The following is a 910,237-nucleotide window of genomic DNA, read 5'->3' as shown; positions in this document are numbered from 1 at the left end:
GAAGTGGAAGGGCGCCAAGGCATTGCCCAGTTGTTCGACGTGCCACCCTTGCCGTATCAGGAGCTCAAGATCGCCACCGCGGACGGCGGCGGTCATGTCAATGCGCTGGCGATCGACACCGAGGCGGCATTCCTCGAGTATCTCGACATGTTCTACAACCTCGGCCTGGCCGGCCGCGCCATGCGCCGCATCGGCGCCGTCGAGTTCGCGACGACGATCGCACCCGGTCTGCGCGATGTGCTGCTGACCGGCAAGATCCGCGAGATCGTGACCAGGGCCGAGAAGGGCAAGCAGCCGGTCTACGACGCCATCGTGGTGGACGCCCCGCCGACGGGCCGCATCGCCCGGTTCCTCGACGTCACTGCGGCGGTGTCGGAGTTGGCCAAGGGGGGCCCGGTGCATTCGCAGGCCGAAAGCGTGGTCAAGGTGTTGCACTCCGACCTCACCGCCATCCACCTTGTCACCCTGCTGGAAGCGCTGCCCATCCAGGAGACGCTCGAAGCGATCGAGGAACTGCGGGGACTGAACCTGCCCATCGGCAGCGTCATCGTCAACCGCAACATCCCGGCCTATCTGCCCGCCGACGACCTCGCCAAGGCGGCAGAAGGCGACATCGACGCCGACGCCGTGCGCGCGGGCCTGGAAAGCGCCGGAATCACCTTGTCCGACAGTGACTTTGCCGGCCTGCTTACTGAGACCATCCAGCACGCGACGCGCATCAAGGCGCGTACCGAAAGCGCCGAGCAGCTCGAGGAACTCGACGTGGCGCGGCTGGAGTTGCCGCAGATACCCGACGGAGTCGACCTCGGCAGCCTGTACGAGCTCGCCGAAGCGCTTGCCCACCAGGGCGTCCGATGAGCGAGCGATTTGGACCAACCAGGAGAAGTCGATGAGTACCGCACCGACCGCCCTCGACATGGGCGCGCTGCTGCGTGACACCTCCAACCGCGTGCTGGTGTGCTGCGGCGCAGGCGGGGTCGGCAAGACCACCACCGCGGCCGCGATGGCTTTGCGCGCAGCCGAATACGGCCGCAAGGTGGTAGTTCTCACCATCGACCCGGCGAAGCGGCTGGCGCAGGCGCTTGGTATCAAGGATCTGGGCAACACGCCGCAACGGGTTCCGCTCGCACCCGAGGTTCCCGGCGAACTGCACGCGATGATGCTCGATATGCGCCGGACGTTCGACGAGATGGTCATCCAGTATTCCGGGCGCGAACGGGGCGAAGCGATTCTGGACAACCAGTTCTATCAGACCGTGGCAACGTCGTTGGCGGGCACGCAGGAGTACATGGCGATGGAGAAGCTGGGACAGCTTCTTGCAGAAGACAAGTGGGACCTGATCGTCGTCGATACCCCACCGTCGCGTAACGCGCTGGACTTCCTGGACGCGCCGAAGCGGTTGGGCAGCTTCATGGACAGCCGGCTGTGGCGGCTGCTGCTGGCGCCCGGTCGCGGAATCGGGCGCCTGGTGACCGGCGCGGTGGGTTTGGCAATGAAGGCGCTGTCCACCGTGCTGGGTTCGCAAATGCTTTCCGATGCAGCCGGTTTCGTCCAAATGCTGGATACGACCTTCGGCGGGTTCCGGGAAAAGGCGGACCGAACCTATGAGCTGCTGAAGCGCCGCGGCACGCAATTCGTGGTGGTCTCGGCCGCTGAGCCGGACGCGCTGCGCGAGGCGTCTTTCTTCATCGACCGCCTCTCGGAGGAACGCATGCCGCTTTCCGGGCTGATCCTCAACCGGACCCACCCAACGCTGTGCCATCTGGCGGCGGAGAAGGCGGCGGCGGCCGCCGAGGACCTCGGCAAGGATGATGCCGACGCGCTGGCCACCGCGGTGCTGCGGATCCACGCGGACCGGTCGACGACGGCGAAGCGCGAGGTGCGACTGCTATCGCGGTTCACCGGCGCGAATCCGCATGTGGCGATCGTCGGGGTGCCGTCGCTGCCGTTCGACGTGGCCGATTTGGAGGCGTTGAGGGCCATCGCCGACCAGATCACCGGGGAGACTTCAGCGGCCTGAGCCGCAAATGGAGCGGGCCGGTTAAACGGCGCTGCGATGTTTGCGCTGGGCGGCGAAGAACTCGGCCCAGGAAACCACCTCGGGGTGCTGCTTGAGCAATGCGCGGCGTTGGCGTTCGGTCATTCCGCCCCACACGCCGAATTCCACCCGGTTGTCGAGGGCGTCGGCCCCGCATTCGAGGATCACCGGACAATGCCGGCAGATGACGGCCGCTTTGCGCTGGGCGGCGCCGCGAACGAACAATTCGTCGGGATCCGCTTGGCGGCAACGGGCTTGGGACACCCACGCGATGCGCGCCTCGGCTTCGGCGCCGTGGACCAAACTGTGAGCTGAGGTGGTGCTAGTCGTCCTGCGCGCAGCGGGCCTTGTTCCTGACACCAGCGATCCCTTCGTTCCAGCCGCGCCGCTTTCTCCAGCGACGGCGTAGCCCTCCGGTGTAGAACGCTGATGCGATCTACGCCACATTGCGAGGGTCTAATGTGACCTGCATCGCACTGTGTGCCCAACTTAGGTGGTCAGGGGCGTTCTGCGCAACAGTTACGTGGGCACTTTTTTGGGACGACCGTGCCGTCATTCGGCAAAATTGACGCTCGCGCAGGTCCGGGGGTTCGTGGAAGGAGCTATTTAGCCGCGATAGGGATGCTGACCGGCGACGTCGCTAGTCTGTACACCATGTCTGAGCGCCCGCCGACCGCCGTGACGGTCATCAAGCTTGCGTGGTGCTGCTTGCTGGCCAGCGTGGTCGTCGCAGGGCTGATGTTTCCCGTGGTAGGTGGCTTCGGCCTGATGTCCAACCGGGCCTCCGACGTGGTCGCCAACGGGTCGGCCCAGCTGGTCGAGGGCGAGGTGCCGCAGGTGTCGACGATGGTCGACGCCAAGGGCAACATCATCGCCTGGTTGTATTCGCAGCGCCGGTTCGAGGTGCCCAGCGAGCAGATCGCCAACACCATGAAGCTCGCGATCGTCTCGATCGAGGACAAACGGTTTGCCGAACACAACGGCGTCGACTGGCAGGGCACCCTGACGGGTCTCTCCGGTTATCTGTCGGGAAACCTCGACACCCGCGGCGGTTCGACCATCGAGCAGCAGTACGTCAAGAACTACCAATTACTGGTGATCGCGCAAACCGACGCGGAGAAGCGCGCGGCGATCGAGACCACCCCCGCGCGCAAACTCCGGGAGATCCGGATGGCGCTCACCCTGGACAAGACGTTCACGAAACCGGAGATCCTGACCCGGTACCTGAACCTGGTTTCGTTCGGCAATGGCGCGTTCGGGGTCCAGGACGCTGCGCAGACCTACTTCGGCATCAACGCCTCGGATCTGAACTGGCAACAGGCGGCACTGCTGGCCGGCATGGTCCAGTCCACCAGCACGCTGAACCCGTACACCAATCCCGACGGTGCGCTGGCCCGGCGCAATCTGGTGCTCGACACCATGATCGACAACGTCCCCGAACACGCCACCGAACTGCGGGCGGCCAAGCAACAGCCATTGGGGATCCTGCCGCAGCCCAACGAACTTCCGCGGGGCTGCATCGCGGCGGGCGACCGGGCCTTCTTCTGCGACTATGTGCTCGACTACCTGGCCCGCGCGGGAATCAGCAAGGAACAGGTCGCCAAGGGCGGATATCTCATCAAGACGACGCTGGATCCCGATGTGCAGATCCCGGTCAAGTCCTCGATCGACGGCATCGCCAGCCCGGACCTCGACGGCGTCGCGAGCGTGATGAGCGTGATCCGACCCGGCAAGCAGTCACACGCCGTGGTGGCGATGGCCAGTAACCGGACCTACGGGCTCAATATCGATGCCGGCGAGACGATGCAGCCGCAGCCGTTCTCACTGGTCGGTGACGGAGCGGGGTCCATCTTCAAGGTCTTCACCACGGCCGCTGCGCTCGACATGGGCATGGGCATCAACGCCACCCTCGACGCCCCCTCCCGCTTCGAGGCCAAGGGCCTTGGCAGCGGCGGCGCGAAGGGCTGTCCCCCGGCGACTTGGTGTGTGCAGAACGACGGCAACTATCGAGGCCAGTTGAGCGTCACCGACGCCCTGGCGACGTCGCCGAACACCGCGTTCGCCAAGCTGATCTCGCAGGTCGGTGTTCAGCGCACCGTCGACATGGCGGTCAAACTGGGTTTGCGCTCGTATGCGCTGCCCGGCACTGCCCGCGATTACGACCCGGAGAGCAACGAGAGCCTGGCCGACTTCGTCAAGCGCCAGAACCTCGGCTCGTTCACGCTGGGTCCGATCGAGGTCAATCCCCTCGAGCTGTCGAACGTCGCCGCGACGCTGGCGTCCGGTGGCGTGTGGTGTCCGCCCAACCCGATCGACAAGGTCGTCGACCGCACCGGAAAGGACGTCTCCGTCACCACCGAGACCTGCGAACAGGTGGTGCCCGAGGGGCTGGCGAACACCCTGGCCAACGCACTGAGTAAGGACGATCAGAGCGGCACCGCCGCGGGCTCGGCCGGGGCCGCGGGGTGGAGTCTGCCGGTGTCGGGCAAGACCGGCACCACCGAAGCGCACCGATCTTCCGGATTCCTGGGATTCACCAGCGCCTACGCCGCGGCCAACTACATCTACGACGATTCGACGACACCGTCGGACCTGTGCTCGTTCCCCTTGCGCCAGTGCGGCTCGGGCGACCTCTACGGCGGCAACGAGCCGGCCCGCACGTGGTTCACCGCCATGAAGCAGTACACGCCGGACAACGTGGCGCTGCCGCCCACCGATCCGCGCTACGTCGACGGGGCGCCCGGCTCGAAGGTGCCCAGCGTCGCCGGTCTGAACCAGGACACCGCGCGCCAGCGCCTCAGGGAAGCCGGCTTCCAGGTCGCCGACCAGGCCAACCCTGTCAACAGCGCGTCCTCGTACGGCACGGTGGTCGGGACCTCGCCGAACGGCCAGACGGTGCCGGGCTCAATCATCACGATCCAGATTTCCAATGGCATCCCGCCGGCACCGCCACCACCGCCGGTGGGCCTGCCGCCGGGAATTCCGGGGTTCCCCCCGCAAGTGGGATCGACGGTTGTCGAGATCCCCGGTCTGCCGCCGATCACCGTGCCGGTGCTCGGGCCGCCGCCGCCCCCACCACCGCCGCCGCCGTAATCCGGCGGGGATTGCGCTGTGCGGTTGACCCCGCCCACCTGTGACACTCGGTGGGCGCGCGCCAAGGGCAGTATTCTGCGTGCATGTCCGCCCCTTCGACGTTCCTGAAGAACACCGCCGTGATCGCCGCTGGTTCGGCCGTAGCCGGCATCGGCTATGCGTCGATCATCGAACGCAATGCGTTCGTGGTGCGTGAAGTGACGATGCCGGTGCTCTCACCGGGTTCGTCGCCGCTGAAGGTGTTGCACATCAGCGATATTCACATGCGTCCCAAGCAGCGACGCAAGCAGGCCTGGCTGCGCGACCTGGCCCGCTGGGAACCCGATCTGGTGGTGAACACCGGCGACAACCTCGCCCACCCCAAGGCGGTGCCCGCGGTCGTGCAGACGCTGGGTGACCTGCTGTCGGTGCCGGGTGTGTTTGTGTTCGGCAGCAACGACTACTTCGGGCCGAAGATGAAGAACCCGGCCAACTACCTGACGAATCCTGGGCATCGCGTGCACGGGGAGCCGCTGCCATGGCAGGACCTGCGCGCAGCGTTCACCGAGCGTGGCTGGCTGGATGTGACGCACACCCGTCGCGAGTTGGACGTCGCCGGCCTGCGGATCGCCGTGGCGGGGGTTGATGACCCGCATCTGTCCCGCGACCGCTACGACACCATCGTCGGCCGGGCCAGCGCCGCCGCGAACCTCACGCTGGGCCTGACCCATTCGCCGGAGCCCCGCGTGCTGGATCGATTCGCCGCCGACGGCTACCAACTCGTGATGGCCGGTCACACCCACGGCGGGCAGCTGTGTCTGCCGTTCTACGGCGCCCTTGTCACCAATTGCGATCTGGACCGGTCGCGGGCCAAGGGCGCCTCACAATGGGGCGCGCACACCCAGCTGCACGTTTCGGCCGGCGTCGGCACGTCGCCGTTCTACCCGATCCGGTTCTGCTGCCGCCCTGAGGCTACGCTCCTGACACTGGTCGCTGCGCCGATCGGGGGGCACGACGCCGGCAACCGAGCCGGTCAGTCCCACCGGACAGTGTCGGCGCGCTAGATGCCCGGCCTGTCCGTGTGGTGAGCGAGGTGGAGGCACTGACGGCATCGGCAAGCCGCGGCCAGCCCCGCTCGTGGGTCGACAAGGCGGTCGGACTGATCGAGGCCGACGCCCGCCGCAGCGCCGACACGCATCTGCTGCGGTATCCGCTGCCGCTGGCGTGGTGCGACGGGGTAGACGTACAGCTCTACCTCAAAGACGAGACCACGCATATCACCGGCAGCCTCAAGCACCGGCTGGCGCGCTCGTTGTTCCTCTACGCGCTGTGCAACGGCTGGATCAACGAGAACACCACCGTCATCGAGGCGTCCTCCGGCTCGACCGCGGTCTCGGAGGCGTATTTCGCGGCGATGCTGGGCCTGCGGTTCATCGCGGTGATGCCGTCATCGACCAGCACGGCCAAGATCTCCCTCATCGAAGCACAAGGCGGCCGTTGTCATTTCGTGGCGGATTCGACGCAGGTTTACGCGGCGGCCGAGCGCCTGGCGGCCGAGACCGGCGGGCATTACCTCGATCAGTTCACCAACGCCGAACGGGCGACCGACTGGCGGGGGAACAACAACATCGCCGAGTCGATCTACGAGCAGATGCGGGACGAGGAGCACCCGATCCCCGAGTGGATCGTGGTCGGGGCGGGCACCGGCGGCACCAGCGCCACGATCGGCCGCTTCATCCGGTATCGCCGCCACGCCACCCGGTTGTGCGTCGTCGACCCGGAAAACAGTGCGTTCTTCCCGGCCTATGCACAGGGCCGCCGCGACGTCGTCACCAATATGTCGTCGCGGATCGAAGGGATCGGCAGGCCGCGGGTGGAACCGTCGTTCCTACCCGACGTGGTGGATCGGATGGTCGCGGTGCCCGACGCAGCCTCCGTGGCCGCGGCACGCCACCGCGGTACTGGGCCGAAAGGTGGGTCCCTCCACGGGGACGAATCTGTGGGGCGCGTTCGGCCTACTGGCAGAGATGATCACTAACAGGCGCAGCGGGTCGGTGGTGACCCTGCTCGCCGACAGTGGCGACCGCTACGCGGACACCTACTTCTGCGATGAGTGGCTGAACAGCCACCGATTGGACCCATCCGGCTTCTCGGATGCCCTCGTCGAATTCGAACGATCGGGGAGCTGGCCCTGATCGTCGGATCCGCCGCTCAACGGCCCGTCAGAGGTCAAGAACAGCCACAACGCAGCCATGGCGAAGAAACCTAGGTAGATCGACGCTCCCAACCCGGTCATGTCGCGCCTCGCTTCGTCGTTTACTCGGCAACTGCCGCTAGTGTGCATAACGCCACCGACAACCCACATCCATCCCCGGGCGTGTCGTGATCTAGGTCGCTGAGCAGATGCCCGAGTGACCCCTGGTTACCGCGATTTCTGCATCACGGTCGTTGCCGGCACCGAACCACAGCCCTCGTGCAGAAATCGTGGGGAAAGCCGTTTGGCTTCACACGTGTCGTTTGCGATACGCTGTCGTGGCTTCACGCGGGGTGTGGCGCAGCTTGGTAGCGCGCTTCGTTCGGGACGAAGAGGTCGTGGGTTCGAATCCCGCCACCCCGACTCGCGTCATCGCAGGTCAAGGGCTCTGACTGGTTCACCGGTCGGAGCCCTCTTCCGTCCCGGTCTGCAACCGGTCTGCGACGACTGAGTTGACGGCGGTTTCCGACGTTCTACCCACGACGGACTCAGAGCCGACGCCATAGGCCTGCCGGTGAACTCTCGCAGGCACGGCTCCGGACACAGCATCGCGGTCACACCATCGGACGCCGCTGCTGAGGTCGTCGATGACACCGCCGGATACGACTTCGGGCGGCCCTGTAGGTGCAGAACCTGCTCAGGAGGCCGGCATGATGTTGTGGTTGATGCAGAACATGTTGGTGGGGTCGTAAGTCTTCTTGATGCGTGCCAGGCGCTCGTAGCGTTCCCGGCCGTAGATTGCGGCGGCGTCGGCCGCTTCCTCGGGGGCGAGGTTGTTCACCAGCCGCCGGTCGCTCTGCCACGGCTGCATGCCGTCGAGTAGCGCGGCGACCGACTCCTTGAGCCGCTGCTCCTGCGACAGCGGACCGACCTCGACGCCCAACAGGACATACGGCAGGCCCCTGGTCGCCACGGCGTTGGGCACCGCCGGCTCCCGGTCCCAGGCGCCGCCCAGGGCACGCAGTTCGGCGATCCAGATAGTGGTGTCGGAGTCCGGGCCGACGAGTTCGACCAGCCTGTCCTGCGCCTCGGCGGGAAATTCCCGCAGCATGATGCTGCGTTCGTAATACGGCGCGGGCTCGGTCGGCTCGCTGTGGATGGATGCGACATCGATGTAGGGCATGTCGGCCACGGTGTCCAGGAGTGCCGGCGCGACTGCCCGCAACGGGGCGATCATCCGTTGGCCGTCCTCGGTGGTGCCGGTGTAGGCGATCCGCAGCGACACGGTGAACACGCCGCGCAGCGGTGCGGGCACTTCAGGCAGCGGCGGGAGCCGCATGGCGGCGAAGGAGGAGCTCATCGTCTCCGGTGTGTGCGGGAGCCAGGCGGTCCAGGCGCGCAGCACGTCGGCCATCTGTTCTCCGGGGAAGTAGATGGCGCCGCCGTAGAGCCGAGACACCGGGAACAGATCGAATTCCAGCGCCGTGACCACCGCGAAGTTTCCCTTGCCGCCGCGCAGCGCCCAGAACAGTTCGGGGTCAGACTGCGCGTCGACATGGCGCAGTTCGCCGTCGGCGGTCACCACGTCGAGTGAGCGCACATGGTCGGCGGCGTAACCGTGGGCGCGGCCCAGGGTCGGGCTCAGACCGCCGCCCAGGGTGTAACCGGAGACTCCCACTTGGGGATTGGATCCGTTCAGCGGTGCCAGCCCCGCCTCGGCTGCCTTGGGGACGACGTCGGCCCATATCGCTCCGGCGCCGACTCTGGCCGTGCGGCCGGCAGCGTCGATGGTGACGTCATTCATCCGGCGGGTAGTGATCAGGACGGCATCGTGGGCCTTGCCGACCATTTGGTGGCCGGTGGTCTTGACCAGGACCGGCCGGTGCTGTCCCGCCGCGAAAGCAACCGCCGCCTGGACATCGGATGCGCTCTGCGCCACCACGATCACCGCGGGCACCAGCTCGTGGTTCAGGTTGAACACGGCGCGTTCGTCGTCGTATCCCGCGTCTCCCGGCAGCAGAACCGTACCCGCCACCGCCGTCACGAGGGTCGCGGCATCCTCCCGCTGCACCGGCGGCAGAGACGAAACATCGAAAGTCATGACGGACATCCTCTTTCTCGTGCGATAGGCGGGCAGGCCACATCGGGTAGGGCATCGCAGGCCCTCGTCGATGTGATACGTGCTCCCTCAATAGACGTTGCGGGCCGTGGGTGTTCATTCGTCGGCGGTGGGCCACTCACGGTCTGTTCGGTGGGGCCACTCACGAAGCCCTGGCCGTGAAGTTCTTTCGTGAACCGGCGTCGCGCTATGCGAGCCGGGCGAGGTCGGTCATCAGGTGGCTGACCGGGCTGAGCGTCGGGATTCGGCGTCCCTGGTCATCGTCGAGGTCGGCGGCGAGAACCGCCGAAGTACGCGACACCTTGATCACCCGGCCGGTAGCGAGATAGAGCGCCGCCGTACCGGCCCGCAGAATCGTCACGGTCATGCTCAGCGTCGGGCACGGGTGGCCGGTGACCAGCGAACCGCAGTGCGTCGCCGTCTGGTCCAGCATCTCTGCGATCGAACCGCCGCTGAGCACGGCGAAATTGAAGGCGCCGGAACCGGGTTGATACGACGCCTGCAGCCAATGCTCCTGGCGGGAACCGTCGAGGAACCGGGTGTTGACGCCGGCAGATTCGCCGGCAGGTGCGAGTTTCGTGCTCGATTCGTCGGTCACCGGTTTTGTCGCATTCGACGCCGCCGCCGGCGTAGCACGACTGAAGACGCTGAGAAGCAACCACTCTGGTCACCTGAAGATGGACTGCGCCTTGGTGAACAGCACTACCGAACTCAGCTCCATGACACCCACGATGAGCAACGGCCACACGGCGCCGGCGAGCGCACTCACGACCACCGGTCACCCAGTCGTCACCGACGGCATGGACAACGAGTGCGACCAGCATCCCGCCACCGAGGTAGATCGCCAGCATCATCTGGATGTTGAACACAGTCGCCGCTGTCTGTGAACTTTCCCTATCACGCTGGAACTAACGGTAAACGGTTTGACCGGCGGTGATGGCGGGAATCATCCGACAGTGACACTTCCTTCGACGACTGTCGAGCCGACGCTGCCCGGTGCCGTCGGCCCTCTCTCCGCTGCCATCGTGGACATCCTGGGGCAGGGCCGGCCAGCCTTGCACACCAGGCCGATTGACGTTCCGGTCAGCGAGGCTGATCCGTACGGCCTGGACCTCCAACTCGCCCTGTACGTCTGCTATGAACTGCATTACCGCGGTTTCCGCGGCGTCAATCCGCGGTGGGAGTGGAACCCCGCTCTGCTGCATGTGCGCGGTCGCGTCGAAGACGCGTTTCTGAGTGCCGTTCGTAATGATGTCGGCGAAATCACGCCGGACGACACCGCCGCCGATGAGATGGACGCGCTGTCGGTCGAGCCCCTCGTTGGAAAGGGTCCGTCCTACTACCTGCGTGACAGGGGCACCTGGGAGCAGATGCGCGAGTACTTCGTGCATCGCTCGCTGTATCACCTCAAAGAGGGCGACCCGCATGCCTGGGCTATTCCGCGACTGACCGGCCAGGCCAAGGCGTCGTTCGTGGCGGTCGAGTTCGACGAGTACGGCGGGGGCCGTGGACCCCGGGTGCATCAGCAGTTGTTCGCCGACCTGCTGGACGCCGCCGGCCTCGACAACCAGTACCTGGGTTATCTCAACACCGTGCCCGCGGATGCGCTGGCGGTGGTGAACCTGATGTCGCTCTTCGGCCTTCACCGCGAACTGCGCGGAGCCGCGGTCGGGCACTTCGCCTCGACCGAGATCACCTCGCCGCCCGGATCCCGGCGCCTGGTACAGGCACTCGAGCGGCTCGGGGCGCCGGGGCCGTGTATCGAGTTCTATCGCGAGCACGTCGAGGCCGACGCCGTGCACGAACAGGTCATGCGCACCGACGTGGTGGGCGATCTGCTGGTTCGGGAGTCGCATCTGGAACCGGATGTGGTCTTCGGCATCAGGGCGCGCGACGTCGTCGAAGACCGACTGGCCCACCACATGATGGACTGCTGGGCGGCAGGCCGGTCGTCGTTACGCCGAACGCCGGCCTGACGACCGGTTCCGCTTCCGGCACCGATGACTGGTGTCACACAAGGGATACGACTTGCTGCGCCGGCACATACAAATGGCCACCATGAAGCGATCCGACTCCACCACCCGGCCGTCGGGCGTCTCGATGCGGACCGGGCCCTGCACCATCACCGGGCCGGAGGGCACGATTCGCACCGTGCGCGGTTCGGTATCGCTCATCTCTTGTCCGCCCGAATGACGACGATGCGCTCGTCGCGCCGGCCCGGACGCAGGCGCCCCGTGCGTTCCAGCCAGTCAGCACGGGCCGACATCACGGGACCGAACGGAATCCACTGCTGGATAAGCACATCGGCGTCAAGGCCGACCGCGCACAATGCATGCAGCGACTGGTCGACGTCGGCGAACTCGGACTGCGCCAGCAACAGCGTTCCGCCGTCCTTGAGCAGGCCGGGAGCCGTCGCGCACAGCGGGTCGAGCACCAGCCTGCCATCACGTCCGGCGTTGACCGCCAGTTCCGGTACGTGCGCCGGAAATGACTCGGCCCCCACTCCGGGGTCGTGCGGCACGTAAGGTGGGTTACAGACGACGACATCGAATGGTCCGAATTCGATTGCTCGACACCATGATCCGACGTGGACATCCACTGACAATCCGGCGGCCCGCGCGTTCGCCCTTGCGCACTGCACTGCCTTCGGGCACATGTCGAAGGCGGTGACACTCGCCGCGCCCATCTCGGCCGCGCTGAGGGCCACCAGTCCGCTGCCGGTGCACAAATCGGCGATCCGGCGGCCGGGCGCCAGTTCGGTCTTGTCCAGGGCATCGATCAGCAGCTGCGTGTCTTGCTGGGGGGCGTAGACGCCTTCGATGGCGCCGAAGTCGCTAGATGCGGTGGTCACGTCGGCCTTTCACACGTCGTACTGGGCAGCGCGGCAGCACTGAAACAGCTAAATGCCCGGTCTCTACGGCTTTAAACCGCAACGTGTTAGCGGACAACATTTCGGCAGGGTCAGGCCGTCGGCTCCTCGCCGGTCTCGGCGACGTCGGGTGCATCCTCGCGAGTCGTCATACCGCCTTGGCGGTTCTCATCTTCCGGACCGGGTCGGCCGCCCTTCGGCTCGTCGGCGTCCTCGTCGTCGTAGATCCCTTTACCCCGCGGCATGGGGTATCAGCCTTTCCGCGGCGACGCGGTGCGCAGCTTGTCCAGCAATGAGCCGGCCGCCTCCTTGAGGAACAAGTCCTGCGTTTCGCCACCGACCTGAACCAGGGCGATGTCGGTGAAACCGGCCTCCCAATACTTGCCGACCGCGTTGACGATCTGATCGAGATCTGGGCCGCATGGGATCGACTCGGCGACGTCCTCGGGCCTGACGAACTGTGTCGCACCCTCGAAACCCGCCGTGGTCGGCAGGTCGGAGTTGACGGCCCATCCCCCTGCGAACCAGCGGAACTGGTCGTACGCGCGCTCGATGGCGGCTTCGCGGTCGGGATCCCAGCAGATGGGAATCTGCCCGATCACTCTCACGTCGCCCGGCAGGCCGGTGGCGCGGCGGGCATCGTGCCACGCGTCGACGAGGTCTTTGTCGGGTTGTACGGCGATCAGGTGATCGGCGAGCGGGGCGAACACGCCGACCGACCGGCTCCCGGACACCGCCGCGGCGATTGGCAGCGGGATCTCGGGGATGTCCCATAGCCGTGCGGAGTCGACCTCGAAATGTTCACCCTTCCAGTCGACGAGTTCGCCCGCGAGCAGTTCGCGGATGATCTGGATGGCTTCCTTGAGCATCTCGTGCCGCCGCGCGACCGTTGGCCAACGCTTTCCGACCACGTGCTCGTTCAGGTTCTCACCGCTGCCCAGTCCGAGTGTGAACCGGCCGTCGGCCAGGATCTGCAATGTGGCCGCCTTCTGCGCGACCACAGCGGGGTGATAGCGCATCGTGGGACATGTCACGTAGGTCATCAGCTCGACTTGTTCGGTGGCGTGGGCGACCGCGCCGAGTACCGACCACGCGTAGGGAGCGTGGCCCTGTGAGGACAGCCACGGGAAGTAGTGGTCGCTGGACACTTCGAAGTCGAAACCCACGCGTTCCGCCGAAACGGCATAACGGACAAGCTCTTTTGGTCCGCTCTGTTCGGTCATCAGGGTGTAGCCAAAACGCGTCATGGCTTCCGGATACCCCGGCGACTCATGGCGAAACGGCTACAACCGGTCCTTGACCGCCGCGGAAAGACGCGATCCGTCGGCCTTGCCCGCGGCTATCGCGGTTGCGGCCTTCATCACCTGACCCATCTGCCGCATTCCTGGTCGCTCGCCGATCTGCTCGGCCACTTGCGCGATCGCGGTGTCGACGACGTCGGCCAGTTCCGCCTCGGTGAGTGGGGTAGGCAGGTACTCGTCGATGATGCGCGCCTCGGCGTGCTCACTGGCCGCCAATTCGCCTCGCCCGTTCTGCGTGTAGATCTCGGCCGACTCGGCGCGCTTCTTCGCCTCCCTCGACAGCACCTTGAGCACATCACCGTCGGACAGTTCACGCGATTCCTTCCCGGCGACCTCCTCGGTCTGGATCGCCGCGAGCACCATCCGCAGGGTCGCGGTCCTCAGTTTGTCCTGCGACTTCATCGCGGTGGTCAGGTCTGCGCGCAGTCGGTCTTTGAGTTCCGCCATGCGCCAAACGCTACGCCGCGTCGGTTCAGGCGTCGGAGACGACGAAGCGAGCGTCGACCGCGGCCGACACCTCGATTTCCTCCGGCGCGAGCTCCACGTCGGGACCTGTCCCCGCCGATCCGGCCGCCCGCAGGAATGTCGCGGCGGGTCGGCCGACGAGATGGAGCTCGACGCCCAGCATTCCGGCGTCCGCGACCGCCACGGGACGCACACCGCTGACGCCGAGCGCGTCCGCGTACTGCTGCGCACGCGTGACGGCGTCGTGGACGGCCGCGGTCCGCACCTGCCGGAGTAGCTCGTCATGCCGTTGCGATGTCAGCGCCCACGCCACCTGAGACACCCGGAACCCTTCGGTGTTCACGACGTGCTCGCCCACCCAGCGGGACAGGACGCCGAAGTCGCGGAACTTCACCTCGACTCCCACGCTGGCGTGGTGTACGAGCGGTAGCTGCTTGCCATCGGAATTCCATGGCCGGTTCGACCAGGTCCGCAGCTGCTCGGCGGACCACCAGGTGACCGGTCCGTCCTCGCCGCCTGTCAGCGGGGAGATCGACGCCCGGACCGCTTCCAGGTCGCGGGCGACCCGGCCATAAACCGGCTCCATTGCCGGGCCCTCGTAGGCGATCGACGCGTGGACGGTGCCGCGTTCGGGCGCTTCGAACGCGCTGAACGATCCGCGCACCGTGATCTCAATCGGCATCCGGTCACGGTAACGCCACCGTGTTGCCCAGGTCGACGCGTGCGCCGGTCACGTTGTCAATTCGCTGACTGATCGACAGGATGGTGGCCATGAGCAACGACGCCGACGGGTCGGGTTGGACCGGCCCGCCGCCGCCGCACCAGCCGCCGGCGGGCTATCCGGCCTATCAGGCCGACCCGCAGCCCGCCTACCTGAGCTATCCCCCGCCCGGTTACCCGCCGCCACCGGGCTACGGCGCGCCGGGATACGGGCCGCCGCCCGGCTACGGACCGCCGCCCGGCTACGGACCGCCGCCCGGCTATCCGCCGGCGGGGTATCCACCGCCGTGGTATCCGCCGTCCGGGTACGGCTATCCGCCGGCGATTCCGCCGGCGCTGAAGCCGGGCGTCATTCCGTTACGACCCCTTGGTCTGGCTGACATCTTCAACGGTGCGGTCGCATACATCCGCGCCAATCCCAAAGCGACGCTGGGCCTGACGACCATCGTCGTGGTCGCCGCCCAGCTGGTCGGGCTGCTGCTGTCGACGGGCCCGCTGGCGTTCACCGGGCAGTTGGCGCCGACGCTCAGCGGCGGCGACGAACTGTCGACGGGGATGCTGCTCGGATCGTCGGCATCGAGCATCGCCGCGGCCATCGCCACGGGACTGTCCTCGATTTTGTTGAGCGGCATGTTGACAGTCGTCGTCGGCCGGTCCGTATTCGGCTCCGGCATCACCATCGGTGAAGCGTGGCAGCGACTTCGCCCCCGGTTGTGGGCCTTGATCGGCTTTACGGTGCTCGAGGTGATCGGCGCGATCGTGCTGATCACCGTGGTCGTGGTGGCCATCGTCAGCGCGGCGTACGCGGTCAACGGAATCACAGCGGCGGTGATCGGTGTGCCGCTGGTGTTCGCATTGATCGCAGGTCTGATCTACCTCGGCACCATGCTGACCTTCGTACCGTCGGTCATCGTGTTGGAGCGGCTCGACATCGTCCCGGCAATCTCGCGGTCCTTCAAGCTGGTGAAGGCGGATTTCTGGCGGGTGTTCGGTATTCGGCTGCTCGGCTTGATCGTCGCCGAGGTGGTGGCCGGCGCGGTCGCCGTTCCGTTCACCTTCGGTGGCCAGATCCTGCTGATGTCAGCATCTTCGACCATCGCCGCACTCGTCGCGATCGTCGTACTCACCATCGGCAGCGCGATAAGCCAGATCATCACCGCGCCGTTTTCCGCCGGCGTCGTCGTGCTGCTCTACGCCGATCGCCGCATCCGATCCGAGGCCTTTGACCTGGTGCTGCAAACCGGGGCACAGTACGGGCCCGGCGCGCCGCCCGATTACATCGACAGCCTGTGGCTGACCCGCCAGACCTGACGTGCCGACCATAGACATCGACCGTGACGCCGCGCACGAGGCTGCCCGGCATGAACTCGCGAAACCCATCTACCCCAAGGCGTCGTTGACCGACCGCATCTTCGATTGGATCAATGAACTGATCTACAAGATCGTGGTCGAGGGTTCCAGCGTGCCCGGTGGGTGGTTCACGGTTTCCGTTCTGCTGATCCTGTTGGCGGTCGCGGTCGTGATCGCCGTCCGGATCGCGCGCCGCACGATGCGCACCAAACGCGGGGACAGGTACGCGTTGTTCGGCGACCATGTGCGAAGTGCCGCCGAACATCGGGCCACCGCCGAACAATTCGCGACGGGTGGCAATTGGACTGCGGCGATCCGCCATCGACTCAGAGCGGTGGCACGCCAGCTCGAAGAGAACGCGGTGCTGGATCCCGTGCCCGGGCGGACCGCCACCGAACTCGCGCGCGATGCCGGCCGCGCCGTGCCGGATCTCTCGACCGAATTGCTGCGGGCTGCAGATGCGTTCAACGACGTCACCTACGGTGAAGTGCCAGGAACCGAAATCGATTACCGGATGATCGCCGATCTCGACGACCATCTCCGGTTCCGGACTCCTGCGGGCGTCGACGAGTCCACAGCCGCGGCACCGTCGGAGGGCTGGGCGGAAGTACGATGACCGCGGTCGCCCCAACCCTGGGACAGCGGTGGCAGGGCACCCGGTGGGTGCTGCTCGCGCTCGTCGTCATCGCCGCAATCGCAACGCTGAGCGCCTATCTGACCGCGCCGCGGCCAGGCGGACGGATGGATCCCGCGTCCACCTCACCGGACGGTACGCACGCGCTCGTCGCGCTGCTGGGTGAACAGGGCGTGGACGTCGTCACGGCCGACGACATCGCCGCGGTGGAACGTGCGGCGCGGCCCGACACCCTCATCGTGGTCGCGCAGACGTTCCACCTGATCGACGAGGGTCTGCTGGGTCGGTTGGCCGCCCTCCCCGGCGACCGGCTGCTGGTCGAACCGCTGTCGCGCACGCGAGATCAGCTCGCTCCACGGATCCGCCTGGCCGGGGGCACGTCTTTCGGCGGCGCCGAACCCGACTGCGACCTGAGGGAGGCGCAGCGCGCCGGAGAAGTTCAGTTCGGCCTCAGCGACACCTACGAGGCCGTCCACGGAGCGCCGTTGACGCGCTGTTACGAGGGCGCCCTGGTGCGCTACACCGACGCCGGGCGAACCGTGACGGTGGTCGGAAGCGGAGATTTCCTCACGAACTCCGGCCTCCTCAAGCAGGGCAACGCCGCGCTCGCGATGAATCTGACGGGCAACCGCCCCCGGGTCATCTGGTATGCCCCTCAGCACAGCGAGGGCGAAACCACCGGCGGGGCAACGATCATGAACCTCGTTCCCGAACAGGTATCCTGGATCGTCCTGCAGTTGTGCCTCGGCGTGCTGGCCCTGGCGCTGTGGAAAGGCCGCCGCCTCGGGCCGCTGGTCGCCGAGCAGCTGCCGGTCGTCGTTCGGGCGTCGGAGACGGTCGAAGGCCGCGGCCGGCTCTACCGATCGCGGCGGGCCCGTGACCGCGCTGCCGAGGCGCTGCGCACCGCCACCCTACAGCGTATGCTGCCCCGGCTCGGCCTCGGCCACAGTGCTGCCGAGCCCGCGGTGGTACAGGCCATCGCCGATCGCTGTGGAACTTCCCCACAGGCGGTGGGACACACGCTGTTCGGTCCAACGCCGGATAGCGACCCGGACCTGGTCAAGCTCGCCAACGAACTCGACAACATCGAAAGGCAGGTCGCACAATCGTGACTCAGCCAACCGGAACAGACACCGGCGCTCCTCAGACAGCGTCATCGGATCACGCGCGAAATGCGTTGCTGGCCTTGCGCGGTGAGATCGGCAAAGCCGTGGTCGGGCAGGACGCGGTGGTCAGTGGTCTGGTCATCGCGCTCCTCTGCCGCGGCCACGTGTTGCTCGAAGGGGTTCCCGGTGTCGCCAAGACGTTGCTCGTGCGCACCTTGGCGGCCGCCCTGCAACTCGAGTTCAAACGAGTCCAATTCACTCCCGACCTGATGCCGGGCGACGTTACCGGCTCACTCGTCTACGACGCTCGCACAGCCGAGTTCGAGTTTCGCTCCGGACCGGTCTTCACCAACCTGCTGCTGGCAGACGAGATCAACCGGACGCCTCCCAAGACCCAGGCCGCCCTGTTGGAGGCGATGGAAGAACGCCAGGTCAGCGTCGAGGGCGAACCGCGCCCGCTACCCGACCCGTTCATCGTCGCGGCCACCCAGAATCCGGTCGAGTACGAGGGCACCTACCAACTGCCGGAGGCGCAGCTCGACCGGTTCCTGCTCAAACTCAACGTGCCGTTGCCGCCGCGGCATCAGGAGATCGCGATCCTGGACAGACACGCCAGGGGCTTCGACCCTCGCGACCTGTCGGCCGTGCGGCCGGTCGCCGGATCCGCCGAGCTGGCTGCCGGCCGCGAGGCGGTGCGGCAGGTGCTGGTCAGTGACGAAGTGCTTGGATACATCGTCGACATCGCCGGAGCGACAAGGCATTCGCCCTCTCTGCAGCTCGGCGTGTCACCGCGAGGCGCGACCGCCCTGCTGGCCACCGCACGGTCGTGGGCGTGGCTGTCCGGTCGCAACTACGTCACCCCCGACGATGTCAAGGCGATGGCCCGCCCCACTCTGCGGCACCGGGTGGCCCTGCGGCCCGAAGCCGAACTCGAGGGCGCCACTCCCGACGGTGTGCTCGACGGCATCCTCGCCGCAGTACCGGTGCCACGGTAGTGATCCTCACCGGCCGTACCGGGCTGGTGGCGTTGATCTGTGTACTTCCGATCGCGCTGTCGCCATGGCCTGCAACCGTTTTCGTGCTGTTGTTGGCGGCGTTGACGTCCGCCGTGGCCGTGGACGTCTCGCTGGCCGCGAGCACCAGGCGGCTGCAGTGCTCCCGGTCCGGGGAGACCGCCGCACGCCTGGGCCAGCCCGTCGACGCCGTTCTGGTGATCGAGAATCCGGCGGGGCGACGGCGCTTTCGAGGTCAGATCCGGGATGCCTGGGCGCCGAGCGCCCGGGCGGAGCCCCGCGTTCATCCGGTGAGTCTCGATGCCGGCCAACGCGTTCGCCTGGTCACCCGGCTGCGGCCGGTCCGCCGCGGCGATCAGCGCTCGGCACTCGTGACCGCCCGGTCGATCGGGCCGCTGGGGCTCGCCGGACGTCAGGGCTCGCATCGGGTGCCCTGGCAGATCAGGATCCTGCCGCCCTTCCTGTCACGCAAGCACCTCCCGTCGCGGCTGGCCAAGCTGCGTGAGCTCGAGGGCACGACCCCGGTTCTGATCCGGGGGCAGGGCACCGAATTCGATTCGCTGCGCGAATATGTCATCGGCGACGACGTCCGCTCGATCGACTGGCGCGCGTCCGCACGGCGCGCAGACGTGGTGGTGCGGACGTGGCGCCCGGAACGGGATCGCCGCGTGGTCATCGTGCTCGACACCGGCCGCACGTCGGCCGGTCGTGTCGGGGTGGATCCCACCGCCGGAGATCCCGGCGGATGGCCCCGGCTGGATTGGTCCATGGACGCCGCACTGCTGTTGGCCGCCCTGGCGGCGCGGGCCGGGGACCACGTCGACTTCCTGGCCCACGACAGGGTCACCCGGGCCGGTGTGTACAACGCGACGCGCACCGAACTGCTCGCGCAGTTGGTGGCGGCGATGGCGCCGTTGCAACCTGCGCTGGTCGAATCCGACGCGCGCGCGATGGTGGCCGCGGTGCAGCGGCGCACCCGGCGGCGTGCGCTGGTGGTGCTGTTGACCGATTTGAACGCATCGGCCCTGGACGAGGGATTGATGTCGGTGCTGCCGCAGTTGTCGGCCAAGCATCAGGTGCTGCTCGCGGCCGTGGCCGACCCCCGCGTCGACAGGCTCGCCGCGGGCCGGGCGGATGCAGCACAGGTCTACGACGCCGCGGCAGCGGAGCGCGCCCGCAATGACCGGCGGGCGATCGCGTCGCGGCTGCGACACGCGGGAGTGGACGTGGTGGACGCCCCGCCCGACGATCTGGCGCCGGCGCTCGCCGACCGCTATCTGGCGATGAAGGCGACCGGCCGGCTCTAACCCGTCGGCACGACGTCGGGTGCGTCCTCGATGTCGCCCGTCTCCCCCGCTCGTGCGGCCTTGCGACCGAAGTGGAATACGTAAGCGAGGAATGCCGTCTCGGCCGCGACACCGATACCTATTCGGGCGACGGTCGGCAACGTCGACGGTGTCACCAGAGCTTCGATCAGCCCGGCCACCGCCAGGACGACGACCATTCCCGCGGCCACCGCGATCACCGCCCTGCCCTGTTCGGCGAGCACCTGGCCGCGGGGCCGGTTGCCGGGGGCGATGACCGACCATCCCAGCCGCATCCCGGCCGCGGCGGCAAGGAACACCGCGGTGAGCTCGAGCAGTCCGTGCGGCGTGAGCAGGCCGAGCAGGACATCGGCCTTGCCCGCGTCGAACATCAGGCCGGCGATCACGCCGAGATTCGCGGCGTTCTGAAAGAGTATGTAGGGGATGGGTATTCCGAGCAGGATCGCGAACCCGATGCACTGCCAGGCCACCCAGAAGTTGTTCACCCACACCTGTAGCGCGAACGACCCGGCCGGATTGTCGCTGTAATACGAGGCGAAATCGGTGTTGACCAATTCGTCTATCTCACTTGGGGTCCCGATGGTGGCCCGCACTTCGGGGTTGCCCGACACCCAAAGGCCGATCACCGCCGTGACGGCGAAGAAAACCACCGCGGTACCCAGCCACCAGCGCCACGACCGGTAGGCGACCACCGGGAACGACACCGTCCAGAACCGGGTGAACTCGCGCCACAGCGGCGCGTGCGCGCCGGTGACCGCGGACCGGGCCCGAGCCACCAGACCCGACAGGCGGCCGATCAGCACCGAGTCGGTGGACGCACTCCGCACCATCGACAGGTGGGTGGAGACCCGCTGGTAGAGATCGAGCAGTTCGTCGACCTCAGCGCCGGAGAGCTGCCGACGCCGCTTGACCAGCGACTCCAACCGGTCCCATGTCGCCCGATGCGCCAGCACGAACGCGTCGACATCCACCTGGCAAATCCTAGTAGCGTGGCGCCTATGGTCAGCCAGTACGAGCCCGTCGTGACCGGGGACGCGGTGGTCCTGGACGTCCAGATCGCGCAGCTTCCGGTGCGCGCGCTGTCGGCGATGATCGACATCACCGTCGTGTTCATCGGGTACATCATCGGCGTCCTGCTGTGGGCGGCCACGCTGCTCGACTTCGATCCGGCCTTGTCCGGTGCCGTGCTGATTCTCTTCACGGTGCTCACCGTGGTGGGATATCCCGCCGTGTTCGAAGCGGCGACGCGAGGCCGATCCCTGGGCAAGATGGCGCTCGGGCTGCGGGTCGTATCCGACGACGGTGGGCCGGAGCGGTTCCGGCAGGCATTGTTTCGCGCGCTCGCCGGTGTGGTCGAGATCTGGACGTTCGCGGGCGGCCCCGCGGTCATCTGCAGCCTGCTCTCGTCCAGGGGCCAGCGCATCGGAGACATCTTCGCCGGCACCGTGGTGATCAGCGAGCGCGCACCGAAACTCACCCCGCCACCACCCATGCCGCCACAGCTTGCATGGTGGGCACCGTCGCTGCAGCTGTCCGGGCTACGCTCCGAGCAGGCCGAGCTGGCCCGCCAATTCCTTTCCCGGGCTTCGCAGTTGGACCCTGCGATGCGTGATCAGATGGCCCACCGGATCACCAGCGATGTGGTGGCCCAGATTTCGCCGCCTCCACCGCCGGGCACTCCGCCGCAACTCGTTCTCGCCGCGGTGCTCGCCGAGCGGCACCGGCGAGAGTTGGCGCGGCTACAGGCAGCGGCGCCGGGACCGTCACCGCGGTGGCCGGCCCAGCCCCTGCATCACCAGCAACAGCAACAGCAACAGCCGGCTTATCAGCAGCCAGTCGTGTCACCGCCACCCGACACCGGATTCACGCCGCCCAGCTAACATGTGTTCCCAGTCGACCGGGGGGACGTCGTGCACAGGAACGTCGGAATTGTGGCCGGTGTGCTTGTTCTGGTCATGACCGCCTGCGCAGGTGAATCCGGTGAGCCGGCCCCCGGACCGCCGCCGAAGGTCACCGCGACGTTCCACCTCGGTTCCGGTCGGATGCCCGACGTCGCAACGGACTCGTCAACACACCGGGCGTATGTGACCAGCAGTGGTGACGATTCGCTCTACGTCGTCGACGCCAAAGCACGCATCGGCGCGATCAAGGTGGGCAAGGCCCCCGGATTCGTTGCCGTTGACCCGACCACGCAGAGTGCATACGTCACCATCGGAAACTCGGTGTCCGTCGTCGACATCGAATCAGGTGCCATCACGGGGGTGATCGAGGTCGGTCAGGTGCCGGGCGGCATCGAAGTGGATTCCGCCACGGGCACGGTGTTCGTCGCCAATCTGCTGGACGACACGGTCTCGGTCATCGATGCCAAATCCCGCAAGGTCACCGCGACGATCGAGGTCGGCACCTCGCCGGACAAGATGGGCGTGGATCCCGCGAGCCGACTCCTCTATGTGGCCAACAGCGGAAACGCGACGGTCTCGGTCGTCGATCCTGTGAAGTCGGCGGTGATCGCCACCATCTCGGTGGGCCGCAGCCCGCGCGATGTGGCGATCGATTCGGCCAGGCATACCGCTTTCGTCCCGAATGCGGGTGAGGACTCGGTGTCGGTACTCGATCTCGAGAAGCGAACCGTGGTCCAGACGATGAAGGTGGGTGGTCAGCCGACCGCGGCCACGGTCGATTCCGGCGCCGTCTTCGTCACCAATTCCGGCAGTTCCTCCGTGTCGGTGATCGATGCCGAGAAACGGACGGTTACCCATACCGTCGGGGTGGGCGCCGGACCGCGGACCGTCGCGGTGGATCCGTCCACGCACACCGCCTGGGTGGTCAATTACAAGGCCAATTCGATCTCGGTCATCGGGCGCTGAACGCCTCAGCGATATCGCAGTCCCACCAGCATCAGTGCCGCGCCGATGAAACTGGTGGCCGAGCGGGCGTGGTTCCACGCCGTCCACGTGGACACGAAGGCGTGCCACTCGCGGGCTGCATCGGCCGCCGACAGCCTGAGGGGGTCGACGGCGTCGAGGTGATCGTTGAGCGGCACGTTGAAGGCCATCGTGATGATGGCGCCGAGGACCGCGAAGATCGCACCCGCCAGCACCCACCAATTGCCCGGCTGCCGAAGATGAAGTGCGGCAAGGACGCCGACCACCAGGGCGAGAATGGTCGCACCGAAGAACGGCAGCAGGAACGCGGGGCTGGCGTTGGCCTGTGCGTTGATGCCACGCATCGCCGTGATGGCCCCGCCGGGACCGGTCCGGGCCAGGCCGCTCATCACCATGGTCGAGAAGACGTACATCATTCCGCCCGCCGCGGCGGACAGCAGCGCGGCGATCGATGTCAGGACCACAAATGGGCTCGTGTTCATGACTCGAAGTCAACCGGGGAGCAGTGCGCCGAGCCATCGTTTCTCGTCCCGACTGCATACGCGAGCGTCTACGCCTGACCGACCCCGCGGTAGAGCTTGACCGATATCGCGGCCAGCCAACCCCATACCAGGACGACCGCGGCGGTGAACACCAAAATCGATGCGGTGCCGCCGGACCTGGACGACAAGGCGAGGAAGCTGCCCGCGAACACCACGCCCGTGATGCGCGAGAACCAGGCCCACCCGCGCTCCGCCCCGCGCGCGAACCGGGCGCCCAGCACGAAGCAGGCCGCGGCCAGGCAGGCGAAGCCGACACCGGCGACCGCGAAATGGACCAGGCCGTGCCAACTGACCTCACCCATGCCCGCCGGGGTGCCCGGCGGAAAGCCATCCGACGGATCTGCGCGGAAGATGCCTGCCACCATCAACGCGGCGCCATAGGCGCCGAGCAGACCCGATGCCCCCGCCGAGCGCCGGCCCGAGCCCATGGCGCGGCGAACCCCCACCGCCGCCGCAATCGTCATGGCCCCGGTGACCAAGAACGTCACGACCTGGATCCAGCCGAGGTCCCCGTTGGCCAGCTGGCTGGCGGCATGCCGGCTGGGAAGCGGCTGACCATCCTGTCCGCGGGACGGGAACTCTTCCTCGGCAACGGCTACCAGGGCACCAGCGTCGACCAGATCGCCACGTCGGCAGAGGTCTCCAAGCAGACGGTGTACAAACACTTCGGCGACAAGCAGGAACTGCTGCTGGCCATCGTGAACGAGGCACTGGACAGCACGGTGACGCCGTTTCTCTCGCGGGTCGAGACGCTCGGGGAGACCACCGACCTGGAATCCGATCTGACGCGGCTGGCCGGTGACTACCTGCGTGCCGTCGTGCAGGAGCCGGTGGTGCAGCTGCGCAGGCTGGTGGTCGGTGAGGCCAACCGGCTGCCGGAACTCGCCCGGTTGTACTACGAGCAGGCGCCGACGCGGACGCTCGCCGCCTTCGCGGATTGCTTCGCGCGACTACACGACCGGGGCCTGCTCCATGTCCCCGAACCAGGCATTGCCGCCGAGCATTTCGCGTTCCTCGTCATCGGCCGGTGCATCGACGCGGCCCTGTTCTGTGGTGGACCGGCGGTCGAGTCCAGCATCGACGTGGACCACCACGTGGCGGGCCGCGATCCGGGTGTTTCTGGCGGGATATCGATAAGCTCCCGTCGATGGACGCCGTGGTCGGACTGCTCGACGGTGTGCGGGCGCGGGGCGCATTCGTACTGCGGATGATGATGGACCCGCCGTGGTCGATGAGCATCCGGGACGACGCGCCGCTGACGCTGATCTGCCAGACGCACGGCAGCGCCGCGATCGTCGGCGCGAGCTCGGGACCGGTGTGGCTGCGGCCCGGTGACGTCGCGGTGACCCGCGGCATCGAGCATTACCTCTACGCAGACGACCCCTCCACCATTCCCATGGTCGTCATCCATCCCGGCCAGCGCTGCACGACACTGGGCGGGCAGGATCTGCGATTCGAGATGTCGATCGGCGTACGCACCTGGGGTAACAGTGCATCGGGTGCCACCCGGTCGGTGATCTGTGCCTACGAAGGCCGCAGCGAGGTGAGCGCCAGACTGCTCGACGCACTGCCCACCGTGCTGGTGCTGCGGGCCGACGAGTGGGACACCCCGCTGGTGGCCCTGCTGGCAGCGGAGGCGGCTCATGACGGGCCCGGCCAGGAGGCCTACCTCGACCGCCTGCTGGATCTCCTGCTGATCGCGGTGTTACGCACCTGGTTCGACCGCGACGAGAATGCGCCGACGTGGTGGCAGGCCGAGCGCGACACCGTGGTGGGCCCTGCGCTGAAGCTCATCTACAACCATCCCGCATACCCCTGGACGGTCGCGAATCTGGCTGCAGCGGTGGGATCTTCACGCGCCGTATTCGCCCGCAGGTTCACCGAGCAGGTGGGTGAACCGCCGATCGCGTTTCTCACCGGCTGGCGGCTCGCGTTGGCCGCGGACCTGTTGCGGTCGAGCCAGGCCACCATCGCCGCAGTCGCCCGTCAGGTCGGCTACAGCACACCGTTCGCACTGAGCAGCGCATTCAAACGCGCCTACGGGGTCAGCCCGAACTCGCACCGCGCAGCCGCCTATCCGGCGGCAGTCTCGGACTCGTCGGCGCTCTGACGACGCGACGCCATCACGCCGGCGATGGACGTGGTGCCGATTGTGACCAATGCGCCGAGCATCAGCGCCGAGGGTTCACCGGGCGCCAGCAGATGTTGTTCGGTGCCCAGGGTCGCTGCGGCCACCGGCACACCCAGTTGCGCGGCCGACAGCACCGCGAGCGTCAGCGGTTGGCTGAAGAGCCGGCCCACGCAGTGGGCCAGGACCGCACCGACGCCGAGGCCCAGGCCGAGCAGGATCAGCAGCGGATGCGCAGCGAGTTCACGCACCTGCAACGATGCGCCCAGCCAGACGAAGAACAACGGTGCGAAGAAACCCTCCGTGATGCCGAAGAGTTGACGGGCAAGCCGCCGGGGTTCGCCGATTGCCGATATCACCAGGCCGAGCGCGAAGCCCGCCAACATGATCGACACGTGCGTGGTGACGGCAAGCGCGCACAACCCGAACAGCATGATCAGGCTCAGTCGTAGTTCGAGGGCGAACCGGCGCTTCTCCGAGTAACGGTGCACACGCTTGCGCCGGCCGCGCCGGCCTGCGCGGCGCAGCACGAGGTAGAGCACCAGCGCGCCGCTTGCAATGGCCACCGCGCCCAGGGCGGCCCGCGGCGCCTGCTGCGGGTTGATCACCAAGGGCAGCAACACAATCGATGCCGCGTCGGCGATGGCAATCTGGGTGGTGACCGACAACACCGGCGGTCCGCTGAGTCGCAGTGAGTCGATCACCGGCAGCGCCAGTGCCGCCGACGACGAGGCCATCAGGACGGCGTACAGCGCGGCATGCCCGGTGCCGAACACGTCCGCGAGCCCCGCACCCAGAACGGCCGCCGCCGCCCCCACCGCCACCGCACGCAGCGCCGCCTTCGGGATGGCCGTTCGCAGGGTCTTGTCCCGCACCGGCACACCGGTGCCGACGACGAACATCACCAGCGCGAAGCCGATGTCGGCGAGCAGCGTGAAGGTGGGATCGGCGTGGTCGACGATGCCGAATCCGGTGCGGCCGACGATCACCCCGGCGACCAGCTCGCCGATGACGATCGGTACCCGGAACCGCGGCAACGAGGCCAGCAGCGGTCCGGCCAGCCCGATGACGGCGAGCAGCGCCAGCGTGTCGAATCCGAACATCTCGATGCTCTTGGTCAGGTCTGCCAGGAGGCCAGACGGCAAGGGATGGCCGTGTTCTCGTCGGTCAAATAGCTGGCACACACCCGGTGGTAGCCGTCGGCGATCTCCAGTTTCACCGTCTTGAAAACGTCACCACGCAGCAACAGGATCGGTGACAGCGTCTTGCCGGTGCTGATCTTGCCCAGATCCGCCCTCACACTCCGGTAGACCGGTTGGGCCGTCCGCAACGCGGCGAGCGTCTTCTCGACGTCCGGGGGCTCGGCGACCATGCTCAGGTAGTCCCCGGCAGCGCCGTAGTCGTGGTCCTCGGGTTGGTCCAGCCAGTTGACCGCCATGGCTGGTCACGTTACCCATGCGCGCCCCGCCCGTCTTGTTTCCGCGGGAGCCATCCGGGACGCATTGCCGCAGTTGCTTTCTGGCGGCCCACCACCGAGAAGGTGGCGGGCCGAATCGTTGTGACACCGATCAAGCAGATATCCAGTTTCCGTGGAACCCATACGGCACACGGTGCGGCAGCTTGATTCTGGCGACCGGCGGTGCGGCGAAGTCCGAGGCATCGAGAATGACCAAGTCGCTGCCGTCTCGCGCCGGGTCGTAGACGTAAGCGATGTACCAGCCGCTGCTCTCATCGGCGGGTCCGGACGTGGACGGGACGAACACCGCCTCACCGGGACCCCCGGGCGATTCCGCGGTGCCGAAGGCGTGTTCGACCGCTGCGCCGGAATTCAGGTCGTAGCGGACCAATCGGCCGTCGCCGACCGACACGACGTATCGGGCCGGCAGGCTGGTCAGCCGATCATCGATACGCGGAAACTCCACCGCGCGGTCGTCCACCTGACGTTCGGCGACACGGCCGGACGCCAGGTCGATGGTCCAGCTCCACAGCACCCCGTCGGTCTCGAACCCGCCCGTGCCCCGCCACAGTTCCGGATAGCGAACCGCCTGCAACACAATGGAATTGCCGTCAGAAGAGATGCGGTCATAGGCATTGGCGACATGGAAGACGTAGCACGGCTCGATGTCGAACCACCGCACCGCACCGTACGGATCGTCGCGGCGCAGCACACCGAGCCGGGCGCCGTAATTGTCATCCCACCGGTAAGGCATATCGCCGTCGCCCTTGATGTCGAGGTTGAACACGATCGGCAAGTCCATGAACACGACGTGCGCGGCGGTCAGCGCGAAGTCGTGCATCATCGTCAGGGCAGGGACATCGAGCGGCCGGTTGATCGTCAGCTCGCCGTCGGCGTCGGCCCGGTGGTAGGTGACATGCGGCGTAAAGAGGTTGCCGTAACCGAAGAAGTGCATTTCGCCGGTGGTCGGGCAGATCTTGGGGTGCGCGGTCATCGAATCGACCAGCTTGCCCCCGAAGTCGTAGGCACCCAGCGTCTGCAGATCATTGGAGATCTCGTACGGCAGCGACGACTCGACCAGCGCCAGGGTTTTACCTGCGTGGTTGACGACGTGCGTGTTCGCGCGGCTGGCCCGCAGGTTCCGGGTGCCGTCGGCGTTGTAGAGCGGGAAGTCATCGTCGAAGCTGTCCGTGCGCACCCACCGGTTGCGGTACCACGCCGCCCGGCCATCCTCGATCCGGACGCCGTGGATCATGCCGTCGCCGATGAACCAGTGCGCGGTCGCCTGTCTGGGGTTGGGCCCGTTGCGCAGGTACCAGCCGTCGAGCTCGGCGGGGATGGCGCCCTCCACGGGCAGGTCGAACTCCGTGAGTTCGTCGGCGACGGGAGCGTAGTTGCCCTGCTGAAAGAACTCGCCGGTGCCGAACAGGGCGGAGGTGTCGGACGTGTCCGCGGTCGTGTGGGTCATTGATCGTTCTCCTCGTCGTGACATTCCTAATCTGACATGTCGTCTATGACATGTCAATAGTGGAGCTACCATCGACGCGTGAGTCTGCGAATTGCGGCGTTGGGCCTGCTGGCCCAGCAGCCCGGCAGTGGTTACGACCTGCTCAGGCACTTCGAGAAATCGATGGCCAACGTCTGGCCGGCCACCCAGAGTCAGCTCTACGGCGAGCTCAACAAGCTCGCGGAGGCCGGCCTGATCGAGGTGTCCGACATCGGCCCCCGCGGCCGCAAGGAGTATCGGATCACCGACGCCGGACGGGCCGAACTGCGCCGCTGGATCGCAAATGCCGACGACGACCCGCCGTTCCGCAGCGCCGGACTGCTGCGCGTCTTCCTGCTCGGCGAGATCACCCGCGACCAGGCCCGCCGGCATGTCGTCGCGATGGCCCACGAGGCGGAAGACGAGGTCAAACGGCTGGAGGAGTTGCGCGACTCCATCGACTGGAAGGACGGGGACGGCGCCTTTTTCGGTCGTGCCGCGCTGGAGTACGGCCTGCGAAAGGGCGCAATGGAGGCCGACTGGGCGAACTGGCTGGTGAAGAAGATCGATAAACGCCACGACAAGTAGCGTTGCATCGCGATAGCTTCCGATATATCGTAAACATATCGGAGCGCATTCGGCGTCTCGTCTCAAACGCAAGGAACACCCATGACCAACCCATTCACACCCCCGGGCCCATTCACACCCCCGGGCGGCTTCGGCTTGGGCTCCGCCGACCCGCAAAGCCGGTGGGCCGGCAGCCTCGAACATCGCGAGCTGCATCGGCAGCGGCGCCAGGCTCGTCGCGATTTCCGCGAACACCTACGCGACCAGTTCCGCGGGCACGATGCGGGCCCCGGCTTCCCGGGCCCCAGTGGCTTCGGTTCCGGGCGCGGCGGATTCGAGTTCGGCTTCGACCCGCGCGCCGGCTTCGGCCCGGGCGGCCGCGGCCGCGGTCGCGGTGGACGCGGCCATCGCGGCAAGCGCGGCGATGTCCGCGCCGCCATCCTCACTCTGCTGGCCGAGCGCCCCATGCACGGCTACGAGATGATCCAGGAGATCGCCGAGCGCAGCGAGAACCTGTGGCGTCCCAGCCCCGGTTCGGTGTACCCGACACTGCAACTGCTCGTCGACGAAGGTCTCATCGCTGCCACCGAAAGTGAAGGCAGCAAGAAGCTTTTCGAGCTGACCGACGACGGCCGCACCGCCGCCGAGAAGATCGAGACCCCGCCGTGGGAGGAGATCACCGAAGGGGCCGAGCCTGGACACGTCAACCTGCGCAGCGCCGTCACCCAGTTGATGGGTGCGGTGGCACAGTCGGCGTACGCCGCGACGGAAGAGCAGCAGGAGCGCGTCATCGACATCGTCAACAACGCCCGCCGCGAAATCTACGGAATCCTAGGCGAGGAGTAGTCGACCCATCGATGTGGGAATAAGTCCGGCGGGAGTGGTGTACGCACTCACTATGCAAACCTTCCCGCTGGGCTCATTCCACGTCGGCCGCGTCGGTTTCGGCGCCATGCAACTGCCCGGGCCCGGTGTGTTCGGGCCACCCCGTGACCGTGATCAAGCCCTGGCCGTGCTCCGCCGCGCAATCGAGTTGGGTATCAACCACATCGACACCGCTCAGTTCTACGGGCCGGATGTCTCCAACGAACTCATCCGCGAGGCCCTGCACCCGTATCCGGCGGACTTGGCGCTGGTCACCAAGGTCGGCGGGCGCCGCGACGACAACGCGGCGTGGCTGCCCGCTCAGGATCCGGACGAACTGCGCGCCAGCCTGGAGGAGAACCTCCGCACTCTGGACACCGACCGGCTCGCCGCCGCCAACCTTCGGGTGTTCGACGAGGGCGGGGACGCCAACCAGCCCGCCCAGGTGAACCGCGAGCTGTTCGACCGCCAGCTGACCGCGATGATCAAGGCCCGCGACGAAGGGCTGATCGCCGGCATCGGCCTGAGCAGCATCGGACCGGAGCACCTGAGGATCGCATTGGACCGCACCGAGATCGTGTGCGTGCAGAACGCGTACAACCTCGTTGACCGGACCTCGCAACCCGTGATGGACGCGTGCCTCGAGCAGGGCATCGCGTTCGTCCCGTTCTTCCCCCTGGGCTCCGCGTTCGCCGCGGACAATCCGGTGCTGGGCCATCCCGCCGTTCACCGCGAGGCAGCACGCCTCGGCCGCACGCCCGCTCAGGTAGCCCTCGCCTGGACGCTGTCAGTGGCGCCGAACGTACTGCTCATTCCCGGCACGTCATCCGTACCCCATCTCGAGGAGAACACGGCGGTGGCGGACATCGAACTCGACGAGGACACCAAGCGGGAACTCGACGACGCGGCCGGTTAGTCGACGTCGACCCAGTCCAGCGTGCGCTGCACCGCCTTCTGCCAACCCTGGTAGCCGGCGGCGCGTTCGTCGTCGGACCAGTTCGGGCTCCAGCGCTTGCCCTCTTGCCAATTGGCGCGCAGGTCCTCGGGGTTCTCCCAAAAACCGACCGCGAGGCCGGCCGCGTATGCGGCGCCCAGCGCGGTGGTCTCGGCCACCACCGGCTTGACCACGTCGACGCCCAGCACGTCGGCCTGGATCTGCATGCACAGGTCGTTGGCCGTGATGCCGCCGTCGACCTTGAGCACCTCCAGGTGCACGCCCGAGTCGGCCTCCATCGCGTCGACGACATCGCGGCTCTGGTAACAGATGGCCTCGAGGGTGGCCCGCGCCAGATGCGCGTTGGTGTTGAACCGGGACAGCCCGACGATCGCGCCCCGCGCATCCGAACGCCAGTACGGCGCGAACAGACCGGAGAACGCGGGCACGAAATAGACGCCGCCGTTGTCGTCGACCTGGCGAGCCAGCGACTCGCTCTGCGCGGCACCGCTGATGATGCCCAGCTGATCGCGCAGCCACTGTACGGCCGAACCGGTCACCGCGATGGAACCCTCAAGCGCGTAAACGGGTTTCGAGTCGCCGAATTGGTAACACACCGTGGTCAGCAGTCCGTTCTCGGAGCGCACGATTTTCTCACCGGTGTTGAGCAGCAGGAAGTTGCCTGTGCCATAAGTATTTTTGGCTTCGCCCGAGCTCAGGCACACCTGGCCGACCATCGCGGCCTGCTGGTCGCCGAGGATGCCGGTCAGCGGCACCTCACCGGCGAGCGGCCCGTCGTCGCGGGTCGTACCGTAGGACTCGGGTACAGACGACGGTTTGATTTCGGGAAGCATCTGCCGGGGAATGTCGAAGAACGACAACAACTCGTCGTCCCACTCCAGCGTTTCCAGGTCCATCAGCATCGTGCGGCTGGCGTTGGTGACGTCGGTGACGTGCACGCCGCCGCGCGGACCGCCGGTGAGGTTCCACAACACCCAGCTGTCGGGGGTGCCGAAGATCGCGTCACCGTTCTCGGCGTCGCGCCGGGCCCCGTCGACGTTCTCCAGGATCCACTGCACCTTGCCCGCCGAGAAGTAGGTGGCGGGTGGTAGGCCTGCCTTTCGGCGGATGACGTCACCACGGCCGTCGCGATCCAGCGCCGAAGCGATTCGGTCGGTGCGGGTGTCCTGCCACACGATCGCGTTGTAATACGGCCTGCCGGTTTTGCGGTTCCACACCAGCGCGGTCTCGCGCTGATTGGTGATGCCCAGCGCGCCCAGGTCGGTTGCCGACAGGTTCGTCATGTTCAGCGCCGACCTGATCACCGATGCGGTGCGCTCCCAGATCTCGACCGGGTTGTGCTCCACCCGGCCCGCCTGCGGCAGGATCTGATCATGTTCGAGCTGATGACGCCCGACCTCGGCGCCGTCGTGGTCGAAGATCATGCAGCGGGTACTGGTGGTGCCCTGGTCGACGGAGGCGATGAACTCCCCAGTATCGGCCAACTCCTGCTCCCCTCGCCGGTAATGCAATCGTCCATCATGGACTACATGGGTTCCCCGACGGCCGACATTGCCCGCATGCCGCGCGGCGGCCCGCGCGCCTCCTGCGTGGACCGACTGCTGGAGACCGACAGGCTGGAGTACCTGGATCGCGACGATGTGGACGATGACGTCAAGCGAAGCGTGATCCGCGGGCTGGAATGGACCGGCGAGTTCTTCGGCAACACCGACAGGTTCGCGCGCATCGTGCTCGAGGAGGTGGCCGACGTACCCGACCCGCGGATCCTCGAACTCGGGTCCGGTCACGGTGGGCTGTCACGCAAACTCCTCGAGTGGCATCCGACTGCCGAACTGACAGTCACCGACGTCGAGCCCGCATCGGTGGCGGCGATCCGGGCCGGTGAGCTCGGCGCGCACCCGCGGGCGGTCATTCGGGAAATGGACGCCACGGCCATCGACGTGGCCGACGGGCACTTCGACGTGGCGGTGTTCGCTCTCTCCTTCCACCACCTGCCGCTGGCGCTCGCCTGCCGTGCCTTCGCCGAAGGCACCCGGGCGGCCGACAAACTGGTGATCATCGACCTGCCCCGGCCGCCGTCACCGGTGCACATCCTGCGGCTCGCGGTGATGCTGCCGTTCGCTCCGGTGATTCCGTTGTTGCACGACGGCCTGATCAGCTCGCTGCGCACCTACAGCCCGTCTGCGCTGCGCGCGCTCGCCGCCCATGCCGATTCCGCGATCGAGGTGGAATTGCGGGGCGGACTGATTAATCCGCAGGTCGTGGTGGCCAGCCGCCGATAGGCTCGTCGTCGTGGGCGAAGAGGTGAAGCAGACCGACTTCAGTCGCGCGCACCGCCGCGAGTACCGGCGCAAGGTGCAACTGTGCCTGGATGTCTTCGAAACCATGCTCGCCCAGTCCAGTTTCGAGTTCGAGCGGCCATTGACTGGTATGGAAATCGAGTGCAACCTCGTCGACTCCGACTACCAGCCGGCGATGAGTAACCAGGCGGTGCTCGAGGCGATCGCCGACCCGGCCTACCAGACTGAATTGGGCGCCTTCAACATCGAATTCAACGTTCCGCCAAGGCGATTGCCCGGCCGTGCGGCACTCGAGCTGGAAGCCGAGGTCCGCGCCAGCCTCAACGCGGCCGAGGCCAAGGCGAACGGTCACGATGCGCACATAGTGATGGTCGGCGTCCTGCCCACCCTGATGCCCGACCACCTCTCTGGTCGGTGGATGAGCGATTCGACCCGCTATCAGGCGCTCAACGATTCCATCTTCACCGCCCGCGGCGAGGACATCCTGATCGACATCACCGGACCGGAACGGCTCAGTCTGCAGGCCGCGTCCATAGCACCGGAGTCGGCGTGCACCAGCATGCAGTTGCACCTGCAGGTCTCCCCCGCTGACTTCGCGCACAACTGGAACGCCGCGCAGGTGCTCGCCGGACCCCAGCTGGCACTCGGGGCGAACTCGCCGTATTTCTTCGGCCACCAACTCTGGTCGGAGACCCGCATCGAACTGTTCACCCAGGCCACCGACACGCGCCCGGACGAACTGAAGACCCAGGGCGTGCGCCCGCGGGTCTGGTTCGGCGAAAATTGGATCACGTCGATCTTCGACCTGTTCGAGGAGAACGTCCGGTACTTCCCGTCGCTGCTGCCCGAACTCTCGGACGAGGATCCGGTCGCTGAGTTGGCGGCCGGGCGCACCCCGCGACTGGCCGAGCTTCGGCTGCACAACGGCACCATCTACCGATGGAACCGGCCGGTCTACGATGTGGTGGAACAGGATGGAGTCGCCCGCCCGCACCTCCGGGTGGAGAACCGGGTGCTGCCCGCAGGTCCTACCGTGGTCGACATGATGGCCAATGCGGCGTTTTACTACGGCATGCTGCGGACACTGTCCGAGGAGGACCGGCCGTTGTGGACGAAAATGAGTTTCGCTGCGGCTCACCATAATTTCCTCGAGGCCGCACAGCACGGAATGGAGGCCCGGCTCTACTGGCCAGGTCTTGGTGAGGTGACACCCGACGAGCTGGTGCTGCGACAGCTGTTGCCGATGGCCGACGCCGGTCTGCGGCGCTGGGAGGTGGCCGCTGAGGTCCGCGACCGGTATCTGGGCGTGATCGAGGGGCGGGCGAAGACCGGCCACAACGGCGCCACGTGGCAGGTGGCCACCGTCCGGGCGCTGCAGGAACGCGGGTTGGCCCGGCCTGCCGCACTGGCCGAGATGCTGAGGCTGTACTGCCAGCGAATGCACAGTAACGAGCCCGTGCACACGTGGGACACAACGGTTTAAGGCATGCGTGATGCGACTCAGCGGCTAAGACCCGGCGAACACGTTTGCAGGAGTGGCGTCTCAAAGGGCATGGCTGCTGAACTACTCGACGCGGATGGCGCGTACCGGCAGAAAGGCCCGTTCATCGGGCCGCCCTCGTGGAATTTCGGTATGCCGTAACCGGAGTTCGTCGATCTGTCGTTGGCGCTGGCCGCAAGGGGCCACACGGTGGTGCGTGTCGACATGAGTCCGACGGCACTCGCCGCGGCCACCGCGATGGCGCGGGAGTGCGGGCCGACCACGGCCACGTTCGTGCACGCCGACATCACGACGCCGAGTGGATACGGCGCCCGCTTCCCAAAGATCAAGGACAGCACGCTGTTTCATTCACTGCCCCTTGCGGATCGCCACAATTACCTACGGGCGATGGTCCACGCCGCCGGGAATTGTCGCGCCAATGAACCTCCGGCAGGCCATCCACGCGATTCGAAACTCGCCGCCATCGAAAGGACGCTGCGTCACACCTGTGCCGTGGCCGTGCACAACTCCGCCTCGAATGTCTCGAGGTCATCCGCGGTGCTGTCGACGTGTGGCGATACGCGCAGCACGGGCCCGGCCATCTCGAACGGCGCCCGCAGTACCGGGGCGGACGTGGTGACGATCGAGCGCTCCGCGATCAGCCACGCCCGCACTCTCTGCGGGTCGGCGCCGTCGACCGGGGCGAGCGTGGTGATTGCGGTTGGCTCGTCGAGTGGCTCGACCACCCGCCAGCCCTTGACGCCGGCCAGCACGGTGCGGGTCAGCCGCCCGAGTTCGGCGAGCCGGGCGCGAATCGCCGCGGGCCCCGCCGCCAGATGTTCACCCAGGGCCAGCGAATAGCCGATCCGCGCCGCAACGTTCGCTTCGCCCTCCTCGAGCCGTTCCAGCACCGACAGGCCCAGGTCCCAGTCCGGTGGCGGGACCCGCGGCCGAAGCCGTTGGGCGAGCTGGGGCCGGATCGCGAGGAAACCGACGCCGCGCGGACCGGCCATCCACTTGCGCGACGAGCTGTAGATCGCCGAAGCACCCACCGCACAATCGAGGTGCCCGAACGCCTGCGCGGCGTCGACCACCAAGGGCAGGCCGAGGTTGCGGCAGACGTCGGCCAGCGCGGCCAGCGGCTGGGCGACGCCGCGGTGGCTGGCGAGCGCGGTGAGGTGCACCAGCGCCGGCGGCTCTGCGGCCAGTTGCCGTTCGGCGTCGTCCACCACGATCCGGCCGTCTCCGTCGACCGGCAGCGCCGTGATCTGGAACCCGTTGCCCGCCATGATCGCCAGATTGGGGCCGTATTCGCCTGGTAGGCAGGCCAGCGTGCGCTCACCGGCCCAGCTGTCGAGAACCAGGTCCAGCGCATTGCCGGAACCGGTGGTGAATACGACGTCCACGCCGCTCAGTCCGGTCAGCGCACCGATGGCCGCCCGCCCGGCCGAAAGCGCGGGCGCCGCGGCGTCCTCCGCGACATATCCGCCGACCTCGGCTTCATGGCGGGCATGCTGGGCCACCGCATCGATCACTGCGAAGCTCTGGCGGGAACAGGCGGCGTTGTCCAGGTGAAGGCCGGCGACCGTGGGCCGGGCTTCCCGCCACTGCAGTGCGAGCGAGTCGGTTCGGGTCATTTGACCGAGAGCGACAGCCCGAAGTCCCCGGCCGCATCTGTCCACCAGTGCGTGCGTCGAAGCCCGACATCAGCCAGTTCGGCGACCACCCGGTCGGGCCGGAACTTGCTGGACACTTCGGTGAGCATTTCCTCGCCCTCGGCGAAGTCGACGGTCAGGGCCAGCGCGGCGATGCGAACCCGCTGTGCGGCCGACGAGCGCAACCACATCTCGATGCGCTCGTCGGCGGCGTTCCAGCGCGCCACGTGCTCGAAAGCGTCGAGATCGAAGTCGGCGTCGAGTTCACGGTTGACCACGGCGAGCACATTGCGGTTGAACCGGGCAGTCACGCCCGCGCTGTCGTCGTAGGCGCGCACCAGCCTGCCGGTGTCCTTCACCAGATCGGTGCCCAACAACAGGGCATCACCGGGCTGCAACGTCTCCGACAGCGCGGACAGGAACTCCGCGCGCGGACCCGGCGTCAGGTTGCCGATGGTGGAGCCGAGGAACGCGACCAATCTGCGTCCGACCCGGGGAATCTTTCCGAGGTGTTCCTCGAAGTCACCGCATACGGCGTCGATCTCGATGCCCGGATACTCCTTTTCGATCGCCGAACCGGCGGCATCCAGGACACCGGCGTCCACGTCGAACGGGATGAACCGGCGCAGGGACCCGCTGTCGCGCAACGCGTCCAGCAGCATCCGTGTTTTCTCGGAGGTGCCGCTACCCAGCTCCACCAGAGTGTCGGCACCCGATGCGGCCGCAATCTCCCCCGAGCGGGCGCGCAGGATCTCCGCCTCGGTCCGGGTCGGATAATATTCGGGTAGCCGGGTGATCTGGTCGAAGAGGTCGCTGCCCACCGAGTCGTAGAACCATTTGGGCGGCAACGTCTTCGGCGTCTGAGTCAGCCCGTCATGCACGTCGCGGCGCAGCGCCTGCGCGGCCGAGTCGGCGGCAAGGTAGTTGGACAGCGAAAAGGTCATGACGATCCTTTCAGGGGGGTCAGTACCAGTCGGGTGCCCACGACGTCGATGAGATGCCGATCGGGGATCTCCTGCCAGCCGGGGTCGTCGTCGTAGGGCTCACTGGCCAGCACCACCCCGTCGTCGCGGCGCAACGCCGACAGCGTGTCACCCCACGTGGTGGCGAGCAATCGAGACCCATTGGCTGCCAATATATTCAGCCGCGCATTCGGGTCGGCCGCGGCGACCTCGACAATGGTGGCACCGAGTGCGTCCAGACCGCGGTCGAAGATCAGCGCCGCCAGCAATGCGCTGTCGTTCGTGGCTTCTGCCTTCGCCGAGGCCGGCAGCACCGCGCGGTCCACCAGCCCGTTGTGGGACAGCAGCCACCGCCCGTCGGTGAACGGCGCGGATGCCGTCGCTTCGATCGGCATTCCGACGCTCGCCGACCGGACTGCGGCGACCATACAGCCGCTGCGCAGTGCGGGCGCGATCGACGAAAACGACGCGTCACCCCACAGCGGCGAGGCGCTGCGCCACCGGCGTGCGACACCGTCGTCGTAAAAGCCGACGCCCCACCCATCGGCGTTCATCAGCCCGTGCTTCTGCCGTCGCGGCGCATACGACTGCACCAACAGCGCGTTGGGCGGGTCGAGCACCAGCGACGCAATCGAGCAGGGTTCACCCAACCAGCCGAGGTGCCGGCACATCAGGCGTCCCAGGCCAGCCGGAGTCCGGCGAAGATCTGCCGGCGAATGGGATGGTCCCAGTTTCGGAAGCTGGGCCGCACGATGCCCGGCGCGACCGCCCACGATCCACCGCGGAGCACCTTGTAGTCGCCAGCACCGGAACCTTCGAAGAAGGGTTGCGAATAGCGCTCGTAGATCATCGGCGTGAAGCCGGGCCACGGCCGCAGCGGTGAGGAGGTCCACTCCCAGACGTCGCCCAGCATCTGCTCGGCCCCGTATGCCGATGCACCCGCCGGATAGGCACCGACCGGCGCCGGACGCAATGCTTCGCCGCCGAGGTTGGTCAGATGTTCGGTGGGTTCGGATGCGCCCCAAGGGAATCGACGCCGCGAATGGGTTTCGGGGTCCCATGCGCAGGCCTTCTCCCACTCCACCTCGCTCGGCAGGCGCGCGCCCGCCCACGACGCATAGGCCTCGGCCTCGAAATACGTGACGTGCTGGACCGGTTCATCGGCAGGAACGTCCTCGACATGACCGAAGCGGATGCGGGTGCCGTCGCGATTCCAATACTGCGGTGCGGTCAGGGCCGCCTGCTGACGGTGTGTCCAACCGCGATCCGACCACAGCGGCTGTCGGTCATAGCCGTCGTCGTCGATGAACTGGCGCCACTCGCCGTTGGTGACGGGCACCCGGCCGATGCGGAAGGACGGCACGTCCACGATGTGCGCGGGTCGCTCGTTGTCGAGGGAATACGGTTCGGTCACCGCGTCGACGCCGAGGACGAACTCACCGCCCGGCACCAACACCGACGTGCCTGCCAGTCCCGCCCGTCCCACCGGAAGCAGCGAACCCGTGCCGAGGAGCGGCGGCCCGGACCGCAGACTCAGCGCCTGCAGCATCGTCTCGTCGTGCTGGTTCTCGTGGCTGATCACCAGTCCGAAACGGAAACTCGCCTCGTCGTCGTCGACCACCGCATCGAGGGTGTCCAAGGCCTTCTCCCGCACCGTCGCGCAATACGCCCGGGCATTGGTCGGCGGCAGCAGGGGCAGATCCACGCGGCTGGCCCGTGAGTTCAGGAACGCGTCGTACAGACATTCGACGTCGGGCGGCAGCATTCCCGGCCGGTCCGGGTTGCCATCCCGCAGAAGCCACAGTTCTTCCTGCTGACCGATGTGGGCGAGGTCCCACACCAGGGGACTCATCAACGGGTCGTACTGCCGGTGCAGTTCGGCGTCGTCGAAGTCGACGAGTCGCAGCGTGCGTTCCCGTGCGCGAGTCAACTCGCGGGCCAGTGTTTCGCGTGACGTCACGTCTCTCCCCGGGCGAGTTGGCTGACCGCCGGCCCGATTCCGTACTTCACCACTCGATCGGAGAAGTCATCGGCGGGACAGCGGCCTAATTCGACCGAACGCACGAGGCACTCCATCGATTCCTGGAGTTCGGCCGGTGCACGTTCCGCGGCCGTCTGCACGCACACCTTCGCCGCGGAATGCAGGCGGCGGTCAGCGAGACCGAGCTGGGCGGCCCGGTCCCACATCGTGGCAACGGATTCGGTGGCCTCCGTGGCGATCGCGGCTGCGGCGGGATCGTCGAGCAGGGTGACGATGGTGAACACGACCGCCGGCCACATGGCGTCGGGCACGCTGTCCAGGTAGCGGATCTCCAGCCATCTGCGTGGGCGCACCGGCGGGAACAGCGTCGTGAGGTGATAGTCGAGGTCGGCCGGCGTCGGCCTGCGGTCGTCCAACAGCACCCTGCCGTCCGCCCAGTCGGCGAACGGCACCCATTGCGCGACCGGCACCGCCTCCGGGGTGTTGACCAGCATGACCGGCGCTTTCAGCGCATACCGCGCCCAGTCGCTGGCCGGGTCGTCGCCGTTCTCGCCCAGGACCGGACCGCAGCGGGCCGAGTCGAGTTGGCTCCACACCCGCTGACGGGCCGACTGCCATCCGGTGAACTGGCCGCCGAGCAGCGGTGAGTTGGCCGAGACCGCGATCATCATCGGGCCGAGGGCGTGTGCCAAGCGCACCCGCTCCGCCCATCCGCCGCGGGGCCCCGCGTCGACGTTGATCTGGACCGATGCCGTCGACGTCATCATCGCCGCGCCGGCCTCGCCGGTCTGGCTGGCCCGGAAGAACCGCTCCATCGCCCGGTAGCGGTCCCCAGGGTTGACCCGTTTCGCCGGCCGCAACGGGTCCGCGCCAAGCAACACAAGTCCCAGCCCGGCCTGCGCGAACGCCGAACGCAGCACCGCGCGATCGGCCGCCATGGCCGCGATGGCCGGGGCTGGGCCGTCCATCGGGGGCCCGGACAACTCGACGGCACCGCCCGGCTCCACCGTGATCGCGCTGCTGCCGGGCAGCACCGGGACACCGGCGATCAGCTCGCTGAGCTCGTCCCAGCCCGGCCGCCGCATCGGATCGGACAAGTCGTAGCAGTGGGCCTCGATCTCCAGCCCGACCAGGCCGACGGGGCTGTCGGACAGACAGTCGTCGCCGATGTAGGCGGCTGCGTCCTGGGCGCTGGTCAACTCATCGGACCGCGGCTCGGAGGGATGCGCGTCGTCCACCTTCGTTGTGATGGCGAAGGCCATACCAACCATCCCTTCCGGGTCCGGAACGAAGCCTTCACTCCATCTTCCAGAGCCCACCGACAAAGTCCCGCGATTTGCGCTTACGGGGCGATGACGGGTACCCGAATTACCTGCTCTACTGCCCGAGTGTGTTCTGCATCGCACCGGCCAGCACGTTGACCGCGGGGCCACCGTTGCCGGATTGACACACCTTCGCCTGCAGCAGCACGTTCTCCCGCTTGCGGGTGGTGGTGAAGCAGCGCCGATCGGTGTCGGCTTCCTGCTTCACCCAGTCCGCGTCGGTGGCGGTCGCGGGACCACCGGTGAAGGTCCACACCTGCGTGGTGAAGTTGTCCAGGTGCATGGCCGTCGTCCGGCCGCTGCATCCCGTTGTCCGGTCCACGACGCGGTGGAACGCCCGGTCCGCGGCGTCGTTGGTGGCGAAAACGCCGATCGCCTGCTTGACCAGATGGCTCGTGTCGTTGTCCGACACCTGGGCGACGGCACCGTTGAACGAGGCCAGGTCGGGATCGGCGTAGACCTCGGGCAGGCCGATGTCGGCCCAGTTGTTGCACGCCGGGTCGTCGACGTAATACGACTGGACCGGGTCGGTGAAGGTCGACTCGAACCGCATCGGCGCGCCGACGATGTTGCCCACCGAGCCCTTACCGAGCACGGCGTAGTTCACCACGCCCGGATCCGACGGCCGGGCCCAGGCGGGTGCCGCCGGGACCGCCAGCGACAGACCGAGGGCCATCGTCGCGGCGGCGGCACGCATGGGGTCAGACCTTCGCCGACAGCGTGACGTCGATGTTGCCGCGGGTGGCCTTCGAATAAGGGCAGACCCCGTGCGCCTTCTGCATCAGGTCGTCGGCGGCGCTCTGCTCGAGGCCGGGCAGGTAGCCGATCAGGTGGGCGTTGATCCCGAACCCGCCCTCGGAGTCCTTGCCGAACCCGACCTGCACGGTGACCCCGGACGCGTCGTCGAGGTCGATCTTCTCGTTACGCGCCACCAGCCGGACCGCCCCGAGGAAGCACGCGGCGTAGCCGGCCGAGAAGAGCTGCTCGGGATTGGTGCCCTCGCCGCTGCCCCCGGCCGCCTTCGGCGGGCGGGTGTCCAGGTCGATCCTGTCATCGGAGGACTTGACGTGACCGTCGCGGCCACCCCCGGTCGCGGTTGATTCTGCTGTGTAGACCACTTCGATGCTCATGGGACTTGATCATGCCAGCCCTGGAGCAGACGGCAAGGCGCCCCGGCCGGGCTGCAGCCGGGACGCCTGCGGTCAGCGAACTATCTGCCGGCCACTATTTCCCGTTGCCGTTCAGTTTGGCTCGCACACCTTCCTCGACCTTCTTGCCGAGGTCCGGGTCGACGTTCTTCCAGTACTCGAACACCCGTGACAGCACGGGCTCCCGCACTCCCTTGGAGACGTGACCGATGATGTTGTGCGCCAAGCGATCCCGCTGGTCATCGTCGAGAACCTCACGGACCAGCGTGCCCGCCTGACCCCAGTCGGAGTCCTCGGGACGCAGCGTGTAGGCCGACCGCACCATGTCGCCGTCGGAGGCCCAGTGCACCTCGGCCGCCCGCTTCGGGTCGGCTTCCGGGCCACCCATCGAATTCGGCGCGTACACCGGATCGGTCACGTTGCGGATCCGCATCGCGCCGTCCTTGGAGTAGCTGTGTACCTCGACCTTCGGGGAGTTGACCGGGATCTGCTTGTAGTTGACGCCGAGGCGGGCCCGATGGGCGTCGGAATAGGAGAACCCGCGGGCCAGCAACATCTTGTCGGGGGACAACCCGGTGCCGGGCACAATGTTGTTGGGCTCGAAGGACGCCTGCTCGATCTCCGCGTGGTAGTCGGTCACGTTGCGGTCGAGCGTGAGCCGCCCGACCTCGTGCAGCGGATAGTCGGCGTGCGGCCACACCTTGGTCAGGTCGAAGGGGTTGAACCGGTAGGTCTTGGCATCCTCGAACGGCATGATCTGCACGTGCAGCGTCCAGCTCGGGAAATTGCCGTCCTGGATCGAGGTGTACAGGTCGCGCTGGTGGTAGTCACCGTCCTCACCGGCGAGCCGATCGCCGTCTTCCTGGGTGAGGAACTCGACGCCCTGGTCCGTCTTGAAGTGGTACTTCACCCAGAACAGTTCGTCGCTGGCGTTCAGCCAGCTGTAGGTGTGGCTGGAATAGCCGTTCATGTGGCGCCACGTCTTCGGGATGCCGCGATCGCCCATCAGCCAGGTCACCTGGTGGGCCGACTCGGGCGACAGCGACCAGAAGTCCCATTGCATGTGGTGGTCGCGCAGATTGGTGGCCTGCATGCGCTTCTGACTGCGGATGAAGTTCTGAAACTTCAACGGGTCGCGGATGAAGAACACCGGGGTGTTGTTCCCGACCATGTCGAAGTTGCCCTCCGACGTGTAGAACTTCAGCGCGAACCCACGCGGGTCACGCCAGGTGTCTGGGCTGCCCCGCTCGCCGGCCACGGTGGAGAACCGGATCAGCGTCTCGGTCTTGGCGCCCGGTTGCAGGAAGGCCGCCCGGGTGAACCTGCTGACGTCCTGAGTCACCTCGAAATGGCCGAACGCGCCACCGCCCTTGGCGTGCGGCTGCCGCTCCGGAATTCGTTCGCGGTTGAAGTTCGCCATCTGCTCGATCAGGTAGTGGTCCTGAAGCAGGATCGGGCCATCGGGCCCGACGGTCAGCGAGTGCTCCACACTGGGGATCGGAGCGCCGCCATCCGTTGTGGCGAATTTTTCGGTCATCTCGAATCTCATCTCCTCGTGGTGTGCGGCCTACCGGGCTGAGGCCGCAGGTCCTGGGGTACGACACGCCGGACATAGACCCCAGAACACGACTTCAGCTTCCTCGATCTCGAATCCGCCGACATCCGATGGCTCCAGACAGGGCGCAGCGCCGACGACACAGTCGACGTCGGCCACCCGGCCGCAGAGCCGGCACACCAGATGGTGGTGGTTGTCGTGCGTACGCGTCTCATACCGAGCGGAGGAACCCGCCGGCTCGATGCGCCGGACCAGGCCGGCGCCGACAAACGCCCGCAGGACGTCATAAACGGCCTGCGTGGATACCGAACCCGCGGACCCACGAACCTCGCGGGCCACATCGTCAGCTGTCGAATGCGGGTTGGCGACAAGGGCTTTCAACACCGCAAGCCTCGGCGACGTGACCCGCAATCCGGCGGCCCGCAACAAGGCCGGCGGATCGAGAGCACGCGCCGAGGTCACGTTTCCCAGTATGCACCTATTCTGGAATGAGTCAAGAAAACTGCGCGCGGGCTTCTGCTATGGACGTGCCGGGCCGCTGGTGCTCGGTGCGCCAGGCCCCTGGGGCTGCTCGGCGCCCGGCCCTCCGGGTCCTCCGAACGGGGGCCCGAAGCCCTGGCCGGGTCGCTCGAACTGCCCGCGCGGCACCATCGGGGACATCGCCGGTGGTCCACCGCGGTGCATCATCGCGTAGTCACGGTGGCCACCGCCGTGGTGGCGCCAGCCGTGGTGACCGCCGCCGGAATGCGCTCCGAGCACGAATCCGGAGAAGAAGATCACGGCGACGATGAAGACGACGCCCGCGACGATGCCGACCCAGGCGGCCACGAGATTGAGGCGGCCGCGCCTGGGCCGCGGTTCACGCTCGACCGGTGGCGGCGGCGTAATCGCTGGCTGTGACGTCGTGGAGGTCGTGGTCACCGGACCGGTCGCGGGTTCGGAAGGCGGCGTTGTTTCACTCATGTGACCGATCATCCAAGCGTCAGTGATGCACTTGTCTTGAATTCGATATGAATCAGCTGTGAGCGGCTTGCCGACGTTTCGAACTGCCGCCACGGAGGTACACAGGCGCAGGTTCAAAACCGAGCCGGAGAAAACACCCGGTAACTCGGTAGGGGGCCTTTCCGTGTCTTCGCTGCACTCCACCAACTATGACGACGTCTCGGAGATGTTTCGCGCTCTCTCCGCTCTGGAGACAAATTCGGATGCCTACCTGAAACAGCGGGCCGCGATCATCCGGCGCTGCCTGCCCATCGCGGACAACATCGCCCGGCGCTTCCGGAATCGGGGCGAACCGATTGATGACCTCGTTCAGGTGGCGCGCGTCGGCTTGTTGAATGCCGTCAACCGCTTCGACGTGAACACCGGCAGCGACTTTCTGGCTTTTGCCGTCCCCACCGTGATGGGCGAGGTTCGTCGCCACTTCCGCGATCACGGTTGGTCGTTGAAGGTTCCGCGCCGCCTCAAAGACCTGAATTCTCAACTCACGAAGGCCACCGCGGAGCTGTCCCAACAGCTGGGCGCCGCCCCCACCGCAACTCAGGTCGCGAAACATCTTGGCCTGGAACGCGACGAGGTCGTCGAAGGACTGACGGCGTCGAGCGCATACTCAACGCTGTCGACCGACGCGCCGGCACGACAAGACGACGATCGCCCGACATTGGCGCAGACCTTCGGCGAGATTGACTCGAACCTCGAAAAGGTGCTCGACGTCGAAACCGTCCGTCCGCTGATCGGCGCACTTCCGGCGCGGCAACAGGCGGTGCTCGCGCTCCGATTCTTCGAGAACATGACCCAGACTCAGATCGCCGAGCGCCTCGGCATCTCACAGATGCATGTATCGCGCCTGCTCGCGCGCTCGCTGGCTACCTTGAGGCAACAGGTGATGTCCACCGAGGTGCGCGTAAACGCCATTGCCGGTTGATGTTTGTCCCGCTTCTCCGTCGAACCGAGACGAATTCGTCAGCGCGACGTGACCGAGCGGTGCGGACATCGGAGGATATTCGTAGGGATGTCCACCCGACCAGACGGCGAGTCGCCGGACGTGAGCCCCTTCACGGGCAACTCACAGCGGGTCGGTTGGTACCGCTACTACTTCGCCAACGACCGGTGGGAGTGGTCGCCAGAAGTAGAGATGATCCACGGATATGCGCCGGGAACGGTCAGCCCCACCACCCGATTGGTGCTGTCCCACAAACATCCCGACGACGGCGAGTCTGTAAAGGACACTCTCGACGAGATGCGCCGAAGCCGCAGTCCGTTCAGCACCCGTCACCGCATCGTTACCGTCCAGGGCACCACGCGGGAGGTGGTGGTCATCGGTGAACGACTCCAGGACAATTCCGGCGAATTGATCGGCGCGCAAGGCCTTTACATCGACGTGACCGACATCCCGGAGGATCGCGAGGCGGCTATCAATGCGGCCGTGACCGAACGGACCGAGAGCCGGGCTGTCATCGAACAGGCCAAGGGGATGTTGATGATGGTCTATGGCATAGAGGCCGGACCGGCGTTCGAACTGCTTCGGTGGCGCTCGCAGGAAACCAACACCCCGCTGCGTGCATTGGCCGAACAACTCGTCGAGGACATCCGCGGGCTGCAGCTGGCAGAAGGGTTCGTTCCGCCACGCTCGAGCGTCGATCGGGCGCTGCTCACCGCTCACCAGCGCGTCAAATCACGCCCCGACCAAGATCACTGCTAGGCACTGGTGTGGCCGTGGGGTTCGGCCACCGGCTTGGATTCCGCAGAACCCCTCTGGCGCAGGAAGATCGACAGTCCCACGATGGCAGCGACGGCGATGAACTCGCTCTGCCAATTCTGCATCGATTCGAACCAGAACTGCGACGTTGTCACGTAGCGCCAGATCGAGATCGCAGCTTCACCGTGCTGCAGCTGTTCCTCGTTGAACGCCTTCACCCCACCTGCGGCATGCAACGCTGCCGACGCGAAGAACAATGCGAAGAATGCGATCGCCAACGAGTGCTCGTAAACCGCGAGCACCCATCCCCCTTTGCGCACCGGCCGCGGCATCGACGTGTCCGCCCGTTCCTCACGGGGGTCCTCGTCCTGCGGTGCGGGGCTGTCGATCGGCTTCGACTCCGACGATCCCTTCTGATACAGGAAGGCTGTCAGCACCACGTACATGCCCATCTGGAGGAACTCGGATTCCCAGTTCTCGAACGTCGCCTCGATGAAATCGCCGGTGCGGAGATACTGCAGCACAGAGATCTGCTCGCGCGAACCGTGTTCCTGCTGTTCCTGGTTGTACGTCGCGGCGCCGGACACCACCATTCCGGCGAAGAAGACGAGAAACAGTCCGAAGCATGCCAGCAGCAAGCCGTTGTTACGCAACACTGTCCGCAGCGACACGATGCCCTCCTCGGACTGACCACTGCTGAGCGTAGTGCCTGTCGAGTTTCGGAGTCTGGCGGCACGCACGCCATGGACTTCGGGCCAGCCGTTCGGACGAAGGAGTGAACTCTGCGCAAGGAAGGCAATTCCGCGGAGAAGTCCGCGCGGGTCTCCAATGCAGCCAACCACGGCACGTCCAGCGTCGGACGAAAGGCGGGAAAGCGGGCGTGGATATTCGTGAAAGCGCAAGTCTGAGTAGGCGTCGCACTGCGCAACCAGTGAGGGCGGGTGCGCGTCAGCGAAGCACCGGTGCCAAATAAGACACTCGAGACGCCGCCTGTGGCACCGTCACCGAGATGAACAAGGCACTCCTCAGGGAAAACGCGCGGATCGTACGGACGCTCCAGGGAGAACTCAGGACCGCTCACGAAGCGGCTTTCGAACGCACGAAAAACGAGTGGTACGAGAAATTGAGAGCTGCCCGCGAAAAGGGGGAGCCCCTTCCCGGCGATGATGCCGAGACGAAGATCCATCACGCCGAATCCAGTTTGCTAGCGAACCTCACCAAAGTCTTTTTCGCCCTGACCGAGGAACTCGCCGGCGACCTTGATCAAGACCTGCGCTAGACGATGCAGTCGCCTCGGCTTGATCCGACGATGTTGCTCAGGGTTGGAACGGGTTCACCGCGAACCCGTTTCAGGGCGTTTGGCAACGTTGAGGAGTGTTGTCCGGGCGAGTATTCGCAGGCCAGAAGCGTTGGCCGCATTTGTGGCTAACGGGCGGTTTTGATCCTGCTGCGGACACACTGCGGACGGAGAGGGCCCTGCCGCGAAGGGAACGGATGTCAGCCTGGTAGCTGTTATTCCGTTCTCAGCGGATTGTGCGGAACCAGCTCTTGGCTCGCTCGGAATGCACGCGCTGAGGATACATCCGTACGCTCCGCGACGGCTTGCTAATCAACCGCAGCTTGATTGACATGCAGTTCGATACTGGTGTTGTACTTCAGAAATAGGCACTCGCGAACTTACCTCTGAGCTGGGCGTTTGGGGGGTTTGGTGTCGACGGTAGCTGCGGAAAAGTCGCTTCTAACTGCCGATATGGTGTTGGCGGCATTTGTGGGCCTTGAGGCGGAATGAATCCACTGCGGTAATCGCTGCGGTACCGCCTGGACAGTTCTTAGCGCGACGGTACGGCGACGTGACGCCGCAACAGCGCCCGCGTCCGGGCCGGCACTCTTGTTGGTGGGCTGGAGATCAGCTGCCCCGCTACGCGCGCGGCGTCGCCTCGCCCACCGGCGTTTGTGATGTTGGGGTCGTCCATCCGCCACGGTGACGCGCGGTATTCGGGTTGTGACGCTACGATTTCCAGCAACGTGCGATGTCTTGGAGATCGCGTTCCGTGTCCCGGACGGTGCGTATCAACATCTTCAGCACAAAGGCAGCCTCGACATCGGGGACCGGGACTTCGAATTCGATCATGTCGCCGGTGGTGAGCCGCGCGGTGACCGCAACCTGGATCGGCGGAAGCGCCAGTGCCATGCGCAGCCCTGGTGCTCCGTCGAAGGCTCGCTCGCCGATGATCTGCATACCCGGCTTGGCCACAGCGGGGACCAATAGATCGATCGCCTGCTCGCCCCGCTCGTAGCCATGGCCGCGCTCTGCTTGGTAGTCGAGCGCAACGAGTCGATCGTGAAGGTCGCCGGGGTGGATGCCACGTCGACGCTGATTCCGGTGTCGGTCCCTGCCCATGGCCGACTCCTGCTCATTGACAACGGAAAGACCGGCGCCGCCCGACGCCTCCTCAGCTCGCGCTTAAGATCCAGCCAGTGGCTTTCTTCCAGCGGCGCGTTCTGGGCCAAACGCTCCAGGTCTTCCTCGGTCAGAGGTTCTACCGAATTCAACAGGGGCTCCCCCAGTGCTCTGAGCGGATCAACGATTGCGGCTGAGGAAGTCTCGAAGCCGTTTGGCGCCGCGGTCGGACACCGATGAGGACGTGAGAGCGTAGGCCGCGGCTTGGTCTGGGGTGAGTCGTCCCGCGCGGATGTGGTCGGTGAGACAGCGCTGTGCCTAGGCTTTTTCGTCTGGTCCGGCCCACCCGTTACGGCCCCCGTCGAGAATTGCGAAGTCGAGGTCGCGCCGTACCTCCTCGGGAAGCTGCGAGGTCTGGGTTTGCTGCGTGAGTAGGTTGATGGCTTCGGCGCTAGCGGCCCATTCAGACAAAGAAAAACCGCGGCCCTCGACGACAGACAGGGAGAAGCCGCGCGCTAAATCCATCGCGAAGTGCAGAGAGAGCTCATTGGGCACGAAGGCCAGGACCGGGCCGTGGTCATATCGAGTGCTGCCCTGCGGTGTCGCGTGCCCACCTGCGCGGATGATGTCGGCGAGGTCCCATGGCCCATGCCAGCTGCGCTCTTGGTGTTGCTCACCGACATAGGTGGTAAGCCCTCGGCCTCACTGCGTTCCCAAAGCCATCGTGCGGCCAGATCAATCGCTTGGTCCCACGAACGCGCCGGATCATCATTGGGCACCCATGCTGCGGCCCTCAGATGAGTGGAGCGATGCAAATCGTCGGTCATCGCGTGGACCTAACTGTGAGTCGTGCACGGGTGTGGACACGTAGCGGTATGCCGTTGCCCGGCTGATGCCGAATGCCTTTGCAAGCTCGTGTACTGGTTCACTGGTCTCGGCGAGACGGCGCAATTGTTGTTGTCGGTCCGGAGACAGCTTGGCTGGCTTAGTGGCCGGGAGTCGGCGGGCGCGTCTGGAGTCGCGGGACGCGGCACGGCGCTGGCGGCCGAGCTCGAGCTCAAGCTCGGCCAGGGTCGCCATGATGGCAGCCACCGCGCGGCCGGTTGGTGTACCGGTGTCCACACCCTCACGTAGGGCGCGCAACAAGATTCGACGCTCGCCAAACTCAGCGATAGTGCGCGTTACTTCGGCGACAGAGCGGCCCAGTCGATCGATCGCAGTAACGACAACGGTGTCGCCCTCACGCGCGCACTGAAGTATTGCCGCCAATCCAGGCCGGGCGGTGCTCACCGCACCCGAGCGTTTGTCGATGAAGACTCGATCCGGTTCGACACCAGCTCCAGTGAGCGCGGTGAGCTGCGCACCGCTACAGTCTCATTGCCCTCCGACATCGAGGATCTGAGACACGCGGTGTGAGACAGGAAGTGAGACACCGTCACCTGGCCCTATGCAACCGCAAGCGGGGCAAGTAGGGCTGTCTCTTTCTCTAGAAACGAGACGCGGCAGTGCGGGGCGGGTGGAGTGGTCCAACACCCTGGTAGCGCAATGTCGACTTGATGGTGGTCCTCCACCAGGGGATCGACACCTCGACGGGCAAGGCCCGTTCTCGCGCTATCAAACCCTGGAACCCATCAGAATTGGACACAGATTCCGATGGAAGAATGCCTGCCATGAGTCAAGATCTCGGTCACCTATCGTTCTGGGAACAGGCACTTCTCGTACCTCTGCTAAGGCTGCACAATCAGATATATCAGAAGACCAACGGCCGCTTTGGGCACCATTTCCCGGGAATGCCGCCCAGCCTGCTATTGCACACGCGCGGTGCCAGGACCGGTGCATTGCGAACCGTCACGCTCACATACGCCCGCGATGGACACGACTTGTTGGTGGTTGCCTCCCTCGGCGGTGCACCCAAGGCGCCAGGGTGGTACCACAACCTGCTCAGTGAACCCAAAGCCGAGATCAATATCGGAACAGAACGTATCCCTGTCACCGCCCAACCGGTTATTGCTGGTGAATCTAGCTATGAACGATTGTGGCGCGCCGTCAACGACAACAACTCAAACCGATACAAGGCATACCAGGAGCGCACGTCGCGGCCCATTCCGGTTGTGCGGCTAACGCCGAACACCCCACACTGACTGGCCGCATTGCGTCCGGCGCCTCAATCCCCGAGACAAGATCTGATCGACCTCACTTCTTTCGGATGTAAGACAACAGCTCAGATCTAGCAATAACCGCCCAGCTATGGCTACGCCGGACGCCTTGAGCGCATGGAGTCGCCGCGTCGGCACCGCCGGCCGCGACGATGATCTCCGGCGCTTCGTTCGTTAGGCAGGGCGTAGACGCAGCGTCCTCGCTCGTCTGCATGGCTCGGGCTTAAGAACCGTCCATCAGTCGCGTGCTGTCGAACACCGCCAAGTCGTTATCGGTAGGTGGATCAAAATCAACGGCAGTGACGCCAGGACGATGTTGCGGAATGCGGTGTCCAGGCCGTTCCAGCTGGTCGACCTCCACATCTGGAACCATTCGCCGATGTCGATGAAACCGCCGACGAACAGCAGCGCGATCATCAGCAGCCCGATGGTCGAGAGCGCACGCGCCCGGGCGTAGCAGGTGGCCCGCTCGACAATCCAGGCGGCGGACGCAGCCATCAGCACGAGGCCCGCGAACAATTCCCAGACGATGATGCACACATAACCGGCGTTCTGGAGCGGCAACGCAGTCACCGCGCGCCACATCACGTTCGGGGTGTCCATCGCGAACACGTGGTGCACGAAGGCCTGGTTGGTGGCGAAGTCGGTGAGGTTGCCGAAGGCGACGAGCACGAGGTAGCCGGCGTTGGGGACGACCAAGACAGCGATCACGACGGGCAGCGAACCAAGCGCCGTCCAGCGCGGCGGCGGGCTCGCGCTCACCGCCCGTTCCGCGGGTTCGACCCGAGTCGTCATCGCACTGACTCCTGAGTGTGAATTCTGTTGCGGCACTGCCGCCAGAGCAGTGGACCTGGCGTTTAAACTTAATAACCCCAGCCTCTACGCTGCACACGCCGGGAAATATCCTGTTGCTGATATGCCTTTGGGCATCACCAGGAAAGTCCCGCGCTTCGTCGTCAGCGAATCCGCTGTTGCGGCGTAAATGACTTATTCCCGAAAGCATGGTGAGGCGTAAAGAGCGGCTCACCTTCGGGCCAGATCACCCAGGTTGTGGTTGTTCAACACAGACAAGTAATCAAGGTGCACAAGGTAATTCGCAACCGATGGCGTATTGTCGTCCAATATGGTCGTCGTACCGATCCGCATAGCGGGTGATCCCATTTTGCATACCCCACCCAACGGATGCCGGTCGGCGCCAACGGCTCGTTACCACTCGGCCTTGCGGGCCTCATCGACGATCTCTATGAATCGCTCGCCGCATCGAAGGGAGCCGGCCTGTCGGCCAACCAGATCGGAGCCGACCTACGGGTCTTCGTCTATGACTGCCCCGAAGTCCGCAGTGAATCCAGACGCCACCGCGGTTGCGTTGTCAACCCGGCGCTGGAGATCGACGATTGGCCTGCGGGCCCGCCCGATCCAGACAGCGACGAGGAAGGCTGCCTTTCGGTGCCGGGAGAGAAATTCCCGACCGGCCGTGCGAACTGGGCGCGTGTCACCGGACTGGACACGGACGGCGAGCCCGTCACGGTGGAGGGCACTGGACTAATCGCGCTAATGCTGCAACACGAAATCGGGCATCTCGACGGCCAGTTATACATCGATCGCCTGGTGGCTCCCTACGCCGCCCGCGCCGCCGACGCAGTTCCGCACATGGCTGGGGTGTCCCGGGCCTCACCTGGACGCCAGACCAGGTGTCGGTCCGAACCCATTCGGCGTATAGCAGCAACATGCCTAAGCTTATGCGGCCGCAAGCCTGCCGACGCACCCACGCGAGGCATCTTCGCAACCGTCAACCGGCAGCACGCCGGTTGCTGACCGCGAATCTTATTGAAATCCCGTAGTGGCGGTGATTCAATTACGTCGGTCGCCACGACCTTGCCGATGAACCGTCAGTCGGCACACAAACGTCCCTTTTGCCGAACGATCGAACCTCGACAGCTCGAACCATGCTCACACTTCCTTCCTCGAATTCAGCTCAACCGCATCGATTTTCAATACTGACTTCAGATCAAGTCAACTTGGCGTAGGGTGGCGGAGTCGGTACAGCCGTTGTGGCCTTCGCGCCAGCGCCGCCCGACATAGGCCAACAGCGCACCGCGCAACGATCAACCAGGAGATCCGAAGTGTTAGCAGCACGTCCGCCCGAATGTGGCTGGCTCCCCACGCTTCTGGACCCGGTAACCGCCCTAGGCCCTGGCCATGACGGCGCCGTCGACAAGATGCCAAAATGTTCATTTTGACCGCAGTCCTTGCCATCCTCTCGGCGGCGGTCCTACTGGTCTCGGCACGAGGAAAGCTGGTGCACGACGACGCACAAATGGCAATCATGCGTCGAATCGGTTTTCCCGAGCAAAAGGTATCCCTCCTCGCCACGGCGGAGATGGCCGGAGCGGTGGGCATCGTGGTCGGCCTCTGGTGGTGGCCGGTAGGCATTGCGGCAGCGATTGGGGTCGTTGCGTACTTCCTCGGAGCCATCGGTGCGCATTTGCGGAAGCGGGACTACCAAATCAGCCCAGTTGTGGCGCTATTGACAGCTGCCATCGCGGTGTTGGTGTTGCGCGCACTTACTGTCTGACTGCACCGATACCGCCTCCCCCGCGACGGTATCGCCTAGATGGACCGTGCCCGATCGACGCTATCGCCGACGGTGGCGGTGATCGCTACCGATTCTTATCGCCGAATTCACGGCGACGATGCGTGCTCCTGGTGATACAGCCGAGCCGGTAGGCGGACTGCCAGCGGTGAGTCTTGAGCACCTTGTCGCGGAAGTACTCCATGGCGGTGACAACAGTGTTGGCGGCCAGGTCGTCGGCGGTCTGGGGGTCGGGCCAGCCCTCGATGCGTCCCAGTCCGTAACCGGTGAGCGCTTTGGCCTTGCCGTAGATGGTGCCGCGGCGGATCCAAGCACGCAGCAAACCGAGGCCGTAGCGGGCCAGTTCGCGGGCGAACCGGTCCCACGGCCCAGCGCCGACATCCCAGCACTGCTGGACGAGGCGATGGCCACCCACGGGCCACTGCCCGACGAGCTGCCCACCGCCGCCCTGTGGTGGTGCCTGGCCGACACCCTGGTCCCGGCACCCTGGAGCAGTCCAACACCCGGCTACGTTCCGCCTGGACCGACGAACTGCACCACATCCTCGGCACTGTCGCCGCCGAAACGATCGTCGCACACCGTGGCTGGCCCTCTCTGGTCCGTGCGGTCACCGCCTCGGACTGGGACCACGTACAGCTGCTCGACACCGCCGCCAAACACCTACTCGACCTGCTCGCCGAAGGCAGCGACAGCCGCCGATCAAATGTGCGCGGTGATCCGCTCCTGCACTCCCAGAAGTGATTTGCCGAAAATTTCGTAGCCGACGGTGGCGTTCAGCCCGGCATGCCGCGCGGCCGTGTTGGCGTCCCGCCAGTACTGCTGCATCCCGTTGGACTCGGCGAAACTTCCTGCGCCGTGCACGCTGACGAGTATCTCGATGGCCGCCAGCACCTGCTGGACGGCATACCCGCACTGCGCCCGGACTCGGGCGCTGCCGTCGTAGCCGAGAACGGAGCCATCGGAGATGGCGCCGTCGATCTGGTCGGCGGCTTGGTAGGCGAACAGCCGCGCGGCATCCAGCATCAATGCCGCTTCTGCTACCCGGATCTGCACGCCGATCGAGTCGCTCTGCCGGGCGAAGAACGTGTGCTGCACCGCTTTGGTCGGCGCCTTCTCGATCGCCAGAGCCAGTGCGCCGCGACCCATCCCCAATACGGGGCCGAGCAGGTTCAGCGCACCCAGCGCACCGAAGGATACTTCTGCGCCCTCGGTCAGAACGGCGGCCGGCATCATGCGGTACTCCGGCACGAACAAATCCTCAGCAGCAAATGTGTGGCTGCCTGTTGCGCGCATACCGACCGTCTGCCAGGTGTCCTCCATCCGCAACTCCGAAGTCGGCACCACGCAGAAGTACGGCGCGGCACCCGCCGAGTCGTCGCCGAGCAGCACCCCGACCGCCGCCCAGGTCGCGTGCGGGGCTCCGGACACGAACGGCCAGCGCCCCGTCACCCTCAGGCCACCCTCCACCCGACGACCACGGACCGGCGCAATACTGCCCGCCAACCGGGTGCCGACGCCCCCGCCGAACACCTCCTGTTGCATCCGCTCGGGTCCACGAGCGACGCCCCACGCAGCGTCCGACCCGATGGCGACCAGCCATGCGGCCGAACCGTCGGCCTCCCCCAGCGCCTCGAGGACTGCCAGCCGGGTCCGTGCTCCGGCGCCGAAGCCACCGAACCGGGTTGGATGCGCGAGGCGGAACAACCCCGCGTCGGTCAGGGCTGCGATCACCTCATCGGCCGCTTGCCGGTGGGCATCACCAGCGCCCCCGTACTGGCGCAGCAGCGGCTGCAGTGCGATTGCTCGTTCGACGAGCGATGTGTCCATTGCCGTGCTTCGCTGATCAATCGCCGTCATCTCTATCTTCCGTTCGCCGTGTCGACACCGCCTCTTGTCATAATGACTTGGCGCATGAATATGGCCCGATCGGGATCACATGAGCTGCATCACATTCCGACTAGAGCAACGAGGCCGGTCACCGAAGTGACCGGCCTTGCTGCGTTGAGAAGACTTGTCGTGTTGAGAAGCCTTACGGCTGTTTCAGACCCGGGATGCCCTGGCGACGGCCGGCCCCGCCTGGACTCCCGCGGCGACATCGTCGGGGTGAACGTTGCCCGCAACGTCCTTGTTGTTCAGCGCCCCGTTCACCGCGACCAGCGGGATGCCCTTGGACTTCGCTGTGGCGACCTGCGGGTCCAGCGAATACGCCTGGATAGGAAAGACGATGATCGCATCGACGCCCTGGTTGACCATCGAGTCAACCAGGTCGGCCTGGGTCGACACGTCGAGATTCCGAGTTCCAGACCAATTCGATGCTGTTGGCCTTGGGCGTAGGCCTCCGTGCCTTCCTTGCCCGCGGTGATGAACGAGCTCATGTCATGCACCGAGACGCCGATCCTCTTGGTGTCCTTGTTGGCCGTGGTGTCGCCCGCACCGCAGGCGCTCAGGCCAACGCCGAGCACGCCCGCTGAGGCGATGGCCGCGATCTTGGTTATTACTCTCATCGGTTCTCTCATTTCTGGTTGCAGTGACGTACTTTCGCGCGGACAGAAACTGGGGATCAGATTCGCTTCCTGGAGGACCACACATCGACCGCCACCGCGGCGACGATCCGCACACCCTTGATGACGTCCTGCCATTAGGCGGATATGACGAGAATGTCCAGGCCGTTGTTCAGCGTCATGATCATGAACAGACCCAGCGCCGTGCCCCATACGCTTCCGCGGCCGCCCATCAAGCTGGCCCCGCCGATCACGACGGCGGCGATCGCGTCCAGTTCGTACCCCTGCCCCAGATTCGGCGGGCCCGAGATGACGCGTGAGGCAAGCATCACCCCGGAGAGACCGGCGAGCAGACCCGAGACCGCGTAAACGCTGAAGAGCACGTTCTTGGCATTGATGCCTGCGATCTCGGCGGCGTTGCGGTTGCCACCGACGGCGTAGACGCGCATGCCGTACGTTCTAGGTAGATCTGTGTGCAGAATCCTTCCGCCAACCAAACGAAATGGCACGGACTGCGGGTCAACGAGTGTGACCTAATCAGCACGCCTTGCGCGACAAGCCGATCCACCTCACACCGAGACCACCGGGCGGGCGTGGGCGTTTCCAAGCGACATCGCGTCAATCCCAGAGCTGAGACAACAACTGAGCACTCCCGTTTCCCTAGAAACGAGAACGGCTCTCGGTGTCGGGTCTCGTCGATGGGCTGGTCGGGCGGTTCCGCCGCAACGTCCAAGCCCCAGTGCCCGTCACATCGTTTGCCGAGCGGCATGATCGTTTAGGTCGGGCCGCATCTGTCGGAAGTCCGTGCTCGCGGCCAAACGGCTGCGGGACTGGCTGGTGGGCCGTCGCTTTCACCGGTGGCCCATCGCTATCGCCACCGGCCGAACGGGTCAGGTGAGGTCGAAGCCGCGGTAACCGTTGAGGACGACGTCTGCGCATATTTGCCGGTATGTTGGGGCGCCAGCGAGGAAGGCAACTGACGCTCGCGGTTTGCCGGGGATGTTGGTGCCCATGAACCAGGTGGAGGTTTTCGCCTTGGGGATCAACGTCATCTCAGCGATGGCGTTGACTTGCTCGGTCCACTGTTGTTGAGCATCTGCGGTGGCTTCGAAGGTGGACAGCTCGCGGTCCAGGACGTGTTCGATGGCATTGGCGGCGAATTCGACGTGTTCTTCGATGCACATCACGTTGTTGGCCATCGGTGCGGGGCCCTGCGGACCGAGAATCGTGAATAGGTTCGGGAACCCATGACTGGCGATGCTCAAGTAGGTGCGTGGACCGTCGCGCCACGCGTCCTGCAGAGTCAGCCCGCCCCGCCCGGTGATATTCAGTCTCAGTAGCGGTCCGGTCGCCACGTCGAATCCCGTGGCCAGCACGATCACGTCGAGCTCATACAGGCGCTTGGCAGTGCGCACACCGGCAGTCGTGATTTCTTCGATGGGGGCGTCGCGTACGGTGACGAGGGTGACGTTGTCGCGGTTGAACGTTTCGTAGTAGCCGGTTTCCATCACAGCGCGCTTTGTGCTGAAGGGATAGTCCCTCGGGGTCAGCAGCTCCGCGGTCTCCGGGTTGTGCACGCGTTCGGCGATACGGTCCCGGATGTACTGCGCGGCCGTCTCGTTCGCGTCCTCATCTGTCAGCAGGTCGGCGAAGGTTGATGCGAGGAACTGGAACGCGCCCCGCGCGTAGTACTTGTCGTAGATCTGTTTGCGCTCGGCGTCGTCGACCGCCAGTGCCGACGGGGCGGGAAGGTCGTAGGCTAGCCCGCCGTAAGTCGTATCGGCCAGTTCGCGCATGGCCCGGTACTTTTCAGGCGTCTCCTGGCGTTCCTCCCACGTGCTGAGGCGGTTACGCAGCGGTATGGCGTAGCTCGGGGTGCGTTGGAATACCGTGAGGTGCGCGGCCTGCTCGGCGATCTTCGGAATGACCTGCGCCCCGCTGGTTCCCGTCCCGATCACGCCGACTCGCTTGTTCGTCAGGTCCGCGCCTTCGCTTGGCCACGCATATGTGGTGTACACGGCGCCATCGAAGAGTTTCACGCCGGAGAATTCCGGTTCCTTGGGGGCAGACATCGAGCCGGAGGCGGCGATGACGAACCTTGCTCGACACGTCCTTCCGTCGCCGGTCTGCACTCTCCAGGTTGCCGTGTCATCATCCCAGTCCAGTGAGGTGACCGATGTGTTGAAGTTGATGTCGCGACGCAGATCGAAGCGGTCAGCCACATGACCGAGATAGGACAGGATCTCCGGCTGTGATGGGAACAGTTCGCTCCACTGCCACTCCTGACGCAACTCGGGAGAAAACCGGTACGCATAGTCTTTGGCTTCCATGTCCACCCGGGCTCCGGGATAGCTGTTCCACAGCCACACGCCGCCGACATCGGCCCCACGCTCAAACCCATGGACTCGCAGGCCAAGTCCATCGCGCAACCGATACATCGCATACAGGCCGGAGATCCCGGCACCGATGATCACCACGTCATGGTGATGAGAAGGCATGGATTTCCCTTTCTGGAGGAGGGCGGTATCTTCCAGTCCTGCGTCTCGACCATCCCGCGACAGCGAGACTGTCCCCAGACGATGATTCGAAGGGAAGATAAGTGGGAGCCCACCAAGTGTTATCAACGTCGAACTCCAGGACAGATCATCCGTTAAGTCCAGGAGCCGTATAGCGAGCGCGGATCTCTTCTCGCTGAAAGTGCGGCCGGGCCGCGATATGAGCTGCGGCCAGGACCCCGTCGTGGGGGACGGGACCGGAAAGGCCCCGTCGGGAACCCCCGCGCGGAACGGGTCAATTGTCCTCAAAGGTGCGGCCCTTGTCCCGGGGGAGGAAAGTTGGCGGGGAACAGGCAAGAGTAGGAGAGTCGCACGCACCGCGCCTTAGACCGTATGTGGATCGACCCCCGTTGGGGTGTCTCGGGACTGATTTTTGCCGCGCTGTGGTCGTGGGCAGCTTGTAGCCGCTGGTCTGCCCAGCTTTTCCTGTGATGTTCGGACGGCAGCGCAGGGCCTCGTCGATGCGGTTTTAAGCGCTGCTGCCGACGGACTGCGGACGGAGGGCGCAAAAACACCCCTCTGACTAGGGCTGAAACGGGTTAACCGCGAACTGGATGACGCGGTACGGCGCCTGGGCCCGTGGGCCGGTGTTCCACTGGCTGATGAACACCCGCAGCTCGTCGAGCGTCGACCCCGGCGAGATGTAGCCGCCGTAGGGTTGCGCGAGCGTGTTGTCCTCGGGCGGCGGCAGGTTTTCGGCGGGGTCCGGCCAGCCGCTGGCAAAGACCACCGTCGTGACCGGCGCGGCCCCCAGGCCGGTGGGGTCGTTGGCAACCCTGACCTCCATGTTTCCCGTGGTGGCGTTGAAGTACGACAACACCGTCTTGCCGTCGATCTGGCGCACACTCATCTCGCCGACCCGGTCCGGCCACAGCGGGGTGGGGGTCTTGTTCCATCCGCCGCCAGGACCCGGCACCGACGACCAGCCCTGCCAGCTGGACCGGTCGACGAAGGCCTCGGGCCTGGCCCGGTACAGGACGGCCGGGCCGCTGCGGTCGAAGTTGTTGGCGACGATGTACACCCAGCCGCTATGCGATTCGGACGTCGGGATCGGGTCGTAGTAGCCACTGATCTGCGACTGCCGTCCACCCTGATATCCCCCGTCTCGCTGTGACTTCGGCACCGTCGGCCAGTTGCCCTGCGACGGAATGGCCTTCACCAGTCGTGAACTCCGCGGGACCAGATCCTTCGTGGTGGTGACGAGCAGGTAGTTGTCGCGGTTGATCGACACGATGCCCGCGGGCAACTGGGACGCGCCCGCCGGGGCCGGCTCGCTCAGCAGTGGCTTGTCGATGCCGGTGACGCCGTCGTAGCGCACTCCGCCGGGATCGTCGATGGAGTCGGTTTCGACGTGCAGCGCGATCGGCGCGTGCCAGCCGCCGAAGCCCACACCCTGGCCGGCGAAGCTGTCACCACAGATCTGCAGGATGCCGGTGGGAAATTCCATGAACTCGCACAGGTCGGTAGCACCGATCCCGTAATCGCTGGTGGGCGTGCCTGTTCCGGCCGTCGGCCCGAGGCGGATCACCTGGCCCGGCGCCAACGGCGGCAAAACGGGTTCCGGAATGGGCGCAGGCGGATCGGCGTGTGCCGGTGGACCAGCCAGAATCACGGCGGCCAACGCCGAGATGGACGAAATGACCATGCCTGTCCCATCGAGCCGCACCATGCCGCCCGTACGTTGGTTTCGGCGCACGGGTCGCGGGGTCAGAGCTCGGCGGCCAGCAGCTCGGCGATCTGAATTGTGTTCAGCGCAGCGCCTTTTCGCAGGTTGTCGCCCGACACGAACAGGGCGAGGCCGCGACCGTCGGGAACCCCGGGGTCTTGACGGATGCGTCCGACGAGCGACTCGTCGACACCGGCGGCGGCCAGCGGCGTCGGCACGTCGACGACCTTCACCCCCGGCGCAGCGGCCAGCAGCGACCGCGCATGCTCGACCGACAGTGGCCGGGCGAACTCGGCGTTGATCGACAACGAGTGACCGGTGTAGACCGGCACCCGAACACAAGTGCCGCTCACCAGGAGATCCGGGATACCGAGGATCTTGCGGCTCTCGTTGCGCAGCTTCTGGTCTTCGTCGGTCTCACCCGAATCGTCCTCGACGTACGAACCGGCCAGCGGGATAACGTTGAACGCGATCGGGGCGACGTACTTTTCGGGCGCGGGGAACGGCACCGCACCACCGTCGTGCACCAGATGCTGGCTGTCGTCGACCACCGCGCGCGCCTGGCCGAAGAGTTCCTGGACGCCGGCCAGCCCGCTGCCCGACACCGCCTGGTAGGTGGACGCGATCATCCGGACCAGTTGCGCCTCATCGTGCAACGGCTTGAGCACCGGCATCGCGGCCATGGTGGTGCAGTTCGGGTTGGCGATGATGCCTTTGGGCCGGTTTCGGGCATCGGCGAAGTTGACCTCGCTGACCACCAATGGCACGTCGGGGTCCTTGCGGAACGCCGACGAGTTGTCGATGACGGTGACTCCGGCGGCGGCGAACCGCGGCGCCTGCACCCTCGACATCGTCGCGCCCGCCGAGAACAAGGCGATGTCCAGACCGGCGGGGTCGGCCGTCGCGGCGTCCTCCACCTCGATCTCCTGGCCGCGGAACGACAGCTTCTTGCCCTGGGACCGCGCCGACGCGAAGAACCGCACGCTGGTAGCGGGAAAGTCCCTCTCCTCCAACAGCTTGCGCATTACCTGGCCGACCTGTCCGGTCGCGCCCACCACCCCTATATTGACCATCAGCGTCCCGTTCCCGCGTATACGACGGCGACCTCGTCGCCGCCCAGGCCGAAGGCTTCGTGCAGCGCGACGACCGCCTTGTCGAGTTCGGTGTCCTTGACCAGCACCGAGATTCGAATCTCCGAGGTGGAGATGAGGTCGATGTTCACGCCGACCTCGGCCAGCGCCTCACAAAATTTCGCGGTGACGCCCGGATGGCTGCGCATACCCGCGCCCACCAGCGACACCTTGCCGATGTGGTCGTCGTAGAGCACCTTGGAGAAGCCGATCTCGTCCTGCAGTGCCGTCAGCTTCTCCACCGCACCCGGCCCGCTGTCACGCGAGCAGGTGAACGTGATGTCGGTCTTGCCGTCCTCGATCTTGGAGATGTTCTGCAGGACCATGTCGATGTTCACATCGGCGTCGGCGACGGCGCGGAACACCTTGGCGGCATAGCCGGGCACGTCGGGAAGGCCGACGACGGTCACCTTGGCCTCGCTGCGGTCGTGCGCGACTCCGGTCAGGATGGCGTCTTCCATGGGGATGTCCTCAATCGATCCGGTCACCAGTGTGCCGGGCTTACTTGAATACGACGACCGGACATGTACCGGAACGTTGTAACGACGGGCGTATTCCACGCAGCGCAGCATCAGCACCTTGGCACCGCACGCGGCGAGTTCGAGCATCTCCTCGAACGAGACGGAGTCCATCCGCCTGGCGTTCGGCACAATGCGCGGATCGGCGGTGAAGATGCCGTCGACGTCGGTGTAGATCTCGCAGACGTCGGCGTTCAGTGCCGCGGCCAGGGCGACCGCGGTGGTGTCGGAGCCGCCGCGGCCCAGCGTGGTGACGTCCTTACTGTCCTGGCTGACGCCCTGGAAGCCGGCGACCAGCACGATCAGGCCCAGATCCAGCGCATCCCGCAGCCGGCCCGGGGTGACGTCGATGATCTTGGCGTTGCCGTGGGTACCGGTGGTGATCACCCCGGCTTGGGAGCCCGTGAAGGACCTGGCCTGCGCGCCCAGCGAGTCGATGGCCATCGCGACCAGGGCGTTGGAGATCCGCTCACCCGCGGTCAACAGCATGTCCATCTCACGTGCCGGCGGCGCCGGACACACCTGCCTGGCCAGATCGAGCAGGTCATCGGTGGTGTCTCCCATTGCCGAGACGACGACCACCACGTCGTTGCCGGCTTTCTTGGTCTCGACGATGCGCTCGGCGACGCGACGGATCCGCTCGGCGTCCGAAACCGAGGATCCGCCGTACTTCTGTACGACGAGCGCCACTGCAGAAACCTTTCACGCTGGTTGGCCGTGCCGGCTCGGCCGGCATGGGTCACCCAAGAATAAGGGGTCTGCGCATCTCATTTACTCCGCCGGTAGCGTCAGGATGTGGTCAAGATTCCCGCGACCGGGCCCGCCGACGAGCGCTCGCGCGAGGAGCGAACGACAAACGACGAGCGCTCGCGCGAGGAGCTAACGACAAACGACCGCCGCGCACAGACCCGCGTGCCCATCCATCCCGACATCGCCGCCCGCTGGAGTCCGCGGGCATTCGACCCCGACGCCGCGCTGGCCGCCGACGACCTGGTGGCGGTGCTGGAGGCCGCGCGCTGGGCCGCGACGTGGGGCCACCGCCAGCCGGTGCGCTACCTCGTCGGGGTCCGCGGTGACGCGACGTTCACCGCGATCGCCGACCTGCTCAGGCGGGGCAACAGCTACGCGAAGGCGGCCGGGGCCCTGATCCTCGTCTGCGCCGACGAGGGCGACGACGAGCGCACGGCGCGGTACGCCGCCGTCGATGCGGGTGCTTCCATCGCCCAGCTGACGATCGAGGCGGTCTCGCGAAGGCTCGTCGCCCACCCGATGGGCGGGTTCGACCCCGAAGGCGCCCGGGAAAAGTTCGGAATCCCGGACGGCGTTCGGCCCATCGCCGTGGTCGCGCTCGGGTCGCTGGGCGACTACGGCGCCGCGCCGCCGGAGATCATCGAGCGTGATGCCAAGGGCCGCGAGCGGCTGCCTCTCGACGAGGTGGCGTTCGCGGATTTCTGGGGCAATTCAGCCCGGCTGTAGCCCCGCGTCTTAACGAACACCCTGCGGGTTCGCAGAGACCCTCCGTCGATTCATCGTCCCGTGGTCTGGCGTATAGGTGAACGACGTCCTATGCTTAGTGCAATTCAAAACACTATTTTGCAATGCACAACGGAGATCATGCGCAACAACTCCTCGTCGCTGAGACGGGCACTGACGATCCTCGGTCTGGTTGCCGCGGTCGCGGGCCGCGACAAGGGTGCGAGCCTGGCCGAATTGGCTGACGGCGCCGGGGCGAGCAAAAGCACGGTGCTGAGACTCATCGCGCCGCTGATCGAGCAACGGCTGGTGCGCCAGGAAGACGACGGCACCTACCGGATGGGGATCGGGACGCTGGGGTTGGCCGGCGCCTGCCTGGCCGACCTGGACATCCGCTCCGCCGCGCAACCGACCCTCCGCGACGTCGCCGACGCCACCGGACAGACCGCCCATTTACTGGTGTACAGCGACGGGCGGGTGACCTATGTCGACAAGGTGGTCGGCGCATCGCCGATCCAGATGGCGTCGCGCATCGGGGATACCGGCACGGCGTATTCGACGGCGTCCGGAAAGGCGATGCTGGCGTTCCTGGGCGACGCGGAGTTCGAGCGCGTCGTCGCATTGGGGTTGACGCCGCGCACGCCGTCGACGATCACCGACCCCGCCGAACTCAAGTCGCACCTGGCTGCGGTTCGTGACAGGGGTTGCGCTTTCGACGATCTCGAGAACGAACACGGCATCAGATGCGTCGCAGCGCCGGTGTTCAACCACACCGGCGCATGTGTGGGCGCGGTCAGCGTGTCGGGCCCCGCAGAGCTCATCGCTGCCAACCGCGACGAATACACCAAACGCATCGTGGCAGGCGCACAACGCATTTCGCACGAACTCGGCCACGATACCGCCACCCGGCGCACCTGACGGCCCTCACCGAGGAGGAAATACCCGTGAAGTTCGCGAGAACGCTTCGCAAAGTCATCATCGTCTGCGCCGCAGTCGGCCTGGTGTCAGCGGCGGCCGCATGCACTCCGATGCCCGCGGGCGGCGGCGCCGCTGCCGCCGATTCGGCACTGCGCCACGTGCTGGCCACCGGCACGCTGCGGGTGGCCAGCTGCCTGTCCTTCACGCCGTTCGGCTTCACCAATCCCCAGGGCCAGCCCGACGGGTACGACGTCGACATCGCCAAGGAACTCGCCAAGGACATGGGTGTCAAGCTCGAGGTCGTCGATACCACATCGTCCAACCGAATCCCGAACCTACAGACCAGCAAGGTGGATGTGGTGTTCTGCAACTTCACTCGAACCATGGAGCGGGCCAAGGAGATTGCGTTCACCGACCCCTACGTGGTCGCCACCGAGGGTCTGCTGGTCCGCTCTGGCAGTGGCGTGACGTCGCTGGAGTCGATGAAGGGCCGCACCATCGCCGTGGTCAAGGGCAGCACCAACGCCGACGTGCTCCGTGAACGAGGCATCGATGTGAAGGTCGCCGAATTCGACAGCTCGCAGGCGGCGGTGCTGGCCGTCAAGCAGGGCCAGGCCGATGCGATGGTGGAGGACTCGAACTATCTGCAGTACCAGGCGAAGCTGAACCCTGGCTTGCAGGTGGTGACAAGCAATCTGGTGCCGCTGGAATACAACGCATTCGGCGTCAAGCAGGGCGACCAGGTGTGGGTGGATTACCTCAACCAATTCCTGTTCGACCTGAGTTCGTCGGGTAAGAACCTCGAGCTGTATCGCAAGTGGTTCGGCGTCGATCCGCGCTTCCCACTGCGGCCCACATTCTGAGATCGGATCCTCATGATCGAATATCAATGGCGGATCGTCCTGGCCTATCTGCCGGACTATCTGCACGCCGCGGTCCTGGCGTTGCGCATCACCGTGCTGGGCTTCGTCCTCGCGTTCGCGCTGGCCGTCATTGCAGCGTTGGCCCGTGATTCCGGTTCGCGGGTGTTGCGTTTCGCGGGCGCATGCTACGTCGAGGTCATCCGAAACACCCCGGTGCTGCTGCAGATCTTCATCGTGTATTTCGCGTTTCCCACACTGGGTATCAGGTTGTCGGCCGTGACGGCGGGAATCATTGCACTCGGTGTGAACGTCGGGGCGTACCTCACCGAGGTGGTCCGTGCCGGCTTCTCCTCGGTCGAGCGAGGACAGCTGGAGGCCGCGCAGGTTCTCGGGCTGAGCAGGCTCAGCGTGTTCACCTATATCGTCGCGCCGCAGGCATTGCGCAATGTCTACCCGTCGCTGGTGAACAATCTGGTTCAGGTGCTGTTGGGCACGTCGCTGCTGTCGACGATCGCGGTACCCGAGATCACCGGTGTCGCGACCGTGATCAATGCCCGCACCCTGCTTTTCGTCCAGGTGTTCGGGATTGCCGTGGTCGCCTACCTGATCCTCAGCTACGGCCTGTCGGTCGCGGCGGACGTCATCAGACGGCTGCTGTTCCGGGCGCCGTCGGCCGGACGGCCCGCATCGGGCGCCCCCAAGCGCCGAGCGATTCGCGCAGCGATCGGCGCGCGCCCGTGAACCTCTCGCTGATGTGGGGAAGCCTGCCCATCCTGTGGAGCGGCTTCATCCTGACGCTGGCGCTTTCGGCGGTCTCGATCGCGGGGTCGATGGTGCTCGGCCTGATCGTCGCCGCACTGCGCACCGCGCGTATTCCGCTGGTGCCCATGGTCGCCCGAGCCTATGTCGAGGTGTTCCGCGGATCGCCGATCCCCATCACGCTGCTGTTCGTCTATTTCGGCGCCGCCCTCTACCTCGGTTACAGCGTGAACCTGTTCGTCGCGGCCGCGGTCGGTTTGAGCGTCTACCACAGCGCGTTCGTCGCCGAGATCATCCGTTCCGGCATCGAGGCCGTGCCCGCCGGACAACACGAGGCGGCACAGATCCTCGGCCTCAAAGCGCATCAGATCTTCCGCTGGGTGGTGCTGCCCCAGACTGTGAAGATCGCGTTGCCGCCATTGATCGGCCAGTGCATCTCCCTGATCAAGGACACCTCGATCGCCTCGATCATCGGCCTGGTCGAGTTGATGAAAGCCGGCCAGTCCATCGTCGATCGGACCAGTGATCCGTTGTCGATCTACCTCACCGTCGCGGTCTTCTACTTCGCCCTGTGTTATCCGCTGTCGGTCTGGGTGACCCGTAAGCAACGAAAGGTCGTTCACCAGTGACTAATCCGGTTATCAACGACATCGGCCGTGACATCCGGCTGTCGGGGGTGAGCAAGTCCTTCGGCGACCTGCAGGTGCTCACCGACGTCACACTCGACGTGTCCGACGGCGAGGTCGTCGTACTGATCGGTGCATCCGGGTCCGGCAAGAGCACCCTGCTGCGCATCATGAGCGGACTCGAGACCGCCACTGCCGGTGAGGTGACCGTCGGCGGTGTGCCCATGCACGACCCGAAACGTGCACCAGAGATCCGCGGGCACGTCGGGATGGTCTTCCAGCAGTTCAACCTCTTCCCTCACCTCAACGCGCTGGGCAACGTGACGCTCGCACTGCGCAAGGTGTACAAGATGTCCAAGGACGACGCCCGTGCGAAGGGCATCGAGGTGCTGACGCGGGTCGGGATGGCCGACAGGGCCGAGCACTACCCCAGCCAGTTGTCGGGTGGTCAGCAGCAGCGCGTCGCGATCGCCCGCGCACTGGCCGTCAATCCCCGCATCATCTTCTTCGACGAGGCGACCTCCGCACTCGATCCCGAACTCGTCGGCGAGGTCACCAACGTGATGCGGAGCCTCGCCGGCGAGGGGATGACCATGGTGGTGGTCACCCATGAGATGGGATTCGCCCGCCGTACCGCCGACCGCGTGGTCTACATGGCCGACGGCGTCATCGCCGAGCAGGGACCACCCGAAGCACTGCTGTCGAATCCCCAGAATCCCAAGACGATTCAGTTCCTCAGCAAGGTGACCGACCAGTGAGTGCCGGCCGACCACCCGCAGCGGTCGGTCCGCTGACGACCATCACGGGCGACCGGGTGGTCAGTGTGGTACGGGCGAAGCGAGCATTCGATATCGGATCACTGGTCGCGGCGCTGACCGGCGGTGGGATCCGCGCGGTCGAACTCACGCTGACCACACCCGGGATCCTTGCCGAGTTGGCCGCCACCGACCTGTCGCCCGTACCGGGAGCCGTGCTCGGCGTGGGCACCGTGTTCACCGCCGAACAGGCCGATGACGCAATCGATGCCGGGGCCAGGTTCCTGGTCACCCCGTCCGTATCCGAAGGCGTCGCACATGCGGCCGCCGCCCGCGACGTGCCGGTCATCATGGGCGCGCTGTCCCCGACCGAGGTGCGCGCAGCGCTCGACCTGGGTGCCGCCGCGATCAAGATCTTTCCCGCCCGGGCGGTCGGCCCTGACTACCTGCGTGATCTGCACGGACCGTTCCCCGGCACCGCGCTGATACCGTCCGGCGGGGTCAACGCCGGCAATGCCGCCGCTTACCTGCGGGCAGGTGCGGTTGCGGTGACGGCGGGAACCGATGTGGTCGCACCGCATCTCGTGACGGGCGGCCAATGGGCCGCCATCAGCGAACGAGCCGCGACATTCGTCGCGGCGATCGCCGATCAGGATGGGAGGTAGCGCGATGGACCACAACCTGCTGGACCGGCTGAGCCGGACCGTGCTAGGACCCGAACACAAGTCGATCCCGGCGGCGGCCTGGGGTGTCACGGTCGACGACTTCCTGGCGGGCGAACCGGTGCTGTCACAGTTCGCCACACCGCTGGTGACCCTCGATGCCGCGAACCTGACACACAACACCGACGCCATGGCGCAATGGGCCGCCGCGCAGGGCATGCTGCTCGCCCCGCACGGCAAAACCACCATGGCGCCTCAGCTTTGGCAGCGCCAACTCGATGCGGGCGCCTGGGCCATCACACTGGCCACCCCGTGGCAGGCCCAGGTTGCCCAGCGGTTCGGCGTCAACCGCATCATGCTCGCCAACACGCTGGTTGATGCCGTCAGCGCAGGCTGGCTGATCGACCAGTTGCGTGCCGACCCTGGATTCGAGTTCTACTGCTGGGCCGACTCGGTGACCAGCGTCGAGCTGTTGGCCCGCATACTCGCCGAGGCCGGCGAATGCCCGCGACCGGTCAACGTGCTGGTGGAATTCGGTGCCGCCGGCGGACGTTGCGGGGCACGCACCCTCGACGAGGCGATCGCGGTCGGGCAGGCGATCGCCCGGTCGCCGCGGCTGGCGCTGGCCGGGGTCGCGGGATACGAGGGTGCACTCGGCCACGACCGGTCCGCCGGGGCCGTCGAACGGATTACCGCCTACCTGGACGAGCTGGGCCGGCTGCACACCGCGCTGGCCGGGTTGATGACCCCCGAGTCGCTGATCACCGCGGGTGGCAGCGCATACCCGGATCTCGTCGCCGCGGCTCTCCGTGCTCACCGCAACGATACGGTGCGAATTGTGCTGCGCTCCGGGGCCTACATCACCCACGACGACGGCTTCTACTCGCACATCTCGCCGTTCGCCGACGCCGTCGACCCCGGCAATCCCGTTCACCTGCGCTCCGCGATACACGGCTGGGCGCGGGTGACGTCCAAACCCGAAACCGACCTGGCCCTGCTGGATGCGGGAAAGCGGGACCTGCCCTACGACGAAGGCCTGCCCGTCGTCCAGTACGCCCGCAACGATCGCGCGTCCGAACCGGTCGCCACGGGTCCGGTCGCCGCGATGAACGATCAGCACACGTTCGTCAGGGGTGACCCGGCGCGCAACCTGGAGATTGGCGATGTCGTGCGGCTCGGCCTGTCCCATCCGTGCACCACATTCGACAAGTGGCGGCTGATCCCGGTTATCGCCGATCACACGCACGCCGATCCGGCAATCGTGGAGTTCATCCACACCTTCTTCTGATCAACATCGAAACAAACTGGAGCGCAGCACCGTTGGTCTCCACCTCGGCATCTGCCACGCCGCACATCACGTGTATCGGCGAGGCACTGATCGTCCTGTCCGCACAACACGGCCCGCTGGAGACGGCGGCGACTTTCACCCGCGGCGCCGCCGGCGCCGAAGTCAACGTTGCGACCACCCTGGCGGCACTCGGGATGGCGACATCGGTCATCACACGGGTCGGTGACGACGGATTCGGACGCTATCTGACGGCGCACCTGGCCGAGGCGGGCGTCGACACCACCTCGATCGTGGTCGATCCGATCCGCCCGACCGGCCTGTACATCAAGGAACGCGGGGGCGGAAGCGCCCACCCCAACGACCTTCCCGTCGCGGAGTCGCGGATGCGGTACTACCGCCGCGACTCCGCAGGCGCCGCGCTCGCCGTCGACGACCTGAATCGCCCGCCGGTAGCTCGAGTTCTGCGTCACACCAATTTGATCCACATCAGCGGCATCACACCGGCCCTGTCAGACACCTCCCGCAGACTGGTCACGCAACTCATGCACGGTGGGCGACGGTGCAGCTTCGACCTGAACCACCGGCCCGCTCTGTGGCCGGACACGCAAAGCGCTGCCGATACCCTCGCCGACTGCGTGCGGTCCAGCAGTATCGTGCTGATGGGTCTCGACGAGGCAGCTGCGGTGTTCGGAACCGCCTCGCCCGGCCGGATCCGCAACGAGTTTCCCGAACCGGAATACCTCGTTGTCAAGAACGACGCCCATCACGTCATCGGCTTCCACCGGAACGTCGCCGTCGAAGTTCCGTCGCTCACCGTCGACGTGGTCGAGAAGATCGGTGCCGGCGACGCCTTCGCGGGCGGCTTCCTGGCCGGCGTCATCACCGGCAAGGACATGGAACACGCACTGCGGATGGGCCACATCTGCGCGGCCAGCACCCTGTCCACCGTCGGCGACGCCGCCGCACCGCCCCCGACAGAACTCACCCGGTTGCTCGGTCTCGACAAGGAGCAATGGCGCTCAGCGCAATTCACTCAACCACTAATCCGATGACCACGAAAGGGATACCGAACACCATGTCCGACAAGACGGCAATCCTCACCCCGCACGCTCCGGCGCCCGCGCACTCCTTCTCCCAGGGCGTCCGCAAGGGGCCTTTCGTCCAGGTCTCCGGGCAGGGACCGGTCGACCCCGTCACCAACGAGTACGTCCACCTCGGCGACCTCACCGGGCAGACCCGGAGGACCCTGGCCAATGTGGCGGCCATCGTCGAAGCCGCGGGGGCCACCTTCGCCGACATCGTCATGCTCCGCGTCTACCTCACCAAGCGGGAGGACTTCGCCGAGATGAACGCTGCCTACCAGGAGTTTGTCGCCGAGCGCAGCGGGCAGGCCGCTCTGCCCTGCCGCACCACCGTATTCACCGGCCTGCCGCGGGAGGAGATGCTGATCGAGATCGACGCCCTGGCGATCACCTGACCACCCGCCGACCGACCAGTCCGCACGGATTCGCTACGAACTGCACTGATTGAGAACATCTTTCGTCGCGCTGTGCACGATGCGCACAGGCAGTGCACATCGCGTTGCCAGCGGGGTAGCGTCCCGCTGCGGGTAGTGAGCCAGCTCACGCCGTCGCATCGGGGTGTCGCGTGGAAGGGAACAGCATGGCGGGGAATGGATCGACCACAGAGGCCGGTCAGGGTCGAGGAAATCTGCCCCGGGCCATGATGACCGGCGCGCAGCGGCGGCGCGTCGCGGCGGCATCGGTGGTCGGGTCCGTGTTGGAGTGGTATGACTTCTTTCTGTTCGGGGCATCGGCCGCACTGGTCTTCAACAAGGTGTTCTTCACCGGGGAGTCCGAATTCGTCGCCACGTTGGCCTCGTTCGCGACGTTTGCGGTGGGCTTTGCCGCCCGACCGGTCGGCGGCCTGATCCTGGCCCACTTCGGCGACAAGATCGGCCGAAAGCCGATCATGATGACCACGCTGGTGTTGATGGGCGTGGGCACGTTGCTCATCGGCCTGTTGCCCACCTACAACCAGATCGGTTTCTGGGCTCCCGTCTTGCTGGTCTGCCTGCGCATCGTGCAGGGCCTCGGCGTCGGAGCCGAACTGGGCGGCGCCTACGTCTGGACGACGGAGGCCGCGACGCCGACCACCAGGGGGTTCTACGCGGCGCTGCCGGGCGGCGGCGAGTTCATCGGCGTCGTGCTGGCGGCCGGGGCGATGTCGCTGGCGGCGTCCCTACCCGAGCAGCAGTTTCTGTCCTACGGTTGGCGGCTGCCGTACATCGCCTCCATGGTCGTCGCGGTCGCCGGGCTGGTGCTGCGTTACGTCACCCAGGAGAGCCCGGTGTTCGAGGAGGCGGTGGCCGACGGCCGCAAGAAGTCTCGGCCGCTGCAGGAGGTGCTGCGTAGCCACAAGCGCACGGTGCTGTTGATGATCGGGGCCGGCGCGGCAACCGCGATCGCGTCGTATTCCATCCAGGGATACCTCCCCGCCTACACCAGCCAGCAATTGAAGCTTCCCGCCAATACCGCTGTCATCGCGATCACCGTGGCCTCGGCGATCTCGGTCGTCGGTGTGCCGTTCGGCGGCTGGCTGTCCGACCGGGTGGGTCGCAGGCCGCTGATGATCGGCGGCGGTATCGCGATCGCCGTCTTCGCCGTTCCGTTCTGGCTGATGGTCGGGACGCGCTCGCTGCCGATGATCGTGCTGGCCGTGGCGATCGGTTTCGCAATCATCCTGAACTCCATGATCTTCGGACCGGCTGGCTCGTTCTACTCCGAACAGCTGCCCACCGAGGTGCGGTTCTCCGGGCTGGTATTGGCGCGTGAAGCCACCGCGGTGGTGTTCTCGGGCACGGCACCGTTCATCGCCACACTGCTCGTCCACATGGCCGGCGGGCGCCCCTGGATCCTGGCCGGCTACATGGCGGCCTCCGGGCTGGTGACCGCGGTGTGCACCTACACGCTGGCCGAGACCGCGCCACGCGCCCTGCGCCGGGCGGCGATCCAGGCCGGGGCCAGCGATGGCAGCGTGCCCATCGACGTCGAGTATGCCGAGGTACGTTGAATACGGTGAACGGCAAGGGCGACGTCGTCTGCATCGGTGAGTCGATGGTCCTGGTGACCCCGATGAACGGGCAGCGGCTGGCCGACGCGCGGTGTGCGGCGCTCACCGTCGCGGGTGCCGAGTCGACGGTGGCGCTCTATCTCGCCGATCTCGGTCACCGCGCGCGCTGGCTGAGCCGGGTCGGCGCCGACCCGCTGGGCGATCACGTATTGCACGAGATCGGCCGTGGCGGAGTTGATGTCGGCCTTGTGGTGCGGGATCCACAGGCGCCGACCGGGGTGTACTTCAAGGACCCCGCGCCGGCAGCCACCAGCGTGTACTACTACCGGGCCGGCTCCGCCGCCTCGCGGCTGTCGCAGGCCGACCTGCAGCGTCTCGACCCGACGACCACCGCCGTCGTGCATCTTTCCGGTATCACGCCCGCACTGTCGCCGACGTGCCGAGCGATGGCCGAGCGGGCGTTCACCATCGCCGGGGCAGCGGGTGTGCTGCGCTCCTTCGACGTCAACCACCGCGCGGCCTTGTGGCACGCCACCGACGCGGGTCCGGCGCTGTTGGAGTTCGCCCGCCGGGCCGACATTGTGTTCGTCGGCCTAGACGAGGCCAACCGCATTTGGGACGTTCGCACACCCGAGGAGGTGCGCGAGCATGTGGGCACCGGACGCACTCTGGTGGTGAAGGACTCCGACGTCGGCGCCACCGCCTTCGCCGACGGTGCGCACGCCTTCGTCCCCGCCGACGCGGTCGAGGTCGTCGAGCCGGTGGGCGCCGGGGATGCCTTCGCCGCGGGATACCTGTCAGGTCTGCTCCGCGGCTGGGATCAGCCGGCCCGGCTGCGGCTCGGACACCGCGTCGCCGCCTTGGCGCTACGCACCATGGCCGATCACGCGGACGCGTCGGCGCTGCGTGCAGTTGCCCCAACCGAATTGGAGGGTGGTTCGTGACACAGGCAGTCGAACGCGCGATCTCGATTCTGGAAATTCTCAGCAGCGGGCCGCAACATCCGCAGCTGGTGGCCGAACGCATCGACGTACACCGCACGACCGCGCTGCGGCTCATCCAGGATCTCGTCAACGGTGGGCTGGCGCGGCGCAACGAGGACGGCACCTTTTCGGTGGGTTACCGGCTGGCCGGGCTCGCGCAGGCGGCGCTGGAACAGTTCGATCTGCGTGCGATCGCCCATCCGCATCTGCGTGAGCTGTGTGGCGAACTCGGTGTCACGGTGCACATCGCGACGGTGGTGAACGGATCGATTGTGTACGCCGACAAGATCGAACCGCACGGCAAGGTGCGGTTGTACTCCCAGATCGGCAAACCGGTGAAAATCCACGCCTCGGGGGTGGGAAAAGCCGTGCTCGCCTTCATGTCTCCCGAGGAGCGCCGAATGGTGCTGTCTGGCTATACATTCGAGCGTTTCACCGCGGCCACCATCGTCGGCCGGGAGGCGTTCGCCGCGGAACTGGCGCGGATCCGGCGCAATGGCTACTCCACCGATGACGGTGAGTACGAGAGCTTCGTCAACTGCATCGGCTACCCGGTGCCCGACGCCACGGGCCGGGTGCGCACCGCGATCTCGGCGACCGCGATCAAGGCCGACCGCAACCTCGCGGCGTTGCGCGCCGGGCTGCCGCAGGTCCGCCGCACCGCGGAGGCCATCGCCGCCGAACTGGGCTGGGTCCGATGAGCGCGGCAACCGACGAGCTTTTCGACGCCGGATTCGCCAGCCTGCCGTTGATGGCGATCCTGCGCGGCTTCACCCCGTCCCGCACAGTCGAAGTATGTTCCCGCGCTTGGGATCTCGGTATTACCCTGGTCGAGGTGCCGGTGCAGTCCGATGACGCGATCGAGGCGTTACGGTTGGCGGTCCGCGCCGGTGCCGCGCGCGGCGCGATGGTCGGGGCGGGCACTGTGACATCGGCGCCCCGGGTGGCGGCAGCCGCCGCGGCGGGCGCGGCGTTCACCGTCGCTCCGGGGTTCTCCCGAACGGTGGCCGAGGCGTCTCTGGCGGCGGGTATGCCGCACCTGCCGGGTGTCGCCACCTCGTCCGAGATCCAACAGGCGCACGAGCTGGGACTGACGTGGCTCAAGGCCTTTCCGGCCGCCGAACTGGGTACGGGCTGGTTCGCCGCGATGCGGGGGCCGTTCCCCGACATCCGTCTCGTCGCGACCGGCGGCATGACGCTCGAGAACACCGCGCAGTTCCTGGCGGCGGGCGCGACGGCCGTATCACTGGGTTCCGCGCTGGCCGACGAGGATCAATTCGCCGCGTTGCCGGGCCTGGTGGCGCAGCTGCAGTCCGGAGGTGCACGGTGAAGATCGTCGAGCTCGAAACGTTTCTGGTCCCGCCCCGCTGGTGCTTCCTGGCGATCCACACCGACGAAGGGATCACCGGATGGGGTGAACCCGTGGTGGAGGGCCGGGCGGCGACGGTGGCCACCGCAGTCCACGAGCTATCCGAATACCTTGTCGGATCCGACCCGTTCCGCATCGAGGATCACTGGCAGGTGATGACCAAGGGCGGTTTCTACCGTGGCGGTGCGGTGCTGGCCAGCGCGGTCGCCGGCGTCGATCAGGCGCTGTGGGATCTCAAGGGAAAGGCGCTGGGCGTCCCGGTCTTCGAGCTGCTGGGCGGGGCGGTGCGCGACCGGATGCGCACGTATTGCTGGGTGGGGGGCGACGACCCTGCAGAGGCCGCCGAGCAGGCACTGGCGAAGAAGTCGCAGGGCTTCGACGCCGTCAAGATGAACGGTTCGGGCCCGATGCTTGGACTGGAATCGAGGGCCGCGATCGACGGTGTGGTGGCCCGGGTCGCAGCGGTGCGAGATGCCGTCGGCGACGATTTCGACATTGCCGTCGACTTTCACGGCCGCACCTCGCCCGCAGTTGCCCGGGAGGCGTGCCGGCTGCTGGAACCCCTTCACCCGTTTTTCGTCGAGGAACCGGTGGTCCCGGAACTCTCGGCCGACCTAGCCAAGATCTGCGCGTCGACCACCGTGCCGATCGCGACCGGTGAACGGCTCTACTCGCGGTGGGATTTTCGCGATGTGCTCGGTATGGGGATCGCCGTCGCCCAACCCGATGTCTCGCATGCCGGCGGTATCTCCGAAAGCCGCCGGATCGCCGCGGCGGCCGAGACCTATGGCGTGTCGCTGGCGCCGCACTGCCCGCTCGGCCCCATTGCGTTCGCGGCCTGCCTGCAGCTCGATTTCACCACCCCCAACGCACTGATCCAGGAGACCAGCCTGGGCATTCATTATCACGAGGGGTCATCGGATCTGCTGGATTATCTGGTGGACCCGAGTGTCTTCGAATTCCGGGACAGCTCCGTCGCGCTACTGACGGGTCCCGGCCTCGGCATCGAGGTCGACCAGGCCGCGGTGCGGCGTGCCGCGGAATCCCCTCACTCCTGGCGAAATCCCTTGTGGCGCCATGCCGATGGTTCGTTCGCGGAATGGTGAACTGAGCCACCTTCCGACCTATCCGACCAGCGCATCGAACGACGTCACCGACTGGCCCAACGAACGGGCGCTCAGCGCCCGGAGGGCTCGTCGCTCGACGATCTCGAGGTGTTCGACGATGGTGCCCATCACCCCATGTCGCCCTCCGGGTGGTGGCGGGCTGGCCTCGAGGTCCTTCCACTGTGACCGCAGGACGGCCAGCCGGTCCTTTTCGTACCGAAGCCCCTCGGTATCGAGGATTCGGCTGACGCCACGGAGTTCGACGACGATGCGCAGCTCGCAGAGATCGCGTTCGTCGGAGACCGGATACGGGCGGTACCCGTCGCTGCATACGATGCGGTATACGTGTTGCCCGACCGTGTCTGTCCGTGAACGCCCGTTACGGAGTGCTCACAGCGTGGCCCGTCCACACGTTTACGTGCCCGAAACACCAGAAGCCTGTCCACGTAACAGAAACATCGGTTACTGCCAGTGATCGGCCGTAGAGAGGCCGCGATTCACTCCAGGAGATGTAAATGGATACAGGAACCACAGCGTTCATGCTGTGTTGCATCATCGGCCTGACGCTGATGATCGCGTTCCCCGATTCACAGGTCTGACGCCCGTAGGCCGCGTCCCGCGGCTGTGTTCACCGTCGACCGATACCGGCACAGTCGCTGGCGCAGGCCACAGCCGCATCGCCGCCCCGAGTCGGTGAAAGTTTTGGCGTCCCGGGCCGGCTTGATACAGTGGCCGAGTGCAGCGGGTGCTCCTTCTCGGACGCCGCGGCGGGGTCTGATCCAGACCGGCTTCCCGTCGCGGGTGTTTCGTGATGCGCCGGTCTTGAGTCCCCCGAAACTCCCGGAGCCATCACCGTGACTACTTTTTCGAAAGCCGCACCAGATTCACCCGACGCCTTCACGTCCGTCCGCAGCATCACCAAGCCTGCGGGCGCGCCCCATCCCGACCAACCCGGCTGGAACACCCAGCGCGGCACGTCGATGCCGGTCAGCCGGTACCGGACCTTCGCCGAAGAGGTGCCGGGCGGGAGCCCGGCGGCAGGCGCAGCAGCTGTTCCTTTCGACCGCACGTGGCCCGACCGCGTCGTCGACCGCGCGCCCATGTGGTGTGCGGTCGACCTCCGCGACGGCAACCAGGCACTGATCGACCCCATGAGCCCGGCCCGCAAGCGACGCATGTTCGACCTGCTCGTGCGGATGGGCTATAAGGAGATCGAGGTTGGATTCCCGTCGGCCAGCCAGACCGACTTTGACTTCGTCCGCGAGATCATCACCGACGGCGCCATCCCTGACGACGTCACCATCCAGGTGCTGACCCAGTGCCGGCCCGAGCTGATCGAGCGGACGTTCCTGGCGTGTGAGGGTGCACCGCAGGCGATCGTGCACTTCTACAACTCCACGTCGATCCTGCAGCGCCGCGTGGTGTTCCGCGCCGACCGCGAAGCGGTCAAGGCCATCGCGACCGATGGTGCCCGCAAGTGCGTCGAGGAAGCCGTCAAGTATCCCGGCACGCGGTGGCGGTTCGAGTACTCGCCGGAGTCCTACACGGGCACCGAACTGGAGTACGCCAAGGACGTATGCGATGCGGTCGCCGAGATCATCGAGCCCACCCCCGAGCGGCCGCTGATCGTCAACCTGCCCGCCACCGTCGAGATGGCCACCCCCAACGTCTACGCCGACTCGATCGAGTGGATGAGCCGCAACCTGGCCCGCCGTGACTCGATCATCCTGAGCCTGCACCCACACAACGACCGCGGAACTGCGGTCGCCGCAGCGGAATTGGGCTACCAAGCCGGCGCGGACCGGATCGAGGGCTGCCTGTTCGGCAACGGTGAGCGGACCGGCAACGTCTGCATCGTCACGCTGGGCCTGAACCTGTTCTCCCGCGGCGTCGACCCGCAGATCGACTTCTCCAACATCGACGAGATCCGGCGCACGGTCGAGTACTGCAACCAGTTGCCGGTGCACGAACGCCATCCCTACGGCGGCGATCTGGTCTACACGGCGTTCTCCGGCAGCCACCAGGACGCGATCAACAAGGGCCTGGACGCGATGAAGGTCGCGGCCGACGCGCAGGACGCCGACGTCGATGACATCCTGTGGCAGGTTCCCTATCTGCCGATCGACCCCAAGGACGTCGGCCGCACCTACGAGGCTGTCATCCGGGTGAACTCGCAGTCCGGCAAGGGCGGCGTGGCCTACATCATGAAGGCCGACCACGGCCTGGCCCTGCCGCGCCGGTTGCAGATCGAGTTCAGCCAGGCGATTCAGAAGATCACCGACGGTGAGGGTGGCGAGGTGTCGCCCAAGGAGATGTGGGACGTCTTCGCCGAGGAGTACCTGGCCCCGATCCGGCCCCTGGAGCGGATCAGGCAGAAGGTCTCCGCCTCGGAGCTCGACGGTGGCACCGACACCATCGAAGCGGTGGTGAAGGTGGACGGTGTCGAGCAGGAGATCGTCGGCGCGGGCAACGGGCCACTCGCGGCGTTCGTCGACGCACTGGGCGCGATCGGTTACCACGTTTCGGTGCTCGACTATTCGGAGCACGCTTTGTCGGCGGGCGAGGAAGCCCAGGCCGCGGCGTACGTCGAGGCGTCGATCGCCGGCAAGACGGTCTGGGGTGTGGGTATCGCGACGTCGATCACCACCGCATCACTGCGGGCCGTGGTGTCGGCGGTCAACCGCGCTTCGCGTTAGTCCCGCTGGTCCAGGAAGGCCCTCAGCAGTCGGTCCACAGAACCGGCGGAATCTTGCGCGCCCGTCGCCGGAGCAATGGTGAGGTTGCTGAACACTGAGCAGCCTGCTGAGTTCGTCCATCCGTTCAGGGGGCGGGGTGTAGCACTGCTCAGAACAGCGCGAACTGCTCCCCGGCGACGGTGGTGTCGGTGAATTCCTCGATGTTCCTGCCGCCCACGACGCCGTCGAGCAGGCGCATGAAGTCGGCGTCGCTGATCAGCGGAACACCGAGGTCACCTGCCTGGTAGCCCTTACCGTGTCCGGGTTCGGACTCGTTGCAGATGACCAGCGACGTCTCGGGATCGACGGCGTCGGTGTAGGACATCCCGGCATGCACGATGCGCTCGACGAGTTCCTCGTGAGTGCGGGTCACTTCGGCCGACAACGCCACCCGCATGCCCTGCACCAGCGGCCGGCCCGCGACATATCGGCCCGGGTTCGAATACGAGCACGGCAGGCGCGAGGCGAGCACCTTGAGCGGGCGCATCTCGTCGTGGGTGACCTGCCCGTTGGGCCACCGCCGCCGTGTCACGGGACGCAGCGGCAGCCAGACCCGGCGTTCGCGGGCACGGACCAGGACCGGTTTGAGGATCTGCGCGAGCACCAGCGCATCGTCGAGGGCGTCGTGCGGCCTCATCTGGGTGATGCCCCAATGGGCCGCCAGCGTTTCCAGCCGCAGGTTCTCCGTGCCCAGCTCGAGTCGACGGGCGAGCTCCACCGTGCACATCGCGCTGTCGATGGGCAGCTCCGCGGCGATGAGTTCGGCCTCGGCGGCCAGGAAGGCGTAATCGAAGCCGACGTTGTGGGCCACCAGGGTGCGACCGTGGAGCACCGCAATGAGGTCCTCCACGATGTCGCCGAAGCGGGGCTGGCCGTCGAGCATCTCGGCCGTGAGCCCGTGGACGTGTGTGGGTCCGGGGTCCACGCCCGGATTGAGCAGCGTGTAGAGGCTGCGTTCGACGTTTCCGTCGTCTCCGAGCGCAAGCGCGGCGATGCTGACGACGCGGGCACTGCCGGGCCGGAAACCGGAGGTCTCGACGTCGACGACGGCCCAGCCGGCTCCGGGTTCGGCCGCCGGCCGGCCCCAGGAACTGCTCATTGCTTCAGGGTGGCACGGTGTCCCGACATTTCTCTTCAAGCCGGACCGCTGGAGCAGCGTGTCGTGGCCCGACTTTCCTCCATTTAGACTGCCGGGGATGGTCACCGCTCGTGGACGTGTCGCGCTGGCGGCCGGAGCCGGGGCGCGATGGGCGTCGCGGGTCACCGGTCGCGGTGCAGGCGCGATGATCGGCGGCCTGGTCGCGATGACCCTGGACAAGTCGATCCTTCGCCAGCTCGGTGCGGGTCGCCGAACGGTCGTGGTGACGGGCACCAACGGCAAGTCGACGACCACGCGGATGACGGCCGCGGCGCTGGGCACGCTCGGCCCGGTCGCCACCAACGCCGAGGGCGCCAACATGGACGCCGGGCTCGTTGCCGCGTTGGCCGGATCCCGCGGCGCGGCGCTGGCGGCACTCGAGGTTGACGAGATGCATGTGCCGCACGTGGCGGACGCGGTCGAGCCGCCCGTCATCGTGCTGCTCAACCTGTCGCGTGATCAGCTCGACCGGGTCGGTGAGATCAATCACATCGAACGCACGCTGCGCGGCGGGCTGGCCCGTCATCCCGAGACGGTGGTGGTCGCGAATTGCGACGACGTCCTGATGACGTCGGCGGCCTACGACAGCCCGCATGTGGTGTGGGTGGCCGCAGGGGGCGGCTGGGCGAACGATTCGGTCAGCTGTCCGCGCAGTGGCGAGATCATCGTGCGCGAGGGCACCCACTGGTATTCGACGGGAACGGACCCCGATGTCGGACCCGGAGGCCCTCCGGCCTTCAAACGGCCCGTGCCAGATTGGTGGTTCGACGACCACACCATCTACGGCCCGGACGGTCTGGCGTTGCCGATGCGGTTGGCGCTTCCGGGAAAGGTCAACCGCGGCAACGCCACCCAGGCGGTGGCCGCGGCGGTCACGCTGGGCGCCGACCCAGCGGCCGCGGTCGCCGCGGTGTCGGGTGTCGACGAGGTGGCCGGCCGGTACAGCACGGTGCAACTCGGTGCGCATTCGGTTCGGATGCTGCTGGCCAAGAACCCCGCCGGCTGGCAGGAGGCCCTGTCGATGGTGGACACCGACGCCGGGTCGGTGGTGATCTCGGTCAACGGTCAGGTGCCCGACGGCGAGGACCTGTCGTGGCTGTGGGACGTCAACTTCGAGCATTTCGCCAACCACCCGGTGGTGGCCGCCGGGGAACGCGGCACCGACCTCGCGGTGCGCCTCGGCTACGCGGGCGTCGAACACACGTTGGTGCACAACGCCGTTGAGGCCATCATGTCCTGCCCGCCCGGCCATGTCGAGGTGGTCGCCAACTACACCGCGTTCCTGCAGCTGAATCGGACGTTCGGGCGGGCGGGAAGAGTTGGTCCGAGGGCACAGGAGCGCTGGGGGCACCACCCGCCCGCAGGACAGGGGGACGACCGGGGGGAAATTGGCTGAGTCGACGGTCCGGATCGGGCTCGTGCTGCCCGACGTGATGGGCACCTATGGTGACGGCGGCAATGCGGTCGTGTTGCGGCAGCGGTTGCGGCTGCGGGGTTTCGAGGCGGAGATCGTGGAGATCACGCTGGCGGATCCGGTGCCGTCCGAACTGGACATGTACACCCTTGGCGGGGCGGAAGATTACGCCCAGCGGCTGGCGACCAAGCACCTGCTGCGCCATCCCGGATTGCAGCAGGCGGCGGCGCGGGGCGCGCCGGTGCTGGCGATCTGCGCGGCCATCCAGGTGCTGGGCCACTGGTATGAGACGTCGTCGGGCGAACGGGTCGACGGGGTGGGACTGCTCGACGTGACGACCTCGCCGCAGGAGAAGCGCACCATCGGCGAGGTGGTGTCCGAACCCTTGGTGGCCGGTCTGCACGAGCGGCTGACGGGATTCGAAAACCATCGCGGTGGAACGGTCTTGGGCCCGGCTGCCGAGCCGCTGGCCCGTGTCGTCAGCGGTGCGGGCAACCGCGCGGGCGATGGCGTCGACGGCGCGGTGCAGGGCGGCGTCGTGGCGACCTATCTGCACGGGCCCTGCCTGGCCCGCAATCCTGAACTGGCGGACTGGCTGTTGAGTCGCGTCGTCGGCGAACTGACGCCGCTGGGGATCGACGAAGTGTCGCTGCTGCGCCGCGAGCGCCTGGCCGCTCCCCGCCGCGCCTAGGTGCCCGCCCGCTCCTGCTCGGATTCCAGCGCGCCTTCGGTCACCGATTCGCCGCGCTTCTCGTCGCTGTAGACCATCAGTGTGGAACCGATCAGCGCCAGCACGATACCGATCGCGCCATACGGCGTCGGCAGCGTCTGGTAGGCGATCAGTGACACGACGATGGTCAGTGCCGGGGCGAGCGCGTTGGTGGTCGGCGCCACGATCGTGGCCTTGCCCCGGCTGAGCGCCATCACCAGGAACAGTGCACCGATGGCGTTGAGCACCTGGGTGCCTGCGGTGAGAACCGGTGCCTGCCATGGGAAATCGGTGGGTATCCCACCGAGGGAGATCAGCGCGACCGGAATCAGCAGGAGCCCGCTGATCGCCATCCAACCGAACGTGGTGGCGTCGTTGACGCCGATGGTGGCCGTCTTGCGCATGAAATAGGCTTGCACACCCCACACCACGCACACGATGATCGCCAGCAGCAGCCACGGCCCGTGCGAGCCCTCGGATTCGCCGCTCGTGATGCTGAACAGCACGATCGCGACCAGCGCGGCCACCAGGCCGACGGCCGCGAGTTTCGTCACCCGCTCACGCAGCAGCACCATGGCCATCAGCACGGTGATCGCCGGCGAGACCGCCACGATCGGGAAGATCAGATAGGCCGGGCCCATGGTCAGCGCCTGGAACAGCACCAACTGTCCACCCGCGCCGGTCAATCCGATCAGCAGGCCGTAGAACGTGGCCTGCGGTCTGCGGTCGAATCGCTGACCGCGCATCGCGAAGACGGCGGGGATGATCATCGTCAGCGCCCAGATGGTGTAGATCATCTCGTCGGGGTAGCCGTACTTCTGCGAGGGCAGTGCGGAGAACGCGCCCCAGATGCCCCAGAACAGCACCAGCAGCGCCGCGTAGAACATCCAGCTACGAGTGGCTCGCACCGGTTTGGTGGTGTCGGTCATCAGCGGTTCACCTCGGATTGGGTTGGGAGGCCGCCAGCTTCGCCAGCGCATCGGGGTCGAGCGGTTTGCCGTTCTGTTTGGCCGCGTAGACGGCCGCACCGAGGGCGGGGTCGAGCACCGGGCGACGAAGGTCGTATTTAGCCGACATCTTGTTCATCGCGGCCTGGAAAAGGCCGCGATACTGTTCGTCGGAGAACATTCCACCCGAATAGGACACCGGCACCGGTTCTTCGTCACCGAAGCCGACCAGCAGCCGGGTGGTCTCCACGAGCGCCGTGAGTTCGTCGACGGCATAGCGGAGTAACCGCGCGGCACGGACATCGTCTGCCGCGGCCGCCGCACACACCGTCTTCGCCAGATCGGCGATCTCGGAGCGGCTGCCGCCCCACTTCTCGATGACGAGGCTGACGGCGTCGAGGTCGCTGGTGATCTGGAGCCGCTGCCGCATCAGTTCGTACAGCGGCCCCCGCGGCACGCGGCCGTCGCTCATCCGGCTGAACACGTTGAGGCCCTTCACCGCGATCCAGTACGCGGACCCCTCGTCACCGAACAGTTCGCCCCAGCCGCCGACGCGATGCCCGACCCCGGCGCGTTCGCCGTAGGTCATCGATCCGGTGCCGCTGATGACGTTGATACCGTCATCCCCCGCCAGCGAGCCTGCCCAGCCGCACACCATGTCGTTGTTGCAGCTGTATGAGTCGTGGCCGAGGATCGGTCGCGGGACCGCGTCGAGGCGATCGATGTCGGCACTCGACTCGCCGTAGCCGGGGATTCCGAAGAATGCAGCGTCGATCTCGGACGGCTCAATTCCGGCAGTCGCGCAGATGGCCGAGATGCCTTCCTGCAGAACCCTTTCGACTACCTCGAAGCCGTCGGTGAAGTAATACGACGTGGCGGTGTAGGCCCTGGCCTGTACCTGGCCCGAGTCATCGATCAACGCGAACGCCGTCTTGGATCCGCCGCCGTCTACACCGAGATAACGAGCCATCGCAGCTTCACCTGTCCTTGCCGGGGGATGTCATGGGGTGGATCGTGACGCCCTTGACGACGCGGCTGACCTCACCGGCCGGAAACGGGTTGTCCGGCGTCTTGCCCCATTCCAATGCGGTGAACAACGCCAGGTATTGCGCGAACACCAGATACGCCACCGCGGCTTGAGAATCGCCGACACCGGCCAGGCCGGGCAGCTCCCAGTTGTCGCCGGCGCCGATCACCACCACGCTGTCATCGCCCAGTTGGGAGCGGATCTCGGCGATGATGTCGAGGTCATACCGACGGGTGTATTCGTCGGTGGACACGTAGACCACTACCAGGGTGTCGCTGTCGAGCATCGACTTCGGTCCGTGCCGGAACCCCAGCGGCGAGTCGAAGTAGGTGACGACCTCGCCCGCGGTCAGTTCCAAGAGCTTGAGCGCGGATTCGCGGGCCAGCCCTTCCAGCGCGCCGCTGCCCAGGTATACGAAGCGGGTGCGCTTGGTCGCGGCCAGGGTCCGAATGTCTTGTTGGCGCCCGGCGATGTGTTCGGCGGCGTCGGCCAGGGCACCCACCGAGGCGCGGTCGGCCGGGCCGAGTAGCAGCAGGCAGGCGACAATCATCGAGGTGAGGCTCGAAGTCATCGCGAATCCGGTGTCGTTGGTGCGCTGCGGCATGAGGACCACCAGCGAGTCGGTACGCCCCGAATGCGCCCTCGGCAGCTCGCCGTCCGGATCACAACAGAGGATGAGGTGCCACACCCTGTCGATCAGCTCGTCGGCCAGCCGCGTGGTGGCCAGGCTCTCCGGACTGCCGCCGGAGCGGCCGAACGAGACCATGAGCGTGGGTGTCTCGCGTTCGAGGTGCTCGGCGGGGTTGGCGACGATTCCGGTGGTCGGGATCGCCTCCACCCGGCGGCCGAGGTGGCGGCGCAACGCCGGTGCGACGATCTGGCCGGCGAAGGCCGAGCTGCCTGCACCGGTCAGGATGATCCGCAGGTCGGCGAGCGCGAGGATATCGGCGAGGAACGTCGGGGCACGTTCATCGCTGCGGCCGGCGATCTCGCGCCACGCGCCTGGTTGTTGCGCAATCTCGAGAAGCGTGGCGCCGCCGTCCTTCTGCGACGGAATACCGGTGGGTTCGCTAAACAATCGTTGCTCCGTCATTGGTGTCGAGTCGACACGCCCGGGCATAGGGCCGCAGCGCGTCGCGGATACGGTCGGTTACCAGGGCCGCCGGATCGGCCGGCAGCAGGCCGTCGCGGATGCGGTGGTACTGGTCGGGAAGATACTGGCTGATCAGCGGTGGCGGGATCGCGACCTGGGTGAGGTTGGCGATCAACGTCTTTCGGGCATTCTCGATGCGGGGTTCCGCCCAGTAGTAACGGAGCCGGTCGCTGTAGCTGTAACGACGCGCCAGTCGTTGGGTGCGAGCGTCGCCGTCGTAGTAACCCTGCCAGTAGCGGGGATCGTTTAGCATGCGCCGCTCGATGACCTCGACGAGATGGGACTGTGCCGACGGTGCGACGAGTTCGGACTCGATCACCGCGAGCGCGAACATCGCCTCCCGCAGCGCGAAGGTCAGTGCCGGCCCGACTTTCAGGATGGCCCAATGGTCTTCGACGAGTTCCCGTAGCTGTGCCGGGCGCTGATAGTCGGTGGAGTGGGCTTCGAACACCAGGTTCGGTTCGACGTCGAGCACGCGGCGCAGCTCGGTGGTGGCGGCACGCCGGTAGTCGACGACCTTGACGTGGTCGAACTCGACGCCAGGCTGCACCACCAACGCAGTGATCTGGGGCCACAGGTGGTCGAGGCCGACCCCGGCGAACGCGGTCCGGTGCGCGGCGATGGTGCTGCGGGCACGCTCGGGTGGTGTGGGGGCAACGGCGTCGAGGGTCTCGTGGGCGCCGCCGGGCACCGGCACCTCGGTGCCGATCACGAAGGACAGCGCACCGGCGGTACCAACGCGTTCGGCCGTGTCCGCCGCGATGCGCAGCAGCCGCGCGCTGCGCGCGGCGACCACCTCGTCACCGAGGACGGCGGGATCGTCGGCACAGGACATGCTGCAGTCGAGGTGGATCTTGCTGTAGCCGGCCTCGACATAGCCCGCGACGAGCGCCTCCGCGTTGGCCATCGCCTCGGCCGCCGGCTGACCCTGCCACCGGTTCGGGCCCAGGTGGTCACCGCCCAGCACGACGAGCTCCCGGGAAAACCCTCGCCGGTCGGCGATCTCGTACACCATGTCGCGGAAGTCGCTCGGACGCATCCCCGTGTAGCCGCCGAATTGGTCGACCTGGTTGGAGGTGGCCTCGATCAACACCGGGTCGCGGTCTTCGGCGGCCTGAGCGATCGCCGCGTCCACCACCACGGGATGTGCCGAGCAAACCGAATAGATGCCGACCGTCTCACCGGCCTTGTGCCGGGCGATGATAGCGGCGAGCGGGGCGCCGAGCCCGGTCCGGTTCACCGCGGCGGCGACCGGGTCGGCGGGTCTGGGAGACATGGTCCTTCAATGATCGAAAAATCGCTCAAAACGCGCAATGCCTGACCATGAAGCGGTCAATAAAACTGATTGTTTGGTATCCGTGCGCAGACACGATGGCACGGTGCGATCGCTGACCCTGTTGCGCCGGAAGGTATTCGGCGGGCACCGCTACACCATTACACCGCTTCAGGCCGCGTCGGCGAGTTCGACGACGCAACCACGAGCGACCAGCGCCGCCTCCACCTTGGCCAGCCATTCGACGGGGCGGTCGTCGGCGAGCACCCGGATGACGATCCACCCCATGGCTTCCAGCATCCGGATCCGGGCGACGTCCCCGCCGTCCTCGACGGCCACCATGAACTCCGGCCAGCCCATGTCGAGGAATGCGACCGGTCGGGAGCCCACCAGGACGGCTACCTGGGTCAGCGGCCGGGGAAAACCGTTGTCGAGCAAGCACAACCGGATGCGGCTCTGGCGTGGAGTGGCCGCTCCTGCATCGACGAGCGGGAGCAGATCCTGAAGCTGGCGAACTCCGGTGGCGCGCGGATACCGCTGCGCGAGAGCCGTTACCTCATCGATCGAGAAGTGCTGATTCCACATCAGTGCGTCCAACCGGGCCAGCGACTGGTAGCGGTCCGGTCGGCGGCCCACGTCGAACGCGGTACGCGTCCGCGTCGTCACGGGCAGCCCGGCGAGGTGGATGATCTCGTCGTCGGCGATACGTTCGGCGCGGAAGACCAGGCCCTTCTGGGCGGCACACTTCACGCCGGCCACCTCGATCGGCTGTGCCGGGTCGACCCACGCCGCACCGTGCAGCGCGGCGGCGGCCGCACCGGCGACAACGCCCTTGCGGCGGGATGCCAACCATGCGGCGACCGCCCGGTCCCGAAACGACACGTCTGCGTCCTTGCGGACGTAGACCCCTCGATGGATCGTTTGGTAGGAACACCTGAGCTCATGACGCGTCACCACGCCGGCCGCGACGGCCTCGCCCCCGAGAATCACCTCACCCATGAGTGCATCGTGCCGTCGTGCTCCGACAAGTTGGCGCTAGGCCATTTGGCGGCGGCCCGACAGTGCGCGGCCGAGAGTCAGCTCGTCGGCGAACTCCAGATCGCCGCCCATCGGTAGCCCCGAGGCGATCCGCGTGACGGTGAGCCCGGGGATGTCGCGCAGCATCCGCACGAGATACGTCGCGGTCGCCTCACCCTCGGTGTTCGGATCGGTCGCGATGATCACCTCGGCGATGTCGACGCCGTCGACGCGTTCACCAATCCTGTTGAGCAGCTCCCGAATCCGCAGTTGCTCCGGTCCCACACCGGAGAGTGGATCCAACGCGCCACCCAGCACATGGTAGCGGCCGCGGTATTCGCGGGTGCGCTCGACGGCCTGCACGTCTTTGGGTTCTTCCACGACGCATACCAGTGTTCCGTCCCGGCGTGGATCGCTGCAGATGCGACACCGTTCGTCGTCGGACACGTTGCCGCACACGGCGCAGAACGTCACCCCGTCGCGCACCTTGCCGAGCACCGCGGTGAGGCGGTCGATATCCGGCGGTTCGACCGACAACAGATGAAAGGCGATCCGCTGCGCGCTCTTGGGGCCGATCCCGGGCAACTTGCCGAGCTCGTCGATCAGATCCTGGACCGGGCCCTCGAACAATTCAGGACCCCGGCAGGCCCAGACCGCCCATGCCGCCTGCGAGCGGCCCGAGACGATCGTGCGCCAGGATGGTGACCTGCTTGGCGGCGTCGGCGATCGCGCCGACCACAAGATCCTGCAGCGTTTCAACGTCACCGGGATCGACGACCTTGGGGTCGATCGAGACGGCGACCACCTCGCCGCTCCCCTTCATGGTGACCTGCACCAGACCGCCACCGGCCTGGCCGTGGACCTCCGCGCCGGCCAGCGCCTCCTGCGCCTCCATCAACTGCTGCTGCACTTGCTGCGCTTGCGCGAGGAGTGCCGACATATCGGGCTGGCCACCACCGGGTTGCATGACTGGTCCCCTTGCGTGTTGATTGCGTCTTGGTCTCGAGTTGGTTGCGCTCGCCGGCTCGCGGCGGTTCGGGCTTTCAGCCTAGTCGTCGGCCGGGCTACGGTGGCGCCCGTGCCTGCCAGTCTGCGTGTCGGCGCCCTGATCGGCGCCAGTCTGCTCGTCGCCGCGTCGATGCTCGCCACGCCGGCATCCGCCGCCCCCGCCAACATCGCCGGCATGATCGTGTTCCTCGATCCCGGCCACAACGGTGCAAACGACGCCTCCATCAGCAAGCAGGTGCCCACCGGCCGCGGTGGTACCAAGGACTGTCAGGCCAGCGGCACCTCGACCGATGACGGCTACCCCGAACACACCTTCACCTGGGACACCACGCTGCGCATCCGCGCCGAACTGACGGCGCTCGGGGTGCGCACCGCGATGTCGCGCGGCAACGACAACGCCCTCGGCCCCTGCGTCGACGAACGCGCCACCATGGCCAACGCGCTGGCGCCCAACGCGATCGTGAGCATTCACGCCGACGGTGGTCCGGCCACCGGGCGCGGCTTCCACGTCAACTACTCCTCGCCGCCGTTGAACCAGGCGCAGGCCGGGCCGTCAGTGCAGTTCGCGCAGATCATGCGGGATCAGCTGGCCGGCTCCGGTCTCACGCCCGCCACCTACATCGGTTCCAACGGCCTGTACCCGCGCTCGGACCTGACCGGGCTGAACCTCGCGCAGTATCCGTCGGTCCTCGTCGAGATGGGCAACATGAAGAACCCCGCCGACTCCGCGCTCATGAAGACACCCGAGGGAAGGCAGAAGTACGCCGACGCGGTGGTTCGGGGTATCGCGGGCTTCCTGGGCACCCAGCCGGCGAGGACCAGCTAGCCCGGTTAACTGTTGGTGCGCTGAACTTCCTTCTTGAGGTTCTCGAGCACCTCGGCCTGAATCTTGCGCAGACCCAACGGCGCGAAGGTCTTCTCGAAGAAGCCGCCGACACCGCCCGCGCCCTGCCATGACGTCTTCACGGTGACGGTCGAGCCCGTCCCCGCCGGAGCGACCGTCCAGTTCGTGATCATCGACGAGTTGGCGTCCTTCTCGATGACGGTGTGGCCCGCCACGTCCACGGTCGCCTTGACGTCACGCACCCGCGACTTGGTGGCTTGCAGTTTCCACGTCGCCACCGTCCCGGCGCCCTGGCCGCCCTCGAGAACCTGGTAGCCGCTGTAGTGCGGGGAAAGGATCTTGGGGCGCACGGTCTGATAGTCGGTGATCGCCGACAGCACGGTCTCTGGCTCGGCGTCGATCAAGACGGTGCTGGACGCGCTGACCTGTCCCATCGTGAAACTCCTAGGTAAGGGTTGGTAAAACAGTGTGATTCCGGCTTGCCGCGGTCGCATCGGCCGCCACCGCGGACTAGCGTATATCCGTGTCAGTTGCGGATGCGGATGCACGTGGTGCTCACGCCGAGGGCGTGCGCCGGCTGCTCGCGAGCTACCGGGCCATTCCTCCGAACGCCACCGTCCGCCTCGCGAAACCGACCTCGAACCTGTTTCGGGCCCGCGCCAAGACCTCCGGCAAGGGGCTGGACACCTCCGGCCTGACCGACGTCGTCGCGGTCGACCCCGAAGCGCGGACGGCCGACGTCAGCGGCATGTGCACGTATGAGGATCTGGTTGCCGCCACGCTGCCCTACGGACTGTCGCCGCTGGTGGTGCCGCAGCTGAAGACCATCACGCTCGGCGGTGCGGTCACCGGGCTCGGCATCGAGTCCACGTCATTCCGCAACGGGTTGCCGCACGAGAGCGTCCTGGAAATGGACATCCTCACCGGCACCGGCGAAATCATCACCGCGTCCCCCGACCAGCATGCCGACCTCTACCGGGCGTTCCCGAATTCCTATGGCACGCTGGGCTACTCGGTGCGGCTGAAGATCGAGCTCGAGCCCGTCAAGCCGTTCGTCGGTCTCAGGCACCTGCGGTTCAACTCGGTCGACACGCTGGTCGCCGCCATGGACCGCATCATCGAGACCGGAGGTATCGACGGGACGCCGGTCGACTATCTCGACGGCGTGGTGTTCAGCGCGGCTGAGAGTTACCTGTGCGTGGGTGTGCGGACCGGGACGCCCGGGCCCGTCAGCGATTACACCGGCCAGCAGATCTACTACCGGTCCATTCAGCACCCCGGCGAGGACGGGGCCGAGAAGCACGACCGGCTCACCATCAACGACTATCTGTGGCGGTGGGACACCGACTGGTTCTGGTGCTCGCGCGCATTCGGCGCGCAGGATCCCCGGATTCGCCGCTTGTGGCCGCGGCGCTACCGGCGTAGCAGCTTCTACTGGAAGCTCATTGGCTACGAGCAGCGGTTCAACATCGCCGATCGGATCGAGAAGCGCAACGGTCGGCCGCCCCGCGAGCGCGTGGTCCAGGACATCGAGGTACCGATCGAGAAGACCGCCGAGTTCGTGGACTGGTTCCTGAAGAACGTGCCCATCGAGCCGATCTGGTTGTGTCCGTTGCGGTTGCGCGAGGACGGTGACTGGCCGCTCTACCCGATCCGTCCGCACCGTACCTATGTCAACGTGGGCTTCTGGTCCTCGGTACCGGTGGGATCCGAGCAGGGCCACACCAATAAGCTGATCGAGCGCAAAGTGAGCGAACTCGACGGGCACAAATCTCTGTATTCCGACTCTTTTTATTCCCGCGATGAGTTTGACGAACTGTATGGCGGGGAGACTTACAAGACCGTTAAAAAAACCTACGACCCCGATTCACGGCTGCTAGACCTCTATGCGAAGGCGGTTCAACGGCAATGACGACATTCAAGGAACAAACTCAGGCGCCGGCTCGGAAGCTCACGCTGGCCGAGATCCTGGAGATCTTCGCCGCCGGGCAGCTCCCGCTGAAGTTCACCGCCTACGACGGGAGTGTGGCGGGGCCCGAGGACGCGACCCTGGGTCTGGATCTGCGGACACCTCGCGGCACGACTTATCTGGCGACGGCACCCGGCGACCTCGGCCTGGCACGCGCCTACGTCGCCGGTGACCTCGAACCGCACGGCGTGCACCCCGGCGACCCCTATGACCTGCTCAAGGCGCTCGCCGACAAGATGGACTTCAAGCGGCCGCCCGCGCGAGTGCTGGCCAACATCATCCGTTCGATCGGCATCGAGCACCTCAAGCCGATCGCGCCACCACCCCAGGAAGCGCTGCCCCGCTGGCGGCGCATCGCAGAAGGTCTGCGCCACAGCAAAACTCGCGATGCCGAGGCCATTCATCACCACTACGACGTGTCGAACACGTTCTACGAGTGGGTGCTCGGCCCGTCGATGACCTACACCTGCGCGTGCTATCCGGAGCCTGACGCCACCCTCGAGGAGGCGCAGGAGAACAAATACCGCCTGGTGTTCGAGAAATTGCGCTTGCAACCGGGCGACCGGCTGCTCGACGTCGGCTGTGGATGGGGCGGCATGGTCCGTTACGCCGCCCGTCACGGCGTGAAGGCCATCGGGGTCACGCTGTCCAAAGAGCAGGCCGAGTGGGCGCAGAACGCCATCGCCGAGCAGGGTCTGGCCGACCTGGCCGAGGTGCGCCACGGCGACTACCGGGATGTCCGGGAGTCCGGATTCGACGCCGTGTCCTCGATCGGGCTGACCGAACACATCGGGGTGCACAATTATCCGGCGTACTTCCGGTTCCTCAAGTCGAAGATGCGCAACGGTGCCCTGCTGCTCAACCACTGCATCACCCGGCCGGACAACCGGTCGGGACCCTCGGCCGGCGGGTTCATCGACCGCTATGTGTTCCCCGACGGGGAGCTCACCGGCTCGGGCCGGATCATCACCGAAGCCCAGGACGTCGGCCTCGAGGTGGTGCACGAGGAGAACCTGCGTCATCACTACGCGTTGACGCTGCGCGACTGGTGCCGCAACCTCGTCGCGCACTGGGACGAGGCCGTCGAGGAGGTCGGCCTACCCACCGCCAAGGTGTGGGGGTTGTACATGGCGGGGTCCCGGCTGGGCTTCGAGACGAATGTCATCCAGCTGCATCAGGTTCTCGCGGTCAAGCTCAACTCACACGGTCACGACGGCGGCCTGCCGCTGCGCCCATGGTGGACGCCGTGAACGGTCCGGGCCCACTCAGTAACAGGCTCACCACACCCGCCAGAATGAGAAACGCTTCCCTAAAGTCGGGCAGCGGATCACCGGCAGGCAGTGGCGCCGGGATGCCACCGGCGAGGTAGCCCAGCAGTAGTAGCCCGCATACGTTTAGCGCATTCGCGATCGTCGCGACCTTGAACCAGGCCCCCGCCAGGATGGCGACGCCGCCTACGAACTCCACCGAACCGACCACCCACCCGGCGGCGTCGGCGAAGGGGACGCTGAGTTGCCCGACGAGATAGGCGATGTTGGTGTGCCCCCCGGAGGCGAAAAGCTTGATGCCGCCGTGCAGAATCAGCCCACCACCGATGAACGCCCGAAGTGGCAAGGGAGCGTAGCGCTTCCAGTCGGTCATGGCAGTGAGGCGAGGTAGCACGCCGCGCTGATGCCCGGCATGAAGAAGTACGCTCCACCGACGGTGGTGACGAAGCGCGGCAGACCGGTGACGCGTTTACGCACCGGCGTCTGCGGCACTGTGAATGATCCGCCGCACATGCCGTGCGTATTTCCACGGTCGCCGGTGATCGGATCGTCCTCGGCATAGCCGCCGTCGAACTTGGTGCTGTTCGCCCACGTGTGCTGGATGAATTCGAACTGCCGACCGAACTGCGTGTTGAAACAGATGAAATGTAAGCCGCGTTCGACGTGGTCGTCCGGCATGCCGATGATGTCGCCGGGATCCATTGACGATGCCAGCGGCGGTCCGTACGCCCGGCCTCGCCGAATGATGCGATGCCGCTTGCCGACGTCGACAGAACGGTCCGAGCCCGGGAATGGATCGAGTGAGTCACGCGGATTGGACCTCCGCAGATGCGAGCCGATGGGGCACTTCAGCCCGTCACGGTCACCCGAACGGAGATATGAGAACTCGTTGTCGTCGATCAGCGTGGGATCGTCGGCCGTCGGCGCCTTGACCAGCGGTGCACCGCTGGGCCAGCGACCAACCATCTTGGCGGCCAGCGCGACACTCGACTGGACTCGGTCGCCGTCGAAAGCGCCGCACGACTTGTCGGCCATCGCGGTCCAGAACGCGTGCACGTCCTGCTTGAGCTGACGAAAGACGAGATAGCTTCCGTCCTTGCCAAGATCGTGCAGTGTGGGATCGTCCGCCGCGGGTGGCAGCAGGTTGCGGGGGTCGGCGGACGGCTTCACCAATGGTCTGTCGGTGAATTGACCGTAGGCGTTTCGGTAGCCGAGCAGGAACTCGCCGGCCGCGACGGTGTTGCCGGGTTGACCGCCGTCGTCGTATCCCTCCACCGCCGGCTGCGAAATGCCGTCGCGAAAGCCGAAGTGCTCCTTGCGCCCCGGCAGCGTCAGCGAGTCCAGCCGCTCGATCAATCGCAGCCCACCCGCCGGCAAGTCATGGCCGGCCTCCAGCGTACGAACCGCGGCATCGTCCTTGCCGTACAGCATAAGCAGTATGTCGACGCCATTTCCCGGTCCGCCCCAACGCCAGAGCTCGGGGCTGCTCTCTCCGTGGTCGCCCAGAATGCGTCGACGGTGGTCGGTGCCCGCCATGCCTTGGAGGAATTCACCGGCCAGCATTGCGAGTTGTTCCTGCGGCAAACCAAGTTTGGCAAGTCCCGTGGCGGTGAAGGCGACGTTGGTGCAGGTGTCGGACGACTCCGGTCGTACCTGGCTGTCCCGAAGCTTCAACCGTCCCAGCCAATTCCGTGCCCGTGCGCCGTCGTCGATTGCCAGCAGGAGAAAACACGCATTGTCGAGCGCCCCGTAGCCGTGCAGGATGGCGCCCTGAATCTCGTTCAACTTCAGTGGCATAGCTTGTCCCAGGGGATGCGGTCCAGGCGCTGGGCCACCCAGCTGGACTCCGGAAGTTCGTTGCCGATGCCGAATCGGCGCAGCCAGCTATACGTTTGATCCTCGTTGAGCTTGCCCGACAGCCCACGTCGGATCGCCTCGTTGTTCGCGATGTTCTTGGTGGTCAGGTGCGGATAGGCGCTGTACCAGACGTTGCTTGGGGCCTGGCGGGTCGGCAACAGTCGCTTGTAGGCCTTCTCGTCTGTGATGCCACCGCAGAACAGAAAGCGGGTGCGGGGGAAGCCATCGCCGTTACTGAAGATCGCGTTGAGGCCCCATGCGGCCTTGTCGATGAAGTCGTTCATATAGCTCTCGAGGCTGCCGTCGTAGTTGCTGGAGAAGAACAGACCGCGATTGTCGTTCATCCGCACCCACCGCGCGAAGTGGATGGTGTTCAAACCCGACAGGGTTCCGCGGTTGTAAATGTGTCGGGTCGCGTAGTCGGTGAGAAACAGGATGGCGCGAGTGCTCAGCTGGCGGAAACGGCCCTTCTTGAGGAATCCCACCGCCACGATCTGGTTGTGCACCCAGTAGTCCTCATCGTCGCGAAACGCCCGCACCACGTCGGTGTTCGCGGCCCTGGTGTCAGGCACGTCGCGCTTCTCGTGATAGCGCAGTAGCGCAACGAACAACGCCAATCCGAGCACTACCAGAGGTAATACCAGCACCGCACCGAGCGCCAGCACTGTAATCCAGAAATATTGGTGCACAGCTTCTTTGAAGCGCCATGACAAGGTCGGTGGTGTCGCCGGCCGGAGCGCCCATGCCAGGTCGTCTCGGCCTCGCACGAAGGCCACGATCGCGTCCCTGACCTGCACGGGCTGGTGTGAGCTGAAGTCGTTGCGATCGAGGAAGTCGTTGATCTCGCGCTGCAGACGATCCTCGCCGAGGATCTGTTCCACAGTTCGGCCGCGCCGATTTATGTGTGCCGCAGCGGCCTTCACCTGATGAGTGCGCAGATACGCGCGGCGGGTTGCCGGTGTCGTATCGGCCATCACGGGATAGCCCACGCAATGACCGAATATCTCATCGAGGCCCTTGCCGCAGATCCTCGAGAGCTCATCGAGGTGACCGGCCAGCGGTGCGTCGACGTCGGTCAGCAGCGCGACCTGTGCCGGCACCGGCCGGTGGTCGAGATCCTCAGTCGGGTCGAACAGGACGAACCGGGCGAAATGGAGACCGGACAGCCTCTCGAAGGGCAGAACGCTCCAGCCGTCGACATGGTCGGGTATGCGTCCGAGCACGTCGCGAAGCGAGCCCAGTCGTCCCTCGCCGACCTCGGCCATCACGGTGAATGTCTCTTGATGCGTCATCGGATACAGTCCGTTCGTCACGCCGCCGTGCCTGCCGACGAGCGGATGGTGAACCATCCGACGCGCCGCCGCCACAGCCACACCACACCCAGGTACAGTCCAGGGCCGACCAGGCGAATCTCGTCGCGCACCATCCGCGCTACGAACGACGTCTTCGAGTAGTCGATCAGGATGCACTCCCGCTGATCGACCCAACTGTCGTCGTGGGATAGGCGGGCCTTGATGAGTTGCCACCCCAAGGGAGTTATCTTGTTGCACAACAGCGCTTCCCGACGATTGAGAACCTTACCCTTCCAGACGATGAGGTAGACGAGAAACGCCAATGGCTTGGCCCACCTGGTCCCGGGCCAGGCAAGGAGGGTGCCTCTGGTGTCGCCGTCGGGGATGGGACCCGCCGGCGACTCGCGGAACAACGCGTCCAGCGCGCTGTTCGCAGTGCCGAGTAGCACCGCTTCTGTTTTTGGTGTCGCACGCGAGTCCGAAATCGGACGCATGTCTGCCATGATTGTCCCCCGTCGATCGGTCGGTTCAGCCGTCGGTTGGCCACGGTGCGAATGCATTGCGCTGCTTGCGCATCATCGGTTCAAGCTCGGGATAGTGGCGCACCAGAACCGAAACCATGTCGTTGTCGTCGATCCAGGCCATCCCCTCCGGGGTGTATACCCGCGGGGTGAAGTCGACGGTGTAGAACCTGTCGCTCTTGAGGCGCCGAGACGCCATCAACACGAAGATGCGGAATGCGGTGTCGCTGAACCCGAAGCCCCGCGGAAGCGGCTCGCCGAACATGCCGACCGAAGTGTCGACTTGTTCGATGTCACCACCGTAGATCTCGTCGAGCTGCCGAGCCGTGGCCGGGTCGCCGCCGCTGATGTCATCGAAGGTTGCCGCCGGGGCCAGCCTCAGTAGCCGCCGGAACTCGTTGTAGCGCGGTACCCCTCGTTCCCGTGAGCGTAGAAGGTCGACGGCGATCAAGTCGATGGTCAACTTGTCGGTGCGGTCGAAGCGGTGCATGAACCGCGGGCTGTTGTGCAGCGTCACCGCACCCGGATGGGCTACCCCGAGCGAATAGAGGGCATTTCCCGCCCCGACGCTCTTGAGCACCCCACGTGAGTTCAAAACCCCGTGGATCTCATCGAAGGAGCAGTGCAGGTGCGGGGACTTGTCGACGCTGATGAACTCGTAGTCATCGGGGATCAGGGGGTGCATGCGGTAGACCGTCACGAAATCTTCGGTGATGGAGTACGGCGCCGCGTGATGCGCCGTCGGCGACCCCGGTATGCCGCTGACGAGCTCGCTGGTGCCCAGGCGCCCGACGAGGTCCTTCACTCGCTCACCTGCGAGCCCGAACCAGTTCGCCCGCATACCGATCTGCAGCGCAGGGTGGCCGAGAATCGCGGGCGTCCATTCGACGGTGTGGATCTTGGCGATGAGCGCGGCGTTCACCAGCCGGGCCTTGTTGAACAGCATGTCGTCGGACCACTGCGAGTACGCGGACTTCAGCCGGTCGCAGATCGCGTTGTGCTCACGCATGAAGATCGTCGCCATCAGTTCAAGGCCCAGCCACCAGCCGTCTTCACCACCGGATGCGCCGACCGCCGACGGATCGATGTCGATGAACCCGTCCGCATCGATGCGTATCTTGCCGTCCTCACCGGTACGGATCGCTGCGTGGAATTCCGGTGTGCTGCCATAGATCTGCGAGGCATCCCACCAGTGGGTTTCGGTGTTGAGGAAACTCTTGGTGTGCTGACCCGCCGACTCCGTCGGGTCGGCGGGTGTCGACGGGACGCGGATCGGGTCCTCGGGCCAGTCATCGCCGGCAGGTCGAGGCATCTCGATCATCCGATCGGTGCTCGTCCCGTGGCTGAACCAGTCACGCGTCTCGAACTGGAGCCACGCCGCGGCGAGGACGTTCAGCGTTGTCGCCGGCTTGAAGTCTGTCCGCAACAGCAGCTCGTTGCTGACAGTGCGCGGGTTGGGCTCGAACAGCCTGGGCGGCTCTTCGGCCTGGCCGTGGCCCGGCGGAACATTGCGCCCGAACCGCGTGCAAGCCATACCCATCGACGGTGAGGACAGGTCGTTGTAGGAGCCGTCGACGGTTCGCACCGTCAGGTAGTCGGCGGCGGGCAGCGGTGGGGCTGCGGGCGGCGCCCCGTCGTACGTGTCGTAGAGGTTCTCTTCCCTCAACGCGTCCCGTACTCCGATCAGGGTGATCAGCCCCAGCGGGACCGGGAGCTTGTCCCAATGCCATCGGCGGTCGACGAAGTGGGCAGCCCTAATGAGGATCCTTTGGCCCAACGACAGCACGTCGGCCTCCTTTCCACGCAACGACCGCGAGCCCGGTATTGACTGCGGAAATACCTATGGCCACCAGGCCCGGTTTGGGTGGCAGGTCACCGCGCGCGGTGGTGACGGCCGCGGAGATGGTGTCGGTGGCGTGGATGAGAACGGCCAGCTTTTCTGCGCGGCGCAGTTCCTCACCGGTCAGCAGGACCAGGTCCAGGCCGATGAGGATGGTGCGGATGCCGAACATCCGGAACGGATAGGTCCCGGATCGGTCCTTGGTGATGTCGACACCGAGCCGGCCGAGCAGCTTGTCCGGAACCAGAAGGCCCACTGCCCCGTTCACGATTCTGATCGCCGCAAGAAGCTTGCGGGCGGCGCTTGGAGGTAACATCGCCCGATCGTGCGCTCTTCTGCCTGCGCACGCGTGAGTAGTCGACTACCCGAATTTCTATCGGCTCCCGCAGCCCGAGTGAGGGCCGGTAGGCAACAGGCGGTTAGCCGCCCTCGATGCGACGCGCACCGAGCTCATTCTGCAGTAGCTCGAGCGCGGCCTCCTCCGGATCCCGTCGCGGGGCCTCGGAGGTATCGCTGCCCGCCTCGGCCAGCATGCTCTCCTCTTCCTCCTTGCGCCGCGTCTGAGTTTCGTCGGCGGCCTCAACTGTCGTCGGCGCAGTGGCCGGTGGCGGCGCCGCTCCCCCCGCCTCGCAACGGATCTTCCAGTCCACGCCGAGCGCGTCCTTGAGCGCCTCGCGGATGACATCGGAATTGCGTTGCTCTACCAGCCGTTTGGCGAGCGGGGCCGATTCGTGGCTGAGCACCAGCGTGTCGCCCTCGACGGCGCGGACGATCGCACCGGCCAGCATCACTTCGGTGGTACGGCTGCGCTGACGAACCTTCTCGCGAACCGTCGTCCACATGCTGCGCACGGCCGCCGCGTTGGGCTCGCCGGTCACAGCTGCCGGCGGTGGCGCGGCGACGACCGGGTCCGACGGCGCGCGCACCGGCGGCGGCGAAGGGGGCGGCGGCTCAACGGCTTTGGGTACCGGTGCCGGTTCCGGCCTGGGCGCCGGTGCCGGCGGCACCGGTTTCGGCTTGGGCGCAGGCGTCGGTGAGGGCTCGGTCGGCGGCGCCGCCTTGTTCTTCCGGACGAACTGCTTGGGCGAGGCGGCCGGCGCGGCCATACCAACCGCGTCTGATGCCGGGATCGACATGTCGAGCCGGGTCTCGATGCGCTCGACCCGCTGCAGCAGCGCCGATTCGGTGTCGCTGGCCGACGGCAGCAGCAGACGCGCGCAGACCACCTCCAGCAGCAACCGCGGTGCCGTCGCTCCGCGCATCTCACCGAGCCCGGCGTGTACCACCTCGGCGTAGCGGGTCAGCGTCGCGGCGCCGACCCGCGTGGCCTGGTCGCGCATCCGCTCCAGCACATCCTCGGGGCCGTCGACCACACCACGCGCGACGGCGTCGGGGACCGACTGCAGCACGATCAGGTCGCGGAAGCGCTCGAGGAGATCGGTGGCGAAGCGCCGCGGGTCGTGGCCGGCGTCGATGACTCCCTCGACCGCGCCGAACAACGCCGCGGCGTCCCCGGCGGCCAGTGCGTCGATCGCGTCGTCGATGAGCGCCACGTCTGTCGCACCGAGCAGCGCCAGCGCCCGCGAGTACGAGATGTGGTTGCCCGTCGCGACCTTTTCCGAGCCGGCCAGCAGCTGGTCCAGCACCGACAGCGTGTCACGCGGCGAACCGCCACCGGCCCGAATGACCAGCGGGTACACCGCGTCGTCGGCCGAGACGTCCTCTTGGGCGCAGATGCGCTCGAGCAGCGTTCGCATGGTCCGCGGCGCCAGCAGCCGGAACGGGTAGTGATGGGTACGGGACCGGATGGTCGGCAGCACCTTCTCCGGTTCGGTGGTCGCGAATACGAAGATCAGGTGTTCCGGCGGCTCCTCGACGATCTTGAGCAGCGCATTGAAGCCGGCCGTGGTGACCATGTGCGCTTCGTCGACGATGAAGATGCGGTAGCGCGACTGCGCCGGTGCGTAGAACGCCCGGTCCCGAAGCTCACGGGTGTCGTCCACACCGCCGTGGCTGGCCGCGTCGAGTTCGGTGACGTCGACGCTTCCCCCTCCGTTCGGCGCGAGCGCGACGCACGAGTCGCACACCCCGCACGGCGTCGGCGTCGGGCCCTTCTCACAGTTCAGCGAGCGGGCCAGGATGCGGGCCGACGATGTCTTGCCGCACCCTCGCGGGCCCGAGAACAGATAGGCGTGGTTGATGCGCCCGGCCGACAGCGCGGTGGACAGCGGCTCCGTGACATGTTCCTGCCCGACCACTTCGGCGAAGGTAGCCGGTCGGTACTTGCGGTAGAGCGCCACGCTCAGCAGGCTACCGACGCGCAGCGACAAAAGCTGGGCCGGATGATCATTCGGTCTCGAGCAGGGATTCGGTCGCCGACAGCAGTGCGCATGTCGCCAATCCGTCGATCGCCTCGCGCAGATCGCGCAGCGCCGGGAAGGTCGGTGCGATCCGGATGTTCTTGTCGTCCGGGTCTTTTCGATAGGGGAACGCCGAGCCCGCCTCGGTCACGGCGATCCCAGCGTCCTTGGCCAGTGCGACCGTGCGCCTGGCCGTGCCCGGCAGTACGTCCAGGCTGATGAAGTAGCCGCCCTTGGGCTCGGTCCACGACGCGATCTTGGACTCGCCGAGGCGGTCCTCGAGGATCTCGAGCACCAGCGCGAACTTCGGCGCGACCAGTTCCTGGTGCCGCCGCATCTGCAGGCGAACCCCGTCGGCGTCGCCGAAGAGCCGGGCGTGCCGCAGTTGATTCAGCTTGTCCGGACCGATCGATTTCTTGCCCAGGTACTGCAGATACCAGGCGATATTGCCCAGCGACCCGCCGAAGAAGCTGACGCCGGCGCCGGCGAAGGTGATCTTGGACGTCGAGGCGAACAACAGCGGCCGGTTCGGGTTGCCCGCCGCATCGGCCAACCCGAGCACGTCGACCTGGCGGACGAAGTCGTGCGTCAGAGTGTGCACGGCGTACGCGTTGTCCCACATCAGCCGGAAATCGTTTGCGGCCGTCTTCATTTGGACGAGTCGCCGCACCGTCTCCCACGAGTAGGTGGTGCCAGTCGGGTTCGAGTACACCGGGACGCACCACATGCCCTTGATGGCGGGGTCAGCGGCGACGAGTTCTTCGATCAGGTCGACGTCCGGACCATCTTCGAGCATGGGCACGCTGATCATCTCGATGCCAAGGGTCTCGGTGACCGCGAAGTGCCGGTCGTAGCCGGGCACCGGACACAGGAACTTGACGGCCGGCTCCTCGATCCACGGCCGCGGCGAGTCGACGCCGCCGTGCAGCAGCGAGAACACCACCACGTCGTGCATCAGTTCGAGGCTGGCGTTGTTGCCGGCGACCAGATTGGACACCGGGATGCCGAGCAGTTCTCCGAAGATGGCCCGCAACTCGGGCAGGCCGTGTAGACCGCCGTAGTTGCGGGTGTCGGTGCCCTCGCCGTCGCGGAAGGCATCCTTTCCAGAACCGGGCAGCTCCAGCAGCGCATTGGACAGGTCCAGCTGTTGCGGGGACGGCTTGCCCCGGGTGAGGTCCAGTTTCAGCGCCTTGGCCTGCAATTCCGCGTAGTTGCGCATCTGCAGCTCGTGCTGGGTGAGCAGATCGGCACGGCCGAGCGACTGAAACGACACCGCGCGCCTTTCACCGGACCGGATTCAAAAGAGGGGACCCCGCGCACCCGCCAGAGCCCATTGACCCTTGCTGCCTTCCGGCCCTGGGGGAGTTCACAGGATAGACGCCGCGCGGGGTCCACGGCGAGTGTAATACCGCCGCGGGAGCAACTCGACGGGCGCACCGGTCAGGTCGGCTACCATGGCCCGCGGAGGATTCGCCTAGTGGCCTATGGCGCTCGCCTGGAACGCGGGTTGGGTTAACGCCCTCGCGGGTTCAAATCCCGCATCCTCCGCACTTGGTCCGGGGTGCGACCAGCAGACCGAAACGGCCTGGTCGCGCCCCGACCAGAAGCATTGAGGAGGGGTATGGGCCGCACCGTTGCGGTGGTTTGGCACGCGTCGTTCTCAATCGCCGCCGGCGTCCTGTATTTCTTCTTCGTCCTGCCCCGGTGGCCCGAGTTGCTCTACGACACTTCGCACACGCTGGGCACCGTGCTGCGCATCGTCGCAGGCGCGCTGATGGGCCTCGCCGCGCTGCCGGTGGTGTTCACGTTGCTGCGCACCCGCAGACCGGAGTTCGGCACCCCGCAGCTTGCCTTGGCGTTGCGCACCACGTCGATCGCGCTGCACGTGCTCGCCGGCGTGCTCATCATCGGGACCGCGATCAGCGAGATCTGGCTGTCGCTGGACCGCGCGGGCCCCTGGCTGTTCGGCATCTATGGCGCCGCCGCGGCCATCGCTCTGCTCGGGATTTTCGGTTTCTACCTCGCTTTTGTGGCCGAGTTGCCGCCACCTCCACCGAAACCGCTGAAGTCGAAGGAACCCAAGAAGCGCCGCCGCGGCCGCAAGGCCACCGAAGATGCCCAAGCTGCTGACACTGCGGACACCGACGCGACCGAGGACGTCGAAACGGCAGAAGCCGACGACAAAGCCGAGGAAAACGAGGACGTGCCCGCCGAGGTGACGGCCGCGGAAGAGGAATCGTCATCCCCGGAAGACGGGGAATCCAAAGTTCCGGCGGCCAACGGCCGGCCGCGTAATCGACGTCCGTCCGGCAAAGCCGAACCGACCAGACGCAGACGCAGACGGCTGCGTGGCGGTGTGGCCGTCGAGGATTGAGCACCGTGACGCGGCGCCGACTCACGGCCTGCGTGGTGCTGATGGGGTTGGCACTGCTGGGTTGTCACGCCGAGGAGCCGGCCCGGGCAGACACGCCCGAACTCGCCCTGAACGAACCGTTCATCCTGGCCGGCGGCCAGGAAGGGCTGATCGCGGCCGAGGATCTGCGGCTTCGCTTCGCCGAGGTGCTGGAGGATTCCCGCTGCCCGACGCAGGTGGAGTGTTTCTGGACGGGCCAGGCCCGAATCGCCGTCACGGTCACCGCACCGGACGCCCCCGCGACGAACCTGACGTTCAATACGAATCCCGCCCCGGGCCAGGCCGTGAAGGTCGGGACGGCCGGCCCCTACCGCGTCGAACTGCGGTCACTGGACCCGTATCCGCAGACGCCTGACGATCCGATCCCGTTCGAGGATTACCGCGCCACGCTGCTGGTGCGAAATCGCTGAAGACGGGGCGGTTGTGCCATCGAGGGTTACTCGGTCGCCGCCGTCGGGCAATATTGGGAGATGGGTAAAGCCCGCTCCCCGTACCGTCCGACCCGGCTGGCGACGCTGTTCGTCGCACTTTTCGCGATGCTGGCCCTGGTCACGCCGATACAGCCGGCAGTTTCGACGGCCGCCCCCGGCGACCCGGTGGCCGCCGCCGCCGCGGTCGAACCGGCCGTCGCGCGCATCGACACCGTGATCGAGTACCAGAACGCGCTCGGCACCGGGACCGGCATCGTGCTGGACCCCGGTGGCCAGGTGCTGACCAATTATCACGTGGTGTCGGGCGCCGACAAGGTCACCGCAACCGTCGGTGGCCGCTCCTACCCGGCCAGCCTCGTCGGCTACGACCGCAGATCCGACGTTGCGGTCCTTCAACTGCTCGGTGCCGGCGGCCTGCCCGCGGCGCCGATCGGGAACTCGGCGACGCTGGCCCAGGGTGAACCGGTGGTCGCCCTCGGCAATGCGAATGGGTCGGGCAGCCCGCTGACCCGCGAGGTGGGCACGGTGACGACGTTCGGCCGGACTGTCAACGCCGAGGATGCGCTGACCGGCAGTTCCGATGAGATCGACGGCCTCATCGAGTTCGCGGCGCCGGTCCGGGCGGGCGATTCCGGTGGGCCCGTGGTGAACGGGGCCGGACAGGTTGTCGGCATGACCACCGCGGCGTCGGTGAATTTCCGGATGGGTCCGGGCGGCAAGGGGTTCGCGATCCCGATCAACGACGCGATGGGCGTGGCAGGCCAGATCCGCTCGGGGGCGCGGTCGGGCAGCGTGCACATCGGGCCACCGGTGCTGCTGGGCGTGGGCGTCAGCACACAGCAGCGTTCGGGCCCGGGGATCGGCGTGCGCGACGTGATGCGTGGCAGTGCGGCCGACCAGGCCGGGCTTCGACCCGGTGATGAACTGACGTCGATCGACGGCACCGCGCTCGACTCGGCCACCACCCTGACCAACGTGCTCGACGGGCACTACCCGGGCGACGTCGTCGACTTGACGTGGATCGACAGCAGCGGTGTAGAGCGGACCGGTAAGGCGACGCTGGCCCCGGAGACGAGTTGAGCCGAAAAGTGTCGGGCTCACGAGGGGCCGACCCTATGCGGAGCGAGTGCCCAACAGCGGGTCTTATCGGGTCGCCCAGTGGACGACGGGAAATGTGGGGAAGAGCTCGGTAGCGGCGATCGCCAATAATCCGAATTCGGAGCTCGTCGGCCTGTACGCATGGTCGGACGACAAGGTGGGACAGGATGCCGGCGAGTTGGCGGGCATCGAGCCGCTGGGTGTCAAGGCCACCAACGATGTCGACGAACTGCCGGCGCTCAAGCCGACCTGGTCAATTACAACCCGAGGTGGATCGACGTCGACGAGCTGGTCCGCGTCCTCGAGGCAAGCGTGAACGTCGCCGAGCGTGCCGGCGTGGCGGTTCGATGATGTACGGGTCGGGCATCAGCCCGGGCTACGTCAATCAGCTGTCCATCGTCGCGGCGGGAATCTGCGACCGCATCGACAAGATCACCGTCAACGAGGCGGCCGACACCACGTTCTACGACTCACCGGCGACCGAGAAGCCGGTGGGCTTCGGGCAGCCGATCGACCATCCGGATCTGCAGGCCATGACCGAGCACGGCACCGGCGTATTCGGTGAAGCGGTGCGGATGGTCGCCGACGCGCTGGGCATCGAACTCGACGAGGTGCGCTGCGACGCCGAATATGCGCAGACCACAGAGGATCTCGATCTCGGTTCGTGAACCATCCCGGCGGGCTGCGTCGCGGGCGTGCGCGCCGGCCGGAAGGGCATCGTCGGAGGTGAGACCCGGATCGAGATCAACGTGCGGTGGCGCAAAGGCCAAGCGCTGGAACCCATTGGAAGATCGATCAGGACGGCTGGGTGATCGAGGTTGCCGGGCGGCCGACTGTGACGACGAAGGTCGCATTCCTTCCCCCGCCCGATTTCGCGGCCACCACGCTCGAGGAATTCATGGTGCTCGGCCACATCATGACCGCCACCCGCCGCTGAACGCGATCCCGGCCGTCGTCGCCGCCGCGCCGGGCATCGTGACCTACAACGACCTGCCGCTGATCCTGCCGCGTGGGTCGTACCCCAGGTTTAGACATCGCGGGCACGGGAACTTCTCGGGGGCGATCACACCAACTCGGAGAAAGCGGGCCCTCGACCAAATGGCAACCACGGATCTCACTTCCACCCAGCCGCCGACTGCGACGGGCGCTCGCGGTGACTGGCGACGGTGGTCGGCGCTGATCGGGCTGACGGCGGCCATTGCGGCGGCACCGCTGGCCGGCTGCGGCTCCGACAGCGGCAGTGACGCCACCAGCACGACGTCAGCTACGACGTCAGCCACGACCCCGAGCTCCAGCACCGCGCCGTCCGTGACGACGGCCGTTCCGACCACCCCTGGCGGCACGGGTGGGCCCACCGGTGGCGGCGGCCCCGACGGTGGCGGCGGCGGCATCCCCGGCGGACCCACCGGCGGCGGCGGCCCCGGTGGCGGCGGCGGCGGCATCCCCGGCGGACCCACCGGCGGCGGCGGCCCCGGTGGCGGCGGCGGCGGCATCCCCGGCGGACCCACCGGTAGCGGCGGCCCCGGCGGCGGTGGCGGTTCCATTCCCGGCGGACCCACCGGTAGCGGCGGTCCGGGCGGAGGCGGCGGCTGCCTGCCCGGCGTCGGCTGCGTGACCGTGCCGTAGCGGTTGACGCCTCAGGCGATTGCGGCCGGCGCACGATAGCGGCAGGCCGGCGACCCTGGGCGCGACCAAGTTGAACACCGGATTGGCGCGCGTGCCCTGCGGGGGGAGGATCTGTGCCGCCTTGGTCGGCGCCTCCGCGGGCGGGCGGCCGAGGTGCAGCCCGTCGGTGTTCAGCGGACGCGCCACCTCCTCGCGGATCAGGTCGCGCATCCCCATTCCGGTCACCGCGCGTGCAAACCCGGACAGGATCCAGCCGTAGGTCAACGCGTGACAGGCCGGCAGCCGCGGAGGTCGACGCCGGCCGCGGCCAGCTCACCTTTGAGGTGCGAAAGCCCGGCGCGGTGTCGCAGCACATCCCGCACGGTGATGTCATCCTTGCCGTTGGCCGCGAATTCGGGCCAGTATTCGGCGACAGACTCGTCGTAGGACAGCAGGTCGCGGTCGACCAGTCGGTGGATCACCGTCGCGGCAATTCCCTTGGTGTGGAGAACACCATCGCGCCGGTGTCGGCGGTCCAGGCGGCCTCGCCCGAGCGATCCGACCAGCCGGTCCAGATCTCGACAATCGCGCGGCCGTCGACATACACCGGCAGCGCGCCGCCACCGAACCGCCGACCGGGAAACAGCCCGGCGAACACTCGTGCGACATTGTTGAAGCGCGGATCCGCGGCGCCCTGCACGCCACGGGGCAGGCCTTCTTCGGCGCGGAGAAGAGCCGCCTTGCCCATCAGCCCGTCACCTGCGTCACGACCGCCTGCAAGCGCGCGCCCGGCGGCCCCTCGACGGTGACGTCCTTGGGAACCTGGGCCGTCTGCCCCTGGACGGTGAACTTGCCGGGCTGGGGCTCATGCCCGCCGGTCACCTGATATTCGACGGTGAATGCGGTCGGCGGAAACGGGTGCCGTCCAAGGTATTTCGGGTCGACTGTGTACGTGTAGACGCAGGCGCCACCCGGAGAACAATCCTGCGCCGTGACGACCACACCGATCGTGAACTCGTTGGCGGTCGGCACCGACGGCGGTGGTGGGGGAAGCGCGGGGCGCCGCGGTGGGGGCGCCTTGGTGGCCGCGGGCTGGGAATGGTCGGCAAAGATCATGATGGCCGTGACCGTGACCCCGCTGGCAAGCATGGCGGCGATCGCCAGTGCCGCGAGCAACTTCTTGAATGTCATCCGCTCCTCCCGATCGATCGCCGAACTCACTGTGCCAGTTCGGGCGTCGACAGGCGGGAGATTTCGGGCGGCGCGTGCCGGCGAAAGTCAGTGGTGCGGCCGACTCTTCTTCACCGGCGGCGGTGGGGGCGGTGGTGGTTTTCCTGGCCCCGGGGCGTCACCGCCTCCAAAAAGTCGCCCACCGCTACATCTATGGGCTTCCCAAGGGGATTGAGCCGCAATGCCGTGAAGGTGTACGAACCCAGCTGGGCCACTTCCGTGACGATGCGGGCCCGAACAGGGGGCCGGTAGCACTCGTCGTGCTGGACTTGGTTCTGCTGCCATTGCAACACCTTGAGGTTCTGGCCGGCAGACCCGGCATCGGCGGCCAGGCTGGGCGGCGCATTGGCCGCCGTGAGCACGACCGGTGCGGTGGCGTCCAAACATCGTGCTCACCTCCTCCGATCGTCGACACAGCGACCGCTCCCCGTCACCAACAAGGCTCGTGGCGATCGGCCTGGAACAGGTTCGCTGCCGCACATTCCCCGTGTTGGTCGACGATGAGGCCACGGACCTGCCAGTACAGATCCGTCGTCGCCGTGGTTGCCAGATGCGAGGCCAGGTCGAATTCGTTGATGTTCTGCTCGGGGACTGGGGTGCCGCCGCGCGGCGTGTCGAAGTTGTCCTTGTTCAACGTCGTGTGGCAGTCCGCAAAGCCGGGCGGTGGACCTACGGGTGGGCAGCCGCCGAGGGGATAGTCCGATGAAAAGTCGATGTCGAAGAACCCGCTGTGCAACCCGGGCGGGAGGGTGACCGGATCGCAGGTGGGCATCAGTGGCGGGGCGAGCCGGTCGAGCTGGCCCACGGCGATGTTGTCCTCTACCCAGTTGGTATGGGAGTAGAAATCCTGCAGCGCATGCGCCAGGCCGCCGAACGCGGCGCGCGGGCAGACGGCCCGTTCAGCAGTTCGCTGCCATTGGGCCCGATGGGCACAGCCCCACCCGTGACGATGGGGAGGAAGAAGTTCCACGCATCCTGCGTCCTGGCACAGATCTCGGCCGGATTCTTCGCGTTGTCGATATGACGGAACTCGTCGCTGAAAATGCGTCGCTCCCGACTGCACCGGCACCCGGCGGTGGGCCGACGAGGATCTGCGTCATCGCTGTGTTGTCGACCCCGAGCGGCGCCAGCGCGTCTCGTGTGATGCGCTCATGGTTCTGGACGAGAAAGGCCTGCGCCGTCGGCGCGACCCCCAAACTCGCGGCAACAGCGGCGGTTGCCGCCATCACGACGGGCAGGCGTAGCCACCGACGTCGGGACAACTTCATGAGAAGCCCTTCAACCTGGCGTTTCAGGAAGATGCCGGATCGTTGCATTTTGACAGGACATGCCGAGGAACTCTTCAGAACGGAAAATTAGCAAATTTCGACGTGGGTGCCGTCGAACGTCGGTCACCGCGGACCCGACGAGGCACGTCATTGCTCTTGCCTTGGCAAGTATTGACTTTGCCTCCGCAAGGGCCGCAACGGCAAGAAAGGTTGCCTCGGCAGCGTTTGTAATGGCAGCCGCAGGGCGGGGGCCGCGGCCTATGGTGATGCCTGTGGCCCTGCTGGTATCCGGATCCCGAGCGGTGCCTCAGTTCCTGGTTCAATCCCGACCAGTCCAAAACGCTGGTGTTCTCGGCCGGCCGCTGGGCCCTCCCGAACAAGTCGGGCAGCCCAACGTGCAAGGACGGCGGCACGGCCCAGAAAGAGATCAGCCTGGAATACCCGCTGCCGCAACCGATTCAGGATCCCATCACGGTTCTCACCGGCCGCGGCCACTACACCGTCACCGGTGGCTGCCCGTTCGGCAGCGACTTCGACTCACGGATCCAGCGGACCGGCGATTGAGTGCTTCAGCCGCCCGCGACCGGGTTGCCGTCGGCATCCCAGTTCGCGGCGACCTTCTTGCTGGGCTGTACCCGTGGCGGTTCGCCCGGCATCTTCGGGTAACTCGGCGGGTACGGCATGTCCCCGAGGCCGCGTTCCTCGTCGGTCTTGACCATCTCCAGCAATGGCTCCAGCGACTGGGCCTTCGCGTCGATGTCCGCCCACGGATCAGCGCGGCCCGCAATGAATTCCGGGACGGTGTTGATCGTGTAGTCGTCGGGGTCGGCATCGCGCAGCTCGTCCCACGTCAGCGGCGTCGACACCGTCGCGATCGGTGTCTTGCGTGCCGAATACGCCGACGCGAAGGTCCGGTCGCGTGCATTCTGGTTGTAGTCGATGAAGATCCGCTCGCCGCGTTCCTCTTTCCACCACGACGTGGTCACCACGTCGGGTGCCCGCCGCTCGACTTCGCGGGCCAGCGCGATGCCCGCCCTGCGGACGGCGATGAAATCCCAGTCCGGTTTGAGCCTCAGGAAGATGTGCACGCCGCGGCCGCCGGAGGTCTTCGGGTAGCCGGTCAGGCCGAGTTCGTCGAGAAGCGGTTTGAGGACGTCGACGGCGATCGCGGCGGCCTCGCGGAATGCGGTACCCGGCTGCGGATCCAGGTCGACGCGCAGTTCGTCGGGGTGCTCAGTGTCGGGGCAGCGAACCTGCCACGGGTGCAGCGTGATGGTTCCCATCTGCGCCGCCCACGCGATCGCTGACGGGTGCGTGACCTTCAGCGCGTCGGCGGTGCGCCCGGATGGAAACGTCACCGTGCAGGTTTCGAGGTAGTCGGGGTGCTTCTGCGGAACCCGCTTCTGGTAGATCTCCTCGCCGTCGATGCCGTCGGGAAAGCGCTGCAGGTGCGCGGGCCGGTCACGCAGCAGGGCCACCATGCGGTCGGCGACCGACAGGTAGTACTCGACCAGCCTGCCCTTCGTGCCGTCCTTGCCCAGCTTCGGAAAGTACACCTTGTCCGGGTTGGTCAACCGGACCTTGACGCCGTCGACGTCGAGTTCTTGTGCGGGCGTTGCCATATCAGGACTCCAGCACGTCGTAGAGATCGTAGTTCAGCGGCGCATCGAGTTGGTCGAACGTGCAGCTCTGCGGATCCCGGTCCGGGCGCCACCGGACGAACTTCACCGCGTGCCGGAACCGCATCCCGTGCACGGTGTTTCCCTCCATCTGGTCGTAGGCCACCTCGCACACCCGCTCCGGCCGTACCGGAATCCAGCGCTTGTCGGCGGCCGAGTTCCAGCGGCTGGGTTCACCGTCGTACACCAGGTCGTCGCCCTTACGGAGCGGCTCGAGGTCGGCCAGCAGGGTGAGCCGCGCCTTGGCGGTGAACGAGGCCGCGCCGCCGACCATCTGCAGTTCGCCATCGTCGCGATACAGGCCGACCAGGATCGACCCGATGCCCTCTCCGCTCTTGTGGATCCGGTAGCCGATCGCCACGCAGTCCGCGTCGCGGGCGTGCTTGATCTTGACCATCTCCCGCTTACCCGGCAGATACGGCCCGTCGATTCGCTTGGCGATCACCCCGTCCAGTCCCGCGCCCTCGAACGTGTTCAGCCACTGCGCGCCCTGCTCCGGGTCTTCGGTGGTGCGGGTGACGTGGCACCACTGCTTTTCGTGGACCGCCTCGGACAACGCCTGCCGACGGGCCCGGAACGGCTCTTTCAACAGGGACGAGTCACCGGTGGCGAGCGCGTCGAAGCCGATGAAGTGCGCCGGGGTCTCGGCGGCCAGCATCGTCACCCGGCTGGCCGCGGGGTGGATGCGCTGCGACAGCGACTCCCAGTCCAGCCGGATTCGCCCGCCGATCTCCCGGGGCACCACCACCTCGCCATCGAGAACACACCGCGGCGCCAACTCGTCACGCAACGCGTCGAGCAGATCCGGAAAGTAGCGGCCGAGGTCCTTGCCGCTGCGTGACTGCAGCATCAGGTCGTCACCGTCGCGGAACACCAGCGCTCGAAAGCCGTCCCACTTCGGCTCATAGGACCACACCCCCGCCTCGGACGGCACCTTGGCCGCGGCCTTGGCCAGCATCGGTTCCAACGGTGGCTGCACTGGGAGGTCCACGATGTCCATACTCACGTAGACCGGCTGACCCGGGCAATGTCATCGCCGCCGCAAGTATGTGCCGGCTATTTCTCGGTGCGCTCCGATGCGACATCGCCGTAGGCATCGTGCAGGCGCCACCATTCATAGGGGCGACCCTGCGGCCGCCCGGGAGGCACATCCTGCCAGTCCTCCTGTCGGCCGAGTGGCGTGATATCGAGGAAAGACCACACCGGGCCAATCTCCTCGATGCCGCGTCCGTTGACGAAATAGGACCGATAGACACGATCGCCTTCGCAAACAAAAACGTTGAGCCCGAACATCTCCTCGACGCCGAAGTCCTGAGAAAATTCATCACCCACAAGGGTGAAAAACGGAATCTCCTTCCACCCCATCCGCGCCTTGAGCGCTGTGATGCGTACTTGCGGGGCAGCCGACACGAACACGAGACTCGTGTCACGAGCCGCCAGGTGCGCAGGATGGATCACCGTGTCGGCAAACAAGGAGCAGCCGGAGCATGCGCCATCCGGCCAGTTCTCGACATCGGGGGCATAGAAGAAGCGGTAAACGATCAGCTGACGCCGCCCGGCGAACAAGCCGAGAAGATTCACCTCGCCGTCAGGGCCGACGAAGCGGTAGTCGTTGCGCACGGGAGTCATCGGCAGCCGCCGCCGCTTTGCGGCAAGGCTGTCCCGCGCCTTCATCAACGCCTTCTCTTCGGTCAACAGGTCTTCGCGGGCTGCCTGCCATTCGTCGCTCGAGACGATTTCCGGCAGCGCGACCTCCTTCTGCTCCATCGATGGCGACGGAATACCGGGACCTTCCTGCTTCGTCCCTTCCTGCTCCGTCATGGTGTCACCCACTCCGGCACCTTGGTCGAAATGTCCATACTCAGGGAGACCGGCTGACCCCGGCAATCTCATCGCCAAGGACGCGCGAGAATGTGCCGATGCAGTTGCCCGTCATGCCGCCGATCTCGCCGATGTTGTCCAAATCGGTGACGACGATCCCGCCTGGGGCGTCCTACGAGCCGAAATGGGACGGCTTCCGGTCGATCTGCTTCCGCGACTCCGACGAGGTCGAGCTCGGCAGCCGCAACGAGCGCCCGATGACCCGCTACTTCCCCGAACTGGTGGCGGCGGTCAAGGCCGAACTGCCGCAGCGCTGTGTCATCGACGGCGAGATCATCGTCGCCACCGATCACGGCCTCGACTTCGAGGCGCTGCAACAGCGCATCCATCCCGCCGACTCGCGGGTCCGCACGCTGGCCGTCCACACTCCCGCATCGTTCATCGCGTTCGACCTGCTCGCACTCGGGGACGACGACTACACGCAACGGCCGTTCGACGAACGTCGCACGGCGCTGGTCGAGGCGCTGGCCGGCGCGGGCCCGTCCATTCACCTCACGCCGGCCACCACGGATCTGACCACCGCGCAGCGATGGTTCTCCGAATTCGAGGGCGCCGGCCTCGACGGGGTGATCGCCAAGCCGCTGACGATCACCTATCAGCCGGACAAGCGCGTGATGTTCAAGATCAAGCACACCAGGACCGCCGACTGCGTCGTCGCGGGCTATCGCGTGCACAAGTCCGGAGGTGACGCCATCGGCTCGCTGCTGCTCGGGTTGTACAGGGCCGACGGCGGGCTCGCCTCGGTCGGCGTCATCGGCGCCTTCCCGATGGCCACCCGCCACCAGCTGTTCGCCGACCTGCAGCCGCTGGTCACCACCTTCGACGACCACCCGTGGAACTGGGCGGCGGCGCATCACGCCGGTGATCGCACACCGCGGACGAACGAGGGCTCGCGGTGGAACGCCGGCAAGGACCTGTCCTTCGTGCCGCTGCGTCCCGAGCGGGTGGTCGAGGTGCGCTACGACCACATGGAGGGTGAAAGATTCCGCCACACAGCGCAATTCAATCGCTGGCGACCGGACCGCGACCCCCGCTCATGTACCTACGCACAACTCGAGCAGCCCGTCATGTTCAGCCTCGGCGACATCGTTCCCGGCCTCGGCGGGGTCAGCTGACCCCGGCGGCGTACAGCTGAACCAGGCCTGAGGCCACCGCGAACCGCGGGCCATGCACCCCGTCGATGTTGGCCCGTCCCACGGCGATCGGCACCGACCGGACGGATTCGGCCACCGAGCGCAACAACTCGTCGTCGAGCGCTCCGCCGCCCGCGAGCACCAGCGCGCTCGGCGCTGCGTCGAAGGCCGACATGGCGCGGGCGATGTTCGCCGCGACCGTCTCCTGCTTGATGGCCAACCGCAGGCTGCGCCACTCCTCGGCGGCCATCCTCGCCGAAAACGGCACCAGCCCGGCACTTCCGCGGGTGCACAGCCGCCCGATCGCCTCCTTGGGCGCCGGGGCGTCGAGGAAGACCCGGCGGCCGTCCTCTTCGTGGACGACGTGCGGGCTCTCCACCCGCACGGCCGGCGTCCTTTTGACCCGCTCCGCCAGGGCATGCGGGATGCCGAGCACCCGCGCGACCGCGACCGTGATCGACTCCCCCGCGCCCGCTGCGATCGCCGTGCGGTCGACGCCGACGAGATCGATTGTGCCGCCGCCGATGTCGCACACGATGGTGTCGCGCGGCAGACCGGGTGTGGTTCGTGCTCCTCGTGCCGCGGCCTGTGGTTCGGTGGCGATGGTGCGGGCCGGCCTGCCGGTCAGCTCCTGCATCGTCTGCGCGGCGTCCTCGACGTGTTCGGCAGCCAGCATGGCCACCACGGTCCCCCGGGTTTCGACCACCCCGCGGCGCAGCCAGGCACCGTTGTCTATCGACGACAGATCGGTGAAGAAGGCGTCGTCGACCGCGATTCCGTGCTCTGCCGCCGGGATTGCGCGCAGCCGCATGCGCACCACGGCGCCGGGAGCCTGCAACCGCAGTACCGCGTGCGCCTGCGCCGGCGTGTACCTCACCACCTGCTCGTCGACAGTGCAGTCGACGTAATCGTCGTCGACCGCGGGCGGTTCGGCCGGCGTCGTGCGCGGGGTGACCGCAATCGCCGGGGAATCCGACAGTTCGCGGCAGAACTCCGCGACATGGTGGATCTCGTCCGGCCCGATGTGCAGGGCGGCCGACAGTGCGATCGGATCGGCCATCGCCCGGTACGCGCGGCCTTCGGCGACGACTTCGACCGCGACCAACGCCCCCGGTTCCAGGCCGTCGAGGTCGACCTCGTCGACGACCGGCACGTCGATGGGGATCCGATTGCGGATCAGCACGGCGTCGTCCTGGGCGGCGATCACCCCCGCGATGCGCCAGCCCCGGTCGACCGCCGCCGCGATGTCGCAGGCGGCCACCTCGAAGTCGGTGACCGCATCGACGGAAACGATTGCGGCACCGTCGATCACGTCGCCGGACAGCGCAGCGAGCGGTACGTGCCGCCCCACCCCGTAGCCGGCGCCCGCCGGTGTGCTGGCATCGGCCCTGCGCAGGCCACGGACCGGCGAGCGGGGCGTCGACGCGGGTGGGATCGGGGCGGTCGCGGTGTCGACCGGCCGCAGCGCGGACAACAGCAGTTCGTCGGCCGCCACCTGCCCGTCGACCTCCATCCTGTGCAGCAGAGCCGCCGCCCCCTCCAACGATTCCCGGGACCCCTTGCGGCCGCGGGTCGGCGCCTGCGCGTGCACCAGCGCCTGCACCGCGCCGTCGCGCACCCGGGCCAGGACGATTTCGGTGGTGTGGTTACCGACGTCGATACCCGCGACGATCAACGCATCAGACCCCGCCGCGCGTAGACGACCGCCGCCTGCCGGACCAGTTCGGCGCAACGGGACGCGCCGCGCCTCTCCAGGGAGACCCGCAGCGCTTCCAGCTCCTCGGGAGTGGAGCGGTTGGGCCGCAGCGCTTCGTAGACGCTCATCACCTCTTCATCGTCGATGGTGGCCAATTCGGCTGCCCGCAGGAAGTTCTCGGCCAGCTGTGGGTTGCCGTTCTCCTCGGCCACGACCGCCTGGTGCGCCAGCGCGGCCGGGTCCATCCGCAGGTCCGAGAGCTGCAACTTGCCGTCGACGGCGGCTTCGACCGTGAATCTGTCTTCGGTCATGAGCGGGTCACCTGCACCGTCATCGGGGGTTGGCCCGGTTCGCTGGCGGCGCGCTCCAGCGCCACGAGAGCGACGGCGCGCGCGTGATAGCGGGCGGAGATGGACTCGTCGGTGCCGCCGGTGAAGATCGGCACGGGCGTCATCCCCTTGGCGTGCAGTGCGGCGTTCTTTCCGAGCTCGCGGTACATCTTCGCGGTCAGCAGCGGCGCGACGCTGAACAGCTCCAGGTTGGCCAGCGGCGCCAGATCCCGGCGGTGGATCAATGCAGTCCCCTTGCCCTGCAACCCGATTCCGATGCCGGACCCGGACAACCGGGCGGCCGTCAGGCCGATCAGCCCGACGTCGATGGTCGATCTGACGCGCACCAGGCGCGAAACGCAGCCCTCTTCCTCGAGCCCGGCCGAGATCTGGCGCAGCACCTCGCCCACCGTCAACCCGCACAGGCTCAGCCAGACGCTGCGGCCCAGCGCGGGCGAGAGCCCGATGCAGATCTCGCGGGGATCGCTGCCCTGGCGGGCGGGCTCGACATCGGTGAACGTGATGTGGCCGCGGTGCTCGGCCTGATCGGCTGTCAGTTCGGCGCCGGTTCGCGCCTGCCGGATGCCGTCTATCTCGGTGCGGCGCGCAGCGGTCGGCGCGTAGCCGGTGCCGGGTCCCGCGTAGTCGTTGGGATCGGTGATCTTGGACAGCACACGGAAGTTGTCGTCGAAGATCGCCGACGTCTGTAACTGGTCGCCGCGCAACCGTTCCCGGGTCAGGCGCATGAGCGCGGCGGCTTCCTCGTCGTAGCCCGTCCGTTTGAGCGACGCGACGACGTCGAAGACCGTCAGCTGCTTGGCCTCGATGGCGACGGCCGCCTCGGCCACCGCCTTCGGATGCCCCCGCGGTAGGTCGCGGGATCCGTTGGCCACCACGACCTGGTCGATCCTGGTGTCGTCGAAATCGGCCAGCCCGAGGTCCCGGTAGACCGCCTGGACCGCCGTCGCCGCGCGGCGCCGTACCCGCTGGAGGTGTTCGGCCGACACGGTGCGCAGTCCGCCGTCGGCGCCCCAGTCCCGCTGCAGGACCAGGAAGTCGTCCATGTCGTCGGAGTTGAAGTTGGACAGCGCAAAGGCGTTGTCGTAGCGCGGAATCGACCCGAAGCCCGAAAAGATGAAGTCTGCGCCGGCCAGCAGCACCGGCAGCGTGTGGGCACTGCGCCGGATGTCGGATTCGGAGATCAGGTTGTCGTTTCCCGCACATGACTCCAGGTCGCGCATCATCACCATCAGGTTCTCGGCGAGCAGTTCCTTCATGCCCTCCGGCACGGAGGCGACCACCCCGACACCGTCGATGCCGCCGTTCTGCACACCCTGCGAGCCCAGCGCCCGGGCCAGCGACACACAGCGCGACTCGAGGTACAGGATGGAACACTTCTCGGCCGCGCCCATCAGCACCTCGGCGCCGCCGCCGCTGGTTACCCTCATCTTCAGACCGCGGGAGGCGTACGCCGACGTCAGGATCGCCTTGCTGAACGGGGTGTCGTCACCGTCGACGAACACCTGCTCGGTGCCGTAGATCGAGATCGTCTCGGCATAGCTGGTCAGCCCGCGCAGCCCGAGCCGCAGTTCCAGCGCCTCCTCGATCGAGCACTGGGCCATGGCCCCCGGGACACCGACCTGGCTGCCGATCAACAGGGCAACGGCGTTGGACGGCGCGTCACCGAGGACCGGTACCGTCGTCTCGACCTCGCGGAATCCGTACGCCACCGCGGAGGCCGCATCCGCGGCGATCAGCAATGGATCGTCGAGCTGATTGGTCACGTGCGCCTGATTGCTCGGCGTGCGCCGCGCCCGCATCTTGCTCATCGCCATCTGCATCTCGACGGGTGACATCACGGCCATCACCCTGGCGAGCTTGGCCGGTGTGGTGCCGCCGATGAGCCGGACCACCTCCGACCGCGGCACGTTGACGTCGACGGCCATCCTCGCGAGCGCCGCGTCGTCGAGCGCCATCGCCTCCTCGGCGACGGCCAGGTCGATCCCGTAGCTGGCGATGAACTCGTCGATCACGTCGAACTCGGCGGCCGGCTTGCCGTCGAGTTCGACGACTTCCTTCCCGCCGGCCCCATCGCGGATCACCAGCGACGGCTCGGGATCGAACGGGCTGTGCATGGCGACCAGTCCGAGCTCGGGGTCGGTGACGCTGAACCCGTCGAGGTTGACCGGCTTTGCGTTCAGAACCCGGAAGCGGCCCAACTCGTCCACGCCGCCGATCCCTTCTCTTCGCTACTCGCGAATCTCCGCATCCTCGTACATGACTCGGCCGATGAGCTCATAGCGCCTCTGGTCACGGTACTTGAAGTACAGCGCGGTCGCGCCGCCGAGGACGAACAGCCCGACCACGATCCACGGAGTGAGCTTGAACAACAGTGTGCCGGATGCGGCGCCTGCCGCGGCGTCCTTGTGCTCCCACAGCAGGTACACCACGTACAGCATGCCGATGCCGCCGAGCAGTGGCGCGAGGAACGTCTTGAACCAGTGCGCGCTGGACGGGTGGTTCTTGTGGAAGTGGAAGTAGGCCACCACCGAGAAGGCGCACAGCGACTGCACGATCAGGATCGCCATGGTGCCCAGGATCGCCAGCAGCGTGTACATGTGGATGTACGGGTCCATGCCCGCGGCGAAGAACGCCAGGATCAGCACGAGCGTGATGCCGGTCTGGACGAACGACGCGATGTGCGGCGAACCGTGCTTGTGGTGGGTGGCGCCGAGCGTCTTCTGCAGTCCGGAGGACAGTCCCTCGCGGCCCATCGCGTACAGGTAGCGCGATGCACAGTTGTGGAACGCCATGCCGCACGCAAACGAACCGGTCACCAGCAGGATGTTGAACAGCGTGATGGCCCATTCGCCGTAGGTGCTTCGAACCGGCCCGAAGAAGATCTCCGAGGAGGTGTCGGCGCTCTGCGCGAGCTCGATGGACTTCTGGGGGCCGGTGCCCGCGATCGCCATCCACGAGATGAAGACGTAGAAGATGCCCACGCCGAGCACGCTGAACATGGTGGCGCGCGGGATGATCCGTTTTGGGTCCTTCGACTCTTCGCCGTACATCGCGGTCGACTCGAAGCCGACCCAGGACCAGAACGCGAAGAACAATCCGAGTCCTGCGCTCGCGCCCGCGACGGCGGCCGGCTGGAACGCGCCGATCGGGTTCAGCGTCTGAGAGACCGCGAAGCCGTCGGGCCCGCCCCCCTTGAACAGCACCGCCAGCCCGCCGAGCGACAGCATGATGATCTCGGTGACCAGGAACACCCCCAGCACCTTGGCGGCCAAGTTCACGTCGAAGTAGGTCAGGATGCAGTTCAGTGTCAGCATCAGCAGCGCGGGCAGGAGCCAGTGGATGTGGATGTTCAGCTGAGACGAGAACAAATTCTGGAAGAAGAACGAGAAGATGCCGATCAGCGAGCCCTCGAACACTACGTAGGCCATCGTGATGATCACGCCGCTCGCCATGCCCATCACGCGACCCAGTCCGTGCGAGATGTAGCCGTAGAAGGCGCCGGTCGCGGTGATGTGCTTGGCCATCGTCGCGTAGCCGATCGCGAACAGGCCCAGAACGACCGTGGCGACGATGTAGCCCGCCGGCGCGTGTGAACCATTTCCGAATCCCACGGCGATCGGCACGTTGCCGACCATTGCCGTGATCGGGGCGGCGGTAGCCACCGCCATGAAGATGACGGCGATGGTCCCGATGGCGTCCCTCTTCAGCCGCTGGACGCCATCACCCGTGTTTTTGTCGCTTCCCTTGCCACTCTGTAGGACTCGATCGGTCATCTGCGCGGATACCTTCCAGGCGAGCGGTAGGAGTCGGATGTGGCCGGGGCCACACCGCGAACCTTCGTATATTGGCACTACCAATTAAGGCTGGCAAGCACTTGGTGCTGTCCAATTGACATAAAAGGTCCGACCTTTTTACGGTGGACCTGCGTCCGATGCACCCACCGCAGGGAGTCCCATGCACGATTACGGCACGTTCTCGTTCGAGTCCAAGGCCCAGGTGCTCGAGCTGGCCAAGAAATACTGGAACCCGGACAAGACGCAGTTCTGGACCGATGCCGGCGTCGAACTCGTCATCGACCGGCGCGAGGGCTACTTCCTGTGGGACATGAGCGGCCGACGGCTGATCGACATGCATCTCAACGGCGGCACCTACAACCTTGGCCACCGCAACCCCGAAGTGATGCAGGCGCTCATCGACGGCATGCAGTACTTCGACGTCGGCAACCACCACTTCCCCTCGGTGGCTCGCACGGCGCTGGCGCAGAAACTCGTCGAATCCGCACCCGCGTCGATCACGAAGGTCGCGTTCGGCTCCGGCGGCGGCGAGGCGATCGACATCGCGCTCAAGAGCGCCCGCCACGCCACCGGGCGGCGCAAGATCGTCTCGATCATCAAGGCCTACCACGGGCACACCGGGCTCGCGGTCGCCACCGGCGACGACCGCTTCTCCAAGCTCTTCCTGTCCGACCGCCCCGACGAGTTCGTGCACGTGCCGTTCGGCGATTCCGACGCGATGGAGCAGGCGCTGTCCGGCGAAGATGTGGCCGCCGTCATCATGGAGACGATTCCAGCCACCTACGGATTCCCTTTGCCGCCAGCGGGTTACCTCGAAGCCGTCAAGGACTTGTGCGTCCGCTACGACGCGCTGTACATCGCCGACGAGGTGCAGACCGGGTTGATGCGCACCGGCGAGATGTGGGGCATCACCAAGCACGGCATCGATCCCGACATCATGGTCGCCGGCAAGGGCCTGTCCGGCGGCATGTACCCGATCACCGCGGCGATGCTCGGCGACCGCGCCGCCCAGTGGCTCGATCAGGACGGGTTCGCCCACATCTCCACATTCGGCGGCGCAGAACTCGGCTGCGTCGCGGCCATCAAGACCCTGGAAATCACCAGCAGGCCCGAGCTGCGGACGTCGGTGCACCAGATCGCGGATTTCTTCGCCGCAGGACTGGCTCGCATCCAGGCCGATCATGCCGACTGGTTCGTCGGGATCCGGCAGAACGGCGTGGTGATCGGGCTCGAGTTCGACCACCCCGAAGGTGCCAAATTCGTGATGCGCGAGCTCTACGAAAACGGTGTGTGGGCGATCTTCTCGACGCTGGATCCCCGTGTGCTGCAATTCAAACCCGGGCTTCTGCTCGAGCGTGAGCTGTGCGAGGACGTGCTGGACCGCCTCGACGTCGCGGTGAGCAGGGCGTGTCCCGCGGCCAGGGCGGGCGGATGACGGTCAGCGAGGACGACATCGCGGTGGCCGAGGCCGCGTTGGCCGCTTACGACCTGGCCCCGGATTCGGCGCTGCGCCTGCTGAACCTGTCCGAGAACGCCACCTTTGCGGTGGACGACGCGGGCACCGGCGAGCAGACCATCCTGCGGGTGCACCGGCAGAACTACCACCGGCCCCACGAGATCGAATCCGAACTCGATTGGCTCGACGCCCTGCGCCGCGACGGCGGTGTCACGGTGCCCACGGTGCGTCCCGCCCGCGACGGACGGCGGGTGGTGACCGTCGACCTCGGGGGCACGGCGCGACACGTCGTCCACTTCGACATGGTGGCCGGGGTGGAACCCGACGAGGAAACCGTGACCGTCGGGGACTTCCATACCCTGGGCGGCATAACGGCTGCGCTGCACGAACATTCGCACCGGTGGTCCAGGCCGCCGGGGTTCGGCCGGTTCTCGTGGGACTGGGAGCACAGCCTGGGTGACGCTCCGCGCTGGGGCCGCTGGCAGGACGCCGACGGTGTCGGCCCGCAGGAACACGGGGTGCTGAGCCGGGCGCAGCAACTGCTGCACAGACGCCTTGACGAATACGGGTCGGGCCCCGAACGGTTCGGGCTCATCCACGCCGACCTGCGGCTGGCCAACCTGCTCGTGGACGGGACGGGCACCGACGCTGACACCGACCCCAAAATCACCGTCATCGATTTCGACGATTGCGGATTCGGTTGGTTCTTCTACGATTTCGGCACCGCGGTATCGTTCATCGAGGACGATCCGGCACTACCCGAATGGCAGGACGCCTGGGTCACCGGCTACCGCCGCCTGCGCCCGCTGCCGGAGGCCGACGAGGACATGCTCGCCTCGTTCGTCCTGCTGCGCCGACTTCTGCTGTTGGCCTGGATGGGTACGCACACCCATTCGAAGGAATCGCAGGCCAAGGCGATCACGTACGCCGCGGGCAGCTGCGCGCTCGCCGAGCGCTATCTGAAATCCAACGGCCACAATCTACTCTGAGCTCCACCATCGGAAAGGGACACCGACATGTTCAGCTCTCTCGAAGGCCGCTCAGCGATCGTGACAGGCGGCAGCAAGGGCATCGGCCGCGGCATCGCCGAGACGTTCGCCGCGGCGGGCGTCAACGTGCTGGTGACCGGGCGCAACCAGGGCGACCTCGACGCATGCGTCGCCGAACTGGCGGGCCGGCCGGGCACGGTGAGCGGGCTGGCCGCCGACGTCACCAGTCCCGACGACTGCGGTCGCGTCGTCGACGCCGCGCTGGAACGCCACGGTGCGCTCGACATCGTGTGCGCCAACGCGGGAATCTTCCCGTCGGGCCGGCTCGAAGACCTCACCCCCGAGGACATCGAGCAGGTGATCGGGGTCAATTTCAAGGGCACCGTCTTCATCGTGCAGGCGGCGCTGTCCGCATTGACGGCAAGCGGCCACGGCCGCGTCGTCGTCACGTCGTCCATCACCGGACCGATCACCGGCTATCCGGGCTGGTCGCATTACGGTGCCAGCAAGGCGGCCCAACTAGGATTCATCCGGACCGCAGCCATGGAGCTCGCGCCCAAGCAGATCACCATCAATGCCGTGCTCCCCGGCAACATCGTGACGGAGGGCTTGATCGAAATGGGCCAGGAGTACATGAACCAAATGGCGTCGGCGATTCCCGCCGGACGGCTCGGCGGCGTGGCCGACATCGGTAACGCGGCGCTCTTCTTCGCCACCGACGAAGCTGCCTATATCACGGGCCAGACCCTGGTCGTCGATGGCGGGCAGGTGCTCCCGGAGTCGAATATGGCGATCGCCGAACAGTAGCCAGCCGGGTCCACCATCCCGTCGGCGATCCTCCACTAGATTGGTCGTACCAAATCCAACGGGGAGGGAGGACCGGTGCCTACCCAGAGCGAGGAACTGCGGCGCCGGCTCGTGGCGGATATCAACGGCGGGGATCCCGGCGCGAAACTGGGCAGCGAGCGTGAACTCGCGGACCACTACGGCACCAGCCGCTCGAGTCTTCGCCAGGTGCTTTCCGCGTTGGAGGAGGCCGGCCTGGTCCATCGCGTGATCGGCCGGTCGGGCGGCATCTTCATCAGCCACGGACAGGTCGAGCGCAAGCTGACCGACGTGGTCGGCGTCCCGGCGTTTCTGGCCAACCAGGGATATGTGGCCGGCACCCGCGTGCTGTCGACCAAGATCACCGCACCGGACCAGGTCACCCAGCACGGGCTGAGGATCGGACCGAACGACTATGTGATCGAGATCCAACGGGTCCGGCTGGCCGACGGGTCGCCGATCTCCCTGGAACTGGCGCAGTTTCCCGCCGATGCGTTCCCCGGCCTGCTCGAACAGCAACTCGGCGGCTCGATCTACGAGATCCTGCAGACCCACTACGGCCTGATCACCGCGCGCGCCGACGAGCGGATCGAGGCCGTGAACGCCACGCCCGACGAAGCGTCACTGCTCGGTATCAAGCCCAAGGCGGCGCTGCTGCTGATCACCCGGGTCACCTACGATCAGCGCGGCACCCCATGCGAGTTCTCCCGGGACTTGTTCCGCGGCGACCGCACCTGCCTAGCGGTCACCGCCCAGGGACGCGGGGTCGGCAAGCAATCGGCGGTGGACACGGCATCGGTCGCGCTGCAACGGCAGGGAGCGGTCTGAGATGAGCACCCGTTGGGAGAAATCGAGTCGTCCGCGCGCCGAAGACTACGACGGCCGCTGGCAATCGCTTTCCGCTGCGGGCCAGAACATTCACGGTGAAGCGGATCTGGTCGAAGCGTTGCTGCGGGAGTCGGGCGGAAATCGGGTGCTCGACGCAGGGTGCGGCACGGGGCGGGTCGCGATCGAGTTGGCGGCGCGCGGCTTTTCCGTCACCGGCGTGGACGCCGACGCTGAAATGCTCGCCATCGCCCGCGCCAAAGCGCCGGACCTCAGCTGGATCACGGCGGACCTTTCCGACCTCGGCGGCTCCGTCGACGACCGCTTCGACCTCGTCGTGTTGGCCGGAAACGTGATGATCTTCCTGGATCCGGGAACCGAGGAACGCGTTCTGCGGGGACTCGCCGGCCGCCTCGTTCCCGGCGGGCTGCTGGTGGCCGGATTTCAGCTCCGGCCCGACCGTCTGGCCATCGACGAATACGACCGGCTCGCTGCGGCGGCCGGCCTCGTATCGGCGGCGCGATGGTCCACCTGGACCCGCGATCCCTTCCCCGGCGCGGATTACGCGGTGTCGGTTCATCGGCGGGCGTGACCCCGTTTAACCACGCCGAAGTGCGGGCAAGCGAGATCCATGAGTGTGACTTCGTTTCAGGACTTTCCCCTCGCCGACCGTGACCGCAAATGGGACGGTGATGCCGCCGAGAAGCGGGTGCGCAAGTGGGCAGGTGCCCAAGAGGGACCCAATGCGAAGTACCGCGATGCGCATGTCTGGTATGACTCCGACAAGAAGGACAACTACACGTCGTACAAACTTCTCATCGCCGACGTCGTCGACGATGAACTCGAGGTCGTGCCGCGCGGGGTGATGGCGGCGGGCGCGATCATGGACGGCGCCCGCGGTGGCGTCGACCTACCCAAGAACGACATCGACCGGGTGAGAAGCCACCTCGCGAAGTACTACGAGAAGATGGGCGAGGAGCCGCCCTGGGAGCGCTCGTAACGTCGGCTAGATTGCGGGCGTGACCCCGCCAGCCGGCGCGGGCCGGTTTGCGCCGAGCCCGTCTGCCGATCTGCACATCGGCAACCTGCGCACGGCCGTGCTGGCATGGCTGTTCGCGCGCTCGACCGGCCGGCGCTTCCTGATGCGGGTGGAGGACCTGGACGACCGCACCCACACCGACATCGCCGACCGCCAACTCCGGGATCTGGCGGCGATCGGAGTGACATGGGACGGACCGGCCGAGTGGCAGACTCGGCACACAATACGCTACGACAGCGTGCTCGACGAGCTGGCCGAGCACGGCCTGCTGTACGAATGCTATTGCAGCCGAAAGGATATCGCACAGGCGCCACGCGCCCCGCATGCACCGCAGGGCGCCTACCCCGGCACCTGCCGCAACCTCACCGACGACGAGCGCGCCATCCGGCGCCTCGAGACGGGCCGGCCGCCCGCGCTTCGCCTGCGCACCGACGCCTCCACCTACACCGTCCACGACCTGCTCCACGGCGACTACACCGGGATCGTCGACGATTTCGTGGTGCGCCGCGGCGACGGGGTGCCCGCGTACAACCTCGCGGTGGTGGTCGACGACGCGGCCGGGAGCATCGACCAGGTGGTTCGCGGTGACGACCTGTTGCCGTCCTCGCCGCGGCAGGCCTACCTGGCGAAGCTGCTCGGTTATCCGGAACCGACATATGCCCACGTCCCGCTGGTGCTCAACGAGGCAGGCGCCCGGCTGGCCAAACGCGACGGAGCGGTCACGCTCGCCGAGATCGGCACGAAAGCCGCTGTCGCGCAGATTGCCTCGTCGCTGGGCTACTCCGCGACCACGGTTGAGCAGATGCTCACGCAGTTCGAGCCGGCCGGACTGCCCCGCACGCCGTGGATATACCGACCGGATTGAGCAGAACCCTATGACGGCGGCCGCCGGCTTGCTAGCGTCCGCCGGTGCGCTTTCTACGAAGACCCCTGCTGGCCGTGTTGCTGCTCGCCGCACTGCTGCTCACCGCGTGTGGTTCGTCGGGCGGCGGTGGTGACAACCCGGTAAAGCAGTCCGGGGTGCTGCGTGTCGGCACCGAGGGTGTCTACTCCCCCTTCAGCTATCACGACCCGGCCACCGGCGAGTTGACCGGCTATGACGTCGACGTCGCCCGCGCCGTCGCCGAAAAATTAGGTGTCCGAGCGGAATTCATCGAGACGCCGTGGGATTCGATATTCGCCGCGCTGGAAGCCAACCGGTTCGACGTGGTCGGCAACGAGGTCACCATCACCCCGGAGCGGCAGGCAAAGTACGACCTGTCCGAACCGTATTCGGTCGGCGAGGGCGTCATCGTCACGCGTGTCAACGACAACTCGATCACATCGCTTGCCGACCTCAAGGGCAAGGTGGCCGCGGAGAACGCCACCAGCAATTGGTCGGACATCGCGCGCAAGGCCGGCGCGCGGGTGGAGTCGGTCGAGGGCTTCACCCAGGCGATCACGCTGCTCAACCAGGGCCGGGTGGATGTCGTGGTCAACGACAGCATCGCGGTGTACGCGTACCTCGCCGAGACCAACGACAAGTCGGTCAAGATCGCAGGCAATGTCGGCGAGAAGAGCGAGCAGGGCTTCGCGGCGCGGAAGAACAGCGGCCTGCTGCCCGACCTGAACAAGGCGATCGATGAGCTGAAAGCTGACGGCACGCTGGCGAAAATCTCGCAGAAGTATCTCAAGGCCAACGCATCCGGCGCGCCCGCGGCGGCCGAACAGCCACAGGTGCGCTCGGCGTGGCAGCTCATCCTGGACAACCTGTGGCCGTTGGCCAAGGCGGCCATCACCAAGACCATTCCGCTGACAGTCATCAGTTTCGTGATCGGTCTGGTGATCGCGTTGGCGGTGGCGCTGGCGCGGTTGTCGTCGAACATCGTCCTCACCAACCTCGCCCGGTTCTACATCTCGATCATCCGCGGCACACCTCTGCTGGTGCAGTTGTTCATCGTGTTCTTCGCACTGCCGGAGTTCGGGGTCAAGATAGATCCGTTCCCCGCTGCGGTGATCGCGTTCTCGCTCAACGTCGGCGGTTACGCGGCGGAGATCATCCGCTCGGCCATCCAGAGCATCCCCAAGGGCCAGTGGGAGGCGGCGGAGACGATCGGCCTGAACTATGCGGGTGCGCTGCGGCGCATCATCCTGCCGCAGGCCACCCGCGTCGCGGTACCACCGCTGTCGAACACGTTGATCTCGCTGGTGAAGGACACTTCGTTGGCGTCGACGATCCTGGTCACCGAACTGCTGCGGCAAGCGCAGATCATCGCGGCGCCGACGTTCGAGTTCTTCGCGCTCTACGGCACGGCGGCGGTGTACTACTGGGTGATCTGCCTGGCGCTCTCGTTGGGGCAGGGCCGCTTCGAACGTCGACTGGAAAGGTATGTGGCGCGATGACCGAAGATCGGGTGGTCGCCGAGGGCGTGCACAAGGCGTTCGGGGACAACGAAGTGCTCAAAGGGGTGTCGCTGCGCGTTGCGCGCGGGACGGCCACCGCCATCATCGGCCCGTCGGGGTCCGGGAAGACGACGCTGTTGCGGGCGCTCAACGCGCTGGACGTGCCCGACAAGGGGGTGATCCAGGTCGGCGAGGAGCGCCTCGACTTCTCCGAACCGGTCGCCAAGGATCAGCTGCGTCGCTATCGAGCCCAGAGCGGCTTCGTGTTCCAGTCGCACAACCTGTTCCCGCACAAAACGGTGCTGGAGAACATCACCGAGGGTCCCGTGATCGTGCAGAAGCGTCCCAAGGAGGAGGCGGTCGCCGACGCCGTCGAGCTGCTGAACCAGGTCGGGCTGGCCGAGAAACGCGACCAGTACCCGTTCCAACTGTCCGGCGGCCAGCAGCAGCGGGTGGGCATCGCGCGGGCGCTGGCGCTCAAGCCGAAGGTGGTGCTGTTCGACGAGCCGACCTCGGCGCTGGACCCCGAGCTGGTCGGTGAGGTGTTGTCGGTGATCAAGGATCTGGCCGTCGAGGGCTGGACGCTGGTGGTCGTCACCCACGAAATCCAGTTCGCCAGACAGGTTTCCAATCAGGTGTTGTTCACCGACCGCGGTGTCATCCTCGAGAAGGGCCCACCCGACGAGGTGATCGGCAACCCCAAGGAGGAACGCACCCGCCAGTTCCTGGAGCGGATCCTGAATCCGTTGTAGACCTCATCGCCCCCGTGAGCGTGCGTGGACTTGCATGATTTTCCGGCGTTTCGTCTGCAGACACGCACACTCGCGGGGGACATTGGGCGGCGGCCGCCGGGTCATCGTCGCGATATCGCCGACGCTGGCCGGGCGGATCATGTACGAGCCGCCGCGGTCAGGGGTTCGCGATCAACTCACCCAGCGGCTGCGCAACGGCTCGGCCATGAAAACCTTCTTCGCCTACGATGAACCGTTCTGGCGCACCGACGGATTCAACGGACAATTGATCTCGGACATCGGCCCGGCCCGGATGTCCAACGACACCTGCCTTCCCGGCGACGACCACGGCGTGATCCTGCTGTTCCTGGAGGGCGACCAGGCCCGGACCTTCGGGCGGCTGCCCGAGGCCGAGCGCCGAGCGGCCTTGACGGCGGAATTGGTGCGCCAATACGGCAGCAAGGCCGCTCATCCCGAGCGTTAGACCGCTACGTCCAGCCGGGCCATTCCGCGCAGCGTCAGATTGGGCTTGTACTCGGGGCCGCCGATCAACCGTGCCTGCGGGAAGCGCACGGTCACCGCGGACAGCGCGATCGCGGCCTCCAACCGGGCCAGCGGCGCGCCGAGGCAGAAGTGCGGGCCCTTGCCGAATCCCAAGTGCCGGATGGTTTCCCGGTCCGGGTCGAACTCATTCGGACGATCACACGATTCGGGGTCGCGGTGCGCGGCGGCGGTCAACAACATCATGGTGTCGCCCTTCGGAACCGTGACACCGCCGATCGTCATGTCGTCACCGGCAATTCGCATGACCAGTTGCACCGGGGGGTCGTACCGCATTGTCTCCTCGACCACCTTCGACACCCGGCCGGGGTCCGCGCCGAGCGCGGTCCACTGCGACGGTGCGCGCAGCATCGCCAGCGTCGCGTTGGCGATCAGGTTGACGGTGGTCTCGTGCCCCGCGACGAGCAGCAGATTGCACGTCGCGACGATCTCATCCTCGGTGAGCTGATCGCCGTCCTCCTCGGCGTCGATCAGCCCGGAGATCAGGTCGTCGCCGGGCGCACTGCGCCGCCGGGCGATCAGGGCCTGCAGGTACCCACGCAGCCATCGCCCGGCCTCCTGACGTTTCTCGGCACCGTCGGGCGCCTCGCCGGTGAGGGTGCTGAACGGGTCGAGCGCCTGCGCCAGCAGTGCCGAGGCCGTGCTGAACTGCGGTTCGTCCTCGAGCGGGACGCCGAGCAGCCGGCAGATCACGGCGACGGGAAGGGGGTAGGCCAGGTCGGCGATCACCTCGAAGGATCGGCGTTCCTCGACAGCGTCGAGCAGTTCGGTGACCATGGCGCTGATGTCGGGCTCGAGCGCCTTCACGACCTTCGGCGCGAACGCCTTGCTGACCAGCCTGCGCAGCCGGGTGTGATCCGGTGGATCGAGGAACAGGAATCCCGGCGGGCCGGGCGGCCGCAGCAGGACGCCCTCGGCGAGCTGCCGCGCCACGATGGTCGACTTCAGGCCGTCGCTCGATGAAGACGGATGGCGCAGCACCTCGTCGCAGTCCGGATACGACGTGAACACCGTCAGGTTGCTGTCGGGCAGCTGCAGCGGGCACTGCGGACGGATCCGCTCGTACGTCGCGTACGGGTCGGCGCGGTTCGACGGGTCGAGTAGCTGGAGCAGAAGCGCCTGGGGATCCGTGGTCGCCGTCATTGTTCCTATTGTGCAGGCGCCGGGTAGTACCGCCCGAGCACGTGCGCCCGTAGCTCGTCGAACTCACCGGCCCGGATCGCGGCCCGGATCTCATCGACGAGCCTGATCACGAACCGTTCGTTGTGGATCGTGGCCAGCGTCGCCGACAGGAATTCCTTCGCCTTGAACAGGTGGTGCAGGTAGGCGCGGGTGTAGTGCGCACAGGTGTAGCAGTCGCAGTCGGCGTCGATCGGGGTGAAGTCCCGCCGGTAGCGGGCGTTGGTGATGTTGAACCGGCCGGTCGCCCCGTACACCGCGGCGTTGCGCGCGACCCGCGATGGCGACACACAGTCGAAGGTGTCGGCACCGGCCGCGACGGCGGCGAAAAGGTCGTCGGGCTCGCTGATGCCCAGCAGGTGACGCGGCTTGTCCGCCGGCAGCTCGCTGGCGACCCACCCGACGATGGTGGCCAGGTTCTGCTTCTCCAGGGCGCCGCCGATCCCGTAGCCGTCGAACCCGCGGCCGTCCTGATCGACGATGGACAACAGCCCGCGGGTGGCCTGCCGTCGCAGGTCTTCGTACTGCGCGCCTTGCACCACACCGAACAGCGCCTGCGGCGCCTTCGAGGGGTCGGCCTCCCGGCCAAGACGAGTCAGCCGGTGGTGTTCGGCCAGGCAGCGAACCGCCCAGTCATGCGTGCGCTGCACCGACTGCTCCTGGTAGCCGCGGGTGTTCACCAGCGTCGTGAGCTCGTCGAACGCGAAGGTGATGTCGGCGCCGAGCTTGTGCTGGATCCCGATGGACACCTCGGGGGTGAACCGGTGGGTGGAACCGTCCAGGTGCGACCGGAAGGTGACGCCGTCATCGTCGACGTGTGCCAGCCGCTCCTTGCCCTCGGCGATGACGTCGTCGGCCTGGACCCGTTCGGTGTCCATCGCCAGCACCTTCTTGAAGCCGGCGCCCAGCGACAGCACCTGAAATCCGCCGCTGTCGGTGAATGTCGGCCCCGGCCAGTTCATGAACGCGCCCAGTCCACCCGCCTCCTCGACGACGTCGGGACCCGGCTGGAGGTACAGGTGATACGCGTTGGCCAGAACAGCCTGTGCGCCAAGCTCTTTCATGGTCTCCGGCAGGACAGTCTTCACTGTGGCCTGGGTACCGACCGCGATGAACGCCGGGGTGTGGATGTCGCCGTGCGGGGTGCGGATCACCCCGGCCCGGCCGAGCCGTCCGGGGAGTTCTGCGTCAACGCTGAAGAACTGGCTGCTCACGCCGTAGATTCTGCACTGTGAGCAAACGCTGGAAACCGTCAGTGGCCGCCGCCACGGCAATGCTGGCCGTTGCGGGCTGTTCCTCGGAGCCGCCCGAGTTCCGACCCGGGCCTGGTGAACTCGTCGCGGGCACCGCCCAGGTGACCGTCAACGGCCAGAACACCGGCACCACCGAGGCGGTGCAGTGCACGCCCGCGGGTTCCCTGACCACCATCACCACCGGCGATCAATCGTCGGGCGTTTCGGCGCTGGTCTCCAACCAGGACGCGCTCACCGCCGAGGCCGTCGGCGTCAACAATGTGGGCGGCTTCACCGGCAGCTACAACGCGGGACTCGGCGGCACGGCGGAGGTCACGATGACAGGCCGAACCTACGACATCACCGGAACGGCCGAGGGCTTCGCCTCCGACAACCCGAGCTTGCGCACCTCCGGCAGCTTCGCGATCAGGGTCTCCTGCTGAGGTGTCGTCAGCGGCAGAAACGAGCGATCGCCTCGGCCAGCTCCTCGCCGGCATCCTCTTGAAGGAAGTGCCCGGCGTTTTTCACCGTCGGGTGGTCGACGCCCTGCGCGCCGCGCATCTGGCCCGCGAAGATCGGTGCCATCGCGCCGGTGATGGGATCGCTGTCGCTGAACGCCACCAGCATCGGGGTCATGCTCTCACACAACGCTTTCCACGCGGCGCGGTTCGCTTCCCAGGCCGGGTCATCGGGTGACGTCGGGATCAGCCCCGGCATCGCCCGTGGACCGATCTTGTATGTCTCGTCCGGAAACGGTGCGTCGTAGGCCGCGCGCACAGCGTCGGTGACCGGTCGCCGGCAGCCGGCCGCGACGAACCAGCCCACCTGCAGGTCCGGCTGAGCCTGGACCGCCTCCCGGAACCGCCACCAGATCTCGGGCATGGGGTGATCGCCGGTGGGCAGGCCGGTGTTGGCCACGACGATGCGGGCGAACCGGTCGGAGTTCTCGGCGGCCAGTCGCAGGCCGATCAGACCGCCCCAGTCCTGCCCGACCAGCGTGACCCGTTGCAGGTCCAGCGCGTCGAACGCCAGCGCGCGCATCCACTCGACATGGCGGGCGTAGGTGTGGTCCTCGATGCGGGTGGGCTTGTCGGAGCGGCCGAAGCCGACCAGGTCCGGGCAGATGACCCGATGCCCGGCAGCGGCCAGGACGGGAATCATCCGCCGATACAGAAACGACCACGACGGCTCACCGTGCATCATCAGCACCGGATCGGCGTCGGACGGGCCGGCTTCGACCCACGCGACCCGCAGCCGTCCGCCCTCGTCGTCGTCGACCTGGCAATAGCGCGGCAAATAAGGGAATTCGGGCACGTCGGCAAAGCAGTCGTCGGGTGTACGCAATGTCCGCATGACCGCGAACCTACCGGCGGCCACGCCGACAATCGCCTACGGAGCCGCGTTTGCGCCCCGGCACTGGGGCCGACAGCCAACTTTCGGCTACACGCAGGCAAATTATTTCGCCTATTCGCATGTCGGTGCATCCGGCGCACACCATACTGCTGGGGATGATCCGCTGATCTTGACGGATCACGACAACCAAAGGAGAACACTGGTGAATCGTGGGTTCGTGGTCGCCCTCGGCGGCGCGGCGATTGTCATCGCCGGTCTGTCGGGCTGTTCGGGAGACAAGAAGTCGGAGAGTTCGGCAAGCTCCGAGGCATCCACCGCATCGGGAACCGCCTCGGTCAGCCCCACCGCGGCACCAACCGGCAGCGACACCAAGGTCACCATCGACGGCCAGGATCAGAACGTCGCGGGCACCGTTGTCTGCAGCCCGATGGGCGGAAACATGAACATCGCGATCGGCGACGCCGCCACCGGCATCGCCGCGGTCATCAGCGAAGGCGACTCACCCGCGGTGCAGTCGGTTGGCCTCGGCAACGTCAACGGTGTGACGCTCGGCTATCAGCAGGGCACCGGCCAGGGCGAGGCGAAGGCCGAGAAGGACGGCAGCGCCTACAAGATCTCGGGCACCGCCACCGGCATCGACATGGCCAACCCCATGCAGCCGGTCAACAAGCCGTTCGAGATCGCGGTCACCTGCCCCTAGCAGTAACACTCAACGTTTCGACAGTGACGGCGGCGTCCCGGCGGGGCGCCGCCGTCGTCGTGCGTGGGATCCGTCAGGCGGGCAGCGTGTAGCCGGCCGCCGACTGCCGCAGCTGCCAGATCTGCGCCGGGCACAGTTCGTTGACGGCCTGATTGATCAGGTAGGCGCCCTGGTAGTAGTCGGCGGTGTTGAAGTCGGCCTTCACCTGGTCGACGAGTTGGGCGTAGCTCATATTGGCGGCCACCCGGTCGCAGATGCTCTGCCCGTAGCCGATGGCGGCGTCGGCATTGGGAAAGTTGTAGCCCGGCCGGATGTGGACATTGACGAGATAGGCCACGACGTCCGCGTGTGCGGCGGGCGCCAACGAGATGGCAGAAACCGCCGAAACCGCTCCGGCGGCCGTCAGGACGGCGCCAAGCAGCGACTTTCCGGACCACGTCATGGCTAGTGAGCGTAATCCGCGTCACCGGCCCGAGTGAGCCGCTTACGCTAACCCCATGAAGCTCTTGGCTGTGGCCGCATTGGCGTGCGGACTCGTCGCGGCCCCGATGGCGCTTGGCGGGCAGGCCTCGGCGGAGCCGGCCTACTGCGACGGCGCCGCATGTGTCCCCTATGTGGACCGCACCGCGGTTGCGGGCGGGCACTGCAATCAGTCGACCCGGTACAACTACGGCCTCGACCGGGCGGGCAACACCTATGCCTGCAATTCCACCAGCCAGTGGGTGCCGTTCCCGCCGCTGGTCGGTATCCGCACGCTGCGGCTGCCGTGCGGTGATGACACCGGTGTCGCACAGTCTCCCGATGGCACCCCGCTGAGTTGCAAGGGCGGCGCGTGGAGCGCCGACTACACGGTGATGTTCTACGGCTGACGCCGGAACCCGGCAAAGCTGCGCACGAGCGGCAGCGAAGCCGACGTCGCGAAACCCGACGGTGCGCCGCAGACGGCGAGCGCCGCATTGAGCACCTGCATCCCGGTGGCCACGCTGGTCCCGCGGTGGCACCCGCGCGCAGGACGTGATCGAAGATCCGATGGAACTCGTTCGTGGTCGGCCCGATGGCCACGACCGGTTGGCCAAAGGCCATGTTGTCGAACGTGATTGCGGTGCTCTCGTATACGCCCCGGGCATCGAGGCGCAGCGGGTGAAACAGAAATGCGGGCGTGACAACGTGTTTGCCGCTTTCCGGCAGCGCGCACACATCATCAGGCGCGCGGTGCACGGCGTATGGAGGACGCAATCGGCGTCCAGCGCCAGGATGGTTTCGGAGTAGACGAGCGCACCGACCAGGTCCAGATCGGGCCCATGATCCAGCACGGCGGTGATCATCTCGCCCCGTCGGATGTTTCGAACAACCGGCACCGGGGCAACCGTGACCAACATGGGACCCACCTGCGTGACTTACCGGCTCCAGACGGGTACACCCTCCGCGTGGCGATCGACAGGCATCCGCGAACGCCGGATCAGCTTGTGATCGAGGTCCCCGCGAACGCGAACCGGCTCGCCGAAGTCCGGACCCGACTCAGCCAGTGGTTGGGAACCGTCGGCGCCTCCGGCACGATCGTCAACGACATCGTTCTCGCCGTGGATGAGGCGTGCACGAACTGCATCGAGCACGCCTACGCAGGTATCGATTCGGGATTGATCCACATCGACGCTAGGTCGCAGGACAAGGCGATCACGGTCGAGGTGACGGACTCCGGCGTATGGCGTACACCCACGCCGGCGCGGAACCGCGGCCGAGGACTATCGATCATGCGCGCGGTCGCTGCGCACGTCGATCTTGCCGAATCGACGAGAGGTACCACCGTCCGCATGGTTTTCGAGGTGCCCGGCTGCACAGCCCCGTGTCAGGACGGCGGCAGTCGGACCACCTGAACGAAGAACTCGTCGATCTGCCGCACGGCTTCCATGAACTGGTCCAGATCGACCGGCTTGGTCACGTACGCATTGGCGTGCAGCTTGTAGCTACGCAGGATGTCCTCTTCGGCCGAGGAAGTGGTGAGCACGACGACCGGGATGTGGCTCAGGTCGGGATCGGACTTGATGTTCTCCAGCAGCTGCCGACCGTCGTACTTCGGCAGGTTCAGGTCGAGCAGAATCAGATCGGGCCGTGGCGCCTCCGCGTGAACGCCGCGCCGGTAGAGGAAGTCCAGACCCTCCTCGCCGTCGTGGGCGACGTGGAGGTTGTTCTTGATCTTGTTGTGTTCGAACGCTTCTCGGGTGATCAGTTCGTCCCCCGGGTCGTCCTCGATGAGCAGGACGTCGATGGCGCGACCGGCAGATGTCATCGAGGATTTCCTTCCGAAATGGCCGCGACCTGCTCGTCGTCGGCGAAGTGTGCAAACGGGATGGTGAAGCGAAAGCGGGTTCCGCCGGTGTAGGAGGTGTCGATCCAGATGCTGCCGCCGTGATGCTCGACGATCTTTTTGCACAGGGCGAGACCGATACCGGTTCCGGTGTAGGCGTCGCGGCCGTGGAGACGCTGAAAGATGATGAACACCTTGTCCACGAATTCGTCGGCTATCCCGATGCCGTTGTCCGCCACGCTGAACGACCACGAGCGATCGGGCTCATCCGGCTGCCGCTCGAATTCGATGACCACGCGTGGTGTGATGCCGTCTCGCGCGAACTTTATCGCATTGCCAATGAGGTTCTGCCAGAGCATCGTCAGCAGAGTCGGGTCACCGGCGATGTGCGGCAGCGGCTCCGCCGGACGAACGATCTCGGCCTTCGATACCTCGATCGCCGTGGCGAGATTCTCCATCGCCTCGTCCAGCGTGGCATCGAGATCGACGTCGGTGAGTGTCGTGTTGAGCCGCCCGACCCGCGAGAACGTGAGCAGGTCGTTGATCAGCACCTGCATGCGTTTGGCGCCGTCGACGGCGAACCCGATGTATTCGGTGCCGCGCTCGTCGAGCTTGTCGCCGTAACGCTTCTCGAGCAGCTGGCAGAAGGACGCCACCTTGCGCAGCGGCTCCTGCAGATCATGCGATGCGACATAGGCGAACTGCTCGAGTTCAGCGTTCGAGCGTTGCAGTTCCAATGCCTGGTCGGCCAGTTGCGCCCGGGCCGAACGCGTGGTCTCCAGTTCCCAGACGATACGCTGTCGCATGTCCTCCACATCGGCCGCGATCGCGCGGATGTCCTTGGGGCCCTGCGGCACGATCGTCACGTCGAAGTTGCCCTCGGTGATGCTTCGGCAGGATGCGGCGAGGGCGTCGAGCGGACGGGTGACCACGCTTCTGACCAGGAACGCCAGCAGGAGCGCCGCGGTGACGAAGACGGCGATCGTCGCGCCGAGCACCACGTCACGCCACTCGCGTACGTCGTCGAGTTCGGCATAGCCGGCATCACGCGCCGTCGTCAGATTGTCGTTCTGTTGGTCGAAAAGCGCACGGAGAGTGTCGAACTGGGCTTTGGCGCGGTCGGATATCGCGCTGTCGAGCACCGCGGGCGCACCCGGCGTCACGCTGGCGATCAAGGGCTCGGCATACGACCTCCGCCAGGCGTCGGCGGCCTGCTCGATCGCGGTGAGGTCTTCGATGAGCACTCGGCGACCGGCGAGATCTTCTCTGATCGTCTGCGCCGCATCCCTTTCCGCGGCCTGCCCCTCGTAGTACGGCTGAAGGAACTGGCGGTCTGCGGCGATCGCGTAACCGCGCATCGCCGTCTCCTGGTCCCGCAGGGCCGCCTGCAACTGATATGCCGAGATGCGCGCCGGGCCGACCTTCTGGGTCAGATCGCGCAATATGTCATCGGCGTGAATAAGGAGCAGCGCACCGGCGACGGTCCCAGCCAGCACCACCACGACCATGACGGACAGCACTAGATTCTGCCAGCCCTGCACCGTGAAGCGTGAACTCCGTAGCCGTCTGCGGGCGGGCCCCACCGGACCTGTCACCTATCCGTTGTCCGCTCCACCCGCACGACCGCGATGTCATCGCTGATCCCGCCAACCGATTGGGCGCGTTGTTCGACATCATTGATCAGCGTGTTGACGAACTGATCGCCCGGCAGGGCGGCGTGTGACCGCGCGAGCTGGAGCAGTCCTTCTTCGCCCAGGCGTTCCTGGCCACGCCCGGAATGTCCCTCGAACAGACCGTCGGTCAACAGGACGAGCCCATGTCCGGCCGGCAGTTCCAATTCGTTCAGCGGCCACTCGGTGCCGTTGAACCCGAGCGCCGGACCGGCCGGCGGCTCGAGCCATTCGACGGTGCCAGGACCGTGCAGCAGCATGCCCGGGTGTCCCGCCCGTACCGCGTTGAAAGTCAGATCGACAGGTGACAGGGCGAGACTCAGCACCGTCGCGAAGATGCCCTTGCCCGGCCGTTCGGCGCTCAGGATCCGCTCGAGCTGCCGCATCCTCTCATTGCCGCGTAGGCCCGCGAATGTCAGTGCTCGCCAACCAATTCGGAGCGCAACCCCTAGCGCAGCCTCGTCGGGGCCATGTCCCGAGACGTCGCCGACCATGATGTGGACCGTGCGGTCCGGCGTCTGGACGAAGTCGTAGAAATCGCCTCCGAGCAGCGCGTGCCGCCGGCTGGGGCGGTACTGGGCCACTATGCTCACACCCGGGTCATCCAGCAGCAGCGGGGACGGCAGCAGCCCCCGCTCGAGGCGGGCATTCTCCCTCGCGCGCAGCTGGCTCGCGCGTAGGTCGACCGCGGTCAGCTCGGCGCGCTTGCGCTCGATCGCGTACAGGATTGCGCGACTCAACGTCTCGGGTTCCACCCGGCCCTTGACCAGGTAGTCCTGGGCCCCCGCGGCGACCGCGGACACCCCGAAGTGTTCGTCGTGCAGACCGGTCAGCACCACGATCGGCAAGGTGGCGTCGCGTTTGGCGACCTGGTCCAGCGCCGTGATCCCGTTGGCGTCCGGCAGGTTCAGATCGAGCAGCAGGCAGTCGGGCCGGTCGGCGCCGAGAACCCGCTCCGCTTCCTCGATTGACTTCGCCCACACCACCTGGATGTCGGCACCCGCATCCGCGATCAACTCCTCGACGAGCAGCGCATCCCCGCGGTCGTCCTCGACGAGGAGTACGGAGTACGACTGCTGATCGGCCGTCAGCACGACCGCGTCACCACTCGCCAGTTCGAAATCGAGGTCGGGCGACCCACGCATAAGCAACCACGCTTCTTCACGTTAGTCACCGTGGTCGCCATGACCTCTGCTTTAGTGACGGTCCGACAATAGCGGCGGGCACCAATGACCGCCCGCCCAGGCTATGTACCTACCGCCACCCTAGCGCGACCCCTCCGTCGACGGCACTCGACCGGCTCAGGTACCGCTCGGCGTCGAACTGCTGGGGTTTCCCGGACAGGACAAATCGACGGTCACCGTCTGGAATGTCCCCGGTTCGAGTGGTTCGAACACCACCGGATGCATGCCGAGAACCTGACACTCACGCTTATGGGTTTCACTCATGTAGGCGATATCCCTGTCGAGGCCGTTGAGCATGACGTTGTAGCCCCAGTCCTGCAGTTGCCTGATCACGTCGCCTGCGTAGGTGCCCATGTTCTGGATGTAGTCGGCGTACGCCACGCCGGTGCCCATCGACCCCCCGATGGCGAAGGTCAAGGCCAGAAGAGCCTTTCCAAGCATCGATGTTCTCCTTTGAACTCGTGCTGAACTCAAGGTGAACAGGAGTTTAACTGCAATTTCATTCAGCACGGCCCGAAGTCGCCGGATACGACGAGACAATTTGTTCCGAATAGCAATCGACCCGCCACCGGAAAGATGACGGGTGCCTATCAGTCAATTCGAACTGTCAACAATTGTTGACGGATCCGCAATTACCAAAAGAGTCGGTCAGGTTGCGGAGCTCTTCGTATTCGCTGTCCCTGGCCGCCTGCGCGAGCCCTTCTCACACCCCGCGCTCGACGGGGAGCAGCCCGCGGTCGACGGCGGCGACGAGCGCGGCGTGGTCGGCTTCGGTCTGATCGGCGTAGCGGCGTGCGAACGTGCCCAGTGCCTGGTCGACGCGGTCCGAGCTACCCATGTAGCCGGCGATCATCGAGGCGCCACTGGTGCGGGCATGCCCCTTGGCGAGGAGCTGCCCGACGACTCCGGCATAGTCACTGAGCGCCGCGGCGTCGATCGCGTCCAAGGGGATGCGCCCCTTCATGTTTCGGAACTGTCGCACGTAGTACTGCAGTCCGTCCATCGTGGTCCAGCCCAACAACGGATCGCTCACCGTCTGCAGCGACTGCTGGTATTCCACGACGCGCTGTCCCTGGTGTGCGTGCCACGCCGACTCCCCGTGGACGTAGCGCGCCAGCACCGACCGACGGGCCTGTTTGAGCTGGAGGAACACGACGTCGTCTTCCGAGGAGCCCTCCAACAGCGCCACATACGCGCGCAGGCCGACACTGCCCACGCCCACGACCTTGTGGGCGACGTCGATCAAGGTGTAGCCGCCGAGCACGCGCCGCCAGTAGGAAGGCAGCGTTTCCAGATAGTCGTCGAGCGCCTCGGCCAGCCATTCCGCTTCCTGCGCGGGCAGTCGCGTGATCAGCGGCGGCTCCTCGACGATCTTGCGCTGCCCCGCGACCTCGTGGGTGAAGCGCGGCAGCGCCCGGTCGCCGGTCCGGTGCCGGGCTCGCTTCGCCGAACGCACGACCTCCTCGTTGAGGGGGCCGGCCGTCTCGGCTGCCAGCCTGTCGACGTCGAGCCGAACGAAGGACCGGGTGAAGAGCGGAAGGTCGGCGAGTCTGCGTAATTCGTGGCGGTAGGACGCGACGCATGATCGCACCGCGTCGCTGCAGTGCTCTTCCGAGGTCCCGTTGTGGCGACCGGCCAGCCAGATGCTGGCGGCCAACCGCCGCAGGTCCCACTCCCAGCCGCCCGGGTGCGCCTCGTCGAAGTCGTTGAGGTCGATCACCAGGTCCCGCTCCGGGGAGGCGTAGAACCCGAAATTCCCGAAGTGCGAGTCACCGCAGACCACCGGAGTGATTCCCGTGGCAGGCAGGCGCGCGACGTCCTCGGCCATCACCACGGCGGTGCCGCGGAGGAATCCGTACGGCGAGTCGATCATGCGCCCGACCCGGATCGGGATCAGCCGGTCCACCCGGCCCCGGTGGCTGATGTTGATGAGGTTCACCGGGTCGGGCCGATCGGGTGGCGCCGTCCAGTCGGCCAGCGCCCTGCGCGGCACCCGTTTACGCAGGCTCTTGCCGAGGGCATATCGCTCGGCCCGCGTCACCGGCCGCTGGCGCAACGACCGGTACGCCGTGCCGTCGGCCTCGGCGAGTACCGTGTGGCCGCCCTTCGGCGCGGTGCCGTCCATGTCTGGCGATGCTACGTCCATTGACCGTGCCGCAAACCACATGAGCGTCTTTGCCCTGCGGCCAGCCTCTTCCGATGGGTCAGGACGTCGACCTCACAATCGGCACCTCGGCAGGCAGCATCGTGGGCAGCTACGTCAGCGCCAGAACTGTGACCGAGACGTTCACCACACTGTCCGGGCTCGCCCCGAATCCGGCCGCGATGGCCGAAATGGTCGTCACCGACACGGGAGCCGATCCGCAGCGGCGCGCGACCGGGTCCTGAGCACGGCCACCTCGACCGACGCCGCCGGCATCAAGAGATCGGCCGTGCGGCGATGGTGGCCCTCAACGTCCCTGCGCAATACATCGCCTCGCTGAACCGGTTGCTGGGCGGCGCCACCTGGCCGAGCCCCAAACACCACACCATCGCCGTGGACTGCTTCACTGGTCGTCGTGTCGTCCGACAGTGGCATCGACATTGCCACCGCATGTGCGGCCAGTTCCACACTGCCCGAGTCACCGACCGGGTATGGCTGGGTGATCACTTCTGCATGGACGGTGCGATCAGCCCGTCGAGCACCCAGTCAGGTACCCTCGCCGGCGCCGAACGTGTCCTCATCTTCTCGATGGTGAGCAGGCCACCGAAGTCCGGTTCCTTCGGCCTGACGATGCGCACCAATCCCGACGAGATCCACCAGGAGGTCTCGCATCTCGAATCCACCGGCTCGACGGTCAAGCTGGTCTGCGCCGACCCTGATGATGGCATCGACTTCATGGCTCCCGCGCAGCTCGAGAACGCCCTGGCCCTCGGCGCGGCCCGGGCAGAGGCCGACATCGCAGACCTCACATCGTTCTGGAACGACTGACTCGCTACCGGCTGGCGCGGATGGCCTCGAAGACACCGGGATCCAAAAGGGTTGAGGTGTCACCGAGCTCGCGTCCCTCCGCGACGTCACGGAGCAGGCGCCGCATGATCTTGCCGCTGCGTGTCTTCGGGAGTTCCGGCACGACGTGGATCTCCCTTGGCCGGGCGATCGGGGAGATCTCATCGGCCACCTGCTTACGCAGTTGCGCGACAATATCGTCCTCGTCGGCGTGGTTCGCCGTGAGGATGACGAACGCACAGATGGCCTGGCCGGTGGTTTCGTCGGTAGCACCGACGACGGCCGCTTCGGCCACGCCGGAATGCCCGACCAGTGCCGACTCGACCTCCGCGGTAGAGATCCGGTGTCCCGACACGTTCAAGACGTCGTCGATGCGCCCGAGTACCCAGATGGCGCCGTCGGCGTCGTAGCGGGCGCCGTCTCCTGCGAAATACCAACCCTGTTCGGCGAAACGCGACCAGTAGGTTTCCCTGAACCGTTCCGGGTCGCCCCAGATGCCCCGCAGCATGGACGGCCACGGCTGGTCCAGCACCAGATAGCCACTCACCTGCTCGCCATGCGTAGGTTGCCGTGGATTCTGACGCGCTTCACACCCCTTCACCTTGAAAACCAGGCCGATTGCTGGACAATGCCAGCGTTTCGACTGCCAATTCGCTCTGTGTTTGCACTGGGCCGTCCGTTGCCGAAATCGAGACCAGTCAAGAATCGCCGTCAGGACCGCGGATCAGGTGCTGGGCATCGACACGACATCGACAGGCTGCTGTAGCGACCGTCCGGCCGCTGGGTCAAGTTTTTGCCAATCGTTCCGCCGAACGTTCGGTTTCATGGCCTGGGTTCAGGCATACCCCCGCCACGCGGCGGCGCTTCCGGGTCTCTGAACATCTTTGTGTTACAACGAAATTGCGGTCAGACCGTCGATGCGACGTCCCGAGCGGATGATCATGAAAACACCGTGGTCGAAGGTCTTTTCACGACTCGCTCCCATCGACACCAAGGGACTCAGTGCTGGATCGTCCCCACGATGCGGGAGGTCAAACTGGTGTACTTTGTATCGGCCATCGCCGTAACTGATGAATACTCAACGCCGTTCACGTATGGTCTGACGCTGGCGGTTTGTCGGGAACGAGGTGTCCGCTCTGCACGTATTTTCGTCTGCACCGGCAACATTTGTCGCTCACCCACTGCGGAGCGACTCGCCGCGGCGTACGCCGCACGGCTTCACATTCCGGACTTCACAAGATCTAGCGCTGGAACCCGCGCGATGGTAGGAAGTCCGATGCACCACGACGCGGCGCTCCTCCTCGAAAGCCTGGGCGGCCAGGCGTCCGACTTCGCAGCGCGACAGCTGACGCCGAAGATCGCATCAGATGCCGATCTTGTTCTCGCCATGACGAAGGCACATCGCGACGCGGTCTTGGAACTCGCCCCGCGTCAGCTCAACCGAACCTTCACGCTGAGCGAGACCGCTCACCTCGTATCCGAGTGCAATGCCCGAGACGTCACTGAGCTCGCAGCGCTTCGTCCGCAGTTGGCGGCACACGACCGGCCGGACATTCCTGACCCGATCGGGCAGAGCCAGGACGTCTTCATGATGGTTGCTTCACAGATCGCCGACCTTATGCCGCGGATCCTCCAGCTCTGTCGTCGGGGCTAATCGCAGGCCTTGGTCGTCACCGGTTGACTGGTAGCCTGCCGTCAAACTGCAGGTGCACAGGGAGGACATGCCTTCTCTTGTCCCTCAAGTGGCGTGTGGGTCTGACCGCGCTGGCGGTTGCAGCACTGGTGTTCTGCGTCGTCACGTTGCTCATCCGCGCTCTGCCGTTGTCAAACGTGATCGTTCTGGTGATCGCTGTCGGGTCGCCGTACGTCACGTTGGTCGCCGTGGCAGGTTTGGTGTTCTCGGCACTAGCCCGCCGGTTCCTTCTGTCGAGCGCCGCCGTGGTGGTCCTGGTGGCCACGCTGGTGGTACAGATCCCGTGGTACTACTTCGGGCATCCGGTGGAGTCCAAGCAAGACGCGCATATCCGCGTGCTTTCCTCGAACCTCCGCAAGGGACGGGCGGACGCGCCGTCGTTCGTCGGGCTGGCGAGAGCGAGTGCGGATGTCGTCACCGTGTCGGAGCTGACTCCGGAGGAAGTCGAGCGTTTCTCGCAAGCCGGGATCGAAAGCGTATTTCCCTATTCATTGCTTTTGCCCGCACCCGACGCAGCGGGAATCGGTATGTGGAGCCGGTTTCCGCTTGCCTTCGTCCCACCGTCGAGGCCACGAGATACCGCCATCCTCGCCGCACGGCTGCGGATCCCCGGCGTGCGCATGGACCCCCTGGTGGCCAGCGTGCACATCGGATCGCCGGTCGCACATGACAAAGACTCGTTCGCCGACTGGCGAACCGGTATCGCCGATACCAATGAGGCAATGACCGACTTCACCGACGCCGCGGGCCCGGCGGCGGTGATTGTCGCCGGCGATTTCAACAGCACCCCCGACATGCGTCAGTTCCGCGATCTGCTGACCAATGGTTACCGCGACGCCGTCGAACAGACTGGCGCCGGCTTCGCACCGACCTTTCCTTCTCGCCCGTGGCATCCGCCGCTCATCACGATCGATCACTTGCTGACTCGTCATGCCAGTGCTACATCCATTCGCACGGTCTACGTGCCCGGGTCCGATCACCGCGCCCTATTAGCCACAGTCGAAGCGCCGGTCCATCAGCCGAAGGACACCTCACTGGGCATCGGTAGCCTGAACGGAAAGTGAGGCTGCTACGGCCGGGTTTTGCCGCGATAACCGGCGGGTAGAGACCGGCCATGATTCCGTTCATCTGCCCGAGGTGTGGGCGAATCGATATCGACTCCGCAAACTGCTCGTCATGCGACGGTCCCGCCGAAGATGCCGATGCGCTCGACTGACATACGGCTCCATAAGGCGATGGGTGTTGGCGGGCAACATGGTTGAGTTGTCGCGCCCGTTCGTCGACCACGTCATTCCGGAAATGTTCACCCAGACTTTCCCTGTGGTTCGATTCCCCGGCGAGACGTTCCCAGGGGTCTAAGCAACGATCCTGGGGTGCCTCTGAATCGACTGACTGCTCCAGGAGAGATTCCCGACACCGGCATTCCGCCGGCTCTTGCCGCGAGCATGACGATGGCCGAGCAGTACGACTGGCATCAGGGGTATCTGCGTCGGCACCGGGTATCCAGGCGGAGCTTCTTGCGCGGATCGGCCGCGGTGGCGGCGATCGCCGCGGTGGGACTCTCACCGTTCGGCCGCCGCGCCTATGCCCAGGATTCACCCCTTGCGGTGGCGAACCGACGGGTGGGATACGGCACGGACGCATCCAGCCAATTGCGCTTGGCCGCCCAGCTGTCGCGAAACCCCGCCAGCACCAAAGTTTTCCTCGATCACGGCCCGACACCTGCGCTGGGGGCGACGGTCGAGGCCGAGGTCCGCAACCTGATGACCCAGATCCCGGACAGCAACGGCGGCGTGTTGGCCGCCGAACAGTTCTATGTTCACGCACCGGTGGACGGGTTGCCCGCCCGGCTGCCCCATTTCTACCAGTGGCGCACCGACGATGGATTCGTCAGCGATATCCGTTCGGCGGCCACCGCGATGCCCAGCTCGCGACAGGCGGTGGGGCCGTTCCGGTTCACGATGATGGGCGACCAGGGCACCGACGACACTCCGGTGCTCCCACCCGGTCTGGCTCGTGGCATCTATGACGACAGCTACTACAAGCCCGACAACGATCCGGACGCTCGGCACACAGACAACGTGCTGAACCAGATCGTCTTGTCGCGCCCCGACTTTCACATCCTCGCCGGGGACATCGCGTACGCCGACCCGTCCGGTGACGGCAAGAAGGCCACCTTCGTGCCCTCAGCGGCCAACCCCGCGAGCGGCTTCGACAAGTTCAACCCGTTCGTCTGGGATGTGTACTTCGGGTCCATCGAAGCCAGCGCGTCGACGGTGCCCTGGATGTTCGCCACCGGCAACCACGACATGGAAGCCGCGTATCCGGCGCACGGCTACGGTGGCCATCTGGCGCGCCTGGATTTTCCCGGCAACGGTCCGGCCGGGTGCCCGTCGGTGTACTCCTTCACCTACGGCAACGTCGCGGTGCTCTCGTTGGACGCCAACGACGTCAGCTACGAGATCAAGGCCAACACGGGCTACTCGGGCGGCGCCCAGAACTCCTGGGTCGAACGCACATTGGCCGCACACCGGGCCAACCCCGATATCGACTTCATCGTCTGCTTCTTCCATCACTGCGCCTACTCCACGACCGACTCCCACGCCAGCGACGGCGGGGTGCGGGCGGCCTGGGGTGACCTCTTCGACCGGTATCGGGTCGACGTGGTGCTTCAGGGCCACAACCACGTCTTCGAACGCACGGATCCCATCCGGGGCGACAAGCCGACGACGGTCGCCGCCGACAACGCGATCGTCTATCCGGAAACCGACGGCACCGTCTACTACACGGTCGGCAGCGCCGGCCGGCCGCGATACGGTTTCCAGCCCGGTGAGCTGGAAAGCTACCGCGGACACGAACTCGACGACACCTCCGTGCCCAACAGCTACGTCTGGACGGCTCAAGGCGACAAACAGCCCGAGGCCGTCGGGTGGTCACGGGTGCGGTATCGCAACTACGCGTTCATTCGGGTCGACGTGCGCCCCGGCACCTTCGTCAGCGAGATGGACGTGGTGGCGGTCGACGAATACGGCGGAGAATTCGACAAACTGACCTACCGTCGGCAGGTTTCCTAAGGCCTCAAACGCGCAACGAGTAAGTGCGATCCGAATCAACAGCCGTGTTCGCGTTCGAACGCGTCGTAGGCCGCGGCTATACAGTCCGCCGCCGCGTCGGGATGTTCGTATGCGACAAAATCAATGGCCGCCAAGGTATTCGGCCCAAGATTCGAACACGTCGGTGTGGCGCGGCCGGAGGTCAGCGCCAGATTCAAGAACCCCTGGAAGGTGGCACGCACGTCGTCCTCCCGCGGGGGCGGTTCAGCAAGCACCTTCTCCACGATAGGTGGCCGGAGACCGCCATGGTCGAGTGCGACCTACCGTTTGCGAGACGTTAACTCAGCGAAACCTACCGAAGGCGAAACTCCGCAGGCGGCCTCATGTCATCAGCGCGACGTCGATGGCGCCGGCGCTGAGCACGTGATCGAGGATCATCGCCGCGCAGCCGATCACGCCGGCACGATCGCCGTGAGTAGAAGGCAGTATCTGTAATTCGCGGGTGGCCAGCGTGCCTGCGTTACCGAACACGGTTTCGCGCAGGCCGGCGACGAGGATGTCGTAGGCCTTGGCCATGTCTCCGGCGAGGACCAGCGCTGCGGGGTTGAGCAGGTTGACGGCACCGGCTAGCACCTCGCCCATCCGCCGCCCGCTTTCCCTGATCAATCGACGCGCGTCGGGGTCGCCGTCGACCGCGAGGTCGACGAGAGCGCGGACGTGCCCGACGGCGCGGCCCTGTTGCTGTATCTCGCGGACCAGTGCCCAGCCCGCCGCCACCGCCTCGAGGCAACCGGTATCACCGCAACGGCAGACGATTCCCTCCGCGGCCGCAATCTTGGTGTGCCCGAATTCGCCCGCCCCGCCGAGTGCGCCGCGTTGCAACACGCCACCGGCGACGATGCCGGCACCCAGTCCGGTTGAGGCCTTGATGAGAAGCATGTCGTCGAAGCGGTCCCGCTGTCCGCGCCGCTCGGAGAGCACGATGACGTTCGCGTCGTTGTCGAGACGTATCGCCGCGCTGGTCAGCTGTCGTAGGTACGGCGGCAGCGGGATGCCGTCCCAACCCTTCATCGTGGGCGAATCGAGACTGCAGCCGCGGGCCGTGTCGGCGGTCCCGGGGATGCTCAGACCTACGCCGCGTACCTCGTCGGGCCGATGGCCGCTGTCTTCGAGCAGGATTTCGAGGCGTTTGGCAATGTCGGGCATCAGTTCATCCGGTCCGATGCCGACCTCCTGGTCGATATCGGCCATTGTCAGTACCCCGCCGGCCAGGTTGCAGACACCGAGCTGAGTGCGGCTTCTGCCGATTGCCGCGGCCAACACCACGCCCGCGTCCGCATTGAAGACCAGCCGCGCCGGGGGACGACCTCCGGTGGACGCCGCCTCGGCACGGTCGAGCACCAGCCCCGCTGCCAACAGGGTGGACACCCGAGAGGCGACGGCGGTTCGGGACAGCCCGGTGATGAGTCCGATCTCGGCGCGGGTGGTCACGGCTTCATCACGAATCAGGGCAAACACCTCGCCGACGGTCGCACCTGCCTTCGGCGACCGTGACAAGCGCATATCCGACATTCAACCAACCCGTTAATGCACAATCAAGCCCTAAACTCCAATACTTTGTTCGAGAAAATACTTAAGTCGGATTGCATCTAGGCCTAACCCCCCGTACCGTTCGAACCGACACACCCCCGACATACGTCAGGAGACCCATGTCGACCCCGACCCCCGTGGCACCCTGTGACTTCGTTGTTTTCGGCGGAACCGGTGATCTCGCCGTCCGCAAGCTTCTTCCCGCGCTCTACCTGCGTGATCGCGACGGTCAACTGTCCTCCGATACCCGGATCATTGCGGCGTCGCGTGCCGGGCTCGACGAGCTGGGCTACCGCGACAAAGTGCGCGGCGAGCTCGGCCGGTTCGTCTCCGAGCACGCTCTCGACGAGCAGACGCTCGGTCGATTCCTCGCCCGGTTGCACTACGCCAGCATCGACTTCGCCGACGGCGATGACTGGGATCAGCTGACCGCCCTGTTGCCGGCCGACGATGCCCGAGTTCGGGTGTTCTACCTGGCCTGCGCTCCGGGCCTGTTCGGGCCGATCTCTGCGCATCTGGCCGCCCACCGACTGGTACACCCATCGTCACGGGTGGTGCTGGAAAAGCCGATCGGCCGCGATTTAGCCTCTGCGTGCGCCATCAACGACGCCGTCGGGTCGGTCTTCAGCGAATCCCAGATTTTTCGCATCGACCATTACCTCGGTAAGGAAAGCGTTCAGAACCTGCTCGTCACCCGATTCGCCAACACGTTCTTGGAACCGCTGTGGAATTCGAGCTGGATCGACCACGTGCAGATCACCGTGTCCGAGTCACTCGGTGTCGGCACCCGAGGCGGCTACTACGACACCTCGGGCGCGCTGCGCGACATGGTGCAGAACCATTTACTGCAGGTGCTGTGCCTGGTCGCGATGGAGCCGCCCACCTACGTCGACCGCGAGACGGTGCGCGACGAGAAACTCAAAGTCCTGCAGGCGCTGAAGCCGATGACACCGTATGACGTCGAACACTGCACCGTCGCGGGCCAGTACACACCCGGTCTGGTCGACGGGGTGGCGGTCACCGATTACCTGACCGATGCGGAGAACCCCGACAGCCGCACCGAAACCTTCGCCGCGGTGAAAGCCGAGGTGCGTAACTGGCGCTGGGCGGGCGTGCCGTTCTACCTGCGCACCGGAAAGCGCATGGAGCGGCGCTGCTCGGAGATCGTCATTCAATTCAAACCCGTTCCGCACCGGATGTTTCCGGACAGCGAGGGCAGCAGCCAACCCAACAAGCTCGTCATTCAGCTGCAGCCCGAGGAGGGCATGCGGTTGCACATGACCGCGAAGGAACCGGGCCCCGGTGGTATCCGGCTCAAGCCCGTCTCGCTGAATCTCAATTACACCGAGGCCTTCCAACGGCCATCTCCAGACGCCTACGAGCGACTGCTGATGGACGTAATCGGGGGAAACCCGACACTGTTCATGCGCCGCGATGAAGTCGAGGCGGCCTGGGCGTGGGTCGAACCCATCCTGCTCGGCTGGCAGTCCGCCGAGCGGGGCCCCCGCCGGTATCCAGCAGGCACCAACGGACCCACCGACGCGACCACCCTCATCGAGCGCGACGGCCGCACCTGGCACGAAGGAAGCACACCATGACGACCATCCACCCCGTTCTCAACACCGTGACCGATCGTATTATCGAGCGCAGCAAGGCATCTCGCGCAGCCTACCTGGAGCAGATCCATGACGCCGCGGACCGCGGGCCGGCTCGCGGCCGGCTGGCGTGCGCGAACCTGGCGCACGGGTTCGCCGCGACGGGAAAGGCTGACAAGGCCGCGCTGCGCGGCATGGTCAAGCCGAACATCGCGATCGTATCGTCTTATAACGACATGCTCTCGGCCCATAAACCGTTCGAGGCCTTCCCCGCTCAGCTCAAACAGGCGGTGATGGAAGCCGGCGGTATCGCCCAGTTCGCCGGCGGCGTGCCCGCCATGTGCGACGGCATCACCCAAGGCCGTGATGGCATGCAACTTTCGCTGTTCAGCCGGGACGTGATCGCGATGTCCACCGCAATCGCACTGTCGCACGACATGTTCGACGCCACGCTGATGCTGGGCGTGTGCGACAAGATCGTGCCCGGCATGCTGATCGGCGCCTTGGCGTTCGGTCACCTGCCGACGGTGTTCGTCCCGGCCGGTCCGATGACATCCGGACTTCCCAACGGCGAGAAGGCCAGGGTGCGCCAACTCTACGCCGAGAACAAGGTGGGCCGATCCGAACTCCTCGACGCCGAGGCCGCGTCGTATCACGGCAGTGGAACGTGCACGTTCTTCGGCACCGCGAACTCCAATCAGCTGCTCATGGAAGTGATGGGCCTGCACCTTCCCGGTTCGAGCTTCGTCAATCCCGACACCCCGCTGCGCAGCGCACTCACGGCCGAGGCCGGGCGCCGGGTGACCGCACTGACCGCGCTGGGTGAGTGCTACACACCCGTCGGCGAGATGATCGACGAACGCGCCGTCGTCAACGGGTGCGTCGCGTTGCTCGCAACCGGCGGTTCCACCAACCACACCATGCACCTGCTGGCGATCGCCCAAGCCGCCGGAATCACGTTGACGTGGAACGACCTATCGGACCTCTCCGCAGCCGTCCCGCTGCTTGCCCGGATCTATCCCAACGGCAGCGCCGACGTCAATCACTTCCACGCCGCGGGCGGTCTCGGCTTCACCATCGCCACTCTGCTCGACGCCGGTCTGCTACACGAAGACGTCAAAACCGTTGTCGGTGAGGGGCTTCGCCGGTACACCCAGGAACCGAAACTCGACGGCGAAGCCGTGCGCTGGCTCGACGGCACCACGATGAGCCACGACACGTCGGTACTGCGGGGCGTCGAAGACCCATTCGACACCGACGGCGGATTGAAAACCCTTGCCGGCAACCTCGGCTCGTCGGTGATCAAGACCTCGGCAGTCAAACCCGAGCACCGTGTCGTCACGGCACCCGCCGTCGTCTTCGACGACCAGGCCGACTTCCTCGCCGCATTCCAAGACGGGCACGTGGACGGTGACCTCGTCGCGGTGTTGCGGTATCAGGGTCCGCGCGCGATCGGGATGCCGGAGTTGCACAAGCTCACTCCCGCGCTGGGAGTGTTGCAGGACCGCGGTCACCGGGTAGCGCTGGTGACGGACGGCAGAATGTCGGGGGCTTCCGGAAAGGTGCCTGCGGCAATCCACCTCACGCCCGAAGCCGCCGCCGGCGGACCTCTGGCCCGGGTTCGCGACGGGGACATCATCACCGTCGACTCTGTCGCAGGCACCCTCACCGTGCACGTACCGGACGACGAATTCGCCGCCCGTGCCCCCGGTGGGGGCGCCCCCTCGCCCAAAGCGATGGCCGGGACGGGACGTCAGCTGTTCGCCAGCATGCGCGCAGCCGTCGGACCCGCCGACCAAGGTGCCAGCATCTTCCCGAGTTACGTCGCATGACCTCCCAGGAGCAACCCATGGTCCCCTCACTACTCAGCCGTGTCCCCGTCATTCCCGTGGTGGTCGTCGAGGACGTGGAGCACGCGGTCCCCATCGCCCGCGCACTGGTCGCCGGCGGCGTCCCGGTCATCGAGCTGACGCTGCGCACACCGGTGGCGTTGGCAGCCATCGAGCGGATCGCCGCCGAAGTGCCGGAGATCTTCCTCGGCGCCGGCACCATCGTCGACCCCGGCCAGGCCAAACAGGCCGCGTCGGCGGGCGCCCAGTTCCTAGTTTCCCCGGGCAGCACGCGCACACTGCTGAGTGCGATGTCCGACACCGGATTGCCCCACCTACCCGGGGTCGCCACGGTGTCAGAAATCTTGACCGCGCTCGAGGCCGGATACACCGAGCTCAAGTTCTTTCCCGCCGAAGCCGCCGGCGGCGCCGACTACCTCAAATCGGTCAGTGCCCCGATCCCCGCCGCTCGGTTCTGTCCCACCGGCGGCATCACTCCGGCAAACGCCGAGGCGTATCTACGCCTGCCGAACGTCGGCTGCGTCGGCGGCAGTTGGCTCACTCCGGCCGTGGCGATCCAGCAAGAGGATTGGACGGCGATCACCGAACTGGCGCGCGCAACCCGTCGCCTCGGACATCACGCCTGAGCGGTCACTCCTTGCCGTGCTTGACGTGGGGCACGGGCGTGCCCTCCTCGGCAAGCGTCTCCTCCTCGATCTTCATCGTGAGCGGCGAACGGAAGCCGCGCGTCATGTAGAGCAGCAAGATGATCCCGATCGCGAGCCAGATAAATCCGTAAAGCAGGGCGTCGGCGTGCAGGTTTATCCACAGCACGCCGGTGAGGCACATGCCGATGAACGGCAGCACGATGTTTCGGAGGATCTCCTTCGACGTGCGCCGCTGCTTCAATCGGAACGCGTAGAAGACGATGACGGTCAGGTTCACGACCGTGAACGCGATGAGCGCACCGAAGTTGATCATCGCCGAGATGAACTCGAGGGTGAACTTGACGGCCAGCAGCGACACGACGCCGACGACGAGGACGGCGTGCGTCGGGGTCAGGAACCGCGGGTGGATGTACGACAGGAACCGCGGGACCTGGCCCCTGCCGTTGCGACCCATGACGTAGATCATGCGGGACACGCTGGCATGCGACGAGAGGCTCGAGGCGATCACGGCGGCGAGCGCAGCCGAGGTGAACAGGATCTTGAAGAATGCGCCGCCCACGAACAGCGCCATCTCGGGAAGCGTGTCGTCGGTGACCTCGAAGCCGTCGAGGGTCGGGAACACGGCTTGACCGAACCATGCCGCGATGAAGAAGATTGCCCCGCCGATGAGCAGTGCCAAGACGATGGCTTTTGGAACGGTGTCCGGCGACTTGGCCTCCTCGCTGTACATCGTGATCGCGTCGAACCCGATGAACGAGAAGCACACCACGGTGGCGCCCGCCAACACGGCTCCTACTTCGACGCCCGCGTGGTACAGCGGGTTCAGCGTGAAGATCGTGCCCTCGCCCATGCCATCCTTCAGCGCCAGCCAGGCCAGCACGACGAACGTGGCGATGAGCACAACTTGGAAGACCACGAGGATCCCGTTGACCCGCGACGTTCCCTTCATGCTCAGGAAGTTGAAAGCAGTGATCACCCCGACGTACACGAGAACGAACACCCACGACGGAGCCTCCGGGAAGAACGACTCGAAGTAGATGCGACCGATCACCGCGTTGACCATTGGCAGCAGCAGGTAGTCGAGCAGCGATGACCAGCCGACCAGGAACCCGAAGTTCGGATGGATCGTTTCCGACGCGTAGGTGTACGCCGATCCCGCCGAGGGGTAGACCCGCGTCATCCGGCCGTAGCTGATCGCGGTGAAAATCATCGCGACCAACGCCGCGAGGTAGGCCAGCGGCACCACCGCGTTCGTCTCGCCCGAGACGATGCCGAACGTGTCGAAGACCGTCATGGGGGTCATGTATCCGAGACCCAGGCCGACGATCGCCCATAGCCCAAGCGTTCGGGACAGGTGCGGACTGGACGTGTGGCCGATCTCCTGCGCGCTTTGCGCCACCTTCATCACCCTCCAAGCGACCGATGCGGTCTCAGCCCGGCCGCCGGCGCTGCAGTGCATGCGCGTCGGCGAAAGAGTGATTATGGCACCGGTCCGTCGCCATACCGGCCCGTTTGGGGCCTTCGAGCGATGAATCGATACGAGGAAGTCGCTCGGACTCGCCGGTCATCGCAGGACCGACGGCGTCGAGCTCAGACTGCTCCAGAGGTGGGGCATCGGACGGACGCCGAGTTGGTTCACCACCATCTGTGCCGCCTGACCGACTCCCTCGCTGAAGGTGGGAAACGCAAACTGGAGCTCGGCAACCACCTCGACGCGCATGCCCGCCGCCATGCAGGCCGCCACCATCTGGATCACTTCCGCCGAGTACTCGCCGAGCACGTGAGCGCCGACGATCTGCCGTTGCGTCGTCTCGACTATCAGCTTGCAGAACCCTTCCGGCTGTCCGTCGGCGACGGGCCGCAGCATGTCCTCATACCGAGCCACCGCGACGGCGCAGTCGTAGCGGGTGCGAGCCTGCTCCTCGGTGAGCCCGACGCTGCCGTATTCGGGATCGGTGAAACTCCCGGCGGGGACGATCTCATGGAGGACCCGGCGACGCGGGCCGAGCACCGCGTTCTGGGCGGCGACACGGCCTTCGAGCGTCGCGCTGGAGACCAGCATGCTGTTCCCGTCGACGTCGCCGGCCGCGAAGATGTGCGGGACGTTCGTGGCCGTGAGGTCATCGACGATCACGTAGCCACGCTTGGTCGCCACACCGGCGGCGGCGGCGTCGACGAGCTCGGCGTTGCCGGGCCAGCCGACGGCGAAGAACGCCGCGTCCACGTCGACGGTCCTGGACTCGTCGCCGACCCGATACCGAACGCCCACACCGGATTCGAGCGCCTCGAGTTGGCCGACCGCGGCGCTGGTGATGACGTCGATGCCGCGCCCACGGAAAGCGTGTTCGAGCCCGACCGAGACGTCGATATCGGACCGCGCCACGATCCGGGGCGCGTACTCGATTAGCGTTACTTCGCAGCCGAAGTCCGCCAGGATCGACGCGAGCTGGCAGCCCGTGTCGGCCGCGCCGATGACGCAGACCCGGTCGGGCAGCGAGTTCAGGCTGCGCAGATCCTCATACGTCAGGCCGAGTTCGGCACCGGGTATCGGCAGCCGCCCGGGCTTGCCGCCGACGGCGATGATGATCCGATCCGCTGTCCACGTGCGGCCGTCAGCCGCGGCGACTGTGTTGGCGTCGACGAACCGGGCGTCGCCTGCCTCTTCGACTAGGTCGACCCCAGCGGAGCGGATGTGGTCGGCGATGCGCTTGCGTTCATAGAGATAGACGGCCACCCGCTGGGCGTTGGCCAAGGTGGCGGCGACGTCGACCTCGGGCCGTGGTCCGCGCAAACCGAACGTGTCCCACGAATTCCAGTCCCTCACAAGGCGAGCGGCCCGAGCCAGCGTGCGCACCGGTGCTGGGCCGCTGTTGAGAGCGGTGCCGCCGACTCGCCTCCGCTCGATGAGCGTGACCTCTGCGCCGAGCTCGGCAGCGTGCAGTGCGGCGGAAACACCGGCGGGGCCACCACCGATGACGACAACGCGCATCTCGCCTGCTCCTCTCACCGACGCGGTCATGTCGACCGCGACCCTGATGTCTTCCCTGCTAGTCGAGCACGGCCGACATCTCAGCGCGTACGCTCGATGAGCCAGACCGAGTGGACTGTAAGACACGTTTGTCGAAGAAATCGTGGACTGACACCGGCCGCCGCACGTTCGTGACCATCCGCGTCGCGGGCTCGCCGAAGAGTTCCTCGCCGGCCAAAAGTTGGTCTCGGTGGTGGGTCGAAGATGTCGATCGCGCAGCTGCCCTGTGGGCCGGGAATGGCTAGCCCTGTCCGGGCCAGTCGCCGTGCGGGTCTAGGCCGCCGTCCCAGTCGTCCCAGGTTTCGTGGCGTCTGTCGCGGGGGGCGATGATGCGGCGTCGCAATTCAAGGAGCAATTCCTCGGTGGACGCCTGCGACAGGGCGTTGGGGTTGCTCGGGCGCAGTGCGTATCCCTGGGTCCGGGCGGTGGGCGTGGTCCGGTGCAGTTCGACCACGGTTTCGGTGGGCTGCCCTCCGGCCAGGACGGTGTCGATGCTTCCCGGTGCCCATCCCAGCTTGTTCTCCAAGATGGCGTAGGTACCCGGGCTGGCCTTGCGCACGCCGTGCTCGATGTCGGCGAGCGTGCGCACGGTGAACTGCAGGCTGCCGGCCAAATCGGTGCGGTTGCGGTAGCCCAGTGCCACGCGGCGACTCACGACGTGGTGGCCGAGTCGTTCCAGATCGCGTCGGTCCATGGGTTCGATGATGACGGACGAGGATAGCAATGTCGAGTCGACATACCCATTCCATTCTATTCGCTGCACGAAAGCGGCAACTATTTCCTGGGGACTCCGGCCAACTCGGCCCTCGCCTGGGTGACCGCCTCCCAGAAGATCTCCTCCACCTTCTCCTTAGATCGCCCGACCACCTCGATCTTCGGCACCCCGGTCAGTTCCCGGCGCACCACGGTGGCCTCCAGCAGCGCGTCGCCGGTCCACCACTCCTGGCGGATGGCGAAGTCGTCAAATCGTTCATCCTCGTCGGTATGCCGCAACGCAGCGCGACGCTTGCTGATCGGCACGCGCGCCCACCACTCCGCCCGCCAGTAGGGGCCGTCGTAGACGGCGGGCGAGGCACCGGTCTGCCATTCCTCCACCTGAACCGGCTCAACCGGGCCAATACCGTTGTAGTCCTGCGCAAACCCGTACGCCTCGTCGCTGTCGAGGTAGACCCGCTCGATGCGGTAGCTATCACCGCTGCCCGCCGTCACCACGTACACCGTCGCCATCGCCGCCCCCAGGTCCGCTGGTCACTGGGCTTCAGTCTGACAGCACGGGATGTCCACGTCCGACAAAACCGCTGTTGACATCGGACATCGTCGGGGACTTCGCGCCCCCGGTGCGCCGGTATCCACTGCCCTGTGACGTAAGCCGCAGCGGGCTCATTTTCCATTTTATTGACATCATTGCCGTTTATTTCATATCGTTGCATGTATCTACGACGGACAGTCGGCACCGGCGACCAGATAGGAATCATCCAAATGAAGCGCCTGACCACCGGTGGATGCGGTGATACATGGTGACCGGGACGCTCGTCATGCATTACGACGAGGCGGTGAAGGTCGCCGAAGGGCCGGAGGGCCGCCGCCAATTCCGATGGAGGCGGATCGTCGCCGGAGCGATCGCGACAGTCGTGCTGGCAGGAGGATGCGGTTTCCTCGCCACCGACCTGCGGGAGCGACAGGTCAGCGGTACACCTACGGCCGATCCGATCGAGGTGGTCACGTATGCCGATGAACGAGAGACGCAGGCCATCGCCGACCAGAGGGCAGCGGACGACGCCTTCCTAGCGGCCCTGGAGACGGAGGTGAAGCAATCGATAAAGGAGCATTTCGAAGATCCTGCTAATTCCTTGTACTTGCCGATCGTCGTAACAGAGGTCGTCCTGATCAAGACAGCGGACAACAAGTACGAAGGCACGGCAACAATGCAAGCGGGAAGTAACACTGCACGCGAAATTCCGATTCACGTCACCGCAGACGACCGAACCCTCATGTGGCAAACCGACCCTGGGGCGCTGGTCCCCCTGTTCCGATGAAGCGCATGGTTGTCGCGGTCGTGTGGGGCCGGCCGGGCTTATCCTCGCCAAGCCTGCCCAGGCGTATCCGACTATGCCATAAGGCATCAGGGCCCACTCACGGTGCTCAAGGTCGTCGATGGTGACACCATCCACGTCAGTGTCGACGGCCAGAAGCTCAAGATCCGGATGATCGGCCTGGACACCCCGGAGACGGTGGATCCTCGAAAACCTGTGCACTGCTTCGGAAGAGAGGCGTCAGCTCAGGCCAAGAGCATTCTGGGCGGCCAGTACGTGTAACTGGAGACCCACCCCAGTCAGGACGCCGTCGACAAATACGGCCGCACACGACCTGCCCTATCGCTACCAGGCGGACTTCAAGGCCGCCGAGAACGATGCCCGCGCTAAGGGCCGCGGCTGTGGTCACCGAGCGCCTGCGCGGCGCCATGGTCGCCCACGAACTGACCGGGAGCCAATCAGGCTTGCCGCAGACCGGAACAACGAAAGAGAACGCCGAACTATGAAGAGAATAATCACTGCGACCGTCGGTGCGGCACTCATCAGTGCCGCATTGCTGGGAGCCGGGGCGGCCAACGCCGACGTCTACTACAAGAACTGCCCCGAAGCACGCGCCGCCGGGGTGACGCCGCTCTACGAGGGTGATTCCGGCTACGCGCCGCATCTCGACCGGGACAACGACGGCATCGCCTGCGAGCCGTGAGGCCCTCGGGGAACTGAGGCGAGTTCATCGTTGTCACGTTGTCGGTGCGCAACATCGGCAACGAGGCCGCGAACTACTTCGGCCACAACCAGAAGCTGATTGACGCCAGTGGCCGGGAGTGTGCCGCTTACAACATGGCCGACATGCGGATGTGAACAACGGCTAGAGCATCATGGGAGAAATCAATCCGGGCAACGCAGTCCGGGTGAAGGCCGCCTTCGATGTCCCGCCTGACACTCAGGCCACCGACCTGGTGTTACACGACTCGATGTTCTCCGGTGGCGCCACAGCTCATCGGCCGGAAGAAACACATTCACCTATTCGGATCGTTCGTCCTGGGTGCCGTACTGGTGGGGCGGCGAGTACGTCGACCTGGCCACTCCCGCGGTGAGATCCGCTTGGCTGCAATGGCTGTGGGACACGACGCCCCCGCCTGCGAATTACTGCAATGGCGCATCGACGCGCCGGAAGAGAGAGTGTCATGAGCAACCATCCACCGGGTTGGTACCCCGCGATGAGCAATGACTGGCGCGAGTTCCTCAGGGATGTTGCCACCGTGGCGCTCATCCTGGCCGTCTATGCGCTCGACTACGGGGTGATCAGACCGCGAAAAGCCAAGCGCGCCTGCACCCGTACCGGCCCGGGCCGCCCGAGGCCACCATACTCACCGTTGCCGGTACGCGGTTCCGCTGCACCTGTGGGGCCAATGTGCTGACCCAGCGTGGAGATGTGATGCGCGGCTATACCTTTCGCTGTAACGGCTGTGGGACGGTCTACGCATGATCACCTGCGAGGAGTGCCGGCGAGTGGCTACGTGCCCTGCGAGAGTTGGCGTCATAAGCAGCGTCGTCGGGACGCGTCTTCCACCATTTGCCCGCTAGTCCGATCCATGGCAACCCGCCGCCACCACCACCTGCTATGACCGCACCGGCCACTGCACCACCACCACAACAGACTGACTGAGGCCCATCGCGTCTCAGTAGATGTCCACGAAAGGACTCTCAATGACATCACCACTTAGCACTCCGCCGGGCTGGTACCCGGACCCTAGTGGTCAGCCGGGTCAGCGCTACCACGATGGTCAGCGATGGACCAAGCACTTCCAACCCACGCCTCCAGCACCGGCTCCTCCGATATCAGTGACGGTCAACAATGCCATCAACAACTCACCGACGCCCATCGCAGTGGTGTCCGGTGGCATCAACCACGGGCTGCACCTGGTGCTGACCATCTTGACGTGTGGGCTGTGGCTGCCGGTCTGGATCCTTGTCGCCATCGTCGATAGCGGCTCGTCGGTGGCCATCGGGAACGGCGGCGTCGTCAGGACAGGCAACAAGAACGGACTAATAGTGCTAGCCGCGTTCGGCGGGCTGATACTGCTCGGCACTGCTGCCGCCAACCCCTGGTTGTTCATCCCGCTGTTGCTCGTGGCCGGCGGCGGTGGATTCTTCTTCTGGAAGCAGAAGACCGCCACGGAAGCCAGAGCGCTGGAGCTTCGCGAGCAGTATCGCCGCGACGTCGTCGCCAATCGCGCCGATTACGAGGACCAGCTTTGGCACGAAGGTGATCCTCGCGGAACCCACGGCCGCTATCCGCCTCCGCCAAAGATGGCGTGAAATGAAGCGCCTGCCCATCAGCGTCATCGCCGCCATCGTTGGCATGGTGGTTGCCAGCGGATGCTCGGGCACACCTCGGCGAAGGTCACCCTGGGCACCTCCGCTGAGCTGTTCGACGCCGAGGCTTCAGACAGAGGCCGGCGTCCCACAAGAATGGCCTCTACCAGTAGAAATACTGAAAGAGACTTGGCGGTGGCGGAGGGATTTGAACCCTCGGACGGGGGTTACCCGTCACACGCTTTCGAGGCGTGCTCCTTAGGCCGCTCGGACACGCCACCGTGTGGCAGCTTACCGACGAAGGTGCGCTCACCCAAAACGCGCTGATCGCTGCCGTCTGCTCTTCGCGCAAGCGCTCATCGCTGCTGTCTGCTCTTCGCGCAAGCGCTCATCGCTGCTGTCTGCTCTTCGCGCAAGCGCTCATCGCTGCCGGGCGAAGAACTCCTGGAGCGGTGCCGCGCACTCCTCGGCCAGCACGCCCCCGCGTACCTCGGGCCGATGCGTCAGCCGCCGGTCCCGCACCACATCCCACAGCGAACCGACGGCCCCTGTCTTCGGCTCCCACGCGCCGAACACCAGCCGGGCCACCCTCGCCATCACCAACGCGCCCGCGCACATCGTGCACGGTTCGACCGTGACGGCGATCGTGGTGCCCTCCAGCCGCCAACCGTCGCCGAGTATCGACGCCGCGGCCCGCAGCGCCAGGATCTCGGCATGAGCAGTCGGATCCCCGAGTTCCTCGCGCGCATTGGCCGCCGCCCCCAGCAGGCTGCCATCGGGTGCCACCACCACCGCGCCGATCGGCACATCGCGGGGTCCCGCGGTGCGGGCGACGTCAAGGGCCGCTCTGAGCAGGTCCTCGTCGGTGTTCAACGTCCCTGGCACATTGACGGTTCACCGGCTCCGGCACATTGACGGTTCACCGTCCGAGACGCTCGAGAACCGCCGCCAGTTCGTCCGCGAACCCCATCTCCCGCGCGATCCTGCCGACCTGTTCGTCGGCGTACAGGTCGGTCTCGTCGAGAATCACGCCGAGCACGGCCTCGGGCAGCCCGATATCGGAAAGCAACCCGAGGTCACCCTCCTCGAAAGGCTCCGCCTCGTCGAGGTCCTCTGGCCCGATGTCCGCGTCGAGCATCTCGAGGACTTCGGCGGCGATGTCGTAGTCCAGCGCGGCAGTGGCATCCGACAACAGCAGCCGCGTTCCGGCCGGTGCGGGCCGGACGATGACGAAAAACTCGTCATCGATATCGAGTAAGCCGAAAACTGCACCTGCGCTGCGCAATTCACGCAGCTCCGTCTCCGCGTCGGTCAGACTGTTCAGCGCGGCGCGGCGCATCGCCGAGCACCGCCATTTTCCGTCCTCCCGTACGACGGCGACACCGAAGCCGTCGGGGACGTCGACAGCCTGGTTCTGCGCCGACGCACGCTGTGCACCCATGTGGGCATACGCTAGTCCCCACCCAGAGTGTTGACCAGAAATCCCCACCAAGCCTGACGTCGGGCGATACCGGCGATGTGCCAATCTTGGAGGGTGACGAACACACCCATTTGCGTGGTGGGTCTCGGTCTGATCGGGGGTTCGGTGATGCGGGCCGCCACGGCCGCCGGGCGAGAAGTCTTCGGCTACAACCGCTCCGTCGACGGCGTGCAGGCCGCCACGTCCGACGGCTTCGACGCCACCGCCGACATCGACGAGGCGTTAACGCGGGCCGCAGGCAGCAAAGCACTTATCGTGCTTGCCGTTCCGATACCGGCGCTGCCGTTGATGTTGGGCCACATCCGCGATACCGGAGCAGATTGCCCACTGACCGACGTGACCAGCGTGAAAGCCGCTGTACTGCAGGAGGTCCAAAAGTTCGGGCTGCTCGACCGCTTCGTCGGCGGGCATCCTATGGCGGGCACCGCGCACTCCGGATGGTCCGCCGGCAACGCCCGGCTGTTTGTCGGTGCACCATGGGTGATCAGCGTCGACGACCACGTCGACCCCGACGTGTGGACGATGGTGATGAACCTCGCGCTGGACTGTGAAGCGGTCGTCGTGCCTGCCCGTTCCGACGAGCACGACGCCGCCGCGGCGACCATTTCGCATCTGCCGCATCTGCTCGCCGAGGCCCTGGCCACCACCGCGGGTGAAGTACCGCTGGCCTACGCACTGGCCGCCGGGTCCTTCCGCGACGGCACCCGGGTCGCGGGCACCGCCCCGGACCTGGTCCGGGCCATGTGCGAGGCCAACGCCGACCAGCTGCTGCCGGTGCTGGAACGGACCATCGAGCTGCTCGACCGCGCCCGCGAGGCGCTGAGGTCGAAAAAACCACTCAGCGACCTGGTCGAGGCCGGACACGCGGCGCGGATCCGCTACGACAGCCTCAGCAGGCCCGAGATCGTCACGACCGTGATCGGGGCGGAGAACTGGCGTGAGGAACTCGCCGCCGCCGGACGCGCCGGCGGGGTGGTCAGATCCGCGCTGCCAAGCCTGGATAGTCGAGGATGAACCCGTCGGAGTCGACGGTGATCGTCGTGTCCGCCACCGGCGAATGCAGTTTGATCCCGTCGTCGGCGCTGCTGTAGCTGATGGTCACCGGTTCGACCGTCAGGTCGGGCAGTCGCACGTAGACCACCGGAACCGTCACCGACTCGGTGCGTCGATACAATCCCGTCCGCCGGATCGGCAGTGCATTGAAGAACGGGCTGAAGATCACGTCGACGTCCAGCGCACCCTCATACGCCGCGCGTTGTGTCTGGCCGGAGTGGTCCTGGATGAGCCACATGTTCTCCTCGTCGTGGGCGATGGAGAGCTGTCGTTCGCGCTCGGCGAGCGTGACGGTCATCGAGAGCCGTTTGGTCACCCCGGACTCATCGGTCACCAGATCGTAGGAGGCACTGAAGGCCGGGTGCGACGAGGTCGCGGCGGCCACGATCCGACCGTACGCCTTGATCCGGTTGCCGGTCAGTTGCACGCGCGCCGATTCCATCCGCGGAACGTCCTGCGCCCGCCACGTCAGGACCTTGGACCAGTTCGCCTGGCCCTCCTCTCGCGCGGGGTCACTTTCCGTCGCGGCCGAGCGTCCTGCTTCACTCACCCTTCTACCGTAAGCGAAGGATCCCCTCGTTCGTAGCGGCCTGGAGAACTCGACTTCACCGCAGGGGCAGATTCCAGGACCACTTCGTCGCTCAGTAGCGGTTGAGGCATTCCGCGAAGCCGCTGCAGCCGCCCGGTGCCTGGCACCGACGCCCATACCGCGAATGCCAGCGCCGCATCGAGGATCAAGGCCAGGGCCGTCACCATCAGCGCCCCGACCAGCGCGATGTGGAACTGGCGCACTTTGATGCCGTCGATGAGGTAGCGGCCCAGACCACCGAGGCTCGCGTACGCGGCCACCGTTGCGGTCGCCACTATCTGCAGCGTTGCCGTGCGCAACCCACCGAGGATCAGCGGCAGGGCGTTGGGCACCTCGACGCGCAGCAGCACCCTCCGCTCGGTCATACCCATCGACCGGGCGGCATCGACGACGGCCGGGTCCACGTTGGCGATGCCCGAGTACGTCCCGGCCAGCAACGGCGGGATGCCCAGCAGCATCAGCGCGACCGTCGGCGGGATCAGACCGAGCCCCCAGAGCAGGACACCGAGCAACAGCACGCCGAGGGTGGGCAGCGCGCGGAGGGCGTTGACGGACGTGACGACCAGGAAGGTGCCGCGGCCGGTATGTCCGATGATCATGCCGATCGGCACCGCGATCAACACCGAGACCACCACCGCGACGACCGTGTATTCCAGATGTTCACCGATGCGGGCGGCCAGTCCGGCATCACCGCTCCAGTTCGCCGCGGTGAAGATGTAGGACAGCGCCTGCTGCAGGAAGTTCATCGGGCACCCGCCTTGGTGGCCGGGGCGCGGGTTGCGCGGGTCCACGGCGTGAGTAGCCGGCCGCCCAGCATGATGAGCGTGTCGACGACGATGGCCAGCACGAAGATCGCGATGATGCCCGCGATGATCTGATCGCTCTTGTCGGACTGATAGCCCTCGGTGAACCAGGTGCCCAGCCCGCCGATACCGATGACCGAGCCGACCGACACCATGGAGATGTTGGTGACGGCCACCACCCGGAGGCTCGCCACGAGCACCGGAACAGCCAGTGGCAGTTCCACTTTCACCATCCTGGTCAGTGGCCGGTAGCCCACCGCCTCGGCCGCGTCACGCACGGGCGCCGGCACGGCGTCGAGTGCCTCGGGAACGGCACGCACCAGCAGCGCCGTCGTGTAGAGCGTCAGCGCGACGATCACGTTGGCCTCGTCGAGTATCCGGGTCGGAATGACCAGCGGCAGGACCACGAACAGGGCCAGCGACGGGATCGTGAAGATGATGCTGGCGGTGACGGTGGTCAACCGCCGCGCCGTGGTGGTGCGTTGCACCAGCGCGCCGAGCGGCACCGCGATCAGCAGACCGAGCACGATCGGAATCAGCGACAGCTGCAGGTGGATCAACGTCAGCGTCCACGCGTCATCGAGATGGGTGAACAGATATCGCACTGCTCAGCCCTTCTCCGCCGCGCCGAGTTTCGGGATAGCCTCACGCCGTTGGGCGTTGAGCGCCGCCAGCACGTCATCGGCCCGCACGCCGCCGACGAGTCGCCCGTTCTCGTCGACCGCCACACCGAGACCCGACGGCGACGACAGCGCGGCGTCGAGCGCCTGGCGCAGCGAGTCGTCGGGACGGAACAGCGATCCGCCCGCGATCGTGCTGTCGTAGAGCGCGCTGCCGCCGCGGTGCCGCGTCACGCCGTCGGCGTTGATCCACGCATACGGCGTCCCGTCCGCCTTGTTGACCACCACCCAGTCGTCAACCGCCAGGTTCAGGTCGTCGATCTCGGATTCGGTGACGGATCTGATGTCGTGCAACGGGAGCCCCGTCGCGTGCCGGAACGACAGGCCGCGGTAGCCACGGTCGGCGCCGATGAAGCCGGCGACGAAATCGGTGGCCGGGTTGGACAGCAGCCGCGACGGCTCGTCGTACTGCTCGAGCACGCCGCCGCGACCGAAGACCGCGACCTTGTCGCCCAGCTTCAACGCCTCGTCGATGTCGTGGGTCACGAAGACGATCGTCTTCTGCAGTTCGCTTTGCAGCCGCAGTATCTCGACTTGCAGCTCCTCACGCACGACGGGGTCGACGGCGCTGAACGGCTCGTCCATCAACAGGATCGGCGGGTCGGCGGCCAGCGCGCGTGCCACCCCCACACGCTGCTGCTGGCCGCCGGACAGCTGCGCCGGATAGCGGTTGGCCAGGGCGGGGTCGAGGCCGACGCGTTCCAGGACGCCGAGCGCTGCCTTGCGGGCGGACCGTCGCGACTCGCCGCGCAGCACCGGAACGGTGGCTACGTTGTCGACGACCCGTTGGTGCGGCATCAGGCCGGCACTCTGGATCACATATCCGATGCCGAGGCGTAGCTTGACCGGATCGCCCTTGGTGACGTCGTCGCCGTTGACGGTGAGAGTGCCCGAGGTCGGTTCGATCATCCGGTTGATCATCCGCATCGAGGTGGTCTTGCCGCAGCCCGACGGGCCGACGAACACCGTCAGCGTGCCGTCGGGTACCTCGAGCGTGAGATCGTCGACGGCGACGGTGCCGTCGGGATACTTCTTGGTGACGCGGTCGAAATCGATCGCCACAGCATCCACCTACCCCTATTGCTGAATCGGTTTGTCAAAACCGTTGTCGTGAACCCATTTCCGTGCGGCTTCGTCCGGGTCGACGCCCGAGTTCCCGGACGTCGCGGTGTTGAGCTCGATCAGGGCCTCGGTGGTCAGCTTCGCGTTGACGGCGTCGAGCACCTTCTTGAGCTCGTCGGACTTCTTCTGCGAGCTCACCAGCGGCACGACGTTGGCCGCCAGGAAGTTGTTCTTCGGATCCTCGAGCACCACCAGGCTGTTCTGCTCGATCGCCGGTGAGGTGCTGAATATGTCGGCGGCCGTGACGGTTCCGTCGAGTAGCGCGCGGACCGTCGCCGGCCCGCCACCGTCACTGATCGCCACGAAGTTGTTTGGCGCGATGTCGAGGCCGTAGTTGGCTTTCAGGCCGGGGCAGGCCCTCGGTCCGGTTCAGGAATTCTGATGGCGCACCGAATTTCACCTCGGGTGAATGGGCGGCGAGATCGGCGATGGTCTTCAGGTTCCACTTCTGCGCCGTCTCCTTGGTGACTGACACGGTGTCCGTGTCGGCGGCCGGTGACGGAGTGAGAATCGACAGGTCGCCGGGCAGAGTGCGCACCAGGGCCAGCTCGACCTGGTCAGGCGTGGTCACCTTGGTGGTCTTGTCGAAGTACTGCAACAGGTTTCCGGTGTACTCCGGGACCAGGTCGATGGAATGATCGCGCACCGCCGGGATGTACGTCTCGCGGCTGCCGATACCGAACTGCTTGCCAACGGTGAAGCCGTTCGCCTCCAGCGCCTGCGCCCAGATCTCGGCGATGATCTTCGACTCCGGAAAATCAGCCGAGCCCACGATGATCGATTTCAGATCACCCGAGACCGATCCGCCACCGAGCGGATTCGAGCTGCCGCACGCCGCGGACACCAGCGCCATCACGACCAACAGGATGGTCAGACTTCGATAATGCATGCGTCGTCCTGCGGGATCCATGCTCGCGTCCTTTCGGCGTCACCTGCCTTGGGCGACGATAACCGCAGGTGTGTGATGTTGCCGCGCTTTAGCTCAGCGAGAGTGCCACGAGTGGTTTCAATCGAAACCGGAAAGGGCAAAGATGGAGCCATGACCAGCGAACCGTCCATGCCCGCCGACCAGTGGCCGGTGCCGCCGCAGGAAATGACTCCCGATGTGCCCGCCGCGGCGCCGACCACTTCGGCCGCGCCTCAGGGCACGCCCGAATCGGCGGTCAAATTCACCCGCGCCGCGGCCCTGTGGACCGCGCTGATCGTCGGTTTTCTGATCCTCATCCTGCTGCTGGTGTTCATCCTGCAGAACACGGATTCGACGACGATCCACCTCTTCGTCTGGCAGTGGGATCTGCCCGTCGGCGTCGCGATCCTGCTGGCCGCGGTGGGGGGCGGTCTGCTGACCGTGCTGGCCGGCACCGTCCGGATGCTGCAGTTGCGCCGGGCCGCGAAGAAGAACCTGAAGGCGGGCCTGTAGCGGCTACCGCCCCAGCGCCGTCAGGCCGGCCGCGATCAGCGGACGGACCGCCTCGTCGACCTGGTCGGTGTCCGCGGCGACGCCACCACCCATTCGGGCCCGGAACGCGATCCCCGCGGCGATGATCGCCACCTTGAAATAGCCGAGGGCCATGTAGAAGTCCCAGTTGTCCAGTGCCTGGCCGGCCGCGACCGAATAGCGGTTGGCGAGGTCGTCGACCTCCGGGATGAGCGGCGATGCCCACGCGGAGCCGGCGTGGATCAGATTGAACATGGGATGGCGGTACACGCACATCAGCGCGGCGTCACTGAGCGGATCGCCGAGTGTGGACATCTCCCAGTCCAGCACCGCGTCCACCTTGGTGGCGTCCTCGGCATCGATGATCGTGTTGTCGATGCGGTAGTCGCCGTGCACGACAGCGCTGCGACTCTGTGACGGAATCGCTTCCCCCAGAGCCGAATGCAGCCGCTTGACGTCGGTGTCGCTCGGATCGTCCTCGCGCCTGACCAGTTCCCATTGCGATCCCCAGCGGCGCACCTGCCGTTCCAGATATCCGCTCGGCTTGCCGAAGTCGCCGAGGCCGACCGCGTCGGGGTCGACGGCATGCAGATCGGCGAGGACCTTGATCAACGCGTCGACGCAGGCGCTGACCGAGTCCTTGTCCCCGAGCGTCGCCAACTCGTCGGCGTGCCGAACGACGCGGCCGGGCACGTACTCGACCATCTGGAAGGGCGCTCCCGATACCGAGTCGTCATTGCGCATCGTGACCGCGCGCGCCACCGGGACCGGGGTGTCCGCAAGCGCGGCCACCACCTTGTACTCACGCGCCATATCGTGTGCCGACGGGGTGAGGCCGTGCAGCGGAGGCCGGCGCAGCACCCATTTGGCGGCGTCGTCGTACACCAGGAACGTCAGGTTGGAACGGCCGCCGGAGATGAGTTCGGCGCGCAGCTCACCGGTGCGGTCGATACCGACGTCGCGCAGGTGCCGGTCCAGGGCGGCCAGGTCCAAACCCTCGAGCGAGGTAGTCACCCGAACTGTCTACCATCGCTGCCTTCTGCTCTTCGCGCGAGCGCTCATCGCCTGTTCCGGGGGAGCAGATCCCATACGTGCTCAGTCCCGTTGACCGATGCCACATAGAGGTTGCCATCCCGAGACGACAACAGCCGCGTGACCCCGACGTAATCGACGCTGACGCACAGGATCTTCTCGGTGCGCAGGATGCCGTGCAGCAGCCCGTTGATCACCCCGCCGTGGCTGAACACCGCCACCGTGTCCTCGTGTTCGCCCGCTTGGACCAGATCGGCGATCCCGGCCGTGATCCGGGCCAGAAACGCCGCCTCGTCCACAGTGCTGGGCAGGTGACCGCCGGCCAGCCGCTCCAGCTCCTCGGGGAACTCGGCCGCGATCTGCTCGATCGGGATGTAGTGCGCCATGTCGCGGTCGTATTCGGCGAGGCGGTCGTCGACCTCGACCTGCAGGTCCAGCGCCGCGGCCACCGGCTGCGCGGTCTCGACGGCACGGATCTGCGGACTGCTCACCAGCCGGGTGATGGGAAACCGCTTGAGCGCCTCCGGTAGTCGCTGCGCCTGTTCCAGACCCTCCGGCGAGAGGTGCGGATCAGAGCCCTGCCCGGGTTCGCTGCGAAGGGGCAACGCATGCCGGATCAGAAGCAGCTGCATTTCGGGTTTCCCGTCTTGTCGGGTGACGACTCGGTACACGATAAGGCCCGTGCGAGCATTCGCCTGTCCGGTGTGCCACGGCTTCGCGCCCTTCGAGTCGCGGCGATGCCCGACCTGCCGGGCCGAGCTTGGCCTGCACCTGCCGACCGGCTCGATGGTCGTCGTCTCCGAGGACGCGGCCGTCGTCGACGGATCACTGTGGGTGCGCTGCACCAAGGCCGTCAGCACGGGGTGCAACCGGCTGGTCCCGGAGGAGCAGGACGAAGGTCCGCGCGGACGGTGTCTGGCCGATTCCCTGATCAGGCGTGAACCCAAGGCCGACGACACCATCGCGTTGGAGAAGCTCGCGGATACGACGACGGCGATGCATCGACTGATCCTGCAGCTGCTCGATATCGGCCTGCCGGTGGAGCCGTTCTGGCGCCGCGACGGCGGCCTGGCGTTCGATCTGCTGTCGAGCTACAGCGAAGGCGAGCGCGTCACCATCGGGCACGCCAACGGGGTGATCACCATCGACCTGGTGGAGTCGCTCGACGCGTACCGCGAGTCACTGCGGGTGCGACTCGGGGAGCCGTACCGGACCATGCTCGGCCACTTCCGCCACGAGGTGGGCCACTACTACCAGGAGATCCTGGTGGAGACGGGCTCAGGTGCGGCTCGTTACCTCGACGACTGCCGTGCGCTGTTCGGCGACGAGCGCGCTGACTATCAGGCCGAGATCGTGCGGCACTACAAGTTCGGGCCGCCGGCCAACTGGCACGAGTCCTTCATCTCCGAATACGCCACCATGCATCCATGGGAGGACTTCGCGAAATGCTTCGCCCACTATCTGCACATCACCGACTCGATCGGCACCGTGCGTGAAGCGGGCCTGGTGCTCCACGCCGACAAGGTGCGCTTCGCAGTGCCGCGCGACATCGTCCCGTTGGAGTCCTACGACGATACCCCGATCGAACGCCTGCTGTCCGACTGGCGATGGCTGTCTCTGTTCTTCAACCGCGTCAATACCGCGATGGGCAAGAACCCGTTGTATCCCTTCACAATTCCTACACCAGTGGTGGCCAAACTGGGATTCATCCACCGAGTCGCCCGCGAGACGGCCGGTCACTGGCACCGTCACCGAGAAGCTGTTCGACTCGGTGGTCAACCTCAACCTCAAGGGCTCGCGCTGGCTTACGGGCCGACCGTCCGGGTGAACACCTTGATGCCGGGCCCTTTTCTGACCGATGTCAGCAAGGCGTGGGACATCGAGGCGACGACGGCAGGCGCATGCGCCTTTGCACTGAAAAAGGCTCGGCCGGCCAGCCCAAATCATCGGCGCCGCTCTATATCTGGCGTCCGACGCGTCGAGGTACACGAGCGGGTCCATCATCCGGGTCGACGGCGGGATCGCCTGATCCGTCACGGCGTCACGATGTCGAAGTTCGGGTCGGGCCGGTCGAGCACAGCCATGATCGATGGCAGCGCGTTGGCGTCGCCGGTGACCTCGAGACCCGGCGAATCGTTGTCGCCCGCGGCGAAAGCCAGGAGCCGCAGCTTGTTCGCGAGCTTGACCGTCGCGTTGGCGGTCGCCCCGTCCTGCGGCACCTTGCGGTAGACCAGGACGCCGTTACGCAGCGTCAGCCGGTAGTTGGTGGCGATGTCCAGGAACGAGATATCTACCGCCACATCCAGATCCCATGCGCGGGGACCGTTGATGTTGATGGCGAACGTGTCGAACATCTGCTCCGGAGTCAACTGGGCCATGATCGACGGCGACGCCGACTGCGTCGGCGTACCGAATTTGCCGTCCCGCAATTCGGTCGCCCCGGACAGGAAGAAGTTGCGCCAGGTGGCGTTCTCGGCGCCGTACGCCAGCTGCTCGAGCGTATCGGCGTACAGCTCACGTGCACCGGCATGGTTTTCATCGGTGAAGATCGCGTGGTCGAGAAGTGTTGCCGCCCAACGGAGATCTCCGCTACCGAACGCCTCGCGGGCGATCTCCACGACACGGTCGATGCCGCCGATCGCCTCGACGTAACGCGGGCCGAGAGCTTCAGGTGGATGCGCCCACAGCCGACCCGGGTTGCCGTCGAACCAACCCATGTAGCGCTGGTAGACGGCCTTCACGTTGTGGCTGACCGAACCGTAGTAGCCGTGGGTGTGCCACGCCTTCTCCAACGCGGGCGGCATCTGAAAGTTCTCGGCGATCTCGATGCCGGTGAAGCCCTGGTTCAGCTGCCGCAGGGTCTGGTCGTGCAGGTACGCATACAGATCTCGTTGCAGAGAAAGGAATTCCACGATGCGCTCCTTGCCCCACGTCGGCCAGTGGTGCGACGCGAAGACCACATCCGCGCGGTCGGTGAAGCGGTCGATGGCCTCGGTGAGATAACCCGACCAGCCGTGCGGATCGCGGACCAGCGCACCACGTAGGGTCAGCAGGTTGTGCAGGTTGTGGGTGGCGTTTTCGGCCATGCACAGCGCGCGGAACTTCGGGAAGTAGAAATGCATTTCGGCCGGCGCCTCGGTGCCGGGCGCCATTTGGAACTCGATATCGACGCCGTCGATGGTGTGTGTCTCGCCGGTGGTTCGGATATCGACCGTCGGGACGATCAGCGCCACCTCACCGGTGGAGCCGACCTGGCCCAGCCCACACCCGACCTGGCCCTGCGGCCCTCGCTCCAGCACGGCGCCGTACATGTAACCGGCCCGGCGCGCCATCGCCGTTCCGGCATAGACGTTTTCCTGCACCGCATGTTCGGTGAAGTGGTCCGGGGCGATCACCGCAACGCGGCCGGCGTCGACGTCGGCCTGCGTCGTCACGCCGAGCACACCGCCGAAATGGTCGACATGGCTGTGCGTGTAGATCACCGCGACGACCGGGCGGTCGCCGCGGTGGGCGCGATACAAGCCCAGCGCCGCTGCGGCGGTCTCCGTCGAGATGAGCGGGTCGATGACGATGATCCCGGTATCGCCCTCGATGAAGCTGATATTGGACAGGTCGAGGCCACGCACCTGATAGATACCCTCGACCACCTCGTAGAGACCCTGCTTGGCGCACAACTGACTCTGGCGCCACAGGCTCGGATGCACCGTCGCCGGCGCATCACCGCCGAGGAAGGCGTAAACGTCGTTGTCCCACACCACCCTTCCGTCGGCGGCCGTCACCACGCACGGCTCCAGCCCGGCGATGAATCCGCGATCAGCGTCCTCGAAATCTCGGGTGTCGTCGAACGGAAGGCTGGTCATGTGCCCGCGGCTGGCGGACTCGATGGTCGCGGTGGGGGGCTTCTGGTCCATGAGGGAAAACATTGCCACGTGCACATGGTCGGCGATGGTTGACTGACCGAAAGGATGTACGCCGAGTGGTGACCGGGGTGGCGAGCCGATAGCCGCCTCACGAGCGGCGGGCGCGCTCCTCGTACTCGTGGCGCCTGTCGGGATCGGCGTCGGCGAAAACGGCGTCTACGCGTAGCGCCCGACGAACTGCCTCATTGAGGCGTTGCGGCACGAACCGCTGCATCACCGCGATGAGTGTCGCGCTTCGGCGCGTGAGGCCCAGCCGCGGTTTCGGCTTCTCGATCAGTCCGATGATGCCAGCGGCGATCTCTTCGGGTTGCGCGTTGTGGAAGCCGGGCACCGTCCCGGTGCCGTCGACCATCGCCGTGTTGGTGAGCGTCGGCATCACCGTCGACGCTGTCACGCCGGTGCCACGCAATTCCAGCCTCACCGAGTCCGTATAACCGAGCACCGCGTGCTTGGTGCCGGTGTAGGTCGCGATGCCGGGCATCGGGGTGATGGCGGCGAGGGATGCGATGTTGATGATGTGGCCGCTGCCTCGTTTCACCATGCGCTCGGCGGCGAGCTTGGTGCCCAAGATGACGCCGAAGAGGTTGATGGCGATGGCGCGCGACGTGACCTCGTCCGGTTCGTCGAGGAATCGGCCCGCCGGACAGATACCCGCGTTGTTCACCAGCACGTCGATGGGTCCGAGCTGGCGCTCGACATCGTCGAGAAGGGCCGTGAAGGACCGGCGATCGGTGACGTCGAGCCGGGCGTAGAAGCCGAGGTCGAGGTCGGTCCCCGCCTGCTTGACGGAGGTTTCGTCGATGTCGCCGATCGCGACCTTCGCGCCGAGATTGTGCAGGGCCGTTGCGGTGGCCAGGCCGATGCCCCGCGCCCCACCCGTGATGACGATGACTTTCCCGTTGACCGCCGCGCCGGACATGGACCGCACATTAGCCCTCCGCACGTCACCGAGCCTGATGTTCGGCGAGCCAGCGCTCGGCCCGGCGCTTCGACGCCCGCGACAGCCAGGCGTCCTGGATCAACTCCATCAGCTCGGTCCTGCCGATCTCACGGATTCGACTGCCACGCAGCAGGACTGAAAGGTGCCCGTCGAAGCGATCGGTGGTGAAGAACGGTGAGCCCGGATCCTGGACCAGCGCCAGCTTGTCGGCCTCCGATTCCACCCAGATCATGATGACGTCGGCGTAGCGCTCGCCGGTGGCCGGGTCCTCGGCGTCGGGTTGCGGGGTGCGGAAGAATACGAACGACTTCCCCCCGACCTGGTAGATGGCATTGCCCTTGGGGCCTTCGATCCGCGTGACGTGCGGCATCGCTGCGGCGATGTCGTGCACGTCGCTGACGCGGGCCGGCCGGTCACGCATGACGCTCAGGCGGGTCCAACCGGTGCAGCACCACGTCGGTCAGGACGCCGTCGCCGACGGTGGCCGTCATGTAGGTGCAGAACGGTTGCCGGCGACGGTCCGTCGGCGAGCCCGGATTCAGCAGGCGCAGTCCGCTTTTCGCGGTGGTATCCCACGGGATGTGACTGTGGCCGAACACCAGCACATCCGTGTCGCGATACTGCTCGGCCATCCGCGCCTCGCGGCCCGTGGAAGCACCCGTCTCGTGCACCACGGTGAACCGCAGGCCGCCCAGCGTGACGTCGGCGCGTTCGGGGAGGCGCCGGCGCAACTCCGGGCCATCGTTGTTGCCCCAGCACGCCACCAGCCTCTGCGTCCTCGCTTCGAGCGCGTCGAGCAGCGCCGGTTCCACCCAGTCGCCTGCGTGTATCACCACATCGGCGCGGGCCACCTCGTCCCACACGCGCGCGGGCAGGTCGCGCGCCCGCTTGGGGACGTGGGTATCGGCGATCAGCAGCAGCCGCACGGGCCTAATCTAGCGGCGGCATCACGTCGCGAGAGGATGCGGCCGCCAGCCGGGGGGCGGATCTTCGCCGACGCGACCGTCGACGGACCCGCGAAGAAGGTCGGCGTGCCCGGTGTGGCGGCCGTACTCCTCGATCAGGTCACACCGACACCGTATGCGTTCACGCGGAGCTCGTCGGAGCGAAAACCTCGATTCTGCCGTCGCTTTCCCGTACCTGGAACTTCGGCAGGGGCGGGGGCGCGGTGGGGAGCTGATGGGTGAGGGTCTCCCCTTCCAGCGAGAACGAGGTCGAGTGGCACGGGCAGCGCAACCGGCTGTCCGGCGCATCGAGCCACAGTCTGCAACCCTGGTGGGTACACACCCCCGAGACCGCCTCGAGCTTCGCGTCCGAGCGGTGCACGAACCCGTTGACGGAGCCCAGGTCGAACGCGAGGGCGCCGCCTTCCGGCAGGTCGACGCTCGCACCGACCGCCCGCCATGTCCCTGCGTTGGGGGTGAGCTCACCGTGGGCCTGCGGCGTCTGCGGAGCCGGCGGAGTCGGGGCGAGCAGGTTGCGTCCCACCACCAGACCGGCGGCCGCCGATGCCGCGGCGACCGAACCCCCGATCACCACCTCGCGACGGCGCGGGGCCCAGCGAGGATGGCTGACCGGTGACTGGTCCTCGTCCATCGCGTCGGCCAGCCGGCGATGCAGATCGCTGACGAAGTCCTCGCGCGGTGAATCGCTGCCCAGCCGCGCCGCGCGCAATTCGATGGCGGTCTTCATCTCCATGGCATCGTCGTCATCTGGGCGAGCCGATTCGGTGGGCCTCCCGCGCAGCAATCCGTCGACGAAGCGACGTACCGTCCGTCCGCTCACTTCGCCTCCTCGACATTCGTCTGTGCGGCCAACCGCAACGCGCGATACTGCAACACCTTCGCATTCGCGACGCTCACCCCCATCTGGCCGGCGGCTTCCCGCACGGAGAAGGCCTGCAGAAAGCGCAGTTCCAGTATTCGCCGGTAATTGTCCGGCAACCGGTCCAGCACCCGGCGCACCTTGTCGGGGGCGACGCTGCCGATGACCTCGGGCTCGTCTGCCTCGGGCAGATCATCCTCGATCGAGGTCACCTCGCGGCCCATCCGCTCTTTCCAGTAGGACGCGAGCACGGTGCGCGCCGTCATCCGCAGATACTTGCGCACCTCGGGCACGGTGGCCGACACCCGCAACGGCCGCAGGGCCGTCATGAACACCTCGGCGGTCAGGTCTTCGGCGTCGGGCTGGTTGCCGACCTTTCCGTACATCAGGCGGTAGACCCACGTGACGTTGTCGCGATACACCGCGTCCCAGTTCGGATACGCGGCGTCCGTCACCGGCTGCAGCCCTCCCATCGGGCGCGACGATCGCGCCTGCTCTGGTCGAACACGGCGCGCCCCATTTTGGCTCGTGATCACTGATTTCCGTCCCGGAATCGACCTTGGGATCTGCTGTGAGTCCGCGAACTAGACCGTGGCGCCGGCGGCACGGGACTCGGCGTTGCCCCGGTTCATCCGGGCATCGAGAGACAGCCCGCCGGAACCGACGATCAGCAGGAACACGCTGCCGCACAGCATCGCCACCTCGAGACGGCCCTCGTGGAAGAAGTCCCAGAAGCCGGCTTCCTTGGGGTAGAGCGGGGCGTGCCCCCACAGCAGCGGCACCTTCGTGATCACCAGCGCACCGAGCATGTCGACGATCATCGGCAGGGTGGCCAACCGGGTGAACAGCCCTGCCAGGATCAGCACACCGCAGCCGATCTCGAACACCCCGTCGAGGTAGGCGAAGAAGGTGCCCGCCGGGATTCCGGCCTTGTCGAACCGGCCCGGCCCGAGCGCATCGGCACGCACGAATTTCAGGACGCCTTCACCGGCGAAGATCAGCCCCACGTACAGACGGATGAGCACCACCGCGCCCGAAGCGCGGGTGGCTGTGAATTGGTTGAGTGTCATGCCCAGAGATAGGGGGCGGGGTTACAGAAGCCGCCGATCGGGGTAAACCGATGCGCCGGCAACACCGTCGGCGCAACCCGCGTAAGCAGGAGATATTTACATGAGTGGCACAGACAAAGCCAAGAACAAGGTCGACGAGATCGCGGGCAAGGCCAAGGAGACGCTGGGCCGGGCGACCGGCGACAGGAGCACCGAGAACGAGGGCAAGGCCGATCAGGCGAAGTCGAACCTGAAGGACGCCGGCGAGAAGGTCAAGGACGCGTTCCGCAAATGATCGTTCTCGGCGTCATCCTGATCCTCGTCGGATACCTGTTGCCCGTGCCCGGCATCATCGCCACCATCGGGTGGATCCTGCTGGTCATCGGCATCGTGCTTCTGGTGCTGGGCCGGACGGGACGCCCCGTCGGCGGCCGCCGCTACTGGTATTGATCCGAACCCGCTACCGGACGGGTTTCCGGCCGGAGCGGTGAGGGCATACGTGTCAGGTGTGGTCGGCAGCCACCTCGACGAGGGGGAGCGTCTGGCGGCGTATGGCTGCCGACCACCACTTTTTAACTGCCCGCGGGCACCTGGACGAATCCCGGCTGTCCCGCATCCACGACGGAGTTGAACCGGATCCGAGTCTGGAGATGAGCGCTGATCTGCTGTACCTCCGACTCGGGAAGTGCCGTGACATCGAAGTTCTCGGTGATGCGTCCGTGGTTGACCGATGACGTCAGGACCGCGGTACCGCGCTGAATGCCCCACGCCAGAAGGACCTGTGCGGGGGTCTTTCCCGCGTGCGCGGCGATGTCGACGATGAGAGGATCGTCGAGCAGTCGGGGTTCCAACGCATGGCCCAGCGGAGCGAACGCCAGCAGGATGATGTCCTCCGAGTGGCAATATTCGTGAAGTTCCCACTGCGGGTGATAAGGGTGCGACTCGACCTCCACGACGGCCGGCTTGATCCGCGCGGTGTCCACGATCCGCCGGGTGCCCTCGACATCGATGTCCGATAGCCCGATCGCCGCACTAAGTCCTTCGTCGACAAGGGTTTCCATCGCTGACCAGGTTTCGGCCAAGGTGACGCCGTCGTCGTAGACGACGGCCCCGTGAAGGTCGCGAGGGTCCTGGTCGTCGCCGGGTCCGAACGCGAACGGGGTGTGCACCAGATACAGATCGGCGCTGTCCAGACCGAGCCTGTTCAGACTGGCCTGCAGCGCAGGCTTGACCCGTTCAGGCCGGTGGTTGTTGTTCCAGAGCTTGGTGGTGACGAACAGGTCCTCGCGGCGCACCGTTCCGTCGGCGAACAACTGCTTGAGTGCGACGCCGACCTCTTCTTCGTTGCGATACCGCTCGGCACAGTCGAGATGACGGAACCCCACCTCGATCGCGGCCCTGGTCGCGTTACGCGTCTCACTGCTGTCCGAAACCAACGTGCCGAACCCGAGCGCCGGCATCTCGCCGCTGCCGTTGTTCAGGGCGAAGCTGCGCTGTCTCGGATCGTGTTGTGATGCCATCTCTTTGATCTCCTTGACGTGTCTATCGATGGGACTCTTTGAGCTGGGCGACAGCCTCGGCCGTGGTCCAGACCGCACTGGCGAGGAATCGGTAGTTCACCAGCGCTGCGAGGTAGCCGTCGCCTTCGGGCAGACGTGCGCCCGCCGTGGCGTCCTTGACGACGGCGACCTCGAATCCCTGCTCGACGAGTTCGCGCATGTGGCCCTCGACGCAGAGGTTCGCGGCCATCCCCGCCAGGATCACCTGGTTGACTCCGCGTTTGCGCAACTGGAGCACGAGGTCGTTCGACTCCGGACCGACGATCTTGTGCGGAGACGCGATCACGGTCCGGCCGTCGTGGATGTGGTGACGGTATTCGGGCAGGAAGTCGGCGCCCGAGTCGGCGAAGCCGTCCGTCGTGTATGCGCCCTGCCGCGCGAACATCCCGACGCCACCCATGAACTTCTCGAGCGGATCACCGAACAGCCACTGCTCGTCGGTCGGATAGAAGTAGTGCGGCGACACCGCGACGGTGATCCCCACGAGCTTCGCGGCCTCGAACAGTTCGCCGATGTGAGCGACGGTGTCGTGCTCGCGGATGCTGTCACCGAACACCGCCCACGACACACCTTCCGGACGGAGGAAATCGATCTGCGGATCGGTGACGACGAGCGCGGCGTGCTCGGGGTCGAGCACAAAGCCGGAATTCGGTAGCGCGGGGTTCTGCGGTTCGTCGTAAATCGTCGGGTCCGTCATAACACCAATGATAGATGACCAGTCGTCTATTAATCAACGCGTGATGGTGTGATGTGCCTGACCATGGCAGATCAGTGGAGAAGGGCGGGGAGGGTGACCGCTTCGAAGCGTTCGTACGGGGTGCGACTGCGGGTCACTTTGCCGCGAAGGGCCGCGCCCTCCCAGGCTTCGATCAGCAGCGAGGCGAGCTCCGCCGCGTCGAGGTCCGCCCGGATGCCACCGGAGCCACCCTGGCCGGCACGCACACACGCGGTCAGAGCCTCGTCCCAGCGGTCGAGGATGCGGACCAGTTCGGCGCGAACCGATTCACTCGAACCGCCGAGTTCGAGCGAAAGCTTCCCGATCAGGCAGCCGAGCAGGAAGTCACCGGCCTCGTGCTCGTCGGCGAGCGCATGGAAGAAGCCGGTGATTCGCTTCTGCGCCAACCCATCCGTATCGAGGATCGGCAGAAGCCGTGTCTCGATATCGGACCAGTAGTGTTCGAGGATCGCCGCGGCGAAAGCCTCTTTGCTGGGGAAATACGCATAGAACGATCCCTTTGGCACGCCGGCTGCGTCGGTGATGTCCTTGACACCGCTGGCGGCAAATCCACGCGAATGGACGAGCTCGACCCCGGCCTCGAGCAGTCGTCGGCGCACCTCGGGGTTCGATGGTCGTGGCATGATCTCGATAATAATCGACCGGTCGGCTATCTCGGTAAGCGTCTGCAATCAGTTCGGCTTCGGCATCCGGGTGCTCGAGAGCGACAACATCAACCGCCGATCGCGATGGCGCGGGAATCACGGTCTTGCACTGCCAGCACTCGAATTGGGCCTGGCCGATGTGGATGTTCTGCACTGCGTTGCATCGGGTGCACTTCACCGGACGCAGCCCCGCAGGCGCCCGAGGTAGGCCAGGCTGCTGGCAGACGACGATGATAATCCCGATGAAGCCGAGCAAGGCGCCCAAGACGAAACCGCTTCCCGCCCAAGGTTTTGCGATCGCTGATCACTGCGGCGACTACTGCACAGATCAGCCATACGACGATCCAGAAACCCCAGTCCATCAGCTGACCGCTCCCCCGCAGCCACCTGGCGGCGCGGGTGCTGGAACTGGGGACCCGTTGTTGACGACGCACTGCATTCCCGGACTCAAAAGGCCTGCTGGATGGCCGACCATCGGGAGCCCGTATTGAATGTGGTGCCAGTAGCTGCCATCCGGGTACGGAACGCCGTCGCAATAGCCGAGGTAGATCATGCTTCCGGCACCACCGCCGGGACAGTAGTTGCTCGGCGGATCAGGCAGGTGCGGGTCGGGGTCTGCATGTGCGAGCGGTGCGAGCGCCAGGCAAGCGGCGACTGCTGCGGGGACTGGTGCGAGGAGCCTGCTCATCTCAGCCTCTTTCCTTCGCCGCCGCGGGCGTTGCCGGTGAACAGGACGATGGCGTCGATGAGCACCCAGATGCTGAGCGGAATCTGGACTACCCAACCGAGCAGTACGAACCACATGGCGAAGCCCAAGAGGCCGAGCATTAGTTGGGTTACCGCGATTCCGATCGAGCCTATGTAGAAGCGGCCGAGGCCGAACCATCCGAAGAATAATTGCAGTAGGCCGGCAACGGCCGACGACTTGTATCCCACGTCGGAATTGACGTGCGCCGGTGCGCGATTGTCAGTCCAGGTGGCGCCATCGAAGTAGCGCTGACCTGGCGCACCGGATGGATCGGGATACCAGGCGGCAGGTGTGGATATGGCCACGCGCGAATGGTAGTTGGCAAACCCGAACGCCGCTGCCAAATGGCAACGTGGATCGGCATCCACATGTCCTGTACAAGCGGCGGCGCTCCGCGTGCCGCGCTGCCGGACGATCCGCGTGGGTCACACCGCATGCTTCCGATGCGCTGTCGCGACCCTGGTGCCGGATGCGCACGGCCCGCACGGCACAGCAACAGTGGAGCCACGCCTGGGTGGGGAGCGACCAGCGAGGCGCACTACTTGCAGCGCCAGACCAGCGGGCCCCACGTCCGAGACACTCAGATCGATACGCCGCCGGGGAAAGTGGCGACGGAAAGTATGAGGAAAGTATCGACTGATGGGCGTGTCGCGAATGGGCCAGAGCCCATTTTGAAAAGCGCGCCCGAAGGGATTCGAACCCCTAACCTTCTGATACTTTCCGAGCGTCCGCCAAGGTCCGAAAACATCCGCTATCGTGTTGCGGCACAGCAGATTCCATCGCCGTCCGTTCGCACGCGTCTGGCTGAAACCGGGCCAATTTGCGGGCGTTTGTATCAGGAAAGTGGAGAGTGGCCCGCACCCCCGGCCTCTGGAGCCAGAGCTCCTCTGGACCTGGTGTATGTGCCCACATAGACCAGGTCGGGCGAACGCATTCGCCCGACTCAGCTAACTTGACAGTGTACAAAGGTGTTGTCGCAATCACGCGGCCACGAGGGGTAACAATGTCAAGTCGCAATACCGGCGCGAAACTCACGCCCGCCGATCTGGAACACCTGCTGATAATGGGATATAACCAGACTCGGATCGCAGAGATGTACGAAGTCAGCAGGCAGTACGTGTCCGAAATCAGGCGCAAGTACGGGATACCGCTCCCGGCGCGCACGGTTCTCCTCGAACAGCATTTTCCGTGGCGGGTGCCGGAGGCTTTGACCCAAGCGTCCCCCTATAGGCGGCTGCGGGACCACGGTGAATACGTCGGGACCAACGGCGTCGGCATGTCAGCCGACAAGCTGCGGCGGCTGCGGACGTTCTACCGGCAGATGCGCGACCAGGTGGTGGTGTTCGACCCGGCACTACCGCCGGAGCCGGGCGTGGCCAAGTGCGGCGGCTGGGCATACTGCAAGCGCAACGCGGCCGATGGCGACCTGTTGGTACGTGTCGTGGAGCCGATGACTGACGAGGCGCGGCGGGTGTGGTCATTTCCGCCGATCGAGCCATAACCTCAGGTCAGATACCACCGGTTCAACAGGATTATCTGGATATGCACGAAACCTTGCGCTGCAACGGATTACGCACTGATCTTCTGTTACAACTTCACAGAGGGGCAGGACCCTGCTCGACGACGACGCTTGCAGCGTCTCATTCCGCGTTGCATTTTCTCAGTCCCGGTTGCCAATTCGGAGCTGCGAGTGAGACAGCATAAGTCAGGGCCTCGCGGCATAACGGGTTTCGTAGGAATGAAGAGTTCCGTGAGACAAACCGGGCGGAGACGTCGTGAGACGGCATACAAACGCCTAGGTCAGCCGGCACCGTAGATGTCATCGAAGGCGAAAATCTACACGACTTGTAGTTAACTGCACCAGGGACTGCACTTGTGCAGCAAACTTGAGACAAAACGGCACCAAGGAGAGAGCGGATGGCGCTTCCCAGCTTGAATGAGCCGTGGGTATGGCGTGTCCGCGACCTCAACAGCCCGAGGCGGGCCACGCAACTCCTAGAGACGGTGCGTAGAAACGCCAACCGGGACTTGGTCATCGATCTGTCCGACCTCGGTCAGGTATACCCCAACGGAGCAGTTCCCTTCTCCGCAGTGCTGGCTTTCCTACGCGAAACCACCGAGCAAACCATCACTGTTCGCATGCCCGATGATCGCCGCGTGCACTGCATCGAGCACCCGTTGACCGTCGACACCTACGACCGGCAAGGCGGTGACACACTGACCTACTCGGTGTGGCGATACGACACCGAGGCCGAGGCTCAGAAACTGACCAGAATGTACATGGAGGCGCTGACTGACCAGGTGCAGTGCGAAGAGGGAGTCATCGACTCGATCAACTGGTGCCTTTACGAAGTGATGGACAACGTTTTCGCGCACAGCCACGCCGGTTCGGGGTTCGTCATGATGCAACTTCACCGATCCGAGCGACGCTGTGCGATCGCCGTTGCCGATACCGGCATCGGGATCCAGAAGTCGTTGGCGTTGGCCGACCCCCGCGTAGCCCCGCTCGAAATTCTCAAGAACCCATCGACTTCCATCGAGTACGCCCTCAAACAAGGCGCAACGAGCAAGGGCGGTGCACATCAGGGCAACGGACTTTTCGGGCTTCGCCGCTCTGTTGAGATCAACGGCGGCGCCCTTAATGTCACCTCTGGTTGGGGACGGTGGTCACTTCGGCGCGGGAGAGCTGAACTGTCGACAGACCGGTGGCGCGAGTTGCCCGACGTCGAGAATCATCAGTCGACCATCGTCGACTGGCAGCTTGATTGCTCACAGAAGGTCCGCATCGACGAAGCCCTGGGCAGCTCCTATCCGATTAATGACTTCCTGGATACCATCGAGGACGACGAAGGTGTCTACCGTGTTTCGGTCAGCGAGCTCGAAGAATCCCTCGGCTCTCGGAAGCTCGGCGCCGATATCCGCACCCGGTTAGAGAATTACCTCAACGCGGCGGCCGGATTGCAGTTCGTCGTCCTCGATTTTAAGGGTGTCGGGGTGGTGTCATCGAGCTTTGCCGACGAGGTGCTAGGTAAGCTCGCCGCCAGCATGGGCGAATTGGAATTCCGCCGACGTGTATCTGTCGACAACGTCTCAGTCACCAATCGGGCGCTTATCGAGCGGGCCATCTCTCTGCGGCTCAGCTCCGTAGGAATGGAAGAGGCTCGTGTGACAAACGCAGGTTTGGCCGTCGTGAGACAAATCGAATGACCGCAGTTCAGGGCCATTTCCATATATGCAGCTGAGCGTGAGAACCCACACGACTGTGGCTTCTCAAATTCGATGTCCGATTCTCAAATGAAATGTCCAACGCATGTCCAATTGGACATTTCGATGATACTGCTTGAATAGTCAAGAATTTGCCACCACAGAGGTCGACATTTCGAATCAGCAGGAGAGGATCCGCCAGCATGAAGTCCCTTGACAAAATTCTCCGTGAGGCCAGCGACGACACAGCCCATGTTCTGGCAAAAAATCCGCCCGTGGATGACGTCGACGCCGAGAACCTCGATGTCGCAGACCTTCCGGATGCGATTGGATCGAAATGGTTCCGGACTGACGATGTCGTCGCCTGTTTCGCAGATCTAAAGAACTCGACGCAATTGAGCGTCGGGAAACACCCACGAAGCACGGCTGCCATTTACCGTGCCGCATCCGGTAACGCCACAAGAGTGATGCACGACTTCGACGCCGACTTCATTCAGATCCAAGGCGACGGTGTCTTCGGTTTGTTCTGGGGCGACGCCGCCGTCGAACGTGCGGTGTGTGCCGGTGTGACGGTCAAAACTTTCAGCGAGAAGCACTTGGAGCCTGCTCTGTCATCGAAATGGCCAGATGCTCCGATCACTGGTTTCAAGGTCGGTGTGGCCACCGGAAGAGTGCTCGTCAAGAACATCGGCACGCCGCGTAATCCCGCAGAGCAGGAGCCGGTTTGGGCTGGAAAGCCTGTGAATTATGCAGCGAAGGCGGCGCAGCAAGCGGATCGGGGCGAGCTGATCGTTTCGGGATCGGTTTGGCTGGCCATAGAAGCCAATGACTATTTGACGACATCTTGCGGTCACGGAGTGGACGGTGGAACTGCGCCGCAGCCGTCGACGCTTTGGCGCGATGTGACGATCGAGAAGCTCGGACACGACGACGACGAAGCTGCCGGCCGACTCCTGACGGCATGCTGGTGTGATCTGTGCGGGCCCGAGTTCGTTGCCGCGATCCTTAACGGCGAGACAGTTCGACCCGAAGCGAATCAGGCGCGCCAGGCGGCCGTTGCAACTCGGGATGCAACTCGCGCGGCAAGATGGCAGAGGATGAGGCGCGACCGCGCGGCTCGACTAGCCGGGCTCCGCCAGGTGCGTCGGTGATCGGTTACTTACTTACGATTTTGCTGGTTTACCACGATCGCACGGACTTGCGGGGAGAGAGTATGTCGCTGGAGAGCGATCTCGAAGAGTGCGTAGCCGAGACGCACCGGGCGCAGTGGGTGAGACGTGACGGAACGAAAGTGCCGGACGAGGAAGATCTAGCGCTCTCCAACGATGCTGTCGAGATCGACGCAACCGTCCTCTATGCCGACCTCGCACAGTCAACGAAGATGGTCGAAACGAAGAAGGACTGGTTCGCGGCCGAGATATACAAGAACTACTTGTACTGCGCTGCGCGCATCATTCGTAGTAATGGTGGAGTGATCACGGCGTACGACGGTGACCGGATAATGGCGGTTTTCATCGGCGATGCCAAGAATACGAAAGCCGCGAAGGTCGGACTGAAGATTAATTACGCAGTGATCAATGTTCTTCAACCTGCGATCCAGAGTCAGTATCCGGAGGAGAACTTTCAATTGCGGCAACGAGTCGGTGTGGCGACATCTGGACTCTTCGTCGCACGAACGGGAATTCGAGGCAGCAACGACCTGGTGTGGGTGGGCAACGCCGCGAATCATGCCGCGAAAATGGCTGCTCTCCCAACCGACTACACCACCTATATCTCGGGCGATGTTTACGACAAGTTGAATGAGTCGTCGATCTACGGGGGAGACCCACGTCGAAACATGTGGACTGACCTCGGCTCGCGTCATCTCGGGTACCGGATGTATGGCTCTACCTGGTGGTGGAGTCTCTAGAGAAAAGGGAGCAATGGCGAACGGAAACGGCGAAGACACCTCGGAGGACACCACGAGTCACGCCTGGACGACGCTTGGCAATGTAAACGATTGGGTGCGGCACGCGGAAACCAAGGCGGGCTACCTGCTGGCGGCAGCCGGCGTATCAGGTGGCGTGCTGTACAACCTTGTCAAGTCCGAACAACATCCGTCGGGTTGGTTCAGCTTTGTTTCTGTCATGTGCTGTGCGGGGCTTGTCATCGCCGCCCTGTCAGCAATATGGAGCCTGATACCTCGGCTTAAGCTTCGCGGGTTGGAGGAGCCCACCAGCTTGCTTTACTACTCCCATATCGTGCGAAAGTTCGGGACGGATGGACAGGCATATGCTGACTCGTTGCGTACGTTGCTCTCCGACGACATCGAACTGACCAGCGAGATCGCCAAACAGACTCACTCGATAGCTACTGTTGCCCGCCACAAGTATCGCTGGGCGTCAGTAGCCGCCTACAGTTTGGGAATTGGCCTTGCGTTCCTAATCCTGCTTGCAATCCAGATCGGCAGTCGTGCTCTGTAGCTAGTCGGTGTGCAGGTGCGGGTTAGCCCGTCGCGGTCGCAGTTACGTAATGACAGTTGGGCCGTTACGTGGCTCGCGCGAAGAGGGCGCCACTGGCCAAAACGCGCCGCGGTGGTGTGACACTGACCAGGTTTGATTCCCGGTCGGGACGATGACTTGGGCGGTGAATACATGATGATCGTGGCGGCCATCGGCAAAGGTAGCCATGCGGGAACCGAGGCGGTGCCGAGGCCGCAGTACTCCCGCATGCCGCAATAGCGGTTGTACGCATCAACGTAGACGCAAGGCGTCGCACCGTGAGTGCGTCGATACCCTCGCACTCGACGAGCACGACAGCGTAGTCGTAAATGAACTCTGCCGTGATCACAGGCTGCGGGGCTCAGCAACCCCCACCGAGTTGACGACCACCGACCAACTCAGCAGCGAACCGGCTCGAACTCCGCCTGGATTGACTGCGTGGTGGTCACAGCGACGCTCTCACAGTCAAACCGGGCGCAGTCGAGTCATCGCCAGATGGCGCACCCCCGAGTCTTCCATGCGGGGAGTGTTGCCGTAGGACAACTTCGGTCATGCGCCGCCCTCCCGACGGAAGGCAGGGCATTGAATGAGGCGCGTCCAACGGCTAGTTCGTTTGTCTAGAGTGTTTCTCGCAGAATCGGCCAGCTAGTACGCAAGGACGATCGGGAATGCCCGCTGTTCGACGTCATCGCCGCGCAGGTACTTTCGCATGGTCCGCTGTTGCTCGAGTGATTCCCAGGCGAGAGCAACAGACTCGAGCCATCTTGCGATACCGAGAGCAATAGCAACCTGAGCTGGCGCGTCTGCATCCGCCGGCGGTCTGGAGACGTCGAAGTCGTGCGGCAGGCGCGGCCACCGTGGACTTACCAGCGCGGACTTCGACTTCGCGGCGGCCTCCTCGAAGTTCGCTTGCAATCGGTTGATCTCAGCCTCAACTACTTTAATCGTCTGCGCGAGGTCGATTAGACCCGAGTGCCCTTGAGCACGCGCATTCTCACACGCGTTCTCCCCTTGCGTAGTAGCGGCGAGATATCGCGACCGCGTGAGGAGTTCGAGCTTGTCGTGCTCGTCGAGACCAAGTACCCAGGCACCTGACATGCGGCTCAGGCCAGCAACGTCAGAGCTCACGTCGATATGCCACACGATCGCGTTATCCGAGTCGGCATCAACCACCGCCACGGATTGATACTGGGTGCTCACGCCATCTGCTCCTTGGCACAGTCAGGGCACGTGGCCGGACGCCGGCCACGTGTTCGCGGGCGTTCCCAGTTGATCCCGCAGGCAGCACAGACCAGAGCCACCAATGTCGCTGCATCCCACGCAGACTGACTCACCGACTGGAACCCCGCCGTCTCCGTTCGCATCGGCTTCGGGCCCAAAAGCGTCGCTCGGGAGCAGTCGACGCAAACGGATGTCAAGACCTTCCGTGGCGCCATCCACGATGATCCGCAGGTGACGCACACCATTACGGCACCGGTAGATGCAGCGCGAGCCGACGGCACGGGGCCACCCGATTCCAGGGCGCTTGCGAACTCTGAGAACGAACAGATGGCGATACCCAGCTCCCGCGCTCTGCGCGCTTTGGTCGATCGCGAGTCCCCGTCGGCTGCAACGACGAGGTCAGGTCCCTTCTTGGTGACGGACTTGGCGACTATCAGCCCGTGCTCCTGCGCCATTCCCTCCTGGGTTTTGCGGTCGATCAGGACGCCGCCGAGTTCACCCTGTCCGGTGAAGCACACCGACATCCCCGGCAAGAGGTCCATATCGCCGACCATGGCGCGGAACGGCTCGATCCGGACCATGACCGCGTCCATGTCGACGCCGAGCAGGGCTGCAGCGCGGCAGAGATGATCGTGCTCGTCATCGGTCACCACTCCGTCCTCAACAGCGGCATCTATCAAGCCGTTCATGAACTCACGGTGGGCACGTGCAATCTCCAGTTCGTCGAGCCCGAGTTCCTCTGCGAGTGACCGCAGCGCTGTGCGTTCGTCGGCCGTCAGCCGAAGGTCGGCAATTGCGGTGTCGAGCAGCTGTACGTACGGGGCCACGTCAGGACTGCTGTGCAGACCGCCAGCCAGTGCCGCGAGATACGGTGCAGGCGGCAATACTTCGATGTGGCCTTCACGCGCGTACACACGCAGCGGAGTCACCTGTAGTGGCCGGGCGACGGCGGGTTGGCAGGCTTCGACGTAACGGTCGCTCGTCGCGAATAGCAGGCGTGCAGTAGCTCGTGCGTCGGCGATGGCACGGTGGGCGTCCTCCAACAGCACTCCGTGCTCCATGCACGCCTGGCCGAGTTTGCAGCCCGTAGCCCGCAGTGTGTCGATCGCCGAGCCCCAGTCGATGTCGATGCCGGCCGCGGCGAGTTCGTTGCCGAGCATGCGCATGTCGAACCTGACGTTGTGTCCGACGACGACGGCACCGTCCAGCCTCGACGCGACGTGATGTGCCACCTCCGCGAAGGACGGCGCGCCGCGAAGCATGACCGCGTCGATGCCGTGAAGCCACGTCGGACCCACGTCCCTCATCGGTTGAATGAGCGTCTCGAACTCGTCGTGGATGCGACCGTCGCAGTCGAGTGTCAGGATCGCGATCTCGACGACACGGTCTGTGTTGTAGAGGCCGGTTGTTTCCACGTCGACGACCGCAATGCGACCATCGCGACCGATCAGATGCCCGATGCCCGTGTTAGCGAGCGCCGCCCGATTGCCGACGACGCCAGCCGCGGGACCAGTGGTCGCGGTACGCCCCGTCCACTCGCGACCGTCCCACCAGCGTAAATCGGACTCATTCCACGGATCGTCGTACCACCCCGCGTTGACTTCCATCGTTGTCTCCCCCTCCACCCCTTTGACAACGTTTGCTCAAGATACCCGCAGGGTCCGACACGGTCGTCAAATTTCGACGATTTCGGGATGTGGCTCGCTCGGCAACGAACGGAACGGATCGTCGGAGCGAACTTTTGACGGCATGCCGTCCGAGACGGGCGGCATCGATGCTCGAACAGATGGAGTTGAGCGCTGAGGCTACTGACACTGAAAAATCGGCCCGCTAGCTGATGGCGACTTCAGGTGCACTCTGTTGGGCAACCCGGGTCCACAGGTCGACTTCGACGTAGGGCGATTCAATGCTCACAACGAGCGAATAGTCGACGCCGAAGTCACTCTGGTCGTAGTCGCGACGGTTCTTCCAGCAGCCCGCGACTCGATAGACAGCTATGGCTGGGCGGCCGTCCCGCGGCGCGCCGCTAAACTCGCCAACCGCTGCCGCGGCCCGCACCGCAGACACATCGGCGCTAGATGCGATGCCCTCACCCGTGCCGGGCATCGACTCCGAACTGTGGGCCGCCCGCCAAATCATCGACACACTCAATACCGACAATGGGCCAGTCCGGGTGGTACTGGCCGGACCGTCGAGAAACCAGGCGCCTTCCTGGCCAGCCGGCTCGGTCGGCACGCCCAGACCTTCGCCGGGCCTCCGCCACGCCCCGCCACCACCGCATCACGCATCATGCATCACGCCGACGCCGGGCGATACCCCGCCGCCCATTCACCGCCAGAAGCAAGGCCGGATCGCGCTGACATTCAAGGCATCCTCGACGCCGCAGCACACCGGCGCCGACCCCTTGCCGCCATATCGTGAAACCCCTGCGGGCCAAGGTGATCTAGGCGGTCTCTCCGCAGGTGCCTCGGGCAGTCCCGAGGTTCAGCAGGTCGCGACCGACGTGAACACCAGGCACGACCTGCCGCCGGCGGTGTGGCCGGACCCGGACTTCTCCGGCCTTTTCAGGATCAAGGCGGGATATCTGATCGCAGCGCGGGTCGAGGACCAGCTGGTGCTGCCGACCGATCAGCACGACCCGCTGGTCGCTCAGCTGGCACAGGTCGTGTGCGCCGACCTGCGCGCCGACAGCCTGCCCACCGCACCCACGGACCCTTGATCCGCCGGGCCGTCCACACGCCACCCGCCGCAGTGCCGTTTAAGAGCGCCACCAGAGAGCCGGTAAATGATGCCGTAGTGCGTCCGGGGCGTGCCGTTCCCAACGCCCTCGCAGCCGCTCGGACGCGAGCACGGTCAGGTTCGGGCAGCGCGATTTTCGAAGCGCCGAATCATCTGCTCCCCAACACCTCTCACAGACACTTCCGCCATTATTATTGCCGTCCAAGACCTTTACTGATCCTTACCGATACATACCGAATTACCGCTCATGACCGATCATTACCGCTCCACAACCCGACTTCACCGCCGCCGCAGAGCAATTCATATCAACAACCTCTCTATAGGCATGGCACATTGGCAAAGGTGATGCAAGCATCGGTGTAGCCACCGCCGGTGGCCACACCCGCCCGGCCCGGGCAGGTGGCCGAGCGGGTAAGCGGGGTGAGGGCGGTGCTGACGATTTCACGGCTCAAAGCCCGCTCGATGGCGTACTACAACGACACCTCGCGGGCGGCGATGAACGCCGCCGCCGATCGCCAAAAGGCCGGCGGCGGGCTCGGTGAGTACTACTCCGAAGCCGAAACCCGCGCCCCGGTATGGATGCTCGCAGGGGACACCGGGAAGGCCGCCGCACTAACCGGTTTGAGTGCCTCAGATCGTGCTGGGGGGGTGGCTGATCTTGATGTTGTGGAGCACTGGATCGTCGACGGAAGCGCTCCCAACAGAGCCACCGGGCGGGCCTTCGGCGAGCGTTCGAACCATGGGTTCGACCTTGTTTTCTGTGCCCCGAAAAGTGTCTCTCTAGCGCGTGCGGTGGGCGGGGATGAGGTGCTGTCCAAGGCCATCGCCGAGGCCCACCGGGTAGCCGTGGCCGAGGCGTTGGAGTACCTGCATAGCCACGCCGGCTACACCCGCGTGCACAACCCGATCACGGGCATGAAAGACCTCGTTCGGTTGCCCGGTCTGGTCACCGCGGCCTATCAACACGAGACGTCGCGGGCCGGGGATCCGCACCTGCACACCCATGTCCTGCTGCCCAATAGACAGGCCCGCGCCGACGGCGAAATGGTGTCGGTTGATAGCAAGTCCTTGCATCACGAAGCAAAGGCCGCCGGCATCGTCTACCAAGCCAGCCTGCGTCATGAGCTCCATCAGTCGATGGGCCTGGAATGGGAGCCGGTCGACCCGCACACCGGCCAGGCCGACATCGCCGGAATCGACCCCGAGACGATCAGAGCGTGGTCACAGCGCGCCACCCAACTGCGCCAGTGGGCCGCGGCCAATCTCGTTTGTGATGACCCGAACGCACCCACACCCGCGCAACTGGCCACTGCTCAAAAGGCCACCCGGCCGCGCAAGCCCGAGCACCTGTCCTGGGCCGAACTGCAGCAGTCATGGGCCGCCGATGAACGCGGCTTCAGCATCAGCGAGGCCGGTCAAGCCGCAGCCCGCCACGCGCGGCGCACTACCCCCGGGAACGTTCTCACCGCGGCCCGGGCCGCGGCCGCCGGCATCGACAAACCGGCGTTCACCCGCGCCGATCTGATCGAGGCCATCGGTGCCCGGTTGCCCGTCGCCGTCGATGGCGCACCGGACGGTCCGCGCATCCTGATGGAGGTCCTAGCCGACCGGATGGCCATGCCGCTGACCGCCCCGCGCGCGGCGCATGAGCGCGAAGGACACGACCGTTTCACCACCGCGCCGATCGTCGGCGAAGAGGCCGCCATCGTGTCGCTGATCGGGTCGCGCGACGCCGCCGCGGCCCTGCCCGCCAACGCCGTCCAGACCGAGGAACTGTCACCCGAGCAGGCCCGCGCCATCACCGCCATCGCCACCTCACCCTGGCTCGCCCAACCCCTCTCAGCACCCGCCGGGGCGGGTAAAACCACCTCCCTGCGGGCACTGCGCGCGGCCGTGCAGCGCAGCCCCCGACACGATCGCGTGGTGGTTCTCGCGCCCACCGGCAAGGCCGTCGATGTAGCCGTCCGCGAGCACGCCGGCGACACCGGACTGACCATCGCCGCCGCGCTCGAACGGCTCCGCAACGGGACACTGAAGTTCGACAAGCGGACCGTGGTGGTGGTCGACGAGGCCGGCATGGTGGGCAGTTCGGAACTGCGCGAGCTGCTGTCCGCGACGACGGCGGCCGGCACCAAGACCGTCCTCGTCGGTGACGCTCACCAGCTCGCCCCGGTGAAGTCGCGTGGCGGCATGTTCGACCAACTCTGTGGCGATCTGCCCTGGACCCAACACCTCACCGAAGTCTGGCGGATGAACGACGTGGGCGAGCGCACCGCCTCCCTCGGCGTGCGCCACGGCGGCGCCGCCGCCCGGCGCCGCGCCGTCGACTGGTATCGCCGCCACGACCGCCTCGCCACTGGGGACACCGTGACCATGGCCGCCGACGCACTGGCCGCCTACACCCGCGATCGAGAGGCCGGTAAAGACGCGCTGCTGGTCGCTGATTCTTGGGAAATGTGCGACGCACTGAACACCCGTATCCACCGCCACACCATCCCCGACGATGCCCCCACCGTGGCCGCCTCCCGCGGCCATCGCATCGCCGTGGGCGATGTCGTGATCAGCCGCCGCAACGACCCCGACATCCCCGTCTACGACGCCCACGACCTGGCCAAGACCGCGGATCCGGTGCGCAACGGGCACCGCTGGCGCATCATCGGCGTCGACCCCGATACCAGCCGGGTGGCCGCGCGCCGCCTCGGTGATGGCGCCCGCGTCGTGTTCGAGGGCGACTACCTCAGCACTCACGTGCACCTCGGGTACGCGGTCACCGTGCACGCCGCCCAAGGCGCGACCGCCGACACCGCCCACACCCTGCTTTCCGACACCGCGCACAAGGCGTTGGCCTACGTCGGACTCACCCGCGGCCGCGAAGCCAACCGCGCCTACCTCTACACCAAAGACGCCGGGGAAGCCGACCACGCCCACGCTGAGCCCACCCCTGGTGTCCACATGGAGCGCCGTGGCACCGCCCGCGAAGCCGCCGCCCTACTCACCCACATCGTCGGCCGTGACACCCGCGCCCACACCGCGGCCGTCGCGGCCGCCGACACCGACCGCGCCCTGCTCCCCGAACCCGTCCAGGATTTGCTCGAGCACCGCGACCGCACCCGCGCAGCCTGCCGCACCGCCCACCGCCACCACCTCGCAGACCGCGCCCTGGCCGCCGAGCTGCCCCTGCTGCACGCCGAGGTCACCCAGATCGAGCATTCTTGGGAACACAGCCCGGCCACCGTCTACCCGCCGCCGGCCACCGGCCGGGAGACCCTCGACGACCCCACCCGCGCCGCGGTGACCACCATCACCGCCAGCATGCAGAACGTCCAGATCCTCACCGTGGGGGCCGACGCCGACAAACACGCCACCCTGGCCGCGGTCACCGCCGCCGTGCACGGCCAGAACAAACCCGTGTTGGCCGTCCAGACCACCGCGCAGGCCATCGCCGAAGCCAAAGACCGGCCTTACGCTGACCGTTCCGTCGACCCGCGCCGCATTCGCGATCGGATCGACAAGGGCGAGTTGACCATCCCGCCCGGCACGCTTCTCATCATCGATGACGCCGACCAACTCAACCCGAAACTGTTGCGCTACTTCACCGAACACGCCACCGCCACCAACACCAAACTTCTTCTCGTCCGCTCCCTCACCGCTGAACGTCAGCCCAGGCACACCGTCGTCGACGCGCTGGCCGACGACGTGCCCTGGACCCAACACATCGGCACACAACCGCCCCCACAAGCCCACCGCACCGCCACCGAGCGGGTCACCACACTGCTGGCAGAACCCCACACCGGCGCACCGTCGCGGGCCACGTCGGCGGCCGCCGAACTGCTCGACCGACGCACCCGCGTCCTCGACGCCTACCAGCAGAAGCAGGCGCAGGCCCAGCGCTGGAGCGCTCGCCATGCCCAACGTGAACGCGGCCGCGATCGAGGAGGCCTCGAACTCTAATGCTGCGTCAAACGCTTTGACACAACGGTTTTGGTGAGAACCGGTTGCCTATCGGGAACTGTGCGCGACCACCGACATCAGCGATGGAGTGGCAATGCCGGCTATCGCTGCGGCGTAGGCGACATCGGCCGGACTTTCATCGCGCCAACACAGCAGAGTCTCCACCCGCCGGCAGCGCTGGAACTCCTCGCGATACGTCACCAGCTGGTGCGGCTCTTCGACACCCCGCAGTCCCGGACGCTGGGAACCCGCCATCAGACTGTCGGTGGTGTACTCGGCTTGCAAGGCGTCCCATTGCGCGGCCGAGGGCCACTGCCGGCCCAACACTTGCCGCGCCACCGACTGAGCAGCCGCAGACAAGTCCGGCCCACCGAACACCGCATGCTGAATCAGATACCGGGCATACGTCTCGGCCGCATCGACGTCGGCCGCCAGTTCGCGGTAGAGGCCCGGATTGACGCTCTCCAAACGATGCGAGCGGTCTCGCGTCAGCGCCGCGGCCCCGGCCTCTTGTGGCGCACTCGACGGGGCCACCCCGAGCGCCACGTCCGGGGTCGCCTCATCCACGAGATCGGACGCTAACGACCAGGAGGTGGCCACCGCCGACACGGCGTAGCCCATCTCCCGGACCGCGCGGACCACACGCTCGGCCGGATTGAACCAGCCGTACCAACGGTCATCGAAATCAGTATCGAAGTGCGCGGCCACCGGCATAGTGCGCGACAGATACACCCCGGCCGGGATATAGGCCGCACCCTCGTTGCTGCACACCCACAGGTCCGGAATCCCAGAACTGCCCCGAGCAACGGCCACCGCCCAATCCAGCCCCGGGAATACCACACTGGACGCCGCCGCCAAATCCGCAACAGCCGACCGCGCGTTCTCCAGGTCGGTCATCGACACATCGCGCGACACCCGCGGCATCGGACTCTCCCGCAGCCCAGGCAGAAGTCCCGGCGCCCCTGGCGCGGCACTCCCAGCACTGCTGGCAGGTGGCCCAGCCGACACCGCCGAAGATGACAGCACGCCCGGTCCTGTCGCACCAGCGGCGCTCGCTGCTGCCGGTGGCAACACCGACCCATACGAAGACATCGGTGACGCCATACCCCCACCCGCGTTCGCTGCCCCCGCCGAAACTCCCACGCCGCCCGCAGTCGGCGAGCTGGCCGCTCCCGGGGCAGCGCTGGCCGCCGGCGCCGCCGACGCCGGAGTAGTGCCCCCGGTGGACGGAGCCGCCAACGGACCTGCCGGGGCCTGCGGAACCGCTTGTGGAGCAACAGCATTCGCCGGTGTGAACCCACCCGATGCCAAGTTTCCGGCCGCCACACCACGACCAAATTCGCTACCCAGTGACGCCGGCGTCGCATTCCCGGACGCCCCCGCCATACCGCTAGGAGCCGACATACCCCGAGCACCGGGCACACCCTTGCCCACGCCGCCAGCCAAGCCCTGCATCGAGCCCGCGCCACCACCCAAGCTGCTCAACGGCGAACCCCCACCGCCACTGCCCCCACCCAACGACGGCGGCGACACGCTAGGTACAGAGGGAGCCTGTGGGCTACCCGAAGCTGTTGGTACTGGTACTGGCGTATTTTCAGGCCGTCCGTATCCAGGTCCAGCGACACCTATATCGCCCACATCGGTACTAGGGGAGGCTTCGCCGCTGGAATCCGTCGATGAATCCCACCCAAGCTCACCGGGTCCTTTTTTGCCCGGGACCGCGTCGCCAACGGATTCGGGTCGGTCTCCCCCCTCGCCGTCTGTAGATCTATCTCGCCCCAGGCCACCGTCGTGCCCCTTTGCTGGTGGGGCTTCTGGCGGTGGGCCGAACTTGTCGGTCAGGCCGGTAGCTTCTTGGTGGCCATACCCGAGAAGTTGAGTCGACACCTCTTCGATGAGGGTCCGGTACGGGGCAATGATGGGACCCACCCCGACCGGCTGCCCGGCGTTGGTCATCAACGCTGTTTCGATGTCACGATGAGCGTCATCGTGCGCTTTGCGGATCGTGCGTTTCGCCGAATGCACATCCTGACTAAGCCGACCGGCGCGTTGAGCGACATCCTTGCCGAGTTCTACGAGGTCCTCATGGGCCAAATGCAATGCGCTGTAGTGGTTCTGAGCAGCATCGCGCCCCTCACCTGCGGTCCAGTCGCCATCCATCACGCGGCGGACCTGCTCGGTTGCCGCTTGGTCAGCGTCAGCATGTTGGCGTACCCACTGCTCAACCGTTGTGGCGTAGTCGGCGATCCCATTCTCTGAGACCTCCGGCCACTTCCCCGGAGCGATGAGCGCCGCGGTATACGCACCAGACGGCCGCGGGATGTCCGTTCCGTTGGGCTCGCGCTGATGCGGGTTGAAGCTGTCCGGTGCCGGCCGAGCTGCCACCACCTGTTGAAAGACTTGCGTGGCAATAACACGGTAGCGCTGATCCCATCCCGGACCGCCCGGCGAGACTGCATCCTGACCGCTATTTGTTGCAGGCATCAGTGCGGCAATCCACACACATCGGCCAACGCGTATGTAGCCGCATTACCCACGTCATTCAGCCGGTTCAGCTCTTCAACAGGCGCATTGGCGAGCGCTGCGCTTGTCAAATCCAGTGTTGTTGACACGTAGTCTTTAACCGCCGATGTGAGTTCAGAAGGACTGGCGGGCGATAGTGCATTTTGCAGGGCGACAACACCATTCACAGCTCGTAGAACCACCGGAACGTTCAGTTGGCCTCTGTCAATTAAGCCACCCTGCCCCGCGCTGCCGCGCTGGTTTGTGTCGAATGTGTGGCACACCCCGTCTTTTGCCGCTGACTGCTCGGCCGCGCTGTAGGTCTTGACTGGTGCTGGCGAGGATGGAGTTGAGGACGCAGGCGGGCCGCCCTCATGGTTGGACAGTGCGTAGGTGATCGCGGCGGTGGCGGCAACGGCGATGACGTTGACCACCACCGCGGCGCTGATCAAACCCCACCGCCGCGGCTGGTGCCGCGGTGGTACCGGGGTGTGGTCCGGTGGCGAACTAGGCCCGCCAGATTGCCAATGCCCCTGCGGTGATTGAGTTCCAGGCGGCTGCCACGGTGACCCCATCGCTACGATCCCTCCTACAGCTTGAGCATGTCGGCGTTGGCTGCTTCGGTGGTCTCCACCGCAGCGACCGTCGCCGCGGTCGCAGACTGACCCGCTACGGTGCGACCGGCAACACCAGTAGCGGCCGTCCCCAGCAGGGCGGTGGCTACGGTGAAGAACGCCGCGGTGTATTGATCAGCCGCAGGGGGCATCGGAACCCCCGAACCGCTTGTCCGCGCACGACCGCTATCAGCGCTGCTCAGCCCGTGCCGGGTCGACTCCGGGTCCATCTCAAATGACGACGGCACTTAAACGCCGTCCTCTCCGAGCAGTCCACGGATGAATGCCTCATTCTCGAACACCCCGGCAGCCAGTTCGGCCTGCTTTGTGGGGTGTTCCTCAGCTAGCGATTGAAGCTCCGCAGGTAGTGCTTCCGAACACTGTGCCCACTCGCACATCCGGGCACTGCCCGTTGCCGCTTTGAACTGCTGCGCGATCCACCGGCCCCACTCTCGGCGCACCGCTTCTGCGTCGTGCAGGTCAGCCGGGAACGGACTATCCAGGGTCCTCACCGTCGACTCAACCATTACGGCGACGGCTGCGCGCCAATCCGTGGCTCTCTCACAGAGAGCTTTGAGTTCTGGCTGGACCCACTTTTCCCACTCACTGCGCACGGTCGACCAGTCTTCGGCCCACACTGCGTCCCACAGAGCTGCCGGCGGTCGCCCGTCACCACGTCCGCGGACGGCCATCCACATCGCCACCGAGCTGACCATCTGCATAACCGTCGCGCCGGCATCGCAGCGCGAGCACTGGCTGCCAGGGCGTGAAGACCCTTGAGAGTCCATGCCCTCAACTTTACGGCTCGACCCCGTCAATAGCGCGGTCCAACGTCGACCGCATTCGACACTGAATGTGCTGGTCGGAATGCCTATTACCGGTTCGTACCGACGTCTGTCAACGTCGGTTGAATCTGGACCCCGTTTCGTCGACGATTAGGGGTCAGTCTTCACCCGACGCCGACAACGTCTCGCTTCTTATCGGTTTCTGCCTCAGCTGGCCGAGCCACATCGATCGTGCCGGCATTGCGCGACACGCCGGATGCCGCCTAGAAGCGGGCTGGTCGACAAGGCGGTAGAGTCAATCACGCGCCGTTAGTGCGCCCAAAATCCGGTTGATCACTGCGACCTCTAGGCGTTTCGAGCAGCTGATTTCGCCTGGACGCGGGTAGGCTGGCCGCACAGATGCCAGTAGCACGACTGTGCCCATAGTCCAGTCAACCTACGGCCAACCCTTTCCGCCGCGCTGGGGATACTCGCTCAATCGCCCCGGGCCAGGCCACTTTCCAATGTTCGGCAGACGTGAAATGCGTTGTCGAACCCTGACTTCATGGCCAGTCCATGAAAGGACGCGCCATAAGCGCGTTCAAGCCGGGTAACCACCCGGCTTTTTTTGTGCCCGGCCACCGGTCGGGCACCTTCTGTTGGTACGCCTCGCAAGGAGGTTGAAATGGTCGTCTCGAATGCGTGGAATCTGGTCTGGATTCTGCCTGTCCTCGTGATGGTCAGCCGAGCAGTGTTCTGCTCACGTGAGGAGCCGATGGATCGCATCGTCGCCTTACTCTCCGGTCTAGCCAAAGCAGCCGCTGCAGCCGCGACCGTGGTCCTGGCGGTGGTGCAGATCTTCCCGTGATCGACACCATCACCAACACGAAGGCCATGACGATGTAGGTCCGAGTATGTGCGCCCAAGCGTCTTCTCGTCGCAGCGCATACGCAACCCGACTTCGCCTCGCAGTCGTCGAAACCATGATTCGACGCGCGAGGCTTTTTCATGCCCAGGCTCGGCAAGACCATGCCGCAGATCGGAACCGTGTCTCGTATCTAAAGAAACGAGAGTGATCACATCCTGTCTCATTGGTGGTAGGGCGGCCGGCTGGTGTGATCACGCGCCGTTATGGACCCCGGTGTCTTGTTTGGTGGTGAGTTCTGCGGCTGGGAGTTGCTGCAGTCGTTCGGCAAGCACGCTCGTGGCAGCCCGAAGATGACGGCACTGGCACCTAGCATCTTGGAAATGGGGGAATTCACCACTCTTTACGGCAACCTCTCAGAGGACAGCTACATCCGGGGTAAGCAGTTCGAGCGCGTCTGTAAGTGGTACCTGGAGAACGACCCGTACTACCGCGACACCGTTCGCAAGGTATGGCTCTGGGATGACTGGGAGCACAGGTGGGGCGGCGACGCCGGTATCGACCTCGTTGTCGAAGACCGCGACGGACAGCTCTGGGCGGTGCAAGCGAAGGCGTACGACCGGCACCGGGCCGTCACCAAGAAGGATGTGGACAAGTTCCTCTCGGAATCGTCGAGGAAGTGGTTCTACTACCGTCTGCTCATCGCCACGACTGACCGGCTGCACCCCGTCGCCCAGCGGACAATTGATGCCCAGGAGAAGAAAGTCGGGTTCATTGGTCTAGCGGACCTGCTCACCGCTGAGGTCGATTGGGCGGAGTCCCTCGACCGCCTACGACCCGTCAAGCCGCCGAAGCCCGCCAAGCCCCACGATTACCAGAAGGACGCAATCCGCAATGTCCTCAAGGGGTTCCAGACCGCCGACCGAGGTCAGCTCATCATGGCTTGCGGTACGGGGAAGACCCTGACGTCGCTGTTCATCAAGGAAAAACTGGACGCCCAGCGGGCCTTGGTCCTGCTGCCGTCGCTGTCGCTGCTGAAGCAGACGATGGCGGTATGGAGGGCGAACGCCAAGGTGCCGTTCGAGGCGCTGCCGGTCTGCTCCGATGAGACGGTCTCCCAAGACGACACGGCGATAGCTCACATCAGCGAGTTGTGCGTCCCGGTTAAGACGGATCCAGTCGAAATTGCCGCGTTCCTGCGTCGGTGCGGGCCGCGCGTGGTGTTCTCCACCTACCAGTCGTCTCCGCAGATTGCGAAAGCCTTCGCTCTGGGACGGGTTCCGCAGTTCGACCTGGCAATTGCTGACGAGAGTCACCGGGTCGCTGGAGACGGATCGACCGTCTTTGCAACCATTCTTGACGCTGGCGCCATTAGGGCGCGGCGGCGGCTGTTCATGACGGCGACGCCGCGTTACTACACCGGACGGGTGGTCGAGGCGGCGCAGGAATCCGAGCTGGAAGTCGCGTCCATGGACGACCCCGCGAACTTCGGGGAGGTGTTCCACCGGCTGAGTTTCGGTGAAGCCATCCGCCGGGGACTGCTCACCGACTACCAGGTAGCCGTCGTGGGTGTTGATGACGCGACCTACCGCGAGTGGGCGAACAGGGGTGTCCTGGTCCGACGTGACAACAAGACCACCGACGCCCGGACCTTGGCCAGCCAGATCGGGTTGACGAAGGCGATGCGGAAGTACGACCTTCACCGAGTCATCAGCTTCCATTCCCGCGTGCTGCGCGCTAAGAGGTTCGCCGCCGAGATGCCTGAGGTCCTCGAGTGGATACCCGCGCGGCAGCGACCGTCGGGACCGCTGTGGACCGGGTTCGCGTCCGGAGACATGAGTGCCGGTGAGCGCCATGTCCGGCTCCAGCGGCTGCGCCAGCTCGACGACGGCGAGCGTGGTCTGCTGACCAATGCCCGGTGTCTCAGTGAGGGAGTGGATGTTCCGACTCTCGATGGCGTGGCGTTCATCGACCCGCGCGGTTCTGAGGTGGACATTGTTCAGGCTGTCGGGCGGGCAATCCGGCTGGCCGAGGACAAGACCGTCGGAACCATCGTCATCCCGGTGTTCATCGACACCGAGACGGACCCCGACACCGCTCTCAACGACTCGTCCTTCAAGGCAGTATGGCGTGTGATCAAAGCCCTCCGCGCCCACGATGAGGAGCTCGCGGAGCAGATAGACACCTTCCGCCAGGAACTTGGGCGCAAGGGCGGCCGTGCCCAGATTCCGGACAAGATTCACCTAGACGTGCCGCGCTCCGTCGGTAAGGCGTTCACCGACGCCTTCGACGTACACCTGGTCGAAAAGACCAGTGCGCGTTGGGAGTTCTGGTATGGGCTACTGAAGCGGCACGTCGACGATAACGGCACGGCGCGGGTTGCCGTCGATTGCGTCATTGACGGATACGCGCTCGGGCAGTGGGCGAGTGTGCAGCGCAGCCTGTACGCGAACAACACGCTAAGCGACGACCGGCGTGCCAAGCTGGAGCGTCTGCCTGGCTGGGCCTGGGATGTCCTGGCTGACCAGTGGAGTATGTGGATGGATCTCATGCACCAGTTCGTCGCCGAACATGGGCATGCCAACGTGCCTATCCCGTACATGGTCGGCGAGTACAACCTCCGCAGCTGGGTCGGCACGCAGCGGGGTTTGTACAAGCGCGGAGAGTTGTCCGAGACGCGGGTCCGAGAGCTCGAGGCACTGCCGGGCTGGGTGTGGGACATCTTGGAGGACAACTGGTCCCGGAACTACAACGGGCTGAAGAAGTTCGTGGAACGCGAGGGACACGCCCGCGCCCCGCAGCGGTACGTCGAGGACGGTTTGAAACTCGGGCAATGGGTTGCGGTACAGCGCACCTACCGCGACGAGATGTCGACGGAGCGGAAGGTGCTCCTGGAAGCTCTCCCGGGATGGTCGTGGAATCCAACGACCGACGGCTGGGAACGCGGTTACGGATTCTTGAAGGCTTTCGTCGAAAGGGAACGTCACGCCCGCGTCCCCAAAGAACATCTAGAGGGCGGGTTTCGGCTAGGTCAGTGGGTGACCGATCAACGGGTCAAGCGAGACAAACTGCCCGACAGCCAACGCGAACGGCTCCAGTCGCTACCCGGCTGGGTATGGGATGCCCGTTCTGACAGGTGGCAGCAGAAATTCGCAATTCTCCAGCAGTTCCAGAGGCGAGAAGGGCATGCCCTGGTCCCGCAAGGATACAAGGAAGACGGAATCAATCTAGGGAGCTGGGTTCAAGACCAACGCGTCAACCGCGCCGGCATGAGCCCCGAACGCCGGGAGCTTTTGAAGTCCGTTCCGGGATGGTCCTGGGACCCGTACACGGAGTCATGGGAACGCGGATACGCGGCGCTTGCGGCATTCGCCGAGCGGCAGGGGCATGCAAGAGTCCCGCAAGGCTTCCTGAATAGTGGGATCAACCTCGGTAATTGGGTGGCAGAGCAACGCGGCAGCCGCTCAAAGATGACCGAAGAACGTCGGCAGCGTCTGGAGGCCATGCCCGGATGGAGCTGGAACGTCGTCGAAGAATCATGGATGCAACACCTCGAAATGCTGCGCTCCTACACCGCCAGGGAAGGAGACACCAACGTCCCGGTGGATCATGTCGAGGACGGTCTCAAACTCGGGCAATGGACTCGGCTCCGGCGCCGCGAGCACAAAAAGCTCAGCCCGGCGAGACAGGCTCTCCTGGAGGCGATTCCCGGCTGGTTCTGGGGACGTAAGGCTGATTACGTCTGGAATCAGAAGCTCGAGATGCTGAAGCGATTCGTCGAACGTGAGGGGCATGCCCTGGTCCCTGGTGGGTACGTCGAGGACGGAATCAAACTCGGAGGTTGGGTCCGAGAGCAGAGGGCTGAGAGGGATAACTTACCGACCGAGCGGATCGCGAGACTGGAGTCGCTGCCCGGCTGGAGCTGGGAGGTATCCAATGACTCCTGGTTTGAGAAGTACGAGCTGGTCAAGAGATTCGCCGAGCGAGAGGGTCACTCCCGAGTTCCGCAGTCGCACAAAGAGGACGATGTAGCACTGGGCTCCTGGGCGACCGTCCAGCGGGGAATTCGTAACACCTTGTCCAGAGAGCGCCGTGCTTTGTTGGAGCACCTGCCCGGCTGGTCCTGGGATCCCCACGAGGACCGGTGGCAACGGTCCTACGAATTAGTACGCCAGTTCGGCGACCGCGAAGGACACACCCGAGTACCGGACAGGTACATCGAGGACGGTGTGAACATCGGAAGCTGGGTGCTCACCCAGCGCATGAACTGGGAGAACCTGAGCGCGGACCGGAGGGCACTCCTGCAAGCACTTCCAGGCTGGGTATGGGATGCGTATGCGCACCGCTGGGAGCGCGGATACACCCGGTTGGTGAAGTACTCCGAAAAGAATGGAACCTCGCAAGTTCCGCACCGGTACGAGACCGAGGACGGCTTTCAACTCGGGCAATGGATCAACACAGTCCGATCACGGAAGAAAAATGGCTCGTTACGTCCCGAAAATATGAAACAACTGGAGCAGCTTCCCGGTTGGACATGGACGCCGAAGGCGGATAGCTGGGGCCGGGCCTACGAAATGCTGGTGGAGTACGTCCAAAAGCACGGCGACGCCTTGGTCCCGCAGTCCTACGTCGTCGACGGATTCTCCCTAGGGACGTGGCTAGCCGCGCAGCGGAGGAACTATGCGAAGGGGACGCTACAACCGGAGCGCGAGCGCCAGTTGAAGAAGGTCAAAGGCTGGGTCTGGAAGGTCCGCTAGGTCGGCTTTCGGCTGCAGTCGCCGTCGAGCCGCTGGCGGCACCGCACTACGCACCCACATCGACCTGGCTGAAATCGAAGACACTGTGCCGCCGTCGCATTGAAATTCGCGCGGCGTCGGAAGATGGAGACTGACTACTCGCGGTGAGCCAACTGATCTAGACCGTCTCCTTTCTTGAAAAACGAGACACCCCACAGGGCACCACTCCCCCGCCATGTAGTCCCAGGTGACGCCGTCTCATTTCCTGTCTCACAGCGCGTGTCTCAGATCCTCACTGTCGTAGGGTGGTGAGACAGTCATTGGCATGACGGCGATACTCGGCTATGCCCGTGTCAGCACCATGCCAGGACCTCGACGCACAGCTCACAGTGCTCGCTGCTGCCGGGGTTAACTCAGACCGGGTCTTCACGGACAAACTTTCAGGTGCGGCGAATACATCTCGTCCGGGGTTGGCGGCCATGCTCGATTACGCGCGCGAGGGCGACACCGTAGTGGTCACTGCGATCGATCGCCTTGGCCGCTCTGTTGCTGAAGTGACACGCACTATTGCCGATCTGGGTCAGCGCCGAATTCTGTTGCGCGCGTTGCGCAAAGGCGTCGATACCGGTACTCCAACCGGGCGCGCAGGGGCCACTATTATGGCCACCCTGGCCGAGCTTGAACTTGAGCTTGGCCGCGAGCGACGTGCCGCCTCTCGCGACTCCCGCCGAGCTCGCCGACTGCCGGCCACCAAGCCGGCCAAGCTGACCACCGAGCGGCAACAACAATTGCGCCGGCTCGCCGCGACTGGCGAACCTGTTCACGAACTCGCCAAAGCGTTCGGGATCAGCCGGGCAACGGCCTACCGCTACCTGTCCACGCCGTTTCACGATCCAACGCTGGAGTCCACGCGCTGACCGACGACCTGCATCCCTCCGTTCATCTGCGGGCCGCGGCGTGGGTCCTCAATGAGGATCAGGTTGAGAAGTCTACTGTTACAACGTTTCTGACCCTCCGACCACTTGTAGCCCCATGTAGCCCACCCTGGCGAAGTGATCAACCCGATCATCATCGGCGTCCGGATCAAGCAATCAGATTGCTAGCAGTCAAGTCTTCAATCCGTGACTGCGGCTGCGATCTTTGCGGCGACCTGTTGGGAGGTGACATCTGCAGTGTCGATGACCTCAGCCTCGTCGTGCAGCCACGCGCGGGCTGCCTCGGCGTAGGCCTCCAGATACTCCAGACGGAACGACGAGGGACCCATAACGGTGTCGCCCTCGATGCGCTTACGGAGCGTTTCGTGGTCAGCGTGAAGGACGAAATGCCTGACCGGGATGGCATGTTGAGCGAGGCCGGAACTGATCTCGCGCCAGTATTGCTCCACAAGCACAGTCATGGGCATCACTAGGGTGCCACCGGTGTAGTGGAGGACGTGACGAGCGGTCTCCACCGTGAGAGACCGCCATGGTGGCCAGTGCTGGAAGTTGTCAGTGTCAGGCAAGCCCGGCGTGATGTCCATGAGTGTCTCGCCGACCTTCTCCGCATCGAATACTCGCGAGTCCGGGATGAGCTTCTGGACAAAGCTGCTGGTCGTTGTCTTACCCGAGCCGTGGGTGCCGTTGATCCAAATGATCACGGAAACCGACGCTACCGGCCCGTACATCAACACGGCACGGGCGTCGCAAAGACGTCATCAAAGGCTGCCTCGGCTCACTGGGTCGGCGTCGGCGATGCTCCGCTGACGCAGGATCGCGCTAAAGCACGGCGGCCAAGATCGGCATCCTGCGACCGATGCCGAGATCGGGGGTCACTGAGTTCGATGCGATCCAATTTGTCGCGAGATTCGTCAGAGTGCTCTTGCCCACCAGTCGCGCGATCCTCACTTCGTGAGCGACCATGATCGCCGACGCAATGCGCTCCATATCGAGTGCAACAACACTTGACGCGCCCTCGTTAGTTGGACCGTCGGTGAACATTGCAGCCTCTTCGTAGTTCGCCTTGATGCGCAGACGGAAGAGGTAATCCAGCATGGTGTATGGCCGAACGCCTGCCTCAACAGTTGCCCGCTCTGTCTCCGTAAGGTTTGCGGCCCCAGGCGCTTTGCGCGGATTCTTACCCTGCGCGAGCCGCTCGTCTTCCTCCGTTTGCCATGCCCTCTTCCTGTCGCGCGCCTTCTTTAGCCGTGCCTCCTGCAGCTTTCGTGCTACTGCGTCGTTACGGGTGCTCCGCAGTGCGGTCGCCGCGATGTCCCAACAGTTGTTGCTGCCCACTGAGGTCCAATTACTAAGGCTCGTATCGATTGGCCTCCCAGGCCCATTCGCGTATAGCGATGGGTTCGACTTGCACCCGGGCATTGCGGCGAAGGAGAACGGCTCCACGGCAGACTGGCGGTCCACCCATAGACTGCGTACCTGACCCTGAGTCTTCGGATGGTCGGTTGGCCGAGCACGACCCTCGGCAATGATCAACGCCTGAGTCGCTGCGTACCCCACGTAGTAGGTCTGGACACTCCCCCATGAGTTGGACAACCGGACCAGTTCATCTTCTTCAAAGCGTGATCCGAGACTCAGCAACAGTTCGGTGCCCCACGCGCGGTTGAGGCACTTCGCTAATTCGTTGACATCGATGACCGGGGCTGATTTCGGGCTTGGAAACGCGCCGACGACCCGCTGCGCTAGGGCTTCCAGCACCGCTAGGTCCTTGTTCGGCCAGTGGCTGAAACCCGCCAGCTGCGAGAAAGCTCGCAGGTACTGGGCATGGGTCCGGAACGACTTCTCCAGGGCATCGTTGACCGGTGCAGTCACATCGCCAGCCATGCCGGGATGGTAGACCGCAAATCCGAACACCAGCCTGTAATGGCAAATATTCGAGTGAAATGAACTTTGCCACCAATAGCTATTAGAGGCGAAGTATCAAATCTCACAATCTTATCGCGGGTGATGAGCCGAATACGACTATTAGCCAATGACAGGCGAGTTCAAGATCAATCCGACCGACACGGCGAAGCTTCGGCGCGATCTGGAGAAGAAGTTCTCCGGCGGGGTTCAGGTCCCGCCAGAGGGTTCGGAAGAAGATGGGGTCCGCAGCATTGTCAGGCCTGGCGCCCCACCCGGTAGGTGGTGGCGAAGACGCTGGACCCTCCCCCGCCCGTCTCGGTGCAGGACGTCTCTGCGCCCTACTGCAGCAGGGCTCTACATCTCAAGATTTGGCGGTGCAGTTGGTCGGCCCTAACGCCACAGGGGGATGATCAGACGGGGTTCTTCTCGCCCGGTCGCAGGCGGATGTGTCCGACAGTGAGGAGTGTCGTCTCGGGGTCACCCCACTCGGGCATCCACCAATTCACCTGCCACGCGAAGGCGTCGATTACTTTTTCGTCAGACAGGTTCGCCTTTTCGTCGGCGAGAATGTCGCGGATGCGGAGCAGTCCACGGCAGCAGTCTTTCATCCATTTCATGCTCTCGAGAGCGCCGATCAACGCCTGTTCCTGAAGCGGCGCGGTGTGTCGCGTCTGCATCGACCATGTCTCGTCGCGCCAATGCAACTCGGCCGGGTTGCCGTCGGCGCCCGTGCGTCGTCCGTCCGGGGCGCCGAGCCGGACGATATTCATGGTCCTGTTCGGACACTCACCAGTGACCGACAAGACGTACAACATGTGCGTCACCGTGTGCCGGACCGTCGCCGCGTTTGTGAAGGCGGCTCCCCAACCCTCGTGTGGCCAACGCACGCGGGCCTCATCGGCAATCTCTCGCATCGCCTTCGGCAATTTCTCTTTGTCGAGTGGGGCGGCTTCGTGGCCGGCGGCGTGAAACCGCATGAACGCCACATAGCCGACGAGATTTTCCCACCCGCCGATCACCCGTAGAACCAGCGCTTCCAAATTATCCGACGGCCAGAATGCCCGCTGCTCGGCTGCCCTGTCAGCTTCGGCCCTCGCTCGCGCCTGAGCGAGACGCTCCATGGAACTCAGTCGGCCGGTAACACCTTCAGGCTGCGCCGGGGGTGTCATTCAGCTGTGGTCAAACGCGTAACGGGCGGCCTCGACGAGTGCCGCCGGCGGGTTTGGTGCAGCATTGCGCACGCGGTCGAGTGCCACCAGTACTTCGGGGGTGTCGAAGCCGTAGCAAGGGATGACCGCTGGCGATTCTCCCGCGGCGAACCCGGCGAGGACCTCCTCGAACACCGCACATACTTCGGTTGCGGTCGGCGGCGGACCGGTGAGCATAGGTTTCAGTGTCCCACTTCCGGGTCTGCGGATATCGGGAGTTCACTAATTCAGCAGGTCATCGACATCGTTGGTCCAGTCTCCGGCGTAGATGGACTGGACAAGCATTCCCATCGTTACGTCACCTCGGGCCTTCATCGGCCCGTCCTCTGGGTCGTCTTCTGCCTCATCAAGGGTCGGTTTGGTTCCAGGGCCGGCGATGATGAACTTCATCTCGCCATCAGGTAGGAGGACAGCGGCCGTGCTGGGGGAAGTAGGAAAGTAGTAATAGGCGCGGTCGACAAACACCATCTCCGCCAGGTCGGTATCGATCGAGGTGACTGTGTTTCGGACCCACCCGAAGTCGCCTTCGCGAAACTGGACGTCGCGATCCTTCGCCATGAATCCGGCTGTTGCCGTGTTGTGACGGTCTTCGACTTCAACGATTTCGGGGTGCTTCTGCTGAAAACTCATGCATACGCCGTTCATCTGATTTTGGTACTCGTAGTTCACTCTGTGGTGATCCCCCGCTCGCAGTTCGACCAGCCGTGTGACATGCGGGGGCTGACTCCGCCTATTGGGATCAAAGACATGTCGGCGGATTGCGGAGTCGCTAACGTCGACGACTTCGAGCGTCCGGCGTTGCAAGGGAGCCGTTCCGGCTCTGAGTTCTTCGATATCACCAAGGCGCTCATTCAGGGTGATGGACCAGTCGAGGTAACGGTCGTCCCGAACGCCGTAGCGCACGTGCAGCTCGGTGAACGCGCGGTCGTTCGGCGGCCGAAATTCACCAACGAACTCGTTGTATTCCAACGCCCGCGGCGGGTGATATCGGCCAGCAACGCGGTGTTCGCGACGCTCCCGGTTGCTCATCCGCCGAGCATAACCATGAAGCGATGCGGGTACTTTGCTCAGCTAATCGGCACAGTTCCAAACCCCGCCCCAGCCGACGATTTGGCGCCATAGTTCATTCAGGCGTCGACGAACTGATAGTCGCATCGAAGAGCTGGAAGGGCCCACATGGTGACCGAAATCGACCGGCTTTACACCAAAAATCAAACCGCCGAGTTGCTGGCCACCAGCACCAAGAAAATCAACAGACTCGTCCTGGCCGGCGACCTCGCCGCCATACGCCACGACGGCCGCGTGAAATTCCGCGCCTCTGAGCTCGAGCGGTACATCAACGAACTACCCTCCCACGAACCCCGCGAGACCGGTGATCGAGCGCCGCGCCGTTCTTCAGCTTGGTGGGTGACCTGAACGAAGGGCGGAGGGTCGCATTAGAAATGCAACCCTTCGTGACCGCCGGATCCATCGTTTATTCATCGTTATTGAATGACAATCAGCCATAATCACCGACACCCAACGAACACATGTACAGCGAAGCGCCCCAGGTCAATGAGGGTAATTGCGATGCGTTGGCAAACGTCCATACCTTTCGACCGAGAATCAGCGGGTCCGGGGCGAATCCCTGACGTTGGGGCTAAGAGGACTCGAACCCCTTAGCTTCCATTCGAGGAGCCGCCGGGAATCGAACCGGGTCCTACAGCTTTCCCCTCTGGGATCCGAAACCAGCAACCCTTCGGTTAACGGTCTGAGCGGGGATCTCGATCGCCTCGCCCGCATTCCTGACTCCAAGGTCAGCATCACCGACACCGGCCGTGCCATCGGCGCCGTCCTACACGCAATGGTCACCATCTTCGCCGGACGATCCTGATGCCGCCCCGGGCCACCCGATGCGCGCGAATTGGAGTCAGCTGCCCTCCCTCGCCCGCAATTGTCGTGAACGTGGCGGGGGTGCCCGTCAAGGCCACGCCGCTGCGCGGTCGACCACGGCCAAGCCTTGACAGACACCCCCACCACGCACAAGAGCGGCCAGTACGAGGAAGGGACGGGCCTAGTTACGCGAACCAGCGAGACTAAACCCAGATCGAGCGTGCTGGGGGCGCCCTTCGGCCATCGCTTCGATGATGTTGAGGAGCGTACCCGCACACTGTATCTCGCTGAGGCCCCTGAAACGTGCCTGCGTGAGGTGCTTGCGGCTGCCGCCAAGTCGGCTTCTGTCGCGAAGGTCGACACCCGGCGGCGCCGATACGGCTGTGCTGGTGCAGAGGAATCAACAGCCGATATGCTGCGCTTACGCGGTGGCGTCGCTTCTTTGCTGAATGCCGACGGAGTTGGTGTGACCGGTCTGCTGTCGCGTTGAACGACTCGTCGCAGTATCACCGAGCGCCTCAGGTACCGGTGTACCTGCGGTACACGGCACGTTGTCCGAGGTAGTCGGTGGATCGTGAGAGGTGTACCGGTGGTACACGTGTACCTTTCTATTTCCTCGTGTTCCTTGGGAAACCGCGATCTCGCCGCTGTCGAGCAGCTCGGCGAGCGCTGCGTCGTAGTGGTCACGGATGTCGACCTTCAACGACCTGCGCAGTTCTCCAGTTGTTAGCTGCCGCCCGCGGGATACCTTTCGGAGGATGGCATCGCGTGCGCGTTGGCCCTTGCGATCGGCGACGATCTCGTCGCGCTCAACGACAGCCAGTGCACGCGCGGTGTTTTGGTTGCGGCGGTGTTCGGTGAGGGCGCGGCGACACTGCTCGCGGGTCACCGCGCTGACATGCATCACGTGAGCGGCAAGATGCCAGTCGGCTTCCTCGATGGCGGTGCGCGCGTCGAGTGCCATGAGCGCGACCGCTACCTTCAGCTGACACAGCAGAGCGTGCCCGTCGAGCGGATCGACCCGGTGATCGCCGCGCAACACGGCCAGGCGGTGGGCGTCGATCATCGTGCGGGCAGATTCCGGTACCTCGAGGTCGCCATGGCCGTCGACCAGCCGCAAGTGGCCGGATTGTCCACGTTGCCAACCCGCGGCTGGCACTTCCCAGGAACCGGGGTCGGGCGGGCGCTCGTCGGGCGCTCCCGGGTCACCGGTAGATAACCAGATAAATCGCTGGGGGAGACCGCCGTCGGCGCCGGCGAGTAGCGCATGGGAGCGCAGCGGCTGTACGCCCACGACCGCACAGGCCCGGTAGCTATGTGCCGCGACGACGTTGCGTGTGTCCTTGCCGGCGTTGGCGAACCCCAGCGCCTCACCCGAGTACAGCTTCCGTAGCTCGGCCGACAGTGTCGAGCCTTGGCGGCTCGTCAGCGCGGTCAGTGTGTCAATCTCGGGGACGGCAAAGACCACGGATGTGACGGGATTGGGCAGCTCGGCTGCCGTACCCCACGGGCGAAACGTGCGACTTGCGCCCTCGCCGCTGCCCAACGGTACATAATCCACATGTGTCCCAGAGAATTTGATGCCGGCCGCCCCCGCGGCGTCGGCACCGCCCTTGCCCGCACCTGACGGACCTACAAGGGCGACAAACAGGTTCAGCGACATCCGTCCCCCGACCGTGCCGGGCAACGCCACGTAAGGGGGAATGGTGGCCACAGCGCGCGCCATCGCCGTGCCCAGCACCGCCCACGGCCCGACCCTGCGTGCCCGCGCCAGCCTGAGGATGTGGTCAAGGATGGGCCGTGCCGACCAGAAGGAATCGGTTTCACTCACGGGTATCTCCGCGCAGGACGGCCAACCGGGCGAAGATTGTGGCGATGGTGTGCGCAAAGCTGTCAATGGTCACCTGAAGCTCGTCTTCGGCCGCCGTGTAGGCCGCGCTCGTCAGAGCGGATCCCCAGCAATTAACGTGTCGGCGCAGGGAATTCGCGACGACGATCGCCGCGTAGCGGCGCGCACTGGCCGGTGGAGCCCCGGCAGTGGCCGCTGCCGCCAGCCAGCAGGCCGTCTGACGGTCGAGACGTCCAGTGCGGCGAAGCTCATCGAGGACCAGTTGCGGTGCTGGCGAGTTGTTCTGCAGGGCGAGCTCCACTAAGGCGCAGTATGCGCGGCGAGCGCATTCGCCTAAATCGGCAGCAGCATCGATGTATTCGGCAATCTGCAGCACGGCTGGGCTCGGGCTATAAAGCAGCGCACACACCAACAGTTCATCGGCCGGCGGTAGGGGCCCTACTGCGGGTAAATGTGGTCCACTCGCGAGCGTCTGCGTGTTAAAGCCGCGCGTCGACTCGTCGCCACCGGCGGTGGCGGAAGCGAGTAAAGTCATGCGGGAGAAGCCTTTCATGCGAGGTGGTTTAGGAGCCCCAGTCGCTGTGGTGGGTGCACACCATGGCGACGCCGGGGCCTTCACATAGGCGCATCGCGCGGCGCCGCGAAACGATGTCAAACTGACCGGCGGCGTTCGCACGGTGCGGCCAACTACCCGGCGTCCTTTTGATCGAGACGCTCAATGAACTCAATCAGCGCCGCCTCGGATACCAGCCGTCGCCGCCCTACCTTGATGCTGCGGAGCTGTCGAGTGCCGATCAGCTCGAACGCGGTGGAGCGTCCAATGCGAAGGCGTTCCATCACCTCTTCGACCGTGTTGAGCCGGGCGGTCGGTCCGTTTGTCGCTGCCTCCATGCCATCCTCCTGTGTATTTTCGACACAATATTGACGTGATTTGTGTCGTAGATACATTCTTACATCGATGCACGAATCCGCACAAGTGCGCGATAATCTGTGTCGTTATGAAACAAGACTGGGTGGAAGGGCTACATCGACGTATGGCCGCAGCCATTAAGAGCGCCAGAGCCAGCCGTTCCGCCCAGTGGTTGGCGGACGAGACCGACCGCCTCGGCTACCCCATCAGTCGTTCAGCGATCGCCAACTACGAAAGCGGTCGCAAGAAGGGACTCGACGTCGCCGAGCTTCTCGTTCTCGCTGCCGCGCTGCGAATACCGCCGCTGACGATCCTGTTTCCTGAGCTGCCCGACGGGCCCGTTGAGGTCCTGCCCGATCTCCATACCACCAGCTGGGGCGCCGCGGCCTGGTTCTCCGGCGAAGCAAGCTCGCCCGACCCCAAACACGAGCCGTGGCCGGCATCAAGGGAATACGAGCTTGTGCGCACTGTGCGAGAGCGTCGCAGGCAACTCCTCGCCATGGCCCAGTTCTTCGGACTCATCCACCGCTTCGCGCGCACCGCTGAAGGTGAGGACAGCAACGCCAGCTCATGGACACCCGAATTGCAGGCCTACACCGAGCAACTAAGGAACCTCGAAGAAGAGATCTCCAGACTCGAGCAGATGATCCGTGAAAGCGGCGGGGTGATTCATGACGAATAGTCCACGGCACCAACCCCTGCCCGACCGGGAGCCCACTGGTATGAGGCGGCGAAATGGTTCGTTGATGAGTGGCCGCTACCAGCGAGCCAGGTCGACCGGAAGCGCGACATCCACGTCGAGCCTCCTAACACAGGATTGCAGTTCGTCGCCGCGGCGCTGGTGGTGACCGGCATTACCGGCAGCTAGCGTTGGATCTCTCATCGAAGCCTGAGGCGTCAGAAGCTCAGATCAGATTTCTCCACGAGCGCCTGGGTGTGGCCAGTGATGACGTCGACAGAGGCGGTGGCGGATAGGTGCCAAGAGAGCGGTTGCGACCAGGAGAGCACGGCCGAATCACTTTGAAAGCCAGTAACGGCCGGTTCCTCGCGTCCACGTATGTCCGCGATGCAGACGGCAAGCGGCGCCGCGTGGAACGATCTAGTGACCGGAGCGCGGAGGATGCGCGGCGCGTATTGCAACGGCACCTACGGGACCGGCGCCAGCCTGTCGACCGTGGCCAAGCACTCAGCGACCGGACGACGCTGGCCGAGCTGTTCGAACTGTGGATTGAGTCGAAGGCGGCCGAGGATGGGATTGCCGATCAAACGGCAGACCAGTACCGGGCAGTGTGGCGGGTGCATGGCGCTGGCCAGCTCGGCGCGCTGCAGGTAACCGAATTGTCGACCAGCGCCGCGAGCAAGCACCTGCTGAGCATGGGCGCTGTCACCCAGGCCAAGCGGCTAAGAATGGTCCTGTCGGGCATGTTCAGTCTGGCCGTGCGGTATGACGTGCTACTCGTCAACCCGATTCGGGAGACGAAGACGACGCGGGCAATCCGTCGGCCGCCGCGGGCCGTGACGGCGACAGAGTTCCAGCAGATCAGGGCAGCAGTGCTCGCATACGCCAACCGTTCGGGGCCGGGTCCGCGAGACGGGGTCAGCCGCTTATTGCCCGCGTTTGTCGAATGCCTTGTGGCCACCGGTGTTCGGCCGTCCGAAGTACTGGCGATCGAATGGCCCGACGTCGATCTGCTGGCGGATCCACCCACCGTGACGATTACCGGCACGCTGATTGACCACGGTCGGGTCGCGGGCAAGCCGCTGCACCGGCAGGACACACGCAAGCACGGCGCGCCCGCGCACACCGTGACGTTGCCTCGATTCGGTGTCGACGCACTCACTGCGCTCATCGCCGATACCGGCGGCCTGGCGGGTCCGGTGTTCGTCAACCGCGGCGGCGGCTGGGTCAGCCTGGCGAATCTGCGACGGGCGCTGCGGGCTGCGCTGCCCGCCGAGCTGGCTTGGGTGACTCCGCACTCGTTCCGCCGCACGGTCGCGACGGTCGTCCGTGACGCGCTCGGGCCAGCGGCCGCGCAGCAGCAGTTGAGCCATGCCAAGCTGGCAACGACTGAAACGCACTACCTGCAGCGGCAGACCCACGGACCTGACGTACGCGCCACGCTGGACGAATACGCGGCAGACGGCAATGTGACAGGAAAGTAGCGACTCCCGGGCGTGTCGCCGATGCCGCGGGAGTCGTTTGTGCTGGTAGTGAGCGCGCCCGAAGGGATTCGAACCCCTAACCTTCTGATCCGTAGTCAGATGCTCTATCCGTTGAGCTACGGGCGCAAGCGTTCAATGTTCAGTTGTGTGGCTGACGCTGTCAGCCGCGGCGGAGGCGAGAGGATTTGAACCTCCGGTCCCCTGTAAGGGGGACAACTCATTAGCAGTGAGTCCCATTCGGCCGCTCTGGCACGCCTCCATGATTTGTTTACCGCCGATCCGACAGAGTACACAGCCGCGATGGCGGGAGGCAAAGCGCAGTTCGCCGCCCCATAAACTGGTCGGGTGACCGCCCGCCTACGCCCCGAACTGGCCGATCTGCCCGCCTATACTCCGGGCAAGACCGTGCCTGGCGCGATCAAGATCGCCAGCAACGAGACCGTGCACGGGCCGCTGCCCAGCGTGCGGGCCGCCATCGAGAAGGCCACCGACAACATCAACCGGTATCCGGACAACGGATACCTCGAACTGCGGGCTCACCTGGCGAAATATCTGGACAACGGGGCGTTCGCCCCGGAGCACATCGCGGTGGGCTGCGGCTCGGTCAGTCTCTGCCAGCAGCTGATCCAGATCACCTCGACCGTCGGCGACGAGGTGCTGTTCGGCTGGCGGAGCTTCGAGATCTACCCGTTGCAGGTTCGGACCGCCGGCGCCACCCCGGTCCCTGTCGCGCTGACGGACCACACCCACGACCTCGACGCGATGCTCGCCGCGATCACCGACCGGACCAGGCTCATCTTCGTGTGCAATCCCAACAACCCGACCAGCACCGTCGTCGCTCCCGAGGCGCTGGCGCGGTTCGTTGCGGCCGTCCCGCCCCACATTCTGATCGCCCTGGACGAGGCCTACGTCGAGTACATCCGCGACAACATGCTGCCCGACAGCTTCGGCCTCGTCCGCGCGCACAGCAATGTCGTTGTGTTGCGCACGTTCTCGAAGGCCTACGGGCTGGCCGGTCTGCGGATCGGCTACGCCGTGGGCGATCCGGACATCGTCACCGCACTGGGCAAGGTCTACGTGCCGTTCACCGCGACGAGCATCTCGCAGGCGGCCGCGATCGCGTCGGTGAACGCCGCCGACGAACTGCTGGCCCGCACCGACGCCGTCGTCGCCGAACGGGCCCGGGTGACGGCCGCGCTGAAGGAGGCCGGCTACACCGTGCCGCCGTCGCAGGCCAACTTCGTCTGGCTGCCGCTGCCCGGCCGTGCCCAGAAGTTCGCCAATGACTCGGCGAACGATCGCGTCATCGTCCGGCCGTATGGCGATGACGGCGTCCGGGTCACCGTGGCCGCGCCCGACGAGAACGACGCCTTCCTCGGCTTCGCCCGCCGCTGGAAAGAGGCCGCATGACCGACACGACGGCCCGCAAGGTGTTCACCGAACTCAAGGAGCGCGCTGGACAGATCCCCGACGCCGAACTCGACGACTTCTGGGCGACACTGGAGCCCGCCTCGATCGAGTTCATGCTCGGCGAGTGGAAGGGCGGCGAGTTCAGCACCGGTCACCGGGCCAACGGTTTCATGGAGCGGCTGAACTGGTTCGGCAAGACCTTCCACTCGACGGCGGACGCCAAACCCCTGGTGTGTCTTGACGCCGACGGAAACAAGTTTTCCAACACCGAGGCGATGAGCGGCGAGGCCAGCCTCTGGATGGAAGAGTTCCGCGGCGAGCTGACCGCCAGCATGGTCTACGACGGCAAGCCGGTTCATGACCATTTCAAGGTGGTCGACTCCGACGCCGTCATCGGCATCATGAACGGCAAGGGCGCACTCGACGGAGATCGCCACCTGTATTTCTATCTGGAGCGCGTCTAGCCCATCGGGGTGCGGCCGGTGTAGGCGATCAACCGATCCAGAGCGCGGGCATCGGCACGGATGTCGACCGGGTCGTCGAACCCGACTCCTGCGCGGCCCTCGGGCGTGATGATCTTCTTGGCCAGACTCATCACGTAATCGGACAACGAGTCGGGGGCTGTCACCTCACGCCCGGTCGCCATGGCGTAATCCCAGGCGTGGACCAGGAATTCGAGCGACAGGATGCCCACCATCACGTTCGCCGGCGCCTCATTCTGCCCCGCGGTCACCGTGCCCTCCAGGCCCCTTCGATGCCACGCATCCAGCGCGGGTCGCGCGGCGAGAACGACCTGCCGCTCCACCGAATCGGTGCGATCGCGCTCGGGGAAGTGCGCCCCCGCCGCACCGCCGATCACCGTGACGGAGTTCAGCAGATGATCGGTGAGCGACGCGACGTCGAACTCGCGGCAGGGGGTCTGTTTGGACCAATCGTCATCGGCGATACCGTGCAGTACGTGCTGCAGCACCGCGAGAGACGCCTCGGCACTCTTCAGTTCGTCGGTGGGTGGCGAGTCGGGTCCCGGTGGCAGGTCGGCGGGCATGCGCCCACGCTACGTCGCGCGGGCGCATATCGTTGCCGAGATGAGGACGCATGTGCGGGTGACAGCTGCGGCGCTGATCCTGTTGGGCTTGATGACCGGCTGCTCTCGGACGACAGAGGGGTCTGTCGCGATGACGACGCAGCCCGGCCCGCCGTTGACCTCGACTCCGCCGACGACCGGGACCCTTGCACCGACCATCCCGGGATTACCCAATATCCCGCTGCCCGATATTCCGATCCCCGGTTTCCCGCGGCAGACCGACGTTCCCGTGGTCCCGGCACCGGCCAATTCGAAGACCATGACGTGCAAGGAGTTCACCGGTCTGGACGAGGCAACGCGGCTGGCCGTGATCCGCGCGATCCTGGCCGACAAGAACAACCCGCTCGGCCCCAACGGCGAGAGCGTCGGGCAGGTGCTGGCCGAGGCGGCATGCCAGTTCCTCCCCAGCGCCACCGTCAGCGAGGTGCTGATGGGCTCACCGCCCGGATGAGTGGCTAGCCTGGTTGCCCATGGCCCAGGAAAACAGCGCTTACGAGTCCGTCACCGTGGAGGTCAAGGATCACGTCGCACAGGTGACGCTGATCGGTCCCGGCAAGGGCAACGCGATGGGGCCCGCGTTCTGGGCCGAACTGCCCGCGGTCTTCGCCCAACTCGACGCTGATCCCGAGGTGCGGTCGATCGTGCTCATGGGTTCGGGCAAGAACTTCAGCTACGGGCTGGATCTGGCCGCCATGGGTGACACACTGTCGCCGATGCTCGCCGACGGGGCGCTCGCCCGCCCCCGCGCCGACTTCCACGCGCGCCTGAAGCGGATGCAGCACTCGATCACGGCCGTTGCCGACTGCCGGACGCCGACCATCGCCTCGGTGCACGGCTGGTGCATAGGCGGTGGTGTCGACCTGATCTCGGCGGTCGACATCCGGTATGCGAGCGCCGACGCGAAGTTCTCGGTGCGCGAGGTCAAGCTTGCGATCGTCGCCGACGTCGGCAGCCTGGCCCGGCTGCCGCTGATCCTGTCCGACGGGCATCTGCGTGAATTGGCGTTGACGGGCAAGGACATCGACGCGACGCGGGCCGAAAAGATCGGCCTGGTCAACGAGGTCTACGACGACGCCGAGGCGTCGCTGGCCGCCGCGCACCAGACCGCTGCCGAGATCGCCGCCAATCCGCCGCTGGTGGTCCAGGGCGTCAAGGATGTGCTCGACGAGCAGCGCACGGCGGCGGTGTCGGCCAGCCTGCGCTACGTCGCCGCGTGGAATTCCGCGTTTCTGCCGTCGAAGGATCTCACTGAGGGCATCACCGCCATGTTCCAGAAACGCGCACCCGACTTCACCGGGGAATAGGCGTCCAGCCGAGATCCGCCTTCGTCTTGGCGTTGGACAACGGAAGCCACGTCGTTCCGAACGCCGTTGCCGGATAGGAAGCGACCAGGCCCACCACCCGATGCGAAATCGGTAGTGGCCGAGGCTGATCCAGCTTCACCGACAGCTCGCGGGTGTAATCGCCGAACGACTGCGGTCGGTCGTCGACGATGTGGTAGATCTGCCCGCCGCGGCCCTTGTCGAGCGCATCGGCGGTGGCCTTCGCGACATCGTCGATGTGCACCCAGGACAGCACCCCGTCACGATCATCGCCGGCATGACGCACCATCTCGCCATCCGGCTGATCAGGTGCGTGTGCGGCACGCCGGGCCCGTAGAAGACGCCGTAGCGCAACACGTTTCCCTCGATATCGCTGGGCCCGCCGGACGCCAGATTCGAAGCACCGACACTCCACGCCTTCTTCGCGGGGTCGAAGTCCCTGGGTCCCAGCTTCGGCAGAGTGGTGAGCAGGGACACCACCACCTCGGGCGCCGCGTCGGCGACGACCGCGTCGATCTGCGCGGCATCGAACACGTCAGCCACCACCGGTTCGGCACCGGCCTGCGCGATTTCGGACGTCTTGCCTGACGACCGGGTGAGGCCGAGGACGTCGTGCCCGCGAGAAGTCAACTCGCGCCGCAGAAGAAGGCCCGGCACGCTGGTCGCACCCGCCACCAGCACCCGCATCAGCGACCACTCCGCTCGGCAATGGCGGCCGCCCGCAGTGCAATAGCCAGGATCGCGGTGGTGCCTACCAGCCGCCGGCCTCGAGCCAGCCGACCCCGTCACCCGCCGCGTGGTGCGGGTCGATGAGGGGGCTGAGCGCGTGCAGCGCCCAGTGCACGGTGACGAACGCGAGGGCAGGTACCCGCCAGGGCGTCCGCCGCACCGCCGCCAGCAACAGCAGGGCCTGCGGCACCTCGAACGTCGCGTTGTCGAAGACGTAGTGATCGTTGCGCACTCCGAACGGCCCGAGCGTGTCGAAGAAGGCCCCGGGTGCGAACAGCATGAACAAGCCGATCCCCAGGGCGTACAACCCGAACACGATCAGGGTCACCTCGACGAGTCCGGCCCTTGTGCGCGTGGGTGTCACTGCCATAGGTTTCACGCTAGTTCGATACTGGCTTCAAGTTAGGCACCACTGTGGAAACAGTTTCGGGTACCACATTCGGTCCGGAGCTACTGATCACACTCGACCGGGCCCACTCCGAGCCGCTGCACCGGCAACTCGCCGACGGCCTGCGCGACGCGATCCGCACCGACCGGCTCGCGCCCCAGTCGCGGTTGCCGTCGACGCGGGTTCTGGCCGCGGATCTCGGGGTCTCGCGACGGCTCGTCGTCGACGCGTACAGCCAACTCGTGGCCGAGGACTTCCTGTTCAGCCGGCACGGTTCCGGAACGCGGGTGGCCACGGTCGACGCGGTCCGCACCCCGGGCGCAGCGGCGAGCCGGTGCGGCGTTTCGACATCGACTTCGCCCCAGGCTCGCCCGATCTCGGCAGCTTCCCCCGCCATGCGTGGTTGCGCGGGCACCCGTTGGCGCTCTGCAGGGTATCGCGCCCGACCGCGTGGTGTACGTGGGCTCGACGAGTAAGACGCTCGCACCCGGGCTCCGGATCGGGTGGATGGTGCTGCCGGCTCACCTCGTCGGTGTGGTCACCCTGGCGAAGGGCCTGGCCGATACCGGAAGTTCGGTGATGGACCAGATCGCCTTCGCGCAGCTGCTCGCCTCCGGCTCCTACGACCGTCACCTGCGTCAGATGCGCCGTCGATATCTGGCGCGGCGAAATGCGCTGTTGGGAGCGCTATCCCGGTACCTTCCGCAGGCCAGGGTGCTCGGTGCCGCGGCCGGCGTGCACCTGACTGTTGAGTTCCCGTCGGGATACTCGATGAATGAAATGGTTCTCAGGGCGGCTGAGATGCGGGTGCGGGTGGAGTCGCTGGCACCGTGCTACGCCGACCCGGCCACTGCACCACCGGGATTGATGCTCGGTTATGCCAACGCCACTGAGTCCCAGATCATCGCGGGCGTCCGGACACTGGCCCGCGCGGTCGAATGAGCAGAATCATCCGCCACCCCCACCACCGCAGCCACCACCACCGCAACCACCGCCACCACCGCAGCTGGCGCCCCCGCCACAGCTTGACCCACCGGTACAGCCGCCACTGCCGCCGATGAAACCGGTGGCGCCGGCTCCCCCTGCCGCGTAATACCCTCCGGCAGAGCCATTTTCCGGCTGTCCACCGCTTGCGGCGACGCATGGCCCGCCGCGAAAGCACTACGATCACACCGACGATCACCACGAGCGGGATCCCCATGCTCAGCAAGGCGAGCATCGCGTCACTCATGCTGCTCCCCTTCGTCGACCCTTGCGCCGAGATTACGCCCAGTTACCTAACGGCACCTTGTAAAAGTGGCTTGCGTCGCTCTCATTTATCGCCTGACGTCATACCACAGGTCTGTGGTTTACCTGGGTAGGTCATGCGCGTCTGCAGGAGTTACACGGCGGCGCCGCCGCCCGAATCAACAGCAGAACATAGTCACGCAGCAACACCGAAACCACGTCCGCGAAGTCCACTCATGGATCACGGGATTCGAAACAAGATCGCACCAGCGGAATGCAAGATCGCTGGACGGCACAGCGTTGGCAACCGTTGCAGACCGCCTACACAACTTTCTGCGCCAACGGCATCCGAGGCTCCGGGGTGTGCGCTGACCCGTGACAAGAGCCAGGGCTATGCGGCGTTCTCCTCGGTGGCCCACAACTGATCGATCGCCTCCAGCGCTCGAGCGAGGCTTTCGGCGGCAAGTGGCCTCAGGTCGGCCATGGCCGGATCCAGCTCGGCCAGCGTGAGCTCTGCGGTGATGAACCGAGGCTGCAGCCCGGTCTGCGAAACGGCGTACGACAACCAGGTCTGGTGGTCCCACCCTTCGTGCGGGGTGTCTGGGCCGAATCCGTGTCCCCGACTGCTGAGGACGATGAAGTCGGTGCCGCCGAGGAGTCCTGCGCCGGATTCGGGAGCAATCGAAAGGCCGTGCGCGACGATGTGGTCGACCCATGCCTTGACCGTGCTTGGCGCACCGAAGTTGTAGATCGGCAGGCCGAGCAGCACCACATCGGCGTTCTTGACTTCGTCGACCAGGGCGACGTTGCGCGCGAACGCCTTTTCTTGCACGGGCGTGCGCTGGCCGGCCTGAACCATCCGGGCGGTGACGGTCGCGTTGTCAAAGTGCGGAATCGGGTCAACGGCCAGGTCTCGGTAGGTGACGGTCCCGCCGGGGTGCGTCGCGCGCCACCGCTCGGCGGCGCGGGCGGCCAGACGTCGGCTGACGGACCCATCACCCCGCACCGACGAGTCAATGTGAAGCAGGTGTGCCATCGCTAGTCCTCCATGAACATCGGGTAACGCAAACCATCCAGCGGACGTGGTCATCCATTACAACGACGCGGTGGAAATAATTAGTGTCATCGCGAGTCACGCGAAATGGAGGACGGCGCGGAATCGCACCTCGTGCGACGGGGCACGACCCCGCTGATTCGATGGGCGCCCCAGGCCTGCCGATTCGGCAGAGCGGTGGCGGAGGGATTTGAACCCCCGGACGGTGTTAGCCGTCTCTCGCTTTCAAGGCGAGTGCATTAGGCCGCTCTGCCACGCCACCGCCGACAAGAGTAACTGGCCGTCAGACCCGGCCGAGCTTGGCAGGCGGCGTCCCGGCCTTGAGGCCGACACTGATGCGCCGGCAGTTTTCGCCCATCGCCGCGATCTGCGGCCGCGAGAGCCTGCCGAGAAAGTGTGCGCGCACGCCCTGCCCGTACGTCGCCATCGCCTCACGCACGGCCACCCGGCCCTCGTCGGTGATGGCGGCCAGTACACCGCGGCCGTCGTCGGGGCTGGCATTCCGGCGGACCAGGCCCTGCAGCTCGAGCCGCCGGATCTGCCGCGTCACCCTGCTCGGCAGGGACATCAGTTCGTCGGCGAGATCACCCATGCGCGCGGAGCCGGCCGCGGACTTGTCGAGTATGTCGAGCAGGCGAACATCGTTGAGCGTCAGCTGATGCGCGTCCACCAGCGACCGGTTCAGGGTCGCGTACAACCGCAGTGCCGAATCGAGGAAATTTTGCCACGACCTCTGTTCGGCGATGTCCAAACCCGGCATATCACTGGCAGTACGCCCGGCGATGATCCCCTCCATCACGACATCGTAAGTCAGGCGGCCATTGCTAGGGGCGGGAACCTCGCCCGGTTTTCGCAGGCTAGTAGCGTTACTCCAATGCAGGCAATCGTGGCCGAGTCGGTCGAACGACTGACATGGCAGGCAATCGACGACATCACCCCCTCCGACGGCGAAGTGCTCATCAAGGTCGTTGCCGCAGGGGTTAACCGGGCGGATCTACTGCAAGCGGCGGGTAATTATCCGCCGCCGGCGGGAGCGAGCCCGGTACTCGGTCTCGAGGTGGCCGGAGTCATCGAATCGGTGGGCGCCGGGGTCACCCAGTGGTCCGTCGGGCAACCGGTCTGCGCTTTGCTGGCGGGCGGGGGTTATGCGGAGTTCGTCGCCGTCCCGGCCGGACAGGTCATGCCGGTACCCGACGATGTGCCGCTGCACCATGCCGCCGCGCTGCCCGAAGTGGCGTGCACGGTGTGGTCGAACGTGGTGATGAATGCGGGCCTGTCGGCGGGCCAGCTCCTGTTGATCCACGGCGGAGCCAGCGGCATCGGCACGCACGGGATCCAGGTCGCCCGCGCCCTCGGGAGCCGGGTCGCCGTCACCGCGGGTTGGGCGAACAAGCTCGAGCTGTGCGCCGAGCTCGGCGCCGAGATCACCATCAACTACCGCGACGAAGACTTCGTCGAGCGGCTGCGCGCCGAGTCCGGGGGGGCGGGCGCCGACGTGATTCTCGACATCATGGGCGCCTCGTACCTCGACCGCAATATCGACGCGCTCGCCACCGACGGCCGGCTGGCCATCATCGGCATGCAGGGCGGCGTCAAGAGTGAACTCAACATCGGCAAGCTGATGGCCAAGAGGGCCGGTGTGCTCGGGACGACGCTGCGGGCCCGGCCCGCCACCGGACGCGGCGGCAAGAGCGACATCGTCGCCGAGGTCGTGGCCAATGTGTGGCCCTTGATCAAGAACGGTCAGGTCCGCCCGATCATCGGCGCCGAGTTCCCCGTCCAGCAGGCGCGCGCGGCACACGAACTACTGGAGTCGGGGGAAGTTTCCGGGAAAGTAATACTGCGCGTGTCGGATTGACGTCTACCCCAGCGATGCGAGTGCCCGCACCAACTGGTCCACCTCGGCCGTCGTGGTGTAGTGGGCCAGGCCGATGGTCACCGCGCCGCCAATGTCGTTGACGCCGATGACATCGAGCACACGGGAACTCGCATTCGAGATCGCCAGGATCCCGTTGTCCGCCAGTCGCTGCACCACCCGCTCGGCGGGCACGTCGCTGACCGCGAAGCTCAGCACCGGGATCCTGGTCTCGGGCGAGCCGATCACCATGACTGCGGGCAGCGACCGCAATGACATCAACAGGTACTCGAACAACCGGTTCATGTGTGACGTCGCCGATTGCATTGACACAAGCAGTCTTTCGCGGCGCGTTCCGTGTGCCGACTCGTCGAGATTGGCCAGATACTCGACGCTGGCCACGACGCCAGCCAACATGCCGAACTGATGCGCACCGATCTCCAGCCGTGCGGGTCCGGTGGCGTACGGGTTGAGCGAAACGGAACTGAACGAGTCGATCAACGAGGGGTCGCGGAAGACCAGCGCGCCGATCGGCGGCCCACCCCAGGCCATCGCATTCACCGCGACGATGTCGGCGTCGATCTCGTCGATGTCGATCAGCCGATACGGTGCGGCGCCCGAGTGGTCGACGATCACCAACCCACCGATTTCGTGCACCAGCTTGGTCACCGCACGCAGATCGGTCACCGTCCCCAAAGTCGATGAGGCGGAGGCGATTGCGACCAACCGGGTGGGCCGCGTGATGAGCGCCTCCCACTGCCAGCTCGGCAACTCGCCGTTCTCGATGTCGACTTCAGCCCACTTCACCTTGGCGCCATAGCGATTCGCCGCGCGCAGCCAGGGCGCGATGTTTGCCTCGTCGTCGAGACGGGTCACCACGATTTCGTAGCCGAGGCCGACCCGGGACGACGACGCATCGGCCAGCGACGTGAGCAGGATCGCGCGGTCGGCGCCGAGCACCACACCCCGTGAATCAGCGCCGACCAGATCGGCCACCGCCTGGCGGGCGGCGTTCAGCACCGCGAAGCTGCGTTTGGCGGACGGGTGCGGTCCCGTCGGCGTCGGCATCGAGCCACGGAACGCGGTGGACACGGTGGTGGCCACCGAATCGGGCAGCAGCATGCCGTTCTGGGCGTCGAAATGCACCCAACCATCGCCTAAAGACGGGTGCAACCCACGCACCCGGGCGACGTCGTATGCCATGCCTGCCCACCTTAGAGCGTCTGTGAATTCCACAAACCGACACGATTCGGTGGATGCCCATCCGAACCCCGCCGTGCCGGACCGGGTCACCTGGGCAGCCATACTAGTCGAGTGAGCTTGGGGTTCGGAGTGCTAATCGCGCTGTTGTTGCTAGTGATCCCCGGGGCTATCGTCGCACGACTCGGTCGCATGCCTTTTCCCGCTGCGATCGCCGTCGGTCCGGCGCTGACATACGGCATTGTCGCGCTGGCCATCGTGCCATTCGGCGCGATCGGCATCCCGTGGAACGCATGGACGGCGTTGTTTGCTGTGGCTGCGGTTTCCGGGATCGCAGTGGGTTTGCGAGTCCTGCTGGGCCGCCTGCGCGAGGTCGATGCCGAGGACCGCGCGATATCGCGCGGACCGGCGGTACTGGCGGCCGCCGGCGTGGTGTTGGGCGCCGCGCTGATCGGGATGGTGGCGGTGCGTGGAATACCGCACTGGCAATCGATTCCGAGCAACTGGGACTCCGTCTGGCACGCGAACACGATCCGCTTCATCCTCGAGACCGGCCAGGCATCGCCGACACACATGGGTGAGTTGCGCAATGTCGAGACCCACGAGGCGCTGTATTACCCGTCGACCTTTCACGCGCTGGCGGCGGTGTTCAGCCAGGTCACCGGTGCCGCACCGACGACGGCGTACACGCTGAACTCGCTGGCGGCGTCGATCTGGCTGTTCCCCGTCAGCGCCGCCACCCTGACCTGGCACCTGCTGCGCACCCGGACCGACGAATGGCGCACCGCCGGCGCGGCTGCGGCCGCGGCCGCGATATCCGCCTCGTTCACGGCGGTGCCCTATGTCGAGTTCGACACCGCGTCCATGCCCAATCTGGCGGCCTACGGCGTGGCGGTGCCGACCATGGTGCTGGTCGTATCCGCGCTGCGGCACCGGGATCGCATGCCGTTGGCAGTCCTGGCGCTTCTCGGGGTGTTCTCGGTTCATATCACCGGCGGCGTTGTGACGGTGCTCTTCGTCGCCGCATGGTGGCTGTGCGACGCGCTGTGGCATCCGGTTCGGGGCCGGCTCACGGACTTCGTCAACCTGCTGCTGATGGCGGTCCCGACAGTGGTGCTGTTGCTGCCGCAGTTCTTCGGGGTGCTGCAGCAGGCCGAAATCATCACCGGGCACGCGTTCGTCACGCACGAGGGGAAGAAGCGCGGGCTCTTCGACGCCGTCGTGCAGCACACCCGCCACCTCAACGACTTCCCGATCCAGTGGGCGCTGATCGTGCTTGCCGGGATCGGCGCGGCGATCATGGTGGCCCGGCGAATCTGGTGGCCCCTGGCGGTGTGGCTGCTGCTGGTCGTGTCGATCGTGCATTCCTCGGCGCCGTTCGGCGGCCCCCTCGGCGCCCTCACCGGGATGTTCAGCGACCTGTTCTACAGCGACCCACGCCGGTTGTCGGCGGTAGTGACAATGCTGATCACGGCGGGCGCGGGCATCGCGCTGGTCACGCTGATATCGGCGGCGGTGACGGGTGCCCGCCGACTGGCCGCCGGCCGGGGCAGCCCGAGGCTCTGGCACGGGGCGACCGCGGTGGCCGTCATCGTCGTGTGTGTCGTCGCCGCCCTGTACTACTTCCCGCGGCACAGGTTCCTCTTCGGCGACAAGTACGACTCGGTGCTCATCGACGCCAAGGACCTCGAGGCGTTCGCCTACCTCGCGACGCTGCCCGGCGCGAAGGACACCCTGATCGGCGACGCGAACACCGACGGCACGGCGTGGATGTACGCCGTATCGGGGATGCACCCGCTGTGGACGCATTACGACTATCCGGTGCAGCAGGGGCCGGGCTATCACCGGTTCATCTTCTGGGCCTACGCCGACGACGCGGACACCGATCCGCGTGTTGCCGAGGCGGTGAAGGCGCTCAACATCCGGTATGTGGTGACCAGCACGCCGGTGGTCCGCGGGTTCGTCATGCCCGACGGGCTAGTGTCGCTAGATAGATCTCGGTCGTGGGAGAGGATCTACGACAACGGCGAGGCCCGCATCTACGAATGGCGCGGAGACCACTCGCAATAAGACACAGATGAAGAGTAAAGCTGGGGAGCTCAAGAGACATGTCTAGCAACACCGACGACGACAACATCGAAATCATCGGCAGCGATGAAGGACCGCTCGACCAGGATGCCGACGGCAAGTCGTTGACCGACCTTGTCGAGCAGCCGGCGAAGGTCATGCGCATCGGCACCATGATCAAGCAGCTGCTGGAGGAGGTCAGGGCAGCACCGCTCGACGATGCCAGCCGCACGCGACTGCGTGAGATCCACCGGACCAGCATTCGTGAGCTCGAGGGCGGATTGGCGCCGGAACTACGCGAGGAGCTCGAGCGGTTGACGCTGCCATTCACCGAGGACGGTGTGCCGTCCGACGCCGAACTGCGGATCGCCCAGGCCCAGCTGGTCGGGTGGCTGGAAGGGTTGTTCCACGGCATCCAGACGGCGCTGTTCGCGCAGCAGATGGCCGCGCGTCAGCAGCTGGAGCAGATGCGCGGCGCGCTTCCCCCCGGCGTGGGTCCGCAGGGACAGCGCGGCGGACCGTCGGTTCCCGGCACCGGGCAGTACCTGTAAACCTGCATCCACATGACAGGCCCCTTTCACCCGCACATCGAGACCCAGAACGCGTGGGTGGAGTTCCCTATCTTCGATGCCAAGACGCGCTCGCTGAAGAAGGCGTTCCTCGGCAAGGCCGGCGGCGCGATCGGACGCAACGAATCCAACGTCGTGGTCATCGAGGCACTGCGGGACGTGACGATGTCACTGGAGCTCGGCGACCGGGTCGGGCTGGTCGGACACAACGGCGCGGGGAAGTCGACGCTGTTGCGGCTGCTGTCCGGGATCTATGAGCCCACCCGCGGGGTGGCCAGGGTGAACGGGCGGGTGGCCCCCGTCTTCGACCTCGGTGTCGGCATGGACCCGGAGATCTCCGGCTTCGAGAACATCATCATCCGCGGCCTGTTCCTCGGGCAGACGCGAAAACAGATGCTGGCCAAGGTGGATGAGATCGCCGAGTTCACCGAGCTCGGCGACTACCTGTCGATGCCGCTGCGCACCTACTCCACCGGTATGCGGGTGCGCCTGGCGATGGGCGTGGTGACGAGCATCGACCCCGAGATCCTGCTGCTGGACGAGGGCATCGGCGCGGTGGACGCCGACTTCCTCAAGAAGGCGCAGGCGCGGCTGCAGAGCCTCGTCGAACGGTCCGGGATCCTTGTCTTCGCCAGCCACTCCAACGAGTTCCTCGCCCGACTGTGCAAGACGGCGATGTGGATCGACCACGGGACCATCAAGATGACGGGCGGCATCGAGGACGTGGTCCGCGCCTACGAGGGCGAGGACGCGGCCCGGCATGTGCGCGAGGTCCTCGAGGAGCACCGAGGCGACTGGTCGCCGACAGAGGACTCAAGAGGCGACTGGTCGGAGCAGCCCGGCTCGGCGCAGACCGCGAGCGCCGATGACTGACGCGGTGTGCGCCGTCGTCGTCACGCACCGGCGCCCCGACGAGCTGGCCAAGTCGCTGAACGCACTGAGCACCCAGACCCGCGCCCCGGATCACTTGGTCGTCATCGACAACGACAACGACTCGCACGTCGCCAAACTCGTTGCCACTCAACCGATCCCGACCACGTACCTCGGCTCGCGTCGAAACCTCGGCGGCGCAGGCGGTTTCGCTCTGGGCATGCTGCACGCACTGGCGCAGGGCGCAGACTGGGTGTGGCTGGCCGACGATGACGGGCGGCCCGAGGGCCCCAACGTGCTGAGCAGGCTCCTCGCCTGCGCCGAGACACACGGGCTGGCCGAGGTGTCACCGATGGTCTGCGATATGACCGACCCGGACCGGTTGGCGTTCCCGCTGCGGCGCGGGCTCGCCTGGCGGCGACGGGTGAGTGAACTGCACAGCGGCGGTGTCGGTGACCTGCTGCCCGGCATCGCGTCGTTGTTCAACGGCGCGCTGTTCCGCGCGTCGACGCTGGAAGCTGTTGGCGTGCCGGATATCCGATTGTTCGTGCGCGGCGATGAGGTCGAGCTGCACCGGCGCCTGGTGCGGTCCGGCCTGCCGTTCGGCACCTGCCTGACCGCCAAGTATCTGCACCCGCAGGGTGGCGACGAGTTCAAGCCGATCCTCGGCGGCCGGATGCACACGCAGTATCCGGACGATGAGACGAAGCGCTACTTCACCTATCGCAACCGTGGCTATCTGATGTCACAGCCCGGTCTGCGGAAACTGCTGCCGCAGGAGTGGTTGCGGTTCGGCTGGTTCTTTCTGGTGTCCCGGCGTGACCCCGCCGGTCTGCGTGAGTGGATCCGGTTGCGGCGCTTGGGCAGACGCGAAATGTTCGGCCGGGCCGAGAGAAGCGACAGGATAGAGGACCTTGGCGAGCGAAGCGACGGGATAGAGGGCAGATGACGTTCACCGATGCCGCCGCGCAGTCCAGGACGATGGGCCGCGCCTGGGGCGACTTACGCGAGGGCTTCGGCAAGCGTGAGCTGTGGCTGCACCTGGGCTGGCAGGACATCAAGCAGCGCTATCGCCGTTCCGTGCTCGGCCCCTTCTGGATCACGATCGCCACCGGCGCCACCGCCGTCGCGATGGGGCTGCTGTACTCGAAGCTCTTCAAGCTTGAACTGGCCGAACATCTTCCGTACGTCACCATGGGGTTGATCGTCTGGAACCTGATCAATGCCTCCATCCTCGAGGGCGCCGACGTGTTCGTGGCGAACGAGGGCTTGATCAAGCAGCTGCCGACGCCGCTGTCGGTGCACGTCTACCGGTTGGTGTGGCGGCAGATCATCCTGTTCGGTCACAACATGATCATCTTTGTGGTGATCGCGATCATCTACCCGAAGCCGTGGAAGTGGACCGACCTCGCGGTGATACCCGCACTGGGCCTGATCGTGCTGAATTGCATATGGGTGTCACTGTGTTTCGGCATTCTGGCCACGCGGTACCGCGATATCAGCCCGCTGCTGTTCAGCATCGTGCAATTGCTGTTCTTCATGACACCCATCATCTGGAACGAGTCGACGCTGCAGCAGCAGGGTGCGGGCGCGTATGCCCGGATCGTCGAACTCAACCCGCTGCTGCACTATCTCGACATCGTGCGGGCCCCGCTGCTGGGCGCGGATCAGGAGGTGCACCACTGGGTGGTGGTCCTGGCGCTCACGGTGATCGGCTGGATACTGGCCGCATTCGCGATGCGTCAGTACCGGGCGCGCGTGCCGTACTGGGTCTAGTCAGGCGGGCTCGGGTCCGAACACGACGCGTCGGCCCGTCACCGACGGCGGCGTGATGCGCACGAAGTGCGGCTTGGCGGTAGCGATCACGGGTATAGATGCGGGGCTTCGGCGCGCCGGATGTCCGCCGAAGTGCCGAGCACGCGCGCGGTGCCCCGCACCACCGCGCTCCAGGCCTCGACCACGTTATGGTCATCGACCTCCAAACAGAACCTGGTTGTTCACGACGGCGCCCAACAATTTGTTGCCCTCTGCTGTGCGGAAGAGGACGCTCCGGTTCTACAGGACGAAATTGACCGGAAAGATCTCGGTGTACCCACCTGGGGTGGTGATCAGCCTGCCTAGCGAGACGCCGGACATGAGCCGCCAGCAATCGTCGTCCTTCAGATTGACGACGGGTTCAATCGATGTCGATGACATGCTTCGGGGATCGTCTCAGCGGTCGTTGCTCCGGAAGGGCAGATCGGACTCGGTGCCGGTGACAAAAGACGCCTTGGGTTTAGCGTTATCCCCAGTGGTGTTTCTATGCACAGGCTGGTGGTTGGTCGGGTGTTTTCGTCGTGGTGTGCGCCTAGATTCGATCGTGTGTTCGATGAGTTGGTGGCGGCGGCCAGTGTGCCGGGTGGCGGTGTGGTGGGGGCGTGGGCGCGGGTGGAGAACGCGGCGTGCGCCCGCAAGCTGGCGGCGATGGCCGATGGGCTCGCGCGGCGGTGGGGCGCCGAGGGCAGCGCCGAGCGCGAGCAGTGGTGTCTGGACAATTGGGATGCGGTGTGCGCCGAGATCGGCGCGGCGTTCAATGTGTCGTTGGGGGTGGCCTCGCATCAGCTGACGCTGGCCTGGGTGCTGCGGGAGCGGTTGCCGCGGGTGGGTGAGGTGTTCACCGCCGGACTGATTTCTGCTCGGCTGGTCCACACCATCGTCTACCGCACCGCCCTGATCACCGACCCGGATGCGCGGGCCAAGGTCGACATCGAGATCGCCGCTCAGGCCGTGGGGTGGGGGCCGTGGTCGGTGGCCAGGACCGAGCGGGCCCTCGATGAACTGGTGGACCGTCACGACCGGCAGGCGCTGCGGCGGTGGGAACGCCGGGCCCGGGGCCGGCACTTCGACGTGCTCGACGGTGCGGGGGGTGCCGGCACGGCCGGGGTGGAGGGGGTGTTGTTCGCCCCGGACGCCGCGGTGCTGGATCAGCGTCTGGCGGTGATGGCCGCCGCGGTGTGCGCCGCGGATCCGCGCACCGGCCAGCAGCGCCGCGCCGACGCGCTGGGCGCGTTGGGCCGCGGCCAGGACCACCTCGCCTGCCTGTGCGGGGCGACGGCGTGCCCGGCCGGCGGCGGGGGCGGCCCATCGGCGGCGGCGGTGGTGGTGCATGTGATCGCCGAGGCCGACAGCCTGACCGACGACACCCCGGCCCTACTCGACGGGGCCCCGCCGGCGCCGGAGGCCGCGGTCCCGCTGCGGGAGCAGACCCCGGCCGAGGCGCTGACCGAGCCGGCCCCGCCGGCCCCGAGCGCAACCGCGCATACCAGCCCGGCGGTGATCGTGGGCGGTGGGCTGCTGCCCCCGCCGCTGCTGGCGGCCAAGGTGGCCGGCGCGGCCACCCTCCGGCGGCTGGTCCATCCCGGCGCCGCGGGGCCCGAACCGCGCTACACCCCGTCGCGGGCGTTGGCCGATTTCGTGCGCTGCCGGGATCTGACGTGCCGGTTCCCGGGCTGTGAGGAACCCGCCTACATCTGCGACCTCGACCACACCATCGCCTACCCGGCCGGCCCGACCTGCGCCTCGAACCTGAAATGTTTATGCCGAAAACACCACCTGCTCAAAACGTTCTGGGACTGGTCGGACCGCCAGCTACCCGACGGCACCGTGCAATGGACAGCCCCCAGCGGTCAGGCCTACACCACCCACCCCGGCAGCCGGCTCTGTTCCCAACCCTGTGCACACCCACCGCACCCATCGCGCGGGTCGATATGCCCCCAGATCCACCAAGCCGCGGACTGGCCATGCCCCGACGCACCCGCACCCGTGCACAGAACCGCGCCCACCGCATCCAAGCCCAACGCCGACTCAACAACGAGCACGCCGCCGAACACAACAAGCCCCCACCCTTCTAACTCGTAGGCACTTCACAGGCTGCTCGGCCGTTATGCCGATATGAGCATCCCGCCATACGAACCCCCGTCGACGTCCGTAGGACCCAATCCTGGCAATGCGCTGCTGTGTCCGAAGTGCGCCGGTGTCATGAAGACCTACGAACGGAACGGCATCCACTTGGAGCAGTGCGACACCTGCCGGGGCATCTTCCTGGACTTCGGCGAACTCGAGTCGCTCACCCAGATGGAAAACCGGTTCGTCCAAGCAGCGCCGCCGCCCCCACCGCCCGTACAACACGGCTACGACTACGGTCCGGGCTGGGGCCACCGAGGCAACAAGCACTACCGCAAGCAAGGCTTCGGCCGGCTGTTCTTCTCCAGCTAGCGCATCCGGGCGCAGCACGCGACGAGTGCGGCCTGCGTTTCGTCCTCGTCCCGATGGGCGACGCCGGCCGCTGCCGCATGAACGACCGCAGCGCGGGCGAATGGTTCGAGCACCGGCCACGGGTCCGTGTCCGGCAGGGCGGGTCCGCCCGCGTCGCGGTAAGCGTCGATGAATACGGCCCAGGCGTCGTCGGGCAGCAGGCCGGCGGCCCAGAATCCGGCCGGGCGCGCAAGATCCCACACCGGATCCCCGGCGCCCAGATCGTCGACATCGAGCAGCGTCCACGGCGCGAAATTCGACCGACGCCCCAACTGGCCCGGATGCCAGTCGCCATGCACGAGAGTCGAGGGGCGGACCGGCGATCCCGCCCGCCACACCTCGGCGGGGAGTTCAGCGGCGGCGCGACGAATGGTCAGCGCATCCGCGTCACGGACGTAAGACGCGGTCCGCCTCAGCCGTTGCGGCCAGCCGTGCGGCGGCATCCGTCTCGCGATGGGCTCGCGGTGAAGGCCCGCCAATAGCCGGCCCGCCTCAGCCCAAGGCACGTATTCCGGCTGTGGCACAATCACTTTCACGCGCGGCCATCGGGTGCGCCGACGCGTGCCGACTTGTTCGGGCACCGTGTCGATCGGTGACAGCAGGGCGTCCGACTCCCCCGCGGCGCGGAGCCGGACCGCCAGTGCTCTCGGGTCGGTGCCCGGCCGGTGCAGCTTGTAGACCACGTCGCCCTCGACGACGATCTCGGCACCGGACCGGGTATGCATCCCTCGACCGTATTAGCGCTCCGGCAACGGCAGCCGCGGGGTGACGCCGATGCGGTCCACACGTTGATGGTCAGCGCCATCGCGATCACCCCGGGCGAGTTCGGTCGGGATCAGCTCAGCGATGCGCGCGGTTCGAGGCGAATGGTCACGTTGATGCGATTCCACGCATTGATGGTGACAGCCATCGCGATGACCTGACCCAATTCACGATCGGTGAAAACCGCCGCCGCCCGCGCGTACACGTCATCGGGGACGTGCCCGTCGCCGAGTTCGGTGATGGCTTCGGTCAGCGCCAGCGCCGCCCGCTCCGGCTCGCTGAAGAGCTGGCCCGCCTCTTCCCACGCGGCGAGCAGGTCGAGCTTCTGCTCGCTGACCCCGTGCTTGCGGGCGTCGCGCAGATGCATGTCGAGGCAGAAGGCGCAGTGGTTGATCTGCGACGCGCGAATCTTGATCAGCTCGCCCAACTCTGGATCGACGTCCAGTTTCGAGGCGTTGCTCAGGGCCATCATCGCGTCGAACAGCTCGGGCGAGGTCTTGTAGATCTTGATCCGCTCGGCGGCGGCCTGGGTTTCCAGTGTTTGCGTCATGCCATCAACGCTAGTGCCGAAAGTCCCATCACCGTGGTTCAATCGAACCATGGATTCATGGGCCAATCTCGGTAGCCGCGACCTTCATCTCGATCTGCGGGAAACGATCACCCCTGGCGCGCGTGGCGCGCGGGAATTGCTGCTCAGCGCCCTGCGCGAGGCGGTGCGGTCCGGCCGGCTGGCGGCCGGGACCATGTTGCCACCGTCCCGCACCCTGGCCGCCGACCTGGGATTGGCCCGCAACACCGTCGCCGAGGCCTACGCCGAACTCGTCGCCGAGGGTTGGCTCGCGTCGCGGCAGGGCGCGGGCACCTGGGTGGTCAACTCCGGCGGCGCCGAACGGCCCGCCCGACCCCGCCGCGTACACGCCGCGCCCGTGCACAACCTGATGCCCGGTACGCCGGATGTCTCGGAGTTCCCCCGCCACGAGTGGGCGGCGTCAACCCGCCGCGCACTGACCGCCGCGCCGACCGAGGCGCTGCGCATGGGCGACCCCCGCGGCAGGCCGGAACTCCGTGAGGCTCTCGCCGAATATCTGGCCAGGGTGCGCGGTGTCCGCACGACACCCGAGTCGATCGTCGTATGCGCCGGGGTACGCCACGGCGTCGAACTCCTGACCCGGGTGGTGCGGGCACCGATTGCCGTAGAAGCGTACGGCCTCTTCATCTTTCGCGACGCGATCACAGCGCTGGGCGAGACGACGGTGCCCATCGGCGTCGACGAGCGGGGCGCGGTGATCGGCGATCTCGACGAGCTCAACGTGCCCGCCGTCCTGCTGACACCCGCTCATCACAGCCCGATGGGCATGTCGCTGCACCCGTCGCGGCGCACCGCCGTCGTCGACTGGGCGCGGCGCACCCGGGGTTACGTACTCGACGACGATTACGACGGCGAGTTCCGCTATGACCGTCAGCCGATCGGTGCCCTGCAGCCCCTGTGCCCCGACCGCATCGTCTACCTCGGATCCACCAGCAAGGGCCTGTCCCAGGCGCTGCGGCTGGGCTGGATGGTGGTGCCCGATGGCCTGATCGACTCGGTGCTCGCGGCGGCGGGCGGACAACAGTTCTACGTCGACGTCGTCGCCCAGCTCACGATGGCCGACTTCATCACCAGCGGCCAGTACGACCGCCACATCCGCCGGATGCGCACCCGCTACCGCCGTCGCCGCGACACCCTCGTCGACGCCCTGACCGGTTTCAGCGTCGGCATCAGCGGGCTGTCCGCGGGGGTGAACACGCTGCTGAACCTGCCCGACGGCGCCGAAGCCGAGGTGCTGCGCCGGGCGGGCGAGGCCGGCATCGCCCTGCACGGCCTCTCGAGGATGCGCCATCCTTCGGCCGGCGACGACATCCCGAACCCGGACGGCATCGTCGTCGGCTTCGCCGCGCCCGCCGACCACGAGTTCGGCGGAGCGATCGAAGCGCTTTGCGGCGTGTTGAGGGCCAGCGGGTTGTAGCGTCGCGCCATGGTTGCCCAACGCCGCCGCATGAGCCTCTACGAGCGCGGCCTCGAGTCCTTCGCACGGACCCCCGCCGGCAACTGGTATGTCCGCGAGATCGCGCCGAAGCTCGACCCCGCCCTGCTCCGGCTCACCGGCGGCCGGGTCAGCACCGTGTACCCGGCACCCGCCATGCTGCTGACCACGATTGGCGCCAAGACAGGGCTGCCCCGAACCCATCCTCTGCTGTATGCCGTCGACGGACACGGACTGTTGCTCATCGCGTCGAACTACGGCAATCCGGGCAACCCGGCCTGGTACCGCAATCTCACGGCCAACCCGAGGGTCGACGTGCTCGCAGGCGAATACACCGGCCGGTACACGGCCACCGAGATCACCGACCCCGCGGCGCGTGAGCGGGCCTGGGCACTGGCCCTGGACACGTACGCGGGCTACGCCGACTACGAGGTCCGGGCAAGCAACCGGACGATCCCGCTGATCCGGTTGGATCGCATCCGCGACTGAAGTGCGGGTGGGCATGGCGCCATCCTCGAGGTCCGCACCGGTCCGCATGACGTCGCTCGCCGCATCCGGGCCGTAAGCTGCCCGGGTGGCCGAGCCCCCCATGTCGCCGAGCCTGAGCCTGAAGACCCAGGCGTGGCGCTTCATCATCACCGGCGGCCTGTCGGCGATAGTCGACTACGGGCTCTACGTATTGCTGCACACACTCGGCCTCGATTTCGACCCGGCCAAGGCGATCAGCTTCGTCGCGGGCACGATCACCGCCTACCTGATCAATCGGCGCTGGACCTTCCAGGCCGAGCCCAGCACCGCCCGGTTCATCGCGGTCATGGTCCTGTACGCACTGACGTTCAGCGTTCAGGTCGGGCTCAACCATCTATGCCTGCAGATATTCGCGAATCAACCATGGCGCATGCCAGTCGCGTTCGTCATCGCGCAGGGCACCGCGACCGTGATCAACTTCATCGTCCAGCGGGCGGTCATCTTCCGGCTCCGCTGACCGAAACGCGTCAGGCGGTACCCTCGTCACGATGTTCGAGACCAGTACTCAGCGGCTGACCGGCTGGGGCCGCACCGCCCCGACCGTGGCGCAGGTGCTGTCGACGCCGGATCAGGAGTTGATCGTCGCTGCCGTCACACAGGCCGCAGACGGTGGCCGTGGCGTCATCGCCAGGGGCCTCGGCCGCTCGTACGGCGACAACGCGCAGAACGGCGGCGGCCTGGTCGTCGACATGACCCCGCTGAGCCGAATCCATTCGATCGACGGCGACACCCGCCTGGTGGACCTGGACGCCGGCGTCAGCCTGGACGCCCTGATGAGGGCGGCACTGCCCTTCGGGTTGTGGGTGCCTGTGCTGCCCGGTACCCGGCAGGTCACCGTCGGCGGCGCCATCGCGTGTGACATCCATGGCAAGAACCACCACAGCGCCGGCAGCTTCGGCAACCACGTCCGATCGATGGACCTCCTCGCGGCCGACGGCGAGATCCGGAAGCTGACCCCGGACGGCCCGGACGCCGAATTGTTCTGGGCAACGATCGGCGGTAACGGGCTGACCGGGATCATCCTGCGCGTGACGGTCGAGATGACACCCACCGAGACGGCCTACTTCATCGCCGACGGTGACGTCACCGCGGACCTCGACGAAACCATCGCGATTCACAGCGACGGCAGCGAGGACAACTACACCTATTCCAGCGCGTGGTTCGACGCGATCAGCGCACCCCCGAAGCTGGGCCGCGCCGCGATCAGCCGCGGCTCACTGGCCCGGCTCCACCAGCTGCCGCCCAAGCTCCAGCGCAACCCGCTGAAATTCGATGCGCCGCAACTGCTCACCGTGCCCGACATCGTGCCCAACGGGCTGGCCAACAAGTACACCTTCGGCCCGATCGGCGAACTGTGGTACCGCAAGTCGGGCACCTACCGCGGCAAGGTGCAGAACCTGACGCAGTTCTACCACCCGCTGGACATGTTCGGCGAGTGGAACCGAGCCTACGGCCCCGCGGGATTCCTGCAGTATCAATTCGTCGTCCCGACGGCCGCGGTGGACGAGTTCAAGAGCATCATCGTCGACATCCAGCGTTCCGGCCACTATTCGTTCCTCAACGTGTTCAAGCTGTTCGGGCCGGGAAACCAAGCGCCATTGAGTTTTCCGATTCCCGGCTGGAACGTCTGCGTCGACTTCCCGATCAAACCCGGACTCAACGAGTTCGTCAACGAACTCGACCGCCGGGTGCTGGAGTTCGGCGGCCGCCTCTACACCGCCAAGGACTCGCGCACCACCGCCGATACCTTCCACGCCATGTACCCGCGCATCGACGAGTGGATCGCCGTGCGCCGCAAGGTCGATCCCGATGGTGTGTTCGCCTCCGACATGGCCCGACGCTTGGAGCTGCTCTAGATGGTGCTAGACGCCGTAGGCAATCCTCAGACCATTCTGCTGCTCGGGGGCACGTCCGAGATCGGGCTGGCCATCTGCGAGCGATATCTGCGCAACGCGCCGGCGCGCATCGTGCTGGCCGAACTTGCCGGGCACCCGGGCCGCGACAACGCCGTCGCGCAGATGAAGGCGGCGGGCGCCAAGTCCGTCGAGCTGATCGACTTCGACGGGGTCGACACCGCAAGCCATCCCAAGGTGATCGACGCGGCCTTCGCCGCGGGTGATGTCGATGTCGCGATCGTCGCGTTCGGTCTGCTCGGCGACGCCGAGGAACTCTGGCAGAACCAGCGCAAAGCCGTGCAGATCGCCGAGATCAACTACACCGCAGCGGTTTCGGTCGGGGTGCTGCTCGGCGAGAAGATGCGCGCACAGGGCTTCGGCCAGATCATCGCGATGAGCTCCGCGGCCGGTGAGCGGGTTCGGCGGTCCAACTTCGTCTACGGCTCCACCAAGGCCGGACTCGACGGTTTCTACCTCGGCCTCTCAGAGGCGCTGCGTGAGTACGGGGTTCGCGTGCTGGTCATCAGGCCGGGCCAGGTGCGCACCAGGACGACGATCGAGCACTGGAAGGCCACGGGCACCAAGGAAGCGCCGTTCACCGTCGACAAGGAGTATGTCGCCGAGCTGGCGGTCACGGCATCGGCCAAGGGCAAGGAACTGGTATGGGCGCCGGGGGCGTTCAGGTACGTGATGATGGTGTTGCGGCACATACCCCGCCCCATCTTCCGCAAGCTTCCCATCTGATGCGCGGCGCGCTGGCCGTGATCGGCCAGATGACGGTGGCGGCCGCCATCGCCGTGGCGCTCACGGTGGTGTCCCTGGTCGCGATATCCCGGGTGGAGTGGCCGGCCTACAACTCATCGAACCAGTTGCACGCGCTGACCACGGTCGGCCAGACCGTCTGCCTCATCGGGCTGTTGGCGTGCGGCTGGATATGGCGGCGCGGTCGCCGCGCGGTCGCACGCTATGGGGCACTGCTGTTCCTGTCCGCCTTCTCGGTGGTCACGCTGGCCATGCCGCTCGGCGCCACCAAGCTCTATCTCTACGGCGTCTCGGTCGACCAGCAGTTCCGCACCGAGTATTTGACCCGGCTCGCCGACAGCGCATCGCTGCACGATATGACGTACTACGGCCTGCCCCCGTTCTACCCGCCGGGCTGGTTCTGGATCGGCGGCAGGCTGGCCGACCTCACCGGCATCCCCGCGTGGGAGATGTTCAAACCGTGGGCCATCATCTCGATCACCATCGCGGTGGTGCTGGCATTCGTGTTGTGGGCCAGGATGGTTCGCTTCGAATACGCCCTGATCGTGTCGACCGCGACCGCCGCGGCCACCCTCGCGTATTCACCCGCCGAGCCGTACTCGGCGATCATCGCGGTGCTGCTGCCGCCGGTGTTCGTGCTGGCGTGGTCGGGATTGCGCGGCGGCACACGGTCGGGTGGATGGGCGGCGGTGATCGGCACCGGCGTCTTCCTCGGCGGCACCGGGCTGTTCTACACGCTGCTGCTCGCCTACGCCGCATTCACGCTGGCGATCATGGCGGCGGTGCTCGCGGTGGCCCGCAGGCGCATCGAGCCACTGCTGCGGCTTGCGGTCATCGCCGTCATCGCCGGTGCCCTCCTACTGATCGGGTGGGGCCCGTACCTGGTGGCGGCGATGAAGGGCTCGCCCGCCGGATCCGGCACAGCACAGCACTACCTGCCGTCCGACGGCGCCGAATTGTCCTTCCCTATGCTGCATTTCACGCTCCTCGGTGCGCTGTGCATGCTCGGCACCCTCTGGCTGGTCATCCGCGCCCGCAGTTCCACGCGGGCGGGTGCGCTGATCATCGCGGTGCTCGCGGTCTACGCCTGGTCCCTGCTGTCGATGCTGACCACGCTGGTCGGCACGACGCTGCTGTCGTTCCGGCTGCAGCCGACGCTCAGTGTGCTGCTGACGGCGGCCGGCGCGTTCGGCTTCATCGAGGCGGCGGGCATGGTGACCGCCCGGGTCAGGCCCGAGAACTCACGCCGGGTGGTCGCGGCCGCCACCACACTCGGTGCGATCGGCGCGCTGACATTCAGCCAGGACATCCCCGACGTGCTGCGCAGCGATATCACCGTCGCCTACACCGACACCGACGGCGACGGCCTGCGGGCCGACCGGCGACCGCCCGGCGCCGAGCAGTACTACCGCGAGATCGACGCCAAGATCCAGGAGTTGACGGGCCGGCCGCGCAACGACACCGTGGTGCTCACCGCCGACTACAGCTTCCTGTCGTATTACCCCTACTACGGCTTCCAGGGACTGACGTCGCACTACGCCAACCCGTTGGCCCAGTTCGACAAGCGGGCCGCCGCGATCCAGGACTGGGCCACCCTGACCGATGCCGACGCGTTCATCGGCGCGCTCGACAGGCTTCCGTGGCGGCCGCCGACCGTGTTCCTGATGCGCCGCGGCGCCGACGACACCTACACCCTGCGGCTGGCCTCCGACGTGTATCCCAACCAGCCCAACGTTCGCCGTTATCACGTGGCGCTGGACGAGGCGTTGTTCGACGACCCGCGCTTCGACGTCTCGAAGGTCGGTCCGTTCGTGCTGGCGATCAGGAAGCCCTGATGGCAGCATCTACCCCCGTGATCGCCGCGGGCAGTAACCACCGAACCGCGCGACTCATCGCAATAGTGGCCGGGCTGCTCGGGGCCGCGCTGGCGATCGCCACCCCGCTGTTACCGGTCACCCAGACGACAGCCGCGCTGAACTGGCCGCAGAACGATGTGCTGCAGAGCGTCAACGCGCCGCTGATCGGCTATGTGGCCACCGATCTCACCATCGCCGTGCCGTGCAGCGCGGCGGCCGGGCTGACCGGGCCGGGCAGGACCGTGCTGCTGTCGACGGTGCCCAAACAGGCCCCGAAGGCGGTGGACCGCGGGCTGCTGATGGAGCGGGTCAACAACGACCTGCTGGTCATCGTCCGCAACACACCCGTGGTCAGCGCGCCGCTGAGCCAGGTGCTCAGCCCCGCCTGCCAGCGGCTGACTTTCACCGCCCACGCCGACAGGGTGACCGGCGAATTCGTCGGCCTCGTCGAGGGACCAGACAGCGATAACCCCGGCGACCCGCTGCGCGGCGAACGCAGCGGCTACGACTTCCGCCCTCAGATCGTCGGCGTCTTCACCGATCTCACCGGCCCCGCGCCGCCGGGCCTGCGATTCTCCGCGACCCTCGACACCCGCTACAGCAGTTCGCCGACGCTGCTGAAGACACTGGCGATGATCGTCGGTCTCGCGATGACGGTCGTCGCCCTCGGCGCCCTGCACGTGCTGGACACCGCCGACGGCCGGGGCGTCAAGCGCTTCCTGCCGGCCCGGTGGTGGTCGGTCGGCCCGCTGGACGGGCTGGTGGCCGCGGTGCTGGTGTGGTGGCACTTCGTGGGCGCCAACACATCCGACGACGGCTACATCCTGACCATGGCCCGAGTCTCCGAGCACGCCGGCTACATGGCCAACTATTACCGGTGGTTCGGCACGCCGGAGGCGCCGTTCGGCTGGTACTACGACCTGCTGGCGCTGTGGGCGCACATCAGCACCAACAGCGCCTGGGTGCGGTTGCCCACGCTGGTGATGGCACTGACCTGCTGGTGGTTGATCAGCCGAGAAGTCATTCCGCGACTGGGCCATTCGGTGAAGGTCAGCCGGGCCGCGGCGTGGACGGCGGCCGGTATGTTCCTCGCGTTCTGGCTGCCGCTGAACAACGGCCTGCGGCCCGAACCGATCATCGCGCTCGGCATCCTGCTCACCTGGTGCTCGGTGGAGCGGGGCGTGGCCACCAGCAGATTGCTGCCGGTCGCGATCGCCATCATCATCGGCGCGCTCACGCTCTTCTCCGGTCCCACGGGCATCGCGGCCGTCGGTGCGTTGCTGGTGGCGGTCGGGCCGCTGAAAACCATTGTTGCGGCGCATACTTCACGCTTCGGCCGGCTGGCGCTGCTGGCGCCGATCCTGGCCGCCTGCACCGTCACCATCTTCCTGATCTTCCGCGATCAGACGTTGATCGGCGAACTACAGGCCAGCACCTTCAAATCCGACGTGGGTCCCAGCCTGAGCTGGTTCGACGAACACATCCGCTACGAGCGGCTGTTCACCACCAGCCCCGACGGTTCGGTGGCGCGCCGGTTCGCGGTGCTCACCCTGCTGCTTGCGCTGGCGGTGTCCGTCGCAATGGCGTTGCGCAAGGGCCGGATTCCCGGCACCTCGCTCGGCCCGAGCCGCCGCATCGTCGGGATCACGATCATCTCGTTCCTGGCGATGATGTTCACCCCCACCAAGTGGACCCACCACTTCGGGGTGTTCGCCGGGTTGGCGGGCTCGCTGGGCGCGCTGGCCGCGGTGGCCGTCACGTCGGCGGCGATGAAGTCCCCCCGCAACCGGGCGATGTTCGCCGCCGCGGTGCTGTTCGTGATGGCGTTGTCGTTCGCGAGTGTCAACGGCTGGTGGTATGTCTCGAACTTCGGCGTGCCGTGGTCGAATCAATTCCCGGAGTGGCACTTCGGCTTCACCACCTACGGACTGGGGCTGACGGTGCTGGCGCTGCTGGTGGCGGCGTGGTTCCACTTCTCCGGCCGCGACAAACCGCCCGACGGCCCGCCACGCCGCCGGCAGCGGATCGTGCAGTCCCCGTTGGCGATCGCCGCGTGGCTGCTGGTGATGTTCGAGGTGCTGTCGCTGACCCTGGCGATGACCGAGCAGTACCCGGCGTGGAGCGTGGGCCGGTCCAACCTCGAGGCGCTGACCGGCAAGACCTGCGGGATGGCCGAGGACGTCCTGGTCGAGCGCGACGTCAACGCAGGCCTGCTGTCGCCCATCGGCGTTCCGGTGGGCGAAGCCCTCGGAGCAGCGACCGCGGAAGGTTTCGGCCCCAACGGAATTCCGTCCGACATCTCGGCCGACCCGGTCATGGAGCAACCCGGGGCGGCGAACTTCGCCGACACCGACACCAGGACGGTCAACGAGAGCGAGGCAGGCACCGAGGGCGGCACCACCGCGGTGGCGGGCGTCAACGGCTCACGGGCGCGGCTGCCCTACGGCCTCGACCCGGCGCGCACACCCGTGATGGGCAGCTGGAAGTCGGGCACGCAGCAGCCCGCCGTGCTCCGGTCTGCGTGGTACCAGCTGCCGCCGCGCGACCAGGCAGGCCCACTGCTGGTGGTGTCGGCCGCCGGCCGCTTCGACCCGGGCGAGGTGCTCGTGCAGTGGGCCACCGGCGAGCAGGCGACCAACAGCGAGCCCGCCGGTAATGCCGGGTTCGCCGATGTCGGCGCCTCGCCGGCCTGGCGCAACCTGCGGGTACCGCTGTCCACGATCCCGCGCGACGCCACCCGGATCCGGCTGGTCGCCACCGACGACGACCTGAACCCGCAGCACTGGATCGCCATCACGGCGCCACGGATCCCGCGGCTGCGCACCCTGCAGGAGGTCGTCGGATCCCAGGACCCGGTGCTGCTGGACTGGCTGGTCGGCATGGCCTTTCCGTGCCAGCGTCCGTTCGGCCACCAGAACGGCGTCGTCGAGGTGCCGAAGTGGCGGATCATGCCCGACAGGTTCGGCGCCGAGGCCAACTCGCCGGTGATGGACAACCTCGGCGGCGGCCCGCTCGGCATCACCGAACTGCTGCTGCGGGCGTCCATCGTCCCCACCTATCTGAAGGACGACTGGTTTCGGGACTGGGGAGCGTTGCAGCAGCTCACGCCGTACTACCCCAATGCGCAGCCGGCGCGGCTGGATCTCGGTTCCGCAACTCGTAGCGGACTCTGGAGCCCGGCACCGCTTCGTCATTAGGTCCGTCGCATAACATCGGGCCTCGTGCCAAGCGATGAACGGAGTCTGCGCATCGCCAGGCTCGTCGCCGTCATCGCGGGCATCGGCGGGGTGCTTCTCTGCGGCTTGGTGCCGCTGCTGCCGGTCCAACAGACCACCGCGACCATCCAGTGGCCGCAGGCGCCGGGCCCGGACGGGCTGGTCACCGATGTGACCGCACCGCTGGTCTCCGGCGCCCCGCAGGCCCTCGACGTGTCGATCCCCTGTCAGTCGATCGCCACCCTGCCCGCGGCGGGCGGTCTGGTCTTCTCCACCATTCCGCCGGCCGGCATCGCGGCCACCAAGAATGGCCTGTTCGTCACCGCCAACGCCAGGGATGTGGTGGTGGCGTTCCGCGATTCGGTGGCGGCCGTCGCCCCGCGCGCGGCGGTGGCCAACGGCGCCTGCAGCGCGCTGCACATCTGGGCCACCGTCGGCCGGGACGGGCGCCGACTTCGTCGGCATCCCCGGCGCGACAGGCACCCTGTCCCCGGAGAAGCGGCCACAGGTCACCGGCGTGTTCACCGATCTGAAGGTGGCCGCGCAGCCCGGCCTGTCCGCGCGCATCGACATCGACACCCGGTTCATCACCTCACCGACCGCGCTGAAGCTGCTGGCGATGGTGCTCGGGGTGCTGTGTGTGCTGGCCGCGATCGCGGCGCTGGTGGTGCTGGACGGGCATTCGGGTCGACGGGTACCCCGGGCATGGCGCGGGTTCTGGCGCGTCGGGCTCGCGACCTGGCTGGCCGACATCGGCGTGATCGGCCTGCTGCTGCTGTGGCATCTCATCGGCGCGATCTCCTCGGACGACGGTTACAACCTGTCCATCGCGCGTGTTTCGGGTCAGGCCGGCTACACCGCCAACTACTACCGCTTCTTCGGCGCCACCGAGGCACCGTTCGATTGGTATCAGTCGGTGCTCGGGCACATGGCCGCGATCAGCACCGCCGGTGTCTGGATGCGGCTGCCGGCCACCGCCGCGGCCATCGCGACGTGGCTGATCCTGAGCCGGTACGTGCTGCCGCGGCTCGGCCGGCGGCTGGCCAACAACAGGGTTGCCGTCTGGACCGGCGGCGCGGTCTTCCTGGCGGCGTGGCTGCCGTTCAACAACGGGCTGCGCCCGGAACCGCTGATCGCGTTCGGCGCCGTCGCGGCGTGGGTGCTGGTGGAGAACGCCGTCGGCAGCCGCAGGCTGTGGCCGGCGGCGGTCGCGATCATCGTGGCGATGTTCAGCGTCACCCTGGCGCCCCAGGGTCTGATCGCCCTCGCGCCGCTGATGGTCGGCGCGCGGGCCATCGCCCGGATCATCCGCGCCCGCCGCCCGATCGACGGCTTGATCGCACCGCTGGCCACCCTGGCGTCTTCGTTCGCGCTGATCTTCGTCATCGTGTTCCGCGACCAGACGCTGGCAACCGTCGCCGAATCCGCACGCATCAAGTACGTCGTCGGCCCGACCATCGCCTGGTACCAGGACTTCCTGCGCTACTACTTCCTCACCGTCGAGGACAGCGCCGACTCGTCGTTGACCCGTCGCTTCGCCGTCCTGGTGCTGCTGCTCTGCCTGTTCGGGATGCTCGCCGTGCTGCTCCGGGGCAGCGCCGTCCCCGGGATGGCGAAGGGCCCGGTATGGCGGTTGATCGGCGCCACCGCCATCGGTCTGCTCTTGTTGACGTTCACGCCGACGAAGTGGGCGGTGCAGTTCGGCGCGTTCGCCGGCCTGGCGGGTGCGCTCGGCGCGGTGACGGCGTTCACCCTCTCGCGGGTCGGGCTGCACAGCCGGCGGAACCTGGCGCTGTACGTGACCGCACTGCTGTTCGTGTTGGCATGGGCCACATCGGGTATCAACGGCTGGTTCTACATCGGCAACTACGGCGTGCCCTGGTTCGACAAGCAACCGGTGATCGCCGGCTTCCCGGTGACGACCATCTTCTTGGTGCTGTCGATCCTGACCGGACTGCTGGCCGCCTGGCTGCACTTCCGGATCGACTACGCGGGACACACCGAGGTGGCCAACAATCGCCGCAACCGCGTGCTGGCGTCCACGCCGCTGCTGGTGGTGGCCACCATCATGGTCATTCTCGAGGTCGGGTCGATGGCCAAGGGCGCCGCGCAACGCTACCCCGTCTACACCACCGGCAAGGCGAACGTCGAGGCGCTGGCCTCCGGACTCAGTGCCACGAGTTGCGCAATGGCCGACGATGTCCTCGCCGAGCCCGACACCAATGCCGGTCTGCTGCAACCGGTCGCAGGCCAGCGCTTCGGACGGTACGGCCCGCTCGGCGGGGAGAACCCTGTCGGGTTCACCCCCAACGGCGTCAGCGACACACTGGAACCCTCCGAACCCGTCGTCGCCAACCCCGGCACGGTGAACTCCGACGGGTCGCCCAACGAACCCAACGTCGGCGTCGGCTTCGCCGCGGGCACCGGCGGCGGGTACGGACCCGTGGGCATCAATGGGTCGCGGGTTTTCCTGCCGTTCGGCCTCGACCCGAAACAGACCGCGGTGATGGGCAGCTACGACGAGAACACGGTCGCGGCGAAGGTCACCTCCGCCTGGTACCAGCTGCCGCCCCGCACCCCTGACCGGCCGCTGGTGACCGTCGCCGCGGCGGGCGCGATCTGGTACTACGAGGAGGACGGCTCGTTCAACTACGGCCAGTCCCTGAAACTGGAGTGGGGTGTGCACCGGCCCGACGGCAGCTACCAGACGCTCGGCCAGGTGCAGCCGATCGACATCTTCGCCCAGAAGGCGTGGCGCAACCTGCGATTCCCGCTCGCCTGGGCGCCGCCGGAGGCCAATGTCGCGCGCATCGTCGCCGACGACCCCAACCTGTCCACCGACCAGTGGTTCGCGTTCACCCCGCCGCGGGTGCCGGTGCTCGAGACCGCGCAGCAGCTGCTCGGCTCGCAGACACCGGTCCTGATGGACATCGCGACGGCCGCGAATTTCCCGTGCCAGCGCCCGTTCTCCGAACACCTCGGCGTGGCCGAACTCCCGGAGTACCGCATCTTCCCCAATCTGAAGCAGGCCGTGGTGTCCTCGAACCAGTGGGAGTCCGCCGACGACGGCGGTCCGCTGCTGTTCATCCAGGCGCTGCTGCGCACCTCGACCGTGCCGACCTATCTGCGGGGCGACTGGTATCGCGACTGGGGTGCGATCGAGAGCTACGACCGAGTGGTGCCCGCGAAGGATGCGCCTGACGCCGTCATCGACGAGGGCTCGCAGCGGGTGTTCGGTTGGAGCCGAAGCGGACCGATCAGGGCGCTGCCATGAGCAGCGAAAATAAGGCGAGTGAGGATCGCAGCGAGGGACGAGCGAGGACCGGAGCGAGCCGGAGTCGAGCCATGAGCAGCGAGACGAAGGCAAGTGAGGATCGCAGCGAGGGACGAGCGAGGACCGGAGCGAGCCGGAGTCGAGCCATGAGCAGCGAGACGAAGGCGAGTGATGTCAAGGCGGTCCGCTGGGTCGCCACGATCGCCGGGCTGATCGGCTTCGTGCTGTCGGTCGCCACCCCACTGCTGCCCGTCGTGCAGACCACCGCGACGCTGAACTGGCCGCAGGACGGTCAGCTCAATTCCGTTACCGCCCCGCTGATCTCGCAGGTACCGGTCACCATGACGGTAACCGTGCCGTGCGCGGTCATCAACTCGATGCCGCCGACCGGTGGCACGGTGCTGTCCACCGCGCCGAAGGACGGCAAGCAGGCGGCGCTGAATGCGTTGTTCGTCAACGTCAATCGCCAGCGCGTGGACATCACCGACCGCAACGTGGTGATCGCCAGCGTCCCCCGCGAAAGAGTGGCCGGCCCCGGCTGTCAGCGCATCGAGATCACCTCGTCGGAGGCGGGCACCTTCGCCACCTTCGTCGGGCTGACCGACCCCACCACCGGTAAGGAACAGCGGACCGGGTTCGTCGACCCGAACCTGCGGCCCTCGATCGTCGGGATCTTCACGGACCTGACCGGGCCCGCGCCGCCCGGGCTCAGCGTGTCGGCGGTCATCGACACCCGGTTCACCACCAGCCCAACGCTCTTGAAGCTGACCGCCATGCTGGTGGCGATGGTGTCGACCATCGTCGCGCTGCTGGCACTGTGGCGGCTGGACCGGCTCGACGGCAGGCGGATGCAGCGGTGGATCCCGCAGCGCTGGCGCACCTTCAGCGCGACGGACGTCGTCGTGATCGGCGCGTTCCTGCTCTGGCACATCATCGGCGCCAACTCGAGTGACGACGGTTACCAGCTTCAGATGGCCCGGGTGGCCGGCCACGCCGGGTACATGTCGAACTACTTCCGCTGGTTCGGCAGTCCCGAGGACCCGTTCGGCTGGTACTACAACCTGCTGGCGCTGATGACCGGTGTCAGTGACGCCAGCATCTGGATCCGTCTGCCCGACCTGGTGTGCGGAATTGTCTGCTGGCTCTTGCTGTCCCGTGAGGTGCTGCCCCGCCTGGGTCCCGCGGTGGCGTCGTCGCGGGCGGCGGTGTGGGCCGCCGGACTGGTGCTGCTGGGGGCGTGGATGCCCTTCAACAACGGCCTGCGGCCCGAGGGGCAGATTGCGACGGGCGCACTGATCACCTACGTGCTGATCGAGCGGGCGATCATCTCCCGCCGCATGACGCCGGCGGCGCTGGCCGTCCTGGTCGCCGCGTTCACGCTCGGGATCCAGCCGACCGGCCTGATCGCCGTGGCGGCACTGCTGGCCGGTGGCCGTCCGATCATCCGAATCCTGGTGCGCAGGCACCGGGTCGTCGGAACCTGGCCCCTGATCGCGCCCATGCTGGCAGCGGGCACCGTCGTGCTGACCGTGGTGTTCGCCGATCAGACGCTGGCGACGGTGCTGGAGGCCACCAGGATTCGCACGGCGATCGGACCCGCACAGGCCTGGTACACCGAGAATCTGCGCTACTACTACCTGATCCTGCCGACCGTCGACGGTTCGCTCTCGCGGCGCTTCGGTTTCATGGTCACCGCGCTGGCGCTTTTCGCCGCCATGTTCATCATGTTGCGGCGCAAGCGCATACCCGGCATCGCCCGCGGACCGGTGTGGCGCCTGATGGGCATCATCTTCGGCACCATCTTCTTCCTGCAGTTCACCCCGACCAAATGGGTGCATCACTTCGGCCTGTTCGCGGCCGTCGGTGCGGCGATGGCCGCGCTGACCACCGTCCTGGTATCCCCCGCGGTGTTGCGCTGGTCGCGTAACCGGATGGCGTTCCTGGCCGCGGTGTTCTTCATGTTGGCGCTGTGCTTCGCCACCACCAACGGCTGGTGGTATGTGTCCAGCTACGGCGTCCCCTTCAACAACGCCACACCCAAGATCGCCGGAATCAGCGTCAGCACAATCTTCTTTGCCCTGTTCGCAATCACCGCGGTCTACGCGGCCTGGCTGCATTTCGCGCCGCGCGACAAGGGCGAGGGGCGTATCGCCCGAGCCCTGACCGCCGCCCCCCTCACCGCCGCGGCGGGTTTCATGGTGCTGGTGTTCGTGGCGTCGATGCTGATCGGCGTGGTGCGTCAGTATCCGACGTACTCCAACGCGTGGGCCAATCTGCGCGCGTTCACCGGCGGCTGCGGACTGGCCGACGACGTGCTCGTCGAACCGGATGCCAACGACGGCTTCCTGAGTGCACTGCCGGGCGACTACGGCCCGCTCGGACCGCTGGGCGGCACCGGGCCGGTGGGCTTCACCCCCAACGGCGTGCCGGACAAGATCGTCGCCGAGACCATCCGGATGTCGCTGCCGATGCCCGGCACCGACTACGATTGGGACGCACCGACCAAGCGAAAGAGCCCGGGCATCAACGGGTCGACGGTGCCGCTGCCCTACGGCCTCGACCCGCTGCGGGTCCCGCTGGCGGGCACGTATGTCGAGGCCGGCCAGCAGCAGAGCCGATTGACCTCTGCCTGGTACCAACTGCCCCGGCCCGACGATGCGCATCCGCTCGTGGTCGTCACCGCCGCGGGCACCATCACCGGCGACAGCGTGTTCAACGGACGGACCGAGGGCCAGACGGTCGAGTTGGAGTACGCGCGTCCCGGCCCCGGCGGCGCCCCGGTTCCCGCCGGCCGACTGGTGCCGTATGACCTCGGGCCGATCCCGTCCTGGCGCAACCTGCGGTTCGCGCGTTCACAGATTCCAGCGGATGCGGTCGCGGTGCGCATCGTCGCCGAGGACCTGTCGCTGACCCCGGGCGACTGGCTCGCAGTCACGCCCCCGCGGGTGCCAGAACTGCGCTCGCTGCAGGAGTTCGTCGGCTCCGATCAGCCGGTGTTGATGGACTGGGCGGTCGGCATGGCGTTCCCGTGCCAGCAGCCGATGCTGCACGCCAACGGCATCACGCAGATTCCGAGATTCCGGATCACGCCCGACTACAACGCCAAGAAGAAGGACACCGATACGTGGGAGGACGGCCTCAACGGCGGCCTTTTGGGTGTCACGGACCTGCTGCTTCGGGCCCACGTGATGGCGACCTACCTGTCCGACGACTGGGGCCGGGACTGGGGCTCGCTGCGCAAGTTCGACACCACCCCCGACGCCGGCGACGCGCAACCGGCCGAGATCACGCTCGGCACGGCCACCCACAGCGGGCTGTGGAAGCCCGGCAAGATCCGGATCGGGCCGTAGATGACCGGGCGGCTGAGGTACGGCGGCGCGTCCCTGACCCGCGTGGTGGAGTGGACGGTCGACCACCTGTCGGCCGAGCTGTTTCCGGAGACTCCCGCCGAGGCATGGGCCGACGCCGGGCCGCAGTACACGCCCACCTTCTGGGATGACAAGGGCTGGCGCATCGCGCTGCAGACGTGGGTGATCGAGGTGGACGGGCTGACCGTGCTCGTCGACACCGGCGCGGGCAACGACCGTGACCGCCCCGCGATGCCGCCGCTGCACCGCCTCGACACGGACTTCCTGGACTCGTTGACACGCGCCGGTGTCGACCGCGCCGCCGTCGACGTCGTGATCAACACGCACATCCATTCCGATCACGTCGGGTGGAACACGATGGGCCGGGCCGGCGAATGGGTGCCGACCTTTCCGAACGCGCGCTATCTGATGCCGGAAGCCGACTACCGGTATTTCCATCCGGACAACGAGGATCAACGTCCGCCGCCCCGCACCGAGGCCGACGCCGCGCGGCGGACGGGCATGCGAATTGTGTTCGCGGACAGCATTCTTCCCGTCCAGGACCAGATCGAGGTGTGGTCCGACGAGCACGAGATCAGCACGGCGCTGCACCTGCGCCCGGCGCCGGGGCATACCCCGGGGTCCTCGGTGGTGTGGCTGGACGCCGGGCGGCCCGCGGTGTTCGTCGGCGACCTGACGCACTGTCCGGTCCAGTTGCAGCGGCCGACGGATCCCTGCGCCTTCGACGAGGACTTCGCCGCGGCCGGCGCGACACGCAAGAGGGTGCTGACCGAGGCATCGCGTCGGCGCGCCACCGTGATCCCCGCGCACTACCCTGGCCATGGCGGCGCGACGGTGGTCGCGCGCGGGGACGCGTTCATGGTGGACGACTGGCTGGAGCTACCCGAGATCTGATGCGCGCGTTCAGGAACCCGGTGTAGCGCCCGGCGCGGTTGCGTTGCCCTGCAGGATGTCGTCGTGGCAGTCCAGCCGGCTCTGGCCGGTCTGTTCCATGCAAACCAGCACCGGCGCCTCGCTCTCCGACGGATAGGCCTCGTCACCGGGTCCGGCAGTCATTGTGGGACTTGAGATCTCACCCGGGTACAGCGACCAGATGTTCGTGTTCGTGGCGGGCAGGTGCGCGCAGTACGCCGGGGCGCCGCCCGCGCTGATGCCCGCGGCGCCGAGGGTCGCACAGTTCGCCCCAACCAGAACCAACGGCAGCGCGGCGGCTCCCGACGGGGATGCCGCGGTCGTGGACGGCGCGGGAGCCAAAGACGGGTGCGGGCCGGGGTCGGCCGAATGCCGGATGCGCTCGATCACCACAAAGGCCACGGCGGCGAACACGACCGCCGCCAGGACGACGGCTGCGACCACGGCGTAGTGCCGCCGATTTCGCTGTGGCACAGTTCCTCTCGAGTGCCTCGGTCCGGCGGTCGAGTTCGCCGACACCGTGGGCTGCGCATCGTGGGACTCGTCGCCGATGCGGTGCGACAGCGCGCGGGCGAAGTCGATGCACCTGTCGTACCTGTCGTCGGGTGACTTCGAGAGCGCCTTGTCGAACACCGGCCCCAGGCCCGACAGCTCCGGCCGTCGGGAGCCGATCGCCGGCGGCGCGGACGTCAGGTGCTGGCTGATCACCACCGCGGGGTTGGCATGGGAGAATGGTGGCGACCCTGTCAACAGCTGAAACGCCGTGGCGGCCAAGGCATACTGGTCAGCTCGCCCGTCGACCTTCTCGCCTCGCAGTTGCTCCGGCGCCGCATACGCCACGGTTCCCAACGTCATGTTCGTTCCGGTCAGACCGCTGGCATCATCGCCCCGGCGAGCGATCCCGAAGTCCGCCAGCAGGATTCGCTCGTTTACGGTGTCGGGATCGGAGATCAGGATATTCGCGGGCTTGATGTCGCGGTGCGTGAGGTTGCGTTGATGGGCATAGTCGAGCGCATCGGCCACCGCGGTCACGATCCGCACCACCTTGTCTGGTGGCATGCCGTCCGGGTATTGCTCGACCAACATTCGCTGCGCGTCGGTGCCCTCGACGTAGTCCATGGCGATCCACAGCTGGCCGTTGACGTCGCCGCGGTCGTGCACCTCGACGATGTGCGGATGCCACAGCGACGCCGCAATGTCGGCCTCGCGGTTGAAGCGTTCCCGGTACTCCGATTCCGCGCAGACCTTCGCGGAGAGCACCTTGAGCGCGTCGCGGCGCGGCAGCCGGGGATGCTGGGCCAGATAGACCTCGCCCATCCCACCCGCACCGAGAGATCGCAGAATCGTGTATCCGGCGATCAGCTGGCCATCCGCTAGCGGCATGGGTACATCCTCGGCGGTTTAGATCGGCGTCAGGCCATGTTTGCGCTGCACGCGATCGATCTGCTTGTCGCGCAGCAATCGCATGGACTTTCGCAGCAGCAACCGGGTCTCGTGAGGCTGGATCACCGCGTCGATGAAGCCGCGCTCGGCGGCGATCCACGGAGTGGCCATGTTGAGGTTGTAGCCCTCGATGAACTCGGCGCGGATCTTCTGCACCTCCGGCGCGTTCGGGTCGGGGAACCGCTTCACCAGCAGCTGCGCCGCCCCCTCGGCGCCGATCACCGCGATCCGCGCGGTCGGCCACGCGAAGTTCAGGTCCGCCGACAGCTGCTTCGACCCCATCACGGCGTACGCGCCGCCGTAGGACTTGCGGATGGTGATCGTCACCTTCGGCACGTCCGCCTCGACGACCGCGTTGAGGAAGCGGCCGCCGCGCTTGATGATGCCGCCCTTCTCCTGCGCCACGCCGGGCATGAAGCCGGGCGTGTCGACGACGAAAACCAATGGCAGATTGTAGGAGTCGCAGAACCTGATGAACCGCGCCGACTTGTCGGACGCCTCGTTGTCGATCGCGCCCGACAGGTGCATCGGCTGGTTGGCGACCACCCCGACCGGGCGCCCGTCGATGCGCGCGAACGCGGTGATCATCGCCTGCCCCTGTTGTTGGGCCACATCGAAGACGTCACCGTCGTCGAAGATCCGCAGCAGGATCTCGTGCATGTCGTAGGCCATGTTGTCGGAGTCGGGCACGATCGAGTCGAGCTCGTAGTCGTGCGGGGTGATGTCCGGCTCCAGGCCGGGGTTCACGATCGGCGGGTCGTCGAAGGTGTTGGCGGGCAGGAAGCTGAGGTAGTCGCGGACGTACTGGAACGCCTCGGCTTCATCGTTGACCACCTGATGGATGTTGCCGTAGCGGGCCTGCGCGTCCGCGCCGCCGAGTTCGTCCAGCGAGACGTCCTCACCGGTGACGTCCTTGATCACGTCGGGTCCGGTGACGAACATGTAACCCTGGTCGCGCACGGCCACCACCAGATCGGTTTGGATCGGCGAGTACACCGCCCCGCCTGCGCACTTGCCGAGGATAATCGACACCTCGGGCACCAGGCCGCGCAGAAGTTCATGGCGGCGCCCCAGCTCGGCGTACCACGCCAGCGACGTGACCGCGTCCTGGATCCGGGCGCCTGCCGAGTCGTTGATGCCGATGATCGGGCAGCCGACCATCGCCACCCATTCCATCAGCTTGGCGACCTTGCGGCCGAACATCTCGCCCACCGAACCCTGGAACACGGTCTGGTCATGGCTGAATACGCCGACCGGGCGCCCGTTGATGGTGCCGTGGCCCGTCACCACGCCATCCCCGAACAGGGCCTGCGGATCACCCGGCGTCTTGGCGAGCGCACCGATCTCCAGGAAGCTGCCCGGGTCGACCAGCGCGTTGATGCGGGCGCGGGCGCTGGGAATGCCCTTCTTCGCCCGCTTGGCGACGGCCTTCTCGCCACCGGGTTCCTTGGCCAGCGCAAGTTTCTCGCGGAGTTCGGCCAGCTTTTCGGCGGTCGTGGCCGGCGGGTGGACGGGAGAGGACTCGACGGTCACTTGGCCAGGGTCTCCTTCTCGGCATCGATCCGGCTGATGGCCTCGCTCATGTGGGCGCCCACCTTGGCAATGTACGGCTCGTCGATGGCCTGGATGTGCTCACCCCCGATCGGCACGACCTCGAGATCGGATACGAACTCCCCCCAGCCGCCATCCGGTTTACGGGTCGCGTAGCGCGGCTCGAAGACGATCGCGTCGTCGTGGTAGCGGTCTGCCATGTACAGCGTCACGTGACCGTGGTACGGCTTCGGTTCCGCGGTCTCCAGCGCCCGGTTGTCCAGATAGGAAGTGCGCTGGTGTTCGATGATGCCGCCGGGGATCTGGACGCCGCTCTCGCTGACCGCCTCGAGCACGAACTTCACCTGGCCCTCGTCGTCGAGCGTCTCGAGGTACTCGTAGGGAATCTCCGGGATCTGCACGTTGAACGTCCGTTCCGCGAACAGCTTGTAGCGGTCCCAGCGCTTGCGGGTCTCCTCGGGCGTCTGCGGGATCTCCTCGCCCGCACGGACGGTGTCGATCAGGCCGACGAACGCGACCTCTGCCCCTGCCCGGCGCAGGCCGATCGCGCATGCGTAGGCCAGGGCCCCGCCCAGTGACCAGCCCGCCAGGATGTAGGGCCCGTTGCCGTTCATCTCGAGCAGCTTCGGCACGTACTCGGCCGCGCGCTCCTCGACGGAACCCTCGACGCGCTCGATGCCGTAGACGGGAGTATCGGCGGGCAACTGCTTGATCAGCGGCTCGTACACGACGGTCGAACCGCCCGCGGGATGGAACAGGAACACCGGCACCCGGCTGACCCCTGCGGGATCCGTCGAGGGGGCCCGCAGCGTCCGGACGAAGCCGTCGATCTGGCCGGATTCCAGGTAGTCGCGCACCGTGGTGGCCAGCGCCTCGATGGTCGCGGCGGACTTGACGTCGTCGGCGGTGATGGTGCCCTCGGTGCGTTCGGAAAGCCGCTGCGCCATCTTCTCGGCGGTCTCGTCGTCGACCGCGGGCAACTCGTTGAAGATGCCGCCCGGCGACTTGCCGGTGACGATCGCCCACGTCGCGAACGTGACCCTCTCGGCGGCGTCGCGCGGTGGCACGTCCGAGCCGAGTGCATCCGCGACCGCCTGCTGGCTGAGCACCTGTGCCGCCGCGGCGGCGGCGGACTTCCCGGGACCCGACGGATCGGTCGGCGCGGGTGGAAGGGGCGGCGCATCCTTGGCGACCTCGGCGAGCTTCTGCTTGACCTCGGCGATGCTGGTCGCGCCGCCCAGCAGCTCGGCCTGCGCCGCGGCGATCTCTTCGGGCGTCTGGGTCTTCTGGTGCTCGTGCAGTTCCTCGACCTCGTCACGGTGCTCGATCGCGTACTCGATGAGCTTCTCGACGGCATAGAGGTTGGCGTCGCGAACGGCCGTCAGCTGGATCGGCGGCAGGTCGAAGTCGTACTCGACACGGTTCTTGATCCGCACGGCCATCAGCGAATCCAGGCCGAGCTCGATCAGCGGCACCTCCCACGGCAGGTCCTCGGGCTCGTAACCCATCGCGCCGCCGACGATGGTGCCGAGGCGCTGGCCGATGGCCTCACCGGAGTCCGGCGACCACTTCGCAAAACCCGCCCCGAGGTTGGCGCCCTGGGTGAGGTTGTCCTGCAGGATTTCGGCGTTGTCGTCTTCGTCCGGAGCCTGCGCCCCCGAGACCTGTTCGGCCACAGCGACTCCGGCACCGACCGCGGCGGGCAGTGCGGCCGCCTGACCGTTGCGGCTGACGATAGCGTCGTAGACGAGCGTGAACGATTCGTCGATGCGCGCGTGCACCTGCACACTGGCCCCGCCCGGGTGACGCGTCAACGTCGTCACCAGACGCGCACCCTCGCCGGGCACCGCACGCTGTTCGGAGGCCGTCAGTTTTACATCCGGGAGCACCTGGGCCGCAGCGGCTTTCACCAACGCAGCAAGATCGGCGGTGCCCTTGGGAACGTACTCCCACACGTGCCGGCCGTCTGGAGTCGCGACGTGGTTGCCGGGCATCAACAGCGAGCTGTCGCCGGTGAAGCGGGCGTCGAGCCAGTGCGGCTTACGCCGGAAGCGGGTCGGCGGGATGTCGGCGAACTCGGTTCCGGCGAAACGCCGAGGGAACAAAGTCCGGAAGTCGAGATCGTGACCGTAGGTGAAGAGCTGCGCCATCGCCGAGGTCATCGAGTCGACCTCGTCCTGCTTGCGCGCCAACGTGGCGATCAGCTGGCCGTCATGCAGCCCGGCGGCCGCCGTCGTCAGGCCGACCTGCATGAGCGCCACCGGATTCGGGGCCAGTTCGAGGAACGTGGTGTGCCCGTTGTCGACGGCGTTGCGGATGCCCTGCGTGAAGTAGACGCTGTGCCGCAGGCCCTTCTTCCAGTAGTCCACGTCGTGGATGGGCTCGCCGCCGGGCCGGATGTAATTGCCCTCGTGCACGGTCGAGAAGTATCCGGTGGTCAGCGGGCGCGGCTGGATGCCCTGCAGTTCCGCGGCCAGCTCACCGAGCAGCGGGTCCATCTGCTGAGTATGGCTGGCGCCCTTGGTCTGGAACTTGCGGGCGAACTTCCCCTCGGATTCGGCGCGGGCGATGATCGCATCCACCTGCTCCGGGGGGCCGCCGATGACGGTCTGCGTCGGGGCGGCGTACACACAGACCTCGAGATCCTTGAAGTCTTCCGTGTCCTTGAACACCGTCTCGATCTCGTCAGCGGAATACTCCACCAGCGCCATCAGCCGGATGTATTCGCCGAACAACATGGCCTCACCCTCACCCATCAGGTGCGCGCGGGAGCAGATCGTCCTGGTGGCATCGGCCAGCGACAGCCCACCGGCGAAGTAGGCCGCGGCGGCCTCGCCCAGCGACTGCCCAACCACTGCAGCGGGTTTCGCGCCGTGGGCTTTCAGCAGCTCGCCGAGGGCGACCTGGATGGCGAAGATCACCGTCTGCGTGGTCTCGATGCCGTAGTCCTGCGAGTCGTCCAGGATCAGCTCGACGACGGAGTAGCCCAGCTCGTCCTGAACATGTGCGTCGACCTTGTTGATCCACTCGGCGAAGATCTCGTCGCGCAGATACAGGCTCTTGGCCATCTTGCGGTGTTGCGCACCGAAACCGGCGAGCACCCAGACGGGACCGTTGGTGACGGGACCGTCGGCACTGAACACGTTGGGACTCTGCTTGCCGTCGGCCACCGCGCGCAGGCCCTTGACGGCCTCGTCGTGGTCGCGGGCCAGCACCACGGCGCGGGAGCGCCCGTGGTTGCGCCGCGACAGCGACCGGCCGATCGACTCCAGCGACGAGGCGCGCCCTTCCGGGCTGTCGATCCAGTCCGCCAACTCGGCCGCGGTGGCCTTCTTGCGCGATGTCAGGAAGCCGGAAACTGCAAGCGGGACAACAGGAGCCTGTTGCTCTTCGTCGTTCTGAGCAGCCTCGAGCTCCTCGCGCGCCAGCTCCAGCAGGCGCTTGGCCTCGTCGGTCAGGCCGGGCAGCTCCGGCTCGCCATCGGCGCCTACCTGCACGGTGTCGCCGTACTCGTCGGCATGGTCATCGTCGTCGTTGTCGTCGTCGACGAACTCGCCGTACTCATCCATCCGGACACCGCCGATGTAGACGGCGTCGGCCTCGGGCTTCTTCGTCTCCGCGGCGGCGGGTGCCGATTCAGGTTCGGGCTCAACGAGATCGGCGGGGAGCACCTCGCGCAGCACGAGGTGGGCGTTGGCCCCGCCGAAGCCGAAACCGGAGACACCGGTGATCGCGTGGCCGCTGTAACGCGGCCAGTCGGTGACGGTGTCGGCGACCTTCAGGTGCACTGCGTCGAAATCGATGTAGGGGTTCGGTCCGGCGTAGTTGATCGACGGCGGGATCTTGTCGTTAGCCAGGGCCAGGGTCATCTTCGCCAGGCTGGCCGCACCCGCCGCGGACTCCAGATGTCCCACATTGGATTTCACCGCACCCAGCAGCGCCGGCTTGTCGGCGTCGCGGCCCCTGCCGACGACGCGACCGAGCGCATCGGCCTCGATCGGGTCGCCGAGGATGGTGCCGGTGCCGTGCGCCTCGATGTAGTCGACGTCGCGCGGGTTGATGCCGGCGTCCTTGTACGCCTTGCGCAACACCTCGGCCTGCGCATCGGGGTTGGGCGCCAACAAGCCGTTGGACCGGCCGTCGTGGTTGACCGCGCTTCCCGCGATGACCGCGAGAATGTCGTCACCGTCGCGGCGGGCGTCGGACAGGCGCTTGAGCACCAGCATCCCGCCGCCCTCGGACCGGGCGTAGCCGTCGGCGTCGGAGGAGAACGACTTGATCCGGCCGTCGGACGCCAGCACGCCGCCCACTTCGTCGAACCCGACCGTGACCAACGGGGTGATCAGTGCGTTCACGCCGCCGACAATCGCGACGTCGGCCTCACCGGACCGCAACGACTGCACACCCTGATGCGCGGCGACCAGCGAGCTCGAGCACGCGGTGTCGATGGCCACCGACGGCCCGCGGAAGTCATAGAAGTAGGAGACGCGGTTGGCGATGATCGAACTCGCCGTGCCGGTGATCGCGTACGGATGGGCGACCGAGGGATCCGACATCGCCAGGAAGCTGTAGTCGTTGGTGGAGCTGCCGATGTAGACAGCGACACTCTGGCCGCGCAGCGCCGATGCCGGGATGCGCGCGTGTTCCAGTGCCTCCCAAGTCAATTCGAGCGCCATCCGCTGTTGCGGATCGATGTTGTCGGCCTCCATCTTCGACAGGGCGAAGAACTCGGCGTCGAAACCCTTGATATCGGAGAGGTATCCGCCGCGGGTGCGCGCCTTGGCGACCCGCTCGGCGATCCTCGGCTCGTCGAGGAACTCCTCCCAGCGGCCCTCGGGCAGGTCGGTGATCGCGTCGCGACCCTCCAACAACGCCTGCCAGGTCTCCTCGGGGGTGTTCATATCACCGGGGAAGCGGGTGGCCACCCCCACGATGGCGATGTCGTCGACGTCGCGAGTGCGCGACCAGTCCTCATCGCCGGCAACGTCTTCGACTTCGGCCTCGCCCTCGACGATGACGGTGGCCAGCGACTCGATGGTCGGATGGCGGAATGCCACGGTCGCGGTCAGCGTGACACCGGTCAGGTCCTCGATGTCGCTGGCCATGGCGACCGCGTCACGCGACGACAGCCCGAGCTCGACCATCGGGGTCGAATCGTTGATCCCGTCGGGCGACTGACCGGTCGCGTTGCCGATCCAGTTGCGCAGCCATTGCCGCATCTCGGCAACGGTCATGTCGGAGCCGACGGTGGCGCGGGCGTCGTCGGGCGCCCCCGCGATCACGATCTCGCCTTCGGGAGCCGGTTGGTTTTCTGGTGTCAGTGAATCGTCTTGTGTTTCAGTCATGTTCAGGTCACCTCTAGCCCGCTAGCGGCCCATGTCGGGATTCAATCGAGTCAGTCCGTCAGTCCGTCTCGTCGGGGAAGGCATTGGCCACCTTCCCGCCGCGCAGACTGCCGTCCAGGTAGGCACTGCGGCACGCGCGGCGCCCGATCTTGCCGCTCGAGGTCCGCGGGATCGCGCCCGCCGACGTCAGCAGCACGTCGCGCACGGTCACGCCGTGGCGCACCGCGATCGCGGCGCGGATGTCGTCGGCGATCGGCGCCATGTCGAGTTTGTGCGCGCCCGCCGCCCGCTCACCGACGATGACCAACTGCTCGGACGTGTCCTCGGGGTCCCGCTTCAGGCCGGCGTGCGCGTTCTCGAACACCTCGTCGGGCAGCTGGTTTGCGGGCACCGAGAATGCCGCGACGAACCCGGTGCGCAGCGCCTTGGTCGACTCCTGCGCGGAGTATTCGATGTCCTGCGGGTAGTGGTTGCGGCCGTCGATGATCACCAGATCCTTCACCCGGCCGGTGATGTAGAGCTCGCCGTCGTGGTAGGCGCCGAGGTCACCGGTGCGCACCCACAGCGCATCGTCCGTGGCGCCTTGGGCGTGCGAGGGGCTGGTCCGCGACTTGAGGATGTTCTGGAAGGTCGCCAAGGTCTCCTCGGGCTTACCCCAGTAACCGGTGCCCATGTTCTGGCCGCTGATCCAGATCTCGCCGATCTGACCGTCGGGCAACTCGCTGGCGGTTTCGTGGTCGACGATGACGGCCCATTCCGCGACGCCCACCTTGCCCGCCGACGCCTGCGCGACGGCCTTCTCCGAATCGTCGGGCACCTCGACGAAGCGGTGCTGGTTCAGCTCGTCGCGGTCGACCGAGATGATCTTCGGCGGTTCGTTGTGCGGCGTGCTGGACACGAACAGCGTCGCCTCCGCCAGACCGTAGGACGGCTTGATCGCCCGCGGCTGGAACCCGTACGGACCGAACGCCTCGTTGAACCGGCGCACGGTCGCCGCCGAGATGGGCTCGCTGCCGTTGAGCACCGCCTTGACGTTGGACAGGTCCAGCGGCGGCTCACCCGCCTTGGGCACACCACGCGCGGCGGCATGGTCGAACGCGAAGTTCGGTGCCACCGAGATGACGCCGCCGGTCTCGCCTTCCTTGCGCGCCATCTCGCGAATCCAGCGGCCGGGCCGACGGACGAACGCGGCCGGGGTCATGAAGGTGAAGTAGTGGCCGATCATCGGCGAGATCATGGTGGTGATCAGGCCCATGTCGTGGAAGAACGGCAGCCAGGACACGCCCCGGTCGCCTTCCTCGCCCTGCAGCGCCTCGATCACCTGGACCACATTGGTGGCCAGGTTGAGATGCGTGATCTGCACACCGGTCGGAATGCGCGTCGACCCGGAGGTGTATTGCAGATAGGCGATGGTTTCGACGTTGATGTCGACGAGCTCCCAGGTGGCGCCGACCTCGTCGGGGACCGCGTCGACCGCGATGACGCGGGGGCGATCCTTGGCCGGACGGCTGCGGAAGAACTTGCGAACTCCCTCGGCGGCCTCGGTGGTGGTCAGGATCGCCGACGCCTGGCAGTCGTCGAGCACGGCGTGGAGACGGCCCACATGCCCCGGCTCGGACGGGTCGAACAGTGGAACGGCGATGCGACCGGAATACAAGGTGCCGAAGAACGCGACGAGGTACTCGAGGTTCTGCGGGCAGAGGATCGCGACGCGGTCGCCCGGTTCGGTGACCTGTTGCAGCCGGGCACCGACGGCCCGGTTGCGCTTGCCGAAGTCGGCCCAGTGGAGGTCCCGCTCGACCCCGTCACGCTCGGTCGAGAAGTCCAGGAATCGATAGGCGAGCTTGTCCCCACGCACCTTGGCCCATCGTTCGACGTGCCGAACCAGGTTTCCGTTGTCGGGAAACTTGATCAGTCCGTCTTTGATGAACGGGTTGTGGAACGCCATAACACTCTCCTGTCGAAACGCGCTCGTGTCGGCGCAGGCCAAACCCCAGGCATCGTACCGGGGCATAGGCGCGGCCGCTGTAAAGCGCCCTGACCAGCGCATTCGGGTCGGACGCCGGCCGCCACTCTTACGTTTTTCTTAATGTTAAGCGACCGGTTGTCGCAGGCCAAATCGGGTCCGGTCACATGTCAGCCATGATTTGGATGCGGGGCGTTATCGATCACACCCTGCGCCCAGCCCAGTGTCCACTGCGTGGCGGTCTGACCGTCGAGATTCCAGAACTCCGGCGTGGCGTACAAGGCGTGCACCGGCTGGCCGCCCCCGCCGCTGAGCACCTCGATCGTCCGCGGCAGCTGGGTGATGTTGAACGCCGACTCGGGCGCCGCGCAGATCAGATCGCCTCTGGCGCAGATCTCGTTGGTGCGGTCGTTGAGCGTCCCGAACCCGCCCGGACGCGGACCGGTCATCGTCAGACCCAGCATCGACAGCGTCGGCACCTCTTGAAGCGTGATCTCGGCGCCCTGGCCGTCGGGGTTGGGGCCGATGTCCTGGCCCACGTTGTCCTGGCGGCGCCCGTCCGCGATCGCCGTCACACCGAGCAGGAGATCCTCGTCGATCGGACCGCGCCCGTTCCCGACATCGCTGGCGATGTCGCCGGCGATGACCGCGCCCTGCGAGAAACCGACCAGCACGTAACTGGTCAGCGGGCACCGGTTGTTCATGTCCGTCATGGCCTTCACCGCGGTGCGGGTGCCCTCGGCCCGGCTGTCGTTGTAGGACATCTGGCCATCCGCCGACAGCGGATTGTGGAACTGCGCGGTGTAGGGAACGGTGTAGATCTCCAGCCGGTCCGTGCCGAACTGCGCGCGGATCGGGTTGGTGACGTTCAGCAGAAGCGCCAGCGGGAACTGCACCGGATTTAACGGGTCGAGATTCACCGACGACTCCCACGTGCCGGGGATCGAAATCAGCTGCACGTCGGGACAGCTGGCGTCCTGGAAGTCCGGGCGCGGCTTCTTCGTCGTCGGCACCGAGGTGGGCGGCACCGCGCTCGGCGGAAGCGCGGTGGGCGGAGTCTCGGGCGCGCGCAACACGACGATGACGATCGCCACGATGAGGACGACAACGAGCGCCATCGCCCCGGCTGCGACGAGCGCGAGAATGCGATGACGTTTCCGTCGATTGGTCTTCGGCATGGATTCTGTGTGCTCCTCGCGTGCGCAGCGCTAGCAGAGTTTGTCGGTCGCGATGCGAATGTAGTCGGCCGTCGCGGAATTCACCGCAGCCGTCGCCGGCGTCATCGAGCGCATGCCCGAGCCGCGCACATCGTTACGCACCATGGGTAGCACGAAGTCCCATACGGCCTGATCGCTCTGCTTGGCAGCGCGCGCCTGGCACACATAGGAGCCGATGCTCAGCGCGAGTAGATCCGTCGACGGCTTGACGCCGGCCGCAGCGAGCGCGTCGAGGTACGAGCGCTGCTGCGGCGTGACGATCAAGGCGTTCGGCTGCGCTTCCGGTTGCGGCGGACCCGGCGGCTGTGCGGGAGACTGCCCGTGCGCCGGGGCAGTCTCGGAGGTGGGCATTCCGATGGTCGCCATCACGTCGTCGCCGAGGGAACATCCGGTGAGCAGTGTGGTCGCCGACGCCACTATCAGTGACGTTGCCGACCAACCCCGGACGTGACGCATCCCTCCAAGGTACCGGCTACCTCGGTGCGGTCCCGTCGGCCGGAATCGTGCGTTGGCTACTTGATCGTGGCAACCAGCTCACCGGACATCGCGGCCAGCTGAGGGCCCCAAGTGCCCCAGTCGTGGTTACCACCGGCGGAGAAATCGAAGTGCCCGTTGTGGCCGCCGACCGACCGGTAATGCTGATAGAACGCGCGGTTGCTGCCCTGCGCCTGATCGCAATAGCCGATCATCGCTGCGGGGTCGCTGCACGTCATGTTCGACGGACTGAACACCCACAGCCGGGTGTTGTTGTCGGCCAGGAGCTGAATGTGGACGTCGGGGTCGTGCCACTTCCAGCGGCCCAACTGTGGCAGGCCCCACATATTGCGGATGTCCACGCCGCCGTACTGCGCCAGCCCGGCCGTGATCGCGCCGTTCATCGTGGTGTTCGACGGGGTGAGGAAGCCGGACAGCGAGCCGGCGTAGCGGTAGCGGTCCGGATGGAAGGTGGCCATCATCATCGCGCCGGTGCCACCCTGGGCCGCTCCGATGATGCCGTGCCCGCCGGGCGCCAGCCCCTTGTTGGCCGCCAGCCAGTCGGGCAGCTCGCTGGACAGGAACGTCTCCCACTGGCGGCTGCCGTCCTGCTCCCAGTTGGTGTAGAGGCTCCACGCGCCGCTCGCGGGCGCGGCCACCGAGATACCCTTGCCGGCAAGGGTATTCATCGCATTACCGGCAGTCACCCAGTTACTGACGGGATCGCCCGCGTTGAACGCGTCGAGCAGGACGACGGCATGCGGGCCACCGCCCTGGAAGGCGACCGGGATATCGCGTCCCATGGCCGCCGACGGCACCATGAGGAATTCGGGTTCGGCGTTGGCGACGGCCGGCACCGCCGACCACAGCCCGCCGGCGAGCATCACCGTGAAGATCGCTCTCAACAACCCACGCATCTACCCGCCTCACGTCGTCTGGCTTGCCCCGCGCAGGTAGTGAATCACATCGGCGTCACGCGCGACGCCGGAAATGGTCGCCGGACGGCCGACGGCGGCGACCCCCGTGGGGACGCCGCCGTCGACTGTCGAGACGTGTTATGCGGTGGGCGTCGCGCCCAGCACCCGCTGGATGTCCGGCTTCATCTGCTGAAGCTGCCCACCCCAGTAGGGCCAGTCGTGCACACCGTTGGACGGGAAGTTGAACACACCGTTCTTACCGCCGGCGGCGATGTAGTTCTCCTGGAACGTCTTGTTCGTCCTGAGCGTGAAGCCCTCGAGGAACTTGGCGTTGAACAGGTTGCCCGCGCTGACGCCCGCGCTGAGGTCCGACGGCGTGCCGTTACCGCAGTAGACCCAGATACGGGTGTTGTTGGCGACCAGTTGACCGATGTTGACCATCGGGTCGTTGCGCTTCCACGCGGGATCACTCGACGGGCCCCACATGTCCTCGGTCTTGAAGCCGCCCGCGTCCCCCATCGACAGGCCGACCAGCATCGGCCACCAGCCCTCGGACAGGTTCAGGAAGCCCGACAGCGAGCCCGCGTACTGAAACTGATTCGGGTGGTAGATGGCCAGCGTCAGGGCGGCGGAACCGGCCATCGACAGGCCGACCGCGGCGTTGCTGCTGGCGTTGACGCCCTTTTCGGACGCCAGATAGCTCGGCAGCTCGCTGGTCAGGAAGGTCTCCCACTTGTAGGTCTGGCAACCCGCCTTGCCGCACGCCGGCTTGTACCAGTCGCTGTAGAAGCTGGACTGTCCACCGACCGGCATGATCACCGACAGGCCGGAGTTCAGGTACCACTCGAACGCCGCCGTGTTGATGTCCCAGCCGTTGAAGTCATCCTGCGCGCGCAGGCCGTCGAGCAGGTAGACACCCGGGGAGTTGGGGCCACCGCTCTGGAATTGGACCTTGATGTCGTGACCCATCCCGGCCGACGGCACCTCCAGGTACTCCACCGGCAGGCCCGGACGTGAAAAAGCCCCCGCAGTCGCCGAGCCGCCGACGACGCCGATCAGGGCGGGCAACACGGCGGCCACCAGGGCCGCGATCGTGAGCCGACGCGCCCAGGCGCCGCGCACTCTCCCAACGAAAGTCATGCTTCTACCTATCCCATCTGTCGATTGCGCACCCAGGATCCGAGGGTCCCCCGGCTTGCGTGCCCGTGTAGTCAACCACATATCCCAGAAATTTCTCTCTTCAGAACGTGTCCTCCCAGGTTGAACGCTATTTGTTGATAGTCGCGATCAGGTCAGGTTTCAGCGCCTGCAGCTGAGCACCCCAGTACGGCCAGGCGTGGTTGCCTGCGGCCGGAAACTCGAAGGTGGCATTGCTACCGCCGGCGTTGCGGTACGCCTGCTGGAAATCCTTGTTGCTCTTGATCGCCATCGACTCCAGACCGGTGGCGTTGAATGCCTGGTTCGGGTCGGCGCCCTCGTCCAGCGGCGTGGTACCGCCTGGCGCACAATAGATCCAGAGCCTGGTTCCGTTGCCCACGAGGCGCGCCACCTGCTGCGTCGGATCGTTGCGCCGCCACGCGCCGTCCCACGGTGGACCCCACATGTTGTCGACGTTGAAGCCGCCCGCGTCGAGCATGGCGACGCGGATCGCCTGCTGCATGACGAGCGTCGAGGGGTTCAGGAAGCCCGACAGCGAAGCGGCGTAGCTGAACTGGGCGGGGTGGTACGCCGACAGGATCAGTGCGGCACCACCCGACATGGACAGGCCGACGATGCCGTTGCCGGTCGTCGAGACTTGCTTGTTGGCGGCCAGCCACTGCGGAAGTTCGTTGGTGAGAAAGGTTTCCCACTTGTAGGTGAAGGTCTGGTTGTTGAAGCTCGATGGCGAATACCAGTCGGTGTAGAAGCTGGACTGGCCGCCGACGGGCATCACCACGGAGACGCCGGACTGGTAGAACCACTCGAACGCCGCGGTGTTGATGTCCCAGCCGCTGTAGTCGTCCTGCGCCCGCAGGCCGTCGAGCAGGTAGACAGCCTTACCGCCTCCGGATTTGGATGTCGGCGCCGGCGCGCCTCCGGAGTTGGATGTCGGCGCCGGCGCGCCTCCGGCCGCTTGATATTCGACCCGGACGTTTCTCCCCATCGCCGTCGAGTAGACGTCGAGGTATTCGACCGGAAGCCCTTCGCGCGAGAAGGCGTTCGCGGTCGGCGCTTCGAGGACCGTGGCGCCCAGGGCGGGCAGCATCACCGCGGCCGCCGCCACCACGAGCACGCGGCGAAGCCGGATGCGCGCAGTGTTGACCGCCGATGTCGTCGACATCTGTTGTTTTACCGTCCGTTCATCGGTCCGACGCCACGCGGACGGCGGATCGTTCAGATCGGATATCGCCTCGCAATGACCGCGGCGTTACCGTCACGGCCCCGTTGCCGGCATGCCAGTGTAAGGGGCGGCCGACGGAGCGGGCACATCCAGGCCACAGCGGGCGAGCTCGTAGCGCGGCACGCGGTCGATCCGGTACTTCGTGAACTCGTAGGCGTTAAAGAAGTTCGAGACGAAGTGACGCAGCCCCATCGGTTCACGAACAGAGTTCAGCATCGCGTCGGTCGCGGGGCATTTCAGCGCGGCCTCGGCCTGGGCGATCCAGTCCCGGTCCAGATACGGCGGGATGAACGGCGGGATCTTGAGGAACGGCCCCTCGGCAACGGCCCAGTCGGGGAAGAGGTTCTTGTCATGTCCGATCCGGCCGTCCTCGAGCCGGGCCGTATGTTGCGCCAGCGGGTTGGCCAATCCGATCTGGTCGATCACCCGCACATCCAATCCGACGTTCATGCCGAGCATGCCCAGGTTGGTGAAAAACACTGTGTGCGGGCCCTTTCGGTGCTTATTCGCATCCGGTGGTGCGCCGGGAGGCGGCGGCGGCGGTGGCACCGCCGGCACCACGTCCCACACGTCGTAATTGCCCGACGGCAGCAACAACGCGCCGTCGGGGGTGTTGTCGAGCGCGGTGAGCACCGCCCGCATCCGCGGATAGTCGAGATAGTCGGCAGCGGTCAGCGGATGCGCATGACCGGTTGCCTGCGAGTAGAACCGGCGCTCGTCGACGATGCCCGAGTAGGTGACGCGCGTGGCATCGGCGCCCATGCCCGGCGAGTTGGCCGCCCACAGCGCCCATCCCGCCACCGCCAGCCACAGCACGCCGGTGGCGCCGACGAACAGATAGCCGGCACCGCGCGCCATGCGCGCTCCGTCCGGCAACACGACGGGAATCACCGCGACCGGTGCGAGCAGGCAGAACAATGGGGCCAGCAGAACCCGGCCGTGCATGAAGTCGCCACCCTGGCGGATCCAGTAGATCGCCTGAAGCAGTCCGCTGACGAGCATGAAAAGCACTACGGCAGCCGGACTTTGCACCATGCGGGCCAACCGGCCGTACCCGCGGACGGGCTGGCGGTGGGTCCACCACGGCTTCCCGCGGGTGATCAGCACCATGATCCCGAGCCCGCCGAGCAGGATCGCGGGCGCCCACAGCAGGTAGGGGTGATTGAAGTTGCCCAGGTAGATGAAGCCCTGCGCCCATTTCGAACCCGAGGCATCCTTGGCCAGCGCGGTGCCGGGGAACAACAGGCCGTAGTAACCCATCCGGAAGATCTGATAGGCCACCGGCACCAGGCCACCGGCGGCGACGATCAGGCCGCGCCGCCGCCAGCCGCGCGCCGCGACCAGCATCATGACGAGCGCGAGACCGCCGATCAGCGCGAGCTCCGGGCGCACCAGCACGCTGAGGCCCGCGACGAAAGCCACTGTCGCGTCGAAAAATCGGCTGACGACGTTCTGCGGTGGCGCGGTGACCACCTGTGCGGCAGCCGGCGCCCTGCGGATGGCCGGCGGGGCGCCACGACGGGGCGGCTGCTCCCGCGCCGGGGTGGCGTGCAGGGCCTGCGACCAGCTGACCATCAGCCACCACAGCAGGCCCAGATAGGCCAGCACCAGGCCATTTTCGAGACCCGACGTGGCGAAGTCCCTGGCCGGCGGGATGGCGATGTACACCAGCGCACCGGCCGGCAGCAGCAGCGCCCTGGTGCCCCGCAGGCGGGGGGCGTAGAGCCTGCCTGTGCCCAGCATGGCCAGTACCATGCCCAGCACGCTGAGCGTCAGCGCGAGCACCAGTGCCACGTACTCCAAGCGCACCGGACCACCGATCCAGCCGCCGAGATAGACCAGGAACGTCCAGATCGTCGACGTGTTCGCCTCGACCCGTTCCCCTTCGTTGAACACCGGGCCGTTGCCGGCCAGCAGGTTTCGCACGGTACGCAGGACGATGAGGCCGTCGTCGGCGATCCAGCGTCTCTGCCAGGCGCCCCACCCGAACAACACCGCAACGACCAGTGTGCTCGCCCACAGGCTCAGCCGGACAGTGACGTCGTAGGGAAACGCCGGCCACCGGGCCAGCCGCCCAACGACCGCGCCGCTCACCCTGTCAACTGAGGAAGACGGCGGCACCGATGGTTCCGATCCATGCCACGGCCAACAGCTGCAGCACTCGGTCCTTCAATGCGATGTCCTCCGGCTCGCCGGCCAGACCGCCGTCGACATCGACGGCGTACCGAAGGATCGCGATCGTGAACGGGATCATGGTGACCGCGTACCAGGACGCGTTGGCGCCGTCGCGTTCGAAGGCCCACAACCCGTAACAGACCACCGTCGCGGTAGCCGAAAGTGTCCAGACGAACCGCAGATACGTGGAGGTATAGCTTTCCAGCGACTTCCGGATCTTGGCGCCGGTGCGTTCGGCCAGCTGCAGTTCGGCATAGCGCTTGCCCGCCACCATGAACAGCGATGCGAACGTCATCACCAGCAGGAACCACTGCGACAGCGGGATCGCGGCCGCCACGCCGCCGGCGATGGCCCTGATCAGGTATGCGGACGAGACGATGCAGATATCCAGCACCGCTTGGTGTTTCAGCCCGAAGCAGTAGGCGAGCTGCATGGCGATGTAGACCGCGATGACCACCGTCAGGTTCGGCGTCGCGATCAGGGCGACACCGAGTGCGGCGGCCGCGAGCACCGCCGACACGCAGTAGGCCAGCCACGCGGGTACCACGCCCGCGGCGATCGGCCGGAACCGCTTGGTCGGATGTGCGCGATCGGCCTCGACGTCGCGGGCGTCGTTGACGAGATACACCGACGAAGCGGCCAGCGAGAAGGCTACGAAGGCGATCGCGACCTTGACCGCGACTTCGCGGTAGTCATAGTGGATGTTGCTGCCGAAGGCGGCCACCGGTGCGATCAGCACCAGCAGGTTCTTCACCCACTGGCGGGGCCGGACCGCCTTGATCAGCCCGCTGACGAGGTTGCGCGGGGGGCCCTTGACCGGTTGTGGCTCGGTCGTCTTCTGCGCGCTGGACGGACTGCTTTCACTCGAGAGGCTCATGAGACTCCTTCGGCGCGGTCGGCGACCGCGCCGACCCCCTTCGCCACGGCCGCTCCGACCATGACGCCGGTGAGTACGTCGGTCGGGTAATGCACGCCGAGCACCAAGCGGGACAGCGCCATCGGTGGCACCAGCAACAGCGGCAGCGGCAGACCGGTGACGCGGGCCAGCAGCATCGAAGCCGCCGTGGTCGAGGTGGCGTGCGCCGACGGGAAACTCAGTCGGCTCGGAGTGCCGACGTTCACCGCGACGGCCGGGTGGTGCGGGCGCTCCCGGCGGATGATCCGTTTGATCAGCACGGCGGCGGCATGGGCCAGGAATGCGCCGACGCCGACGGCCAGCCACGCCGGGCGCCTGGCCGGTTGCAGTAGCGCGCCCAGCACCGCCACCGTCACCCAGCCGATGCTGTGCTCGCCGAAGTGCGACAGCGCCCGAGCGCCCGCAAGCACGCCGGGCCGGTCCGCGAGCGCCGACTGCACAGCCACCAGCGCAGCCTCCTCTCTGCGGTGGGCCCACGCGCGAAGCGCAGGGGAGTCCTCAGCCATTGGCGGGTGACGATTCCAGTAACACGGTCTCCCACTTCTGTTTACTGGACAGCGTCGGCAGTGCCTCGCGGTAGACCTTGCGCAGGCGGTTGAACTTGCGCGCCAGCCGGATTTGGCGCCGCAGCGACTCCCGAAGCAGCGCAAACATTTTCGCGCGGTCACGCTGCCGGTAGACGACACCGCGGCCGTCGGCCGTGGTGACGGTGACACCGTCGACGTTGCACAGCGAGAACCACCGGGCGTCCTGGGTGGCGACGTTGATCTGCGGACGCAGATGGTGCGCGGGATCGTGTGCCTTGAGTTGGTGCGCGACGCCTCGACCCAGCCGGAACGAGATCGAGAGCGGGTTGGTGGGGATCCTCACCTGCTTGCGCCAGCGCTTGTCCGACGGAGTCGGGAGCGCCGTCGCACTCGGCAGCACCACCGCGTCGGGATAGCTCTGCCGCATCTTGCGCACGTCGGGCAGCGCGGATTCCAGGATCGAGAAGATGTGCTCAGGCCCCGCGAGGAAGTCGTCCATCGCCTTGTTCTGGATGGCGACCGTCGAATACTCGAGGCAGAGCAGGTGTTTACACGTCGCCTTGAAGTGGCTCGCAATCAGGCCGGTGACGTTGCCGTCCCAGTGCATGGCCGCCACCACCAGCCGGTTGCGGAGGTGGAAGTACGCCTGCCAGTCGATGGCGTCGTCCTTGTCGCTCCAGGCCATGTGCCAGATCGCGGCGCCGGGGAGCGTGACGGTCGGATAGCCGTGCTCGCCGGCACGCAGGCCGTAGTCCGCGTCGTCCCATTTGATGAACAGCGGCAGCGGCTGGCCCAGCTCCTCGGCGACCTGCCGCGGGATCATGCACATCCACCACCCGTTGTAGTCGACGTCGATGCGGCGGTGCAGCAGCCTGCTGTGGTACTCGTCTTCGTCGTTGAGCGGATACTTCGCGAAGTTGTGGTCGTACTCCGTGTTGACCGCGTTCGTCCACATGAAGTTGTCCGAATCGACCATCTCGCCCATGACGTGCAGGTGGCTCGGTTCCTGCAGGTTGAGCATCTGGCCGCCGACGAGGGTCGGCGTCTTGGCGAACCGGTTCAACGCGAGCGCCCGCAGGATCGAGTCCGGCTCGATGCGGATGTCGTCGTCCATGAACAGGATCTGTTCGCAGTCGGTGTTCTTCAGGGCCTCGTACATCACCCGGCTGTAACCGCCCGAGCCGCCGAGGTTGGGCTGGTCGTGGATCGTCAGCCGATTGCCGAGGGGAGCGGCGGCGGCCTCGAAGCCAGGATGGTCCTTGGCCTTGCCGGTGCCCTGGTCGGATACGATCACGGCGCCGATCACCTTGTCCACCAACGGGTCCGAGGTGAGTGCGGCCAGCGCGCTGACACAGTCCGCGGGACGGTTGAACGTCGGGATGCCCACCGCGACGCTGGCGCGTCCCGGTGCGGGCACCGGCGCGTACCAGCCGGCGCTGTGCAGCGTCACGCTGGTGTCGGTGGTGATGTCGAACCAGATCCAGCCGCCGTCCTCGAATGGGTCGAGGCCGACCTCGAATTCGACCACGGCGGGGTCGTTCGAGTCGCCGCTGGACACGGGTCCGCCGCCGACGGTGATCCGCGCGCCGGTGGCCTTGGACCGGTACACGTCGACGCGCGCGGTGCCGGTCAACTCGATGCGTAGCACCACGGATTCCAACGTCGACCACCGCCGCCAATAGCTCGCGGGGAACGCGTTGAAGTACGTCGCGAACGACACCTCCGATTCAGCACCGATCTCCAACGTGGTGCGGTTCGGCGGATGCGCCCTGCGGGCGTTGGTCTCCGATTCCTCTATGTAGAGCTTGCGGACGTCGAGCGGCTCACCGGGGCGCGGCAGGATGATGCGGGCAAGCAGGCTGGCGGCCCTCGAATTTCCGGAGTCCAGTGCGCCGGTCGGGATGTCGCTCATGCTGTGGTGCTTTCTGTGTTGTCGCCGAGCGGGGCACCGTCGCGGAGGTGCGGCGCGAGCGTGTTGTCGTACATGTTCAGCGCGCTTGCGATGGCCATGTGCATGTCCAGGTACTGGTAGGTCCCCAATCGACCGCCGAACAGGACCTTCGCCGATGCGGTTTCGGCCCTGGCCCTGGCCCGGTACGCGGCGAGCAGGGCACGGTCGGCTTCGGTGTTGATCGGATAGTAAGGCTCGTCGTCGTCATCGGCGAACCGCGAGAACTCGCGCATGATCACCGTCTTATCGGTCGGGTAAGCCCGTTCCGGGTGGAAGTGCCGGAACTCGTGAATGCGGGTGTAGGGCACGTCCGGGTCGTTGTAATTCATCACCGGAGCGCCCTGGAAGTCGCCGGTTTCGAGGACCTCCACCTCGAAATCCAGTGTGCGCCAGCCCAACCGTCCCTCGGAGTAGTCGAAGTAGCGGTCCAGCGGGCCGGTGTAGACCACGGGGGCATCGGGGCTTTCGGCGCGCAATGCGTCGCCCACATCGAACCAGTCGGTGTCCAGCCGCACCTCGATGCGCTCGTCGGCGGCCATGTTCTTCAGCCACGCGGTGTAGCCGTCGACCGGCAGGCCCTCGTAGGTGTCGTTGAAATACCGGTTGTCAAACGTGTAGCGCACCGGCAACCGGGTGATGTTGGACGCGGGCAGTTCCTTGGGATCGGTCTGCCATTGCTTGGCGGTGTAGTGCTTGAAGAACGCCTCGTACAGCGGGCGCCCGATCAGCGAGATCGCCTTCTCCTCGAAATTCTGCGCGTCGGCGGTTTCGATCTCGGCGGCCTGCTCCTTGATCAGCTGGCGCGCCTCGTCGGGGGTGTAGTACTTGCCGAAGAACTGCGCGACCAGGCCGAGCCCCATCGGAAGCGGGTAGGCCTGGCCGTTGTGCAGCCCGAAGACGCGGTGCTGGTAGCCGGTGAAGTCGGTGAACTGCCGCACGTAGTCCCACACCCGCTGGTTGCTGGTGTGGAAGAGGTGGGCACCGTACTTGTGCACCTCGATACCGGTCTGCGGCTCAGGCTCGGAGTAGGCGTTCCCACCGATGTGCGGTCGCCGGTCGAGGACGAGGACCCGCTTGTTCAGCTGCGTCGCCACACGCTCGGCAACCGTCAGACCGAAGAATCCGGAACCGACGACAAAGAGGTCAAAACGAGCGGTCATCGGCAGCAAGGGTATCCGACTGTGGCGTCCCTTCCCGACTTGCCCGCAGCGGGTCGCCCCGGGAGAAGGTCGCAATTGGCTCACGATTCCGCATCGTCACTCTAGACCCACTAGTCACATCAGTACCATCAATCACGTCAGTAACTACGGGGACTGGATACTCACCAGCCCACCTACCAGACGTAGTCCATGTATTGAGGAGACTTCCGTGCCGAACCGACGTCGACGCCGGCTCTCGACAGCCATGAGCACAGTCGCCGCCCTGGCAGTCGCGAGTCCAATTGCAATAACCGCCGTGTCCGAACTGTCCCACAGCGCCAGTCAGCCCGCACCGCAGCATCGCCAATTCGTCCAGGCCTCGATGGTCACCGACCTGCCCAACGAGCTGATGTCCGCGTTGTCGCAGGGCTTGTCGCAATTCGGCATCAACCTGCCCCCAATGCCGACGAGCCTGCTCACCGGTTCGGGCGGGGGCATGCCCACGACGCTGACGTCGCCGGGCCTGGGTAGCTCGCCCCTGGCCACACCGGGTCTCGGACTCCCGTCATCACCCACCGGCCTGACCGACCCCGCGCTGACCAACCCGGCGCTGACGAATCCGGCGCTGACCAGCCCGACCGGCTTGCCTGGCCTCGGCACCACCCCGCCGGCCGCCGCCGCCGCGACGCCGACGCTTCCGGGACTGACGACACCGGCGACGCCGGGCCTGACCACTCCGTCGGTTCCAGGGCTGACCACGCCGTCGGTGACGGATCCGACGGCGGCGGCCCTGAGCCCGATCTCGAACGCCACGGGCCTGCCCAGCCCCGGCGAGGTGCCGATCTCGTCACCGATCGGCCTGGACCCGACCGCGGGCACCTATCCGATTCTCGGCGGCGACCCGTCCCTGTCCGGAATACCGGGCAGCACCGGCAGCCCCGGTCTGCTCGGTGATCTGGGCAGCGCGGCCAACCAACTCGGGGCCGGCCAGGCGATCGACCTGCTCAAGGGCGTGCTGATGCCCGCGATCATGTCGGCGATGAAGCCGCCGGGCGCCCCCGCGGCCGCCGCGGCCGCTGCTGCACCCGCGGCCGCCGCCCCGATCACCCAGGCGGCGGGCACGGCGCCGGAAGTGAACCCCACCCCGTCATCCTGAGTCCTGTTGCGAGACGGCACCGCAGAAGTCCCTCCGACTCTGCGGTGCCGTTGCACGATCGGCCTCGGTCCGGGCCAGGCCGCGGGCAGCAATTTAGTGCGGCCAACTACCGTGTCGAAACATTGGTAACAACTGACACATACGTAACATCGGTCCGTGCCGTGCCGTCGTCCCGCGCCGTCGATACTGTTCACCGCAATCGCGGCGACCCTCGTCGTATTGCCGTGGGCGATCAACGGGCTGCCCGACGATTCCGATCAGCGGCCCGCCGCCGACTCGCCGCAACTCGCCGAACAACCGCTGAGCGGTCTCGGCGGCGGTGAGTCGATCCGCGAAATCCATCAGGACACCCCGTTTTCGATGGTGGCGCTGACCGCCGAAGATCTGTCCGGCACGTCGGCGCGGGTCAGGGCCCGCAAGCCCGACGGTTCGTGGGGGCCCTGGTACGAGGCCGAGAACCTCGACGGCGTCGGCCCGGATTCGCCACACCCGCGCGGGACCGAACCGATCTTCGTCGGCCGCACCACCACCGTGCAGATCGCCGTGACCCGCCCGCAGGATGCGCCCGCCACCGGGCCGGCCGCCAAGCCAGCGGGTCCCGCCGAGGCGGGCAAGCCGGCTCTCGGATACGTGCCCGCCAACGTCGAGCAGCCGTTCGGCCAGAACATCAACGCGGTGCTGATCAGCCCGCCGCAGGCGCCCGCCGACATCGCGCCGCTGCCCAGCGCCGTCACGGTGCCGGGCCAGCCGCCCTATGTCATCAGCCGCGCGCAGTGGGGCGCAGATGAATCGATGCGGTGCGGAAACCCGGTGTATGACAAGGGAATCCGAGCTGGGATCGTCCATCACACGGCGGGAAGCAACGACTACGCGCCGGAGGACTCGGCGGGCATCGTCCGGTCGATCTTCGAGTACCACACCCGTACGCTCGGCTGGTGCGACATCGCCTACAACGCGCTCGTCGACAAGTACGGCCAGGTGTTCGAGGGCCGCGCGGGCGGGATGGACAAACCGGTCGAGGGATCGCACACCGGCGGCTTCAACCGAAACACCTGGGGTGTGGCGATGTTGGGCAACTTCGACCTCATGCCTCCGACGCCGATCCAGTTGCGTACTACTGGCCGGCTGCTCGGCTGGCGCCTAGGGCTCGACCACATCGACCCCAGGAGCACTGTCGTATTGCCTTCGGCGGGCGGCTCTTTCACAAAGTTTCCCATCGGGGCGACGCCGACGCTGCCCGCGATCTTCACCCACCGCGACGTCGGCAACACCGACTGCCCAGGCAACGAGGCCTACGCGTTGATGGACCGGCTGCGCGAGATCGCCGCGCGCTTCAACGCCCCGCCGGGCCCCGAGGAACTGGCCGAATCCCTGCGCGGCGGTGCGATCTTCGCGCGCTGGGATTCGATGGGCGGGATGAACAGCATGCTGGGTGCGCCCACCTCACCGGAGGCGTCGGGTGAGGGGTCGACGCGCTACGTGACCTTCAAGAAGGGCGCGCTGTACTGGTCACCGGAGAGCGGAGCCGAGCCCGTCACCGGAGCGATCTATTCGGCCTGGGGCTCGCTGGGCTTCGAGCGGGGCGCACTCGGCCTGCCGACCAGCGCGGAGATCCAGGAACCGCTGTGGATCGTGCAGAACTTCCAACACGGCACGCTGAACTTCGACCGGGAGAAGGGCACGGTGACGCGGGTGACCGACGGTGTGCCGCTGGAGCTGCCACCGCCGTCGACCGAGGGTGCGCCCATCCAACTCGAGCGGTTCACCCCCGCCATCAACCCGACCTAGAGCCACCAGCGCTCGAGCACGCGGGCCAGGCCGTCCTCGGTGTTGGACGCCGTCACCTCGTCGGCGGCCGCCACCGCTTCCGGGTGGGCGTTGCCCATTGCCACACCCAGCCCGGCCCAGCCCAGCATCGGCACGTCGTTGGGCATGTCACCGAACGCCACCACGTCCTCGGCGGTGATGCCCTGCGGACGCGTCAGCTCCTCGACACCGGTCGCCTTGCTGATGCCCAGCGGCACGATCTCGATCAGGCCGTTGTTGGTCGAGTAGGTGATATCTCCCTCCAGACCAATGTGTTTGGCCAATTCGAAGGCCATGTCCGAGCTGAGCGCGCCGGCCTTGCGGATGAGCAGCTTGACGGCCGGGGCGCTGAGCAGGTCCTCGATCGACACCTCGGTGTTGTCCGGGTTCAGCCAGGCGTGTTCATAGCCCGGCGAGCTGACGAACTGCGGCGTCGCGGCGTCGTGGGCACTGCTGCCGACCCGCTCGACGGCCAGCCCCGCGCCCGGGATGACCCGGGTGGCGATCTCGGCGAGCTCGCCGAGCATGTCCGCGGACAGCGTGCGCGCAGACACGATGCGGTCGGTCGACGGATCGTAGATCACGGCCCCGTTGGCGCACACCGCCATCGGGGCGAACCCCAGCGCATCGACGATGGGGTGCACCCAGCGCGGCGGACGGCCCGTGGCGAGCACGAACTGCGCACCGGAGTCGACGGCCGCGCGCACCGCGGCACGGGTGCGCGCGGTGATCTTCTCGTCGTCGTCGAGCAGCGTGCCGTCCACATCGGAGGCGATCAGCGACGGCGTTTTCACCGGTCGCTCTTAGCGTCTCGGCCGGTCTGCTTGCGGGCGCGTTCGGCCAACTCGGCCTCCTCGAGCGCTTGCGCCTCTTCGACCGTCGGCGCCGAACCACCCAGCCGGCGCGGCACCCAGTACGCGCCCTCCGGGTGTGGATAGTCGGCCTGGACCTCGTGCAACAACGCCGTCATGGAATCACGCAGTTTCCCGTCCAGGTCGTGGGCCGTACCTGTCGGCGGGATCGGCCTACCGACCGACACCGTCACCGGAAGCTTTCTGCGGCCCAAGGATCTCGGGTGGTCCTTCGTCCACGCCCGCTGGGCGCCCCACACGATGATCGGGATGATCGGCACCTGCGCCTCGATCGCCATCCGGACGGCGCCGGTCTTGAACTCCTTGAGCTCGAAGCTGCGGCTGATGGTCGCTTCCGGGTACACCCCCACCAGCTCCCCTTCGCGCAGCCGCTCGACGGCCACCGAGTAGGCCCCCGCGCCCGCCCGGCGGTCCACCGGAATGGTCTTCGTGTGCTTGATCAACCAGCCGACCACCTTCACGTCCTGCATCTCCGCCTTGATCATGAAGCGGATCCGGCGCTTGCGGTAGCAGACGGCGAGCGCGGCCGGGAGGAAGTCAATGTAGCTGGTGTGGTTGATCGCCATCACGGCGCCACCGATGTCCGGAATGTTCTCCATACCGTGGTAGGTGATCCGGGTCCCGGTGACCCTTATCGCCGCCTTGGATGCGATCTCGATCGCACGGAAAACGGGCTCCATGTGCGCTAACCCGGCGCCCCGGCGGGGTCCGAGCCCTGCGCGCGACGGGCGGCTTTTTCTGCGGCCTCTTCGGCATCCATCCGATTGGCCTCGGCCAGCGACGGCGCGCCCCCGCCGAGCCGGTGCGGCACCCAGTACGCACCGGGCGGGTGGGGGCCGTAGGCGTCCTGCACCTGCTCCAAGAGGTGCTGCATCCGCGAGTGCAGCAGGGCGGTGAGCTCCGCGGGCGGCAGGGTCGGGGGAATCGGCTCGCCCACCGCGATCGTGATCGGCACCTTGGGCCGCCACATGTTCTTGGGGTGGCCCTTGGTCCAGACCCGCTGGGCACCCCATACGATGTGCGGCACGATCGGCACGTCGGCGGCGATGGCCATTCGCGCGGCACCGGACTTGAACGCCTTGATCTCGAAGCTGCGGCTGATGGTGGCCTCGGGATAGACGCCGACCAGCTCGCCCTCCTTGAGCTTCCGGCAGGCCTCGTCGTAGGACGCCGCGCCGCTGTTGCGATCCACCTCGATGTGGCGCAGGCTGCGCATGACGGGCCCGGTGATCTTGTGGTCGAAGACCTCCTTCTTCGCCATGAAGCGGACCTTGCGGCCGAGATGCTGGCGGTAGGCGGGCAGCCCCGCGAAGGTGAAGTCGAAGTAGCTGGTGTGGTTGATCGCGACCACGGCGCCGCCGGTGCGGGGCAGGTTCTCCACCCCGGTGACCGTGAACTTCAGTCCCTGCATCCACCATGTCAGGCGGGCGAGTTGGATGACAGTTCCGTATACCGGTTCCACATCAGGCAGCCTAGTCCGGTGACCGTGCCGAGCGAACCCATCCTGGTGCCGGCCGTGGTCGCCGCGATCGCCGCGGGCCGGCCCGTCACGCCGGTGTGGGTCAACGAGTTGGGCGGCGTCACCTTCGCCGTGGGCGGCGGGCAGGAGTTCGTCAAGGTCTCACGAGTACGGTGGGCACCGCATCTGGTGGCCGAGGCGCAGCGGCTGCGCTGGGCGGCGGCCTATCACCGGGTGCCGCGGGTGCTGGGCGAAGGTGACGGTTGGCTGCACACGGAGGGTCTGCCCGGCCGGTCGGCCGTCGACCCGCGCTGGGTGGCCGCGCCACGGATCGCCGCCCGGGCCATCGGCGCGGGGCTGCGCCGGCTGCACGACGCGCTGCCGGCCGACACGTTCCCGTTCGGCCCACCGCCGTGGGTGACCGATCCGTATCCGACTGACCGGCTGGTGGTGTGCCACGGCGATGCGTGCGCACCCAACACCCTGCTCGACGACGACGGCCGTTGCAGCGGACACGTCGACCTCGGTGACCTCGGCGTCGCCGACCGCTGGGCCGATCTCGCCGTCGCGATACTCTCGCTGTCCTGGAACTACCCCGGCTGGTGGGAACGAGACCTGCTGGACGGCTACGGGGTCGAGCCGGACGAGGCCCGGATCGACCACTACCAACGCCTCTGGAACGCCTGCGATGCCTCGTCGCATTAAGCTTGGCGGGGCAGACTGATCGGGTAGAGAGGTATTTGTGCAGGTCACCAGCGTCGGACACGCGGGTTTCCGGATCGACACCAAGGCCGGGAGCATCCTGTGTGACCCGTGGGTCAATCCGGCCTACTTCGCCTCCTGGTTCCCGTTCCCGGATAACAGCCGGTTGGACTGGGACGCGCTGGGCGACGTCGACTACCTCTATGTATCGCACCTTCACAAAGACCACTTCGACCCGAAGAACCTGACCGAGCACGTCAACAAGGACGCCCTCGTGCTGCTGCCCGACTACCCGGTCCCTGACCTGCAGCGCGAACTGGAGAAGCTGGGTTTCCACCGCTTCTTCGAGACGACCGACTCGGTCAAGCACCGGATCAGCGGGCCCAAGGGCGATCTCGACGTGATGATCATCGCGCTGCGCGCCCCGGCCGACGGGCCGATCGGCGACTCGGGCCTGGTGGTCGACGACGGCGAGACCGTCTGTTTCAACATGAACGACGCGCGGCCCGTGGACCTGGAGGTCCTGCACGCCGACTTCGGCGCCGTCGACGTGCACATGCTGCAGTACTCCGGTGCCATCTGGTACCCGATGGTCTACGACATGCCTGCGCGCGCCAAGGAGGCGTTCGGCACCCAGAAGCGCCAGCGCCAGATGGACCGCTGCCGCCAGTACATCGCGCAGGTCGGTGCGACCTGGGTGATCCCGTCCGCGGGGCCGCCGTGCTTCCTCGACGAGGAGTTGCGCGACCTCAACGACGACCACGGTGATCCGGCCAACATCTTCCCCGACCAGGTCGTCTTCCTGGACCAGATGCGCACCCACGGCCACCACGGCGGGCTGCTCCTGATCCCCGGCTCGACGGCCGATTTCACCGGTCCGCGATTGAATTCGACCAACCACCCGCTGCCCGACGACGACGTGCGGGCCATCTTCACGACGGGCAAGGCGGCCTACATCGCCGACTACGCACAGCGGATGGCGCCCGTGCTGGCCGCGGAGAAGGCCGCTTGGGCGCCGGCCGCCGGCGAGTCACTGCTGGAGCCGCTACGCGCCAGGTTCGAGCCGATCATGATCCAGAGCGACCAGATCTGCGACGGCATAGGCTATCCGGTCGAGCTGCGGCTCGGGGGCCGAGGTCATCAAGAGATCATAGTGCTCGACTTTCCGAAACGTGCTGTGCGAGAGCCGATTCCAGACGAAAAGTTCCGCTACGGCTTCGCCATCGCCCCGGAGTTGGTACGCACCGTGCTGCGCGACGACGAGCCCGACTGGGTCAACACCATCTTCCTGTCCACCCGTTTCCAGGCGTGGCGGGTGGGCGGCTACAACGAGTACCTGTACACGTTCTTCAAATGCCTGACCGACGAGCGGATCGCTTACGCCGACGGCTGGTTCGCCGAGGCGCATGACGATACGGCGTCGATCACATTGGACGGCTTCGAGATTCAGCGTCGTTGCCCGCACCTGAAGGCCGACCTGTCGAAGTTCGGCGTGGTGGAGGGCACCACCTTGACGTGCAACCTGCACGGTTGGCAGTGGAATCTGGAGACCGGGCGCTGCCTGACCACCAAGGGCCACGAGCTCCGCTCCGCCCGGTTGGACCGACCGTGAGCGCACCACGCCAGTACTACGACGACGGGTTGGTTCAGCTCGACCGTGAGGCCATCACGTTGCGGCGTTACCACTTTCCGTCGGGCACATCGAAGATCATTCCGCTGGGTTCCGTGCGGGGGTACAAGGCCGAACCCCTGGGCGTGTTCACCGAGCGGTTCCGGATCTGGGGCACCTCGAGCCTGCGCCGGTGGCTACCGCTCGACTTGTGGCGCCCGACCAGATCGACGCTCGTGACACTGGATGTGCCCGGCGTGCGGCCGAGTCCGGCGTTCACGCCGCAGCGTCCGAAGGAGTTCCTGGCCAGACTCGACGAGTTGCTCGAGACGAAGTAAAGGCGCTCGTTCGCAGTCATTCCCACTCATTCGCCGGCGCGCAGCACCGTCGCCTCGAGGAGCCGCTGCATTCCACGCATCGCGGTCTTGCCGACCGTGGCGGCGGCGCGCGAGACGACGGTCGGTGGCCCGGCCTCCTCGATGCACACCCCGTCGCCGACGCGAAGCATCCCGGGCTCGGTCACGTCGGCGTAGACACCCAGGAATCGGTCCGTACGTTCCGCCAGCCGACGCGTCAAGGCCCGGTTCGGTTCCAGGCCCGGCTGTGGCCTGGTCGGGACGACGCAGCGAATGGTCGGCGTGGTGACCCGCATGGTCGACGTGCCGATGTGCAGCCGCGACCCCACCCAGCCGGCCTCGGGGAACTCACCGTCCGGATCGCCGATTTCGAGGAGCACGTTGGGCCGGAAGCGTCGCACATCGTAGGAATCGCAGTGCTCCTCGCCCGGCGACAACGACGCCAGGCTGGCAGTGCTCAGCAGATGCACCGGCCCGAGGTCGACGAACGTGCCGGGCGGGGTGGAGAACCTGGCGAGCGTCATGAGCTGCTTTGCGGAGAACATGCTGGTGTCGGGAAGCGCCTCGTCTCCGGTCAACCCGAAATCGCGGCGGACCTCGGCGACCGAGAACGTGGACCTGCCCTGCTGCACAGACAGCCGGTGCGCACTGGTATCGCCGACCGGCGGCAGCGCGATGAGGCGAACGTCTCGACCGACCGCTTCCGAGAGCCGTGCGTGCACATCGGGATCGCTGCTGGAAACCTCGCTGCCGTCCGGGAGCGTGATGACGACCTCGGGTGCGTTACCCGGCCCGGCGTCCGGACCGGGCGCGCTGGCGTACCGGGCCAGGCAGCCGAGCAGAGCGGGGATCCTGCGCGCCGAGGCGGTGATGTCGTTCTCGAGGTCACGCACGGCCCACAGTCGGTCGGCGTGCACACCCCGCGGATTCACCGCGACCTCGTCGACGCGCTGGCCGCCCATCGACTTCACCGGAAAGCGCCACAGCTCAGCGAGCGTCGCAACATCCATCCGCCTGACCATGCGTCCTTACTACCCAGTTCGCGGCTCCAGCACTTCTTTTCCGACAAACGGCACCAGGGCCTCGGGTAGCCGCACGCTGCCGTCGGGCTGCTGGTGGTTCTCCAGGACGGCGACCAACCAGCGGGTGGTGGCCAGCGTGCCGTTGAGCGTCGCGGCGGTCTGCGGCTTGCCGTTCTCGTCGCGGTAGCGCACGGACAGCCGGCGAGCCTGGAAGGTCGTGCAGTTGGACGTCGAGGTGAGCTCCCGGTAGGTCTGTTGCGTCGGCACCCACGCCTCGCAGTCGAATTTCCGTGCCGCAGAGGCACCCAGGTCGCCCGCCGCGATGTCGATCACGCGATACGGCACGTCGATCTTGGCCAGCATCTCGCGCTCCCAGCCCAACAATCGCTGGTGCTCGGCCTCGGCCTCGTCCGGCCTGCAGTAGACGAAACCCTCCACCTTGTCGAACTGATGCACCCGGATGATGCCGCGGGTGTCCTTGCCGTAGCTGCCCGCCTCCCGCCGGAAGCACGACGACCAGCCCGCATACCGCCGCGGGCCGCCCGACAGATCGAGAATCTCGCCGGAGTGATAGCCCGCCAGGGGCACCTCGGAGGTACCGACGAGGTACAGGTCGTCGGCCTCGATCCGATACACCTCTTCGGCATGTGCACCGAGGAAGCCCGTGCCCGCCATGATCTCGGGGCGCACCGCCACCGGCGGGATCATCAGCGTGAACCCGTTCTCGGTCGCCAGCCGCACCGCGAGCTGCATGAGGCCGAGTTGCAGCAACGCGCCCGCCCCGGTGAGGAAGTAGAACCGGGAGCCTGACACCTTCGCGCCGCGCTCCATGTCGATCAGGCCCAGCGACTCGCCGAGTTCGAGGTGGTCCTTCGGATCGGCGATGGACCGTGGCTCCCCCACCGTCTCCAGCACCACGAAGTCGTCTTCACCGCCGGCCGGAACGCCGTCGACGATGACGTTCGAAATCGCCATATGCGCTGTGCTGAAAGCCTTTTCGGCGTCCGCCTGCTGCGCCTCGGCGCACTTGACCTTCTCCGCCATGGCCTTGGCCGCCTCGAGCAACGCCGGCCGCTCGTCGGGGGACGCCGAGCCGACGCGCTTGCTGGCCGCCTTCTGTTCGGCACGCAGGTTGTCGGCGGCTGAAATCGCGGCCCGCCGGGCGGTGTCCGCGTCGGCCAGCGCGTCGACGAGTCCCGGGTCCTCGCCGCGGGCGCGCTGCGACGCCCGCACCAGATCTGGGCTGTCGCGCAGGAGTTTGAGGTCGATCACGGGCGCCACCCTACTTTCGGTCGCCGGGTGCGAACGCGTCGAGGCCCCGGGGCCCGGGCACAACCTCGTGACGTTACAACTGCATCACTTGTCACAGCGCCTGACACGCCTGTCACAATGGAGCGGATGTTGGAGGCACCCGAGCAATACGACCAGCTCGCCTACGGGGGGGCTGAACAACCCCCGAAGCGGGCCGCGTGGTGGCAAAGTCTGCAGGCCGCGTCGACCCGCCGCGCTCTGCTGTTGACCGCGCTCGGCGGGTTGCTCATCGCGGGCCTCATCACCGCGCTGCCTCAGTCCGAAGGGGCCAACGCGCTCACCGCCAGCTCGATCTCGCTCGGTCCCCGCGGCAACGACACCTTCAATCACGCCAAGAGCGGTGACTGCCTGGACTGGCCGGACCGCAACCCCGACTCCGCGGAGATCGTCGACTGCACCTCCGAGCACCGCTTCGAGGTCGCCGAGTCGGTGGATATGCGCACCTTCCCCGGCAGCGAATACGGACCCGACGCTGCACCGCCGTCGACGGCGCGCATCCAGCAGATCAGCCAGGAACAGTGCTCGGTGGCGGTGAAGCGTTACCTCGGCGCGCGCTTCGACCCCAACAGCCGGTTCACCGTCAGCATGCTGTGGTCGGGCGACAAGGCCTGGCGGCAGTCGGGCGAGCGGCGGATGCTGTGCGGTCTGCAGCTACCGGGCCCCAACAATCAGCAGCTCGCCTTCAAGGGCAAGGTCGCCGACGTCGATCAGTCCAAGGTGTGGCCCGCGGGCACCTGCCTTGGCATCGATCCGACCACAAACCAGCCGACGGACATCCCCGTCGACTGCGCGGCACCGCACGCGATGGAGGTCACCGGAGCGGTCAACCTCGCCGAGAAGTTCCCGGATGCGCTGCCCGCCGAGCCCGACCAGGACTCGTTCATCAAGGACGCCTGCACCCGGATGACGGATGCCTACCTGGCTCCCATCCAGCTGCGGGCCACCACGCTGACGCTGATCTACAGCACCATCTCGCTGCCCAGCTGGGCGGCCGGCAGCCACCAGGTGTCGTGCAGTATCGGTGCGACACTCGGCAACGGCGGCTGGTCGACGCTGCTGAACAGCGCCAAGGGCCCGCTGCAGATCAACGGACAGCCACCCGTTGCCCCGCCCGACATTCCGCTCGACAGGCTGAACCTGCCGCCGATCCCGGTGGTCGAGCCCCAAATGCCGGAGGACACCTCCTCGCAGAGCGCGGGCAGCCAGAGCAGCCAGAGCAGCAGCCAGTCCGACGAGAGCCAGCAGACCCAGCACCTGCCGCAGCAGTCGACGGGCAGCCAACAGTCCCAGGAGGCCCAACAGCCATCGGCGGACCAGACGCCGACCTCCGCGGCTCCATCGTCGGGCAATACGTTCCTCAACGGTCCGCCCCCGCCGCCGGATCAGGTGCCGCCGCCGGCGCAGGACGCCGGTGTCCCGCCGGCGCCCGATGCGCCGCCCGCTCCCGTGGCACCCGTCCCGCCCGACGCCGGGCCGCCCGCACTGGGCCCGCCGCCCGGCGACCCGGTGCCGCCGCCACTGCCTCTGCCGGGGCAGTAGTCGCGTGGCCGTGCGGATGAGCCCGCAACGGTTTGACGAACTGGTCTCGGACGCACTGGATCTGATCCCGGCCGAGCTTGCGGCGGCGATCGACAACGTCGTGGTCCTCGTCGAAGACCGCAATCCTGACGAGCCCAGCCTGCTGGGCCTGTATCACGGGGTGGCGCTTACCGATCGTGACTCCTGGTACGCAGCGGGTTCGCTGCCCGACACCATCACGATCTACCGCGACGCGCTGCTCGATGTGTGTGAGGACGAGAACCAGGTGGTCGATGAGGTGGCCGTCACCGTGATCCACGAGATCGCGCACTACTTCGGGATCGACGAGGAGCGACTGCACGAACTCGGCTGGGGCTAGCACCGCGCGGCAACTACGGTTTGTCGCCGCGCAGTGCTATGAACGGGCCATGGGAGGTGCATGCCGGGCGTGTGAGGCGGGGCTCGAGCACTGCCACGGCACCGTCATCCGCCACGCCTGGCACCGGCCGGAATGCACCGAGCCCGACTGCGTGACAGCCGAACTGTTGCACGCGTTCAGCATCGACTGTGACGCGCTCGGCTGTGCCTGCGATGATGGGGCCGCGTCAGCCCATCGGGTCGGCTGATTGCAGCGCATCCTCCACCGGATGGACGTCCTGTTCGGGATAGAACGGCGGCGTCAGCGCACCCCATTGCAGGCAGCTCCACCGCCCGTCGGTGATCGGCGCCAGCACCACGGACTCCCCGTTGGCCAGGTGGTGGTCGAGGGCAAAGCCACTGTCGACACCCGCGAGGACGCCGGACACCAGCCTGATTGCGGCGCCGTGGCTGACGACCACGATGTCACCGTGCCACGCGTCGTTGTCCAGATAGCGCATCCGCAACTGCGTGATGACCGGCACGTAGCGGGCCAGCACCTCGTCGGCGGACTCGCCGCCCGGCATCCGAACCTCGACCTCGCCCTGCTGCCACCGCTGGTAGATCGTTTCGAACTGCTCGATCGCGGCGTCGTCGTTGCGATTCTCCAGTTCACCGACCTGAACCTCGTGAAGCCCCTCCAACTCGTGGGCCTCCATACCCAGTTCCCCGCCGATCTCGGCGGCGGACTGAGTGGCCCGAAGCGCCACCGAATGCGCGATCATGGCCGGCGGGTGACTCAGTTCGCGGGCGAATGTGCGGGCCTGTTCACGGCCAAGGTGGGTCAGCGCGGCGCCGGGCGGTCTGGTGTCCAGCCGCCGCTCGACGTTGGCGCGCGATTGCCCATGCCGGACGAGTACCAGCCGCCCACTCACGGTTTCCCCTCCCGCAGTCGCGTCAGCCACCGCGCCGCCTCGTCTGACGGCGGGGGCACGGCTCCAACGGCCGATCCGGTCGGCCACGATCCCAGATAGCGCACATCCACACAACGTCGGTGCAGCGCCTTTAGTGCCTCGGCGACAGCGCCGTCGTCGATGTGCCCGACGCAGTCCAGAAAGAAGATGTACGTACCCAATTCGGTTCGCGTCGGCCGTGATTCGATCCGGGTGAGGTCGATGTCGCGGACCGCTAACTCGGTCATCGCCGATACCAGCGCGCCGGGGACGTTGTCCAGGCGCAACACCACGGACGTCCTGTCGGCCCCGGTGCGGCTCGGCGGCGGTCCCGGATGGCCCGCCAGCACGAACCGGGTCCGCGCGTTGGCCTCGTCGACGATGTCGGTGGCCAGCGCCGTCAGGCCGTATCGTTCGGCGGCCAACGCGGTGGTCACGGCGGCCGCGGCACGGCCCTCGGCCACATCGACGGCGGCGGCGGCGTTGGAGTTGGCGGGGACGATATCAGCGGTCGGCAGATGAGCCGCCAGCCAGTGCCGCACCTGTGCGGCCGCGACCGGAAACGCGGCGACCGTGTCGACATCGGCGGCGGCGGTTCCGCCGCGCACGACGATGGTGAACGACACGTCGAGGGTCAGTTCGGCGAAGATCTGCAGCGGCCGGCCGGTGGCCAGACTGTCCAGCGTAGGCAGCACCGATCCTTCGATCGAATTCTCGATCGGCACACACGCGTAGTCGGCGTCGCCCGCCCGGACCGCCGCCAGCGCGGCGACGGTGCTCTCCGTGGAGATCGGCGAGACGACGCCGGCGCCGGTTGCGCCCGGCACCAGCCCACCGGCCGAGATCTTGAGCAACGCCGCCTCGGTGAAGGTCCCTTCGGGCCCGAGATAAGCGATGCGCGTCACGTGGCAACCCTATCGCCACGCTGCGGTAATCCGATTCCGCTGCATGTAAGCCTTGTGCGTCCCACGAAGCATTGGTTAAGTTAGGCTTACCTTATCTACCGGAAGGTGATGGAATGGCCACTACGGCACCGACGACGGCAGAGCGAATCCGCAGTGCATGTGCGCGGGCCGGCGGCGCGACGCTGGCCGTCGAGGGCGTCGATCCGACCATGACACCCGTGCACCACCTGCTCGCTGACGGCTCCTTCGCGATCACCGTGCCGGTCGACGGAATCCATGCCGGCATGGCGGTCGCCGCAGGGAACACCGGAGTGCAGGCGGTTCTGGAGATGACCGATTACGCGCCGCTGCCCCTGCGGGAACCGGTGCGCGCCCTGGTGTGGATACGAGGGCGCCTTCACGCGGTGCCCGACGGGGAGATTGCCGCGTTGCTCGACCTCATCGCCACCGACCACCCGAATCCTGCTTTGCTGCAGGTCAATTCCGGTTCGGCGACCAAGAGCGGGCAGACCCGCTACACGTTGATGCGGCTGGAGACCGACTCGGTTGTCGTTGCGGACTCGACAGGCGCGGAATCGATCGGGTCGGGGCTCTTCTCGGGGCCGAGCCGGATCCCTTCTGTGCCATGGAGTCGTGCTGGCTGCAGCATATGGAGTCCGCGCACCGCGACGTCGTCGACCGGCTGGCCACCCGCCTGCCGATGGGGCTGCGCCGCGGCCGGGTGCGGCCGCTCGGTCTGGACCGATACGGGGTGCAACTGCGCGTCGAGGGCGCCGACGGCGACCATGACGTTCGACTGCCGTTCGCCAACCCCGTGGATGACGTCACCGGGCTCAGCCAGGCGATCCGGGTGCTCATGGGCTGCCCGTTCCTCAACGGGCTGCGCGCGCGCCGAGTCTGACACCGGTGGCGGCCCCGCTACCGTAGCTCCGGTGATCAGGCCTGCAGACGAACTCCCTGCCCCGCAGCGGCGGCTCCTGCGCATCGAGATCGCCGTCGTCCTGGCGGTCAGCTTCGGACTCAGCGCCTACACCGCGCTGCTGGAGCTGATCGAAGCGGTGCTGCTCGGGCTCGCCGGGCAACGGGTTGCGCTCAACCCGCGCCGCTCGCCGTTCGACCTTATCGATCTCGGCCTCAACCTCGCGGTCGTCTTCCACCTGGTCGCCTGGGGTGCTCTGGGCTTATATCTGTTGTGGCGCAGCGGTTTCGGTCCGAGTCAAATCGGACTCGGCAGGCTGCGCTGGCGGCCCGACGTACTCGGCGGCCTCGGCCTCGCGGCCTTGATCGGACTGCCCGGCCTCGCGTTCTACGTGGGCGCCCGCCTTCTCGGCCTGAGCGCGTCGGTGGAGCCGGCCGAACTGTACGACACCTGGTGGCGCATTCCGGTCCTGCTGATCGCGGCGTTCGCCAACGGCTGGGCCGAAGAGATCATCGTGGTCGCATTCCTGCTCACCCGCCTGCAGCAGCTTCGGGTGAACCCGCTCGCCGCGCTGCTGATCTCGAGCCTGTTGCGGGGGGCGTACCACCTGTATCAGGGCTTCAGCGCCGGACTCGGCAACGTGGTGATGGGCCTGGTGTTCGCCTACGTGTGGCGCCGCACCGGGCGACTGTGGCCGTTGATCATCGCGCACGGCCTGATCGACTCCGTCGCGTATGTCGGCTACGCGCTGGCCGCCGGCCACCTCGGCTGGCTGACCTGATCTCGGCCGCCTGCCGCGTACATTCTTTCTGTGAACGACCATCCGCGCCGCGCCCAGGGGCCTCACCCCGGGAAGCGCCGGGAGCCGCCACAGGTGATCCACCGCAACCCCCACTATCGACCGCCACCGGCGTGGCCGCCGAATCCGCCGGGGTGGCCGCCGAACCCACCGGGGTGGCCGCCGAACCCACCGCAACCCCAACGACGCCGCCCACCTCCGCCGCCACCACCCCCACCGCCCCGGCCCCGGCGCCCGGCTGCCGCACCGCCGCCACCCCCACCGCGGCCCGCCCCCGCGCCGAAGGCGAAAAAGCGTCACCGCAAACGTCCTTGGGGCCGCATCGTGCTGGCGTGCCTGCTGCTGTTCGTGATCGCGGCGATGGGCGGGGGCTTCTGGATGGATTTGTCGCTGCACCGCGTCCCGGCCCTGGCCGACTACCCGGAGCGTCCGGCGGCCGTCAGCGGCACCACCTGGCTGCTCGTCGGATCGGACAGCCGCCAGGGCCTGACACCCGAGCAGCAAGCAGAGCTGGCCACCGGCGGGGACATCGGCAACGGCCGCACCGACACCATCCTGTTGGTGCACGTGCCCGGGCTCGGGTCGGGCACCCCGACGACGATGGTGTCCATCCCGCGCGATTCCTACCTGCCGATCCCCGGCTACGGCGAGGACAAGGTCAACGCGGCCTTCTCCGAGGGTGGCGCCCCGTTGCTGGCGCAGACGCTGGAGCAGGCCACCGGGATCCGGTTCGACCACTACGCGCAGGTGGGTTTCGACGGTTTCGCCGTTCTGGTCAACGCCGTCGGCGGGGTCACCATGTGTCCCGCCGAACCGATCAGCGATCCACTCGCCGGCATCGACCTGCCCGCGGGCTGCCAGAAGCTCGACGGGCGCAGCGCGCTGGGGTTCGTCCGCTCCCGCGCCACCCCGCGCGCGGATCTGGACCGGATGATCAACCAACGTCAGTTCATGTCGGCCCTGCTGCACCGCGCCGCCGGCCCGGCCGTGCTGCTCAACCCGCTGCGCTGGTATCCGACGGCGCACGCGGCGACCGGTGCGCTGACCGTGGACCAGGGCGCCCACATCTGGGATCTGGCGCGGCTGGCGTGGGCGCTGCACGGAGACATCACCACCACCACGGTGCCGATCGGCGAGTTCACCGACAGTGACTCGGGTTCGGTCGTGGTGTGGGACAGCGCGACGGCCGGGCGGCTGTTCAAGGCGATCGCGTCGGACTCACCGGTGCCGCAGGACGTGCTCGACACCGCGCAGCCGTAGCTCAGGCTTTGGCGTCAGCCGTCGCGGCCCGCGCCGGTCAGGCCGTTCTGCAGCCACCCCTTGGTACGGCCCGGGTGGTTCGTCGCCACCCACGCAACGCCGACATCGCGGCAGTAGCGGACGTCTTCGTAGTGGTCGACGGTCCAGCAGTACAGTGCCCGGCCCTGCGCGGCCGCACGGTCGACGAGTTCGGGATGCTCGCGAAGCGTGGCGATGGACGGGCCGACGGCAGTCGCGCCGACGGTGGTGGCGGCGCTGCCGCCCAGATAGCGCGACGTGTCGCCGAGCAGGACGGTCGGCAGCATCGGGGCCGCCCGCCGGATCCGCCACACCGCGGCAGCGGAGAACGACATCACCACCGCGCGGGACAGATCCGCCGAGGCCGGCGACGCGATCCCGTAGCGGTGCAGCAGCGCGAGCACCTTGCTCTCCACCAGCGCGCCGTACCGGACCGGATGCTTGGTCTCGATGAACAGCTTGACGGGCCGGTTCCAGTCCAGGACCAAGGTGACGAGGTCATCGAGGGTGAGCAGGCCGATGTCGCGTTGTCCGCCGTCCGGGTGCCAGCTGGGATGCCACGAGCCGTAATCCAGTTCACGCAGCTGCGCCAAAGTCATCTCGCTGACCAGACCCGACCCGTTGGACGTGCGGTCCACCCGCCGGTCATGGACGCAGACCAGGTGTCCGTCCCGCGTCAGCCGCACATCGCATTCGACGCCGTCGGCGCCTTCCACCAGCGCCAACTCGTAGGCGGCCAGCGTGTGCTCCGGACGATCCGCCGATGCGCCACGGTGGGCCACTACGAACGGATGACCGCCGAGCATGCCGTCGTCGCCCGAGTTCATATGGCTATGCTGCCGGGTTCTGGCCTTCGGACTCAACCGGGGCGGTCGGTTCGGGTTCGACTTGGGGTTGCTTCTCGGCGGGCGCGCCCCCGTCGTCGGAGACGATCACCCAGCGCTTCGCAGGCAGTTCGACAGGCTTGCGCTCGAAGCCGAGGTACACCTGCATCATCAGCAGCAGGGCCGCCAGAGCCAGCAGATAGGCGACGATCGTCGTCACCGTGTTGTCCGCGATACCCTGCGCGTCCCGGGTGAAGCTGGTCGCGATCGAGAACACCGACAACGCGGTGCTGACCACCCAGACCGACCACCACGCCGCGATCGGGCGCCGCAGCACGTTCAGTCGTTCCTCGACGCCGGCCAGTTCGATGACGAAGACCGGTGCCCACACCAGGTTGACCAGCGGCACCAGACACCCGGCCCGCAGCGCCCACAGCGCGCGCGGCTCCTCTAGCCCATGGTGGGTGTAGGCCGCGGCCCGCCGCGCGATCAACCAGTTCGTCAGCAACAGGGCGCTGGCCACCACCATGAACATCGCGATGACACTCACGGCCACCCCGAGCCACGTCGCGGCACCGGCCAACCACGGGTTCAACAACACGGTCCGGTTCACGATCAACAAGGCGTACCGCACGACATGAACCAGGGCCGCCACTCCGAGCACCGCCATGGTCGCGATCACCGTCGTGCGCACCGCGGTGAGCGACGGTCCGGCACGGCGACTCGTGGTCTGCGGTTCGGGAGTGTCGAAGTGGTCGACCAGACCCCAGCGCGGAATGACCCCGTAGCGCGGTGTGGGGCCCAGCGGCCGCCGCACCCGCCGGGGCGTCGGGGCCGCGCCCGGCCGCACCGCGACCCAGCGATAACCCTGGGGCAGCCGCGGCAGCGCACCCGGCCGCACGGCCGAGGTCGTCGGGCGTGCACTCCATTCAGCTCCCGTTGGCGGGGCCTGCGGTGCGAGTAGCGCGCCGTGGCAGCGCGGGCACCATTCGCGCCGCCGATCGCGCACATTCCACCGCGTTCCACACCCGGAACACACCTGGATCATCCGACCAGACTAGCGACGGTTCGCTACACGACGCCCGCGTCACCACCGTCGGTGACAACCGGCCGGCCCGCTCCGGCCCACGCCAGCATGCCGCCGACGACGTTGACCGGCGCATAGCCGTTGCCCGCCAGGTAGCGCGCCACCCGCTGTGAGCGGCCGCCGGCCTGACACACCACGAACAGATCCGCGTTCGGGTCGATCTCGCTCAACCGCGCGGGAATCTGCCCCATGGGGATGTGTTGTGCGCCCGGCGCATGGCCGCGCTGCCACTCGTCGTCCTCACGTACATCGAGCAGCACCGCGCCCCCCTCGAACGTCGACGGAACCTCGCCGATCTCTGCCTGCGCCACGTGCACCTCATCCATGTGATTCATGCTGTCACGGCCGCAACGGCGCATACCACCGCGACGAGTTTTCCTTCAGCACCGGTACTGTTGCGACAGCAATTTTCCGGCTATCCACAATTTCCACAGGTTCATCCACAGGCCCCCAGCGGGCGAAACCCGATTTGAGCCGGTCAATCTGTGCGTCAGCTGGAAATTACTGTGGATAACCTTGCCTTCAGTCCCACCACCGATCGCAGGCCTGACGCTCCTGAGCGAAATGAGTTGGTCCGCTAACCTTTAGGCCGTGCCATTCGCCGGTGGCCAGTCACTGTGATCCGATCGGTCGACACCGCTGGCCTCGGCGGAAGCGGTACCGGACCGCAGCGCCCGCGCCGACCGGCAACGGGGGCCAGCGAACGCCACGACGCACGGATCGCATCACCGCGCCGCAGGATGTCGTGGGGAGGGACCACCACCCCGTCCGCAGGCCCATGACCAGGGGTTTCACCGCGCAGCCCGGTCGATTTCTCCGGCGCCACAGGAGGGGTTATGATCAGCGTCACACGAGGGGATCGTCACAGGATTTACCTGGGGGAGGCATATAACGTGCAGGTCAGGAGCGTTTGATGGCGTCACATCCGATGGGGCCGGGATCCGCTGCGCCGCCCTCTGAATGGAACTCCGCCGCGCACCCCTACACCCGCAGCCAGATGATGGCATGCATGCGTGCCGGCGTCATCGCGCTCGTGCTGCTGGGCATCCTCGCCCTGATCGTCTGGTTCTGACCCGACCTTCGAGCCGAAAAATCAGCCCGCGACCCTCCGGGGTCGCGGGCTGATCGGTTAAGCGCTCGAGCCGTGATCAGGCCGGCGGGTAGACCCCCATGCCCTTGGCCTTCTCGGTCTGCCAGAAAATGTCGGCGATCTCGTCGATCGTCTTCAGCAGCTTCTCGGCCTCGGCGACATCAAGCGACTTCTTGACTTCGCCCGCGCCGTGCACGCCGTCCCAGAACAACTGGTGCAGGTTGGGGAACTGCTCGAAGTGGTCCTTGGTGAAGAAGTCGGCCCATAGCACCATCAGGTGGTGCTTGACCAACTCGGCGCGCTGCTCCTTGATGATGATCGCGCGGGTCTTGAAGTGCTCGTCGTCGGTGTCTGCGTACTTCTGGAGCGTCTTCAGGCACGAGAGAGCCTCGATCTTGGCCTGTGCTGGGTCATAAACACCGCAGTACAGATCGCAGTGGGCGTGGGCAGGGGTGGCGTTGGCGAAAAGTCGATGCAGCATGGCCCTAAACCTACCCTTCGAGGGTGGACCAAAACCATCCGATCCGGCGGTGGCCGCTGCGCCGTTTCAGCGTGGTCGAGGACTCGATGCGTCCGACACTGAGCCCGGGCGACGGCCTGCTTGCGCTCCGCGGCGGAGCGCCCCGGCGGGGGCAGCTACGCGTGTTCCCCGACCCGACGTTGCCGGCCCGGTGGCTGGTCAAGCGGGTCGGCAACGTGCGTGGCGCGGGGCGGAGCGCGACATTCGAGGCGCGCTCCGACAACCCCGATGCGCCCGGCGTCGTCGACTCGCGGCGGTTCGGCTGGATCCCCGCGGCCGGGTCCTACCGGGTGGTGTGGACGGTCCGGGGCGGGTGCCGCGGCGAACGTTAGCGCCCGCTGCGCGTTTGACTACCGAATCGTGACCGTGTCCGCTTGCCCGCGGCGACGGCGTCCCTCATTCTGGACTGATCGACCCACAGGGGTGTCGGGCATTGATCACTGCCGAACACCGATCGTGCGGGAGGCGAGATGGAGATGGGGTCAGGTCGGGCGATCGAAATCGCCCCGTTCCACTCGCGTGGGTCACTCAAGGGTTTCGTGGTCTCCGGTCGCTGGCCGGACTCGACCAAGGAATGGGCCCAGCTGTTGATGATCGCCGTGCGCGTCGCGTCCTTACCCGGATTACTCTCCACGACAACGATTTTCGGTGCGCGTGAGGAGTTACCCGATCAACCGCCGCCGGGCACCGTCGGACTGGTGGTCGCCGAGGGCACCGTCGTGGGCGAATCTGCCGTGCCACCAGGGTATTTCGCCGAGCACCAACCACCCGCACTGCTGATGCTGCACCCGCCGTCGGAGACCACACCGTCGCTGCCGGAGTGTTCGGGTGCCGCGTCGGGTTGCGTGCTGCTGCCGGGGCTGCCACACCTCGGTCTCGAGCACCGGGCCGCATGGGTGGAGGCCGAATCCGACGGCACGGTCACGTCGATGGTGAGTCGGGTGGGTGTCGACCCCATCAGCCATCCCGATACCGCGATACTGGCCATGCTCCTTGCCGCATAAGCGTTTTCGTGACGTCTGATTGAAACGCACCGTCAGCGGTAGATTGACGCGACCGTCAATCTCGGTGGCGCGGGTCGCCGCGATCTCGTTGTCCGGGTTCGCGCCGTCGAAGTCTACGGGGCCGCCCGGTCAGTTCCCTGACAATCCCTCCGCGGCCTGGAGGTCATGCTCGCCCTCATCTCGGTCGTGCGTGAAAATCGCCGTGAGCATCGCCATGAGCAGCGAAGAGAATACAGCTCACCGCGCGAATCGTTGCCGTGATCACACCGGCCGACCGCTGGCTACTGTCGGTCGAACGACTGACGTCATTCACGCGGTCGTTGCCCTGACCCGTTTCACCTTGCGGGAAGGCGTTCCACACCGCGTGCGGCGACCCCCGACGCTGCGCATCTAGCAAACCCGGGATTCCGCCATTCTGTCAGCGTGGACAGTTGCCCGGGTTCAAGATCGCGATTCCTGTGAGGTCAGCTGTCAAAGACTGAGATAAGACACTCAGTCGCGAGCGTTATTATTTGCTTCGCCGCACCGTGTGATGGCGGTGCGGGGGCGCAGCTGACGTGCCACTGCAGCCGTGGTGGTCGTTACAAACGAAAAGGTGGGTTAACTTTTCCGCGGTTTGCACTTGGTTGTGGGCACAACTCTCGCTACGATGATCAGCAAATACGCCGCCTATCTAGCCCGCTCGTAAAGCATGTGGAGGTCAAATCAATGAGTACGACGTTCAGCGCCCGCCTAAACCGCCTGTTCGACACGGTTTACCCGCCCGGTCGCGGCCCGCATACGTCGGCGGAAGTCATCGCAGCGCTCAAGTCTGAGGGCATCACGATGTCGGCCCCGTACCTGTCTCAGCTGCGTTCAGGCAACCGTACGAACCCGTCCGCAGGAACTATGGCTGCACTTGCCAACTTCTTCCGTATCAAGCCGGCCTACTTCACCGACGACGAGTACTACGAGAAGCTGGACAAGGAATTGACCTGGTTGGCGAATATGCGCGATGAGGGCGTCCGCCGTATTGCGGCGCGCACCGTCGGGCTGTCCGTTGAAGCCCAACAGGACATCGTTCAGAAGGTCGATGAGCTGCGTCGCCGGGAACACCTCGACGATTAGCCTGCCGCACGGATAAACGCGGCATCCGCGAAGTCTGCGCGACTTCACCCAGACTCTGGGGTCGGGGTCGCTCAGGCTCTCGCTGGTTGGTCTAGCGCCAGCTCACGGTATTGCTGTGCGATTTCGAGGATCCACTCGCGATCGGAATGCGACGTCGGCTGGCGCAGCCAGCCAAGTCCCGGAAACGTTGCCTCCTCGTCGGTGGGAGCGCCCTCGCGCCCGGCGTAGACCCATTCGGCGATCGCATGCGCCTGCTCTCTCGGCGGGACCGGCGGCGACTCCACCTCGCTCAAGTCGTCGACGTCGTCGAGATCGCGTGCGGGTGTGGCACCCGTGGCATCGACCGTTCGTCGGCGGACACCGTCGGCGGCGGTGGCCTCTAGGAACAACGCATCCGAGATCAGCGACATTCGTTCGGCCACCCGGAAGACGAGCGGGCCGCGGGGCCGCACCCCGATGCCGATGTCCGGGTGTCGGCGTCCGAGCTCATCGAGTAGAGGCTGGATGGTCCGCAGCTCGCGGCGCGCGCCGAACCAATCCTCGACGCTGGGCAGCAGGGATCCGGCGGCGACGACCAGCATGGCGCAGCCGAGCAGAGTCGCGGCCGCACCGACCCCGACCAACTGGGTCGTGCCCACCGCCCGCAGGAAGAAGAACGCCGATGCGAGCACGATCAGCACGATGCCGACGGTGAAGACGAAGAGGGCACGGCCGCGGCGGCTGCGGTTCGAATGACGCATGCCGGCCCACGACACCAGCGTGAGCGCCAGCAGGACATAGAGAAGGGGCAGCAACCACGGCAGCGCCGTGCCGCCGGACCCCAGATTGCGCTTGAGGTACTCCTCGGGCGACATCTCGGGTTGTTGGTCCGCGGCGAAAAACGTCACAAGGCTCACCACGGCGATGACGCCGGCGACGCTGTATTGCGCGATCGCTATCTTGCGGATGATCGCCGGTTTACGGACCGAGGACACCGCCGTGATCATCACGCAGCTGCCTGCCGCGCACGCGATCAACGCCACCTGACTCAAGCCCATCGAGACGTTGGGCCAGCGCAGCACCGTGTCGATCAGCAGGGTCAACGGCTGCCAATTGAGCGCGGCCACCAGCCCGAGGCTTCCCAGGGCGAGGATCATCGCGGTGCTCACCAGCGATTGCTTGTTGACCAGGGCCCAACCGATTCGCAGGCCAGTGGCCAGTCCGAGCAGACCGGCGATCACCCAGATGATCAACCAAACGCCTCTCCGAGGCGAACCTGAACGATCGAAGCACGATCGGACGGCAGCCGGCCGAGTCGGTAGATGAGCAACGCCGCGAAGTCTTCGGCCTCCTGTTCGGCGTCCTCGCCGCTGGGCCCCATGCAGCCCGTTCGTTGGTTGAGCATGTATCCGATCAAGTCGGAACTGGCGAATTCCACGTTCTCCCGGGCGGCCTGGACCACCGGGATGCCCTCGTGGCCGAGGACCAGATGGCCGAGTTCATGGGCCAGGGTGCGGTCCCAGGCGGGCAGGCCCTTCTGGATCAGGAACACGTCACGGTCGGCGTACTGGCGCCACTGTCCACATACCCCGGGTGGCAGATCGGCCATCTTCAATTCGATGGGCCGGTTGCGATCCTCGCTTACGGCGTCGACCAGGCGCGGTAAGGACACTTCGCCTCGGCGCGGGGCGAGGTCGAGCACATCACTTACGGCGCGGGTGACACTTCGGCTGGCAGGCATATAAACCCCCTCTCGACGACAACTATGCGCTGCCTACTCCGCAAGGGAGGGCAATTTGTCACTTGACGAACCGTGCCGTGCTACCGCTACGCACCGCAAGCCCCGCCTTGGCCTGGCGATAGCCTACTAATCCACCAGCACCCGTGAGTACCAGAATGCCCGTTGCACCGGGTACTGCCAAGGCCGCGACCTGCGAAATTCCAGCGGATCGCAGAAATTCTCCGTAACCGACCCGATACGACAGGTTCGATACCTCGACAGTGCCGCTCGCGGTCGCCGGCAACGGTTTCCCCGCCGGCGCTTCCGGCGCAATTCGCCGGGGTGCGGCGGGCAGTCCCGGAGCGGGAGCGGCCGGCGCTCCCCCGCCGCCACCGAGGCCGAACGAGGGGGCGACGATGACGGGCAACGTGATCGGAGCCATCGGCGGTACCGCCGCGGCGACGCCGACTCCGGGCACCGACGACAACACCCCTGGTTCGGCCGGTTCCTGTGCGGGCGGCATCAATTTGTCCGGCAGCTGCATGCCGGGCACTCCCCCGCCCGGCCCTCCCCATGGCGCTTCGATGGCGCCGCCGCCGCCGGCACCGCCACCGGGTCTGGGCGCCGGTTGGCCAACCGGCCAAGGCCACCAGGGCGGCAGCCACGGCGGCCGTTCGGGAATGCCCGGCCCGCAGCCGGCCTCGCCGTTCGAGTCGGCGGAGTTGCCGGAACCATCACAGCCGCACCCCTGGCCGCGCTTTTCCGGACAGGTTGCCGTAGTCGACGGGATCGAAGGGGTCGCGGAATTGGTGGGGCTGGGGTTCCCACTGCCGGGGTTTCCGCTGGGGTCAACCTCGTCGGCCGACTCACCATCCGTTGGATCCTCACCCTGGGGGTTGCGGGGGTGGTGCTCGCCCGGCGGGTAGCTCTCCTGGTCGTGCTCGCCGGGCTTGTACTCGCCCGGCTTGAACTCAGCCGGCTTAGGTGCGCCGGGGCCGGGTGCGCCCGTGTTGCCGTTCCCGCCACCGGCCGCCGGGCCGCCGCGCCCGTTGCCGACCCGCGGATCGGCACCGCCCTCGGGACCGGCGTTGGGAGGGTCGTGCTGTGGCGCCTCGCCCCCGTCATTGACCTGGTTGGCGTCCGAGTCGCCGGAGTCGCCGGAGACCTGCGACGGGTCGGCGAAAGCGAGGGCGGCGCCCGTCCCGGCGATCAGCAGCCCGCCGGCGACGAGGCAGGATGCTGCGGTGATGCGCACACGCGAGCCCACGTCGTCACCACCTCCAAGGCATCGCTCGTCAGCACTTAGTCAGCACTCTTGACGGTTCGAACGATTCTCGCACAATCCCGTTCATCAGTTTGCTGCGAAGCCGAACCCACGGGGCGCCGGGCCGCACCGAATCTGCAGCGGCCTTGACGATAGGGTTGGTCTGCACGATCACCGCCACAACACCACTTCTTCGTGACGACCTTGCGGGAGGCAGCCGGGATGAGCCCGTTCAAGCGACGCAAAACCCGTGCCACCCGCCGCGCAGAGGCACGCGCCATCAAGGCGAAGGCCAAGCTCGAGGCACGACTCGCCGCCAAGAACGAGGTGCGACGGTTCAAGGCGGAGCGCAAGGCGGAGACCAAGGCCCTCAAGGCTCAACTGAAGGCCCAACGCGATAGCGACCGGGCCGCTGTGAAGGTTGCCGAGACGCAACTGAAAGCCGCTCGCGAGGGGAAGTTGTTCTCCCCCTCGCGTATTCGCCGGCTACTGACGGTCACCCGGCTGTTGGCGCCGGTGATCGTACCGCTCGTCTATCGCGCGTCCATCAGCGCACGCGGTGTGATCGACCAGCGCCGTGCCGACCGGCTGGGTGTCCCGCTGAGCCAGATCGGCCAGTTCTCCGGTCACGGCGCCGAATTGTCGGCACGCATCGCGGGCGCCGAACAGTCATTGCGCGCAGTTCTGGAGAAGAAGCCGAAGGACTCCGAGACGAAGCAGTTCGTCTCGGCCATGAACGAGCGCCTCGGTGAGCTGTCTGCAGCGGTGACCGCGGCCGAGAACATGCCGACCGCTCAGCGCCGACCCGCTCATGCCGCGATCGCCCGGCAACTCGACGGCATCGAGGCCGATCTGCTCGCCCGCCTCGGCCTGGTCTGACGTACTCGCCGATCCCATGACTCACGTCCCACTCAATCCGGCAGCGCGACTGCGGGGTACGGCCGCGGGACTGTTGACCGTCGCGTTGGCCGTCGCCGCCCATGGGGTGGGCAGCGGCGGGCTTCCGATGGGTGCGTCCGCGGTGGAACTCGCACTCCTGGCCGTGACCGTCGGCGCGCTGGCCGCCACCATGGCCCGCGCCGCCGACCCGCGCGTGCTGCTGGCACTGCTCGGCGCCGGTCAACTCCTCGGCCACCTCATGCTCGGCGCGGCCGGGCACGCCCACTCGACGGCCGCATCCCCACCCGCCGCGGTGATGCTGATCGCCCACCTGACGGCGATCGCGGTCGGGGCGATTCTGATCGCGGCCGGGGATCGGTTGTGCTGCGCGGTGTCGCGCGCTGTGCGGGCCGCCGTGCGCACCCCGGGTCCGCTCGTGCCTGCCCCACCCGCCGTCGCGGCGGGCGGGGCCGATCAGCCGCTGCGTTCGTCGCTGCTGCTTGCCGCTTCCGTGTCGCATCGGGGACCCCCGGTCAGCCTCGCCCGCTGACCGATCTTCCCCCGACGACACGAGAAAGCCACAACCGAAATGTCATTGAGAGCTGCGGCGCCCAAACGTGCCCTGGTCACGATCGCCGCCACCGGCGCGGCGATGTCCATCGGACTGTTGTCCGGCGCCGGACCGGCGTCGGCCCATGTCCACGTCGACGCGGCCGATGCGACCCCGGGCGCCACGTCGGTGCTCACCTTCCGGGTTCCCAACGAGTCCGACAAGGGAGCACTCACAACCGCGTTGAGCGTCGTGCTGCCCGACGTGGCCTCGGCGAGCACCGAGCAGATGCCGGGCTGGGCGGCACGGCTGGACCGTAACGCCGCCGCAGGCACGGTCAGCTCCATCACCTGGACCGCCGCGCCCGGCACAGGTGTCCCGCCGGACCAGTTCGCGTTGTTCCGGATCTCGGTGAAGCTGCCGGACAGCCAGACCGTGACTTTTCCGGCCACGCAGACCTATTCGGACGGGACGGTCGTGAGATGGGATCAGCCGACGCCGCCCGGCGGCGCCGAGCCCGAGCACCCGGCGCCGGTGCTGTCCATGACGGGCGCCAAGGCCGAGCCGTCCGATGACCACGGGATGTCGATGGCGGCGCAGACTCCGGCCACGACGACGGCCGCCGACAACGGGCCGACGGCCGACAACACGGCGCGCTGGTTGGCCGGAGGCGCGCTGGCCGTCGCCGCCGTCGCGGTGGTGGCCACCATGCTGGTGCGACGGCGGTCATGAACCGCCTCGTGACCGTCGCGTTGTTGGTCATCGGGCTCACCGTCACGGCGCTGGCCGAGGCGCCGTTCGCGTCGGCGCACGCGGTGCGCGTGTCCACCGATCCCGCCGACAAGGCCGAACTGACCGCGTCGCCGCCGACGGTCAGCGCGACGTTCAACGAGGCGTTGCAACCGCAGTTCGCGGCTATGACGGTGGTCGGTCCGGACGGGAACCTGTGGACGGACGGCGACCCGAAGATCGAAGGCGCCGTCATCCGCGTCGGGGTGCGGCCGCTCGGCCCGGCCGGCGAGTACACGGTGAATTACCGGGTGACGTCGGCGGACGGCCATCCGGTGTCCGGATCCTGGTCGTTTCGGCTGACCACCGCCGGGACGGGCACGCCCGGTCCGTCGGCCGCCGCGTCCGACACGTCCGACGACGGGATCCCGGTGTGGCCGTTCATGGTGGCGGCGGTGGTGATCGTGGCGGGCGGCGCCTTGTGGGCGGTGCGACGCCGGAGGTGACGAAGCTTCGCGCCGTGACCTGCGCTGGACTGGTCGTCGCGGCCGCATCGGTGGCGGCGTGGTCGCTGGGCGCACCGGGCAACTCCCTGCCGGCGACGCTCGTGCGCGCCATCGCCGACTGTGCCGCGGTCGCGACCCTCGGTCTGGCCGCGGTGCCGATGCTGGACACGGGCCGGTACCGCGACGAACTGCTCGACCGGGCCACCGCGCCACTGCTCGCCGCGGGCGCCGCCTGGCTGGTGAGCGAGTTGACCCGGCTCGTCGTCACGGCCGCGCAGGCGATCGCGGCTTCGGTCACGCAGGTTGGAGTGGGGACGACGGCGGAGTTCGCGCTGCACACGGTCGCGGGGCGGTCCGGGCTGTTCAGTGCGCTCGCGGCGGCGGCCGTCTGTCTGGCCGCCGCCGCGGCGCCGCGGACGGTGTCGACGACGGTCGCCGCGGCAGGCATCGCCGCCGCGGGCGTCGCGGCGCGGACACTCACCGGCCATCTCGGTGAAAGCGGCCTGGGTGGCGCGGCCGTGGCGGTACACACCCTGGCGGCAGCGCTGTGGTGCGGGCTGCTGGCGGCACTCGTTCTCACGGTCGAGCACCGGGGGCAGTGGGCCCGGGTGTTGCCGCGGTTCTCGCAGCTGAGCCTGGTGTCTGTGGGGGCGCTGTTGGCAGGTGGCGCCGTCGGCGCAGCAGTCACTCACACTTCCCCGACGCAGCTGTATGCCAGCGGGTACGGCCGCTTGTTGTCGGCGAAGATCGTGGTGACGTTGGTGTTGGTGGTGCTGGCGTGGCGTAACCGGACGATGTGGTTGCCCGCCGCACGCTCGCACCGGGCGACGGCCGTAGTCTCGCGGTCGCGGTCACTGGCCGAACTGGCGATCATGGCCGTCGCCCTGACGCTGGCGGCGGCACTGGCCGTCACGGGTTAGCCCGCCACACCCGACCTGGCATGATGGACGCACTGGCGGGCGGAGGACGAGACACTGCAAAGGAGCAGCCATATGGCAGACCAGCAGGATCGACCCGACGACAAGCCTGACGACACAAACCCGGCGACAAGCCGGGCCGCGGAATCAGCGGCGCCCTCACCCGGCGCAGCCGCCACTCCGCCCGCAGGCGAGCCGGGCCGGCCAACTGCCGAGCCGCCGCCCGCCAAGGCGGCGAAGAAAGCCCCAGCCAAGGCAGCGAAGAAGGCGCCGGCGAAGGCCGCCAAGAAGACGCCTGCCAAGAAGGGCGCGGCGAAGAAGGCACCCGCGAAGAAGGCACCCGCGAAGAAGGCCCCCGCCAAGCAGGCGCCTGCGGCGAAACTGGCCGATACCAACGGCAACCTGACCGCCGCCAAAGAGGCCGCTGCGCAGGCCAAATCGACCGTGGCCAGCGCGAACAACCCGGTCACCGGAACTCCGTCGGTGGCGTTGATCGGCCCCGAACCGTCGCGGATCCCGATCACCGCGGTCATCGCCGCCGGGGTGCTGGCGATCTTGATCGTGCTCCTCGCGCGCCGCAATTCCGACGACGGCTGATCGGAGTTAGAAGTACCCTTGGCTTCCTGTAATCCGAGATCAGCGGGGTTGCCGGGCCCATGAAACACCGAGAGCCGAAGAGGCGGTTGCATTGGCCCGGCATGCCGGGGGCAATTGTGCTGAGCCTCAACGCCTGCCATGGCTCTGGTCGAGCAAAATCCGGCGCGGGCGCGAGCCGTTCTTCGGGAGAGTATGGAACTCGCCACGAGTCCCGGCCAGGAGATATCGTCGGGAATCCTCACCGCCTGCCTGCTCGCCGGCCGACTTCGGGACTGGGAACTCGCCGTCGCACTGACCCGTCAGGCCATGAGCCTTTGGCGATGGGGTGTCGCGCTGCTGCAGAGCGGGCCGCGCCTTGCGTTGTGTGCACGGGCGCTCGCCGAAAAACGCCCGGAGGTGGCGCGGGTGTTGCGCGGCGCGGCTTATGCCGCCTTCGGTCATGCACGCCCGCGACCGATGGCTCGACGCAAGCGGGTGCCGCGTCGCCCGCCCCCGGCGACAATTTCGTTCTCGGCGCGCTACGCGAGGCCGGCGAACTGGTGGCGGCCGCGCTGGGCCATGACAAGCAAGGCGCGCTCCGCGCCACAGGTGCGGCGATGACGATGGACGAAGCCATTTCTTACGCGCTGGCTAGCATCGATGGGTGAGCATCGACTTTCGCGCAACCGCTGACCTGGTCGACGACATCGGCCCCGACGTGCGCAGCTGTGATCTCCAGTTGGCCCAGTACGGCGCCACGTCACAGTTCGCCGGACCCGTGACCACGGTGCGCTGCTTCCAGGACAACGCCCTGCTCAAGTCGGTGCTGTCGGAACCCGGCGACGGCGGGGTGCTGGTGATCGACGGCCACGGGTCACTGCACACCGCGCTGGTGGGCGATCTGATCGCCGAGTTGGGCCGCTCCAACGGCTGGGCGGGCCTGATCATCAACGGGGCGGTGCGCGACGCGGCGACGTTGCGCACCATGGACATCGGAATCAAGGCCCTCGGCACGAACCCCCGCAAGAGCGGCAAGACCGGCGACGGCGAACGTGATGTCGCGGTCGAGTTCGGTGGCGTGGTGTTCACGCCGGGCGAGATCGCCTACAGCGATGACGACGGGATAGTCGTCGTCAGCGGCTGACGGGCTCGCCGCTAGGCCGAGGCCGGCACGGCCGCGCGGTGTTTGGCGAAGTGCAGGGCGTCGTCGTCAACCTTGCCGCGCCGGATCACGCCGAGGTCCAGCAGATAGTTCTGCTTGAGCCGCCACGGCGCCACATGCCCCGCCTTGGGCAGATAGTCCAGCGCCCGCAGCACGTAGCCCGGGGTGAAGTCCATCAGCGGGCGCTCGTCGACGGTGTTGCCCGGATGCTGGGGTTCGACGGTGTCGAAGCCCTTCGCGTCCATGTGGTTCAGCACCCGGCAGACGAATTCGGATACCAGGTCGGCCTTCAGCGTCCACGACGCGTTCGTGTATCCGATGGTGAACGCCATGTTCGGCATGTGCGTCAGCATCATGCCCTTGTAGGCCATGGTGTCGTTGAGTTCCACGGCCTCGCCGTTGCGCGAGATCGCCGCCCCGCCGAACAGCTGCAGGTTCAAACCCGTTGCGGTGATGATGATGTCGGCCACCAGTTCCTCGCCCGAGTTGAGCCGGATGCCGGTCTTGGTGAACCGGTCGATGGTGTCGGTGACGACGTCGGCCTTGCCCTTCTTGATGGTCTTGAACAGGTCACCGTTGGGCGCCAGGCAGAGCCGCTCGTCCCATGGGTTGTACCGCGGCCCGAAGTGCTTCGCGACGTCATAGCCGTCCGGTAGCCGCCGCTGCGCCATGGTCATCAGCGTCTTGCGCATGAAATGCGGGAAGCGCCGGGAGATTTGGTACTGCGCGGACTGGAAGATGATGCTCTTCCACCGGTTCACCACGTAGGCCGGTTTGGCGGGCAGCGTCTTGTTCATCCGCACGGTGAAGGGGTCGACGTCGGGCAGCGTGCCGATGTAGGTCGGCGAACGCTGCAGCATCGTGACGTGCCCTGCGCCCGAATTGGCCAGTGCCGGAATCAGAGTCACCGCGGTGGCGCCGCTGCCGATCACGACGATCCGCTTACCGGCGTAGTCCAGATCCTCGGGCCAGTGCTGAGGATGGATGACGGTGCCCCTGAAGTCCTCCGCGCCGGCGAACTCGGGCGAGTAGCCCTGGTCGTAGTTGTAGTAGCCGCTGCATGCGAACAGGAACTTGCACTTGACCTCGACCTGCTCGCCGCCCCGGTCGACGGTCAACGTCCACCGGTTCTCGGCATCGGACCAGTCGGCACCGACCACGTTCTGGCCATACCGGATGTGCTTGTCGATGCCGTACTCGGCGACCGTCTCCTCGAGGTAGGACATGATCGACGGCCCGTCGGCGATGGCCTTCTCCGACGTCCACGGCTTGAATCGGAAGCCGAGCGTGAACATGTCGGAGTCGGACCGGATGCCCGGGTACTTGAACAGGTCCCAGGTGCCGCCGAGGTTCTCGCGGCGCTCGAGGATCAGATAGCTCTTGGCAGGACAGCGGTCCTGCAGATGCCAGGCGGCGCTGATGCCGGAAATGCCGGCCCCGACGATGACGACATCGACAAATTCGGTCATCGTGTAAAGCTATCAACACCGTGTCGAATAGGTCAACACCAAGTCGATAAATTCGACACCGTGTAAAGTCTGGGCGGTGACCACCGCCAGCCGGCCCCGCGCCGCCCGTGCGCGTCGTGCGGTGCGGCCCTCCGGCGACGATCGGGAGCAGGCCATCCTCGAGACCGCCAAACGCCTGCTGGACGAGCGGTCATTCGCCGACATCTCGGTCGACGACCTGGCCAAGGGCGCCGGCATCTCCCGACCGACGTTCTACTTCTATTTCCCGTCGAAGGATGCGGTGCTCGTCGCGCTGGTGGCACAGGTCATCACCGCGGCCGACCACACCTTCCAGAGCCTCCCGGAAACCCCGCCGGACGATTTCCACGAGGCGTGCCGGGCCGGGATCAACGTGTTCTTCGAAACCTTCGCCAACCACGAGGGCGTCATCCGCGCCGGGCACTCCGTCCGGTCGTCGAACGCCGAGATCCAGAAGCTGCTGTCCACGTACATGCAGCGCTGGATCGACAGCACCGCGGCGACGATCGAAACCCAACGGGCGCGGGGCGCGGCCCCGACAACACTTCCGTCCGTCGAATTGGCGACCGCGCTGAACCTGATGAACGAGCGGGCGCTGTTCGCATCCTTCGCCGACGAGCGACCCGCGATTCCCACCGAGCACCTGCTCGACACGTTGGTGCACATCTGGGTCGCCAGCATCTATGGCGAATCCCGCTGACCTGTCGGCCCCCGATGCGAACATATGTTCGTGTCCCGGGGTGCGACCATTCTGCACGCTGACCTCGATTCGTTCTACGCATCCGTCGAGCAGCGCGACGACCCGGCGCTGCGCGGAAGGCCGGTGATCGTCGGCGGCGGCGTCGTGCTGGCCGCCAGCTACGAGGCCAAGGCCTACGGCGTGCGCACTGCGATGGGCGGGCGCCAGGCCCGGCAACTGTGCCCTCATGCTATCGTCTTGCCGCCGCGGATGTCGGCATACTCCCAGGCCAGCGAGGCCGTCTTCGAGGTGTTCCACGACACCAGCCCGGTGGTGGAGCCGCTGTCGGTGGACGAGGCCTTCCTGGACGTGTCCGGGCTGTGGCGGGTGTCGGGCACGCCGGTGGAGATCGCTGCCCGGCTGCGCGCACAGGTCCGCGATCGCGTCGGGCTGCCCATCACGGTCGGCATCGCCCGTACCAAGTTCCTCGCCAAGGTCGCCAGCCAGGAAGCCAAGCCCGACGGGCTGCTGCTGGTGCCGCCCGATCGTGAGCTGGCGTTCCTGCATCCTCTGCCGGTCCGCCGACTGTGGGGCGTCGGCGCGAAGACGGCTGAGAAGCTGCATGTGCACGGCATCGCCACCGTCGCCGATGTCGCGGAACTCGGCGAGACGACCCTGGCCTCGATGGTCGGCGGCGCGATGGGCCGTCAGCTGTTCGCGTTGTCCCGCAACATCGATCGACGCCGGGTGGTCACGGGAGTGCGGCGGCGTTCGGTCGGCGCGCAGCGGGCGCTCGGGCGCGCGGGCAACACCATGTCGGCCGCGGAGGTCGACGCCGTTGTCGTCAACCTCGTCGACCGGATCACCCGCCGCATGCGCCGAGCGGACCGGACGGGCCGAACCGTGGTGCTGCGGTTGCGGTTCGACGACTTCAGCCGCGTGACCCGCTCGCACACCTTGAATCGCGCGACCGCGTCGACGGACGCCATCCTCGACACCGCCCGCGCCCTCGTGGCGGCGGCCGCGCCCCTGATCGCCGAACGCGGGCTCACCCTCGTCGGCTTCGCGGTGTCCAACATCGACCGCCAGGGCGCCCAGCAGCTGGAGCTGCCGTTCGACGAGCACGGCGATCCCGTCGCGATCGATGATGCGGTCGACCGGGTTCGCCAGCGCTACGGCAACGCCGCCGTCACCCGCGGCGTGCTGCTCGGCCGCGACCCGGGGCTCGAGATGCCCCACCTGCCGGACTAGGTCAGCACTAGGGCGATGCCCAGCCCAGCAGCCTGTCCGCCGACCACGTGTTGACAATCCGGTCGACCGGCACCCCGGCGTCCAGCGCACGCTGGGCGCCATAGCCGAGGAACTCGAGTTGGCCGGGCGCGTGCGAATCGGTGTCGATGGAGAACAGGCAGCCGATGTCGAGCGCGAGGTTCAGCAGCCGGGTCGGCGGGTCGCGGCGTTCGGGCCGCGAGTTGATCTCCACCGCGGTGTCGTGATCGCGGCAGGCGGTGAACACCTTCTCGGCGTCGAACTTCGATTCCGCCCTGATGCCCCGGCCCCCGGTCACGAGCCGGCCGGTGCAGTGTCCGAGGACGTCCGTGCGCGGATTGGAAACCGCGTTGATCATTCGCCGGGTCATCGACGGCGCATCCATCGCGAGCTTGGAGTGCACGCTGGCCACCACGACGTCGAGGCGCTCGAGAAGCTCGTCCTCCTGGTCCAGCGACCCGTCCTCGAGGATGTCGACCTCGATCCCGGTCAGGATACGCATCGGCGCGACGGCGTCGCGCAGCCCGTCGATGACGTCGAGCTGCTTGCGCAGCCGTTCGGGTGACAGGCCGTTGGCGACCTTGAGCCGCGGCGAGTGATCGGTCATGGCGCAGTATTCGTGACCCAAATCCTTTGCCGCAAGCATCATTTCTTCGATCGGAGCCGATCCGTCCGACCAGTTGGAGTGCACGTGCAGATCGCCCTTCAGCGCGGCGCGAACCTCACCACCACCGAGATCCCTAGCCGCCGAGCGTAATTCGGTCAAGACATCGGGCTCCCGGCCCGCCCAGGCCTGGGCGATCACCTTCGCGGTCTTGGGCCCGATGCCCGGCAGCGACTGCCAGCTGTTGGCGGTGCCGTGGCGTTCCCGGTCGGCTTCGGTGAGCCCTTCGACGACGTCGGCGGCATTGCGGTAGGCCATCACCCGCCTGGAGTCCTCTCGGGCGCGGTCCTTGTAGTACGCAATCTGGCGCAGCGCGATGACCGGATCCATGGCTCCAGTCTGCCCGGTCAGGCAAACCGCCAACCCGGATCGCGGCCGGTCAACGCGATCACCCGGTGCAGCATCGGCGCGTCATCGGTGACGGCCACCGCGGGGCCGAACAACCCCTCGACCGGTCCCTCGGCCGCGATCGCGGTGACGTGCGGCAGGATCACGTCGAGCGTGGCGCGGTCGACGTCGTAGTCCTGTCCACTCGCCCGCGCGACATCCCAGCCGTGGACGACGACCTCCGTCAACGCGACGATTCCGGCGACCTCCCCGGGAAAGTCGACGCCGCCGGCGCGCGACATGCCCGCCCAGGCCGTGGCGTCCCGCCATGCCAGGCCGAGTTCGGCGAGCCGCGCCGGATAAGCCTCGCGCCAGTCGTCGTCCAGCGGCGCGCCCTCGACGGGTGGGGTGTCGGTCAGCTCGCCGAGCTGCTTGCGGGCTGCGGCGGTGAAGGCCAACGACAGGCCACCGACGTGGCCGATCAGGTCGCGGACATTCAATCTCTCGCACGGCGTCGGGGCGCCGAGCTGCTCATCGGTCACGTTCGCCAGCACGTCGGTCGTGCGGCGGCAGGCTGTGGTCAAGTCGATCATGTCGGTACTGACCCGGGCGGCCCGCCGAATTCATCGCGGCGGAGGAGGTGTGCCGCCGTGCACGAGAGCCCGGACCTCACTCTCGACGGTGCCGCCGGCGAAGAACAACATCTCGTCGCCGGCCTCGAGCTCGTCGTCCGGTTGCGGGAGGATCACCCGGCCGCCGCGGAGCACGATGGCCAGTGCGCTGTTCTCGGGCAGGGCCAGGTCGCCGACCCGTTGCCCGGCGAGCGGGCTGTCTCCGGGCAGCGTCAGTTTGGCGAGGCTGACCTGGTCCTGTCGCAGCCCCATCAACCGGATCAGGTGGCCGGTGTCGATCGCTCCCTCGACCGACGCGACCATCGCGTGGGGTGTGGAGACCGCGACATCGACGCCCCACGCCTCGGTGAACATCCACTCGTTGCGCATGTCGTTGACCCGCGCCACCACTCTGCGCACCCCGAATTCGGTCTTGGCCAACAGCGCCGCGGTGAGGTTCGCCTTGTCGTCACCGGTCGCGGCGATCACCACATCGCATGTCTGGAGCCCGGACTCCTCGAGCGAGGCCAGCTCACACGCGTCGGCAAGCAACCAGTCCGCGTCGGGGGCCGTGTGCGGCTCGTAGTGATGCGGGTTGCGTTCGATCAGCAGGACCTTGTGGCCGTCACCGAGCAACTCGCGGGCCACGGACCGGCCGACGGCCCCGGCACCGGCGATCCCGATGCGCATCGCCCGCCTCCCGGTGCGTTGCGTGTTCTCTTCTTCACGGAGCGCGATACCGGCGAAGATTCTTCGGATTCCGAACACCAAGCCATAGTGACCCATTCAGCGGCGTTGCGGGCCCGGTCCGCGGCCCGAGCACCCGTCCTCGCCGCGTCGCTACTGGTTTACTGGCACACCTATGCAGGCCGAACGGGGATGAGATGAGCTTGCAGCAGCTGTACCTGACGCTGCTAGCCGGTGCACTCGTGCTGCTGGCGAGCATTGTCGCCACCCGGGCGGCCAGCCGGGTGGGGTTGCCGAGTCTGCTGCTGTTCCTCGGCGTCGGCGTCATCGTCGGCGAGGACGGGCTGGGACTGCATTTCGACAACTACCTGCTGGCCGACCATCTGGGCACGGTGGCGTTGGCGATCATCCTCATCGAGGGCGGCCTCACGACCCGGTTCGGCGATGTGCGAAAGGTGTTGGCACCCGCAGGGGCGTTGGCCACCGTGGGTGTTGCGGTCAGCATGGCCGTCACGGCAGCCGGGGCCCATCTGCTGCTCGGCATCGACTGGCAACTGGCGCTGCTGCTCGGCGCCGTCCTGTCGGTCACCGACGCCGCCGCCGTGTTCTCGGTGCTGCGCGTCGTGCCCCTGCCCCGCCGCGTCGCCGGCCTGCTGGAGGCCGAATCCGGATTCAACGACGCTCCCGCCGTGATCTTCGTCCTGATGTTCAGCGTCGTGCCGCTCGAGTTGTCCGCGGTGCATGCGCTCGGCGAGTTGACGTACGAATTGATCGTCGGCGCGGCGATCGGGTTGGGATGTGGTTTCCTCGGCGCAATCGCGCTGCGCCGCATCGCCCTTCCGGCCTCCGGTTTGTATCCCCTGGCGACCTTCGGGCTGGGCATGGTGGCGTTCGGCGCGGCAGGCAGCGCCCACGCCAGCGGGTTCCTCGCCGCTTATCTGGCCGCGGTCGTGCTCGCCAACTCCGGGCTGCCGCACCGCTCGGCCACCCGGTCATTCGCAGAAGGGCTCGGCTGGCTCGCGCAGATCGGCCTGTTCGTCCTTCTCGGCCTGCTCGTCGACCCCAGCGATCTGGGTGCCGAACTGGTGCCGGGGATCGTGATCGGACTGGTCCTGCTGCTGGTCTCCCGCCCGCTTTCGGTCGCCGTCTCCCTCGCCGCATTCCGGGTGCCCTGGCGCGAGCAGGTTTTCGTGTCGTGGGCCGGTCTGCGGGGTGCCGTCCCGATCGTGCTGGCGACCTTCCCGATCGTCGGAGGTGTCCCCGACAGCATGCGCCTGCTCAACATCGTGTTCATCCTGGTCGTGGTGTACACGCTGATCCAGGGCCCGAGCCTGCACCTGCTGGCACAACGGCTGGGGCTTATCCCGCGGGATGCCACCCGGGAGATCCAGGTCGAGTCGGCGCCGCTGGACGTGCTGGAGGCCGAACTGCTGACGATGACCGTGCTGGCCCGGTCCCGGCTGCACAACGTCACCATCCTCGAACTCCGGTTGCCCGACCCCAGCGTCATCACCCTGATCATCCGCGACGGGCACACGTTCGTGCCCCAGCCCGACACCCGCATCACGATCGGCGACGAACTGCTCATCGTCACCACCACGAAGACGCGTGCGGCGGCCGAGCGCAGGCTCCGGGCGGTCAACCGCCGGGGCAAACTCGCGTACTGGTTCGACGAGTACGGCGAACCGGATTGACGCTGCCTGACAGGCGACGCGAACGGTGCCCGGACTAATCTCATCCCGGTGAGATTCGCCTTCAAAACCTCCCCGCAGAACACCACCTGGGCCGAGATGCTGCCAATCTGGCAGGCGGCCGATGACATCGAGGTCTTCGAGTCCGGCTGGACCTTCGACCACTTCTATCCGATCATGTCCGATTCCAGCGGCCCCTGCCTCGAGGGCTGGATCACGCTGACCGCGCTGGCGCAGGCCACCGAGCGGCTGCGGGTGGGCGTGCTCGTCACCGGTATCCACTACCGCCACCCCGCGGTGCTGGCAAATATGGCCGCCGCGCTGGACGTGGTCTCCAACGGTCGGCTCGAGCTCGGCATCGGGGCGGGCTGGAACGAAGAGGAATCGGGCGCCTACGGCATCGAACTCGGCACCATCAAGGAGCGGTTCGACCGCTTCGAGGAAGCCTGCGAGGTGCTGACCAGCCTGCTCACCAACGAGACGACGACCTTCGACGGCAAGTACTACCAGCTGATGGACGCGCGCAACGAGCCCAAGGGGCCCCAGCAGCCGCACCCGCCGATCTGCATCGGCGGCAGCGGTGAGAAGCGCACGCTACCGATCACTGCCAAGTACGCCGACCACTGGAACTTCGTCGGCGGTACGCCCGAGGAGTTCGCCCACAAGCGCGATGTGCTGGCCGCCCGCTGCGCGGACATCGGCCGCGACCCGAAGGAGATCACGCTGTCGTCGCACGTCCGGCTGACGCCCGAGCGCAACTACGGAAAAGTCGTCGAGGAGGCCGCTGCCCTTGGCAAGGAAGGCCTGGACCTCGCGATCATCTACCTGCCGCCGCCCTACGACCCGGCGGTGCTCGAACCCCTGGCGAACGAGATCACCAGCTCGGGCCTGCTCGACAGCAAAGATCGTTGACGATATAACGATTTGGCAAAGGCGAGATCAAGGGGCGCCACGGCGGCGGAACCCGGGGTCGGCGCGCGGGCTAGACGCCGTACCGAAGTAGCTCGTCGGCGGTGATCAGCCGCTCGGCCTTGGCTGGGAACTCGCGGCACTTCACCGGGTGGCGGAACAATGACCAGGCGATTCGACTCATCCGAGAACGTGACAGTGGTTTGATGTACACGTCGATCTCTCCCGCGTTGAACGAATAGCTGAACCAGGGCCTCACGTTACCGCAGCGCCCTCAGAGTGTCATTAGATACCGCAGAACTGGCAAACAGAATTAGGCGCGCCGATTAATCATCCGATGTTTTTAGAGTTGCGGATGTGACAAATGAGGTAACGCTCGGAGGTCCCTACCGCTGCGGGACGGCGGTGGGCTTGATCGGTGCGGGCAGCGCGGTCCGGCCCATCAGGTAGCGGTCGACGCCGGCCGCCGCCGCCCGGCCCTCGGCGATCGCCCACACGATCAGCGACTGTCCGCGGCCCATGTCGCCGGCAACGAACACGCCGGGGACACTGCTCGCGAAGTCGGCGTCGCGCGCCACATTGCCACGGTCGGTGAACTCGACGCTGAGACTGTTCAGCAGCCCTTCGCGTTCCGGCCCGACGAAGCCCATGGCCAGCAACACCAGGTCGGCCTCCATCTCGAAGTCGCTGCCGTCGACCTTCTCGAACTTGCCGGCCTTCATCGCGACCTCGTGACCGCGCAGGCCGGTGACCCGGCCGCCCTTGCCGGTGAACTCCTCGGTGTTGACCGAGTAGACTCGGTCGCCGCCCTCCTCGTGCGCCGAGGAGACCCGGAACATCAGGGGATACACCGGCCACGGCGTCGAGTCTGCCCTGGTCTCGGGCGGGCGGGGCATGATCTCGAACTGATGCACGCTCTTGCAGCCGTGGCGGTGCACCGTGCCAAGGCAATCGGCGCCGGTGTCGCCGCCGCCGATGATGATGACCTTCTTGCCCTTTGCATGGATCGGCGGCAGGCCCTCGGCGTCGACCACCGCGTCGCCCTGTTGCACGCGGTTGGACCACGGCAAAAACTCCATCGCCTGATGGATGCCGTCCAGTTCGCGCCCCGGGATCGGCAGATCGCGCCATGCCGTCGCACCGCCGGCCAGCACCACCGCGTCGAAATCGGCGCGGAGCTGCGCGGCCGTGATGTCCACGCCGACGTTCACGCCCGCCCGGAACTGGGTGCCCTCGGCCTTCATCTGTTCCAGACGGCGGTCGATGTGGCGCTTCTCCATCTTGAACTCGGGGATGCCGTAGCGCAGCAGGCCGCCGATGCGGTCCTCGCGCTCGAACACCGTGACCGCGTGGCCGGCGCGGGTCAGCTGCTGGGCGGCGGCCAGCCCGGCCGGGCCGGAGCCGACGACGGCGACCGTCTTACCGGTCAGCCGGTCGGGCGGCAGCGGTACCACCCAGCCCTCGTCGAAGGCGTTGTCGATGATCTCGACCTCGACCTGTTTGATGGTCACCGGGTCCTGGTTGATGCCGAGCACGCAGGACCCCTCGCACGGTGCCGGGCAGAGCCGGCCGGTGAACTCGGGGAAGTTGTTGGTGGCGTGCAGCCGCTCGATGGCGTCACGCCAGCGATCCGTGCGCACCAGGTCGTTCCACTCGGGAATAAGATTGCCCAGCGGACAACCGTTGTGGCAGAACGGGATACCGCAGTCCATGCAGCGCCCCGCCTGTTCGCGCAGCGTGTCGTGGGAGAAGTCCTCGTAGACCTCTTTCCAGTCGAGCAGCCGCAGGGGGACCGGCCGCCGCTGCGGGGTCTCACGCTGGGTGTGTTTGAGGAAGCCGCGGGGGTCAGGCATTCGCCGCCGCCATGATCGCCTCGTCGACGTCGGACCCGGTACTTTCCGCCTTGGCGATCGCCTCCAGCACGCGCCTGAAGTCGCGCGGCATCACTTTCACGAAGTTCGTCAGTTCAGTATCCCAGTCAGCCAGAATGCGTTGTCCCACCGCGGAATCGGTGGCATCGGTGTGTGCCGCGACAGCGCCGCGCAACCAGTCCACATCGTCGTCGGCGAGGCCTTCGAGCTCCACCATCTCGGGGTTGAGAACGTCGGGCAGCGTGCCGTGGGGATCGTAGACGTAGGCGATACCGCCCGACATGCCCGCCGCGAAGTTGCGTCCCGTTGGCCCGAGGATGGCGACCTTGCCGCCGGTCATGTACTCGCAGCCGTGATCACCGACACCCTCCACCACCGCGTGCGCACCGGAGTTACGGACCGCGAACCGCTCGCCCACCTGACCCCGGATGAAGACCTCACCGCTGGTGGCACCGAACAGGATCACGTTGCCCGCGATGATGTTGTCCTCGGCGACGTAGTCCGCGGGCGCGTCATCGGACGGACGCACCACGATCCGTCCGCCGGACAACCCCTTGCCCACGTAGTCGTTGGCGTCCCCGTACACCCGCAGCGTGATGCCCTTGGGCACGAAGGCCCCGAAGCTGTTGCCCGCGGATCCGTCGAACGTGATGTCGATGGTGCCGTCCGGAAGACCCTGACCACCATAGGCTTTGGTGACTTCGTGCCCGAGCATCGTGCCGACCGTCCGGTTGACGTTGGCGATGTTGGTGCCGAACCGCACCGCGGTGCCGGAGTCCAGCGCCTCCCGGCACATCACGATCAACTGCTGGTCGAGCGCCTTGTCCAGCCCGTGGTCCTGACGGGAACTGCAGTACAGGTCCTGGTTCATGAACGCCGACTCGGGCTCGTGCAGCACCGGCGACAGGTCCAGCTTGTAGGCCTTCCAGTGCTCGGCGGCCTGGGTGGTGTCCAGCGAGCCGACCTGCCCGACCATCTCGTTGACGGTGCGGAACCCCAACTGCGCCATCATTTCCCGAACTTCCTCTGCGATGAAGAGGAAGAAGTTCTCGACGAATTCGGGCTTGCCGGTGAACCGGGCGCGAAGGGTAGGGTTCTGCGTGGCGACGCCGACGGGACAGGTGTCGAGGTGACACACCCGCATCATGATGCAGCCGGACACCACCAGCGGCGCGGTGGCGAAGCCGAACTCCTCGGCGCCGAGCAATGCGGCGACCACGACGTCACGTCCGGTCTTCAACTGGCCGTCGACCTGGACCACAATCCGGTCGCGTAACCCGTTGAGCAGCAACGTCTGCTGCGTTTCGGCTAGGCCGAGTTCCCACGGCGCGCCCGCGTGCTTCTGCGAGGTCAGCGGCGTGGCGCCGGTGCCGCCGTCGTGGCCGGAGATCAGCACCACGTCCGCGTGGGCTTTGGACACGCCCGCGGCCACCGTTCCCACCCCGTTCTCGGACACCAGCTTGACGTGCACGCGGGCCTGCGGGTTGGCGTTCTTCAGATCGTGGATCAGCTGCGCCAGGTCCTCGATCGAGTAGATGTCGTGGTGCGGCGGCGGCGAGATCAGCCCGACGCCGGGGGTGGAGTGCCGGACCTCGGCGACCCAGGGATACACCTTGTTGCCCGGAAGCTGCCCGCCCTCACCGGGTTTCGCGCCCTGAGCCATCTTGATCTGGATATCGGTGCAGTTGGTCAGGTAGTGGCTGGTCACGCCGAACCGAGCCGAGGCGACCTGCTTGATCGCGCTGCGCCGCCAGTCGCCGTTCTCGTCGTGCTCGAAACGCTTGACGTCCTCGCCGCCCTCGCCCGAGTTCGACCGGCCGCCAAGGCGGTTCATCGCGATGGCCAGAGTCTCGTGTGCCTCGGCGGAGATCGAGCCGTAGCTCATCGCACCCGTCGAAAACCGCTTGACGATTTCACTGGCCGGCTCCACCTCGTCCAGCGGGACCGGCGGCCGCAGGCCGTCCTTGAACTTGAGCAGGCCGCGCAGCGATGCCATCCGCTCGCTCTGGTCGTCGACCAGCCGGGTGTACTCCTTGAAGATCGGGTACTGTCCGGTGCGGGTGGAGTGCTGCAGCTTGAACACCGTGTCCGGGTTGAACAGGTGGTACTCGCCCTCGCGGCGCCACTGGTACTCGCCGCCGACCTCCAGCTCCCGGTGCGCCCACTCGTCGGGCCGGTCCAGATAGGCCAGCGCGTGCCGGGTGGAGACGTCATCGGCGATGTCGTCGAGATCGATGCCGCCGGTCGGGCAGCTCAGGCCGGTGAAGTACTCGTCGAGGATCTGCTGGCTGATACCGATGGCCTGGAAAAGTTGGGCGCCGGTGTAGGACGCCAGCGTCGAGATGCCCATCTTGGACATCACCTTCAGCACGCCCTTGCCCGCCGCCTTGACGTAGTTTGCCTTCGCCTGGTCGCTGCTGATCCCGGTGATCACGCCCCGATCGACCATGTCCTCGATCGACTCGAACGCCATGTACGGATTGATCGCGGCCGCGCCGAAACCGACCAGGCAGGCCATGTGGTGCACCTCGCGGGCATCGCCGGCCTCCACGACGAGCCCGACGTGTGTGCGGGTGCGGTCGCGGACCAGGTGGTGGTGCACCGCGGAGACGGACAGCAGTGACGGGATCGGGGCCATCTGCTCGTCCGATTCGCGGTCGGACAGCACGATGATGCGGGCACCGTCCCGGATCGCCGCCGACACCTTGGCCCGCACGTTGTCCAGTGCCTCCCTGAGGCCCTGACCGCCGCGAGCCACCGGATAGAGACAGCGGATCACCGCGGCGCGCAGTCCGTGCTTGTGTCCCCGGATCTCGTGGTCGGGGTCGACACAGATCAGTTTCGACAACTCGGCGTTGCGCAGGATCGGCTGCGGCAGCACGATCTGGCGACACGACTCCGCGGTCGGATTGAGCAGGTCCCCCTCCGGCCCGACGGTGCCCGACAGGCTGGTCACCACTTCTTCGCGGATGGCGTCCAGCGGCGGGTTGGTCACCTGCGCGAACAGCTGCTGGAAGTAGTCGTAGAGCATCCGTGGCCGCTGCGACAGCACCGCGACCGGGGTGTCGGTGCCCATCGAGCCCAGTGCCTCGGCGCCATTGCGCGCCATCGGGGCGACCAACAGGTTGAGCTCTTCATAGGTGAAGCCGAAGATCTGCTGCCGCAACACCACTCGGTGGTGGGGCATCCGGACGTAGTCGCCCGACGGAAGCTCGTCGAGCTGGAACAGGCCGGCTTCGAGCCACTCCTGGTACGGGTGCTCGACGGCCAGTTCCGCCTTGATCTCCTCGTCGTCGACGATGCGGCCCTGGGCGGTGTCGACCAGGAACATGCGGCCGGGTTGCAGCCGCATCTTGCGCACCACGGTGGACGGATCGAGGTTGAGCACGCCGGCTTCCGACGCCATCACGACCAGGCCGTCCTTCGTCACCCAGATCCGGGACGGACGAAGGCCGTTGCGGTCGAGCACCGCGCCGATCACCGTGCCGTCGGTGAAGACCACCGACGCCGGTCCGTCCCACGGCTCCATCAAGGACGCGTGGTACTGGTAGAACGCCCGCCGCGCGGGATCCATCGACTCGTGCCGCTCCCACGCCTCGGGGATCATCATCAGCACCGCGTGCGGAAGGCTGCGGCCGCCCAGGTGCAGCAGTTCGAGCACCTCGTCGAACCGCGCGGTGTCCGACGCGCCCGGGGTACAGACCGGCACGATCTTGTCGAGGTCCTGCTGGGTGCCGAAGGCCTCGGTCTTGATCAGCGCCTCACGTGCGCGCATCCAGTTCTCATTGCCGGTGACGGTGTTGATCTCGCCGTTGTGGGCGATCCGGCGGAACGGGTGCGCGAGCGGCCACGACGGGAACGTGTTGGTGGAGAACCGGGAATGCACGATGCCGAGCGCGCTGATAAGCCTCTCGTCCTGCAGGTCGAGGTAGAACGCCTTGAGCTGCGGCGTGGTCAGCATGCCCTTGTAGACAAAGGTCTGACCGGAAAGGCTTGGAAAATAGACGGTTTCGCGACCGGGACCGTCCTGGCCGGGTCCCTTCGTGCCGAGTTCGTGTTCGGCGCGTTTGCGCACCACGTACGCGCGGCGCTCGAGGTCCATGCCCGAGGCGCCGGCGATGAACACCTGACGGAAGGTCGGCATCGCATCGCGCGCCAGCGCGCCCAGCGACGAGTCGTCCGTGGGCACCTCGCGCCAGCCGAGCACCTCCAGCCCCTCGGCCTCGGCGATCTTCTCCACCGACTCGCAGGCCGTGGCGGCGTCCTTGCTCGACTGCGGCAGGAACGCGATGCCGGTCGCGTAACTGCCGTATTCGGGCAGATCGAACTCGACGACGGCGCGCAGGAACTCATCGGGAACCTGCAGCAGGATGCCCGCTCCGTCGCCGGTGTGCGGTTCGGCGCCCTGGGCGCCGCGGTGCTCGAGGTTCAACAGGGCCGTGATGGCCTTGTCCACGATGCCGCGACTGCGACGGCCGTGAATGTCGGCCACCATCGCCACGCCGCACGCATCGTGCTCAAACGCGGGGTTGTACAGCCCTTGACTACGGGGCGCCATTCCCACCTACCTTTTTTCGCACGTCTTGACGGAGCTTTCCCTGGGGCAGCCGTTGGTCACGGCTTTAGCCTGCCTCGCGATGGAGGTGCATTCGTGCAGCACTGAACGACGGCCCTTTTCCACTCGCCACAAGTGGAGAAAACGATATGACAAACACCGCCTGACATGCCAACTTAGCCCGACCTAAGTATTCTCGGCGGTCGGACCGGGGGCGTCGGCCGCCGAGGCCTGGGTAACAGACGAATAACGTTGCCGCTGTGAGCCTTTCATCCCACGGCCGAAGCCCGGGGCTGGGTGCGGGATAGATCACATTCTTGGTCCGTTCATCCCGAATGTTTGCTCAATTCCATAAACAAGTGTGTGCGCTGCAGAAAATAGACCACAGATGTTTGCGCAAAGCCTTCTCAGATTCTTAGAGAACCGTCCCGCACGCCGGGCTGGGGCCGGAGATCCAGCCGACGCAGCAGCTGGGCGTTCAGCGCCACCACCACCGTCGAGATGGACATCAGGACGGCGCCCACCGACATGGGCATCACAAACCCGATCGGCGCCAGCACGCCAGCTGCCAGCGGTACCGAGATCAGGTTGTATCCCGCTGCCCACCAAAGGTTTTGCTTCATCTTCCGATAGGTCGCCTTGGACAGCTCGATCACCGACAGCACCGAGCGCGGATCCGAGCTGGCCAGGACCACGCCCGCCGAGGCGATCGCCACGTCCGTGCCCGCACCGATCGCGATGCCGACCCCTCCCCCCGCGGCGGCCGCCGCCAACGCGGGCGCGTCGTTGACACCGTCGCCGACCATCGCCACCCTGTGCCTCCCGCTCGAACCCTCGTCCTGCAGCTGGGCCACCTTGGCGGCCTTGTCCTCGGGCCGCACTCCCGCGAACACCCGGTCAATTCCGAGTTCGGCCGCCACCGAATCCGCCACCGCCTGCGCATCACCGGTGATCATCACCACCTGGATGCCGAGCCGATGCAGTGCGTCGACCGCCTGTCGCGACTCCTCACGCACCTCGTCGGCGAGCGCCAGGGCGCCCACCACTTCGTCGTTGACGAGCACGTGCAGGATGATTGCGCCCTGCTCGCGCCACGGTGCCGCGTCGGGCACCTCGCCCCGGCCGGCCTCCTCGAGCAGCCGTGGGCCGCCGACCCGGACCCGGTGGCCGTCGACGGAAGCGGTCACGCCCACGGCCGGTGACGAGCTGAAGTCCGAGGAAGACGACACCGTCAGGCCACGGCGGTGGGCCGCCTCGACGATGGCCCGGGCCAGCGGATGCTCGGAGTCCGATTCGGCGGCGGCCGCCAGCGCCAGCACCTCCGCCTCGGAGCGGTCACCTGTCGTCGCGATGGCGGTGACCGTCGGCTCGCCCTTGGTCAGGGTGCCGGTCTTGTCGAACAGCACGGCGCCGACGGTGCGCATGTTCTCCAGCGCCAGGCGGTCCTTGATCAGCACCCCACCGCGGGCGGCCCGCTCCGTCGCGATCGACACCACCAGCGGAATGGCCAGGCCCAACGCGTGCGGGCAGGCGATCACCAGCACCGTGATGGTCCGCACCACGGCCTCGGCCGGCTGGCCGGTGAACGCCCACACGATCGCGGTGATGACCGCCGCGCTCAGGGCAAACCAGAACAGCCAGCCCGCGGCCCTGTCCGCGAGCCGCTGGGCCCGCGACGACGAGTTCTGCGCCTCGGTGACCAGCCGCTGGATCCCGGCCAGGGCGGTGTCGTCGCCGACGGCGGTCACCTCCACCCGCAGGCCGGAGTCGGTGGCGACGGTGCCTGCGACCACCGAATCGCCGACCGTGCGGCGCACCGGCCGAGATTCGCCGGTCACCATCGACTCGTCGATCTCGGCGGCGCCGTCGACGATCACGCCGTCGGCTGGCACGCTGCCGCCGGGCCGCACGATCACCACGTCAGCGACCACGAGGTCTGACGGCGCGACCGTCTGCACGCCGTCAGCGACGACGCGTTCCGCCTCATCGGGCAGCAGCGCAGCCAGTGAGTCGAGCGCCGAGGTGGTCTGGGCCAACGATCGCATCTCGATCCAGTGCCCGAGCAGCATGATCACGATCAGCAGCGCCAGCTCCCACCAGAAGTCGAGCTGGTGGTCCAGCACACCAAGGCTCGCGCCCCACGACGAGACGAACGCCACCGTGATGGCCAGTCCGATCAACAGCATCATTCCCGGTGCGCGAGAACGTATTTCGCTTATCGCACCGGTGAGGAACGGCTTGCCGCCCCAGAAGTACATCACGGTGCCCAGCACCGGCGACACCCACTGGGCACCGGGGAAGTCCGGCGCCCGGTAGCCCACGATCATCGCGAACATCCCCGACAGCGCCACAGTGGGAGCCGCGAGGACGATCATCACCCAGAACAGCCGGCGGAACTGCGCCACGTGGTCACCGTGGTCACCGTGGCCGCCGTGGCCGCCGTGGCCGCTGTGGCCGCTGTGGCCGCTGCCGACGTGCTCGGCGGGCGCCAGGTGCTGCGTGTGCTCGATCCCGGTCATGATCGCAAGTGTATACCCCCTGGGGGTATATGGCGAGTACCGTAACCGGCAGGCCGAGGCCGATGTCGTGCCCGCCGAACACGCCACTGGGACGATTCGGCGTGGTCTGCAATTGCGGCTAGCATCCGCTGCATGTCCGAGGCCCGCGATTCCATGCGGGGTTCGGTACGCATCTGCGCCACGTCGATCGTCGCGGGTGTGCTCATCGGCTTCGTCGGCGGCGCTTTTCGTTGGTGTCTACACAAGGCCGATGGCCTGCGCGTCGACCTTGTCGACTGGGCGCACACGCTGCCCGGACCAGGGTGGCTGATCCCCATGGCCGCTGCCGCGGCCTGCGCCACGCTGGCGGCGCTGATCGTGAGGTGGGAGCCGCTGGCCGCCGGAAGCGGTATCCAGCATGTGGAAGCGGTCTTTCTGGGTGAGGCGCGGCCTCCGCTCATCCGATTGGTGCCTGCGAAGTTCGTCGGTGGTGTGTTGAGTATGGGATCTGGGCTGGTGTTGGGCCGCGAGGGGCCCACGGTGCACATGGGCGCAGCGATCGGAGCCGAAGCGGCGCGGCGTGCCCGGCTACCCGATTCCGAGGTCAGGATGATGCAGACGGCGTTGGGCGGCGCGGGCCTGGCGGTGGCGTTCAACGCACCGATCGGCGGCACGCTTTTCACTCTCGAAGAGGTCACCAAGTCGTTTCGGCTGGAAACCGTTCTCGCGACGCTTTTTTCGGCGACCGCGGCGGTGGCGTGCTCCCGACTGATCTTGGGAAACCATGCCGATTTTCTCGTCGAACCCATTGGCGCTCCCGATCTCGCATGGCTGCCGCTCTTCGTCGTCTTCGGACTGCTGACCGGATGTCTGGGTGCCGCCTACAACGGGTCGGTGTTGTGGTTTCTCGACCACGTCGCCGCGATACGCCATGTCCCGACCCCGGCGAAGGCAGCCGTCATCGGTGCGATCATCGGCTTGGCGATGTTCGTGCACCCGCTCGCGGTGGGCGGCGGCGAGGACCTGATACAGCGGATCCTCGGCGGAGGACACATCGCCACATCCGTCGTCATCGGAATCCTCGCGGTGCGGTTCGTCGCAGGCCCCCTGTCGTACTCGGCGGCGGTGCCGGGCGGACTGTTCGCGCCACTGCTGGCCGTGGGTGCGCTGTGGGGACTCCTGTTCACCGGAGCCTTCGACGCGGTATGGCCCGGGCACGCATCGCAATTGGCGGTACCGATGGCGCTTGTCGGTATGGCGGCGTTTTTCGGGGCTACCGTGCGCGCGCCGGTGACGGGCATGGTTGTCGTCACCGAGATGACCGCCACGACCGAGACGCTCGTGCCGATGATGGCCGCGACGGCTGCCGCCGCGTTCGCCGCGTACGCCGTGGGATCGCCGCCGATTTACGACAGTCTTCGAGCGCGGATGCCCGACGAAGCGTCCATCGAGCGACGCGGTGACGACTAGGCCGGCAAGTCACTTCGAGCGCAACGGGCGAACAACAGGTCACGCGCGTAGGTCGCGAAAGTATCCGTCCAGCAACGATTCGGGCAAAACAGGCTCCTATCCTCCGCACCCGTGACACGCTCACCAACAGCGTCGTATCCAGTGGAGGGGTCCGCATGCAAGAACCGACAATGCTGCACCGACTGGCAGCGGAATTCATCGGAACGTTCTGGCTGGTGCTCGGCGGATGCGGCAGCGCGGTCTTCGCCGCCAAGTTCATGTCCTCCGACGGCACGGCGTTCGGGATCGGATTCCTCGGCGTCGCACTGGCATTCGGACTGACGGTGCTGACCGGCGTGTATGCCTTCGGCACCATCTCCGGCGGGCACTTCAACCCGGCCGTGACGCTCGGTGCCGCCCTGGCCCGCCGCGTCGAATGGAAGGCGCTGCCCGCCTACTGGGCGACGCAGGTGATCGGCGGCCTGGTTGCGGGCATGGTCATCTACATCATCGCCAAGGGCCAGGAGGGCTGGACCTCCACGGGCAACATGGCCGCCAACGGATACGGCGCGCATTCGCCCGGCGGCTACACCCTGGCCGCGGTGCTGCTGGCGGAGGTGGTTCTGACAGGCGTGTTCCTACTCGTCATCCTCGGCTCGACCGACGATCGCGCGCCGAAGGGCTTCGCGGGCCTGGCGATCGGGCTCACCCTGACTCTGATCCACTTGATCTCGATCCCGATCTCCAACACCTCGGTGAACCCCGCGCGGTCCACTGCCGTCGCGTTCTTCAACGGCGCAGGCGCGCCCGCTCAGCTCTGGGCGTTCTGGCTGGCCCCGCTGGTCGGCGCCGCCATCGCGGGCATCGCCTACCCGTACCTGTTCGGCCGGGACGAGGAACTCGCCGACCGCCCGGTCCGCGACGACAAGCTCGAGGTGGAGGACACCTCGACTACTTGACCGGGGCCTTCTTCTTGGCACGGCTGGCAGCGCCCTTCTCGGTGGTCTCCCCCTTGTTGGCCAGCTGACCGCCCGAGTTCTCGAGGTGCGCGCGCACGAACCACTGGAACTTCTCCAGCTCGCCGGCGTGCTCGATCATCATGTCCTGCGATACGAGGTCGAGATCGTCGAGTATGTCGATGGCCTTGCGGGTGTCCTCGATGACGCCGGTGTAGACCAGATCCAGCGCGGCAAGGTGCGCCTGGACGGTATCGCGCTCCACCGAGTAGTCGTCCCAGGTGCGGTCCTTGATGATCGCACCGGGCGTGCCTTTGGGCGACCGTCCCAGGGCCGCAATGCGTTCGGCCACCTCATCGGCGTACCCGCGCACCAGTTCGACCTGGGAATCGATCATCTCGTGCACACCGATGAAGTTCGGGCCGACGACGTTCCAGTGCACGTGTTTGAGCGTCAGATGCAGGTCGTTGTACCTGCTCAGCGCCTTCTGCAGCAGCTCGGCTACCTCGTTGCCCTCCTTGTTGGAAAGGCCCGGGATGGTGAAGCTGGTCATCGTGACTCCTTCGCGGCTCTGCGTTTTTTGCGACGTTCTTGTGCGTCTCCGGGTTCCGCGTCGTGTACCCCCGGGGCATAGCCGGTAATCGCGCGCGGCGAGTGACGTCAGCGTCCGCAGTGTCGTTGCGTGAGGACGCGAGGGCCCTGTGTGGTGACAGCGACGGTGTGCTCGGAGTGAGCGGTATTCGAGCCGTCCGCGGAGTGCAGAGTCCAACCGTCCGCATCCAGGGTCAGGCGATCGCTGCCCCGCGCCCACCACGGCTCGAGGGCAAAGGTCATCCCCGGTCGCAGCAGCAATCCCCGGCCGGCCCGGCCACGGTTGGCGATGTGGGGATCCTCGTGCATGGTGCGACCAACTCCGTGGCCGCCGAACTCGGTGTTGACCCGGTATCCCGCATCGGCGGCGACCTCGCCGATCGCGGCCGAGATGTCACCGAGACGGCCGCCGGGCAGCGCTGCGGCGATACCGGCGTCGAGCGCGCGTCGCGTCGATTCGACCAGGGCTTCATCGGCCGGGTCGGCATGGTCGCCGATGACGACCGTGACCGCGGAATCGGCCACCCAGCCATTGATCGACACCGCGAAGTCCAGGCTCAGCACATCGCCGTCACGCAGCACGTAGTCATGGGGCTTACCGTGCAGCACAGCGTCGTTGACCGACAGGCAGATGACATTCCGAAACGGGCCACGGCCGAATGACGGCGCGTAGTCCCAGTAGCAGGATTCCGCGCCTCGGTCATCGATCAACGCGCGGGCATGCTGTTCGAGCTGCATCAGGTTCACGCCGGGCTCGGCCTCGATCGACAACGTCGCCAGAGTTTCGGCGACGAATCCACCGGTCACCGCCATCTGGTCGATCTCCGCGGCGGTCTTGAGCTCGATCACGTTCGCCTCCAGGTGACTGCGGTATTCGTATACCGACCGCGACCGTACCAGCGCCGGTACTTGAATACCGACTATGCTTTCCCGATGGTCCGGGTGCCCCTCAGTTCCGAACAGGTGGAAGCCGGACGACGCCTCGGTGCGTTTCTCCGGGCCGCCCGGGCCGGTCGTGCCCCGGACGTGATCGCGCGCGCCGCCGGCATCTCGCCGGAGACCTTGCGCAAGATCGAGGTCGGCAGGATCCCGAGCCCCAGCTTCGGGACCGTGGTCGGGCTTTGTGATGCGCTTGGACTGTCCCTGCAAAGCGCCGTCGATGTCTGGCGGCCGACCGACGACAAACGGATGGCGATCTAGCGGCCCCGCAACAGCTAGATGCCCCGCAGGTTGGGAATCGCCTGCCGCGGCCCGAAACGTGGATTCGAGGCCAGCCCGCTCGCTTCGAGGAGCCGCACCGCGCGGTGGCGGTGCGGACGCAGCGGCTCGAGCAGTTCCCTCATCGCGGGGTCGTCGATCGGGTGACCGAGCAGGCTCCAGCCGATCATCTTGGCAAGGTGGAAGTCGCCGACCGACAGCGCATCGGCGTCGCCGAAGGCCCGTTGAGCGGTCTCGGCGGCGGTCCATTCACCGATGCCCGGCAGGGACATCATCGCCGCGCGGGCCTGCTCCGAGGTGCGGGTGCCGAGGCGCTCCAGCGAATCGGCGCGTTGCGCGCACCCCACGATGGTGCGGGCGCGGCCGGGGTCCACGTTGGCCAGGTGGAACTCCCAGGACGGGATGCGCCGCCATACCTCGGCCGCGGGCGGCACCCGCATGTGCGCCGGCGCGGGGCCCGGGGCCGGCGCCCCGTACTTGGTGACGAGGGCGCGCCACGCGCGACGGGCGTCCTTTCCGTAGACCCGCTGTTCGAGCACGGCGGGAACGAGGGCCTCGAGCACCCGGTCGGTGCGGCCGAGCCGCAGATGCGGCACCCGGCGCAACGCGGTCGCGATCGTGGGTTCGTCGGGCGCGAAGTCCGCCGGCCGATCGTCGGCACCGAGCTGGGCCGGCAGGGTTTCGGTGAATTCTGCTGCGCCGCTGCCCCATGCCTCGCAGTCGACGGTGCCCGGTGGCGTCCGAGTGATTCGCGCGGTGACCGGACCGGAGCGCATCAGGCTGGTTCGCCAGATCGCGCCGTCGGGGGCGTCGTGATAGCACGGGTCCGCGCGCCCGCGGCGCAACGGCGACAGTGTCAGACCGGGGCTGGCCGGTCCGTCGAAGACGACGCTGCAATCGACCCGGACCGAGCTGTGCACCGCACCAGGCTATGCGACGGCGACATCCGCCTTGTCCGGATAGAAGGCGATGTGCCCGGCGATCTGCGCGACGGCCGGGTACGGCTCCTGGTACGTCCAGATGGCGTCCTCGACCGTGTCGCCGGCGGCGGTGACGACGTGGTAGTAGCTCGCGTCGCCCTTGAACGGACAGTACGTCTCGGTGTCGCTGGGCCGCAACCGGTCGGCCGCCACATCGGCCAGCGGGATGTACTGCACCCCCGGATAGGTGGCTTCCTGCAGGGTCAGCGCGTCGTTGGTGTCCGCGACGACCTCGCCGTTGACGCGAACGACGACGTGCTTACCTGTCGGTTCGACGGTGATCGGATGGGCTTCGGTGGGTTCGAGTACCGGTCGGTCGGTCATATTCTGGGCAACGGTCGCCACCGGGCGTTTGTTCCGTCCATCCTGAACGAATCTCGGTGTGCGCAACTCCGCAGCGAAATTCACACGGCCTCAGCGAGATTGGCCACCGAGCGGCCGGCGCGTCGCGGCGATAGGCTCTGACCCGTGCTGGAAGCCCTGTCTCGGCGCTCCGTCCTTCGCGGCACGCTCCTCATCCCGCTCGGCGCGGCACTCGGCGGCGGTGCGCTGGCGCGGGCGAGCACCGGTCTCCTGCGCGACCGTCCGCACCTCACGCACGGGATCGCCGCGGGCGATGTCCACCAGGACGGAGCGTTGATCTGGGCCCGTTCCGACGCGCCGGCAACCATGCTCGTCGAGACCGCCGCCACCGAGAGCTTCGCCAACCCCGCGACGGTGCGCGGCCCACTGCTCACCCCGGACACCGACGGCACCGGGCGGGTGCGTATCACCGGGCTGGACCCCGGCCGGCAGGTGCACTACCGGGTCACCCTCGAGAGCGAGGACGGCGCCCGCAGTGAGCCGCTGACCGGAATGTTCACCACCGCACCCGCGGCGCCCACCGACGTCAAATTCCTGTGGTCGGGCGACGTCGTGGGGCAGGGCTGGGGGATCAACACCGACACCGGGATGACGGTGTGGTCGGTGATGGCCGACCGCAACCCGGACTTCTTCATCCATTCCGGTGACGCCATCTACGCCGACAACCCCGTCGAGGCCACCCAGCGCCAGAATGACGGCCGGATCTACCGCAATGTCACCGCAGCCGGCAAAGCACAGGTGGCGCAGGCTCTCGACGACTTCCGCGGCAACTATCAGTACAACCTCACCGATCACCACTATCGGCGGTTCAACTCCGAGGTCGCCCAATACATCCAGTGGGACGACCACGAGACGTTGAACAACTGGTATCCCGGGGAGCACCTGGGCGGCCAGAATCGCGCGGGTTACACCCAACTGGACGTCGACACGCTGGCCGGGTTCGGCTTCCGGGCGTGGAGTGAATGGCAACCCATCGACGTCCGCGAGTCCGTCGACGGCAGGGTGTACCGCAAGGTGAGCTACGGTCCCCTGCTCGACGTGTTCATGCTCGACATGCGCAGCTACAAGGACCCGAATCCCAACGACTGGTCGCCGTTCGGCCAGGACGGCATTCTCGGTGCGCGGCAGTCGCAATGGCTGATCGATTCGCTGCGCGGTTCCACGGCCACCTGGAAGGTCATCGCCAATGACCTGCCGCTGGGCATCGTGGTCCCCGACGCGATGACCGACCCACCCGTCGGGCCGAAATCCATGGAGGCGGTGTCACAGGGCGACCCGGGCGCACCGCTGGGGCGAGAGCTCGAGTTCGCGCGAATCCTGAGCGCCGCCAAGGATGTTCGCAACATGGTGTTTCTCACCGCGGATGTGCACTATACGGCCGCGATCTCGTATCAGCCCGATCGCGCTGCATACCAGGACTTCAGCCCGTTCTGGGAGTTCGTCTCCGGTCCGCTGAACGCCGGTGCGTTCCCGCAGAGTCCGGTCGACCCGACCTTCGGTGCGCGATACGAGTTCGTGCACGCGCCCGCCCAACCCAACGTTTCGCCCGCCGAGGGTTTTCAGCACTTCGGCGAGGTCTGCATCGACAAGGACTCCGCGACGATGACCGTGACCCTGTGCGACAGCACCGGAAAGACGCTCTGGTCCAAAGACTTCCCGGCCGCCTGAGGCCGCGGCCGGCTAGTGCGGCCGGCCGGCGATCCTGTCGGCCACGACGGCGATGGGTGACGTGCTCGATCGTCCCCGGTCTTCGTGCCAATCGGCCGCCTTGTACGCCAGATACATGCCACGCACACCCAGCCAGCGCAGCGGTTCGGGTTCCCAGTCGCGTGACTTATGCCCTACCCACGGCAACTCGGTGCGCGGGGTGCGGCGGTCGAGCACCAGATCGGCGAGGGTGTGTCCGGCCAGGTTGGTGGCGGTGACGCCGTGGCCGACGTATCCCCCGGCCCAGCCAAGGCCAGTCTTGCGGTCCAGGGCGATGCCGGCTTCCCAGTCGCGGGGGACGGCCAGCACGCCGCACCAGCCGTGCGCGATGGGGATGCCGCGGGTCTGCGGCAGAATCCCGTGCAGGATCGCGGTCAGGTGTGTGATGGTCCGCTGCGGCACCTGCCCGTCCCGGTCGATGCGCGAGCCGTACCGGTACGGGACGCTGCGGCCGCCGATCGCGATCCGGTCGTCGACGGTGCGCTGCGCGTAGAAGAAGCCGTGCGCGGTGTCGCTGAGGGTTTCGCGGCCCTCCCAGCCGATCGAATCCCAGACGTCGGCGGAGATCGGGTCGGTGGCGATCATCGAGCTGTTCATCGGCAGCCAGCGCCGCCGCAGCCGGGGTAGCTCCGCGGTGAACCCCTCCGTCGCGCGCAGCACGATCGGGGCGGTGACGGCGCCCAGGGGCGTGGTGACCCGCCCCGGCCGGATGTCGGTGGCCGGTGACAGCTCGTAGACGGCGACGCCGAGCCGCTCGACGACGTCGGCCAGGCCGCGAACCAGCCGGGCCGGCTGCACCCGGGCACAGTGCGGGGTGTGGTAGGCCGACACCACCCCGTCGAGTCGAATGCGTTGCGCGACTTCGGTGTTGGTCAGTGGGGTGATCCCGTCGACCTTCCAGCTGAGTTCTTCGTCGAGCTCCGCGGCGAGCCGGGCGGCCTGGGCCTGGTTACGGGCGATCTGCATCGTGCCGCCCTTGACGATGCCCGCGTCGATGTCCTCGGCTGCCGCGACGCCGATCACCTCGTCGACGGCGTCGTTGAGGGCCTGTTGCCACGCCAGCACGCCGTCGCGCCCGTACCTCTGGGCCATCCGGTTGCGGTCACCCGGCACCAGCCCGGACAGCCAGCCGCCGTTGCGGCCCGAGGCACCGAAGCCGGCGAACCTGGCCTCCAGCACGGTGATGCGCAGCGAGGGGTCGGTCTGCTTCAGGTAGTAGGCCGTCCACAGCCCCGTGTATCCGGCGCCCACGATGCAGACGTCGGCGTCGCGGTCACCCGGCAGTGCCGGACGCGGGGACGGGTATTTGACGAACCAGTTCGAGACGCGACCGTTGACGGGGGTGGACACTCCCCGATTCTGGCAGGGCTGACAAGCGAGGGTCGAACCCATGCCTCGGAGATGGTGTAATCGGCAGATGGCCGGCCTTGACCGCCACGGCGCGGTGTTCGTTCTGCCGCTGGGTGACGACGAGAACCGATTTCATCCCGACCGCCTGGCGGCGGTCAACGCCGCCCTCGACGAGGTGGAGGCCGCCGACGGCCCCAGAGCGGTCGTCACCACCGGAGCGGGCAAGTTCTACTCCAACGGGCTGGACCTGGATTTCATGTCGTCCAATCCCGCTGCGGCCGAAGCGAATCTGCAGACCGTGCACGCGATGTTGGCACGTGTACTGGCCTTCTCCGCGCCGATCGTCGCGGCCGTGCAGGGCCATGCGTTCGCCGCAGGCGCGATGTTGGCGCTGGCCCACGACGCGATCGTCATGCGGGCCGACCGCGGCTTCTTCTGCCTGCCGGAGGTGGATCTCGGGATCCCCTTCACCGCGGGGATGAACGCGTTGATCCGGTCCAGGCTGCCGATCGCGACCGCGCACGAGGCGATGACGACCGGGCGCCGCTACGGGGGCGAGGAGGCCAGGACGGCCGGCATCGTCGCGGCCACTGCGGGCGAGGGCGAGGTGCTCGACACCGCCGTGGCGCTCGCCGAACAACGCGCCGCGAAGGCCGGTGACGTCTTCGGTGCCATCAAGGCGCGGCTGTATGCCGAGGTCATCGCCGAGCTCACCGCCTGAACCAACCTGATTGTCGGACCTGGGGGGCAGGCTGGTCGCCATCCACGATAGGAAGGTGCGGCCGCGATGTGCTGGAGGTGCGACCATCCCAACGCCACCCAAGACGACTACCTCGACGTTCTGCGGTCGGAGATGGTCGAGCACGGTTGGGCGGTGCAGTACGTCGAAAGTGACCGAAACCCGTTCGCGTACACGGTCGGACTTCATGACTGCGGCCTGCCCGAGCTCTTGGTGACGGGCGTGTCGCCGCCCAGGGCGCGGCGGCTGTTGAACGCCGTGGCGCGCGACGCCATGCGTGGTCGCCCGCTGACTCCCGGCGGCCAGATCCCGATCCAGGACGGGCCGCTGGTCGAGATCGTCGAGGTCGATCATCCCGACGCCCACATGGGGTGGGCCATCGCGTTCGGCGGCCCCGGCATCCGGGCGCTGCAGTTGGTCTGGGCAGACGGCCATGGACGCTGGCCGTGGGCGGCCGAGTTCTGTGACGGGAGGCGGCGCCAGCCGGTGCTCGGCATCCGGGCGACAGCGCCCTGATCGACCCCGCGAACGCGATGGCCGGTTCCCCCGATCGGGGGACAAGCGATTCATCCCGTCCGGGGCCCGATCACCGGACAGACGTGGCGGCCTGGGTGCAGCAGTCTTGAGTCATCACCGGAGAACACCGGCGCAAGACCTGAAAAAGACACTCACACAGGAGAACTCACATGAACGCCAACATCATCCGCCGGCTCGCCCTCCCGGTCGTCTCGGCAGGCATCATCGGCGGCGCCGCCCTCGGAATGGCCGGCATGGCCAACGCGGCCACCCCTACCCAGCCGACCGGTCCCGGCTACTCCTACTCACCCGGCGTCAAGGCCCACCCCGCCCCCGAGGCCCAGCCGGGCGCCCGCTGGCACAAGGGATCACACCACCTGTCCGCCCTGCAGCCCAGCACGGTCAAGTAGACCGCCCACACACTTGAGGCCCTCCCCGAAGCGACCCCGGGGAGGGCCTCAACTTCGGTGTGCCGGTGGGTTCTCAGAACGCGTAGCGGTGGTACTGGGCCAGGTAGCGCAGCCGGGGCAGCAGCCTCATCGCCGTGAGGGTCGCCCGGTAGTACCAGGGCACCCGCGCCAAGGCGTCGTTGTCGATGGCCGAATCCCAGGCCAGCAGCCGCACTCCGGGCACTGCGTCGACGATGTCGTCGGGGGCGTCGATCGCCCAGTGCAGCGTCGCCCCCGAGCGCCGCACCACGGTGTTGGTCCACTGCGACTTGATGCCCAACCTGTTGAACGCGTCGAACTGCAGTTCCCCGGACGGGAAACGGTCGACGATCCGGCGAAACAGTCCGACGCCCTCCTCCCGGGTCAGGTACATGGTCAGGCCCTCGCCGATGGCCAGCACCGGACGGTCGTCCGTCACGTCACCGAGCCAGGCCGGGTCGGTGACCGAGGCGGCGACGACGTGGTAGTGGTCGCGTGCCGGGTAGAGCTGTCTGCGGAGTTCGGCGACGTCGGGGTAGTCAACGTCGTACCACTCGACGGCGGGGCCGGGGTCGAGCCGCAAGAATCGTGCGTCCAGCCCGCAGCCCAGGTGTAGCACCACCGCCTCGGGGTGCACGGCCAGGAACTGGCGGGCCCACTTGTCGAAGTGCGCGGTGCGGGTGGTCACCGCCGGCGAGTTCGCCGCCGTGATCGAGGTCTTCGTCCAGTCGTAATCGATGCGGTCGACGATGTCCTTGGCGAACCGGTCACCCAGGATCGGCTCCGGAAGGTCCGCGTCCAGCGCCTTGGCGTAGAACGTGGCCAGCATGGTCTGCGGCGCTCCGCTGAGGTCGACGTGCAGTTTCTCGGTCACGTCGACCGAGGCTAGTCCCTAGGCGGCCAACGCCACATCCTCGGTGAAGACGTTCTCGAGCGTCGCCAGGTCGCCCGACTGCGCCGCCGACAATGCACCGAGCAACCGTTTCTGCTCAGCGCCACTGGGCGTTTCGCGGCCCTCGCCGGCAAGGTGTCTACGCGCACGGCTGACGAGCTGCCGCGCGTTGCCCTCCGTCACGCACACCACCGCGGCGACCTCCGCGTACGAATAATCGAAAGCTTCCCGCAGCACGTATGCCGCCCGCTCGGTCGGTGACAGCCTCTCGAGGAGTCGGCGCGTGGCGTGTTCCAGTTCTTCACCCCGTTCGACGCCGAGCAGCGGGTCGGCACCGGGATCCACCCGCTCGGCAAGCCAAGGGCCGAGGCAGGTTTCGCGACGAGCCCGCGCCGACTGCAGGGAGTTCAGGCAGAGCCGCCGGGTCGTCGTGGCCAGGTACGCCATCGGGTCGACCACCGCCTTGCGGTCGCAGACCTGCCACCGCAGCCAGGCATCCTGCACGATGTCCTCGGCCTCTGTGCAATCGTTCAGTATCCGATAGGCGATGCAGAACAAGCGATCTCGCACCGCGAGGAATGCCGCCACCGCCTGGTCGAGCGAATCCGCTGACATCGGTCATTCCCCTTCGCTGGAACTCGGACTCGGGACTCGGGATCAGACGGCCGCGCCGCCGCCGTCGGCGTGCAGGGTGGAACCCGTGATGAAGCTGGACCGCGGGGAGGCCAGAAACAGCACCGCCTCGGCGATCTCCGCCGCGTGTGCCGTCCGGCCGAGAGGCAACGCGCGGCCGAGTTCTTCGTTGGTCTCGCCCCATTCCGCGTACACCCCGTCGGTGCGGGTGGGGCCGGGGGCCACGCTGTTGACGCGGACACCGTGCGTGCCGAATTCGACGGCCCAGGTGCGGGTCAGCGATTCCAGTGCCGCCTTGGAGGCGCTGTAGCCGGACGCGCCGGGCACGCCCTTGAACGCGACCATGCTCGTGACGTTGACGATGCTGCCGCGCCCGCGTTCGAGCATCCCCGGCACCAGCGCGGCGACCAGGAAGTAGGCGCCACGGACGTTGGTGTCGAAGATCGACTCGAAGCTCGCGACGCTCTGTTCGACGGTAACGGCGCCGGGGAAGGTGGCCGCGTTGTTCACGACGATGTCGACGCTTCCGCACTGCTCCACCAACGACTTCACCGAGTCCAGGTCCGACAGGTCCGCCTGGACGAAACGGGCGTTCTCGCCGATCCCCGCCGCCGCCTTCTCGCCGCGTTCGCGGTCCCGGCCCGTGACGATGACGTCGGCCCCCTCGGCCGCCATCAAGCGAGCGGACTCCCAGCCGATGCCCGCGGTACCGCCGGTGATCAGCGCTGTGTGCTGTGCCAATTCCATGAGCTCAGCCTGTCGCCTGCGAGCACCCATCGGACCCTTGGAAATCCGTAGTCGACCCGTGGTCCGTGGCCGGTCCGGCCGGCGGTCAGGTGGCGTGTTGCCGTCCGCGAAGCTGCCTGCGCGACCTGATCCCGAGCTTGGCGAACACCTTCCTCAGGTGCCATTCGACGGTGTGTGCGCTGATGAACAGCTGCGCGCCGATCTCCTGATTGGTCAGCCCGGCGCCGGCCAGCGCGGCGATCTGCGCCTCCTGCGCCGTCAGCCCGTCTCCCGGGCCCGCGGCCCGCTTGTGTGTCTGCTCGCCGGTGGCGTCCAGCTCGATCCGCGCACGTTCGGCGAAGGCCTCCGCCCCCATCCGGCCGAACATGTCGTGGGCGATACGCAACTGCTCGCGCGCGTCCACCCGTCGGTGCTCCCGGCGCAGCCACTCCCCGTACACCAGGTGTGCGCGGCCGAGGTACACCGCCATCCGGGTGCGCCCGAGTCGTTCGACCGCCTCGCGGTAGTGGTCCTCCGCGGTCCGTCCACCCTCGAGCAGCGCGCGGGATCGCGCCAGAGTGCCCAGGGCCCAGTCCGTTCCGGCGGCTTCCGCGTGTTCCTCGAGGCTCGCCAGCGCATTGACCGCCTCCGCTCGTTCGCCGCATCGCATGCCTGCCTCGATGAGTTCGACGAGGGACATGCAATAGGGGCCGAGATCCTCGTATTCGCACGCCTGCCGCGCTGCGGTGAACGCCTCCCGGTAGCGACCGAGACTGTTGTCGAGTATCGCGGTGAAGCAACCGACCAAGCCGCTGACCCTGCCCTCGCCCCTGGCGCCCGCGCGTGCCGCGACGGCCTCGAGCATCCTCACCGATTCGGGCTCCACGCCGCGCCAGACGGTGAGTGATACCGCGTGGTACCGCACCGGCGCATATCCGGTTGCGGCGGCGATCGTGTCGGCCTCTTCGATCAGCGTTGCCGCCGTGTCGAATTCCCCCGCGAACACGTGGATGCCCGCCCGGGTCGCGAGGGCGAGCGGGAGCATCGCGAGCGTGCCTGCTTCGCGCGCGAGGCGGACCGCGGTGGTCGCCACGTCGTGCCACATGCCGTCGTCCCAGAGTTCACCCGCGGCGCATTCGTGCGCGATGGGAAAGCCCTTCCAGAACAAACCCGTGACATCGCCGTCGGCGTGCCGGGCCGCGTCGAGGATCTCGCTCAGCGCGGTGCGCAGCGTCGGCAGGCTCGCCTGGAGGCCATCGGTGTACCGCTTGGCGAGCCCATCCAACAGCAGATCGTTCGGGCGCGGTGGTTGCGGCCCTGCGGGCGCCCTGGCGGCCGGTTCGGCCACCACGATCGGGCCGCCGTGCGGGCAGAGCCGTCCCGCGTACATGGCCGCCCCGAGCGCGTCGAGATAGGTTTCCCTGGCGAGGCCGTCGTCGAGCCTCTCCAGGCCGCGGGCGGCGTCGAGAAGCCCCAGAGCCGCTTCGGTGACGGTTGGCGCCGAGTCGCCCCCGCCACGACTTTCACCGAACGCGATGTGGGCCCGCAGCCGGGCGGCCTGCGCACGCGCCAGGGCGTCGAGGGGCCCCATCTCCGCCGTCGCCAGCAGCTGGTACGCGGCATCGGGGGCTGCCGCCGCGACCTTCGCCTCCGCGGCGGCCAGCGCCCGCGCCCCGCGTCGCACCGGATCCGAGGTCAACTCCGCAGCGCGCTGCAGGAACGCCGCCGCCGCGGCGACGCCACCCCTGGCCTGCGCCCGGTCGGCCGAACGCTCCAGTTCACCGGCGACGGCGTCGTCGGTTCCGGTCGCCGCATTGGCGCCGTGCCAGGCCCGCCGATCGGGATCGGCCCCGGGATCGGTGGCCTCGGCGAGCGCGCGGTGCACCTGGCGGCGGTCGTGCAGGTCCGCGGCGAGATAGGCGGCCGAGCGCATCAGCGGATGACGGAAGCGCACGCGGGCGCCGATCTCGATCAGTCCCGCGGCCTCGGCGGGCGCGGCGACGTCGGCGGAGATACCGAGCCGGTCGGCGGCGCGGATCAGCAGGGCGGTGTCCCCGACCGGCTCCGCCGCCGCCGTGAGCAGCAGGCGCTGGGTCGGGGCGGGAAGCGCCCGGACGCGCCGCAGGAAGCTCTGTTCGATCCGGCCCGCCGGTTTGTGTGCGCCGGGGCGCCCGAACCCGCCCTCGGTGGCGGCCGGGTCGCGGGGCAGCTCCAACAGGGCCAGTGGGTTGCCGCGAGCCTCGGCGACGATCCGGTCCCGGACCCGTACATCCAGTCCGCCACGAATCACCGAGTCGAGAAGTGCACGGGCATCACCGTCGACCAGGCCGTGGATTGACAACTCGCGCAAGCCCTTCAGCTCGTCGGCGGCGTCGTCGCGCGCCGCGAAGACGAACCCGACCGGCTCGGCCAGCAGCCGACGCGCGACGAACGCCAGCGTCTGCGCCGACACCCGGTCGAGCCATTGCGCGTCGTCGATGACACACATCAAGGGCCGGTCGGCCGTCGCGGCCGAGAGCAGACTCAACACTGCGAGACCGACGAGGAAACGGTCGGGCGCCGGCCCCGCGCGACGCCCGAACGCCGTGTCCAGCGCATCGCGCTGCGGGGCAGGCAGCCCATCGACATGGCCCAACAGACGCGCGCACAGCTGGTGCAGTCCGGCGTACGCGAGCTCCATATCGGATTCGACGCCGGTGGCCCGCGCGAGCCGGCAACCCGTCGCGCGCTTCAGCAGGTGCTGCAGCAGTGCGGTCTTGCCGACGCCCGCCTCGCCGCGCAGCACGAGAACCCGACTCTGACCCGCCCGCACGTCCGAGATCAGCCGGTCCAGCGACGCGCACTCCTCGGCCCTACCGCGCAACGGAGTTGACGGATGGTCGCTCGCCATTCGCACCGCCGTGATCTTGATAGCCCGGGTTACTCAGGCTACAACGGACAGCTACCCGCCGTCTGCCCTCGTCCGGCTCTTGCCCTTGGCGTGGCGCAAACCCGCCCAGAACTTGGCGGCCTCACGGATCGATTCCTCGACCGGCCGCGGCTCCCAGCCCAATTCGCGGACGGCCTTGCCGTGATCGACCGGGGCCTCGGCGCGCATCAGCCGAAGCGAGCTCAGCGACAGCCGCTCGTCGGTGCCGCGCAGCTTGGCCTTGGCACTGCCCGCCGCGGCCAGCGCGTAGGACACCGGCAGCGGGATCGACCTCGTCGGTGCGGGCATTCCGGCGGCATCGGCGGCGATGCGGACCACCTCGGCATTGCCGATCATCTTCTCCGAGATCAGATACCGCTCGCCGACCCGGCCGCGCCCGGCGCCCAGAATCGTCGCGCGCGCGGCGTCGTCGACGCCGACGGCTTCCAGCTCGATGCCGCCCATCACGAACGGCAGCTTGCCGAACGCCGCGCTGGCGATCATCGCGCCATGGGGCGTGCGGCCCCAGTCCCCGCTGCCGTAGGTCGTCGACACGCACATCGCGACGGCGGGCAGGCCGTGTTCGGCGGCGTAGGCCAGCACGAGTCGTTCGGCCAGGACCCGGGAGCGGACGTACGGGGTCAGGCCCCCGAGTTCACGGTCGCCGATGACGTCGTCCTCGGTGGCGACGTGGCCGCGGCGCCGGCCGACGGTGACGTAGCTGCTCGTGAAGACGAAACGGTCAGAGGCCGGCCGTCACCGCGATGTCGAGGACGTTGCGGGTGCCCTCGACGTTGGTGCGGAACAACGGCGCCGGGTCGCGCAGCCACCCGCGGGCGTCGACCACGCAGTAGTAGACGTCGTCGACGCCGGCCATCGCCTCGCGCAGCGTGCCGTCGTCCCAGATGTCGCCGAGGAACCGGATGACGGGCAGGTCGTCGATTCCGATGGTGGTCGCGGTGGGCCGGACCATGACCCGGACCGCATGCCCGTCGGCGACGAGTTGCCGCGTGACGTGTGAGCCGAGGAAGCCGTTGGCCCCGATCACCAGCTTCGGTTGGGCGGTCACGGCCGGTTCCGGCCTGCGTATTGTTCGAGCCACGCCGCCGCCTCGTCGGGTAGCGTGCCCAGCTCGTGGGCCCTGCGGCACCACTTCCTCGCCGCGGAGACGAAGCGCAGCGGGTTGTAGATGTCCTCCTGCCTGCGCCACCGCCCGTCACCGGCGTAGGTGAGGATCGAGATGTTGGTCGCGCTGATGATCGTGCCGTCGCCGGGGTCTCGCATCGGGTTGTCCAGCTCGCAGACGATCCGCCCGCTCGGTTCGTCGATCACCGACCAGAGCGACGGGAACGACGTCAGGTAGCTGCCGGGGAAGGTCTCCATCGTCTTCCAGATCCAGGCCCGTACCTCCTCGCGGCCGTGCATGGTGCCCGCGGCGTGCTCGACGTAGGTGATGTCCGGCGAGTACTGGTCGACCCACGGATCCCAGTCCCGCGTCCGGGCGGCCCCGTCCACCGTCGCCTCGAAAATCTGGAATGCCGCGACGAGCTCGTCACGGCTGAAAGGGCTACCCGTCACGCAAGAACTAGAACACGTTCCACTCCGCTCTGTCGAGTGTCGCGGTGGTCGTCGCGAGGAACTATCCGTGGCATCGGACTGTTGTAGAAGTAGCCGAAACCGAGGCATCGAGGAGGGTCAGTGGCAAGCCAATACAACAAGAACCCCAATGCGGTCGCCGCGTTGTCACCCGAGCAGTACCAGGTGACGCAGAAGAGTGGCACCGAACGTCCGTTCACCGGTGAGTACTGGGACAACCACGAACCCGGCATCTACGTCGACGTGGTCTCCGGCGAACCGCTGTTCGCCTCGGTCGACAAGTTCGACAGTGGTTCGGGCTGGCCGAGCTTCACGCGGCCCATCCGGGAGCCGAACGGCTCGGACAACGTCGTGGAGAAGCGCGACTTCTCGCATCTGATGATCCGTACCGAAGTGCGCTCGGCGCACGGCGACAGCCACCTCGGGCATCTGTTCAACGACGGGCCGCGCGAGGCGGGCGGGTTGCGCTACTGCATCAACTCGGCTTCGCTGAGGTTCATCCACCTCGACGACCTCGACGCCGAGGGATACGGGCAGTACAAGACGCTGTTTTCCAACCAGGAGGCACAGGCATGAGCGACAACAGGAAGGCCATCCTGGCCGGCGGCTGCTTCTGGGGCATGCAGGACCTGATCCGCAAGCAGCCGGGTGTGGTGGAGACGCGCGTCGGCTACACCGGCGGCCGCAACGACCACCCCACCTACCGCAACCATCCCGGTCACGCGGAGGCGATCGAGATCGTCTACGACCCCGGGCAGACCGACTTCCGCAACCTGCTCGAGTTCTTCTTCCAGATCCATGATCCGACGACCAAGGACCGCCAGGGCAACGACGTCGGAAGCAGCTACCGGTCGGCGATCTTCTACGTCGACGACGAGCAGAAGCGCGTCGCGGTCGAAACAATCGCCGACGTCGACGCGTCGGGGCTGTGGCCGGGCAAGGTGGTCACCGAGGTGACACCGGCCGTTGATTTCTGGGAGGCCGAGCCCGAGCACCAGGACTACCTGGAGCACTACCCCAACGGGTACACATGCCACTTCCCGCGGCCGGGCTGGAAGCTGCCGAAGCGGCAAACCGCCTCGCAGTAGTGGTCAGCCGGCAGCGCGGCGACGCACGACGATGCGCCCGCCGCGCTTGGGCGTGAAGGCGACGCCCCGGAAGTGGATCTTCTCGTCCGGGGCATCGTCAGTCTCGATCACGAAGTGCCGCAACACTGTTCGCAACACCACGTCTATCTCGACATTGGCGAACGCGGCGCCGACGCACCGTCGGGTTCCGCCGCCGAACGCCACCCATGCTGTCGGCGGGCGCTTGCCCATGAAGCGGTACGGATCGAAGCGCTCGGGATTGGGGAAGGCCTCGGGGTTGGCGTGCACGTTGCCGATCCCGACCATCACGGTGTAGCCGTGCGGAATCCGCCACTCGCCGACGTCGAGGTATGGCGCCGCCACGTGGCGCCCGGCAAAGTCGATCACCGTCCGGTTGCGCTGCAGTTCGAGGATGGTTGCCTGGCGGTACTCGTTGCCGCCCTCGTCGTCCTCCCTGACGAGTTCGGCGAGGACCTCCGGGTGGCGGCGCAACCGCTCGAACGCCCACCCCAGCGTCGAGGCCGTGGTCTCATGACCCGCGCCCAGGAGGGTCAGCAACTCATCGGAGATGTCCTGGCGCGACATGGGCGTGCCGTCGTCGTACCGGCTCCGCAGCAGCAGCGCCAGGATGTCATCGCGATCGTCGAGATTCGGGTCGGCCTCGGCCTTGTCGATCAGCGTGAACACGGTGTGGTCGAAGTTGCGTCGGAACTCCGCGAGCCGGCCCCACGGGCTGCGGCGCCCGGTGTCGAACGGCGGCTGCGGCAGCGTGGCCAACCGTGAGCCCAGCTTGACCCACGGCGGGAGGATCTCGCGCAGATAGTCGAGTTCGGCACCATCGGCACCGAATACCGTTCGCAGGATCACGTTCAGCGTGATCCTGTTCATCGGCTCGAGCGTGCGGAATTCGCGCCCCCGAGGCCAGGTCGCGGTCTCGCGCAGCGTCTCCTCCTCGATGATTTTCTCGTAGTTCTTGATGCTCTGGCCGTGGAACGGCGGCGCGAGCAGCTTGCGCCGCTTGCGGTGGTCGGCACCGTCGAGCGCGAACACCGAACCCGGCCCGAAGATCCTGCTGAGATTGGGTTTCACGTTGGTCAGGTCCTCGGTGCTCGCGAGGAACACCTGCCGCACCAATGCCGGGTCGGAGACGACGACGCTGCGGCCGAAGAACGGGACGTTGATCTCGAAGACCGCACCCAAACGCTTGACGCCGTTCCGCATGGCCCACCGGCGGAAGCCGGCCAGCAGGACACCCTGGACGGGCATCGGCAGGCGGACGACCGGCGGGCGCTTACCCGCGGGCGTCATCGATGGAGATGTCGATGACGAATCAGCAGTCTCGGCCGTGGCAGCCGCTACGTCGGCCATGTATGGATCACTCCCAACCGGGTCGCTGGTACTACGGTGTACCGCACGTTTGTGTAGTACGGTACCGCTTGGTACCAAGCAAGCGCAAGGGTTTTCGGAGGCGAGATGACGTCAGCACTCGACGCCCCCGGCACGCCGGCCGGTAACCCCGCCGAACCGTTCCGCGACCGGCTGCTCGACGGGCTGGCGGCCTCGATCGGCGAGCGGGGCTACCGCGACAGCACCGTCGCCGACATCGTGCGCCACGCGCGGACCTCGAAGCGCACCTTCTACGAGCAGTTCGCCAGCAAGGAGGAGTGCCTGATCGAGCTGTTGCGCCGGAACAACGAGGACCTCATCGCCAACATCGTCTCGGCCGTCGACCGCGAGGCGGACTGGCACCAGCAGATCCGTCAGGCCGCCATCGCCTATGTCGATCACATCGGGTCGCGTCCGGCGATCACGCTCAGCTGGATCCGCGAAGCCCCCGCGCTCGGCGCCGCTGCCCCTCCGCTGCACCGCCTGGCGATGGAGCACCTGACCGACATGCTGGTCGACCTGACGGACAGCCCGGGGTTCCGGCGGGCGCAGTTGTCCCCGATCTCGCGTCCGCTCGCGCTCATCCTGCTCGGCGGTCTGCGCGAGCTGACCGCGCTGTTCGTCGAGGACGACCATGACGTGCGGGGCATCATCGAACCCGCGATCTCCGCGGCGACGGCGATTCTCGGTCCGCGCGCGTCCTAACGCAGCAGCAGGCGCGCCGACTTCTCCCGCCGGTCGGCGATCTCGGCGTAGGACGCATGGCCCATCCCGGCGCGCACCAGGGCGCCCGAGTACAGCATCTCCAGCGAGTCGACCACGTCGGGATCGGTGCGCGGCCCCAGCCGGTCGCGGATGTCACGGCCGATCGGTAGCCGCACCACCTCGACATCGGGGTCCTTGCCCAGCAGCGCGGTGGTGACCGCGCCCGCGAAGTCCGGTTCGTCGGCGACCAGCATCGCGATGTGCCGCAGCACCTCGATCACCCGCGCGGCGCGATCGTCGGCTTCGTGCGCCGCCGGCGGCGATGCCGCCAACCGGCGCCAGAACACCTCGGCGACCAAGTGCTCCTCGGACGAGAAGTAGGTGTGCGCGGTGGCGGCTCCGACACCAACCTCCGCCGCCACCCGCCGCACGGTCAGACCGAGAATCCGTCGCGGGAGAGCAGGCCGACCGCGGCCCGGCCCAGGCGATCGACCGTGTCGGCCTACTACGAGGCCCGGGTGCCAGCAACGGCTAAGTTGGACGCGATGAGCGATACCGACACCGCACTGCCCGCCGCCGCCGCGCACCTGTTCGCCCTCGCCGAGCAGGTCACCGGGTTCATGCCCGCCAACGAAGGGCGCGCGCTCTACGACGCAGCCATCCGGTATCTCGGAAACGGGATCGGCGTCGAAATCGGCACGTACTGCGGCAAATCCACGGTGATGCTCGGCGCGGCCGCCCAGCAGACCGGCGGTGTGCTGAACACGATCGACCATCACCACGGGTCCGAGGAACACCAACCCGGCTGGGACTACCACGACACGTCGATGGTCGACCCGGTCACCGGACTGTTCGACACCCTGCCGACGCTGCGCCACACCCTCGACGCGGCCGGGCTCGGTGACCATGTCGTGGCCATCGTCGGGAAGTCACCAGTGGTGGCCCGCGGTTGGCGAACCCCGTTGCGGCTGTTGTTCATCGACGGCGGACACACCGAGGAGGCCGCGCAGCGCGACTTCGACGGGTGGGCCAGGTGGGTCGATCTCGGCGGCACCCTGATCATCCACGACGTGTTTCCCAACCCCGACGACGGCGGCCAGGCGCCGTTCCACATCTACCGCAGGGCGCTGGAGACCGGTGAGTTCCGCGAAGTGTCGGCCGTCGGCTCCATGCGGGTGCTGGAACGGGTGTCGGGCACCGCGGGGGAACTGCCCGGCGTCAACGCTCGCTCGTAGCGCAGGCGCAGTCGTACTCCCCCTCCAGGCCGCGCGGCAGATCCACGCCGCGGAAGATGCCGCTGGCGGCGGTTGTCCGAGACAAGGCGTCGGCGGCGAGGATGACCGCCGCGCCCGTCCAGGTGGTGCGCTCCTCGGGCCACCGCTTACCGTCGGCGAACACCAGGCCGGTCCAGTACGAGCCGTCGTCCTCGCGCAGATGATGCATGGCCGCGAACTGTCCGTGGGCGCGGCTCGAGTCGCCGATGGCATCCAACGCCATTACCAATTCACATGTTTCGGCTCCGGTGACCCATGGACGGTCGTCGACGCAGCGGATCCCGAGGCCGGGAACGACGAAGTCGTCCCAGCGGTCGTCGATGCGTGACCGAGCCTGCGGTCCGCGCAGTGCACCGCCGAGCACCGGGTAGTACCACTCCATCGACCAGCGGGCCTTGGCCACGAACGATTCGGGGTGCGCGGCGATCGCGTGCCCGAGCCGGCCGACCGCGACCTCCCACTCCGGCTGCGGATCGTCGAAGTAGGCCGCCAGCGCCAGCGCGCACCGGATGCTGTGGTACACGCTCGCGCATCCCGTCAGCAGCGCGTCCGGCTCCAGCCCGGAAGAGCTTCTGGCCCAGGAAATCTCGCCACCACTGAGCTGCATGTCCAGCACGAAGTCGACGGCCCTGGTGACGACGGGCCACATGGTCTCGGCGAAGCGGCGGTCTTCGGTGACCAATACGTGGTGCCACACCCCGGTGGCGACGTATGCGCAGAAGTTGCTGTCGCTGTTGGCGTCTTCGACGACACCGTCACGCAGCTGGATGGGCCACGAGCCGTCGGGCCGCTGGGCCGTGTGGCACCAGTCGAACGCCGCCCGCGCGGGCTCGAGCAGGCCGGCGGCAGTCAGCGCCATCGCGTTCTCGACGTGGTCCCACGGATCGGTGTGGCCACCGTCGAACCACGGGAGGGCGCCGGAGGGTTCCTGGGTCGCGGCGATCGACCACGCTGTCTGACGGCACTGCGCCGGCGTGAGAACGCCGGGCACGCCGGGCACCTCAGGTGACAGCAACGCCCACCGGCTTCCGGAAATACAGGGCGACACTCTTGCCGATCAACGGGTTCAGCAGCGATTCGGCGGTCCGGGTCAGCCACGGCTGTTCCATCATGTCCCAGACCAGCAGCTTGTGGTACGCCGTGACGGCGGGGTGATCCGACTTCGATGTTCCGACAGCGCATTTCAGCCACCAGAACGGTGAATGAAGGGCATGGGCATGGTGGGCGTGGGTGAGTCGCAGGCCATGGTTGAGCACCTTGTCGCGCAACGCGTCGGCGCGGTAGATGCGGATGTGGCCGCCCTCGTTGGCGTGATATTCGTCGGACAGCGCCCAGCAGACCCGCTCGGGCAGCCAGCGCGGAACCGTGATCGCCAACGAACCGCCCGGTTTGAGAACCCGGATCAACTCGGCGATCGCGCGGTCGTCCTCGGGAACGTGTTCGAGGATCTCCGAGGCGACGACACAGTCGAAAGTTGCTTCAGCATAAGGCAAGTCGAGCGCATCGCCCTTGACCGCCTCGGCTCGCGCCGAGTCCGGCGCCTCGCCCTGCTCCCGCATCGCCTGCAGAATCTCGTCGACGTTGTTGAGGTCGGCCGTGTTCTGGTCGAAGGCGATGACATCGGCGCCGCGGCGAAACGCCTCGAAGCTGTGCCTGCCGGCCCCGCAGCCCACGTCGATCACCTTCGTGCCCGCACCGACACCGAGCCGGTCGAAGTCGACGGTCAGCATGTCCCGACCCGTTCACGTGCTCGCTGGTAGACCGCCACAGTCTGCGCCGCAACGGATTCCCAACTGAACACGTCCAGCGCGCGGCGTCGTCCGTTGGCGCCGAGGCGTTGAAGCTCCAGCGGCGAGTCCAGCAGTTCGCCGATCACCCGGGTCAGTTCGTCGACGTCGGCGGGCGTCACCAGCCGGGCACATTCGCCGTCGGCGCCGACCACCTCGGGCAGCGCTCCGGCGCGGCTCGCGACGATCGGCGTGCCGCTGGCCATGGACTCCACCGCGGGCAGCGAGAACCCCTCGTACAACGAAGGGATGCAGGCGATCTCAGCCGAGGCCAACAGGTCAGCCAGCTCGGAGTCGGACACACCGCTGGAGGTGTGCACGATATCGGAGATGCCGAGTTCGGCTATGAGCTTCTCGGTCGGGCCGTTGGGTTCGAGCTTCGCGACCAGTTGCACGTCGAGGTCGCGTTCGACACGCAGGCGTGCCACCGCGTGCAGCAGGTGACGCACGCCCTTCAGCGGAACGTCGGCGCTGGCGATCGCGATGATCCGGTTACGGACGCGATGCGCGGCGGGCTTGAACAATTCGGTGTCCACCCCCAGCGGCACCACATGCAGTTGTCCCGGGGCCACGCCGAAGTCTTCGGCGATGTCGGCCGCCGAGGTCGACGAGACGGTGAGCAGTTCGGGAATCCGGCGCGCGACGTCCTTCTGCATTTCGGCGAACCCGTACCACCGGCGTACCAGTGGCTTGCGCCACCACCGCGCGGCGGCCACGTCGACGACCCGGTCCCTGGTGATCGGGTGGTGCACGGTCGCGACCACCGGCAACCCGGCATCGGCAATCTTCAGCAGGCCGGTGCCCAGGCACTGGTTGTCGTGGACGACGTCGAAGTCGTCGCGGCGAGCGGCCAGAATGCGGGCGGCGCGAAGGCTGAACGTGCGGGGTTCGGGGAACCCCGCGGTCCAGGTCGTCAGCAGCTCCAGCAGATCGATGCCGGTCTTGATCTCGCTCGGCCACGGGATCCGGAACGGGTCAGGCTCGCGGTAGAGGTCGAGGCTCGGCACCTTCGTCAGCCGGACCCGTGGGTCGAGCACCTCGGGATAGGGCTGGCCGGACAGCACCTCGACGTCGTGGCCGAGGTCGACCAGGCCACGGCTGAGGTGGCGGACGTAGACCCCCTGCCCGCCGCAATGAGTCTTACTCCGGTAGGACAACAACGCTATGCGCATGCTTAGCTCACGAATACCGAGGCGCGGCCCAGCGGAGTGAATCGGGATCGAGGGCCGGTCTGACCTGGCAAAATAGTGTGACGCAAAGAATCCGAACCCCCCTGGACATGTGTCCAGACTATAGTTTGACGAGCTAGCGGACGCAACGCGGCCGCCCTGCTCTGACTACCACAGCCGGCGCGAACCGTTCTGTTCACCCTGTTGAGTCAGCAACCACCCGGTGGCTACTGAGGTGGCGGGAAGCCGCCGGTGGCGACGGGTCCCCAGCGCTGCGGGGTGACGCGGATCAGGCACTTGCCCTGATCGACCATCGCCTGCCGGTACTCCGCCCAGTCGGGATGCTCGCCCGAGATCGACCGGAAGTATTCGACCAGCGGCTCGACGGCATCGGGCAGATCGATCACCTCGGCCACCCCGTCGACCTGCACATAGGCGTCGTTGAACTCGTCGGACAGCACCATGGCGCTGGCCCTGGGGGTGCGCCGGACGTTGGCCGACTTCGCCCGTTGCGGATAGCTGGCGACCACGATGCGGCCGTCCGCGTCGACGCCTCCCGACACCGGCGAGCTCTGCAGCGAGCCGTCAGCGCGAAACGTGGTGAGCACCATACGATGTCGCGGACGGATGAACTCCAACAGTGAGGACAGGTCGACGGCATCGGCGGTAGCGAATTTCCGGGCCACCCGGCCAGCCTAACGATCGATCGGAAAGCACCTGATGGACGGCAGTGACGCGTTCGAGCGGCTGGTCTCGCTGCTCGACTACCCGATGTTCGTGGTGACCGCGCGCGACGGCGACGAACGCGCCGGCTGTCTGGTCGGCTTCGCCAGCCAGGTGAGCATTTATCCGCAGCGCTTCCTGGTCGGCCTGTCGAAACGCAACCACACGTTCCGCGTCGCGCAGCGTTCCAGCCACCTGGCGGTCCACATCCTGGAGCGCAGGCACCGCGAGTTGGCCCGGTTGTTCGGCGGCGAGACGGGGGATCGCGTCGACAAGTTCGCCCGGTGCGCATGGCATCCGGGACCCCATGACCTGCCGGTGCTCGACGATGCGGCGGGCTGGTTCGCCGGCGAGGTGCTCAGCCGTTTCGATCTGGGCGACCATGTCGGGCATCTGCTGGAGCCGGTCGCGGGCGATGCACCGGTGCAGTTCGAGCAGCTGGTCACCTTCGCCGATGTCCGCGACCTGGAGCCGGGCCACGAGGCGTGACCGTCACCCCGAGCTGATCCGCACCAGCGTCTTGCCGATGTTGGCGCCGGTGAACAGGCCGTTGAGCGCGTCGACGCACGACGGCCCCATTCGTCGAGGGCATTGAAGCCCTGCATGAGCGCGGTCCTGGCCAACAGGTTGACGTGGTTGGCGGGCCCGGGGTGCTCACCGGTCAGATAGCTGGAGGTGACACCGCACAGCACCACCCGCGCCTTCGGCGCCAACCGCCCGAGCACCGCGTCGAGGATGGGACCGCCGACGTTGTCGAAATACACGTTGACGCCGCGGGGGCAGTGCTCCTTGAGCGCGGCGGGCAGGTCGGCCGTCCGGTAGTCGACACATGCGTCGAACCCGAAGTCCTCGACCACGGCCCGGCACTTCTCCGGCCCGCCCGCGATCCCTACCACCCGGGCACCGGCGATCTTGGCGATCTGCCCGGCCACCGAGCCGGTCGCACCCGCGGCGGCCGACACCACCACCGTCTCGCCCGGCGCCGGTCTGCCGATGTCGGTCATCCCGACGTAGGCCGTGGCGCCGGTGGGGCCGTACACCGACATCACACCCAGCTGATCCAGGCCGGCCGGGACGGGCGTGGTGAAGATGTCGTCACGGCTGATGACGTACTCCTGGAAGCCGGTCAGCGTCGTGACGATGTCGCCGACGGCGTAGGCGTCGCAGTGCGTCTCCACGACCACGCCGATGCCCGCGGCCCGGATCACCTCGCCCAGCCGCACCGGTGGCAGGTAGCCGGGCTGGTCGTTGAGCCAGGTCCGCGCGGCCGCGTCGATTCCCACGTAGGTGGTGTGGACCAGCGCCTCGCCTTCGACGGGCACCGGCGCCTGCGATGCGACCAACTCGGTGTCCCCGGCCTCGACCAGCCCGGCGGGGCGGCAACGCAACACGATCTGGCGGTTGGTCAGCTCCGGCACCTCGCGAAACTACCGTGACGAATCGGCTTTGCGCTTCAGGAGCCACGCCGGTATCCAGTGGGTGACCGCCTTGCGCCGGGCGCCGTAGGCGATCTCGTAGGTCACCAGGCCCCACCAGAGGCCCTGCTCGCAGATGCCCCACCACGTCAACCGGCCGTCCACGATGGAGTGCATCTGCAGGCCGGCGGGGTTGTAGCCGCCCACCCGGTGCGGTTCGCGCGGGAACAGCGCGGCCAGATCGACGAGCACCGCAATCGGCGGATCGACCCGGCGGAAAGCCTGCGCGACGGGCTGGCCGTTGTAGCCGATCGACTGGAGCTCACCCACCGTTCGATCATACGTTCGAACGGATATCCTGAACCCGTAGGACGGGAAGTGGTCGATGTACATACCTCACAAGTTCGCGCTCTCGGATGACGAGACCGGGGCCGCGCTCGAACGGGCCGGCTTCGCGCATCTGGTTTCGCACGGTTCGGCCGGGCTGACCGTGACGCCCCTGCCCCTGCTCTACAACGGGCGGTCTCTCGTCGGCCACGTGGCGAGGGCCAATCCACACTGGCATGCCGATGGCGCCGATACGGTCGCGATCTTCACGGGGCCACATGCCTACATCTCCCCTAACTGGTATGCCACCAAGGCCGAGACCGGCAAAGTCGTACCGACGTGGAACTACGAGGTCCTCACCGTCTACGGCCGACTGGTGGTGCATGACGATCCCGACTGGGTGCTCGACCTGGTCACCGCGCTGACCCACCGTCACGAACATGGTCAGCGCGAGCCTTGGCAGGTCGCCGACGCGCCTGAGAAATTCACCCGGGCGCAGCTGCGCGCGATCGTCGGCGTCGAACTCGCCATCTCCCGTGTGGAGGGCAAGTCGAAGATGTCGCAGAACCAGCCCGACCGGAACCGCGAGGGCGTCGTCGCCGGCCTGCGCGCCTCGGACTCACCGCAGGACCGCCTGGTCGCCGAGCGAGTTCAGCGCGGCAACACGAACGCGAACGGCCGGGGGTAGCCGAGCCCGGTCAGCCTCGATCGGCGCACGGAGTCTGCGCCGGCCATCCGTACTTCCCCCGATGACGGCTCGTAGCAATGCAATTCGCGTCCGGTCACCTCGATCCCCGCCACGTCGACGATGAGTACCCAGTGCCGCGGGATGCATCTGCCGACGAGCATCGCGACCGGCCGCCCGGCTTCGACGGACCGCAGCACGTCGGTCAGTGTGTCGCGCCGGCCGCGGAACAATCGCCACCGGTACCGCATGCCGAGGACCGCGCCGTGCGTGTTGAACGCCCGCGCGATGCCCACCGGGGTGGTGCCGAGCGTCCGCGGCCAGAACCGGTTCACCTCGGCGTGCACGCGTGACTGCTCACTCGCGAACCACGCGCTGCCGCGATCGGGGCCCGACACGGAGTCCGAGAGCGCGGCCCGGTACTTCGGGTCCAGCAGCGCGGCCGCCACCACCGCGACGCTGGGGCCGCAGGTGGTGCCGTCGCGCTGTCGGAGGCGAAGCGCCGCAAGCTTCATTGTCGACAGCCTAGGCTTCGGCCATGCGGCTATCCATCAGGAACCAGCTCACCGGCGAGATCACCGTCGACTGACCCGCCCTCATCGAGCCGGCGTTACCCGCTCCTGCCAGCCACCCCAATCGACCTGTGCTGCAAAGGGTTACAGCGCGGTCCCTCGCGGTCCCTGCCATTGCAGCAGGAGCATTGTCAGTTGGTGCGGCCCATGCCGGCACGCCGCCGTGGATTTCTTGCCGTGCCCGGGTACCCACTCCGTAAATGGGACGAGGAAGGCGGTGGGGGAAATGTCGGTCCTGGTGGTGGTGGTACTTACATGAGCTTCGACATCACACCGACCGCCGCCCAGCACGACCTGGCGAAGCGCACCCACGAATTCGCCGAGGAAGTCGTTCGCCCGGTGGCCCAGGAGTACGACCAATCCCAGGACTTCCCGTGGCCGGTGCTGGAGGAAGCGGCGGCGCGGGGTTTCTACAGCCCGTTGTTCTACCGCGATCTGATCGGCGATCCGACCGGACTGTCGCTGCCGATGTTCATGGAGGAGCTGTTCTGGGGCTGCGCCGGGATCGGTCTCGCGGTGGTAATGCCCGCGCTGGCGCTTTCGGCAATCGGGCAGGCGGCCTCGCCCGAGCAGATGCTGGAGTGGGCGCCGGAATGTTTCGGCACGCCGGGCGATCTGAAGCTGGCCGCGCTGGCGATCTCCGAGCCCGAGGGCGGCAGCGACGTCCGCAACCTGCGGACCCGGGCCCGCCGTTCCGGCCCGGAAAAGGATGCCGACTGGATCATCGACGGCCACAAGATGTGGATCGGCAACGGCGGCATCGCCAACGTCCACGTGGTGAACGCCGTCGTCGACGAGGAACTCGGCCACCGCGGTCAGGCGCTGTTCATCGTGCCCGGCAGCAGCCAGGGCCTGGAGATGGTGCGCAAGCTGGACAAGCTGGGCTGCCGCGCATCGCACACCGCGGAGCTGAAGTTCAACGGGGTCCGGGTGCCGGGTGCAAATCTGCTCGGCGGCCAGGAGAAGCTCGAGCACAAGCTGGCCAAGGCCCGTGAAGCCATCGAAGGCGCCACGCACTCCGGGTCGGCGACGCTGGGGACCTTTGAGCAGACCAGACCCATGGTGGCGGCCCAGGCGCTCGGAATCGCAAGGGCAGCTATGGAATACGCCACCGAGTACGCGAACCGGCGGGAAGCGTTCGGCGCGCCGATCATCGACAACCAAGGCATCGCGTTTCCCCTGGCCGACCTGGCCACCGCGATCGACGGTGCGCGGCTGCTCACCTGGCGGGCGTCCTGGATGGCCGCCACCGGGGTTCCGTTCGAGCGTGGCGAGGGCTCGATGTGCAAGCTGGCCGCCAGCGAGGTCGCCGTGAAGACCACCGAGCGGGCCATCCAGACGATGGGCGGCTGGGGCTACATCAAGGACCACCCCGTGGAGAAGTGGTATCGGGATGCCAAGCTGTACACCATCTTCGAGGGCACCAGTGAGATCCAGCGGATCGTCATCGCCAACGCGCTGGGCGCCGCCGACGGCAAGCCGCCGCTGCACATCGACCTCGAGCCGACCGGCGGGCCGCTGAACAAGATGTTCGGCCGCGGCACCCCTGTCCGCACCCAGCTCGCCAGCTCCGCGTTGGCCGCCAGGGACCGCATTCCGCAGCCGGTGATGCAGTTGGCGATGAAGGTGCTGCGGCCGCCGGGCAAGTAGCGTGACGACATGGGCGTCAGGATCATGGATCTGCTCGGCGGCAGCCTCGGGTCCCTGCGGTACGAGCCCACGGCGAAACGGATCCGCGTCGCGCTGGCCGGTGAACCGGTCGCCGACACCTGCGACGCGCGGCTGGTGTGGGAGCCGAGGCGCGTCGTGCCCACCTTCGCGATTCCGGTGTCGGCGCTCGCGGCCCATCTGGTGCCGGCCGGCGCCGAGTCAGGCGCGCAGAGCGACCGGCCGATCCTCGACCCGTCGATCCCGTTCAACGCGCACACGTGTGCCGGCACCCCGTTCGACGTCATCGCGGGCGATGAGACGGCCGCGGCCGCGGCGTTCCGGCCCGACGACCGCGACCTTGCCGACTACGTGATCCTGGATTTCGCCGCATTCGGGTGGCGCGAGGAGGACGAGCCCATCGTCAGCCACCCGCACGACCCGTTCAGCAGGATCGACGTGCGGCCCAGCAGCAGGCACGTGCGGATCGAGACCGACGGGCGACTGCTGGCGGAGTCATCGCGCCCGCTGCTGTTGTTCGAGACGATGTTGCCGGTTCGGTTCTACCTGCCCCGCGAGGATGTCGCAGTCCGGCTCGAGCCCAGCGACACGGCGACGTACTGCGCGTACAAGGGCCGCGCCGCCTACTTCTCCGTTCCCGGCGGGCCGCGGGATGCGGCATGGACCTATCGCGAGCCGCTGCTCGACGCCGAGCCCGTGCGTGATCGCATCTGCTTCTTCGACGAGCGGGTCGACGTGTTCCTCGACGGCGAGCTGCGCGACCGCCCGGCCACGCCCTGGAGTGCGCAATGACCTTCCGCGAACTGCACTACGGCGACGCGCCGCTGCTGCTGCCGAACGCGTGGGATGTGCCGTCCGCGCTGGCCCTGCTGGCCGCCGGCTTCGGCGCGATCGGGACGACAAGCTTCGGGGTGGCGTCGAGCCTGGGCCGTCCTGACGGCGGCCGCTCGACCAGGGGAGCGAACACCGAACTGGCCGAGGCACTCCGGCCGCTCGACTGCTTCGTCAGCCTCGACATCGAGGACGGCTACGCCGACGATCCCGCGGAGGTCGCCGACTATGTGGCCGACCTGCCGGTCCACGGCATCAACATCGAGGACAGCACCTCCGAACGGCTGATTCCGGCCGACGATCACGCCGCCAAAGTCCGTGCCATCAAACGACGCTGCGCCGATCTGTTCGTCAACGCCCGCGTCGACACCTACTGGCTGGGACAGGACGCCACCGTCGCGGCGACGCTGGACCGGGCGATCCGCTACGTCGACGCCGGGGCGGACGGCATCTTCGTGCCGGGCGCCACCGAGCCCGGCGTCCTGAGCGAACTGACGGCGGCGATCGAGCGGCCCGTCAACGTCCTGGCCATTCCGGGGCGATCCCTCGCCGAGCTGTTCACCCTCGGGGTGCGACGGGTCTCCACCGGGTCGCTGCCTTACCGTGCCGCGATCCACGCGGCGGTCGCCGCCGCCACCGCTGTCCGCGATGGCACCGAGTTGCCTTCGGCCGCCCCGTATCCCGAGATGCAGGCCCGACTGGCCGGCTACGCGGCTCAGAAATTCAGCGGGTAACCACCGCTGAGCTTGAGGGTTTCGCCGGTGATGAAGGACGCCTCGTCAGAACACAGAAACAACATCGCGGAGACGACGTCGTCCATCGTGCCCAGCCGGTGCACGAGCTGACGCCGCTGGACGAGATCGTCGACCAGCTGCCGCGGCAGATCCGCCAGCGCGTTCTCGGTGTTCATCAGGCCGGGCGCGATGGCGTTGACCCGGATGCCCTCCGCCGCCAGTTCGGTGGCGAACGCGACGGTGAGCCCGCGCACCGTCAGTTTGGACACCGCATACGGAGTGGTGCTCATGTACGCGGCCACCGACGAGATGTTGAGCACCACCCCGCCACCGCGCTGCCGCATCGATTCACGGCAGGCCAGCGTGGCGTTGATCACCCCCATCACGTTCACGTCGAAGAGTGCGCGAATCTCGTCGCGCGACAACACCCCGAACGGTCGGTTGTACCTGGTGAGATGCAGCCCCGCGTTGTTGATGAGGATGTCGACGCCGCCGAACCGGTCCACGGTCGTGGCGACCGCGGCATCCACGCCGTCGGAGTCGGCGACATCGCACTCGACCGCGATCACCCGGCCGCCGGCCGAAACCAGTTCGGCCGCAGTATGTTCGGCCGTGTCGACATCGATGTCGGCCAGCACCACGCTGACCCCCTCGGCAACCAGCGCACGCGCGAACGCCCGCCCGAAGCCGACGGCTCCGCCGGTGATGACTGCCGTGCGGTCGGATCTCATACGCGGCGATCGATCGGCCGCACCGTGGCGTCGGTGTCGGGCCGCGCACTCCCCTCGGGCAGCACGGTGGACTGCAGTGCGAGGACGGCGGCGTCGTATTCGTCGCGCGTCCAGAAGCCCGAGTGCGCGCACACCGGACCGGCCGGGTCGGGGCCATATCTGCCCGGCGCCACGTCGAGCAGCCGGCAGTCGACCGTGTTCAACGCCTCGGCCATGTCGGACGTCCCTCCCTCTGCCGCGGTGCACACCGGCGACGTGTCGAAGACCCATGCGCCGATCGGATCGCTGAGCGCCCACAGGTTGATCCACCGCGGGTCCGGCCGTCGCTGCCGGTCCCGGAGCCTGTTCATTGCCTCGACTCCGAAGTAAGCCGGGAAGTTCTGCCCGTACAGCCGCCTCAGCGGCGACCCGAACGTCAGCAACGGGTACTTCTCGTTGTCCATCTTCGCCTGCAGCAGCGTGGCTGCCGCGATCACCGTGCCCTGGCTGTGGGCGACCAGGATCACCCGGCCGGTCTCGGTGTCCGTGCTCAGCGCCGCCAGCCGAAGTCGCAGATCCCACACGGTCCGCACACCGTATGACGGCGGGGTCAGCGGATGGTTCGCCCGCGGCCAGAACGTGGCGACGTCCCACAGGATCGCGACCATCCGCCGCAGCTGGCGGTTCCGGAAGGCGGCCACGGCCAGGCCCACCAGACCCACCGCCAGTGAAACCGTGATGGCCACACTGATGTTCGTGAGCACCGGGGACCAGTCGACGACAGAGTCGAAGCGACCCACGAGCAGATACAGCACCGCCATTCCGATGATGACCGCGACGGCCACCAGCGCGAGCCCGGCGACCAGTCGCGCGCCGATATCCGTCAGTGACGCCAGCGCGCGGGCCCTGGCGATGCGGTCGACCTGTGCTGCGACGGCCTTGTCGTCAGTGTTCGCGCCGGGATAGTCGGCGAGCACCCCGCCCCGTTCCCGCGCGGTGCGCCGGGGGATGACCCACAGCCACATGTAGACGCCGGCCATCGCGGCAACGACGATCAGCAGCACGGTGGCGACGGCGGCCCAGACATACGGGGGTGGGACGATCAGCGGCGCATCGGACGCCACGGCACGAACCCTGGCGTCAAAGCTCTCGGTGGGACTCCCGAGAATCCGTGTCCTGAGGCAGGTGTCGCAACTCGCGGCCGACGTGGACACCACGGCCTTACCCAGCACCTGTGCAGTCCACAGCCCGACGCCGACACTGAACCCGCCCGCGATGAGCCACCCGAGCAACGCGACCAGCGGGGCGGTGAATCCCCCCAGCGTCATCCGATACCCCGGGGCGCCCTCGGTCTTGCGCGCGGCCTCGGTGCCGCGCATCGACACCGCGGTGAACAGGAACAAGGCGGCCAACAACACCACCTGGGCACCCAGCACGGCGTAGATCGCCCCCCGCAGGCCGGGCAGGTGCGTCGGCGCCGGCGGATAGGTTGCGTCGGCCGCGATCACCCAAATCAACGACGCCGCAAGCAGTCCCAGCGACAGCCATCGCAACGCCATGAGTGGGCCCGTCAGTCGATTCACCCCGGTGCCACCGCGCGCGGTGGCCATGTTCGAGGCGGTGGCGCACACCGCGACGGCCAACACCACACCATCGGCGACGAGCAATCCGATGCTCACCCCGCGGGTGAGCGGGGTGACCGCGTACCGCAGGGGCGGGGCCACCGTGATCGCGGCCAGCCCCGCCGCCCACGCCGTCACGTGACAGGCGCGCATCCGTCGCACCGAATCGTCGGGGTTCCAGAAGGAGCCGACTTCCAGCGGCACTTCACCCTCGGTCACTGCGGGGCTCGGTGGATGGGGCTTCTTCTCGCTTCCCTCGCGCTTGGTATCGCGCGCCGGTTCATCGCCCCGGGTGACCACCGGCTCCTCGGAGCCGAGCCGCCACAGGAGAGCGATCATCAGCACCAGTGGGACGGCGCTGACCGCCACCTGCACGCCGCGGTCCAGTGACGCGAGGAACGCCAGCGGTGCCCAGCGGGCGCTGCAGTACTCCAAACCAGCACACTGCCAGACCGTTACGTCCATCGCCGCTACCGCGGCGGCGAGCATCAAGGTCAGCGTGAATGACAGCGCAATCAGCCGCAGCAGCCCCACCGCGACGGCGGCGGGAAGCCTTCTGGATGCCGGCGGCAGCATCCAGTGCGCGAGGTCGACGAGGATGAACGGCAGAAACAGCAGCCACAGCGCACGGCTGGCGCGGCCCGATGTCAGCCCGCCCCACGAATACGCCTCCGTCACACCGCGCCAGTGCCCGGGCGGCGGAGGATGGGCGGCATCGTCGATCCATTCGGGCCTGCGATAGAAACCCGCGGACTTGTCGCCGGCCTTCTGCTCGAGGAACTCGGCGGAACAGTTCAACAGCGCTTCCGGCGAGGTGCCCGAGACCCCGTGCACGCGCAGCTCCACCACCGTCGGGTTGTCGGCCATGCACTCATCCTGGCGTGTCGTCGTCGGCGCCAGCGGCGAAATTCGGAAGTGGTTTGGCGGCCGCGTGATTGGGCACGTTCTAGAAGGAGACGATGTCAAGGAGGGCGACGATGCGCGCAGTCACGTGGCAGGGACGGCGAAAGGTGTCCGTCGAGACCGTTCCCGACCCGCAGCTCAAGGAACCGACCGACGCGATCATCCGGGTGACGAGCACCAACATCTGCGGGTCGGACTTGCATCTGTACGAGGTGCTCGGGGCCTTCATGAGCCCGGGCGACATCCTCGGCCACGAAGCCATGGGTGTCGTCGAGGAGGTCGGTGGTGCGGTGGCTGACCTCGAGGTCGGCGACCGGGTGGTGGTTCCGTTCAACATCTCCTGCGGGCACTGTTTCATGTGCGGCCAGGGCCTGCAGAGCCAATGCGAGACGACGCAGAACCGCGACCAGGGTACGGGCGCCGCATTGTTCGGCTATTCCAAGCTGTACGGCGAGGTGGCGGGCGGCCAGGCGGAGTACCTGAGAGTTCCGCAGGCGCAGTACACCCATATCAAGGTCCCACAGGAGGGCCCCGACGAGCGATATGTGTACCTGTCCGACGTGCTGCCCACGGCGTGGCAAGCCGTCCAATACGCGGAGGTGCCCGAGGGCGGCACGCTGCTGGTGCTCGGCCTGGGCCCGATCGGCTCGATGGCCTGCCGGATCGCCTGTCGCAGAAACGTTCGGGTCTTCGGTGTCGACCTGGTCGACGAGAGGCTGAACCGGGCGCGCGAGTACTGCGCCGACGTCATCGACCTCCGCAAGGGCGCCCTCGAAGACACGGTGCGCAGCCACACGGACGGCCGGGGCGCCGACGCGGTGATCGACGCTGTGGGAATGGAGGCACACGGCTCACCGATCGCCGAGACCGCTCAGACCGCGGCCGGCTTCCTGCCCTCCCCGGTGGGGCGCGCGGTGATGAAGCACGCCGGCGTCGACCGGCTGGCCGCGCTCAATTCCGCAATCGCGCTGGTTCGCCGCGGTGGCACCATCTCGCTGTCCGGGGTCTACGGCGGCGCCGCCGACCCGATCAACATGATGACCCTGTTCGACAAGCAGATCCAGCTCCGCATGGGCCAGGCGAACGTCAAGAGGTGGGTGCCGGACATCATGCCGATGCTCACCGACGACGATCCGCTCGGTGTCGAGACGTTCGCCACCCACCGGCTTCCGCTCAGTTCGGCGCCCGACGCCTACGAGACCTTCCAGAAGAAGGAAGACGGCATGGTCAAGGTGGTGCTCAAGCCCTGACGGGGTAACCGGATCGCATGGACCAATCCGAGGCACCCCTTCTCGACGCGCTCACCCATTACCGTCGGAGCAACCGGTACGGGTTCACCCCGCCGGGGCACCGGCAGGGACGCGGCGCCGACCACCGGGTGCTCGCGGTGCTCGGACGGGAGCCGTTCCGGGACGACGTGCTCGCCAGCGGTGGCCTCGACGACCGTCGTACCAGCAACAAGTTCCTCAAGCGGGCCGAGGATCTGATGGCCGATGCCGTCGGCGCCGACCTCGCCTTCTTCTCCACATGTGGCAGCTCGCTTTCGGTCAAGGCGGCGATGATGGCCGTCGCAGGCGGGGATGGCGGCCTCCTGGTCCCCAGGGACAGCCACAAGTCGATCGTTGCGGGGCTGATCTTCTCCGGAGTGCAGCCGCGGTGGATCACCCCGCGCTGGGACGCCGACCAGCACTTCTCGCATCCACCGTCACCGCAGGACTACCGCGACGCGTGGGACCGCCATCCCGATGCGGCGGGTGCCCTGGTGGTCAGCCCGAGCCCCTATGGCACCTGCACCGATCTGGCCGGCATCGCGAAGGTGTGCCACGACCGCGGCAAGCCGCTGATCGTCGACGAGGCATGGGGCGCACATCTGCCGTTCCATGAGGACCTGCCGATCTGGGCGATGGACGCAGGCGCCGACATCTGCGTGGTGAGCGTGCACAAGATGGGTGCGGGTTTCGAACAGGGTTCGGTCTTTCATGTCCAGGGTGATCTCATCGACCGTGCCCGGTTGTCGGCGTGTGCGGACCTGCTGATGACCACCAGCCCGAACGTGATGGTGTACTCGGCGCTCGACGGCTGGCGTCGGCAGATGGTCGAGCATGGCCACGAATTGCTCGGCGACGCATTGGAATTGGCGCGCGGGCTGCGCGATGATATCGAACTGATCCCCGATGTCGAGGTGCTCGACGACGAGTTGCTCGGCGCGCAGGCTTCCCACGATCTGGATCGTCTTCAGATTCTGATGGACGTGTCCGCGACGGGGACCTCGGGCTACCAGGCGGCCGACTGGCTTCGTGAACATCGGCAGATCGACCTCGGGATGAGCGATCATCGCCGGATGCTGGCGACGATGTCATTCGCCGACGACAAGGCAACCGCCGAGCGATTACTCGAGGCGCTGTGGTCCTGGCGCAAAGCGGCTGACGACTTCGATCGGCCACCACCGATCCGGCTGCCCTCGCCCTCGGAGATCGAACTCGAGAACATCCAGCTGCCGCGCGACGCCTTTTTCGGCGCGGTCGAGGAGGTGCCCGCCGGCCAGGCGGCGGGACGCGTCTGCGCCGAGCAGATCACGCCGTACCCGCCGGGTATCCCGGCAGCGATCCCCGGCGAGCGACTCGACGATGCGGTGATCGACTACCTTCGCTCGGGCCTGGACGCCGGGATGAACGTGCCCGACGCGGCCGACCCGTCGCTGAAGACCTTCCGCGTCGTCGCCACCTGAGGACTACCCGGTACCCCTGGTTTCGGATGGCGTCCTTCTGGCAACATTACTCACGAGTCAGATCGGGTCCGACGACAGTCAGCGGATGGGGATGACAATGGAGTTCGATCGGGGTTCGGCAAACCTGTCGGTGGTTGCCCAGGGCGGTGAGGGTGGCGGCGCGGCGCTCGACCAGGTGATCGGGATGTCGGTGGTCGCGCTGGTGGTGACCCTGGGTCTGCTGTGGATCGGCTACCTGCACCGTCAGCGACGAATCACCTGGCTGAACAGCCTGGCGGAGTGGGCGGCCCGCAAGTTCCACCGCCCGCCGTGGGTGGCGTTGCCGATGGCGCTGTTCATCGCCACGCTCATCTGCGCCCTGTTCGGGTTCATCTGGGACGTCAGCCTGCACATCGGCAAAGGCCGGGACCCCGGCCCGCTGGCGAATCCCGCGCACTACTTCATCCTGTTCGGCCTCTTCCTGTTGTTCATCGCCGGTTGTCTGGCGTGCGTGCTTCCCTACGACAAGCCCGGTCCGGCCGCCGTCCGGATCACCAAGAACTGGTACGCGCCCGTCGGCGGCATCGTGATGGCCGGGTGCGGACTGTACGCGCTGACCGGGTTCCCCCTCGACGACATCTGGCACCGCATCTTCGGCCAGGACGTCACGCTCTGGGGACCCACCCACCTCATGATGATCGGCGGCGCGGGCTTCTCGACCCTGTCGGCCGTCATGCTCAACCACGAGGGTCTCAAGGCCATGGGCGACGATGCTCCGTCGGGCGGCATCGGCATCAAGTTCATCCAGTATCTCGGCTTCGGCGGCGTCCTGGTCGGGCTGTCGGTGTACCAGATCGAGTTCGACTTCGGCGTACCGCAATTCCGCCAGGTGTTCCAGCCCATGCTGATCGCCGCGGCGGCGGCGCTGGCCCTGGTCGCGGCCCGCGTGATGATGGGCCGGGGCGCGGCGGTGATCGCGGCGCTGCTGGCCATCGCGTTGCGGGGTGGCGTGGCGCTCCTGGTGGGACCCATCCTCGGGTCACCGATCAACTGGTTCGCGCTCTACCTCGGCCCCGCGATCGTCGTCGAGGCGATCGGCCTGACACCGTTGATCACACGCCCGCTCCTGTTCGGCGCGGTCAGCGGCCTCGGGGTGGCGACCATCGGACTGTGGCTGGAATCGCTTTGGGTACAGGCGGTTTACCACTATCCGTGGCCGACGAGCATGTGGCCGGAGGCGCTGGCGATGGCCGTGCCCGTTGCCATCCTCACCGGCGCGTGCGGAGCCATGGTCGGCATGGTGCTCACCTCTCAACGGCTGCCCTCGCGGGCGATCAGCATCGGTCTCGTCGTGCTGACCGTGTTGGGCGTCGGCGGCGCGACGGCCAACGGGCTGCGCTACCACGTTCCGCAGAACGTGACGGCGAGGATCACACTGACCGACGCCCCACCCGCGGCGCCCGGGCAGCGGATGGTGGACGCCGACGTGCAGATCAACCCGCCGGACTTCGTCAGCGAGCACCCCAACTGGGTGTCGATCCTGGCGTGGCAGGGCCATCTGGAGAACCAGCGCGGCGAGGTCGTCACCAACCTGCAGAAAGTGGGCCCTGGCCACTACCGCACGACCGACGCCGTACCGGTCTGGGGCACCTGGAAGACACTGTTGCGCGTGCACGACGGAACGACGTTGGCCGCGGTGCCGATCTACCTCGCTGCGGATCCGGGCATCGGCGCCAAGGAAGTCCCGGCCGATGCGGCGATGACCCGGCCGTTCGTCGCCGAGATCACCATCCTGCAGCGGGAGCGCAACCCGGAGACACCGGCGGTGCTGTGGACGGTCGGCTGCCTCGTCGTGCTGTTCTGCACGCTGGTCCTCATCAGCGGCCTCAGTTGGGGCGCGGGCCGGATCAACCGGAGCGAACCGGAGGGCAGCAAGTCCGAATTGCAGCCCTCGGCACAGGCATGACCGGATCACCGCCGGCCGAGATTCTGGCGCACCACGCGCTGCTGCTGGCGATACCGGCGTTCGTTCCCGCGATCATCGTGGCCGGCGTGGTGATCTACATCGCGATGCGCGACCGCAAGAACGATACGCCTCACAGTGAGAACACAGACTCTGACCGCAAAGATGGTTCCTCGTGACCAGAGCAAAGATCCTCACGATGGTGACGGCGGCGGCATTGATCACGGCCGGATGCGGTGACTCGGAGGCACCGGACAACGCTTCGGCCAGCCCTTCGCCGTCATCCGTCAGCCCGTCGGACATGTCCAACGACCAGTCGGCTCCGACCCGGCTCATCATCGACGTGCAGATCAAGGGAAGTGACGTCACGCCCACCAACCAGCAGCTGCAGGCGGCGCTCAAGGAGCAGATCGTCATCCGGGTCAACAGCGACGTGGCCGACGAGCTGCACGTGCACTCCACTCCGGACCACACCTTCAACGTCGACGCCAAGCCGATGCAGTCGTTCCAGTTCAGTGTCGACGTGCCGGGCAAGGTCGACGTCGAACTGCATCACCTGAACAAGACGATCGCCACCATCACGGTGCAGTGAAGTCCGATCGGTCCGTCAGCCTGCTGGCCCATGGCCTCGGTGGCTCGACCGATCTGCCGATCCCCTACACCTACGCGTTGATCGGCGCGGCGTGGACGTTGACGTTCACCTTCGCGCTGGTCGCCTTCGCCTGGCGACGCCCGCGCTTCGACCCGGACAAACCCGGCCGCCCGCTGCCGCGGTGGGTGACGACGGCGGTCGACGCCCCCGTCACGAGGTGGGCCGCCGCGATCGCGGCACTGCTGTTCACGGCCTGGGTCGCGATGGCGGCGATCTTCGGCCCGCAGGACGCGCAGAACGCGGTGCCCGGCGTGTTCTACGTGGTGTTGTGGGTCGGCCTGGTGGCCGCCTCGCTCGTGTTCGGTCCGGTGTGGCGGGCGATCTCGCCGGTCCGCACGGTACATCGCCTGCTCGGCGGCCGATCGGCCGTGGATCGGTATCCGGACGCGCTGGGGTACTGGCCGGCGATCGTCGGCCTGTTCGCCTTCGTCTGGCTCGAGCTGGCCAGTCCCGACCCGGGATCGCTTGCTGCAATCAAGGTTTGGCTACTGGTCTATCTGGTCGTCACCCTGGCCGGCGCGTGTTGGTTCGGCCCGTGCTGGTGCGCGCGGGGCGACCCGTTCGAGGTGTACAGCGTGGTGGCGTCGCGGCCGTCACCGCTGCGCCGCAACCGCGACGGCCGCATCGCGGTCGGGAACCCTTTCGACCACCTCCCGTCGATGCCGGTGCGCCGGGGCACGGTCGTCGTGCTGGCGGTACTGCTCGGATCGACGGCGTTCGACAGCTTCTCGGCGACGCAGGAGTGGCGCAACTTCGTCGACGGCAGCTCCGGCGGATCGACCGTCGCCGCCACGCTGGTGCGCACCGCGGGACTGCTGGTCTTCATCGCGGTGGTGGCGGGCACGTTCTGGCTGGCGGCGCGCTGCACCGGCGGAGTCGACGCCGCACAGCGCCGCACACTGCCCGGCCGGATGGCGCATTCCCTGATCCCCATCGTCATCGGCTACGTGTTCGCCCACTACCTGACCTATCTGGTCGAGCGTGGGCAGCAGACGGTGATCCTGCTGGCCGACCCGCTGGGCCGTGGCTGGAACCTCGCCGGCCTGGGTGATGCGGAGGTCAGTTACGTTCTCTCGCTTCATCCCTCGGTGCTGGCCACCGTCAAGGTGGGGTGCGTGCTGGCCGGCCACGTCGCCGGTGTGGTCGCCGCGCACGACCGCGCGCTGCGACTGCTGCCCACCGGCCACCAGCTCACCGGCCAACTGGCGATGATGCTGGTGATGGTCGGTTACACGTTCACCGGGCTGTATCTGCTGTTCGGCGGCTGAGGACCCGATACCGTTGGCGTACCTGCGCGCCGCCGGGGTCGAGATCGGTTAGCCGGCTTTCGACCGCACCTGGGCCGCCGCCGCCACCAGGTTCTTCAGCGACGCGGACACCTGGTCAGTGGTGCGGGTCTTCAATCCGCAGTCGGGGTTGACCCACAACCCTTCCGGTGGAACGGATTTGAGCGCTTCCCGCAGCGACTCGGCGATCTCGCCGGTGGCCGGGATCCGTGGCGAATGGATGTCGTATATGCCCGGGCCCACGCTGCTGGCGAAACCGGCCGAGTTGAGATCACCGAGCACCTCCATGTGTGACCGGGCGGCCTCGATGGACGTGACGTCCGCGTCGAGATCGGCGATCGCGCCGATCACCTCGCCGAATTCCGAGTAGCACAGATGGGTGTGGATCTGGGTGTCGTCGGCCACCCCCGACGTGGCCAGGCGGAAGGCCGCGACCGCCCAGCGCAGGTAGTCCGCTTTGTCCTTGTCGCGCAACGGAAGCAGCTCGCGCAGTGCCGGTTCGTCGATCTGGATGATCGCGATGCCCGCCGCCTGCAGATCGACCGTTTCGTCGCGGATCGCCAGGGCGATCTGATTGGCGGTGTCCGCCAGCGGCTGATCATGGCGGACGAACGACCACGCGATGATGGTGACCGGACCCGTCAGCATGCCCTTGACCGGTTTCTCGGTCAGCGACTGCGCGTAGCTGATCCACTCGACCGTCATCGGCTGCTGCCTGCCGACGTCGCCGTAGAGAATCGGCGGCCGCACGCAGCGGGTGCCGTAGGACTGTACCCAGCCGTTCTGCGTCGCGAAGAAGCCGTCGAGTTGCTCGGCGAAATACTGGACCATGTCGTTGCGCTCCGGCTCGCCGTGCACGAGCACGTCGAGGCCGAGGCGCTCCTGGAGAGCGATCACGTCGGCGATCTCGGCGCGCATCCGGCGGACGTACTCGGCGTGGTCGATGTCGCCGGACCGCAGCGCCGCGCGGGCGTTGCGAATCGCCGAGGTCTGCGGATACGACCCGATCGTCGTGGTCGGCAGCGGCGGAAGGTCCAGTCGTGCATCCTGGCTCGCGCGGCGATCTGCGGCGGACCCGCGGCGGGTGCCCGAGCCCAGGATCTCGTCGATACGCGCGCGCACGCGGCGGTCGTTGCGCCGCGGATCGGATCGTCGCGAGTCGATTGCCGCCGCCGACGCCGCGATCGCATCGGCCGCCGCGTCGCGTCCGTCGTGCAGCGCACGCGCCAGCGCCGTCACCTCGTCCACCTTCTCCGTCCCGAACGCCAGTCAGCCGCGCAGGATGTCGTCGAGATCCGGCTCGGCGTCCAGCGTGTAGGGCACGTGCATGGTGGAGCACGACGTGGATACGGCCACCGCGCCGGCCGAGCCGAGCAGGGTCGTCAGCGTGGCAAGGGCCCCTTCCAGATCGGTGCGCCACACGTTGCGGCCGTCGACGATCCCGGCGACCACCAGTTTGTCGGCCAGTTCGGGAACCGCGGCCACGCCGGCGGCGCTGCCCGCGACCAGGTCGATGCCGATCGCGTCCACCGGTGTGCGGGCCAGGGCGGGTAGCGCGTCGCCGAGTTCGCCGAAGTAGGTGGCGACGTAGAGCGCGGGGCGTCGCCTTGGCGATGCCAGGCGGTCGTAGGTCCGCTTCGCGATCGATGCAGCATCGGAGACGATGTCGGTGACCAGCACGGGTTCGTCGAACTGCACCCACTCCACGCCTTCTGCGGCGAGAACCTCGAGCAGCTCCAGGTAGACTGCGATGATCTCGTCGAGGCGATCGATGGGGGCACCTGCCCCGCCGACCGGTTTGCTCAGCGCCAGGAAGGTGATCGGGCCGATGACCACCGGCCGGGCCGGAACGCCTTGCTCCCGCGCCTCTTTCAGCTCCGCGAGCACCTTCGCCGGGTCGAGGGTGAACCGGGTGTCGGCCGCGATCTCCGGTACCAGGTAGTGGTAGTTGGTGTCGAACCATTTGGTCATTTCCAGTGGGGCGATGCCCTCGGTGCCGCGCGCGGCCGCGAAGTAGCGATCGAGGTCATCCTCGACTCCGGCCATCCGGGCGGGAAGCGCACCGAGCATCACCGCGGTGTCCAGCACATGGTCGTAGTAGGAGAACGTGTTCACCGGTACCGAATCCAGCCCGGCCGCGGTCAGCTGCTGTCGGGAGTCCCGACGCAAGGCGGCACCGACGCCTTCGAGCTCGGTACGGCCGACCCGCCCGGCCCAGTAGCCCTCGACGGCCCGTTTGAGCTCGCGGCGGGGGCCGATCCGGGCGGAACCGGTGACGGTGGTGGTAAATGGTGCAGCAGTCACAGCGACGTCCTTCACATCCGGAGGGTGGCCATCACCAGGAAACGTCAAACCGGGCGCATCCCGTCGCCGACGGCGTTGCGCTGCCGCGGCCGGTTCGAAGTGATGGTCGCCACACCGCGGGATACCTCGGTCAGCAGGGTGCGATAAGCGCTCACCTCGCGGTTTCCTCCTGAATTGCCGCCTGCGGGCCGTTTGGTTGTGATGCTCCCCCATCGGGCATCCCCTATCGTCCCCTTGGACCTATGCTTTTCTCTATCTCGTCTGGAGCGTGCCACTTGACCCGAACTGTCACTCCGCAGGTTGCCCCGATGGAGGTCTGGCGGGGCAAGGCCTATCCGCTGGGCGCCACCTACGACGGCACGGGCACCAACTTCGCCCTGTTCAGCGAGGTGGCCGAGTGGATCGAGCTGTGCCTGTTCGACGCGGACGGAGTCGAGACCAGGGTGACGCTGCCCGAGGTTGACGGTTTCATCTGGCACGGGTTCGTGCCCAACATCGAGCCGGGCCAGCGGTACGGCTATCGCGTGCACGGCCCCTACGATCCGCCCAGCGGCCAACGTTGCAACCCCAACAAGTTGCTGCTGGACCCGTACTCCAAGGCCATCGACGGCACGTTCCACTGGAATCAGTCGCTGTTCTCCTACACCTTCGGCGACCCGGACAGCCGCAACGACGACGACTCCGCGGCGAGCATGCCGAAGTCGGTGGTGATCAACCCGTACTTCGACTGGGGCACCGACCGGCCACCGAACCATGAGTACGCCGACACCGTCATCTACGAGGCTCACGTCAAGGGCCTGACCGAAACACATCACGGCATCCCGGAGCAGGCGCGTGGCACCTACTCCGCGGTCGCCCATCCCGCGATCATCGAGCACCTGAGGTCGTTGGGTGTCAATGCGATCGAGTTGATGCCGATCCACCATTTCGCCAATGACTCCACGCTGATCGACAAGGGCCTGTCGAACTACTGGGGCTACAACACGATCGGGTTTCTCGCACCGGACCGCAAATACAGCAGCAGCCCGAACCCGGGCGGTCAGGTGCAGGAGTTCAAGGCCATGGTGCGTGCCCTGCACGAGGCGGACATCGAGGTGATCCTCGACGTCGTCTACAACCACACCGCCGAGGGCAATCACATGGGCCCGACGCTGTCGATGCGCGGCATCGACAACGCCGCCTATTACCGCCTGGTCGCCGACGACAAGCGCTACTACATGGACTACACCGGTACGGGCAACAGCCTGAACGTCGGCCACCCGCATTCACTGCAGCTGATCATGGACTCGCTGCGGTACTGGGTCACCGAGATGCACGTCGACGGCTTCCGTTTCGACCTGGCTTCGACACTGGCCCGCGAGTTCTACGACGTGGACAAGCTCTCGACGTTCTTCGAACTGGTGCAGCAGGATCCGACGGTCAGCCAGGTGAAGCTGATCGCCGAACCGTGGGATGTCGGGCCCGGCGGCTATCAGGTGGGCAATTTCCCGCCGCAGTGGACGGAGTGGAACGGCAAGTACCGCGACACCGTGCGCGACTTCTGGCGCGGCGAACCGGCGACCCTCGACGAGTTCGCCTCCCGGCTCACCGGTTCGGCCGACCTCTACGAGCACACCGCGCGGCGCCCGGTGGCGTCGATCAACTTCGTCACCGCCCACGACGGGTTCACGCTGCGCGACCTGGTGTCCTACAACGACAAGCACAACGAGGCCAACGGCGAGGACAACAACGACGGGGAAAGCCACAACCGCTCCTGGAACTGCGGCACGGAGGGCCATACCGACGACGCGGAGATCAACGCGCTGCGCGCCCGCCAGCAGCGCAACTTCCTGGCCACTCTCCTTCTGTCACAGGGTGTTCCGATGATCTGCCACGGCGACGAATTGGGCCGCACGCAGGACGGCAACAACAACGGGTACTGCCAGGACAACGAGATCTCGTGGATCGACTGGGCGAATGCCGATACCGACTTGGTCGAGTTCACCCGCACCGTCTCGGCCCTTCGCGCCGCGCACCCGGTCTTCCGGCGCCGTCGATTCTTCTCCGGCCGGCCGGTCCGGCAGCGCGGGACGCCGGGGCTACCCGACATCGCCTGGTTCGCACCCGACGGCTCCGAGATGAGCGACGACGACTGGGAGAGCGGCTTTGCCAAATCAATCGCCGTCTACCTCAACGGCAACGGCATCCCCGACCTCGACGTGCGTGGGCAGCGGGTGACCGACGACTCGTTCGTGCTGTGCTTCAACGCCCACTACGAACCGATCCAATTCACCCTTCCTCCGGCTGACTTCGGGTCGGCGTGGCAAGCGGTCATCGACACGGCGGCGCCGCCCGCCGCCGAAGGTACTCAGCTCAAAGGCGGCGCGACACTCACTGTGGAAGCCCGTGCCGTGGTGGTGCTGCAGGCCGTGAGCGACGAGGCCTGAGGAGACACCTGGGATCAGCCGGGGTCAGTCTTCGACGTCGTAGAACGAATCCCCGTCCTCCGGGGTGCCGTCGATCTGGCCGCGTTGCCGGCCGTGCACGTCGGGGTCGAGCCGGTCCAGCTCATCGTCGCCGGCCAGGATGAGCCCGCCGCCCTGGTCGGAGTCGTGCGCGTCGCTGGGCTCCTCGTCACGCTCGTCACCGTCGGGGTCGTCCGGGACCTCCTCGGCGAGCCGCTCGTCGAGCGTTTCGTTGTCCTTGGCCTCGATCCACCTCTCCGGAGGGTCGACCACCTCGTCACCGTCGTCATTGCGCACTTCATCGGAGTCGAGCGACTCCTCGGGCGTCAGCGGGTTGTCGTCGAATGAGTCACTGGCCATGCCGCACATGTTGCCCGACGCATGCCACGCTTAAACGAGCCGGGCGGCACTGACCGCTATCGGAGCGAGCCTGGAGGCGCGCGAATCGATAGGAATACCTCGAAATCGCGGGCACGTGGGAATTGCTGCTGACATTTTTCCGATGGTCGCCCGAAAGCATTCGAATGCGCCAAGCGCAGTGCCGACTGCAAGTCGACGTGCCGCGCTGTCGAATCGGGCGCTGCAGATATGCGCGCAACCTGCCCTGGCCGTGTTCGCTGGATCCCGATTTGACCGAGTGGGTTCCCGACGACACGGGCACGTGGGACAACCAATCGTGATGGTCGCCGGCGATGAGGACTTCATCGATTGGCACCGCGACCGGCTCGCCGGGAACGACGCCGGCTGATCTCTCAGAACCGTTGTGCGCCACCGCGCTTGATGACCAAGTTCGACGATCCGTACCACCTCGTATGGTACGGTTTACCTGCTGCAGCAACCGTGGCCGCCGTACTGGCGCAGAGGTAATTCGTTATCTCGCAGTCGCCGCCGGCCGGGCGGGCCGGGTGTAGGAGCCGAAGAGCGGCGGCACCCTACCTGGCGGCCACGGTTGCCAGCCCATCGCCGGACACCATCGGCGATTCCCGCAACGGATTGAGCATTTGCCAGAACTGATCGGCGGCGTGGTGATTCCGGCTGCATGGTCAATCAGTTTGCTGGCTTGAATGAAGCCGCCGGCGTCTCCAGGTCGCCCTGGCACCGATTGCCGATCGGATCCTGGCCGGTTCATCGCCCAGGCCGACGACGCTGGAGAACGCGGGCGGCTCGAAGGGCGGCTGCGGTCGGCCCACGGCGCCGCTTGCTGGCACTTCTCGGCAACGAGGCTGGGTCGCTGCGCCCCGGTCACGTCTCGGGCCGTCCAGAGGACAAGACCGACCGCGCCGTCCCGACCATCCGGCGGCGAGCCGCGGGCGCTGACGGCGACGAGGTGAGACGGCGCGCCGGGCCGCACGCCCGGGCACCCCATCGGATCCCTCGCGTCGGCCCGCTCAACGGTGCTGACGACGGTTCAGCGAAGCAATCGCCGCGTCACGCCCGCCCCCGACGCCGGCCGCCGCCGGGCACGGTTTGCCGGCCCGAAATTCCGCGCTGCGGTCGGCGGTGCACCGGCGCTGCGGTCGGCGGTGCACCGGCGCGTGCCGGACGCACCGGCGGCGCGGTTCGGGAGCAACTGCGCGGACCCGTGCCGGACGCACCGGTGCCGGCGTGCCGCCGCGAGAGACCGCCGGTCGTGTCCTAACTGCCCGACGTCGGCTTCAGCCCAGTTTTCCTGTCGAGGTATTGCAACAGGTCATGGGCCGCCACCTCGACGTCTTTGTGCCGCCACTCGGAGGCCCGGTAGACACAGGCGATCAAGCCCGTCCGGTGAAGCCGGCGGAAATCGCCGTACACGAAGGCGTGTCGCGCCTTGGTCTCGTCGTTCGCGCCCGACGTCAACCCGAGATGCCACTGCCCGTACTCCTCCCAGGAATGGGAGTCGAGGTAGGCGTTCTGCGCCTCCGCGTTCGGCTGCACGTCACCCCAGTCACTGTCGAGGACGTACTGACCGGCGTCGACGAGGTCGCGCGCCTTGGCCACCGCGGCCTTGTTCAGCAGGTATTCGGCCATGTCAGCCATTGTCCATCGTTAGCGGTGGTTCATTTATCTCTGTAACAGAGGTAATATCGGCGGAGTGGATACCCACACCGACTTGGCCGGTCAGCTGTTCACCGTGGTCGGCAGGTTCCGGCGCCAGCTGCGCCGTTCGACCGGGCGCGGGTTCGACACCGCGGGACTGACGCAGTCCCAGGGCGAAATGCTCCGTCTGGTGGGCCGTCAGCCGGGCATCTCGGTCCGTGAGGCGGCCGCCGAGCTGAGTCTGGTTCCCAACACCGCCTCGACGCTGGTTTCCAAGCTGGCCGGCGACGGTCTGCTCATCCGGACCGTCGACACCGACGATCGGCGGGTGGGTCGGCTGCGGCTCACCGAGCGGGCGCAACGCCTCGCCGACGAGTCCCGCCTGGAGCGCAGGGCCGCGCTGTCGGCGGTGCTCGACGAGCTCGACGACGAGCAGCTCGACCACCTGGCGAGCGGATTGGAGGTCCTTGCCGATATGACCCGCATACTTCACGAGAAGCAGACATGACCCCGGCCCAGGCGCCCGCCATCGAGTGCAGGCAGCTCACCCACCGCTACGGCCAGTTCACTGCCGTCGACGACTTCAGCCTGGCGGTCCGCGCCGGCGAGACCGTCGGTCTGCTCGGCCCCAACGGCGCGGGAAAGACCACCGTCGTGCGCGTGTTGACCACGTTGTTTCCCGCACAGCAGGGTGAGGTCCTCATCTTCGGATTCGACTCCCGCCACGACACCATGGATATCCGCCACAACATCGGCTATGTGCCGCAACAGCTTTCGATCGAATCCGCGCTCACCGGGCGGCAGAACGTCGAGTTGTTCGCCCGTCTCTACGACGTTCCCCGTGCGCAGCGGGCCAGTCGGGTCGATGAAGCCCTCGACGCCATGCAGTTGCTCGATGTCGCGGGCAAGACCGCGGGTGCCTACTCGGGTGGCATGATCCGGCGCCTCGAATTGGCACAGGCGCTGGTGAACCGGCCGTCCCTGCTGATCCTCGACGAGCCCACCGTCGGTCTGGATCCCATTGCCCGCGATAGTGTTTGGCAGCAGGTGCAACGCATGCAGGCCGAATTCGGCATGACCGTTTTGTTGACCACCCATTACATGGCCGAAGCCGACATGCTCTGCGACCGGGTGGCCCTGATGCATCACGGCAGGCTGCAGGCACTCGGGTCACCGTCGGAGTTGAAGCACAAGGTGGGCGAGGAAGCCACGCTCGAGGACGTCTTCAGGCACTACGCGGGGTCCGACCTCGCTTCCGAGGCCGCGCCGGAGAGCATCCGCTCGATCCGGTCGACCAGGAGGACGGCACGCCGTGTCAGTTGAGCCGAGGACCCGTATCGAACTCGTCCGCGCGCCACGGGGTTGGCGACGGGCCCGCGGGCTCTTCGTCCGGATGGGGGCCTTCGCGCTCGTCGAGTTGCAGAAGCTGCGACACGACAACACCGAATTGTTCACCCGCCTGGTGCAACCGGCGCTGTGGCTGCTGATCTTCGGGCAGACGTTCTCCCGGTTGCGTGTCATCGACACCGGAAACGTGCCATACCTCGCGTTCCTGGCGCCGGGGATCATCGCACAGTCGGCAATGTTCATCTCGATCTTCTACGGAATCCAGATCATCTGGGACCGCGACGCGGGCATCCTCGCCAAGTTGATGGTCACACCCGCGCCCGCCTCGGCCTTGGTGACGGGGAAAGCCTTTGCGGCCGGCATCCGTTCGGTGGTCCAGGTGATCGGTGTGGTGGCGCTGGCCTACCTGCTGCGTGCAGGTCTGACGGTCAACCCGCTGAGAATCCTCGGGGCGATGGGAGTCGTCGTGCTGGGCTCCGCCTTCTTTGCATGCCTGTCGATGATGCTGGCCGGGCTGGTACGCCACCGCGATCGCATGATGGGAATCGGTCAGGCCATCACGATGCCGCTGTTCTTCGCCTCCAATGCGCTCTACCCGGTGGACGTGATGCCGGGTTGGCTGCGATGGCTGTCCGCGGTCAACCCGCTCAGCTACGAGGTCAATGCGCTGCGCGGGCTGCTGATCGGCACGCCCACCAACGGCTTTCTCGACGTCGCGGTCCTCATCGTGGCGGCCGTCGCGGGTATCGCCGTGGCGTCATCCCTGATGCGTCGCCTCGTCCACTAGTTCCGCCGAAACAACGTTCCCGGTCGTTGAACGCGCATATTCACGACCCGGAATGTTGTTTCGGGGAGGACAGGTCGTAGACGGTCGCATCGCCCACCGACGTCTTCGGGAAGGTGGCGGCCACCCACTTCGCGATGTCGGTGTGTCCGCGGCGACCCCAGGCCGGCCCGTGGCCATGCTCGTCGACCACGACGTAGTAGGCCACCTTGTGCTTGGCGACGTCGTCCTTGAACTGGTCGAGTGTGGGCGCCGGATCGCTGCCCGAGAATCCACCGATCGCCATAACCGCGGTATTGGTGGCCAATTCGAGTCCCGCGGCGCTTGACGAGCGGCTGATGGCCGCGGACCACTCGGTGTCGGCTCCCTTCAGGATCGCGTCGAGTCCCGTGTTCTCCGGACTCTCGTCGAACCATCGATGCTGGGCCGACGCGGGCCCGACGGCCGGCCCGCCACCCTCGTGGGGTTGACCGATCGTGGCTATCGCGTACGCCGCGGGCCCGAGCATCGCGCCGAGAAGCCCGGCAGCCAGGGCAGCTACCCCGAGCCCTCGCCATCGCAGAGCGGCGCCGATCCACACCGCCGCGAGGATCGTGACGGCCAGGATCGTCCACCGCAGCGCGGGTAACCAGTGCTCGTTTCGGCCCAGCAGCCAAAAGCTCCACGCCCCGGTCGCGACCACCATTGCGGCCGAACCGATTCGATAGAGCCACTTTTCATGACGAGCCCACATCTCGCGCACGCCGATCGCGAACATCGCGGCGATCGGAGGTGCGATGGACAACGAGTAATACGGGTGGATCATCCCGTGCATGAAGGTGAGCACCACACCGTCGACGATCAGCCATCCTCCGAACAGGATCGTTCCGGCGCGCACCGGGTCCGTCCGTGGCGTCCGGCGGCGGGCGAGGAGCACGAGGACGACGGCGATCAGCGCGGCGGGAATGAACCAGCCGATCTCGAAGCCGAACTCCCCGGAGAAGAGCCTGGAGGCTCCCTGCGACTGATTGCCGAAGACGAACCCCCCCTGACCTCCGACGTGCAGGCGCGCGCCTGCGGCCGTGCCCACCACATTCTCCGGCTTGCCGAATCCGGCGTGGTTGCGTCCCAGTACCCGCGCAAATCCGTCGTAGCCCAGCACAAGATTCATGAAATTGTCGTCGGTCGAGCCGGCGATGTAGGGACGCGACGTCGCGGGCCAGAGCAACGTGAGCACCACGAACCAGCCCGCGGACAAGGCGAACGTCACCGCGGCGACCAGTACATGCCGCAGCCGGGTGCGCACGCTCGCCGGCGCTGCCAGCACATAGGCGGCCGCGAGCGCCGGCGCCACCATCAGGCTCTCGAGCATCTTGGCCAGGAACGCGAAGCCGAGCGCGACGCCCGCCCACGCCAGCCATGTGACACTCGCCTTCGGGAGCGCGCGCACCGTGCAGTACGCCCCGGCGGTCATCAACAGCACCATCACCGCGTCGGGGTTGTTGAAGCGAAACATCAACGCCGCCACGGGTGTCAGCGCCAACACCACCCCCGCGAGCAGGCCCGCCCGCGGACCGCTGATCCGCGCGACCGCACCGTAGAGCAGTCCGACGGCGGCGACGGCCATCAGCGCCTGCGGAATCAGCATGCTGGCGCTGCTGAAGCCGAAGATCTGTCCCGACAGTCCCATCACCCACTGCGATACCGGCGGCTTGTCGACGGTGATGAAGTTGTTCGGGTCGAGCGAGCCGAACAGCAGCGCTTCCCAGTTCGTCGAACCCGCTTGTGCGCAGCGGCATAGAACTTGTTGCCCATCCCGTTGATGGTGATGTCCCACAGGTAGAGGACGGTGGTGGCGACCAGCAGGATCGTGAGTTCCACCCGCTCGCGGGTAATCACGCCCGACCGATGGGGTTCGTCAGGTGTGGCGGGGGTGTCGGTCGACGAAGTTAACGTGGTTGTCACACCGCCAGTTAGGCATCACTACCCTGCGTGATCCTGTGAGGAGCCCGCGAGGCCGCTGCGGGTTACGCGGTCCAGTCGCATGACTTCGGCGGCCGCGCGTTCCCCGGATCGGACCGCCCCGTCGATGAAGCCGTGCATGACCGGTGACGTCTCGGTTCCCGCCCAGTGGATGCGGCCGCACGGTGCGCGCAGCGTGTATCCGTACTCGGTCAGCACGCCGGGCGGGGTGTGACTGAGCATTCCGCCGCCTGAATACCGCTCGACGCTCCATACCTGCTCGAGGTAGTCGACGGGCGACTTCGCCTTGTCGCCGAACCTCCCGGCGAGCTCGGCCAGGATCGCCTCGCGGCGATCGGACTCGGTGAGCACCCCGATCCCGCGCGCCATGGGCCCCTCGGTGATGACGCACAACACACCGGGTGTCCCCGCATCCGTGCACGCATCGATCGTCATCGTGGCGGGAGAGTTCGTCGCCAGCGACTGTCCGGCCAGCCCGTCGGCGCGCCAGAACGGTTCGTCGTAGACCACATGGATCTTCATCACCGCGCCGCTCGGCATCCGCTGATGCAGAAACGACCGGTCCATCGGCAGCATCGGTTCGTAGCGGATGTGACTGGCGATCGCCACCGGTACCGCCACGATCACCCGCTGCGCCCGCACGACCACGTCGACGGACCGCACGGTCACCGCGTCGGCGTCCTGCTCGATGCTGCGGACCGGCTGCGACAGGTGCAGGGCGCCGCCGATCTCGGCGGCCATCGGCCGGTGGAGGGCACCCATCCCACCGACTGGCCGGGCGTCCTCGGCGGCGTCCTTGACGCCCATCACGAACGCCGGCCCACCGCCGGAGGCCAGTTGGAACAGGACGAAGAGGAATGACACCTCGGAGGCAGCCGACGTGTACAGGCCCGACAGCACGGTTTCGAGAAGATCGCGGGCGGGTTTGGATCGCACGTTTCGCTCGAGCCAGTGCGCCAGGCTGATCCGGTCCCATTTCGCGGCGTTCCTGGCCTCCCAGGGCGCGTCGAGCGGAATCGTCTTGCACATCTGCTGCAACTCCAGGAATACCGCCCCGAGATTCACCGCGGCCCATGGGCTCATGCTCAACGGAATGGTGCCGGTGTAGCGATATTGCTTGCCGTCCACGACCATCATCGCTTTGCCGTCGGTGTATTGCTTGTAGCTTGGTACACCGAACTCCGTCATCAGCGCGTAAATCCGGTCCTGACCAGGTCCGATCCATGCTCCGCCGCGGTCGATCCACGTGCCGTCGTCCCTGATTTCGGTAAACGTTCGCCCGCCCACCCGATCCCGCGCCTCGAGCAGCGCCACCGAGCAACCGCCCTGTTTGAGCCTCAGCGCGGCCGTCAACCCAGCGAACCCCGCCCCGACCACGCAATAATCGACCTCGACGTCAACCATCCCTGAATCGTGCGTGCCAGGATGCGCCCGCGTCCGGTTTTGTTACTTTCTGCGTGGCGATTCCGATACACAGTTCGCTGACACCGAATCGGGTGCCTGAGATTGGGGAGAATGTGCGTACCTTCATGAAGTCCGTCGTCGTGTTCCTCGCGGTGGTGTTGCTGTCGGCGACGGCCACGCAACTGCTGTCCGCGCCGAGGCCGAGCCACACTCCTGTGATCGAGGCGGCGACGATCGGCAACCTCGGAATCGCCGACTCGGATATGTACGGCTGGGGGCCCGACGACGTCAACAAGGGGATGGACACCATCGCGGCGTCCGGCGCGCGCAATGTGCGCATCCTGATGCCGTGGGCCGGCGTTCAACCGGATCCCGGCACCTGGAACTGGGGACAGGTCGATCTCTTGGTCGACGCCGCCAACGCCCGCGGACTCGGGGTGCTCGGCGTCCTGAACTCCTCACCTGGTTGGGCAGCCGTGCCGGGCACACTGCCGTACATCGGCCCGCCGACCGACATGGCCACCTACGGCGATTTCGCCGCGGCCGCGGCACAGCGGTACCGCGGCCGGGTCGCCGCGTACGAGCTGTGGAATGAGCCGAACGCGAGCGCGTTCTGGGAGACGGGCCCGCAGGGTCCGGACGCGGCGCTGTTCACCCAGCTGCTCAAGACCGCCTACCCAAGGATCAAGGGCGCCGATCCCGGCGCCACCGTCATCGCGGGTGGCTTCGCCCCATACGTCGATTTCTTCTCGCTCAGCATCAACCCGATCAAGTTCACCGAGCAGATGTACGCCGCAGGCGCGAAAGGCAGCTTCGACGCGCTGGCCTTGCACCCGTACCTGTTCAGGGCGAAGTTCTCCGACGGAGACTTCCCCGATTCGCCGATGAACCTGACGAAGGGGATACGGCAGACGATGGTCAACAACGGTGACGGCGGCAAGAAGATCTGGGCCACCGAGTACGGGCAGCCGACCTCGGAGGTCGACGACGCGACGCAGGCCGCGTTCATCCGCGACTTCATCACGACGTGGCGGGGGCTGTCCTTCGCGGGGCCTGCGTTCGTTTACACCAGTCGCGACCGCAACAGCGGCAGCGGGGCCGCGGACGACACCTACGGCCTGTACCGCTCGGACTGGTCGCCCAAGCCGGCCGCGGCGGTCGTCCAGCAGCTGGCCTGATCCGGGTCAGGCTGGCTGGCTCAGTTGACGATCCGCGCGATCGAGCGCAGCGGGATCGGCAGCCAGGCAGGCCGGTACCGGGCCTCGTAGGCGGCCTCGTACACCGCCTTGTCGAGTTCATAGGCGGCCAGCAGCTGTCCGGAGTCGCGCGGGTCGGCGCCCGAGACCAGCGCGTAACCCTCGCAGAACGCGGCGCTGTTGCGATCCACCCATTCGCGGGCACGCGCGGCCAACTGCCGTTCGCGGTCCTCATCGTCGGCCTGGTCCATCAGCTGGTGATACGCCGCGTACTCGAATGACCGCAGCACGCCGGCCACGTCTCGCAGCGGTGAATCGGGCCGCCGGCGTTCGTCCACCGGTTGGCCGGGCTCACCCTCGAAGTCGATCAGCAGCCACCGCTCGGGGATGCGCAACACCTGCCCGAGGTGCAGGTCGCCGTGCACGCGCTGGACGGTCACCGTCTCGTCAGCCAGCTTCCGGTAGCGCTCCTCGATCAGCGGGACGTACTGCTCCAGTTCCTGGACGGACGCCGCCGCGGCAGCCAGCCGGTCCAACGCGGTGTCGGCGCCGAACAGCGTCGTCGATGCGCCGAGCTGATCGGCGAGCGTGGCGTGCACCGAGGCCACCGCCTCACCGAGCCGGTACGACTCCCCCGCGAAGTCGCCACCGACCTCGTCGGCGTAGAGGTCGCCCTCGGCGAACAGGTCGCGGGTGCTGGCCATCGCCATGTTCCAGCCCTCGGCGGAGTTGGCCGCGAACTCGGTCACCATCCCGAGCGCGCACGGCTCGTCGTCCACGGTCGCTTCGTACGAGCCCAGCAGGCGGGCGACATGCGGGTTGCCTGCGCGCGCCAGCACCCGGTTGAGCTCGATGTCGGGGTTGACTCCGAGGCTGATGCGACGGAAGACCTTGAAGACGGCCTCTTCCTCGAACACCACGCTGGTGTTGCTCTGCTCGGCACCCGAGACCCGAGGCGCGGTGTCGAGAGGCAACGTGACGTCGGGCTCCTTGAGGAACCGCAGTTCAGCCACGGCGGCCGAGGTGTCGATCAACGACAGCAGATACCGGGCGGCGGCGGGATCGTAGAGTGCGTCGTAGGCGGTGCGGTCACCGTCGGTTCCAATTGTGGCGACGTCGAGATATTCGGCTATCGGGGCACCGCCTGATGTCGCCGCGTCCGCGGCTCCGGAAATCCACCGGACCAGCACCTGGTACCGCTCCGTCGATCCGTTGGTGTAGGCGACGTCGAGGAGGACGAGGTCGAGGTCGTCGCGCAGTGACACCTCGAGGCCGGGCCGGACGGACGTGAGTTCGCGATTCCGTCCGGCGTACCACCGCTGTTGTACGAGCCACTGGTCGAACGGGAGGTTCATGTCTGCTCTCCGAGCTCTGGGCCGGGTGCCCGCAGCTGGAACCAGTAGAACCCATGACCGGGCAGGGTCAGGAGATAGGGCAGCTGGCCGATGCGGGGAAACTCCACGTGACCGGTCATCTCGACCGGCGTATAGGCGTTCCAGTGCTGAAGGTTCAGCTCGATCGGCTGCGGGAAACGCGACAGATTGTTGACACACAACACGGTATCGCCCTGGCCTTCGCCCTCGATCTCGCGGACGTAGGTGAGCACCGACGGGTTCGAGCCGCCGAGCTCGCGGAACGTGCCGATGGCGAACGCGTCGTACCTGCCGCGCACGGCGAGCATCGTGCGGGTCCAGTTCAGCAGCGAGGTGGAGCTGTCCCGCTGCGCCTCGACGTTCACCGACTGGTAGCCGTAGATGGGGTCCTGGTTCGGCGGCAGGTACAGCCGGCCGGGGTTGGCGGTCGAGAAACCGGCGTTGCGATCCGGCGTCCACTGCATGGGTGTGCGCACCCCGTCGCGGTCACCGAGCCAGATGATGTCGCCCATGCCGATCTCGTCGCCGTAGTACAGCACCGGCGATCCGGGGAGTGACAACAGCATCGCGGTGAACAACTGCATCTGGTTGCGGTCGTTCTCCAGCAGCGGCGCCAGCCGTCGGCGGATGCCGACGTTGGCCTTCATCCGCGGATCCTTCGCATACTCGGCGTACATGTAGTCACGCTCTTCGTCGGTGACCATCTCCAGTGTCAGTTCGTCGTGGTTGCGCAGGAAGATGCCCCACTGCGCCATGTCGGGAATCGCCGGGGTGTTGGCCATGATTTCCGAGATCGGGAAACGGGATTCACGCCGGACCGCCATGAAGATGCGTGGCATCAAGGGGAAGTGGAAGGCCATGTGGCATTCGTCGCCGCCGGTGTCCGGGTCGCCGAAGTACTCGACGACGTCGGCCGGCCACTGATTGGCCTCGGCCAGCAGTACGCGGCCGGGGAACTCGTCGTCGATCACCTTGCGGCAGTGCTTGAGGAAGGCGTGGGTCTCGGGCAGGTTCTCGCAGTTCGTGCCCTCCCGCTCGAACAGGTAGGGCACGGCGTCGAGACGGAATCCGTCGATGCCGAGGTCGAGCCAGAACCGCAGCACGTCGAGCATCGCGTTCTGCACCGTGGGATTGTCGTAGTTCAGGTCGGGCTGGTGGCTGAAGAACCGGTGCCAGTAGAACTGGCGGCGCACCGGGTCATACGTCCAGTTCGACTCCTCGGTGTCGACGAAGATGATCCGGGCATCCTGGTAGCGCTCGCTGGTGTCGCTCCACACGTAGTAGTCGCCGTACGGTCCGTCGGGATTGCGCCTCGACTCCTGGAACCACTCGTGGGAGTCGGAGGTGTGGTTCATCACCAGATCCGTGATGACGCGAATACCGCGCCGGTGCGCCGCGTCGAGCAGTTCGACGAAATCGTCGACCGTGCCGAACTCCGGCAGCACGCGGTAGAAGTCGCGGATGTCGTAGCCGCCGTCACGAAGCGGCGAATCATAGAACGGCGGCAGCCAAAGGCAGTCCACCCCAAGCCACTTCAGATAGTCGAGCTGCTCGGTCAGCCCGCGCAGATCTCCGACGCCGTCGCTGTTGGAGTCGTAGAAGGCGCGCACCAGCACCTCGTAGAAGACGGCGCGCTTGAACCACGTGCGGTCCTCTGGCAGGGCCCGCGCGTGCGCGAAATCCTCCGCGGTCGGGTGTTCGACAACCCCGTCTTCGACGTGGCTGCCCTCCGCCGGGTCGTGCTCGGCGGTTTCATGCACGCCGTGTGTCACCGGGACACCGCTGATTAGTTCCATACAGACTTCAAACCTACCCATGTCGCCGGGAATTGAATCAGGACAATCGCGCGCAAACCCCCACGCCGCGCCTGTCGTGCCAGCCTTCCCCATACCGCCGAATATCGCGCGAACTAACGGTTGAATCCCCACTGGTGACGGGTTACCGTTTGCGCGTCCTTCCCCCCTTCGCCGGCGGCGCTGTGGTCATCGCCGGCGCATTGAAACGAACAAGAATTGAGTGGCTGTGGCTGATTCGGCGCCGAATGACGGTGAAGCTCCGGTAATTGTTGGTCTGTCCGATGCGGCCATGCACATGTATGCAGCCGCCATCGACTCTCTGCCCGCGCCGAGTGACCCTGAATTTTCCGACCGCGCCGGAGTCATCCTCGCCGGGCTCCGCAAACTTCAGGGCTCGCTGTCCGACGCTGCGACCCGGAGCCGGGTGACACCGTCGGTGATCGTGGCGCTGAGCGGTGTGCGGCAGCGCTACGAGGAGCTGATGGAGACGGCGGCGAACGGCCCGGGCGCGACACTGGGCCAGCGGCTTTACGTCGCGCGGGGCCGCGCCAAGTTGTCCACCCGCGAGGCCGCCAACGGGGTGGGTCTGCGGAAAGACCTCATCGAGGCGGTCGAGGCCGAAGAGCCCGCCACCGAGGAGGAGACCACGCGGATCAAGGATCTGATCGCCGCGCTGGGCGGCTAGCGCAGGAAGCGCGCGGCATCCGGCGTGCGGATGAACCGGGTGCCGCTGGCCTGACGGTAGCCGATCAGGCCGCCGCCGAACGTGACGAACAGCAGTCCGGCCATGCCCGGCAGGGCGAGGGCAGTCAGTTCGGCGACGGTCGGGTTGCGGAAGTAGCGCGGGTAGGCCACCCGGGTGGCCTGCCCGGTCACCGGGGTCAGCGTGCCGGCCGGCAACCCGGCGCTGGGCGGCGGGGAACGCGGGATCACCGGCACACTCTTTGCGCCCCTTGTGAAGCCGGGCACGGTGTAGTCGGGCCTTGCGACGGCCGTCGGCGCGTTCGGCACTGCGGACGGGCCGGCCGGCGCCCTCGGCGCCACGCGCGGCATCGGAGCGCCGACCGGCGCCGCGACCACCGGTACCGCGAGCACCGGCGGCGCCGCAGTGGCAACGCCGACGTGATCGCCGGGACCGCGTTCGCCGCCCGCGTCGACGACGGGCGGCGCCTGCGGCGGTTCCCGCGTACGGAAGGCAGGGCCGGGAGCCGGCGCGGGCGTCGGCTGCCACGCGGGGAAGAAGTCGCCGAGCCTGACCTCGTATGTCGTGACGAATGCCCCCGCGCCCGAACGGGAGACCTCCTCGGGTGTGGGCCACCGCAGAATCGGGATCGTCAGGTTCTGATTGGGCTTCGGCGCGGGGCGGCCCGGCTCGTCGTCTGGCTTCTTCGCGTCCACCCGGGCCGTCTTGACCGGCTCGCCGCCGTCCCGACCGTTTCCCACCGTGCTCGTCGGATGCGGGGTATCGGGTTTGCTTCCGGCGCCGTCATTCGAATCACCCGGCGTCTCGTCCGCTTTGCTGATCTCGGCGGCGGCCCCGGACGCGTCGGCACCGGAATCGGCGTCGTCGGCATTCGCCCTGCCCGCACCCGCCCCGCCGAACAGGAGGACCGCAGCCAGCATGACAGTGCCTGCGAGGAAATGCGTTTTCGACCCGGCCACAATTTCCTCACCTCCCGCAATGGCGAGCTTGGGGGAGATACCAGTATGAGCAATTCCCCGCCATTCCCGTACATGTATTCCCCGGATTCATTTCTGACGCCGAATTAGATATTCGACATAGTCGTTATTTTTGCTGATGTCCGGCGCCGGCCGCGAATTCGGTATCGTGCCGACGTGGCTACACGTGATCACGGCGACCCGGGCGCCGCCCCGTCGGTGCCCCCTCCCCTCACCGCCGTCGCCGACCCGTTTCGCCCGTCGGCGGCCGAACAGGCCCGCACCATCGCCGCATCGACGAATACCGGCACGCTGGCGACACTGACCGCCGACGGCGACCCGTGGGCGTCCTTCGTGACGTACGGACTGCTCGGTGGAGCGCCGGTGCTGTGTGTGTCGAATCTCGCCGAGCACGGCCGCAACCTCATTGCAGACCCCCGTGCCAGCATTGCGATCGTCGCGCCGACATCAGACACGGATGGGGACCCGCTAGCCAGCGGAAGGGTCACCCTGGCCGGCGTCGTCGAGCGGCCGGCGGCCGACGAAGCGGCCGCGGCGCGGGAGGCACACCTGTCGGCGGTCGCCGCCGCGAAGTACTACATCGACTACAGCGACTTCACCCTGTGGGTGCTGCGGGTGCAGCGGGTCCGGTGGGTCGGCGGCTACGGACGAATGGAGTCGGCGACCGGCCAGGCGTATGCGGCGGCCGAACCCGACCCGGTGCAACCGCAGGCGGCGGGGGCCGTCGAGCACCTCAATGCCGACCACGCCGAGTCCCTGGTGGCGATGGCGCGCGTGCTCGCGGGCTACCCGGACGCCACCGCGGCGACATGCACGGGAGCCGATCGCTACGGCCTGGACCTGCGGGTCACCACCGAACGCGGAATCGCCTACCCACGGGTGAATTACGCGACGCCGATCGGCAGGTTCAGCGAATTACGTTCGGCCGCTGCCGAGTTGACCCGACGCGCCCGCGAAGGCTGATCGGCCGTCCGCCGCCTGCGATGGGTGCAATACGATCGCCATCATGTCTGCAGCGACGGAACGTCCGGGCACCTGGCAAGCGGCCTTCGAGCTGATTCGCGACCGCGGCTACGAACACCGCGAGGAACCGTTCAGGCTGGCCAGTGGCCAGCTGAGCCACGATTACATCGACGGCAAGTACGCCGTGGACACCGGGGAGCGACTCGGCCTCGTCAGCCGCGCCATCGCCGACCTGGCGGCCCGCAACGGCATCGACTTCGACGCGGTCGGCGGCCTCACCATGGGTGCGGATCCACTTGCGCTCGGCATCGCGATGGTGACGGGCAAGGCCTGGTTCTCGGTGCGCAAGGAGCAGAAGCAGCGCGGCCGCGGGCAATGGATCGAAGGCACCCGCCTGCAGCCGGGGACTCGGGTGCTGCTCGTCGACGACGTGATCAGCACCGGCGGTTCCACCGAGATCGCCTACGAGCGGGTCACCGAAGCGGGCGCGGTCGTCGCCGGAGTGATTCCGATGGTGGATCGCGGCGACGTGGCCACCGGCCGCTTCGCTCGCCACGGCGTGCCGTTCGCAGCCCTGGTCACCTACCGGGACCTGGGAATCGAGCCGATCAAAGACGTCTGAGCCGGCTGAGCGGCAAGCCGTAAGGATTGCCCGCCAGGGCATCAAGACGCCGTCAAGGCATGTGCCATCGTGTTCCGCGCGGCGCAACGTGGCGTCATGACCTTGCTGGATTATCTGCCCTCCCTGCATCATGCTGCCCAGCCCCGAATAGACCCGGCGATCTGGCCGTCGACCGCGTGCGTCGACGACCTGGGTCGCCTCAGTGTCGGCGACGTGCCGCTGACCGGCATCGCCGACGAGTTCCGGACCCCCACCTATGTCATCGACGAGATCGACTTCCGGCGCAGGCTGATGCACTACCGCACGACCCTGCGTGGCGCCGAAACCGTATACGCCGGCAAGTCGCTGTTGACCACCACCATCGCCCGCTGGGCCGCCGAGGAGGGCGCAGGAATCGACGTCAGTTCCGGCGGCGAACTGACCACCGCCCTCGCCGCCGGTGTGGATCCGGCCCGAATCGTCATGCACGGCAACGCCAAACCACTTGACGAACTCAACGACGCGGTCACCGCCGGAATCGGCCGGGTGGTCGTCGACTCACTTATGGAGATCGCCTACCTCGCCTGTGAGGTGCGGCGCCCGCAACGACTGTTGATCCGGGTGACCCCCGACATCGACATAAACGGCCACGCGGCGGTGACGACGGGCGTCGACGACCAGAAGTTCGGTTTCACGCTGACCGGCGGTCACGCCGCTGATGCAGCGAAACGCATTCTGCAGCAACCACTTCTGGATCTGATCGGGTTGCACTGCCATATCGGTTCGCAGGTCACCGACGCCGCCCTGTACGGGGAGGCGATCCGCAAGCTGATCGCCGCCATGGCCGATATCAGGGCCGCCCACGGGGTGATCCTCCACGAGCTGAACATCGGTGGGGGCCACGGCGTTCCGTACCTCAGCGGTGACCCCGAACTGAACCTGGCCGAGCTGGCCGACATCATCGAGGACGCGCTGGACTGGGCGTGCGCCGCCGAACGGTTCCCACGGCCGCGCATCGTGGTCGAGCCCGGGCGGGCGATCAGTGCCCGTGCCGGCGTGACGCTGTACCGCGTGATGTCGGTGAAGACACGGCCGGGCGGACGGACGTTCGTCGCCGTCGACGGCGGTATGTCGGACAACCCCCGCGTCGCCCTCTACGATGCGAAATACACGGTGGCGCTGGCCAACCGGCATTCGCTCGCATCGATCAAGCCGGTCACCGTCGCCGGACGGCACTGTGAGTCGGGCGACGAGATCGCGCGTGACGTCGAACTGCCCGCGGACGTCCACCCCGGCGATCTGATCGCGGTCGCGTGCACCGGCGCGTATCAGCACAGCATGGCGTCCAACTACAACATGGTGGGCCGGCCCCCGATCGTCTCGGTCAGGCACGGCAAGACCCAGGAACTGGTGCGCCGCGAGACGACCGACGACCTGTTGTCTCGCGATCTCGGATGGTCAGGCGGCGCCGTCGGCCGGCACGACCAGTACCCCGCCCGGCTCGACACCGACCTGAACCGACGCGCCGGGTGAGAACGTCCGCGCCGCCGAACTGGCCATCTGCGCGGAGACCACGGTGCCGTCGGACAGCGCGCAGTACACCCGGGATATCGGCCCGAGGAACGCCACCGAGCTGACGGTCGAGGTGCCTGCCGGATCGGCTGTCACGGTGACCGATTCGGGCCGGACCATCGCCAGCCCGGTGCCGGAGGTGACCGAACCCTCGAGGGCGGGCACCGCCGATCCGAGCACCCGCGCGGTGCCCTCGGAGACCTCGGCGGGCACCTTGTTGTTGAGGCCGACGAACTCGGCGACGAACGGGGTGGCCGGATTTGTATAGAGATCGGCGGGGGCGGCCAACTGTTCGAGCCTGCCCTGGCTCATCACCCCCACCCGGTCGGCCACGGCCAGTGCCTCCTCCTGGTCGTGGGTGACGAACAGTGTCGTCGTGCCGACTTCCAGTTGCACCCTGCGGATCTCGTCGCGCAGCTGCGTCCGCACCTTGGCGTCGAGCGCCGACAGCGGCTCGTCGAGCAGCAGCACCCTGGGCTGGATGGCCAGGGCCCTGGCGAGCGCCACCCGCTGCTGCTGGCCCCCCGACAACTCGTTCGCGTACTTGTCCTTGTGCGCCGAGAGACCGACCAGGTCTAGCATGTCGGCGGCCCGGGACATGCGCTCGTTCTTGGCCTTTCCACGCATCTTGAGTCCGAACGCGACGTTGTCGAGAACGGTCAGGTGCGGGAACAGACTGTATGCCTGGAACACCATTCCCATATCGCGCTTGTTGGCGGGCACCTTGCTGACGTCCTGGCCGCCGACCGAGACTCGGCCCGAGGTGGCCTCGTCGAGACCTGCCAGGATGCGTAGCGCGGTGGTCTTACCGCAACCCGACGGCCCCAGCAATGCCACCAGTTCACCGGGCTCGATGTGCAGGGTGAGGCCGTCCAGTGCCCTGACGGTTCCGTATTCGCGAGTGAGGTCGTTGAGTTCGACGGCGACGCCAGAGGTCATTCAGAGGCTCCCGGGGTGACGGCGGGTGTGGGTGCGGGGACGGCGGGGTCGGCCGCGATGGTTCGGCGGCGCCCGCGAGTCGCCAGCGACAGGATCTGCAGTAGCACGAAGCCGAACAGCAGGACGGCCAGCGAGGCGGCGACCGACGTCGGCCCGTCGCTCTTGCCGATCAACACGATCTGCACCTGCAGGGTCTGGTACCCGCTCAGCGATGCGATGGTGTATTCGCCCAGCACCACCGCAATCGAGATGAACGCGGCCGACAGAATGCCCGACCAGATATTGGGCACGACGACCCGCAGGATGGTGGTCGGCCAGCCAGCCCCCAGGGACCGTGCGGCTTCGGAGAGTGTCTGCAGGTCGATGGATGACAGCGCGGCGTCGATCGCGCGGTAGGCGAACGGCAGCACCAACACGACATAGACGAATGTCAGCGTCAGTGCGGATTCACCGAGGAGGTAGGTCACCCACAGGTAAACGTTGCGCAGACCGACGACGATGACCAGTGCGGGAATCGTCAACGGCAAAAGGCACAGAAACTCGACCAGGCCCCTGGCCCACGGCGCGCGCAACCGGACCCAGATCATCGTCGGCACCAGAATCAGCAGCATGGCGACAACCGTGAACACCGCCAGCAGCAGGGAGATGACGATCGCCTGATAGAGCGCGTCGTCGGCGACGAGGTTCTTCCATGCCTGCAACGTGCGCCCGCCCGCGATGAGGTTGCGGGTGGAGAAGTCGGCCATCGCGTACAGCGGGAACAGGAAGAAGAGCCCGAAGAGCAGCCAGAGTGCCGCCCGAAACACCTTTCCGCTCAGCCTGGTTCGTGTCACTGCAGCCACCTCGCGGTGCGGCGCACCAATGCGCTGTAGGCCACCATCACCAGTGCCACCACCACGATCATCGCCAGCGCCAGCGCGTACGCGAACCCGGACTGCCCGAGCACGACCTCACTGGTCAGTGCGGAGCGGATCAGCAGCGGCAGGATCGGGCTGCCCTGGCTGACCAACGCCGCGGCGGTCGCATAGGCGGCGAAAGCGTTCGCGAACAACAACAGTGCCGAACCGAGGAAGGCCGGCGTCAGCAGCGGAACGGCGACCTCGCGGAAGTACTGCCACCGCGACGCGCCCAGGCTCAGCGCGGCCTCCCGCCACTGGTCGCGCAAACCTTCGAGTGCAGGCACGAAGACGATCACCATCAGCGGGATCTGGAAGTAGGTGTAGACCACGATCAGACCGGTGAGGCTGTAGAGCCATCCGGATCCCGCAAGGTTCCAGCCGAACACCTGCTGCACCCACAGCGTCAGGACACCGTTGAGGCCGATGGTGGCCAGGAAGGCGAAAGCCAAGGCCACACCGCCGAATTGGGCCAGCACGCTGCACAGCGAGATGACGGAACGGCGCACCATCGAGGTGGCTGGACTGCTCACGATCAGCCAGGCCAGCACAGCGCCCAGCACCGCGCCGAGGAGTGCCGTGCTGCCGGACAGGAGCACGCTTTTCCACAGTGCGCTCAACGCGGTGCCGGTGAACAGCGCCTGAATCCGGGCCAGCGAGAACACGCCGTCGGCGAAGAATGCGCTGACGATCACCGTCACCGTCGGAATGATCAGGAAGACCACGACCAGGATCAGGAACGGCAGCAGAGGCAGTGTCTCGCCGAGCCGCTTGTTGAGTGTCTTCATCGACCGACGCCCGGCATATCAGCCGATCGCCTTGGCCCAGTTGTCCGCCAGATACTTCGAAGCCGCATCCGTCTGCGCCTGGGTCGGGATCGTCACGGGACCGTCGATGACCGGGAGCGTCGCGGCGACCGTCTTGTCGAGCGTGCCCGCCGCCGACATGGCGTCGGCGCGCACGGGTCGCACACCTCCGACCGCGTACAGGTTCTGCCCCTCATCGCTGTAGAGGAACTCCTGCCACAGCCGGGCCGCGGCGGGGTGCGGAGCGTCCTTGTTGATCGCCTGGTAGTAGAAGCCGGCGACGGCGTGTTCGGGCGGAACGACCACCTGCCAGGTGGGCAGCTTCTTGCTCTCGCTCGCGTTCAGGTAGTTCCAGTCGATCACCACCGGGGTCTGACCCGACTCGATGGTCGCGGGGGTGGGATCGACCGGCAGGAAGTTACCCGCCTCCCTGAGCTTCCGGAAGAACTCCACGCCGGGGCCGATGTCGTCGGCCGTGCCGCCCTGGGACAGCGCCACCATCATCACTCCGGAGAACGCCGCACCGGCCTGGGTCGGATCACCGTTCAGCGCCACCTTGCCCTTGTACTCGGGCTTGAGAAGGTCGTTGACCGCCGCCACCGGCGGTACCTTGGCCGAGTCGAATCCGATGGACATATAACCGCCATAGTCGTTGATCCACGCGCCATTTGGATCCTTGAACTCGGCGGGGACGCTGTCGAACGTCGCCACCTTGTACGGCGCGAACATCGGCGCGTTGGCCAGGGCCACCGACTGGCCGAGGTCGAAAACGTCGGGCGCGCTGCTCTTGCCCTTCTGCTGGTTCGCCGCGTTGATCTCATCCTGGCTTGCGGCGTCGGGCTGCGTGGAGTTGACCTTGATGCCGTATTTGTCGCCGAACGCCTTGATGATGGCGCCGTAGTTCGCCCAATCAGGCGGCAGCGCAATCACATTGAGTGTGCCCTCTTTCTTGGCGGCTTCGACGAGGGCATCCATGCCGCCGAAGTCCGCGGCCGACTTCGCCTCGCTGACCTTCACACCGGACTGCGTGTCACCGCCGGTGTTGGCCTTCTCGGGCGGGGCGCAGGCCATCAGCCGGGCGAGGGCTACGGCGCAAGTGGCGGCGGTCAACACCCGTGGCAGGTGCCGTGGTCTGGTCATTGCCGAACCTTCCAATAGACAGGAGGCCGCGCGGAGGCGCTGCGGTTACGGCGCCGGGTCGGCGCGGTGAATGGATCCAACGGGCGTTGGAACATTACCGTTTTGGCGCGGAGGTCGGTGTCGGATCCCGAGACTGAAGTCCGGGTTGTCACCGGGCGCCCGTTTGTCCTGGTGACCGAGCTAACATCTCTGTGTGGCGGAACGCGAAGCCCAGGGGGACTTCGAGTATCTATGGGATGACCCGGCGGATGCCGACGGGCCGCCCGATGATGAGTCCGGCTACGAACCGGCCGGGGCCGACGATCCCGAACCGGTGCCTGCCGACCCGGAGTTTCGTCACTTCGACGCGTTCAACGCCAGTACGTGGAACTTCGTGCCTGCGCCGATGCCGTGGTATCGGTCCACGGCGGCCGCGACGGCACTCGTCGCCGCCGCGGCCGCCGTGATCGCGATCGTGGTCTCCGGCGTGCTGCTGGTCTTCCGGGGCCCGGGCAGCACTCCGGCCCGTCCGGCGCCGGCGACGCAAACGGCATCGCCGACCGCCACCGCCCCGGCCACCGCACCGGCCGGCGCTCCGGCCACCGCGGTGTCACCGACCGAATCGCCGCCACCACCGCCACCACCGCCGTCGGCGGCCCCACCGCCTCCGCCGGAGACGGTGGCGCCCACGGTTGACCGGGCTCCGGAGTACACCAATCCGAGGGTTGCGCCCAGGCCGACGAGGCAGCCGGAGATCGGCGTCACCCGCACGCCGGTGACCAGGTCACCGATCAGCGTGGCGCCGCAGCCGCGCGGTCCGCGCTGACGGGGCGTCCCCACCGTGGCTCAACGTTGCTGGTCGCGCCAGGCCAGCATGTCGTTCAATTCGGCGAAGTCATATCCCGAGTCGGTGGGATGGATCTCGGCGGTGAAGAGGGTGACGCCCTCGGCGACAAGTGCGTCGGCGTGCTCTCGGCCGGCCCAGTGCACCGACCGCTCGATCTGCTTTTCGTCGCGCCCGGCCGCCTCGGCCAGCTCCGCGAGGATTGCGTTCCTATTGCGGAACTCGTCCACGCCGGCGAATGTGTGCCAGATGTCGGCGTACTTGGCCACGATCGGCAGGGTGCGTTTGACACCAACACCGCCGATCAGGATCGGGATCTTGCGCACCGGCGGCGGCACCAGCCGCGACAGCCGGTTCTCGATTCGGGATACATAATCCTCGAACAGGTCGAACCGCGTCGCGACGGTCCCGTAGTCATATGCGTATACCGCATAATCCTTTTCGTACCAACCCGATCCGAGTCCAAGGATCAACCGCCCTGAACTGATGTGGTCGACGGTGCGGGCCATGTCGGCGAGCAGGTCCGGATTTCGGAACCCGATGCCGGTGACCAGCAGCCCGATGTCGGCGTGAGTGGTGATCTCACCCCAGGATGCCAGTGCGGTCCAGCCCTCGAAGTTGTTGACGTCGGGCTGCTCGGCAAGAAGCTGTGGCGGCCCGTCCACAGGCGGCGTCACGAAGGGCTTGTGGAAGTGGTCGTAGCCGAAGATGGCGTCGGCGCCCAGGCCGTCGGCGGTGCGCACCGCTTCGCGCCAGGTCTGGTAGTCGGGCGTGCCGCCGGGCCACAGCTGCACCCCGACGCGGATGTTGTTGGTCACGCCGCTGACAACGCGCCGACCGCCTCGGCTATTGCAGGCGGCGATAGCCACCGCCGATAGCCGCCATAAGCTCTGTCGTCTTGCCGGTTCGAGTGGCGACGGCGGACGATCTTCGGCATGGACACGGCGACGTCACTGGAGGGTTCGACCGCGCTCGTCACCGGGGCCACCTAGGGCATAGGGCAGGCGATCGCACGCCAGCTGGCCGGGCTCGGTGCTGAGGTCGTGGTGCACGGGCGCAGCGCGGATCGCGGCGACAAGACCGTCCGTGCCATCGAGGACGCCGGCGGCAAGGCGCGTTTCGTGACGGCGGATCTGGCCAAGCCCGACGAGGTTCGGCGCTTGGCCGCCGACGCCGGATCCGTGGACATCCTCGTGAACAATGCGGGTGTCTACCGGTTCGGCGCCACCGCCGACACCGACGACGCGTTCTTCGACGAGCATGTGAATCTGAACCTGCGCGCCCCTTACCTCCTGGTGCAGCAGCTCGTGCCTGCCATGGCCGAACGAGGTAAGGGTGCGGTGATCAGCCTGAGCACCGTCGCGGCGTCGACACCGGCGCGGCAGGCCGGTATCTACGGTGCCACCAAGGCCGGCCTCGAGCTGCTGACCCGGGTGTGGGCCGACGAGTTCGGCCCCTCCGGCGTGCGGGTGAACGCGGTGTCCGCGGGCCCGACGGAGACACCGGGTTCGGCCGCGATTCCGGGGCTCACCGGGGGGATGGCCACCACCACTACGCTGGGACGCGTCGCGAGTCCGGACGAAATCGCCAGCGCAGTCATCTTTCTCGCCTCGCCGGCCGCGAGCTATGTCAACGGCGCCGTCCTTCACGCCACCGGCGGCCAGTTGGCCATCGCCCCGTAGCGCCCGTCCGGCTAACCGCTTGGCGAGTCGAGGAGCGCCACGAAATGCCCGATGTCGCGTCGCCGTGAACTGGCCGGCCACACCGCCCACGTACGGCGCACCAGCGGATCGCCCGCCAACCGTGCCCAGGTGACGGAATCCGGCAGTTGACCGGGCCGGCTCTCACCGGAGAGCGCGAACGCCCTACCTGACCTGACCGACACGATCTTGATCGCCATGATCAGTTCCAGCTCGTCGGGTACCGGTGGCCCGGTGTCGATGCCGTGGCTGCGCAGGATCGACGTCAGCTCGTCGAACCATGCCGGACTGCCCGCACGCGGAAACCCGACCCACTTCATCCCGCGCAACTGGTCCAGCCCGACACCATCGGGTCCGACCAGGTCGGCGGCCGCCTCCGAGGCGATCAGGACGCCCAGATGCTCCCGCGACACCAGCATCGCGTCGAACTCGGCGCCCGCCGGGCGTTCGCGGACCAGCCCCAGGTCGAGGGTTTCCTCACGCAAGGCGGCGAACTGCGCCGCGGTCGAGAGCTGGCGGGGCACCACCGCGGTGTCGGGAAACTTCTCGGCAAAACGGGCCAGCGCGCAGGGCAGCACCGCGGGATCCAGCTCCAGCGGCACACCGAGCCTGATGACACTCCCCGTACCCGCCGTCGCCTCGGCCATGGTCGCCACCGCCTGGTCCCGTCGCGCCAGTATCGCCCTGGCCTCGGCGAGTAAGGTGATCCCGGCCTCGGTGGGCTGCACACCGGTGCTGCTCCGCACCAAGAGCTTCACACCCAGTTCGCGCTCGAGGGCGTTGACCTTCTGGGACAGGGCCGGCTGGCTAATGTGCAACCGGCGGGCCGCCGCCGACAACCCGCCCTCCTCGGCGATCGCCACGAACACGGTGAGTTCGCGGAATTCCATGGCCCATGGCCGCCTTTCACGCGCTGCCGTGCCCCCATGCGCTCAGCTTAGGGCTGTGATCGAGCACGAGTATCGGTCGATTGTTTCATTCTGAAGGTTCCTGCGTTTCCCTAAGTGGCGGGGAGATGCCGCCGTCCGCACGACCAGCGAAGGGTCTGGAGATGTCAACATATAGCTACGACGTCGTCGTCATCGGGGCCGGGCCCGTAGGACAGAGCGTCGTCGAGCGTGTCCGCGCCGCCGGCCTGTCCGTGGCCGTCGTGGAACGAGAACTCGTCGGCGGTGAGTGTTCGTACTGGGGCTGCGTTCCGAGCAAGGCTTTGCTGCGACCCGTCCTCGCGCTGGCCGACGCGCGTCGGGTCGACGGCGCCCGTGAAGCGATCAGCGGTGCCCTGTCTCCCGAAGGCGTCTTCGCCAGGCGCGATCATTACGTCTCCCACTTCGACGACAGCGGCCAGGCGAACTGGATCAAGGCCACGGGCGCGGAACTGTTCCGGGGCCATGCCCGCCTCGATGGTCTGCGGCGCGTCACGGTCACCACTGCCGATGACCAGGTTCTGCTGCTCTGCGCACGGCGGGCGGTCGCGGTTTGCATCGGAAGCGGCGCCGCGATACCGGACATCCCCGGTATCGCCGAGGCACGCCCGTGGACCAATCGCAAAGCGACAGACAGCAATTCGGTACCTGCTCGGCTGGCCGTCGTCGGCGGCGGCGGCGTCGCCGTCGAAATAGCCACTGCCTGGCAGGGATTGGGCGCACAGGTGACACTGCTTGCCCGCGGAACAGGTCTGCTACCCAGAATGGAACCGTTTGTCGGCGAGCTCGTCGGCCGCGGGCTTGGCAGGGCGGGGGTAGATGTGCGGGTCGGGGTGTCGGTCACCCAGCTGCATCGACCCGGCGGCACCGGGCCCGTCACCGTAGCGCTAGACGACGGTACCGACCTCGAAGTGGACGAGGTGTTGTTCGCTACCGGCAGGGCGCCGCTCACTCACGACATCGGCATGGACACAGTGGGTTTGACGCCCGGCTCGTGGCTGGACGTCGACGACACGTGTCGCGTGCTCGGTGTCGGGGACGGCTGGTTGTACGCGGTCGGAGACACCAACCATCGCGCCCTACTCACCCACCAGGGCAAGTACCAGGCCCGCATCGCGGCCGCCGCGATCGTGGCCCGCGCCGCGCTGCGGCCGGTGGACACCGCCCCGTGGGGTTGCCACAACACGACGGCCGACAGGTATGCGGTGCCGCAGGTGTTCTTCACCGATCCGGAGGCGGCGACCGTGGGGCTGTCGGCGAAGGAGGCCGCCCGAGCGGGGCGCCGGATCCGCGTCGTCGACGTCGAGATCGGCGACGTGGTGACGGGCGCCAACCTCTACGCCGACGGATACTGCGGGCGGGCCCGGATGGTCGTCGACCTCGATGACGACTGCGTGCTCGGCGTCACCTTCGTGGGCCCCGGGGTCAGCGAACTGCTGCACTCGGCGACCGTCGTGGTGGCCGGCCGGGTTCCGATCTCCCGGCTGTGGCACGCCGTGCCGTGCTTTCCGACGATCAGCGAAGTGTGGCTGAGGTTGCTGGAGGCCTACCGCGACGCGTGAGTATCACGCGGCGTTCTCGTCGGCGGCCCACAGCCCGTCGATGGCATCGACCGCGCGGCGAAGGCTTTCGGCGGCAAGCGGCCTGAGCTCCGCCAGCGCCGGATTCGCGTCGGCCATCGTCAGTTCCGCCGTGATGAACCGTGGCGTCAGCCCGGGGAGGGCCACCGCATGCGGCAGCCACGCCTCGTTGTGGTCCCAGCCGGCACGCGGCGTGCCGGCGCCATAACCGCCCCCTCGGCTGGCGAGCACGACGAAATCGGTGCCGGTCAGCGTGCCTGCGCCGGTTTCGGCGTCGATCGACAGGCCTTGCGCGACGATGTGGTCCACCCAAGCCTTGACCGTGCTGGGCGGCCCGAAGTTGTACAGCGGCAGACCCAGGATCAGTGTGTCGGCCCGCTTGATCTCGTCCACCAGTTCGACGCTCAACGCGAACGACGCTTCCTGTTCGGCCGTGCGCTGCCCCGCCGGTACCAGTCGAGCCATCCCGGTCGCGGAATCGAGGTGCGGGATCGGATTCAGGGCGAGGTCGCGGTAGGTGACGCCGCCGCCGGGATGCACGGCGAGCCACCGCTGCGCGGCGCGGGCGGAGAGCCGCCTGCTGACCGACCGGTCGCCCTGGACCGAGGAATCGATATGAAGGAGCTGCGACATCAGTGACCTTTCATTGATCATTTGTGTATTACAAATGATCTATACCAGACTGACGGTTGGTCTATTCCCGTAGGCTGGCCGGTGTGAGCCGGAAGCGGACCGTCACCCCGAACGACCAGCTCCTGGGCCCGTTGCTCGACCTGCTCGCGCGGCGGTTGCGGGCCGAGGCGGTGGCCGAGCTCACGACATTCGGGCTGCGCCCGCGGCATGTGATCGCGATGACGCTGCTGCGCGATCTCGGCGAGCAGAGCCAGTCCGATCTCGCCGACCGGCTCGGCATCGACCCCACCAACCTCGTGGCGTTACTGAACGATCTCGAGGCCGACGCACTGATCGAGCGCCGGCGGTCGCCGCAGGACCGCAGGCGGCACACGGTGGTCCTGACGACTGCGGGCGCCCGTCGGCTCGCCGACGTCGAACACGTGGTCGCGGGTTCGGAGAAGCGGCTCTTCGCCGCGCTCGCCGCCGATGAGATGGCGACGCTGCACAGCCTGCTGCACCGCGCCGCCGCGGCGGCCGCAGGCGGCAAGGACGCGCCTGCCGTGTCGCCGGACTGTACGGGCGCCGCGCTGGCGGTCGATTGCGCCGACGACCAGTCCGCTGGGAATAGTCTTTAGGGCATGGCCGACTTCGATGCCGCGGCCATGTTCGCGGACTCACCCGTCGCGGTGCTCGCCACCGTCGGCAGCGACGGCGCACCGCACGTCGTGCCGGTGGTCTTCGCGGTGCACGCCGACGTCGTCTACACCGCCATCGACGCCAAGCGAAAATCCACCCGGCGACTGCGCCGGCTTGCCAACATCGAGGGGAATCCACAGGTGAGTCTGCTCGTCGAGCATTACGACGACGACTGGGCACAGCTGTGGTGGGTGCGTGCCGACGGCGTCGCGGAGATTCACCACCGGGGCGACGAAATGGCCGACTGCTACGCCCTGCTGCGCCGGAAATACCCTCAGTACCACCGCATTGCGCTCGACGGTCCGGTCGTGACGGTCGACGTGCGAAAGTGGTCGTCATGGCAAGCCTGAACGACGGCGGCGCCTCGTCCAAACAGCAGCCCCTGCTGGTCCTCGGCAAGATCACCGAGATCCTCGACGCGTTCTCGCTGTCGCGGCCGTCGATGACACTCGGCGAGATCCAGCAGGCCACCGGCCTGCCCACTTCGACGGTGCAGCGGCTGGTGAGCAATATGGTCTCGCAGCGGCTGCTGGACCGCGTCGGGGACCAGATCCGCATCGGTGCGCGAATGGCTTACTGGGCGGCCACGGCGACAAAGGATCTCGACGTGCTGTCGGTGGTGAACCCGGTACTCAAGGAGATGCGCGACAAGACGGGCGAGACCGCCTGCTTCTTCAAGGTCGAACAGACCTTCCGGGTGTGCGTCGCCATCGCCGAGACCCGCCACGCGCTGCGCCGGGACATGTACGTCGGCAAGGTCATTCCGCTGCATGCCGGTTCGGCTTCGCGCGTGCTCCTGGCCTGGAATCCAGAACTCGCGGAAAAGATCACGAGCGCACCGCTGGAGCCGCTGACCGACTACACGGTCACCAGCCCCGACGAACTTCGGACGCTCATCGCCCAGGCGAAGGCCGATGGCTATGCGATCACCAATGGCGAGCGTGAGGATTCGGCATCAGGCCTCTCGGCGCCGGTGTTCGACTCGGCCGGTGACATCATCGGCGCGGTCACGATCAGCGGCCCGACCATCCGGATGCCCCGCGAGCAGTGCGAGGCCTGGGTGGACCTGTTGGTCGGCTATGCCGAACAGGTCACCCGCACCATCGGCGGTCGGATCCCCCACTAGCTTCTTCGTGTTTTCGCGAGCGTGCGTGTCTGCGGCCGACACGCCGGGCGACACACTGAGTTTGCGCGCCCTGGTAAGACGCAATCCCACCGACCATGGCCTGCAAACCGGCAACCCCGCCGTCCGCCCACGAGGCCGAGCGTGCGTGAAGTGCCATCCCAACTCGGCGTGTCGGCCGGGGACACGCACGGTCGCGGTTCAGCGGATGACCCAGTCAAAGGCCTTCGACTTGGACCGGGCGCCCTCGGCGGCGCGTGAACGGTTCGGCTCGCCGAGTTCGGCCAGCAACTTGTCGCTGGTGCCGACCAACGCGGCCAGCACGTCGGGGTTGAACCAGGCCGGCCGCGTCGCGAACAGCAGATCCTCGGTGGAGGTATTGCCACTGGCGCCGGGCGCGAAGGGGCAGCCACCGAGTCCACCCAGCGCTCCGTCGACCATCGCGGCTCCGGCGCTGATCGCGGCCAACGAATTGGCCACGCCGAGCCCCCAGGTGTCGTGGCCGTGGAAAACGATGCGCCGCAATGGGACTCGGGTCCGTAGCGCGGTGACCAGATCGGTGACTTGGGTGGGGATGGCCTGGCCGATGGTGTCGCAGACCACCACGTCGTCCGCCCCGGCGGTGCGCGCATCGGCGGCGATACCGATCACCCGTCGAGGATCGGTCGGGCCTTCGAACGGACAGGTGAACGCCGTCGCCAGGCACAGCTGAATGGAGCCACCCACTTCCTGTGCGATGCGGACCGCCGCGGGCATGGCCGCCACGCTGTCCTCGGTGGTGCGGCCGATATTGGCCTTGTTGTGGGAATCCGACGCGGAGAAGCAGTACTGGAACCGGCGCGCGCCCGCCGCGGCCGCCTTCTCGACGTGCCGCGGCGTCGCCACCCAGACCCAGCACCGGTCGAGTTCCTCCGGCGTCAGGGCCGCGATGACGTCGAGCGTATCGGCCAGGGGAGGCACGAGTTCGGGCCGGGCCATCGAGCCGATCTCGAGCGCGGGAATGCCCACCGCCAGCAGTTCGCGTACCAGTTCCACCTTGCGCTCGGTGGGCAGCACCTTCGCGGTGAGCTGCAGGCCGTCGCGCAACGTCACGTCGCGCAGTTCGGCCGCCGGTGAATATGGCCGTGCCGTCGTATCTCGATCTGATGTCATGTCCGTACTCCGATCTCTTCGTCGGTGAGACCCAGCAGCGACGACAACACCTCATGGGTGTGCTCACCGAGGTCGGGCCCGACACTGCGGATGGGCAACGACTGCCCGCCGATTACGGGAACGATCCCGGTGAACCCGACGCTCTGCGGTTCATCCTCCCCGGTGTCGACGGCGAAGTGCTGAATCATGTTTCGGGCCGCATATTGGTCGTCGGCACAGATGTCGGCCGCGGTGTAGATCGGCCCGCTCGGCACACCGGCCGCGTCGAGGATCTTCAACGCCTCGTCGCGGTCGTACTGGATGGACCACTGCCCGATCGCTTCGTCGAGTTCCTCGCGGCGTAACCACCGTCCGGCGTTGCTCTGCAAATCGGGGTCGGCGGCCAGGTCGGGCCTGCCGATGGTGTCCATGTAGCGCTGGAAGATCGCATCGCCGTTGCCCGCGATGATGACGCTGGTGCCGTCCGCGCACGGATAGGCGTTGCTGGGTGCTATGCCTTCCATCCGACCACCCACGCGCTCCCGCTTGACACCGTAGGCGAGGTAGTCGGGCACCAGGGACTCCATCACCGAGAGCACCGCCTCGTTCAGGGCGACGTCGATGACACGCTGGGCGAGCGGGACTTTTGTCCGCTCCCGCTGGAACAGCGCCATCACGGTGCCGAAGGCGGCGTAGATACCCGCGATCGAGTCGCCGATCGAGACGCCCATCCGCACGGGCGGCCGGTCGGGGTCACCGATGAGCTCCCGCAACCCGCCGAACGCCTCTGCCACTGCAGCGAATCCCGGACGTTCCGCCAGCGGGCCGGTCTGCCCGAACGCCGAGATGCGGGTGATCACGAGTTCGGGGTTGACGCTGTCGAGTACCTCGGGACCCAGGCCCCATTTCTCGAGCGTGCCCGGGCGGAAGTTTTCCAGCAGCACGTCGCAGTGCCGCAGCAGATCGAGCACGATGTCGCGGCCGCGGTCGGTCTTCAGGTCGAGCACGATCGACTTCTTGTTGCGGTTGATCGTCCGGTAGAGCATCGAGGTGTCGCCGGCGTACAGCCGCCAGTTCCGCAGTTCGTCGCCGGTGACCGGCCGCTCCACCTTGATCACTTCGGCGCCGAAGTCGGCGAGCATCCGCCCTGCCGTCGGGGCCGCGATGTAGTTGCCCAGTTCGAGCACCCGTACGCCGGCCAGGGGTCGAACGTTGTTGTCGTTCAATGGTATTCCTTCTGGGTTCAGTATCAGAACAGTGCGCTCATAGGCAGGATGAGCAGGATCGCCACCACGGAGGCTACGGAGACGCCGACGGTCACGGTCTTGAGTGCCCCGCGGGTGGACTGCCCCAGCAGCGACTGCAACATCCAGAAGGTGTTGCTCGTCACATGCACGCAGAAAAACGATCCTGCGCCTGCGGCCAGCGCGAGCAGCACCGGGTCGACGCCGATGTGCGGTGCGACCGGGGCCAGGATTCCCGCCGCGGTGATGGCGGAGATGCTTATCGAGCCGATCGCGATGTGCAGCGCCGCCGCGATCGCCCATACCACCAGCAGCGGTGCGACCGTGCTCGCCGTGAAGTACTCGCCGAGCACGTCGCCGAGGCCTGTTGCCTTGATGGTGGCGGCCAGCGAGCCGCCGACGCCGGTCAGGATCAGGATCTGTCCGCTCTCCTTGAAGCCGGTGCCGATGGCGCGCTGGACCGCTTCGGCACCGACGGCATAGCGGCCGACGAAGCTGGTCCCGACCAGACCGATCAGCAGCGCGATGACCGGCGAGGAGACGAACTTGACGATCGGGTTGTGGATGTCGGCAGCGTCGAGGATCGCGCCGACCGCGACGAGGACGAGCGAGGAGATCAGCGGTGCGAACAGCAGGAGCAACGGTGCCCGGGTGCGGGTCTGCGTCGCCGCGGTCTTGGTGGTCACGCCACCCGAGGCGCCACCGTCGACACCGGAGGCGCCGCTGTCACCGGAGCCATTGGAAGCGGGTGACGCACCGGCCGGCTCACCACCGAGTTCCGTATCGGCTTCCGAACCGCTGTACGCCTGCTCGTCGCGATCTTCGTTCCACCACCCGCGCATGAAGACGAACTGCATGATGGTCACCGCGATCGCCACGGTCGGGATCACCAGCAGAACGCCGAAGAGCAGCATCTTGCCGAGCGGCACTCCGAGCAACCCGGCGAGGCCGAGCGCACCGACGCCGGGAACGGTCAGCGCGAGGCCGCAATCGAGGCCGATGGCCATCGCCACCGCCATCCGCCCAGTGCCCTTCTTGCCGATCTTGGTGGCCATCGACCGCGCCAGCGGCGCGGAGATGACCAGCAGCACGTCGACGTAGATCGACTGCAGGAAGGTCGCGATGGTCAGCGACATCGCATACGGCATGCGTTTGGCGCCGAACACTTTCAGCAGCGTTTCCACCAGCCGTTGAATCGCGCCGGTCCGCTGAAGAATCGAGCCCATCAGCACACCGAAGGCGATCAGCAGGCCGATCTCGGCCATGATGTCGCCGAATCCCTTCATGATCGCGTCGATCGTCTTCTCGACGCCGATGCCGGTGGCCAGCCCGAGGTAGGCCGACCCGGTCACCAGCGAGACCACCGGGTTGAACTTGAACCGCACGATCAGCAGCACGACCGCGAGGATCGCGATGGCGGTGTTGACGACTAAAGCAAGGTGCGACATCGGACCTGATCCCTTCGAATGCGCCGGTTGTCCTGATGTATCGCGCGACACCCGGGCTGACGGTGTGACGGCGACCACTTCGACGACTACTCACATTATGAGCATGAACCCGCAATATAAGCAACCCCGCAGGACAGCGACCCCGCCGCAACAGCCGAAAGGGGCACCCGCCGTCGCGGTGCCCCTCGGTTATCGGTCAGGCCGCACCGAACTGCTCCTGCACCGCACCGATCAACGCGGTGAGTGCCTCGCGGCCCTCGGGGTCCACATAGCTGACATCGTCGGAGAAGAGCGGAGTTCTGCGTACCGGGGCGGGGCGGACATGCGGTGGTCTCCTCGTGAGAACGGATCGGACGGCCGGCCTGTCCGCCGGCCACGAACCCACCGAATGCCTTGTGCTCGGTGTCACTTCGGGGAATTGTGGATTACAGGAGCAGCGTCGCTTCTGATCTCATGTCGGCTCCGCCGACGGGAGGGAACGTCATGGCCGACAAGACGACCCAGGGCGCCGGAGCCGCCCCCACCGCGGACAGTCCGGCCGCCATCCGCAACGTGGTGCTGGTGGGCCCATCGGGTGGCGGCAAGACGACACTCGTCGAGGCCCTTCTGGTGGCCTCCGGGGTACTCACCAGACCCGGCACCGTGGGTGAGGGCACCACCGTCTGCGACTGCGACGAAGCGGAGATCGCCCAGCAGCGCTCGGTCGGCCTCGCGCTGGCCCCGCTCGCGCACGACGGCGTCAAGATCAACCTGATCGACACTCCCGGCTACGCCGACTTCGTGGGTGAACTGCGCGCAGGGCTGCGGGCGGCCGACTGCGCATTGTTCGTCATCGCGGCCAACGAGGGTGTCGACGAACCGACCAGATCGCTGTGGATGGAGTGCAGCCAGGTCGGCATGCCGCGCGCGGTGGTGATCACCAAACTCGATCACGCCCGGGCCAACTACGACAGCGCGCTGGCCGCCGCGCAGGAGGCATTCGGCGACAAGGTGCTGCCGCTGTACCTGTCCGCCAATTCACCCTGCACCGGTCTGATCGGGCTGCTGTCCCAGACGCACTACGAGTACGCGCAGGGCACGCGGACCACCCGCGACCCGGACAGCTCATACGGCGACCGGATCGAACAGCACCGGGGCACGCTGATCGAGGGAATCATCGAGGAGTCCGAGGACGAGACGCTGATGGAGCGCTACCTCGGCGGCGAAGAGATCGATCAGTCCGTGCTCATCGAGGATCTCGAGAAGGCGGTCGCCCGTGGCTCGTTCTTCCCGGTGATCCCGGTGTGCAGCAGCACCGGCGTCGGCACGCTGGAACTGCTCGAGATCATCGCCAGCGGTTTCCCGTCTCCGCCCGAACATCAGCTGCCCGAGGTGTTCACCCCGCAGGGCAGGTCGCGCAACAGCCTGACGTGCGATCCCGACGGTCCGCTGCTGGCCGAGGTCGTCAAGACGACGTCGGATCCCTACGTCGGCAGGGTCAGCCTCGTCCGGGTGTTCTCCGGGACCATCAGGCCCGACGCGACCGTGCACGTGTCGGGCCATTTGTCGTCGTTCACCGGCTCCGGCACCTTCGCGAGCTCCCATGCCACCTCCACCGTGCACGCCGATCATGACGAGGACGAACGCATCGGCACGCTGTCCTTCCCCCTGGGCAAGCAGCAGCGGCCCGCGCCCTCGGTGGTGGCCGGCGACATCTGTGCGATCGGCAGGCTGAGCCGCGCGGAGACCGGCGACACGCTCTCGGACAAGGCCGACCCGCTGGTGCTCAAGCCGTGGACGATGCCCGAACCGCTGCTGCCGATGGCCGTGCAGCCGCGCGCCAAGACCGACGAGGACAAACTCTCGGTCGGCCTGCAGCGGCTCGCCGCGGAAGACCCGACGCTGCGCATCGAGCAGAACCCCGAAACCCACCAGATCGTGCTGTGGTGCATGGGCGAGGCCCATACGGGCGTGGTCCTCGATGCGCTCGCCCGCCGCTACAGCGTGGCCGTCGACACCGTCGAACTGCGGGTGCCGCTGCGGGAGACGTTCGCCGGCCATGCGAAAGGACACGGCCGACACGTCAAACAGTCTGGCGGACATGGCCAATACGCCGTGTGCGACATCGAGGTCGAGCCGCTGCCCGAAGGCTCCGGCTTCGAGTTCGTCGACAAGGTCGTCGGCGGCGCCGTGCCGAGGAACTTCATCCCGAGCGTCGAAAAGGGCGTCCGGGCACAGATGGAGAAGGGCCTACTCAACGGGGCAGGCGCCGGCTATCCGGTGGTCGACATCCGGGTCACGCTCTTCGACGGCAAGGCCCACAGCGTGGACTCCTCGGACTTCGCGTTCCAGATGGCGGGCGGTCTGGCCCTGCGTGACGCGGCCGCGGCGACCAAGGTGAACCTGCTCGAACCGGTCGATCTGGTCTCGGTGTTGATACCCGACGATCTCGTCGGTGCCGTGATGAGCGACCTGGCCGGCCGGCGCGGCCGCGTGCTGGGCACCGATAAGGCGGGCGAGGACCGCACCCTGGTGAATGCCGAGATCCCCGAAGTCGAGCTCACCCGGTATGCGATCGACCTGCGCTCGCTGTCGCACGGATCCGGCTCGTTCACCCGATCTTTCGCCAGGTACGAGCCCATGCCGGAGTCGGCCGCGGCCAAGGTGAAGACCTCCGCCTGAGCCTTCCCTTACTTGGGGATACCGGCTAGCGGGAAGCCGGTTTGGGCGTCACCCGCGATGACACGCGCCCGTTCGCCCGCGAACCTGAATTACATGCTCGACATCCAGCGGACCATCGGCGCGACCGAGATCGTCGGTACGGCCCCCATCCAAGCACCCTTCGACGGGGCGGCCGTCTACCCACGGCTCTACCACCACCTCGTCGCCACACTGTTCCTCGCGGTGGCCGCGCTGGCGGCAGCCTGGCTGTTTCTTTTTACGTGACCAACGTATGGGTGCTAGCCGGTATAGCCGGGTCCGGAATTCCAGAGGAGGGCATTGGGGGACAGCCGTGGCGACAACGCCGGGAGAGCAAACCAGAGTTGGAGACACAGAAGCGGACCGGCGATCGTCAGGAGATGTAATGCGAAGTGCCAGCGTAACAGCGTTGTCCCAGAACATAATTCGTGCCGATCAGGTCGATCAGGTAGACCCCGTGGATGATACGGATTTGATCGCCCGGTTCGAACGGGACGCGCTGCCGCTTCTCGAGGGGTTCTACCGCCAGGCGCTGAAACTGACCCACAATCACGCGGAGGCCGAGGATCTGCTGCAGGAGACCGCAGCCAAGGCGTTCGCCGGGTTCCACAGTTTCCGCGACGGCACCAACCTGGGCGGCTGGCTGTACCGGATCCTGCTCAACAGCCACATCAGCAGCTATCGCAAACAGCAGCGCCGCCCGGTCCAGTGGCTCACCGAGGAGATCACCGACGGCCAGATGATGGCCGAGGCCCGCCACTCGTCGAACGGTCTGCGCTCAGCCGAAGATCAGGTGCTCGACCTCCTGGAGGACGACGACATCAAGGCCGCGATGCAGAAGCTGCCCGAGAAGCTGCGCACCGCGATCTACTACGCCGACGTCGAGGGCTTCCGGTTCAAGGAGATCGCCGAACTCACCGACGTCCCGCTGGGCACCGTCATGTCTCGGCTGCACCGTGGCCGCCGCCAGCTGCGCAGCCTGCTGGCCGACGTGGCCAGGGACCGTGGTTACGCACTGACCGAGGTCGCTTAGCGGAGCGGGTCTCCCCGCCACGCGAAGCTGTTGACGTACTTGCCCATATCCAGAGCGATCTGGAGGTTGGCGCCCGACGGCTTGCCGATGCCCGAGTCAGGACCGAACTGCCGGAACGGGCCGACCGCGGCGGCGATCAACGCCAGATCGTTCTTCACGGCCACCATCACCAGCACCCGCATCTTCAGGTAGCTCATGTTGGAGCCCTGCGGCCAGCAGTCGGCGGCTTCGCCGTATCCGGCTTGGTATCCGACCATCGCATTCGGGATCTCGTAGGCCGTGCGGGTGTCCGGGAACGTCCGGCCGACCAGATCGTGCGCGATCTGCTGAGGGGATCGGCCGCCGGCGGGCTGACTGAACAACTGCAGCGTGCCACCGTCGCCGGCAAGCAGATCGGCCGTTACGCCGTCGGCCTTCGTCGTGACCTTGTAGGCCGCGCCCTCCGCGGGATAGGACACCGAGAACGAGCCATCGGCGGCGGTGAACCGGGGATTGATCTCCACGGGTGTGCCGGTCGGCGGCCGGCCGCAGTCGGGTGGACACACGTACCGCACCGACGGCTTGGTCATCAGCGCCGAGACGCCGACCAGTGCCGAGGCGACGACCGCGATCGCGACGAACCAGATGACCACCAGCCGGGTCCGCGACGTCCGGTGCACCGGCGGCGCCGCGTACGTCCCCCTCGGGACGGCGTAGCCGGGAAAAAAGTCGGTGGTGGAACCGCGCACCGAGCTCGTCATGAACGCTCGGGACCGGAATCGGTGCGCACCGGACGCGCCTCCCGCCGCGCCTGCCTCGATGACCGCGACGACGCCCGGGTCGCCACCCCGCAGGCGGGACAGAACGCCATATCCGGCACGACATGGCCGCAGTGCGTACACAACAGCGGCTCATCGGACTGGATCTCGTCATGCGCCTCGTGCAGCAGGGCCAGATGTAACCCGACGCGCAGCACGAGCAGCGACACCACCGCCAGCATCAGGTACAGCATCAGCATCAGCACCTGCGGGAAATGCGCGACGTCGATCAGCCCGAGAGCCAGATACACCGCCAGCACGATCGCCGCGAACACGACCAGGATCAGCCGCACCAGCCCCGGCCGCTGCGCAGCCTTGCTCGGCGGCCGGGTGAACCACAGTGCGGCACCGATCAATCCGCCCGCGGCCGCCGCGATCAACGGCACGGCGATGCCCCGGATTCCCGCCTCGACCATGAGGCTCTCCATCGGGCGCTTGCTCACCACCCCGCTTTCGAACTGCGGCGCCAGCCGCGTCAGGGTCGCCGCCGCGGTGAAGGCGAGCGCACCGAGGACGCCGACCATGAAGCCGTCCAGCGCCTCCCGCGTCGGCGGCCGCAGCAACCGCACGATCACCGCGGGCATCAGCATCAGGATCACTCCGCCGAGCGGGATGGCGACGCCCATCTGCAGCATGCGGGCGCCGACTACCCCTGCGCCCAGCGCGATTTGGTACGAACGAGCGACCAGGGCGCCGGTCGCCAACACCCAGCCGACGCCGAGCCCGATACCGAGCACCGCCGTCAGCACCAGGCTGCGGATCGGCAGATCGTTTACTGCGTCAGACTCCCTGAGGTAGAGCAGGAACAACATCGGCAGCCCCAGCGCCGCCACCGTGACCACGGCAGCGGGCACCCGCAGCAGCGTGAAGGCGATCAGCGCCAGCAGCACCACGCCCAGCCCGATCCGGAAGGCCGTCCGCGACCGTTGCGGCAGATGCGGGAAAAGCGAACTCGCCACCGACAGTTGCAACAGGTGTTCGTTCGGCGCCGCTCCGTAGTCCCGCATGCGCAACCAGTCGGGCCCTTCCCCACGTCGCGGGGTCAGGTGACAGCCGCACAGTCCGCAGTACTCGCCGTCCGGAACGTCGGTCTCGCAGATCCGGCATTCGGTGGTCGGCACGGCGTCGTCGTCCTGTTCGGGTCCGGTGCTCATGGGCTTGCCTTCTGGAGTACGAGAATATTGCGGACGAGGTTGTCCACATCGGGAGAGCCGAGGCCGGTGACCATGTCGTAGCCGGGCCCGGCATCGGCCACGGCGTTCCCGCCGAGCGTGATGTCACGGAAGCCGGGTAGCGCCGCACCCGCCGCGATGCGGTACAGCATCGGGTTCAGGTCGCCGATCAGGCGCCCGCCGTTGGCGACCAGATACTGGTTCATCACGGCCGCCATGCCGGCCCAGATCGGCGCCGACTGCGACGTACCGCCGCCCACCACCTGTTGCTGGTTCAACACGATCTGCACACCGGTGAACGGATCGGCGACCGCCGCCACGTCGGGCGTCAGCCGTCGACCGGGGTCCTGGTCTCGCGCCACGCCTCGCTGCCAGTCGGGGCGGTCGAACAGCGAGGACACGCCTCCCCCGGTGCCGATCGAGAGCGGGACGTCGAACCACGTCTGTTCGGCCAGCCACCTGCCTGTCGCATCGGTGGACAGCGTGGTGCCACCGACGTCGGTCATCTCCGGCAACGACGCCACCGAGTCCAGGCCGATGTCCGACGGGCCCGGCGGAGACGACCAGTCCTGTCCGCCACGGCATTCCATGCCTGCGAGATCACCACTGGCGTTGAACGCCGTGGTGCCGTGCGAGTGTGCGGTTCGCAGCGCCGAGCGCACCGGCGCCAGATCCGCTGCCGTGTGCAGCTTGTCGCACCCCCAGCCGATCGAAAAGCTCCACACCGCACCGGGAAACTGTCGGTCCGCGGACTCGAACATGTCCGAGATCTTCTCGAAGGCGCCGTCGCCCTCGACCGTCGGCCGCGCGTTGATGACCACCATCGTGGCATCCGGTGCAATGGCGTGGGCGACCTCGAGGTCCATCGTCGTCTCGCCGCGCGGTTCACTGGGCTGACCGCCGACCAGGGTTGGGGTGAATCTCGGCAGGCGATAGTCGTCGGCGAACATGTCGAGGTCGGACTGGTCGAACCCGTCGAACGCGAAGAACACGATGGTGGTGCCCTTGCCGGTGAACCCGTCGGCGGCGAGGCGGCCGAGGTTGTAGCTGTTGCGCAGCGCGGTCGGCGTCAGCCCCCGGTCGGGCACATCAAGGGGAATGAAGTCGGGACGGTTCGTGCGGTGCGGCGTATAGCCGAGGATCCGGCCCAATTCGGCGACCTCGCCGCGCAGCTGATCAGGGATGTCGGGCTGCTGCGGCGAGGCATAGAACAGCTGGCCCCGCATGCCCCGGTAGTCGTGCACCTCGACGCGGAACGCGCTGGCCACTCGTTCGGCGGTGCCTTCGACGACGGCCCAGTCCTCGCCAGGCCGCCACCGAACCGCCAACCCGTTACGGTCCGCCCAGCCGTACAGCTGCTGAGGCCGGCCGCCGTCGCGCAATGCGGCCGTCAGCTGAGTCTGGCCCCGGTGCGACAACCCGAGATCGGTCGAGCTCGCCAGCAGGTAGGCGTATGGCCCTGTGATCGTCCCGGGCCGGTCGAAGCCCGGTCCTCGGTGCAGGTCGGAGACCAACACCGAAACCGCCACGGCGATCAAGGCCAGCACACTCACATGCCGGGCAGTCACACCCGCCAGAGTACTTGTGAACAGGCCAGACGACGGTTCAGTTGTCGCCGGGAGGAGCGGTGGGCGCCGCCGGCGCCTTCACCGGCGGCGTGAACAGATTGCCGCCCGTGGGGTTGATCGACTTCTCGGTCGGCTCGACGGGAGGCGGCGGCGCGGGGGTCGCAGGCGACGTCGTCGTGGTCGTCGTCGTGGTGGAGGTCTCGGGGGCCTTCTCCTCTTCCTTGGCGCAGGATGCGGTCAAACCGACCATCACCACGATCGCGCTACCGCCGACAGCCGCGGCGACGCCGCGAGTCAAACGACCTGACCTCATGTTGCAGTCCTATCTACTCCCGACCCTGTGCCGAAGCTGTGAACTACCGTCCGGCGAACGGAACTCTAACCGAATGTCCAAACAACCGCACTCCCATTGCCGGTTACCGCGCACGACCCGAGGATTGAAAAGCGTTCAGTCCGGCTACACCGCCGATATCTCGTCAAGCCAGCCCGCGAGGTGGTCACCGTGTACCAGCAGATTCTCGATCCGGTAGCGCATTCTCTGGCGTGGAGTTCTCTTGTCGCCGCCCTGCCCCTCCTCCTTCTCTTCGTGATGCTCGGCGCACTGCGAATAACCGCCTGGATCGCGTCGGTGGTCTCGCTCGTGGTGGCCATCGTGATCGCCATCGCCGTGTACGGGATGCCGGTCGGTCAGACTCTGCTGGCCGGCACCGAAGGCGCGGCCTTCGGGTTCTTCCCCATCCTGTGGATCGTCATCAACGCCATCTGGGTCTACCAGATGACGGTTGAGACAGGACATTTCGATGTGCTGCGGCGGTCCTTCGCGCAAGTCAGCGACGACCAGCGGGTCCAAGCCATCATCATCGCGTTCTCCTTCGGTGCGCTCTTGGAGGCCCTCGCCGGCTTCGGCACGCCCGTCGCCGTCACCTCCGTGATGCTGATGGCGCTGGGATTCAAACCGTTGAAGGCCGCGGTGCTGGCGCTGACGGCCAACACCGCTCCCGTCGCGTTCGGTGCGATGGCAACGCCGATACTCACCCTGGGCAAGGTGTCTGGGCTGTCCAGCGACACCTTGGGCGCGATGGTCGGCAGGCAGACGCCGATCCTGGCGCTGTTCGTCCCGCTGGCATTGGTGGCGATCGTCGACGGGTGGCGCGGCGTGCGCGACACCTGGCCGGTCGCCGTCGTCTGTGGCGTCGTCTTCGCCATCGCCCAGTACGCAACGTCGAACTTCGTTTCGGTTCCGCTCACCGATGTGGTCGCTTCGCTGTTGTCGGCGGCCGCGGTGGTAGGGATGGTGCGCATCTGGCGGCCGCGCCACACGATGGCGCCGGCCCCGGTCGCGGGCGGCTCCGTCGACGAGCCGACGCCCGAATTCGCCCAGCGAGTCGAGCATCCCGACGACCGCGGGAAAGATGAGCGCGGGGACGTCATCAAGGCCTACGCCCCGTACGCGATCATCATCGCGGTCTTCGTCATCTGCCAGATCTCGGCGGTCAAGAAGCTGCTCGACAAGGCCACCTTCAGCATCGCCTGGCCCGGCCTGCACGTCCTGAAACCCGACGGAGACCCGCTCTCCCTGACGAAGTTCTCGCTCAACCTTCTCACCTCCCCCGGCACCCAGATGCTGATCGCCGGAATCATCACCATGGCGGTGCTGCGCCTGTCGGTGCCGCGCGCGCTGAAGGCGTACGGGACCACGCTGCATCAACTGCGGTTCGCCATTCTCACCGTGATGGTCGTGCTGGCACTGGCGTTCGTGATGAACCTGTCGGGCCAGACGATCACGCTCGGCACGTGGATGGCCGGTGCGGGAGGCGCCTTCGCTCTGCTGTCCCCGATCCTGGGCTGGCTCGGGGTCGCCGTCACCGGTTCCGACACGTCGTCGAACTCGCTCTTCGGCGCGCTGCAGGTGGCGGCCGCCAACCAGGCCGGTCTGTCCGATGTGCTGATGGCCGCGTCGAACAGTTCCGGCGGCGTGCTCGGCAAGATGATCTCGCCGCAGAACCTGGCGATCGCGGCAGCGGCGGTCGGGATGGACGGGAAGGAAGGCGACATCTTCCGCCGGGTGATCGCGTGGAGCTTGGTGTTCCTCGTGGTGCTGTGCGCGCTGTCGGCGCTGCAGTCCTCGGACGTGTTGTCCTGGATGGTGCCCTGAATCCAGCTCTAGGCCTCGTCACGTCCCGCGCCCGCCGCGGCCCTGGTGCGCGTGATCGCCGGTTCGTGGTAGCCGGCGTCGTGCACGGCCCGCCGCACCGCTTCGCCGACCTCCTCGACCTTCTCGTCGGGAACGAGCGCGATGACACAGCCCCCGAAGCCGCCTCCGGTCATCCGCGCACCCAGCGCCCCGGCCAGCACCGCGGTGTCGGCGATCAGGTCGATGTGGCCGGTGGTGATCTCGAAGTCGTCGCGCATGGACACCTGCGACTCCGTGAAAAGCCGGCCCACTTCGACGAAGTCGGAATTCTGCAGCGCGGCAACGGTATCGAGGACACGCTGATTGTCGGTCAGGATGTGGCGGGCACGGCGCGCATCGGTCCGGTCGGTGATGCCGTTCAACGCCGTCGGGCCCCGCTCCTGCACGTCGCGAAGCGATGACACCCCCAGATCGGCCGCGGCGCGTTCACATGAAGCCCGGCGCGACGCGTATTCACCGCCGGCGTGGCGGTGCGGTGCACGGGAATTGATGAGCAGCAAAGCTACCGAGGCGGCATCCGGATCGAAGATGACCGGACGCACGGAGACCTCGCGGAAGTCGATCATCAACGCGCGCCGGGGCGCACCGCACAGTGCGGCCAGTTGGTCCAACAGGCCGGTCGGTGCGCCGACGTAGTCGTTCTCCGCGCGCTGTGCGAGTCGGGCCTGCTCGACGCGGTCGAGCTGCAGGCCCGCGGCGCTCGAGAGCGCACCGAGCACAGCGCATTCCAGTGCGGCCGACGACGAGACGCCCGAGCCCATCTCGACATCGCTGGCGATCGACATCGAGCCGCCGGGAACCGGGTAGCCGGCCGACCGCAACGCCCACACCACACCGGCGACGTAGGCCGCCCAGCCCTCGACGTCGCCGGGAACCGTGTCGAGTGCGATCGGCACGGCGCCGTGCTCACGGTCGCTGCGGACGGTGATCCGCTCCACGCCGTCACCGCCGGCGTCGAAGGTCGCCACGGTGCGCTCGGGCAGCGCGATCGGCAGCGCGAATCCCAGGTTGTAGTCGGTGTGCTCGCCGATCAGGTTGATCCGGCCCGGCGCCGCGTATCGGACCGCCACCTACACCTCCCTCAGCCGTTCGGCGACGCTTTCGGGCATGACGTCGCTGATGAAGGCGTCCATCGCGGACTCGGAACCGGCCAGGAACTTCAGCTTGGTCGCACTGCGCCGGATCGACATCAGCTCGACGTGGAAGTAGCCCTCGCGCTGCTCGTCGGTGTCGGCGTACTGATGCAGCGCCGAGATGTAGGGCAGGGGTGTGGGATACAGCCGGTCGAACCGGCGGAGCACATCGAGATAGATCTGCGCGAAGCCGGTGAGCTCCGCGTCGGTCAGGTCGACGAGGTTGTGCACGAACCTATTCGGATAGATGTGTACCTCCACCGGCCAGCGCGCCGCGAACGGTACGAACGCCGTGAACAGCTCGGTCTGGGCTACGACGCGGGCGCCTTCGGCGACCTCACGGGCCAGAATATCGGCGAAAAGGTTTCGGCCCGTACGGTTTTTGTGGGCCGTGGCCTCGGCCAGCATCACCGCCGCCCGTGGCGGCAGGTACGGATAGCCGTAGATCTGGCCGTGCGGATGGGTCAGCGTCACTCCGATCTCTTCGCCACGGTTCTCGAAGCAGAACACCTGGCGAATCCCCGGCCGCGCCATCAGATCCGCCGTGCGGTTCCGCCACGCGTCGACGACGAGGCGCGCGTGAGGCAGTTCGAGTCCGGCGAACGACCCGGTGTGGTCGCTGGAGAAGCAGATCACCTCGCAGCGGCCGTGTCCGGGCGCCGAGACGAACGCGTCCGCAGTGGTGTCCGGAAGTGCGAACGGCTGCGTGCCCGCGCCCGACAGGCTGGGGAAGCGGTTCTCGAACACCACCACATCGTAGGCGGGCGCCGGTATCTCGCTGGTCTGTCCCGACGGGCCGGGACACAGCGGGCACTGATCGGGCGGCGGCTTGTAGGTGCGGTCCTGTCGCAGCGCCGCGATGATCACCCACTGACCGGTCTGTTGATCAAAGCGCAACTGCGACTGCCGGTTTCCGCGGTCCGGCAGCGGCCTGCGGTCGGCTACAGGCGCGGGCGGGCGACCGGGCAACGCGAAGAACAACAGCTCCCGGCCGTCGGCCAGCGGCCAGCGTGTCGGCTCCCGCCCCGATCCGTTCACGGGAACGACACCGTGGCCAGCCGGAGGCTGCCGACCTCCGGTTCGACGACCGCACGGTCCTCGGGCGCCAGGCCGTCGTCGACGATGAGCGTGTCGACCTGGGACAGCCGTGCGAACACGTTCGTACCGACTTCGCCGAACTTGGTGTGATCGGCCAGCACCACCAGCTGCGCACCGATTCCGATCAACGTTCGGTTGGTCTGTGCCTCGGCAATATTCGGCGTGGTGAGGCCCGCGTCGGGATCGAGCCCGTGCACGCCGAGGTAGGTGGCGTCGACCCGGAATGCCCCGATCGCGGCATCGGCGACCGGACCGACGAGCGCATCCGACGGCGTGCGCACGCCGCCGCTGAGGTAAACCTGTGGGGCTGTCTCGGCGGAAGCACCGCCGGCCACCGGGTCGGTCAGCACCTGAAACACGCTCACAGAGTTGGTCACCACCGTGATCGACGGCCGGTGCCGCAACTGGCGGGCCAGTTCGGTGGTGGTGGTGCCCGCGCCGATCGCGATCGTCATACCCTCCTTGACGGTCCCCGCGGCGATCGTCGCGATCGCCGCCTTCTCGGCGCGCTGCTGGCCCGCCTTGACCGACGACCCCGGCTCTTCGCCGCGGTTGTGCCGGCTCACCGCGCCACCGTGCACCTTCCGCAACAGGTTTTGCGCGTCGAGGGCATCGAGGTCGCGACGGACGGTCATCTCCGAGACGTCGAGTTCGGCGGCCAGGTCCGCGACGCGCACCCCACCCCCGGCGTTGAGCGCCCGCAGGATGGCGTGGCGGCGTTCAGCGGCGAGCATGCGGAGGACACCCCCTTCACACCATCATGTCCAGCAGCGAGCGGAACGCACAATATCAAACAGATTCACACAGGACGTTTGAAAATGCTGAGATTCCGGGCACCGATCTGTTAGTTTCTGCTTGTTTCTGTTCGAACGTGTGAGGAGTGCACCATCACGACCACCACGCTGGCAGCAGATTCGGTGCTGCGACTCAACGTCGGCGCGCTCGACTACGTGTTGATCGCCATCTATTTCGTCTTCGTCCTGGGTATCGGCTACATCGCCCGCAGTCAGATCTCCACCAGCCTGGACTTTTTCCTGTCCGGGCGGCGCCTGCCCGCGTGGGTGACCGGTCTGGCGTTCGTCTCGGCCAACCTCGGCGCCATCGAGATCATGGGCATGTCGGCCAACGGTGCGCAGATCGGCCTGTCGACCATGCACTACTACTGGATCGGCGCGGTGCCGGCGATGCTGTTCCTCGGCGTCGTGATGATGCCGTTCTACTACGGGTCCAAGGTGCGCAGCGTTCCCGAGTTCATGCGCAAACGTTTCGGTCCCGGCGCTCATCTGGTCAATGCGATCAGCTTCGCCGTGGCCCAGGTGCTCATCGCCGGCGTCAACCTGTTCCTGCTCGCGACCGTGATCAATGTGCTGCTCGGCTGGAACCGGTGACTGTCCCTGATCGTCGCCGCCGCCATCGTGCTCACCTATACCGCGCTCGGCGGTCTGTCCGCGGCGATCTACAACGAGGTGCTGCAGTTCTTCGTGATCCTCGCAGCGCTGGTCCCGCTCACCATCTTCGGCCTGATCAAGGTCGGCGGATGGAGCGGCCTGCGCGACAAGGTGATCGACACCCAGAAGGACGGTTCGGTCACCGCGTCCGTGCACGACCAGCTGACCACCTGGCCGGGCCAGGCGCTCAGCGGTTTCGACAGCCCGGTGTGGTCGGTCATCGGCATCGTCTTCGGACTCGGCTTCGTGTTGTCCTTCGGCTACTGGACGACGAACTTCGTCGAGGTGCAACGCGCGATGGCGTCGGATTCGATCTCCTCGGCGCGGCGCGCCCCGATCATCGCGGCGTTCCCGAAGATGCTGATCCCGTTCGTCGTGGTGATCCCCGGCATGATCGCCGCCGCGGCGATCGGTGACATGATCAACCTGAAATCCACGGGCGCCGGCGACCTGACGTACAACGACGCGATGCTGCTGATGATCCGGGACATCCTGCCCAACGGCCTGCTCGGCGTGGCGGTGGCCGGTCTGCTGGCGTCGTTCATGGCGGGCATGGCCGCCAACATCTCGGCGTTCAACACCGTGTTCAGCTACGACATCTGGCAGCAGTACGTGGTGAAGGACCGGCCGGACAACTACTACATCCAGGTGGGCCGGGTGGCCACGCTCGGCGCGACGATCCTGGCGATCTTCACCGCTCTCATCGCGGCCGGCTACTCGAATCTGATGGACTATCTGCAGACGTTGTTCGGGTTCTTCAACGCTCCCCTGTTCGCCACGTTCATCCTCGGCATGTTCTGGAAGCGGATGACCGCGACGGCCGGTTGGACCGGGCTGGTGGCCGGAACCCTTTCGGCCGTATTTATTTTCCTTCTCTCGCAGGTCGGCGTGATCAATCTGCCGGGACAGGGCATGCCGTTCGTGGCGGCCTCGGCCGCGTTCGTCGTCGACGTGTTGAGCATCGTGGTGAGCATGGTGACCTCGCCCAAGCCTGTGACGGAACTGGCCGGGCTGGTGTATTCGGAGACCCCGAAGGAGATCTTCCACGACCCCGAGAGCGCCGGAAAAGCATGGTTCTACAAGCCCGTTCCGTTGGCCGCGGTGATGCTCGGCCTCACCATCATCCTCAACGTGGTCTTCCACTGAGCCGGATAAGGAATCAGAGACGATGCCCCGACTATTCGACATCCGTAACATCATCGGCGCGCTGCTCGCCATCTACGGTGTGCTGTTGACCATCGCCGGTCTCTTCCCGGCCATCCTGAGCGACCACGACAGCTCGGCCGCCGGCAACCGCGCGGACCTCTATGTCGGAACGGACGCCAACTGGTGGGTCGGCCTGATCCTGCTCGCGGTGGCCGCCGGATTCTTCGGATGGGCGCTGCTGCGCCCGGTGCGGGTCGACGAGACCGACTCTGCGGCAACCGATCTCGATAACTGACCCGAAGACGCGCTACGGGGTGCGCTTGGCGATCTGCGCCTCGAGCTGTTCCTCGTAGGCGCCCTCGTCGCGCCCGAGCGCGATGGTGGCCGCCGCCATGGCGACCGTCGCCGCGGTGATCAGCACCGCGTCCAGCCGGCTGACGTCCATGTGCTCGCCCAGCACCACCGCTCCGAGCGCCACGGCGATCAGGGGCTCCAGCACGAGCATCGTGGGCACCGAGGTCTGCAGCGATCCGGCGTGAAACGCCGACTGCTGCAGGAACACCGCGACCACGCCGAGCACCGCGAGCAGATACAGCACCGGTGTGGTCAGCACCGCGCGCACACCGTCGTGGGTGAGCAGGTGCATGACCAGCTTGGTGAGGACCGCGACGACGCCGAACAGCACGCCGACGGCGACAGCCAGAAAGACCGAACGCCGCCACCCCATGGTCTTGATCGCGACGATCACGCAGGCCGCCACGGCTGCCGTACAGATCACCGCGACCAGTGCGGACAGCGGTACGGATGCCTCGTAGTCACCGGGCTCCGTGCGCGCCAGCACCACGAAGACCGCCAGCGCGATGGTCAGCAGCACCGCCCACAGCCATTCGGCACGGGTGACCCGGCGGTGGGCCAGCCGTGCACTCAGCGGTAACGCGAACAACAGCGCCGACACCAGGATCGGCTGGACCAGTATCAGCGACCCGTCCGCCAGTGCCAGCGCCTGGAAGACGTACCCGGCGATCGCCGCCGCCGTTCCTCCCCACCACAGGGGGCGGCGAAGCAACGTCAGGAACATCACGGCGCTCACGCCGTCCTCGGCGGGCACGTCCAGCGTCGCGCGCTGACGCACCACGATGCCGATCGCGAGAAACACCGCGGCAAGAAGGGCTAGCAGCACCACCAAGCCATGGCCTACCAAAGCTGGCCTACCAAAGCGTCGCGCTCCTTTCGGGCCACGGCGACCACACCGAACAAGGACAGCATATTGAGCGGGGAAACACGCCGCCTGGCGGATCTCGACGGACCATCGATCTGGTTTCGAAGCCGGATGCAGCGGGCAAACCCCGGGGCATGAATCTGCGTCGGTTGATATTGCTTGTCGGGGCGGTCGCGCTGATCGCCGGCGTCATCGGCCTACTGGTTCCGGTGTCGGTGCCCGGTCCGGACGGCGGCAGCATCGGCTGCGGCAACGGCATCGCGCAGGATCTGTCGGCCGCCCAGGCCGCGGACAACGGGAATCTGGCAAATCTGCCGGTTCTCAATCAGGTGATTCCGCACACCAACTACGTCCCACTGTGCCAGTCGGCGCTCTCGCAGCGACGCTCGTGGACGATTCCGGTTGGCGTGATCGGCCTCGTGGTGATCGCCGGTTCGTTCTTCGTGGGCGGCCGGGCAGGACGGGTCCGGGCCGGCTGAGCCGCTGCCTAGCTGGCTTCGCGCTCGCCGACCAGACGCAGCCGGGGCTTCTGCTGGGCCGGCGCGATCCTGTCGTTGACCCGGCCCACGACGGCGTCGACACGGGTGACCGCTCGGTCGCACAGGCCGCGGACCTTGTCGCCGGCGGCGTCGACGTCGTCTGCCGCGCTCAACAGGTGTGCCCGGACATTGACGCGTAACCGTTCACCGGCGGCGCGCGCTCGACGGCGCAATCGATCGTCGACCTCGACAGTGACGTACGGCAGAACCTGAAGCTTCATCGCCGGCGCCTCCCCTTTGTGGATGTCTTTGCTCACCCTAGTCCGCGCCGGGAGGCGTCGTCGGTTGGTGTAGGGCCTACTGACCCGACTGCGCGGCGGCCTGGTCTTCCTGATCCTGCTGGGCCTGCTGAATCGCGGCGCGGCCCTCGGGGCTGCCCGCGGAGTTGCCCGGATCCTTGTTCGACGCCACCGACGCGTTGCAGTTCAGGTACACCAGCACCGTGTCGCTCACCGGGCTGAAGTCGTCCCCCTTGATCCATGGCGCCGACTGCGAGTGCGTCACCATGCATTGGTCGTTGTCGAGGGTGTCGCCGGCGCGACTGGCGATCACCGCCTTCTTACCCGCGTCACTGATCGACTTCGAGGCGTCGCCGTACGTTTGGCCCGCGTAGTCGTCAGCCGCCGCGATGCCGCTGCCGACAATTGCCAGGGACACCAGAGACACCACCGACGCACCGGCCGCAGCCGTGGCGTATCCGCCGAACTTCCTCATCTGCGACCACCCCTCCGGCAAACCCGCTCACTGTCCATTGAGCAGGGAGATTAGGTCCGTCAGCTGGAAGCAGCCTGCAAAGAACGATCACGCTTCCTGCCAATTCGGTCCCGGTCGGCGGGGTTCCTGGCAGCGTATTGGACTCGGTCGTCTGAAACCCGGAAGCGCCCGTAGCGACGATCCAACCGGTGATACGCACGGCATTGGTCTGTTTCGCCGCGATTACGGCTCCCACCACGGCGTTGACTCCGGCTATTTTTGGACGATATAGTTCAATCTCACTCACAGTTAGGACCCACCATGACGTCAGGCCGAATGGTCCGTCGTCTCGCCGCAGCCGCGGGCGGGGCCGCGATCATCTCAATGGGCTTTTTGACGGCGTGTGGTCAGGGCGAAAAGGCGCCCGAAACCACCACGCCGACCACCACGACAACCACCACGACCCCCCCGCCGGCCACCAGCGCGCCGCCGGTGGCGCCGTCGGAGAAGTCGATCAACCCGACGGGCGGCAACCTGTTCACGCCGCCGGTCAAGGCGCCGTCGGCGCCCACCGCTCCTCCCGGCGACAACTAACGCCTCGACCGCGACGCGGACTGGTCCAGTAGGTCCGGTCCGCGTCGTCGTCGCCCTCAGTGCACGGGGGCGTCGGAGGTGGCGAACGACGCCACATGCCCGATGGCCATGTTCAACGCCGACTGCATGAGGCGCGGATCGCGACCCGTCTGCGACAGCAGGTAGCCGCCCTCGACGGCCGCAAGCAGGCCTGTCGCAAGCCCTTTCAGATCGGCGTCGTCGCGAAGCACGCCGCAATCGCGCATCCGCTGAAGCGCCGCGGCCAGCAGCCCCTGCCATTGGGCGAAGTGTTCGGACAGTGACGCCCGCGCCTTGTCGTCGGTGTCGGACAGTTCGGCGGCCAGAGAGCCGAGTTCACAGCCCCACAGTCCCCGGCGCAGCGCGCATCGCTGCACCATCGCATCTCGCCAGTGGTACAGCCCGCGGAACGAGTCGACCTTCTCCAGACGCAGTCGCTGCCATGACAGGATCTCGTCGGCCCGCATCGTGATGACCTCGTAGACCAGCTCCGACTTGTCGTCGAAGTGTTGGTAGAACTGGGATTTGCTCGCTGCACTGGCCGCCAGCACGTCGTCGATGGTTGTCGCCGCCACACCCTGTACGTGCATCAGTTCCGCGGCGGCGAGGACGATGCGGTTGCGGGTGGCGGCCCCCCGCGAGGTCAGTCTCGGCCGCGTCACGTTGTCGGGTTGGGGCGGCACGGGTCAACTGTAACGCCGTACCTGCCGGCTGGATGCCGAGCCTGCGGTTTGGCCGACGGATTGGAACATTTCGTCCGTTTCGATCGGGGCGAGGGCCCTGCCCGCGGTCTCCCACAGCGTCAGCACAGTGAGAAGTCGAAGCGACCGCGGCCACCACGACGTAAGCGGGTGCGACCGCGGTGCCGGTCTGGGCGGTGAGCCAGGTGACGAGGTACGGCGTCGTCCCCCCGAACACGGCCACGCAATTCTGCCGCGGCCGGATGGTCGGCATCGCGACGAGTACTCAGCCTGACGAGCGGTCGCTCCAGTAGGGGCGGGTGACGAGCACGAACAGCACCAGCACCGCCATCGGCGCCAGCAGCGGCGCCCACGGCAGCCGCACCGGAAGCGCCGTCGCGGCAAGGCCGGCCGCCGCAAAGGTGGCTGCGCCGGCGACTGTCGGTGCGGTGATTCCGCCGGTGTGGCGCAGCACCAGATAGGCGGCCGCGGACAGCCCCGCCACCGCGGCGAGCACGGGCGGAGCGTTTCCGATCATGACCGCCCCCACGGTGATCAGGACCGCCAGCGTAGCGGCGTGTCGAAAGACGTTGCCCGCCAATACCGCAACCGCGGCCGCCAGCACCACGGCCAAGGTGGGCCCGTCGGCCTGGATCGCGCTCGCCGCTGTCATCACCAACCCGAAGGCGGTGGAAATGGCACGCGAGGTCACGTCGGTGACCGTCACGACCGCGGCCTCTTCCGGATAGAGCGGCGGTGGTCAGGAACCAACTGCATCGCCTGATCGAGGGTCGTGTCGCCGCGCCATGACACCACGTCGACACCGATCGTGCCCATGTCGCGGTACATGAACGACCGTTGCAGCGTCCATATCCGGGCCACCAGACGATCGTGCTCGCCGGCGAACGGGGCGCCCTCGAGCACGTCGACCGCGACCACGGTGTGACCGCGCTTCCGGAGATCGATCAGCGCGAGCGCGAACTCGGTATCGAGCATGGTCGAGAAGGCCACCACGATCGCGCCGGGCGGCACCGCCGCCCGCGGCGCCAGAGTCCCGCGTGTTTCGTCGAAGTTGTCGCCGGCCGTGAGCACGGCATCGAGCACGCGATAGAACTGCCGCCTGCCGATCTCGGCGCCCAGCCACCGGGGGCGCCGACCGCCGAGCGCGACGATGCCGGCGCGGTCACCACCGCGCAGCGCGCTCTGCACCACCTGCACGGCGCCGCGCACCGTGCGGTCGGTGGCCTCACTCGCCGGACCCGGCGGCTGCGGATAGTTGTCGATCAACACCACCACATCGGCGGCCCGGTCGGTCAATCTCTCGGTCACGTGCAGACTTCCGCGCCGCGCGCTCACCGGCCAGTTCACCGTGCGCAGCTGGTCGCCGGGCACGTAACGGCGAACGTCGGCGTATTCGACGCCGGGTCCGATGTGGCGGGTCAGATGGGTGCCCAGTCGATCGAGCAGTTCGGTGCGCGGGATCGACGTCGCCTGCGGTGGCGCCAGGGGAAAGACGAAGACATCGGCCGCGTCGACCGTTCCCGTCCCCTGGAGCAACCCGCCGCGCGCAACCACATTCAGCCGTGCCCGCACCGGGTAGCGGCCCCACCGGTCGGCAGCGACCGTGACCGTCCGGCGCTGCGACGACGACCCGGCCGGCTCGATCCGCAGGCCGTCCACGGATGTGACATCGAATTCGACCGCCGCATCGCCGGAGTCGGCTTCGACCCACAGGCCGACCTCGGCGTGTTCCGATTCGAAGCACCGCGTGGAGTCAGGTTTCCCACTCACCCGGAACGTCGGCACCGGTCGCTGCCAGCCGACGGAACACAGCACACCGATCAGCGGTGCGGCGAACGCGGCCAACTGCCAGTAGGAGCCGATCAGCGCCACGGCCAGTGCCACGCCGCCGCAGGTGACCAGCGCGCGCGTCAAAGATGAGGGGCGCCAACGCAGTTCGGCATCGGTGGTGCGCGTCGCGATCATCACGCGTCAGTCCTGGGCCCGTGGCACCGGCAGGCGCCGCAGGAGCTCCTCGACGATGTCGGAGCCCTGCACCCGCCGCACCCACATCTCGGGTCGCAGGCTGATGCGGTGCGCCATGGTCGGGACGGCGAGCGACTTCACATCCTCGGGCACCACGTAGTCCCTGCCGCGCAGCAGCGCGCGCGCCCGCGACAACTGGACCAGGTCGAGTTCTGCCCGGGGACTGGCGCCAACGGCGATCTGCGGATGCTGGCGGGTCGCGGTGGCCAGTGACACCACGTAGCGCAGGACATCGTCGTGTACGGTCACCTGCTCCACGGATTCACGCATGGCGATGAGGTCATGCGCATCGACGACCTGCCTCACCGCCGGGCGTGCCGAACCGCGCTCGAGACGACGACGAAGCATCGACGTCTCCTCCGGTTCGTCCAGATAGCCGAGTTCGAGCCGGATCGCGAACCGGTCGAGTTGCGCCTCGGGCAGCGGGTAGGTCCCCTCGTACTCGATCGGGTTGTCGGTGGCCAGCACCACGAAGGGGGCAGGCAGTCGGTGGGTCACACCGTCGATGCTCACCTGGCATTCGGCCATCGCCTCCAGAAGCGCGGCCTGGGTCTTGGGTGGCGTCCTGTTGATCTCGTCGGCGAGCAACAGGTTCGTGAAGATCGGTCCGGCACGGAATTCGAACCGGCCCGACTGCATGTCGTAGACCGTGGAACCCAGTAGGTCAGCGGGCAGCAGGTCGGGCGTGAATTGAACACGCTTGAATTCGAGGCCGAGGGCCGCAGCGAAAGACCTTGCGATCAAGGTCTTTCCGAGACCCGGCAGGTCCTCGATGAGAATGTGGCCCCCCGCCAGCACCGAGGTGAGGATGAGAGCCAGCGCACCACGCTTGCCGACCACCACCCCACCGATCTCGTCGAGCACCGCCTCACAGTTGGCGGTCGTGGCAGCCGGCTGTGATACCCCGGATCTTCCCGTCATACCTGCTCCAACCGCCGGAGGATCTCGTCGAGAGCGTCGCGGCCGGGCCCCGGCTCCTCATCGCCCGACCGCGAGACGTTCTGCGGGTCCACCCAGGCCCACAATTCCGACCCGAACAGCAACTGCCCGGTGGCCTGGAATGCCGTGCGGTCCTTGGCCTGCCGCTGTCCGGTGGCCAGCTCGAACTGGCGGGCCAGCATCGGGCGCAGGTGCCGATCCCAGTCTCGTCGGCTCGATTCCGATCGGCTGATCAGAGTCTCGGTGCGAGACAGCCAGCGTCGCAGCGCAGCCGCGGGATCGTTGGCGTCGGCCTCGTCGCCGACCACGTCCGATTCGCGCACCAGGAACCACCGCAGCACGAGCAGCACCAGGGCGACAACGGCGCCCGTGGCTACCAGGACCAGCTCGCGGTCGAGGACGGCCAACGCCGCGAGCTCTGCCAGGACGACCATGAAAACGGCTGCGGCGACATACTTCTTCATGCCATGCTCCTGAGCTCGCCGAGCACGAGCCGAAGCACCCGCACCGCCACGTCTCGGTGCTGTTCGGTCATCACATGCGGACTGAACCTGGACTCTTCGAACAGCTCGACGAGTTGAGTCGCACTGTCGGCATTCAACGCATGGCGTGCCACCGCCCTGGCGAGCACTTCGGTCGGTGTGTCGAAAGCCTGGGGCGCCGCACCGGGCACATGCGTCAGCTCACGTTCCATCGCCGCATAGCAAGCGATGATCGCCTCCCGCGGCTCCCGGCTCAGGTCCCCGATCTCGGCCAGCCCGAGTTCTGCTGCACGAGCGAGCGATTCGGTTGCGGGGGGCATCGGTGACGGCCCGCGGTCGCCATCGGCGGAGACGTTGAGCCGGTCGGCGCGCCGCTGCCTGCGGCCGACCACGACGGTGCCGGTGACGACCAGCGCAAGGAGCACCAGCATAGGCGGGACCAGGTAGGTGACGACGTTCGTGCCGGAATCCGGCGGTGGCCGTCGCGGCTCACGGGAAGCGGCGGGATCCCGGGCGGGTGTGCCGGGCTCCGACACCGCGACGGTGGACTGCTCACCGGGCTCCGGCCCGGCCAGCCGGGTCAGGACCGTGACCATCGCCAGCCAACCGATGATCACCGCGAGGGCCAGCAGTGCGAGCCGCCATGTCGGCCGACCGCGCCGCGCCGCGGCCTCTCGCTCGATTCCGGACGGTGGCCGTCTCGCGCGACCGTCGCGCATCCGCGCGATGATGGCGATCCCGATCACCACCACCGCCCCGCTGAGCAGCGCGACGTCGAGGTACAGGGCCAGCGGGCTGGTGGCGGTCCGCTCGCGGGCGAGTTCGCGTTCGACGCCGGGGAGATAGCCGCGTAAGGCGCAGACGGCGAGGACCAGGAGCGCGATCACGGCGATCGCGCGTCGTATCGACGTGTCGATACCCGCCATCGTGCCAATCCTGGCACGTAAAGCGTGACATTGGCATCAGCGTCTACGTTCGATCTCGTGACCAATACGCTTCAGGACCCCAAGGTCTCCGCCGCCCTGGACCGGATGTACACCGAGTCGGCGGAGCAGTTCGCCACATTGCACGAGTGGGGCGGCGAGCTCTCGCGCCTGGCCTCGGCCAGTGCCCAGGACCGCGCGGATGCGGTCAGCGGGATCTACATGCCGGTCACCGCGGAATCGGGGCGGCTGCTGTACTCGCTGGTGCGGGCGTCGCGACCGGGCACCGTCGTGGAGTTCGGGATGTCGCTCGGCGTCTCCGCGATTCATCTCGCGTCGGCGGTCCGTGACAACGGCACCGGCCGCGTCGTCACCACCGAGCTCAGTGGCGCCAAGGTGACAGCGGCGAAGAAGACGTTCGCCGAGACGGGCCTCGACGACCTCATCACGGTGCTCGAGGGCGACGCGCTCACCACGCTGGCAGCCCTCGACGGGCCGGTCGACCTGGTGCTCCTCGACGGCTGGAAGGAGCTCTACCTGCCGGTGCTCGAGTTGCTCGAGCCGCAGCTGTCGGACGGCGCACTCGTGGTGGCGGACAACACCTCGATGGAGGGCTCGAAGCCCTATCTCGACCACGTCCGCGGTCCGGGCAACGGCTACGTCAGCGTGCCCTTCCCCGTGCGTGACAGCGACAGCATGGAAATCAGCTGCCGCGCGGTCACTTAGCGGACTTCAGGGCCGCCCTGGCTTCCTTGACCACCGCGCCGGCGTCGCGGCCGGCCTGCTTCGCCTTCTGGTAGGCGTCTTCCGCGGCGCTCAGCGCCCGTTCGGCGTCCTGCATCCTGCGCCGCGCGTCGTCGCGACGCAGCCGGGCGGTGGCCAGATCGGACTGCAACCCGGCCAGCGCCTCGTCGGCTTGGGCCTTGGCGCGCTCGGCGGCGGTCAGCGCGTCACGGGCTTTCTGCCGTTGCCGACGCTTGGCCTCGTTGTCGTCGTCCCGCGGGGAGGTCCCGGGCCGCTTGCGCGGCACCGGTTTCGGCGCGGGTTTCGGCCGGCCACGGGCGGCGGTGAAAACCTCTGCGGTGTCGCCGAACCCGCCGAACCCGGACCAGCGCTCAGCCTTCGCCAGATGGCCGATCCGGGCCGCCACGTCAGGGTCGGCGATCGCCGCCTGCAGCGTGCCCGTCACATCGTCGCGGACCGCGGCCGAGGGCGCGGTCAGCTCCGCCTTCTCGAAGGCCGCCCGCGCGAGCTGATCGACCAGCCGACGCTGCTCGGCCGACAGTCCGCGAATGCGCTCGCCGTCCATCGCCGCATGCGCCTCGCGCAGCCGCTCACCCAGGTCGGTCAGCCGGCGCTTCGCCTCTTTGTCGCCGAGAGCCAGGCGGTTGACGATCCAGGCCGCCGTGGTGGGTTTGCGGGCCGCTGAGATCCGCTTGGCGGCGACCTCGTCGCCGCGCTTCCTGGCCGCCGATGCGAGCTCGGTCCGCAACGCCGTGAAGTCCTCCGGCTTGGCGCCATAGAGTTCGTCGAGCTCGTCTGCGGCCATCACCCCATGATCTCAGGGCGCCAGGCCGTGGGCACGCAGCCATAGCCCGGTCAGTTGGCGGTAGGCCTGCTGACCGATGCTGCCGGGCCGGCCGTCGAAGACATGGTCGGCGTAGGGGACCGCGACCAGCTTTACGTCGACGCCGGCCGCGTGCGCGACCTCGGCGAACCGGTATGCCCCCGCCACGGGGACGAGGTGGTCGGCGGCGCCGACGATCATCAGGGTCGGCGGCGAGAGCCGGCTCAGGTAGGAACCGGATGTGATCGCGGTATAGCGATCGGGGAACTGCCGGGGCGATCCCCCGGTGTAGGCGCCGGCCATATCGCGCGACGCACCACCGAGCGCGGGGTCGGGATTGGCGTAGAAACCCGCCGGATCGACGACCGGATACAGCACCGACACCGCTCGGACCACCGGCACCCGGCCCCCACACGTGGAGGACAGGGCGCCGCCCGCCGCGAGGTAGGCGGCGTTGATGGCCAGGTTCCCGCCCGCCGAGTCCCCCGACAACGCCAGCCGGTTCGGGTCACCGCCGTACTTGCCCGCGTTGACGGCGACCCAGGCCAGCGCGCAACCGATGTGATTCTGGGCGAGGTTCCAGAGGTGCCGTTGTCCGTCGGACAGCGGATAGTCGACGGTGATCGTCAACCAGCCCTGGTCGGCGAACCACCGCAGATCGGCGCTGTGCGCATTGCGGTCGCCGGCCACCCAGCCGCCCCCGTGGATGTAGACCAGCACCGGCGCGGACGATGCCGCGGTTGCACCGGGCGGCCGGAAGATGCTCAGACTCAGCGGGCCTCCGTCGAACGCCGAGTACACCACGTCGGCGTCCGGGGCGGCCGACTTCTCCACCCCGACACCGAAGGCGTCGAACAGGGAGATGTCGGCCCCTGCCCGCTCGACCGCGGCCGTCATCCGGCCAGTGATCACTCCGGCGCCGACGACGGTCACCACGGCCAGCACGACCACCGCCATCGAGTACAGGTCCCGGCGATGCCACCAGCGATAGAGCGCGAACCCGCCGCCCGCCAGCGACGCCACGAGCAACCAGACCATGAACTGGGGAACGTAGGCGGTGGCCAACCCGACATAGGGCACGCTGTAGAGATACGTCGCCAGCACCCCGAGCGCGGGAGCCACCACGAACGCCGTCGCGATGACGATGACCACTGACTGGACACGCTCGCGCCTGGATCGCCGCATGCCTCAATCCTTGCCGACCTCCCCGCCGACGCGCGCAAGCGCCGAGAGAACCCGCATTCGGGACCGTGCTCGGCGACAATGCGGCAGTGCGGTCAAAAACTGAAGCCGACACGCCAAAGCTGCGCCCGGCCGTGGTGATCGGTGCGCTCGGCGTGGTGTTCGGCGACATCGGGACCAGCCCGATCTACACGATTCAGACGGTCTTCAACCCGAGCGACCCGCATCCGGTGCCCATCTCCCAAGCCCACGTCTACGGCATCGTGTCGTTGATCTTCTGGTCGGTGATGATCATCGTCACATTCACCTACATCACGCTGGTCATGCACGCCGACAACAACGGTGAGGGCGGGATCATGGCGCTGATCACCCTGCTGCGCCGCTGGAGCGGCACGCGGGGGCGGCGCACCGCAATGTCGCTGGCGGCGCTCGGAGTCTTCGGCGCGTCGCTGTTCTTCGGCGACAGCATGATCACGCCCGCGATCTCGGTGCTGTCGGCGGTCGAGGGACTCAAGGTCATCGGTCCCGGCTTCGAGGACTGGATCGTGCCGATCACGGCGGTCATCATCGTCGGGCTGTTCTCCGTGCAACACCGGGGCACGGCGACGGTCGGGCGCTTCTTCGGACCGGTGATGATCGCCTGGTTCGTGGCGATCGGCGCGTGCGGACTGCACGGCATCGTCGACAACCCCGACATTCTCAGGGCGCTGTCGCCGACCTATGCCCTGACGTTCGTGGCCGGAAACTTCCATTACGCGTTCTTCGCGCTGGCCGCGGTGGTTCTCGCGGTCACCGGGGCGGAGGCGCTCTATGCCGACATGGGCCATTTCGGCAGGCGCGCGATCACCCTCGGCTGGCTCTCGCTGGTGCTGCCCGCATGCACGTTGAGCTATTTCGGCCAGGGCGCGCTGTTGCTCCGCGACGAGAACGCCGTGAGCGCGCCATTCTTCCTGCTGACCCCGGAGTGGGGCCGAATCCCCATGGTGCTGTTGGCAACCGGGGCCACCGTGATCGCTTCACAGGCGGTGATCACAGGCGCGTTCTCGGTGGCGTCGCAGGCGTCCCGGCTCGGCTATCTGCCACGGCTGCGCATCGAGCACACTTCGGCCTCTGCGATCGGGCAGATTTATGTGCCGTGGATCAACGGCGTGCTGTTGGTGTGCGTGCTGACGCTCGTCTTCGCCTTCCGCAGTTCCGCGGCGCTGGCATACGCCTTCGGCATGGCGGTCACCGGGACCATCACCATCACCACGCTTCTGTTCCTCTACTACGCCCACACGAAGTGGGGAAGACCGCTGTGGCTGGTGCTGATCGGCGGCGGAGTGCTGTTGACGGTGGACCTGACGTTCTTCGCGGCCAACCTCACCAAGTTGGTGCACGGCGCATGGCTGCCGCTGCTCATCGGCCTCGTCGCCTTCACCGTGATGACCACCTGGCAGCACGGTCGCCAAATCGTCACGCGGGCAAGAGCGGAGGCCGAGGGACCGCTGCGCGACTTCATCGACCACCTTCCCACCCATAAGCCGCAACTGGTTCGGGTACCCGGGACCGCGGTATTCCTCAACCGTGGCAACGAGACCGCGCCGCTGGCGATGCGCGCGAATGTCGAGCACAACAATGTGCTCGCCAAGCAGGTGGTCATCATGTCGCTCGACACCGAGCCGGTGCCCAGAGTGCCGGACTCCGAGCGGCTGACCGTCGACGAACTTGGTTTCGCCAGGGACGGAATCGTTTACGTCGCCGCCCGGTTCGGGTACATGGAACGGCCCAACGTGCCCGCCGTCCTCAGACTGCTCAAGCCCGCGCAGACCGAGGGTCGCATCGACGTCGACAATGCGCGGTATTTTCTGTCCAAGCTCGAACTGTGCGCCGGCAACTCACACGACATGGCGGAGTGGCGCAAACGACTGTTCATCGCGACGTCGTACATCACCGCCGACGCCGCCGCCTACTTCAAGCTGCCCCTCGACCGGACCGTGATCATCGGTTCGCGGATCGAGATCTGAGAGCTCATGCAGCGATTCGACGCCATCGTGGTGGGTGCGCGCTGCGCGGGCGCTCCGCTGGCCGCGATAGCCCGGCCGGGGCACAGTGTCTGTCTGCTCGATCGCGCACAGTTTCCGTCGCAAACCCCGTCGACACACATCATTCGGCCGTGTGGCGTCGAGATGCTGGAGCGGTTCGGCGTGCTCGACGCGGTGCTCGCGGCGGGCCCCTACGCAATGTACTGGTTCGCGAGCATGATGGGCTCCGCCGAACGTCCGGCGGGCCCGGCAAGGACGAGCCCTGGCGCCGGGGATGTCCCCCAACTCTTAGTCGAGGCCGTTCCAGAAGTCGCTCAACGCTTGGGCGCCGCGGTCGGGATCCTGCACCATCCACCAATGCCCCAGCCCGTCGAGCATTTCGACGCGAGCCCCGGCCCTGGTGGCAACCCGGCGCCGCATGTCGTCGCTTCCGACGAAGTGGTCCTCGGTGGCGAGCAATGCCAAACCGGGCCGGGCACGGGCGATCTCGAGGGCGCGGCCGGCCTCGGCCATCGCGGGTTGGCTTGCCGACCGGTACACCGCGAGGATCGCCTTGCCCATCTCCGGACCCTGGGCGGCGGCCATCTCGCCCGCGATATCGCGCGGGATGCCGAGGCCGACCATCCGCTCCGTCCGGTCGTCGACCGTACCGCCCATCATGGTGTCCACGAGTTCCTCTCCGGCTCCCGGCGTCTGCCACACCTGCGCGAGGTCGTGCCAGACATACTCCGGGTCGAGAATTCCCAGCGCGTCGCTGGCCCAACTGCGCACCAACTCGGGGCGGTCCATGACCACGTTCATGACGTGGCCACCGCCCCAGTCGTGCCCGACCAGATCGACCGGCTCGTCGATCGCCTCGAGTTCGGCGGCCAGCCAGTCCCGGTAGGCCAGGTACGTGGCCGGGAAGCCCTCGGGCAGGGGTGCACCGAATCCCGGCGGAGACAGGGTGACTACGTCGTCACGGCCGAGGGCGGCGATGAGCGGCTTCCAGATCCCCTCCGTCTCCGGATTGCCGTGTACCAGAGCAACTGCCATCGCTCTCATCCTTTCCGGTTGTCTCGTCCGGTCAGCGGCGGAACACCACCCACCGCATGGCGCTGTACATATAGATCGCCTCGCACGCGCCCGCCAGGATGCGCGCCACGTGATACTCCACGCCGACCGCCGACAACACGGTCGACACACCGAGGATGAACGCAAGGTAGTTCACCACACACACCACCGCATAGATGGCGAACTGCGGTCCGACGGGGGCGTGAGAGTGGAAGTTCAGCGTGCGGTTCAACACGTAGCTCAGCGCGAATGCGCACACGTAGGCCGCGGTGACCGCAGCGGGCAAGGACAGTGCCAGCCCGCCGCGCAGGGCGGTGAGCAGCAGCAGGTCCACGCCGAACGTGAAGGTGTTGATGACGACGAAGCCCAGGAAGGTCGGCGCGAGAATGGAATCGAGGCCGAACGGCAACCGCGCGACGACGTCCCCGCAGAGCCGGTGGAACCACGCGACGGGCCCCACCCGGCCGGCCTCGGAATCAACCCGCATGCGACCACGCTGACACGGCCAGGTATCCGGGCCGTGATCGCCCGGCGAACTTCAGGCTCCCGCTGCTCTCATGCGCTCAGTAGTCGATGAATCGCACCACATAGGGCATCATCCCGGACGTCCGTACCGGAGAGATGTGCACGTCGGATCCGGTGTAGGGCGCCTCGAGCATCTGTCCCCGTCCCAGGAACAGGGCTTCGTGCTGACTCGCGTTCGGGCCGTAGTAGATGACATCGCCGGGCCGGGCTTGTGCCGGCGGGATGTGGCGTCCCAGTGGGTACTGGTTGCCGGAGTAGTGGGGCAACCTGATGCCCACACCGGCGAATGCATACAGCACCAGTCCAGAACAATCGAAACCCACGGTGCCCGCGCCACTGTCGATGCCGCGCGAAGGTCCGGCGGCGTTGCCGCCGCCCCACGAATAGGGGACACCGCGTTGGGACAGGGCCCGCCGCAGCACGTACTGCACCGCCTGTGCGCCGTATACCCGGGGGATGCGGCCGTTGACGGCACCGTCGGGTTCACCGACGTTGATTCCGAGACTGGACAGAAAGTTTCGTCCCATGTCGGCGGTCAGTTGCGTCGATGTCTCCGAAATGTGCAGAACCGTGTTCATCACGGCCACCGGGTCACCCGGCACGTTCGCGCTGGGCACGTTCGGCAGGGTCGGATCCCATCCACCACTGGGCGCAGCCGGGGCCGGCGCCGCTGGGACCGCACGGGGCTGCGCCGAAGCCGACGGCGCGCCGCCCGTCAATGCGACTCCCCCCATCACCAGTGCCAGGACCACGGCCGCGCACCGACGTCGCCCTCTGAAACGGGGGGCCGGTGGCCGCACTGAATTCCTCCTCGCCGGACCGCGGCGCTGGACCGCATTGACACGCGAACGAACGAGATCGACGTTATGCCACATTCGGCACAGGAGACACAGCTGTCACAACAAGATTCGGTCACAGACCAGTGTCAAAACGTCTGCAGCAGAGAGCTATTCGGCCCTGGCGAGGCGGCGTCAGGTTAGCCCGAACAGTGCCGCGAGTTCGGCGGTGCGCCACCAGATCAGCAGCACGAGCACCACAAGAACGGCCACCGTCACGCCGATCTGAATCGGGTTTCGCCGTTGCCGGGGCGCATACGCGTACGCGGCGGCAACCGCCGTGCCAACGACCAGCCCGCCGATATGTCCCTGCCAGCTGATGTTCTGCGAACTGATCAGCGGGATCACGAACGTGAAGGCCAGGTTGAGCACGATGAGCCCGATGACCCAGCGGGTGTCGAGATTGAGCCGCTTGCCCACCACGAACGTGGCGCCGAACAAGCCGAACACCGCGCCCGATGCCCCCGCGGTCGCGGCGTTCAGCGGCGACAACAAATACACCAGCACCGATCCACCGAGCGCGCTCAGCGTGTACAGCGCGGTGAAGCGCAGCCTGCCGAGCCACATCTCCAACGGCGGCCCCACCACATAGAGCGCCCACATGTTGAACAGCAGATGTGTCATGCCGTAGTGCAGGAAGGCCGACGTGATCAGGCGGTACAGGTCCCCGTCGGCCACCGCGGGCGCGCGGAGCACCAGTTCGCGTTGCACGTCCCCCGACACCGTCTGCAGCGCGAACATGACCACGTTCAGCGCGATCAGAACATAGGTCACCACCGGCGTCGCCGACCGCTCCCGGCTGCCGAAGCGGGTCCGCGCCGGCGGGACCGACCGCGCGCCCGCACGGATGCACTCGGGGCACTGGTGCCCGACGGCGGCGTCGTTCATACACTCAGGGCAGATGAACCGGTTGCACCGGGTGCAGCGGACATAGGTGGCACGATCGGGATGGCGGTAGCAGGTCGGAGTCTCGGCCGGCGTGCCGGATCGATACGGAGCGCTCATAACGTGCCGAACAGCTCGATCCAGTTGCCGTCCGGGTCGGCGATGTACAGCCAACCCATCCCGGGCACCGGTTCGAACTCCGTCAACGGCTCCACCACCTGGTACTCCGGCGCCTCCACCGCCTCGGCCACCGCGCGCAGGTTGTTGACGCCGATGGTGAAGTACCGGATGCCCGCCCGGGCGGGCCCACCGCCGGCCGCGGCGGGCTGCGGCGGGGCCGCGGCGAAGGTGACGAGCTTGACCACGTTCTTGCCGAGGGCGTAGCGCCGCTGCGTGCCGCCGGGAAAATCCACGCTGCCCTGAAACTGCAGCCCCAGGAAGCCCTCGTAGAAGGCGGCCATCGCATCCAGGTTGGTGGTGACGACACCGACTTCGATCGCCGGTGTCAACAGGTCCAGCCTCACGGCCACCTCATCTCTGGTTCTCTGGTTCCGCCCTGGTTCGATGCTGTGCAGCGCATCCGTCGCCATTCTGCCGTTGCTACGTGCAGGCGTGATGACCGACGACGAGTACGTCGAGGTCGACGGTCTGGGTCTGGCCGGCCGCGTCGCCTCCGGCGAGGTGTCCGCCGGCGAACTCCAGCAGCTGGCGCGGGCACGGGCCGACAAGCTGAACCCCAGGATCAACGCCATCTGTCTCCGCCTCGACGAGCACGCCGATCGGCAGGCGGCCGGTCCGCTCTCCGGCCCGTTCGCCGGGGTGCCGTTCCTGCTCAAGGACCTCAACCAGGACATCGAGGGAGTTCCGACGTCCGCGGGATGCCGCGCGCTGGCCGGCCGTCCCGCCCGGCAGACCAGCATGATCGTCGAGCGGTGGCGCGATGCCGGGCTGGTGATCTTCGCGGAAGACGACGACCCCGGAGTTCGGCTCGAAGGGTGTCACGGAAGCCGAACTGTTCGGCCCGACCCGCAATCCATGGGACCTCGACCGCACGCCCGGCGGGTCCTCCGGCGGTGCGGCGGCCGCGGTGGCGGCGCGGATCATCCCCGTCGCGGCGGCCAGCGACGGCGGCGGCTCGATTCGCATCCCCGCCGCCTGCACCGGTTTGGTCGGACTCAAGGCGGGCCGCGGTCTGATTCCGTTCAGCCCCGCCAACAGTGAACCGCTCAACGGCCTGTCGACCAGCGGCGTGGTATCCCGCACGGTCCGCGACACCGCCGCCAGGCTGGACCTGCTCATCGGGCCCGACGATCTCAGCGCGTTCGCGCCTGCACTGCCCGAAAACCCCCTGCTGTGCGATCTCGACCATGCGCCTGGCCCGCTGCGCATCGGCTTCACCACCAGGTCGGCGGTCCGCGGCACGCCGCACCCCGAGGCCGGCCGTGCAGTCGAGCACGCCGCCGCGCTGCTGACCGAACTCGGCCACCACGTCGAAGAGGTCAAGCCGCCGCACGACGACGCCCAGCTTGCCCGCGACTTTCTCACCATCTGGTTCGTCAACCAGAGCGTCGAGGTCGACCGCATCAAGCGCGAGACCGGAGCGGGCGATGACGGATTCGAACAGGACGCCCGCGTTCTGGCCGCGCTCGGCCGCGCCGTTCGTGCCGTGGATCTGCAGGCCGCCGAGCAACGCCGGCGCGAATACATCGCGGGTCTGGCGACCTTCCACCGGTCCTACGACCTGCTGATGACGCCCACCCTGGGCGAGCCGCCGATCCGCATCGGCGCGCTGGACACGCCCGCCCCGTTGCGCGCCATCGCCGAGGGACTGCTGCGCACCCGGACGACATGGTTGGCGCGGATGACCGGTGCCGTGGATCAGATGGTCCAACGCAGCCTCGGCTGGGTGCCCTATACACAGTTGGCGAACGTGACCGGCCGCCCCGCGATCAGCCTGCCGTTGTACTGGACGCCCGACGGACTGCCGATGGGAATCCAGTTCGTCGGCCGGCGGAGTGTAACGCCGGCGATCCGGGCCCGCATCGCGTCGCGACGCAGGTTTGCCACCATTTGTCTTCGGCTACCTTGTTTTTGGGGACGGGGAAATCTCCAATCGAATCACAATCCGAGGGAAAGAATTTGATCATGAAGTTCAGTGGTATCACCGCGCGCCGCAGCGTCGCGGGCATCGCCGCCGGTTGCCTACTCGGGGGTCTGGCAGCCGCAACCACCGCCGCGCCCACCGCATCGGCGGCCCCGGAGCAGTGCAGCGCAAGCCAGGTGGCCGACACGGTCAGTTCGACAACCGGCGCGGCGCGCGCGTATCTGGACAGCCACCCGGGCGCTAATCAGGCCGTGACCGTGGCGTTCAGCCAGCCGCGTCCGCAGGCCTCTGCCACACTGCGCGGATACTTCACCGCCAACCCGCAGGAGTACTACGACCTGCGCGGCATCCTGGCGCCGATCGGAGACACCCAGCGCCAGTGCAACGTGACCGTATTGCCGCCGGACCTGGCATCGGCCTACAGCGAGTTCATGGCCGGCTGATCCGGCCGTACCCTGGCGGACGTGGTTGACCTGCATTCCGGCGTCGCGGCGCTCGCTCCCCTGCTCGGCAGCTGGGCAGGGGCGGGCGCCGGCGAGTATCCGACGATAGAAGCGTTCGGATACTCCGAGGAGGTCACGTTCGGCCATGTCGGCAAGCCGTTCTTGACCTACGGGCAACGGACCAGAGCCGCCGACGACGGCCGTCCTCTCCACGCCGAGACGGGTTATCTCCGGGTTCCCGCCGCCGGCCGGGTCGAGTTGCTGCTCGCACATCCGACGGGTGTCACGGAGATATCCGAAGGCTCGCTGTCCGTCGAAGGCACGGTGCTGGAGATGGAGCTCAGCACGACGTCGGTCGGGCTCAGTTCGTCGGCCAAAAACGTCACGGCGCTGGGGCGTTCGTTTCGAGTCGACGGCGACGTCCTCACCTACACGTTGCGCCTCGGCGCGGTCGGTCAGCCCCTGCAGCATCACCTCGCCGCGACACTGCACAGGAAGCCCGGGTGAGCTCCGGGTGAGCACTGACGGCAGAATCCGTGTCCCCGCCGACCTCGACACCGTGACGTCGGTGGGCACCGAGGATCACTCGGGGATCGACCCCGCCGCCATCGAGCGGATCTGGCGGGCGGTTACCCATTGGTACGAGGCCGGTATGCACCCCGCGATCCAGTTGTGTCTGCGCCACGACGGCCGGGTTGTGCTGAACCGGGCCATCGGCCACGGTTGGGGGAACGGCCCGGACGATCCGTCCGACGCCGAAAAGGTCTGCGCCACCACGGAGACCGCGTTCTGCGTGTATTCGGCCGCCAAGGCCATGACCACCACCGTCGTCCACATGCTGGTCGAGCGCGGGGCCTTCGCCCTCGATGACCGGGTCTGCGACTACCTGCCGAGCTACACCAGCCACGGCAAGGATCGCACCACGATCCGTCACGTCATCACGCACCGCGCGGGGGTGCCGATTTACACGGGGCCGCGGGTGGACCTCAAGCGGATGGACGACAGCGAGTACACCCGCGAGATGCTCGGTCGGCTCAAGCCGTTGCACCGGCCCGGACTCGTCCACATCTACCACGGCCTGACGTGGGGGCCGTTGATGCGCGAGATCGTCTCGGCCGCGACCGGCAGGAGCATCCGCGAGATCCTGGGCACCGAGATCCTCGATCCCCTGGGCTTCCGGTGGACCAATTATGGCGTGGCCGAACGCGACGTGCCCCTGGTAGCGCCCAGCTACGCGACGGGCAAACCGTTACCCGCACCGATCGCGAAGGTGTTCCGCCTGGCGACCGGCGGCACGTTGCAGCGGATCATCCCATTCTCCAACACCCCGCGATACCTGACGAGCGTGCTCCCCTCGTCCAACACCGTGTCGACGGCCGATGAGCTGTCCCGATTCGCCGAGATGCTGCGGCGCGGAGGCGAGCTCGACGGGATCCGTGTCGTCGCGCCATCGACGATACGGGCGGCGGTGCGCGAGAGCAGGCGGCTTCGCCCCGATGTGGCCACCGGGCTGGTTCCCCTGCGCTGGGGAACCGGATACATGCTGGGGTCCAACAGGTTCGGGCCGTTCGGTCGCAATGCTCCTTCGGCCTTCGGGCATACCGGACTGGTGAACATCGCCGTGTGGGCGGATCCCGAACGGCGGCTGGCCGCCGGAGTGATCAGCAGCGGCAAGCCGGGACAGCACCGCGAGGCCAACCGCTACAGCGCGCTGCTGGACCGCATCACCGCCGAGATCCCCGTGACTGGTAACACGTAGAAATACGTGACAGGCAATCGTCACGGCGACAACTCCTCGAGGGTGCGGCCGTCGGTCCGCGGACCGAAGATGCCGATCGAGAAAACGATGGCCGCCATGGCGATACCGATCATGACGAACACACCGCCGGTACCGGAGCGGGCGAGAATGCCGGCGATCCAATAGGAGACGAAGATCGCGCTGACCCGGCTCCAGCTGAACGCGAATCCCACTGCGCGGGCCCGGATCCGGGTGGGAAACAGTTCCGCACTGTAGGGATGGAACGCGCCGATGAGCCAGTTGTTGCACAGGGTGATGCCCGCGCCGCCGGCGATGACCAGTGCCGTGAGGTCGGCGCTGGCGAACAAAGTGCCGAACAACCCGACTCCGATCGCCGCGAGCACAATCTGTGTCTTGCGCTCGACGCGTTCGGCAAGCAGGAAGGACAGCACCGCGCCGAACGGCGTCACCAAGGCGATCATGAAGCTGTACCCGAGGCTGTGCACGACGGTGAAGCCGCGGTGCACCAACAAGATCGGCGCCCAGTTCGCGAAGCCGTAGACCGCGATGGTCTGGGCGAACTGAAATATCGAGAGCACCCCGGTACGGATTCCGTAGCACCGGCCGAAGACCTCACTCCACCCGCCGGCACCCGTCGTCGGCGCCACGGCGCCGGTCGCCGCGATGTCGGGAAGTCTGCCCACATGCCTGCGGACGCGGACTTCGATCTCGGTGATGACGGCGTGTGCTTCGGCCAGTCGGCCGTGCGCAGCCAACCAGCGCGGCGATTCCGGCAGGTCCCGCCGCAACAACCAGACCAGGACCCCTCCCGCCGCGCCGATCAGCATGACCCAGCGCCAGCCGTCGATGCCGAGCGGCTCATGTGGGACCAGCAACCACGACAACAGCGCCACACCGGGCACGGAGGTCAGCACGAGGACGTAGCCCAGCGACATGTAGCGTCCGCGCGTGGCCGCGGGACTGACCTCGGACATGAAGGTGTCGTTGTTGATCAGCTGGATTCCGATGGCAACGCCGGCCACGAAGCGGAACAGCACGATCAGCGGGCTGGACGCGGACACGGCCACCAGCACCGCAGCAACCGAGTAGCCCAGCATCGAATAGGTGAAGGTGGCCCGCCTGCCGTACCGGTCGGCGATTCGGCTCAGCAGAACCGTGGACACGAACATCCCGAGGAAGAACGATGCGGTGAAGCTGGCGTAGCCGTGCAGGTCGAAGTACCCGTGGCTGCCCTGGGTGAACAGCCCCGCGCCGATCAGGCCGAGGGAGATGTAGCCGGCCATGAACAGCTCGTAGAACTCGAACCAGCCACCGATCGCGATGCGGGCCACTACGTTGCGCAGGTACGGGTTGGGCGGCAGGCGGTCGATGCGGGCCGAGATCAGCTCGGCCGTCGGCCCGGCGGACAGGTCGGCGCTCACAAGCGCGCCCGCAGCACCGGCATCAGTCCGGAACTACCTGCTGGATCATGGAACCCGATTGTGAGCGTCATCACGGCGGGTTACGTTAGACGCACCGGTCACCGCAATCCACAGCGATATCCGTCGCGTTCGTTGCAGCATGTGCAATGATTGGTTTAAAGGTCTTATGGTCTGGCCTTGATTCTGTATGATGTCAGCCCGTAACGTGGCTCACATGTCTCCTGGAGAGCAGCCCGCGCATCTCGAAGCCGACCGGGTCCGGATCGAGTACGGGAGTTCGGACGCCCGCGACTCGCCCACCCTCGCCGTCGATTGCGCAAGTCTCGACGTCGCCCGCAACGATTTCGTCTGCATCGTCGGCCCCTCGGGATGCGGAAAGACGACGTTGCTCAATGCCGTCGCCGGATTCATCCCCATCGACGGCGGCACGCTGCGCCTCGACGGCAACGACATTCCGGGTCCCGGGCCCGACCGGGCCATGGTGTTCCAGCAGCCCAGCCTGCTGCCCTGGCGCAAGGTGATCGACAACGTCACCTATGGACTGGAACTGGGCAGACAACTGAAGCGGCGCCAGGCCCGCGAACGCGCCCGCGAACTGCTCGATCTGGTCGGACTGTCCGGTTTCGGCGACCGCTATCCCGCGCAACTGTCCGGCGGGATGCAACAGCGGGTCAACCTGGCCCGCGCGCTCGCCGTCGAGCCACAACTGCTGCTGCTCGATGAGCCATTCGCGTCGATCGACGCACAGACGCGCGAGGTGATGCAGGTCGAGTTGCTGCGCATCTGCGCCGCCCAGAACGTGACCGCCTTGTTCGTCACGCACGACATCAGCGAGGCGGTGCTGCTGGCCCACCGGGTGTGCGTCTTCGGCCCACGGCCGGGCCGCATCATCCGCGAGGTCTCGGTGCCGTTCCCGCGTCCACGCGATCAGAGCATCCGCCGGTCACCGGAATATCTCGCGTTGGTGGAGGAGATATCCGAGTTGCTCTACAGCCCCGCCACTCTCGACACCGCGGCCGCAGCAGGAGGCGCGCACTGATGACTCTGACAGCGACACGACCGCGCCGGGCCACCACCCGCCGGAAGCCCGAAAGCCCGCGACCACGACGATGGTTCAACCAGAAATACGTCTACGGTGCCGGCGCCGTCATCGCGGTGCTCGCGCTTTGGCAACTCGTGGCCGCCCTTCGGATCAAACCGGCCATCATCCTGCCCGGCCCGATTGACGTCATCCACGCGTTCCAGCAGTTGTTTGCCAGCGCCACCATCTGGGCCGACCTGGCCACCAGCGGTAAGGAACTGCTATATGGCCTGATCCTGGCCACCATCGTCGGCCTGCCGCTGGGGCTGCTGATCGGCTGGTACCGCAGGCTGTCCTGGGCGGCCAGCCCGCTGATCAATTTCCTCTACGCGACGCCGCGGATCGCCCTCACGCCGCTGCTCATCATCTGGCTCGGAATCGGTCAAACATCCAAGATCGCGATCGTCTTCCTGATGGCCATCTTCCCGATCCTGATCAACACCGCCAGCGGCGTGCAGAACCTGGACCCCGCGGTGGTGCGGGTGGCGCGCTGCTTCGGCGCGGGCGACCTTGCGATCTTCCGCACGATCGCGCTGCCAGGGTCCGTCCCGTTCATCATCAGCGGCCTGCGGCTGGCCGTGGGCCAGGCGTTGATCGGAGTGTTCGTCGCCGAACTGAGCGGCGCCACCCACGGCGTCGGCATGCTGATGAACAACGCCGGTCAGCAGTTCCAGACATCGGTCGTCTTCGCGGGACTCTTCATCTTCGCGATCACCGGTGTGGTGCTCACCGGGCTGCTCCGGGCCGTCGAGCAGCGCTTCGCCGCGTGGCGGCCCCAACAATGAACCTCGTTGAGGGAGAAGGACAATGACGACGCACCGGATAACCAAGTCCGCCAGGGCCGCAGCCGCGGTCGTACTGGCCGCAGCCACCGCACTCGCGATGACTTCCTGCAACGACGCCGCTCCCGGAACGCAGGCGTCCGGGGACGCCAATTCGATCACGTTGAGCTACAGCCAGGTGGTGGCCGACGAACTGCCGTTCTGGATCGCCGACGAGGCGGGGATGTTCAAGGCACAGGGGCTCGACGTCAAGCTGACCAACCTCAGCAGCTCAGACGGCTTCCCCGCATTGATCTCCGGCCAGACGCAGCTCGCGTCGATCGGCGCACCCGAGATGGTGGCCGGGGCGGCTTCGGGCGGCCAGGTCAGCTACCTCGCCACGTTGACCCCGGTGTTCACCTACGAGCTGTTCGCCAAGGTCAACAGCGCCCAGGAACTCAAGGGCAAGCGTGTCGGCATCACCTCGACCAGTGGCTCGCTCTACATCGCGACCGTGGAAGCCCTCCAGCAGTTGGGCCTTCAGCCCAGCGATGTCGCGCTCACGCCGCTGGGCTCGGTCACCAACGTCAACAATGCGCTGGTCGCCGGCACCATCGACGCGGCGATGTCCCATCCCCCGACGACAACCCAACTCGAGGCGGCCGGGTATCACTCACTGCTCGATCTCGCGGCGCAGAACATCCCGACCTCGAACGTGGGCGTCGCCGCGACGGATGACTACGTCAAATCGCACGGCGACCAGATCCGCCGCTTCATGACCGCGGTGCAGCAGGCCATCAAGCGGGAGAAGACCGACGAGCCGTACGCCACCAGCGTGCTGTCCAAGCACCTGAATGTGACCGATCCCAAGGCTTTACACGAAACGTGGGCGTACTACACGAAGGTGCTGCCGGACGTGCCGACCCCAACCGTCGAGCAGCTGCAGACCTCGGTCACGGAACTGGCACCCACCAATCCGGCGGTCAAGAACCTGGATCTGTCGACCCTGGTGGATGCGTCGTTCGTCAGCCCCGAGTAGCGCGGCTCAGCCGCGCCGCCAGGTCGAGGATGTCGCGCGCGAGCACGGTGGGCTCGGGCACACCCTCCGCTCGCAGTGGGGCATTTCCCGGCCGGGTGATCAAGGCTCCGGCGTAGCCGGCGCGCTGCGCACCGATGATGTCCCATGCGTGCGCGGCGACCATCATGCATTCCGAAGGGGCGACCGAGAGCTCGTCGGCGACGTTGGTGTAGAGCTCGGTGGCGGGCTTGAAGGCGCGAAGCGGGTGGACACTGAACTGCCGCTCGAAGTGGTCACCCAGCCCGGCGTTGTCCAGCGGCGAGCAGGCATCGGCCCGCACCGGTGAGTTGGTCAGCGTCACCAGTCGAAACCCCTGATTCGCCAGCGCCTTCAGGCCTTCTTCCACGTCGGGATGCGCAGGCATGGTGCGCATCCCCTGCGCAATCGCATCCCGGTCGCCGGCGGTGATGGAGACTCCGTGCACATCGGCGAGCATCTGCAGGACCGCCTTCGACAGGGCGAAGAAGTCGGTGTAGCACCCTGACAGCGTGACCGTCATCGAATACAGCACGAGTTGGTTGAACCACTGCCGCAACGCCATTGGGTCCCCGAACACCCGGGTGAAAAGCGGCGCCATCGACTCGAGCTCGAGCAGCGTCTCGTTGACGTCGAACACCAGCACTGTCGGTCGTGTCTCCATCACTTCGCCCTACGGTAGCCGCGCTCCTGCAGCACCCATTCGTTGCCGTCGGGGTCCCGGAAGTCGGCGAAGCTCGCGTAATCCGCGTGGTCCGGGTCCGCGCCCAGCAGATACCGGCCCCGCCAACCGCCTTCGGTGTCCTTGTGCCGAATCGAGCTCACCGCGACGCCGGCGTCGATCAGTTGATTTCGTGCGGCCTCGATGTCGTCGACGACGAGGTAAAGCACCCGCACCGAACCCGGTGCCGCGTCGGTCAGCCCGACACCGAACTGTACCGACGCGGCCGATCCCGGCGGGGTCAGTTGCACCACGCGGAATCCGGGTGCGGGTGCGTAATCCACATCCAGTTCAAACCCCACCTGCTCCTGGTAGAACCGCAGTGACTTGTCGGGATCGGAGACGGGCAGGGTCACGACTTCCAGTGTCGCCTTCATCGGACGGTCCCGGCGTGGTCGTCGAGGATCTCCTCGGGGTCGAGGCCACGATCGATACCGTGCGGGACCACCGACTGTCCCGGCTCCAGAAGCAGTCGCTCACCGTCGAGCCAGACGTCCAGCTTGTCGGGTTCGAAAGACACCAGGTTGCGTACGCGCGCCACCTCGGTCCATGCATCGGGGTAGTACCACGCCGCGCGCTTGTGCTCGCCGACGGTGTAATAGTCGGCCAGCCCCTTGTACGGGCAGAACGTCTGTCCGTCAACCGGTTTGAGTTCGGATTCGTCGATGTCGTCACGCGGCACGTACCAGCGCGGGGCGAAGCCCGATTCGTACAGCACCACGGGTTTGCTGCTGTCGGCGATCACCCGGTCGCCGTCGCGTACCACGAGATGTCTCGAGGTGTCCCTGATGTCGATGCGGTGGTAGGGGTCCGCCGCGTGTCCGACGATGCGTTCGTCCTCCTCGTAGAACCCATCCATGGCGCGCCATGCGAACGCCACCCGGTCGGCGAGATCCGTTGCATAGCTGGGCAGCGCCGTGTGTCGCCACGCGGCGTGAGGCGCCTGTCGATCGCCGGCCGAGACGGTGTACCACTGCATGTCCCCGAGCTCGCCATGGGTGGTGACACGGTCCTCGGGCGCCAGCACGTCGCTGCCGATGTCGGCGAGGGGGAAGTAGGCCACCGGGTAGCGGCCCGGTTCGTGCAGAAGCAGCACATCTTCACTGTCGGCGAGCCATTCGTCGGCGAAGCGTACCCGTATGCGCCTGCGTAACGGTTCGACGAACAGCAGGTGTTCGGGTAACGGCTCCGGGGTCAGGAAGTGACCGATCGAACCCGCGGCCAGTGGTCCTTGTTGCCAGGCCAATCCCATTGTTCTTTCCTTTCAGTTCCGACCGGATGTGAGGCGGCGGCCCAGGAAGTCATCGATCAGTTGCGCGACCACGTCGCCCGCGGACTCGAGCAGGAAATGCCCGCCGTCGAGGAGATGGATCTCGGCGTCCGGTGAATCGCGGCGGAAGGCGCGGGCGCCGTCGGGGCCGAAGATCGGGTCACCCTGGCCCCATACCGCCAGCACCGGCACCTTGCTGTCGCGCAGGTACTCGTGCAGCGCCGGGTACATCGGCGGGTTCGTCGCGTAGTCCAGGAACAGCTTCAGCTGGATGTCGTCGTTGCCCGGCCGCCCGACGAGCGCGGTGTCATGGGTCCAGGTGTCCGGGCTCACCACGGTCTCGTCGGGCACCCCGGTGAGGTACTGCCACTTGATGGATTCCACGTCGAGCGCCGTCCTGATGGCCGCTTCGGTGTCCGCGGTCTGCCGCTTCTGGTAATCCCACACCGTCTTCCAGAAGCCCTCGATGAACCCCTCGTCGTACCCGTTGCCGTTCTGGCTGATGATCGCGGTGATCGCCGAGGGACGGCCCAGCGCCAGCCGCCAGCCGATCGGCGCGCCGTAGTCCTGGACGTAGACCGCGTAGCTGCGCACGCCCAATTGCGCGAGCAGGCCCTCGACCAGACCGGCCAACGCGTCGAAGGTGTAGTCGAACTCCCCCACCGGCGGCGCGTCGGAGAACCCGAAGCCCAGGTAGTCGGGCGCGATGACGTGATGCCGCCCGGCGAGCCGGGGAATCAGCTCGCGGAACATGAATGAACTGGTCGGGAAGCCGTGCAGCAAAACGATCGCCGGGGCGCCGGAGTCGCCGGCTTCCCGGTAGAACAGCCGGTGTCCGTCGACGGTCGCGTTCCGATGGTGAACTCGAGGCGGCATGACTAACTCCTATTGGTCGCTTTAGTGGTTCGTGACAGTGAACCCCGCGTCCTGTAACCTGTCAATAGTTCTTTGGAGGTTAGTTATGGATCTGATCGCGGCGGGCCATGCCGACGAGGAGTTGCTCCTCGATCTGCTCAACACCACCCCCGTGGTGGACGGCGTCGCCCGCGACGATCTCGAGGATGCCAAGGCGGCACGCAAATGGATGCGGGAGCACGGCATCGCCCCCAGTGATGCCGAGTTGGCGGCGCTCATCGCCGCACGCGCCACCCTGCAGGCGATCGTTCGCGGCCACCAGTCGCCGGTCACGCTGGACGGTCTCCTGAGCGGTGTGACTCTTCGCCCGGTGGCCACCGCGGACGGACTGTGCTGGCGAACCGAACTCGACGGCGCCCCTGAAGGTGCCGGCCGTGCGGTGCTGGCGTGGGACGGCCTGCGGATCTCGAGTCCAGGGCGACTGCGGCCGTGCGCCAATGACGACTGCCGACTGTTTCTGATCGACCGGAGCAAGCCCAATACCGCCCGGTGGTGCTCGATGGCCGTCTGTGGCAATCGCATGAAGGCCCGACGCCACTACCGGCGCGCACGTTCGGCGATCGACTGAGCATCCCGGCCTCCGTCTCCATTGGACTGGGATGTACAACCCAGTATTTTCGTCCCACTGTCCGACATGGTCAATGTGCGCAAGCTGGAAAGTGCCTGTGCGATTTGGTTTTGCCGTGTCGGGAGACGCCGGGTCATATGGCTCGGATAGGCGGGCTGGAGGGCTAGCCTGACGCCATGGGAATCGGCGGATCTGCTCTCGACGAGCAGCGGCTGACCGCCAAGGGGCGTGCCACCCGGGAGCGGATCGCGCATGCGGCCGCGGAAATGATCGTGTCCGAGGGGCTTTCGGCGTTCAGCATGGCCGATGTGCGCAGAGCCGCATCGGTGAGCGGTTCACAACTGTCGCATTACTTCACCGACAAACAGGCGCTCATCCGAGCGGTCATCGCCCGGCAGACCGATGTGGTGCTGGACTTTCACCGGCAACCGAAGTTGCACGGACTGGAGACATTCGACGACTTCGAGCGCTGGATCGAGATGAACGTGCGCTACCTGCGGCGCGTCGGCTATGCCGGCACACCCACCTACCATGCTTTGGCCGGGGTGCTCGCCAAATCCGACGAGGTGACCCGCACTGCGCTCGGCGTGGGTTACTGGCGGTGGGTCGAGTTCGTCGAACAGGCACTGCGACGGATGAAGGATCGCGGCACGTTGGTGAAGAAGGCCGACCCGCGACGGCTTGCGCTGGTGGTCGTCACCGCTCACCAGGGCGGCGGCACGATCGCGTTCACCTATCGGCAGGAGTGGCCGCACGTCGACGCCGTCCGTTTCGCGGTGAACTATCTGCGCCTGTTCGCCGCCGACCCGGCGGAGCGTCAGGCGCGACCGCCCCGCCGCCCCCGTGGACGAACCACCGTCCGTGCGGTGCAGAACGAGAACACCGCGCGGTTCACCGACAAGGGTCTCGAGATTCGGGCCCACATCATCGATGTCGCCGCGAGGCTGATGTTCGAGCAGGGCATCGCGGCGACCAGCCTCAAGGATCTCCGCGACTCCGCGGGCGTCAGCGGATCGCAGCTCACGCATTACTTCCAGGACAAGCGTGACCTGACGCGCCACGTCATCTGGGCGCGTCGAGACGACGTGCTGGCTTTTCACACCCAGCGGCGCCTCGGGGACCTCGACAGCATCGGGGCCCTGCAGTCGTGGGCCGAAGCCTGCGCGACCCAAGCCAAGTCGGTCTATCGTCGCGGCGGCTGCGTCTACGGTTCGCTGGCCGGCGAGCTGCTGGAGGCCGACGATCGGGTGCTCGACGAGTTGGCCGCCGGTTACGGCCAGTGGCTGGATGTGTTCCGGCGCGGGCTGACCACCATGTCCGAGCGCGGCGAGCTACGCCCGGACGCGGATCCTCGCCACCTCGCGGTTGCGTTGGTGGCCGCACACCAGGGCGGCACCATGGTCACCTTCACCACCGGCGATGCGGAACCCGCGCGCGTAGCGGTCACCGCGGCGGTCGACTACGTCCGCTCGTTCGGCTGACACCCCGTGCCTCGGCGATGGCTGCGCGGCAACGGCTCCGGACACCGGCGTGGCGGCGCGCGACGGTGGCAAAAGCGCGGGTAGACGAGGTGGTGGACGCCGAGATCACCGACGCCCGTGCCCGCGGTAGGCCCCGACGACCATCTGCGGGCATTGCTGATCAACGGCCGCACCGATACCGGTAAAAATCTGAGCGATAAGCGGACTCGTGATTTGGTGGTCTCGCTGATCGCCGATGGCTACGAGACGGCCAGCGGTGCGATGGCCTGGGCCGTCCATGCCTTGCTGATCGTCCACGGGGCGTGGGACAGGCGGCCGAGGAGGTGCGCGACGTGCTCGGCGACCGGCCATTCCGTTCAGCGGTGGGCAGCACCGCTGCATCGGGCCACCCCGGCGACCACCGAGATGACAGTCATGCCGGCGCGGCTGGTGGCCCGGGCGACGCGGCGCCCGGCGCCGGGCCCCGATGGTCGACATCTGCGCACACCGGCGCGCGGAATAGCCGTCGCGCGCTCATGAGTTGCGTCTGACATGACCGCCGCACAATTCGACCCGCACACGCTGATCGCCGAGAGCCGACTCGGGGTGCTCGCCACCATCAAGTCGAACGGCTTCCCACAGCTATCCCCGGTCACGCCGTACTACGACCGCGAGACGGGCCTCATCTACGTCTCGATGACGGAAGGACGAGCCAAGACCGCGAACCTGCGTCGCGACCCGCGGGGCGCACTCGAGGTCACCAGCTCCGACGGTTGGGCGTGGGCCACCGCCGAGGGGACGGTGACGCTGACCGGGCCGGGGACCGATCCGCACGGCCCCGAGGTAGCGGCGCTGGTGGACTACTACCGGCGCGCCGCGGGCGAGCACCCGGACTGGGACGAGTACCGATCGGTCATGGTCTCCGATCGCCGGGTGCTCATGACGATGCGGGTGGCACGCGTGTACGGCGAGAAGATCCGCTGAGCCGTCACAGATCGAGAACGAGGTCGTCCGCGGGCTCGGCCGAACAGATCAGCACGGAGCCCTCTGCGGGCAGTTCCAAGGGTTCCCGGTTGTACCTGGTCGATCCGGCGATGACCCGCGTGATGCAGATATGGCATACACCGCTGCGGCATGAGAATCGGGTCGGCACGTCGCAGGCCTCGGCGAGCTCGAGGATGCTTGCGTAATCCGACGACCATGTCACGGTGATCCCGCTGCGGGCGAACGACACCGGCGGACCCGTGCCCGCCTGCCCTTCGGGCAGATGCGGCGGCCTTGCCGGGGTCGCGACGATGCCGGGATTGATCGGTGGTAGGGCGCCGAACAGCTCGGAGTGGATGCGCGACGGGTCGATACCGACGTCGGCGAGCGCGTCGCGCATATCGGACATGAACCCGGTCGGCCCGCAGAGGTAGGCGGCAGCGTCTGTCGGCAGCGACAGCGCGGCGATCGCCGCCCGGTCCAGCCTGCCCGGGGTGATGGCGCCCGCGGATTGTGCTGCGGCGGTGTAGAACACGTGCTCGCAGGCGTGCGGAAGCGCGGCGATGAGACCACTGACTTCCTCGGCGAACGCGTGGCTGTGCGCATCGCGAGTGGTGTGCAGCCACCAGATCTCGCGCTCACTGTGGGTGGCCGCAAGCGCATGGAGCATGGCCAGTACCGGGGTGGCTCCGATACCCGCGGACACCAGCACGATCGGCGACGTGTCCTGCATCAGGTAGAAGTCGCCGCGCGGCGCGGCCGCGTCGATGACTGACCCGGGCGTGATGTGGGCGTGCAGCCAGCCGCTCACCTGGCCGTGCGCCTCGTGTTTGACGCTGATCCGGTACTGCCCCCGCCCGGTGTCCCCCGACAGTGAGTAGCTGCGCAGTGGTGCGGGATCACCGGCGTCCGGTAGCCGGACGGTCAGATACTGACCGGGCAGCGGTGGCGGAAGCCGCGTGCCGTCCTGCGCTTCCAGCAGGATCGACATGACTGTCGAACTCTCGGCGCGCGTCGTCGCCACCCGCAGGGAGCGGAAACCGCGCCATCCTGGTTCGACGCCGATAGGCGGCGGCGTTGCGACAGTGGAACTTTCGTGTGCGGTCAGCAGTTCGGCGAAGGACTGCTGCCAACCCGGGCTCAGTGCCTCGATCTCGACCGCTTTGCGGAGTTGGTCGATGTCGCGGTCCGGTAGGTACAGCAACGCGTCGGTATCGGCGACGCTGAGTTCGTGGCGGCCACGACGGGTCCGCACGATAGCGTCGCCGACACGCACCAGTCCTTCGGTGATGACGCGGAAGTAAAAGCCAGGACGATGATGGGCCACCAGTAGATTCGGCATATCGGATTCGCCGAGACGCATACCGACCCGGAAGCACGTCACCCGCGGCTGCGTCACCTCGAACTCGGCGCCACCGATCCGGTAACGATCTCCGATGCAGACCTCCGCATCGGTCATGCCGTCGACGGTGAAGTTCTCGCCGAAACTGCCCGGTTCCAGATCCTCGCGCCCGAAATGGCTCTTCCAGTGCTCATAGGACTCGGTCTGGTACACCATGACGGCGCGTTGTTCGCCCCCGTGCCCATTCAGATCGCCCTGTCCGTCTCCGTCGAGATTGACCCGGCGCGCCATCACCGGTCCAGCGACGGGTGATTTGTAGATTCCGGTGTGCACCGTCTTACCGCGCCATTGCACGTCGGCGGGCATCCCGACATTTACCGAGACCAGGGTCCCCATGAGCCGATCTTCGTCGATTGCGGGCATGGCCGCGGCTAAACCAGCGGTTCCCCGCCGTCGATCTTGAGCGTCATGCCGGTCATGAACGTGTTCGTCATCGCGAACAGCACGGCATTGGCCACGTCGTCGGAGGTACCGATCCGCCGCGCCGGATTGCGACCGCCGATATGCGCGAAGTAGTCTCGCTTGCCGTCCTCGCCGAGGGCGTCCCAGGCCCCGGTGTCGATGACTCCGGGCGAGATGGTGTTGACCCGGGTGGGGGCGAGTTCGACCGCGAGCGATCGGGTGAGGAAGTCCACCGCCCCGTTGGTGATGGCCACGCCGAGGTAGCCGACACTCACCTTGAACGCGTTGACACCGGAGAACAGCACAAACGAACCGCCGTTGTTGATCTGGGGGGCGAACTGTTTGGCGAGCATCGTCGGTCCGATCACCTTTGTGTCGAACGACAGTTGCAGCTTCTCGCGGTCGAGTTCGGCCAGCTTGCCACGGGCCCTGGCCGACGCCGTCGACACCACATGGTCCACCGGACCCACCCGCGTGGCGAATGCCGCTATCGACTCGTCGTCGGTGATGTCGACGGTCTCGGCGCTGATCGCCGGATCGTCGTAGGCGGCGGCGAGCCGGTCGCGATCCCGGCCCGCCACCACAACGCGGGCGCCCTCCGAGCGACATAGCAGCGTCACCGCGCGGGCGATGCCGCTACTGCGGCCCACCACCACAATCGTCTTGTCCTGCAGCGCATTAGCCATGGTTCGGCCCTTCAGATGACATTGGGTTGGCCGACCCAGATTACGATTCGCTCCGGGGCGCGGTCAACGCGGCCGGAGCGATTCACAGTCATGCCGCAGGTCTACGGAACGCCATTGATACCGGGGTGCTGGCCCGGCGCGACGCCGGGTGCTCCCGGCGCGGTGACAGGCGGTGTGAACAGGTTGCCGCCGTGGGGATCGAGGCTCTTCTCCGTCGGAGAGGGCGGAGGTGTGCTCGGCGGCGTCGTGGTCGTGGTCGTCGTTGTCGTGGTCGTCGACGTGGACGGCGTCTGATTGGAGCTGCTCGAGCACCCGGCGGTGGCCGCGATCATCGCGATGAGGGCGGCGCCACCGGCGGCGGCCGTCGCACGCCGGCCGAAGTGCTTCTCGGTCTTGGTCCCGGTCATTGTCATGGTCGATGTCCTGTCTGGGCCGGCGCGGTCACTTGTTGTTCCGGTGGACGCCAGGCGGTTCCGTCGGTGCCGGCGGGGCCTTCACCCCGGGCGTGAACAGGTTGCCCCCGGTGGGGTTGATGTTCTTCTCGGTCGGGGAAGGGGGCGCCGTGGTCGGGGGTGGCGCCACCGATGTGGTCGTGGTCGTGGTCGAGGTCGACGGCGCCTGATTGCCGTTGTTGCCGCATCCGGCAGTCAACGCAATCATCGCGATGACGGCGCCGCCACCGGCGATGGTCATGTAGCGGCGCACCTTGTGATTCGACTTCGGTGCCTCTGTCCTCTGCAGCGAGTAAGTCATTACCAACGCTCCTTCTTGTCGCGCCTGTCTGTGCTAGGGATCTATCGGTGTTATCGGGTTCTCACCGGCGAGTTCGCCCGTCGCGCCCGGCTGGGTCGATCCGGATAGTGGGCCAGTCAACCCACAAATGTCCAGAGCCACCGCCTTGGAATTGGCTGTGTGTCGGCTGCGACGGGCGGCGCGCCTGGCGTCGGCCGACGTCGAGAACGAAAAACCCAACAGCGGAATGTCTTTCAAAAGGAACTCGCCCGTCCGGGATAGCGCCCGGAAATCTGCCGGCCGGCTCGCCCACTCCGGGGGTGGTGAACAACCGTGCCGACGTCACCCAGCGGCACCCGAGTTACCCGATTCGCCCACGTTCGACCATTCCCTGAACCCCTCCGAGTCAAAGAGGCGCGTTACCCGCCCACTGAGGACAAGAACGCCCCAGACCTTGCTCGTGATGTGCTGTGCGCCATCCGGATTCTTGATATCGACCATAAGGCGAATCGATGGCGCGCCCGTCGCTAGCGCATCGGGTTGTTGTCGCGCACGCCCCGATAGATCCCCCAGCGGACGATCAACGGCATCAGGACCCGGTCGAACGACCAGGCCGGAAACCTGAATGCCCGGCCATTGGGGGCAAACACCTCGATGCCCTCGGGCTGGATTCCGATCACCGAACCCCACCGCCTTCCCACCCGACGGAAACCACGCAGCGGCCGGCCGGCGAACTGGGCGCGGACGTTGTGCGCGAGCAAACCGTCCCCCCGGTTCCGTGCCGAGCTACGCAACGGATCCGTCGCCGCGACGTCTCCGATCGCGAACACGGCGGGGTGGCCGGGCACCGTCAACTCGGGTGTCACCCGGACGAAGCCGGCCTCATCGAGCAACTCCCGCGGCAGCCACTCCGTGTTGGGCCGCACCCGACCGATCGTCCAGAGCACCGCGTCGGCCGTCGCCGGTGGTTGCCCGGTGCTCCACTGCACGGGCGCGCTGGTGATCTCGTCGCATCCGAAACCCGGGGAAATCACCGCCCGGTGTCCGGGGTGCAGCTTCACGCCGACCGCGCCGAGGCGTCGCTCGACCCGTTCCCAGGCCCGCGGATGGTGGTACCCGAGCGCCCGTGCGCCCGGGAAGTAGAGGTCCACCCGTGTTCCTGGCCAGGTCCGGGCCACATTCGCCGCACTGCCTGACGGCGGCCGCTCCACCGCCAACCACAATCACCGATCGCGCGGTTGCCAGCCGGCCGTGCGCGGCGCGGAGGTCGGCGCCGATGTCGTGCGCCGACTGGAAGTCCGGCCGCCGCCAGAACCCGTTGGTGACACCGGTCGAGATGATCAGCGAGTCATACTCATGGGCCGACGACGAGCCGTCGCCGTGACCCACCGAGACGGTGCGCGCGGCCAGGTCGACGCCGGTCAGGGTGCCGTGGACGGTGCGCACCCGGTCCAGCCCACGGAAGTTCTCGAAGGGTATCCAGTTGGTGCGGGCCCAGTCATCGGGGCGAGACAGCCGCCAGCCGAGCTCCTGGCCGCTCACCAGTGCGGGTTTGGCCGAGATGCCGACAACCTCGGCATGACGGGCGAGCCGGATCGCGGTCAGGACACCGCTGTCGCCGAGCCCGGCAATCACGCCGCGCTTGCGCGTCAACTCGCGCCTGGCCGAATATGCCAGCGCTACTTCACCTTTAACGAGTGTTTCCGCCCGCGTCGGCTTGCATACGGCCCTCCTACAAGGAGGGCAAAATGTAACACGTTCTAATGTAGCTGGACCCGGGGTTTGCCGATATTCGGTGGTTTCCTATCGTGGCTGAATGAGCACCGCTACCGACTCGGACAAAGTCGCCGAGACAGCGCGACAAGTCGTCTCCGACCACGATCCGACGTCCGTCCCGATCCGCGAATTCCTCGGCGCCTGTTACGACGCGGGCCTGTCGTGGGTGCACTTCCCCGAAGGTCTCGGCGGGCTCGGAGTTTCACGTGGCCTGCAGGCCGTCGCCGACAAGGTGCTGCAGGAGGCGGGCGGCCCGGTTCCGCTCGCGTTGAACCCGATGGGCTATGGCATGGCGGCGCCCACGGTGCGTGAGCATGCGCAGACCGATGACGTGAAACGGCGCCTCCTGCGCCCCCTGGCCACCACCGAGGACATCTGGTGCCAACTGTTCTCCGAGCCGGGGGCGGGTTCCGACCTCGCGGGCCTGGCCACCTCGGCGGTGCAGGACGGCGACGACTGGGTGATCAACGGGCAGAAGGTCTGGACCAGCCTGGCGCACCGGGCCCGGTGGGGATTGCTGCTCGCCCGGACGAACCCTGATCTGCCCAAGCACAAAGGCCTGACGTACTTCGTCCTCGACATGCACGGGTCCGGTGTCGAGACCCGGCCGCTGCGCCAGTTGACCGGGCACGCCGAGTTCAACGAGGTGTACATGACCGACGCGCGGATTCCGGACGCGTACCGGCTGGGCGGGGTCGGCGATGGCTGGCGCGTGGCGATGACCACGTTGATGAACGAGCGCAGCGCGCTTGGTGCCAGCGGCAACCGGCGCGGGGCAGGCACTATCGCCGACGCCGTGTCGCTGTGGGCGTCCCGTCCGGAACTGCAGACGCCGGTGCTGCGTGACCGGCTGAGTCGGCTCTGGCTGCGCGCAGAGGCCCAGCGGCTGACCTTCGAGCGGTCCCGCGCGACCGCCACCGTCGGCGGCCCGGGACCGGAAGGCTCGATCGGCAAGCTGGTCGGCGCCGAGCTGAACCAGCACATCTACCAGTTCTGCATGGATTTCCTTGGGCCGGAAGGGATCCTGTACCACAGCTACGCGCTGAGGGACAACGACCGCGAGGCCGAGGATTGGCGCGGCCCGTTGCAGCAGCGCTTTCTGCGCAGCCGCGCCAACACCATCGAGGGCGGCACCTCGGAGGTGATGCGCAACATTCTCGGTGAGCGCGTGCTGGGGTTGCCCGGTGACCTGCGCGCCGATGCGGGCATGCCATGGAAGGAGGTCCCCCGTGGCTGAGTTCATGTTCACCGACGAGCAGGCACAGTTGCGCAGCGCGGTGCGCAAGTTCAGCACCGAGAACTTCGACGAGCAGACAGTCCGCGGCCTGATGGAATCCGACCCGCCGTTCGACGCCAAGGTGTGGGCCCGCCTGGGTTCCGAACTCGGTGTGCTCGGGCTGTCGGCCCCCGAGGCCGACGGCGGCGTGGGCGGCACGCTCGTCGATCAGGCCGTCGCGGTCGAGGAGTTGGGCGCCTCGCTGGCATGCGGGCCGGTCTTCGGCACAGTGTTCCTGGCCATCCCCGCGCTCGTCGCCGCGCCCTCGGGAGAGGTACGCGACGCGTTGCTCGGCGACCTCGTCGCGGGCCGCCGCACCGCGGCCTTCGCGGTCGCCGACCGCGCGGGGGCGTTCGATGCCGCGGCGGTGGCGGTGACCGCGGCGGGCGACGCACTCACCGGGTCCGTCGACCGGGTCGTCGACGGCGGCGCCGCCGACGAGCTGTTGGTCGCCGCGACCGGACCGGACGGGCCGGTGCTGTATGCCGTCGACGCGGCGGGACCGGGGGTGGACCGCACGGGCCTGGTGACGCTCGACCTCACTCGGCCGCAGGCGAACATCCGGTTCTCCGACGCACCCGGCCGGCTGATCGCCGGAGCCGACGAGGCGGCCCGCGTGATCGGGCATGCGCTGCAGGTCGGCTCGGCGTTGCTCGCCGTCGAGCAGGTCGGAGCGGGGCAACACCTCCTGAACCTGACCGTCCAGTACGCCAAGGAACGGTGGCAGTTCGGCCGGGCCATCGGCTCGTTCCAGGCGGTCAAGCACCGGATGGCGGACATGCTCGTCGACCTCGAACACGCACGCTCGGCCGCCTATCACGCGGTGTGGGCATTGACGGACGGCACCGACGATCCCGCGCTGGCCGCGAGCATGGCGCAGGCGACGGCGTCGGCGGCCTTCAGCCGGATCGCGACGGACACCATCCAGGTGCACGGCGGCATCGGCTTCACGTGGGAACACCAGGCGCACCTGTACTTCAAGCGCTCCACCACCGACGCCGCGCTACTCGGCGGTGCCGAGCAGCATCGGTCACGGATTGCGGAACTGGTGCTCGACACCGCTTCGGGGGACCGCGCACCGCGGGTCGCGACGGGCGCCCCGATGTAACGGTCCTAGGACCGGCACCGGTCGGCGTACCGCGCAAAGCGGGCGTGCAGGTCGTTCTCGTCGAGGCCGAACATCGCGCACGAGGTGGCGACGCGGCCGAGTCGGCCCCGCTGATGGCCCGCCAGGTAGTCGGCCATCGGGCCGCGCGCAGCGTCGGTCATCGGTTCGCCGGCGAGCGCGTACACCTGCCCGGCGACGCCGGCTTCGTCGGCCATGAAGTCGTCGAAACGGATGTCGACCGAGCGGTCCGGCCCGACGGTGTCGCGGTCGCGGACGAGTGCGGCCGACATCGCCACGGAGTGGGTCGACCGCCTCGACCTGATGCTGGACTATCCCCGAGGCAATCTCGCATTCCGGTGGTTTCTGGCCGACGGCGTTCCGGCGCGGCCAGAGGTGCGTCTGGTGAGGGCATCCGAGGCGTCGGCCGAGGTCGACTGATCGCACGACCTGCCTGAAGACGCGAAAAAGGGCACCCCGTGCGGGGTGCCCTTTTCGTCAGCTTGCGTCAGCGGCTCTGGTGCACGTTGGTGCTGACCTGCGGGACACTCACCGTCGGCTGGGTGTTGTTGACCCAGTCGTGGTGGCCGATGTCGGCGGAGGCCGGTCCGGCGAATCCGACGATGGCGGCGAACAGTCCACTGGCGGCGATGGTGGCAAATCCGAACTTCTTCATTTTGGTGCCCTCTTCTTCTCTGAGCTTCGATGTTCAAACCGTGGCGGCGAAGTCTCGGTTCGGACGCTGTGTCGGCGTCTTGGTGGTGCCTTGCGCCGATCTAACTCTTTAAACCAACAGGTCAGAGGATTAATTCCGCTGGCAGCAATTGGTGGTCGATTGGCAGTAATCGAGCGCCTCCGGCCATGGATCAGGGCCGCCCATCCCGGCCGGAGGCCTTGCCGGTGTTGTGTGGACCGCCTCTGGCCCGCAAAGGTGACGCCGGTTACAGGCCGCCTCAACGCACGAAAAAGGGCACCCGGCGAGGGGTGCCCTTTTGGTCAGTTTGTTCAGCGGCTTTGGTGCACGTTGTTGTTCACCTGCGGAACGCTCACCGACGGCTGGAGGTTGTTGACCCAGTCGTGGTGGCCGATGTCGGCCTGAGCGGGACCGGCGAAGCCGAGGATCGCAGCAGCCAGCCCGCTCGCGGCGATGGTGGCAAATCCGAACTTCTTCATTTTGGTGCCTTCTTCTTCTTCTGTACTTCGGTGTCCGACCCGTGACGTCGATGGCTGGGATTCGGACTCTGTATCGGCGTTTCGGTTGTTCCTCCTGCCGATCTAATTGGTTGAACACAGTGCTCAGGCAATTAATTCCATTGGCAGTATTTGATAGGCGGGTTGGCAGTAATGGACTGCGCCCCGGCCGCGTACGACCCTCGACGGCGGGGGTCGAGGGTCATGCGGTGTTGGCTGGGCCGCCTTTGGTCCGCAAACGTGACGGCGCTTACGTGACGACGCTCACAGCCGGCCGATGGCGTCGATCGCGCGGTAGATCCGTTGTTCGCTGACGGGCCGGGCGGTGCCGAGTTGTTGCGCCCACAGGCTCACCCGGAGCTCCTCGATGAGGCGCGCCACGTCACGGACGTCGTCGGTGGCGGCGCGGGCGGCCGACAGGGCGCCGACAAGGTCGTCGTAGGCGTCCTCGACCGCGTGCACCCGCAGCATGCGGTCGCGATCGCCGGCCGCGTCGCGTGGCAGGCGGTCGAGGCGCCTGCCGATGGCGGTGAGGTACCGACCGAGGTCGGCCAGGTGCGCGGGCCCGGTGACGGTGACGAATCCGGCCGGCAGCAGCCTGTCGAGCTGCGCGCGGATGTCGGCGACGGCATCGGCCTGCACCGGCGACGGCTTGTCGGGCAGCGCGACCTGTACGTCGTGCAGGGCAGCGAGCACATTTCGGACGCGGCCGACGATGTCCACGGTGACCGCGACCAGATCCTTGGCGACGCGATCACGCAGCACGGTGAAGTCGGCCATGGTCCATACCGGTACGGGAGCCAGGGCAGTCACTGCCGCGTCGGTGCAATCGTCGAGCAGCGCGGCCAGCGATCCGTCCGGGTTGTTTCCCAGTACCAGGCGGGTGCGCGGATCCAACGTCCGCTCGACGTTCTTGACGGGCGACGGCACGGAGATGCGCAGGAGCCGGCGCAGACCCGGCCCCATCGCCGCGGCCTGCTCGGCGGCGGTGGCGAATACGCGCAACTCGACGTCGGTGCCCTTGTCGATCAGCGCCGGGTAGCCGCGCACGGTCCGGCCGTTGTTGATGCTTTCGACGGTGCGTGGCAGCTGGTCGAGATCATCGGGCCAGGCGCGAAGCCCCTTACGTTCCAGTCCGCCGGCGACGGCCGCGGCGACCGCGCGCTGGGCAGGCCCGGCCAGCCGTTGCTGCAGCGCCTCGATGTCCTTGCCTCGGGCGACCTCGGTGCCGTCGGCGGACTCCACGGCGAAGGTCACCCGCAGATGCGGCGGTAGCTTGTCCAGGTCGAAGGCGGTGATCGGCACCAGCACACCTGTGCGCCGGCGCAGTTCGCGTTGCAGGGATTCCAGCAGTGGGCCGGCTCCCGGTTCGAGCGTGGCGAGCACCGCGCGGGCGGTATCCGGGGCGGGAACGAAGTTGCGCCGCAAGTCTTTCGGCAGTGAGCGGATCAGTGCGGTGATGAGCTCCTCGCGCAGCGCGGGGACCTGCCACGCGAAGGCGTCTCCGCCCAGACGGGCCAGCACGTCGACGGGAACGTGTACGGTCACACCGTCATCCTCGGCGCCCGGCTCGAAGCGGTAGGTCAGCGGCAGCGACAGATCTCCCGACGTCCAGGTGTCCGGCCGCTCGGCGGCATTGTCGTCGTCCGTGCGCAACAGGTCCTCACGCGTGAAGGTGAGGAGATCGGGCGTCTTGTGCCGTTGCTTCTTCCACCAGGCGTCGAAGTGCCGTACGGAAACCGCGTCGGCGGGAATCCGCTTGTCGTAGAACGCGTAGACCTCGTCGTCTCCGACGAGCAGATCGCGGCGGCGGGCGCGTTCCTCGATCTCCGCGAGTTCCTCGCGAAGCCGCACGTTGTCACGGAAGAAGTGATGCCGCGTCTGCCAGTCACCCTCGACGAGCGCGTGCCGGATGAACAGTTCCCGCGAGACCTCTGGATCGACCACTGCGTAGCCGACGCGCCGTCGCGGTACGAGGGGAAGCCCGTACAGGGTCACCCGTTCGTAGGCCATCACCGCGCCGCGTTGGGCATCCCAGTGCGGCTCGCTGTGGGTCCGCTGCACGAGATGGCCTGCCACCTGCTCCACCGTCTCGGGTTGGATGCGCGCGGCGATCCGCCCGTAGAGGCGGCTGGTCTCGACGAGTTCGGCGACGACCACCCAGCGCGGCGGACGTTTGGTGAGCACCGAGCCCGGTGCCAGCACGAACCGGGAGTTGCGCGCACCTTGAAACTCTCTGGACTCTCTGGAACCCCTTGACTCCCTGACCTTTTCCTCGCGCATCCCGATGTGCGACAGCAGTCCGGCCAGCAGCGCCGTGTGCACGCGTGCCGGGTCGGCCGGCTCCGCTGCGTCTTTTCCGGACGTCTCCACGATGCCGATATCGCGGGCGATGCTTCGCAGCTGGCCGACCAGGTCCTGCCACTCGCGGATCCGCAGGTAGTGCAGGAACTCCTCGCGGCACATTCGCCGGAAGGCGTTGCCGGAACGCTCGTTCCGCTGTTCCCGCAGATAGCGCCACAGGTTGAGGTAGGACATGAAGTCGGAGTGCTCGTCGGCGAATCGGGCGTGTTTCTGGCGCGCCGCGTCCTCCTTGTCGGCCGGCCGCTCCCGAGGGTCGGGGATCGACAGCGCCGCGGCGAGCACGAGCACCTCGCCAACGCAGCCCTCGGCGTCTGCGGCGAGGATCATCCGGCCCAGCCGCGGGTCGACGGGCAGCCGGGCCAGCCGACGGCCCACCTCGGTGATCGCGCCGTGGGTGTCAAAGGCCCCGAGTTCCTGAAGCACCGCAACACCGTCGCGGATGCTGCGCCGATCCGGCGGATCCAGGAACGGGAACTCCTCGATGTCACCCAGCTGCAGGGCGGCCATCTGCAGGATCACCGCCGCCAGGTTGGTGCGCAGGATCTCGGGGTCGGTGTAGCGCGGGCGCGCCGCGAAGTCCTGCTCCGAGTAGAGGCGGATGCAGACGCCGGGCGCGGTGCGCCCCGAACGCCCGGTCCGCTGCGCCGCGGACGCCTGGGAGATCGGTTCGATCGGCAGCCGCTGCACCTTGGTTCGGCGGCTGAACCGCGAGATGCGTGCGGTACCCGGGTCGACGACGTAGCGGATCCCAGGCACCGTCAGCGAGGTCTCGGCCACGTTGGTGGCCAGCACGATGCGCCGGCCGGTGTGTGGCTGGAACACCCGCTGTTGCTCGGCGGTGGGCAGCCGCGCGTACAGGGGCAGGACTTCGGTGTGCTGGATTGCGCCGCGCAACGCTTCTGCGGTGTCGCGGATCTCGCGTTCACCGGACAGGAACACCAGCACATCGCCGGGGGGTTCATTCTCCAGTTCCAGAACGGCGTCGATGATCGCCTCGGTCTCGTCGCGGATCTCGGTGCGCACGATGTCGTTGTCGGGGTCGTCTGGATCGGAGTCGTCAACAGGTGACGACGACTGGACTTCCAGTGGCCGGTAACGAATTTCGACGGGATACGTCCGCCCCGACACCTCGACGATCGGCGCACCGCCGCTGGATCCATTTTCGGCACGACCGCTGAAGTGCTCGGCGAAGCGTCCGGGTTCGATCGTCGCGGAGGTGACGATCACCTTAAGGTCGGGGCGCCGTGGCAGCAGTTCACGCAGATACCCGAGCAGGAAGTCGATGTTGAGGCTGCGCTCGTGGGCCTCGTCGAGGATCAACGTGTCGTAGCGCAGCAGGCGGCGATCCCGCTGGATCTCGGCGAGAAGTATGCCGTCGGTCATCAGCTTGACGAGCGTGCGGTCACTGGCCTGGTCGGTGAAGCGCACGGTGTAGCCGACGGCCTCCCCCAGCGGCGTGCCGAGTTCGTCGGCGATGCGTTGCGCGACGGTCCGGGCGGCCAGCCGACGGGGCTGCGTATGGCCGATGGTGCCGCGAATGCCCCTGCCGAGTTCGAGGCAGATCTTGGGCAGCTGGGTGGTCTTGCCGGATCCGGTCTCGCCCGCGACGACGACCACCTGGTTGTCGCGGATGGCGTTCGCGATCTCGTCGCGTCGGTCGCTCACCGGCAGACCGGGGTAGGTGATGGTGGGGACGGCGCCGGTGCGGGTCGCGACAAGGGCCTCGGCGGCGTCGATCTGCCCGGCGAGCTTCCTCAATTTCTCGGGGTCGGCCCGTCGCAGGTTTTTGAGGCGACGGCCGAGCCGGGCGGCGTCGCGGATGGTGAGGCCGTCGAGGCGCGCACGCAACTGGGCGACTGACGGGTCGGACACTCGGGCCAGGATAGGCGGCGGGCCCGCGGGCAGTCAGTGGCTGGGGGTTTCCGGCGCCCAGTAGGCAAGCATCTCGGCGAGGGTTTCCAGCGCCGAGGTGTTGGTGCCGTAGGCCGCCTCGTAGTGCACGCTCAGCGGGAAGCCGAGCTCGCCCACGCCGTCTATCACCCGCTTGTACAGGTCGACCAAGAGCTGACGCCGGTTCACGGGCTCGGTTTCGGCCAGTCTCTTGACGAAGGCCTGCTCCTCGGCGACTGCGGCGTTTCCGGGATCCTGGATCAGCCAGCTGATCAGACCCACACGCGTCTCGACCTTGGGCACAAAGCCGAATGACAACAGGATCTCCGGCCGGTGGTCCGTCGTGTCGGCGAACTCCCGCAGGAACCCGACGATCGCATCCGAGTAGAGCAACTGCGTCATGCCGTAGTTGGCGCCCTGGTTGCACTTGAATTCGAACCGGCCCTGTTCGCCTTTGCGGGTCGGAATCAGGATTGCGCCGCGGTTGGCCACCAACTCTTCATACATCTTCAGCGCATCGGTCGGCGCGACGCCCGAACCCTCGCCGTCAGCCATGGTGCGCGGTACGCCGACGAAGGCCATGCCGTCGAACCCGGCGTCACTCAGGTCGGTCAGCCGTTGGCGCAGGGTAGGCTCATCCATGAACGCGGTGACCTGGGTGCACAGGCCGTTCACTCCCGGCAACTCCGGTTTGATGATCCTCCAGAAGTCGAGCACGTCCATCTTCGGCTTCATCTCGAGAGGACGGTCGTCGTCCTCTTCGATCATCCCGGGGATCATCACGTGCCGGATCCGGCCCTCGAGCCCCGCCTCCGCCGCGCAGCGCATGACCTTCTGCGCCTCCTCCAAAGCCCGCTCACGACCGTGGTCCACATTCGGTGGCACGAGCTCGAAAGCGATGGTGTTCAGCGACACGGGGCTGCTCCTGGTTGACGACAAATCCCTGGGCGCGGCGGGACGACAATGACCAGCAATCGCATTTCCCGGGATTTCACCCTACATACGCCACCTGTGGACCCATCCCCCCGGGCCGGTGACCGCGCCCCGCCAGCGAACCCTCAACTGTCTCCGCACCCGTGGCCGGCGGGCGTAACGTAGCGGCGCGGGCGAGCGCCACAACGGACACCGCCGCGCTAGTCACGGGAGATTCATTGAGCGCCGACAGTGTCAGGCTCGGTCTGCAGGATCTGATGTTCGTCTACGGCGAGACCTCGAGTTCGAAGATGCACGTCGGCGGCCTCCTGCCGTTCACGCCGCCGCCGGATGCGCCGCCCGGCTACCTTCGCGACCTTGTCGACGAGGCACGCCGACAAGAGGTCTTTGCGCCGTGGAACCGCAAGCTGGCTCGCCCCCGAGTGCAGTACAGCCCGTTGCACAGTTGGGTCACCGACGAAGACTTCGACTTCGACTATCACGTGCGTCGATCCGCACTGGCCAGTCCCGGCGACGAGCGCGAGCTGGGCATCCTCGTCTCGCGTCTGCACAGCAACCACCTCGACCTGACCCGTCCGCCGTGGGAGATCCACGTGATCGAAGGGCTGGAGGGCGGCCGCTTCGCGCTGTACCTCAAGATCCACCACGCCCTGGTCGATGGGTACAGCGCGATGAGGATGCTCGCCCGCAGCCTGTCGACCGACCCGGAGAGCCGGGACACCCGGATGTTCTTCAATGTGGCTGCGCCCAGGCGCCAACGTCCGCCCGGTCGCGATGATGCGTGGAACCCACTGACCGCGGGCCTGCGCGCCCTCGGCAACCTCGTCGGTGCGCTGGCCGGAGGGGTCAGCTCGACCGTGGACCTGACGAAGGCATTGGTCAACACGCAGATCCGTCGCGACGGCGACTATGCACAGATCGCCGGTTCGGTGCAGGCGCCGCACAGCATTCTCAACGCGCGGATCGGCCGCAACCGGCGCTTCGCCACCCAGCAGTACGAATTGCCCCGGCTCAAGGCGCTGGGATCCCAGCACGGCGCCACGCTCAACGACGTCGCACTGGCCATCATCGGCGGGGGCCTGCGGCGGTTCCTCACGGAGCTGGACGAACTGCCGGATCGATCACTGGTCGCATTCCTGCCCGTCAACGTCCGCCCCAAGGGCGATGAGGGCGGCGGCAACGCCGTGGGGGCGATCCTGGCGGCGATGGGCACCGACATCGACGATCCGATCGAGCGCCTGGCCTCGATCACCGCTTCGACGCGGGCGTCGAAGGCTCAGCTGCAGACCATGTCGACCACTGCGATCCTGGCCTACAGCGCGGCACTGCTGGCACCGGCCGGCGCCCAGATTGCGGGCGCGCTCACCGGCGTCAAGCCACCGTGGCCGTACACCTTCAACTTGTGTGTATCGAATGTGCCGGGCCCGCGGGAAGCGTTGTACTTCAACGGAAGCCGCCTGGAGGCGACGTATCCGGTGTCGATTCCCATGCACGGTATGGCCCTGAACATCACGCTGCAGAGCTATGCCGACACGATGAACTTCGGATTCGTGGGCTGCCGCGACCGGCTGCCGCACCTGCAGCGGTTGGCGGTCTACACCGGCGACGCCTTCGAGGAACTGGAAAAGGCGTCGATCGTCAACTGAAGCCGACACAGGAATAGAGGCGCGGATACGGGCGTTTCCCGTCCACGTGACCGACAACGTCGAGTTGAGCCCCACTGACTGGGTTCGCGAACAGACCGAACGGATTCTCCAGCAAGGTACGACTGATGGCGTCGAGGTCTTGGATCGCCCGGTCGTCCTGTTCACCACCACGGGGGCCAAGTCCGGCAAGCAGCGGTACGTGCCCTTGATGCGAGTGGAGAAGGATGGCCGCTACGCGATGATCGCATCGAAAGGCGGCGATCCTGCTCACCCGTCGTGGTACTTCAACGTGAAGGCCAACCCGGCGGTCACGGTGCAGGACGGCGACAAGGTGGTGGCGCTGACCGCGCGCGAAGTCGAAGGGGCCGAGCGCGAGCAATGGTGGGATCTGGCGGTCGCGGCCTACCCGCCATACGCCGAGTACCAGACCAAGACCACCCGGCAGATCCCGGTCTTCGTTCTCGAATAGGCGCCCGTTCTCCTCTCGAGTAGTCGCTTGCCATCGGGCACCAATCGATCGGATGGTGAAAAACTGCCACGCCTGGTCAACATGCCGCCAACCGGAAACAAACGTGCCTCACCTGCTTGTTTTCACTTAGAGGTCGAAAACATCGGAGGCACCGACATGAAGACGTTCACCCTCGCCGCCCTCGCCGGAAGCGCTTTGGCCACGCTGGCCATCGGACTGGCCGGACCCGCCCTGGCCGACGACGGCGACGGCACCGTGGCGCTCCCGCCCGGTGGCCCGGTCTCCGTCTACCCGCAGGGCGCAGGCGGTACCAACCCGTACATTCCCTACGGCGTCGACCCGTACATCCCCTTCGGGGTCTGGGCGCAGCACTGACTCCTGAACAACAACTTGCCGCCCGACGCCACCGTCGGGCGGCATTTTTGTGTCGGCTTTCCCACGGGTTTCCCGGGTCTGCGCGCCCGGTGTTTGGCTGATTTCCCACCGAAACCTGAGGTGACGGGATTGAATGTCGCCCGGGAAGGAAACGCCGATGACCGCCACCACTCAGAATTCGCCTACCCTGCACGCCATCTCGTTGCTGGACGGCGAGATCGTCGAAGAGAACGATTTCGGCTCGATGCGACGCGTGACGGCCGACCAGCTCCCCATACTGAAGCGCCTGTCGATCAAGCGGGTGGTCATCAACCCGGGCGCCATGCGCACGCCGCACTGGCACGCCAATGCCGACGAGCTCAGCTACTGCGTATCGGGGACATCGCTGGTGTCCGTGCTCGATGACGGCAGCAGCTTCACCAGCTTCATCGTCACGGCCGGCCAGATGTTCCACGTCGACTCCGGCGCTCTGCACCACATCGAGAACATCGGCGAGGACGTCGCGGAGTTCATCATCACCTTCAGCAGCGAGCGCCCCGAAGACTTCGGCCTCGGCGCCACATTCGGCGCCTTCACCGACGCCGTACTGGGCAACACCTATGACCTGCCCGCCTCCGACTTCGCCAAGATCCACCGCGACACCACCGACCGCAAGCTGGTTGCCCGGATCGGCGACCCCGAGATCCCGGCGTCGGCGTACTTCAAGGACCCGCACAAGTTCGATCTCGAAGCCCAGACCCCTCCGCTGAATTACGCCACGGGTCAGGCGCGATTCGCCAGGGACCAGTACTGGCCCGCGCTCAAGAACCTGTCGATGTATTCGTTGCGCGTTGCGGACGACGGGATGCGCGAACCACACTGGCATCCCGTCACCGCCGAGATGGGCTACGTCCAGCATGGAACCGCGCGAATGACCGTGATGAATCCCGATGGCACCCTTGATACCTGGCGTCTACACGCCGGCGACGCCTATTTCGTCCCGCGCGCCTATCCGCACCACATCGAGAACATCGGAAGCGACGGCTGGCACTTCCTGATCTTCTTCGACCAGCCGTTCCCGGCCGACATCGGTTACCGCGCCGCGGCCAGCGCCTACTCCCGCGAAGTCCTTGCGGCCGTGTTCAACACCCACATCGACGACGTGCCGAACTTCCCGTTCACCGCCGCGGACCCGCTGGTCGTCGGACGCTCCAACCCGGTCGACGACCGTGCCGTCGGCGAGTAGGGCCCTCGCGGTCGGCTTGGTCACCGGCGCCCTGGGCCTGTCCGTGCCGCCGGCCGACGCCGAACCGTTGCGCCCGACAGTCGTGCTGGTGCACGGAGCGTGGGCGGACGCCTCGAGCTGGGACGGTGAAGTCGAGGCGTTGACACGACAGGGTTATGACGTCCGCGCGATCGCCAACCCGTTGGAGAATCTGACCAGCGACGCGGCCTCGGTTGCCACGTTCCTGGGATCACTGTCGGGCCCTATCGTGCTGGTCGGCCACTCCTACGGAGGCTCGGTGATCACCGAGGCCGCCGCGGACAACCCCGAGGTGAAGGCGCTGGTCTACGTCGACGCGGCCGCTCCCGACGTCGGGGAGACGAACGGCTCGCTCTCAGGTGCGGACTCGGTGCTCAAGCAGATGCCCGAGGCCGAGCTGTTCGACAAGTTGCCCATCCCGGGCGCTCCCGCGGGGACGTTCGATCTTTACCTCAAGCGCGACATCTTCGTTCACCACTTCGGAAACGACCTGCCGGCGGAGACGGCGAACCGATTGTGGGCCACCCAGCGCACGGCCTCCACCGCCGCGTTCGACACCCCCGCGACACAGGCCGGCTGGAAGACCATTCCGTCGTGGTACTTCATCAGCAGCGGCGACCAGATCATCACGCCCACTTCCGAATACGCCATGGCAGCCCGGGCGCGCTCCCAGGTCACCACGTTCGACGGCGGGTCCCACCTCACGCTGATCTCCCATCCCGAAGCGGTCACCGCGGTGATCGAGTCGGCGATCGCCTCGGTACGCTGACCATGGTGTGGGACACCAGGCGCCGCGCCAAGGCCGAACGACTCGGCACCGTGAGTTCCTACGCCGACGGCAAGGTTGTCGATCCTGGGCATCTGAAAGACCTGCTGCACAACGTGATCCGGCCCGGTGACCGGGTGGCGCTCGAGGGTGACAACCAGAAGCAGGCGGACTTCCTGTCCCGCACACTGGCCGATTGCGACCCGGCCCGGCTCCACGACCTGCACATGCTGATCTCCTCGGTATCGCGGCCCGAGCACCTCGACCTGTTCGAACGCGGCATCGCTGCCACTCTCGATCTGGCGTATGCGGGTCCGCAGAGTGTTCGCATCGCCCAGATGGTCGAGGACGGCACGGTACGCATCGGAGCGATCCACACCTACGTCGAGCTCTACGCGCGGATGTTCACCGACCTCGCGCCGGATGTGGTCCTGCTGTGCGCGGCCGGCGGTGACCGCGACGGCAACCTGTACACGGGACCGAACACCGAGGACACCCCGACGATCGCCGAAGCCGCGGCGTTTCACGACGGCGTGGTGGTGGTTCAGGTCGACGAGCTGGTCGAGAGCTCCAGGGACCTACCCCGCGTGGACATCCCCGGGGACTGGGTCGACTTCGTGGTGGTCGCCGACCGCCCGTTTGCGCTGGAGCCGTTGTTCACCCGCGACCCCCGCCACATCGGTGATGTGGAGATCCTCAAGGCGATGGTCGCCATCCGCGGCGTCTACGAACGCCATCGGGTGGTATCGCTCAATCACGGCGTCGGTTTCGACACGGCGGCCATCGAACTGCTGCTGCCAACCTACGGCGAGCGGCTCGGGCTCAAGGGCACCATCGCCAGACACTGGGTGCTCAACCCGCACCCGACTCTGATTCCGGCCATCGAATCCGGTTGGGTCTCTTCGATTCACAGCTTCGGCGGTGAAGCGGGCATGGTGCGCTACACCTCGGCACGGCCCGACGTGTTCTTCATCGGCGCCGACGGCTCACTGCGGTCCAACCGCGTGCTGGCCCAGCTGGCCGGCCAGTACGCGGTCGACATGTTCATCGGGTCGTCGCTGCAGATCGACTGCGACGCCAACTCATCCACCGTCACCGACGGGCGGCTGTCGGGCTTCGGCGGCGCACCCAACATGGGCCACGACCCTCACGGCCGCAGGCACGCCTCGGCGGCCTGGCTCGAATTGGCCCACGGCGCGGGCGCCGCGCGCAGGGGCCGAAAGCTCGTCGTCCAGATGGCGCAGACGTTCCGCACCGCGGGGGTGCCGACGTTCGTCGAGACGCTCGACGCCGTGGATGTCGGTCGCCAGGCGGGGATGCCGTTGCCGCCGGTGATGATCTACGGCGACGACGTCTCCCATGTCGTCACGGAGGAGGGGGTCGCCTACCTGTACAAGGCGCAGTCGCTGGCCGACCGAAGGGCGGCGCTCGCGGCGATCGCCGGAGTGACCCCGGTGGGACGCACCGCTGATGCGCGGCGCACCGAGGAACTGCGCCGCGATGGCCTGGTCGCCTTCCCCGAAGACCTCGGCGTCGAGACCCGATTGGCCAACCGCTCACTGCTGGCAGCCCGCAGCATCGACGACCTGGTGGCCTGGTCCGGCGGACTGTACGACCCGCCGGCACAATTCCGGGACTGGTGACCATGCCCGCCACGCTGGCCACTGGGCTGGCCGCCTGCGAGATCGCGGACATCGCCGTGGCGGCACTGCACGACGAGGCCGACCTCACGCCCAAACCCGGTCTCGTCGATCGCCGCGGCGGCGGTGCCCACGATGACATGACCCGCGACATGCTGCACGCCTCCGCGGATGCCCTGCATCACGCCTTCGCTGAATGTGCGAGTGCAGCAAACGAAGTGGCCATCGGCACACCGCTTCGCGCGCGCATCGGTGTGATCGGCCGGGCCGGTGAGCGTGCCATGCTCATGGCCACCGGCGGTGTCAACACCCACCGGGGGGCCCTCTGGGCGCTCGGATTACTCAGTGCCGCAGCAGGTTCGGGCACGATCGGCACAGAAGAGACGGTGACGTTCGCGGCACGGCTCGCCCGTCTCGACGATCCGGCACAGCGCGAACTCACCGGCACGCCCTCACCCGGCGCCCGCGCCCGTCGTCGCTACCGTGCGTGCGGGGCCCCCGGCCAGGCACAGGCGGGCTTTCCGCATGTTCTGCGCCACGCCCTGCCCGCACTGAGGGCACATCCCGAACCGGTGTCGGCGCGCCTGCACGCCCTGGTGGCGCTGATGGCCCACCTCGACGACACCTGCCTGCTGAACCGGGGCGGCGCCGACGGTCTGGCCGCCGTTCAGACCGCGGCCCGCGCCGTGCTGACCGCCGGCGGCCTGCACACAGCCGAGGGCAGACGGTGCTTCGCCCGGCTGGACCGGCTCTGCACCACGCGGCGGCTGTCGCCCGGCGGTGCCGGGGATCTGCTTGCCGCCGCGCTGTTCCTCGAATCAGTCGACCCTGGGAGCGCCCCGCCATGCAAACTCTGACTTACAGCTTTCCCGCCCGCCGCCCCGTCTCCCGGGCCGTACACATCGGGGTCGTCGGATCCGGTGATCTGGAGATCCTTCTCGAGCCACCGGATGCCACCCACGCCGCCAACAGCGCATCGGTGCGGGTCCGCACCAGCGTCGTCGGATTCGACACGGTATGGCACGACGTGCTGCACCGATTCTTCACCCACACACCACTAGCGGGACGTTGGGAACTCAACGACTTCGGCGCCACCCCGGGCGTCGTGACGTTGCGTCTGCGCCAGGCGGCCGAGTCTGCCGAGGACGACAACGGATGACCAGCGCAACCGACGATCCGCGCGCGGACGGCAGCTGGGAACAACTCCTCGCCGAGCGCAGCTTCATCGAACTCGACGCCCTGGCCCGGGCCGCCGCACTCGTGGACCGCGGCGCGGTGCGCGTCCTCGCCGGTCCCTTCGACCGCATTGAATCGCCCTGGCTGGAACCGCAGGGCATCACCCCTCAGTCCGACGACGGCACCGTCATCGCGCTCGGCGAGATCGGCGGTGCCCCCGTCGTGATCGCAGCGGTCGAGCAGCGCTTCCAGGGCGGCGGCACCGGTGAAGTGTCCGGGGCCAAGATTGCGCAGGCGCTGACGCTGGCTGCCGCCGACTCGCGGGCGGGGCGCCCGACCGCCGCCGTGATCCTGTTCGAGACCGGCGGCGTCCGACTCCAGGAGGCCAATCTAGGTCTCAATGCCGTCGCCGAAGTGTGTTCGGCGTTACTGGATCTGCGCCCCCTGGCGCCGGTCGTCGGCGTGATCGCCGGCACCGTCGGATCATTCGGCGGAATGAGCATAGCCGCGGGACTCTGCACGAGCCTGATCGTCACACCGCAGGGCCGGCTCGGACTCAACGGTCCGGCGGTCATCGAACAGGAGGCCGGAATCGATGAGTTCGACTCGAGTGACCACGCCCTGATCTGGGCGGTCAACGGCGGACGGCAACGCCACGCCACCGGCCTCGCCGACGTCCTGGTCCCCGACGACACCGACCGTATCCGCGCGGCCGTCACCGACGCGATCGGCGCGGGCGCCGCGCCGACGGACCCGTTCCGCAGCCGACGACTCGACGTTCTCGGCAGCCGGTTGGCCGCGGTCGACCCCGCGCGACCACCCGCGCCGACCGAGCTGCCGCAACTGTTCGGCCCCACCTACGCGCCACTACCTGCTCGGCCCACCGCCTCACCCCCGCCCGCGACTGGGCCCGGACCGCCGTCGCGAGGCCGGGCCTGGCTGAGCGCGCTTGCCGACGGTGCCGTCGACGCCGTGATCCCCTCTGTCCTCCGAGTGCTCACCGACACAACGCTTTACCTGGCCGTCGTGCCCGACCCGGTCAACCCGTACCACCGGGCCCGCGAAGGTCAGGTCGGGTTGACCGAGTCGCTGGCGCTGGCGCGTGCCGTCACCGAGTTGACCGACGCCGACCGCGCCGCCGAGGTCAAGAGGGCGATCGTCGCCGTGGTCGACCTGCCCAGCCAGGCCTACGGTCGGCTCGAGGAGATGGTCGGCCTGCATCAGGCGATGGCCGCTGCGGTCGACGCCTACCACTGCGCCAGGACCAGCGGGCACCCCGTCGTCGCGCTGGTCGTCGGGTCGGCCCTTTCGGGCGGATTCCTCACTCACGGGCTTCAGGCCAATAAGATTCTGGCTCTTGACGATCCGGGGGTGGAGATCCATGCGATGCATCGGGCAGCGGCGGCCAGGATCACACTGCGCACCGTCGAGGAACTCGACGAGCTGGCCAAGACCATCAAGCCGTTGAGCTACCACGTCGAGGACTGGGCGACGCTGGGCCTCTGCGACGGGCTGCTGTCGGTGGAGGACGCCGACTTCCCCACTCCGGCCGACATCGCCACCGTGGGCAGCGCACTCGCTGCCGCTGTCGAACGTGGCCGCAGTGGGCCGACCGATCTGTCCAACCGACTGGATTCGTCCGGGGCGGTGCACTCACGGCATGCGTCGCGCGCGGTCCGGGAAGTGCTGACCCGCCAGTGGCACGAATGAGCAACCGGCGCAAGCCCCGCCCCCACGATCTGCTGCGGCTCCACGGGGGGGTGCACGTCACCGACGCGCCGCCGTGGGCCCGGATCGCGCTCGCGCAGACACCGTGGGTGGTGGTGCGCCGCGCTGTGGCGCCCGAGGGCTCGATCGCTGTCGGTGTCCGCGGGCCGGCGCGATCACAGCGCTGGGCGACGACGATTCACCGGTGCGCCGCCACGCAGGTGATGACGCCGGAATCGTTGTGCGATGTGCGTCCTGCCGCGCCCGCCGACCGGCCGGCATTGCGTGCGCTGACGGATCTGCGGTCCGCCCTCGACGAGACGGGGCTGATGTGGGGTCCTGCCGGCAGTGTCGGATTCGAGCTGTGCACCGGCGCTGCTACGGTGACCGCGACCAGCGACCTGGACCTCGTGATACGTGCCGGCAATGTGAATCCGTCGGTGATACATCGGCTTTCGGTGCTGCACGGCCTCCTGTCGAGCGCGTGCTCACGGGTCGATTGCCAGGTCGAGACGCCGTTGGGTGCAGTTGCACTCGCCGAGCTGGCGACCGAACCGCCGCAGCTCCTGGTCCGCGACTTCACCGGTCCGCGCCTGGTGTCCACCGCACACCTGGTGCGATGAGCCTGGCGCTGCTGTTTCCGGGCCAGGGCGCCCAACAGCCGGGCATGCTCCGCGCTCTGCCCGACACCACCGGCGCCCGGGCCGTCGTCGCCGAATCTCGCAGTGTCTGTGGCGAACTTGGGCTCCCTGACGATCTGGATCGCCCGGACCGCTTGCATGACACCGTCGCCACTCAGGTCAGCCTGGTGATCGCCGGGGTCGGCTGGGCGCAGGCCCTGATCGCCGATTCGCGCCTGACGCCGCGCGTGGTCGCCGGCCACTCCGTCGGCGCGTTCGCGTCGGCGGTCGCGGCGGGGGTGCTGACGCTGCGGGAAGCGTTGGTGGCGGCGCATCTCCGTGGCGAATCGATGCGCGCCGCCTGCTCGGGCGGCGACTGGGGAATGGCCGCCCTCACCGGCGTGCCGACCCGCGCGGTGCAGCAACTCGTCGAGCGGATCGGCACACCGGAAGAGCCGCTGTGGATCGCCAACCTCAACAGCGCCACCCAGACGGTGCTCGGCGGCACGGCCACGGCCTTGAATGCCGCTCACGACGCGGCGCGCCTCACCGGCGCGGCAGCGTTCGAAAGACTCGACATCGCGGTGGCCTCTCACGGGCCGGTGCAGGGCGAAACGGCGAGTGCTCTCCGCGCCCATCTGGCCGCGCTGCCGCTGCGCACCCCGACGGCACGCTACGTCACCAACACCGGGGGCCGGGTCGTCGGAACGGCCCAAGCGATCCTCACCGACCTCGCCGACTCCGTCGCCCACCCGGTGCGCTGGTATGACGGTGTCAGGCTGATGGCAGAGCTCGGTGTCACGTGTTCGATCGAGACGGCGCCCGGCCACACACTGACCCGGTTGGTGCGAGCCGGCGCCCCCGACGTCACCGCCCTGTCGATCAGCGACGAGGGGATGACCGCCGTCGCTGCACGCGCGCACCGCCTGACGGGGTAGCTCGGCTGGGCTTCGTGAACTGCGAAACGCGCGGTTCGATCTGCCCTGACCGATTCCGCTGTCTTTCCCGCGTCAGTTACTTCCGATACGGTGGTCGCATACAGTATCCGCCGAGTTCTCGACCTGGAAGAGAGCCACCCCGCCTTGGCCACTCTGCTTCTGCACCATGCCAGCTTCGCCAACCACGCGACCGCACCCGGCCATCCGGAGCGCCCCGATCGCTACCGCGTCGTGGAGGCCGCACTCGGCGAACCGCAGTTCGATGACTTGAAGCGCGAAGAGGCCGAAATCGCCGAGCTCGATGTGACGCGCTACGTCCACTCCAACCGCTATGTGGATGGGCTCGAAGAATCGCGGCCCGACGATGGCTACGTCTATCTCGACGGCGGTGACACCATGATGGAGCCCTCCACGTGGGAGGTCGTCCTGCGCGGCGTCGGTGGCACGCTGCAGGCAGTCGACAAGGTTCTCAGCGGCGAGGTGCAGAACGCGTTCGTCGCGTGCCGCCCGCCCGGCCATCACGCCGAAACCGAACGGGCCATGGGGTTCTGCCTGTTCAACAACATCAGCATCGGCGCGCGCCATGCCCAGAAGAAGCACGGGCTGACGCGCGTGGCGATCGTCGATTTCGACGTGCACCACGGCAACGGCACGCAGGAGATCTTCTACTCCGACCCGAGCGTGCTCTACGCGTCGACGCATCAGATGCCACTGTTTCCCGGCACGGGTGCGACACGCGAGACAGGTGTGGGGAACATCTTCAACTCGCCCCTGGCCGCCGGTGACGGCGGCAGGGAACTGCGCGAAGCCTTCGAAGAGCGAATTCTGCCCGCGCTGGACACGTTCCGGCCCGAACTCATCATCGTCTCGGCCGGTTTCGATGCCCACGAACGCGACCCGCTCGGTTCACTGCGGATGACGGCCGCCGACTTTCGAGGTATCACCCGTGAACTGATGAGGTCCGCCGAGAAGAACTGTCAGGGCCGGCTGGTGGCGGTCCTCGAGGGTGGCTACGACCTGCAGGGTCTGTCGGAGTCGGTGACCGCCCACGTCGGCGAACTCATGACGGGCTGAGGCTAACCGGCCCAACCGGGGTTGAGCGCGGCGATGGCGTCCAGGTTCTCCTCGGCCCAGGTGCGCAGCAGGCCGAGCGGAACCGCGGCGCTGATACCGAGGTCCCGCCGGCATCACAAAGCCGGTTGGTGACCGGCTCCACGAGATCCACGATCAGACGCTGCGCGTGGACTCTGGCACGTGGGCTGGTCGTGGCCAGCTTCAAGAACGCCTCCTTTTCGCCCACCGACAGATCGCAGCTGTCGGTGAAGACGGCGCGGAAGGCCTCTAGTGGATCAGTGATGTCGCCGACGGACGCGGAACCGTCGCGCACCGCAGAGATGAGGTCGTCGAGGACGGCTTCGACGCCGGCGTGATGGGCGGGCCGCGGTCGACGACCGTCGATGGATTCGAATGCATCTTGGCATAAATCGTTTGGGGCACTTCGCGTTGACCGGGCGTCTCCTTGGCCACCTGTCGGCCGCACCGAACTCGCGGATCGTCACGCTGAGCAGCGCCGCGCACCGGTTGCGCGCCCACATTGATTTCGGCGACCTCCAGAGCCGGCGCAGGTACCGCGCCAACAACGCGTACGCACAATCGAAGTTGGCCAATCTGTTGTTCACTTATGAACTTCCACGCCGATTGGACGTCGGTCGCTGTTCGACGATGGCGGTCGCCGCCCATCCCGGTGGCACCCGCACCGACCTGAGCCGGCACTCTTCGGCGCCGATGAAACTGTTCAACTGGTTGCTTCAGAGCCCAGCGATGGGCGCGCTGCCGACGCTGCGGGCGGCCACCGATCCGACGGTAAACGGCAAGGCCAGTACACACGATCGAGGAACCGAATGATCGCACATGGTCACGAGATGGAGCGCACCGCGGCACCGCACGAGGAGATGTTCCGGCGGATGGGTCGAGGCGAAGTCGACGTGCTGGTGTCCGCCTGGTTGCCCACGAGCCACGGCCGCTACCTCGCCCCGTTCGCCGAGGACGCACATGACGTCACCGTGCTGTACGAGCCGCACTGCCTCTGGGGCGTAGCCGATTTCGTGCCGGAGGACGCCGTCGCCGAGGTCGCTGATCTGCTTCGGCCGCCGGCATTGGACCGGATGGAGTGCCTGATCCAGGGCATCAATCCCGGCGCAGGTATCAGTCGCTTCTCCTCGGCCATGGTCGTGGAGTACGGGCTCAGCGCGGCCGGCTACGAATTCCGAACCGGGGCCGAGGAGCAGTGTTTCGGCCGCTTCGAGGATGCGGTCGCCAAAGGGCGCTGGGTCGTGATCCCGCCCTGGCATCCGCAGTGGCTACATCACCGTTATCGCATCCGAGAACTCCGCGAGCCGAAGGGGGCTCCTCGGTGGCACGGATCGAGCGACGTTGATCATCCGCAAGGACGCCGAACAACGCGTCGGAGCTGCGGCGCTCGGGGAGCTGAGAACGCTGCACCTCGGCAACGCCCGGGTGAGCGAACTCGACGACCTGTTACAACGGGACAAGTGTTGCTGAGTCGTTGATTTGTTTGCCGTAGTTGGCGGCGGATTCGAGTATTTGGTCGGCGGTCCTGGTTCAGATGTTGAGTTGTGGTCCGCGCCCCCGATCCTCTCACGCCGATCGGGTTGTGCCTGTTGGCATCTGATGGCTTGACCGGGACTCGGGTGGCCCGAATTTGTCGTACCCCTCTGTGATGATGGGGTTATGTCGTCGACCGCGTCGCTTGAGGTGCCGGTGGTGCGGGCTGGCGAGCGTGTTGAGGTGTTGTTCGGGGAGTTGTCGGAGTTGGCGGGGCAGCGCAATGCCATTGATGGGCGCATTGTGCAGATCGTCGCGGAGTTGGATCACGACGGGTTGTGCGGGTCGACCGGGGCGCGCTCGATCGCGGCGTTGGTGGCCTGGAAGCTGGGCGCCTCGTCGGGCAACGCCGCCACGATCGCCGCCATCGCGCACCGGTTGCCCGGGTTTCCGCGCTGCGCGCAGGGGATGCGGGAGGGTCGGCTGTCGTTGGATCAGGTCGGGGTGATCGCCGGCGGCGCCGCCGATGGCTCTGATGAGCATTATGCGGAGTTCGCCCGTGTCGCCTCGGTGTCGCAGCTGCGCACCGCGGTCAAACTCGAACCCCCACCCGAACCCGACCCCGACGCCCAGCCCCAGCCGCAGCCCGAGCCGGAGCCGGAGTCGGAGCCGCGGGTTTCGATCAGCTCCACCTCCGATGAGCAGTTCTGCTATTACCGGATCACGTTGCCGCATCTCGAGGCGGCGAAGTTCGACGCGGCCCTGGGGTCTCATCGTGAGGCCCTGGTCGCCGAGTGGAAACGCGATCACGCCGCCGGCGGCGACGCGTCCGGGCGGCGGCCGCCGCTCCCGTCCACCGGCGCGGCGTTTCTGCGGCTGGTCGATGCCGGCTGGGACGCCGAGGCGGCGGCCCGCCCGCACGGCGCGCGGACCACCGTGGTGGTGCATGTGGATGTGCACGACCGGGTGGCGCAGCTGCATCTGGGTCCGCTGCTCACCGCTGCTGACCGGCGTTACCTGACCTGTGATGCCACCTGCGAGGTGTGGTTCCAACGCGCCGGGGCGCCGATCGGGGCCGGGCGGGCGTCTCGGGTGATCAGCCGCCGGCTGCGCCGCGCCCTGGAGTACCGCGACCGCACCTGCGCGGTGCCCGGGTGTGCGGCCACCCGGGGTCTGCATGCTCATCACCTGTGGCATTGGGAAGACGGCGGCCCCACCGAGCTGGACAACCTGGTGCTGCTGTGCCCCTACCATCACCGGCTGCACCACCGCGGCGGCATCACCATCACCGGACCCCCAGCCCAGTTGTGCGTCACCGACAACGCCGGCCGCACCCTGAGCCCGGGATCGCTGGCCCGCCCCCCAACCCGACCCCCACCGGCGGTCCCACCGTATCCGGGACCCACCGGTGAACGCGCCCACTGGTGGTGGTATCAACCCTTCCAACCCCAACCACCACCCCCACCCAACTAAGTCGAGTCACCAGGGTCGGTTACCGCCGCCACGATATCGACGCGCAATCGGGTTGGGGCGTACCGAAATACGTGCGTAACACGCGGGCAGTTACCGCATGGTGGAAACCACGGCAGACAACCAGATCTCGCATCGCCGCCGACCGCTATCCGACGCCCTCACCAAGATCCGCGCGCGCCTGAGCGCGCTGTCGGGCCTGCAAGCGCGTCTGCTCACGCTCGTCATCGGCCAAACACCGGTTACTGCAATCAGACTCGGCACCCGATTCCAATTTCTGACTCCGAATCAACGCTTCACGACACTAGCCGGAAAACAACCCGGGGATCTTGAGGACGAGTTGCACCAGACCGTAGCAGAAGGGCACCCCAACCCAGATGCAGCCGACCGCGCCGAGAATGATATTCCGAGACGAGGAGCCCGCTGCGGAATCGGCTGTCGTTGAACCCTGTTCGCTCATGCTGTACCCCTGGACGCTACGGTGCGGGCGGCAGCCTCGACACGCGGGTCGGACAGTTCGGTCGATAGTGGTTTCGGTGTCTTGATCAGCTCGTTGCAGACGACCGCGACGAGCAGCAGCACGATCATGATGATGAAGGACAGCTGATACCGGTCCGGTCCGACCACGCCCGCGTCGATGCGGTTGTCGGCGATCGCGTTGACGATCAGTGGCCCGAGGACACCGGCGGTAGACCACGCGGTGAGCAGCCGGCCGTGAATCGCACCGACCTCCTTGTAGCCGAACAGATCCCGTAGATATGCCGGAACCGTGGCGAATCCGGCACCGTAGAAGGACAGCACCAGGATGCAGGCGACGAGGAACACCGGCTTACTGGTGTCGGCGACCAGAATCAGCGTCAGATACAGCAGCGCCCCGACGCCCAGGTAGAAGCGGTACATGTTCTTCCGTCCGAGGACGTCCGACAGCGTCGACCATCCGATGCGCCCTGCGGAGTTGGCCAGAGACATAATCGCGACAAATCCGGCTGCCGCAGCGGCCAGCGCCTTGGGAGACGTGGCGTCCGGGAAGTAGTCGCTGTAGATCGGCGCCGCACGCTCGAGAATGCCGATGCCGGCGGTGACGTTGAAGCACAGCACAACCCAAAGCAACCAGAACTGTGGGGTTTTGATGGCCTGGTTGGCCGTGCGGTCCGGGCCGGCGGGACGGTTCTGCCGTGCGGTCTGCGCCGCGACGCTCGATACTTGCCAGTCCGGCGGTGGGGTTCTGATCAGCAGAATGCCCATCGTCATGAACACGGCGTACACCACACCCATGATCAGGAACGTCTGCGCCAGCCCGGAGCGGTCGGTGCCGAACCACGACATCAGTTGAGAGGACCAGGGTGACGCGATCAGCGCTCCGCCGCCGAAGCCCATGATCGCGAAACCGGTTGCCATGCCCGGGCGGTCCGGAAACCATTTCATCAGTGTGGACACCGGAGAGATGTATCCGATGCCCAGACCGATGCCACCGACGACGCCGTAGCCGATGACGATCAGCCACATCTGCCCCATCGCGGCAGCCACCGCGGATATCAGCAAACCGGTGCAGAAGCAGACCGTCGCAACCGTCATCGCCCAGCGCGGGCCGCGGCTGTCGACCGCAGTGCCGAACACGGCCGCGGCGAGCCCGAGCATCACGATTCCGAACGTGAAGGGCAGCGCACTGACCACGCCCGACGCACCGAGGGTGGCCTGCAAGGGGAGCTTGAAAACGCTCCAGGAATAGACACTGCCGATCGCCAGATGGATCGAGAGCGCGGCCGGCGGAACGAGCCACCGACTCCATCCGGTTGGCGCGACGACACGGTCGGGACGCAGCACGGCAGCAACGGACAACGTTGTGACTCCCTTAAACCATTGAGCACCAGCGCTCGTGGATCCATGCACTCACACCCGGGCACCCGCATCTGGTGAGGTTGCGAACGTGCCGGATGCAGACATTAGCCTGCGCCATGAAGGCCGACAAGTCATGAATGCCGGCCATCCGACTCGCAGCGTTGGTCGAAACCCCTTGGCATATATCGAAGCAACGGCGGCAAGCGCAGTCATGCACAGGGAAGTGCTCGTGCAGCAACTCGGGCCGGCAAGTCCTGCAAGGTAAGTCAGCCGATGCCGCCGGAGGCCTTCCCGGATCGCGAGCGCGGGCATGTGGTGTCGATTGGGCCGGCGAGGAACACTACAGATCGCACGGTCGCGGCAAGCTGGGAGATCGCTGTGGCTTCGGAAAGTGGTGGATGCTGTCGCGACTACTGACGTTGCGCGATCACATAGGTGATTGCCGCAAGATCCGGGGCTCCCTCGATGGTTACGGGCACCTCTCGACCGTGGCGGGCGAACAGCTCCGCCGACGTGGTTCCGGTGGTTGTCCAACCGCGATCACCGAGGTAGTCGGCAACATCGTTTCGTTCCCCGGAATACAAGAGATCGGTCATTTCGACATCGAATCCGTGTTTGCGCCAATTCTCCACCGCGCCGTTCAGGCCGTTCTTGAATGCGTCGGCGCTCTCGGCCCCGCCTGGCATGCTCTCGCAGATCAGCCAACTGCCTTTCGGACTGAGTGCGGTGATGTTGTCGAGCAGCTGATCCTGGGCATCGCTGGGCAGGAAAGGAAGCAGCCCCTCAGCACTCCAGGCGGTCGGCAACTTCGGGTCGAAGCTCGCCTCTTGCAGCGCCGCCGGCCAGTCATGGCGTAGATCCACCGGCACGCCGCGGCGCCGCGTCGCCGGCCTGGCGCCCAGTTGCGTCAGCGCATCTGTCTTGAAGTCGACCACGTCCGGCTGGTCGATCTCGTAAACCGTTGTGCCGGAAGGCCATGGCAGTCGGTAGGCGCGTGCGTCGAGGCCCGATGCCAGAATCACCGCCTGGCGGACTCCCAGCCGTCCCGCGTCGAGGAAGAAGTCATCGATGAGACGGGTGCGAACCGCCATCATCCCCGCCATGCGCGCCATGCCGAACGCGGCTTCTCCATCGACGTCATGCGGATCCAGGTCACCCGTGGCGAGCCGGGTGAAGAACTCCACTCCGACGGCGCGCACCAACGGCTCGGCGAAGGGATCGTCGATCAGGGGGTCGGGTGCTCGACTGGCCAGGGCCCGGCCCACCGCCACCCCGGTCGCGGTGGCCCCGACGCTCGTCGCCAGATCCCATGTGTCGTCTTCGGCGCGTGCCATGCGGTTCCTCCACGGTCTCACTCAACGGTCCGCAAATGTACCCTCCGCGTCTGGCCGGAAGCTGTGGCAATTAGCGGTGATCGACGCACAGTCGGGCGGGCGGCGTTGCTGGTCAAGCGCTTTCGGTCAGGCGGACCCTGGGCCGGACAGGCTCCCCAACAGGCCGGCCGTGCGGTCGTGCTCTTCGACCGTGGTGAACCCCCACGCGTTGCCGATGAATTCGGTGGCGCCTGCGTCTTGTAGGCGTTTGATTTGCTTCTCGACGACCGCTTCGTCACCGATGATGGCGAGCTCGCCGGCTTTCTGCGCTCCTTCACGTTGCAGGACAGCCGCGTAGGCGGAGAACTGGTCGTACATCGCCAGATGGGCCAACGCACGCCGGGCGACATCGTCGGGGTCGTTCGTGACACAGACCGGAAGACTCGCGACGACTCTGGGTGAGGTTCTTCCTCGATTGGCCGCCGACAGGGTCGGCACGATGTGCTGTTCCAGGGTGCGTGGACCGGCCAGCCAGGTAATGGTGCCGTCGGCCAGTTCACCGGTGACGCCAAGCATGGCCGGACCCAGCGCGGCAACGAGGATCTGAGGTGGCGTGCTCCCCGGCACGTGTCCCGGGAAGCCGGAGGTGTCGGCGACGAGCGTGCGGCCGCGGTAGGAAACCTCGCCGCTGGGAAGCAGCGAGTTGAGCACTTCGAGGTACTCCCGGAGGTGGCTTGCGGGCCGCTCGAACGAATAGCCGAATCGGTGTTCGATCAATTCACGGTGCGACACCCCCAGACCGAGGCGCAGGCGGCCGTCGAGCGCGGCCTGGACGGTCTGCGCCTGGCTGGACATCACGATCGGATGCCGCGGATAGATGATGGTCACCGCGGTTCCCACGGTGACATCGGCGACTTCACGGCCGATCACCGCGGCCGCGGTGAGCGCGTCGATATCGAACAGCTGGCCGAGCCACAGCGAGGCAACGCCGGTGCCGGCAGCCAGGCGCGCCCGGGCGATGAGGTCGTCGATCGCGTTCGGCACATCGGGCGCGGGTGGCGCCAGGGCCAGCCCGATGGGTATGGCCCCGTTCACTCTGTCCACGCTTTGTTCTGCACGACCTCAACGAAGTCTTTGCGTTTGAAGCCGGGTGAGAAGTGAGCGAGCACGTCGGCGGTGATGGCACCGAAGGTGGTGTCGGGGCGGTCCTTGAAGCCCGCGGCGAAGGTGGGCAGCGACTTGCGCTTGAAGTCCAGCCGGGGGTGCGCGGTGATGACTTCTTTGATGGCGACGGGGTCGAGCAGGTCCAGTCCGGCTCCGTCGACGTCGGTCTCCACGCCCGCTGCAAGCAGGGCGATCTCGGGTTCCATGAAGACCGGGATGCCGTGGGTAGTGTGCAGCGCGATCGCCGACCAGACGCGGCGGATGTCGTCATCGGGGATGTCGTGACCCTTCAGAAAGTCTCGTGCGGCATCGGCGCCGTCGACCTCGAATCGCTGGTGCAGATTGCGGTGTCCCTCGACGAGGCCGAGGTCATGGAACATCGCGGCAATGTAGAGCAGTTCGGGGTCGGCATGCCGGTCGCGCTGCTGCCCGTGCAACATGCCGAACAGGTAGGTGCGCCGCGAGTGGTGAAACAGCAGCGGTGATTCGGTGTCGCAGATGAAGTCGGTCGTTTCCCTGGCCATCCTGGAGTCGGGGATGACGATGCCGGCGATCATTTCAGCCATGGTGTCTCCCTGGGAAGGTTGCTGTTGACCCAATACCGCGATCATCGCGCCGATCCGGTTGGGCGCGCATCCGCCGGTGCACAGTGCGATTGGCCAGTTCCCGACGGCGTGAATCGTCGGTCAGCGAAGCGGCGTCTCGGCGACCGCGGGCAGCACCTGCCCGAGCTGGCCACGCGACGAGATACCCAGCTTGGTGAAGACCTTGCGAAGGTGGTACTGCACGGTCCGGGCGCTGATGAACAGCCGGGTGCCGATCTCCGGATTCGACAGCCCGTCGTTGGCCAGTCGCGCGATCTGCGCCTCCTGGGCGGTGAGTTCGACACGTGGCCCGGTCTGAGGATCGCGTCGCGCAGCGGCTTCCCCCGTCGCGTGTAGTTCGCGCCTTGCGCGCTCCGCGAACGCTGCCATCCCCATCGTTTCCAGCATGCGGTGGGCGTCGCCCAGATGGGCGCGCGCCTCGCTGCGACGACGTTCTCGAATCACCCGACCTATATCGGGATGTATGACGGTCAGCTCATCCTGCGATGCCGTGGTCACGGTCGGCACGATGCAGACCGGCTTCAATACCGGGGCGTTCACCGCCCAACCCGACCCGGCGCGCAGGATCGACATCGGTCTGCACAGCACTACGGTCGCGGGGCCGTCTGTCAGAACGTCGAAATGGCCGCCATCCTGCGCGAACTCGCCGGGCGCGACTGGGGCCCGCGCGACCCGGCCGGTGTCGTCGGCGTGACGGCAGATGTGTTGCTGGGGCGCGGGTGCCGCACAGGCCGCGCCTGACGCCGGACACCACCACGTCGCGAAGATCGGTGACCGGGTGGGCCTCGACGGACCCGATACCCGGCCCGACAGTTCGGGCAACATCGGCAACCCGAACGACCTGCCCCCGATGCGGCGATTCAACCCGCCGCCACGGGCGACGTTCGAGCCCGCGCCACCCGTGTCCGAACCGCCTGTTCCACCCCCGCCCGTTTCGAAGCCGACCACCTCTCGTACCGGCCGCCATCGATGCGCCGGTCCAGCGGTCCCCCACCACGCTGACGGAGCCCGTCGGGGAGTATCGAAGCCGTGTTCCATCTCCGGCGTCGCATTCCTGTGGAAAGGTACGACGCCGCGTCGAACAGTTGGGGCGGTGTCGATGGTGTCGAGGACGCGGCCGACGTCGACCGCGACGACCTGACGGTGGCGACGTTCAACGTGTGGTTCGACGACTACTTCGCCGACCAGCGCTATCGGGCGATCGCGGATCTGCTGTGCCGGGAATCGCCGGACATCATGGTGTTTCAAGAAATCACGCCGGCCGCTCTGAGGATCTTCCTGACCCAGCCGTGGATCCAGGAGCACTATCGCCGGGCCGCGGTCGCCGGTGGCAGAGCCGGCAACTACGGCCTGCTGATGTTGTCCCGGCTGCCGGTCGCGCAGGTCACCTACGCCCGACTGCCGACCCGGATGTCACGCGGTTTCCTGCGGGCCGAGTTCACCGTCGGCGGCCGCCCGTTGGTGGTCTGCTGCGTTCATCTCGACAGCGGAAAGCGATCGGTCCGGCTGCGTGGCCGGCAGTTGCGCCGGGTGTTCCGCGCGCTGAGACGGTCCGACGACGCGGTGGTCCTCGGCGACTTCAACATGCGCGACAGCGAGGACGCGCGGATCGCCGCCCCGTACCGCGATGTGTGGCCGATGCTGCGGCCGACCGACGACGGGTTCACCGAAGACACGGCCATCAATCTGATGCGCTACGACAGCAAGAACAAACACCGGCAGGTCCGTTTCGACCGCGTGCTTCACAAGGGTCATCACTGGATCCCCACCAGCATCGAACTGCTTGGCACCCAACCCATTTCATCGTCGCACCCGCGCGTGTTCCCGTCCGATCACTTCGGCGTGCTGTGCCGTCTCGTCCGGCGCCGGCCTACCGTTGGTCGCGACGCAGCGTCAGCACCGTGATCTCGCTGGGTGCGAAGACCCGGAACGGCGGGCCCCAGAATCCGGTGCCACGACTGGTGTAGAGCTGGGTCCGTTCACCGTGTCTGCTCAACCCGTGCACGACGGGCTGATCCAGTCGTACCAAAAAATTGAACGGCCAGATCTGCCCGCCGTGGGTATGGCCGGAGATCTGCAGGTCCACGCCCGCTGTTACCGCCTGGGGGACCTGCTTGGGTTGATGCGCGAGGAGCATCACGGGCAGTGCGGGATCGGTATCGGCAAGGGCGGCGTCGAGATTCGCTCCGTGTCCGTCCACGCCGGAGGCTCGGGCCGTCGCGTCGTCCACACCCGCGATGACGAGCCTGTCCCCCTCGCGTTCCACGACGATGTGCCGGTTGTGCAGCACGTCCCAGCCGATGCGCTCCATGTAGTCGAGCCAGCCCTGCGCCTCGCTGATGTACTCGTGGTTCCCCGTCACGTACACCCGCGCGAGCCGTGCCCGGACCGCGGCCAGTGGCCGGGCCTGAGGCTCCCTAACCTCCGCGGTGCCGTCGGCGATGTCTCCGACGTGACACACGACGTCCGGTTCGAGTTCGTTGACGCGGTCGACCACCGAGGCGGACCAGCGTGAGCGATCGATCGGCCCGAAGTGGGTGTCGGTGATGACCGCAATCTGCAGGCCGTCGAGGCCGTGACCCAGCCCCTGGATCGCGACATCGAGGCGTCGCGTGCGCGGAACCCGCATCGCCTCGGCGTAACCCCACCCGAGAAGGAGGACCACGACGGCGACGACCACACCGGCGACCAGACGCGACCTGACCGGATCCTCGACACCGGCCGCGAGCAGTACCAGGCGCAGCAACTGGGCCAGCACCGACCAGACGAACAACACCCACACCGCACCGAGCAACGCGTCGGCGATCGCCGCCACCCGGTCCAGGTGCCTGCGGCCGTGGCCCACCATCATCAGTGCGGGCAACCCGGCGAAGGCCGCAACGAAGACGAGTGTGCCCGCCACCACCACTGCGGTCGGCCATTGCGTGCCCGCCGACAGCACCGTCCACCACGGCACCCCGAACAGGATCAACAGGATCGCCGACACTACGATCAGCCGGCGCCACCGGACCCGTGGCCGGCCACGCGCGACCGATTCCACCTCGGCGGCAGGCGTCTCTTGCATTCCCGCGAGGGTACCGTCGCTGGCCGCGCACCCGCTAGCGTTGTCTCTCAGTGAAGACACTGATCGACTTCGACGGCGCCGTCGTGGTGGCCATCCCGGTGGCCGGCGGGTTCGGCGAGGCCGGCGCCCGCGAGTGCATGCTCATCGAAGGTCCCCAGGGGTGGGGCGAGTTCAGCCCACCCCCCGACGCCGATGATGCGCGTGCCGCGCGATGGTTGAGTACGGCGACGGAACCGGGCACGGTGGGTTGGCCGGACCCGGTGCGCGGCCGGGTCCCTGTCGCGGTCAACGTCCCGGCGGTGGATCCAGAGGTGGCGCATCGACTCGTACGGGATTCCGGATGCCGCACTGCGACCGTGGCGGTCGGCGGCCGTGGCGGATCGCCGACCGATGACTGCGCGCGTCTGGAAGCGGTGCGTGACGCGCTCGGTCGCGGCGGCCGGATCCGCTGTGCCGTCGACGGGCGGTGGGGCGTCGACACCGCGGTGGCGGCGATCCCGGCCATGGCGCGCGCGGCAGGCGCGCTGGACTACGTGGCGCAACCGTGCGGCACCATCGCGGAGTTGGCCGCGGTGCGCCGCAACAGCGATGTCCCGGTCGCGGCCGACGTGTCGGCCATCGAGTCCCGTGATCCCTCGGTTGTCGCCGACGCCGCCGACCTGGTGGTGCTGACGTGCGGGGCGCTGGGGGGAGTCCGCCGATCGCTGCGGCTGGCCGAAACACTCGGTGTGCCTTGCGTGGTGGCATCCGGACATGAGACCAGCGTCGGGCTCGCCGCCGCGGTGGCGCTGGCCGGCGCGCTTCCCGATCTTCCGTTCGCCGCTGAGGTGGGCCGGCCGCCGTGGGTGATGGGCGACGTCGTAACGGCCGGACGCTCACTCGTTCCGATGGACGGTTCATTGCCGGTCGCGCCGATGCCGCCTGCGCCCGATCCCGAACTGCTGGACCGATACGCCGTCACCGACGGCGACACCCTGGAGAGGTGGCGGCTGCGGCTGCGGCGTGCCCGTGCCGCGGGGTCCTCGAACGGCTCAGCAGGCTAGAAAGGGCTGCTGTTCTGCTGCCACTTGGCCTCTTCCGGACGCGGGCCGAAACGCCGGGCGTAGTCCTCGTGCATGCGGGCGTCTTTCCTGCGCTTGATCGCGTCGACGAGATTCGGGTCCAGTCCGTGCTGCCCCAACCGGTATCGCCGCCAGATCTTGTTCAGCGCCACCGACATCAGCACGGCCCAGATAAAGAGGGGCGCGGTCATCTCGAGATGCACATAGAGCGAGGCGGGCAGTAGCCAGAACGGAGCGAGGATGACAAATGGTGGTATCGCCATCCGGATGATGTGGCGGCGGACAGCGCCACGGCCGGCCAGATCCTCTTCCACCCAACGATGCATCGAGTTGGGCAGGCGTTTTCCGTAGGCGTACGCGACGTATTGAAGGGGGGTGGGTCGGGTGGTGGCCATGGTGGCTCCTGACTGTTCGATGGGTTCACAGATTGAGCGCGCCGGCAGCCAGTGCTGCGGTGTTGACGCGGGTGAGCACGCGGCGCAGTTCCTCGAGTTCGGTCAGCTCGACACCGAGGTGTGCCACGACGGCGGGCGGGATCTCGAGCGCACGTTCACGCAATGCGAACCCGGCCTTGGTGAGTTCGACATCGGTGGAGCGCTCATCTGCGGCGTTGCGGTTGCGGGTGATGTAGCCCAGTGCCTCAAGGCGCTTCAGCATCGGCGACAAGGTGGCCGAATCCAACTGCAGGGCCATGGCGATCTGCTTGACCGACAACGGCGGGTCGCCCTCAGCCGATGCCTTGCGGTGATCCCACAGGGTCAGCATCACCAGGTACTGCGGATGGGTGAGATTCAATGGCTCGAGCAGTGGCCGGTAGATGGACAAGACCGCCCGGTTGGTGACTGCCAGCGCGAAACACACCTGCTGCTCCAGCGCGAGGGGATCGATATCGGGTGCCGTCGTGGTGCTCACAATTAGATCGTACACTAACTATTAGTGTGCTATCAAAGTCTGATGCGTCACACTGCCGCGGCCGGCGAGCCCGGCTGAAGGGAGATCACCGTGATGTCCGGCGGCGCGCCGACCCGGACCGGCGGACCCCAGAACCCTGCGCCCCGCGTGACGTAGAGCTGCGTGTCATCGACGACGGACAATCCGCTCAACGACGGCTGAACGGCGCGGACGATGTAGTGGAACGGCCACATCTGGCCACCGTGGGTGTGCCCGGACAGCTGCAGATCCACTCCGTGCACGGCGGCCTCGGATACCTGGATCGGTTGGTGGGCAAGCAGAACCGTCGGCACGGTCGAACGCAGTCCCGACAGCGCCCGGTCGAAGTCCGGCGGATCCGAGTGCCTGCCACCGGTAACGTCGTTGACACCGGCCACGTTCAAAGAGGCTGAGCCGCGGCGGATAACCGTGTTCTCGTTGCGCAGAGTGTGCACGCCGAGACGGTCGAGTTCGCGCAGCCACGACATCGTATCGGGGACGAAGTATTCGTGGTTGCCGGTGACGAAGAAGGCGCCTTCCCGGGAATGCAAGTCTCGCAACGGTTCCGCGGCCGGGCCGAGCTCCTCGACCGTTCCGTCCACCAGATCGCCGACGATCGCGACGAGGTCGGGCGCCTCCTCGTTGATCATCCGGACGATCCGCTCGATCTGTGCACGACCCGTCAGCGGGCCGAGGTGGATGTCGGACACCACGGCAATGCGGAATCCGCTCAACGCGGCATCCAGCCCGCGCAGGCGCACCGGCAGCCGCAATATGTCCGGCGGCCCGAGCGCGGTCGCCGCACCAACGCCGACGATGCCCAGCGACGCCGCTCCGGCGGCGGCCGCACCGGCCCGGGCGAGAAACAGACGCCGATCCACCTGGAGCGATAGCCGGAGCGATTCGTCGACCACCGGCGCCGCGGGGCTGCTTACTTCACACAGCCGGCGTTTCGCGCGGCCGCGCAGCACCAGCCGAACCGGCTCGAGCACGAGCAACGTCAGAAAGAGGTAGCCGACGAGGCCGAACCAGAGATAGCCGGGCCACGCGAACCACGTCGACCCGGCCACCGCCACAATGCGCGGCAGGATCAGCGCCGCAAACAACAGCGCCATGAGCGCGACGAACGCGGCCGTCAGGATCCACCGTGTGCGTCCCGCCCGGGTCGTGTCCTTGATCATCCGCTTCCACAGGTACAGGTGCATGAGCCCGAGGACCGCGCCGAGAAGAGCGATGAACATGCACGTCCTTCGAGTCGATTGGATTCACAGCTTAATTCGGCCAGCAACCCTGCTCCGTGCGACGTCGGGAGACCCGAACCCAGGAATCTAGGATGGTGACCATGACCGAGGAGCTCGCGATACCTGTTGTCCCTTTCACCCACGACCCCTGGGCCGCGTCGCGGGAGCGCTATAGCGAGATGCCGTACCGGCGGGTTGGCTCGTCGGGACTTCTGCTGCCGGCGATCTCACTCGGGCTCTGGTACAACTTCGGCGACAACCGGCCGTTCGACGTGCAGCGGGAGGTGCTGCGATACGCGTTCGACCGTGGCATCACCCACTTCGATCTGGCCAACAACTACGGGCCGCCGTACGGCTCGGCCGAGGAGAACTTCGGCCGGATGTTGCGTCGCGACTTCAAGCCGTACCGCAACGAGCTGATCATCTCGACCAAGGCGGGTTGGGACATGTGGCCGGGGCCGTACGGTCAACTCGGCGGGCGGGCCTATCTGCTCGCCAGCCTTGACGAGTCGCTCGACCGCCTCGGGCTCGACTACGTCGACATCTTCTACTCGCACCGCATCGATGCGACGACACCGCTCGAGGAGACGATCGGCGCCCTCGACACCGCGGTGCGGGCGGGCAAGGCGCGCTATGTCGGGATTTCGTCGTACTCGGCCGCCAAGACCGCGGAAGCGGCGACGATCGCGGGGCGCCTGGGCACCCCGCTGGTGATACATCAGCCGTCGTACTCGCTGCTCAACCGGTGGATCGAGGGCGGCCTCACCACCGAGCTCACCAATGCCGGTATGGGTGCCATCGCATTCACCGCGCTCGGCCAGGGGCTTCTCACCGACCGCTATCTACAGCAGCCGGCGGCCAACATCGACCGGGCAACCGCGCGTCCGACCTTCGACGACGACGTGGTGACCGAGGAGGTCCGCGACCGTCTGCGCGGTCTGGCCGGCATCGCGAAGCGACGTGGCCAGTCACTGGCGCAGCTCGCGCTGGCCTGGGTGCTTCGCGACCCCAGCGTCGCATCGACACTCGTGGGAGCGTCGAGCGTCGCTCAGCTGGAAGAGAACCTGGGCGCGCTGTCGAATCTCGTCTTCACAGCCGACGAGCTCAGCGAAATCGACCAGTACGCATCGGATTCCGGCATCGACCTGTGGCGTGAGAGTTCCGACGTGTAGCAAACGCTGCCGCGCGCAACGAACTAAAGCCCCGAGTTGCGACGTTTACCAGGCTGGGTGTGCCGCCCGGCGTGCCGGTTGAGGGGTAGACGATGGCACGTGCGGACGGCGACACCTGGGACCTGACGAAGACGGTCGGTGCGAGCGCCACCATGGTGGCCGCGGCGAGAGCCGCGGCCAGCAAGCGCGCCGATCCGGTCGTTGACGACCCGTTCGCCGAACCGCTCGTCCGCGCCGTCGGGGTCGACTTCTTCACCCGGTTGGCCCAGGGCGAACTCGACTTCGACGACATCGGCGGTGAGCCGGGATCCGGTTGGATGCCAGATCTTTTCGGCATCCGAGCCTGGTACTTCGATGACTTCTTCAGCACCGCATGGGAGACGGGGATACGTCAGGTCGTCAATGTCGCCGCCGGCCTCGATTCGCGTGCGTATCGCTTGGAATGGCCCGACGACACCACCATCTATGAGGTGGATCGGCCGGAGGTGGTGGCGTTCAAGAACTCCACTCTGAGGGACCTCGGCGCTACCCCGACCGCGGACCTGCGCTCGGTGGGCGTCGACCTGCGTGACGATTGGCCGGACGCTCTGAGCGAAGCGGGCTTCGACCGCACGCGGCCCACCGCGTGGATCGCCGAGGGGCTGTTGATCGGATTCCTGTCGGGCGAGGACCAGGATCGACTTCTGGATGACATCACTGATCTGAGCGCTCCTGGCAGCCAGCTGGCCACCGACTACCTGCCGCTACCCGCCGAGGCGCTCGGCTCGCAAATGCGGGCGATCAGTGAGACCTGGCGACAGCACGGCGCCGACGTCGACTTCGGCAACCTCTACTACAGCGGTGAACGCAATGACGTTGACAGTTACCTGAGATCGCAGGGATGGGACACCACGAAAACGACCGCGAGGCAACTGTGCGAGGGCGCGGGTGTCAGCCAGACCCCGGACGGTGTCGATGACACGGCGGCGAGTGCGATCCTCTACGTGACCGCCACCCGACGATAGGGCAGGGTCACCGCACTCACGTCTGAGTGCCTGGCGTGTGGACGCGCTGCGCCAGCCACGGCAGCGCATTGGAAAACGCCTTCGCCGCAAACTGCCAGGTGTGATAGCCCGGATACACCCGCAGCGAGCACTGGATGTCGACCGCGACTGCAGCGGCGCACAGATCGGGAAGCGCGCCCTTCTCGCGGAACTCGTCGTTGTCGTCGTGTCCGCCGAATCCGAGTGGCGCGGCGCGTTGTTGGCGTTGGTCGGGCAGGTTCTTGGTCTTGTCGTCGGCCGGTTCCTGCGAGTCGTCGAAGTATCCCGCTATGCCCGCATACGGTCCGTGTTTTGCCATGACGGTACGTGGATCGAAGGCGGCCCACGCCGCGGCGTCGCCGCCGTAGAGACGGTTGATCGTCTGCTGCTTGGTGCCGGAGTTGGGGCCTCGATCGCCGCCGATGTCGTCGAAGGTCGAGAACATGTCAGGGTGCATGACCGTCAGATCGATGGCACAGGTGCCTCCCATGGACCATCCGACCACACCCCAGTCCGCGGGTTTGGCTGAGGTGTTGAATCGCGAGATAACATACGGGCGAACGTCTTTGGTGAGGTGGTCTGCCGCGTTGCCGCGCGGGCCGTTGACACATTCGGTGTCGTTGTTGAAGCTGCCGCTGGAATCGACGAAGACGAACACCGGCGCCGCTCCCCCGTGTGCCGTGGCGTAGTCGTCGAGCACACTTATCGCGTTGCCGGTGCGCATCCAGTTGGTCGGGTTGCTGAACTCGCCGGCAATCATCATCACCGCGGGCAGTTGTGGCGGTGTGACGCCGGCGAACCAGACTGGTGGCAGGTAGACGTACTCGCGTCGATGCTTGAATCCGCTGGCGTCACTGGGTATGTCAACCGGCACCAACTTGCCTGTAACCGGCTGGGTGGTTCGCAGTGCGGCGAGGTTGGCCAAATCGGTCTGGTCCGGCAACGGACCCGATGTCACATCGCCCCAGGCCCTCTGCACGGTCGGGTAATACCCGACCCACTGGTTGAGCGCCAGCAGCGCGCACAGCAAGGTCAGGGGAAGCGCCACCATTGACAAACTCCGGCGCCACCAGCGTGCACCGCGAAATCCCGAGGCCGCCAACGTCACCGCCGCGGCGAAGATCGCGGTCCACACCCACAGCGTCAGCGGGGCCGGGTCCGACGACAGCCCCTCGGAGTTCATGTATCCGCGCGCGGCGAGCGCGACCACGACACCGACACCCGCACCGACCGGTACCCACACCAATCGCCAGCGCCGCGTCCGCCACCCGATCGCCGCGATCAACACCACGACCGCGACGATCTGGATACCCAGCGGAAGCCAGCCGCCGAGCAGAGAGATCCCGCGTCCAAATTTGGTGAAGTCGGGGTCGGGCAGCGGGGGCATCAGGGTGGGGGTGGGAAGCGGCGGTGCGGTGGTGGTAGGACCGTTTGGCGGCACCTCGTCAGTCTGGGATCCATTTCTGAAAAAACACTGACATTGGGATCGGTAGCCGCGCCTGGCCTCTGTACTTGACCCGAGACATCAATTCGACCGAAGGGGTCATCATGCTCGGCGTTGTACACACCATCGATGTGGGCGACCTCCCGTCCGGGTTGGCCGTCACCCCCGACGGCGACACCGTCTACGTCGCCAACAGCCTCGACGACACGCTGTCGGTGCTCGACACCGACACCGGCACCGTCACCAAGACCATCGCCGTCGGCGACATTCCGCTCAGCGTGGCGGTGAGCCCCGACGGTAACCGCGCCTACGTCAACAACGGCGAAGACGGCACCGTCTCAGTGATCGCGACCGCCACCAACACGATTGCCGCGACCATCAACATCGCCGACGTGCCGAACTGGGTGGCAGTCAGCCCCGACAGCGCATCGATCTATGTGACCAAGCGCAACAGCGGCACCGTGGCGGTGATCGACACCGTGACCCACACCGCCACCGTCTCCGTCGGCGGCGGCCCGGCCATGGTGGCGATCAGCCCCGACGGCACCCGCGCCTACGTCGCGAAGGGGGCCGACTCGGTGACCGACACAGTGTCGGTGATCAACACCCTTACCAACACCGTCATCGCCACCGTCGACATCGGCAGCCCTGCGCTCGCGGTGGTAGTGAGCCCGGACGGCATCCGCGCCTACGTCACCAAGCTGAACGACAACACGCTGTCGGTGATCGACATCGCCACCAACACCGTGACGACCACCATCACCGTCGGCCTCGCGCCGGCCATGATCGCGTTCAGTGCCGACGGCGGCACGGCCTACGTGACCAATGCCGACGACGGCACTCTGTCCGTGGTCGACACCGCCACCGACACCGTCACGTCAACTGTCGACGTCGGCGACAACCCGGTCGGGTTGGCGGTCGGCCCCGACGGCGCCACGCTCTACGTCACCAACGCCGAGGACGACATCGTGTCGGTGATCTCGCGGGTGTTCAAAAAGCCTTCGATCGACGCCGACCTCGTCGGAAAGGTGTTCGGTGGGGCAGATGTCGGCGCCGGCGGCTTCATCGTCATCGGCAACCACTTCTACAAGATTCCGCCACACTCCCCACTGCTGACCAACATCGCACGCGCAGCCGCACCCCGCCTCGGCCGCGCGATCGTGAACCGCAGACTTGGCAGAGAACTGCGCGACATGTTGGTATGGCGGGCCGACGGCGATGTCGAGAACCCGCGACTGGCTCCGTCCCCGGGGTGAACGCGACCAAAATGGGTCGCACCAGCACTGAGGAGAATCACGATGGCCAAGTACTTGATGCTCAAGCACTACCGCGGCGCTCCGGCTTCAGTCAACGACGTGCCGATGGACCAGTGGACGCCGGAGGAGATTTCGGCACATGTGCAGTACATGAACGACTTCGCGGCCCGGCTGCAGGGCACCGGCGAGTATGTCGACAGTCAGGCTCTGGCCCCCGACGGGATGTTCGTCCGGTACGACGGCGAGGGGCGCCCCCCGGTCACCGACGGCCCGTTCGCCGAGACGAAGGACCTCATCGCCGGCTGGATGGTGATCGACGTCGACAGCCACGAGCGCGCCGTCGAGCTGGCCGGGGAACTGTCGGCCGCTCCTGGGGCGGGCGGCAAGCCGATCCACGAATGGCTCGAGCTGCGCCCGTTCCTGACGTCGCCGCCCACCATCACTGAGTGACCTCTGGATGAACGAGGCCCTGCTCCGGAGCCTCACGCCGAGCGTGCTCGGAATCCTCGTCCGCCGCGGCGCCGATTTTGCGGCGGCCGAGGACGCCGTGCAGGACGCGCTGATCGAGGCGGTCCGCGTCTGGCCGGCCGACCCGCCGCGAGATCCCAAGGGCTGGTTGGTCACCGTGGCCTGGCGTCGGTTCCTCGACGTGACGCGGGCGGACGTCGCCCGACGCCGGCGGGAGGACCATGACAACGAGCAGCCGGCGCCGGGACCTGCGTCCGCGGTGGATGACACGCTGGCGCTCTATTTCCTGTGCGCCCATCCGTCGCTGACACCGTCGTCGGCGGTTGCGCTCACGCTGCGCGCTGTCGGCGGGCTGACCACGCGCCAGATCGCCCAGGCCTACCTGGTGCCCGAGGCGACCATGGCGCAACGCATCAGCCGGGCCAAGCGCACGGTCTCCGGTGTGCGGTTCGACCGGCCGGGCGACGTCGCCACCGTGCTCCGCGTCCTCTACCTGGTCTTCAACGAGGGTTATTCCGGCGACGTCGACCTGGCCGCCGAGGCCATCCGGCTCACCCGGCAGCTCGCGGCAGCGATCGACCACCCCGAAGTGGCTGGTCTTCTCGCCCTCATGTTGCTCCACCACGCCCGGCGCGCCACCCGGACCGCACCCGACGGCGGCCTGGTGCCGCTCGCCGAACAGGACCGCGGCCGCTGGGACACCGCGGCCATCGCCGAGGGCGTCGAGATTCTGCAGGCGGCGCTGGCCCGCGACCGGCTGGGTGAGTTCCAGGCACAGGCCGCGATCGCGGCGCTGCACGCCGATGCAACCACCGCCGAGGAGACCGACTGGGTGCAGATCGTCGAGTGGTACGACGAGCTCGCGCTGCTGACCGACAGCCCGGTCGTCCGGCTCAACCGCGCCGTGGCCGTCGGTGAGGCCGACGGAGCACGCGCCGGGCTGGCAGCACTCGCGGCGGTCGATGCTTCACTGCCCCGCTACGCCGCGGTGGCCGCCCACCTGCACGAGCGCGACGGCGACGTGACGACGGCGGCACGGCTCTACGCCGAGGCGGCCCGAAAGGCACCCAACCTCGCCGAGCGCGACCACCTGACGCGCCAGGCCGCCCGGCTCAACGCCCACCGGTGCCGCTGACAGATCACGCTCGGATTCGCGGTCAGATTCCGGGCAACGAAAGTAGGCTCGGCGCAGGCGGATTCAGTGCCGGTATCTGCAGTGGGACGGGTGACGGCGTCGCGCCGGGAATCCCGAAAGGCATGGTGGGGTGTGCCTCCGGCAACGGGAAGGGCAGCTGACCGTTGGCGAGCGCGGTCATGAACGCCTGGCCGAAGTTGTCGATGCGCGACCAGCCGGCGCGGTTGGCTGCAGCGCGATTCTTGAGATCGTATCCTCCGTAGAGCTGGCGATACCCGGCGATAATATCTTGGTGTGCGGCTTCGACAGCGGCCGTGAGCATTTCGGTGAGTCGGTCGCCGTGCGCCCAGTTCCCCAGATGGAACTTGCTGCGAACACTGACGTCCAGTCGCCGGCGGCGGCCATGTCGAATACATCGCCTCGGGAGACGCGCTGTTGCGTAGTGCGCGTGGCACTGCGTCGCCCCAGTTGTCACGAATTCTGTGCGGTGCTCGCGCACACCGGCATCGCCAAGCGAGAGTCGCTTCGCCGCTTCCTCGACTCAACCACGAACCTCGTCCTGCCCGTGCCGCACTGACCCTGACGGCCAGTTGACTCCGCCGGGCGCGGCTAGGATCTATCGATGCGCCCTGGAGTCGGCGATGCCGAATTGCACCCTAATCCCCGCAATGACACGATCGACGGTGCCGCCGATGCCTGAAATCGCCTTTCCGACCGCCGAAGGCATCGACGTGCCGGGCTATCTGGCTGTTCCCGAAGGCTCAGGCCCTTGGCCCGGTGTCATAGTCATCCAAGACGTTCTCGGTATGACAGCGGATTTGAGGCGGATCACAGATCGCTTTGCCGCCAGCGGCTATCTGACGCTCAGCCCGGCGCTCTACGGCAGCCGCCGTCCCAAAATCCTGTGCATGATCAGCACCATGCGGGGACACTTCACCGGCCGCGGCCCCGCCTGGGGCACCGTTATTGCCGCACGCGAACATCTCATAGCCGATACCCAGTGCACTGGCAGAGTAGGTGTGGCTGGCTTCTGCATGGGCGCCGGATACTGTTTACAACTTGCGCCCAGCGGCCTGTTCGACGCGGCAGCACCCTGTTATGCCTCCCTTCCCAAGGAGGTCGACGGACTCCGGCAATCCTGTCCTGTCGTGGCGAGCTTCGGTGCCAAAGACCCGATCGTGGCGCGTGGCGCCGCGGCCAAGCTGGAGGCTGTGCTCGCCGGGGGGCAGGTGCCACGTGACATCAAGGAATATCCTCACGTCGGCCACAGCTTCATGAACGACCATACAATTCCCGCTCCGATTCGGCTCGTGACAGACATCGCCGGCCTGGCCTATTCCAAGCCCGAGGCCGAAGACGCGTGGCAGCGCATTATCGCTTTCTTCGACGAACACCTTGGCGGCGATCGCCCACTCTGCGGTCCACCCTGATCTCGCCACCGATAACCACACCTCTCGCTTACAGATTGGTGTCAGCGGCTTCTAGCTGTCTAGCGACGTGGTCGAACTCGGGCACGGACGGGGCCACCGGCAATCATGGTGAAGTGCAATGCAAGCGGGAATTGATCATCAAGGGAATGAATTTCGACTGCGCGGATTACGGTAGCCAACGCGAGAGTGACCTGGAGTATGGCGAAATGGTCGCCTATGCAGGACCGAGGGCCACCGCCGAAGGGCAGATACTGCCAACGACCGAGCGCCTTGACGCTTTCCGGGCTGAACCGCTCTGGATCGAATCGATGAGGGTCTTCCCATAGTGTCGGGTCGTTTTGTACGGCCATCCGCCCGACGATGAGCATGGTCCCCTTCGGCACCAGGTAGCCGCCCACCTCTACGTCGCGAGATGCCATGCGTGTCCCCGTGGGCGCCGGAGGGCACAGGCGAAGCGACTCGCGGATCACCTGCACCGTGTGGCCCAGATGCGGAAGATCGTCCGGCGTCAGCGGACGATCAGGCAAGGCCGCAACTTCTGACGCCACGCGGTCCTGCCAGTCGGGATGGCGGCCCAATGACCACAGGGCATACGTCAGGGTCGTCGCCGTGGTGTCGTGTCCTGCGAAGATAAAAATTATCAGCTCGTCACAAATCTCTTGGTCTGACAGTTGCTTTCCGGTTTCCGGATCCTCGGCAGCCAGCAGCGCGCGCACCAGCGGCGCGACCCGGGTCGGATCCGCACGACAGTCGTCCAGGATCTGTCTCGTCAGAGTTTGCAATTTGGCGCTCGCCGCCCGTGCGCGCCGACGCGCTGGTGTCGGCAACCACCGCGGGGCGCGCAACGGACGCGTCGCACGCCCCATCGCGTACGTCAATGCGACCCGCAGCGGCTCGGCGACCTCGTCGGCCCGGCGTTCCAGGTCGAGCCCGAGCACGGCGCCGCCGAGGGCGCGCAATGTCAGCCTGCGGCATTCGGCGTCCAAGTCGATCTCGGCATCCTCACGCCATTCGTCGCGCACCGCCTGTGCCGCCTGCGCCATGTGACCACCGAACTCGTGGACACGCTGCTTGGTGAACACGGGCTGAAGGGTGCGCCGACGCGACTTCCACGGCTCAAACGGAAGGTTGGCCAGGTTGGCGCCGATGATGCTGCGCATTTGGTCGAAAACAGGGGTCGTCTTGTCGACGGAGCCATCCTTGATGCTCAGGATGTCGCGAATCGCACCGGGCGAGGTGGCCAACACCATCGGGGGCATCAACCAGCGCGGACCCAGCGTGAAGGCAGTCACCGGGCCGCCGGCATCACGAAGCCGCTCAGTCCCATGGCTGAATTCCTTCACCGCTGCGAGGCGCTGGCGATAAGGGAGCGGGTTCACCGGCGGCCTAGGCAAGGACTTGCTCCCATTGCCTGAATGGCCCGAAAGCTGACCCACATTTCCTCCTCGGCAGCGCGCGCCCGCTCGACAATCAACCCTAACGAGCCTGAGCGACCTGGCATGCTGTCCCATGTCGGCAAGAATGGAAAACCACCCGGCGCGACGACGTTCGGCTAAGGATAGTCATGGATGCCGTTGGTGCCGGGCCCTGACGCCAATCAGGAAAGGTACGCGGTGAAAACAATTCGGCCCTTGTGGCGGGTACCTGGAATTGTCATACGCGAACGAATTCACCCGGCCGGACGCGAGCGCACTCCGGAGCCGATGGTGATGAACGATCCGGAGGCGGTGGCAGAATTCCACGCCGGAGGTGCGTCCAACCCGGGTATGAGAGGGGTCTACGACTTCTGTGCCCGCGCACTCGACGCGCTGCTGCCATCCGGCGGTCATCTGCTGGACCTCGGCGTCGGGTCAGGCCGCGCCCTCAGCGCCGTGTTGCGTCGACGGCCCGATGTTCGGGCGACGGCGGTCGATCTTGCCCCCAATATGCTGTCCACGGCGCGCAAGCTATTCGACGAAGAAGGCCTTGGTGATCGCGCCGAACTGGTTGAGGCGGACATCACTACGCTGCGCGAGCCGATTGCCACGCGGCCGTGGGACGCGATCTCGTGCATGTGGACGCTGCATCAGTTACCAGATTTCGACGTCCTACGCGGTGCCCTGAGCCAGGTGGCCGCCATACAGCGGCGCAGCGGCGCTGCGGTGTGGATCACCGACTTTCACCGTCTGCGGGACCCGGCGGCCGTCGCCAAAATGTTGGTCTGTGTCGACCCGGACTCTCCCGAAGTACTGCGCCGGGATGCGATGGCGAGCGAGGCGGCGGCGTTCACCTTCGCCGAGTTATCGACAGAGCTTTCCGCGTCTGGACTGCATGGAATGCACTCTGGCCACTCGACACCTCTTCCCTATCTGCAGGCGTATTGGATGTTCGGTGCCCGCGGCAAACCGGGCATCGTCAGCGGCACGCGTGGAAGCGAGCTGCGCGGTCAGGCCCGCCGGGAGGCGGCAATGTTGCGCTGGGGATTTACGGCCAAGCCATTCTGAAGCAGTGTCGTGATCGCGGGCGCGCACATGCGGCGCAACTCGCGTTGGGAGCAGATCTCAGTTGCGCTGCCAGCGGACTCGGTCTGTGCTGCGCCGACTCGGAACCGAGGCCGACGGCGCAGCGGTGAACCGCAAGACCAAGACGATCGCCTCGTCGGCGTCAGTGCCGGCCATGCGCATGAAGTCGCTCTGCAACTGATCGAGTTCGTCGGCGAAGCGAGAAGACAACTCGGCGAGGTCTGCCGCAGTCCGAGCGTGCAGGAACACAGGTGACAACGGCTGGACGCTGAGACCTTCGCGCTGGGCAATGATCCATACCGCCTCGACGGCTGACCCGCCCCTGGCGTAGTCGCTAAGGCTGTCTCCGGTCACGGTGATAACTGCCAGCGCTGAGCTGTCCAGGACTCGGTCGCGCATGTCATCGCCTAGCGCGCTGCCGGCATTCCATTCCGCCAGGTGCGCCATCACGTCGGACCGGCGTAAGACACCGAACTGCGCCAGGTTGGTGACATCGAGTTCGAGTGTGCGTACGTCGATACCGGTGTCGGGGTCAGGATCTCCAGGCCAGCGAAGCTCCGAGATCATCTCGTGATGCAGTTGCGGCGTCAGGTATCGGATGCGGTCAGCGGCACCGAAAATTGCTGCGACCCGCACAAAATCGCCACGGTCGGTCATTAGGTGAAGACGCGCACCTTCGCGCTCGGCGGTGGCGGTGAGTAATTTGATCGTCTCGTGGTCGAGTGGTTGAAACGTTCCGTGACGGCGGTTCGTGCAGCGGGTGAGCATTGCGTCATACAGTTCGGCAAGGCCAGGGTCATTGCCCTGGCCGAACGTCATCGTCGCCTGAAGTGGGGATCCATCAACGTCTTCCGAGACGCTCACTGAACCGAGCACACCTCGCGCCGCAGCAGCGACCCTGATGTTGAAGAGGGCGGCACCCACCGCGACAGCGCTCCCGCGGAAACCGACGTCCATCGTCGACGTGTGCTCTGCGGCCACGCTGACGCTGACTCCTGCCGGATCGGCATCGATAACCCACGGCTGCATATTGCCCCCTGACGGTGCCCGCATAGCGGCGGCGACAACAGTGTCGTCAACTGTCGAAGGCACTAAGTCGTTGGTAGGCGCGCCTTCAAGCGCCGGGTGGTGCACCGTGATCTCGGGTTGCTCGAGTCGATTCAGCTCCCAGCCAACATCGATGCGGCCCCGACCAGATCTCTGGGCTTCGCCCAGACCGATTCTGCGCACAGCTTCTGCCACAGCTGACGCGCCGATGATGACGTCGGATGCCAGCTGCGGCCACGTGGACAGCGACCGGTTGATCTCGATCAGCGATGCAGCAGTGCGAGGTGAGATTCGTTCAGCTTCTAGGTGACGCAGCATGTGTGGGATCTTTTCCCGGTTACTCATGCCGGGCAGCAGGCCGACATCTAGCTCGCCCAGCAGTCCGTGCATGATCGGACGCTCGGGTTCCTCATCGAAGCGTTCCACATCGATCATTCCGCGGTCACTTGTCGCCATGAGTACCGGAATACGGCGGTCACGGGCGCCGATGCGCACGACGGCCTTCATGTCGAGCGAATCGCATTCCTCGACGATGATGTCGAGTCCATCCAAGAATGCATCGACCGTCTCGAGGGTGAGCCCGGCGTCGAACACGTCCACCGCCAGGTAAGGGTCGAGCTCGGCGATCCTACGTGCGGCCACGTGGGCTTTGTTGAGCCCAAGATCGAAAACCGTCGCCGGCACTCGGTTCAGATTCGACAATTCCAGGCGATCGAAATCAGCCAGCCGAAGTGTTCCGCACAAGCCCGCCACCGCCAACGTATGAGCGATTACGTGGCCGACACTGAGACCGGCAACTCCAACCGTCAGCGAGTTAAGCCGGGCCTGTTCTTCGATGGTGATGATGTTTCTGTTGCGATCCAGGCGCAGCGCCCGAAACCCGCACGGGCCCAGCACCGAAACGACGCAGCGCCGCCACGGGAAGTAAGCCCACCGACCCGGCTCGAGGAGGAGGTCCTCACCGAGCGCCGGACGGAGATCGCGCAAGCCTGAAAGTTGCGCGTTGCGGTGGTCGAGAAACTCCACAGTGGGATCTGCCCGTAGCCGCTCCAATACTGAATAATCTGAGGGCTTATTCGCATCCAGAATCTGTGCCTTGTAAGAGTTGGCGTCGGACTTCGTCACGGTGACCCCACCTCGCTGTTAAGCACCATATCGCGGAAGAGCGCGCATCGATGGCGATCTTGACGTAGCGGCAACTGTACCTTCCGATCAGATCGCCGTTCGCAGCACGCTCAGAATACGTTTGCGCTGCATCTCAGCAACATTTTGTCCGAAAAAATACTGTGCGAGAATACTTGCCGCCACTCCCTTTGCAACGCAACCGCATTCGGGTATGCAGAAAGTGACGTCTCCGCGGTCGGCTGCAGTTGAACGGCAGCATGCAGTTCGGCGGCTCCGCCGGCGAGGGGCATCGCTGTTCGTGCCGGCGCCATAACACTGCAGCGGCACTGGCCCAGATCACACGCCAAACGACGGGCAGCAAGCGGAGCATCATTGCCGGCGTACCGGACGCCACCAAACCCACCACAAGAACTTAGCTGCCGCCGCTGACTCTGCAAGCGAGGCCGTCGATGCCCTTCAAAGACACAAATTCGGGCGCCCTCGGCCCCGAGCGGCGCGCTTCCTGAGCACTGCGCCGACAGCCGGGTCTCATCGATCAGCGTCGGTCTGGTGCCTTCCACGAACGCTGCGGCGGCTGGTTGGTCACCGTGGCCTGGCGTCGGTTCCTCGATGTGACGCGGGCGGACGTCGCGCCGGGCTGGCGGCACTCGCGGCGGTCGGTGCTTCACTGCCTTGCTCCGCGGTGGCCGCCCACCTGCACGAGCGCGACCACCTGACGCGCCAGGCCGCCCGGCTCAACGCCCGCCGTGCCGCTGACAGATCACGCTCGGATTCGCGGTCAGATGCCGGGCAACGAAAAGGGGCTCGGCGCAGGCGGATTCACTCCCGGTATCTGCAGTGGGGTGGGTGACGGCGACCCGCCGGGGATTCCGAACGGCGACGCGCCGGGAAGCCCCAACGGCGACGCGCCGGGAATTCCCAACGGCGACGCGCCGGGGATTCCGAACGGCATAGTGGGTGTGCCGCCTCCGGTCAACGGGAAGGGCAGCTGACCGTTGGCGAGCGCGGTCATGAACGCCGGGCACTGTGACTGGATCACCTGGCCGGCGACGAAGCCAGCGATCGGCGGGGCGAGACCGCCGTTGCCGCTCGCCTGCGTCGCGGTGCTGGCGAACTGGCTGCCCGGCTGGACCAGGAGCGGACAGAGCGACACCGCGATCTGCGCGATCGCGGAGCTGATCGGGCCGTTGTTGCCGATGCCGACGGTGCTGAGCACGCTCGTGATCGAGTCGTCAATGGGATCGGCGTGCGCGGGCGTGGACCAGGTGACGGCGGCGACGACGATCGCCACCGACACCACGACAGGTCGAAGCACCAGAGCGGACGCCGCGATGACATCGACCGCGCCGATTTGTGTCCGTCCCGTTCTCACCCTCGCCGGCCGCTTGGTCCAGATGGCTCGGCTGTGCAATGTCGCCGTGGTCATATCCGCGTTCCCCGTTCCCCGAAGGACTCGTGCTCATCAAGCACAAATTTCACTTTGGTTACGTTGGTTCACAGGGGTCACATTTGCACCACGGTCGGGTCACTGTTTGACACCTATGCGTTTCGCTGCCGGTGTCTGTGAGCCCCCGATGAGACCCTGTGCGGTTTGCCGACCACTGTTCACACGGCCGCGACGGCGCACTCCGCGACATGGCGGTTTCGGGTGTCGGTGAGGAATCTGGCCACCTCCACGGCGCACCGCCGTGCCTGGGACGTGTCGACCAGGTCGAAGGCGTGGCCCGCCCTCGGTATCTCGCAGTACTCCACGGGTTTGCGTGACACGGCCCGGAGCGCCGCACGGAACGTTCGTGCCTCGTCGACCGGGATGATCGTGTCCTGCTCACCGTGAACCAGCAGAAACGACGGCGCGTCCTCGTGGACGCGCGCCACCGGCGATGCGGCTTCGTACACTTCGGGGTGTCGAGACTGGCTGTGCCGCACCACGACTCGCTCGAGGAAGGCCTGGAAGTTTCGGCGTGTCGCCGTCGAGCGGTCCTGCCAGTCATAGCGACCGTAGATTCCGACCACCGCGTCGACCGATGTGTCGGCACACCCATCCCTGCTTGACCAGATGAGACAGCAGAGTGTGGCCCTGCAGCACGCGCGTGCCCTGCACCCATGCCCCGCCGGGCACGAACAGCGGTACCGGAGCGGGGCCCGGGGGAAGATCGGATCGGCGCCACACATCGAGCAGCTGGGCCGGGTGATCGCCGTACCGCACCGAGCTGCGGTACAGGCACCGTCGTCGCTGCGCACGGAAGCGCACGAACGGTGGCACGCGGCTGGCGCCCGCAACGTCCTGCACCTCGGCGGCCGGCGCGGCAACGCCTGCACCGGCGCGGCGCTTGACGGCGGCCCGCAGCAGCCGGCGCGTAATCACCGCCCCACAGCGCCATGGCGGTCAGGCCGGGGAATTGTTCGAGATGCCTGCCCACCACGGGCATCGACGAGTAGAACCTGGTCGAGGCCAACACCACGTCGACTGGGTCAGCCGGTGTCGGATCATGCGACGCCTTCCTCGCGGCGGTGCGGACGCCGGCCTGCTGCAGCGGTGACTGCATGTACGCTGCATCATTCGGTACGAAAGTCATGAGATCTGTCACTACGGTGGGCCATATGAAGTACTTGGACGTCGAAGGCGTCGGCCGGGTGAGCCGGATCGGATTGGGGACCTGGCAGTTCGGTTCCCGGGAGTGGGGCTACGGAGACAGCTACGCCGCCGGAACCGCGCGCGACATCGTGGCGCGCTCGCTCGCCCTGGGCGTGACCCTGTTCGACACGGCGGAGGTGTACGGACTCGGCCGCAGCGAACGCATCCTGGGCGAAGCCCTCGGCGACGCGCGCACCGAGGTGGCCGTGGCCAGCAAGATCATGCCGGTCGCGCCGTTTCCCGCGGTGGTCAGAAACCGCGAGCGGGCCAGTGCGCAACGGCTGCAACTGGGGCGTATTCCGCTTTACCAGATTCACCAGTCGAATCCCGTGGTCCCCGACTCGGTGATCATGCCGGGCATGCGCGACCTGCTCGACAGCGGTCGCATCGGTGCTGTCGGTGTATCGAATTACTCACTCGAGCGGTGGCGGAAGGCCGACGCCGCGCTCGGGCGGCCGGTCATCAGCAATCAGGTGGAATTCTCGCTCGCCCGTCCGCGGGCCCTGGACGATCTGGTGCCGTTCGCCGAACGTGAGAATCGCATCGTTATCGCCTACAGCCCGCTGGCTCAGGGACTGCTCGGCGGCCGGTACGGCCCCGACAATCGGCCTGGCGGTGTGCGCGCGCTCAATTCGCTGTTCGGCTCCGAGAACCTGCGCCGCGTCGAGCCGTTGCTGCAGACCCTGCGGGACGTGGCGAGTCAGACCGGCACCAAGCCTGCGCAGGTGGCACTCGCATGGCTCATCAGCCTGCCGGGCGTGGTGGCGATTCCCGGGGCGTCCAGCGTCGAGCAACTCGAGTTCAACGTCGCCGCGGCCGACATCGAGTTGACCGCGGAGTCACGTGATGCGCTCACGCAGGCCGCGCGTGCGTTCAGGCCGGTGTCGAGCCGGCGCTTCCTCACCGATCTGGTCCGCGAGAAGGTCGGTTGGGGGTAACCGCGCCGCGCGCGGGGGTGCAATGACTCCGGCCTTTCTAGTGGTGTGTCCTGTAATTAATTGATGATTCCTTGGTAGGCTTCACGCCATGAGGCAACCTGTTCCGGCTCTGTCGGTGTCTACAGGGCAGCGTGAGGTTCTCGAGTCGGTGGCGCGGTCGCAGTCCGCGCCGCATCGCGAGGTGGTCCGCGCGCGGGCGTTGTTGATGGCGGCCGACGGTCGGGCGAACACGGCGATCGCGGAATCGTTGTCGGTGTCGCCGGGGTCGGTCAGCAGCTGGCGCGCCCGGTTCGCCGAGGAGGGGCTGGTCAAGTTCGCCCAAGTCCGCGAGGGCCGGGGTCGCAAGAAGACGATCCCCCAGGACAAGATCGATGAGATCGTGGATCTGACACTGAACTACCGTCCCGAGGGCGAAACCCATTGGAGCTGCCGGACCATGGCCGCGGCTACCGGGGTGTCGAAATCGACTGTGCAGCAGGTGTGGTCGGCCCGGGGCCTCAAACCGCACCGGGTCGAGACGTTCAAGCTGTCCAACGATCCGAACTTCGAGGAGAAGCTGGTCGATGTCGTGGGGCTCTATCTGAATCCCCCCGAGAAGGCCATCGTCTTGTGCGCCGATGAGAAGTCCTCGGTGCAGGCGCTCGACCGCACCCAGGCATCGCTGCCGATGGTCAAGGGGCGGGGCGAGACGATGACCCACGACTACAAGCGCCACGGCACCACCACCCTGTTCGCCGCTCTGAACGTGCTGACCGGCATGATCATCAGCCAGTGCATGCCCCGGCACCGGCATCAGGAATGGTTGAAATTCCTCAAGAGCATCGACCGGCAGGTCCCCAAGGACCTGCAGATCCACCTGATCCTGGACAACTACGCCACCCACACCCACGACGATGTCCGCCAGTGGCTGGATAAACACCCCCGGTTCCACCTCCACTTCACCCCGACATCGTCGTCCTGGCTCAACCTCGTCGAACGCTGGTTCCGGGAACTGACCGACAAAGCGTTGCGGCGCGGGGTCTTCCACTCAGTGCCGGACCTCGTCGCCTCCATCCAGGAATACATCGACGCCCACAACAACGACCCCAAACCCTACGTGTGGACCGCCACCGCCGAGTCCATCCTGGCCAAAGTCGCACGCGGCCGGATCACACTCGAAAAAGTCAGCTAAAAGCAGGACACACCACTAGGATCGCCGAGCACTTTATTGACCGCATGTTCCAAAACTCGCTAGGATTCTGGTCCGAAAGGTCCACAAAACCGAAGGGACGTGCACCATGGGACGACTGGAGTCGAAGACCGCGTTGGTGACGGGGGCTTCTTCGGGGATCGGCCGGGCCATCGCCGCGCGCTTCGTCGAAGAGGGTGCCCGGGTGTTCGCGACCGGACGCCGGCAGGATGCACTTGACGAGTTGGCGGCCGAATTGGGTTCCGCCGTGACTGCGATCCGCGCCGATGCCTCGAACCTGGCTGAGCTCGACACCCTCTACGAAGCGATCGAGTCGGCCGGGTCGCGGCTCGACATCGTCGTGGCCAACGCCGGTGGCGGCACCTTCGCCACCCTCGAGAACCTCACGCCGGACAGCTTTGACGAGACGTTCGGAAGCAACGTCCGCGGAACGGTATTCACCGTCAAGAAGGCCCTGCCATTGCTGAACGACGGCGGCTCCATCATCGTGACCGGTTCGACGTCGGCGTCGCACGCGATCAGCGCCTTCGGGGTCTACTCGGCGAGCAAGGCGGCCATCGCCCAGTTCGTCCGGGTGTGGGCGATGGAACTCGCAGACCGGCGGATTCGCGTCAACACCCTGGTGCCCGGGCCGACCGAGACACCAGGGCTGGCGGGGTTGGCCGCGACCCCGGCCGAGTCGCAACGCCTGCTGGCCGGGGAGGCCGCCCGGGTACCGCTGCGCCGACTCGGGCAGCCGAGCGAGATCGCGGCCGGTGCGCTGTTCCTCGCGTCGGACGACGCCAGTTTCGTCACCGGCAGCGAACTGTTCCTCGATGGTGGGGAATCGCGCGCCTGACGCTTCCGGCGCGCCGTGCCTCACGGGAGTCGATGGACGGCGCGCCTTCCCGACCGCGGCAGCGGCGGCGGATCGGCATCGAACCCGTTGTGCGCGAAGCGTGTCCAGCGTGCACGCAGTCCCCGGCCGGTGGTCGCGAGTGTCGCCTGAGACGCGCCGTCCAGCATCGGCGCCGCATCCCATGCCCGGGGGCACCGAGCAGGAACGGCAGCTCGATACAGTGGCACGCGCCCAGCGGGCTGTGCGGAGGCGCCCAGTCGAAGCGGTACACCCCGGCACGGCCGCCCGCGTTCCGATGGCGGCGGGCGAATCGGCGGGCCGGCCGGCCGAAGACCTTCGCGGTCACCCGCACCGTCAGGGGTTTACGAACAAGCGTGCCGATCCATCGGCGATTCACCAGCGCCGCCAGCCGAACGCTCAGGTCGAGAAACGGCCCCGCGTCCTGTCTGGTCCAGCCGATGATGACGTCGATTCGCTTGGCCGCCTCGTTCCAGCGGTCCTCGACGTCGCCTTCGGGCGGCAGCAGAAAGTGGCCCAGCTGTGGCCCAAAGGCCATCAGGCCCTTGATCACGAAGTCTTGAGCGACCGCGGCGGCGATGCGTTGGGCGTCGAGAATCGCCGCGACCGGCGCCCGCTGCGGATCATCGGGAAGGGCGGCAAGGGCGGCTCTGCCGACGGCGTCGCTCATCGGAGTCCGGCCGAAACGCACTCCCAGCGGGGTACTTTGCAAAATCGCCCGATGAAACAGCCCCGCTGCGCCGTCGGCAGCCATCAGGCACGTTATCGAATCACCGCCGGCCGACTGGCCGAAGACGGTCACGTTGGTCGGGTCACCGCCGAAGGCCGCGATGTTGTCGGCTACCCAGCGCAGCGCCTCGATCTGATCCAGCAGGCCGAGGTTCGCCGGGCTGACTCCATCGATCGCCAGGTATCCCAGGATGCCGAGCCGGTAGTTGACCGTCACCACCACCACGTCACCTTCGGTGACCAGTCCGCTCGGGTCGTAGACCGGGGCGCCCCCGCTGCCGGAGATGTAGGCGCCACCGTGAAACCACACCATCACCGGACGGGTGCGTCCATCCGGTGACGGCGCGGTCACCGAGACCGCCAGACAGTCCTCGTCGAAGCTGGACGAGGCCATGATCGGCCCGGTGACCATTGCCAGGCGGAACTCGGCTTGGGGGCACGCAGGACCGGTCCGTGTGGCGTCGACGACGCCGTCCCATGAGGGCATCCGTAAACACTCCGCGAATCGCCGAGCCCGCGCATAACGCAGGCCCCGCGCCTGCATGACCCCGGAGTCTTCGTGAACCCGCACGTCACCGCCGGGCAGTTCGACGATTCGTTCGCCCATGGTCGTATCGTCCTCCTTCGATCGTTGTTACTGTCGAATAGATGAGCGAACTCGCCCGGGTGATCCCGTGGACGACGCTCTCGCCCGGCATCGTCGTCTCCGAGCAGGTCCAGCACACCGGGGCCTGCAGTCAGAGCGACTCCTCATCGCACGTGTTCGTGTTGCAGGCCAGGCCGGTGAACTTCGCGCGGCAGTCGTGGGAGGGAGTCCGGCGCGAAGGAGGCATGCCTTCCGGAGAACTGGCCGTACTGCCCGCCGGCCTTCCCATGGATTGGCAGTGGGAGGGTACGGTGCAGTCCCTGCACGTATGCGTCGACACCGCCGTCGCCCACGATCTCACGGCGGGACTGCTGAATCGCGCCAAAGTCGAGGTGGCGCCACATTTTTCACTCGCCGATGCGTTGGCGCGGCACCTCATGGAGGTGATCGGCATGGAGGCGGCGGCCGGGACCGATGCCCTGCGGGCCGAAGAACTCGTGCAACGGCTGCTCACGCGGGTGTCCCCGGGCTCGGCTGCGCCCCGGCGCCGCACCGGACGAGGTCTGCCCCGGAGCCGGCTCAACGAGGTATTGGGTTGGGTGGAAGACCATGTCTCCCAGCCGATTTCAACTCGCCAGCTGGCCGCGGTGGCCGGCGCCGAATCGTCATGGTTCAACCGGCTGTTCACCGCCAGCGTCGGGTGTTCGTCGTACCGGTACGTGCTGCGGCGCCGGGTCCTGCATGCGCAGCGTGCGCTCCGGGCCGGCACGACCCCCGCGGCGGCCGCGGCGATGTCCGGCTTCGTGGACCAAGCCCACCTCACGCGCCACTTCAAGGCGACGGTCGGCACCACCCCGGCGGCGTGGGCCCGTCGTATCAGGGATTAGCGCGAAACGTACAAGACGGCAATGTGGTCGCGGGAGCACGCTGGACGGCGTGATGTCATGGGGATCATCTGGGCCGCCTCTGCAGGGCAAGGTCGCCGTCGTCACCGGCAGTAGCCGGGGTATCGGGCGGGCGATCGCGCGGCGACTGGCGCGCGACGGTGCACTGGTCGTCGTGAACTACGTCGCGAATGCCGACGCGGCGTCCGAGGTGGTGTCCGGGATCGAGGCGAGCGGCGGCGAGGCCTTCGCCGTCGGAGCCGACGTGTCGTCGAAGGCGGGCATCCACGCATTGTTCGCGACATGCGACGCCGAGTTGCGGGCGCGCCGCGGCGACAACGGCATCGACATTCTGGTCAACAACGCCGGCGCGGGCCGGTTCGGCGGCCCGGCGGACACCACCGAGGAGATCTTCGACCTGGTCTTCGCCGCCGACGTCAAGGGCCCGTTCTTCGTCACCCAGGCCGCGATTCCGCGGTTGCGCGACGGAGGTCGGGTCATCACCATCTCGTCGGGGCGGTCCAAACGGCCGACCGCCAGCACCGCGGCGTACTGCATGGCCAAGGCCGCCGTCGACACGCACATCGTGATGCTCGCCGCCGAACTCGGCGAGCGCCGGATCACGGCGAATGTGCTGGCGCCGGGATGGACGGTGACCGACCAGAGCGAGGAGTTCCTCGGCGACGACACGAATCAGCGGGAGATCGCGGCGGCCACCGCGCTGCGGAGGCTCGGCCAGCCCGACGACATTGCGGCGGTGGCGGCGTTCCTCGCATCCGACGACGGCCGTTGGGTGACCGGACAGTACGTCGAAGCCAGCGGCGGCTTCGATCTGGTCGCTATTCGCTGACGACCACGGCCGTCGGTGCGGGTCGGTGCGGTCGGAAGTGCTCCGGCGAGGTGACTACGCTTCAGGTCGTGCTTGATGCCTTGTGGGCCGCCGCCACCCGCCATCCGTTTCTCGACGCCGTGCGTGACGGCAACATCACCGTTACGGCATTCGACCGGTGGCTGGTGCAGGACGCTCTGTTCGTCGGCGACCTGCTCAGCTTCCAGGCGCGGCTGCTCGCCCGCGCGCCACGGCCGGCGCAGACCGTGCTTGTCGGCGGATGCGCTGCGCTGGTGGCCGAGCTGGACTGGTTCGAGGTCCAAGCGGCGCGGCGCGGGATCGACCTCGATCAGCCGGCGCTCCCGGCGACCCTGGCCTATCGGGACCTCTTGGCCCGGCTCGACGCCGCGCCGACCGACGACGCATTGACGGGGCTGTGGGTGCTCGAGCGGGTGTACCTACTCGCGTGGGGATCCGCGGCATCGGACGATTCGCCTTTCCGAGAGTTCGTAGCTCATTGGACCGAACCGGATTTCGCGACCTACGTCGAGGCGCTCGGCAAGCTGGCGATCCTCGACGGGCGGGACGAACTGATCGGCGACGTCCTCTCCCACGAGGTGGCGTTCTGGGATATGGCCCTGGCATGAGCCTGTCCGATCGACTGTGGTCAGCGAACAGTGACCTGGCTGACTGCACACTCGCGCATCCATTCGTGCAGGGTCTCGGCGACGGCTCGCTGGACCGCGACGCATTCGCGGGCTATGTGGCGCAAGATGCGTTCTTCCTCGAATCCTTCGCCCGTGCTTACGCGCTCGGGCTGGCTCGAAGTTCCGATACCTCGACACTGCTCACGCTGTCCGCTCTGATCGCAGGCGTCAGCGAGGAGTTGGGCTTGCACTCGTCATACGCCGCCCGGTGGGGCATCGACATGGCCGGCGTCGAACCGTCATCGGCAACGTCGGCCTATACCGACTTTTTGCTCGCCACCGCCGCCACGGGCGGACTGGGCATGGTGTTCGCGGCGATGACGCCGTGTATGCGCCTCTATGCGTGGCTGGGCGCATCGCTCGACGCGAGTTCGGCGGGGCAGTACGCGGAGTGGGTCCAGACCTATGCCGATCCGGATTTCGAGGCGCTGGCGTCACAACTGGAAGGACTGCTCGACCAGCATGGTGATGATGGCCCGGCGGTGCGGGCGGCCTACCGCCGTGCGATGCACCTCGAGTTGGCATTCTTCGAATCGGCACTGACCGCCTCGGGCTGAGCTGTCCCGTCCGGTTTGGTCCGCGGTGCCGCGGGTAGGCGTACCCCGAACGAACTACGTCCACCCGGAAGGTCACTGCAATGGGATTCCCCGAGCAACAGCAAGAGGTGCCCGGTAGGCAATCGGCGATGGATCCGGTGCCTGACTGTGGGGAGAAGAGCTATCGTGGCTCGGCACGCCTGGCCGGTAAGCGCGCCGTCATCACGGGCGGAGACAGCGGCATCGGTCGCGCCGTTGCGATTGCTTACGCCCGTGAAGGTGCCGACGTGCTGATCGCTTATCTCGACGAGGACGACGACGCCGCCGACGTGGCGCGGTTGGTGGAGCAAGAGGGCCGCAAATGCGTTCTGGCCCGCGGCGATCTGTCTGATCCGGCGCACTGCCGCAGCGTGATCGAGCGGGCTGCAACAGAATTCGGCGGTATCGACATCCTGGTGAGCAATGCCGCTTATCAGATGAGTCACGACTCGCTCGATGAGATCAGCGACGACGAGTGGGACTACACATTCCGGACCAACGTCGGCGCCTACTTCCATCTTGTCAAGGCGGCGGTACCCCATATGCCTCCGGGCGCGTCGATCATCGGTAGTTCGTCGGTCAATTCCGATATGCCTTCGCCGCAGCTGGCCCCGTATGCGGCCACCAAGGCGGCGATAGCCAATTTCTCCGCCAGCCTCGCTCAGCTGCTCGGCGACAAAGGTATTCGAGTCAACAGTGTCGCGCCCGGTCCGATCTGGACTCCGCTGATCCCGTCCACCATGCCGCCTCAAAAGGTGGCGTCGTTCGGAGAGAATACGCCGCTGGGTCGCGCTGGGCAGCCCGCCGAATTGGCACCTGTGTACGTACTCCTGGCCTCCGACGAGGGCAGCTATATCTCGGGCGCCAGGATCGCGGTCACGGGCGGCAGACCGATCTTGTGAGACGCAGGTTTTGACGGATCGGTCCCGGGTACACGCCGTCGTACCGGCGCATTGCCGACGGCCGGTGGATTGCCAGGAGAAGCGATGAACCATCCAAGCCCCGCTAAAGCCCCAGCTGGCGGTGCCGTCGACGACCTGTCCACGGTGCAGCTGATCGAACGCCTGCAGACGCAGGTGTCGACGCTGGTGCGCACGGAGATCACCGACGCGCTCAACGAAGTGAAGACGAAAAGTACGCGACTGGGCATCGGTGCCGGTATCTCCGGCACCGGCGCCCTGCTTGTGTTGTACGGCCTGGCCGCCTTGATCGCGGCCGCCGTTCTCGGCCTCGCGACGGCAATGGCCCCATGGCTGGCCGCGCTGATCGTCGGCGCCGTGGTCGTCGTCGTCGGCGCCGCACTCACAGCCGTCGGCACCGCCAGGGCCAAGCGCGCCGTGCCACCTCTCCCCGAGCACACTGCTGAGAACGTCCGCCATGACGTCGCGGCGATGAAGGGGCAACACGCATGAGCGACACCGACCCGGCCGCCGTGACTCCGCCGGATGGCGCGACAGCCGACTCGCCGCCGCCCAGCCTGGATCAACAGCGGGAAGAGTTGGCGGAGACCGTCGACGCCTTGCGTGCCAAACTCGACGTACCCACTCGCATCAAAGCCGCGGTGCAGGAGCAAGCGCAGCGCCTCAACGACAACACGGCGCTGCGCAACGGACTGCTCATCGCAGTGCTGGCTGCAACCACTCTGGTCATCGTCCGCCGATACCGGGCACGCCGGCGGCGCTGACGGCATCCCGGCTTCACCACGTCACCACGTCACCAATCTGTGAATTCTGCAAGGAAAGGCGGCGGCACGGACCTTTGCCTTTCACTCGTTGTGGGCGGCCTCACATCATGATCCGAAACCTACTGATACAGGGGGCTTCGCGTCATGACGTCAGAACAGCAGGCAGTTACCGAAACGCCGCCGGCCAGATCGGTGGCAGGCAATGTTATTCGCGGATCACTCGGCAACTTGATCGAGTGGTATGACTGGTACGCCTACGCCGCTTTCAGCATCTACTTCGCCAGCGTCTTCTTCCCATCGGGAAATCAGACCGCCCAACTCTTGAACACGGCCGGCATCTTTGCGGTTGGATTCCTGGTGCGGCCGCTCGGCGGCTGGGTGTTCGGTCGGTATGCCGACCGGTTCGGCCGCCGCTCGGCACTGACCCTGTCGGTGACATTGATGGGCATCGGTTCCCTCGGTATCGCCGTCCTGCCGGGTTACGCCCAGATCGGCGCACTGGCGCCCATCCTTTTGGTGGCACTGCGGCTCCTGCAGGGGTTGTCGCTGGGAGGCGAATACGGCACCTCGGCAACATATTTGAGCGAGGTGGCCACCCCGCACCGGCGCGGCTTCTACTCCTCGTTCCAGTATGTAACGCTGACCAGCGGCCAACTGTTGGCGCTGGGCGTGCAGATCGTCCTGCAGCAGGTGCTCACCGCGGAGCAGATGCATTCCTGGGGCTGGCGCGTCGCGTTCGTCATCGGAGCGGCAGCCGCCGTGGCGGTCATGTGGCTGCGGCGCACGATGGACGAGTCGGAGAACTTCAAACTCGCTGTCCGAGAGGACAACGCGAGTTCCGAGCGGGGAAGCCTGCGAATCCTGCTGTCCTATCCGCGGGAATGCCTGACCGTCGTAGGACTCACGCTGGGCGGGACCATCGCGTTCTACACGTTCACCACGTACATGCAAAAGTTCATGATCAACACTGCAGGCCTGCCGAAGGAGCAGGTGACGTGGATCAACTTCATTGCCCTTGCCCTTTTCGTCTGCCTTCAACCGGCGTTCGGGGCACTGTCAGACCGGATCGGTCGGCGGCCGCTGCTGATCGCCTTCGGGATCGGTGCGACGCTGTGCAGCGTCCCACTGCTCACCGCGGTATCCCACACCGGCTCCGCGTTGCCGGCGTTCGGTCTGATGATGCTGGGGTTGATCATCGTGTCCGGTTACACGTCGATCAACGCCGTGGTGAAAGCGGAACTCTTCCCCGCCCGCATCCGGGCGCTCGGCGTCGGGTTGCCGTATGCGCTCACCGTCGCGATCTTCGGCGGCACCACCGAGTATGTCGCGCTGGGTTTGAAGAACATCGGCCGCGAAACCTGGTTCTTCTACTACGTCGCCGGGTGCGCACTCATCTCGTTGCTGGTCTACGTGTTCATGGGCGAATCGTCGCGCCGCTCGTATCTGGAGCTGGAGCTGGAGACGAGCGAACTGCGTGCCGCCGGACACCAGCTCGCCGATACCGCGACAGTTTCGGCGAAGGGTTCATAGCATCAGCGGCATGCGGGTGCTGCTTGTCGAGGATGACGAGGGGGTCGCGTCGGCGCTGGTCGAGCTTCTCGGCCACGCCGGCGCGTCCGTCGTCCGAACGAGCCGTGGCGCCGACGCACTTCATCGTGTCAAGGGTTGCGATCTGGTGTTGCTCGACTTGGGCCTGCCCGATATGGATGGCCTGGACGTGCTCCGCACGCTCCGGCGCGCATCAGCGGTGCCCGTCATCATCATGACCGCCAGGGACAGCGACGGCGCCGTGGTGCTCGGTCTACGCGCGGGCGCCGACGACTATCTGGTCAAACCGGTCCGTAAAGCGGTGCTACTGGCTCGTGTTGACGCGGTCATGCGACGGTTGCGCCGAGCCACAGGCGATGCCACTTCACATCCCGGACCGGTCCTCGCGGGTCCCGTCACGATCGACACCGAGCGCCACGAGGTCACCCTGTCGGGAAGTACACAGGCGCTCACCAAGACCGAGTTTCAGATCCTCGCGACGCTGGCCGCCCGTCAGGGGGAGGCGGTCAGTCGAGAAGAGCTGATGCTCGACGTGTGGGGCACCGCGGTTGTCGGCCGATCCAGGTCCTTGGACTTCTTCATCGGACAGATCCGGGCCAAGCTCGCCGGTCTTCCGCTGCAGACCGTGCGTGGATTCGGTTTTCGGCTGGACACCTGACATGGGTCTGCGGGTTCGCGCCGTCCTTGTCGTCCTCTTGCTGATGGCGGTGGTGGCGCTGGCAGTCCCGTTGGCGTTGAGTCTGGCCGACCGCCGGACCGCTGCACTCGCCGCGGAGCGGGACCGGCAGCTGTCCGCGCTCGCCGACGCGGCCGCGATGCCCGGAAGCCCGCTGCAGAGTCTGGTCGACCGGTATCACGATGTGTACGGGGAAGGTCTGCTGATCATCGATTCCGACGGTAGAACGCTGGCCGCACGCGAACTGGGCATCTCTGAGCCCGGCGTCGCGATGGCGACCGGCCACGCTCTCGTCGACGCACCCGCGTCGCAGTGGACACGAATCCTGCCGTGGGACCGAGACCGGCTGCTCGCGGCCACAGGTGTGCGAAGTGAGGGAGAACTGGTCGGCGCCGCCGTCCTGGCGGTGGACACTACGGTCGCGGCGCGCGATATCGCGATCGGCTGGATATGGGTTGCGGTCGGCTGTATCGCCCTGCTCGTCCTTGCGGTGGCGGTCGCTCGGGCGCTCACCCGGTGGGTGCTGCGGCCGATGGACGGGTTGGAGCGCGCGGTTGCCGAGATGACCGAAGGAATCGCCGGCCCACCGGCCAATGTGGCCGGGCCGCCGGAACTGCGCCACTTCACCTCCGCGTTCAACACGATGGCACAGGTGGTGCGGGCGTCTCTCGAACGGCAACGGCGCCTCGTTGCCGATGCCTCGCATCAATTGCGCAATCCACTCACTGCGGTCCGGTTACGGGCGGACACCCTGGAGGACTACGTGGTGGAGGCGGGCAGGCCGACATACGGCTCGATGACCGCGGAACTGGACCGCTTCGAGAACCTTCTGCAGCAGTTGCTTCGTCTCGCCCGCGCAGAGCAGGTCAGCGGCAGCCGCCAGGTGGGTCTGACCACCGCGGTGGCGGAGTCGACCGACCTCGATGACGTGATCGGGGAACGCCTCGCCTTCTGGCAGCCTGTCGCCGACCGCCGGCATCAGGAACTACGTTGCCGCACAAACCATTCCGACCTTTCAGTGCAGCTCGCTCGCCATGACGTGGAGCAGTTGCTCGATGTCGCGCTGGACAACGCGCTGCGTTACGCCGGGCCCGACACCACGGTCACGGTGTCGACCGAGGAGGCCGCCGACACCGTCGCACTGGTCGTGAGCGACAACGGATCCGGGCTGCCTGACGACGACCTCGCCAAAGCGGCGGCTCGTTTCTGGCGCGGACGGGACGACAGCGCGGGCACCGGTCTGGGCCTGGCGATCGCAGCCGAGATCGCCGCGGGTCACGGCGGAGCGATCGAGGTGCAGAGTGCGCCCGAGGGCGGACTGCTGGTCCGCTACCGCCTGCCGGTGGCGAGCGGGCCGTCATGCTGAGTTCCCCGAAGGCCCGATTGAGCCGTCGCGCATTCATGTTCGCGGCCGTGGCGGTGGCGGCCACCGGTTGCGTCCGCAACGAGCCCGGCGGTCGCCTTCGCCTGGCCGCGGGCGATCCCGGTGGGCTGTATCTGGCGTTCGCCGAGATCCTCGCGAAGCGGGTTCAGAACCGCTATCCAGATGTGACGGTCGAGGTCCTGCCCACCGAGGGCAGCGTCGAAAACCTGGCCCGCCTGCGTTCGGGAGACGCCGACATGGGCCTGGCACTGGCTGATGTGGCCGAACGGGATCGCGCCACCGGGCCAGCGGGATCACCACCACAGGCGGTGGCCAGGGTCTACGAGAATTACCTACAGGTAATCCTGCGCGAATCCGCTGCGGCACAACGGCTTCCCGATCTTGCGGGGATGCGGGTCTCCATCGGACCGCCCGGCTCTGGTGCCGCGGCGACCAGCGAGGTGCTGTTCGAAGCGGCCGGTCTCGGCGGGCGAGTAGAGATGCTGAGGTTTCGCCTGAGGGATGGACTGGCCCGGCTCGCGGACGGCGGCGTGGATGCGCTGGTCTGGTCGGGCGGAGTGCCGACTCCTGCGGTCGCCGAGCTGAATGCCGAACTGCGCCTGCGGATGCTCGACATCGGCCCGCTGGCCGCGCCGATGAGCCGCCTCGCCGGATACCCATACGTCGTCCGCCGTGTGCCGAGCGGCGATTATGTGCCGCCCGGTATCCGGTCTATCGGAGTGCCCGATCTGCTGTTGTGCCGCCAAGGCATCGAGCCCCACCTCGTCGCCGCGGTGGTGGACGTACTCGCCACGGACGCGGCGCAACTGGTGCCGCCCTACGTCCGGGGACTGCAGTACCTCGCTGCCCCGTCGATGATTCAGACCGGTCTCCTACCGCTGCATGCCGGTGCCGTCAGTGCCTACCGGAGGCTGCACGGCTGAGGCTGGATCCCGCGCCGGTCTCTCCGTGAATCTGTGGATCGTGCAAGGAAAACCGCGCCGGGGCATGATTTCTCTTCCCTTGCCGAGTCGGTCGAGCCATCATCAGCAGACGACGGAAGAAGGAGGCAGCTCATGATCATCACGGTCATCGCAACAGGCGCCTTCCTCTTGTTCGTGCTGGCCGGCGTCCTGGTGTTCTCGAAGCGTCGGCAGAACCTTGAAGACGGATACCAACGCACGATCCCGAACCTCGCCCGCGGGCGGGAGCGCCGGAGGATCTGGGCGGCGACAACGGCAAGCGCTGTCGGCATTTATTACACGAGTGGAGACGGTGGCGGCGGCTGCGGCGGCGGCGGTGGTTGCGCCGGCGGCGGTTGCGGCGGCGGTGGTTGCGGCGGCGGCTGCGGTGGCGGCTGAGATGACGGGCACGGAGAGCGGGACGACGCCCGGCGCGCTCGTCTAAAACGAAAGGGATTGTGATGAGATGGAATACGATCTTCAGGGCCGCGGTGGTCGTGACTTGCGCGCTGTTGGCCACTTCGGCGGTGACGCACGCCGACCCGTCGACACCGATGCCGGCGATCGAGTCCTCTGCCGCACAGCTGTGCAGTGCGATCGACGCCCATCCCACCCCGGGCGGCATCGTCGACGGGATGGCCGGCCTGGACAACAGGGGGCTTGATGAGATCGACGGGGCGCTGGTGTTGATCACGGCGATTCACCACGTCTGTCCGCAGCATGAGGCGTTGGTGATGGGCGTCATGGATGGGGTGGTCGCCGAAGAAGTCTGCACGGAGCCGACATGACGGCTGTCGAGTTTAATGCGATGTCCCACCTCGGGTCCGTGCCCCACGCGCAGTCCGAGCAGGAGCTGGTCGTGCGCTACCGCCGGCCGGACAACGGGTTTGGTGCCATGTGCTGGCTCGTCGTGGCCGCCGCCGGCAGCCTGTTGCTCGTGCTGCTGGGCTTGAAAGCGTGGGGCGCCGTGGGGTGTTGGGCTCTCGGGGTCTATCCCATCCCCATCGGGATCATGGGGACCTGGATGTCCTTGCGGGGTGTGCTCAAGCTCGCCGTCGTGATGAGACGGGGTGCGCGCCGGGACTGGTGGCTACGGCTTTCGACCGCCGGGTTCGAGATCAACGATCGACTGCGCAAACCGCATCGCGAACAGTGGCGCGGGATCGCCGAATTCACGCTTGCCGAATCTGTGGAGACCTTCGACGACGGCAGTTCCGCCGTCACAAAGCGTGTCGGCTTTCGCTACGTCCCCGAATGCCGCCGCAGGCGCGAAGATGGACGTTGGATCAGCGGGTGGCGTTCGCGTGACCGCGATGGAAGGCCGGACGGCTTCGTCATGGGTCACTGGGACCGACCGCTGGACGAGGCGGTCAGTCTGATGAATGTGTGGCGGGCCAGGTACACGGCACCCCGAGAGTTCCCGCCCATCGAAGCGCAGCGTCGACGGTCTCATCCTCGATCACGATCGGCCTCCCCCTGCTTGAATTTGACGGACGGTCGGATCGAGGTCGATTGTCCGGCAGTAGAACCCTATTCGGACTTTGAAAAGTTGTGAGCCGAGGAGAGCTTCACGCCAGGTCGAGCAGCTCCTAGTGGAAACCCCCGTAGCGGCGGTCAGGATCGACCAGGTGAACCTCCAGTATCGTGACAGATGTTGCCGGAGGGGTCTTTTCGACGCATCGGATGGTTCGAGCCAGGAGCGATGTAGAACTCGATCTCATCCCCACCGATGTTCTCGTGCGGGAACTCGCCGACGAGATGACCTGCGATCACCCCGCCGAACTCCCACCCGGCATCGCGACTCAGGCCCACGATGTGGTCGAACAACTGCTCGCCGGTGATGTCAGGGGTTTGGTCGAAGTGTGTGCGCCCGGCCTGCCAGATCTTGGGCAGGTCGGCCTGGAGTGCCAGCTTCGTCGGCTCGCTGCCCGACACGTAGGTGCGCCCGAGGTCGGCCTCCCATTCCTCGAATATCGGCCCGAAGTCCAAGAAGACGATGTCGTCGTCGGTGATCACCCGGTCCGGCGGATTCCCGCGGGCGGTCACCAACGTGTTTTCGCCGGACCGGACGATGCGCTTGTGCCAGTGCCGGGTGACACCGAACATCTCGGCGGCGATGTCTCGAATCTCGTTGGACAGCAAACGATCAGAGACTCCGGCGCGAACCAGTCCGCGATCGCTGACCTCGTCGAACAGTAGCTCCGCGTTGCGCTGGGCCTCGAGTAGACGCGCAACCCTGACAGCCTCTTCGATATCCGCGATGCTAGCGGCGCGTCAGCTCTCCAACCCGTCGGCGACGGCTCAGACGATGCGAATGAGCTTCTTGTTGACGAACTCGTCGATGCCGAAGCGGCCGAGCTCGCGGCCGAAGCCGGAGCGCTTGACCCCGCCGAACGGCAGCTCGGCCCCCTCGGCGCCGACGGCGTTGACGAACACCATGCCGGCATCGATCTTGTCGGCGACCCGCTTGGCCTGTTCGGCATCGGAGGTGAACACGTAGGACCCCAGTCCGAACGGGGTGTCGTTGGCCATCTCGACCGCCTCGTCCTCGGAGCTCACCCGGTAGACGGTGGCCACCGGCCCGAACAGCTCCTCCTTGTAGGACGGCGAGTCCGGCGAAACACCGGTCAGCACACCGGGCGGGAAGAACGCACCCTTGCGCTCACCCTCGGACACCAGCGTCGCACCGTCGGCGACGGCGCGATCGACCTGTTCGGCCAGCTTCTCGGCGGCCGCCACCGACGACAGCGGCGCCAGCCCGTCGGCCTTCTCCTTGACCTTGGCGGTGAACTTGGCCAGGAACTCGTCGTAGATGCTGTCGGCGACGATGAACCGCTTGGCCGCGTTACACGCCTGGCCGGTGTTCTCGAATCGACCGTCGATCGCGGCACTGACCGTGGCGTCCAGATCATCAGTCGACAGCAGGACGAACGGATCGGAGCCGCCGAGTTCGAGCACCACCTTCTTCAGGTTGCGGCCGGCGATCTCGGCCACCGCAGCACCCGCGCGCTCGGAACCGGTCAGCGAGACGCCCTGCACGCGGGGATCGGCGATCACGTCGGCGATCTGCTCGTTGGAGGCGTACACGTTGACGTATGCGCCCTCTGGATAGCCGGCGTCGTCGAAGATCTTCTGAAGTGCGGCCGCCGACTCGGGGCACTGCGGCGCATGCTTGAGCACGATGGTGTTGCCGAGCACCAAGTTCGGTCCGGCGAACCTCGCCACCTGGTAGTACGGGTAGTTCCACGGCATGATGCCCAACAGCACCCCGACCGGGCTGCGACGGATTACCGCGCTGCCCTCTCCGTCGAGCAGATCGATCGGCTCGTCGGCCAGGAACTTCTCGGCATTGTCGGCGTAGAACTCATAGATCGCCGCGCTGAACTCGACCTCGCCCTCCGACTGATCCAGCGGCTTGCCCATCTCACGCTGGATGATTTTGGCCAGCTCTTCTTTGCGCTCGTTGTGCAGGGCGGCGACCTTACGGATCAGATCGGCGCGCTGGGCCACGGTCGTCGACTTCGACCACTGGCCGTATGCCTTGGCCGCCGATGCCAGCGCCGCCTCGATCTGATCGTCGGTCGCGGTCGGATACTCCTTCACCACGTCGCCGGTCGCCGGATCAACTACTGCGTACAGACTCATGTCGTGTGTTCCTTCCTCTTGCCGATCAGACGGCGACTCGCCACCGACCCAGGATTCTTCACCAGGTGAAGACGGCGCGCAGCCGTTTCCTCAAGCGTCGCACTTGTCGGGCCCTGGCGATCAACGTTTGGACATCATCGATTCGTCGATGGCGCCCGGGCTCAGAATCCTATCGAGGATCAGTGCGGCGCCACCGACCACCCCGGAGCGGTCTCCCCAGGTGGTCGGCACCACCTGCAACACCCGGGTGGAAAGCGCGATCGCGTTGCCGTACAAGGCTTCTCGAAAACCGGCGACCAGGATGTCGTAGGCGCCGGACATGCTGCCGTCGATGACGACCATCGCCGGGTTGAGCAGGTTCACTGCTCCGGAGATGACCTCTCCGACATGTCGGCCGCTTTCGCGAATCAGCCGGCGCGCCTCGGGCTCGCCGCGGTTGGCGAGGTCGACGACGTCGCGGATATGGCCGACGGCATGGCCTTGTTGTTGCAGTGCCCGCACCAGAGCCCAGCCGCCCGCGACGGCCTCCAGGCAGCCCGTATCCCCACATCGACAGGGCAGTCCGGCCGCCGCCGGCGTCTTGTTGTGCCCGAATTCGCCCGCGGCCCCGATCGCACCACGCTGAAGCACTCCGCCGGAGATGATCCCGGCCCCAAGGCCGGTGGACAGCTTGAGAAGCAGCAGATCGTCGACGTTGCGTCGTTCTCCGCGGCGTTCGGCCAACGCGCTCACGTTCACGTCGTTGTCGACCAGAATCGGGGCAGCGGTCAGATCGCGAAGGTAGGGCTCCAGCGGCACGCCATCCCAGCCGCTCATGACGGGCGAGTCCAGGCTGCACCCCCGTTGCTGGTCGACGGTGCCCGGCAAACTGAGTCCGACGCCGAGCACAGCGTCAACGCCGCGGCCTGTTTCCTCCAGCAACACCTCGAGCCTCTTCACCACATCAGGCATCAGGTCGGTGGGTCCGATGCCGACTTCCTGGTCGAGGTCGCTGATGGCCAACAGTCCGCCCGCGAGATCGCAGACGGCCAGCCGCGTCCGACTGCGCCCGATCGCGGCGGACAGCACGACCCCCGCGTCGGCGTTGAACATCAGCTGGGTCGGTGGGCGACCGCCGGTGGACAGTCCGTCCTCGCGCTCGACCACGAGCCCCCGGTCCGAGAGGGCCGACACCCTGGCGGCCACTGCCGTGCGTGACAGGCCGGTGAGCTGCCGGAGTTCAGAGCGCGTCGTCGCGACGCCGTCCCGGATCAGCGTGAAGAGTTCACCGGCAGACGCCGGCGAAGACTTCGGACCCCTGATAACCGGCACCTTTACATTGATACAAGCGTTTGCGGCGAACAGCAAGGGATGTAAGGCGCATCACTTTGACCGTAGAAAAACTTAAGTAAGTTGGATCGAGAGCCGAACTGTGTCTACTCTCGAGTCCGACGGGGCGCTCTGCAATGCGGCGGGTGCCGACCACGAACCACGAACGGCCGGTCACCGTCCCATACTTCCGCAGACCGAAAGCTGACTTACTGTGACCTCCACTGCTGCCCGTCCCTCGGTGCCGTCGGCACTTGTGGCACCGCAGCCCGCCGTACTCAAGCTGGCGATCCTCGCTCTCGCCCTCGGCGGATTCGGTATCGGGACCAATGAGTTCGTCGCGATGGGCCTGCTGCCCGACATCGCCACCAGCCTGCACATCTCCGAGCCGACCGCCGGTCACGTGATCTCCACGTACGCCCTCGGCGTCGTCATCGGAGCACCCGTGCTCGCCGCCGTCACCGCGCGGGTGCCGCGCAAGGCCATCCTGTTGGTGCTGATGGCGGTCTTCACGCTGGGCAACGTCGCGACGGTGTTCGCGCCCAACTACGACTCACTGATCGTGGCGCGGTTCGTCGCGGGCGTGCCGCACGGTGCGTTCTTCGGTATCGCCGCCCTGGTGGCCGCCCGCCTGCTGGGCCCGGGCAACCGCGCCAAGGCGGTCGCGCAGGTGATGACCGGCCTCACGGTGGCCACCGTGATCGGTGTCCCGATGGCGTCCTGGTTGGGTCAGGCGCTCGGCTGGCGCAGCGCGTTCGCACTGGTCGTGGTCATCGGGATCACGACGCTCAGCGCGATCTGGCTCTGGTTGCCCGATATCGGCGCCACCCACTCGACAAGCCCGCTCACGGAACTCGGCGCGCTCAAGCGACCCCAGGTGTGGCTGGCCCTGATCGTCGGCATGGTCGGATTCGGCGGCATGTTCGCGGTCTACACCTACGTGGCCACCACGCTGACCGACGTCGCGGGCTTGTCGCGGGCGCTGGTGCCGGTGGCGCTGATGGTCTTCGGTGCGGGCATGGTCGTGGGCAATCTGGTCGGCGGCAAGATGGCCGACAAGTCCGTGGTAGGCAGCCTCTACGCCGTCATCGGCACGCTGGGCGTGATGCTCGCCGTATTCGTCGTCGCATCGCACAATCCGTGGACCGCAATGCTTCTGCTGTTCGCCATCGGCGCCAGCGGCGGTGCCATCGCGCCCGCACTGCAGACCCGCCTGATGGACGTGGCCGCCGACGCGCAGACGCTGGCCGCTGCACTGAACCACTCCGCGCTCAACATCGCCAACGCGTCGGGCGCGTGGATCGGCGGCCTGGTGATCGCCGCCGGGTACGGCTACACCGCGCCGGCCGCGGCGGGTGCGGTGCTGGCCGCCGCCGGTGTGGTTGTGCTGACGTCATCGGTTTTGCTGCAACGCCGCTCAACGCGCCTGGCCGTTGGATCGGTTTGAAGAAACAAGGCGTTATATGTGTACCTGCTTGATCGCAGTGGAAGGAACGTGCACCAATGAGCAACGTCGAGAACGTCGTATACCGCTACCAGCCCGACGGGCAACCCGCCGTGAGCTACCGCGGTATCCCGAGCGGCAGCACCGGCGGCGGCGGTGACCTGACCGCGGCACGGGCGTCCTATCGCAGTGACCTGACCCGATTGCTGCACGTCGATCGCCACCAACTGCCGCCTGTCATCGAGCATCTCGAGGCCGTCGTCCACGGCATGTGGGTGCGTACCCGGATCGGTGCCGTCCACCGCGACCACAGCGCCGACCGCATGTTCCTGCAGACTCTGCTTGCGCCGGGACAGTCGCAGGAGCAGTTGCGCGCCGCGCTGGCTCGCGATGCCGAACGCGGACTGGACCCGGTCGTCGTCATCGTCGAACCGGAAGACACCGTCGCATCCGTTCTCGAGCAGATGACCCCAGGCGACACGGTGCTGGTGGCCTACTCGGATGCCGAGGTGGAGGTGGGCTGGGCCGTCATCTACGGCCCGGAGGCCGACGGTCGCCAGGACATCCCGCGGGCACCGGGCTGGACCGAGCTCTGCGACATGCCGGTCTGGCAGTTCGCGCGTCGTTACGGCGCGGCGAGCGAAGAACATGCCGTGCGGGTGGATGCGATGGCGTCCCCGCTTGCGTCGTAGGTCGTCACAACCGAGTGGGTCTTCGACCGGAGGAATGAAGTCGCGAACCACTCGGTTCATCTGATCATGACGACCGACGCGGCTGTCGGTGAGCTGCGTTTCATCGCCGTCCACCAGACCGACCCGCTCGCATCACCGCTGCTCGACGAGCTCGCAGCCGAGTACGACGCGAGATATGGCGGCCGCACCAAGGACGAGTACAAGGATTTGCGGGGCTATCCCGCTGAGGAGTTCGACGCACCCGACGGTGTTCTCGTCGTGGCGCTCTTGCAAGGAGTGCCCGTGGCAGGAGGCGCGTTTCGTCGGTACGACGCCAAGACGGCCGAGTTCAAACGCATCTGGACCGCGTCGACGCACCGCAAACGGGGCTACGGCAAGCTCGTCGTGGCCGAACTGGAGCGGATCGCGCGGCAGCGTGGGTACAGCCGGGTCTACCTGACCACCGGATGGTCCCAGCCCGAAGCGGTGGCCCTTTATCTCGCGACCGGATATACGCAGCTCTACGACCCGTCGCTGCCCGCGGAACAAATCGGTTCACATCCGTTCGAGAAGTGGCTCGTCAGCGAGGGCGTGAGGTGAAGTTCCTGCGTAGCCTCGAACTATTCTGGTCTCCGAAAGAGGTGCTGAAGTGAGCGTTTTCGCACTGGGCATCGAGTTGGACGGGGAGGGGACCCATCCCGCGGCGTGGCGCCGGGCGAACCACCCACCGCGCGAGTCGCTGAGCGGACAAATACTGACCCGGCGGGTCCAGGCCGCGGAGAACGCCGGCTTCACGTTGGCGACGTTCGACGATTCGATCCTGCCGCCGACGGGCGACATCAGGGCCCGCGTCGACGCCGTCAACCGGGCATCGTTCGTCGCAGCGACAACCTCGACGATCGGTCTGGTGCCGGTCGTCGAAACCACGTACGCCGAACCGTTCCACACGTCGTCCCAACTCGCCACCCTCGACTACTCCTCGCGCGGCCGTGCCGGCTGGATCGCCGCGCGCGTCGAAGATCACGCGGCAGCGGCGGCGTGGGGAAGACCCGTCCTCACCGCGCAGTCCGACATCGACCGGGAGCAACGGGACTCCATCACCGTCGCACGTGCGCTGTGGGATTCCTGGGAGGACGACGCCGTCATCCGCGACTACGCGAACGGCCGCTTCCTTGACCGAGGCAAGCTGCACTACATCGACTTCGAGGGTGAGTCCGTCTCGGTCAAGGGTCCAGCCATCGTGCCTCGGCCGCCGCAGGGTCAGGTGGTCGTATTCGGCACCGAGACCGATCGCGATCAGGTCGACATCGTCCTGATCACCGATCCGAACCGAGACAGGGCGGTCGAGGCAGCCGATCGCAGCCGCGGGCTGACGTTCATCGAGGTCGGCGTCACGCTCGACACGCCGGCCGCCACCGCCGCGGACCGGCTGGCCGCCCTCGACGCGCATGCGCACGCACCCGAGACGCCACGCCTTGAATACACAGGCAGCGCCAGCGGATTCGTGGAGCTACTGACCGATCTCGCCCTCCACACCGACGGGGTGCGAGTGTTCCCCACGGTGATCGACGAGGATCTGCGTGAGCTCGCACGCTATGTCCTTCCCGTCCTGTTCCATTCGGACGTCGCGCACCGCCCCGTGCCCGGATCGTCGTTGCGTGGCAATCTCGGCCTCGCCCGGCCCGTCAACCGATATGCGAGGGCCTGATGAGTTCGAGCGAACTAATACGTCCTGACGCGCAGGTGCACTTCGGTGTGTTCTTTCAGGGTGTCAACCACACGACGATCTGGTCGGATCCGGCGAGCGGCTCGCAGATCGACTTCGAGACGTTCCGGCGCATCATCACCACAGCCGAGCGTGGATTCTTCGACGCGTTCTTCCTCGGCGAGGGTCTGCGGCTACGCGAGCAGAACGGCAAGATCCTCGATTTGGACATCGCCGGTCGCCCCGACGCCATCGCGCAACTGTCCGCACTCGCAGGCATCACGGAACGTATCGGCCTCGTCGCCACGCAGAACACGACGTACAACGAACCCGGGGATCTGGCCAGGCGGTTGGCGGGCCTGGACATCCTGTCCGGCGGCCGGGCGGGATGGAATGCGGTCACGACCGACAATGCCTGGACCGGTGAGAATTTCCGGCGCGGTGGGTACCTTGACCACGCACTGCGGTACGAGCGGGCCGGCCAGTTCATCGACGCGGCCCGCGCGATCTGGGACTCCTGGGCCGACGATGCGCTTGCGACCTCGATCGAAAGCGACGCGTGGTCGGTGCCCGGCGCCGTCCGGCACCTGACTCGCTCGACGTCACAGTTGGACGTCTCGCTCGACGCGACGCTGCCGCGCAGCCCTCAGGGGCACCCAGTCATCTTCCAAGCCGGAGACTCGCCGGCGGGCCGCGATTTCGCTGCCGCCCATGCCGATGTGATCTTCTCGCGCCACGGCACACACTTCGACGACGCGCTGACGTTCGCCAACGACATCCGCGCGCGACTGCGGGCCGCGGGTCGTCCGGCCGACGACATCAAGATCCTGCCGAGCACGCAGATCGTGTTGGCGGAGAAAGCGTCTGAGGTCGAGGAGAAGCGGCGCTGGGTGCTCGAGGGCCAGTACACCGGGCAGACTGCGCTGTCCCTCGTCGGATTGGTCTGGGGGCGTGACCTTTCCGATCTCGATCCTGACGGACCATTGCCGGCCGACGATCCGGTGCCCGCACCCATCTCGGTGACGCGCGGTGCGGCCAGGGACGGTAAGGACCCGATTGCCTTGGCCAGGGAGTGGCGCGCGTTGGCAGAGGCCAAAAACCTGTCGCTGCGCGAGGTCGCCATCGAGACATCGGAGCGGTCCGGATTCGTGGGTACACCGGGCCAGGTCGCCGATGAGCTGACCCGGTGGGTCCGCGCCGGCGCGACTGACGGGTTCAACATCTCGCCCTACATCGTGCCCGGCGGACTCGACGAGATCGTCGACTGGCTTGTACCCGAACTGCAGGAGCGCGGTTCCTATCGAACCGGATACACATCGACGACCCTCCGTGGCCACCTCGGACTTCGAGAACCATTGACGCGGAGACAGACCCGTGTGACCGACGATCAGCAAGGAGGACGTGCATCATGACCAGCACAGTGGATACCGCCGCAGGAACGTTCGAGGACGCTTGGAACCAGTGGCACAACGAACGTGAGCGCTATTTCGGTGATCCACTCGGTTGGGTGAGCCTCACTGGCTTGTACTGGCTCACCGGCGAATTCGAAGCTGTCGCCGACCTTCCTGGTCGCTGGCGTGCGGACGCCGACGCGGCGTACGTCGAGGGCATCGACGGAACCGACCGGCTCGAACCGGTCGAAGGCGCACCGGGATTGCTTGTCGAGGATGGCGATCGCCGCATCGAGGTGATTCGACGAACCGGGTCGGTCGCGTTGCGCGTGCATGATCCAAAATCCCCACACCTACAGGCATACCGCGGCATTCCGGCCTACGCACCGAGCGAACGGTTCAGCGTCGCAGGCACGTACACGCCGTACGAGCAACCGACCACGGTCACAACGGGTGCCGTGGTCGAAGGACTCGAGCACCACCACACGGCCGTCGGCGTCATCGACTTCGCTTTCGAGGGCGCGCCGCTGCGGCTCATCGCTTTCGCGGGCAAGAGCGATGGGCTGCACGTGCTGTTCACCGACGCCACGAGCGGCGTGACGACCTACCCGGGATGCCGGTCGCTTTCGGTCGCCGCGCCGGACGCCGACGGGTCGGTGACACTCGACTTCAACCGGGCATCGAACCTGCCGTGCTCGTTCACCGACTTCGCGACGTGCCCGGTGGCGCCGCCCGAGAACAAACTGCCCGTTGCCGTCGAGGCCGGCGAGAAGAATCCTCGCTGAGGATGCAGCACGCAACCCCATCCACTGGGCGTACGCGCGCATTTTCAGTGAGGCAACGAATCATCCTTTCGCGCGCATCTTTGACGAGTCAACGCGTGGACTGAACTTGTCGGTGGGTCGCACTAGTGTTCGAAGTATGGGGTTGGGGGTGGTGGCCAAGCGGATCGCGGCGATGAGCGCCGAGCTGGATGCGTTGTTGGCCGAGCCGCTGGAGATGCTCAGCACCGCCGATCAGCTGGCCCTGACGTATCAGTGGGAGACCCTGGTCCGCCGCCAAGCCGCCCTGGGGCATCGGCTGGTGGCGGCGCTGGCCGCGGCCCCGGTCGCCGAGTTGGGGGCGCCGACGCCCGCGGCCGCGCTGGCCACGTTGTTGCGGATCACCAAGGACGAGGCCGCCGGTCGGGTCCGGCTGGCCCGGGATCTGGCGCCGCGGCACACCCTGACCGGTGAGGTGTTGGCTCCGGTGCTGCCGGCCACGGCCGCCGCCCAGCAGCAGGGCCGCATCGGCGCCGAACACGTCAAAAAGATTCGCAAGTTCTTCACCACGCTGCCGTCCTTCGTCGACCCCGAAACCCGGGGCCTGGCCGAAGCGCAGCTGGCCGACATCGCCGCCGAGGTCAACCCCGACGAACTCCGCGCGGCCGCCGACCGGCTGGCGGCACTGCTGGATCAGGACGGCACACTGTCCGACGCCGACCGGGCCCGGCGCCGCTACCTGCACCTGGGCCCGCAGCAGCCCGACGGGATGAGCGAGGTCCGCGGCCGCCTGGACCCGCAGGGCCGCGCGGTGCTGGATGCGGTGATCGCCAAACTGGGCGCCCCCGGCATGTGCAACCCCGACGACGACACCCCGTGTGTGGACGGGGCCCCCTCAATCGAGGCCACCCAGGGCGACACCCGCACCCAAGGCCAACGCAACCACGACGCGCTGACCGCGATGGGCCGGGCGCTGCTGGCCTCGCGGCAGCTGGGCAGCCACCACGGGCTGCCGGTCACCCTGGTCATCTCCACCACCCTCCAAGAGCTGCAATCAGCGGCCGGGCACGCGGTGACCGGCGGGGGCAGCCTGCTGCCGATGTCGGAGGTGATCCGCCAAGCCGGCGCCGCCCACCACTATCTGGCGGTGTTCGACCACCACACCGAAGAGCCGCTGTATCTGGGCCGGGCCCGGCGCCTGGCGTCGAAGGCTCAACGGATCGTGCTCTACAGCAAGGACCGCGGCTGCACCTTCCCCGGCTGCACCGCCCCCGCCTACCACTCCCAGGTCCACCACGCCACCGCCGACTGGGGCCAGGGCGGCCAAACCAACATCACCGACCTCACCCTGGCCTGCGGCCCGGACAACCGCCGCGTCAAACCCGGCGGCTGGAACACCCGCAAACGCAACGACGGCCGCACCGAATGGCTCCCACCCCCACAACTGGACACCGGACAAACCCGGATCAACAACTACCACCACCCCCAGCGCTACCTCATACCCGACAACGACGAGGGCGGCGCCGACGAAGACGACGACGGTCCCTAACCGCAGTAGCGGGTGTCGTCTTTGAATCAGGCGCCGTGGCCCGATCGCATCAGTGCGCTGGCGGGTCGGATAAACCCGGGCTGCTGGAGCTTGCGGATCGCCCGCAGCGTCCCAAGCGGAATCACCCTCTTGAAAAAGACACCCGCGTCGAACGCGGCGCGCACTTCCTTGACGTCAGAACTCGGGATGCCGAACCGGATCAGGCCCTGGCTGACATCGATGAGGTCCGCGCGGCGGAAGGCCTCCACCAGCGGTGCGTAGGGGCGAGTTGGGCCGTAGCCGGAGAGCCGATGATGCTGGGCGACGATGAGTGCCAGCTCGTCGGACCATGCTTCGCGTCCGGTCTGCCGGAGCCATGCATCCTGCGCCTCGATCGACGGGACGAGGTAGTCGAGGGTGTCGAACGCGGCGAGGTCGTGAAACGCCGCCGCAATCGCGAGCTTGTCGTCGCGGTCGGGCGCGTCTGGTGTGAGCGCGCGGGCGAAGTTCACCACGCGGTACACGTGCGCCTTGTAAGCGTCGTAGCCGGCGTCGTCCCCGCGAGCACGGTGCCGATGTGACTCCAGGATTTCCTCAGCCAACGGCAAGGTGTCGAGAATCGCCAGCGTGGCCACGACACGATGGTATGGCGGCCGCTCCGGCCTTCTCCGGGAACGAAATATTCGGTCCGCAGGCGTGGTTTGTCGCTACGGATGAGTGCGCACGAAACGGAGGACGAGATGGAAGCCTGGGATGCGATTCGCGCCCGACGCAACGTACGCAGTTACCTGCCGGACCCCATTCCAGACAGCGATCTGGACCGCATCGCCGAGGCCGGCTGGCGAGCGCCGTCCGCCAAGAACAATCAGCATTGGGACTTCGTGATCGTCACCGATCGCCAACAGCTCGAGGAACTCTCGACGGTGTGGCAGGGTGCCGGTCACATCGCGTCGGCACCCGCGGCGATCGCATTGGTGATGCCGGAGCCGCCGAACGAACGAACCAAGCTCAACGACCTCTACGACCTCGGGCAGGCCACACTGGCGATGATGATCGCGGCAACCGACCTCGGCATCGGCACCGGCCACTCATCGGTCGGCGATCAGGATAAAGCGCGCGCCATCCTCGGCGTACCCGACGATCACATCGTGTCGTACCTTCTCGGCATCGGATATCCGGCCGACCGTCCCCTGAAGCCCATTCTCAAACCCAATCGCAGGCCCTTTCCAGAAGTCGTGCACCGAGGGCGTTGGTGACCGGCCAGGACGGCGCAGCGCGCCTGAAAGTCCTTGTCCCCCAGGATCTCGGCATGGAGGTGCTCGGCGCGTCACCGAGGCTGGAACCGGTCCGCTACGAGGCGGGTGCGCCGTGGCCGGCCAAACACTTGGACACGAGCGTCGTCGTGGTCGGCTACGAGAAGGCGGCGGCCGTCGGAGCCCGGTTCGCCGAACTGCCCGAACTACGCTTGATCCAGACCCTCAACGCGGGCTACGACCAGTGGCTGCCGCACCTGCCCGCGGGCGCCATGTTGTCCAACGGGCGTGGCGCGCACGGCGGTTCGTCGGCCGAATGGGTGGTGGCCGTGCTGCTCGCCGTCTACCGCGACCTGGCGCTGTTCAATCATCAGCAGTCGCAAGGGGTGTGGCGGCCGAAAAACGCCGAGACGTTGATCGGCAAGCGGGTGGTCGTGCTCGGCGCCGGTGACCTGGCAGTCAATCTCGCATCCCGGCTCGCGCCGTTCGAGACTGAAGTGAAGCTGGTCGGTCGGCGGGCCAGGGCGGGGGTACTCGCCCTGGGCGACATCGACGGACTCCTGCCGACCGCCGATGCGGTGGTCGCGATGCTGCCCGACGACGCATCGACGCGCCACCTCATCGACGCGGAATTCCTGGCGAAGCTGCGCGACGGAACGGTGGTCGTCAACGCAGGCCGGGGGGGGACTGTCGACACCGACGCACTCCTCGCGGAACTCACTGCGGGCCGGCTCCGCGCCGCGCTCGACGTCACAGAACCCGAGCCATTGCCGGCCGGTCACCCATTGTGGTCCGCACCCGGCCTGCTGCTGACTCCGCATGTGGCGGGCAGCACCGACGGCGCGTGGGAGCGGGCCTGGGCCATCGCTCTGGACCAGATCCACGTCCACGCCGATGGCGGCCGCCCGCCGAATCTGGTGGCCGGTCCGCGCTAGGTTGGTCGCATGCCGCTGCGCGTCGCAGTCATCGGTGCCGGGATCTCAGGCGCGTCGTGCGCGAACGTGCTGCGCGGGCATGGAATCGCGGTCGACGTGATCGAGCGGGGCAGGGCTGCCGGCGGGCGGATGGCATCACCAACGCTGCACGGCCGCAGGGTCGACATCGGTGCGGCGTACTTCACCGCCAAGGAACCCGAGTTCGCCGCGCTCGTCGACGGCTGGGCTAATCGGGGCCTGGTCCGTGAGTGGACCGACACGCTCGACGTGTTCTCCGCCGATGGCCGCAGCCGGGCTTCGGGGCCGATGCGATACGCAGCCCGCGACGGCCTGCGTTCGCTCGTGCGTGCGGCGCTGCCCGACGACATCCGGTCCGGTGATGCGGTCGGCGCCCTCGACGAGTTGGACCACGACGCGGTCGTGCTGGCGATGCCCGATTCACAAGCTGCCCGACTGGCCCCCGGGGCGGCTGACTGGGTCGAGTACGAACCGGTGATCGCGGTGGCGGCGGCTTGGCCGCAGCGGTGCTGGACGATTGCGGACGCGGCGTTCGTCAACGACGACGCCGACCTCACGATCGTCGCCGACGACGGGTCGCGGCGCGGTGACGGCGCGGCCGTGCTCGTCGCCCATACGACGGCGCGGCGAGCCAGTGCCCATCTTGAGACACCGGGTGATGCAGTGCCGCACGTCCTCGACGCATTGCAGCGCCTGCTGGGCGTCGCGCCCGATCCCGAGTGGACACACGCGCACCGCTGGACCTTTGCGAAACCGGCAGGCACTCATGGGGACAACGCCTATGGCCTCACATCGTGGGGCAGTCGCCCGCTCGGGCTCTGTGGCGACTCGTGGTGCCCGTCCGGGGCGCCACGCATCGAGTCCGCCTGGTTGTCCGGGCACCGGCTCGGCACGGCGCTCGCGGCGCAGTTGGCGGGCTGATCTGGCGGCCCTGATCGGCTGGCGTGAACGCGCGTTCGTCCGCGAGACGGTTGATATCGCCCGGTAGAGGGTATTGCCCAGCGCATCAGCGGGAGTCCGCATTCTGAGGGAGTCCGTACATGGTGGGCTGGCTCGACAGACTGCAGCAGCGCCACCGGAGCGTGGGTTTCGCCATCGCGGTCCTGTACAAGTACGTCGACGATCAGGGTGGCTATCTGGCCGCCCTGATCACCTACTACGCGTTCGTCTCGCTGTTTCCGCTGCTGTTGTTGATGACCACGGTCCTCGGGGTGATGCTCGCCGGTCACCCGGAGCTGCAGGAGCAGGTGGTGCAGTCCACACTGGGCCAGTTCCCGGTGATCGGGAGCCAGCTCCAGCAGCCCGAGGGGCTCAGCGGCGGCGCCGTCGCCGTGGCCGTCGGCATCGGCGGAGCCCTTTACGGCGGGCTGGGTGTCGGGCAGGCCGTGCAGAACGCGATGGACTCGGTGTGGGCGGTACCCCGCAACAACCGACCCGACCCGATCCGATCCAGGGTGCGCAGCCTGGCGCTGCTGATCATTCTGGGCTCCGCGGCGATCACGGCGACGGCGCTCTCTGCCGTCGGCCGGGCCACCGAGACACTGGGTTGGTTCGGCAAGGCCGGCCTCGCGGTGGCCGCCGTGGCGATCAACGCCGCCATCTGCCTGGTGGCCTTCCGGGTGACCACCGCGCGGCCCGTCACCTACCGGCAGGTGCTGCCCGGCGCCTTGGCCGCCGCCGTGATCTGGCAGCTGCTGCAATGGTTCGGGGCGACCTTCGTCGCCCACACGATCAAGACCACCAGCGCCACCAACGGGGTCTTCGCGCTGGTTCTGGGGCTGCTGGCGTTCCTTTATCTGATCTCGGTCAGCCTGGTGATGAGCGCTGAGGTGAACGTGGTGCGCGTCGACCGCCTCTATCCACGGGCGCTGCTCACCCCGTTCACCGATGCCGTCGACCTGACGTCAGCCGACCGGAAGACATACACGCGGAAGGCCAAAGCCGAACGCGTCAAAGGGTTTCAGCGTGTCAGCGTGCGATTTGACGCGGCACGACACACTGCGCGAGAACCGAACAGCTCCGTCGGCTCCGACGAAGCAGGCTGATCCGAATATTGGCGCATGCCCGCCGGGTGCGCGATGATGCGGCCCATGCGCAGCATCTCGAGTCTTGTATCCGCACTGGTCGTCGGCGGTCTGCTGGCCGCGACGGCGTGTGCTCCGGCCGACGACAAATCCTCGGCTCCCCCGGCGCCCGGGAAGTGTTCGAAGGACTCGCTGACCACGCTGGCCAAGGGGGTGATCACGTTCGGCACCGATCAGCCGGCCTACCCGCCGTGGTTCATCGACGACGACCCGGCCAACGGCAAGGGGTTCGAATCGGCCGTCGCCTACGCGGTCGCGGACAAGCTCGGTTACGGCAAGAGCGACGTGAAGTGGGTGCGAGTGCCGTTCAACGCCGCGATTGCCCCGGGTCCAAAGCCGTTCGACGCCAACCTCAATGAGTTCTCCATCACCGATGAGCGTAAGCAGGCCGTCGACTTCTCGTCGCCGTATTTCGACGTGACGCAGGCGGTCGTCACGGTGAAGTCCTCGCCTGCCGCGCAGGCGAAGGATCTCGCGGGGCTCAAGGGTCTCAAGCTCGGCGCCCAGGTGGGCACCACCAGCTATGACGCCGCCAAGGCCGTCGACCCCGGCGTTGCCGTCTTCAACAACAACGACGATGCGAAGGCCGCGTTGTCCAACGGCCAGATCGACGGGTTGGTAGTGGATCTACCGACGGCCTTCGCGGTACAGGCCGAACTGACGGACGCAGTGATCGTCGGCCAGCTGCCCACCGGCACCGAGAAGGCCGAGCAGTTCGGCATCGTCCTGGACAAGGGCAGCCCCCTCACGGCGTGTGTGTCCAAGGCCGTCGACGAGCTCGGCAACGACAGCGAGCTCTTCAAATTGCAGAAGACGTGGCTGGCCGGCGCAGGCAGCGCGCCGCTCCTTTCGTGACCACGGTCGCCTTCGACCGGGTTGCCTACCGGCAGTCCAGGGCCCGGCGCTCCACGCTGATCGCACTTCTGTCGACCGTGATCTTCGCCGCGGTGCTGCTGTTCGCGGTGACGTCCGCGCCGGGCTGGCCACGGGTTCGCGACTCGTTCTTCAATCTGCGCGTCGGTTGGGAGAGCCTGCCTGCGCTGTTGGCGGGGTTGTGGCTCAACGTCCGGGTGCTCGTGGTGTGCCAGTCGTTGATCCTCGTGTTCGGGCTGGGGCTGGCCGCGGTGCGGACGTTGCGCGGCCCGGTGTGGTTTCCGGTGCGCGCGTTGGCAATCGGGTACGTCGACCTGTTCCGCGGCCTTCCCCTGCTGATATGTCTCTACCTCGTCGGGTTCGGGCTGCCGGGACTGCGGCTGACGGGACTGCCGACGAACCCGGTGGTCCTCGGTGGACTTGCGCTGGTGTTGATCTACTCCGCCTATGTGGCCGAGGTGTTCCGTGCGGGCATCGAGTCGATCCATCCGTCGCAGTTGGCCGCGGCGAAGTCGCTGGGCCTCAACTATCGGCGGACGATGCGCCTGGTGGTGCTGCCGCAGGCGACGCGGCGGGTGACACCGGCGCTACTCAACGACTTCGTGGCGTTGCAGAAGGACTGTGGGCTGATCTCGGTGCTCGGCGCGGTCGATGCGGTGCGGGCCGCCCAGATCCAGTCGGCCACGACCTACAACTTCACCCCGTACGTCGTCGCCGGTCTGTTGTTCGTGGCACTGGCGGTGCCGTCGGCACGCCTGGCTGATTGGGCATCGAGGCGAGCGGCCATCCGCCAGGGCGCGATGTGACGGCCGCGGCGCCGATGCTGTCGGTGCGGGGATTGGTCAAGACCTACCACGGCCGGTCCGTGCTCGACGGCGTCGATCTCGATGTCTCCGAGCACGAAGTCGTGGTGCTGATCGGGGCATCGGGTTCGGGAAAGTCGACACTGCTGCGGTGCATCGATCTGCTCGAGGACATCGATGACGGCCAGGTCCTGCTCGACGGGCGCGACATCAGCGACCCGCGGATCGACGCCGACGAGGCACGCCGGGCGATGGGCATGGTGTTCCAGTCATACAACCTGTTCCCCCACATGACTGCGCTGGCCAACATCGCGCTGGCGCCACGGGTGGTGCACGGATCGAATCGTCGCGACGCCGAAGATCGCGGACGCGAGTTGTTGGAGCGTGTCGGCCTATCCGATAAGTCGGATGCCTACCCGGACAAGCTGTCGGGCGGACAACAGCAACGTGTGGCGATCGCCCGCGCGCTGGCGTACGAGCCCCGACTGTTGCTGCTCGACGAGATCACCAGCGCACTGGACCCCGAACTGGTCGGCGAGGTGCTGTCTCTCGTCGGTGAGTTGGCGGCGTCTGGCCGCACCATCGTGATGGCCACTCACGAGATGGCGTTCGCCCGTGAAGTGGGCGACGTGGTGTGTTTCCTCGATGGCGGCCGGATTGTCGAAACCGGCGCGGCCAAGCAAATTTTGACCGATCCGCAGCACGACCGGACCAGACGGTTCCTGCGACGGGTGACCGGCGGACTGGACTGAGACCGGTCCGGGATGCCGCTCAGAACACGCGGGCGGGAGTCATCGTGTCGTCGCGGGCGGCCAACCAGGTTGACAGAACCTGCGGAATCAGCACGAGTCCGAGCGCCGACATCGCGAGGGTCCACGAGCCGGTCACGTCGTGGAGGACACCGACACCGACCGGTCCCAGCGCGGCCAGGAGGTAGCCGGCGCACTGCGCCATCCCGGAGACCTGGCCGGTCTGGGCGGTCGAGGTACTGCGTAACACCATGAACAGCAGGGCAAGTCCGATGCCCGCGCCAGGACCGGTCATCACGCACATTGCCCACAACGTCGGCCACCGCTCGGTGGTCAGCAACCCGACGAACCCGATTGCGCACCCAATCATGGTGATGGCGGTGAAGATTCGCTGATCGCGAAAACGAACAGCGATGATCGGTGCGATCAACGACGCCGCCATCCCTGCGAGCTGGCTCAGCGCGAGGACCGCGCCGGCGTGCGCCGGCGTCATGCCGCGGTCGATCAGGAATTCCGGCAGCCAGGCGGCGAACGCGTAGAAGATCATCGACTGGGCGGCCATGAAGATCGTGATGGCCCAGGCCATTCGATTGCGCCACAGAGGTTCTCGCGACTTCGTGAGTTCGGCGCGATGCATCCGCCGCAGCTGCGGCACCCACACCAGCGTCGCTGCGAGCGCGGGAATCATCCACAGAGCCAGGGTCACCCGCCAGTTTCCCCCGATCGCATCGTTGATGGGCACGACCGAACCGGAGGCGACCGCGGCGCCGGCGGACAGCGTCGCCGAGTACAGACCCGTCATCAACCCGGACCGGTGGGCGAAATCGCGCTTGATGAGTGAGGGCAGCACCACGTTGCAGATTCCGATGCCTGCACCGACGAGCACCGAACCCGCGAAGAGCCCGGCGGCTTCGGGCACCAGGCGCAGCACGATCCCGGCGATGAGGACCGCGAGTGCACCGAACACCGTGCGTTCCATGCCGAACCGGGCGGCGCAGCGCGGCGCCGCCGGCGCCGTGAGACCGAAGACGAGCACCGGCAGCGTGGTGAGCAGGCCGGTGACCGAGCTGTTCCAGCCCGTCGACGCCTTGATCTCGTCGACAAGCGGTGCCACGGCCACCACCGCCGGACGTAGGTTGGCCGCGACGAGAATGATGCCGACACCGGCGAGCACCGCTGCGCCCCTGCCGGTCAACGAGGTGCCGTCCGGATCGCGAGATGACGTCGAAGCTGCGATCGGGGATTGGCTCACCCTGACAGCTTCGTCCTTCGGCGGCCAGGACGCCTAATCGCGAATTCACCGACAGGGCTCAGCGTCTCGCGATGATCATCATCGCGACGTGCAGCGAGGTTCGCGATTCGGCGCTGTCGAGATCGGCGCCGAGCAGTCGCTCCAGGGCGGCCAGCCGCGCGTACAGCGTCGGGCGGGACAGATGCAGACGTTTGGCGAGTTCGGCCTTGTTGCCGCCCACCTCCAGGAAGCCCGCGAGCAATTCGAACATGTCGTCACCGTGCTTGGCCCGGCTCTCGAGGACACCCCGCAATTCCGTCTCGGCGAATGCCTGCACACGCGGGTCGGTTCGGATGAGCGCGATCAATCCGCGCAGGCGCACGTCGGCCGATCGGTAGAAAGCCCGCTCGTCGCCCGTCCCGGCCATCACCAGCGCCACCTCGGCGACGTGTCCCGACTCCGCAAGTCCGCCCGCGGCGTCGATGAGCCGGCTCGACGGCGGCCCGATACCGATGACACACTCCGCGACGCCCTCGACGCGGATCACCGCGCGTCGGATCGCCGTGGCCACTTCGTCGAGAAGGTGTTCGTCATCGGATCGGACGCGGCCGGCACGTGGCGCGAGCAGCAGATCGAACTGGCCGTCGTCGCGTCTGGCGGCCAGCACCGTGTGCCCGATGGACCGGATGACATGCACCGCGGCGTCCAGCGTCCGGCTACGACGCTGCTGGAGCAGCACCTGATTGGCGCTGGTGTGTTCCCGCAGTCGAGCGGTGAGCGGGATATAGGTGAGCGAGGGCCGTAAGCCGAGCGCATAGGCGCGGGTGGTGGCCTCGCTCTCGTCGCGGATCCGGCCGCGGACCAGGTCGTCGACGAGTCCGCTCTGCGCACGCAATTCCAGAGATGTGCGGTCCTGCTCGACCATCCGGTGCAGGGCCAATGCCTGTGCCGCGCGTTCGAGCGTGGTGACGGTCCGGTCGTCGGCCTCGGCGTCCGCGGCGCGACCGCGGGGCGCCACCAGCCGACCCCACTCTTGCCGGTACGGGCCCACGGGGCGGGCCACCCAGGATCCCGGCCCGGTGACCGGGGTCAGCCGCGACCGCCGTTCCCAGTCGGTGAGCAGGTCGGTGAGCGGCAGGCCGCGCTGCACGAACGCCAGCACCTGGTGGTTGAGGTCCTCCAGCACGATCGGTGTATCGAGCATCCCGGCCGCGGCCGCGACGATTTCGTCGACCGATGCGCGACGCATGCTCAGGTTGGTGAACGCCTCGTGCACGCGGCGGGCGTAGTCGACCTCCGCGTACTGTTCGGCCACGATCCGGCGGTGCACTTCCTCGGTGATCTCCACGAACCGGACTCGCTGGTGCAGAACGATGACCGGCAGCTCGAGCGTCGCGCCGACCTCCAGCACCGAGCGCGGCACCTCATCGATGTGCAGCCCGAGTTCGACCACCAGCGCGACCGCTCCTGCCTGGGCGAGTCGCGGCAGGTATTCGTCACGGTGCCGCACGTCGGTCAGTGCCTGCCCGGTGGTGAGCACCAGCTCGCCGCCCTCCAACAAGTTCGACAGGTCGGGGAGATCGCTCACGTGGACCCACCGCACCGATCGGTCCAGCGCACCCGGATTGTCGGCGCCACATACCACCTCGGGCTCTCCGGCGCGCAGCACGGGAAGCGCCAAGATTTCACGGACGGTCGGCAGCATTTGACACAGCGTAAAGCAACTGCCGTGCTGAGTTACACACTGTCGGCGCCGAGTGGGCCGGTCTGGGCCGACAATCGAACTAGACATCGACAGACAGGGATCACGTGACAACCAGCACCCGCGTTCGCACCATTGCCCATTGGATGAACAACACGGCCTTCGACGGCACCGCCGGCCAGAAGATGCCGGTGACGAATCCGGCGTCGGGTGAGGTGACCGGTGAGGTGGTGTTGGGCAGTGTGGCCGATGCGCGGGCAGTGATCGATGCCGCGGCGGCGGCGTTCCCGGCGTGGCGGGACACCTCGCTGGCCAAACGCACCGCGATCCTGTTCAAATTCCGGGAACTGCTCAACGAACGCAAGGGCGAGTTGGCCGAGATCATCACCAGCGAGCACGGCAAGGTCGTCTCCGACGCGCTCGGCGAGGTCAGCCGCGGCCAGGAGGTCGTCGAGTTCGCCTGCGGCATCCCGCATCTGCTCAAGGGCGGGTTCACCGAGAACGCCTCGACCAAGGTCGACGTCTACTCGATCCGCCAACCCCTCGGGCCGGTCGCGGTCATCTCCCCGTTCAACTTCCCCGCCATGGTGCCGATGTGGTTCTTCCCCATCGCCATCGCCGCGGGTAACACCGTGGTGCTCAAGCCCTCGGAGAAGGATCCCTCGGCCTCGCTGTGGCTGGCCGCGCTGTGGGCCGAAGCCGGCCTGCCCGCCGGGGTGTTCAACGTCCTGCAGGGCGACAAGACCGTGGTCGACGAACTGCTGACCAACCCGGCGATCAAATCGGTGTCCTTCGTCGGATCCACCCCGATCGCCCAATACGTCTACACCACCGCCACCGCCGCCGGCAAACGCGTCCAGGCCCTGGGCGGGGCCAAGAACCACGCGGTGATCCTGCCCGACGCCGACCTGGACCTGGCCGCCGACGCCATGGTCAACGCCGGCTTCGGCTCCGCCGGCGAGCGCTGCATGGCGATCTCGGCGTGTGTGGCCGTCGGCCCCATCGCCGACGACCTGATCGCCAAAATCACCGAACGCACCACCGGCCTCAAAATCGGTGACGGCACCAAAGACTCCGACATGGGCCCGCTGGTCACCAAGGCCCACCGCGACAAAGTCGCGTCCTACATCGACGCCGGGGAAGCCGACGGCGCCAAAATCGTCGTCGACGGCCGCGGGGTGCAGGCCGACGGCAGCGCCGAGGGATTCTGGCTCGGGCCCACGCTCATCGATCACGTCACCCCCGAGATGAGCGTCTACACCGACGAGATCTTCGGCCCCGTGCTGTCGGTCGTGCGGGTGCAAACCTACGACCAGGCCCTGGAGTTGATCAACAACAACCCCTACGGCAACGGCACCGCCATCTTCACCAACGACGGCGGCGCGGCCCGGCGCTTCCAGAACGAGGTCGAGGTCGGCATGATCGGCATCAACGTGCCCATCCCCGTCCCGATGGCCTACTACAGCTTCGGCGGCTGGAAAGCCTCCCTCTTCGGCGACACCCACGCCCACGGCACCGAAGGCGTCCACTTCTTCACCCGCGCCAAGGCCATCACCAGCCGCTGGCTCGACCCCAGCCACGGCGGCATCGAACTCGGCTTCCCGCAGAACAGCTGAAAGCGCACACCATGACCCTCGTTGACGACATCATCAAAGACATCGACGTGCTTCCGAATGGCCTGACCCGCGACGACGCGCGCCGCGAGGCGGCGCGCGCCTACGAGCTCGACCGTGACCACGTGTTCCATTCGTGGTCGGCGCAGGCAGATCTCAAACCGATGACGATCACTGCATCGCAGGGCTCCTACGTGTGGGACGGTGACGGCAACCGACTGCTGGACTTCTCCTCGCAGCTGGTCTTCACCAACGTCGGCCATCAACACCCCAAAGTTGTTGCCGCCATTGCCGAGCAGGCCGCCAAGTTGTGTACCGTGGCACCGCAGCACGCCAACGCGGCACGGTCCGAAGCGGCCCGCCTGATCGCCGAGCGCGCTCCAGGCGACCTGAACAAGGTGTTCTTCACCAACGGCGGCGCCGATGCCAACGAGCACGCCGTCCGGATGGCCCGCCTGCACACGGGCCGGTACAAGGTGCTGTCGCGATACCGGTCCTACCACGGTGGGACGGACACCGCGATCAATCTGACCGGCGACCCACGCCGCTATCCTAACGACTACGCCAGCAGCGGCGTCGTGCATTTCAACGGCCCGTTCCTGTACCGCTCGTCGTTCCACGCGGAGAACGAGCAGCAGGAAAGCGAACGCGCCCTCGAATATCTCGAGCGTCTGATCCAGCACGAGGGCCCGGCCTCCTTCGCCGCGCTGATCCTGGAATCCGTGCCCGGCACCGCGGGCATCATGGTGCCGCCACCCGGCTACCTGGCGGGCGTGCGTGAGATTTGCGACCGGTACGGCATCATGCTCATCGCCGACGAGGTGATGGCCGGCTTCGGCCGAACCGGAAAGTGGTTCGCCGTCGAGCATTTCGACATCGTCCCCGACTTGATGACCTTCGCCAAGGGTGTGACGTCCGGCTACGTGCCGATGGGTGGCGTCGCGATCAACGAGAAGATCGCCGCGACGTTCGCGGACCGCGCCTATCCCGGCGGCCTCACCTACTCCGGCCATCCGCTGGCGGCCGCCGCCGCGGTCGCGACCATCAACGCGATGGAAGACGAGGGCATGGTGGCCAACGCCGCCCGAATCGGATCGGAGGTTCTCGGCCCCGGCCTGCAAGATCTGGCGGCACGTCATCCGTCGGTCGGCGAGGTGCGCGGACTGGGTGTGTTCCAGGCGATCGAACTGGTCTCCAACCGCGAGACACGGGAACCGTTGGCCCCCTACGGCGGATCAAGTCCCGCGATGAATGCCGTGATCGGTGCGTGCAAGTCGGGCGGCCTGCTGCCGTTCGCCAATTTCAACCGGATCCACGCGGTGCCGCCGTGCAACGTCACGGACACCGAGATCGCCGAAGGTCTCCGGATTCTCGACTCCGCACTCGATATCGCGGACGCGCACCTCTGAGCACGCGATACATTGGAAATGTTATATAGCGGTTGGTCTCGATCGCGGATCTCGACCGCCCGCTGAGCCGCGAAGCGCACACGCCGACCACCGATCGAGCCCACGCTCGCCGCCGGATCCATTGATGGACAGGTAATCCCGTGCCACCGGTGCGAATTTGATCCCACGACCGCCGAGGCGCTGCGCGCCTGCGGAAAGCGCGTTCTGGCCGGGAAGCAGCTGTGAGGCGGCGTCCGATCGGGTACCGATTGGCCACAAATAGTGTGCGTGACGTACGTACGGGGTGCGAGAAAAGCCGACCGAGCAAGGCGTCAGCGACTGCATCGGTGAGCTTCTCGATCAGGCGATAGACCTGGGGCTCGGTTTCTCACCGACCGCGCCGACCTGAGGGCGTCCGCCGGGTTCGCGATGAACAGGGTGTGCCGTGAAGGGCCCCTTCGGCTTACCGCCGTGGCCACCAAGGAAGGGATCAGCCAGCCCTCCACCTCACCGTCATGCATCCCGATCTCTTCAGCGTATTCGTGGACATCGCAGGCGATCGACCGGCTGTTCGGCGGGGACGCCGACGCCTGGTCGACGTTCGACCCTGCTACGGCAATCCCCAGACATGCCGCATACGGCGGCGTCTCCGGGCACGGAGCGACCACCCTCTGCCTGCCGGGCCGATCCCGCGGCCTCGGCTGCAGCGTGGTGTCACATCCGGGCAGGCATACCTGGCCCTTCGCCAGAACCGCGTTCGCGAACACCTTGCCGTGGCTGACCGAACGCCTGCGCCGACCCGGGCGGTAGGACTCAGGGGAGATGTCGCGACGAGATCTGGCCGTCGGTCAGATCCTTGCGCAGCAGTTCGATGACGGAGCGGCCTCGTAGCGGCGCGCTGTCGGCGTGTGCTTGTGCTGCGATTCCGTCGAGCAGATCAGCCAGCGCCTCGGTCGACGACCACCGCGGCTTCCACTCGAGTTCGGCGTTGGCGCGGCCGCAATCGAGAAGCGGGACAGCGAAAGCCATGTCCAGCCAGCCGCGGTCAATCGGTTGCAGCCGCAGGCGCCAACCGATATCCACCAGACGCCCGAGGACCTCCGCCGGAACGTGCAGCCGCCGAGCACCCAGAGCGGCGGCCACATCGTCGCGTCCGACCGGCGGCTCGGCGGCGAGATTGAAGGCGCCGGTGGCGCGCCGCTCGACGACGCGCGCAATGGCGTCGGCGACGTCTTCGGTGTGGACGATCGGGATGCACAGCCGGCGATCGATCGGGAGCACCGGTAGCAATGGCACTATCTGCATCGGGAGGTAGGCCGGCAGAGCGTAACGCATCAGCCCGCTGGCGGCGATGCGTTGCAGGATGAAGCCAGGCCTCAATCGCGCGATCGGGATGGCGTTGGTCCCGAGCGACTGTTGATATCCGTCGAGCACAGCCTCCGCCGCCGACTTGTGGCGACTGTATGGCGACGACTCGATCCCACTGGTCGACCACGACTCGTCTACCCGCTGTCCGTATCTTCCGGCGGCGTAGGTGCCCACCGAGGACATATGCACCAGCTGATCGAGTTCACACGCATCCGCAGCGTCGAGAACAGCGGTGGTGCCGCGAACTCCGACGCTCCTCAGGTACTCGACGTTGCGGGTCGGCTGGAATCCCCAGGCCAGATGAACGACTGCGTCGGCACCGGCGAACAACTTCTTCAACTCGGAAGTGGCGTTCGAATCAGCGACGTCCAGAGCATGCCACTGCACCGAAGAGTAGATGCCGACGGGCTCGGGCGGCCGACGGACTATCCCGGCCAGCTCGTGATCACCCGTCCGCACCAGCCGCCGCAGCAGGGCGGTCCCGACGTTGCCGCTCGCCCCGGTGATGACTATGCGCAATGCAGTGGTCCTCAGTGTCTTTGATCAAGCGCCAATGCGGTCACCGAAGCGACACCGTCGGTTGTCGTGCGCTGCACAGGCTGTAAGGAGAACGGGGGCGAGTAGGTCATCGACTCCAGGTGCCTCAACACAATGCCCGCGCGGAGCGCCCATGGACAGACCTCGAGCGACTCGATGTCCGACGTGGCCATGGTCAACTCCGCGAGCACCGCGCGGGCGAGGATCTGACGACTGCGCGGGTCGGACACGCCGCGCAGCTTCGCGCGTTCGGATGCGCACATCGTGGCCAGCCGTGGCGTCCACGCTCGGACATCGCGCCGCGCGAGCTCACGATGAACGAACGGTCCCTTACGTTGTGGCGCCGCACCGGAGAGCCGCGCGAGCTGCTTGAACGTCTTGGACGTGGCCACCACTCGACGCGGGTCACCTTCCCAGCGGACCCGATCGGCGACTTCACCGAGGGTCTCGCGAATTTGGCGCCGCATCGCTTTGAGCTGAGACCGCGACGGCGGATCGTCAGCGAGGAAGTCACGGGTCAGCCGGCCGGCGCCCAACGGCAGTGAAATCGCCAGCTCGGGTTCGGCGTCGCGCCCGAGCACGATCTCCATCGAACCGCCGCCGATGTCGAGCAGGAGCAGCCGACCAGCGGACCACCCGTACCAGCGGTGCGCCGCCAGGTAGGTCAGCCGGGCCTCCTCGTCACCGGACAGGAATTGCGGACGCACGCCCGAGACCGACCCGATCAGGTCCAACACCTCGTCGCGGTTCGTGGCGTCCCGCACCGCCGAGGTCACGAACGTATACAGCTTGTCGATCCCGTGCCGTTCCCCGGTCCGGATCGCGTTGGACACCGCCGCGCAGACGCGTTCGATACCCGCTTCGCTGATCGAACCGTCCGGCAGTAGCTCGTCGCCCAGCAGCGTCGGCTCCTTGACTGCCTGTGCAGGTAGCGGCCGACCCCCCGCCGTCACGTCGACGATCTGCAGTTGCGCGGAGTTCGAGCCGATGTCGAGCACCCCAAGCCTCATCGAGGTGTGGTACCCCAATTCAGGCGTTTCAGCGGACGACTTTTCAGCGGGGGCGCGTCACCTCCGATGAGGTACCGCAACCCGGTCCAGGTCCTCGGCGACGACGAGATCGCCCGTGAACACCTCCCGCGCCTCCCGGCGGTGTTCGGCCGTGTCGGTGTACCGCTGGGAGAAATGGGTGAGCACCAACTGCCGCACGCCGCTGGCGGCTGCGACCTGCGCCGCCTGCCGGGCCGTCAGGTGGCCGTAGCGATCGGCCAGGTCGGCGTCCCTGGTGAGGAACGTCGCCTCGATCACCAACATGTCTGCACCCTCGGCCAGCGCGTAGACACCGTCGCACAGCCGGGTGTCCATGACGAAGGCGAACTTCTGCCCACGCCTCGGTTCGGTGACCTCGGCCAACCGCACAACCCGCTCGCCCACATCGATTCGGCCGGTGCGGTCGAGTTCACCCACCGCCGGCCCCCTGACGCCGTGGTAAGCCAATAGATCGGGCAGGAAGCGCCGGCTGTCGGGTTCGACCAGCCGATAACCGATCGCCTCGACGGGATGCGACAAGCGCTGCGCCGCAAGAACTCCGAAGGCCCCGTGGGCCACAGGGCCGTCGGCGGCTACCGCTACTTCCCGAATATCGGTGACGTCGTGAAATGCCGAGGCATGCCGGAGGCGGGTGAAGAACTCCTGACCCGACGCCGGGAAGTACGCGTCCACGGAGTGCTGCACACCGTCCAGGGACAGCCGTTGCACGATGCCCGGAACCCCAAGGCAGTGGTCGCCGTGGAAGTGAGACAGGCACAGCCGCGTGATGCTGCTCGACGAGACGCCGGCCCGCAGCATCTGCCGCTGCGTACCCTCGCCGGGATCGAACAGAATGCCCTCGCCATCCCAGCGCAGGAGATAACCGTTGTGATTACGATGACGCGTCGGTACCTGACTGGCGGTGCCCAACACCACCAATTCGCGGGCTGACACAAGCCGACAGTACGGGTGAACGCCACCGAAACGTCCGGGCAGATCATCAAACCCTTCCGACGGCGAGCGGTCGCGCGTAGCGTCGACCTGGTCGGGTGCCGTCTGGTCACCCGGCTGGGCGGTACATCGCCGCACGTCGGGGCCACGCCCCGATGTAGGAGTCGAGGACTACGGCTTCCGTATCACGAAAGACGCTTTGGCTTCCCTGACATGGCGAAAGCGAGCGGACGTGGACGATTCTGAACATGCGAAGTTGCTTCGCCGCACCATGGAGGAACTGACCGAAACCGCCGCACACCCGACCGACATCGGCGCGACGCTGCGAGGGGTCACCGCCGCCTGCGTCGACGTGATTCCCGGCACCGAAAGCGCCGACATTCTGTTGATCACCGACGGTGATCATTACCAGTCCCTCGCGGCGACCTCGGAATTAGCCGAGAACCTTGATGAAGACCAACACCGGTTTCACGAGGGACCTTGTCTCAATGCGGCGGTGAGCGACGCCGTCGTGCGTTGCGATGACTTCCGCGATGACGACAGGTGGCCGCGGTTTGCCAAGGCAGCAATGGCCTCAGGCGTACACAGCATGCTGTCTTTTCAACTGTTCACCCATGATGACCGCGTGGCCGCGCTCAACCTGCTTGGATTGCAGCCCCATTGCTTCGCTCCCGACGCGGAAGCGCTGGGCGCCATGTTCGCTACGCACGCCGCGCTCGCGCTGATCGCCAACAACAAGCGGCATCAGTTCGAATCGGCGTTGGCCAGCAGGGACATGATCGGACAGGCCAAGGGCCGAATCATGGAGCGTTTCGACGTCGATGCCGTCCGGGCGTTCGAACTCTTGGTGAAGGTTTCGCAGGACTCCAATACCCGACTCAGCGACCTGGCACGCCGGATCGCGGCCGGGAGCTCGGATCCTCAGCATCCCCGCCGCTGATCGAGGCGATCAAGACCTCGTGCCGCCCAGCGCGTCATCGGAACCGAGCGCTTGCATCACGGCGCTCGGTCCGTCGAAGTTGTCCTTTTTGAGGCTGCGCAGGGCGTCGACGAGGCCGCTGTCGGCGCCGTTCTGCTCGGCGTACTTGGCCAGATCCTCCGCTGAACCCGGGTAATCGAATCCGGACAAACTCTTCTGTACTTCAGTCACTTGGTATCCCGTGCCCACCGACGTACCCGCTGCGTCCAGCCGGAAACCTCACCGTGGGTGCATTTTGGAGTGGGAAGCGCTGCGGCACAGAAGAAAAGCCCCACGGCGTATCGAACACCGATGTGGTTGGTTGGCCGGCCACGCAATGGGTATGCCGGGAGGCGTGTCTTCGACTGTCGCCGACATCATCACCGTCCTGGATCCGCGTACCGGCGACGTCGTGAGCCGGGTGCCGATCGCCGCGCCGTCGGCGTGCGACGACGCTGTTGCGCTCGCCGCGGCGTCCGTCGACACGTGGGCCCGAACGTCGCCCGCCGAGCGCGCTTCCGCCCTGGCCGGTGCCGCCGCCGACGTCCGTGCCGCCGCCGACGAACTGGCCGAACTCAACGAGCGGGAGACCGGCAAGCCCCGCAGTGATGCGCGCGGCGGTGTGGACGCCGGAGCCGCGACGCTCCAGCAGTACGCCGAACTCGGGCCACTGCACCGCGGACGCACGTTGCAGGGGGACTGGTCGGCGACCGATCTGATGATTCCGCAACCGCGCGGTGTGGTGGCCGTACTGACGCCGTGGAACGATCCGGTCGCAGTGGCTGCCGGGCTGCTGGGCGCGGCGCTTGTCACCGGAAACACGGTCGTGCACAAGCCGAGTGAGCGCTGCCCGCAGACCGGCAGACGATTCGCCGAACTGCTGGCCGCCCACCTGCCGGATGGGGTGCTTCAGATTCTCGATGGCGATGGAGCGGTCGGCGCCCGCCTGGCGGACGCCGAGCGGGTTGACGTCGTCGCGCATGTAGGCAGCAGCGTGACCGGTAGAGCGATCGCACGCACCTGCGCGGAGCGGGGCGCCAAGGCACTGCTGGAGAACGGTGGCAATGATGCGTTGATCGTCGACGGCGACGTGGATCCGGTGTGGGCCGCCGGGCAGGCGGCACTCGGGGCGTTCGCCAATGCGGGACAGATCTGCGTGTCGGTCGAACGGGTGTATGTCGTGCAGTCAGTCGCCGACGCCTTCGCCAACGCACTGGTCGACGAGTCAAGGGCCTGGGCCGAACGGATCGGGCCGCTGGTCGACGAACGGCACCGCGACCTGGTCCACTCCCACGTCGCAGACGCGGTCGGCCGCGGGGCTCGCGTGCTGGCCGGCGGCGAACCGCGACCCGGCCCCGGCTCGTTCTATCCACCGACCGTGCTGGTCGATTGCGCGCCCGAGATGCTGGTGATGCGGGAGGAGACGTTCGGTCCGGTCGCCCCCGTTCGGGTGACGCCGGACTTCATCAGCGCGCTAGCCGAGGCCGCCGACGACCGCTACGGCCTGGCCGCGACCGTCCTGACCGCCGACATGACGCACGCGCAAGAGGCCTGGCGTCGCCTCCCCGTCGGCACCGTCAAGATCAACGCCGTGTTCGGCGGCGCGCCCGGCGGTGCATCGCAGCCGCGCCGCGCGAGTGGATCCGGATTTGGCTTCGGGCCTGAACTCCTCGATGAGATGACCGCGATGAAGGTGGTGCACTGGTCCGCGCCGAGCGATTGACGCCATCGCGTTGATATCTGAGAATTCCACGCCCAATTCTGCACTCGTCAGGATGTCCAACCGGTCGCCGGTGGCCAGCAGTCGACGTCCTTACCGGCACACCGGAGTTTCACATGCTGGTAGCCCCGTTCTGATGCGGCCGCTACCTCATCGGCATAGACACGCCTGGCCTCCTCCTCGACGCCATGGACCAGGACGGTCTCCTCCATCCCCTTGGCGGAATCGCCCGGATCATAGGGACGGGTGGCAACCACATCCCAGTCCCCGGCCGAGCGCGTCATCGGCTCCATGAGCGCTACCTTCCCTTCGAACCCGCATCCGTCAGTCGCGTGATCCTTCAGGATGGTCCCCTGTGCGGTCAGCCTCGAAACATCGGGCCGGCGTGGTCCTCTACTGTGCGGGTGCCCGGAAGCCGCCGAGCATTCGCTCCAACAACTCGGCGAGCTTGATCGGCGTGCGGTCAAGTGCGTTTCTTCCCGTGGCCTTCGAGTGCCGGCGTGACGCGTTGACACCCTCTCGGCGTGATAACGATGCCCGGCACAGATGCCATACCGCCTCGTCAGTAGTAGTGGCGGCGGCCGCCGACGGCGCGACCCGCCGATCCCATCACCGCCAGAACCACGCCGATCACGACCAGGATGATTCCGATGGTCCACAGGATCGAGATTTTGAGCAGGAATCCCGCGATGAGCAGAATGATGCCGAGAATGATCATGATGAGGCCTTTCCGGTTGGGACGCTGAACAAGTCGAACACCCTTTAGGGGGGATCGAATACACCCCTAGGGCGGTAATGTTCGGCGCATGCCTCAGCCCGCCGGCAAGCCGATCACCGTGGCGCTCGTCGACGACTACGACGTGGTGCTGATGGGCGTGGCCAACATGTTCGACCGTTACCGCGACCGGGTCGTCGTCGCCGAACTCGACGCGACGATGGCTGTCGACGACCCCGTGGACATCGTCTTGTACGACAGTTTCGCCCAACCCGAATCCGACCACCACGAGATCGGCGAGCTGGTCGCCAATCCACGCGCACGCCGAGTCGTGGTCTACACCTGGAACTTTCACCCCGACCTGATCGAAAGCGCCCGCCAGCACGGAGCGCACGGGTACCTGTCGAAGACGTTGCCTGCGCGCGAGTTGGTCGCCGCACTCGAGGCAGTGCATGCCGGCCAGGTCGTCGTCAGCGATGTTCCCCCACGCGGTCGCAGCGCCGTGGGCCTCGACTGGCCCGGACGGGGCGAAGGTCTCAGCGACCGGGAAGCCGAGATCCTCGCGCTCATCACCCAGGGTAAGAGCAACGCCGACGTGGCACGGCTGACCTATCTCAGCCCTAACACGGTGAAGTCCTACATCCGGACGATCTACCGCAAAATCGGTGCCGGCAGCCGAACCCAGGCCGTCCTCTGGGGGGTCAAACACGGGTTCACCCCGGACCACAACCGCATCGAGCACTGGCGCGGCGGCCCATAACACGCGCGGGCTGCCAGCACTCTCACAGCGAGGTGCGGCCCTGGCGGCCTCCACCGTCGCCGGTCGCTACGCACCGGTGGCGGCGTGGATCGGCACCGCCACTTGCTGTCTCATCTTGGCGTGGAGCGTCGTCGGTCGGCCTCCCTGCCACTCGGCGTCGTCATCCTGGCAACCACGACCAACCTGGTCGCCGGGCTGGCCGGCCGGTGTCGATGACTAGCGTCCGCGTCTGCGGCGCGAGGCGAGGACCGTGGCGACGTGGTGGCCTGACGCACCGGCCAGGCCGGCACCCGGATGCGTCGAGGCTCCGATATGCCACAAATCCTTGATGTGGGTCCGGTGTTGGCCCTTTCCGGGCAACGGCCGCCAGAACAGGTTCTGGTCCAGATCGGCCGCGCCGCCGTACGGATCGCCGGCAACGGCGTTCACGTTGTAGGTCTGCAGATCGCGGGGCGAGATCACTTTGAGGCCCAGCACTTGTCCGCGCAGCCCTTCGGCGTGCGCAGCGACGCGGTCCAGTACGCGTTCGGCATACGCCCGGCTGAGGTCCTCGCTCCATCCCGCCCCGGTGTCGAGTTGACCCGACGCGTCACCGCGGGGCTCGAACGGCATCTCCTGCAATTGCAGCCACAATGCTGCGGCGCCAGGTGGCACACAAGACGGGTCCAGGGTGAACTGTTGCCCCACAACGACTGTGGGGCGGCGGGGCAACAAGCCCGCTTCGGCCTCGGCGCACGCGATAGCGGTGCTGGCCGAGCCATCGCTGATGTGGACGATCGGCGCCGAGCCGAGGCGGGAATCGTGCCACCGCGGTGGACTGGCCAAGGCCACGTGGATCTGCATCGCAGCGCGGCCATACCGATAGGCCGCCGCCTGCTTGCGCAGTCCGGGCGGGCTGACCGCAGGAGGCAGCAACGAGCCGTACAGGGCGGTCGGTGTCACCGATGCGAGAACCGCGCGTCGGGCCTCGATTCGGCGTGACCCGCTCACGACACCGACCGCGCGGCCCGCATCGACGACCACGCTCTCGGCCGGGGTACCGGTGTGCACCTGTACGCCGAGTTCGTCGAACAATCCCCGGAAAGCGGCCAGCAGGCCGGCCGCACCGCCCACGGGCACAGGAGTCCCGAACGCATGCAGCGACGCGGCGAAGACCGGGAGCATGACCCCGCCGGAGGCGTGGTCGGGCGATAGTCCGGCGTGCAGAAGCCACGGCACCCACAGGCGATCGACCTCACCGCCCACGAAATTCCTGGCACAGTATGCGCGACCCGAGGACGCCGCGTCCCGCAGCAATAGTCCGGCACTGGTCCGGCCGTTCGTCCGCAGACCTCTGAGGAGCAGCTGCACCAGGTGCGGGCCACCCCGCAGGCTGCCGCCCATCATGTCGCCGAAGAGCGTTGCGTTGCGGCCGAACCGGGTCAGCGCGTCCAGATAGGCCTTCCGGTCTTCGGCGTGTTCGAACCCCGCGACCGTCTGTTCGGCATCGCGATACGCCACCGTGACCGCGCCGTCGTCCGCGACGCTGGCCGTCACGATGCCGTCGGTGTTGCGGTACGCGAGGCCATGGCGTGCCAGACGATCGCCCAGGACCGCGTAGGCCGGTCCGGACATGAACATCGGGTGCCAGGACGAGTAACTGTCGTGCACATATCCGGGAACGGTCGACTGCTCGCTGGCGATGAACCCGCCGATATCCGGATTGCGCTCCAGAAGAGCCACTTTCCATCCCGCGAGCCCCAGCTCGGCAGCTGCGACCATACCGTTTATCCCCGAACCGATGATGACCGCGTCAACTGCACCGCCCACGTCCCTGTGAACGCAGCACGGCAATAATTCGGTACCGACAGGTGTCCCCCGTCGGGTCAGTGCCGATCGGGTTGACGAGATGTGGCGCCGACAGCGGCGGTTTCGGCAACCTCGCACGCCTGCTGCTGGACGGCCGTCACTGCGACAGACAGGTCGACAGTGAGTTGGAGCAACGCCAGCGCGTGCGCGCGGCGTAATTTCCCCGAGGGTGCGCTTGCGGCGCTGGCCGGCGTGGCGCAGGCGGCGGTGATCGCCCGCGAAGACAGACCCGGCGACAAGCGTCTGGTCGGCTATGTCACCGAAACCATTGCGGGAGCAGAGGACCCGGCCGCCGCCCGGGCCGCGCTGGCCGAGCAGCTGCCGCCGTACATGGTGCCGGCCGCGGTGATGGTGGTGGACGTGTTGCCGTTGACGGTCAACGGCAAGCTGGACAAGCGCGCCCTTCCGGCACCCGCGTATCAGCACACCGGTGGTTACCGCGCCCCGGCCGATGCGGTCGAGGAGGCGTTGGCGGGCATCTACGCGCAGGTTCTCGGGCTGGACCGGGTCGGGGTCGACGACTCGTTCTTCGACCTTGGCGGGGATTCGCTGTTGGCGATGCGGGTGGTCGCCGCCATCAACACGACCCTTGACATCAACCTGGCAGTGCGCACCTTGTTCTACGCGCCGTCCCTCAGAAGCTTGAGCCGGCAATTGGGCAGGCCCGACAGCGCGGTCGAAGTCGTCCCTGTTGAAGTCCTCAAGGAGGGGACGGGCGTTCCGCTGTGCTGTATCCACGACGGTCTTGGGCTCAGCTGGTCATATCGGGCTTTGGGCAATTACCTGGACTGCCCGATTGTCGGAATCAACCAGATCCCACTGGATGGCGAGGCTCGACCCGAATCGATTCGCGGTATGGCGGCAAGCTATGCAGACCGGCTCCAGGCCCTCTATCCGACCGGGCCCTACAAGATCCTGGGCTGGTTCCTTGGCGGCGTCGTGGCCCATGAGCTCGCCCTCGAGCTCCGCCGGCGTGGTTGCGTGGTGGAGCGTTTGATTCTGTTGGACGATGCCTTCACCGCCAACCGGGTCATCCCCAGCGATCAGGCTTCCGACGAGAGTGCGATCCTAGACCACATCCTGCGGGTGAACCGAATAGACGTACCTGAACAGTCGGCGCCCCTCACCTACAGCACGCGGCGGAGCTGATCTACCGGCAGGTCGACGGCGCGGAGTTCCCAATTCCGCCAAAAGTTGCTGGAGTTCATGGTTCAGAGTGTGACGGCGAATCAGCTGCATCTCGGGGAACACGTGCCTGCTGTGTTCGACGGCGATTTGGTGATCTTTTCTGCCGCGCGCGACGGACACGGGGAAGATTCGTCCTGCTCACACAGTTGGCGACCGTACGTGGCCGGCGACGTTGTGACCTACTCGGTCGACTGCTCACATCACGACATGCTGACCTCCGACTCGCTCAGCATCTACGGCGCACAACTCAAACGTTCACTCGAGGCGTGACGACGTAGTCACGGGCATGCGACACAACGACTTTCAGTCGGTCAGTGTCGGTGGTCGCCGCTGTGTCATACGCGCGCTGAACCGAATCGATGTCGAACCGGTGGGACACCAGCGCGCCGTTGAGCTCTGGGTACTGGGCCAGGTAGTCGTCCGCCCGCGCCAGAGCGTGGTGTCGCTCTCGCGTGATACCCGCGAACAGCCCGAGGTTATTTCGCAACAGCCGCTCCATGTTGAGCGGGTAGTACTCGTCATCCGGAATGCCGAAGTACAACACGCTGCCGGCGACCGCCACTGCCGAGATGGCGTCGTCGAGCGTAGACACCTGATGACCGACGGCCTCGATGACCACGGCCGGGCGGTTGGCGTCGACGACGGCACGTGCCCACGTCCTGCTGGGCGCCGTGACGAGATCGTCGATACCGACATTCGCCGCTATCCACCCGCGGTCGACGGGGTCGACGCCGACGACCCTGCGTGCACCGCGGCTCTTGGCCACGTGGGCGAACAGCAGGCCGATCGGCCCGAGGCCGATGACGCCGACGACCCGATCGGCCACCGCGACACGATCGAGCGCCTCCAGGACACACGCCAGCGGCTGAATGAGTACGGCGTCCACCGGTGAGAGTGATGTCGAATACACGTGCAGCTGGTTGCCATCGGTGATCACATATTCCGCCAATGCGTCGCTGCGGCTCGCCCAACCCACAACGCGCGCACCGACGCGGATCCCTGGATGGCGGGAGGCCAGCACCTCACCTACTACCTCGTGCATGGGAAACCCCGGCCTGCCCGGGCAGAGCCGCCCGAATCCGTCTGCCCGGGAGCCTGTTCGGCCAATCAGCTTCGGAATGTCGCTACCGCAGATACCGCCGGCCAACGTGCGGAGCAGCACGGCGTCAGACTCGAGTGAATCCGAGGCCGGAGCGGGGACTTCCACCACTTCGAACACTCCAGGCGCAACAAGCCGATAGGCCCACATCTTGACTCGACCTCCCTCGCCGGTGCCATGGCGCCCCCGCATCAGGCAGTCTGGGCGGGCTCCCGAATGTGAGGTAGCTTCCACGAACGCGCGTCGTGGCTTCTGTTACCCTCTTCATGGTATACATCCGGATACAAACATGACAGGCGGACAGCCGGGATGGAAGGAACGACTGGCGTGGACGTCTACCAGCAATTGCGCGAGGCCATCGTAGACGGCACGCTGGACGCGGATACACCATTGACCGAGTTGGCGTTGGCGGCCAAGTACAACGTCAGCCGTACCCCCGTGCGTGAAGCGCTGCGCCGCCTGGAACAGGACGGCCTTGTCGAGCGCGGCGCCCGCGGCATGCAGGTACGCGGTCGCAGCCCGGAGGAGATTCTGGAGCTCTACGAGGTTCGGATCACGCTGGAAGGCGCGGCAGCGCGGGCGGCCGCCGATCGGCGTACCGATCTGGACCTGCTCAAGCTCGAGCGCGTGCACTCATCGATGATGGAGATCTCGACCGACGACCCGGAGCGACTTGCGACCGCGAATCGCAAGTTCCACGAAGCAATCTGGGCGACGAGCCACAACTCCACCCTGGTCGATCTACTGGGCCGCCTGCACGCTCACCTGATCCGCTATCGCGAGACCACCCTCACCTACCACGACCGTTGGGCGAGCGTCCTGGACGAGCATCGGCAGCTCATCGAAGCGATCAAGGCCGGTGACCGCGAACGCGCGGGCCGGATCGCCGAGGAACACATGACCGGGGCGCGCAACGTGCGCCTGCAGATGTACGCCGAAGCGGACGCGGCGACACACTAGTCTCGGCGGCCCCCGCTCACCGACGGACATATTCCGGGGGCGCCTCCAGAGTCGATGGGTGGAACAGCTTCTCGACTTCGATGGGTTTGTCCAGGATCCCCTGCTCGACCGCGTAACGGACGAGCGCCTCCACGGCCTTCCTTGAGCGCTCGGGGTCGTAGGCGAACGGATCAGGACCCATCAGGTCGACCTGCTGCTCGTAGGTATCGCGGGCCCACGCCAGGCAGATCTTGCGCGGATCGCGGATGGCGTCGAGAGCAAGGTCCTTCGCGGCCCTGAAGGCGCGCAGGGTCTCATAGGGCAACCACGGGTTGTCCTCGACGATCTCGCGGCGCAACACCACCGTGTGCATGATCGGGAAAATGTTTGTCGCGCGGAAGTATTCGGTCTCCGCGGAGCGCGAGTCCGATAGCAGTCGGCGAAGACCGCCTGGCTCGCCGAGCACCTCGGGGATCTCCGGATAGATCAGTGCGTCGATCTCGCCGTGCGCGGCCATTTCGACGACCGACCGCCCCGGTTCGACCGGGCTGATCCGAAAAGTACCGGGCAGATTCTCCGTTCCCGCGGTGTCCGCATCCTGGATCACCCATTCGACGTCGCTGAGGTCGATGCCGTAGTGGTCCTGGAGAATTCCTCGCGTCCACACGCCCGCGGTGTTGGTCCAGGTGCGTAGTCCGACGCGCTTGTTGGCGAGTTGCGCAGGTGATTCCAGCGCCGACTCGTTGCCGACGAAGATGTAGGAGTGCCTGAACCGGCGGTGCGGGAAGGCGGGTATCGCGATGAATTCGCCCGGTGTCTGCTCCTGGATGGACAGGAACGCGCCGAACGACACCTCGGCGATGTCGAACTCGCGTCGCCGGAACATGCGCCAATGCCGCTCCGGCGAACTGAAGGTCAGGCATCGAGTCACGGCCGCTTGGATGCCTACCGAGCCGTCGAGCAGGCCGCGGTTCAGGTCGGATGCGCCCAGGGCCAGGGTGAGGATCAATTCTGGGCTGCGTGTCACCGGAATCAGCCTTTCTACCGGAGTCGTACACTACTGTATACCTTAGAATGCATTGCATACTTTCGAATACATCACCGTCTGTCAACCGTGCCGGCCAGCGCTGGGCGTAGTGCTCAGTGCGGATGAGGAGCTCCAAAGTGATTCCTGACGTTGCCCTTTCGCGCCCCACCACGATCGATGAAGCGGTCCGGCTCCTGGCGGACGGCGGAGCGGCTTACGTCGGCGGCACCGAGCTCATCGCGGCGATGCACATGGGTGTTCTCGCGCCTCCGCAACTGGTCGACCTCAAGCGGGTAGACGAGCTCCGCGGGATCCGCACGTCCGCCGAGGAGTTGACGATCGGCGCGGCTACCAGGCACCGCGAGATCGCCGGTTCTGGCGATGTCCGGCAACACGCGCCGATGCTCGCGAAAGCCTGTTCGTTGCTTGGCAACGCGCGCGTGCGGGCCACCGGCAGTATCGGCGGGAACATCTGCTTCGCCGACCCGAGGTCGGACGTCAGCACGTCATTGTTCGCTCTGCGCGCCCAGGTGAGTCTGCGTTCGGCCGAGGGACAACGGACCCTGCCGATCCAAGATTTCGTGGTCGGCGCCATGGAGACGGACCGCGCCGACGAGGAACTCCTGGAAGCCATCCACATCCCGATCACGGACGAGCGCCACGTCTATGTCCGGCACCAGCCGACCGAGTATCCGACGGTGTGCGTCGGCGTGGCCGTCGACCGGGCACGTCCCGACGGCCCGGCGCGGATCGTGGTCGGTGCGGTAGGAGAGCGGCCTCAGCCATTCGATGTTTTGTCGATAGACGACGTCGACCTCGATGCCATCCTGCCGGGCCTGGGCGTGATCGAGGACCTGAACGGGTCCGAGCAATACAAGCGCCACCTCGCAGGGGTGTTCATCGGCAGAGCCATCGCGGAGATGAAGGAGACGATCGATGCATGAGACCGAGATTGTCACGAGCGTCAATGGGCGCAGGGTCGAGGAGCCGGTACCGAATCGGCTGACCTTGGCCGAGTTCCTGCGCGACAGACAGGGTTTGAAGGGCACCAAGGTGAGCTGCGAGACGCAGGTCTGCGGAGCGTGCACCGTACTGGTCGACGGCAATCCCGTCAGCGCGTGTACGACGTTGGCCGTCGATGCGGACGGCGCAGGGATCTCGACGGTCGAAGGCCTCGCCGGCGCGGGCGACCGACTCGACCCGGTTCAGGAGGCATTCATCGACTGCACCGCGCTGCAGTGCGGCTACTGCACGCCCGGGTTCATCATGGCGACCAAAGCGTTGCTCGCCGAGAACCCCAGCCCCACAAAGCAAGAGATCGAGCACGCGCTCGAGGGCAATCTGTGCCGATGCACCGGGTACCTGCCGATCATCGAGGCCGTGCAACAGGCCGCACAGCGTGTCGCGGGCACATATCAGCCCACGGCGCGGCACGAGCGGGACCGACCCCACCTCGACGAGAATGGAGATCGGTACCGCATCGTCGGGCACGCGATCGACCGCGTCGATGCCCGCGCGAAGGTGACCGGCGAAGCGCGCTATGCAATCGACACCGGACTGCCCGACACCTTGCACGCCGCAGTGGTGCGCTCCGATCGGGCCCACGCCCGGATCGTCAAGGTCAACACCGGGGAAGCGGTGGACATGGCCGGGTGCATCTCCGTGATCACCGGAAATGACCTCCACGGCCTCTTCCCCTACTTCGGGCACATGGTCCCCGACCATCAGATCCTCGCCCTGGACAAGGTTCGCTATTACGGCGAGCCCGTCGCGTTGGTGGTCGCGACGAACCGTCACATCGCCCACGACGCGGCTCGTCTCGTCGACGTGGAGTACGAAGATCTGCCCGCGGTCATGGACTCGGACGCGGCGCTGGAGCCCGGCGCACCGGTGCTGCACGAACAGTCGTACTCCGGCGATTCGGTGAGCCTCGTCAAGGTGGCCCGGTCGGCCGATGAACCCAATGTGGCCAACACCCTCACCCAGGGCTGGGGGGACGTCGACGCGGCGTTCGAGCGTGCGCACTGTGTCGTGGAAACGTCCACGTTCCACCCGTCGCTGTATGCGTACGCCATGGAGCCCTACAACGCGAGTGCCCGATTCGCAGACGGAGTGCTGGAGGTGATCAGCCCCGCACAGCATCCGTTCATGGTCATCAAGGATCTGGCTCGCACGTTTGATCTGCCGCACAGCCGCGTGCGGATGACGGTGCCCTACATCGGTGGCGGCTATGGATCGAAGTCCTACACCAAGATCGAGCCGCTGGTCGCGGTCGGCGCGTGGCTCACGGGCCGACCGGTGAAGTTGGACCTCAGTGTCCAGGAATCCATCTACACCACCCGATCCGATTCGGCGAACACGTTCGTGCGCAGCGCTTTTGATGCCGACGGCAAGCTACTCGCCCGCGATGTCGACATCGTCCTGGACACCGGCGCCTATATCGACAACAGCTCGACGGTACTGGCCAAGGCCGTCAACCGCTGTTTCGGCCCGTACGCCATTCCGGCCCTGCGGGTGCGGGGCAGGCTGGTCTACACCAATACGGCTCCAGCGTCGTCGTACCGCGCCCTGGGCGCCTATCAGGTGAACCTGGCGGCGGAGACCAACATGGATCAGGCCGCCGATCGGCTCGGCATCGGCCGTGACGAGATCCGCGCCCGAAACCTGGTGCAGCGCGGCGAGGTATTCATCAAGGGAAGGCGGCCGATGGACGCCGACCTCAACGCCGACTTCGCCGAACTCATCTCCATGCTCCACGTCGAACCACACGCGGGCATGCTGCAGGGCGTCGGCTTCGGCTGCGGCGCCAACGAGGGCGGCTCCTATCCGACGTCGACCGCGCAGGTCAAAATGTCACCGGATGGGTCGGCTCTGCTGCTGAGCGGATCGACGGAGATGGGCCAGGGCAGCAAGTCCGTGCTCACCCAGATCGCCGCGGAGGAACTCGGCTTGGACCTGGAGCGCGTTCGCATCTTCCAATCGGACTCGGCGGGAACGTCGTTCGAGCGGACCACGGGTGGCAGTCGCACTACGACATTGACCGGACTTGCGGTTCAACGGGCGTGCGCGGACCTGGTCGGACAACTCCGGGCGATGGCGGCAGATCTGTGGGATTGCACCGTCGACGAAGTTCGGCGGGTCGGCGACACGATAGTCCATGACGACGGACGCAGTGAACGCTATGGACCGATCGTCAAGAAATGGTATGGCGCGGGCGGCGGCGAGATCACCGGGCACGGGGTGGTGCGCCGCGCAGGCGAGCTGGACGAACAGCCCTCGTTCTGGGAGATCGGAATGGCCGGGGTGACAGTCGACATCGATCCGGACACCGGTGTGGCGAAGATCGACCAGCTGGTGACCGTTGCCGATATCGGGTTCGCCATCAACCCGGTCGGCGTCGAGGGGCAGGACCTGGGCGCGGCAACCCAGGGCATCGGCGGTGCGCTCACCGAGGAGCTGATCTACGAGGGCGAGCAGATCCGCAACCCCAACCTGGTCGAGTACCGCATCCCGCACATCGACGATGCACCACGGCGTTTCGATTCGGTCCTGTGCGAGCGACGTGACGGGACCGGCCCGTACGGCGCCAAGGGTGTCGGGGAAGGTGCGCGGATCCCGATCGGCGGCGCGGTCGCGGCCGCGGTGCAACAGGCAACCGGCATCTGGCCGGACCGGCTGCCGTTGACGCCGGAGCGGGTGTGGAACCTGATCCGCCAGGGCCGCGGCGAACGTGCGGCCCGGTCCGACTCCGACGGCGACACCGGTCGATAGACCACCTTCCGCACCGCGGCGCCGCTGCTTCCGGCAGCGCCGCGGTGCGGGTCATGTCAGGCGCGGAAGTACTTCCTCCCCGACGAACGCAATCTGGTCCTCCCACTCGTCGAAAGACAGGCGGAAGTCGAAGATGAGGTCGTCGACACCGGCTTCGCCGAGTTCGAGGCACTGTTCGACCACCTGGTCGGCGGTCCCGTAAACCAGTGCGCCCCTGAGGTCGTCGGCCGTCTCGAACCGGCCCGAGGAAGGCTTGACCCAGTACTTGGCGTTGTTCGCCCACGCGAGGAGACCCTCGACGTTGACCTTCGCGAGCGCTCCTTCGCGAGTCTTGGCGATCGAGGTCGGTGGAATTATTCCCACGTTTGGATGGGGCCGTCCGAAATCGGCGGAGACCTTTGCGAGCGTGTCGACTCGGACGCGAAGCGTATCGATGCCGATGCGTCCCGGCATCCAGCCGTCGGCGTGTTCTCCCGCGATCCGTGCGGATCGCGGGGTGTTGCCGCAGTACCACAGTGGTACGTTTCCGGCCGGTAGTGGCCTGATCTTTGCGTCCTGGAAGTCGAAGGGCCGGTCATGCCACGACACGGCATCGCCGGACCAGATCCGCCGCAGAATCTCGAAGTTGTCGATGACCAACTCGGGCCTGGGAACACCGCCGAGGCCGATCGCGGCGAATTCGTGATCGAAGTTGCCACTGCCCATCCCGATGACCAGACGCGGGCCGAGGAACTGCGTCATCGTGGTGACCACCTGCGCAGTGATGAGCGGGTGGCGGAAGGGAATCAACGATCCGGTCCCGAGTATGAGTCGATCCGTGGCCGCACCTACCGCCGTCAGGACGGTGAGCGCCTCGAAGAAGGTCTCGTCTGGCTTTTCGAACTCCCCGTGTGGAGCGAACAAAAGGTGATCGCGAACCCACACGGAGTGGAATCCGAGGCGCTCGGCCAGCCGGGATCCGTCGATGATCCGGGTGGCGTCGGCGTGAGCACCGAAGTGCGGTAGCAGAAGTCCGGTACGCATTACTCTCCCAGGTTTCTCGGTGCCGTGGTCGCCGTCTCGGACTCGTCGATGACAGTCACATCGCCTGTGGGACTGAGGTATTCTGCGAACCAGGCGATCATCTCGGGAATGACTACATCGGCGTACGCAGCGTATGCGGCATAGTGACTGCTATTGCGTTGCAAGATGAACTTCTTCGGACCCGTCGCGACCTCATAGATGGCCTCGGCGTGATCGGTCGGAGTTGTCGCGTCCTCATCGACGGCGATGACGAGCAGCGGTGTGCGCAGGCCGCGCGCCGCGTCCAGCGGGCGATATCTCAGCAGCGGGTCGACCATTGACAGCGGCACCGCGGTCGGGTTCTTGTCGTCGACGTCCTTCTTGAAGCCCGAGGCGCGACGTTCCGGTGTCTGCACCATGATCTCGTCACGCGGGTGCACGAGCTTGCTCTTGCCCGTCAGCACCCGCGTGCGGCGATCGTCGACCAATTGGCGCTGATACTCGATCCACTCCCACTCGGTACGCATGCGGCGCAGCCAATCGCGGCCATCGGCGACCGGCACCTGACTGATGACGGCGCGAACGCGGGAGTCCGCGGCCGCCAGCAGGACGACATTGCCGCCTCCGGTGCCGCCCGTCGCGTACGCCCCGATGGCGCCGGCAAGGACGTCGTCCCGGGTCGTCAGGTAAGTGACGCCGTTGATCAGGTCCTCGAGTTGGCGGTTGGGGTCGACGATGCCGCGCTCGCCCTCCGACTCCCCGAAACCACGGTAGTCGATCGAGAGGACCGCGAAGCCGCCATCGGTGAACGCCTGGTGGTAGCGCTGGTAGGCCTTGGCGTCCTTGAGCCCATACCATCCGGGTCCTTGGATGATCGCACAATAGGGACCAGCCGCGTCGGGGGTGTGCCAGAGCGCGCGCACGCGCTCGTCGCCACAAAAGTACTCGACGGTTGTCGATCTCACTTGTGCATCATCCTCATTCGCTATTTTCGAGGTTCGGCGCCTTTCGGCGTTACAGCGCCGACAGGTCCGATTCCAGATTCCCGAAGAACTCCTCGAGAACCTTGTCGCCCTTGCGCTTGATGGCGCTGGATCCGAGGGTGGCCGCGTTGCCGGTAATCCCGTACGAACCGGACACCCGCACCGTCGTCGTGGACGGCCCGGGATCGAGTTGCACTTCGCCGTTGATGGTGATGCGCGATCCCAGTTGGCGATCCTTGCCCTCAGCGCGCGCGATGATCAACTCGCTCACGCGCACATCGGTGAACCGGATGTTGAGGTCGGCGTTGAGCTTGAACATGCCGACCTTGTCCGCGATGACGGCAGAATATTTTTCCAGCGGCGCAATCTCGCGCGCATTGTGGACGACGCCGATCCAGCTCACCAGCCGGGGCACATCGGTGATGAGCTCCCAGATCGACGCCGGCCCGCCCGTCACCTCGACGGTCCGGTCAAATGCGAACTCCGCCATCGGTTCTCCTTATTCGGCCGGCACGATCGAGCAGCCCGATACCGGAAACTCCACGGTGACTCGATCTCCGGGCGCTGCCTCGACAGACGGGTGCGAACTCGCGGCGACCTCCACGCCGCCGGTGAGCGCGATCTGATAGTCGATCGACTCCCCCAGATAGGTAGCGCTCACGACCGTGCCGGCCGCCCGGTTCGGACATTCGGCGCCCGCGTCGCCGCGATGGATCACCAGGCGCTCCGGTCGCACGACCACCTCCGCCCGCGAGCCGGCGGTGACGTCCCCGGTGGCATGCGCGAGCACCCGCCCGATGGAGGTGTCGACCGAACATGTGCCGTCGAGGCCGACTTCGACGACCTTCGCATCCAGAAAATTGGACTTCCCCACGAAATCCGCGACGAAGCGGGTCTGCGGCCGCTCGTAGATCTGCCGCGGAGATCCCATCTGTTCGACTCGTCCGTCGCGCAGCACCGCGACCGACGTGGAGAGCGCGAGTGCCTCCGTCTGGTCATGGGTGACATAGAGGATCGTCAGGCCCATTTCGCGCTGCAGACGGATCAGTTCGGCGCGCATGCTCACACGCAGCTTGGCGTCCAGGTTGGACAGCGGCTCATCCAGCAGGAGTACGGGCGGTTCCTGACCGAGTGCCCGCGCCAGCGCCAGTCGCTGCTGCTGACCGCCGGAAAGGTCGGTCGCCATCCGCGTTGCGAGGTGATCGAGCTCGCAAATGGCCAATGTCCGCTCCACCACCGCCTTGATCTGCGCCTTCGACTTCTTGGGCTTCTGCGACGCCAGCGGGTACGCAGCGTTCTGAAAGACGTTCATATGAGGCCAGATTGCATAGGACTGGAACACCATGCCCAGCCCCCGCCGATTCGCCTGCACGTTGATCCGGCGGTCCGAGGAGAACAGCGTGGAGCCGTTGACGACGATCGACCCCGAATCGGGATCCTCGAGGCCGCTGACGCTGCGCAACAGCGTGGTCTTCCCGCAGCCCGACGGTCCGAGCAGGGTGAAGAAGTCGCCCTCGTTCACCTGCAGCGTCACATCGTCGACAGCCCTGACCCGACCGAACTGTTGCGCCTTCGCCTGCTCGTACGTCTTGACCAGTGACTGGATGTCCAGCATGGCCACCCCTTCTGTTGGTGTGCGGGATTTGCGGTGAGTCCGAGACCTACGACCGGGCCTTCTTGCCCGTCGCCGCGAGCATGTCGGCGAAAAGCTTCTGGTATCGGGTGATGTTCGGGATCATGCCGCCGTAGTCGATGTAGTAGATCTCCGCACCCGGGTCGGCGGCCACGCCGATCTTGGCGTCCTTGAGCGTCGACGTGCGCTGCGACGTCGCCCACTGGCCCTGCTGGTTGTCGATCATCAGATATTCGGCGAGCAAGAGCGCCGCGGCCGGATGCGCTGCCCCGCTGGCGATGCCGGTACCGCCGAACTCCGAGATGATCGGCCCGACCTTCGGGCTCCAGTCCATCTTTCCGCCGTCTTTGATCGTCTGAAGCACACGGTAGTGGTAGTTGTCCGGGGCGATCCGGAACTGCCCCGCCGCGATCAATTCGGTCATCGCGGTGTGGCCGTCGAACGGTGTCGATCGCTTCACCGCATCGCCGACGAGCTTGAGTGCGTCTTCTTCGGTCATGTGATTCTGCTTCTGCAGCAGGGCGACCATCCCGTACACCCAGTCCGCGTCGGTCTGTTCGATCGCCATCCCGTCGGTGTAATTGGTCAGCAGGTCGGGGTAATCCTTCGGCATTTTGCCGGCGGGCAACGCGCTGCTGTTCCAGGCCACGACGAAGGGGTACACCTGATCCCCGAACCAGGTCGGGAACACCGCCTCCGGAATCAATTGCTGTAGTACCGGCGACTTCAGTACGGCGTAATGGCCTTCCTGCGCCAGGATTCCGGGATCGCTGCCGGTCGCGGAGAGCACGTCGGCGCGAATTCCGCCGCCGGACGCCTCCTGCTCCGTGCGCTGACGCACGGTTGCCGAGCCGGCGCGGTAGACGTTGATCGTGATGCCGGTCTTCTTCTTGAAATCATCGACGATCGCGGTGACGTCATCGGCATTGAACGATGTGTACCACGTGACTACGCCACCTTCCTGCTTGGCGAGTTCCGTCAGCTTCTGACGCCGGGCCTGCAGGTCGTCCACCCCCGCAAGACCGTCGTACACCTGCTGGAGCTTGCTGTCGCTGACCGTGCTGGTTCCGCCGTCACCGGTCTTCGTCGGTGGGCTTCCACAGGCTGCGAGCGCAACTGCAACGAGGGCGACAAGGGCAGCGATGACGCGTACCCGACCGCCTCCCCACGGACCTGACATCATGAGCTCCCTTCGGCGGATACCGCACCATTCTGATGTATACATTTGCACACGTCAACGATTCGCGGGTGATTATGACCAGTTGCCACAGATCATTTCGACGCGACAGCGTCGGCCCCGCGCCGCCTTAGCGTCAACCCGTTCAGATAACCGACGATCTCGTCGACGGGGCCCACGTTGGCGTACTTCATGTCCATGTCGAAAAGCGCCATTGCGTGGGACGCCTCCCCCCGGTCGAAAGTCGCCTCCTCGGCGACCGCCACCCGGTAGTCATAGGAGAACGCATCGATCACGGTCGCGCGCACACATCCGCTGGTGGTCGTGCCGCAGACGATCAGAGTGTCGATCTGGCGCGAGATCAGGTGGCTGACGAGCGCCGTGCCGAAGAACGCGCTGGGCTTGCGCTTCTCGATCACGAGATCGCCTTCCTGCGGCGTGATCTCGGTGAGGATCTGATCCGCTTGCGGTGTATCGGTGTTCTGGCGGGCGTTCTTGTCCGCCCAGCGACCCCGGTCCGACCCATCCGCGCTGCGCGGCGCCCCGCGGGTGTAGAACACCGGGATACCAACCCGGCGCGCAGTAATCAGCAGCCGCTCGATATGGGGCAGCGCGTCCCACGCGACGGCTCCACATGAGCTTCGCCACCGCTGGACGGATGCCAGGATCGGCTCCCGGCGATCTCCGCAGAAGCCGTAGGTGACATCGACGACCAGCAAGGCCGGCCGCTCTCCCAGCGGGGCGCGAACGCCGTATCCGCCTGCGGCGAACACCGCCCGATCCTGCTCCGTCAGAAAGACATTCGAACGGATCGGGCGCTGTCCGTTCGAGCGATCGGTGTGGTCAGACACCGTACTGGGAGACGTCGTAGCGGCGGGGCAGCAACGAGCGGCAGATCTCGCGGTTGAGGCCTGCCTGCGGCAACCCGATGCCCTTCTGATTCGCCATCGCGCCGACGATCACCATGTCGTCCTCGGCCCAGGCCATGGTCTGCTTGCCCCACAGGGTCAGCGCGCCGTTCGTGGCGCTGGAGATCAGTAGTGCTTGCCGCAGCACCTCGGTGTCGACGCCGTATCGGTCGGCCAGCGCAAAAGCCTCGTGGTCGGCGACCAGACATGCCCACAGCACCAGATTGTTGGCAGCCTTGCACACCTGTGATGTTCCGGGGCCCCCCGAGTGGACGACGTCCGAGGAATACGCGCCGACAACGTCTCTGAGCCGCGCGAAGACCTCCGGGCTGCCGCCGATGAACGTCAGCAGCGTGCCCTCGTCGGCGAACCAGCTGCCCCGGCACACCGTGGCGTCGACGACGCTGATCTCCTTCTCCTGCCCGAGCTCGGCCAGCGCCTCGACCGTCTCCGGCAGGACCGTGCTGACGACGGCGATCACCGAGCCCCGCTTCGCCGAGTCGAGCAGCCCGTCAGCTCGGGTGGTCAGTTCGGTGACATCGCGGTCGTAACCCACGCAGATCAGGATGAACTCGGATTCCCGCGCGAGGTCGCCCGCGTTCCCACACCAGAGCGCACCCGCGTCCTCGACGGCTTTCCGGCGATCCTCGCTGACGTCGAAGGCGCGTACCTCGTGACCGTGCCGGACGAGGTGGCCCATGATCGGCGTCCCCATCCGGCCGATGCCGATGACTCCCACAGTGCTCACAGATTTTTGCCTTCCGGGTGTGTCGGTTTGCTCATTGGTGTTGGCAGACGACGTCCACCAAGGCCGGTTTGGACTGCGTGCGCACGACGTCGATGGCGCGACGTACCGCGGCGCCGATCGCGTCGGGATCGGTTATCGGCCCTTCGGCGTACCAGCCGAACGACCGTGCGATGCCCGCGAAGTCAGGGGCCGGATTGTCCAGTTCCATCCCCAAATAGGCGTTTTCGATCGGGGTCCCGCGCACTGTCGCCATCCGCTCCTGATGCAGCCAGTCGTTGTAGTATGCGCGGTTGTTGAACATCACGGCGAGCAAGGGGATTTCGTGGTAGGCCGCGGTCCACAGCGCCTGGGGATCGAACAGGAGATCTCCGTCCGGCTGCAGATCGACGACGAGCCGGCCCGCGTCACGGTGCGCCAGCGCGGTGCCGATGGCAATCGAGATCTGGGTCCCGGTGCCCAGCGTCTTGCCCACGTGGCGGTGGGGCAGGTCGAAATCCCATATGCGGTAGGCCCAGTCGCTGGCAGTTCCGGGAGCCAACACCCAATCGTGTTCCCGGACCGCCTCCCATACCTCGGCGGCCAGTCGCGCCGTCGACACGGGCGAGTCGTTCCAGACCTTCTCCGCCTGCTTGCGCCAGAGCGCCCGGGCCTCGTCGTGCATCTTCGTCAGCCGCGACTTCTGCTCTACCCGCGCCGCCGCCCGCTGCGGTGAGTCCGCCCCCGCCCGCTCCCGGCACAATTCCAGCAGCCGGGGCAGGGCAACCGCGGTGTCGGCCGTCACCTGCAGGTCAACCTCCTCCAGCGAGGCGAAGTCGTGTGTCCACGATGAGATGGCCATGTCGTTGTAGCCGAGGTCCACGACCTTGGCGCCCGGCGCGAGGTGGGAGGTGATCCGGCGTGTCGTGTAGTCCGTCGTCTTGGTCGGCCGCTCCATGTCCTTCACGTCGAGGAACAGCACCAGGTCTGCGTCGGTCAATGCCGGTGTGCCCTCGACGTTGAGGGGATGCTGATTCGGGAAGTTCAGCCGGTGATGCGCATCGATCACACCCGCGCCGGCCAACTCGGCGAGTTCGACCAGCAGGCCGAAGGCCTCGGGGCTGCGGCCCGCGTAGCCCGGAATCACCACCGGCCGTTCGGCGTCCATCAGCATCCGGGCCAACTCGGCGAGCGCCGCGTCGTCGGCGCCGAAGCTCGACGGCACCGCGAACCGGTCGAAGTTGGGGTAGGCCACCGGCTCGGTTAGTTTCTCTTCCTGTAGTCCGCCGTCCAGCGCGATGTAGACAGGACCTTGCGGTTGGAGCATCGAAACCCGGTGCCCGCGCGCAATCGTCGGCGCGATCGAGTCGATCGACGCGGGCTGGTCGTCCCACTTCGTGAACTCACGCACGGCGTTGCCCTGCACGTTGGCACTGTGGATCCAGTCGATATTCGCGCGCCGCTTCTCGAGTGCCATCGGCCCGGCGCCGCCGAGGATCATCATCGGCACCCGGTCGATGTAGGCGTAGTAGATCGCCATCACGCCGTGCAGCAGGCCGACGACGTTGTGCAACACGACCGCCATCGGTTCGCCGCTGGCTTTCGCGTACCCGTGTGCGATGCCGACCGCCACGTTCTCGTGCAGGCACTGGATCAGTTCCGGCCGGTTGCCGCTGTGGTTCACCAACGAGTCGTGCAGCCCGCGGAAGGATGCTCCGGGGTTGAGGCTGACGTAGCGGTATCCCATGGCGTTGATCGCGTCCGCCATCACATCCGAGCCGTACTCCGGCACTCGTTCTCGGGCCACGATTTGGGTCACCTTTCGCGCTTGGGTGCGGTATGCGGTGCGCCTCGGGTCAGAGTCGCCCGCCCAGATCGACCGATCCGGACCGCCGGGACAGCATGAGCATGATCGTGACGAAGCCGACCAGCGCCGCGATGAGCATGGTGCCGACCGCCGAGAGGCCACCTATCGACCCGTTCTGGTACTGCTCCCAGATGAGGATCGACAGCACCTGGTTGCCCGGCGAGTACAGCAGGAGCGAACTCGCGAGTTCCCGAATCGAGACGATGAAGATGTAGATCCAGCCCGCCATCAGGCCCGGCGCCATCAGGGGAAAGACCACCCTTGCGCAGCGTGCGCACCAGCGACGCCCCGCTGACCTCCGAGGCCTCGTCGAGTTCGACGCTGATCTGTGACATAGCGCTCGATGCGTATCGCATCCCGTACGGCATGTACCGAGTTACATAGGCAACGAACAGAATCCACAGAGTGCCGTAAACCGGAATCGGTGCGCGGAGGTAGACGAACAGCAACGCGACACCGACCACCACGCTCGGAATGGCAATCGGCGCCGAGGCAACCCAGTCCAGAACCCACCGTCCCTTGATCTGGCTTCGCGCCATGAACCACGCGGCGAAGCCCATCACCAGGATCACCGTGGACGCGGAGCCGACCGCCAGGACCAGCGAGTTCTGAAGCGAGGCGATCGTGTCGGGATTGTTCACGATGGCGACGTAGTTCTGCATGGTCAGGTGGCTCAACGTCGACATGCTCGGACTGGAATAGATCTGTTGCGTCGAGGCGTAGACCAGGATGAGGATCGGCAGGATGATCGCGACGAGGAAGTACAACGCGACGAATCCGGCTGCCACCCACCGGTAGGCACCGAGCCTGATCGTTCGCGGGCGGAAGCCCTTGCCGGTCACCGTCGCATACCGCTTCCCATTGCCCAGCACGCGGGAGTAGTAGTAGACGCCGAGCACGGTGAGCAGGAGCAGCCCCAGTGCGTACGCTCCTGCCTCGCCATATCTGGTCGGATAGCCGTTCAATGCATCCCAGATCTCGCTGGTGATGACGCGATTGCCCTCGTAGCTGCCCAGCAACACCGGCACCTCGAAGGATTCCAGGCCCGTGACGATTGCGATGATCAGCGAGCCCAGCAGCGCTGGACGCGCGAGCGGGAGCGTCACCGTCAACAGCATCCGTGGCACGCTCGAACCCGCCGCGAGTGAAGCTTCCTCCAGGCTCGGGTCCATCCCCCGGAAGGCGGTCAGGGTCAGCAGGAATACCAGCGGCGCGGTGTGCAGCCCCTGGACGAACATCATTCCCCAGATGCTGAAGATGTTGACGTGAATACCCGGGATGCTGTTGATCGCGCCGATTTGCGGACTGGCCAGCAGCAGCCATGCGATGGTGTGCAGCACTCCCGGGATGATCAGCGGAACCAGCGATGAAGCGATCATCAGGCTCTTGGCGGGAGCGTCTGTTCGTGCCACGACGAACGCCAGTGTCGAGCCGAGGATAACCGCGAAAATGGCGGAGCCAACTGCATATTCGACGGTCGTCCAGATGACGTCGCCGATGCCGGGAGACAGGTAAGCCGAGCGCAGGAACTCCAGCGTGAACCCGGTGTCGCCATTGAACGTCCCGTTGACGAGATAGACGATCGGGCCGATGGTGAAATAGCCGATGACGACGATGAGTAGCAGCAGGATCAGGGAGTTACGGCTCACCCGGATCTTGCGCATGACAGGTGCCGGTATCGCGGGCTCGACTCTCGGCGGTGCTTCGACGGTGATCATGCGACGCCCCGGCAGACATCTGAACAACGCAGTACGGCAACGGATTGCGATGCGCTCATCGGGGGCCTTATCGGCGTGCGGCTGATCATGTAAGCCTCCTCGATGAAGCAGACGGTATGAGTAGATATACTGCTGCATACATCGGTGTACGTCAATGGGGCCCACCGTCCCGAATTGTCGTCTACTCGCCTGGCGGGCTTGGGTTTTCATCGCACCGTGCCGGCATGGCGGGGCCGCCGGCCGCCGGTCGACCCGCGTGTCATCGTCACCATTCGGCTGCGCCGTCGCCGGACTCGCACGAGCACATTGTGGATAGTTTCGAGATCGTATGGTATACCTCAGAATACAATGCATACAGTGCATACAGATGCCACGAGTGGTAGCTGGGGTGGAGGGGACAAATCGGGGTGGACGTCTACCATCAACTGCGCGAAGCGATTGTCGACGGCACTTTCTCCGCCGATACGCCGCTGACGGAAACCACGCTTGCCGCACAGTTCAGCGTCAGCCGTACCCCGATCCGGGAAGCGCTACGGCGTCTCGAACAGGATGGCCTCGTCGAGCGGGGACCGCGCGGGATGCAGGTGCGCGGCCGTAGCCCCGAAGAGATCCTGGAGATCTACGAGGTGCGCATCGTCCTCGAGGCCGCGGCCGCCCGCGCTGCGGCCGAGCGTCGAACCGAGCTCGACGTGCTCAAGCTGGAGCAGGTCCATGCAGCCATGGTCGCCGCGGCGGTTGAGGACCCCGAAAGCCTGGCCGCCACGAACCGCAGATTCCATGAGGCGATCTGGGCGACCAGCCATAATGCCACACTCATCGACCTGCTCGTCCGGCTGCACGCGCACCTGATCCGCTACCGGGAGACCACCCTGACCTACGACGACCGCTGGAAGGTCGCCCTGAAAGAACACCAGCAGCTGATCAAGGCGATCAAGGCGGGTGATCGCGATCGCGCCGGCCGGATCGCCGAGGAGCACATGACCGCGGCGCGCAACGTGCGCCTGCAGATGTACGCGGCGGCCGAAACCACTCACTGAACCGGCGCCTTGCCGTAGCCGCGAAACGTCCGGCGCGGCCGATCAGGCCGGCCCGATGGTGATCAATCGTTGTTCGGTCATCTCTTCGATGGCGTATCGCGGCCCCTCCAAGCCGGTGCCGCTGTCCTTCACGCCACCATAGGGCATCAGATCGACTCTGCTGCTTGATGTCTCGTTGATATGCACTGATCCCATCCGTAGCCGGCCGGCCGCATACAGCGCATTGTTGAGATCACGTGTGAAGATGCCCGCCGCAAGACCGTACGGGGTGTCGTTGATGTCGACGACGGCGTCGTCGAGGTTGTCGAACCGCACCAGGCTGACCACCGGGCCGAAAATCTCCTTGGTCATCACGTCCATGCTGCCGTCGACGTCCTTCAGGATCGTCGGTGAGATGACTTGACCGTTACGGTCTCCGCCCCTGACCACGGTAGCCCCGTGTTCCACCGCCGACTGCACCCATTTCTCCACGCGGTCGGCCTCCGTCGCGCTGATCACGGGGCCGACGAAGGTCTCGTCCCGGCGGGGGTCGCCCGCGCGGCGGGTGCCCAGTCGGTGCGCCAGTTGATCGGCGAACTCGTCGGCGATTCCGGACTGGACGTACAGGCGCTGGACCGAGGTGCACACCTGACCCGCCTTGCGGAAGGCCGCGTTGATGCACGCATCGACCGCGCGTTCCAGTGGGGCGTCGTTACACACCAACGTGCTCGAGAGACTGCCGAGTTCGAGCTGGGCCTTGCGAATACCGATCGCCCGCCGGATGTGCTCGCCGACACCGGTACTGCCTGTGAATGCGTAGAAGGCAGGCACCGGGCTTGCCAGCAGAGTCTCGCCGACCGTCGCGCCGCCGCCGTGCACCAACGCGATGAGCGACTCCGGCAGGCCGCATTCGAGCAGCAACTCGACCAACAACACCGCCGTGAGCGGTGTCTGCGCGGCCGGCTTGAGGATGACCGCGTTGCCTGCGGCGAGCGCCGGGCCCACTTTGTGCGCGACGGTGTTCAGCGGAGAGTTGAACGGCGTGATCGCACAGACCACGCCCACGGGGTGCCGCACCGTGAAAGCCAGCCGTTCCCCCGCACCGGGTGCGCCGTGGAGGGGCACGACCTCGCCGTGTATCCGCTTGGCTTCCTCGCCGCAGAGCAACAGGGTCTGTACCGCGCGCCCGACCTCGCGCTCGGCGTCGGCGACGGTGAAGCCGGTGTCATCGATGATCGAATCGACGAACTCCGGCCGACGCTCGGCAAGCAAGGCCGACGCCCTGGACAACACCAGATACCGGTCGTAATGCGGAAACGACGTTGTCGTCGCCGCCGTCGCCGCCCGCGCCAGCGCGGTCAGTGCGGTGTCCACCTGCTCTGGCGATGCATAGTGAACCACCGCCACTGGTTTGCCGTCGAATTTGTCTGCTGCCTCGTGGGTGGTGTGGCCGTCGGTCCATTGTCCGCCGATGAACAACCGTGCCTGTTTCGTCATCGTTCTCCGTTCACTTCGATCCGAGGGCTGACAGCGAGGCGCGACCCCGTAAGTTCCATAGCTGCCCGCTGAGTTCGGCGGCGGCTTCCGCGCCGATCTCCGGGACCACCAGATCGTCGAATTTCGTGCGCATTTCGCCGTCGGTCAGGGGATCATCCGGGTCACCCTTGCGGGTACGGCGCCGACGTGTCAGCTCGGATCCGTCCGCCAGGCGCAGCGTGACCACCGCCTGGCGCCGCGCCGGGAACTCCTCGTCGAACTCGGGGTCGGCAACGATAGTCGTCCTGGCCAACAGATCCCGTATCCCCGGGTGGGCAAGGCTGTCGGTGGTGAAGGCGGCGAGCCGCACTGTGCCCAACCACAACGCGGCCGCGACGCAGTACCCGAGACTGAACTTCGCTTCGAATTCGGTTCGCGGATCGCTGTTTCCGGCCACCCGGGTGGCCACACTGTACGTCCGGATCACGATCGAGTCGATCAGGTTCGGGTCGACTTCGGTAGCCCGCAGCTCGAGCGCGGCATCGACGGCGGCGAAGGTGTGGCCGCAACACGAGTGATTCTTCACCGTCGCCTGGGTGATGCCCCACGGATCACCCAGGCCCCCGACCGATGCCGTCCAGTCCGGGTCGGCCGCCATGGCTGCGCCGAACCCGGCCGCACCCTCCAGGATGTCGGCTGCCCCGGTGAAGCCGTGCCCGGCCGCCAGGGCCGCGACCAGCCCCGCGTCTGCGGCGTGCCCGGCATGGAGTGGCTTGCTCATCGCGTCGGACCGGAACGCCTGTTGCAGGCCGGCCGCCATGGTGGTAGCCGTCGCCAGCGCGTGCGCGAATCCCTCGGTGTCCAGTTCGGTGAGTTCGGCCACCGCAGCGGCGGCGCCGATCGTGCCCACGGTGCCCGTGGTGTGCCAGAACTTGTAGTGCGCGGGCTGAATCGCCGCGGCGATGCGGTCCCCGATCTCGTAGCCGACGGCCACCGCCCGTAGGAACTGCTCCCCGGAGACGTCGAGGTGCTGGCCCGCGGCAAGCGCCGCCGCCACGGTCGGCGAACCCGGGTGGTAGATGCCGTCGCGGTAGATGTCGTCGAGTTCGGCGGTGTGCGATGCGGTGCCGTTGATCAGTGCGGCGGTACGCGGATCCACTCGGCCCCCGACGGCGACAAGCTCCGACCGGCCGGTGCCCCGGGCGAAGCCGAGCGTCTCACCGAGGATGCGCGCCGGGTCCATGCGCGCACCGGCGACCGTCGCGGCGAACCAGTCCACCACCGCGCGGGTGGCCGCGCTGTAGATGGAGTCATCCAGCTCCGCTTTGCGTTGGGTCACCGCGAATTCGGCGAAATCGTGCGCTTTCACGTCCATGCTCCTAGAACTGGGATTCGTACTGCGACGGGTCGATACGAGCCTCGACGACCAGCGGCCGGCGCAGGCTCTCCACCTCGATCAGCGCCTTCTCCAACTCCGCGGTGGACTCTGCGCGGACACCGTCGCAGTCCATCGCCGTCGCGAGGCCGACGAGATCGATGTCCTCGATCCTGGTCGCCGTGCTCGGATACTCCTGTGCCATCTGTTTGAGCTCGATCCGGTTCAGGCTGCCGTCCACGAACACGACGAACACGATCGGCAGCCCGCGTGCGGCGGCCAGCCGGATCTCGGTGGCGGCCATGGCGAATCCGCCATCGCCGACCAGCGCGACCACCGGCTGCGAGGGGAAGGCGAGCTTCGCGGCGATGGCGGCCGGAACCCCGAACCCCATCGACGACAGCCCGTTGGTCATCAGCAGCCCCCGCGGGGCGTGGGTTCGCCAGCCCTGGCCGACCAGCAGCTTGTGCGAGCCGACGTCGGTGGCCGCAATGGCGTCCCTTGGCATCGCCGCCCGGACGACATCGACGACGTCCGTCGGGTTGAGGTGGCCTTCCACGCGTCCCCGGTAGTAGGCGTTTTCCAGCCGGGTGCGGTGTGCAGCAACGTCGTTCGTGGTCCATCTCGGCTGTCCGGTCCACGACTCGCGGAGGGCGTCGAGCACCGCTCCGACATCGCCGACACATTCGACGTCACTGGCATAGATCTGATCGGTGTTATGCAGCGCGTCGATGTGCAACACCGGGGCGGCGATACGCCACGGTTTGATCAACTCGACCGCATCGAAACCCGCGGCGATGATCAGGTCCGACTCCTCGAGCAGCTGCCAGACCAGCTGATTACAGGCCATGTCGAGCACGCCGGCGAACATCGGGTGTTCCTCCGGGAATACGCCCTTCGCCATCGGCGAAACCACCACGGGAACGGCTATCTCGTCCGCGAACCGGACGAGCGCATCGGTGGCCCCGGCCCGGGTGGCACCGATGCCGGTCAACACGATCGGGCGCTTTGCCTTGGCCAGCAGTTGAGACGGGTCCGGTGCACCGGGTGCGCGCACCACCCCGATCGTGGACAGCGCCGCCATTGCCGGCGGCGGAACGAAGGTGGTGTCGGTCGCGGGTGCCTTACTGACATCTCCGGCGATGGTCAGGTGCACCGCACCCGGCCGCTCCGCCTGCGCCAGGCTGAACGCCTTGCGCATGGTGGTCCCGACCGCACTCGACTCGATCCGGCCGGCCCACTTGGTGATCGAGGAATACAACAGCTTGTGGTCGATCACCTGATGGGTGAAGTACTGCTCGCGTGAGGTCTCGATCTGCCCCGACAGCGCGATCATCGGCACCCGGTCCGTGTTGGCCGCTGCGACGCCGTTGACCAACGCGGTCGACCCGGGCCCGAGGGTGGACAGGCACACCCCCGGGAGTCCGGTTGCCATCGCGGATGCCTCCGCCATGAACGCCGCGGAGCCCTCCCGTCGGGCGAGCACCACATCGATGCCGCGCCGGCGCGAGCGTTCCATCAACTCGATGATGGGGTCGCCGGGATAGGCGAAGATACTGCGCACCCCGGCGCGCGCCAGCGAGTCCGCCACCACTTCTGCGGTCGATTGCGACATCGGTACTACCTTTCCACAACTGGACGGGCGAGCTCGGTCGGCGGTCAGCCGTTGGGCCGCAGTAGCTTTCCGGATCCGGCATCTGCGGTCACGTTCCCGTCCTGCATGATGACGCGGCCGCGCAGGATCGTCATCTGCGGGCGTCCCTTGGTGTTGAAGTCCTCGCTCGGCATCCAACCGCACATGTAATGGCTGTGCGCCGCGCGCAGCACCTCCTCGTGCTCCATGTCCAGCACCACCAGGTCGGCGTCGGCGCCGGGCAGGATCGCACCCTTGCGGCCGTAGTAGCCGGTCAGCCGGGCGGGCGCGTGGCAGCACATCTCGACGACGCGCTCCAGCGTGAGCCGGTCCTTGTACACCTCGGTCAGCAGCAGTCGCAGGTACTGCTCGATCATCGGGCTGCCGCCGGGTGCGGTGTACATGTCGGTCCAGCCGACCTCCTTCTCCTCCTTGGTGTGTGGCCCGTGGTCACTGCCGATGACGTCGATCGTGCCGTTGATCACGGCGTCCCACATCGACGGGTTGTCCTCTTCGGGGACCCAGAAGCCCAGCGCGTAGGGGCCCTTCTTCTCGATGTTCGCCCAGTCATTGGTGACGAACAGCGCGAACGGGTTCGCCTCCGCGGTGACGTCGCGCCCCTCGGCCTTGGCTTCGGCGACCATCTTGATCCCATTGCGCGTGGAGAGGTGCAGCACATGGAGTTTCGTTCCCACCGAACGCTGGAACTCGAGGATGCTGGCGATGGCGGTGTTGAGCACCACGCCGTTGCCGCCACGTAGGGCGCGGGCGTAGGAGCGGAAATCCATGCCCCACTGCTCCTGGGAGCGCTGGACGAACAATTCGTACAGGTCGTGGTCGTGGGGGTGAATGTAGAGCGGCAGACCCGTCTCGGCGACTTCTTCGAAGACCCGGTAGAGCATCGCGTGGTTGGTCAGCGACGTGCCCGGCGGGTGCGGGTAGTCGCGCCCGATGTCCTTCATCATCCACACCTTGAATGCGGTGGCACCCGCCTCGGCCAGTTCCTTGATGTTCTCCGGTACCACTCCGGATGCGTTGTGCCCGAAGTCGACGACCGCCTTGGATTGCGCGTTCTCCAGGTGCGCCTTCAGTCGGTCCGCCGTTGTGGTCGGCGGGTCGACGTTGGGCATGTCGAAGACCGTGGTCACGCCGCCGGCCGCGGCGGCGATGGTGCCGTGGTAGTAGTCCTCCTTGTGCGTGTACCCGGGGTCGCGAAAGTGGCAGTGCGTGTCGATCAGTCCCGGAATGACCGGGTTGTCGCCGGCGTCGATTGTCTTGGTGGCGGAGGCCTGCTCGTCGGGGGCGAGGATGCCCGCGATCTTCTCGCCACGGACGGCCACCTGTCCCGACACAGGGCCCGCGGGTGTGACGATCGTGGAGGACTTGACGATGAGGTCGTAATCGTTCATTTCTGCTCCTTGAAGTCGCTACGAGTTTCTGTGGCAGTGGGATTCATGGGATTCATACCGTGGCCTGCACCTGTGCCCCGGCTGTGACGCCCGCGATGCGCCCGAACACCGAACCGTTGGTCAGGCCCGTGCCGCCGGGATAGTTGAAGAAGAAGATCCCGCCGACGAGTTCACCGCACGCGTAGAGACCCGGAATCGGGTTGTCTTCGGTGTCGAGTACCTCGGCCTGTTCGTTGATGCGCAGTCCACCGAAGGTGAACGTCAGGCCGCAGGTCACGGCGTAGGCCTCGTACGGCGGCGTGTCCAGTGGGTTCGCCCAGTTCGTCTTGTCGATCGGGAGGCCGACGGTGCGGCGGCCGTCCTTCTCGTTGGGGTTGAAGGCAACCTCGGTCTTGACCGCCGCGTTGAACTCCTCGATGGTCTTGACGAACTGGTCCGGGTCGACCCCGTCGAGTTTCCTGGCGAGTGCCGAGATCGAGTCGGCAGTCACCTTGGTGACCTGCCGGATCCGGTATTCGTCGCGCAGCAGGAACTCGACCTTCTGATCGAAGATCTGCCAAGCAAATTGCTGGGGTTGATCGAGGATCTGCCTGCCGTACTTGGCGTAGGTGTAATTGCGGAAGTCGGCGCCCTCGTCGACGAATCGCTTGCCGTCGGCGTTGACCATGATGCCGAACGGGTAGCTGTGCTTCTGGAAGCCGTCGCCCACCGCGAGGTCGCCGTAGTGCGGTGCGTTGAGGTCCCATCCCACGGCGTGCGCTCCCGACCAGTGCCCCCACGGCATCGCGCCGATATCGAGCGCCATCCGGATGCCGTCACCCATGTTGAACCGAGAGCCACGAACCTTCGCCAGGTCCCAGCCGGGACCGAGGTAGCGGGTCCGCCACTCCGGGTTGGCTTCGAATCCGCCGCTTGCGAGGATGACCGCTGCGGCGCTGATCGTCTGCTGCTGCTCACCGGCCTGGACGACGACACCGGTGACGCGTGTTCCACCGTCCCGCTGCAACTCGAGTGCGCGGGCCTCGTAGACGATCTCGATATCCGCGGATTCGGCCGCCGCCACAAGGGAATCCACCAGGCCGGGCCCTCCACCCCAGGTCTCCAGGGTCAACCCGCCCCAGAACTTGAACTTGCCGTCGAGCTTGAAGGCCTGGCGGCCGTAGATCGGGGCGAACCGAACGCCCTTGGACTGCATCCACTTCAGCGTCTCGAAGGATCGCTTGACGAGAATGTCGGCCAGGTCGGGGTCGGTGCGAAACTCCGTGACGCGGCACATGTCGTTGTAGAAGTCATCGGTGGTGTAGGCGCCGAAATCGGTTGTCTCGATATCGCTTTCACTCAGCTCTGGGCACAGCGCGAGGATGTCCTCGACACCGTTGTAGGCGAACCGCATCGCACCAGCGGTGAACGCGGTGTTGCCGCCGCGCTCGGCCTTCGGTGCGCGCTCGAGGACGATCACGCTTGCGCCGGATTCTTTGGCGGCAAGTGCCGCGCACAACGCTGCGTTGCCGGCCCCAACGACCACGACGTCATATCGGTCTTGCATCTAAAGGCTCCTTGCCGCTCATTTTCGAACGCTCACTGATTTCCGTCAGTACACAATTGCATACAGTAGAACGCAGTCGGATACTGATGTCAATATTCAACGTGCTTAAGGCCTTTTGTTCTCCAGGCTCAGACGTAGGCCGGAACGGATTCCGTGACTGCTGGGTGGAACAGATCGGTCGCGGTCAGCGGGCGCGCGGTCACACCTTGGCGGTGGGCATATCGCAGGAAGGTGTCGAGGGTCTCGACGTTCTGCCGGTCGATGCCATAACGCCACGGGTCTGGCCCGAGCAGCGCCTGCTCCTCTTCCTGCAACGTTCGCAGCCAGGCCAGGCTGACCGTGCGGGGGTTGCTCAGCCGTTTGACGGCCAGCCGCTTGGCGTCGTCGAACACTTCCAACAGGGTGCGCGGCAACCACGGGAACTGCTCGACGAGTTCGGCCCGCACCGCGACCACATGCATGATGGGGAAGATCCCGGTCTGCCTGAAGTACTGTTGTTCGCTGGTCTTCGGATCGTCGAAGAGTCGCCTCATCGTGCCGTCGCCGGCCTGGATCTGTTGCGGTAGCTCGGGATAGATCAATCCGTCGAGGCGCCCGTCAGCACACATATCGGTCACCGCATCGTCCGGATTGACACGCGAGAGCCGGATGTCGTCCGGAAGATTGAGCGGGACGTCCTCGCCGTCCTGGGCAATCCACTGTACCGCGCTGGCGGGTAGGTCGTGATACTCCTCCAGAATTCCCCGCAGCCAAACCCCGGCCGTCGTCTGCCAGCTACGGACCCCCACCTTGCCGCCGGTGAGGTCACTCGCGTTGCGCGCCGCGGAATGTCCTGGAAGGAAAGCATATCCGTGGCGGAAGCGGCGATGCGGAAACACCGGTATGCCGATCAGGTCGGTCTCGCCGCGGCTGATTCGCGCACAGTGCGAACCCAGCGACAGTTCGGCGACGTCGAACTCACGGTGTCTGAGCATCCGCCAATGCCGTTGAGGTGATGGCATTGTCACGCCGATGATGTCGAGGCCGTCCGGTGACACAGCGCCGTCCAGAATCGGGCGGGTGATGTCGTAGTCGCCGGTGGCAATGGTGATCTGCAGTCTGCTCATCGTTCCTCCTTCGGGCTGACGAGAGCGGTGATCGCCTCGACGATCTGCGGATAACTGCCGCAACGGCAGAGGTTTCCCGCGAGTTGCTCTCGGATTGTCTCGGCGGACGCCGAGGGGACGGCATCGAGTAATGCCGCTACGGTCAGGGCCATCGGCGGAATGCAGTACGAACACTGGAATGCGCGCGCCCTGACGAACGCGTCCAACACGTCACGGTGGCCGCTGCGTTCGTCGCCCAGCACCGACTCGGCGGTCTGTACCCGGCGCCCCGCCACCATCTGCGTCAACTGCAGGCATGAACTGACCGCCTGCCCGTCGAGGACCACTGTGCAGGTGCCGCACACACCGATGCCGCAGCTGTACCGGACACTGGTGGCGCCCAGCCGGTCCCGCAATGTATCCAGCAACAACTCGTCGTCCGTCACCTCGACCGACGACGGCTCGCCGTTGAAGGTGAACTCCACGTCGGTCATCGGCTGCTCCGTTCCCGTGACTCCGCCAGCGCGCGGAACACCCGTTCCGCGGTCAGCGGCAACTCCCGCACCCGGGCGCCGGTGGCGGCATAGATCGCATTGGCGATGGCCGGCGCCATGGGCGGCACGGTGTTCTCACCGACCCCGTGCGGCGGTGCCGCTGGATCGTCGTCGCAGACAATGGTGCTGGTGATGTCGACGGGTGCGTCAAGGATGGACGGCAGTTGGTAGTCGGAGAAGTTGCCGTTGGCCAGTTCGCCACCGTCGTAGACGACTTCTTCCATCAGGGCCTGGCCCATCCCGAAGATCATCCCGCCCTCGGTCTGCTTGCGGATGCGCTCGCGGTCGATGGCTCGTCCCGCATAGGCGCATCCATGCGCCCGGGTCACCTCGACCCGACCGGTCATGGTGTCGACGGCCACCTCGACTGCGACCACCCCCTGATGCCAGCTCACCGTGTGAAGTCCCTGCGACGTCTCGGGATCCAGCACCCCGTAGCCCTCCGGCGTGCGGTAGGCGCCGTAGCCGACGAGCTCGGGTTGATCGCATTTCAGCATGAGGTCGCGATACGACAGCGGCGGGCCGCCGTCCCCCTCGATCTCACCGCCGCCGTGCGTGTACGGTCCGGTCGCCCCGGTCAGCTCGCGGTAGTTCGCCTCGATGCATTCCCGTAGCTTCCTGGCCGACTCCTCGATCGCCAGACCCATCGCCAGCGTCGTCCGGCTGGAACTCGTCACCGTGTCGAACGGGGTGAAATCGGTGTCCACCACGGTGATCGCGATGTCACCCGGTGTAACGCCCAGCACTCGGGCCGCCATCTCGGTGAGTGTGTAGTGGGCGCCCTGACCCATTTCGATGGAACTGCTGCGGATGACCAGTTCGCCTTCGGCGTTCAGGACGACCTTGGCCTCGGAGCGCGATGGCGTCCTGGTGCTCTTGATGACCGTCCCGAGGCCTCGTCCGTAGACGATGCCATCGTGTTCGGCGGGCGGTGGATCGGGCCAGCCGATCGCCGACGCGGCGGCATCGAGCAGCTCCTCGTACTTCATCTCGTGCATGGCCTCACCGGTGGCGAACTGATCGCCGTCGCGCAACACGTTGCGTCTGCGCAACTCGTAGGGATCCACGCCGATCTGGTCGGCCAGTTCATCGAGCTCGCACTCGCCTGCCCAGCACACCTGACCGGTCATCGCGCCGCGGAACGGGCCGGCAGGCACGGTGTTGGTGTATCGGCCCACGGCGTGCACGAGCACGTTCGGAATGTGGTACGGCCCCGGCGATCTGATCATGCCGTTACGAATGGCCCGTGGCGTCGTCAGCGCGTACGCCCCGCCGTTGTAGACGATGTCGATGATCCTGGCCACGAGTTTCCCGTCGGCATCCGTGCCGGTCGTCACCCGCACCGTGGACGCGTGCCGGGACGCCGTCACGAAGACCTCGTCGCGGTTGAGGACCATTCGTACCGGCCTGTCCGCGACGCGCGCCGCCAGCGCGACCATCGCCTCGAGACGAACGTCGAGCTTCGAGCCGAAGCCGCCGCCGATGTTGTCCGCCCGGATCCGCACCTGTTCGGGCTCGACGCCGAAGATGCCGGACAGTCGGTTGCGCACGACATACGGTGCCTGCGTCCCGGTCCAGACCTCCAAGACGTCACCGCGCCACTGTGCGGTCGCCACGTGGGGTTCCATCGCCGCATGGTTGACTGCCGGCGTCCGATAGGTCTGGGTGTGGACATGAGTGGCGTTCGCCATGGCTGTCACCGCATCACCGAGCACCAGCTTCCACGAGCCGCTGTCGTTCAATGGCCAGTCGTCATGCAGTTGCGGCGCATCCGGTCGGCCCGCTTCGTCCTGGTCGACGACGTAGGGCAGTTCATCGATCTCGACGTCGACGTCGCGGGCGCCCCGCTCGGCCAGAGCACGGGATTCGGCCACCACCAGCGCGACGGGCTCGCCGACGTACCTCACCCGATCCAACGCGAGTACCGGCTGGTCCGCGCGGCTCTCGCCGTGAAACATTCTCGCGCCCAACATTTCGTGGGCATCCGCTCCGGTGACGACCGCAAGCACGCCGGGAGTCTGCAGCGCGAATTCGGCGTCGATCTCGACAATCGTGCCGTGCGGAACGGAGCTGCGAACGGCACAGGCGTGCAACGCGTCGTCCACTCGGCGGTCCACTGCGAACGGGAATACGCCCGTGATGCGGTCAGCGGCGTCACCGTTCACCCTGCGCTCGATTGGAGCAGACGAGTTCATGCCCCCACCCCATCCGCGAGCCGGCGCAACGAGCGGGCCACTTGTGCGCGCACCACCTGCCGCCGGTACCAGGCCGACCCCCGGATGTCCTCCACCGGGTCGACGGCATCGGCGTAACCGTCCGCGATCGACGCGACCGCCGACGCGTCGAGCGGTTCGCCGAGATGCGGCGCCGTGATCTCCGGGAACCACTGCGGGCGACCGGAAACGGCGCCGACCACCACGCGCAGGTCGGCCGTGGACCCGCCCTCGAAGGCACCGGAGGCGGCCACCCCCACGCACGGCCGGTCTTCGGCGGACCGGCTGGAGAACCTCAGGTAGTTGGCGCGGACATCGCCGCGACGCAGCGGCACCTTCACCGCGGTGACGATCTCGTCCGGTTCCAGCACGGTGGTGAAGAAGTCGGTGATGAAATCTGCGACCGGCACATCGCGTGACCGCTCGCCGTTCGTCATTTCGACACGTGCATCAAGGCTGACCAGCGCCGCCGGCGGGTCTGACGCGTAGTCCGCCTCGGCCATCGCGCCACCAACAGTGGCACAGTTGCGAATTCGCACGTTGCCGACGACGGCGGCGGCCTGCGCCAGGCTGGGCAGGAGCTCGCGCACATCGCGGTCACCCGCGACACCGGTCAACGTGACCCCGCCGCCGATGCGAAGCTCACCGTCGGTGCGAACGATGTCGTTCCAGTCCGGCAGGTCGGCGACACCGCGCAGGCTGACCAGCAGTTCGGGATTCACCATCCGCATCTTCACCAACAGCACCAGCGCCGTTCCGCCCGCGAGATATTTGGCGTCGCCGTCGCTGTTACGGACTATGTCGATCGCCTCCCGCGTCGAGCTCGGCGTGACAACCCGGACCATCTAGCTTCCCTCTCCCCCACCGACCTTCACGGCCTCCTTGGGGTGGTCATACGAGTGCACCAGCTTGACGCCCGCGAAAGGCAGCCCATTGCAAGTGGTGACGAACGAGGCGAGTTGCTCCGCAAAGCGATCCTCGGCGGCATAGTCGAACGGGTCACCGATCCGGCCTTCCTCTTCGCCGCCGATCTCGAGTGGATGGTCCCGGTAGTAAGCCACCGTACGGCGGATGGCCTCGTCGAAATCCACCACGTCGCTGAAACCGAGTTCGTGGCGGATCCGACTGCTGTCCAGCAGTTTGTGATGTGTGGGCGGCGGACCGTCCTGACCCATGTACTCCAGATTGCGGCCACCGCCCCAGAAGTAGGCCGGCCGGCCGGCCTCTCGGGGGAAATTGACCAGCGTGATGTCGGCGCCCATCGCCTCGGCGATCGCGACAACGCGCTCGCCGTCGGTCGGGGTCACCTCGTCGGCGACGTGATAGGTCTTCCCGGAAGACGTATCCGGTTGATCGATCGTCAAAAGCACTGCCTGTGCGGCGTTCTCCACATAGGCCCGGCTTTCCAGCGTCAGCCCGCCGTCCATCACCGGGATGGTCTTGCGGCCGTCCAGGATGCGGCGGATCACGCTCCATTCGCGCGGTGCCAGTTGCCGGGGGCCGTAGAGGTTCGGATACCGCAGATGGGTGAGGTTGAACGTGCCGTCGTGATGTCGGGCGAAGATGGCCTCTTCGGTCTCCTGCACCCGCGAAACCAGCTTGTGGGCGGTTTCACGCTGCGCAGTTTCGTTCGCCGGCCGCGACCACTGTTGGCGCCGGTATACGGTGCCGCCGATGGTGATCAGCCGGTCCGTGTGTCCCGCGAGTAATTCGACGAGCAGACGCAGCCGCCCGTAAGACGCGATGACCAGATCGAACGTGCGGTCACCCAACGCCTCACGCACCGGATCGGCGAAGTGCGGGTCGGCGTGCAGATGCTCGAACTGCTCGACGAAGTCGACTTCGTGGGTACCGCGATGCAGAATCACGGGCCGATAGCCGCGTTCCACGAGTCCCTCGATGATGAAAGGTCCCGTCGGCCCGGTGCCGCCGATGATGAGTGCGTCCATGCGTGGTGCTCCGTTCAGTTCAGTGCGCCGGCTTGCTTGTGTACGGCCCGGGACTCGTCTTGGGCGGCGCGCAGATCCCACGCAGTGCGCCGGGATTCCTCCGCGATGACCGATCGCTGCACGCGGTGAGTCGCGGCGGTGCGCGGCAGGGTCTCGTAGAGGCGGTAATACCGCGGCACCGCGAACTGCGGCAGCCGTTGGCGTAGGTAATCGGCCAGCTCGGTGAAGTCGACGTGGTAACCCGGTTCAGCGACGACAGCCGCCAGGATCTCCTGCCCACCGACGTCGCCGTCGGCGCCACCGGCCGCGACTCCGAGCACCGAACATTCCGCGACCGCGGGGTGGCCGGCAAGCTGTTGTTCCACTTCGGCCGGCGACACGTTCTCGCCGCGCACCCGGATACGATCCGCGAGCCGCCCGGCGAACATGTACATCCCGTCGTGGCGCTGCCACATCAGATCTCCGGTGTGCAGCCACAGGTTGCGCCAGCGCTCAGCCGTCTCGGCAGGCATCTTGTGGTAGCCGATCATCGTCCCCCACGGATCCCGGGGCCGCAGTACCAACTCTCCGGCCACGCCGTCGGCGACCTCGATATCGTGTTCGTCGACCAGGCGCGCCTCGAAGTCGGGGCGCAGAAATCCACACCCCGACGGTTCGGCCTCACCCACAAGTACTCCGCCCGCCTCCGTCAGCCCATAGCTCATCGAGACCTTGGCGATGCCGAATCGCTCCCGGAACTCGTCAACCTGTGGGCTGGTGGTGCCCAGGGCGACATGCTGGACGGTGTGGTCGCGGTCGAGCGGTGACGGTTGCTGCGCAAGCAGGTAGGACACCATCACGCCGACGACCGGTACGAAGGTGATGCGGTGTTCCCGGCACGCATCCCAGAATCCCGAGGCCGAGAATCGCTGCGCCAGAACAGCAGTGCCGCCGGCTATCAGCGTGTTGTAGAGCCCGCGACACTGTCCGATCACGTGGTAGACCGGCAGCACGATCAACGTACGGTCGTCCTCGGTGGGTGTCCCGGGGCCTCCCGGCCACATCCGGCCGTAGGTCTGCGCCTGGCTGACCACCACGCCCTTGGGCATCCCGGTAGTTCCCGACGTGTACAGAATGCCGAGCGGATCGCTGGGCTGCACCGCCGGCGGCGTGACCGGTGCAGACACCAAAAGTTCGCTGAAATCCATTCGCCGCCAAGGTATGTCGTACCGCTGCGGGGTCTGTCCACACACCACGACGGTCTCCAGAAGGGACAACACTCCGGCCAACTCGGTCAGTTGGGGCAGGTATTGCGCCTCGATGACCAGCACGCGTGCCTCACTGTGCTCGAGCACATACGACATCTGGGTGGCGGTGAACGACGTGTTGAGTGGGACCTCGACGGCGCCGAGGCACGAGGCGCCGAACCAGGTCAGCGCATGTTCGATCAGGTTGCCCATCATCAATGCGACGGTGTCACCGCTGCCGATGCCGAGCGCTGCCAGGCCCGCGGACACCCGAAGTGCCTCCTGATGCAACCTGCGGTAGGTGTACACGTCCCCGTCGGCTTCGATCGCCGGCTTGTCCGGCCATTGCGCCGCGCCGCGGGCCAGCACCGCGGGGACCGTCCGCTCCCGTAATTCCCGCATCATTCCTTCCCCAGCCCACGCGGCTGTGGTTCGAGCACGAGCTGACTACATCCGAATCGTGCGACGGGTTTGGCCGTCGCCGAACCGTTGTCACCTGTCACCGCCTCCACCAGTACGTCGAGCACCTGTACCTTGCGTCCCAACCGAACCGGGGTCGCCGTAGCCCTTAACCGCTCGCCTTCCCTGGCCGCACGCAAAAGGTTCGTGTTGAGGTCGATGGTGGTGAACAACCCGTGCTCGATCGCCGAGTAGCTGGCCCAGCCCGCTGCCGCGTCGGCGAGTGACACGATGACGCCGGCCTGCACTATCCCGCGCTGATTGAGATGGGCACGGCCGACCGTCATCTCGGCGACAGCAGCGCCCCTGCCGATTCGGGTCAGGACGATGCCGTGCACGCTCAGCAGGCAGTCTGCGGGGATCTGCTCGGCAAACGCGGCCGGCACCTGTATCAGCTCGCCGGCCGCCAGCCCTGTTGTCAGCCGATAGAGGTCGACCACTTGAGCGTGCGCTTCCACCATCACTTCGCCTCTTGTCCGTTCATGGCCGGCGAATTCAAAGACGTCGCAACACTTCCGAAGAAGTCGTCGAGTATGCGATCGGCCTTCTTGTGGATCACACCTCCGCCCATCGCGGCCACCTTGCCGGTGACCTGGTAGGAGCCGGATATGGTGATCTCGGTGCGATCGGAAACATGGCCGAGGTCGAGCACGGCATCGACCTTGATCTTCGAGTCCACCGCTCGGTCCCGCCCGGAGGCAGACACCGACACCCGTCGACCATCTTCTTCCACCGTCACCACGATCGAGAGGTCGGCGCGCAGTTTGAACGGTCCGACCTTGTCCTGCAGCACGGCCCGGTACCGTTCGAGCCGCCGCACTTCGGCGACCTCGTGCACGATCCCCACCCAGCCGGCGAGTGTCTCGACATCGGTGAGAACCTCCCAGCAGCGAGGTCTCTCCGAGTCCACCGTGACCGATCGCGAAAATGATTCAAGCGCCATGATTCCCAACCTTTCTCATACGCTGGTGCTGGCCGTCGCCACTCGCTGGGTTCACGACGCGTCGGTCGCGGGCACGCCCAGTTTCTGCAGGAATCCCATCTGGTCCAGCTTGTCGATGAACCGCCCGTCGTAGGCCTGCGTCGCATCGACGTAGGTGATGGCCGGATCGAAGTCTGCTAGTACCTCCTTGGCCAGGTTGTACCCCGGCACGTAGGCGCGCATATCGCGTTGTGGCAGTTTGGCGTCCAGATAGTCCTGCCACAGGTCCATCGACTCGTCGTCGCTGATGCCTGCCCAGTCTGCGTAATAGTGCGCGACGGCCTTGGTGTCGGTGAACTCGGTCTGCACGGCTTCGATCACCGCGGCCATGATGATCAGCGTCAGGTTCGGGTACTTCTCCGTGAAATCACGCCGCACCTGGATGTTGGAGCCCGGGACTTGGACATCGGCCGTCCGCAGATCCACCAGCGGCGAGATGCCGGACTTCGCCAACTTCGCCTTCAGCCCGGGGTCGGCCGGGGTCGCCGAGACGGTGCCTGCCTGCAGCGCGGATATCCGCGCGCCCTGTGAGCCGATCTGCGTGATGTGGAACTCGTCGGCTTCGAGGCCGAGTTGGCGCATGCCCAGGAACGCCTCGGTGTTCGACTGGCCGCCGAGTTGGCTGATCGCAACCTTCTTCCCCCGCAATTGGTCCGCAGTCGTCATGCCTTTGCCGCCGTAGATCACGTCGGGCAGGCGATTGATCGTGACGCCGATATCGACCAGCGGTCGAGAGGTGCCCAGCGAGATGATCGATGCGGTCGCATTGTTCGTGGCGGCATCCAGCTGGCCGGAGAGCATCGCCTGCGTCGTGGGCTGCACACCGTTGAGAAGCTTGCCGGTGGCCTTGATGCCGTACTTCTCGAAGATTCCTTCGTCGATCGCGAGTTGCAGGGCGAACTGGTGCGGGTCGTCGGAGGAGATGCCGATCGTGATCGACGTCTTCTCCGGGCCCGGCAATCCGTTCCGTGGGGGTCCCGGTGGGCTCTGTGCACCAGACGCACATGCCGTCGCGACGAGCGCAACCACGACGGTGCCTGCCATGGCCCGCAGGCCGAAAGTCCTTGTCCGCATTACGGCTCCTATTTTTTCTCGCGATCGCACCTAGAGCTCGGGACGCCAGTTGGAAAGGCGGTTGTCGAGTGCCTTGATCACCGCGCTGTAGAGCACGCCGACAATGCCCAGCAGGGCCAGCAGGGCGAACAACAAGCCGGTTTGCAGCGTGGCGCCCGCAACCTGCAGGCGGAACCCGATACCGGCTTCGGCGGCGGTGAACTCGGCGACCACCATGCCGACGAGCGCTCGTCCACCGGCGAGTCGCAGCCCGGTCAGGATGAAGGGCAGCGCGCCGGGAAGCACCACGGACTTCAGGATCATCTTCCGGTCGGCACCGTAAACCTCTGCGACGCTGAGGAAGTGATTCGATGTCGCCTGTACGCCGGTGAGGGTGTTGATCGCGATCGGGAAGACGGCGAACAAGAAGACCAGCAGAGCCTTGGCGGCGAGTCCGATGCCGACCACGTTGATCAGCAAGGGTGCGAGCGCGACGATCGGCAGCGCGTAGAGGATGGTCAGCCACGGGTCGGCCGCGAAGTACACCCATCGGTTCCAGCCGCAGATGATGCCGAGCGGGATCCCGATGATGATCGCGGCGCCCAACCCGATGACGATCTCGGCAGCGCTGACCCGAACATCGGCCATCACGTGGTTCTGGCTGAATGACCGTCCGAATGCCGCGATCACCTCGGTGGGCTGGCTGAACAACAGGCTGTCGATCACGCCGAGGCGGGCCAGCAACTCCCACACCGCCAAGATGATCAGGACGCCGAGCGCACCGTAGAGCGGTCGTTTCCAGTCGACGTCCAGTCGCCTCCGCTGGTCCCCGGACGCGCGACCATCGGTGGTCTGTCCAGCCGGCGGGATGGCCGTACCGGTTGCCGCCGATTCGGTTCGCAGGCTCATTTGCGGTCCTGCAGCTTCATGCTCTTGACGACCTCTTGCTCGAGCAATGACCAGATCTTCTTTTGCAACCCAAGGAATTCCGGCGTCTCCTTGATCTCGAGAGAGCGCGGCCTCGGTAGGTCGATCCTGGTGTCCAGGATGATGCGGCCCGGCCGGGCGCTCATCACGATCACACGGTCGGACAGGAAGATCGCCTCATCGATCTGGTGCGTCACGAACAGCACCGTCTTACGCGTCTCGGCCCAGATCCGCAGCAGTTCCGCCTGCATGATCTCGCGGGTCTGAGCATCGAGCGCCGCGAACGGTTCGTCCATCAAGAGGATTTCGGGATCGACGGCGAGTGCGCGCGCCAGGTTGACCCGTTGTTGCATGCCGCCGGACAACTCGTAGGGATAGTGCTTCTCGAATCCCGTCAAGCCAACCTTGTCGAGTAGCGGCAGCACCGCCGAGCGTGCCTTCTTGGCCGATACTCCTCGACACTCCATGCCGTAGGTCAGGTTGCGGATCACCGAGTACCAGGGGAAGAGCGATGCATCCTGGAAAACCATCGCGCGCCGGTCGGACGCGTCTGAGATCGGCTGTCCGTTGAGCAGGACCGTCCCGCTCGTCGGCTCCGCCAGCCCCGCGACGACCTTGAGAAAGGTCGACTTGCCGCAACCGCTGGGCCCGACGATGCTGACGAACTCGCGGGGCTCAACCCTGAGATCGAGGCCCTGTACCGCAGTCACCTCTTCACCGGTGCGTTTGCGCACGTAGGTGACCGAGACGTCCACGGCAGAGAGGCCGCCCGTCTCCTCCTCGATGGTGTCGGTACCGGTGGCCATGGCGCGGCGCACAGGCTGGTTCATATCAGCGAACTCCTCCCATGTCGTTACGCCACGAACTGAGCGATCGCTCGACGTAGCGCAGGCCTTCGGTCATCACGATTGCGATGACTAAGAAGAACGTGGTGATGAAGAGCACCTCAGCGGTTTGAAGTGTGTTGCTGGCCAAGGAGATATCGCGCCCGAGCCCGGTGCCGCCGGCAAACAGTTCGCCGATGATCACGCCGATGAGCGCCCGCGCTACGCCCAAGCGCAGACCGACGATCATGAAGGGAATGCTGCTCGGAATCACGATTCCGGTGAACACCCGCCTGCGACTCGCACCGAAGTTGTCCGCGACGTCGAGCAGTTTGCGATCGACGACCCGGGCCCCGTTGGAGGTGTTGAGGGTGATCTCGAAAACGGCGCCGAGAAAGATCACCGCGATGATCGCCGTCTGCCCGATCCCGAACGCGATGAGCAGCAGTGGCGTCAACGCGATGCGGGGTAGCGCGTAGAAGAAGTTCAGCCACGGGTCCACGAAGTACCCGAAGTTGCGAAACCATCCGACGCAGATACCCAGGGGAATCCCGACGGCGGCGGCCAGACCGAACCCGATGATGAACTCGAAGGCGCTGCGCCATGCCGCCTGCCAGAACTCGCCGTCGGCGAACTGCGTCGCGGCTTCACCGGCGATCGCTGCCGGCGAGCTGAAGATCAATGGGCTGATCACGCCGGTGGCGGCGAGGACCTGCCACAGCAGGAGGACGACCGCGATGGACACCGCGCCGACTACCAGGCGGGCGCTACCACTGAGTGCGCGCAGTATCCGCGCCCGGTCGTACGCGGTAGCTGACGAAGTCACCACTGGACGCCTCCTCGGCCTCACATCGGGCCTCTGTTGTGACCTAACTCATTAGCGTGTGATCGTCTGTATGCAAACATATTCAGACGTATACCGCAAGAGATGAAGTCCCGTTGGGGGCGCTACCCTGAGTTCTAGACGATTGAAAGACCCCGTGCGGCAACAACACCCGAATTCTCAGGGGGCGGGGCGCGTCCGTCCTGGGGGCGGCAAGACAACTCGCGCCGACGCGGGCCGGTAGTGTTCGGCACGGCCAACCGCAAGGCGGACAGCCGACCGTAGACGCCGGGCATACGCCGGGCGACTCTGCGATTCCGCTGCCGGCCCGCTGTGAGACCGACAGCCCTGAAGAATGTTCAGCGCGTTTCGCGACCGATCGCCGGACAGCGCGGCGTCTCTAGCCGCGGTACTGAGCAAGCAGTGCGGCGTACTCGTCGAGCAAACGAAGCGATTCGTCGAGCGGCTTCGTCGGCAGGAGCAGCGCCACCTGATCGAATCCGAGGTCTTCGACGGCGCGCCAATATTGGAGGTCCGCGGGAGTACCGAACTGCGCCAGCGGGACATCGTGGCCGGCGCCGTCACGCATCTGACCGATGCGCTTACTCAGGTGCTCCGGGGGCAACGGGTTGGAGATCCAGCCCGCGTCGTGCCGGATCACCCGCTTGACGGTGGCATCGGAGTCGCCGCCGACAAAGACCGGAGGATGCGGTTGCTGTACCGGCTTTGGACGACTGAATGACGAATCGAAGTCGACGTATTTGCCGTGGTATTCAGCGGGATCGGCGGTCCACAGCGCCTTGATGGCCTCGATGCGCTCGTCCAGTAGCGCGCCTCGGGTCTTCGGGTCCGTGCCGTGGTGGCGTAACTCCTCGATGTTCCAGCCGGCGCCCACGCCGAATACGAACCGGCCGCCGGAGATCAGGTCGATGCTCGCGGCCTCTTTCGCGGTGATGATCGGATCACGCTGGATGAGTAATGCGATGCCGGTGAACAGTTCGATCTTGGAGGTCACCGCCGCCGCGGCGGCGAGCGTGACGAACGGGTCCAGCGTCCGGTAGTAGATGGACGGCAACTCGCCACCCATCGGGTACGCCGACTCGCGACTTGCCGGGATATGCGTGTGCTCGGCGATCACCAGCGAGTCGAAACCCCGCTCCTCGATCGCACGCGCCAGCGATACCGGGTCGATCCCGTCGTCGGTGACGAACGTGGAGATTCCGAACCTCATCTGCACCCCTACCTGTCGACGTCGGCAGGTACGACGCCTGCCGAGATCAGGCTATTCCTCCGCCGCCTTCCGGCCGCGGGCGGCTGTTGCCTACCGGTACCGACTGCCTGTGGGTGACGGCATGCCGACGGGTCGGAATCGTTGTCGACACAGCAGCTTGAGGATCGCGCGTGCCGCAGGCGCGAATGCGGCGTTGCTGGCGCGTCTGGCCAGCGAGCCGGGGCCACTCACAGGCTAGGCATTCTGCATGGTGCCTGATGCCGTGGGGCCACATCCCCGACACGAAACCTTCGCCGACGAGTTGCTCGATCACGCCCTGCTGGGGGATGTCACAGGCAAGACCGTGCTGGACGCCCTGCGGCCCGGACTCTACGCCGAGGAGTTGACGGCGCGCGGCGCGCACGTGATCGGCTCCGACCAGAGTCCGCGGATGGCCGAACTGTGCCGACAACTGGTCGCCAGCGGCCGATTTCGGACCCCCGATCTCGCCGAGCCGCTCGACTGGCTACTCGGATGGATCCGTAGATCTTGTCCTTCTCGCGCTGGCGTTGGAATACCTCGATGACACGACCCGAGCGTTGCGTGAACTTCGTCGAGTCCTACGTCCCGGCGGGCACTTTTCTCGCGATCAAAGCCGTGCCCGCTCCGCGGGAGGCGTGACGCGAAGGTGATCGAACGCCCACTCCCCATCCTTGTCCGCCGCTGGGCCTTTGCTGTGAATGTCGGCACCGGGACCGCCTCGCCGCCATCAATGGGTAATCGGCCACGACGACACCGCAGACATGATGGGAGTGCGTTGACGACCGACCTCGAGGACACCCCTCCGACCATCGCATCGAAGGACCAGGCAGCCGCCGTCACAGCGCGGCGCCGCAACCGAATGAACTTGGAACGCCCGCGATACAAGTGGGTCGCACTGTCGAACACCACGATGGGCGCCCTGCTCGCATCCATCAACAGCTCGATCGTCCTGATTTCACTGCCGGCGATCTTCCGTGGCATCGGGCTCAACCCCCTGGCGCCGGGCAACGTCAGTTATCTGCTGTGGATGTTGATGGGGTATCTGGTCGCCACGGCCGTACTGGTGGTTCCCCTGGGCCGCCTCGGCGACATGTTCGGCCGTGTCCGCATCTACAACCTCGGCTTCGTCGTCTTCACGATTGGAGCGGTCGCGTTGTCCGTCGATCCGTTCCATCTCGGCGGCGGCGCGTTGTGGCTGATTGGCTGGCGGGTGTTCCAGGGGATCGGCGGCGCCATGTTGATGGCCTGTTCGGCGGCCATTCTCACCGACGCCTTTCCCAGCAGGCAGCGAGGCATGGCGCTGGGGGTGAACCAGGTAGCCGCCATCGCGGGTCAATTCCTCGGTTTGTTGATCGGCGGCGTGCTCTCCGAGTGGGACTGGCGGGCGATTTTCTGGGTCGGCCTGCCACTCGGGTTGGCCGGAACGATCTGGAGCTACCGATCGCTGCACGACGTCGGAGTCCGCACGCCGGCCCGCTTCGACTGGCCGGGCACCATGCTGTTCGGCGTCGGCTTCACCGTGTTACTGGCCGCAATCACCTACGGCATTCAGCCCTACGGTGCCCATCCCACCGGCTGGACCAACCCACTGGTTCTCGGCGCGGTCGCCGTTGCGATCCTGATGTTGGTGGTGCTCTGCGTAGTCGAGTTGCGGGTGCGCGCACCGATGCTCGATGTCCGGCTGTTCAGGTCGAAGCCGTTCGGGCTGGGCAACCTGGCCGGGCTGATGTCCTCTGTCGGCCGCGGCGGTCTGCAGTTCATGTTGATCATCTGGCTGCAGGGAATCTGGCTGCCGCTGCACGGATACAGTTTCGAGTCGACGCCGCTGTGGTCGGGCATCTACATGCTGCCCATGACGCTGGGCTTCCTGTTGGCCGGTCCGCTGTCGGGCACGCTGTCCGACCGGTTCGGCTCACGGCCGTTCGCCATCGGCGGCCTGTTATTGATGGCGGCCACGTTCGTCGCTCTGATCATCATCCCGGTGGACTTCGACTACCGGCTGTTCGCCGTGTTGATCTTCCTCAACGGCGTCGGCGGCGGGGTTTTCACCTCACCCAACAGCGCCGCGATCATGTCCAGCGTGCCGCCGGCCGAACGGGGAGCGGCATCCGGCATCCGGGCGACGTTCACCAACGCCGGTATGTCGCTGTCGATCGGCACCTTCTTCTCCCTCATGATCACCGGCCTGGCGCACTCGTTGCCCTCGACGATGAGTGCGGGGCTGCAGCAGCAAGGCGTTTCGGCCGATGTCGCCCATCAGGTGGCCGGGCTGCCGCCGGTCGGCAGTGTGTTCGCGGCGTTCCTCGGCTACAACCCGATCGCCGAACTGCTCGGGCCCTCGGGTGCGTTGCAGCAGCCGGGGGTGAACTCGGCGGTGCTGACCGGCAGGCATTTCTTCCCCGACCTGATTTCCGGACCGTTCCACAGTGGTCTGATGGTGGTCTTCACCGCGGCGACCGTCATGATGGTGATCGGCGCCGCCGCCTCGTGGGTGAACCCGGGCCGATCTGCCGACGACGACTAGATCGGCCCACCGCCCACAGCATGAAGGACATGGCGGTCAGGGCGATGCCGGCGGTGGCGGTGCCATTCCAGCCGGAATGGCTGTGCAGGACGCCCGCGAGGGCGGAGCCCAGGGCGCCGCCGGCGAAGACGCTGCCCATGTAGACGGTATTGACCCGGGCACGCGCGTCCGGTCGTAGTTGATAGATCTCTCGTTGGCTCAGGACTTGGTGGGCCGTCATCGCGATATCGAGCAGCACGGCGGCCAATCCGAGCAGGATCACGCTGTTCGCGCCGAAACGAGCGACGATCATCGACGCGACACCGATCAGCAGCGCGATGCCGCTGGCGAACCGGTCGCCGCGGTCGGCGATGCGCCCTGCGACCGGTGAGGCTGCCACGCCTACGGCGCCGACAAGGGCGAACAGTCCAATCTGGGCCTGGTCGAAGTTGTGGATCGTGATCAGCTGGAACGCGATGCCGGTCCAATAGCCGCTGAACGCGGCAAACATCAGCGCTTGGCAGACCGCGCGTCGCCGCAGCAGTGGCTGGGTTCGCACCAACTCCAGCACCGATGCCATCAGTGTGAGGTAACCGCCGGTGTGGCCGGGCCTGCGGGCCGGGAGCAGTCTGGCGAGTACGACTGCCATGACGAGCATCAGCCCGGCGGAGATGAAAAAGATTGCGCGCCAACCCCATGCGGCGGCAGCCAGACTGGACAGGGTGCGGGCGAGCAGGATCCCGAGCAGGAGTCCGCTGCCGACCCATCCGACGATGCGGCCGCGGCCGGCTTCCGGCGCAAGGTGGGCCGCGAAGGGGATAAGGATTTGGGCTACCACCGAGGTGACGCCGATGAAGACCGACGCGACCAGGAACACTCCCAGACTTTCGGCCGTCCCGGCGACCACCAGCGCCACGGCTGTGACGATGAGCATCACCGAGGTCAGTCGCCGGTTCTCGATCAGGTCTCCCATCGGCAACAGCAACACCAGGCCCACGGCGTAGCCGACCTGAACGACAGTGACCGCTGTGGTCGCCGCACCCTGGCTGGTGTGGAATGAAGCGGCGAGCATGTCGAGGATCGGCTGGGCGAAGTAAATATTGGCGACGGCCAATCCGCAGGCGGTCGCCAGCACCAGTGTCACAAGACCGAGTCGGACCGGTGCCTCCTGCACGTCGGACGCATCGGTACAGGCGCGCGGGACCGGTTGACTCACTTTCGGGAGTTTAGAGCGCAGGCGGCAGTGACGGCGGACACAGCCGGACGACCCGCCTGTCCGCGGATGACACCCGTCGAATTGTGAAGTGCACTAAGGGATTTCACGCGCCCGTAGGACGTTTCGACGCGCCCGGCCGAGGCAGCCGGGCCGGTTCAGGTGTGCGCCGGGGTGTTCGCGAAGTGATCGGTGATCGCCTGGCAGAACGCGGGCAGATCCTTCGGCGAGCGGCTGGTGATCAGGTTCCCGTCGATGCAGACCTCCTGATCGACGACCGTTGCGCCGGCGTTGCGCAGATCGGTGCGCAGACTGGGATACGACGTCAATGTCCGGTCACGCACCACGTCGGCTTCCACCAGCGTCCACGGTCCGTGGCAGATGGCGGCGACCGGCTTGCCGGAGCGGACGAAGTCGCGGACGAACGCCACCGCCTTTCCATCGAGCCGCAGCTTGTCCCCGTTGACCGTGCCGCCCGGTACCACCAGTCCGTCGAATTCGTCGACGCGCGCATCACCAACCACCCGATCCACCGGGAAAGAACCTGCGGGTTCCAGGTCGTGATTGCGCGCGTCGATCTCGCCGGCCTTGAGGGACAGCAGTTCTACCTGTCCTCCTGCGTCTTCTACCGCGGCACGGGGCTGTTCCAGTTCAACCTTCTCGACACCATCGGCAGCCAGGAAGGCGATCTTTCGACCTTGCAGTTCATTCGGCATCGGTGCGTCCTTTCTTGCGCTTGTGAAAGGAAGGACTACCCGCAGCCGGACTTCCAAACACCGTCCACCTTCATCGAGGTCCTTGGTCGGACCTCGGGCCAGAGATGGTCCGGTTGCTCGACCCGGCCGGTCGGCACCTTCGCGGTGAGCGCCACCTGGACGAAGCGGCCGACAGCGGCGTTCCCGTTTCGCGCTCCAGACGCCGCACCAGATCGCTCAGCGTCGGCTGGCCGACGTGCAGTTTCTGGGCGGCGCGGCCGAATTGCAGTTCGCGGGCGACCGCGACGGAGGCTTCCAACTGGCGCAGCTCCACGTGCTGATGGGACGTCGCCGCAGGCATCCAGGGAGCAATTGATCGGCCAACCCGATCACGGCGATCTGCCATCACCCCTCGATCCAGGCGCCAACAGGCCGCAGTGTGGACGGCAGTCCCTCACGGCTTGATCGGAGAAAGGTGAACCGTGCCAGAATTCAGCACGCGCTATCGCACTGCGACCATCGATGGGCTTGACGTCTTCTACCGCGAAGCGGGCGACAGGTCCAACCCCACATTGCTGTTACTGCACGGCTTTCCGTCGAGTTCGCACATGTTCCGCAACCTGATCAACTCCCTGTCCGACAGATACCACCTGGTAGCGCCCGACCACATCGGGTTCGGCCAGTCATCGATGCCGTCGGTCACCCAATTCACCTACAGCTTCGACAATTTGGCGGATATCACCGAGAAGCTGGTCGGCGAACTCGGGCTTGATCGGTTCGCCATCTACATCCACGACTACGGCGCACCCATCGGTCTGCGGATCGCCACCGCGCGCCCCGAACGAATCACCGCGATCATCACCCAGAGCGGAAATGCGTATCTGGAGGGATTCACCCCGTTCTGGGACATCCTGTTCGCCCACGCCAAGGACCGGGCCGCCAACGAGGACGGTGTGCGTGAATATCTGACGGCAGCCAAGACACAGTGGCAGTACACCCACGGGGTGCCGCAGGACCGGCTGGACCGCATTGCCCGCGAAGCCTGGCTTCTGGATCAGGCCGGATTGGACCGCAAGGGCAACGACGCCATTCAGTTGCAGCTGTTCTGGGACTACCAGTTCAATCTCGACTCCTACCCCAAGTACCAGGAGTACTTCCGCACCCATCAGCCGCCGCTGTTGGTCACCTGGGGCGAGAATGACCAGATTTTCGGCGCCGCCGGTGCCGAGGCATACAAGCGGGACCTTCCTGACGGCGAATTCCATCTTCTTGATGCAGGCCACTTCGCGCTGGAGACGCACGGTGACGAAATCAGCAGATACATTCGTGCTTTCATGGACCGCCTCTGAGGCGTCGCTCGGTGTCGAGTTCGGGTGGGGGTATCCATTCGGTGGTGCCGTCTTCGCGTTTGCGGGAATGCGAGGCCGGCCGGATCACATCACTCATGGGTAGCCGGGCGCGTCCGTGGGCATCAGCCTCGGCCGAAGTACGGCATCGCCCGAGCCATCACGGTCATTGACGGGACCGACACATCCAGTGGTAGGTCGACGAGGTGTGCCACCGCTCGGGCGACCTGCGCGACGTCGAAAGTCGGCTCGGCAGCGAGGGTTCCATCGGCCTGCGGCGTTTGATGACTGAATCCGGCGGTCATGCTGGTGGCGGCATTGCCGATGTCGATCTGCGTCACGCAGATCTCCACATCGCGCAGATCCAGCAGCATCGACGCCGTCAGCCCGCTGATCGCATGCTTGGTCACCGTATAAGCCAGACTGCGAGGCCGAGGTCGGTGCGCTGACAGCGAACCGTTGTTGATGATTCGTCCACCCCGCGGTAGCTGCGCCGTCATGACCCGTACAGCCTCACGCGCGCAGAACACCGCGCCGTCGACATTGGTGCGCCATGTGTCGTGCCAGTGCGCGTCGTCGATCTCGCCGATGGAAGCCGACGGCCCGAATACGCCTGCGTTGTTGAACAGCACATCGACGCGCGCGAACGTCGACACCGTCTCGACGAACAGCGCCCGCACCGACGCCGCGTCGGTGACGTCGGTCGGAACCACTCGCGCGTTCGGGTACCGGCCGGCGGATTCGGCCAGCGCCTCCCGTCGCCGTCCGGCCAGTACGACGCGGTGACCGGCGCTGAGCAGCATCTGAGCTGTTGCGCGCCCTATGCCACTGCCGGCTCCGGTGACGACCACAACTTTGTCCACGCCCCTGATTGTCCCAACTCAGGCGCGTCGTCAGCTCAAGAGAGCCACGATTCCTGCCACCACCGGCACCGAAACCAGGGTGGAGATGAGCGTGGCGTCGCGTGCCAGCGATTCGTTGCGCCGGTACACCGCGGCGTAGGCGTTGATATTCTGCGCTGACGGCAATGCCGCGAACACCGTCACCAGCAGAGTCTGCTCTGGGGCGGCGCCCAAGACCCAGTGGGCATACACGAAGGCCAGAGCCGGCATCAGAAGATTTTTGAATACCACGACCACCGTCAGGTCGACGCGATCGGCCTGATCATGGTCGGCGGCTCGACTGCTCAGCGAGATACCGAAGGCCAGCAGGACCGTCGGGATGGCGAGGTCGGCCAGGAGATGCAGCGGATCGGCCACAGGTCCCGTCAACCGCACGTCGGTCGCCGCGAGAAAGAGTCCGAGTGCACTGGCCGCGATGATGGGATTTTTGACCAGAGCCAGTACCTGGCGCCCCGGCGAGCGAGGGGGCTCGGAAGTCGAGTTGAGGATCGCGATGCCGATCGGGGCCATCGCCGCGACCTGGAAGAGGATGATCGCCGATATCTCGGTCGTAGTGCCAAAGACGCAGGAACTCAATCGAATACCGAGGTTGCCGGCATTGACATAGGACGCTGTCCACGACGCGATGACGGAGTCCCCGGACGATCTGCGGCGGACGGTCGCCATGAGCGCGAAGCAGAGGGAGAACGCGGTCATCGCGGCGAGTGCTGACACCAGCAGTGGCAGCGAGATGATCGGGTCGAGCGATGCCCCCGAGAGGTTGAGCAACATCAGCGCCGGTACCCCGATGTGGAATGCCACCCGGTTGAGCACCATCCGCGCGTTCTCACCGAGTACACCGGTGCGCCCGACGACGGCTCCGACCACGACAACGACGGCTATGACAGCAAACGCTTCGAGTACGCCGAGCACGCGTGCAATCCTTCACTACTGCGACGTCAGCACTTCCGGCGCGCCGGGCTAGACGCGCGTCGACTCGCGGAGCACCAGTTCCGGGCGGAACACGACATGCTCGGGCTGGTGCTCGGCCGGCTGCCTCGCGGCCGCCATCAAGAGATCGATGGCGGTGGACCCGATGGCCTGCGCGGGCTGGCGGATGGATGTCAACGGCACCACCGCAGACCGTGCAAAATCGATGTCGTCGTATCCCACCAGGGCGATGTCGTCGGGCACCCGCAGCTCCCCCGCGAGCGAAAACGCCTGCAGCGCACCGATGGCCAGCAGGTCGTTGGCGCAGAACACGGCGTCGGGTCTGGTGCGCGGCGACCGGGCGCGCAGCATCTCCCCCACTCGGCGACCCTCCAATACGGTCAGCGCCTGGGTCGCGATGAACTCCAGTTGGGCGCCCGCGACATCGGCCACCGCCAACTGTGCGCCGGCGCGCCGGTCACGGACCTGCCTGAGCTCGGTCGGTCCGCCAACGAATGCCAGCCGCCTGCAACCGGTTTCGCACAGATGCTGGACGGCAAGGCGACCGCCGGTGACGTCGTCCACCGCTACCGAGTCGAAGGGCGTCCCGGTGCCGTCGCGGTCGACCAGAACCACCGGCGTGCCACGGCGGTGCAGCGCGAGAAGCCGTTCCAGCTCGTCGCCGATGGGCGTGATCAGCAGGCCGAACACACGCTGCTCGTCAAACGCGTCGACGTAGGTCCGCTCCCGCTGCCGATCGTCGTCCGACGTGCCGAGCAGGACTGTCAGATTGTGTTCCGCCGCCCGGCGTTCGGCCGCGCGGGCGACGTCTGTGAAGAAGGGGTTGCCGACGTCGAGAACGACCAGACCCACGCTGCGTGAGCGGCCCGCTCGCAGTTGACGAGCGGCATCGTTACGGACGAACCCCAGCTGGTCGATCGCAGCCTGGACGCGGGCGACGGTCGCCGGCGCCACCTTCTCCGGGGAGTTGAGCACGTTGGACACCGTGCCGATCGACACCGACGCCGCGGCGGCGACCTCCCGCATGCTCACCACGCTTCCATCACACCAGATGGCGCGGGAATCTCAGCGAACCCCGACGGGCCGCGGCTCGTAACGATGCGCCGGGAAGTGCCGGGCCACCAGCGCCCGCAGCCCGTCGAGATCATCCGCGACGAGGCCCCGCGCCCGTGCTGTGAGCAATACATTGCCCAATGCGGTGGCTTCGACGGGGCCGGCCAAGAGCGGCATTCCGAGCCGATCGGCTGTCAGCTGACACAGCAGTTCGTTCTGCGAGCCGCCCCCCACGATGTGCGCGGCGGTCACCGAGATGCCCGACAGCCGTGCCGCGGTTCGTACGGCAGAGGCGAACGCCGCGGCCAGGCTCTCGACGATCGCGCGGACGATTCCGACCGGACCGTCAGGTGCGGGCAGATCGTGGTCGGCGTACCAGTCGGCGATGCGCTGCGGCATGTCTCCCGGCGGGAGGAAGCGCGGGTCGTTGGTGTCGAACACCTCGATCGGGGCGGGCGCGTGCGCAGCGCGGACCAGAAGTGATCTCAGGTCCGCCGCCCGGCCGTCACGTTCGTACTGACCGACCGTTTCGCTGAGTAACCACATTCCCATCACGTTGTGCAGGAACCGGATTCGACCGTCGACACCGACTTCGTTGGTGAAGTTGGCCTCACGCGCCGAATCAGTCAACACCGCCGCCGGAAGCTCTACCCCCACCAAACCCCAGGTGCCACACGAGATGTACGCGGCGTTGTCACGCTCCATGGGGATGGCCGCCACCGCCGACGCGGTGTCGTGCGAACCAGTCGAGATCACCTCGACGCCGCCGATCAGACCCAACCGTCTACCCGTATCGGGCAGGAGCGGCCCACGGCTGCTGCCCGCTTCGACGATGTCGGGAAACATGGACCGGTCGATGTGCAACAGGGTCATCAGGTCGGCGTCCCAGCCACCGTCGACGCCCAGCAGTCCGGTCGTCGAGGCGTTGGTCCGTTCGGCGGCCCGTTCGCCGGTGAGCCAGTAATTCACCAGGTCCGGCACCAGCAGCACGGTGTCGGCCAAGTCCAGCAACCCGTCGGCGCGCTCCGCAGCCAGCTGATACACCGTGTTGAAAGGCAGGAATTGCAAGCCGTTTCGGGCGTACAACTGCGCAGGGTTCACCTCAGCGTGCACGATGTCGACGCCGCGTTGCGAGCGCTCGTCACGGTAATGATGGGGCGCTCCCAGCAATCGGCCGTCGCGCAGCAGGCCGTAGTCGACGGCCCACGAATCGACCCCGATACCCACCAGGTTCTCGGCGTCGCGGCCCGCCGCGGCCAAGCCCTCGCAGATGTGCCGGTACAGCCCGGCCACATCCCAGTGCAGGGCCTCACGCCGTCCGTTCCAGATGCTCACCGGGCCATTGGCAAACCGCGTGACCAGCCGCATGTCGAGCCGGTCGGCCCCGACGTCGCCCAGCATGACCCGACCGCTGGTGGCCCCGAGATCGACGGCCGCGACCTGCCCGTTCACGCTCATCGCAAGAAGGCCGCGGCGACACCCGCGTCGACCGGGACGTGCAGGCCCGTGGTGTGGGAGAAGTCCGAGGTGCACAGCGCGAACGCCGCGTTGGCGATGTTCTCCGGCAGCACTTCGCGTTTCAGCAGTGTGCGTTGCGCATAGTACTTGCCGAGGTCCTCTTCGGGCACCCCGTAGACGGCCGCCCGTTTCGCGCCCCAGCCACCGGCGAAAATGCCCGAGCCGCGAACCACACCGTCGGGGTTGATGCCGTTGACCTTGATGCCGTGCTCGCCGAGTTCGGCCGCCAGCAGCCGCACCTGATGCGCCTGATCGGCCTTCGTCGCCGAGTAGGCGATGTTGTTGGGGCCGGCGAATACGGAGTTCTTCGAGGAGATGTAGATGATGTCCCCGCCGAGCTTTTGGTCGATCAGCGCCTTGGCCGCGGCCCTGGACACCAGAAACGAGCCGCGGGCCATCACGTTGTGCTGCAGGTCCCAGTCTGCTGCGGTGGTCTCCAGCAGCGACTTGGACAGCGACAGCCCGGCGTTGTTGACGACGATGTCGACGCCGCCGTAGGCCAGCACCGTCGCGTCGATGGCGGCTTGGACGGCGTCCTCGTCGGTGACGTCGGCGGCGATTCCGATGGCGACGTCGGCGTTGCCGATCTCCTGCGCCGCCGCAGAGGCCTTTTCGGCATCCAGGTCAGCAATCACCACACACGCCCCCTCGGCGGCCAGCCGGGTCGCGATGGCCTTTCCGATACCGGACGCCGCTCCTGTGACCAGCGCGATGCGAGTGGCCAACGGCTTGGGCTTGGGCATCCGCGCCAGCTTGGCCTCTTCCAGCGCCCAGTACTCGATGCGGAACTTCTCACCCTCGTCGATCGGGGCATAGGTGGAGATGGCTTCGGCGCCGCGCATGACGTTGATCGCGTTGAGGTAGAACTCACCGGCCACCCGTGCGGTCTGCTTGTCCCTGCCATAGCTGAACATTCCGACGCCGGGGATCAGCACGATGGCAGGGTCGGCGCCGCGGATGGCCGGGCTGTCGGCGGTGGCATGCCGGTCGTAGTACGCCTGGTAGTCGGTGCGGTAAACCTGATGCAGCTCTTCGAGCCGCTGTCGGCACTGCTCGACGGACGCGTCGGCCGGCAGGTCCAGCACCATCGGCTTGATCTTGGTGCGCAGGAAGTGGTCAGGGCAGCTGGTCCCCAACGCGGCCAGACGTGGGTGCGCACTGCAGGAAAGGAACTCGAGGACCCGCGGGTCGTCGGTGAAATGTCCGACCTGGGGCCTGTCCGTGGAGGCCAGGCCGCGGATCAGCGGTGCCAGCGCGGCCGCCTTGGCGCGGCGCTGGTCGGCGGGAAGTGCGCCGTAGCCGTCCAGCGCGGCGCCGAACGGCTGCGGCCTGCCGTTGGCGTCGAGGTAGCGCTGCGCGGTGTCGATGATCTCCAGCGAGCGTGCCTCGGCCTCGGCCGAAGTGTCACCCCACGCCGTGATGCCGTGCCCACCGAGAATGGTCCCGATCGCCTGCGGGTTGCGCTCCTTGATATCGGCGATGTCCAGACCGAGTTGAAACCCGGGCCGCCGCCAGTGAATCCACACCACACGATCGCCGAAGATCTGTTTCGTCAACGCCTCGCCATCCGCCGCGGTGGCCAGGGCGATACCGGAGTCGGGGTGCAGGTGATCGACATGGGCCGCGTCAACCAAACCGTGCATGGCGGTGTCGATCGAGGGCGCCGCACCGCCGCGGCCGTGCAGGCAGTAGTCGAACGCGCTGACCATTTCGTCCTCGCGCTCGACGCCGGGGTAGACGTCGACGAGCGCGCGCATGCGATCCAGCCGCAGCACGGCCAGCCCCTGCTCGGTGAGGGTGCCAAGGTCTCCACCGGAACCCTTGACCCACAGCAATTCCACCGACCGGCCCGTCACCGGGTCGGTGTCGCGGCCCTTGGCCGATGTGTTGCCGCCGGCGTAGTTGGTGTTCTTCGGGTCGGAACCCAGACGGTTGGACCGTGCGATCAGTTCGGCCACAGTGCTATTCGTCATCGTTTCATGCTCCCCATGATGATTGGGTTCCGCCGACTCGCTCGGCGTTGACGGTCTCCTGGTAGCCGGACTCGGCGAATGCGGCCATCGGATCTGCGGGCAGCCCGCGATCCTCGCGCCACTGCGCGAGCGAGGGCCGAACGTCGGTGTAGAACGCATCCATGAAAATGGCGTTGGCGCCGAGGACATCGCCGGCCTCTTGCGCCGCACCGAGCGCGTCGAGATCGATCAGAAGTGCCCGCGCGGTCATCTCGGCCACGTTCAGCACAGATCGGATCTGGCCGGGAATCTTCGCCTCGATGTTGTGGCACTGGTCCAGCATCAGCGCCACGTCAGAATTCGCGTCGAGACCACCCCCGCGGATCACCTCGAACATGATCCGGAAGAGCTGGAACGGGTCGGCCGCACCGACGATCAGGTCGTCGTCGGCATAGAAACGCGAGTTGAAGTCGAACGAACCCAGCTTTCCCAGACGCAGAAGTTGAGCGACGATGAACTCGATGTTGGTGCCGGGGGCATGGTGGCCGGTGTCCAGGCACACCTTGGCGCGCTCGCCCAATGCGCTCACCTGGGCGTAGGACGTGCCCCAGTCCGGCACGTCGGTCATGTACATCGCCGGCTCGAAGAACTTGTACTCCAACACCATTCGTTGGTCCGGCCCGATGTGTTGATAGATCTTCGCCAAGGATTCGGCGAGTCGGTCCTGGCGGCCGCGGATGTCGCCCTGCCCCGGATAGTTGGTGCCGTCGGCCAGCCAGATTTTGAGATCCTTCGAACCGGTCTGGTTCATGATGTCGATGCAGGCCAGGTGGTGGTCGATTGCCTTCTGTCGCACCGCCTTGTCCAGGTGGGTCAGGCTGCCGAACTTGTAGTCGTCGTCCTGAAACGTGTTGGAGTTGATGGTGCCCAGCCCGACGCCGTGGTCTTTGGCGAAGTTGCCCAGCGCCTGGTAGTCGTCGACGCGGTCCCACGGAATGTGCAGGGCGACACTGGGCGCCAGCCCGGTGAAGTGGTGCACGGTGGCCGCGTCGGCGATCTTCTCCTCGACGGTGCGTGGGGTGCCGGGAGTACCGAAGACCTTGAACCTCGTCCCAGAGTTGCCGAACGCCCACGACGGCAGTTCGATCGACAGGTTGTCGAGCAGTGAACTCATCGTGTCACCGCCCCGGCGTGCTCGGTGGACGCCGGCACGGCCTCGCCGTACCGCTCGATCTCGATCTCGCGCAATGTCTTACCTCGTGTCTTGGGCGCCCAGAGTCCGCCGATCAGCATCGCGACGGTCAGCAGTCCGATCAGCAGCAGGCCGACCGCGGTGAGCCCGGTGACCGCCAGCAGGGTCGGGAAGAAGTAGCTCAGCAGGCCGGTGAAGCTGCGCACCACGCAGAACATCACGCCCTGTGCGCTGGCCCGGTACGGGGTGGCGAACATCTCGCTGGCCCACAGGCTGTAGAAGGCCTGGGCGCCGATACCGCTGGAGACGCCCCACAGGACCGCGAAGATGAGCATGGTCGGCACACCGTTGTCGGTGAAGGCGACGAGCACTCCCCAACCGACGATGCCCAGAGCCGCGCCGATGACGTAGAGCAGGCGCTGTGACATGCGGTCGGCGAACTTCATGAACCCGAAGTAGGTCGCCGCCACCGTGCAGCCCCAGACCAGCACCTGCAGCAGGTTCTGACCGACCGCGCTGTGCAGGCCCGCCGTGTCATACACCCGGGGCATGAAGATGCCGGCCTGGCCCGCGACGGTGTTCCAGAAGAGATAGATGCCGCCGAGGAACAGCAGCGCAGTGATGTTGACCTTGCGCGAGAACAGTCCGCGCAATCCGCGTAGTCCAACCGACGATGCGACGTCGGCGGACTCGGACTTGGCTTCGTCCGACCAGATCTGCGATTCCTGCAGACCCTGGCGGACCCACCAGACAACGGCGGCGACGACGAACAGGTGCGCGAAGATCAGCCGCGACCCGAACAGCCCGAGAGGTGCGACGGCGGCGGCCAGGGCGAAGCCGATCAGTGGGCCGATGGACCAGGCCAACTGGGCGGTGCCGACGTGCTTGGCGCGTTCGACCGACGGCGCCTGCTCGGCGATGTAAGTCCAGGACGCGGGCACGCCCGCACCGACGGCGATGCCGGTGATGATGAAAGCCGCCAGCAGCATGGTGTAGTCCACGGCGCACGCGGCCAGCACCACACCGACCATGTAGACCAGCAAGTCGTAGGTGTAGATCGCTTTTCGGCCGAACCTGTCGCACAGCGGACCGCCCAGGATGGCGCCGATGGCGGCGCCGAAGGCATTGGCGCTCAACGCTGCCAGCAGTCCCACGGCGAAGTTGCTGATGCCGAATTCTGCTTGCCAGAACGCCAGGCTGGTGGCGATGGCGATGATGGATCCGGCTTCGATGTAGTTGGACATGGCGACCGCGATGGTCGCTCGCCATCCGGTGGTGGACCGCGCTCCGAGTTTCATGGGCAATCCTTTGATGTCGCTGGTGCGGTGGAATTCAGTCGAGGTGGAAGTACTCGACGAGTTGTTGCATGGCCGTGTCCGGGTGGGCGCCGGAATCGGCACCGCCCGGGTTGCGGAAGTACTGGGCCATACCGGACTGCCACCGCGCGTTGACGTCGGTGGCGGCCATCCGGGCTTGTGCGGCGGCGAAGTCGTCGGTTTCGAGGTATCCGACCACCAGTCCGTCGTCAGGGCGGACGAACAGGGAGTAGTTGCGCCACCCGGCGTCACGCAGGGCGTCGAGCATCTCCGGCCACACGGTGTCGTGGACGCCGAGGTACTCCTGGACGCGATCGGGATTGAGGTGCAGCAGGAAGCAGACCCTCTCGGTCGCCGCGGCTGCCATCTCCGTCTCCTGGTGATTGAAACGTTTCAATTAGTGACTACGGTCACGGTAGGCCCCTGGCGGCGGCCAGTCAAGGTGCCGCAATGGCGGCGCTGGTGGGCAGGCCTGTCGCGCATTTGTTGGGATCGGTAGCCATCTGGGCGGGTTGTGCTTGCCCGACTCGTATGCCAACGGGACGGCACAGCGTGAAAGGAGCCCGCCATGCACCGAACCCATATCGCAGCGATTGCGATCGCCGCCTTCGCCTCGGGTGGCCTGAATGTCGCCTGCCTCGGGTCGGCGACCGGCACCGCGCACGCCGAGACCTTGTGTTCGCCGTCGAACGCGAACACTGCGCCGTGTGCACCGCCCGAGGGGCCGCCCGGGACGTGCGACGCGTTCGGCAATTGCGGCCAGCTCTGGTGCCCTGGTTCGGGAATGAGCGGCATACCGGACTGGGACAAGAGCGTCTGCCACACCTTCTACTTCGACCCCAACGCTCCCTTGACGGAGCCGATCATCATCGCGGGTCAGCCTCCCGGGCCGCCGCGTCCTCCCCAGCCGCCCTGCATCCCGCTGATCAACTGCCTGCCGGGATTGTGATTGGGCAGAGTGCGCGTGCGCAGGTTCAGGTGGTGCCCGATGGCGGTCGGCACGCCTTCGTCGCCGACCTCCAGTAACGACTTCGGCGTGGATCGTCTTGTGTTTCAGTACTTTTGGCCCGGCCACCCGTGCTCGTTTCGTCATCGAGGCGATCACTCCACCATCGCGCAGGATGTCGGTGCCCGTCAGGTAACCCGCTCTGTCGCTTGCGCAGAACGCAAGCAGCTCTGCCATCTCTTCCGGCTTGGCCCAGCGCGGGACCGCAGGGTCGGCGACCATCGCACCGGCCCCGGCCTTCTCGTCGAGCCTGCCCATCTCGGTGTCGACAGAGCCCGGGGAGCCCGAGACGATGCGAAGCCCTTGACATCGCGCGTCCTCGGGCGCAATGTCGCACGCCGACAGCATCTCGTCCGTGAAGCGGTCTTCGTCCGTCAGGGCGAGCGGGAATTGTTGTGTCGGAATCACACTCTCGGGCAGCATGTGTGCCGCCATCGACGCGACGTTGACAATGGTGGATCCTTAGCCCGCTGCCTGCGTGAAGGCCTCGTTGACGTTGAGCGTAACGAGCGCGTTGGTTCTCATGACATATTCGGCGTCGCCCATGCTGGGGCTCACCCCAGCGGGGTGGATCACCGAGGCGACGGGCCCGAGGCCGGCGGCGGTCTCGAGCAGCCGGACTACGGCCTGCCGGTCGGTCACGTCGCAGTTGACGATCGTGGGAGTGATTCCGACGTCCTCGAGGGTGGCGGCCGCGATGTGGAGCCGCTCCTGCCTGACGTCGCACAGGACGACTGTGTGGTCCCGGCCCACGATGCCGGCCGTGGCCAGACCCATACCACCCGCGCCGCCTGTGATCACCGACACCCGACTCATGTCTGGACCGTATCCTCCGGGCCCGGCGCATGAAGAAGGGGCGCCCTGCACAGGGCGCCCCTTCTTCTCAAGGCTGGTGCGTCAGCGGCCGTTGCCCACGCTCGACGTGACCGAACCGGTCGTCGCCTGCTGCTGGATGTCGCGCACCCAGTCGTGATGGCCGATGTCGGCGCTGGCCGGTGCGGCCAAGCCGAACAGGGCTGCGGCGAAACCGGTGGCGATGACGCTGGCGAATCCGAACTTCTTCATGTCGGTCCCTCTTCTCGTACTGCGGCGATTTTGTTCTCTGCGGTCCGGTTGGGAGGCCATCCCGGCCGGTATGACTGCTACAACCAGCAGGTCAGGGCATCCATTTCCATCGGCAGTAATTGATCGACACGTGGCAGCAATCAATCGGTTCCGGGCCTGAATCCCATGAGTTGTCCTCCGTTGCAGCGGTGTTCATCGCCGCCACGGCATTGCCGTCAGATGGCGCCAGTCGTCGATGGCAACGATGTCGAACTCAGTCTTTGACGATGAGTTCGAGCTGGATGTTGTCAGGGTCGCGGAAAACCACCGTTGAGTAGGTGATCGGCTCCGTTTCGTCGACGATGCCGGAGTGGGCGACGCCAAGCTCGTCCAGCCATGCGGTCCAGGTGACCAGATCGGCGCGATCGGCCACCTGGAACGACACGTGATCCAACCCTGTGCGCGCTTCGTCGAACGGTCCACCATCATTACCGATGTTGGTGTGCAGCCCGAAAACCAAACCCGATCGCGGCTCAGGCAACAACACGGAGTAGCCGGTCTCCTCGCGTCCGTGGTGTGGGATCGTCACGTCCTGACGTTCGGTGCGGAACACCCGCTGATACCAGGCGGCGCTGGCCTCGAGATCGGTGACGGTCAACGACAGATGGTGGACCCCGGTGAATCTGGCGTCGATGACGTCACTCAAGGTGGCCTCCCCATGCGTTCTGCTCATCGCAACCGATGACGGCGAGGTTGACGCCGGCGCATTCCGTGCCCGGTTCTGACGCATTCCGATTCGGCCGTCGTTGACGATGGCGTATTTTAACTGGTCTGTGTCGCATGGTAACCCGGGCGAACATTCGCATCCGGTTCAACACGACAAGGGATCGCGATGGGCGAGCAATGTAACGCCGAGGAGCTGCGCACCCTGTTCCTCTTCGAGCACCTGTCGGATGCACAGCTCGACATCCTGTGCGCCGATGGCCGCATCGAGAGTTTTCCGCCGGGGCCGCTGTTCACTGAAGGCGAACCGGCGACATGCTTCTACGTCCTGATCGACGGCGAGTTGGTGATGTCGGGCCGGACCGGCGGCATCGACGTCCAGACACACCGCACGTCCCAACGCGGCATCTACTGCGGCGCCTGGTCTGCCTATGTCCCGATTCCCGAGCCGACTTACGAGGTTTCCATCCGGCTCCTCCGCCCATGCAGATTCTTCGTGCTGGACGCCGACAAGTTCGCCCACTTCATGCAGACCCAGTTTCCGATGGCCGTACACCTGCTCGCCGGCCATACGCTCGGCGGTCTGCGACAACAACAGATCGTCGGCCAGCGGGCACGGCTGCAGGCGCTCGGCACCATCACCGCAGGACTGACGCATCAACTGAACAATCCCGCCGCGGCCACCGCTCGTGCTGTCGCAGGGCTGCGCGAGAGTGTCGGCAATCTGCGACGCAAACTGGCGATGATCGCCGGCGGCGGATTCACCCCCGAGTCCCTGCATGCTTTGGCGACAATTCAAGACGACGTCGCCGAACACGTCGGCACGTCGACGCTTCTGGAACTGAGCCCGCTGGAGTCGTCCGACCGGGAGGAACAGATCAGCGCCTGGCTTGACGATCACGCCGTCGCAGGTGGCTGGGACTACGCACCGACGTTCGTGGATGCGGGGCTGGATGTCGGCTGGCTGGACCGAGTGTGGGCAACAATTCGCCCACCACAAGGTGGGTCGGCCGGCGGCGTTTTGCAAGGTGCCGTCGATTGGCTGAAACACACGATCGACACCGAGTTGCGGATGCGGGAAATCACCGAGGCCAGCAAGCGGATATCAGCCCTGTTGGCAGGCGCCAAGCAGTACTCACAGATGGATCGAGGCGACTATCAGTACGTCGACGTCCACGAACTCTTGCGCAGCACGCTGCTGATGTTCGACACGCGATTAAGCCAGACCGGTCCCATCCGGGTGGTGACCGAGTGGGATCTCGCTCTTCCCGAAATCCTCTGCTATGCAGGTGATCTCAACCAGGTGTGGACGAATCTCATCGAGAACGCCATCCAGGCCATGGACGGCCACGGTACCTTGACCATGCGGACCGGTTGGGAGTGTGACGGCGTTGTCCGCGTCGAGATCTGCGACGACGGTCCGGGTATCGACGAAGACATCATCGATCGCATCTTCACCCCGTTCTTTTCCACCAAGCCCGTCGGCGAGGGCACCGGACTCGGCCTGGACCTGGCGTGGCGGATCGTCGAGAAGCACGGGGGCACCTTGACCGCGCAATCCGCCCCCGGTGACACGAGATTCGTCGTGTGTCTGCCGGTGGAGGCGCCCCCTCCCGAGATGTCGGGATCCGACGAACTAGGCGGGGGTGTTGTCCAGCAGTGAGATCAGCTCGAGGGCGGCCGGACCGGAGGATGCCGGGTTCTGGCCGGTGATGAGGCGGCCGTCGGCCACGACGTTGCAGGCGAAGTTCTCCACCTTGGAGAAGTCGGCGCCCTTGCCGACGAGTTCGTCTTCGACGAGGAACGGCACCACCTGTGTGAGGCCCATGGCCTCCTCCTCGTCGTCGGTGAAGCCGGTGACACGCCGGCCCGCGACCAGCGGGGTGCCGTCGGAATTCTTGGCATGACGCAGCACACCGGGTGCATGGCACACCAGCGCGATGGGCTTGCCGGACTGCACGATTCGTTCGATCAGCTCGACGGATACCGGGTCCTCGGCGAGGTCCCACAGCGGGCCGTGCCCTCCCGGGTAGAACACCGTATCGAAGTCGTCGGCGCTCACGGAGTCCAGTTGGACCGTCGCATTCAGCTGGGCCTCGGCCTCGGCGTCGGCTTCGAAGCGCCGCGTCAGATCCGTCTGGAAATCGGACTCATTGCTTTTCGGATCCAGGGGAGCGCGGCCACCTTTCGGCGAGGCCAGGGTGATCTCCCAGCCGGCGTCCTTGAAGTGGTAGTAGGGCGCGGCGAGTTCCTCGAGCCAGAATCCGGTCTTGCGCCCGGTATCGCCGAGCTGGTCGTGTGAGGTCAAGACGATCAGGATCTTCATGGCAGAGAAGCGTAGGGGCCCGTTGCGGACGAAGAGTGGATTCGCCCGCATACGCAGAAGGGGCACCCGTCGTCCGGGCGCCCCTTCGGTGTGTTCGTGGGGTCAGCGGCCGTTGCCGACGGTCGAGGTCACCGAGCCGACGGTGGCGTGCTGCTGGATCTCATGCACCCAGTCGTGGTGCACGACGTCGGCGTTGGCCGGTGCGGCCAGACCGAACAGGGCTGCGGCGAAACCGGTGGCGATGACGCTGGCGAATCCGAACTTCTTCATGTCGATCCCTCTTCTCGTACTGCGGCGATTTTGTTGTCTGCGGTCCGGTTGGGAGGCCATCCCGGCCGGTATGCCCGCTACAACCAGCAGGTCAGGGCATCCATTTCCATCGGCAGTAATTGATCGACACGTGGCAGCAATCAACCGGTACGGGGGACCGCCGCGGCCTCTCGGTTGGCTCGGGTCACATCCGCGAGTAGCGGGCCATCGCGAAGCTGTACAGGCCGTATGCCGCGAAACCCACGGACGCGATCAGAAGCAGCGCTCGCCCTGAGGGCGCCTGACCCAGTGTCTTCACCGCCGCATCCAGGCCCGTCGCCTTGGCCGGGTCGGTCGTCAGGGATGCGACGATGAGCAGGGTGCCTGCGCAGCACAGCACCACTCCCTCTAGGAAATATCCGCAGAGGCCCAGTCCGGTGACGACCCGACCGTGGGAGACGGTCAGGTCGTCCAGGAACTTCTTCGATGCGCCCTTGTAGGCGTAGTAGCCGCCGATCACCACGATCACTGCGCCCCCGACGATCAGAGCCGCTCTGCCCCAGTCCGTTTCCATGAGTCGGGCGCTGAGTCCGGCGTTCTGCCGGCTGCTGGATTGGCGGCTGCCGACAGCGAACCGCGCGGCGGTCACGGCAACGCCGCAGTACACGAGAAGCAGACCGAATGCCTTCAGCCGGTTACTCACGCGATGGTCGGCGGCATCCGCATCCGGCCCCTCGGCAGGGTGTAGTCCGATGATCGATTCGGCGAGCCGCCACAGTGCCAATGGAATGAGGGCAACCACGATGGCCCATAAGGCGACCGAGCCTTCGGCCGTGGTCGCGATGGTGGCGAGCGCACCGGAGAGATCGGCATCTCCCCCGCCGCCCCGAGCGATCCGCAGGATGATGAACGCGATCAGCAGGTGCAGCGTCCCGCTGACCGTGAAGCCGGCGCGGGCGGCCAGTTGTAGCGCGCCGTTCCGGGTGGCCCGATGAACCGCACCCCAGCGGCGCTTTCGGGTCCTTCGCAGGGTCATCGTGCAATGTGTACCCGCGGGCCAGGCTTCTATGCGGTCGTGGCGACCCTGGCACATACGACAGGGAACGAGGCGCCACCCATGACCGCAGGTTTGCCTGGCAATGCCCTGTCACTGCACTCATTGGTGACCTCGCGGGGCACGCTCGAGCTGTGATTGCACGACGTCCCCGTTCCGACCCCCGCCGACCACGAGGTGCTGGTACGCGTCGAGGCCTCGCCGATCAATCCATCGGACCTGGGCTTGCTCACGGCATGGCCTGGGGAATCGGAGGATGGCTGCTGACCCCGTTCCTCCAGAAGCCGGCGCCGAGACAATCGGATGGCTCCTGGCCCCCGTGGCCGCGGAACTGACCACGACATTCGCGAGTGCCTACCCCCGGGGAGTGTCACTCGCCGGCATGCTCGAGCCGGACGCGTTCAATGCCTACGTGAAACGAGCAACCGGGGAGAAGTTCCTGGTGACCCCGCAGGCATCATGAATTACGCGGCGCGGTCGGTGAGAGTGCTTTCGCGACGAAGGCGGCGGCCTGATCGGCCGTTCCGTTGTCCTTGTATGCGCTGTGCGCGGCCCGGTCGAGGCCGCCGGGGAAGCAGACCGGGTCGCCGGTATCACACAGCTGCAAAGTCTTGGCCGTGTAGAGGTGTCCGACGGTGATCGGCGGTGCGTCAGGGTCGACCAGATTGAGGAACCAGTTGTCCGGTGTGCCGAACAGCACTACCGCTGCAACGTGATTGGCGATCGCCGGTGCCATCGGCCCGGTGCCGTCGGGCAACACCAGCCCGGCCGGAACCGCGTCGAAGGTCAGGTAGGCGGCCACCGCGGCGCCCTGCGAGTAGCCGCCGAGCACGATCCTGGTGTCCGGGCAGTTCGCCGCGATCGCCTGCACCCTGTTGCTGGCGTCGACCACGCCGTCCGCGGCGGCCGGGAAGTCCAACGACGCGGGATAGTTCACGCCGTATACGTCGACGGGATCGCCACCCAGCCGGGCGTTGAGCGCGTCGACGAACGCCTGCCCGGTGGCACCCACTCCGGGAGCCTCGAACGTTCCGCGCGCGAAGACCACCTCGACTTTCGGGCATGACGGATCTTGGGCTACCGCTGGAGCGGTCGCCTGCGGTCCCATCACCGCCGCGAAGGACACCACGGTGGCAGCCAGCCAACGAAGCCTCCGTCGGCGGGAAGCGGCCAGCCTCGAGGCGTAGATTCCCATATCGTCCCCTTCACAGCCGTCTCCAAGCGAGTCGCATAAGACTGCCACGGCTGACGGCCGCAGGCGTATACCTGCCAGCGGGAAGATGTCCGTGCCATCGTTCGACTGAACTATCGGGACCTGCGGTGGTCGTAGTGCCGTCGCGCGCGGGCCCGGTTGCCGCAATCCGCCGAACTACACCAGCGCCGGCCGCGTTGGTGGCTGTTGTCGACAAAGAGCCACCCGCACGCGGCGTCGCCGCACTCCTTGACGACGGGGAGGGCCACCGTGTCGAGGAGTGCTACCGCCGCGACGGCTATCCGGTTGACCGGTGTGTCCACGATCAGCGCCTGATCGACCCATCGCACTCGATCGCCGGCGATGCGCAGTGTCTGGTTGCGCAGCGCTGCCCGATACTCGTCGACGACCGCCGAGGTGTCCGAAGAGTCCGACGTCCACAGCGCGTGCAATGCCTCACGGAGGTGGTGCGCGCGGCGCAGCACGCGTCGGGCCGCTCGTTCGTCGGACATGCCGGCCGCCTGTACGGCGCGGCGTTCGATGCTCGACATCACATCGGCGTGCCATGCCCACCCGACGAGGGAGGCGAAGTCGACCAGATGATCGGTTCGCCGGGCGGGATCGCCACGCCATGTCACCGTGTTGACGAAGTCCACGGCCGGATGGCCGCCACGAAGATCGAGCTCTGCAGCGCCGGCATGATTCGTCACCCCGCCGATTCTAACGGTCAAATTAGGTTTAGCCCATTAGACAGAGTGTTAATCGAAAGACATGAGCCACTTTCAAGACCGGCTCGCCCCGTCCGGGCTCGGCCTGGGAGCCCTGTTCGTGTCCGCGTCGGCGGTGATCCTCGGATTGGCCGGCACCACGCCGGCAACAGCCACCCTGGCACGCAGCGCGTTCGCTCTTCCGGTGCTCGCGGTGCTCGCCGCCCGTGAGCGCCGCCGCTCGGGCGGGCTGACAACGGACCGAACGGCTTGGTCGGTCGTGTGCGGTGTCCTGTTTTGCGGCGACATGCTCTTGTGGACCCAGTCCATATCCGAAGTCGGCGCCGGATTGTCGACCGTGCTCGTCAACGCGCAAGTGGCCATCGTGCCGCTGTTGGCCTGGCTCATCGATCGTGAACGGGTGCCGCAGCGGTTCCGGCGGGCGCTGCCGGTCGTCCTGACCGGAGTCGTCCTCGCAGGCGGCGTGCTCGAACATGGCGTCGGCGGAAGCGATCCCTTTCGGGGCACGCTGCACGCCATCGGCGCCGCGGTGTGCTATTCGGGCTTCTTGTTCCTGCTGCGGCGCGGCGGTCGGCGCGGGCAGCCCGTGCAGACGTACACCGTCGTGTTGGTGACTTCCGCTGTGCTGTCAATCGTGGTCGGGCCGTTTTGGCACGGACTCGAGCTGGCACCGGGCGCGGAGACGACCGGCTGGTTGATCCTCGTCACGGTGACCGGCCAGCTGCTGGGCTGGCTGTTGGTTGCCTACTTCTCGCCGCGACTACCGAGTGACCTGAGCTCGGCGCTGCTCCTGTTGACTCCGATCGGGGCAATCGTCCTGAGCGCTGTCGTGCTCGACGAACGGCCGTCGCCGGCCCAGCTGGTGGGCTGCACGCTGATCTTGCTGGCCGGCTACCTCGGTACCAGTCGGGTAGGCAGCACAACTAGACGATCCGCCAGATTCTGTACACAAGGGAGACGAGGCTGATGACGATGGCTACAACGCCGAGAACGACGGCGGCGATGGCCGACTTGCGGTTTGTGGCCCTCTCTTCCGCCACGGCATCCAGGCCGGCCAAACCCAGCGTCACAGCCAGACTGCCGAACAGAAGTCCGGCCAGCAACGCACTGGTGATCACGGCCAGTATCCCGCGGGCGAGGGCGGTGTCACCCACGGTGTTCTCGCGGACGGGGCGAGCGGGTGCGTGGTTAAACGGTGCGGTCATGTGCCGCGACGGTAGTCACGAGTCCTGTTGGTGCGCTGTGTCCACCAGACTCGAGCTCGTGCAGGCACAGTCCCGGCGAATGCCGGTGCCGTTCGCCGTCGCGGCCGTTCTCGCGTCGTTCGCATTCGCCATCGGCACCGGACCTGAACGGCATCGCCCGGCGCGCCTGACCGCCCAGGTCGGCTAGGCAGGCCGGCGGGCTCCCGGCAGGTCGGCCCACAGCGCGCCGGCCGTCCGTTCGGCTTCGCGGATGCCGCATTCGAGGTCGACGCTGACAACCAGCAGCTCCGAGTCGTCGCCCTGGCCCACCCGCCTCGCCTGCGCGGCGATCATCCCGTCTGGCGCGATCACTCTGCTCTTTCCGAGCAACTCATCACCGCACTGGTTGGCCATCACCCACCACTGGCCGTTGACCAGGGCGTTAGCCGGATACAGCACGTCCCACCAGGATTCGGCTGCGATTTCGTACGCCGCCGGTTCGACGACGACCCGGGCACCGAGGTCATGTAGCTGCCTGGCGTACGCCGGATGGTCACCGTCGAAGCAGGTGCTGATACCGACCGTGCCGATTCCCTCGATGTTCACCACGGTCGGCCCGGCGCCTGCCGCGAACACCTTGTCCTCACCCAAGGGGGTGTACAGGTACACCTTGCGGTGCGCGGCCTCGAGAGTGCCGTCCGGCCCGTAGACCGCGGCGGTGTTGTAGACGACGTCACCATCCCGCTCGGGTGCCGAGCCGGCGAACAGCCAGATGCCATGGGCACGTGCCGCGGCCGCCAGGCGTCGGCTTCGAGGACCGTCGAGGGGTTCGGCGGCATTCCGCGCATCGCGCTCCAAGGTCGCGGGATCGTATCCGCAGGGCCACAATTCCGGCAGAACGACGAGACCGCAGCCACGCCGAGCGAGGTCGTCGACGAATGCCAGGGCGTCGCGCAGATTTCGATCTGGCTCGTTGCAGCCGGGCAACCACTGCGCCATCCCGATGGTGACGCTGCCGCTCAATTCACGACGCTCCTCTCGGCTCAGAGCCAAGGCCGACTATCGTCGCGCCGTCGTCGCCCCGTCAAGAACACGTTATCGATGCAACGGTTCGTTTCCCGAGATGACCACTCAGATCGATTTTCGCGATGCGATAGATCGGATATATGAGCTATACAGATGCGGTCACCGCATGAATCATGGAACTGATCACCGAGTGTGTTTGAAGCAGTGGAGGATAGGGTGGCGAACCAAGAGATCGAGGTTCTCGTCGTGGGCGCGGGCCAGGCCGGGATCGCGATGAGCGAGCATCTGAGTTCACACGGCGTGGCGCACCTCGTTCTGGAGCGCGACCGTATCGCCGAGAGATGGCGTTCCTGGCGATGGGATTCCCTGGTGGCCAACGGGCCCGCGTGGCACGACCGATTCCCGGGTCTGGAGTTCGACATCGACCCCGACGGGTTCGCCACGAAGGAAGAGGTCGCGGATTACTTCGTGTCCTATGCGGAGAAGGTCGACGCGCCTATACGTACCGGTGTCGAAGTGATATCAGTGCGAAAAAACAGCGGCCGAACGGGTTTTCGCGTTGAGACATCCCACGGAACCATCGAGGCGCGCTACGTGGTGGCCGCCACCGGCCCGTTCCAGCGGCCGATCACTCCGGCAGTCGTGCCCGACAGTGCCGGAGTCCATCAGATTCACTCCAACTCGTACCGCAATCCTCAACAGCTGCCCGCCGGCGCCGTCCTCATCGTCGGGGCGGGATCGTCGGGGGTGCAGATTGCCGACGAACTCCAGCAGTCGGGTCGGCAGGTCTACCTCGCGGTCGGGCCACACGACCGGCCGCCGCGAAGCTATCGCGGAAGGGACTTCTGCTGGTGGCTCGGAGTCCTCGGCAAGTGGGACGCCTCGGCGCCGCCGCGGGGCGCGGAGCATGTGACCATCGCGGTCAGCGGAGCGCACGGCGGCAACACCGTCGACTTCCGCGCCCTCGCCGCCGGCGGCATCACACTCCTGGGACGGGCAGAGGCATTCGACGGCGGCATCATGCGCTTCGCGCCCGACCTCCGTCTCAACATCGACAATGGTGACGCGAATTATCTGTCCATGCTCGACGAGGCCGACGCCTACCTCGCCCGTAACGGTCTCGACCTCCCCGAGGAGCCGGAGGCCCGGGTTTTCGGCCCCGACCCGGGCTGCATCACCGATCCCATCCTCGAACTCGATCTGACCGCCGCCGGCGTCACCTCGATCGTGTGGGCGACCGGCTTCGCCGTCGACTACAGCTGGCTGCAGGTCGATGCGTTCGACGAAAACGGCAGGCCGAGGCACCAGCGCGGCGTGTCTTCCGAACCCGGTATCTATTTTCTGGGCCTACCATGGCTGTCGCGACGTGGGTCGAGTTTCATCTGGGGCGTGTGGCACGACGCCAAATACCTCGCCGACCAGATCGCAATTCAGCGGGGCTACCTCGCCTACGACGCCGCCCAGCGGATGGTTGCCCGATGACGCACAAGCGGATCCGTCCCTTCAACACCAAAGACACCTACCCCGAGCAGAATCTCGACAACGACCTCTGTCAAGCGGTCGTCGCCGGCGGCGTGGTCTACCTGCGCGGGCAGATCGGTCAGGATCTGGACACTCGGGAATCGGTCGGCATCGGCGACGTCGAGGCGCAAACCGAGAAGGCGATGGGCAACATCGCCATGCTCCTCGACGAGGCGGGCAGCTCACTGCAGGACATCGTCAAGGTCACCGTGTATCTCACCGACATCCGATACCGCGAAACGGTATACCGGGTCATGGGACGTTGGCTCAAAGGCGTCTACCCGGTCTCGACCGGGCTTGTCGTCCAGGCACTCGCGCGCCCCGAATGGCTGGTCGAGATCGACGCCACCGCAGTCATGAGCGAGCCGAAGGGCACCGACCGATGACATTCTCCCTCGTGGCACGGGACCCCGGCACGGGCGCATTTGGCATCGTGGTCTGTTCGTCGAGCCCCGCGGTGGCGTCGCGATGCGCGCACGCGCGGGCGACCGTCGGCGTGGTCGCGTCACAGAACGTCACCAACCCGGCACTCGGAACACTCGTCCTCGACGCGCTCGCCGGTGGTTCGGACGCCGAAGCCGCTCTCGAAGCCGCACTGGCACAGGAGCAATTCCCGGACTACCGGCAACTGACTGTCGTCGACGTCCGCGGCAACACCGCGGTGCATTCCGGGACGCGCAGCCTCGGTGTGCACACCCACACCCAAGGTGATCAAGCAGTCGCCGCCGGCAATCTCCTCAAACACGAAGGGGTGATCGCCGAACTTCTGGCCGGCTACTGCGACAGCGGTGCGGCCGCTTTCGAAGAACGTCTGCTCGACGGCCTGCGGGCGGCGCTCGCCGCCGGCGGTGAAGACGGCCCGGTGCACGCCGCAGGCATGGTCGTGGTGGAGGACGTGCCGTGGCCGGTGACCGACCTGCGGGTGGACTTCGCCGACGATCCGGTCACAGCTCTGGCCGAACTGTGGCAGCTGTGGAAGCCGCAGAAAGACGACTATCGGGTGCGTGGCATCGACCCGACCCGCGCGCCGTCATACGGAGTACCCGGGGATCTGTGACAACCATCGACACCGCCATAGCCGCAGGTGTGGCCGCCGCCCACCCGCACCTGATCCACCTGTCCCGTGATCTCTACGATCATCCCGAAACCGCGTGGGAAGAGGTTCGTTCAGCGCGGCGGGTCGCGGGACAGTTGTCAGACCGCGGGTTCGACGTCACCGATCACTACTGCGGCCTCGACACGGCATTCGCCGCGCACATCGGCAGCGGGGACCTCCACATCGCGCTGTGCGCCGAATACGACGCCCTCCCCGGCCTCGGCCACGCGTGCGGTCACAACCTGATCTCCGCGATCACGGTCGGGGCAGCGCTTGCACTGGCGTCCGTCGTCGACGACCTCGGTCTGACATTGACGGTGATCGGCACACCGGCCGAAGAGGGCGGCGGCGGCAAGATCGAGATGCTCGAACGCAGTGGTTTCGCCGGACAACACGCCGCCGCAATGGTTCACCCCGGTCCCGTCGATGTGGCCAGGGCACGGCCATTTGCCGTGTCACACAGCCACATCGAATACCGGGGAAAGGCGGCACACGCCGCCGCCTACCCCGAACTAGGCATCAATGCGGCGGACGCGTTCACGGTCGCACAGGTCGCGATCGGCCTGCTGCGCCAGCAACTGCCTTCATCGGTGCGAGTACACGGCATGATGACGCGCGGCGGGGAGGCGCCCAACGCCATCGCCGAACGCACCGAGGGACGTTGGTATGTGCGGGCCGAGACGCTCACCGAACTGGCCGATGTCGAGGCCCGCGTCATGCGCTGCTTCCAGGCCGGCGCGCTGGCTTCCGGCGCCGATCTGACCGTCACGCCGGAGTCCAAGCCTTACGCGGAATTCCGAACCGACGAAGAACTTCTCGCGTGCTACGAGCGGCGCGCAATCGCGGCCGGCAGGCACTTCAACTCGGGACCGGACGCCATGATGGCGCGGGCGTCCACCGACATGGGTAACGTCTCCCAGGTTCTGCCGGCAATTCACCCGTACATCGGCATCGATTCGTTGCCTGCGGTCAACCATCAAGCCGAATTCGCCGAGGCCACCATCACCACCGCCGCCGAAACGGCCATCGCGCAGGGAGCGCTCGCCCTGGCCGGCACGATCGTCGACGCCGCCTCCCGTAGCGATATCCGCCACCGGCTGCTGACCGGCCCCTACCCCGACCAGGCCCCGGCCTAGGTTCGGCGCGTCGGAGCAGTCAGATTCTCCGGCCGCATCAGCTCGGTCAGCCGGTCGGCACCGAGAAGACCGCGTTCCACCACGAGGCTGGCGATATCGCGGCCCGATTCCAGTGCCTCCGTGGCCAGCGCAGTGGCGGCCTCGTAGCCGATGTGCGGATTCAGCGCGGTGACCAGACCGATCGAGCGATCCACGGTGGCGCGCATGTGCTCCACGTTGGCCGTGATCCCGGCGACGCACCGCATCCCCAGCGTCTCGCAGGCCGCGGTGAGGTGGGTCAGGGATTCGAAAAGGCTGTGAGCGATGATCGGCTCGAATGCATTGAGCTGTAACTGGCCGCCTTCGGCCGCCATCGTCACGGTGACGTCGTTGCCGATCACTTCGAAGGCCACCTGGTTGACCACCTCGGGGATCACCGGGTTGACCTTGCCCGGCATGATCGAGGAGCCCGCCTGCACCGGCGGCAGGTTGATCTCGCCGAGTCCGGCGCGCGGGCCCGACGACAGCAGGCGCAGGTCGCTGCAGATCTTGGACAGCTTCACCGCGGTGCGTTTGAGCACACCTGAGATCTGGACGAACGCGCCGACATCTTGCGTCGCCTCGACGAGATTGGTCGCCGTCACCAGTGGCAGGCCGGTGATGGCGCACAGTTCGACGCACACCAGGCGGGCGTAGTCGGGGTGCGAGTTGAGCCCCGTGCCGATCGCCGTGCCACCCAGGTTGATTTCGGCGATCAGCGTTGCGGCCTCGCCCAGCCGTTCGGCATCCTCACGCACCATCACCGCATAGGTGCCGAACTCCTGTCCCAGCGTCATCGGCACCGCGTCCTGCAGCTGAGTACGGCCCATCTTGAGATGGTCGGCGAACGCTATCCCCTTGTCCGCGAACGCATTTGCCAATTGGTTCATGGCGAGCCGAAGCCGGCCCACCGCGACCTGCAGCGCCACCTTGACCGCCGTCGGGTACACGTCGTTGGTGCTCTGCCCCAGATTGACGTGTTCGAGTGGATGGAGGTGGGCATATTCGCCGCGGCGGTGGCCGAGGATCTCCAGGGCGCGGTTGGCGATCACTTCGTTGGCATTCATGTTCGTGGACGTGCCCGCGCCGCCCTGGATCACGTCGACCACGAACTGGTCGTGCAGAACTCCGGCGCGGATCTCATCGCACGCCGCCACGATCGCGTTGGCCCGCTCCGCATCAAGTAGACCGAGTCCGCTATTGGCCTTGGCGGCAGCCGCTTTGACAGCCGCCAGCGCATCCACGAGATCGTGATAGGTCGAGATCGGAATCCCGGTTATCGGGAAGTTCTCGACGGCCCTCAGGGTGTGGATGCCGTAGTAGGCGTCGGCAGGAACCTCCCGCTCACCCAGCAAGTCGTGCTCGACACGGGTGCTCATTTTTCCATCATGACCCTCACGTGTTGATCTGTAAAACACAGATTTACGACGATATACATCAGGTGTGCAGATGCTGGGCCGGCGCCCTCCGGCCTAGTCCGCATTCTCCTGCTGATTGAAGATGTCGCGCGCCGCCGCGGCGACGGCGCGGGCCCGTGCCGTGGGGCGCACACTCTGCTGACGCGCCAGCACGATCGGTAATCCCGGTACGTCGTCACGGATCGGCACGGCACTGACCTTGCCGCCGTCATAGGTCTGGCCGTGAGTGGGCAGCTGGTTGAGTATCGAGAAGCCGTGCCCGCGGGCCACCAATGCGCGCACCGTCTCGTAATTGGCCGAGCGATAGCGGATCGTGGGTGTCACGCCGGCGTCGGTGAGCATCGATTCGAAGTAGTCGCGACTGTCCGGCAGGTCGAGCAGCACCATCGGCTCGTCGGTCAGATCGGTCAGCCGAATCGACTTGCGTCCGGCCAGCCGGTGGTCGGGAGGCAATGCCACATACGGGTCGGCGACGCCGAGGTATTCGGTTTCCAGGCCTTGACCCAGCGCCAGGTCGTAGGTCAGCGCCAGCTCCGCGGTGCCGTTGCGTAGTACCGTGCGCATGGCGTCGGCCGACGTCTCGATCACCTCGACCTCCAGGTCGGGATGTTTCGCGCTGAGGTCGGACAGCAACCGCGGCAGAACAAACGGTGTCAAGGTGATGAAGCACGCCAACCGCACGGTCCCCCGGACCTGGTCGACGTGGCCGCTGGCGCCGTCGAGCACCTCGTCGAGATGAGCCAGCAGGGCGCGGGTGTCGCGCAACATGTCCTCGCCGGCGCTGGTCAGCGCCAGACCACGGGCCCGGTGCCTAATGAAAAGCTGGGTTCCGATCTGCTGTTCGAGCTGGCTGATGGCGGCCGAGACCGCGGACTGTGCGATGTGCAGATCGTCCGCGGCCTTGGTCATCGAGTAGTACGTCGCGGCCTTCACGAAGTACCGCAACTGCGTCAGCGTGACGTCGGGACGTCGGCGCATCCGCGTACTCCTCGCCTGCAAATTCGGTGGTACCCGCAGCCAGCATTACAGATGCGCAGTCACCGAACCACCAGTCGCGCGGACCGCTTCCTCGCGCGGGGGACAGTGACCGGCCACATCACAGCTGCAAGCATCCTTTTCTGTCGACGGTCTCTTTCGGCATTTGCCCTTGCCGTGCAGCCACTACATCGGATCCTCAGATGCAAAAACACTGAATCAACTAGTTGACCGGCGTACGAAGCTCCACCACGATGGCTGATGACTCCACAGTGACCGGCGTCACGTGCCAGGCACTGCAGAGATCGATCGCGCACCATCCGGCGTTTCAGCCCGCCCACACAGGAGTGACTTCCTATGCGAGACCCCCGGTACGACATCCTCTTCGAGCCCGTCAAGATCGGTCCGGTCACGGCTCGGAACCGCTTCTACCAGGTGCCTCACTGCAACGGCATGGGTTACCGCGATCCGTCGGGCGAGGCCTACATGCGCCGTGTCAAGGCCGAGGGCGGATGGGCCGTCGTCTGCACCGAACAGGTCGAGATTCATCCGACCTCCGACATCGGACCCTTCATCGAGTTGCGGCTCTGGGACGACCAGGATCTGCCCGCTCTGACGCGCATCTCGGACAAGATTCACGAGGGTGGCGCGTTGGCCGGCATCGAGCTGGCCCACAACGGACTCAACAGCCCCAACCTGATCAGCCGCGAGGCGCCGCTGGGGCCGCAGAACCTGCCGGTCGTGTCGTGGAATTACGATCCGGTCCAGGCCCGCGAGATGACCAAGGCCGACATCGCCGATATGCGCTTCTGGCATCGGGAGGCCGTCCGCCGTTCGCTGCGAGCAGGCTACGACATCGTCTACGTCTACGCCGGCCACGCGATCGGCGGACTCCACCATTTCCTGTCCCGCCGGTACAACAACCGCTCCGACGAATACGGCGGCAGCATCCAGAACCGGGCCCGCCTGCTACGCGAGATCCTCGAGGACACCCGCGAGGAATGCGACGGCAAAGCCGCTGTCGCATGCCGGATCTCGGTCGACGAACTGCTCGGTGACGAGGGCATCACCCGCGCTGAGATCGAGGACGTCATCGGCATGCTCGGTGAACATCCCGACCTCTGGGATTTCGTGCTGGGGAGCTGGGAGGACGACTCCGTGACATCGCGCTTCGGCCCGGAGGCCGAGCAGGAGCCCTACGTCCTGGGTCTCAGGGAGCTGACCACCAAACCTGTTGTGGGCGTGGGGCGATTCACCTCACCCGACATGATGGTGCATCAGGTGAAAACCGGGGTGCTCGACCTCATCGGCGCGGCCCGCCCTTCGATCGCCGACCCGTTCCTGCCGCGCAAGATCGAAACCGGTCAACTCGAGGACATCCGCGAGTGCATCGGCTGCAACATCTGCGTCTCGGGCGATTTCACGATGTCGCCGATCCGTTGCACCCAGAACCCGACCATGGGCGAGGAATTCCGGCGCGGTTGGCACCCGGAGCGCATCCGAAGCAAGTCGAGCGACGCCACCGTGCTCGTGGTCGGAGCCGGGCCGGCGGGTATGGAGGCCGCGCGCTCGCTCGGCAATCGCGGTTACGCCGTGAGCCTGGCCGAGGCGAGCCGGACGCTGGGCGGTCGTGTCGCGCGCGAGTCGACGCTGCCGAGCCTGTCGGCGTGGATTCGCGTCGTCGACTATCGCGAGCAGCAGATCCGCAAGCTCGACAACGTCGAGGTTTTCATGCAGAGCGAGATGACTGCCGACGACATCATCGAGAACGATTTCAATCATGTAATGATCGCCACCGGCGCGACCTGGCGGCACGACGGCGTCGGGCGCTGGCACACCACGCCGATGGAAATCGGGGACAGTGCTGAGGTTCTGAGCCCCGATGACATCCTGACCGGCTCTCGACCGCGCGGCAGCCGGGTGGTGGTATTCGATGACGACCACTACTACCTGGGCGGTGTCATCGCCGAGCTACTGGCGAGCGAGGGCGTCGACGTCACCTTGGTGACCCCGGCCGCCCACGTGTCGCAGTGGACCACCAACACACTGGAAGTGGCACGCATTCGCAAGCGGATCATCCGCGCCGGCGTCGACGTCCGCACCAACACCGCGGTCACCGCGGTCACCGCCGACGGTGTCCGCACGACATGCGTGTTCACGGGCGACCAGGGCGCACTGCCGGCAGACAGTGTGGTGACGGTGACCGCCCGGCTGCCCCACGATGCGCTCTACCACGAGTTGATGAGCCGCCAGACCGAGTGGGCCGACGCGGAGCTGCTCGGTGTCCGCGCCATCGGCGATGCCTGGGCTCCCTCAACCATCGCCGCCGCCGTCTGGTCGGGCCACCGCTATGCCGAGGAACTCGACGAGCCGCAGGCGCCGGGCCCCGTGCCCTACCTGCGTGAGGTCGCCGAGCTGGCTGCCGAACCCGTTGTATACCTTCCGATCACGCCGATCGAGCCCGTCCGAGCCTAGGAGCACCGTCTGTGACAACCACCGTGCAGGAATGGACCCGGCTGGCCGGCGAGCTCCAGCCGCGCAGCGAGATATTCATCGACGGCAAGTACCGCGCCGCCCGCTCCGGAGCGACCTTCGACTCGGTGAACCCGGCGACCGGCGAACTGCTGGCACGGGTCTCCTCAGCCGAAGCAGCCGATGTCGACGCGGCGGTCGCGTCCGCCCGCGCCGCATTCGAATCCGGATCCTGGTCACGGGCGTCGGCGTCGACGCGCAAGCGCGTACTCCAACGGCTGTCTGCACTGATCGCCGAGCACAGCCACGAATTGGCGCTGCTGGATTCGATGGACATGGGCAAGCTCGTCACAGAGGCGCACGACGTCGATGTGCCCTCGGCCGCTGATCTTTTCGCCTTCTACGGCGAGGCGATCGACAAACTCAACGGCGAGATCGCGCCGACGGAGCCGGGCAACCTGGCGCTGGTCACCCGCGAGCCGCTCGGCGTGATCGGTGCCGTGACACCGTGGAACTTCCCATTGGACCTGGCGGTGTGGAAGGTCGCTCCGGCACTGGCAGCCGGCAACAGCGTGATCCTCAAACCCGCTGAGCAAGCGCCTCTCTCGTCGATCCGGCTGGCGCAACTCGCGGTCGAGGCCGGCCTGCCCGATGGCGTGCTGAACGTCGTGCCCGGACTGGGCCCGACCGCCGGCGAGGCCTTGGGCCGTCACCACGACGTCGACGTGATCGCCTTCACCGGGTCGGGAAAGACCGGCAAACGATTCCTGCGCTACGCCGCGGACTCGAACGCCAAACAGGTGTGGCTGGAATGCGGCGGCAAGAGCCCCAACCTGGTCTTCGCCGACGCCGATCTGGATGATGCCGTGGACAAGGCAGTCTTCGGCGCGTTCTACAACCAGGGCGGTGTGCTCGTCGAACTCACGCCTGCTGCTGCACGCGTCGATCGCCGACGAATTCGTCTCGCGACTCGTCGAGCGCGCCACGGCGATGACGCCGGGTAACCCGCTGGATCCGGCGTCGACGATGGGTGCCATCGTCGACGAAGAACACACCGGCCGAGTGCTCGGTTTCATCGAGCGCGCCCGGGCGCAGGGGCGGGTCCTGGTGGGCGGTACTCGCGAAACCGTTGATGGTCGCGGCTGTTTCATCGCCCCAACCGTCGTCACCGATCTGGCCCCGACCGCCGAACTGGTCACCGAAGAGGTTTTCGGACCGGTGCTGGCGGTACAGCCGTTCGAAGACGAAGCCCAGGCCGTTAGGATGGCCAACGACACGGTGTATGGGTTGGCGGCCTCGGTCTGGACCAAGGATCTGTCGCGGGCCCACCGCGTGGCGGCGGCACTGCGGGCAGGCACCGTGTCGGTCAACACCGTCGATGCCCTGAGCGCGCAGACGCCGTTCGGTGGCTTCAAGCAATCCGGATTCGGCCGTGATCTGTCGTTGCACGCCCTGGACAAGTACACGGGTCTGAAGACGACCTGGATTGCGCTGTAGGTGACCGGCCCTGCAATGGAACACGTTGGCTGCCAGGTGATGCACAGATTCATGAAACACCGCGACCACACGCCGTTAACCGTCCCGTCATCAGCAAAACCGATCGGCTGCATCGGATTTGTGCGCTTTATGTCCGGAACTTCAGCACAAATACTGATGAGGTCGGCTCCGGGACGCCGACCCCCCATAATGCACGGCTCCGCACAGGAAAGTGAGCACGATATGACCCAGAACCCTGCGGTGTCTGAGCCGGTCGAGCGTCGAACCATCGAACACGTCCCGGTCCACGAGCGACACGGCCGCGCCCGTGACCTGTTCACCGTCTGGTTCGGCTCGAACATCATGCTCCTCACCATCATCACGGGTGCGCTGGCGACGACGGTGTTCGCCCTGCCCCTGTGGGCGGGTGCGCTCGCGATCGCGCTCGGAAACGTCATCGGCGGCGTCGTCATGGCGCTCCACGCCGCCCAGGGGCCGCAGATGGGCGTGCCCCAGATGTTGCAGACGCGCGCACAGTTCGGCTCCTACGGCAGCCTTCTCGTCGTCGTGCTGGTGATTTTCATGTACATCGGCTTCTTTGCGTCCAACGCAGTGCTCGGAGGTCAGGCGCTGGCCAAAGTGACCGGCATGCCCACCAACTGGGCCATCACCATCATCGGTCTGATCAGCGTCGTGGCCACCATCATCGGTTATCGCCTGATCCACCGGGTCACCGCGGTGCTGTCCGTCGTCGCCGGGGGTGCCCTGCTGGTCGCATTCTTCTGGATGGTGGTCGTCAACGGTGTCCCCGAGGCGACGTGGCACGGCGACGGCTTCACCTGGGCCGGCTTCATGGCCTCGCTGTCCGTCGCCGCACTGTGGCAAATCGCGTACGCGCCGTACGTGTCGGATTACACGCGGTACATGCCGAAGGACACGGGCCGCCGGGCCGCATTCTGGGGCACTTACACCGGCTGCCTGTTCGGATCCGTGCTGCCGATGCTGCTCGGCGTCTTGGTGGGTGCGGCGCTGCCGACGAGCGAAACCCTGGACGGCCTCTCGGAACTGACCCGCGGCGTGAGTACCGGTGTATTCGCCATCTTCGCGCTGGGTATCACCGCCACCAACGCGATGAACCTCTACTGTGGCGCCCTGTCCACCATCACCGTGGGCCAGAACCTGTTCCCGCGCTGGCGGCCCGCCGCCATGAGCCGTGCGGCGACCGCCCTCGTCCTGTTCGTCATCGCGATCATCCCGGCGTTGGTCAGCGCCGACGACTTCCTGGCCAACTACGCCAACTTCCTGGCACTGCTCCTGTGCGTCCTGATTCCCTGGACCGCGGTCAACCTTGTCGACTATTACCTGCTGCGTCACGGCGTGTACGACATCGACGCCCTGTTCGAACGAGACGGCGGCCGGTACGGCAAGTTCAACTGGGTGGCCATCGCGTGCTACTTCATTGGCATCGCGGTGCAGATCCCGTTCCTGTCCACGACGATGTTCACGGGGGTGGCCGCCAAAGCGCTGGGCGGCGCGGATATCTCGTGGATCGTCGGGCTGGCGGTCATCTGTCCGCTGTACTACGTGCTGATGCGGTCAAAGATGTCGGATGCCGAACTGAGGCTCGAAGGTGTGCCGGACGACGCGAAGACCGCGGCGTGACGCCCAGCGATTACGTCATCGTCGGGGGTGGAACCGCCGGATGCATCGTGGCGTCCCGGCTCTCGGAGGACCCGGACGTCTCGGTCACCGTCGTCGAAGCCGGCCCGTCCGACGAGCATGAGCCGCGCGCCCGTGACATCCGTCGCTGGGCCGAGATGCTCGAGGGCGAATACGATTTCGACTACCGGAGTGTCCCGCAGCTGCGCGGCAACTCGGGGATCCGGCAGGCCCGCATGCGCATCCTGGGTGGCTGCTCGACGGCCAACACCATGATCACCTGGCGGCCGTTGCCGGCCGATCTCGAGGAATGGGCGGCCTACGGCATTACCGGATGGGACACCCGATCGGTGCACGCCGCCTACGACCGCATTCTGGCGCCGGTGCAACCGGTCGCCGATCAGGACCGCAATCCCTACGTCGCCGACGTCGTCGATTCGGCCCAGCGGGCATTGGACCTGCCTGCCCGTCGCGGGTGGAATTCGGATCCGGATTTCGCCGCCACCGGGCGGGGTGCCGGATTCTTCGAGATCGGCTACACCCCGGAGAGCCATCTGAGGTCGTCGACGTCGGTGCACTACCTGCATGATGCGATCCGCAACCGCCCCAACCTGGTGGTTGCGCACGGCCGGCATGCGCAACGGCTTCTCATCGACAACGGTGTCGTCGTCGGGGTGCTCACCCGCGACGACCACGGCGTCCCGCACGAATTCCGGGCCGAGCGCGAGGTGGTGGTGTGCTGCGGGGCGATCGACTCGCCGAAATTGTTGCAGCTGTCCGGGATCGGACCGCGTGAGGTGTTGGATGCGGCGGGGGTCCGGACGGTCGTCGACCTGCCGGGTGTGGGTGAGAACCTGATGGATCATGCCGAAGGGCTGATCGTCTGGGAGGCCGCCCGCGATGTCCCGGATACGCGCGCGACGGGATGGGATGCCGGCGCCGCCGTGCGTCTCAGCGAGGACGGCCCCGCCCGGCCCGACGTGCTGATGCATTTCCCGGTCGAGGCTGTCGCGGATCACGCCGTGGCGCGCGGCGTCGTGATGCCGGACCGCATCGTGTCGATCGCCCCGAACGTGGCCAAGCCGCACAGTCGTGGGCGGGTGTGGATCACCTCCGGCGACCCCGAACAGTCACCGTCGATCGACTACCGCTATTTCACCGACCCCGACGGCCACGACGAGGCAATGCTGATCGCCGGGATTCGTCTGGCCCGCCGTATTGCGGCCACTGCGCCGATGTCCGATTGGCTTGTGCGAGAAGTTTTCCCGGGATCAGATGTTCAATCCGACGAAGAACTGTCCGATGCGCTGCGCGCGACCCATCAGACGGTGTATCACGTGTCGGGAACCTGCCGGATGGGCGCCGACGACGATTCCATGGCGGTGTGTGATTCTCGGCTGAGCGTGCGCGGCATCGAGAACCTGCGAGTCGTGGACGCGTCGGTGTTCCCCACCCTGCCCTCGGTCAACCCGGTCGGGACCGTCATGACCGTCGCCGAACATGCCAGCGCCATGCTGCTCGCCGATCGCGGCGCAGCCACTGCCGGCGCGACGCACCGTTAGGATCCGCCGATGTTCGCCGACCACATTTTCACCAACGCCGCTGTCTTTGCGCCTGATCCGGCCGAGGCCGCCGACACCGTCGCCGTCAACGACGGCGTGATCATCAGCGTGGGCCGCGGCGTTGATCGGGACCTGATCGGATCCCGTACCGAAATCACCGATCTGGCCGGTCGCAGTCTGCTGCCCGGTTTCATCGACGCGCACGCACATCCGGTTGCCGCCGGGATGGCCTCCCTTCGATGCGATCTTTCGGGCCTTCCGCACGACCGCGACCGCTATCTCGACGCGATCGGCGACTATGCGCGACGGCACCCCGACGAGACGGTGATCGCCGGGGCCGGCTGGTACGGCGACGCCTTTCCGGACGGCTTCCCCACCCGACACGACATCGACTCCGTGGTCGCCGACCGGCCGGTCGTGCTGACCAGCCATGACTTCCACGGCGCATGGGTGAACTCACGTGCGCTGGAGAAGGCCGGAATCGATTCGCGCACCGTCGACCCCGCCGGTGGTCGCATCATCCGCGATCACACCGGCGAGCCGACCGGGATGCTGATGGAGCGCGGCGGAGATCGCGTCAACGATCTGATTCCGGCGGTCACACCCGAGTTCATGCACCGCGCGCTGCTCGAGGCGCAGCGTCGGCTGCATTCGGTGGGGGTGACCGGCTGGCAGGACGCCGCCGTGGGGGCGGACTTCTTCGGCATGACGGACAACTTCGACACCTACGTCGACGCCGACGCCGCAGGAGAGCTGACTGCGCGCGTGGTCGGCGCGTTGTGGTGGGAGGCCGAACGGGGTGTCGAGCAGCTCGATGAGCTGTGTGCGCGCCGAAACAGCACCGGGCATTCGCGATTCACCGCCGGCATGGTCAAGGTGATGCAGGACGGCATCTGCGAGAACTGCACCGCGGCGATGCTGGCGCCGTATCGGGCGGTGGCTGATCACGAGGCGCTGCGTGGCCTGTCCTTCATCGAACCCGAGGAACTCAGGAAGATCACCGCGCTGCTGGCGGGCAACCGGTTCGGGATCCATATGCACGCGGTAGGCGACCGGGCGGTGCGCGAATGCCTCGACGCGCTGGAGCACGCCATCGGCGAACACCCGGGGTTCGACGGCCGCCACCAGATCGCGCATCTGGATGTGGTTGACCCGCACGATATTCCACGGTTCTCCGGGTTGGGTGTCATCGCCAACATCCAGGCCCTGTGGGCGCGGCGCGACACCGAGATCGTGGAACGCAAGCTTCCGCTTCTGGGTCCGGAGCGGGAGCCCTGGCATTTCCCTTTCGGGTCCATCGAACGCCACGGCGCCACCCTCGCGATGGGCAGTGACTGGCCGGTGACCGATCCGAATCCGTTGTGGGCCATTCACACCGCGGTACACCGCACCGGCAGCCATGCCGACCCCCATGCGATCGGCGACGGCGTCTTCGACACTCCGCTTCAGGCGCAGGAAGGCATCTTGTTGCGCTCGGCCATCTCGGCCTACACCGTCGGCTCAGCCTTCGCCAACCATGCCGATGCGCTCACCGGAAGCATCGAGGTGGGTAAACAGGCCGACCTCGTGGCGCTCGACGGCGACATCTTCAGCGCCGACGACATCGGCCTGGTGCAACCGGTCCTGACCATGGTGGGCGGCGCTACGGTGTACCGCTCCGACTAGTGTGAGTCGTTGATTTGTATGCCGTAGTTGCGGACGGATTCGAGTATTTGGTCGGCGGTCCTGGTCCAGATGTTGAGTTGGCGCATTGAGGTGTGCTGCTCGGGCATCGCGAAGCCGGCTGATGGCGTCCGATCAGGTTGGGCCTGTTGGCATCTGATCCCGGCCGGGTTCGGGTGGCCCGAATTTGTCGGACCTGGCTGTGATGATGGGGTTATGTCTTCGACCGCTTCGCTTGAGGTGCCGGTGGTGCGGGCTGGCGAGCGTGTTGAGGTGTTGTTCGGGGAGTTGTCGGAGTTGGCGGGGCAGCGCAATGCCATTGATGGGCGCATTGTGCAGATCGTCGCGGAGTTGGATCACGACGGGTTGTGCGGGTCGACGGGGGCGCGGTCGATCGCGGCGTTGGTGGCCTGGAAGCTGGGCGCCTCGTCGGGCAACGCCGCCACGATCGCCGCCATCGCGCACCGGTTGCCGGTGTTTCCGCGCTGCGCGCAGGGGATGCGGGAGGGTCGGCTGTCGCTGGATCAGGTCGGGGTGATCGCCGGCGGCGCCGCCGATGGCTCTGATGAGCATTATGCGGAGTTCGCCCGTGTCGCCTCGGTGTCGCAGTTGCGTACCGCGGTCAAGCTCGAACCCCCACCCGAACCCGACCCCGACCCGCAGCCCGAGCCGCAGCCCGAGCCCGAGTCGGAGCCGGAGCCGGAGCCGCGGGTTTCGATCAGCTCCACCTCCGATGAGCAGTTCTGCTATTACCGGATCACGTTGCCGCATCTGGAGGCGGCGAAGTTCGACGCGGCCCTGGCGTCTCATCGTGAGGCCCTGGTCGCCGAGTGGAAACGCGATCACGCCGCCGGCGGCGACGCGTCCGGGCGGCGGCCGCCGCTCCCGTCCACCGGCGCGGCGTTTCTGCGGCTGGTCGATGCCGGCTGGGACGCCGAGGCGGCGGCCCGCCCCCACGGGCAGCACACCACCGTGGTGGTGCATGTGGATGTGCAAGACCAGGTCGCGCAGTTGCATCTGGGTCCGCTGCTGTCGGCTGCTGACCGGCGTTACCTGAGCTGTGATGCCACCTGCGAGGTGTGGTTCCAACGCGCCGGGGCGCCGATCGGGGCCGGGCGGGCGTCTCGGGTGATCAGCCGCCGGCTGCGCCGCGCCCTGGAGTACCGCGACCGCAGCTGTGCGGTGCCCGGGTGTGCGGCCACCCGGGGTTTGCATGCGCATCACCTGTGGCATTGGGAAGACGGCGGACCCACCGAGCTGGACAACCTGGTGCCGCTGCTGTGCCCCTACCATCACCGGCTGCACCACCGCGGCGGCATCACCATCACCGGACCCCCAGCCCAGTTGTGCGTCACCGACAACACCGGCCGCACCCTGACCCCGGGATCGCTGGCCCGCCCCCCGACCCAGCCCCCACCCGCGGTCCCACCCTGTCCGGGACCCACCGGCGAACGCGCCCACTGGTGGTGGTACCAACCCTTCCAACCCCAACCACCACCCACACCCACACCCAACTAGCTCCAACCCCCGAAACCGCGTCGTACGCCGAAGGGCAACCGGGTTGAGGCATATAGAAATCCATTCGCAATACGCTTGCCCATGCCGCTGACCGCATACGTGCCGAACGGATGAATGACCTTGCCGCTCAGATCGACACCGTCGATGAAGGTACGCATGTCGGCGACGATTTCGGTGTTTCCCACGTCGAGGTCGGTGCGGTCGCCGCAGTAGTATTCTCACCGGCTCGGGATAAGAAGGCCAGCAGTACCTTCGATGGCCCCGGGACGCTGCTCGTCTCCGGGGCCACCTGTGGTTGCGTCGCGGCCGGGATGGTGCAAACGGACTGCAGCGGACGATGTGGCTTCCGAGCAGTCCGCTGCCGAAGATCGATGATCCCTTGAGGATTTTCGTCGGTTCATGTCGGTGACGTGTTCGAGCGGTGGTGCTTCGACGCCGGTTCGGGGGAGCTGGCCGGTGGAGTCGCTCGCCGTGAGCGGGTACGGCCGCGACGGCGGTGTTGAGCTGACGTAACGCGTCGTCGCTGAATTTGGAGACGCACATCTTCGGTGCCGTGGCGATGATCAAGGCGGTCCTGCCGGGCATCCGTAGCCTGGCCGGCGCGATGGCCGACCTGGCGCGCCGGTCGGGTGCCATCGTCAACGTCTCCTCGATGGCGCTGCGCTCACTCCGGTCGGATCGGGCTACTATTCGGCTGCCAAGTCCGCACTGGAGGGACTGAGCGGCTCGCTGCGCGGTGAGCTTGCGCCGCTGAGGATTCGGTGACCATCGTGGAGCCCGGTTGCATTCCGCACCGACTTCGCCGGGCGTTCACCGACCCAGCCCGCAGCCGCCATCGACGACTACGCCGACACCGCAGGCAAGCGACGAAGGGAACACGACACCGTCCACGGCACTCGGCAGGCGACCCCGCCAAAGCAGCGACGGCGATCACCGCTGCCGTCAAACACGCCACGCCGCCTGGCTTCCTGTTACTCGCCTCCGACGCTCTGGCCGTATATCGCGGGGTCGCAAAAGCGCGCATCGCCGACGTGACGGAGTGGGAAGCACTCAGCACCGATTACACCGCCTGAGTGCTTACGAGAGGCGGCCACGGCCTCACCGTGTCCGATTCGTACAAGACCGCGGGGCTGCGGCCCGGTATCAACGCGGTATGAGCCAATCCGATCTGCAAGCACTACCCAACGTCGGGCCCGCCGTCGCCAAGATGCTGGTCGACGCGGGCATCGAGCGACTGGACGACCTCCGCGGGCAGACCGCCGACCGGCTGTACCGCCGGCTGTGTCAGTCGGCCGGCCACCGCCTCGATCCCTGCCTGCTCGACACTCTCGTCTCCGTCTTCGACCACGCCAATGGCGCTCCACCACAACCGTGGTGGCACTACAGCCGGCTTCGGGTCGACGCGCGTTCGGCCTGGCGATACGAGGCGCTTGTTCATGCCCGTTTGCCGCTCGATGCGTGAGGTTTGCCGTCGCGTAAGGTTGGTTAATACTACTAAGTATCTGTAGTTGGTCCCAACGCTGGAGTCCTGCAAATGCACCTGATCAAGACCACACTGCCCGCCCTGGCCGTCGCGGGGTGGCTCACCGCCGTCGCATTGGGCGTGGGCGTTGCGCTCGCGAGCGCCGACCCGGCTCCGCCGCCACCGGTGCCCGTCCAAGGCGAGGTGCCGCCGCCCAATGCGCCGCGGAAGCCCGCCGAGGTCTGGGACGGGCAGCCTGTTGTGTGGACCTCAGGTTGGGGCGGACGCTGGGGCGTGTGGATCAACGGAGGGTTCATCACGCTGTCGCCGAACATCAACACCGGTGGCGGCTGACGAGTCCGCAGCGTTTCAGGTGGCAAGTGTGAGATACATGATGTGCAGCCCCACCCGACCATGCCTGCGCGACCGAAATGCGCCCGGCACCGTTCCGACGATCTCGAACCCGAGCGACTGCCAGAGTCGGACGGCGCGGAGATTCGTCTCGACGACGGCGTTGAACTGAATGCCGGCGTAACCGTTTCGGCGGTGCCAGTCGATGACCCACGCACCCATCGCGCGCCCTACGCCGCGGACGCTGCTGTCGGGATCGACCATGAAGCTGGCGGTCCCGATGTGATCGCCACGGCCGGGCCGGTTCGGGCCCATCTTCGCTGTCCCGACGACGTTCCCGTCAGCCATGGCGACGATCGTGTGGCCGGGCGGAGGCTCGAACCACAGTCGCGAGATGTCGTCGTCGCCGAGTTCGTCGGGATAGGCGTAGCTCTCGCCGGCAGCGACGATCGGGCGAACAATGGCGGCGATCTGCGGAAGGTCGCTGGCCTGCGCCGTGCGTATCTCCATGCGTTTGAGGCTAGGACGCCCCCGGCTCGCCGCCCGTCCAAGCCTCCGCCGGTCGGGCGTACCACTTACGCACAATGGCTATATAAAACGGACGGTGAACCGATATGGGAGTGAGGACGACGGCATGACGGCGACGATGACCGGTCCGCCGCAGCCACCGCACACGAGTGATGCCGAGGTGGCCGCACCCAAGCGCAACCTGATCTTCGTCGCCGTGCTCCTGGGGATGCTGCTGGCCGCCCTGGACCAGACGATCGTGGCGACGGCGCTGCCCACCGTGGTGGCTGACCTCGGTGGCGCCGGGCACCAGTCGTGGGTGGTGACCAGCTATCTGCTGGCGTCGACGGTCGTGACGGCGATCGTCGGCAAACTCGGCGACATGATCGGTCGAAAGACCGTCTTCATCGCCGCCGTGCTGTTCTTCATGGCCGGCTCGGTGGTCTGCGGCCTCGCGGGCTCGTTGACCGTGCTGGTGGCAGCACGCGCCCTGCAGGGCATCGGGGGCGGCGCGATCATGGTCACCGCGACCGCGGTGATCGGCGAAGTCATCCCGCTGCGGGAACGCGGCCGCTACCAGGGCGCCCTTGGTGCGGTGTTCGGTGTCACCACGGTGATCGGCCCGCTGCTCGGCGGCTTCTTCACCGACCACTTGAGCTGGCGCTGGGCGTTCTGGGTCAACGTGCCGGTGGCCGTCATCGTGATCGTGGTCGCCGTCGCGGCAATCCCCAGTCTCGGCAAGACCGCACGTCCGGTCATCGACTACGCCGGCATCGTCCTGGTCGGTCTGGGCGCCACCGGGCTCACCCTGGCGACGAGTTGGGGCGGCAATACCTACCCCTGGGGTTCGGTGACGATCATCGGGCTGTTCATCGGGTCTGTGGTTGCCTTGGTCGCATTCGTCGCCGTAGAGCTGAGGGCCACCGAACCGATCCTGCCGATGCGTTTGTTCCGCGAGCCGGTCTTCGCCGTGTGCTGTGTGCTGTCGTTCGTCGTCGGCTTCGCGATGCTCGGCGCGTTGACCTTCCTGCCGACCTTCATGCAGTTCGTCGACGGCGTATCGGCTACCACCTCGGGGCTGCACACCTTGCCGATGGTCGTCGGTCTGCTCGCCATGTCGATGGGTAGCGGTGTAATCGTCGGCCGCACCGGGCGCTACAAGATCTTTCCGGTGGCCGGAACGGCGGTGATGGCAGTCGGTTTCATCCTGCTGTCACGGATGGGCCCGGACACCTCCACCTTCCTTCAATCGATCTACCTGGTTGTGCTCGGCGCCGGGATCGGCATGTGCATGCAGGTTCTGGTTCTGATCGTGCAGAACACCGTCGACTTCGCCGACTTGGGCGTGGCGACCTCCGGTGTCACCTTCTTCCGCACCATCGGCAGCTCGTTCGGCGCGGCCATATTCGGTTCGCTGTTCAACAACTTCCTGCAAAGCCGGATCGGGGACGCCCTGGCACACAGCGGTGCACCCCCCGAGGCGGCGCAGTCCCCGGACGCCCTGCACCGGCTGTCCCCGGAGATGGCCGCACCGATCGCGGCCGCCTACGCCGACGCCCTCGACCAGGTGTTCCTGTGGGCCGCGCCGGTGGCAGTGGTCGGATTCGTGTTGGCGTTGATGCTCAAGCAGGTTCCACTCCGCAACAACGCCGTCAGCACCGCGGTCGATATGGGTGAAGGTTTCGCGATGCCGACGACCGACTCGCCGGATCAACTGCTGGAGAACGCCGTCGGCCGGCTGATCCGCCAAGGCTCCGGTGTGCAGCTGCGCGCCCTCGCGCAGCGGCCGGACAGCAGGCTCGACGTCGGGCGGCTATGGGCGCTTCTGCAGGTCTACCGCTTCGGCCAGGCCGCTGGTCAGGCCCGACTCGGTGACATCGCCAACCACGTCCGGGTGCCGGCCGAAATCCTCGAACCCGCCTTCGACCGACTGGTCGCCACCGGCTACGCCGAGCGAACCGGAGATACCTTCTGGCTGACACCCACCGGGGCGCACCAGGTGGATTTCGTTCGCACCGGGATGGTCGATTGGCTGACCCAGCGGCTCGCCCAATCGTCCGGGTTACAGGCCCGTCCGGACCCGCATCAGGTCGGAGACGCGATGGAGCGCATCGCACAAAATGTTTTGGTTCAACGAGATTGGAGTGACGACGCCACTCAGGCGATGCGGATGCGTCCCCCACGCCGGGCGGTTCAGCCGCCCGATCGGCCCCCGGCCCCCAGGCCGCCACGGCCCACTACGGCACCCAGTCCTACGCAAGGGATGCGCGCACCCGCGCCGCGACCCAGCGAACCGCCCACCACACGCCTACGCCCACCTGGTCCGCCACCACGGCCTCCGCGGCCTCCAGGGCCCCCTCGACCTCCGCACCGGTAGCCGCGCTCGCGTGGCCACCGAATCGATGTTTCATGTCGACGCCGACCGGGCAGACTCGACGGTGCCCCGCCACGCTACTCATTTCGGGGGCCAGCATCGCCGGCCCCGCCCTCGCCCATCAACTGGCCGCGCGCGGATGGCGCTCAACGGTCCTGGAGCGCGCCCCGCGGCGACGCGAGGAGGGCCACCACATCGATGTCCGCGGTGCCGCCCGTGAGGTCGCTCACCGGATGGGCATCGAGGACGACATTCGCGCAGCCAATACCCGCGAGGTCGGCATGCGGTTCGTCGACGACGACGGCTCTGCGGTCGCATCGTTTCCCATGGCCGCCGCCGGCGAGTTCGACGGCCCCACCGCCGAGTTGCGGGAGAGCTCCCCGGCGAGGATGTAGGCGCCGATGTCTTGTCGACGGGAACGAGCCCGGTGACCAGCGTGACGCTGCGGGTGTTACAGGCAGTCGAGCGGTGTCAACAGGCCGGCGGCGGGGCATCCATCCGGGATGTCGCCGAGTTCATGGCCGTGGAGCATTCGACCGCCAGTCGCACCGTGGCCGCCATCGTCTCGGCCGGACTGTTGACGAAGACGTCGGCCACCGATCAACGGCGGTGTGTGTTGGTGTTGACCGACGTCGGCCGCAAGGCTCTCGCGGAGGTGACGGAGCGGCGGCACGAGCTGGTCGCCGGGACGATCGCCGACTGGCCCGACGATGATGTCGACACGCTGGTCGCCCTGTTGGGCCGATTGGCGCAACGCTTCGAACGCGCGGCCGGCGCATGATCGCAGAGACCACCGCTGTTCCCAAGGCGCGCGGTGCGCTCGGGCTGATGTTCGATCCGGTCTTCGGCGCGCTGTTCTGGGGCAAGATATTCGCGGTCGTCGCGGTGTGGACGCACAGTATCGTCGCCGCCATCGTGATGTACGACGCGACGCATTCGGCGCTGATGGTCAGGCTGGTCGGAGTGGTGCAGTTCGGACCGCAGTTTGAGCCCGACCAGCGGCAAGTGGGCCGACACCGGGAACCCGGCACGGCAGATCCTGCTCGGTAGGGTGCTGTGCGTCGCGGGTTCCGGGTCCGTGGCCGCGTGGCTGTTCATCGATCCCGGGCGGCAGGGCATGGCCGCCGGGCTCCCGGTGCTGCTCGGCTCGCTGTTGGTCGGCTTCGGCTTCGTCGTCGGCGGGCCCGCGATGCAGTCGATCGTGCCGACCCTGATCCGCGACGGTGAACTCTCGACGGCGATGGCGCTCAACAGCATTCCGATGACGATCGGCCGCATCGTGGGCCCGGCTGCCGGTGCGTACCTGGCGGCGCACCTCGGGTCCGCCGCCGGTTTCGCCGTAAGTGCCGGACTGCACCTCGTATTCGCGGTCTTTCTCATCGTGGTGCGCTTCCCATCTCCTCCCGAGCGTCGCTCCGGGGTCGACTACCGCGTGCGGGCTGCTGTCAGGTACGTCTGGCGGGACCGCCCGCTGTTGTTGGCGCTGGTCGCGGTGACGACGGTCGGGATCGCATCGGACCCATCGATCACGCTGGCCCCGTCGATGGCCGACGCGCTCGGTGGCGACACCCGACTCGTCGGGACGTTGTCGGCAACGTTCGGCATCGGCGCGGCGGTCGGGATGACGGCGCTCACCTTGATGCGGGGCCGGATGGCCTCCGCGCTGGTGTCGTCGATCGGATTGACGGGGTGGCTGCGGGCTGTGCAGTGCTCGCGTTCGCGACGGTACCGACGGTGGCGCTCGCCGGATTCGCGCTGGCCGGCCTCGGCTTTGGCTGGGCCATGACCGGTCTCAGCGCGGTGGTGCAGGAACGAGCGCCGGCGGAGTTGCGGGGCCGCATCATGGCCCTGTGGCTGGTCGGGTTCGTCGGCTCGCGCCCCATCGCGGCAGCGCTGCTCGGCGGGACCGCGGACCTGGTCAGCGTGCAGGCGGCGTTCGCGGCTGCTGCTGCGCTCAGCGCGGTCGTGGCGCTGGTGTGCCGGCCGTCGAATCTCGTTGGACCACAGCAACAGCACATCTGACAGCGGCATGGAGAGAGCGCGATAGTCACCAAGATTTCGCCGTCCTGACGTGTTGGCAGTGGTAACCCCGGGGTATCGCCGCGAATGGTGAGCGACGTCTCGCGGGCTGCGTCGGCATGCGCCAGGGTTCGGCGACGGGACACACCTCGTTGCCGATGATGCCGCGCAACTTCCCCGGGCGGTCGGGCACTCCGCTGGAACCGAAAGACGCACAGAGGGTTTCGCGATTCACGAGCCGAACATCTCCCGTTTGCCAACCCCGCTTCATTGCTCGACGAGTTCGAGCCCCCGTCCTGTTGAAGCTCGGCGACAACATCTCGACCGACGAGATCTCGCGGGTAAGGGGCCCGCGCCCTGCGGTATCGGTCGTCCATCTCCAAGCTGGCCCAGTTCAGCTTCACGGCATACTTGCGCTGCAATTCATCGACGACACGCTGGCGTTGACGAATCTGCACGATGCACTCGGCGGCGTGAACGAGATCGTTTCGGGCGCGACATCGACTGTCGCCGCGGCAGATCGAGTACTGCCGGCCGGGGGTCTCATTCCGCAACTGACGCGCAAGAACAGCAGCGCCCGACGGCACGCTATGGTTTCTTGGCCGAGCGGCCGTCGGGCGTGATGAACACGGACGCGCGGCGTACCTGGATTCGCTCGGCGATACTGCTAAGGGCCGCGGCCACCGAATCGACAACGTCGACGCGCTCATCAGACGACGCCGCCGAGTCCCGCAGCGCCGGGTGGATGACCAGCGTGAGCTCGGTGCCCGCGGCGTCGCGATCGTCTTCGATGGTCCGCATAAGTTCCTGCAGTAGTGCGGTGTCGAACCCGTCGGAGCTGATGAGGTCCAGAACGAGCGGGACCCTGGAGCCGGGTGAACCGGCGAAGACTGGCCGATACGAGGCCGCGGTTCGCCGGACCGATTCGACCCGTCAGCTGCACCAGGGTCGCGACGCTGCGCACTTGGGCACGGATTTGCACACCGTGGCACTCAACGACGCAACCGGTGCTGGCCGGCGACCGCTGACCGTGACTGGTGAACATGCGCAGACCCGATCTGCCGAAGGAAGATTGTGTGCCTCGAGGATGCGTCGTCCCGCGGACCACGCCGCCCGCACCTTGGCTGCAGACTCAACCGTTTAGGTAGTCTAGCCCGGCGGCGCCGCGATCGCAGCCGTCCGAAACCCGGCGAATATTCACCGAATGCCCTCGCCGGCACTCGGTTTGAGCCGAAGATCGGATCCTCGGTGAGGCGATATCGTTCGTTTCAAGACCGGTGACTTCGCAGTATGGCCACAACGTGGCTCAGACGAGATCAGCTCGTCGGGGTTGTGCGTCGGCTTCTGGGTTCTCGCTGAGGTATCGGGCTTCGCTCCCGCTGGAGATACCCTGACTCACCTGTACCGTTCCGGGCAATCTGACTCATCACGCGTTGGAATCGTTTGAGACCTATTCCCGGGGGCACACTTCGGCGATGTGCTTCTCGGCGACGACCGACGTTGCCGTGGGCGCGGCCTTGGCGCCCATTGCCGTGCTTCCGCATCGTGAAGTAAGACACCGGCGAGAGTTGCCCTTCGCGCTGTTGCCGACTGTCTTCGCGGTGCGCCAGTTCATCGAAGCGTTCATCTGGACGCGACAGGACGGCAGCCCGCCGTCGTCCCTCACTCACCTTGCAGTGCTGACGTACCTGTTTATCGCCTTCCCGTTGTTGCCGACGCGCGTCCCGCTGGGAGGCTGCTGCTAGAACACACGGCGCCCGGTTGCGGGTGGCACCCTTCGTCGGACTGGGTGTGATCGTGTCGGCCTACCTCGTGGTGGCGATCTTCACCAAACCCGTTAGCGCTCAGGAGCTTCCGCATTCCCCGGCCTATCACACGGGCGTCGAGGACGGCGGTCTCTGGGCCGTACTGTACGTTGTGGCCGTCATCGGGCCCACCGTGTTGTATATCCCTCCATCGTGTGCTTCGGACTTCTCAACTTGATCGGCCTCGTCGTAGTGGCGGTGGTCTACGTCGAGGCCTTCGCATCGGTGTGGTGCATCTACGCCGCCGCGGTGTCGATGCTCGTGATGGTGCACATGATGCGGCGGCGCCGACTGAGCGATCCTCACCGCCACCAAGGGTTGGCCCTGCACCATGGGCTGGCCGCCAACACGTGACTTCGCTGACTGAAGTTCCGTCCGGCGGCCAGCGGAGTCCGAGGTCCGTTCTGAGATACCGAACATGGCCGAGGCGCTCCCGGGTGGTGTTTCGTGCGGACAGCCGCGGGTACCCGCCCGCAGTCGCAGTCGTGCGGTGGTGTGGCCGAGATCGCGAGGGAGAAACATGGCCGAGGAAGTCTCCGACTTCGTATTGAAGCGCTTACGCGAGTGGGGCGTTGAGCATGTATTCGCCTACCCGGGCGACGGCATCAACGGATTGGTTGCCGCGTTCGGACGCTCGGACAACCATCCGCGGTTCGTCCAGGCCAGACACGAGGAGATGGCCGCTTTCGAGGCGACTGGCTACGCCAAGTTCTCCGGCCGCGTGGGCGTATGCATGGCCACCTCCGGTCCCGGTGCGATCCATCTGCTCAACGGTTTGTACGACGCCAAGCTGGACCACGTTCCGGTGGTGGCGATCGTCGGCCAGACCGCGCGCAGCGCCATGGGCGGCAGTTACCAGCAGGAGGTCGATCTGCAAGCGCTGTTCAAGGACGTAGCCAGCGACTATCTCGTCGAGGTCAATGTGGCGAGCCAGCTGCCCAACGCTCTCGACCGGGCGATCCGGACCGCGCTGACACGAAGGGCACCAACTGCCCTCATCATTCCGTCCGACCTTCAGGAGGAGCCCTATGAGGCGCCCGGGCACGAGTTCAAACAGGTGCCGTCAAGCGCCCCGAGCTTCGAGCGTCCGCTTCTGCGGCCCAATCCCGATCAGGTGCGCAAGGCAGCCGACATCCTGAATGCCGGTGAGAAGGTGGCCGTCCTCATCGGTCAGGGCGCGCGCTCGGCGGCTTCCCAGGTGAGCCAGGTGGCCGAACTGACAGGCGCTGGAGTGGCAAAGGCGTTGTTGGGCAAAGATGTCTTGCCAGACGACTTGCCCTACGTCACCGGATCGATCGGCCTCCTCGGCACCAGGCCCAGCTACGAGCTGATGCGCGACTGCGACACACTGCTGATCGTCGGATCTAACTTCCCCTACAGCCAGTTCATGCCGAAGTACGGGCAGGCCAGGGCGATTCAGGTCGATATCGACGGCACATCGATCGGCATGCGCTATCCGACGGAGCTCAACATCGTGGCGGACGCCGCGGCCACCCTCGACGAACTGATTCCGTTGCTACAGCGCAAGCACGACAGATCGTGGCGGGACACGATCGAGGAGAACGTTGGCCGTTGGTGGGAAACCATTGAGCGACAAAGCAAATTGTCGGCCAAACCGGTGAATCCGATGCGAATCGCCTGGGAGCTGTCTGAGCGGCTGCCATCCGACGCGATCGTGACAGCGGACTCCGGCTCGTCGACCAACTGGTACGCCCGCTGCCTTCGTTTCCGTGACGGCGTGCGGGGCTCGTTGTCCGGCACTTTGGCCACCATGGGACCCGCTGTGCCCTACGCGATCGGAGCCAAATTCGCCCACCCCGACCGGCCGGTGATCGCGATGGTCGGCGACGGCGCTATGCAGATGAACGGCCTGGCCGAGCTGTTGACCATCCGCCGATATCGCGATCTGTGGCCGGATCCGCGCCTGATCGTCTGCGTGTTCCACAACAACGACCTCAACCAGGTCACATGGGAGCTGCGGGCCATGGGGGGATCGCCGAAGTTCGTAGAGTCCCAGAGCCTTCCCGACGTGTCGTACGCCGATATCGCTCGCACGATGGGGTTGCACGCAATGGCGGTCGATACCGAGGAAGCGATCGGTGCGGCGTGGGAGCAGGCACTGGCGGCCGACGGTCCGACTGTCCTGGACATCCGCTGCGATCCCGAGATGCCGCCCATTCCGCCGCACGCCACCTACGAGCAGGGCAAGGAACTCATGACGTCGATCGTCAAGGGCGATCCGGCGGCATGGCACCTGATGATGCTGGGCGCCAAGACGAAGGCCCAAGAGTTCGTTCCGCACCGCGGCTGATGACGAGGCCGGGCGGTTTCATCGCCGAGGTCCGCCGCACCGGCAACGGGCTGCTGCTGCGGGTGTGCCTGATCGCGGCGATCGGCGGTCTGCTGTTCGGGCACGACACCGGCGTCATATCGGGTGCGCTGCTTTACATCAAGGACGACCTGCACGCCGGCTCGTTCGAACAGGAGGCAATCGTCGCGGCCGTGCTGCTCGGCGCCATGGTCGGCGCTGCGCCGCTGTACATCTCCGAATGGCGCCGCCACGGATTCGCGGCGGTCTGGTGTCGTTCAACCAGCTCGCCGTCACCGCCGGCATCCTGGTCGCCTACGTGGCCAATTTCGCGCTGAAGGACGTCGGCGAGAACTGGCGGTGGATGCTCGGCATCGCTGCGATTCCCGGGGCCGCCTTGGCCGTCGGGATGCTGTCGGTACCTCAGACACCGCGGTGGCTGGTATCTGTCGGCCGTGAACAGAAGGCGTGCGACGTCTGGGTCGGGGTGCGGGCGGGCGACGAGAACGCCGATGTCGACGCGGAGATGGACGCCATCGTCGAGGCGCACCGCAAGCAACGCCGATCGTCGCTGAGGGACCTGGCCGGCCGGGCGGTGCGGCCGATGCTCGTCGTGGGCGTGGTGCTGGCGTTGGCGCAGCAGTTCGTCGGCGTCAACACCGTCATCTACTACGCACCCGCCATCCTGTCCGACACCGGGCTGTCCAATAGCGAGTCATTGGCGAACACTGTTCTGGTCGGTGTCACCAATGTGGTCTTCACCGTCGTGGCGGTGCTGCTGCTGGATCGGGTCGGGCGCCGCAAGCTGCTGATCACCGGCACTGTGGGGCTGCTGTGCGGTCTGCTGATACTGGCGGTGTACTTCACCTCGCCCACCCTTCAAGACAAGGCCGGCTATCTCGCGCTGGTTGGTCTTGTGGTGTTCATCGCGTCCTTCGCCATCGGGCTGGGGCCGGTGTTCTGGTTGATGATCTCAGAGATCTTCCCGATCGGCGTGCGCAGCAAGGCGATGGCCGTGTGCACCATCGCGAACTGGGCAGCAATTTCGTCGTCGCGCAGACTTTCCTGAGCCTGGGCAAGCTGATCACCCGGCAGGGCGTGTTCTATCTGTACGCCGTTTTGGCCGCAGCGTCGCTGGTGTTTTTCGTCGCCCAGGTTCCTGCGACACGGGGGCGCTCGCTGGAAGACGTCCAAGCCCAGCTGACCGGGACGTGACCGCCGTGGCACGAATCCCGCGCGACGGTGAGTGCAGGCTCAGGTGGCCGGTTGTGCATAGAGACTCTTGCCTCCACACACGTAGAGAACTTGGCCGGTGATCGCTGCTGCTCCTCCGCTGGCGAGAAATCGGGCCGCATGCGCGACGTCGGCGGGTGAGCCGAGCGTTCCGGTGGGCTGCGCGCGGAGCAGCCTCGCCATCACTTCTGCAGGCTCCGACCGCAGAAGCGGGGTATCGATCAGCCCAGGGGCCACGCAGTTGACGGTGATTCCGTACTTGGCCACTTCGATGGCCAGCGCCCGCGTCGCGGACACCACCCCGCCCTTCGACGACGCGTACGCCAGCTGCCCCCACCATCCGAGCCAGGCCCGCGACGCGATGTTGATGATGCGCCCGGTGCGCCGCGGGATCATGCTGCGCGCAGCGGCCTGTGAGCACAAGAACACCCCGGTCTGGTTGACCGCGATGGTGCGCTGCCAGTCGTCGTCGCTGATACTGCGGACACCGCGGTCGATGCTGATTCCTGCGTTGTTGACGAGGATGTCGATGGGCCCGAGTTCCGATCCGATGCGGGTGAACATCGCCTCGACCGATGGCCGCGACGCCACGTCGACTGTCACCGCCAGCGCCTTGCCGCCCTCATCGACGATCTCGGTGGCGGCCAAGTCGGCGGCGTCGGGGTTGATGTCGGCCACCGCCACCGAACTGCCGCAGGCCGCCAGTTCGCGGGCGATCGCCAGACCGATGCCGCTGGCCGCCCCGGTCACCACCGCGATCCCGCCCGCCACAGTGCTGTCACTGCGCATGTTTCACTCCTTGAACTCGTTCAGACGGACATGCTCGACAGCAGGCTGGCACCACCGCAGCAGTGCAGGCTCTGGCCGGTGATGTACGCACTCCGCGGGTCGAGGAAGAACGCCACAGAGGCCGCGATCTCCGCGGCGCCGACCGGCTCACCGGTCAGCGGTCGCGGCCCGTCGTCGATGGCGGGGACGCCGATCACGGCGTTGACGGTGATGCCCGCCTTGCCGTGGGCCAGCGCGAGGCTGCGCACGGCGGCGATCAGCCCGGCGGCCTGCGCCGCCACCCTCGGCCTGGCGGGCCAGCCAAGCCAATCCCGGCTTCCGACGGCGACCACTCTCGCCCCGCCGTCCTCCCTGGAGGGCAGCTGCGGCCCGAGCGCCTCCACCAGGTCCACGAGGGTGGCCGCCGGATCGGCGGACCGGCCGCCGTCGGTGAGGAGACCGGGCACGTACACCACGCCCTCGAACGTGCCGGTGGCCAGTATGGGTGCGTGCTGTTCGCGGGCGACGACTGTGGTCCAGCCGTCCCGGCCGAGAGCGTCCACCACCGCGGCGGTAACCGCGTCATCTCCCTGGGAGAACACCAGGACGGGTGCTGATGGCATGACGGCCCTCCTACCGATTGCTGAGGATGTGGACCGAGCAGGCGCCGTTGTCCACCCCGAAGATGCCGCCTCCGGTCACGTGTGTCAGGCCGATCTGAGCGCCCGGAACCTGCAGCCGGTCCGCCTGGCCGGTCAACTGCCAGTAGGTTTCGCAGATCTGCGCTACGCCCGTCGCGCCCACCGGATGCCCCCGTGACAACAGGCCGCCACTGGGGCTGACCGCCACCCGGCCGTCGCGGCAAAACGCACCGGCGGCGAGTTCGGTGTGCGCTTTGCCCCGTTCGGCGATGCCCAGTGCTTCGGCGTGCAGCAACTCGGCGACGGCGAACGCGTCGTGCAACTCCACTATGTCCAGATCATGTGGGCCGTAACCGGATCGCGCGTACGCCGCCTGGGATGCCCGCTCGGTGATGTCCGGCCACGTCATATCGCGGTATCCGGTCGAGAACCGGCCGGAGCGCACCACGCTGGCCGCCAGCCGGACCGGTCGGACATCGAGTCGCGCCGCCACGTCACCGGTGCACAGCAGGACCGCCGCGGCGCCGTCGCTGTTGGGGCAGCAGTGCATGAGTCGCAACGGATCTGCGATCGGACGTGAATTGTCCACATCCTCTGTCGTCACGGGGCTCTGGAAGTGCGCTCGCGGATTGTCGGCGCCGTTGGCCCGGTTCTTCACCGAGACGGCGGTGAGGTCGTCGGCCGAGGCGCCCCAGTCATGCAGATAACGCTGGGCACGCATGGCGTAGGCCGCGGGCATGACCATCCCCTGGTCTATCTCGATGTCCGCGGTGGTCAACGGCAGCGTGCCGCCACCGAACGACGACAGGTTCTCCGCGCCGAACGCGACCGCGCAGTCCGCCGCACCGGAAGCCACCGACTGCCATGCCAGGTGTACCGCCGATGCTCCACTGGCACAAGCATTCTCGATGGTGAACACCGGCTGGCCCGAGACGCCGACACGTTGCAGGACCCGCTGGGCCAGCAGTGAACCACCGTAGACGGAGCCGCCGAAACCGATATCGACCTGTGCGGGATTCACCCCTGTCATCGCGATCAGGTCGCTGACCGCCAGGTAGCCGAGTTCGTCGGCCGGCTTGTCGCGGTACTTGCCGAACGGGTGCACGGCGGCTCCGGCGACGAACACGTCCCGTGTCGCTGTCATCGCGCACCTCTCGCCGGCTTTACAGCGACGGCGTACGACATCATGGGGCCGTCGTCGCCGGTGCCGATCGGAGCAAGCACCAGATCGACGGGTGTGCCCGGGGGCAATGCCTCCTCCGATACGGCGTGTACCAACAAGCGCACACCGTCCACATCGACATACGCCAGCGTGTAGGGCGCGGGATACCGGTCCGGGCCGGCCCGGACGACGGTGCTGGCGTACGCGGTTCCCTCGTCGGAAGTCAGTTCCGCGGCGAGATCCCGTGACGCGCAGTTCGAGCACTGCGCCCGCGCGGGAAACCATGAGCTGCCGCACGCCCGGCACCGCGTCACCCGCAGTATCACCCGGGTGCCGTCGGTGACGAAGTGCTCGGCCCCGACGACCGCGCCGGCCGAAGACGCTGAGCAATCAATTGTTCTCATCATCAATCCTTTTCGTGTTCGGGTCAGCGACCCTGGTATTCGGGGGTGCGGCGCTCCGCGAAAGCGGCTCGGCCCTCGACGCGGTCGTGGGTGTCGCGGAGGACCCCCCACAGCAGCTGTTCGAGTTCCACCGACCGGCTCAGCGGCAGGTCCTCGGTGCGGGTGGCCAGAGTCTTGATGCTGCGAACGGCGAGTGGCCCGTTGTCGGCGATGCGCGCGGCGATCTCCAGTGCCCGGTCGAGCAAGCCGGCGGACGGCAACACCTCGCTCACCAGCCCAACCCGATGTGCCTCGGCGGCGTCGATCCGGTCGCCGGTGAGCAGCATCTGCATGGCCACCGCCCGCGGCACCGCCCGCAGGATCTTCGACACGCCGCCGACGGCAGGCACGCTCGCCCACCGCGCCTCGGGCAGGCCGAATGTCGCCGACTCGCCGGCGATTCGGATGTCGCAGTCCAGGGCGATCTCAGCGCCGCCGCCGAGGGCATGACCGTTGACCGCGGCGATGATCGGTTTGGGGATGTTCAGTTCGGAGAGGGTGAGCGCCCTCACGTAGAGGCCCGAGCGCACGCTGTCGTGGTAGGGCGCAAAGTACGTCTCGGCGAAACCCACATCCGACGGCGAGGTGCGTTTGAGGTCGGCGCCCGTGCAGAATGCCCGCTCACCCACGCCCGTGATGACCGCAACGAAAAGGGCCGGGTCGTCCCGGAATTCCCGCATGACCGTGTTCAACGCGATCATCGACTCGGCGTCGAGGGCGTTGAGCGCCTCGGGGCGGTTGATCCGCACCACCAGGGTCCGGTCGATGCGTTCGGTCTCGATGGCCATTTCAGCCCACCACTTTCTGCTGTTCCAATTCGTCATAGGTGTGCCCGGTGATGCCGAGCAGTCGGGTACAGACGTCTCGGCTGTCAGCGCCGAGAACAGGTGCCGGGGAGCGAAGGTGCCCCGGTGTCGCGGAGAGCCGGTAGGGGCTGCCGTCGTAGATCGTTCGCCCCATCACCGGATGGTCGAGAGTCACCCAGTGCTGCCGCGCCCGCAGCTGTTCGTCACCCAGCAGGTCGTCGGCGTGTTGGACGGCCGAGGCCGCGACCCCCCGACCGGTCAGCGCGGTGGCCAGTTGCGTGGCGTCCCAGCGGCGGGTCGCCCGCGCAACCAGCCGGTCCAGAAGCGGGCGGGACCGTCGCCGCCCCTCGACGCTGTCCAACTCCCGGTGCTCGGCCCAATCGGCCGAGTCGAGCACGGAACGTGTTGCAGCCCAACCGTCGTCGCCGTGAACCGCGATAGCGCACCAGCGATCCACATCTGCGCACGGATAGACGCCGTGCGGCGCGGCGACCGGGTCGGCGTTTCCGACCGGGCCGACGTGGTCCCCGGCGGCGGCTGCGACGATGGCCGGGCCGATCGCGTTGACGGTCGACTCGAGTTGTGCGAGTTCGATGTATTCCCCCTGTCCGGTGCGCCGCCGCTTTCGCAACGCCGCCAGCACGGCCACCGCGCCGTGCAGCGGATTGGGGACGTGGTCGGGGTAGTTGGTTCCGGTGCCGACGGGCAACCCTCCGGCGTAGCCAGTGAGGCCGAGCAGCCCACCGGCCGCGGCGATGGTCAAGCCGTACCCCCGGCAGTCCCGGTACGGACCCGTCGTGCCCATCATCGGCATCTCGAGATACACCACGTCGGGGCGCACGGCGCGAGCCGCGCCGTATCCCAGGCCGAGCCTGTCCATGGTGCCCGGACTGAAGTTGTTGACCACGACGTCGCTGACGGTGATGAGCCTCAGCGCCAGTTCCCGTCCGCGGGAGTCCTTGAGATTGAGGCTGATCGACCGCTTGCTGGAGTTGCGGTTGGCGAAGTAGCCGCTGCGCTCGATGTCTTTGACTCCGCCCTGGAACGGTGCCATGGACCGGATCGGGTCGACCCGGGTACGCGACTCCACCTTCACCACGTCGGCGCCGTGGTCTGCCAGGGGTTTGGTGAGGAACGGTCCAGCACCTACCCACGAGAAGTCGGCGACCCGGATCCCCTCCAGCGGAAGTCTCGTGCTCATGACCGGTCTCCTCGGCTCGGCCTCGGTCCCACGTCCGAGGTGGCGAATCGGTACGGCGCACCCGGCAGGGTCGCCTGCACGCCGGCCACGTCGACCACCCGGAAGTAGTTGCGCGCGACGAGTTGTGGATCGCAGAGCAGGTCGGCGGGCGTGGCCACCGGCGCGACGCTGATACCGCGCTTCTGTCCGGACCTGAATAATTCCGCCTTGGTCTGCGATGCCGCGAATTCCTCGAAGAGCCCGCGGAACTGTGCACAGGCCTGGGGGGCGCGGCGCCACTGCGGCTGCTGCCAGCAATCGTCGCTGAGTTCGGCTGCCGGGACGCCGCCCTCCATCAGCCAGTCCTGGATGGCGGTCCAGGCCAACGGGCTTCCGCCGAGGCCACCCACCAAGTAGATCCATCCGTCGGCACACTTGAACAGTCCGGTTCCCGCCTCCTGCGGCCCGGCGCCCGCCCGGCGCCGAACCACGTTCTCCAGGTCGAGGTACTGCACGGCGTTCTCGACCGAGTGCGCCACCGCCTCCTGCACCGACAGGTCGACCAACTGGCCCCGAGCTTCGGTTTCCAGGACTTCAAGTGCGATCAACGCGGCGGTGGCGCCGTGAACACCGGCGATCACCGCTGTTTGTTCTCCCCACGCGCGCACGGGTTCTCGGTCGGGTTCGCCCGCGAGTGCCAATAGTCCGCCCGCGGCCAGCAGGGTCAGATCGCTTGCCGGCCGGTCGGCGTACGGGCCCGTCATCCCGAAGGGACTGATCGCCACATGGACCAGCAACGGGTATCGGCGTCCCACCTCGGCGGGGTCCAATCCGCGCCGCCGCAGTGCGGCGGGTCCTTCGCTGGTGATCAGGAGCTGGGCGTCGGCGAGCAGGTCGGCCAGCTCGGTGTCATGCTCGATCGTCTTGCCGGCGTTCATGAATGACCGTCGATGGGACCGGGCTGCGGTCGGGTCCTCGATGCGGATGACCTCGGCGCCGAGGTCGGCCAGCAGCCGGCCGGTGTACTCGCCCAAGGTCGTGGTGATATCGGCGACTCGGACGCCGACGAGAGGCGCGCTGTGATCGGTCATCGGGTCACCAGCCCGGTAGGACGAAGATCGCCCAGGTCAGCAACGGCGTAGCGGCGACGAGGCTGAAACCCCAGATCATCAGACTGCGGTAGACCGCGACTTCCCGGCCGCGGGGCGCGTTGGCCACGACGAGTGCGCCGTTGGTGGAGAACGGACTCGAGTCGACCACCGAAGCCGAGATCGACAGGGCCATGACCAGTGCGACGGCGCCGATTTCGGCGGCCACCAGCAGCGGCACCGCCAGTGGTATCAGGGCGCCGAGGATGGCCGTCGTCGATGCGAAGGCGGAGACGACTGCGCCGACATAGAGGAGGATCAGCGCGGCCAGGAGAGGCGCAGATACCGAGGCGATCCCGTGGCCGATGAAATCGACGGTGCCCGCCGCTTCGAGCAGTCCGACGTAGGTGACGATCCCGCAGATCAGCATCACCACGCCCCAGCTGACGTCGGCGATCGCGCTCTTGGCGGTCGCCGGTGACAGCAGGGCCAGCGCGGCCGCGATCGTCATCGCGGTCAGACCGATATCGAGGTCGAAGCCGAGCGAACCGACGGCCAGCACCGCCAAGCCCACCAGCGTGGCGACCCGTTCGCGACGCTGGGTCGGCGTTTGGGCGGCGACCCTCGACTTCAGCGTGACGGCGCCGGCCGTGGCGGAGGAAACCCCTGCCGCCGGCGGATCGCTGACGTCGACGTCGGAGCAGCGGGCGCCCTCGCGGATCAGGCGCAGACCGCCGAACGCGAGGTAGATGACGACCCCCAACGCGACGTTGAACAACGCGTTCGCGATGAAGATCCCGAGCGGACTGCCCGGAAGGATGCTGCGGTCGACGATCCCGTTGGTGATCATCCCGAGTACGCCCAGCGGCGAGAAGTTTCCCGCCGCCGAACCGTGAATGACCATCAGCCCCATCAGCAGCGGGTTGATGCCGTAGCGCGCGGCGAAGGCCATGCCGATCGGGGCGATGATCGCCACGGCGGCGGGACTGAGTGCTCCGACCGCCACGAGAACGCCGCTGATCAGGAACATCACCCATGGCAGAGCGGCGACCCTGCCTCGGACTGCCCACACCGACCGCTGGACCAGCCAGTCGACCGTGCCGTTGCGCTTCGCGATGGCGAACAGGTACGTCACGCCGACGAGGATCACGAAGAGGTTCGCCGGAAAACCCTCGAGCACGTCGAGGTCGTCGACGCCGAACACCCAGATTCCGACGCCGAATGCGGCGACCAGGGCGAGGACTCCCAAGTTGACCGAGCGAACGGTGCCCAGCAGGAAGATGCCGGCCAGAACCAGGATCGCAATGAGATGTGGCGACATCGGCTTCCCCTGACTTCGTGTTCTCGATGTGAACTTCGATATTTCGAAGAGTAAAGGCGTGAGCGGCGAAGCGTCAACCCTTAATTTCAGAAGTGCGAAATCGACTTCGAGAATGCGTGGCACGATGGAAGCCGTGAACGCAGCCCGACTCGACCGCGCGCTCCGCATCCTCGAGTACCTTGCGCAGCACCAGGAGGGCAGCTCCCTCAAACCGATGTGCGAACACCTGCGCATGCCCATGAGCAGCGCCCACGACCTGGTGTCATCGCTCGTCGAACTCGACGCGGTCCGACAGCAGGACCAGAAGACCTATGTGCTGGGACCGCGGTCGTTGGTGATGGCGTTGTCGATCGTCGACTCGGTCGACCTGCGACAGGTCAGTCGGCCATTCCTCACTCAACTGTGCGAGACGGTGAACGAGAACACGTATCTCGCTGTGCGCAGCGGTAATACGGTCACGTACGCCGACCGCTACGAGGCGGGCCAGAACCTGTCGGTGGTCATGAAACTCGGCGGCTCCAGACCGCTGCACGGGTCCAGCATCGGAAAGCTCTTCAGCGCGTTCAACGCCGATCTGGAGGCCCAGATGCTGGCATCAGACGAGTTCGAACGGCTGACACCGTTCACCCTGACCAGCTCTGAAGCGTTGTCGCGGGAATTGGACGTCATCCGCGACCGAGGTTACAGCGTGAGCGACGGTGAAAGCGTGGAGGGCATCGTCGGCCTGGCCGCACCGATCTTCGACGCGACGGGTGTGGTCAACGCCGCCGTGCACATCTCCGCCCCGCGAGGGCGGCTTTCGGCCGACCGGCTTCCGTTCGTGCTGGCCGAGATGCTCCACACCGGAGCGGCCATCTCCGGACAGCTGGGCGCGACCGGCACAATGCTCGAGCATCCTTCCGCGGCCGAAGTTGCGGAATTGGAGGCCTCACGCAGCGCCGACGACAGGCCGGCCAGGTGAGGCGGCAGCTGTACAGCCGGCGCTAGCGAGCCGCGATGCGGGTACGGGTCAGGCTGGGCATCAGCACGTCGTCCACCAGTGCGCGGACCGTATCCTCCGTCGGTGGACGCCCGGGAATCAACGAACGGAACACCAGATATCCCGGCAGTACATCCCAGAGTTCGTCGTGTATCGCCGCAGCGTCGATTTCACCACGGCCGGCGGCGTCGGCGAGCACTTCGGTGATCAGCAGCTTGCGCTGGTGGACGAACTCGTCCTGCAGAGCCGCACTCAGCGCGGGGCTGTGAGAGATCTCCGTCATGACCGCGCTCATCGTGCTGGCGTGTCTTCGGGCGTGCTCACACACCGCGGCGCCGATGTGTAGGAGGTCGCTTCGCAATGATCCGGTGCAGGGCGGCACCAGTTCCACACACGTGCCCTCGATGAACGCCGCCAGCACCAACTCGACCTTCGACGGCCATCGGCGATAGATGGTGGCCTTGCTCGACTTCGCCTCGTTGGCCACCGCTTCGACGGTCAACCTGTCGTATCCGTGCTGCTGCAACAGCCGCAGTGTCACCGCCAACAACTCCGCCTCCCGCGCGGTCCACCGCGACGCGGCCGACCGGGTCGTGATGGGCGTCGAGTCGGAAGACACGGGCAACCTTTCCAGGCGCGGTGGACATGACCGAGCGGCGGCGGCGCTTGGCTCGACGCCGCTACCTGACCTAACGCATTCAGCGGCCGTTTCCACTTGGCGTCTTCGAAACTGTACCGTACCGCACCGTTTTGGGCCCGCGATCTGATCAAGACGCACATGAGGTGAACGGCGGCGTTCACGACGCTTGAAAAATGCTCGGTTGCAGAGGTTGTCGATCTGCAACGTCGGCGCTGGACTCGATGACATCACCGCGACCGCGCGGCGTCGACAGCTCCGGGCAATCCGCGCAACAGTCGACGACACTGCCCGACCGTGGCCGGTTCGAACATCGGCGCCGCGCATGATGCATCGTTGCCTCTATGGACGAGAAAGATCCGCACGTGACAACGAGTCGGCCCCGCGCCCGCGAGCTCGGCGTCCCGCTGCGTGGAACCCCGGGTCTGCTCAACGCCATCACCGACGTCGCCGGCGTGGAGGTCGGTTACGCGACGCTCATCCAGGGTGACGGCGCGCTCACAGTGGGCCGGGGTCCCGTTCGCACCGGAGTGACCGCCATCCTCCCGCGAGGCCGAGACGGAGTCGGAAACCCCTGTACGGCCGGTCGCTTCAGCCTCAACGGCAACGGGGAGATGACGGGATCGGCCTGGATCGACGAAGTCGGGGAGTTGTCCCTGCCCATCATGATTTCGAACACCCATGCTATCGGCGCTTGCCACACCGGGGTGATCGAGTGGATGAACGCAACTCATCCCCGGCTGGCCCGCCAGTGGCTGCTACCGGTGTGCGCCGAGACCTGGGACGGCTACCTCAACGACATCAACGGCGGTCACGTGACTCCGGCGGTGGCGCGGCAGGCGCTCGATGCGGCTGGCGGCGGTGCTCTCGAGGAAGGGTCGGTCGGTGGCGGCACGGGGATGAATTGCTATGGCTTCAAAGGCGGTAACGGCACCTCGTCTCGTCTCGTGCCCTTCGGGGACACCACGTTCACCGTTGGGGTGTTCGTGCAGGCCAACTTCGGCTCACGGGAAGAGCTGACCATCACCGGCACACCGGTCGGGCAGCTGATGACCGTCGAGAATCCGATGGAGGACGCCGATTGGCTGGAGCAGGATCTCCGTGCCCCGGGCGGCGCCGGATCGGTCATCGTCGTGGTGGCCACTGACGCGCCGCTGAATCCGGCACAGTGCACGGGTATGGCTCGGCGGGTTCCGCTCGGCCTGGCCCGGACGGGCACCACGGGCAGTCTGTTCAGTGGTGACCTGTTTCTCGCATTCTCCACCTCCGACGACGGTCCATCACGCACCGGGTTTCCCAGCGGCGAGCCCTCGAGCGAGGAGATCTACACGGCGCGGCATCTGCCGTGGAACCGCATCGACGCGTTCTACGCGGCCACCGTCTACGCCGTCGAGGAGGCGGTCCTCAATGCTCTGGTGGTGAACGAAACGATGATCGGACGCGATTCTCACAGATCGCCTGCGATGCCTCGCGACGTGGTCGCGCTGCTGCTGGGAAGCGCCTCCTGAGCACTCCTATGGCGGCGACGGACGTGGTCCTTCAGGTAAGTCCACTGGTCAAACCGCCGTGTCGGCATCGTTATCGATGTTTATCCCATCTGTCACATGGGTAACTTCATTAACAGTGGTCGGTGAGGCCGACCCACTCCCATCCGCAATGAAAGAGACGAATGGACCATTTGAATGAATACCGTCCTGTACTTCAGCCCCCGTGGCGCCGTTTATGAAACACGGGCCTACAGCAAGGCCGACATCGCCGAACTCGTGCACGACCGAGGGCTCGTTTGTTTGACGAGCACCGACCGGCAGTACGACTTCTGGTTCACCCCCTCAGCGCAGCGGTGCCAACGCCGCGCCAACCGCAGCGCCACTGAATTACTCTTGGCGACAACCAACTTCACGGCGAAGACGGTGCCACTGCTTCGTGGCTGCATAGTCGTCGCCACACATGACTCGGACGGCGACCTCGACGGGCTCAGCTGGCAACAGCTGGACGACCTGATGGAAAAAAGCCGTTCTCTGAGCAAGCGGGACGACCGAATGCTCAGCCGGCGGATTGTTCGCGATGATCGCCGTCAGCGGCCCGCCACGTCACCGGCCACCCTTCCGTCGACGGCTCCCGCCGCATAGCCGCTTGCCAGGCGATTCGCAGCGTGGTCGGACCTCTCCCCCGGCTACCCGCTCAATGACGTGACGCACCGCCGCGCCAAGTCATCGGACCAGGACGGGCCATGCTCCGCGACATCATTCCCGCCACCGCGAATCAGCCAGAGGCCGCGGGATTCATTCTGCGGCCGCAGCGCGCTCGGCTGAGGCATTGTCGGGCTGTTCTGCTCGATCCTGACTCAGCCGAGCCCGCACTGCGGTCTCACGTCAAGGTGCACTTGACGAATTGGCTGCGTCAAGGCACCCTTGACGCATGTGCCCTATGACGACGCTGCCCACCGACGATCTCCTGCTGCCCTCGACCGACGCCGGCTGGCAGGACTGGATCAGCTACGGATTGCGCTGGGCTGCCACAGTTCCAGCGGTCGAATCAGTCCGGCCCGGTCCCCGCAGCCTCACTGTCCACGCCTACCGCGAGGCGCAGCCCGGCCCACGGTGGCGAGCACTGTACGACGCCACCTGGCCGGCCTATCGCCGCTGGTACACCCGGGAGGGGCCGGCTACCCGGCCCACGCTGGAAGAGTGCCGACGTGCCCTCACCCGGCATCTACCCGAACTCCTACCCACCTGGGAGCGGCTCTGCCGCCGCACTGGTGGCGACGTCCTCGCCGCGCAGATGCTGTCGATGTGGCGGCTGCCCGCCTTCGCCGTGGGCTGCTCCCAAGTTGTCGTTCCCGGCGAGAACCCGTCACTGATCCGCAATTATGACTACGACCAGGCGCTCTTCGAGGGCGTCATCGCGTCGACCGATTATTCCGGCCGTCGCAAGGTACTCGGGACCAGCGATCTGCTCTGGGGCCTGCTCGACGGCATGAACGGGGACGGTCTCGCGGTCTCGCTGACCTTCGGTGGCCGACCGGACAACGGCGAAGGCTTCGGGATACCCATCGTGCTGCGCTACGTCCTCGAGACGTGCGCGACGGTCGAGGAGGCGGTCACCGCTCTCCGACGGATTCCGGTGGCGCAGTCCTACAACGTGGCACTGGTCGACACCGCAGGCGGGCACGCCACCGTCTTCGTAGCCCCCGACCAACCCGCGGTCGTGAGCCACCTCGAAGCGACCACCAATCACCGGCTTGATCTGGTCGAATATCCCGGCACCGCGGCACGATTCAACAGTGTCGGCCGGCTTGCCCGAATGCAGCAGTTGCGGTCCGATGCCGCCCCGGCCGAGCACATCGTCGCCGCGATGCTGCGACCACCGCTGCGCAACGACGGCTTCGACATCGGCTTCGGCACTCTGTACACCGTCAGCTACCAGCCGGCCGCCAAAACCGCCACCTGGCATTGGCCCGAGACGAGGTCGTGGACGCGCCGCTTCGATGACCCGGACGGCGTACGCACCGTCGACCTGGCTCGGTGATCGCATGAGTCGACAACCGGCCGACGTCGCGACCGAGACTCGCGCGCTGCTGGACGAGCTGGCCACCAGCACCGACCCTGAGGCCTTCGCGATTCTGCTCAGCCTGAGTCAGTACGTCGGTGAATGCCTGGGCATTTCGGCCCGCACCCTGGCGACGACCCAATCCTGGAGCAGGGTTGCCGATCGCGCAGGCACCACCAGACAGGCCGCCTGGGAGCGCTGGCACCACTGAAGCGCGCTCAGGCCTTCCAGACCGTCTTGAGGTTGCAGAACTCGCGGATTCCCGCGGCCGCCAGCTCGCGGCCGTAACCAGAGTCCTTGATACCGCCGAACGGCAACTCAGGGTAGGACACCGTCATACCGTTGAGGAACACCGCACCTGCGTCAAGGCGCCGGACAAACCAATCCTGTTCCGCCGCTTCGGCGCTCCAAACAGCCGAGCTCAGACCGAAGGTCGTCTGATTGGCCACCCGGACGGCCTCGTCGCGATCGGAGACCCGGTACAGGCAGGCGACGGGTCCGAACGCCTCCTCCATCACCACCCGCATGTCATCGGTGAGCCCGGCCAGCACCGTGGGCGAGTAAAACCAACCGGGCCCCTCGGGAGCGCCTCCGCCGGTGAGCACCTTGGCACCCTTTGCCACCGCATCATCGACCAGTTCGGCGAGGTCGTCGCGGCCGGCTGCAGTGGCCAAGGGCCCGACGTCGGTGGCCTCATCCATCGGATCACCCACGACCAGGGCCTCCAGCTTCGCGACGAACAGGCGCGCGAACTCATCATAGATATCGGCGTGCACGATGAAACGCTTTGCAGCGATGCAGGATTGACCGTTGTTGGAAACCCTGGCCTTGACCGCCACCGTGGCAGCCGCCTCGAGATCAGCGCTGGGCATCACGATGAAGGGATCGGATCCGCCCAGTTCAAGCACCGCCTTCTTGATCTGCCCACCGGCCGTGGACGCGACGGAGCGGCCCGCTGGTTCCGAGCCGGTCAAGGTGACCGCCTTGACGCGGTCGTCGGAGATCACCCCTGCGACGTCGGCCGAGCCGATGAGCAGCGTGCGAAATGATCCAGAAGGGAAGCCGCCCTTCTCGAAAAGGGTGTCCAGGTACAGCGCGGACTGCGGCACATTCGACGCGTGCTTGAGCAGTCCGGTGTTGCCGGCCATCAGCGCTGGCGCGGCGAACCGGATGACTTGCCACAGTGGGTAATTCCACGGCATCACGGCCAGTACGACGCCGAGCGGCTGCCATACCGTCCAGGCCTGTGATGCCGTCACGGTGGAGGGGTCGGCCAGTGGTTCGTCGGCAAGGAAGGACTCTGCATGCTCGGCATAGAAACGCATGTTCTTCGCGCACTTGAGTACCTCGGCGCGGGCCTGACCGATGGGCTTGCCCATCTCCAGGGTGAGCATCCGGGCGGCACGATCCACATCGGCCTCCACGATGTCGGCGGTGGCATTCATCCACTCGGCGCGTTGTGCGAATGTGGTATGCCGCAACGTAACAGCGGCATCGGCGGCTTCTGCGATGCGGCGCACCACTTCGGCGTTGTCGTGTGGTGCAAAGGTCTCGACGGTCTCACCGGTGGCCGGGTTGACGGTTGCGATTGCCATATGAGCGGGTCCCTTCTTCAAATGTCGATGCTACTCAGCCGTTCCGCTACAGCGTCACAGCATCGGGTCGTTCGGATTCCAGAGCAACACCTCGGCGTCCTTCTCATACGCTTTGCCGTTCGGGAAGCTCACCAGTTCGAACTGCATGCCCCACGGGCTCAGGAAGTAGACCCAACGCTGACCCGCGCTGGCATTACTACTGGCCGTCGGCTCGCCCAGCACCCGGATGCCCTCGGCCCGAAGGTAATCGACGGCAGCATCGAGATCGTGGACGTAGAACGCCAGGTGATGGCCGCCGATGTCGCTGTTGCGCGGAATGGTCGCCTGGCCGTCGGCCGGCTCGTACTCGAACACCTCGAAGTTGGCTCCCGTGCCGCACCGGTAAAACCGCAGCTGCCGCATCACGGTGCGCGGATGGACGTTGAGATGTTCGCGCATCCAGTCATCGTCGTGCTGGTACGGCCCGAGCGTGTAGACGTGCGTGCAACCCAGCACACGGACGAAGAAGTCGTGGGCCTCCTCCAAGTCGGGCACGGTGAATCCGACGTGATCCGTGCCCACCAGCCCTGGTAGCGCCATGCAGCCTCCCCGCACAGTCGGATCCGACACCGGTAGCCGGCGGGGATCAGTACTTGTTGGCGATGACGAGTTCCTGTGCTGGGAACAACGTCAGGATCCGCGGCCCGTCGGCCGTCACGACCACCTCTTCCTCGATGCGCGCGGCCGAGTAACCGTCCGAGGCCGGGCAGTAGGTCTCGAGGGCGAAGACCATTCCCTCCTTCAGCTCGATCGGCTCGGTCATCGAGTTGAGCCGCGAGATGATCGGGCGTTCGTGTAGCCCGAGCCCGAGCCCGTGCCCGAATTGCAGTCCGAAGGCGGCCAGTTCGTTGTCGAAGCCGAACTCGGTGGCCTTCGGCCAGACTGCGGCGATTTCGTCGGTGCCCACGCCGGGCCGGACCATCCCGATCGAGGCGTCCATCCACTCACGGGCCTTGGTGTAGGCGTCGCGCTGACTCGACGTGGCGCTGCCCACGGCGAAGGTCCGGTAGTAGCAGGTGCGGTAGCCGTTGAAGCTGTGAATGATGTCGAAGAAGGCCTGGTCGCCCGGCCGGATCAACCGGTCGGTGAAGTTGTGCGGATGGGGATTGCACCGCTCCCCGCTGATCGCATTGACGGCCTCCACCTGATCCGATCCCATGGCGTACAGCCGCTGGTTGACCAGCGCGACGATCTCGTTCTCCCGGATGCCCGGCTTGAGGACCTCGACGATGTCCTGATAAACGCCGTCGACCATCGCCGCCGCCTGGGTGAGCAGCATGATCTCGTCGGCGGACTTGATCTCCCGCGCGTCGAGCATGCGCTGCTGGCAGTCGACGACCGTCAGCCCCTGTCGCTGCATCTCGAACAGGAACGCGGGCTCGACGATGTCAACGCCGACCGGGACGTCGCTCAGGCCGGCGTCCCTTAGAATTCCTTTGATCTCGCGGACAGCCGACACCATGAGGCCGGCCGACGGCGCGACGGCACCGCGCATCCCGAGCATGCCGGGGCGACAGTTCTCGTCGGGCAGCCAGTTCGAGTAGATCTTGTGGTGGCGCACCGCCGAGCCGAAATCCCACAACCATGGGTCGTCGGCCGTGCGCGTGAGCAACGCGTATCGGGTCATCTTGTCGCCGAGGGCGCCGCCGATCCAGGTCTGGGTGGTGTAGCGGATGTTGTAGAAGTCGAACAGCAGGAACGCGCCGCACTCGCTCGACTCCAGTGCCGTCTTCGCGCGACCAAGCCGATACTCACGGAGCCGGGCGAAGTCGACGCGCTCTTCGTAGTCGACACCCATGTGCCCCGGCGCCGGAAGAGGTCGTGGTTCACCCATCCGCGTCGGTCCCGAGCCCGTCGTCGACGTCGGCCTGCTCGGAGACGAGCTCCACTCCCGAGCGTCGGGCCTGTTCCAGCAGCAATGTCGCGAAGTCCTCGCTGGTGTGACCCGCACCGATCGCCGACGACACCATCTCGGCGGTCAGCGCGGCGACCGGCATCGGCACGCCGAACTCGCGGGCGGCTTCCAGGCCGAGGTCAAAGTCCTTGCGCAGCAAGACATTGGTGAATGTCGGCGAGAAGTCGAGGTTCACCAATGCCGGCGATTTGTACCGGGTGAAGACCGATCCCATGACCGAGTTGTTGAGAAACTCCAGAAACGCCTGCCGGCTCGTGCCACCCTGCTCGGCGAGCACGGTGATCTCGGCGAGGGATTGGGCGACCACGCCGAGAAAGACGTTGTGGCAGATCTTGACGAGACGGGCGACCTCGCCCTCGCCGACGTAGGTCACCCCCCGGCCGAGGAGGCGCAGGACGGGCTCGGCGCGCTCGTAGGCCTCACGCGGCCCCGAAATCGCCATCGTGAGCTTGCCCGACCTGACGACCTTGGGGTTCCCGCTGACCGGCGCAGCCAGAAGTGTGGTTCCCCGGTCGGCGGCCAGACCGCGGATCTTCTCGGAGACAGCCGCGGAGACGGTGGAGCAGTCGACGATGATCTGAGGTGACGCGTCGGCGGTGAGAAGCCCATCCTCGCCGACGGTCACCTGCTCGAGGTCGTCGGAGGCAGCGACCATGACGAAGACGACGTCACGATCGGCCAGTTGCGCAGCGGTGTCGACGAGCTTGGCGCCCCGCTCGGCCAGTGGCTCCGCCTTGGACCGGGTGCGGTTGTAGACGGATACGTCGTAACCGGCGTCCAAGAGGCGTTCGATGAGCGCATAACCCATCCGCCCGGCGCCGATCCACCCGACGCTCGTGGTCTTCTCGATGTCTCCCATTCCATCTCCCAACTCGACTGCAATCGGTTGCAATCCTGCCGTCCGGCCAAGTTCAAGTCAACACCGCGACATTGGCCGCGCCGCTATCGAGTCGGGCCCGCCCATATCGACCGGGCGTGGCAAACGGTTGCAGGATGCATCGCGACGGCGGTTTGCGAAGCACCGTGTCAACGCGAGCGGCCCCCGGCGCCGGCGCGAGTTCTCGGGACCGGCCCGGTCGAGGACCGGATGACCATCGTCAACGGGAGCAACAGCGACCGCGGGTGACGGTTCGGGTTGGAGAGCACTTCGAGCAACATTCGCGCGGCTTCGGTGCCGACCTCGTAGTGGGGGATGCGCACGGTCGTCATGGGCGGTGACACCTTGTCCATGAACGGTATGTCGTTGAAGCCGACCACGCTGATGTCATCGGGGCAGCGCAAGCCCCTTTCGATCAGGGCGTCGTAGACGCCCAGGGCAAGCAAGTCGTTACCGGCGAGGACCGCGGTGAATTCCGGACCGGAGTCCAACAGCGTCCGCATGCCTTTCGCGCCCGCCTGCTCTGACCACTCCTCGCAAACGACCGTCCGCGAGTTCTCGGCCGGGAGACCGAGATCCGCCACGGTCGAATTGAATGCGCGACGCCGGTTGACGCCGGTCGAGAGATCCTGTGGCCCGGCAAGGTGCACGATCTTCGTGTGTCCCAGGTCGACGAGGTGTTGCATCGCCATCGCGATGCCCGCCGCGTCATCGGGGGTGACCGATGAGATTTCCGAGCTGGCGCTACGCCGGTTGACCAGCACCATCGGCGTCGACGCCGCCGCGAGTTCGTCGAGCAGCGGATGCTCGAGGTGTGCGGTCGCGAACACGAACCCTTCGACGTTGCGCTGGCGGAACGACTCGACCGCCGCCTTCTCCACGTCCGGTCGGCTGTCGGTGTTCACGATCCAGGCGTTGTAGCCGATGGGCCGCAGCACGTCCTCGATCCCGCGCACGATGGGCGGAAACAGCGGGTTGGTCAGATCGGGGATCACCAGGCCGATGCTGGCCGACCGGGACGTCTTGAGGCTGCGGGCAATCGGGTTCGGCGAGTAGCCGATCTTGGCGGCGATCTTTTTGATCCGGGCAGCCGTCTCGGCATTGACCATGCCCGCGGTTTGCTCGTTCAAGGCCCGTGAGGCGGTGGCCGGATGGACGCCTGCCATCACCGCGACCTCACGCAGCGTGGCCCTTTGCACAGACCCCCACTCCCCTCCGTTGCTGCAATCGGATGCAGCCTCCCGTCCATGATGGGGTTCGCCCTGGACAGGTGCAATATTTCCAGCGAATCCGACCGCTCATGTCATGCGCGATGGTGTGCGCCCAGGGCAGCTTCCGTGAACATCGCCGGCCATGCGGACGCCACTGTGTCCAGGTCCGGGCTCGGGCTGTGCCGACGACGCAGATCGATGAGCGTGTTGATCGACGCTTCGTCGACTTGGCCGTCGGCGATCAGGCCGTGTCTGCGATCGAGCAGGACCTCGTGATGTGCTGCCGCTTCGCGGTCTCCCAACCCCAACAACCGTCCCGCAGCCTCGACTACTTCTCGCGCCAGTCGGCCGGTCACGATATCGGCGGCGGTGTCGATAACCGCCTCCGCCAGACGCTTTCGTCGATCGTCTGCCATCGGGTCGTCGGTCGGCAGCGCGGCCATCACCGTACCGAGATAAGGTCCGATGTCGGTGACTGTGCTGACGACGCGGCACCCCGCTGCGCCGGCCCGCAACTCGTTTCCTGCATTGAGGACCGTGGCCGCGCACGCCCCCGCCGTCAATGCCTCAGCGCGCCGCGGGGTAGACCCCAACGACTCGACCGCGTAGTCGTCCCGGTTCAGCCCGGCATGTTCCAGGAGCGCGAACGCCACGAAGGCGAACCCGGACTGCGGCACGTCGACGCCGACCACGCGATCCCGGACATCTGCGACGTCCATCACCGACGGGCCCAGGCACAACGACAAGCCGAGGCCCCGATCGATTGCCGCGAGAATTTCCACCGGCAGGTTGCGTCCGAGCGGGTTCGCGCTCAGGAACCGATAGGCAAGAACGTTGTCCGGGCTCGTCATCACCACGTCGAACTCGCCGGCTTCGAGCGAGCGGAACTGTGCCGGCGATGAGGGCACCGGGGTTTCGGTGACCTCGAGCCCGGCACGGTCCAATCGTCCCGTCGAGCGAGCGATGTCCAGCAGCAGCGACGGCGTGAACGTTCCTATGCTCAACTCACCTCGTGTCATGGGGGTCATGGTAGCCATAGCTGCAATCGTTTGTAGATGGCTGGCGGCGCTCGCCAACAGCGTGTTCGTCGCGGTGAGTGACTCATCTTCGGAGCGGCCATTGACATGACCCACGTCACATCGCAGGATAAGGCAAACGATTGCAGCTCGGATGATCGCGCGACGGCAGAGGTTGGGAGTACATGAATCAGGCTGTTCCCTCGGTGAGCCATCGCCCGCGACCACAGGTCGCCGACCCGGCGGCGACCCCGGCCCCGCTGATCGAGATTCGAGGCGTGTCCGCCGGATATGAGAACAAGCGGCAGAAGACGCGTCTGATTGCGCTGAGGGACGTGTTCCTGGACGTGTATCCCGGTGAGTTCCTCGCCATCGTCGGGCCGTCCGGTTGCGGCAAGACCACGCTGATCAACATGATCGCCGGCTTCATGAAACCGCTGGAGGGATCGATCCGAGTCGGCGGGAAGATCGTCGACGGACCCGGACCGGATCGCGCGATGGTGTTCCAGGACTACGCGGTGCTGCCGTGGCGCAGTGTCTACACCAACGTCAGATTCGCGCTGGAGAACAGGCACCCCCGCCCGTCGCGGGAGGCCTCCCGGGAGCGCATCGCCCGTGCTCTTGACATGGTGGGTCTCACCGGCTTCGAGAAGTCGCTTCCTTACGAGCTCTCTGGTGGAATGCGTCAGCGGGTCGGGATCGCCCGCGCCCTGGTGTCGGAACCCGAAATCTTGTTGATGGACGAGCCGTTCGGAGCCGTCGACGCCATGACGCGTGAGGCGATGCAGGCCGAGTTCGAGAAGATCATCGCCGAGACGGGACAGACCGTCTTCTTCATCACCCACTCGATCGACGAGGCACTGACGCTCGCGGACCGGGTCGTCGTGGTGTCGAACCGGCCGGGCCGGGTCAAGGAGATCGTCGACGTCGACCTGCCGAGGTCCCGCTTCGATGAGGGTGTGAAGCGCAGTGCGCGGTTCGGCGAGTTGCGCGAACACATCTGGAGCCAGCTCCAAGCACAGGCACTGGGAGCCAAGACTGGTGGAGGGGATCGATGAGCACGGGCACACTTCCGACGACAGACCCATCCTCCGATTCGGCCGCCGTCACCGAGTCGATCACGCGCAGCAGGTGGTCACAGTTCCGAAGCCTGATCATCACGGTGGTCAACCTGACGGTGTTCTTCGTGATCTGGCAGCTGATCGCGCTGTCCGGGATCATCAATCCGCTGTTCTTCCCCAAGGCCACCGACATGTTCTCGGCGATGTACCACGGTTTCGTCGATGGCGTGATCGGACCGCAACTGCTCCACAGCGTCCAGAACTTCGCCATCGGCATGTTGATCGCCGCGGCGATCGGCATCCCGCTCGGCCTGTTGATGGGCGGCGTGCGGATCATCGACCTGGTCCTCAGTCCCTACGTGTGGGCGATGACCGCGTTGCCGCGCGTCGCGCTCATTCCCCTGCTGATCCTCGTGCTGGGTTTCGGTAACTCGATGCAGCTCACCATCATCGTGCTGTCAGCGGTCTTCCCCATGATGGTCAACTGCATGGAGGGGGTGAAGACCGTCGATCCGTCACTCGTGCGGGCCGGTCGGATCTTCGGCACGAACGAATTGCAGCTGTACGTCAAGGTGATCTTGCCGTTCACGCTGCCGTTCGTCATCAGCGGCATCAACCAAGGCATCGCCCGTGGGCTGGTGGGGATGCTGATCGGAGAGTTGCTGGGCGGCGGAGGACAGGGACTGGGCTTCCTGCTCGATCGCGCAGGCGACCAGTTCGATGCGCCGATGATGTACGCCACCCTGCTGCTGCTCGCCGTCATCTCGGTGGGGCTCGTGCAGGGCATGCGGTGGATCGAACGCCGGGCAGCGCCCTGGCGGGACTTTGCACGCGCGTAGTCGCCAGAAGATTCACACAACAAGGAGAAGTGCATGAGGAGTAGCAAACGATTGCTCGCTGTGCTCGGCGCTGGACTGGCGTTCGCGACAGTGCTCACGTCGTGCGGCGGCAACAATTCCGCAACCGGGGGTGATACTTCCGCCAAGATTCCGACCAACGCCGAAGAGGTCAACGCCACCATCGACCCGTCGAAGGTGAAGAAGGACATCGTGGTGGCGGTGGACAACCCGTATTACCTGTTCCACGAGGACATCCTGGTGGCGCAGGAGAAGGGCTACTTCAAGGAAGTGGGGATCGACAACGTCAAGATCGTGACTGTCGAGGACCCGCTGCCGGCGCTGATCGGTGGATCGGTGGACTTCGCCCTGTATGACACTGACACCGCCATCGCCGCTGCGAAGAAGTCGAATGCGGGGGTGCGGTATATGTCGGTGTATCTCGGCGGTGAGGCCAACATCCTCGGTGTGCGTGAGGGCATCAACACGGCCGAGGATCTCAAGGGCAAGACGCTCACCGGGGGACAGTTCGGCAGCCGCAACGATTTCCTGATCCGAAAGCTCCTCACCGACAACGGCATCGACCCCGACAAGGATGTCAAGCTGGTGAGCACCGGAGGTCAGTCCAACGAGCGCCTGCAGTCGGTGATCGCGGGCACGGTCGATGGTGCGAGCCTTCAAATCAGGCACAAGACACTGTTGGAGGCCGAGGGCGGCAAGTTCCTCTTCCAGGAACTCGGGCGGGCTCCGCAGAACGGTTGGGCGGCCAACAAGATCCTGACCGAAAGCCCCGAGACCGCGGCCGCCTTCCTCACCGCGACGCTCAAGGCACGTCAATTCATCAACGACCTCAACAACAAGGATGAGGTGCTGAACCTGATGGCCGCCAAGGGCTTCGAGCTCCCGCAGCCGTACCGCGATGCGTACGCCGATGAGCAGAACTCGACCTACCACACCGGTGACGGGGGGTTCGACGTCAAGGACATGGACCAGTTCGTCGACGAGCAGATCAACCTGAAGGTGATCCCGTCGGGCACCGACTGGCATCAGTTCGTCGATTTGGTTCCGCTGTGGCGCGCGCAGAAGGCACTGAACCTGCCCCTGCGGCCGGATCCAGCCGCCATGGCCCAGTGAGGACGGAAACCGCCTCGGCGCACGGACTTCGACTCCTCGGCCAGCACGACCTGGGCGGACGAGGCGACGGCATGCAGGTCATGCGTCACGGCGACACGCTGTACGTCGGACACGCGGGGACAACCGGAGCGGGCACGTCGATCCTCGACGTATCCGCTCCGGATCGTCCCGAGCTGGTGACGCAGTGGGACGCACCCGCCAATACCCACACCCACAAGGTGCAGGTGGCGGACGGTCTGCTGCTGGTCAACCATGAGCGATTCCCCTACCGTCCGAAGAAGCCGTTGGGACCACACTCGGCCGGTGTCGCGATCTACCGCCTGGACGACCCTTTCGAGCCGGAGCAGATCGGCTTCTGGGAATCCGGCGGCAAGGGCATCCACCGCATCGTCTGGGAAGGCGGACGCTACGCCCACATGTCGGGCGTTCCCGACGGGTTCACCGACCGTATCTGGATGACCGTCGACCTGACCGAGCCCGAACGACCGGTGCTCGCAGGCCGCTGGTGGTGGCCGGGGCAGTGGACCGCCGGGGGGGAGACCGTCGACTGGCCCGACGGTCACCGGGTCGCCGCACACCACGGTCTGAGCGAGGGCACGCACACCTATCTGGGTTACGACGACGCGAACCTGGTGGTGCTCGACACGTCCGATCCGACGAATCCTCGCGAAGTCTCGCGCCTGCGGTGGAAAGGCGGGGCGACCCACACGTGCATGCCGCTGGCGGGCCGTGGACTTCTCGTCGTCACCGACGAACAACAACACGACGGCCCGCACGGCGAGGAGCGACGGATTCACCTGGTCGATGTCGCGGACCCCTCGGCACCTCGATACCTCAGGACGGTGCCCTCGCCCGCCGCATCCTTCGACGAGCTGCCTCAACGGTTCGGTCCCCACAATCTGCACGAGAACCGATCCGGGTCCTACCGCAGCAACCGGCTGGTGTTCGCGACGTATTTCAGCGCGGGACTGCGTGTTTACGACGTGTCAGACCCCGAGGATCCGCGTGAGGTTGCACACTGGGTCAGCGAGGCACCGGCCGGGTCACCCGTGCCGCAGGCCAACGATCTGTTCGTCGACGAGCACGGCTTGATCTGGGTCACCGACCGCGGCACCGGGGGCGTGTCGTGTCTCGAGCCGATGTCCGACCTGGCCGATCTGATGGCGGAGGCGGCGTCGTGAGCGGTGCGGCACCCGGTTTCACCGCCGACGGCGTCGAATTGGTCGGCTACCACGATGTCGGCGGCAAGCCGGTTTTCAAGCTGGCCATGCAGGTCGTCGGCGATACCTGGTACCTCTACGCGACGCACTTCTGGGAGCCGCGGCTGTCGATCTTCGACGTGACCGATCCCGCCGACCCCCGCCTCGTCGGCGCCATCGAGGGCCCCGACCATGCCGCCACCTGGCAGGTCCAGGTTGCCAACAACCTGTTGGTCCAGGGCATGGAGCATCGACCGCCCGCATGGGGCGGCGATCCCGCGCTCAACTCCGCCGAAGGCATCCGACTTTTCGACGTGAGCGACCCGACCGTTCCGTGGCTGCTCGGCGAGTGGCGCACCGGTGATCACGGCGTGCACCGCAACCACTTCACCGGTGGCCGCTATGTGCATGTGACGGCGGGCCGTCGGGGATTCGACGGCAACATCTACGTGATCCTCGACATCTCGGACCCTCGCAATCCCGCGGAGGTGGCGATGTGGTTTCTCCCCGAGCAGTTCGTGGACGCCGGCAATCCAACTCGAGCCGGACAGACGCCACCGCGACGCATCTCCCTGCATGGTCCGCCCTACGTTCTGGGTGATCGCGCGTACCTCAGCTACGGTGCGGCGGGCGTCGTCATTCTCGACATCTCCGACATCGAGCGGCCGAGGCTCGTCTCCCGACTCGACATCGGAGCCGCGTTCTCCAGCATGATCGCGATGCACACCGTCATCCCCGTGCCGCAGCGAAAATTGTTGCTCGTCAACACCGAAGCGATAGCGGAACGGCAACAGGAGGCGTACAACTTCGCCGGCATCGTGGACGTCAGCGACGAGCAGAACCCGCGTATTGTGTCGCTGCTGCCGATACCGCAGCCGCCGGCGGACGCGGGGTATCCCAACTTCAGCATGCGGGGCGGGCGCTTCGGTCCGCACAATCAGCACCATCCCCAAGGCCCCGAGCTGTTCGCGGACGACAATCTGATGTTCATGACGTGGTTCAACGCGGGGCTGCGGGTCTACGACATCAGCGACGCCTACCTTCCGCGCGAGATCGCCTGGTATCTACCGGAGGATCCGACAGAACGTCGCGGACTGCTGCCCAAGACCCTGGTCACCCAGTCCGAAGACGTCTTGGTCGACGCACGCGGCAACATCTTCTTCTCCGACAAGAACCACGGCCTTCACGTGGTCCGGTTGGCGGGGCGCTGAACTCCGAGGACGTTCGTGTTCAGGGGCTCGACATCGTCGATGTCAGCCCGAGGTCCTGGAGCACCGTCCGCGCGGTGTTGCGCCCGGGCCGCCCTGACACCGAACCGCCCGGGTGCGACGTCGAACCGGTCAGGTACAGACCGGGGACGTCGGTGCGGTAGTCGAGCCAGCCGGGGATGACGGTGCCGTCGTCGAGGGCGAACTCCCCGCCGTGACAGGATCCACCGATGTTAGAAAGATTGTGCGCCGCAAGGGAGGTGGGCGACTCGGGCCTGATGGCCAGGATGTCGGCATCGGCGATGCCGTGCACGTGCCGGCGCGCGACGTCCAGCAGCACCTGGGTGTATGCCATGGCGTCGGCGTCCGACCATGGCCGGCCGTCGTGCAGCATCGGCGCCGCCGTAAGGAACTTGAACGTCCCGCCGGGCGCGCGCTCGGGATCGACCGCCGTCGACGACATCATCAGCAGCCATGGATCCTCGGTCTCCAGATGCCCGGTCGGCAGCCCGGCCACCTGGCGGAGCAGGCCTTCGGGGCCGCCGAGGCCGCCGGCGGCCGATGTGACCGGGCTGCCATCCAATCGGTAGTGGGCATCCGCGCGCAGCGCGAAATGAACTGCAAACAATGGGATCCCGGGCTGCCAGCACCGTGCGGCCTCGTCGGCCACCGTCGAGGCCGCCTCGAGCATTCCCCGTAGCTCACGGAGATGGCTGCCGGCGACCACGGCCCGGCCGGCGCGGAATTCGCGCCCGTCGTCGGTGCGCACCCCGACGCAGCGCCCCTCCTCGACGAGGAACGACCGCACCCGGGCCGACGTCTCGACGGTGCCACCGTGGTCGGTGATGTGGGCCGCGAGGGCGTTGGGCAATGCGCTTGACCCGCCGACCGGCGTCGCCCAGCCGTAGGCGAGCCGACCCGCCATGATCGCGGCCGGCAGTGCGCCGGTACCGGGCCGCTGCGGCGGCTGCATCGTGGCGAAGGCCATCCAGGCCATCACCTGGCGCGCCACCGGGTGCTGGAATGTCGAGGCGACCACCCCCCACGCGCTGCGCCGCCGCAACCGCTCATAACTGTGCGACCACGGCTCGTCTGGCAGCGGGAGACCTGCGGACAGATAGGCGTGCGCGGTCCGTTGGCCGGTGTTCCACTCCTCGATCATGGTGACCAGGGCGTCCGCGTCGCTGCGGGAGTATCGGGCGAACTCGGCGGCGGTGCCGGCCAGGTCCGGGTGCACTGTCAGCAGGTCGCCGTCGGCCAGCGGGAAGACCACCGCCGGGTCGGTGACGATGTACCGCAATCCGTAGCGCGCGAGGAGCCCCAATTCGTCGTCACGAATCAATGGGTTCGATTGCAGCACAACGTGTGCCGTCGAGCACGAGTCGTGATGCCATCCGGGGAGGGTGAGCTGTTCGGTGGTGGTGTTGCCGCCGATCATGTCGCGCCCTTCGAGCACGGTGACCGACAGTCCCGCCTCGGCGAGGTAGGCCGCGCAGACCAGGGCGTTGTGCCCGGCGCCCACCACGACAACGTCGCCCACCGGCCGGTTCGAAGAGCGTGTGGGCACTGTCGTCCTTCCGTCGGCAAGTTCTCCCCTGCTACGGTGAAGCGTACGCAATCGTTTGCAATCGCGTGATCGAAGAGGTCTGAACATGGACGAATACGTCGCCTCCGCCCGTTCGCACTGGGGTCCCCGCTTCACCGCCAACGGTGTCCCGGCGGCCGACTTCGATCGCGTCATGGGCGGTCTCGAGTCGTGGGACGACTGGTGCGCCGTATGGTCGGCCGCGGCCAGTGTCCACGAGGATTTGGGGATCGAGGCGCTCGAGCAGGGCCGCGTGCAGTCCGCGGCCGCGCATCTGAGCACCGCTGCCGTCGTGTACCACTTCGCGAAGTTCGTCTATGTCCGCGATCTCGTGCAGATGCGGGCCGCCCACCAGGCCGCGGTGCGGTGCCTCGATGCTGCACTGCCGCACCTGGATCCGCCCGGCGAACGGATCGAGATGCCGTTCGAGGGCTCGACGATCTACGGCATCCTGCGCACGCCCGCGGGCCTACCGCCCCATCCGGCGGTGATCTGTGTGCCGGGCCTGGATTCGACCAAGGAGGAGCTGCGGGCCACCGAGCAACTGTTTCTCGAACGCGGCCTCGCCACGTTCAGCGTCGACGGCCCCGGGCAGGGAGAGGCGGAGTACGACCTGCCGATCCGTGCGGACTGGGAGGTACCGGGCCGCGCGTTCGTCGACGCCCTGGCGGCACGCGACGACATCGACCCCGATCGCATCGGCGTCTGGGGAGTCAGCCTGGGCGGGTATTACGCACCGCGGTTCGCCAGCGGCGACGAGCGGATCAAGGCCTGCGTCAGCCTGTGCGGCCCGTACACCTTCGGCGAGAACTGGGACATGATGCCGGCCCTGACCCGCGAGACGTTCACGGTCCGGTCGGGTTCGAAGGACGAGGACGACGCCCGCGCTCTGGCACTGACGCTCACGATGACCGGTAGGACGCCGGCCCTGCGGTGCCCGACATTGGTCGTCGCAGGCATGAAGGACCGGCTGATCCCGTGGCAGCAGGCGCAGCGGCTGCACCACGAGGTCGGCGGGAGCGAGTTCCTGTTGCTCGAGGACGGCAACCATGGATGCGCCAACGTGCTTGCCGCACACCGGTACCGCACGGCTGACTGGATGGCCGCCCGACTCGGAGCGTGGCCGGTCAGGTCTCAGGCGTGGCTCGATGCCGCCCAGTAGTCGGGGGCGGCCTTGCTCGCGGCAAGGTGCTCGGCAGTCTCGAAGCCGGGCGCCATCGACGCCGACGTACCGGCCATGTACTGGTGGTGATCGATGCCGAGCAGTCGGATCCAGCTCTGCTGACCGAAGGTCAATGCGATGCAGCAGCCGAGTTCGACGAGCTCCGGCTCGGAGAAGTGGGCATGCAGACGGTCCCAGAGCGCGTCGAGGTCCTGGCTGCCCCAGGCGATGGCTTCGGCATAGGCCAGCGCGGCCTTCTGGCGGTCGTCGTAGAGGCTGGATGTCTCGAAATTGAGGAGTTCGTCGTACTGCTGCTCCTGGAGGCCAGCCGATGCGGCCTTCTCCGACCGCTGGTTCCCGCAGAATTCACACTTGACTGTTCGGGAGATGTACACCCGGCACAGATCTTTGGTGGCGTGATCGACGACGCCGCTGTGGAACTGGGACTGCCAGCTGTCGGCGAAGGCCCAGAAGGCCTCCGGTGAGTGCGCGCGGACCGCGGAGCTCTCGGGCCGCGGCGTGCCGTGTTTCGCACAACGCTCCATCTCCACCTTCATGCGGTCGTCCATCTGCTCGAAAGGTACGTAGCTGATGCGTTGCGTGACAGTCGGACCCATATCGCTCCTCCAGACAGATGCAATCGATTGTCGTCAGTATGTGCTGACCCTTTTCCAGCGTCAAGACCCGCCGCCGAGATGCTTGTCGAGGAATTCGATCACACCGTCGATGGCGCGTTCCTGCATTTCATCCACCTCGACGGCGCCGTCGGCGCCGATGACGGGAAATATGTAGCCGTGCAACGGGTGATCCCAGGTCACCCACGCCGCATCCTTCCCGCTGGCCGCCAAGAGGTCGTAGCTCAGCCGGAAGATCCCCTGAAGGTGGTCGTCGTCGCGGCCCATCACCAGTAGCGGAATCGAGATGGGCGCGATCCGTTCGAGTGCGAGAGGTTCGTTGATCCGTGATCGTACGAACGCCGGATCGCGCATCTGCATCTCCTCGATGTTGCGGAGATGGGTGTCCGGGTTTGTGAAGGCAGTGTCATCCGGGGTGAGATCGAGGAACTCGTGATTGGCCGGCTCACAGGCGATTCCGGCTTTGAGTGGCCCATCGTACAACGATGCGATCTTGAACAGCATCTCGCCGGCGTGACTCACTCCGACGTGACCGAGTCGGGCAGGGTCGATCTGCGGGTGCCGGGCCACGTCCTCGAGGATGGCGAGTTCGTCCTCGAACTCCAACGGCGAACGATTCATCAGATCCATCCCCTGCCGACGGTCCACGACCAGGCGGCCGCCGAGATGGAATCCGAGCTCGACTTCAGACCTGTACCGACCCCAGGCGCAGGCGTAGCCCGCGTCGAGGAGGCGCTCCATGATGTAGCCGTGCGTTGCGACGCGGCCGCGCAGCCACTCCAAGCCGCCGCCGCCGTTGCCGTAGGCGAGAAACACGAACGGAAGGCCGGTGGCGTCCGGTGACGGCAGGCGAAGGGCGTAGGGAACATAGAGGCCGTCCCAGGTCTCGGCCAGGTGATAGCTCACCGGCCGCGACGACCCCGGCACGGGTTCGGTGATCGTTGGATAGCTGCTCGGTGCGGGCATACGCCGCTCCCATCGTCTGGCTGTCGCAAACGATTGCAACCTATCACGAAGACGTCTCGCCGGCGCCGTGACAGTGTGGCGTGCGTAGCGTCGGGGGTTGTTGTGTTTCGGCTTCAGTTCATCTCGCAGGGTTGGCCGGCACCGAAAAGGCCATTGCGATCTCGCTTCGCGATCTCTTGGCGAGATGGTCTCACCATCGTAGGTGGCGCGCTCGATCCGGAGCGATCGCGTTGCCGCCCTGAGCTTGACGGCGGCGCGACTCCTTCGAGCAGAACTTGCATGCAGCAGTAGATCAGCCCCCAGCCCGGGCCGTCGATTCCTTGGATGGAGGCATTGGTCGATGGAGTCGCTAGGTGGGCAGGTGTGTTTCCGTGATGTGGGAAGCGCTGTCCCAGGATGCGAGCAAGCCGAGCGCGTGTGCGGTGGGTGAGGCCGGTTCGGCGACGTAGATAGTCATGGTGAGTCCGGGGTCTGAGATCATGTCGACGCTCTCGTAGGCCAGTTCGAGGTTGCCGACGGTGGTGTGGTGGAAATTCTTGCTCCCAGCGCCGTGGAGCCGGACGTCATGAGATCCCCAGCGACGGCGGAAATCCACACTGCGAGTCGACAACTCGCCAACAAGGTCGTGAAGCGCCTTATCATGAGGGTCCCGCCCTGCTTCAGTACGGAGGATGGCTACGCAGGTGTCGGCTGCGGTGTCCCAGTCGGGATAGAAGCGCCGGGAGTCCTCGTCGAGGAATGTGTAGCGGGCGAAGTTGGGCGTGTCACCGGGTTGGCTGTCGTAGACCGACGCGTGCATCGCCCGGCCCAGGTGATTGGTGGCCAGTAAATCCATCCGGCCGTTGCGAATGATGGCCGGGGGGCCGATGCCGTCGAGTACCCATTGCAGTGCGGGTCGCGGCGTCCAACGGACGCTGGGACGGCGGCGCGGGCGCATGCCGGCACTGGTGCCGTCCGCGGCATGGGCGAGATGGAACAGGTGCGCGCGTTCGGCATCGTCGAGTTGGAGCGCCCGAGCAAGTGCGTCGAGCACCGATGGCGATACCCCGCCCAAAGAGCCGCGTTCCAGTTTGGCGTAATACTCGACGCTGACCCCGGCCAGCATGGCGACCTCGCCGCGGCGCAGCCCGGGGACCCGGCGCTGGCCGATGTCGGGCAGGCCCGCCCGCTGAGGGGTGATCTTGGCCCGGCGCGATAGCAGGAACTCGCGGACCTCGGTGCGGTTGTCCACCTCTACGACGCTACGTCCCCCGCTCCCGGCGCGCGATGCACTACCGGTACACGTTTCGACAGGCAGTGCCGGGATCCGCCGGGAAGGCGTTACCTGGACGGTGAGCCCGCGGCGAGACTGGCCGGCGCCCTTGGGAGGACGATTGTGCGCGCCACGATGATGTACGCCCCTGCTGACGTGCGGGTCGAGGAGCGGCCCGAGCCCGTCGTCGAAAACCCAACCGACGCGCTCATCAGCCAACGCTGCCCGCCCGTTCGGTTCGGCCGAGGTGTCCTTCACCCCGTGCGCGCGCACTGCCTGGCACACCTACCCCGGCGGACAAACCCTCATCGTCACCGCCGGCAACGGGTGTGCACCCGAAGTCAAGCACTGGCACGGCGCGACCGGGTAGAAGTCGACGTCCGGTGCCAGCGGTGATCCGGCCCGGCACAGCGGTGGCCGCGGCAGCGCTGCTCACCGTACTCGTCGCCTGCAGCACCACGACATCGCTTGCGGATACATCGAAAAGTTGGACTTCAGCGATCGCAATGCCGTGGAGAAGATCGCGCGACTCGATGCCGCGCTGCCCATGACCGGGATGTCCGACGGCGATGACCCCACGCCGCGTGACATCGGCTGGTAGGCCCCAGCGGCGACATCGATACCATCGCCGACCAACTGGGCGACTTCACCGCCACCATCGAACTCGCGACCCGACTCGGCCGATCTCCGGTTGCACGGGTGTACCGCCAATACACCTACCCATAGGAACTTCCCGGCTCGACTTCTGAGGTGTTTCCTGAAGATACCCGGTGCGGCATGGACGCCACACCGAATCGACGTCAAAAGCGCAGCATCACAGTGTGATTGGCAGCGCCTCACGAACAAGGAGCAATTCGATGATCACCCAGCACACCCGCCGCACGTCGTTGACCCGAATCGCGGCGGGCGCGGCCTTGGTCGGCGTGTTGGCCGTTGCCGGCTGCGCACCGTCGAGCTCCGAGACCGCCGCAACCACCACGTCAGCCCTGTCGGGCCCCACGCCGAACCTGCCCGCCGGAGACATGTCGAACGGGGCGGCAAACTTCTACACCAGCGAGCGGGTGAGCGTGCAACCCGTGTCTTTCAAGAACCAGTACGGCATGACCGTCACAGGAAACTTGTTCGTGCCCACCGACATCGACCGCAACGCCGCCAACTCGGCGATCGTGGTCGGCCACCCGATGGGGGCGGTCAAGGAGCAAAGCGCCAACCTCTATGCGACCAAGATGGCCGAACGTGGCTTTGTCACGATGTCGCTGGACCTGTCATTCTGGGGTGACAGCGACGGGCGACCGCGCAACGCGGTCTCACCCGACATCTACGCCGAGGACTTCAGCGCAGCCGTGGACTATCTACGCACGCAGTCGTTCGTGGACGGCGAACGCATTGGCGCGCTTGGAATCTGTGGCAGTGGCAGTTTCGTCATCAGTGCTGCGAAGATCGACCCGCGCATCAAGTCGGTGGCCACCGTCAGCATGTACGACATGGGCGCAGCCAACCGCGACGGACTCCGCAACGCCGTCACCCTTGAACAGCGCCGTCAGATCCTTCAACGAGCTGCCGAACAGCGCGACGCCGAATTCGGCGGCGGGGAGACCGCGTACACCGGCGGCACCCCCGAGAAACTCACCGACCAATCCACCCCGATAGACCGGGAGTTCTACGACTTCTACCGCACCTCTCGCGGCAACAGCCCCGACACCAGCACGCAGCCCACGATGACCAGCAACGTCAAGTTCATGAACTTCTATCCCTTCAACGACATCGAGACAATCTCGCCGCGACCGATGCTGTTCATCGCCGGGCAGAACGCGCACTCCCGCGAGTTCAGCGAGGACGCCTACGCCCTCGCTGCTGAGCCCAAGGAACTGGTCATCATTCCCGGCGCCGGTCACGTCGATCTCTACGATCGCGTCAACCTCATCCCGTTCGACAAGCTGACCGGCTTCTTCCAGGACAGTCTGCGAAACGGGTGACGGGTCTTCACCACAACCGCGGGACCACACGGTGACGATTTGCCGACCCACGTCAGGAGTTCGAGCCATGCCGATAAGCACCACCAAGAACAGTCAGAACGATGACTTCGCGGGCAAGGTCGCGTTCATCACCGGCGCCGGGAGCGGCATCGGACGCGCCACGGCGCTGGCCTTCGCCGACCGGGGCGCCGCAGTGGCCATCGCCGACGTCTCGGCCGAGGCCAGCCGTGGTGTCACCGACGAGATCGTCCGCGCCGGTGGGCAGGCCCTCAGCCTCACGTGCGACGTCACCGTCAGCCGTGAAGTGCAAACCGCCCTACGACAGACCACCGAGGCATTCGGTCGCCTGAACTTCGCCTTCAACAACGCCGGCATCGAACAGCCGCCCACTCCACTCGCCGATATCACCGAGGACCAATGGCAACGCGTCCTCGACATCGACCTGCGAGGGGTGTTCCTCTGCATGAAATACGAGATCCCGCTGATCCTGGCCGCGGGCGGCGGCGCGATCATCAACACCTCGTCGGGGGCGGGGGTCAAGGGCTTTTCAGGCGGGGGCGCCTACGGCGCCGCCAAACACGGGGTGATCGGACTGACCCGCTGCGCCGCACTGGACTACGCGGCGGCCAATGTGCGCATCAACGCCATCTGCCCCGGCATTATCGAAACCCCGATGATGGACCGCTTCTCAGGAGGCACACCAGAAGGACGCGACCGGGTCATCGATCAGGAACCCGTCGGTCGGATGGGCCGTCCCGAAGAGATCGCCTCGGCAGTGATGTGGCTCTGCTCCGATGACGCCGCCTTCACCGTCGGCCACGCACTCGTCGTCGACGGCGGACAGACGGTCGGCTGAACCACGTCGAGACTCGGCGGGTTCAGTTCTGCCGGAACCCGCACCGACCGGCCCGGGCGTGATTCAGCTTCAGTTCGCGTCCTGCCAGATTTCCAACTGGATGCCGTCCGGATCGCGGAGATAGGCCCAGCGCGAGCCGGCAAGCGGACCGTCGGTCAACGTGACGGGCGGACTGCTGAAGACGGCACCGCGCTCGAGCAGCGTCGAGTACGCCGAGTCCATATCGTCGACGCGGAAGCAGACGTGGGTTGCGCCGATGTCGCAGTTACGTGTGTCGAACGGCTTCCCGTCGGGGTTCGAATATTCGAGGAACTCCACATTGACGTTGCCGATGCTGATCATCGAGAATGTCAGCTCGGCGCCTTGGACACCGACACCGCGTTCCAGATCGGGCCCGGATCCATGGTTGACCGGGCCGGGAACGATGCCGAACATCCGCGAATACCACTCGAACGAACGCTTCATGTCACTGACCGTCAGGCCGACGTGGTGAACGCCCTGCAGGGTGAAGGTCACCTGGCTCCCTCCGTATTTAGCCGGCACGGCGCACCGACAGTGTCATCTAACACTATGCCTTGCGCTATGTGCAGTGGAGGCGAACAGGACCGCGCATTTGGCCTCGGCGACGCAAGGCGACCTGCTCATCGATGATGCGGGGCCGACCCGAATTCGATGATGGTTGTTCAGCAGCTATGAACACGGCCGTTCGATTGGCGAGCGCGGCTGGCCTCAGGCCGCCGGCGCCAGCAGAATACGGCTGAGTTGGGTCGTGGTTGTCACGCCGTCGTCATAGCCGCCCTCACCGCCGAGTGCGTTCATGATCGACAAGGTGTAGCGCTGCTGCGGACCGGCGAAGCCAACGGTGTTCACCACCCAACCGCCTTCTTCTTGCGACCACCCGTTCTTGTTACCCGGCATCATCGCGGGACCCGCACCCCAGACTCCCCACCGCTGTTGGCCGTCGACGCGTTGCATTTCCGCGACCACGGCTGTGGTGTCGGCGGGAGTGAGTCCGGTCAGCACGTAGTTCATCAGGCCGTCGAAGTCGTCGGCCGTGGCCTTCTGAAAGCCCCAGTACGGGAACACGTCACCAAATCCCGGTTGAGGACGGATGTTCGGCATGCCGTAGCGCGGAAAGTCGGCGTTGAACGTCTGCGCCGGTCCGCCATAACGCGACCACAACGTGTTGGCTGCCGCATTGTCTGATGAGCGCAGCATCGCGACCATGAGCCTCCGGTCGGCATCGCTGAGTCGGATCGCTCCGGCCCGCTCACGAGTGAGCAGGTCGGCAACCATCGCCAGCTTGATGGTCGATGCCGTCCAGATCGGAGCGCCGGCATGGGCGTTGCGATACCTGGCGCCCGTCACCCGGTCGCGCAGAACGAATCCGACGGTTCCGGGCCGGTTCGCCACGTAGTGCTCGGCTGCGGCGATGCGCTGCCGCAAATCGCATTGGGCGTCCGCAGCACCGCATGCCGCCGTGGCTCTCGGTTGCCCGCCGGCACTTGCGGCGACGAGCACCGTGGCGATCAGCGCGATGGTGAGCGAACGAGGGCGCATCGCCAGTCTCCAATTCCCGGATCCGTGACCCGGGCCAGAGTACCGACGCTCGCACCGCGTAGACGGTTTCAACACGGCTGACGCCCCTTGGTCGGGCCGGGCTGTGACGAGGGCGCCGTTTAAAATTTGCGGTTCCGGCAATTCAGTCTGCGTCAGCTTGGATCGTTAGACCGGAACGGACTCGCCAATGATTGTGCTCGGCATCATCCTGCTCTTGATCGGCTACTTCACTAGCCTCTCAATCCTTTACACGATCGGCGCCATCCTCATCGTGGTCGGTATCGTGTTGTGGATTCTCGGCGCAGTGGGCCGCCCCGTCGGCGGTCGAAAAGTCTGGTTCTAGCAACGTGGCGTGCAGCTGAGCTGAAATCGCCCTGGAGTCCCTTTATTTGGTGGCTACCACCAGGCACAGCAGATCGGCCGATCGGAGAACCTTTGTCAGTCAGAGGAATCCAATCCCGGATGGTTGATGTCAGATCGGGATCTGGAAGTCACTGCACGACGGTGAGACCGGCGAGCGCACACGCTTCGTCCTCCGCTGTGCCGGCACCGCTCACACCGACGGCGCCGACGACACTGCCCTCGACGAAGATGGGCACACCGCCGCCGAAGATGACGAAGCGGCCACCGCCGTTAGCATGCAGGCCGAACAGTTCGCCGCCGGGCGCGGCCAGGGCGGCGAGTTCTGAGGTGGCGGTCCGATTGGCCACGGCGGTGTAGGCCTTGTCGACCGCGAGCACGGGCCCGGCGATCTCGGCGCCGTCCATCCGGCCGAACGCGATGAGGTTCCCGCCGGCGTCCACCACGGCTGCGGACACTTGGATCGACCGCCGCCGGGCTTCTTCGTGCGCGGCCGCGATGATGCGGTTCGCGGTCACCAGGTCGACGGTCATGGCGTCATCACGACGACAAGATAACCGACGTGGCGCCATATGTGCCCGTCACCCCGATCGCCGGCCACCGGCCACCCGGTCCGTCGATTCCACTCCGATGCTGCGCTCGGTGAAGGAGCTGCGATAGTCGCTCGGGGTGGTGCGCCGTTGTCGGACGAAATGGTGCCGATAGGTGGAGGCGGACTCGAAGCCCACCCGGGTCGCGATTTGTTCGATGGACAGCGCCGAGGACTCGAGGAGCGCCCGGCTGGCCTCGATTCGCTGGTCGATCAGCCACTTGATGGGAGTGGTTCCGGTGGCCTTGGCGAACTGACGCAGATAGGTGCGGCGAGACATCGCCGACTGCTCGGCCATGTCGTCCAACGAGATCGGCGAAGCCAGGTTCTGCAACGCCCACGCCATCCCGGCGACGACACCTCCGTCGGTGGTCGGTTCCGCCACCGGATTCTCGATGTACTGCGCCTGCCCGCCGGGGCGATGCGGCGGCACCACCAAACGCCTGGCGATGTCGTTGGCAATTCGGGCGCCATGGTCGGACCGGACGATGTGGAGGCACAAATCCAGGCCGGCGGCACATCCTGCGCTGGTGAGAACGTCCACTTCGTCGACGTACAGCGGCGACGGATCGACGTCGATGGCGGGATAGCGCTGCTGCAGCAACTCCACATAGATCCAGTGGGTCGTGGCTCGCCGCCCGTCGAGTACTCCGGCGGCGGCAAGCGCGAACGCCCCGGAGCAGATGGAGACCAGCCGTGAACCCCGTTGCGACGCAGTCTTGATCGCCTCGACGACGACCGGCGAGGTCGGCTCCTTGACGTTTCGCACACTCGGGATGATCACGGTGTCCGCGGCCGCCAGGGTGTCCAATCCATACGCGACCTGCACGGTGGCTCCGCCGAGCATGCGCACCTGAGGCGTCTCAGCGCACAGCTTGACCGCGTACCAGGGTCGGGGAATACCGGCGGAGAACGTCTCTGACAGGTCCGTGATACCGAAGATCTCCCCTGCCAGACCGGACTCGTAACCCGACATCCCGTCGTAGGCGAGGATAGCCACCATGTGCATGTCACTATATTAATGAATATAGGCTCTAGTGCCACTGTTCGTGGCGTGGCCCGGGCGCGACGATCGAGAGATGCTCTACAAACGTCCGTCTCTATGGAGTCGCCTGCACCGCCACCGCGGCTTCCAAGTCATGGCTGCGCTCGCGGCCGGATTCCATGCCGCCAACGGGATCAGACACGGTGTGCAGCCATCACCGTGGTCTGCGGCGCGCACTCTCGAGCCTGGTCGACGTGTCGCCGACCGTATCGAGAAGCGGCTGTGAGGGGGCAGTATGAGAAGCAGCGCATCCGCGGATCGGCGGCTGCACGCGACATGACGAGGTTGCGCAACCATGACCAGGGACGTCCCCGAATCAGCATCCGTCGTCGTCATCGGCGGCGGCGTCATCGGCACCAGCGTCGCCTGCCACCTGGCCGGCTCCGGGGTCACCGACGTCGTCCTGATCGAACGAGACGAACTGGCCAGCGGCTCGACCTGCAAGGCCGCCGGCGGCGTGCGCGCGTCGTTCAGCAACCCGGCCAACATCGAAATCGGGCTACGGGGACTGGAGGTCTACTCGCGGTTCAACGAAATGTACGGCCAGGAAATCGACTTCCACCGGGACGGCTACCTGTATCTCCTGTGGGACCAGGACAGTGTCGACAATTTCACCGCACAGGTCGCTCTGCAGAACCACCTCGGCGTACCGAGTATGATCGTCGACCCTGCTCAGGCTCAACGCATTTCACCGTTGATCAATACCGACGGGATGGCCGCCGCCTGCTGGTCACCGCGCGACGGCAAGGCCACCCCCGAGGCGGTGACCATGGGCTACGCCACGGCCGCGCGCCGCCACGGCGCTCGTATCGTGCGCCACTGCGAAGTCCTCGACGTCGCCGGCGATGCCGGCGCCATCACCGAGGTCATCACCACGAACGGCCGCATCAAGACCGACACCGTCGTATGCGCAGCCGGCGCCTGGTCACGCCAGATCGGCGCGATGCTCGGCGTCACGATCCCCGTGACACCGGTGCGCCGACAGATCGCTTTCACCGAACCGCTGACGGAACTGCCGGCGGAGTCCCCGTCGCTGACGATCGATTTTCCGTCGAGCTTCTACTTCCACCCCGAGGGCAGCGGACTGCTGCTGGGTTGGTCGGACCCCGACCAGACGCCTGGATTCAACCTGCGGTTCGAACTCGAAGACTGGCTCGTCGGCCTCGGCACGATCGCCGAGCGCTGCGCCCCGGCAGTCCTCGATTACGGCATCAGCAGTGGCTGGGCCGGACTCTACGAGGTGACGCCGGACCGCAACCAAATCATCGACCGGAGCACCGAAGTCGACGGTTTGATCGTTGCCACCGGGTACTCGGGGCACGGCTTCCTGATGGCTCCCGCGACCGGGGAGATCGTGCGCGACCTCTTTCACCGAATCACCCCGAAGTACGACATCCGGGACTTTGCGCTCGCCCGATTCACCGATGCCGAGGTGCGCCCGGCCGAAACCAACATCGTCTGACCGCCGCGTCGCAGCCATCGCGTCAGCTCAGATCTGGTTCCCAGTGAGCTCATGCCGAGGACCTAGCTTCGCGCGCTTGACTGTCAGCATGAGCGACGACAACGCGTTTCGAGGGCACACCCGGGACTCAGCCGACCATGAGGTCATCTTGATCACCCACGCCGACACCGACAGCGGGTTCACAGCCGCCCGCGCGCTGCTCGCCGCGGGCAAACGGGTGGTGGTCACCGCCCGCAGCCCCACATCGTTGAGCCGAATACTGCTGGGACAGCGGGTAGATCACGTTCTCGCGATCGCCGCTGATTGCGACGACGCAACACAACTCGAGAGCGTGCTCCGGCGGGCGGAGACACGGCTGGGAGTCGTGACACAAGTGATCGACGGCTGCCGCAGTCAGCTCACCAACGCTGTGAGAACGGCGCCGCTCTCGATCGCCTCCTAACCCCTGCGCCCGCGAAACCGCGTCCCGGACTGCTCGGAACGACCGGAACGGTGGAATCAGTCGATCTCGACCCAGTCCAGGGTGCGCGAAACCGCCTTGCGCCAGCCGGCATGGCCTTCGGCGCGCTGCGCATCGGACCACTCCGGCTTCCAGCGCTGCGATTCGTTCCAATTTTCGCGCAGTTCGTCGGTGTCGGCCCAGAACCCGACCGCAAGACCGGCGGCATAGGCAGCGCCCAGGGCGGTGGTTTCCGCGACCACTGGCCTGCTGACCGGAACACCGAGGATGTCGGCTTGCAGCTGCATGCACAGTTCATTGGCCGTCACGCCGCCATCGACCTTCAGCACTTCCAGTCTCACTCCGGAGTCGGCGGCCATTGCGTCGATGACGTCGCGACTCTGATAGCAGATCGATTCCAGCGTCGCCCGGGCGAGATGTGCATTGGTGTTGAATCGCGACAACCCGACGATCGCACCGCGCGCGTCACTGCGCCAGTAGGGGGCGAAGAGACCGGAAAATGCCGGCACGAAGTACATCCCACCGTTGTCGTCGACCTGACGGGCCAGGCTTTCCACCTCGGCGGCACCGGAGATGACGCCGAGCTGATCGCGCAGCCACTGCACCGCCGAGCCGGTGACAGCGATCGAGCCCTCCAGCGCGTAGACCGGCTTCGCCGGACCGCCATCCTTGCCCGCGAATTGGTAGCAGACCGTGGTGAGGAGTCCGTTCGCGCTGCGCACGAGCTCCTCGCCGGTATTGAGCAACATGAAATTGCCGGTGCCATAGGTGTTTTTGGCCTCGCCGGGGCTGAAGCAGACTTGCCCGACGGTCGCGGCCTGCTGGTCGCCGAGGTCGCCGGTGAGCGGAATGCCCGCGGCGCCGCTCGGCAGGCGGAGTTCGCCATAGCCGCGCGGATCCGATGACGGCCGGATCTCCGGCAGCATCGCACGGGGAATCTCGAAGAAACCCAGCAGCTCGTCATCCCACTGCAGAGTCTCCAAATTCATCAGCATGGTGCGACTGGCGTTCGTCACATCCGTGATGTGCACTCCTCCATTGACCCCGCCGGTCAGGTTCCACAACAACCAAGTGTCGGTGTTACCGAACAGGGCGTCGCCGCGTTCGGCGTCGGCACGCACGCCGTCGACATTTTCGAGGATCCACTGCACCTTGCCCGCCGAGAAGTAGGTCGCCGGCGGCAGACCGGCCTTGGCGCGGATGACGTCTCCGCGGCCATCCCGGTCCAACGCGCTGGCGATCCGGTCGGTTCGGGTGTCCTGCCACACAATGGCGTTGTAGTACGGGCGGCCCGTCTTGCGGTTCCACACGACGGCGGTCTCGCGCTGATTGGTGATGCCCAGCGCGGCAAAGTCCGACGGTGCCAGGCCCGAGGCATTCATCGCCGTCTGCAGCACCGCGCTGCTGCGCTCCCAAATCTCGACGGGGTTGTGTTCCACCCAGCCGGCGCGCGGCAGGATCTGGGCGTGCTCGAGCTGATGCTTGCCGCGCTCGTTTCCGCCGTGATCGAAGATCATGAACCGCGAACTGGTGGTGCCCTGGTCAATTGCTCCGACGAAGTCGGCCATCACATCTCCTTCGTAGATGGGCGGTTTTGTTCAGCAGCTCGAGGTCGAAACCTGTTAGCCCGCTATGTGTTCGGGCTCGTCGGATGCCGCGGGGAGATGGGGCTTGATCAGGTAGACGTAGAGGGCGCCGCCGATGAGGCCACCGACGATGGGACCGACGATGGGAACCCAGAAATACAGATCGCCGTACTGGTCGCGGAACGTCCCACCGTATCCGGTGACGAACGCGGCCAAGCGTGGCCCGAAGTCGCGAGCTGGATTGATCGCATAACCGGCGTCGGTGCCCCATGCCATGCCGATGGCTACGACCAGCAGTCCGATGACCACCGGTGCCAGGTTGGCCAATGGCGAAGAGTTACGCAGGTCGGTGAGTGCGAAGATGACGAAGACCAGGATCATGGTTCCGATGATCTGGTCGCGCAGCGCACCGAGATCGCTGACCGGCAATGTGCCGTTGCCCGGCAGGGTCGAGAAGATGCCCTGGGTCTTGATGGTGTGGCCCGGATCCACCTTTGCGATCACCTCGGTGTAGTTCCACCGCACCAGAAGAGCCGCCACGAACGCGCCGGCGGTCTGCGCCAGCACATAGGGCGCGACCTTCTTCCAGCTGAAACCCGAAAAGACGGCGAGCGCAACAGATACGGCCGGATTCAGGTGGGCACCGGAGATCCGCGCTGCGACATAGATGCCCATCGTGACGCCCAGGCCCCAGGACCAGGCGATGCTGTCGTGGCCCCCGATCTCGCCCGCGACCACCTGCGCGACCACCCCGACACCGAACAGAATGACGATGAAAGTGCCGAAGAATTCGGCGATGAGTTCACCCGTCAGGCCGGGCACCATGGGCTTGATGGCGCCTCGCGCGTGATCGGCACGCGAGCGACCGCCATGTTTCTCGGTGGTGCTCGTCATCGAGGCTCTCCATTTCTGCGCTGAGCCCGGCAGACGGGGCGTACCGCCGGGCGGATGCGGCAAGTCCAGATCCAGCAGGCGGTGGGGTTCGAGCTCGGCCGGGTTGAAACGTTTCACGCAATCGCGAGCCTAAATGTAACACAAGTCACATGTCAACCGGCGCAATAGAATTGGGCAACACCGTACCGTGGAGTCGCAGTCAAGGTTGCTGTCAAGACGATGGCAAATTCGCCGCCGGCAAGGGCCAGGGGGCGCAGGTCGTTCTCGGCGCAGACCATGACCAGCACGAGCCGAGGTGAATGAATTTGGGTGACAACGCCTTCAGCGAACCTTCGCTTCTTCTCCACATGGGCCCGCGCTTCTCTGGACACAGCGCAACTTGGAATGAGACGTGCGATCGGTTGACGTGTGGTCGCTGGTCGACACCGCGGCGAATGCCGAGTAGGCCACCACCAGCGTGGGCTACCGAAGCGGTCAGCCTCGAATCTCGTTGAGATAGTTGTAGATCGTGTAGCGGGTGACGTCCAGCTGTCCAGCGACATGATCGACGGAGTCCCGGATGAGGAAGAAGCCTGCTTCGTCGAGTTCTCGAACGACGGCCGCTTTGTGATGCTTCTTCATCTGGACTGGCGGCACGCCGATCTTGGCGATCGCGCGATCCACCAGGAAGCGTTGCAAGCTGTCGACGTCGGGCGGGAAACTCTCCTCGCGTTGCGGAGTCTCGGACGAAGCGGCCTCGGGCAGTTCGCTGTTCAGGCACAGACAGCCGATCGCCACACCATCGGCGTCTCGCAGGAACAGCGTGGAGGAACGGATCGGCCGCCCGTCAGGGCTGTTGGTGCGGTAATTGATGAGGTCCTGGGTGGTGCCGCGGCGGATCAGCCCCAGCAGCAGATCGGTCATCGGTCCACCGACCGGACGATTGGTGAGATCACCGGCAATGGCTGTAATCGAGTCCGGCAGCCGGGACAGATCGTGCAGCAGCACCTCGTTGCCGGGCCCCAGCATGGCCGCCAGCCCGTGTACCGCCGGCACCAGCGACGCGAGCAGTTCGTGCGTGACGTTACCCATGGCGGTCGGATGGGGCGTCGGGTCGGCTCGACGCGGCTGCGACAGCGAAGCCAGGGCGGCCCTCAGTTGCTCGGCGCTCTCCAGCGAGGTCGAGGCGTGCGGCGACAGCCGAATATGTTCGGGCCGAACGGTTGCCGCGATACCGGCCGCGTTGAGGGCGGCACCGATCTGCTCGGGCGGATGCTCCGGCAGCGTGAACGCCAGAATCCCGGCCCGCCGCTCGCGTGCGGACACGATCTGCGCGCCATGGGATAGGAGCACGTCTTCGAGTGCCTCGACCCGCTCTGCGATGTGCGCGGCGATCGGGTCGACGCCCGCCTCCTCGACCAACTCCAGCGCTGCGGCGAACGCTCCGGAGGTCACTGGGCTCAAGTTCGATATCGACCACGCCGCGGCCGTGCTGTCAGGGGGGTGGATCTCGTCGTCGAACAGGCCGGGGTCGCGCGCTCCGGTCCAGCCCGACAGCACCGGGTCCATCCGTTCCAGCGACCGGTCCGACAGCATGGCGAACCCGGTCCCCCAGCCGGCCCGCAGCCATTTCTGTCCGCCCACGACCAGGATGTCGGCCACCTCCCACGGTGCCTCGATCACGCCGAAACCCTGAATGCCGTCGACGACCAGCAGTCGGTCGCCGACGATTTCACGCAAGGCGGCGAGGTCGGCGCGGTAGCCGGTGCGGTAGTCGACGGCGCTGACCGAAACGGTCGAAATATCGTCAGTGAGGGCCTCGGCGACCCGGTCCGCCGTGACGTATCCGGCCGGCAGGCGGCGCACAGTCAGTCGTCCGGCCTGCTCGGCCCGGGCCCACGGGTAGGTGTTGGCCGGAAACTCCCCGGCCGACACCAGGACCGTGCCGCCCGGAGCATTGAAAGCCGCCTGCAACAGCCCGAGGCTGGTGTGCGGCTGCAGGACAATGTGGTCGATGTCGCTGCGGCACAACCGCGCCGCGGCAGCCTTGGCGCGGGTCTCCTCCCTCATCAATTCGTCAACAGTGGATGGCCCCGCGTGCGTCGCGTTCTCCGATAGCCGTGCCGTGGCGTCCAGGACGGCATGCGAGGGTGGTCCGAAGCGGGCGAAGTCGAGATAGCCCGCCTGCTCCGAGAACTGCAGCAGGTAGCGCGGCGAGATGGGCCTCACGCCAGCACCCGTGCCAGAAATTGTTGCGTGCGTACGTGTTTCGGCGTCTTCAGAACGCTCTCGGGTGGGCCACTCTCCACGACCACCCCATCGGCCATGAAGACCACCTCGTCGGCGGCTTCGGCGGCGAATGCGATCTCGTGGGTGACCACCACCATCGTCATCCCCTCTTCGGCCAACGTGTTCATCACCGACAGCACCTCGCCCACCAGCTCGGGGTCCAATGCCGAGGTCGGCTCGTCGAACAGCATGAGTTTGGGTTTCATCGCCAGGGAGCGGGCGATCGCGACGCGCTGTTGCTGACCCCCGGACAGCTGAGCCGGGTAGGCGTCGCCGCGCTGGGCCAGGCCGACCCGGTCGAGCAACTCGAGTCCGTCCTTGCGGGCGATGTCGGCAGCGATGCCCAGCACTCGGATCGGGCCCTCGATGACGTTCTCCAGAGCGGTGCGGTGACCGAAGAGGTTGAATCGCTGGAACACCATGCCGATATCGCGCCGCTGCTTGGCGACGTCGCGTTCCCGGAGTTCGTAGAGCTTTCCGTTGCGCAGCTCGAACCCGATCGGTTTGCCGTCCACCCACACCTGGCCGGCGTCGATGGTCTCGAGATGGTTCAGGCATCGAAGGAATGTGCTCTTACCCGCCCCCGACGGGCCGAGCAGGCACACCACCTGACCGCGGCGCACCTCCAGATCGATCCCCCGCAGTACCTCGGTATGCCCGTAGCTCTTCCGCACACCGATCGCTCGCAGCAGCGGCTCAGACACGGGCCCCCCTGGTCAGCGGGATGGCCCGCAGCGCCTTGGCGGCCTGCGCGGCAACGCTGCGCTCGGCGGCGCCGAACGTGCGCTCCAGATAGTGCTGTCCGACGCCCGCTACCGTCACCACCACCATGTACCAAATCGCCGCGGCGAACAGCGTTTCCATCACCAACAGGTTCTGGGATGAGATGTTGTTGGATGCGTGGAGCAGCTCTGTCACGCCGATCACCGACGCGATCGAGGTGCCTTTCAGCATGTTGATGAAGTCGTTGCCGGTTGGCGGGATGATCACCCGCATCGCTTGCGGAAGCACCACCCGACGCAGGGTCAGACTTGGCGCCATGCCGATAGACTTCGCGGCTTCGGTCTGCCCGCTGTCCACACTGTTGAGCCCCGCGCGGACGATCTCGGCCATGTACGCGCTCTCGTTGAGCGCCAACCCGAGCAGCGCCGCGGTGAATGCGCTCACCAGGACGTTGGTCGGCTCATCGAGGAGATATCCGCCGAACGGCAGCGGGATCGAAATGGTCGGAATGACCAGCGCCAGGTTGTACCAGATGAGGATCTGCAGCAGCACCGGGAGCCCACGGAACAACCAGATGTAGGCCGAGGCGAACCAATTGGCAACGGGATTAGCGCTGCGGCGCATCAACGCGATGACCGTCCCGATCACGACGGCGACCGACTGCGCGATGACGGCGAGCACCACTGTGTTGACCAAGCCGACGATCATCACGCGGTAGACCACGAAATCGGGGACGGCGGCCCAGTCGATCTGCGCCTGCGCCAGTGCGACGAGCAGCGCTGCGAGCAGGGCGATGATGACGACCGCGCTGACCCATCGTCCCCAGTGGCGGAGCCGGACGATGGGCAGGGCGTCAGGCTCAGGACGAGCGAAGCGACGGGGGGAAGGTTCAAGGCGAGCGAAGCGACGGGGGGAAGGCTCAGGGCGAGCGAAGCGACGGGGGGAAGGCTCAGGCTCCATTGATGGCGGGCTCCTTCAGCGCACCCTGTTCGACACCCCAGCTCTGCAGAATCTTGAGGTAGGTGCCGTCGGAGACCAGCTCGCCCAGCGCCCGGTTCACCGCATCCCGCAGTGCGGTGTTGGTCTTGGTGAAGCCGATGCCATAGGGTCCGCCTTCAATCGGCGGGCCGGGCACGACCTCGAACGTGTTGCCGTTGCCGGCGGTCCGGGAGATGTACACGGCGCTGGGCAGATCATTGAGAATCGCGGCGACCCGCCCGGTGCGAAGCTGATTCTGATTCTGGGTGTCGCTGTCGGTGGCCGTCACAGCGATGGCAGGTTGGCCGGCCTGCACGCATTTGTCACTCTGTGCGGCGGCGAATTTCTGGTGACTGGTGCCCTGCACCACGGCCACCTTCTTGCCACACAACGTGTCTGGACCGGAGATGCCGTCCGGGTTGCCCTTCTGCACCATGATCGTGATCCCGGAGGAGAAGTAGTCGACGAAATCGACCTGCTGCTGACGCTCCTTGGTGTCGTTCATCGCAGCCATGGTCATGTCGATGCGGCCGGACTGCAGGCTGGTGATCAGCGAGCCGAAAGCCATGTCCTGGTACGCCGTCTGCACGCCGAGTTTGGATCCAATGGCTTTGACCAGATCGACCTCGTATCCGATCGGCGTCTTGCCGTCGGTGGCGTAGAAGTTGTTCGGCGCCGATTGGATGTTCGAACCGACATTCACGGTTTTGGACTCCGCGATCGCGGGCGGAAGGGCGGCTGTGAGTGCCTGGTCCGGCTCGATGGTGGCGATGAGGGCGCTGTTGTCCGGGATCGCCGCGTGGCCGCCCCCGCTAGCCGGTTGGCTTGCGCTATCGCCGCCGACCCCGCTTCCACAAGCGGTGATACCGGCCGCAAGAGCCCCGGCAAGCGCCATGAAAACCTGGGAGCGGTGCCGCACGCGTGATCGCATCGTGACCTCCAAAGTGTGATGCGCGTGACACTACAACAGTTTGTTGAAGTCGTCTCTACAAAATGTTGAAGTGATGGCGCGTCGCCGGTGCGGCCGCTGTGCGGAACCGCATGCGCAGTAGTGCGATGCGATGTCCGCCCGCGCGCGTTTTGCCTATTACGCCTTCGAGAGAGATGACGCCATGGATGGGATCACCGTCGCTGCCTATCGTCCCGGCTCAAACGGACCGCGGACACTGACGTGACCTCAACGACCGCACTGCCGAGTTCCGTCGCCGGGTTGGATCTACATCTGGATCGTCCCGACGGCCGGGTGCGCGACAGCGTTATGGACGCCATCCGCGACGCAATCCGGTCGGGACGACTGACACCGGGCACCCGGCTGCCCTCGAGCCGCGCGCTGGCCGTCGACCTCGGTGTCGCCCGCAACACCGTGGCGCGCGCATACGCCAAACTCATCGCCGAGGGTTGGCTGACGTCACAACACGGCTCGAGCACACTGGTCTCCGACCGTGCGGCCGAGGTTGTCCGGTCCGTCGCCACACCGCCTCCGCGACGGACGTTGCCCCGAATAGTCCACGACCTGCGGCCCGGCCATCCGGACCTGTCGTCGTTTCCACGCTCAGAGTGGAGCCGCGCCGTCACCCGTGCCCTCAGCACGGCGCCGTTCGAGGCGTTCGGCTACACCGACCCGCACGGCCGGCCCGAGCTTCGCCACGCTCTCGCCCAGTATCTGGCCCGAACCCGGGGAGTTCGGACCCGACCGTGCCACATCGTCGTGTGCTCAGGGGCGGCCGAAGGACTGAGGCTCGTCGCCGGCGCATTGGCAGACGCCGGAGTTGCCGCGGTGGGCGTCGAGGCGTTCGGCCTTTCCTCGCAGCGGGGGTCCCTCGCGGCGGCGGGATTGCACTGCCCCCCACTGACACTGGACGCTCATGGTGCCGACGTCACGGCTCTCGACGACATGGCCGAGGTGGGCGGTGTCCTCCTCACACCTTCGCACCAATTCCCGCTCGGCATGTCGCTGCATTCCGACCGCCGCGCGGCGGTGGTCCATTGGGCGCGACGAACCGGTGGCGTGATCATCGAAGACGATTACGACGGAGAATTCCGATACGACCGTGGCCTCATCGGCGCGCTACAGGGCGTCGATCCCGAACATGTGATCTATATGGGGACCGTGAGCAAGTCGCTCGCGCCGGGGCTTCGACTCGGGTGGCTGGCATTGCCCGAACGACTCGTCGACGCGGTGGCCCGGCAGAAGGGTGAAACCGAGGAGACGAGCGGCTTCGTCGAGCAGTTGGCGATGGCCGAGTTCATCGCGTCCGGTTCCTATGACAGACACATTCGCACGATGCGTGCCCAATACCGACGCCGCCGTGAAGAATTGGTCTCCGCTGTCGCCCGGTCATCACCCGAGAGCACCGTTACCGGGATGCACGCGGGTCTGCATGTGGTGCTCGAGCTTGCCGGGGGCGACGGGAGTGGACTGTCTCGTCAACTCGCGTGGCGACAGCTCGGCGTGAGAGGACTTGATCAATATCGTCATCCCGAAACCGACAGCCGACGCGACGGTTTGGTGATCGGGTATGCGGCACCCTCGCCGAGCGCATGGTCGGGGGCGCTGGATGCGTTGGTAAGTTTGCTGCCCTGATCTGACCGGCTCAACTGGCCCCTTCTCGGCGCGCCGAAGTGGCCCACGACGACTGCGATACCGCGGTTAGCGTCGAAGCATGCTGGAGGTAGGTAACACCGTGACTACCGAGCTGCGCCCGCCGGCACGCCGGCTGACGTCGATGCGAGCGGTCGTCGCGCGTGAGCGCGCTGCCGGTATTGGCGGGCTGGCAGTGACAGAGATGCCCTATCCCCATGCCGCCGAGAACGATGTCATCGTGCAGGTGCACGCGGCGGGCTTCAGTTCGGGCGAACTGGACTGGCCGGGCACCTGGACCGACCGTGCCGGCCGAGACCGGTCACCGACCATCCCCGGCCACGAAGTCTCCGGGGTGGTCACCGAATTGGGCTACGGCACCACCGGGCTGACCGTCGGCCAACGAGTCTTCGGGTTCACCGACTGGTGCCGAAACGGCACGCTGGCCGAGTTCGTTGCGGTGGAGGCGCGCAACCTCGCGCCGTTGTCGGACGGGATCGACCACACGGTGGCCGCTGCCCTGCCGATTTCGGGGATGACGGCATGGCAGGGACTTTTCGTTCACGGACGACTCCGGGCGGGACAGACCGTCCTCATCCACGGTGCTGCCGGATGCGTCGGATCGGTCGCTGTGCAGCTCGCCCGTGAGACCGGCGCCTGGGTGATCGGCACCGGTCGCGCAGCCGACCGCCAGACCGTGCTCGGGTTGGGCGCGCATTATTTCGTAGACCTGCACCATGACGGGCTGGCGGGCATCGGCGAAGTTGACATGGTGTTCGACGTGATCGGCGGTCCAATCCTTGATCGCTCGGCGGCATTGGTCCGTGCGGGCGGAACCCTGGTCAGCGTCGCCGAACCACCGCGAGTCCAGCCCGACGACGGACGGGCCGTCTTCTTCGTCGTCGAGTCCGACCGCGTCGCGCTCGCCGCACTGGAGCGCAGGGTGCGGGACGGACGGCTGCGTCTTCTCGTCGGGACGACATGCCCGCTGGAACAGGCTCCTGCTGCATTCGACCCGGCCGATCGTATTCGCGGCAAGGTGGTGATCCGCGTCATCGACGATGGGCAGCCGGCGACCAATGGGTCGATCCCCGAATTGGGTGGATCGCGGAACCTGTCACCGAAGTAGCGGTTCGAGACTTGGCGGTGGCACGCGAAGTCGCGCTTCGGTGCGCCTACCGCTGGACGTATTGACCGTCGCCGCAGACGAGGTTCGCCTCAAAGTCACATCCCAGCAGCACTTCTCGGTGCCACACCGAGGGGGGCATCACGCGCCTACGAAGGCCCTTCGACGTGGGTCCCCATCAATCATGAAAGGACATCGTCATGGCGAAGATCCTCGCGTACCAGCCTCCTGCGATGGGTCATTTCTTTCCGATCAGCCTGCTGCTGACGGAGCTTCGTAACCGGGGGCACGACGTCGCGTTGCGCACCCTTGCCGTCGGTGTGAACACCGGTCTCGACATGGGTTTCGCCACCGAGCCGGTCGATCCCCGCATTGAGGCCATGCCGCTGGATGACGGCGGCGCGGCGAATCCGCTGGAGGCGTTGTTGCGAGCGCGACGTGCGTTCACGCGGCGTGCCGAGTATGAAGTCCCCGATCTGAGGAAGGCGATCGACGACGTTCGCCCGGACGCGCTGATTGTCGATCCGAATTGCTGGGGAGCATCCGCAGTCGCCGAAGCCAGCGGGTTGCCATGGCTCTCGTTCTGGGCCTTCCTGCCTTATCTGCGGTCGCAAGGAGTGCCGCCATGGGGGCCCGGCCTGCGGCCGTGGCCGGGACCGGTCGGCCGGCTCCGAGATGCGCTGTACCGGCGCAAGTTCACTGCGCTCGACACGTGGGTCCGCCCGCACAACAACATTCGCGCCCGGTTCGGCCTCCGCCCGCTCACATCCCCCGACGACTACGTACGGCGGCCGCCGCTGGTTCTGGTCGCCACTGCCCAACCCTTCGACTACCCGCATCCGGACTGGGACGACTCCATCCAGTTCATCGGCGCCTGCTCCTATGATCCGGCGCCGTCGACTGTGCCTGACTGGCTGGCGCAGATCGACCGACCGATTGTTCTGGTATCGACGTCCTCAGAGGACCAAGGCGATTCCGGGCTGGCGCGCGTAGCGCTGGTCGCACTGGCAGAGGAGCCGGTCCACATCGTGGCGACCTTGCCGGCAGGCGTGCCGGAAGAGATCGGGGCACCGGCCAACGCCACGGTATGCGAGTTCGTGCCCCACAGCCAGGTGCTGGAGCGCGCGGCATGCGCCATCACCCACGGCGGAATGGGCGTCACTCAAAAGGCTTTGGCGCGCGGAATACCGGTATGCGTAGTGCCGTACGGACGCGATCAGTTCGAGGTCGCGCGGCGCGTGGAGGTGGCGAAATGCGGCACTCGGCTGCTGCCCAAGCATCTCACCGCTCCCCGGTTGCGCGAGAAGGTTCTCCAGGCCACGGCGATGACCGCGGGCGCCCGCCGCGTCGCCGCCGGATATGTGGCGACCGGCGGCGTCGCCCGTGGTGCCGACCTGATCGAACAACGAATACTCACCTCAACACGACCGGAGGTCTCATGACTCTTCCCGCAGTGCTTCTCGTCCCGGGCGCCTATCACAAGCCCAGCCACATGGATCCCCTGGTAACCGAATTGTCGGGTATCGACGTACATACCGTGGCTCTGACAAGCAGCGGTGATGACCCGGCCGCCCTGAAGGACATGCATGCGGACGCCGAAGTGATCGCGCGAGCAGCCGCAGCCATTGACGGGCCGGTCGTTGTGGTCGCTCACTCCTACGGCGGCGTACCGGCCACCCAAGCATTGTCGGACGCGAAAAACGTCGGACGGATAATCTATCTCGCCGCAATGCAGCTCGACGCCGATGACTCGTGTTTATCTCCCGCCGGGGGGGTGCTGATGCCGTGGGCGAAGCGCCACCGCCGTGAAGGAATCGGCGACTACCTCGAAGCTACGACGCCTATGACCACCTTCTACAACGACGTCGATACCGCGACCGCTGAACGTGCTGCCGCCCAAGTCTGTTATCAGTCCTACGCCTCATTCGAGCAACGCCTGACCGAAGTAGCGTGGCGGACCATCCCGAGCACCTACATCATCTGCGAGGCAGACAACGCGATTCCGGTGGCCGCACAGGAGCAGATGGCTCGGCGAGCCGATGATGTCCATCGGCTCACGTCGTCGCACTCTCCATTTCTGTCGCAGCCCGCCGCGGTCGCCCGGCAGATACGGCTTTCGCTGGGCGGTGAAATCAGTTTGCCGCAAAACGGCGTTTTACAAGAATCACGAGAAAGGAAGAAGCAATGAGCAGCCCCGACCTGAAATTCAACGCTGCTGCCGGCGCTGAATTTCCGCAGACGCCGACGGCGACGGCCGCACTCGCCGTGGCCACCCGTTTCTACACACCCGCGTTGCTCAACCACTGCGTCCGCTCCTACTTGTGGGGCAGCATGTACGGCGCAGCGCACGGCATCACCTACGACGACGAGCTGCTCTACGTCTCGGCGATGCTTCATGACATCGGCCTCACCGACGCGTTCGACAGTCACCGACTGCCCTTCGAGGAGGCGGGCGGCGACCTGGCATGGGTCTTCGGTGTGGCGGCGGGTTGGCCGGCTGATCGTGCAGCCAGGGCGACCGAGATCATCGTGCTGCACATGCGCGGCGACATCTCTGCGGACGCCGACCCCGAGTCGCACATCCTGCAGGTCGCGACCAGCTGGGAGATAGTCGGACGGCGCCCAGAGGAGTTCCCAGCGGAGGCAAGGGCCGAACTACTCGCCCGCTACCCCGGGGATGGATTCGGTAGCGAATTCCTGGCGTGCTTCAACGACCAGGCGAATCGCAAGCCGGGCAGCGCCGCCGCCGCATCGGTTGCCAACGATGTCGACGGACGCATCAAGGCCAACCCGCTCGACGGCTAGGCGTCTATCCACTGGACCACGGCGCCGACGTCAGCCCGCGGTTCAGTCGCGAAGTACGGGGACGACGAGGTCGAGCGTGGGTTGGACGTGCTGCTCCAACGAGTCTGTGTCGGTGGCTGCCCACCGGCAGAGGGCGCCGATGAAGGAGTCCTGCAGCAGAAAGGCGGCGGCCCCGATGTCGAGGTCCTTGCGCAGTTGCCCGGCTTGCCGGCCCTCGTCGAGGACCGCCCGGATCGATTCGGCGGTCTGACCGTGGCCGGCGCCGAACGGACCGCCACATCGGATCCAGATGCGGGTCATAGGACGCCTGGCGACGCTGTCGGAATCGTAGAGCGCGGTGGCGGCTTGGAGGCCCTCGACGATGCGGGCGACGGCGTGCGGGGCGCTCGCCGCGGCGATACAGTCGTGGATCTCATCTCGGCGCCGGTCGATCCAGGCGTGAGTGACGTCTTCTTTGCCCGGGAAGTGGTTGAAAAAAGTACCCCGGGCCACATCGGCGGCCGCGGCGATCTGGTCGACGGTCGTCGCGTCGTAGCCCTGGGCGATGAACAGCTCGATGGCGGCATCCACGATCCGCTCGCGAGTCTGCTGCTTGCGTCTGGCTCGGCGGTCGATGGCGGTGATGCCTGTCACAACCGTGAATGTATCACAGTCCAAGATTGTACTTCAATATAGTGATCGGCTCGAGTGCCGACTGGCCGTCAGGTTGAGCACTGCGAAGTGTCGATTTGATCGTGAAAGGGGATCGCTATGTCAACTCCATCCGAGGCTCGCGAAGCGCGGCTCATGCGTCGATTCGACGAGTTGACCTCTTCGGACGCGCAGCTTGTTGCCGCTCAGCCTGATCCGGCGATCATTTCCGCACTTGACAGTTCCGACATGGGGCTCGTCGATGTGATGGGCACAGTGATGACCGGCTATGCCGACCGGCCCGCCCTGGGCGAGCGCGCCATCGAGTTCGTTCCCGACGCGGCCGGTCGCACGGTCGCGCAGTTACAGCCCCGGTTCGACACGCTGACCTACCGCGAGACATGGGCTCGGGTACAGGCGCTGGCGCACGCCTTGGCGGGTGAGCCCGTGCGGCCCGGTGACCGTGTCGCCACGCTGGGTTTCATCAGTGCCGACTACGCGATCGTGGACATGGCGCTGCCGCTGACCGGCGCCGTCGCGGTTCCGCTGCAGACCAGTGCGCCGCTGCAGCAGCTGCACGCGATCCTGGTCGAGACCGAGCCGGTGGCGATCCTGTGCAGCGTCGACCACCTCGACGCCGCCGTCGAGCTCGCGCAGACCGCGCACGCGCCCCAGCGACTGGTGGTGTTCGACTACCACCCGCAGATCGACGACCACCGCGAGGCGTTGCAGTCTGCCGCCGCACGCTTGGCCGACCTGCACGTCAGCGTCGAGGCACTCGATGAGGTGATCGCGCGGGGGGCGGCGCGCAGAGACAGCCCCCAGTTCGCCCGCGGTGACCGCAACGCTCTGCGAGTGCTCGTCTACACCTCCGGCAGCACCGGCACCCCCAAGGGGGCGATGTGGACCGACCATTTGGTGACCAAAGACTGGCGCGGATGGGTGGTCCCCGACTGGGACACCGACCGCACGCTTCCGGCCATCACGTTGAACTTCATGCCGATGAGCCACGTGATGGGTTGCACCATCCTGCATGCCACGCTCGGTGCCGGCGGGACTGCCTACTTCACCGCTCGCAGTGACCTGTCGACCTTGCTGGACGACCTCACCCTGATCCGTCCGACCAAGCTCGACCTGGTCCCCCGCATCTGGGAGATGCTGTTCCAGCACGTGCAGAGCGAAACCGACAGGCGAGCCCATGACGGCATCGACCGGGAGGCCGTCGAAGCGCAGGTGATGGCCGAGCAGCGCGAGAAACTCATTGGCGGGCGGCACTTCTCGGCGACGTCAACGTCCGCGCCGCTCTCTGCGGAGCTGCGGTCCTGGGTCGAGCGGTTTCTCGACATCCAGCTGCTTGAGGTCTACGGCTCGACCGAGGACAGCGTCGTGCTGGTCGACGGACGGATCGCCCGTCCACCGGTCACCGATTACCGACTGGTCGACGTGCCGGATCTGGGTTACCTCAGCACCGACCGTCCGAATCCGCGCGGTGAGCTGTTGGTCAGGTCACGGGATGTGATCCCCGGCTACTACAAACGGCCCGAGGTTACCGCCGAACTGTTCGACGCTGACGGCTGGTACCACACCGGCGACGTGTTCGCCGAGACCGCCCCGGATGAGCTGGTGTACGTCGACCGCCGCAACAACGTGCTCAAGTTGTCCCAGGGCGAGTTCATCGCGGTCTCCAAACTCGAGGCCGCCTACGGCACTCATCCTTGGGTGCGACAGATCTTCGTCTACGGCAACAGCGCGCGCTCGTATCTGCTGGCGGTGATCGTCCCGACCGACGAGGCGCTGGCTAGCGTCGGCGGCGACCTCGCCGCGGTCAGGCCGCTGCTGAGCGAGGCGTTGCAGCGCATCGCTCGAGACGCCGGACTGCGGTCGTATGAGATTCCCCGCGACTTCGTGGTCGAGACCACGCCGTTCACCCTGGAAAACGGTCTGCTGACCGGCATCGGCAAGTTGGCCCGCCCCCAGTTGAAGCAGTACTACGGCCCCGTACTCGAGCAGCTCTACGCCGACCTCGCCGACGACCAGGCCGACGTGTTGCGCTCGCTGCGCCAGGACGGCGCGGATCGGCCGGTGCTCGAGACCGTCAGCCGGGCCGCCGGCGCGCTGCTCGGCGCCGCCTCGACCGACGTCGCGCCCGATGCAGCGTTCACCGACCTGGGTGGTGATTCCCTGTCGGCGTTGACATTCGCCAACCTGCTGCACGCGATCTTCGACGTCGACGTCCCGGTCGGGGTGATCGTCAGCCCGGCCAGCGACCTGGCCGCCATCGCCGCCTATATCGACACCCAGCGCGGTGGTGGTAGCCGGCGACCCACCTTCGCGGCGGTCCACAGCCACAGTGCGGACAAGGCATACGCCAGCGAACTGACGCTCGAGAAGTTCATCGACGCCCAGACGTTGGCCGCCGCCCCGGATCTACCCCGCCCGAGCCGGGAGGTGCGCACCGTACTGCTCACCGGCGCGACCGGGTTCCTGGGCCGCTACCTGGCCCTGCAGTGGCTGCAGCGGATGAGCCTCGTCGGCGGCAAGGTCATCGCTCTGGTCAGGGCCAAGTCCGATGACGAAGCGCGCCGCAGACTCGACGCCACCTTCGACGGGCCTGACCGGAGCCTGCTCGAGCACTACCGGTCGCTGGCCGGCGAGCACCTCGAGGTCCTCGCCGGCGACAAGGGCGAAGCGAATCTCGGTCTGGCGCAACCGACTTGGCAGCGTCTGGCCGACACCGTCGACCTGATCGTCGATGCCGCCGCCCTGGTCAACCACGTCCTGCCCTACAGCCAGCTGTTCGGCCCCAACGTCGTGGGCACCGCGGAGCTCATCCGCATCGCGGTGACCACCCGCATCAAGCCCTTCATCTACATCTCCACGATCAGTGTGGGCGACGGCATCGAACCGGGCCGCTTCGTCGAAGACACCGACATCCGCGAGATGAGCCCCGTCCGCAGCATCGACGACAACCCGGCCACTGGGTATGCCAACGGCTACGGCAACAGCAAGTGGGCCGGCGAGGTACTGCTGCGGGAGGCCAGCGATCTGTGCGGTCTGCCGGTGTCGGTGTTCCGCTGCGACATGATCATGGCCGACACCACCTACGTCGGACAGCTCAACCTGCCCGACATGTTCACCCGGACGATGCTGTCGTTGGTGGCCACCGGGATCGCGCCCGGTTCGTTCTACGAGTTGGACGCCGACGGCAACCGGCAGCGGGCCCACTTCGAGGGGCTGCCGGTCGAGTTCATCGCCGACGCCGTCTCGACCATCGGCGCGCACCTCACCGCAGAGCAGAACGAGTCCTTCGCGACCTACCACGTGATGAACCCCTACGACGACGGCATCGGCATGGACACGTTCGTTGACTGGCTGATCGAGGCCGGCTATCCGATCACCCGGGTGCCCGAGTATGCGGCGTGGCTGGCACGCTTCGACAAGGCACTGCGGGCACTGCCCGAGGCGCAGCGCCGGGCATCTCTGCTGCCGCTGCTGCACAACTACCAGCAGCCCGAACAGCCGATCAACGGAGCTGTGGCGCCGACGGACCGCTTCCGGGCGGCGGTGCAGGACAACAAGATCGGACCGGACAAGGACATCCCGCACATCACCGAGCCGGTGATCGTCAAGTACATCACCGATCTGAAGGTACTCGGATTACTCTGACGCACAGCGGGACTGAGCAAAGTGTGGCTCAAACCCGTGGCGGCATCGCCTTTCTGATGGCCTCCGCGGACTCGCGATCACGGGTCTCGTACGTCTGCGCAGCCGTGGTCAGTTTGCCGCCGTACGCGTGCGTGTTGCCGGCGAGCGTCGCCAATTCCGCGGCCACCAAAGTCTGGGCCGCCTGGCATGCAGCGCCGGTCTGTAATTGCGGCACTGCCGCGGACGCTTCTCCGAGTGGTGCGTCGGCCTGCAATGCCGACAAACTGTGCCCCGCCTGTTCGAACTCGTGGCCGACGCTGCGCAGAACGTCAGGATCGACCTTCAGGATGCCGTCGGTGCCACTCATAGCTCGATCTTCGGATCGGTGTCGGCAGGGCGGGTCGGCGCGGGCATGCGATGTTGCAGCGCGGGAGGCATTGTCTCCGAGGGACTCTCATTTGGTATACCGGCCGCCGACGCGCTCTGCGCCTCGGACTGGCCCTGTTGTGCGCCGTCTTCGCGGTACCGGTCTCGGTTGTTGTCCGGGGACTCCTCCGCGGGGTTCTCGCTCGATTCCTCGGCATGGCGGCTGGCCAGATCGAGTTCGCCCGGCTGCACAACCGTGCCATCGCCGCCCGATTTGCCGAGTTGACCACCCGATCCGCCGAGCTGTCCCATCAGACTTTGAGCACCCTGCATGATGCCCTGCGGCACGGCCGCGGCCAGCCCCATCAGCTGCATCGGCAGCTGTCCGGCCTGCTGGGCCATCTGCATGGGCATGCCCATCAACGGGCCCATTTGCCCCATCGGGTTCGGCTGGCATGAGGCGGTGTTCTCGGCTGTGGAGGTGCCGGATTGATTTCGTGCTTCGATTCTCCTGCCGAGCATCTCGTCTGTGCGCTCGTAGGTGTCGGCGGCGGAAACCACCTTGGTGGCCGTGTCCGTCGCGCCCGCCTTCACGGTAGGCATCTCCGCCAGGATCGGGCCTTCGGCGAGTGGCACCTCTCCCGTGATCGCCGTCGACAACGGATCCGTGCCGCCGGGTGGGGTGAACGGCGGAGGCGCCAGGGGCAGGTTTCCGGCTTGGTCGAGGAGACCGAAACCGCCCTCCCGTACGAGTTCGAGGTCGATTGACAGCGGCCGGGTCATCGCGAGCCCATCTCAGAACCGGATGTTCCGCAGGACGTCGTAGACGCTGGCGATCCACAACAGCAACGGAATCACCGCGGCGATCGCGGCGCCATCAACCAACTCGAGAAGCCGTTTGGTCACCGGCGACACCCGCCGCACACCCTCGGCGGCGCCGACCATGATCATCGCCACGACCACCGCCGACGCATAGATCGCCAGTACGAGCCACGCACTGGCGGGATACCACTGAGACAGCTTCACCGTCACACCGGTCGGAATGACGACGGCCGCGGTCAGAAGCGACCATGCGCACCAACGCTCGGCGTAGAGGCGTGACCGGAACCCGCAGATCGTCGCAACCAGGCCGGCGACGATGAGGCTGTGCACGAAGAAATGTCCTGGTACGACGACCGCGATCGCGCCCACCGTCAAGACCAGTGCGCCGGCCGCCAGAAAGCCGACCAGCAGCCTCTTCGCGAGTTCAGTTCGTTCGGTCAGGCGTGCCGCGGAGTCGGGCACTGATGCGATGATCGCCTGCCACGTCGAGGTCTCCTCGTCGGAAGCGCCCATCGTCGCGACCGGATCGAGCAGTTCTTCGTTGGCGACCGTCTCGCCCGGCGCCGTATCGGCGGGAGCGCGATGCGCGCCACGGCGACAGTCAATTTGGCGGCGTTCGTCACGACGATCAATCCGAACGCGATGGCACCGGCGGGCACCCAGTAGTCCCACCCGTAGCCGTACCCGACGGCGGCCACGGTGACCGCGATCGCCGTCACCGCCAGGAACGACGCCAATTCCGCTCGTCTGCGCGGTCCCCCGCGGGTGGCCAACGTCAACAGCAGCACGACGGCGCCCGCGCCTGCGATCTGCGGCGCCCCCATCGAATCGACCCCGCGGGGCAACGGCACACCCAGCGCCGTCGCCGCGGCCCACACCGGCAGCGATGCCGCCAGCAGGCTTTCCGCCATGTCGATGGATTCGTACCGGTTCGACGACACCGCGCGGCCGATGAGCAGAGCGACGCCGAAGAATCCGAGCGCCACCGCCCACCACCAGGCACGGCCGGTTTCGGACCACACCTTTACGGCCACCGCCGTGATGACCATCGCCATCACCGGAATCGCCAGCGCGATAAAGTGGTTCAGTGCGCGCCGGTCGAATTCGGGCGACTCGTCGAGCACCGCGATCGCATCGATGACATCCTCGACGAGTGGCCGGTACCGCTCGGTGCGGCTCACGGAGACCAGGGTCAGCAGTGACCCGTCGACCACCCCTGCGTGGTCGAGCGACTCACCCGACTTCAACGGAGGCGAACCCGGCCGCGCGAACGCCCAGACACCCTGTGCCTTGAAGTCGAAGCCCGCCAACACATCAGCCGGCGTGTCTCCGAGCAGATCCGCCAGGACCGACACGGTGTCGTTGATGTACGCCTCGATCGGCGCTGCCGCGGGCAATACAAGATCGGTCATGCGCCGGCCGGTGAGGATCGTGACTCGGGTGGTCGACGGCCGGCCGGGCGTGACGCTCGATGAAGATGGTGCGGGGGCGGTGGTGGTCAACGGCGTTCGAGCCTGTCGAAGTCGTCGGACAGCGCCGCACCCAGTTCGACGATTCGGCGTCGGAATGACTTGCTCAGTAATTCCAGCTGAATCTCGGTACCCGCTGCGATGTGCTTGTCCCACGGCAACACGACGACCCGTCCGGGCGGGACGTGCCGTTCGAACTGCTCCACCACGTCCGCGACGTCGATGTTGGGCTTACCCGGCACGACGTGATTGATCACCACGCACGAGCGGCCCAACAGATCCTGGTATCCATTCTGCCGCAACCAATCCATCGTCACGGCTGCCTGGCGGGCGCCGTCGATCGACGCACTGGCGACGATCACCAATCCGGAGACCGTCGACAACACGCCGCGAGACGCCGGCTGGAACAGCCCCGCCCCGCAGTCCGCGAGCACCAGGTTGTAGTACCGCGACACGATGTTGGTCGCGCCTGTCCAGTCATCGTCGTTGAACTCGCGGCGCGCCCCGCTGTACTCCTCCGAGGAGAGCACTTCGAGGTTCGCGTCGTTCATGCTGGTGTACGCGCGGATGTCGTTGTAGCGCGTCAAATCCTGATCCGACAACAGGTCCGATACGGTGGCGGCGGACTGCCGCCCCGCCCGGTCGGCCAGATTGCCTCCGTCGGGATCGGCGTCGATCGCCAGGATCCGGTCACCGCGGACCTTGCTCAAGGTGGAGCCGAGGGCCACGGTGATCGCCGTCTTGCCCACGCCGCCCTTGAGCCCGAAGACGCCGATCTGGTAGGAGTCCCTGGCATTTCGACGGATACGGGTATGCAGATCGAGCTCGTACAGTTCGTCGGGGGACAATCCGAGATTGATCCGGGTCAACACGTAGAGCACATGCCGCCAGCCGCGCTGCGACGGCATCTTCACCGCAGAGCGGACACCCACGTGCGACAGCGCGTCGATGGCACGGTGGTTGCCCATCGCCGCCGCCGACGTCGGCGCCGGTTGGCCAACCGGCTGACCGCTCCGCCAGACGCCGTGGGTCTCGGTCTGCGGTTCGGCGAAATGCTGCGCCGGGGCCGGTGCCGGTGCGCTCCTCGGGGCCGGCGCCGGCATCGGGCGCGGCTGCTCATACCGCGCGCCCGTGGGGGCGGTGGCCTGGGCTGCCCGCATCATTCCATTGTTCGGAAAACGCTGCGGCCCAGTTGATTGCGGTGGCATCTGGGTGGTGATCTCAGCATGCCGCGGGGCAGGCGCGGGCACTGTCTGGGTGCGTGGCGCCGCGACGGGCGTTGGTCCCGACACTTCGCCGTGCCCCTGGCCGCCGGTCGGCTGCGGGCCGCCCTCAGCTGATGCCGGCGTATCGCGGTCGCTGTTCATACTGTCCTCGTCGGCGGTGTCAACCGTGTCCGGGGAGTGGAATAGCCGGTCATAGTCGGCCGACATGAGTACCTCTCATCATCTGTTGTGTGCAGCCGCGGCTCGAGGTGGGCGAGAAGATGCGAGCACCTGATCGCCCACCTCACCGCCGCCCGTTTCTAGCCGCTGGTGAACGAGTTGCCCACCATCTTGTTCGTCTGGGCCATTGTGTGGCCGGCATCGCCGATGGCGGCCGACAGATTGTGCAGGGCTTCGTTCATCTCGTTGGAGTTTTGCTGCCACTGATTGTGAGCCTCCTGCCACGATATGGACGCATCGCCCTCCCATATGCCCGCGAGGTTCTTGATGGCGCCCTCGCCTTCCTCGAGGGTGCTGCGTATGTATTGCGCCTGGGCCGCAATGTCACCCGAGGAACCCTCGATACCCATGAAGTCATATTCCATTGGCATGTTTCTCTTCCCTTCGGTTCTCTACTTGTGACTAGTGCCCGGGCACCAAGTTCGCGGCGACCTGGTTGATGCCGTCACTGCCGTCGATGTCAGCCGTCACGTACTGATGGCCACCTTGCTGAATGTTGTGCGAGATGTCCGAAAGAAGCTGCGTCTGCTTGCGTGCGGCCTCCTCGTACTGCGTCAGCGCCCGCTGTGCTGCCATGCCGGCCTGCTCGCTGTGCAACTGCGTGGCCAAGGCGGCGGCGGAGTTACCGACATTGTTCATCGCCGTCGTCAGCTGCGTTGCAATCGTGTCGAAGTTAGCCGCCGACGAGAACATCGCCTCGGCTTCAGTCGTCAACGGTTGTCCCATACTGACTCACCTACTCTCTTCTGATCCCCTAGTACTTCCCGCCGCAGGGAGCGGCGAGCCTTCCGACCGAGGTGCGGTCGGCAAGTTCGGCTGACCGATTACCAGTCGTCCTCATCGTCTTCGTCGAGGTCGTGCACCAGCGGAGCGGGGGCCAGCAGCCCCGGCTTCGATCCGCCGCTCTTGGCGCCGCGGCCCATCGTTCCGATCGGTCCTGTCCCACCCGCGCCGCCGGCACCCACGGGCGCCAGTCCTGCAGCGCCGGAAGCCGCGCCGGCACCGGCGGCCACCGACACCGGTGACATCGCCGGTTCTGCGGGGCCGCGGACGAGGCTCGCCATCAAGGGAGTGCGTGCCGACGAGCCGCCGGCACCCGGCAGCGATGCCGCGCGGACCAGGCCCGCACCCACCCCGGCACCGGACCCTCCGATCGCGGGGTGGTTCGAGAACGGTGGAGCGCCCATCAGGCCGACCTGCGCGCCCTTGTCGCCGCCCATTCCACTGAAGATTGATGTCATCTGCTGTAGCGGCTGGGTCAACTGTTGGAAGGGCTGCGAGACCCCCTGCATCGCCTGCTGGGGCATCTGACCGACCGAGGAGGCGAGTTGCGTCGCCATGGAGACCCCTTGTTGCATGCCCTGCTGCATCATCTGGTCCTGCGGCTGACCAAGTGTGCTCGCGTGTTTGGCGTCATCCTCGGCGAGGATGCCGGGGTGGGATGCGGCGGCCGCAGCCCCGCCGGCGGTGACCCCGACGGTCTGCACCGTGGCCTCTCCGCTGACCTTCGTGAACGTCGCGTTGCGAGCCATGGCGGCGGGCGCCCTCATCGCACCCGAACTCATGCCGAAGGCCTGGGCGCTCTCGACCATGCCTGGGACGACGACCGGCTTCGGCGGGCTGATCGGTTCAAACGTGGCGTTGACCGCCGTATGGCCCTCGTATACGCCCATCACCTCCGCAGCGAGATCCCACATCCGTTGGTAGTCGAGTTCGGTCAGCGTGATGGGAAGCCGGTTGATCTCCATGAAGTTCGTGGATTCGAGGACCGCATGGGTGACGTGGTTGAGCTCGATCTCGAACATCTGCGGCGTGGTCATCGCGGCGGTTGTGTAACTGGTCGCCTGCGCGCCGGCCTGCGCCGCCCGCTTGAGTGCCTGCAGCGATAGCATGCGTAGCCACAGAATCATCGGGATCGTTGCTGTGACCGCACTCTCCGCCGCGGTTCCGGTCCACAGCCCCTGAATCGCGTTCACGCTCGCCATCAACTCGTCGGCCTGCGTCTCGAGTTCGATGGCGAGCGTCTCCCACCCCGCGGCGGTCTGGAGCATGGGCGCTGCGCCAGCTCCGGTCGTCAACCGTGAGGTGTTGACCTCGGGTGGCATCGCACCCCAGATCGGGGGGATGAAAAAGGGAATTGTCGCCATGTCTCAACGGTCTCCGGTGCGGACCCGATGCTGCTAAAGGCCCGCCGCATTGGCGCCATCGGTAGTGGTGTAGGTGTTCGTGATCTCGATGAAATGTGCACCTAGGCGGGCGATTTCTTCCTGCGCTACCGCGTTCAGCGCCGTTGCCTGCGCATTCTCTGCCGTGAACGCGGCCATGGCGTGGGCCGACACTTCTTCAACACCTGCGGGTGCTTCCGGCGTCGCCGCGACCGCCGCAGTTGTTCCGGCCGCGAATCCCCGCAGTCCATTTGCGGTGACCTGTCCTCCGACGCCGATGACGCCTTCGTTGTGACTCAGATGATCCATTCGCCGTTTCTCCCAGATTTGTCGAAATCAGTGCTGATGCCGCCGTGAACACCCGGTAGCCATCGCTCGATCCTACCCAAGTGATTCCCCGATCGATTTGCTGACTTAAATACTAGACGTTGCTGTGTGCCCTTCGATCCTAACCCGGTGCGAGGTGTGCTTCTGCCACCTATTCCTCGGGCGGATCGACGTACGCCGCCTGGATCACCTCTCTGCCGTCCGGGGTGACGAAGAATGCCTGCCCTGGTGGCCTTCTTTTGACCAGGATCTCCCTGGCCGGGAAATCGGCCTTCTCGCCGGACAGGAACATCGTCGGCGTCCCCGCGCCGTAGGCGGTGCCGACGAACTTGTCCATGGACGCCCGGTGCGCCTGGCTCATCTGGCACGTGACGATGAGGTGCAGGCCGATGTCGGCGGCCGCGGGAAGCAAGGGCGCCAGCGGCATGGTGGGCAGCCCCATCCCGCCTGCGGCGACCACCATGTGCCAGTCGTCGACCAGCAGCACGATGTCGGGCCCGGTCCACCAGGACCGCGACCTCAGTTGCGCAGCGGTCAGGTCGGCCGGTGGCAGTCGCTTCTTCAGGAAGACCGCGAGGGCCTGCATCGCCTCCTCCAGACTCGCATGGTTTCGATTGATCGCGGCTGCCCCGACCAAATGGGATTCGGGTACGGCGTCGAGCAGACCAGAGCGGTAGTCCGCCAGCATGAACCGCACCTGGTCGGGACTGTTCCGAGCACAGATCGCCTGCGCGACCGCGTGCGCGATCCGGGTCTTTCCCGACTTCGGCGCCCCGAAGATCAGCTGATGCGGCGTGGTGTGCATGGGGTTGACGGCCACCGTCAGGTCAGACTCGCGAATGCCGACCGGAATCGTCCACCGTGTCCGGTAATCCGTTTCGGGTCCCGACGGCTGCGGATCGAGCTCACGCAGGTAGATGCGCTCGGGCAGTATCCGCACCCGTGGGGCCTGCTCGGTGTGACGCACCGAGATCTGTTGGACCGCCGACGTCAGCGCCGGTCCGAGGTTCTCGGCACTCCGCACGCCGTCGAGACGCGGAACGCCGACCATCAAATGGTGACGCTCCATCGACACCGCCCGGCCGGGGCGATTAGCGGGTACCTCGCGGGCGATCCGGTCGATCTGCGTCTCGTTGACATCCCCGAGACGGAACTCCACCTTGATGCCGAGGTAATCCCTGACCCGCGCGCGCAATTCCGTCCAGCGCGGAGTCGCGATCACCGTGTGCACCCCGTAGGCCAGGCCCTGGCCGGCGATGTCCTGCACGACCGGCTCCAGGTCGGGGAATTCGGAGGTGAACGCCGGCCAGCCGTCGATGACGAGGAACACGTCGCCGAAGGGATCCGCTGACACCGGATGGTTCGGGTCGTCGCGCATCTGCCGATAGGTCGCCACCGACCCGACCCGGTATTGCTTGAACACCACCTCTCGTTGCCGTAGAACGGCTTTCACCTCCGCAACCACACGGTGGACTCTGTCCGGCTCGGCGCGGGTGGCTACCCCACCCACGTGGGGCAGGTCCTCGACGTACATCAACCCACCGCCACCGAGATCGACGCAGTAGAACTGGACTTGTCGCGGGCTGTGCGTCGCGGCGGCCGACAGGATCAGCGTCTGCAGAAACGTCGACTTCCCGGTCTGCGGGGCTCCACCGACGGCGATATTGCCGCTGGCGCCGGCCACGTCGATGCCCCACACACCCTGGCGGTGGCGACGCGGTTCGTCCATCACGCCCAGCCCGAAACGCAAAGACTGTCGCTGATCGTCCGACTCGACCAGTTCGTCGACCGGCGCCGGCGCTGCCAACGGTGGCAGCCACATCCGATATGCACGGGTCTCGCCGGTCGTCAGTTGGTCGAGGACGACCTCCCGCAGTATCCGCCGGCCGGTGTCGGTGGTCATGGCGTCACCGCCGTATCGGTCACCGGCGCGGCCGTGAACTGATGGATGCGCAGCCGGCGCGGTCCCTGTGGGCGGACTTCGCCGTTGCCATCGACGTCGAGTTGCGCTGCCGGCATAAAGTTTTCGCCGGTATACACGCTGTGGAACTTGACCGGGTCTTCCATCCCGACCCGCAGGAACCCGGTTCCGCTCTCCTTGTTCGAGATGTACTGCGCCTCGGGTGTCCCGATGACGGCCTTGGACTCGGCCGAGCTGGTGGTTCGCAATGCGATGCGATAGGTGAGGTTGGGCTCCAGCTTGTCGATGCGCGCACCGCCGGTGTTCAGCGACTGGGTGGCCAGCAGCAGGTGCACCCTCAGCGATCGGCCCACGCGGCAGATGCGGTCGAACAGGGCGATGAAGTCCGGGTGATTCTGCAAGAGCTCGGCGAATTCGTCGACCACGACGAACAGCGTTGGCAGTGGCCCTAGTTCGGCGCCGCGTTCGCGGTGCTTCTCGTATTCGGCCACACCGGACAGTGCGCCGGCCGCACCGACCTGCATGCCGGCCTGGCGGAGAATGGACTGCCTGCGGTCAAGCTCACCGGTCAGCACTTCGCCCATGCGGCTGACGAGTTCGGCTTCTTCCTCCATGTTCGTGACAACGGCCGCGGTGTGCGGCAGCTTTTCCATGCCGAGGAAGGTCGAACCGCCCTTGAAGTCGGTGAGCAGCAGATTGACCTGGTCGGGGTGATGGGTGGCAGCGAGCGAGAGGATCAGCGTCCGGAGAAATTCCGACTTTCCGGAACCCGTGGTGCCGATCAGCATCCCGTGGGGCCCGGCGCCGAACTCGGCGCCTTCCTTGATGTCCAGGTACATGATCTCGCCGGTCTTGAGCTCGTGGCCGAACGGGATTCGCAGCCGGTCCCTGTCGGAGTCGGCGAACATGCGCCACCTATTCGGCGTGACTTCCTCGATCGTCTGCGCACCCACGATCTGGTGCCATTCGGTGGCGACCTTCTTCTGCACCCGGGTGTTCCTGTCGATGATCGTGCCGGTGATGGACCATCCGGCCAGCTTGCGCGCGATTCGCGACGCGTGTTCGGGCGTCATCCGGTCGACCGTGGTCGCCACCAGGCGGGAGTTCTGGTTGGGCAACCGATCATCGGCGCTGCCGTCCGCGTCGACCCGAAGCCGGTAGGCAGAGCCCCGGTGGTTACCGAGCGTGATCACCGTGACGCCGGCCCGGCCATCCACCGGGAAGCCGGCCTTGCCGCCGGTCAGATCGATGACGACGACATACGGTCCGCCCGGCGCCGCATCGGGTGAGTGCGGGCCGCGGGCGGTCAGATCGGACAGTCCGTCGGGCCGGGTCAACACCATTCGGGTAGGGCCCGCGTAGTCGGTGTCGCTCTGGTGTTGAACGTGCGGCAACCATTTCAGCCACGCCCAGTGCGGATCGTCCGGGTTGTCGGTGAGCACCCGTAGCTGCAGCAGGTCCGGCGGATGGAACACCGCCAGGTGGCAGATCATTGCGGTCAACAACCCGGCGGCGCCATCCGGGTCACCACCGACGGCAATCGTCGGAAACGTCCTGAGTTGCAGCAACTTCGGACAATCATGGATCAGACCGTGGGTTCGCAGGAACTTGGTCAACCACATGTGGCTCACGGGCTCGAGGTGTGGCTGCGGCGCCCCCTGTGGTCCCGTGAGTTCGCCACCGACCGCCGGCTTCAGCAACCGGTCGACGGCCGGTTCGGCACCGATGCCGATTCGCGTGGCCGCGTAGAAGTCGGCGTTCGTCGGCCGTGACCATTGTCGGTTGGTCCCGATCAGCGACAGCAGGTCCTCGGGGTGCGGCGCGTGGTAGTTGAAGAAGGTGACCTGCGCTGCCGCCGAAGAGGTCACGCGGGTCCGCAGACCCGCGAGGTACCTCAGATACTCCTTGCGGTCGGCGTTGATCTCGGGCACCCGCTTTACACCCGATCCGCCGCCGACCATCATTCCGGTGGCCGCCATGACCATCATCAGCGGCATCATCAGCATGTACGGCGACAGTTGGCGGATGCCGGTGAAGATCATGATGGCGACCATGCCCACCATGCAGCCGCCCATCACCCATGGCAGGGCCTTCTGCATGGCCGACGGCGGGATGTCGATTCCCAGGTCGTCGGGCGGAGTCACGTTGATCTCACCTGGAGTCAAGCGCGGGCCCCGCTTGATGATCGGGGTGAACTTCCTGGTGGTCATCCGCCGCCTCCCGCCAGCGCCGGTTGTGTGTTTCCGGCTTGAATCTTTCTGGGGTTCGGGTCGGCGGGCAGAGTGTCGTGCTCCACCAGTGCTGCCTCCTTCGACAGCACCGGGCCGTCGACCAGCAGACTGACCACCTGCCACGGTGCGGTCTTGGGCGCGGTCAGCCCGAGATTGCCTGCGATCTCTTCGTTCGGCACGCCATAGCGCACACCCTGCGGGTCGATGTAGTAGAGGCTTTCGCCGTAGCGCGGATCCGGCGACTGCAGCCTGATGTACTGACCGCCGTCGAGGTAAACCGTTGCGTTGCCGCCGATCTGCTTGATCCCCGTCGACAGCGAAGACGCCGCGATGGGCAACCGGCGTCCCGCGATCACGGTGGTCCTCGGGGCCTGGTCACCGGGTTCTCGCTCCCACGCCCAGCACAGGGTGGGCGCGTCATGGCGCAGCAGAACGTCCAGTGGCTTCTCGGGCAGCGGCGACACATAGACCTGTTCGGCAATCCTGGCCACCGTGCTGGCCTCCACCGATGGTGGGGCAACCAGCCCGAACGAGTTCGAGGCCCGCAGCGCCGCCGCCGTCGTGTCGTTGACCTTGGCAACGCCGTCGGGCAGCACCACGTAGGGCTGCTCGCCGTCGTCGGTGACCACCTCGAACACCGATCCGATCACCAGATTCGGCGCCAAGCCAACGGCATTGGGCCCGCCCGCGGCGGGAACGGGCGGCAGATGCCACGGGCCCACATTGGGCAGCGCGTTGAACAAACCCTCGGAGATGGGAGTGGCCCGTGCGGTCACTGGTATTCCGACGGCGGATGTGACGGCCCGGTCGGCCAGGTCGATGGCGTGCCGGCCCTCGCTCGTGACGAGCCAGTCATTGCCTTGATAGGCAACCAGCATCGCCTGGTCAGGCCGCATGGCACCCACCGCGGCGTCGGTCACCAGGGGCAGCACCACCACCGAGGTCTCGACCGTGGGCGCGACGCTTTCAGGCCGGGTGACGTTGTCACACAGCGTCCACATCGAGTCTCCGGCGCCCGAGACCGGCGTTGCGTACGGGGCTCCGGGAATACCGATCGGCTGTCCCTTCGGCATCCGGTTCAGCTCATCGGATTTGACGGCGGTCGGATTGTCTGCGCCGCCGAGAACCAGTCGCGCCGACGTCAGGTTGTAGACCGGCCGCAACTGTCCGCCGTTCGGCAAGACGACATAGAGCTGGTTTGTGGTGCGATCCACCAGAAGTGAATCACCGCTGCGCTTTCCGAGCGGCTTGAAATAGGCGAGCAATGCTGCACCCAGGCAGACCAATACCGCGACGACGATGCCGGCGAAGACGGCCCGGCTGTAGAACTGCAGCGGATCGTCGAACATCCGCGTGTCCCGGCGCACGATCGCGTGCTCGACCCGGCGCAGTAGAAACCGCCAGCCGCTGACCTGAACCTTGGTGGTGAGTCGAAATCCTGCCATCGCTTACCCGCTGATGCCCAAGCGTCCGTGGACGGCGCTGATCGCCGCCGCCATGTCCTCACCGTGGATCTCGCTGAGCTGGTCGACGCCCAGGCTGTCGAAGTCCAGCGACCGGGCCAGCCGCATGTCGCGACTCTGCTCGCCGGCTTCCACCAGCTGCCGTGCGTAGCGCCCGTTGCCCGCCACGTCCAGCGCCGGTTTACCGTTGATCGTGCGCTGGCTCAGCAGCGTCGCGGCATCCAACACGCTCTTGGCGGCCTCGTCGCTCAAGGACGAATCATTCCCGGCCGCAATAACTTCCGCGATGTCCACGATCTCGTCCGGTGAGTACGCGTCGAACTCGATGCGGGTCGAGAAGCGGGACCGTAGCCCGTCGTTGGTCTCGAGCAGGCGGTCGATGTCGGAGCCGTATCCGGCGATGATCACCACCAATCGGTCGCGGTCGTTCTCCATCCGCGCCAGGAGCGTGTCGAGCGCCTCGGTTCCGAAGGGATCGGCGCGGCCGTCGCGCTCCTGCACCAGCGAATAGGCCTCGTCGACGAACAGCACCCCGCCCATCGCACGATCCACCGCGCGCGCGGTCTTCACCGCCGACTGACCCTCGTACTCGGCAACGAAATCCTTCCGCGATGTCTCAACGAGTTTCGGCTCAGCAATGACACCCAGGCCGGCCAGGATGTTGGCCACCACCCGGGCGATCGTCGTCTTACCCGTTCCCGGCGGCCCGGTGAAGATCATGTGCTTGGACGCCTGGGCAACCTTCATCCCCCGGGCTGCACGGACTTTCGCCATCTGGGTGGCGGCGCGGTAGCGCTCGATCTGGTCCTTGACCCGGCTCAATCCGATCTGACGGTCGAGTTCCGCCTGCGCGTCGGCGAGCAGCTTCTCGCGTCCTGAGGTGTCCGCAACAACGCTCGACGGATCCCACGGATCCTTGCGTGCGGAGATCTTCTCCGCAGTTGTCGTGCTCATTCGGTATGCGGGGTCCTTCAGGGCCGCTGCGACTTTGGGTTCGGGATGGGTGGCCTGAAGCCATTCGAGTAAGGCGACGGCGGCGTCCTCGTTACCCTGGCTACGCCGCGTCATGGCCAGATACCAGGCAATCGCCGGGGCGCAGGCCTGCCCTGCCGGAGACGAATTCGACTCGGTCAGCCGCCGGTCCGCCTCGGTGAACAGCCCCAGGTTGGCCGCTGCAACGCCATGCGCCACACCGGCGGCTGCCGCCAAGAACTTGTCGGGCCATGCCCCGGCACCGCGGACCTCATCGATCACGTCCGTCCAGCGTTCGGCCGCACCGTAGATCACCGTCCTGACCCATGACACCAGGTGCTCGGCTCCGGCGGACGGAATGTCGTCCAGCGCCTCCATCGCGTCGACGTAGTTTCGTTCGACGGCTTCGTTGACCGCGAACCCCATCGTGATGGCCAGCGGCGAATTGACGGGATAGGTGATGTCGCCGTACTGGCCGCCGATCGGGATCCGGGCGCTCAGGCTGTTCATCGCGATTTCGGCGGCGCCGGCGAGTTGACCGAAGTTGGTGCGGGAGTACCAGGCCCGGAACAGCGTCACCCGATCGGTGTCCCCGCACCGGATCCTGCCGACCCAGGCGTCGCAGGCGGTTTCATCGAAGTTGGTGATCTCGGTGAAGAGTTCCAGCGAGCGGGCGGGAGCGCTGGGCAGCATCCCGATCGCCGTGCCGAACAAGTTCGAGAGGTGGTCAGTCATGGCCACCTGCGTACCGGGTCGCGAAGACCTCCGCTCGCGTGGCCTCGGCGTCCTCGGGCGACGGCAGATCGAGGTCGCGTCGCAGGAAGTCCCGTGTCGCAACGTTGTCATGGCCCTGCGCGCGCATGCCCTCGAGGATGAAAGAGTACTGGGCGGACCTGGCATCCTGGGTGGCCAGACGCGCGACGACGACGATCTCCTCTGCGAGGTGCGTTTCGGTCATCGTCGTCGCCTTCGGCGACAGGTCGATCTGTTGCACTCGGCCGTCCATCATCGTCGTGACCGTCACCGTGCCGGGCGGGTTGGTCACCGAGAACAGAGGCATGACTTCGTCGTCCGCGGACTGCACGAAGGCGTCCGCCAGGCCGTTGTCGTGGACAGCATCCGATTCCTCGGCCGCAACGTACTCACCGAGCACGGCGAGGTCCACAGTTTCGGACTCGCCCTGTCGGGGTGAGAAGTCGAGCGCCGCGAGGTCATCGTGGTCCCGATCTTCGGATTTGTCTGGCGGAGTGCCGTCCACCGTGTCGCCTTTCTCAGTCGAAATGAGCGGTGCCCGCATCTGTTTGGTCGAACCACTTGCCGGACGGAAGAAACTCGGTCAGTCCGTCCACGGCGCGCTCGAGGTTCTCAGGGCTGCCGGGAAGAAAGCTTCCGTAGAGCTCACCGCCCACCCGCCTCGGTATCGACACGATCCGGCCGTGGTCGGAGTCGAGTACTCCGGCCCCGACGTCGGTTCGTGAGCACGTCCCGCCGGGGTGACGTTCGTTCGCGATGATCTCCACCCAGCTACTGGGATTGCCGATCATCTCTGAGTAGATCCGCGCCGATGCAGCGGATATGCCGTGTCGCGCTAGCTGGTCGGGGGTCCTGCAGCCCGCCAGCGAGCTCGAGATAGCCGTCAGTGGTTCGACATTCGCGGGTGCGGCCGGCCCGAGCACCACGGTCAACATTCCGGCCACGCCCACCTGGGGTGCCACCCGCTGCAGGACCAGCATCTCTTCGTCGCGGGCGGCCACGACATGGCGCTGCCCTTTACGGCACACCACGAAGCGCAGCATTTTGCCATCGACGTCACGGCGCCACCACCGGCACTCGAGCGTGCGATCGGGACGGCTGAGCGTGTTCACCATGGCGGCCACCTCGGGATGGGGCCGCCCGAACCCGTCGAGCACACCTTGTGCCGTGAGGTCACGGCCGACCTGGTCCCACACCTTGTCGCGCAACTCGACGTTGGGAATGTTCGGCCGGATGCCGAGGGACAGGGGGAAATCGATCAGTTCTAGCCGATCGGCGATCACCAGCATCCCGTCGATCGTCAGCTCGACACCGACGACGTCGTCGTAGTGGGTCGGCTCGCGGTCGGTGGCTTGTGGATTGACCATGATCATCGCGGCGGCATGACCGAATCGAGTCGAACACCCATCGCTCCGTCGACCTGGTCGTATCGCGTCGCTGCGTCGAAGAGTCTGTCCCGCATTCCTTCGGACGCCTCCGCCATGGCATCGGCGGAGCCTTGGCGGGCGTTCTGGATGGCCTCCACCGCCGCTGCCGTGGACCATGCGATCACCCCGTGCGATATCCGAACCGCCGTGTCGACGCCCTCGATCACGTGGGTGGCCCCCCTGATCTCGGTTGCCGCCTTCTGTTGTTGGACGGCCAGGTCTCGTAGGTGGGCCGTCGTGACGCGCAATGTGTCGCCGGACATGAACCGTCGTCTCCTGTTCGCTAATCCTGCGGTCTCGTAGCTGCCGGCGGCACGGACGGCCGTCCGGCGTCACGGTTGTCCTCGACGGGCACCAGCCCGCCGACGACGTCTTCGTCGGCCGTCGCTTCCGGCTTGGGCTCGTCGCCGGATTCGCTGTCGTGTTTGAGTTCCTTCGTGCGAGGGTTCTCGCCGTCTCGACGGTCGTTATCCGTATTCGGCGCAGCGGTCGGCGTGGTGGCCGATTGGCCGGTCGTCGCGGGTGCGGCGGGCTGAGACTGACCACCTGCCAGTAACGCACCGAGCGGCGCGAGCATCGAGGCGAGCAGGCCGAGTGCCGAATCGGACGTCGGGGGTGGCGTGAACGGTGGCGCCGGTGGCGCCGCCGCAGCTGCAGGCGCGGACAGCGGTGGCGCGCAAGACGAAGGTGCGGCCTCGATTCCCGCTGGATTTCCACTCAGGGCGCCCGGTGCGCCGAGGTTGGCGCGCGGTGGCACGACGTATCCACCGGTGCCGGTCACGTCGGTGGGTGCCCGCTCGGTTCGATCGCTTGGTCGTCGGACAGGGTCGTCGTCCGGCGGTGGTGGCGGCAGCGGAGTGAACAAATCGGTGTCGTCCGCGGATGGCGCACCGTCGGCGGCCTCGGTGTACAACTGCACCGCTTGCCAGAGTTGAGCGGCGTTCTCGCCCGTCTCCCGCGATAGTTCGTTGAGCTCAACACTGCAGATGCTCAGGGCCGCTTGGACGGCGGCGAGTTCGATCGCGTATTTGATCGCCCTGCCCGACGGTCCGGCGAATTCCAGGGCGAAGGTTACCCAGCTGAGGTCGGCCAGGTGATTCGATTGGTCATCCATCTTGTCGCGGTGGTAGGTGACTTGGTAGGCCTCTCGCGCGAGCACCGTCTGCACGCTCCGGTCCAGGAGCGCGACCGTGTTGGTGCGGCCCGCCTGCTGCCGGTTTGCGGTCGCGTACGCGTCGGCGCCCGCGCCCTCCCAGTCGCCGGGCATCGCCGACGACAGTGTTTCGGTGGCCCCGTTGAACCGGCGCCACCCCCGACCGAACCGCTCGCCGACTTCCGGCTCCCCATACCCCGTGGTATCCCGCATGCCGCGGATCAGCAGTTGGCCGGCCTCGATGACCTCGGAGCCGACGGCCTCGCGGAAAAGGTCGGCCGCCGACATCTGGTGCGGGATCACGCCGTCGACGACGTCGCCCGCACCGCGCCGGAGGTCGCGCAGTAATTTGCCGAGACCCTCGACGCCCCGGAACGCACTCATACCTCAAACCCCTTCGCCGCAAGCGAGCGTACCAGCGGAGGAACTACCTCCAGGACATTAATTTGTGGGGCGGACAATCCATACAGAATCTCGTGAAACCGTCCCTCCAGCAATCTGGCGCCAGTGTAGCGAATGGAATTCTTCGCTTGTCGACGCAGTGCCATCCGCCGTCGCTGCCATGCTCAGCGAACGCCTCTACACTCGCGCACAGCGGCGTCACCATCGTAGGCCGCTGGCCGCATGGCAAACCGCCGGCGACCGGGGCCCGCTGCCGCAGGCCGCCGTCGTCGACTGACTATCGGCTTGGATCGGGCGAAACGAATAGCAGCGCGCCATGGTTACTGGATTTGCTGATCATCGGCGGCGTAATGACGCAGGCGCTGTAGTTGATACTGGAAGGCGGCCGATACACCCACTCGCATGACTTCGGAGGAGAAACGCAGTGACCGACCGCGATGACGCATTGCGGAGAGAGCTCGGGTGGACGGGCCCACAGGATTCGGACTACGAACCGGCACCCGCCGAGCCGGAATCCACCGCTCGCCCCGCGCCTCCGGTGCCCTCAAGACCACCGATCGACTTCGTCGAGCCGGACCCCGACGACGCCCTCGGTCATGAGGCTTACCAGGCTCACGAGGACGCGCCGCCGCTCCCGCCTCCGCCGATGGCGCCTCCGATACCTCCCCCGCCACCTCCTGACGACGGCCCGCCGCCGGTCCAGGAGCCCGAGCGGCCAGGCGGCAGTTTCCGTCAGCCGCCGGCCCGCTACGGCCCCCCGCCCGGGTCGCCTCGCGACACGGGCCCGGTGCCGACCGCCAATCGCCCCGACGCCGGGACCTGGAATCCGCCTGCCAACTGGCCGCCCCCCCGCCCCCCACGGCCGCCGGCTCCGCCGAGCCAAGGTCAACAGCAGTACAGCGGCCCACCCACCCAGCAGTGGAGCCCCGGCTTCGGTCCGGACAAGCGCAGCGCCCCGGCCCCCACGCCCGCCGGCTCGTACGCCGATCGCATCCGGACCGACGACCTGGTGCCCGCCCGCAAAAACCCGCCCGGGCGCGGCTGGCGCCTCGCCGTCTACAAGGCCACGTTCGGACTCGTCAATCTCGGCCAGTCGCCCGACGAGCTTCGCCAACTCGAACTTGAGGCGAAGATCAGGGCCGGTCTGCGCGGGCACTACAAGGTCGGCGTGATGGGCAAGGGTGGCGTCGGCAAGACGACCGTCTCGGCCAGCATCGGATCGGTGTTCGCCGAGCTGCGCCAGGACGATCGCGTGGTGGCCATCGACGCCGACACCGCGTTCGGCAAGCTGGGCAGCCGCGTCGACCCGAAGGCCCAGGGCTCGTACTGGGAGCTTGCGCAGGATCCACATCTCGAGACGTTCGCGGATGTGCGCGGACGCGTCGGCAACAACTCCGCCGGGCTGTTCGTGCTTGCGGGCGAGGCGACTCCGGCCCGGCGCCGCGTGCTGGACCCGGCGATCTATCGGGAAGCCACCTCGCGACTGGACCGCTACTTCACGATCTCGATCATCGACTGCAGTTCCACCATGGACACCCCGGTCACCCAGGAGGTACTGCGCGACCTCGACGCTCTGGTGGTGGTCTCCTCGCCGTGGGTCGACGGGGCGGCCGCTGCCGGTCAGACGATGGATTGGCTGGCCGCCCGCGGCCTGACCAGTCTGTTGCAGCGGACCATCATTGTCCTCAACGACTCGGATGGCCACGCGGACAAGAGAACTCGATCGATTCTGGCGCAGCAGTTCGCCAGCCAGGGTCAGGTCGTCATCGAGGTGCCGTTCGACGGTCACCTGCGCCCCGGCGGTGTCATCGACGGCACGCGCGAAATGTCGCCCTCCGCACGGAGACGTTTCGTCGAGATCGCCGCGGCGCTCGCCGATTACTTCCCGACAAAAGACGACCGATCGCGGGAGCGTTTCTGACGCAGGGACACGCTCAATCGAGCTGAGCGACCAGCGCCTCGATCGAACGGACCGACTCGGCGGGCACGGGATCGTCGGCCTCCGCCGCCACAATGGTGTCCTCGGAAACCCCTGCGGCTTGCGCGGTTTCGCCAATCGTGAGGCTGGCGCCGCGACGTACGGCGTAGAGCCGTTGACCGAGGGTGGCACCCGGCGCCGCTGCCGCGCGCATCATGAGTTCGTCATAGCGGCTGCGCACAGTGCTCAGCGCCTTGATCAACGGCGGGGTCACCCGGCCGATTCGCGCAGCCCGCGCCGCGACGGCTTCGAGCTGCCGTAGATCGGCCAGGATCGCCGTCACCCGCGGGGTGAACTCCGGGTCGTCGGCGACCGGCAGGGCGTCGATCGCCAAACCGAATGTGTTCACTGCCGTCACCACGGCCTGGGCGATCAGCGGCACCTCTTCGCCGCCCGACGGCTCTCCGGGCACGTCCCCACGAGGGGCGACGGGCTCGCCCCGGCGCAGCCTAGCGATCGCGCCGGGCGGCCAGCGCAAGACCTCCTCGAGCTTTGCCCGTGTGCGCTCACGCGGCCAGCTTCGGCCTTTCTCGAACGCGATCAGCGCTCCGGCATTGATGATCCCGTCGGCGGCCAGGCTGCGCTGGCTGATGTCTAGTTCCCGCCGACGCGCGGCGGCCGCGGCCCCCGCGCGCACCATTCCGTGCTCCAGCGCGTCAGTCGCCTCATCGGCCGACTCGGCGTTGGTCATGTGCGGCGAATCCTCAGCAATGGTTGGCGGACCGGCGCCGCAAGAGTAACCAGCGCGGTGACATCGCTACGCCTCGGCACCGGGTTGCGATCAACAATCCATCTCAACGCTACACCTGTCGGTAACGATCGCCCGCATCCTCGCTACGTTTCCGGTGTGATATTTGTGCTCGCCATCCGCCGGACAAAGCTCGCGAATCCCCTGTTCACGTACTCGCGCCGGCGAGCGACGAAACTTCGCGAGAGCGCGGCCTACCTCGCACGCCCGGCTGTCCCATAGCGGTAACCGTTGCATCGCTACGGTTTTTCGGTTAGCTTTACGCCATCGCGGTGCAGAGACGCACAGCATGCAGAGGAGCGAGAGTGATGAACCCAGTGCCATTGGACGAGACGCCGGTCGGTGCGTGCACCCGGGACCCGGAACGATGGACGACACGGGCCGACAAAGAGGCCAAGATGATCTGTCGGGAATGCCCCCGGCGATGGATGTGCGCCAGGGACGCCTGCGAGCTACCGCGCGCCGAAGGATTGTGGGCGGGGATCGTCATCCCCGAAGGTGGCCGTGGGCGAACGTTTGCGCTGCGGCAGCTGCGATCGCTCGCCGAACGCAACGGATTCCCCATCAGAGGCCGCAGGCTCTACGCGTAATTGGCCTGATCGACTGCCCGCTCGCCGCTGCTTGGAGGGGTCGGCGGCGAGCGGGTGTCGCAGGGTCAGCGGTGTTTGGCTCGGCGCTTGGCCCACGCCATCCGAACGAGGTAGGCGGGCGTCGGGGGCAGCCAGCCGAGTTGCTTCGCCTGACCGAAATCGTCCTGACTTCCCCAAAGCTCGATGACCTTGCCACCCTCACAACGGAACTACTGGGACTGGGTGATGGCGAAAGCTCTTCCAGTCGCGGGGAATTGCAGCGTCACGGTACCTGTCGGCAGCAACTCGCTCATGCGCACGTCGCTCCAACTCAAGGGCGGTGACTCCGCCGTATGTCGATGTCTCTCGTGCTAACCAGCGGCTAGCGCTGGCGAGCGGTGATCCACCAGCGAAAATATGGGTAGTTGCAGGAGCATGGCTGAGGACGCCGCCTGTCCCCGCAGACGGTTCCTGGCATCCCGATCGTCACCGCCACGGTTCCGCCGCGGTGGAATATCGCGCCGGGGCACACAGTTAGATGATGCGACGGTGCCGTTCATGCCCCGGGCCCCAAACCAGAACCGTCGCTTCGTGCGACCACTCGCCGAGAGGCGTCATGGCGGCACCGTCCCCAACTTTGCCTCGCAGGGCGCTCACCAGGTATCGACGAACCGCATGGGTGAGCACTGCGGTGCGGCGGCCGTGGCGGCGGCCAGCGTGGCGGCGATGAGGCCGCGCGTGTCGGCCGGGTCGATCACGTCGTCGATCTCGAACAGCTGAGCGGCGTTGAGCGCCTTGGCATTCTCCTGCGCGGCGGCCGTCGCCTGACGGACACGCTCCTCGCGCTCACCGTCATCGGCGATCGCCGCCAGTTGTTTGCGCAGCCCGAGGCGCACCGCGCCCTCGAGACCCATCGGGCCCAGGTGCGCACCTGGCCAGGCCACCGTGAGCACCGGCTCGTGCAGGCTCCCGCCGACCATCGCCTGCGCCCCCAGGCCGTACCCGCGGCGCAGCACGACCGCCACCAGTGGGGCGCCCGCGCGGCCCCGGCGACCAGCATGCGCGACGCGCGGCGCACCAGACCCTCGGCCTCCGCCGCGGGGCCCACCATGTAGCCCGGACAGTCCACCTACGAGACCACCGGCAACCCGAACGCGTCGCAGAGTTGCAGGAACCGGGCGGCCTTGTCGGCTGCGGCGGCGGTGATCGCACCGGCGGTGAACCGCGTGTCGTTGGCGATCACGCCGACCGCCCTGCCCTCGATCCGCGACAGCGCTGTCACCATCTCGCGGGCGAAACGCGGGCGCAGCAACGTCACCGACCCGTCGTCGGCGAGCGTCTCGATGACCGGCGTGACGTCGTAGGCGCGCCGGGCGCTCGCGAACCATTGTGCGCAAGCGTGTTTGGTCGATGGCCTGGCCCGGCGCGATCGGTCCCTGGAAGTACGCGAGCAGCCTCTTGGTGGTGGCGACGGCCTGCGCCTCGTCGGCGACTACGACGTCCACCACGCCGTTGGGCGCCTGCACCGCGATGGGCCCGACATCGTCGGGATGAACGTCACCCAGCCCGCCACCGGCGATCATCGCCGGGCCGCCCATACCGATCGACGCATCCTCGGTGGCCACGATGAGGTCGGAGCACCCGGCGATGACGGCATTGCCGGGGAAGCAGCGGCCCTTGACGATCGCGATCCGCGGCACGAGCCCCGACAACGCCGCCCACAGCTTGAACGCGCGCGCGTCAAGGGCGGAGACCGCGGGATAGTCGGTGTCGCCCGGCCGCCCGCCGCCGCCCTCGGCGAAGAACACGGTCGGCAGGCACATCCGGTCGATCAGTTCGAAGAGCCGATCCTTCTTGCCGTGGCCGAGTGCGCCCTGGGTGCCGGCCAGCACGGTGTAGTCGTAGGACAGCACCACGCACGTACTGCGTTCGCGGCCGAACAGGTCACCGTTGATGCGCGCGTCCCGGCCACCAGTCCGTCGGCCGGTGTGCGCGCGATCAGATCGGCATGGTCACGCCGGAACCGCTTTGCGGCGATCGGGAAGCGCCCGTACTCGACGAACGTGCCCGGATCGATCAGATCGGCGATGTTCTCGCGCGCCGTGCGCCCGTGTGCGGCGTGCCGTCGTTCGACCGCGTCCCGACGTGCGGCGTCTTCGGTGAGCGCGCGCCTCCGGAGCAGTGCGGCGTGGTCGTCGCGGAGCGGCTCGTCGGGCATGGCGTCCGATGTTATCCACTCAGCCCGGCGTGCCACGCCCTTGCGGCGACGAGTTCGGGCACCAGGATCTCGGTGAGTAACCGGACGTCGTCGTCGGTGTCACCCGGATAGCGCAGTTCATAGCGCGCGCCGGGAACGGGCGCGCCGACCCCCACCACGATGGTGTCCCGTGCGCTCGTCCACTCGGCGAGCTGCGGCTCCCACGCCGAACCCGCGAAGACCAGCAGCCGGTATTCGGTGGTTTTGGTGAGGTAGACGTCGACATGACTCCAGTCGCCGGTCTCGCAGCCGACTGCAGGCAGGCGGGGCCCCTCCCGCAGCATCAGGGCGCCCTGTTGGGCTGAACAAAATCGGTGTGCGGGTGCGGCCAGATGGGTGCCGGACGGGCCCAGGAGAAGTTCGGAAACCTCAGGAAGCCAATCGGATTCGGTGCCGATCAGATGTTCGGTCGCGTCGGCGGCGGTGGCGACCGCCACAGCCAGCGACGAGGTGCCCGCGCCGGTCAGGTGCCGTTCGAGGGCGATCAGCATCACCAGTGTGTGCTGGTAGCTGCGGCAGGCCACCCCGCCCACCTCGAGCTGTGCGTCGAGGGTGACGACCGCGTCACAGCGTTGCGTAATGGCCGAATCCGCGGTGTTGGTGAGCGCCACCGTGCGCACGCCGGCAGGCATTCGCGTCAGGGCATCGAGGGTTTCCACCGAACCGCCGCCGGCCGAGGTCGCCACCACGAGCGTGCCCGGACCCCACGACGGCAACTGCCGTGACGAGGCCAGCTCCGACACGGCGACAACGCCCCGGGCCCGCATGCGGGCCGCGGCCGTGCCGGCGGCGTACGCCGAGGACCCCATGCCCAGCAACACGACGCGCTCAACGTCGGATGGCACTATCGCGCTTCACGGTCGTTTCGCCGCATCGAGCAGCGCAGGCAACGCCGCGTCGGGTACGTATGTCCACTCCGGGAGATGCCTTGCCGCGTAGATGATCTCGCGCACCACCTGCTGAAGTTAAAATGCCGCCAACGGGTCTGCGTCGTATAGCTCGCCGCAGCCGAGTGCGTCCATCCGCTCAGCGTAGGCGCCCACGAACGCGGCTTGGGCGCGAGCACTGGCTTCGGCAAGCGGTTCGGGATCGAGGTCGGTGTACTTCAGAGCGACGATCGCGGCATGCGCCAGTGACTGCGCCATGCCGGCCACGTCAACACCGCCGGGATCGGCCGCGCGCGTTGGGTCGCGGGCAGCACAGGATTGCCGTCGAAGTCGGTCACCACGAGGCGTCCGGCGCCGCGCAGCACCTGTCCCACGTGTAAGTCGCCGTGACCCGCGATGACGCGAGCACCGTCAAGGACGGCCAGCGTGCTCAGTATCGCCTCGATCTCCGGGCGACGCGCGGTGATGAGCTCGGCGCTCACCGAATCGCCGCAACTGCAGGCGGTTTCCAGCAACGTCGAACGCATCGTCACGCCATCGCACGGCGTCGTCGGCGGTGGCGAGCGTGGCGGTGCCCGACAGTCCGGCGTGCATGCCGGCCACCAATTCGCCGACGTCCGCGGTGGCCGCGTCCAGTGCGACGTAGGACCGCGACAGTGCCGCTTCGGTGATCAAGTCGACTGCCCAGGTCCATCCGTCGACCGCGTCGGCGATGAACTCGTCGACCCCGGCGACCAGGGTCTCGGGGCCGCCCGGCGGATGCCACGTGACGAGGCCCCACGGGGCCGGCATACCCAGGAAACCCGCGTCGCGAAGGACACCGATGCGCAGCGGTGCGGGGTGGGGTCCCTCCTGCAGGTGCGTCGCCCACTTGACCACCGCGACGTCGCCCACGATCACCGACTCATTGGTCTGGTCGACACCGACAGCTCGTTCGCCCCTGGCGGGTAGCGACGTCCACGATCGGATGGTGAAGTCTCCCAACGTTGTCGAGTCCTCGACCCGGCCCAAAAAGTCGAGCAGGGCCTCGGCGACCCCGTCGCCCGGGCGCGCCCTACGCCACCGGCCGCCATCAAGGACCATCGGCACCGCCGCCGCGCCGGCAGCTGACACGATCGTCAGTCGGGCGTCCTCGGCTATCTCGAGCACGCCTAGCGGCTCAGCCATCTCGCACCGCACCTCCCCGTGCCCGGACCAGTTCGGCGTGGTCGTCGTGGAGCCGTTCGTCGGTCACCGCGGCAGCTCATCCACAGGCGTTGCCGGGACCGCGTCGTTCTGTCGGCCGCCCGGCTTAGCCTGCAAACATGACGAACTGGATCAACACGGTCAGCCGTGACCACGTCGAACGCGGTGTACAGGGCCGCTTCACCCAGGCCAACCACGGCAAGCCCCACATGTTGCGCAGAATGGCCCGCGGCGACTGGATTGTCTTCTACTCACCGAAGACCATCTATCCCGACGGGGATCCCCTACAGGCGTTCACCGCGATCGGCCGGGTCGCCGACGACGAGCCGTATCAGGCCGAGGTGTCGCCCGACTCCCAGCCGTGGCGGCGCAACGTCGACTTTCTCGATTGCGTCGAGACGCCGATCCGGCCGCTGCTCGACGAGCTGGAATTCATCGAGGACAGATCGCGGTGGGGCTACAAGTTCCGCTTCGGGGTGTTCACGATCGACGACCATGACCTCGAGGTCATCCGCTCGGCGATGACCCACCCGCCTGGCGGTTGACTCCGTGGTGGCCCGACCCGAACGCCGGTCGGGCTATCCCCCATGAGGTGTTTGCTGCTGGCATCACCCTGGTTTGGGCACCAACCGCGATGACTCGAACCGCGATCAGCGCAAGGCTGCTACTCACGATGGGCCGCTGCCGGCCAGGGAATGAGGTTACGTCATGCGGACCGGATCGAAAGCCCTGATATCAGGTGTCGTGTTCGGGGCTCTCACCATTCCCCTCGGTGTGGCGCCTGCCGCCGCTGCCGACGAGTCACCGCTGCCTGGAATCACCACGGTGCAGCCGGCGGTCCGATACCAGCGGCCCGGAGATGTGGAGATAAACACTTCTCGCACAGTTCATTTCGCGCGCCTCTATCCCGACTTCGCGAGTAAGGGTGTCTATCACCACGGACATCACGCACACTGAGCGCACGGCAGCACAGCCCGAAAGGACGTACCGATCATGGACATCGCCAACACCGACACCGCGCTCGTGTTCATCGACCCGCAGAACGACGTGCTGAGCGACAGGGGAACCAGTTGGGACGCCGTTGGAGCCAGCGTGACCGAGAACCGCACCGTCGAACACATGGAGGCGCTGTTCGAGGCGGCCAAGTCTTCTGATTACCAGGTCTTCATTTCCCCCACTACTTCTATCCGACCGACAGCGGGTGGAGGGTCAACGGCCCGTTGGAAGCCGAGGAGTTCATGACACACACCTTTTCCCGATCCGGCGCCCTGACCTTGACGGGCTTCGACGGCTCGGGAGCCGACTGGCTCGATCGCTTCAAGCCCTACATCGAGGACGGCGAGACCGTCGTCGCCAGCCCGCACAAGGTGTGGGGCCCACAGACCAATGACCTGGTGCTTCAGCTGCGCAAGCGGGGAATCGCAAAGGTCATCCTCGGCGGCATGTTGGCGAACATCTGTGTTGAATCCCATCTGCGGGACCTGCTCGAGCACGGATTCGAAGTCGCCGTCGTGAAGGACGCCACCGCGGGCCCCCGTCATCCGCAATGGGGTGACGGCTACCAGGCCGCGATGATCAACTACCGCTTTCTCGCCCATGCCGTGCTGTCCACCGATGAAGTACTCGCAAGTATGCGCCCATAGCCATGGTGCGCAACGGTGCTGCACAGCCCAAGGGCGCTAATGTGAGTTCGTGAGCAACACCGACGCGGCCCCTGCCGAACTCGCCTGCACGGCTTTGCCATTCGCCGGCGTGCTGCATCCGCGTGAGGTGCCGTTGGGCGGTCCACGCGCCATCATGGTCCGGCGCACACTGCCACAGCGTCAACGATCGTTGATCGGGGCGTGGTGCTTCGCCGACCACTACGGCCCGCAGGATGTGCGCAGCGGGCCCGGGATGGACGTGCCGCCACATCCCCACACCGGATTGCAGACTGTCAGTTGGCTGTTCAGCGGCGAGGTGGAGCACCGTGACAGTGCCGGCGTGCACGCGATGGTGCGCCCCGGTGAGCTCAACCTGATGACGGCTGGGGCCGGGATCTGCCACTCAGAGGTGTCCACCCCGGCGACCAGCGTTCTGCACGGAGTGCAGTTGTGGGTCGCGTTGCCCGAGGCCGACCGCGATACCGGCCGCGATTTCGCGCATTATGTGCCCGAACCTCGCTCGCTCGACCGCGCCACGCTGCGGGTCTTTCTCGGCGAACTCGCCGGTGACCGGTCGCCGGTTCACACATTCACCCCGCTGCTCGGCGCACAGATCGACCTCAGCCCGCGCGCCGACCTGGTCCTCGACGTCGACCCCGTGTTCGAGCACGGAGTCTTGCTCGATCAGGGCAGCGTGGAGGCCGCAGGCTCCGTGCTGGACGTCGCGGACCTGGCGTTTCAGGCGGCGGGCTCAGATCGGCTTGCGATCATCAACCGCGAGGATCGCCCAGCCCGGGTGGTGTTGCTCGGCGGGCCGCCGTTTCCCGAAGAGCTGGTGATGTGGTGGAACTTTGTCGGGCGCAGCCACGCCGACATCGTGGCCTACCGGCAATCGTGGGAAGACAAGAGCGAGCGCTTTGGGTCGGTCGACGGATACCGCGGCACGGTGTCGCGGTTGCCCGCTCCCCCGCTGCCGAACGCGACCCTGCGGCCGCGGCCCAACCCCGCGAACTAGGCTAGGCCGCGGGCTCGGCGAAGGTGAACGCCGTGCCCACGGCGTTGGGAATGAACGCGTCGGGCAGCGCGGCCGCGAACCGGTGCTGAGCCTTCCAGCCGGTGCAGTGGGCGGGCACGAGGACGTCGGGCGCCATCTCGCTGAACGCGGTCACCGTCGGTCCGATGATGGGCTCGAACACCGCGCCGGTGAGGTGGAAACCGCCGATCATGGCGTGTAGCCGGTCCACGCCCGTCAACCGCATGGCGTGCCGCGCGATGTTCACCGCGCCGGCGTGGCCGCAACCCGTGAGCACGACCAGTCCCCGGCCCCGGACGTGGACCACCAGCGCCTGCTCGTCCATGATCAGCGGGTCGGGCTCCCACTTGCCGCCGCGCCACGCCTCGTGGTTGGGCATCCCTCGCTCGAACTCCGTGGTGCGGTCGACCTCGCCGGTGATCAGCACCGAGCCGTCCAGCAGCAGCGACGGCTGGCGCCGCTCCATCACCTCGAAACCCTCGGCTTCGATCGCCGCGCGGCTGAGCGTCGGCAGCTCCATGGCCGGTGCGCTGGCCAGGGCGAAGCGGCGGCGGCTGAAGACAAGCGGGTGCACCGCCAGCGGCAGCCCGCTGCGGCCCCGCAGCCGCATCAGTCCCGGGAAGCCGCCGTCGTGGTCGGGATGGCCGTGGCTGAGCACGACGGCCTCGATCGCCGAGGCGTCCAGACCGATGCGCTCGAAGTTCGTCGCCATCCCGTCGGGTGAGATACCGGTGTCGAACAGCACGGTGTGCGTGCGGCTCCCGCGACGGGTGGTCACCAGGGCAGAAAAGCCGTGCTCGGCGATCAGGCCCGGCGAGGTGCGGCCCTCCTCGAACTGGTCGGCCGCGACCGGAGGCACCCGGCCCATCCCGGACCGCCGGGCCGGACCCATGTCGCCCATCAGCGCGTCGTAACTGTTGTCCACCAGCGTGGTGATGGTGATCTCGTCGACCGGCTCGAGAGTGATCGGATCTACCGCGGTGCCGGCCGCCTCACGCGGCGTGGATGCGACCGCTTCTACGGCCGTGCCGCCGTCTTCACACATGACTGCATTTTGCTCTCGCGACGGGCCGGCCGTTCGGTGATGAGGCCATTCCCACACACCGGTGGGACGACGGTACCGTCTCGATCAGACCCGGCGTTATAAGGAGAACTGTGACCACTGACAAGACCGGCGCACCCACGACCGTGACTCAGGAATCCGACCGCTTTACCATCTCCGTCGACGGCCAGACGGTGGGTTTCACCGAATACGTGGACCGCGACAGACAACGGACGTTTCCGCATACCGAGGTGGACAGCGACTTCGGCGGCCGCGGCCTGGCAACGATTCTGGTGGAGGAAGCACTGCAGTCGACGCGCGACGCCGGCCTCCGGATCGTGCCGGTATGTCCGATGGTCGCCGCATTCGTGGAGAAGCACCACGAGTATGACGACGTCGTCGACTCCGCATCGTAGGCGCTTGACGCATCTACCCGAGCATGTTGGGGCTCTTGGATTCTCACACGACAGAGCCGCCCCGCCGCAGTGCTGCGCCGCCGGCTGCCAGAAGGGCCGTACCTGGGTCTGGCGGCGCTGACCCACCACAGCCACGAGGGCGTCGACGAACGCGGGCCGATCGGCAGCGGGATGGCCACCGCCTTGTCCAACCCCGGCTTCAGCCCGCGCACCCCTAACGCGGCTTGAGGATGAAGACCGGAATCTCCCGGTCGGTCCAGCTCTGGTAGGTGTCGAAATCGGCGTACGTCTCGACCAGCTTGGGCCACAGCCGCGCCCGTTCCTCGGGGCTCGCCAGAACGGCTCGTACCGGTCGCCTTTCACGGCCGATCTCGATGTACACATCCGGGGTGGCGACCAGATTGTGGTACCACTGCGGATTCTGCGCTCGACCGCCCATGGACGCCACGATGATCACGTCGTCTCCGTCGGTCATGAACACCAGCGGTGAGACGAACGTCTTACCGGACTTGCGGCCGGTGTGTTCGAGCAGCAGTGTCGGCACCGGTTTCTTGAAGCCCGCGCCGACCCGCCAGTTGCCGCCGATCCTGCCACCGGATTTGCGGTAGACCCACGCGACCGCCTTGCCCGAGAATTTCATCGCCGTGGCGACGAACGGCGAATCCAGCTGCCTGGGCTTGTTATTCGGATCCATCGGCTCCCCCTAGGTATTGCGCGGTGCTGCCACCGACCGGCACCGACGGCATGCCGAGCTTGCGGTGGTCCCAGCTGCGCATCCGGGTCGGCACGATCCGCACGCAGATCCGGTTGTTCATCATCTGATCGACGAACGGGCGCATCTCGTCGGTGTACGGGCCGGTGTAGCGCGCCCAGACGCTGATGCCCACCCGCAGAGTCGTTTCCGGGTCGTCGACGATCTCGGCGCGCCCGTCGATCGACACCCCGCGAAGGGTGTCGTAGCTCTGGCCGTCCTCGATCATCACCGTCACCGTCGGGTCGCGGCGCAGGTTGACCGCCTTCTGCGACTTGGCCTTGGTCTCGAACCAGATCTCGCCGTTGACCACGGCGTACCACATCGCGACCAGGTGCGGCCGCCCGTCCGGCATCACCGTCGCCATGGCGGCGGTCCGGCTTCGCTCGATGAACTCGGCGATCTCGCCGTCCGACATCACGATCTTCCCGCGTTCGTTCTTGCCCACGCCGAGATACTTTCAGGTCTCGATCGAGGTGACCGTCGCCGGGATGCCGTTCAGCGCCCCGTTGCCGAAAGGTTCGTCGAGGAAGCCGGGCGGCGAGAGGATGTTCGTGTTCACCCCGGGACTCGTTTGCCACCGCCATCCTGGTGCCGGGCCTGCCGTGACCCCAGCCGTGCGGCATCGACACCACGCCGGGCATGATCGCCTCCGTCACCTCGGCCGGCACCTCGATGTGTCCGCCCGACGACTCACCGTCACCCGGTCGCCCGTCGTGATGCCCCGCTTGTCGGCGTCGTCGCAGTGCATCAGCAGGGTGCAGCGCTCCTTGCCCTTCATCAGCGGCGGGACAGTGTGCAGCCACGAGTTGTTGGACCGCAGATGGCGACGGCCGACCAGGACCAGCTCATCGGCTGCGCGATCGAGACGCCTGGCCAGCCGGGGCAGGTCGTCGAGCAGGTACTGCGGCGCCAGCCGGATCTTGCGGTCCGCGGTGCCCAACACCTCAGGCACCCGCGTCACCATCTGCCCGAAATTGACGCCGTTCGGCTGGGCCTTCAGCTTGTCCAGCGTGAGGCCGTCGGGGTTCTCGCCGTACCGGTCGCCGAAGGGCCCGGTACGCAGTGTCAGATCCAGGATCCGTTCCGGCCCGCCACGCTCGTAGTGCGTGCGGACCTCGGCGCCGTCGAGCCCCTGGGTGAACGCCATGTAGTCGAAGAAGCCGTCGTCGATCGCCGCGACATCGACGTCCCCGGCGGGCATGCCCGCACACAGGCCGGCCAGCCGAATCAGGATCTCCCACTCCTCCGGAGCCTCGGGATCGGGCCTGGCGAACACGGGAGCCGAATAGTTCGCGATGCTGTTGACGGCGAAGTTGAGGATGAGGTCGTCGTGGTGCGGCTGCTCCAGCGGCGCGGAGCCCGGCAAGATGACGTCGGAATGACGGGTCGTCTCGTTGAGCCACAGTCGACCCAGATCATCGCGTCCAGTGTGGGCAACGCCTCGTCGAGCTTGTGGCCGACGTGTGTCGACAGCACGGGGTTTCCCGTGACGGTGATCAGCGCCTTGATCTGGCCCTCCCCCGGCGTCGAGATCTCCTCGGCCAGACACGACACGGGTACCTGACCGAGGACTTCCTTGGCGCCGCGGACCCTGGTGCGGTACCGGCCGAACTCGGGTGCACCATCCTCCAGTCCCGGGATCGGCTGCACGGTGACCGACCACGCCGTCGGCAGCGGGAACATGCTGCCGCCCGGGACGTCGAAGTGGCCGGTGAGGATGTTGACCACGTCGACGAGCCAGCTGGCCAGGCTGCCGAATTCCTGATTACAGGTGCCGATGCGGCCGTACACCACTGCGCGTTCCGTGCCGGCAAGCTCGCGCGCCAACGTGCGGATCCGGTCGGCGTCGATTCCGGTGACGCGCGCGACCCGCTCCGGGGCCCACTCGGCGGCCACCTCGCGCATGGGGTCCAACCCGTCGAGGTGCTGCCAGCGAGCCCTGCGATGCGGCCGGATTCGCGCCCATCACGACCAGCAGGTCGGTGCGCTCGATGTCGGGCACCGGGAACGACCACCATCCGCACTCAGATGCGACGACAGGTTCTTCGGCCACTGATCGACCGTGCCGGGGGAGTAGCTGATCGGAATTCCCGACATCCCCAGCAGCACACCGGTGTAGCGGCCGAGCGAAAATGAGTGCGCGAGCGGGTTTCCCGTGTAGCAAGTCACCGCGCCGATGCCGTGCTCGTCGATGATCGGCGCCAGCAGTTCGGTGCACCGCTGGAACGCCCTGTTCCAGCTGACCTCCTGCCATTGGCCGTCGACCTTCATCATCGGCCCGCGGATGCGGTCGGGGTCTTCGTGCAGCGCCCCCAGCGTGGCGCCCTTCGGGCAGATGTGGCCGCGACTCCAGGTGTCGTCGCGATTGCCCCAGATGCTCGCGGCCCGGCCGTCCTCGACGTGAACCTCCAGTCCGCGCATCGCCTCCACAGCGGACAGGTACAGAGGTGGCGCCCGTCCTCGCCGATGCCGGCCAGGGTCTTGGTGTTGTCGGCGGTCATCGACTTCCTCCCTGGTCCACGGTTTGTTGTGACACACTGTAACGACAAAGTCGCAGAGGAGGTCGCTAATTGTGAACGCAGCCGGGACTGCGACGCGGCACCGGCGGCAGGGCTCGCGGCGGGATCCCGAGATCGACACCGCGGTGCTGTCGGCCGCGCGACGGCTACTGGTCGAGCGCGGGTACTCGGCGACGTCCATCGACTTGATCGCCACCACGGCCGGCGTCAGCCGACCCGCCGTCTATCGCCGCTGGAGTTCCAAGGCGCAACTCGTGCACGAGGCGCTATTCCCCGACCTCGGCCCGGGATCGCCGGCGAACAACTTTGCCGACGAGATCGTCCGGTTGTGCCGGGGGGCACTGCGGATGTACGGCGATGCCGCCGTGCGCGAGGCAATCCCCGGTCTACTCAACGACTTACGCTCGGATCGCGAAATGCGGCGGCTGCTCAGCGACCGACTGGAGGCCGCCGCGCGTAGTGAGCTCGCCGAGCGGGTGGACGAGGCGGTCGAGGACGGCACCGCCCGTCCGGGTGTCGGCCCCGACACCATCATGGACGTCATCGCCGGCGGCGCCTGGTACGCCGTATGTGTACGTCGCATCAAGGACGTCGACGCCGCCGCGACCGAACTCAGCGAGCTGGTGCTTCGCGGCATCCTGCGGTCCTGACGCGTCAGCCGCCCATCAACATGGCGTACTGCGCGGCGGTCTGCTGCTGGGCCTCCAGCAAGTTCGCCCCGCTGATCTCGATGGCGTAGCGGTCCGCGGCGGCCAGACAGTAGAACGACTTGTCCTCCAGCTGAAGGCACCTGCTGCCGTCCAGATGGTTCACGCCCTTGGCCGGCTGCGACGTCGGCGACAGTTCGGCGAAGAAGCCGGCGACGATCTTGCCCGCGCTCTGGCTGTCCTTCGTCTGGTAGACGTTCGCCTTCGCCATGGCGACCAGATCCATCCCGGTGTCGGCGAACAGCTTCGCGGACCGCGTCGGGTCGCTCTGGTAGTGCAGCGCACCACGGCGCTCATAGGTGGTGTCCTGGACGGTCGCCGCGTCCTTCGGGTCCACCGGCAGCGTGCGGGCCAGCAGGCCGGTCGGGTCGAGCGAGATGTCGGCGAACTCCGACGGATCGGTCGCACGGAACTGGTCGATAGCAGGCCCCTGCAGGTCAATGGTTTTCGCGGCCAGTGCAGCCGCCGCGTCGCGTCCGTCGGCCGACTGTGCCAGCTGCATCAACACGTACGGACCGTGCTGGGTGAAGGAGCGCACCGCGGTCAGATCCGGGCCGCCCGTACGTGAGGTGATCGGGTAGCTCGCGGCCGTCGCATCCGGATGGCCGGGAATCGGCACCTTCTGACCGCCCGGGCCGACGGCCTGCATCGAGGCGTTGCCCATATCGGCCGTGGCCGCCGCCGCCGATGCCTCGTCGGGAAAGCGCAACACGGCGTTCAGCAACGCCGTCTTGCCCTCCGCGGTTCGCGCCGACGCGAAGCCGTTGATCAGTTGGTGCCGGCCCGCTGCGCCGGCCACCCCTTCCGGTCCGAGAAGCGTCAGGGCGGCGGCGTTCTGTACCACCACCGCACCCGGTCCGAAGACGGTGGTCATCGCGGGGTCGACCTCCCACGGGCCGACGACGTTGTTCGCCATCCGCTGCGCCTCGATCAGCACCGCCCGCGCCGGATCGCCGACCACCCCGAGCGGCGGGCTGGGCTTGGTCGGGTAGGGCCCGACGTCGAGCTGGCTGAGATCGATCGTCGCCGTCGGCGCGGCCGCTTCGCTCTTGACCGCGGTGCCCTCGGTCCGGCCGGAGCACCCCCCGGCGAGCAATGCGATGACCGCAAAGACCGCCGAAGCCGCGGTGAAATTCCAGACTCTTCCAAAGGGCATCCGCGTGCCCCCGACACCGTGCCGCATTCACCAGAAGCTACCGTGCGCGGCGCTGAATTCCGGGCGCGACTGCCCGTGGCGGTCCCAGCAATTCCGGGCGACTACTACACACCGCAGACGCGGCGGGTCATCCATGACTCAGAGACTCCGCGCATCGTGATTGTGGGCGAAGGGGGACTTGAACCCCCACGTCCCGAAGGACACTGGCACCTGAAGCCAGCGCGTCTGCCATTCCGCCACTCGCCCCAACAACCGGGGGAGCCTATCACGCGCGGCGCCCCGTTCCCCAACCGTACCCACGGCGCCGGAAGGCCCGCGGAAGCGCCTCTCTGCATATCGCGTTCGCGCGCCTGACCTGCCCCGATCGGATTCTCAGAATTCTGTTGGTCCCGCACCGCTGTGCAGGGCCGATAGCATGCAGTAAGGATTGTCGCGAGGCGACACGCTGGCGCGCGGGCGCATGAGCAGGAACGACGCAGAACGGCGAGGGAGGCGAACGGTTACATGGGTCTAGTCGATCGATTCGAGCGCAAGCTCGAGTCGACCGTCGGCGACGCATTCGCCCGCGTTTTCGGCGGATCAATTGTGCCGCAAGAGGTAGAAGCCCTGCTCCGCCGTGAAGCCGACGGCGGTGCACGCGAAGTGCACGGCGGGCGCATTTTGGCACCCAACGACTACGTCATTACCCTCAGTGTGCCTGACTACCAAAAGGTGAGCGCCGACCCGGACCTCACATCAGCTACTTTCGCCAAGCACTTGGAGGGATACATCCATGAGCAGGGATGGCAAACGTATGGTGATGTGGTCGTCAGCTTCGAGCAGTCACCGAACCTGCACACCGGACAGTTCCGCGCGCATGGAGCGGTCAATCCGGACTCAACCACTGGCGAAGCCGCCCCACCGCAACGAGACCGTGCGTTCACCGCAGAATCAGGAGTACGACCGATGACCGACAACCCGAATTACCGCGGCGGCCAGGGGCAGGGGCGGCCCGGCGACGAGTACTACGACGAGCGGTCCGGCCGCCAGCAGGACGACGGCCGCCAGGAACCGCGCGCTCAGTATCCCCCGCAGGAGCAGGGCGGCTACCCGCCGCAGGGCGAGCCGGCGTATCCGCCGCGCCAGGGCTACCCGGACCAGGGCGGTTTCCCCGACCGGGGCGGCTACCCGGAGCCCGGTGGCTACCCCGACCAGGGCGGCTACCCGCCTGCGGGCTACGAACAGCGCCCGCCCGCCGGGTACGGCCCGCCGCAGGGTGGGGGCTACCCGGACCAGGGTTACCGGCAGGGCGGATACCCTCCGCCGCAGGCCGGACAGCCCGGCTACAACGCGCCGGCCGGCGACTACGACTACGGCCGTCAGCCCGGCCAGGGCCGCGGCGGCGAGCAGCGGCCGGGGTATCCGGATCAGGGCGGCTACCCCGACCAGGGCGGCTACCCCGACCAGGGTGGCTACCCCGACCAGGGCCCCTACGGCGGACAGGCATACGGGCGCCAGGACCAGGGCTACGCACAGCCCGACTACGGCCGCTACGGGGAAGCCCCGGCGGGCGGCAACTACGGCGAGCCCGGATACGCCGAACCCGCCGGGAGCGGGTACGACTACGGTCAGCCTGCCGGTCAGCAGCCCGGCTACGCGGGCGGCTACGGCCAGGGCGACTACCCGGCCGGCGGCGCAGCGGCCGTCACACTCCAGCTCGACGACGGAAGCGGCCGGACGTACCAGTTGCGTGAGGGCGCCAATGTGATCGGCCGCGGCCAGGACGCCCAGTTCCGCCTGCCGGACACCGGCGTGTCGCGCCGGCACCTGGAGATCCGCTGGGACGGTCAGGTCGCCTTGTTGTCCGATCTCAACTCCACCAACGGCACCACGGTGAACAACGCGCCGGTGCAGGAGTGGCAGCTGGCCGACGGCGACGTGATCAGGCTCGGCCATTCCGAGATAATCGTCCGGGTTCACTGAGGCGCCAGCCGCTCGAAGTGAGGGGGAAGGTGTTCGCTTCCCCCTCACGTCGATCGCCGTCCAAGTATCGTGACGGTGCCAAGGTGGCTCAGCTGATGGTGGCGTTGCCGACGCGACCAGAACGGGGCGGGGCCGGAGCCGCTCGGCCGGCGAAATTCAACTCCGGAGAGGACGTCAGATGCAGGGGTTAGTACTGCAGCTGACGCGCGTCGGATTTCTGTTGTTGTTGTGGCTGTTCATCTGGTCGGTGCTGCGGATTTTGCGCACCGACATCTACGCTCCGACGGGCGCGGTGATGGTGCGGCGGGGGCTGGCGCTGCGCGGTTCGTTGCTGCCCAATCGGGGCCGCCGGCACGTGGTGCGCCAACTCATCGTCACCGAAGGGGCGCTGGCCGGCACTCGTATCACGCTGGGCAGTCAGCCCGTACTGATCGGCCGCGCCGACGACTCCACACTGGTGCTCACTGACGACTACGCCTCGACGCGGCACGCCAGACTGTCCCCACGAGGTTCGGAATGGTACGTCGAAGACCTAGGATCGACCAACGGCACATACCTTGACAGGGCGAAGGTGACTACGGCGGTACGGGTTCCGATGGGCACGCCGGTACGAATCGGCAAGACGGTAATCGAGCTGCGCCCGTGACACTGGTGCTCAGGTATGCGGCTCGCAGCGACCGCGGGCTGGTCCGCGCGAACAACGAAGACTCGGTGTACGCCGGTGCCCGTCTGCTCGCCCTTGCCGACGGCATGGGGGGGCACGCGGCCGGTGAGGTCGCCTCCCAGTTGGTGATCGCTGCGCTGGCCCATCTCGACGACGACGAGCCGGGTGGCGATCTGCTGTCCAAGCTCGACTCGGCCGTCCGCGAAGGCAACTCGGCGATCGCCGCACACGTGGAGGCCGACCCCGAACTCGAGGGCATGGGCACCACGCTGACCGCAATCCTCTTCGCGGGCAACAGGCTTGGGCTGGTACACATCGGCGACTCACGGGGCTATCTGCTGCGTGACGGCGAACTCAACCAGATCACCAAGGACGACACCTTCGTCCAGACCCTCGTCGACGAGGGCCGCATCACGCTCGAAGAGGCCCACAGCCATCCGCAGCGGTCGCTGATCATGCGTGCGCTGACCGGCCACGAGGTGGAGCCCACGCTGATCATGCGGGAGGCGCGGGCCGGCGACAGGTACCTGTTGTGCTCGGACGGACTGTCCGACCCGGTGAGCCACGACACCATCCTCGAGGCCATGCAGATCCCCGATGTCGCCGAAAGCGCCGACCGCCTCATCGAATTGGCGCTGCGCGGCGGCGGGCCCGACAACGTCACCGTGGTGGTGGCCGACGTCGTCGACTACGACTACGGACAGACCCAGCCGATCCTGGCCGGCGCCGTATCGGGTGACGACGATCAGGCGGCGCCGCCCAACACCTCGGCGGGGCGCGCCTCGGCCTTCAACCCCCGCCGCAACGCCGCGAAACGCGTCCTGCCCGAACCGGAGGAAGAGCCCCCAAAACGCCCGCGGTCGCGTCGCCGGATTCTCATCGCCTCGGTGCTGCTCGTTCTGGTGGTGTTGACCGGCCTCGCAATCGGCCGCGAAATCGTCCGCAGTAACTACTACGTCAGCGAGCACAACGGCGTGGTCTCGATCATGCGCGGTGTTCAAGGCTCGTTTCTCGGTATCCCACTGCAGGAGCCCTATCTCCTGGGCTGCCTCAACGCCCGCAACGAGTTGTCGCTCATCACCCCGGGGCAGTCCCAAGACGACCTGAACTGCCGGATGCTCGGCACCGACGACATGCGGCCGTCGGAGCGTGCCCAGGTGATCGCCGGCCTGCCCTCGGGGAAGCTCGACGACGCCATCGCGCAAATCGAGGAACTCGCTCACAGTTCGGTGCTGCCCACCTGCGCTGCCCGGACCCCGACCTCGACCCCAACGACGACGACCGCACCCCCACCGCCGCCTCCCGGGCCGCCCGGTTCCCCGGAACCCCCTGGCACAGGCGGGATTCCGCGCCCTTCGAGCGATGCACCCGCGCCCGAGACGCCGACGACGGTGACCGCACTCGCGCCGCCCCCGCCGCCCGGCCCGCCTCCGCCTCCGCCTCCGCCTCCGCCTCCGTCGCCGTCGCCGACCGTCACCGCGCTGCCTCCCCCGCCCCCGCAACCGGGAACGAACTGCCGGGAAGTGTCATGACGACCCGAAGACGAGCGCGAGCGAGGATCGCAGCGAGGAACGAGCGAGGACCGCAGGGAGCGGGAGTCGAGGCATGACGACCCGAAGACGAGCGCGAGCGAGGATCGCAGCGAGGAACGAGCGAGGACCGCAGGGAGCGGGAGTCGAGGCATGACGACCCGAAGACGAGCGCGAGCGAGGATCGCAGCGAGCAACGAGCGAGGACCGCAGGGAGCGGGAGTCGAGGCATGACGACCCGAAGACGAGCGCGAGCGAGGATCGCAGCGAGCAACGAGCGAGGACCGCAGGGAGCGGGAGTCGAGGCATGACGACCCGAAGACGAGCGCGAGCGAGGATCGCAGCGAGCAACGAGCGAGGACCGCAGGGAGCGGGAGTCGAGGCATGACGACGCAGCCCCAGTCTCCGGTCGCCGTGATGCCGCCGCTGCCCAACCGCCGCAACGCCGAACTCTTCCTGCTCGGGTTCGCCACCCTGATCACCACTGTCGCGCTGCTTCTCGTGGAGGCCAACCAGGAGCAGGGTTTGCATTGGGATCTGGCGCAGTACGCCGTGGCCTACCTCGCGCTGTTTCTCGGCGCGCACCTGGCCGTTCGCCGGTTCGCCCCGTATGCCGACCCGCTGCTGCTTCCCGTCGTCGCGCTTCTCAACGGCCTCGGCCTGGTGATGATCCACCGGCTGGACCTCTCCAAGGGCGAACCGACATCGAAGGGCCTGGGCGGCACCGCCAACCAGCAGATGCTGTGGACGCTGCTGGGCGTGGTGGCGTTCTCCCTTGTCGTGATCTTCCTCCGCGACCACCGGATGCTGGCGCGCTACGGCTATGTGTGTGGACTCGTCGGCCTCGTGCTGCTGGCCATTCCCGCCGTGCTTCCCCGCTCGATGTCCGAGCAGAACGGCGCCAAGATCTGGATTGAGCTGCCAGGCTTCTCGATTCAGCCCGCTGAGTTCTCCAAGATCCTGCTGCTGATCTTCTTCGCCGCCGTCCTGGTGGCCAAGCGCAGCCTATTCACAAGCGCGGGTAAACATTTCGTTGGTATGGACCTGCCGCGGCCGCGCGATCTGGCGCCGCTGCTGGCGGCATGGGTCGCCTCGGTCGGGGTGATGATCTTCGAGAAGGACCTCGGTACTTCGCTGCTGCTGTACGCCTCGTTCCTGGTGATGGTGTACATCGCCACCGAACGCTTCAGCTGGGTCGTGCTCGGCATGGTCTTGTTCGCCATGGGAAGTGTTGCAGCGTATTACGTTTTCGATCATGTACGGGTGCGCGTGCAGACGTGGTGGGACCCCTTCGCCGACCCTGAGGGCGCCGGCTACCAGATGGTGCAGTCGCTGTTCAGCTTTGCCACCGGCGGGATCTTCGGCACCGGGCTCGGCAACGGTCAGCCCGCCACCGTGCCCGCTGCATCCACCGACTTCATCATCGCCGCCATCGGAGAGGAACTGGGCCTCGTCGGCCTGGCCGCGGTGCTGATGTTGTACACGATCGTCATCATCCGCGGCCTGCGGACCGCGATCGCGGTCCGCGACAGCTTCGGCAAGCTGCTGGCCGCGGGTCTGGCGTCCACGCTGGCGCTGCAGTTGTTCATCGTGGTCGGCGGCGTCACCAAGCTGATCCCGCTGACCGGGCTGACCACGCCGTGGATGTCGTACGGCGGATCGTCGCTGCTGGCCAACTACGTGCTGCTGGCGATCCTGGTGCGCATCTCGCACGCCGCGCGCCGCCCCATCGTGACCCGGCCGCCGGCCACCCCGATCGCGACGGCCAGCACCGAGGTGATCGAGAAGGTATGAACACCTCGCTGCGCCGCATCTCGGTCACGATCATGGTGTTGATCGTGCTGCTGCTGGCCAACGCCACCTTGACGCAGGTGTTCACCGCCGACGGTCTGAGGTCCGACCCACGGAACCAGCGCGTGCTGCTCGACGAGTACTCGCGCCAGCGCGGCCAGATCTCGGCGGGTGGGCAGCTGCTGGCCTATTCGGTGTCGACGAATGGGCGGTTCCGTTTCCTGCGCGTCTATCCCAATCCACAGGCCTACGCACCGGTGACCGGCTTCTACTCGTTGCGGTATTCGAGCACCGGCCTGGAACGCGCCGAGGACACCATCCTCAACGGCTCCGACCAGCGCCTGTTCGGCCGGCGGCTGGCCGATTTCTTCACCGGCCGCGATCCGCGCGGCGGCAATGTCGCGACGACCATCAATCCGCAGGTGCAGCAGGCCGCGTGGGACGCGATGGAGGATGGGTGCGATGGTCCGTGCAAGGGCGCGGTCGTCGCGCTGGAACCGTCGACGGGCAAGATACTGGCGATGGTCTCGGCGCCGTCCTATGACCCCAACCTGCTGGCCTCCCACGACGTGGACGGGCAGTCGCGCGCCTGGCAGCAGTTGCGAGACAACCCCGACTCGCCGTTGGTCAACCGTGCGATCTCGGAGACCTACCCGCCCGGGTCGACCTTCAAGGTCATCACCACCGCGGCGGCACTGCAGTCCGGTGCCACCGAGAGCACCCAGCTGACCGCGCAGCCCCAGATCCCGTTGCCGGACAGCACCGCAACGCTCGAGAACTACGGCGGCCAGCCCTGCGGCGGCGGGCCGACCGCATCGCTGCGGGACGCGTTCGCGAAGTCCTGCAACACCGCGTTCGTCCAACTCGGCATCAACACCGGTACGGACGCGCTGAAGTCCACCGCCCAGGCCTTCGGCCTCGACACGTCACCTCCGCTGATTCCGCTGCAGGTGGTGGAATCCACCGTCGGGCCGATCCCCGACAAGGCTGCCCTCGGCATCTCGAGCATCGGGCAGAAGGACGTGGCACTGACACCACTGCAGAACGCGCTGGTCGCCGCAACCATCGCGAACAAAGGGGTAACTATGCGGCCGTACCTGGTCGACAGCCTCAAGGGACCCGACCTGGCCAATATCAGCACCAGCGCTCCGCAGGAAGAGCGCCGGGCAGTCTCCCAGCAGGTCGCGGATACACTTACGGACTTGATGGTCGCCGCCGAGCAGGTGACGCAGCAGAAGGGAGCCATCGCCGGCGTGCAGATCGCATCCAAGACCGGCACCGCGGAGCACGGGACAGATCCGCGCAACACCCCGCCGCATGCCTGGTACATCGCTTTCGCTCCAGCTCAGGCACCCAAAGTGGCGGTCGCGGTGCTCGTCGAGAACGGCGGCGACAGGCTCTCTGCCACCGGGGGTGCGGTCGCTGCCCCCATCGGTCGCGCCACCATCGCCGCGGCGTTGCGGGAGCGCTCATGAGCTTTCGGAGACGACTGCGAGTGAGGATCGCAGCGAGGGCCGACGAGCGCTTGCGTGAAGAGCAGACGGCGCACGAGCGAGGACCGGTGGGCCCACGCCCGCAGGGCAGGGGTCGAGTGGGAGTCGAGACATGAGCCCACGCGTGGGAGTGACCCTTTCCGGCCGGTACCGCCTGCAGCGGTTGATCGCCACCGGCGGTATGGGCCAGGTGTGGGAAGGCGTGGACTCCCGGCTCGGCCGCCGGGTCGCGATCAAGGTGCTCAAGGCCGAGTACTCCACCGACCCGGAGTTCGTCGAACGGTTCCGGGCCGAGGCCCGCACGGTCGCGATGCTCAACCACCCCGGCATCGCCAGCGTGTACGACTACGGCGAGACCGAGATGGACGGCGAGGGCCGCACCGCCTACCTGGTGATGGAACTGGTCAACGGCGAGCCACTGAACTCGGTCATCAAACGCTCCGGCCGGTTGTCGCTGCGGCACGCGCTCGACATGCTCGAGCAGACCGGCCGCGCGCTTCAGGTCGCACACACCGCCGGCCTGGTCCACCGGGACGTCAAACCCGGCAACATCCTCATCACGCCAACCGGGCAGGTGAAGCTCACCGACTTCGGCATCGCCAAGGCCGTCGACGCGGCGCCGGTCACACAGACCGGCATGGTGATGGGCACCGCCCAGTACATCGCGCCGGAGCAGGCGCTCGGTCACGACGCCACCGCGGCCAGCGATGTCTATTCGCTGGGAGTGGTCGGCTACGAGTCTGTTTCGGGTAAACGGCCCTTCACCGGAGACGGCGCCCTGACGGTGGCGATGAAGCACATCAAGGAGACCCCGCCCCCGCTGCCCGCGGATCTGCCGCCCAATGTTCGCGAGCTCATCGAGATCACCCTGGTGAAGAACCCGGGCAACCGGTACCGCTCCGGTGGTCCGTTCGCCGACGCGGTGGCCGCGGTGCGGTCCGGTCGTCGGCCACCGCGCCCGAACCAGGCGCCGTCCATCGGTCGAGCCACCCCTGCGGCGGTGCCGTCGGCCGCACAGGCCCGCGCCGCCGCGGACCTCACCGGCCGCGCCCCCGCCCCCGCGACCGCCGCCCGCGTCAGGGCCAACACCGGCGTCCACCGTCCCGCACCGCCGCCGCGACGCACGTTCTCGTCGGGCCAGCGGGCGCTGCTGTGGGCGGCCGGGGTGCTCGGCGCGCTGGCGATCGTGATTGCGATCCTCATCGTCCTGAACGCCCAGGATCGCAAGGACAAGGAAAGCCCTCAACCCACCGTCACCAACACCATCACCCAGACGACGCCCTTCCAATCGCCTGCCGCCCTGCCCGCACCTGGTTGGACGCGGCAGGGGTCCATCGGTCATGGTGGGGAGAACATCGGGGTTCCCCGACTTGACGCGCCGGCGTCGCCCGCAGCGTGGCGGGGGATACCCGCCGCCCCAGAACAGACAGCAGGATGACCACCCCACAGCACCTGTCCGACCGGTACGAACTCGGCGAAATCCTCGGCTTCGGCGGCATGTCCGAAGTCCATTTGGCGCGCGATCTGCGGCTTCATCGCGATGTGGCGATCAAGGTGTTGCGTGCCGACCTGGCCCGCGACCCCAGCTTCTACCTGCGTTTCCGTCGCGAAGCCCAGAACGCCGCCGCGCTGAACCACCCCGCGATCGTCGCGGTGTACGACACCGGCGAGGCGGAGACGCCCACGGGCCCGTTGCCCTACATCGTGATGGAGTACGTCGACGGGGTCACCCTGCGCGACATCGTGCACACCGAGGGGCCGATGCCGCCGAAGCGCGCCATCGAGGTGATCGCCGACGCCTGCCAGGCCCTGAACTTCAGCCATCAGCACGGCATCATCCACCGCGACGTCAAGCCCGCCAACATCATGATCAGCAAGGCCGGCGCGGTGAAGGTGATGGACTTCGGCATCGCCAGGGCGCTGGCCGATGCCAACAGCGTCACCCAGACCGCGGCGGTCATCGGCACAGCGCAGTACCTGTCGCCCGAACAGGCCCGCGGCGAGAAGGTCGACGCACGTTCCGACGTCTACTCGCTGGGTTGTGTGCTCTACGAGATCCTCACGGGCGAACCACCTTTCGTCGGCGACTCGCCGGTAGCGGTGGCCTACCAGCACGTCCGGGAGGACCCCGTGCCGCCGTCGCAGCGCCACACCGGGATCTCGCCGGAGCTCGACGCCGTGGTGCTCAAGGCCCTGGCCAAGAACCCCGACAACCGATATCAGACCGCCGCCGAGATGCGCTCGGACCTGGTGAAGGTGCACAGCGGGGAGCCGCCGGACGCGCCGAAGGTGCTGACCGACGCGGAACGCACGTCCCTGCTGTCGTCGACACCGCCGCATCGGGCCGAACCCGTCGACCATCTGCCGCGCCAGCAGACACAGTACGCCGAGCGGGAGCGCAGCGGTTCGGTGGGCCGCTGGCTGATCGCCGTCGCGGTCCTCGCCGTGCTGACCGTGGTGGTGACGCTGGCGATCAACGTGTTCGGTGGCAACACCCGCGATGTGCAGGTGCCCGACGTCAGCAACCTGGTGTCGGCCGATGCGATCGCGTCATTGCAGAACAAGGGGTTCAAGACCCGCACGCTGCAGAAACCGGACTCCACGGTGCCGCCCGACCACGTCATCGGCACCGACCCGCAGGCCAACTCGTCCGTCGGCGCGGGCGATGAGATCACCATCAGCGTGTCCACCGGTCCTGAGCAGCGCGAGGTGCCGGACTGCAGCAACAACCTCACCTACGCCGAGTGCGTGGAGAAGCTCAAAGAGGCCGGGTTCGGCAAGTTCACCCAGGCCGGAAATGCGTCGACGCCGGAGATGAAGGACAAGGTGCTGGCCACCAACCCGCCGGCGAACCAGACGTCGGCGATCACCAATGAGATCACCATCGTGGTGGGCACGGGGCCGGCCACCGCGCCGGTGCCCGAACTCAAGGGTCAGACCATCGAGAGCGCCACACAGATCCTGAACGCGTCGGGATTCAGCAGGATCGTGCCCGTGCCGATCGATGGAACCGCGCCCAACGGACAGGTGCTCGGCACGAATCCGTCTGGTGGACAGACGGCTCCGCAGGACACGTTGATCCAGGTGCAGGTGTCGCAGGGCAACCAGTTCATCATGCCCGACCTGACCGGGATGTTCTGGACCGATGCCGAACCACGCCTGCGGGCGCTCGGCTGGACCGGCGGTCTGGACAAGGGTGCCGACGTGCAGGACAGCGGGCAGAAGACCAATGCCGTGGTCAGTCAGAGTCCGTCGGCCGGCACCGGTGTCAACTTCGGGGCGCGGATCACGCTGAATTTCGCGTCGTAGCGGCTGCCACGGCGTCGGCGACCTCCTCCTCGAGCCGGCGAACGAGGCCCTCGGCCGGCGCGGTGCCGCAGTAGGACAGCCAGTTGGCCAGCATCCGGTGGCCACCCTGGGTGAGGATCGACTCGGGGTGGAACTGCACGCCGTGGATCGGCAGTTCGACGTGGCGCACACCCATGATGACGCCGCCCTCGGTGCGCGCGATGACTTCCAGTTCCGCGGGAACGGTATCCGGCAGGATCGTCAGCGAGTGATACCGCGTCGCCGTGAAGGGATCGGGAAGGCCTTGTAGCACGCCGGCATTGGCGTGGTGGACGGTGCTCGTCTTGCCGTGCAGAAGCTCGGGTGCGCGGTCGACGGTGCCGCCGAAGGCCACCCCGATCGCCTGGTGTCCGAGGCACACCCCCAGCAGCGGAGTCTCCGCCGCGGCGCAAGCCCGCACCAGCGGGATGGACGCGCCCGCACGTTCGGGGGTGCCGGGCCCGGGGCTGAGCAGGACTCCGTCGAACTGCTCGGCGGCCTTGGCGACATCGGCCTCGGTGGCGAGGCGTCCGTCGTCGTTACGCCAGACGTCCGCCTTGACGCCGAGCTGGCCCAGGTACTGGACCAGGTTGAACACGAAGCTGTCGTAGTTGTCGACCACCAAGACCTGCATCCGGCCAGGTTACTGGGTCGTTCCCGCAAAGACTCAATAGCCGATCGGCCCGATGGGCTTGGCGAAGCGCATCCGCACCGGCTCGCTGTGCCCGACGAGGTGGACCTCCGTGCGGGGCTCCTCGGTGTAGCCCAGGCCGAACCGCACCACGTACTGCTTGTAGAGCGTGACGAACGGGGCGCCGGCCAGCGCGGCCTGCATCGCGCCCGCGTCCCCGATCGCGGTGATGACATACGGCGGGCTGTAGGTGCGGCCGTTGAGCAGCAGGGTGTTGCCCACACACCGCGGCGCCGAGGTGCCGATGATCCGTTGATCCTGCATCTGGATGCCCTCGGCGCCCGCGCTCCAGAGGGCGTTGAGGACCGCCTGGATGTCCTGCTGGTGGACCACCAGGTCGTCAGGGGAGGCGTCGCGAGGGAACCGGCCCTCCGCGTCGCGCTGGGCGTCGTTGAGCGTCACCACGAGGCCGGGTCCTCGCATCGGGTCGAGGCCCGCGTCGACGGCCAGCTTGTCCGAGCGCCTGGTGATGGCCGCCAGCGCGGCGTCGGCCCCGGGCGAGCCGCCGTGGTGGGTGTCGATCGTTGTCACCAGCGAGTCCCGCTCTGCGTTGAGCCGATCGACCGAGTGCTGGGTCTCGCGCACCAGGTCAACCAGGCGGGGAGCGTCGCTGCGGCGAATCTCGCTGCCACCGGAGACGCCGTGGGTCGCCGCCAGCAGCAGCCCGGCCAGCAGGCAGACTACGGGGACACCGAAACGCCAGACGGTGCGGCGCCGGCCCGTCCGCGCCTGCGGTTGGTCCATCGGCCTGCCTCCAAGGATTCGGGCCTGACAGCCAGGCTGAGTTAGGCTCGTGGCTACATCGTCGCACCGTGTGCCCCCGAATATCCGCGAAGGTCCCCATGCCCAAGTCCAAAGTCCGCAAGAAGAACGACTTCACCATCAATCCGGTGAGCCGGACCCCTGTCAAGGTCAAGGCCGGCCCGTCCGGCACGTGGTTCGTGGTGCTGTTCTGCGGGCTGATGTTGCTCGGCCTGGTGTGGCTGCTGGTCTTCCAGTTGGCGGGGGGCGGTCCCGACGCTCCGAGCTTCCTCACATGGATGGCGAATCTGAAGGCCTGGAATTACGCGATCGCGTTTGCCTTCATGATCACGGGGTTGTTGCTCACAATGCGCTGGCGGTAGCGGCGGTCACCACAGATATGAATTTATCTTGGACTCCGTGCGTTACCCGTTTGGCAACCTTGCGGTCACCGGATCACACTGATGTGATTCATCCCCATTGGGGATAGCACCTGTGGATAACCTCATTAGCAACGGTAAAAGGGTGTTATCAGACCGTGCAGCAAACTAACTGGGGTCCGCCCGTGCTCGGGCTCGCAGGGTGTGCCGTAGCCGGTGTGATCTTGGCTGTCGGGGCTGTGACCCTGATCACAGACCCTCCCGGCCGCATCCTGATCGGGATTGCCGCCGCAGGACTACTTGCGTTTGCAAGCCTCTCGTGGCGGGCCCGGCCGAAGCTGGCAATCAGTGACAACGGTCTGATCGTCGGCGGCTGGTCTCGCCCCAGCCTGCTGCAGCGCAGCGACATCAAGCTCATTCGCATCACCGAATTCCGCCGGATCGCGCGCAAGGTCCGGCTGCTCGAGATCGATACGAGCGACGATCGGCTACTGGTGTTCACCCGCTGGGACCTGGGCACCGACCCACTGAACGTCCTCGACGCCCTCACGGCCGCCGGTTACGCCGGCTCGCATCCGTGATCACGGCTTCGTGATTACAGTGGCGCCGGTTGCCAACGCGCCGAACTCGCTAGGAGACGGTGACTGACTCGATCACCACTGCATCCGTCGGCCGGTCGCCGCGATCGACCGCAGTGGTCGCGATGGTGTCGACGACTTTCTGCGACTCGGGATCGACGACCTCGCCGAAGATGGTGTGCTTCCGATTCAGGTGCGGTGTCTTCCCGACGGTGATGAAGAACTGCGAGCCGTTGGTGCCCGGCCCCGCGTTCGCCATGGCCAGCAGATACGGCTTGTCGAACTGCAACTCAGGGTGAAACTCGTCCTCGAACTGATACCCGGGGCCGCCGCGACCGGTGCCGGTCGGGTCGCCGCCCTGAATCATGAATCCGTCGATGACGCGGTGGAAGACCGCGCCGTCGTAGAACGGGCCGGAGGCGCTGCCCGAGGCGTTCTCGGCGCTGTAGTCCTTGGTGCCCTGCGCGAGACCGACGAAGTTGGCGACGGTCTTGGGGGCGTGGTTTCCGAAGAGTGCGATCTTGATGTCGCCGCGGTTCGTGTGCAGAGTCGCGGTCGCTGTCTGAATGGGGCTCGTCACGGGATGTCAGTGTGCCACGCTCGCTTCGACGCCCAACCGGGCACCGCCGCGTCACCGATGATGGCAGGCTTGGTAGCGATTTCATCGACGTTGCAGAAAGGTGCGCCATGACCTCGAAGTCGGATGTCCGGTTGACCTCGGGCCAGCGGCTTGGCCGCGGTCTCAAGTACTCCACGGTCGGACCGGTTGACGTCGCTGTGGGCGCCCTCGGGCTCGGCCTGAACTCGGCCCACTCGTCGGCCACGTGGGTCGGCAATCGTTATCGCAAGAGCTGGGTGGCCCGGCAACTGCGGGCGGAGCTCTCGGCCGCACATGACACGCTGGCGCAGGAGCTCGCCGCCGCGCAGGAGGTGTTGTCGAGCCTTCCGCAGGCGCTGCAGGAGGTGCGTAAGTCCCGGCGCCGGAGTCGCCGACCGCTGTTCATCGCCGCGGTCGCGGGGGTGGTGGTGCTGGCCGGGGGAGCGGTGGCGTTCTCCGTCATCCGTAGGTCGTCACACCGAGAGCCGTCCGTCGCGAGCCAGTCGCGGCCGCCCAGCGTCGACATCGCCCCCAAACCATAGTTTGCTGCGGTGAATCGCGATGGCCGTCTCCGTCTTTGACCTCTTCTCGATCGGTATCGGGCCATCCAGCTCGCACACGGTCGGGCCGATGCGCGCCGCAGGCCGGTTCGCACGACATCTGGCCGCCGACGGCCTGCTGCCCAGCGTCGAGCGCGTCCGCATCGAGCTGTACGGGTCCCTTGGCGCGACCGGTGCCGGCCACGGTACGCCAGGAGCCGTCGTTCTCGGGCTGGAGGGCTGCGAGCCCGAGACCGTCGATCCCGCCGTCGCACGGGCCCGCGTCGAGGAGATCAACGCGGGGCGAAAGCTGCGTCTCGGCGGCACCCACATCGTCGACTTCGATTCGGCTGGCGACATTCTTTTGTCGTTGCACGCCATGGACTTTCACAGCAACGGGATGGTGTTCCTGGCATACGGCGACGGTGGCGAACCGCTGACCCGGCGGGTGTACTACTCGGTGGGTGGCGGCTTCGTCGTCGACGAGCAGGCGGCAGTCGCGGACGAGCGCGTGGACGAGGCCGTGCCCTACCCGTTCAACACCGCCGTCCAGTTGGTGGCACTGGCGACCGAAAAGGGCTGCAGCATCGCGGCGTTGATGGCCGCCAACGAGGCGGTGCTCGCCCGCCGGCCCGATCTCCGCACGGGGATTCTGCGCATCTGGGCGGCGATGCGCGAATGCGTGGATACCGGCTTGACTGCGCACGGGACGCTGCCCGGCGCATTGCACGTCCGGCGTCGCGCACGTTTGCTGGCGGCCGCGCTGCAGGCCACACCGGATGACCCGCTGTACGCGATGGACTGGGTGACGGTCTACGCGCTGGCCGTCAACGAGGAGAACGCGGGCGGCGGACGGGTGGTGACGGCGCCGACCAATGGAGCCGCCGGGGTGATTCCCGCTGTGCTGCACTACTACTGGCGGTTCGTGCCGGACGCCACCGAAGACGGCATCGTCGAGTTCCTCTTGACGGCAAGCGCGATCGGGCAGCTGTTCAAGGCGAACGCGTCGATATCCGGAGCGGCGGTCGGCTGCCAGGGCGAGGTCGGTTCGGCCTGCTCGATGGCGGCCGCCGGACTGGCCGCGGTGATGGGCGGAACACCGCAGCAGGTCGAGAACGCCGCCGAGATCGGGATCGAGCACAACCTGGGACTGACCTGTGATCCGGTCGGTGGCCTGGTGCAGATTCCGTGCATCGAACGCAACGCGGTGGCATCGGTCAAGGCGATCACCGCGGCCAGAATGGCAATGCACGGCGACGGCACCCATCACGTCAGCCTCGACACCGCGATCAAGACGATGCGCGACACCGGTGCAGACATGGCCGACAAGTACAAGGAGACGTCGCGGGGCGGACTCGCCCTCAACGTTGTCGAGTGTTAAGGCGGCGAACGCCAGGCTGCCGCGCAGTCGCAATCCGCCGTCAGAGACAGTAGATGTGCCCAAACGGGCCGAAGAAGCAGTCCGGCCCTGATCCGTCGCCCTGTGCGCCAGGTCCGCCGCCGTCTTGCACCGGGCTGTGGCCGCGATCTTGCTGCCACGGCGTCCCCGCGGCGCCGGGCGCGGCTGGATTGGCGTTCGCGACGCCTACCCCGAGTCCGAGGGCGGTGAAGCCCAGTGCGCCGCTGATCGCTGCTCCGGCGATGATTTTTTTGAGATTCACTGCGCGCCACTCCCTCTCTGAACTCCCCGCAGATTGGAACGCGCCCTGGTTCCCATTAATGCCCTGTGTCGGCGATGTCATTCAGAGGGGGGCGACGGGTGGAATCACCCATCCGTCGGCCGATCAACCAGAGATGCCGGCTGATCTGATTGTGTACTTGTGGAGCCTAGGAGATTCGAACTCCTGACATCTGCCTTGCAAAGGCAGCGCTCTACCAACTGAGCTAAGGCCCCTTGTGCCGGTCAGGACGGCGCGTCGGCCGCCACGTGCCAGACCTCGACGTCGTGCCGAGATTTCCAGACCGCGGCGGCGACAGCCGCGGTGATCCCCACAACGAGCAGAAACATCAGCCTCAAGGTATGCACCCTTCCGTGGGGCTAGGAGGACTCGAACCTCCGACCTCTTCGTTATCAGCGAAGCGCTCTAACCGCCTGAGCTATAGCCCCGAAATCCGCACTGGACCGAGCGACGAGATTACCGCAATCGCAGGCTCCGGCCCAAACCCGCCGTCGCGAAGAGTGATGTGACCTAGTCGCGATCCGCCAACGTCACTTCGATGCCGCCGACCAGATCGGTCGTCAGGTTGTAGATGAACGCCGCGGCGGTAGCCATTGCAGTCAACAGCACGATGTTCACCAAGCCGACCAATGCCGCGCCACCGAAGATGGTGCCGCTGGACACCAACTCTGCGCCGCTGCCGCTGGCGCTGGTGAGCAGATCGCCCACGTTGCTGTTCAGCTTGCTCCACACACCCATGCCGCCGAGCACCAAATACAGGAACGCGACGGCGATCATCCAGACGAAGAACAGCGCCACCGAGAGCACCAGCGACACCTTCAGCGTGCTCCACGGGTCGACGCGGCGGATCTGCATGCTCGCCCGCACCGGACCCTTGTGACGGGTGGCCGCCGCCTGGACGCGGCTGGTGGTGGCGGTCGACCTGCTCGCGGGCTCCGAGGTGGTGCGTTCGGTGCCGGGCTGGCGCTGCTGAGGTGGGCGGGGAACCGGTCCCGACAGGTCAGGCAACTCACTCGCGTAGGCCTCCGGCCGGGCTGCCTCGGGCCGGCCCGCCTCGGAGCGCTCCGGACGCTCGGTGCGTTCCGGACGCTCGGCGCGCGCCGGACTGTCCGACTCCTGCGCCATGGCGGCCGAGCCGGACATGAACCGGTTCAACCTGGAGTCCAGGCCCTGCGCATGAGCCGTCGACGTCTCGCTGCGCGACGAGTCCGTACGCGCAAGGGGTTCGGTCGGCTTGCGCAGGGACTGCCCTTTCGTCCGGCCCGCCGGCCCGCGCTGCCACGGCGGAACATCGGCGAGCGAGCCGCCTTCGCGCGCCGGGCCGGACGACCCGGAGGCGGAGCCGTTGGCGCCGCCGGCCCCGTCGCCTGCGCGGGGGTATCCGGGCTCGTTCGGTGAACTCACCTACGGCTCCTCACTGGTCACGAGGCTTGTCTACTCGCCGAGGTCGGTGTTGACCTCGTCGGTGCTGTCGCCTTCCTCGGCATTGCGCGCAACAGCAATCAGTGTGTCGCCCTCGCCGAGGTTCATCAAGCGAACTCCCTTAGTCTGCCGTCCGGCCTTCCGCACCTGACGTGCGGCAGTCCGGATGACCCCCCCACCGGAGGTGATGGCGTACAACTCTGTGTCGTCGTCGACGATCAGCGCACCGACCAGACTGCCACGTTTGCGGTCGTACTGGATCGTGAGGATGCCTTTGCCGCCGCGGCCCTGGACCGTGTACTCCTCGATCGCGGTGCGCTTGGCGTAGCCGCCCGCCGTCGCGACCAGTAGATACGTGCCCTCGCGGACCACGTTCAGTGACAGTAGCTTGTCTTCTTCGTTGAATCGCATGCCCTGCACGCCCGAGGTGGCGCGCCCCATCGGACGCAGTGCCTCGTCGGTCGCCGAGAACCGGATCGACTGCCCCTTGGCCGACACCAGTAGCAGATCCTCGTCGGCCGAGCAGAGCACCGCGCCGACCAGCTCGTCACCGTCGCGCAGATTGACCGCGACGATGCCGCCGGAGCGGTTCGAGTCGAAGTCGGTCAGCTTGGATTTCTTCACCAGGCCGTTACGGGTGGCCAGCACCAGATACGGCGCGTCCTCGTAACTCTGGATCTGGATGACCTGGGCGATGCGCTCCTCGGGCTGGAAGGCCAGCAGGTTCGCGACGTGCTGACCGCGTGCGGTCCGCGACGCCTCCGGCAAGTCGTACGCCTTGGCGCGATACACCCGGCCCTGCGTGGTGAAAAACAGGATCCAGTCGTGCGTCGAGCAGACGAAGAAGTGGTTGACGATGTCGTCCTGCTTCAGCCCTGCGCCCTGTACGCCCTTGCCGCCGCGCTTCTGGCTGCGATAGAGGTCGGTCTTGGTGCGCTTGGCGTAGCCGGTCTCGGTGATGGTCACGACCACGTCCTCGCGGGCGATCAGATCCTCGTCAGCGACCTCGCCGTCGGCGGCGATGATCCGCGTCCGCCGCTCGTCGCCGTGCTTGTCGACGATCTCCTTGAGTTCGTCGTGCACGATGGCCCGCTGCCGCTCCGGCTTGGCCAGGATGTCTTCCAGGTCGGCGATCTCGGCCTCGATCTTGGCCAGGTCGTCGACAATGCGCTGGCGTTCCAGGGCGGCCAGGCGACGCAGCTGCATGTCGAGGATGGCCTGCGACTGGATCTCGTCGATATCGAGCAGCTCGATCAGGCCCTGCCGTGCGACGTCAACGGTCTCGGACGCGCGGATCAACGCGATCACTTCGTCGAGGGCGTCGAGCGCCTTGACCAGCCCGCGCAGGATGTGGGCCCGTTCGTTGGCCTTGCGCAGCCGGTAGGTGGTACGCCGGACGATGACGTCGAGTTGATGTACGACGTAGTACCGGATCAGCTGGTCGAGCCGCAGCGTGCGGGGCACGCCGTCGACGATGGACAGCATGTTGGCGCCGAAGCTGGTCTGCAGCTGAGTGTGCTTGTAGAGGTTGTTCAGCACCACCTTGGCCACGGCATCGCGCTTGAGTTCGACCACGATGCGCAGACCGACACGGTCGCTGCTCTGGTCCTCGATGTTGGAGATGCCGTTGAGCTTTCCGTCGCGGACCTGCTCGGCGATCGAGGTGATGAAGTTGTCGTGGTTGACCTGATACGGCAGCTCGGTGATCACGATTCCGGTGCGGCCGCGGCTGTCCTCTTCGATCTCCACCACGCCACGCATCCGGATCGAACCGCGGCCGGTGTTGTAGGTATCGGAAATCCCCTGCGAGCCGACGATCAACCCATGTGTGGGGAAGTCGGGACCCTTGACGCGCTCGGTGACCGCGGCCAACGTGGCCTCTTCATCGGCGTCGTAGTTGTCCAGGCACCAGTACACCGCCTCGGCGAGCTCACCGAGATTGTGCGGGGGGATGTTGGTGGCCATGCCGACGGCGATACCGCCCGAACCGTTGGCGAGCAGATTGGGGAACCGGCTCGGAAGAACCGTCGGCTCCTGCACTCGCCCGTCATAGTTCGGGATGAAATCGACTGTCTCCTCGTCGATTTCGCGGAGCATCTCCATCGCCAGCGGCGTCAGTCGGGCTTCCGTGTTGTGACTGACGAAACCGTTGGTGATGTACGCGTGGTCGGCCGTGTCAACTCGGAGGCTGTAGACCGGCTGCACGCCTGCGTCAGTCACCGACGAGACGCGCGCATAGGAAAATCGACCGTCGGTGAGTTCGGTCTCGATGGCACGCACATCGGGGTCGGATCCGTACCGCTCCCTGAACACGCCGAGAGTACGGCTTATGACGGAATTTGACCGATTTTCATCACAATTCGTACTGTCGGCGTGCATCACCGCGATGTCGCCGGGCCGAATCTCTTCGATCAGTTTCCACAGCAGCGTCGGCACGCCCGCCAGGTCCACCAGACACAGAAGTGGGTGGTTCCCCGTCCCGGTGACCGTGTACCCCTCAACGGTGTGCACCGAATACGTCTGGTGCTCACCCGAATGGAACAACCGGTCCGCGAGCACCGGATTGCCGTGTCGATCAAGAACTTTGAGTTCAATGACGTTATCGGAATTCGGCTGAGCATCCGGCACGATGTCGGCGATCGAAACCGTGCCGCAATCCTGCAGGGAGACCGCCGCATCGCCGGTGACGCAGTACCTCATGGCGGCCGGCGGGTCGTTGCCCGGTGAACCGAAGTTACCCTGGCCGTCGACCAGTGGGTACCGCAGCGACCACGGCTGCGCCATCCGGACCAGGGTGTCGTAGATCGACGAATCACCGTGCGGGTGATAGTTACCCATCGTCTCGGCGACCGAGCGCGCCGACTTGGCATGCCCGCGGTCCGGCCGGAAACCGGAGTCGAACATCGCATAGAGCACACGGCGGTGCACCGGCTTCAGGCCGTCGCGAACCTCCGGCAACGCGCGGCCCACGATCACGCTCATCGCGTAATCGATGTAACTGCGCTGCATCTCCTGCTGGATGTCGACCGGTTCGATGCGGTCGCCGGCTTCGTCGCCAGGGGGCAACGTGGTGTCAGTCATGTTGTGTCAGCCCTAATCGGTTGTCAGAACTCAATCGCAATACGTCTTAAACATCCAAGAAGCGAACGTCTTTGGCGTTGCGCGTGATGAAACTGCGTCGTGCCTCTACGTCCTCGCCCATCAGGATCGAGAACAGCTCGTCGGCCGCGGCCGCATCGTCCAGCGTGATCTGGCGCAACACCCTTACCGACGGATCCATGGTGGTCTCCCACAGTTCCTTGGCGTCCATCTCGCCGAGACCCTTGTAGCGCTGGATGCCGTCTTCGGTGTTGATCCGCTTGCCCGCGGCCCGACCGGTCTCCAACAGACCATCGCGTTCGCGGTCGGAGTAGGCGAATTCGGGATCGCTGCGCTGCCACTTCAGCTTGTAGAGCGGCGGCTGCGCGAGGAACACGTGGCCGTTCTCGATGAGCGGCTTCATGAATCGGAACAACAGCGTCAACAACAGCGTGGAGATGTGCTGGCCGTCGACGTCGGCGTCGGCCATCAGCACGATCTTGTGGTACCGCAGTTTGGTGAGATCGAACTCGTCGTGAATGCCCGTGCCCAGCGCGGTGATGATGGCCTGGACTTCGGTGTTCTTCAGCACCCGGTCGATGCGGGCCTTCTCGACGTTGATGATCTTGCCGCGCAATGGAAGTATCGCCTGGAACATCGAGTCGCGGCCGCTCTTGGCCGAGCCACCGGCCGAGTCGCCCTCGACGACGTACAACTCTGACTTCCGCGGATCGGTGGACCGGCAGTCGGCGAGCTTGCCGGGCAGGCCGCCGATGTCGGTCGCGCTCTTGCGACGCACCAGTTCGCGGGCCTTACGGGCGGCGATTCGCGCCTGCGCCGACGAGACCGCCTTGTTCACAACGGTTTTCGCTTCGGCCGGGTTGGCTTCGAACCAGTGGCTGAGCTGTTCGTTGCAGATCTTCTGCACGAACGACTTCACCTCGGTGTTGCCGAGTTTGGTCTTGGTCTGCCCCTCGAACTGCGGCTCGGACACCTTCACGGAGATGACGGCGGCCAGTCCCTCGCGGATGTCGTCGCCGGTGAGGTTGGCGTCCTTCTCCTTGAGCAGCTTCTTGTCCTTGGCGTACTTGTTGACCACCGTGGTCAACGCCGCCCGGAAGCCCTCCTCGTGGGTGCCGCCCTCGTGGGTGTTGATCGTGTTGGCGAAGGTGTGCACGGACTCGGAATAGCCGGCGTTCCACTGCATGGCCACCTCGATCTCGTGCCCCTCGCCCTTTCCGGAGAAGTCGACGATGCTCTGGTGGATCGGGGTTTTCGTCCGGTTGATGTGCTTGACGTAGTCGACCAGACCGCCGGGGTAATGGAAGGTGCGGTTCTTCACCTTGTGCGGGCTTGCCGCCTCGGCGGCCTTCTCTTCAGCCGACTTCGGCGCTTCGGCGGTATCGCTGACCACCTCGTCGACCACTTGGTCGGCAGTGACGCGCTCATCGGAGAGGGTGATGGTCAGCCCCTTGTTGAGGAACGCCATCTCTTGCAACCGTCGAGCCACCGTCTCGAAGTCGTAGTACGTGGTTTCGAAGATGTTCGGGTCGGCCCAGAACCGGACGGTGGTTCCCGTCTTCCTGGTGGTCGCGCCTTCTTTCAGCGTGCCGGGCACAGCGTGGTCATAGAACTGGTGCCACTCGTGGCCATCGCGGGAGATGTCCACCTCCAGCCGGGTCGACAGCGCGTTCACGACGGAGACACCCACCCCGTGCAGGCCGCCACTGACGTTGTAGCCGCTGTTCTCACCACCGAACTTTCCGCCGGCGTGCAGCTGGGTCATGACGACGTCGACGGTCGGCGCCCCACTGGCGTGCATCTCGACCGGGATCCCGCGGCCGTCGTCGCTGACCTCGACACCGCCGTCCTCGAGGATCCGGACGCCGACCTTCTGGGCGTAGCCCGCCATGGCCTCGTCGACGGCGTTGTCCACCACCTCCCACACCAGATGGTGCAGGCCGCGCTCGCCGGTGGAGCCGATATACATGCCTGGACGTTTGCGGACCGCCTCCAATCCTTCGAGGACGGTGATCGCGCTGGCGCCATATTCTTTCTTCTTCGCAGCAGCCACAGGCGGAAGCTTCCCTACTTTCTGGTGGGATGGGGCTCTGGCGGTACTCGTCACCGCCGGCAAGTCATGCGACCAGTCTACCGTTAAGCGCTGTCAGGACCGACTCTGAGGCGGCGTTTCCACATAGCTATTCGCGCCGTCTGTGGAATTTCTCGATCAGAGGTGCGTCAAGACGCTTGAGAAACAGCCTCGCTTCGTTGTGGTGGCTCTCAGCCAACCACGATCCCGGCGGCTATCCGTACGTGTCACGGGGCCCGCGACCCGCAATGTGGTAGGCGCCCTTGCGCCACGACGGGCCCACCGGGCCGACGATTTTCAGCGAGTCGACCACGCCGTCACCCACCGCGGCGGCGATCTTGGCGAGCAGTTGCGCCTGCACCATTCGTAGTTGGGTGGCCCATGCCGTCGATTCCGCCGACACCGTCAGGACGCCCTCGTTGAGCGTTGTCGGAGTGGCGTGCGCGGCGATCTGCTCACCCACCACGGCCGGCCATCGTCCGAACACCGACCCCTCCGCGACCCGGCCCGACCACCCGCGGGTCTTCGCCAGATCGCTCGTCACCGCCCCCAACAGTTGTGGATCCCGGCCGTCGGGCCCGGGCCCCGACCACCGCCGACGACTGGTGCCGGCCACCCGACGCGACGACGACGCGCGGCCGCGACCCACGTCTTTCCCCTGCGTCCGCGCGGCGCCGCGGGCCTCCTCCAGAGTGCGCCGCACCAGGTCCATGCCGGCGAGCGCACCGAGATACGGCGGCGGTCCCTGTTCGGTGTTGTCGATGTCGTCGTCTGTCATGGGTTCACCATCGAGGTCCGGCCGGCGTCGTCGTCACGCATCGCGATCTCGATTCTGCGGGCATCCCAATCGCGGGGAATGTCATCGTGCACCGCGGCGGTGACGAGCACCTGCTCTGCTGACGCGGCGACGCTGGCCAGCGCCTGCCGCCTGGCGTTGTCGAGCTCGGCGAACACGTCGTCGAGCAGCAGCACCGGATCACCCCCGTCGGAACGCAACAACTCGTAGGCCGCGAGCCGCAGCGCCAACGCCATCGACCACGACTCCCCATGGCTGGCAAAGCCTTTCGCCACCTGATCGCCCAGACGCAATTCCAGGTCGTCGCGGTGGGGACCAACCAGGCAGACTCCACGCTCGAGTTCGGCCGCACGCCGACGCGCCAGCGCATCAAGCAGTGCGGCTTCGAATATCTCGGCGCTGTCGTTGCCGCCGGACGCCTCCTCTTCGACGATCTCTACCCCGCTGCGGTAGCGGATCGCCGCCGGACGCGACGCCGGCGCGAGTAACTGGTACGCCTTCTCCACCTCCGCTGCCAGGTGGTTGACGAGGCTGACGCGCGCGGCGATCAGTTGTGCCCCGTGCGCGGCGAGATGGCCGTCCCACACGTCCAGGGTGTCGAGGACACTGTGGTCACCGCGGTGGCGCGCGCCCGACGCCGTCTTCAACAGCGCAGTGCGCTGCCGGAGCACCTTGTCGTAATCCGCACGCACCGCCGCCACCTGGGGCCGCCTCGTGGTCGCGAGTTCGTCGAGATATCGCCGCCGTTCACTGGGATCGCCACGAACCAGGGCCAAATCCTCGGGAGCGAACAACACCGCGCGCAGAACGCCCAACACTTCGCGTGCCGCACGGACGGGGGAGCGGTTCAGTCGCGCCTTGTTGGCCCGGCCCGGATTGATCTCCAGATCGATGGCGAGTTCGCGACCGTCACTCACCACAATGGTCGAGACGACCGCCCGCTCGGCGCCGGCCCGGATCAACGGCGCATCAGATGCTACCCGGTGAGATCCGAGAGTTGCCGAATACCACAGCGCCTCAATGAGGTTCGTCTTTCCGAAACCATTCGGGCCGACGAAGACCGTACGACCGGGTTCGACATCGAGTTCGATCCGCGCCCACGAACGAAAATCGGTCAGCGCCAGGTGACGGACGTACACCTATCCCGACTCGCTGATCCTCTTGACGGCATGGCCCCCGAATTGGTTGCGCAACGCGGCCACCGCCTTCATGGTCGGCGAGTCGTCCTGCCTCGACAGGAAGCGCGCGAACAATGCGGCGGCGATGCTCGGTACCGGGACGCGCAGCCGGATGGCCTCCTCGACGGTCCACCGACCCTCGCCGGAATCGTCTGTGTAGCCAGTGATCTCGGCCAGCTTCGGATCTTCTTTGAGCGCCTTGGCCAGCAGTTGCTGCAGCCAGGAACGGACCACCGTGCCATTCGTCCACGCCTGGTACACGGCCTGCGGATCCTCGATCAGGTCCTCCGCGGCCAGCATCTCGTACCCCTCGGCATATGCCGTCATCAACGCGTACTCGATGCCGTTGTGCACCATCTTCGCGAAATGGCCCGCACCGACCTGCCCCGCATGCACAAACCCGTCCTCCCGCGGTCCGGGCGATCGCAACGTGTCGAAGATCGGCATGGCGCGCTCCACGGCTTCGGCGCTGCCGCCGACCATCAGGCCGTAACCCTCTTTCAGGCCCCAGATTCCACCCGACACTCCGGCGTCGATGAACCCGACCCCCTTCTGGTCGAGGAGCTTGGCGTGCGGCCCGTCTTCCGTGTAGCGGGAGTTACCTCCGTCGATGACCAGATCGCCCGCGCTCAATACGCCGGCGAGGGTGGTGATTGTTTCGTCGGTGATCGGACCCGAGGGCACCATTACCCAGACCACCCGCGGCGCCTCGAGCGCCTCGGCCAGTGCCGCCAGGGTCGGAACGTCTGTCACTTCCGGGCGCGGGTCGTAGCCGATCACTTCGTGGCCGCCCTCACGCAGGCGTTCCCGCATGTTGAAACCCATTTTGCCCAAGCCGACCAGACCCATTTGCATGTGCGCGCCTCTTTCGTGGCGGTAAGGCCGGTCAGCCCGGGAGCCGTACCGGCATCAACAGATAGACGTAGTCGGTCTGGGCCGCCGGGAACGGGCCGCCTGCTCCGACACTTCCATCATCCTCACCCGCCGGGCGCAACACCGCGGGACGGCTAGGTGTCGTGAAACCGAACGTGACCCGCTCGGAGTGCAGCGATCCCAGCCCATCCGTCAGATAAGTGGGATTGAACGCGATGGTCAGCGGGTCACCAGAGAACTCGACCGGGAGATCCTCTTCCGCGCGGCCGACGTCGTCGGCGCCGGCCGCCAGCCGTAGCACGTCGTCGGCGAACTCCATCCGCACCTGCGCCCCACGGTCGGCGACCAGCGCGACACGTTTGATCGCCTCGGTCAGTTCGGCGACACCGATGGTCGCGATCGCGGTGTGCTCGCTCGGCAGCAGCTGACGGAACTTCGGAAATTCCGCGTCCAGCAGTCGTGTGGTGCTGCGCTTGCCCTCGCTGCGAATTCCGAGCAGGCCTTCCTTGCCCACCGCCGCTCCGGCGCCCAGCGACAGATGCACGTCGGTGCCATCGGAACCCGCCTTGGCGGCTTCGGCCAACGTCTTGGCCGGCACCAGCACCGCCGCTTCGACGTCCGCAGACGCCGTGGACCAGGTCAACTCGCGGACCGCGAGCCGGAACCTGTCGGTGGCCGCCAGAACGACCTTCTCCCCGGAAATCTCGACACGGATACCCGTGAGCATCGGCAACGTGTCATCGCGACCGGCAGCGACAGCGACCTGACCGATCGCCTCGGCGAACAGCGCCGAGGAAACGACACCCGTTTCGTCGGGAAGCGTGGGTAGCGTCGGGTAATCCTCCACGGCCATCGTCGGCAGCGAGAATCGGGCGCTGCCGCACGTCAACGACACCCTGGTGCCTTCGACGCTGACGTCGACCGGTTTTGCCGGCAAAGCCCGCGTGATGTCCGAGAGCAACCGACCCGACACCAAAACGCTACCAGGCGAGGCTATTTCGGCAGCCACCTGGACCTCGGCCGACACTTCGTAGTCGAATCCCGAGATTGTCAGCCCATCGTCTGACCCTGTGAGCAGCACGCCCGCCAGAACGGGGACGGTGGGCCTGGTCGGGAGATTTCGGGCCACCCATGCGACTGCATCGGCGAAGTCTTCGCGTACCAGTCGGAATTTCAAATCGGTGAGACCAGCCGTTGTCGTCGCCACGTCCATAGCGTCCCTTCGATCACCATCACAATAAGCGCTAAGCAGCGGTTTCCCGGTTTGTCACCACGCCCCACCAGGATGCGCTGGGGCGACCGTAACGGCTGTCGCTGAACCACCGTAGAGCTTTCCGCGTCAACTTGAAAGCTAATCGCTCGGGCTGACATGGAGCTCGGCAAATCGCCCGGAAGGCGATGTGGAGACTGTGTCCCCAGGCCCCTTCTTCTGGGAAGAAACTTCAGAGATAAATGAGCAACAGTATTAGGGCCTGTGCAGATTGGGGATGAAGGTATGTCCGCCCTGCGTGGCTCGTGTGTCGGGTTGGGGGTGGCCTGTGGATGGGTTGGTGTCAGCCTCGCGCGGGCTGTGGACGTCGGCGGTGTTGTGTAGAAACGACGGACAAGTCCGCCGGTTGACGGCAGGTTGTCCACACCCGTATCCACACCGATTTGTGTGACTAGTGGTGCGACAGATACAGAAGTTTTTGCATAAGTTTTGACAGGAGAGGCGTCGACGGAAGCCGACTCTGGCGTTGAAGCGCGGTGCGCCGACGCGGCCGATCGTTCCGGGGAATCAGTCGGCAGGAGATTGGAAGCGCAAGGCATGGATGGCGGGCATGCTTGAACCGCCCATGTGTCAATCGATGTCGGCTGCGGACCCCTAACCAGGGTTGTCAGCGCTTGGAACGCTGACGAATTCGGGTAGTGAGTTCCTTCACGTGATCGAAAATTTCACGCCGCTCGGCCATCTCGCCGCGAATCTTCTTTTCCGCATACATGACGGTGGTGTGGTCGCGGCCGAACGCCTGGCCGATCTTGGGCAGTGACAGGTCAGTCAGTTCGCGGCACAGATACATGGCGATCTGACGGGACTGAGCCAGCGCGCGGGTCTTACCGGGGCCACGGAGTTCCTCGACCGTGGTCTGGAAGTACTCGGCGGTCGCGGCCATGATCGCCGCGGTGCTGATCTGCATTGTCGAGGCATCCGAAATCAGGTCGCGCAACACGATCTCGGCCAGTGACTTGTCGATCGGGGTCTTGTTGAGCGACGCGAAGGCCGTCACGCGGATCAGGGCACCCTCGAGCTCGCGGATGTTGCGCTCGATGCTGCTGGCGATGAGCTCGAGCACATCGCCGGGGACATCGAGACGATCCATCTGTGCTTTCTTGCGCAGGATGGCGATTCGGGTCTCGAGTTCGGGCGGCTGAACATCGGTGATCAGTCCCCACTCGAACCGGGTGCGCAGCCGGTCCTCGAGGGTGGCCAGCTGTTTGGGTGGCCGGTCGGAGGAGATGACGATCTGCTTGTTCGCGTTGTGCAGCGTATTGAAGGTGTGGAAGAACTCCTCCTGGATGCCTTCCTTGCCTTCGATGAACTGGATGTCATCGACGAGCAGCACATCGATGTCGCGATAGCTGCGTTTGAAGGACGCCTTGCGGTCGTCGCGCAGTGAGTTGATGAAGTCGTTGGTGAATTCCTCGGTGGAGACGTACTTGACGCGCATACCGGGGAACAGCCGTTGGGCGTAGTTGCCGGCGGCGTGCAACAGGTGCGTCTTGCCGAGTCCGGATTCGCCCCAGATGAACAGCGGGTTGTAGGCCCGGGCCGGCGCCTCAGCAATCGCGAGCGTCGCGGCGTGAGCGAACCTGTTGGATGCTCCGATGACGAACGTGTCAAAGGTGTATCTCCGGTTGAGATTGACCGAGGTGCTGTCATCGGCGGTGGAGTTCGGGGCACGGTTGGCGAAGTAGGTCGGCCAGCTTTCTTCCGCGCTGGCAAGCGCCTCGACGTCCTCGTCCACCTCATCGGGGTCGATTACCGCGGCGCCGCCGGTGAATCCAGGCGCGCCGTCGTCGTGTTCGTCGCTGCCGACGGCCGCGATCCGGACGCCGAGTTCGACCCGTTGACCCAGCCGGCGACTGAGCGCGGAGATGATCGGCTCGCGAAGGTGACGTTCGATCTCGTTCTGCACGAACGGAGTCGGCACCGACAGCAGGGCAAATCCCTCGGTGATGACGAGGGGTTTGACGAGTTTGAGCCAGGCTCGTTGCTGTGGTGTGAGCGAGGGGAGCAGGGTGTTGCCGCCACCGGCGAGCCCATTGTTGACGGTCCCGGTCGGCTCCACGTCGCCGTTGAGTTCGGCCACCACGGTGTTCCAGACGGCGACGAAGGGTGGGTCGGGGTCAGCTGTCAACGACGAGTACCCCCTAAAGGCCGGTCGGAGGACGACCAAAGGAACGATGACGATCTGTCCACATAGTTATCCACAGGCTGTGGAAAGAGAACATACGTCGTCGTTCTGCTGTCTACCGGCAGGAAGGCCGCGGGCCGGGGCTCGTCACAGTGATGATTCAATCTGTGGGCTCGCGACTTGGTGGGCATCCCCGCTTCGTTGTCCGTCGCCGTTTCGTTATCGAATCGGCATTGGCAGAAGCTAACAGTTTTCTGCCCGAGTGCCAACCGTTCTGCAACATTGATTGTGAGCAGATTCACAGGCTTCTGGAAGGTGTGACCGCTGTGGCGGCTGTGAACCATTCGGCGGGCGGCAGGGGTGGGTCCGGGCCAGGTTTGACCCAGCGAAATCTCGTCAGTACCCTCGAACAGTCGCCCGAAAGAGGTGATACGGCTGCGACCCAGAGACCATCTGGAGACCGCGCCGGCTAGCAAGCGAGACGGACGAGCTTAGTAACGGTAGACGGCGTCCCCACCGGTATGAGTTTTATCGGCGTGGGCGACGGATGCCACACGAACGAGGAGAGACAGCCGTGGCCAAGGGCAAGCGGACTTTTCAGCCCAACAACCGGCGCCGCGCGCGGGTGCATGGCTTCCGGCTGCGGATGCGGACCAGGGCCGGCCGGGCGATCGTGTCCAACCGGCGTGGCAAGGGACGCCGCTCGCTGACTGCGTGATTCGACGCAGGATCTAGCGCGGTGCTTCCGGCGCGCCACCGGATGACGCGTTCGACGGAATTCGGTGCCACGGTCAGTCAAGGGGTGCGGGCGGTGCAGCCCGACCTTGTCGTGCACGCACTGCGTTCCGATCACGCGGGCGACACCGGTCCACGCATCGGCTTGGTGGTTTCCAAATCCGTCGGGACCGCGGTGCAGCGACACCGGGTGGCCCGGCGTCTACGGCATGTGGCGCGCGGTGTCCTCGACGAGCTCGACCCAGCCGATCGGGTGGTGATCCGCGCCCTGCCCAGTAGCCGGTATGCGATCTCGGCCCGTCTCGAGCAGGAGTTGCGGACGGCATTGCGACGAACGCGTCTGCACGGCAAGGCGCCTCGGTGAAATCGTCAGTGGGCTCGGCCGGCGCACGAGGCGTGATCTCTCTGGTTGAGCTGTACCGCCACACGGTGTCCCCGTTGCGGTTACCGACATGCCGGTTCACACCGACCTGCAGCCAGTACGCGGTCGACGCCTTGACCGAGTTCGGTCTCTTGCGTGGGGGCTGGCTGGCGATGGTCCGGTTGTGCAAGTGCGGACCGTGGCATCGGGGAGGATGGGATCCGATACCGGAGCGCGGCGATCATTCGCATCAACAAGCTGAATGCGCCGCAGCCGTCGACGATCGCCGGGTGAGCCCGGTGGAGCTAGGGGAGTTCGAGTCGCGTGTTTAATTGGTTCAGCCTCGACGTCATCTATTATCCGGTCTCGGCGATCATGTGGGTCTGGTACAAGCTGTTCGGCTTTCTCCTGGGTCCGTCGAACTTCTTCGCGTGGGGACTGTCGGTCATGTTCCTGGTCTTCACGCTGCGCGCGATTCTGTACAAGCCCTTCGTCCGGCAGATCCGCACCACCCGGCAGATGCAGGAGCTGCAGCCACAGATCAAGGCGCTGCAGAAGAAGTACGGCAAGGACCGTCAGCGCATGGCGCTGGAGATGCAGAAGCTGCAGAAGGAACACGGCTTCAACCCGATCCTCGGATGCCTGCCGATGCTGGCGCAGATCCCGGTGTTCCTCGGTCTCTACCACGTGTTGCGGTCCTTCAACCGGACCCAGGGTGGCTTCGGGCAGCCGAAGCTGTCCCCGGAGTTGAACCGGTCGCTGGGCAACTACGTGTTCAGCCCGACCGACGTCGCGCACTTCCTGGACGCCAACCTGTTCGGGGCGCCCTTGGGCGCGACGATGATCCAGAAGACTGGTCTGGACGCGTTCACCGAATTCAACCGTCCCTCGGTCATCGCGGTCGGCGTGCCGTTGATGATCGCGGCGGGCGTCGCCACCTACTTCAACAGCCGGGCATCGGTGGCCCGGCAGAGTCCCGAGGCCGCGGCCAACCCGCAGACCGCGATGATGAACAAGCTTGCGCTGTACGTGTTCCCGCTCGGCGTGGTGGTGGGCGGTCCGTTCCTACCGCTGGCGATCATCCTGTATTGGTTCGCCAACAACATCTGGACCTTCGGTCAGCAGCACTACGTCTTCGGCCGGATCGAAAAAGAGGAAGAAGAGAAGAAGCGCGAAGCCCAGGAGCGACGGGCGTCCAACGCGCCGCCGCCGGGGGTGAAGCCGAAGCGTGACCGCGGGACGCCGGCCCCGACGAACGGGGCTGCCGCCGCCGAGCCGGAAAGCACCGCGATCGAGGCCGCGCCGTTGGAGTCATCCGACGGAGAAGACGGCAAGGCGGCCGGACCGACGAGTGCGGGTTCGAGTCCAGGCAAGTCGGATGCGCAAGGCGGTACCGCCGGCCGCACTCCCCGACCGGGAGCGCGGCCGAAGAAACGCAAACGTTAACCGGGATCAGTCGACCGATACCGGCGGGAGAGGGAGAGACGAAGATGACAGACGCTGAGACGACGGAACGCAGCGAAGCGCTGACCGAAGAAGAAAACGAGGCGGTCGAGACGACCCCGACGGCGGCCACGGGCGAGGATCTGGAAGAGCGCTTGGTCGCCGAGGGTGAGATCGCCGGCGACTATCTCGAGGAGTTGTTGGATCTTCTCGACTTCGACGGCGACATCGACCTGGACGTGGAAGGTGACCGCGCGGTCGTCAGCATCGACGGCGGCACCGACCTCAACAAGCTCGTGGGCCGTAAGGGGGAGGTGCTCGACGCACTTCAGGAACTGACGCGCCTCGCGGTGCACCAGAAGACCGGCGAGCGCAGCCGACTGATGTTGGACATCGCGCGCTGGCGCCGGGGGCGCCGTGAAGAGTTGGCGGCGCTGGGCAACAAGGTCGCGCAGCGCGTGCTGGAGTCGGGGGAGCGGGAGGAGCTGTCGCCGATGACCCCGTTCGAGCGCAAGATCGTTCACGATGCCGTCGCGGTGGTGGACGGCGTGCACAGCGAGAGCGAGGGCGTCGAGCCGTCGCGGCGGGTCGTCGTCCTGCCCGACTGAATCCGAGTTACACCCATGTAGTTCGGGCTGGGGCTATGCCCGGGCCCGGAAGATCTGGGGGATGTTTCACGTGAAACATGCGGAGGTGGCCGAAGCGCCCCCAGCCGCGGTAGAACTCTTCGGTCCTCGCTTCGAAGCCGCACAGCGCTATGCCGAGATCCTGGCCGGAGCGGGCGTGGAGCGCGGACTCATCGGCCCGCGGGAAATCGGTCGGCTATGGGATCGCCACCTATTGAATAGTGTGGCGGTCGCGGAGTTGTTGGATCGCGGGGAGCAGGTGGCCGATATCGGAAGTGGCGCGGGATTGCCCGGGATTCCGTTGGCGTTGGCCCGTCCGGACCTTCGCATCACGCTCATCGAGCCGCTTCTGCGACGCAGCGATTTCCTGCGCGAAGTAACCGCCGAACTCGGGATCGACGTGACAGTCATCCGCGGCCGGGCCGAGGACGGAGTCGTACTGACAGAGGCGGGGGCGATGGACGCGGTGGTCTCCAGGGCGGTGGCGTCACTGGACAAGCTGACGAAGTGGAGCATGCCGTTGTTGAAGCCGACGGGGCGTATGGCGGCCCTCAAAGGGGACCGTGCCGAGGAGGAGATCCGCGTCCACCGGCGTGTGATGAAGTCCCTGGGCGTCATCGATGTAAGGGTGATGAAATGTGGCGAGGACTACTTGGAACCCCCCGCAACCGTGGTCGTGGCACGGTGCGGGAAGCTGGGCCCGGTAGGCAATCGGCCGATACGAACGGGCAGGAGAAGCGGATGAATCCGGTTCCGGACAGTAGCCAATCCGAGACCGCGGGAGTTCCGTTCGACAACCCACCGCCCGATGTTTCACGTGAAACATTGACCCAGGCGACCGCTCCGGCAGAGCCGGCACCCGCCGACGAGCCGTGGGCCCACGAAGTTGTGGCGGTGGATACCCCGATCGGCGCAGAGGCAGAGCGGGCGGTCCGCCTTCTCCATCAGGTCAAGGGGAGCGGACTACCGCGGCCGCCGCATCAGCGCGTCTTCACTATTGCCAACCAGAAGGGCGGCGTCGGCAAGACGACGACGGCCGTCAACGTTGCGGCCGCGCTTGCCTTGCAAGGTCTTCGCGTTCTGGTCATCGACCTCGACCCGCAGGGCAACGCCAGTACCGCTTTGGGAATCGAGCACCGGGAGGGTACGCCGTCCTCCTACGAGGTGCTCATCGGCGAGATCCCGGTCGAGGAAGCCATGCAGAAGAGCGCGCACAGCGACCGGCTGTTCTGTGTGCCGGCGACCATCGACCTGGCCGGTGCCGAGATCGAGTTGGTCAGCATGGTGGCCCGGGAGGGACGCTTGCGCAACGCGTTGGCCGAGTTGAAGAACACCGACTTCGACTACGTCTTCATCGACTGCCCGCCGTCGCTCGGGCTGCTGACGATCAACGCCCTGGTCGCCGCGCCCGAGGTGCTCATCCCGATCCAGTGCGAGTACTACGCGCTCGAAGGAGTGGGCCAACTCCTGCGCAATATCGAAATGGTCAAGGCGCACCTCAATCCAGCGCTGAACGTCTCCACGGTAATCCTGACGATGTACGACGGACGAACCAAACTCGCCGACCAGGTCGCCGCAGACGTCCGCGCGCACTTCGGCGATCGGGTGCTGCGGACCGTGATTCCGCGCAGCGTCAAGGTGTCCGAGGCGCCCGGCTACGGGATGACGATCCTCGACTACGACCCGGGATCGCGGGGCGCGATGAGTTATCTGGACGCGAGCCGCGAACTCGCGGAGCGGCGATGAGCGCTTGCGCGAAGAGCAGAGGGTGGCGATGAGCGCTTGCGCGAAGAGCAGAGGGTGGCGATGAGCGCTTGCGCGAAGAGCAGAGGCTCGCGATGACACCCATCAGCGAAGAGCAGATACAGGCGGAGGAGAAGGACGGTTATGACGCAGCCGACGAAGAAGCGCAGCGGCCTCGGCCGCGGACTGGCGTCACTCATCCCCACCGGACCCGCCGACGGTGAGTCCGGGTCGATGGGCCCGAAGATGGGCGACGCCGCCGCGGATGCCATCTTCGGCGGTTCGCCCGTGGAGGCCGCACCCGACGTCGGCGCCATCTACCGGGAGATCGATCCGTCGGCGATCGAACCGAATCCGCGGCAGCCACGCCAGGTCTTCGACGAGGAGTCGCTCGCGGAACTGGTGCACTCCATCCGCGAGTTCGGCCTCATGCAGCCGATCGTCGTGCGCGCGGTGCCGGACGCACCCCCCGGCGACGCCCGGTATCAACTCGTCATGGGGGAGCGGCGGTGGCGGGCGGCACAGGAGGCCGGCCTGGCCACCCTTCCGGCAATCGTCCGCGAAACCGCCGACGACAGCATGCTCCGCGATGCATTACTGGAAAACATCCACCGCGCCCAGCTGAATCCGTTGGAAGAAGCGGCTGCCTATCAACAGCTGCTCGATGAGTTCGCGGTCACCCATGACGAACTCGCCGCCCGCATCGGTCGGTCGCGGCCGTTGATCACCAACATGATTCGCCTGCTGAAACTGCCTATCGCGGTGCAGCGGCGAGTGGCCGCCGGCGTGCTCTCGGCCGGGCATGCGCGCGCCCTGCTGGCGCTCGAGGGCGGCTCCGAGCGCCAGGAGGAACTCGCCGCCCGCATCGTCGCGGAGGGGATGTCGGTGCGTGCCACCGAAGAGGCGGTGACGCTGGCCAACCACGGCAACGGGGGTACGCCGCCGGCGCCTCGCCGCAAGCCGATTCACATGCCGGGCCTCCAGGATGTTGCTGAGCGCCTGTCGACGGCCTTCGATACCCGAGTGACGGTCAGCCTCGGCAAACGCAAGGGCAAGATCGTGGTGGAGTTCGGGTCGGTCGACGACCTGCAACGGATTGTCGACTTGATGAGCTCGACCAAGCCCTAACCGACGACACCCGGTAATTACGTCACTGTGACACAACCCGCCCTGCGGTGGGCGTCGGTGCCGCTTCGCAAAGGAAACTTCATGTGTGGCAACAGGATTCGGATAGGGCACGGTAGACGATGATCGAACGGGTTGAAAGTGGGCCGTGGTGGCCGCGCCCTTCTATCCTTGAGTGGCAGCCGTGCACGTCAGCACCGCGTGGAACCCGGGGAGTTTAGTGGCAGCGCGAATCACGCCTCTGCGGCTCGAAGCGTTCGAGCAGCTGCCCAAGCACGCGCGCCGGTGCGTGTTCTGGGAGGTCGATCCGGCAACGCTGCCCGGCGGCGACGACCACCTCTCCGATCCCGAGTTCGAGAAGGAAGCCTGGCTCTCGATGGTGATGCTCGAGTGGGGCTCGTGCGGACAGCTCGCCATTCACTGCTCCGACCGCGAGGCCGCGGCAGCCGAGGCGTACCCGGATGCGCCGGCGTCACTCGATACGGGGGACGACCCGTGTCTGGGCTATGCGTTCTACGCGCCCCCGGGCGCGGTGCCGCGGGCGCGTCTCTTCCCGACCGGGCCAGTGAGCGCCGATGCGGTATTGCTCACGTCCCTCGGGATCGAGTCTGGGCAAAACGGGGAGGGGCTGCCTCGCAGCCTGATCGCCGCGGTGGTCGCGGACTTGGTCCGCCGCGGTGTCCGCGCGCTGGAGGCCTTCGGTCGCACCGCCGAGGTGGCCGAACTGGTGAGCCCGGACATGGTGCCGCCCGAACTGAAACCTGCCGTGAAGGTGCTCGGCGACTGTTCGGTAGACCAGTGCGTGCTGGACGCCGATCTACTTCAGGATGCCGGCTTCGTCGTCGTCGCGCAGCACCGGTACTTTCCACGACTGCGGCTGGCACTGGAACAGGGGCTGGGCTGGAAGGCCGATGTCGAAGCGGCGCTGGAGCGGCTCCTGGAGAGCGCGCAACTTCAGCAGCCCGTGGGGGCGGGGTCGAGTCGCTGCGTCTGACGCGGGTTACGTCGGACTGACCCGGCCGGCCTGATCGACGGACAATTCGTGCGCCAACAATTCGGCGAACGTGAATGTGCCCGTGGGACGGTCGTTCTTCCCGAGCAGATACAGGCGTTTGACCGCGGCGAGGATGCCTTCGGCGATTGAGTCACGGGTCGCCGGCGAAACCAGCATGTCCCGGTCGTGCGGATTGGTGATGTAGCCGACGTCGACCTGTACGGTCGGCATCCGGGTGAGACGCAGCAGATCCCACGTCCGTCCGTGCACGCGGCAGTCACGTAAACCGGTGCGCGCCACTACTTCTCGTTGAATGAAGTCGGCCAGATTGCGCCCGATGGTGGAGTGCGAGCCGTGCGAGTTGCCGAAATGGAACGAGGCCACACCGTTGGCAGCCGGAGTTGTCTGAGTGGCACAGCGCAGGCTGATCATCAGGTCCGCGCCGACGGTGTTCGCCGTTCCGGCGCGCTCGGAGTCGTAGGGCGAGCGGTTGGCGGGCCGCGACAGGAAGGTCTCCATGCCGATCGCGGTCATTCGGCCTTCGAGGCGACTTGCCAAGTCCCACAGGATGTCCGCTTCGCTGATCGGACCGGCGGGACCGTTCATGATGAGACCGTGATCGAGGCCGCCGCGGCCTGGATCGATGATGATTCGTTTTCCGGAGAGCCGCGGTCCCGAACGACGGACCAGTTCTTCCTCGCGGATGGCGTGCGGCGAACCGCCAGTCACGCGCGAACCGAGAAAATACAAGGAGCGCAACGTTTCCGGGCCGCAGATGCCGTCGGGGTAGAGGCCGTATTCACGTTGGTAGGACATCAGCGCGTTGTGTGTCCCGAGCCCGAAGTGTCCATCGACCAGCCCGGTGTAGAAGCCCAGATCCTGTAGCCGGGCCTGCAGGGTGGCGACGTCGTCGCCGTACATCGGTGCGCCGAACTGATGATTGAGCGTGCGTGCGCCCAGGCGGTATGAAGCTTCTTTGAGCGCACGGTAAGTCGCTTCACCGACGATGCCGTCCACCAATAGGCCCCGGTGCTGTTGGAAGGCCCGAACCGCGTGGTCGAGTTCGTCGTCGAAGACCTCAGCCGCAACGTGCTTGCCGGTCGTCAGGTCGTCGTCGGGATTCCCGATGAGCCCCAACGCCGAAAGTGCCGCGCGGATTTCGGTGACCGCACCTCCGCGGTCACCGCGACGCAGACTCGACATACCAGGCCTTTCGGTCACGGATGTCAGCGTCGGTATCGCTGACAGAGCAAAGACAGGCTAGGCACCATTCTCTCAGACGGATCCCCGTTTCGAGAAAACACCAGGCGGGGTGTCCCGCCGGCGGATCGTGGTGTTAGACCACTTCAGCGAGTTCGCGCAGCAGCGCGGCCTTGCCCTTTGCTCCGACGATGCGCTTGACCGCCTCGCCGTTCTTGAACACGATCATCGTCGGGATCGAGACCACCTGAAAGTCACGCGCCGTGCCTGGATTCGCATCGACATCCAGTTTGACGACGCGCAGCGAGCCGGATTTCTCGGCGGCGATCTCCTCCAGCACGGGTGCCACCATCTTGCACGGTCCGCACCAGGTGGCCCAGAAGTCCACGAGCACCGGGGTGTCGCTGGACAGGACGTCCTGAGCGAACGACTCGTCGGTTACCGCCGACGTCGACGCGGTCTCGGTCATTGTTGTGCTCCTATCAGATCAGTGTTCTCATTCTCGGAAGGCGTTGCGGCAGCAGCATTTTCGGCGAGCCAGCGCTCGGCGTCGATCGAGGCCGAACAGCCGGTGCCCGCGGCGGTGATGGCCTGGCGGTAGATGTGGTCGACCAGATCTCCTGCCGCGAAAACGCCGTCGATCGACGTGCTCGTGGTATGACCCCGGACCTGAACATATCCATCCGCGTCGAGGTCCACCTGGCCCCGCACCAATTCCGAACGCGGGTCATGGCCGATGGCCACGAACACGCCGGTGACAGCCAGTTCCGACTCTTCGCCGGTGACGTTGTTGCGCAGCCGAATGCCGGAGACCTTCGGATCGCCCTCGATGGCGGCCACCTCTGTATTCAGGAGGAACGTGATCTTCTCGTTGCTCCGGGCGCGCTCCAACATGATCTTGGAGGCACGGAATTCCTCACGGCGGTGGATCAGCGTCACACTGCGGGCGAACCGGGTCAGGAAGGTGGCCTCCTCCATCGCGGAGTCACCACCACCGACCACCGCGATGTCCTGGTCGCGGAAGAAGAAGCCGTCACAGGTGGCGCAGGTGCTCACACCCATCCCGATCAGCGCTTCCTCGCCCGGTACGCCGAGGTGGCGGGCCGCGGCGCCCATGGCCAGGATCACCGCGCGGGACTGGTAGGTCTCATCGCCGACGGTGACCGTCTTGATCGGCCCGTTCAGCGAGACGGCATCCACGTCCTCCATCCGCAGATCCGCGCCGAAGCGCAGCGCCTGCTCACGCATCTGGTCCATCAGTTCCGGGCCGGTGATGCCCTCACGGAAACCGGGATAGTTCTCCACCTCGGTGGTGGTCATCAGGGCGCCGCCGAACTGGGTGCCCTCGAAGACCAGCGGCTGAAGCTGCGCGCGCGCCGCGTAGATGGCTGCGGTATACCCGGCCGGGCCGGAGCCGATGACGATCACGTCGTGAACGGTGGGTGTGGTGGACATACGAGCCTTTCTTCCTGCTCGGAACGAGTCGTACCCGTATCGGCACTGTGTGCCTCGCGCGAGCCCGCTCATCACGGCTGCACGTGTACAAACATCAGGGTAGGCCGCCGTGTTCCCTGTCGCCTGCAGGACAGGTTACGGCCGGGCGACCACGGTGTCGGCAAGCAGCCCCGTGTGGGCCGAGTTGCAATTCGGCTCGACCACCAGCGCCGTGACGGCCCCAGGGGTGTCGCCGGGCAGCAGCATCAGCACGCCGGGCCGACCCTGTATATCGATCGGACGCGCGCCCAGGACGAGGACGCCGGTGGCGTAGCCCAGACCCATCAGGCAGGAAGCGCGGCGCGCGGGATCCGCGAGAGGCCCATACTGGGGCCGTTGCGAGAGCAGTTCCACCAGCTGTGGATCGGTCAACGGAATGGTCCGCTGTGGCGGCCGCGGCACGGTGAGGTACTTGGCGGTCGGGCCGGTCGGCAGCGCCGGCGCGGGTGCACGGACCAGCATCGTCACGCCGACGACCAGGGCGAGCACCGTGGCGCCGAGACCTCCGATCAGCCCGGCCACCCGCATCCCGCGGATGCCCGGGCGGACGGCATGAGATCGAGGACGCCGAAGCGACGCGCCGATCCGCTCCGTCACCTCCGCAGGGACCTCGGGCGCCGACGGCTCGTCGGACCCGAGCTCGGCCAGTGCACGCCGGACGTGGTCGAGCGACTCTGGGTCGGGTTCGCGGTCTGCGCCGCTGTCCATCGCTGCCCCCGCCGGATTCGTCTCTCGCTGACGCTAGCCAGTGTCCCCCATGCTGTAATGGACGCGGGTTCACCGGCGGCGGTTCCCACCGCGCGGTACTGCGGTCACAGCCGCGCCCCGGTCGAAACCGTCGAGCACCTCGGCGAGCTTGGTCCGCGCCCGTGAACAGCGGCTTTTCACGGTGCCTTCGGGAACGCCGAGCATGCGGGCCGTCTCCGCCACCGAATAGCCCTGCATATCGACCGCCACCACCGCGGCGCGCTGCTCGACCGGCAGTCGCATCAGGGCGCGCTCGACGACGATCGCGGTGTCCACCCGCGGCGTGGGATCGCCGACGTAACCCACGGGGCCGACATCGCCCGCCTCATCGAGGAGCGGGGTGGTCGGGTGGTTTTTGGTGCGCCTGAGCCGATCGAGACAGGCGTTCACCACGATGCGATACAGCCAGCTGCTGACCGCCGCATCATGTCGGAACGCCGGAGCCGTCCGGTGCGCCGACAGCATGGCGTCCTGGAGGGCATCGGCGGCGTCCTCGGGGTGGCGGCTGGTGATGAGGGCCAGTCGGTACAGCTGGCGATGGTGGCGATAGAACAGCTGCTCGAACGCGTACCGGTCACCGGCGACGTGCGCGGACAGCAACTCGGCATCGGTCCGATTCGTCCCGCACGGTCCCTCGCAGATCCCCACAGCCGAACACTAAGGGCCGCCGAGGGCACCGTCCGACACAAGTTTTCCTGCCTGGGGACAGCCAGCTCAGGACGCGGCCTTCAGCGTGATCTCGGCGATGTCGGAGCGGCTCTGGCCGTTGACCGTCCCCAGCGTGGACACCCACACCAGCACATTCGAGGTAGGCGAGGCGTTGTCCACCTTGATCGTGTTCGACCCGGCCTTGAGCGGCGTGGCCGGTGTCATCACGGTGGTGTCGTCCAGCGACGACGGTGTCGGGGTTTGCGACGAGCGGATCTCCACCGCGGTACCGGTGCTGTCCAGGTTGACGGTCACCTCGCCGAGCGTGGTGGGCTGCGGCAACTGCAACATGAGCCCGACGCCGTTCTTGAAATTCGGGAACGGAACGGGGTCGGTGTAGGTGTCGATGGGCCACACCGTGGACGTATTGCCGTCGATCGCCAACCCGGCCTGGTCGGGTGCGTCGGCCTCACCTTCGGGCGAAAACACCGTCGCCCGTGTGGGTTTGACGATCTGGCCGGGCGGGCTGGGCTGGGCGGACGACGAGCTGGGAGAGTTCAGGCCCAGTTGGTCACCGAGGCCGCCGCCGACATCGCCGAAGATGCGGCTGAGCACCGTTGCCAACACGATCAGCGCGACGATGATGACGGCACCGCCGACGCCGAGCCCGATCATCAGGCCCTTCTTGCGGCGCTGGGCCGCGTCGGGATCGTCGGTGCGCGGGCCGCCCCGGAAGCGGGCGGGGGTCGGTGTCTCGGGCTCGTCGACGGGTGAGATGAGCTCGGTGCGGTCCGCGATCGCGGTGGCCTGCTGCAAGAGGTTCAACAGCGTCGGAGCGCTCCGGATGCCGCCGCCCTCCTGGACGGCCCGCGCCGCCGCCGCCGAGATCTGGAACGGGATGTCGCGGTCGACGGCCCGTGGCTCGATCGGCTGGCCGGCGGCGTCCAGTTCGGCTGCCGCCAGCCCGCTGCGCACCCCGGACTCGGACAGCGGCCAGCGGTTGATCAGCAGGGCGTAGAGCGCGGCGCCGATGCCGCGGATGTCGTCCTCGGGCGACGCGTCGGGAAGTGTGGCAGGGAAGGCCAGCGCGACGTCGCCTTCGATGCTCACCCGCACCCGGCTGGGATGGTCGATCGACAGCGCGACACCCGACCGGTGCGCGGACTCCGCGGCGGCCGCCAGCGCCTGGATCGCCCGCGCTCCGCCGATCGGGGACGGCGAGGTCTCGGCCACCTCGGCCAGCGACCCCCCGCGGATCCACTCCGCGACCACCAGGCCGCCCGAACCCGTGCTGGTCACGTCGAGCACCCGGGCGACGCCGGGCATGTCGAGACGGCTCAGCTTGAGGGTGCGGGTCAGGATCTCCTGCAGTTCCGTATCGGGCAACGTCGCGTCGGGGTCGACGAACGTCAACGCGACCTGACGGTCAAGGGCGGTGTCCAGTGCCTGCCAGAACTGAAGGTTGGGCGGACCGCCGTGGAACACCAGCAGGCGGTAGCGGCCACCGGCGATGGTCGCGCCGGGAATCAGATGGACGTCCTCGTCGGACGTGGCGGACTCGATCGCCGGTTCGCGTGGCGGGGCGAACGCGATCGGCTCGCGGGTCGGGTCACCGCCGTAGTCGGCCGGCGGCCGGCCCGACGTGCCAGAGGGGCCCTTGACCGGCATCGGTACCGTCCCGTTGGAAATTTCGGCGGTCTCATCCGGCACACCCGGCATGGCCTCGGTCTCGGGCACATCGGCGCCGAACTCGGCGGTCACCCCATCGGGCTGGAAATCGTCGGCGGGCACATCGGGCTGGAAATCGTCGGCCGCCGGACGGGGCAGCTTGGTGGTGGCGGCGACGTCAGCGCCGGACGCGGGGTTGCCTGCGGGTTCGTCGCTCACCGCTGGTCCTTTCCGCATCCATTCCCCGGCAACGCCGGCCGGTGGCCCGCGCCGGGCGGCCGTCGGGCCTTGACGCCGTCGTGACGCGGACGAATTCCTGTGATCAGCGTACGTGAGGGGGTACCCCGACGGCGGTCGGCCGGGCGGCGCGGCGGCGGGTTCGGCTACCGTCCCCTGCCCTTGGGGCGTGGGCCCGGCGCTTCGGCCGAGACGCCGCCGCACCGCAGCGAGTGCCGCGTGCGCCTCCGGCACGCGGGCGGCCAGCATCACCCCCGCGATGATCGGCACCATGACCAGGCCCAGTACGGCCAGGCGCAGCAGTGAACCGGCGCCGCCCCAGTTGCGGGTCAGCGACTCCAGCCCGAGCAAGCGGTCGATGACGTGGGCGGCGAGTCCGGCCACCAAAGAGGCGGCGATGGTGACGAGGATGGTCCGCAGCACCTCGAGGCTGACGAGCCGGCCGCCCGGAGGCTTGAGTGCGCTGCGAAGGAGCACATAGCCGACGGTGGCGCCGGCGAGGAAGCCGAGACCGTTGGCCAGCCCCAGATACCCGGCCACCAACTCCCGGTCATCGGTCAGGTGCGGTGCTGCCAGCGATCCCGCGATCTTGACGACTGTGATGATGACGATCAGCAGGATGGGAGTCCACGGCTGCTCCCGGGCGTAGAAAACCCGAAGCGCAAGCAGCACAAGGGCGTACGGGATCAAGGTGAACGCCGAGAGCGTGATAGCCATGCCCAGGTAGCCGGCGTCGACCTCACCGAAGTTTCCGTAGGCGAACAGGGCGCTGCCGATCGCGGGACCGCCGACAGTCATCATCGCCACGATCGGTATCAGAGTGACCATCGTGAGCCGGGTGGCCAGCGACAGGTCGGCCAGCACGGCGGGCACGTTCTCGGCCGCGGCGTTGCGGCTCAGTCGCGGCATCACCACCGTGAGCACCGTGACACCGATCATGCCGAACGGCAGCATCAGCACCAGCCACGTGTAGTTGTAGATCGCCGGGCCGGAAGCCGCTGCGGTACTGGCAATTTGGTTGCCGACGATCAACCCGATCTGGCTGATCAGGACATAGAGCACCATCGCCGCGGCCATGGCGCCGAACTTCTTGAGGCGGTCGTCGATCCCCCACAGCGGCCGCAGGCTGATCCGTTCCTGCCGGATCGCGACCAGCAGCACCACCGTCTGCGCGCACACCCCCAGCGTCGTGCCGATTCCCAGCACGAGCAGCTTGGCGTTGCCCATCTCGACGGGGTCGACCGAGAGTTCGCCGGGCACAAGTACATACAGACCCAGCGTGACGATCGCGACAACGTTGTTGATCACCGGTGCCCACGCCGGCGGCCCGAATACGTTGCGGGTGTTCAGAATCGCCATGAACACCGACGACAACCCGTAGAAGATCACTTGCGGAAGAAGCAGATAGGCGAACGCGGTGGTGAGTGGCCGGTTGACCAACGGATCGCTGCCCAGCATCAGTCCGACCAACCACGGAGCCGCCGCCACCGATAGCACCGTGACCACGACCAGCAGCGCGGTGGACAACGTGACGAGTCGCCGCACGAAATCGGTTCCCCCGTCGGGGTCGTCGCGTTCGGCGCGGGCCAGCACCGGCACGAAGATCGCCGTGAAGGTGGCCTCCAGCACCAGTGCGGCGATCAGGTTGGGCAGCTGGTTGGCCACCGAGAACGCACTCGACAGCGCCGCACCCAGGATGGTGGCGAGCAGCACGATGCGGGTGAACCCGGTGAGCCGGCTGACCAGAGTCGCCAACGCCATGCCCCACGAGCGGGACACCACCGCCGCGTCGGACAATTCGGGACGGCCCGCGCGGCGCCGCGGTGCGGGACCGCGCGGGAGCCGTTGCGGCGGAGGCCGGCGCGACGGCGGCGGTGGGGGATAGAACCGTGGCACGGCGCGTGGAACGGCAGCGGGCCCGGGCTGGCCCGGCGGATGGCGATTGGGCGGCGTCCGGCCCGGGTTCACCGGCGGCGGGGGAGGCGGCCAGGGCCCGCGCGGCCCGGGGCTACTCATTACTCACCGCGGGCGGCACGGTCGACTTCTCCTGTCGCGTGGGGCCGGCATCGTCTCCGTACGCGAGCGCCACCTCGAGCGGATCGGGTCGGTCGAGGTCGGCACGGTCGGGCTGGCCGCGGAATCGGTGCCACAACCGCCGCCCGGCCAACAGCACCAGCAAGGCGCCCGCCGCCAACGTGATGAAGAAGAGCACCTTGCCATAGGCGTTGGAGTGCACGGACAGCCGCACCGGCTCACCCAGCGACAGCCCGTCGGCGGTGCGCAGCGCGACGTCCACCGCGACCCGCTGGGTGAAGTGCACTTCGACCGGCACGCGCAGGGGCAGAAAGCCCGGCGGCAGCTCGATCTCGCCCGCGTCGGTGACCGTCATCCCCGGTGGCGCATCGACCTGCAGGCGGACCCGGACCGGGACCGGTAAATCGTTGCGCAACACCAGCGGCAGCGGACTGTGCTCGGTGGCCAGCGTGTAGGACCCGCCCGGGTTGACGATCGTCACCGCGCCGAACATGTCGTCGACGGTGCGGCCGACGGTGGTGAGCCGCTGCCGCGCCAACCCGTTGCGGGCGTCCGCGGGAACTGACTGGCTCAGTGCGCGCAGCATGTCCTCGCGCAGCGGAGCGGTGTAACCGATGCCCGTGAGGCCGGTCTGCGCATTCGTGGTCAGTGCGCCGGTCAGGCCCCAGAGCCGGCCGACGACCGCGCCGAGGCCCGAGACGACCCCGTCGTCGAAGTGGCCGCGCGGGTTGCCCAGCGCGGAATCTGGCGCCGGGGCGACATCTTGGGGCGGCACGGCTGCGGCCTCGGCGATCACCGACGTCAGCGGGCGCGGCACCGCAAGCTCGGAGTGGATCGCGGTCGCCACGCCGGTGAGGATCGCCTGCGCGTCGTCGGCCTGCAGTGTCCAGACCGGCGGTGGCATCAGGATCTCGGTGCGCGGCTCCGTGTCGGGCCGCAGGCTGCTCCAAAGCATCGCGCCGAGCGCATCCTGCCTGCGGGCGACCGACGAATCGTGCTTGAGCGGAATGTCCAGCGTCGGGTCCAGATATGTCGGCGAGACCGGCTGGGTGCCTGCGCCGGCCAGCGCGGCCCCCACAGTCGGATCAAAGGGTGCCGAGACCACGCTGGGCGAGTAGCGCACGGGGTTGAGGTCGGCGGTGGCGGGCTCGCCCGCGCTGTCCTGCGCGGCGAAGTTCGCGGCGCCGATCGCGACGGTCTGGCCGTGCGCCGAGAGCAGGTCGACGGCCGGACCGGTCAGGGGGCCGTCGCCCACGAGCGTGGCCCCGCGGGTGGACGGGACGCCGAGGATCTGATCCACGATGTCGGCCGCGCCGCCGGTCGCGATCGCGCTCAGCCCCGAGTCGCCGACGCGGTGCAGCGCGTCCAGATCGGCCTGCGCATACGTCGTGGACGTCACGCACATGCGCTGCGCCAGCGCCTTGAGGCGATTGAGCCACGCCACCGCGACGTCCTGGCCGGTGCCGGGATGTGTCGGCGTGGTGGGGCCCGCGTCGGGTGCGTCGTTGACGACGTAACCGCCCGCCATCGCGTTGACGGTGACCAGGAGATCGGGATCGACGGCCACGCACATCGCGCTGCGCACCTGCCCGTCGGCATCGACCTGGGGGCTGGTCGCGAAATCGATCGCCGAGAGAAGGATGTCGAGCCGGCCGCCCGCGGCAAGCGACGTGGCCAGTTCGTCGTCGATCAACCGCACCGGTGTGGTGCCGCCGGGCGCACCCGCGGCCAGCCGCGGACGATCGGCCAACGGCCACAGCATGGTGAGCCGCACGGGTCTGGAGGTATCGGGTGGAATCACCGATGCCAGGGTGTCGGCCGTGGACTCGCGGGCGGGTTCCGGCGGCACCCCGAGAACCGGCAACAGGAAGCGCGCATCGTCGAGACGCGCCGGCGCACCGTAATCGGGTGTCCCGTTGACGTTGACCATCACCGGGTATACGCCGGGCTGCTCGATGTGCAGGGACGGCAGCTCCGCGGAACGCAGGGGATAGGAAAGGGTAAACGGAACTGCTTGGCCGCGAAGCAATTCCGGCGCCAAGGTGATGAAGGAGGCCACGGGCTCGAACTGATCGACGTTGCCGGTGAGGTTCGTCCGCAGGCCTGAGGAGGCGGTGACGGCCGCGGTGTGCTCGAGACGCACCATCACATCGCGCACCGGCCGGTCGCCGACGTTCTGCACCGTGCCCGCCACCGTGACGGTCGGCTCGCTGGTGGTGGTCACCACGTCGGGCGTCACCCGGTCGATCCGCACCAGCAAGAACGGTGCGGCGCCCGGCTCGACGGCGACCGCCCTGGGCGCTTGCGCGAAAACGCCCGGCAGCGTCAGTAGCGCGGCGATGGCGAGCAGCCGAACGAGCACGGCGGTGGCTGCCACTCGCGGCGCCGCCGCAGATGTGGTCACGGCCCTTGTCCGCAGCCGTTCGTCCGCCCGCCGGGCCGGGGTCGAGCGGATTCGTCGGACCGACGGTTGCGGGTGTGCGAATGTGTCTGGGCGCGCCGCCGAGGTGAGCTGTGTGGCAGCGGAGGCAGGGCCGCCGGACCGTCGGAATGTAGTTTGTCGATCAGCTCGCCTGCGACTTCGGCGAGCCGGCGTTCGTCGGCGTAGGCGAGCCGGGACGGCAGTTCCCTCAGCGGCACCCACGCGACTTCGCTGACTTCGACGTCCTCGTCGCACAGCTCACCGCCGAGGAACCGCATCAGATAGTGGTGCACGGTTTTGTGGACGCGGCGGCCCTCGGTGACGAACCAGTAGTCGATGCTGCCCAGCGCGGCCAGCACGCCGCCCTGGATGCCGGTCTCCTCGGCGACCTCGCGGATCGCGGTCTGCTCGGCGGTCTCGCCGAGCTCGATGTGCCCCTTGGGCAGGGACCACAGCATCCGGCCACGCCGGTCGATGCGTCCGATCAGCGCCGCCACCTGGCCTTCCTTCGGCCCGTCGATACCGTCGATGACCAGTCCGCCCGCCGACGTCTCGTGCACGGTGCGCAGACGGTCCTGCGACCGCCGCGGACGCGACTTCTGCGGCTTGTTCTGACCACCCGGCTGGTTCTTCGTGCCGCCTGCGGCGGCGTTGTTGCGATTGGTGTGTCCCCCGCGGGCGGGCGTTTCTCCGGGGACCGGGCCCTTCTCACCGGCGGCCTCCGGCGGACCTGCCGCGCGTCGGCCACGGCGCCTACCTCTGCGCCGTCGTGGTTTGGCCTGTTCGCCGTCCGACACCCAAGCGATAGTAGCTGCCGTGAACATTCGCTCTCGCCGCACTCGCCGGACGGTGATCGGGCCGTGACCACTAGGCTCATCGGACGTGCCGGATTCAGCTGCTGACGCCGAACTGCTTGCGGCTGCCCAAGTCGCGTTGAACCAGCACGGCGAGGTGCTGCGCGACCTCGGCGCGGCATTTGCCGGCGCGGGTCACGAGCTGTACCTCGTCGGTGGCAGCGTGCGCGACGCGCTGCTGGGCCGGCTGCACGCCGACCTCGATTTCACCACCGACGCCCGCCCGGAACAGATGCAGAGATTCCTTCGCCCGTGGGCCGAGTCGTTGTGGGACACCGGCATCGAATTCGGCACGCTCGGCGTGGGCAAATCCGACCTGCGCATGGAGATCACGACGTTTCGTGCCGACAGTTACGATCAGGTCTCGCGCAATCCGCGAGTGCGGTTCGGCGACCGCCTCGACGACGATCTGGTGCGGCGGGATTTCACCGCCAACGCCATGGCGGTGCGGATCACGCCGGACGGACCGGCCGAATTTCACGATCCCCTGGGCGGTTTGGCGGCGCTGCGGGCCCGTGTCCTGGACACACCGTCGGCGCCCGAGGTGTCGTTCGGGGACGATCCGCTGCGGATGCTGCGCGCGGCGCGGTTCGCCTCCCAGCTCGGGTTCGCGGTCGCGCCACGCGTGCGGAGGGCGATGACCGAGATGGCCGGTCAGCTCGGGCGCATCACCGCCGAGCGGGTGGCCGCGGAGTTGGACAAGCTCCTCCTCGGGTCGGATCCGGTGGCGGGCCTGGACCTGATGGTCGAGACCGGCCTCGGCGATGTGGTGCTGCCCGAGGTCGGCGCGATGCGGATGGCCATCGACGAACACCACCAGCACAAGGACGTCTACCAGCATTCGCTGACCGTGCTGCGGCAGGCCATCGATCTGGAGGATCAGGGACCCGATCTGGTGTTGCGCTGGTCGGCACTGCTGCACGACATCGGTAAGCCGGCCACCCGCAGGCACGAGCCGGACGGCGGGGTGAGCTTCCACCATCACGAGGTGGTCGGCGCGAAGATGACCCGCAAGCGGATGCGGGAGCTGAAGTACTCCAAGCAGATGATCACCGACGTGTCGCAGCTGGTGTACCTGCACTTGCGGTTTCATGGCTACGGGGACGGCCGGTGGACGGACTCCGCGGTGCGCCGCTACGTCACGGACGCGGGTCCCCTGCTGCCGAAACTGCACAAGTTGGTGCGGGCTGACTGCACGACCCGCAACAAGCGCCGCGCGGCGCGGCTGCAGGCCAACTACGACGACCTCGAGCGGCGCATCGACGAGCTCGCGGCGAAGGAGGATCTGGCGCGGGTGCGGCCCGACCTGGATGGCAACGAGATCATGCGGATCCTCGACATTCCGGCCGGGCCCGAGGTGGGTCAGGCGTGGCGCTACCTCAAGGAGCTCCGGCTCGATCGTGGGCCGCTCAGCCACGACGAGGCCATCGACGAACTACACAAATGGTGGAACGCGAGGCGCGGGCCCACCGTCTGAAGGTCGTGGACTACTGCCTCGGCGATGACGGTTCGGCGACCATCTGGGCGGCCGCACCGGACACCGATCTCGACGGTGACGGGGTGCTCGACGCGGTCGGGCTGGATTTCGACGGCGACGGCCGCCTCGATGACGCGATGGCCGACCTGGACGGTGACGGGCTGGCCGATCACGCGGCACTCGATCTGGACAACGACGGCCACGCCGAGGCGTCCTTCACCGATGACGGCACCGGCACGTGGGCAGTGAGCGTCGACCGGGCCGGGCTATTGCGGTGGTTCGGCCTCGACGGCGTCGAGCGCACCGGTGGACCGCTGGTGGACCTGGACGGTGACGGGCAGCCGGGCGAGCGCCTGGTGGACGCCGACGGTGACGGGCTGGCCGATCGGGTGATGGCGGGTTCAGCCGCCTACGTCGACTCCGACGGCGACGGCACCTGGGACCTCAAGCTGACCGACACCGACGGTGACGGCAAGGCCGACGCGGCCAATGAACTGCGATGACCCCCCGCGAGCGTGCGTGTCTGCGGCCGACACGCCGACCAAAACCACGGCATCACGCACGTCCACGGCGTGCGGTCATGACAGCTGCTCGAGAAGTGCCTTCGCGTCCTGCAGGTCTGCGGTATCGAACCCCTCGGTGAACCAGCGGTAGACCGGCGACAGCAGTGCTCGCGCCTCCGCGGCGCGGCCGTCCTCGGCCCACTTTTGGGCCAGGCTCGTCGCCGCCTGGAGCTCCCACGACTTCGCCTGCCCGGCGCGCGCCACGGCGAGGGCCCGCTCGAAGCAACTCTCCGCCCGGGCCCGGTCGGGGATCTCCTGTCGTAGCAACAGCGCGCCCTTGGTCCGGTGAACTTCGGCCTCGTAAAGCCGCTCGTCGTTGGTCTGCACCCAGTGCAGCGCCTCTCCGCCGCCGCCAACCCCGCCTCGCATTGGTCGAGCGCGCCGTAGGCGTCGGCCAACAGCGCCAGGAACCATGGCCACACCGCGCCGATCCCGAACGCCCGACGCCGGTCCATCGCCTCGCGGATGTCTGCGATACCGGCGGGCAGGTTGCCCAGCTCTGCGGCGGCCCACCCGTCCGCTGCGTGTTCTCGCGCGGATTCTGGCTCGCGACGCAGTTGAGAGAGCTGCGCGGCGAACAACAGCGCAATGCCGATGCTGTAGGGATGCTGGAGTTGGCTGGCATGGGCCACGGTCTGTTCCATCGCAAGGCTCGCGTGACTCGGATATCCGAGCACCGAGTTCGCGAACGCATTCAGATAGCCGCAGATGATTCCGGGTTCTGGTTGTAGGCCGCGATACCTTTGCGGTGCTGTTCGGGGTTGTAGAGCGCCAGGCCCTGGCGACTGTGGTCACGCACGACCAGGAAATCGCCCTGCCACCACGCCGCATAGGCCACCATCGAATGTCCCGCCGACAGCACGAGCGCATCGTGTTGCGGTTCGGCCAGCGTGAGGAATTCTTCGGCCAAGGTCCGCGCCTCGACCACGTGCCCGAGCACGATGTGCGCGTACGCCAGACCGGAGAGGGCGGGGAACAACTCCCGGGTGCTCCCGACGTGGCGCGCCAGTTCGCCAGCGCGGCTGTAGATGCGTTCGACGGATTGGGGCCCGTGCGCGAAACTCGTCGCCGGACCGAGCACGAGATGGAGGGACAGCTCTGCTGGTCTCGTTCGCGGGACTCGGGAAGCGCGCCGAGCAACTCCAGGCCACGGGTGGCGTGGTTGGCGGCCTCGTAGTTGGCACTGCGTTGTAGTGCGTGGAGTCCGGCGGCCTGCCAGAAGGGGATGGCCCGCGCAGTGAGACCGGCTTCGGTGTAGTGCCGTGCCAGCAACTCGGGCTGGGTCTCGATGACCTCGGGGAAGCCTGACTCCAAGGCAACGGCGATGCGTTGGTGGTGTTGCTGCCGCGTGCTCTTCAGCAACGATTGGTATGCCGCGTCCTGGATGAGTGCGGGTTTGAAGCGGTACGTCGCGTTAGGCGGCTTCCCCTGTTGGTAGAGGAATTCGGCAGACACCAACTGGGTGAGACCGTCCTCGAGGACGTCGTCGCTCCATGGGGAGACGGCCCGTAGCACGGCATAGGAGAAGGTTCGGCCGATCGCCGCGCCGAGTTGTGCCAATCCTTTGATCGCCGACAGCCGGTCGAGCCGGGCCATCAGGGAGTCATGAAGGGTGTTCGGGATGGCAAGTGGCGGTAGGGGGCCCGGCCAGTTCGTAACGGTCGGCCTGCTCTGTGAGTAGGCCCGACTCGATCAGCGCGCCAGCCGCGTGAGACTCATTTCGGTGACGCCCGGGTCACCCGTCCACGGGCTGAGGAATTCCGGTCGACAGGTGAAGAGCGCCAGAAGGCGGGTGTCGCCGATCTGCTCCACGAAAAGGGTGAGGAACTCAACCGTGGTCGGATCGACCCAGTGCAGATCCTCGACGACGAAAAGAACGGGCTGCTGCGCCGCTCTGCGCCGGAAGATCGTCAGCACCGCCTGCATGGTCTGTTGTTTCTGCTGATCCGGCGGCAGTTCCGGGAACGCGTGCCCGGCGCCGGGCGGAGTCAAGAGCAACGAGCAGAGATGGGGCAGTGCATCTTCGAGCGGCAAGCCGCTCTGCGTGAAGAACTCCTCCAGCTTTCGTAGTTTGTCGGCCGCGGACTCGGAGCGGTCGAAGCGAAGGACCACCCTCTCGAGAAGATCGATGAAGGGATAGAACGCGGTGTCCTGATGGTACGGCGATCCCTGGCAGGCGAACTTCGGGCGATTCGCTAACGCCCGGGTCCCGGCGGCCCTGCGAAGGCCTGCGCGATGGTCAGCCACCGCGCGGAGTCGACGCCCTCGGCGGTGACGTCGAGCGATGACAGCGGCCTGCGCTGGGTGACCAGCATGCAGAAGTCCTCGGCCGATCCGATGACGCGTTCGGCCGCATCGTCAGGACCCCAGGACCAGGTCGAGCCGTCCGGGGCGCGCAGTTCGACCCGGGCCGGATCCGTCGGGGGAGTCAATCCGTTGACGACGAACGAATAGTCGCGGGTCCGCACCCCGATGTGGGCGATCGAGCGCAGGCGTCCGGTCGGCGTCCGTTGCACGCCGAGCGCATCGGCGACGTCGAGGCCGTGCGCCCAGGTCTCCATGAGCCGGGCCGTCGCCATCGACGGGGCGCTCATCGGCGGCCCGAACCAGGGCAGCTTGCGGCCGTCCGCTACCGCCAGCAACTCGTCGTGCAGACGCATGCGGGTCCGGCGCCAGTCGGCGAGCAGCCGTGCGGGTGCGGTGACGGCCAGTTCCTCGGCGCCCACGTCGACGAACCCGGTCGGATTTTTCGCCGCCTCCTGCAGCGCAACCGCGAAGCCGGCCTCGTCGGTGACCGCCGTCAGCGCGACCCGGTCGGTCCACAGCAGATGCGCGATCTGGTGGGCGATCGTCCAGCCCGGCGACGGCGTCGGATCCGCCCAGCGCGCCGCCGCAAGATCGGCGACCAGGTCGTCGAGTTCGTCGCTTTCGGCCCGCAGATCGGCCACCACCGGCTCAGCTGTCGCCATGCCGGTCACCCTATCCAGGTTGAGGTGAACGCCTGCCGAGGAAGGCGTGCAGCGCCAGCCCGCAGAGGTACACGGCGGCACCCGCGAGCGCCAGCGCGGGTTCGTGGCCGTCGGCGGGAATGACAATCGCGGCCACCGTGATTGCGGCGATGAACGAAACCCAGAACAGCGAGTCCTGAACCGTGAACACGTGGCCACGCAGCGCGTCGTCGACGTCGAGCTGCATCGCACTGTCCACGCACAGCTTGACGACCTGGCCGGCGACGCCGAGCAGGAAGCCGCACACGATCATCATCGGCAGCTGCAGACCGGACGCTGCGAGCTGGATCACCGCGGCGAGCGCCAGCGCGCCGTTGGCCGTGGCGTAGCGGCCCCACCGGCCGGCGGCGGCGGGCATCACGACGGCGGCGATCAAGAACCCGGCGCCGGTGGCCGCGGCGAACAACACGGTCATGCCGAGGCCGGCGACCTCCTGGGTGTCGCTGTGTCGCACGATCACCAGCAGGAGCAGGCTGTTGATCCCGAAGACCATCCGGTGCGCGGCGAGCCCGGCCAGGGCGGCGGCCACCGATGGCACCGCCGCGACGGTGCGGATGCCGTGCACCCACCCGGTGGCCACCGCGTAGGGCGCCGACCCGTGGATCGCCCGCACGCTGTCGTCCGGGCCGAGCAAGTGCGGCGAGAAGCGCCATGCCAGCCACAACGCGAACGCGACGGGGACGACGACGATCATGATGATTGCTGCGGCGCCGGTGTCGTCGGACCCGAACAACCAACGGGGCACGAGCATGAAGCTGGCGCCGAGAAAGGCGGTCGCCCCGCCCGTCGCGGTCGCGACCGAGTTCATCGACACCACCCGATCCCGCGGCACCACGTGCGGCAGCGCCGCCGACAGTCCGGACGAGACGAATCGGGTGAAGCCGTTGACGATCAAAGCGGCGACCAGAACCGGCAAGTCGGAGACGCCGGCCGCGAGCAGGGCGGCGACCACGACCACCATCAGCAGGCGGCCCAGGTTCGCGCCGATCAGCACGAGCCGGCGATCCCAGCGGTCGAGCAACGCGCCGGCGAACGGACCGAGCAGCGAGTAGGGCAGGTAGAGGACGGCGAACGAACCGGCGATGGCCAACGGCGTCGCTTCACGCTCGGGGTTGAACAGGATCGCGCCCGCGAGCCCGGCCGCGAACAGGCCGTCTCCGAACTGACTCACCAGCCGCAGTTCCAGCAGCCGCTGGAACTCGGGCAGGCCCACGTACCGAGCGCCACACCGCCATGGGTGCGCTGGCGTCGGCCACGGGATCACGTCCTGTTTCAGAGCGGTTGTTGACGATCGGTCGGATCACCGAACCCGACCCACAGTACAAATCTTCCGGCGGGCCGCGCTTGTTCGCCACGACGATCCGTTGCCGGTGCGATGATGTTGAGGTGGCGCAGTCAGAGGATCCGGAGGACTTCATCGCCCCTGCCGCGCACCGTGTGCGCGCCGGCACCTTGCTGCTCGCCAATACGGATCTGCTCGAGCCGACGTTTCGCCGCAGCGTCATCTACGTCGTCGAGCACAACGACGGCGGCACCCTCGGGGTGGTGCTGAACCGGCCCAGCGAGACCGCGGTGTACAACGTGTTACCGCAGTGGGCGAAGCTGGCCACCAAGCCCAAGACCATGTTCATCGGCGGCCCCGTCAAACGCGACGCCGCGCTGTGCCTGGCCACGCTGCGCGTCGGCATGGAGGCATCCGGCGTACCTGGCCTGCGGCATGTGCAGGGCCGGATGGTGATGGTGGACCTCGACGCCGATCCGGACGCCATCGCGCCCGTGGTGGAAGGGGTACGCATCTTCGCGGGCTACTCGGGCTGGACCATCGGCCAGCTCGAGGGAGAAATCGAGCGAGACGACTGGATTGTGCTGTCTGCGTTGCCAACCGATGTACTGGTGGAACCGCGTGTCGACCTGTGGTCGCGGGTGTTGCGTCGTCAGCCGCTGCCCATGTCGCTGCTGGCCAGCCATCCGATCGACATCAGCCGAAACTGAAACACCGTCCGCACCAGGCCAAGCGGGCTCACTTACAGGACAGCGTGCATGTCGCGCAGGTGCCGCCGCAGCTGCCGACGGCCCCGGTGTGCTGCGCCCCGGCGGCGGCGGCGACCTTGGCGCTCTGCCAGCACCCGGCGGCGACCGTGCCCACCGCCCCGAGGACGCACACGATGATCACGACCATCCCGGTCTGCGGTGGGGCGGACAACGCCACCGCCCCACCGGCGGCGAGCATGACCGCGGCGGCCAACTGGGTGGGCGCGACCCCGCGCAGGACCTGGAGGACGAAGTCGCCGGACCGCGGCCGGGTCAACAGCCAGACCCCGAGTGCAGCGGTCGCGACGGCGGCGCACAGACATATCACCGCGGCGATGAGCATGCGCCACACAATACGAGCCCCAACCTGAGTGCGTTGGTTGGGGCGTCCCCCGGGCGCCAGGCTTCGCCCGGGGGACGACGACTTTCGGGGCCTAGCCCGGCAGCTCCAGCAACTGCGGCGTTGCGGGCGGCAGGCCCGGCGCCGGTGCCGGTGCGGCCGGCGCGGGCGCGGCCGGCGCAGGAGGAGCGGGCGGTGGCGGAGCCGCGGGGTCGACGACCCTGAAGCCGTTGATGATGGCGTCGGTGGCATCGGCGGCGGCCACGACCTGGTCGACGCTGGTGGTCACCGACAGCGTCACCAGATACCTGTCGGGGCCCGAGTTCGCGATCACATGCCGTCGTGAGGTGTTGAGTGTCAGGGAGTTGTCCCGGTAGGTGCCCTCGATGACCGATGACGGCATGCCGCCGAAGTCGGCCAGCGATCCGTCGGTGGCCCGCCAGGCCGGCAGCTGCTGGCTGTCGACGAACCCGTGGCTGATCGCTTCCTTCGGATCGAAGTCGCCGACCAGCTTGTAGACCACGAGCTGTGCGTTCGATGAATAGAGGCCGTTGCCACCGACCCTGTCGGCGATGACCGCGAACGCGTCGGGAACGTTGGGGTCGGGCACCTGCGCCCAGCCTTTCGGCACTGGCAGCACGATGTTGAGAGCTTTGAAGTCGCGGCTGGCCTGTGGTTCGAGCGTCACCCCCTTCTCTTTGAAGAAGTCGGCCAGCGTTCCCGACGAGGCTGGGGTGATCGTCACCGGCGGTGGCGCGGGGACGGGTGGTGGTGCCGGGACGGCGGGTGCCGCAACGCCCGCGGGCGCCGCGACGCCTGCGGGTGCCAGTGCGGCGGGGGCCACACCGGGCTGAGTGAGGGACTGCGGCATGGCGGCGGCGTTCGGCGCCACTGTGACCGTCTGCGTCACGGTGGCCGGCGCGGGCAGCGGCGGCTGCGGGAAGATGGGCTCGGCAGACGCGGTGGTGGTGCCCGCGATACCGATCACACCGGCCGCCGCGGCGGCCACACCTCCTGCCAGAACCCGCCAGCGGCGGGCGTTCTCGATCATCGACAGCGACCTTCTTTCTGTGGCGAGGGGTTCGTCACACCCCAGGTCAGGGGCCGACTGTATCGACCGCGGAGAGCTGGTCACCAGGGCTGGAACACACCTGGGACCAAGCTCTGACCGCGCGGTGATGGAACCGAGACCAAGCCGTGGCCGACGAAGCGCCGAAATCGGGGCTTATACCCTGTTCACGTGACCGAATCGCCGACCGCTCCCGCCTCGGCGTCGCCGACCGACGCCGAAGCCGACACCCCACGGCACCGCTACACCGCGGAACTGGCCGGGGAGATCGAGGGCGCCTGGCAGCAGACGTGGGCCGAGTCGGGGACGTTCAACGTGCCCAACCCGGTCGGGTCGCTCGCGCCCCCCGAGGGCACACCGGTTCCCGCCGACAAGATGTTCGTGCAGGACATGTTCCCGTACCCATCGGGAGAGGGACTGCACGTCGGGCATCCGCTCGGCTACATCGCCACCGACGTGTACGCCCGCTACTACCGGATGATCGGCCGTAATGTGTTGCACGCGTTGGGCTTCGACTCGTTCGGGCTGCCCGCCGAGCAGTACGCGATCCAGACGGGCACGCATCCGCGCACCCGCACCGAGGCCAACATCGTCAACTTCCGTCGCCAGCTGGGCAGGCTGGGGTTGGGGCACGACGCGAGACGTAGCTTCTCCACCACCGACGTCGACTTCTACAAGTGGACCCAGTGGATCTTTCTGCAGATCTACAACGCGTGGTTCGACCCGACGACTCAGGCAGCCAGACCCATCTCCACCCTAGTGGCCGAATTCGACTCCGGCGCAAGGAGTCTCGACGACGGTCGGTCGTGGTCGAACCTGTCGGCGGGTGAGCGCGCCGATATCGTCGACTCGTATCGGCTGGTGTATCGGGCCGACTCGATGGTCAACTGGTGCCCCGGTCTGGGCACGGTGCTGGCCAACGAGGAAGTGACCTCCGACGGCCGCAGCGATCGCGGTAACTTCCCGGTGTTCCGCAAGCGACTGCGGCAGTGGATGATGCGCATCACGGCCTACTCGGACCGGCTGCTCGACGACCTGGATCATCTGGAGTGGCCCGACAAGGTCAAGGCCATGCAGCGCAACTGGATCGGCCGGTCCACCGGCGCTGCGGTCCTGTTCGGCACCGGTGGCGGCGATATCGAGGTGTTCACCACCCGGCCGGACACCTTGTTCGGCGCCACCTACATGGTGCTGGCACCCGAGCACGACCTGGTCGACACGTTGGTCGCCGACCAGTGGCCGGCCGGCGTGGATCCGCGCTGGACGTTCGGGGCGGCCACGCCCGCCGAGGCTGTCGCCGCCTACCGGGCGACGATCGCCGCGAAATCCGACCTCGAGCGTCAGGAGAACAAGGCCAAGACCGGCGTCTTCGTGGGCAGTTACGCGACCAATCCGGCCAACGGCCAACAGGTTCCGGTGTTCATCGCCGACTACGTGCTGGCCGGTTACGGCACCGGCGCGATCATGGCGGTGCCCGGTCACGACCAACGCGACTGGGAGTTCGCCCACGAGTTCGGCCTGCCCATCGTCGAGGTGATCGCGGGCGGCGATCTCACGCAGTCGGCGTACAACGGCGACGGCGAGTTGGTCAACTCCGACTACCTGAACGGACTGAGTGTCGCCTCGGCGAAGGAGGTGATCACCGAGCGGTTGTCCGCCGCGGGCCGGGGCCGGGCGCGCATCGAATACAAGCTGCGGGACTGGTTGTTCGCCCGGCAGCGCTACTGGGGCGAGCCCTTCCCGATCGTCTACGACGCCGACGGCCGTGCGCATCCCCTCCCCGAATCGGCGCTGCCGGTCGAGCTCCCCGACATCCCGGACTACGCGGCCGTGCAGTTCGACCCCGACGACGCCGACAGCGAGCCCTCGCCGCCGCTGGGCAAGGCGACCGAGTGGGTGCACGTCGAACTGGATCTCGGCGACGGTCTGCGGCCCTACACCCGCGACACCAATGTGATGCCGCAGTGGGCGGGCAGCTCCTGGTACGAACTGCGCTACACGGACCCGTACAACAAGGAAGAGCTGTGCGCCAAGGAGAACGAGGCGTACTGGATGGGTCCGCGGCCGGCGGAGCACGGCCCGCACGACCCCGGCGGGGTCGACCTGTACGTCGGCGGTGTCGAGCACGCGGTGCTACACCTGCTGTACGCGCGGTTCTGGCACAAGGTGCTCTACGACCTCGGTCACGTCACGTCCCGGGAGCCCTATCGCAGGCTGGTGAACCAGGGCTATATCCAGGCGTTCGCCTACACCGATGCCCGCGGCGCCTATGTGCCCGCCGCCGAGGTCACCGAGCGCGACGGCAAGTTCTATTACGAGGGCGCCGAGGTCAACCAGGAATTCGGCAAGATCGGCAAGAGCCTGAAGAACTCGGTGTCGCCCGATGAGATCTGCGACAACTACGGCGCCGACACCCTGAGGGTGTACGAGATGTCGATGGGACCCCTGGAAGCGTCACGGCCGTGGGCCACCAAGGATGTAGTCGGCGCCTACCGGTTCCTGCAGCGGGTGTGGCGGCTGGTGGTCGACGAGGAGACCGGTAGGGAGCGCGCCGCCGAGCACGAGAGCATCGACGAAGAGACGCAGCGGCAGCTGCACCGAACCATCGCCGGGGTCGCCGAAGACTATGCGGCGCTTCGCAACAACACCGCCGCGGCCAAGCTCATCGAGTACACCAACCACCTGACCAAGCAGGGTGTGACGGCACGCGCGGCGCTCGAGCCGCTGGTGTTGATGGTCGCGCCGCTGGCCCCGCACCTGGCCGAGGAGCTGTGGCGCCGGCTGGGCCACGACACGTCGCTGGCGCACGGGCCCTTCCCGGTCGCCGACCCGCAGTACCTTGTCGAGGACACCGTCGAGTACCCGGTGCAGGTCAACGGAAAGGTACGCGGTCGAGTCACCGTCCCTGCCGATGCCGACGCCGACACCCTGGAGGCCGCGGCGCTCGCGGATGAGAAAGTCACCGCGTTCCTCAACGGCGCTACCCCCAAGAAGATCATCGTGGTGGCGGGCCGACTGGTGAACATCGTCGTTTAGCGATCGCCGAGATTGCCACGCCGGGCCGGGCACGACAGTAATGTGCTGCCCGTGGGCAGAGACGTGTTAGCCAACGGCCGGGGGCGATGGCTGGCGTTGGCGGCTTCGATCACCGTCGCGGCCGGCATGTTCTACGCCCAGGGCGCAGAGCGTCCGTGCTGCGCCGAGGTCCCGGCTGCGGCACCGACGGCGCAGGTCTCGGCGCCGCCCGGCGCACCGTCCGTTGCCACTCCCGCGGAGGCCGAACTGCTGGCGGCGAGCGCGCCGGTGGCAAGCCAGGAACTCCCGTTCGCGTTGCCTGCCGGCGTCGCATCGGAGAACGGGTTGCAGGTCCACACCATCCGGGCCGCACGTGCGATCAGCGTGATGTTTCCCGAGATCACCACCATCGGTGGCTTTCGGCAGGATCCGTTGAAGTGGCATCCGAACGGTTTGGCGCTCGACGTGATGATCCCCAACCACGACAGCGACGAGGGCATCGAACTCGGCAACCTCATCGCCGGGTACGCCTTGGCGAACGCGAAGCGATGGGGAGTGATCCATGTGATCTGGCGGCGGGGTTTCTACCCGGGCATCGGCGCGCCCAGTTGGACTGCGGACTACGGCTCGGAAACGGCCAACCACTTCGACCACGTTCATATCGCGACCGACGGTGGCGGCTACCCGACCGGGGACGAAACGTACTTCATCTGAACTGCGCTCGGCACGCCAGGTCACCTCGGGCGGACGATGACCTCGTGGATGTGGGCGTCGCGCGGAGCATTGACGGCATCGGCAATCACCCGCGCGACCGTTTCCGGGCTGAGGAACTGCGCCGCGTCGTACTCGCGCCCCTCGTAGGCGATCAGTTCCTCTTGCATTCCGGTGTCTATCCGGCCCGGATGGATCGACGTGACCCGCAGCGCGGGCTCGTCGGTGCGCAGTGAATCCGCGAAGCCCCGCAGCGCGAACTTGCTCGCCGAATAGGACGCCAGCCCCGGCGAGGCGTTGATACCCGCACCGGAGTTGACGAACACCACATGGCCGCGGGCGCTGCGCAGCGCGGGAAGCAACGGAAGCGTCAACGCCACCGCCCCAACGACGTTGACCGCCATGGTGGCTCGCCACTCGTCGACGGTCGACTCGGCGACCCGCCCCGGATATGACACACCCGCGTTGTGGATCAACACATCCAGCTCGACGATCGGCTCGACGAGGGCCTCGATCGCGTCGACGTCATCGAGATCGATCGGCCAGGTGGTGGCGCCGAACCTCGCCGCGAGCTCATCCAGCGCAGCCGACGGGCGGCCGGCCAGGAACAGCGTGTGGGTGGGCGCCAGTGCGGTGGCGATGGCCGCCCCGACCCCTCGCGACGCTCCGGTGATCATTGCCGTCGGCATGTCGGTACCCTACCGATCTGCAAGTCGGGCCCGGCCGTCGCATGATGGACGCAATGCGATCCGACCACGACTTCGCTCCGACCCAGCTCGCCGCCCGGGCGGCGTATCTTCTGCGCGGCAACGACCTGGGCGTGATGACCACGGCGGCACCGCTGCTGTATCCGCACATGTGGAGTTGGGATGCGGCCTTCGTGGCGATCGGGCTGGCGCCGCTGAGCGTCGAACGGGCGGTCGTGGAACTGGATACGTTGCTGTCGGCTCAGTGGACCAACGGGATGATCCCGCACATCGTCTTCGCCAACGGTGTGGACGGCTACTTCCCGGGGCCGGCGCGGTGGGCGACGTCCGCGCTGGCGGTGCACGCGCCACGCATCCGCCACACGTCGGGTATCACGCAGCCACCCGTGCACGCGATCGCGGTGCAGCGCATCCTCGACCACGCCCGCACCCGCGGCCGGTCCACCCGCGCGGTCGCCGAGTCATTCCTCGACCGACGCTGGGACGATTTGGTCCGCTGGCACCGCTGGCTGGCCGAGGCACGCGACCCGAAGTCACGCGGGCGCGTCACGCTCTATCACGGCTGGGAGTCGGGGATGGACAACTCGCCTCGCTGGGACAGCGCCTACGCCGACGTGGTTCCGGGAGCCGTGCCGGAATACCAGCGGGAGGACAACACGATCGTCACCGACGTCACCCAGCGCCCGTCGGACCTCGAGTACGACCGGTACCTGTGGCTGCTGGAGGAGATGAAGTCGGTCCGCTATGACGACGAGTTGCTGCCGAAGGTGATGAGTTTCGCGGTGGAGGACGTCTTCGTCTCCGCGATCCTGTCGGTGGCCTGCGACGTCCTCGCCGAGATCGGCGAGGACTACAAGCGACCGCACGCCGACGTCCGCGATCTGTACGCCTGGGCGGCACGGTTCCGTGCCGGCGTCATCGAGACCACCGACGAACGCACCGGTGCGGCAAGAGATTTCAATCTACGCACTGATCATCTGGTGCCCACCGAGACGGTGGCGCAGTTCGCCCCGCTGCTGTGCGGCGGCCTGCCGCACGACAAGGAGCGGACGCTGCTGCGACTGCTGGAGGGTCCGCGGTTCTGTGGACATCCCGACCTCAAGTACGCGCTCATCCCGTCGACATCGCCGGTGTCGCGGGACTTCCGGCCACGCGAATACTGGCGCGGGCCGGTGTGGCCGGTGATGACGTGGCTGTTCTCGTGGTGCTTCGCCCGCCGCGGTTGGGCCGAACGGGCGCTCGTCCTTCGCCGCGAGGGTCTTCGGCAGGTCAGCGACGGCACCTTCGCCGAATACTACGAACCGTTCACCGGGGAGCCGCTGGGCAGCATGCAGCAGTCGTGGACAGCCGCGGCAGTGCTGGATTGGCTGGGCTAGCAGGCCGATTCGGCCGGCATCACGCGGCGTTCGCTCTACACGCACTCCACCGACAAGCGCGCACTGTTCACAGGTGTGATTCCATGGGCGGCGGGGCGACGCATTCGGCGGCGCGCAGTGCCGGCCTGCCAGGCGGTAGGCCCTTTCAGCTGGCCCCTTTTCGCCGCACTCAAGTGGCCCACGACAAGTGCCATACGGCGATTAGCTTTGAAAGCATGTTGGTCGCAGGCAACGCTGAAATGCGCCGAGTCGAATCCTCGATTCGCCGCGGCGCCCAGCCGATGACAATGGTCATCGAGCTTTCCTCCGCCCGGCCATCGTTCTATCCCATTCCGTAGCGCCGGCACGGCTCGTGAGGTATCGCGTGCCCCCGCCCGACTGCGTACCAATCACCCTGCTGCAGAAAGTTTTCGAGAGGAAGACCGTTATGGACAATATCGCCGATATGGAGGCTGTGGGCGGTCGCCCACAGCGCGAAGCCGACGCTATGTTTCCGCAGACACCGGCGGCCACAGCCGCGTTTTCCGTGGGTGCTCGTTTCTACTCACCGGCGTTACTCAACCACTGCGTCCGCTCCTATTTGTGGGGAGCGATGTACGGCGCAGCGAACGGCATCGCCTTCGACGACGAGCTGCTCTACGTCTCGGCGATGCTTCACGACATCAGCCTCACCGACGCATTCGACAGTCACCGACTGCCCTTCGAGGAGGCGGGCGGCGACCTCGCGTGGGTATTCGGTGTTGCTGCGGGTTGGCCGGCTGATCGGGCGGCCAGGGCAACGGAGATCATCGTGACGCACATGCGCTACGACCTTGACATATCGCCGGCCGCCGACCCCGAGTCGCACATTCTGCAGGTCGCCACGTCCTGGGAGATAGTCGGACGGCGGCCCGAGGAGTTCCCGCCTGAGGCGAGGGCCGACATGCTGGCTCGCTATCCCCGACAGGGGTTTGGCTCAGAGTTCTTGGCGTGCTTCGAAGATCAGGCGATGCGCAAGCCAAACAGTACCGCTGCCGTGGCCGTTGCGAATGACGTCTCCGGTCTGATCGCCGCCAACCCCCTCGAGGGGCGCATCAAGGCCGGCCCGCTCAACGGTTAGGCGACAATGCATTTCACGGCGCTGGCCAATTTCCGGGAAGACGCCGAGGTGTGTTCGCTGTTCCAGCTCAGTCAGCATCACGGCCCGAAGTGAGGGGACCGAATGTCGCTGGCCTGAGATAGGCTCTAACAGGCATCCGGGCCGCGGACAGCGTCTTTGACAACACGAGGCGTCCTTTCGGACATCAACACTCTCTGCTCATACATGTTTCTCCAACGGGGTGGCGTCCTGCGACGACATTGAGTCGCGAGGCACATCGAGCAGGTGTGGTTGCCCGGATCACACGACTGGAGTTATACGTGCCAGGTCATCTCATCGATGATTCGCCGCTGACGTTCTTCCACATGAAGCTGGCCCTGTACTCATCGGGCGGACCATTCATCGACGGGTATGCGCTGACGATCGTCGGTGTTGCACTCATCACCCTCGAGCCGGCACTGGCGTTGAGTTCGACCGAGAAAGGCCTCATCGGCGCGGCGAGTCTGGTCGGCATCTTCGTTGGAGGTCTGTTCTTCGGCTATCTCACCGACCGGATCGGACGGCGATTCATGTACATCGCCGATCTGCTCGCGCTCGCGCTCTTTTCCATCCTGTCCGGCTTCGCCGCCGAGGCCTGGCAGCTCATCATCCTTTGGTTCCTGCTCGGCGTGGCGATTGGCGCCGACTACCCGATCGCGACATCGCTGCTGGCCGAGTACTCACCGAAGAAGTATCGCGGGACGCTACTTGGCGCCATGTTCGTCGTCTGGGCGATCGGAGCGGCGGCGGCGTTCGTCGTGGCCTACCTGCTGCGCGGTGTCGGCCCTCACGCGTGGCGCTACCTGTTGGCAAGCCCGGCCGTCTTCGCGCTCATCACGCTGCTGGCTCGCCTGGGAACCCCCGAGTCAGCACGCTGGCTGCTGAGCAAAGGCCGCATCGCTCAGGCGGACGCGGCCGTGAAGAAAATCTTCGGCTCCCAGTACAGCGTCGACGATCTTCCGGCGGAGCCGGAGGTGAAGACCTCGTTCGTCAAGGTCTTCCAGCAGCCTTACCTGCGGCGCACCGTCTTCGTGGCGGTGTTCTGGACGGCCCAGGTGATACCGCTGTTCGCCGTCTACACGTTTGCGCCGGATCTCCTCACATCGTTTGGGCTGAAGGGGGACGCGAGCCTCTACGGCGGCTCGCTGATCATTGCGCTGCTCTTCGTCGTCGGCGGTTTTCCGGGCCTATACCTGGTGGAGCGCATCGGTCGCCGCAAGCTGCTACTCGGATCCTTCGCGGTGATCGCGGTCGCATTGGCGATTCCCGTTGTGGTTCCCAATGTTCCGGAGTGGCTGTTCTTCCTGGCACTGGCGATCTTCGCCGTCACTTCCGGTGCCTCGAGCTTCCTCTCGGTCGTCTACCCCAACGAGATCTTCCCCACCGAAGTGCGTGCAACCGGTGTCGGTGTCGGAACCGCCGCCAGCCGGGTGGGATCGGCGGCGAGCACTTACCTGATGCCGCTGGCGCTGACGAGCATCGGTGCCCCAGCAGCGATGGCTATCGGAGCCGCGATCGCCCTGGGCGCGTTCATCATCTGCTACTTCCTGGCTCCCGAGACGCGCGGAATCTCGCTGCATGCCAGTTCCGCGGGCGAGGCTGAAGTGGCTCTGGGCTCGCCGCCGGACCCGCCCTCCGCGATCAAATAAACCAGGACGAAATTCTAGGAGGAACACCTCGCCATTGGGGCGGTCTCGGCGCGCATGCTTCGCTGCTGCTGCGTCGGGGTTACTGAATGTCGGTACCGCGCCGTATTCGCGCTCGGCGACCGGGAAAGTAATTCGCGCCGTGTTACTCGGCCAGGCGCTCGAGCGGGGCCAACGCCTTGGTCAGCGTCTCGAGGTCTTCCTCGCTGAGTTTGCTCAGCAGCGTCGCCAGATGGGCCCGGCGGGCGGCCAGCGCCTCCCGGTGCTGAGACAGCCCGCGAGGCGTGATGTCGACAAGCACCGCCCGCAGATCCGACGGATCACGGGAGCGTTTGACCAGGCCGAGCTTCTCCAGCCGGCGGATCGCCACCGTCGTCGTCGGGGTGCGCACCCGCTCGTGGGCGGCCAAATCCGTCATCCGGATCGGTCCCTGATCGAGCAGCGTCAACAGAATCGACAGCTGGGCCAGCGTGAGATCACCGGCCTCCGCACGGTTGGTGGTGTCTCCGCGGCGGAGAACAGAGAACACCTTGGAGAGCACGCGCTGCAACTCTCCGGCGAGCTCGCCGACAGGCGATTCCGTCTCGACCATAATTCAGGCAGTCTAACCTGTCTGAGGCTGCCAAACTGCAGGACAGCGCGTTTAGCTTCAGAGAACCTGCGACAGAAACCGGCGTAACCGGTCGGTTTCGGCGGCCTCGAAGATGTGGTCGGGCGGTCCCGACTCGACCACCTGCCCGTGATCCATGAACACCACGGCATCCGATGTCGACCTGGCGAAACCCATCTCGTGGGTGACGACGACCATCGTCATGCCGTCCGCGCCGAGATCCGCGATCAATTCCAGGATGCCCTTGACCAACTCCGGGTCCAGCGCCGAGGTCGCCTCGTCGAAGAACATCACCTGCGGGGACATCGCCAGCGCCCGGGCGATCGCGACCCGCTGTTGCTGCCCGCCCGACAGCGTGCCCGGCCGCACGTCGGCCTTGTGCCGCAACCCGACGCGGTCCAGCTGCGCCAGCCCGAGTTCGCGGGCCTGCTCGGCACCGAGCCGCTTGAGCTTGCGCGGCGCCAGCGTCACGTTGTCGAGCACCGTGCGGTGCGGAAACAGGTTGAAGTGCTGGAACACCATGCCGATGCGCTGGCGCAATTGGTCGGGGTTGTCGGCCAGCACCGAGCGGCCGTCGAGCAGGATGTCGCCGCGGTCGGGTTCGTGGAGCCGGTTGAGCGTGCGCAGCAGCGTCGACTTGCCCGAACCGGACGGTCCGATCACCGCCGCCGTGGTGCCGGCGGGCACGTCGATGTCCACCCCGCGCAACACCGGGCTCGGGCCGAACGCGAGGTGAATGCCGGTGGCGCGCAACGACACCGGCTCGGCAACCGTAGACTCGGCCATCAGATCATCTCCTGCGAAGTGGACAGCTCGAGCGGATCTTCCTCGCCGGGTTTGCGGCCGCGCCGCAGCCGGTTGTCGATGAAGTTGACCAGATGCGTCAGCGGGATGGTGAGCAGTAGATAGAAGAGCCCGGCCGCCACCAGCGGGGACAGGTTGCCGGTCTGCGCGTTGAGGTCCCGGCCGACCTGGAACAGCTCACGCTGGTTGGCGACCAGGCCGAGGAAGTAGACCAGCGACGACGCCTTCAACAGCGAGATGAACTGATTCATCAACGCGGGCAATACCCGTCGGACACCCTGGGGTACCACGATCAACCGCATCGAGGCCGGATAGCTGAATCCCAGTGCGCGCGATGCCTCCAGCTGTCCGGGCTCCACGCTCTGGATGCCGGACCGGAAGATCTCCCCGACGTAGGCGGCGGCCATCAGGCCCAGCGCGGCGATGCCCAGCGGATACGGGTTGTTACCGGTCAAGCCACCCACCACCGGCCCGACGCCCAACCCGATCAGCAGGATGATCACCACTTCGGGCAGCCCGCGAAAGATGTCGGTGTACGCCCGCGCCGGCCACCGTAGCCAGCGGGACCGGGAGATCCCGGCGACCGCCAGGCCCATGCCGAGCACCAGCCCGATGACGCTGGCACTGATCGTCAGGATCAGCGTGTTCGGCAGGCCCGTCTTGAACAGATCCGGGATGGCCTGCTTGTAAAGGTCCCAGTCCAGGAACGAGTCGGCCAGCTGCGACAGCGTCGACTTCGGCGCCACGGCCGCCGACGGCGCCTGTTGATGCTCGGCGGCGATCGCCGCGAAGTCCGGCAGCTGCGGTGCCGGCGCCGCCTTGGACCCCGGCTTCCAACCGGGCGGCAACGCACGCGGCACCCAGTCGGAATACAACCGCGACCAGGTGCCGTCGGCGATGACCGCATCGAGCCCCGCGTTCAGCGCGTCGATGAGCGGGCGGTTGTCCTTGGCCACCGCGTAGGCGACGAAATTGTCCAGACTGAACGTGTTTTCGATGATCTGGGCGGGATCGCCGGCCTGCACGGTGCCCTGCGCCTGTTGCGACGGCGCGACCCACGCATCGATCTGCCGCGTCTTGAGGCTGGCATAGACGGTGTTGTAGTCCGGGAACTTCACCGGTTCCAGGTGCAGTGTGTCGATGACATACGCCTCCTGCACGGTGCCCTGCACCACGCCGATGCGCTGGCCTGCCGCCAGCTTGTCGAAGCCGGTGATCGGCGAGCCCGACGGGACGACCAGTGAGAAGTACCCGAAGTCGTAGCCGTTGGTGAAGCCGACGGTGCGCCGGCGCGCATCGGTGGTGGTGATCGACGAGGATGCGGCGTCGAAGCGCCGCGAGGCCGTCTGCGCGAGGAGGCCGGAGAATTCGGTGCCGACGAAGTTGACCTTCAAACCCAGCTTGTCGGCGATGGCGCGCAGCAGTTCGTTGTCGAAACCCGTGAACTGGCCCTGCGAGTTGATGCAGATGCTCGGCGGTGCATCCGAGAGGGTACCGACGGTCAGCGTGCCGGGTGCGCTCAAACCGAGCGCGTTGACGTCGACCGTATTCAGCGGCTCGACCGTCGGTGTCGTGTACTTGTCCTCGGCCGGGCCGGTGGCGGCCTTCGCGAGATTCGTCGGCAGCGCGCTGGCGCTCTGCTCACCGGGTGGCGCGCACTGGTCGGCCGCACCCGCCGGGGCCGCCACTCCGAGGCTCACAACCAGCAGCGCGGTCGACATCGCGACGAACAGTTTCAAGAACCGCATCCCAAGCAAGGTAGTGGGTGCCACCGGTCCGGCAGCGGCTTCAACTCAATCAGAACGCAAACGAGGGACGCATGGCAGGCCCGGCCGGACTGAACACACCGCGCCGAACCAACTCGGCCAGCATGATCCCGGCCATCACCTCGGCCCGATCCGAGCATGCGGCGCGCGCGGCGTCGGGGTCGCGCCGCACGATCGCAGCCATCTCGTTCTCATAGGACGGCAGCAACTCGTCGTGGTTGTTGAGGTATGTCATCCAGAACGCCCGGGGCATGAACGTGTGCGACGCGCGGATCACCGCCTGCAGGCGCGGGCCCGCGTATTCGTCGTTGATGACTTTGCGGAATTGCCAGGCCGTCTCCTGGAATACCGGCGCGTCTCTGCTCTCGCGCATGCCGTCGATCAACACACCGAGCTGCTCGACGATGCGGTGTGGTGCGTCCTCCGCGGCTCGCGCCGACGCGATCCCGCTCACCAGTCCGTGCAATTCGTGGTGTTCGCGCACCACCTGCTCGTCGAACCGTTCGACGTATGCGCCGCGGTGATACTGCGTGGACAGCACACCGTCATGTTCGAGCTGGACTACAGCCTCCTGGATGGGGACGCGGCTGAGCCCGAGCTCGTGCGCGATCTCGTTGCGATCGACTCGGTCGCCGGAACGTAGTTTGCCGGTCAGCACCAAGTTGACGACATGCGAGACCACGAGGTCTTTTTCTTTGACTCCATACTTCTTGGGCATGGCGGCGACAGTCTCTCACGCCGCCTGCCCACTCCGGAGGCGTTACACCGCTTCAGTTTCCATCGGATTGACGACGGTCACGCCAGCGGCACAGTGCCTCGGCCCGGGTCAGGTCGTAGTCGGGTCCGTTGACGCCGACGGTCAGCAGGCTGACCCCGAGGCCGGCGAGCGCATCCGCCTCGGCCAGCAGGGCATCTTCGGTGTCGCCCTCGACGCCGGCCGAGCGTTCGATGGCGGCCGGATCGCGACCGACATCGCCGCAGTGCTTGGCCAGGATCTCGGCCTTCCGCGGGTACTCGGTGCTGCCGGAGAAGGAATGCCAGATGCCGCCGTGCTCGGCGACCTGGCGCAGCGTCTTCTTCTCGCCGCCACCGCCGACGAGGACGGGGATGTCGCGAACCGGCGCCGGGTTGAGTTTGGCCAGCCGCGATTTGATGCGCGGCAGCGCGGCGGCCAAATCGTCGAGCCGGCTGCCCGCGGTGCCGAAGTCGTAGCCGTACTCGTCGTAGTCCTTCTGTTTCCAGCCCGAGCCGATACCGAGGATCAGCCGGCCGTCGGAGATGTTGTCGACGGTGCGCGCCATGTCAGCGAGCAGCTCCGGGTTGCGGTACGAATTGCACGTCACCAGCGCGCCGATCTCCAGCCGCGACGTCTGCTCCGCCCATGCGCCGAGCATCGTCCAGCATTCGTAGTGCGCCCCGTCGGGATCGCCGTAGAGCGGGAAGAAGTGGTCCCAGTTGAAGGCGACGTCGACGCCGATGTCCTCGCAGCGGCGGACTGCGTCACGAATATGGCTGTACTGGGGGGAATGTTGCGGCTGCAGCTGCACGCCGACACGTATTGGGAAGGCCACGGCACAACCGTACTGGCGCGGCTGCATTAACGCCGGGCGGGCCCGACGTCATCCACTCAGGCGTCAAGAACTCCGCGCAGGATGTCGACGAGTGCCCGCGGTTGGTCGCCCTGGACCGAATGCCCGGAGTCGGCGACCACGTGCGTGCGGCGGAAGCCGGGTGCGTTTGCGGCAAACGCATCGGCATCGTCGTCGTTGACGAAATGCGAATTGGCGGCGCGCACCAGCGTGGTGGGCATGGTGATGGACGGGACGTCGTCCCACAGGCGCTCGAACCCGTCCCCCGTGCGCAACGCGTCGTAACGCCAGGTCCAGGTGCCGTCCTCGAGTTGTTTGGAGTTGTGGAAAACGCCGCGGCGCAAGGACTTCCGATCGCGGTGCGGGGCCGCGGCGACGGTGACGTCGAGCATGGCGGCGAAGCTCGGGAACGTGCGGTCACCCTTGACCAGCGCGACGGTGCCCAGCTGCGCCTCGGTCATCTGCTCGTGCCGCTCCGGCGCGGAGGGGGTGACGTCGACCAGTACCAGTTCGGCCACCAGGTCCGGTTCGGAGACGGCCAGCCGGAGCGCGGTCAGCCCGCCCAGCGACATGCCGACGACCAGCCGCGGTGTCGGCGCCCATGCGCGCAGCCGAGGCGCCAGGGTCTCGGCGGCCAGGCGCGGTCCGTAGTCGCCGTCCTCGCGCCATGCCGAGCGGCCGTGCCCCGGCAGGTCGACGGCCAACGCAGGCTCGCCGAGCCCGAGGATGACGGTGTCCCAGGTGTGGGCGTTCTGCCCGCCGCCGTGCAGGAACACCACGCGTGGCGGCTCGTCGCCCCATCTGAGCGCGCTGATCGGCCCGGAGTCGATGCGCCGCACCGTCGGCAGTGGTCCGGTCGCGCCGATCTGCTCGGCGTTCTCGTGGAGCAGCCCGAACTCGCCGAGGCCTACCAGGTCTTCATCGGCAGCCACATGCCGACCCTACAAAACGCCGAGACTGCGGGGAGATCGGGATTCACGTCGAAATGACGATCTCCCCGCAGTGTCGCCGTAATTGTCAGCCTCGGCGACGCGACGTCATCGCCTCGGGCCGCCTTCGCCGTGGTACGCCGGACGGGTGGGCGGCGGAGGCACTGCCGCGGCGTGCTGCGGCTGGCCGGCGCGCTGCGACGGACCGGCGGGATACTGACCGGTGGGATACTGACCGGTGGGATCGTCGGCCGCCCATCTGTAGTCAGACTCCGAGCGTTCGGAGGCCGCGCGGCCGACCGGCCCGGCGTTCACGCGCCGCTCGCGGATATTGCGGCCTTCCCGCTCGGCCGTCGTCAGGTAGTTCTCCCAACGCTCCTGCATCGGCTTGATCAGGCCACCGCCGACGCCCACTACGAGAATGCCGCCGACGGTCGCCAACACCGCGACCAGAACGGGCAGCGTCACGGTCAATGCGATGCCCACCTGGTTGAGCGCGGCGATGATGCCGAGTCCGAGAATGAACACGCTGGCGATGGTGCCCAGCATCCGGCCGTACGAGAAGCCGCTCAGCGCGTTCGAAATGATGTCGCGTACTGCAGCCGCAATCGCGGCGGCCACCACGACGATGATCAGCGCGACGAACAAATTGGGCAGGAACGCGACAACGCCCGAGATCAGATTGCTGACCGGATTGGGACCGAAGACTCCGAAGGCCAATTGCAGAACGATCAACAACAGCGCGAAGTAGACGATCTTGCTGACGATTGTGGAGGCGTCGTAGTTGCTGCGTGCCAGCGCCCGGCGGACGCCGCCGCGCTCCACCGCGCGGTCGAAACCGACCCGTTCGAGGATTTTGTCAACAGCCGTAGCGATCAATTTCGCCACGATCCAGCCGACGATAAGGATCAGCAGGAAAAGAATTACTTTGGGTGCGATGGCCAGCACCGACCCCCACATGTCTCTCAGTTGGTCTTGCATGGCGTGCTCCTTGATACGGGCCAGAACGGCGGCAGTGCTAATTGACACCGGCGTCATACCCGCCTGCCATGTGCGTAAACTCGGGACGGAAATGGCAACGGGGATCCCTTTCGGGATCCCCGTTGATTGCGAGAGTCGAAGCGCTAGCCCTCGATGAAGTTTTCGAGCTGGGTGCGGGCGATGTCGTCCGGCAGCTGCTTCGGCGGGCTCTTCATCAGGTACGCCGAGGCGGCCTCGACCGGTCCGCCGATGCCGCGGTCCTTGGCGATCTTCGCGGCGCGCACCGCGTCGATGATGACGCCGGCCGAGTTCGGCGAGTCCCACACCTCGAGCTTGTACTCCAGGTTCAGCGGCACGTCGCCGAAGGCGCGGCCCTCGAGCCGGACGTAGGCCCACTTGCGGTCGTCGAGCCAGCCGACGTGGTCGGACGGGCCGATGTGCACGTCCTTGGTGTTGAACTCACGCTGCAGGTTGGAGGTGACCGCCTGCGTCTTGGAGATCTTCTTGGACTCCAACCGCGAGCGCTCCAGCATGTTGAGGAAGTCCATGTTGCCGCCGACGTTGAGCTGCATGGTGCGGTCGAGCTGGACGCCGCGGTCCTCGAACAGCTTGGCCATCACGCGGTGGGTGATGGTGGCGCCCACCTGGCTCTTGATGTCGTCGCCGACGATCGGAACGCCGGCGTCGGTGAACTTCTTGGCCCACACCGGGTCGGACGCGATGAATACGGGCAGCGCATTGACGAACGCCACACCGGCGTCGATCGCGCACTGCGCGTAGAACTTGTCGGCCTCTTCGGAGCCCACCGGAAGATACGACACCATGACGTCGACCCTGTTGTCCTTCAGCGTCTTCACCACATCGACCGGGTCGACGTCGGACACCTCGATGGTCTCGGAGTAGTACTTGCCGATGCCGTCGAGGGTCGGTCCACGTTGCACGGTGACGTTGGTCGGCGGCACATCGGCGATCTTGATGGTGTTGTTCTCCGACGCGAAGATGGCCTCCGACAGGTCGAATCCGACCTTCTTGGCGTCCACGTCGAAGGCGGCGACGAACTTCACGTCGCGGACGTGGTATCGGCCGAGCTTCACGTGCATCAGGCCGGGCACCGTGGCGGTCTCGTCGGCGTCCTGGTAATACTGCACACCTTGCACAAGCGAGGACGCGCAGTTGCCTACACCGACAATCGCGACCCGCACCTCGGTGCTTTCAGTCATGACGATTTCTCCCTCTCCTACTAACTCGGTTTTGCTCAGCTGGTTACGGCTGCTGCTCGGCGTGTCCCTGCGCCGTTCGTTCCGCGGCTATCAATTCGTTGAGCCATTTGACTTCGCGCTCACTGGACTCCAACCCGAGCTGATGCAGCTGCCGGGTGTAGCGGTCGATCGAGCTGCTGGCCCGCGCTACTGCTTCACGCAAGCCCTCACGGCGTTCCTCCACCTGACGACGGCGGCCCTCCAAGATCCGCATCCTGGCCTCGGCCGGGGTGCGGTTGAAGAACGCGAGGTGAACACCGAATCCGTCGTCGGAGTAATTCTGCGGACCGGTGTCGGCCACCAATTCGGTGAAGCGTTGCTTACCCGAGTCGGTGAGTTGGTAGACGCGACGAGCGCGCCGCATCTTCGGGATTCCCTCTGGTGCCGCGTCCTCGACGATCAGGCCGTCGGCCTGCATGCGTCGCAGCGCCGGGTAGAGCGAGCCGTACGAGAACGCGCGAAACGCCCCGAGCAGACCTGTCAACCTTTTGCGCAGTTCATAGCCGTGCATAGGTGATTCCAGCAGGAGCCCCAGAACAGCCAATTCGAGAATGAGGGCACCTCCTCGAGAAACTAGTTCACCCGTTACGGCGGTTCGACACCTCGCGAAAGTGTATCGCGCCGATATATACGGCGCTACATCGGTGCATGTATCGAGCACGCGCCTCACGTCGGCGGTGGCCGCGGACGCCGAGCGGCACGCCAGGCGGCGCCCGGTCAGCCGCCGGGGTAGTTGACCTGCTTGACGGTGCCGTCTTCGGCCAGCTGGATGTAGCCGCTGCCGAAGTCGCTGGACACGTACACGTCAATCGAGATCGCATCCGGCGCGGTCGGGTCCCCGCTGGGGTCGATGTTCACATAGGTGCTCTTCACATCGCCCGGTTTGATGTCGAGCGTCTCCGGTGCGCCCCGCAGCACTCCGACGATGGCCTTGATGTCGAACTCGCCGACGTCGACCAGCCGGTCGTCGTCACTCTTGGCGCTCGTCGACGGGTCACCCCAGCCGCCGCGATACGTATAGGACAGCTGGCGGCGATCGTCCGACGGGTCGGCGCGGTCCAGCACCGCGTACTCGGGATAGATGATCAACCGATAGCCCATGGTGTCGCCGAACCGCTGCTTCATCTGTTCGACGAGACCCGTCAGGCCGCCGAGTGAATGCAATTGCCTCGGCGCGGTGATCACCTTCGCGGGAATGCCGTCGGATTTCGCCCCGGGGTCCGAGGTGAAGCTCAGCGGCGAGGTGGTGTTGCCGTAGAGGCCCCAGCCGATCGCGATGCCCAGCACAAGGAGCACACCGGCAACCGCCGCCCGCATCCCCCACCCGCTGCCCGCGCCGGCGACCCTGGCGGGCTTGCGCAAGTCGGGCAGCTGAACCGGAGCGTTCGAATTCTGCAGATCGTCGACGAGGGCCGCCAACTCGCCCAGGGTGGTGGCATTGGTGGCGGCCTTGACCCGCTCCCCGTGCTCGGCCATCGAGAGCTGACCTTCGCTCAGGGCACTGTCCAGGACCTGACACGTGTCGTTCCGGTCGCTGTCCTTCGCCCGGGTGCCCGCAGTCTGCCTGGTAGCCACGACGATGATCGTAGGAGTTAGGTTGCCATCGCCGCAGACCAGATGGCCAACCTGACGGCACAGTGGCGCGGTCACGCCTCCCCCGCGGCAGGGCCGACGTACTCTGGTCTCCGTGCGACTGCAGCGACAAGTGGTGGATTACGCGCTTCGGCGCCGTTCCCTGCTGGCCGAGGTCTACTCGGGACGCACCGGTGTCTCGGAGGTCTGCGACGCCAATCCCTACCTGCTACGGGCAGCGAAGTTCCACGGGAAGCCCAGTTCGGTGATGTGCCCGATCTGCCGCAAGGAACAGCTCACCTTGGTGTCGTGGGTGTACGGGGACCACCTCGGCGCCGTGTCTGGTTCGGCGCGCACCGCAGAGGAACTGGTGCTGCTGGCCACCCGCTACGACGAATTCTCTGTATACGTGGTGGAGGTATGCCGGACCTGCGAATGGAATCACTTGGTCAAGTCCTATGTGCTCGGCGCGATCCCACCTTCTGGAGGGTCTCGGGGTTCGCGACGCACCCAGACGGCGCGCGGTCGCGCGCGCACGGCCAGTGAATAGCGAAGGGCGCCACGACCGGTCAGTCAATGACGTCCGTAAAGGGCAGGCGGCTGATGGTGCGGGCGTGCGTGCATCGCGCCCACCGTCCGGCCCGCCGCGGCACCGCGCCGCGGGCGCACCGCCCGACGACCGCCTGACCGCGGTTCTACCCGCGTTTCGTGACAACACCCCGGCGCATCTTCGCGACCCGATCGACGTGGTCAAGGCCGCACTCGACGGGGTTCCACCGCCCAAGCCGCCGCCACCACCGGTCCCGCCCCGCCGTCCACCCGGCGGAGGCGGACCACCCGGAGAGCCGCCCGGGCAGCGGACCAGCTTCGCCGACCAGATCAACTGGAAGTGGGTGCGCCGCAGCCTGTACCTGGGGGTGGCGGTGCTCATCGTGCTTCCGCTGGTCACCTTCGGGATGGCCTACCTGATCGTCGACGTGCCCAAACCGGGCGACATCCGCACCAACCAGGTGTCGACGATCTTGGCCGGCGACGGCAGCGAGCTCGCGAAAATCGTTCCCCCGGAGGGCAACCGCGTCGATGTCAACATCGACCAGATCCCGGTGCACGTGCGCGATGCGGTGATGGCCGCCGAGGACCGCGACTTCTACTCCAACCCGGGCTTCTCCTTCTCCGGATTCGCCCGCGCGTTCAAGAACAACATCTTCGGTGGTGACCTGCAGGGCGGATCGACGATCACCCAGCAGTACGTCAAGAACGCGTTGGTCGGGGATGCGCGCTCCGGTGTCGGCGGCCTCATCCGCAAGGCCAAGGAACTGGTCATCTCGACCAAGATGTCCGGCGAATGGTCCAAGGATCAGGTGCTGCAGTCGTATTTGAACATCATCTACTTCGGCCGCGGCGCCTACGGCATCTCGGCCGCCGCCAAGGCCTACTTCAACAAACCGGTCGAGCAACTCAACGTGGCCGAGGGCGCGCTGCTGGCCGCTCTCATCCAGCGGCCATCCGGTCTCGACCCCGCGGTCAACCCGGAGGGCGCGGTGGAGCGGTGGAACTGGGTGCTCGACGGCATGGTCGACATCGGTGCGCTGTCGAAGCAGGACCGTACGGCGCAACAATTTCCGCCGACGGTGCCGCCCGAACAGGCGCGCTCGCAGGATCAGACGACGGGACCCAACGGCCTGATCGAGCGCCAGGTGACCAAGGAGCTGCTCGACCTGTTCGACATCAACGAACAGACGTTGAACACCCAGGGCCTGCAGATCACCACCACTATCGATCCGAAGGCGCAAAAGGCCGCCGAGGATGCGGTCTCGGAGACTCTCGACGGCCAGGACCCGGACATGCGGTCGGCCGTGGTGTCCATCGATCCGCACAACGGCGCCGTCAAGGCCTATTACGGCGGCACCGACGCCAACGGGTTCGATTTCGCGCAGGCCGGTCTGCCGACGGGCTCGTCTTTCAAGGTGTTCGCTCTGGTCGCCGCTCTCCAGCAGGGCATGGGGCTGGGCTATCAGGTGGACAGCTCACCGGTCGAGGTCAACGGCATCAAGATCACCAACGTGGAGGGCGCCGGCTGCGGCACCTGCAACATCGCCGAAGCCCTGAAGCGGTCGCTGAACACCAGCTACTACCGGTTGATGCTGAAGCTGAAGAACGGCCCGGCCGACGTCGCCGACGCGGCGCACAAGGCCGGCATCGCGGAGAGCTTCCCCGGCGTCGACCACACGCTGTCCGAGGACGGCAAGGGTGGTCCGCCCAACAACGGGGTGGTGCTGGGCCAGTACCAGACCCGGGTGCTGGACATGGCGTCGGCCTATGCCACGCTGGCCGCCTCCGGCGTCTATCACAACCCGCACTTCGTGCAGAAGGTGGTCAACGCGCAGGGCGAGGTGCTGTTCGACGCCGCCCAGCAGAACAACTCGGGTGAGCAGCGCATCGACAAGGCAGTGGCGGACAATGTCACCTCTGCCATGCAGCCGATCGCGGCCTACTCTAACGGCCACAACCTCGCGGGCGGACGCCCGTCGGCCGCGAAGACCGGCACGAACCAGCTCGGCGACACCGGCGCCAACCGGGACGCATGGATGGTCGGCTACACCCCGTCGCTGTCGACGGCGGTGTGGGTGGGTACCACCCAGGGCACGAAGCCGCTGGAGAACAAGTACGGCTCGCCGGTTTACGGTTCGGGTCTGCCGTCAGACATCTGGAAGGCGACGATGGACGGTGCGCTGGACGGCACCGACAACGAGTCCTTCCCGAAGCCGACCGAGATCGGGGGCTATGCCGGTCCACCGCAGGCGCCTGCGCCTCCGCCGACAGCGACCGCACCGCCGAGTCCGACGGAAACCGTGATCCAGCCGACCATCGAGGTGGCACCGGGCATCACAATCCCGCTCGGGCCGCCGACCACCGTGCCCATCGGTCCCCCGCCGCCCGAACCAGTGCTCGTAGCACCCGGAGCGCCGGCGGTTCCGCCTCCGCCTCCGCCCCCGTGACGCGAACCGACGACGACGGCGGCGGCGCCCCCGACGAACCGGACCCGGCTTCGGCAGTATCGCCGGCTCCGCCGGCTTCGGCAGTATCGCCGGCTCCGCCGGCTTCGGCAGTATCGCCGGCTCCGCCGGCAGAAGACCGGCGGAGCTTCGACGAACGCGATCTGCCCAGCCGTACAGACACCCTGGGCGCTGCACTCTCCGGGGTGGTCGGCGGGCCAGTCGGTCGACACGCACTGATCGGCCGGAACCGGTTCATGACCCCACTGCGGGTGATGCTGATCATCGCGGTGGTGTTCCTGGCACTGGGCTACACCACGAAGGCGGCGTGCCTACAGACCACCGGCACCGGCACCGCCGATCAGCGAGTCGGCAACTGGCAGAATCAGCGCGCCTACTACGAGCTCTGCTACTCCGACACCGTTCCCCTGTACACCGCGGAACTGTTGAATCTGGGCAAGTTCCCGTACAAGTCGAGCTGGCTCGAGACCGAGAGCAACGGTAAACCGAGGCTTCAGTACGACGGAAAGCCCGCGGTCCGCTACATGGAGTATCCGGTGCTGACCGGCATCTACCAGTACGTGTCCATGTCGCTGGCCAAGACTTACACGGCCCTCACCAAACTGGTGGCGGTGCCGATCATCGCCGAGGTGGTGATGTTCTTCAACATCGCCGCATTCGGTCTCGCGCTGGCGTGGCTGGTCACCGTGTGGGCGGCGTCGCGACTGGCGGGCCCGCGTCGGGTCTGGGACGCGGCGCTGGTCGCCGGTTCACCGATCCTGATCTTCCAGGTGTTCACCAACTTCGACGCGCTCGCAACGGCTTTCGCGACCGGCGCGCTGCTGGCATGGGCCAGGAGAAGACCGGTGCTGGCCGGCGCCCTGATCGGATTGGGCGTAGCTGCCAAGCTGTATCCACTGCTGCTGTTCATCCCGCTGATGATTCTCGGCCTGCGGACTGGACGGCTGCGTGAGGTCGGAAAGGCCGCGGTCAGCACCGTGCTGACGTGGTTCGTGGTGAACCTGCCGATCATGGTCCTGTTCCCGCGCGGATGGTCGGAGTTCTTCCGGCTCAACACCCGGCGCGGCGATGACATGGATTCGGTCTACAACATCGTGAAGTCCTTCACCGGGTGGCGCGGATTCGACCCCGACCTCGGGTTCTGGCAGCCGCCCACCGTGCTCAATGCGGTGACCGCAGTTCTGTTCATATCGTGTTGCATCGCCATCACCTACATCGCGCTCACGGCCGACAAGCGTCCCCGCCTCATGCAGGTGGCGTTCCTCGTCGTCGCGGCGTTTTTACTGACCAACAAGGTGTGGAGTCCGCAGTTCTCGCTCTGGCTGGTGCCGCTGGCCGTGTTGGCGCTGCCGCACCGCCGAATACTGCTGGCGTGGATGACCATCGACGCACTCGTCTGGGTGCCGAGAATGATGTACCTGTACGGCGAACAGAACCGCGGCCTGCCCGAGCAGTGGTTCACGGCCACCGTGTTGATCCGTGACATCGCGATTGTCGTGTTGTGCGCCTTGGTGATTCGCCAGATCTACCACCCGGAATTGGACCTGGTACGCAACCGCGGTCAGGTGGACGACCCGTCCGGCGGCGTGTTCGACGGCGCGCCGGATGAACCGCCACGCCGGCTGCCGGACTGGCTGCGGCCCCAGGCCGACCGTACCCGGGTGACGGCGGCTCCGCCTGACGACGCGGCCGATCGCGAATCGGAACCGGACCTCGCGGGTCAGCCGAGTACCTGAGGCGGCGGCCCGTGCTGGTGGCAATTCCCCTGTTCGAGCGGCTCACCGCCGCGGCCGGGGTGTCCAGCGACAGCGACATGGGCCTGCGGCTGGCAGAGCTCTTGTCCGGCCGCGACCGCCGAGACCAAGGCACTGGCGCACCAGTTCTACCGGCATCGTGCCCGAACTCCTGTAAACGCCGGGCCGACACCTGCTGAGGTCGCCGCCGCGCGATTGAGAGCGGTCTCACACGCAAAGCGTAAATCTGTTGCTGAAAAGGTTGATTCATGCGTAGGGGCGTTCTCATTGCACGTCCGAAGTTGGTTCGCCGGTAACCAAAGAGTCCCCTCGGCTGCACCGGGCGCGACAACGATCTGGACGTCTGATCGACCCGCCTCAGGGCGGAAAGGAGAATCCGATGTCCTCTGCTTCCCGACGTTCGGTCGGCGTCGTCGGCTTGTGCCGGGTCGCCGGTGTCGCCGTGCTGGCCACGCTGACGTTGGCAGCCTGCGGCCAGAGCGCCAGCAGCAGCTCCGGCGGTGCGGGCGGCGATTCGTCGGGTGGTCGCAACCCCGACGAACTGGTCCTGGCCGCCGTGCCCGCCGAGAACGCCCAGAGTCTGCAGCAGGACTACCAGCCGTTGATCGGCCTGCTCGAGAAGGAGACCGGCAAGAAAATCCGGTTCCAGAGCGCCACAAGCTATTCCTCTGTCATCGAAGCGCAACGGACGGGCAAGGTCGACATCGCCCAGTACGGTGCGCTCTCCCTGATCACCGCACAGAACAGCGGTGTGAAGGTCACCCCGATCGCGGCGCAGACGGTGAAGAAGGGCGCCACGCCTGGGTATCAGTCCTACGCCATCACCCGTCCGGAGACCGGGATCAAGACGCTGGCCGACTTCAAGGGCAAGAAGATCTGCTTTGTCGATCCCGCCTCTACGTCGGGCTACCTGTACCCGTCGGCGGCGTTGATCCAGGCGGGAATCGACCCGAAGAAGGATGTCACTCCCGTGATGGCCGGCGGGCACGACGCATCGGCCCTCGCTGTCCTGCACGGACAGTGCGACGCCGGATTCGCCGAGGACAGCATGATCGACTACACACTGCCGACGAAGGGACAACTGAAACCGGGCGAGCTGAACGTGCTCTGGAAGTCCGACACGATCTCCGGTTCACCGATCGGCCTCAGCGACGACCTCGCACCGGATCTCAAGACGAAGATCGCCGAGGTCTTCGACACCAAGGCGAACGTCGACTACTTGAACGCCAACGGGTTCTGCACCCCGGCGTGCAAGTCCGCCGACGACTCCGGCGACTGGGGGTGGGCCAAGGTGGACAACGCGTTCTACGACCCCGTGCGCAAGGTGTGCGAAACCACCCAGGCCCCGCAGTGCACCGGGAAATCGTCATGACCGGGGACGTAACCGACACCGCGGTGCGGTTCGACTCCGTCTGCAAGCAGTTCGGCGCAGAAATACATGCGCTGCACGATGTTTCGCTGACGGTGAGCAAGGGTGAGATCGTGGTGCTGCTCGGCCTGTCGGGTTCGGGCAAGTCCACGCTGCTGCGTCACGTCGACGGCCTGCAGCGCCCGACGTCGGGCAGTGTCACCGTGCTGGGCACCGATGTCGGTCGAGCGACGGGTGGCGAACTCCGGCGGTTGCGCAGACGCGTCGGCTTCGTCTTCCAGCAGTTCCATCTGGTCGGCAGCCTGAGCGTGCTGGAGAACGTCTGCTCCGGTGCACTGGGCCGGTTGCGCGGCCCCCGGCTGGGATTGTTCAGCTACCCCAAGGCCCTGCGTCACGAGGCGCTGGCACACCTGGACCGGGTCGGGTTGCAGGACAGGGCGTTTCAGCGCGCCGACACGCTGTCTGGCGGCCAGCAACAACGGGTGGCGGTGGCGCGGGCGCTGATGCAGCGTCCGGAGATCCTGCTCGCCGACGAACCGGTGGCATCGCTGGATCCGGAGTCGTCGGCGCAGGTGATGCAGCTGATCAGGGAGATCAGCGCCGAGCAGCGGCTGACCGTGCTGTGCAGCCTGCACCAGGTCAGCCTCGCGCTGAGCTGGGGTGACCGGGTGATCGGACTGCGCGCGGGCAGGGCGGTCCTGGACACCCCGGTTGCCGCACTGGACCGCGACGACACCATGGCGTTGTACGCCAAGGTGGGCGCCGCGCAGATGTCGGCGAGGGCCGCCGTCGCGTGACGATCGCGCCGCCGGTGCCGGCGCAACAGCGGACGCTGGCCGGGCCGCGTCCCGGCCGGACCGCGGCCTGGCTGACCCTCGCGGTGGTCGCCGCCGCGGGTTGCTGGGCCGTGGTAGACCTGCGCATCAACGTCGCGACCTTCGTCGACAGCGCCCATAACGCAGCGGATTTCGCGGGGCGGATGTTCCCGCTCGATTTCCCCGCGCCGGACGAGTTGCTGGCCTTGACCGGCCAGACCATGGCGATCGTGGTGTCGGCGACGCTGTTGTCGGTGATCATCAGTGGCCCGCTGGCGATATTGGCCGCCTCGAACACCACGCCCGGGCATGCCTCGCGGTACGGCGCGCGCACCCTGATCGTGATCGTGCGGGCGGTGCCGGACGTGGTGCTGGCCATCATCTTCTTCCGGATCTTCGGACTCGGCTCGATGACCGGCGTGCTGGCGATGGGCGTGCACTCGGTGGGCATGGTCGGCAAGCTCTACGCCGACGCCATCGAACAGATCGACGAGGGACCGCGCGCCGCGGTGCGGGCCAACGGCGCCTCCCCCTCACAGGAACTCATCGCCGGTGTGCTTCCGCAGGTGTTGCCGGCATTCGTCGCGACGGCGCTGCACCGCCTCGACATCAACCTGCGCATCTCGGTGCTACTCGGTTTCGTCGGCGTCAACGGCCTCGGTTACCAGATCGCCTTGTCCTTCAAGCAACTCGATTACCGGCGGGGCATGGCGCTGGCCTTCGTGGTGCTGGTGCTGTGCGTCGTCGTCGAGCTACTCTCCGGCGCGATCCGCCGGACACTGCTGCGCAACACCGGTGACCACAAAAGCCACACCGCATCCATGCACCGCGGCGAGCAGGTCAGTCCGCCGTGGACGCCGTTGCGGATGCGGCGACTGGGTTACGCGGCGGTGACGGCGTTGGTGATCGTCGCCTCGGCCTGGGGCGCCGATCTGAACCCGGTTCAGTTCGTCAGGTCGCTGGGCGGTGTCGGCGAGACCGCAGGCTTGTTCTGGCCGCCGGAGACGGGCGGGATCTTCACCAGCCTGCTGGCGGATCTGTGGTTGACGGTGCAGATCGTGTTGGGCGCCACCGTGATCGGCGCCGTGCTGGCCCTGCCGATCGGAGCGCTCGCGGCGCGCAATGTGCCCCCACCGCCGCGGGTGGCTCATGCGTTCCGCCTCCTGGTGGTGGTGATCCGGGGGATACCCGAACTCGTGCTGGCAGTGGTGTTCGTGGTGATCACCGGGCTCGGAGCGGTGGCGGGCACCCTGGCGTTGGCGGTGGGTGCCGTCGGGCTGCTGGGCAAGCTGATCGCCGACTCGCTCGAGGAGGTCGATCCGGGCCCGGAGCAGGCTGTCCGCGCCACCGGGGCCGGCCGTTGGCAGGTGTTCTGCGCCGGAACGCTGCCGCAGGCCGCACCGGCATTCGTCGGGCATGTCCTCTATCAGCTCGACGTCAACATCCGGTCGGCGACGTTGCTGGGCATCGTGGGCGCGGGCGGCATCGGGTTCGATCTGCTCAGCGCGGCGCAGATCCTCGAGTTCGGTTTGGTGACAACGATTCTGCTGCTGGTGTTCGCTACGGTGCTGGCCGTCGAGGCGTTGGCGGTGTGGCTGCGCCACGAGTTGCGGTGAGACGTTCGAAACAAGTGTTCCGGATGTTCACCTCGGGACGCACGAGCGTTGGCCACCGTGAAGTTGTTCGGACAAGCGGCGGCGGCACGGTGGAGACCATGACATCGACCAGATACCTGGAGATCGCCGACCAGTTGGCCGGCGAACTGGCGGCGTGCGCGCCCGGCACCCGGGTGTCCAGCGAGCCGGAGTTGGCCAACCGATTCGGTGTCGGACGGGCGGCGGCCCGCTCGGCGCTGCAAGAGCTCGAGCGCCGCCTGCTGGTGCGACGGGTCCAGGGCGCAGGTACCTTCGTCAACCGGCGCATCGACTACCTGATCTCGCGCAACAGGCCACCGTCCTGGCACGCCACTGTCATCGCCGCGGGCGCAGTGCCGCGGTCGCAGACCAAGAACGTGGAGCGGATCGGCCTGCCGGTCGGTGACGCCGAGCGACTCGGGCGGCCACCGGGCACGCCCATCTATCGGATCACCCGCCACTTCTTCATCGACGACCTGCTCGCCTCGATCACCCAGGAACTCATCCCGGTGGCCGCCGTCCCCGATCTCGACATCGCCCTGCACAGCGTCGAATCGGTGGACACCGTGCTGCGTCAGCTGGGCGGTGTCCGCCCGGTGCGGGCCTGGTGCCGGGCCAGTCTCGACATCCCGCCGCTGGAAGTGCTGCGGGAGTTGGGGATCGAAGCCAGCGTGCCGGTCTGGCGGATCGACAGCCTGAACCGAGATGACTCCTCGGGTGAGGTGCTGCTGACCAGCAGCGCCTGGACCCGCGCCGACGCCGTGCGGGTCGTGGTCGAACTCGAGGACAACCCCACGGCAGTCCATGAGACCAATGAGCAGCCGCACGACGACGAGAAGGAAACAGCATGACCGCCCCATTGGACCGCTCGCAGCGGTGCGGATTGTTGGCCGAGGCCGACGTGGACGAACTCCGGGACCTCGCCGACGCCTGCCTGGCCGACGGCGCCGACGTGCGGGTGCTGCTCGCGCCGGAGGTCGGCTGCGTGTCGACACAGATCCGCGAGCCGGTTGCCGACGAACGGTTCCTGATCGGCGACGTGCTCGCCTGCCGCGCCGAGGTCGAACTGGCCGGACACCGCGGCTGGGCCATGCGGCTCGGCGACGACCGGGCCGCCGTGCTCGCCGCCGCGGTGTTGGACGCCGAGGCCGTGGGGGGCCGGCCCCATGCGGCGGCTGTGGACGAGCTGTGTCGCGCGGTGGCACGCCGGCTGACCGACCGCCAGGACCACGAATGGGCCGAATTGGCGCCCACCATCGTCGAATTCGAGGAGCTGACATGACAGCAGTGTTCGCTGCGGCCCTGCACCCGGCCGATTCGCAGCAGGTGTTCCGGGCGGTGCTCGACGCGCTGGCCCGACCGGGAACGGCGAGGTCCTTGCCGGAAGGGCCGCTGCGGACGCTGGCGCCTGCGGTGGTTCCGGTGTTCGCTCTCGCCGACCTCGGCACCGGGGTGTGCGTGCTGGAAAATGCGGACGACCGCTGGGGTGACATCGTCACGACGGCGACCAACGCGCCGCTGTGGCCCGCGGAACTGGCCCGGCTGGTCGCCGCGGTGCGCCCCGTGACCGAGGCCGAGGTCCGCGACTTCGCCCGGGGCACCGCCCTGGCACCCGGGACGGCCGCGCTGGTGTCGCTGGCGGTGCCCGACGTCCACGGCGGCGCACGCCGCTGGCGGATGACGGGCCCCGGAATTCCCGGCGAGACGACACTGTCGCCGTTGGGACTGCCGCCAGGATTCGTCGCCGCCCGTGCCGAGGCGGTGGCCGGCTACCCGGCCGGCATCGATGTCCTGCTGGTGACCCGCGACGGCCACGTCGTCGGTCTGCCCCGCACCACCACGATCACCGAGGAGAGCTGATGGGCTACGCAGGAGCACGAGGCGGGATGCAGGCCATCCTCGCCGCAGAGGAGCTGGTCCGCCGGTCCCGGGACGACGCGCCGGTGCCGTGGGCGTCGACCGAGCAGATCACCGCCCGGTTCCGGCTCGCGGTCGATCGGGTGATGGGCGAAGGCGCGCTGTACGACGAAGGCACCGCCGCCGCCGCGCTGCGGCAGGCCGAAGGCGACCCGCAGGAGTCCGCGCACCTGGTCCGGGCGCATCGGTCGACGCTGCCGAGGCTGGCCGTCAGCGAGCCGGTGGATCCGAACGAGATGGTGATCATGCGCCGCATCGTGTCGGCGTACCGAGAGCCCGACGGCCCCCAATTGCTCGGCCGCACGACCGATTACACGCGACGCCTGCTGGACAAGACGAAAGAGCCGCCGCGCGCGCCGTCGACCGACGAGGCGCCGGCGGCACCGCCCCGGACCCCGGAACAGCGCACCCCGCGGCGGTTCCTCGACCTTCTGCGCGAGATGGATCTGGCCGTCGACCACCGCGGCGGCGAGGACGCCGACCCGGTCGACATCGCACGGGTGCCGGCCCGTCCGCCCGCGCCGCGCTCCGCCGTGCTGGCCTCGATGGCCCGCGCGGAGACCGGGGCGCTGGTCGCCCTGTGGTACCGCTCAATCCTCGGGCCGGACGGCGACGTCCGCGAGGTGACGCTGGGCGAAGTCCGCCACGGCCGGGTGCCGCTGCGGGTGCGGCACCCCCATACCGGCGATCCGGTGACGGTCGGCTGGTTCCGGGTCACCGAGGCCGAAGCCATCGAGGACCTCGACGGCGCCGACGAGGACCGCAGCCGCTTCGACGTCGGCTACGGAATCTGCTTCGGGCACAACGAACGCAAGGCGATCGCGATGGCGGCGATGGACATCGCCAACCGGCGGTTCGGCCGGTCGGGTCCGCTGGAGCAACTGCTCCTCCTGACCACCGACGGCCTTGACTCCGGCGGCTTTCTGGAGCACCTCAAATTGCCGCACTACGTCACCTTCCGCTCGATGGTGGACCGGAAGAGGGCGCTGCAGGACGCGGAGCCCGGCACCGACGATGACACCGAAGATGCTGTCTCCGTGGGTATTCCACAACCCGTCGGAGGAGACCGCGCATGACCACCACCGCAGAACTGCTCACCGAAGTGGCCGCGGACACCGCGCCCGCCGGGATCCTCGACGAGGGCGCCAAACGTGAGATCCGCCGCGCCGTGCTCACCGCCGTCTGCGTGCCGGGATATCAGGTGCCGTTCGGCTCGCGGGAAATGCCCGTCGCCCGCGGCTGGGGGTCCGGGGGCCTGCAGATCACGCTGGCGGTGATCGGCGCGCAGGACACCGTCAAGGTCATCGACCAGGGCGACGACGCCGGCGTCAACGCCACCAACCTGCGCCGGATGATCGCCGCCACCACCGGATGCACCGAAACCGTGGACACCCGCGAAGCCACCGTGGTGCAGACCCGCCACCGGGTCCCGGAGGAGGCGATGGGGCCGGGCAAGGTGCTGGTGTTCCAGGTCCCGGTCGCCGAGATGCTGCGCAAGGTACAGAAGTCGGTCGCCGAGTGCGAGCGGATGCACGCCGAGAACGACTACGCGCTGATGTGGGTCAGCCTCTACGAGGACATCGTGCGCAACGGGATGGTCACCAAGACAACCGGATACCCGGTGCTCGTCGCCGGCCGCTATGTGATGACGACGTCGCCGGTCCCGCGGTGGGATGTACCGCGCCTGCACCAGAGCGAACACATCAACCTCTACGGCGCCGGCCGGGAGAAACGGATCATGGCGATCCCGCCGCACACCGAGGTGGCGCCGCTGACGTTCGACGACGTGCCGTTCGAGGTGGAGCACGCCGCAGGCGCGGTGTGCAAGCTGTGCGGCAGCGACGACGTGTACCTGGTGCCGGCGGGCACCAGCGGCGGATTCGCCTGCAGCGACACCGAATGGTGTGCCCGGGTGCGCGACGGTGACGCCGACCGCGAGGCTCACCGCGAGCGGGCGCCACTGCAGTTGCTGCCCGACCCGGGCCGTCGTGCCGCGGCCACCGCCGCGGCGGCCCGGCACCGTCCGATCCCGCGCCGGGAGGCCACCGCTGTCGGCCCCGACTGGATGCTGCGGGTCGACTCGATCGGCAAGGTGCACGGGCCGGGTGGTGTGCACGCGGTCCAGGGCACCGGACCGGAGCACGGCACCGCCGTCAGCCCGGCCACCGGCGCCATCGTCGCGGCCTGGGGCGTGTCGTTCGACGTCGCCCCCGGCGAGGCGCTCGGGGTGATCGGCGAATCCGGTTCGGGTAAGTCGACCGTGCTGTCCTGCGTGATCGGTGACGAACGTGCCACCGCGGGGTCGGTGCATCTGGCCACCGTGGACGGTGGACGGACGGATCTGCTGGGACTGCCCGACGCGCAGCGGCGTGGCCTGCGCATCGACGGGATGGCGGTCGTGCATCAGAACCCGGCCGACGGGCTGGACCTGCGGATCAGCGCCGGTGGCAACATCGCCGAACGGTTGACCGCGGCGGGTTGGCGCAACTACCACGACATCCGCAACCGGGCGGCCGAACTGCTTGAGCGGGTGGAGGTTCCGCTGTCGCGGATGGATGATCCCGTCGGAACGTTCTCCGGCGGCATGCGGCAGCGGGTGCAGATCGCCAAGGCGCTGGCCACCGAACCGCCGGTGGTGCTGCTGGACGAGCCGACGACGGGGCTGGACGCGTCGGTCGCCGCCGGGGTGCTCGACCTGCTGCGCAGCCTGCTGGCCGAACGCAACATCGCGGCCGTCGTGGTGAGCCACGACTTCTCGGTGATCGAGGCGCTCACCGACCGCAGCATCGTCATGCACCTCGGCCGGGTCATCGAGGCGGGACTGACCGACCAGCTGTTCCACGACCCGCATCAGCCCTACACCCAGCGGCTGGTCGCCGCGGCGAGGAGGTGAGCGTCGTGTCCCTTGTGTTATCCATTCGGGCGCTGCGCAAGTCATTCACACTGCACACCATCGACGGGCGCATCGTGCGTTCACTTCATGGTGTCGACCTCGAGGTCCGGGCCGGCGAACATGTGGCGCTGGCCGGTCCGAGCGGGGCGGGCAAGTCCTCACTCCTGCGGTGTGTGAACCGGACGTATCTGCCGGACTCGGGATCGGTGATGCTGCACACCGGCGACGGTGCGCAGATCGAACTGACCGAGCTGAACGACCGTGCGATGGCTGACGTGCGTGGCCGTGAATTCGGTTATGTGTCACAGTTTCTCAACGCGCCACCGCGTACCGGGCCGCTGGAGGTGGTGGCGGCGACCGCCCGCCGCCGCGGGCTGGACCGACCGCAGGCCCGCGACGCCGCGGTGGAGGCGCTGCGGCGACTCAACCTCGACGAGACGTTGTGGGACGTCGACTGCTCGGTGCTTTCCGGTGGAGAGCGCCAGCGGGTGAACCTCGCGGCGGGCACGGTGTCGCCGCCGCGACTGCTGCTGCTCGACGAACCGGTTTCCGCACTGGACCCGGCCAACCGTGAGGCGGCACTGGGGCTGATCGCCACACTGGCCGAGCAGGGGGTCGCGGTGCTTGCGGTGTTTCACGACATCGACGCCATGCGCAGGCTGGCGTCGCGGGTGGTGCTCATGCGCGACGGTCGCATCGTCAGCGACGGCGCACCGGACGAGATATTCGAGGGAGTGGCATGACTGGCACCGAACTGTCCGAAAGACGTCTGCAGCATTGGCCTTTGGCCGCGCCGCCGGACGACTATGCGCTGGGCCACGTTCGGGCGGTGTTGCCGGATCGGGTGATCGACGACGCGCTGGTCGTGGTGCGTGAAGGAATGCTGGCCGCCGTCGAACCGCATCCACCGGGTGTGCGGGCCGATGTCGACGGAGACGGACTGCTGTGCGTGCCGGGCCTGGTGGACACGCACAGCGACGGACTCGAGAAGGAACGGCTGCCGCGGCCGGGCGCCGAACTGCCGATCGACTTCGCGCTGCTGTCGTTCGAGGGCAAGCTGCGCGCGGCGGCGGTGACGACGGTGTTCCACGGCACCGGTTTCGAGAACAGCTACGGCCGGGGCGTGCCGCGCACCGTCGAAGGCGCCCAGCAGGTCTGCGCGGCGATCGACGCACGGGCCGAGGGGCTGATCGACCACCGGCTGCTCTACCGGCTTGACGTCCGCTCCGCAGACGGGCTGGCGGCGTTGCAGGAGCGGCTGGCCGAACTCGAAGAGCGGGTGCTGGTTTCGCATGAGGACCATACGCCGGGGCAGGGCCAGTACGCTGACCGCCGGTACTACGAGCGTTACATCGCCGGCACCCGCGGGCTGTCTGAGCAGGAGGCGGTCGAGCACGTCGACGACCTGATCGCGGAGCGCGATCGCCGGCTGGGCGCGCGGGAGGCGACAATGGCCTGGCTCGGTGCGCAGGCGCACGCCGGCCGGATCCGGTTGCTCGGTCACGATCTCAGCTCGGCCGCCGAGGTCGACGACCTGGTACGGCGCGGCGGCGCGGTCGCGGAGTTCCCGACCACATTGGACGCGGCCGAGGCCGCCAGGGAGCGGGGCCTGCCGGTGGTGATGGGCGCGCCGAACGTGTTGCGCGGCAGCTCACACAACGGCAACGCGTCCGGACGCGAATTGGTCGGCCGCGGGTTGGTGACGGCGATCGCGTCGGACTATCTGCCGTCGGGACTGCTGGCCGCCGTGTTCGCGCTGGAAGGCGAGGGGCTGCTCTCGCTGCCCGAGGCCATCGGCCTGGTGACCGCGGGCCCGGCCGATGTGGCGGGCCTGCCCGACCGTGGCCGCCTACAGCCGGGACTGCGGGCAGACATGGCGCTGATCGCGACCGGGCCGCTGTGGCCGGTGGTGCGTTCGGTTCTGGTGAGTGCCCGATGAGCCTCATCGGCTGGCCGGTACCCGAACCCGAGGTGCCCACGGAAACCCATCCGGCGCTCGCCGACGCGGTGCGTGCCGCCGCAGCCGCATTCGGTTCCGCCAGGACCCGTTACGACCGCGCAGCGTTGGCCGAAAAGGTCGAGATGGGCGCCGACGGTACCCCGACGATGCGGCTCGACATCCTCGTCGATACCGCGGTCGCCGAGGTCGTCGACAAACACAAGGTCAACCTGCTCAGCGAGGAGATCGGCGTCATCGACAACGGTTCGGCGGTCACGCTGGTCGTCGATCCGGTGGACGGCACAGCGAATGCTGCTGCGGGCGTGCCCCTTTCGGCCTTTGCCGGCGTGGTCGCCGTCGACGGGATCGCGACCGAAGCGCTCACCTGCTGGTTCGACACCGGCCGGTGCTGGCACGCGGTGACCGGCCGGCCGACGCCCTACCGCACCACGGGCCGCACGACCCTCGACGGCGCCGCCGTCAGCCTGCTGCGTCCGCACGGCCCGGACGACGACGCATGGTGGCGGGTCGCGAAAAAGGCTGCGCGGGTGCGGATCCTGTCCACCAGCTGCCTGGAGGCGGCACTCGTCGCGGAGGGATCCACCGACGCGTTCGCCGACGCCGGGTCCGACACTCACCGGATCATGGATCTCGCGGCCGCGATGGTGATGCTGCCGGCGTCCGGCGGCGCGGTGCTCGACGTGCAGGGTAGACCGCTGGAGATCGACCCAGACCTGACGCGGCGATGGTCGGGGGTGGTCGCGGCGACCCGCGAACTCGCCGAAGAACTCGTGGACACCCTCAGGGATCAGACGGAGAAGCCATGAGACTCCCGCGTGAAGTGATCGCCGACCTCATCAACGGTCTCGCCGGCCTGCCGTACGGCAAAGAGGTCGTGGACCAGCGCACGCATGCGCTGCAGACAGGGTGGCACGCCAAACAGGCCGACGCCGACGACGAACTGCTGCTGGCCGCCGTGCTGCACGACATCGGGCGGGCCAAGCCGATCGCCGCGCAGTGGCCGGGGCTGCCGCATGAACGCTCCGGCGCCGAGTTCGCCCACCGCCACGTCGGGGAACGGACCGCCTGGATCATCGCCCAGCACGTCCCCGCGAAGCGGTACCTGGTCGCCACGGACGCCGAGTACCACGCACACCTGAGCCCGGCCTCGGTCGCGTCGCTGATGCACCAGGGCGGACCGATGAGCGAGGCGGAGGTCGCCGCCTTCGGCGCGCACCCCAACGCCGAGGAGGCGGTGATGGTGCGGCGGTGGGACGACGACGCGAAGGATCCGAGTGGACCGGTGCTGCCGCTCACCGAGGTCCTCGCGGCCTATGACCGGCTGGGTGCATCGCGCGATTTCCCAGATCAGGAGCCGTTGCTGTAGCCTGGGCCGGTTGCCGACGCAGGTAACCCTCCTGCCACGGAACGACCGTGGCCGTACAAGACCAAAGGAGGTGGTGTGGTTCTCATGCGTCCATACGAAATCATGGTCATCCTCGACCCCACTCTCGACGAGCGCACGGTGTCCCCGTCGCTGGAGACGTTCCTGAACGTCATCCGCAAGGATGGTGGATCCGTCGACAAGGTCGACATCTGGGGCCGGCGCCGGCTGGCGTACGAGATCGCCAAGCATGCCGAGGGCATCTACGCCGTCGTCGATGTGAAGGCCGAGCCTGCGACCGTGTCGGAACTCGACCGTCAGCTCAACCTGAACGAGTCCGTGTTGCGGACCAAGGTGCTGCGGACCGACAAGCACTAGTCGCCAACGGCCCGTGCGCGTCGGCAGCATTCCGTAGGCTCGCCTGCGACTGCTGTCCAACGCGTACACCGCCGGCGATGAGCGCGCTTGCGCGACGAGCCGATAACACATCCAGGAGGACCTCGTGGCTGGTGACACCATCATCACGGTCATCGGAAACCTGACTGCCGACCCCGAACTCCGGTTCACCCCGTCGGGCGCGGCCGTCGCGAACTTCACGGTCGCGTCGACCCCCCGCATGTTCGACCGCCAGACCAATGAGTGGAAGGACGGCGAAGCGCTGTTCCTCCGCTGCAACATCTGGCGCGAGGCGGCCGAGAACGTCGCGGAAAGCCTCACCCGTGGTTCGCGGGTGATCGTCAGCGGGCGGCTCAAGCAGCGTTCGTTCGAGACCCGTGAGGGCGAGAAGCGCACGGTCGTCGAACTCGAGGTCGATGAGATCGGCCCGTCGTTGCGCTACGCAACCGCCAAGGTGAACAAGGCCAGCCGCAGTGGCGGAGGCGGCGGCTTCGGCGGCGGCGGTGGCGGAGGTCCCCGCGGTGGTGGCTCGTCGGAGCCCAAGCAGCAGGACGATCCGTGGGGCAGTGCGCCCGCGTCGGGCTCGTTCTCCGGCGGCGACGACGAACCGCCCTTCTAGAGCACAACTGATCAGCAATTCCAGAAAGAGATAGAGACATGGCGAAGGCCACCAAGCGTCGTCCGGCACCTGAAAAGCCGATCAAGACCCGCAAATGCGTGTTCTGCTCCAAGAAGGGGCAGGCCATCGATTACAAGGACACCGCATTGTTGCGCACCTACATCAGTGAGCGCGGCAAGATCCGCGCCCGCCGGGTGACGGGCAACTGTGTGCAGCACCAGCGCGACATTGCGATCGCGGTCAAGAACGCCCGCGAGGTGGCGCTGCTGCCGTTCGGTTCGTCGACGCGATAAGCCGAAACAGGACTACAGGACTAAACATGAAACTCATCCTTACCGCCGAGGTGGAACACCTCGGTGTCTCCGGCGACATCGTCGAGGTGAAGGACGGCTACGGCCGTAATTACCTGCTTCCCCGCGGCCTGGCCATCACCGCGTCGCGCGGGGCCGAGAAGCAGGCCGAAGAGATCCGTCGTGCCCGCGAGATCAAGAGCGTCAAGGGCCGTGAGCACGCCGACGAACTGAAGGCCGCGCTCGAGGGCCTGGGCCTGGTCGAGTTGCCGGTGAAGGCCGCGTCGGACAGCGGCAAGCTGTTCGGTTCAGTGACGACGGCCGACGTGGTTGCGGCCATCAAGAAGGCCGGCGGCCCGAATCTGGACAAGCGGACCGTTCAACTGCCAAAGGCACACATCAAGTCGACCGGTACGCACCCGGTCGCGGTCCGGCTACATCCGGACGTGAACGCTTCAGTGTCGCTGAGCGTCGTCGCGAGCTAAAAGACACATTCGTCAATTACCCGGGTGAGGGCCCTAGCCGGCCCTCACCCGGGCATTGCTGTATGCGCCGGCGAACTTTGTGACCCAAAGGGTGCGCAGCGAAGGTAACCGACTGTTAACCTGCGCGGCCCCCGTGCGAAACACAACACGCCCGAGACGGCAACCGAGGCCGACACGCCGAGGAAATTGTCATCCACAGATAGTCACGGCCCCTGTGGTGCGCTTATCTGCGGAGTTGTTCCCAACCGAGGTGTTTATCCACAGGTTCTCCGCAAGGCCTCAACATGGCTGAACAGACCTATCCACATCCGATGCACAAGTTCATGAACAGGCTGGCTTTGCGGCCCTCTTAGCAACGTCTAGCGTGAGCCGTCGCAGGCAGTGGCCTACGCGCACGGTCGGGGACGTCGGGGTTATGTCCTACAGTCACGGTAGTGGTGTCGAATACACGTTCGAACAACTCGCAGGGGAGGTGGGAAGCTCCGTGGCTGTCGTTGACGACCTGGGCCGTCCCAGTGGTCATCCAGGCATGGACGCCCCACCGAGTGAGGACTTCGGTCGCCAGCCGCCTCAGGACGCCGCGGCCGAACAGGCGGTCCTCGGCGGCATGCTGTTGAGCAAGGACGCCATCGCGGACGTGCTCGAGCGGCTGCGTCCCGGCGACTTCTACCGGCCGGCGCATCAGAACGTCTACGACGCGATCCTTGATCTGTACGGCCGCGGCGAGCCGGCCGACGCGGTGACCGTGGCCGCCGAACTGGACAGGCGCGGGCTGCTGCGCCGCATCGGCGGAGCGCCGTATCTACACACGCTGATCTCCACCGTGCCGACCGCCGCCAATGCCGGTTTCTACGCAGGCATCGTCGCGGAAAAGGCACTCCTGCGCCGTCTGGTGGAGGCGGGCACCAGGGTCGTGCAATATGGCTACGCGGGCGCCGAGGGAGCCGACGTCGCCGAGATCGTCGACCGCGCGCAGGCTGAGATCTACGACGTCACGGACGGCCGCACCTCCGAGGACTTCGTGCCGCTGGAGCAGCTGCTGCAGCCCACGATGGACGAGATCGACGCGATCGCATCCAACGGCGGCATCTCCCGGGGTGTACCAACGGGTTTCGTGGAACTCGACGAGTGCACCAACGGCCTGCATCCGGGCCAGATGATCGTCATCGCGGCGAGGCCCGGGATGGGCAAGGCGCTCAAGCTCGACACCCCGCTGCCGACGCCCACGGGTTGGACCACGATGGGTGAGGTCGAGGTCGGCGACTACCTGGTGGGAGCGGACGGACTGCCGACGCGCGTCGTGGCGGCCACCGAGGTCATGTACGGCCGGCCGTGCTTCGAAATCGAATTCTCCGACGGGACGGTCATCGTGGCCGACGCGGAGCATCAGTGGCTGACCGAGACGCGTGCGTCACGGAAGTCGGCTCAAGCCGCCGCGACGGGCTACCACCGGTACAAGAACCAGCGGACCTTCGCCGAGATCCGGACTACGCGCGAAATCGCCGCCACCCTACGGTGCCCGACGGCGGACCGTCGGCTTAATCACTCGGTGGTCAACGCCGCCCCTCTGCAAGCACTCGACCGCGATTTACTCGTGCCGCCGTACACCCTCGGCGCCTGGCTTGGTGACGGCACGACGGCCGCGGCACAGATCACCACTGCAGACCCCGAGATCGTTATGCGCGTCGAGGCAGAGGGAATCGTCGCACACAAGTCGGCGACGGCCGCCTTGCGTTACCAGTTGAGATTGCCCGATGCACCTGCGGTGCCGGCTCGTCCATGCGTGGTCTGCGGCGCCACGTTCGTGCCGCAAACCAGCCAGGTCCGGGCCTGCGGCCGCTCGTGTGGTGGACGTGCTCGGTTCGTGTCGATGCCGAAACAACCGCCGATGTGTCCGCGCTGCGGAGGGGAGTCGTCCGGACTGGCGTTGTGTCAATCTTGCCGAGGCACGGTGGGAACCTTGCAGGCTCGGCTGCGGACGATCAATGTGGTTGGAAATAAACATATTCCGACGGTGTATCTGCGTGCATCTGAACCGCAGCGACGGGCATTGCTGGCTGGACTGCTCGACACCGACGGCACGGTAACCGCCAGTGGTTCAGTTCAGTTCTCGGTAACCGATCAGCAACTTGCCGCGGACGTCGCCGAATTGATTGTCAGCCTTGGCTATCGGTGCCAGACAGCCACGAAGCGGGTGCGGGGTCGAACGGAGAAGACGTCGATCGCGTACATACTGAACTTCACCACTGATGACGTGGTGTTTGGGTTGGAGCGGAAGGCGATCCTGCACAAGCAACGTCGCGCCCAATGCAGTCCGGCGCGATATATGTCGCGGTTCATCGTCGACGTCCGCCTTGTTCCCAGCGTGCCGGTGCGGTGCGTCGAGGTCGACAACGCCAGTCACATGTATCTGGCAAGCCGCGCCATGATCCCGACTCACAACTCGACGCTGGGGCTCGACTTCCTGCGGTCCTGCTCGATCAAGAATCGACTGTCGAGTGTCGTGTTCTCGTTGGAGATGAGCAAGTCCGAGATCGTGATGCGGCTGTTGTCGGCGGAGGCCAAGATCAAGCTCGCCGACATGCGCTCCGGCCGGATGACCGACGACGACTGGACGCGGCTCGCCCGCCGGATGAGCGAAATCAGTGAAGCGCCTTTGTATATCGATGATTCGCCGAACCTGACGATGATGGAGATCCGCGCGAAGGCGCGGCGTCTGCACCAGAAGGCGGACCTTCGGCTGATCGTCATCGATTACCTGCAGCTGATGACGTCGGGCAAGAAGGTCGAGTCCCGTCAGCAGGAAGTGTCCGAGTTCTCCAGGCAATTAAAGCTTTTGGCGAAGGAGCTCGAGGTTCCGGTGGTCGCGATGAGCCAGCTGAACCGCGGTCCCGAGCAGCGCACCGACAAAAAACCGATGCTGGCCGACCTCCGCGAATCCGGCGCGATAGAGCAAGATGCGGACATGGTCATCCTGCTGCACCGACCTGACGCGTTCGAACGGGACGATCCGCGCGGCGGCGAGGCGGACCTGATTCTGGCCAAGCACCGTAACGGTCCGACCAAGACGATCACGGTGGCGCATCAGCTGCACCTGTCGCGCTTCACCAACATGGCGCACTAGCGGTCAGGGGGTGTAGGTTCTCAAGTTAGATATCCATTTCTCAACTGACTTGGCCACTGGTTGGCCAATTGGACATTTCAGATCAGAATCGCTAGTTCCTCTAACGGTGCGTGGCGATATTGCTTCTCTTGCACCATCGCGCCCACCGCGTGAGTTTTGCCGGCCACGGCGCGCGTTGCCGCGTTCATCGCGCCGATGTTGTGGTGTTTAGTCAACCTCTAGTGAGTGGCATGGCTGCGGGCGCTTCTTCCTCTTCCAGTTCCGACGGGGTCGGGCAATGAGCGCGACCCGCCCAGCCGACGGCGACAACCCGGTCATCGCGGCGGCCTGGCCGTCGCCGCAACTGATCAACGCTGGCGGAAACCGGGGTGCGAAATGCATGCGTAATTCAGCGCCCCAGCTTCGCGCTTACCGACCGCGATTGCTCGGTCCACGCCTGGGGCCTTCGTGTTCGTCGGCGTGAGCCCGCAATACGCCGCAGGAGTCAGTCAGCCGTTGAGGAGGGGCAATGCTGCGGCGGCGGCGTGTTCGACGTGTTCGCGGCAGAGCCGCTCGGCCAGGTCGGCGTCTCCGGCGACTGCGGCGGCGCAGATCGCTTGGACCTCGGCGACGGATTCTTTGGGGCGGCCTGGTTTGGACAGTGAAACGGCGCGCACAGTAGTCACGCGCCGAGTTATCGCCTCGAGGAACTGTTTGAGTTCGGTGTTCTGCGTTCCGCTGATCAGTGCGTCGTAGAATTCGACCTTGGCCGCCAGGAGCTGACGGATATCGTCCACTGCGGCCTCCACATGGATCAGAGCGGTCCGCAGCGCACGTCGATCTACTTCTGCCGCGCGCTGGGCGAACAATCTGCCGGCGAGTCCCTCCAGTTGCGACCGCACTTCGTAGAGCTGGCTCACGGTGTCGGCCGACAGGGTGGCTACCGCCGAACCCCGGCCATTGGTCGAAACGATGAGGCCTTCGGACTCAAGCTGGCGAAGCGCTTCGCGGACGGTGGCACGACTGGCAGTGGTGGCCTCACACAATTCTCGCTCGACCAGGACCTGACCCGGTAGCAGTTGCTGACTGGTGATGGCATCCCGAATCTGGGCGGCGACTTGATCTCGGATCAGCGCAGGGGGCCGGGCTACGGCCATACCAGAAAAGCTCATGACCCATGTTCGCATAAATTGACAGGTTTTGGACGTCTGCTGTATGTCAGCTCGTTAACAGAGCGCTCGAGCACAGGGATCCAGTGTCCAAGATATGCGACCTCCGTCCGTTTGACCTGGTGTTTGAGGGAGTGACACCAAGACGACGGCAAGTTAAATTCTTCACACGATGGCCACGGCGATGCAGTCCGGACGTGTTGCTCTTAGCGTATTGACCTGTCAGACAACTAACGGCAGACTGAACGCGTGGCGGCTATGAGCCACGTCACGTAAGCGACATTAGAGAGTTGGTGCCCGGCGATCCGGAGAAGGATTGTTCTGCACCCCAGCGGTGACCCGTCGGGCGCAACCCCGTGCGGGCGATCGCCGCCCGGCGATCAAGTCCCGCGGCGCGCAACCCGACGCGACTTTGACGGGCGTCGGCATAACCGAACAAACAGCTGACCGAAAGGTGAACCCGGTGGCACATCAGGTAATTGAAGAATCGGTGGGTGTGCTCAGACAGTCGGTAACTCGCCGCCGCGTGTTGCAGGTGGGTGGAGTGTCGGCTCTGGGACTGCTCATCGCGGCCTGCTCGAGCGCTCCCCCAGGTGAGTTGAGTTCCAATGCGAACGCACCCAGCGGGCCGCCAGTTCGTGGGGGAGACCTGATCTTCGCCACAGCCATGAACATCGCCACCCTCGACCCGGCGTTCTCGAAGGACACCTCAGAGCGCTACGCCTACTACGCGATCTACAACACCCTCATCGGGTACGACAAAGACTTCAATCTGGTGCCCGAACTGGCCGAGAAGTGGGACGTCAGCCCCGATGGCAAGACGGTGACGATGCACCTGCGCCAAGGCGTGAAGTTTCACGACGGTACGCCGTTCGACGCGGCTGCAGCGAAGTGGAATCTCGACCGCATACTCGACGAAAAGACGAACTCACCGTTGCGGGGGACGCTGACCCCGCCGTTGAACGCCGTCACCGTGATCGACCCTCAGACCATTCAGCTTGCTTTGGCCACGGCCTGGCGGCCGCTTCTCGCGGCGCTCGGAGAGCGTCCGGGATTCATGGTGTCACCGACCGCGGTCCAAAAATACGGTGCCGACTACGGAGTGCACCCGGTCGGCACCGGGCCATTCGAGTTCGTCAGCTTCCAACAGGACGACCACGTCCAGCTGAAGCGATTCGACGGCTATTGGGATGCCGACAAGATCTACTTGGACAGCATCTCGATTCGGAACGTGCCCGAGCAGCAGGTGCAGCTGACGATGCTGCGCACCGGTGAGGCGCATATCGCCGACGGACTGACCGCACAGCTCGCGACCACGGTCCAGGGCGATCCCTCGGTGGCCCTCGACCAGGCCCCCACCGGGAAATGGTGGGCCCTGCAAATGGATTGCGACAAGCCGCCGTTCAACAAGCCCGAATTGCGCCAAGCCGTGGCGTATGCGACCAACAGCAACGGCGTGAAGTCCACGATCTTTCTGGACAAAGCGCGGTTGGCCACCGGCCCGGTCGGCGTCGGGTGGGCCTACTCCGCCAATGACAGCACTCCCATCTATGTCTACGACCTTGAAAAGGCCAAGCAACTGGTGCAGCAAGCGGGGGCCGCCGGGTTGGCCGTGGACTATCGCAACGACAGCAGCTCCGATTCGCAGGCGATCGTGCAACTGCTGCAGGCTGATTACGACAAGACTGGACTCAAGCTCAACGTCGGAACCGTCCCAGCAAGCGACTATTACACCCAGGTGACCGACGACAAGTTGAACTGGTCGCTCACCTCGTGGATGCCCCGCGCCGACCCCGATGGCCTGCTTCGCCTCATCCTGCACACAGACGGCGCGCAGAACTCGACCGGTTACAGCAACCCCGAAGTCGACCGCTTGCTTGATCAAGCCGCCGGGATCTCCGACACGCACGCCGCAGCGCCGATCTACCAACAAATTCAGCAGATCGTGGAACGCGATGCACCTTATGTGTGGATCGTCTGGCCGGACGCGCTCATACCGCGCTCCACCAAGGTGGGGGGGATGACCATCTACCCCGATCAGATCTATCGACTGCGGGAATTGTGGATCAACAAGTGACACACCCTATTCAGGCGAGGACGATACGAGCATTCTGGAGGAGTGCCGGCTCATGGTCGTATACGTAGCCAAACGCATCGGAGCTTCAGCGGTCGTAATCGTCGTCGTCAGCTTGGTGATCTTCATCGTGACGCGAGTTCTGTTCCCTGACCCGGTCCAAGCAATCATGGGCGGACAGAACTCGGCCGCGACGCCTGCGCAGATGGCCCAGATGCGCCACGAACTCGGACTGGACAAGCCGCTTGCCCTGCAGTACTTCGACTGGTGGGGCCGCATACTTCAAGGAGACTTCGGTCGGTCCTTCCGGACACCGATCAATGTCACCGACGCCATCGCGCAGAGACTCCCGGTAACCGCCGAACTGACCATCCTGGCCATGCTGCTGGCCGTCGTATTCGGCACCGCGCTCGGGGTGGTGGCGGCATTGTCGCGGGGCCGGTGGCTGGACTCATTGACCTCCAACGCATCGGTGCTGATGCTGTCACTGCCGAACTTCTTCGTCGGCATCCTGCTCGTCTACTTCTTCGCGTTGCAGCTACGCGTGCTGCCCAGCAGTGGCTATGTGCCGTTCACCCAGGACCCGCTCGGGAACTTACGTCTGATGATCCTGCCCGCCATCACGTTGTCGCTGGCCTATGTGGGCACCTTCGCCCGCTACTCGCGAGCCTTGATGATCAGCGCGCTATCGGAGGATTATGTGCTGCGGGCGTATGCCAGCGGACTGTCTCCGCGCACCGTGGTCAGTCGCTACGCATTGAAGAACACCATGATCCCGATGGTGACAGTCATCGGGCTGAACATCGTCGGACTGATCGGCGGAGCGGTCGTCACCGAGACGGTCTTCTCCCTGCCCGGGATCGGCACCCTGCTCACGACATCCATTCTGGGCAAGGACTTCCCGATGTTGCAGGGTTTGATCGTCGTGATCACTTTCGCGGTCGTGCTGATGAACCTGATCATCGATCTTCTGTACGGCGCACTCGACCCGAGAATCAAGGTGAGCTGAGGTGAGCGTCGCATCCGTCTCGACCGGCCTCCCCGGTGAAGATTCACGGGCTCGTCAGGCACGGCGCGCTGGGTGGGCGTACCCGCGCCTGACCCAAGGCGCCGTCCTGCTGACGGTTCTGCTGGTGTTGACCATCGGCGCACCGTTGTTCACCACCTACGGACCGCTGGACCAACACTTGACGGCCGCGCTCCGAGTGCCCGGCGGTGAATTCCTCCTCGGCACCGACCAATTGGGGCGCGATGTCTTCAGCCGCTGCCTCTACGGCGGCCGACTCGTACTGACCGTGGCGCTCATCGCGGTCATCGTCTCGATGTTCGTCGGAGTGTTGGTCGGCCTGCTGTCGGGATATCTCGGCGGCGGCGTCGACTCCGCCATCATGCGGGTCATGGATGGGCTGATCGTGTTCCCGGACCTGATCTTGGCCCTGGCGATCACCTACGCGCTGGGACCGAGCTTCGGCACCGTCGCGGCCGCCATCTCCGTGGTCAACGTGCCAATATTCGCGCGGGTGGTCCGGGCGCAAGTGCTCACTCTGCGAGAACGCGACTTCATCGCGTCAGCCAAAGTATCGGGAGCCTCGACCGGCCGCGTATTGATCCGCCACCTGCTGCCCAACGTTGTCGAGGTGACGATCGTTCAGGCCGCACTAACTGGGGGCAGCGCCATCTTCACCGCCGCCAGCTTGAGCTTCCTGGGGTTGGGATTGCCGCCACCAGCGCCCGACTGGGGCGGCATGCTCCACGACGGCTACCCATACCTGGGCTACCTTCCACTGATGTCGCTGGTGCCGGGCTGCTTCATCTTTGTTGCGATGCTGAGCTTCAACCTCATCGGCGACGGGATGCGCGACTTGTTCGATCCAAAAGTACTGCCACGAACCACATTGACGCGCCGCCGCCGACGCCTCGCCAACCCCGACACTCGACCATCAGCGGTTTCGCCAGCGGTGTCCGATACCGAAACTCGGTCGGACAACACAAGCCCACAGGTCGTGGCCGCGGCCCCGATGGAACGCCGAGGAGCATCCGATGGCGCCTGAGACGAAGAGTGCCTTGCTAGACGTCCACGATCTACGCGCGGTATATGACTCCGCGCGCGGTCCCGTTCACGCGCTCAACGGCGTTTCCTTCAGCATCAAACCTGGCGAAGTCCTCGCCCTCGTCGGTGAATCCGGCAGCGGCAAAAGCGCATCGGCCCTGGCGATCATGGGTCTGCTGCCACGCACACGCGGCCGGATCACCGCAGGCCAAATACGGTTCGACGGCACCGATCTGCTCACGCTGCCCGAGAGCAAGCTCCAGGCGTTACGCGGCAACGAGATCGCCTTGGTATTCCAAAACCCCATGACCACTTTGAACCCCACGTCGAGCATCGGGACCCAATTTCGGGAAGTGCTGCGCGAGCACACCGGCGCGTCGCGCCGCGCTGCGGACGCCCGCGCTGTCGAACTTCTCCAGCTGGTGGACGTTTCGGATCCAAAGGCCCGACTCGACAGCTATCCCCACCAGCTGTCCGGGGGGCTGCGCCAGCGGGTGATGATCGCGCTCGCGTTGAGTTGCGACCCCAAACTGCTCATCGCCGACGAAGCCACCACCGCCCTGGACGTCACCACCCAAGCGCAGATACTTCGGGTGCTGCGGCGCATCACCTCGGAGCTGGGTACGGCGATCCTGGTCATCACCCACAGCATGGGCGTGGTGGCCGGATTGGCCGACCGGGTGGCCGTCATGTACGCCGGGCGCATCGTCGAGATCGGCAGCGTGGACGAGGTCTCCTACACTCCGCAGCACCCATACACCGTGGGCCTGCTCGGCTCGATCCCACGGTTGGACACCCCGCGCACCGCCGAGTTGGCGTCGATCGAAGGACGCCCACCGTCGCTGCTGGCGCTCCCGCCAGGGTGCCCCTTCGCCGACCGGTGTTGGTTGACGATGGACCGGTGTGTAGCCCAGGAACCCACGCCGGTAGCCCCACACCAGCACAGCGCCGCGTGCTGGGCCGACCCGCACGACGTACGACTCGGCGCGCGGGACCCCCATCTGGTGTCGGCGCGTGCGACCGCGGAAGGAGACGACCGATGACACAGGAGACAGGCGACAGCGGCGCGCCGATCTTGGAAGTCACCGACCTGCACGTGCACTACGCGTCGCAATCACGGGCACACCGCAAGCTCGGCTATAACGTGCGCGCGGTCGACGGTGTGTCCCTTTCGGTCGCTTCGGGCGAAACACTAGGTCTGGTCGGCGAATCGGGTTGCGGCAAGAGCACCACGGGTCGCGCCATCTTGCAGCTGGTCAAGCCGACATCGGGAACGGTTCGGTTCAGCGGCATCGATGTCACCGGTGCACGCCGGGGTACCCGCCTCGAACTCAGCCGCGGCATGCAGGCGGTATTTCAGGATCCCTACGACAGCCTCAATCCTCGAATGTCGGTGGGAAGTGCGATCGCCGAGCCGCTCGCCATTCAGCGGACCATGCGTGGGGCGGCACGCCGGCAGCGTGTCGGCGAACTTCTCGAGCTGGTTGGGCTCAGCCCGGATCTGGTGTCTCGGCGCCCATCGGAACTCTCCGGGGGCCAACGGCAACGAGTCTGCATCGCCAAAGCCATTGCGGTGAACCCAACGTTCGTCGTGTGCGACGAGGCCGTCTCCGCACTCGACGTCAGCGTGCAGGCACAGGTACTGAACCTGATGCGTCGACTGCAGCGGGAGCTGCACCTGTCCTACCTGTTCATCGGCCACGACCTGAGCGTGGTGCGCCACGTGTCCCACCGTGTCGCCGTGATGTATGCGGGCCAACTGGTCGAATCAGCCGACAGCGATGCCTTGTATGAGCGCCCGTATCACCCCTACACCGTCAGCTTGCTCGCCTCGTCCCCGTCGCCGGATCCCCGCATCGAGCGCAACCGCCCACTGACCGCCGTGCGCGGCGAACCTCCCAGCCTCGCGAATATGCCGACCGGATGCCGTTTCGCGCCGCGTTGCCCACTGGCCCAGGACAAATGCCGCGAGCAGGCCCCGGGGTATGTCGAGGTGGAGCCCGGCCGCACAGTGGCGTGTCATTACTGGCGCGGCGTCAAAGATGGTCGAGATCCCGACACCGCAGCGGCGGTGGCATCGGCGACGGACGGATGACGTCAAGCATTCCGGCTGGAAACACCGACACACTTGTTGTGTAGATGCACCGCCGCGTGAGTTTCCGCGGCGTCGGATCGACGAAAAGGAGTTCCCAGATGACGGCTGTGGCGGCCCCCGTCGCTGTTCCGCAATGGGCGTACGACGCGCTCGAAACCAAGGTCGGTGATGAAGTGCGGTCCTCTGCTCTGCCATTCATGCGCTCGCCGGACACGGTTCTCGGTCCATCGGTGTTGCACGCAATGAGCGCCAGCAGACTCAGTTTCGCTCAAACCCTTGTGCGGCGAATGGCAGAGCACCGGTGGACGATCACCCTGCACCAGTGCGAGATCGCCGAGGACAGTACCGGCTTTCTGGCCTATGACATCGAAGCCGAGGAGTTACGCATCTCCTTTGGGGTCTACGTCTATCCGCCGCTGCCTGTCGATGAGTCGGGGCAGCCGCAGATGTTCCGCTCGATGAAACGCGAGTTCCTTGGCATATTGCTGGACGGTCCGGTTGACCGGGAGCGGTTCGACAGGGAGCGGCGACAATTCGACGACAGGATGTGGCGCGGCCGCAGTGACCCCAAAGTCTACGGCTGGACCATCGCCAGCCGCGGGACCCGCAGTTTCGATCAAGTGGTGCAGGCACTCGCCGATGGACATCAACCCGACGTTGCGCGCCTGGACGCCACCGGCGGCTACATTCTGCGCAACGGCGGCTACTACGGCAACGGCCGCATGGGGACACGCGCATGGACCAGTTACGCCGGCACCGACCGCGCCCTGTCGACGCCGTACCACGTCGATCTGTTCTCGGTGTACCTCTGGCGGCTGGTGAGTTTCGATCTTGCCGAAGCGACGGCCCGCGCCCGCAACCCGAACTCCGCTGCTCTGGACCCGCACATCAAACGCCACCTCGGCATCGGAAACTCATCGGGACTGGGCACGGTCGCGGCGGTACAACGCTGGCCCGCCAGGTTCGCCGCCGCCGTGCTCGCCCGCGAAATGGCGTTCGCCTACGTCAAGTCGCGCCCGGGACCCGTCGAGGCCGAAGAGTCCCGTCGGCTGGCCGAATTGCTTTCCAACGCTGCCATCGCCTATCGCAATGCCCCACAGGCCGACACGGCGTTACTCGAGCCACGTCAGCACGTCTGCGACGCCTTGATGCACATTCGCGCCGACGCTGAGCGACTTGCCGGGCAACAACCATCACTGGACGCACATCCGTGGAACCAACTCGCCGATGACGCAGCGCGCTACGGCAGCGCCGAAGCGGTCGAGGTCTTACACAGCCTGCTCCTGGAGCTCTATCCCGAAGTCGACGGGTTCGACCAAATCGTCAACATGGGGTCGGTTCGCCACCACCTGCATGATCCATCGATGACCATCGCGGACCTACGGTCAATCCTCGAGACCCACTTCGGTTGGGTCCTCAAGCTGGACCTGACCTCACCTGGCAAGCGTGAATTCTTCTGGTACCGGTCTGAGGAAAACGGTGAGAACCGCCGCGGCGAGCGCTCCGTGGACATCGGTGTGGAGCGGGAAACATTCATCGACGTCGCCGGCACCGGCCGGCGGCTCTACGATGCCCTGTCCGGATTGCCCGACGACTCGACGGTGGGTCGGTTCCTGCTCGAAGAACCCGAGCACGCCGTAGGCGTAGCGCGTGCGCAGCTGGCCGCCGATTCGCCCTATAGCGAGATTCACGCCAGCGTTTGCGATGCCGATTTTCTGGCAAGCGACGGGATACGCGCCTTTCTGGCCCTGCTGGGGATCGAATTGCCGACTCCCCACAGCGGGAGATGGGTCCGCGGCTTGTTCTTCCGCGGCGCACCTCTGCCCGAAGACCTATCGCACGGCGTTGTCGGTCAGTGGGGGATCGGCGCCAGGGCCGCCGACCGCCCGCATGACAGTGCCACCGACGCCAACGCGGAAAGGGCACGATAGGCGTGGTCATCAATATTGCAGTCCCGGAATTGCGTCGCTACGCGCCGGATGCGCTGAAAATGGTGGGTATTCCCGCCGGCCAGGCTGATGACTGCGCCGACCTGCTCACCTGGACCGAAGCCGTCGTCGGCGGTGCGGTGCAATTCGTGCAGCGCAACAGGGCCCGGCTGCTGTGGACGCCACGGCCGCGGGCACGCGTCGTGTCAGAGACACCCGGCGAAGTCGTCGTGGCCGCGCGGGCCGGCAGCCTGCTGGAACTCGGAATACCGATCTTCGACTTCATCTGCGCCGAAGCGAGGACGCACCGCCAGCGGCTGGTCCGGGTCAACAGCACCTACGGACTGGTGTTCCTCGACTACCTCACGGCCCGCTGCGCCCATCGCGGCGTCGTGATCGACATACAAATCGTCACCGGCGGTGATCAGTCACCTGAAAGCACCGATCCAGTACTCGATCTCGCAGTACACGCCGTCGCGGACACGGCAGCCGAACCGGATTCAACACCCGGACTCGATACACCGGCCTACCGACAGGCCCTCGCACACGGCATCGAACTCAGCGACGAGGACTTCCACACCATCACTTCACTATTCGAGATGCTGCGCGTTCCGACCTCGGAACGATCACGGTCTCACGCCGGCTAGAAGGAGTTTCATGCACTACGTCCGCCTAGGCGCCACCAACCTGATGACCTCGCGCATCGGCTTCGGGGCAATGGGGATCGGTCACCCAGAATGGCGCTCATGGGTCCTCGACGAGACACAATCACAGCCGCTGATCGAGCGAGCAGTCGAACTCGGCATCACATTCTTCGACACGTCCGACTTCTACTCGAGCGGCCACAGCGAACACGTACTGGGAGCAGCGCTCAAGCGAGTACTGCCCCGCGAGGACTACATCCTGGCCACCAAGGTGGGCAACCGGATGGGTGAACGCCCGACAACGCTGGGCTACTCACGCAAACACATCATCGCCGCCGTCGAGGACTCCCTGCGGCGACTCGACGTCGACTACATCGACCTCTACCAGACCCATGTCTGGCGTCCCGACACCAACATCGAAGAAACCCTGAAAACCCTCGACTGGCTGATCACGACGGGCAAGGTTCGCTATGTCGGCGCGACCGACATGCCGGTCTCGCAGTTCGCCAAGTTCGTGTATGAAGCCAAAGCCCGCGGTCTACACGGGTTTTCGAGCATGCAACATCATTACAACCTGGTGTGGCGCGAGCACGAGTCGGAACTGATTCCGATGTGTCAGGCCGAAGGAATCGGATTGCTGCCCTACAGCCCACTGGCGCGAGGGTTCCTTTCCGGTGATCCCGCAGGACACGACCGTGACACCGAACGCGGACGAACCGACGAGTATTCTCGCCAATGGTACGGACGCGACAGCGACCAGCACGTCCTCAAGGCGCTGCTGAAGATCGCGACCGAACGAGACGCCGCCGCCGCGGCGATCGCCTTGGCATGGGTCCTCGCCAAAACTCCTGGCGCCACCCCACTGATCGGGGCGACGTCGGCTCAACAACTCGACGTCATCGAGCAAGCGTTGTCCACCGAACTGACCCCAGATGAGATCAACGCCTTGGAGGCTCCGTACGTGGCACGCCTTCGCTACGGTCACTGAGCCTTGAACGGGAACTTGCCGGAGTAATTTCGTCCCCGGTAGCTACTGCAGTCGCCTAGGTTTCTCGGCTGCCGTAGCTACCGGGCGCTCCTTCAGCCTGTCAGCCCAGCGAATCCCGCACGACCTGGAAGTCGAAGTCGCGCTCCGCTTCCGATCGTTGGCTGCCGGAGTCAGCTGAGTTTGGTGAATACCGAAGTCGTCTCGAGGAACAACTCGAGACCCTCAGCACCAAGCTCACGACCCCAGCCAGATTCCTTGAAGCCGCCTGTGGGCATCGTTACATCAGGCAAACCATGCACGTTGATTCCCACACGCCCCACCCGCAAACGGCTTGCCACCTGATGTGCGGTCTTGACGTTGCGCGTCCACACCGATGCGGCAAGCCCGTAACTCGAGGCATTCGCGGCCGCAACTGCCTCATCTACTGAACCGAACTTCATCGCCGCCACGACCGGCCCAAAGATTTCCTCGGTAACCGCCTGCATCTCAGGGCGGGCGTCACCGAGAACTGTTGGCTCAATGAAGAATCCGGGATCGCTGCGATGACCGCCGGCCAGCAACGTGGCGCCCTCGGTAAGTCCGGATTCGATGTAACCAAGCACGGTCTCACGTTGTTCGGCAGAAATGACCGGACCCATCTGGGAACGTGGATCGAAGCTGTAGCCGACGTTGAGCGCCTCCGCCCGCTTGGCCACACCTGCGACAACGTCGCCGTAGATGTCTTCGTGGACCAATAGCCGTGATCCCGCGGTACAGACCTGGCCGGCGTTGGAAAAAATCGCCGCAGCCGCTCCGTTTATCGCTTCGTCTATGTCGGCATCGTCGAAAACCAACACCGGGGACTTGCCGCCAAGCTCCAGCGATACCTTCTTGAGATTTCCCGTCGCAGCGTGCACAACTTCTCGCCCCACCGCAGTCGAACCGGTAAACGCCACCTTGTCGACGTCGGGATGCGCCGCCAGTCGTGCACCGACATTGGGGCCATCGCCTGTAAGCACGTTGAGCACTCCGTCGGGTACGCCCGCTTCAAGCGCAATCTCGGCCAACAACAAGGCCGTAAGGGGAGTGAGTTCGGCAGGCTTGACGATGCAGCTGCAGCCTGCTGCCAGCGCCGGCGCGACCTTCCACGCGGCCATCAGCAGCGGCGAATTCCACGGGGTGATCAACGCGGCAACGCCGACGGGACTCTTCACGGTATAGGTGTGCAATTCCATTGCGCGGGTCCGCAATTGTGCGGAGCGGCCGCCGATCTTGTCGGCCCACCCCGCGTAATAGCGGAAAATCCGGGCGGCTTCGGGTATCAGGCCCTGTCGGGCGTTCGCGTGTGGGCCACCCTGGTTCAGCGCCTCGATCGTCGCGATCTCGTCGGCGCGGGCATCGATCAACTCGGCGATCCGCCACAGGACTCGGGCGCGGTCATCGGCAGGCTGGCCGTGCCACACGCCGCCATCAAAGCTCCTACGCGCCGCGGCTACCGCTGCCTCGACATGTGAGGGAGCAGCATCAGGTACATGTGCGATGACCTCGCCAGTCCCTGGATCGATCACGTCGCGGGACTCGGCGCTGTCTACGTGCTTGCCGTCAATCAACATCTGCCACTGGCGGCTGGTCCACGCAGCGGCAAAGGAGTGTGTATCCAAAAGTAGTGGCATCCGACTAACCCTTCAGACGGCGGAATAGAAACAATTCACCGAGCATCCACGCCGAGCCTACGTCACATATCAGCTGTCTGTCAGCAGGCGATCGTCCTTCGACCTGAACACGCGTTGGACGACGCCTAGCGCCCGCAAGCTGCCATCTTTGGGCCGCAGAGGTTAGATGTCACCACTGCTTGACGAGTGAGGGAATCGGACAGTTTAATTGCTGCTAAGCACCTAGCAGACAGCTGATAGCAGTCACTCTCTCTTGGCCGGCTGCGTAAAGGAGGGCTGACAGCGATGCCAGCGCAATGCCCGAACAATCGGTCGGCGATTGACGTGCACTACGAAGTCCAAGGCGACCTCTTTGCTGCGGTCCCGATTGTCCTTATTCACGGAGTGGGCAGTTCGCTTGCGTGCTGGGATGACGTGCTACCTCTGCTACCGCGCGATCGGGCGATCATTCGTTACGACCTCCGCGGTCACGGACGCTCGCAGGCGCCCGACGGCGTCTGGACGATCGATGACTTCGTCGCTGACCACGTGAAGTTGCTTCGCCGCTTGAGTGTCGAGGTGGCGGACACAGTCGGCTTTTCACTCGGTGGACTGATTGCTCAACGGGTCGCGGTCAAGCACCCTGACGTCGTCAACAACCTTGTCGTGATCGGCGCTGTTGCCGGGCGGACCGAACACGAACGCGAGGCAGTACTCGCGCGATTGGCGATGGTTGAAGCCGAAGGGCCCGCCGGCGCCGCACGAAAGAGTGTCGAGCGCTGGTACAGCCCCGAATACCGCCAAGCACACCCACAAATCGCTCGGGACGTCATCGCTCGCATGGAAAGGCTCGATCCTGCGGCATACACAAACGCCTACCGGGTCCTGGCCACCACAGATCTTGTGGACGACCTCGAGCGAATAACGGCGCCACTGTTGGCCATGACTGGAGAATTCGACGTCGGCTCACCCCCACGGATGTCGCAGGAAATGGCTGCCCGCGCGGCCGGCCGGGTGGTCGTGATCCCCGGATCTCGACATGACGTCCTCGACGAGTGCCCCGAATTGATCGCAAAGGAGATCGCTGCGCATGTCCGCTGAAGCAACATTCGAACAAGAGCTCTTCGATGAGGGAATGAAGGTACGCCGTGAGGTGCTCGGGGCCGATTACGTCGACAACGCCACACAACACGTCGATGAACTGACCGTTGAGTTCCAGAAGTTCATGACGACCTACTGCTGGGGCGGCATTTGGACCGACGATCGCCTCGAACGCGCCCAGCACAGCTTGCTAGTCCTCGGCATCACTGCCGCACTAGGCAAGCCGCGTGAGTTCGAGGCCCATGCCCGAGGAGCCATGCGTAACGGCCTCACTCCCGATCAACTCATAGCAGTGGTACGTCAAATCATGGTCTACGCAGGAGTTCCGGCGGCAGTGTCGATGCTGCCCAGTGCGCGTGCCGCAATCGCCGACTACGAATCAACGAAGTAGGGGCGCACCTCCGGTTACCGGCATGTCCGTGCTCTTCACTCCGGCATCCTTCGACGGGCCGACCGGTCGCCACTGACGAGACGTGCACCCGCAGTGCACCCCTCGCCGCATCTACCGATCCGAGGACGAGCTGGCGAGTTCGACAGTCGCGCTGAAGTCACCGGATTGGCGGGCGATGGCCTGGACGTCGCCGTCGATTTCACCGAGTCGCATGATGCCCATCCAGTAGCCGACGTCTCCGTGGTAGAGGACCAGGTCTCCGTCTGGTGCCCAGTAGCCCATATCGCCGACGTGTGGGTCAGCACCGGCCGGCATGCCGTCCACTATCACTTTCCGGGGCAGCGGCGCCGTATTCTCCGCAGCGTTCAGGTCGCGGAAGGTCACGCTCAGCGGCAGCTGCGCGGCGAGGTCTCTGGCCGTGGCGTTGTCGAACAGGTGGCCGGTCAGCACGGTGTCGATGACGATGCGAAACGCGGTCTGATCGGCGGAGACCGCGGTGGCATCCGCGGCCCTCGCCCCGGTGGTCGGGGCACCCGACGAATCGGGCCCCGGACGGTGTGCCCCACCGCACGCAGTCAGTAGAAGCGCGGCGAGGGCGCCGTGAACCACAACGGCCGACCGTAGGTGTCTCACGTCAGGTGTTCGGCATGGTCGCCGGTCGCCGGTTCCGGAAGCTGCTCGGCGGTCCAGGACGCGAGCAGGTCCAAGGCGTGCGCCGTCGGTGAGGCCGGTTCTGCGACGTAGAGGGTCAACGTCAGCCCCGGATCGTGTTACTCCCGAACCTGGGCATGCGGACAAGCCACCGGCAAGATACTAGAAGTGGCGGTCGGGACCGGCCTCAATTTGGAGGCCTACCCGCGTGACGTCACACTGACCGGAATCGACTGGAGCGACGCCATGCTCATCGCCCGTGGCCGAGTCACCGAAACTGGGCGGGAGGCCACTCTGCAGCAGGCCGACGCCCACGAGTTGCCGTTTGACGATGCTTCGTTCGACACCGCCGTCTGCACCTTCGGGCTCTGCGCTATCGCCGACCACACCAAGGCGATCTCGGAGATGGCCCGGGTACTGCGGCCCGGCGGACGGCTGATCCTCGTCGACCACATCGAAAGCAGCCCACGGGCTGCGCGTGGCGTGCAGCGGGTCCTCGAGATTTTCACGGTGCCGCTGGATGGGGAGCACTTCCTTTGTCGGCCGCTGAACCAGGTGCGAACCACTGGACTCGATGTCGAACAAGTCCAGCGATTCAAACTCGGCCTCGTTGAACGCCTCATTGCCCGCAAACCAGTCGCCACCGCGGGCCCGCAGTAGCCCGCACCCCGATCGCAGATTGCGGACCACGTCGCTGTCAAGGATTCGGTGTACCCCCGGCCTCCGAGACCGGTTCGGCGGTGTTGTCGGCGTGGTCGAACAACGCCGTCAGATCCGTTTGCAGGCGCGACAACTCGGCCAATGCGCCCGCACCTGATCAAGCCCAACCTGCAAGATGTTGACGCCGAGAGGGGACTGCCGCAGCCGGTCGCGGGTTAGGACGTCGAATCCAGTCCCGCAAGCGCCGCGGTGACTGTTGCCCGCTCCTGATCTACTATGTACGTACGTAGGCAATAGGAGGCGGGCTGCCCGTTGAGGCACTACGCAGTTGGGAGACACCAATGTTGTCCACGCTGGCGCTGCCGGCCTGCCCGATCGGGATAGGCCTGAATCATGCGGATGATGATGCGCGGCCAGAACAATCCGACACGCCAAGCCTACGGACCCGCCGATCGCAGTCAGGTTGAGGCGCTACGCGCCGAGGTGGAAGCACGCAAGGATGACCGTGCCGTTTAAGCGCCGCAGTACCGTCAGCCGATGACCGCCTGGGACACCAGTACCTGGCCGGCGGCCGAGGTCCCGAGATCGAGTTCACGCGACCAGGGACACGCCGACAAGTCGGCACCAATAAACCGCTGACACTGGGGCCGCACATTTAGCGGTCCTGCATTGATATTCGGCAACAAACGCGCTGCCCAGGGGCAGAGCCCGCAGAAGGTTGCCCAAGTCGAGGAGCGACATGAGCCCATCCCACGCCTTGCCTTCGCTTAGCCGGCGCCGAGCACTGACGGCGCTGGCGATCGGGGTGGCGCTGCCCTCAACACTGGCTTCGTGCTTCGGCGGTTCGACCACCTCAAACCAGATGCAGTCGCCGACACATCGGCAAGCTGACTCAGCAGGGCCGCCGAAGCCGACGCTGACATTTCGGCCGGCGAGCGCGGCGGTCGACGTCTCTCCGAGCGCGCCGATCGGAATTGAGGTGCGCGACGGCTGGTTCCAGCGAGTCACATTGACCACTGCGGAGGGACACGTCATCGCGGGCGAACTGAACCGAGACCGCACGTCGTTCAACGGTCATCGCGACTGCAGCGGTGCGGCGAGCAACACCTACCACCCTGGGGTCTGATCAGGCAACAGCCTGGCCGACGTCCGCTCACGGGCGCGTAGGCCCCAAATCGAGTTGGCCGCCTTAGCCACCGTGCCCTCAACCCACTTGCGCGACCGTGATCGCAGCTCCAAGCGCATTCAGGCACGAACCGACCACCGGCGCATCGAGCTGTTCACAGTTTCGATGCCGCCACCGGTTAGACGCCCGCCCGTGGGCTGGTCTCGCCCGGAATATCAAGGGCAGGTGATCCAACTTCGTCACACTTCCTTGACATTCCACCGTACTGGAATGTCTAGCGTAGGTGGGGTCAGGTTCGATTGACGACGAGCGGAAGGCGACACATCGTGCGACTACCCGGTGCCCCAATTCGGTCGAGCAGCGTGAGCTGCCACTGGGCGTGCTATGCCGAGGCGGGCGAGTGAGAGCATTGTTGGGGCCGGTGGGATACGCGCTGGCGCTGGGATTCCTGCTGATCGGTGGGTGGTTCGCCGGGCGGGCCTACGCCCAACCGGAGGCGGCGCCTCCGGCGACCATGGCCCACGCAACCGATGTTCCGATCGCGCAACCCGTGGGCAGAAGCGCGCATGCTCCCGGCGCAGTCCAGTCGCGGCTGACGCCGTTGCCCACCTCGACGGCCGTGTCGCCGCCGAGCACATCCGGCGTCGCCCATCCGGAGACCGGCGTGTTGGCCGCCCCAGCCGGCGACCGCGAGATGACCGATCCGGCCCGCGTCGGCGGCTCAGACATGTCGGGGCCCGGTGCACGTTCCAGTGGTGCTGGCGGGATGTCGGGTGGCGGGATGTCCGGTGGTGCCGGTGGGATGTCGAGTAGCGGTAGTTCTTCGGGTGGGTCGCCCGGTTCCAGCTCAACGCCCGGCTCAACCGGTTCGGGGACTGGTGGGACGTCTGACGCCGGAAGTCCAGGCGCATCAACGGGTTCCAGCGCAACGCCGGGCTCTGCAGGATCTAAGTCCGGCGGGGACCACGGGCGGCCGAACAACCCGCGCGACCAGCACCACCCGAACAACCCACAGACCAGCAGCGCAACGACGGGTGGGTCGGGCGAGCACGGTGGCGCCGGTGGGCACAAATCAAGGGATGGCAGTCGCGGATCTGCGACAGCGGGGCATGGAAGCAAGGGGCATTGATGTCTGTAACGGTTGACGGCGAAGCGGATCAGGCGCCGGACACCCAGCGGGTTGAGCTGGCGATCGGCGGGATGACCTGCGCGTCGTGCGCGGCCCGGATCGAACGCAAGCTCAACAAGCTCGACGGGGTCACCGCGGCGGTCAACTACGCCACCGAGAAGGCTCAGGTCGAATTTCCGGCGACGCTGACGACAACGGATTTGATCCAAGTCGTGCAGGACACCGGCTACACCGCTGCGCCACCGAAATCTGCTGCAGCGGCGGATGATTCGGCATCGGAATCGGCCGATGACGGGTACGACGAGCACACTCGTTCGCTGCGGCAGCGGATGCGGGTGTCGCTGCTGCTCGGGGTGCCGGTGATCGCGATGTCGATGATCCCGCCGCTGCAGTTCACCTACTGGCAATGGCTGGCGCTGACGCTGGCGGCTCCGGTCGCGGTGTGGGGGGCGTGGCCGTTTCACCGTGCCGCGCTGGCCAACCTGCGCCACGGCGCCGCCACGATGGACACCCTCATCTCGCTCGGTGTGCTCGCCGCGTTCTCCTGGTCGGTGTATGCGTTGTTTCTCGGCGCCGCCGGTCACGACGGACTGCACCACGGGTTCAGCCTGAGCGTGCAGCGGGGTATGGCGGCGCAGAACATCTACCTCGAAGTCGCCAGCGGGTTGACCGCGGCGATTCTGACGGGCCGGTTCTTCGAGGCCCGCGCGAAACGCCGCGCTGGATCGGCGTTGCGGGCGTTGCTGCAGATGGGCGCCAAAGAGGTCGCTGTTTTGCGCGGTGACAACGAGCTGCGTATCCCGGTCAACCAGCTCAGTGTCGGTGATCGGTTCGTGGTGCGGCCCGGCGAGAAGATCGCTACCGATGGTGTCGTCGAGGACGGCGCCTCGGCGGTCGACGCCAGCATGCTCACCGGGGAATCTGTGCCGGTCGAGGTGGGCCTCGGCGATCCGGTGGTCGGTGCGACCGTCAACGCCGGCGGCCGGCTCGTGGTGCGGGCGATCCGGGTGGGCGCCGACACCCAGCTGGCGCAGATGGCGCGGATGGTCGAAGACGCCCAGAACGGCAAGGCCGAGATCCAGCGCCTCGCCGACCGCGTTTCGGCGGTGTTCGTGCCGATCGTGATCGCCCTGGCGGTGCTCACCCTTGGCGTGTGGCTCGGTCTCGGCGTCGGCGCGGCCAGCGCGTTCAGTACCGCGGTGGCGGTGTTGATCATCGCCTGCCCCTGCGGGCTGGGGTTGGCCACGCCGACCGCGCTGCTGGTCGGCACCGGCCGCGGCGCCCAGCTGGGCATCCTGATCAAGGGTCCAGAGGTGCTGGAATCCACCCGCCGGGTGGACACCATTGTGCTGGACAAGACCGGCACCGTCACCACCGGCAAGATGAGCTTGACTGCCGTGCACAGCACTGGCGGCGTCTCAGAGACCGAGGCGCTGAGCATCGCCGGGGCCCTGGAAGACGCCTCCGAACACCCCATCGCCGCGGCCATCAGTCAGGCCGCCCGCCAGCGCATCGGGGATCTACCCGCCGTGCAGGACTTCGCCAACCTCGAAGGGCTCGGCGTACGCGGCCGCATCGACGGGCGCGAGGTGCTCATCGGGCGAGCCGGCCTGCTCGACCAACACGGCATCAGGCTTCCTTCCGACTTGGCTAATGCCAAGGTGCACGCCGAATCTCAGGGCCGGACCGCGGTCGTCATCGCGTGGGACGGCGCGGCCCGGGCAGTATTGGTGGTGGCGGACACGATCAAACCCACCTCCCGCGACGCCGTCGCCGGGCTACGCAAGCTTGGCCTGCGCCCGGTGCTGCTCACCGGCGACAACGCGTTGGCGGCGCGTGCCGTCGCCGACGAGGTCGGCATCGACGAGGTGATCGCCGAGGTTATGCCGAAGGACAAGGTCGACGCCGTTGCGCGTCTGCAGCGTGAAGGCCGAGTGGTGGCGATGGTCGGTGACGGCGTCAATGACGCCGCCGCCCTGGCCCAGTCCGATCTCGGGTTGGCCATAGGGACCGGCACCGACGCCGCCATCGAGGCCAGCGACCTAACCCTGGTGCGCGGCGACCTGCGCGGCGCCGTCGACGCCATCCGCCTGGCCCGGCGCACCCTGCGCACCATCAAGGGCAACCTGTTCTGGGCGTTCGCCTACAACCTCGCCGCCATCCCGCTGGCCGCGCTCGGCCTGCTCAACCCGCTCATCGGCGGCGCGACGATGGCACTATCAAGCGTGTTCGTCGTATCCAACAGCCTGCGGCTGCGGCGCTTCCGCAGCGCTCACCCGCCGACTACCCAACCACCGGCGGACGCAGCGGAAACGCCTGCAGCGCAGCCATCCTCGAGCGTCGAGTCCACACCGGCCCCCCCAGCAGCGGACCCCCAGCTGGCACAGCTGGCAGCCATCGCGGCCCAACTCGAGTCGCTGGTCAACACGCTGACCGATCAGCGCGACAAGGCGGTCCACAACGGAAACGGGCAATCCCCGCAGCCGGGTCCGGGTGCACACCATGACTTGCCTCAGGATGGCGGCCATCGCGGCCAGCAGATCAATCACCTACAGCAACTGCGCGCCGAAATCGACGCGCAACTGCGAGACTTGCAGGCACCGTAACTGACACACCACACTTCCGACGGGCAACCGGTCCTTACGCCGACAGCCGATCGCCGGTCGGGCGCGATCAAGCCTCGCCCCGAAATCACCTTTGAAGTTTGGCTCCGCTCGGTACACCCGGTGTCGTGGTCGAACCACCGGCATGGATCGGCCTGTTGGAAAACCCGCGCACGATCGCATGCGCCGGCACCGGTGACCCGCCGCGCGGCAACAGTTTCTGCTACGGGTGCGGGTCAAGCTGTCGGTGGAGGCGTTCGCGCCGGCGTCCGGGTCGCCGCTGCAGGGCAGCGGTGATCACGGCCAAGCTCGGCATGGGTGTCAGCCCCTTTTCGCGCCCTGGGCGACCCCGCGGGTAAGGCGGCCACTGTGCGGCACGGCCGGCTTGTGACTGCCATTCGGATCGCGTGGTCGTGGCGGGTTACTCCGTCCTCACGGGCGGGCTCCCGTCGCACCACGAAACCGCCGGCGGCCAGTCGGATCGCCTCGACGATGTCTGGCAGGCACTGCGGATCGGAGTGCCACCACAGTCACCCACGGACACGACCCCTGACAAATTGCTTCGGCCGGCGCGACCCCGGTCGAGGAGGTCGGGGCCGGATGGATCCACAACAGATCAACGCTCCCGACGCCCGGCGCCGCAGCGAACTCGTGGCCGGGACGAGGCTGTACGCCGGCCGGCGTAAATCTACTAAGTACGTACGTAGAACGTAGCGACAACAGGCTCTATGTGCTGCGCAGTTGGGAGTGCACGATGGAAACGGCTTTTTACACGCTCGCCTTACTAGCGTGCCCGGTCGGGATGGGCCTGATGATGTGGATGATGATGCGCGGCAACAACGGCAACGAGTCGACCGGCCAGGGCGGTCATTCCGCGGATCAAAGGGAGGTTGATGCGCTGCGGGCCGAGATCGAAGCGCTCAACGCCGGGGGCGCCGCGCGGGCGCTACACGACCGGCGGCCATGAGTACCTGGGTGGCGGCCCTGGTGGCGGCCGCGGCGATCGGGCTCACCTACGTGTTCTGCGTACGCCCAATGATGCGTGGCCACAGCGGCTGCACGATGCACAAAAGCGCCGCCGGACAGCTGGGCGATCGCGGCGTACGGAAACGTGAGATCGCCCATTGCGTAAGGAACTGCCGGTGTTGAAGGCCCACGATGTGTTGGATCGGCAGACTCCGCCACCCACCGAGGGGTGACACTGGGAGTCACGTAATCACTTCGACGACAACTGTTCCAGGGCAGGGGCGAGTCGCAATAACCTTCATTTGCAACCCACAGTGGTGATTTTGGTGGCGGGGGTGCGGGTATGAAAGGCTGGGATGACGTGAGGGCGACTGGCGAGTCGGCAACGCTGCCGTCGACGGAGGTTGCAGCCGTGGTTGGTTTCTCGGCCATTTCTTCCCGGACGAACACGACGTCCGTCACAGAGACGCGGTCGAGGTCAAGTGGGCCCAACAGGGCGTCGGCGACGAACGCGGGTGCTGGGTTACCCATGAAACACGAACGACCCTGCTGCTGCTGATAGAAGGGCACTTCCGAATCACCTTCTCGCGCGGTGCTGTTGAGCTGACGAAGCGGGGCGACTACGCGGTATGGGGCCGGGTGTCGATCACACCTGGCGGGCTCTGACTGACTCGGTCGTGATCACCGTCCGATGGCCCTCGGTGTGAGAACTGTTACGGGTAGCGAAATGCTGGGAGCTGCGCGCGACGCTGCTGACCGCCCGTCGCGGCGGCCACCGCGACGCGCACACCGCCATTGAGCGGCCGGGGATCTGTCCGATGATTGACAACGCACCTCACTGAACCGTCTTCAACCCCACGGACCGGCAGGACCTCACGACAGCGGGTGGGCGAGAACAAAACCACCTGAGTGATGCATCGGCTGGGGCGGGCGCGTCACCAAGGAAAGCCGACGCCGCGTGAGAGCCGGCATGGGATCTCCGCCGGCTATCACCGCCGCCACAGCACCGTTCTCGACGCACCGCCGCTTCAGCGTGAACTGTCGGGAGCCCGAAACGGCAGTGGTGACCGACTGCGACGCGCCGCGCCTGCGTCATACACCGGTGCGACCGGTGCGCGTCCCGCACACCAATCGGCCGGTCTGGCGCCCTTGTGACAAGCCCGCTGGGCTGGCCAGCTCCCACAGCGCCGGATACCTGCCGCCGTCGGCGGTGGGTGCGTGGAAGTTGGGGATGATGGGTAGCACCGTCCCGGAGACCGCTGTCACCGACGCCGTCGCTTCCCAAAGCTGACCGGCCAGCCGATACCCCGGCGCCGGATCGGTGCTCTTCTTCAAGCCCGTCACCTGCCACTCCTGTATCCCGGCCCCATCCGCGAGCTGCTGACGCGAGCCGAAGCCGTGCGGACATGTGTCGGCGGCTGATGCCATCCCGGGGTAGCCCAGGCCGACCATCGCTATCACCATCGCGGCGATGACGGCTTTACCCACTGTGCGCATACTGAGCTGGTCCTCGTCGAACGGTGCACACCTCGAGGGGCACAAAGCCCCCGCCAGACGGCGTACACGTGCGGTCTCGGCGAACAGCCGACACTTACCTACTATCTACGTACGTACACGGTAGACGACTGCCAGCGTACCGCCGCAAGGAGCACAACACCCCGGCCCGTGACGAGTATCTACTGGACGCATCAGTAGAAACATCTACTATCAAAGTCAGTAGGTGGCAGTGCGGCTAGTGCTTCACGAAGTGTCATCGCCCGCATCGCCTCGCTTTCATCAATCAAAAGGAGTCACCGAATGACCTGCAGCGATGTTCTGGTCACTGCCGACTGGGCCGTGAGCAATCTGCACGCGCCGAACACCGTGTTCGTAGAGGTCGACGAGGACACCTCGGCCTATGGTGATGGGCACATCGAGGGCGCCGTCAAACTCGATTGGAGAACCGATCTGCGGGACCCGGTGCGCCGCGACGTCGTCGACGCGCAGCATTTTTCGAAGCTGCTGAGCGAACGCGGAATCGGCAATGACGACACGGTGATCCTCTACGGCGGCAACAACAACTGGTTCGCCGCGTACGCGTACTGGTACTTCAAGCTCTATGGCCACGACAAGGTAAAGCTGCTCGACGGTGGCCGCAAGAAGTGGGAGCTCGAGGGCCGTGCGCTGTCCAGCGAGCCGGTGAACCGCCCGGCCACCAGCTACACCGCCAAGCAGTCCGACAACAGCATCCGCGCCTTCCGCGATGAAGGCGTCGCCGCTATCGGTGAGAAGAATCTGGTCGACGTGCGTTCTCCCGACGAGTTCTCCGGCAAGATTCTCGCCCCGGCGCACATGCCGCAGGAAGGCAGCCAGCGTCCTGGTCACATCCCTACCGCCATTAGCGTGCCGTGGAGCAAGGCGGCCGACGAGGACGGCACCTTCAAGTCCGACGAGGAGCTGGCCAAGCTGTACGCCGATGCGGGCCTGGACGGCAGCAAGGAAACCATCGCCTACTGCCGCATCGGTGAGCGTTCCTCGCACACCTGGTTCGTGCTGCAGAACTCCTGGGGCACCACAACGTCAAGAACTACGACGGAAGTTGGACCGAATACGGCTCCCTGATCGGCGTACCGATCGAGCTGGGCGACAGGTAACCAGGGATAGGTGGGCGCGCGACGACGATGCCTCGGGTTAGTGCACAGCTGAACCCGTAGGTGATGGAGCTGAACCCGTAGGCGATGGAGAAGCGCTTGTGATGGCAACCGCTGAGATTGAGAATGGCGAGGGGGAAATGGTTGATATGGCCAAATTAACCAGGCGAGCAGCACTCGCCACGCTGGGCACTGCCGGCGGTCTGCTCGGCGTGGGTTACCTGCTGCACAGCGTCATCGGTGAGCTCGGATTGAGCATCGTGCCGGGCGGGGTCGCCCGCGCCTACGGGCCGGGGATGATGGGTGGCGCTGAGATGAGCACGTATATGAATATGTTCAACCGGCACAACGAGATCAGCCGCACCGTCGAGGAGATCCCCGGCGGTGTGCGCACCACCACCGAGTCGGACGCGCCCGAGCTCGCGGCGCAACTGCACGCCCATGTACCGGCGATGTATGCCCGTCTCACCAGGGCGCCGAAATCATGTGTATGAGCGCAACCCTGCCGACCCTCTTCGGTCGGGCCACCAACTACCGGCGTGAGCTCACGCTCACCGCCAAGGGCGTGGTGGCGGTTGAGACCGCCGACGATCCCGAGCTCACGCACGCCATCCGCGCGCACGCGCAGGAAGTCACGGGGTTTGTCACCGACGGCATGCCCGCGATGATGCGCGGCATGATGGGCGGCGGAATGATGGGCGGCTCGTAGCTCACCGATCGAGGACTGTTCGTGTCCGGCTACGGGGTGCGCTGGTCGCGGCGCGGGCTCAATGAGCCGGGTGCAGGCTTAGTCCGCGACACTACTGCGGCCCTGCGCATTCACGCGCAGGTGATCCGTGGATTCCCCACGCGCTCAAACCTTCTCAACGGCATCTACTATCATCAATAGTACTGGCGGCGATAGTAGGTAAGGCGGGTGGGTGGCGCGTAGTTGGACGGAGATGTCCGCGGCGGTGCGGATGATCATGGCTTGCTGCGTCGTTGTGCTGGCCAGCGTCGCTGTGGTGGGCTGTGCGACCGGATCGGGCGCGGTGGCCTCGGGTGGGACTTTTGACTTCGTGTCACCGGGCGGCAAGACGGTTCTCTTCTATGACCCTCCGTCCTCGCGGGGGACCATTGGCGCGGTGTCCGGCCCCGATCTGATGACCGACGGCAAAATCCTTGCGGTGTAGGACTATCCGGACACGGTGGTGGTGCCCAATTACTGGGGGCAGTGGTGCGGGCCGTGCCGCGCGGAAGCACCGAAGTTGGAGAAGGTGTTTGAATCGACCCGGCATTCGGGAGTGCAATTCCTGGGGATCGACGTCCGAGACCCGCAGAAAGCCGCGGCCCGTGATTTCGTGAACGATTTCAAGGTGTCCTACCCGTCGATCTGGGATCCCGCGATGCGTACCGCGATCGCGTTGGGCAAGCACTATCCGAGCAGCGTCATTCCGTCGACGTTGGTGTTGGATCGCCAACACCGGGTGGCTGCGGTGTTTCTGCAGGCGCTGCTGGTGCAGGATCTGCTGCCGGTCGTCGAGCGAGTGGCGGCCGAGCGGTGAGCACGGCGGCGTCCGGGATCGGGCAGAGTTTTCATACCGCGGCGGCCACCGGGCCATTGCTGCTGGGTCTGGCGGCGGCCGCGGTCGCAGGTCTGGTGTCGTTCGCCCCGCCCTGCTGCATTCCGTTGGTGCCAGGCCATCTGTCGTATCTGGCCGGAGTGTCGGGCGCGCAGGCGGTGCCGGGCGCGGGTGTCGGTGGGGTGGGGACGGGCCGGTGGCGGGTGACCGGCGCGGCCATGTTGTTCGTAGCCGGGTTCACGGTGGTGTTCGTGACGGCCAGCGCCTCGGTTTCGGGGTGATCGGACTACTCGCGGTGAATCAGGAGCTGCTGCAGCGCATCGGCGGCGTCGAGACGATCGTGATGGGGCTGGCGTTCATCGGGTTGATTCCCGTGCTGCAACGCGACAGCCGCCCGCATCCGCACCGACTGTCCAGGCTGGCGGGGGCGCCACTGCTAGGCGCAACCTTCAGATTGGGCTGGACTCCGTGCCTCGGGCCAACCCTGGCCGGGGTGATGTCGGTAGCCGCGGGAACCCAAGGCGTCACCGCGGCACGCGGGGTGGGGTTGATCATCGCCTACTGCACGGGTCTGGGTCTGCCGTTCATTGCCTTAGCGTTCGGATCGGCATCGGCAGTCTCCGGCGTCGACTGGCTGCGCCGGCACAGCCGCGCCATCCAGGTCGTCGGGGGAGTGCTGCTCATCGCGGTGGGCGCGGCGCTGACCACGGGGCTGTGGGCGATATTCGTCGACTGGCTGCGCCAGGACTTCGTCACCAACACGGTGCCGCCGATCTAACCGGTGCCCGACCCGCCTCAGGAGGCCATGAACGGGCCGCACGCCGCGAAGGTGCCCGACGCGGCAACCCACCCCGCCAGCAGCGGGGCTGCCACGACAACCACAGCGGCGGCGGCCAACAGCAAGTACGCCCGCAGGCGCCGCGCGGCGGTGCCCGGTTCGGCGAGCCGGCTGACGCGCGCCCCGAGCCCGACCGTCGAGGCACCCAACGCCGGCGACGGGATCGCGTCGGCGCCGGCCAGGGTCAGCAGCGCCGAAAGCAGCGCGCTGGGGCCGTGTTGGCGCACGGCGGTGTCATCGGCGCGCATCTCCAACAGACGCGCCACCTCGGCCTGCGCAACTGTGAACAAGCGGATCCGCGGCAGACTGGCCGCCAGCGCGCGGGTCACCGCCAGCACTACGTGATGGCGCCCGGCCAGGTGGGCCCGCTCATGGGCCAACACCGCATCCAAGTACGGCCGCTGCAGGGCGGCTACCGCGGCGCTGGTAATCACAATCGTCCCGGGCCGCCCGCCCAGGCAGTACGCCATCTTCTGCGGCGCATCGATGACCACACCGTCAACACCGGCGACCCGGCGTCCGACGATGCGCGCTGATTCGGCGTGGCGGCGACTGCCGGCCCTCGCCCGCAGCAGGGACCGACCGACCCGGATCGCCAGGGCGCCGACAAAGACCGACACCGCCGCGGTGGCGATCATCAGGCCGGCCTGGGAAGCCAACCCGCTCTGGCCACTGGCGGCCGAGCGCAGCGCCGCGACACACGCCCCCAGCGCCAGCGGATCGGGCCGATTCCAGGTCTGGGCGACAAAGGTGACCAACGCGACCGCAGCAGCAGTCCACGACACCAGCACACTGGCCAGCACGATCAACCACACCATGACCGCCGCACCTGGAGCCACGCCGTTGCGGGTCAGCCGCGGCAACACCCGCGGAGCGATGACCCCCACCACCGCCGCATACAGCAGCAGGCACACCGCCACACTCACCGGGCGCTCTTCCGAGAGCCCGTGCGCCGCAGCACCTTGCGCAGCTCCGCTGACTCCTCGGCGCTGATCGCTTCCAAGAAGTGCGCCAACACCAGATCTGAACGCCCACCCGCATCAAGCGCATCGCGCATCATCTGCGCGCTGTACTCTTCGCGAGTCAGCCGCGGGGTGTACAGATAGGCCTTGCCCTCGCGGTGCCGAGTCAGCCAGCCCTTGCGGTGCAGGTTGTCCATCGTGGACTGCACCGTGGTGTAGGCGATTTCGCGGTCGCGCTGCAGCTCCTCGAGCACATCGCGCACCGTGATGACACCGTCAGCGGCCCACACCCGGTCCATCACCACCGCCTCAAGATCACCAAAACCGCGTGCCACAGGTCCTCCTCGTCTCGCTCACCAGCCTACTGGCTCCGATGTGTACTATCTACGTACGTAGACCGTATCTTATCGGTGACGTGCGGGGAGCAAGAATGAGGGACCGTCCATGGGTGAACTGCTAGTCGGGACCACGCTGCTGGCTTCGTTTCTCGGCGGTGTGGTGGCGCTACTGGCGCCCTGCTGTGTATCGGTGATGTTGCCCGCCTATCTGGCGACGGGCTTTCGACACCGCGGCGGTGTGGTGGCGGCCACCCTGGTCTTCGGGGCCGGCGTGGCGACCTTGATCCTGCCGATCGGGCTGGGTGCCACGGCGCTGAGCCGGCTGCTGTTCGGCGGCCACGTGTGGGTGTTCTCCCTCGGCGGTGCCGCCATGATCCTCACCGGTGTCGCGGTGCTGACCGGATGGAGCCCGAATATGCCGATGCCCGGCGCGCAGGCAGCCCGCGCGGGCAGCTATCACTCGGCCTACCTGTTGGGGATGTTCTCCGGCGCGGCATCGGCGTGCTGTGCACCGGTGCTGGCCGGCGTGGCCGTGTTGTCCGGGGCGGCTGCGTCGTTCCCCGTCGCCTTGGCGGTCGGCGTGGCCTACGTCGCCGGGATGGTCAGCCCGCTGGCATTGGTCGCGCTGATCTGGGACGTCCGGCGGGAGAACACCGCGCGCGCGGTTACCGATAAGACGGTCGTCATGAGGTGGGGCCATTACCGGCGCAGTTTGGCCGTGGGTACCGCGATCAGCGGTGTGCTGATGATCGCGATGGGCGCCTTGTCCATCGCGCTGGCGGTGACAGGTCCCGGGATGCCCAGCAGCGGTTGGCAGACCGAGCTGTCGGGCTGGCTGCAACACCTCAGCGCCACCACCCTGCACGCCGTTTCCTGGCTACCCGGATGGGCGCTCCTCACGATCCTGGCGGCAGGTTCCGCTGCCCTGATCGGCCGCGCGATCCGGCGGCGACCCAGCCCAGCACCGGCACACCACCACTTCGACCTCGACGACATGGCTAGCAACCAGGAGGAACGGCGATGACCAACGCCCGATCAAAGACCATCCGGCAGACAACAGCCACGCGGCGCCACCGCGGTACGGCGGCGGTTGCTGCTGCGGCGTCGGCGTCACCGCAGCGCCGGGGTCCGTGGATCAGTGTTGCCATGACCGCGGTGATCGGCATCGTCGCGGTGGTGGTGTTGTATCTGGTGTTCGTCAGCAGTCCAGGACCAACACAATCCAGTGCCGGTAACGGCTATGCCCACGTGGCCGGAAAGCCCGGCGCCGGTAGCCCCGCACCGGCATTCACCCTCACCTCCGGAAAGGGGACACCGGTGAGTCTGGCGGATTACCGCGGCCGCTCGGTGTTGCTGTATTTCCAGGAGGGTTTGTCGTGTCAGCCGTGCTGGGACCAGATCCGCGACCTCGAACAGAAACAGCCCGCGTTGCACGCCGCCGGCGTGGACGCAGTCGTGTCCATCACCACCGACCCGGCTCCCCTGATCGGGCAGAAGGCCGCCGATGAGAAGCTCGCCACCCCGGTGCTCTCCGATCCGGATCTAGCGGTTTCCCGGGCCTATGAGGCCAACCAGTACGGGATGATGGGCACCATGCGTGACGGGCACAGCTTCGTGCTAGTCGGCCCCGACGGGCGGATCCGCTGGCGCGCCGACTACGGCGGCGCCCCCAAGTACACGATGTTTCTGCCCACAGACAAGATGCTGGCCGACTTGACCGCCGAGCGCCTCCAGTGACCGCAACAGTGCCGATCATCCTGCTCACCCAGCCCGCCTGCGGGATGTGCGAGGTCGCCAAGAATATCCTGGCCCGCCTGGGCGACGAGTATCCGCTGTCAGTGACCGAAATCGGCCTGGGCACCGAACCGGGTCGACGTCTGGCCGAGCAGGCCGGCGTGATGTTCGCCCCCGGCGTCCTGGTCGATGGGCGCCCGTTCTCCTACGGGCGGCTTTCCGAGCGCAAGCTTCGGCGCCTGCTGGATCGGCGCGCCGCGCCCAAATGACTTACGGCCTGCGGCGCGCCGCAGGGGTCCTCGGTGTGCTGATCACGTTGGCAGCGCTGGCGCTGGGCGGGGCCGGTTCGGCGGCGGCGCACCCGACACTGCTGTTCACCGAGCCTGCCGCCGATACCGCGACATCCGATGCCCCGCAAGTCATTACGCTGATGTTCAACGAAACGGTCAGTATCGGTGCGGACGCCATCGTGGTGCTCGATAAGGACGGCCGGGCGGTGCCCATCGGCTCTGCGACGACGGCGCGACAGGGTCAGGTGGTGACCGCGCGGCTGGCGGCGGGCCTGCCGCGGGGCAGCTACACGGTCCGCTGGCGCGCCACCGGCACCGACGGTGACCTGGTGGAAGAAGAGTTCCGATTCGGGGTGGGCTATGCGCTGGCGCCCACCGCCAACCGAGCCGCCCAGCCGCCGATCGCCTGGTTGTCCGCGGGCTTACGCTGGCTGCTACTGACCGGGTTGGCGATCGCATTCGGCGGCCTGATCGCCCAACGATTCATCTCCTCGGCCCGCGTCGAAAATCCGCGGCTGCCGACGCCGGGGTCCCCGATCACGGGATCGCTGGTGGTGGCGTTGCTCGGGGGCGCCGGGCTGGGTGTCCAACTCGTCGCCGACGCTGGACGGCTGAATGTCCTGTGGGGCGAGGGTTCTGGGCCGGTGGTGCTCGCCGAGATCATCGCCGTGACCGTGGCGTTGGCGCTCGTGAGTGTGCGACGGCGCAGATGGGCGCTGTTGGCGCTGCTGGTGGCCGTCGGCGCTGAGGGGTGGAGATCGCATGCCCAGACGGCCGCACCGGGGTGGGGGGCGCTGCTGACCGGTGTTCACCTGGCCGCGGCGGCGATCTGGGTGGGCGCGTTAGTGCAGACCACGCTGGCAGTGGTGGCCTGGCGGCGAGAACCCGCCGCGGTGCGCTGGATGCTGCGCGGATACATGCGTTTGGCGGTGTGGACATTCGTGATCGTTATCGGCACCGGCGTGGCGTCGGCGCTACTGTTGGTGCCGCTGTCGCAGGTCGTTTCGACAAGCTACGGTCGGGTGCTGCTGATCAAAGTCGCGCTCGTGGCGACCGCGGCGGCGCTGGCCCTGACCGCACGACGCATTCAGCGCAATGAAACCCGAGTCCCGTTGCTCACAAGGGTGATTCGTATCGAAAGTGTCACCCTAGTGGCGGTATTGGTCCTCAGCGCGACCCTGGTGTCCACCGCGCCGGTGAGCGCCGCGGTGCAACCCGCTGCGCCACCACCGCGGGGACTGATCGTGCCGCTGGGAGGGCTCGCCGGCCAGATCGGGGTCGCCGTCGCCGCCAGCGATGGGCAGCTGGTGGTGCGCCTGGCCGCACCACGCCTCGGCGACTACTACGCCGCTCAGCCCGACCGGCACTACACCGTGTACGGGCGTCTCGGCGGGCCGAGCGGTGATGCGGCACTGGTGTTTCGCGGCTGCGGACAGGGCTGCTTCGTGGCCAACACCGCCTGGAGTGCCGGCGACAATGTGCTCAGCCTGGCCGCGGGCGCCGACGACGCCAAAGGTGGCTCGATCAGCATGCTGGTGCCGTGGCCGCCGCGGAACGGATCCGATGAACTTGCCCGCGCGGTGGCCGCTACCCGCACCGCGGGCGACATCACCGTCTACGAATCGGTGAGCAGCGATTCCACGACCGGCACCGGCGAACCCCACCCACTTCACTTGGCAGCGCAGTTTTTCGTCGCACAAGAGCCCTACGCGGCCGGCACCGCGCCACAAGCGGTGCGCATCCTCAGCGGCAGCGGGTCGGTCCGCCTGGCCCTCGGCTACCCAGCCGCCTCGATCAACGTCCTACTCACACTGGACAAAGCGGGTCGAATCACCGACGAAACGCTCACCGACCCCAGCCACCTCGTCACCAGGCGACTCGTGTACCCCGAGGACGACTGACCCGAACCAGCGCCGCGGCCCGCTCTACAGGGAACAGCGGATGGCTACGGCACGCTGGCGGATCCCGTCGTTACGGAACGAAAAGGGGGTTGCCAGCGCCGGTTCGGTGATGTCATTTGATGGTCAGCCGACAAGTTTTTGAATTCCTGTCCAGTATCTGAGCTGTTCGCCGTCCGAGATCCCCGAGCTGAAGGCCACCACAATGGTGGCTGCCTGACGCAGGCCTCGGGGCCTCGCATACAGCTCGGCCTGGCCGGTCGTTGCAAACGACTTCACCGACACGGTGTCAGTGACCACCGACTGATCGCACCCGACATCGACGCAATCCAGCGCGGTCACGTCTCGGGGATCCGGGGCGGACAGCCCTGCCCTGGTGATCCCGTCGACGCCACCCTCGCCGTCATCACGCGCATAACCCCTTCGTGAGTCGGCAAATTACCCAGCGACGTTCGCGATGCAGCAGCACCCGGCGCGGCTGGCTTCGACGGGTTCGGCGCTGCGGTGGCGCACGCGGTCACCACCACCGTCGCCGCCGCTAGGCCAACCCAAAGCGCACCCGGTCGACGCCGCAGATCCTCTCGGGGACTTTTGCGTCTATGCCACACCGTGGACCTTGGCGGCGTCGGGGCACCGCCCCGAGTAGCCGGTTGGGGTTGTTACCTTCCAACCGCCCATGGTGCACGTGACCGGCCCTCCAACATCAAAATCGGCAACACAATAATTCCATGCACGGCCCATGAATCCGCTGGTTGACCGGCTTAGGAGAGGAGCGCCCAGCGCAGCGGAGGTTGCCGAAACGACCCCTGGATCAGCAACACTCGCAGCTTCACGATCGTCTGTTCGTCGGCACTCGAGTCGGGTTGCCGGACACGTCGGCTTAACATGAGGCGTACGCAGAACAGGTAGCTGACGTGATCTGCCGCCGCCAGGGCTCAGCCAGGCATTCACGGCAGGGGGTTTTGCGGAGCCCAAGCTGCGCCGCGGGCCTTGAGCGCTTCGATTTCGGCCCGCAAGGCTTGCAATTCGCTGCTATTGGCAGCGCCGCTGGACTGCTCGGCGGAGCCCTCGTTCTGGCCCCTCATCATGAACATCATCAGCCCCATGCCGACCGGGCAGGCCAGCACGGCAAGCGTGTAGAACACCGAAGCCATCACAAACTCCTATCCAGGCAGCGCTGCATCGGATGCACGAACACAGCCTACGGACTACGTACGTACATAGTAGGACATGGATCCACGGTGACGGTAATTCCTCATCAGCCGCAGCCCAGGCGACCCATCATCGATCCGGCATGGGTGATCGCCGCCAGACCCAGAAACGCCACCACAACCGCCATCAACACCAGCGCGATCCACAAAGTCTGCGGAAGTGGCTCGGCTTCAGGCGAATTCGGTTCGGGCGGCAGGTCTTCGGTCAGGCCCGTCAGCTCACCCACGGTGCGTGAGCGGTAAACCGCGGCGGCACGTTCAGAGAATTCGTCCATGCTCAGCCGCCCCGCGGCCGTGTGCCGCTGCAGTTCGGCGATCACCCGCTCGCGGTCGGCATCGGACGCGCGCACGCGCACTGCTTGCGCCATGGCATCCTCTCATCTGGCTGACTGCAACCAGCCACCTACGTACCTACATAGTAGATGATCGGTGAGGGTGCCGCTGATCCGATCTGCTCGGCGGCAATGAATTTGTCGTGAACATGCCGCAGCCTGCACAGCTCGCTCCGTGCTGGCCGGGATGGCGTGCTCGCTCTCGAGGATCCAACACACACCGGCCTCTTCGATCGCTTCGGCGGTGCGGGCACGATCCAACAGCGACACGAGGTGCGTTTCCACGCCGGCGAGCTCCGCCAGCGTGGCGCGCACTTGGTCCAGCCGAGATTGCAGAACGCTCACCACGTGCTCACACGGGACATCACCGCGATCGGAGATGGCCAGTACCTGACGAATCTCGCGCAACGACAGGCCGGCCGACTGGGCGCGTCGGACAAAATCCAAGCGATCCACCACTTCGGGTCCGTATTCGCGGTAACCGCCGTCGGTGCGGGCCGGGGCCCGCAGCACTCCGGCCTGCTCGTAGAAGCGGATCGTCTTCGTCGTCGTGCCCGTGCGGCGGGCGAGTTCACCGATCTTCATCACACCTCCCTTGACCTTCCACCGTACTGGAGTGTTAGAGCTCGTAGCGGATGACTTCCACTCCGATCCCCGCCCCGGGCAGGTCAGCGACGAGTACGACGGCCGGGTTGGGTTGTACGTCACCCGAGCACCGAAGCCGCGCGGGGATCGACGCCCGGTTGCGAAACTTGCAGCGGCCCTGACCAATCCGTATCGTCACAACCGATGCACTACTGTCCCCGTACGTAGGTAGTAGGTTGTCGGTCGCGCCGCGACCGAGATCAGTGAAGGAAGGACCAGTCGTGAATCTTGTCGCGGTGCTGTTCACCGGGCTGTTCGCCGGCGGCATTTCGTGCGCCGCCGTCCAGGGCGGACTCCTCACCGGACTCATTACCCGTCAGCACGCCGGCGCGGAAACGACCGATGCGGGTGAAAGCGGTGAATCCCGGTCGTGGCGTAAGCGGTTGGGTGACGATCTGGCGCCGGTGGGCGGCTTTCTGGCCGGGAAACTGGCCGCCTACACACTGCTGGGCGCATTACTCGGCGCGCTCGGCGGGGTCGTGCAGCTCTCGCTTTCGGCGCGGACCTGGTTGCAGATCGGGGCCGGTGTGCTGGTGATCACCTTCGGCCTGGCTCAGCTCGGTGTTCCCGGTTTCCGGAGGATCGTGGTGCAACCACCGGCCTCGTGGATGCGTGTCGTGCGCAAGCGTGCACGGTCCCAGGCTGCGCTAGCACCCGCCGCACTCGGGGTGGCCACCGTGTTGCTGCCATGCGGGGTCACCCTGTCGGTGGAAGCACTTGCGCTGGCGTCCGGCTCGCCGTGGCAAGGCGCGGCGATCATGGCGGTCTTCATCGTGGGCACCAGCCCGCTGTTCGCGGTCCTGGGCTACGCCGCCCGCAAGGCCGCCACCCTATGGCGGGGCAGACTCGTCGCCGCCACCGGAATCGCCGTCGTCGCCATGGGCCTGTTCACCCTCAACGGTGGCCTGGAGCTCGCCGGCTCCCCCCTGGCGGCCAGCAGGATCGCCGAAGCGTTCTCCGGGGGCACCGCCGCCGCGGACCCGTCGGCGACCACCCTGTCCAACGGCCACCAGGAAGTCGTCGTCACCGCCACCGAACACGGATACAACCCACGCATGTCGCAGATCCGCGCCGGCATCCCCACCACTTTGATCGTGCGCTCGCAAGGTGTTGCGGGATGCATCCGCGGCTTCGTGATCGGCGGCAACCAAACCATGCTTCCCGAAACCGGTGACACCCGCATCGACCTGGGCACTCCCAAACCCGGCACCCTGCACTACGCCTGCGTCATGGGCATGTACACCGGCACCATCGCCGTCGCTTAGCCGAAGGAGAATCGCAATGTCCACCAGCACACACGTTTTCCGCGTCGAGGGTATGCACTGCGGCAGCTGCTCGATGCTGATCGACGACACCCTCGAAGACCTGCCCGGGGTTAATCAAGCACACACCGAACTCAAAGCCGCACGCTCCACCGTGGTGCTCGACACCACCCGCACCGACCCCCAACAGATCATCGATGCCATCGCCGACCTGGGCTACACCGCTAGCACCCAGTCATAAACCGGAAGGTTGTTTCCCGGTCGTACAGCTCGGAGATGCGCTACAAATGGGCGCACCGAATGGGCGTGTCGGGCTGGCAAAGGGTGTACCGGTGGTGTGGCAGGACACAGTGTTTAGGTGCTGGGGTCTAGGCGCCGCTGATTTAGTGCCTTGGTGGGTTGGTGTTGACGGCAGGCATATTTCACCGCTTGGCGCCTCTTATCCACCTCGGCCAGCTTCGCGATCGCTCTTGCCCGCAATCCAGCATCCGAGCGACCACCTAAACCGGTGGCAGCCAACAGGTCTGCTACCTCTTCCAAGGTGAAGCCGAGACGCTGCGCAGCCTTGATGACCCGCATCAACGTCACCGTCTCGGGCGGATATAGCCGGTGCCCACCCAGCGACCTGTGCGGCTCACGGAGCAGGCCACGCCGCTCGTAGTAGCGCAGCGTCTCGATGTTCACGCCGGCGGCCGTGGCGACCTGGCCGCTGCGAAGACCAGTCTCGCTCATCTCCGGCCGCCCTCATTGCCTACGAGGGCGCCCACGCGGACCGTGAGGGCATCCAAAACTTCTGTCCGCGAGGGGGGTACGGCGATGCGCATGACGACATCTGGTCCTCGGACATCGAAGTCGAAGCGAAAGAACGAACAGCAACTGACCTCTCGCTCAGCCAAGCTCCGTGCGCTCGTCACTGCATCGGCGGCCAACACCAACTCCAACCGCGTCGCGTCCAGGCGGACACTGCGCAGCACCGACTCGCGAAACAACCGGTCGAACTCGGCAACCCGTAGCGGCTGCTCAACAGTCGGCAGCGAGCATGACTTGGGCACCCAGCCCGTAAGCCCGTCCATCGCCATATACCGACGATAAACCCGTACCTAGGTATGGGATGCCACCCTGTGTTTCCTCGCGCCGCTACGTAAGGGTGGATGCGACCTCGGAGCACACCGCCGCGATCAACGGGCCAGCGCGTCCCCTCCGGTGCGTCGATCCGCCTGGACCCCGGTTCGTGGGGGAATCATCGCTCGATTGCAGTCGGAACGGCCCGTTTGAAAATGGACATCGAGGTGAGACAAACCGGGCTGGACATCACGTGAGACAACCCGCATCGGCGCAGTTCATCGCATCGCGAGTGGCCACGGCAAATGAGAACCTACAGGGGGTGTAGGTTCTCAAACTTGGTATCCCACTCTCGAATTCAATGTTCCCGTCATGTCCATTGGACCCGCAAATGAGACTGTCGTCCGAATCGCTCGTAACCGAGACGACAGTGTAAAGGTCGCGGCTACGCAATCCGGTGACTATCGGGTCCGAACATTCGTAGTGAATATTGGCGCTGGGGATGTCGCGCGCGATCAAGGCGTCACGGATGGAGATCATGAACCGCATCGGACCGCACAAGTAGGCCAGTGTGTCCGGCTCGATCGACAGCGCAGCGAGGTCCGCACGGCCGAGCCGGAGCCGCCGATAGGCGCTCGAGCGCCGAGGTCTTCATACCAACGGTGCACTTCCGCATGGGGCAGTTGCGCCACCAGTTCAATCAACTTCGCGCGATGCGTGTGACCCGCCGCGGACCGATCAGCATGGACAACCGCGATCTTGCGGTCACTCGCGGTCGACACGAGATGGTTGAGCAGGCCGATGATCGGAGTGCAGCTAGTGGCCTTGATAGTTGACGGACTGGTCAATCCGAGCGGCGCATGAATTGCGTCAGTTGAGCCCGAGACGTGATGTCGAGCTTGGCGAAGGCGTTGCGTAGATGCGTTTTCACCGTGTGCGGGGAGAGGTGCAGTTGCTGCGCGACGGAGCGGTTGGTCGCGCCTTCGGCGATCAGATGGACGACCGTGAGTTCGGAGTCGGTGAGGCTGTCCCAGCCCGTTTTTGCCCGTGGGTGCGTGACGATGCGCCGTTCCACGCCTAATCGGCGCAGCGCGCGGCCGACGCGGCGGGCATCGGCAATCGCTTCGCACTCAATGTAGGTGTCGAATGCCGCGTTCAGCTGGTCGAGCGCCTCAGCGTTGCGTTGTGCGCGACTGAGCTCGCCGCCGGCGTCCTCGGCGGCGCTTGCGTAAAGAAGCGGCCGCGACGACGAACGAAGCGCGGCCGCGGCAGCCACCAATGCCTGCGCGTCACGTTCGAGTATCCCGCGGGCATATCCGGCCACCGCCGCCAACAGCGGCACCACAGGCCGTTCACGCTCCAGCACCTCGCTAGCCTGCAAGACCCGCGCGCGCAAACCGGCATCACCGGCGGCCGAGGCCACCCGCGCACCCAAGATCAGCCGAACCAATGCATGGGGAAAAAGGGGTGTCCCCAGTAGGCTGATGTCGCCAAGCCAGCGGGCTGCTTCATGAACGTCGCCGCGATACCACGCCGCCCGCGCCAGCACATACGCTGATGCTCGACGTTGGCCGGGCGAACCGATCGAGTGGGCATCGCGTGCATCATTGGCCGTCTGCTGCAGCACGTTCCGGTCATCGATGTGCGCCGCCACCTCGGCGAGGATCAGCATACGATGCACGTCCAGTTCGGTCGCGCCTGTCGGCTGTGGGGGCGGCAGGGAATCAGCCGCATCGCGAGCGGCCGACAGCCGGCCCGCGGCGAGGTGGACCCACCCACTGTAGACAGCCCAGTTAGCGAGGGCCATCGCGTTGCCTTCCCGGCCGGCTTGCCCTATGCCTTCGGCGACCCGGGCTGTCGCGTCGTCCAATCGCCCGACGACTGCCAGCAGGTTTGCGTGGAACATCCCGGCATAGGCATGTGGCAACGCCGTTTCATTCGTGTAGGCGAGCGCGCGAAGCTGTTCGAGGCGGCCTAGTGCGCGGGCCGCGTACCCCTCACCAGAATCGATCAACGCGTGGGTGACCTCGGCCATGATGGTGGCCTCGAGATCACCGGTGGCTGCCGCAGCGGCGGCAGCCTCGTCGGCGGCCGCACGATGTTGGCCGCTTTTGTCCTGCAACACAAGGTTGTAGGCCAGCCACGCCAGATGCCGTGTCCGGGTGACCTCGCTGATGCCGCTCAACTGCAGCGCTCGGCGGCTCTCCTCTACCCGCCGCGGGCTGCTGTGCTTGGTTTGCGTCGGAAGCCGGAGGCGGATCTCAGCCTCGACTTCGGGCGAGGCCGCCTCCGCGAGCGCCATGACGGCCAATTCTTCCGCCTCGCCATAGCGGCTGGCCCGGTTGAGCCACTCCACCGTTTCGGCGACCAATGACCCGCGCTCAGCGCCATCGCCGGGCAACAGGTCCAACGCGCGCATGCTCAAGTCCGCAGCCGCACTCGCATCACCGCGCCCAACCGATTGGGCGGCTTGGCGCAGCGCGTCGATCGCCTCCTGGTCTCCGGGCTCGGCGCTGCGCGCCAACTGGGTGGCGACCTCGGCCGGGGCCGCACCCATTCCCAGCATGACCGACGCGGACTGGCGCTCCATCGCCCGCCGCAACGATTGCGGCAACGACTGCCGGGTCGCCTCGCGCAGCAAGTCATGCCGAAACCGCAGCCGCTCACCATCTTCGACGAAAAGATCCGCACGCACCGCCTCCTCGAGCGCCGACAGCAACGACGCCGGCGACCGTTCCAGCATCGCGGCCAGCAAGCCAGCCGAAAACCGGTCCGGCAGCACCGCGGCCACCCACACCACCTCTGATGTCTCACCGGAGAGCACGTCGAGCCGCTGGTGCATCGTTGCGCCAAGACGCCGCGGCAGCCCGTCTCCGGTGACCACCGCACGGCCGCCGGAGAGATTGAGCCGACCCTCCTCGCCCAGACCCCCGACCAGCTCGCTGACCAAAAACGGATTTCCATGCGCCTTGGCCGCTAGACTCAGCAGCGACGCATCCGCCCTCGCCCGCACCGCGTCGCAGACCATGTCGGCGACCGCGTCCGGCGTCATCGCCGCCAATCGCAAAAATGTGGCATTCGCGCGCTGCAGCACCGACAAGGTCTCCTGCACCGCCGGCCCGCCGGCCCCGGTGCGTGCGGTCACCACCCACAACACCGCCACATCCGGACGCACGGCCAGCGACCGCAGCGCCAACAACGTGGCGTTATCGGCCCAGTGAATGTCCTCCAACAGGATCACCAGCGGGGTCTGTGCGGCCGCCGCATAAATCGCGTCCGCCAGATCGTGCACCACCCAGTAGCGCAGATCGGCCGAACCGCCTAGTTGGCGCAACGCCTCGGCGTCTCCCACCGGGGGATCGGCATTCAGCGTGGCCATGAACAACGAGAAAAACGGCACCGTCTGCTGATACTCGAACGCCTCCCCGAACAAGGTGCGCACCCCACACTTGTCGGCCAGCGCCAACACCTCGGTCAACAAACGACTCTTCCCGATGCCGGGCGGGCCCTCGATGACCAGCACGCCCCCGCGCCCCTGGGCCACCGCGGTAACCAGTGCGCCGATCAGTTTCAGCTCGCCCGCCCGCCCTCGAATCGGCGGAGTGACCAGGCGCTGGCCGCCGACGTCAAATAGGCCGGTTGAAGGCCCCATCGGGTGTCCCGTCTACCGTTTACCGGACTGCCATTGCAGTGCACGTCATTATAGGCCCGCGCACGTCATCTAGCCGATTTGCTGTCGATCAATCAGCGCCGCGCATGAGCTGCGCCAATTGGGCGCGGGGAGCAATGCTCAGTCTGGCGAAGGCGTTGCGTAGATGCGTTTTCACCGTGTGCGGGGACAGGTGCAGTTGCTGCGCGACGGAGCGGTTGCGCGCCTTCGGCGATCAGATGGACGACCGTGAGTTCGGAGTCGGTGAGGCTGTCCCAGCCCGTTCTTGCCCGTGGGTGCGTGACGATGCGCCGTTCCGCGCCTAACCGGCGCAGCGCGCGGCCGACGCGGCGGGCATCGGCAATCGCTTCGCACTCAATGTAGGTGTCGAATGCCGCGTCAGCTGGTCGAGCGCCTCAACGTTGCGCTGTGCGCGATTCAACTCGCCGCCGGCGATGAAGCTATGCGCGAAGCTTCGGCCAACTTCCGAATCACGCCGTTCCCGACACTGTGGACGATCCACTCGCCTAGGCGAAAATCGGTGCGTGGGAGGGCAATTCACCCTCGTGTTGGCGGGGGAGTGCAAGAGAGCACGTAAGCGGATCGCCTTATTCGTCAAACCCGTTACAAGTCGAGCCCTGAAAAAGAGTCGGAGAGGGATGAACGTTTCGCACCTCTAGGCGTAACGTGCAAATTGGGTTCCGCTGCCAAAAGTACGAAGAGGGTAAGAGCATGGCGGACGTAAGGCGTACAGACCTGACAAGGATGTCACAAGACAAGAGAATCTGGTCAGCAGCAACGATTTTTGCGAGAGCGGCGCTTGCAGCGGGGTTCCTGTCGGCCGTGGCCGATCGATTCGGGTTATGGGGAAAGGCCGGGACTAACCAGGTTGGTTGGGGAAACTTCGAGACGTTCACACAGTATGTGCAGACTCTTGCCCCATACCTGCCTGCCAAACTAGTCACTGCCGTCGCATGGGGTTCCACCGTCGTCGAAACCCTGCTTGGCGGCGCTTTGCTTTTGGGCGTAAAAGTACGTTGGGCTGCGCTCGTCAGCGCCGCAACACTTGTCGTGTTCGCCGTGTCGATGTTCATCTTCGCCGGCTTCGAGACACCGCTGAGTGCATCGGTTTTCACCGCTGCCGCTGCTGCGCTACTTCTCGCGTTGGCCCCGCCAGGAAGCTACACCGCCAGCGTCGACCATCTGCATGAATCCCGAACTGAAGAACGGGGCACGAAGAAATGAGTTTGATACCCAGGAATGTGCGACCGTCTGCCGTGAATCGCCCTGGAAATCCCGGAGGCTCCTGACCTTGAAAACGAGGATGCAGGTATGCCCACGGAACCGTCATCGGGAAAGAAGCCAACGAGCCGTCGTTACAGTCCTGAAGAGAAGGTTGCGGCGGTGCGGATGGTGCGGGCGTGGCGCGCCGAGTTGGGCACCGAGCAGGGGACGGTGTCGCGATCCCGACCTGCGCCAAGAACTGCAGCGGCCGGTGCGGCCGCTGACCTGCCACACCGAGCGATCGGATGCCGAACTCCGCCTCGCCTACGCCCAGCTGGTGGGGCTGGTTGGAGGGGCATCTCGGGACTGCCGAGAGTGCCCTATCCGATCCGCACGCCGTCTTGGCCGTAGATGACGCTTCCGCGTCCAGGGACATCACCCCCTCGCCCGATTGCCGTCATCGACCGGATGATGAACGCTATGGCCCCGCCACCTAGAGGGAAGTGGTGACCTGCTGCCCGCGCCATCCTCTCCCGCCTATAGGCCTGCGAAGCAGGGGTCCTGGTTGTCGTTGCTCCCTTGATTGCCCTTGTTGCCCTGCGGGATCGACGTGTCTCGGGTCGAATAATGTGCTGTCACACCGTCATCGGTGATCTGCACGCTGTCGGCATGGATATCGAGCGGATAATTCTCGGTGAGACGGGTGGTGAACGCGTCTAGCGCCGACTGCACCATCTCGCTGGGCAGCAACAAACCCAGCCCGGTGGCATCGACCACCTGCAGCGCCACTCGTCCGTCTGTCACCTGCGGCTTGGTGGTGACACTGCCCAGGTTGCCCTGCAGCTTGAGGGTGTCGTCGTCCGGGTTGGTCTGGACCCCGGTGACCAAGCCACGCAACAGCGGGACCGCTTCTTCCTGGATGCTCTGCTGCATGCCGTCGGCAGACCAGGTGATCATGGCGTCTAGAGCTCCCACGCTGCCCATGGCGTCGGCGTCGCCATCCAGCCGGACATCGTCGACCAGTACGTCGGCCTTCATGCCGCGGGCGTGGCCGATCCGATTGCCGGCCGTGTGGATCGAGATGTTCCTGTAGTGGCCGGTCGCGAGCTGAAGCAGCAGCGGCGTCGCGCCGAACGACACACTCGCCTTATCCTGCACCACGCATTCGGTGGCGGCGGCCACCACGCTCTGTGCGCGGTGACGCGCGTACAGCTCACCGGCGAGCAGGCCGGCGGCGACTAAGCCGACCACGGTCACCGCGACCAGGACGATCGACATCGGGTTGCGCAGACGGAAGCGGCTCGGTCCGGAACCCTTCGATGTCGGGGCGCCCGGCGGTGGGCCATAACCGGGCTGGCCTGGTGGCGGCGGGGGATGCTCGTCCATCCCTTTATCGTGGACCCCGACGACGCCCAAGCAACTAAGTCCGCACATCAGCCAACAGCTAGGACCCACATCATGACAGCGCTGACCCTCGAAGAAGCCAAGGCTCTCATCGCCTCCGCCGAAAAGCGGGCGGACGAGATCGGCCAGCCCATGAACATCGCGATTGTCGACGCGGGAGGCAACCTGGTCGCCCACGTCCGCCAGGACGGCGCATGGATCGGTGGCGTTGATATCTCGATCAACAAGGCCTGGACATCACGCGCTTTCGACATCCAGACCAAAGACCTCGGCGAGAACTCGCAACCAAATCGACAGTTCTACGGCATCCACGCAACAAACGGCGGCAGGGTGATCATCTTCGCCGGCGGAGTTCCCCTGAAGCGGGACGGGGTAGTGGTCGGCGGACTGGGGGTCAGCGGCGGCTCGGGAGAGCAAGACCAGACCGTCGCCGAAGCCGGCCTCGCGGCCCTCTAACCACTCCGCGCGGACCGGCCGGCGAATGCGATGACACGAACCGGGCGCTCCGGAAGTATGTACAGAGCGGGTCCTGCCTACTGAGTCGAACCGACCGGTCCAATCAAGTGGCGGAAAGAAAGCGTGGCGGGCGTCGAATCCGATGTTCTGCAGCCGTTTACGGACCAACTAGCAGAATGCCATGGGCCACCGACACGTAAACCGCGAGCTTCTGCTGGCCCGGTAGATCACGCGCGCGCCCGCGCCGACACCGAACTCGCGGCAAGCGTTCGAAAAAAGTGGCAAATGGTGGCAGTCTTCGAATTTGGCACGGCCACGCCGACGCCGCTCCCGAGTGCGACTCACGCAATCCAGGTCGCAGCGCAACCTCGGTGACGGTTTCCGAACCGGGTAACACCCGACGGTCGGTGTCCGCGCTGGCCAGCACGACTGGCTGGAAGTCGGTCGAGCGGAGGAAATTCGGGAACCCGTGCAAGGCAGACGAATTCGAGCATCAAGCCGATGCCAATGCGAGTGGCTAGGACGGGCGCGAGCGGACCTTAGTCACGTGACGAAAGCAGGTACCACCCCAACACAACGGAGGGCCGTGAGCGTGTCTCCCGAGAAGGTTGTGAAAGGTGCGAAACAGCGACCTGAAATTGGACACGACAGTGAGAAAACGCTGATGGACATTCGGTGAGAATCTCGCAATGAGCGCGGCTCAGAGACCTTGTTTCGGACATCGAGTATGAGAACCTTCAGGGGGTTGTGGCTTCTCAAGTTTGATGTCCACTTCTCATCTCAAATGTCCACCCGATGTCCAAGTGGACATGAAAGTGAGATCGCACTAGGTAGCAGCGCGAGTGGGAACGTCTGTTATCGCGCAGCACTGGCACCGTGTGCCACTAAGTACACCTACGTGCACGAAGATCTGCGCGAGTCCCTCGACCACGTGCTGGTGAGTGAGCAGTTCTACGACAACAGCAGGAACCGACGGTGGTCGTTCGACGGTCTGGTCACCAACAACGACCACCTCAACGTCGACAACCACAAAGGTGTGGGCACGGGTGATCATGGTGTGGTGATGGTCAGCTTCAAGCACGACCCTGCCTGATCGCGGTGCCGCCAAGAGCTGTGGGCCGCGGAAATGCTCGCGGGTTGCTCGCGATCATCGTTATCGTCACGCTCGTGGCGCCCGGACTGCTCGCACTGCTGTGGACCCAGCAGCGGCGGTTGATCTATTTCCCGTCGCCCGGGCCGGTGCCGTCGGCCGCGGCCGTGCTGCCCGGCGGTCGCGACGTCGTGCTGGAAACCGCGGACGGGATGTCGTTGGGCGGGTGGTACTTTCCCGCACACGGCCGGGGAGGCGCGGTCCTGGTCTGCAACGGCAACGGCGGAGACCGGTCGCTGCGGGCGGAGTTGGCGCTCGCGCTGAACCGGATGGGTTTGTCGGTGCTGCTGTTCGACTATCGCGGCTATGGCGGCAATCCGGGGAAGCCGTCGGAAGGCGGGCTGACCGCCGATGCGCGGGCCGCGCTGGACTGGCTCGGGGCACAGTCCGACGTCGACTCCCAGCGGATCGTGTACTTCGGTGAATCGCTCGGGGCCGCCGTGGCCTTGGGTCTGGCGGTCGAACGGCCGCCGGCGGCGCTGGTGCTGCGGTCACCGTTCACGTCGCTGCTCGACGTGGCCGCGGTGCACTATCCGTGGCTGCCGGTGCGGCGGTTGCTGCTGGACACCTATCCCTCGATCGACCGGATCGCATCGCTGCGCGCGCCCGTGCTGGTGATCGCCGGAGATCGTGACGACATCGTGCCTGCCGCGCTGAGCCGACGGCTGTTTGACGCCGCACCAGAACCGAAGCAGTATGTGCAGGTGCCGGGTGTCGGGCACAACGACCCGCAACTGCTCGACGGACCGCAGATGATCGGCGCGATCGGGCGCTTCCTGTCGGATGCGGGCGTGCACTAGCGATACTGGCGCTTGTGAACCTGCGATCTGTGGGTAGTGCCCGTCGCAGCCAAGTGAACGTCAAGCGTAAGCGCGCCGTCGGCGGGGTGAAACACGCTGCGTGAGATGGAATCCCGCCACGCCGGCGACAATGAGAGTCAGTGCGGTGGCGAGGCCCGCTGTGATTGGTTCTGCGAAGAGCGGCATCGCAGCGAGCGCCGTCAGGACCGGGCTCATCGCGCCGCTGGCTGCGGCGAGGTGACCGCCCAATTTGCGTACCGCATAGGCATAGCAGACAGTGGAGATCAGTCCGGTTCCTATGCCTTGCAGCGCGATGAAGAGAAGCACGTCGGTTCCTCTGACCGCCCCCGCCAGCAGGTGTGAAGGCATGACGTGTGACAATGCCAGCGCGAGGGCCGACAGCGACGAGACCGTGCACACGATCAGGACGACCCCCGGCAGGTCGAGCCTCGTGTACTGCAGCCCGATGGTGTAGATGGCCCAGGCCAATCCAGCGAGAAGCAAAACTGCGATGCCCGTTTTGGTCGCCGATGACGTGGCTTGGGTAGCACTGGCGGCGACTCCACCGATGATGGCGACCAGCGCGAAGAGACGACGTGTCGGAATGGGAGTGCGACGCAAGAGGAAGACGATGACGGTGACGAACAGCGGCACACTTCCGGGAACGAGTAGTCCCGTGAGTCCAGCGCTCGTCAGGGCTGCTCCCAGAGCGAAGAGCAGGAAGTGCGGCAGCCCGCCGACAGCGATGACCGCAACGGCGCCCGGCGACTCACGGCGCACCGCTTTTAGGGTTCGTGGCAGCCACGGCGCCAGCACGACGAGCGGCGTCAGGAAACGGATCATCGCCACATCGATCGTGGTGAGGCTCGAGTCCTGGATCGCTCGAGCGGACAACGCGAACGAGGACCACAGAACGACAGTGGCAATGACCGCCGCCATCCCCAGTATCTTTTCGGGCATGCGGAGAGACATATGAGCAATTTTAGATAAGTATCGGCAGCAGAGGCTTGCTACTTCTGCGCAGTATCTTATATGTAGTGGCAGAATCCGCTGCATGATCGATCTCGACACCATCGACCGTCGCATCTTGCTCGAGCTGCAGCGCGACGGCCGGCTCACCAATCAAGATCTCGCGGACCGCATCGGACTCTCACCGTCGCCCTGCCTGCGACGTGTGCGAAACCTTCAAGACAGCGGCGTGATTGCCGGCTATTCAGCGGTCGTGTCGCAGACCGCCGTCGGACTGGCGATCACCGCGTTCGCCCGCCTGACCTTGCTGTCGCACACACCCGAAGTCGTCGACGCCGTGGAGGCGAAACTGCGCGCGGTGCCCGAAGTCGTCGAGGCCTACCTACTGGCGGGCGACGATGACTACCTAGCCAAGATCGTCGTGGAGTCCTTCGCCGCCTACGAGCAACTGCTGAGAACGCAGATCCGCGGAATCCCGTCACTGGCTTCCATCAAGACCACATTCGCCTTCGCCGTCACGAAACCCCTGTCGCCGCTTAACATTCCGTGATCGGTCGGCGACATGTCGCGGGACGTGCCGGTCGCTTGACCACCTTCGATCGCGCCCGACGAATGGCATTCGGATTTGCCACGCACACATCGCCGCAAAACGACTTCGGTAGGGCTCGGCCGGCTGGTGCGGTCGGCGAGCAAAGAGTACAACAACCATGTGCACGGTCAAACCGAGGTGCTGCAGCCGATCCTGGACCGCGACGGCGCCAAGGCACGCGAACTCGCGGAGGCCCACGTCCGCGAGTTCGAGGACGACATCCGCAAGATGTTCTGACCAACCTGGAGTTGCGTGCCCACCAAGTTGATTCGCCGCCGGCAAGACAATTGTCAGATCATGGCGTGACGCTGCTCTTGTTGTTCGCCGCCTTGACGCTGAGCACCTTGTCGAGGTAGTCAGCGACGGCGTCTCTGTTGCGGGTCAGGAACTCGATGCGTTCGGACAGCCGAGCTTGTTCGCGTCGCAGTGTGTCGATCATTTCCGGTGTCACATCGGGTACGTAGATGGTCTGCGGCTGCTCCAGGCACGGCAGCAGTTGCTCGATGATGCGGGTCGGCAGTCCGGCATCGAGCAGTCCCGTGATCTGCAGCACGACATCTACGTGCGCTTCGCCGTACTCACGGTAACCGTTGAGGGCGCGGCTGGGCTTGATCAGCCCCTGCTCCTCGTAGTAGCGCAGGAGCCGACGGGAAACGCCCGTACGCTCCGCGAGCTGTCCGATCTGCATGTGTTCGAGCTTACATTTGACCTTCACACAAATGTGAACGTTCAACACTCGAGGAATGGACCGGGCAGGTTTCTGCGGCGGCCACCCCATTCACGACTACATCGGAGACGTCACATGAAACTCGGACTTCGCATACCCCAGAGACTGGGGGTCGACCTACAAAACGACGTGATCGAAGCAGCCCGAACGGCCGAAGCCGCCGGATACCACAGTTTGTGGACCTACGAACGGCTGCTCTTCCCGCAGACACCCGCCGAACCCTATGCCGAACAGCCCAACGTGCCGTGGCCGGAACATTCGCGGCAGGCCGCCGACCCCCTGGCAGTCCTCACCGCGGCGGCGGTGGTGACCGAGAAGGTGCGCCTCGGTGTTTCCCTTCTGGTCGCCGCCCTGCACACACCCGTCCAGCTGGCCAAGGCGCTGGCCACGATCGACCAGATCAGTGGCGGGCGCATGATCGCCGGTATCGGCACCGGCTGGTCCACCGACGAATTCCGGGCCGCCGGCGCCACCGGGGCCGATCGCGGCCGCTTCCTCGACGAGACGCTGGACGTCTTTGACGCCGTGTGGGGGCCGGACCCGGTGACCATCCGCAGCCCTCGATGCGTGATCGACAACGCCGCGGTGCTGCCCAAGCCCACTTCGAAAATCCCCGTGATGCTCGGCGGCGTGAGTCCCAAAGCCGTGCGGCGCATCGCCGAACGCGCAGACGGTTGGCTACCGTTTCTGAGCACACCCGGATCGGCCGGAGCCGCGGAACTGCGCGCACGCTGGGACCGCATCCGCGACCTGGCCTCGGACTACGGCCGCGACACCAGCGGCATGGAGATGGTCGTGGTCGGAAACGTCACCTTCACCGACCGTCCGGCAGGACCGGACCGAACGCCGTTCGTCGGCACACTCGACCAAATCATCGACGACGTCCGAACGGCCGCAGCGGCCGGCGCAGACGAGGTCATCATCGATCTGAACCTGCAGGACTGGTTCACCAGCACCAAGCAGATGCTCGAGACGGCGGTCGAGATCCCCGAACGGGCCGCAGTTTCATGACCGATGGGGCCGACACCGGAGATGGCCGACTTGCGCCCGTCCCCTACCGAAAAGGAACCGCATGAGCACGATCAACGGCGTCGACCTGGACGCCCTCAACGACACCATCGAGGCAGTGACCAATCAGCGCGGCCTCGGGCGCGTCACCTTCTCCGTTGACGGCGCGTGGAAGGGCGGGTTCCGCCTTGCGGCCGCAACCGGGAGCCTGGTGCAGGCCGGCCGGGCCGACGACTCGCGGGCCGGTCGGTTCGACATGTCAAGCGACGAGCCGGTAGCACTCCTTGGCAGCGACACTGCCGCCTCACCGGGCGAGTACATCCTTCAGGCTCTCGCCGGCTGTTACACGGTCACTCTCGCCGCCAACGCCGCGGCGCGGGGCATCACGCTCGCCGGCTACCGCCTGCACCTCGAGGCCGACTTCGACCTCGCCGGTTTCCTCGGCGTCGACAAGGACCAGAGCCCGGGGGCCCAGCAGATCCGCGTCGAGGTCGAGCTCGACGCTCCGAACGCGACGCGGGAGGAGCTGGAGGAACTCATCAAGGTAGTGGAGTCCCGCTCCCCCATCCGCGACACGCTGATGCGCCCAGTCGAGGTCACCACCACGTTGACTTGACCGGTCCGTCACCGCTCACAGCACGACCACCGAGCGCAGCACGGCTCCGGAGTGCATGGTGTGGAAGGCGTCCTCGACCTCGTCCAGCTTGATGCGTTCGGAGACGAAGCGATCCAGCGGGCGGCGGCCCTGCTGGTACAGGTCGACCAGCGTCGGGAAGTCGCGTTCGGGAAGGCAGTCTCCGTACCAGGACGACTTCAATGATCCACCGCGGGAGAACAAGTCGACCAACGGCATCTCCAGACGCAAGTCCCGAGTGGGGACGCCGACCAGCACGACCGTGCCTGCCAGGTCTCGTGCGTAGAAGGCCTGGCGCCAGCCGTGATCCCGCGCCGGCTCCCAAGGACTACATCGCCGCCTCGGGTGGCATCTTCCGGGACATGACCATCCACGACCTGGACATGGCCCGATTCTTCATCCCCGAAATCGTCGAGGTCTCCTCCGTGGGCGCCAACGTGTTCAGCGACGACATCCGAGAGCTCAACGATTTCGACTCCGCAACAATCACGCTGCGCGGCAACAACGGCGAACTCAGTCACCATCGTCAACTCCCGGCACTGCGCGTTCGGCTACGACCAACGCCTCGAAGCGTTCGGCACCGACGGGATGTTATCGCGGGCAATGCCACCAAGACCCTGGTCCGTCGCTATGACGCGTCCGGGACTGAGGAAGCTCCGCCGTATCTTCCGTTCTTCCTCGAGCGTTATGCCCAGGCGTATCGAGCCGAACTCGACGCGTTCGCACACTCCATCCGCACCGGTGAACCCTGCTCACCTTCCTTCGAGGACGGTGTCGCAGCCCTGGTCTTGGCCAATGCCGCCGCCGAGTCGGCGATCACCGGCAAAACCGTCGCGATCACCTCTTAGGCAGGGTCCGGATATGACCTTGTTAGCCCCTTTCAAGAACAGTGTCGACATCGAGCTCGACCGCGGTGCCTGGGTCACCCAAGTCAAGAAATCGAGTGTGCAGGAGCGAAACGACCGCCTGTCGGCCCAAAGTCGGCCACCTGAGGGCCGCCAGCTGTCGAGCGCGCCGAGGAGGACCAGCGCATCGCCGAGGCCAACCGTAGGTCGAAGGAACGGCCGACGGGTACGCACAGGTGATCACCGTCGCTGTCGACGAAGTTCCGCGGGGACGAAGCAATGAGCGCTGGGCGCGGCCGAATTGGTGACCCGCCGCATCCGCTGGCGTGTGCAATAGCGGGATGGTTCGAGCAACACCGAGCACTGGGCCACCAGGTGGTGCGGGCCACACCCGGTCATTCTCTGGGGCCGACGAGGCCGTTGATCCGCCAGCCAGCCGTTAGCCCATGCCAGCGCCGAACAGCAGTCCCAGGAGATAGGTGGCGGCGGCGGCGCCGTATCCGATGAGCAATTGACGCAGTGCCCGCCTTAGCGGCGGCCCACCGGACAACAAACCGACGACGACACCGGTCGATAGCAACACAGCGCCCACCAGCGCCGCTGCGACGATCACGGCGATCAGGCCTTCGAGCCCGAACAGGTACGGCAGCACCGGCACCAGCGCGCCCGAGGCGAAGAAGCAGAAACTGGACGCGGCGGCACCGAGCCCACTGCCGACCGCGTCTTGCCCCTCGGTGCTGGGCGCCGCGTCGCGGGGGTGCCCGGAGAAGCCCGGAGCGCCAGAGGTGAGGACTTCGGTAGCGCGTGCCCGGGCCTCGGACTCGCTCATGCCGCGCGCCCGGTAGACCAGCGCCAGCTCGTTGGCGTCGACGTCGAGTTGCGGCAGCGCCGATCCGGCCTGCGCATCTGGAGTGGAGGCTTGCAACAGTTCACGCTGCGAATTCACCGAGACGTACTCACCGGCACCCATCGACAGCGCCCCGGCGAGCAATCCGGCCATGCCGGTGACCAGCACCGTGTGGTTGGACACCCCGCTGGCGCTGATCCCCAGGACCAGAGACAGGTTGCTGACCAAGCCGTCGTTGGCCCCGAACACCGCCGCCCGGAAGGTGCCCGACAACCGGTTGCGCCCCCGTGTGGCCAGGGCGCGCACCACCTCAGCGTGCATGTGCTCATCGGCGGCCATCGCGGCGGTGGCATCAACGTCGGTGTCGTAGGTTGAGCGGTCTTCCGCGCGCTGGGCGAGGGCCAGCACGAACACCGACCCGAAGTGGCGCGCCAGGAAACCCAGGATCCGGGTGCGCAGCGCAGCGCGGCGCGGCTTTCCGATCTGGTCGCCAAGCAGCGTGCGCCAATGCTTTTCGTGGCGGCCCTCAGCGTCGGCGAGCGCGAATAGAATCTCGCGTTCCTCCCCTGTGCGCCGTCCCGCCAGGTCCCGGTACACCGCCGCCTCTGCCTGCTCATCGGCCAGATACTGGCGCCAGCGACGCAGTTCGGACGACGTGGGATGCTTCCCCTCGGCCGGGACAGACCCCTCATCCGGTGTCTCACGACGAAACAGATTTCTGTCCATATCGAGTAATCATTCCCGACGAACAGGCGCGCCAGGCAACCCGAACAAGTCGTCTGTCATGGCGATCTGGCCTGCGCCGTTGTGTCGTTGGAGTTCGAGTTCTCAGTCATTGCCCGTCCCTGACTAGGGCCTCCGCATACGAGGGCGCTCTTGCCCGCACCGGAAGATGCTGACCGCTTCGTTCATCCGAGCCACCCAACGAGCGTGCGGTTGGCGTGCCGCCGAGTCGGAGCTTGGCGACGGCAACTCGTGAAGCAACTTGATTCGACGAGGCCCCAGCGTCGTCCGCCTGTCGTTCATCGCGGTCTGTCCTCGTGTCGCGCTACTACGCATAGAGGACTCAGCCCCCGTACCGCCGAGATGATCGACACGTGGAAGAGCCACAACGGCGCCCAGCCGGGTGGCCCGCCAAATTCGCTGGGGCACCGGGGCGGTTCAGCGTGTCGCACATCTGGGGACCCCGCAGAGCCATTTCCATAACCTCCCCAAGCTATGAAAGTCTTGCTGCACAGGATCGTTCATGGTTGCGATCATGAAAAGACGCGGGCACCGCCACGCTAGCTTTCGCCTCGCAGTCGTCGCATCATCGATTCGACGCGCGAGGTTCTTTCATGCCCGCACCCGCGCCGACTTCGACTGGACCAACAGCGACTAATCGGCTAGCCCAGGCGTTCCCGCACCGCGGCGGCACTGTCTGCCGATAGCGCGTCTTCGGCCAGCCGGCGCGCCTCGCCCGTGTCCACCGCGCGCACCGCCTCCTTCGTCGCAGGGATCGCCGGCGGCGTGACGGACAGGGCGTCGACGCCCAGGCCCAGCAGCAGCGCTGCGGCGCGCTCGTCGGCGGCGAACTCACCGCACACCGAGACCGACGCGCGTCCGGCCGCGCCATGGCAGGTGGCCCGCACCAAGCGCAACAGCCCGGGATCGAAGGTGTCGCCGATCGCGGCGACGGCGTCGTTGTTGCGGTCGGCAGCCAGCGCGTACTGCGTGAGGTCGTTGGTGCCGATGGAGAAGAAGTCGACATGACGGGCGAACGCCGCGGCCTTGAGCGCCGCCGCCGGCACCTCGACCATCATGCCGACCTGCAGTCCCACGGGCCGATCGCGGCCGGTGCGCGCGATCGCCTCGTCGAGCAGCCGGCGCCCGGCGAACAGTTCGTCGAGCGTCGAGATCATTGGAAACATCACACTGACAGGAGTCTGCTCGGCCAGCCGCACCATCGCCAGCAGCTGGTCGGCCAGAAGTTCGGGATGGGCCAGCGAAAGCCGGATGCCGCGAACCCCGAGGAAAGGGTTCATCTCCGCGGGCGCGGGCAGGAACTCCAGCGGTTTGTCGCCGCCGACGTCGAGCGTGCGCAGTGTAATCCGGTGCCCGTCAAGCGATTCGGCGATCTTGCGATAGACGGCGAACTGCTCCTCGACGTCGGGGGCGTCCTGGCGCCCGAGGAACAGGAACTCGGTACGCACCAGGCCGGCGAAGTCTCCGCCCTGGGCGGTCGCCGCCCGCGCGTCGTCGACCGAGCCGATGTTGGCGCCGACGGCAACGGTGATGCCGTCGCGGGTGACCGCCGGCTCGGATGCGTGCGCCTTCGCCTCGGACTGACGCCGGGCGAGCGTGGCCACCCTGGCCGCGAAGTCGCGTTGCGCGTCGGGCGGTGGGTCGACGACGAACTCGCCGCGGGTGCCGTCCACCGCCACCGGGGTCCCATCGCGTATCGATAGTACGGTGGGTCCGGCGCCGACGATGACCGGAATTCCCTTGGCCCGCAAGAGGATCACGTTGTGGGCGTGGGGACTGCCGAACGCCAGCAGCACGGCGGCCACCTGCTCGGGGTCCAGCTCCGCGGCCTCGGCAGGCGTCAGGTCGGCCGCGACGAGCACTCCGGCAGAGGCCGCCACGGTCGCCATGCTCCCGAGCATGGCCCGCAGCACTTGGTCGCCGACCGCGTTGACGTCCTCGGCCCTGGCCCGCAGATACGGATCCGACATCTCCGCGAACTCCGCAGCCAGCTCCCGCATGGCCGCCGACCACGACGCAGGCGCGGACATGCCTCCGTCGACGCGGCCCCGCACGGCGGTGAGCAACTCGTCGTCGTCGAGCAGCAGTTGGTGCGCGTCGAATATCGACGCCTCGGCCTCGCCGACCTCGCGGGCGGTCCGGTTGCGCAGTTGGCTGATGGCGCGGCGCACCGTGGCAATCGCCTTACTCAGCCGACGCCACTCGATCGCGGGCTCCTCGGCGGGCACGTCGGGTACTTCGATCGTGCTCAGTCGCGCCGAGCGGGCCGGGCCGATGCCCAGGCCGGGTCCGGCGCCGATCGGGGTCAGGGCCACAGGGGGTTCCGGGACGGCACTGGGGGCAGTAAGTGACTCGTCGAAGTGACGTACGGCCAACGCCAGCACGTGGTCCAGCGTCTCGGCGGCTTGGCTGCCCGAGATTCGCACCTCGACCTCGTCGCCGCAGCGGACTCCCAGCGTGGCCAGCTTCGACAGGCTCCCGGCGTCGACCCACGCCGAGTCGCTGCTGCGGTTGCGGATCCGCGCGCGAGCGTCGCGGCGGCGCACCTCCTGCACCAGCCGCGCGGCAGGCCGAGCGTGCAGGCCGTGCGGATTGGCGACGACGAACGCGCCGGTTACCTCGTCGGCGTTGCCCGGCTCGTCGGTCACTGCGGTGACAGCTGTGGGCCCTAGGTGACCGACCTTTCCGGCCAATGCCCCTGCGGCTTCGGCGACCACCTCGTCGATCGACGCTCCGCCGGCCGCGCCGACCGCCGCCACCACCAGACCTTCCACCAGGGGAGCGGGGCACAGCCGAACCCGGTCGCGAAGGTCGTCGTCGAGCAGTTCGCAGGCCAGTTCCGCGGACAACACCGCGCTGCCGAGGTCCATAAGCACCACGACGCCCGCGCCCTGGTCCGCCGTGGTGATGGCGTCGACGACCGCGGCGGCATCGGTGCCGAACGTGGTCTCGTCCAATCCGGCGGCGACGGTGATGCGAATTGGCTTGCCATGCAGCATTTCCTGAGCGAGTGCAACTGCCGCCCTTGCCAACGCCCGGCTGTGCGACACGACGACGAGACCCACGGTCATGGCGCTCATCCGGCCGCGAAGGCGGTCGCTGCGGCGGCGATCAACATCGCCGCCGACGTGGCGCCCGGATCCTGATGACCGACACTGCGCTGCCCGAGGTAGCTGGCCCGGCCCTTGCGTGCGACCATCGATTCGGTGGCGTCGCGGCCGTCCCTGGCTGCGGTGGCAGCGCTCGACAATGCGGCCGAAAGACCGGCTCCCGACTCCAGTGCGGCGTCGAGCGCGTCGAGTGCGGGCGCCAGCGCGTCGTACATGGTCTTGTCGCCGGACTCGGCACGCCCGCGTTGCACCACGCCCTCGACGCCGGCGCGCAGTGCCTTGGCGAAGTCGGTGGCGGCCACGCTGTCGGCAGTGCCCAGCGGGGGAGCCATGCGCAGGAAGAACGTGCCGTAGAGCGGTCCGCTGGCTCCGCCGACCGACTTCACCAACGTCATGCCGACCTGTTTGCAGAGGGCCGACATGTCCACAGGCGCAGTCTCTTCCAGGGCACCGAGCACCGCGGTCATGCCGCGCTCCATGTTGATGCCGTGGTCGGCGTCACCGATCGCTGCGTCGAGGTCCGAGAGCAACTGTGCGTTCTCACCGATCCCCCTGGCGAATTCATGGATCCATCGGGTCAGGGCGGCCACGTCGACGGTCTGGTCGGTCATTCAGCATCCCCTCCGCAGCGCCGGCGTGTTGACCGGGTGGTCCCACAGCCGCAGCATGTCGTCGTCGGCCCGCAACAGTGTGACCGAGCAGCCGGCCATGTCGAGGCTGGTGATGTACGGCCCGACCAGTGAGCGTGCGACGCGGATGCCGGCCTTGTCGAGGATCGCCGCGTACTCGGCGTACATGACATACAGCTCGATCAGTGGCGTACCGCCCATGCCGTTGACGAAGAGGATGACCCCGTCGTCGCCGGCGAAGTCGAGGTCGGAGAGGACGGTGTCGAGCATCAGCTCGGCGACGTCACGGGCAGGCTGCATGGGCAGGCGTTGGCGCCCCGGTTCGCCGTGAATACCTACGCCGACTTCGATTTCGGTGTCGGACAACTCGAACGTGGGGTGACCGACCGCGGGCACCGTGCACGACGTCAGCGCGACGCCCATGCTGCGTGATGCCGCGTTGGCGCGACGGGCGACGTCGGCCACGTCGGCGAGGCCGCGGCCCTGATCGGCTGCTGCGCCGGCGATCTTCTCCACCAGCACGGTGGCACCGACGCCGCGCCGACCCGCGGTGAAGGTGCTGTCCTGTACCGCGACGTCGTCGTCGACGAGAACCGACTCCACCGTGATGCCCTCGGCATCGGCCAGTTCAGCGGCCATCTCGAAGTTCATCACGTCGCCGGTGTAGTTCTTCACGATGTGCAGCACCCCCGCGCCACCGTCGACGTTCTTGGTTGCCTCCAGCATCTGGTCGGGCACGGGGGAGGTGAATACCTCACCGGCGCAGGCGGCATCGAGCATGCCGCGTCCGACGAAGCCGCCGTGCAGCGGCTCGTGCCCGGACCCGCCGCCCGAGAGCAGACCGACCTTGCCGGTGACCGGCGCGTCCCCGCGGTAGATGATGCGGTTGGTGTGGTCCACGCGGAGCTCGGGGTGGGCCATGGCGATCCCGCGCAGGGCCTCGCTGATGACGTCGGCTGGGTCGTTGATGAGTTTCTTCACGGGACGGCTCCTCAGGCTGCAGCGGTGGTCTGGGCGGCGGGGGTGGGGGTGGCATGCTCCGACTCGACGGGTGCCGCGTCGGCGCGGGTGCGGGAGATCGCGACGTAGGTGAGTGCGGCGAGCGCGCCGGCCAGGAACTCGGCGGCCAGGTAGACGGGCAATTGACTCCACGCGACGGAGCCGCCGGCGATCTGCTGGACGAGCATCGGGCCGAACGTGCGGGCGGGGTTGATCGACGCGCCCGTGGTGGGTGCGACCGGAATGATCGCGGCGAACACGACGAGTCCGATGGCGACGCCCGCGAACCCGGCGGAGGCCTTGCGGTGTATCACGCCGAATACGGTGAACACGAGAATGAACGTACCCACGAATTCGGCGAAGAAGGCCTGCACTGGACTCACATCTGCCGAATAGGTGGCGACGCCCAGGCCGGCGTCGCGGGCGGCCGTGCCGAGCACCCCGATGATGGCGGCCGCGCCGATGACCGCGCCAACTGCCTGGGCGGCGATGTAGGCGGGAACCCGGGACCACGGGAACTTGCCGGTGACGGCCAGACCAAGGGTGACGGCGGGGTTGATGTGGTTGCCCGAGATGTGTCCGAGGGCGTATATGGTGGCCACGACCACGGTGGCGAAGGCGAACGAGATCATGCCAAGGTCGGCCATGGTGAACGGCGCATCGCCGTTGACGATGATCGTCGCGGGGACCGATCCCACGCCGACGAACACCAGGAACGCGGTGCCGACCACTTCGGCGGCGAGTTTCTGGGTGATTGAAGGCTCGTCCATGCTGCTCTCCCTTGAGTCAGGATCGTGTTACCGCCCGTGTATCAGTCGACTATCTCGGATCACATTCGACATTATCGAATGTGATCTGGACCATACGCTTATGCTTCGATGGCCACAAGGGTGAATGTGGCGCTTTCCGACGGAGAGGCGGAACGGGATGATCCAGGCCGTGGATCGCGCGCTGCGCATCCTCACCGTGCTGCAGGGTGGCCGCCGGATGAGTCTCGGTGAGATCGCCGGTGCGATCGACCTCGCCCCGTCCACCGTGCATGGGCTGGTCCGCACATTGTTGGCTCACGGCATGGTGGCCCAAGAACTCGATTCGGCTCGGTACCGGCTCGGGCCGGCCACCCTGCGGCTGGGCAACGTATACCTGGACACCCTCGAATTGCGCTCGCGCGTGGCGATCTGGGCCGAGGGACTCGCGCGCCGGACCGGCTGCGCGGTGCGCACCGGGGTGCTGCTCTTCGACGAGGTCATAGTGGTCGCCCACGAGCCTCGGCCGGACGGCACCCGTCAGATGCCCGAGGTCGGGATCGTCATCCCCGCGCACGCCAGCGCCTTGGGCAAGGCGCTGCTCGCCTTCGGTTCGGAGTTCAAGGCCGATGAGTTGCGCAGCATGACCGGTGAGACGATCACCGATCCGGCCGTGTTGACCGCTCAGCTGGAGCAAGCCAGGGCAACCGGGATCGCCACCGAGATAGAGGAAGCGGTGCTGGGTGAATGCGCCGTGGCGGCAGCGGTTTTCGACTCCTCCGAGGAGGCCACCGGAGCGGTCGGTCTGGTAGTACCGGCCGCACGCTGGCCGTTGGGATCCGACGCGGTCGATGCGCTCCGCGACACGGCCCGCACGGTCTCGCGCGAACTAGGTGCGCCGGTATGGCCACCGCGCCGTTATCACTGACGCCTTCGTCGCCGTCCAACGCAACCAAAGGTCGGTGACGGGTCCACTCGACTACCTCATAGCCGATGGGTCCGGCATATGCGTCGAAGACGTCTTGCCCGGCTCGCCCCTTCTTGTCAGCCCCGGCGTACCGCAGCGGAGGGCCGATGTCGAAGGAAACGTTGTCGGTTGCATAGAGCGACATGACGGCGTCAGTGTCCCTGGCGGGAACACCGCCATGATCGTCTCGCTTCTTGTTTCACACTGCGTCTCAAATCCGCTGCGGCGTTAGCCGGCGAGGACGACGGTCGATTGTTGCTCTGCATGGAGGCTCTACCGGACGACGCAAGGACAACCTCGGGGTCTGTCAATCGGACTCGTGGGCGGTTCTGCTTCTTTTCACCGCAGGCCCGGGCGCTGTACCCGCACTGGGACGAGGCAGCCAACACGACTGTGGCGATGTTGCGCACCGAAGCCGGCCGTCACCCCTGTGACCGTGACCCGTCCGATTTGATCGGTGAGTTGTCCACCCGCAATGACACATTCCGCGACCGTTGGGCCAATCACAACGTTCGGCTGCACCGCACCGGCGCCAACGTGTACCAGCATCCCGTGGTCGGCCGACTCACCCTGGAATTCGAGGTCATGGATCTCTCGGCCGATGACGGGCTGGCGTTGACCGCGTTCACCGCTGCTGACCCGGCGTCACGGGACGGCCTGAAGCTGCTGGCCAGTTGGGCCGCGACCCTCGGCCACGACGATCAACGGGACGTGCAGCAGTCGGCGGTCCAGAAGAACCGCAACACAACGTAATTCGAGAGAGCATTCGACATCACGGACCGAAGTCGACTCCGGCACTCGTTAAGTCGAGGGCAGCGTGAAGAGCTACCGCACCCGCGCCGTATTGATACGGCGTTACGGCCGAGCCGCTTTACTCGACTGTGGTCTCGCAGAACTGTGTGTGGATGCCGCATCAGTTCGAACAAGCGGCACGCCCTGATCGCCGCACAGCCTGGGATTGCGTTGGCCCAGACTGGGCGGGACGAAATGATTGCGAATGCCCTCGGCCTCGAGCGGTCGCCGCGGTGGCACTGTTTCTCACCGGTGGCCGGGCTTAGGCCGGTGGTGACCTCCCTTCTTCGGAAGGCTCGCGGGCCGAAACAGAGTTGTGTCGTGCGAACACATGCCAAGGATGCTTGGGTGCGGCTGCGGATTGCTCAGCACGCCGCGAAGCGCGCTGGCCAACGCCACTACGCCGCCAAGCAAGTAAGACGAGTTGATCCACGACTTCGCGAGCGAAACGATCTCATGATGACGACGATCATGGTCATGCCGCTGGGCCTGCGGGTCGACCTGGCAGAGTGACTCCGTGTCCGAAGACGACGACGCCGTCCGCGCTTTGTTGGCCTACCTGGGCGCGGCGATGGTGGCGACGGGGCAGCCGGTCAGCGACGTGGAGGACGAGCTAGCCGAAGTGAGCGCCGCGCTGGGCTACCCCGACGTCCAGATTGCGGCTTCACCGACCGGGGTCATGCTGAACCTGGCCAGCGGTGCCGCCGCGACGTTCGAGTCGGTCAAGGGTGGACTGCGTCTCGACCAGGCCGCCGAGGTCCGGGCGATCCGTCATCGGTTGAGGCTGTCCACCGTCACGGTGTCCCAGGCCACCGAGGAGCTTCTCGAACTGCGCCATCGCCCGCCCCGGTATCCGCAGTGGTTGGCCAACTTCGGTTGGATCGCGATCGCTACGGGAATCGCTCTCATCCTCCAGCCCGGCGGCGCCAACGTCGCCTTCGCGGCCGTCGGGGCCGTCGTGGTGGTCGCCCTTTTCCGGCTGGGGCAGCGGTTCGGCCTGATCGCCACCCTGCTACCGACGCTCGCGGCCTTCCTGCTGGCGTGCGGGGTCTTCGCAGCCGCCAACGCCGACTTGCTGGACGGACCACTGCGCACCCTGCTGCCGCCGCTGGCCGTGCTGTTGCCCGGCGCGTTGATCGTCACCGCGATGTCGGAGCTGGCCGCCGGCGACATGGTCGCCGGAGCATCACGGTTGACCTTCGGGCTGGTTCAGCTGTTGCTGTTCACCCTGGGCATCGTCGCGGCCAGCCACGTGATCACTGTGCCTGCAGCCGAATTGACCAATCTCCGCGTCGACACACTCGGCTGGTGGGCCGCGCCGCTGGGGCTGATTCTGATCAGCATCGGAATCGGGGTTCTAGAGAGTCCGCCGGTGCGACTGCTGCCGTGGATCACCGTGGTCTTGATCCTCGCCTTCGCCGCGCAGAGTTTCGGACAACACGTCGGTGGTGCGGTGCTCGGCAGCTTCCTGGGCGCGGTCGCCGCCAGCCTGGGTTCGTCAGTCGTCGAGGCCGTGCGTCCGAACCTGCCGCGGTTGGTGGTCTTTCTGCCGGCATTCTGGCTGCTCGTCCCCGGCAGCCTCGGTTTGCTCTCCACTACCGCCCTCATCACCAATCCCGGCGGTGGTGCGGCGAATGCATTCGGGGTGGTGACGGTGGTCTGTGCGATCGCGGTCGGGTTGTTGGTCGGCGCGGCAGTCGCTCGGTCCTTCGGCGGTGCAATCCAGAGGCTGCGGCGCGGGTATCCGCTGCGGGGACGCGGTCGGCCGGGCCGGAGCCTTCTGCGCTGAACGGCCTCATCCCTGGACTAGATACCGCTACGCAGCGGTGAGGCTGCCTCATTCGCCAGCCGAGGATGTTATGGCCGGGGCACCGTTGAAGTTGTTAGTGCGCCTGGGGCCCTGAAGTATTCGGTCAACGCCGATCAATTGCGCTGCCAGACCTCGAGACTGGCCGACGAGACTGAGTAACGATAAAGCCTCCGTCGGCCACAATTACCGCGTCACCGTTGTGGCACCAAAATCGACGTCACCTCGGAACCATCGACCCTTGTGCGACGTCAACAGCGTTGCGGTGCAGATCATTCGCGACGGACGATTGCGCCCGTACCAATCCGCGGAGGCGAGTCGTCGAGGTCACCGCGCAGGGGTCATCATGACAAACTGGAAAGATCTGCACACCGAGGCGGTACTGAGTTCGCCGAGTCGATGAAGCCCGAACTGTTGATGCGAAGATTAACAAGCTTTCGCGACACGCTGAAGTCTTGTCAAAGTAACTTCGCGTCTCCTGTCAATCTTCCTGCATCTCGACAGACGGGGGTGTGACTTCTCACGCTGCGTGTTGGGTGACGGCGGCGCGGGCGGAGTGTTCCATCGAGAGGGGCGGCGGCGTAAAACCTAGGGCGCTCGACGAACATTTGGCACCGTCAAGTGCCACGCCACTTGATCCGCCCGTGATGCGGCTGTCCCGTCAAGCCGTCCGACGATTACTCCACTTGGTGATTACCTGGCTGGCGAAGTCGAGCATCTGGTCAAGGCTGGGGAACAGTGCGAAGGCGTCTACGATCGCCTCGTCGATGCCGGACCCCGCGAAGCGTTCGAGCTTGTCGACGAGCGAGTCGACTGACGTGCCCGGTTCGAGGTTGATCCGCATGGCCGTCTTCAGCGCGTCAGGATCGCGGCCGGCGTCCTGCGCCGCACGGCGGGCAATCGACCACAAGTGGTCGGAAGAGTCCTGCAGCCCTTCGACCCCGAGCCAGCCGGTGCCCATGCGGCCGACCCGGCGCATCGCGGCTTCGCTGGCACCGCCGATCCAGATGGGCGGACCGCCAGGCTGGACCGGGCGCAGGTCGGCATGGACCGGCGGCAGGGAGAAGAACTCGCTGGCCCACGACACCGGAGTGGTCGTCCACCACTCGCGCAGAAACGCAAGCAGGTCATCGAGCATCCGCCCGCGGCGGCGCCAGTCTGCGCCGCGGGCGATGTCGAGTTCGTCCTTCATCCACCCGACTCCCACGCCAACGTCGAGGCGGCCGTCGCTGAGCACGTCGAGCGTGGTCAGCATCCGGGCCATGTGCGTCGGCTCGTAGTAGAACGTGCTGAGCGTGCTGGCGTTCAGCCGCACTCGGGTGGTCGCCGTCGCGGCGACCGTCCACAGCAGCACCGGATCGAGGTAACGGGTCATCTGCGGCGGGTACGGCTGCTCATTGCCCGGATAGGTGGCCTGCATATTCACCGGCGTGACCAGTCGATCGGCGACCCACAGGGTGTCATAACCAAGGTCCTCGAGTCCGCGGCAGAACGCGCTCAGGCCAACGGCGCTGCTGACAGCGGGCCCGACTATGGGAATGACGAAACCAAGCTTCATCGCGGGGCGCCTGCCCGCGGAGAATCGGCGGCCTACGCTGACTCCCGACATTGCGAACCTTTCAGTGAACCATCAACAATTACGTGGGTGCGACAGTGCGCGTGTTCGTTCACTGCTCTACCTGACGGCGCGGTGCGACTCAGCCGGCAAATTCGGTGGCGCCGAGAGCGACGTCAAAGTTTCCCAACCCATGACGGGCGAGACCCATGAGAACCAGGCCCGTTCCCTCCAGCCAGTGCGCCATCTTCAAGCCGCCGACGTCCAACGGGCGCAGCCCGAGGCTGTCGATGAACTCCGACACGTGTGCCTTGGCCTGCGCATCGTCGCCAGCGATGAACACATCGGGCGTCCGGCCCTTCTCCAGGACATGACCAAAGACGGTGTTGAATGCCTTCACCACGCTGGCGCCGGCCGGGGCCGCCTTGGCGACTTCCTGTGCGATCGAGGTGTCATCGGGGATCGCGAGCCCGTCGGCCGCGGAATTGAAGGGATTGCTGATGTCGACGATGACCTTGTCTGTCAAGGCGTTTCCGTACTGGGCGACGACCGGCACGACATCGGCATACCTCAGGGCCACGATGACGATCTCCCCGGCTGGCGCGGCCCCGAAATCTCCCGTCCCGGTACTGCCACCGAGAGCGGTGGCGAGGTCAGCGGCCTTGGACCGATCGCGGCCGATGACCTCGACGGCGTTACCGCCCCCTACTGCCAGCGCGCCGATAGCGCGGGCCATGTTTCCGGTGCCGATGATGCTGATGCTGCTCATGAGAGGTCCCGTCTTGTCTCTGGAAGAAAAGGTTGACTCCTCCACCTTAGGTTGTTTGGTGTACGTGTCAACCAATCGGAGGCGTGGAGCGGCGGATGGAACCGAACTCGCCGAGGTCGCGTGAGGTGCGCCCCCCGGTGGTCCTTCAGGCACGCGCAGCATCACCTCGGCGTCCACTTGTGCCGGGGCGTCCTGTCCGGCCGACCACCTGGTGGTGCATTCGGGGTCGTGACTGGCTACCGAGTGCCCGCCGAGGAGCGCCGGGCACTCGCCGCACTGGCGTACGGCACGGCGAGGATGACGATGTCCCCGGCCGGGGCGGTGCCCGTGTCCCGACAGTGGCGCCGCCAAGCACGGCGGCCAATTGCTTGGCTTTGACCGGGTCGCGGCCGACGATCTCGACTGGGTTGCCGCCAGCGAGCGCCCGTCCTGCCAGCGCGCCGGCCATGTTCCCGGTGCCGATGATGTTGATGCTGCCCATGAGGCGACCTGACTTGGCTACGATGTGAAAGGTTGACAGCTCCACCTTAAGACTAATTTTGTAGATGACTCAACAATTGAGGGAGCATGGAGAGCGGTGGAACCGAACTGGCTGAACGCTCGTGAAGCCCGCTCCTGGCGAGCCTTTGTCGACGCGCATCATCAGCTCGAGGTCCACCTGAACCGACGCCTGCAGGAATCCGGGCTCTCCGGGGCCGACTATGAGGTCCTGGCATTGCTCTCGGCTCTCGACGGGGACCGCATGCCCGCACGGGCCCTGTGCGACGCACTCGGCTGGGAGAAGAGCCGTCTCTCCCACCAGGTTCGGCGCATGCAGACCGACGGGCTGATCAGCCGCGAGCCCAACCCCGATGACGCCCGTAGCACCATGGTTTGCTTGCTGCCGGCCGGCCGCGCCGCCATCGAGAAAGCGGCGCCCGGGCACGTGGAGGACGTTCGCCGGAACTTCATCGACCTGATGACCCCCGCTGAACTCGACATGCTCGCCGCCCTCAACGAACGAATACTGCACCACCTAACCCAAGGCGACGACCCTTCCCCTCCCTCCTGAGGCGTGGCTTCTCAAGTGTCTTGTTGCTGCCGGATCCGGCACGCCGCCCGTCCCGGTTGGCTACTGCCCGCCTGCGCCAAGCGGTACCGCTGCCGCGGGGATGGCGTTGTCGACGAGGACGACTGCGATGGCGGCGGCGGTGGCGAAGGTGTCGGTGTCGAGCACTCGGTTGCGGGCCGAAGCGCCATCCAAGAGCAGCGCCAGTTGTTCGCCGAGTTGTTCGGGATCGGTGGCGCCGGCCTCGCGCGCGGTTTCAGTGAGCCGCGCGGCAAAAGCCGTCTTGTAGTCGCGGGCGCGTAGGCGTGCCGGGTGGCCCGCGTCGTGGAGTTCGACGGCCGCCGCGATGAACGGGCACAGAGGCGCGTGAATGTCGAAGACGGCGAGGAGCCGCTCGCGGGGTGTGAGGTCGGTGCGGTCGAACACTTCGGGCAGGATGTCGGGATCGAATCGGCGTAGGTGTTCGGCGATCAGCTCGTCCTTACTGGTGAAGTGCTGGTAGAACGTGCGCTTGGACACTTGGGCCACCGCGCAGAGCTGGTCCAGGCCGGTGCTGTTGATGCCTTGATCGCGGAACAGTTGTCGTGAAGCGCCGAGGATGCGCTCTCGTGCGCCCCTGCCGCGGCGCAGACCTCGCGGCCCCTTCTCTAATTCCGTCATACGCTCAGCGTAGCCCAGTTGGGTACGGATCGGTGTGCATAGCTTGCATTCCACTCACCCATCCGATACGTTAAGTACGCAGATCGGTGTACATAGAATGGTTATCGGATGAATGGAGCGATCGTGGGAAAGCTTGATGGCAAGGTCGCGGTGATCACCGGCGCGACAAGTGGTATGGCGCTGGCCGGTGCCAAGTTGTTTGTCGACGAAGGAGCTCACGTCTTCATCTCGGGCCGACGGAAGGATGCGCTGGACCAGGCCGTCGAACAGATCGGGCGGAACGTGACCGGCGTGCAGGGCGACTCGGCCAACCTCGACGATCTGGACCGTTTGTTCGACACGGTCAAACAGGAAAAGGGCGCGATCGACGTGTTGTGGGCAAGCGCCGGGGTAGGCAAGCAGAACAGGCTCGGTGAGATCACCGAGGGGGACTTCCATGACGCCTTCTGGCTGAACGCGCGCGGCACGCTGTTCACGGTCCAGAAGGCGCTGCCGCTATTCAACGATGGCGGCTCGATCTTCATGACCGGATCGAACGCATCGCTGAGGGGCTACCCGAATTGGAGTGTGTACGCGGGAAGCAAGGCCGTGTTGCCCGCGTATGCACGGGTGTGGGTGTCAGAGTTGAGGGACAAGAAGATCCGGGTGAACGTGCTGACCCCCGGCCAGGTCGCCTCGCCGATGTTGGCGGAGGTGATGAACGAGGAGATGAAGGCGCAGTTTGAGTCCGTGATCCCGCGGCGAGAGATGGGCCGCCCCGAGGAGGTCGCGTCGGCAGCGTTGTTCCTCGCTTCCGACGACTCGAGCTATGTCAATGGCATGGAGTTGGTTGTCGACGGCGGCACCACAGTGATCTGAGTGAGCGACGACGGCATGTATGCCGACACAAACGTCGCGCCCCGAACTTCGGTCACCACCGCAAAAGAGTGCCAGGTCTTCCGATTTACGGAATCCGTTGTGGTGGAATCTTATTCGGGCCATCGCACAGCCGCGCCTTTAGGGCGATCATCCCGGACCTGATGAACTCGCGGATCCGGCTTCGCAGCGAGGTTGCCGCGACCCTGCGGGCACTCAGCGCAGTCGTTCACCGGAACCACTCACTATGGCGCCGGCGGGAATCGATGACATTGATCTCAGTCGGCGAGTTCATCTCACCTTCATGACCGGGCATATCGACTCGAACGGGTGGGCGCACAGATCAGGTCTCACACCACGAGCAACGAAGGACTCAAGGAGTAACCATGACCACATTCGCCCCGCACCGCGACGCGGTGGAATTCTTCGTCGATTGCATGCACGGCGGCGCTGACATAGACGCGCTTTCCGGAATCCTCGCCGAGGACGTGGTGCTGTACGGCCCGCTCGGCGATGAGCCACTCACCGGCCGCGAGGCAGTCCTGGAAGCCATGCGGATGGTCGGCACGGTGGCGGCGGACCTCACCTACAAGGAAGTCCTCAGCGGCGAGACGCACCACGCCGCGTACTTTCGGCTGCAGATCGAAGACGCCGTGGTCAACGGGGTGGACTACATCCTGCTCGACGGGGACGGCAAGATCGCCGAGGTGACGATATGGTGGCGCCCGCTGCCGTCCGGCGTCCAGATGCAGAGGCACCTTGCTGGTCTCCTCGGCATGAAGCCCTGGGATCTCCTCACCCAGACGGAGTAACCGTGACGCTCGGTCCCGAATGCTCAAGTGGTCACCGCACAGACGGGGCCGCTGCCGCCGACACCTCCGGGGCGGCCATTTCGGGCCGACCCGGCCACCAACCCCAACGTCACTCACCCTGGCCACCGGCCCCCGGGCACGAACGAGGCAACGCGGAAGATCGAGACCGCGGAAGAGAGCACATCATGAGCGGCATCGGCATCATCGGCTCGGGAAACATGGCCAGCGCCATCGGCGCCATGGCCGTCAAGGGCGGACTTCAACTTCTCCTCGGCGTCAAAGCCGGATGAGACTCAGGGGTTGGGTACCGACGTCGGTTTCTCGGAGCGAGCGTGGATCCGTTCTCGAAGCTATCGCTAGCGCGCTGCGCATGACCTCAGACGAGCGGCGTCACCTTTTCGATCTCGCTCGCCTGGCCAACGCTCCCCGAGCCGCCGATGTGAGCGCGCCGAATGCGGCGGCGACAACGGAGTACGGCGCGAATTGACTCGCGGCCTGATGGTGTGCGCAGGAGTGCGTCCGTCGAAGTGCGTGGAGGGGCTTGAGGCGCCCTCACGTACGGTCTGGCTGGCGCTGATCTGTTGTGTCAGCCGCGTGAGTTGACGTCGCCGACGCGCACGAGTGACTTGATTGCGCGCCGCTCGTCCATCGCGGCGTATGCCTCGGCGATGCCGGCGAGGTCGGTGGTGAGGTCGAAGACCTTGCCGGGGTTGATGCGTTCGGCGAGCACGTCCTCGATCAGCTCGGGCAGGTAGGCCCGCACAGGAGCCGGACCGCCGTGCACTCCGACGTTACGCACGAAGATCTCCAGTGCCGGAATCTCGACGCCATGCGGCAGACCCACGTTGCCGACGACGGCGCCGGCCCGGCAGATGGCGATTGCGGTTTGCATGGCCTCGTTCGTGCCCACGCATTCCAAGGCCGCATCCACCCCCACGCCGTCGGTCAGCTTCTTCACCTCTTCGACCGCCTGGTCACCCCGGGTGTCGACGATGTCGGTGGCACCGAACTCCCGTGCGAGTTTCTGGCGGTCGGCATGACGGCTCAGGATGATGATGCGCTCTGCGCCAATACGTTTGGCGGCGATGACGGCGCACAGGCCCACCGCTCCGTCACCAACCACTGCGACGACATCGCCGGGTTCGACTTGTGCACTCACCGCGGCGTGCTGGCCGGTTCCCATGACGTCGGACAAGGCGAGAAGCGAGGCCAGCACATCGTCGCTGTAGTCCGACGGCGACCCGGGCACCGTGACCAGGGTGCCGTCGGCTTGGGGCACTCGTACGAGTTCGCCTTGACCGCCGTCACCGTTTCCGGCGGGGATGAAACCGCCGTGTGCGCAGGCGGTGGTCATTCCGACCTGGCAGTCCGGGCATGTTCCGTCGCTGTAGGCGAATGGTGACACCACAAAGTCACCTACGGCAACGGTGTTGACGTCGTCGCCGACCTGCTCGACGACGCCGATGAACTCGTGTCCGATGGGGCTTTCGGCGGGGAAGTCCGTCTCGCCGCGGTAGTACCACAGGTCCGAGCCGCACACGCACGCCAGGACGACGCGGACGACCGCATCGGTCGATTCCTTGATGACAGGGTCGGGTCGATCGCCGATTTCGATCTCGCCCGGCCCCTTGAAGATTGCGGCTTTCATAATTCTCCTTTGTGTGTTTGTCGGGTGATCTAGCGGTCGATCATCGCCATCTGGGCTTCGTTGTGGTGATCGCCGGCGGGTGGGGTGTCGTCGGTGACGTGCTCGCCCCACGTGGTCTCCGGCTGGCCGGAACCCGGAGCCGGGGTCTCCCACATCGCCAGGTGCGTCATGAACTGCTCGGGTGCGGCGCCGTGCCAGTGCCATTCGCCCGGCGGCGTGTAGACGGGCCGCATGACCATGATGTCGCCGCCGCACGACTGCACTTGCCCCACCCCGTCGGTCTCGTGCAGCGTTTGACCCATCGCGTGGGTGTGCCACGCGGTACGCGCGCATGGTGCGAAACGCACCACGTTCGCCCGCATGCGTGACGGTTCCTGGCCCTTGTAGATGACGTCGAAGTAGACGTCTCCGGTGAACATCTCGGCCGGTCCCATGGTGGACGGATGCCGTTCGAGTTTCTGCATCGTCACTCCTGCGGTCTATCGGGGTGGTTCGGCGTGCGGGACGAGCTTGAGTGTGGTGGCGCGTGCCGGCGGGCTGGTGATCGCGGCGACCGGGCCCGGATACTGCCCGTACTTCATTCGGTATGCGGCGTCGACGGCGTCACGGATGGCGTCGTCGCCGCCGTCCACCTCAACGAAGTCGATGTCGGCCTCCACACTGCCGGCGCTGATGTACCCCTCGCGGCGTACCCGCGTTCCTCGGAACCATGCGGCGTCGGCGCCATTGACCGACCGGGTGAACAGATCGTCACCGGCCCGCACCACCCAGACGATCACCGGCTTGCGTAGTGAGCCGTCCCGGCGACGCCCAGAGACTCGGACTTCCTGCGCCTCGCCGAGACGGTCGAGTTGGTCCTTCGTCCAAGCTGCGGTCATCAGAGGCCCACCATCGCCATGCCGGCGGAGTTGTATCGGTCGCCCTGCACGCCGACCCGTGCGGCCAGAGCGTCGAGGTCGGCGACGTCGTCGGCAGACAGCGCGACCTGTGTGGCACCGGCGTTCTCGTCGACGCGGCCACGGCGGCGGGTGCCGGGGATCGGCACGATCCACGGCTGCTGGGCCAGGAGCCACGCGAGCGCAATCTGGCCCGGGCTGGCGCCCTTGGCCTCGGCGAGGATGCGCACCTGACTGACCAGCGCCTCGTTGGCGCCGATATTGTCGGCGGCGAACCGCGGAATGGTCGTCCGAACGTCTCCGGCGGCGAATTCAGTTGCCCCGGAAACAGTTCCGGTCAGAAAGCCCTTGCCCAGCGGGCTGAACGGCACGAACCCGACGCCGAGCTCCGCGCACGTGGGCAACACTTCGGCCTCGGGATCCCTGGTCCACAGCGAGTATTCGCTCTGCACGGCCGTCACCGGATGCACGGCGTGGGCGCGGCGGATGGTCGCAGCACCGGCTTCCGACAGCCCGAAATGCCGCACTTTCCCTGCTTCGACGAGTTCGGCGACCGTGCCGGCGACGTCTTCGATGGGCACGTCCAGGTCGACCCGGTGTTGATAAAACAGGTCGATCACGTCGGTGCGCAGCCTCTTGAGGGAGGCGTCGGCAACCCGCTTGATCTGCTCGGGGCGCGAGTCGGTACCCACCATCTTGCCGTCGACGATGTTCCAGCCGAACTTTGTCGCGATCATGACCCGGTCGCGTAGCGGTGCCAGCGCCTCGCCGACGAGTTCCTCGTTGACGTAGGGGCCATAGACCTCGGCGGTGTCGAAGAACGTGACGCCGGCCTGCTCTACCGCGTGGCGCAGTACGCCGATCATGTCGTCGCGGTCGCCGGGGTTGGGGCCGTAGCTCTGCGACATCCCCATGGCGCCCAGTCCGATGGCCGAGACCTCCAGTCCCTGGCCCAGTGTGCGTGTATGCATGCTCATGCCTCCGGAATGTTGATGCCGTAGTTCTCGCGGGTGATGTCCTCGGGCTCGGGGCCGCCGCGGATGCCGGTGTCCAGCGCGTCGATGGCGGCCAGCTGCTCGGTGCTGAGGTCGAAGTCGAAGACGTCGAAGTTCTCGGCGATCCGGGACGGCGTGACGGACTTCGGGATCACCTGGCGGCCCTGTTGCAAATGCCAGCGCAACATGACCTGCGCCGGTGTCTTGCGATGTGCGGCGGCGATCTCGACGATGACCGGGTTCTCCAGGGTCGAGGTGTGTGGGCCCTCGCGGTAGAACGTGATGCCGCCGATCGGTGCCCAGGCCTGATTGAGGATGCCGTGCTCATCGTCATACGCCAGGAGTTCGGACTGGCGAAAGTACGGGTGGACCTCAATCTGGTTGATCGCGGGCACCACCTGGGTCTCAGTCAGCAGTTTGTCGAGGTGGGGCGGCATGAAGTTGGAGACGCCGATCGCGCGGACCTTGCCGTCGGCGTGGAGCGTCTCCAGCGCCTTGTACGCGCCGACGGTGAGCTCGAACTCGCCTGGCACCGCCTGGTGCAGGATCAGCAGGTCGAGCTGTTCGACGCCAAGCTTGCCGATGGCCTTGTCGTAAGCGTGCAGCGTGGCGTCGTAGCCGAAGTCGGTGATCCATACCTTTGTTTCGACGAAGAGGTCCTCGCGGGCCAGCCCGGACCGGCGGATCGCTTCGCCGACCTCGCGCTCGTTGCCGTAGGCCGCGGCGGTGTCGATGTGGCGGTAACCGGTCTGCAGCGCCGTCTCGACGGCGGCGATGGTCTCCTCCGATGCGGTCTGGAAGACGCCGAAGCCCAGCACGGGCATCTCGACGCCGTTGTTCAGGGTGAAGGCGGGAATGCTCATGTCCTCGACGCTAGGCGTCGCCGACGGAGCCTGGGAGTGCCTGATGAGCGGGGTATTGGGAGTACCTCCCAACGGGGTGCCGGCCTGCCTACGGTGGAGGTATGACCGCGATGGACCCCCACAGCGAGGTGCGTCAGTTCTTGAGTTCGCGGCGCGCGCGGATCAGCCCTGAACAGGCCGGACTTCCCGCGTACGGCGGCAACCGCCGCGTCAAGGGTTTGCGGCGTGAAGAGGTGGCGATGCTGGCCGGGGTGTCCGTTGACTACTACGTACGCATGGAGCGCGGCAACCTGGCCGGCGCGTCGGACAGCGTGCTGGACGCGCTCGCATCTGCGTTGCAACTCGACGAGGCGGAGCGTGAGCACCTTTATGCGCTCGCCAGGGCGTCCGGCGCGGGAGGCGGCCGCCGTAAGCGCAAGACGTCGGGGACGGTTCGTCCCGCCCTGCAACAGGTTCTCGATGCCATCACCGATGCGCCGGCATGGGTCCGCAACGGCCGCCATGACGTGCTGGCGATGAACCAGTTGGCCCGCGCGCTCTACGCGCCGGTGCTCGCCGATCCGCGTCGTCCAGCGAACACCGCGCGGTTCGTGTACTTGAACCGCGAAGTTGCCGAGCAGTTCTTCGTCGACTACGACACGATCGCCCGAGACGCGGCCGCGATGCTTCGCCTCGAGGCCGGTCAGAACCCGCACGACGAGGACTTGATCGCCTTGGTCGGTGAATTGTCGATGCGCAGTGAGCTTTTCAGGAAGCAGTGGGCGTCCCAGGACGTCCGCTTCCACCGATCCGGCCGAAAACGGCTTCGCCACCCCGCCGTCGGTCAACTCGACCTCGACTTCGAGGCGATGCAGCTTCCCTCTGACCCTGGGCTTCAGCTCAACATCTACACCGCGCCGGCTAACACGCCCACTGCCGATGGCCTCAAGCTGCTGGCGTCGTGGGCGGCCAGCCAAGACCACCTCGCCACCGAACAGGCCACGGCCAAAAGCTAAGACGCTCAGCATGCCCTTCTCGGAACCGTGGACCGACGTCGCGCCCCCGGAGTTGCCGCGCAACACCGTGAGCTACTTCTGGCGCAGCAGCGCCGAAACAACTAGCGAACACTGGTCGCCTCATCGACTGCAGCGATACCATGGCCGCGCTATGAAACCAGCCGACCACGTCGTGGCCCTGCGACGCGACAGCAACCGCATCGCCAATGCCGCCGAGGGACGACTCGACCGCATCGTGCCCACCTGCCCCGGATGGCAGCTGGCTGATCTGGTCTGGCATGTCGGGATCGTTCAGATGTTCTGGCGGATGGTGGCTCGCGGCGCACTATCGGGCCCCCAGGCCTGGAGTGAACCCGACCGCCCTACCAACGATGACCTCTTGACCTGGTTTGGTCACGGTGTGGAGCTAACTGCCACCATCCTGGAGGACCTGGACCCCGACAGACCGGCCTGGACTTGGGGCCGCCGAAACACCGTGGGCTTCATCGGGCGCAGAGTGGCCCAGGAATCCAGCGTGCACTGGTGGGACGCCGTCAACGCCATCGGAGCCAACGAGCCCATAGAACAAGCCGTCGCAGTCGATGGGGTCGATGAATTCCTCGACGAGGTACTGCCAGGTCTCTCACCTGACCTGGACGGGGCAGCCCAGATCATCTGCCTGCGCGCCAACGACACCACGGGCCAATGGACCGTCCGAACCGGAGATGGCTCGGTCAACAGGATCCGGACTATCGACCAGGCCGACGCAACGGTGACCGCGACCGCATCCGATCTACTGCTGCTTTTATGGGGCCGCCGACCACCCGATCAAGTGCAAGTCGATGGCAATATGACTGCGCTGCAACGCTTCCTGACCCGAGCTGACTTCTGACTCTAACTCCCGATAGCCGCCACCTCGAACCTAAATCACTCACAGAGTTTGCCGCGAACCGCGTTTCGGTGAAGGGCCCACTTAGATCGCCGTGGGGTCCGGCTCTGTATTGACGCAAGGCACAGACCCCGGACAATCCAATGGCGGTCGATCTTCATGGCAACACCCGTGTTCATGAAATTCATTACCGGTGTGTGGCCCTGAGCTGCGCGGGCAAATCGTCACGTGGTTGTCAGAGGGGGGCCCGTCGGACTGTTGCGCTCAGCTAGGTGGTGTAATCGACAATCTGCTCTGGTCACCACTGCGTAATGCCGCCACGTGGTCGGCGAGGTTGGTCATCTCGATCAGTGAAGTGCCGCCCTGGATTCCTGCGAGTATGGCGGCCTCGGTCTGCTCGATTTGCGCTGCCTGGTCCAGGCACGCCTCGAGCCGTGCGCGTGGGGCGATGACGATCCCGTCGTCGTCGGCCACAACGATATCGCCGGGCGTCACCGGCAGCCCTCCGAAGGCGATCTGACCACCCACATTGGGCACCGCGTCCGATCGCCCCGCGTTAGGCACCGAGCCACGAGCCCACAGCGGTAGCTGCGGAGGTAGACCGCCGCGGTCGCGCACGTAACCGTCGACGAGGATTCCGCCGAGTCGGCGGCGGTACGCTTCGGCCGCCAGCAGCTCGCCGAGTGCTGCCAAACGTGAGCCGCCCGTTTGCACGACCAACACGTCACCGGGAGCCGCATCGTTGATCGCCCACAACGTGGAGAGGAACTCATCGGTCGCAACGGCTGTGTATGCGGGTCCGCATAGTCGTGCGCTCGCCGTAATGGGCCGGATCGCCGGATCGGCAACCGGTAGCGACTTGTCGACATCACAGAGCGTGCTGACTGGCAGCCCGGCAAGAGCATCCATCATGGGACGGCATCCTAATCCCCTAATCCCCTAATCCCCTAATCCCCTAATCCCCTACTCCCAGCCTTCTCGGCAAGCGCTGCCACTCCAACAACCTCTGGATCAACGTCCAACGTGCTGAGATGGGCACGCTCACATCAGGATTAAAATTTCACCTGACGTTTGACTGTGTCCCTTCGACCAGATGCCGCGTTTCGCGGTCGATGCGGGCCCCTGCGTACATCCGTCGCTGTGACGAAATGGCGCCGCTTCCATCTCAACGTTGGGGCCCCTCGGTCCCCGCCGGGCGCACCGTCATCTTAGTCACGCACCACATCGAAGAGGCGGTGTACCTAGCTGATCGGATCGTTTTGATGTGCGCTAATCCGGGTCGGATCGAAGAGATCTACCCGGTACCGGTCGAGCAGCGTCGCATGCGCGACGCAATCGACGGCGCGGACTTGCGTAAAGCAATTACAGCGCAGATGCACCAAGCGTCAGGTGGTTAATGTTCGCCCGACAGGTGACGCAATCAACCACCCAGCCCGATCCGCCTCGAAGCCAGCTGACTGAATGCGCGCAGCGTGCGTGAGCGCGTCCGTCGTTTAGGAAATGCGCTCTCGGAGAGGGAACTCGCGCCTCAATGGTTAGAGTCTTGTTTGGTCGTGACGGACAATCGAAATAGGTGTTGAAAACCGTCAACACATCGGAATTGAACACTTGGGTGCCCTTGGTGCGGGTGCTGGACGCGGCTCAGGAGCAGGTCGCGGCGCACGAGGCGGCGCGCCGTGTACGGGCGGTGCTTGCCGTGCGGGCTGCTGCGGAGCCACGTCCGGCACCCGCGGAGGAGGTGCCTGGTGGATGGCCGCCCGCGGAGCAGGTGCCTGGTGGACGGGCGCCTGTCGAACCGGGGCCTCGGGAGCAGGAGCCTGGTTCTTGGGAGCCGGAGCGTGCTGCGCGGGTGGTTCCGGTGCGGTCCGCTGCTGCGGTGGCTCTTGCGGTGTCGGTGTCGCTGGGCGGGCGCGCGGTTCCGATTCCGGCGCCTGCGGAATTGGATCGGTCTGGGGCGCCGAGTGCTCGCGAGGAGGAGCCACCGCTGGGTTGGGTGGAGTCGCTTGTTTCGGCGGCGGCGCCACGTCGACGTTCGGAGAGCCGGACTTCGGCTGGATTGCTATCGGCCCTAAGGAGGGATCGGCGTCCCTTCCCGGCGCAGTTTCGGCCGGTGTGCGCTCCGGCCTTCTCTGTGGCCGGGCGACCTTCGGCGGTGTGTAGACGGGCACCGGCGAAAGCTTGGGTGCGGTAAACCCGGGTGACACCTTCGACGGCGGCGCGGTCGGCGCGGGCGCCGTCAATGCCGGTGGTGCAAATGGTGTTTGGTGGTTCGCTGTGGACGTGGCGGGCCGTTTCCCAGGCGTTGACGCCGACGGCGACCCGATGGAGACTGTGGTCCGCGGGCTGAGTTCGTTGGTGAAATCGCGGGCGGACTTGTCCGCGAGGTCCTTCATCAGTGACCCGGACCTGCTTGTCGCCTTGTCGTTGGAGATGAACTGCGTCAGTGAGGCGTTCAGGTTCACCACCGGGGATGAGGAGTGGACGTTGACATCGTTGACTGCCTTGGTAGTGGCCAGCGGTGCCCAGTCGCGTTTTCGCGGATCGTGCCAATCCCGATTCATGTTCCAATTTTGGTACAGGTTCGGGTGGAATCCGTGGGCGTGGTCCCACTGCGTGCGGTGGTACACCGGGTCGTCGTTCTGGAACTTCCACTGGTAGTACTGCTCGTAGGGGTGGTGGCGGTTGTACCAGTCCTCATTGCGTGGGTCACCGGGGTGGTCGCGTCGTTGACCCCAGTCGTTGCGGCCGCCGCGGTCCCAGCCGTCGCGGTCGTAGCCTGCCCAGTTGTAACCCGCCCAGTTGTAGCCCCGGCGGTCGTAGCCCCAGCGGTCGTAGCCCCAGCGGTCGTAGCCCCACCGGTCGAAGCCTAGGAAATCGAAGCCGTACTGGTTGTAGCCGCTGAGGTCGTAGTTGTACCAGTCGGTGGGGTCGTAGCCGTAGAGCTGTCCCCACGACGGGTCGTAGTAACCCAGGTCGTCGAGGTTCGGTGTCAGCGGAGGATCGTAGGGCTGCGGCCAGTCGGCCGCAGGGGCATCCGGAACATCGGGCGGTGGTGAGATGAAGTCCTCGGGTGCCACGCTGCCGGCGCTATCCGAGATCGGATATCCCCAGGAGGGCGCCGCATCCGGTGTCTGTGGCGGGTTGCCCGGGTCGGCGGCCGGCGGTGCAGGAGGTGGTGCGGGCAACGCGGGCAGTTGTTGCACCGAATCGGGCGTGTACTGCAGAAGTTGTTGTGTCAGTTGCAAATAGAGGTTCTGCAGGCTGGTCCGCTGAGGTGATGCTGACAGGTAGTCCAAGTCCTGCTTGGCCTGATTGAGTGACGTGCGGGCATCGGTCAGCTCATCGGGTGTGGGCTGCTGTCCGCTGCCGAGGACATCCTGCGCTTTCTTCAGATCGTTGACGACGGCGGCCAGGGCAACGTCTTGCGCGTGCCCGGGAAAGACCGTCTTCTCGGCCCCCCATAAAGCGCCTCCCGGTGAGGTCTCGTACGTTGCGCCCAGGACACCCGCGACCAGTAACACGGCCAATCCGCCCGCGATGGCCGTCTTGCCCCGGCGCGACCGAGGTATGAGCCTGCGCCACCGCGACGCAGGCTCGGCTGACTGCACAACGTACTCGCGGGCGGGTGGGGGACTGAGAGTCGTCATGCTGACCTCCTCGACAACGGGCCGGTAGCCCTGGTCGCGTCGCTCGCGACCGCGCGATTTCGGATGCTTAAATACTTGTTGGTTCCGGCCGATACGCACGCCTGCCACGATTACTAAGCACAACTAAAATCTACGCAGTCCCGCCCCGCACACCCAGCCTCCAGGCGGAATTCTCATCAAGCCACAGCTCTCGCATAGAGACGCACAGGAAGCAGTCGGCGTGGTCGACGCCAGCTCCCCGAACGTTCAATCCTGCGAGGCACGTCGAATGGATGATCGGCCTGGACGGGACCTGCGGCCGCGCTGTGAGCGCGTGATGATGCACTCGGCGACAGCTCGAAATGCCTCCGTCACAGCCCCTTTGGTCGGGCTGTGACTTGGGCTAGCCACCCGTGCTTGCAGCGAAGATTGACAGAGTGGGTTCTCGCTGTGACGACTAGGCGCGCAGGGCCCCGCTTTCAACTGTCGCTCACGCACGCCGCCGCCTCGACCGCCATGGAGTCCGGCCGGGCGGCGTTCACGTTGACGGACGAGTGGACATCGGCGATGCCAGTTCGTAGCCTTTCCGGGACGCACGCGCCGGACCAGGATCGGTCCCTGATGCCGAAGGATCGTGACAAGCCGAATGACCCGGGTGTGCCATTCACTTCGGCGAACAGCGTATGGTTCGGCAGCCGCGGTACTGGTGCTGTCGATGTCGATGGGCGGCGTGATGGCGGACCCGGCGGCTGACGCGTTGGCGAGGCTCAACGAGTTGTCCCGTCAGGCGGTGCAGAGTCGCGATGCCGTCACGACGGCCCAACGCGAGTCCGACGCCAGACTGGCTGCCCAGACTGCTGCCGAAGACCGCCATCGCGCTGACCTGGCCGCCCTCGAGGTTGCGAACTTCCAACTCGAGCCCTTTCAGGCCGCGGTCGACCGACTGGCGGCTATGGCGTACACGAGTGGAGGCACCGGTCAATTCGCAGCGGCGCTGACCGCAGCCTCCCCGCAACAGCTGATCGACCAGCTGTCGCTGCAGCGGGTGGTAGCCGATCAGACGGCCGACCAGATGAAGGCCTTCAGTGCTGGGCGTGAACGCGCGGCCGCCGCCGCCAGGACGTCAGAGGCGTCGGCCGCCGACGCCCGCGCCGCGGCCGAGCAGGCCGCGGCGGTGCACGCCGGCCTGCAGGCCAAGTGGCGTGAACTGCTGCGTCAGATCACCGCCGCGGAGGTGCAGTACGCGGCGTTGACACCGCAGCAGCAAGCGGTGGTCGACGCCGCGAGCTCGGTTCCGCCGCCGGCGCCGAGTGCGCCCGCTCCGTTAGACCCGCCGATTGTCGCGACGCCTGGCGATGTCGGCCCGTCCCTCGCAGCGGCCGTTGTAGACATGCCGGAGGCGTTGCCCGTCGGAGTCGCGTCCGAGGCCGGGCTGCAGGCCAACACCATCCTGGCGGCGCGGGCCGTCAGCGCGAGGTTCCCCCAGATTGCCGACATCGACGGCGTCCGACCGGACTCGAAGCCATGGCATCCGAGCGGTCTGGCGATCGACATCATGATTCCCAACCCCTCAAGCCCAGAGGGCATCGCGCTCGGAGACGAGATTCTCGCGTTCGCGATGAGTAATGCTGCCCGATTCGGATTACAGGATGTGATCTGGCGCGGCACGTACTACACGCCGGGCGGTCCGCGGGGCTCGGGTTACGGCCACTATGACCACGTGCACATCACCACGACACCACGCCGGTAACCGCGGACGAGTGACTACAGTGCGCGCGGAGTGATCTCCCCGCCCGACCCCTTGATCGTCGACTTCGCGCGCTTCTCAGCCCGCACCGGCTTCCCGCCCCGCACGAACCCGGTTGCCGAGATTGACGCCGACAGCAGTGCGTCCTCACCGTTGACGAATGGGTGGAACCCGACGCCGGCGCCACCGCGACCCTTCAGCGGAATGTCGGCGACTTCGGTTACCTTGAAACCCTTTTCGGACTTGGACAGGATGGCCTCGCCGTTCTCGCACGACACAGGCAGCGCGGCGATCACCTCGTCACCATCGCCCGCCAGCTTCACACCGGCCACCCCGTTGCCGGCCGCCCCCTGCGGATTCACCGCGGTGGGGTCGATCCGCAGCACCTTCCCGCGGCGAGTCACCAGAGCCAGGTGGTATCCATCGGCCAGCACGCCTGAACGCACCAGCCCGATGATGTCCGGGGCCACCGGGATGTCGCGGATCTTGTAGGGCAGACCGCTACCCGTGGTGAACTTGACACGTCCGTCGGTCCACACTGCCCATCCAAGACCCGAGGTGAGCAGGTCTCCGTGGCTGTCGGAGAACACACCCCGATCGTCAAGCCGCCAGGCGGCGTTGACCTTCCGCTCGCGCGGCCCGTCCTCCTCGAAGCCGGACGCCACGGGAGTGGCCTCGTAGTCCAGCACGGTGCGACGGTCGAACTCGGCGCCCTTGAACAGTTTTGCGGTCTCCACCAACTCCTGGTCGATCACCTTCCGGCGCGCATCGGGGTTCGATACCAACTCGGTCAGCTCAGCGAACTCCGCGTCCAGCTTCTCTGCTTCGGCCTGCAGTTCAATCACGTCGAGCTTGGTCAGCCGCCGAAGCTGAAGCCCTAGGACATAGTTGGCCTGCTCTTCGTCGATCCTGAACCGCTCCTGCAGCCCCTGCCGCGCATCGTCGACGGTGTCGGAGCTGCGGATTACCGCCACCGCGGCGTCGATGTCCAGGTGGATGGTCATCAAGCCCGCCACCAGATGGCGCCGCGCGGTGACCTTGTCCAGTCGGTACTCACTGCGCCGCAGCACCACCGAATCGCGAAGGTGCAGGAATGCGGAGATCAGTTCCCGCACCGACCACCAGCGCGGCACCCGGTCCTCGTCGAGCGCGACCAGGCTGGCGGCGAACGTCGACTCCAGCGGGGTCAGAGCGAGCAGCTGGTCACGGATCATCTCGGCACTGTGCCCGCGCTTGGCCGTGACCACGATCCGCAGCCCGTTGCGCCGGTCGGTCAGATCGGACATATCGGCCACACCCGGCATCTCGCCTGACTCGACGAGGGCCCGGATCCGGTCCTGCACAGTGTTACTCGCGACACCGGGCGGCAGTTCGGTGATGATGCAGTTCTTGCCGTCCACCGACACGGTGCCGCGCACCGTGAACGCTCCGCGGCCCGTGGTGATGTACTCCCGCAGTCCGGTTGTGCCGACCACGGTGGCCCCACATCCCCAGTCGGGGCCCGGAATCAGCTTGACCAACGTGTCGTCAGTCGTGTTCGGCCTGGCCAGCAGCGCCCGACAGGCCGCCATCACCTCGCGAGGATTGTGAGCCGGCACCTTGGTGGCCCAGCCCTCGGCGATGCCCACGGCGCCGTTGCACAGCAGCACCGGCCACTGCGCCGGCAGCATCGTCGGCTCGGTCCACTCGCCGTCGAACGTCTGCACCATCGGTACCGCGTGATCGTCGAGTTCCGCAGTTAGCGCGGCACCGGGTGCCGACAGCCGCATTTCGGTGTAGCGGTCGGCCGCGGGAATGTCACCTTGGATGCGGGGGAACGCTCCCTGTCCGTCAATGACTTTCACGCGCTGGAACTCAGCGGCCATCAGCGCCGCGGCGCCGTACATCGACGCACCGCCGTGCGGGTGCAAATTTCCCGTGACCGCCGAACAGACCTTCGAGGACTTCTGCGGCTTGTTGCCGGGCAGGAGTTTCGAGTCGTGCATCTGGTAGAGCAGGCGCCGCTGGCCCGGCTTGAGACCGTCGAACGCGGAGGGGATGGCGCGGTCGCTGACGCTGTAGAGCGCGAAGGTCAGCTGGTAGCGGTTCCAGTAATCGTCGGCACTCTGGTCGAGCACCAGGTCGGGGTTCTGTTCGATGACGGCGGTCACAATGCGCTCCTAGTCGAGGTCCAGCGACGCGGTGTCGACACGGGAGGCGATGTCTGCCATCCACGTGCGTCGGCCCTCCGGCGGTCCGCCGAACAGAGTGTGATGCAGATTCTTCTCACCGTCATCGAGGTGCACGCGAATCACGGTGCGCCGCTGCGGGTCCAACACAGTGTTCCAGAAGTCGTCGGCGTCCATCTCGCCGAGTCCCTTGTTGCGCTGCACTTCCACCCTGCGTTTGGACGTGGCCTTCATCTGAGCCACGGCGGCGTCGCGCTCGGACTCGTCCTGGCAGTACACCCGCTGAGTCCCGTCCTTCACGACGAAAAGCGGTGGCAGCGTCACGTAAACCATCCCGGCGTCGACGAGTGGCCGGTAGAAGTCCAGGAACATCGAGATGAGGCTCGAGTTGATGTTGCCTCCGTCGGGGTCGGCGTCGGAGGCGAACAGGATCCGGTCGTACCGGCACGCCTCCGGGTCGCAGTGGTCACGTACCCCGCAGCCCAGGATGCGTTCGATCGAGTCGAATTCGTCCTTGACCCGCGCCTTGCTCACAGTGAATCCGAACACGTTGGGCGGCTTACCCTTCAGCGGGAAGGCGGCCTGGAACGTCGCGTCCCTGGCCGCCTTGATCGTGCCCAGCGCCGAGTCGCCCTCACACAGGAACAGCTCGGCACCCGACCCACGTCCGGTCTCCCGGCTGGGCAGCAGCTTTGGGGGCAGCGACAGATTCGTCCCAAGACCCTTGGCCTTCGATGCCGCCCTGGCGCGGGCCTTCGCGCCCTCGGCGCTGCGCCGCGCCCTGGCGGACTCGAGGGCCAGCTTGGTCCACAGCGTCACGGTGTCGCCGTTGGCAGGGTTGGCTGCCCAGATGGTGACGCCCCGCGCCACGTCGGGGGCCATCGCCACGTTCAGTGACCGCGACGACACCGCGGTCTTGGCTTGGGAGTCCCACGACACGTCAGGTGCGCGGGTGTCGACGGCCAGTGCGGTGACTGCGGCGAAATCCTGTGGTTCCGGGCCCTCCTCGCCTTTGGCCAGTCCCAAGTCGCGGATCCGGGAAGCCCTTTCTGCCAGAGCTTCTGACAGTCCCTTCACCGCGGCCGTCAGATGGGATCCTCCGCCGGGGGTTCGTACGGTGTTGCAGAACGCGGCCACGGTGGCCGGTTCAGCAGGACCCGCGCTCAGCGACCAGCGGAAAGGAGTGGGGCCACGCCCGGTGGTGTACTCGCCGCGGCCCTCCACGGTGGCCCGCACGCTCGGCACGGAGGTGTCGCCGGCGGCACACATGAGGTCCAGCAGTGGCTCGGTGCCCCACGGGCCGCTGAACTGCTCGAGCAACTCCGGCCTGACCTCAGCGCCGGGCCAGCCTTCGTCGACGACCACGAGGTGCACTCCTGTCGACATCCGTGCTGCGGCGTGCGCCCGCAGCAGCACCTCGCCGATGTCGATGCTGGAATCCGGCACCACCGCCGGGTCGAACAGGATCCGCACCGTGGTGCCGTGCGCGTGGGGTTTGCGGTTGCCGGAGCCGCGCAGCTTCTGCGTGTCGGCGCGGGTGAACGGGGCGTTCGGGTCGAAGTCCTTGCCCTCGAACTCGCCGGGGTAGCCGCCGCCGAAACTTTGCAAGTAAGTCTTTCCCGCCCGGCGCACCGTCACGTCGGTACGTGCGGAGATGAACACCGCTGCCGCGGCACCGATCCCATTCAGTCCGGCGCCCGTGCTGGCGGCGTCGCTGTGTGCGGAGAACTTGCCGCCCGCCCGTGCGGTACCCAGCGTTTTGACGATGCCGTTCTTCCCGTTCACGGGGTCTGAGTCGACGGGTAGGCCGCGGCCGTCGTCGGCAACGCTGACTGATCCGTCGACGTGCAACGTGATCGTCACCGTGGAACCACCGTGGCTGGGATCGGCGACCTCTTCGATCGCGTTGTCCACCAGCTCCCGCAGCGCGGTGTTGAGCACGTCCAGACCGAGGTTCACCGCAGGGCGCAGACGTGTGTGCTGGACATCGTCGAGCTCGGTGATGTCGGCGGCGGTGTAACTCACTGCTGGTCCTTCCCATCAGGGCAGAGGCGTGCCGAGGCGAGGGCAGCACGGGTGGCGTACGCATTCTGCCCCGAGCCGCCGACACCTGACCGCATCGTCCGGTCCGTGTCGTCGCGGTCTACGAAGGACTGAACTGGCGCTTGCAGCGGATTGGCAAGCGCTCGCGACACGCCGACGTCTTGTCAGATTAGTCCGGCGATTCCTGTCAATCTTCGCTGAATCTCGACGACGGACGGACCGCCCCCAAAGAGATCGCGGCGATCACCGATGGCTGAAAAGAGAGCGCACGTGTCTGCTTCGGGCACCCACCACGATGTCGGCTTCACCGACGACTACCACCAGCGCCAGATGGAGTATGAACACCACGGCGACCCCATGGTTCCGCGCCCACAACGCTTCAGCCAGTACACCCGCTCGCTGATGAAGGCACTCGACGTCCTGTTCACAACATTTGGGGGCTGCGACCCGCCGTCGTCGAAGGCACCAAGGACATCGCGCCACCAACCGCCATCCGCGACCTCGACAGCCCACGATTGCTCGGAACTCACCGCGCCGGAAAGCGACGTTCAGAGGTGGGCAACACCGAGTTCTACGCGCTGATCTGGATGCCGCCCGCCGCACAGCGCGCGGGCGACATCGTCCTCATCGACTCCACACACTTCACCACCATGTTCCGGGGGCAAGCTCAACCATGAAATGACGTTCCACCCACCAGGCCCCACGGCTTCGGCGAGGACGAGCCGAACGAGTTCGTCTAGCCGGACGCAGGCGCACGTGCGGTGCGCGTGAACGGCGCGGAATCAGGGCGTGCACGTCAGTCCGGGGACGTCAATTCCAGTACTGCAGCGCCTCGACTGTCGCGAAGGTGGTCAACGACGCGGCGTACACGATCACGGCGACTGCGGTACCGCGCAGGCTGATTCGCAGACCGGCGCCGTCCACCGGGTCCAGCCAACGGCGGCACCATGACGCCGCCGTTGGCATCAACCACCATTGCATCAATGCCACGCTGACCACCTGGACGAGCCAAACCGACAGCCACGGCTCGGCGCCCAACCCCGCGATCACCGGTGTCACGAATCTCGACATCAGCATCACCATGGGGTAGAGCACCATCAGGAGGAGCATCGCCGTCTTCCAGCTCGGCGTCATCTGCGGCTTGCCGTTCACGTTGCGCACCGTGGTACCGAACGGGGTGGTCTTGGCGAACACCGCGAAATCCCTCGTCAGACTCGACCGCACCGGCGGCAACACTTCGTTGCGCTGCGGGGACCGTAGCCATGCCGACAACTGGGGTTCGGTGCGAAACCGGATCATCGAGTTCCATTTCCCAAGCGCGCCCGGCCGGAAGATGGCCGTGCCCTCATAACCGGGGAACTGGGAGGCGGCCATCGTCAGCTTGACGTGGGCAGCCTGGAAGTCGGCCTCCATCCCGCTGGACACGCTGGAGTAGACGATCGCCACACCGGTCGGTATCACCGCACCATCGACGATCACCAAATCCGAAGTAAGCCGCAGAAATCCACGCGCGGCGGCGCCCCGCACCAAGTACTTCCACGTCGCCCCGTCGAGCCACAGATGGAGCAACTCCTCGGATTCGAAGGTGACGGCAACCGCCCAGTCCAGCGGTGCATCGTCAGAGATCGATGCGGCTAATGCGAAGAATCCCTGCGCGGCCTCCGCAGCGGATCGCACGTCGCAGATCCACCCATCGAAAACTTCGGGGTCGGCGGCACGCTCGAAGTTCGTGACGGCCATGGCGTTCACCGCGATCCACCGCCACGACGCCGAATCGCCGGCCCGCGATGGACCGGCCTCGCAACCTCATCGGCCATGCGATTCTCCTCCATTGTGGGTCGGCCACGCTGGAGTACCAGTCAACCCGAGGTTGTGCCTTCTGCTACTCGATCGTCTTAAAGAGGCCACATGCGACGCACAAAACCTGGCTCGCGGTTCGGCATCATCCGGGATTGCGACGACCGCGAGTCCGGCACTCACGAGTTGAGCGTGCCCTGAGACCGGGTGCTGTCAGAGTAGCTTTGCAAACTTTATGGCCGATTCTCACTTCAAATGTCCACATGATGTCTAAATGGACACGAAGTGAGATTCACCGCGCATAGCTACACCGGTCGGAAGATCGGCACCTGCTTGCCAGCGCCGTCAGCTGAGTGGTCGAGGGTATTGATGGCATTGTGTCTAAGCATTGCGTTGAGGGCATACTGCATGTTCTTGCTGGAGATGTTGTACAGGCCTTTATATGGGTTGACGATATCGATTATCGCAAAAATCATGCTGCTCAAGGTAGTCGCTGACAACGTGATTGCGATTATCACCAGCGGATTGGCTGGCGCGCGAAGGCCGAGACATATGAATATCATCATGATCCAGCCGACCAGCATTCTGAGAAAGGGTGGCGGCAGCGAGTTCTGAGGCGCCAGGAGCAGAGACCATCGGGCCCTGGCGAACTCTTTATATTGATCGAAGCAATCCACCGCTAATCGTTCGTGCAATGGATCGGGTGATTTCAAGCCGATGATCCCCAGCTCGATGCGGTTCACGAGATCACTCAGCACCCGCGTTGCTTCATCCCTCGACAATTTGCGCACATCTGGGTAGTTCACCTCCGTCGGGATGTCGTCCGCCCGCCAAAAATTGACAATCGCGGCGGCGGTAAAACTTTGGAGTTGTCTACGCATCTGTTCAGATTGTGGGCCATAATTGCGCATTGATTGGTCGAGTCGAATCAGCTGCCCGGCGAATATCGACCAATGCTCCTGAGTCGCGTCGATAAAGCTCTTTGTCGCGTTAATAAGCAAACCGATCACGATCGCCGTTATCGTCACCAGAAACGAGATGATCAAGCCCATAGAGTCGAGCGCGCCCGGCTGCGCATAGCACTCGAGCAACTGAGACTTCAACAAGTAACCGACCGCCGAGCTTCCGCAGAGGAGACCGAACACAATCAGCGCCCTCAGGATACTAGGCATCGTCGCTGTACCAATGCATCTGTAAATTCACTCGTCTCTGCCACACAACTTGGCCTACAATTCCTACGACGTCTATCTTGTACTTTGTCTGGACAATATTGGCCGACTATACGAGGCCACCTTGACGCGCTTCCTTTTCATGGTTGGCGGTCAGTCACGACGTCCTGTCGATCGCTGGGCTTCGTCGAGTTGTCGGCGACGGCTCCACTGGCGCCGCTAATGCGGTGCGGGTATCTCGAACAGGTTGAGCGTTGTGCATACCGTGTGGTAGATGCCGACGAGGATGGCGATGTCGGCCAAACCCTTTGTTCCAAAGTAGTTTTGGGCCTGCCGATAGAGCGTCTCGTCGACTCGGTGAGCGGTGGAAAGCTGCCGCGTCAGCTCTGCGGCGACCTTCTCGTCCTGGCTGAGGTCATCTGGTATTGCACCGCTGGCCAGCGCCTGCACGGCGACCTCAGAGATGCCGGCTTTCTTGGCTGCTGCGGAATGGGCGTACAGCTCATACTCGGACTGCCAGACCGCGCCCACCGCCAGGATCACCACTTCGCGCAGCCGCGGGCTCAACGACGTGTGCTCCCGCTCGCCCAATAACAGCTCGGCAGACGCTGACGTCATGGCCGGGTTGAGCAGCGCGGGGTTGAACGGGCCGATAAATCGGCCGTCGTCGGTGGTGCTGTGGAAACCAGTGTCGCTGGCCCAGGGGGCCACGGTGCTCGTCATCTTGTCGAAGAGTTCTCGTTGCGCCCCAACAAAATCGGTGGGATCTGGCAGGGGCAGGCGTCCGCCCAAGGCGTCGCTGTGATCGGTCATTTGATAGCTCCTTTTCTAGGTAGGTTCTTCTTGCGTCGTGTCGAGTCACATCGATAGGTGGCCGACATGATCACTGGGACTGTCGACTTCGTGGAACACCGGGATGGCTCGGCAGAGCGCTTCGACGCTGCGACCGGCTTGCATGACCGCGCGGTCCGGCCGCACGATGGCGGCGCTGGCGCGGGCTTTGCGCAGCCAACCGTCAAGATCGCTGCCAGGGGCGGCTAGGACGACGGCGGCTCCGCGGCTGCTGAGCTCGATTCGCTGCGCATCGGTGAGCTGCGATGAGGTGACCAGCGCGAACCGGTTCCCGACCACCTCGTCGAATCGCAGGCCGTCCTGCAGCACCGGGTTAGGGCACAGTGTTCCGGTGACGCCACCGGCGGTGCGGGATTTGATCACCAGTTCGGAACTGCGCAGACCGGGGGCGACGCCGTCGGCGGCACTGACCCGGAGACCAGGCAGACGCAGGTTCTGCATGCGCGGGAACACCACCTGGCGGATCAGGTCGCCGATGCGCCCGCCGCCGGTCATGGCCGCTCCCATGGACACGGCCATCAAAATCATGGCTGCCGCGTGCAGTTTGCGTTCTCGTTCGTAGGTGTCCAGCACGCTGTCGGGCAGGGTGCCGCCGAGCACGCCGACCAGTTTCCAGGTCAAATTCAGCGCGTCGCGCAGGCCGGCAGCCATGCCCTGGCCGACGAACGGCGGAGTCAGGTGTGCGGCGTCCCCGAGGAGGAACACGCGACGGTTGCGCCAGCGATTGGCCACTTGCGCCCGGAAGGTGTAGGCAGTCACCCGCACCAACGTCAACGCGTCGATCGGTGTGTCTCCCAGCCAGGGCCGGATGAGCGACTCGACGTCGGCCAGAGTCCGGTAATTGGCTACGGTCTCACCGTCGACAAGCTGAAACTCCCAGCGGTAGCGCGTCTCTGAGACCCGCATGTAGGTGCCGGCACGCTGGGGGTTGCACAGCTGGTGGCAGCCCTCCCACTGGTTGAGTTCGGCGTCGGTGTTGACGTCGATCACGAGCCAGTCTTGGGTGAACGGCAGCCCGTACATGTACGCCCCGATGGCCGCGCGGGTCGGGCTGCCGGCGCCGTCGCAGCCCAGCACGTAGCTGGCCTGCACGCTGTGCTCGCCGCCGCGCACCCGATCCAGAAAGCTCACCCGCACCCGGCCGGGCTGTGGCTGGGTGATCGAGGTGACCTCCACGTTGCCGTGGATGGTGACCTGGGGGTAGCGCTTGAGGTTCGCGCGTAGCAACCCTTCGAGCTCGGGCTGGTCGAACATGTTCATCTGCGGGAAGCCGTTGGCGCTGGACTCGGTGCTGCGCGGGATCTCGCTGAGCACCCGCATGTTCGGGTCGATCAACCGAAGACCGTGTGCTGGCCGGCGGTGGGCGGCGAACTCCGCGCCGATGCCCAGCCGGGCCAGTATGCGGTACACCTCGTCGTCGGCGTGCACCGCCCGCGGCAGGGGGTAGACCGTCTCATGGCGGTCCAGCACCAGGCACTCGACGCCGTACTGGGCCAGCAGCGTCGCGGCGGCGATGCCGGTCGGGCCGGCACCGATGATGACCACGGGGACAAACTCCGGCGCGCCGTTGTTCTGAGTGCTCATTTGTACACCACGACATTGCGCTGGACGCCGAGGTCGATGGCGCCGTCGTCGGTAGCGACCGTGGCCTCGACCACATCGCCGTCGTGCAGATACGCGGGGTTCTTCTCGAACTGCGCGGTCAAGAAAACCCCGAGATCCGTGTCACCCTTTGGCGTTTTGCCGTGCAGGGTCAGTGCGGTGCCCACCGGAGTTCCGGTCAACAGGATGTCTCCGGCGTCGACCTTCTGGAACTTCGCCAGCGCCTGCAGCGCCTGCACCGGCGGGTAGAGGATGTCGCCCTCGACGACCATGTCCTGGCGCACCTCGCCGTTGACCGACAGCCGCAGCCGCAGCTCACCGAAACGCTTGAGTTCGTCGGCGTCGACCAGCACCAGCGCCGGCCCAACCGGGGTGAAGGTGGGATAGGACTTCGACTCGAAGAACTGCTGCTTGGTCAGCTGCACATCGCGCGCCGAGATG

General features: G+C 66.6%; 852 protein-coding genes, 9 tRNA genes, 1 other RNA gene, 58 pseudogenes and 1 riboswitch (2 of these 921 running past the window's edge). Of the genes and pseudogenes, 445 read left to right on the top strand and 475 right to left on the bottom strand.

Annotation, left to right across the window (positions count from 1 at the left end):
• On the top strand, positions 1–858 hold the 3' portion of the coding sequence (locus tag ACVWWN_RS08085) for an ArsA family ATPase (RefSeq protein ID WP_457143427.1). The gene continues 162 nt to the left of window position 1, outside the view; 858 of the gene's 1,020 nt are visible here — the last part of the coding sequence; its start codon lies beyond the left edge, outside the window; its stop codon occupies positions 856–858.
• Positions 859–889: 31 nt separating this feature from the next.
• The gene (locus ACVWWN_RS08080) at positions 890–2,020 is read left to right on the top strand and encodes an ArsA family ATPase (RefSeq protein ID WP_457143426.1); all 1,131 of its coding nucleotides are present in this window, start codon (positions 890–892) and stop codon (positions 2,018–2,020) included.
• A 21-nt stretch (positions 2,021–2,041) separates the two neighbouring features.
• On the opposite strand, the gene ACVWWN_RS08075 is transcribed toward ACVWWN_RS08080, so the two are convergent.
• Positions 2,042–2,398 carry a WhiB family transcriptional regulator gene (locus tag ACVWWN_RS08075; RefSeq protein ID WP_457143425.1) on the bottom strand — a complete coding sequence of 119 codons (357 nt, stop codon included), beginning with the start codon at positions 2,396–2,398 and terminating at the stop codon, positions 2,042–2,044.
• 294 nt (positions 2,399–2,692) lie between these two features.
• Here ACVWWN_RS08075 and ponA2 point away from each other — a divergent pair, with 294 nt between their 5' ends.
• From ponA2 to ACVWWN_RS08055, 4 genes and pseudogenes are all read left to right on the top strand, one after another.
• Positions 2,693–5,131 carry a transglycosylase/D,D-transpeptidase PonA2 gene (ponA2, locus tag ACVWWN_RS08070; protein WP_457143424.1) on the top strand — a complete coding sequence of 813 codons (2,439 nt, stop codon included), beginning with the start codon at positions 2,693–2,695 and terminating at the stop codon, positions 5,129–5,131.
• Between the two features lie 83 nt (positions 5,132–5,214).
• Positions 5,215–6,174 (top strand): metallophosphoesterase, encoded by a 960-nt coding sequence (locus ACVWWN_RS08065; RefSeq protein WP_457143423.1) that lies wholly within the window; start codon positions 5,215–5,217, stop codon positions 6,172–6,174.
• Between the two features lie 38 nt (positions 6,175–6,212).
• A pseudogene (gene cds1 / locus ACVWWN_RS08060) lies at positions 6,213–7,305 on the top strand (L-cysteine desulfhydrase Cds1).
• Positions 7,306–7,653: 348 nt separating this feature from the next.
• Positions 7,654–7,727, top strand: a tRNA-Pro gene (locus tag ACVWWN_RS08055).
• Between the two features lie 274 nt (positions 7,728–8,001).
• Here ACVWWN_RS08055 and ACVWWN_RS08050 read toward each other — a convergent pair.
• Positions 8,002–9,405 carry an FAD-binding oxidoreductase gene (locus ACVWWN_RS08050; protein WP_457143422.1) on the bottom strand — a complete coding sequence of 468 codons (1,404 nt, stop codon included), beginning with the start codon at positions 9,403–9,405 and terminating at the stop codon, positions 8,002–8,004.
• Between the two features lie 205 nt (positions 9,406–9,610).
• Positions 9,611–10,021 carry a PaaI family thioesterase gene (locus ACVWWN_RS08045; protein WP_457143421.1) on the bottom strand — a complete coding sequence of 137 codons (411 nt, stop codon included), beginning with the start codon at positions 10,019–10,021 and terminating at the stop codon, positions 9,611–9,613.
• Positions 10,022–10,379: 358 nt separating this feature from the next.
• Between ACVWWN_RS08045 and ACVWWN_RS08040 the strand changes: the two genes are divergently transcribed.
• Positions 10,380–11,399, top strand: coding sequence for an iron-containing redox enzyme family protein (locus ACVWWN_RS08040; RefSeq protein WP_457143420.1), 1,020 nt, complete (start codon positions 10,380–10,382; stop codon positions 11,397–11,399).
• Here the strand turns inward: ACVWWN_RS08040 and ACVWWN_RS08035 are convergent.
• The 6 genes from ACVWWN_RS08035 to ACVWWN_RS08010 form a co-directional block, all read right to left on the bottom strand.
• On the bottom strand, positions 11,379–11,597 hold the full coding sequence (locus ACVWWN_RS08035; protein WP_457143419.1) for a CDGSH iron-sulfur domain-containing protein: 219 nt from the start codon (positions 11,595–11,597) through the stop codon (positions 11,379–11,381). The genes ACVWWN_RS08040 and ACVWWN_RS08035 overlap by 21 nt on opposite strands.
• The gene (locus ACVWWN_RS08030; RefSeq protein WP_457143418.1) at positions 11,594–12,274 is read right to left on the bottom strand and encodes a HemK2/MTQ2 family protein methyltransferase; all 681 of its coding nucleotides are present in this window, start codon (positions 12,272–12,274) and stop codon (positions 11,594–11,596) included. Before ACVWWN_RS08030 ends, ACVWWN_RS08035 begins: the two co-directional genes overlap by 4 nt.
• 110 nt (positions 12,275–12,384) lie before the next feature.
• Positions 12,385–12,537, bottom strand: a complete 153-nt coding sequence (locus tag ACVWWN_RS08025; protein ID WP_457143417.1) for a hypothetical protein — start codon at positions 12,535–12,537, stop codon at positions 12,385–12,387.
• Positions 12,538–12,543: 6 nt separating this feature from the next.
• The gene (locus ACVWWN_RS08020; protein ID WP_457143416.1) at positions 12,544–13,539 is read right to left on the bottom strand and encodes an LLM class F420-dependent oxidoreductase; all 996 of its coding nucleotides are present in this window, start codon (positions 13,537–13,539) and stop codon (positions 12,544–12,546) included.
• Positions 13,540–13,575: 36 nt separating this feature from the next.
• Positions 13,576–14,040 carry a GatB/YqeY domain-containing protein gene (locus ACVWWN_RS08015; RefSeq protein ID WP_457143415.1) on the bottom strand — a complete coding sequence of 155 codons (465 nt, stop codon included), beginning with the start codon at positions 14,038–14,040 and terminating at the stop codon, positions 13,576–13,578.
• A gap of 25 nt (positions 14,041–14,065) precedes the next feature.
• The gene (locus tag ACVWWN_RS08010) at positions 14,066–14,740 is read right to left on the bottom strand and encodes an SIMPL domain-containing protein (protein WP_457143414.1); all 675 of its coding nucleotides are present in this window, start codon (positions 14,738–14,740) and stop codon (positions 14,066–14,068) included.
• An 89-nt stretch (positions 14,741–14,829) separates the two neighbouring features.
• Here ACVWWN_RS08010 and ACVWWN_RS08005 point away from each other — a divergent pair, with 89 nt between their 5' ends.
• Genes ACVWWN_RS08005 through ACVWWN_RS07985 form a run of 5 tightly spaced genes read left to right on the top strand, consistent with a single transcriptional unit; the run spans position 14,830 to position 20,188 of the window.
• Positions 14,830–16,089, top strand: coding sequence for a hypothetical protein (locus tag ACVWWN_RS08005; protein WP_457143413.1), 1,260 nt, complete (start codon positions 14,830–14,832; stop codon positions 16,087–16,089).
• 1 nt (position 16,090) lies between these two features.
• On the top strand, positions 16,091–16,744 hold the full coding sequence (locus tag ACVWWN_RS08000) for a DUF4129 domain-containing protein (RefSeq protein WP_457143412.1): 654 nt from the start codon (positions 16,091–16,093) through the stop codon (positions 16,742–16,744).
• Positions 16,741–17,874, top strand: coding sequence for a DUF4350 domain-containing protein (locus ACVWWN_RS07995; RefSeq protein WP_457143411.1), 1,134 nt, complete (start codon positions 16,741–16,743; stop codon positions 17,872–17,874). The genes ACVWWN_RS08000 and ACVWWN_RS07995 overlap by 4 nt, the downstream gene beginning before the upstream one ends.
• Positions 17,868–18,863, top strand: coding sequence for an AAA family ATPase (locus tag ACVWWN_RS07990; protein ID WP_457149046.1), 996 nt, complete (start codon positions 17,868–17,870; stop codon positions 18,861–18,863). The genes ACVWWN_RS07995 and ACVWWN_RS07990 overlap by 7 nt, the downstream gene beginning before the upstream one ends.
• Positions 18,863–20,188 carry a DUF58 domain-containing protein gene (locus ACVWWN_RS07985; RefSeq protein ID WP_457143410.1) on the top strand — a complete coding sequence of 442 codons (1,326 nt, stop codon included), beginning with the start codon at positions 18,863–18,865 and terminating at the stop codon, positions 20,186–20,188. Before ACVWWN_RS07990 ends, ACVWWN_RS07985 begins: the two co-directional genes overlap by 1 nt.
• On the opposite strand, the gene ACVWWN_RS07980 is transcribed toward ACVWWN_RS07985, so the two are convergent.
• The gene (locus tag ACVWWN_RS07980; protein WP_457143409.1) at positions 20,185–21,177 is read right to left on the bottom strand and encodes a stage II sporulation protein M; all 993 of its coding nucleotides are present in this window, start codon (positions 21,175–21,177) and stop codon (positions 20,185–20,187) included. The two genes, ACVWWN_RS07985 and ACVWWN_RS07980, sit on opposite strands and share 4 nt — an antisense overlap.
• Positions 21,178–21,204: 27 nt before the next feature.
• On the opposite strand from ACVWWN_RS07980, the gene ACVWWN_RS07975 reads away from it, so the two are divergent.
• Both ACVWWN_RS07975 and ACVWWN_RS07970 read left to right on the top strand, forming a co-directional pair.
• A complete protein-coding gene (locus ACVWWN_RS07975) occupies positions 21,205–22,086 on the top strand; it encodes an RDD family protein (RefSeq protein WP_457143408.1) in 882 nt (293 codons plus the stop codon).
• Between the two features lie 51 nt (positions 22,087–22,137).
• Positions 22,138–23,073 carry a YncE family protein gene (locus tag ACVWWN_RS07970; RefSeq protein WP_457143407.1) on the top strand — a complete coding sequence of 312 codons (936 nt, stop codon included), beginning with the start codon at positions 22,138–22,140 and terminating at the stop codon, positions 23,071–23,073.
• A gap of 5 nt (positions 23,074–23,078) precedes the next feature.
• Here the strand turns inward: ACVWWN_RS07970 and ACVWWN_RS07965 are convergent, their stop codons facing one another.
• Together ACVWWN_RS07965 and ACVWWN_RS07960 are read right to left on the bottom strand one after the other, a co-directional pair.
• Positions 23,079–23,573: an anthrone oxygenase family protein gene (locus ACVWWN_RS07965; RefSeq protein WP_457143406.1), complete on the bottom strand. Its 495-nt coding sequence runs from the start codon at positions 23,571–23,573 to the stop codon at positions 23,079–23,081.
• 68 nt (positions 23,574–23,641) lie between these two features.
• Complete coding sequence (locus ACVWWN_RS07960) at positions 23,642–24,121, bottom strand: DUF998 domain-containing protein (RefSeq protein WP_457143405.1); 480 nt, start codon at positions 24,119–24,121, stop codon at positions 23,642–23,644.
• Positions 24,122–24,166: 45 nt separating this feature from the next.
• Here ACVWWN_RS07960 and ACVWWN_RS07955 point away from each other — a divergent pair, with 45 nt between their 5' ends.
• Both ACVWWN_RS07955 and ACVWWN_RS07950 read left to right on the top strand, forming a co-directional pair.
• On the top strand, positions 24,167–24,844 hold the full coding sequence (locus ACVWWN_RS07955; RefSeq protein ID WP_457143404.1) for a TetR/AcrR family transcriptional regulator C-terminal domain-containing protein: 678 nt from the start codon (positions 24,167–24,169) through the stop codon (positions 24,842–24,844).
• Positions 24,781–25,743: an AraC family transcriptional regulator gene (locus tag ACVWWN_RS07950; RefSeq protein ID WP_457143403.1), complete on the top strand. Its 963-nt coding sequence runs from the start codon at positions 24,781–24,783 to the stop codon at positions 25,741–25,743. The genes ACVWWN_RS07955 and ACVWWN_RS07950 overlap by 64 nt, the downstream gene beginning before the upstream one ends.
• On the opposite strand, the gene ACVWWN_RS07945 is transcribed toward ACVWWN_RS07950, so the two are convergent.
• The 3 genes from ACVWWN_RS07945 to ACVWWN_RS07935 form a co-directional block, all read right to left on the bottom strand.
• Complete coding sequence (locus ACVWWN_RS07945) at positions 25,707–26,864, bottom strand: cation:proton antiporter (RefSeq protein WP_457149045.1); 1,158 nt, start codon at positions 26,862–26,864, stop codon at positions 25,707–25,709. The two genes, ACVWWN_RS07950 and ACVWWN_RS07945, sit on opposite strands and share 37 nt — an antisense overlap.
• A gap of 14 nt (positions 26,865–26,878) precedes the next feature.
• The gene (locus tag ACVWWN_RS07940) at positions 26,879–27,199 is read right to left on the bottom strand and encodes a hypothetical protein (RefSeq protein WP_457143402.1); all 321 of its coding nucleotides are present in this window, start codon (positions 27,197–27,199) and stop codon (positions 26,879–26,881) included.
• A gap of 130 nt (positions 27,200–27,329) precedes the next feature.
• Complete coding sequence (locus tag ACVWWN_RS07935; protein WP_457143401.1) at positions 27,330–28,685, bottom strand: carotenoid oxygenase family protein; 1,356 nt, start codon at positions 28,683–28,685, stop codon at positions 27,330–27,332.
• Positions 28,686–28,763: 78 nt separating this feature from the next.
• Between ACVWWN_RS07935 and ACVWWN_RS07930 the strand changes: the two genes are divergently transcribed.
• From ACVWWN_RS07930 to ACVWWN_RS07920, 3 genes are all read left to right on the top strand, one after another.
• Complete coding sequence (locus ACVWWN_RS07930) at positions 28,764–29,291, top strand: PadR family transcriptional regulator (RefSeq protein ID WP_457143400.1); 528 nt, start codon at positions 28,764–28,766, stop codon at positions 29,289–29,291.
• Between the two features lie 81 nt (positions 29,292–29,372).
• Positions 29,373–30,116: a PadR family transcriptional regulator gene (locus tag ACVWWN_RS07925; protein WP_457143399.1), complete on the top strand. Its 744-nt coding sequence runs from the start codon at positions 29,373–29,375 to the stop codon at positions 30,114–30,116.
• A 52-nt stretch (positions 30,117–30,168) separates the two neighbouring features.
• Positions 30,169–31,050 (top strand): oxidoreductase, encoded by an 882-nt coding sequence (locus tag ACVWWN_RS07920; protein ID WP_457143398.1) that lies wholly within the window; start codon positions 30,169–30,171, stop codon positions 31,048–31,050.
• Here ACVWWN_RS07920 and glpK (ACVWWN_RS07915) read toward each other — a convergent pair.
• Positions 31,047–32,600, bottom strand: a complete 1,554-nt coding sequence (gene glpK / locus ACVWWN_RS07915; protein WP_457143397.1) for a glycerol kinase GlpK — start codon at positions 32,598–32,600, stop codon at positions 31,047–31,049. The genes ACVWWN_RS07920 and glpK (ACVWWN_RS07915) overlap by 4 nt on opposite strands.
• Before the next feature lie 9 nt (positions 32,601–32,609).
• Between glpK (ACVWWN_RS07915) and ACVWWN_RS07910 the strand changes: the two genes are divergently transcribed.
• Positions 32,610–33,371, top strand: coding sequence for a class I SAM-dependent methyltransferase (locus tag ACVWWN_RS07910; RefSeq protein WP_457149044.1), 762 nt, complete (start codon positions 32,610–32,612; stop codon positions 33,369–33,371).
• A gap of 10 nt (positions 33,372–33,381) precedes the next feature.
• Positions 33,382–34,872, top strand: a complete 1,491-nt coding sequence (locus ACVWWN_RS07905; RefSeq protein WP_457143396.1) for a glutamate--cysteine ligase — start codon at positions 33,382–33,384, stop codon at positions 34,870–34,872.
• Positions 34,873–35,369: 497 nt separating this feature from the next.
• Here ACVWWN_RS07905 and egtE read toward each other — a convergent pair whose 3' ends face one another.
• The 10 genes from egtE to ACVWWN_RS07855 form a co-directional block, all read right to left on the bottom strand.
• Positions 35,370–36,506 (bottom strand): ergothioneine biosynthesis PLP-dependent enzyme EgtE, encoded by a 1,137-nt coding sequence (gene egtE, locus ACVWWN_RS07900; RefSeq protein ID WP_457143395.1) that lies wholly within the window; start codon positions 36,504–36,506, stop codon positions 35,370–35,372.
• Positions 36,503–37,468 (bottom strand): L-histidine N(alpha)-methyltransferase, encoded by a 966-nt coding sequence (egtD, locus tag ACVWWN_RS07895; RefSeq protein WP_457143394.1) that lies wholly within the window; start codon positions 37,466–37,468, stop codon positions 36,503–36,505. The genes egtE and egtD overlap by 4 nt, the downstream gene beginning before the upstream one ends.
• Positions 37,465–38,157, bottom strand: coding sequence for an ergothioneine biosynthesis protein EgtC (gene egtC, locus ACVWWN_RS07890; protein ID WP_457143393.1), 693 nt, complete (start codon positions 38,155–38,157; stop codon positions 37,465–37,467). Before egtC ends, egtD begins: the two co-directional genes overlap by 4 nt.
• Entirely contained in the window at positions 38,157–39,446 is a 1,290-nt protein-coding gene (egtB, locus tag ACVWWN_RS07885) for an ergothioneine biosynthesis protein EgtB (RefSeq protein WP_457143392.1), read from the bottom strand. The genes egtC and egtB overlap by 1 nt, the downstream gene beginning before the upstream one ends.
• Positions 39,443–40,729 carry an ergothioneine biosynthesis glutamate--cysteine ligase EgtA gene (egtA, locus tag ACVWWN_RS07880; protein WP_457143391.1) on the bottom strand — a complete coding sequence of 429 codons (1,287 nt, stop codon included), beginning with the start codon at positions 40,727–40,729 and terminating at the stop codon, positions 39,443–39,445. The genes egtB and egtA overlap by 4 nt, the downstream gene beginning before the upstream one ends.
• Before the next feature lie 115 nt (positions 40,730–40,844).
• Positions 40,845–41,486, bottom strand: coding sequence for a sensor domain-containing protein (locus tag ACVWWN_RS07875; protein WP_457143390.1), 642 nt, complete (start codon positions 41,484–41,486; stop codon positions 40,845–40,847).
• A gap of 4 nt (positions 41,487–41,490) precedes the next feature.
• Positions 41,491–41,919: an organic hydroperoxide resistance protein gene (locus ACVWWN_RS07870; RefSeq protein WP_457143389.1), complete on the bottom strand. Its 429-nt coding sequence runs from the start codon at positions 41,917–41,919 to the stop codon at positions 41,491–41,493.
• Between the two features lie 94 nt (positions 41,920–42,013).
• Positions 42,014–43,474 (bottom strand): catalase, encoded by a 1,461-nt coding sequence (locus ACVWWN_RS07865; RefSeq protein WP_457143388.1) that lies wholly within the window; start codon positions 43,472–43,474, stop codon positions 42,014–42,016.
• A gap of 30 nt (positions 43,475–43,504) precedes the next feature.
• The gene (locus ACVWWN_RS07860; protein WP_457143387.1) at positions 43,505–43,954 is read right to left on the bottom strand and encodes a Fur family transcriptional regulator; all 450 of its coding nucleotides are present in this window, start codon (positions 43,952–43,954) and stop codon (positions 43,505–43,507) included.
• A 57-nt stretch (positions 43,955–44,011) separates the two neighbouring features.
• The gene (locus ACVWWN_RS07855; protein ID WP_457143386.1) at positions 44,012–44,455 is read right to left on the bottom strand and encodes a hypothetical protein; all 444 of its coding nucleotides are present in this window, start codon (positions 44,453–44,455) and stop codon (positions 44,012–44,014) included.
• Positions 44,456–44,618: 163 nt separating this feature from the next.
• Between ACVWWN_RS07855 and ACVWWN_RS07850 the strand changes: the two genes are divergently transcribed.
• Both ACVWWN_RS07850 and ACVWWN_RS07845 read left to right on the top strand, forming a co-directional pair.
• The gene (locus ACVWWN_RS07850) at positions 44,619–45,416 is read left to right on the top strand and encodes a SigB/SigF/SigG family RNA polymerase sigma factor (RefSeq protein WP_457149043.1); all 798 of its coding nucleotides are present in this window, start codon (positions 44,619–44,621) and stop codon (positions 45,414–45,416) included.
• A gap of 87 nt (positions 45,417–45,503) precedes the next feature.
• Positions 45,504–46,193 (top strand): PAS and ANTAR domain-containing protein, encoded by a 690-nt coding sequence (locus ACVWWN_RS07845; protein ID WP_457143385.1) that lies wholly within the window; start codon positions 45,504–45,506, stop codon positions 46,191–46,193.
• Here the strand turns inward: ACVWWN_RS07845 and ACVWWN_RS07840 are convergent.
• Positions 46,190–46,861, bottom strand: a complete 672-nt coding sequence (locus ACVWWN_RS07840) for a DUF6766 family protein (protein WP_457143384.1) — start codon at positions 46,859–46,861, stop codon at positions 46,190–46,192. The two genes, ACVWWN_RS07845 and ACVWWN_RS07840, sit on opposite strands and share 4 nt — an antisense overlap.
• Before the next feature lie 111 nt (positions 46,862–46,972).
• Between ACVWWN_RS07840 and ACVWWN_RS07835 the strand changes: the two genes are divergently transcribed.
• Positions 46,973–47,098, top strand: a complete 126-nt coding sequence (locus ACVWWN_RS07835) for a DUF7218 family protein (protein ID WP_457149042.1) — start codon at positions 46,973–46,975, stop codon at positions 47,096–47,098.
• A 101-nt stretch (positions 47,099–47,199) separates the two neighbouring features.
• On the top strand, positions 47,200–47,469 hold the full coding sequence (locus ACVWWN_RS07830) for a hypothetical protein (protein WP_457143383.1): 270 nt from the start codon (positions 47,200–47,202) through the stop codon (positions 47,467–47,469).
• Positions 47,470–48,198: 729 nt separating this feature from the next.
• Here ACVWWN_RS07830 and ACVWWN_RS07825 read toward each other — a convergent pair.
• The 3 genes and pseudogenes from ACVWWN_RS07825 to ACVWWN_RS07815 form a co-directional block, all read right to left on the bottom strand.
• Positions 48,199–48,591, bottom strand: a complete 393-nt coding sequence (locus tag ACVWWN_RS07825; protein WP_457143382.1) for a hypothetical protein — start codon at positions 48,589–48,591, stop codon at positions 48,199–48,201.
• A 318-nt stretch (positions 48,592–48,909) separates the two neighbouring features.
• On the bottom strand, positions 48,910–49,146 hold the full coding sequence (locus ACVWWN_RS07820; protein WP_457143381.1) for a hypothetical protein: 237 nt from the start codon (positions 49,144–49,146) through the stop codon (positions 48,910–48,912).
• A 213-nt stretch (positions 49,147–49,359) separates the two neighbouring features.
• Positions 49,360–49,953, bottom strand: a pseudogene (locus tag ACVWWN_RS07815) (recombinase family protein); the annotation flags it as partial.
• 308 nt (positions 49,954–50,261) lie between these two features.
• Here ACVWWN_RS07815 and ACVWWN_RS07810 point away from each other — a divergent pair.
• Positions 50,262–50,732, top strand: coding sequence for a nitroreductase family deazaflavin-dependent oxidoreductase (locus tag ACVWWN_RS07810; RefSeq protein ID WP_457143380.1), 471 nt, complete (start codon positions 50,262–50,264; stop codon positions 50,730–50,732).
• Between the two features lie 252 nt (positions 50,733–50,984).
• On the opposite strand, the gene ACVWWN_RS07805 is transcribed toward ACVWWN_RS07810, so the two are convergent.
• On the bottom strand, positions 50,985–51,542 hold the full coding sequence (locus ACVWWN_RS07805; RefSeq protein WP_457143379.1) for a DUF2165 domain-containing protein: 558 nt from the start codon (positions 51,540–51,542) through the stop codon (positions 50,985–50,987).
• Between the two features lie 328 nt (positions 51,543–51,870).
• Here ACVWWN_RS07805 and ACVWWN_RS07800 point away from each other — a divergent pair.
• Together ACVWWN_RS07800 and ACVWWN_RS07795 are read left to right on the top strand one after the other, a co-directional pair.
• Positions 51,871–52,438: pseudogene (locus tag ACVWWN_RS07800) on the top strand (peptide deformylase); the annotation flags it as partial.
• Positions 52,439–52,974: 536 nt separating this feature from the next.
• Positions 52,975–53,322 carry a DoxX family protein gene (locus ACVWWN_RS07795; protein ID WP_457143378.1) on the top strand — a complete coding sequence of 116 codons (348 nt, stop codon included), beginning with the start codon at positions 52,975–52,977 and terminating at the stop codon, positions 53,320–53,322.
• An 85-nt stretch (positions 53,323–53,407) separates the two neighbouring features.
• Here ACVWWN_RS07795 and ACVWWN_RS07790 read toward each other — a convergent pair whose 3' ends face one another.
• Positions 53,408–53,755 carry a hypothetical protein gene (locus ACVWWN_RS07790; RefSeq protein WP_457143377.1) on the bottom strand — a complete coding sequence of 116 codons (348 nt, stop codon included), beginning with the start codon at positions 53,753–53,755 and terminating at the stop codon, positions 53,408–53,410.
• A gap of 41 nt (positions 53,756–53,796) precedes the next feature.
• Between ACVWWN_RS07790 and ACVWWN_RS07785 the strand changes: the two genes are divergently transcribed.
• Positions 53,797–54,081, top strand: coding sequence for a hypothetical protein (locus ACVWWN_RS07785; protein ID WP_457143376.1), 285 nt, complete (start codon positions 53,797–53,799; stop codon positions 54,079–54,081).
• Here ACVWWN_RS07785 and ACVWWN_RS07780 read toward each other — a convergent pair.
• From ACVWWN_RS07780 to ACVWWN_RS07750, 7 genes and pseudogenes are all read right to left on the bottom strand, one after another.
• Entirely contained in the window at positions 54,040–55,197 is a 1,158-nt protein-coding gene (locus ACVWWN_RS07780; protein ID WP_457143375.1) for an acyl-CoA dehydrogenase family protein, read from the bottom strand. The two genes, ACVWWN_RS07785 and ACVWWN_RS07780, sit on opposite strands and share 42 nt — an antisense overlap.
• A 219-nt stretch (positions 55,198–55,416) precedes the next feature.
• Positions 55,417–55,844, bottom strand: a pseudogene (locus ACVWWN_RS07775) (substrate-binding domain-containing protein); the annotation flags it as partial.
• Positions 55,845–55,900: 56 nt separating this feature from the next.
• A pseudogene (locus ACVWWN_RS07770) lies at positions 55,901–56,299 on the bottom strand (ABC transporter permease subunit); the annotation flags it as partial.
• 432 nt (positions 56,300–56,731) lie between these two features.
• On the bottom strand, positions 56,732–58,339 hold the full coding sequence (locus tag ACVWWN_RS07765) for a flavin-containing monooxygenase (protein WP_457143374.1): 1,608 nt from the start codon (positions 58,337–58,339) through the stop codon (positions 56,732–56,734).
• 580 nt (positions 58,340–58,919) lie between these two features.
• Complete coding sequence (locus ACVWWN_RS07760; RefSeq protein ID WP_457143373.1) at positions 58,920–60,041, bottom strand: DUF4185 domain-containing protein; 1,122 nt, start codon at positions 60,039–60,041, stop codon at positions 58,920–58,922.
• A gap of 62 nt (positions 60,042–60,103) precedes the next feature.
• A complete protein-coding gene (locus ACVWWN_RS07755) occupies positions 60,104–61,135 on the bottom strand; it encodes an aspartate-semialdehyde dehydrogenase (protein ID WP_457143372.1) in 1,032 nt (343 codons plus the stop codon).
• The gene (locus ACVWWN_RS07750) at positions 61,135–62,400 is read right to left on the bottom strand and encodes an aspartate kinase (RefSeq protein WP_457143371.1); all 1,266 of its coding nucleotides are present in this window, start codon (positions 62,398–62,400) and stop codon (positions 61,135–61,137) included. Before ACVWWN_RS07750 ends, ACVWWN_RS07755 begins: the two co-directional genes overlap by 1 nt.
• 222 nt (positions 62,401–62,622) lie before the next feature.
• Between ACVWWN_RS07750 and ACVWWN_RS07745 the strand changes: the two genes are divergently transcribed.
• The 16 genes from ACVWWN_RS07745 to leuA all read left to right on the top strand — a co-directional run bounded on the left by ACVWWN_RS07745 (position 62,623) and on the right by leuA (position 78,280).
• Entirely contained in the window at positions 62,623–63,186 is a 564-nt protein-coding gene (locus ACVWWN_RS07745; protein WP_457149041.1) for a nitroreductase family protein, read from the top strand.
• A 138-nt stretch (positions 63,187–63,324) separates the two neighbouring features.
• On the top strand, positions 63,325–64,101 hold the full coding sequence (locus tag ACVWWN_RS07740) for an IclR family transcriptional regulator (RefSeq protein WP_457143370.1): 777 nt from the start codon (positions 63,325–63,327) through the stop codon (positions 64,099–64,101).
• A 26-nt stretch (positions 64,102–64,127) separates the two neighbouring features.
• Positions 64,128–64,964, top strand: coding sequence for an ABC transporter substrate-binding protein (locus ACVWWN_RS07735; protein WP_457143369.1), 837 nt, complete (start codon positions 64,128–64,130; stop codon positions 64,962–64,964).
• 12 nt (positions 64,965–64,976) lie between these two features.
• Positions 64,977–65,705, top strand: a complete 729-nt coding sequence (locus ACVWWN_RS07730) for an amino acid ABC transporter permease (RefSeq protein WP_457143368.1) — start codon at positions 64,977–64,979, stop codon at positions 65,703–65,705.
• 11 nt (positions 65,706–65,716) lie between these two features.
• The gene (locus tag ACVWWN_RS07725) at positions 65,717–66,352 is read left to right on the top strand and encodes an amino acid ABC transporter permease (protein WP_457143367.1); all 636 of its coding nucleotides are present in this window, start codon (positions 65,717–65,719) and stop codon (positions 66,350–66,352) included.
• Positions 66,349–67,107, top strand: coding sequence for an amino acid ABC transporter ATP-binding protein (locus ACVWWN_RS07720; protein WP_457143366.1), 759 nt, complete (start codon positions 66,349–66,351; stop codon positions 67,105–67,107). The genes ACVWWN_RS07725 and ACVWWN_RS07720 overlap by 4 nt, the downstream gene beginning before the upstream one ends.
• Positions 67,104–67,769: a bifunctional 4-hydroxy-2-oxoglutarate aldolase/2-dehydro-3-deoxy-phosphogluconate aldolase gene (locus ACVWWN_RS07715; RefSeq protein WP_457143365.1), complete on the top strand. Its 666-nt coding sequence runs from the start codon at positions 67,104–67,106 to the stop codon at positions 67,767–67,769. Before ACVWWN_RS07720 ends, ACVWWN_RS07715 begins: the two co-directional genes overlap by 4 nt.
• Positions 67,770–67,773: 4 nt before the next feature.
• Positions 67,774–69,054, top strand: coding sequence for an alanine racemase (locus tag ACVWWN_RS07710; RefSeq protein ID WP_457143364.1), 1,281 nt, complete (start codon positions 67,774–67,776; stop codon positions 69,052–69,054).
• 32 nt (positions 69,055–69,086) lie between these two features.
• The gene (locus ACVWWN_RS07705) at positions 69,087–70,106 is read left to right on the top strand and encodes a sugar kinase (protein ID WP_457143363.1); all 1,020 of its coding nucleotides are present in this window, start codon (positions 69,087–69,089) and stop codon (positions 70,104–70,106) included.
• Between the two features lie 23 nt (positions 70,107–70,129).
• A complete protein-coding gene (locus ACVWWN_RS07700; protein WP_457149040.1) occupies positions 70,130–70,531 on the top strand; it encodes a RidA family protein in 402 nt (133 codons plus the stop codon).
• 185 nt (positions 70,532–70,716) lie between these two features.
• Positions 70,717–72,126, top strand: coding sequence for an MFS transporter (locus tag ACVWWN_RS07695; protein WP_457143362.1), 1,410 nt, complete (start codon positions 70,717–70,719; stop codon positions 72,124–72,126).
• A 5-nt stretch (positions 72,127–72,131) separates the two neighbouring features.
• Complete coding sequence (locus ACVWWN_RS07690) at positions 72,132–73,070, top strand: sugar kinase (RefSeq protein ID WP_457143361.1); 939 nt, start codon at positions 72,132–72,134, stop codon at positions 73,068–73,070.
• Positions 73,067–73,810: an IclR family transcriptional regulator gene (locus tag ACVWWN_RS07685; RefSeq protein ID WP_457143360.1), complete on the top strand. Its 744-nt coding sequence runs from the start codon at positions 73,067–73,069 to the stop codon at positions 73,808–73,810. The genes ACVWWN_RS07690 and ACVWWN_RS07685 overlap by 4 nt, the downstream gene beginning before the upstream one ends.
• Positions 73,807–74,439 carry a bifunctional 4-hydroxy-2-oxoglutarate aldolase/2-dehydro-3-deoxy-phosphogluconate aldolase gene (locus ACVWWN_RS07680; protein ID WP_457143359.1) on the top strand — a complete coding sequence of 211 codons (633 nt, stop codon included), beginning with the start codon at positions 73,807–73,809 and terminating at the stop codon, positions 74,437–74,439. Before ACVWWN_RS07685 ends, ACVWWN_RS07680 begins: the two co-directional genes overlap by 4 nt.
• Complete coding sequence (gene dgoD / locus ACVWWN_RS07675; protein WP_457143358.1) at positions 74,436–75,584, top strand: galactonate dehydratase; 1,149 nt, start codon at positions 74,436–74,438, stop codon at positions 75,582–75,584. The genes ACVWWN_RS07680 and dgoD overlap by 4 nt, the downstream gene beginning before the upstream one ends.
• A gap of 854 nt (positions 75,585–76,438) precedes the next feature.
• Positions 76,439–78,280, top strand: a complete 1,842-nt coding sequence (gene leuA / locus ACVWWN_RS07670) for a 2-isopropylmalate synthase (protein ID WP_457143357.1) — start codon at positions 76,439–76,441, stop codon at positions 78,278–78,280.
• 148 nt (positions 78,281–78,428) lie between these two features.
• Here leuA and ACVWWN_RS07665 read toward each other — a convergent pair whose 3' ends face one another.
• Complete coding sequence (locus tag ACVWWN_RS07665) at positions 78,429–79,418, bottom strand: DEDDh family exonuclease (RefSeq protein WP_457143356.1); 990 nt, start codon at positions 79,416–79,418, stop codon at positions 78,429–78,431.
• 97 nt (positions 79,419–79,515) lie between these two features.
• Here ACVWWN_RS07665 and ACVWWN_RS07660 point away from each other — a divergent pair, with 97 nt between their 5' ends.
• Both ACVWWN_RS07660 and ACVWWN_RS07655 read left to right on the top strand, forming a co-directional pair.
• The gene (locus tag ACVWWN_RS07660) at positions 79,516–80,853 is read left to right on the top strand and encodes a MurT ligase domain-containing protein (protein WP_457143355.1); all 1,338 of its coding nucleotides are present in this window, start codon (positions 79,516–79,518) and stop codon (positions 80,851–80,853) included.
• Positions 80,846–81,562, top strand: coding sequence for a type 1 glutamine amidotransferase (locus tag ACVWWN_RS07655; RefSeq protein ID WP_457143354.1), 717 nt, complete (start codon positions 80,846–80,848; stop codon positions 81,560–81,562). The genes ACVWWN_RS07660 and ACVWWN_RS07655 overlap by 8 nt, the downstream gene beginning before the upstream one ends.
• Here the strand turns inward: ACVWWN_RS07655 and ACVWWN_RS07650 are convergent.
• The 7 genes from ACVWWN_RS07650 to ACVWWN_RS07620 form a co-directional block, all read right to left on the bottom strand.
• Positions 81,559–82,509, bottom strand: a complete 951-nt coding sequence (locus ACVWWN_RS07650; protein WP_457143353.1) for a DMT family transporter — start codon at positions 82,507–82,509, stop codon at positions 81,559–81,561. The two genes, ACVWWN_RS07655 and ACVWWN_RS07650, sit on opposite strands and share 4 nt — an antisense overlap.
• Positions 82,510–82,516: 7 nt before the next feature.
• A complete protein-coding gene (locus ACVWWN_RS07645) occupies positions 82,517–83,497 on the bottom strand; it encodes a BadF/BadG/BcrA/BcrD ATPase family protein (RefSeq protein ID WP_457143352.1) in 981 nt (326 codons plus the stop codon).
• A gap of 7 nt (positions 83,498–83,504) precedes the next feature.
• Positions 83,505–84,632, bottom strand: a complete 1,128-nt coding sequence (locus ACVWWN_RS07640; RefSeq protein WP_457143351.1) for an SIS domain-containing protein — start codon at positions 84,630–84,632, stop codon at positions 83,505–83,507.
• On the bottom strand, positions 84,625–85,983 hold the full coding sequence (locus ACVWWN_RS07635; RefSeq protein ID WP_457143350.1) for a D-tagatose-bisphosphate aldolase, class II, non-catalytic subunit: 1,359 nt from the start codon (positions 85,981–85,983) through the stop codon (positions 84,625–84,627). Before ACVWWN_RS07635 ends, ACVWWN_RS07640 begins: the two co-directional genes overlap by 8 nt.
• Before the next feature lie 168 nt (positions 85,984–86,151).
• Positions 86,152–86,979, bottom strand: a complete 828-nt coding sequence (locus ACVWWN_RS07630; RefSeq protein WP_457143349.1) for a hypothetical protein — start codon at positions 86,977–86,979, stop codon at positions 86,152–86,154.
• Positions 86,980–87,015: 36 nt separating this feature from the next.
• Positions 87,016–87,627 (bottom strand): recombination mediator RecR, encoded by a 612-nt coding sequence (gene recR / locus ACVWWN_RS07625; protein ID WP_457143348.1) that lies wholly within the window; start codon positions 87,625–87,627, stop codon positions 87,016–87,018.
• A 1-nt stretch (position 87,628) separates the two neighbouring features.
• A complete protein-coding gene (locus tag ACVWWN_RS07620) occupies positions 87,629–87,964 on the bottom strand; it encodes a YbaB/EbfC family nucleoid-associated protein (protein WP_457143347.1) in 336 nt (111 codons plus the stop codon).
• 111 nt (positions 87,965–88,075) lie between these two features.
• Between ACVWWN_RS07620 and ACVWWN_RS07615 the strand changes: the two genes are divergently transcribed.
• Entirely contained in the window at positions 88,076–88,831 is a 756-nt protein-coding gene (locus ACVWWN_RS07615; protein ID WP_457143346.1) for an Rv3717 family N-acetylmuramoyl-L-alanine amidase, read from the top strand.
• A 5-nt stretch (positions 88,832–88,836) separates the two neighbouring features.
• Here ACVWWN_RS07615 and ACVWWN_RS07610 read toward each other — a convergent pair whose 3' ends face one another.
• Positions 88,837–89,283 (bottom strand): SRPBCC family protein, encoded by a 447-nt coding sequence (locus ACVWWN_RS07610; protein ID WP_457143345.1) that lies wholly within the window; start codon positions 89,281–89,283, stop codon positions 88,837–88,839.
• Positions 89,284–89,372: 89 nt separating this feature from the next.
• Between ACVWWN_RS07610 and ACVWWN_RS07605 the strand changes: the two genes are divergently transcribed.
• Together ACVWWN_RS07605 and ACVWWN_RS07600 are read left to right on the top strand one after the other, a co-directional pair.
• A complete protein-coding gene (locus ACVWWN_RS07605) occupies positions 89,373–90,761 on the top strand; it encodes an FAD-binding oxidoreductase (RefSeq protein ID WP_457143344.1) in 1,389 nt (462 codons plus the stop codon).
• Positions 90,758–92,068, top strand: a complete 1,311-nt coding sequence (locus ACVWWN_RS07600; RefSeq protein WP_457143343.1) for a class I SAM-dependent methyltransferase — start codon at positions 90,758–90,760, stop codon at positions 92,066–92,068. Before ACVWWN_RS07605 ends, ACVWWN_RS07600 begins: the two co-directional genes overlap by 4 nt.
• Here the strand turns inward: ACVWWN_RS07600 and ACVWWN_RS07595 are convergent.
• The 9 genes from ACVWWN_RS07595 to ffs all read right to left on the bottom strand — a co-directional run bounded on the left by ACVWWN_RS07595 (position 92,013) and on the right by ffs (position 101,352).
• Positions 92,013–92,459 carry a DoxX family membrane protein gene (locus tag ACVWWN_RS07595; protein WP_457143342.1) on the bottom strand — a complete coding sequence of 149 codons (447 nt, stop codon included), beginning with the start codon at positions 92,457–92,459 and terminating at the stop codon, positions 92,013–92,015. The two genes, ACVWWN_RS07600 and ACVWWN_RS07595, sit on opposite strands and share 56 nt — an antisense overlap.
• Positions 92,456–93,883, bottom strand: coding sequence for a Dyp-type peroxidase (locus ACVWWN_RS07590; RefSeq protein WP_457143341.1), 1,428 nt, complete (start codon positions 93,881–93,883; stop codon positions 92,456–92,458). The genes ACVWWN_RS07595 and ACVWWN_RS07590 overlap by 4 nt, the downstream gene beginning before the upstream one ends.
• A complete protein-coding gene (locus tag ACVWWN_RS07585; protein ID WP_457143340.1) occupies positions 93,874–95,256 on the bottom strand; it encodes a hypothetical protein in 1,383 nt (460 codons plus the stop codon). Before ACVWWN_RS07585 ends, ACVWWN_RS07590 begins: the two co-directional genes overlap by 10 nt.
• A complete protein-coding gene (locus tag ACVWWN_RS07580) occupies positions 95,253–95,729 on the bottom strand; it encodes a hypothetical protein (protein ID WP_457143339.1) in 477 nt (158 codons plus the stop codon). Before ACVWWN_RS07580 ends, ACVWWN_RS07585 begins: the two co-directional genes overlap by 4 nt.
• Before the next feature lie 34 nt (positions 95,730–95,763).
• Entirely contained in the window at positions 95,764–97,542 is a 1,779-nt protein-coding gene (locus tag ACVWWN_RS07575) for a peroxidase family protein (RefSeq protein ID WP_457143338.1), read from the bottom strand.
• Positions 97,511–97,912 (bottom strand): hypothetical protein, encoded by a 402-nt coding sequence (locus tag ACVWWN_RS07570; RefSeq protein WP_457143337.1) that lies wholly within the window; start codon positions 97,910–97,912, stop codon positions 97,511–97,513. The genes ACVWWN_RS07575 and ACVWWN_RS07570 overlap by 32 nt, the downstream gene beginning before the upstream one ends.
• Before the next feature lie 103 nt (positions 97,913–98,015).
• Positions 98,016–99,896: a DNA polymerase III subunits gamma/tau gene (locus ACVWWN_RS07565; protein ID WP_457143336.1), complete on the bottom strand. Its 1,881-nt coding sequence runs from the start codon at positions 99,894–99,896 to the stop codon at positions 98,016–98,018.
• A gap of 46 nt (positions 99,897–99,942) precedes the next feature.
• Complete coding sequence (locus ACVWWN_RS07560; protein ID WP_457149039.1) at positions 99,943–101,175, bottom strand: aminotransferase class I/II-fold pyridoxal phosphate-dependent enzyme; 1,233 nt, start codon at positions 101,173–101,175, stop codon at positions 99,943–99,945.
• 82 nt (positions 101,176–101,257) lie between these two features.
• Positions 101,258–101,352: signal recognition particle sRNA small type (gene ffs / locus ACVWWN_RS07555), an RNA gene on the bottom strand.
• Positions 101,353–101,419: 67 nt separating this feature from the next.
• Here ffs and ACVWWN_RS07550 point away from each other — a divergent pair.
• From ACVWWN_RS07550 to ACVWWN_RS07525, 6 genes and pseudogenes are all read left to right on the top strand, one after another.
• A tRNA-Ser gene (locus tag ACVWWN_RS07550) sits at positions 101,420–101,504 on the top strand.
• A 73-nt stretch (positions 101,505–101,577) separates the two neighbouring features.
• A complete protein-coding gene (locus tag ACVWWN_RS07545; protein ID WP_457143335.1) occupies positions 101,578–102,330 on the top strand; it encodes a hypothetical protein in 753 nt (250 codons plus the stop codon).
• Positions 102,331–102,335: 5 nt separating this feature from the next.
• Complete coding sequence (locus ACVWWN_RS07540; protein ID WP_457143334.1) at positions 102,336–102,779, top strand: hypothetical protein; 444 nt, start codon at positions 102,336–102,338, stop codon at positions 102,777–102,779.
• A gap of 60 nt (positions 102,780–102,839) precedes the next feature.
• Complete coding sequence (locus ACVWWN_RS07535; RefSeq protein ID WP_457143333.1) at positions 102,840–103,880, top strand: S1C family serine protease; 1,041 nt, start codon at positions 102,840–102,842, stop codon at positions 103,878–103,880.
• Positions 103,881–103,926: 46 nt separating this feature from the next.
• Positions 103,927–104,915: pseudogene (locus ACVWWN_RS07530) on the top strand (NAD(P)H-dependent amine dehydrogenase family protein); the annotation flags it as partial.
• Between the two features lie 81 nt (positions 104,916–104,996).
• Positions 104,997–105,524, top strand: a complete 528-nt coding sequence (locus ACVWWN_RS07525) for a hypothetical protein (RefSeq protein ID WP_457149038.1) — start codon at positions 104,997–104,999, stop codon at positions 105,522–105,524.
• Positions 105,525–105,551: 27 nt separating this feature from the next.
• Here ACVWWN_RS07525 and ACVWWN_RS07520 read toward each other — a convergent pair.
• The 4 genes and pseudogenes from ACVWWN_RS07520 to ACVWWN_RS07505 all read right to left on the bottom strand — a co-directional run.
• A pseudogene (locus tag ACVWWN_RS07520) lies at positions 105,552–106,251 on the bottom strand (serine hydrolase domain-containing protein); the annotation flags it as partial.
• A complete protein-coding gene (locus tag ACVWWN_RS07515; RefSeq protein WP_457143332.1) occupies positions 106,251–106,694 on the bottom strand; it encodes a hypothetical protein in 444 nt (147 codons plus the stop codon). The pseudogene ACVWWN_RS07520 and the gene ACVWWN_RS07515, both read right to left, overlap by 1 nt.
• A 110-nt stretch (positions 106,695–106,804) precedes the next feature.
• A complete protein-coding gene (locus ACVWWN_RS07510; protein WP_457143331.1) occupies positions 106,805–107,116 on the bottom strand; it encodes a hypothetical protein in 312 nt (103 codons plus the stop codon).
• A 47-nt stretch (positions 107,117–107,163) separates the two neighbouring features.
• Entirely contained in the window at positions 107,164–107,598 is a 435-nt protein-coding gene (locus ACVWWN_RS07505; RefSeq protein WP_457149037.1) for a hypothetical protein, read from the bottom strand.
• On the opposite strand from ACVWWN_RS07505, the gene ACVWWN_RS07500 reads away from it, so the two are divergent.
• Positions 107,566–107,757 (top strand): hypothetical protein, encoded by a 192-nt coding sequence (locus ACVWWN_RS07500; protein WP_457149471.1) that lies wholly within the window; start codon positions 107,566–107,568, stop codon positions 107,755–107,757. The two genes, ACVWWN_RS07505 and ACVWWN_RS07500, sit on opposite strands and share 33 nt — an antisense overlap.
• Before the next feature lie 589 nt (positions 107,758–108,346).
• On the top strand, positions 108,347–108,565 hold the full coding sequence (locus tag ACVWWN_RS07495; protein ID WP_457143330.1) for a hypothetical protein: 219 nt from the start codon (positions 108,347–108,349) through the stop codon (positions 108,563–108,565).
• Between the two features lie 5 nt (positions 108,566–108,570).
• Here ACVWWN_RS07495 and ligD read toward each other — a convergent pair whose 3' ends face one another.
• From ligD to ACVWWN_RS07480, 3 genes are read right to left on the bottom strand one after another with little or no spacing between them, the layout of a single operon-like run.
• Positions 108,571–109,623, bottom strand: coding sequence for a non-homologous end-joining DNA ligase (gene ligD / locus ACVWWN_RS07490; protein WP_457143329.1), 1,053 nt, complete (start codon positions 109,621–109,623; stop codon positions 108,571–108,573).
• Between the two features lies 1 nt (position 109,624).
• Positions 109,625–110,680, bottom strand: coding sequence for an ATP-dependent DNA ligase (locus ACVWWN_RS07485; protein WP_457149036.1), 1,056 nt, complete (start codon positions 110,678–110,680; stop codon positions 109,625–109,627).
• 56 nt (positions 110,681–110,736) lie between these two features.
• The gene (locus ACVWWN_RS07480; RefSeq protein ID WP_457143328.1) at positions 110,737–111,513 is read right to left on the bottom strand and encodes a DUF899 domain-containing protein; all 777 of its coding nucleotides are present in this window, start codon (positions 111,511–111,513) and stop codon (positions 110,737–110,739) included.
• Positions 111,514–111,599: 86 nt separating this feature from the next.
• Here ACVWWN_RS07480 and ACVWWN_RS07475 point away from each other — a divergent pair, with 86 nt between their 5' ends.
• Positions 111,600–112,676 (top strand): ATP-dependent DNA ligase, encoded by a 1,077-nt coding sequence (locus ACVWWN_RS07475; protein ID WP_457143327.1) that lies wholly within the window; start codon positions 111,600–111,602, stop codon positions 112,674–112,676.
• On the opposite strand, the gene ACVWWN_RS07470 is transcribed toward ACVWWN_RS07475, so the two are convergent.
• Genes ACVWWN_RS07470 through ACVWWN_RS07455 form a run of 4 tightly spaced genes read right to left on the bottom strand, consistent with a single transcriptional unit; the run spans position 112,669 to position 118,513 of the window.
• The gene (locus ACVWWN_RS07470; RefSeq protein ID WP_457149035.1) at positions 112,669–114,366 is read right to left on the bottom strand and encodes a diol dehydratase reactivase ATPase-like domain-containing protein; all 1,698 of its coding nucleotides are present in this window, start codon (positions 114,364–114,366) and stop codon (positions 112,669–112,671) included. The two genes, ACVWWN_RS07475 and ACVWWN_RS07470, sit on opposite strands and share 8 nt — an antisense overlap.
• Complete coding sequence (locus tag ACVWWN_RS07465; protein WP_457143326.1) at positions 114,366–114,701, bottom strand: diol dehydratase small subunit; 336 nt, start codon at positions 114,699–114,701, stop codon at positions 114,366–114,368. The genes ACVWWN_RS07470 and ACVWWN_RS07465 overlap by 1 nt, the downstream gene beginning before the upstream one ends.
• Positions 114,698–116,947, bottom strand: a complete 2,250-nt coding sequence (locus ACVWWN_RS07460) for a propanediol/glycerol family dehydratase large subunit (protein WP_457143325.1) — start codon at positions 116,945–116,947, stop codon at positions 114,698–114,700. Before ACVWWN_RS07460 ends, ACVWWN_RS07465 begins: the two co-directional genes overlap by 4 nt.
• 21 nt (positions 116,948–116,968) lie before the next feature.
• Positions 116,969–118,513 (bottom strand): APC family permease, encoded by a 1,545-nt coding sequence (locus ACVWWN_RS07455; RefSeq protein ID WP_457143324.1) that lies wholly within the window; start codon positions 118,511–118,513, stop codon positions 116,969–116,971.
• Positions 118,514–118,694: 181 nt separating this feature from the next.
• Between ACVWWN_RS07455 and ACVWWN_RS07450 the strand changes: the two genes are divergently transcribed.
• From ACVWWN_RS07450 to ACVWWN_RS07405, 10 genes are all read left to right on the top strand, one after another.
• Positions 118,695–119,969, top strand: coding sequence for a class-III pyridoxal-phosphate-dependent aminotransferase (locus ACVWWN_RS07450; protein ID WP_457143323.1), 1,275 nt, complete (start codon positions 118,695–118,697; stop codon positions 119,967–119,969).
• Positions 119,966–120,979 (top strand): phosphotransferase enzyme family protein, encoded by a 1,014-nt coding sequence (locus ACVWWN_RS07445; protein WP_457143322.1) that lies wholly within the window; start codon positions 119,966–119,968, stop codon positions 120,977–120,979. The genes ACVWWN_RS07450 and ACVWWN_RS07445 overlap by 4 nt, the downstream gene beginning before the upstream one ends.
• Positions 120,980–121,006: 27 nt before the next feature.
• The gene (gene fabG, locus ACVWWN_RS07440) at positions 121,007–121,786 is read left to right on the top strand and encodes a 3-oxoacyl-ACP reductase FabG (RefSeq protein WP_457143321.1); all 780 of its coding nucleotides are present in this window, start codon (positions 121,007–121,009) and stop codon (positions 121,784–121,786) included.
• A gap of 75 nt (positions 121,787–121,861) precedes the next feature.
• Positions 121,862–122,632, top strand: coding sequence for a GntR family transcriptional regulator (locus ACVWWN_RS07435; protein WP_457143320.1), 771 nt, complete (start codon positions 121,862–121,864; stop codon positions 122,630–122,632).
• Between the two features lies 1 nt (position 122,633).
• Complete coding sequence (locus ACVWWN_RS07430) at positions 122,634–123,221, top strand: class I SAM-dependent methyltransferase (protein WP_457143319.1); 588 nt, start codon at positions 122,634–122,636, stop codon at positions 123,219–123,221.
• A 39-nt stretch (positions 123,222–123,260) separates the two neighbouring features.
• Positions 123,261–123,629, top strand: coding sequence for a hypothetical protein (locus ACVWWN_RS07425; RefSeq protein ID WP_457143318.1), 369 nt, complete (start codon positions 123,261–123,263; stop codon positions 123,627–123,629).
• 19 nt (positions 123,630–123,648) lie between these two features.
• Complete coding sequence (gene gluQRS / locus ACVWWN_RS07420; protein WP_457143317.1) at positions 123,649–124,533, top strand: tRNA glutamyl-Q(34) synthetase GluQRS; 885 nt, start codon at positions 123,649–123,651, stop codon at positions 124,531–124,533.
• A 44-nt stretch (positions 124,534–124,577) separates the two neighbouring features.
• A complete protein-coding gene (locus tag ACVWWN_RS07415) occupies positions 124,578–126,050 on the top strand; it encodes an ABC transporter permease subunit (protein ID WP_457143316.1) in 1,473 nt (490 codons plus the stop codon).
• On the top strand, positions 126,047–126,802 hold the full coding sequence (locus ACVWWN_RS07410; protein ID WP_457143315.1) for an amino acid ABC transporter ATP-binding protein: 756 nt from the start codon (positions 126,047–126,049) through the stop codon (positions 126,800–126,802). The genes ACVWWN_RS07415 and ACVWWN_RS07410 overlap by 4 nt, the downstream gene beginning before the upstream one ends.
• A 34-nt stretch (positions 126,803–126,836) precedes the next feature.
• The gene (locus ACVWWN_RS07405; protein WP_457143314.1) at positions 126,837–127,265 is read left to right on the top strand and encodes a flavin monoamine oxidase family protein; all 429 of its coding nucleotides are present in this window, start codon (positions 126,837–126,839) and stop codon (positions 127,263–127,265) included.
• Here ACVWWN_RS07405 and ACVWWN_RS07400 read toward each other — a convergent pair.
• A complete protein-coding gene (locus ACVWWN_RS07400; RefSeq protein ID WP_457143313.1) occupies positions 127,262–128,485 on the bottom strand; it encodes a cytochrome P450 in 1,224 nt (407 codons plus the stop codon). The genes ACVWWN_RS07405 and ACVWWN_RS07400 overlap by 4 nt on opposite strands.
• Positions 128,486–128,490: 5 nt before the next feature.
• Entirely contained in the window at positions 128,491–129,735 is a 1,245-nt protein-coding gene (tgt, locus tag ACVWWN_RS07395; RefSeq protein ID WP_457143312.1) for a tRNA guanosine(34) transglycosylase Tgt, read from the bottom strand.
• 17 nt (positions 129,736–129,752) lie between these two features.
• Between tgt and ACVWWN_RS07390 the strand changes: the two genes are divergently transcribed.
• Positions 129,753–130,196 (top strand): lipoprotein LpqH, encoded by a 444-nt coding sequence (locus tag ACVWWN_RS07390; protein WP_457143311.1) that lies wholly within the window; start codon positions 129,753–129,755, stop codon positions 130,194–130,196.
• Positions 130,197–130,203: 7 nt separating this feature from the next.
• Here ACVWWN_RS07390 and ACVWWN_RS07385 read toward each other — a convergent pair whose 3' ends face one another.
• Positions 130,204–131,106 (bottom strand): haloalkane dehalogenase, encoded by a 903-nt coding sequence (locus ACVWWN_RS07385; RefSeq protein WP_457143310.1) that lies wholly within the window; start codon positions 131,104–131,106, stop codon positions 130,204–130,206.
• 202 nt (positions 131,107–131,308) lie between these two features.
• Between ACVWWN_RS07385 and ACVWWN_RS07380 the strand changes: the two genes are divergently transcribed.
• Positions 131,309–131,806 (top strand): lipoprotein LpqH, encoded by a 498-nt coding sequence (locus ACVWWN_RS07380; protein ID WP_457143309.1) that lies wholly within the window; start codon positions 131,309–131,311, stop codon positions 131,804–131,806.
• 73 nt (positions 131,807–131,879) lie between these two features.
• On the opposite strand, the gene ACVWWN_RS07375 is transcribed toward ACVWWN_RS07380, so the two are convergent.
• The gene (locus tag ACVWWN_RS07375) at positions 131,880–132,248 is read right to left on the bottom strand and encodes a DUF732 domain-containing protein (RefSeq protein ID WP_457143308.1); all 369 of its coding nucleotides are present in this window, start codon (positions 132,246–132,248) and stop codon (positions 131,880–131,882) included.
• Positions 132,249–132,303: 55 nt separating this feature from the next.
• Here ACVWWN_RS07375 and ACVWWN_RS07370 point away from each other — a divergent pair, with 55 nt between their 5' ends.
• Entirely contained in the window at positions 132,304–132,675 is a 372-nt protein-coding gene (locus ACVWWN_RS07370; protein ID WP_457143307.1) for a hypothetical protein, read from the top strand.
• Here the strand turns inward: ACVWWN_RS07370 and ACVWWN_RS07365 are convergent.
• Positions 132,666–133,131, bottom strand: a pseudogene (locus ACVWWN_RS07365) (hypothetical protein). The gene ACVWWN_RS07370 and the pseudogene ACVWWN_RS07365 overlap by 10 nt on opposite strands.
• Between ACVWWN_RS07365 and ACVWWN_RS07360 the strand changes: the two are divergent.
• Positions 133,030–133,680 carry an ATP-binding protein gene (locus tag ACVWWN_RS07360; protein WP_457143306.1) on the top strand — a complete coding sequence of 217 codons (651 nt, stop codon included), beginning with the start codon at positions 133,030–133,032 and terminating at the stop codon, positions 133,678–133,680. The pseudogene ACVWWN_RS07365 and the gene ACVWWN_RS07360 sit on opposite strands and share 102 nt — an antisense overlap.
• Here the strand turns inward: ACVWWN_RS07360 and ACVWWN_RS07355 are convergent.
• The 5 genes from ACVWWN_RS07355 to ACVWWN_RS07335 all read right to left on the bottom strand — a co-directional run bounded on the left by ACVWWN_RS07355 (position 133,653) and on the right by ACVWWN_RS07335 (position 139,090).
• Positions 133,653–134,093, bottom strand: coding sequence for a response regulator (locus tag ACVWWN_RS07355; RefSeq protein WP_457143305.1), 441 nt, complete (start codon positions 134,091–134,093; stop codon positions 133,653–133,655). The genes ACVWWN_RS07360 and ACVWWN_RS07355 overlap by 28 nt on opposite strands.
• Positions 134,090–135,619 carry a sensor histidine kinase gene (locus ACVWWN_RS07350; protein ID WP_457149034.1) on the bottom strand — a complete coding sequence of 510 codons (1,530 nt, stop codon included), beginning with the start codon at positions 135,617–135,619 and terminating at the stop codon, positions 134,090–134,092. The genes ACVWWN_RS07355 and ACVWWN_RS07350 overlap by 4 nt, the downstream gene beginning before the upstream one ends.
• Before the next feature lie 83 nt (positions 135,620–135,702).
• Positions 135,703–136,926: a PP2C family protein-serine/threonine phosphatase gene (locus ACVWWN_RS07345; RefSeq protein ID WP_457143304.1), complete on the bottom strand. Its 1,224-nt coding sequence runs from the start codon at positions 136,924–136,926 to the stop codon at positions 135,703–135,705.
• A gap of 156 nt (positions 136,927–137,082) precedes the next feature.
• Positions 137,083–137,406, bottom strand: a complete 324-nt coding sequence (locus ACVWWN_RS07340; protein ID WP_457143303.1) for a hypothetical protein — start codon at positions 137,404–137,406, stop codon at positions 137,083–137,085.
• Between the two features lie 262 nt (positions 137,407–137,668).
• The gene (locus ACVWWN_RS07335) at positions 137,669–139,090 is read right to left on the bottom strand and encodes a DUF2252 domain-containing protein (protein WP_457143302.1); all 1,422 of its coding nucleotides are present in this window, start codon (positions 139,088–139,090) and stop codon (positions 137,669–137,671) included.
• Positions 139,091–139,164: 74 nt separating this feature from the next.
• Between ACVWWN_RS07335 and ACVWWN_RS07330 the strand changes: the two genes are divergently transcribed.
• Positions 139,165–139,353: a hypothetical protein gene (locus ACVWWN_RS07330; protein WP_457143301.1), complete on the top strand. Its 189-nt coding sequence runs from the start codon at positions 139,165–139,167 to the stop codon at positions 139,351–139,353.
• 52 nt (positions 139,354–139,405) lie between these two features.
• Entirely contained in the window at positions 139,406–139,936 is a 531-nt protein-coding gene (locus tag ACVWWN_RS07325; RefSeq protein ID WP_457143300.1) for a hypothetical protein, read from the top strand.
• Between the two features lie 4 nt (positions 139,937–139,940).
• On the opposite strand, the pseudogene ACVWWN_RS07320 reads toward ACVWWN_RS07325, so the two are convergent.
• A pseudogene (locus ACVWWN_RS07320) lies at positions 139,941–140,501 on the bottom strand (AMP-binding enzyme); the annotation flags it as partial.
• A gap of 474 nt (positions 140,502–140,975) precedes the next feature.
• Between ACVWWN_RS07320 and ACVWWN_RS07315 the strand changes: the two are divergent.
• The 3 genes from ACVWWN_RS07315 to ACVWWN_RS07305 all read left to right on the top strand — a co-directional run bounded on the left by ACVWWN_RS07315 (position 140,976) and on the right by ACVWWN_RS07305 (position 144,721).
• Entirely contained in the window at positions 140,976–141,608 is a 633-nt protein-coding gene (locus ACVWWN_RS07315) for an arsenate reductase/protein-tyrosine-phosphatase family protein (RefSeq protein WP_457143299.1), read from the top strand.
• Between the two features lie 77 nt (positions 141,609–141,685).
• The gene (locus ACVWWN_RS07310; RefSeq protein WP_457143298.1) at positions 141,686–142,711 is read left to right on the top strand and encodes an endonuclease/exonuclease/phosphatase family protein; all 1,026 of its coding nucleotides are present in this window, start codon (positions 141,686–141,688) and stop codon (positions 142,709–142,711) included.
• A gap of 309 nt (positions 142,712–143,020) precedes the next feature.
• Positions 143,021–144,721 (top strand): metallophosphoesterase, encoded by a 1,701-nt coding sequence (locus tag ACVWWN_RS07305; RefSeq protein WP_457143297.1) that lies wholly within the window; start codon positions 143,021–143,023, stop codon positions 144,719–144,721.
• Between the two features lie 35 nt (positions 144,722–144,756).
• Here ACVWWN_RS07305 and ACVWWN_RS07300 read toward each other — a convergent pair whose 3' ends face one another.
• Positions 144,757–144,975: a hypothetical protein gene (locus ACVWWN_RS07300; RefSeq protein WP_457143296.1), complete on the bottom strand. Its 219-nt coding sequence runs from the start codon at positions 144,973–144,975 to the stop codon at positions 144,757–144,759.
• Between the two features lie 106 nt (positions 144,976–145,081).
• A complete protein-coding gene (locus tag ACVWWN_RS07295) occupies positions 145,082–146,263 on the bottom strand; it encodes an ROK family protein (protein ID WP_457143295.1) in 1,182 nt (393 codons plus the stop codon).
• Between the two features lie 146 nt (positions 146,264–146,409).
• Here ACVWWN_RS07295 and zwf point away from each other — a divergent pair, with 146 nt between their 5' ends.
• The 3 genes from zwf to eda are packed head-to-tail and all read left to right on the top strand — an operon-like array spanning position 146,410 to position 150,361.
• Positions 146,410–147,888 (top strand): glucose-6-phosphate dehydrogenase, encoded by a 1,479-nt coding sequence (gene zwf, locus ACVWWN_RS07290; protein ID WP_457143294.1) that lies wholly within the window; start codon positions 146,410–146,412, stop codon positions 147,886–147,888.
• Complete coding sequence (gene edd / locus ACVWWN_RS07285) at positions 147,885–149,717, top strand: phosphogluconate dehydratase (RefSeq protein WP_457143293.1); 1,833 nt, start codon at positions 147,885–147,887, stop codon at positions 149,715–149,717. The genes zwf and edd overlap by 4 nt, the downstream gene beginning before the upstream one ends.
• 17 nt (positions 149,718–149,734) lie before the next feature.
• Positions 149,735–150,361 (top strand): bifunctional 4-hydroxy-2-oxoglutarate aldolase/2-dehydro-3-deoxy-phosphogluconate aldolase, encoded by a 627-nt coding sequence (gene eda / locus ACVWWN_RS07280; protein WP_457143292.1) that lies wholly within the window; start codon positions 149,735–149,737, stop codon positions 150,359–150,361.
• Between the two features lie 4 nt (positions 150,362–150,365).
• Here the strand turns inward: eda and ACVWWN_RS07275 are convergent, their stop codons facing one another.
• The 4 genes from ACVWWN_RS07275 to ACVWWN_RS07260 all read right to left on the bottom strand — a co-directional run bounded on the left by ACVWWN_RS07275 (position 150,366) and on the right by ACVWWN_RS07260 (position 154,637).
• Positions 150,366–151,781, bottom strand: coding sequence for an APC family permease (locus tag ACVWWN_RS07275; protein WP_457143291.1), 1,416 nt, complete (start codon positions 151,779–151,781; stop codon positions 150,366–150,368).
• Positions 151,782–151,946: 165 nt separating this feature from the next.
• On the bottom strand, positions 151,947–153,401 hold the full coding sequence (locus ACVWWN_RS07270; RefSeq protein ID WP_457143290.1) for a dihydrolipoyl dehydrogenase family protein: 1,455 nt from the start codon (positions 153,399–153,401) through the stop codon (positions 151,947–151,949).
• A 250-nt stretch (positions 153,402–153,651) separates the two neighbouring features.
• The gene (locus tag ACVWWN_RS07265; protein WP_457143289.1) at positions 153,652–154,104 is read right to left on the bottom strand and encodes a helix-turn-helix domain-containing protein; all 453 of its coding nucleotides are present in this window, start codon (positions 154,102–154,104) and stop codon (positions 153,652–153,654) included.
• Positions 154,105–154,184: 80 nt separating this feature from the next.
• Entirely contained in the window at positions 154,185–154,637 is a 453-nt protein-coding gene (locus ACVWWN_RS07260) for a hypothetical protein (RefSeq protein WP_457143288.1), read from the bottom strand.
• A 290-nt stretch (positions 154,638–154,927) separates the two neighbouring features.
• Here ACVWWN_RS07260 and ACVWWN_RS07255 point away from each other — a divergent pair, with 290 nt between their 5' ends.
• The 6 genes and pseudogenes from ACVWWN_RS07255 to ACVWWN_RS07230 all read left to right on the top strand — a co-directional run bounded on the left by ACVWWN_RS07255 (position 154,928) and on the right by ACVWWN_RS07230 (position 157,762).
• The gene (locus tag ACVWWN_RS07255) at positions 154,928–155,446 is read left to right on the top strand and encodes a hypothetical protein (protein ID WP_457143287.1); all 519 of its coding nucleotides are present in this window, start codon (positions 154,928–154,930) and stop codon (positions 155,444–155,446) included.
• 102 nt (positions 155,447–155,548) lie between these two features.
• Complete coding sequence (locus tag ACVWWN_RS07250; protein ID WP_457143286.1) at positions 155,549–155,725, top strand: thermonuclease family protein; 177 nt, start codon at positions 155,549–155,551, stop codon at positions 155,723–155,725.
• A 307-nt stretch (positions 155,726–156,032) separates the two neighbouring features.
• Positions 156,033–156,146: pseudogene (locus ACVWWN_RS07245) on the top strand (excalibur calcium-binding domain-containing protein); the annotation flags it as partial.
• Positions 156,147–156,318: 172 nt separating this feature from the next.
• Positions 156,319–156,537, top strand: coding sequence for a hypothetical protein (locus ACVWWN_RS07240; protein WP_457143285.1), 219 nt, complete (start codon positions 156,319–156,321; stop codon positions 156,535–156,537).
• 90 nt (positions 156,538–156,627) lie between these two features.
• Positions 156,628–156,861: a hypothetical protein gene (locus tag ACVWWN_RS07235; protein ID WP_457143284.1), complete on the top strand. Its 234-nt coding sequence runs from the start codon at positions 156,628–156,630 to the stop codon at positions 156,859–156,861.
• A gap of 289 nt (positions 156,862–157,150) precedes the next feature.
• Positions 157,151–157,762 carry a DUF2510 domain-containing protein gene (locus ACVWWN_RS07230; RefSeq protein WP_457143283.1) on the top strand — a complete coding sequence of 204 codons (612 nt, stop codon included), beginning with the start codon at positions 157,151–157,153 and terminating at the stop codon, positions 157,760–157,762.
• Between the two features lie 187 nt (positions 157,763–157,949).
• Here the strand turns inward: ACVWWN_RS07230 and ACVWWN_RS07225 are convergent.
• The 3 genes from ACVWWN_RS07225 to ACVWWN_RS07215 all read right to left on the bottom strand — a co-directional run bounded on the left by ACVWWN_RS07225 (position 157,950) and on the right by ACVWWN_RS07215 (position 159,200).
• Positions 157,950–158,040: transfer RNA gene (locus ACVWWN_RS07225), tRNA-Ser, on the bottom strand.
• Between the two features lie 139 nt (positions 158,041–158,179).
• The gene (locus ACVWWN_RS07220) at positions 158,180–158,632 is read right to left on the bottom strand and encodes a nucleoside deaminase (protein WP_457143282.1); all 453 of its coding nucleotides are present in this window, start codon (positions 158,630–158,632) and stop codon (positions 158,180–158,182) included.
• A 46-nt stretch (positions 158,633–158,678) separates the two neighbouring features.
• A complete protein-coding gene (locus ACVWWN_RS07215; protein WP_457143281.1) occupies positions 158,679–159,200 on the bottom strand; it encodes a tRNA adenosine deaminase-associated protein in 522 nt (173 codons plus the stop codon).
• 108 nt (positions 159,201–159,308) lie between these two features.
• On the opposite strand from ACVWWN_RS07215, the gene ACVWWN_RS07210 reads away from it, so the two are divergent.
• Positions 159,309–160,253, top strand: a complete 945-nt coding sequence (locus ACVWWN_RS07210; RefSeq protein ID WP_457149033.1) for a prephenate dehydrogenase — start codon at positions 159,309–159,311, stop codon at positions 160,251–160,253.
• Here the strand turns inward: ACVWWN_RS07210 and ACVWWN_RS07205 are convergent.
• The 5 genes and pseudogenes from ACVWWN_RS07205 to ACVWWN_RS07185 form a co-directional block, all read right to left on the bottom strand.
• Positions 160,216–160,764 (bottom strand): putative glycolipid-binding domain-containing protein, encoded by a 549-nt coding sequence (locus ACVWWN_RS07205; RefSeq protein ID WP_457149032.1) that lies wholly within the window; start codon positions 160,762–160,764, stop codon positions 160,216–160,218. The genes ACVWWN_RS07210 and ACVWWN_RS07205 overlap by 38 nt on opposite strands.
• 74 nt (positions 160,765–160,838) lie before the next feature.
• Complete coding sequence (locus ACVWWN_RS07200) at positions 160,839–161,627, bottom strand: ABC transporter permease (protein ID WP_457143280.1); 789 nt, start codon at positions 161,625–161,627, stop codon at positions 160,839–160,841.
• Entirely contained in the window at positions 161,624–162,289 is a 666-nt protein-coding gene (locus tag ACVWWN_RS07195) for an ABC transporter permease (RefSeq protein ID WP_457143279.1), read from the bottom strand. The genes ACVWWN_RS07200 and ACVWWN_RS07195 overlap by 4 nt, the downstream gene beginning before the upstream one ends.
• Before the next feature lie 3 nt (positions 162,290–162,292).
• Positions 162,293–163,426, bottom strand: a complete 1,134-nt coding sequence (locus ACVWWN_RS07190) for an ABC transporter ATP-binding protein (RefSeq protein ID WP_457143278.1) — start codon at positions 163,424–163,426, stop codon at positions 162,293–162,295.
• Positions 163,427–163,441: 15 nt separating this feature from the next.
• Positions 163,442–164,375 (bottom strand): annotated as a pseudogene (locus tag ACVWWN_RS07185) (ABC transporter substrate-binding protein).
• Between the two features lie 150 nt (positions 164,376–164,525).
• On the opposite strand from ACVWWN_RS07185, the gene ACVWWN_RS07180 reads away from it, so the two are divergent.
• Entirely contained in the window at positions 164,526–164,906 is a 381-nt protein-coding gene (locus tag ACVWWN_RS07180) for a LapA family protein (RefSeq protein WP_457143277.1), read from the top strand.
• 3 nt (positions 164,907–164,909) lie between these two features.
• Here the strand turns inward: ACVWWN_RS07180 and ACVWWN_RS07175 are convergent, their stop codons facing one another.
• Entirely contained in the window at positions 164,910–165,938 is a 1,029-nt protein-coding gene (locus ACVWWN_RS07175; RefSeq protein ID WP_457143276.1) for a phosphotransferase family protein, read from the bottom strand.
• A 44-nt stretch (positions 165,939–165,982) separates the two neighbouring features.
• Complete coding sequence (locus ACVWWN_RS07170; protein WP_457143275.1) at positions 165,983–166,588, bottom strand: histidine phosphatase family protein; 606 nt, start codon at positions 166,586–166,588, stop codon at positions 165,983–165,985.
• Between the two features lie 49 nt (positions 166,589–166,637).
• Here ACVWWN_RS07170 and ACVWWN_RS07165 point away from each other — a divergent pair.
• Positions 166,638–167,690 (top strand): annotated as a pseudogene (locus ACVWWN_RS07165) (zinc-binding metallopeptidase family protein); the annotation flags it as partial.
• A gap of 299 nt (positions 167,691–167,989) precedes the next feature.
• On the opposite strand, the gene ACVWWN_RS07160 reads toward ACVWWN_RS07165, so the two are convergent.
• The 7 genes from ACVWWN_RS07160 to ACVWWN_RS07130 form a co-directional block, all read right to left on the bottom strand.
• Entirely contained in the window at positions 167,990–169,867 is a 1,878-nt protein-coding gene (locus ACVWWN_RS07160; protein ID WP_457149031.1) for an alkyl/aryl-sulfatase, read from the bottom strand.
• Between the two features lie 97 nt (positions 169,868–169,964).
• A complete protein-coding gene (locus ACVWWN_RS07155) occupies positions 169,965–170,795 on the bottom strand; it encodes an SDR family oxidoreductase (protein ID WP_457143274.1) in 831 nt (276 codons plus the stop codon).
• Positions 170,796–170,820: 25 nt separating this feature from the next.
• A complete protein-coding gene (locus ACVWWN_RS07150; protein WP_457143273.1) occupies positions 170,821–171,237 on the bottom strand; it encodes an MmcQ/YjbR family DNA-binding protein in 417 nt (138 codons plus the stop codon).
• Positions 171,230–171,742, bottom strand: coding sequence for a metallophosphoesterase family protein (locus ACVWWN_RS07145; protein WP_457143272.1), 513 nt, complete (start codon positions 171,740–171,742; stop codon positions 171,230–171,232). Before ACVWWN_RS07145 ends, ACVWWN_RS07150 begins: the two co-directional genes overlap by 8 nt.
• Positions 171,743–171,902: 160 nt before the next feature.
• Entirely contained in the window at positions 171,903–172,601 is a 699-nt protein-coding gene (locus ACVWWN_RS07140; protein WP_457143271.1) for a Rieske (2Fe-2S) protein, read from the bottom strand.
• Positions 172,598–173,113 (bottom strand): RNA polymerase sigma factor, encoded by a 516-nt coding sequence (locus ACVWWN_RS07135; protein WP_457143270.1) that lies wholly within the window; start codon positions 173,111–173,113, stop codon positions 172,598–172,600. The genes ACVWWN_RS07140 and ACVWWN_RS07135 overlap by 4 nt, the downstream gene beginning before the upstream one ends.
• 111 nt (positions 173,114–173,224) lie before the next feature.
• On the bottom strand, positions 173,225–173,710 hold the full coding sequence (locus tag ACVWWN_RS07130) for a DoxX family protein (protein WP_457143269.1): 486 nt from the start codon (positions 173,708–173,710) through the stop codon (positions 173,225–173,227).
• A gap of 100 nt (positions 173,711–173,810) precedes the next feature.
• On the opposite strand from ACVWWN_RS07130, the gene ACVWWN_RS07125 reads away from it, so the two are divergent.
• Entirely contained in the window at positions 173,811–173,984 is a 174-nt protein-coding gene (locus ACVWWN_RS07125; protein WP_457143268.1) for a CsbD family protein, read from the top strand.
• The gene (locus ACVWWN_RS07120; protein WP_457143267.1) at positions 173,981–174,139 is read left to right on the top strand and encodes a DUF6131 family protein; all 159 of its coding nucleotides are present in this window, start codon (positions 173,981–173,983) and stop codon (positions 174,137–174,139) included. The genes ACVWWN_RS07125 and ACVWWN_RS07120 overlap by 4 nt, the downstream gene beginning before the upstream one ends.
• Positions 174,140–174,261: 122 nt before the next feature.
• Here the strand turns inward: ACVWWN_RS07120 and ACVWWN_RS07115 are convergent, their stop codons facing one another.
• The 5 genes from ACVWWN_RS07115 to ACVWWN_RS07095 all read right to left on the bottom strand — a co-directional run bounded on the left by ACVWWN_RS07115 (position 174,262) and on the right by ACVWWN_RS07095 (position 177,744).
• Positions 174,262–175,209: an aldo/keto reductase gene (locus ACVWWN_RS07115; protein ID WP_457143266.1), complete on the bottom strand. Its 948-nt coding sequence runs from the start codon at positions 175,207–175,209 to the stop codon at positions 174,262–174,264.
• A gap of 22 nt (positions 175,210–175,231) precedes the next feature.
• Positions 175,232–175,945 (bottom strand): cysteine hydrolase, encoded by a 714-nt coding sequence (locus tag ACVWWN_RS07110; protein WP_457143265.1) that lies wholly within the window; start codon positions 175,943–175,945, stop codon positions 175,232–175,234.
• Positions 175,946–176,016: 71 nt separating this feature from the next.
• Positions 176,017–176,607, bottom strand: coding sequence for a TetR/AcrR family transcriptional regulator (locus tag ACVWWN_RS07105; RefSeq protein ID WP_457143264.1), 591 nt, complete (start codon positions 176,605–176,607; stop codon positions 176,017–176,019).
• A 382-nt stretch (positions 176,608–176,989) separates the two neighbouring features.
• Positions 176,990–177,316 carry a hypothetical protein gene (locus ACVWWN_RS07100; protein WP_457143263.1) on the bottom strand — a complete coding sequence of 109 codons (327 nt, stop codon included), beginning with the start codon at positions 177,314–177,316 and terminating at the stop codon, positions 176,990–176,992.
• On the bottom strand, positions 177,313–177,744 hold the full coding sequence (locus ACVWWN_RS07095; protein ID WP_457143262.1) for a DUF2510 domain-containing protein: 432 nt from the start codon (positions 177,742–177,744) through the stop codon (positions 177,313–177,315). Before ACVWWN_RS07095 ends, ACVWWN_RS07100 begins: the two co-directional genes overlap by 4 nt.
• A 635-nt stretch (positions 177,745–178,379) precedes the next feature.
• Here ACVWWN_RS07095 and ACVWWN_RS07090 point away from each other — a divergent pair.
• From ACVWWN_RS07090 to ACVWWN_RS07070, 5 genes are all read left to right on the top strand, one after another.
• A complete protein-coding gene (locus ACVWWN_RS07090) occupies positions 178,380–178,877 on the top strand; it encodes an XRE family transcriptional regulator (protein WP_457143261.1) in 498 nt (165 codons plus the stop codon).
• A 677-nt stretch (positions 178,878–179,554) separates the two neighbouring features.
• Positions 179,555–180,583, top strand: coding sequence for an STAS-like domain-containing protein (locus ACVWWN_RS07085; RefSeq protein WP_457143260.1), 1,029 nt, complete (start codon positions 179,555–179,557; stop codon positions 180,581–180,583).
• A 200-nt stretch (positions 180,584–180,783) separates the two neighbouring features.
• Entirely contained in the window at positions 180,784–181,731 is a 948-nt protein-coding gene (locus ACVWWN_RS07080) for an adenylate/guanylate cyclase domain-containing protein (RefSeq protein WP_457143259.1), read from the top strand.
• 62 nt (positions 181,732–181,793) lie between these two features.
• Complete coding sequence (locus ACVWWN_RS07075) at positions 181,794–182,489, top strand: adenylate/guanylate cyclase domain-containing protein (RefSeq protein WP_457143258.1); 696 nt, start codon at positions 181,794–181,796, stop codon at positions 182,487–182,489.
• Between the two features lie 13 nt (positions 182,490–182,502).
• Positions 182,503–183,042: a Pycsar system effector family protein gene (locus ACVWWN_RS07070; RefSeq protein WP_457143257.1), complete on the top strand. Its 540-nt coding sequence runs from the start codon at positions 182,503–182,505 to the stop codon at positions 183,040–183,042.
• 663 nt (positions 183,043–183,705) lie between these two features.
• On the opposite strand, the gene ACVWWN_RS07065 is transcribed toward ACVWWN_RS07070, so the two are convergent.
• Positions 183,706–184,260 (bottom strand): hypothetical protein, encoded by a 555-nt coding sequence (locus ACVWWN_RS07065; RefSeq protein WP_457143256.1) that lies wholly within the window; start codon positions 184,258–184,260, stop codon positions 183,706–183,708.
• The gene (locus ACVWWN_RS07060) at positions 184,257–185,888 is read right to left on the bottom strand and encodes an exonuclease domain-containing protein (protein WP_457143255.1); all 1,632 of its coding nucleotides are present in this window, start codon (positions 185,886–185,888) and stop codon (positions 184,257–184,259) included. The genes ACVWWN_RS07065 and ACVWWN_RS07060 overlap by 4 nt, the downstream gene beginning before the upstream one ends.
• A gap of 476 nt (positions 185,889–186,364) precedes the next feature.
• On the opposite strand from ACVWWN_RS07060, the gene ACVWWN_RS07055 reads away from it, so the two are divergent.
• Together ACVWWN_RS07055 and mobF are read left to right on the top strand one after the other, a co-directional pair.
• Positions 186,365–187,000, top strand: coding sequence for a hypothetical protein (locus tag ACVWWN_RS07055; RefSeq protein WP_457143254.1), 636 nt, complete (start codon positions 186,365–186,367; stop codon positions 186,998–187,000).
• A 392-nt stretch (positions 187,001–187,392) separates the two neighbouring features.
• The gene (gene mobF, locus ACVWWN_RS07050; RefSeq protein WP_457143253.1) at positions 187,393–190,971 is read left to right on the top strand and encodes a MobF family relaxase; all 3,579 of its coding nucleotides are present in this window, start codon (positions 187,393–187,395) and stop codon (positions 190,969–190,971) included.
• Positions 190,972–191,019: 48 nt separating this feature from the next.
• Here mobF and ACVWWN_RS07045 read toward each other — a convergent pair whose 3' ends face one another.
• Positions 191,020–191,895: a chemotaxis protein gene (locus tag ACVWWN_RS07045; RefSeq protein WP_457143252.1), complete on the bottom strand. Its 876-nt coding sequence runs from the start codon at positions 191,893–191,895 to the stop codon at positions 191,020–191,022.
• Positions 191,896–192,948: 1,053 nt separating this feature from the next.
• Here ACVWWN_RS07045 and ACVWWN_RS07040 point away from each other — a divergent pair.
• Positions 192,949–193,230 carry a hypothetical protein gene (locus tag ACVWWN_RS07040; protein WP_457143251.1) on the top strand — a complete coding sequence of 94 codons (282 nt, stop codon included), beginning with the start codon at positions 192,949–192,951 and terminating at the stop codon, positions 193,228–193,230.
• 224 nt (positions 193,231–193,454) lie between these two features.
• On the opposite strand, the gene ACVWWN_RS07035 is transcribed toward ACVWWN_RS07040, so the two are convergent.
• The 3 genes from ACVWWN_RS07035 to ACVWWN_RS07025 form a co-directional block, all read right to left on the bottom strand.
• Positions 193,455–193,925, bottom strand: coding sequence for a hypothetical protein (locus tag ACVWWN_RS07035; RefSeq protein WP_457143250.1), 471 nt, complete (start codon positions 193,923–193,925; stop codon positions 193,455–193,457).
• Between the two features lie 137 nt (positions 193,926–194,062).
• A complete protein-coding gene (locus ACVWWN_RS07030) occupies positions 194,063–194,239 on the bottom strand; it encodes a hypothetical protein (RefSeq protein WP_457143249.1) in 177 nt (58 codons plus the stop codon).
• Between the two features lie 96 nt (positions 194,240–194,335).
• Positions 194,336–194,599 carry a hypothetical protein gene (locus ACVWWN_RS07025; RefSeq protein WP_457143248.1) on the bottom strand — a complete coding sequence of 88 codons (264 nt, stop codon included), beginning with the start codon at positions 194,597–194,599 and terminating at the stop codon, positions 194,336–194,338.
• Between the two features lie 937 nt (positions 194,600–195,536).
• On the opposite strand from ACVWWN_RS07025, the gene ACVWWN_RS07020 reads away from it, so the two are divergent.
• The 3 genes and pseudogenes from ACVWWN_RS07020 (at position 195,537) to ACVWWN_RS07010 (ending at position 201,369) form a co-directional block, all read left to right on the top strand.
• Complete coding sequence (locus tag ACVWWN_RS07020) at positions 195,537–195,719, top strand: hypothetical protein (protein WP_457143247.1); 183 nt, start codon at positions 195,537–195,539, stop codon at positions 195,717–195,719.
• A 263-nt stretch (positions 195,720–195,982) separates the two neighbouring features.
• On the top strand, positions 195,983–200,473 hold the full coding sequence (locus ACVWWN_RS07015) for a Helicase associated domain protein (RefSeq protein WP_457143246.1): 4,491 nt from the start codon (positions 195,983–195,985) through the stop codon (positions 200,471–200,473).
• 304 nt (positions 200,474–200,777) lie between these two features.
• Positions 200,778–201,369 (top strand): annotated as a pseudogene (locus ACVWWN_RS07010) (recombinase family protein).
• A gap of 197 nt (positions 201,370–201,566) precedes the next feature.
• Here the strand turns inward: ACVWWN_RS07010 and ACVWWN_RS07005 are convergent.
• The 5 genes from ACVWWN_RS07005 to ACVWWN_RS06985 all read right to left on the bottom strand — a co-directional run bounded on the left by ACVWWN_RS07005 (position 201,567) and on the right by ACVWWN_RS06985 (position 205,526).
• Positions 201,567–202,088: an AAA family ATPase gene (locus tag ACVWWN_RS07005; protein WP_457143245.1), complete on the bottom strand. Its 522-nt coding sequence runs from the start codon at positions 202,086–202,088 to the stop codon at positions 201,567–201,569.
• 118 nt (positions 202,089–202,206) lie between these two features.
• A complete protein-coding gene (locus ACVWWN_RS07000; RefSeq protein WP_457143244.1) occupies positions 202,207–203,268 on the bottom strand; it encodes a hypothetical protein in 1,062 nt (353 codons plus the stop codon).
• Positions 203,269–203,699: 431 nt separating this feature from the next.
• Positions 203,700–204,410 (bottom strand): hypothetical protein, encoded by a 711-nt coding sequence (locus ACVWWN_RS06995; RefSeq protein ID WP_457143243.1) that lies wholly within the window; start codon positions 204,408–204,410, stop codon positions 203,700–203,702.
• Between the two features lie 48 nt (positions 204,411–204,458).
• Positions 204,459–204,674: a hypothetical protein gene (locus ACVWWN_RS06990; protein ID WP_457143242.1), complete on the bottom strand. Its 216-nt coding sequence runs from the start codon at positions 204,672–204,674 to the stop codon at positions 204,459–204,461.
• A 45-nt stretch (positions 204,675–204,719) separates the two neighbouring features.
• Positions 204,720–205,526, bottom strand: a complete 807-nt coding sequence (locus tag ACVWWN_RS06985; protein ID WP_457143241.1) for a hypothetical protein — start codon at positions 205,524–205,526, stop codon at positions 204,720–204,722.
• Between the two features lie 150 nt (positions 205,527–205,676).
• Here ACVWWN_RS06985 and ACVWWN_RS06980 point away from each other — a divergent pair, with 150 nt between their 5' ends.
• Together ACVWWN_RS06980 and ACVWWN_RS06975 are read left to right on the top strand one after the other, a co-directional pair.
• Entirely contained in the window at positions 205,677–205,913 is a 237-nt protein-coding gene (locus ACVWWN_RS06980) for a helix-turn-helix domain-containing protein (protein WP_457143240.1), read from the top strand.
• Between the two features lie 676 nt (positions 205,914–206,589).
• Positions 206,590–206,859, top strand: coding sequence for an RES domain-containing protein (locus tag ACVWWN_RS06975; RefSeq protein ID WP_457149030.1), 270 nt, complete (start codon positions 206,590–206,592; stop codon positions 206,857–206,859).
• Here the strand turns inward: ACVWWN_RS06975 and ACVWWN_RS06970 are convergent.
• The 3 genes from ACVWWN_RS06970 to ACVWWN_RS06960 all read right to left on the bottom strand — a co-directional run bounded on the left by ACVWWN_RS06970 (position 206,791) and on the right by ACVWWN_RS06960 (position 209,109).
• Entirely contained in the window at positions 206,791–208,200 is a 1,410-nt protein-coding gene (locus ACVWWN_RS06970; RefSeq protein ID WP_457143239.1) for a hypothetical protein, read from the bottom strand. The genes ACVWWN_RS06975 and ACVWWN_RS06970 overlap by 69 nt on opposite strands.
• On the bottom strand, positions 208,193–208,771 hold the full coding sequence (locus ACVWWN_RS06965; protein WP_457143238.1) for a hypothetical protein: 579 nt from the start codon (positions 208,769–208,771) through the stop codon (positions 208,193–208,195). Before ACVWWN_RS06965 ends, ACVWWN_RS06970 begins: the two co-directional genes overlap by 8 nt.
• 134 nt (positions 208,772–208,905) lie before the next feature.
• Positions 208,906–209,109, bottom strand: a complete 204-nt coding sequence (locus ACVWWN_RS06960) for a helix-turn-helix domain-containing protein (RefSeq protein ID WP_457143237.1) — start codon at positions 209,107–209,109, stop codon at positions 208,906–208,908.
• Between the two features lie 143 nt (positions 209,110–209,252).
• Between ACVWWN_RS06960 and ACVWWN_RS06955 the strand changes: the two genes are divergently transcribed.
• Together ACVWWN_RS06955 and ACVWWN_RS06950 are read left to right on the top strand one after the other, a co-directional pair.
• Complete coding sequence (locus tag ACVWWN_RS06955) at positions 209,253–209,810, top strand: hypothetical protein (RefSeq protein WP_457143236.1); 558 nt, start codon at positions 209,253–209,255, stop codon at positions 209,808–209,810.
• Between the two features lie 293 nt (positions 209,811–210,103).
• Positions 210,104–211,291 (top strand): tyrosine-type recombinase/integrase, encoded by a 1,188-nt coding sequence (locus ACVWWN_RS06950; protein WP_457143235.1) that lies wholly within the window; start codon positions 210,104–210,106, stop codon positions 211,289–211,291.
• A 53-nt stretch (positions 211,292–211,344) separates the two neighbouring features.
• On the opposite strand, the gene ACVWWN_RS06945 is transcribed toward ACVWWN_RS06950, so the two are convergent.
• Both ACVWWN_RS06945 and ACVWWN_RS06940 read right to left on the bottom strand, forming a co-directional pair.
• Positions 211,345–211,417, bottom strand: a tRNA-Arg gene (locus ACVWWN_RS06945).
• Between the two features lie 44 nt (positions 211,418–211,461).
• A tRNA-Ser gene (locus ACVWWN_RS06940) sits at positions 211,462–211,550 on the bottom strand.
• 86 nt (positions 211,551–211,636) lie between these two features.
• Between ACVWWN_RS06940 and ACVWWN_RS06935 the strand changes: the two genes are divergently transcribed.
• Both ACVWWN_RS06935 and ACVWWN_RS06930 read left to right on the top strand, forming a co-directional pair.
• On the top strand, positions 211,637–212,701 hold the full coding sequence (locus ACVWWN_RS06935) for a histidinol-phosphate transaminase (protein ID WP_457143234.1): 1,065 nt from the start codon (positions 211,637–211,639) through the stop codon (positions 212,699–212,701).
• A complete protein-coding gene (locus tag ACVWWN_RS06930) occupies positions 212,698–213,165 on the top strand; it encodes a DUF4334 domain-containing protein (protein WP_457143233.1) in 468 nt (155 codons plus the stop codon). Before ACVWWN_RS06935 ends, ACVWWN_RS06930 begins: the two co-directional genes overlap by 4 nt.
• On the opposite strand, the gene ACVWWN_RS06925 is transcribed toward ACVWWN_RS06930, so the two are convergent.
• On the bottom strand, positions 213,162–213,746 hold the full coding sequence (locus ACVWWN_RS06925) for a TIGR03086 family metal-binding protein (RefSeq protein WP_457143232.1): 585 nt from the start codon (positions 213,744–213,746) through the stop codon (positions 213,162–213,164). The genes ACVWWN_RS06930 and ACVWWN_RS06925 overlap by 4 nt on opposite strands.
• A 40-nt stretch (positions 213,747–213,786) precedes the next feature.
• Here ACVWWN_RS06925 and ACVWWN_RS06920 point away from each other — a divergent pair, with 40 nt between their 5' ends.
• Both ACVWWN_RS06920 and ACVWWN_RS06915 read left to right on the top strand, forming a co-directional pair.
• Positions 213,787–214,236, top strand: a complete 450-nt coding sequence (locus ACVWWN_RS06920; RefSeq protein ID WP_457143231.1) for a hypothetical protein — start codon at positions 213,787–213,789, stop codon at positions 214,234–214,236.
• A 19-nt stretch (positions 214,237–214,255) separates the two neighbouring features.
• Positions 214,256–215,089 carry a crotonase/enoyl-CoA hydratase family protein gene (locus ACVWWN_RS06915; RefSeq protein ID WP_457143230.1) on the top strand — a complete coding sequence of 278 codons (834 nt, stop codon included), beginning with the start codon at positions 214,256–214,258 and terminating at the stop codon, positions 215,087–215,089.
• Here the strand turns inward: ACVWWN_RS06915 and ACVWWN_RS06910 are convergent.
• From ACVWWN_RS06910 to ACVWWN_RS06900, 3 genes and pseudogenes are all read right to left on the bottom strand, one after another.
• A complete protein-coding gene (locus ACVWWN_RS06910; RefSeq protein WP_457149470.1) occupies positions 215,076–215,396 on the bottom strand; it encodes a hypothetical protein in 321 nt (106 codons plus the stop codon). The genes ACVWWN_RS06915 and ACVWWN_RS06910 overlap by 14 nt on opposite strands.
• A gap of 233 nt (positions 215,397–215,629) precedes the next feature.
• Positions 215,630–215,794, bottom strand: a pseudogene (locus tag ACVWWN_RS06905) (NAD-dependent epimerase/dehydratase family protein); the annotation flags it as partial.
• A 64-nt stretch (positions 215,795–215,858) separates the two neighbouring features.
• On the bottom strand, positions 215,859–216,206 hold the full coding sequence (locus ACVWWN_RS06900; RefSeq protein WP_457143229.1) for a hypothetical protein: 348 nt from the start codon (positions 216,204–216,206) through the stop codon (positions 215,859–215,861).
• 44 nt (positions 216,207–216,250) lie between these two features.
• On the opposite strand from ACVWWN_RS06900, the gene ACVWWN_RS06895 reads away from it, so the two are divergent.
• Positions 216,251–216,700, top strand: coding sequence for a GntR family transcriptional regulator (locus ACVWWN_RS06895; RefSeq protein ID WP_457143228.1), 450 nt, complete (start codon positions 216,251–216,253; stop codon positions 216,698–216,700).
• Positions 216,684–217,166, top strand: a complete 483-nt coding sequence (locus ACVWWN_RS06890) for an aminotransferase class I/II-fold pyridoxal phosphate-dependent enzyme (protein WP_457143227.1) — start codon at positions 216,684–216,686, stop codon at positions 217,164–217,166. The genes ACVWWN_RS06895 and ACVWWN_RS06890 overlap by 17 nt, the downstream gene beginning before the upstream one ends.
• 676 nt (positions 217,167–217,842) lie before the next feature.
• On the opposite strand, the gene ACVWWN_RS06885 is transcribed toward ACVWWN_RS06890, so the two are convergent.
• From ACVWWN_RS06885 to ACVWWN_RS06875, 3 genes are all read right to left on the bottom strand, one after another.
• Complete coding sequence (locus ACVWWN_RS06885; RefSeq protein ID WP_457143226.1) at positions 217,843–218,487, bottom strand: FMN-dependent NADH-azoreductase; 645 nt, start codon at positions 218,485–218,487, stop codon at positions 217,843–217,845.
• 193 nt (positions 218,488–218,680) lie between these two features.
• A tRNA-Ser gene (locus ACVWWN_RS06880) sits at positions 218,681–218,767 on the bottom strand.
• 21 nt (positions 218,768–218,788) lie between these two features.
• Complete coding sequence (locus tag ACVWWN_RS06875; RefSeq protein ID WP_457143225.1) at positions 218,789–219,301, bottom strand: MarR family winged helix-turn-helix transcriptional regulator; 513 nt, start codon at positions 219,299–219,301, stop codon at positions 218,789–218,791.
• A 78-nt stretch (positions 219,302–219,379) separates the two neighbouring features.
• Here ACVWWN_RS06875 and ACVWWN_RS06870 point away from each other — a divergent pair, with 78 nt between their 5' ends.
• Positions 219,380–220,363: an NAD(P)H-quinone oxidoreductase gene (locus ACVWWN_RS06870; protein WP_457143224.1), complete on the top strand. Its 984-nt coding sequence runs from the start codon at positions 219,380–219,382 to the stop codon at positions 220,361–220,363.
• Positions 220,364–220,366: 3 nt separating this feature from the next.
• Here ACVWWN_RS06870 and ACVWWN_RS06865 read toward each other — a convergent pair whose 3' ends face one another.
• Positions 220,367–221,563, bottom strand: a complete 1,197-nt coding sequence (locus tag ACVWWN_RS06865) for a cysteine desulfurase-like protein (protein WP_457143223.1) — start codon at positions 221,561–221,563, stop codon at positions 220,367–220,369.
• A 111-nt stretch (positions 221,564–221,674) separates the two neighbouring features.
• Between ACVWWN_RS06865 and ACVWWN_RS06860 the strand changes: the two genes are divergently transcribed.
• The 5 genes from ACVWWN_RS06860 to wzm are packed head-to-tail and all read left to right on the top strand — an operon-like array spanning position 221,675 to position 226,842.
• Positions 221,675–223,630 (top strand): DUF6541 family protein, encoded by a 1,956-nt coding sequence (locus ACVWWN_RS06860; protein ID WP_457143222.1) that lies wholly within the window; start codon positions 221,675–221,677, stop codon positions 223,628–223,630.
• Positions 223,631–223,668: 38 nt separating this feature from the next.
• Positions 223,669–224,178, top strand: a complete 510-nt coding sequence (locus ACVWWN_RS06855; protein WP_457143221.1) for a bacterial proteasome activator family protein — start codon at positions 223,669–223,671, stop codon at positions 224,176–224,178.
• Positions 224,179–224,190: 12 nt separating this feature from the next.
• Entirely contained in the window at positions 224,191–225,069 is an 879-nt protein-coding gene (gene wzt, locus ACVWWN_RS06850) for a galactan export ABC transporter ATP-binding subunit Wzt/RfbE (RefSeq protein WP_457143220.1), read from the top strand.
• Complete coding sequence (gene glfT1 / locus ACVWWN_RS06845) at positions 225,062–226,015, top strand: galactofuranosyltransferase GlfT1 (protein WP_457143219.1); 954 nt, start codon at positions 225,062–225,064, stop codon at positions 226,013–226,015. The genes wzt and glfT1 overlap by 8 nt, the downstream gene beginning before the upstream one ends.
• The gene (gene wzm, locus ACVWWN_RS06840) at positions 226,012–226,842 is read left to right on the top strand and encodes a galactan export ABC transporter permease subunit Wzm/RfbD (protein WP_457143218.1); all 831 of its coding nucleotides are present in this window, start codon (positions 226,012–226,014) and stop codon (positions 226,840–226,842) included. Before glfT1 ends, wzm begins: the two co-directional genes overlap by 4 nt.
• On the opposite strand, the pseudogene ACVWWN_RS06835 reads toward wzm, so the two are convergent.
• Positions 226,843–227,262: pseudogene (locus tag ACVWWN_RS06835) on the bottom strand (pyridoxamine 5'-phosphate oxidase family protein).
• Between the two features lie 165 nt (positions 227,263–227,427).
• On the opposite strand from ACVWWN_RS06835, the pseudogene ACVWWN_RS06830 reads away from it, so the two are divergent.
• Both ACVWWN_RS06830 and ACVWWN_RS06825 read left to right on the top strand, forming a co-directional pair.
• Positions 227,428–228,956, top strand: a pseudogene (locus ACVWWN_RS06830) (DUF222 domain-containing protein).
• Positions 228,957–228,996: 40 nt separating this feature from the next.
• The gene (locus tag ACVWWN_RS06825; RefSeq protein WP_457143217.1) at positions 228,997–229,320 is read left to right on the top strand and encodes a TFIIB-type zinc ribbon-containing protein; all 324 of its coding nucleotides are present in this window, start codon (positions 228,997–228,999) and stop codon (positions 229,318–229,320) included.
• On the opposite strand, the gene ACVWWN_RS06820 is transcribed toward ACVWWN_RS06825, so the two are convergent.
• Together ACVWWN_RS06820 and ACVWWN_RS06815 are read right to left on the bottom strand one after the other, a co-directional pair.
• The gene (locus ACVWWN_RS06820) at positions 229,317–230,084 is read right to left on the bottom strand and encodes a phosphotransferase family protein (RefSeq protein WP_457143216.1); all 768 of its coding nucleotides are present in this window, start codon (positions 230,082–230,084) and stop codon (positions 229,317–229,319) included. The genes ACVWWN_RS06825 and ACVWWN_RS06820 overlap by 4 nt on opposite strands.
• Before the next feature lie 110 nt (positions 230,085–230,194).
• Complete coding sequence (locus tag ACVWWN_RS06815) at positions 230,195–230,671, bottom strand: carboxymuconolactone decarboxylase family protein (protein ID WP_457143215.1); 477 nt, start codon at positions 230,669–230,671, stop codon at positions 230,195–230,197.
• Positions 230,672–230,720: 49 nt separating this feature from the next.
• Between ACVWWN_RS06815 and pdxR (ACVWWN_RS06810) the strand changes: the two genes are divergently transcribed.
• The 10 genes and pseudogenes from pdxR (ACVWWN_RS06810) (at position 230,721) to ACVWWN_RS06765 (ending at position 247,937) form a co-directional block, all read left to right on the top strand.
• Positions 230,721–232,127, top strand: a complete 1,407-nt coding sequence (gene pdxR, locus ACVWWN_RS06810; RefSeq protein WP_457143214.1) for a MocR-like pyridoxine biosynthesis transcription factor PdxR — start codon at positions 230,721–230,723, stop codon at positions 232,125–232,127.
• Positions 232,128–232,136: 9 nt separating this feature from the next.
• On the top strand, positions 232,137–232,634 hold the full coding sequence (locus ACVWWN_RS06805) for a nitroreductase/quinone reductase family protein (protein ID WP_457143213.1): 498 nt from the start codon (positions 232,137–232,139) through the stop codon (positions 232,632–232,634).
• Between the two features lie 100 nt (positions 232,635–232,734).
• Positions 232,735–233,130 carry a GtrA family protein gene (locus ACVWWN_RS06800; RefSeq protein WP_457149029.1) on the top strand — a complete coding sequence of 132 codons (396 nt, stop codon included), beginning with the start codon at positions 232,735–232,737 and terminating at the stop codon, positions 233,128–233,130.
• Between the two features lie 31 nt (positions 233,131–233,161).
• Entirely contained in the window at positions 233,162–234,529 is a 1,368-nt protein-coding gene (locus ACVWWN_RS06795) for an FAD-binding protein (protein ID WP_457143212.1), read from the top strand.
• Positions 234,530–235,312 (top strand): decaprenylphospho-beta-D-erythro-pentofuranosid-2-ulose 2-reductase, encoded by a 783-nt coding sequence (locus ACVWWN_RS06790; RefSeq protein WP_457143211.1) that lies wholly within the window; start codon positions 234,530–234,532, stop codon positions 235,310–235,312.
• Positions 235,312–237,165, top strand: a complete 1,854-nt coding sequence (locus ACVWWN_RS06785) for a galactan 5-O-arabinofuranosyltransferase (RefSeq protein WP_457143210.1) — start codon at positions 235,312–235,314, stop codon at positions 237,163–237,165. The genes ACVWWN_RS06790 and ACVWWN_RS06785 overlap by 1 nt, the downstream gene beginning before the upstream one ends.
• The gene (locus ACVWWN_RS06780; protein ID WP_457143209.1) at positions 237,165–240,383 is read left to right on the top strand and encodes an arabinosyltransferase domain-containing protein; all 3,219 of its coding nucleotides are present in this window, start codon (positions 237,165–237,167) and stop codon (positions 240,381–240,383) included. The genes ACVWWN_RS06785 and ACVWWN_RS06780 overlap by 1 nt, the downstream gene beginning before the upstream one ends.
• Before the next feature lie 24 nt (positions 240,384–240,407).
• Positions 240,408–243,675 (top strand): annotated as a pseudogene (locus ACVWWN_RS06775) (arabinosyltransferase domain-containing protein).
• A 146-nt stretch (positions 243,676–243,821) separates the two neighbouring features.
• The gene (locus tag ACVWWN_RS06770) at positions 243,822–247,025 is read left to right on the top strand and encodes an arabinosyltransferase domain-containing protein (protein ID WP_457143208.1); all 3,204 of its coding nucleotides are present in this window, start codon (positions 243,822–243,824) and stop codon (positions 247,023–247,025) included.
• The gene (locus ACVWWN_RS06765; RefSeq protein WP_457143207.1) at positions 247,026–247,937 is read left to right on the top strand and encodes an MBL fold metallo-hydrolase; all 912 of its coding nucleotides are present in this window, start codon (positions 247,026–247,028) and stop codon (positions 247,935–247,937) included.
• A gap of 9 nt (positions 247,938–247,946) precedes the next feature.
• Here ACVWWN_RS06765 and ACVWWN_RS06760 read toward each other — a convergent pair whose 3' ends face one another.
• From ACVWWN_RS06760 to glf, 14 genes are all read right to left on the bottom strand, one after another.
• Entirely contained in the window at positions 247,947–249,338 is a 1,392-nt protein-coding gene (locus tag ACVWWN_RS06760; RefSeq protein WP_457143206.1) for a serine/threonine-protein kinase, read from the bottom strand.
• An 18-nt stretch (positions 249,339–249,356) separates the two neighbouring features.
• Positions 249,357–250,931 carry an acyl-CoA carboxylase subunit beta gene (locus tag ACVWWN_RS06755; RefSeq protein WP_457143205.1) on the bottom strand — a complete coding sequence of 525 codons (1,575 nt, stop codon included), beginning with the start codon at positions 250,929–250,931 and terminating at the stop codon, positions 249,357–249,359.
• Positions 250,928–256,183 carry a polyketide synthase Pks13 gene (gene pks13, locus ACVWWN_RS06750; protein WP_457149028.1) on the bottom strand — a complete coding sequence of 1,752 codons (5,256 nt, stop codon included), beginning with the start codon at positions 256,181–256,183 and terminating at the stop codon, positions 250,928–250,930. Before pks13 ends, ACVWWN_RS06755 begins: the two co-directional genes overlap by 4 nt.
• A gap of 169 nt (positions 256,184–256,352) precedes the next feature.
• The gene (fadD32, locus tag ACVWWN_RS06745; protein WP_457143204.1) at positions 256,353–258,242 is read right to left on the bottom strand and encodes a long-chain-fatty-acid--AMP ligase FadD32; all 1,890 of its coding nucleotides are present in this window, start codon (positions 258,240–258,242) and stop codon (positions 256,353–256,355) included.
• A 188-nt stretch (positions 258,243–258,430) separates the two neighbouring features.
• A complete protein-coding gene (gene culp6 / locus ACVWWN_RS06740) occupies positions 258,431–259,438 on the bottom strand; it encodes a carboxylesterase Culp6 (protein WP_457143203.1) in 1,008 nt (335 codons plus the stop codon).
• Between the two features lie 30 nt (positions 259,439–259,468).
• Positions 259,469–259,933 carry a DUF732 domain-containing protein gene (locus ACVWWN_RS06735; RefSeq protein ID WP_457143202.1) on the bottom strand — a complete coding sequence of 155 codons (465 nt, stop codon included), beginning with the start codon at positions 259,931–259,933 and terminating at the stop codon, positions 259,469–259,471.
• A 56-nt stretch (positions 259,934–259,989) separates the two neighbouring features.
• The gene (locus tag ACVWWN_RS06730; protein ID WP_457143201.1) at positions 259,990–260,868 is read right to left on the bottom strand and encodes an alpha/beta hydrolase-fold protein; all 879 of its coding nucleotides are present in this window, start codon (positions 260,866–260,868) and stop codon (positions 259,990–259,992) included.
• 138 nt (positions 260,869–261,006) lie between these two features.
• A complete protein-coding gene (locus ACVWWN_RS06725) occupies positions 261,007–262,008 on the bottom strand; it encodes an esterase family protein (protein ID WP_457143200.1) in 1,002 nt (333 codons plus the stop codon).
• A 127-nt stretch (positions 262,009–262,135) separates the two neighbouring features.
• The gene (locus ACVWWN_RS06720; protein WP_457143199.1) at positions 262,136–263,188 is read right to left on the bottom strand and encodes an alpha/beta hydrolase; all 1,053 of its coding nucleotides are present in this window, start codon (positions 263,186–263,188) and stop codon (positions 262,136–262,138) included.
• A gap of 93 nt (positions 263,189–263,281) precedes the next feature.
• Positions 263,282–265,369, bottom strand: coding sequence for a flagellar motor control protein ZomB (gene zomB, locus ACVWWN_RS06715; RefSeq protein ID WP_457143198.1), 2,088 nt, complete (start codon positions 265,367–265,369; stop codon positions 263,282–263,284).
• Positions 265,347–266,300: a decaprenyl-phosphate phosphoribosyltransferase gene (locus ACVWWN_RS06710; protein WP_457143197.1), complete on the bottom strand. Its 954-nt coding sequence runs from the start codon at positions 266,298–266,300 to the stop codon at positions 265,347–265,349. Before ACVWWN_RS06710 ends, zomB begins: the two co-directional genes overlap by 23 nt.
• Positions 266,297–266,845, bottom strand: a complete 549-nt coding sequence (locus tag ACVWWN_RS06705) for a phosphatase PAP2 family protein (protein WP_457143196.1) — start codon at positions 266,843–266,845, stop codon at positions 266,297–266,299. Before ACVWWN_RS06705 ends, ACVWWN_RS06710 begins: the two co-directional genes overlap by 4 nt.
• The gene (locus ACVWWN_RS06700) at positions 266,838–268,778 is read right to left on the bottom strand and encodes a glycosyltransferase (RefSeq protein ID WP_457143195.1); all 1,941 of its coding nucleotides are present in this window, start codon (positions 268,776–268,778) and stop codon (positions 266,838–266,840) included. The genes ACVWWN_RS06705 and ACVWWN_RS06700 overlap by 8 nt, the downstream gene beginning before the upstream one ends.
• Positions 268,775–269,986, bottom strand: a complete 1,212-nt coding sequence (gene glf, locus ACVWWN_RS06695) for a UDP-galactopyranose mutase (protein ID WP_457143194.1) — start codon at positions 269,984–269,986, stop codon at positions 268,775–268,777. The genes ACVWWN_RS06700 and glf overlap by 4 nt, the downstream gene beginning before the upstream one ends.
• Before the next feature lie 199 nt (positions 269,987–270,185).
• Here glf and ACVWWN_RS06690 point away from each other — a divergent pair, with 199 nt between their 5' ends.
• Positions 270,186–271,112 (top strand): hypothetical protein, encoded by a 927-nt coding sequence (locus ACVWWN_RS06690; RefSeq protein ID WP_457143193.1) that lies wholly within the window; start codon positions 270,186–270,188, stop codon positions 271,110–271,112.
• A 156-nt stretch (positions 271,113–271,268) separates the two neighbouring features.
• Positions 271,269–272,900 (top strand): N-acetylmuramoyl-L-alanine amidase, encoded by a 1,632-nt coding sequence (locus tag ACVWWN_RS06685; protein ID WP_457143192.1) that lies wholly within the window; start codon positions 271,269–271,271, stop codon positions 272,898–272,900.
• Here ACVWWN_RS06685 and ACVWWN_RS06680 read toward each other — a convergent pair.
• The 3 genes from ACVWWN_RS06680 to ACVWWN_RS06670 are packed head-to-tail and all read right to left on the bottom strand — an operon-like array spanning position 272,897 to position 275,252.
• Positions 272,897–273,712 (bottom strand): HAD family hydrolase, encoded by an 816-nt coding sequence (locus ACVWWN_RS06680; protein WP_457143191.1) that lies wholly within the window; start codon positions 273,710–273,712, stop codon positions 272,897–272,899. The two genes, ACVWWN_RS06685 and ACVWWN_RS06680, sit on opposite strands and share 4 nt — an antisense overlap.
• Positions 273,709–274,470 carry a lysophospholipid acyltransferase family protein gene (locus ACVWWN_RS06675; RefSeq protein WP_457143190.1) on the bottom strand — a complete coding sequence of 254 codons (762 nt, stop codon included), beginning with the start codon at positions 274,468–274,470 and terminating at the stop codon, positions 273,709–273,711. The genes ACVWWN_RS06680 and ACVWWN_RS06675 overlap by 4 nt, the downstream gene beginning before the upstream one ends.
• Positions 274,471–274,475: 5 nt before the next feature.
• Positions 274,476–275,252, bottom strand: coding sequence for a lysophospholipid acyltransferase family protein (locus ACVWWN_RS06670; RefSeq protein WP_457143189.1), 777 nt, complete (start codon positions 275,250–275,252; stop codon positions 274,476–274,478).
• An 18-nt stretch (positions 275,253–275,270) separates the two neighbouring features.
• Between ACVWWN_RS06670 and ACVWWN_RS06665 the strand changes: the two genes are divergently transcribed.
• From ACVWWN_RS06665 to ACVWWN_RS06655, 3 genes are read left to right on the top strand one after another with little or no spacing between them, the layout of a single operon-like run.
• Entirely contained in the window at positions 275,271–275,954 is a 684-nt protein-coding gene (locus tag ACVWWN_RS06665) for a phosphotransferase (protein WP_457143188.1), read from the top strand.
• Between the two features lie 37 nt (positions 275,955–275,991).
• Positions 275,992–277,563: a Rieske 2Fe-2S domain-containing protein gene (locus tag ACVWWN_RS06660; protein WP_457143187.1), complete on the top strand. Its 1,572-nt coding sequence runs from the start codon at positions 275,992–275,994 to the stop codon at positions 277,561–277,563.
• Positions 277,560–277,898, top strand: a complete 339-nt coding sequence (locus ACVWWN_RS06655; protein ID WP_457143186.1) for a hypothetical protein — start codon at positions 277,560–277,562, stop codon at positions 277,896–277,898. Before ACVWWN_RS06660 ends, ACVWWN_RS06655 begins: the two co-directional genes overlap by 4 nt.
• 26 nt (positions 277,899–277,924) lie before the next feature.
• Here ACVWWN_RS06655 and ACVWWN_RS06650 read toward each other — a convergent pair whose 3' ends face one another.
• Both ACVWWN_RS06650 and serS read right to left on the bottom strand, forming a co-directional pair.
• On the bottom strand, positions 277,925–278,926 hold the full coding sequence (locus ACVWWN_RS06650; RefSeq protein WP_457143185.1) for an MOSC domain-containing protein: 1,002 nt from the start codon (positions 278,924–278,926) through the stop codon (positions 277,925–277,927).
• 21 nt (positions 278,927–278,947) lie between these two features.
• Positions 278,948–280,210 (bottom strand): serine--tRNA ligase, encoded by a 1,263-nt coding sequence (gene serS, locus ACVWWN_RS06645; protein ID WP_457143184.1) that lies wholly within the window; start codon positions 280,208–280,210, stop codon positions 278,948–278,950.
• 117 nt (positions 280,211–280,327) lie between these two features.
• Here serS and ACVWWN_RS06640 point away from each other — a divergent pair, with 117 nt between their 5' ends.
• Both ACVWWN_RS06640 and ACVWWN_RS06635 read left to right on the top strand, forming a co-directional pair.
• Entirely contained in the window at positions 280,328–281,788 is a 1,461-nt protein-coding gene (locus ACVWWN_RS06640) for a septum formation family protein (RefSeq protein ID WP_457143183.1), read from the top strand.
• 4 nt (positions 281,789–281,792) lie between these two features.
• A complete protein-coding gene (locus tag ACVWWN_RS06635) occupies positions 281,793–282,146 on the top strand; it encodes a metallopeptidase family protein (protein ID WP_457143182.1) in 354 nt (117 codons plus the stop codon).
• A gap of 226 nt (positions 282,147–282,372) precedes the next feature.
• Here ACVWWN_RS06635 and ACVWWN_RS06630 read toward each other — a convergent pair whose 3' ends face one another.
• A complete protein-coding gene (locus ACVWWN_RS06630) occupies positions 282,373–283,059 on the bottom strand; it encodes a histidine phosphatase family protein (RefSeq protein ID WP_457143181.1) in 687 nt (228 codons plus the stop codon).
• Positions 283,056–283,982: a prephenate dehydratase gene (pheA, locus tag ACVWWN_RS06625; protein WP_457143180.1), complete on the bottom strand. Its 927-nt coding sequence runs from the start codon at positions 283,980–283,982 to the stop codon at positions 283,056–283,058. Before pheA ends, ACVWWN_RS06630 begins: the two co-directional genes overlap by 4 nt.
• Before the next feature lie 113 nt (positions 283,983–284,095).
• Between pheA and ACVWWN_RS06620 the strand changes: the two are divergent.
• From ACVWWN_RS06620 to ACVWWN_RS06610, 3 genes and pseudogenes are all read left to right on the top strand, one after another.
• A pseudogene (locus ACVWWN_RS06620) lies at positions 284,096–284,883 on the top strand (DUF2470 domain-containing protein).
• A 31-nt stretch (positions 284,884–284,914) separates the two neighbouring features.
• The gene (locus ACVWWN_RS06615) at positions 284,915–285,682 is read left to right on the top strand and encodes a CPBP family intramembrane glutamic endopeptidase (RefSeq protein WP_457143179.1); all 768 of its coding nucleotides are present in this window, start codon (positions 284,915–284,917) and stop codon (positions 285,680–285,682) included.
• A gap of 30 nt (positions 285,683–285,712) precedes the next feature.
• Positions 285,713–286,960, top strand: a complete 1,248-nt coding sequence (locus tag ACVWWN_RS06610) for an LCP family protein (RefSeq protein WP_457143178.1) — start codon at positions 285,713–285,715, stop codon at positions 286,958–286,960.
• 14 nt (positions 286,961–286,974) lie between these two features.
• Here the strand turns inward: ACVWWN_RS06610 and ACVWWN_RS06605 are convergent, their stop codons facing one another.
• From ACVWWN_RS06605 to ACVWWN_RS06595, 3 genes are read right to left on the bottom strand one after another with little or no spacing between them, the layout of a single operon-like run.
• On the bottom strand, positions 286,975–287,805 hold the full coding sequence (locus ACVWWN_RS06605) for a glycerophosphodiester phosphodiesterase (RefSeq protein ID WP_457143177.1): 831 nt from the start codon (positions 287,803–287,805) through the stop codon (positions 286,975–286,977).
• A gap of 4 nt (positions 287,806–287,809) precedes the next feature.
• Positions 287,810–288,850, bottom strand: coding sequence for a DUF4328 domain-containing protein (locus ACVWWN_RS06600; RefSeq protein WP_457143176.1), 1,041 nt, complete (start codon positions 288,848–288,850; stop codon positions 287,810–287,812).
• A 23-nt stretch (positions 288,851–288,873) separates the two neighbouring features.
• A complete protein-coding gene (locus tag ACVWWN_RS06595; RefSeq protein ID WP_457143175.1) occupies positions 288,874–289,215 on the bottom strand; it encodes a rhodanese-like domain-containing protein in 342 nt (113 codons plus the stop codon).
• Between the two features lie 587 nt (positions 289,216–289,802).
• Here ACVWWN_RS06595 and ACVWWN_RS06590 point away from each other — a divergent pair.
• Entirely contained in the window at positions 289,803–289,961 is a 159-nt protein-coding gene (locus ACVWWN_RS06590) for a hypothetical protein (protein ID WP_457143174.1), read from the top strand.
• Positions 289,962–290,037: 76 nt separating this feature from the next.
• On the opposite strand, the gene sodN is transcribed toward ACVWWN_RS06590, so the two are convergent.
• Positions 290,038–290,460: a superoxide dismutase, Ni gene (gene sodN, locus ACVWWN_RS06585; protein WP_457143173.1), complete on the bottom strand. Its 423-nt coding sequence runs from the start codon at positions 290,458–290,460 to the stop codon at positions 290,038–290,040.
• A gap of 86 nt (positions 290,461–290,546) precedes the next feature.
• Here sodN and ACVWWN_RS06580 point away from each other — a divergent pair, with 86 nt between their 5' ends.
• From ACVWWN_RS06580 to ACVWWN_RS06570, 3 genes are all read left to right on the top strand, one after another.
• The gene (locus tag ACVWWN_RS06580; protein WP_457149027.1) at positions 290,547–290,831 is read left to right on the top strand and encodes a S26 family signal peptidase; all 285 of its coding nucleotides are present in this window, start codon (positions 290,547–290,549) and stop codon (positions 290,829–290,831) included.
• Positions 290,832–290,969: 138 nt separating this feature from the next.
• Entirely contained in the window at positions 290,970–291,503 is a 534-nt protein-coding gene (locus tag ACVWWN_RS06575; protein ID WP_457143172.1) for a peptidase, read from the top strand.
• A 708-nt stretch (positions 291,504–292,211) separates the two neighbouring features.
• Positions 292,212–292,610: a transcriptional regulator gene (locus tag ACVWWN_RS06570; RefSeq protein ID WP_457143171.1), complete on the top strand. Its 399-nt coding sequence runs from the start codon at positions 292,212–292,214 to the stop codon at positions 292,608–292,610.
• Between the two features lie 71 nt (positions 292,611–292,681).
• Here the strand turns inward: ACVWWN_RS06570 and ACVWWN_RS06565 are convergent, their stop codons facing one another.
• From ACVWWN_RS06565 to ACVWWN_RS06555, 3 genes are read right to left on the bottom strand one after another with little or no spacing between them, the layout of a single operon-like run.
• Entirely contained in the window at positions 292,682–293,842 is a 1,161-nt protein-coding gene (locus ACVWWN_RS06565; protein ID WP_457143170.1) for a hypothetical protein, read from the bottom strand.
• Positions 293,839–294,330 carry an ImmA/IrrE family metallo-endopeptidase gene (locus tag ACVWWN_RS06560; RefSeq protein WP_457143169.1) on the bottom strand — a complete coding sequence of 164 codons (492 nt, stop codon included), beginning with the start codon at positions 294,328–294,330 and terminating at the stop codon, positions 293,839–293,841. The genes ACVWWN_RS06565 and ACVWWN_RS06560 overlap by 4 nt, the downstream gene beginning before the upstream one ends.
• Positions 294,331–294,388: 58 nt before the next feature.
• A complete protein-coding gene (locus ACVWWN_RS06555; RefSeq protein WP_457143168.1) occupies positions 294,389–295,576 on the bottom strand; it encodes a hypothetical protein in 1,188 nt (395 codons plus the stop codon).
• 219 nt (positions 295,577–295,795) lie between these two features.
• Between ACVWWN_RS06555 and ACVWWN_RS06550 the strand changes: the two genes are divergently transcribed.
• From ACVWWN_RS06550 to rraA, 8 genes are all read left to right on the top strand, one after another.
• Entirely contained in the window at positions 295,796–296,452 is a 657-nt protein-coding gene (locus ACVWWN_RS06550; protein ID WP_457149026.1) for a DUF6474 family protein, read from the top strand.
• A gap of 16 nt (positions 296,453–296,468) precedes the next feature.
• Positions 296,469–297,002 (top strand): hypothetical protein, encoded by a 534-nt coding sequence (locus tag ACVWWN_RS06545; protein ID WP_457143167.1) that lies wholly within the window; start codon positions 296,469–296,471, stop codon positions 297,000–297,002.
• Between the two features lie 39 nt (positions 297,003–297,041).
• Positions 297,042–297,734: a YcnI family copper-binding membrane protein gene (locus tag ACVWWN_RS06540; protein WP_457143166.1), complete on the top strand. Its 693-nt coding sequence runs from the start codon at positions 297,042–297,044 to the stop codon at positions 297,732–297,734.
• On the top strand, positions 297,731–298,237 hold the full coding sequence (locus tag ACVWWN_RS06535) for a copper resistance CopC family protein (protein WP_457143165.1): 507 nt from the start codon (positions 297,731–297,733) through the stop codon (positions 298,235–298,237). Before ACVWWN_RS06540 ends, ACVWWN_RS06535 begins: the two co-directional genes overlap by 4 nt.
• Entirely contained in the window at positions 298,213–299,157 is a 945-nt protein-coding gene (locus ACVWWN_RS06530) for a CopD family protein (protein WP_457143164.1), read from the top strand. The genes ACVWWN_RS06535 and ACVWWN_RS06530 overlap by 25 nt, the downstream gene beginning before the upstream one ends.
• 72 nt (positions 299,158–299,229) lie before the next feature.
• The gene (locus ACVWWN_RS06525; protein WP_457143163.1) at positions 299,230–299,751 is read left to right on the top strand and encodes a hypothetical protein; all 522 of its coding nucleotides are present in this window, start codon (positions 299,230–299,232) and stop codon (positions 299,749–299,751) included.
• A gap of 192 nt (positions 299,752–299,943) precedes the next feature.
• Positions 299,944–300,351, top strand: coding sequence for a hypothetical protein (locus tag ACVWWN_RS06520; RefSeq protein ID WP_457143162.1), 408 nt, complete (start codon positions 299,944–299,946; stop codon positions 300,349–300,351).
• Positions 300,352–300,394: 43 nt separating this feature from the next.
• Positions 300,395–300,874, top strand: coding sequence for a ribonuclease E activity regulator RraA (gene rraA / locus ACVWWN_RS06515; protein ID WP_457143161.1), 480 nt, complete (start codon positions 300,395–300,397; stop codon positions 300,872–300,874).
• 11 nt (positions 300,875–300,885) lie between these two features.
• On the opposite strand, the gene ACVWWN_RS06510 is transcribed toward rraA, so the two are convergent.
• Complete coding sequence (locus tag ACVWWN_RS06510; protein ID WP_457143160.1) at positions 300,886–302,361, bottom strand: flavin-containing monooxygenase; 1,476 nt, start codon at positions 302,359–302,361, stop codon at positions 300,886–300,888.
• Between the two features lie 76 nt (positions 302,362–302,437).
• Between ACVWWN_RS06510 and ACVWWN_RS06505 the strand changes: the two genes are divergently transcribed.
• Complete coding sequence (locus ACVWWN_RS06505; RefSeq protein WP_457143159.1) at positions 302,438–303,079, top strand: TetR/AcrR family transcriptional regulator; 642 nt, start codon at positions 302,438–302,440, stop codon at positions 303,077–303,079.
• Positions 303,080–303,103: 24 nt separating this feature from the next.
• Positions 303,104–304,309 (top strand): DNA polymerase IV, encoded by a 1,206-nt coding sequence (gene dinB, locus ACVWWN_RS06500; protein ID WP_457143158.1) that lies wholly within the window; start codon positions 303,104–303,106, stop codon positions 304,307–304,309.
• A 7-nt stretch (positions 304,310–304,316) separates the two neighbouring features.
• Here the strand turns inward: dinB and ACVWWN_RS06495 are convergent, their stop codons facing one another.
• From ACVWWN_RS06495 to ACVWWN_RS06485, 3 genes are read right to left on the bottom strand one after another with little or no spacing between them, the layout of a single operon-like run.
• Entirely contained in the window at positions 304,317–305,321 is a 1,005-nt protein-coding gene (locus ACVWWN_RS06495; protein WP_457143157.1) for a PHP domain-containing protein, read from the bottom strand.
• 17 nt (positions 305,322–305,338) lie between these two features.
• On the bottom strand, positions 305,339–305,911 hold the full coding sequence (locus ACVWWN_RS06490; RefSeq protein ID WP_457143156.1) for a TIGR03086 family metal-binding protein: 573 nt from the start codon (positions 305,909–305,911) through the stop codon (positions 305,339–305,341).
• A gap of 30 nt (positions 305,912–305,941) precedes the next feature.
• Positions 305,942–306,619: a potassium channel family protein gene (locus tag ACVWWN_RS06485; protein ID WP_457149025.1), complete on the bottom strand. Its 678-nt coding sequence runs from the start codon at positions 306,617–306,619 to the stop codon at positions 305,942–305,944.
• Positions 306,620–306,813: 194 nt separating this feature from the next.
• Between ACVWWN_RS06485 and ACVWWN_RS06480 the strand changes: the two genes are divergently transcribed.
• Positions 306,814–308,310, top strand: a complete 1,497-nt coding sequence (locus ACVWWN_RS06480) for a potassium/proton antiporter (protein WP_457143155.1) — start codon at positions 306,814–306,816, stop codon at positions 308,308–308,310.
• A 48-nt stretch (positions 308,311–308,358) separates the two neighbouring features.
• Positions 308,359–309,219 carry an LLM class F420-dependent oxidoreductase gene (locus tag ACVWWN_RS06475; RefSeq protein ID WP_457143154.1) on the top strand — a complete coding sequence of 287 codons (861 nt, stop codon included), beginning with the start codon at positions 308,359–308,361 and terminating at the stop codon, positions 309,217–309,219.
• Between the two features lie 383 nt (positions 309,220–309,602).
• Here the strand turns inward: ACVWWN_RS06475 and ACVWWN_RS06470 are convergent, their stop codons facing one another.
• The 3 genes from ACVWWN_RS06470 to ACVWWN_RS06460 form a co-directional block, all read right to left on the bottom strand.
• A complete protein-coding gene (locus tag ACVWWN_RS06470) occupies positions 309,603–311,069 on the bottom strand; it encodes a glutamate synthase subunit beta (protein WP_457143153.1) in 1,467 nt (488 codons plus the stop codon).
• Positions 311,062–315,645 (bottom strand): glutamate synthase large subunit, encoded by a 4,584-nt coding sequence (gene gltB / locus ACVWWN_RS06465; RefSeq protein ID WP_457143152.1) that lies wholly within the window; start codon positions 315,643–315,645, stop codon positions 311,062–311,064. Before gltB ends, ACVWWN_RS06470 begins: the two co-directional genes overlap by 8 nt.
• A gap of 404 nt (positions 315,646–316,049) precedes the next feature.
• Positions 316,050–318,161, bottom strand: coding sequence for a heavy metal translocating P-type ATPase (locus ACVWWN_RS06460; RefSeq protein ID WP_457143151.1), 2,112 nt, complete (start codon positions 318,159–318,161; stop codon positions 316,050–316,052).
• A 132-nt stretch (positions 318,162–318,293) separates the two neighbouring features.
• On the opposite strand from ACVWWN_RS06460, the gene ACVWWN_RS06455 reads away from it, so the two are divergent.
• Positions 318,294–319,610 (top strand): ClC family H(+)/Cl(-) exchange transporter, encoded by a 1,317-nt coding sequence (locus tag ACVWWN_RS06455; protein WP_457143150.1) that lies wholly within the window; start codon positions 318,294–318,296, stop codon positions 319,608–319,610.
• Positions 319,611–319,765: 155 nt separating this feature from the next.
• A complete protein-coding gene (aqpZ, locus tag ACVWWN_RS06450; RefSeq protein ID WP_457143149.1) occupies positions 319,766–320,548 on the top strand; it encodes an aquaporin Z in 783 nt (260 codons plus the stop codon).
• Here the strand turns inward: aqpZ and ACVWWN_RS06445 are convergent.
• Both ACVWWN_RS06445 and map read right to left on the bottom strand, forming a co-directional pair.
• Positions 320,541–321,098 (bottom strand): Dps family protein, encoded by a 558-nt coding sequence (locus tag ACVWWN_RS06445; protein ID WP_457143148.1) that lies wholly within the window; start codon positions 321,096–321,098, stop codon positions 320,541–320,543. The two genes, aqpZ and ACVWWN_RS06445, sit on opposite strands and share 8 nt — an antisense overlap.
• A 107-nt stretch (positions 321,099–321,205) precedes the next feature.
• Positions 321,206–321,985 (bottom strand): type I methionyl aminopeptidase, encoded by a 780-nt coding sequence (gene map, locus ACVWWN_RS06440; protein ID WP_457143147.1) that lies wholly within the window; start codon positions 321,983–321,985, stop codon positions 321,206–321,208.
• Positions 321,986–322,069: 84 nt separating this feature from the next.
• On the opposite strand from map, the gene ACVWWN_RS06435 reads away from it, so the two are divergent.
• Positions 322,070–322,336 carry a helix-turn-helix domain-containing protein gene (locus ACVWWN_RS06435; RefSeq protein ID WP_457143146.1) on the top strand — a complete coding sequence of 89 codons (267 nt, stop codon included), beginning with the start codon at positions 322,070–322,072 and terminating at the stop codon, positions 322,334–322,336.
• A 14-nt stretch (positions 322,337–322,350) separates the two neighbouring features.
• On the opposite strand, the gene ACVWWN_RS06430 is transcribed toward ACVWWN_RS06435, so the two are convergent.
• Positions 322,351–323,274: a DNA-3-methyladenine glycosylase family protein gene (locus ACVWWN_RS06430; protein WP_457143145.1), complete on the bottom strand. Its 924-nt coding sequence runs from the start codon at positions 323,272–323,274 to the stop codon at positions 322,351–322,353.
• A gap of 9 nt (positions 323,275–323,283) precedes the next feature.
• On the bottom strand, positions 323,284–323,658 hold the full coding sequence (locus ACVWWN_RS06425; RefSeq protein WP_457143144.1) for a DUF427 domain-containing protein: 375 nt from the start codon (positions 323,656–323,658) through the stop codon (positions 323,284–323,286).
• A 144-nt stretch (positions 323,659–323,802) separates the two neighbouring features.
• Between ACVWWN_RS06425 and ACVWWN_RS06420 the strand changes: the two genes are divergently transcribed.
• A complete protein-coding gene (locus ACVWWN_RS06420; protein WP_457143143.1) occupies positions 323,803–325,365 on the top strand; it encodes an alkaline phosphatase D family protein in 1,563 nt (520 codons plus the stop codon).
• A 12-nt stretch (positions 325,366–325,377) separates the two neighbouring features.
• Here ACVWWN_RS06420 and ACVWWN_RS06415 read toward each other — a convergent pair whose 3' ends face one another.
• On the bottom strand, positions 325,378–326,796 hold the full coding sequence (locus tag ACVWWN_RS06415; RefSeq protein ID WP_457143142.1) for an NAD(P)/FAD-dependent oxidoreductase: 1,419 nt from the start codon (positions 326,794–326,796) through the stop codon (positions 325,378–325,380).
• Between the two features lie 25 nt (positions 326,797–326,821).
• Here ACVWWN_RS06415 and ACVWWN_RS06410 point away from each other — a divergent pair, with 25 nt between their 5' ends.
• From ACVWWN_RS06410 to ACVWWN_RS06400, 3 genes are all read left to right on the top strand, one after another.
• Complete coding sequence (locus tag ACVWWN_RS06410) at positions 326,822–327,475, top strand: enoyl-CoA hydratase-related protein (RefSeq protein ID WP_457143141.1); 654 nt, start codon at positions 326,822–326,824, stop codon at positions 327,473–327,475.
• Between the two features lie 66 nt (positions 327,476–327,541).
• Positions 327,542–328,009 (top strand): DUF4262 domain-containing protein, encoded by a 468-nt coding sequence (locus ACVWWN_RS06405; protein WP_457143140.1) that lies wholly within the window; start codon positions 327,542–327,544, stop codon positions 328,007–328,009.
• Between the two features lie 170 nt (positions 328,010–328,179).
• A complete protein-coding gene (locus ACVWWN_RS06400; RefSeq protein ID WP_457143139.1) occupies positions 328,180–328,419 on the top strand; it encodes a hypothetical protein in 240 nt (79 codons plus the stop codon).
• 73 nt (positions 328,420–328,492) lie between these two features.
• Here ACVWWN_RS06400 and ACVWWN_RS06395 read toward each other — a convergent pair whose 3' ends face one another.
• The 6 genes and pseudogenes from ACVWWN_RS06395 to ACVWWN_RS06370 form a co-directional block, all read right to left on the bottom strand.
• Complete coding sequence (locus ACVWWN_RS06395; RefSeq protein WP_457149024.1) at positions 328,493–329,266, bottom strand: class I SAM-dependent methyltransferase; 774 nt, start codon at positions 329,264–329,266, stop codon at positions 328,493–328,495.
• 63 nt (positions 329,267–329,329) lie between these two features.
• Positions 329,330–329,944 carry a sigma-70 family RNA polymerase sigma factor gene (locus tag ACVWWN_RS06390; RefSeq protein WP_457143138.1) on the bottom strand — a complete coding sequence of 205 codons (615 nt, stop codon included), beginning with the start codon at positions 329,942–329,944 and terminating at the stop codon, positions 329,330–329,332.
• 42 nt (positions 329,945–329,986) lie between these two features.
• Positions 329,987–330,709, bottom strand: coding sequence for an SDR family NAD(P)-dependent oxidoreductase (locus ACVWWN_RS06385; RefSeq protein ID WP_457143137.1), 723 nt, complete (start codon positions 330,707–330,709; stop codon positions 329,987–329,989).
• An 85-nt stretch (positions 330,710–330,794) separates the two neighbouring features.
• Entirely contained in the window at positions 330,795–333,578 is a 2,784-nt protein-coding gene (locus ACVWWN_RS06380) for an ATP-binding protein (protein WP_457143136.1), read from the bottom strand.
• 51 nt (positions 333,579–333,629) lie between these two features.
• Positions 333,630–334,665: pseudogene (locus tag ACVWWN_RS06375) on the bottom strand (NAD-dependent epimerase/dehydratase family protein).
• A complete protein-coding gene (locus ACVWWN_RS06370; RefSeq protein ID WP_457143135.1) occupies positions 334,662–335,174 on the bottom strand; it encodes a nuclear transport factor 2 family protein in 513 nt (170 codons plus the stop codon). Before ACVWWN_RS06370 ends, ACVWWN_RS06375 begins: the two are co-directional and overlap by 4 nt.
• A gap of 120 nt (positions 335,175–335,294) precedes the next feature.
• Here ACVWWN_RS06370 and msrB point away from each other — a divergent pair, with 120 nt between their 5' ends.
• On the top strand, positions 335,295–335,768 hold the full coding sequence (gene msrB / locus ACVWWN_RS06365; protein WP_457143134.1) for a peptide-methionine (R)-S-oxide reductase MsrB: 474 nt from the start codon (positions 335,295–335,297) through the stop codon (positions 335,766–335,768).
• Entirely contained in the window at positions 335,765–336,280 is a 516-nt protein-coding gene (msrA, locus tag ACVWWN_RS06360) for a peptide-methionine (S)-S-oxide reductase MsrA (RefSeq protein WP_457143133.1), read from the top strand. The genes msrB and msrA overlap by 4 nt, the downstream gene beginning before the upstream one ends.
• 3 nt (positions 336,281–336,283) lie before the next feature.
• On the opposite strand, the gene ACVWWN_RS06355 is transcribed toward msrA, so the two are convergent.
• Positions 336,284–337,588 (bottom strand): cytochrome P450, encoded by a 1,305-nt coding sequence (locus ACVWWN_RS06355; protein WP_457149023.1) that lies wholly within the window; start codon positions 337,586–337,588, stop codon positions 336,284–336,286.
• 165 nt (positions 337,589–337,753) lie between these two features.
• On the opposite strand from ACVWWN_RS06355, the gene ACVWWN_RS06350 reads away from it, so the two are divergent.
• A complete protein-coding gene (locus tag ACVWWN_RS06350; RefSeq protein WP_457143132.1) occupies positions 337,754–338,371 on the top strand; it encodes a TetR/AcrR family transcriptional regulator in 618 nt (205 codons plus the stop codon).
• On the opposite strand, the pseudogene ACVWWN_RS06345 reads toward ACVWWN_RS06350, so the two are convergent.
• Positions 338,368–338,873: pseudogene (locus tag ACVWWN_RS06345) on the bottom strand (TetR family transcriptional regulator); the annotation flags it as partial. The gene ACVWWN_RS06350 and the pseudogene ACVWWN_RS06345 overlap by 4 nt on opposite strands.
• A 43-nt stretch (positions 338,874–338,916) precedes the next feature.
• Between ACVWWN_RS06345 and ACVWWN_RS06340 the strand changes: the two are divergent.
• Positions 338,917–339,606, top strand: coding sequence for a class I SAM-dependent methyltransferase (locus ACVWWN_RS06340; protein ID WP_457143131.1), 690 nt, complete (start codon positions 338,917–338,919; stop codon positions 339,604–339,606).
• Here ACVWWN_RS06340 and ACVWWN_RS06335 read toward each other — a convergent pair.
• The 4 genes from ACVWWN_RS06335 to ACVWWN_RS06320 all read right to left on the bottom strand — a co-directional run bounded on the left by ACVWWN_RS06335 (position 339,590) and on the right by ACVWWN_RS06320 (position 343,287).
• A complete protein-coding gene (locus ACVWWN_RS06335) occupies positions 339,590–340,645 on the bottom strand; it encodes a prenyltransferase (RefSeq protein ID WP_457149022.1) in 1,056 nt (351 codons plus the stop codon). The genes ACVWWN_RS06340 and ACVWWN_RS06335 overlap by 17 nt on opposite strands.
• A gap of 1 nt (position 340,646) precedes the next feature.
• Positions 340,647–341,375, bottom strand: coding sequence for a class I SAM-dependent methyltransferase (locus ACVWWN_RS06330; RefSeq protein ID WP_457143130.1), 729 nt, complete (start codon positions 341,373–341,375; stop codon positions 340,647–340,649).
• The gene (locus ACVWWN_RS06325) at positions 341,369–342,604 is read right to left on the bottom strand and encodes a glycosyltransferase family 4 protein (protein WP_457143129.1); all 1,236 of its coding nucleotides are present in this window, start codon (positions 342,602–342,604) and stop codon (positions 341,369–341,371) included. Before ACVWWN_RS06325 ends, ACVWWN_RS06330 begins: the two co-directional genes overlap by 7 nt.
• A 224-nt stretch (positions 342,605–342,828) precedes the next feature.
• Complete coding sequence (locus ACVWWN_RS06320; protein WP_457143128.1) at positions 342,829–343,287, bottom strand: PPOX class F420-dependent oxidoreductase; 459 nt, start codon at positions 343,285–343,287, stop codon at positions 342,829–342,831.
• A 34-nt stretch (positions 343,288–343,321) separates the two neighbouring features.
• On the opposite strand from ACVWWN_RS06320, the gene ACVWWN_RS06315 reads away from it, so the two are divergent.
• Positions 343,322–343,813: a flavin reductase family protein gene (locus tag ACVWWN_RS06315; protein WP_457143127.1), complete on the top strand. Its 492-nt coding sequence runs from the start codon at positions 343,322–343,324 to the stop codon at positions 343,811–343,813.
• 3 nt (positions 343,814–343,816) lie between these two features.
• Here the strand turns inward: ACVWWN_RS06315 and ACVWWN_RS06310 are convergent.
• Positions 343,817–344,742, bottom strand: a pseudogene (locus tag ACVWWN_RS06310) (NADP-dependent oxidoreductase).
• Between the two features lie 9 nt (positions 344,743–344,751).
• Positions 344,752–345,069 (bottom strand): hypothetical protein, encoded by a 318-nt coding sequence (locus ACVWWN_RS06305; RefSeq protein WP_457143126.1) that lies wholly within the window; start codon positions 345,067–345,069, stop codon positions 344,752–344,754.
• Positions 345,070–345,124: 55 nt separating this feature from the next.
• On the opposite strand from ACVWWN_RS06305, the gene ACVWWN_RS06300 reads away from it, so the two are divergent.
• Complete coding sequence (locus ACVWWN_RS06300) at positions 345,125–345,754, top strand: FMN-binding negative transcriptional regulator (protein ID WP_457143125.1); 630 nt, start codon at positions 345,125–345,127, stop codon at positions 345,752–345,754.
• On the opposite strand, the gene ACVWWN_RS06295 is transcribed toward ACVWWN_RS06300, so the two are convergent.
• Complete coding sequence (locus tag ACVWWN_RS06295) at positions 345,718–346,266, bottom strand: hypothetical protein (RefSeq protein WP_457143124.1); 549 nt, start codon at positions 346,264–346,266, stop codon at positions 345,718–345,720. The genes ACVWWN_RS06300 and ACVWWN_RS06295 overlap by 37 nt on opposite strands.
• Before the next feature lie 312 nt (positions 346,267–346,578).
• Between ACVWWN_RS06295 and ACVWWN_RS06290 the strand changes: the two genes are divergently transcribed.
• The 3 genes from ACVWWN_RS06290 to ACVWWN_RS06280 are packed head-to-tail and all read left to right on the top strand — an operon-like array spanning position 346,579 to position 349,556.
• Positions 346,579–347,973, top strand: a complete 1,395-nt coding sequence (locus ACVWWN_RS06290) for an acyl-CoA dehydrogenase family protein (protein WP_457143123.1) — start codon at positions 346,579–346,581, stop codon at positions 347,971–347,973.
• A gap of 9 nt (positions 347,974–347,982) precedes the next feature.
• Positions 347,983–348,783 carry a DUF427 domain-containing protein gene (locus tag ACVWWN_RS06285; protein WP_457143122.1) on the top strand — a complete coding sequence of 267 codons (801 nt, stop codon included), beginning with the start codon at positions 347,983–347,985 and terminating at the stop codon, positions 348,781–348,783.
• Positions 348,780–349,556 carry an isocitrate lyase/PEP mutase family protein gene (locus ACVWWN_RS06280; protein WP_457143121.1) on the top strand — a complete coding sequence of 259 codons (777 nt, stop codon included), beginning with the start codon at positions 348,780–348,782 and terminating at the stop codon, positions 349,554–349,556. Before ACVWWN_RS06285 ends, ACVWWN_RS06280 begins: the two co-directional genes overlap by 4 nt.
• On the opposite strand, the gene ACVWWN_RS06275 is transcribed toward ACVWWN_RS06280, so the two are convergent.
• Both ACVWWN_RS06275 and ACVWWN_RS06270 read right to left on the bottom strand, forming a co-directional pair.
• Entirely contained in the window at positions 349,538–350,287 is a 750-nt protein-coding gene (locus tag ACVWWN_RS06275; protein WP_457143120.1) for an SDR family NAD(P)-dependent oxidoreductase, read from the bottom strand. The two genes, ACVWWN_RS06280 and ACVWWN_RS06275, sit on opposite strands and share 19 nt — an antisense overlap.
• Positions 350,284–352,755, bottom strand: coding sequence for a hypothetical protein (locus tag ACVWWN_RS06270; RefSeq protein WP_457143119.1), 2,472 nt, complete (start codon positions 352,753–352,755; stop codon positions 350,284–350,286). The genes ACVWWN_RS06275 and ACVWWN_RS06270 overlap by 4 nt, the downstream gene beginning before the upstream one ends.
• 110 nt (positions 352,756–352,865) lie before the next feature.
• Between ACVWWN_RS06270 and ACVWWN_RS06265 the strand changes: the two genes are divergently transcribed.
• The 6 genes from ACVWWN_RS06265 (at position 352,866) to ACVWWN_RS06240 (ending at position 359,381) form a co-directional block, all read left to right on the top strand.
• Positions 352,866–354,041 carry an alcohol dehydrogenase catalytic domain-containing protein gene (locus tag ACVWWN_RS06265; RefSeq protein WP_457143118.1) on the top strand — a complete coding sequence of 392 codons (1,176 nt, stop codon included), beginning with the start codon at positions 352,866–352,868 and terminating at the stop codon, positions 354,039–354,041.
• A gap of 17 nt (positions 354,042–354,058) precedes the next feature.
• The gene (locus ACVWWN_RS06260; RefSeq protein ID WP_457143117.1) at positions 354,059–355,519 is read left to right on the top strand and encodes an aminotransferase class I/II-fold pyridoxal phosphate-dependent enzyme; all 1,461 of its coding nucleotides are present in this window, start codon (positions 354,059–354,061) and stop codon (positions 355,517–355,519) included.
• A 91-nt stretch (positions 355,520–355,610) separates the two neighbouring features.
• Positions 355,611–357,464, top strand: coding sequence for a hypothetical protein (locus tag ACVWWN_RS06255; protein WP_457149021.1), 1,854 nt, complete (start codon positions 355,611–355,613; stop codon positions 357,462–357,464).
• Positions 357,461–357,640 (top strand): hypothetical protein, encoded by a 180-nt coding sequence (locus tag ACVWWN_RS06250; RefSeq protein WP_457143116.1) that lies wholly within the window; start codon positions 357,461–357,463, stop codon positions 357,638–357,640. The genes ACVWWN_RS06255 and ACVWWN_RS06250 overlap by 4 nt, the downstream gene beginning before the upstream one ends.
• A gap of 20 nt (positions 357,641–357,660) precedes the next feature.
• The gene (locus tag ACVWWN_RS06245) at positions 357,661–358,053 is read left to right on the top strand and encodes a hypothetical protein (RefSeq protein ID WP_457149020.1); all 393 of its coding nucleotides are present in this window, start codon (positions 357,661–357,663) and stop codon (positions 358,051–358,053) included.
• Positions 358,050–359,381 carry a hypothetical protein gene (locus ACVWWN_RS06240; RefSeq protein ID WP_457143115.1) on the top strand — a complete coding sequence of 444 codons (1,332 nt, stop codon included), beginning with the start codon at positions 358,050–358,052 and terminating at the stop codon, positions 359,379–359,381. The genes ACVWWN_RS06245 and ACVWWN_RS06240 overlap by 4 nt, the downstream gene beginning before the upstream one ends.
• A 48-nt stretch (positions 359,382–359,429) precedes the next feature.
• Here ACVWWN_RS06240 and metE read toward each other — a convergent pair.
• Positions 359,430–361,703 (bottom strand): annotated as a pseudogene (gene metE, locus ACVWWN_RS06235) (5-methyltetrahydropteroyltriglutamate--homocysteine S-methyltransferase).
• A 308-nt stretch (positions 361,704–362,011) separates the two neighbouring features.
• On the opposite strand from metE, the gene glgX reads away from it, so the two are divergent.
• On the top strand, positions 362,012–364,129 hold the full coding sequence (gene glgX, locus ACVWWN_RS06230) for a glycogen debranching protein GlgX (RefSeq protein ID WP_457143114.1): 2,118 nt from the start codon (positions 362,012–362,014) through the stop codon (positions 364,127–364,129).
• 24 nt (positions 364,130–364,153) lie between these two features.
• Here glgX and ACVWWN_RS06225 read toward each other — a convergent pair whose 3' ends face one another.
• Positions 364,154–364,516 carry a hypothetical protein gene (locus ACVWWN_RS06225; RefSeq protein WP_457143113.1) on the bottom strand — a complete coding sequence of 121 codons (363 nt, stop codon included), beginning with the start codon at positions 364,514–364,516 and terminating at the stop codon, positions 364,154–364,156.
• Positions 364,517–365,782: 1,266 nt separating this feature from the next.
• On the bottom strand, positions 365,783–366,154 hold the full coding sequence (locus ACVWWN_RS06220) for a hypothetical protein (RefSeq protein ID WP_457143112.1): 372 nt from the start codon (positions 366,152–366,154) through the stop codon (positions 365,783–365,785).
• Between the two features lie 55 nt (positions 366,155–366,209).
• Between ACVWWN_RS06220 and ACVWWN_RS06215 the strand changes: the two genes are divergently transcribed.
• The 3 genes from ACVWWN_RS06215 (at position 366,210) to ACVWWN_RS06205 (ending at position 368,297) form a co-directional block, all read left to right on the top strand.
• Positions 366,210–366,671: a MarR family winged helix-turn-helix transcriptional regulator gene (locus tag ACVWWN_RS06215; protein ID WP_457149019.1), complete on the top strand. Its 462-nt coding sequence runs from the start codon at positions 366,210–366,212 to the stop codon at positions 366,669–366,671.
• Positions 366,668–367,486, top strand: coding sequence for an ATP-binding cassette domain-containing protein (locus tag ACVWWN_RS06210; RefSeq protein WP_457143111.1), 819 nt, complete (start codon positions 366,668–366,670; stop codon positions 367,484–367,486). The genes ACVWWN_RS06215 and ACVWWN_RS06210 overlap by 4 nt, the downstream gene beginning before the upstream one ends.
• Before the next feature lie 70 nt (positions 367,487–367,556).
• Positions 367,557–368,297 carry an ABC transporter permease gene (locus ACVWWN_RS06205; protein ID WP_457149018.1) on the top strand — a complete coding sequence of 247 codons (741 nt, stop codon included), beginning with the start codon at positions 367,557–367,559 and terminating at the stop codon, positions 368,295–368,297.
• 40 nt (positions 368,298–368,337) lie between these two features.
• On the opposite strand, the gene ACVWWN_RS06200 is transcribed toward ACVWWN_RS06205, so the two are convergent.
• Together ACVWWN_RS06200 and ACVWWN_RS06195 are read right to left on the bottom strand one after the other, a co-directional pair.
• Positions 368,338–370,110: an ArnT family glycosyltransferase gene (locus tag ACVWWN_RS06200; protein WP_457143110.1), complete on the bottom strand. Its 1,773-nt coding sequence runs from the start codon at positions 370,108–370,110 to the stop codon at positions 368,338–368,340.
• 146 nt (positions 370,111–370,256) lie between these two features.
• Positions 370,257–371,660 (bottom strand): flavin monoamine oxidase family protein, encoded by a 1,404-nt coding sequence (locus tag ACVWWN_RS06195; protein ID WP_457143109.1) that lies wholly within the window; start codon positions 371,658–371,660, stop codon positions 370,257–370,259.
• A 125-nt stretch (positions 371,661–371,785) separates the two neighbouring features.
• Between ACVWWN_RS06195 and ACVWWN_RS06190 the strand changes: the two genes are divergently transcribed.
• Positions 371,786–372,838, top strand: coding sequence for a cellulase family glycosylhydrolase (locus ACVWWN_RS06190; protein ID WP_457143108.1), 1,053 nt, complete (start codon positions 371,786–371,788; stop codon positions 372,836–372,838).
• Positions 372,839–372,858: 20 nt separating this feature from the next.
• Here ACVWWN_RS06190 and ACVWWN_RS06185 read toward each other — a convergent pair whose 3' ends face one another.
• Complete coding sequence (locus tag ACVWWN_RS06185; RefSeq protein WP_457143107.1) at positions 372,859–374,211, bottom strand: maltokinase N-terminal cap-like domain-containing protein; 1,353 nt, start codon at positions 374,209–374,211, stop codon at positions 372,859–372,861.
• Positions 374,208–376,025, bottom strand: coding sequence for a maltose alpha-D-glucosyltransferase (treS, locus tag ACVWWN_RS06180; RefSeq protein ID WP_457143106.1), 1,818 nt, complete (start codon positions 376,023–376,025; stop codon positions 374,208–374,210). The genes ACVWWN_RS06185 and treS overlap by 4 nt, the downstream gene beginning before the upstream one ends.
• A gap of 295 nt (positions 376,026–376,320) precedes the next feature.
• On the opposite strand from treS, the gene ACVWWN_RS06175 reads away from it, so the two are divergent.
• Positions 376,321–376,710 carry a hypothetical protein gene (locus ACVWWN_RS06175; protein ID WP_457149017.1) on the top strand — a complete coding sequence of 130 codons (390 nt, stop codon included), beginning with the start codon at positions 376,321–376,323 and terminating at the stop codon, positions 376,708–376,710.
• Here the strand turns inward: ACVWWN_RS06175 and ACVWWN_RS06170 are convergent.
• Positions 376,707–377,687, bottom strand: coding sequence for a hypothetical protein (locus ACVWWN_RS06170; protein WP_457143105.1), 981 nt, complete (start codon positions 377,685–377,687; stop codon positions 376,707–376,709). The two genes, ACVWWN_RS06175 and ACVWWN_RS06170, sit on opposite strands and share 4 nt — an antisense overlap.
• A gap of 174 nt (positions 377,688–377,861) precedes the next feature.
• Here ACVWWN_RS06170 and ACVWWN_RS06165 point away from each other — a divergent pair, with 174 nt between their 5' ends.
• The 3 genes from ACVWWN_RS06165 (at position 377,862) to lysA (ending at position 380,802) form a co-directional block, all read left to right on the top strand.
• Complete coding sequence (locus ACVWWN_RS06165) at positions 377,862–378,668, top strand: HugZ family pyridoxamine 5'-phosphate oxidase (RefSeq protein ID WP_457143104.1); 807 nt, start codon at positions 377,862–377,864, stop codon at positions 378,666–378,668.
• 43 nt (positions 378,669–378,711) lie between these two features.
• Positions 378,712–379,290: an orotate phosphoribosyltransferase gene (pyrE, locus tag ACVWWN_RS06160; RefSeq protein ID WP_457143103.1), complete on the top strand. Its 579-nt coding sequence runs from the start codon at positions 378,712–378,714 to the stop codon at positions 379,288–379,290.
• A 96-nt stretch (positions 379,291–379,386) separates the two neighbouring features.
• Positions 379,387–380,802: a diaminopimelate decarboxylase gene (lysA, locus tag ACVWWN_RS06155; protein WP_457143102.1), complete on the top strand. Its 1,416-nt coding sequence runs from the start codon at positions 379,387–379,389 to the stop codon at positions 380,800–380,802.
• On the opposite strand, the gene ACVWWN_RS06150 is transcribed toward lysA, so the two are convergent.
• The 4 genes from ACVWWN_RS06150 to ACVWWN_RS06135 form a co-directional block, all read right to left on the bottom strand.
• On the bottom strand, positions 380,728–381,780 hold the full coding sequence (locus tag ACVWWN_RS06150) for an ABC transporter ATP-binding protein (protein ID WP_457143101.1): 1,053 nt from the start codon (positions 381,778–381,780) through the stop codon (positions 380,728–380,730). The genes lysA and ACVWWN_RS06150 overlap by 75 nt on opposite strands.
• Complete coding sequence (locus ACVWWN_RS06145) at positions 381,777–382,526, bottom strand: ABC transporter permease (RefSeq protein ID WP_457149016.1); 750 nt, start codon at positions 382,524–382,526, stop codon at positions 381,777–381,779. Before ACVWWN_RS06145 ends, ACVWWN_RS06150 begins: the two co-directional genes overlap by 4 nt.
• Before the next feature lie 83 nt (positions 382,527–382,609).
• Positions 382,610–383,464, bottom strand: a complete 855-nt coding sequence (locus ACVWWN_RS06140) for an ABC transporter permease (protein WP_457143100.1) — start codon at positions 383,462–383,464, stop codon at positions 382,610–382,612.
• A gap of 18 nt (positions 383,465–383,482) precedes the next feature.
• A complete protein-coding gene (locus ACVWWN_RS06135; protein ID WP_457143099.1) occupies positions 383,483–384,622 on the bottom strand; it encodes an ABC transporter substrate-binding protein in 1,140 nt (379 codons plus the stop codon).
• 193 nt (positions 384,623–384,815) lie between these two features.
• Here ACVWWN_RS06135 and ACVWWN_RS06130 point away from each other — a divergent pair, with 193 nt between their 5' ends.
• Positions 384,816–385,427, top strand: coding sequence for a hypothetical protein (locus tag ACVWWN_RS06130; protein ID WP_457143098.1), 612 nt, complete (start codon positions 384,816–384,818; stop codon positions 385,425–385,427).
• Between the two features lie 20 nt (positions 385,428–385,447).
• On the opposite strand, the gene ACVWWN_RS06125 is transcribed toward ACVWWN_RS06130, so the two are convergent.
• Positions 385,448–386,263 (bottom strand): LLM class F420-dependent oxidoreductase, encoded by an 816-nt coding sequence (locus ACVWWN_RS06125; RefSeq protein ID WP_457143097.1) that lies wholly within the window; start codon positions 386,261–386,263, stop codon positions 385,448–385,450.
• A gap of 177 nt (positions 386,264–386,440) precedes the next feature.
• Here ACVWWN_RS06125 and ACVWWN_RS06120 point away from each other — a divergent pair, with 177 nt between their 5' ends.
• Positions 386,441–387,127 carry an SDR family NAD(P)-dependent oxidoreductase gene (locus ACVWWN_RS06120; protein WP_457149015.1) on the top strand — a complete coding sequence of 229 codons (687 nt, stop codon included), beginning with the start codon at positions 386,441–386,443 and terminating at the stop codon, positions 387,125–387,127.
• 11 nt (positions 387,128–387,138) lie between these two features.
• On the opposite strand, the gene ACVWWN_RS06115 is transcribed toward ACVWWN_RS06120, so the two are convergent.
• Positions 387,139–388,035 carry a LysR family transcriptional regulator gene (locus ACVWWN_RS06115; RefSeq protein ID WP_457143096.1) on the bottom strand — a complete coding sequence of 299 codons (897 nt, stop codon included), beginning with the start codon at positions 388,033–388,035 and terminating at the stop codon, positions 387,139–387,141.
• Positions 388,036–388,196: 161 nt separating this feature from the next.
• Here ACVWWN_RS06115 and ACVWWN_RS06110 point away from each other — a divergent pair, with 161 nt between their 5' ends.
• Entirely contained in the window at positions 388,197–389,633 is a 1,437-nt protein-coding gene (locus tag ACVWWN_RS06110) for a dihydrolipoyl dehydrogenase family protein (protein WP_457143095.1), read from the top strand.
• Between the two features lie 3 nt (positions 389,634–389,636).
• Here ACVWWN_RS06110 and ACVWWN_RS06105 read toward each other — a convergent pair whose 3' ends face one another.
• Positions 389,637–390,284: an FMN-dependent NADH-azoreductase gene (locus tag ACVWWN_RS06105; RefSeq protein WP_457143094.1), complete on the bottom strand. Its 648-nt coding sequence runs from the start codon at positions 390,282–390,284 to the stop codon at positions 389,637–389,639.
• Between the two features lie 83 nt (positions 390,285–390,367).
• On the opposite strand from ACVWWN_RS06105, the gene ACVWWN_RS06100 reads away from it, so the two are divergent.
• Genes ACVWWN_RS06100 through ACVWWN_RS06090 form a run of 3 tightly spaced genes read left to right on the top strand, consistent with a single transcriptional unit; the run spans position 390,368 to position 392,088 of the window.
• Entirely contained in the window at positions 390,368–390,901 is a 534-nt protein-coding gene (locus ACVWWN_RS06100) for a MarR family winged helix-turn-helix transcriptional regulator (RefSeq protein ID WP_457143093.1), read from the top strand.
• Between the two features lie 3 nt (positions 390,902–390,904).
• Positions 390,905–391,312 (top strand): TIGR03668 family PPOX class F420-dependent oxidoreductase, encoded by a 408-nt coding sequence (locus tag ACVWWN_RS06095; protein ID WP_457143092.1) that lies wholly within the window; start codon positions 390,905–390,907, stop codon positions 391,310–391,312.
• Entirely contained in the window at positions 391,300–392,088 is a 789-nt protein-coding gene (locus ACVWWN_RS06090; protein WP_457143091.1) for an IclR family transcriptional regulator, read from the top strand. Before ACVWWN_RS06095 ends, ACVWWN_RS06090 begins: the two co-directional genes overlap by 13 nt.
• Positions 392,089–392,286: 198 nt before the next feature.
• Here ACVWWN_RS06090 and ACVWWN_RS06085 read toward each other — a convergent pair whose 3' ends face one another.
• The 4 genes from ACVWWN_RS06085 to ACVWWN_RS06070 form a co-directional block, all read right to left on the bottom strand.
• Positions 392,287–393,237: a hydroxymethylglutaryl-CoA lyase gene (locus ACVWWN_RS06085; protein ID WP_457143090.1), complete on the bottom strand. Its 951-nt coding sequence runs from the start codon at positions 393,235–393,237 to the stop codon at positions 392,287–392,289.
• The gene (locus ACVWWN_RS06080; protein ID WP_457143089.1) at positions 393,234–394,442 is read right to left on the bottom strand and encodes a CaiB/BaiF CoA transferase family protein; all 1,209 of its coding nucleotides are present in this window, start codon (positions 394,440–394,442) and stop codon (positions 393,234–393,236) included. The genes ACVWWN_RS06085 and ACVWWN_RS06080 overlap by 4 nt, the downstream gene beginning before the upstream one ends.
• Before the next feature lie 23 nt (positions 394,443–394,465).
• Positions 394,466–395,908: a GntP family permease gene (locus tag ACVWWN_RS06075; RefSeq protein WP_457143088.1), complete on the bottom strand. Its 1,443-nt coding sequence runs from the start codon at positions 395,906–395,908 to the stop codon at positions 394,466–394,468.
• Between the two features lie 196 nt (positions 395,909–396,104).
• Complete coding sequence (locus tag ACVWWN_RS06070) at positions 396,105–396,317, bottom strand: hypothetical protein (RefSeq protein WP_457143087.1); 213 nt, start codon at positions 396,315–396,317, stop codon at positions 396,105–396,107.
• Positions 396,318–396,391: 74 nt separating this feature from the next.
• Between ACVWWN_RS06070 and ACVWWN_RS06065 the strand changes: the two genes are divergently transcribed.
• From ACVWWN_RS06065 to ACVWWN_RS06055, 3 genes are all read left to right on the top strand, one after another.
• The gene (locus tag ACVWWN_RS06065) at positions 396,392–398,569 is read left to right on the top strand and encodes an elongation factor G-like protein EF-G2 (RefSeq protein ID WP_457143086.1); all 2,178 of its coding nucleotides are present in this window, start codon (positions 396,392–396,394) and stop codon (positions 398,567–398,569) included.
• A gap of 93 nt (positions 398,570–398,662) precedes the next feature.
• Positions 398,663–398,833: a hypothetical protein gene (locus ACVWWN_RS06060; RefSeq protein WP_457143085.1), complete on the top strand. Its 171-nt coding sequence runs from the start codon at positions 398,663–398,665 to the stop codon at positions 398,831–398,833.
• A 139-nt stretch (positions 398,834–398,972) separates the two neighbouring features.
• Positions 398,973–399,620: a sigma-70 family RNA polymerase sigma factor gene (locus ACVWWN_RS06055; protein ID WP_457143084.1), complete on the top strand. Its 648-nt coding sequence runs from the start codon at positions 398,973–398,975 to the stop codon at positions 399,618–399,620.
• Here ACVWWN_RS06055 and ACVWWN_RS06050 read toward each other — a convergent pair.
• Genes ACVWWN_RS06050 through ACVWWN_RS06035 form a run of 4 tightly spaced genes read right to left on the bottom strand, consistent with a single transcriptional unit; the run spans position 399,617 to position 403,470 of the window.
• Complete coding sequence (locus ACVWWN_RS06050) at positions 399,617–400,360, bottom strand: hypothetical protein (RefSeq protein WP_457143083.1); 744 nt, start codon at positions 400,358–400,360, stop codon at positions 399,617–399,619. The two genes, ACVWWN_RS06055 and ACVWWN_RS06050, sit on opposite strands and share 4 nt — an antisense overlap.
• Positions 400,357–401,571 carry a zinc ribbon domain-containing protein gene (locus ACVWWN_RS06045; protein ID WP_457143082.1) on the bottom strand — a complete coding sequence of 405 codons (1,215 nt, stop codon included), beginning with the start codon at positions 401,569–401,571 and terminating at the stop codon, positions 400,357–400,359. The genes ACVWWN_RS06050 and ACVWWN_RS06045 overlap by 4 nt, the downstream gene beginning before the upstream one ends.
• Positions 401,568–403,166, bottom strand: coding sequence for a S53 family peptidase (locus ACVWWN_RS06040; protein ID WP_457149014.1), 1,599 nt, complete (start codon positions 403,164–403,166; stop codon positions 401,568–401,570). Before ACVWWN_RS06040 ends, ACVWWN_RS06045 begins: the two co-directional genes overlap by 4 nt.
• A 28-nt stretch (positions 403,167–403,194) precedes the next feature.
• Positions 403,195–403,470, bottom strand: a complete 276-nt coding sequence (locus ACVWWN_RS06035) for a hypothetical protein (protein WP_457143081.1) — start codon at positions 403,468–403,470, stop codon at positions 403,195–403,197.
• Between the two features lie 189 nt (positions 403,471–403,659).
• Between ACVWWN_RS06035 and ACVWWN_RS06030 the strand changes: the two genes are divergently transcribed.
• A complete protein-coding gene (locus ACVWWN_RS06030) occupies positions 403,660–405,312 on the top strand; it encodes an L-lactate permease (RefSeq protein ID WP_457143080.1) in 1,653 nt (550 codons plus the stop codon).
• Between the two features lie 8 nt (positions 405,313–405,320).
• Here ACVWWN_RS06030 and ACVWWN_RS06025 read toward each other — a convergent pair whose 3' ends face one another.
• Genes ACVWWN_RS06025 through ACVWWN_RS06015 form a run of 3 tightly spaced genes read right to left on the bottom strand, consistent with a single transcriptional unit; the run spans position 405,321 to position 408,316 of the window.
• A complete protein-coding gene (locus ACVWWN_RS06025) occupies positions 405,321–406,421 on the bottom strand; it encodes a galactokinase (RefSeq protein WP_457143079.1) in 1,101 nt (366 codons plus the stop codon).
• Positions 406,422–407,522, bottom strand: a complete 1,101-nt coding sequence (galT, locus tag ACVWWN_RS06020; protein ID WP_457143078.1) for a galactose-1-phosphate uridylyltransferase — start codon at positions 407,520–407,522, stop codon at positions 406,422–406,424.
• The gene (locus ACVWWN_RS06015; RefSeq protein WP_457143077.1) at positions 407,519–408,316 is read right to left on the bottom strand and encodes a DeoR/GlpR family DNA-binding transcription regulator; all 798 of its coding nucleotides are present in this window, start codon (positions 408,314–408,316) and stop codon (positions 407,519–407,521) included. Before ACVWWN_RS06015 ends, galT begins: the two co-directional genes overlap by 4 nt.
• A gap of 168 nt (positions 408,317–408,484) precedes the next feature.
• Between ACVWWN_RS06015 and ACVWWN_RS06010 the strand changes: the two are divergent.
• A pseudogene (locus tag ACVWWN_RS06010) lies at positions 408,485–410,176 on the top strand (sodium:solute symporter family protein).
• A 22-nt stretch (positions 410,177–410,198) separates the two neighbouring features.
• Positions 410,199–410,471 carry a hypothetical protein gene (locus ACVWWN_RS06005; RefSeq protein ID WP_457143076.1) on the top strand — a complete coding sequence of 91 codons (273 nt, stop codon included), beginning with the start codon at positions 410,199–410,201 and terminating at the stop codon, positions 410,469–410,471.
• Between the two features lie 12 nt (positions 410,472–410,483).
• On the opposite strand, the gene ACVWWN_RS06000 is transcribed toward ACVWWN_RS06005, so the two are convergent.
• Positions 410,484–411,377: a DMT family transporter gene (locus ACVWWN_RS06000; RefSeq protein WP_457143075.1), complete on the bottom strand. Its 894-nt coding sequence runs from the start codon at positions 411,375–411,377 to the stop codon at positions 410,484–410,486.
• A gap of 152 nt (positions 411,378–411,529) precedes the next feature.
• Here ACVWWN_RS06000 and ACVWWN_RS05995 point away from each other — a divergent pair, with 152 nt between their 5' ends.
• On the top strand, positions 411,530–411,874 hold the full coding sequence (locus tag ACVWWN_RS05995) for an aminopeptidase (RefSeq protein ID WP_457143074.1): 345 nt from the start codon (positions 411,530–411,532) through the stop codon (positions 411,872–411,874).
• Positions 411,875–411,882: 8 nt separating this feature from the next.
• On the opposite strand, the gene ACVWWN_RS05990 is transcribed toward ACVWWN_RS05995, so the two are convergent.
• Together ACVWWN_RS05990 and ACVWWN_RS05985 are read right to left on the bottom strand one after the other, a co-directional pair.
• A complete protein-coding gene (locus tag ACVWWN_RS05990) occupies positions 411,883–412,155 on the bottom strand; it encodes a hypothetical protein (RefSeq protein ID WP_457149013.1) in 273 nt (90 codons plus the stop codon).
• 76 nt (positions 412,156–412,231) lie between these two features.
• Positions 412,232–412,648, bottom strand: coding sequence for a hypothetical protein (locus tag ACVWWN_RS05985; RefSeq protein WP_457143073.1), 417 nt, complete (start codon positions 412,646–412,648; stop codon positions 412,232–412,234).
• 300 nt (positions 412,649–412,948) lie between these two features.
• Between ACVWWN_RS05985 and ACVWWN_RS05980 the strand changes: the two genes are divergently transcribed.
• Positions 412,949–413,221, top strand: a complete 273-nt coding sequence (locus tag ACVWWN_RS05980; RefSeq protein ID WP_457143072.1) for a hypothetical protein — start codon at positions 412,949–412,951, stop codon at positions 413,219–413,221.
• Positions 413,222–413,277: 56 nt separating this feature from the next.
• Here ACVWWN_RS05980 and ACVWWN_RS05975 read toward each other — a convergent pair whose 3' ends face one another.
• The 7 genes and pseudogenes from ACVWWN_RS05975 to ACVWWN_RS05945 form a co-directional block, all read right to left on the bottom strand.
• Positions 413,278–413,922, bottom strand: coding sequence for a TetR/AcrR family transcriptional regulator (locus ACVWWN_RS05975; protein ID WP_457143071.1), 645 nt, complete (start codon positions 413,920–413,922; stop codon positions 413,278–413,280).
• Positions 413,923–413,925: 3 nt separating this feature from the next.
• A pseudogene (locus ACVWWN_RS05970) lies at positions 413,926–414,166 on the bottom strand (hypothetical protein); the annotation flags it as partial.
• A 39-nt stretch (positions 414,167–414,205) separates the two neighbouring features.
• Positions 414,206–414,646 (bottom strand): hypothetical protein, encoded by a 441-nt coding sequence (locus ACVWWN_RS05965; protein ID WP_457143070.1) that lies wholly within the window; start codon positions 414,644–414,646, stop codon positions 414,206–414,208.
• Entirely contained in the window at positions 414,643–415,905 is a 1,263-nt protein-coding gene (locus ACVWWN_RS05960; RefSeq protein WP_457149012.1) for a DUF58 domain-containing protein, read from the bottom strand. The genes ACVWWN_RS05965 and ACVWWN_RS05960 overlap by 4 nt, the downstream gene beginning before the upstream one ends.
• Before the next feature lie 6 nt (positions 415,906–415,911).
• Positions 415,912–416,886, bottom strand: a complete 975-nt coding sequence (locus tag ACVWWN_RS05955; RefSeq protein ID WP_457143069.1) for an AAA family ATPase — start codon at positions 416,884–416,886, stop codon at positions 415,912–415,914.
• Complete coding sequence (locus ACVWWN_RS05950) at positions 416,883–417,368, bottom strand: hypothetical protein (RefSeq protein WP_457143068.1); 486 nt, start codon at positions 417,366–417,368, stop codon at positions 416,883–416,885. Before ACVWWN_RS05950 ends, ACVWWN_RS05955 begins: the two co-directional genes overlap by 4 nt.
• Positions 417,365–418,312, bottom strand: coding sequence for a DUF4129 domain-containing protein (locus ACVWWN_RS05945; RefSeq protein ID WP_457143067.1), 948 nt, complete (start codon positions 418,310–418,312; stop codon positions 417,365–417,367). The genes ACVWWN_RS05950 and ACVWWN_RS05945 overlap by 4 nt, the downstream gene beginning before the upstream one ends.
• A gap of 57 nt (positions 418,313–418,369) precedes the next feature.
• On the opposite strand from ACVWWN_RS05945, the gene ACVWWN_RS05940 reads away from it, so the two are divergent.
• The gene (locus tag ACVWWN_RS05940; RefSeq protein ID WP_457143066.1) at positions 418,370–419,035 is read left to right on the top strand and encodes an O-methyltransferase; all 666 of its coding nucleotides are present in this window, start codon (positions 418,370–418,372) and stop codon (positions 419,033–419,035) included.
• On the opposite strand, the gene ACVWWN_RS05935 is transcribed toward ACVWWN_RS05940, so the two are convergent.
• Complete coding sequence (locus tag ACVWWN_RS05935; protein WP_457143065.1) at positions 419,028–419,858, bottom strand: hypothetical protein; 831 nt, start codon at positions 419,856–419,858, stop codon at positions 419,028–419,030. The genes ACVWWN_RS05940 and ACVWWN_RS05935 overlap by 8 nt on opposite strands.
• A 12-nt stretch (positions 419,859–419,870) precedes the next feature.
• The gene (locus tag ACVWWN_RS05930; protein WP_457143064.1) at positions 419,871–421,061 is read right to left on the bottom strand and encodes an alpha/beta hydrolase; all 1,191 of its coding nucleotides are present in this window, start codon (positions 421,059–421,061) and stop codon (positions 419,871–419,873) included.
• Between the two features lie 86 nt (positions 421,062–421,147).
• On the opposite strand from ACVWWN_RS05930, the gene ACVWWN_RS05925 reads away from it, so the two are divergent.
• Positions 421,148–423,064: a potassium transporter Kup gene (locus ACVWWN_RS05925; protein ID WP_457143063.1), complete on the top strand. Its 1,917-nt coding sequence runs from the start codon at positions 421,148–421,150 to the stop codon at positions 423,062–423,064.
• 6 nt (positions 423,065–423,070) lie between these two features.
• A pseudogene (locus ACVWWN_RS05920) lies at positions 423,071–423,286 on the top strand (FAD-dependent oxidoreductase); the annotation flags it as partial.
• Positions 423,287–423,370: 84 nt separating this feature from the next.
• Here ACVWWN_RS05920 and ACVWWN_RS05915 read toward each other — a convergent pair.
• The 5 genes and pseudogenes from ACVWWN_RS05915 to ACVWWN_RS05895 all read right to left on the bottom strand — a co-directional run bounded on the left by ACVWWN_RS05915 (position 423,371) and on the right by ACVWWN_RS05895 (position 426,911).
• Entirely contained in the window at positions 423,371–424,117 is a 747-nt protein-coding gene (locus ACVWWN_RS05915; protein ID WP_457143062.1) for an alpha/beta fold hydrolase, read from the bottom strand.
• A gap of 31 nt (positions 424,118–424,148) precedes the next feature.
• Complete coding sequence (locus ACVWWN_RS05910) at positions 424,149–424,622, bottom strand: GtrA family protein (RefSeq protein ID WP_457143061.1); 474 nt, start codon at positions 424,620–424,622, stop codon at positions 424,149–424,151.
• A gap of 76 nt (positions 424,623–424,698) precedes the next feature.
• Positions 424,699–425,388 (bottom strand): annotated as a pseudogene (locus ACVWWN_RS05905) (NlpC/P60 family protein); the annotation flags it as partial.
• Between the two features lie 243 nt (positions 425,389–425,631).
• Complete coding sequence (locus ACVWWN_RS05900) at positions 425,632–426,501, bottom strand: rhomboid family intramembrane serine protease (protein ID WP_457143060.1); 870 nt, start codon at positions 426,499–426,501, stop codon at positions 425,632–425,634.
• Positions 426,498–426,911 (bottom strand): VOC family protein, encoded by a 414-nt coding sequence (locus ACVWWN_RS05895; RefSeq protein WP_457143059.1) that lies wholly within the window; start codon positions 426,909–426,911, stop codon positions 426,498–426,500. The genes ACVWWN_RS05900 and ACVWWN_RS05895 overlap by 4 nt, the downstream gene beginning before the upstream one ends.
• Positions 426,912–426,945: 34 nt before the next feature.
• On the opposite strand from ACVWWN_RS05895, the pseudogene ACVWWN_RS05890 reads away from it, so the two are divergent.
• The 5 genes and pseudogenes from ACVWWN_RS05890 to lipE all read left to right on the top strand — a co-directional run.
• Positions 426,946–427,284 (top strand): annotated as a pseudogene (locus tag ACVWWN_RS05890) (amidase family protein); the annotation flags it as partial.
• A gap of 109 nt (positions 427,285–427,393) precedes the next feature.
• Positions 427,394–428,524, top strand: coding sequence for an amidase (locus ACVWWN_RS05885; RefSeq protein WP_457149011.1), 1,131 nt, complete (start codon positions 427,394–427,396; stop codon positions 428,522–428,524).
• 2 nt (positions 428,525–428,526) lie between these two features.
• Entirely contained in the window at positions 428,527–428,928 is a 402-nt protein-coding gene (locus tag ACVWWN_RS05880; RefSeq protein ID WP_457143058.1) for a heme-binding protein, read from the top strand.
• A gap of 21 nt (positions 428,929–428,949) precedes the next feature.
• Positions 428,950–429,435 carry a peroxynitrite isomerase gene (locus ACVWWN_RS05875; RefSeq protein ID WP_457143057.1) on the top strand — a complete coding sequence of 162 codons (486 nt, stop codon included), beginning with the start codon at positions 428,950–428,952 and terminating at the stop codon, positions 429,433–429,435.
• A 7-nt stretch (positions 429,436–429,442) separates the two neighbouring features.
• Positions 429,443–430,687: a lipase LipE gene (gene lipE, locus ACVWWN_RS05870; RefSeq protein ID WP_457143056.1), complete on the top strand. Its 1,245-nt coding sequence runs from the start codon at positions 429,443–429,445 to the stop codon at positions 430,685–430,687.
• A 20-nt stretch (positions 430,688–430,707) separates the two neighbouring features.
• Here lipE and ACVWWN_RS05865 read toward each other — a convergent pair whose 3' ends face one another.
• The gene (locus tag ACVWWN_RS05865; RefSeq protein WP_457143055.1) at positions 430,708–432,108 is read right to left on the bottom strand and encodes an MFS transporter; all 1,401 of its coding nucleotides are present in this window, start codon (positions 432,106–432,108) and stop codon (positions 430,708–430,710) included.
• A gap of 214 nt (positions 432,109–432,322) precedes the next feature.
• On the opposite strand from ACVWWN_RS05865, the gene ACVWWN_RS05860 reads away from it, so the two are divergent.
• The 3 genes from ACVWWN_RS05860 to ACVWWN_RS05850 are packed head-to-tail and all read left to right on the top strand — an operon-like array spanning position 432,323 to position 434,989.
• Positions 432,323–433,147, top strand: a complete 825-nt coding sequence (locus tag ACVWWN_RS05860) for an ABC transporter ATP-binding protein (RefSeq protein ID WP_457143054.1) — start codon at positions 432,323–432,325, stop codon at positions 433,145–433,147.
• Positions 433,147–433,974, top strand: a complete 828-nt coding sequence (locus ACVWWN_RS05855; protein WP_457143053.1) for an ABC transporter permease — start codon at positions 433,147–433,149, stop codon at positions 433,972–433,974. The genes ACVWWN_RS05860 and ACVWWN_RS05855 overlap by 1 nt, the downstream gene beginning before the upstream one ends.
• Positions 433,975–433,996: 22 nt before the next feature.
• Complete coding sequence (locus ACVWWN_RS05850) at positions 433,997–434,989, top strand: ABC transporter substrate-binding protein (protein WP_457143052.1); 993 nt, start codon at positions 433,997–433,999, stop codon at positions 434,987–434,989.
• Here ACVWWN_RS05850 and ACVWWN_RS05845 read toward each other — a convergent pair.
• Genes ACVWWN_RS05845 through ACVWWN_RS05830 form a run of 4 tightly spaced genes read right to left on the bottom strand, consistent with a single transcriptional unit; the run spans position 434,976 to position 437,871 of the window.
• On the bottom strand, positions 434,976–435,668 hold the full coding sequence (locus ACVWWN_RS05845) for a haloacid dehalogenase type II (protein WP_457149010.1): 693 nt from the start codon (positions 435,666–435,668) through the stop codon (positions 434,976–434,978). The genes ACVWWN_RS05850 and ACVWWN_RS05845 overlap by 14 nt on opposite strands.
• The gene (locus ACVWWN_RS05840; RefSeq protein WP_457143051.1) at positions 435,668–436,102 is read right to left on the bottom strand and encodes a VOC family protein; all 435 of its coding nucleotides are present in this window, start codon (positions 436,100–436,102) and stop codon (positions 435,668–435,670) included. Before ACVWWN_RS05840 ends, ACVWWN_RS05845 begins: the two co-directional genes overlap by 1 nt.
• Positions 436,099–436,977 carry a DUF427 domain-containing protein gene (locus tag ACVWWN_RS05835; protein ID WP_457143050.1) on the bottom strand — a complete coding sequence of 293 codons (879 nt, stop codon included), beginning with the start codon at positions 436,975–436,977 and terminating at the stop codon, positions 436,099–436,101. Before ACVWWN_RS05835 ends, ACVWWN_RS05840 begins: the two co-directional genes overlap by 4 nt.
• Before the next feature lie 12 nt (positions 436,978–436,989).
• A complete protein-coding gene (locus tag ACVWWN_RS05830; RefSeq protein ID WP_457143049.1) occupies positions 436,990–437,871 on the bottom strand; it encodes an alpha/beta fold hydrolase in 882 nt (293 codons plus the stop codon).
• 85 nt (positions 437,872–437,956) lie between these two features.
• Between ACVWWN_RS05830 and ACVWWN_RS05825 the strand changes: the two genes are divergently transcribed.
• The 4 genes from ACVWWN_RS05825 (at position 437,957) to ACVWWN_RS05810 (ending at position 440,922) form a co-directional block, all read left to right on the top strand.
• Complete coding sequence (locus tag ACVWWN_RS05825; RefSeq protein WP_457143048.1) at positions 437,957–438,478, top strand: CGNR zinc finger domain-containing protein; 522 nt, start codon at positions 437,957–437,959, stop codon at positions 438,476–438,478.
• 176 nt (positions 438,479–438,654) lie between these two features.
• Positions 438,655–439,959: a TetR/AcrR family transcriptional regulator gene (locus tag ACVWWN_RS05820; protein WP_457143047.1), complete on the top strand. Its 1,305-nt coding sequence runs from the start codon at positions 438,655–438,657 to the stop codon at positions 439,957–439,959.
• A gap of 117 nt (positions 439,960–440,076) precedes the next feature.
• Positions 440,077–440,478 carry a hypothetical protein gene (locus ACVWWN_RS05815; RefSeq protein ID WP_457143046.1) on the top strand — a complete coding sequence of 134 codons (402 nt, stop codon included), beginning with the start codon at positions 440,077–440,079 and terminating at the stop codon, positions 440,476–440,478.
• Positions 440,479–440,490: 12 nt separating this feature from the next.
• Positions 440,491–440,922, top strand: a complete 432-nt coding sequence (locus tag ACVWWN_RS05810) for a PPOX class F420-dependent oxidoreductase (RefSeq protein ID WP_457143045.1) — start codon at positions 440,491–440,493, stop codon at positions 440,920–440,922.
• Between the two features lie 4 nt (positions 440,923–440,926).
• Here ACVWWN_RS05810 and ACVWWN_RS05805 read toward each other — a convergent pair whose 3' ends face one another.
• From ACVWWN_RS05805 to ACVWWN_RS05785, 5 genes and pseudogenes are all read right to left on the bottom strand, one after another.
• Positions 440,927–442,660: an MOSC domain-containing protein gene (locus ACVWWN_RS05805; protein ID WP_457143044.1), complete on the bottom strand. Its 1,734-nt coding sequence runs from the start codon at positions 442,658–442,660 to the stop codon at positions 440,927–440,929.
• A 35-nt stretch (positions 442,661–442,695) separates the two neighbouring features.
• Positions 442,696–443,412 (bottom strand): SDR family oxidoreductase, encoded by a 717-nt coding sequence (locus ACVWWN_RS05800; RefSeq protein WP_457143043.1) that lies wholly within the window; start codon positions 443,410–443,412, stop codon positions 442,696–442,698.
• 101 nt (positions 443,413–443,513) lie between these two features.
• Entirely contained in the window at positions 443,514–443,825 is a 312-nt protein-coding gene (locus tag ACVWWN_RS05795; RefSeq protein WP_457143042.1) for a hypothetical protein, read from the bottom strand.
• Between the two features lie 28 nt (positions 443,826–443,853).
• Entirely contained in the window at positions 443,854–444,165 is a 312-nt protein-coding gene (locus tag ACVWWN_RS05790; RefSeq protein WP_457143041.1) for a hypothetical protein, read from the bottom strand.
• Positions 444,166–444,671: 506 nt separating this feature from the next.
• Positions 444,672–445,797: pseudogene (locus ACVWWN_RS05785) on the bottom strand (FAD-dependent oxidoreductase).
• 163 nt (positions 445,798–445,960) lie between these two features.
• Between ACVWWN_RS05785 and ACVWWN_RS05780 the strand changes: the two are divergent.
• A complete protein-coding gene (locus tag ACVWWN_RS05780; protein ID WP_457143040.1) occupies positions 445,961–447,157 on the top strand; it encodes an acyl-CoA dehydrogenase family protein in 1,197 nt (398 codons plus the stop codon).
• A 4-nt stretch (positions 447,158–447,161) separates the two neighbouring features.
• Entirely contained in the window at positions 447,162–448,304 is a 1,143-nt protein-coding gene (locus tag ACVWWN_RS05775) for an acyl-CoA dehydrogenase family protein (RefSeq protein ID WP_457149009.1), read from the top strand.
• Positions 448,305–448,309: 5 nt separating this feature from the next.
• Here ACVWWN_RS05775 and ACVWWN_RS05770 read toward each other — a convergent pair.
• A pseudogene (locus tag ACVWWN_RS05770) lies at positions 448,310–448,594 on the bottom strand (sulfotransferase); the annotation flags it as partial.
• Between the two features lie 34 nt (positions 448,595–448,628).
• On the opposite strand from ACVWWN_RS05770, the pseudogene ACVWWN_RS05765 reads away from it, so the two are divergent.
• Positions 448,629–448,742: pseudogene (locus ACVWWN_RS05765) on the top strand (DUF1214 domain-containing protein); the annotation flags it as partial.
• Between the two features lie 67 nt (positions 448,743–448,809).
• Here ACVWWN_RS05765 and ACVWWN_RS05760 read toward each other — a convergent pair.
• From ACVWWN_RS05760 to ACVWWN_RS05745, 4 genes are all read right to left on the bottom strand, one after another.
• The gene (locus ACVWWN_RS05760; RefSeq protein ID WP_457143039.1) at positions 448,810–448,977 is read right to left on the bottom strand and encodes a hypothetical protein; all 168 of its coding nucleotides are present in this window, start codon (positions 448,975–448,977) and stop codon (positions 448,810–448,812) included.
• Between the two features lie 329 nt (positions 448,978–449,306).
• Positions 449,307–449,474, bottom strand: a complete 168-nt coding sequence (locus tag ACVWWN_RS05755) for a hypothetical protein (protein ID WP_457143038.1) — start codon at positions 449,472–449,474, stop codon at positions 449,307–449,309.
• A 282-nt stretch (positions 449,475–449,756) separates the two neighbouring features.
• Positions 449,757–453,728 carry an ATP-dependent RNA helicase HrpA gene (hrpA, locus tag ACVWWN_RS05750; RefSeq protein ID WP_457143037.1) on the bottom strand — a complete coding sequence of 1,324 codons (3,972 nt, stop codon included), beginning with the start codon at positions 453,726–453,728 and terminating at the stop codon, positions 449,757–449,759.
• Between the two features lie 33 nt (positions 453,729–453,761).
• Complete coding sequence (locus ACVWWN_RS05745; protein WP_457143036.1) at positions 453,762–454,661, bottom strand: mycobacterial-type methylenetetrahydrofolate reductase; 900 nt, start codon at positions 454,659–454,661, stop codon at positions 453,762–453,764.
• 236 nt (positions 454,662–454,897) lie between these two features.
• Here ACVWWN_RS05745 and ACVWWN_RS05740 point away from each other — a divergent pair, with 236 nt between their 5' ends.
• From ACVWWN_RS05740 to ACVWWN_RS05670, 15 genes and pseudogenes are all read left to right on the top strand, one after another.
• Positions 454,898–456,325 carry a WS/DGAT/MGAT family O-acyltransferase gene (locus tag ACVWWN_RS05740; protein WP_457143035.1) on the top strand — a complete coding sequence of 476 codons (1,428 nt, stop codon included), beginning with the start codon at positions 454,898–454,900 and terminating at the stop codon, positions 456,323–456,325.
• 46 nt (positions 456,326–456,371) lie between these two features.
• The gene (locus ACVWWN_RS05735; RefSeq protein ID WP_457143034.1) at positions 456,372–456,794 is read left to right on the top strand and encodes a nitroreductase family deazaflavin-dependent oxidoreductase; all 423 of its coding nucleotides are present in this window, start codon (positions 456,372–456,374) and stop codon (positions 456,792–456,794) included.
• A 156-nt stretch (positions 456,795–456,950) separates the two neighbouring features.
• Positions 456,951–457,169 carry a hypothetical protein gene (locus ACVWWN_RS05730; protein WP_457143033.1) on the top strand — a complete coding sequence of 73 codons (219 nt, stop codon included), beginning with the start codon at positions 456,951–456,953 and terminating at the stop codon, positions 457,167–457,169.
• Between the two features lie 157 nt (positions 457,170–457,326).
• Complete coding sequence (locus ACVWWN_RS05725) at positions 457,327–458,394, top strand: cupin domain-containing protein (protein WP_457143032.1); 1,068 nt, start codon at positions 457,327–457,329, stop codon at positions 458,392–458,394.
• Positions 458,378–459,181, top strand: a complete 804-nt coding sequence (locus ACVWWN_RS05720) for an alpha/beta fold hydrolase (RefSeq protein WP_457143031.1) — start codon at positions 458,378–458,380, stop codon at positions 459,179–459,181. Before ACVWWN_RS05725 ends, ACVWWN_RS05720 begins: the two co-directional genes overlap by 17 nt.
• Positions 459,182–459,183: 2 nt before the next feature.
• Positions 459,184–460,821, top strand: a complete 1,638-nt coding sequence (mdcA, locus tag ACVWWN_RS05715) for a malonate decarboxylase subunit alpha (protein ID WP_457143030.1) — start codon at positions 459,184–459,186, stop codon at positions 460,819–460,821.
• 2 nt (positions 460,822–460,823) lie between these two features.
• A complete protein-coding gene (locus ACVWWN_RS05710) occupies positions 460,824–461,675 on the top strand; it encodes a triphosphoribosyl-dephospho-CoA synthase (RefSeq protein WP_457149008.1) in 852 nt (283 codons plus the stop codon).
• Positions 461,663–461,977 (top strand): malonate decarboxylase acyl carrier protein, encoded by a 315-nt coding sequence (mdcC, locus tag ACVWWN_RS05705; protein WP_457143029.1) that lies wholly within the window; start codon positions 461,663–461,665, stop codon positions 461,975–461,977. The genes ACVWWN_RS05710 and mdcC overlap by 13 nt, the downstream gene beginning before the upstream one ends.
• Positions 461,974–463,704 (top strand): biotin-independent malonate decarboxylase subunit beta, encoded by a 1,731-nt coding sequence (mdcD, locus tag ACVWWN_RS05700; RefSeq protein ID WP_457143028.1) that lies wholly within the window; start codon positions 461,974–461,976, stop codon positions 463,702–463,704. The genes mdcC and mdcD overlap by 4 nt, the downstream gene beginning before the upstream one ends.
• A complete protein-coding gene (locus ACVWWN_RS05695; protein WP_457143027.1) occupies positions 463,701–464,324 on the top strand; it encodes a malonate decarboxylase holo-ACP synthase in 624 nt (207 codons plus the stop codon). Before mdcD ends, ACVWWN_RS05695 begins: the two co-directional genes overlap by 4 nt.
• The gene (locus ACVWWN_RS05690) at positions 464,321–465,259 is read left to right on the top strand and encodes an ACP S-malonyltransferase (RefSeq protein ID WP_457143026.1); all 939 of its coding nucleotides are present in this window, start codon (positions 464,321–464,323) and stop codon (positions 465,257–465,259) included. Before ACVWWN_RS05695 ends, ACVWWN_RS05690 begins: the two co-directional genes overlap by 4 nt.
• A 144-nt stretch (positions 465,260–465,403) precedes the next feature.
• Complete coding sequence (locus ACVWWN_RS05685; RefSeq protein WP_457149007.1) at positions 465,404–466,333, top strand: histone deacetylase family protein; 930 nt, start codon at positions 465,404–465,406, stop codon at positions 466,331–466,333.
• A gap of 343 nt (positions 466,334–466,676) precedes the next feature.
• Positions 466,677–467,131 (top strand): annotated as a pseudogene (locus ACVWWN_RS05680) (short-chain dehydrogenase); the annotation flags it as partial.
• Between the two features lie 29 nt (positions 467,132–467,160).
• On the top strand, positions 467,161–467,829 hold the full coding sequence (locus ACVWWN_RS05675) for a glycine betaine ABC transporter substrate-binding protein (RefSeq protein WP_457143025.1): 669 nt from the start codon (positions 467,161–467,163) through the stop codon (positions 467,827–467,829).
• Between the two features lie 181 nt (positions 467,830–468,010).
• On the top strand, positions 468,011–469,297 hold the full coding sequence (locus tag ACVWWN_RS05670) for a DUF222 domain-containing protein (protein WP_457143024.1): 1,287 nt from the start codon (positions 468,011–468,013) through the stop codon (positions 469,295–469,297).
• Between the two features lie 301 nt (positions 469,298–469,598).
• On the opposite strand, the gene ACVWWN_RS05665 is transcribed toward ACVWWN_RS05670, so the two are convergent.
• The 6 genes and pseudogenes from ACVWWN_RS05665 to ACVWWN_RS05640 all read right to left on the bottom strand — a co-directional run.
• Positions 469,599–469,754 (bottom strand): MFS transporter small subunit, encoded by a 156-nt coding sequence (locus tag ACVWWN_RS05665; protein WP_457143023.1) that lies wholly within the window; start codon positions 469,752–469,754, stop codon positions 469,599–469,601.
• Complete coding sequence (locus ACVWWN_RS05660; RefSeq protein WP_457143022.1) at positions 469,751–471,133, bottom strand: L-lactate MFS transporter; 1,383 nt, start codon at positions 471,131–471,133, stop codon at positions 469,751–469,753. The genes ACVWWN_RS05665 and ACVWWN_RS05660 overlap by 4 nt, the downstream gene beginning before the upstream one ends.
• A gap of 410 nt (positions 471,134–471,543) precedes the next feature.
• Entirely contained in the window at positions 471,544–472,467 is a 924-nt protein-coding gene (locus ACVWWN_RS05655) for a class I SAM-dependent methyltransferase (RefSeq protein WP_457143021.1), read from the bottom strand.
• A 126-nt stretch (positions 472,468–472,593) separates the two neighbouring features.
• Positions 472,594–473,541 carry an LLM class F420-dependent oxidoreductase gene (locus ACVWWN_RS05650; protein ID WP_457143020.1) on the bottom strand — a complete coding sequence of 316 codons (948 nt, stop codon included), beginning with the start codon at positions 473,539–473,541 and terminating at the stop codon, positions 472,594–472,596.
• Positions 473,538–474,176, bottom strand: a complete 639-nt coding sequence (locus ACVWWN_RS05645; protein WP_457143019.1) for an HD domain-containing protein — start codon at positions 474,174–474,176, stop codon at positions 473,538–473,540. Before ACVWWN_RS05645 ends, ACVWWN_RS05650 begins: the two co-directional genes overlap by 4 nt.
• 120 nt (positions 474,177–474,296) lie before the next feature.
• Positions 474,297–474,653 (bottom strand): annotated as a pseudogene (locus ACVWWN_RS05640) (helix-turn-helix domain-containing protein); the annotation flags it as partial.
• 591 nt (positions 474,654–475,244) lie between these two features.
• On the opposite strand from ACVWWN_RS05640, the gene ACVWWN_RS05635 reads away from it, so the two are divergent.
• On the top strand, positions 475,245–476,120 hold the full coding sequence (locus ACVWWN_RS05635; RefSeq protein WP_457143018.1) for an endonuclease/exonuclease/phosphatase family protein: 876 nt from the start codon (positions 475,245–475,247) through the stop codon (positions 476,118–476,120).
• Here the strand turns inward: ACVWWN_RS05635 and ACVWWN_RS05630 are convergent.
• Entirely contained in the window at positions 476,086–477,279 is a 1,194-nt protein-coding gene (locus ACVWWN_RS05630; protein WP_457143017.1) for a metallophosphoesterase, read from the bottom strand. The genes ACVWWN_RS05635 and ACVWWN_RS05630 overlap by 35 nt on opposite strands.
• 50 nt (positions 477,280–477,329) lie before the next feature.
• Between ACVWWN_RS05630 and ACVWWN_RS05625 the strand changes: the two genes are divergently transcribed.
• A complete protein-coding gene (locus ACVWWN_RS05625; protein WP_457143016.1) occupies positions 477,330–478,322 on the top strand; it encodes an enolase C-terminal domain-like protein in 993 nt (330 codons plus the stop codon).
• Here ACVWWN_RS05625 and ACVWWN_RS05620 read toward each other — a convergent pair.
• From ACVWWN_RS05620 to ACVWWN_RS05610, 3 genes are read right to left on the bottom strand one after another with little or no spacing between them, the layout of a single operon-like run.
• The gene (locus tag ACVWWN_RS05620) at positions 478,319–478,735 is read right to left on the bottom strand and encodes a DUF5313 domain-containing protein (RefSeq protein WP_457143015.1); all 417 of its coding nucleotides are present in this window, start codon (positions 478,733–478,735) and stop codon (positions 478,319–478,321) included. The genes ACVWWN_RS05625 and ACVWWN_RS05620 overlap by 4 nt on opposite strands.
• Before the next feature lie 25 nt (positions 478,736–478,760).
• Positions 478,761–479,252 carry a MarR family winged helix-turn-helix transcriptional regulator gene (locus tag ACVWWN_RS05615; protein WP_457143014.1) on the bottom strand — a complete coding sequence of 164 codons (492 nt, stop codon included), beginning with the start codon at positions 479,250–479,252 and terminating at the stop codon, positions 478,761–478,763.
• A gap of 47 nt (positions 479,253–479,299) precedes the next feature.
• Positions 479,300–480,511 (bottom strand): metallophosphoesterase, encoded by a 1,212-nt coding sequence (locus tag ACVWWN_RS05610; protein WP_457143013.1) that lies wholly within the window; start codon positions 480,509–480,511, stop codon positions 479,300–479,302.
• A gap of 101 nt (positions 480,512–480,612) precedes the next feature.
• On the opposite strand from ACVWWN_RS05610, the gene ACVWWN_RS05605 reads away from it, so the two are divergent.
• On the top strand, positions 480,613–481,683 hold the full coding sequence (locus ACVWWN_RS05605; RefSeq protein WP_457143012.1) for an aldo/keto reductase: 1,071 nt from the start codon (positions 480,613–480,615) through the stop codon (positions 481,681–481,683).
• Positions 481,684–481,775: 92 nt separating this feature from the next.
• Positions 481,776–482,687 (top strand): SAM-dependent methyltransferase, encoded by a 912-nt coding sequence (locus ACVWWN_RS05600; RefSeq protein WP_457143011.1) that lies wholly within the window; start codon positions 481,776–481,778, stop codon positions 482,685–482,687.
• 16 nt (positions 482,688–482,703) lie between these two features.
• Here ACVWWN_RS05600 and ACVWWN_RS05595 read toward each other — a convergent pair whose 3' ends face one another.
• Entirely contained in the window at positions 482,704–483,756 is a 1,053-nt protein-coding gene (locus ACVWWN_RS05595) for an alpha/beta hydrolase (RefSeq protein WP_457149006.1), read from the bottom strand.
• A gap of 497 nt (positions 483,757–484,253) precedes the next feature.
• Here ACVWWN_RS05595 and ACVWWN_RS05590 point away from each other — a divergent pair, with 497 nt between their 5' ends.
• From ACVWWN_RS05590 to ACVWWN_RS05580, 3 genes are read left to right on the top strand one after another with little or no spacing between them, the layout of a single operon-like run.
• Positions 484,254–485,405: a beta-propeller fold lactonase family protein gene (locus tag ACVWWN_RS05590; RefSeq protein ID WP_457143010.1), complete on the top strand. Its 1,152-nt coding sequence runs from the start codon at positions 484,254–484,256 to the stop codon at positions 485,403–485,405.
• Positions 485,406–485,447: 42 nt separating this feature from the next.
• Positions 485,448–485,855, top strand: a complete 408-nt coding sequence (locus tag ACVWWN_RS05585) for a YciI family protein (RefSeq protein ID WP_457143009.1) — start codon at positions 485,448–485,450, stop codon at positions 485,853–485,855.
• 7 nt (positions 485,856–485,862) lie between these two features.
• Entirely contained in the window at positions 485,863–487,008 is a 1,146-nt protein-coding gene (locus ACVWWN_RS05580) for an RNA polymerase sigma factor (protein ID WP_457143008.1), read from the top strand.
• Positions 487,009–487,030: 22 nt separating this feature from the next.
• Here the strand turns inward: ACVWWN_RS05580 and ACVWWN_RS05575 are convergent, their stop codons facing one another.
• On the bottom strand, positions 487,031–487,330 hold the full coding sequence (locus ACVWWN_RS05575) for a hypothetical protein (protein ID WP_457149469.1): 300 nt from the start codon (positions 487,328–487,330) through the stop codon (positions 487,031–487,033).
• 17 nt (positions 487,331–487,347) lie between these two features.
• Positions 487,348–487,413, bottom strand: a pseudogene (locus ACVWWN_RS05570) (hypothetical protein); the annotation flags it as partial.
• 287 nt (positions 487,414–487,700) lie between these two features.
• Between ACVWWN_RS05570 and ACVWWN_RS05565 the strand changes: the two are divergent.
• Positions 487,701–488,438, top strand: a complete 738-nt coding sequence (locus ACVWWN_RS05565; protein ID WP_457143007.1) for a dienelactone hydrolase family protein — start codon at positions 487,701–487,703, stop codon at positions 488,436–488,438.
• Between the two features lie 59 nt (positions 488,439–488,497).
• Here ACVWWN_RS05565 and ACVWWN_RS05560 read toward each other — a convergent pair whose 3' ends face one another.
• Complete coding sequence (locus ACVWWN_RS05560) at positions 488,498–489,874, bottom strand: cytochrome P450 (protein WP_457143006.1); 1,377 nt, start codon at positions 489,872–489,874, stop codon at positions 488,498–488,500.
• A 273-nt stretch (positions 489,875–490,147) separates the two neighbouring features.
• Between ACVWWN_RS05560 and ACVWWN_RS05555 the strand changes: the two genes are divergently transcribed.
• Positions 490,148–490,921, top strand: coding sequence for a class I SAM-dependent methyltransferase (locus ACVWWN_RS05555; RefSeq protein ID WP_457143005.1), 774 nt, complete (start codon positions 490,148–490,150; stop codon positions 490,919–490,921).
• Positions 490,922–490,978: 57 nt separating this feature from the next.
• Here ACVWWN_RS05555 and ACVWWN_RS05550 read toward each other — a convergent pair whose 3' ends face one another.
• The gene (locus tag ACVWWN_RS05550; protein WP_457143004.1) at positions 490,979–493,111 is read right to left on the bottom strand and encodes an Rv1355c family protein; all 2,133 of its coding nucleotides are present in this window, start codon (positions 493,109–493,111) and stop codon (positions 490,979–490,981) included.
• A gap of 613 nt (positions 493,112–493,724) precedes the next feature.
• Here ACVWWN_RS05550 and ACVWWN_RS05545 point away from each other — a divergent pair.
• Positions 493,725–493,865 (top strand): annotated as a pseudogene (locus tag ACVWWN_RS05545) (RNA polymerase subunit sigma-24); the annotation flags it as partial.
• 24 nt (positions 493,866–493,889) lie between these two features.
• Here ACVWWN_RS05545 and ACVWWN_RS05540 read toward each other — a convergent pair.
• A complete protein-coding gene (locus ACVWWN_RS05540) occupies positions 493,890–494,537 on the bottom strand; it encodes a hypothetical protein (RefSeq protein WP_457143003.1) in 648 nt (215 codons plus the stop codon).
• Positions 494,538–494,716: 179 nt separating this feature from the next.
• Positions 494,717–495,540, bottom strand: a pseudogene (locus ACVWWN_RS05535) (alpha/beta hydrolase family protein).
• A 172-nt stretch (positions 495,541–495,712) separates the two neighbouring features.
• Here ACVWWN_RS05535 and ACVWWN_RS05530 point away from each other — a divergent pair.
• The 3 genes from ACVWWN_RS05530 (at position 495,713) to ACVWWN_RS05520 (ending at position 498,711) form a co-directional block, all read left to right on the top strand.
• On the top strand, positions 495,713–496,684 hold the full coding sequence (locus ACVWWN_RS05530; RefSeq protein ID WP_457143002.1) for an aldo/keto reductase: 972 nt from the start codon (positions 495,713–495,715) through the stop codon (positions 496,682–496,684).
• A gap of 88 nt (positions 496,685–496,772) precedes the next feature.
• Positions 496,773–497,855, top strand: coding sequence for an IS630 family transposase (locus ACVWWN_RS05525; protein ID WP_457142590.1), 1,083 nt, complete (start codon positions 496,773–496,775; stop codon positions 497,853–497,855).
• A 106-nt stretch (positions 497,856–497,961) separates the two neighbouring features.
• Entirely contained in the window at positions 497,962–498,711 is a 750-nt protein-coding gene (locus ACVWWN_RS05520; RefSeq protein WP_457143001.1) for an SDR family NAD(P)-dependent oxidoreductase, read from the top strand.
• Here the strand turns inward: ACVWWN_RS05520 and ACVWWN_RS05515 are convergent.
• Entirely contained in the window at positions 498,665–500,065 is a 1,401-nt protein-coding gene (locus ACVWWN_RS05515) for a carboxylesterase family protein (RefSeq protein ID WP_457143000.1), read from the bottom strand. The two genes, ACVWWN_RS05520 and ACVWWN_RS05515, sit on opposite strands and share 47 nt — an antisense overlap.
• A 41-nt stretch (positions 500,066–500,106) precedes the next feature.
• Between ACVWWN_RS05515 and ACVWWN_RS05510 the strand changes: the two genes are divergently transcribed.
• From ACVWWN_RS05510 to ACVWWN_RS05445, 14 genes are all read left to right on the top strand, one after another.
• Positions 500,107–500,931, top strand: coding sequence for a helix-turn-helix domain-containing protein (locus ACVWWN_RS05510; RefSeq protein WP_457142999.1), 825 nt, complete (start codon positions 500,107–500,109; stop codon positions 500,929–500,931).
• A 52-nt stretch (positions 500,932–500,983) separates the two neighbouring features.
• Positions 500,984–501,778 (top strand): SDR family NAD(P)-dependent oxidoreductase, encoded by a 795-nt coding sequence (locus ACVWWN_RS05505; protein WP_457149005.1) that lies wholly within the window; start codon positions 500,984–500,986, stop codon positions 501,776–501,778.
• A gap of 68 nt (positions 501,779–501,846) precedes the next feature.
• Entirely contained in the window at positions 501,847–502,404 is a 558-nt protein-coding gene (locus tag ACVWWN_RS05500) for a thiaminase II/PqqC family protein (protein WP_457142998.1), read from the top strand.
• Positions 502,401–503,021: a TenA family protein gene (locus tag ACVWWN_RS05495; protein WP_457142997.1), complete on the top strand. Its 621-nt coding sequence runs from the start codon at positions 502,401–502,403 to the stop codon at positions 503,019–503,021. The genes ACVWWN_RS05500 and ACVWWN_RS05495 overlap by 4 nt, the downstream gene beginning before the upstream one ends.
• 80 nt (positions 503,022–503,101) lie before the next feature.
• Positions 503,102–503,941 (top strand): SDR family oxidoreductase, encoded by an 840-nt coding sequence (locus ACVWWN_RS05490; RefSeq protein ID WP_457142996.1) that lies wholly within the window; start codon positions 503,102–503,104, stop codon positions 503,939–503,941.
• 84 nt (positions 503,942–504,025) lie between these two features.
• Positions 504,026–504,451 (top strand): phage holin family protein, encoded by a 426-nt coding sequence (locus tag ACVWWN_RS05485; protein WP_457142995.1) that lies wholly within the window; start codon positions 504,026–504,028, stop codon positions 504,449–504,451.
• Positions 504,448–504,723: a DUF3618 domain-containing protein gene (locus ACVWWN_RS05480; protein ID WP_457142994.1), complete on the top strand. Its 276-nt coding sequence runs from the start codon at positions 504,448–504,450 to the stop codon at positions 504,721–504,723. Before ACVWWN_RS05485 ends, ACVWWN_RS05480 begins: the two co-directional genes overlap by 4 nt.
• Before the next feature lie 144 nt (positions 504,724–504,867).
• Entirely contained in the window at positions 504,868–506,253 is a 1,386-nt protein-coding gene (locus tag ACVWWN_RS05475; protein ID WP_457142993.1) for an MFS transporter, read from the top strand.
• A gap of 10 nt (positions 506,254–506,263) precedes the next feature.
• Positions 506,264–506,929, top strand: a complete 666-nt coding sequence (locus ACVWWN_RS05470; RefSeq protein ID WP_457142992.1) for a response regulator transcription factor — start codon at positions 506,264–506,266, stop codon at positions 506,927–506,929.
• Positions 506,901–508,313, top strand: coding sequence for a sensor histidine kinase (locus ACVWWN_RS05465; protein ID WP_457142991.1), 1,413 nt, complete (start codon positions 506,901–506,903; stop codon positions 508,311–508,313). The genes ACVWWN_RS05470 and ACVWWN_RS05465 overlap by 29 nt, the downstream gene beginning before the upstream one ends.
• Positions 508,307–509,254 carry a TAXI family TRAP transporter solute-binding subunit gene (locus ACVWWN_RS05460; protein ID WP_457142990.1) on the top strand — a complete coding sequence of 316 codons (948 nt, stop codon included), beginning with the start codon at positions 508,307–508,309 and terminating at the stop codon, positions 509,252–509,254. The genes ACVWWN_RS05465 and ACVWWN_RS05460 overlap by 7 nt, the downstream gene beginning before the upstream one ends.
• Positions 509,255–509,386: 132 nt before the next feature.
• A complete protein-coding gene (locus tag ACVWWN_RS05455) occupies positions 509,387–509,671 on the top strand; it encodes a hypothetical protein (protein WP_457142989.1) in 285 nt (94 codons plus the stop codon).
• Between the two features lie 62 nt (positions 509,672–509,733).
• Positions 509,734–510,060, top strand: coding sequence for a DUF732 domain-containing protein (locus ACVWWN_RS05450; RefSeq protein ID WP_457142988.1), 327 nt, complete (start codon positions 509,734–509,736; stop codon positions 510,058–510,060).
• Positions 510,057–510,827, top strand: coding sequence for a hypothetical protein (locus ACVWWN_RS05445; protein ID WP_457142987.1), 771 nt, complete (start codon positions 510,057–510,059; stop codon positions 510,825–510,827). The genes ACVWWN_RS05450 and ACVWWN_RS05445 overlap by 4 nt, the downstream gene beginning before the upstream one ends.
• A 34-nt stretch (positions 510,828–510,861) precedes the next feature.
• On the opposite strand, the pseudogene ACVWWN_RS05440 reads toward ACVWWN_RS05445, so the two are convergent.
• The 3 genes and pseudogenes from ACVWWN_RS05440 to ACVWWN_RS05430 all read right to left on the bottom strand — a co-directional run bounded on the left by ACVWWN_RS05440 (position 510,862) and on the right by ACVWWN_RS05430 (position 514,219).
• Positions 510,862–511,534: pseudogene (locus ACVWWN_RS05440) on the bottom strand (M24 family metallopeptidase).
• Between the two features lie 39 nt (positions 511,535–511,573).
• A complete protein-coding gene (locus ACVWWN_RS05435) occupies positions 511,574–512,917 on the bottom strand; it encodes an NAD-dependent succinate-semialdehyde dehydrogenase (RefSeq protein ID WP_457142986.1) in 1,344 nt (447 codons plus the stop codon).
• A 120-nt stretch (positions 512,918–513,037) separates the two neighbouring features.
• Positions 513,038–514,219 (bottom strand): ROK family protein, encoded by a 1,182-nt coding sequence (locus ACVWWN_RS05430; protein ID WP_457149004.1) that lies wholly within the window; start codon positions 514,217–514,219, stop codon positions 513,038–513,040.
• A 220-nt stretch (positions 514,220–514,439) separates the two neighbouring features.
• On the opposite strand from ACVWWN_RS05430, the gene ACVWWN_RS05425 reads away from it, so the two are divergent.
• From ACVWWN_RS05425 to ACVWWN_RS05395, 7 genes are all read left to right on the top strand, one after another.
• The gene (locus ACVWWN_RS05425; RefSeq protein ID WP_457142985.1) at positions 514,440–515,672 is read left to right on the top strand and encodes an MFS transporter; all 1,233 of its coding nucleotides are present in this window, start codon (positions 514,440–514,442) and stop codon (positions 515,670–515,672) included.
• Between the two features lie 56 nt (positions 515,673–515,728).
• Positions 515,729–516,361 (top strand): hypothetical protein, encoded by a 633-nt coding sequence (locus tag ACVWWN_RS05420; RefSeq protein ID WP_457142984.1) that lies wholly within the window; start codon positions 515,729–515,731, stop codon positions 516,359–516,361.
• Between the two features lie 66 nt (positions 516,362–516,427).
• A complete protein-coding gene (locus ACVWWN_RS05415) occupies positions 516,428–516,940 on the top strand; it encodes a GNAT family N-acetyltransferase (RefSeq protein ID WP_457142983.1) in 513 nt (170 codons plus the stop codon).
• A 49-nt stretch (positions 516,941–516,989) separates the two neighbouring features.
• A complete protein-coding gene (locus ACVWWN_RS05410) occupies positions 516,990–518,048 on the top strand; it encodes an LLM class flavin-dependent oxidoreductase (protein WP_457142982.1) in 1,059 nt (352 codons plus the stop codon).
• Positions 518,048–519,457, top strand: coding sequence for an NtaA/DmoA family FMN-dependent monooxygenase (locus ACVWWN_RS05405; RefSeq protein ID WP_457142981.1), 1,410 nt, complete (start codon positions 518,048–518,050; stop codon positions 519,455–519,457). The genes ACVWWN_RS05410 and ACVWWN_RS05405 overlap by 1 nt, the downstream gene beginning before the upstream one ends.
• On the top strand, positions 519,454–520,221 hold the full coding sequence (locus ACVWWN_RS05400; protein WP_457142980.1) for a DUF1684 domain-containing protein: 768 nt from the start codon (positions 519,454–519,456) through the stop codon (positions 520,219–520,221). Before ACVWWN_RS05405 ends, ACVWWN_RS05400 begins: the two co-directional genes overlap by 4 nt.
• A 136-nt stretch (positions 520,222–520,357) precedes the next feature.
• A complete protein-coding gene (locus ACVWWN_RS05395) occupies positions 520,358–521,746 on the top strand; it encodes an HNH endonuclease signature motif containing protein (RefSeq protein ID WP_457142979.1) in 1,389 nt (462 codons plus the stop codon).
• A gap of 26 nt (positions 521,747–521,772) precedes the next feature.
• Here the strand turns inward: ACVWWN_RS05395 and ACVWWN_RS05390 are convergent, their stop codons facing one another.
• Positions 521,773–522,360 (bottom strand): HD domain-containing protein, encoded by a 588-nt coding sequence (locus ACVWWN_RS05390; protein ID WP_457142978.1) that lies wholly within the window; start codon positions 522,358–522,360, stop codon positions 521,773–521,775.
• Between the two features lie 105 nt (positions 522,361–522,465).
• Between ACVWWN_RS05390 and ACVWWN_RS05385 the strand changes: the two genes are divergently transcribed.
• From ACVWWN_RS05385 to ACVWWN_RS05355, 7 genes are all read left to right on the top strand, one after another.
• A complete protein-coding gene (locus ACVWWN_RS05385) occupies positions 522,466–522,981 on the top strand; it encodes a nitroreductase family protein (protein ID WP_457149003.1) in 516 nt (171 codons plus the stop codon).
• A complete protein-coding gene (locus tag ACVWWN_RS05380; RefSeq protein WP_457142977.1) occupies positions 522,978–523,913 on the top strand; it encodes an NAD(P)-dependent oxidoreductase in 936 nt (311 codons plus the stop codon). The genes ACVWWN_RS05385 and ACVWWN_RS05380 overlap by 4 nt, the downstream gene beginning before the upstream one ends.
• Positions 523,914–523,922: 9 nt before the next feature.
• The gene (locus ACVWWN_RS05375) at positions 523,923–524,852 is read left to right on the top strand and encodes an NAD(P)/FAD-dependent oxidoreductase (protein ID WP_457142976.1); all 930 of its coding nucleotides are present in this window, start codon (positions 523,923–523,925) and stop codon (positions 524,850–524,852) included.
• Positions 524,853–524,971: 119 nt separating this feature from the next.
• On the top strand, positions 524,972–525,976 hold the full coding sequence (locus tag ACVWWN_RS05370) for a YihY/virulence factor BrkB family protein (protein WP_457142975.1): 1,005 nt from the start codon (positions 524,972–524,974) through the stop codon (positions 525,974–525,976).
• Positions 525,977–526,021: 45 nt separating this feature from the next.
• Positions 526,022–526,870 carry an ABC transporter substrate-binding protein gene (locus ACVWWN_RS05365; protein ID WP_457142974.1) on the top strand — a complete coding sequence of 283 codons (849 nt, stop codon included), beginning with the start codon at positions 526,022–526,024 and terminating at the stop codon, positions 526,868–526,870.
• The gene (locus ACVWWN_RS05360) at positions 526,867–527,694 is read left to right on the top strand and encodes an amino acid ABC transporter permease (protein WP_457142973.1); all 828 of its coding nucleotides are present in this window, start codon (positions 526,867–526,869) and stop codon (positions 527,692–527,694) included. Before ACVWWN_RS05365 ends, ACVWWN_RS05360 begins: the two co-directional genes overlap by 4 nt.
• 14 nt (positions 527,695–527,708) lie before the next feature.
• Positions 527,709–528,443 (top strand): amino acid ABC transporter ATP-binding protein, encoded by a 735-nt coding sequence (locus tag ACVWWN_RS05355; RefSeq protein ID WP_457149002.1) that lies wholly within the window; start codon positions 527,709–527,711, stop codon positions 528,441–528,443.
• Positions 528,444–528,462: 19 nt separating this feature from the next.
• On the opposite strand, the gene ACVWWN_RS05350 is transcribed toward ACVWWN_RS05355, so the two are convergent.
• Together ACVWWN_RS05350 and ACVWWN_RS05345 are read right to left on the bottom strand one after the other, a co-directional pair.
• Positions 528,463–529,692 (bottom strand): CynX/NimT family MFS transporter, encoded by a 1,230-nt coding sequence (locus ACVWWN_RS05350; protein ID WP_457142972.1) that lies wholly within the window; start codon positions 529,690–529,692, stop codon positions 528,463–528,465.
• Between the two features lie 58 nt (positions 529,693–529,750).
• Complete coding sequence (locus tag ACVWWN_RS05345; protein ID WP_457142971.1) at positions 529,751–531,376, bottom strand: PucR family transcriptional regulator; 1,626 nt, start codon at positions 531,374–531,376, stop codon at positions 529,751–529,753.
• Between the two features lie 143 nt (positions 531,377–531,519).
• On the opposite strand from ACVWWN_RS05345, the gene ACVWWN_RS05340 reads away from it, so the two are divergent.
• The 3 genes from ACVWWN_RS05340 to ACVWWN_RS05330 all read left to right on the top strand — a co-directional run bounded on the left by ACVWWN_RS05340 (position 531,520) and on the right by ACVWWN_RS05330 (position 535,184).
• Complete coding sequence (locus ACVWWN_RS05340) at positions 531,520–532,989, top strand: CoA-acylating methylmalonate-semialdehyde dehydrogenase (RefSeq protein ID WP_457142970.1); 1,470 nt, start codon at positions 531,520–531,522, stop codon at positions 532,987–532,989.
• A gap of 11 nt (positions 532,990–533,000) precedes the next feature.
• Positions 533,001–534,395 carry an aminotransferase class III-fold pyridoxal phosphate-dependent enzyme gene (locus tag ACVWWN_RS05335; protein ID WP_457142969.1) on the top strand — a complete coding sequence of 465 codons (1,395 nt, stop codon included), beginning with the start codon at positions 533,001–533,003 and terminating at the stop codon, positions 534,393–534,395.
• 450 nt (positions 534,396–534,845) lie between these two features.
• Positions 534,846–535,184 (top strand): hypothetical protein, encoded by a 339-nt coding sequence (locus ACVWWN_RS05330; RefSeq protein WP_457142968.1) that lies wholly within the window; start codon positions 534,846–534,848, stop codon positions 535,182–535,184.
• 3 nt (positions 535,185–535,187) lie between these two features.
• Here the strand turns inward: ACVWWN_RS05330 and ACVWWN_RS05325 are convergent, their stop codons facing one another.
• Genes ACVWWN_RS05325 through ACVWWN_RS05315 form a run of 3 tightly spaced genes read right to left on the bottom strand, consistent with a single transcriptional unit; the run spans position 535,188 to position 538,261 of the window.
• Positions 535,188–536,261 carry an NAD-dependent epimerase/dehydratase family protein gene (locus ACVWWN_RS05325; protein ID WP_457142967.1) on the bottom strand — a complete coding sequence of 358 codons (1,074 nt, stop codon included), beginning with the start codon at positions 536,259–536,261 and terminating at the stop codon, positions 535,188–535,190.
• 11 nt (positions 536,262–536,272) lie between these two features.
• The gene (locus ACVWWN_RS05320) at positions 536,273–537,289 is read right to left on the bottom strand and encodes a Ppx/GppA phosphatase family protein (protein ID WP_457142966.1); all 1,017 of its coding nucleotides are present in this window, start codon (positions 537,287–537,289) and stop codon (positions 536,273–536,275) included.
• A gap of 57 nt (positions 537,290–537,346) precedes the next feature.
• Entirely contained in the window at positions 537,347–538,261 is a 915-nt protein-coding gene (locus ACVWWN_RS05315; protein WP_457142965.1) for a ribonuclease Z, read from the bottom strand.
• A gap of 229 nt (positions 538,262–538,490) precedes the next feature.
• On the opposite strand from ACVWWN_RS05315, the gene ACVWWN_RS05310 reads away from it, so the two are divergent.
• Entirely contained in the window at positions 538,491–539,198 is a 708-nt protein-coding gene (locus tag ACVWWN_RS05310) for an ANTAR domain-containing protein (RefSeq protein WP_457142964.1), read from the top strand.
• Positions 539,199–539,207: 9 nt separating this feature from the next.
• Here ACVWWN_RS05310 and ACVWWN_RS05305 read toward each other — a convergent pair whose 3' ends face one another.
• On the bottom strand, positions 539,208–539,408 hold the full coding sequence (locus ACVWWN_RS05305; RefSeq protein WP_457142963.1) for a DUF2795 domain-containing protein: 201 nt from the start codon (positions 539,406–539,408) through the stop codon (positions 539,208–539,210).
• Between the two features lie 187 nt (positions 539,409–539,595).
• On the opposite strand from ACVWWN_RS05305, the gene ACVWWN_RS05300 reads away from it, so the two are divergent.
• A complete protein-coding gene (locus ACVWWN_RS05300) occupies positions 539,596–540,939 on the top strand; it encodes an aldehyde dehydrogenase family protein (protein WP_457149001.1) in 1,344 nt (447 codons plus the stop codon).
• A 47-nt stretch (positions 540,940–540,986) separates the two neighbouring features.
• On the opposite strand, the gene ACVWWN_RS05295 is transcribed toward ACVWWN_RS05300, so the two are convergent.
• Complete coding sequence (locus ACVWWN_RS05295; protein WP_457142962.1) at positions 540,987–541,229, bottom strand: hypothetical protein; 243 nt, start codon at positions 541,227–541,229, stop codon at positions 540,987–540,989.
• A gap of 269 nt (positions 541,230–541,498) precedes the next feature.
• Entirely contained in the window at positions 541,499–541,654 is a 156-nt protein-coding gene (locus tag ACVWWN_RS05290; RefSeq protein ID WP_457142961.1) for a DUF6131 family protein, read from the bottom strand.
• Positions 541,655–541,742: 88 nt separating this feature from the next.
• On the opposite strand from ACVWWN_RS05290, the gene ACVWWN_RS05285 reads away from it, so the two are divergent.
• Positions 541,743–542,411 carry a response regulator transcription factor gene (locus tag ACVWWN_RS05285; protein ID WP_457142960.1) on the top strand — a complete coding sequence of 223 codons (669 nt, stop codon included), beginning with the start codon at positions 541,743–541,745 and terminating at the stop codon, positions 542,409–542,411.
• A gap of 216 nt (positions 542,412–542,627) precedes the next feature.
• Here the strand turns inward: ACVWWN_RS05285 and ACVWWN_RS05280 are convergent, their stop codons facing one another.
• The gene (locus tag ACVWWN_RS05280) at positions 542,628–544,220 is read right to left on the bottom strand and encodes a phytoene desaturase family protein (RefSeq protein WP_457142959.1); all 1,593 of its coding nucleotides are present in this window, start codon (positions 544,218–544,220) and stop codon (positions 542,628–542,630) included.
• 210 nt (positions 544,221–544,430) lie between these two features.
• On the opposite strand from ACVWWN_RS05280, the pseudogene ACVWWN_RS05275 reads away from it, so the two are divergent.
• Positions 544,431–545,717: pseudogene (locus ACVWWN_RS05275) on the top strand (thioesterase domain-containing protein); the annotation flags it as partial.
• On the opposite strand, the gene ACVWWN_RS05270 reads toward ACVWWN_RS05275, so the two are convergent.
• Entirely contained in the window at positions 545,695–546,696 is a 1,002-nt protein-coding gene (locus ACVWWN_RS05270) for a zinc-binding dehydrogenase (protein ID WP_457142958.1), read from the bottom strand. The pseudogene ACVWWN_RS05275 and the gene ACVWWN_RS05270 sit on opposite strands and share 23 nt — an antisense overlap.
• A 159-nt stretch (positions 546,697–546,855) precedes the next feature.
• On the opposite strand from ACVWWN_RS05270, the gene ACVWWN_RS05265 reads away from it, so the two are divergent.
• Positions 546,856–547,506: a GntR family transcriptional regulator gene (locus ACVWWN_RS05265; RefSeq protein ID WP_457142957.1), complete on the top strand. Its 651-nt coding sequence runs from the start codon at positions 546,856–546,858 to the stop codon at positions 547,504–547,506.
• A gap of 16 nt (positions 547,507–547,522) precedes the next feature.
• Here ACVWWN_RS05265 and ACVWWN_RS05260 read toward each other — a convergent pair whose 3' ends face one another.
• Positions 547,523–548,512: a hypothetical protein gene (locus tag ACVWWN_RS05260; protein WP_457142956.1), complete on the bottom strand. Its 990-nt coding sequence runs from the start codon at positions 548,510–548,512 to the stop codon at positions 547,523–547,525.
• A gap of 137 nt (positions 548,513–548,649) precedes the next feature.
• Between ACVWWN_RS05260 and ACVWWN_RS05255 the strand changes: the two genes are divergently transcribed.
• Both ACVWWN_RS05255 and ACVWWN_RS05250 read left to right on the top strand, forming a co-directional pair.
• Positions 548,650–549,456 (top strand): FAD binding domain-containing protein, encoded by an 807-nt coding sequence (locus tag ACVWWN_RS05255; protein ID WP_457142955.1) that lies wholly within the window; start codon positions 548,650–548,652, stop codon positions 549,454–549,456.
• Positions 549,449–552,283 (top strand): molybdopterin-dependent oxidoreductase, encoded by a 2,835-nt coding sequence (locus ACVWWN_RS05250; RefSeq protein ID WP_457142954.1) that lies wholly within the window; start codon positions 549,449–549,451, stop codon positions 552,281–552,283. Before ACVWWN_RS05255 ends, ACVWWN_RS05250 begins: the two co-directional genes overlap by 8 nt.
• 51 nt (positions 552,284–552,334) lie before the next feature.
• On the opposite strand, the gene ACVWWN_RS05245 is transcribed toward ACVWWN_RS05250, so the two are convergent.
• From ACVWWN_RS05245 to ACVWWN_RS05205, 9 genes are all read right to left on the bottom strand, one after another.
• On the bottom strand, positions 552,335–553,306 hold the full coding sequence (locus ACVWWN_RS05245; protein WP_457142953.1) for an LLM class flavin-dependent oxidoreductase: 972 nt from the start codon (positions 553,304–553,306) through the stop codon (positions 552,335–552,337).
• A complete protein-coding gene (locus ACVWWN_RS05240) occupies positions 553,306–554,250 on the bottom strand; it encodes an alpha/beta hydrolase (RefSeq protein WP_457142952.1) in 945 nt (314 codons plus the stop codon). Before ACVWWN_RS05240 ends, ACVWWN_RS05245 begins: the two co-directional genes overlap by 1 nt.
• Before the next feature lie 49 nt (positions 554,251–554,299).
• A complete protein-coding gene (locus ACVWWN_RS05235) occupies positions 554,300–554,758 on the bottom strand; it encodes a CoxG family protein (RefSeq protein WP_457142951.1) in 459 nt (152 codons plus the stop codon).
• 9 nt (positions 554,759–554,767) lie between these two features.
• Positions 554,768–555,883: an ABC transporter ATP-binding protein gene (locus ACVWWN_RS05230; RefSeq protein WP_457142950.1), complete on the bottom strand. Its 1,116-nt coding sequence runs from the start codon at positions 555,881–555,883 to the stop codon at positions 554,768–554,770.
• A 46-nt stretch (positions 555,884–555,929) separates the two neighbouring features.
• Positions 555,930–557,081 (bottom strand): ABC transporter substrate-binding protein, encoded by a 1,152-nt coding sequence (locus tag ACVWWN_RS05225; RefSeq protein WP_457142949.1) that lies wholly within the window; start codon positions 557,079–557,081, stop codon positions 555,930–555,932.
• A gap of 92 nt (positions 557,082–557,173) precedes the next feature.
• Entirely contained in the window at positions 557,174–557,929 is a 756-nt protein-coding gene (locus ACVWWN_RS05220) for an isochorismatase family protein (RefSeq protein ID WP_457142948.1), read from the bottom strand.
• Positions 557,922–558,734 carry an NAD(P)-dependent oxidoreductase gene (locus tag ACVWWN_RS05215; RefSeq protein ID WP_457142947.1) on the bottom strand — a complete coding sequence of 271 codons (813 nt, stop codon included), beginning with the start codon at positions 558,732–558,734 and terminating at the stop codon, positions 557,922–557,924. Before ACVWWN_RS05215 ends, ACVWWN_RS05220 begins: the two co-directional genes overlap by 8 nt.
• 31 nt (positions 558,735–558,765) lie before the next feature.
• Positions 558,766–560,517 carry a thiamine pyrophosphate-binding protein gene (locus ACVWWN_RS05210; protein WP_457142946.1) on the bottom strand — a complete coding sequence of 584 codons (1,752 nt, stop codon included), beginning with the start codon at positions 560,515–560,517 and terminating at the stop codon, positions 558,766–558,768.
• A gap of 8 nt (positions 560,518–560,525) precedes the next feature.
• Positions 560,526–562,295, bottom strand: coding sequence for an ABC transporter permease (locus ACVWWN_RS05205; protein WP_457142945.1), 1,770 nt, complete (start codon positions 562,293–562,295; stop codon positions 560,526–560,528).
• A gap of 407 nt (positions 562,296–562,702) precedes the next feature.
• Between ACVWWN_RS05205 and ACVWWN_RS05200 the strand changes: the two genes are divergently transcribed.
• A complete protein-coding gene (locus ACVWWN_RS05200) occupies positions 562,703–563,332 on the top strand; it encodes a GntR family transcriptional regulator (RefSeq protein WP_457142944.1) in 630 nt (209 codons plus the stop codon).
• A 42-nt stretch (positions 563,333–563,374) separates the two neighbouring features.
• On the opposite strand, the gene ACVWWN_RS05195 is transcribed toward ACVWWN_RS05200, so the two are convergent.
• From ACVWWN_RS05195 to ACVWWN_RS05110, 18 genes are all read right to left on the bottom strand, one after another.
• Complete coding sequence (locus ACVWWN_RS05195) at positions 563,375–564,808, bottom strand: aldehyde dehydrogenase family protein (RefSeq protein WP_457142943.1); 1,434 nt, start codon at positions 564,806–564,808, stop codon at positions 563,375–563,377.
• Positions 564,809–564,818: 10 nt separating this feature from the next.
• Positions 564,819–566,156, bottom strand: a complete 1,338-nt coding sequence (locus ACVWWN_RS05190) for an MmgE/PrpD family protein (protein ID WP_457142942.1) — start codon at positions 566,154–566,156, stop codon at positions 564,819–564,821.
• A 10-nt stretch (positions 566,157–566,166) separates the two neighbouring features.
• Entirely contained in the window at positions 566,167–567,777 is a 1,611-nt protein-coding gene (locus ACVWWN_RS05185) for a thiamine pyrophosphate-binding protein (RefSeq protein ID WP_457142941.1), read from the bottom strand.
• A gap of 44 nt (positions 567,778–567,821) precedes the next feature.
• The gene (locus tag ACVWWN_RS05180) at positions 567,822–569,204 is read right to left on the bottom strand and encodes a dihydroorotase (protein WP_457142940.1); all 1,383 of its coding nucleotides are present in this window, start codon (positions 569,202–569,204) and stop codon (positions 567,822–567,824) included.
• 52 nt (positions 569,205–569,256) lie between these two features.
• Positions 569,257–570,750 carry an FAD-dependent tricarballylate dehydrogenase TcuA gene (gene tcuA / locus ACVWWN_RS05175; RefSeq protein WP_457142939.1) on the bottom strand — a complete coding sequence of 498 codons (1,494 nt, stop codon included), beginning with the start codon at positions 570,748–570,750 and terminating at the stop codon, positions 569,257–569,259.
• 128 nt (positions 570,751–570,878) lie between these two features.
• On the bottom strand, positions 570,879–571,856 hold the full coding sequence (locus tag ACVWWN_RS05170) for an ABC transporter substrate-binding protein (RefSeq protein ID WP_457142938.1): 978 nt from the start codon (positions 571,854–571,856) through the stop codon (positions 570,879–570,881).
• On the bottom strand, positions 571,853–572,329 hold the full coding sequence (locus tag ACVWWN_RS05165; protein ID WP_457142937.1) for a (2Fe-2S)-binding protein: 477 nt from the start codon (positions 572,327–572,329) through the stop codon (positions 571,853–571,855). Before ACVWWN_RS05165 ends, ACVWWN_RS05170 begins: the two co-directional genes overlap by 4 nt.
• A complete protein-coding gene (locus tag ACVWWN_RS05160) occupies positions 572,326–574,584 on the bottom strand; it encodes a xanthine dehydrogenase family protein molybdopterin-binding subunit (protein ID WP_457142936.1) in 2,259 nt (752 codons plus the stop codon). The genes ACVWWN_RS05165 and ACVWWN_RS05160 overlap by 4 nt, the downstream gene beginning before the upstream one ends.
• A complete protein-coding gene (locus ACVWWN_RS05155; RefSeq protein ID WP_457142935.1) occupies positions 574,581–575,447 on the bottom strand; it encodes an FAD binding domain-containing protein in 867 nt (288 codons plus the stop codon). Before ACVWWN_RS05155 ends, ACVWWN_RS05160 begins: the two co-directional genes overlap by 4 nt.
• A complete protein-coding gene (locus ACVWWN_RS05150) occupies positions 575,448–576,551 on the bottom strand; it encodes an NAD-dependent epimerase/dehydratase family protein (RefSeq protein ID WP_457142934.1) in 1,104 nt (367 codons plus the stop codon).
• 14 nt (positions 576,552–576,565) lie between these two features.
• Positions 576,566–578,179: an AMP-binding protein gene (locus ACVWWN_RS05145; RefSeq protein ID WP_457142933.1), complete on the bottom strand. Its 1,614-nt coding sequence runs from the start codon at positions 578,177–578,179 to the stop codon at positions 576,566–576,568.
• On the bottom strand, positions 578,179–578,697 hold the full coding sequence (locus tag ACVWWN_RS05140) for a PaaI family thioesterase (protein ID WP_457142932.1): 519 nt from the start codon (positions 578,695–578,697) through the stop codon (positions 578,179–578,181). The genes ACVWWN_RS05145 and ACVWWN_RS05140 overlap by 1 nt, the downstream gene beginning before the upstream one ends.
• Positions 578,697–579,179: a CoxG family protein gene (locus ACVWWN_RS05135; protein WP_457142931.1), complete on the bottom strand. Its 483-nt coding sequence runs from the start codon at positions 579,177–579,179 to the stop codon at positions 578,697–578,699. Before ACVWWN_RS05135 ends, ACVWWN_RS05140 begins: the two co-directional genes overlap by 1 nt.
• Positions 579,180–579,230: 51 nt before the next feature.
• On the bottom strand, positions 579,231–580,292 hold the full coding sequence (locus ACVWWN_RS05130) for an ABC transporter substrate-binding protein (RefSeq protein WP_457142930.1): 1,062 nt from the start codon (positions 580,290–580,292) through the stop codon (positions 579,231–579,233).
• Between the two features lie 30 nt (positions 580,293–580,322).
• On the bottom strand, positions 580,323–581,180 hold the full coding sequence (locus tag ACVWWN_RS05125) for an ABC transporter permease (RefSeq protein ID WP_457142929.1): 858 nt from the start codon (positions 581,178–581,180) through the stop codon (positions 580,323–580,325).
• On the bottom strand, positions 581,177–582,028 hold the full coding sequence (locus ACVWWN_RS05120) for an ABC transporter ATP-binding protein (protein ID WP_457142928.1): 852 nt from the start codon (positions 582,026–582,028) through the stop codon (positions 581,177–581,179). Before ACVWWN_RS05120 ends, ACVWWN_RS05125 begins: the two co-directional genes overlap by 4 nt.
• Position 582,029: 1 nt before the next feature.
• Complete coding sequence (locus ACVWWN_RS05115; protein WP_457142927.1) at positions 582,030–582,848, bottom strand: ABC transporter permease; 819 nt, start codon at positions 582,846–582,848, stop codon at positions 582,030–582,032.
• A 397-nt stretch (positions 582,849–583,245) separates the two neighbouring features.
• On the bottom strand, positions 583,246–584,076 hold the full coding sequence (locus ACVWWN_RS05110) for an LLM class F420-dependent oxidoreductase (protein WP_457142926.1): 831 nt from the start codon (positions 584,074–584,076) through the stop codon (positions 583,246–583,248).
• Positions 584,077–584,323: 247 nt separating this feature from the next.
• Between ACVWWN_RS05110 and ACVWWN_RS05105 the strand changes: the two genes are divergently transcribed.
• From ACVWWN_RS05105 to ACVWWN_RS05095, 3 genes are all read left to right on the top strand, one after another.
• A complete protein-coding gene (locus ACVWWN_RS05105; RefSeq protein WP_457142925.1) occupies positions 584,324–584,641 on the top strand; it encodes a hypothetical protein in 318 nt (105 codons plus the stop codon).
• Entirely contained in the window at positions 584,625–584,747 is a 123-nt protein-coding gene (locus tag ACVWWN_RS05100; RefSeq protein ID WP_457142924.1) for a methyltransferase domain-containing protein, read from the top strand. The genes ACVWWN_RS05105 and ACVWWN_RS05100 overlap by 17 nt, the downstream gene beginning before the upstream one ends.
• A gap of 209 nt (positions 584,748–584,956) precedes the next feature.
• A complete protein-coding gene (locus ACVWWN_RS05095) occupies positions 584,957–586,621 on the top strand; it encodes an MFS transporter (RefSeq protein WP_457149000.1) in 1,665 nt (554 codons plus the stop codon).
• Here the strand turns inward: ACVWWN_RS05095 and ACVWWN_RS05090 are convergent.
• The 3 genes from ACVWWN_RS05090 to ACVWWN_RS05080 all read right to left on the bottom strand — a co-directional run bounded on the left by ACVWWN_RS05090 (position 586,557) and on the right by ACVWWN_RS05080 (position 588,869).
• Positions 586,557–587,816, bottom strand: coding sequence for an MFS transporter (locus ACVWWN_RS05090; RefSeq protein WP_457142923.1), 1,260 nt, complete (start codon positions 587,814–587,816; stop codon positions 586,557–586,559). The genes ACVWWN_RS05095 and ACVWWN_RS05090 overlap by 65 nt on opposite strands.
• Before the next feature lie 155 nt (positions 587,817–587,971).
• Positions 587,972–588,529 carry a type 1 glutamine amidotransferase domain-containing protein gene (locus ACVWWN_RS05085; RefSeq protein ID WP_457142922.1) on the bottom strand — a complete coding sequence of 186 codons (558 nt, stop codon included), beginning with the start codon at positions 588,527–588,529 and terminating at the stop codon, positions 587,972–587,974.
• A 70-nt stretch (positions 588,530–588,599) separates the two neighbouring features.
• On the bottom strand, positions 588,600–588,869 hold the full coding sequence (locus ACVWWN_RS05080; protein WP_457142921.1) for a helix-turn-helix domain-containing protein: 270 nt from the start codon (positions 588,867–588,869) through the stop codon (positions 588,600–588,602).
• Positions 588,870–588,990: 121 nt separating this feature from the next.
• Between ACVWWN_RS05080 and ACVWWN_RS05075 the strand changes: the two genes are divergently transcribed.
• Positions 588,991–589,857 carry an alpha/beta fold hydrolase gene (locus ACVWWN_RS05075; protein ID WP_457142920.1) on the top strand — a complete coding sequence of 289 codons (867 nt, stop codon included), beginning with the start codon at positions 588,991–588,993 and terminating at the stop codon, positions 589,855–589,857.
• A gap of 122 nt (positions 589,858–589,979) precedes the next feature.
• Here ACVWWN_RS05075 and ACVWWN_RS05070 read toward each other — a convergent pair whose 3' ends face one another.
• Genes ACVWWN_RS05070 through ACVWWN_RS05035 form a run of 8 tightly spaced genes read right to left on the bottom strand, consistent with a single transcriptional unit; the run spans position 589,980 to position 599,084 of the window.
• Positions 589,980–590,726, bottom strand: a complete 747-nt coding sequence (locus ACVWWN_RS05070) for an SDR family oxidoreductase (RefSeq protein ID WP_457148999.1) — start codon at positions 590,724–590,726, stop codon at positions 589,980–589,982.
• Between the two features lie 21 nt (positions 590,727–590,747).
• Complete coding sequence (locus tag ACVWWN_RS05065; protein ID WP_457142919.1) at positions 590,748–591,668, bottom strand: AEC family transporter; 921 nt, start codon at positions 591,666–591,668, stop codon at positions 590,748–590,750.
• A 48-nt stretch (positions 591,669–591,716) separates the two neighbouring features.
• Entirely contained in the window at positions 591,717–592,712 is a 996-nt protein-coding gene (locus ACVWWN_RS05060; protein ID WP_457148998.1) for a LacI family DNA-binding transcriptional regulator, read from the bottom strand.
• A gap of 39 nt (positions 592,713–592,751) precedes the next feature.
• Positions 592,752–594,197, bottom strand: a complete 1,446-nt coding sequence (locus tag ACVWWN_RS05055) for a rhamnulokinase (RefSeq protein ID WP_457142918.1) — start codon at positions 594,195–594,197, stop codon at positions 592,752–592,754.
• Complete coding sequence (locus ACVWWN_RS05050) at positions 594,194–596,230, bottom strand: bifunctional aldolase/short-chain dehydrogenase (protein ID WP_457142917.1); 2,037 nt, start codon at positions 596,228–596,230, stop codon at positions 594,194–594,196. Before ACVWWN_RS05050 ends, ACVWWN_RS05055 begins: the two co-directional genes overlap by 4 nt.
• 4 nt (positions 596,231–596,234) lie before the next feature.
• On the bottom strand, positions 596,235–597,383 hold the full coding sequence (gene rhaI, locus ACVWWN_RS05045) for an L-rhamnose isomerase (RefSeq protein WP_457142916.1): 1,149 nt from the start codon (positions 597,381–597,383) through the stop codon (positions 596,235–596,237).
• Positions 597,380–598,699: an MFS transporter gene (locus tag ACVWWN_RS05040; RefSeq protein ID WP_457142915.1), complete on the bottom strand. Its 1,320-nt coding sequence runs from the start codon at positions 598,697–598,699 to the stop codon at positions 597,380–597,382. Before ACVWWN_RS05040 ends, rhaI begins: the two co-directional genes overlap by 4 nt.
• Positions 598,700–598,733: 34 nt before the next feature.
• Positions 598,734–599,084 (bottom strand): L-rhamnose mutarotase, encoded by a 351-nt coding sequence (locus ACVWWN_RS05035; RefSeq protein WP_457142914.1) that lies wholly within the window; start codon positions 599,082–599,084, stop codon positions 598,734–598,736.
• A gap of 201 nt (positions 599,085–599,285) precedes the next feature.
• Between ACVWWN_RS05035 and ACVWWN_RS05030 the strand changes: the two genes are divergently transcribed.
• Complete coding sequence (locus ACVWWN_RS05030; RefSeq protein ID WP_457149468.1) at positions 599,286–599,666, top strand: hypothetical protein; 381 nt, start codon at positions 599,286–599,288, stop codon at positions 599,664–599,666.
• Positions 599,667–599,786: 120 nt separating this feature from the next.
• Here ACVWWN_RS05030 and ACVWWN_RS05025 read toward each other — a convergent pair.
• The 3 genes and pseudogenes from ACVWWN_RS05025 to ACVWWN_RS05015 form a co-directional block, all read right to left on the bottom strand.
• Positions 599,787–600,539, bottom strand: a pseudogene (locus tag ACVWWN_RS05025) (SDR family oxidoreductase); the annotation flags it as partial.
• 81 nt (positions 600,540–600,620) lie between these two features.
• A complete protein-coding gene (locus ACVWWN_RS05020; protein WP_457142913.1) occupies positions 600,621–600,788 on the bottom strand; it encodes a hypothetical protein in 168 nt (55 codons plus the stop codon).
• Positions 600,789–601,041: 253 nt separating this feature from the next.
• On the bottom strand, positions 601,042–601,500 hold the full coding sequence (locus tag ACVWWN_RS05015; RefSeq protein ID WP_457142912.1) for a VOC family protein: 459 nt from the start codon (positions 601,498–601,500) through the stop codon (positions 601,042–601,044).
• Positions 601,501–601,659: 159 nt separating this feature from the next.
• Between ACVWWN_RS05015 and ACVWWN_RS05010 the strand changes: the two genes are divergently transcribed.
• Positions 601,660–603,153, top strand: a complete 1,494-nt coding sequence (locus ACVWWN_RS05010) for an ATP-binding protein (protein ID WP_457142911.1) — start codon at positions 601,660–601,662, stop codon at positions 603,151–603,153.
• Here ACVWWN_RS05010 and ACVWWN_RS05005 read toward each other — a convergent pair.
• From ACVWWN_RS05005 to ACVWWN_RS04995, 3 genes are all read right to left on the bottom strand, one after another.
• Positions 603,127–603,816 carry a type 1 glutamine amidotransferase domain-containing protein gene (locus ACVWWN_RS05005; RefSeq protein WP_457142910.1) on the bottom strand — a complete coding sequence of 230 codons (690 nt, stop codon included), beginning with the start codon at positions 603,814–603,816 and terminating at the stop codon, positions 603,127–603,129. The two genes, ACVWWN_RS05010 and ACVWWN_RS05005, sit on opposite strands and share 27 nt — an antisense overlap.
• Before the next feature lie 102 nt (positions 603,817–603,918).
• Positions 603,919–604,086 carry a hypothetical protein gene (locus tag ACVWWN_RS05000; RefSeq protein WP_457142909.1) on the bottom strand — a complete coding sequence of 56 codons (168 nt, stop codon included), beginning with the start codon at positions 604,084–604,086 and terminating at the stop codon, positions 603,919–603,921.
• A gap of 184 nt (positions 604,087–604,270) precedes the next feature.
• Complete coding sequence (locus tag ACVWWN_RS04995) at positions 604,271–605,101, bottom strand: DUF1206 domain-containing protein (RefSeq protein ID WP_457142908.1); 831 nt, start codon at positions 605,099–605,101, stop codon at positions 604,271–604,273.
• Between the two features lie 251 nt (positions 605,102–605,352).
• Between ACVWWN_RS04995 and ACVWWN_RS04990 the strand changes: the two are divergent.
• A pseudogene (locus ACVWWN_RS04990) lies at positions 605,353–605,582 on the top strand (NADH oxidase); the annotation flags it as partial.
• Here ACVWWN_RS04990 and ACVWWN_RS04985 read toward each other — a convergent pair.
• Positions 605,577–606,314 carry a cutinase family protein gene (locus ACVWWN_RS04985; protein ID WP_457142907.1) on the bottom strand — a complete coding sequence of 246 codons (738 nt, stop codon included), beginning with the start codon at positions 606,312–606,314 and terminating at the stop codon, positions 605,577–605,579. The pseudogene ACVWWN_RS04990 and the gene ACVWWN_RS04985 sit on opposite strands and share 6 nt — an antisense overlap.
• A 110-nt stretch (positions 606,315–606,424) precedes the next feature.
• On the bottom strand, positions 606,425–607,021 hold the full coding sequence (locus ACVWWN_RS04980; RefSeq protein WP_457142906.1) for a CGNR zinc finger domain-containing protein: 597 nt from the start codon (positions 607,019–607,021) through the stop codon (positions 606,425–606,427).
• A 61-nt stretch (positions 607,022–607,082) separates the two neighbouring features.
• On the opposite strand from ACVWWN_RS04980, the gene ACVWWN_RS04975 reads away from it, so the two are divergent.
• Complete coding sequence (locus ACVWWN_RS04975) at positions 607,083–608,006, top strand: DMT family transporter (protein ID WP_457142905.1); 924 nt, start codon at positions 607,083–607,085, stop codon at positions 608,004–608,006.
• Here the strand turns inward: ACVWWN_RS04975 and ACVWWN_RS04970 are convergent.
• Positions 607,963–608,244 (bottom strand): hypothetical protein, encoded by a 282-nt coding sequence (locus ACVWWN_RS04970; protein ID WP_457142904.1) that lies wholly within the window; start codon positions 608,242–608,244, stop codon positions 607,963–607,965. The two genes, ACVWWN_RS04975 and ACVWWN_RS04970, sit on opposite strands and share 44 nt — an antisense overlap.
• A 37-nt stretch (positions 608,245–608,281) precedes the next feature.
• Here ACVWWN_RS04970 and ACVWWN_RS04965 point away from each other — a divergent pair, with 37 nt between their 5' ends.
• A complete protein-coding gene (locus tag ACVWWN_RS04965; protein ID WP_457142903.1) occupies positions 608,282–608,431 on the top strand; it encodes a hypothetical protein in 150 nt (49 codons plus the stop codon).
• Here the strand turns inward: ACVWWN_RS04965 and ACVWWN_RS04960 are convergent.
• Positions 608,428–609,276, bottom strand: a complete 849-nt coding sequence (locus tag ACVWWN_RS04960; RefSeq protein WP_457142902.1) for a carbon-nitrogen hydrolase family protein — start codon at positions 609,274–609,276, stop codon at positions 608,428–608,430. The genes ACVWWN_RS04965 and ACVWWN_RS04960 overlap by 4 nt on opposite strands.
• Positions 609,277–609,465: 189 nt before the next feature.
• Between ACVWWN_RS04960 and ACVWWN_RS04955 the strand changes: the two genes are divergently transcribed.
• Genes ACVWWN_RS04955 through ACVWWN_RS04940 form a run of 4 tightly spaced genes read left to right on the top strand, consistent with a single transcriptional unit; the run spans position 609,466 to position 613,002 of the window.
• Positions 609,466–610,731, top strand: a complete 1,266-nt coding sequence (locus ACVWWN_RS04955; RefSeq protein WP_457142901.1) for a flavin-containing monooxygenase — start codon at positions 609,466–609,468, stop codon at positions 610,729–610,731.
• Entirely contained in the window at positions 610,728–611,156 is a 429-nt protein-coding gene (locus ACVWWN_RS04950; protein WP_457142900.1) for a RidA family protein, read from the top strand. Before ACVWWN_RS04955 ends, ACVWWN_RS04950 begins: the two co-directional genes overlap by 4 nt.
• Complete coding sequence (locus ACVWWN_RS04945; protein ID WP_457142899.1) at positions 611,153–611,827, top strand: DUF1028 domain-containing protein; 675 nt, start codon at positions 611,153–611,155, stop codon at positions 611,825–611,827. Before ACVWWN_RS04950 ends, ACVWWN_RS04945 begins: the two co-directional genes overlap by 4 nt.
• Positions 611,824–613,002, top strand: a complete 1,179-nt coding sequence (locus ACVWWN_RS04940; protein ID WP_457142898.1) for a M20 family metallopeptidase — start codon at positions 611,824–611,826, stop codon at positions 613,000–613,002. The genes ACVWWN_RS04945 and ACVWWN_RS04940 overlap by 4 nt, the downstream gene beginning before the upstream one ends.
• On the opposite strand, the gene aspA is transcribed toward ACVWWN_RS04940, so the two are convergent.
• Together aspA and ACVWWN_RS04930 are read right to left on the bottom strand one after the other, a co-directional pair.
• The gene (gene aspA / locus ACVWWN_RS04935; protein WP_457142897.1) at positions 612,999–614,399 is read right to left on the bottom strand and encodes an aspartate ammonia-lyase; all 1,401 of its coding nucleotides are present in this window, start codon (positions 614,397–614,399) and stop codon (positions 612,999–613,001) included. The genes ACVWWN_RS04940 and aspA overlap by 4 nt on opposite strands.
• 93 nt (positions 614,400–614,492) lie before the next feature.
• Positions 614,493–615,416: a LysR family transcriptional regulator gene (locus tag ACVWWN_RS04930; RefSeq protein ID WP_457142896.1), complete on the bottom strand. Its 924-nt coding sequence runs from the start codon at positions 615,414–615,416 to the stop codon at positions 614,493–614,495.
• Positions 615,417–615,770: 354 nt separating this feature from the next.
• Between ACVWWN_RS04930 and ACVWWN_RS04925 the strand changes: the two genes are divergently transcribed.
• The 6 genes and pseudogenes from ACVWWN_RS04925 (at position 615,771) to ACVWWN_RS04900 (ending at position 625,762) form a co-directional block, all read left to right on the top strand.
• A complete protein-coding gene (locus tag ACVWWN_RS04925) occupies positions 615,771–617,888 on the top strand; it encodes an oxidoreductase (protein WP_457142895.1) in 2,118 nt (705 codons plus the stop codon).
• 11 nt (positions 617,889–617,899) lie between these two features.
• Positions 617,900–619,382: pseudogene (locus tag ACVWWN_RS04920) on the top strand (aldehyde dehydrogenase).
• 222 nt (positions 619,383–619,604) lie between these two features.
• The gene (locus ACVWWN_RS04915; RefSeq protein WP_457142894.1) at positions 619,605–621,023 is read left to right on the top strand and encodes a purine-cytosine permease family protein; all 1,419 of its coding nucleotides are present in this window, start codon (positions 619,605–619,607) and stop codon (positions 621,021–621,023) included.
• On the top strand, positions 621,020–622,582 hold the full coding sequence (locus ACVWWN_RS04910; RefSeq protein WP_457142893.1) for a GMC family oxidoreductase: 1,563 nt from the start codon (positions 621,020–621,022) through the stop codon (positions 622,580–622,582). The genes ACVWWN_RS04915 and ACVWWN_RS04910 overlap by 4 nt, the downstream gene beginning before the upstream one ends.
• A 9-nt stretch (positions 622,583–622,591) precedes the next feature.
• Positions 622,592–624,247 (top strand): amidohydrolase, encoded by a 1,656-nt coding sequence (locus ACVWWN_RS04905; RefSeq protein ID WP_457142892.1) that lies wholly within the window; start codon positions 622,592–622,594, stop codon positions 624,245–624,247.
• A gap of 213 nt (positions 624,248–624,460) precedes the next feature.
• Entirely contained in the window at positions 624,461–625,762 is a 1,302-nt protein-coding gene (locus tag ACVWWN_RS04900; RefSeq protein ID WP_457142891.1) for a DUF222 domain-containing protein, read from the top strand.
• Here the strand turns inward: ACVWWN_RS04900 and ACVWWN_RS04895 are convergent.
• On the bottom strand, positions 625,759–625,947 hold the full coding sequence (locus ACVWWN_RS04895) for a hypothetical protein (protein WP_457142890.1): 189 nt from the start codon (positions 625,945–625,947) through the stop codon (positions 625,759–625,761). The two genes, ACVWWN_RS04900 and ACVWWN_RS04895, sit on opposite strands and share 4 nt — an antisense overlap.
• A 368-nt stretch (positions 625,948–626,315) precedes the next feature.
• Between ACVWWN_RS04895 and ACVWWN_RS04890 the strand changes: the two genes are divergently transcribed.
• From ACVWWN_RS04890 to ACVWWN_RS04875, 4 genes are all read left to right on the top strand, one after another.
• The gene (locus tag ACVWWN_RS04890) at positions 626,316–626,483 is read left to right on the top strand and encodes a hypothetical protein (protein ID WP_457142889.1); all 168 of its coding nucleotides are present in this window, start codon (positions 626,316–626,318) and stop codon (positions 626,481–626,483) included.
• A gap of 40 nt (positions 626,484–626,523) precedes the next feature.
• Complete coding sequence (locus ACVWWN_RS04885; RefSeq protein WP_457142888.1) at positions 626,524–626,835, top strand: hypothetical protein; 312 nt, start codon at positions 626,524–626,526, stop codon at positions 626,833–626,835.
• Between the two features lie 80 nt (positions 626,836–626,915).
• Complete coding sequence (locus ACVWWN_RS04880; RefSeq protein WP_457142887.1) at positions 626,916–627,224, top strand: helix-hairpin-helix domain-containing protein; 309 nt, start codon at positions 626,916–626,918, stop codon at positions 627,222–627,224.
• A gap of 72 nt (positions 627,225–627,296) precedes the next feature.
• Positions 627,297–627,578 (top strand): hypothetical protein, encoded by a 282-nt coding sequence (locus ACVWWN_RS04875; protein ID WP_457142886.1) that lies wholly within the window; start codon positions 627,297–627,299, stop codon positions 627,576–627,578.
• A 15-nt stretch (positions 627,579–627,593) separates the two neighbouring features.
• Here the strand turns inward: ACVWWN_RS04875 and ACVWWN_RS04870 are convergent, their stop codons facing one another.
• The gene (locus ACVWWN_RS04870; RefSeq protein WP_457142885.1) at positions 627,594–628,085 is read right to left on the bottom strand and encodes an N-acetyltransferase family protein; all 492 of its coding nucleotides are present in this window, start codon (positions 628,083–628,085) and stop codon (positions 627,594–627,596) included.
• A gap of 124 nt (positions 628,086–628,209) precedes the next feature.
• Here ACVWWN_RS04870 and ACVWWN_RS04865 point away from each other — a divergent pair, with 124 nt between their 5' ends.
• From ACVWWN_RS04865 to ACVWWN_RS04845, 5 genes and pseudogenes are all read left to right on the top strand, one after another.
• Complete coding sequence (locus ACVWWN_RS04865; protein WP_457148997.1) at positions 628,210–630,459, top strand: MDR family MFS transporter; 2,250 nt, start codon at positions 628,210–628,212, stop codon at positions 630,457–630,459.
• 32 nt (positions 630,460–630,491) lie between these two features.
• The gene (locus ACVWWN_RS04860; protein WP_457142884.1) at positions 630,492–630,851 is read left to right on the top strand and encodes a hypothetical protein; all 360 of its coding nucleotides are present in this window, start codon (positions 630,492–630,494) and stop codon (positions 630,849–630,851) included.
• 11 nt (positions 630,852–630,862) lie between these two features.
• Positions 630,863–631,237: a MarR family winged helix-turn-helix transcriptional regulator gene (locus tag ACVWWN_RS04855; protein ID WP_457142883.1), complete on the top strand. Its 375-nt coding sequence runs from the start codon at positions 630,863–630,865 to the stop codon at positions 631,235–631,237.
• Positions 631,234–632,478: pseudogene (locus tag ACVWWN_RS04850) on the top strand (MFS transporter). Before ACVWWN_RS04855 ends, ACVWWN_RS04850 begins: the two are co-directional and overlap by 4 nt.
• Positions 632,479–632,582: 104 nt before the next feature.
• A pseudogene (locus ACVWWN_RS04845) lies at positions 632,583–632,880 on the top strand (aconitate hydratase); the annotation flags it as partial.
• 183 nt (positions 632,881–633,063) lie between these two features.
• Here the strand turns inward: ACVWWN_RS04845 and ACVWWN_RS04840 are convergent.
• Positions 633,064–633,276 carry a hypothetical protein gene (locus tag ACVWWN_RS04840; protein ID WP_457142882.1) on the bottom strand — a complete coding sequence of 71 codons (213 nt, stop codon included), beginning with the start codon at positions 633,274–633,276 and terminating at the stop codon, positions 633,064–633,066.
• A gap of 674 nt (positions 633,277–633,950) precedes the next feature.
• Between ACVWWN_RS04840 and ACVWWN_RS04835 the strand changes: the two genes are divergently transcribed.
• The 5 genes and pseudogenes from ACVWWN_RS04835 to ACVWWN_RS04815 all read left to right on the top strand — a co-directional run bounded on the left by ACVWWN_RS04835 (position 633,951) and on the right by ACVWWN_RS04815 (position 637,803).
• Complete coding sequence (locus tag ACVWWN_RS04835) at positions 633,951–634,220, top strand: DUF6629 family protein (RefSeq protein WP_457142881.1); 270 nt, start codon at positions 633,951–633,953, stop codon at positions 634,218–634,220.
• Between the two features lie 213 nt (positions 634,221–634,433).
• Entirely contained in the window at positions 634,434–634,634 is a 201-nt protein-coding gene (locus tag ACVWWN_RS04830; protein WP_457142880.1) for a hypothetical protein, read from the top strand.
• 166 nt (positions 634,635–634,800) lie between these two features.
• Complete coding sequence (locus tag ACVWWN_RS04825; protein WP_457142879.1) at positions 634,801–636,591, top strand: thiamine pyrophosphate-requiring protein; 1,791 nt, start codon at positions 634,801–634,803, stop codon at positions 636,589–636,591.
• Positions 636,591–636,926 carry an MFS transporter gene (locus tag ACVWWN_RS04820; protein WP_457142878.1) on the top strand — a complete coding sequence of 112 codons (336 nt, stop codon included), beginning with the start codon at positions 636,591–636,593 and terminating at the stop codon, positions 636,924–636,926. The genes ACVWWN_RS04825 and ACVWWN_RS04820 overlap by 1 nt, the downstream gene beginning before the upstream one ends.
• Positions 636,830–637,803 (top strand): annotated as a pseudogene (locus ACVWWN_RS04815) (sugar porter family MFS transporter). The gene ACVWWN_RS04820 and the pseudogene ACVWWN_RS04815 overlap by 97 nt, the downstream one beginning before the upstream one ends.
• A gap of 39 nt (positions 637,804–637,842) precedes the next feature.
• Here the strand turns inward: ACVWWN_RS04815 and ACVWWN_RS04810 are convergent.
• Genes ACVWWN_RS04810 through ACVWWN_RS04775 form a run of 8 tightly spaced genes read right to left on the bottom strand, consistent with a single transcriptional unit; the run spans position 637,843 to position 645,230 of the window.
• The gene (locus ACVWWN_RS04810) at positions 637,843–638,610 is read right to left on the bottom strand and encodes an SDR family NAD(P)-dependent oxidoreductase (protein WP_457142877.1); all 768 of its coding nucleotides are present in this window, start codon (positions 638,608–638,610) and stop codon (positions 637,843–637,845) included.
• Between the two features lie 20 nt (positions 638,611–638,630).
• Positions 638,631–639,212 carry a hypothetical protein gene (locus ACVWWN_RS04805; RefSeq protein ID WP_457142876.1) on the bottom strand — a complete coding sequence of 194 codons (582 nt, stop codon included), beginning with the start codon at positions 639,210–639,212 and terminating at the stop codon, positions 638,631–638,633.
• A 10-nt stretch (positions 639,213–639,222) separates the two neighbouring features.
• Complete coding sequence (locus tag ACVWWN_RS04800) at positions 639,223–640,374, bottom strand: thiolase family protein (protein WP_457142875.1); 1,152 nt, start codon at positions 640,372–640,374, stop codon at positions 639,223–639,225.
• Positions 640,371–640,796, bottom strand: coding sequence for a Zn-ribbon domain-containing OB-fold protein (locus tag ACVWWN_RS04795; RefSeq protein ID WP_457142874.1), 426 nt, complete (start codon positions 640,794–640,796; stop codon positions 640,371–640,373). Before ACVWWN_RS04795 ends, ACVWWN_RS04800 begins: the two co-directional genes overlap by 4 nt.
• A 23-nt stretch (positions 640,797–640,819) precedes the next feature.
• Complete coding sequence (locus tag ACVWWN_RS04790; RefSeq protein ID WP_457142873.1) at positions 640,820–641,623, bottom strand: enoyl-CoA hydratase/isomerase family protein; 804 nt, start codon at positions 641,621–641,623, stop codon at positions 640,820–640,822.
• Between the two features lies 1 nt (position 641,624).
• A complete protein-coding gene (locus ACVWWN_RS04785) occupies positions 641,625–642,842 on the bottom strand; it encodes a CaiB/BaiF CoA transferase family protein (protein ID WP_457142872.1) in 1,218 nt (405 codons plus the stop codon).
• Positions 642,839–643,912 carry a CoA transferase gene (locus ACVWWN_RS04780; RefSeq protein WP_457142871.1) on the bottom strand — a complete coding sequence of 358 codons (1,074 nt, stop codon included), beginning with the start codon at positions 643,910–643,912 and terminating at the stop codon, positions 642,839–642,841. The genes ACVWWN_RS04785 and ACVWWN_RS04780 overlap by 4 nt, the downstream gene beginning before the upstream one ends.
• Before the next feature lie 4 nt (positions 643,913–643,916).
• The gene (locus tag ACVWWN_RS04775; RefSeq protein ID WP_457142870.1) at positions 643,917–645,230 is read right to left on the bottom strand and encodes an SLC13 family permease; all 1,314 of its coding nucleotides are present in this window, start codon (positions 645,228–645,230) and stop codon (positions 643,917–643,919) included.
• 133 nt (positions 645,231–645,363) lie between these two features.
• Here ACVWWN_RS04775 and ACVWWN_RS04770 point away from each other — a divergent pair, with 133 nt between their 5' ends.
• Positions 645,364–646,191: an IclR family transcriptional regulator gene (locus ACVWWN_RS04770; RefSeq protein WP_457142869.1), complete on the top strand. Its 828-nt coding sequence runs from the start codon at positions 645,364–645,366 to the stop codon at positions 646,189–646,191.
• Positions 646,192–646,213: 22 nt separating this feature from the next.
• Here ACVWWN_RS04770 and ACVWWN_RS04765 read toward each other — a convergent pair whose 3' ends face one another.
• Positions 646,214–646,828 (bottom strand): TetR/AcrR family transcriptional regulator, encoded by a 615-nt coding sequence (locus ACVWWN_RS04765; protein ID WP_457142868.1) that lies wholly within the window; start codon positions 646,826–646,828, stop codon positions 646,214–646,216.
• Positions 646,829–647,190: 362 nt separating this feature from the next.
• Between ACVWWN_RS04765 and ACVWWN_RS04760 the strand changes: the two genes are divergently transcribed.
• The 4 genes from ACVWWN_RS04760 (at position 647,191) to ACVWWN_RS04745 (ending at position 650,606) form a co-directional block, all read left to right on the top strand.
• The gene (locus ACVWWN_RS04760) at positions 647,191–648,354 is read left to right on the top strand and encodes a DmpA family aminopeptidase (protein ID WP_457142867.1); all 1,164 of its coding nucleotides are present in this window, start codon (positions 647,191–647,193) and stop codon (positions 648,352–648,354) included.
• Between the two features lie 174 nt (positions 648,355–648,528).
• Positions 648,529–648,975 carry a hypothetical protein gene (locus tag ACVWWN_RS04755; RefSeq protein ID WP_457142866.1) on the top strand — a complete coding sequence of 149 codons (447 nt, stop codon included), beginning with the start codon at positions 648,529–648,531 and terminating at the stop codon, positions 648,973–648,975.
• Positions 648,976–649,273: 298 nt separating this feature from the next.
• Positions 649,274–650,374 carry a C45 family autoproteolytic acyltransferase/hydolase gene (locus tag ACVWWN_RS04750; RefSeq protein WP_457142865.1) on the top strand — a complete coding sequence of 367 codons (1,101 nt, stop codon included), beginning with the start codon at positions 649,274–649,276 and terminating at the stop codon, positions 650,372–650,374.
• A 4-nt stretch (positions 650,375–650,378) separates the two neighbouring features.
• Complete coding sequence (locus tag ACVWWN_RS04745) at positions 650,379–650,606, top strand: hypothetical protein (RefSeq protein WP_457142864.1); 228 nt, start codon at positions 650,379–650,381, stop codon at positions 650,604–650,606.
• A 7-nt stretch (positions 650,607–650,613) separates the two neighbouring features.
• Here ACVWWN_RS04745 and ACVWWN_RS04740 read toward each other — a convergent pair whose 3' ends face one another.
• The 6 genes from ACVWWN_RS04740 to ACVWWN_RS04715 all read right to left on the bottom strand — a co-directional run bounded on the left by ACVWWN_RS04740 (position 650,614) and on the right by ACVWWN_RS04715 (position 657,051).
• Positions 650,614–651,990, bottom strand: coding sequence for an NADP-dependent succinic semialdehyde dehydrogenase (locus ACVWWN_RS04740; protein ID WP_457142863.1), 1,377 nt, complete (start codon positions 651,988–651,990; stop codon positions 650,614–650,616).
• Positions 651,991–652,044: 54 nt separating this feature from the next.
• Positions 652,045–652,569, bottom strand: coding sequence for a VOC family protein (locus ACVWWN_RS04735; RefSeq protein WP_457142862.1), 525 nt, complete (start codon positions 652,567–652,569; stop codon positions 652,045–652,047).
• 46 nt (positions 652,570–652,615) lie between these two features.
• Positions 652,616–653,863, bottom strand: coding sequence for a M24 family metallopeptidase (locus ACVWWN_RS04730; RefSeq protein WP_457142861.1), 1,248 nt, complete (start codon positions 653,861–653,863; stop codon positions 652,616–652,618).
• Complete coding sequence (locus ACVWWN_RS04725; RefSeq protein ID WP_457142860.1) at positions 653,856–654,803, bottom strand: NAD(P)-dependent oxidoreductase; 948 nt, start codon at positions 654,801–654,803, stop codon at positions 653,856–653,858. The genes ACVWWN_RS04730 and ACVWWN_RS04725 overlap by 8 nt, the downstream gene beginning before the upstream one ends.
• Before the next feature lie 167 nt (positions 654,804–654,970).
• A complete protein-coding gene (locus tag ACVWWN_RS04720; protein ID WP_457142859.1) occupies positions 654,971–656,020 on the bottom strand; it encodes a LacI family DNA-binding transcriptional regulator in 1,050 nt (349 codons plus the stop codon).
• 104 nt (positions 656,021–656,124) lie between these two features.
• Entirely contained in the window at positions 656,125–657,051 is a 927-nt protein-coding gene (locus ACVWWN_RS04715; protein ID WP_457142858.1) for an ABC transporter substrate-binding protein, read from the bottom strand.
• A 182-nt stretch (positions 657,052–657,233) separates the two neighbouring features.
• On the opposite strand from ACVWWN_RS04715, the gene ACVWWN_RS04710 reads away from it, so the two are divergent.
• The 5 genes from ACVWWN_RS04710 to ACVWWN_RS04690 are packed head-to-tail and all read left to right on the top strand — an operon-like array spanning position 657,234 to position 662,489.
• Entirely contained in the window at positions 657,234–658,106 is an 873-nt protein-coding gene (locus ACVWWN_RS04710) for an ABC transporter ATP-binding protein (protein WP_457142857.1), read from the top strand.
• The gene (locus tag ACVWWN_RS04705) at positions 658,103–658,948 is read left to right on the top strand and encodes an ABC transporter permease (protein ID WP_457142856.1); all 846 of its coding nucleotides are present in this window, start codon (positions 658,103–658,105) and stop codon (positions 658,946–658,948) included. Before ACVWWN_RS04710 ends, ACVWWN_RS04705 begins: the two co-directional genes overlap by 4 nt.
• 33 nt (positions 658,949–658,981) lie before the next feature.
• Positions 658,982–660,079, top strand: a complete 1,098-nt coding sequence (locus tag ACVWWN_RS04700) for an ABC transporter substrate-binding protein (RefSeq protein ID WP_457142855.1) — start codon at positions 658,982–658,984, stop codon at positions 660,077–660,079.
• Entirely contained in the window at positions 660,076–661,260 is a 1,185-nt protein-coding gene (locus ACVWWN_RS04695; protein ID WP_457142854.1) for an LVIVD repeat-containing protein, read from the top strand. Before ACVWWN_RS04700 ends, ACVWWN_RS04695 begins: the two co-directional genes overlap by 4 nt.
• Positions 661,257–662,489: an LVIVD repeat-containing protein gene (locus tag ACVWWN_RS04690; protein WP_457142853.1), complete on the top strand. Its 1,233-nt coding sequence runs from the start codon at positions 661,257–661,259 to the stop codon at positions 662,487–662,489. Before ACVWWN_RS04695 ends, ACVWWN_RS04690 begins: the two co-directional genes overlap by 4 nt.
• 19 nt (positions 662,490–662,508) lie before the next feature.
• Here ACVWWN_RS04690 and ACVWWN_RS04685 read toward each other — a convergent pair whose 3' ends face one another.
• Entirely contained in the window at positions 662,509–664,026 is a 1,518-nt protein-coding gene (locus tag ACVWWN_RS04685) for a phytoene desaturase family protein (protein ID WP_457142852.1), read from the bottom strand.
• A 112-nt stretch (positions 664,027–664,138) separates the two neighbouring features.
• Between ACVWWN_RS04685 and ACVWWN_RS04680 the strand changes: the two genes are divergently transcribed.
• On the top strand, positions 664,139–665,233 hold the full coding sequence (locus ACVWWN_RS04680) for an alpha/beta hydrolase family protein (RefSeq protein WP_457142851.1): 1,095 nt from the start codon (positions 664,139–664,141) through the stop codon (positions 665,231–665,233).
• On the opposite strand, the gene ACVWWN_RS04675 is transcribed toward ACVWWN_RS04680, so the two are convergent.
• The 3 genes from ACVWWN_RS04675 to ACVWWN_RS04665 all read right to left on the bottom strand — a co-directional run bounded on the left by ACVWWN_RS04675 (position 665,206) and on the right by ACVWWN_RS04665 (position 668,065).
• Positions 665,206–665,850 carry a carboxymuconolactone decarboxylase family protein gene (locus ACVWWN_RS04675; protein WP_457142850.1) on the bottom strand — a complete coding sequence of 215 codons (645 nt, stop codon included), beginning with the start codon at positions 665,848–665,850 and terminating at the stop codon, positions 665,206–665,208. The two genes, ACVWWN_RS04680 and ACVWWN_RS04675, sit on opposite strands and share 28 nt — an antisense overlap.
• 60 nt (positions 665,851–665,910) lie before the next feature.
• Complete coding sequence (locus ACVWWN_RS04670; RefSeq protein WP_457142849.1) at positions 665,911–666,834, bottom strand: alpha/beta hydrolase family protein; 924 nt, start codon at positions 666,832–666,834, stop codon at positions 665,911–665,913.
• 349 nt (positions 666,835–667,183) lie between these two features.
• Positions 667,184–668,065 carry a helix-turn-helix transcriptional regulator gene (locus tag ACVWWN_RS04665; protein ID WP_457142848.1) on the bottom strand — a complete coding sequence of 294 codons (882 nt, stop codon included), beginning with the start codon at positions 668,063–668,065 and terminating at the stop codon, positions 667,184–667,186.
• Positions 668,066–668,573: 508 nt separating this feature from the next.
• On the opposite strand from ACVWWN_RS04665, the gene ACVWWN_RS04660 reads away from it, so the two are divergent.
• The 3 genes from ACVWWN_RS04660 to ACVWWN_RS04650 all read left to right on the top strand — a co-directional run bounded on the left by ACVWWN_RS04660 (position 668,574) and on the right by ACVWWN_RS04650 (position 670,918).
• Entirely contained in the window at positions 668,574–668,687 is a 114-nt protein-coding gene (locus ACVWWN_RS04660; protein WP_457142847.1) for a cyclophilin-like fold protein, read from the top strand.
• 256 nt (positions 668,688–668,943) lie between these two features.
• Positions 668,944–670,062: an alpha/beta hydrolase gene (locus ACVWWN_RS04655; protein WP_457142846.1), complete on the top strand. Its 1,119-nt coding sequence runs from the start codon at positions 668,944–668,946 to the stop codon at positions 670,060–670,062.
• Between the two features lie 67 nt (positions 670,063–670,129).
• Positions 670,130–670,918: a glucose 1-dehydrogenase gene (locus ACVWWN_RS04650; RefSeq protein ID WP_457142845.1), complete on the top strand. Its 789-nt coding sequence runs from the start codon at positions 670,130–670,132 to the stop codon at positions 670,916–670,918.
• A gap of 69 nt (positions 670,919–670,987) precedes the next feature.
• On the opposite strand, the gene ACVWWN_RS04645 is transcribed toward ACVWWN_RS04650, so the two are convergent.
• Together ACVWWN_RS04645 and ACVWWN_RS04640 are read right to left on the bottom strand one after the other, a co-directional pair.
• The gene (locus ACVWWN_RS04645) at positions 670,988–671,434 is read right to left on the bottom strand and encodes a VOC family protein (RefSeq protein ID WP_457142844.1); all 447 of its coding nucleotides are present in this window, start codon (positions 671,432–671,434) and stop codon (positions 670,988–670,990) included.
• Positions 671,435–671,647: 213 nt separating this feature from the next.
• Positions 671,648–672,478 carry a serine hydrolase gene (locus tag ACVWWN_RS04640; RefSeq protein ID WP_457142843.1) on the bottom strand — a complete coding sequence of 277 codons (831 nt, stop codon included), beginning with the start codon at positions 672,476–672,478 and terminating at the stop codon, positions 671,648–671,650.
• A 187-nt stretch (positions 672,479–672,665) separates the two neighbouring features.
• On the opposite strand from ACVWWN_RS04640, the gene ACVWWN_RS04635 reads away from it, so the two are divergent.
• Positions 672,666–672,821: a hypothetical protein gene (locus ACVWWN_RS04635; protein ID WP_457142842.1), complete on the top strand. Its 156-nt coding sequence runs from the start codon at positions 672,666–672,668 to the stop codon at positions 672,819–672,821.
• A gap of 148 nt (positions 672,822–672,969) precedes the next feature.
• On the opposite strand, the gene ACVWWN_RS04630 is transcribed toward ACVWWN_RS04635, so the two are convergent.
• Both ACVWWN_RS04630 and ACVWWN_RS04625 read right to left on the bottom strand, forming a co-directional pair.
• Entirely contained in the window at positions 672,970–673,371 is a 402-nt protein-coding gene (locus ACVWWN_RS04630) for a GlcG/HbpS family heme-binding protein (RefSeq protein ID WP_457142841.1), read from the bottom strand.
• A gap of 48 nt (positions 673,372–673,419) precedes the next feature.
• The gene (locus ACVWWN_RS04625; RefSeq protein WP_457142840.1) at positions 673,420–674,436 is read right to left on the bottom strand and encodes a helix-turn-helix domain-containing protein; all 1,017 of its coding nucleotides are present in this window, start codon (positions 674,434–674,436) and stop codon (positions 673,420–673,422) included.
• Between the two features lie 331 nt (positions 674,437–674,767).
• On the opposite strand from ACVWWN_RS04625, the gene ACVWWN_RS04620 reads away from it, so the two are divergent.
• Both ACVWWN_RS04620 and ACVWWN_RS04615 read left to right on the top strand, forming a co-directional pair.
• Positions 674,768–675,934, top strand: a complete 1,167-nt coding sequence (locus ACVWWN_RS04620) for an NAD(P)/FAD-dependent oxidoreductase (RefSeq protein ID WP_457142839.1) — start codon at positions 674,768–674,770, stop codon at positions 675,932–675,934.
• Between the two features lie 88 nt (positions 675,935–676,022).
• Positions 676,023–676,376 carry an SDR family NAD(P)-dependent oxidoreductase gene (locus ACVWWN_RS04615; protein WP_457142838.1) on the top strand — a complete coding sequence of 118 codons (354 nt, stop codon included), beginning with the start codon at positions 676,023–676,025 and terminating at the stop codon, positions 676,374–676,376.
• Positions 676,377–676,432: 56 nt separating this feature from the next.
• Here the strand turns inward: ACVWWN_RS04615 and glpK (ACVWWN_RS04610) are convergent, their stop codons facing one another.
• The 6 genes from glpK (ACVWWN_RS04610) to ACVWWN_RS04585 all read right to left on the bottom strand — a co-directional run bounded on the left by glpK (ACVWWN_RS04610) (position 676,433) and on the right by ACVWWN_RS04585 (position 683,774).
• Positions 676,433–677,962: a glycerol kinase GlpK gene (gene glpK / locus ACVWWN_RS04610; protein ID WP_457142837.1), complete on the bottom strand. Its 1,530-nt coding sequence runs from the start codon at positions 677,960–677,962 to the stop codon at positions 676,433–676,435.
• A gap of 54 nt (positions 677,963–678,016) precedes the next feature.
• Positions 678,017–678,805, bottom strand: a complete 789-nt coding sequence (locus ACVWWN_RS04605) for an MIP/aquaporin family protein (protein WP_457148996.1) — start codon at positions 678,803–678,805, stop codon at positions 678,017–678,019.
• Positions 678,806–679,348: 543 nt separating this feature from the next.
• Positions 679,349–681,082 carry an aminotransferase class V-fold PLP-dependent enzyme gene (locus ACVWWN_RS04600; protein WP_457142836.1) on the bottom strand — a complete coding sequence of 578 codons (1,734 nt, stop codon included), beginning with the start codon at positions 681,080–681,082 and terminating at the stop codon, positions 679,349–679,351.
• Positions 681,079–681,846 carry an amino acid ABC transporter ATP-binding protein gene (locus ACVWWN_RS04595; protein ID WP_457142835.1) on the bottom strand — a complete coding sequence of 256 codons (768 nt, stop codon included), beginning with the start codon at positions 681,844–681,846 and terminating at the stop codon, positions 681,079–681,081. Before ACVWWN_RS04595 ends, ACVWWN_RS04600 begins: the two co-directional genes overlap by 4 nt.
• Positions 681,839–682,825, bottom strand: a complete 987-nt coding sequence (locus ACVWWN_RS04590; RefSeq protein ID WP_457142834.1) for an amino acid ABC transporter permease — start codon at positions 682,823–682,825, stop codon at positions 681,839–681,841. Before ACVWWN_RS04590 ends, ACVWWN_RS04595 begins: the two co-directional genes overlap by 8 nt.
• A complete protein-coding gene (locus ACVWWN_RS04585; RefSeq protein WP_457142833.1) occupies positions 682,815–683,774 on the bottom strand; it encodes an ABC transporter substrate-binding protein in 960 nt (319 codons plus the stop codon). The genes ACVWWN_RS04590 and ACVWWN_RS04585 overlap by 11 nt, the downstream gene beginning before the upstream one ends.
• A 240-nt stretch (positions 683,775–684,014) precedes the next feature.
• On the opposite strand from ACVWWN_RS04585, the gene pdxR (ACVWWN_RS04580) reads away from it, so the two are divergent.
• The 5 genes from pdxR (ACVWWN_RS04580) (at position 684,015) to ACVWWN_RS04560 (ending at position 689,355) form a co-directional block, all read left to right on the top strand.
• Complete coding sequence (gene pdxR, locus ACVWWN_RS04580; RefSeq protein WP_457142832.1) at positions 684,015–685,427, top strand: MocR-like pyridoxine biosynthesis transcription factor PdxR; 1,413 nt, start codon at positions 684,015–684,017, stop codon at positions 685,425–685,427.
• A gap of 142 nt (positions 685,428–685,569) precedes the next feature.
• The gene (locus ACVWWN_RS04575; protein WP_457148995.1) at positions 685,570–686,553 is read left to right on the top strand and encodes an NADP-dependent oxidoreductase; all 984 of its coding nucleotides are present in this window, start codon (positions 685,570–685,572) and stop codon (positions 686,551–686,553) included.
• Positions 686,554–686,750: 197 nt separating this feature from the next.
• A complete protein-coding gene (locus ACVWWN_RS04570; protein ID WP_457142831.1) occupies positions 686,751–687,992 on the top strand; it encodes a glycosyltransferase in 1,242 nt (413 codons plus the stop codon).
• Positions 687,989–688,738, top strand: coding sequence for an alpha/beta hydrolase (locus tag ACVWWN_RS04565; RefSeq protein ID WP_457142830.1), 750 nt, complete (start codon positions 687,989–687,991; stop codon positions 688,736–688,738). Before ACVWWN_RS04570 ends, ACVWWN_RS04565 begins: the two co-directional genes overlap by 4 nt.
• Positions 688,735–689,355 (top strand): cyanamide hydratase, encoded by a 621-nt coding sequence (locus ACVWWN_RS04560; RefSeq protein ID WP_457142829.1) that lies wholly within the window; start codon positions 688,735–688,737, stop codon positions 689,353–689,355. The genes ACVWWN_RS04565 and ACVWWN_RS04560 overlap by 4 nt, the downstream gene beginning before the upstream one ends.
• A gap of 42 nt (positions 689,356–689,397) precedes the next feature.
• On the opposite strand, the gene ACVWWN_RS04555 is transcribed toward ACVWWN_RS04560, so the two are convergent.
• A complete protein-coding gene (locus ACVWWN_RS04555) occupies positions 689,398–689,988 on the bottom strand; it encodes a TetR/AcrR family transcriptional regulator (RefSeq protein ID WP_457142828.1) in 591 nt (196 codons plus the stop codon).
• Between the two features lie 117 nt (positions 689,989–690,105).
• Here ACVWWN_RS04555 and car point away from each other — a divergent pair, with 117 nt between their 5' ends.
• Positions 690,106–693,651: a carboxylic acid reductase gene (gene car / locus ACVWWN_RS04550; RefSeq protein ID WP_457142827.1), complete on the top strand. Its 3,546-nt coding sequence runs from the start codon at positions 690,106–690,108 to the stop codon at positions 693,649–693,651.
• Positions 693,652–693,679: 28 nt separating this feature from the next.
• Here the strand turns inward: car and ACVWWN_RS04545 are convergent, their stop codons facing one another.
• The 16 genes and pseudogenes from ACVWWN_RS04545 to ACVWWN_RS04470 form a co-directional block, all read right to left on the bottom strand.
• Positions 693,680–693,997, bottom strand: a complete 318-nt coding sequence (locus tag ACVWWN_RS04545) for a type VII secretion target (protein WP_457142826.1) — start codon at positions 693,995–693,997, stop codon at positions 693,680–693,682.
• Positions 693,994–694,779, bottom strand: coding sequence for a hypothetical protein (locus ACVWWN_RS04540; RefSeq protein WP_457142825.1), 786 nt, complete (start codon positions 694,777–694,779; stop codon positions 693,994–693,996). The genes ACVWWN_RS04545 and ACVWWN_RS04540 overlap by 4 nt, the downstream gene beginning before the upstream one ends.
• A gap of 12 nt (positions 694,780–694,791) precedes the next feature.
• Positions 694,792–696,320 (bottom strand): annotated as a pseudogene (gene eccD, locus ACVWWN_RS04535) (type VII secretion integral membrane protein EccD).
• On the bottom strand, positions 696,317–697,720 hold the full coding sequence (locus tag ACVWWN_RS04530; RefSeq protein ID WP_457142824.1) for a MinD/ParA family ATP-binding protein: 1,404 nt from the start codon (positions 697,718–697,720) through the stop codon (positions 696,317–696,319). The pseudogene eccD and the gene ACVWWN_RS04530 overlap by 4 nt, the downstream one beginning before the upstream one ends.
• Before the next feature lie 92 nt (positions 697,721–697,812).
• Positions 697,813–698,103 (bottom strand): WXG100 family type VII secretion target, encoded by a 291-nt coding sequence (locus ACVWWN_RS04525; RefSeq protein ID WP_457142823.1) that lies wholly within the window; start codon positions 698,101–698,103, stop codon positions 697,813–697,815.
• Between the two features lie 31 nt (positions 698,104–698,134).
• A complete protein-coding gene (locus tag ACVWWN_RS04520) occupies positions 698,135–698,458 on the bottom strand; it encodes a WXG100 family type VII secretion target (RefSeq protein ID WP_457142822.1) in 324 nt (107 codons plus the stop codon).
• A gap of 98 nt (positions 698,459–698,556) precedes the next feature.
• Entirely contained in the window at positions 698,557–699,879 is a 1,323-nt protein-coding gene (locus ACVWWN_RS04515) for a PPE family protein (RefSeq protein ID WP_457142821.1), read from the bottom strand.
• Between the two features lie 33 nt (positions 699,880–699,912).
• Positions 699,913–700,206, bottom strand: a complete 294-nt coding sequence (locus ACVWWN_RS04510) for a PE domain-containing protein (RefSeq protein WP_457142820.1) — start codon at positions 700,204–700,206, stop codon at positions 699,913–699,915.
• A gap of 169 nt (positions 700,207–700,375) precedes the next feature.
• Entirely contained in the window at positions 700,376–702,127 is a 1,752-nt protein-coding gene (eccCb, locus tag ACVWWN_RS04505; RefSeq protein ID WP_457142819.1) for a type VII secretion protein EccCb, read from the bottom strand.
• Positions 702,124–704,355: a type VII secretion protein EccCa gene (eccCa, locus tag ACVWWN_RS04500; RefSeq protein ID WP_457142818.1), complete on the bottom strand. Its 2,232-nt coding sequence runs from the start codon at positions 704,353–704,355 to the stop codon at positions 702,124–702,126. The genes eccCb and eccCa overlap by 4 nt, the downstream gene beginning before the upstream one ends.
• A complete protein-coding gene (gene eccB, locus ACVWWN_RS04495) occupies positions 704,352–705,821 on the bottom strand; it encodes a type VII secretion protein EccB (RefSeq protein ID WP_457142817.1) in 1,470 nt (489 codons plus the stop codon). The genes eccCa and eccB overlap by 4 nt, the downstream gene beginning before the upstream one ends.
• Positions 705,822–705,824: 3 nt before the next feature.
• Complete coding sequence (eccA, locus tag ACVWWN_RS04490) at positions 705,825–707,546, bottom strand: type VII secretion AAA-ATPase EccA (protein ID WP_457142816.1); 1,722 nt, start codon at positions 707,544–707,546, stop codon at positions 705,825–705,827.
• On the bottom strand, positions 707,539–708,069 hold the full coding sequence (locus ACVWWN_RS04485; RefSeq protein ID WP_457142815.1) for a hypothetical protein: 531 nt from the start codon (positions 708,067–708,069) through the stop codon (positions 707,539–707,541). The genes eccA and ACVWWN_RS04485 overlap by 8 nt, the downstream gene beginning before the upstream one ends.
• A 13-nt stretch (positions 708,070–708,082) precedes the next feature.
• Positions 708,083–708,931, bottom strand: a complete 849-nt coding sequence (locus ACVWWN_RS04480) for an ESX secretion-associated protein EspG (RefSeq protein ID WP_457148994.1) — start codon at positions 708,929–708,931, stop codon at positions 708,083–708,085.
• Between the two features lie 2 nt (positions 708,932–708,933).
• On the bottom strand, positions 708,934–709,254 hold the full coding sequence (locus ACVWWN_RS04475; protein ID WP_457142814.1) for an ESX-1 secretion-associated protein: 321 nt from the start codon (positions 709,252–709,254) through the stop codon (positions 708,934–708,936).
• A 20-nt stretch (positions 709,255–709,274) separates the two neighbouring features.
• Positions 709,275–710,528, bottom strand: coding sequence for an EspA/EspE family type VII secretion system effector (locus ACVWWN_RS04470; protein ID WP_457142813.1), 1,254 nt, complete (start codon positions 710,526–710,528; stop codon positions 709,275–709,277).
• Positions 710,529–710,970: 442 nt separating this feature from the next.
• On the opposite strand from ACVWWN_RS04470, the gene ACVWWN_RS04465 reads away from it, so the two are divergent.
• Positions 710,971–712,467, top strand: a complete 1,497-nt coding sequence (locus tag ACVWWN_RS04465; RefSeq protein ID WP_457142812.1) for a MinD/ParA family ATP-binding protein — start codon at positions 710,971–710,973, stop codon at positions 712,465–712,467.
• 13 nt (positions 712,468–712,480) lie between these two features.
• Here the strand turns inward: ACVWWN_RS04465 and ACVWWN_RS04460 are convergent, their stop codons facing one another.
• Positions 712,481–713,215: a transcriptional regulator gene (locus tag ACVWWN_RS04460; RefSeq protein WP_457142811.1), complete on the bottom strand. Its 735-nt coding sequence runs from the start codon at positions 713,213–713,215 to the stop codon at positions 712,481–712,483.
• 365 nt (positions 713,216–713,580) lie between these two features.
• On the opposite strand from ACVWWN_RS04460, the gene ACVWWN_RS04455 reads away from it, so the two are divergent.
• Positions 713,581–713,862: a WhiB family transcriptional regulator gene (locus ACVWWN_RS04455; protein ID WP_457142810.1), complete on the top strand. Its 282-nt coding sequence runs from the start codon at positions 713,581–713,583 to the stop codon at positions 713,860–713,862.
• Between the two features lie 632 nt (positions 713,863–714,494).
• Here the strand turns inward: ACVWWN_RS04455 and ACVWWN_RS04450 are convergent.
• From ACVWWN_RS04450 to ACVWWN_RS04435, 4 genes and pseudogenes are all read right to left on the bottom strand, one after another.
• A pseudogene (locus ACVWWN_RS04450) lies at positions 714,495–716,059 on the bottom strand (acyl-CoA carboxylase subunit beta).
• Positions 716,060–716,070: 11 nt separating this feature from the next.
• Positions 716,071–716,943, bottom strand: a complete 873-nt coding sequence (locus ACVWWN_RS04445) for an SIS domain-containing protein (RefSeq protein ID WP_457142809.1) — start codon at positions 716,941–716,943, stop codon at positions 716,071–716,073.
• A 120-nt stretch (positions 716,944–717,063) separates the two neighbouring features.
• Positions 717,064–717,243 (bottom strand): hypothetical protein, encoded by a 180-nt coding sequence (locus ACVWWN_RS04440; protein WP_457142808.1) that lies wholly within the window; start codon positions 717,241–717,243, stop codon positions 717,064–717,066.
• A 153-nt stretch (positions 717,244–717,396) separates the two neighbouring features.
• Positions 717,397–718,152: a hypothetical protein gene (locus tag ACVWWN_RS04435; RefSeq protein WP_457142807.1), complete on the bottom strand. Its 756-nt coding sequence runs from the start codon at positions 718,150–718,152 to the stop codon at positions 717,397–717,399.
• Between the two features lie 137 nt (positions 718,153–718,289).
• Here ACVWWN_RS04435 and ACVWWN_RS04430 point away from each other — a divergent pair, with 137 nt between their 5' ends.
• From ACVWWN_RS04430 to ACVWWN_RS04410, 5 genes are all read left to right on the top strand, one after another.
• A complete protein-coding gene (locus tag ACVWWN_RS04430) occupies positions 718,290–718,715 on the top strand; it encodes an EVE domain-containing protein (protein ID WP_457142806.1) in 426 nt (141 codons plus the stop codon).
• 163 nt (positions 718,716–718,878) lie between these two features.
• Positions 718,879–719,127: a hypothetical protein gene (locus tag ACVWWN_RS04425; protein ID WP_457142805.1), complete on the top strand. Its 249-nt coding sequence runs from the start codon at positions 718,879–718,881 to the stop codon at positions 719,125–719,127.
• 36 nt (positions 719,128–719,163) lie between these two features.
• Positions 719,164–719,412: a hypothetical protein gene (locus ACVWWN_RS04420; protein WP_457142804.1), complete on the top strand. Its 249-nt coding sequence runs from the start codon at positions 719,164–719,166 to the stop codon at positions 719,410–719,412.
• The gene (locus tag ACVWWN_RS04415; protein ID WP_457142803.1) at positions 719,409–719,813 is read left to right on the top strand and encodes an isochorismatase family protein; all 405 of its coding nucleotides are present in this window, start codon (positions 719,409–719,411) and stop codon (positions 719,811–719,813) included. Before ACVWWN_RS04420 ends, ACVWWN_RS04415 begins: the two co-directional genes overlap by 4 nt.
• A gap of 49 nt (positions 719,814–719,862) precedes the next feature.
• On the top strand, positions 719,863–720,828 hold the full coding sequence (locus tag ACVWWN_RS04410; protein ID WP_457142802.1) for a pirin family protein: 966 nt from the start codon (positions 719,863–719,865) through the stop codon (positions 720,826–720,828).
• A 1-nt stretch (position 720,829) separates the two neighbouring features.
• On the opposite strand, the gene ACVWWN_RS04405 is transcribed toward ACVWWN_RS04410, so the two are convergent.
• Positions 720,830–721,891: an MBL fold metallo-hydrolase gene (locus tag ACVWWN_RS04405; RefSeq protein WP_457142801.1), complete on the bottom strand. Its 1,062-nt coding sequence runs from the start codon at positions 721,889–721,891 to the stop codon at positions 720,830–720,832.
• Between the two features lie 110 nt (positions 721,892–722,001).
• Between ACVWWN_RS04405 and ACVWWN_RS04400 the strand changes: the two genes are divergently transcribed.
• Positions 722,002–722,304 (top strand): GNAT family N-acetyltransferase, encoded by a 303-nt coding sequence (locus tag ACVWWN_RS04400; RefSeq protein WP_457142800.1) that lies wholly within the window; start codon positions 722,002–722,004, stop codon positions 722,302–722,304.
• 69 nt (positions 722,305–722,373) lie between these two features.
• Positions 722,374–722,532: a hypothetical protein gene (locus tag ACVWWN_RS04395; protein WP_457142799.1), complete on the top strand. Its 159-nt coding sequence runs from the start codon at positions 722,374–722,376 to the stop codon at positions 722,530–722,532.
• On the opposite strand, the gene ACVWWN_RS04390 is transcribed toward ACVWWN_RS04395, so the two are convergent.
• The 3 genes and pseudogenes from ACVWWN_RS04390 to ACVWWN_RS04380 form a co-directional block, all read right to left on the bottom strand.
• A complete protein-coding gene (locus ACVWWN_RS04390; RefSeq protein WP_457142798.1) occupies positions 722,519–722,998 on the bottom strand; it encodes a nitroreductase family deazaflavin-dependent oxidoreductase in 480 nt (159 codons plus the stop codon). The two genes, ACVWWN_RS04395 and ACVWWN_RS04390, sit on opposite strands and share 14 nt — an antisense overlap.
• Entirely contained in the window at positions 722,985–723,503 is a 519-nt protein-coding gene (locus ACVWWN_RS04385; protein WP_457142797.1) for a pyridoxamine 5'-phosphate oxidase family protein, read from the bottom strand. Before ACVWWN_RS04385 ends, ACVWWN_RS04390 begins: the two co-directional genes overlap by 14 nt.
• Positions 723,504–723,515: 12 nt before the next feature.
• A pseudogene (locus ACVWWN_RS04380) lies at positions 723,516–725,559 on the bottom strand (molybdopterin dinucleotide binding domain-containing protein).
• A 71-nt stretch (positions 725,560–725,630) separates the two neighbouring features.
• On the opposite strand from ACVWWN_RS04380, the gene ACVWWN_RS04375 reads away from it, so the two are divergent.
• Positions 725,631–726,227 (top strand): TetR/AcrR family transcriptional regulator, encoded by a 597-nt coding sequence (locus ACVWWN_RS04375; RefSeq protein ID WP_457142796.1) that lies wholly within the window; start codon positions 725,631–725,633, stop codon positions 726,225–726,227.
• 4 nt (positions 726,228–726,231) lie between these two features.
• Here the strand turns inward: ACVWWN_RS04375 and ACVWWN_RS04370 are convergent, their stop codons facing one another.
• Together ACVWWN_RS04370 and ACVWWN_RS04365 are read right to left on the bottom strand one after the other, a co-directional pair.
• Complete coding sequence (locus ACVWWN_RS04370; protein WP_457142795.1) at positions 726,232–727,440, bottom strand: DUF7373 family lipoprotein; 1,209 nt, start codon at positions 727,438–727,440, stop codon at positions 726,232–726,234.
• Positions 727,441–727,603: 163 nt separating this feature from the next.
• Positions 727,604–727,686, bottom strand: a tRNA-Leu gene (locus tag ACVWWN_RS04365).
• A gap of 258 nt (positions 727,687–727,944) precedes the next feature.
• Here ACVWWN_RS04365 and ACVWWN_RS04360 point away from each other — a divergent pair.
• From ACVWWN_RS04360 to pknB, 7 genes are all read left to right on the top strand, one after another.
• Positions 727,945–729,402, top strand: a complete 1,458-nt coding sequence (locus ACVWWN_RS04360; protein WP_457142794.1) for an FhaA domain-containing protein — start codon at positions 727,945–727,947, stop codon at positions 729,400–729,402.
• A gap of 178 nt (positions 729,403–729,580) precedes the next feature.
• Positions 729,581–730,048, top strand: coding sequence for an FHA domain-containing protein FhaB/FipA (locus tag ACVWWN_RS04355; RefSeq protein WP_457142793.1), 468 nt, complete (start codon positions 729,581–729,583; stop codon positions 730,046–730,048).
• Positions 730,045–731,598: a PP2C family protein-serine/threonine phosphatase gene (locus ACVWWN_RS04350; RefSeq protein ID WP_457142792.1), complete on the top strand. Its 1,554-nt coding sequence runs from the start codon at positions 730,045–730,047 to the stop codon at positions 731,596–731,598. Before ACVWWN_RS04355 ends, ACVWWN_RS04350 begins: the two co-directional genes overlap by 4 nt.
• Positions 731,599–731,979: 381 nt before the next feature.
• Positions 731,980–733,389, top strand: coding sequence for an FtsW/RodA/SpoVE family cell cycle protein (locus tag ACVWWN_RS04345; protein WP_457142791.1), 1,410 nt, complete (start codon positions 731,980–731,982; stop codon positions 733,387–733,389).
• Positions 733,386–734,861: a D,D-transpeptidase PbpA gene (pbpA, locus tag ACVWWN_RS04340; RefSeq protein WP_457142790.1), complete on the top strand. Its 1,476-nt coding sequence runs from the start codon at positions 733,386–733,388 to the stop codon at positions 734,859–734,861. Before ACVWWN_RS04345 ends, pbpA begins: the two co-directional genes overlap by 4 nt.
• Positions 734,862–734,991: 130 nt before the next feature.
• Positions 734,992–736,317 carry a protein kinase domain-containing protein gene (locus tag ACVWWN_RS04335; RefSeq protein WP_457142789.1) on the top strand — a complete coding sequence of 442 codons (1,326 nt, stop codon included), beginning with the start codon at positions 734,992–734,994 and terminating at the stop codon, positions 736,315–736,317.
• Positions 736,314–738,188, top strand: a complete 1,875-nt coding sequence (gene pknB / locus ACVWWN_RS04330) for a Stk1 family PASTA domain-containing Ser/Thr kinase (RefSeq protein WP_457142788.1) — start codon at positions 736,314–736,316, stop codon at positions 738,186–738,188. Before ACVWWN_RS04335 ends, pknB begins: the two co-directional genes overlap by 4 nt.
• Here pknB and ACVWWN_RS04325 read toward each other — a convergent pair.
• Both ACVWWN_RS04325 and ACVWWN_RS04320 read right to left on the bottom strand, forming a co-directional pair.
• Positions 738,166–738,840, bottom strand: coding sequence for an aminodeoxychorismate/anthranilate synthase component II (locus ACVWWN_RS04325; protein ID WP_457142787.1), 675 nt, complete (start codon positions 738,838–738,840; stop codon positions 738,166–738,168). The two genes, pknB and ACVWWN_RS04325, sit on opposite strands and share 23 nt — an antisense overlap.
• A 33-nt stretch (positions 738,841–738,873) precedes the next feature.
• Complete coding sequence (locus ACVWWN_RS04320; RefSeq protein ID WP_457142786.1) at positions 738,874–739,641, bottom strand: DUF881 domain-containing protein; 768 nt, start codon at positions 739,639–739,641, stop codon at positions 738,874–738,876.
• A gap of 98 nt (positions 739,642–739,739) precedes the next feature.
• On the opposite strand from ACVWWN_RS04320, the gene crgA reads away from it, so the two are divergent.
• Positions 739,740–740,021: a cell division protein CrgA gene (gene crgA, locus ACVWWN_RS04315; protein WP_457142785.1), complete on the top strand. Its 282-nt coding sequence runs from the start codon at positions 739,740–739,742 to the stop codon at positions 740,019–740,021.
• A 155-nt stretch (positions 740,022–740,176) separates the two neighbouring features.
• Complete coding sequence (locus ACVWWN_RS04310; protein WP_457142784.1) at positions 740,177–740,599, top strand: PH domain-containing protein; 423 nt, start codon at positions 740,177–740,179, stop codon at positions 740,597–740,599.
• A 49-nt stretch (positions 740,600–740,648) separates the two neighbouring features.
• Here the strand turns inward: ACVWWN_RS04310 and ACVWWN_RS04305 are convergent, their stop codons facing one another.
• Positions 740,649–741,176: a peptidylprolyl isomerase gene (locus ACVWWN_RS04305; RefSeq protein ID WP_457142783.1), complete on the bottom strand. Its 528-nt coding sequence runs from the start codon at positions 741,174–741,176 to the stop codon at positions 740,649–740,651.
• A 107-nt stretch (positions 741,177–741,283) separates the two neighbouring features.
• On the opposite strand from ACVWWN_RS04305, the gene cwsA reads away from it, so the two are divergent.
• Both cwsA and ACVWWN_RS04295 read left to right on the top strand, forming a co-directional pair.
• Entirely contained in the window at positions 741,284–741,736 is a 453-nt protein-coding gene (gene cwsA, locus ACVWWN_RS04300; RefSeq protein ID WP_457142782.1) for a cell wall synthesis protein CwsA, read from the top strand.
• A 19-nt stretch (positions 741,737–741,755) separates the two neighbouring features.
• Positions 741,756–743,114 (top strand): L-serine ammonia-lyase, encoded by a 1,359-nt coding sequence (locus tag ACVWWN_RS04295; protein ID WP_457142781.1) that lies wholly within the window; start codon positions 741,756–741,758, stop codon positions 743,112–743,114.
• A gap of 40 nt (positions 743,115–743,154) precedes the next feature.
• On the opposite strand, the gene ACVWWN_RS04290 is transcribed toward ACVWWN_RS04295, so the two are convergent.
• From ACVWWN_RS04290 to dnaA, 11 genes and pseudogenes are all read right to left on the bottom strand, one after another.
• The gene (locus tag ACVWWN_RS04290; RefSeq protein ID WP_457142780.1) at positions 743,155–743,394 is read right to left on the bottom strand and encodes a hypothetical protein; all 240 of its coding nucleotides are present in this window, start codon (positions 743,392–743,394) and stop codon (positions 743,155–743,157) included.
• 160 nt (positions 743,395–743,554) lie between these two features.
• A tRNA-Ala gene (locus ACVWWN_RS04285) sits at positions 743,555–743,627 on the bottom strand.
• A gap of 139 nt (positions 743,628–743,766) precedes the next feature.
• Positions 743,767–743,840, bottom strand: a tRNA-Ile gene (locus tag ACVWWN_RS04280).
• Positions 743,841–743,922: 82 nt separating this feature from the next.
• Positions 743,923–744,816, bottom strand: a complete 894-nt coding sequence (locus ACVWWN_RS04275; RefSeq protein WP_457142779.1) for a DUF3566 domain-containing protein — start codon at positions 744,814–744,816, stop codon at positions 743,923–743,925.
• Between the two features lie 30 nt (positions 744,817–744,846).
• Positions 744,847–747,915 (bottom strand): intein-containing DNA gyrase subunit A, encoded by a 3,069-nt coding sequence (gyrA, locus tag ACVWWN_RS04270; protein WP_457142778.1) that lies wholly within the window; start codon positions 747,913–747,915, stop codon positions 744,847–744,849.
• A gap of 46 nt (positions 747,916–747,961) precedes the next feature.
• Positions 747,962–749,986: a DNA topoisomerase (ATP-hydrolyzing) subunit B gene (gene gyrB, locus ACVWWN_RS04265; RefSeq protein WP_457142777.1), complete on the bottom strand. Its 2,025-nt coding sequence runs from the start codon at positions 749,984–749,986 to the stop codon at positions 747,962–747,964.
• A 232-nt stretch (positions 749,987–750,218) separates the two neighbouring features.
• A complete protein-coding gene (locus tag ACVWWN_RS04260) occupies positions 750,219–750,782 on the bottom strand; it encodes a DUF721 family protein (protein WP_457142776.1) in 564 nt (187 codons plus the stop codon).
• Positions 750,779–751,939, bottom strand: coding sequence for a DNA replication/repair protein RecF (recF, locus tag ACVWWN_RS04255; RefSeq protein ID WP_457142775.1), 1,161 nt, complete (start codon positions 751,937–751,939; stop codon positions 750,779–750,781). Before recF ends, ACVWWN_RS04260 begins: the two co-directional genes overlap by 4 nt.
• Positions 751,940–752,848 (bottom strand): annotated as a pseudogene (gene gnd / locus ACVWWN_RS04250) (phosphogluconate dehydrogenase (NAD(+)-dependent, decarboxylating)); the annotation flags it as partial.
• Positions 752,849–752,864: 16 nt separating this feature from the next.
• A complete protein-coding gene (gene dnaN / locus ACVWWN_RS04245; protein WP_457142774.1) occupies positions 752,865–754,064 on the bottom strand; it encodes a DNA polymerase III subunit beta in 1,200 nt (399 codons plus the stop codon).
• A gap of 664 nt (positions 754,065–754,728) precedes the next feature.
• Positions 754,729–756,249: a chromosomal replication initiator protein DnaA gene (gene dnaA / locus ACVWWN_RS04240; protein WP_457142773.1), complete on the bottom strand. Its 1,521-nt coding sequence runs from the start codon at positions 756,247–756,249 to the stop codon at positions 754,729–754,731.
• A gap of 571 nt (positions 756,250–756,820) precedes the next feature.
• Between dnaA and rpmH the strand changes: the two genes are divergently transcribed.
• The 9 genes from rpmH (at position 756,821) to ACVWWN_RS04195 (ending at position 763,273) form a co-directional block, all read left to right on the top strand.
• Positions 756,821–756,964, top strand: a complete 144-nt coding sequence (rpmH, locus tag ACVWWN_RS04235) for a 50S ribosomal protein L34 (protein ID WP_293001408.1) — start codon at positions 756,821–756,823, stop codon at positions 756,962–756,964.
• 21 nt (positions 756,965–756,985) lie between these two features.
• A complete protein-coding gene (rnpA, locus tag ACVWWN_RS04230; protein WP_457142772.1) occupies positions 756,986–757,345 on the top strand; it encodes a ribonuclease P protein component in 360 nt (119 codons plus the stop codon).
• Positions 757,342–757,674 carry a membrane protein insertion efficiency factor YidD gene (gene yidD, locus ACVWWN_RS04225; RefSeq protein ID WP_457142771.1) on the top strand — a complete coding sequence of 111 codons (333 nt, stop codon included), beginning with the start codon at positions 757,342–757,344 and terminating at the stop codon, positions 757,672–757,674. The genes rnpA and yidD overlap by 4 nt, the downstream gene beginning before the upstream one ends.
• A gap of 43 nt (positions 757,675–757,717) precedes the next feature.
• Positions 757,718–758,788, top strand: coding sequence for a membrane protein insertase YidC (gene yidC, locus ACVWWN_RS04220; protein ID WP_457148993.1), 1,071 nt, complete (start codon positions 757,718–757,720; stop codon positions 758,786–758,788).
• A gap of 44 nt (positions 758,789–758,832) precedes the next feature.
• Positions 758,833–759,393 carry a Jag family protein gene (locus ACVWWN_RS04215; protein WP_457142770.1) on the top strand — a complete coding sequence of 187 codons (561 nt, stop codon included), beginning with the start codon at positions 758,833–758,835 and terminating at the stop codon, positions 759,391–759,393.
• A gap of 61 nt (positions 759,394–759,454) precedes the next feature.
• Positions 759,455–760,156 (top strand): 16S rRNA (guanine(527)-N(7))-methyltransferase RsmG, encoded by a 702-nt coding sequence (rsmG, locus tag ACVWWN_RS04210; protein WP_457142769.1) that lies wholly within the window; start codon positions 759,455–759,457, stop codon positions 760,154–760,156.
• Complete coding sequence (locus tag ACVWWN_RS04205; protein WP_457142768.1) at positions 760,153–761,157, top strand: ParA family protein; 1,005 nt, start codon at positions 760,153–760,155, stop codon at positions 761,155–761,157. Before rsmG ends, ACVWWN_RS04205 begins: the two co-directional genes overlap by 4 nt.
• Before the next feature lie 141 nt (positions 761,158–761,298).
• Positions 761,299–762,282, top strand: a complete 984-nt coding sequence (locus ACVWWN_RS04200) for a ParB/RepB/Spo0J family partition protein (RefSeq protein ID WP_457142767.1) — start codon at positions 761,299–761,301, stop codon at positions 762,280–762,282.
• 217 nt (positions 762,283–762,499) lie between these two features.
• Positions 762,500–763,273, top strand: a complete 774-nt coding sequence (locus ACVWWN_RS04195) for an acetyltransferase (RefSeq protein WP_457142766.1) — start codon at positions 762,500–762,502, stop codon at positions 763,271–763,273.
• Positions 763,274–763,279: 6 nt separating this feature from the next.
• Here the strand turns inward: ACVWWN_RS04195 and ACVWWN_RS04190 are convergent, their stop codons facing one another.
• The 8 genes from ACVWWN_RS04190 to ACVWWN_RS04155 all read right to left on the bottom strand — a co-directional run bounded on the left by ACVWWN_RS04190 (position 763,280) and on the right by ACVWWN_RS04155 (position 774,520).
• Complete coding sequence (locus ACVWWN_RS04190; RefSeq protein ID WP_457148992.1) at positions 763,280–764,476, bottom strand: N-acetylmuramoyl-L-alanine amidase; 1,197 nt, start codon at positions 764,474–764,476, stop codon at positions 763,280–763,282.
• Positions 764,477–764,609: 133 nt separating this feature from the next.
• Positions 764,610–764,942, bottom strand: coding sequence for a thioredoxin (gene trxA, locus ACVWWN_RS04185; protein ID WP_457142765.1), 333 nt, complete (start codon positions 764,940–764,942; stop codon positions 764,610–764,612).
• Positions 764,939–765,928 (bottom strand): thioredoxin-disulfide reductase, encoded by a 990-nt coding sequence (trxB, locus tag ACVWWN_RS04180; RefSeq protein ID WP_457142764.1) that lies wholly within the window; start codon positions 765,926–765,928, stop codon positions 764,939–764,941. Before trxB ends, trxA begins: the two co-directional genes overlap by 4 nt.
• Positions 765,929–766,063: 135 nt before the next feature.
• A complete protein-coding gene (locus tag ACVWWN_RS04175; protein WP_457142763.1) occupies positions 766,064–766,675 on the bottom strand; it encodes a hypothetical protein in 612 nt (203 codons plus the stop codon).
• Between the two features lie 69 nt (positions 766,676–766,744).
• Positions 766,745–767,362 (bottom strand): RNA polymerase sigma factor SigM, encoded by a 618-nt coding sequence (gene sigM, locus ACVWWN_RS04170; RefSeq protein WP_457142762.1) that lies wholly within the window; start codon positions 767,360–767,362, stop codon positions 766,745–766,747.
• A gap of 66 nt (positions 767,363–767,428) precedes the next feature.
• Positions 767,429–771,283: a murein biosynthesis integral membrane protein MurJ gene (gene murJ / locus ACVWWN_RS04165; RefSeq protein WP_457142761.1), complete on the bottom strand. Its 3,855-nt coding sequence runs from the start codon at positions 771,281–771,283 to the stop codon at positions 767,429–767,431.
• A complete protein-coding gene (locus ACVWWN_RS04160; protein ID WP_457142760.1) occupies positions 771,276–773,705 on the bottom strand; it encodes a DUF6049 family protein in 2,430 nt (809 codons plus the stop codon). The genes murJ and ACVWWN_RS04160 overlap by 8 nt, the downstream gene beginning before the upstream one ends.
• Entirely contained in the window at positions 773,702–774,520 is an 819-nt protein-coding gene (locus ACVWWN_RS04155; protein WP_457142759.1) for an NUDIX hydrolase, read from the bottom strand. Before ACVWWN_RS04155 ends, ACVWWN_RS04160 begins: the two co-directional genes overlap by 4 nt.
• Positions 774,521–774,605: 85 nt before the next feature.
• On the opposite strand from ACVWWN_RS04155, the gene ACVWWN_RS04150 reads away from it, so the two are divergent.
• Both ACVWWN_RS04150 and ACVWWN_RS04145 read left to right on the top strand, forming a co-directional pair.
• On the top strand, positions 774,606–776,054 hold the full coding sequence (locus ACVWWN_RS04150; RefSeq protein ID WP_457142758.1) for a CCA tRNA nucleotidyltransferase: 1,449 nt from the start codon (positions 774,606–774,608) through the stop codon (positions 776,052–776,054).
• Between the two features lie 5 nt (positions 776,055–776,059).
• Positions 776,060–776,557: a pullulanase gene (locus tag ACVWWN_RS04145; protein ID WP_457148991.1), complete on the top strand. Its 498-nt coding sequence runs from the start codon at positions 776,060–776,062 to the stop codon at positions 776,555–776,557.
• A 75-nt stretch (positions 776,558–776,632) separates the two neighbouring features.
• On the opposite strand, the gene ACVWWN_RS04140 is transcribed toward ACVWWN_RS04145, so the two are convergent.
• The 5 genes and pseudogenes from ACVWWN_RS04140 to ACVWWN_RS04120 form a co-directional block, all read right to left on the bottom strand.
• Positions 776,633–776,986 (bottom strand): hypothetical protein, encoded by a 354-nt coding sequence (locus ACVWWN_RS04140; RefSeq protein ID WP_457142757.1) that lies wholly within the window; start codon positions 776,984–776,986, stop codon positions 776,633–776,635.
• Between the two features lie 325 nt (positions 776,987–777,311).
• The gene (locus tag ACVWWN_RS04135) at positions 777,312–777,698 is read right to left on the bottom strand and encodes a hypothetical protein (protein WP_457142756.1); all 387 of its coding nucleotides are present in this window, start codon (positions 777,696–777,698) and stop codon (positions 777,312–777,314) included.
• Positions 777,699–778,309: 611 nt separating this feature from the next.
• Positions 778,310–778,864 carry an AAA family ATPase gene (locus ACVWWN_RS04130; RefSeq protein ID WP_457142755.1) on the bottom strand — a complete coding sequence of 185 codons (555 nt, stop codon included), beginning with the start codon at positions 778,862–778,864 and terminating at the stop codon, positions 778,310–778,312.
• A complete protein-coding gene (locus ACVWWN_RS04125) occupies positions 778,813–779,586 on the bottom strand; it encodes a TIGR03084 family metal-binding protein (protein ID WP_457142754.1) in 774 nt (257 codons plus the stop codon). Before ACVWWN_RS04125 ends, ACVWWN_RS04130 begins: the two co-directional genes overlap by 52 nt.
• A 10-nt stretch (positions 779,587–779,596) precedes the next feature.
• Positions 779,597–780,881 (bottom strand): annotated as a pseudogene (locus ACVWWN_RS04120) (MFS transporter).
• A 130-nt stretch (positions 780,882–781,011) separates the two neighbouring features.
• Between ACVWWN_RS04120 and ACVWWN_RS04115 the strand changes: the two are divergent.
• Complete coding sequence (locus ACVWWN_RS04115) at positions 781,012–781,617, top strand: YqgE/AlgH family protein (protein WP_457142753.1); 606 nt, start codon at positions 781,012–781,014, stop codon at positions 781,615–781,617.
• A gap of 28 nt (positions 781,618–781,645) precedes the next feature.
• Here ACVWWN_RS04115 and ACVWWN_RS04110 read toward each other — a convergent pair whose 3' ends face one another.
• Positions 781,646–781,999: a hypothetical protein gene (locus ACVWWN_RS04110; RefSeq protein ID WP_457142752.1), complete on the bottom strand. Its 354-nt coding sequence runs from the start codon at positions 781,997–781,999 to the stop codon at positions 781,646–781,648.
• A 91-nt stretch (positions 782,000–782,090) separates the two neighbouring features.
• Complete coding sequence (locus ACVWWN_RS04105; protein WP_457142751.1) at positions 782,091–783,047, bottom strand: LpqN/LpqT family lipoprotein; 957 nt, start codon at positions 783,045–783,047, stop codon at positions 782,091–782,093.
• Between the two features lie 189 nt (positions 783,048–783,236).
• On the opposite strand from ACVWWN_RS04105, the gene leuS reads away from it, so the two are divergent.
• The gene (leuS, locus tag ACVWWN_RS04100; RefSeq protein ID WP_457142750.1) at positions 783,237–786,101 is read left to right on the top strand and encodes a leucine--tRNA ligase; all 2,865 of its coding nucleotides are present in this window, start codon (positions 783,237–783,239) and stop codon (positions 786,099–786,101) included.
• Between the two features lie 12 nt (positions 786,102–786,113).
• Positions 786,114–786,794 carry a glycoside hydrolase gene (locus tag ACVWWN_RS04095; protein ID WP_457142749.1) on the top strand — a complete coding sequence of 227 codons (681 nt, stop codon included), beginning with the start codon at positions 786,114–786,116 and terminating at the stop codon, positions 786,792–786,794.
• Positions 786,795–786,814: 20 nt separating this feature from the next.
• On the opposite strand, the gene ACVWWN_RS04090 is transcribed toward ACVWWN_RS04095, so the two are convergent.
• The gene (locus ACVWWN_RS04090; RefSeq protein WP_457142748.1) at positions 786,815–787,480 is read right to left on the bottom strand and encodes an SDR family oxidoreductase; all 666 of its coding nucleotides are present in this window, start codon (positions 787,478–787,480) and stop codon (positions 786,815–786,817) included.
• Between the two features lie 53 nt (positions 787,481–787,533).
• Here ACVWWN_RS04090 and ggh point away from each other — a divergent pair, with 53 nt between their 5' ends.
• From ggh to ACVWWN_RS04075, 3 genes are all read left to right on the top strand, one after another.
• Positions 787,534–788,874: a glucosylglycerate hydrolase gene (gene ggh, locus ACVWWN_RS04085; RefSeq protein ID WP_457142747.1), complete on the top strand. Its 1,341-nt coding sequence runs from the start codon at positions 787,534–787,536 to the stop codon at positions 788,872–788,874.
• 427 nt (positions 788,875–789,301) lie between these two features.
• Positions 789,302–789,973 carry a cyanamide hydratase gene (locus ACVWWN_RS04080; protein ID WP_457142746.1) on the top strand — a complete coding sequence of 224 codons (672 nt, stop codon included), beginning with the start codon at positions 789,302–789,304 and terminating at the stop codon, positions 789,971–789,973.
• Between the two features lie 299 nt (positions 789,974–790,272).
• Positions 790,273–791,640 (top strand): MFS transporter, encoded by a 1,368-nt coding sequence (locus tag ACVWWN_RS04075; RefSeq protein ID WP_457142745.1) that lies wholly within the window; start codon positions 790,273–790,275, stop codon positions 791,638–791,640.
• Positions 791,641–791,782: 142 nt separating this feature from the next.
• Here the strand turns inward: ACVWWN_RS04075 and ACVWWN_RS04070 are convergent, their stop codons facing one another.
• The 10 genes from ACVWWN_RS04070 to ACVWWN_RS04025 form a co-directional block, all read right to left on the bottom strand.
• Positions 791,783–792,229, bottom strand: coding sequence for a MarR family winged helix-turn-helix transcriptional regulator (locus tag ACVWWN_RS04070; RefSeq protein WP_457142744.1), 447 nt, complete (start codon positions 792,227–792,229; stop codon positions 791,783–791,785).
• A gap of 57 nt (positions 792,230–792,286) precedes the next feature.
• Complete coding sequence (locus tag ACVWWN_RS04065; protein WP_457142743.1) at positions 792,287–793,033, bottom strand: amino acid ABC transporter ATP-binding protein; 747 nt, start codon at positions 793,031–793,033, stop codon at positions 792,287–792,289.
• On the bottom strand, positions 793,033–794,799 hold the full coding sequence (locus tag ACVWWN_RS04060) for an ABC transporter substrate-binding protein/permease (protein ID WP_457142742.1): 1,767 nt from the start codon (positions 794,797–794,799) through the stop codon (positions 793,033–793,035). The genes ACVWWN_RS04065 and ACVWWN_RS04060 overlap by 1 nt, the downstream gene beginning before the upstream one ends.
• Positions 794,800–794,848: 49 nt before the next feature.
• On the bottom strand, positions 794,849–795,535 hold the full coding sequence (locus ACVWWN_RS04055) for a GntR family transcriptional regulator (RefSeq protein ID WP_457142741.1): 687 nt from the start codon (positions 795,533–795,535) through the stop codon (positions 794,849–794,851).
• Positions 795,536–795,587: 52 nt separating this feature from the next.
• Positions 795,588–796,388 (bottom strand): LLM class F420-dependent oxidoreductase, encoded by an 801-nt coding sequence (locus tag ACVWWN_RS04050; RefSeq protein WP_457142740.1) that lies wholly within the window; start codon positions 796,386–796,388, stop codon positions 795,588–795,590.
• A gap of 56 nt (positions 796,389–796,444) precedes the next feature.
• Positions 796,445–797,338, bottom strand: a complete 894-nt coding sequence (locus ACVWWN_RS04045) for an alpha/beta fold hydrolase (protein ID WP_457142739.1) — start codon at positions 797,336–797,338, stop codon at positions 796,445–796,447.
• A gap of 105 nt (positions 797,339–797,443) precedes the next feature.
• Positions 797,444–798,316: a membrane protein gene (locus tag ACVWWN_RS04040; protein ID WP_457142738.1), complete on the bottom strand. Its 873-nt coding sequence runs from the start codon at positions 798,314–798,316 to the stop codon at positions 797,444–797,446.
• A gap of 143 nt (positions 798,317–798,459) precedes the next feature.
• Complete coding sequence (locus ACVWWN_RS04035; protein WP_457142737.1) at positions 798,460–799,536, bottom strand: inositol-3-phosphate synthase; 1,077 nt, start codon at positions 799,534–799,536, stop codon at positions 798,460–798,462.
• A gap of 43 nt (positions 799,537–799,579) precedes the next feature.
• Positions 799,580–800,128, bottom strand: a complete 549-nt coding sequence (locus ACVWWN_RS04030) for a PadR family transcriptional regulator (protein ID WP_457148990.1) — start codon at positions 800,126–800,128, stop codon at positions 799,580–799,582.
• 164 nt (positions 800,129–800,292) lie between these two features.
• Positions 800,293–801,150, bottom strand: a complete 858-nt coding sequence (locus tag ACVWWN_RS04025; protein ID WP_457142736.1) for a DUF1707 SHOCT-like domain-containing protein — start codon at positions 801,148–801,150, stop codon at positions 800,293–800,295.
• A 112-nt stretch (positions 801,151–801,262) separates the two neighbouring features.
• Between ACVWWN_RS04025 and ACVWWN_RS04020 the strand changes: the two genes are divergently transcribed.
• The 20 genes from ACVWWN_RS04020 (at position 801,263) to dnaB (ending at position 822,783) form a co-directional block, all read left to right on the top strand.
• Entirely contained in the window at positions 801,263–801,697 is a 435-nt protein-coding gene (locus ACVWWN_RS04020; protein WP_457142735.1) for a DUF5318 domain-containing protein, read from the top strand.
• Positions 801,690–804,146, top strand: a complete 2,457-nt coding sequence (locus ACVWWN_RS04015; protein WP_457142734.1) for a transglycosylase domain-containing protein — start codon at positions 801,690–801,692, stop codon at positions 804,144–804,146. Before ACVWWN_RS04020 ends, ACVWWN_RS04015 begins: the two co-directional genes overlap by 8 nt.
• Before the next feature lie 161 nt (positions 804,147–804,307).
• Entirely contained in the window at positions 804,308–805,900 is a 1,593-nt protein-coding gene (locus ACVWWN_RS04010; RefSeq protein ID WP_457148989.1) for a glycosyltransferase family 87 protein, read from the top strand.
• A 397-nt stretch (positions 805,901–806,297) separates the two neighbouring features.
• Entirely contained in the window at positions 806,298–807,290 is a 993-nt protein-coding gene (locus tag ACVWWN_RS04005) for a phosphate/phosphite/phosphonate ABC transporter substrate-binding protein (protein ID WP_457142733.1), read from the top strand.
• Complete coding sequence (phnC, locus tag ACVWWN_RS04000; protein ID WP_457142732.1) at positions 807,287–808,084, top strand: phosphonate ABC transporter ATP-binding protein; 798 nt, start codon at positions 807,287–807,289, stop codon at positions 808,082–808,084. The genes ACVWWN_RS04005 and phnC overlap by 4 nt, the downstream gene beginning before the upstream one ends.
• On the top strand, positions 808,081–809,718 hold the full coding sequence (gene phnE, locus ACVWWN_RS03995) for a phosphonate ABC transporter, permease protein PhnE (RefSeq protein WP_457142731.1): 1,638 nt from the start codon (positions 808,081–808,083) through the stop codon (positions 809,716–809,718). Before phnC ends, phnE begins: the two co-directional genes overlap by 4 nt.
• 98 nt (positions 809,719–809,816) lie before the next feature.
• Entirely contained in the window at positions 809,817–810,587 is a 771-nt protein-coding gene (locus ACVWWN_RS03990) for a GntR family transcriptional regulator (RefSeq protein WP_457142730.1), read from the top strand.
• Complete coding sequence (locus ACVWWN_RS03985; RefSeq protein WP_457142729.1) at positions 810,584–811,018, top strand: phosphonate C-P lyase system protein PhnG; 435 nt, start codon at positions 810,584–810,586, stop codon at positions 811,016–811,018. Before ACVWWN_RS03990 ends, ACVWWN_RS03985 begins: the two co-directional genes overlap by 4 nt.
• Complete coding sequence (phnH, locus tag ACVWWN_RS03980; protein ID WP_457142728.1) at positions 811,015–811,596, top strand: phosphonate C-P lyase system protein PhnH; 582 nt, start codon at positions 811,015–811,017, stop codon at positions 811,594–811,596. Before ACVWWN_RS03985 ends, phnH begins: the two co-directional genes overlap by 4 nt.
• Complete coding sequence (locus tag ACVWWN_RS03975) at positions 811,596–812,729, top strand: carbon-phosphorus lyase complex subunit PhnI (protein WP_457142727.1); 1,134 nt, start codon at positions 811,596–811,598, stop codon at positions 812,727–812,729. The genes phnH and ACVWWN_RS03975 overlap by 1 nt, the downstream gene beginning before the upstream one ends.
• Positions 812,726–814,546, top strand: coding sequence for an alpha-D-ribose 1-methylphosphonate 5-phosphate C-P-lyase PhnJ (locus ACVWWN_RS03970; protein ID WP_457142726.1), 1,821 nt, complete (start codon positions 812,726–812,728; stop codon positions 814,544–814,546). Before ACVWWN_RS03975 ends, ACVWWN_RS03970 begins: the two co-directional genes overlap by 4 nt.
• A 5-nt stretch (positions 814,547–814,551) precedes the next feature.
• Entirely contained in the window at positions 814,552–815,289 is a 738-nt protein-coding gene (locus ACVWWN_RS03965) for a phosphonate C-P lyase system protein PhnL (protein ID WP_457142725.1), read from the top strand.
• Positions 815,286–816,485, top strand: a complete 1,200-nt coding sequence (locus ACVWWN_RS03960) for an alpha-D-ribose 1-methylphosphonate 5-triphosphate diphosphatase (protein WP_457142724.1) — start codon at positions 815,286–815,288, stop codon at positions 816,483–816,485. The genes ACVWWN_RS03965 and ACVWWN_RS03960 overlap by 4 nt, the downstream gene beginning before the upstream one ends.
• Positions 816,482–817,312 (top strand): inositol monophosphatase family protein, encoded by an 831-nt coding sequence (locus tag ACVWWN_RS03955; RefSeq protein ID WP_457142723.1) that lies wholly within the window; start codon positions 816,482–816,484, stop codon positions 817,310–817,312. The genes ACVWWN_RS03960 and ACVWWN_RS03955 overlap by 4 nt, the downstream gene beginning before the upstream one ends.
• Complete coding sequence (locus ACVWWN_RS03950; protein ID WP_457142722.1) at positions 817,309–817,872, top strand: HD domain-containing protein; 564 nt, start codon at positions 817,309–817,311, stop codon at positions 817,870–817,872. The genes ACVWWN_RS03955 and ACVWWN_RS03950 overlap by 4 nt, the downstream gene beginning before the upstream one ends.
• 84 nt (positions 817,873–817,956) lie before the next feature.
• On the top strand, positions 817,957–818,247 hold the full coding sequence (gene rpsF / locus ACVWWN_RS03945) for a 30S ribosomal protein S6 (RefSeq protein WP_457142721.1): 291 nt from the start codon (positions 817,957–817,959) through the stop codon (positions 818,245–818,247).
• A 124-nt stretch (positions 818,248–818,371) separates the two neighbouring features.
• Positions 818,372–818,884, top strand: coding sequence for a single-stranded DNA-binding protein (locus ACVWWN_RS03940; RefSeq protein ID WP_457142720.1), 513 nt, complete (start codon positions 818,372–818,374; stop codon positions 818,882–818,884).
• A 38-nt stretch (positions 818,885–818,922) separates the two neighbouring features.
• The gene (gene rpsR, locus ACVWWN_RS03935) at positions 818,923–819,177 is read left to right on the top strand and encodes a 30S ribosomal protein S18 (protein WP_457142719.1); all 255 of its coding nucleotides are present in this window, start codon (positions 818,923–818,925) and stop codon (positions 819,175–819,177) included.
• Positions 819,178–819,203: 26 nt separating this feature from the next.
• On the top strand, positions 819,204–819,659 hold the full coding sequence (rplI, locus tag ACVWWN_RS03930) for a 50S ribosomal protein L9 (protein ID WP_457142718.1): 456 nt from the start codon (positions 819,204–819,206) through the stop codon (positions 819,657–819,659).
• A 484-nt stretch (positions 819,660–820,143) separates the two neighbouring features.
• Positions 820,144–822,783, top strand: coding sequence for a replicative DNA helicase (gene dnaB / locus ACVWWN_RS03925; protein ID WP_457142717.1), 2,640 nt, complete (start codon positions 820,144–820,146; stop codon positions 822,781–822,783).
• Between the two features lie 488 nt (positions 822,784–823,271).
• Here the strand turns inward: dnaB and ACVWWN_RS03920 are convergent, their stop codons facing one another.
• Complete coding sequence (locus ACVWWN_RS03920) at positions 823,272–823,919, bottom strand: GntR family transcriptional regulator (RefSeq protein ID WP_457142716.1); 648 nt, start codon at positions 823,917–823,919, stop codon at positions 823,272–823,274.
• Positions 823,920–824,394: 475 nt separating this feature from the next.
• Between ACVWWN_RS03920 and ACVWWN_RS03915 the strand changes: the two genes are divergently transcribed.
• The 8 genes from ACVWWN_RS03915 to ACVWWN_RS03880 all read left to right on the top strand — a co-directional run bounded on the left by ACVWWN_RS03915 (position 824,395) and on the right by ACVWWN_RS03880 (position 833,710).
• A complete protein-coding gene (locus ACVWWN_RS03915; protein WP_457142715.1) occupies positions 824,395–826,008 on the top strand; it encodes an ABC transporter substrate-binding protein in 1,614 nt (537 codons plus the stop codon).
• A gap of 52 nt (positions 826,009–826,060) precedes the next feature.
• The gene (locus ACVWWN_RS03910) at positions 826,061–827,014 is read left to right on the top strand and encodes an ABC transporter permease (protein WP_457142714.1); all 954 of its coding nucleotides are present in this window, start codon (positions 826,061–826,063) and stop codon (positions 827,012–827,014) included.
• Position 827,015: 1 nt separating this feature from the next.
• Complete coding sequence (locus tag ACVWWN_RS03905) at positions 827,016–828,056, top strand: ABC transporter permease (RefSeq protein ID WP_457142713.1); 1,041 nt, start codon at positions 827,016–827,018, stop codon at positions 828,054–828,056.
• Positions 828,046–829,098: an ABC transporter ATP-binding protein gene (locus tag ACVWWN_RS03900; RefSeq protein ID WP_457142712.1), complete on the top strand. Its 1,053-nt coding sequence runs from the start codon at positions 828,046–828,048 to the stop codon at positions 829,096–829,098. The genes ACVWWN_RS03905 and ACVWWN_RS03900 overlap by 11 nt, the downstream gene beginning before the upstream one ends.
• On the top strand, positions 829,095–830,150 hold the full coding sequence (locus ACVWWN_RS03895; protein ID WP_457142711.1) for an ABC transporter ATP-binding protein: 1,056 nt from the start codon (positions 829,095–829,097) through the stop codon (positions 830,148–830,150). Before ACVWWN_RS03900 ends, ACVWWN_RS03895 begins: the two co-directional genes overlap by 4 nt.
• 98 nt (positions 830,151–830,248) lie before the next feature.
• Entirely contained in the window at positions 830,249–832,081 is a 1,833-nt protein-coding gene (locus tag ACVWWN_RS03890) for a hypothetical protein (protein WP_457142710.1), read from the top strand.
• 2 nt (positions 832,082–832,083) lie between these two features.
• On the top strand, positions 832,084–832,725 hold the full coding sequence (locus ACVWWN_RS03885) for a hypothetical protein (protein ID WP_457142709.1): 642 nt from the start codon (positions 832,084–832,086) through the stop codon (positions 832,723–832,725).
• 10 nt (positions 832,726–832,735) lie between these two features.
• Positions 832,736–833,710: an aldo/keto reductase gene (locus ACVWWN_RS03880; protein WP_457142708.1), complete on the top strand. Its 975-nt coding sequence runs from the start codon at positions 832,736–832,738 to the stop codon at positions 833,708–833,710.
• A 170-nt stretch (positions 833,711–833,880) separates the two neighbouring features.
• Here ACVWWN_RS03880 and ACVWWN_RS03875 read toward each other — a convergent pair whose 3' ends face one another.
• Positions 833,881–835,302, bottom strand: a complete 1,422-nt coding sequence (locus ACVWWN_RS03875) for an aldehyde dehydrogenase family protein (protein WP_457148988.1) — start codon at positions 835,300–835,302, stop codon at positions 833,881–833,883.
• A gap of 345 nt (positions 835,303–835,647) precedes the next feature.
• Here ACVWWN_RS03875 and ACVWWN_RS03870 point away from each other — a divergent pair, with 345 nt between their 5' ends.
• Together ACVWWN_RS03870 and ACVWWN_RS03865 are read left to right on the top strand one after the other, a co-directional pair.
• Entirely contained in the window at positions 835,648–836,442 is a 795-nt protein-coding gene (locus ACVWWN_RS03870) for an alpha/beta fold hydrolase (RefSeq protein ID WP_457142707.1), read from the top strand.
• Positions 836,432–836,833, top strand: a complete 402-nt coding sequence (locus ACVWWN_RS03865) for a carboxymuconolactone decarboxylase family protein (RefSeq protein ID WP_457142706.1) — start codon at positions 836,432–836,434, stop codon at positions 836,831–836,833. Before ACVWWN_RS03870 ends, ACVWWN_RS03865 begins: the two co-directional genes overlap by 11 nt.
• 111 nt (positions 836,834–836,944) lie before the next feature.
• Here the strand turns inward: ACVWWN_RS03865 and ACVWWN_RS03860 are convergent, their stop codons facing one another.
• Both ACVWWN_RS03860 and ACVWWN_RS03855 read right to left on the bottom strand, forming a co-directional pair.
• Positions 836,945–837,442 (bottom strand): cyclophilin-like fold protein, encoded by a 498-nt coding sequence (locus ACVWWN_RS03860; protein ID WP_457142705.1) that lies wholly within the window; start codon positions 837,440–837,442, stop codon positions 836,945–836,947.
• A 20-nt stretch (positions 837,443–837,462) separates the two neighbouring features.
• Positions 837,463–837,585 (bottom strand): hypothetical protein, encoded by a 123-nt coding sequence (locus tag ACVWWN_RS03855; protein WP_457142704.1) that lies wholly within the window; start codon positions 837,583–837,585, stop codon positions 837,463–837,465.
• A 49-nt stretch (positions 837,586–837,634) separates the two neighbouring features.
• On the opposite strand from ACVWWN_RS03855, the pseudogene ACVWWN_RS03850 reads away from it, so the two are divergent.
• Both ACVWWN_RS03850 and ACVWWN_RS03845 read left to right on the top strand, forming a co-directional pair.
• Positions 837,635–838,144, top strand: a pseudogene (locus ACVWWN_RS03850) (class I SAM-dependent methyltransferase); the annotation flags it as partial.
• Positions 838,145–838,883: 739 nt separating this feature from the next.
• Positions 838,884–839,270 carry an Ig-like domain-containing protein gene (locus ACVWWN_RS03845; RefSeq protein ID WP_457142703.1) on the top strand — a complete coding sequence of 129 codons (387 nt, stop codon included), beginning with the start codon at positions 838,884–838,886 and terminating at the stop codon, positions 839,268–839,270.
• A 480-nt stretch (positions 839,271–839,750) separates the two neighbouring features.
• Here the strand turns inward: ACVWWN_RS03845 and ACVWWN_RS03840 are convergent, their stop codons facing one another.
• Positions 839,751–839,999 (bottom strand): hypothetical protein, encoded by a 249-nt coding sequence (locus ACVWWN_RS03840; protein ID WP_457142702.1) that lies wholly within the window; start codon positions 839,997–839,999, stop codon positions 839,751–839,753.
• A gap of 399 nt (positions 840,000–840,398) precedes the next feature.
• Here ACVWWN_RS03840 and ACVWWN_RS03835 point away from each other — a divergent pair, with 399 nt between their 5' ends.
• Together ACVWWN_RS03835 and ACVWWN_RS03830 are read left to right on the top strand one after the other, a co-directional pair.
• Positions 840,399–843,005 carry a heavy metal translocating P-type ATPase gene (locus tag ACVWWN_RS03835; protein WP_457142701.1) on the top strand — a complete coding sequence of 869 codons (2,607 nt, stop codon included), beginning with the start codon at positions 840,399–840,401 and terminating at the stop codon, positions 843,003–843,005.
• 751 nt (positions 843,006–843,756) lie between these two features.
• Positions 843,757–843,969, top strand: coding sequence for a hypothetical protein (locus ACVWWN_RS03830; RefSeq protein WP_457142700.1), 213 nt, complete (start codon positions 843,757–843,759; stop codon positions 843,967–843,969).
• Positions 843,970–845,060: 1,091 nt separating this feature from the next.
• Here the strand turns inward: ACVWWN_RS03830 and ACVWWN_RS03825 are convergent.
• Positions 845,061–845,456: a DUF1942 domain-containing protein gene (locus tag ACVWWN_RS03825; RefSeq protein ID WP_457142699.1), complete on the bottom strand. Its 396-nt coding sequence runs from the start codon at positions 845,454–845,456 to the stop codon at positions 845,061–845,063.
• Positions 845,457–845,765: 309 nt separating this feature from the next.
• On the opposite strand from ACVWWN_RS03825, the pseudogene ACVWWN_RS03820 reads away from it, so the two are divergent.
• The 4 pseudogenes from ACVWWN_RS03820 to ACVWWN_RS03805 all read left to right on the top strand — a co-directional run bounded on the left by ACVWWN_RS03820 (position 845,766) and on the right by ACVWWN_RS03805 (position 848,938).
• Positions 845,766–846,601: pseudogene (locus ACVWWN_RS03820) on the top strand (sulfurtransferase).
• Between the two features lie 146 nt (positions 846,602–846,747).
• Positions 846,748–847,307 (top strand): annotated as a pseudogene (locus tag ACVWWN_RS03815) (hypothetical protein).
• Between the two features lie 256 nt (positions 847,308–847,563).
• Positions 847,564–848,142, top strand: a pseudogene (locus ACVWWN_RS03810) (TlpA family protein disulfide reductase).
• Positions 848,139–848,938 (top strand): annotated as a pseudogene (locus ACVWWN_RS03805) (cytochrome c biogenesis CcdA family protein). Before ACVWWN_RS03810 ends, ACVWWN_RS03805 begins: the two co-directional pseudogenes overlap by 4 nt.
• A gap of 17 nt (positions 848,939–848,955) precedes the next feature.
• Here the strand turns inward: ACVWWN_RS03805 and ACVWWN_RS03800 are convergent.
• Positions 848,956–849,924 (bottom strand): M56 family metallopeptidase, encoded by a 969-nt coding sequence (locus ACVWWN_RS03800; protein ID WP_457142698.1) that lies wholly within the window; start codon positions 849,922–849,924, stop codon positions 848,956–848,958.
• Positions 849,921–850,295 (bottom strand): BlaI/MecI/CopY family transcriptional regulator, encoded by a 375-nt coding sequence (locus tag ACVWWN_RS03795; protein ID WP_457142697.1) that lies wholly within the window; start codon positions 850,293–850,295, stop codon positions 849,921–849,923. The genes ACVWWN_RS03800 and ACVWWN_RS03795 overlap by 4 nt, the downstream gene beginning before the upstream one ends.
• A 109-nt stretch (positions 850,296–850,404) precedes the next feature.
• Here ACVWWN_RS03795 and ACVWWN_RS03790 point away from each other — a divergent pair, with 109 nt between their 5' ends.
• Genes ACVWWN_RS03790 through ACVWWN_RS03775 form a run of 4 tightly spaced genes read left to right on the top strand, consistent with a single transcriptional unit; the run spans position 850,405 to position 854,223 of the window.
• Positions 850,405–851,322 (top strand): cytochrome c biogenesis CcdA family protein, encoded by a 918-nt coding sequence (locus tag ACVWWN_RS03790; RefSeq protein ID WP_457142696.1) that lies wholly within the window; start codon positions 850,405–850,407, stop codon positions 851,320–851,322.
• Positions 851,319–852,035, top strand: coding sequence for a peroxiredoxin family protein (locus ACVWWN_RS03785; protein WP_457142695.1), 717 nt, complete (start codon positions 851,319–851,321; stop codon positions 852,033–852,035). Before ACVWWN_RS03790 ends, ACVWWN_RS03785 begins: the two co-directional genes overlap by 4 nt.
• Positions 852,032–852,301 carry a glutaredoxin family protein gene (locus tag ACVWWN_RS03780; RefSeq protein ID WP_457142694.1) on the top strand — a complete coding sequence of 90 codons (270 nt, stop codon included), beginning with the start codon at positions 852,032–852,034 and terminating at the stop codon, positions 852,299–852,301. Before ACVWWN_RS03785 ends, ACVWWN_RS03780 begins: the two co-directional genes overlap by 4 nt.
• Positions 852,298–854,223, top strand: coding sequence for a copper resistance CopC/CopD family protein (locus ACVWWN_RS03775; protein WP_457142693.1), 1,926 nt, complete (start codon positions 852,298–852,300; stop codon positions 854,221–854,223). Before ACVWWN_RS03780 ends, ACVWWN_RS03775 begins: the two co-directional genes overlap by 4 nt.
• Before the next feature lie 123 nt (positions 854,224–854,346).
• Here ACVWWN_RS03775 and ACVWWN_RS03770 read toward each other — a convergent pair whose 3' ends face one another.
• From ACVWWN_RS03770 to ACVWWN_RS03755, 4 genes and pseudogenes are all read right to left on the bottom strand, one after another.
• A complete protein-coding gene (locus ACVWWN_RS03770) occupies positions 854,347–854,562 on the bottom strand; it encodes a hypothetical protein (protein WP_457142692.1) in 216 nt (71 codons plus the stop codon).
• Positions 854,563–855,167: 605 nt separating this feature from the next.
• A complete protein-coding gene (locus ACVWWN_RS03765; protein WP_457142691.1) occupies positions 855,168–855,374 on the bottom strand; it encodes a hypothetical protein in 207 nt (68 codons plus the stop codon).
• A 104-nt stretch (positions 855,375–855,478) separates the two neighbouring features.
• The gene (locus tag ACVWWN_RS03760) at positions 855,479–855,799 is read right to left on the bottom strand and encodes a DUF1707 SHOCT-like domain-containing protein (protein ID WP_457142690.1); all 321 of its coding nucleotides are present in this window, start codon (positions 855,797–855,799) and stop codon (positions 855,479–855,481) included.
• Positions 855,800–855,934: 135 nt separating this feature from the next.
• Positions 855,935–856,348: pseudogene (locus ACVWWN_RS03755) on the bottom strand (heavy metal-responsive transcriptional regulator); the annotation flags it as partial.
• A 281-nt stretch (positions 856,349–856,629) separates the two neighbouring features.
• On the opposite strand from ACVWWN_RS03755, the gene ACVWWN_RS03750 reads away from it, so the two are divergent.
• Together ACVWWN_RS03750 and ACVWWN_RS03745 are read left to right on the top strand one after the other, a co-directional pair.
• Positions 856,630–857,673 (top strand): urease accessory protein UreH domain-containing protein, encoded by a 1,044-nt coding sequence (locus ACVWWN_RS03750; RefSeq protein WP_457142689.1) that lies wholly within the window; start codon positions 856,630–856,632, stop codon positions 857,671–857,673.
• Positions 857,674–857,689: 16 nt separating this feature from the next.
• Positions 857,690–857,911 (top strand): heavy-metal-associated domain-containing protein, encoded by a 222-nt coding sequence (locus ACVWWN_RS03745; RefSeq protein ID WP_457142688.1) that lies wholly within the window; start codon positions 857,690–857,692, stop codon positions 857,909–857,911.
• A gap of 113 nt (positions 857,912–858,024) precedes the next feature.
• On the opposite strand, the gene ACVWWN_RS03740 is transcribed toward ACVWWN_RS03745, so the two are convergent.
• The 4 genes and pseudogenes from ACVWWN_RS03740 to ACVWWN_RS03725 form a co-directional block, all read right to left on the bottom strand.
• Positions 858,025–858,402: a MerR family transcriptional regulator gene (locus ACVWWN_RS03740; RefSeq protein WP_457142687.1), complete on the bottom strand. Its 378-nt coding sequence runs from the start codon at positions 858,400–858,402 to the stop codon at positions 858,025–858,027.
• Positions 858,399–858,749 (bottom strand): hypothetical protein, encoded by a 351-nt coding sequence (locus ACVWWN_RS03735; protein ID WP_457142686.1) that lies wholly within the window; start codon positions 858,747–858,749, stop codon positions 858,399–858,401. The genes ACVWWN_RS03740 and ACVWWN_RS03735 overlap by 4 nt, the downstream gene beginning before the upstream one ends.
• An 827-nt stretch (positions 858,750–859,576) precedes the next feature.
• Positions 859,577–862,384 carry a helix-turn-helix transcriptional regulator gene (locus ACVWWN_RS03730; RefSeq protein WP_457142685.1) on the bottom strand — a complete coding sequence of 936 codons (2,808 nt, stop codon included), beginning with the start codon at positions 862,382–862,384 and terminating at the stop codon, positions 859,577–859,579.
• 88 nt (positions 862,385–862,472) lie between these two features.
• Positions 862,473–862,835 (bottom strand): annotated as a pseudogene (locus ACVWWN_RS03725) (helix-turn-helix transcriptional regulator); the annotation flags it as partial.
• Positions 862,836–863,146: 311 nt separating this feature from the next.
• Between ACVWWN_RS03725 and ACVWWN_RS03720 the strand changes: the two are divergent.
• Together ACVWWN_RS03720 and ACVWWN_RS03715 are read left to right on the top strand one after the other, a co-directional pair.
• Positions 863,147–863,626 (top strand): hypothetical protein, encoded by a 480-nt coding sequence (locus ACVWWN_RS03720; RefSeq protein ID WP_457142684.1) that lies wholly within the window; start codon positions 863,147–863,149, stop codon positions 863,624–863,626.
• Between the two features lie 87 nt (positions 863,627–863,713).
• Positions 863,714–863,845: pseudogene (locus ACVWWN_RS03715) on the top strand (IS3 family transposase); the annotation flags it as partial.
• A gap of 297 nt (positions 863,846–864,142) precedes the next feature.
• Here ACVWWN_RS03715 and ACVWWN_RS03710 read toward each other — a convergent pair.
• Complete coding sequence (locus ACVWWN_RS03710) at positions 864,143–864,991, bottom strand: LmeA family phospholipid-binding protein (RefSeq protein ID WP_457142683.1); 849 nt, start codon at positions 864,989–864,991, stop codon at positions 864,143–864,145.
• 72 nt (positions 864,992–865,063) lie between these two features.
• Here ACVWWN_RS03710 and ACVWWN_RS03705 point away from each other — a divergent pair, with 72 nt between their 5' ends.
• The 3 genes from ACVWWN_RS03705 (at position 865,064) to ACVWWN_RS03695 (ending at position 867,415) form a co-directional block, all read left to right on the top strand.
• Positions 865,064–865,465: a GlcG/HbpS family heme-binding protein gene (locus ACVWWN_RS03705; RefSeq protein WP_457148987.1), complete on the top strand. Its 402-nt coding sequence runs from the start codon at positions 865,064–865,066 to the stop codon at positions 865,463–865,465.
• Positions 865,466–866,363: 898 nt separating this feature from the next.
• Complete coding sequence (locus tag ACVWWN_RS03700; RefSeq protein WP_457142682.1) at positions 866,364–866,558, top strand: hypothetical protein; 195 nt, start codon at positions 866,364–866,366, stop codon at positions 866,556–866,558.
• 44 nt (positions 866,559–866,602) lie between these two features.
• Positions 866,603–867,415 carry an alpha/beta hydrolase gene (locus ACVWWN_RS03695; RefSeq protein ID WP_457142681.1) on the top strand — a complete coding sequence of 271 codons (813 nt, stop codon included), beginning with the start codon at positions 866,603–866,605 and terminating at the stop codon, positions 867,413–867,415.
• 60 nt (positions 867,416–867,475) lie between these two features.
• On the opposite strand, the gene ACVWWN_RS03690 is transcribed toward ACVWWN_RS03695, so the two are convergent.
• The gene (locus tag ACVWWN_RS03690) at positions 867,476–868,471 is read right to left on the bottom strand and encodes a DMT family transporter (RefSeq protein ID WP_457142680.1); all 996 of its coding nucleotides are present in this window, start codon (positions 868,469–868,471) and stop codon (positions 867,476–867,478) included.
• Here ACVWWN_RS03690 and ACVWWN_RS03685 point away from each other — a divergent pair.
• Both ACVWWN_RS03685 and ACVWWN_RS03680 read left to right on the top strand, forming a co-directional pair.
• Positions 868,470–868,934 (top strand): Lrp/AsnC family transcriptional regulator, encoded by a 465-nt coding sequence (locus ACVWWN_RS03685; RefSeq protein ID WP_457142679.1) that lies wholly within the window; start codon positions 868,470–868,472, stop codon positions 868,932–868,934. The two genes, ACVWWN_RS03690 and ACVWWN_RS03685, sit on opposite strands and share 2 nt — an antisense overlap.
• Positions 868,935–869,009: 75 nt before the next feature.
• A complete protein-coding gene (locus ACVWWN_RS03680) occupies positions 869,010–869,210 on the top strand; it encodes a hypothetical protein (protein ID WP_457142678.1) in 201 nt (66 codons plus the stop codon).
• A gap of 58 nt (positions 869,211–869,268) precedes the next feature.
• On the opposite strand, the gene ACVWWN_RS03675 is transcribed toward ACVWWN_RS03680, so the two are convergent.
• Entirely contained in the window at positions 869,269–869,661 is a 393-nt protein-coding gene (locus ACVWWN_RS03675) for a MerR family transcriptional regulator (protein WP_457142677.1), read from the bottom strand.
• Between the two features lie 114 nt (positions 869,662–869,775).
• Here ACVWWN_RS03675 and ACVWWN_RS03670 point away from each other — a divergent pair, with 114 nt between their 5' ends.
• Both ACVWWN_RS03670 and ACVWWN_RS03665 read left to right on the top strand, forming a co-directional pair.
• A complete protein-coding gene (locus ACVWWN_RS03670) occupies positions 869,776–870,711 on the top strand; it encodes an LLM class F420-dependent oxidoreductase (protein ID WP_457142676.1) in 936 nt (311 codons plus the stop codon).
• A gap of 61 nt (positions 870,712–870,772) precedes the next feature.
• Positions 870,773–871,324 carry an OsmC family protein gene (locus ACVWWN_RS03665; RefSeq protein ID WP_457142675.1) on the top strand — a complete coding sequence of 184 codons (552 nt, stop codon included), beginning with the start codon at positions 870,773–870,775 and terminating at the stop codon, positions 871,322–871,324.
• A 15-nt stretch (positions 871,325–871,339) separates the two neighbouring features.
• Here the strand turns inward: ACVWWN_RS03665 and ACVWWN_RS03660 are convergent.
• Positions 871,340–871,639 (bottom strand): annotated as a pseudogene (locus ACVWWN_RS03660) (S-(hydroxymethyl)mycothiol dehydrogenase); the annotation flags it as partial.
• Here ACVWWN_RS03660 and ACVWWN_RS03655 point away from each other — a divergent pair.
• The gene (locus tag ACVWWN_RS03655) at positions 871,525–872,190 is read left to right on the top strand and encodes a Gfo/Idh/MocA family oxidoreductase (RefSeq protein WP_457142674.1); all 666 of its coding nucleotides are present in this window, start codon (positions 871,525–871,527) and stop codon (positions 872,188–872,190) included. The pseudogene ACVWWN_RS03660 and the gene ACVWWN_RS03655 overlap by 115 nt on opposite strands.
• A gap of 436 nt (positions 872,191–872,626) precedes the next feature.
• On the opposite strand, the gene ACVWWN_RS03650 is transcribed toward ACVWWN_RS03655, so the two are convergent.
• From ACVWWN_RS03650 to ACVWWN_RS03630, 5 genes are all read right to left on the bottom strand, one after another.
• Positions 872,627–873,760, bottom strand: a complete 1,134-nt coding sequence (locus tag ACVWWN_RS03650) for a VIT1/CCC1 transporter family protein (RefSeq protein ID WP_457142673.1) — start codon at positions 873,758–873,760, stop codon at positions 872,627–872,629.
• 141 nt (positions 873,761–873,901) lie between these two features.
• A riboswitch (SAM riboswitch) is annotated at positions 873,902–874,015 on the bottom strand.
• Between the two features lie 404 nt (positions 874,016–874,419).
• Positions 874,420–876,849, bottom strand: coding sequence for a phosphoenolpyruvate--protein phosphotransferase (ptsP, locus tag ACVWWN_RS03645; RefSeq protein WP_457142672.1), 2,430 nt, complete (start codon positions 876,847–876,849; stop codon positions 874,420–874,422).
• 5 nt (positions 876,850–876,854) lie between these two features.
• Complete coding sequence (gene dhaL / locus ACVWWN_RS03640) at positions 876,855–877,499, bottom strand: dihydroxyacetone kinase subunit DhaL (RefSeq protein WP_457142671.1); 645 nt, start codon at positions 877,497–877,499, stop codon at positions 876,855–876,857.
• A complete protein-coding gene (gene dhaK / locus ACVWWN_RS03635; RefSeq protein ID WP_457142670.1) occupies positions 877,500–878,498 on the bottom strand; it encodes a dihydroxyacetone kinase subunit DhaK in 999 nt (332 codons plus the stop codon). It abuts the gene before it with no gap.
• A gap of 11 nt (positions 878,499–878,509) precedes the next feature.
• On the bottom strand, positions 878,510–879,286 hold the full coding sequence (locus tag ACVWWN_RS03630) for an MIP/aquaporin family protein (protein WP_457142669.1): 777 nt from the start codon (positions 879,284–879,286) through the stop codon (positions 878,510–878,512).
• Positions 879,287–879,443: 157 nt separating this feature from the next.
• Here ACVWWN_RS03630 and ACVWWN_RS03625 point away from each other — a divergent pair, with 157 nt between their 5' ends.
• From ACVWWN_RS03625 to ACVWWN_RS03615, 3 genes are all read left to right on the top strand, one after another.
• Positions 879,444–880,190 carry an IclR family transcriptional regulator gene (locus ACVWWN_RS03625; protein WP_457142668.1) on the top strand — a complete coding sequence of 249 codons (747 nt, stop codon included), beginning with the start codon at positions 879,444–879,446 and terminating at the stop codon, positions 880,188–880,190.
• Between the two features lie 303 nt (positions 880,191–880,493).
• Positions 880,494–880,982 carry an MmyB family transcriptional regulator gene (locus tag ACVWWN_RS03620; RefSeq protein WP_457142667.1) on the top strand — a complete coding sequence of 163 codons (489 nt, stop codon included), beginning with the start codon at positions 880,494–880,496 and terminating at the stop codon, positions 880,980–880,982.
• Between the two features lie 556 nt (positions 880,983–881,538).
• Positions 881,539–882,810, top strand: coding sequence for a threonine/serine ThrE exporter family protein (locus ACVWWN_RS03615; protein ID WP_457142666.1), 1,272 nt, complete (start codon positions 881,539–881,541; stop codon positions 882,808–882,810).
• Between the two features lie 679 nt (positions 882,811–883,489).
• On the opposite strand, the gene ACVWWN_RS03610 is transcribed toward ACVWWN_RS03615, so the two are convergent.
• The 3 genes from ACVWWN_RS03610 to ACVWWN_RS03600 all read right to left on the bottom strand — a co-directional run bounded on the left by ACVWWN_RS03610 (position 883,490) and on the right by ACVWWN_RS03600 (position 885,600).
• Positions 883,490–884,386 (bottom strand): TIGR03619 family F420-dependent LLM class oxidoreductase, encoded by an 897-nt coding sequence (locus tag ACVWWN_RS03610; RefSeq protein ID WP_457148986.1) that lies wholly within the window; start codon positions 884,384–884,386, stop codon positions 883,490–883,492.
• A gap of 139 nt (positions 884,387–884,525) precedes the next feature.
• Positions 884,526–885,152, bottom strand: coding sequence for an NADPH-dependent F420 reductase (locus ACVWWN_RS03605; protein ID WP_457142665.1), 627 nt, complete (start codon positions 885,150–885,152; stop codon positions 884,526–884,528).
• A 145-nt stretch (positions 885,153–885,297) separates the two neighbouring features.
• A complete protein-coding gene (locus tag ACVWWN_RS03600; RefSeq protein ID WP_457148985.1) occupies positions 885,298–885,600 on the bottom strand; it encodes a hypothetical protein in 303 nt (100 codons plus the stop codon).
• 129 nt (positions 885,601–885,729) lie between these two features.
• Here ACVWWN_RS03600 and ACVWWN_RS03595 point away from each other — a divergent pair, with 129 nt between their 5' ends.
• Positions 885,730–886,203 carry a MarR family winged helix-turn-helix transcriptional regulator gene (locus tag ACVWWN_RS03595; protein WP_457142664.1) on the top strand — a complete coding sequence of 158 codons (474 nt, stop codon included), beginning with the start codon at positions 885,730–885,732 and terminating at the stop codon, positions 886,201–886,203.
• 60 nt (positions 886,204–886,263) lie between these two features.
• Here the strand turns inward: ACVWWN_RS03595 and ACVWWN_RS03590 are convergent, their stop codons facing one another.
• Positions 886,264–886,860, bottom strand: coding sequence for a TetR/AcrR family transcriptional regulator (locus ACVWWN_RS03590; RefSeq protein ID WP_457142663.1), 597 nt, complete (start codon positions 886,858–886,860; stop codon positions 886,264–886,266).
• Between the two features lie 123 nt (positions 886,861–886,983).
• On the opposite strand from ACVWWN_RS03590, the gene ACVWWN_RS03585 reads away from it, so the two are divergent.
• Positions 886,984–887,718 (top strand): SDR family NAD(P)-dependent oxidoreductase, encoded by a 735-nt coding sequence (locus ACVWWN_RS03585; RefSeq protein ID WP_457142662.1) that lies wholly within the window; start codon positions 886,984–886,986, stop codon positions 887,716–887,718.
• A gap of 383 nt (positions 887,719–888,101) precedes the next feature.
• Positions 888,102–888,527, top strand: a complete 426-nt coding sequence (locus ACVWWN_RS03580; RefSeq protein ID WP_457142661.1) for a nuclear transport factor 2 family protein — start codon at positions 888,102–888,104, stop codon at positions 888,525–888,527.
• A 586-nt stretch (positions 888,528–889,113) separates the two neighbouring features.
• On the opposite strand, the gene ACVWWN_RS03575 is transcribed toward ACVWWN_RS03580, so the two are convergent.
• From ACVWWN_RS03575 to ACVWWN_RS03555, 5 genes are read right to left on the bottom strand one after another with little or no spacing between them, the layout of a single operon-like run.
• The gene (locus ACVWWN_RS03575) at positions 889,114–890,175 is read right to left on the bottom strand and encodes a zinc-dependent alcohol dehydrogenase family protein (protein ID WP_457142660.1); all 1,062 of its coding nucleotides are present in this window, start codon (positions 890,173–890,175) and stop codon (positions 889,114–889,116) included.
• Between the two features lie 29 nt (positions 890,176–890,204).
• Entirely contained in the window at positions 890,205–890,639 is a 435-nt protein-coding gene (locus ACVWWN_RS03570) for a cupin domain-containing protein (protein WP_457142659.1), read from the bottom strand.
• A 15-nt stretch (positions 890,640–890,654) separates the two neighbouring features.
• Positions 890,655–891,053, bottom strand: coding sequence for a DUF2255 family protein (locus ACVWWN_RS03565; RefSeq protein ID WP_457142658.1), 399 nt, complete (start codon positions 891,051–891,053; stop codon positions 890,655–890,657).
• Positions 891,053–892,042, bottom strand: coding sequence for an aldo/keto reductase (locus ACVWWN_RS03560; protein ID WP_457148984.1), 990 nt, complete (start codon positions 892,040–892,042; stop codon positions 891,053–891,055). The genes ACVWWN_RS03565 and ACVWWN_RS03560 overlap by 1 nt, the downstream gene beginning before the upstream one ends.
• A gap of 2 nt (positions 892,043–892,044) precedes the next feature.
• Positions 892,045–892,929, bottom strand: coding sequence for an aldo/keto reductase (locus tag ACVWWN_RS03555; RefSeq protein ID WP_457142657.1), 885 nt, complete (start codon positions 892,927–892,929; stop codon positions 892,045–892,047).
• Between the two features lie 110 nt (positions 892,930–893,039).
• Between ACVWWN_RS03555 and ACVWWN_RS03550 the strand changes: the two genes are divergently transcribed.
• Both ACVWWN_RS03550 and ACVWWN_RS03545 read left to right on the top strand, forming a co-directional pair.
• Positions 893,040–893,924, top strand: a complete 885-nt coding sequence (locus tag ACVWWN_RS03550) for a helix-turn-helix transcriptional regulator (RefSeq protein ID WP_457148983.1) — start codon at positions 893,040–893,042, stop codon at positions 893,922–893,924.
• 151 nt (positions 893,925–894,075) lie between these two features.
• A complete protein-coding gene (locus ACVWWN_RS03545; protein WP_457142656.1) occupies positions 894,076–894,795 on the top strand; it encodes a maleylpyruvate isomerase family mycothiol-dependent enzyme in 720 nt (239 codons plus the stop codon).
• Positions 894,796–895,056: 261 nt separating this feature from the next.
• Here ACVWWN_RS03545 and ACVWWN_RS03540 read toward each other — a convergent pair whose 3' ends face one another.
• Positions 895,057–895,704, bottom strand: a complete 648-nt coding sequence (locus tag ACVWWN_RS03540) for an RraA family protein (RefSeq protein WP_457142655.1) — start codon at positions 895,702–895,704, stop codon at positions 895,057–895,059.
• A 674-nt stretch (positions 895,705–896,378) separates the two neighbouring features.
• The gene (locus ACVWWN_RS03535; protein WP_457142654.1) at positions 896,379–898,439 is read right to left on the bottom strand and encodes a hypothetical protein; all 2,061 of its coding nucleotides are present in this window, start codon (positions 898,437–898,439) and stop codon (positions 896,379–896,381) included.
• Between the two features lie 625 nt (positions 898,440–899,064).
• Between ACVWWN_RS03535 and ACVWWN_RS03530 the strand changes: the two genes are divergently transcribed.
• Entirely contained in the window at positions 899,065–900,168 is a 1,104-nt protein-coding gene (locus ACVWWN_RS03530) for a coiled-coil domain-containing protein (RefSeq protein ID WP_457142653.1), read from the top strand.
• Between the two features lie 14 nt (positions 900,169–900,182).
• On the opposite strand, the gene ACVWWN_RS03525 is transcribed toward ACVWWN_RS03530, so the two are convergent.
• Both ACVWWN_RS03525 and ACVWWN_RS03520 read right to left on the bottom strand, forming a co-directional pair.
• The gene (locus ACVWWN_RS03525) at positions 900,183–902,315 is read right to left on the bottom strand and encodes a DNA gyrase subunit A (protein WP_457142652.1); all 2,133 of its coding nucleotides are present in this window, start codon (positions 902,313–902,315) and stop codon (positions 900,183–900,185) included.
• Between the two features lie 9 nt (positions 902,316–902,324).
• A complete protein-coding gene (locus ACVWWN_RS03520; RefSeq protein WP_457142651.1) occupies positions 902,325–904,358 on the bottom strand; it encodes a toprim domain-containing protein in 2,034 nt (677 codons plus the stop codon).
• Between the two features lie 268 nt (positions 904,359–904,626).
• On the opposite strand from ACVWWN_RS03520, the pseudogene ACVWWN_RS03515 reads away from it, so the two are divergent.
• Positions 904,627–905,053, top strand: a pseudogene (locus ACVWWN_RS03515) (hypothetical protein); the annotation flags it as partial.
• A 133-nt stretch (positions 905,054–905,186) separates the two neighbouring features.
• Here ACVWWN_RS03515 and ACVWWN_RS03510 read toward each other — a convergent pair.
• From ACVWWN_RS03510 to ACVWWN_RS03490, 5 genes are all read right to left on the bottom strand, one after another.
• Positions 905,187–906,116 (bottom strand): antibiotic biosynthesis monooxygenase, encoded by a 930-nt coding sequence (locus ACVWWN_RS03510; protein ID WP_457142650.1) that lies wholly within the window; start codon positions 906,114–906,116, stop codon positions 905,187–905,189.
• 362 nt (positions 906,117–906,478) lie between these two features.
• Positions 906,479–907,318, bottom strand: a complete 840-nt coding sequence (locus ACVWWN_RS03505; RefSeq protein ID WP_457142649.1) for a bestrophin-like domain — start codon at positions 907,316–907,318, stop codon at positions 906,479–906,481.
• Between the two features lie 243 nt (positions 907,319–907,561).
• Positions 907,562–908,155 (bottom strand): carboxymuconolactone decarboxylase family protein, encoded by a 594-nt coding sequence (locus ACVWWN_RS03500; protein WP_457142648.1) that lies wholly within the window; start codon positions 908,153–908,155, stop codon positions 907,562–907,564.
• A 45-nt stretch (positions 908,156–908,200) separates the two neighbouring features.
• Positions 908,201–909,778, bottom strand: coding sequence for a bifunctional 3-(3-hydroxy-phenyl)propionate/3-hydroxycinnamic acid hydroxylase MhpA (gene mhpA, locus ACVWWN_RS03495; protein WP_457142647.1), 1,578 nt, complete (start codon positions 909,776–909,778; stop codon positions 908,201–908,203).
• Positions 909,775–910,237 carry the 3' portion of a fumarylacetoacetate hydrolase family protein gene (locus ACVWWN_RS03490; protein ID WP_457142646.1) on the bottom strand. 458 nt of this gene lie beyond the right edge of the window, so 463 of the gene's 921 nt are visible here — the last part of the coding sequence; its start codon lies beyond the right edge, outside the window; the stop codon is at positions 909,775–909,777. Before ACVWWN_RS03490 ends, mhpA begins: the two co-directional genes overlap by 4 nt.

The sequence above is a fragment of the Mycobacterium sp. URHB0021 genome (assembly GCF_054057895.1).
This window is presented reverse-complemented; position numbering and strand designations above follow the sequence as displayed.

Coding starts and splice junctions, on each gene's coding strand:
- ACVWWN_RS06380 (WP_457143136.1), bottom strand. CDS start 333,578: ATGGCGAGCGACCATCCGTCAACTCCGTTGCGCGGTAGGGCCGAGGAG.
- ACVWWN_RS06145 (WP_457149016.1), bottom strand. CDS start 382,526: ATGGCCGACTTCTCCACCCGCAACCTCATCGCGGGCGGGCGCACGTTG.
- ACVWWN_RS03985 (WP_457142729.1), top strand. CDS start 810,584: ATGACCGCCCCATTGGACCGCTCGCAGCGGTGCGGATTGTTGGCCGAG.
- ACVWWN_RS07295 (WP_457143295.1), bottom strand. CDS start 146,263: ATGCGCTTGTCACGGTCGCCGAAGGCAGGTGCGACCGTCGGCGAGGTG.
- ACVWWN_RS04795 (WP_457142874.1), bottom strand. CDS start 640,796: ATGAGAACAATTGATTGCTCAGCGTCTTCGGCCGGCGCGGTCGTCGGG.
- ACVWWN_RS06495 (WP_457143157.1), bottom strand. CDS start 305,321: ATGGATCCGGTCATCGCGCTGCGCCAGATTGCGTACTACAAGGACCGC.
- ACVWWN_RS07230 (WP_457143283.1), top strand. CDS start 157,151: ATGACATCACCACTTAGCACTCCGCCGGGCTGGTACCCGGACCCTAGT.
- ACVWWN_RS05530 (WP_457143002.1), top strand. CDS start 495,713: ATGAAGTACTTGGACGTCGAAGGCGTCGGCCGGGTGAGCCGGATCGGA.
- tcuA (WP_457142939.1), bottom strand. CDS start 570,750: ATGCAAGACCGATATGACGTCGTGGTCGTTGGGGCCGGCAACGCAGCG.
- ACVWWN_RS05935 (WP_457143065.1), bottom strand. CDS start 419,858: ATGGCCGCAGACGAGCTCGACGAACTCTATGGCGCCAAGCCGGAGGAC.
- ACVWWN_RS06245 (WP_457149020.1), top strand. CDS start 357,661: ATGGTGACGGCGGCGGCATTGATCACGGCCGGATGCGGTGACTCGGAG.
- yidC (WP_457148993.1), top strand. CDS start 757,718: ATGTGGGTCTGGTACAAGCTGTTCGGCTTTCTCCTGGGTCCGTCGAAC.
- pbpA (WP_457142790.1), top strand. CDS start 733,386: ATGAACACCTCGCTGCGCCGCATCTCGGTCACGATCATGGTGTTGATC.
- ACVWWN_RS07855 (WP_457143386.1), bottom strand. CDS start 44,455: ATGAGTGAAACAACGCCGCCTTCCGAACCCGCGACCGGTCCGGTGACC.
- ACVWWN_RS07535 (WP_457143333.1), top strand. CDS start 102,840: ATGGGTAAAGCCCGCTCCCCGTACCGTCCGACCCGGCTGGCGACGCTG.
- treS (WP_457143106.1), bottom strand. CDS start 376,025: ATGGAACTAATCAGCGGTGTCCCGGTGACACACGGCGTGCATGAAACC.
- ACVWWN_RS07240 (WP_457143285.1), top strand. CDS start 156,319: ATGGGAGAAATCAATCCGGGCAACGCAGTCCGGGTGAAGGCCGCCTTC.
- zwf (WP_457143294.1), top strand. CDS start 146,410: ATGTCGACCCCGACCCCCGTGGCACCCTGTGACTTCGTTGTTTTCGGC.
- ACVWWN_RS04040 (WP_457142738.1), bottom strand. CDS start 798,316: ATGCAAGACCAACTGAGAGACATGTGGGGGTCGGTGCTGGCCATCGCA.
- ACVWWN_RS07955 (WP_457143404.1), top strand. CDS start 24,167: ATGCCGGCTGGGAAGCGGCTGACCATCCTGTCCGCGGGACGGGAACTC.
- ACVWWN_RS03600 (WP_457148985.1), bottom strand. CDS start 885,600: ATGGCCGGCGCGCTGGCAGGACGGGCGCTCGCTGGCGGCAACCCAGTC.
- ACVWWN_RS06115 (WP_457143096.1), bottom strand. CDS start 388,035: ATGGAATTCCGCGAACTCACCGTGTTCGTGGCGATCGCCGAGGAGGGC.
- ACVWWN_RS04760 (WP_457142867.1), top strand. CDS start 647,191: ATGGACGAGAAAGATCCGCACGTGACAACGAGTCGGCCCCGCGCCCGC.
- gltB (WP_457143152.1), bottom strand. CDS start 315,645: ATGGCGCCCCGTAGTCAAGGGCTGTACAACCCCGCGTTTGAGCACGAT.
- ACVWWN_RS07595 (WP_457143342.1), bottom strand. CDS start 92,459: ATGACCGACTGGAAGCGCTACGCTCCCTTGCCACTTCGGGCGTTCATC.
- ACVWWN_RS03710 (WP_457142683.1), bottom strand. CDS start 864,991: ATGGACGAGCATCCCCCGCCGCCACCAGGCCAGCCCGGTTATGGCCCA.
- ACVWWN_RS06735 (WP_457143202.1), bottom strand. CDS start 259,933: ATGCGTCACGTCCGGGGTTGGTCGGCAACGTCACTGATAGTGGCGTCG.
- ACVWWN_RS05105 (WP_457142925.1), top strand. CDS start 584,324: ATGGTGCCTGATGCCGTGGGGCCACATCCCCGACACGAAACCTTCGCC.
- ACVWWN_RS04090 (WP_457142748.1), bottom strand. CDS start 787,480: ATGCCGACGGCAATGATCACCGGAGCGTCGCGAGGGGTCGGGGCGGCC.
- ACVWWN_RS06395 (WP_457149024.1), bottom strand. CDS start 329,266: ATGCTGGCCACGTTCTACGCCAAGGCGCTGGACGCGGACCTTCCGGAG.
- ACVWWN_RS06390 (WP_457143138.1), bottom strand. CDS start 329,944: ATGTCAGCGGATTCGCTCGACCAGGCGGTGGCGGCATTCCTCGCGGTG.
- ACVWWN_RS06060 (WP_457143085.1), top strand. CDS start 398,663: ATGCTCGACATCCAGCGGACCATCGGCGCGACCGAGATCGTCGGTACG.
- ACVWWN_RS04565 (WP_457142830.1), top strand. CDS start 687,989: ATGACTCTTCCCGCAGTGCTTCTCGTCCCGGGCGCCTATCACAAGCCC.
- ACVWWN_RS07315 (WP_457143299.1), top strand. CDS start 140,976: ATGCGGGAGGTCAAACTGGTGTACTTTGTATCGGCCATCGCCGTAACT.
- ACVWWN_RS06195 (WP_457143109.1), bottom strand. CDS start 371,660: ATGGTTGACGTCGAGGTCGATTATTGCGTGGTCGGGGCGGGGTTCGCT.
- ACVWWN_RS06675 (WP_457143190.1), bottom strand. CDS start 274,470: ATGGAGCCCGTTTTCCGTGCGATCGAGATCGCATCCAAGGCGGCGATA.
- ACVWWN_RS04455 (WP_457142810.1), top strand. CDS start 713,581: ATGAACCCAGTGCCATTGGACGAGACGCCGGTCGGTGCGTGCACCCGG.
- ACVWWN_RS07545 (WP_457143335.1), top strand. CDS start 101,578: ATGGGCCGCACCGTTGCGGTGGTTTGGCACGCGTCGTTCTCAATCGCC.
- ACVWWN_RS05810 (WP_457143045.1), top strand. CDS start 440,491: ATGACCGCCGCACAATTCGACCCGCACACGCTGATCGCCGAGAGCCGA.
- ACVWWN_RS04755 (WP_457142866.1), top strand. CDS start 648,529: ATGAATACCGTCCTGTACTTCAGCCCCCGTGGCGCCGTTTATGAAACA.
- ACVWWN_RS03865 (WP_457142706.1), top strand. CDS start 836,432: ATGTCCGCTGAAGCAACATTCGAACAAGAGCTCTTCGATGAGGGAATG.
- ACVWWN_RS04345 (WP_457142791.1), top strand. CDS start 731,980: ATGACGACGCAGCCCCAGTCTCCGGTCGCCGTGATGCCGCCGCTGCCC.
- ACVWWN_RS03785 (WP_457142695.1), top strand. CDS start 851,319: ATGACCAACGCCCGATCAAAGACCATCCGGCAGACAACAGCCACGCGG.
- ACVWWN_RS04355 (WP_457142793.1), top strand. CDS start 729,581: ATGCAGGGGTTAGTACTGCAGCTGACGCGCGTCGGATTTCTGTTGTTG.
- ACVWWN_RS06580 (WP_457149027.1), top strand. CDS start 290,547: ATGCGTCCGACACTGAGCCCGGGCGACGGCCTGCTTGCGCTCCGCGGC.
- ACVWWN_RS07425 (WP_457143318.1), top strand. CDS start 123,261: ATGAGTGTGACTTCGTTTCAGGACTTTCCCCTCGCCGACCGTGACCGC.
- ACVWWN_RS07920 (WP_457143398.1), top strand. CDS start 30,169: ATGCAAACCTTCCCGCTGGGCTCATTCCACGTCGGCCGCGTCGGTTTC.
- ACVWWN_RS06995 (WP_457143243.1), bottom strand. CDS start 204,410: ATGGAGCGTCTCGCTCAGGCGCGAGCGAGGGCCGAAGCTGACAGGGCA.
- ACVWWN_RS05795 (WP_457143042.1), bottom strand. CDS start 443,825: ATGACAATGACCGGGACCAAGACCGAGAAGCACTTCGGCCGGCGTGCG.
- ACVWWN_RS06815 (WP_457143215.1), bottom strand. CDS start 230,671: ATGACGCAAACACTGGAAACCCAGGCCGCCGCCGAGCGGATCAAGATC.
- ACVWWN_RS05730 (WP_457143033.1), top strand. CDS start 456,951: ATGAAGACGTTCACCCTCGCCGCCCTCGCCGGAAGCGCTTTGGCCACG.
- eccCa (WP_457142818.1), bottom strand. CDS start 704,355: ATGACCACCAGGAAGTTCACCCCGATCATCAAGCGGGGCCCGCGCTTG.
- ACVWWN_RS06595 (WP_457143175.1), bottom strand. CDS start 289,215: ATGGATGAGGTGCACGTGGCGCAGGCAGAGATCGGCGAGGTTCCGTCG.
- ACVWWN_RS07360 (WP_457143306.1), top strand. CDS start 133,030: ATGGAGGACGCAATCGGCGTCCAGCGCCAGGATGGTTTCGGAGTAGAC.
- ACVWWN_RS07235 (WP_457143284.1), top strand. CDS start 156,628: ATGAGCAACCATCCACCGGGTTGGTACCCCGCGATGAGCAATGACTGG.
- ACVWWN_RS05290 (WP_457142961.1), bottom strand. CDS start 541,654: ATGATCATTCTCGGCATCATTCTGCTCATCGCGGGATTCCTGCTCAAA.
- ACVWWN_RS06265 (WP_457143118.1), top strand. CDS start 352,866: ATGCGCGCAGTCACGTGGCAGGGACGGCGAAAGGTGTCCGTCGAGACC.
- ACVWWN_RS06590 (WP_457143174.1), top strand. CDS start 289,803: ATGGCGTCACATCCGATGGGGCCGGGATCCGCTGCGCCGCCCTCTGAA.
- ACVWWN_RS05475 (WP_457142993.1), top strand. CDS start 504,868: ATGACGTCAGAACAGCAGGCAGTTACCGAAACGCCGCCGGCCAGATCG.
- ACVWWN_RS03500 (WP_457142648.1), bottom strand. CDS start 908,155: ATGACCGATCACAGCGACGCCTTGGGCGGACGCCTGCCCCTGCCAGAT.
- ACVWWN_RS03870 (WP_457142707.1), top strand. CDS start 835,648: ATGCCAGCGCAATGCCCGAACAATCGGTCGGCGATTGACGTGCACTAC.
- ACVWWN_RS05140 (WP_457142932.1), bottom strand. CDS start 578,697: ATGGTGGAAGCGCACGCTCAAGTGGTCGACCTCTATCGGCTGACAACA.
- ACVWWN_RS07995 (WP_457143411.1), top strand. CDS start 16,741: ATGACCGCGGTCGCCCCAACCCTGGGACAGCGGTGGCAGGGCACCCGG.
- wzt (WP_457143220.1), top strand. CDS start 224,191: ATGACAGGCCCCTTTCACCCGCACATCGAGACCCAGAACGCGTGGGTG.
- ACVWWN_RS07635 (WP_457143350.1), bottom strand. CDS start 85,983: ATGTCTCCCAGACCCGCCGACCCGGTCGCCGCCGCGGTGAACCGGACC.
- egtD (WP_457143394.1), bottom strand. CDS start 37,468: ATGACCTTTTCGCTGTCCAACTACCTTGCCGCCGACTCGGCCGCGCAG.
- ACVWWN_RS05010 (WP_457142911.1), top strand. CDS start 601,660: ATGGGCGAGCAATGTAACGCCGAGGAGCTGCGCACCCTGTTCCTCTTC.
- ACVWWN_RS06545 (WP_457143167.1), top strand. CDS start 296,469: ATGACTCACGTCCCACTCAATCCGGCAGCGCGACTGCGGGGTACGGCC.
- ACVWWN_RS04480 (WP_457148994.1), bottom strand. CDS start 708,931: ATGGTCAATCCACAAGCCACCGACCGCGAGCCGACCCACTACGACGAC.
- ACVWWN_RS04975 (WP_457142905.1), top strand. CDS start 607,083: ATGAGCCACTTTCAAGACCGGCTCGCCCCGTCCGGGCTCGGCCTGGGA.
- ACVWWN_RS06445 (WP_457143148.1), bottom strand. CDS start 321,098: ATGACCAGCTTCACCATCCCGGGCCTTTCCAACAAGGAGGGCAACGAG.
- ACVWWN_RS05515 (WP_457143000.1), bottom strand. CDS start 500,065: ATGGGCGAACGAATCGTCGAACTGCCCGGCGGTGACGTGCGGGTTCAC.
- ACVWWN_RS07015 (WP_457143246.1), top strand. CDS start 195,983: ATGGACCCCGGTGTCTTGTTTGGTGGTGAGTTCTGCGGCTGGGAGTTG.
- ACVWWN_RS05020 (WP_457142913.1), bottom strand. CDS start 600,788: ATGAAGAAGTTCGGATTCGCCAGCGTCATCGCCACCGGTTTCGCCGCA.
- ACVWWN_RS06485 (WP_457149025.1), bottom strand. CDS start 306,619: ATGCGCATCGGGATCGCCGGTGCCGGGGCCGTCGGCCGGTCCGTGGCC.
- ACVWWN_RS04655 (WP_457142846.1), top strand. CDS start 668,944: ATGATCACCCAGCACACCCGCCGCACGTCGTTGACCCGAATCGCGGCG.
- ACVWWN_RS03840 (WP_457142702.1), bottom strand. CDS start 839,999: ATGTCTGAGCCGCCGACGCGGGCCGGATCGGTCATCTCGCGGTCGCCG.
- ACVWWN_RS04725 (WP_457142860.1), bottom strand. CDS start 654,803: ATGGGAGACATCGAGAAGACCACGAGCGTCGGGTGGATCGGCGCCGGG.
- ACVWWN_RS04510 (WP_457142820.1), bottom strand. CDS start 700,206: ATGGATCATCTGAGTCACAACGAAGGCGTCATCGGCGTCGGAGGACAG.
- ACVWWN_RS07515 (WP_457143332.1), bottom strand. CDS start 106,694: ATGACATTCAAGAAGTTGCTCGCGGCACTGGCGATCGCCGCCATGCTT.
- ACVWWN_RS04105 (WP_457142751.1), bottom strand. CDS start 783,047: ATGATCGAGAACGCCCGCCGCTGGCGGGTTCTGGCAGGAGGTGTGGCC.
- ACVWWN_RS04065 (WP_457142743.1), bottom strand. CDS start 793,033: ATGGCCGAGTCTACGGTTGCCGAGCCGGTGTCGTTGCGCGCCACCGGC.
- ACVWWN_RS07925 (WP_457143399.1), top strand. CDS start 29,373: ATGACCAACCCATTCACACCCCCGGGCCCATTCACACCCCCGGGCGGC.
- phnH (WP_457142728.1), top strand. CDS start 811,015: ATGACAGCAGTGTTCGCTGCGGCCCTGCACCCGGCCGATTCGCAGCAG.
- eda (WP_457143292.1), top strand. CDS start 149,735: ATGGTCCCCTCACTACTCAGCCGTGTCCCCGTCATTCCCGTGGTGGTC.
- ACVWWN_RS05585 (WP_457143009.1), top strand. CDS start 485,448: ATGGCCAAGTACTTGATGCTCAAGCACTACCGCGGCGCTCCGGCTTCA.
- ACVWWN_RS05365 (WP_457142974.1), top strand. CDS start 526,022: ATGCGCAGCATCTCGAGTCTTGTATCCGCACTGGTCGTCGGCGGTCTG.
- ACVWWN_RS05540 (WP_457143003.1), bottom strand. CDS start 494,537: ATGACCACGGCGACATTGCACAGCCGAGCCATCTGGACCAAGCGGCCG.
- ACVWWN_RS03920 (WP_457142716.1), bottom strand. CDS start 823,919: ATGGCCGTAGCCCGGCCCCCTGCGCTGATCCGAGATCAAGTCGCCGCC.
- ACVWWN_RS04705 (WP_457142856.1), top strand. CDS start 658,103: ATGAGCACGGGCACACTTCCGACGACAGACCCATCCTCCGATTCGGCC.
- ACVWWN_RS05270 (WP_457142958.1), bottom strand. CDS start 546,696: ATGTGGGCCTATCGGCTTGTTGCGCCTGGAGTGTTCGAAGTGGTGGAA.
- ACVWWN_RS03560 (WP_457148984.1), bottom strand. CDS start 892,042: ATGCATACACGCACACTGGGCCAGGGACTGGAGGTCTCGGCCATCGGA.
- ACVWWN_RS06470 (WP_457143153.1), bottom strand. CDS start 311,069: ATGCCTGACCCCCGCGGCTTCCTCAAACACACCCAGCGTGAGACCCCG.
- ACVWWN_RS06110 (WP_457143095.1), top strand. CDS start 388,197: ATGTCAACATATAGCTACGACGTCGTCGTCATCGGGGCCGGGCCCGTA.
- ACVWWN_RS06955 (WP_457143236.1), top strand. CDS start 209,253: ATGGCCGCAGCCATTAAGAGCGCCAGAGCCAGCCGTTCCGCCCAGTGG.
- culp6 (WP_457143203.1), bottom strand. CDS start 259,438: ATGCCGAAGACCAATCGACGGAAACGTCATCGCATTCTCGCGCTCGTC.
- ponA2 (WP_457143424.1), top strand. CDS start 2,693: ATGTCTGAGCGCCCGCCGACCGCCGTGACGGTCATCAAGCTTGCGTGG.
- ACVWWN_RS05470 (WP_457142992.1), top strand. CDS start 506,264: ATGCGGGTGCTGCTTGTCGAGGATGACGAGGGGGTCGCGTCGGCGCTG.
- ACVWWN_RS06315 (WP_457143127.1), top strand. CDS start 343,322: ATGGACGGCAGTGACGCGTTCGAGCGGCTGGTCTCGCTGCTCGACTAC.
- ACVWWN_RS05595 (WP_457149006.1), bottom strand. CDS start 483,756: ATGGTGGCGCTTCCCCTGACCTTGCTGTGCGCGCTGCTGGCGCTCAAC.
- ACVWWN_RS04060 (WP_457142742.1), bottom strand. CDS start 794,799: ATGCGGTTCTTGAAACTGTTCGTCGCGATGTCGACCGCGCTGCTGGTT.
- ACVWWN_RS06550 (WP_457149026.1), top strand. CDS start 295,796: ATGAGCCCGTTCAAGCGACGCAAAACCCGTGCCACCCGCCGCGCAGAG.
- ACVWWN_RS07430 (WP_457143319.1), top strand. CDS start 122,634: ATGAGCACCCGTTGGGAGAAATCGAGTCGTCCGCGCGCCGAAGACTAC.
- ACVWWN_RS06990 (WP_457143242.1), bottom strand. CDS start 204,674: ATGCTCACCGGTCCGCCGCCGACCGCAACCGAAGTATGTGCGGTGTTC.
- ACVWWN_RS06855 (WP_457143221.1), top strand. CDS start 223,669: ATGTCTAGCAACACCGACGACGACAACATCGAAATCATCGGCAGCGAT.
- ACVWWN_RS06405 (WP_457143140.1), top strand. CDS start 327,542: ATGTGCTGGAGGTGCGACCATCCCAACGCCACCCAAGACGACTACCTC.
- ACVWWN_RS06510 (WP_457143160.1), bottom strand. CDS start 302,361: ATGACCGAATTTGTCGATGTCGTCATCGTCGGGGCCGGCATTTCCGGC.
- ACVWWN_RS06965 (WP_457143238.1), bottom strand. CDS start 208,771: ATGAAAGGCTTCTCCCGCATGACTTTACTCGCTTCCGCCACCGCCGGT.
- ACVWWN_RS05910 (WP_457143061.1), bottom strand. CDS start 424,622: ATGCGGGTTGATTCCGAGGCCGGCCGGGTGGGGCCCGTCGCGTGGTTC.
- ACVWWN_RS07355 (WP_457143305.1), bottom strand. CDS start 134,093: ATGACATCTGCCGGTCGCGCCATCGACGTCCTGCTCATCGAGGACGAC.
- ACVWWN_RS07370 (WP_457143307.1), top strand. CDS start 132,304: ATGAAGCTCTTGGCTGTGGCCGCATTGGCGTGCGGACTCGTCGCGGCC.
- ACVWWN_RS07865 (WP_457143388.1), bottom strand. CDS start 43,474: ATGACCGAAAAATTCGCCACAACGGATGGCGGCGCTCCGATCCCCAGT.
- ACVWWN_RS05050 (WP_457142917.1), bottom strand. CDS start 596,230: ATGACGAATAGCACTGTGGCCGAACTGATCGCACGGTCCAACCGTCTG.
- ACVWWN_RS06185 (WP_457143107.1), bottom strand. CDS start 374,211: ATGAACCTCCCGTTCGACCAGTGGCTCGTACAACAGCGGTGGTACGCC.
- ACVWWN_RS04125 (WP_457142754.1), bottom strand. CDS start 779,586: ATGGCGACAGCTGAGCCGGTGGTGGCCGATCTGCGGGCCGAAAGCGAC.
- ptsP (WP_457142672.1), bottom strand. CDS start 876,849: ATGACCGTGGGTCTCGTCGTCGTGTCGCACAGCCGGGCGTTGGCAAGG.
- ACVWWN_RS04525 (WP_457142823.1), bottom strand. CDS start 698,103: ATGCCAATGGAATATGACTTCATGGGTATCGAGGGTTCCTCGGGTGAC.
- ACVWWN_RS07130 (WP_457143269.1), bottom strand. CDS start 173,710: ATGACACTCAACCAATTCACAGCCACCCGCGCTTCGGGCGCGGTGGTG.
- ACVWWN_RS05775 (WP_457149009.1), top strand. CDS start 447,162: ATGTTCACCGACGAGCAGGCACAGTTGCGCAGCGCGGTGCGCAAGTTC.
- ACVWWN_RS07910 (WP_457149044.1), top strand. CDS start 32,610: ATGGACTACATGGGTTCCCCGACGGCCGACATTGCCCGCATGCCGCGC.
- ACVWWN_RS05510 (WP_457142999.1), top strand. CDS start 500,107: ATGAGCGAACTCGCCCGGGTGATCCCGTGGACGACGCTCTCGCCCGGC.
- wzm (WP_457143218.1), top strand. CDS start 226,012: ATGACGTTCACCGATGCCGCCGCGCAGTCCAGGACGATGGGCCGCGCC.
- ACVWWN_RS05295 (WP_457142962.1), bottom strand. CDS start 541,229: ATGGAGCCGATGACGCGCTCGGCCGGGGACTGGGATGTGGTTGCCACC.
- ACVWWN_RS07405 (WP_457143314.1), top strand. CDS start 126,837: ATGATTTTCCGGCGTTTCGTCTGCAGACACGCACACTCGCGGGGGACA.
- ACVWWN_RS04540 (WP_457142825.1), bottom strand. CDS start 694,779: ATGACCCGGCCGCTGTCAATCGACCTCGAACTCGTACGGGAGGGCGGT.
- ACVWWN_RS07620 (WP_457143347.1), bottom strand. CDS start 87,964: ATGCAACCCGGTGGTGGCCAGCCCGATATGTCGGCACTCCTCGCGCAA.
- ACVWWN_RS07215 (WP_457143281.1), bottom strand. CDS start 159,200: ATGGGTGCACAGCGTGCGTCGGCGCAGAACCAGGCTGTCGACGTCCCC.
- ACVWWN_RS07765 (WP_457143374.1), bottom strand. CDS start 58,339: ATGCCTTCTCATCACCATGACGTGGTGATCATCGGTGCCGGGATCTCC.
- ACVWWN_RS03845 (WP_457142703.1), top strand. CDS start 838,884: ATGAGCCCATCCCACGCCTTGCCTTCGCTTAGCCGGCGCCGAGCACTG.
- ACVWWN_RS06825 (WP_457143217.1), top strand. CDS start 228,997: ATGAGCATCCCGCCATACGAACCCCCGTCGACGTCCGTAGGACCCAAT.
- ACVWWN_RS06985 (WP_457143241.1), bottom strand. CDS start 205,526: ATGAGCAACCGGGAGCGTCGCGAACACCGCGTTGCTGGCCGATATCAC.
- ACVWWN_RS04710 (WP_457142857.1), top strand. CDS start 657,234: ATGAATCAGGCTGTTCCCTCGGTGAGCCATCGCCCGCGACCACAGGTC.
- ACVWWN_RS03880 (WP_457142708.1), top strand. CDS start 832,736: ATGCACTACGTCCGCCTAGGCGCCACCAACCTGATGACCTCGCGCATC.
- ACVWWN_RS05250 (WP_457142954.1), top strand. CDS start 549,449: ATGCATGAGACCGAGATTGTCACGAGCGTCAATGGGCGCAGGGTCGAG.
- ACVWWN_RS06765 (WP_457143207.1), top strand. CDS start 247,026: ATGACCGGGCGGCTGAGGTACGGCGGCGCGTCCCTGACCCGCGTGGTG.
- ACVWWN_RS04070 (WP_457142744.1), bottom strand. CDS start 792,229: ATGGTCGAGACGGAATCGCCTGTCGGCGAGCTCGCCGGAGAGTTGCAG.
- ACVWWN_RS06490 (WP_457143156.1), bottom strand. CDS start 305,911: ATGATCGACTTGACCACAGCCTGCCGCCGCACGACCGACGTGCTGGCG.
- ACVWWN_RS04780 (WP_457142871.1), bottom strand. CDS start 643,912: ATGACCGATCACAGCGCGCCTCTCGTCGGCGTCCGAGTCGCCGATATC.
- ACVWWN_RS07135 (WP_457143270.1), bottom strand. CDS start 173,113: ATGGGAGGGCTGCAGCCGGTGACGGACGCCGCGTATCCGAACTGGGAC.
- ACVWWN_RS05195 (WP_457142943.1), bottom strand. CDS start 564,808: ATGACGAAACAGGCACGGTTGTTCATCGGCGGACAATGGACCGACGGC.
- ACVWWN_RS03665 (WP_457142675.1), top strand. CDS start 870,773: ATGAGCACGATCAACGGCGTCGACCTGGACGCCCTCAACGACACCATC.
- ACVWWN_RS04735 (WP_457142862.1), bottom strand. CDS start 652,569: ATGGCGCTACCAGGGCTGGTGGGCACGGATCACGTCGGATTCACCGTG.
- ACVWWN_RS05930 (WP_457143064.1), bottom strand. CDS start 421,061: ATGCGGCGATCCAGGCGCGAGCGTGTCCAGTCAGTGGTCATCGTCATC.
- ACVWWN_RS03610 (WP_457148986.1), bottom strand. CDS start 884,386: ATGAAGCTTGGTTTCGTCATTCCCATAGTCGGGCCCGCTGTCAGCAGC.
- ACVWWN_RS08035 (WP_457143419.1), bottom strand. CDS start 11,597: ATGAGCGATACCGAACCGCGCACGGTGCGAATCGTGCCCTCCGGCCCG.
- ACVWWN_RS04900 (WP_457142891.1), top strand. CDS start 624,461: ATGTCTTCGACCGCTTCGCTTGAGGTGCCGGTGGTGCGGGCTGGCGAG.
- ACVWWN_RS05665 (WP_457143023.1), bottom strand. CDS start 469,754: ATGAGCGAACAGGGTTCAACGACAGCCGATTCCGCAGCGGGCTCCTCG.
- ACVWWN_RS06575 (WP_457143172.1), top strand. CDS start 290,970: ATGGAGATGGGGTCAGGTCGGGCGATCGAAATCGCCCCGTTCCACTCG.
- ACVWWN_RS05435 (WP_457142986.1), bottom strand. CDS start 512,917: ATGAGTCTGTACGCAGTAGTTGATCCGGCGACCGGCGACGTGGTGAAG.
- ACVWWN_RS05150 (WP_457142934.1), bottom strand. CDS start 576,551: ATGGACGCACTCATCATCGGCGGCACCGGGCCGACGGGACCTTTCATC.
- ACVWWN_RS05995 (WP_457143074.1), top strand. CDS start 411,530: ATGAATCTGCGTCGGTTGATATTGCTTGTCGGGGCGGTCGCGCTGATC.
- ACVWWN_RS07120 (WP_457143267.1), top strand. CDS start 173,981: ATGATCGTTCTCGGCGTCATCCTGATCCTCGTCGGATACCTGTTGCCC.
- ACVWWN_RS04745 (WP_457142864.1), top strand. CDS start 650,379: ATGAGTCGACAACCGGCCGACGTCGCGACCGAGACTCGCGCGCTGCTG.
- ACVWWN_RS04335 (WP_457142789.1), top strand. CDS start 734,992: ATGAGCCCACGCGTGGGAGTGACCCTTTCCGGCCGGTACCGCCTGCAG.
- ACVWWN_RS06900 (WP_457143229.1), bottom strand. CDS start 216,206: ATGGCAGTGACACCCACGCGCACAAGGGCCGGACTCGTCGAGGTGACC.
- ACVWWN_RS07755 (WP_457143372.1), bottom strand. CDS start 61,135: ATGGTCAATATAGGGGTGGTGGGCGCGACCGGACAGGTCGGCCAGGTA.
- ACVWWN_RS06795 (WP_457143212.1), top strand. CDS start 233,162: ATGTTCGAGACCAGTACTCAGCGGCTGACCGGCTGGGGCCGCACCGCC.
- rsmG (WP_457142769.1), top strand. CDS start 759,455: ATGTTTCACGTGAAACATGCGGAGGTGGCCGAAGCGCCCCCAGCCGCG.
- ACVWWN_RS06760 (WP_457143206.1), bottom strand. CDS start 249,338: ATGCCGCTAGCGGATGGCCAGCTGATCGCCGGATACACGATTCTGCGA.
- ACVWWN_RS06875 (WP_457143225.1), bottom strand. CDS start 219,301: ATGGAGGGGATCATCGCCGGGCGTACTGCCAGTGATATGCCGGGTTTG.
- ACVWWN_RS04860 (WP_457142884.1), top strand. CDS start 630,492: ATGTCGACGCCGACCGGGCAGACTCGACGGTGCCCCGCCACGCTACTC.
- ACVWWN_RS06085 (WP_457143090.1), bottom strand. CDS start 393,237: ATGACATCAGATCGAGATACGACGGCACGGCCATATTCACCGGCGGCC.
- ACVWWN_RS03730 (WP_457142685.1), bottom strand. CDS start 862,384: ATGGGGCCTTCAACCGGCCTATTTGACGTCGGCGGCCAGCGCCTGGTC.
- ACVWWN_RS07100 (WP_457143263.1), bottom strand. CDS start 177,316: ATGAGCAGGCTCCTCGCACCAGTCCCCGCAGCAGTCGCCGCTTGCCTG.
- ACVWWN_RS06105 (WP_457143094.1), bottom strand. CDS start 390,284: ATGTCGCAGCTCCTTCATATCGATTCCTCGGTCCAGGGCGACCGGTCG.
- ACVWWN_RS07105 (WP_457143264.1), bottom strand. CDS start 176,607: ATGCCACGACCATCGAACCCCGAGGTGCGCCGACGACTGCTCGAGGCC.
- ACVWWN_RS05030 (WP_457149468.1), top strand. CDS start 599,286: ATGCACCGAACCCATATCGCAGCGATTGCGATCGCCGCCTTCGCCTCG.
- ACVWWN_RS05015 (WP_457142912.1), bottom strand. CDS start 601,500: ATGAGCAGAACGCATGGGGAGGCCACCTTGAGTGACGTCATCGACGCC.
- ACVWWN_RS05985 (WP_457143073.1), bottom strand. CDS start 412,648: ATGAGGAAGTTCGGCGGATACGCCACGGCTGCGGCCGGTGCGTCGGTG.
- ACVWWN_RS04635 (WP_457142842.1), top strand. CDS start 672,666: ATGATTGTGCTCGGCATCATCCTGCTCTTGATCGGCTACTTCACTAGC.
- ACVWWN_RS07805 (WP_457143379.1), bottom strand. CDS start 51,542: ATGACGACTCGGGTCGAACCCGCGGAACGGGCGGTGAGCGCGAGCCCG.
- ACVWWN_RS05830 (WP_457143049.1), bottom strand. CDS start 437,871: ATGCCGCCTCGAGTTCACCATCGGAACGCGACCGTCGACGGACACCGG.
- ACVWWN_RS04700 (WP_457142855.1), top strand. CDS start 658,982: ATGAGGAGTAGCAAACGATTGCTCGCTGTGCTCGGCGCTGGACTGGCG.
- ACVWWN_RS07410 (WP_457143315.1), top strand. CDS start 126,047: ATGACCGAAGATCGGGTGGTCGCCGAGGGCGTGCACAAGGCGTTCGGG.
- ACVWWN_RS04985 (WP_457142907.1), bottom strand. CDS start 606,314: ATGGGAATCTACGCCTCGAGGCTGGCCGCTTCCCGCCGACGGAGGCTT.
- ACVWWN_RS06805 (WP_457143213.1), top strand. CDS start 232,137: ATGGTTGCCCAACGCCGCCGCATGAGCCTCTACGAGCGCGGCCTCGAG.
- ACVWWN_RS03545 (WP_457142656.1), top strand. CDS start 894,076: ATGAAACCAGCCGACCACGTCGTGGCCCTGCGACGCGACAGCAACCGC.
- ACVWWN_RS08050 (WP_457143422.1), bottom strand. CDS start 9,405: ATGACTTTCGATGTTTCGTCTCTGCCGCCGGTGCAGCGGGAGGATGCC.
- ACVWWN_RS06455 (WP_457143150.1), top strand. CDS start 318,294: ATGTCCGAGGCCCGCGATTCCATGCGGGGTTCGGTACGCATCTGCGCC.
- ACVWWN_RS03570 (WP_457142659.1), bottom strand. CDS start 890,639: ATGCAGAAACTCGAACGGCATCCGTCCACCATGGGACCGGCCGAGATG.
- trxA (WP_457142765.1), bottom strand. CDS start 764,942: ATGACCGAGACCGCGTCGACGTCGGCGGTAACCGACGAGTCGTTCGCT.
- ACVWWN_RS05180 (WP_457142940.1), bottom strand. CDS start 569,204: ATGAACGATTACGACCTCATCGTCAAGTCCTCCACGATCGTCACACCC.
- ACVWWN_RS06340 (WP_457143131.1), top strand. CDS start 338,917: ATGAGCGATACCGACACCGCACTGCCCGCCGCCGCCGCGCACCTGTTC.
- ACVWWN_RS04360 (WP_457142794.1), top strand. CDS start 727,945: ATGGGTCTAGTCGATCGATTCGAGCGCAAGCTCGAGTCGACCGTCGGC.
- trxB (WP_457142764.1), bottom strand. CDS start 765,928: ATGTCCACCACACCCACCGTTCACGACGTGATCGTCATCGGCTCCGGC.
- ACVWWN_RS05225 (WP_457142949.1), bottom strand. CDS start 557,081: ATGTCAGGTCCGTGGGGAGGCGGTCGGGTACGCGTCATCGCTGCCCTT.
- ACVWWN_RS05420 (WP_457142984.1), top strand. CDS start 515,729: ATGAGCAACGTCGAGAACGTCGTATACCGCTACCAGCCCGACGGGCAA.
- ACVWWN_RS07330 (WP_457143301.1), top strand. CDS start 139,165: ATGGGTCAGGACGTCGACCTCACAATCGGCACCTCGGCAGGCAGCATC.
- ACVWWN_RS05345 (WP_457142971.1), bottom strand. CDS start 531,376: ATGCTGCCGACCGTCCGTGAAATCTTGGCGCTTCCCGTGCTGCGCGCC.
- ACVWWN_RS07780 (WP_457143375.1), bottom strand. CDS start 55,197: ATGACGGCGATTGATCAGCGAAGCACGGCAATGGACACATCGCTCGTC.
- ACVWWN_RS04950 (WP_457142900.1), top strand. CDS start 610,728: ATGACGCACAAGCGGATCCGTCCCTTCAACACCAAAGACACCTACCCC.
- ACVWWN_RS07125 (WP_457143268.1), top strand. CDS start 173,811: ATGAGTGGCACAGACAAAGCCAAGAACAAGGTCGACGAGATCGCGGGC.
- ACVWWN_RS08005 (WP_457143413.1), top strand. CDS start 14,830: ATGAGCAACGACGCCGACGGGTCGGGTTGGACCGGCCCGCCGCCGCCG.
- ACVWWN_RS05880 (WP_457143058.1), top strand. CDS start 428,527: ATGAAGTTCAGTGGTATCACCGCGCGCCGCAGCGTCGCGGGCATCGCC.
- ACVWWN_RS05460 (WP_457142990.1), top strand. CDS start 508,307: ATGCTGAGTTCCCCGAAGGCCCGATTGAGCCGTCGCGCATTCATGTTC.
- ACVWWN_RS06435 (WP_457143146.1), top strand. CDS start 322,070: ATGGTCCGGGTGCCCCTCAGTTCCGAACAGGTGGAAGCCGGACGACGC.
- ACVWWN_RS06050 (WP_457143083.1), bottom strand. CDS start 400,360: ATGACGAGCTCGGTGCGCGGTTCCACCACCGACTTTTTTCCCGGCTAC.
- ACVWWN_RS04995 (WP_457142908.1), bottom strand. CDS start 605,101: ATGACCCTGCGAAGGACCCGAAAGCGCCGCTGGGGTGCGGTTCATCGG.
- ACVWWN_RS04865 (WP_457148997.1), top strand. CDS start 628,210: ATGACGGCGACGATGACCGGTCCGCCGCAGCCACCGCACACGAGTGAT.
- ACVWWN_RS06870 (WP_457143224.1), top strand. CDS start 219,380: ATGCAGGCAATCGTGGCCGAGTCGGTCGAACGACTGACATGGCAGGCA.
- ACVWWN_RS03690 (WP_457142680.1), bottom strand. CDS start 868,471: ATGCAGCGGATTCTGCCACTACATATAAGATACTGCGCAGAAGTAGCA.
- ACVWWN_RS05915 (WP_457143062.1), bottom strand. CDS start 424,117: ATGGCAGTTGCTCTGGTACACGGCAATCCGGAGACGGAGGGGATCTGG.
- rpsR (WP_457142719.1), top strand. CDS start 818,923: ATGGCGAAGGCCACCAAGCGTCGTCCGGCACCTGAAAAGCCGATCAAG.
- ACVWWN_RS05445 (WP_457142987.1), top strand. CDS start 510,057: ATGACGGCTGTCGAGTTTAATGCGATGTCCCACCTCGGGTCCGTGCCC.
- ACVWWN_RS05375 (WP_457142976.1), top strand. CDS start 523,923: ATGCCGCTGCGCGTCGCAGTCATCGGTGCCGGGATCTCAGGCGCGTCG.
- ACVWWN_RS04680 (WP_457142851.1), top strand. CDS start 664,139: ATGGACGAATACGTCGCCTCCGCCCGTTCGCACTGGGGTCCCCGCTTC.
- ACVWWN_RS08010 (WP_457143414.1), bottom strand. CDS start 14,740: ATGCCGATTGAGATCACGGTGCGCGGATCGTTCAGCGCGTTCGAAGCG.
- ACVWWN_RS04205 (WP_457142768.1), top strand. CDS start 760,153: ATGAATCCGGTTCCGGACAGTAGCCAATCCGAGACCGCGGGAGTTCCG.
- ACVWWN_RS06065 (WP_457143086.1), top strand. CDS start 396,392: ATGGCCGACAAGACGACCCAGGGCGCCGGAGCCGCCCCCACCGCGGAC.
- ACVWWN_RS07020 (WP_457143247.1), top strand. CDS start 195,537: ATGGTCGTCTCGAATGCGTGGAATCTGGTCTGGATTCTGCCTGTCCTC.
- glfT1 (WP_457143219.1), top strand. CDS start 225,062: ATGACTGACGCGGTGTGCGCCGTCGTCGTCACGCACCGGCGCCCCGAC.
- fabG (WP_457143321.1), top strand. CDS start 121,007: ATGTTCAGCTCTCTCGAAGGCCGCTCAGCGATCGTGACAGGCGGCAGC.
- ACVWWN_RS07950 (WP_457143403.1), top strand. CDS start 24,781: ATGGACGCCGTGGTCGGACTGCTCGACGGTGTGCGGGCGCGGGGCGCA.
- ACVWWN_RS05110 (WP_457142926.1), bottom strand. CDS start 584,076: ATGAGGTTCGGAATCTCCACGTTCGTCACCGACGACGGGATCGACCCG.
- ACVWWN_RS03705 (WP_457148987.1), top strand. CDS start 865,064: ATGACAGCGCTGACCCTCGAAGAAGCCAAGGCTCTCATCGCCTCCGCC.
- lysA (WP_457143102.1), top strand. CDS start 379,387: ATGACCTTGCTGGATTATCTGCCCTCCCTGCATCATGCTGCCCAGCCC.
- ACVWWN_RS06330 (WP_457143130.1), bottom strand. CDS start 341,375: ATGCTGACCGTCGACTTCGACCGGCTCGGTGTCGGTGCGGGCACGAAG.
- ACVWWN_RS06535 (WP_457143165.1), top strand. CDS start 297,731: ATGAACCGCCTCGTGACCGTCGCGTTGTTGGTCATCGGGCTCACCGTC.
- ACVWWN_RS06075 (WP_457143088.1), bottom strand. CDS start 395,908: ATGTCGCACCTTGCTTTAGTCGTCAACACCGCCATCGCGATCCTCGCG.
- pks13 (WP_457149028.1), bottom strand. CDS start 256,183: ATGACCGTTGCCGAGATGCGGCAATGGCTGCGCAACTGGATCGGCAAC.
- ACVWWN_RS03735 (WP_457142686.1), bottom strand. CDS start 858,749: ATGGCGATGGACGGGCTTACGGGCTGGGTGCCCAAGTCATGCTCGCTG.
- ACVWWN_RS06705 (WP_457143196.1), bottom strand. CDS start 266,845: ATGGCTGAGGACTCCCCTGCGCTTCGCGCGTGGGCCCACCGCAGAGAG.
- ACVWWN_RS07650 (WP_457143353.1), bottom strand. CDS start 82,509: ATGACCGACACCACCAAACCGGTGCGAGCCACTCGTAGCTGGATGTTC.
- ACVWWN_RS04545 (WP_457142826.1), bottom strand. CDS start 693,997: ATGAGTGGCACCGACGGCATCCTGAAGGTCGATCCTGACGTTCTGCGC.
- ACVWWN_RS04190 (WP_457148992.1), bottom strand. CDS start 764,476: ATGTCGAGTCTGCGTCGCGGTGACCGCGGAGGTGCGGTCACCGAAATC.
- ACVWWN_RS04590 (WP_457142834.1), bottom strand. CDS start 682,825: ATGGAGCCTGAGCCTTCCCCCCGTCGCTTCGCTCGCCCTGAGCCTTCC.
- ACVWWN_RS03555 (WP_457142657.1), bottom strand. CDS start 892,929: ATGAGCATTCCCGCCTTCACCCTGAACAACGGCGTCGAGATGCCCGTG.
- ACVWWN_RS05230 (WP_457142950.1), bottom strand. CDS start 555,883: ATGCTGGACATCCAGTCACTGGTCAAGACGTACGAGCAGGCGAAGGCG.
- ACVWWN_RS05205 (WP_457142945.1), bottom strand. CDS start 562,295: ATGATCACCGTCGAAGCACCGCCGAGAGTCGAGCCCGCGATACCGGCA.
- msrA (WP_457143133.1), top strand. CDS start 335,765: ATGAGCGACAACAGGAAGGCCATCCTGGCCGGCGGCTGCTTCTGGGGC.
- ACVWWN_RS04775 (WP_457142870.1), bottom strand. CDS start 645,230: ATGTCGCCACATCTCATTGCGATCCTGGTTCTGGCCGGCATCTTCCTG.
- mhpA (WP_457142647.1), bottom strand. CDS start 909,778: ATGAGCACTCAGAACAACGGCGCGCCGGAGTTTGTCCCCGTGGTCATC.
- ACVWWN_RS03650 (WP_457142673.1), bottom strand. CDS start 873,760: ATGGACAGAAATCTGTTTCGTCGTGAGACACCGGATGAGGGGTCTGTC.
- ACVWWN_RS07580 (WP_457143339.1), bottom strand. CDS start 95,729: ATGCGTCCGATTTCGGACTCGCGTGCGACACCAAAAACAGAAGCGGTG.
- ACVWWN_RS06730 (WP_457143201.1), bottom strand. CDS start 260,868: ATGCGTGGGTTGTTGAGAGCGATCTTCACGGTGATGCTCGCCGGCGGG.
- ACVWWN_RS06255 (WP_457149021.1), top strand. CDS start 355,611: ATGACAATGGAGTTCGATCGGGGTTCGGCAAACCTGTCGGTGGTTGCC.
- ACVWWN_RS07810 (WP_457143380.1), top strand. CDS start 50,262: ATGAGTCAAGATCTCGGTCACCTATCGTTCTGGGAACAGGCACTTCTC.
- ACVWWN_RS03620 (WP_457142667.1), top strand. CDS start 880,494: ATGGAGGCTCTACCGGACGACGCAAGGACAACCTCGGGGTCTGTCAAT.
- ACVWWN_RS07740 (WP_457143370.1), top strand. CDS start 63,325: ATGCGCAACAACTCCTCGTCGCTGAGACGGGCACTGACGATCCTCGGT.
- ACVWWN_RS07975 (WP_457143408.1), top strand. CDS start 21,205: ATGGTCAGCCAGTACGAGCCCGTCGTGACCGGGGACGCGGTGGTCCTG.
- ACVWWN_RS03910 (WP_457142714.1), top strand. CDS start 826,061: ATGGTCGTATACGTAGCCAAACGCATCGGAGCTTCAGCGGTCGTAATC.
- ACVWWN_RS04880 (WP_457142887.1), top strand. CDS start 626,916: ATGAGCCAATCCGATCTGCAAGCACTACCCAACGTCGGGCCCGCCGTC.
- ACVWWN_RS07455 (WP_457143324.1), bottom strand. CDS start 118,513: ATGACCGATCGAGTCCTACAGAGTGGCAAGGGAAGCGACAAAAACACG.
- ACVWWN_RS04805 (WP_457142876.1), bottom strand. CDS start 639,212: ATGCCATCAGCACCCGTCCTGGTGTTCTCCCAGGGAGATGACGCGGTT.
- ACVWWN_RS04615 (WP_457142838.1), top strand. CDS start 676,023: ATGAGCGACGACAACGCGTTTCGAGGGCACACCCGGGACTCAGCCGAC.
- ACVWWN_RS05955 (WP_457143069.1), bottom strand. CDS start 416,886: ATGACGGGAAGATCCGGGGTATCACAGCCGGCTGCCACGACCGCCAAC.
- ACVWWN_RS07945 (WP_457149045.1), bottom strand. CDS start 26,864: ATGTTCGGATTCGACACGCTGGCGCTGCTCGCCGTCATCGGGCTGGCC.
- ACVWWN_RS04420 (WP_457142804.1), top strand. CDS start 719,164: ATGGACATCGCCAACACCGACACCGCGCTCGTGTTCATCGACCCGCAG.
- ACVWWN_RS04785 (WP_457142872.1), bottom strand. CDS start 642,842: ATGAGCACGAGACTTCCGCTGGAGGGGATCCGGGTCGCCGACTTCTCG.
- ACVWWN_RS05755 (WP_457143038.1), bottom strand. CDS start 449,474: ATGAAGAAGTTCGGATTTGCCACCATCGCCGCGAGCGGGCTGGCTGCT.
- ACVWWN_RS03955 (WP_457142723.1), top strand. CDS start 816,482: ATGAGCCTCATCGGCTGGCCGGTACCCGAACCCGAGGTGCCCACGGAA.
- cwsA (WP_457142782.1), top strand. CDS start 741,284: ATGACCTCGAAGTCGGATGTCCGGTTGACCTCGGGCCAGCGGCTTGGC.
- dinB (WP_457143158.1), top strand. CDS start 303,104: ATGTTCGTGTCCCGGGGTGCGACCATTCTGCACGCTGACCTCGATTCG.
- ACVWWN_RS05095 (WP_457149000.1), top strand. CDS start 584,957: ATGAACTTGGAACGCCCGCGATACAAGTGGGTCGCACTGTCGAACACC.
- ACVWWN_RS05900 (WP_457143060.1), bottom strand. CDS start 426,501: ATGAGCGCTCCGTATCGATCCGGCACGCCGGCCGAGACTCCGACCTGC.
- ACVWWN_RS05850 (WP_457143052.1), top strand. CDS start 433,997: ATGACGACGCACCGGATAACCAAGTCCGCCAGGGCCGCAGCCGCGGTC.
- ACVWWN_RS08080 (WP_457143426.1), top strand. CDS start 890: ATGAGTACCGCACCGACCGCCCTCGACATGGGCGCGCTGCTGCGTGAC.
- ACVWWN_RS06910 (WP_457149470.1), bottom strand. CDS start 215,396: ATGGTGCGTCATGCCGGCGATGATCGTGACGGGGTGCTGTCCTGGGTG.
- ACVWWN_RS04740 (WP_457142863.1), bottom strand. CDS start 651,990: ATGGCAATCGCAACCGTCAACCCGGCCACCGGTGAGACCGTCGAGACC.
- ACVWWN_RS04370 (WP_457142795.1), bottom strand. CDS start 727,440: ATGCCCTTTGGAAGAGTCTGGAATTTCACCGCGGCTTCGGCGGTCTTT.
- ACVWWN_RS04570 (WP_457142831.1), top strand. CDS start 686,751: ATGGCGAAGATCCTCGCGTACCAGCCTCCTGCGATGGGTCATTTCTTT.
- ACVWWN_RS07590 (WP_457143341.1), bottom strand. CDS start 93,883: ATGCCACTGAAGTTGAACGAGATTCAGGGCGCCATCCTGCACGGCTAC.
- gyrA (WP_457142778.1), bottom strand. CDS start 747,915: ATGACTGACACCACGTTGCCCCCTGGCGACGAAGCCGGCGACCGCATC.
- ACVWWN_RS06035 (WP_457143081.1), bottom strand. CDS start 403,470: ATGAGGTCAGGTCGTTTGACTCGCGGCGTCGCCGCGGCTGTCGGCGGT.
- ACVWWN_RS05780 (WP_457143040.1), top strand. CDS start 445,961: ATGAGCACCGCTACCGACTCGGACAAAGTCGCCGAGACAGCGCGACAA.
- ACVWWN_RS05980 (WP_457143072.1), top strand. CDS start 412,949: ATGACGTCAGGCCGAATGGTCCGTCGTCTCGCCGCAGCCGCGGGCGGG.
- ACVWWN_RS08065 (WP_457143423.1), top strand. CDS start 5,215: ATGTCCGCCCCTTCGACGTTCCTGAAGAACACCGCCGTGATCGCCGCT.
- ACVWWN_RS06720 (WP_457143199.1), bottom strand. CDS start 263,188: ATGTCGACGACATCGGCGGTCAACACTGCGCGCATCCGGCTTCGCCGC.
- ACVWWN_RS05845 (WP_457149010.1), bottom strand. CDS start 435,668: ATGGAGACACGACCGACAGTGCTGGTGTTCGACGTCAACGAGACGCTG.
- ACVWWN_RS05040 (WP_457142915.1), bottom strand. CDS start 598,699: ATGAAACTCGGAGCGCGGTCCACCACCGGATGGCGAGCGACCATCGCG.
- ACVWWN_RS04425 (WP_457142805.1), top strand. CDS start 718,879: ATGCGGACCGGATCGAAAGCCCTGATATCAGGTGTCGTGTTCGGGGCT.
- ACVWWN_RS03960 (WP_457142724.1), top strand. CDS start 815,286: ATGACTGGCACCGAACTGTCCGAAAGACGTCTGCAGCATTGGCCTTTG.
- ACVWWN_RS06295 (WP_457143124.1), bottom strand. CDS start 346,266: ATGAAGCTTGCGGCGCTTCGCCTCCGACAGCGCGACGGCACCACCTGC.
- ACVWWN_RS05160 (WP_457142936.1), bottom strand. CDS start 574,584: ATGAACTCGTCTGCTCCAATCGAGCGCAGGGTGAACGGTGACGCCGCT.
- ACVWWN_RS05415 (WP_457142983.1), top strand. CDS start 516,428: ATGACGACCGACGCGGCTGTCGGTGAGCTGCGTTTCATCGCCGTCCAC.
- ACVWWN_RS07870 (WP_457143389.1), bottom strand. CDS start 41,919: ATGAGCATCGAAGTGGTCTACACAGCAGAATCAACCGCGACCGGGGGT.
- ACVWWN_RS06045 (WP_457143082.1), bottom strand. CDS start 401,571: ATGAGCACCGGACCCGAACAGGACGACGACGCCGTGCCGACCACCGAA.
- ACVWWN_RS05120 (WP_457142928.1), bottom strand. CDS start 582,028: ATGAACCAGCCTGTGCGCCGCGCCATGGCCACCGGTACCGACACCATC.
- ACVWWN_RS04140 (WP_457142757.1), bottom strand. CDS start 776,986: ATGCGAGGCGGGGTTGGCGGCGGCGGAGAGGCGCTGCACTGGGTGCAG.
- ACVWWN_RS06250 (WP_457143116.1), top strand. CDS start 357,461: ATGACCGGATCACCGCCGGCCGAGATTCTGGCGCACCACGCGCTGCTG.
- ACVWWN_RS03745 (WP_457142688.1), top strand. CDS start 857,690: ATGTCCACCAGCACACACGTTTTCCGCGTCGAGGGTATGCACTGCGGC.
- ACVWWN_RS04460 (WP_457142811.1), bottom strand. CDS start 713,215: ATGACCAACGCCGAGTCGGCCGATGAGGCGACTGACGCGCTGGAGCAC.
- ACVWWN_RS04435 (WP_457142807.1), bottom strand. CDS start 718,152: ATGGCTGAGCCGCTAGGCGTGCTCGAGATAGCCGAGGACGCCCGACTG.
- ACVWWN_RS07500 (WP_457149471.1), top strand. CDS start 107,566: ATGGGAGTAGAAATCCTGCAGCGCATGCGCCAGGCCGCCGAACGCGGC.
- ACVWWN_RS07830 (WP_457143383.1), top strand. CDS start 47,200: ATGAACAAGGCACTCCTCAGGGAAAACGCGCGGATCGTACGGACGCTC.
- ACVWWN_RS04390 (WP_457142798.1), bottom strand. CDS start 722,998: ATGGATCCGAATAACAAGCCCAGGCAGCTGGATTCGCCGTTCGTCGCC.
- ACVWWN_RS05395 (WP_457142979.1), top strand. CDS start 520,358: ATGGGGTTGGGGGTGGTGGCCAAGCGGATCGCGGCGATGAGCGCCGAG.
- ACVWWN_RS05580 (WP_457143008.1), top strand. CDS start 485,863: ATGAACGAGGCCCTGCTCCGGAGCCTCACGCCGAGCGTGCTCGGAATC.
- ACVWWN_RS06090 (WP_457143091.1), top strand. CDS start 391,300: ATGGCAAGCCTGAACGACGGCGGCGCCTCGTCCAAACAGCAGCCCCTG.
- ACVWWN_RS07055 (WP_457143254.1), top strand. CDS start 186,365: ATGCCCTCACCCGTGCCGGGCATCGACTCCGAACTGTGGGCCGCCCGC.
- ACVWWN_RS06800 (WP_457149029.1), top strand. CDS start 232,735: ATGTCGCCGAGCCTGAGCCTGAAGACCCAGGCGTGGCGCTTCATCATC.
- ACVWWN_RS07385 (WP_457143310.1), bottom strand. CDS start 131,106: ATGCGGACATTGCGTACACCCGACGACTGCTTTGCCGACGTGCCCGAA.
- ACVWWN_RS07265 (WP_457143289.1), bottom strand. CDS start 154,104: ATGGACCGACGCGATCTGGAACGACTCGGCCACCACGTCGTGAGTCGC.
- ACVWWN_RS03790 (WP_457142696.1), top strand. CDS start 850,405: ATGGGTGAACTGCTAGTCGGGACCACGCTGCTGGCTTCGTTTCTCGGC.
- ACVWWN_RS04625 (WP_457142840.1), bottom strand. CDS start 674,436: ATGCACATGGTGGCTATCCTCGCCTACGACGGGATGTCGGGTTACGAG.
- ACVWWN_RS07465 (WP_457143326.1), bottom strand. CDS start 114,701: ATGACCGAAGACAGATTCACGGTCGAAGCCGCCGTCGACGGCAAGTTG.
- ACVWWN_RS06150 (WP_457143101.1), bottom strand. CDS start 381,780: ATGACCTCTGGCGTCGCCGTCGAACTCAACGACCTCACTCGCGAATAC.
- ACVWWN_RS05060 (WP_457148998.1), bottom strand. CDS start 592,712: ATGCGGGAGGTCGCCGCCGCGGCGTCGGTGTCGATCGGCACGGTGTCC.
- ACVWWN_RS03830 (WP_457142700.1), top strand. CDS start 843,757: ATGGAAACGGCTTTTTACACGCTCGCCTTACTAGCGTGCCCGGTCGGG.
- ACVWWN_RS04080 (WP_457142746.1), top strand. CDS start 789,302: ATGGACAATATCGCCGATATGGAGGCTGTGGGCGGTCGCCCACAGCGC.
- ACVWWN_RS07060 (WP_457143255.1), bottom strand. CDS start 185,888: ATGGAAGTCAACGCGGGGTGGTACGACGATCCGTGGAATGAGTCCGAT.
- ACVWWN_RS04640 (WP_457142843.1), bottom strand. CDS start 672,478: ATGCGCCCTCGTTCGCTCACCATCGCGCTGATCGCCACGGTGCTCGTC.
- ACVWWN_RS07630 (WP_457143349.1), bottom strand. CDS start 86,979: ATGGGTGAGGTGATTCTCGGGGGCGAGGCCGTCGCGGCCGGCGTGGTG.
- ACVWWN_RS04870 (WP_457142885.1), bottom strand. CDS start 628,085: ATGGAGATACGCACGGCGCAGGCCAGCGACCTTCCGCAGATCGCCGCC.
- ACVWWN_RS06355 (WP_457149023.1), bottom strand. CDS start 337,588: ATGACGCCCGCGGGTAAGCGCCCGCCGGTCGTCCGCCTGCCGATGCCC.
- ACVWWN_RS05860 (WP_457143054.1), top strand. CDS start 432,323: ATGTCTCCTGGAGAGCAGCCCGCGCATCTCGAAGCCGACCGGGTCCGG.
- ACVWWN_RS03535 (WP_457142654.1), bottom strand. CDS start 898,439: ATGACGACTCTCAGTCCCCCACCCGCCCGCGAGTACGTTGTGCAGTCA.
- ACVWWN_RS04110 (WP_457142752.1), bottom strand. CDS start 781,999: ATGCTCATCGCCGCGGTGATATGTCTGTGCGCCGCCGTCGCGACCGCT.
- ACVWWN_RS05385 (WP_457149003.1), top strand. CDS start 522,466: ATGGAAGCCTGGGATGCGATTCGCGCCCGACGCAACGTACGCAGTTAC.
- ACVWWN_RS07040 (WP_457143251.1), top strand. CDS start 192,949: ATGAGCGTCATCGTGCGCTTTGCGGATCGTGCGTTTCGCCGAATGCAC.
- ACVWWN_RS06325 (WP_457143129.1), bottom strand. CDS start 342,604: ATGCGCATAGCGTTGTTGTCCTACCGGAGTAAGACTCATTGCGGCGGG.
- ACVWWN_RS05265 (WP_457142957.1), top strand. CDS start 546,856: ATGGAAGGAACGACTGGCGTGGACGTCTACCAGCAATTGCGCGAGGCC.
- ACVWWN_RS04200 (WP_457142767.1), top strand. CDS start 761,299: ATGACGCAGCCGACGAAGAAGCGCAGCGGCCTCGGCCGCGGACTGGCG.
- ACVWWN_RS03580 (WP_457142661.1), top strand. CDS start 888,102: ATGACCACATTCGCCCCGCACCGCGACGCGGTGGAATTCTTCGTCGAT.
- ACVWWN_RS06700 (WP_457143195.1), bottom strand. CDS start 268,778: ATGAGCGACATCCCGACCGGCGCACTGGACTCCGGAAATTCGAGGGCC.
- ACVWWN_RS07340 (WP_457143303.1), bottom strand. CDS start 137,406: ATGCTTGGAAAGGCTCTTCTGGCCTTGACCTTCGCCATCGGGGGGTCG.
- ACVWWN_RS06540 (WP_457143166.1), top strand. CDS start 297,042: ATGTCATTGAGAGCTGCGGCGCCCAAACGTGCCCTGGTCACGATCGCC.
- ACVWWN_RS06225 (WP_457143113.1), bottom strand. CDS start 364,516: ATGTGCGGCATGGCCAGTGACTCATTCGACGACAACCCGCTGACGCCC.
- ACVWWN_RS04430 (WP_457142806.1), top strand. CDS start 718,290: ATGACGAACTGGATCAACACGGTCAGCCGTGACCACGTCGAACGCGGT.
- ACVWWN_RS05480 (WP_457142994.1), top strand. CDS start 504,448: ATGAGCGACACCGACCCGGCCGCCGTGACTCCGCCGGATGGCGCGACA.
- ACVWWN_RS06300 (WP_457143125.1), top strand. CDS start 345,125: ATGTACATACCTCACAAGTTCGCGCTCTCGGATGACGAGACCGGGGCC.
- ACVWWN_RS03510 (WP_457142650.1), bottom strand. CDS start 906,116: ATGGCCGTCACGAACTTCGAGCGTGCCGCCGACCCCGAAGTTTTCGAT.
- ACVWWN_RS07825 (WP_457143382.1), bottom strand. CDS start 48,591: ATGGGCAGGGACCGACACCGGAATCAGCGTCGACGTGGCATCCACCCC.
- ACVWWN_RS05820 (WP_457143047.1), top strand. CDS start 438,655: ATGGGAATCGGCGGATCTGCTCTCGACGAGCAGCGGCTGACCGCCAAG.
- ACVWWN_RS07160 (WP_457149031.1), bottom strand. CDS start 169,867: ATGGACCAGAAGCCCCCCACCGCGACCATCGAGTCCGCCAGCCGCGGG.
- ACVWWN_RS07570 (WP_457143337.1), bottom strand. CDS start 97,912: ATGTTACCTCCAAGCGCCGCCCGCAAGCTTCTTGCGGCGATCAGAATC.
- ACVWWN_RS07445 (WP_457143322.1), top strand. CDS start 119,966: ATGACGGTCAGCGAGGACGACATCGCGGTGGCCGAGGCCGCGTTGGCC.
- ACVWWN_RS04405 (WP_457142801.1), bottom strand. CDS start 721,891: ATGTGTGAAGACGGCGGCACGGCCGTAGAAGCGGTCGCATCCACGCCG.
- ACVWWN_RS06865 (WP_457143223.1), bottom strand. CDS start 221,563: ATGGCATACGACGTCGCCCGGGTGCGTGGGTTGCACCCGTCTTTAGGC.
- ACVWWN_RS07645 (WP_457143352.1), bottom strand. CDS start 83,497: ATGGCTCGTTATCTCGGTGTAGACGGCGGCGGATCCAAGACGGCGTTC.
- ACVWWN_RS04470 (WP_457142813.1), bottom strand. CDS start 710,528: ATGAGTGCGTTCCGGGGCGTCGAGGGTCTCGGCAAATTACTGCGCGAC.
- ACVWWN_RS06525 (WP_457143163.1), top strand. CDS start 299,230: ATGGCAGACCAGCAGGATCGACCCGACGACAAGCCTGACGACACAAAC.
- ACVWWN_RS06220 (WP_457143112.1), bottom strand. CDS start 366,154: ATGGCCGAATACCTGCTGAACAAGGCCGCGGTGGCCAAGGCGCGCGAC.
- ACVWWN_RS04675 (WP_457142850.1), bottom strand. CDS start 665,850: ATGGGTCCGACTGTCACGCAACGCATCAGCTACGTACCTTTCGAGCAG.
- ACVWWN_RS07940 (WP_457143402.1), bottom strand. CDS start 27,199: ATGGCGGTCAACTGGCTGGACCAACCCGAGGACCACGACTACGGCGCT.
- ACVWWN_RS05495 (WP_457142997.1), top strand. CDS start 502,401: ATGAGCCTGTCCGATCGACTGTGGTCAGCGAACAGTGACCTGGCTGAC.
- ACVWWN_RS05055 (WP_457142918.1), bottom strand. CDS start 594,197: ATGAGCGTGAACGGGCAGGTCGCGGCCGTCGATCTCGGGGCCACCAGC.
- ACVWWN_RS07350 (WP_457149034.1), bottom strand. CDS start 135,619: ATGGTCGTGGTGGTGCTGGCTGGGACCGTCGCCGGTGCGCTGCTCCTT.
- murJ (WP_457142761.1), bottom strand. CDS start 771,283: ATGAGTAGCCCCGGGCCGCGCGGGCCCTGGCCGCCTCCCCCGCCGCCG.
- ACVWWN_RS04520 (WP_457142822.1), bottom strand. CDS start 698,458: ATGGGACAACCGTTGACGACTGAAGCCGAGGCGATGTTCTCGTCGGCG.
- ACVWWN_RS05405 (WP_457142981.1), top strand. CDS start 518,048: ATGAGTTCGAGCGAACTAATACGTCCTGACGCGCAGGTGCACTTCGGT.
- sodN (WP_457143173.1), bottom strand. CDS start 290,460: ATGCTGCATCGACTTTTCGCCAACGCCACCCCTGCCCACGCCCACTGC.
- ACVWWN_RS05080 (WP_457142921.1), bottom strand. CDS start 588,869: ATGCCTGCGGCGACGTCCCATCAGCACGTGGAGCTGCGCCAGTTGGAA.
- ligD (WP_457143329.1), bottom strand. CDS start 109,623: ATGGCAACGCCCGCACAAGAACTCGACGTCGACGGCGTCAAGGTCCGG.
- ACVWWN_RS05945 (WP_457143067.1), bottom strand. CDS start 418,312: ATGGCGGGTATCGACACGTCGATACGACGCGCGATCGCCGTGATCGCG.
- ACVWWN_RS05710 (WP_457149008.1), top strand. CDS start 460,824: ATGCCCGCCACGCTGGCCACTGGGCTGGCCGCCTGCGAGATCGCGGAC.
- ACVWWN_RS03575 (WP_457142660.1), bottom strand. CDS start 890,175: ATGAAAGCCGCAATCTTCAAGGGGCCGGGCGAGATCGAAATCGGCGAT.
- ACVWWN_RS06280 (WP_457143121.1), top strand. CDS start 348,780: ATGACCTTCCGCGAACTGCACTACGGCGACGCGCCGCTGCTGCTGCCG.
- ACVWWN_RS04810 (WP_457142877.1), bottom strand. CDS start 638,610: ATGCGCAGTGACAGCACTGTGGCGGGCGGGATCGCGGTGGTGACCGGG.
- ACVWWN_RS05610 (WP_457143013.1), bottom strand. CDS start 480,511: ATGTTCATCGCTCTTCTCGGCGCGGTCCTCGGGCTCATGCACCTGTAC.
- ACVWWN_RS07730 (WP_457143368.1), top strand. CDS start 64,977: ATGATCGAATATCAATGGCGGATCGTCCTGGCCTATCTGCCGGACTAT.
- ACVWWN_RS05840 (WP_457143051.1), bottom strand. CDS start 436,102: ATGAAGGCGACACTGGAAGTCGTGACCCTGCCCGTCTCCGATCCCGAC.
- ACVWWN_RS07000 (WP_457143244.1), bottom strand. CDS start 203,268: ATGGCTGGCGATGTGACTGCACCGGTCAACGATGCCCTGGAGAAGTCG.
- ACVWWN_RS04175 (WP_457142763.1), bottom strand. CDS start 766,675: ATGGACAGCGGCGCAGACCGCGAACCCGACCCAGAGTCGCTCGACCAC.
- ACVWWN_RS04840 (WP_457142882.1), bottom strand. CDS start 633,276: ATGCGGACCATCGAAGACGATCGCGACGCCGCGGGCACCGAGCTCACG.
- ACVWWN_RS04825 (WP_457142879.1), top strand. CDS start 634,801: ATGGCCGAGGAAGTCTCCGACTTCGTATTGAAGCGCTTACGCGAGTGG.
- ACVWWN_RS07090 (WP_457143261.1), top strand. CDS start 178,380: ATGTCAAGTCGCAATACCGGCGCGAAACTCACGCCCGCCGATCTGGAA.
- ACVWWN_RS08015 (WP_457143415.1), bottom strand. CDS start 14,040: ATGGCGGAACTCAAAGACCGACTGCGCGCAGACCTGACCACCGCGATG.
- ACVWWN_RS05690 (WP_457143026.1), top strand. CDS start 464,321: ATGAGCCTGGCGCTGCTGTTTCCGGGCCAGGGCGCCCAACAGCCGGGC.
- ACVWWN_RS05555 (WP_457143005.1), top strand. CDS start 490,148: ATGAACGATCCGGAGGCGGTGGCAGAATTCCACGCCGGAGGTGCGTCC.
- ACVWWN_RS06275 (WP_457143120.1), bottom strand. CDS start 350,287: ATGAGATCCGACCGCACGGCAGTCATCACCGGCGGAGCCGTCGGCTTC.
- ACVWWN_RS05145 (WP_457142933.1), bottom strand. CDS start 578,179: ATGCGGGAATTACGGGAGCGGACGGTCCCCGCGGTGCTGGCCCGCGGC.
- ACVWWN_RS06410 (WP_457143141.1), top strand. CDS start 326,822: ATGGCCGGCCTTGACCGCCACGGCGCGGTGTTCGTTCTGCCGCTGGGT.
- ACVWWN_RS06210 (WP_457143111.1), top strand. CDS start 366,668: ATGACCCCGGCCCAGGCGCCCGCCATCGAGTGCAGGCAGCTCACCCAC.
- ACVWWN_RS07115 (WP_457143266.1), bottom strand. CDS start 175,209: ATGGCATCACAACACGATCCGAGACAGCGCAGCTTCGCCCTGAACAAC.
- ACVWWN_RS04790 (WP_457142873.1), bottom strand. CDS start 641,623: ATGGCCATCGAGACCGAACGCATCGACCGGACCCTGGTGGTGCGGATC.
- ACVWWN_RS05790 (WP_457143041.1), bottom strand. CDS start 444,165: ATGACTTACTCGCTGCAGAGGACAGAGGCACCGAAGTCGAATCACAAG.
- ACVWWN_RS04260 (WP_457142776.1), bottom strand. CDS start 750,782: ATGACAGACGACGACATCGACAACACCGAACAGGGACCGCCGCCGTAT.
- ACVWWN_RS07110 (WP_457143265.1), bottom strand. CDS start 175,945: ATGACGGACCCGACGATTTACGACGAACCGCAGAACCCCGCGCTACCG.
- ACVWWN_RS05655 (WP_457143021.1), bottom strand. CDS start 472,467: ATGGCACGCGCCGAAGACGACACATGGGATCTGGCGACGAGCGTCGGG.
- ACVWWN_RS07845 (WP_457143385.1), top strand. CDS start 45,504: ATGTCCACCCGACCAGACGGCGAGTCGCCGGACGTGAGCCCCTTCACG.
- mdcD (WP_457143028.1), top strand. CDS start 461,974: ATGACCAGCGCAACCGACGATCCGCGCGCGGACGGCAGCTGGGAACAA.
- ACVWWN_RS07345 (WP_457143304.1), bottom strand. CDS start 136,926: ATGCGTGGGTCGCCCGACCTCGATTTCGAACTGGCGAGTGGTGACGCG.
- ACVWWN_RS05355 (WP_457149002.1), top strand. CDS start 527,709: ATGCTGTCGGTGCGGGGATTGGTCAAGACCTACCACGGCCGGTCCGTG.
- ACVWWN_RS05525 (WP_457142590.1), top strand. CDS start 496,773: ATGAGGCAACCTGTTCCGGCTCTGTCGGTGTCTACAGGGCAGCGTGAG.
- egtA (WP_457143391.1), bottom strand. CDS start 40,729: ATGGCCTTCGCCATCACAACGAAGGTGGACGACGCGCATCCCTCCGAG.
- ACVWWN_RS06915 (WP_457143230.1), top strand. CDS start 214,256: ATGGCCCAGGAAAACAGCGCTTACGAGTCCGTCACCGTGGAGGTCAAG.
- ACVWWN_RS07965 (WP_457143406.1), bottom strand. CDS start 23,573: ATGAACACGAGCCCATTTGTGGTCCTGACATCGATCGCCGCGCTGCTG.
- ACVWWN_RS04005 (WP_457142733.1), top strand. CDS start 806,298: ATGTCCTCTGCTTCCCGACGTTCGGTCGGCGTCGTCGGCTTGTGCCGG.
- rplI (WP_457142718.1), top strand. CDS start 819,204: ATGAAACTCATCCTTACCGCCGAGGTGGAACACCTCGGTGTCTCCGGC.
- ACVWWN_RS07485 (WP_457149036.1), bottom strand. CDS start 110,680: ATGGACATCGTGGACCTCCCAGTGCAGCCACCGTTGGAACCGATGCTG.
- ACVWWN_RS07660 (WP_457143355.1), top strand. CDS start 79,516: ATGGTCACCGCTCGTGGACGTGTCGCGCTGGCGGCCGGAGCCGGGGCG.
- ACVWWN_RS07260 (WP_457143288.1), bottom strand. CDS start 154,637: ATGGCGACGGTGTACGTGGTGACGGCGGGCAGCGGTGATAGCTACCGC.
- glpK (WP_457142837.1), bottom strand. CDS start 677,962: ATGGCCGACTTCGTCGGAGCAATTGACCAGGGCACCACCAGTTCGCGG.
- ACVWWN_RS05125 (WP_457142929.1), bottom strand. CDS start 581,180: ATGAGCCTGCGAACCGAATCGGCGGCAACCGGTACGGCCATCCCGCCG.
- ACVWWN_RS05950 (WP_457143068.1), bottom strand. CDS start 417,368: ATGAAGAAGTATGTCGCCGCAGCCGTTTTCATGGTCGTCCTGGCAGAG.
- ACVWWN_RS07375 (WP_457143308.1), bottom strand. CDS start 132,248: ATGACGTGGTCCGGAAAGTCGCTGCTTGGCGCCGTCCTGACGGCCGCC.
- dnaN (WP_457142774.1), bottom strand. CDS start 754,064: ATGGACGTGGCGACGACAACGGCTGGTCTCACCGATTTGAAATTCCGA.
- aqpZ (WP_457143149.1), top strand. CDS start 319,766: ATGCAAGAACCGACAATGCTGCACCGACTGGCAGCGGAATTCATCGGA.
- ACVWWN_RS04715 (WP_457142858.1), bottom strand. CDS start 657,051: ATGACACGAGGTGAGTTGAGCATAGGAACGTTCACGCCGTCGCTGCTG.
- ACVWWN_RS05135 (WP_457142931.1), bottom strand. CDS start 579,179: ATGGCGCTTGAATCATTTTCGCGATCGGTCACGGTGGACTCGGAGAGA.
- ACVWWN_RS07700 (WP_457149040.1), top strand. CDS start 70,130: ATGTCCGACAAGACGGCAATCCTCACCCCGCACGCTCCGGCGCCCGCG.
- ACVWWN_RS08020 (WP_457143416.1), bottom strand. CDS start 13,539: ATGACGCGTTTTGGCTACACCCTGATGACCGAACAGAGCGGACCAAAA.
- ACVWWN_RS03950 (WP_457142722.1), top strand. CDS start 817,309: ATGAGACTCCCGCGTGAAGTGATCGCCGACCTCATCAACGGTCTCGCC.
- ACVWWN_RS06290 (WP_457143123.1), top strand. CDS start 346,579: ATGAGCTTCGACATCACACCGACCGCCGCCCAGCACGACCTGGCGAAG.
- ACVWWN_RS07760 (WP_457143373.1), bottom strand. CDS start 60,041: ATGGTCATTTCGTCCATCTCGGCGTTGGCCGCCGTGATTCTGGCTGGT.
- ACVWWN_RS04530 (WP_457142824.1), bottom strand. CDS start 697,720: ATGTCGGCCGACTATGACCGGCTATTCCACTCCCCGGACACGGTTGAC.
- ACVWWN_RS07150 (WP_457143273.1), bottom strand. CDS start 171,237: ATGCGTGACCGGCCGGCCCGCGTCAGCGACGTGCACGACATCGCCGCA.
- ACVWWN_RS07560 (WP_457149039.1), bottom strand. CDS start 101,175: ATGCGCAACTACGCGGAATTGCAGGCCAAGGCGCTGAAACTGGACCTC.
- ACVWWN_RS04650 (WP_457142845.1), top strand. CDS start 670,130: ATGCCGATAAGCACCACCAAGAACAGTCAGAACGATGACTTCGCGGGC.
- ACVWWN_RS04875 (WP_457142886.1), top strand. CDS start 627,297: ATGCACCTGATCAAGACCACACTGCCCGCCCTGGCCGTCGCGGGGTGG.
- ACVWWN_RS06520 (WP_457143162.1), top strand. CDS start 299,944: ATGGAACTCGCCACGAGTCCCGGCCAGGAGATATCGTCGGGAATCCTC.
- ACVWWN_RS04750 (WP_457142865.1), top strand. CDS start 649,274: ATGACGACGCTGCCCACCGACGATCTCCTGCTGCCCTCGACCGACGCC.
- ACVWWN_RS04055 (WP_457142741.1), bottom strand. CDS start 795,535: ATGCCCAAGAAGTATGGAGTCAAAGAAAAAGACCTCGTGGTCTCGCAT.
- ACVWWN_RS05005 (WP_457142910.1), bottom strand. CDS start 603,816: ATGAAGATCCTGATCGTCTTGACCTCACACGACCAGCTCGGCGATACC.
- fadD32 (WP_457143204.1), bottom strand. CDS start 258,242: ATGGCGTTCCACAACCCGTTCATCAAAGACGGACTGATCAAGTTTCCC.
- ACVWWN_RS03605 (WP_457142665.1), bottom strand. CDS start 885,152: ATGAGCAGCATCAGCATCATCGGCACCGGAAACATGGCCCGCGCTATC.
- ACVWWN_RS05505 (WP_457149005.1), top strand. CDS start 500,984: ATGTCATGGGGATCATCTGGGCCGCCTCTGCAGGGCAAGGTCGCCGTC.
- ACVWWN_RS06460 (WP_457143151.1), bottom strand. CDS start 318,161: ATGACCGGGATCGAGCACACGCAGCACCTGGCGCCCGCCGAGCACGTC.
- ACVWWN_RS05170 (WP_457142938.1), bottom strand. CDS start 571,856: ATGAGCAGACTGCAGATCACCATTGCCACCGGCGACTACGACATCACC.
- ACVWWN_RS05450 (WP_457142988.1), top strand. CDS start 509,734: ATGAGATGGAATACGATCTTCAGGGCCGCGGTGGTCGTGACTTGCGCG.
- egtC (WP_457143393.1), bottom strand. CDS start 38,157: ATGTGCCGGCACCTCGGCTGGTTGGGTGAACCCTGCTCGATTGCGTCG.
- ACVWWN_RS03890 (WP_457142710.1), top strand. CDS start 830,249: ATGACGGCTGTGGCGGCCCCCGTCGCTGTTCCGCAATGGGCGTACGAC.
- ACVWWN_RS07935 (WP_457143401.1), bottom strand. CDS start 28,685: ATGACCCACACGACCGCGGACACGTCCGACACCTCCGCCCTGTTCGGC.
- ACVWWN_RS04930 (WP_457142896.1), bottom strand. CDS start 615,416: ATGCGCCGACGTCCCGACGTCACGCTGACGCAGTTGCGGTACTTCGTG.
- ACVWWN_RS06710 (WP_457143197.1), bottom strand. CDS start 266,300: ATGAGCCTCTCGAGTGAAAGCAGTCCGTCCAGCGCGCAGAAGACGACC.
- ACVWWN_RS07270 (WP_457143290.1), bottom strand. CDS start 153,401: ATGACCGCGTCGGTGAGAGGAGCAGGCGAGATGCGCGTTGTCGTCATC.
- ACVWWN_RS06600 (WP_457143176.1), bottom strand. CDS start 288,850: ATGATCCAGGTGTGTTCCGGGTGTGGAACGCGGTGGAATGTGCGCGAT.
- ACVWWN_RS04325 (WP_457142787.1), bottom strand. CDS start 738,840: ATGCAGGTCTTGGTGGTCGACAACTACGACAGCTTCGTGTTCAACCTG.
- ACVWWN_RS05400 (WP_457142980.1), top strand. CDS start 519,454: ATGACCAGCACAGTGGATACCGCCGCAGGAACGTTCGAGGACGCTTGG.
- pdxR (WP_457143214.1), top strand. CDS start 230,721: ATGGATTCATGGGCCAATCTCGGTAGCCGCGACCTTCATCTCGATCTG.
- phnC (WP_457142732.1), top strand. CDS start 807,287: ATGACCGGGGACGTAACCGACACCGCGGTGCGGTTCGACTCCGTCTGC.
- ACVWWN_RS04035 (WP_457142737.1), bottom strand. CDS start 799,536: ATGACTGAAAGCACCGAGGTGCGGGTCGCGATTGTCGGTGTAGGCAAC.
- ACVWWN_RS07680 (WP_457143359.1), top strand. CDS start 73,807: ATGAGCGCGGCAACCGACGAGCTTTTCGACGCCGGATTCGCCAGCCTG.
- ACVWWN_RS06960 (WP_457143237.1), bottom strand. CDS start 209,109: ATGGAGGCAGCGACAAACGGACCGACCGCCCGGCTCAACACGGTCGAA.
- ACVWWN_RS05670 (WP_457143024.1), top strand. CDS start 468,011: ATGTCGTCGACCGCGTCGCTTGAGGTGCCGGTGGTGCGGGCTGGCGAG.
- ACVWWN_RS07030 (WP_457143249.1), bottom strand. CDS start 194,239: ATGCCCCCTGCGGCTGATCAATACACCGCGGCGTTCTTCACCGTAGCC.
- ACVWWN_RS06175 (WP_457149017.1), top strand. CDS start 376,321: ATGTATGCAGCCGCCATCGACTCTCTGCCCGCGCCGAGTGACCCTGAA.
- ggh (WP_457142747.1), top strand. CDS start 787,534: ATGCGATCCGACCACGACTTCGCTCCGACCCAGCTCGCCGCCCGGGCG.
- ACVWWN_RS03835 (WP_457142701.1), top strand. CDS start 840,399: ATGTCTGTAACGGTTGACGGCGAAGCGGATCAGGCGCCGGACACCCAG.
- ACVWWN_RS07525 (WP_457149038.1), top strand. CDS start 104,997: ATGGCAACCACGGATCTCACTTCCACCCAGCCGCCGACTGCGACGGGC.
- ACVWWN_RS05335 (WP_457142969.1), top strand. CDS start 533,001: ATGACCCTCGTTGACGACATCATCAAAGACATCGACGTGCTTCCGAAT.
- ACVWWN_RS05000 (WP_457142909.1), bottom strand. CDS start 604,086: ATGAAGAAGTTCGGATTCGCCAGCGTCATCGCCACCGGTTTCGCCGCA.
- ACVWWN_RS06480 (WP_457143155.1), top strand. CDS start 306,814: ATGAGCTTGCAGCAGCTGTACCTGACGCTGCTAGCCGGTGCACTCGTG.
- ACVWWN_RS03900 (WP_457142712.1), top strand. CDS start 828,046: ATGGCGCCTGAGACGAAGAGTGCCTTGCTAGACGTCCACGATCTACGC.
- ACVWWN_RS06015 (WP_457143077.1), bottom strand. CDS start 408,316: ATGCTCGCCGCTGAACGCCGCCACGCCATCCTGCGGGCGCTCAACGCC.
- ACVWWN_RS06820 (WP_457143216.1), bottom strand. CDS start 230,084: ATGCATACCCGGTCCGGTGCCGAGATCGTCGTCGAGGGCGACGTGGTC.
- ACVWWN_RS06770 (WP_457143208.1), top strand. CDS start 243,822: ATGAGCAGCGAGACGAAGGCGAGTGATGTCAAGGCGGTCCGCTGGGTC.
- pknB (WP_457142788.1), top strand. CDS start 736,314: ATGACCACCCCACAGCACCTGTCCGACCGGTACGAACTCGGCGAAATC.
- ACVWWN_RS05760 (WP_457143039.1), bottom strand. CDS start 448,977: ATGAAGAAGTTCGGATTTGCCACCATCGCCGCCAGTGGACTGTTCGCC.
- ACVWWN_RS04620 (WP_457142839.1), top strand. CDS start 674,768: ATGACCAGGGACGTCCCCGAATCAGCATCCGTCGTCGTCATCGGCGGC.
- ACVWWN_RS04585 (WP_457142833.1), bottom strand. CDS start 683,774: ATGCGATCACGCGTGCGGCACCGCTCCCAGGTTTTCATGGCGCTTGCC.
- ACVWWN_RS06415 (WP_457143142.1), bottom strand. CDS start 326,796: ATGGGTTCGACCCTCGCTTGTCAGCCCTGCCAGAATCGGGGAGTGTCC.
- ACVWWN_RS05235 (WP_457142951.1), bottom strand. CDS start 554,758: ATGGCGGAGTTCGCATTTGACCGGACCGTCGAGGTGACGGGCGGGCCG.
- ACVWWN_RS04945 (WP_457142899.1), top strand. CDS start 611,153: ATGACATTCTCCCTCGTGGCACGGGACCCCGGCACGGGCGCATTTGGC.
- ACVWWN_RS05485 (WP_457142995.1), top strand. CDS start 504,026: ATGAACCATCCAAGCCCCGCTAAAGCCCCAGCTGGCGGTGCCGTCGAC.
- ACVWWN_RS06055 (WP_457143084.1), top strand. CDS start 398,973: ATGCGAAGTGCCAGCGTAACAGCGTTGTCCCAGAACATAATTCGTGCC.
- ACVWWN_RS07070 (WP_457143257.1), top strand. CDS start 182,503: ATGGCGAACGGAAACGGCGAAGACACCTCGGAGGACACCACGAGTCAC.
- car (WP_457142827.1), top strand. CDS start 690,106: ATGTCAACTCCATCCGAGGCTCGCGAAGCGCGGCTCATGCGTCGATTC.
- ACVWWN_RS05675 (WP_457143025.1), top strand. CDS start 467,161: ATGATCGCACATGGTCACGAGATGGAGCGCACCGCGGCACCGCACGAG.
- ACVWWN_RS03530 (WP_457142653.1), top strand. CDS start 899,065: ATGACCCGGGTGTGCCATTCACTTCGGCGAACAGCGTATGGTTCGGCA.
- ACVWWN_RS06095 (WP_457143092.1), top strand. CDS start 390,905: ATGGCCGACTTCGATGCCGCGGCCATGTTCGCGGACTCACCCGTCGCG.
- ACVWWN_RS05605 (WP_457143012.1), top strand. CDS start 480,613: ATGACCGAGGAGCTCGCGATACCTGTTGTCCCTTTCACCCACGACCCC.
- ACVWWN_RS05130 (WP_457142930.1), bottom strand. CDS start 580,292: ATGCGGACAAGGACTTTCGGCCTGCGGGCCATGGCAGGCACCGTCGTG.
- mdcA (WP_457143030.1), top strand. CDS start 459,184: ATGGTGTGGGACACCAGGCGCCGCGCCAAGGCCGAACGACTCGGCACC.
- ACVWWN_RS04730 (WP_457142861.1), bottom strand. CDS start 653,863: ATGGGTGAACCACGACCTCTTCCGGCGCCGGGGCACATGGGTGTCGAC.
- ACVWWN_RS04320 (WP_457142786.1), bottom strand. CDS start 739,641: ATGGACCAACCGCAGGCGCGGACGGGCCGGCGCCGCACCGTCTGGCGT.
- ACVWWN_RS03760 (WP_457142690.1), bottom strand. CDS start 855,799: ATGGCGCAAGCAGTGCGCGTGCGCGCGTCCGATGCCGACCGCGAGCGG.
- ACVWWN_RS06885 (WP_457143226.1), bottom strand. CDS start 218,487: ATGGCACACCTGCTTCACATTGACTCGTCGGTGCGGGGTGATGGGTCC.
- ACVWWN_RS08025 (WP_457143417.1), bottom strand. CDS start 12,537: ATGCCGCGGGGTAAAGGGATCTACGACGACGAGGACGCCGACGAGCCG.
- ACVWWN_RS05035 (WP_457142914.1), bottom strand. CDS start 599,084: ATGGCAGCCGCGGCGACCGAGAGGGTCTGCTTCCTGCTGCACCTCAAT.
- ACVWWN_RS07170 (WP_457143275.1), bottom strand. CDS start 166,588: ATGCAGCTGCTTCTGATCCGGCATGCGTTGCCCCTTCGCAGCGAACCC.
- ACVWWN_RS07610 (WP_457143345.1), bottom strand. CDS start 89,283: ATGGGACAGGTCAGCGCGTCCAGCACCGTCTTGATCGACGCCGAGCCA.
- ACVWWN_RS05490 (WP_457142996.1), top strand. CDS start 503,102: ATGGGATTCCCCGAGCAACAGCAAGAGGTGCCCGGTAGGCAATCGGCG.
- ACVWWN_RS07795 (WP_457143378.1), top strand. CDS start 52,975: ATGTTCATTTTGACCGCAGTCCTTGCCATCCTCTCGGCGGCGGTCCTA.
- ACVWWN_RS06425 (WP_457143144.1), bottom strand. CDS start 323,658: ATGACCGACCGACCGGTACTCGAACCCACCGAAGCCCATCCGATCACC.
- ACVWWN_RS06920 (WP_457143231.1), top strand. CDS start 213,787: ATGAGGACGCATGTGCGGGTGACAGCTGCGGCGCTGATCCTGTTGGGC.
- ACVWWN_RS05155 (WP_457142935.1), bottom strand. CDS start 575,447: ATGGTCCGGGTTGTCACGCCGAGCTCGACGCGGGAGGCGATCGACATA.
- edd (WP_457143293.1), top strand. CDS start 147,885: ATGACGACCATCCACCCCGTTCTCAACACCGTGACCGATCGTATTATC.
- ACVWWN_RS06350 (WP_457143132.1), top strand. CDS start 337,754: ATGACGTCAGCACTCGACGCCCCCGGCACGCCGGCCGGTAACCCCGCC.
- ACVWWN_RS03720 (WP_457142684.1), top strand. CDS start 863,147: ATGTCACAAGACAAGAGAATCTGGTCAGCAGCAACGATTTTTGCGAGA.
- ACVWWN_RS05855 (WP_457143053.1), top strand. CDS start 433,147: ATGACTCTGACAGCGACACGACCGCGCCGGGCCACCACCCGCCGGAAG.
- eccB (WP_457142817.1), bottom strand. CDS start 705,821: ATGGCAGGATTTCGACTCACCACCAAGGTTCAGGTCAGCGGCTGGCGG.
- ACVWWN_RS07475 (WP_457143327.1), top strand. CDS start 111,600: ATGCAGTTGCCCGTCATGCCGCCGATCTCGCCGATGTTGTCCAAATCG.
- ACVWWN_RS05600 (WP_457143011.1), top strand. CDS start 481,776: ATGGCACGTGCGGACGGCGACACCTGGGACCTGACGAAGACGGTCGGT.
- ACVWWN_RS03655 (WP_457142674.1), top strand. CDS start 871,525: ATGATCCACCGCGGGAGAACAAGTCGACCAACGGCATCTCCAGACGCA.
- ACVWWN_RS05800 (WP_457143043.1), bottom strand. CDS start 443,412: ATGGCTAATGCGCTGCAGGACAAGACGATTGTGGTGGTGGGCCGCAGT.
- ACVWWN_RS07725 (WP_457143367.1), top strand. CDS start 65,717: ATGTGGGGAAGCCTGCCCATCCTGTGGAGCGGCTTCATCCTGACGCTG.
- ACVWWN_RS04820 (WP_457142878.1), top strand. CDS start 636,591: ATGACGAGGCCGGGCGGTTTCATCGCCGAGGTCCGCCGCACCGGCAAC.
- ACVWWN_RS04800 (WP_457142875.1), bottom strand. CDS start 640,374: ATGACAGCGACACGGGACGTGTTCGTCGCCGGAGCCGCCGTGCACCCG.
- ACVWWN_RS05590 (WP_457143010.1), top strand. CDS start 484,254: ATGCTCGGCGTTGTACACACCATCGATGTGGGCGACCTCCCGTCCGGG.
- ACVWWN_RS05165 (WP_457142937.1), bottom strand. CDS start 572,329: ATGACCGACGTGGAGTTCACCTTCAACGGCGAGCCGTCGTCGGTCGAG.
- ACVWWN_RS05520 (WP_457143001.1), top strand. CDS start 497,962: ATGGGACGACTGGAGTCGAAGACCGCGTTGGTGACGGGGGCTTCTTCG.
- ACVWWN_RS06725 (WP_457143200.1), bottom strand. CDS start 262,008: ATGACTTTCGTTGGGAGAGTGCGCGGCGCCTGGGCGCGTCGGCTCACG.
- ACVWWN_RS03550 (WP_457148983.1), top strand. CDS start 893,040: ATGGACCCCCACAGCGAGGTGCGTCAGTTCTTGAGTTCGCGGCGCGCG.
- ACVWWN_RS04295 (WP_457142781.1), top strand. CDS start 741,756: ATGGCCGTCTCCGTCTTTGACCTCTTCTCGATCGGTATCGGGCCATCC.
- mdcC (WP_457143029.1), top strand. CDS start 461,663: ATGCAAACTCTGACTTACAGCTTTCCCGCCCGCCGCCCCGTCTCCCGG.
- pyrE (WP_457143103.1), top strand. CDS start 378,712: ATGTCTGCAGCGACGGAACGTCCGGGCACCTGGCAAGCGGCCTTCGAG.
- ACVWWN_RS05805 (WP_457143044.1), bottom strand. CDS start 442,660: ATGGGGACCCTGGTCTCGGTAAATGTCGGGATGCCCGCCGACGTGCAA.
- ACVWWN_RS06785 (WP_457143210.1), top strand. CDS start 235,312: ATGCGCGGCGCGCTGGCCGTGATCGGCCAGATGACGGTGGCGGCCGCC.
- eccCb (WP_457142819.1), bottom strand. CDS start 702,127: ATGACCACCGACACCGGCCGGCGGATACTGCGGGAGGTCGTCCTCGAC.
- ACVWWN_RS07325 (WP_457143300.1), top strand. CDS start 139,406: ATGGTGGCCCTCAACGTCCCTGCGCAATACATCGCCTCGCTGAACCGG.
- ACVWWN_RS03990 (WP_457142730.1), top strand. CDS start 809,817: ATGACATCGACCAGATACCTGGAGATCGCCGACCAGTTGGCCGGCGAA.
- glgX (WP_457143114.1), top strand. CDS start 362,012: ATGGAGGTCTGGCGGGGCAAGGCCTATCCGCTGGGCGCCACCTACGAC.
- ACVWWN_RS07075 (WP_457143258.1), top strand. CDS start 181,794: ATGTCGCTGGAGAGCGATCTCGAAGAGTGCGTAGCCGAGACGCACCGG.
- ACVWWN_RS05340 (WP_457142970.1), top strand. CDS start 531,520: ATGAACAACACGGCCTTCGACGGCACCGCCGGCCAGAAGATGCCGGTG.
- ACVWWN_RS04905 (WP_457142892.1), top strand. CDS start 622,592: ATGTTCGCCGACCACATTTTCACCAACGCCGCTGTCTTTGCGCCTGAT.
- ACVWWN_RS04440 (WP_457142808.1), bottom strand. CDS start 717,243: ATGGCGCAGTCACTGGCGCATGCCGCGATCGTCGCTCTGAAGTACACC.
- ACVWWN_RS04630 (WP_457142841.1), bottom strand. CDS start 673,371: ATGACCGTCGACCTGGTGACCGCGAACCGCATCATCGCGGCCGCGCAC.
- ACVWWN_RS05285 (WP_457142960.1), top strand. CDS start 541,743: ATGCCTCAGCCCGCCGGCAAGCCGATCACCGTGGCGCTCGTCGACGAC.
- ACVWWN_RS07200 (WP_457143280.1), bottom strand. CDS start 161,627: ATGAACTTCCTGCAGCAGGCGCTGTCCTACATCTTCACCGCGGCGAAC.
- ACVWWN_RS03670 (WP_457142676.1), top strand. CDS start 869,776: ATGAAACTCGGACTTCGCATACCCCAGAGACTGGGGGTCGACCTACAA.
- ACVWWN_RS05620 (WP_457143015.1), bottom strand. CDS start 478,735: ATGGCCACCACCCGACCCACCCCCCTTCAATACGTCGCGTACGCCTAC.
- rpsF (WP_457142721.1), top strand. CDS start 817,957: ATGCGTCCATACGAAATCATGGTCATCCTCGACCCCACTCTCGACGAG.
- ACVWWN_RS06780 (WP_457143209.1), top strand. CDS start 237,165: ATGGCAGCATCTACCCCCGTGATCGCCGCGGGCAGTAACCACCGAACC.
- ACVWWN_RS07710 (WP_457143364.1), top strand. CDS start 67,774: ATGGACCACAACCTGCTGGACCGGCTGAGCCGGACCGTGCTAGGACCC.
- ACVWWN_RS04575 (WP_457148995.1), top strand. CDS start 685,570: ATGCGAGCGGTCGTCGCGCGTGAGCGCGCTGCCGGTATTGGCGGGCTG.
- ACVWWN_RS05990 (WP_457149013.1), bottom strand. CDS start 412,155: ATGAAGCTTCAGGTTCTGCCGTACGTCACTGTCGAGGTCGACGATCGA.
- ACVWWN_RS06260 (WP_457143117.1), top strand. CDS start 354,059: ATGGACCAATCCGAGGCACCCCTTCTCGACGCGCTCACCCATTACCGT.
- ACVWWN_RS06790 (WP_457143211.1), top strand. CDS start 234,530: ATGGTGCTAGACGCCGTAGGCAATCCTCAGACCATTCTGCTGCTCGGG.
- ACVWWN_RS07450 (WP_457143323.1), top strand. CDS start 118,695: ATGCACGATTACGGCACGTTCTCGTTCGAGTCCAAGGCCCAGGTGCTC.
- ACVWWN_RS05630 (WP_457143017.1), bottom strand. CDS start 477,279: ATGCAAGAGACGCCTGCCGCCGAGGTGGAATCGGTCGCGCGTGGCCGG.
- ACVWWN_RS03540 (WP_457142655.1), bottom strand. CDS start 895,704: ATGATGGATGCTCTTGCCGGGCTGCCAGTCAGCACGCTCTGTGATGTC.
- ACVWWN_RS07180 (WP_457143277.1), top strand. CDS start 164,526: ATGACCAGCGAACCGTCCATGCCCGCCGACCAGTGGCCGGTGCCGCCG.
- ACVWWN_RS05320 (WP_457142966.1), bottom strand. CDS start 537,289: ATGAGGCTTGGGGTGCTCGACATCGGCTCGAACTCCGCGCAACTGCAG.
- ACVWWN_RS05725 (WP_457143032.1), top strand. CDS start 457,327: ATGACCGCCACCACTCAGAATTCGCCTACCCTGCACGCCATCTCGTTG.
- ACVWWN_RS06605 (WP_457143177.1), bottom strand. CDS start 287,805: ATGAACTCGGGCGACGACGGCATGCTCGGCGGTCATCCGTTCGTAGTG.
- ACVWWN_RS03875 (WP_457148988.1), bottom strand. CDS start 835,302: ATGTTGATTGACGGCAAGCACGTAGACAGCGCCGAGTCCCGCGACGTG.
- ACVWWN_RS05645 (WP_457143019.1), bottom strand. CDS start 474,176: ATGGCTGAAATGATCGCCGGCATCGTCATCCCCGACTCCAGGATGGCC.
- ACVWWN_RS06930 (WP_457143233.1), top strand. CDS start 212,698: ATGACCGACACGACGGCCCGCAAGGTGTTCACCGAACTCAAGGAGCGC.
- ACVWWN_RS03685 (WP_457142679.1), top strand. CDS start 868,470: ATGATCGATCTCGACACCATCGACCGTCGCATCTTGCTCGAGCTGCAG.
- ACVWWN_RS04970 (WP_457142904.1), bottom strand. CDS start 608,244: ATGACCGCACCGTTTAACCACGCACCCGCTCGCCCCGTCCGCGAGAAC.
- ACVWWN_RS07400 (WP_457143313.1), bottom strand. CDS start 128,485: ATGACGGCGACCACGGATCCCCAGGCGCTTCTGCTCCAGCTACTCGAC.
- ACVWWN_RS07665 (WP_457143356.1), bottom strand. CDS start 79,418: ATGAGCAGTTCCTGGGGCCGGCCGGCGGCCGAACCCGGAGCCGGCTGG.
- ACVWWN_RS04605 (WP_457148996.1), bottom strand. CDS start 678,805: ATGGTGCCCGGCCTGACGGGTGAACTCATCGCCGAATTCTTCGGCACT.
- ACVWWN_RS04515 (WP_457142821.1), bottom strand. CDS start 699,879: ATGGCGACAATTCCCTTTTTCATCCCCCCGATCTGGGGTGCGATGCCA.
- ACVWWN_RS03590 (WP_457142663.1), bottom strand. CDS start 886,860: ATGACGGAATTAGAGAAGGGGCCGCGAGGTCTGCGCCGCGGCAGGGGC.
- ACVWWN_RS05455 (WP_457142989.1), top strand. CDS start 509,387: ATGATCATCACGGTCATCGCAACAGGCGCCTTCCTCTTGTTCGTGCTG.
- ACVWWN_RS05245 (WP_457142953.1), bottom strand. CDS start 553,306: ATGCGTACCGGACTTCTGCTACCGCACTTCGGTGCTCACGCCGACGCC.
- ACVWWN_RS06270 (WP_457143119.1), bottom strand. CDS start 352,755: ATGGCCGACAACCCGACGGTGGTGGAGCTGCGCGTGCACGGGGTCTCG.
- ACVWWN_RS07600 (WP_457143343.1), top strand. CDS start 90,758: ATGACGACATTCAAGGAACAAACTCAGGCGCCGGCTCGGAAGCTCACG.
- ACVWWN_RS03975 (WP_457142727.1), top strand. CDS start 811,596: ATGGGCTACGCAGGAGCACGAGGCGGGATGCAGGCCATCCTCGCCGCA.
- ACVWWN_RS06650 (WP_457143185.1), bottom strand. CDS start 278,926: ATGGATGTTGCGACGCTCGCTGAGCTGTGGCGCTTTCCGGTGAAGTCG.
- ACVWWN_RS07045 (WP_457143252.1), bottom strand. CDS start 191,895: ATGCCGCGGGTGTCGCGCGATGTGTCGATGACCGACCTGGAGAACGCG.
- ACVWWN_RS06285 (WP_457143122.1), top strand. CDS start 347,983: ATGGGCGTCAGGATCATGGATCTGCTCGGCGGCAGCCTCGGGTCCCTG.
- ACVWWN_RS05960 (WP_457149012.1), bottom strand. CDS start 415,905: ATGATCGCGACGCGCACCACCGATGCCGAACTGCGTTGGCGCCCCTCA.
- ACVWWN_RS05575 (WP_457149469.1), bottom strand. CDS start 487,330: ATGCTCACGGCCGCTGTCGAAGCCGCACACCAAGATATTATCGCCGGG.
- eccA (WP_457142816.1), bottom strand. CDS start 707,546: ATGACTGACCACCTCTCGAACTTGTTCGGCACGGCGATCGGGATGCTG.
- ACVWWN_RS05370 (WP_457142975.1), top strand. CDS start 524,972: ATGGTGGGCTGGCTCGACAGACTGCAGCAGCGCCACCGGAGCGTGGGT.
- ACVWWN_RS05835 (WP_457143050.1), bottom strand. CDS start 436,977: ATGGGATTGGCCTGGCAACAAGGACCACTGGCCGCGGGTTCGATCGGT.
- ACVWWN_RS03565 (WP_457142658.1), bottom strand. CDS start 891,053: ATGACCGCAGCTTGGACGAAGGACCAACTCGACCGTCTCGGCGAGGCG.
- ACVWWN_RS04215 (WP_457142770.1), top strand. CDS start 758,833: ATGACAGACGCTGAGACGACGGAACGCAGCGAAGCGCTGACCGAAGAA.
- ACVWWN_RS04835 (WP_457142881.1), top strand. CDS start 633,951: ATGTGCTTCTCGGCGACGACCGACGTTGCCGTGGGCGCGGCCTTGGCG.
- ACVWWN_RS03740 (WP_457142687.1), bottom strand. CDS start 858,402: ATGAGCGAGACTGGTCTTCGCAGCGGCCAGGTCGCCACGGCCGCCGGC.
- ACVWWN_RS06205 (WP_457149018.1), top strand. CDS start 367,557: ATGGGGGCCTTCGCGCTCGTCGAGTTGCAGAAGCTGCGACACGACAAC.
- ACVWWN_RS07695 (WP_457143362.1), top strand. CDS start 70,717: ATGGCGGGGAATGGATCGACCACAGAGGCCGGTCAGGGTCGAGGAAAT.
- ACVWWN_RS04925 (WP_457142895.1), top strand. CDS start 615,771: ATGCGAGACCCCCGGTACGACATCCTCTTCGAGCCCGTCAAGATCGGT.
- ACVWWN_RS04415 (WP_457142803.1), top strand. CDS start 719,409: ATGACACACACCTTTTCCCGATCCGGCGCCCTGACCTTGACGGGCTTC.
- ACVWWN_RS03765 (WP_457142691.1), bottom strand. CDS start 855,374: ATGGCTTCGGTGTTCTACACGCTTGCCGTGCTGGCCTGCCCGGTCGGC.
- ACVWWN_RS06385 (WP_457143137.1), bottom strand. CDS start 330,709: ATGGAATTGGCACAGCACACAGCGCTGATCACCGGCGGTACCGCGGGC.
- ACVWWN_RS06005 (WP_457143076.1), top strand. CDS start 410,199: ATGCCCCGACTATTCGACATCCGTAACATCATCGGCGCGCTGCTCGCC.
- ACVWWN_RS03625 (WP_457142668.1), top strand. CDS start 879,444: ATGATCCAGGCCGTGGATCGCGCGCTGCGCATCCTCACCGTGCTGCAG.
- dhaL (WP_457142671.1), bottom strand. CDS start 877,499: ATGACCGACCAGACCGTCGACGTGGCCGCCCTGACCCGATGGATCCAT.
- ACVWWN_RS05695 (WP_457143027.1), top strand. CDS start 463,701: ATGAGCAACCGGCGCAAGCCCCGCCCCCACGATCTGCTGCGGCTCCAC.
- ACVWWN_RS07335 (WP_457143302.1), bottom strand. CDS start 139,090: ATGGACGGCACCGCGCCGAAGGGCGGCCACACGGTACTCGCCGAGGCC.
- ACVWWN_RS06925 (WP_457143232.1), bottom strand. CDS start 213,746: ATGCCCGCCGACCTGCCACCGGGACCCGACTCGCCACCCACCGACGAA.
- crgA (WP_457142785.1), top strand. CDS start 739,740: ATGCCCAAGTCCAAAGTCCGCAAGAAGAACGACTTCACCATCAATCCG.
- ACVWWN_RS06570 (WP_457143171.1), top strand. CDS start 292,212: ATGAGTACGACGTTCAGCGCCCGCCTAAACCGCCTGTTCGACACGGTT.
- ACVWWN_RS03675 (WP_457142677.1), bottom strand. CDS start 869,661: ATGCAGATCGGACAGCTCGCGGAGCGTACGGGCGTTTCCCGTCGGCTC.
- ACVWWN_RS04670 (WP_457142849.1), bottom strand. CDS start 666,834: ATGCCCGCACCGAGCAGCTATCCAACGATCACCGAACCCGTGCCGGGG.
- ACVWWN_RS06560 (WP_457143169.1), bottom strand. CDS start 294,330: ATGCCTGCCAGCCGAAGTGTCACCCGCGCCGTAAGTGATGTGCTCGAC.
- ACVWWN_RS03895 (WP_457142711.1), top strand. CDS start 829,095: ATGACACAGGAGACAGGCGACAGCGGCGCGCCGATCTTGGAAGTCACC.
- ACVWWN_RS05565 (WP_457143007.1), top strand. CDS start 487,701: ATGCCTGAAATCGCCTTTCCGACCGCCGAAGGCATCGACGTGCCGGGC.
- aspA (WP_457142897.1), bottom strand. CDS start 614,399: ATGAGCACCCGTGTCGAGCACGACTTGCTGGGTGAGCGGGAGGTTCCT.
- ACVWWN_RS06135 (WP_457143099.1), bottom strand. CDS start 384,622: ATGACCAGACCACGGCACCTGCCACGGGTGTTGACCGCCGCCACTTGC.
- egtE (WP_457143395.1), bottom strand. CDS start 36,506: ATGACCCGAACCGACTCGCTCGCACTGCAGTGGCGGGAAGCCCGGCCC.
- rhaI (WP_457142916.1), bottom strand. CDS start 597,383: ATGAGTTCACTGCTCGACAACCTGTCGATCGAACTGCCGTCGTGGGCG.
- ACVWWN_RS04560 (WP_457142829.1), top strand. CDS start 688,735: ATGAGCAGCCCCGACCTGAAATTCAACGCTGCTGCCGGCGCTGAATTT.
- ACVWWN_RS04915 (WP_457142894.1), top strand. CDS start 619,605: ATGACCCAGAACCCTGCGGTGTCTGAGCCGGTCGAGCGTCGAACCATC.
- ACVWWN_RS06140 (WP_457143100.1), bottom strand. CDS start 383,464: ATGAAGACACTCAACAAGCGGCTCGGCGAGACACTGCCTCTGCTGCCG.
- ACVWWN_RS03630 (WP_457142669.1), bottom strand. CDS start 879,286: ATGGACGAGCCTTCAATCACCCAGAAACTCGCCGCCGAAGTGGTCGGC.
- ACVWWN_RS05085 (WP_457142922.1), bottom strand. CDS start 588,529: ATGCCGAATGAACTGCAAGGTCGAAAGATCGCCTTCCTGGCTGCCGAT.
- ACVWWN_RS07875 (WP_457143390.1), bottom strand. CDS start 41,486: ATGCGTGCCGCCGCCGCGACGATGGCCCTCGGTCTGTCGCTGGCGGTC.
- ACVWWN_RS06400 (WP_457143139.1), top strand. CDS start 328,180: ATGAACGCCAACATCATCCGCCGGCTCGCCCTCCCGGTCGTCTCGGCA.
- ACVWWN_RS03775 (WP_457142693.1), top strand. CDS start 852,298: ATGACTTACGGCCTGCGGCGCGCCGCAGGGGTCCTCGGTGTGCTGATC.
- ACVWWN_RS03970 (WP_457142726.1), top strand. CDS start 812,726: ATGACCACCACCGCAGAACTGCTCACCGAAGTGGCCGCGGACACCGCG.
- ACVWWN_RS07080 (WP_457143259.1), top strand. CDS start 180,784: ATGAAGTCCCTTGACAAAATTCTCCGTGAGGCCAGCGACGACACAGCC.
- ACVWWN_RS05185 (WP_457142941.1), bottom strand. CDS start 567,777: ATGTCGCAATCGACCGCAGAAGTGGTGGCGGACTCGCTGGCGCGCGCC.
- ACVWWN_RS06190 (WP_457143108.1), top strand. CDS start 371,786: ATGAAGTCCGTCGTCGTGTTCCTCGCGGTGGTGTTGCTGTCGGCGACG.
- ACVWWN_RS04475 (WP_457142814.1), bottom strand. CDS start 709,254: ATGTCCGGCGACACATTGCGCGTCACGACGGCCCACCTACGAGACCTG.
- ACVWWN_RS05825 (WP_457143048.1), top strand. CDS start 437,957: ATGGATCTGATCGCGGCGGGCCATGCCGACGAGGAGTTGCTCCTCGAT.
- ACVWWN_RS06640 (WP_457143183.1), top strand. CDS start 280,328: ATGGAGCGGATGTTGGAGGCACCCGAGCAATACGACCAGCTCGCCTAC.
- ACVWWN_RS07155 (WP_457143274.1), bottom strand. CDS start 170,795: ATGTCCGGCGCGGCGGTCAACGGGAAAGTCATCGTCATCACGGGTGGG.